Raw genomic sequence first — 842,500 nt, 5'->3', positions numbered from 1 at the left:
GAAGCTGCGGATTCCTCATTGAGGAGTGGTAGGGGAGCGTTCTGTAAGTCTGCGAAGGTGTGTTGTAAGGCATGCTGGAGATATCAGAAGTGCGAATGCTGACATAAGTAACGATAAAGGAGGTGAAAAGCCTCCTCGCCGGAAGATCAAGGGTTCCTGTCCAACGTTAATCGAGGCAGGGTGAGTCGGCTCCTAAGGCGAGGCCGAAAGGCGTAGTCGATGGGAAACAGGTTAATATTCCTGTACCGCTGTTTACTGCGATGGGGGGACGGAGAAGGCTAGGCCAGCACGGTGATGGTTATCCGTGTTTAAGGTTGTAGGCAGGACGTGTAGGCAAATCCGCACGGCCAATGCTGAGGACTGATGACGAGCTCGCATGAGCGAAGTGGTTGATGCCATGCTTCCAAGAAAAGCCTCTAAGCTTCAGGTAAACAGGACCGTACCCCAAACCGACACAGGTGATCAGGTAGAGAATACCAAGGCGCTTGAGAGAACTCGGGTGAAGGAACTAGGCAAAATGGCACCGTAACTTCGGGAGAAGGTGCGCTGCCGGTGGTGAAGGACTCGCTCCGTAAGCTGCTGGCAGTCGAAGATACCAGGCCGCTGCAACTGTTTATTAAAAACACAGCACTCTGCAAACACGAAAGTGGACGTATAGGGTGTGACGCCTGCCCGGTGCCGGAAGGTTAATTGATGGGGTTAGCGCAAGCGAAGCTCTTGATCGAAGCCCCGGTAAACGGCGGCCGTAACTATAACGGTCCTAAGGTAGCGAAATTCCTTGTCGGGTAAGTTCCGACCTGCACGAATGGCGTAATGATGGCGGCACTGTCTCCACCCGAGACTCAGTGAAATTGAACTCGCTGTGAAGATGCAGCGTATCCGCGGCTAGACGGAAAGACCCCGTGAACCTTTACTGTAGCTTCACACTGGACTTTGATGTTGTTTGTGTAGGATAGGTGGGAGGCTTAGAAGCAGAGACGCCAGTTTCTGTGGAGCCAACCTTGAAATACCACCCTGACACCATTGAGGTTCTAACTCAGGCCCGTGATCCGGGTCGAGAACAGTGTGTGGTGGGCAGTTTGACTGGGGCGGTCTCCTCCCAAAGAGTAACGGAGGAGCGCGAAGGTACCCTCAGGCTGGTCGGAAATCAGCCAATGAGTGCAAGCGTAGAAGGGTGCTTAACTGCGAGACGGACAGGTCGAGCAGGTACGAAAGTAGGTGCTAGTGATCCGGTGGTTCTGAATGGAAGGGCCATCGCTCAACGGATAAAAGGTACTCCGGGGATAACAGGCTGATACCGCCCAAGAGTTCACATCGACGGCGGTGTTTGGCACCTCGATGTCGGCTCATCACATCCTGGGGCTGAAGCCGGTCCCAAGGGTATGGCTGTTCGCCATTTAAAGTGGTACGCGAGCTGGGTTTAGAACGTCGTGAGACAGTTCGGTCCCTATCTGCCGTGGACGTTGGAGATTTGAGAGGAGCTGTTCCTAGTACGAGAGGACCGGAATGGACGAACCGCTGGTGTTCGGGTTGTGATGCCAATCGCATTGCCCGGTAGCTATGTTCGGACGGGATAACCGCTGAAAGCATCTAAGCGGGAAGCCCCCCTCAAGATGAGATCTCCCTGGATCTTGAATCCTCTAAAGGGCCCTTGAAGACCACAAGGTTGATAGGTGGGGTGTGTAAGTGCTGTGAGGCATTGAGCTAACCCATACTAATTGCCCGTGCGGCTTGGCCATATAAGCTAAGAGACTTGGTTAAGCACTGGATAGACGAAGAGATTTTGTGATCGTCGCAAGCGCATGAAGATGCGAATAATCAAATTAGAGCCACCCTTATTTGAGTAAACCGGCGGCTGTGAGCGAGCGAAGAGTGAGCGAGCAGAGGAAGTAAGTCCGAGAGACTCAGCCAGAATTGCCTGGCGACCATAGCGACGTGGAACCACCTGATGCCATTCCGAACTCAGAAGTGAAACGCGTCAGCGCCGATGGTAGTGTGGGGTTTCCCCATGTGAGAGTAGGTCATCGCCAGGCATTGAAATACAGCACCCCCTGATCGGCAACGGTCAGGGGGTTTGCTTTTGAGGTTATATTAATTTTTTGGTCTAATGCTGTGCTCACTAACAAGAAGATCTTTGTACTTTCTATTGGAATGGACAAATGCTTCTAGGGGACATGCATCCATTCGCAATAGAGAATAGCCTCAACAAAATAGCAGAGATGCCAGGAGTTACTATCAATAGACTGACGGTTTCAGACTGGACGGTAACGTTGATGCTGAAGCTATGAATTCGTTTGCCAAAGACTTTAATCCTTTCATCAAAACGGTGGTATCAACGCCGACAGCAACAAAGCCACACCCCAGCTCCAAATAGTGCTGAGCCAGTTTTGCATCAGCCATCAAGATACCAGCGGCTTTCCCAGCGTTCTGAATTCGATTAATTGCATCTTCAATAGCCGTTTGTACTTCAGGATGCGTAGGTTTACCTCGATGACCTAGCGCTGCCGAAAGGTCTGCTGGTCCTATAAATACGCCATCGACGCCCTCAACCGCTGCAATGGCATTGAGATTTTGCAGACCTTTCACTGTTTCTATCTGAACAAGCAAGCACATCTGATCATCTGCCGAATCCAGATAGTCAGGGATGGAGTTCCAGCGAGATGCACGTGCCAGGGCGCTACCGACACCACGTATCCCCTGAGGAGGGTAGCGCATTGCACGAACAAGCTCTGCAGCCTGTTCTGCTGTTTCTACTAACGGAATCAGTAATGTTTGCGCTCCAATATCGAGCAGTTGCTTGATGAGTACGGTGTCACCAATGGCCGGACGAATTATGGGATGGCTGGCGTAGGGAGAAATTGCCTGTAATTGTGCTAACTGACTACGCAAATCGTTAGGGGCATGTTCGCCATCAAGCAGCAACCAGTCAAAGCCAGCATTTGCGGCGAGCTCTGCGCAGTACGGATCAGCCAGACCGAGCCATAAACCGATGAGTTGATCGCCTGCTTTAAGACGCTTTTTGAAGGTATTGATTGGTAAATCCATCATGTACTCCAAAGGCGGCCACAGCATATTGCATACGGCCTCCGTAAGTATTGACTGATCAGACAAAGCGACAGGCTATGCTACCTAGCTGATCATAATCGACATGGAAAGTGTCGCCCGGATTGACGTTGACCGGCCGGGTGAATGAGCCACCAAGAATAATCTGACCGGCTTCCAGAGTGACGTCATAAGGTGCAAGTTTGTTCGCCAGCCAAGCAACACCTTTGGCGGGATGATTAAGTACCGCAGCCGATACTCCGGACTCTTCAATCACTCCGTTTCGATAAAGAATGGCGGGGATACGTCGTAAATCCAGCTCATGTGGTCGTATGGCCCGGCCACCCAGCACGATTCCTGCGTTGGCTGCATTGTCGGAGATGGTATCGAATACCTTACGAGTCACTTTGGTTTGTGGGTCGATCTGTTGAATACGCGCATCGATGATTTCCAGCGCCGGAATCACGTAGTCTGTCGCATCGAGTACATCAAAAATTGTGCAATCAGGACCACGTAGTGGCTTACCCAGGATAAAAGCCAGCTCTACTTCGACCCGTGGAACGATAAACCGATGAAAGGGAATATCACTGCCTTCCTCAAAACGCATGTCATCCAGTAAAGCGCCGTAGTCAGGCTCTGTAATGTTGGAGGAGACCTGCATCGCGCGTGAGGTAAGCCCAATTTTGTGGCCTATCAGCTTACGGCCATTTGCCAGCTTGATATCTACCCATGCTTTCTGGATGGCATAGGCATCTTCAATGCTGATATCAGGGTAGTCGAGAGAAAACTGACGTATCTGTTGTCGGTTTTTCTCCGCTTCATCGAGGCGATTAGCCGCTTGCACAATGAGATTGGCATCAAGCATGGTAAGTGTCCTGAGTTAACTAGCAATCTGGGAAACCGAATTTCTCAACTGCGTTACGGAGGGGGTGGGATCAGATAAAGTCGGCAGGAAGAGGAAATATCGCGTTGATCTGACCAGTACCTGAACTACCGAAAAGATCAGTAATGACTTCAACTTGCCCGCTATAAGATTCGCCACCCAATAACCCCAGCAACATGGCGGTGTCGTGCATTTTTCCTTCGCCGTAACAGTGCTCAGCGTAATCTGGCAACATGGCGCAGAACTCGTTGAAGCGGCCCTGGCGCCACATTTCCACCACATGCAAGTCAACCTGTCTGTCAAATTCCCGGGTCCACTTATGCATGTTCTCTCTGGCGTTCTGACTGTCAGTGAAACGATGGGAAAGTGAGCCGGATGCCAAGACCACTACGTTCCTGTCACTCTTTTCGATTGCCCGACGGACAGCTGCACCAAAAGCAAAGCTGTCCTCCAGACTATGCCAGGCACACCAGGCGGCCACTGATACCACTTTGAAATGCTGTGCGGCGGGGATGTCCATATGCATGTAACGCATAGGCACGAGAGTGCCGTACTCCAGATCCAGACTGGGAATGTTATGCGCCAGGCTACGCACGCCAGTGCTGTTGGCTTCCTCAGCGATCAGCTCGCCCAGTTCAGGGCAACCTGAATATTCGTAATCCATGTCACGGATAAAGTGAGGTAACTCATTGCTGGTATAAGTACCTTTGAAGTGCTCGCCACAGTTGATGTGGTAGGCACTGTTCACCAGCCAGTGGGTGTCAAATACCAGGGCGGTATCGGCACCCAAGGCACGAGCTCGCCTGCCAATTTCTTTATGTCCATTGATTGCCGCTTCCCTGCAGCCATGATGCTCGCCAGGTAGTTCCGACAGATACATCGAAGGGACGTGAGTGATTTTGGCGGCAAGTACTATTTTGCCCATGTCGATTCTCCATGCGGAGGCAATCCGCCTGTCTTGTTTTTATTTGGCCGAAGCCCTTCAGGTGAGTGTTCTACTGAGCTTCAACTTGCCTGCTGCTGCGTTTGATATTCAGCTTCACTCACTATGCGATTGACCAGACGGCCGATCCCCTCAATTTCAACCACGACTTCATCTCCCGGTATAACATCCCTGAGGCCTTCAGGTGTACCGGTAGCGATCATGTCTCCTGGGCTGAGCGTCATAAAGCTACTCAGGTATTCGATGAGGAAGGGGATGTCGAAAACCATGTCACGGGTTGTGCCAGCCTGAGTCAGCTCCCCATTCACATAGGTTTTAAGTGCAAGGTTATGCGGATCCGGTACATCTGCTGCATCGACTATCCACGGGCCAAGTGGGGTCAGGGTATCTCTGCTTTTAACGCGAAGATTGGGGCGATAGTAGTTTTCCAGATAGTCACGCACAGCATAGTCATTGCATAGGGTATAGCCCTGAACATAGTCCATAGCGTTAACGCGGCTGACGTTCTTAGCTGATTTTCCGATAACGACAACCAGCTCACACTCGTAGTGCATATAGGCAACGTTATCCGGACGAACAGTCGCTGTGCGGTGTGCCGTTATTGTGTTGGGTGCCTTGATAAAGACCAGCGGCTCGGTGGGTGCCTTGAATGCCAGTTCTGCGGCGTGATCGGCATAGTTCAGCCCCAGTGCAAATAGTGTGTTGCATTGAGGGGGTAACCATTCGAGTTGCTCTTCGCTCAGGACGGTGCCATCAGCAAGAGTAATTCGCTTGGGGTCATCAAAACTGATGGCGTGGATCTGCCCCTGGTGACGAATGTGACCGTGCTTCATTGACCTATCTCCGCGTCAGTCTCGTGATTGATTGCTGCTACAACCGGATTTTCCAGACTGCCCAGCTCCTTACAATGCAGGCTGATGATGTCACCGTTCTGCAGACGCACCTGCTTCAACGGTGTCCCTGTGATCAGCAAATCTCCTGGTTGCAAGGTCATAAAGGTGGAAATCCGGGCGATCAGCTGAGGTATGGAGTAAATCAGTTCTGAAGTGCTGTACTGCTGCTGTGATACCCCATTTACCGATACATCAATGGTCAGAGCGGAAGGGTCTGCAATACTGCTGGTATCAGTAATCAGCGTACCGATTGGGCAGAAAGTGTCCCGGCATTTTCCCTTGATGTCGGGCCGGTAGAAGGATTTTTCTTCCAGACTGATCTCATTCACCAGGGTGTAGCCTGCAATCACCTCAAGAGCGTCTTCTTCACGTACCTTGCTGGCGACTTTACCGATCAGGACGCCTAACGCCGGGCCTGCAAAGCTTGGCTGATCCAGCGGAATCGCTACTGCCTGGCCAGACTTAACGTGGGTGTTAGCCGTTTTGATGAATAGTACAGGCGTTTTTGGGGCTTCCTTATAGGGTGCCTTATCAAGCTGGTCTTCAAGAGAAGCCAAAATACTGGTGGTGTTAAGAGCGACACCTATCACCGTACCCGTAACGGGGAGCTTCCAGGGCAGCTTATTGGCCTCCGGGCCAGGAGGGAGTTTGGAGTGCTGGATGATCTCCCAGTCCTGACCATCAAGCAGGATGTGACCGCGTTTCATTATTAACCTCTCAGAAAGGGCAGGCTTGTAGTTAATATATTAATTTTATAGCTTGACCGAAAACGCCCTGTCAATTAATTAATATATTATCTATGTGGGGGTTGAGTGCCTGTCAGAGCCATTCTGCAGGCTGCCCGCTATGCATGAAGTTGCCTATCAACCATAGGGTTGATAGGCAACTCATCACTCTGCGGTACAGAATCAGCCACCCGTGCCCTAACGATAAAAACGAGGAATGTCGCATGCCCGCGCAGAGTCAGATTGCTGTATTGGAAAGTGTTCAGGCCTTTTTACAACGCCAGCATGGCTTGTATATCGACGGAAAGCAGCAGGAGAGCAGGTCAGGGCAGCGCTTGCAGGTGTGCAATCCTGCGACAGGGCAGGTCATTGGCAGCATTGCCCAGGCGGACAGTAATGAGGTCGATACCGCCGTACGCAGTGCTCAACACGCCTTTACCAGTGGTATCTGGTCAGCACTCCGTCCAGCTGACAGAGAGCGTATCCTGCTGAAAGTTGCTGATGTTCTTGAAGCGCACAGCGAAGAGCTGGCCCAGCTGGAAACCCTCAATCAGGGAAAATCGATTCATATCGCACGTGCTATCGAAGTAGGGGCCACCATTGAGTTTGTCCGTTATATGGCAGGATGGGCAACCAAGATCGGTGGGGAAACGATGGACGTGTCCATTCCTGTCCCGCAGGGTGCCAGGTACACCGCTTATACCCGGCGCGAACCGATAGGTGTAGTAGGGGCAATCGTACCCTGGAACTTCCCTTTGATGATTGCCACCTGGAAGATCATTCCGGCACTGGCAGCGGGATGCACTGTGGTATTGAAGCCTTCCGAGGAAACCCCTCTGACGGCTTTGCGTCTGGCCGAGTTGTTAACGGAAGCAGGGGTTCCTGACGGTGTGGTCAATGTAATTACGGGTGATGGAAAGACCACCGGAGAGGCGCTGATCACTCATCCACTGATAAGTAAGCTGACATTTACAGGTTCCACCTCAGTGGGTAAGCGTATTGGTCATGCGGCGGTTGACCAGATGGCACGATTTACTCTTGAGCTGGGAGGGAAAAACCCGCTGATTATCATGGATGACGCGGATATTGCTCAGGTCGTTCCCGGAGTCATGATGGGCGGCTTGCTCAATCAGGGGCAGGTATGTGCCGCTGCTTCACGCATCTATGTGCAGCGCAGTCACTATGAGGTAGTACTGAACGCCCTGATCGAGGCAGTGAAGGGAATGAGTATCGGCCCTGGCATGGACCCTGATGCCCGGATCAATCCTGTGGTTTCAAGACGACATCAGCAGTCCATTTATCGCTTTCTTGAGCAGGCAAAAGCAGAGGGCGTGCAGGTTCATCAAGGCTGCAAAGTACCAGAAGGCGAGGGCTTTTACGTTGAGCCGACGATTCTCTCCGCTGTCGATCACTCCCACAGCATCATTCACAGCGAAGTCTTTGGTCCGGTGCTGGCTGTCATGCCGTTCGATACAGAAGACGAGGTGCTGGCGCTGGCGAATGATTCCCACTATGGCCTTGCAGCCAGCCTCTGGACCACTAACCTCAACACTGCCATGCGCATGGTGCCTAAGATCAAATCAGGGACGGTGTGGGTGAATACTCATGTGCCTCTGGATCCTGCGATGCCTTTTGGTGGCCACAAGCAATCGGGTATGGGGCGTGAGTTTGGGAAGGGCGCAGTGGAGAGCTTTACGGAGATCAAATCCGTCTGTATTGCCCATGATTAAGTGCTAACGTCGTGGCTGGATGTTCACTTGTCTGAATCAGGTGAACATCTGAGTGGCGAGCTTGATAGCGCGTCATTCATGCAAGTAACACCGAGCGATCAATAACAATAATTAAGAAGTGATGCTATGAACACGATGGTCATACCCGACCCCAAAACCGCACGAGCAATACCGGGCGCGACGACCACCACGCCTATCCCCAATATCAATATTGGGCAGGAGTACGATCAGCGTTACGCCGAAGCAGACGTCCACTACGAAGGGTTTGAGAAGCTGGCTGACTTTTTCGGACGTAATATGCCCGTGCATCGCCATGATCGATTTTTTCAGGTGCATCTGGTCATGAGCGGAGTCGTGCGGGTGTATCTGGATGATCGTTTGTATGTGGTTGAAGGGCCGATGTTCTTTGTTACGCCCCCAACAATCCCCCATGCCTTTGTTACCGAAACCGGCAGTACGGGTCATGTGCTGACGGTGCGGCAGCAGCTGGTCTGGTCCCATTTCGAGGGTATGCAGGCCGGGAGTTTGCGTGGCTGTATCGATCAGCCGCTATGTGTCGCGCTGGACCGTGAGGCTCATCCCAGTCAGGAGCTGATGACATTATTTGCCCTGATCGCAACGGAGTTTGCTGATGTGCAGCGCAGCGGACGGGAGCTGGCGCTGATTGCACTGACGCGCCTGCTGTTCGTCCACCTGCTGCGCTATGCCGACCAGAACCATCCCGCACAGACCACACGCAAGGATGAAATAGGCATCTTCCACCGCTTCAACGAACTGATCGAGGCTCATTATCAGGAGCACTGGACGCTGGATCGCTACGCCGGAAAGCTGAATATCAGCGAGTCACGTCTGAATGATATCTGTCGGCGGCTATCGGATTTGCCTTCCAAGCGTCTGGTCCATGATCGGGTGGTGCAGGAAGCAAAACGCCTGCTGATGTTTACTGATCACAGCGTCACCGAGATTGCCTATACCCTTGGCTTCAATGATCCGGCTTACTTTGCCCGCTTTTTCCGCCGGGCGACCTCAATGACAGCCAGTGAGTATCGGCAGCGTGAGGCCATCTGACGGGAAGGTATGGTTGAGCTGAAACACGCAGTTAACAGGCGAAAGCCACTTCTTTGTTTACCCACCCCCATCAATGACGGGGGCTTTTTTTCTTCCTTACTTACTTCACCACCACACCACGCAAACCACCACTGATCAGCGTCGTGGCATCGGCCATCGCCAGCATCGGGTCCAGCCCCCCGTAGGTCGCCAGATATCGAGGGTGCCACTCCGGATCGAACTTGGCTTTGAATCGGCGTAAACCTTCAAAGTTGTAGAAATGTCCGCCATGCCGGTAAATCGTCATGCCCAAGCGATTCCAGATTTGCCGGCGCGACGACTTGTCCAGTCCCGAAAGGGGAGCCAGGCCAAGTGACAGAGCCGCGAAACCTCTTTCCTTCAGTGCCAGCATCAACTCGATAAACAGGTACTCCATCACGGAATCTGGTGCGCTATTGCTGTGCCGCATCAGATCAATGGAGGCTGTCTGGCGGGTATCGGTTTCCAGTATGTTGGCAAAGGCCACAATACGCCCTTCGTGTTCGATCAGTGCCAGTGGGCCGCTGTTCAGGTAGAAACTGTCGAACCGTCCCAGAGAAAAGCGTTTTTCTTTGACGTGCTTGGTTTGCATCCATTCGCTGGAGATTTGTTTGAGCTCCGTCAGCAGTTCATTGGCGTGGGGCGCCTCGACAATACGGAACGACAACCCATCACGCTGAGCACGGCTGACGGTCTGGCGCAGGCGCTTGCGGTCCGAGCCTTCCAAGGAAAAGGTAGGTAGCGGCACGATAGCCTCTTCGCCCAGTTTGTTGAAGCTGAACCCGGCATCGAGAAATAACGGCAGGCGTTTATCGCTGACGTGATAGAACACTGCCCGTCCGTTATGACGATCAGCCATCTGCACGAAATCATAGATCAACTCGTCAGCGACAGCGGGGTTACCAACCGGGCCACCCAAAGCGATCCAGCTACGCCCCTGCACGGCATACATGATGAAGCCACTCTTGTCGGAGGACATCAGCAGCGACTTGTCACCGGTGAATACCAGACTGGCTTCGGGGTTGTTCTGCTGACGTACGACCGGGCGGATTTCTTCAAGGTGGTCACGAGTGGCTTCCACCACTTCCATACGTGGCGGACGCAAGGCATAGAACAGTACGCTGAGCAGTGCCACTACCGCAGCGCTGGCTGCGACACGTAGGGCGCGTGGGGTCTGCTGATCTTCTGCAAATTGCCACCACAACTCATGACTGTAGGCAGTGTCTTTGTTGGCGAAAAACAGCAAGGCAGCGGCCAGTGCCGATACGCACAGCAGCAAGGCAAACCAGTTAGCTGACCAGATGCCAATGGACAGGCGTGATGAACGATGGAACTCCCGGCGACTGAGATAGATCGCCCCGGCAGCGGCCAGCAGCAACAAACTGTGTACGACGTCGAGGCGCTGCATGACCACCACTTCGGCACCCACAATCAGCCCGACAATAATGATCCAGCAAGCTGCCTTGACCCTGCGTTTGAGCGCGGTAGACAGCATCACCAGTACCATACCCAGCGCGCCGGACAGAATGCTGGAGGCTTCGATGCCGCCTAAGGGCAGAACATCGTTGACGTCACTGAGCAGATCATCAGGAAGAGGGATCAGACCCAGCAACAGCAGGAACAGGCCTGACAGCAACACCATGGCGGCAAGGCCGATAGGTGCCAGTTCGGCAAGGCCGGACAGGCTTGGCCCCATGACCCGACGTACACCTGCCAGCGCTGATGTGGCTTTGACGTTGCTCACTACTTCATGCAGGACGATCAGTACCAGCGCGAGGCAGAAGGGCACCAGATAATAGACAATGCGGAACAGCAGCAGAGAAGCCGCCACGGATTCCAGCGGCACATGTTTGCCCAGAGCCGCAATAATCATGCTTTCAAAAATACCGACGCCACCCGGTACATGGCTGAGCACGGCAACCAGCAGGGCGGTGGCAAAGATGGCAACGAAAGCGGGGAAGCTGATAGTGGCTTCAGGAGGTAAAAGAATATACAGCGTCGCTCCGGCCAGGGTGATATCCAGCACAGAGAACAGCACCTGGCTGAGCAGCACACGCGGGCGGGGCAGGCGCAGATCGAAACGGCCAAGGCGAAGGTTGTAGCCGGAGATACTGAGCAGAGCACCCAGACCGACCAGCACAGCCAGTGCAATGGCGCTGAGCTTTTGCACTTCGCCTGCGGATAACGACAGGATATAGGTCAGCGCTTCGGGGTGAACAACCAGCGCGGCAAGGCCGACCACCACCACACCGATACCGAAGAAGACGGCACAAAAGGTGGACACCATGGCGACTTCAGCTGCATCCAGACCCAGGCCTGAATAAAAACGGTAACGCACAGCGCCACCGGATACGGCAGAGAGGCCGATGGTATTGCCCAGGGCATAGGCGCAGAAGGAGCCTAAAGCCACCCGTTCCATGGGTAGCTTTTTATCGATGTGACTGAGAGCGGTGGCGTCATAGCCCACCAGTGCCATGTAACCCAACAGGGTCGTGAGCAGCGCCAGTGCCAGTGTGCTCCAGGGCACCTGCTGAAACTCGTTGCGGATGTCGTCAACATTGACGCTCTTAAGCAGATGCTGCAGGGCCAGTAACCCGGCAGCAAACAGAATCAGGGTCAGCGCTGGTGGTACCCAGCGCTTGATCTGCTCCGTCAGATAGGACGGAGCGAGTGGCAGAGCTTCCTTTTCTTCTACAGTCGGACGCATGACAAAACTCGTAGCGGCAGTTATTCGTTGGCTTTGACCGAGGTACTGTCAACCGATGCCGTGGTGGCATCAGGATTGACGGCGTCGGTGGCGACCGATTTGGCAGAGGAGGCAGCAGCAGGTACCCCACCTTGCTGACTGGCCAGTGATTCCAGTTTAGTGTTGAAGGCGTTGTTGATTCTGGCCGCGAGTGCGGGGTAGTCCTCATCAAAGTGATGGTCGCCAGAGGTCTCGATAACCGAGATCTGCTTGAGTTCAGGTGCCATGCAAGAGGTGTCGTCTTTATCTTCGGAGCCGTAGACACACAGCACTTTTTCGGCAGGTAATGCGGCAATGGCAGGCACAACGTCATGATCACCGTGATCAATTCCCAACCAACCTTCAACACTGACGTGGAAGGCCGTGTGGTAACCGGGTGCCAGCAGGCTGACCAGCTGGATGCGGGACTTCAGGGCCGGGTCCAGTTCTGGCCAGGCGAAGGGGAACACATCGGCACCGAAGGAGTAGCCCACAATCAGAACAGGCAAGCTGTCCGTGGGGTCAATGCGATGCACAATTTTCTTCAGGTCTTTGGCCACTGACCTGGGTTCTTTACTGCTCCAGAAGCTGTTGAGGGTATCAACGCCCACTACTGCATAACCGTTCTTGCCCAGCCATTCACCGATGACCTTATCCAGATCATGCCAGCCGCCGTCACCTGAATAGACCACTGCCACGGCATGCGGCTTGCCTTCGATTGGCACATCGACCGTTTTCGGACCTTTGCCGTTGTCATCATCGGCCATCGCACGACTGACCATCAGTACGGGCAGGAGGGCACAAAGTACAACGCCCAGCCACAGACGGCGGGCAGAGAACTGGGATTTCATCTGAATTCCTCTTGAGCAGGGCACCTTGAAACGCTTGGCATGGCGGGAGAGGGCGCTCAATGAACAGAAAGATGTGCCGAACAGGCTTTACTGCTGCCCTTTATCAGGAAGGCAGCAGCTCATGCGCGCTATGAAACTGCGACTGAAACAATTTAGCCAGTTTCAATGTTTGCTATGGCGGGAAACCAATTTACATAGTCCAGCCATATTCATGACCTGCTCAAGGAAGGATCATGACGTTTATCTGAAATGTGCCCGCAAACCCGCATGAGACGGCAGATGGTGTCTATCAGCCGGATATAGTGCGGGCAGTGAGTGAGAGCAAAAAGGCGTGAAATTGGCGGGAAAGTGAAAGTGTAAATGCACTAGGTTGCACAGTGAAATGACAGCGCATGACAGTTCATGCGCACTGTGTCACAACAAGGCTCAATCATTGAACACAATACGCACTGCGTCAGCTTCATCCTCTCTGGGTAACTCGAATCGCTGAATCTGTCGCTCAATGGCCTCGTCAGGGATAGCATGTTCGCGTTCAGCGTTGCGGCTCAATGCTGTCGCTTTGCTGACCTGCAGCAGTACTATCTCGATACAGGCATGGTGCCGGCGGCCTATATCAATCAGTGGCTGACGATAGGATTGCCGATAGTTTGTAGCATCCCAGATAACCGTATGGCCGGGTCGTAACAGTGTATTCAGTCGTCGATGAGCGGTTGCCACTACCTTATCGTTATTTGTCTGGCTCAGGCGTTCGCCAAATCGCTGCTCGCGAATGTCATCAAGAGAAATCACCGTAGCTTTGGTATAGCGGTCTGCAATCAGCGTACTTTTACCCGAGCCTGAAATACCGCAGAGCAGAATCAGCTGCGGCTGGTTGCTGCTGGAGGGGGTTGTGTCAGCAGACAGGTAACGCTGTTCTGCGATTTCAGCAATAACCTGCCACCAGACCCGGGCGGTTATTCCATAAGGGGCAGGGCAATGAAATAACCGTGAGGCCATCGCCATAGCGGTGATGCCTGACTCTTCTCTATCTCCCTGTGCAGGAGGTCTAAACAGGGTGACCAGTAAGGTTTGCGCTGCTTGCACAGGGGACAGCTGGTGGCCCTCATCCAACAGTTCATCATAGCAACGAGCCAACGCCAGATTGGTCAGTGCGGGATGGGCAATCAGCGCCAGTGGGTAATCATTTCCCAACGCCTGGTAATAGTCTGCCACCTGCCAGCGTTGCATCAGAGCATCCAGAATCCAGCTCATGTAATCGGGTTCTCTTGTTAACACTTTCACAATTTCAGTACGAACCTGGGTCGTATCCAATCTAAAATTCTGATGAAGTCGTGCGGATATTTACGCTTTTTCTGAATCAGACTGGCTGAGATCATAACAGCATATCCCCTCCGTCATCTTTACCCCGGAGGCATGTCACAGCTTAAAGGAGATGCATCATGATCGAAGTTCGCCCCTTCTCCAGTCTCGGCGGTGCCAACCATGGCTGGCTGAATGCTCGTCACCATTTTTCCTTTGCCGACTATTACGATCCCAAACGTATGCAGTGGGGTGGCCTGCGCGTCTGGAATGATGATGAGATTAAGGCCAACTCTGGTTTTCCTCCGCACCCACACAGCAATATGGAAATTATCACCTATGTGCGTCAGGGGGCTATTACCCATCAGGATAGTCTGGGTAACAAAGGCCGCACTGTAGCGGGTGATGTTCAGGTGATGAGTGCCGGTACTGGCATCGTGCACAGCGAGTACAACCTGGAACCAGAACTGACGCGGATATTCCAGATCTGGATTCTGCCTACCAAGCAGGGCCTGCCGCCTTCATGGGGAACTAAACCATTCCCCAAAGCGCAGCGTGATGGTCAGTTTGTAGTTCTGGCCAGTGGCTATGAAGAAGATGAAGATGCCCTGTCCATTCGTACCGATGGCAGGCTGGCAGCCGTCACCCTTAAAGAAGGGCAAACCGCTGAGTATCCGATAAAAGAGGGCAGGCAGGTTTATCTGGTACCCGCGACAGGTGCCATTCAGGTGAACGGTGCGGTGGCGTCGGCACGGGATGGCGTGGCGGTGCGGGAGGAATCACTGCTCAAAGTAACCGCCCTTGAAGACAGTGAAGTCATTCTGGTCGAAGTGGATTGAGGTGACTGCGCCTGCTTTATCCTCTCACAGTATTAGTAACGTGCTTATTGGGCCTGTCACCGACAGGCCTTTTTTGTTCAGCTGATCGGCAACCAGTTCAGCATCGTCAGTGGGGTTTTGCAGGCATCAACGCTCGGGCCCTTGCTGCCAATTTCATAAGCCTTATAGATTCTTCATTCTGAACCTGTGTAGATTACATCCTGTTACACGACGATCTACACAGTCACCACCGCAGATAAGGATTGCCAATGCCACAGGTGCTGCTCAGACATAAAGCTGAAGGATCAGGCTCGCCACTGCTCTACAGCTTCACTCATCTTTATGGTCGCTGGCCACTGGTACGGGCATTGAGAGTCATCTCTGTTCCCGTCGCCCTGACCTGTGGCCTGTTTTCACTGCTGGTGCTGATCGGTTATGGCGCAGGGCTGGAAGTGCTGTATCGACCTGTTGCCCATGGTCCGGCAACCCATCCGCTTACTGCTATTGTGGTGCTGATGATTTCGAGTGGTGTGGCCATCAATGTACTGCGCCTGTCTCCGGCCATCGCCAAAATACTGGCGCTGTTATCGCTGCTGCTGATTTTTCTGCGTCTTACTGAAATTGCTACCGGCACAGACATACTGTCTGGCTGGATACCGTTTCAACATGTGGTGAGCCACGACATTGTGCAGGGTAAAAGCAACAGTACAGGAGCCAATACCGCCATCACTCTGATGTTACTGGCCTTTGCGCTACTGCTGTCGGCAATGCATACCAACGTGCTGGCTCAGCTGGCGGCTTCACTGGCGGGGATCCTGCCAATGTCGGCATACACCGGCTATATCTACGGCATTGATGCGTTTCACGGTGCCATGTCTCTCGTCTCCGCTACCCTGGCGTTGCTGCTGATGTTGTCCATTCTAGGTTTGACGGCTCATCGTGGTGTGCTGCGTGCCGTGCTGAGTCCCTATATCGGTGGGCGGATAGCCCGCATTCAGACCTCTATCAGTTATGCCGTCCTGCTGCTGGTCGGCTACATGATCTATCGCTCACTGGCGTCCAGTGCCAGTGTGATCGGAGCCTTCATTGTTCTGGTGATCTGGTTCACCACGGTGCTGATTTGCGTCAGTGCAGTCATGCAGGAAAAGATGGACAGAAAGCGCCGCGCTGCCGAGCGTGCGCTCTATATGATGGCGACCCGTGACCAGCTGACAGGGGTGTATAACCGTAAAACCATCATGGAGCTGGCGGAGAGTGAGCTGAAACGTTCGCAGCGGTCCGAGCGGCCGTTTTACATCGTCATGCTGGATGTGGACCATTTCAAACGCATCAATGATCAGGCCGGGCACGTGATGGGCGACACGGTGTTGAGCTACATCGGTGACTTACTTGGCCGCTGTTTGCGTTCGTCGGATAAGGCAGGTCGTTACGGCGGCGAAGAGTTCATCATCATGCTGACCGAGGTGTCGGATGAAGGCGCGGCCAGAGCCTGTCTGAAGCTGCTGAATCAGGTCAGATCACTGGATATTCCCGGGTGGACCGACAGAAAAGGGCCAGTAACAGCTTCCATTGGCTATGCCAGTTCAACCGGAAAACAGCGTTTGATCGATATTATCGAAGCGGCGGACGCTGCTCTGTATGAAGCCAAAGGGCTGGGACGTGATCGGGTGGAAGCTGAAGCGTCGTTACCCACCGTTGAACAATAACGTAGATTTCAAGCCTTGATGTATGAGATTGAAGACAGCTCTACGCCTAAGTGGAAACTAAGACTACAATCACTGCCCGGGCGCATTGAGCGCCTCGGGCATATTTATTATCAGGAGAAATGACATGGGTAAGAAAACCAGGTCCAGAACGCAGCAAGCACTGCCACTGCTGAATAATCTGGTCGCCAAGCATGCTGAGACATTCTGCAAGGCTCAAACTCACGTAGACCGCAAAAAAGACATGAAACGCGGCAAAGAAAAAAATGCAGGCCGGTGGTGGCCTGACCTGATGGTACTTGTGATCGCATAAGTGGCATCAGATCAGGTTTCCTCCGAAGACTGTCTGTACATTCCGTTATTGAACTTTTCCCCCTTCGGCGACACAAAGAAGCATTCTTATTTCTTGCAACTTTTGCCTGACTCTGGATGCTATGGCGCCTGCAAAACTACTTCTTGTCCTCCCTGTACTGTTACTAACCGCATGCCGGTCATTGCCAGACAGTGCATTGCCCCCTCTCGGTCAGAGCAGCTTTTCTCTGTACCAGCAGCAGACCCGTGGCTGGCTGGCTCAGCACCGTCAGTTTCAGACCACCGATCATCTGCAGGAACTGCAGTGGAACGGCCCGCAAGAGTGGCGACCACCGGCGGATATAAGCAGTAAGCCGCAGAAAGGCATTTTGCTTGTTCACGGACTGGGGGACTCGCCGTGGTCGTTTCATGATCTTGGCGAGCAGCTGGCCCGGCAGGGGTTTCTGGTAAGAACGGTATTGCTGCCCGGCCACGGCAGTCGGCCTGAGGACATGCTGCATGTCACTCTGGAAGACTGGCAAAGAGTGGTGGATGAACAAGTGACGGTTTTACGGAAAGAGGTAGGGCAGGTGTACCTAGGAGGGTTCTCCACCGGAGGCAATCTGGTGACGGATTATGCCTATCGGCATGGTGATATTGCCGGACTGGTGTTGTTTTCTCCGGCGTTCAAGTCTGACAGCCGGATAGACTGGCTGGCGCCCTGGATCAGCTGGGCCCGGCCCTGGCTAAGAGACCCTGAGGCGATGGCAACCACACAAAACCCGGTTCGTTATCTCAACGTCCCTACCAATGGATTTGCTCAGTTTTATCGCAGTAGTGCACAGGTGCAGGATGACCTGGCGCAGGCCTACACCAAACCGGTGTTTATGGTGGTGGCTGAGCATGACTCTGTGCTGGACACTCAATACCTGCTTGATACCTTCAGCCACCGTTTTGAACATCCTGACAGCCGTCTGATCTGGTACGGCGAAGCACCTGCTACCCGTGATCCTCGGGTGATTGTCAGGACGGACTTTCTGCCAGAGCAGCGTATCAGTCAGTTTTCGCACATGGGAATGCTGTTTGCACCCGGTAATCCGCTTTACGGAATGCAGGGTTCCGTCAGATTGTGTCGAAACAGTACAGATGCTCAGCAAACGGAGCTATGTGAACAGACCGGGCAGGTGTGGTATTCGGCATGGGGCTACCAGCAGCCGGGCAAGGTGCATGCCCGGCTGACGTTTAACCCTTACTTCGAGTGGCAGGGCGAGATCATGCGCGCTGTACTGCAGTGATCACAACGTCCGGGTACCGTACTGCCCTGCTTTATCACTATCGATATTGTATCTGCAGGCACCGCTTAAGCGGGCTCTGCAGCAGGGTTGTCTGGCTGATCATCTCCCGGTGTGGTGGTGGTTATGTTGATGTCTTTCGAGAAGCGGCTCATCAGACTGGCCTGATTTTCTATCTCCTGCTCAGTCCCGCTGGCGAAGGTCTCGCGGCCCAAGCGAAGGCGTGCGTCGTCGATACGATCTGTCATCGCTCCGGGTTACCGCGCCCACGGAGCACGCATTGACAGTGTGGGCGGAGTGAGGAGCAGGAGGTGGTGCTCGTGCAATCAGGCTGAGTGAAGAATAACTCTCGTCAGTGATGCTCTGCTGCGACGTCCCGAAACGGGATCAGGCCTGTGGTCATCTGCAGCAGAGCGCTTGCAAGAAGAAGGCTATTTCTCAGGCACATCAATATCGTGCAGGACGCCGGGGTCATCAACGACTACATCGGTTACGTCAAAATCCTGCAGCAGGTGCCGGGCACCGACATCACCATGCAGCTCGGCCAGCATCGGCAGATAGCGCCTGCCAAAGCAGACCGGATGGCCACGCTGCCCCTCATATAAGGGAGTGACGATGGCCTCTTCGCTGGCGTGAGCCAGAATGGCCTCCAGCGTGCTGTCTTTGATATAGGGCATATCACCCAGTGCCACCATGACAACGGCGGCGTCTGCTACCGCAGGGACGGCAGCGCTGATGCTGTCGCCCATACCGCTCGAGGGCAGACTGATAACGGTGGCGTGATAGTTGGCCGCCAGAGACAGCACATCCGGGTACTCCGGTCGCGTGACGACAATCAGCTGATCAACTTTGCCAGCGAAACTGCTCAACGTATGCTCCAGTACCGACCTGCGTTTGCCATTCAGCCCTGTACAGGGCACCAGTAACTTGTTCGCCAGTGTTTTGCCTTCATGTTTGTAGCGCGTGCCTTTCCCGGCAGCCAACACGATTGCAGCGGTCTTGAGCGGCGAGCGGTTGTCGGTCATGGATGCCATTGTCTTCTGTCCTCATCAAGCGAGAGAAACGGTGCAGCCAGTGCGTTTCTGGCTTCGATATTCATAGGCCACTCAGGATGAAATCTCAACGGCCCGGTGCAAACCGAGGTGATTGGTAAACAGTCGTAACAGGCTGCCTAATTGCTCATTAGCAGTTTTGCCAGCGCCTGCCCGCGGAGCCCGTAAGATAACCCGCAGCAATACAAAACCTGACTACGGAGCGAGTACCGATGGCGTTCACCCCGGTCTCTGATTTGCAGCAGCTGCTGGCCAGCATGTCACCTGTACTGAATGACGGCATTTATGCCTACGTGATGGTCGCTAGCGACACCGATCTGCGCGGGCTGGACTATGTGGGTAGCATGAAGGAAGCGGAGGGGCTGACACTGATCGTACCGGAAGCCACCGCTGTTGAACGGTGCTGGCCGGTGTTGTTTCGCTGCCAGTGGATCACCTTGCATGTGCATTCAGACCTTGCCGCCGTGGGTCTGACGGCGGCATTTGCCAGTGCGCTGGGCAGGGCGCAACTAAGCTGTAATGTGGTGGCAGGTGCCTGTCACGATCATATCTTTGTACCTGCCGGGCGCGGTGACGAGGCCGTGCAGGTATTGCGCGAGCTGCAGCAGGGGTCGATGCCCTCTCAGTGAAGATACGGTCAGTGCTTTACAAGCTGCCAGATCAACAGCAGAGCCAGCAGGAAACTGAGCCCCTGCCAGAACAGCAGCGGGTTGCGCTCCAGCAGTGGCGGGCGATGCTGGGCGATAAAGCGTGGATTCGGCTGATTGAGATCGTGAACAAACTCTGAGATGGCGTCATAGCGCCGTGACGGTTGTGGTTGCAGGGCTTTTCTCAGCGCCTCATCCACCCACAGTGGAATATCCCGCCGATGAGATAATACGGAATCGTAGTGTAACCGGGCCTGAGCAGCGCGGCTGCGGGCTGTCGCCACCTGAGTGCCATAGGGCAAATGGCCGGCGAGCATCTGGTAAGTCATCACGGCCAGTGAAAACAGATCGGCCTGCTCGCCAACCGGATCCCCGATGAAATATTCCGGCGCCGTGTAGGGCAGGGTACCGAGGATCGGTTCAGCCTGTGTGCGGTCACTGAGCTCTGCCACACCTGCCACCCGGGTCGAGCCGAAGTCGATCAGTGTGACAGTGCCGTGTTCGTCGATCATCACATTGGCTGGGCGCAGATCCTGATGCAGCATTTCCAGCCGGTGGAAGGCTCGCAATCCTCTGGCAATCTGCCCGACGATGGAGCGCACGGCGGTCAGATCCGCCACAGGGTGGTCGCGCATCCACTGCTCCAGCGTCTGCCCCGGCAGATATTCACTGGTGAGATAGAGGAAATGTCTCGGGCGCTCCATCGGCCAGGCTCGCAACACATGGGGATTATTGATGCGTCTGGCGATCCACTCCTCCATCAGCAGGCGCTCGATATAGGCTTCATCGTGGCGCAGATCATGGGAGGGTGTCTTGATCACCACCCGGTCCCCCGAGGCATTATCGATGGCCAGATACAGGTGGCTGCGGCTGGAGTGATGTAGCTCACGCTGAATGGTGAAACCATCGAATTCGGCACGCAGGCGCAGCTCAGGAGGAAAGGGTAACTGATTGAGGCGCTGGTACAGTTCGGTGGCGGAGGGTTCTGGCAACTGCTCGACCCGTACGATCTGGATCGTCAGGTTGTCATCACTGCCGTGATTGAGGGCAATTTCAGTAATGGCTCTGGCGGCCAGCGCCAGGTCATCCTGGCAATCCTCAATACAGCGCGCCATCACTGACTCATCGATGAACTCATGAATACCGTCGGTCGTGAGTACAAACACATCACCGGCTTCCACTGGCAGGCACTGGTAATCAATTTCGACATGATCATGAATGCCCAGTGCCCGGCTGAGGTAGTGCTGTTCAGCGGAGACGTGCATGCGGTGATCTTGGGTCAGTTGCTCCAGATGGCTTCCTGACAGTCGATGAATGCGGCCATCACCAATATGGAACAGATGCGCACTGGCGGCCTTGATGATCAGTGTGCTGAACGTACAGACATAACCCCGGTCAATGGCATAGCGGAACTGGCCCTGACGACTTTGCGCATGCAGCCAGGAGTTGATAGCGCTGATGACACGCTGGGCAGACTGTTTGACTGACCAGGTTTCACTGGTACAGAAGTAATCCTGCAGAAAACCGGCCACCGCAGACTGACTGGCGATATGGCTGACTTCACTGCTGCTGATGCCATCGGCAATGGCAAAGGCAGCGCCTTTACTTGTCAGTTGTGGCTGCAGCGGCACCAGCGCGCCGTGAAAGTCCTGATTGCTCGCCTTGCGCCCTGCAGAGGAATACTGTCCGAATCGAAGCGTCAGCTGTTGGTTCATTGCATCAAACGTTTGTCGGGAGGAAGACTGCCCCGGCAAGACCGGGGCGAAGGTATCAGGAAAGAGTGCGCTTAGGTGCGGTGCGTACGTGGGTGCTATAGAGGGTCAAACCTGTGAAGGCCAGACCACCCACCAGATTGCCCAGTGCAGTGGGGATTTCATTCCAGATGAAGTAATCCATCACCGAGAAGGCACCGCCCATCATCATCGCTGAGGGGAACAGGAACATGTTCACCACCGAGTGTTCAAAACCCATGAAGAAGAACAGCATGATGGGCATCCACATGGCCAGCACCTTGCCGCTGACGTTGGTGGAAATCATCGCACCGACCACACCCATGGAGACCATCCAGTTACACAGCATGCCGCGCACAAAAATGGTCAGCCAGCCATCAAAACCATACTTGGCATAACCGAGGGTACGCGCTTCACCGATACCGGCGATCTTGGTCCCAACCGCGCCCGGGTCGGTGTTGAAGCCCATGGTGAAGACGAACGCCATGATAAAGGCGACGGTCAGTGCCCCTGCGAAGTTACCGATAAACACCAGACCCCAGTTACGCAGAATGCCGCTGATGGTGACGCCGGGGCGACGGTCCAGCCATGCCAGCGGGGTCAGCATGAAGACACCTGTCAGCAGATCGAAACCCATCAGATAGAGCATGCAGAAGCCGACAGGGAAGAGCACGGCACCCAGCAGCGGCACGCCAGTCTGCACCGCGATGGTCACGGCAAAGACCGCCGCCAGTGCCAGAATGGCACCGGCCATAAAGCCACGAATCAGGGTATCGCGGGTGGCCATGTAAATCTTGGACTCACCGGCATCGACCATTTTGGTCACAAACTCAGACGGAATAATGTAAGACATCTCGCAATCCTCAATGGAACATCGTTGAAAAAGGCGTACATCACCGACTACTGCTGAAACGCCTTGTTGGGTGGTGCGTCTAACGGGGTGTCTCCGACGTCCTGGCTTTTGCAGAGCAAAAAAAAGCGTCCACGCTCATACCTGTTTCAGGAGAGCGTGGACGCTATTGTCCAGTCTGCGAAGCGTGTGATTGGGAGCCTCGGAGAATACCTTCTCTAAGCACAGCCTGTGCCAAAATGTTTCTGATTGAGAAAAGACATGCGCTATCAATGAGTTATGAAAGCGGTATGCGAACCTGTCTGTGGCAGTAACGAGAATTCGCTGATCTTTTGCAGTGCAGTAGTGCGCTTCAATGAGTCGCAAACGTGCACAGTGCGCTGGCGGCTAATCCATCACGAAGTATCTTTCCGCACTCACCAGCTCACGAATGGCCTCCCTGACGATAAGCACAGCATTGTCGGGAGAAGCACTGTTGCGCCATGCCAGCTCTACCGGATAGCGCCGTAAGGGAAAGGGGCAGGCGACCAGTCGCAAACCATGGCTGATGGCGGTAATGGCCTGAGCGGCATGGAGCGGTAAGGTGGCAATGGCGGTGGAGCCTGCCAGCAAATAAGGCAGTGCGGCGAAGTGCGTAGTAGCCGCGCCGACTCGTCGCTTCAGCCCTCGCTCCGCCAGCGCTTCATCAACTATGCCGATAAAGCCACCGGCAGAGATCAGCAGATGGTCATGGCGGACAAACCAGTGCAGATCGAAGGTTTGCTCTGCTGGATGGTGGCTGCCATCGACGACACAGGCGTATTGACCTTCGCCCAGCAGGTCACGGCTCAGCAGGCGACTGGCTACCCCGCCCGCTGTGATTGCCAGATCCATACTGCGACCAAGCAGGGCATCCGCCACAATCTGGCTGTGGGTCTGGCGAAAGATCAGCCGCAGCTGGGGGGCACGTTGTGCAACCCGCGCAATCAGTCTGGCTCCCAGTGCTATTTCAAAGTCATCCGACATGCCGATAGTGACTGAGCGCCCGCTATAGGCCAGCGAAGCCGGAGCGGCCATCGACAGGCTGTGCCTGACCTGCGCCAGTGCCTCACTGATCACCGGTTTGAGTTGATTGGCCAGCAAGGTGGGCGCAAGGCCGTGACCGGTACGACGAAATAACTGCTCGCCATAGAGTTCATGCAGCCGCCCCAGCGCTGCACTGACCGCCGACTGGGTCAGATTTAACCGGAGTGCCGCGCGACTGGCGCTGCCTTCTTCAAACAGCGCCTCAAAGACTTTCAGCAGATTGAGATCCGCACCTGCGATATCAATTTCATTCATAGTCGATAGCAACCTATTGGGCTTATTCGCCAACACGACTTTTTATAACATCGTTTGAACCAATACGAACCACTGCCGTTGCCGGAACGGGTGTTCAGGGCAGGCTTTCTGTCAGCTATATACTGAGGTGCATCATGACTCGATCTGTAGTGGCCGCTTTGCAGTTAGGCTCTTTGTCCGAAGGCAAAGCCGCGACGCTGGAGCGGATACTGTCCTATGAACAGGCAATCCGTGACAGTGGCGCGCAGCTGGTGGTGATGCCAGAGGCGTTGCTGGGTGGCTACCCGAAAGGCGAGATATTCGGCACGCGGCTGGGATATCGCCTGCCTGAAGGGCGCGAAGCGTTCGCCCGATATTATGCTAATGCCATTGATGTGCCGGGCGAGGAAACAGCCGCACTGGCAGAGCTGGCGCACCGTACCGGCGCCAGTCTGGTTATCGGTGTCATCGAGCGTAGCGGAAATACCCTGTACTGCACGGCGCTGTATTTTGATGCCGAAAAAGGGCTGGTGGCCAAACATCGCAAACTGATGCCCACCGGCACTGAGCGGCTGATCTGGGGGCAGGGCGATGGCTCGACCCTACCGGTCGTCAGCACGCCGGCCGGTCGGGTAGGCGGTGCTATCTGCTGGGAAAACCATATGCCGCTGCTGCGTACGGCCATGTATGCCAAGGGCGTGGAAATATGGTGCGCCCCCACCGTGGATGAGCGTGATATCTGGCAATGCTCCATGCGTCATATTGCCCATGAAGGGCGCTGCTTTGTGATCAGTGCCTGTCAGGTGCAGCCATCACCTGTACAGCTGGGCATAGAGGTCGCTGGCTGGGATGCCCAACGACCGCTGATACGCGGAGGCAGCGTAATTATCGGGCCTCTTGGCGATGTGCTGGCTGGCCCACTGACGGATCAGACCGGGTTACTGACCGCCGAGATTGATACGGCCGACCTGATCCGTGCCCGCTATGACTTCGATGTTACGGGCCACTATGCCCGTCCGGATGTGTTTGAGCTGCATGTGGATGAGCGCCGCAAGCAGGGCGTGGTGTTTCGTCAGCAGTAATGGTACTGCGCGCATCGGCTGAGATGCCTAATCGTCGAAGCCCTGTGGCCCGATGGTTTTCGCCAGAAAGTCAACGAAAGACTTGATCCGGGCAGAAACAGTGGTGTTGCGGTAGTAAACGGCATTGATGCTTTGCCGTGACACCAGCGTGAGTTCAGGGAAGAGCTGTACCAGACGGCCGGATTGCCGGTCTGCTCGTGTCATAAAGTCGGACAGGCAGGCAATGCCTCCGTCATTCAGTGCCATTTGCCTTAATGTCTCACCGCTGGAGGCTTTGACTTGTGGCTGGATGTGCAGCAACTGACCATCTTCCGCAAGGAGTGGCCATTCATTCAGTAATTCCGGCTGGGTAAAGCCGAGCAGGCGATGTGAAGCCAGCTCGGCGACAGTGAGGGGAGTACCGCGCTGTGCCAGATAGTCGGGGCTCGCCACGACCCTCATCTGGCTGGTGGCAATAGGCATAGCCCGCAGGGTGGAGTCTTTCAGGCGACCAATACGTATAGCGATATCGGTACGCCGTTCGAGTAAATCGATAATGCCTTCGTTGGAGTTCAGCTCCAGCTGCACCTCCGGGAACTGCTGCTGATACTCCGCCACCCGGGGAGCAATCACATGCAGCATAAAGGGGGACGCGGCATCTACCCGCAGCAGACCAGCGGGCTGATCACGCCGTAACGCCAGCAATTCTTCGCTTTCCTCAACAGACGTCAGAATGTCACGCACCCGCTCCAGATAAAGCTGGCCTTCCTCCGTAAGTTTGAGTCGTCGTGTTGTGCGATTCAGCAGTGACGTATTCAGCTTTTCTTCTAGCCGTGCTAGTGACCGGCTGGTCGCCGAGACCGTCTGACCAAGCTGTTCCGCTGCAGCGCTGATGGAGCCGCAGTCCACGACGGCCTGGAAGGCCTGCATTTCATCCAGAGTGGCTTTCATTTTTGACTGATACGCAAAAGTGTTTCGTTGAGAGGCGTGTTTTTGCAAAGGTAATGAAGCGGCACACTGAGATCAATCACAACGGGTGCAAATCCGACAAGTCACGAGAAAAGAGGTGTGTCATGGCTGTTCCTTCATTTGGTCTGGGGACGTTTCGCTTGCAGGGGCAGGTGGTCATCGATTCGGTCCGCACGGCGCTGGAGCTGGGCTATCGGGCAGTGGATACCGCACAGATTTATCAGAATGAAGCAGAGGTCGGGCAGGCGATTGCGGAAAGTGGCGTGGCTCGCGAGGAGATCTACCTGACGACCAAAATCTGGGTCGACAACTACAGCAAGCACACGCTGATCGACAGCTTGCACGACAGTTTACGCAAATTGCGCAGTGACTATGTCGACCTGACCCTGATTCACTGGCCTGCACCGGGGAATGGCGTTGCTGTCGCCGAGTACATGCAGGCGCTGGCAGAAGCCAAAGCGGCCGGTCTGACCCGGGAAATAGGGATCTCCAACTTCAATGTTGCACTGACCAGAGAGGCGATAGCCGCGGTCGGCAGGGAGCATATCGCGGCCAATCAGATTGAGCTGAGCCCCTACCTGCAGAATCCAACGCTGGTGAGCTTTCTGCAGGAGCAGCAGATTCCGGTGACGTCCTATATGACACTGGCGTATGGCAAGGTACTGCAGGATCCGCTGATTCAGGCCATCGCAGCACGTATCCCTGCCACGCCGGCACAGGTGGTACTGGCATGGGCATTGCGAAAAGGTTATGCGGTTATCCCGTCGTCAACCCAACGCAGCCACCTGGCATCGAACCTGCTGGCACCGCAGCTGCAGTTGAGTGATAGCGATATGGCCCTGATTGACAGCCTTGAGCGCAACGGCCGTGAAGTCAGCCCGGAAGGATTAGCTGCTGAATGGGATGACTGATGCTTCGCCCACGGATAAAAACCTTCGCTCAAAGGTGAACAGTGAGCGCATCCTGCCGGAAACGCCCGGCAAGATGCGCCAAGATGCAGAGCTGCCACCTGAAAACACCTGAAAACACCTGAAAACACCTGAAAACACCTGAAAACACCTGAAAACACCTGAAAACACCTGAAAACACCTGAAAACACCTGAAAACAAAACTTATGCCCGGCAACAGACCTTGTGGACGTGTCGGAACAGGGCTGTTCAATATTGTATGTATTAAAAATATTTTGTACGTACTGAATAAAATTGACTGAAACACCTCACAAAATACTCAAGCAGAACCGCCAGAAACCTTTTTCAGCCACCACGCTGCCTTTTTTGAATAAGTTCAACATAGCGTTTGGCACCCAGCCCCAGCGGTTTTTCCGTGCTCCAGACCACATCTGCCCAAAGCAGACGCTCATTGGTCATGTTGGTAAACACCACCTCAATCAGATCACCACTGTGAATGGACGGCTGTACCAATGAAACCGGCAACAGCGCCCAGCCCAGACCTTCCTGTACCAGACGCAGGGCAGCCAGGTGATTGTCGGTGCGCCATAGCTGGCGGGACTGCACCAGCCTGGGGTCGCTGTAAGGTGCATCACGACTGGCGGCGACCATGATCTGCCGGTGTTCAAGCAGGTGTTCATGTCTGGCTTCAGCGCTGGCCTGCGCCAGAGGGTGCTGAGGAGCGGCAACGATGATCAGTTTTTCGCTGCCCATTTCCTGAAATACTTCACGTTCTTCGATGGTCGGGCGTTCAAATACGACTGCCAGATGAGCACTGCCACGATGCAGCATCTGCATCGCATCCTCCTGCGGCACGGCAAGAATTTCCAGCTCCAGTGCGGGAAATTCTTCTGCCAGCTGCGGAATGGGCTCACTCCAGCGGGTCGCCAGTAACTCCGGTGCGATGGCCAGCGTCAGCCGGGTTTCCAGCCCACGATGCAGTGCCAGCGCATGGGCTTCCATCTGCTGATGCAGCGCGGTCAGCTGGCGGGCCTGCGGTTCCAGCGCCAGAGCGGCTTCGGTGGGGACGGGTTCCCGACCGTTACGATTGAACAGCTGTAAATCCAGCTCCGCCTCCAGCTGGGCGATGGCCATGCTGACCGCAGAGGGAACTCGCCCCAGCTTGCGCGCCGCCGCAGAAAAGGAGCCGCACTCCAGCACGGTGAGAAACAGGGTGATGTTGTCAGTCGAAAAGGCCATGGTGATCTGTCAGTTATTCTGAAAGGAGCTGACTAAACATATCAGCTTTCAACACATATAGTAGGCGCCATTCAGGCCAGTCGCTGTCATTCATGCCTGATGATCAGTAATAACGGGAAAGGCCATGCAAGGCATCAAACGGAAAATCGTCTACGTCCTTCTTTCAGAAGCCATCGCCATCATGATCACCGCCGGTGTGCTGAGCCTGCTGGGTAACAGCCAGCAAACCGCCGGTGTCGGCGCGGTGGTCACGTCGGCACTGGCCATGTTCTGGAATTTTGTCTGGAATACGCTGTTCGAGTGGTGGGAAGCGCGGCAGCAGCAAAAGGGCAGAAGTCTGCGCAGGCGGGTAGGCCATGCCATCGGCTTTGAGCTTGGCCTGTCGTTGTTGCTGGTGCCGTTCTTTGTCTGGTGGCTGGGTATTTCCTGGTGGAAGGCGCTGACACTGGATATCGGCATGACCCTGTTTTTCATGGTCTACACCTTTGTCTACAACTGGGCGTTCGATCTGGTTTTTGGCCTTCCCAAATCTGCTATGCCAGAGTGCACCTCGCCGTGAGGAACGACTCATCGCTTTCCTGATGCGCCCGTCAGCCAGCTGTCAGGTACAGGCCTGCTCAGATTCGCATAAATGATGTTTTCTGACCGGACATAAGCAAAGCGGGGGTGCCAGTGGCAACCCCCATTCTGGTGAATGAACCCTGATTACGTCAGGCCGTAACAGGTGATGATGACCTTGTGGTCTGAGGGGTAGAACACATCACCGATCAGCACGGCTGTGCCCAGCCATGACAGGCGCCCCAGAGCAACCTGAAAAGACGGCGTGCAGTGGCACTGATAGTCTGTGCGTTCTATCGGCCAGATGCCTGCTTTTACCTGCTGCTGGCCCTGTTCCGTCAGCATCAGCCAGCCGCGGTTGCGTATATTGATCAGCTCGCCTTCGTCGGTTTTGAGGCTGTAGATGGCATCCAGCCTGCCTGTGCCATCGTGCTGTTCCAGAAAGCAGTCGTAACCACCACTGACCACGGTACCGCAGATCACCTCTGCTGAAGGGGTAAACAGAGTGAAGCGGCCACCGAGAATGGGGTAGTTCATCCTGATGCCTTCTGCAACATCTCCCAGCAGTTCAGGCGCGGCAATGTCCACTTCCAGATGAAGACGCTTTTCCAGTTCGGGCGTTCTGGCGGTATGACTCATCGATAACCTCAGATAACAGGTGACTGAGCAAGGCAGGCTGGCTGTCCGGCATTAAAGACCGGTCTTGATGGTGGTCCAGGCGCGTGTACGAACCCGCTCTATGGCATCGGGCACGGCCTTCAGCGGAAACAGCGTTTTCTTCACCTCATCGCTGACGTACATATTCGGATTATTGCGAATAGCCTCGTTGACCAGTGCGGTGGCATCGACATTGGGGTTGGGATAACCCACTGCGTTGCTGATGCGGGCGATGATGTCAGGGCGCAGGATAAAGTTAATAAAGGCATGGGCTTCAGCCGGGTGTTGCGCGTTGGCGGCAATACTCATGACATCCGACCACATGGGGGCACCTTCTTTAGGAATGCTCATCTGGATATTGAGGCCATTGCCTGCCGCCTTAGCAATTTTGTCGGCCAGCACCACGCCGCCAGACCAGCCCACGGCCAGACAGATATCACCATTGGCCAGATCCATACCGTATTTCGACGAATCAAAATAACGGATGTACGGGCGCACACCCTGCATTAGCTCGACGGCTTTTTTATAGTCCGCCTTATTCTGACTGTTCGGGTCGAGCTGGAGATAATCGAGGGCAATTGGCAGGATTTCACTGGAGGCATCCAGCAGGCCGACACCACACTGCTGCAGTTTGGCCATGTATTCGGGGTTGAAAATGATGTTCCAGGAATCGATTTTTACATCTTCTCCCAGCACCGCTTTGACCTTATCTGCGTTGTAACCAATCAGCGTGGTTCCCCACATGTAAGGCACGGCGTACTCATTGCCTGTATCGCCCACCGCTTCGAGACTTTTCATGAAGTCAGGGTCGAGATGGGACCAGTTAGTCAGCTGCGACCGGTCCAGTTTTTCCAGCGCGCCCACTTTGATCAGTTTGGCGATGTCTGCGGTACCAGGAAACACCACGTCATAACCGGAGTTGCCGGTCAGTAATTTGGACTCCAGTGTTTCTACGTTATCGAATACGTCATAAATCGGATGAATACCAGTTTCTTTTTCAAAATCATTCAGCACGTCCTGTGGCATATATTCAAGCCAATTAAAAATACGTACTGTTTTTTCTTCAGCAAAACCGGTCTGAGCCAGAAAGGCAGAACACAGTGCAACAGCACAAGCTAATCGTGAATAGCGTTTCATGGATGATACCTCAATGGGTCAGATCAGTATTTGTAAGTAAAATAGAGTTCTATTGCACTGAATTTTTTATCATCGCCAAAGAATTCTCTGGCAGCAGACTGTGGTGTCACCCAATTGTATGACAACGAAGAATAGAATTTTTCGTTGGGGGCATAATCAAGATAAATGACACTTTCATCAGCAAAGTGCTTGCTTTCGACCACCGTGCCGAGAAAGTTATTTTTATCCAGCCAGAACTGGTAATGCATGGCGCCCAGGGTAAAGGCGTCGTTTAACTGCAGTTTGGCACTTAGCTGATGAACATTTTCATTACTGTTGTTCATCAGATAATTGCCCACCACATCGCCGATCAGCCAGGTTCCCCAGTCAATAAAACCTTTGCTGAGCGGGTCCCAGGCTTTGCTGGTGTTATCGGTCAAGTCATCGTCGCCGGAAAAACTGGCATAACGATAGCCAATGGTCGGCTGCATAGGCAGGGAGGCAAACTGATAATCACCCTGTAGGTACCAGGCGCTGGCATCGTACTCGGTCGTGCTGTTACTGCCTTTCTGCCAGGCCATTTCGGCATTAAGCGTTAGGTTAGGCACGCCGGGCAGCACGCCATGCAATGCGCGAAGATCGTAGACACGCATACCATCACGGCTGGTGGACTGACTGCTGTCCGCTATCGTGGCCACACCCAGTGCCATGGCGCCCAGTGTCACCTGATCGTTGAGGTTGTAATCAACGTTGGCGCCCGTCAGACGAAAGTCTCCGATATCACTGTCGGTACGCAGGCTGAAGGCCTGAGCTTGCAGAGCCTTGTTATCCCAGCTCAGCACAGCGGCATCGCGAAAAGCACTGCGTGGCCCCAGCCAGTAAGCGCCGTCCTTGAGAAAGTCGAGATTGCCGTCCATGACGATAAAGCCATTACCCACCATGAAGTTCTGTCGACCCAGAGTGAGCGTCCATTGCCGGTAATGAACACCAGCATAGAGTTCCTCAACGGCTGTCTTACCGTCAGAACTGCGGGAAAAGCCTCCGGCATCACCATCACCCAGCGTGGTGGCTGACACCACTGAACCTCCGCCAACCAGTGCCCAGTCGTCATTGAGCTGGTAGTTCAGGGTTAGCCCGGGTTTGAGATAGCCTTCCTGCCAGGTGGCGGAAGTACCTGTGTTTTCGCCGTTGCGTATATCTACCCGGCCTGTACCGAAATTGACATTCCGGCTGATGATATTGCCAGCTCCTATATCCAGTGTGGCTTCTCCGGAAAGGCTGCCGTTAGTAAATACATAGCCAGCCTCGGCTGTCTGCCATATTAACGGCAAAGCTGCCGCTAATACGCCACATAAATGGAGGCGTCTTTTCATCTTTTAACTCCTGCTTCTCTGATTAAGAAAACAGGCATGCACGACAAAAAATGCATATCCTGAATTTATTTTTATTTTTACTGAGATATGTCTGGTGAATATTTTTATTAGATATTTTTTATTAAAGGCTACTGGCGATAGTGCGTATCATTGCAACGGAATCACTGTCCATATCGCCCACAGCAGTAGGTAATGCTGATTGCTTGACTACGACAATATCTTTCTGCAGGTCGATAAAGAGATACTGGCCGTGAATACCGCCTGCCATTAATTGCTGACTTTCTGCAAACACATACCACTGACTGGTATAGGAAGCGCCGGGCGTCCAGCTGGAAAACTCGGTATTGGCTGCATAAATAGCGGGGTCTGCACCTTTCGCGATACGACGGATGGTCTCAGTGCTGATCAGCATTTTGCCCTGATAGCTGCCCTGACAGGCAATCAGTCTTCCCAGTCGGGCCATATCGCGCAGGGTGGCACTGAATCCGGCACCGGCGACGTTGCGCCCCCAGGGGTCTGCCAGAAAATAACCGTCACGCTGACAGCCTATTTCACTCCAGATGGCCTCCAGCAAACGGGCGCAGGGCTGACCACTGGCGCGCTCCATGACCCAGGCCAGCACTTCCGTGGTGGCGGTCACGTAATGGAAGAATCCGCCATGCTCACCGTTCTTGCGCAGTGACGGCAGGTATTCATACAGCGAGCGGTACTGCTCATAACCTGAAGGGGTGGGCTGGAAGCCACAGGCATAGCCGTATTGCGAGCTTTCCGAAGCGGGGTCGTCATACACCTCGCTGTAAGCGATACCGACCGCCATATCCAGCAGTTGCCGGATGCTGGCATCGGCAAAGGCACTGCCCGCCAGCTCCGGGATGTAATCGAGTGTCAGCGCCCGGTCATCAAGTTTGCCTTCACTGATCAGTTGTTCGGCCAGCAATCCGATAAGGGATTTAGTGACGGAGAACATGATGTGCCGGTCATTGGCCTGCTGACCCTGAAAATAGCGTTCGTAAACGATACGACCTTGCTGCATGACCAGAAATGCATCGGTATGGCTTGCCAGCAGATGCTCCAGCACGGTGACGTCATCGCCGCAGGTACTGGTGAAATGCAGGGAGTCCAGCGGGAGAGGTGAGGACTCCAGCACATCGGCCCCCGCGCTGCCCGCAAAAACACTGATTGATGGCCGCAAACGGGCAAGATGGCGGAACCCCCAGCGGTTAAAGGGCGGATGCATCCAGTTGGACCAGGTAACGCGCAGCTCGGGTTCCGCCGGGAAGCCTTTCATGAAAGGCAGAGGCACTTCCTTGCCGGTTTCCAGCATCTCCCTGGCAAGCTGGTAGTGCTCACTCAGGGTCATGGTGTGGTTAAGCATGGTTTTCATCCAGTGGTGGCTGAATCTGATGTAGCAAAAGTATTAATCCTATAAAAAACTTTAGTCAATAAAATATTTTTCTGATGTAAGTTAAGTTGCTATGCTTGCAGCACGGAACTGAACGAGTGTGAGAAAACGTGAGCGGATTACGAGAACAGCAGAAGCTGGCGCGCAAACAGGCAATTGCCCAGTCTGCGGTGCGGCTGTTTGAACAGCAGGGATTCAGTGCAACCACCGTGGAGCAGATTGCCCGCGAAGCGGGGGTTTCATCGCCGACGGTATTTAAATATTTCAGCTCCAAGCAGGAGATCCTGCTGGAAATGCTGCGCGAGCAGGACCACAAGGCCATCGTTGATGTCACGGAAATCATCGATCAGTTTGATGATCCGCTGGATGCCATGTGTGAGCTTGAGCGGCGTCTGATCACCAACAGTCTGCAGATCCTGCCTGCTGCGTTCTGGCGGGAGGTGCTGCCGATCATTCTTACCGGTGGAAACAACGAGTTGCCCGAAGCGTATCAGGCGTCCAATGCGCAGCTGCAGCGTGAAATACAGCATCTGCTTGAGCGTTTGCAGAAGCGTGGCAAATTACGTGCTGATGCCGACATCGCCTCCGCGGCGTTTCTGCTTAATGACTATTCACACCTGCAGCTGCTCAGGCTGGTCAGTAAGGACCCGCTGGATATGGAGACTCATTTCAGGCAGGTGCGCAAGATTTCGGCACTGGTACTGCATGGGCTGCAAACACCATAAACAGGCACGGCCCACTGAGACTGACAGTTGTCCAGCAGGCCGGAAGAGAGTGTTAAAACGCCGTGACCACCGTTACACCGGCAGTGGTAGCTTTGTCCATGGTCGTCAGTGCCTCAATGGACTGCTCCAGTGAAATAGTGCGGCCCAGCAGTTTCTCGGGTTGCAGCTTGCCTGACATGATCATGGACAGCATGGCGTCATAGCGATGGGCCTGCATGCCGTGGCTGCCGATAATTTCCAGCTCATGGCCAATCACTCTGGCCATGGGAATGGCAGGGGTTGCATGCTCGGCCAGCAATAAGCCCACCTGAATATGTTTCCCCAGCCTGCGCAGACTGTTGATGGAGTTCACACAGGTGATGGGATGGCCCAGCGCATCCAGTGACACGTGGGCGCCACCACGGCTGATCTCTCTGATGGCTTCGGCAACGTTATCCACTTCACTGGCATTGATCGTGGCTACCGCGCCGAGTGAGCGTGCCAGCGCCAGTTTGTCTTCACCGATATCAACCGCAATAACGTTCGCGCCAATGGCGTTGGCGATCATGATGGCGGAAAGCCCGACACCCCCGCAGCCGTGCACGGCGACCCACTGGCCTGCGGAGACCTTGCCCTGATCGACGACCGCGCGGAAGGAAGTCACAAAGCGGCAGCCGAGACTGGCTGCTGTTGCATAGTCCATATGTTCGGGCAGGGTGACCAGATTGACGTCAGCATTGTGCAGGGTGACGTACTCAGCGAAGGATCCCCAGTGAGTAAAGCCGGGCTGAGTCTGTGCTCCACAGACCTGATGATTGCCCGAATAGCATTCAGGGCACGCACCGCAGCCGCTGACAAAGGGCACGGTGACGCGGTCACCGACACGGAAACGGCGCACATCCTTACCCACGGCAGCGATGACTCCCGCAAACTCATGGCCCGGCACATGGGGCAGATGAATATCCGGGTCATGACCCATCCAGCCATGCCAGTCGCTACGGCACACCCCCGTCGCCTTGACCTGTACGACGACGCCATGGGCCTCTGGCGTGGGATCAGGCACAGTCATTAACTGAGGGGCAGTGCAGAAGTTCTCGTAGACGATGGCTTTCATTGAAGGATGACCTCTTAGGCGGGCCTGGCAGGCTGCCTGACGTTGTGAACGCGTGGGATCGGTGGCTGGAGTTGCCCGGGCAACCCTTCGCCTCTGTGCTACTCAGACTAGTCGTTAACGCAGAAATTACTTTGCTATTTCCGGTTGCGGCTTTGCCCTGTGGGAAATAGTCTTCCTCTGATTGTGTAAATAGAGGTGGAGTCTTCTCATGTCAGCCGTTGATAAGGTGGATCTGGACATTCTGGCCCGGTTGCAACGTGATGGCCGGTTAACCAACGCGAAACTGGCAGCGGATCTGTCATTAAGCGAAACACCATGCTGGCGGCGGCTAAAAAGGCTGGAAGAGGAGGGCTATATTGAGGGATATCAGGCCAATCTTGATCGTCGCAAGCTGGGTTTTGGCGTCATGGCCTTTGTGCAGCTGACCTGTACCGCACACGATGAAGCCACCACCCGCGAGTTTGAGGCCATCATTGCCCATTCGGAGAACGTGCTGGCCTGTCATAACACCACCGGCGCTGCAGACTTTCTGCTGCAGGTTGTGGCAAAAGATCTGGATGACTACAGCCGCTTCGTTGAGCGGGTGTTGCGCAAATTGCCGGGGGTATCGGCAATCTGCTCCAACATTTCATTGCGGGAGCTGAAGGCTTCCAATCGTCTGCCATTGCTGTAGAGCGATTTTACGATCTCGTTTCCAGTGACTCGCCGGGAACAACCGCATTGACGTCGTCGACGCGGGCGTGCATGCGGGTAAGCAGGCTAACCAGGATATCCACCTCTTCAGGAGTAAAGTCACCCAGCAGTCTGCGTTCACGCTCTAGCGCTGTCTGCAATACCCGGTCATGTATCTGCTGCCCGCTGTCAGTCAGTGACAGCGTGTATTTTCGCGCATCCTGATCATCTGTCTGGCCATCCACATAACCCGCATTCTGTAGCGTCTGCACCGCGCGGCTGACAGCACTCTTGTCCAGCCCGATCACCTGTGAAATACGGTTGGCGGTGATGCCGCTTTCGACGGCCAGCATCGACAGGATGCGCCATTCCACCACCCCGACACCAAAGTGTTTGCGATAGCAGGTCGAAGCGCCTGCTGACAGCTTGTTGTTCAGAAAGTTAACCAGAGCGGGAACATAACGGCTTAAATCAAGGTGCTTCTGTTGAGACATGGTTTCCCTTCATCGGTAATAGGACTTTATTGGTTGACACCGCAACTAACTGGCGTAGGATAGGCCAACAGACAGGAAACTCATCCTGTATTTAATACTGATAAGAATAATATGGGTGAACAAATGAACCGTGATGCCATCTCCATATCTCCTCATCGTTATTGACGACCAATAACCAGTAATACCCGTTCAGAAAAAAGATTAACACTGCATTTCTGTGGTGGGGATATTCTCATGCATAAAATAAAAGTAAATCGCAAACTGAAAGAGGCAGAAGGAATTACCAGCTTTGAGCTGGTTTCTCCTGCTGGCGATGAATTGCCAGCATTTACTGCCGGAGCTCATATCGATATTCATATCAGACCGGGCTTAGTCCGCCAGTATTCACTGTGCAATCCACCGGGCGAAACGCATCGCTATGTCATTGCGGTATTGAATGAGCCCACATCGCGCGGCGGATCAAAGGCTATGCACGATAGCATAGAAGAAGGGGATCTCATCACTATCGGCCTGCCACGTAACCTTTTCGAGCTGGATGGCGGAGCAGAACACTATCTGCTATTTGCCGGCGGGATTGGCATTACCCCGATGCTGGCCATGGCGCACCATCTGTATGCGCAGGGCAAGTCCTTTGCCCTGCATTACTGCGGCAGAACGGCGGCCCGGCTGGCGTTTGTACAGCAGTTGCGTCACAGCCCCTTTGCCAACGCTGTCCATTTTCATCTGGATGACGGCCCTACTTCTCAGCGACTCGATCTGCCACAACTGCTCGGTACACCGAGTCCGTCACAGCAGCTTTATATCTGTGGCCCGACAGGCTTCATGGACTTTGTTCTGAATGAAGCGCGTGGCCGCGGCTGGCATGAGGATGCGCTGCATCGGGAGTATTTTTCAGCCCCCGTTACGACAACTGCGCAGGACCCGGCTTTTGAAGTGGAGCTGCGCCAGTCACAGCGGGTGATCGCCATTCCAGCAGCGCGCACCGTTCTGGAAATGCTTTTAGAGGCAGGCGTGGAGGTAGCCAGCTCCTGTGAACAGGGCGTCTGCGGCAGCTGCCTGATCCCGGTGCTGGAAGGGCAACCGGATCATCGTGATCAGTTTCTCACTGCGCAGGAAAGACAAGCCAATAACTGCTTTACCCCCTGTTGTTCACGATCATTCAGCCCCCGGCTGGTGCTCGACCTTTAACCGTTCGCAGAAAACGTTATTGCCGCCGCCGAAACAGGGAAATGCTCCCGGAGCCCGGAGAGCAGGAAAAAAAGCACAGATTGATGCACTGAATGAGCATTTTCATCCTGCTTTTTGACTCGCTGTTCGGCAGCGCAGACAGATTGCACAGCCAATAGGAGAACAACCGTGACCGTTGCTATGTATCAGCCCCAATCCCTGGCCAGCGAGCCAATGCCTTTCCCACTGGATCAGTGGTATGTGGCGGCCCATGCCTGGGAAGTGACACAACAGCCACTGGCTCGCACGTTACTGAGCCATCCGGTGGTGATGTTTCGTACCGCGGCAGGCGAGGTGGCGGCGCTGGAAGACCGGTGCTGCCATCGGGCTCTGCCGCTTTCCAGGGGAACCGTGGAGGCCGACGGTATTCGTTGCGGCTATCACGGTTTGCTGTTTGATCAGCAGGGCAGCTGCGTTGATATCCCTGGCCAGCTGAAGATTCCCGCCAAAGCCCGTGTGCGTTCGTATGTGGTGTGTGAGCAGGACGATCTGGTCTGGATGTGGTTCGGCCACGATGTCGGGGCGGCGCCTGCACACCAGCCACCACGGTACGATGTGCACAGCAGTGGCAAGTATCTGTACAAGGGTGATGTTTACCACTACGACGCGCCTTATCAGCTGATCCACGATAACCTGCTGGATCTCAGTCACCTCGGCTACGTCCATCTGCACACCATCGGTGGTGATGCCAGAACCCACATGAATGCCCGGATGACAGTGGAGGAGCAGGGCGAAACGGTGACGGTCAAACGTCACATGCTCGATTCTGTACCGCCGCCGACCTATGTTGCGGCCTACCCCTTCAGGGATAAGGTGGATCGCTGGCAGGAAATCGAATTCCGTGTCACCCATCTGAGAATCTGGACTGGTGCCGTTGATGCTGGGTCGGAATCTGTTGATGACCCTGAAAGGGGTGGCTTCCATATGCGTGGTTTCCATGGTGTCACACCGGAAACGGCAACCACCAGTCATTACTTCTGGACCATAGCGACCAATCCCAAAGAAAACCTGCAGGAAACACTGCAGAAAGTCGTGGACCAAACGAAATTCACGTTCGATGAAGACAAAGTCGTTATTGAAGCGCAATACAACAATATCTGTCAGTTTGATCATCCTTCGATGATTGATATTCATGTGGATGTCGGTGCTAACCGGGCAAGGAGAATGATACAGCGCCTTTGCATGAAAGAATAACGTCAAGAATTACCCGACTAATACATTGGCAGCACAATCAATAACAACAAAAAGAGGTGGCTATAAATGAATATTCCTGCGGAAGACCCATGCAAGAAAATACCAGATAGTATCCTTACCTGTGATAGCAGTGGGGAGACGATATAATGAAAAATACACCTGTGCATATCATTTCCGAAAGTCCAATGAGCCCATATCAATGGGTCGTAATTGGTCTGTGCATATTGATCAATATGCTGGACGGTTTCGATGTACTGGTTATGGCCTTTACGGCCGCCGCTGTTTCCAGCCAGTGGTCCCTGACGGCGGTGCAGCTCGGCTATCTGCTGAGTGCCGGTCTGGTGGGGATGGCACTGGGCTCACTGTTTATCGCCCCGTGGGCAGATCGCCTCGGCCGTCGCCCGATCATTCTGCTCTGTGTTGCCATCGCCGGTATCGGCATGCTGCTGTCGTCCTTCGCGCCAAATCCGGTTCTGCTTGGGTGCCTGCGACTGCTGACCGGGCTGGGTATTGGCGGCATTCTCGCCAGCAGTTATGTCATTGCCGGGGAGTACGCCAACAAGCGCTGGCGCGGTCTGGCGATCAGTCTGCAGTCGACGGCCTATGCATTGGGAGCAACGCTGGGAGGATTCGCCGCGGCGAAGATCATTCCCGATCTTGGCTGGCCATCGGTGTTTTTCTACGGCGGCGTAATCACGTTACTGTTGTTGCCGCTGCTGATGTTGCTTCTGCCGGAGTCACTGGATTATCTGGCCCACAGTGACGCTGACAACGCACTTGAACGTATCAACACGATTCTCAGACGACTGGGGAGGGAGGTACTAACCGCGAAACCTGAGCCGGAGAAGACTACAGGTGACAATCGCAACATGCTGGCACAGCTGTTCGGTACAAAGTTACGCAGCACCACGCTGCTGATCTGGCTGACCTTCTTTCTGGTGATGTTCGGCTTCTATTTCGTGATGAGCTGGACGCCAAAACTGCTGACTTCCGCAGGGCTGTCGGCGTCACAGGGCATCACGGGGGGGGTGCTGCTGAACCTCGGTGGAATTGTTGGTACCACCCTGATCGGGCTGTTGTCTTCCAGAGTGGCGTTACCCAGACTGCTTGTGGTCTATCTGCTGGCCAATGCACTGGCACTGACCCTGTTTGTGTCTTCCACTTCATCCCTGTCACTGGCGTATTCCCTCGCGCTGCTGATCGGTATTCTGGTTAACGGCAGCATTGCCGGGGTCTATGCCCTGACCCCCAGCCTCTACAGCACCCGGCAGCGGGTGACCGCACTGGGTTGGGCAATTGGCGTGGGCCGGGCAGGAGCGATACTGTCGCCAATTGCGGCTGGCTATCTGCTGGATCATGCCTGGCAGGCAGCAGGTCTGTACCGGTTATTTGCGCTGGTGTTTGTTTTCGCTGCCCTAGCCATTGCCATACTGGCAGGTATGCGTAGCCGCTACCGACAGGCTGAACTGGCATCGGGTTAACGAAGGATTGACTGTGTTCATAAGCCTGAACACAGCCGATAACCCACTCCCTGCTCAGTCCGGATATAACGGGGCTGGGCCGGGTCATCGCCCAGTTTCTGCCGCAGGCGGCCCACCAGAATACGCAGATAGTGGCTGTCATCACGGTGGACCTTGCCCCACAGTTGCTCCAGCAGAAACTGCTGGGTGACGACCTGATCAAGGTGCCGTGCCAGCAGCGTCAGCATGGCGTACTCCTTGCGGGACAGGTGCAGCTCTTCTCCCGCCAGCGTGATGCGGCGGTGGACGAAATCCAGCAGCAACTCACCAATGGCCACCTGTTGTACATCCTGCACGGCGTCGGCTTGCGGACGGTTACGCAGCAGCACCCGTACCCGTGCCATAAACTCCTGAATGCCGAAAGGTTTGGTGACGTAGTCATGGGCGCCCGCATCCAGCGCCTGCACCTTGTCGTCCTCCCGCGAGCGGACAGACAGCACCAGCACCGGCGTCTGGCTCCATTCTCGCAGCCGCTTCAGCACCTCGGTGCCGTCCATGTCCGGCAGGCCGAGATCCAGCACGATCAGGGCCGGATTACCCAGCGCAGCCTGACGAATACCTTCACTGCCGTTCTCTGCACTCAGAACCTCATAGCCTTCTGACTGCAGGGCAATCCTGAGAAAACGGATGATCTGTGGCTCGTCATCGATGATCAGAACGCGGTTGTTATTCATGACAGGGTACGGTGTCCGGCAGGGTTAACATCAGTCGTCATCTTCGGGGAGTGGCGGCTGATTTTCCAGCGGCAAGTGGATGGACATGGTGGTGCCGCGCTGGTCCGGCCCCGGCAGGGCAACCACCTTGCCACCATGAGCGCCCACCATACCCTGACAGATGGCCAGCCCGAGCCCGGTGCCGCCACCCTGACGGTCACCTTTCTGCACGGAATAGAACATATCGAATACCAGCTCGCGGTCTTCGGCGCTGATGCCCGGCCCCTGATCACTGATCTGCAACACCAGCTCGGTGTGCTGCATGGCAGCGCTGATCAGAATTTCGCCATGATCGGGCGAGAAGCGGGCAGCGTTTTCCAGAATATTGATGATGGCCTGTTCGATCAGCGCCGCGTGCACATACAGCAGGGGTACGTCACGGCTGATTTGCAGTCTGACCCGACAGTGGCTGAGTACCGAATGCAGGCGCTGCAGGGCCGAGGCGATGATGTCATCAAGGCTGACCCAGTCACGCTCCAGTTTCATGCGGCCATAACCCAGTCGGGTCATGTCGAGCAGATTCTGGATGTAGCGGTTAAGCCGTTCGGCTTCCTGCAATGTCGTTTCCAGCAGGCTGTGGCGATCATCCTGGCTCAGTCTGTCTTCATAATGAATCAGGCTGGAAACGGCGCCGATCATGCTGGCCAGCGGCGTCCGCAGGTCGTGTGAAACGGATGAGAGCAGGGCTGATTTGAGCTGTTCGGTTTCCCCCTGAATCCGGGCACTTTCCAGATCTTCATTGAGACGCGCCCGTTCCAGTGCCAGCACCAGCTGGCGGATCAGCGTTGCCAGCTGACTTTTGCGCTCCGGCTGCCAGGGCGGCGACTGAATACCCAGCAGTGCCAGTACACCGCGCTCGGAAACCAGTGGCATCCAGCACCAGTGGCTGCTGTTCAGGGTATCGGTACCTGCACCAGCGGGTAAGCCGCGTTGCCACGACCAGCGCGCAGTGGCCCATTCCCGCTCTTCGAGGAGGGGGGTATCTGCATCGCCCAGCAGCTGCAGCTGCTCTTCCGAGCGACCGCGTACCACCACGACCGGGCCATTCAGCCATTCACTGATAAAACGACGGCCACACAGCAGAATGCTTTTCTCATCGGCGGCCGTCATTAGCTGACGGCTGAGGCTGAACAGGGTATCGGTGGTGGCCTGGGCATAGCGCTGCGCCTGAATCTGTTCGCGCAGGCGTACAGTCAGGCTGCCGATCACTGACGACAGGATCAGAAAAAAGCTGACGGTCAGAATGTCTTCACGGTGGAACATCATCAGGGTGTAGCGCGGCTCGGTAAAAAAGAAGTTGAAGCCGATAAAACCCAGCAGGGCGCTGAACAGGGCAGGGCCGACACTGGTGCGCAGTGACGCCATCAGCACACCGACCAGTAGCACCATGAGGATATTGGTGATGCCGAGCACATGATCAATGGCGATGGCGGTAGAGAAGGCCAGCAGCATGATGACGCTGGCCTGCACATACTCGGACACCCTGCCACGCAGGCGCCACGGGCGAGACGGATGCGGCTGCTCGGCCCCGGCCAGAAAGGTCAGGGTGAACTGCTGGCCATGTTTGAGCAGCCGCCGTGAGGTATAAGGCACCAGCTTGCGCCAGCCACGACGGGGGCGATGCCGGCCCAGCAGAATATCGCTGACGTGCTGACGCTCAGCACAGGCCATCAGCTCTGCCGCGACATCGCGGCCCTGCAGGCGCAGGCACTGGGCACCCAGCTCTTCTGCCAGCAGGAATGACTGCCGCAGGCGCTGCTGGCCCTGTTCATCAAGGCTGCGGCCACGATCAACATGTACCACCAGCCACGGCATCTGGCGCAGTTCAGCACGCTGTTTGCCAAAGCGGATCAGCCGCTCGGCATCGGTGTCGGCATCAATGCACACCATCAGCCGTGGCTGCACTTCCTGCTCAGAGCGCAGCCCCTGCGCCTGCAGATTCTGTTTGAACTCGGTATCGACATGTGCCGCCACGGTGCGTAGCGACAGTTCGCGTAATGCGGTGAGGTTGGGCAGGCTGAAGAAGGCTTCTATGGCGGCCCGGGCCTGTTCCGGCAGATAGACCTTGCCTGCCTTGAGGCGGCCAATCAGCTCTCGCGGCGGCAGGTCGACAAGAATGATCTCACTGGCCTGTTCCAGCAGCCGGTCGGGTACGGTTTCTCTGACCCGCACGCCGGTGATGCCTGCCACCGTGTCATTAAGGCTGGCGATATGCTGGATATTGACCGTGGTGTACACATCAATCCCTGCAGCCAGCAGCTCTTCGACATCCTGAAAACGCTTGCGATGGCGGCCACTGCCAACATTGCTATGCGCCAGTTCGTCGATCAGCACCAGCGGAGGGCGTCGTTGCAGCAGGCCGTCCAGATCCAGTTCCTGCAGATGGATACCCTGATAGTCCTCTACCCTGAGAGGGTGCAGCGGCAGTTGTCTGGCCAGACGGGCGGTGTCTTCGCGGCCGTGGGTTTCCACTATGCCGGTCACGACGCCGATGCCTTCGGCCTGTTTCTGCAGGGCCGCGTTGAGCATGGCGTAGGTTTTCCCCACTCCCGGTGCTGCACCGAGAAACACCGTCAGTTTGCCGGGTTGTTCGTGCTTGAGCTGTGCCAGCAGGGCATCGGCTCTGTCATCCTGGTTCAACGTCGTTACTCACCTTGGATTGGCGTATGGGTATGGCATGGCTTCCCCCCGGTTAAGCAAAGCACCGAGGGAGTCTGTTCAGTGCTCGGGAGCAGGCCAGCAAGCTGTCACGCAAACGGCAATTTTTCAGTGCACTCGAACAAGTCCCTCTCCCCTCGTGGGAGAGGGATTTAGGGAGAGGGGACGCCGACTATCCTGCTAACTCAGATACTGCCATGGAACTAACGTCACTCGCCCCGAATGTCTCATCAACGGGCGGAAAGCACCTTATCCAGCGCCATATTCAGCTGCAGCACATTGACTATCGGTTCCTCTCGCCCAGCGCGTTGTGCCAGCTGCTGCACCAGCGCTTCCACATCGGTAACCGGCACCTGCCGCGCCGCTGCCACCAGCGGCGCCTGATACAGCGCGGTGCTGAGATCAATCTCCGGGTCCAGACCGCTGGCAGAAGCATACACCAGTTGTGATGGCACCGGCCGATCAGGGCGCTGCTGGTGCCAGTAGGCATAACGTTGCCTGATCTCCGCCACCAGCGCCGGGTTGCTTTGCGCCAGATTACTGGCTGCACCATTTTTGTAATCGGAGGCAGAAGGTCTGCCGTGAAAGTAGCCCGCTGCGCTGAACTGCTGCCCCAGCAGCGCTGAGCCGCGCAGCTGGTGCTGGCTGTCGAACAGCAGGCTGCCATTGCTCTGCCAGGGGAATAATAGCTGGCCGATGCCTGTCATCAGTAACGGATAGGCCAATCCGCAGACCACTGTAGCCAGCAGCCACAAAGCAAAGGCGGTTTTGATGGCACTTTGCCAGCGGCTGCCGTGCTCGATGGTTGTCTGCCCAGCGACTGATTCAGGGGTGGGGTTCTGTTCACAGGGAGTATGTATCGTCATGGTGTTTTCCTCCGGCCTTCAAACCCAGCCAAGGGCGACCAGTAGCAGGTCGATCAGCTTGATACCGATAAAGGGGGCAATCAGCCCGCCCACACCGAAGATCAGCAGGTTACGCCGCAACAGCTGTTGTGCCGACTGGGCTTCGGCGTTTACACCGCGCAGCGCCAGCGGAATCAGCGCCGGAATGATCAGCGCGTTGAAGATGATGGCAGAGAGAATGGCGCTGTCTGAGGAGTGCAGGTGCATCAGATTGAGACTGGCCAGCTGCGGATAGAAGCCGGTAAACAGGGCAGGCAGGATGGCGAAATACTTGGCCACGTCGTTGGCGATGGAAAAGGTCGTCAGGGCGCCACGGGTGACCAGCAGTTGCTTGCCGACCCGCACCACATCCAGCAGTTTGGTCGGGTCAGAATCCATATCCACCAGATTGCCTGCTTCCCGCGCGGCCTGCGTGCCGTCATTCATGGCCAGACCGACGTCCGCCTGAGCCAGCGCCGGAGCATCATTGGCACCGTCACCGCACATGGCCACCAGCCGGCCTTCACTCTGTTCCTGACGGATACGCGCCAGCTTTCTCTCAGGCGTGGCTTCTGCCATGTAGTCATCGACGCCCGCTTCGGCGGCAATAGCGGCGGCGGTCAGCGGGTTGTCACCGGTGATCATCACGGTACGGATGCCCAGCTGACGTAATTGCGCAAAACGTTCACGGATGCCGGGTTTGATCACGTCTTTCAGGTGGATAGCGCCGAGCAGCTGCCGGCCTTCGGTGACCAGCAGCGGTGTGCCGCCCGTGCGGCTGATCTGATCCACCTGATCGCGCAGTAACGCAGGTATGGCCTGACCTTTGATCGCGGTGCCCTGGCTGTCAGCCGCAAGCCAGTTCAGGACGGCATCTACTGCCCCTTTCTGCCATTCCTGACGCTCCCCCAAAACAGGATGACGCCAGGCGCCGGACAGGCGGGTTTCGGCAGTGAAGGCGATGGTGTTGAGGTCAGCGCTATCCTGCATGACGTCGCCATACACGGCGGCGAAGTGCTGCTGCACATAGTGGCGGATGGATTTCCCCTCCGGCGTGTCGTCGCCCAGCGAGGCATAGAGTGCGGCGCGAGCCAGTTGCTGCTGGCTGACGCCCTGTGCCGGTAGCAGGTTGTCAGCCATACGGTTGCCAAAGGTGATGGTGCCGGTCTTATCCAGCAGCAGGGTCTGCACATCGCCTGCGGCTTCTACCGCCCGGCCTGATTTGGCCACCACATTGAGGCGCAGCATGCGGTCCATCCCGGCGATACCAATGGCTGACAGCAGACCACCGATAGTGGTGGGGATCAGCGTCACCAGCAGGGCAATCAGCGCCAGCATCGGCAGTGTGCCGCCGGAGTAGCTGGCAAAGGCGGGCAGAGTGAGCACCACCCAGAGGAAAATCAGGGTCAGGCCGGTCAGCAGAATACTCAGTGCCAGCTCATTGGGTGTTTTCTGGCGGCTGGCGCCTTCTACCAGTGCAATCATGCGATCCAGCGTCGACTCACCGGGGTTGGCACTGACGCGGATGACCAGCCAGTCGGACACTACGCGGGTATTGCCCGTCACTGCCGAGCGATCACCGCCTGATTCGCGGATAACCGCCGCCGATTCCCCGGTAATGGCCGCTTCATTGACGGCAGCGACTCCTCGTATTACTTCACCGTCGGCAGGGATCAGCTCGCCAGCCATGATCCGGACCAGATCGCCTTTGCGCAGCAGGGCAGCATTAACGCTCTGGCCGACAGTATCGTCGCTGTCTTGCACCTTGCGTGCCTGCAGATTCTGCATCCCGGCTTTTAGGCTGTCTGCCCGCGCCTTGCCACGGCCTTCCGCCAGCGCTTCAGCGAGACTGGCAAACAGCAGGGTGGCCCATAACCAGCCGATGATCTGCCACGCAGTGCTGACTGACATGGCCGCCGCACCGCCGGATGCCCCGAGCGTCTGTGGCGACAGCAGTGTCAGTACGGTGGCGAAGACCGCGCCGATTTCCACTACAAACAATACCGGCTGGCGCACCATATGGCGTGGGCTCAGGCGTTGCACTGCCTGCCAGATAATCTGTAACCAGTACGATGCCGTGTGCTCCGTGCTGGTGCTGGCAGTAACGCCTGGGTCAGTCGCAGCGGCGGGCGCTTTGGTTGACGCATTCATGCTGTGTTCCTCTCAGGAATGAATGGGCACGTGACAAGGGTGAACGCGTGCCCGTGTGTTCAGTCAGAAGCGGGTGATCAGGGAAGTGACAACGCCTCTGCCACCGGCCCCATCATCAGTACCGGGAAGAAGTTGAGGGCACCCAGCAGGCACAATGACAGGGTCAGCAGGGCGATAAACAGTGGGCCGTGAGTGGGCAGTTCGGCGGTACTGGCGGCACGTGGCGCTTTGCTGGCCAGTGAACCGGCAATGGCCAGCACCGGGATAATGACGCCGTAACGGCCAATCAGCATGGCCAGCCCCAGTAACACGTTTTGCAGCGGCTGCCCCGCGGCAAAACCGGCGAAGGCCGAACCGTTGTTGCCGGTAGCAGAGGCATAGGCATACAACCACTGGCTCAGGCCGTGCGGGCCGGGGTTGCTGGTGACGGCCTGCGGGTCGCCCAGCAACGCCGTCAGGCTGCCCAGCACCAGAATCCCCAGGGGCATGGTCAGCAGGGCAACCAGCGCCCACTGGATTTCCCGCGCTTCAATTTTCTTACCCAGATAGGCAGGCGTGCGGCCAATCATCAGGCCCGACAGAAACACGGCCAGCAGCACAAACAGCAGCATGCCGTACATCCCGGCACCGACGCCGCCGAAGATCACCTCACCCAGCAGAATATTGACCAGTGGCACCAGCCCGCCCCAGGCGCTGAGGCTGTCGTGCATGGCATTGACCGAGCCATTGGAGGCGGCACTGGTCATGGCGGTCCAGAGTGCAGAGAGATCAATGCCGAACCGGCTTTCCTTGCCTTCCCAGTTGAGGCTATCGCTGAGTTGCAGTGATGCCAGCAGCGGGCTGAGACGACCTTCCGACCAGAGCAGTACGCCAAGGCCGAGCAGCAACAGCGTACTCATGGTGATAAACAGCGCCACCGCCTGACGGCGATCCCTGACGTAGTGACCAAAGGCAAACACAAACCCGGCCGGGATCAGCAGAATGGCCGCGCATTGCAGCAGATTGCTGAGCAGGGTGGGGTTCTCGAAGGGGTGGGCAGAGTTGACGCCAAAGAAGCCACCACCGTTGGTGCCCAGTTGTTTGATGGCAATCTGCGAGGCAGCCGGACCACCGGGAATCCACTGCTGACCGCCATCGAGCGTGCTGGCACTCAGGTAGGCATTGAAGTTCTGCGGCACGCCCTGCCAGATCAGCACCAGTGCCAGCAGCAACGACAGCGGCAGCAGCAGGTACACCACGCCCCGATACAGGTCACGACCAAAGTGGCCGACGCGGTGACTGGAGCGGCGCGCGACCCCGCGGAACAGGGCGATAGCCACGGCCATGCCAGTGGCCGCACTGACAAAGTTCTGCACGCACAGGCCGAGCATCTGGCTCAGATAGCTCAGGCTGTCTTCTCCGCTGTAAGCCTGCCAGTTGGTATTGCTGACAAAGCTGACGGCGGTATTGAAGGCCAGATCAGCACTTAACCCCGGCAGATGCTGCGGATTGAGCGGCAGATGGCCCTGTGCCAGTAACAGCGTAAACAGCAGGACGAAGCACAGCAGATTGAACACCAGCAGATAGAGCAGGTAGCTGCGCCAGTTCTGTTGCTCCGACCAGTCAAGCAAGTGCGCCAGACGCTGCTCGACAATGTCTGCACGGTGGTGTTCGTAAACACGGTGAATCCAGCGGCCAAGTAATGGTGCAGGCAGCAAGGCCAGCGCCAGTATCAACAGCACACCGGCCGTTGAGGTGAGGGAAAGAAAGGCTGGGGTGGTCATGATCATGCCTCTGCTCAGAACTGTTCAGGACGAAACAGGGCGTACAGCAGATAAGCACTGATGGCGACACCAGACAGCGTTGCCAGACCTTGCAGGATGGTCATTGCACTACTCCTGTGATGGGAAGGAATGGGAGTAGTGTGCGGATTTGCGGCGTAAAAATTCGATGTCGATCTGCAGGCCAGACCGTAAAAAAAACATAAAAAAGACGGGTTCACCCGTGGCGCAGGACCGTTTGCCCCGCGCCACGGAGGGGAGAGCGAACCTGCTTATTTGTGCCGGATAGGGGGCCGGAGATGTGCCAGCAAGGCTTCGGGGGCTGCAGCAAAATCGCGGGTGCTGCCCTGACAGCGGGCCGCCTCTTCGCGGTGCTCCGGCTGCAGGGAAAAGCAGTCTTCGCTCAGGCGCATATCGGCCAGAGTCGGGTAACTATCCAGATCGAACTGACGCCCGGTCGCGACGATAATGGCGCGTCGCAGGATAAAAGCGTGCTCGGCTTCATCGATGGGCAGGGTTTCAGTCCACTGGCGAAAACCCTGTTCGGTGGAGTAGCCCGCAGCGGTGGCGGGGGAGGTAATCCATTCGCCGTCGATCTGCCAGTCCATGATGCACTGGCCATCCATCAGCAGCCGGGCACGGCCTTCGCCCAGCGCAATCACTTCGCGCAGTTTGGCGTAAGCCGGGCGTGGCCGGTCGCTGACGATGGCTTCATAGCGACGGTGATCGGCTGGCAGATGAGCAAAGGCTGATGCCAGCCCGGCCAGATCAAAAAGATGCACACACTGGTAGCGCCGTTTCAGGTACTTGCCGACATCGGTCGCCCGTGACACCAGTGGCTGGCCGATCAGCTCCCTGAGCTTTTCAGTCGCACCGCTGCAGGTGGTCCAGGGCACCCGAACAGCGGTGGCCTGCACGTCGGTGACGATGCCGTCCTGATGATGGACACTGACCCCGAAATGATGGAAGTCATCTTCCAGCCAGGCGGTGGTTTCGTTGTGGTTGATGTTACGCAGGTCAATCAGTCGATGCAGGCTGGCGCTTGTGCCTGAGTGATCGTCTGCGTGGTGTTTTCCTGTTACGCCTTTGTTATTGGTCGTCACGTCCACTCCTCAAAACCTGTTCCATAGCATGTTCACATGTATCTGCCGGGTCAGATGCCACTTGCTGGTCAAATGCCGCTGCCGGGTCGCCGTATGGTCTTGGTGAGTGGAAAGTATTGCCTGTCCGTTGTGGGCTGTCTGACGCCTGTCTCGCAACGGATCGTTGTTGCGCGGTGGACGCAATGTTACATAGCCGCCGCAGGACGCTGACACAGAGGACGAAATAAGGAGCGGATATGTGGCAAGGGCCATCAATCCGGTCGCTGGCAGGGTAGTCACGGGGCTCAGAATAGTCGGTCTGCTGCCGGGTTGGCGGGGGAGAATGTGGCTGAGGGCGCCGAACGCAGAGTGGTGGGGCACTCTGCGACGGACTGTTGCAGATCAGTTGCTGGCGCGGTTCTGAATCTGTTCAGGTGCTCAGTTCACCACCACCCACAGCTTGCGCACGGTTTCGATGGTTTTCCAGACGCCGACAAAGCCGGGCTTGAGGACAAAGGTATCGCCCGCCTGCAGACGTACAGGCTCACCGCCATCTTCGGTGATCTCCACCACGCCGGACAGAATGGTGCAGTATTCCCACACTTCGCCCTTGATCGAGCGGGTCGTGCCGGGGGTGGCTTCCCATACGCCGGTGCTGACTTTGCCGTCTTTGGCGCTGTCCACGTTCCAGGTTTTGAATTGTGGTGATCCTTCAATCAGGCGTTCAGGCAGCGGGCCACTTTCCCTGGCGGTACCGAGATTATCCAGAGCAAAGACTTTGAACAGCGCGGGTTTAACCTGAGTGCTGGTATCAGACATGGGTGATTTCCTGTAGGCAACGTGAGGGTTGGATAGCAGGATTTTACGCAGGTCGGCTGGCAGTAAAGGCTGATCGCAGGGAGGCGGCTGTGGCTTTACGTCAAAAATGCAGATCGAACAGCATTTTCTGCGGCAAGCAAAATGCAGCAGTGTCTCTGAGTGGATGGTCGCTGCCACGCAGGTCGCAACGCTCCGCTCGAAAGGGACAGGTTAAAAAAATTAACTAGTGAACTATATAGGGGCGCAGAAATACTAAGGCGCACCAATGTGATGCGCTTTGACGTTTTATACGAAAGGTGGTTTTTGCTGAAGATGACTGCTGGTTTCAGCAGCAACGAATCCGGTCCAGATAGGTCTGCTGTTTGACCAGATTCTGATAGTCGAGTGGTGTGGCATTCACCAGCTTCTTGAACTCCCGCAGGAAGTGCGACTGATCACTGAAACCCAGATCACAGGCCAGCTCGGAAAAGGCCACCTTGTTATGGCGGCTGTGATTGATTTCGTAGACGGCAGACTGGCCACGAATCATGCGACTGAAGGCCTTGGGTGAAAGACCCAGATCATCCTGAAACTGGCGCTGCACTGTGCGGCTGGTAAAGCCGGTGACCTCTTCCAGATCACGCATCTGCAGATTACCTTTTTGCTGCAGGATCGTGCGGACGGCCAGCGATGTCACCGCAGACTGCTTGCGAGTGCTTCTTTTCGCCACAAACTCCTTCAGCAGTGTTACCTGCCGGGCAAAATCCTGCTCACTGACAATCTGCTCGAACAGGCTGTGCGCGCCGGGCACGGCATCCAGAAAATTGAGTTTCTGGTCAATCATTTCTGCCGCCGATGCCTTGACGAAATCAGGGACCAGGCCGGGGGCATAGCGCACCCCAAAGTAGCGGTGCTTATGGATAAAGCGGGCGCTGGTTGCTTCCACCGCCGTGCCACAGACAACCGCATTGGGCGCGCTCGGGTCGCAGTCAAAGACGATATCCACGCAGCCGTCGGGGATCGCCATGGTCATACCGTGAGTATGATCGGCCTCAAAACTGTAGTAGTGGGAAATCATCGGGTCATCAGAGGCAAACAGCGAAAAATACTCAGCCGCACTCATCACAAACCAGGGTTGTTTGGAGTGTATACCCGCCACGCGATAAACCACGGATGATGTCATGGTGCTAATCCGACCTGTCCCGTTTTCCGGTATTTAATGTGTTAACTACGCAAAAAAAGTGCCATGTACAAATACCGGTTGCGATTTAGGCAGAACAGCCTGTGCAGCCGGCTTTTCATGTCGCAAATATTCAATACGGCTGCAACCGTCACCGCTAGCATCAAAAAATACCCGCCTTCCTGAGAATTCACTGGCGAAATAAAAATCGGCCCGAAATAACGACACTCAGTCCGGATTAATGTGCGGTGAATTAACCAATATGCCCTTTGTTGCGGGTGATGCTTTATAGGTGAAGCCATGTCAGAAAATACAAAAATCGATTTTATTTACCTGTCAGAGCAGGACATGATCAAAGCAGGGGTGACCGATATGCCCAAATGCGTCGACACCATGGAAGAAATGTTTGCGCTGCTGTACAAGGGCGATTACCGCATGGCTGGCCCCAACAGCGACTCCCACGGGGCGATGATTACCTTCCCTGAACAGTCACCCTTTGCCACCATGCCCAAACCCACCGCTGATCGCCGGCTGATGGCCATGCCGGCCTATCTGGGCGGGGATTTCCAGACCTGTGGTGTGAAGTGGTATGGCTCCAACATCGCCAACCGTGACAAGGGGCTGCCGCGCTCGATCCTGATGTTCACCCTGAGCGACGTCGATACCGGCGCACCCATGGCCTACATGTCTGCCAACCTGCTGTCGGCTTACCGTACCGGCGCGATTCCCGGTGTAGGTGCCCGCCATCTGGCACGTAAAGATGCGAAAGTCATCGGCTTGCTTGGCCCGGGCGTCATGGGCAAAACTTCGGTATCTGCTTTTATGGCGGCCTGTCCGCTGATTGATACCATCAAGATCAAGGGCCGTGGCCGCAGAAGTCTGGAAGACTTCCTTACATGGGTGAATGAAACCTTCCCGCAGATCACCACCGTCGAAGTAGTGGATTCCATCGAAGACGTGGTGCGTGGTTCCGACATCATCACCTACTGCAACTCCGGTGAAACCGGTGATCCCTCTACCTATCCGCTGGTCAAGCGGGAATGGGTCAAGCCCGGCGCATTTCTGGCGATGCCTGCCTCCTGCCGTATGGATGACGAAATGGAAGGGCCGGATGTGCGCAAAGTGCTCGATAACACCGGCCTCTATCAGGCCTGGTACGAAGAAGTGCCCAAACCGGCCCACAACTGCATTCCGCTGGTTGGGGTGCGCTTCATGGACATGATCGCCGAGGGCAAGCTGACGCTGGATGATCTGGAAGACATCGGCAAGATCGTTGCCGGTGAGGCGCCCGGGCGCCGCAATGATGAGGAAATCATCATCATGTCCGTCGGCGGCATGCCAGTGGAGGATGTGGCCTGGGCTACCAGGATTTATCGCAACGCGCTGGCCAATAACATCGGTGTGAAACTCAATCTGTGGGATGTGCCGGTATTGCGCTGAGTACAGGCTGATAACGGCTGCCCGTTTGAATAAGCGCTGAATTAACAAGCACTGCATGAATAAGTACTGCATGAATAAGTACTGAATTAAAAAAAAGTGCTTGTTTGCCCGGATAAATGCGTTCTGAGCGATATTGGCTATTTCGATTGGCAGCAGATGGCTGGCTGAATTGTTTTTGAATATGAGTGACAAATAACATGACAAAGATTGTGAAAGTTAAAACCGGCTCCAAATTCGAGGAAATGGGCAGTTATTCCCGGCTGGTGGCCGTTGATAACTGGATTTATGTCTCCAACACCGCCGGTCGTAATCCACTGACCAAAGAAATTCCCGACGATGTCATCGCCCAGACCGAGCAGGTGTTTGCCAATATCGAAAGCGCGCTGGCGGCTGTCGATGCCTCGCTGGCCGATGTGGTGTTCTCCCGCGTGTTCATTCAGGACCCGCAGCACGTGCAGGCGGTGATGGACTTTATCGGCAACAAATTCCGCGGCATCGACCCCGCTACCACCGTGACCTGCCCACCGCTGGGCTCTACCGTCTACAAGGTGGAGCTGGAGGTCACCGCTTACCGTGGTGCCGCCGGGGCGGACGTCGAACGTATCCAGATCGGCTAATAACCCTAGCCGGGCTTCTGGCCAGCTTTTCAACGGCCTGCCCGGCAAACGCGGGTCTGGCAAAAACCCTCGCTGGGCGAAACAGGTTGCAGGAATGGTGTTATGACAAAGGCACTTGAGGCGGTAAAGACGCAGGATCAGCTACCGGCATCGACGGAAGTGGTGATCATTGGTGGCGGTATTGTTGGCGTGACAGCAGCGCTGGTGCTGGCGGAGCGCAATATTCCCGTGGTGTTGCTGGAAAAGGGCCATATCGCTGGCGAGCAGTCCTCCAGAAACCTGGGCTGGATTCGCAAAACCAGCCGTCATGCCCATGACGTGCCGCTGGCCATGGCCGCAGACCGGCTATGGGCTGACATGCCTGCCCGTATTGGCCGGCAGGTGGGTTATCAGCAGGCGGGCATCATGTTTCTGGCCCGTTCTGAACAACAGATGGCGATGTATGACGGCTGGCTGAAGTCAGTCGACGGGCTGGATCTGGATTCAACACTGCTCAGCCCGGAGGAAATCGACCAGCGTGTTCCCGGTGGCAGAGGTAACTGGCTGGGTGGCATCTATACCGCCTCCGATGGCCGTGCCGAACCTGCGCTGGCGACCAGCGCGATGGCGGCAGCGGCAGTTGAAAAGGGCGCGGTGCTGGTGCAGCACTGTGCTGTACGCACCCTGTCGACGACGGCGGGCAGGGTCAGCGGCGTGGTGACGGAACGTGGCGAGATTCGCTGCAATCAGGTGCTGCTGGCAGGGGGCGCATGGTCACGGCGTTTTCTCGGGAACCTCGGTGTGGCGCTACCAACCTTGCCACTGATCTGCTCAGTTCTGCGCACCAGCCCCATGCAGGGGCCGACCGATATCGCCGTGGGCGCACCGGATTTCTCCTTCCGCAAGCATAAGGATGGCGGCTTCATCATTACCCAGCGCGGTGCGCTGGATGCGCCCATCTGCCTTGATCACCTGCTGATAGGCTGGCGCTATCTGGAGCAGCTCAAGGCCCAGCGCAGTTTTCTGCGGGTGAAGCTGGGGCGCCATTTCTTCCGCGATCTGGCGCTGGCCCGTAGCTGGCGCTCAGGCAGCGTCACCCCGTTCGAGCAGGTGCGGACCATGGATCCGCAGTTCAACCCCGGTCTGAATCAGGAAGCGCTGGATAACCTGCGTCGGGCCTGGCCGGTATTTGAGCAGGCACAGGTGGAAGAAGCCTGGGCGGGGCTTATTGACGTCACACCGGACTCCAACCCCGTCATAGACCGGATTGAAGCTATCCCGGGGCTGACCATTGCCACCGGCTTCTCCGGTCATGGTTTTGGCACCGGCCCCGCGGCAGGGCAGCTGGCGGCCGATCTGGTGACGCAATCCACACCGCTGATCGACCCGACACCCTATCGGTTCGGCCGGCTGTAGTTCATCTGTAATGCAATATCCCTGTTCCATGCGACGAGACTGAGGCTCAGATCCTGTTCAGGATCTTAAGCACAACACAGCAGGGCATGGACAGAGTACCCGAGCGCATTCGTGGTTGAGTGAATGCGTTGCGGGCAGGGGAAAAGCATCAGGGAGACAGAAATGACTGGCCATCAGTCTGCATCTCCGGACGCTTTTTACCCTGATGTGGTCGACATGCTGCAGTTCGTGAAAACGTATATAAATCCACGAGGGCAAAGCAATGAGCAATATAAGTGACGCGAGGGGCCTGACATCGGCTGGACTGGCAGCCGCCTCTGACACCCGCAGCAAACTGCGATTACCCACCATGATGGCCATCTGTATCGGGCTGGTCATCGTGCAGGGAGCCATGATTTCGGCCATACAGGGCGTCGGCATCGGCGGTATGGCCTTCGTGGCGGCCATGGTGACAGCGCTGATCATTGCGCAGTTCAATGCCATGACCTTTTCCGAGTTGTCCCTGATGTTCCCGCAGGAGGGTACGCTGGCGACCTACACGCAAAAAGCCATTGGCCACTTTCCGGCTATCGTGTCGGTCTTCGCCGGCTATGTGGTGGTGGCCGTACTGGCTGTACCGGTCGAGCTGTTTCTGGTGGATGCCATGCTGGAGAAACTGCTCCCCGGCGTGCTGCCTGAAAAGGCCTTGCCACTGCTGATTCTGGCCATCTTTACCCTGACCAATCTGGTCGGTGCGGATGTGTTTGCCCGGGTACAGAACGTGCTTGCCTTCGTTCTGGTCAGTGCGCTGGTGATTGTCGGTGCGGTGGCGATTACCGGCATGGCGGAGCCTCATCCGCAGCTGGCAGGACCGACGGTGGACTGGGGTTTTGACGGCGTGCTGAACGGCAGCTTCCTCGGTCTGGTGACACTGGCCATGTGGACCATGGTCGGGGTGGAGTTTATCTGCCCGCTGATCAACGAAGTACGCAATCCCGAGACCAACATTCCGCGTGCCATGCGCCTGTCCCTGTTCGCCATCTTCCTGATTTTTCTGGCCTTTATCTTTGGTGCCAGCCTTTATCTGAACGTCGGTTCCATGCTGGAGTCACCGATTCCCTATCTGGATTACGTGCAGGCGGTATTCGGCAAATCCGGGCTGATGATTGCCACCATCATGGGGCTGGCGGCGACCTGCAGCACCATCAATACCGTACTGGCCTCGGTGCCACGCATGCTGCACGGTATGGCCATGCAGGGTCAGGCTTTCCCGCAGCTGAAAGCCATCAACCGCTTCAGGGCTCCCTGGATCGGGATTGTCATGCTGGCCGTGCTGAGCAGCCTGCCGTATCTGCTGCTGGATATGGATTCACTGGTGGTGCTGGTGATTGCCGCGACCACCAGCTGGTTGCTGGCTTACGTGATTGCCCACGTCAATGTGATCGTGCTGCGCAAACGCCTGCCTGGCTATCACCGCCCGTACCGCACGCCGTTTTATCCTCTGCCGCAGGTGATCGGTATCGTCGCCATGATCTATGTGATGCTGCACAACTCACCGTCACCGGAGATGACTACCGAGGTGTACAGCATTACCGGCGGAATCCTGCTGGTGATCAGCATCATCGCAGCACTATGGGTGCGCCTGTATATGAAGCGCGGGCTGTTTGAGCCGGATGCCGTTGAAGGCTAAGGCGCAAGAATGCAGGGCCGTCGGGGCGATTATTCTGACGGCTCTGGCCGGATGGTGCTGGTCGGCGCTACTGCCTCCTGATCAGCAGACAGGCCCGGCAAACCTTCCATCACGATTTCACTGCGTGTCTTCAGGTACGCATACAAGGCCCGCACCACAGGTGAAAGCTGCTTGCGGTGCGGGCACACCAGATTGAAGGGCACACTGCGCCCACTCCATTCCGGCAACAGCAGCTGCAAGCGGCCCTGACGCACGTCAGAGGCCACATCCATCCACGATTTATAGGCAATGCCTTCTCCCTCTACGGCCCAGCGGCGGACCACATCCGCGTCGTCGCAAATGAGTCCGCCGCGTGCCGTCACCTGCTGACTTTCGTTGCCCCGGCTGAACAGCCACTGATCAAACAACCGTCCGTGAATCATGTACAGCAAGCCATTGTGCTGAGGAATATCCGCCGGGCTCAGCAACGGCGGATGGCTGGCAATATAGCCGGGCGACGCCACCAGTACGGCGCGATTATCTGCCGCCAGCGGCATGGCGATATAGCTGGCGTCGTCGCTGCCGCCATAACGCAGGGCGACGTCGACCGGATCACGAAAAACATCGGTGACCTGATCAGACAGCTGCAGACGCAGGTTGACTCTGGGGTGTTCACGACGAAAGGCAGTGAGCCAGGGCAGTATGACATTACGGCCAAGATCAGACGGGGCCGCAATCTGGATGGTGCCCTGCAGCTCCTGTTCGCCCTGTTGCAGTTGTTCATGGCCGAGCTGGAGGGTACGGAGCACATCGCGGGCGTAGGGCAGGTATTGTTCACCTTCCGCTGTCAGACGCAGGCTGCGGGTGGAGCGGGCAAACAGGCGCACATTGAGGTCACGCTCCAGCCGCTTGATGGCCGCACTGACCTGCGCCGGCAGCAGGTTGGCCTCGCGGGCCGCATTGGAAAAGCTGCCCAGCACGGCGGAACGCACAAAGAGCGTCAGGTCTTCCAGCCGGATCATTTGCACTCCAGTAAAGCAGATCAAGGTGTAGGAGCGTGAAGACTGGCTCAATTGCCCGCCTGCAGGCAAGCATTTGTTCTCTCTAAGTGTAAATAACAGAAGTGGCATTCAGCGGCGCAGGAAAACATACCTGCAGAGTATGTCTGCTTACTTATTTGATATTTGTTGCGATCCGGATGCTCCGGTAGCGTGATCAAACGTGCACAAAAGTTGTACGAACCGTGCAGGGTAGGGGACGTTATCAGAACCTGCATCGTTGATCCCTGAGCGATCGTCACAAGATCGTGAACACCTTCTTACCGGAGCAGGAGACCACTGACTGACCAATCCAAACTGACCTTCCTTTTTGCCAGGCAGCATCGTGTGCCGGGCTCGCTTCTCTTCCGGACAAAACCATGCCGCGCTATGCCGTGATAGCTGCAGGGGCACACTTTTGTCTGAAAAGAGCCGCGGTTTGACATGCTGCACCCCGTTTCTCATGCAAACGAATACAAAAATAACGACAGGGTTGAACGCAATGAAGAATCATGAAGTGAACGGCATTATCGACAATGCCAGCTTTACCCCCTTCCATTGGAAAGTGTTGTTCTGGTGCACGCTGATCATCATCTTTGATGGCTATGATCTGGTGATCTACGGCGTGGTGTTACCCATTCTGATGAAACAATGGCAGTTAAGTCCGCAGATCGCCGGCTTGCTGGGCAGCAGTGCGCTGTTTGGCATGATGTTCGGTGCCATGGGGTTCGGCATGCTGTCGGACCGGATCGGCCGCAAAAAAGTCATTCTTGTCTGTCTGACGCTGTTCAGCGTCACCACCGCTATCAACGGTTTTGCGACCACCCCCATGCAGTTCGGTGTACTGCGTTTTATCGCCGGGCTGGGCATCGGCGGGGTGATGCCGAATGTGGTCTCGCTGATGAGCGAATACTCGCCAAAACGCAGCCGCAGCACGCTGGTGGCGCTGATGTTCAGCGGTTATGCCGTTGGCGGCATGCTGTCGGCCGGGCTGGGGATCTGGATTGTGCCCACCTATGGCTGGCAGGTGATGTTCTTCCTCGCCATTGTGCCGATGCTGGCAGTGCCGCTGATTATCCGTTCGCTGCCTGATTCAGTGGGCTTCCTGCTGGCACAGGGCAAAACCGACACGGTGCGCACGGTGATGCGACAGGTGGCGCCGCAGCTGACAATTCAGGATCAGGACAGTTTCAGTGTGACGGCATCGCCATCACGCAAAGCGGCGATGGCCGAGCTGTTCAGTCAGGGCAGGGCGATGAGCACCGCGATGTTCTGGCTGGCGTTCTTCTGCTGTCTGCTGATGGTCTATGCCCTCGGCTCCTGGCTGCCCAAGCTGATGTCGCTGGCGGGCTATCCTTTGAGTTCCAGCCTGATGTTCCTGATGATTCTGAACGTGGGGGCCATCGTCGGTGCTATCGGGGGCGGCTGGCTGTCTGATCGTTTTTCCCTGAAATCAGTGCTGGTGACGTTCTTCCTGTTTGGCTCCATCGCACTGGTCCTGCTCGGCTATAAAAATCCCATGTGGGTGCTGTACACCCTAGTGGCGATTGCCGGGGCGACCACCATTGGTTCGCAGATCATTCTGTATGCTTATGTGGCGCAATATTATCCCGCTCATGTGCGCTCTACCGGGTTGGGTTGGGCATCGGGTATCGGTCGTAACGGCGCCATACTCGGGCCGATTATCGGCGGCGCCCTGCTGGCGATGGAGTTGCCGCATCAGGTGAACTTCCTGTCACTGGCGATTCCCGGTGCAATAGCCACACTGGCGGTATCGCTGATCGGTATGGGTGCCAGAGCACCTGCGGTACGTCAGGCCGACGAGGCCAGCACCGCAGCTGAAGCCGCTAACTGATTAACGGCGTTATCGGGCATACAGGGTATGCTGCAAACTGTCGATCACATACCGGGCCCGGTTCGACAGTGGCCATTCGGCACGATGAATCAGCCACAGGGTGTCCACCACCTGTGGCTGACAGTCGATCACCTGAATCTCCTCCTGGCGGGCAAACGCCTGCCGGGCATACTGGGGTAACACCGTGAACCCCAGCCCACGAGCGACCGGCTCCAGAATAAGACTGATCTGATTGATAAAACCGTGGCTGGGAATGGCGCGCACACCGGGGCTACCGGGAAAGCAGCGGCTCAGCAGCCGGGTAGCCATGGCCTGACCGTCCGGGTGATCGATAAAGCCGATGCTGGCAAGATCTTCCCAGCTGTGGACCTGCGCCCCGGCAGGTGTCACCAGCTCCAGAGCTTCTTCAGCAAACACACTGGCCGTCAGGCGCGGGTCATCGGGCTTGAGTGTCAGCAGGCCCAGTTCATAGCGATTCTCCAGCACCGCATTCAGCACCTCACTGTCAGGTGCAAAGCGGTGGCGAATAGCCAGACGCGGATTTTCCTGCTGCAGCGCTAGCAGCAGCGGGTAGAGTGACAGGCCGATGCTGCCGGGGCTGATCAGCGACAGTTCCCCGCAGTGAATATCTGCCTCGGTCAGCCGCAGCTTCAGGCGCTTGTCGGCACGATCCACCTCTTCGCAGTATTCGAGCAGGGCGATGCCCGCCGGTGTCAGTTCGATCTGCCGTGTCCGCCGTATCAGCAGTGGCCCGTAAATAGTCTCCAGCTGGCGAATATGCTGGCTCACCGCTGCCTGAGTCAGATCCAGACGTTCAGCCGTACGGGTGAAGTTGCGCAGCTTCGCCAGTGTCGCAAAGGACTTCAGCCATTGGGGATTGATCATAATAATCTATTATCAAATCGATAAGGATTGGGTGGTTTTCATTATAGTAATGCCTCTTTAGGCTTGTCATATCTGTAATGAGAACCAGCCATGATGAGCACTTCGACCTATCCCCGCAGTTTTTCCCATATCGGACTGTCCGTTACTGACCTCGACGCCGCGGTAAAGTTCTATACCGAGGTCATGGGCTGGTATCTGATCATGCCGCCCACCACCATCAGTGAAGATGACAGCGCCATTGGCGTGATGTGTACCGACGTCTTTGGTGCCGGCTGGGGCTCCTTCCGTATTGCTCACCTGTCCACCGGGGATCGTATCGGCGTGGAAATATTTGAATTCCGCAACGCCGAGAAACCGGAAAACAACTTTGAATACTGGAAAACCGGGGTTTTCCACTTCTGCGTGCAAGACCCGGATGTAGAAGGGCTGGCGGCAAAAGTGGTGGCTGCCGGTGGCAGGCAGCGGATGCCCGTCCGCGAATACTTCCCCGGCGAGAAGCCCTATCGCATGGTTTATATGGAAGACCCCTTCGGCAACATTCTGGAGATTTACAGCCATAGCTACGAGCTGACCTATTCCGCTGGTGCTTATCAGTAAAGAGGTTGTGCAGGCTGAAGCCTTATTCGTCACCTTACAGAGCGTAGGGAATCACCGCAGGTTACATGGCATACCGCAGGTTACATGGCATTGTTCATGACAGAGGCTTGATATGGACAGCAGAATACAGAACGTACTGGATCAGTATCATCAGCGTATGGACGAAGAGCGTCGTCAGGGCAGGGTGGAAGCACCCGGTGGCCGCGATGGGGGTCAGGATATGCGGATGCGTGCGGTCGGGCCGCAGACCGGTCAGCTGCTCAATATTCTGGCACGCAGTCTGGAAGCACCGACGATTCTTGAGCTGGGCACGTCGTTCGGCTATTCCGGCATCTGGCTGGCAGAGGCAGCACGGGCTACTGGTGGCAAACTCATCACCATGGAAAAGCACGACTACAAATCCGCCCATGCCAGAGCCATGGCTGAACAGGCGGGGCTGGCAGACTATATCGATTTCCGTGTCGGCGATGCGGTAGCGATGATTGCCACGCTGGATGTAAAGGTCGACTTCATCCTGGTGGATTTGTGGAAGGAGCTGTATGTCCCCTGTCTTGAAGCCTTCTTCCCTAAACTGAACCCCGGCGCCATCGTCGTGGCAGACAACATGATTCGCCCCGGCAATGAGTTCGTGCAGAGCTATGGTCGGGCGATTCGGGCCAAAGAAGGGGTGACCAGTGTATTGCTGCCGGTAGGAACAGGTATCGAGGTCAGTCGATATCAGCCCTGATGACCATTCCTGTGCACGACCTGTCTGTTCGTTCGCCTGTGATAGCAGCATCCGGGCTTCCCGCTGCTGTTGAGACCTTCATACTGCGGCTGCCGCCCGCGCTGGCGGCGGCTCAGCCAGATGCCGTGAGGGTTCGGGTGGCGGTACCCGCGGCGATACTGACATCCAGCGAGCCTGTTCCGGTACGCTTCTGGCTGCAGGACGGCACCAGTGATCCTCTGACAGATGCCATGGTTGCTGAGCTGAGCAGCCATACCGAGCAGGCACCCTCCATCGTGGTGGTGACTGATCCGTTGCCTGTCAGCTGGTATATGGATTCTCATCAGGGAGAACGGGCACTGGAGCGCTTTGTTCTCGAACTCCTGCTGCCTCATATCCGGCAACGCTTCGGCGTAACGCCAGGCGGGCAGGGCTGCAGTATCGAGGGCATACACCTGAGCGCTTACGGCGCACTGTATCTGGGGCTCAAATATCCGCACCTCTTTGGTCGCATTACTGCCATTCAGCCGGTGATGATGGCTGCCAGTACCGAAGTACCGATGGAACGCATCACCCCCTGGGTGTGGATGCGACGCCATCAGCAGCAGTTACAGCACTCCTGTATCACGCTGGTGATCAGTCAGCGCAACAATGCCTTCAATCAGGCCATTACTGCCTGTCATCAGGATTTGCTGCGTGCTCAGATTCCCCATCACTTTGTCCAGTTCGCAATGGAGCGGCCCTCAGAACCCGCGGCCAGCACCTCCCATCTCCTGCTCGATTCGGCCATATAGCCCTGCCTTCGGCGCAACCGCAGGCGTGCCGCTTGCGCTCGCCTGCCTGATAAGCCGCCTCCCTTTCTTCCGGTCAGCAAAAGCGGGTAATTGACGTCAGTTTGGCTATAATGCCGCCTTTCTGATCCGTACCAACACGCTCAGACACAGGCTGACAAGACCGAGTTATGCAAGACGAACTGAAAATTGATGATCTGGTAGTAGGTGAGGGCAAGGCCATCAAGCGTGGCGCGCTGATCAAGGCGCATTACCGCGGCTGGCTGGACGACGGTACCGAGTTTGATTCCTCCCACAAGCGCGGTGAGCCGTTCCAGTGTGTGCTGAGTACCAACAAGGTGATTCAGGGCTGGGTACTGGGCATGCTCGGTATGAAAGAAGGCGGCAAACGCCAGCTGTGGGTACCTGCCTATCTGGGCTACGGTGAGCGCGCCATTGGCAATATCATCCCCGCCAACGCCAATCTGAACTTTGAAATCGAACTGCTGGAAGTCATGAATCGTGATGACTGAACGGTTTTGTCAGCGTGCTGCAAACCGTTGATCCGCTCCAATACAGGATGAGCCCCATGGCAACTTTCCAACAACTCTTCGATATCGGTCAGGACTTCGCCAGCTTTGTACGTGGTGGGCTTGCCAGCGAGCAGGCGGCTGTGGATGCACTGGTCAGCAAGGTGGGACAGCCCGGCACGATCTCTGCCGCAACCCTGCAGCGCATTGATGCACTGACAGGCCGTTATCATCTGCTGATTGCAGGTGAAATGTGGTGCCCGGACTGCCACGTCAACATCACGGCTCTGCAGTATCTGTGCAAGGCGCAGCCCAGAGTCAGCTTATCCATCATCACCAAAGGCCGTGCCGAGGATGATCTGAAGAAACGTCTCGGCCTTGAGAAAGTATCCATTCCACTGGTGATGGTGCTGAACGAGCAGTTTGAGCCACTGGGGCTGTTTATTGAGCAACCCCGTGTAGTGGTCGAGCAGTGGTCGGAGCAGACGAAGGCTGACTATCGTCAGGGACACTATATGGAAGCCACGCTCAATGAGGTGCTGGCGTTAATGGCTGCGGGCGAAAAGTAGTCTGACCTCAGCAATCGTCAGGCCGTCGCAATGGCCACCGGGAGAGGGCATGACTCTCCCACACTCCCTTTCCCCGTGAAGCACAGCCGTCTGGCTGGCGGCATTCGTCAGCTGCCGCGATTCCCCGCAGCGAGGTGGAGGCGCACTTCGTGCTGCCTGCAGAGGTTGTGCTGTCTTTTCCGCTGAAGGCGGAAGTTCAATAGCAGGCCGTTTACCTGAAGGCGCTGTGAACGCCGGAGGGGGCTGATAAAACAAAACAGCCCGCGACTGATGAAACCGCGGGCTGTTTTTTTAAGTGCTGCCTGATCAGTTAGTCTGCTGTTTAGCTTCTTCAATGGCAGCGAACAGCTGTTTCACCAGATCTTCACCCAGCTCTTTTGCCTGAGCGTCGACGACTACCTTGGCCTTGGCGCGCATCTTGTCCAGCTCAGCAGGAGGAACGTCGTTCACCTGCATGTGCTGCTTGAGGAAGGCCAGTGATTCGGCAGCCTGTTCGCGGCTCAGCTTGCGCTCGTAATCGCGTGAGGCAACGGCCGCCTGCTTAACAATGGCTTTTTCATCATCACTCAGCTTGTCCCAGAAGCTTTTGCTGATCAGCATGACCCAGGGGCTGTAAACGTGGTGGGTCAGGCTCATGTACTTCTGTACTTCATAGAACTTGCTGGACTGAATGGTGGTGTAGGGGTTTTCCTGACCATCCACGGCACCGGTTTCCAGAGCGGTGAACAGCTCGGAGAAGGCCATCGGAATCGCATTGGCGCCCATGCTGTTGAACAGGTCCAGATACATGGGGTTCTGCATGACACGCAGTTTTACGCCATCCATATCAGACATTTTTTCGATGGGACGCTTGGAGTTGGTCAGATCACGGAAACCGTTTTCCCAGTAGACCAGACCTACCAGACCCTGTGACTGCAGGCCATCCAGCAGCTCCTGACCGACTTTACCGTCATACACCTTGTCAGCGACTTCAGCCTTGTCGAACAGGAAGGGCAGGTCCCAGATGCCAAAGCGCTTGTCGATACCGACCAGTGATGAGGTGGCGCCCATCATCATTTCCTGCGCACCGCCGATCAGCGCGTTCTGCATCTGCATTTCGTTACCCAGTGAGGCGTTGGCGAAGCCTTTGACCTTGAACTTGCCATCGGACAGCCGCTTCATTTCTTCAATGAAGTACTTCACTGACTCGCCCTGCTTGCTGTCTTCACTCAGGCCATAGCCGAAACGGATCAGGCGGTTGTTGATGTCAGCAGCAAAGGAGCTGACCGCACCCAGACTCAGCGTGACGCCCAGTACGGCAGCAGTCAGAGATTTCAGTACCTTTCTGGAGGTAGTAGCGGAGGTAGTTGTTTTCATTATTTTGCTTCCTTCGGGTTAAAACAGGTGTGTCATGGACACGGGAGTGTGCGGGGTAACCGCGACAGTAACGTTGTTTGCAAAAGCTGTTTTCAGATCAGGGGTGCTACAGCCAGGCTGCCGGTACGGTGACAATGCCGGGGAACACCACCAGCAGGGCGATGATCACCAGATACACCAGCAGGAAAGGCATCACACCACGGACAATCACTTCCATCGGCTGACGTGCCACGCCCGATACCACGCTCAGTACCGTACCGATGGGCGGCGTAATCAGGCCAACACAGCCGACCATCACAAACATCACGCCAAAGTAGATCGGGTCGATACCGGCCTTGATCACCAGCGGCATCATCACCGGGCCAAGAATCAGAATGGTGGGGGTCAGGTCCATCACCATACCGATCAGGATCATTGCCAGCACAATGGTGGCCATCAGCAGCCGTGGGCTGTCGAGCAGTGGCGCCAGCAGATCGACCAGTTCAGAGGGCAGATCAGCCAGGGTCACCATGTAGGACGACACAATGGCGGCAGCGCAGAGGAACATCACCACACTGGTGGTGTACGCGGCGCGAATGAACAGTGGCACCAGCGCCTTGAAATCCAGCTCGCGGTACACCGCCAGACTGATCAGCAGGGCGTAACCTGCCGCAACAACTGCAGCTTCGGTGGGCGTAAACAGACCGCCGCGCAGCCCGCCGATGATGATGACGGGCATCAGCAGGGCCAGAATGCCGTCTTTGGCGACCACCAGACGGTGCTTCATGCTCTGTCGTGGCTGCGGCTCGATATGGATCTTGCCCATGCTCCATTTCCACGCCAGTACCAGACCGAGGCCCATGATGATGCCTGGCACAATACCTGCCATGAACAGCTGGCTGATGGACTGGTTGGTGGTCACGCCAAAAATGATGAACGGCATGCTGGGCGGAATGATCGGCGCGATGATGCCGCCAGAGGCGATCAGGCCGGCAGAACGACCCACCGGATAACCGTTGTCTCGCATCATCGGCAGCAGCAGGGTGGCCAGCGCGGCGGTGTCGGCAATGGCTGAGCCGGACAGACTGGCCAGAATCACCGAGGCAATGATGGCGACAAAGCCCAGACCACCACGACGATGACCGACGCAGGCAATGGCCAGATTGATGATACGTTTGGAAATACCACCGGCGTTCATGACTTCACCGGCAAGGATAAAGAACGGCACCGCCATCAGCGGGAAGCTGTCAGCACCGCTGATCAGGTTCTGGGCGACCAGCTGGGGGTCGAAGAAATCCAGATGCCACATCATGGCCACGCCGGTCATGATCAGGGCAAAAGAAATCGGCATGCCCAGCGCCATAAAGCCAAGCAGTGCCAGCAGGAACAAGGCCAGAGTCATCAGTGCATCTCCTCGGCAGCAGACAGGTCATGACGGCGTTGGCCGGGAATATACGCATCGGGATGGCCGATGAGGATGCGAATCAGGTTGGCCAGCAGATACAGCCCCATGCCCAGTGCCAGCACCAGACCGGAAGAGGCCATCAGTGCCAGTGGGTACTTCATGACAGTCGAGGTGATACGCAGGCCGATCTCGAACTGATGCCAGCTGCCTTCCAGACACAGCCACAGGCTGTAGAGCATCAGGCCGTGGCTGACGATGGCGCAAAGTTTGCGCAGCGGTGCCGGCAGGGCGCGCTGAACCAGATCAAAGCCCAGATGGGTATGGCGACCCATGGCCAGAGTGGCCCCCAGGAAGATCAGCCAGACAAACAGCAGGCGCGAAAGCTCTTCGGAAGCAGCGATACCTGAGCCGAATACATAGCGCAGGACAACGTTAGCGAATACCGCAACAAACATGACGGCGAGGGCTGCCGCCATCAGGTACTCAATCAATTTTTCCAGACGATGAATAAAGCTCGTCATCTCGGGGAATCCTCGTTGCAGGAACAGGAGCAAACTCAGCGTCACCACCAGCCGATACCTGCAAACAGCAGCAGGTTTCAGGTGTCACTATGTCCATGTTCTGTCGGTTGGATGGCGACCGGCACAGTGACTGCGCACTGCCATCCCTTCTGCCATGTCCACACATTCAGGCTGAGTCAGGCCCAGCCGCACTCTGGCCGGTGTGCAGAACACACCGGCAGAGGCAGAAGAATGGAGCGGAAATAGCGATTTAGCAGGCTGTTGAAAATCTATCTGCGTTGCCGAATACCGCGTCAAAAACAGGCTCAAAATGCTCATTTAGTCCACTAAACTCCGCTTTTTCGCCTGTTTTTTCCTTGTCTCGGCTGCCTCGATAACGTTTTTCAACAGCCTGTTAAAGCGTCATGGCCCGGTGACCGGCGGCTAATGCCGCTACCGGTCAGTGTGAGTGGCGGGGTGGGCCACTGCGCGCGATGACCTTCATGTGCAAGGTGGCCGGTTCCAGACAGCCACCGGTCGACAGCTGGCCGACCAGCTGACGGTACAGCTCCTGCCAGGGCGTCTGTGACTCGGGAATGTTGGGCTGCCAGTCAACGCGACGGCGCGCCAGCTCTTCCTCACTGACCAGCACATTGACACTGCGGTTGTTGAGGTCAATGCGCAGCAGATCGTTGGTCCGCAGCAGCGCCAGACCACCACCGACAGCCGCTTCTGGCGACATGTTCAGAATCGACGGGCTGGCCGAGGTGCCGCTCTGGCGACCATCACCCAGACAGGGCAGGGAATCGATGCCTTTTTTGATCAGGGCCGCAGGAGGCGCCATGTTGACGACTTCGGCACTGCCGGGATAACCCACGGTGCCAGCACCGCGAATGACCAGAATGCAGTTTTCATCGATTTCCAGCGCCGGGTCGTCGATACGGGCGTGATAGTCTTCAGGCCCTTCAAAGACGATGGCACGGGCCTCGAAGGTGTTTTCTTCTCCGGGTTTGGACAGGTAGGTCTTGCGGAAGGCTTCACCCACGACCGACATCTTCATGATGGCGCTGTCAAAGAAGTTACCGCTCAGCACGATAAAGCCTGCACGGTGTTTCAGCGGCTCATCGTAAGGCTTGATCACATCGTCATTGCTGGTCGCGCTGGCGCTGGCAATCTCACCGATGGTCTTGCCGCTGACGGTCTGGCAGTTCTCGTGGAGCTTGCCTGCTTTCTGCATTTCATGCATGACGGCAGGGACACCGCCTGCACGGTGGAAACCTTCACCGAGGTACTTGCCTGCGGGCATGCAGTTCACCAGCAGGGGCACTGATTCACCGACGCGCTGCCAGTCATCCAGACTCAGCTCGACGCCCATATGACGGGCAATGGCGATCAGGTGGGGAGGGCAGTTGCTGGAGGCGCCCAGCGCCGACGCCACGGCAATAGCGTTCTCGAAAGATTCGCGGGTCATGATCTGTGAGGGGCGCATGTCATCCCACACCATCTGGCAGATACGCTTGCCGGTGGCGTAGGCCATCTGGCCGCGCTCACGGTAGGGCGCCGGAATACTGGCGCAGCCGGGCAGCGACATGCCCAGCGCTTCGGCGATGGCGTTCATCGACAGGGCGGTACCCATGGTGTTGCAGTGGCCCACCGACGGAGACGCCGCAGTGGTCATTTCCATAAAACCTTCGTAGTCGATCTCGCCAGCAGCCAGCAGGTTGCGGGCATGCCAGATCACCGTGCCGGAGCCGATCAGCTCACCTTTGTGGTGACCGTCCAGCATTGGCCCGCCTGACAGCACAATGGCTGGCAGGTCGGTAGTAGCTGCTGCCATCAGGCAGGCAGGGGTGGTCTTGTCACAGCCAGTGGTCAGCACCACGCCGTCGAGGGGGTAACCATGCAGCACTTCCACCAGACCGAGATAGGCCAGATTGCGATCAAGCGCCGCAGTAGGGCGGCGGCTCTGCTCGGCAATGGGGTGCACCGGAAACTCCATCGGAATACCGCCCGCATCGCGGATACCGGCCTTGACCCGCTCGGCCAGCTGAACATGATGGCGGTTGCAGGGGGTCAGATCACTGCCGGTCTGGGCAATACCGATGATAGGACGGCCTGACTGCAGCTCATCGCGGGTCAGACCCTGATTCATGTAACGCTCGACATAAAGGGCAGTCATGTCGGCATGGCTTGGATCATCAAACCAGTCCTGGCTGCGCAAACGGCGTTTGGTGTTGTTGCTCATGGTTGGGTCTCGTTTGTTATTCGTTATTGTCGTGACGGTGTGCGTACCGTGCGGCGCGAAGCCTACAGGGTGGCCGGGCATTGCTCCAGCAGGGCATTACTCTGATTGGATGTGGCTTCACAACGCTGGCAATCAATTCAGTGCACGCCGTTACAGCAATCCGCGTTGGGCCAGGTTCTTCATCAGCGCGCCGATACCGAATGTCCAGGGCGTGGCACGGTCACTGTGTGTGACCACGTTACGCAGGGCACCAAGGCGTGGGCTGCTGATGCTGACGCTGTCACCCAGTTTGTGGGTGAAGCCACCGCCCGGATGATCGCGGTCTTCCGTCGGCGCAAACAGGGTGCCGCAGAACAGCAGGAAGCCATCGGGGTACTGGTGATTACCGTTCAGTGCCTGAGCGGCAAGATCTTCCGGGTCGCGGCTGATCTGGTTCATTGAACTGGAGCCCTGCAGCAGGTAACCGTCCTCACCTTTGACCTTCAGCTCAACCACGCAGTTGCGCACGTCATCCAGAGTGAAGTGCTCATCAAACAGGCGGATAAACGGACCGAGGGCACAGGAGGCATTGTTATCCTTGGCTTTGCTCAGCAGCAGGGCACTACGGCCTTCAAAGTCACGCAGGTTGACGTCATTACCCAGCGTCACGCCATGAATCTGTCCCTGGCTGCTGACCGCCAGCACGACTTCAGGCTCGGGGTTATTCCATTCGGATTTGGGGTGGATGCCGATCTCAGCACCTGAACCCACGGCAGCCAGTACCGGTGCCTTGGTGAAAATTTCAGCGTCGGGGCCAATGCCCACTTCCAGATACTGCGACCACATGCCTTTTTCGATCAGCAGCGCTTTCAGGCGCATGGCTTGTTCGGAACCGGGTTTGACCGCTCGCAGATTGTCACCGATGACATCACGCACCAGCGCACGTACACCTTCGGCTTTGGAGGCATCACCACCGGCCTGTTCTTCGATCACACGCTCAATCATGGACGCAGCAAAGGTCACACCCGCCGCCTTGATCACCTGCAGATCAACCGGTGCCAGCAGCGAAGGCAGTGAAGGGTCGGCTGTGCCACTGCTGTTGGCCAGCAGATCTTCAACACTGCACAGCAGCGTACCTTTGGCTTCACGCACGGCCTGCAGCGGCGAAGGCTGTTCAAGCAGGGTGCTGAGGGTGGCAAATTCTGCCGAGAGATCAAACACCTGCCCCTGACGGAGCACGATAGGAGAAGGGCCTGCCACGGTACCGGGTACCCAGGCACGACCGATCAGTGTGGCCACATCGGTATCGGCGGGCAGACTGTTGGCAGGGGTCAGTACAGGAACGCGATTTGTTGTCATGATTAGGTTTCCTAGCCTGTATGAACTACACACTAGGCGCCGTTGCCGATAAACTCCAATGACATCTTCTTAAGATTCGATAACAGATCGTTATCGAAAACGCTGTGCCCGGCACGGCGGTTAACTTCCTTTCTGTCACCGCTACAACAACAAGAGACACCATGGCTAATCTGACCGTTTCATCCTTCTGCAACTGGCTGAAGTTTCGCCATCTGGTACTGATCGATACCCTCGGCCGAACACGCAACATGCATCTGGCGGCACAGCAGATGAATCTCAGCCAGCCTGCCATCAGTAAGATGCTGAAAGAAATTGAAGGGCTGCTCGGTTTCGACATTTTCGAGCGCCAGCCGCGCAGTATGCCGCCAACGGCGCTCGGCGAGCACGTGGTGCGTTATGCCCAGATCATGCTGAACGACGCCAAAGGTTTCGTAGAACAGATCAATAACCTCAGCAACGGTGGCCACGGTTATCTGAAAGTAGGGGGTATTTTCGCTGCCACCGCCGTGGTACTGCCTGAGGCGATTGTCGAGATCAAGCAGCGCTCGCCGCTGCTGGAAATCGAAGTCGTCGAGCAAACCAGCGGCCAGCTGATGCAAATGCTGGAGAACCGGGTGATTGATCTGGCCATTGGTCGCTATACGGAGGAAGGGCAGCAACAGCGCTTTGATTTTACGCCGCTGGCACCGGAGCCGTTCTGTCTGGTGACCAGTACCCGTCACCCCATTAGCGGGCAGGGGCCGCGGGCACTGCATGAACTGGTGGACTGGCCGTGGCTGTTGTATCCCAAGGGCACACCCATTCGTGACCGGATGGAGGAGGCGTTTGCCCGGGCAGGGGTGGCCATTCCGCAGAACACCATCGTCACCATCTCCATGCAGACGTTCCTTAAACTGCTGCAGCGTGGCCCGATGATCGGCATGCTGCCGGTAGCGATGGTCGGCCCTCATGTAGAAAGTGGTGACCTGTCGGTCATTGACACGCCTCTTGACCTTACGCCGCAGTACTACGGCATCCTGACCCGCAAGGGTGAACAGCTGTTCGGCCCGGCACGGGAGTTCGCGACCATACTGCAAGACAATGCAGACAGAACCCTGAGCAAAACCGCCAGCGGAACCGCATAAACGGCCTTCCAGCGATTCCCAATGGTTATCGTTTAATCCAAAAATGCCATTGGGAATGAATCGCTTCACGACATAGATTACCGCCCATGACCTACTACAGGACGGTAAATAATAATGTCCAGTCAACTTGATCAGTCCAGTCAGCCCTTGGGTGGCCACAACTTTATTGGTGGTCAGCGCAGTGCCGAAGGCACCGTTGTACTGCATAGTCGCGAGGCCGTTAGTGGCGAAGCGCTGCCGATGCCTTTCTATCAGGCGACACCTGCCGAGGTAGATGCTGCCTGTCAGGCAGCAGCGTCGGCTTTTCCCGTGTTTCGTAGTCTTCCGGCCAGCCGCCGGGCCGAGTTTCTGACCGCCATCGCCGATGAGCTGGATGCACTCGATGAGACATTTGTAGCGCTGGTACAGCAGGAAACCGCGCTGCCTGCTGCTCGCATTATGGGCGAGCGGGGCCGTACCAGTGGTCAGATGCGTTTATTCGCCGAAGTGCTAAAACGCGGCGACTTCTACGGTGCGCGCATTGATCTGGCACTGCCTGACCGTCAGCCATTGCCGCGCGTTGATCTGCGCCAGTGTCGTCTGGGCGTTGGCCCGGTGGCGGTGTTTGGCGCCAGCAACTTCCCTCTCGCTTTCTCCACTGCCGGTGGTGATACCGCATCCGCGCTGGCCGCAGGTTGCCCGGTGGTGTTCAAGGCCCACAGCGGCCATATGGGTACAGCAGAAAAGGTAGCCGAAGCCATTGTTCGCGCCGCCGAGAAGACCGCCATGCCCGCTGGGGTATTCAACATGGTGTTTGGCTCCGGTGTGGGTGAAGCTCTGGTCAAACACCCGGCTATTCAGGCGGTAGGCTTTACCGGCTCGCTGCACGGTGGCCGGGCGCTTTGTGATATGGCGGCGGCACGGCCACAGCCCATCCCGGTGTTTGCCGAAATGAGCAGCATCAACCCCGTCATCCTGATGCCGCAGGCACTGTCGGTACGTGGCGAAAAGATTGCCAGTGAGCTGGCGGCTTCCGTGGTGCTGGGAGCAGGGCAGTTCTGTACCAATCCCGGTCTGGTGCTGGGTATTCGCTCCGCTGAATTCAGCGCCTTTGTGGACCAGCTGACGGCCAGAATGGCTGATCAGCCTGCACAGCCCATGCTCAATACCGGCGTCCTTAACAGTTATCGCAAAGGCTGCGCCGTGCTGCGTCAGCACTCAGGTATCACGCCACTGGCCGGAGACGAAGCACCTGATCGTCGTGCCCAGCCACAGCTGTTCAAAGCGGATGTCAGCCTGCTGCTGCAGGGCGATACGCTGCTGCAGGAAGAGGTATTTGGTCCGACTACCATCGTGGTGGAAGCGGCGGATCACGCGGAGCTGCTTGCCTGTCTGCAGGCGCTGCATGGTCAGCTGACCGCTACCCTGATTGGCGAAACCGATGAACTGACAGCGGCGTCAGAGCTGATGGCCATTCTGGAACAGAAAGCCGGGCGGGTGCTGATCAACGGTTACCCCACCGGGGTGGAAGTGTCGGATGCCATGGTCCACGGCGGCCCTTACCCGGCAACGTCTGATGCCCGCGGCACCTCGGTCGGGACGCTGGCCATTGATCGCTTCCTGCGCCCGGTGTGCTACCAGAACTGCCCCGATGCATTGCTTCCCGTGGCCCTGCAGAACGCCAACCCGCTGGGTATTTCGCGCCTGATCAATGGCGAACAGTCACGCCGTGCATTGCCCTGATGGCGAGCGTTTTCGGCCTATTGAGTGGAAATTATCGAAATGGAAAACAGGCAAAACATGAAGAATAAAAAAGTGCTGATTACTGCCGCCGGACAGGGTATCGGTCTGGCCAGCGCACGCGCCTTTCTGGATGCCGGGGCAGAAGTGATCGGCACCGACATCGACATCAGCGCCCTGCAGGGCATCGACAACCTCACCGCCCTGCGGCTGGATGTGCTGTCAGAAGCGGACATCAAACGGGTCTATGACACTGTTGGCCCGGTCGATGTGCTGTTCAACTGCGCGGGCTACGTGCACGCAGGCAACATCCTCGAATGTGAGGAGAGCGCCTGGCAACGCTCGTTTGATCTCAACGTCACCGCCATGTACCGCATGATCCGCACCTTCCTGCCGGGCATGCTGGTACGCGGTGGCGGCTCCATCATCAATATGGCCTCGGTAGTATCGAGCATCAAAGGCGTGCCGAACCGTCTGGCCTATACCGCCAGCAAGGCAGCGGTAGTCGGCCTGACCAAATCCGTGGCGGCTGACTATATCGGCAAGGGCATCCGCTGTAATGCCATCTGCCCCGGTACTGTGGAGTCACCTTCACTGCGTCAGCGCATTGCCGAACAGGCCGCCCAGCAGGGCGTAGAGGAAGAGGTGGTGTACCAGCAGTTTATCGCCCGTCAGCCCATGGGCCGCATCGGACAACCCGAAGAGATTGCCCAGCTGGCGCTGTATCTGGGTTCGGATGCGTCGTCGTATACCACGGGTACCGTCCATGTCATTGATGGTGGCATGAGCATCTGAGTACGCTGCCCCCGTTCATTTAAAACAACATCTGCAATCAGGAAAGCCCTATGAAATTACTGCGATACGGCGTTAAAGGCGCTGAAAAACCCGGCCTGCTGGATGCCAGCGGTCAGATCCGTGACCTGTCTGCCCATATCAGCGATATCAACGGCGCAGCCCTCAGCACTGAAGCTCTGGCAAAACTGGCGGACATCGACCCGCAAACCCTGCCTGTAGTCGAGGGCAACCCACGTATTGGTGCCTGTGTGAACGGCGTCGGCAAGTTTATCTGTATCGGCCTGAACTATGCCGACCACGCCGCAGAGTCAGGCATGGATGTGCCCAAGGAGCCGGTCATTTTCAACAAATGGACCAGCGCTATCTGCGGCCCCAACGATGAAGTCGAAATTCCGCGTGGTTCTTCTAAGACCGACTGGGAAGTGGAGCTGGGTGTGGTGATCGGCAAAGCCGGTCGCTACATCGACGAAGCAGATGCCATGGAGTACGTGGCGGGCTATTGTGTGATCAACGATGTCTCCGAGCGCGAATGGCAGCTGGAGAAGGGTGGCACCTGGGACAAGGGCAAAGGCTTTGACACCTTCGGCCCCATCGGCCCCTGGCTGGTCACCAAAGATGAAGTGACTGACCCGCACAATCTTGATATGTGGCTGGAAGTGGACGGTCATCGCTATCAGCAGGGCAACACCCGCACGCTGATTTTCAACATTCCCCAGCTGATCAGTTACCTGAGCCGCTGCATGAGCCTGCAACCCGGCGACGTGATTTCTACCGGTACTCCACCCGGTGTAGGTCTGGGACAGAAGCCCAGCCCGGTGTACCTGCGTGCAGGGCAAACCATGCGTCTGGGTATTGAAGGCTTAGGCGAGCAGCAACAGCTGACTGTGCAGGCGTAAGCAACAGAGGTATTCACGAAATGTTGTGAATACCTCTACAAAACCCTTCGGGTCTTTAGTTGTTTTTTCACCATCCGTTGTCCTCTTGTTCTCTCTTTTCCTGTTTGGCCTCCTTTTGGAGGCCTTTTTTGTTGCAGTTGTCCCATCCTGAATAAGGTTTACACCGTCCATCCCGCATTGACGGAGTGATGCAGGCGTCAGGCGATTATGCACATTCACACGGGTTGGGATAGAACGCTGGCCGACTATGGCAAGGAGGTCGTGCTAACACCAGCGACGTTTCCATCAAAGACGGTTTGAGTATGGATTGAATCGCCTTCAAAAAGGTTAAGCCGACGTATATGAGCTTCAGCATGCACTGGATCCGCCGTGAAGAGGACGACTGCCAAGTCTTTTAGCGCCCTTGTGCAGCTCACGTAGAAAAGGCGGCGTGTTCGATCCACAGTCGTTTCTTCGCCAGCCTCGATGTGTTGCTGGTCGGTATCCGAAAGCGCTTTGAGACCAAGGTATTTTTCATAGGAAAACTGGAAATGGGTACTCTCTGCATCGTCTAGCACGACGAGCACCCTATCGAATTCAGCCCCCTTGATGCCTTGCTGCGTTGAAAAAGGTGAATTGTTCGAAATGTAAGTGTGATACGGCCAAAGCTGTTGAGCCGGGCACGCCAAAAAAGCATCCATCGAAGTCATTTCCTTATCTGACTCATCGTCTTCTTGGTCGTCGTCATTTTCTTCTCCTTCTGCGGGCGGGGCAGGTGGAGCTGCTTTTGGGTCCAAGTAAGATGCCAGCCGGGGATCAAGGATTAGTAACCCTGCGGCATACACTTGCTTCAAGAGATCGCCAATCGTTACGTTGGAACTCCCGGCTATGCCTTCTGCAATTGAGGTAACAAGCTCTCTAAGTGCTTTAAGCCGTTCTGCGACATTCGCCCCGGCTAGAGTGTCTTTTTCAAGAAGGGGCGAATACTCTCGGATCAGCCGCATCACTTCGAGCTGCCGCCCCTCTGCATGGGCAATCGCTATCGGAATCAGAAATTTCACACATGGTGAAAGGGGCCATGCAGAGCCATCCAGAAAACCATTTTTGAATGCTGTCGGCGCTTTGGAGTTGAGCGCCGTGTAAAGCTCTCCGAAACCTAAGCGCTTTGCAGCCATCTGGTGAACAATAACAAGAAGCTTGACCTGATCTTGATCGCCATCATCAAGTCGCCAACGACTATCACTAGTTTGCACAGCCATCCAGCCGCGTACTCGAGCCAAGTTTGCATCCCGAGTATCGTCCGCAGGCAAGATGAAAAGGTGGGCAGAACCTTCGGGAGTTGGCATGACGCCCTCCAGACCTAGACGTTGGCCAGGAACCTGAACGAGGTCATCACCATTGCGCCGAATGGCATTTGCAAGATTCAAAACTTTAGTTGAGCACCGAAAATTCTCCGGCTTTGGAATGTCGGCCCAATTGGGTGCTGCTTCAACCAAACCGGTTCCAGTGGCATAAATGCGTTGCATCGGGTCTCCGAAGAAGCCGAGACAAAGCGTAACACCGGGCTCGCACTCTACGGTCTTCAGTGCTTCTACCACTGCTGTGGTTGTGTCCTGACTCTCGTCCACAAAGATAAATGGAAATTGGCGTGCGACAAGAGTTCGAAAGAGAGGGCGCTCAGCAATGAGGTAGGGTACAAGTCTTAAAATGTCGTCGTGCCCCAAAACTCCGTTTACGTAATCGCTACCAGTTCCGTATCGAAAGCTTTTGACTCCGGCGATCCGCGCCGACTGTCTGTGGAGACGCTCCAAGTCTCGGGCGTCCTTGTCTTTTGTGCGCTGTTGAACCCTAGGGCCATAGCTTGCCTGCTTCTGTCCAAGCGCTTCAATTTTTTCCGCGATGCGCGCAGAGACCCAGACGCGAATGTCGTTCTGAAACGGTTTGGCTAGTAGCCACATGAAGCTGTGAATCGTCGAAACGTGAACTAGCGGATCACTGCCGACATCCCTCCATATCTCTCCGGCAGCGATTTCCGTGAAAGTAATGCAGGCGATACGCTGGCGAGCTTTCTTCAGTTTCTCCCCATGTATTCGAATGGCTGACGAAAGCCCTTTAATAAGAGAGGTAGTTTTTCCGGAGCCGGCACCGGCCTTCATTATGAAGCTGCGCGGTGGGATGTTCCCAAGGCAGTTTCGCAGGTCGATGTCTGCCTGAGTGTCTGGCTTATTTGCTCGGCTACTCATGCTCAGCCCCTATTGCGCCAGCTTCTGCGATGGGAGCGACGTCAGGCAGGACGGTCTCAAGTTCGATCCGTACTTCGTCCTTTAGCCAAACCAGTCCGTCACGGATGTATGCCGGGACATGCCACGCATCCTCATTTTCAGTGAGTACAGCGAGCGCGAATTTTGTCTTATCAAAATTTTTCCGCGAAACCTTCTGATGGAGGCCTTTGGCAAGCGCGCAGGGATCGGCGGCTCCCCCCTTCACAATCAGGCCAAGAGGCTTCCTCGCTGCGGCTTGAGACCACTCTGGATTTTCAAGGCCAAAATCCTCCTCAAGCGTGCGCCCGCAAAGGTTTTCAGTGGCACCGTTCCAGATGACCGCCCGTTCGGTCTGATAGGCGACGCGAACCTTTGCGCCGTCCACAAGCTCGTGAGTTTTGTCGGCCTCCGAGGCATTGCGCAAGTCTTCAATTGTTAGCTTGCCAGGAAGCCACTTGATAAGGGTTTGATTCGAGGTCGCAGCGTCTGGCTCATTGGGCAAACAAGCTTTACCGTATTTTTTCTTAGGCGGGGCCACCACCGGCTCGCCGACCGGATTTTGTCCATCATCCTGATCCTGCGCAGCGATGCCTTGCTCTTCATCGGCAGGAACCTCGAACTCCTCGACTTCCTCATCATCAACTGCATCGTCGGCCTCAGGAGTCACGAGGGCGACGCTATCAATATCGGTAACGATGAGTGTCGTTAGACCGAGAAACTCTATGAGCGATTGGAAACGATGACCAAAGGCCCCTCCGACCTCCAAAATACATAGACAAGCCGATCGGAGAGTTGTCGCCACCTTCCGGATCATTATGGGTAGGAGCAATCTTTCAACATTGCCTTCAACAAGGATAGCGGCATCTGAGAAGAAGAGATCGCAGTGCGTCAGCTTCAAATATCTTTCTAGAAAATCCCGATCATCTGGCTGAGCTTGGTAGAAAGCAGATAGATTTAGAACCTCGGTCAACTGTTCATTGCCAACTTTCTTCCGGCGGAAGTAGCGGATTGGCTTGAATCCTCGCTCGTAAAGAATGTGCGGCGAGTGGGTCGTTATGACCATTTGGCTGCCAAAAATACTTCCGTCGTCACCTTCTATATTCAGGAGTTCAAGTACATTTCGGATGAAGACCTGCTGGAGTTGGGCGTGCAGATGGGCCTCTGGTTCCTCCACGAAAATTAGGTGCAATGGAGGACGATTGTCCATCGACACCCACCTCGCTTGGGCGTCCAGAATCTCCACGACCATATAGATCAAGTTCTTGAATCCAAGTCCGTTGTAACTGTCAGGAAGCGTGGCAATGTCTTCGCCATCTCCGATCTGATAGTGGACCCGAGCATCCTGGCTCATAACATGGGCAGGGTCTAGCGCCGACATAATTTTCAATCGCGGGTTGTTAATACCCGGATAACCAAGCATGGCGAGCCGATCAAGCATCGGCTTGAATACGCCATCTAGGTGAATGTTGAGCGCTTGCTCGGAGTCGAACAACGCCTTGAGAGCTGTGTGATCGTCTTGCCTTTGATTAAGGTTGCGCTTGTAAAAGCGACTCAAACGCTTTGATAGGTCTTCCGATCTCCCGCCGGCTTCCGGATTGGGATCAGCCAGGTGTCGTTGAGCCCCCAAACTGTCGATATGGATAAGCGATTTCAGGATCGTTCCGCCGCCTGGCTCTCCACCTAATTCTTCAGGAACATAGTCCCCGATCTCACGGAAGTTCTCATCAAACTGCGTGTGGTCCAAGATGAAGTAGCGCAACTCATATTCGCTCTTGAGTTCACGCTGAAGATAGTCCGTCAGGGAGCGAGGCCAAGGAACATATTGTGACCCTGGCGGCAGTTCCGCGGCTTGCTCTGTACCTTTAGCCTTGGCTTCTTGGTAATTTTGAATGAGGTTATTGGGATTTCGTGCAGCCAGCGAAACCCGTATGCCGACCTTGGTTCCTTCCCATGCTGCACTCGGAAGCAGAGGTATCACTAGATAGAGGTCTGGCGCAGCAACTTCGAACCAGAGATCAAGCTCTATGCTTGGAAGTGAGAGGCCGTCGGGAACTGGTTCGGCTAGGTTGATGCATCCAGCTTCATCGAAGGCTTTCCAACAAGAAGAACTGAAATCATAAAGACTGAAACGATCTCTTCCACCTGTGACAAACGCATGGATGGCCTGAGTTGCCGACGTTTTTCCGCTGTTATTCGATCCTACAAATATTGATATGTTGTCAGCTAGCTCTATATGAGCGTCCTTCAGGCGTCGATAGTTCTTTAGACGATACGAATGAAGAAGCACGAATTCCTCCATTGCTTTCATGACTTATCAGGAGGCTGTGTTCGCTATTTTGTGACAAGACATTCTTGCTTTGTCGGGATGATCGCAACGCTGTAGCGGAAAACAGCCATTCGTAAATGCATAGTATGCGAAACATATCGTTACGTCTCCGTTCCGCGGATCGAGGGTTCCATCATCGTCCTCCGCACCATGACAACACCATGAAAAGCTGCTCATGGTGCTAACCGACTGGCCTCTTTCCGGAGAGGCCAGTTTATCGGGTCACTTCCTACACGTTGAGCAAATCTGGCAGATCAACTGCGATGATCCCCGCGCAGGATGTACGCCGGGATCTGCTCCAGCGGTATTTCCTTACTGACGGCATCCAGCTTTTTCGCTTCTTTGGGCATCCCGTAGACAACACAGCTGGCTTCGTCCTGCCCCAGTGTCAGGGCACCGGCTTCGTGCATTTCCCGCAGACCACGGGCGCCGTCGTCGCCCATACCGGTCATGATGATCCCGGTGGCGTTGGCGCCTGCAGCCCGTGCGGTGGAGCGGAACAATACGTCGACCGAGGGCTTATGCCTGCACACGGGCGGGCCATCAATAATGTCGACGACGTACTGGGCGCCACTGCGTTTGAGCAGCATATGGCGACCGCCCGGAGCAATCAGCGCGCGGCCGGGAATCACCCGGTCACCGTGCTGCGCCTCGCGCACTTCAATCTGACAGACCTTGTTCAGACGGTCGGCAAAAGCGGCGGTAAATTTCTCCGGCATATGCTGGACGATGATGATGCCGGGGCACACGCGGGGCAGGGTAGATAGCACGTATTCCAGTGCCTGAGTGCCGCCGGTGGAGGTGCCAAGGGCGACAACCCGTTCGGTGGTGCGCGTCATCGCCGCCTGGTTAGAGGCTGGCATGATGGCGTCAGCACTGAGTTTGGGGGCAGGTACCGGCACCGGAGGCGCCAGCCGTTTCAGCCGGGCCTGTGCAGCAGCCTTGATCGCACTGACCAGCTCGTCGGTCGCGTCCAGCAGGAACTGACGCAGATTGCCCTGAGGTTTGGTCACGATAGCGACGGCACCGGCTGCCAGCGCTTCCATGGTGGTGGCCGCGCCTTTCTCAGTCAGTGTCGAGCAGATCACCACCGGTGTAGGGTGCTCGGCCATGAGTTTTTTCAGGAAGGAAATGCCGTCCATGCGCGGCATTTCCACGTCCAGCACGATGACATCAGGCCAGGCGCGCTTCATCTTGTCCATGGCGAACAGCGGGTCAGGCGCGGCGCCGATGACTTCAATGCCGGCGTATTCAGACAGGCTGCCAGTCAACACCTGGCGCACGACTGCAGAGTCGTCGACGATCATCACTTTGATACTCTTCATGATGAACATGCCTCATAACGCCGACTGGCGATTTGTTGTTGAGTGGGATGTTTGAGGGCAATGTGGCCACTCCACACATCAAATATCAGGTTACGATAGCCCTCACCCCCGACATGCCTGGCATGGCAGGTCATACCATGGGCAGTGAGTAATTTCAGGGCTGCATCCACATTCTGCTGACCAATGTTCTTCTGCATCAGCTGACCAAACATATTGCCGCCACCAAACAGGCTCACCCGATAATCTGAGGGTTGAGTCCCTGTGGCCTTTATCTCCTTTACCAGCATAAAGATCGCCTCGTCGGCATAGCGCCCGTCAAGGGTTTTGCCCGGATGGCGCCGGGTAGGCAGCATGATGTGGCACATACCGCCGAGCAGAGCGGTTTTATGCCACAGCACCACAGACACGCAGGAGCCAAGCAGGGTACGAATGCGCGTGTAGCAGTCGCTGAAGTACAGCTCACCCGGCTGCAGAAATACCTCTATGACTCCATCGGGCTTATGCATCGGGCTTCCGGTAAATAGAGGGGCGTACCGCCCGCAGTTCATCACTGATTCCGTGCAGACTTTCCGAATGGCTGACAAAGAAGTAACCACCGGGGCGAAGTCGGGTACAGAGTCGCTGAACGACCTGACGCTTGGTCTCTACGTCGAAGTAAATCATGACGTTACGCAGAAAAATCACATCGAAAATGCCCACATCCGGCAGTGGATTGTTCAGATTGATCTGGCGGAACTGCACGCGCTTGCGCAGCGCATTATCAATGGTGAAAAAGCCATCATGGCAGCCGGTGCCTTTGAGCCCGTAGCGATACAACAGATCTTTGGGAATACCTTCTGCATCCAGCAGCGGATACAGGCCCTTGCGTGCCTTATCAAGAATGCGGGTGCTGATGTCGGAGGCCAGAATTTCCCACGGGCGGGTCGGCACCGTATCGGCCAGCAGTAATGCTAGGGTGTAAGGTTCTTCACCGCTGGAACATGCCGCACTCCAGATGCGCAGGGGTTGCGCACCGCTGCGCAGCTCACTCCGCAGTTTTTCTGCCAGAAACTCGAAATGCTTGGGCTCGCGAAAGAAGTAGGTCTCGTTGGTGGTCAGCAGATCCACCGCATTTTGCAGCTCATTTTTGTCCTTCATCAGCAGCTTGAAGTAATCGGTGTAGCTGCCAATGCCGAAGTAACGCAGGCGTTTGTTCAGCCGGCCTGCAACCAGCTGCTTCTTGCTGTCGGCCATGGATATGCCGGCAATTTCATAAATCAGCCCGCGAAACTGCTCGAATTCGCGATTTGACAGGGTCAGGCTGTTCATAGACGGTCCTCGTCAGATCAGGCTGTCAGGCAGATTGTTTGCTGGCGCTGGCGGCAGTACTGGCCAGTTGCTGCATGTCTTCCAGAGACAGAACACGACCGATATCGAGCAGCACCACGATATTGCCGTCGATCTTGCCCATCCCGCGGATAAAGTCGGTGCGGATGTGGCTGCCAAAGGTCGGTGCAGGCTCGATATCCTGCGGCGGAATTTCCAGCACGGCACTGACCGCTTCCACGACAATACCGATGGTTTGCTGCACTTCATCGCGCGACACATCGAGAATCACGATGCAGCTGCGGCGGCCGATGCGGGTTTCACCTTCACCAAAGCGCTGGCGCAAATCCATGATGGGCACCACACCACCGCGCAGGTTGATCACCCCCAGCACGCTGGCAGGCATCATCGGCACCGGGGTCAGGCGGCCAAACTCGATAATCTCGCGGACGTTGCGTGTGCTTACCGCAAAGGTTTCTTGCCCCAGAGAAAATGTCAGGTACTGCTCGGCGGTGCCCTGGTCGAATGTCTGACTGGCATTGGACATGGTTCACTCCCGGGACGGGTCAGGTCCCTTGTTCGCTGTGTTGCACCTGCCTGACATCAAGAGTTCAGGGCAGGTGCTCTCAAGGGTAAGGCTTAGCAGGTCGTTGAAAATCTATCTGCGTTGCCGAATACCGCGTCAAAAACAGGCTCAAAATGCTCATTTAGTTCACTAAACTCCGCTTTTTCGCCTGTTTTTTCCTTGTCTCGGCTGCCTCGATTACGTTTTTCAACAGCCTGTTAGTGATGGAAGCGGACGAAGCCGTCAGGCATACCGTTGCTGTCCAGCATGCTGTCGTCTTCTTCCATTTCCCGTCTTGCCGCACGTTTGGTGCCGGATTTACGTGATGGGCTGCTACTGGCCGCGGTGGTGCTGGAGACTTTGAAGAAGTTCATCAGCTGCTGCAGCTGCTCAGCCTGTCCGCTCATTTCTTCGGCGGTGGCGGCCAGCTCCTCTGAGGCCGATGCTGACTGCTGGGTGATATTGCTCAGCTGTGTCATGGCGGAGTTGATCTGACCAACGCCGGCGGTCTGCTCTTCGGATGCGGCGGCGATTTCCTGCACCAGATCGGACGTTTTGGTGATCGAGGGCACCATCTGATCCAGCAGGGTGCCGGCACGCTCAGCCAGCGATACGCTGCTGCGGGCCACTTCGCTGATTTCCTGTGCTGCTACCTGGCTGCGTTCTGCCAGTTTGCGTACTTCAGCTGCAACCACCGCAAAGCCCTTGCCGTGCTCACCGGCGCGAGCGGCTTCGATGGCGGCGTTGAGTGCCAGCAGGTTGGTCTGGTAGGCAATATCGTCAACGATGCTGATCTTGTCGGCGATGGTTTTCATGGCGGTAACGGTGTCTTTCACAGCCTGACCGCCTTCATCGGCTTCACGGGAGGCTTTGCTGGCCATGCCGTCAGTGACTTTGGCGTTTTCCGTGTTCTGGGCGATAGAGGCAGACATCTGCTCCATGGAGGCGCTGGTTTCTTCGACCGATGCGGCCTGTGCCGAGGCACCCTGGCTCATGCTCTGAGCGGTAGCAGAAATCTGCTCTGAGGCGCTGGACAGCGCATCGGCATTGCTGCGGACATCACCAATAATCTGTGCCAGCTTCTCGACCATCAGTTTGATAGCCCCCAGCATGCTGCTGGTGTCACCGTTTTTGGTCGTTACCGACACCGTCAGATCACCCGCGGCAATCAGGCTCACCATTTCAGCCGCGTAGGCTGGCTCCCCACCGAGCTGACGCAGCAGATTACGGGTGATAAAGAAGCCGATCAGGCTGATCAGCAGAATCGTAACCACCGAAACAATAGCGGACGTGATGGTGGCGGAGGTCAGCTGGGCCTGTGCATTGGCGGTGCCGTCATCGCCGAGGTCGGCGTTGAATTTCACGTGAGCTTCAAAGTCACTGGTCAGGGTATTAATGATCGCTGAGTTCGCCAGAATCAGATCGCGAGCGGCGTCGGTCTGGTTACCACGAGACAGCCGAAGCACACGTTCACGCACGTCCTTGAAGGCAGCAAGGTCAGCGAGATCCTTTTCAAGCATCTTCTTGTCGTCATCGTTGGAGAGCAGGGCACGATAGTCTTCAGTCGCTGTGGCCAGGGACTTCTCCGTTTGCGCCAGCTCGTCATCAATGGATTTCATGCCCTGATCGTCGGGCGTAAGGATATGTTTGTACATCAGACGAATCTGGTCCTTCGCTGCGCTTTCCATTCCGCGCAGGGCCAGCAGGCTGGGTACGGTATTGTCGTTGCCGTAACTGGCGGCACCATAAACCTGCCGCAGCTGATATTGCCCAAGGCCACTCAGCACGAGTATGCCAAGGAGGGCAAACAGCACCAGGAGAATCATTTTTTTACTTATGGTCATGATAGAACCCTGCAACGTGGACTGATTGGGCTGATTAGTAATGTGTTAGTAGTGACTGCTGGCAGACACAGAGCGATGCTGGCCGGCCAGCGCCGCCAGCTCATTCACGGACAGCACCTGCTCCATACGCAGCAGGGTAATGAAGTGGTCATCAAAGCGCGCCATATCCTCGATGAACTCACCCCGAATGCGATTACCAAAGGCGGGTGCCTGACGCAGGGCTGCCAGCTCAATTTCTGTGACGGCACTGACCGCATCGACCAGTGCCCCCATCAGATGGGTTTCTTCGTCATCGATAATTTCGATGATGACAATGCAGGTACGCACACTGACGGCGATCTTGCCCTGACCGAAACGCTCGGCCAGATCGATGATGGGCACGACAGCGCCGCGCAGATTGATCACACCGCGCACCAGGCTTGGCATCATCGGCACATGGGTGATCTGGTCAAACTCCAGAATCTCCCGGATGTAGCGGGTGGCTACAGCGTACATCTCATCGCCGACCCGAAAGGTCAGGTATTGCCGCTGCTGGTCGTCCTGCTGTTGCATGATCATCTGGTTGGCTGCCGCTACGGGGGTGCTGGTTGTCATGCTCAGCCCCCGAAGCGGATGAAACCGCCCTCAAGCTCACTGCTCATTTCGCTGGTGCGTGTCGGGCTCGGGCTTTTCATCATCTGATGGACTGCCGCAGTATGTGCCGTCATTGCATACTCCTTCCCACCCAGCTGGAAGAACTGCATCAGATGCTGCAGCTGGGCAGACTGGCTGTTCATTTCTTCAGAGGTGGCAGCCAGCTCTTCGGAGGCGGCAGCGTTCTGCTGGGTGATGTCGCTCAGTTGTGTCATTGCAGAGCTGATTTGCGATACGCCGGAGCTTTGTTCTTCAGAAGCAGCAGCAATCTCCTGTACCAGATCAGAGGTTTTGTTGATGGAAGGCACCATTTGCCCCAGCAGCTGGCCGGCGCGTTCAGCAAGGGCAACGCTGCTCTTCGCCACTTCGCCGATTTCCTGCGCGGCTACCTGGCTGCGTTCCGCCAGCTTGCGTACCTCAGCAGCCACGACTGCGAAGCCTTTACCATGTTCGCCAGCACGCGCCGCTTCGATGGCCGCGTTCAGGGCAAGCAGGTTGGTCTGGTAAGCAATGTCGTCAACGATGCCAATTTTTTCGGCAATGGTTTTCATGGCACTGACGGTGTCCTTAACGGCCTGTCCACCTTCGCTGGCTTCAATCGATGCCTTACCGGCCATGCTGTCGGTGACTTTGGCGTTTTCTGTGTTCTGGGCGATGGAGGCTGACATCTCTTCCATCGCAGCGCTGGTCTGTTCGACCGACGCCGCCTGACTGGAAGCGGCCTGGCTCAGACTCTGCGCGGTGGAGGAAATTTCTTCTGCAGCGTTACCCAGTGCCACCGTGGACTGATGCACTTCACCAATGATTTCTGCCAGTTTGTCGACGGTGGTATTCAGTGACAGCTGCAGCTGGTGCAGGTGGCCCTTGTAACTGCCGTCCATCTGCCGGGACAGATCACCTTCAGCCAGAGCAGCAATCACATTCATGGCTTCGCTGACCGGTACGACGATGGCCTCCAGGGTATGGTTGATACCTTCGACGATACGGCGGAAGTCACCACGGTGGCGGCTGGCATCGGCACGGGTATCCAGCTCACCATTGAGAGCAGCATCACTGAGCATGCGGGTATCGTCGATCAGTGCCACGATATTGGCGCGCAGTTGCTCGATGCTTTCATTGATAAAGGCTTTCTTGCCGGGGAAGCGCTCCAGCGGGGCGCTCAGATCGCCCTCACTGAAGGATTTGATACAGGCCATGGCTTTTTTCTTGACGCTGATATGGCCTGCCACCATGTCATTGATGCCGTGTGCAATGTCGGCATACGCCCCTTTGAAGCGACCGGCGTTAATCACAACATCGATGTCGCCCTTGTCGTGTTCCTCAGACATATGGCGCATTTCATCCATCAGGGCGGTGATATTGGCGCGCAGTTGCTCGATGCTTTCATTGATAAAGGCTTTTTTGCCGGGGAATTGCTCCAGCGATGCCTGCAGATCGCCCTCACCAATGGACCTGATGCAGTACATGGCTTTCTTTTTGACACTGATATGGCCCGCCACCATGTCATTGATGCCACGGGCAATATCGGCATAGGCTCCCTGGAAGCGGTCGGCGTCGATGACCACATCAATGTCACCTTTATCGTGCTCGGAAGACATGTTGTGCATTTCTGCCATCAGGCCTTTCAGATTGCCGCGCAGGCCCTCGATGTTGTCATTGATAAAGGCTTTCTTGCCGGGGAACTTCTCCAGCGGCGCATCAAGATCGCCTTTGCCGATGGCATTGACGCAGGCCATGGCCTTTTTCTTGACGTCGATATGGCTGGCGACCAGCCCATTGATGCCCTCTGCCAGATCACGGTAGGCGCCGGGGTAGTTCTTGCTCAGCACCACATCAATATCACCGGCGGCGTGCTCCCTGTTCATATTGCGCAGATCGCTAAACAGCTGGCTGAGCGTACCTGCCAGTTCCAGCTGACTGGCGTACAGCGAGCCGGGGACGGCATGGCCATGCTGACCTGCGGCAGACACGTCGCCGCGGGTTAACTGCAGGGTGACCGACGCCAGCTGTTCGTCAGACGTACCGAGATAGCTGCTGATGGCCTGCCTGAACAGCATGGCCTGAGCAATCACCAGCAATGCACCAATAACGGCGATGGGCATTAGCGCGGCACTGGTCTGAAGAGCCGCTAAAAGCAGGATGGTGACAAGAGCGGTTGCGACCAGGGCCGCCATTCGATTGACCAGACTCATTGGGCAAGACTCCTCAGATGATGTTGGCTCAGTGGGCTGGATGGGTGCCCAGCACGGTTGTCGTTGTGAGTGACCTGCGACAGCAGGCCGGGAATATCGAGAATCAGGGCGACAGCACCACTGCCCAGAATGGTGAAGCCACTTAAGGCAGGTACCTGAGCAAAGACTTTGCCCAGCGGTTTGATGACGGTCTGGAACTCGCCCAGCAGCTGGTCGACCACCAGCCCGGCGCGCACGCCTGCATAACGCACGACCACCACGTTTTCACGTCGGGGGGGAGTGCTGTCGTCAGCAAACAGCTGACGCAGGCGGATGAATGGCAGCACATCGCCACGCAGATCAAGGAATTCCTGATTTTCCAGCCCCTTGCCCGGCAGTTCGATACATTCCTCCACCATGTCCAGCGGTACGACATAGCTGGCCTGACCGACGCCGATCAGGAAGCCGTCGATAATGGCCAGGGTCAGCGGCAGGCGGATACGCACACAGGTGCCCTGGCCGAGTTTACTGTCCAGCTCAACGGTACCGCGCAGGGCGGTGATGTTGCGTTTGACCACGTCCATACCGACACCGCGGCCGGACAGGTTGCTGATCTGGTCTGCGGTGGAGAATCCGGGCTCGAAGATCAGATTGAAGATTTCTTTATCGGACAGCTGCTGACCTTCGGAGACCAGACCACGCTGTACCGCCTTGGCCATGATTTTCTGCGGGTTGAGGCCGCCGCCGTCGTCAGACACTTCAATGACGATGCCGCCCGCTTCGTGATAGGCGTTCAGCCGCACCACGCCCTGTGCTGACTTACCACTGGCCAGCCGCTGTTCAGCCGACTCGATACCGTGGTCCATGGAGTTACGTACCAGATGGGTCAGAGGGTCACCGATTTTCTCGACTACCGTCTTGTCCAGTTCGGTTTCGCCACCGCTGACCTGCAGAACAATGTCTTTGCCGAGTTCTTTAGATACATCACGCACCACCCGCTGGAAGCGGTTGAAGGTGGCACCAATCTGTACCATGCGCAGGGTGAGGGCCGAGTCGCGGACTTCTTCTACCAGCCGCGACAGGGTTTCGGCCGATTCGTTCATCTCCAGCATGCCGCTGCGCTGGGCCAGCATGCGGGTATTGGCACCGGCAATGATCAGCTCGCCAACCAGATTGATCAGCTGGTCGAGCTTGGCTGCATCGACGCGTATCAGATTGGCGTCACCGCCACCACGCTGGGCCTCTTTACTGGCACGGGCCGTCTTCGCAGCATCGGTGGTGGCCGTCGCGGGCGTTGCGCTGCTGCCAGTTAAAGCGGCGACGTCATTGGCCGTCGCATCGCTTTCGCGGATGGTCTCTGTGCTGTTGCTCTCTGCACTGTTGCTTTCGGCACAGGCGTCGCTGTCAGCAGGCGACTGCAGTTGCAGCCATTCCGTTTCTGTCAGCGAGCCGCAGCGGATCAGGCGCTGCGGCTGCGCTTCGCCTTCGTCTGCACGCAACTGCAGCAGGGCGGTGAAGGCGGTCAGAGGAGAATGGGGTGGGATGATTTCGATGCTGCTTTCATCGCGGACAAACTCAAACGTGCCGTCGATAGTGGCCTGATCGGCGTCGGACACAAAAGCCAGTTCCAGCCCGATATAGCAGGCCTCCGGGTCCAGCTGCTCCAGTACCGGCAGGTGCTCCAGCACGGGTTCGACATGGGTGACTGTGCCGAAAGTGGCCATGTAACGCAGGAAGGAGGTCGGGTCCATACCGCTGCGCAGGGTGTCGGCACCAAAGCGCAGTGACAAATGCCAGTGCGCTGCAGCCGACTGGCCATCGCTTACGACAACGCTTTCGGGACTTGCGGCTGCCCCGGCAGAATCCGGGTTGTCAGCGCTGGCGGGAGCCTCGTCCAGATAGCGCTTCAGACAGGTAATCAGCTCAGCATCGGTAGCGCGTGTCTCCACGGCGACGTCAGCCAGATCCCGACCATCGGCCAGCCAGTCGATCAGCCCGCCCAGATGATCACCCACCTGCAGCATCAGTGCTATCAGCTCACTGTCGAACCGCACTTCACCTGCACGTACCCGATCAAGAACGCTTTCTGCCACATGGGTGAAAGCAACAATGGCATCGTAGCCAAACAGACCGGAAGACCCTTTGATGGTATGCGCTGCGCGGAAGATGGCATTGATCAGCTCCGGATCCTCCGGCGACTGCTCGATTTGCAGCAGGGCGTCTTCCATCTGCTGCAGAAGCTCACGACTTTCGGCCAGAAAAGTGCCGATGATGCTATCCAGATTCATCAGTGCAGCCCTCCGAAGGGCAGCTGCTCCTTCAGGCCCATCATCTGCACGACATCCGTCACGGCAGCGGTGGCTCCTTCAAGGCTGAAGCTGATGTTCTGGCGTTGGGCTTCCTGGCTCACAGCCAGCAGCAACTGCAACCCGGCACAATCGAACTCTTCGATCTGACTCAGGTTGAGGTGCAGTTCCAGAGCACCTTGCAGCGCGCCAACCAGTTGCAGTTTGGTATCTGCGGCGGTGTAGATGGTCAATGCGCTGTCGAGAATCAGTTCCCGACGACCGTCTTGGGGTGTGATGTCGCTCATGACGGACCTCTGCTACTCAGGGAAGAATCAGTTTGGACACAGCAGTCAGCATCTGTGCAGGCTGGAAGGGTTTAACCACCCAGGCTTTGGCTCCGGCCGCCTGACCTTCGGCCTTTTTGGCATCACCTGCTTCGGTGGTGAGCATGATCACCGGGGTAAATTTGTAAGCAGGCAGCTGTTTGACGTTCTTCAGAAAGGTGATGCCATCCATCACCGGCATGTTGACGTCGCTGATGATCAGGTGAACCTTGCGACCATCCAGTTTGCTCAGAGCATCTTTGCCGTCGACACCTTCGATGACGTCATATCCGGCGTTCTTCAGAGTCATACCCACCACCTGACGGATTGAGGCGGAGTCATCAACGATAAGAATGGTTTTGGCCATGGTGTTTCCTCAGAAGAAGGTAATGTCATCATGGGTGGGCTTTTTCTTGCTGCCTTTACCTGAGCGGCCACCGTGATGAATTTCATGCTGTTCGGGCGTGGTGTAGGTGTGCGACAGCTCTTCCATCCAGCTGCGGGCATCGACCGCCGCCGCATTTTTGTCGGCCAGATGATCCTTGAGCTTTTCGATGTCCTGACGGACGTGCGTCAGAATCTGGCTGACCCTATCCTGGAACTGCAGGGCAATCACCACATCGGCAATCTCTTCACCCAGAACCGAGTTCTCTGCCTGCAGGGCATTACTGTGTTCAACCAGACGGTTTGCACCTTCGCTGAACTCGTTGATGACCTGGTGAATAACCTGGCTGGCATTTTCCAGCGTGCGGGAATCCTTGGAGGCGTGCTCGTTGGAAACAGCGAGAGTACGTTCGATGGCACTACTGACGGTTTCAATGGTTTCGCCAATGCGCTGCCCCGTGGTTTCTGACATGGTGGAGAGCTTGCGGACTTCATCAGCGACCACGGCAAAGCCACGACCAGCCTCACCGGCACGGGCGGCCTCGATAGCCGCATTCAGTGCCAGCAGGTTGGTTTGTTTGGCGACATCACCCACTTCTTTGGCCATGGTGCGTAACTGGCCGGTGTAGCTGCTGAGCTTCTCGACTTCAGCCAGCAGCGATTCCTTGCTCGACAGCGCCTGACGCAGCTGGCCAAGAATATCTTCCAGTTCGGATTCGCTGTGTGAAAGCAGGTTAACCAGACTGTGGCTGTCTGACTGGCCACCGCTGTTTACCGCCGCATTGAGGCGCCCGGCCATCTGACAGAAGCGGTCGCTGATGGACTCAATGGAAGACTGGGTGTGGCTGCGGGCCACTTCGATGTTTTGCGCCCAGATCGGAGCAATGGAGGTGCACAGCTCAGGCAGCCCCTTAACCAGATCCGAACTGGCCCGGTTCGCCCCGGCATGTTCGCCCTGCTGATGCGCATCCTGCAAAGCCTGGCTGTGGCTGTTGCTTTGGCTGCGCAGCCAGAACCACAACATCAGGGCAGGGAGGAGCGCGGAGGCAATCCAATAGAGGGAAGGAAAAGTGGTCGCTAACCCGATTAGCACTGCACTTACAAGGCAAATCAGCACTACCGGCAGCCAAGGCGTACTCTGAGCAGGTGTAGGATTCGTCACTTTCGCGCTCCATCAGAGAGGCGCTACAGCGAATGAGAGTGCTGTAGCAGATAGTCACATGATGGAGTTAATGAATAGATTGTCACATAGTGTGTTTCTGACATTAATGTCAGAAATGTCTGTAATTATCAGTAGGAATTTTCCTACCTGAGACCTGTGAGGCTGACGGCCTGACCTGCCGCCGAAGGGTAATGCTCTCTTTTGCCTGAGGTCACTCTTGCATGAGGTAAGCGTGTTGAGTTCAGTCAACCAGACCGTTGGCCATGGCGTATTTAACAATGTCAGCGTTACAGCTGAAGCTCATCTTTTCCATCAGCCGCGTCTTGTGCGTGCTGACGGTCTTGTTACTGATGATCAGCTCGTCGGCGATCTGGTTAACACTCAGCCCTCTGGCCAGCAACCGCAGAATCTGAAACTCGCGGTCAGTCAGCTGGCTGGTGCCAGCCTCCTGCGGCACGCTGTTGGCAAACGCCAGCTGCTCCGCAATCCGCGGGTCCAGATAGCGACCGCCACTGGCCACCTTGTGAATCGCCGCGAGTAAGGTTTCCGGGTTGTGGTCTTTGGTCAGATAGCCGCTGGCTCCGGCCCGCAGTGCCCGCTGGGCGATCTGTGCCTCGTTGTGCATGCTCAGTACCAGTATCGGCAGTTTCGGCGCCTTGCCGTGAACACGGGTAATCAGATCTTCACCGCTCAGCCCCGGCATACTCATGTCCAGCAGTAGCAGGTCAAACTGGCTGCTGCGCAGATGCTCGATCACCTGAGCGCCATTTTCTGCTTCTTCGATCACCCTGAGTGCGGGATCAAACTCGATCAGCTGCCGCAGGCCGCTGCGCATGATGGCATGATCATCGGCGATCAGGAGACGAATCATAGAAGTTCCTTGTTTTCCATCGCGGGGAAGGTCGCCTGTATGGTTGCCCCCTGGCCGGGGTGGCTGAAGATCACCACTTCACCGCCCAGGCAGATGCCACGCTCACGCATGCCCGCCAGTCCTAACGAGTTTTTACCCACGTTGTCAGGTTTGAAGCCAACCCCGTTATCCGTGATATCCAGCCTATACTGATCATCGAGACGTTCAAGACTCACCACTGCACGGCTTGCGCCAGAATGACGAGCGATGTTGGTCAGCGCCTCCTGAACGATACGAAAGGCGGTAGTGGCCAGATGGTCATCGAGCTTTGGCTCGCCGCTGTGGGCAACAAATTCACACTGAATGTGAGGGTGATGGCTGCGGAAATCGTTGATCAGCCATTCAAGGGCCGGGTATAAGCCCATGTTGAGCACGGTAGGGCGCAGATTGGTCGTGACAGAACGGACCACCTGAATGGTACGGTCACAAATCTCCATCAGTTGCTCTACATGACCGCTCAGCCCCGGATTCTGCTCGCCGTAGCGCAGGCGCATCATGGAGATTCCCATACGCAGGGCAGTGAGGTGCTGACCCAGCTCGTCGTGAATCTCACTGGCGATCAGTTTGCGTTCTTCCTCGCGGGCGCTTTCACGCCGGCGGGTCAGCTCGCGCAGCTGCCGGTTGCTTTCCGCCAGACGCCGCTCCGCCTTGCGGATATCGGTGATGTCACGGGCGAGAGAGATCACATTGGTGACCTCGCCGGAGGTATTGCGCTCGGGCACCATCTGCACCAGATAGTGCGACTGCTGATCGGCGGGGCCATCAATGCCGCGAATCAACTCCTCTTCCACCGCCTCACCACTATCGGCAACCTGTCTGACCATATCGGCCATGATGTCGACCTGCGAGTTCTCGCCAAAGGCTTCCCAGGCCGGGCGCCCACGCACTTCGACCAGTGGCAGCCGGCACAGGGCCTCCAGTGCCGGATTGGCATAGATCAGGCGAAAGTCAGGGGTAAAGCGGCCAATGGCATCCGGGATGTTTTCTATCATGATGCGCAGCTGGCGCTCGTTACGCAGCAGGGTATCTGCCATACGCCGTTGTTCACTGAGATCGTGAATCAGTGCCAGAACGTAGTAGTTCCGGTCGTACTGGAAGTGTCTGAACTGCATAGAGACGTAGTGTTGCGGGCTGCTCTGATGACTGCATAGCTCAAGGGTCAGGATACGGTGAGATTCGATGGCTTCGAGCAGTGACACTTCGTTGTTGACGATACGCGGTGCCAGCAGACTTTCCAGATGGTGGCCAAGCAAGCGACTGCAGGACAGCCCCAGCAGGCTGCAGGCCGCTTCATTCAAATAGCGTACACAGTGATCGGCATCGAGCAGGGCGACTCCATCAGCCGTGCTGTTCAGGGCAAAGCTCAGCAGATAAGCCAGTTCAGTACCATCGTTAACGGGAAAGACGTCTGATTCTTCCATGGGCATCCTGTTGCAGTGAAAGGCCATCTCGTGTTGGTGCGGACAGATGGCGTTATCTGGAAGCGATGTCGAAAAAGTGTAGTCCATTTTCCTCACGGCGACTCCGACAGGATTCGTGCGAACAAACCGGGACAGTCAGTTCCAAGCTTTCTGGAAGGCCCGTCCTTTGACAGGCAGGGCTATCTGTATGTCACCGACATTCCCTACGGACGTATTTTTCGTATATCGCCTCAGAGAGACTGGCAGCTGATCGCGGAGTACGACGGCTGGCCAAACGGCCTGAAGATTCACAAGGATGGACGCATATTCATTGCCGATTACAAGAACGGGATCCTGTTACTTGACCCTGATACAAAGAAGATATCGCCGGTTCTGACGCACCGTCGCAGCGAAGGCTTTAAAGGCGTCCTGCTGGCGGATATGCCATTCGCCGGGAAGCAACTGTATTCACACCGTTAGACGAGGATAAGGCTGCGAAGGCCGCTGCAGCACTGCCTTGCTCAACGGCCTTATTTTTTGGTTATCTGCATGGTTCTCAACGCGGTGAATCGTTTAAAACGACTTGCCCGTTCCCCATAGAATGAACCTTACCCCTTTGATGACCGATGTAAGAGCGCCGGTACACCTTCTTTCAATGGCGTACCGGCGCTTTTTTTGCGTGAGAAATTTTGTGTGAGAAAGTGTGCTTAAAGAAGCAATACCGCTATTGCACTGTTACGCCAGCAGACCCAGCAGTGCCACTGCGACACCTTCGGAGCTGGCGGGGTTTTGACCGGTTACCAGCTTGCCGTCGGTCACGACATACGGTGCCCAGTCCGGGCCTTTTTCATAGAGTCCGCCGAGCTTTTTGAATTCGTCTTCAATCAGGAACGGCACCACATCGGTCAGTTGCACGGCGTCTTCTTCACCATTGGTAAAGCCCGTCACCCGCTTGCCTTTAATCAGCGCATCACCACTTGCAGCTTTGACGTGACGCAGCACGCCCGGTGCGTGACATACCAGACCGACCGGCTTCTGTGCACGTTCAAAACGTTCAATCAGGCGAATGGATACCGGTGATTCAGCCAGATCCCACAATGGACCATGACCACCGGGATAGAATACTGCGTCAAAATCTTCTTCACGGACTTCCTCCAGCTTGCAGGTTGTAGCCAGCACAGCCTGAGTGGCCGGATCAGCCTTGAAGCGGTGAGTCAGCGCAGTCTGGAATTCGGGCAGGTCGCTTTTCGGATCAAGCGGCGGCTGACCACCTGCCGGTGAGGCCAGGGTTACCGTCGCACCAGCATCGATAAAGGTCTAGTAGGGCGCTGCAAACTCTTCCAGCCAGAAGCCGGTTTTGTTGCCGGTGTTGCCCAGCTCGTCGTGTGAGGTCAGAACCATAAGTACTTTCATCGTCATTATCCTTTGGTGATGGAGTCAGGTTGGATGCTCAGGCACCCAGCAGGGTTTCCAGATGTGCCAGCTTGTCTGCATACGGGGCACGCAGACGCAGATTGGTTTCACCATCCGGGCTTTGTACAACCACGGGCTTGTTATGGGTAAAGCGCATAAAGCCATGAATACCGTGATAGGCGCCCATGCCGGATGGTCCGACACCACCGAATGGCAGGGTTTCAATCGCGACGTGGCTCATGATGTCGTTGATGACCAGCGCGCCCGATGCTGTTTGCGTGGCGATCAGTTGCTGACTCTGAACGTCGTCGCCGAAGTAATACGCTGCCAGCGGGCGTGGGTGGGCATTGATGTAGGCGATGGCGGCGGCATCGGATGAACAGGTTTTCACCGGCAGCAGCGGGCCGAAAATTTCTTCCTGCATGATCAGCATCTCATCGGTCACATCCAGCACCAGATGGGGGGCGATCTTGCGTGTAGCGGCATCGAAGGCCACCTCATTTGCCGGGTTTAAGCTGATAACCCGGGCACCTTTCGCTTTTGCGTCATCCAGCAGCCCCAGCAGGCGGTCATAATGACGTGCGGAAATGATCGACGTGTAATCAGGATTGTTCTGAATAGACGGGAAGGTTTCCCGCATAAACCCCTCTGCAGCACGGATCAGCTCGGCCTGTTTATCCGCCGCAACCAGCATGTAGTCGGGAGCCAGGCAGATCTGACCGGCATTGAATGTTTTGACCGTCAGTGTGCGGGCAATGGCCCGGCTCATGTCGGCCTGGGGGTGGACTACCACCGGTGATTTCCCCCCCAGCTCCAGGGTGACTGGCACCAGATTTTCTGCGGCGGCACGCATTACATGGCGGCCGACCGTGGTGCTGCCGGTAAATACCAGATGGTCAAACGGCAATTGGCTGAACGCCACGCCGGTTTCGGCATCACCCAGGACTACGCCCACTTCCATCGGATCGAAATAGCGGGCAATCAGCTCAGCCAGCAGGTCGGAGGTACGAGGGGTCAGCTCGGACGGTTTGATCAGTGCGGTATTGCCAGCGGCCAGAACACCGGCCAGTGGCCCGAAGGCCAGATTCAGCGGGAAGTTCCAGGGGCTGATGATGCCCACCACGCCCAGCGGCTGGCGTTCAATACGCGCCTGCATACCCGGAACGGGAGCGGCCACCGTTTCCGGCCTCATCCAGTCAGCCACATGTTCGGCTGCATAACGCAGACCATGGATCGTCGTGCCAATGTCGGCTGCCATCGACTGGTAAATACTGCGATTACCGAAGTCTGCATTCATGGCGTCAGCCAGGGCATGGCGGTGTTCACGCAGCAGATTGGCAGCCCGGTTCAGGCGATCCTGACGCAGGCTGGCATCAGCCGGCCCGGTGTGCAGATGGTACTGCTGCATCGCTTTCAGAATGGGCTGCAGATCGTTGATTCGTTGCGTTGACATGGGCTTCTCCTTTCCTGAAATAGTGCTCAGATGCTGTAGTGCGCAACCTCAGGTCTTGCCGTTTGCCACATTAGGGGAGGGCGGGCACCGGTAGCGCTGCTTCTGACAGTCGGTCCTTGTCAGCGCACCGTCTGTTTCGGTGGCGTTGCTGACGGGAGCCATCTTACGAGTGATGCCGTCATGCTGACCAACTAGCGCTTTTTAGCGCTGCCATAAATTATGTTATGGTTGCGCCATGTCACTTATTCGCCTGCGTACATTCATCGAGGTTTATCGCCAGCGCTCCATCAGCAGCGCAGCCCGAAGCCTCAATCTGACCCAGCCCGCCGTCTCACAACATATTGCCGGGCTGGAAATGGCTATTGGCCGGCCGCTGTTTGAGCGCCTTGTGCGTGGTGTCAGCCCGACACGGGCAGCGGATGAGCTGGCTGCGGATATAGGTGACAAGCTTGATGCTGCCGAAGCGGCGCTTTCTTCTGCGCGGGCCCGCTCGGTCGAAATGACCGGTGCATTGCAGATCATCGGACATGCTGATTTTCTGGCTGAAGTGGTAGGCGTCCATGTCGTGCCGCTGCTTGAGGCGGGTATCCGGGTGCGTCTGCAAACCGGAGGTGCCGACCTGATCAATCAGATGGTGATCGAAGGGCATTGTGATCTGGGTGTTTCCGCTTTCCCTACCAGTGACAAACGCCTGCACTGCGAACGTATTCGTAGCGAGCGTTTACTGGCGGTTGCCGCCCCAGCTGTTATTGAACGTATCTCCCGTAGCCCATCTCTCGATAAAGCGCTAACGCAGGAGCCGCTGCTGGCCTACAACCTTGAAATTCCACTGGTTGATTCGTGGGCTGCCAGAAACAAGCTCAAGCTGGGCCAGATTATACCGGCACTGATCGGGCAGGATTTGCGCACATTGCGCAGCGTACTCTGTAAGGGGTTTGGCTGGAGTGTACTGCCCGAATATCTCTGTCATGCGCAGATAGAAAAGGGCGAACTGCAGGAGCTGCCGGGCACAGCAGTTGACGATGCGCTCAGTTATTACCTGATCTGGACCCCCAGTGCCCTGCGCCAGGCACGAGTGGCACACGCCCGTCAGACGTTGCTCTGGAAGCTGAAGCCTGAGCGCTAGAGCAGAGTCAGAATGCTGGCCATAGAATAATGGCTGGTGATCACACCCGTTTAACCACCCAAAAGGCAGCAGCGGGGCAGTCAAGCCCCGTTAGCTCATTCACTGAAATAGTCCGGGAAGGCCAGGGATAAAGGCTCCAATACGGAAAGTACTTCCGACAGATGCTGTTTGACGGCTTCCTCGCACGCCAGTTTGTCGCCTTGCTCCAGTGCATCAAGAATCGCTTCATGCTGGGCAATCAACTTACGCATGGGGGACGCCCCCGGCAGGCTCAGAAACCGTACCCGGTCCATCTGTGCTTTCTGCGACTCCACCAGCTCCCATACTCGCTGCATGCCGATTTCGAGAGCGATGGATTTATGGAAGGCCTCATCAAGGCTCAGAAACTCTTCGAAGTCTTCCGCTTCTGCCGCCATTTTCTGCTGGGCAATCAGCGCCCGCGTACGCAGGAAAAACGCGCCATTCAGCTTGCCGCAGGCCTCCTTGGCGACCGCCACCTCCAGCGTTTCGCGGATAAAGCGGGCAGTTTTGACTGCCTCAAGAGAGATCTTGATCACCAGCGTGCCACGCTGGGGCATGATGTCTACCAGCCCGGCTTCGGAGAGCATGATAAAAGCCTCGCGCACGGGCTGTCTGCTGACACCCAACTGCAGAGAAATCTCCTTTTCGGACAGACTCTGACCGGGTTTGAACTTCAGCGTCACGATGGCCTGACGCAAGTGCTGAAAGATCTGTAAACCTTTCGGCAGCCGGTTTGTAGGATCAAGTGCACTGAGCATGGGAATCACCATCAAAATTAAGAAAACTCATACTACCATACTAGTATGGTGTTGACGAACACCCGTTTAGTGGTGGTAGGCTAGTATGGTACGCAACTTAATAACAACAATCGGGTGAATTACCTACGGGTGAGTACCCGGCTACCGGAGTATTCCTATGCCATCGCTCAAGATGTTCGGACTGGCCTCTCTGGCCGCAATCATGATGGGCACCCTCGGTGCCGCGCACGCTGACTGGTCATTGAACGTCAATACGGCGCTCACCCAGGATGACCCCATGTACAAGGGCCTTGTGAAGTTCAAGGAAGGGGTCGAACAGCGCACTGACGGTAAACTGACCGTCAATATCTTCACCGGCTCCCAGCTGGGTAACGACGAAGACGTGCTGGAGCAGGCACGCGCAGGTGCGAACGTTGCCGTGCTGGTCGACGGGGGCCGTCTGGCCAACTTCACGCCTGAAATGGGCATTCTCGGTGCGCCTTATCTGGTTCAGGGTTATCCCGGCGCACGCAAACTGGTGACCTCTAAACTGTTCGACAGCTGGGCGGAAAAGCTGCGTAAAGCCTCGGGGCATCAGGTGCTTTCGTTCAACTGGTGGCAGGGTGAGCGAAATCTTCTGACCAGCAAGCCCGTCACCCAACCTTCTGATCTGCAAGGGGTCCGTATGCGTACGCCGGGAGCCCCCGTGTGGCTGGAAACCATTCGTGCGATGGGAGCTACACCTACCCCGATGGGCTGGACCGAGGTCTACACCGCGCTGCAACAGGGCGTGATCGATGGTGCCGAGGCGCAGATGTCAGCTGTTTACGGTGCCCGCCTGTATGAAGTGATCAAGCACATCACCAAAACTGGCCATATCAACCTGATCACCGGTCTGGTTGGCTCTGCTCAGTGGTTTGACAGCCTGCCCGCCGATGTTCAGCAGATCGTGAAAGACGAGTCTCTGAAAGCAGGGGACTTTGCTTCTGAGCTGACTGAGAAATCCATGTCTGATTATGAAGACAAGATGCGCGCCAAAGGGGTGAGTATCGATACCATCGATGTCACGCCTTTCAAGGCTGCTACTCAGAGCGTTTACCAGAAGCTTGGCTATGAAGAGTTGCGCAAGCAGGTTGATGCGGTGCTGGCCCAGTAAGCCTGTGGCAAGGGACAGGTCTGTCTGAGCAGATCTGGCTCTGTACCTGACTCGGAATGCCGGCCGCGCTGGCCGCCGGTATTCCGTCCACTCCTTGCCGTACCTTAGGGAAATGACTATGCGCTTTTTTATTCGCCTGGAAGAGTGGGTTGCCCGTGTGTTTCTTGCTCTGATCGTTCTGCTGGTCTTCGGCGCAGCAGTGGCCCGTACCTTCAACCACCCCATTATCTGGTCGGTTGATATGGCCCAGCTGCTATTTGTCTGGGTTTGTGTACTGGGGGCAGATCAGGCCCTGCGTAAACGCGAACATATTGGCGTTGATATTCTTGTCCGCCATTTTCCGGCACAGGTAAGGGGCTATCTCGATGTGCTGCTGTATGTGCTGATTATTGCCTTTCTTGTCACGCTGGCCATCCGGGGTTTCGAGCTGACCTGGCTGAACAAGGAACGCCGCTTTGGCGACAGCAACATCAGCTACGCCTTCGTCACGGTGGCCGTTCCGGTCGGCTGTGTACTGCTGACGATCACCAGCCTTGGGCATATCTGGACCCTCATCGGCAAGCTGCGCCGCAACGAGGTTGAATACGAATCCCTGAGTGAAGTGGCAATCGATCAGCTCAAGGAAACAGGAGCCGAACTATGACCCTCATCGGCATTGTATTTATTGTCCTGCTGCTGGCAGGTATGCCGCTGGCCTTCACGATTGGTCTGGCAGGTATGGCGTGGTTTCTGGAGTCACCGTTACCGATGGCAATCGGCGTGCAGAAGGTCGCCAGTGCTACCCAGAGTTTCCCTTTGCTGGCAGTACCTTTCTTTGTTCTGGCCGGTCATCTGATGAACCGAACCGGAATTACCGAACGCCTGCTAACGTTCTCCCGCGTGCTGGTGTCGTGGATGACAGGCGGCCTGGCTCATGTCGCCATTCTGCTCAGCGCGCTGATGGGTGGGGTATCAGGTTCTGCCGTGGCTGATGCCTGTATGGAAGCACGTGTGCTTGGCCCCAGTATGATTAAAGCAGGGTACTCAAAGGGGTATGCCTCTGCGGTCATTGCCGTCGGCTCGCTGATTACTGCCACCATTCCGCCCAGCATTGGCCTGATCCTTTACGGCTTCGTGGGTAATGTCTCTATCGGCAAGCTCTTTATCGCCGGGATTGTGCCCGGCATCCTGATGACCATCGTACTGATGCTGACCGCCTGGCGTGTCGCCAAGGCCCGCGGCTATCAGCCAGACAGCACCGAGCTGCCATCCTTCCGCAGTGTTATGAAGTCTTTGAATGACAGTAAATGGGCGCTGCTGTTCCCGATTCTGCTTATCGTCTTTATCCGGTTTGGCTTCTTTACCCCTTCAGAAGCAGGCGCATTTGCCGTGGTCTATGCGGTGGTGATCGGCTTCTTCCTGCACCGTCAACTCAGCTGGGCGGATGTGCGCCTGTCGCTGAAAGAGAGCGTGACGGATATCGGCATGATCATGCTGATCATCATGTTCTCCGCCATGGTGGGCTACTCGATTGTGTTTGAGCGCCTGCCGCAGAGTCTGGCGCAGCTGATTGGCGGCATTTCACAGGACCCGACCCTGACGCTGTTTCTGATTCTGGGCTTCCTGGTCATCGTCGGCACCGTACTGGAGGCCACTGTCAGTGTGTTGCTGCTAACGCCTATCTTCGTGCCCATCATCCATGCCGTGGGTATTGATCCTGTGCACTTTGGTGTGTTGCTGATGATTGTTATCACGCTGGGCGGCATGACACCGCCGGTCGGTGTGGCGATGTATGCCGTGTGTGGCCTGCTTAAGTGCCCGACAGACCGTTATGTCGTTGAGTCGCTGCCCTTTATCGGCGCGGTACTGGCGCTGGTCGCCTTGTTGGCCGTCTTCCCGCAGGTGGTGATGTTCCTGCCCGATCTGCTGATGTAACACGCTTCAAATCAGGCAGCTGCAACTGCCACCGGCGTTCCCGTGCTGCATGCGGCAGGGGAGAGCCTTGCCCGAAAACAGTGCCATCAGGCCTGTCCGCATCGAGCCTTGAGGTCAAGGTGACTGCTCGAAGGCGGCGAAGAATGGAGATGCAATCGTGAAAATAGTCTCAGCCAAGGTCATCGTGACATGCCCGGGCAGGAACCTGGTTACCCTGAAAATCCAGACGGAGGAGGGGATCTATGGTATCGGTGACGCCACCCTCAATGGCCGTGAAAAGTCGGTGGTGTCGTACCTTGAAGATTACGTGATTCCGATGCTGATCGGCCGCGACGCCCATCGGATTGAAGACATCTGGCAATACCTCTATCGCGGGGCGTACTGGCGCCGCGGTCCCGTCGGCATGACAGCCATTGCCGCCGTCGATACGGCACTGTGGGACATCAAAGCCAAAGCAGCCAACATGCCGTTATACCAGTTGCTGGGTGGCAGAAGCCGCGACCGGATCATGGTGTACTCCCACGCCAACGGCAATGACATCCAGGCGGTGCTGGACGAAGTAGGGCACCACCGTGATCTTGGCTACAAGGCCATTCGCGTGCAGTGTGGCGTGCCGGGGCTGGCCTCCACCTATGGCGTATCCAAAGGCGATAAGCCTTACGAGCCGGCCGATTCGGATCTGCCGTCAGAAAACGTCTGGTCCACCGAGAAATACCTCAACTTTATTCCCAAACTGTTTCGCGCCATTCGGGACCAGTACGGTGAGGATCTGCACATCCTGCACGACGTTCATCATCGCCTGACACCCATCGAAGCTGCACGCCTTGGCAAGGAACTGGAGCCCTACCATCTGTTCTGGATGGAGGATGCGGTTGCTGCCGAGAATCAGGAAGGTTTCCGCCTGATTCGTCAGCACACCACCACGCCACTGGCAGTGGGAGAAGTGTTCAATTCCATCCATGACTGCCGCGAACTGATTGAAAAGCAACTGATCGACTACATTCGCACCTCTGTTTCACACGTGGGAGGCATCACCCAGCTGCGGCGTATTGCCGATCTCGCCAGCCTTTACCACGTGCGCACCGGCTGTCATGGCGCAACGGATCTGTCGCCGGTGTGTATGGGCGCCGCGCTGCATTTTGATTACTGGGTGCCGAACTTCGGTATTCAGGAACACATGGCCCACAGTGCAGAAACCGACGCGGTATTTCCTCACGCCTATCGCTTTGAACATGGCTACTTCACGCCGGGCGATGTGCCCGGACATGGTGTGGATATTGATGAAGCACTGGCGGCGAAATACCCCTATCAGCGAGCCTGCCTGCCAGTGAATCGCCTGGAAGATGGCACCCTCTGGCATTGGTAAACCCAGAAAGACAGTAACGCTGTAAATATGGCTCAGGCTGGGGAGGGCGCATCGCACTTACTCAGGCTGAGTCAGCTCAGTTGGGAGCACACTGATGAGACGATTTATGGGTGAGGATTTTCTGCTGGGCAACGAAGTGGCACGTCGCCTGTATCACGACTATGCCGCCGCTCAGCCCATTTTTGATTATCACTGCCACCTGCCGCCAGAAGACATCGCCAGTGACGTCAGCTTCTCCAATATGACGAATATCTGGCTGGCTGGGGATCACTATAAGTGGCGCGCCATGCGCACCGCGGGAATTGATGAAGCACTGATCACCGGTTCAGCCAGCGATTACGCGAAATATCAGGCCTGGGCGCGCACGGTACCACAGTGCATCGGTAATCCGTTGTATCACTGGACTCACCTTGAACTGCGACGTCCGTTTGGTATTGAGGGCACGCTGTTCGGCCCGGACAGCGCAGAGGCGATCTGGCACACAGCCAACGATTGTCTGGCTGATAAAGCATTCAGTGCCCGTGGCATTCTCAAAAAGATGAATGTGGTGCTGGTCGGGACCACTGATGATCCACTGGATGATCTTCGCCATCACAAGGCGATAGCCGACGATACCGGCTTTGACGTACGGGTTGTGCCTACCTGGCGGCCTGATCGTGCCTTCAAAGCGGAGCTTGATGGTTTTGCTGAGTATATGAAGGCACTGGGAGCGCTGACTGGGAACGATATTCGCTGCTATGCCGATCTGGTTACTGCCTTGCTGCAACGCATCGACCATTTTGCCCAGCATGGTTGTGTGGCCGCAGATCATGGTATTGAAGTCCTGCGCTATGCACCTGTACCGGCTGAATCAACACTCGATGCCATTCTGAAAAAAGGCTTGTCAGGCCAGGGCGTGAGCGATCTTGAGGCGGCGCAGTTTGCTACTGCCGTGCAGGTCATGATGGGACAGGAATATGCCCGTCGGGGCTGGGTCATGCAGCTGCATATTGGCGCACTGCGCAGCAACAGCAGCCGGATGCTGGCCGCTGTGGGGCCAAACACCGGGTTTGACTCCATCGCCGATGCGCCACTGGCGGCAAACCTTGCCGCCTTGCTTGACACCATGGATCGCGATGATCTGTTGCCCAAAACCATTCTTTACTGCCTGAACCCGGCTGATAACGACATGATCGCCACCATGATTGGAAACTTTCAGGGAGGCGGTATTGCCGGCAAGATTCAGTTCGGCTCAGGCTGGTGGTTCAACGACCAGAAGGACGGCATGATCCGGCAGATGGCGAGCCTGGCCAACATGGGGTTGCTCAGTCAGTTCGTCGGGATGCTGACAGACTCGCGAAGCTTTCTGTCGTTCACGCGCCATGAGTATTTCCGCCGGATACTGTGCCAGATGATCGGCCGCTGGGTAGCTGACGGAGAAGCCCCTAATGATCTTGAATTACTCGGCTCGATGGTGAGCAATATTTGCTTCCGCAATGCTGAGCGTTACTTTGGCGGGAATCCGACAATACAGGGAAGCTGATCGGCTGCGGCTTAGTTTGGTTCACATCGTGCTCAATCCGGTCAACAGAGGGCTCGATGACAACGGCCTGAGCAAGGCGTTCATCGGATTGATCATGATCAGATCCCCAGCTGACGAGCAACACAGCTGCTGACAAAACGGCGGCGTGCGGCAGGCATCTGGTTATCTGCATTCACTCAAGCGAGAGCGAATGCAGATAACATTCTATGCAACATCGAAATGGGCGCAGTCATCCAGCGAAGGGAAGACAGAAGAAAGCGAGCGATATGGAAGGGCTAAGAACCCGGAGCTAATCCATCAGGACAAATATATAATTTAACATAATACATATTATGCGAAGTTCTGTCATAGATAAAAATAAGCCCGAATAGAAACGATCAACAAACCCAAACCAATAACACCGAAGAAAAAAAGCATCCACGGAAACGACGTACCAGCCATGCACTCATACATAGAATCAGGAATAAAACAGTCCATAAAAACCCCTAATATTCAATCTCAGAATGAATGCCGATAAACAGCATTATCGGCGTTGACCGCGATACATGCCGCAGCGTCGGGCAACATCAACAGCAGCTTGCTCAGTGAGCACGGCATAGATACCGAATGCCAACCACGCCAAAATTTTGAACGGCCCAGGAATGCGGAAAGGCTTTGATTCAGTCTTCTGCAAATAACGGCCTTTCAAATGCCACGCACTCAGCATTGTATACGGTGCGCGCATGTCGACAGGATCAGCATGACCCGGCAGATACTCCAGACCATCGACAAAACACTGAGCAGTATCATAGCCACGATGTAGCCAGTCGCCTGTATAACTCCATGTATCGACCTTGATACCATCAGATTTACTCTCACCATAATACACATTGCAGACATGAACCTGTGGCAAACGGATAAAACGAAAAAGGGGAACGCGATCAATTCGTTTGCAATAGCCGATATGCTCACAGAGTGCCTCGAATACCTGACGATCAATAACATTCGGAGCCTGCACCAGAAAAATAATATCCCAGCGCTTTTTCCTAGCATGAATAAACCAATCAATGACCCCTGCCCGCTCTTTATCGTTCCACTTTCGAACATTCAAAAAACTGGCGCATTCATCTAAAACCAGCAATCCGAATTTTTTCTCATCAAAAAAATCACCTTCATAGCCAAGACCCAGATTATCAAGATCCTCAAGACGGGGTTTATCAGGTATACGAGCAACAGACTGAGCCGAATCAGGCGGCATCAGCTCATCAAGAAACAAATCCATATTAGTAGCAACACGCCGACCGGATTTAATGCGCTGTTGTATCTGATCAACTGCCTGAATAGATTTGCCAGCACCTAATTTGCCGGTAATGAAATAAACAGCCATATAACCTCCAATTGTAAACCCCCCAAACCCTCATAAATTCGGGCCCGGGGGGTTTACAGGCGTGATTTAACAGAGACTGCAATAATCGAAACTCGATATATATACGCAGCAGATTCAGCAGACAGCACAGCAGATACACAGGCGCCAAAATTAGACGGCAGCCAGCTTAAACCCTCTGACATAACAGACGGCATGGTGACAGCAATACCGGACAGAATAGCAACGAGGGCTGTATAAAACGCCGCTAGAAAAACAATAAACAGGGAAAAAACAGCTACGTTAATAGCTAATTTGATTCCTAATGAACGAGCTAACAGAGTTGCCAGCCACGTGAACAGGCCTGATATCAACGTGACCAAAATATTCATTTGAGGCCCCCGCGAGTTTCACGATTAAAAACAAACAGCAAATAAAACGCAGTCGCGACGTATAAGAGCCAGCCCAGGGCAGCCTGAATCATTGATATGACATCGCAAAAATCAGACGGTGTTGAAATCGTATACGAACTGCCGAGCACAGAAAGACTGAACGACAAACTATGACATTGACCGCCTGTGGGAATTGACAAGCGTGTACCGAATTCAGCAGCAAACGATAGAGGACCGGTTTCCTCTGAAACATCGCTACTGATCTCATCTATCGCAGACTGTTGCCACGTATCGAGAGGAGTTTGGAGCGCAGTCTGATCAGGCTGTACAAAACCATCATCGATCTTCAATGCAGCTAAAACACCCTGCTGGGTCGCCTCAGTAGCTAAACCGTCACCACAGTTTGTGCCAGTACAACTACCACCACTGAGCCCGGAACCTTTGCTTGTCGTTGTACACGTCTTTGTGCCGTCAGCTGTTGTAGTGCAGCTAGTTGTCGTCGTGACGCCTGTACTAGTGCCTGCAGCGGTACTACCCGTGACAGTACCGCTCATGGTCGTGACAACGGTTATCGTCGGCGTTGTCGTCGTCGTTGTGTTCTGCGTTGTCGACGTACCCGAGCTGTCCGTCTTGCTCGTTGTGGTTGTTGCGGTATTCGTCGTTGTAACTGACGTTCCCGTAGAGTTAACCGCCGTCGATCCAGTAGCCGTGGTGTTGACGTACGTACCCGCGCCGTCAGTTTTTGTAGTCGTGTCTGTGCTAGTTGTCGTCGTGGATGTATCGGTTTCTGTAACAGTCTCAGGGGTACTGGTTGACGTCTCTGTATTCTGTCGCGTGTCAGTCAGCGGAGCGTCGCCCTGACTGTTGCCGATATAATCGTTGGTCCCGTTTGACGTCAGCGGTTGCCCCGTTCCCGTCGCATCGTAAACACACTCCATAATCGCGGTAGTCGGCATATCGTCATAGACGCCACAATCGCGTTCTGTTGAATAGTCAATAGCGTATCCACAGCCGTCCTTTGAAACGGCATCAGGCACAATAGACATTGCAGCGTGAATAACAACGCGAGTAACTGTTTTATCCCCGGTATTACAATCGGGAGTATCTTGATCATTGTAGATATAGCCAGATATTGAAAAACCAGCAAAAAGAAAATTGTGATAAGCAGATGGATCAAACTGACAGTCATTGCTCAAACAACCCAGAACATAGACATTATAAGACGCCTGATATTGAGGAGTTCTATTCATATTCAAATCAGGACCAGACGCGACAGTAATACTAGAAATTTGACCATCAGCATTTCTAGCGGATTGATCAGCAGAGACAATAGACTGCATTTCAGTAGTACACGCACTGACAGCATTAGATGCTGTTGAATAATGAGTAGATGACGTTTTGCTACACAAATAATAATTATCAGTAGCATAAGACGAGGATATAAAAAAAACGGCGGCCAGCGCCGCCATGATTTGAATCATGCGAAGCATAGCCGCCACCCAATTAACGCCCGAAAGCTTTGCGCATAAACGCTTTGACGAACGACATGCCCGCTTCGATACCCAGACGAGCAACAACAACAGTCATTGCTGACGCCCCAATCGCTACAGCAGACGCAATCAGTAGAGTAGCCATAGAGCTGGCCTCAGTAGTGCCGTCACCATCGGCAGCCATTACAGAGCCTGCAAACAGGGACAGCGCAACAACCAGAACAGGCAACGAACGCTGAATTGAGTTCATGCCATTTTTACGAACAACGATTTGATTTTTAGGCATCATATACACCTCAATGAAAGGTTTTACGGAATAGAGTCTGAATAGACCCATGGAGAAAGCCTGTGCAAAAACCGGAAAACCAGCAAATACACAGGCCAACAGCTAATGAAGAAAGTTGGTCGGATGTAAAATGAGATAATTCCATCACTTACGCCCCCCTAAATAGCCGATCGCAAATGCCAACATACAGGCAGACAAATATATCAGCTGCATATAGCCATTCATTTGCGTAATGGTTTCCATCACTTAGGCTTCTGATCAGCCGGAGAAGGAAAAGGAATGAAGTTAGCGCCTTTGGGCTTGAATCGACGTAGCCAGGCACCGTTACGGCCGCCGGATCGGGCCTGAGCAACAACCTGCAGGAGCGCAGGCTGGCCGCGAAAATGCTGCAACTGGGCACGCATTGGCTGAACTTCTTCAGCTGCAATATCAATCTGCATTACATCCGTCTGCGGATTTCCGTATTGATCTGAATACGGGCGAATCATTAAAACTCGATGGTTAAACTTAGTAGGGTCACTCGACCACGGCTCAGAGATAACGTCCTGAACAACACCACAAACATATTCACCAAATTGTAATTGCATGATTAATACCTCGTTTACGCCACGGCTCGCAGCGCTGGTTTGTAATCAATATGACGATACCAGCTCGGCACGATCACATTGTCAGAAACAACAACTTCAATAGCCCGCTTAACGTAAACGGGTGACGATTTTGTAATGTCACAGGGCAAACGAATATTGATACCGATTCGATTCAAGCGGGCCGCGTGGTCCTGAACCTGCCGCTTCTTAAAATCAAACTGCTTACCGCTCATCCAACACATAGCATAATTAGCAGTAGTATTTGCTGCATGAGTAGATGAACAAACTCCAGACGAGATCAAACGCTCTGAAATAGTTTCAATATCCATTCTTTCCACCTGTAATTTAGAGTCGATGGAACAAAAATCATCTAACATATGATGAAATTTGGATTCGTCAAATAGACCCCAAAACTTGAGACCTTCTCTTTGCAATAAACGGGAATACAACTTTAGCTCGAAACGAACTAAACCAATCTGATCACAATAATCAGCCAGTTTAGAAACATATGTGTATTCGTCTGAGGTTTCACCTAATCGGCGTTTAATTTTTGACAAACTATGCTTACGCAATTCAACACCTTTAGTATAAACCGAGGGATACAGCAAAAAATTAGAGCCATTTTTAGAGCTCCAATCGACTGTGTAGCCATCGGGATATAAAAACGGAATTGAATGGCGATAACGTAGAGTGGCAAGCCCTTTCAAATAAGCCTGTTCATTACCGTGCCCCACTGCCCTGTTACGATTGATATCGATACGCTGAAATACAGCCCCATCAGAAACGGTCGATGCTTTGTCTGATCCTTGCTGCAGAATCCAAGTGCGGGTGCATTTAGTGAACTCAGGAAGACCAATTTTAGAGAGAAGGCGATTGAAAACAGACATTGCATGATCGAGGGTGCGGCAACCAATGACGTTATCAAGGCGATCAAAGCGACTCGGATTACCAGAGCAAGTAACGCGGTTACCCGAGACGCGAACCTGCACAGAGGTCGAATAGCTGCCCTCTTGCTTAGTAGTCGGCTGAGTAGTGCCCAGGTATTCGCCAGTCTCTGAATCAAACCACGCCGCAGACTGGGCACTAATCAAAGGGAGCTCCTCTGAAAAGTCCTGATAAACAGTCGCCCAATCAATGTTGATTGCAGACATAGACAAAATCCGTCAGTAACTAGAATTGGTTACACGTTGCAAAACATAGAACCAACAATGGTTACTGTCAACAGTATTAGTTACGTTACCTCTCCCGGTTACATGACAATTATTATTACTGGAGTTCACCAAGAGATAAGTGTGATGAGATGGTTTGATAGCTACATTGATGAATTAAAGGAGAGAATGAAGCTAGATTCAGACTATCAAGTGGCAAAAATGCTAAATGTTTCAAGACAATACATAACAAAAGTCAGAAACGGGCAGCCAATGGGGGCAGAAAAAATAATTAGGCTAGCTAATGCATTGAGGCGAGACCCACTTGAGTTGATAGCAACAGCCAACGCTCAGAAAGAAACAAACGCAGATGTAAGGGCTGTCTGGATAAAGCTTGCAAAAGAGAAAGGCAACAAAGACGACTGGAGAGAAAAATAGAAGTCAGACCGCGGGATCCCGCGGTAAAGTTCGGGTGTTACTGGAACCCGAACCGCTGCGCGGTGAACCTAGCTCAGTGTGAGATACAGAAAAGCGGATATCAGGACGTGAGCAGCACTGACACCGCTATCAGATTGAGTCCGATCAGCCACGGACTGCTACAGGGGGCAAAAACACGAGTAGGGAAAAGGTTCTGGCGGGTACCGCGCTGCAAGTGCCGGAGAACAGCCAGAATGCAGTGCAAGCGCTAATGCCCTTCGGGCAGCGAGCCGAGCATCAGCGGAGAAACAGAACTTCGTCATAATAGGGCGCTATGTCAAAAAGACGCATCACGCGCATCAACGATGTGGGCACGGGGCCCCTACCCCATGTGCCCACCCACGCAGCTGCTTTTCTGCTTGGCCTGTGAATGGAATTCTCACAGGCCACTTATAGACATAACGCCTGACCATATTATGCGAAGTTCTGTCATAGATAAAAATAAGCCCGAATAGAAACGATCAACAAACCCAAACCAATAACACCGAAGAAAAAAAGCATCCACGGAAACGACGTACCAGCCATGCACTCATACATAGAATCAGGAATAAAACAGTCCATAAAAACCCCTAATATTCAATCTCAGAATGAATGCCGATAAACAGCATTATCGGCGTTGACCGCGATACATGCCGCAGCGTCGGGCAACATCAACAGCAGCTTGCTCAGTGAGCACGGCATAGATACCGAATGCCAACCACGCCAAAATTTTGAACGGCCCAGGAATGCGGAAAGGCTTTGATTCAGTCTTCTGCAAATAACGGCCTTTCAAATGCCACGCACTCAGCATTGTATACGGTGCGCGCATGTCGACAGGATCAGCATGACCCGGCAGATACTCCAGACCATCGACAAAACACTGAGCAGTATCATAGCCACGATGTAGCCAGTCGCCTGTATAACTCCATGTATCGACCTTGATACCATCAGATTTACTCTCACCATAATACACATTGCAGACATGAACCTGTGGCAAACGGATAAAACGAAAAAGGGGAACGCGATCAATTCGTTTGCAATAGCCGATATGCTCACAGAGTGCCTCGAATACCTGACGATCAATAACATTCGGAGCCTGCACCAGAAAAATAATATCCCAGCGCTTTTTCCTAGCATGAATAAACCAATCAATGACCCCTGCCCGCTCTTTATCGTTCCACTTTCGAACATTCAAAAAACTGGCGCATTCATCTAAAACCAGCAATCCGAATTTTTTCTCATCAAAAAAATCACCTTCATAGCCAAGACCCAGATTATCAAGATCCTCAAGACGGGGTTTATCAGGTATACGAGCAACAGACTGAGCCGAATCAGGCGGCATCAGCTCATCAAGAAACAAATCCATATTAGTAGCAACACGCCGACCGGATTTAATGCGCTGTTGTATCTGATCAACTGCCTGAATAGATTTGCCAGCACCTAATTTGCCGGTAATGAAATAAACAGCCATATAACCTCCAATTGTAAACCCCCCAAACCCTCATAAATTCGGGCCCGGGGGGTTTACAGGCGTGATTTAACAGAGACTGCAATAATCGAAACTCGATATATATACGCAGCAGATTCAGCAGACAGCACAGCAGATACACAGGCGCCAAAATTAGACGGCAGCCAGCTTAAACCCTCTGACATAACAGACGGCATGGTGACAGCAATACCGGACAGAATAGCAACGAGGGCTGTATAAAACGCCGCTAGAAAAACAATAAACAGGGAAAAAACAGCTACGTTAATAGCTAATTTGATTCCTAATGAACGAGCTAACAGAGTTGCCAGCCACGTGAACAGGCCTGATATCAACGTGACCAAAATATTCATTTGAGGCCCCCGCGAGTTTCACGATTAAAAACAAACAGCAAATAAAACGCAGTCGCGACGTATAAGAGCCAGCCCAGGGCAGCCTGAATCATTGATATGACATCGCAAAAATCAGACGGTGTTGAAATCGTATACGAACTGCCGAGCACAGAAAGACTGAACGACAAACTATGACATTGACCGCCTGTGGGAATTGACAAGCGTGTACCGAATTCAGCAGCAAACGATAGAGGACCGGTTTCCTCTGAAACATCGCTACTGATCTCATCTATCGCAGACTGTTGCCACGTATCGAGAGGAGTTTGGAGCGCAGTCTGATCAGGCTGTACAAAACCATCATCGATCTTCAATGCAGCTAAAACACCCTGCTGGGTCGCCTCAGTAGCTAAACCGTCACCACAGTTTGTGCCAGTACAACTACCACCACTGAGCCCGGAACCTTTGCTTGTCGTTGTACACGTCTTTGTGCCGTCAGCTGTTGTAGTGCAGCTAGTTGTCGTCGTGACGCCTGTACTAGTGCCTGCAGCGGTACTACCCGTGACAGTACCGCTCATGGTCGTGACAACGGTTATCGTCGGCGTTGTCGTCGTCGTTGTGTTCTGCGTTGTCGACGTACCCGAGCTGTCCGTCTTGCTCGTTGTGGTTGTTGCGGTATTCGTCGTTGTAACTGACGTTCCCGTAGAGTTAACCGCCGTCGATCCAGTAGCCGTGGTGTTGACGTACGTACCCGCGCCGTCAGTTTTTGTAGTCGTGTCTGTGCTAGTTGTCGTCGTGGATGTATCGGTTTCTGTAACAGTCTCAGGGGTACTGGTTGACGTCTCTGTATTCTGTCGCGTGTCAGTCAGCGGAGCGTCGCCCTGACTGTTGCCGATATAATCGTTGGTCCCGTTTGACGTCAGCGGTTGCCCCGTTCCCGTCGCATCGTAAACACACTCCATAATCGCGGTAGTCGGCATATCGTCATAGACGCCACAATCGCGTTCTGTTGAATAGTCAATAGCGTATCCACAGCCGTCCTTTGAAACGGCATCAGGCACAATAGACATTGCAGCGTGAATAACAACGCGAGTAACTGTTTTATCCCCGGTATTACAATCGGGAGTATCTTGATCATTGTAGATATAGCCAGATATTGAAAAACCAGCAAAAAGAAAATTGTGATAAGCAGATGGATCAAACTGACAGTCATTGCTCAAACAACCCAGAACATAGACATTATAAGACGCCTGATATTGAGGAGTTCTATTCATATTCAAATCAGGACCAGACGCGACAGTAATACTAGAAATTTGACCATCAGCATTTCTAGCGGATTGATCAGCAGAGACAATAGACTGCATTTCAGTAGTACACGCACTGACAGCATTAGATGCTGTTGAATAATGAGTAGATGACGTTTTGCTACACAAATAATAATTATCAGTAGCATAAGACGAGGATATAAAAAAAACGGCGGCCAGCGCCGCCATGATTTGAATCATGCGAAGCATAGCCGCCACCCAATTAACGCCCGAAAGCTTTGCGCATAAACGCTTTGACGAACGACATGCCCGCTTCGATACCCAGACGAGCAACAACAACAGTCATTGCTGACGCCCCAATCGCTACAGCAGACGCAATCAGTAGAGTAGCCATAGAGCTGGCCTCAGTAGTGCCGTCACCATCGGCAGCCATTACAGAGCCTGCAAACAGGGACAGCGCAACAACCAGAACAGGCAACGAACGCTGAATTGAGTTCATGCCATTTTTACGAACAACGATTTGATTTTTAGGCATCATATACACCTCAATGAAAGGTTTTACGGAATAGAGTCTGAATAGACCCATGGAGAAAGCCTGTGCAAAAACCGGAAAACCAGCAAATACACAGGCCAACAGCTAATGAAGAAAGTTGGTCGGATGTAAAATGAGATAATTCCATCACTTACGCCCCCCTAAATAGCCGATCGCAAATGCCAACATACAGGCAGACAAATATATCAGCTGCATATAGCCATTCATTTGCGTAATGGTTTCCATCACTTAGGCTTCTGATCAGCCGGAGAAGGAAAAGGAATGAAGTTAGCGCCTTTGGGCTTGAATCGACGTAGCCAGGCACCGTTACGGCCGCCGGATCGGGCCTGAGCAACAACCTGCAGGAGCGCAGGCTGGCCGCGAAAATGCTGCAACTGGGCACGCATTGGCTGAACTTCTTCAGCTGCAATATCAATCTGCATTACATCCGTCTGCGGATTTCCGTATTGATCTGAATACGGGCGAATCATTAAAACTCGATGGTTAAACTTAGTAGGGTCACTCGACCACGGCTCAGAGATAACGTCCTGAACAACACCACAAACATATTCACCAAATTGTAATTGCATGATTAATACCTCGTTTACGCCACGGCTCGCAGCGCTGGTTTGTAATCAATATGACGATACCAGCTCGGCACGATCACATTGTCAGAAACAACAACTTCAATAGCCCGCTTAACGTAAACGGGTGACGATTTTGTAATGTCACAGGGCAAACGAATATTGATACCGATTCGATTCAAGCGGGCCGCGTGGTCCTGAACCTGCCGCTTCTTAAAATCAAACTGCTTACCGCTCATCCAACACATAGCATAATTAGCAGTAGTATTTGCTGCATGAGTAGATGAACAAACTCCAGACGAGATCAAACGCTCTGAAATAGTTTCAATATCCATTCTTTCCACCTGTAATTTAGAGTCGATGGAACAAAAATCATCTAACATATGATGAAATTTGGATTCGTCAAATAGACCCCAAAACTTGAGACCTTCTCTTTGCAATAAACGGGAATACAACTTTAGCTCGAAACGAACTAAACCAATCTGATCACAATAATCAGCCAGTTTAGAAACATATGTGTATTCGTCTGAGGTTTCACCTAATCGGCGTTTAATTTTTGACAAACTATGCTTACGCAATTCAACACCTTTAGTATAAACCGAGGGATACAGCAAAAAATTAGAGCCATTTTTAGAGCTCCAATCGACTGTGTAGCCATCGGGATATAAAAACGGAATTGAATGGCGATAACGTAGAGTGGCAAGCCCTTTCAAATAAGCCTGTTCATTACCGTGCCCCACTGCCCTGTTACGATTGATATCGATACGCTGAAATACAGCCCCATCAGAAACGGTCGATGCTTTGTCTGATCCTTGCTGCAGAATCCAAGTGCGGGTGCATTTAGTGAACTCAGGAAGACCAATTTTAGAGAGAAGGCGATTGAAAACAGACATTGCATGATCGAGGGTGCGGCAACCAATGACGTTATCAAGGCGATCAAAGCGACTCGGATTACCAGAGCAAGTAACGCGGTTACCCGAGACGCGAACCTGCACAGAGGTCGAATAGCTGCCCTCTTGCTTAGTAGTCGGCTGAGTAGTGCCCAGGTATTCGCCAGTCTCTGAATCAAACCACGCCGCAGACTGGGCACTAATCAAAGGGAGCTCCTCTGAAAAGTCCTGATAAACAGTCGCCCAATCAATGTTGATTGCAGACATAGACAAAATCCGTCAGTAACTAGAATTGGTTACACGTTGCAAAACATAGAACCAACAATGGTTACTGTCAACAGTATTAGTTACGTTACCTCTCCCGGTTACATGACAATTATTATTACTGGAGTTCACCAAGAGATAAGTGTGATGAGATGGTTTGATAGCTACATTGATGAATTAAAGGAGAGAATGAAGCTAGATTCAGACTATCAAGTGGCAAAAATGCTAAATGTTTCAAGACAATACATAACAAAAGTCAGAAACGGGCAGCCAATGGGGGCAGAAAAAATAATTAGGCTAGCTAATGCATTGAGGCGAGACCCACTTGAGTTGATAGCAACAGCCAACGCTCAGAAAGAAACAAACGCAGATGTAAGGGCTGTCTGGATAAAGCTTGCAAAAGAGAAAGGCAACAAAGACGACTGGAGAGAAAAATAGAAGTCAGACCGCGGGATCCCGCGGTAAAGTTCGGGTGTTACTGGAACCCGAACCGCTGCGCGGTGAACCTAGCTCAGTGTGAGATACAGAAAAGCGGATATCAGGACGTGAGCAGCACTGACACCGCTATCAGATTGAGTCCGATCAGCCACGGACTGCTACAGGGGGCAAAAACACGAGTAGGGAAAAGGTTCTGGCGGGTACCGCGCTGCAAGTGCCGGAGAACAGCCAGAATGCAGTGCAAGCGCTAATGCCCTTCGGGCAGCGAGCCGAGCATCAGCGGAGAAACAGAACTTCGTCATAATAGGGCGCTATGTCAAAAAGACGCATCACGCGCATCAACGATGTGGGCACGGGGCCCCTACCCCATGTGCCCACCCACGCAGCTGCTTTTCTGCTTGGCCTGTGAATGGAATTCTCACAGGCCACTTATAGACATAACGCCTGACCATATTATGCGAAGTTCTGTCATAGATAAAAATAAGCCCGAATAGAAACGATCAACAAACCCAAACCAATAACACCGAAGAAAAAAAGCATCCACGGAAACGACGTACCAGCCATGCACTCATACATAGAATCAGGAATAAAACAGTCCATAAAAACCCCTAATATTCAATCTCAGAATGAATGCCGATAAACAGCATTATCGGCGTTGACCGCGATACATGCCGCAGCGTCGGGCAACATCAACAGCAGCTTGCTCAGTGAGCACGGCATAGATACCGAATGCCAACCACGCCAAAATTTTGAACGGCCCAGGAATGCGGAAAGGCTTTGATTCAGTCTTCTGCAAATAACGGCCTTTCAAATGCCACGCACTCAGCATTGTATACGGTGCGCGCATGTCGACAGGATCAGCATGACCCGGCAGATACTCCAGACCATCGACAAAACACTGAGCAGTATCATAGCCACGATGTAGCCAGTCGCCTGTATAACTCCATGTATCGACCTTGATACCATCAGATTTACTCTCACCATAATACACATTGCAGACATGAACCTGTGGCAAACGGATAAAACGAAAAAGGGGAACGCGATCAATTCGTTTGCAATAGCCGATATGCTCACAGAGTGCCTCGAATACCTGACGATCAATAACATTCGGAGCCTGCACCAGAAAAATAATATCCCAGCGCTTTTTCCTAGCATGAATAAACCAATCAATGACCCCTGCCCGCTCTTTATCGTTCCACTTTCGAACATTCAAAAAACTGGCGCATTCATCTAAAACCAGCAATCCGAATTTTTTCTCATCAAAAAAATCACCTTCATAGCCAAGACCCAGATTATCAAGATCCTCAAGACGGGGTTTATCAGGTATACGAGCAACAGACTGAGCCGAATCAGGCGGCATCAGCTCATCAAGAAACAAATCCATATTAGTAGCAACACGCCGACCGGATTTAATGCGCTGTTGTATCTGATCAACTGCCTGAATAGATTTGCCAGCACCTAATTTGCCGGTAATGAAATAAACAGCCATATAACCTCCAATTGTAAACCCCCCAAACCCTCATAAATTCGGGCCCGGGGGGTTTACAGGCGTGATTTAACAGAGACTGCAATAATCGAAACTCGATATATATACGCAGCAGATTCAGCAGACAGCACAGCAGATACACAGGCGCCAAAATTAGACGGCAGCCAGCTTAAACCCTCTGACATAACAGACGGCATGGTGACAGCAATACCGGACAGAATAGCAACGAGGGCTGTATAAAACGCCGCTAGAAAAACAATAAACAGGGAAAAAACAGCTACGTTAATAGCTAATTTGATTCCTAATGAACGAGCTAACAGAGTTGCCAGCCACGTGAACAGGCCTGATATCAACGTGACCAAAATATTCATTTGAGGCCCCCGCGAGTTTCACGATTAAAAACAAACAGCAAATAAAACGCAGTCGCGACGTATAAGAGCCAGCCCAGGGCAGCCTGAATCATTGATATGACATCGCAAAAATCAGACGGTGTTGAAATCGTATACGAACTGCCGAGCACAGAAAGACTGAACGACAAACTATGACATTGACCGCCTGTGGGAATTGACAAGCGTGTACCGAATTCAGCAGCAAACGATAGAGGACCGGTTTCCTCTGAAACATCGCTACTGATCTCATCTATCGCAGACTGTTGCCACGTATCGAGAGGAGTTTGGAGCGCAGTCTGATCAGGCTGTACAAAACCATCATCGATCTTCAATGCAGCTAAAACACCCTGCTGGGTCGCCTCAGTAGCTAAACCGTCACCACAGTTTGTGCCAGTACAACTACCACCACTGAGCCCGGAACCTTTGCTTGTCGTTGTACACGTCTTTGTGCCGTCAGCTGTTGTAGTGCAGCTAGTTGTCGTCGTGACGCCTGTACTAGTGCCTGCAGCGGTACTACCCGTGACAGTACCGCTCATGGTCGTGACAACGGTTATCGTCGGCGTTGTCGTCGTCGTTGTGTTCTGCGTTGTCGACGTACCCGAGCTGTCCGTCTTGCTCGTTGTGGTTGTTGCGGTATTCGTCGTTGTAACTGACGTTCCCGTAGAGTTAACCGCCGTCGATCCAGTAGCCGTGGTGTTGACGTACGTACCCGCGCCGTCAGTTTTTGTAGTCGTGTCTGTGCTAGTTGTCGTCGTGGATGTATCGGTTTCTGTAACAGTCTCAGGGGTACTGGTTGACGTCTCTGTATTCTGTCGCGTGTCAGTCAGCGGAGCGTCGCCCTGACTGTTGCCGATATAATCGTTGGTCCCGTTTGACGTCAGCGGTTGCCCCGTTCCCGTCGCATCGTAAACACACTCCATAATCGCGGTAGTCGGCATATCGTCATAGACGCCACAATCGCGTTCTGTTGAATAGTCAATAGCGTATCCACAGCCGTCCTTTGAAACGGCATCAGGCACAATAGACATTGCAGCGTGAATAACAACGCGAGTAACTGTTTTATCCCCGGTATTACAATCGGGAGTATCTTGATCATTGTAGATATAGCCAGATATTGAAAAACCAGCAAAAAGAAAATTGTGATAAGCAGATGGATCAAACTGACAGTCATTGCTCAAACAACCCAGAACATAGACATTATAAGACGCCTGATATTGAGGAGTTCTATTCATATTCAAATCAGGACCAGACGCGACAGTAATACTAGAAATTTGACCATCAGCATTTCTAGCGGATTGATCAGCAGAGACAATAGACTGCATTTCAGTAGTACACGCACTGACAGCATTAGATGCTGTTGAATAATGAGTAGATGACGTTTTGCTACACAAATAATAATTATCAGTAGCATAAGACGAGGATATAAAAAAAACGGCGGCCAGCGCCGCCATGATTTGAATCATGCGAAGCATAGCCGCCACCCAATTAACGCCCGAAAGCTTTGCGCATAAACGCTTTGACGAACGACATGCCCGCTTCGATACCCAGACGAGCAACAACAACAGTCATTGCTGACGCCCCAATCGCTACAGCAGACGCAATCAGTAGAGTAGCCATAGAGCTGGCCTCAGTAGTGCCGTCACCATCGGCAGCCATTACAGAGCCTGCAAACAGGGACAGCGCAACAACCAGAACAGGCAACGAACGCTGAATTGAGTTCATGCCATTTTTACGAACAACGATTTGATTTTTAGGCATCATATACACCTCAATGAAAGGTTTTACGGAATAGAGTCTGAATAGACCCATGGAGAAAGCCTGTGCAAAAACCGGAAAACCAGCAAATACACAGGCCAACAGCTAATGAAGAAAGTTGGTCGGATGTAAAATGAGATAATTCCATCACTTACGCCCCCCTAAATAGCCGATCGCAAATGCCAACATACAGGCAGACAAATATATCAGCTGCATATAGCCATTCATTTGCGTAATGGTTTCCATCACTTAGGCTTCTGATCAGCCGGAGAAGGAAAAGGAATGAAGTTAGCGCCTTTGGGCTTGAATCGACGTAGCCAGGCACCGTTACGGCCGCCGGATCGGGCCTGAGCAACAACCTGCAGGAGCGCAGGCTGGCCGCGAAAATGCTGCAACTGGGCACGCATTGGCTGAACTTCTTCAGCTGCAATATCAATCTGCATTACATCCGTCTGCGGATTTCCGTATTGATCTGAATACGGGCGAATCATTAAAACTCGATGGTTAAACTTAGTAGGGTCACTCGACCACGGCTCAGAGATAACGTCCTGAACAACACCACAAACATATTCACCAAATTGTAATTGCATGATTAATACCTCGTTTACGCCACGGCTCGCAGCGCTGGTTTGTAATCAATATGACGATACCAGCTCGGCACGATCACATTGTCAGAAACAACAACTTCAATAGCCCGCTTAACGTAAACGGGTGACGATTTTGTAATGTCACAGGGCAAACGAATATTGATACCGATTCGATTCAAGCGGGCCGCGTGGTCCTGAACCTGCCGCTTCTTAAAATCAAACTGCTTACCGCTCATCCAACACATAGCATAATTAGCAGTAGTATTTGCTGCATGAGTAGATGAACAAACTCCAGACGAGATCAAACGCTCTGAAATAGTTTCAATATCCATTCTTTCCACCTGTAATTTAGAGTCGATGGAACAAAAATCATCTAACATATGATGAAATTTGGATTCGTCAAATAGACCCCAAAACTTGAGACCTTCTCTTTGCAATAAACGGGAATACAACTTTAGCTCGAAACGAACTAAACCAATCTGATCACAATAATCAGCCAGTTTAGAAACATATGTGTATTCGTCTGAGGTTTCACCTAATCGGCGTTTAATTTTTGACAAACTATGCTTACGCAATTCAACACCTTTAGTATAAACCGAGGGATACAGCAAAAAATTAGAGCCATTTTTAGAGCTCCAATCGACTGTGTAGCCATCGGGATATAAAAACGGAATTGAATGGCGATAACGTAGAGTGGCAAGCCCTTTCAAATAAGCCTGTTCATTACCGTGCCCCACTGCCCTGTTACGATTGATATCGATACGCTGAAATACAGCCCCATCAGAAACGGTCGATGCTTTGTCTGATCCTTGCTGCAGAATCCAAGTGCGGGTGCATTTAGTGAACTCAGGAAGACCAATTTTAGAGAGAAGGCGATTGAAAACAGACATTGCATGATCGAGGGTGCGGCAACCAATGACGTTATCAAGGCGATCAAAGCGACTCGGATTACCAGAGCAAGTAACGCGGTTACCCGAGACGCGAACCTGCACAGAGGTCGAATAGCTGCCCTCTTGCTTAGTAGTCGGCTGAGTAGTGCCCAGGTATTCGCCAGTCTCTGAATCAAACCACGCCGCAGACTGGGCACTAATCAAAGGGAGCTCCTCTGAAAAGTCCTGATAAACAGTCGCCCAATCAATGTTGATTGCAGACATAGACAAAATCCGTCAGTAACTAGAATTGGTTACACGTTGCAAAACATAGAACCAACAATGGTTACTGTCAACAGTATTAGTTACGTTACCTCTCCCGGTTACATGACAATTATTATTACTGGAGTTCACCAAGAGATAAGTGTGATGAGATGGTTTGATAGCTACATTGATGAATTAAAGGAGAGAATGAAGCTAGATTCAGACTATCAAGTGGCAAAAATGCTAAATGTTTCAAGACAATACATAACAAAAGTCAGAAACGGGCAGCCAATGGGGGCAGAAAAAATAATTAGGCTAGCTAATGCATTGAGGCGAGACCCACTTGAGTTGATAGCAACAGCCAACGCTCAGAAAGAAACAAACGCAGATGTAAGGGCTGTCTGGATAAAGCTTGCAAAAGAGAAAGGCAACAAAGACGACTGGAGAGAAAAATAGAAGTCAGACCGCGGGATCCCGCGGTAAAGTTCGGGTGTTACTGGAACCCGAACCGCTGCGCGGTGAACCTAGCTCAGTGTGAGATACAGAAAAGCGGATATCAGGACGTGAGCAGCACTGACACCGCTATCAGATTGAGTCCGATCAGCCACGGACTGCTACAGGGGGCAAAAACACGAGTAGGGAAAAGGTTCTGGCGGGTACCGCGCTGCAAGTGCCGGAGAACAGCCAGAATGCAGTGCAAGCGCTAATGCCCTTCGGGCAGCGAGCCGAGCATCAGCGGAGAAACAGAACTTCGTCATAATAGGGCGCTATGTCAAAAAGACGCATCACGCGCATCAACGATGTGGGCACGGGGCCCCTACCCCATGTGCCCACCCACGCAGCTGCTTTTCTGCTTGGCCTGTGAATGGAATTCTCACAGGCCACTTATAGACATAACGCCTGACCATATTATGCGAATCTATATATGGGCTGTGATCAGGGGCTGTTTCGGGCGATTTTCAGCCCCAGTGCCGATAATCCTATTTATCGGCATTGAGCTTTTAGCTCCTGGTTAGTCCACTTATACGTTACTTGATGATGGCATGTGGTGATCTTTCGCGGCGCTTACATCGTTCACTTTCAATACCATCACTACAACCGTCGTTACCTTCTCGCATCTCGCATTGAATCGCCCCGGATTTCCTAGACACTTTCCAAGCTCAGTAAATGCCGCATCTCGCAGCGTAACAGCCGTTCAGACTGATACGCTGCGCATGGCCATGCTGCTGCCTACACGCTGTTGCTCTTCGCTATGTCGCGATACACCAGTGCGCTGGGTTTGGGCTGCCGTTTGAGCGTCTGCAGATCAACAGTATGCAGACCAAAGTGCGGCGTGAACCCTCCAATCCACTCGAAATTATCCAGCAATGCCCAGTGCACGTAACCTGCGACCGGCACACCGGCATCCATGATCTTTTTCAGTTCGGTCAGCGCTGCCGGAATAAAGTCGGCACGGATACGGTCGTCATCTGTGCCAACACCATGCTCCGTTACCAGAATGGGTTTACCCGTGACTTCATGGGCATATCTGACGGCGTTAGCCAGTGACGGCGCGTACACCTCGCTGCCCATGTAGTTCAGCGTTGCACCTTGTGGCGCGGGCAGCTTGCCTTTGTCATCCCAGACTGCACGCTCGTAGTTCTGCACGCCGATAAAGTCGCTGTATTGTGCTGCCCGCAGCCAGTCACCATAGAGCTCTTCGCGTTTGGCATCACGCAGACTGTGCGCTCCGGTTGCCTGATCGTCGAACATGGCCAGTGAGAAGCCTGCAGGCAGCTTGCTGTTGGCCGCTTTGATCGCCTGATATCCCTGTTTATGACCTTCAATCGTGTCGCTGCGTTACAGCGAGCGGCTGGCTGAGATGGGGGTCGCGCCATCGGTGGGCAGCAAGGGCGACAGCTACGACAACGCGCTGGCAGAGACGATCAACGGTCTGTACAAGGCCGAAGTGATCCACCGGCGCCGCTGGCGCAGCCTGGAAGAGGTGGAACTGGCGACCCTCAATTGGGTGTCGTGGTTCAATCACCAGCGGCTGCTTGAGCCACTTGGCTATATTCCACCGGCAGAAGCTGAGGCAAACTACTACCGCAACCTCGGGAGTCAGGCCATTGCGGCTTGACTCAAACCAACCAGCCTCCGCAAAACTCGGGGCGGTTCAGAATGCGTATATAGAGCCTCCCAGGATACACTCTGAGAGACCCACACAAAAAGATAGCTAGAAATGATTAAACGAACATCGCAAGCATTCCGAGCTGACTAACTGGACGAGGAATCCTAAAACTGACATGTTTCCAATCGCTTGCAGCTGGCCTTTCGAGGCTAACTTTCAACCATTTATCTAATGCTGGCCATGGTGATAAGTCTATTGCGGCAATAGGCACTAATGTCATAACTGATGCAACGTTGAGATCTGCAACACTAAATCGATTCCCAACAATATGAGAGTGTTGACTCAAGTGTTTATCCAGAACACCCCAAGGTCGAGATAGCTTCTGTAATGCGATAGCAAACTCATCTTGGCTTCGTGAAGACTCATCGAATAGAACGTTATTAGCTGCTGCCAGCAATAGAGGTTTCTCTATTTCTGTGACTGCCCATAAGGTCCATTGAGTCATGAGGGCATCTTCTTCCATGTCAGCAGGAGACAATGGTCCGCCAAACTTCTTTGCTAGATAAAGATTGATTGCTAAAGATTCAAAAAGCTTAAGACTGTCATCCGTCAAAGCAGGTACTCGTCCATTTGGATTGAGCTGAAGAAACTCAGGGTTATGAGTACTGCCATCAAGAAAATTTGTTGGCTCATGATGAAAGTCTACATTCAACTCCTTAAGCATCCAGGCACAACGATTTGCGCGAGAATGCAATGATCCATATAACGTAATCATGCAAAACTCCTGTAATACTTTTTATAATTTCGGAAATACTAGGAACGTTCGTTGGGTGATTTTCTTTTTTACACCAACATGTTATCTACCAACCTAATGCATCGGAAGTAACCCAAATTCCGTGAAATCCTTCATGTACACGACATGGAAATTTAATGATAGCGATTGGGCCTTGAGAAAGATTTCTTGCATCCAGAATGACCAGATCAGTGCGATTCTCATCTCTTCTGCCGACCATAGACAATAACCATCCATCCCCTTCTTCAGCATCCTGGCTTCGAGGAACGAAACATGGCTCTTCTGGAGAAGAGTTTGGACCTGCATAGAAAAAGTCCAGTTTTCCTGTCAGCTCATCAAAGTGACCTAAACAAGTAAAGGGAGGGCCTTTAGGACCGGGTTCCAGCATTGGCCCTAGTGATGGGTTATTTGTTCCAAACCAGTAATGACGGTTTTTTGTCATTGCAAAGCGCGGGTCGATGACAGGCATCTCACCAATGTGTTCAATGAAGCGCTGAATATCAACGCTGTCACCTTCACTGTTAATATCAATTGTCCAACGTTCTCCGAATGGAGGCGTCTCATGTGCAGATGGGTTATGGATATCAGGAAACTGACTTAACCATCCGGAATCATTTACAAAATGATCAAGAACAAGTTTGCTCCCATCCTCCCAGGCATTAAATGAATGGGTTTGCATTGCGACCTTTGGTGCTGTGTACCATCTAATGCCTGATACGCCTACATCACGAGGAATAACAGCAACATATGTTTTCTTTTTACTATCCCAGTGCCAATATGACTCACCCTGCTCTACCCGCTCCCAGTCACACACCATAGGGCAAATAACAAAGGCAATAAAATTACGTGAAACCAGAAAATCATGAACCATAGAGCAATACGGAGCCCTAAAGCGCTCAGTACTTTTAAACTGACCATCTTTGCTTATGGTATAAACTTCAATTTCATCACTTGCCACCCCATTACAGTTGTATGCAAATGCAATGCAGTCGCCTGTAACTGGATCAAATTTAGGATGAGCCGTAAAGGTTTTGCTTTTCAGCTGTCCATTAAAATCGGACTCACCGAGAGTAGTGAGATCAACTGGGCTAAGCTCATAGGGCCGGCCTGATTCTTTAAGAGCGTAAAGTTTGCCATGATGCCACATAATTGATGTATTAGCGGTGTTTGAGTCTTCGCCAGTTACTTCTGATGAGTCTGTAAATGGGTTTCGATAGGAACCAAATAATGCTTTGCGAGCTTGACGTTCTCGTTTGAATTTGTGAGTGCGTACATAGCGCATGGACAGATCAGCATGACCATTCTGCATACGAACCATGTGCACCATTCCATCACCATTTAAGAAGATGTCTTTTCCTAGTAATGGTGGATAGGTGTGATCTGCACTGTTCCGGAAGTAGGCACCTTCCAGTTCTGGCGGAATAGTTCCAATAACTTCCAGGTCATGTACCTGCCCCTCAATTCTGACAGGAGCGGCGTAGCCATTGAAAACTACATCATCAGGAAAAAGCATTTTTGACGGAGGAGTTACCTTGTTATTCATATCAATCTCCACGAAATAGTTTTATGAAGAAGTTTTATTTAAGAGTTAGCCAACATGGCAGACTCATTACTCTGATTAAGAACATAACGGGCGCGTAGCAGTAAGCCGATAGCAAAACATGCAATAACAAGAACTGCACAGCCCAACCCACCGTATCCAACACCCGTAACAATCAGCCCGCCTAAAACAGGCCCAAGTGCAGACCCTGTCATCATCATTGCTGGCGTAGCAGCAACTGCTCGACCCGTCGGATCAATCTTTGACAGCATTCCAAATAGAAATGTATGCGTAAAAATAGTCAGAGTGACATAGACAGCAGCAGGCGCAGCAAAGAGCTGATATTCATGTGAATTTGTAATGGTAAGTGCACATGCTCCTTGTAGACACAGACCAGCTATACCAACTCCAAAAGGAGAAAGATGTTTTTGCAATAGCGCTGCTAAGATTCCTGGTAGCAAATTAACAAATCCCATTACTACCAGTAGTGTTTGTATTTTTTCTTTACTGAACCCACGCACATCACCAATACGATCCAAATAGGAAAATACAATTGCTTGACTAAGCGCCAGGCATGCGATGACAGCAATAATTAACCATGCAGTACTGTGCAGCTTATATGCTTCAGTTCTCACGGCCTTTGGAGCGAAGTTATTTGATGGTGGTGTTTCTATATCAGGAAAGAATAATACTGCACTAACTGCTGCTAACCCCATCGTAATAGAGAAAGCGATAAAGATTACATGCGCACCCATGCTGTGCATTAACCCCGGCAGCACAGCAAACATGATAATCGCAAGCACTCCCATAGCGACATTAACGATACCAAATAGCCGGTGTGGATTTTCTGATCTACCAATACATCCATGAGTCACCGAGAGTGCAGAACCAGAACCTAATCCGGCGGCAAAATGTAGAATCAAAAGAGTTAAAAAGCTATGTGGATCAATGGGTAGAATAGCTATTGCTATAAAGCACGACGCCGATAATGAGAAACCAAAAAATGAAACATGACGTCGTGGAAGCATCTCAAACTTAGATGATAAATATATACTTGATATAACAACGCCGAGCAAAAACAGAGTGACGGTTAAACCAGCTTGAGGTGCTTGTAATTTATAAGACTCCATTAATGCAGTTATCCATAAGGGTAAAGCCGCTAAGTCTATCATTCCGGCCATATGCCCCACGCTAAGTGCAGCATTACCAGAAAGGGTGTTGATTTTTGTCATTATTAATTCACCTATTATTTGGACTTTATTATCTACCCTCTCAAGATAGAAGGTGTCTTTTTAACTGAATTCTAAAATCTAAAGTTCAATGTACCCAAAAGTGCACTATTTATTCGATTGCCGTTGAAACCCTGATGACGGGAATACTCAACGCCTACTCGCATCCCACCCTGAGTAAGCATAGATATGCCAGTGCCAACAACCCCATAAGAAGGCTCCTGAACATACTTATCCAAATTATTCACATACTCTCTTTCATATCCCAAAAGAAATGTAGGAGTCCATTCACCGGGAGAGGTTTCTTTCTCAAGACGCAGATGTGTCCACCATGTACCATACTCTTCAGAATCTCCAACCACTCCTGATGAAATCACGCCTAGGTTATTAGCTGTAGATTCAAGATAGTTATGCTGATACTGAATACCTAATGCAGGGTGCAGAACCCAGCCTACCGGTATTACACCAGTATCATCTTGCCGATATTGGCCAATCAGTTCAGCCTGTGTGTAAATATGATCATCGCCTTGTTTATGTATAAGAGAGAAGGAGGAAGTGATTGGGTTGGTTACTTTAGTTGTTCCCCAGTAATACTCTGCACGCGCAGCCATCCCCCAGTGAGCTGAAAATTTTCTAATTGCGTCGACACGTATTCCACCGCCTTTAGACTCAATATCGCTACTTGCTATTCCAGAGCTATTTAAATCAGATGCTTCATAAAAGGCTCCAATACCTAGCATAGTGTCAGTATCAATATAGTGAAGATACTCAGCATCTAAGCGATATATTTCGCCATCGAGGGTGTTTTGATTGCCATAGCCATTTGGAAAAGTTCCTTTAATACCAAAAAGTAGATCAGAATTTCCCCCGGATAGGGAATGCAGAACTTTTATAGGAATAACAGAGTCTGTTGTTTTGTCGGAATAACCATTTTGAGGTGCAGATGGAGATTTTGCTCCACCTATCGTTGAGCGTGCCTGGCCTATACGCCATTGCACAGATCCATACTGATCACTTTCATAAAATGATCTTAGTAGACCTGCTTTACTAAAGTTTATCTGTGACTGGACTGATAAAGGAAGCTCTTGCGAGAATGCTTCAGATGAAATCATTGTTACAGCGGCTACTGCCACTGCATTTTTAATTTTTCTCATTCTATTTTCACCCTATTATTTTTATCTTTTCTAGGCCGACTCTGACAATGATAGATTGTCTTAAAGTGCAGATTTACCATATCAGGCAATATAAAATAATAAAATCAGATTGAATTAATGCCTTGTATTGATAGAATTAATACCTGAATAATTAGGAGTATCCTAGAATGCGAATGGACAAGTTTGACTTAAATCTCCTGATTGTCCTCGATGTATTGCTGGAAGAAAAAAATGTCACGAGAGCCAGTGAGCGTCTTCATATTGGACAGTCTGCAACTAGCGCAGCACTTTCCAGACTACGAGACCATTTTGAAGATAGTTTATTAGTTCCAGTAGGACGCCGGATGGAGCTAACTCCTTTGGCCAGAAGCCTAATTAACCCTGTCCGAGATGCTCTAATGAAAGTCCGAGCTACTGTAGCGCTGCGTCCATGCTTTGACCCAGCAACAGTAAATAGAAGTTACACTATTGCCGCATCAGACTATATGGTTAGTATCTTGATTTCGAAGGTTGTGCGTGAGATAGCAAATATTGCACCGGGTATGCATCTCAATCTCACTCGTGTCCCTGATGATATATTGGGACAGTTTGAGAAAGGCGATATTGATATATTGGTCATTCCTGAGCAATACGCAAAGCGAATTCAGCACCCTCAAATTGATCTTATGCATGACGAACATATTTGTATGATGTGTGCTGAACATGCCATCAATATTAATGAGCTTTCAATGGACGATTATATGAGTAGCGGCCATGTTGCTATTCGCATAGGAGAGGAAGGCAGCATTGCATTTGAGGAGTGGTTTTTACCCAGATATGGCAGACAGCGCCGAATCGAATGTACTGTGGATCACTTCAGTGCTGCCCCCTTTCTTGTTATGGGGACTGATCGTGTTGTCACTCTGCACTACCGTTTAGCCATCGAAATGGCGAAGCATTACCCGGTAAAACTTCTGCCTGCACCTTTTGAAATGCCCTCACTGACCGAAGTAATGGTGTGGCCATGCTACCAAGATGAAGATCCAGCACATAAATGGTTAAGAGAGCGATTGCTATCAATTGCTTGCACTATCACCCACTAAGAATGTCTTCACAATCTCGCGATTTATAACCAGATAAGGCGAGAAGCGCTGCAGATCGCGAATAGTTCTAAACATTCATGCAGGGCACAGTTAACTCGCCTTGGCTTCGATCGCCATGGCCAGCTGCCAGCTGGGATGCTGTTCGGCGCGTTGTGACCACTTTTCCAATGCGGGCCACTGGCTGCTGTCCAGCCCGGCCAGCTGCGCCCGTTGCCAGGCCCACAACAGATAGGCATCGGCCAGTGTCCACTCAGACGCGGCCAGCCACAGCCCTGTTTCGCTGCTTAGTTGCTGCTCGGCAACCTGCAGTTGCTGCGTCAGCTCCTGCATGGCGGCAGTGCGAACGATTTCATGCTGTGAAACATCGGGGTGAATCCGTGCCGTCATGCGCAGGCGGTAGATCAGGGGATGAATCGTACCGGCACACCAGCTCAGCCACGACATCGCCGTGGCACGGGCAAAACCCTGCAGTGGCAGCAGCCGCTCCTTTTTGCCCTGTATTGTCGCCTGATCATCCAGATAGACAGCGATGGCGATCACGTCAGTCAGCGGCCCCTCGGGCGTGACCAGAACGGGCACCTTGCCCTTGGGGTTGATGGCCAGATAGGCCGCCGAACGCTGCTGCCCTTCTGCCAGTTTCACCTGCTCAGCCTGACAGGCCAGGTCGAGATGTGCGAGGGCGGCCATGACCACGCGTGAACAGGTGCCGGGGGCGAAATACAGGGTGTGATTCATCAGGACTCCTTGCCGCTCAAGGTCTGCAACAACTGTCGTTGCAACACCAGCAGCGCTTCATGGGTGGCGGCCGTACCATAAACGTAGTTGTCTGGCCGAACCAGCGCGGCCGTCACCTGATGCCGGTCAAACCAGCCTGCCAGCACATTGTCCTGCTCGGTCAGCTGATCACTGCCGAGCCGCGCAACCGTCAGCGACAGCAGCGTACGCAGCTGTTCATCAACGGCACCGGTACTCTCGGTCAGGGTAATCAGCCTCCAGCCATGGCCAAGCTGCTGATCCATCCGCTCGGCCCCCGCGGCTGACGCCACCCAGGGTTGTGGAAACAGGCTGCCAGCGGCGGTGGACTCGCTGATCAGGCCGGTGGTCAGACGTGGTAATACGTCCTGCCGCGGTGTCGGCCTGACCGTACCCTGACAGTCGCTGAGCAGTTTTTGATCACGGGCGCGGGCTTTGTCTGCATCCCGCTCGCAGATCACTGCGCCGATCGCCTTGATGGTGGTTGTCAGCTGACGAACATGTTCTTTGCGCTCAACACCGTAACTGTCGAGCAGCCGCTCGGCAGCTTCGCCGTCGATGGTCTTATTCAGCACGCTGAGCAGTTTCCAGACCAGATTGCTGACATCACGCACGCCCTGACACATACCCTGCCCCAGAAAGGGCGGCTGCTGATGGGCGGCATCGCCGGCGATAAAAACACGGCCTGCACGCCAGCACCCGGCTACCAGTGCATGGAAACGGTAACTGGCCTGACGCCACAACTGAGCATCATCCGGCGTGATCCAGCGCTGCAGCAGTTGCCAGGTGCCTTCGGGCGTTGCCGCCAGCTGCGGATCTTCACCTTCCTTCAGCGAGATTTCCCAGCGGCGGTGATTGCCGGGGCCGATAACGAAGGTGCATGGCCGCTCAGGCTCGCAATACTGCACGCTGGTTTGCGGCAGTTTCTGCAGACCCTGCTCATTGGCCAGCACATCTACGACCAGCCAGGGTTCGTCGAAATCGAGGTCTTCCAGAGTGATGCCTGACAGACTGCGAACGGTGCTTGATGCGCCATCACAGCCGATCACGTAGCGTGCACTGATCGTCCTGCTGTGGCCGTCCTGATTTTCGACAGTGAGATGGACCAGTGTCTCATCCGGTTGCTGTTCCTGATGCTTGTCATCCTGTTGCAGTCCGGTCACTGTGACACCCAGATCGACCGTGACAGAAGGCAGACTGGCGACTTTACGCCGCAGCACTGCTTCCACCGGCGGCTGGGTGAACACGATGGAAGGGATATACCCCTGCGGGTAGGGCTTATCGACCATGGTCATGCGACGGATCAGCTGCCCGTCCACGCCGTAGTAACAGGAGTCGGTAAAGGGCTCGCAGTAAGGTTCAATCTCACCCATCACCCCCAGCTGCTGGAACACCCGCTGGATCTCGTGATCCAGCGCAATGGCACGGGGCTTGTCATAGACCGCGGAAATCCTGTCACACACGTAGACCTGCATGCCAGCCTGCCCGAGCAGACCGGCAGCTACGGCCCCGGATGGGCCGTAACCTACGATGGCGACGTCATAGACTACGCCTGTCATCGCTCAGACCGCCTCTGCCAGAATCGGGTTAGTCAGGGTGCCGATGCCCTCAATGCGGATTTCGACGGTATCACCCTCTTTCATCCAGACCTGAGGCGTACGGGCCTGTCCGACACCTGCCGGGGTGCCCATGGCGATCACATCACCGGGTTCCAGCGTCAGGCACTCAGACAGCAGGGCGATGGTTTCGGCGACGGACCAGATCATGTCGCTGGTCGTCGCGTTCTGCATGACTTCGCCATTGAGTACACACTGGATATTGAGGCCCTCGGCTCCCTGTGGCAGCTCGTCAGCGGTCACCAGTACCGGGCCAAAGCCGCCGGTGGCGTCGAAGTTCTTGCCGATAGTCCACTGTGGTGTGCGCTTCTGATAGTCACGCACTGACATGTCATTGAAGCAGGAGTAGCCGAACACGTAGTTCAGTGCCTCCTGTTGTGAGACGTGACGCGGTACGCTGCGACCAATGATCACAGCCAGCTCCGCTTCATAATCAAACTTGCTGGAAATCTTCGGTACGCGGCCGGGCTCCTGATCGGCCAGCAGTGAGCTTTTGCCACGGAAGAAGAACCAGGGATAGTCCGGCTTTTCACGGCCACCCTCTTTGGCATGGTCGAAGTAGTTCAGGCCAAGGCAGATAAATTTGCCGGGCTCGGGAACCAGCGGTGCCAGTGTCACCGTATCCAGTGCCAGCCGCGCGGCGGTGCTTTCATGAGCAGCACGGGCAGCAGCCTGCAGATCCACGCCCGCTTCCAGAGCTGCACGCATATCGGCAGGCACCTGTGGCTGAGCGTCATTGAAATCGATGAGATGGTTCCCTTCGATCAAACCCAGACGAGCTTGTCCATCACGGAGGTAGGTAGTCAGTTTCATTTGTTGTTATCCATTCACTGGGATGAAAAATACGCTTTTCTGAGCTTCTTTCAGTGCCTTTGATGGGGGCTGGGAAATCCCCCAATGGTCAACCCTGCCCGCTGGCCAGGTCCAGTCTTCCGGGCTTCCGGCGCGGTAACTGTCATCGATCTGTTCGACTTCGGCTGTGTACTCGATCACCTCACCAAAGGGGCCGATAAAGTAGTTGAAGGCGTTGTTGCCCGGGCCGTGCCGGCCGGGGCCCCATTCGATGGGATGCTGGGCGTCACGCATACGGCCTCCGCCGCGCATAACGGAATCAATGTCGCGCATCAGAAAGGCCACATGATTGAGGGCATCGTTGTCGGCATCGCCAAAGGCAATGGTGTGGTGGTCGGTATCACAGTTGAGGAAAGCCATGATGCGGGTGCGGTCGGCCAGCCTGAAGCCAAACACGGACGCAAAGAACTGCTGTGACGCGGCAACGTCGTGGCTGTTGAGTACGGCATGAGCGAGCCGGATCGGCCGGTCAGGTGATGCGGTGACTTCTGTACGCAGCTGGTCGCCGTAAACCACACGAAAAATACGTCCGTGCGGATCGGCAATCACGACTTCCTGCCCACCGGAGGGCTGGGCAGACGGGCCGGGTCCAGCCAATACCTTTCCGCCCTGCTCCTGCACCTGTGCTGCGATGTCGTTCAGCGCACTGGCGCTGCGCGCGCGCAGCGTCACATCACGAATAGCCAGCTGGTCGGCCTGATGCAGTGCCAGCAGATGGTGGTCTTTGCCGGTACCGCTCAGGTAGATCGCTGATGTGCTGCGAGCCGCGACATCCAGGTGCCATACGTCGGTATAGAACCGTTCAGCCAGTGCCAGGTCAGGTACGTTAAAGGCAACGCTGCGCAGCCCTTCGATAAGCGGAGAACTCATAATGAAATCCTTGAATGCGGTGAAGCCAGACCAAGAAAACGCTGTGCATTGCCAAACAGCAGTGCATCTCTATCGGAGGCGGACAACTGACAGGCATGTACCTGCGCCGCCGGCTGCTTTTCGCGGAAATTGAAGGGGTAATCGGTACCCAGCATCAGCTGGCGGGCGCCTAACTGTTGTATCAGGTGTTGCAGCGTGTGCTGATCAAACACCAGCGTGTCGAAATACAGCTGGCGCGCCTGTGTTACCGGTGCCGTCTGCATGCTTGCCTGAAGGTCAGGAAAAACCAGCCATCCCTGCTGCAAGCGCGGCAGTAGCGATGCAAAGGTGCCACCACCATGGCTGAACGCCAGACGCAAGGCAGGGAGGCTTTCCAGTAAATTGCCGGTAATGACTGAGGTAGCAGCCAGACCGACATCACTGGGATAAGCAAGTACCTGTTGCAGTTGAGCAGGACCAACCAGCCGGTCCATACCCGTTGGCTTCAAGGCATGCACGAAGACCGGTATATCCCGTTCGGCACAGGCCTCGAAGAAGGGTCGCAGGCGCATATCGCCCAGCGGAATACCATTGATATGACTGCCAATTTCTACGCCGCTCAGCTGCAGATGGCTGTGCAGGTAGTCCAGCTCTGCCAGAGCCAGGTTCATATCCTGCAGGGGTACAGCGCCGAAACCCTGCAGCACACCTTCACTCTCGGCCACCATTACAGCGATGGTCTCATTGAGAAAACGTACCAGAGGCTGTGCCGTGCCAGCGGGGAGCCAGTAGCTAAGCAGCTCCGGCATGGGAGAAATAACCTGCATCGCGATGCCCATTTCCGGCAGATCAGCCAGACGTCTGGCAACGTTCCAGCAATGGTCAGACACAGTGCGGTAGTTCTTGCCGTCAATCATCACATGACGGTGGCAGTGCCCTGCTCTGGCAGGTGCCTCCACCATGGCAGGCCAGCCCTGGGGAATCTTTCCGTCAATCCAGGCCGGGAAATGGCCGGGGACGACGTGAGCGTGAATATCAATGCCGCAACAAGTCATAGCAGGCACTCTCGCAGTAGTTCTCGTTAGTTGTTTTTGTTCGACGGCTGATGTGTCACCAGCTGTGAGACTGTTGAGAACCATATACAGGAATGCGTAAAGCGGCAACTAAAAATACAATATTATTTAATAAAATTTTTAATATATTATTTATAGAAAATGGAATGACCCTACACAAACCAGCAACGGCCTGCCCGCAAAAGACAAACCACATAAATAGCGAAGGCTGCCCACCGGCAGCCTTCCCCTACACTGCTTTTAATCTGCGCTCTCTTTAGCGATAGCTCAGCCCGGCGGCTTCTATCCCGCCAATAACAATCATCTCGTCTTCATCCCCTGTTCCACCTGACGCTCCTACCGCCCCCATCACCTCTTCGCCCTGAACAATCAGAACGGCCCCCGTCTGAGGAATGAAGGGTTGCGATGCGGTACTGGCAATAGCAGAGAAAAATCCGGGCATTTCTGCTGCCCGCTTGGCCAGCACACGACTGTTGCTTCCCATGCCGATACTGGCGCCCGCCTTGCCTGCGGCGATCTCCAGTCGCAAATGACTGGCACCATCCTCGCGCAGGCTCAGTACGGGGTGGCCTGCACTATCGATAACCACGACGGCCATAGGCCTGAATCCCTTTTCTCGCGCGATCTGTAACGCGTTGTCTACAATAACTCGGGCTTGTTCAAGGCTTACATTTGACACGGGACTTGCTCCTGCTTGTTTTAATATATTATTTTTATTTTGAGCATTATTTGCATACAATCACAAGCCTGACGTCATGTAAGCTTTCCGTCAGCACACGTTTCCCAGGCAATGGAATGAAGAAACACTTATGGCCCGTAAACCCTCTCTGATCACTGTTAATGGCGTCGCGACACGGGCCACCAGCCTCTACGACCAGCTACGCATCGACATTCTGAGCGGTCAGCTTGAACCTGGCAGCAAACTCACCATCGATACTCTGACGGAACGTTACTCCACCAGCGCCACCCCGGTACGGGAGGCTCTCAACCGGCTGATCTCCGACAATCTTGTGGAAAAACGTGAACTACGTGGCTTTGTGGTGGCAGGCATCAGTGCTCAGGATCTGGAGGAGATCACGAAAACGCGCTGCTGGCTTGAAGAACGTGCCCTGCGCGAGTCTATTGCTGCCCGCTCGACCGTCTGGGAAGAGGAACTGGTGCTGGCTCATCATCGCCTGAGCAAAACGCCCCGCTCTCTGGCTGATGATCATTTTGAAGACAACCCTGACTGGGAACCCTTACACCGCGCCTTTCACCGTACACTGATCTCCGGGTGCGGCTCACGCTGGCTGGTCAGTTTCTGTGAGCTGCTGGCAGATCAGCACCACCGCTATCGCACACTGTCTGCGCCCCGTGCGTTTTCTACTAAGCGTGACGTGAAATCCGAGCATACGTTGCTGATGGAAGAAGCCATTGCCGGTAATGCAGACCGCGCTGTGGAGCTGCTCTGTGCCCATATCCGCCGTACAGCCGACATCATTAAGGGCGATCCGGAGCTGTTCAGTGAGCATGAACAGGCTGATAGCGAGTAAAAGCGGGTCTTAGCTGAAAGGTATGGATATGGTGACAGGCGCTCTGCGGTCAGGCGCCTGCCCGTGAGGATGTCAGGCATGTGGCAGCGAGACCAGCTCCATTTGTGACCCCCACGGTGTTCTGAAGTAAAACCATTTTACGCCGTCAGCATTGGTAATGGGCTCGTTGAGCACCTGCAAGCCTCTGGCTCTGATGATTCCAATACTTTTGGCTATATCAGGGGTACGCAGTGCAATGTGCGTGGAGCCTGCATCGTCCTGATAAGGTTGCGACCGGTTGACCTCTGCGCCCTCATATTGAAACAGCTCAATTTTTGAACCACCAGGTAATTCCAGCATGACAAAGCGACTCAGCTCACTGGAATGGTGCCAGTTAAAGCTGGTTTTCCATGCCGCCGGTATCTCACCCGGACGAATGTCGGAGATCACCCTGGTACCCAGCAGATCGTGAAAGAAGCCAATGGCCTCCGCCACGTCTGGTACGTTAATCCCAATATGATCAATCACACTGACCTGCAGTGCAGGTGTCTATGAATTACTTATACGTGTGGCCGGGGATGCTGATGCTGATAAACATCTCCTTTTACTAAAAAAAGCTCACACCTTCTGGACATATAGCTACTCTCTCAGCTACACCTTGAGGCGCAGTTAAAGCCCTTCCTGGCTAACAAGGAGATGCTCTTATGAGTGACGCGTATTTAGGTGAAATCAGGATGTTCTCGTTCCCCTTCGCCCCCACCAGCTGGGCGAAGTGTGATGGTGCAGTTATTCAGATCACACAGAATCAGGCATTGTATTCCCTGCTTGGGAACAGCTACGGGGGGGATTTAAAAACGTACTTCAACCTGCCCGACCTGCGTGGCCGCACCCCGATGGGTAATACCTATCCGAATGCCGCCACCACGCCCGGCGGCGCTGAAGCGGTTACGCTTACCGCCGCTCAGATACCTCTTCACAATCACTACGTGCAGGTCACCACGGAGACTGGCACCGATGCTGCTGCTAAAGATACCTTTTATGCAGGCGTCCCCCAGGGGGCCGGCCCCACTCCTGCCAATCTTTATGGGCAGGCATCTTCCAACTTAGTGAAGATTCAACCCTCATTGACGAGCACAGGAGGTGGGCAGGCACATAACAATATGCAGCCCTTTTTGGTGACGAACTTCTGCATCTGTATATCGGGCTATTACCCACCCAGATCTTGAGAACCCACTACCATTTTTATTGCATATTGAGAGGATGTAAAAATGGATCCATATCTGGGTGAAATCCGGATTTTTGCCGGCAATTACGCGCCGGAAAACTGGGCTTTCTGTAATGGCCAGTTGTTAGCAATTGTTGATTATCAGGCTTTGTATGCCTTGATAGGGACAATATACGGCGGAGATGGTCGTAGCACTTTTCAGCTGCCTAATATGAATGGCAGTGTTCCCGTGGGGCAAGGCCAGGGAACAGGGCTGACCAACCGGGTGATGGGGCAAAGTGGCGGCAGCCAGTCGGTCACCTTAACAGAGGCGCAAATACCAGCTCATGCCCATGATCTGTATTGCAGTCCGTTAACCGCCACCAGTGCTACTCCTAACCCAAGTCTTCTTTTTGCAGATACGGGCAGTAGTAGTTATCTCGTGTACACCAACCCGCAGCAGGGTCAGACTACACAAGATGTGAATTACAACGCTCAGGCCATCAGTGCAACGGGGAGCAATGCCGCGCATTACAATATGATGCCCTATATCGGCCTCAATTATATTATCGCTTTACAAGGCATATTCCCGACTCAGTCATAGTCAGCCATTTAGCCTAATTGAATAACTCAGGAGAATTATGATGAGTGACTGTTTCACTGGGGAAATCAGGTCATTTGCTTTTAAGTTTGCCCCTGAAGACTGGGCATTTTGCAATGGTGCCATACTTAACATCAGTCAGTATCAATTACTTTTCGTCGTTATTGGTAATGCATTTGGAGGAAGTATGACCAACCAAAATTTTGCAATTCCAGATTTGCGCCAAAAAGCTGTTGCGCACCCGACAACAACAGTCACGCCGGGAATGGTGGAATATGTTCAATACGGTGTTTCATCAGGTGTCGCTTCTGTAACGCCGACGGCGTCACAAATGCCCGCTCACACTCACACACTGCACCGCTTAAATGTTCCGGGCGATTTTACCAATAAGTCTTCTGCGCCAGGCACCGGCAGCTATCTGTCCTCCTACACTTATCAGACGGGGCCTACCACCTACACACAACTCACTGCGCTGGAAAAAGACGGCTCCCCCAATACCACATTACACCCCGCTTCGATCGGCCCGACAGGCGGTCAGGCACATGAAAACCGCCAACCCTATCTACCCCTGAATATGTGTATTTGCCTGAATGGGGTCTATCCACCACGACCTTCATGACGCTAGTCGTATTATTTAGTCCATGCCCTGATTCTTCAGGGCATGGGCTCGCTCCTGTAAGCCACGGTCATGTTGAGTAAGAATAATCGCTGATCAATACAATAACCTGCTGTGCTATATCAGTCTGTGTGTCGAGAGCTGGCGAGCCGCGAAGGTGGTGGCATACTGATCAGCTCAGATAGCATATCGACACCGGCGATCGCCCTTCTTTTTGGCGCCCGTCTTCACCTTTAATTCGCGCTCCACTCCATTAACTGATAAGGGCCATTAGGCTCACCAACTGGCTTAAAACCTTTTCGCAGGTAAAGCCTTTGTGCAGGGTTAAATACTTCAACGTGGATAGATACTTTCTTGTGTGTATCCTTCCCCTCCGTACACACCTTATCCAGCAGTGCACCACCCAGTCCCTTATTACGGACGCTCGGCATTAACGAAATATCCACAATCCTGATTTCGTCTGCAGAACGATAAATGTACAACCTGCCTATATCTTCCTCACCAGCCTGCACAATCTGAAACTCAGCATCAGCATAATATTTATCATAATGCAGGGTTTGTAGTTTGAACTGATCCTTGAGAAACAGGCTAATTTGAGTCTCTGACCACCCAGTGCTTGCCATTTCTTCCCACCGGACAGAAAGATACAATGCCTCAAGAAAAGAAAAATCATTTTCAGCCCGCTGGCGAAAACGAATATCCTGATTTACCAATACGTCCAAGTAATTCATATCTACTCTCTGCAGTTAAACCCACCAGTCACCAAGGCAAGCATATAATATGGTGCAGCCACCTTTGCACTGAATGGATTTGTCTTCCACCAAGGCATATATCACATCACGCACCATACAGGTTGCACTATGATCAATACGCGTTTACCTTTCTACCCACTATCTGCACAATGCTGGAATCAATGCCATGACTTCTCCTATCGACCTGAACCTTATAACCCATGAAGACTTCAAAAGAGTGCTTGAGCAAACCTTTGTTGTAGGAGATACCGGCATAGAGTGCACGCTGATGAACGTGTCCCTGCGAAGCCCGCACCCAGACCTTACAAGAACACCCTTTTCACTAACGTTTGCCAGCAACAGTAAAACCATACTGCCTCAAGGTACCTATCACTTATTCAACCCTGCGCTGCCTGCGCTCGCCATTTTTATTGTTCCTATTCGCGAGGAAAAAAACGGAATCGTATACCAGGCAGTATTTAACTAAGGATTGGCTAAGTGACGCAATTAGGATTTCTTGTAGGTGGTGCACAAAAAGCAGGGACAACCGCCCTATTCAACTATCTGAAAGACCATCCTGACCTGGTGGCCCCCCGCGCCAAAGAGTTACATTATTTTGACAAAGAAGAAGCCTGGGAGTCAGATTCGTATCTCCAGTCCTTTTTCCCTAAAGGCGAATCAGGTATTTATTTCGATGCAACGCCCATATACTTGTACTGGAAGCTCGCGCCCGCGAGAATATTTGAACATAACCCAAGCATGAAATTCGCCTTCATATTACGCAACCCAATAGAAAGGGCATATTCACACTGGAATATGGAATATCATAGAGCGAAAGATAACATTGACTTCTATACAGCAATTACAACGGAAAAAGAACGATGTGCAAATTTTTCACCACTACAACACCGTGTCTATTCTTATATTGATAGAGGATTCTATTCGGATCAATTATCAAGGTATTATCAATATTTTCCAAAAGAACAAATTCATTTAATTCGTTATGAAGATCTAAAGAATAATCATTCTGACATTCTTTGTTCACTCTATGATTTTCTGAACATTCGCCAAATACCGGCTCCTGATTTTATACAACAGCATCATATTCCTTACAAATCAAAAATGTCTCATGAGGCGAGAGAGTACTTAGTAGAAATTTTCCGGCCAGAGGTTAAGCGGCTTGAGGCAATGACTGGCTGGGACTGTCAACACTGGCTGACTAGATAAGGAGAATAAAATCCATGTATTGGCATATAGGGTTGCACAAGACCGCTACAACCTGGCTGCAAGATATTATCTTCAGAGTGCATCCTGAAGTGAACGTTGCAAATAACACTAAGAACCCTGCAGCAACTCCGTTACTAAAAACAATAATATCATCTAATCCTTATATGTATTGTAGAGAAACAGCAACACGCGAGTTCAACTTAATACAGCACGAGGAAAATAAGAAAACAGTAATATCTGCCGAGCGTTTATCGGGCCACCCAGCTAGCGGCCACTATGACCAGCAGCTGATTGCGCAGCGTATCGCCTGTTTAGATCCTGATGCTAGAATTATCTTGTCGATTCGTTGTCAAAGTACGTTAATCCCCTCTATTTACAACCAACTTTTAAAAGCGGGACTTGTTGCGACATTACAAGACCTACTGAGGGTAAGTAGTTGGAAGGTAAGAGGCTTTGATCTTGATGCTTACCACTTTAATAAAATAGCTAGATTTTATTTTTCTCTTTTTGGAAGAGAAAATGTACAAATTTGCTACTTTGAAGATATAAATACTCAACCCAATAAATATCTTGATAAAATATTTACATTTTTAGATATTAAGAATACAGCAACCGATGAGAATTATAGCACGATAGTTAATCCATCTTTAGAATTATCAAAACAAAGAAGTCAACTAGCCATTAACTACTTTAGAAGCTCTGAATTTAATTACAATCTATTGCCACAGTCATTGGCAGACATAAATAAGATTGCACCCTTTTCAGATAGAATCATTGATGTTATTCCAAAAAATCTGATGTCTGAGGAAATTGAACATTATCTTCACGAATACTTTCAGGAGTCTAATCGTGATTTGAGTAACTTACTACCTGACCTGCCTATGAATTATTTATAAATTGATGGTGTGATATCTCTTTTCTTCAGATATCAAATAAACAGAATCCAAAACCAGATTGTCCCATCCTAATAGGCGAGATGGCAGTGTGTCTGCCAGACCTGATTTAGAGGGTGACTCGGCGTCTTAGTTGTCGGGGGAGGCTGTTTTTTGGATAGTGTCCAGCAGCAAGGCAGCACCAGCTGCTGTCCCACCCTCTAGGATCTTGCACGGTCCCTGTCGGTAGAAGTCGCTTCCTTCAAACTGTAATACACGTCCCTCGTTGCCTTTTCTACAAGGCTGGCTATCCGGAATGACCGGGCTCCAGCCTTCTCACCTACCCTCACAGCTGCACATCTTTAACGAAATGTCCCTTTCTGCACTTCGATGACGCCAATCTGAGTACCAAATACTCGAAGGGGCTTCCTGTCCTGAAAGTCAGGATTACTATAAGTTTTCCGTCTTGTCACCCAACCGTCAGTCAACAAACCAAAGGGAGTATGCCGGTGAGTTTAAGGAATATCAGTGTCAGTGCCCGAACCGCCATCAGCTTTGGCTTTCTCTTTCTTGTCCTGCTTGGCGTGGGTTTGCTGAGCATTCACAGAATTAACATGATGAAGAATGATGCCCAGCAGCTGGAAGAAAACTGGCTCGCCAGCATCGCCATCCTCGGCAAGATCTCCATTGATGTGTACGAAATTCGTGTTCATACCCTGAGAATTTTCGTGGCCTCCGATCGCAACGAGCAGCTCAGGGACATGGATGATATCAAGGAGCATAAACGCGTCTACAAAGAGGATATGCAGCACTACGACAAACTGATCAGCTCCGAGGAAGAGCGTACTCTTTTTCAAAAATTTCAGCAGTCCGAGATGAAGTATGAGGCGGCGCAGGGTCGGGTGCTTGCCTCGATTGCCGATGCCACGACCCCTACCCCTGATGATATTGTGCAGATGAACAGCGCGGCGGGTCAGATGGGTGAACATCTGGAAGATCTGGTCAAATTGAACCGTCAGGGAGCCGATGAGGCAGGTGAAGATGCCAAAGCCAACGCCGAAAGCTCGCTCTGGATACTGATTCTGGTACTGGCCATCATGGCTGTTGTGGTTGCCATCATTGCCGTCGTTACCATCCGCAGCATCAAGGGACCACTGCAGGAAGCAGTGGCAATCGCCAAACACATTGCCTCCGGGGATCTGAACAATTCGATCAACGCAGCTGGGCGTGATGAACTGGCGATACTGCTGTCAGCCTTAAAATCCATGCAGGATGCGTTGCGCTCCATTGTCTCCAAGCTGCAGCACACCAGCCACCAGCTGGCTGACAACTCTGCCGACATCGACTCCGCCACAGCGCACACACTGCAGGGGCTGACTCATCAGAACGATCAGATTCAGCAGGCCGCCACAGCAGTCAACGAACTGACCGCAGCCATAGAAGATGTAGCCAATAACGCCACGTCCACATCGGAAGCATCACAGGCTTCGGCCAGAGCGGTTGATCAGGGCAAACGTCTGGTGTCGCAGACAATGAATGAGATTAACAGCCTTACCCGTGACATCGACAGTACTTCGCAGAGCATCACGGCGCTGGCTGACAAGGCCGCCAATATCAGCAAGGTGCTGGATGTGATCCGGGCTGTGTCAGAGCAGACCAATCTACTGGCGCTGAACGCAGCGATTGAAGCAGCCCGTGCAGGTGAGCAGGGCCGTGGCTTTGCTGTTGTGGCAGATGAAGTGCGGTCACTGGCACAGCGTACGCAAGACTCCGCCCATGAAATTGAAGTGATGATCGCGGAAGTACAGTCCGGTGCGCGTCAGGCCGTCACCTCCATGGAAAGCAGCACCCGACGCGCTCAAACCACCCTGCAGGTATCACAGGAAGCGGATTCTGCACTGGAGGTCATCATGCAGTCCGTCAGTGAGATCAATGACCGTAACCTGCTGATTGCCAGTGCGGCTGAACAGCAGGCGACGGTGGCCAAGGAAGTGGATATGAATCTGGTCACCATTCGCGATATTGCCGAACAGTCCACCGAATCGGGCCAGGCGACCAGTACCGCCGTGGTGAAACTGGTTGAACTGTCCGACTCACTGAACAGGGAAATCGCGACCTTCCGGCTCTGATCGGCGTCACGGCAGGCAGTATGTCCTTCTGCCTGCCATTTTTTCAGCTCAGCATTAAGCGTAGATTGTTCGCAGAGCAGTAGATCTATGTCACCAGAGGGTGTGATCTGATGGAAAAGTTGAATGCTGAAATGACCCAGGCTCTCGGCGGCCTCACCGGGCGCGTGGGAGAGCTGTTGCAGTCCATAGATAGTATTGCGGCCTCGGTAGCGGAGCTGAGGACCAAGCATTACGAACTGGAGAATCATCTGGCGATTTCAGATTCCATACTGGCATTGATGCTGATGAATCATCCGGATCCAGAGTGCCTGCAACAGGAATGGAACAGTTTTATCGCGCATTCGGTCGCTGAGCTGGCCACCACTCAGGCAAAGTTGCGGCAAATTGATGATGACATGGCGGAGAAACTCTCCCTCAACAGAAAGAAAGTCATTAACCACTGGACCAAGGTGTTGGAAATCGCCGTGGGCAATCAGAAATAACCGATTATCGGCTTTGATCTGACCAACAGGCATTCCGATACCGCACTGAAGGGCTGTCAACATGCTGCTCACTCTGCGTAAACCCATGGACTCTGCCCTGCTTCCCGCTGTACTGCTGTTCTTGGTGCTGGTGTCTTCGGCACTTTATGCCACGTTCAAGATCACCGAGCTTTACCACTTCAATGCCTCCTTCGAGGAAAGGCACAAGCAGATCAAACTGCAGATCAAGGAGCTGCTGTCTCTGGCAGACACCCTTGAACACACGCTGACGACCTTGCAGCAGACGGGCACTCCCACTGACCAGAACCCCTTACAGGCCTTACTGACGGACGTCTGGCAGCAAACGAAATCACTCTCCAGCCTGATCCTCTGCCCCCGTGAGAAAACCTTCTACTTCGCCCTGCTTGCCGTTGAGGACAATCTTCGTGTCAACGTGCATCAGGCTCTGAGCGCAGCCGACAGGGCCGGTGGCAATAACATTCCGTCACAGCAATCGGTCGGTATGAGCATGGACATGATGATGACAGCGATCTATCGCCTGCAGACCGCCGTCCATCAGCGCAAGGAAATTGATAACTACGTGATCTGTGCTGACGAACAGCCACGCTAGACAGGATGAGAGGAGGCAGCGGAAAAACGTCACCGCTGTCTCATTGGTCAGAGTGCCCAGTGCTCTGGATAGCTGGATAGCTGGAAAATGGAATTGCTGGAGCATGGGATACCGGCAGCTTGTGCTCACGAACCGTGAGGTGTTCGCCTGCAGTGCCAAGACGCCAGACACACCTCACCCATTCGTAAGCACACCGGGTACAGCTCAGATCAGCGCTGCCCCAGACCGAAATACTCCACGGCGTTATTGCTGCAGATGTCAGCAATCATGGGCCCCAGCAGGGTAAAGTCCGCCGGTGCTTCGCCATTTTCCACCCAGCTGCCGATCAGTTCGCAGAGAATACGGCGGAAATACTCATGACGGGTGTAAGACAGAAAACTGCGCGAGTCGGTCAGCATACCGACAAAGCGGCTCAGCAGTCCCATCTGTGACAGGCTGACCAGCTGGCGGATCATGCCGTCTTTCTGATCGTTGAACCACCAGCCCGAACCAAACTGCACCTTGCCGGGAATGCTGCCATCCTGAAAGTTACCGATCATGGTGGCCATCACCTCGTTATCACGCGGGTTCAGGCAGTAGAGAATCGTTCTGGGCAATTCGTCAGTGACATCCAGTGCATCAAGGAAACGTGCCAGCGGATAAGCCACCAGCTGATCGCCGATGGAGTCGAAGCCGGCATCCTTGCCAAGACGGTGGAACATACGGGTAGAGTTGTCACGCTGCGCCCCGATATGCAGCTGCATCGCCCAGCCGCGTCGGGCGTACTCACGCCCGAGCCAGACCTGCACCGCAGTGAAGAACTGTGCAATTTCCAGTTCGCTCAGCGCCTGACGCTTCAGGCCCTTGTGCAGAATGCCGTCCAGCACCTGCTCTGCAGGCACCTCGGCAAAACGCATGATCTCGATACCATGATCCGCCGCACAGCAGCCGTGCGCGGCAAAGTGTTCAAGACGACGGCTCAGGGCCTGTAACAGATCTGCAAATCGGCTGATGTTGATATCCGCCGCCTTGCCCAGTTTCTCCATGTACTCAGGGAACGTCGGCTGATCAATCTTGAAAGAGCGGTCAGGCCGCCAGGTGGGCAACACTGCGATATCAAACTCACTATCAGCAGCGATACTGCGATGGTGTTCCAGGCTGTCTGCCGGATCGTCCGTGGTGCCGACCATGCGCACGTTCATCTGCTGCATGATGCCGCGGGCGAAGAAAGCACGGTCAGCCAGCAGCTCATTGCACTGGCCCCACACCGACTCTGCCGTGACCGGCGAAAACAGCACGGAATCAATCCCGAACGGCCGGCGTAACTCCAGATGAGTCCAGTGATAAATAGGGTTACCAATGCACTGCGGTACCGTTCTGGCCCAAGCCTGATACTTATCCCTGAACGAGCGTTCGCCGGTAATCAGCTCCTCGGCAATGCCGGCGCTGCGCATGGCCCGCCACTTGTAGTGATCACCTTCCAGCCACAGCTCGCCGATATCGGCAAACTGGCGGTTGGTGGCAATGTCCCTTGGGCTCAGGTGACAGTGATAGTCATAGATCGGCTGATCTTTGGCGAAGTCGTGGTACAGGCGCCGCGCAGTGTTTGAAGACAGCAGGAAGTCTTCGTCCATAAATGATTTCATCGTGATCCTCCGTATAGTGAGCAGCGGGCGCGGTTACGCACGAACCTGCGCATCAGCAAGCGCAAAGGCAGCGCCATGGGCGTACTGCTTGCCGTTGATGAACAGCGCGCGCTTCTCACCCACCGGCAGCTCCAGCGTCAGTGACGTATAGGCAGGCACCCAGTGACCTGACCTAGCGATCTGCAGCTCAATGCGCTCATGACTGCACTGCATGTCGATCTGCAGCAGCAAATGACCACCCTGACGATAGGCAAAGCTTTCGCCGTCATCATCAAATACCGTGGTGCTGCCCTGCCCCTGACCTTTGTAGGGGAAGACCAACAACTGACGCTGACTGTCCTGACTGGCATCAACGTGAGCAACACGGCTACTTGCGGGAATGATGGCCCCTGCACGGGCCAGCAGTGGGATCTCCTCCAGCGCTGCCGACAACGTGATGGTCTGGCCACCGGCGTACCAGTTCTGACGGTGGAAGTCGTACCAGCCGTCGCCGTTATCAGGCAGATACACCTGACGCTGACGTTGCCCCTGCTCCACCACGGAAGCGACCAGCAGATCACGGCCCAGCATGAAGTCATCACACTCTTCAAAGGTCCGGGCATCATGCTCATGGTCAAGGAAGGTCGGGCGCAGCATAGGCTCATGGGCATCGTGAGCCAGCCACAGCAGATGATAGAAGTACGGCAACAGGCGATAGCGCAGCGCCATGGCCTCACGGATGACCGGTGTCACTTCCGGATACATCCAGGGCTCATTGACGGTACGATCATCATTCCAGGAGTGAATGGTGAAACGCGGGTGCATCACGCCGTTCTGTACCCAGCGGGCAAACAGCTCGGGTTCGGGGCGCATACCGGCGAAACCGCCGACATCGTGACCAACGTTGTATAAGCCTGACAGGCTCATGCCCAGGCCCATGCGGGTGTTGTAGCGCAGGGTTTTCCAGTTGGTGTAGTTGTCGCCGGTCCAGGTCTGGGCGTAACGGTGCATCCCGGCACAGCCAGAGCGGGAAATCAGATAGGGGCGCAGTTCGCTGGCAAACGCCTGCTGAGCCTCGAAAGAGGCACGCATCATCAGCAGCGTGTGCAGCGGGCGAATGCGCCGAACTGGCATTTCCTTACCGAAGCCGACGCAACGTGCTGCCGAATCCCATACTTCGTATTCGTTGTTGTCGTTCCAGGTCGAGTCGATGCCCTTGGCCAGCAACTGCTCGGTGACATTGGCCTTCCACCAGTCGATAGTGTCCGGGTTGGTAAAGTCCAGATGCGAACCTTCATCATCCCAGAACTGCGATGATTCCGGCTCGTCAGTCTCAGAGTCTCTGATGAACAGTCCTTTTTCTTTCACTTCAGCAAAGCGTGGGTGATCCTGCAGCAAACAGGGCTTGATGTTGGCTGCCAGCTTCATTCCGGCACGGTGGAAGTCAGCACTCATGACTTCTGGCGTCGGCACCTTGCTGTAGTTCCAGTTGAAGACATAGCGTTTGTTGTTGATGGAGGTATAGCCCGATGACAGCTGGAAAGAGTCGCAGGGAATGTTGTGCTGCTTGCACAGCTCAACGAACTGCAGCAGCTGCTCCTGCGCGTTATCAGCGTCAGTGTAATGCATAGTCGAGCCACTGTAGCCGAGGCTCCACTTCGGCCCGAAGGCGGTGCGCCCGGTCAGCTGTGTGTAGCGTCGTGTCACCTCCAGCGTACTGGGGCCAAAAACCATGTAATAGTCGAGATCACCGTCTTCAGCGCGGTAACTGCGGTAGAAACCATGATAGTTGTCCAGTTCGTTTCCCAGATCAAACCAGCAGCTGGCCAGGTTATCGTAGAACAGGCCGTAACTGACGCCCTGCCCTTTGGCATCGTCCTGCTGACGCACGATGTAGAAAGGAATGTGTTTGTACAGCGGATCGGTGGTTTCTGCGTCATAGCCCATGGCATCCAGATTGCGCATCTGGAAACGCTTGCCCGCCCGGTTCAGGTTGCCGGCTTTCTCGCCCAGGCCGTAGTAACGGTCGTCACGCTTGCGTGCCATAAAATGGCTGACAGTGTTTTCCGTCACACCGAACATATAGGCGCCGCTGGTGCGATCCTGCGCCAGTGGCTGCCAGTCGCCGGTCGCCACGCATTTGTGCTCCCAGATCAGACGTAATGGCTTTTCCACGGTCAGGCGCAAACCTGCTGTTTCCAGCCGCAGGCCTGAATCCAGATGCTCCAGTTTGAAGTCTGGCAGGGAAAAGCCATCTGTACTCATGCGGTCGCGGCCCTGCAGCGCTACATCCTGATCGCTGGTAGCGATTGACCAGGTTTTGTCGACCACGCTCTGTTTATTCTTTTTAAACAGCACCCGAATCAGCTCGTGCTCCAGCACAAACAAATGCAATGAGTGTTTGCCATCACACTCAAGATCAATCCTGTTGCCTGCTGCTTGGACAAACTCCCAGTGTTTGACTGGTTTCATTTCTTATTCTCCGTGAGGAAAGTGGGTAGCAAAGATTGATGTTCGGGTGTTACTGGTAGCCAAGCAGAACCTGAGGCAGGAACAGGCTGACCTGAGGGACATAGGTAACGAGCAACAGGCACAGAATCAGCACAACGAAGAACGGCAGCAGTGGTTTAACGACCTTGTCGATCTTCACCCCGCTGACGGAACAGCCCACGAACAGGGCACTGCCCACCGGCGGCGTGCACAGGCCGATACAGAGGTTGAAGGTCATCATGATGCCGAAGTGCACGGGGTCCATGCCCAGATCTTTAGCCACTGGCAGGAAGATCGGGGTAAAGATCAGCAGCGCGGGAGTCATGTCCATAAAGACACCGACCACCAGCAGTATGACGTTGATGATCAGCAGAATGACAATGGGGTTCTCGGAAATGCCCATCAGCGCATCGCTGATCATGAAAGGAATATCCGCATTGGCCATCGCCCAGGCCATGGCCATGGAGGCGCCGATCAGCAGCATGATCATCGAGGAGGTCATGATGGATTCAAGGATGATCTTGGGCAGCTCACGCACCGTCAGCTCACCGTAGAACACCAGCGCCAGTAACAGGGTGTACACCACCGCAACGGCAGATGCCTCAGTCGCAGTAAAGATACCGGCAACGATACCGCCCATGATGACGACCACCAGACCGAGACTGGGCAGCGCACGCAGGGTAATTGTCCAGGCATCGGACAGACTGACCCGCTCAGAGACAGGGTAGTTACGGCGTTTGGCAATGATACCGGCGACCAGCATTACTCCCAGCCCCATCAGCAGGCCGGGGACATAACCGGCGAGGAACAGCGCACCAATGGAGGTGCCGCCAGAAATCAGCGAGTACACAATCAGCGCATTACTGGGTGGAATCAGCAACCCGGTCGGGCAGGACGTGATATTGACCGCCGCGCAGTAAACCGGGTCATAACCGCTCTTTTTCTGCAACGGTGACATGGTGCCGCCCACCGCTGCAGCCGCGGCCACCGCCGAGCCGGAAATCGACCCGAACAGCATGTTGGCAATGACGTTGACGTGGGCCAGCGCACCCGGCATCGGGCCTGCCAGTACTTTGGAGAACTCAATAAGGCGCAGGGCAATACCGCCGCGGTTCATGATATTGCCGGCCAGAATGAAAAACGGGATCGATAACAGCGTAAAGCTGTCGAGGCCGGAGGCCATTTTTTGTGATACCACCGCCAGAGTCGCATCAAAGGGCAACACCATAGCGATGGAAATAATCGAGGAAATCCCGATGGCAAAGGAGATAGGCACCCCCAGTACCAGCATCAGGAAGAAGCTACCAAACAAAGCCAACATTGCTGACCAGTCCATATTCTTATCCTTGTTTTAACAAGCGATTCGCTGTCAGTGATGGGAAAAGGCAAAGGTCTGCAAAGAGACCCACAGATCACGCAGCAGATAGGCAAGCATGAAGAACCCGCTCAGTGGCAGGGCCAGGTAGATCAGCCCCATTTGAATTCCCAGTGCCGGTGACAGCTGACCCACACTCAGGGTTTTTTCCATCAGCGTGCCACCGCCATAGAGCATCACCACTCCGGCGAAAAACACACAGGCCAGGTCAATGATGAATTGCAGTAACGCTTTGGAGCGCCCTTCCTGCGACATCAGCAGGAAGTCCATGGCCAGATGCTTCTTCTGCCCCAGGGTGTAGGCAGCGCCCATTAACCCTACCCAGATGAAGAGAAAACGCGCCATTTCGTCAGTGACGGTACTGGGGGTGCTCAGTACGTAGCGGGAGAACACCTGCCAGACCACGCAGGCGACCAGAATAACGGTGAGGAAGATGCAGAATTTGGACAGCAGGCTATCCAGGATCGATACGACTTTGTTCATGTAGCCTCCAGGTGACGATGGCCACCGCAGTGTTTGGCCACCTTCCAGAGAGGTGGTCGCCCACCCATTGGTTATTATTGTGTTTACTCTGCAACTTATCAGACCATTTGCGCAGTCAAACCAGCTTTATAGCTCGTCGGACATGACAATACCCTGACAGCGAAGCAGCAATGGGGCCGATAATGCACCACTGGCAAACCAATGGTCAACCAGATAAATCATCTGGTTGACCAATAGAAGTGAGCGTGGCAAAGTTGGTCCGGACACTTAAACCGCCCCGCAGTCAACTCGCCAGCAATGGCAGTCAGGGAGCAGAAGCTGTCACCACACGAGACACTGTCCGGTATCCAGCATCATCGCTGGCCGGTACCCACGTAAAAAAACAAGATCAACGTTGGAGAACCCGTATGTTTTCTCAGAAGCGAATTCTGACCAAAGTGGCCCTGGCAGTACTGGCAAGTGGACTGACATTGTCTGCCCATGCCGTTACCACCCTGAAACTCAGCCACAATGGTGACGAAAAAGCGCCCGTACACATTGCCATGAAGCACTTCGCCGACCTGGTGAAAGACAAGACTCACGGCGAAGTACGCATCCGTATCTACCCCAACGGACAATTGGGCAACCAGCGTGAATCCATGGAGTTGTTGCAGAACGGCGCGCTGGATATGGCCAAATCCAACGCCAGCGAGCTGGAATCCTTTGATGCCGACTACGGCGCGTTCAACGTGCCTTACCTGTTCCATGATCGTGAACACTTCTACCGTGCCCTGGAAAGCAAGGAAGTGGGCGACAAGATCCTCGATTCTTCCCGCCAGTACGGCTTTATCGGTATCACCTACTACGACGCCGGTGCGCGCAGCTTTTACACCAAGAAAGCCATCAATACCCCGGCTGACCTGAAAGGCCTGAAGATCCGCGTTCAGCCCAGCCCCACTGCCATCAAGATGGTCGAGCTGATGGGCGCAGCTCCCACCCCTATCCCCTACGGTGAGCTGTACACCGCTCTGCAACAGGGCGTGGTGGATGGTGCAGAGAACAACATCAACTCCATTACTACCTACCGTCACGGCGAAGTGGCCAAGTTCTTCAATCTGGATGAGCACACCATGATCCCTGACGTGCTGGTCATCAGCACCAAAACCTGGGACAAGCTGACCCCCGAAGAACAGACCGCGATGAAACAGGCTGGCCGCGAGTCCATGGAATACATGAAGCAGATCTGGGCGGAAAACGTTGATGCCGAGATGAAGAAAGCCAAAGACATGGGCGTGACCATCGTGACCGTCGACAAGGCTCCCTTTATCGATGCAGTCAAACCCATGCATGATGAGGCGCTGAAAAATACCGCCATTGCTGACTATGTCAAAGCCATTGATGCACTGGCGCAGTAAGGCTGACTGATCAATGCGACTAATTGCTCTGCAGTCATAACGTGAACGGCATGGCAATTTGTCTGCAGGCTGGTTGATCTGGGAGCCTCGAACCTAACAGAATACGGGTTCCCAGATCGAACCTTACAGCCACAGTGGACATTCAGAGTGCGTGCGTCTGGACAGAGTCAAATCCATGAACAGTAAAATAATTAAACCCAAGCGCCTCTATCAGGAGATAGGCAACAAGCTCTATCAGGAATTGGCCGACGGGCGTTACAAGATTGGTGACCGCCTGCCACCTGAGCGGGACATTGCCGAAAAGCTGTCAGTCAGCCGGGCGGTAGTGCGTGAAGCGCTTATCATGCTGGAACTGATGGAACTGGTAGAAGTGCGTCAGGGCAGCGGCGTTTACGTCATCAAGCTCCCTTCCGTGCAGCCTTCGGCAGAGCACGAAGAAAAGAGCGTGGACGCAGAAGATGCCGGCCCCTTTGAGATGATGCAGGCGCGTCAGCTGATTGAAAGCCATATCGCTGAATTTGCTGCCACTCAGGTGACCAAGAGCAATATCAAACAGATGCGCGAAGCCCTCGACATGGAGCGCAAGAATATCGAGCAGGGCACCGCTGACTACGATGGCGACAAGATGTTCCATCTGGCCATTGCCGAGGCGACCCAGAACAGTGTGCTGGTGGATATCGTGCTGAACCTGTGGGAGCGCCGTGAACGCAGCTCCATGTGGAAGCAGCTGCACTCTCATATCACCGATCAGACCTATCGCGAGAAATGGCTGGGTGATCATGACCGCATCCTCGCCGCGATCCAGCGTCGTGATTCCATCGAGGCACGTCAGGCCATGTGGCAGCACCTTGAGCACGTCAAAGATACGCTGATGGGGCTGTCCGAACACGGTGCACCCGAATTCGACGGCTACCTGTTCAACTCCAACCCGGTGAAAATTTCCGACTCCTGAGGCTATCGCTTCAGATGCCCCCACAGGCTCCGGGGATGACGCTGCAATCCCCTGCCGCCTGCTCTGTCTGCATGCCCCGATCAGCCCCTGAACGTGTTGCAGTGGGTCAGCACCCCGTTGGCTCGATATTTTCAGCAGTAAACAGCTCAAACGGCAGCGTCACTATCTCAGGCCGGAAACCTTTCCCAGCACCAATGGCACGTACCATCATATCCACGGTCTTTTCCGCCAGTGACGGCAATGGGTGCGAAATCACCAGATCAACAATGCCGTCAGCTAATGCTGCCCGTGTCAGATCAGTCAGCTCATTGCATACCACCGTAATCTCCTGCGCCCGTGGACTGCTACGCAGCGCATCAATGACGCCTTCCACTCCGCCGCCGGTAACATAGATCGCCACCAGATCAGGATGCAGTTCCAGCAGCTCCAGCGTCCCCTCTTGCGCCAGACGCGGCTCTTCCAGACTGATCAGTGCCTCGACCACATGGAAGTCCTGAGCTTTCTCGCGGAAGTAGGAACGAAAGCTGACCTCGCAGGTATCCTGACAGGCGTATCGATGGCTGCTTAACAGGATGCCCACCTTGCCGGGCTTCTGGCTCAGGCGAGCCACAGCCCACCCTGCGGTGCGGCCCGCCATACGGCTGTCCAGCCCGATAAACCCCATCCGCTCGGCAGTTCCCAGGTCCGAGACAATAGTCACCACGGGAATATCACGCTCGTACAGGGTACGCACCACCTGCCGAATCTGTGGGTGGTCAGCCACCGGCAAGGCCACCGCATCCACTTTGCCTGCCAGTGCGTCCAGCTCTGCGGCCAGTACATCCGGCCGCAGATCTTCCATATAGGTCAGCACCGGCTGATGCCCTGCCTGCACACAGGCGTGCTTCAGTTCCCGTCCGAGGCCCTGATAAAACAGACAGCTTTGCTTGAGCAGCAGGAACCCCAGTTTTTGTTGCTGTTCGACCTCTTTGACCCGTTCCCGCAGGATATTGGCCGCACGATAGTTGATAGCCTCCGCCGCCTGCAAAATACGCCGCGCCGTTTCCGGTTTAACCCGCGCCCGCCCGTTCAGCACCCGATCAACGGTGGCAGCTCCGACACCTGCGGCGGCTGCTACATCACTGATCGTAGGTCGTTTCGATTTCACTGCAGCAACTCCCTGATCATCATTTTTAGCCATCATCAAAAATGATGTTTTTACATCATTTAAATTTGTCGCTCCAGTGAGGTTAAAGATAGAACATCACTTCACTGAATTGACGCTGAATCGCGGCAATATCTAGAATCAAAGCCATTAAAGGATGGCTGGCTGAGCAGTGTAATGAGGTGGCCAGCATGATGAAACAAAAACATCAATGATATTTTTACATCATTAATGACGACATCTGCATCCACCCGGGAAGGTGCTCACATTCAACTCACCCGGATCAGACCTGCGTGTGCTGACCCTGCGCCACACTGAATGAGTTCCTGACGGCAGCGGCCATCTGACTGGCCTCGCTCATCATCAACAAAGACAAAACCAAGGCTGGAACAGCCAGAAATGAGAAAGGCCCTACTATGACTTTGAAGATCGGCGTTATTGGCACAGGTGCCATCGGTAAAGAACACATCAATCGCATCACCAATAAACTCAGTGGCGCCACGATCGTTGCGGTCACCGATGTCGATGCAGCGCAGGCACAGCAGGCGGCCAGCATTACCAACGTCAACGCCCGCGTGCACAGCACCGGCCAGCAGGTCATTGCCGATGCTGATGTAGATGCCGTGATCGTGACGTCCTGGGGGCCAACCCATGAAGAATACGTGCTGGCTGCCATTGCTGCGGGCAAACCGGTGTTCTGCGAAAAGCCACTGGCCACCACCGCGGAAGGCTGCCGCCGGATTGTTGAAGCTGAAATGGCACACGGAAAAAAACTTGTGCAGGTCGGCTTCATGCGTCGCTACGATCAGGGTTATCGGGCGCTGAAAGAGGTGGTCGACAGCGGCAACCTTGGCGCACCGCTGATCATTAACTGTGCACATCGCAATCCGGCCTTCCCGTTCTTCACCGATGACATGGCGATTACAGACTCCTTCGTACATGAAATCGATATCCTGCGCTGGATGCTGCAGGACGAGTACATCTCGGCTCAGGTCATCCTGCCAAGAAGCAGCAGTCTGGTTGCCCGCGACCTGCAGGACCCGCACATCATCCTGCTGGAAACCCGGGCGGGCGTACGTATCTCCACAGAAGTTTTCATCAACTGCCAGTACGGTTATGACATCTCCTGTCAGGTGGTCAATGAGAAAGGTATCGCTTACCTGCCCGAGCCGGCCTCAGTCACTACCCGTAGCAACGCGGTGACCGCGACGCCCATCCTGCAGGACTGGAAACTGCGCTTTACCCAGGCGTTTGATACCGAGTTTCAGGAGTGGATCAGTGCGACCCAACGCGGGGTGGTAGAAGGCCCGAACGCATGGGATGGGTATGTGGTGTCACTGACCTCCGATGCCTGCGTGCAGGCCAAGCATGAAAAACGCATCGTGCCCATCGATATCCCCGCCAAACCGGCCTTCTATGCCTGATTGATTTCCCTCTCTTGCGCCTGGCCGGTCACCATCACTCCGGTGTGACTGGCTCATTCAGTTGCCGCCCTTTAAGGGCGGCTTTTTTATGCCCCTCTTTGGCCGCAGATCGGCAGCAAACGGGTGATTAATGGCGGCAATCAGACAGCCATCGCCAGAACAGGGTTCTAAACTTGTAAGTCGAATCCTCTCACCCGCTTTCTGGTGACGATGCCCCAGCGGCTTGTTAATGAGGAGTGAGATAATGCTGAAGCACCTCATCACCGGTATGACGCTGCTGCTGTCACTGTGCAGCCCTGTCAGTCAGGCCGTGGAAAAGATCATCTTCGCCAACGGCGGCACGGCTGACAGTCTGCAGGGGCAGACTGCCCGACGCTTCAGCGAGCAGCTGCAGGCCAGACTGGGCGACCAGTATCAGGTCGAGTATTACAGCGACGGGAAGCTCGGCGACGAACAGGATCTGCTCGATAAGCTGCGTGACGGCCAGATCCAGCTGGCCACCATTTCCTCCATCATGTCTGCCAAAGTGCCGGAATTTGCCCTGTTCGACATGCCTTTTCTGGTCAGGGACCGTCAGCACCTGCAGCGCATCGACGATGCCATCGTCATGACGGACCTGGCCGCCGCAGCCAGCCGCCATGGTCTGCATATCATCTCGACCTGGGAGAATGGTTTCCGGCAGATCAGCAATAACAGTCGCCCCATCCACAGCCCGGATGACCTGAAAGGTCTGCGTATCCGCACACCGCAAAGCGAGTGGCGCAGCCTGATGTTTACCACCTGGGGCGCCCGGCCGGTACCGATGCCTTTCTCCCACCTGTTCGTCGCACTGCAGACGGGCGAAGTCGACGGCGAAGAGAATCCACTCAGCAATATCAACGGCGCCAGGCTGCAAGACGTGCAGAAATTCCTGTCCATTTCCAACCACGTCTATTACCCCATCTGGCTGACCGCCAGTGACAGCGGCTGGCAGCAGCTCCCCGCTGCGGTGCAGACGGCGATCACAGAAGTGGCGCAAGATGCACAGCACTGGTCTTTGGCCGAAGGGGAAAGGCTGGATCGCTCACTGCTTGAGAGTCTTGGAAAGTCAGGTGTACAGATCAACACCGTTGACCGCATCACCTTTATCGCAGCCAGCAGGCCGGTCTATGCCCAGTTTGCCCGACAGGTAAAAGGCGGTGATGCCCTGATCGAGCGCGCCATGGGTCTGGCCGGACATTAGCGTATTCCCGCAACCACCTGCTGGTTTCAGCCACTTATTCACTCGATACGCTGGGCGCCCTCCGACCTCAATCAGCCAGCCAGACGATCAGCCATACAGTGACCTGATTGGCGTACTTTCTGTTTCCTGCCTATTCTCCTCAGTATTGTGACCTGTCGTGATTTATTAAAACGGATTGGTATACTGGTACGGACTCCATACGAGATAAATATGATGACGACTCAGCTTTTCGCCTTTGAACAGGCGCTTAAAAATAAGACCAAGAAGGAAGTGCTTGCAGGCAAACTGCTGGAAATGATCTTCACCGGTCTGCTGCGGGACGGGGATGAGCTCCCCAGCGAACGTGAGCTGGGCACCCTGTTCGGGGTCAGCCGGGAAACCGTGCGGGGAGCCCTTGGCCTGATTGCCGCCTACGGGCTGATCCAGGTCTCCCACGGTGCCAAAACCCGGGTCAAGCGTGATGAGCGGTTACTGCAACGCTGCAGTGAGCTGATTCCTGAGCTTGGTAATCTGGAAATTAATAACTATGACATCGAGACCGTATTCGACAGCCGCAAGGTGGTGGAGGCGGCTATCGCTCGCAAGGCAGCGCTCTATATTGACGCGGCCGGGCTTAAGGAAATGCAGGTGTTGCTCAACCAGCAGAAGGAGCTGTTTAGCCAGCCAGTGTACTTCCAGCTCTCCGACAAGCGCTTTCACAAGCTGATTGCCGAGTATTCGCGTAACGATATTCTGCTGGCCTACTCAGAAGAACTGTATGCCTACGGCCTCAACTTTCGCCGGGCGGTCATGGTCAAGGAAGGCTCCATTGAGCGCAGCTACCATGAGCACGTGATGATTTACGATGCCCTCAAAGCCAAGGATCCTGATCAGGCCGAGAAAGCCATGCTCAATCACCTGCACAGTGTCTATATCACGACTGTAGAAGCCATGGATGAGGCGGAGTAATCCCGCCTCCCCTCTTTGTATTCAGCCATCTCTCCCGGCACGCTATTTATCCTGCCATCCTGCCATCCTGCCAGTCGTACACCCATCGCCAGCGCATCTCCTGCTGGCTCTCTGACACGCAATAGCGCATCGCATCCCGGCACCTAAAAATCCGGCATTTTTTTCCTTGACGATAAAACCCCTGTCCACTAACCTTCAAACAACTGGTCTGGTTCACATACCAGTCGACCAGAAAAAGAAGAAAGGCCGATAGCAGTACAGCATCAAAAGGACGGTGAAGCATCACGACGACACCGCCACTCCACCTCGAAACACAACAAAAATAAGGATGAGACAATGCTGAAGAAACTCGCCACCACTACCGCCCTGCTGTTCTCTCTAGGCAGCATCGCCAGCCACGCCGCAGAAAAAATCGTGTTCGCCATTGGCGGCACTCCCAACAGCCTGCAAGGGCAGACCGCACAGGAATTCACCAACAAGCTGCAAGCCAGACTGGGTGACAAGATCAAGGTTGAGTACTACGACAGCGGTCAGCTGGGCGACGAGCGTCAGCTGATCCAGAAGCTGCGCCTGGGGACCGTCGATCTGGCCGCCATCTCCTCCATCATGTCCTCCGTTGCGCCTGAATTTGCGCTGTTTGACATGCCTTTTCTGGTCAAGGATCGCCAGCACCTGAAACGTATCGATGACGAAATTGTGATGAAGGATCTGGCTGCTGATGCCAGCAAGAAGGGTCTGCACATTGTCTCTACATGGGAAAACGGCTTCCGTCAGATCACCAACAACAGCCGCCCGATCAACACCCCCGCAGACCTGCAAGGGCTGAAAATTCGCACCCCACAGAGCGAATGGCGCACCCTGATGTTCTCCACCTGGGGAGCCAATCCGACGCCCATGGCGTTTTCCGAACTGTTTGTCGCCTTGCAGACCGGCGTAGTTGATGGTCAGGAAAACCCGCTGAGCAATATCAACGGTGCCAAGCTGCAGGAAGTGCAGAAATACCTGTCGATCTCCAATCACGTCTATTCCCCCATCTGGCTGACAGCCAGTGAAAATGGCTGGAACAAGCTGCCAACAGAGGTACAGAACGCGATCAGGGAAGTGGCAGCCGAGACACAAAGCTGGTCCTTCGCCAAGGGTGAAAGCCTCGACAAGTCGCTGCTGGACAACATGACTCAGGCAGGCACCCAGATTAATCAGGTGGACCGTCAGGCCTTTATTGCCGCAAGCAAACCGGTGTACGCCAAATTTGCCGAAAAGGTCGAGGGCGGACAGCAGCTGGTTGACCGCGCCATGGCGCTGGCAGGTGAGTGATCATGGCATCGCTCATCACCTCTCCGTCTTCCTGCCGTCACGGAGTCGCCATGTCGCCGCTGAAGATACTGCGCAAGGGGTTTGAATACCTGCTGGAAGGCTTCACTGTCGCCCTGCTGCTGGGGCTGACCGTCATCGTGCTGTCAGCGGTACTGCTGCGCATGCTGGGCAGCTCTTTCACCTGGTATGACGAAGTTGCCTCTATCGGGCTGGCCTGGCTGAGCTTCTACGGTGCCAGTCTGGCGGCCCTGAAGCGCGCCCACATGGGCTTTCCCGGCATTGTCAGCAAAGCACCGGGGCCACTGCGCTCGGTGCTGTTCATCCTGTCGGAACTGATCGTCATCGGCTTCTTTGCAGTCATCGCCAAATTTGGCTACGACGTGCTCGACGTACTGGCCTGGGACAATCTGGTCTCCCTGCCGTGGATCAGCCTGAGCTTTACCCAGTCGGTGATACCCGTCAGTGCCGGTCTGTTCATCCTCTGCGAGCTGCTGAGCATGCCGGATGCCTGGCGCAAGATGCGTCAGGGCGTCGACAGTGAACATGAAGCCATCGAGGAGGCCATCCGTCTGGCGGAAGAAGGTCTGGCCCAGCATCAGGCCCGGGAGGTACGTCCATGACTCTGCTTCTGGTTATTGCTGCAATCTTTGTTCTGGTGCTGATCAACGTCCCCATTGCCGTCGCCATCGGCGTGGTGGCCATCGCCGGCACCTGGCTGACTCAGGGCTGGGATGCGCTGGTCAACATCCCGCTGACCCTGTACAGCGGTGCTACCAGCTTCCCGCTGATTGCCATCCCACTGTTTATTCTGGCTGGCGCACTGATGAACACCACCGGCCTGTCGAAACGACTGATCAATCTGGTCTCGGCCATGGTGGGCTTTGTGCGCGGTGGTCTGGCCATGGTGAATGTCGGCGTCTCGATGTTTTTTGCCGAAATTTCAGGCTCTGCCGTGGCCGATGTAGCCGCCACCGGTTCGATTCTGATTCCGGAAATGAAACGGCGTAACTACAACCCCGAGTTTGCCGCCGCTATCACTTCCGCTTCAGCGTCACTGGCCATCATCATCCCGCCGTCGCTGTCGATGATCCTGTATGGCGCGATTGCCGATACCTCGGTGGTCAAGCTGTTCGTTGCAGGCGTGGTGCCGGGCATTCTCGGTGGTATCGGGCTGGCAGCCGCCTGCTACTACTTCGCTGTCAAATACAACCTGCCCCGTGAGGAAGCCTTCTCCCTTACCCGGCTGGGCAAAGCCTTCCGCGAGGCATTCTGGGCGCTGCTGCTACCGGTGATCATTCTCGGTGGCATCTTTGGCGGCATCGTCACCGCCACCGAAGGTGCTGGTGTTGCAGTACTGGCAGCGCTGGTGATCGGGGGTCTGGTCTATCGCGAAATGGATTTGCAGGTGCTGTATCGCGCCGTGATTGACGGCGTAGTGCAGACTGCCGTGGTCATGTTGCTGGTCGCCACCTCCGCGATTCTTGGCTCCTTCCTCACCGAGATGCAGCTGCCGCAGCAACTGGCGCGGGAAATTACCTCCATCACCACCGATCCGGTACTGGTGCTGGCATTGCTGAACGTGTTGTTGCTGGTGCTGGGCATGTTCCTGCACGGCGCGGCCGCCATCATTCTGGTGGTGCCCATCGTGCTGCCGCTGATCCAGCAGATCGGCATCGACCCCATCCATTTCGGTCTGATTCTGACCCTCAATCTGGCTATCGGACAGCAAACGCCACCGGTGGCGTCAGTGCTGGCTACGTCCTGCTCCATCGCCCGTACCGATATGTGGAAAACCACCCGGGTAAACCTGCCGATGATTGGCGTGCTGTTTATCGTGCTGATGCTGGTGACCTATGTCCCGGCGATCCCCATGACCCTGGTCAACATGCTCTACCCCACCACTGGAGTAACCCAATGAGTAATTTGCGCCCGACCGTTGCCCTGACGCTGGGTGATCCTGCAGGCATTGGCCCTGAACTGATCGCCAAGCTGCTGAGCAAGCCCTCTACCCTGCAACAGGCCAATATCGTTCTGGTCGGTGACCCCTGGGTGTGGGAAGCCGGACAGCACACTGCAGGTGTGAAGGTGGAAACGCTGGCCATCGAAAGCCTGCAACAGGTGCGGGCACTGGACAGCGACCGTCCGCTGATTGTCGCTGTCGACAGCGTCAAGCCCGAAGATGTACAGGTAGGTGTTGCTGCCGCTTCCGGCGGTGCATCGGTGCTAAAAGTGCTGGATATGTGCCTGGCTGCCGTCAGCCAGCGCCATATCGACGCAATCTGTTTTGCCCCGCTCAACAAACACGCCATGAAGCAGGCCGGTATGCCCTTCGAGGATGAACTGCACTATTTCGCCGACTACCTCAGGGTTGATGGCTTCTTCTGTGAGTTCAACACCCTGGGGGGTCTGTGGACGTCACGGATTTCCTCTCATGTACCGCTGAAAGATGTTGCCAGCTATCTGAGCGTTGAACGTATCAAACAGGCCACCCGCCTGATTTATCAGTCACTGGCCGCCGCCGGTGTGGCGCAGCCACGGGTGGCCGTCGCGGCCTTCAACCCCCATGGCGGTGACGGCGGCGTCTGCGGCCGCGAGGAAATCGACATCATCGCCCCGGCCGTCAAAGCCCTGAACGACGAAGGCTTGCCTATCAGCGGCCCGTTCCCGGCTGACACGATTTTCCTCAAAGCCCGGGATGGCCAGTACGACGCCATCGTCACCATGTACCACGACCAAGGTCAGATCGCCATCAAGCTGCTCGGTTTTGAGAAAGGCGTCACCGTGCAGGGCGGCCTGCCGGTCCCCATTACCACCCCGGCCCACGGCACCGCCTATGACATTGCCGGTAGCAACAAGGCCAGTGTGCAGGCCATGGAAAATGCTTTTGCCATTGCCTGCCGCATGGGTGCCAGTTACCGCGCCCAGACTAGCGGCTGATAGCAGCCAGCCCGATGTGCCGACAGCCAGCCTTGTGAAGACACAGCAACAAAAATAACGATTTCTGGAGAAAGCCAAGATGAAAATCACCCAAGTGCGTGCCCGCGTATTTGAATGGAAAGGTAAGACCGTTCCGCCACAGGCACACTTCTGCTCCAACGCCATGGATCAGCTCTGGGACCGTGGTGATTCCATGGGCACCTTCCGTTTCCACGGCTGGACGGTGGTGGAAGTAGAGACAGACGAAGGCGTGGTCGGCATCGGCAACGTCGCGCTGGCGCCACGCATCGCCAAGGCCATCATTGATCAGTACCTCACCCCGCTGGTGCTCAATCAGGACCCGTTCGACTACGAATACCTGTGGCAGCGCATGTACCGCTCAACGCTCGCATGGGGCCGCAAAGGCGTGGCCATGGCCGCTATCTCCGCGATTGATATTGCCCTCTGGGACATCATGGGCAAGGCCACTGGCCGCCCGGTGTTCAAGCTGCTGGGTGGGCGCACCAAAGAAAAAATCCCCTGCTATGCCTCCAAACTGTACCGCACTGATCTGGATGAAATGCAGCGCGAAGCCCAGCGTTATATGGATCAGGGCTTCAAGGCGGTAAAAATGCGCTTTGGTTATGGTCCCAAAGACGGCCCGGTCGGCATGCGCAAAAACCTCGACAGCGTCGCAGCGGTACGTGAAGTGATCGGTGACGATGTGGATCTGATGCTCGAATGCTACATGGGCTGGAACCTTGAGTACGCCAAACGCATGCTGCCCAAGCTGGAAAAATTCGAACCCCGCTGGCTGGAAGAGCCGGTCATCGCCGATGACATTGACGGCTATGCCGAACTGAACAAGCTGACCAGCATCCCCATTTCCGGCGGCGAACACGAATTCACCTCCTACGGTTTCCGGCAGTTGCTGGACAAGGGCGCAGTCTCCGTCATCCAGTACGACACCAACCGCGTCGGCGGCATCACCGCTGCCCACAAGATCAACGCCCTCGCCGAAGCCTACAGCGTGCCGGTTATCCCCCACGCCGGGCAGATGCATAACTACCATCTGACCATGTCGACCCTGGCCTCGCCGATGTCCGAATACTTCCCGGTACACGACGTCGAAGTCGGTAACGAGCTGTTCTACTACATCTTTGAAGGCGACCCCGAACCCGTTAATGGCTTTATCGATCTGGACGAACACCTGCCCGGTCTGGGCCTGACCCTGTCCGACAAGTACCTCGACCAGTTCAACATCATCGAGTAAGGAGCCCGCAATGCGCCTGATTCAACTCAAGCACAGCCGTGGTCTGCGCGCGGCGGTGGTGGAAAGCGCCATTCAGGTTCGGCTGGTGGAGTTTGACGGGGGGACCTATGCGCTGGCCCGTGCCGCCATTGCCGAAGGTATCAGCCTGCAGGACATGATCCGCCGTCATCTCAGCCATGAACTGCTGGACTACCACCAGCTGCTCGACCTGCGCCTGCTGTTGCCACCGCTGACGCACCCCGATGCCGCGCACTGTCTGGTCAGCGGCACCGGCCTGACCCATCTGGGCAGTGCGGATACCCGTGACGCCATGCATGCCAGGCTGGACAAGGACGATGCCGAGCTGAGCGATTCCATGAAGATGTTCAAGCTGGGCGTGGAAGGCGGCAAGCCCGCTGCCGGACAGATTGGCGCTCAGCCTGAATGGTTCTACAAGGGCGACGGCGACATCGTTATCGCCCCTGAGCACCCTCTGCCCAGCCCCGGCTTTGCGCTGGATGCGGGTGAAGAACCCGAGCTGGTGGGCCTCTACGTCATCGGTGACAACGGCTCCCCTTACCGCATCGGCTTCGCCGTGGGTAACGAGTTTTCCGACCACGTTACCGAACGGGGCAACTACCTGTGGCTGGCGCACTCCAAACTACGTGCCTGCAGTTTCGGCCCGGAGTTATGGCTGGGTGAGGCACCGCGTCATCTGCAGGGTGAAAGCCGTATTGTCCGCAACGGCGAGGTCATCTGGCGCAAGCCCTTCCTCACCGGCGAAGACAATATGGCCCACTCGCTGGCCAATCTGGAGCACCACCACTTCAAGTACCGCCAGTTCTGTCGGCCCGGCGATGTTCATGTGCACTTCTTCGGCACTGCCACGCTGAGCTTTGCCGATGGCATCAGGACGCAGCAGGGTGATCGTTTCGAGATTGAACTGCCCAGTTTTGGTCGCCCGCTGCGCAACCCCCTGCAGCAGGCTGAGCAGGCTGGCAATGTCGTCGGTGTCGAAATGCTCTGACGGAGACATGCTCTTTGAGGCGGGACGCGCACCCTGCAAGTGCACGTCTGGCCTCTACGCAAGCGAATACAGGATCACAATAATGAAAACACGCTCCACACTTCGCACGCTTACCCTCAGTACCCTGACGCTGGGCGTACTGGCATTCAACAGCCCCGCCGCCATGGCCGACTGGGTGCTGAAATTCGCTCACCCGCACCCGACGGAAGACTCGGAACATCTTGCCGCTGAACACTTTGCCAGGCAGGTGGAGGAACGCACTCACGGCGAGGTGAAGGTGCGCATTTTCCCCAATGGCCAGCTGGGCAGTGATCAGGCCATGATTTCCGGTGTGCAGGCAGGCACCATCGACATCGAGCTGTCGGGCAACCCATATTTCAGCGGGATGGTCGGGGAGCTCGGCGTACTGGACCTGCCCTTCCTGTTCGACAACGCCGGACAGGCTCACAAGGTGCTGGACAGCACCACCGGACGGCAGCTGCTGGATATGTTTGATGCCAAGGGCATCAAGGGGCTGGCGTTCTGGGAGGTCGGCTTCCGTAACCTGACCAACTCCCGCCACGCCGTACACACGGCCGCCGACATCAAGGGCCTGAAGCTGCGCACCACACCGAACCCGGCACATCTCAAAGCCTTTACGGCGCTGGGCGCCAACCCCGTGCCCATGCCCTTCGCCGAGCTGTTTACCTCGCTCGAAACCGGTACGGTCGATGGCCAGGAAAACCCTGTCACCCTGATCCGCTCCGCCAAGCTCTATGAGGTGCAGAAATACCTGTCGCTGACGGCACATGCCTACACCGCCGCGCCGGTGATCATGAACAAGGCCAAATTCGACAGCCTGCCAAAAGACTATCAGGACATCGTTATGGATGAGGCGCTAAAAGCCGCCGCATTCCAGCGTGACCTGAACGCCAAAAACGAAAGCAAGGATCTGGCCTTCCTGCAGGAACAGGGCATGGAAGTGGTCAGCGATCCTGACCGCGACAGCATGCGCAAGGTGGTGGAAAAGCCAGTACGTGACTGGTTCGTGGAGAAGTACGGCAGTCAGTGGCTGGATGCCATCGAGCAAGCCAAGCAGACCGCTGGCCAATAGCAGTCTGACACCTGTTCTGCTTCTTCCGCACCTGGAGAACCGTCATGAGCCAAAGCCTCAGTGCCGTGCTACCAACCAGCCTGGCGTCGTTACCAAGCATGGCTTCGATCAGCCAGCAGGCACTGTCTGAACTGCAGCAGCGTTTTCTGCACAGTGAAGATGATGCGGACCTGCCCATCGTTGACGCGCACATGCACTTCTGGGATCCGCTGCACAACTACCATCCGTGGCTGTGCGATCTGCCGCGTATTGCCTTTCGCTACGGTGACTACTCCGCCCTCTGTCAGCCCTATCTGCCTGCCGATTATCAGCGGCAACAGGGGCAACATCGGGTTGTCGGCAGCATCTACATGGAGGCGGAATGGGACCCGACCGACCCGCTCGGTGAAGCACGCTGGATCAGCGAACTGCATCAGCGCAGCGGCTGGCCACTGGCGATGATCGGGCAGGCCTGGCTGGATCGTGACGACTGCGCCGAGCAACTGGCCGGGCTGGCAGCCTTCCCGCTGGTGCGTGGAGTACGTCACAAACCCCGTACTCTGGCGCAGCAGGACTACCGGCCAGATCACCGGCTGCCCGGCTCCATGCAGTGCGAACGCTGGCAGCGGGGTTATGCCCTGCTGCAGGAATTCAACCTGCTCTGTGAGCTGCAATGCCCCTGGTGGCATCTGCCTGATGCCGTGCCGTTACTGCAGCGCTACCCCGGTGTCACGCTGGTCATCAACCATACCGGCGTGCCCGGCGACCGCTCACCGGCCACCCTGACTGGCTGGCAGCAGGCCATGAGCCAGCTGGCGGCGTTCCCGCAGGTCAGTGTGAAGATTTCCGGGTTGGGGCTGCCTCAGCAACCCTGGCGACTGGAAGACAATCAATGGCTGATCCGCCAGACCATTGAGTTATTTGGTGCCGAGCGCTGCCTGTTTGCCAGCAACTTTCCGGTCGACGGTCTGGTTACCTCACTGGATGAGCTGTTTGGTCACTTCAAGCAGGCCACTGCTGATCTGCCTGCTGCCGAGCGGCTGGCGCTGTTCTGCACCAATGCCCTCAGGCTCTACCGGGTACGCCTGCCTGATGCAACGGCTGCACCGGGCTAACCGGCCTAGCCCCTGATGCCAAACCCTTACCCAACCCTGAATGTGCCTTCTGACAACATTAACAATTAAAAGGACAGCCACATGAGCCTTACCTCACCACTGCACACCGGCTACCCGCAAGCGGCGGTCAAGCGCAGGCACCTGCCCCGATTCGCTCCACTGATGCTGGCAGGCAGTCTGCTGATGGCCAGCCACGGCGCACTGGCACTGACTGCCAAGCTCGGCACCAGTCTGCCGGAAACCCATCCACAGACACTGGGGGCGAAGAAATTTGCCGAGCTGGTGAAAGAAAAGACCCATGGCGAAATCACCATTCAGGTGTTCCCCAATGCCATGCTCGGTAACGACGTCAGCATGACCTCCATGGCGCAGGCGGGCACGCTGGAGTTCACCGTCCCCTCCACCGCGACACTGGCCAGCCTCAACGACAACTTCAGTATCGTCAGCCTGCCGTTCCAGTTTGATTCCGAGCAGCAGGCTGACAAGGTACTGGATGGCCCCGCAGGCAAGATGCTGCTCGACAGCCTCAAGGCGAAACAGCTGGATGCGCTGGATTTCTGGGAAAACGGCTTCCGCCATATCACCAACTCCCGGCGCCCGATCAATACGCTGGAAGACTTGCAGGGGCTGAAAGTCCGCACCATGCAGAACAACCTCTACATCGATCTGTTCAATGATCTGAAAGCCAACGCCGTCCCCATGCCGGTCAATGAGCTGTTCACCGCGCTGGAAACCGGGGCCGTGGATGGTCAGGAAAACCCCTACACGGTGATCTATGCCCAGCATTTCAGCGATGTGCAGAAATACCTGTCGAAGACCGCCCATGCTTATGACGCGCTGGTACTGCTGGCTTCCGACAACTTCATGAAGCAGCTGACCGATGCCCAGCGGCAGGCCATTCATGAAGCGGCCGATGAAGCGACGGTCTATGAGCGCCAGACCAGCCGTGAACTGAACAGCAAGCTACTGGATGAACTCCAGCAAACCATGACCGTCAACGACGTCCCGGCCAGCGAACGTCAGCGCATGCGCGATGCTCTGCAGCCCCTGACCAAACGCTATACCGAGCGGCTGGACCCGGCCGTGGTCAGCGCCTTTGAGCAGGCGCTGGCCAGTTCCCGTCAGCAATGATGAACCGGCGATGGCGGCCGCTGGCAGCCATCGCCCCCGGATAAGATGTGTGGAGCTACCATGCTGTATTTCGCTCGTCTGGCGTTACGCCTGGAACAATTCCTGAACCTGCTGATGGCAGCCGGTCTGACGGTGATGATCGTTCTGGTCTTCATCAATGTCGTCCTGCGCTACGGCTTCAACAGTGGCATTTCCATCACGGTCGAGCTGTCACGCTACCTCTTCGTCTGGCTGACCTTTCTTGGTGCCGTCGTTGCACTGCAAAAGAATGAACATCTGGAGGTTGGCACGCTGGTCGACATGCTGCCAGCAACGCTGAAGAAACTGGTGCGTATCGCCGCCCTGCTGATGATGCTGGGATGTGCCCTGATGCTGATGATCGGTGCCTACAAGCAGACCGTGCTGAACTGGAGCAACCTGTCGCCCATCAGCGAAATCCCTATTGGCGTGTTCTATCTGGCCGGTCTGGTGGCAGGGGTTCTGATGAGCCTGCAGCTGTTGTGCCGTCTGATAGGTCAGTTGTTGCCTGAATCCCTGCTTACCCAGGCACGCTGCCGGGAGGTACACCCATGACTATCGCCCTGTTTTTAGGCTCACTGCTGGGTTCCATCGGCCTTGGCCTGCCTATCGCCTTTGCCCTGCTGGTCAGCGCGGTGGTGCTGATGCTGCACCTTGACCTGTTCAACACCCAGATTCTGGCGCAGAACCTGGTGGACGGTGCCGACAGCTTTACCCTGCTGGCCATCCCCTTCTTTCTGGTAGCCGGTGAGGTGATGGCTCAGGGAGGGCTGTCTAAACGTATCGTCAATCTGGCGATGATGTTTGTTGGTCACAGAAAAGGCGGGCTGGGCTTTGTCGCCATCTTCGCCGCCATCGTCATGGCCAGTCTGTCAGGCTCTGCCGTCGCTGATGCCGCGGCACTGGCCAGTATCCTGCTGCCAATGATGCGCGAGGCCAACTACCCGGTCGGACGCTCTGCCGGTCTGCTGGCGGCAGGGGGCATTATTGCGCCGATCATTCCGCCCTCCATTCCGCTGATCATCATCGGCGTCGCCGGGGGGATCTCTATCACCAAGCTGTTCCTCGCCGGCATCGTTCCGGGTCTGCTGATGGGCATCACCCTGGTGTTTATCTGGTCGATGCTGACCCGCCGGGAAGACATCGCCGTCGCGCCAAAAGCCAGCAAGCGTCAGCGTATCAATGCCCTGAAAGACAGCGTCTGGGCCTTGCTGCTGCCGGTAGTGATTATCGGTGGTATCAAGACCGGCATTTTCACCCCTACTGAAGCGGCCGTAGTCGCAGCGGTCTACGCCATCCTGATTTCAACGCTGGTCTATCGCGAGCTGAGCGCCAGACAGATGTTCGAGGTGCTGACCAAAGCGGCACGCAATACCGCCGTGGTGATGTTTCTGGTGGCCTCGGCCATGGTCGCCTCCTGGCTGATCAGCGTGGCACAGCTGCCGATGATGGTCGCCGATGTGCTCGGTCCGCTGACAGACAGCCCGCGTCTGTTGATGCTGGCGATCATGGGCGTGGTGCTGCTGGTCGGCATGGTGATGGATCTGACCCCCACCATTCTGGTACTGACGCCCATCCTCATGCCGCTGGTGAAGCTGGCCGGCATCGACCCGGTGTACTTCGGCATCATGATGGTACTGAACTGCTCCATCGGTCTGATTACCCCGCCGGTGGGCAATGTGCTCAACGTTATCTGCGGTGTCGGTCGTATCCGGTTTGAGGAGGCGGTGCGCGGTGTCGCCCCCTTCCTGCTGGCCTACGTCGGCATTCTGCTGCTCTTCGTCATCGTGCCGGAGCTGGTGACCGTGCCCGCCAAATGGCTGGCCCATTGAAGCTGCACGACAGCCAAACCGTTCACGATGACTAAACCGAGGTCACTGACCCAACCACGGCTGATGGCCTCACCTCCTTTGCCAAAACAAGTACAACCAGAAAGGACTATCACTATGAAACAGCAGCACTCTGCCCTGCGCACCCTGACGTTCAGCAGTCTGGCGCTGGCCATTGGCCTCGGCATGGGCGTCAGCGCCCAGGCCGCCACCGTGCTGAAACTGGCCCATGCAGCGCCGGTGACAGATACCCAGCAGAAAGCGGCAGAAAAGTTTGCCGATCTGGTGAAGGAGCGCACTCAGGGAGAAGTGGAAGTAAAGATTTTTGGTAACGGGGTACTGGGCAATGATCAGGCGATGATTTCCGGGGTGCGAGCCGGAACCATCGACATGGAACTGTCCGGCAACCCCAACTTTGCCGGGCTGGCCCCCAAGCTGGCGGTGTTTGATTTGCCCTATATCTTCGGCGACCGCAATCAGGCCTATAAGGTACTGGACGGCAAGGTCGGGCAGGATGCCCTGACCCTGCTCGACAACAGCGGCCTGAAAGGGCTGGCTTACTGGGAAGTCGGCTTCCGCGCCATGACCAACTCCAAGCATCCGATCCGTACGCCGGATGATGTCAAAGGTCTGAAAATGCGCACCAACTCCAACAAGTCGCTGATTCAGGCCTTCTCATTACTGGGCGCCAACCCGATCCCCATGCCCATTGGCGAGCTTTATACCGCGCTGGAAACCGGCGCTGTGGATGCTCAGGACCACCCCATCGGCATCGTCTGGTCAACCAAGTTCTACGAAGTGCAGAAATACCTGTCGCTGACCAATCAGGCTTACACCGCGCTGATCATGGTGATGAATCAGGACAAGTTTAAATCGCTCAGTCCGGCCTACCAGCAGGCCATCGTCCAGTCCGCTCAGGAGGCCGGTCAGTATCAGCGTGAACTGAACCAGCAGCAGGAGCAGCAGATCATCAAGGATCTGCGCAGTGCTGGCCTTGAGGTAGAAGAGCACATTGATACCGCGCCCTTCCAGGCCATCGTCAAACCTACCTGGGACAGCTACATCAAGGATAACGGCGACGACATGCTGAATGCCGTGCTGAACGCCGAGAAAGGCTGATAAAAGCAGAGATCGTCAACTCATTCTGAACGGTTTCTGCCTGTCCAATTAACCGCCCGGCACATGAAGTACCGGGCCTTTTACCGAGGTCATCACAATGGCTACCGATGTTCTGCTGCTCAATCAGAAATGTGCCCATACCGTCAGTCTTTATGACGTGCAGAGCGGCAAGGCGCTGAAGCATATTCGTCTGCCCAACTATCCCCACGAGTTTGTCGTCGACAGCAAACAGGAATTTGCCTACGTCGGCCATTACGGCATTCTCGGCGCTGATTGCGTCGGTGATCAGGGCGGCTGTTCAGTCTTCGTTATTGATCTGCACAAGGGTGAACATGTTCATACCTTGAGCACCTGGCCGTTTTACCGGATTCACGGGCTGGCCATGGATCAGCAGGATCGCCTGTATGCCATGAGCGAAGGGCATTCCACCCTGCTGATATTTGATCAGCCACGTAATGCCGTGGCTGCCGACCGGGCAGTGCCTTCGGGTGGTTACAAGACCCATCTGTTCGCCCTCAGCCGTGATGGCGAAACCGCTTACGGCATCAACCTGCTGAGCAATACCGTCACCAGGATCAAACCCCATGATCCGGTGTTTGCCCCCGTTCCCATGTACCCCGGCCGCAAGCCTGAAGGCAACTGCCTGTCCGCGGATGAGACACGGCTGTTTGTTACCAACCGTCTGGACAATACGCTGGTCGCCATCGACACCGAGAGCCTGCAGATTGTCGGTACAGCCAGCACAGGTGAAGACCCGAACCGGGTATATCGCGATCCGACCGGCCGCCTGCTGACAACCAACTACGGTGAAAGCTCACTGTCGGTGTTTGATGAGCAGCTCAACAGCCTCGGCACCATTACCTTGCCGCACCGCCCCATCGCCATCAGTTTCCACCCCAATGGTGAGCTGGCTTTTGTCTCATTCAAGGGAGATCAGATCGGCATTCTTGATCTGCACAGCGGCCAGTTCGTGCGCTTCTTCGATACCCTGGCAGAGCCCGATGTGTCGTGCCTGCTGCGGCTGTCCTGAGCGCTTCTCGTCCATCACCCGGGGAATCAACGTCTATGACCTTGTCTGCGATCAGCCATTCTGGCGAGCAACCTCTGATCGACTGCCACCATCATTTCTGGGCGCTGGCAGACATCCACTATCCCTGGCTGAGCGACCAGTATGATCCGCATTTCTTTCTTGGTGACTACCGCCGTATCTGTCGCCCGGTGCTGCCTGATGAGCTGCGTGCCACTGTTCCCGCTGGCTACCGCCTGATCGGCACCGTGCACTGTGAGGCAGAGGTGGAACGTGCGCAGACACTGGCAGAAACCCGTTGGATCACCGGGCTGGCCGCGCAGCAGGGCTTACCCAGCGCGCATGTCGGCTGGGCACCTTTTGGCCAGGAGCATTGTGCTGCGGTGCTTGATGCCCAGTGCGAGTCGCCGCTGTTTCGCGGAGTACGGGCCAAGCCCATTACAGCCAGCCGCCCCCAGCACAGGGAAAGTGTGCTGAACCGGCCGGGCAGCCTGCAGGATGCTCACTGGCTGTCAGGGTTAAAGCTGTTGCAGGAGCGCGGCCTGAGCTGGGATTTACGGGTGCCCGCCTGGCATCTGCAGGAAGCCGCTCAGGCCCTGCAGGGCTACCCTGATCTCAGGGTGATCCTCAATCACACCGGCTTGCCGTGGGACCGCAGCCCGGCGGGCCTTGAGCAGTGGCGCGCCGGGCTGACCGCGCTGGCCGCCAATCCGAACGTTTGCATCAAGCTGTCGGAGCTGGGTACGCCGCTGCAAGCGTGGGACAGACAACAGAACCTGCAGCTGTTGTGTGACGCCATCCGCCTGTTCGGGCCACGGCGTTGCCTGTATGCCAGCAATTTCCCGGTGGCGGGTATACAGGTCAGCTATGCCGACTGGCTGACAATGATTGAGGAGGCTATTGCCCTGACGGCCCCAAAGGCGCGGGACGACATTCTCTGGCGCAATGCCTGCCACTGGTATCGACTGTCGCCAGCTGACATCACCTGATCTGACCGAACCTCATCGGGCTGAATAGCCAAACACATACGTGCACACCTCAACTGAACATGTCTGGAGCGCCACTGGCGCTCCCCCCTGATCTGCTGCCTATTGCCGGAGGAATTTCACCATGACGACACCATCATCAGCTCAACCTACCCTGACCGGAGCCATGTTTATCGGTGCCCGGCGGGTAGCCGGGCAGCGGGCTGCCATCCATGCCATCAACCCGGCCACGGACGAAATACTGCAGCCCGCCTACGGGGGTGGTAACAGTGCCGATGTCGATCACGCCTGCCAGCTGGCTGCACAAGCCTTTACCAGCTATCGAAAGACCAGCCTGCACCAGCGTGCTGCTTTTCTTGAGCAGATGGCAGAACAGATTCTGGCACTGGGGGATGAGCTGATTGTTCGTGCCATGGCTGAGACTGGTTTGCCCCGCGCCCGCCTTGAAGGCGAACGGGGCCGTACCGTCGGGCAGTTGCGCCTGTTCGCTGAGGTGGTGCGCGCGGGTGACTGGCTGGATGTCCGTATCGATCCGGCACTGCCGGAGCGCACACCGCTGCCTCGCGCCGATTTGCGTCAGCGTCAGGTGCCGCTTGGGCCGGTCGCCGTGTTCGGTGCCAGTAACTTTCCACTGGCATTTTCCGTCGCAGGTGGCGATACCGCTTCTGCACTGGCAGCCGGTGCACCGGTGGTGGTCAAAGCACACTCCGCTCACCCCGGAACAGCAGAGCTGGTCGCTCATGGGATCCGTCAGGCGGTCCGCCTTTGTGATCTCCATGAGGGGGTGTTCTCCCTGCTGTACGGTTCAGGTCAGGAGGTCGGCACAGCGCTGGTTGCCCACCCTGTCATCAAGGCCGTTGGCTTTACCGGCTCCCGCGCAGGGGGCACTGCGCTAATGCAGGTGGCTGCGAGCCGCAGAGAGCCCATCCCCGTTTATGCAGAGATGAGCAGTATCAACCCGGTATTCCTGCTCCCGACTGCGTTACAGCAACGCGCCGATAGTCTGGCTCAGGGTTTCGCAGGTTCTCTGCTGATGGGCGCCGGGCAGTTCTGCACCAATCCCGGGCTGGTGGTAGCCATCGAAGGCGACGGCTTACAGCGCTTTATCGACGGTGCCCAGCAGGCGCTGGCCAGCAGTACGCCCGCCATCATGCTGACCCCCGGTATCTGCCGGGCTTACAGCGAAGGTGTCAGTACACTGGCGGCACAGCCTCAGATCGAGACCCTTGCCCGTGGTCTTGAAGCAACAGGGCCTAACCAGTGTCAGGCGGCACTGTTCAGTACCACAGCGGCAGCCTTTCTGGCTGAGCCGGATGCACTGGGGATGGAAGTATTCGGCTCCAGCTCGTTGCTGATCAGATGCCGGGATGAAGCGGAAATGCTCAGGATTGCTGAGCATCTTGAAGGGCAACTGACGGCTACCCTGCAACTGCAACAGGGTGCAGATAGCACCTTGCTGTCGGCCTTGCTGGATATTCTCGAACTCAAGGCCGGTCGTATTCTGGCTAACGGCTACCCTACCGGCGTCGAGGTCTGCCATGCCATGGTGCACGGCGGGCCATTCCCGGCGACCTCTGACAGCCGAACCACCTCGGTAGGTTCAGCGGCGATCAAACGTTTCCTGCGGCCGGTGTGTTATCAGGATATCCCTGATGCCGCTCTGCCCGAGGCTCTGCAGCAAGCGAATCCGCTGGCACTGCGGCGGATGGTGAACGGCGGGTACTAACGTTCAGAACCTGTTCACCATCGCGTGACCAGGCGGCCATTGCCGAACGCCAATGGCTGCCCCATCCGATCAGCCAATACGCATCGACAGCTCGACATCATCGGCAAAGGGCACCGACAGGTAGCCCGCGGTGACATTGCGCACCCGTGCCAGATAGTCAGGGCTGTAATCGGCATTGTCGGCGATGATCAGCGCACCGGGGCGTAGCCGGCTTTCCAGCATGGCGAGAATGTCGGGATACAGCCCCTTGGCGCCGTCCAGCAATAACAGGTCGATCTGTTCAGGCAGATCGTGACGCAGGGTGTGCAGGGCATCACCTTCGCGAATGTCCACCAGATCCAGCACGCCTCCTTCCTGCAGATTGCGCCGCGCCTGTTCGACCTTGGAAGGTTCAAACTCGCAGGTAATCAGCCTGCCGCCACCGTTGTCACGCAGGGCGGCAGCCAGATGCAGGGTGGAAATGGCAAAGGAAGTGCCAAACTCGACAATGCTGCGGGCATTGCTGCTACGTGCCAGCATGTACAGCAGCTGCCCGGTTTCGGGTGATACCGCCAGAGGGAAATCCCTGAGCTGGCCATAAAGGTCACGATATTCGGTTTTGCTCTGTATCAGCCGCGCCTGCTCCGCTTCAGGAATGGCAGCGACAAGGTGCTCAAGCTCAGCGGCGCTGGCCTCGGCCTGACGAAACAGGCGTGTCAGCAGAGCTGCAACAGGGGATGTAGTGAGGGTCGTCATTATCATGCTCCAAACAGGGATTTGAGCGCGCCGCGGTGCCTGACTAGAATACGACTGATTGCTCACATTTTAGTATTCGCATTGGCCGCCCCTACTATGCCCCCACGCCACAGCCCGCAGATTTCCTCACGTAAACAGCCTAAACAGGCCCGCTCCAACGAGCTGGTGGCCACCATGCTCGAAGCCGCTATTCAGGTTTTGCAGAAGGAAGGTGCCCAGCGATTTACCACGGCACGGGTAGCGGAACGGGCGGGTGTCAGTATCGGCTCGCTGTATCAGTATTTTCCCAACAAGGCCGCCATCCTGTTTCGTCTGCAGCACGATGAATGGCAGCAGACCAGCGAACTGCTGCGCAGCCTGCTGCAGGATACACGGCAACCGCCCTTGCAGCGTCTGCGGGCGCTGGTACAGGCGTTTGTCCGCTCAGAGTGTGAGGAAGCAGAAATGCGGGTCGCCCTGAATGATGCAGCGCCGCTCTACCGTGACGCGCCGGAAGCCCAGCAAGCCCGAGCCGCCGGGGAAAACATCGTCAGCACCTTCATGCTGGAAGCCCTGCCCGAAACCACCGACAGGGTACGAGCCATCGCCGCCGAGCTGATCAAATCCACCCTGAGTGCCAGCGCCAAAGACTTCTCGGAGAGCCACCGTACCGATGAGGAGATCATCACTTACGCTGATGCGATGGCGGATATGTTCTGTGCTTATTTATGCAGTATTGGCTGCCAGCAGGAGGCTGCTATTGCTGCTGCGCCCGTCGCCTGAAGCGCCCCACCACATAGGTTTGGCAGATCTCGGCGCCTGAACATCGGAGTGCAGGGCCAGGGCAATAAACGCTTTGAGTTCAGGCAATAGCTACACTTTTCCGGGCCCGCATCGATGTAATAATACGGGTCGAACTGCCCGTCTTCCGTGCCCATGTCACGGAACAGCTCTCGATAGCCGATACAGGTGTAATCCATATCCAGCACATCACGCAGCGCGTTATCAGCCCGCAGGAAACGGGAAAAACGCTGACATCACTGTCTGAATCTCTCATCCTTTCGTCCAAGTTCGCCCTGTTTGACGGCCAAATACTACCATCGTCCTGTTGCCGCTAAACCCCAACAGGCTTTATCAATTCAGGTGCAACAACAAGCCATCAGAAGGACTGCCCCATGCCGACTCCCTTTCACTTTTTCCTGCGGAACATGTGGCTGGCAGCAGGCGGCGATCACGTCTTTCTTAATCAGGTTCAACTCATCGGTAAAGGTCAGCTGGCCTCCCCTTTCGCGGTCACCGAGCTGGCCAGTGGTTCCATCGCTGCCGCAGGTCTTGCCGTTGCGGAGTGGACCCAGCGCCGCTTTGACGTTCGTCATCAGATACACATCGATCAGCGCCTGGCTTCTCTGTGGTTTGCCACCTCGCTGCGTCCGCAAGGATGGCAACTGCCGCCTGCCTGGGATGCTATTGCTGGTGATTACCCCTGCAGGGATGGCTGGATACGTTTGCATACCAACGCTGCCCATCATCGCCACGCCGCCTTGCAGGTACTGGGCTGCGCTGCCGAACGCGACACCGTGGCAGCTGCTGTCGCTGGCTGGTACGGCGCCGAGCTGGAAAGCGCCATAGTGCAGGCCGGTGGATGTGCGGCGCAGATGCGTTCGACCGATGACTGGGCAATGCACGCTCAGGGAACCGCCGTGCTGCAGGAACCGTTACTGCACCGGGCGCTGCATACTCATGCTCATACCCAGGCGTCCCGTTCAGCGCTGGCGGACAAGATGGCTGACCCCAGTCGTCCACTGGCGGGAATCAAAGTTCTGGACCTGACGCGCATTCTGGCCGGTCCTGTCGCCACTCGCTTTCTGGCCGGTTTCGGTGCCGATGTGCTGCGTATTGATCCGCCAGGCTGGGATGAGGTCAGCGCCGCGCCGGAGGTGACGCTGGGTAAACGTTGCGCACGTCTGGATTTGCGTAAGCCCGACGATCGTCAGCAGCTTGAGCAACTGCTGGCTGAGGCTGACGTACTGATCCACGGCTATCGACCCGAAGCGCTGGAAAAACTGGGTTTAGGCACCAGCAAGCGACGTGAGCTTAATCCTGCGCTGGTCGATATCTGTCTGGATGCCTATGGCTGGACAGGCCCCTGGAGTAAACGCCGGGGTTTCGACAGTCTGGTGCAGATGAGCAGCGGCATCGCCGAGGCAGGCATGCGCCTGTCAGGTGCAAATCGCCCTCAGCCGCTACCGGTGCAGGCGCTGGATCACGCTACCGGTTACCTGCTCGCCACGGCCGCCATTCGTGGGCTTACTGATCGACTGCAACACGGCGTTGGCTGTGAGTCGCGGGCATCACTGGCACGCACAGCCCGCCTTCTGGTCTGCGTCAGCACCGATGAGCAGGCCAAACCACCCATCGCTGCCGAGCAGCAGGATGACCTGCAACCGCACCTTGAGCATACGTATTGGGGCCCAGCCCGACGTCTGCAGGTCCCACTTCGGTTTGATCCGGTATCAGTGTTAGCTGAGAACGCTGAACCATTAACCATGTGCTGGAGCTTCCCGGCTGGGCCACTGGGCTCTGCTAATGCAGAATGGGTTGCCGTTAACCTGCCATCCGCTCCAGTAACCAGTCTCTGAACACCGCCACTGCCGGACGCAACGTCCGCTGTCGTGGATGGACCACATAGAAGCCTTTATCCAGAGGCAGGCTGAGGGTGGTAAAAAGCGGCTCCAGCCGGCCTTCGCGAATCTCTTCTTCCACCAGCAGCGGACTGGTGAGCACGATCCCCTGCCCCTGTTTAGCAGCTTCGATAGCCAGCAATGTCTGATCAAAGTGAATACCTGACAGCGTCTGCTGCTGCGACGTATTCAGTGAGGTGAACTGCGTTAACCATAACGCCCAGTATGGGTGCAGGGTATTGTGCAGTAGCGTGGCATGGCGAATATGGTCTGGTTCGGTTATGTGCTTGCTTTGCGCATAACCAGGGTGGCAGTAGGCACTGGCCTTATCGTCGAAGAGCAGGCGGGACAGCAGTGAGTCATCACGGCCGTCAAAACAGCGAATGGCCAGATCCAGCCGGTCACGGCTGAAATCCGCCAGCTGGGAGGAAGCGCTGATATGCAGTTCGATGTCAGGATAACGGGTGACAAAATCAGCCATGTGCCGGGAGAACCATTTCGCCGCAAAGCCCGGTGGCATTGAGATCCACACGGCATTGCTCTGGCTGTCTTTAAGGCTCTGGCTGGCGCTGAGAATATCTGCCAGTGCAGGCCGTATCCTCTCCCAGTAGTCTTTGGCCTCCTGCGTCGCTTCCACCTGCCGAACCTGCCGGTGAAACAGCGTCACGCCCAGCCACTCCTCCAGCTTGCGAATCTGCTGACCAACCGCGCCCGGGGTCACGAACAGCTGTTCAGCAGCAAGAGAAAAACTATTGCTCTGCATGACTGCATCAAATACGAGCAATGATTTTATGGGGAGTGAGGTATGCATAGCGCGACCGATGGCATAGTTTTTCTGCACTATAGTGCACAAAGCATGATTTGTGAGCGATCACCGCGAAAAACATAATGCCGGCATTACTCCTCGCCTTATCCGGAGGCTGCTATGCACCGTCTTGCCTACATCGCCTATGCCCTGCTGGGGCTGATCTGGGGCACCAACTTTATCTTCACCAAATGGGCAGGTGAGGTTATCTCTCCGGCACAGATCGTCATGCTGCGTGTGCTGTTTGGTTTCGTGCCGATACTGGCTTACGCGCTCTACCGGCGCGAGTTGCGCTGGGCACACCTGCGTCATGCTTATCACTTTCTGGTCATGGCATTACTGGCAACGGTGCTGTACTACCTGGCCTTCGCCAAGGGGACAGTGGCACTACTGTCGAGTGTGGCGGGGATGTTAAGTGGTGCCATTCCGTTGTTTTCTTTCCTGACGGCAATGCTTTTTCTGCGTCAGGAGCCCATCAATGTTCGCACGGTAGTGGGCATGCTCTGCGGTTTTGCCGGGGTGATCCTGATTGCCAGACCGTGGAGTCATCTGGGAGTCGAGATTGATCTGCATGGCGTGCTGTATATGATTCTCGGCTCACTCAGCCTGGGTGCATCATTCGTTTACGCCCGTAAGTACATTACCCCTCTGCAACTCTCGCCTGTTGCACTGTGCACCTATCAGACCGGTATCGGTTCCGTGCTGGTGCTACTGACAACAGACACCTCAGGTATGACCGCGATCATCGCCAGTCCGCGGGCACTGTGGGGGATGGTGCTGGGGTTAGGTCTGGTCGGAACCGGCGTCGCCTACATTCTCTATTACTTTATCGTGGCGCAGTTAGGGGCGGTTAAAGCGGCGGGCGTAACTTATATCCCGCCACTGGTAGCGCTGGCCATCGGTTACTTCTGGGTAGGCGAACCACTGGTTACCACAGATCTGTTTGCGGTGATGCTGATAATGAGCGGTGTGTACGTACTGCAGTCGGGGAAGAAAGACGGTGCAAGCAACAGGATAACGGCGACCAGTACGCTGGCGAAGCAGTCATAAAGCGCTTTGGTCAAAACAAGGGACACTCAGGTGTGAAGATAGTGGGGTAACGTCACGACGTCACCCCACTATCAGCCCACTCAGAAATTATTTACTGCACTTACCCGGTTGTGCCAATTGCAGCTTGGCGATCGCTGCCTGAGCTTCAGGCTCGTCGACCTGTTCGAGGTTGGCACCACCAACCAGCAGGCCGGGTTTGATGTACTGTTTGACGTAGTAGTTTTTGCCCGCATCCGTCTTCAGCTGCAAGTCATTGGGCGAGAACTCCGATTCAGTGGAGACTTTGTGAGTCTCATCCCCCTTCACCTGCAGATAGAAATAGATGCCGGAGGCGGATTCACCCACGCATTTATCGTCGATCCAGATATCCTTTTTCAGCGCAGAGCCGAACATCGAATTACGGTAAACGTAAATACCCGCGTTGCCTGCGTCCGGCTGGGGGAAAGACTTAAATTTGCCGTCTTCTTCTTTATTGGCCATGGGGACAGAAGCACACCCGGTCACCAGGGTAACCAGCGCAACGGCAGCGATTGATTTACTGAACATCTCAAACTCCATGAGTACAACGTGCTTAATGCACACAAAAACGCAGCACTGGTCTCCGTTGGGCTTCGTACTGCGATAGAAATGACGGTGTTATTCTGTGGCGATGATAAAGCTATCGGTTCATACGCAACTGCAAACGCGTGTTCCCTACCTGCAGATCATGCCATAGTGGTGCAACTGGCTTAGCCTCATTCAGTTGTGGCAGCTGGATATTCCGCTCTTCATCATCAGACTCCAAATGCCCCAGCCGTTGCCAGGTAGCGCCCTGTCGGTTGAATACGGAAGCGCCATAGCGACCGTTAAACAGAGCCACTTCATCCTGACCATCACCGTTCAGGTCACCCATCCATACATGACAGTCAGACTCTTTCTGCTCACACTGACGCAGTTCCCAGCTACGGCTTGACCGAATGGCTGCAATAAATCCCGCCGGCAAGCCTTTCCCTGTTGGGAATATCTTTAGTTGTGCCTCCAACTCAGCCTCTGTCAGAGGTGGTTTATCCTCTGCATCAGGTTCGTCGCTTGCTACCAGCATTGCTTTTGCCTTTTGCCCCCAGTTGACACCCGCTGGAAGATGCTGACCCGATTCCAGCTGCTTCAGTGCTTCAAGACCATACCGACCTGTACTCCATCGCAGGTAATCCCAATCAGGTACGGCTCCCTTATCACCTTGTTCAGCTAATGCCTGTACATGGGCAAGATGCGCCGTTACAGCCAGCTTGCGGATGTGAGTCGGGGGAGCACTGAAGACAAGCAGACTGGCACACAGCAACATGGCAGCAACAATGTTGGTTATTCCAGCCGCCTGCATCCAGCGCTGACGTCGATACCAGGACAAGCTGTATCCAACGACATAGACCGTCGCCAGCGTCGCAACCATTGCTGCCCATATTCTGTATTCCGACCAGCCATGCTGAACGATGCGTAATCCCAGCGCCCACCATGCAACGGCGACGACTACCAGCATGGTCAGCCATGCGCCTTGCAGCAGCCAGGCCAGCCATCCGGGATAGGCTATGTGCGAACCTTCCTGATAGGCACAGTTAACAAACAGCACCGCCATTGCCGTAAATGCCAGCATCAGAAAGGCCGCACTGCGGGTTTCAAACAACGAGGTTAAACCTGTAACGGGTAACGCCAGTGTCCAGATGACAGAAAACACCAGCACCAGCGGCAGCATCCACGCCGCGATGGAGAGCAAAAACCGACGGATACTTTCTGTCATGCCTGCTCGCGTCAGCCCCAGAGATACGGCCGTAGCAAAGGTCGTTGCCGTCGCACAACAAATAAAGGCAGGCTGCGTGACGACAAGCTTTATCCAGGTAACACCTACCAGTGACATCAAGCCCACACCGGCAGCCAGTACCCCCCAGAAAATACCCGTCATAAGTGCAGCGGTTGCATAGAGCAAGCCATTACGCCAGGCGTAGTAAAACATGCGCTCATAGGACCAGCGCCGCCCGGTAAAGTCATAACCACACAGCAGCTGCAACAGGACAAACGCCAGAACACAGGTAATAAAGGCATCAGCAATCAGCAGGTCAGGCTTGCCGTCATCGGCGATCCCCCATTGAGAGGTCGCCCCCAGTACAGCTATCAGCGCAGTGATCACCCCCACCCATATGCCGCGCTGTCTGGACGGCAGCCCTTCAACCTGCTGAGTGCCATAAATAAGCAACGGCATTCCACACAGGACGTAGATCAGCACCAGCAGCAGTACGGGTTGCGTGGCTGGCCAGCCGCCATCTCTCACGGTGGTGAATAACCACCAGACACCTATGCCCTGCAGAGCACCGGTAAGAGTAAACAATCGAACAAATGACATCCTGGTCTCCCTGCGCATCATTGCGCCATGTCGATTATTGAAAGTCGTGTGAAGGTCTCAGCACATGCTGCTTACACGAGAGCAGCACTGAATTGCTCTGCAATGACACAGATGCGGCTTGTTTTCAGCACCGTCAGCCCGGAATAGGGGCTCCTTTGCACGCCACCGGAGCGCTCAGGTATATGACCGGACATCAGATAAACCCTTATGCTGCTGCTTGATGTGCATGGCGATGGACTCCGGGAAGCGTCCCAACTGGCCTTACTGGCTTGTGACGGTACCCCGGTGATGTTACTCCCCCACCATCGCCAGAATACGCCGTGCCCGGCCAAGCACCGGCGCATCCACCATCTGGCCATCGACCTGATAGGCGGCGGCACCGCTTTTTGAGGCTTCGACCACACGGCGAGCCCAGTCCAGTTCGCGTTCAGCAGGCTTCAGTGCATCATGCATGACGGCAACCTGCCTGGGGTGAATACATAACCCTCCGACCAGCCCCATATCCCGGCAATGGCGGACGTTAGCGCTGAAGCCTTCTGCATCATCAAATGCGGGATAGACCGTATCGAGGGGCGGCTGTAAGCCATTGACACGGGAGTGCAGCAACAGTGTCAGGCGAATCTGGTCATACACCATGGCGGCGGTCGGGGTGCCGTTGGCCATGCCAATGTCCAACCCAAGGTCCAGCCCACCAAAGCTCAAACGCTGCAAGCCGGGGCATGCAGCCATCGCTGGCACCGCCAGCAACCCTTTGGCATTTTCGATCAGCGCCCACACCGGTTTGCCAGTGGCTGTCGCCGTCTGAACCTGCTCCGCATTTTCAGCCTTGGGCAGCAGCACTCCGGCAATCCCCGCCTGGTCGGCACAGAATGCCAGATCGGCAGCCTGTTCCGGGTGACCGGCGCCATTTATGCGTACCCATACTTTTGCATCCGGCTGCTGCTGGAGAAAGTCGGCCAGATTCTGACGGGCCTGCTCTTTCAGGTGATCTTCAACAGCGTCTTCAAAATCAACAATGACGGCATCAGCACCGGTGGCCAGTGCCTTGGCAAAGCGCTCGGGGCGGCTTCCGGGGACAAACAACGCTGAGCGGACGATAGCGGTCATGCAGGCTCCTTCGACAAGGGCATCGACAAGGGAATATGGTGTCTGCAGGCAACGGGAGAGCATCCCGGTGCGGCAGGAAAGCGCCATGCTGACCCACTACGCTCACGGCGTCCAGCCCCTGCTCTGTGGCTACCGACCAATGGACGTACAACAGCGCCAGCAACCAGCCCGGAGCGGCTGTTCAGGCGTCTTTTTCCTCGGTATTGGTATTGATACTGGTGGTGTTTTTACCCTTGCGGCGCTGACTGTCTGACTCGTGTTCGAGCTTGCGAACCAGTTGCAGCAGCGCTTCGATGGTGCGATCACCGGAATGGCTGGAGAGAATCACATCGCCGGTCTGTTCATTGCGGCTGACGAAGATTTCGTCGCTGTCGAAGTTGAAGCTCTCTGGCAATATAAGTGACTGACGGGAGCCGTTTTTCACCAATTTAATGACATGCTCATGCGGAATCGGCTCGGGGGATGGATTTTCCATGGTTTCACCCTCATTACCCATGATGTAGTCGGAGTCTAGACGAGATTCCTTTTTCATGCTGAGGCGAGCCCACCATAAGCTGCTACGCTCGCCTCTTTCCTCAACTGACTGGCGGCAGACACCCTATGAAGCATGCATTTTCTTTTCTTGTGCTGGCCGGTGGACAAGGCAGTCGAATGGGAGGAGCCGATAAGGGCCTGGTGGCCTGGCAGGGTAAACCGCTTATTCGACACATCCACGATACGATTCGCCCCTTTACCGATGACCTGATCATCTCCTGCAACCGCAACCGACGTGAATATCTGCGCTACTCTGACCAGATTATCGGTGATGCCGAGTCTGGTTTTCCCGGCCCGCTGGCAGGTGTGATTGCGGGTATGGCCATTGCCCGTCACGACCGCTGCATACTGCTTCCCTGTGATGCGCCGGGAGTCGATGCCAGTCTGATCAATGAACTGATGCTGAAAGGAAGACGCACCTCTGCCGCCGTCATGCTGCGTCAGGGCAGTCAGTGGCAGCCGATGTTTTCTGTCATTCCCAAAGGCTATTTTCCGGCACTGCAAACCGCCTGGAATGAAGGTCAGCGCAGTTTGATGCGTGTGCTACTGACGCTGGATGTGCAACCGCTGGATATCCCGGAAGACGACAGCCGTCTGGACAATATCAATTCACTGGAGCAACTGGGGGAGCTGACCTCATGACGTGGAGGCGCGACACCGGCGCAAATAGCACTTGCCTGGCTGCTGGCCAGAAAAGAATGGATCGTTCCGATCCCGGGCACCACCAAACTGCACCGTCTGGAGGAAAACAGTGGCGCAGCCAGCATTGCGCTGTCGGCTGAGGATGTCGCAGAAATAGAAAAGGCAGCGGCTGATATCGTGGTTGAGGGTGACCGTTACCCTGCACAGCCAGTACAACTGAACGACGACTAAATCAGATTAAATGGCGTAATCACCTGCACCTGAGACGGTGGAATGGCTGCTGGCGGCATCTGCCGGTGGTACTGCAGCATGTACAGGAAAGCATGACGGGCATCGACCATCAGGTTGTGATCGATGATGGCCCCGATCTTTTCCTCAGCCAGCAGCTCGCGGTTCTCTTCGTCCAGATCATGGCCAATAAAGACGTCGAGCGGGCGGCTCAGATCAGCAAAGGCATCCACAATACCCCGGTTACCGCCACCGACACTGTAAACCGCAGTGATAGAGGGATGCTGCACCAGCGTTTCCCGCATCAGTGCCCGGGTACTGTCATATACCCCATAGCCGCCACTGATGGCCACGACCTGCAGATGGCGGGCGCGCTCACGTAACCACAGGCGAAAGCCCATTTCCCGCTCTTCTTCACCGCGAAACAGGTTGCTGCTCAGCACCACGGCGACCTGCCGCGGGGTGCGGTCCAGCCAGTGACTGAGCAGATAGGCTGCGGTGCGACCGGCCATGCGATTATCCATACCGATATAGCCAATGCGCCGGCTTTGCGGCAGGTCAGTCACCAGCGTCACCACCGGAATGGCATTCTCTGCAAGCCGATTAATGGTCTGACTGATCAGCGGTTCATCCGGTGCCTTGAGAATAATCCCCTGAGTGCCCTTGCTGGCGCAGCGCTCCATCATCCGCTGCAGCTCTTTGACGCTGATATCTTCAGACAGATGGAAGCGCGGGCTGATACGGAACGGCCCCATGCTCCCCACCTGTGCCGTGATGGCATGGCTCACCGCGCGAGTGAAGCGCGTCGGCGCATGCATGATCACATCAAAATGAAAGGTTCGACCCATTGCCAGACTGTTGGCTTCCTGCGCTGACAGCTCCTGCAACGCCTGCTCCACCCGGCGACGGGTCTGATAGTGCACGCTGCTGCGCTCGTGCAGCACCCGGTCCACCGTCGCCTTGCTTACCCCAGCCTGGGCAGCAATCTGCTTGATGGAAAACTTTTTGGCCAGTTCGCGCATGCTCGCCTCTGAGGTTTTTTTGAGGTTTTTATGGGATTCCATGAGGTGAGTGCAATGCTAGTCTGAGTGCCAGCAAATGCAACCAGTGAGCGCACTAAGATCAACGGTCTGCGCTCTGCAGAAAAACAAATACAACGCAGGTAATGATTGATGACCGCTGCCCCTCTCACCTCACTTTCACCTCAGCCTTTTACCGGACGCTATTACGTTGTCACCGGCAGCACTCAGGGCCTGGGCGCTGCCGTCGCCCACATGCTGGCCATGCGTGGTGCAGCAGGCCTGATCATCGGTGGCCGCTCGCAGGACAAAGGCGAACAGCAGGTCAGACAGCTGGCGGAGCTGGGCTGCAAGGCGCATTTCGTCAAGACCGATCTGACCTGTGTTGAAGATTGCCGCACCCTGATTGCCGCTGCCGACCATCACTTTGGCAGCTTGCACGGGCTGGTGAACTGCGCCGGGATGTCAGACCGCGGCGGTATCCTCGACTCATCACCCGAGCTGTTCGATCAGATCTTCGCAACCAACGTGCGGGCGCCGTTCTTTCTGATGCAGGAAGCCATCAAACTGATGATTCGCGACGGTATTGAAGGCGCCATCGTCAATATCCTGTCGGTCGTTACCCACGGCGGCCCGTCTTATCTGACCCCTTATGCGGCCTCGAAAAACGCCCTGCTGACCCTGACCCGCAACGTTGCCTTCAGTGCGCTGCGCAATCGTATTCGTGTCAACGGGCTGAATATCGGCTGGATGGACACTCCCCATGAGCATGAGATTCAGCGCCAGTATCACAGTGCCAGTGATCAGTGGCTGAAGGAGGTCGAACAACAGCAACCCTTCGGCCGGCTGCTGAAGCCTGAGGAAGTGGCCCGGTCGGTAGCGTTCCTGTTGTCGGAAGAGTCAGGAATGATGACCGGTGCCGTGATCGACATTGATCAGAGCGTGACCGGCTGCAGTGACGGCGCACTGCCCCGCCCTGAGCAAAAACTGACCTTGAGCGAGTGATCTGCCTGACAACACCAGCCACCAAAACGGAACCATGACCATGAACCACCCTTCTCCGGTTTTTCTTAACAGTCAGGATGTTGATGTCAACGATCTGGCTCGTCTGTGCCAGCAGCATGCAGGTCTGGATGACTACCCTCTGGCCGCTGACGTCAGTCGCAACGTTGTCATTTATGACGCTGCCCGCCTGACCGCCGCCATCGTCGAACAGCGTCAGGCGGTGCTGGCTGAATTGCATCAGGTGCTGGCTGATGGCCCGGGCGTGCTGGTGATTCGACAGGGCTTTACCGATGCTGCCGTGCTTGATCGCCAGACCGCCGTGTTTGAGGCATTACTGGCAGAGGAAGCCAAAATCGGCGTAGTGGCTGATCATTTTGCCGCTGCTGGTGCCAATGGCCGGCTGTGGAATGCCCTGCAGAAAGTGGCGCTACATAGCCCCGACGCCTTTGTCGAATACTATGCCAACCCACTGCTCGGACTGGTGGCAGAAGCCTGGCTCGGCATCAGCTGGCAGCTGACGGCTCAGGTGAATATTGTGCGCCCCGGTGGCAAGGCCCAGCAGCCTCATCGCGACTATCATCTCGGCTTTCAGACCAATCAGGTGGCAGAGCAGTTCCCGCTGGTGGTACACCGCTTGTCACGTCATCTGACCCTGCAGGGCGCGGTCGCACACTCCGACATGCCGGTCGAAAGCGGGCCGACGCTGCTGCTGCCCTTCTCTCACCAGTACGATCTGGGCTATCTCGCCTGGCGCCACCCGGAGGTGATCGACTATTTCCATCAGCATGCCGTGCAGCTGCCCCTGAACAAGGGCGATCTGCTGTTCTTCAACCCGGCACTGCTGCATGCGGCAGGCAACAACCACACACTCAGTCACCAGCGGGTGGCCAATCTGCTGCAAATATCGTCAGCCTTCGGCAGACCAATGGAAACCGTCAACCGTGAAGCCATGATGCAGGCGGTCTATCCCGCGCTGATAGCCGCTGTGGCCGATAAGATTATTGATGAAACCGGGATGGCTGCAGTTATTGCTGCCACTGCCGATGGCTATTCGTTCCCTACCAATCTCGATCGTGACCCACCCCTTTACGGACTGGCGCCCGAGACCGGCCAGCAGCTGATGGCCCGCGCCGTCAGCGCACAGCTTAGCAGTGCAGCCTTTAATGAGCTGGTAGAGGCCTACCGGTATAAACGGCAGGCATAGAGGTCGTGTTAAGTCCCCGCACGAGCAGGCAGCAGTCTGTTCGTGCCGCTGCCATCTTGTTGCACACACGCTGTCCGATACGCGATGGACATTGACAGTTATGCATCCTGCCTGCATCATCTTTTGTCTTATATAAGACAAATAACCGTTTTCACCCATCGTCCCCGGCCCTTCTCTCCTGCCTGCCGACGATAAGGACAATAACTATGTCAAACGCCCAACGCTCCATCCCTCCCGTCGGCTTTGGTCTCTGGAAAGTCCCCAACGAACTCTGTGCAGATACCGTTTATGAGGCCATCAAGGCCGGCTATCGTCATCTCGACAGCGCCTGTGACTATGGCAACGAACAGCAGACCGGCGAAGGCATTGCCCGGGCACTGGCTGACGGCCTGTGTCAGCGGGAAGACCTGTGGGTGACCTCCAAACTGTGGAATACCTACCATGCCAAAGAGCATGTCCGCCCGGCGCTGATGCGTACCCTGCAAGACCTGCAGCTGGACTACCTTGACCTCTACCTGATCCACTTTCCCATCGCACAGGCCTACGTGCCCTTTGAAAAACGCTATCCGCCCGCCTGGTTCTTTGAGCCGGAAGCGGCCGAGCCGCGTATTGAGTTTGCCCCCGTGCCCCTGCACGAAACCTGGCAGGCCATGGAAGAACTGGTGGTCGAAGGGCTGGTAAAGAAAATCGGCATCTGTAATTACACCACGGGCCTGCTGCATGACCTGATGGCCTATTCCAGCATCAAACCCAGTGTGCTGCAGATCGAGGCTCACCCTTATCTGACTCAGGAAAACCTGATCCGCATGGCCAGGCTGTACGGGATGGAGGTCACTGCATTTTCACCGCTGGGGGCGCTGTCTTATCTGGAGCTGAATATGGCTGGAGCGCAGGATTCCGTGCTGGAGCAACCTGCCGTCAAGCAGGCAGCGGCGCGGCTGGGCAAAACCCCGGCACAGGTCGTGCTGCGCTGGGGCATTCAGCGCGGCACCTCTATCATCCCCAAAACCAGCAAGCCTGAACGCCTGAAGGAAAACCTCGCACTGTTTGACTTCGCTCTGGATGATGCGGAGATGCAGGCCATTTCAGCCCTTAACTGCAACCGCCGTTTCAATGACCCGGCGCAGTTCTGTGAGGCGGCCTTCAACACCTTCTATCCCATCTACGACTGATCTGATGGGATAAGGAGCACACCATGTCCACTCTTTCCGTGCCCACGCAGGCACTTGCCGGGCAGATCAACTGCGGCGGTTCGGCCTTTCCGCTGGTGATTCCCTGCCCCGCCGGGATCACCAGCCTGACTGCCAGCCTTGACTGGATCACACAGCATCTGCCCGCCTTGCAGGCTTATCTGGCAGAAAGCGGTGTGCTGCTGTTCAGGGGGTTTCCCCTGACATCAGCGGAAGACTTCGACGCCTTCTCAGCCGCGTTCGGCTACCGCACCTTTACCTACAAGGAGTCACTGTCCAACGCCGTACGCCTCAACTTCACCGAGCGGGTATTTACCGCCAATGAGGCGCCCAAAGAGGTGGAGATTTTTCTCCATCATGAGATGGCACAAACGCCCATTTCCCCTGACAAGCTGTTTTTCTTCTGTCTGCAGGCAGCCGATGCCGGTGGCGCCACTCCCGTGTGCCGCTCCGATATGCTGTACAGCCGGCTGAAAATCATTGCGCCCGAGCTGGCCACGGCCTGTGAAAGTAAAGGGCTGAAGTACACCACGCGGATGCCCGGCGAAAACGATGAAAAGTCAGGGCAAGGCCGTAGCTGGAAAAGCACCCTCAACTGTCAGAACAAGGACGAAGCGGAGCGCAAGCTGGCCGAACTGGGTTACAGCTGGCAGTGGCAGGAGGATGGCAGCCTCAGAGCTACCACACCGGTGCTGCCAGCGGTGATCACTCTGAGTAATGGCAAACAGGTGTTCTATAACCAGCTGATTGCCGCCTATATGGGCTGGAAAGGCGTGCGGGAAAATCCGGCCAGCGCGATCACCTACGGTGACGGCACCCATCTGTCCGCAGCGGATCTGGAGCTGATCAACAACCTGTCTGCTGACTTCACCTTCGATGTGCCCTGGCAAAATGGCGATGTAGCATTGGTCGACAACCATATGGCCATGCACGGTCGCCGCCCCTACAGCGGCAACACCAAACGGCAGGTGCTGGTGGCGCTAGGGAAAAGCTGACAGCTCACTCCCCCTGCAGGGCTATAACAGGCTGCCATTCGGGACAATGATCTCAGACCCGAATGGCAGTATGGCCCCGCTCAGCGGCCGCAGCGGTCAGGGCCGGTGCTCTGGCATGCAGCGTTACAGCAGTGTGGGATTGGGCGCATCACCGTAAACCCGCTGAGGGTCGAAGGTTTTGTGCTCTTCGGTAAAGGTCAGCGCCTCACCTGCTGCCCGCTCCAGCCCAACCGGCACCCGGCGGTAAAAGCAGGAGTGATAGCCCACATGGCAGCTGGCGCCGCTACCTGCCACTCTCACCCGCAGCCAGACCGCATCCTGATCATCATCAATGCGCATCTCCACTACCTTCTGCACCAGTCCGCTGGTCGCCCCTTTGTGCCACAGCACCTGCCGTGACCGACTCCAGTAATGAGCCTCGCCGGTCTTGATGGTCAGCGCCAGCGCGTCCTGATTCATATACCCCAGCATCAGCAGTTCGCCGCTGTTTGCATCGCTGGTCACGCAGCTTATCAGCCCCTGTTCATCAAACCGGGGGGCCAGTTCGGTGCCCTCTTCCACCTGTTCGATGGACTGACGGGGGGCAAACAGGGCGTGCCTGTCCTGACCTCTTTTTACGGTTGAGCAGATTGGGAAACGGGGAGCACGTCGAGAAAGCGCAATGGGCGCCCCTGCGGAATGGCCCCGGTCAGCACTTCATCGCGCACCACCACCTGACCATTCACCAGTGTGTGAATGGGCCAGCCACAGACGCTCAGGCCGTCATAGGGCGTCCAGCCGCTACGGCTGGCAATCCAGTGATTATGGATGGTGCGCCGGGCGCGGAGGTCGACCAGTGTCAGGTCAGCATCGAACCCCAGCGCAATGCGACCTTTGCCCTCCAGCCCGAACACACGGGCAGGGCCGGCACTGGTCAGGTCCACCAGCCGTGGCAGGCTGAGGCGGCCACCGTGCAGATGGTCCAGTAGCAATGGCAGTAGCGTCTGAACCCCCGTCATCCCGCTGGGAGAGTGCGGGTAGGGTCTGGCCTTCTCCTCCAGCGTGTGGGGGGCATGGTCACTGCCGATAACATCGACCACTCCGTCAGCAATGGCCTGCCACAGGGCCCGCTGATGGCGATGCTCGCGCACGGGTGGATTCATCTGTGCCAGACAGCCCAGACGCTGATAGCAGTCCGGTGCCACCAGCGACAGATGATGGGGTGTCACCTCCACCGTCACCCGCTGTTTATGCGCGGCCAGAAAAGCCATTTCTTCCGCCGTACTGACGTGCAGTACATGCAGGCGCCGACCGGTTTCCTGTGCCAGCTGCACGATACGCCGGGTGGCCAGCAGTGCACTTTGCTCATCACGCCACAGCGGGTGCTGGCAGACCTCTCCACTGGCCTCCACCAGCGCCCTGCGCTGGCGCAGCCGCGCTTCATCTTCGGCATGCACAGCCAGCCGGCGGCGGCCATGGTGGAGAATGCGCCGCAGCACACTGTCCTCATCGGCCAGCAGATCACCAAAAGAGCTGCCCATAAATACCTTGACGCCCGCACAGCCGTGCAGATTCTCCAGCTGTGGCAACTGTTCGGCATTGATCGCCGAACCGCCGATATAGAAGGCATAGTTGCACCATGCCCGGCCCTGCGCGGCATCAAGCTTGGCCTGTAGATCGGTCTGCCAGAGGGTCAGCGGCTGGGTATTGGGCATTTCAAACACGGCGGTCACCCCACCCAGTACGGCACCACGGGTGCCGGCCTCGATATCCTCTTTATGGGTCAGGCCCGGCTCACGAAAATGCACCTGACTGTCGATCACGCCCGGCAGCACATGCAGACCGGTGGCCTCGATCACCGTATCGGCCTGCCATAGCCTGCACAGATCACCCAGGGCCACGATCTGCCCGGCAGCGCAGGCTACGTCGATGCTTTCGCAACCATTGGGCGTCACCACGGTGCCGCCGCAGATCAGCACATCGGCATAACGTGACGAGCTGGCAAGGTTCATAAATCGCATTGTCCTTTCAATACAAGGCAGATGCCCGCAATGGCACTGTCATCACCGGATTCGCGGGCACTGAGCCTGAGGTTTTCCCCCGCCTGCAACAGCAGGACGAGGCGAATAGATCGGGAAAGCCTGACGTGGCTAAAACTCGTTGTGAATTGCCTTATAACCACTCACCAGCTCGTTATTGGTACGGGCCACATCTTCGGAAAACTCACTGGCCGCAGCGGGTACCTGTGGCAGTGCTTGCAGGTTGGTATCCGGGCCAATCCGCTCGGTGGAACGCACATAGAAACCGGGGGGCAGGTGCACCCCATCGACCACCGCGTTGTAGCGCACCACACAGCCATCATCGACAGTGCAGTTGAACAGCACGCTGTTAAAACCGATAAAGACCCCGTTACCCACGGTGCAGGGGCCATGAACGATGGCGCGATGGGCGATGGAGGTGCGCTGGCCAATACTGACCCGCGCACCAGACTTGGAGTGAATCACTACCCCATCCTGAATATTGGAGTGGGCACCGATGACGATAGGGTCGATATGACCATCGGCATCCATTTCATCCGCCCGGATCACCGCATAGGGGCCGATAAAGACGTTCTCTTCGACGATCACCAGTCCACACAGGATGGCGGTGGGATCGACAAAGGCACTGGGGTGAATCTGTGGCAGATCGCCACGGGGATTTTTTCGGATCATGGTGATTTCTTCTAATGGCAAAGAGGCATTGATCGCCTGAGAAGGAGTGCCCACGCCGCTGGGCCGACACGCAGCCGCTCGTCAGCACGTTCTTACAGGCTGGGTGCAGCCCAGGCTGCCGCATCATGAGGATGCAGGCTTTCCAGATGGCGCACATGAATATGGGCATGACTGAAGCGTTCAGACAATGCCGCCTGAATCCGGCGTGCAGCGTCTTCAACGAACATCAGGTTCTGGCCATTGAGTGCCGCAAACGCCTGCTCATCTGCGCGTTTGACGGCGGTTTGTACCGGCGTGCCCAGTGCCTGCTCGACAGCGTCGATCAGGCTGAACATCCCAAAGGCCGGTGCATCAGCAGCCACATCAACCCGCACCACGGCTTCACTGCGCTGGCTGTGGGGCGTTGCCAGCGTGGCGTGCTGGCGCAGCCAGGCACTGATGACGGCAGGCGCAATAGCCGTCTGACCAGCAAAGGCACGTTCAAAGCCCTGTTCAATCAGCTGTCTGGCCAGTGCCGCTGAGCACGGGCAGGTCGAGGAGTAGCCCACGGTTACCGTCAGCTGCAGCTGCATCACGCCCTCTCTGAGCGTGGCTTCGACATGCACCGGATAGGCTTTCCAGCCTGCCAGCCCGGCACTGATCAGCGCCTTACGGCGGGCCAGCAGGTCAAAGCGGACATTCAGCCGGGCACTGCGGCTTTCGCAGTCACGGTGGCTGTCTACCATCGCCTGCAACAACTGCTGCAGGTGGCCGGGCGACAGCTCCCGGCCACCGGTTTGCTCATCCAGCAGGCGATACAGGCGCGACATATGGATGCCCTTGACGTAGGGCGCGGGCAGATCGACCTGAGCATCGATCCGGGCATGCAGTTCCCGCTGATAGCCCGGTTCGGCAAGGATGACGGGCAGATCAATGCCCTGCATACCGACCCATTGCAGCGGGCTCAGGGTAGCTGCGCGCTCGGTCAGTGATACATCGGGGAGTGGAAGGTTCATTAACGACATCCGGCAAAGGCACACTGCGGTCAGTTGAGTGTGCAACGTGCATAACCATCATGGACACGACAAACAGCATCAGCGTACGAATACTGTTAAAACGTCAATTCGAAATAGTTATAACATAACATTAACAGCAGATAAAACTTCCCTTGTACAGCCAGCAGCGACAGGTATCAGTGAAGAAGCAGGCACAGCAGCTGAGCATCCTGTTTACGTAAGTTTTGTCGATGGCTTCGGCATACCTGTCGATAGCATCACCAACATTTTTACGGTTACAGCTGACAGTGTTCACCAGTACCTGACCCGTGACCGGATTAATGCGGGCAAAGATTGCACCAGAAATAGCCGGGACACACTGGCCGCCAATAAACACCAGAGTGAGCAAGGTGATGGACTATAGCGGCAGACAGGTGATTATCCGGTGATGCTGTCGAGCTGGTCCCAGTATGGCTGAGGGCCAAACTGCGCCAGAAAATAGTCGATGAAGACCCGAACTTTATGCGCAACCAGCCGCGAGCTGGGGTAAACCGCCCAGATCGCCGTCTGGGTGTGTATCGGGTACTCATTCAGGATTGGGATGAGTTCGCCGCTTTTCAGCTGTTCATACACCGACCAGGTGGAGTTCAGGGCAATCCCAATGCCCGCCACACAAGCATCCCGCATGGCTTCGCCGTTATCAGTACGCAGCATGCCCGTGGTTTTGACGAACTTGACGCCATCGGCGGTATCAAACGACCAGGTCTCCAGCCCGGCCAGTCCGATACAACTGTGTTTTTTCAGTTCATCAGGGGTGGAAGGTAGCCCAAACTGCTCAATATAGGCCGGGGATGCACAGATGATGCGCCGGTCGGGTGCCAGCTTGCGCGCGATCAGCGCTGAGTCTTTCAGTGCAGAATTGCGAATGGCGATGTCAAAGCCCCCTTCTACCAGATCCACCATGGTATCGGTCAGGCGTAAATCCACCCGCAGCTAGCGGCGCAGGCTGCTGTGGACCTCAGTGCGCTGGCAGGTCAGAGGCCAGTGGCGGATCAGTTTGACAGCTATGCCCAGAGCAAACTGGCACTGACCATGTGGACCTTTGCCATGGCGCAAACGCTCAGGCATGCGGGGCCGGTGCTGATTGCACTCAATCCGGGTTCATTGCTGGCCAGCAAAATGGTGCGTGAAGGGTTTGGTATCGCCGGCAAAAGCCTGACTATTGGGGCGAACATTATAGTGAAAGCAGCACTTGCTGATGAGTTTGCCGCGGCCTCCGGGCGCTACTTCGATAACGACAGCGAGCGCTTCGCTGCCCCCCACCGGGACGCGCTGGATGCGGCCAAGTGCAAAGCAGTGGTGGCAACGCTTGAAGCCACACTGCAGAGGCTGCTAACGGTATAACGCCGCCAAAGGCCCTCATTCAGTGCCCCAAAAAGCCCTTCAGCTGAGGGGCAACACGATCAGTACCCCATCACAAGCACTGACGGCTTCTTAACAGGCGGCTATTGGCCAGATCAGCCCATCAGTCGCTTGTCGAAGTGGTAGTCAGACAGTGCTCGATACAGCCGTGACATATGTATCCCCTTGATCATCGGCGAAGCGTGTTTTCACGGTATCGCCGAGAGCACCCACTTCTGCGATTTCTGTCGGCACAGTAAAGCCTGCTGTCTTAGCTCGCTTCCAGCGTGACCGCCCGCAGCCACTGGCTGAAAGCGGTGATTTTCGACAGGCCCATGCGGCTGTGGCTGATATCCAGCCAGTAGCCAAGCTCACCCTTCACTTCGATATGGGCACAGACCGGCACCAGTGTGCCCTGCTGCAACTCACGGCTGATCATATGCCGGTCGATCACAGCCAGCCCCTCCCCTGCCAGCGTCATATTGATCACCTGATCCAGCGTGCTGAACTCGATACCATCACGGGGATTGATATGCGTGAGACCGGCGGCAGCAAGCCACGGCTCCCACAGACGCAGGCGCTTCTGCCCGTCCAGTACATGCAACAGCGGATGCTCATCAAACAGCCGTTGCACGCTCCAATCGGCGAATTCAGCATTGACCACCGCAATATGGCGCTCGCGAAACAGTAGCTCGCTGAAGCATCCGGCAGCCGGTTTGTTGCCAAAACGGATGCGACAGTCGTGATCGTAATGCGCCTGTCGCTGCTGCAGCTCGGTCTGGATACTCAGCTGCAAATGAGGAAACTGGCGCCGCAGCTGCCTCAGCCTCGGTGCCAGCCAGCGCGTAGCGTAGGTCGGAGGGGTGGCCAGTCGCAGCTGCTGTCGGGGGTCTGCCGTTTTCACCCCGGTGACAGCCTCTTCAAGCAACTCGAAAGCTGCCCGCACCTGAGGCAGCAATTGCTCCCCCTGATCGGTCAGCGTCAGACCATGATGATGGCGATTGAACAGCGGCTGGCCCAGCTCTTCTTCCAGCTGCTTGATCTGCCGGCTGACTGCGCCCTGTGTCAGGTTGAGTACATCAGCGGCTTTGGTGAGATTCATATAGCGGCAGGCCACATCAAACATGCGTAGCGCCGCAAGGGATGGGAGTCGTGACATGGTGAGTCTCAGAGCAGACAGGCGACAGCCCCGTGACGGTATCAACCATCACGGGGCACTTCACGTTCAGGGAATGTGAACTAGCGCGACTGCGCGGCCACCGCCTCTGCCGGTTTACCGGCGTTTGGCGTCGCCATGGGCTTGCGGGCGCGGTTGTCTGCCATGCCCAGCAAGTCAGCCGACAGCAGCACCTTCACCAGACTTGCTGTGATACCGAGGATGATAAACAACGCCGGTAAGCCGCCCAGATTCGACATCATCTTGATGCCATCAATCCCGGCGAAACCGGTCATCACCCAGGCGACAAAGCCTATGGTGCCGCCCCAGACCAGCTTCATTTTCAGATTGCCACTGCTGGCTTCCTGCTCATCGTGCTCCATGCGCTGGCTGCCGTTCTGACTGCACAGATTACTCATGGCTTCGGTGTTGGAATCCGCCGCAGTGACATAGGAAAGAAAAGCCACAAAGACGAACACCAGACTGGTCAGGCCAGCCAGCGGCAGCTGGTTGAGCACGGTGTAAATCACTGACTCCGGCCCCAGTTTTTCCAGCGCATTGTGCAGTAAGCCGTTGTTGTGCATGTCCATATGCAGAGCCGTACCGCCGAAGATGGCCATCCACACGATAGCGAAGGATGCCGGCAGGATCAGGTTCACCACCATAAACTCGCGAACGGTGTAGCCACGGGCAATCTTGCCGAGGAACAGCGCCGTCACCGGTGCCCAGGCCAGCCAGTTAGCCCAGTAGAAAATAGTCCACCAGCGTGGCCAGGAGTCGCCGGAAATAGCGCCGGTAAACAGGCTCTTCTGGAAGAACTGAGTGACATACTCGCCCAGACTTTCCATGCCAAAGCCCAGGATGTAGGTGGTCGGCCCGAATAGGAAGAGAAACAGACAGGCAGCGAAGAACAGCTTGGTATTGAGGTTCGACAGCACGGCGATACCTTTCTGTAAGCCACTGGCCGCCGAAAGAATAAAGGTGCAGACGATCGCCAGAGTGATCAGCCCCTGCGTCAGAGAATTGGAAGGTATCCCCAGCAGGCTGTTAAGCCCTCCACTCAGTGTCATCACCCCCGTGCCCAGTGACGCAGCCATGCCTGCGACCAGTGCAAACAGCGCCAGCGCATCCAGCAGCTGACCTTTTTTACCCTGCAGACGGTCACCCAGTAGTGGTGTGAATGCCGATGCCAGCGAGAACGGTTTGCCGAGATTGTAATGAGCCAGGGCAAACATCAGGGCCGGTACGGCATAGATGGCATAGGGCGTGAACGACCAGTGCAGATACAAGGTCGACAGCGCGAACTTGGCCGCTTCCGGCGAATTCGGCGTCAGGTGCAGTGATTCAGGAGGCGAATACAGGTGATACATCGGCTCTGCCGTCGCCCAGAACAGAATGCCGATGGCCACGGTGGTGCACAGGGTAATAGAGAACCAGCGCCATTTGCTCAGCATCGGCCTGGCTTCCGCCCCGCCAATACGCACTCTGGCCAGCGGCGAAAAGCACACCCACACGCACACCGCCACCATGCTCAGGGTGCCGAAACTGAACAGCCAGGCGAAGCGGTCAAGAATCCAGTCATTGATGGCAGAGGTGGTTTTCAGAAATCCATCGAGATCATAAAGGCTCATCGCCACGGCTATCAGCAACAGCAGAAACGGTGGCCAGAACACCAGAGGGCGGATGTTATTGTTATCGCTCATCTACGAGTTCCCAGATAAGGGCATAAATCGGTGCCTCTGACGGCAGTGAGTCACGTCAGAGGCGTTACGTGTTAAAACGGTTCAGGCATACGTCGCCTGATTGCTGAGCGTCCTTGCCAGCACCTCTTCATCCAGCTCGATACCCAGCCCCGGCGCATCTGACAGGGTCAACCAGCCTTCGCTGTCCGGTACGATGGGCTGGCGCAGCATGAAGTCGCGTCGCTCGACGCTCCACTCGACGCCATCGAGGGGGAATTCGATAAAGGGCGCACCGACGGTGCCTGCGGTCAGATGGATATTGGCCAGCAAACCGATGCCATTGCCCCAGGTGTGCGGCGTGAAGATCTTGCCGTGCTCAGCGACCTTCAGCGCCAGTTTGCGCAGCCCTTCCATGCCGATGGAACAGACCACATCAGGCTGGATCACCTCCAGACAGTTTTCCCGCAGGATGGTGTCGAACTCATAGGGCTCGCGGGTCATTTCCCCCCCGGCAATCTTCAGCGTGGTGGCCGCGTTGAGTCTGGCCATGCCCTGATAGTCGCCACGGTGCAGAGGCTCTTCCATCCAGTAGACGTTGTGGGTTTGCAGTTCCTGTGCCACCTCCAGTGCCTTGCTGTAATCCCAGGGAGTGGCCACATCCCACGGCATACGCCAGCCCTGATTGCAGTCGACCATCAGCTCCAGCTGGTCGCCGACCGCCTTGCGTACGGCTTCCAGCACGGCGAAATCGTCGGCCAGACTGGCGCGTCCGAAGCGTACCTTGAGTGCCGGATAACCCCTGGCCACCATGTCTTCCGCCAGTGCCACCATCTGCTCCACCGGACGATGAACGCCGCTGGACGCATAGGCCTTGATGCGGTTGCTATGGCCACCCATCATCTGCCACACCGGCTTGTTCAGCAGTTTGCCCGCCAGATCCCACAGGGCCACATCCAGCGGCCAGGGCCGACCGGCATGGAAACCAATATTGTCCAGCACCGCGCTGTGGCGTTTGAGGTCCAGCGGATCTTTGCCGATAAACAGCTGCACATAGTCCTGAAAGCCATACATCACATCGCCGGAACCAATGCCGACCAGCCCCGAATCATCGTGCACCCGCACAATGGTGGCGGGAAACTTGCGCCGTGGCTGGGTATCCCAGGACGCCGGGAACGGTGGGTCCAGGGGTAACTGGTGATGGGTAATTTCGATACGGGTGATACTCATGCTGCCTGCTCCTGACGCTGTGCCAGCTGCCACACTTCCACCACGCGATTCGCCAGAAAGCGCCACTCCTCACCACTGGGAACCCGCACGTTATTGTTGGCCATTGGCAGGTTTTCACTGGCCTGCATGCATTCCAGCAAGGCTTCCGCATCCAGCTGCAACGGCAGGAAAGGCGTCAGGCAGGCGGCGAAATTCACCTCAGCCAGCAGGGCTTCAAACAGCTTCGGCATCTCTCGCGCCTCGGCATCCGCACGGAAGCAGCGTACGACATCGGCATAGCGCTCTTCGTGGCCGGTCAGGTTCCAGTTCAGCGCCGCCTGCAAACCCAGCGTCACCGCAATGCCGTGAGGCAGATGATAGAGGGTGCCGAGCGCATGGCCGATATTGTGAGCGATACCAGTACCGGCATTATCGATGGCCAGCCCGGCCAGACAGGCGGCTTCCTGCACCTGCTGACGAGCAGACAGATTGCCCGGCTCAGCCACGGCGGCCGGCAGTGCCTGCACCACCTGACGAATCGCCTGCAGCGCCGACGCCGCCACCAGATTATTACTGCGCTGTCCGGTCACGGCTTCCAGCGCATGAATCATTGCATCCAGCCCGGTGGCCGCGGTCAGGGCCGCGGGCAAGGTTGCGGTCAGCGCAGGCTCCAGAACCACCAGATCCGGCGTCAGCTCCTCACCCCAGGCCCACAGCTTGCGCCCTTCGGCGTTGCTCAGCACACAGGTACGAGTCACTTCCGAGCCGGTACCGGAGGTGGTCGGGATCATGATCGACGGGCACTTGCCCACATACGGGTTAGCACACAGCAGATAGTCTTCCATGGGCCGCTGACAGACGGCCAGCGCCGCGATCAGTTTGGCAATATCCAGCGCCGTACCACCGCCGAGACCAATCACCAGTGGTTGCTCCAGCGCCCGTACCTGCGCTGCACCCTCATTGACGGTCGCAACTTTCGGCTCACCGGCAGGCGCAACAAACACGCTGGTCGGCAACTGGCTATCAAGCAGTGCCTGCACTTTGCCGACCCAGCCGCTGTTGACCATGCCCTGATCCGACACCAGCAGGATGCTTTTCGCTGCGAAGGCTGACAGCCGCGCAGGCAGTGACTGCAAACTGCCGGGGCCAGAAATGATGGGCGCCACGCGCCCCTGTTCAAACGTGCTCATGACGACGGCCTCAGAGTTCGATCCAGGTGGTTTTCAGTTCGGTGTATTTGTCGAAAGCATGCAGCGACTTGTCTCTGCCCTGCCCTGACTGTTTGTAGCCACCAAAGGGCGCATTGATGCTGGTGTGGTCGAAGCAGTTGACCCAGACCGTCCCCGCGCGCAGTTTGCGTGCAGCCTTGTGGCCTTCAGACATGGAGTCAGTCCAGACGGCAGCGGCCAGACCGTACTGACTGTCGTTGGCAATGGCGATGGCCTCTTCCAGTCCGTCACAGGTGATGACCACCAGCACCGGGCCGAAGATTTCTTCCTGCGCCACGCGCATGTCGTTGCGGACGTTATCGAGAATGGTCGGCGGTACAAAGTAGCCACCGCTGTCGGTGCGCACCGCCTCACCCCCGAGAATCACCTCGGCGCCTTCTTCCTGACCGATACGCACATAATCCAGCACCCGCTGCATGTGCTGCTGCTCGATCAGTGCACCCATGGTAGTCGCCGGGTCAAGAGGATCACCCGGCTGCAGTTTGGCAGCCCATTCCTTGACCTTCGCCAGCAGCGGCTCCTTAACGCGATGGTCCACAATCAGGCGGGAGCCGGCATTGCAGGTTTCGCCCTGGTTGTACCAGATGCCATAGGCGACATACATGGCGGCCTTATCCAGATCACTGCAACTGGCGCTGACGATGTGCGGACTCTTGCCACCGCATTCGAGACCGACCCGCTTCATGTTGGAACGGGCGGAATATTCGAGGAACTTCTTGCCCACGTCGGTCGAGCCGGTGAACACCACCGCATCCACATCCGGGTGCAGGCCCAGCGCCTGCCCTGCGGTGGGGCCAAGGCCGGTCACCACCTGAAAAATACCGTCAGGAATGCCCGCCAGTCTGGCCAGCTCCGCCAGTTTCAGTGCTCCCAGCGTTGACTGCTCAGCGGGCTTAAGAATAAAGGCATTGCCTGCAGCCAGCGCCGGGCCGATCTTCCAGCCGCTGATAATCAGCGGATAGTTCCAGGGCACCACACCTGCGACCACCCCCACCGGCTCGCGGCTTACCAGCGCCACGGTGCTGGGACCATTGGGTGCCACCTCGTCGTAAATCTTGTCGATGGCTTCGGCATACCAGGCAATCGCCTCGGCACAGGAAGGCGCATCCACCCGCAGGGTTTCCGCAATGGGCTTGCCAGTATCCAGCGTTTCCAGCAGCGCCAGTTCTTCCTTGTGCTCACGGATCAGCTCAACCCAGCGCAGCAGAATCGCCTTGCGTGCCTTCGGTGCCAGCTCTGACCACTCACCACTGTTAAAGGCGCGGCGGGCAGCGGCAACGGCCAGATCAACATCGTCACTGTCACAGCTGGCGATATTCACCAGCGGCTGACCATTGGCGGGATTGATACGGGTAAAGGTCTGGCCTGAAATGGCATCAACAAAGCGGCCATCAATAAAAGCCTGAGTCGGTAAAGCAATGGACTGGGCCAGCGTTTGCCAGTCTGCGCGTGTCTTGGTTGCCACGGTCTGTCTCTCTTGCTGTGCGGGAGGTTGTTCGGGTTATGAGCCCTAGACTAGATAGCCACCAAAATCCCCACAAACGATTAAAAGGCAGACAGAGCATGCGTTTTTAGAATGTTCGCAGATGCAAAATGCCAACTTCAGGCGGGTCAAACCAGATAAAAAGTTGAGTTAGTGCCTGACAGCAGAGAATGTACGGAATAAGGGGCCATGTGCCGGAAAAGCTGCTGAAAAAGCGGACGGAAAGGCTGGAATGAAAGACTGAAGGAAGGATTGGTGAGGATTGGTGGAGAGACTCACGGAATGAGCAGGACACACTGGCCACGCTGAAGGGGTATGCAGGAAACAGGCACTGCGTACCAACGAAAAAAGCCCCTCATCGGAGGGGCACACACGAAATCGGAACAGAAAACAGAACAGACAGTCAGCAGAATGCCGCTGTCGGACATCACGCGCCGTGCTCCATCACAAGCATTGCGCGCTTCATGCTTAGTTCAGGGTGCGGCCATCACGCCCTGAACCGCATTGCTGCAACATCGATACTCCCTCACCCTTACCTCCCCATCAGTCGTGGATCGAACGGGTAGTCAGACAGCAGTTCGATATAGTCATCACCGATATAGATCTGCTCCTCCAGCTTCACGCCCTCACCGCCATCTTCGTGGCCGATATAGCTCTCGACACAGATGGTCATGCCGGGTAGGAACAGACCGTCGTAACCCTTGTCGTCGATATCTTCACGATGCACCACGTAGGGGTATTCACCGGTCATGCCGACACCGTGTACCAGCGCGAAATAGCGGTTGCCCTTGTAACCATCGGGGATGCGCCAGGCCAGTTCGGCGTATTCCTTGAAGCTGCGACCCGCCTTGAGCAGCTCAACGTTGGTCATCACCTGTTCATAGGCCAGTTTGTACAGCTCCTTCTGCCTGGCCGTCGCAGGCTGATCGCCACAGAGGAAGGTGCGGGAAAAGTCGGCGTAGTAGCCAAAGCGCCCCACCACATCCGTATCCAGCGCCACCAGATCACCGGCTTCAATAGGACGGGTGCTGCACTCCTGAAACCACGGATTGGTACGCGGGCCGGATGACAGCAACCGGGTTTCCACGTAATCGCCGTCGGTCGCGATGACGTGCTGGTGAAGGTGCGACCACAGCTCGTTCTCGCTGATACCGGGCACAATCTTGCTTTCCATCAGCCGCACCCCGGCCTCAGTGGCACGCAGGCTGGAGCGGATCATTTTCAGTTCATTGGGCACCTTGATGCAGCGTGCCTGCTCCAGCGGCTCCTGCGCATCGAATACCTGATAGCCGAGCTTCTGCAGTTCAAAGGCAGCTGCCGAGGTGGCACTTTCAATAGCAATGCGTTTGCCACCGCGGCCTTCGCCGTAACAACGGGCGACCAGCTCATCAATTTCTGCCGCCCAGTCTGCGGTCACGTTACCGAGGAAGCTTTCGCAGAAGTAGTAAGAGATTGCCTTGGCCGGTCTGACTTCATCGACGGTATTGAGCTTTTCCGCCAGATGCAGACAGCCACCAAACTCAAACACCACCACCGGGCCTTCTGCCGGTACAAACACATAACGCGCCGGGTTACGCGCCGAATACACCTGCATATTGCGTGATCCGGTGGCGTAGCGCATGTGAGTCGGGTCAAACAGCACGCAGGCAGCATAGTCACGCTTTTTCAGCTCATTGCGTACGCACTGCAGGCGGTCGAGCTGTATCTGCTGCACTTCCGCTTCAGTCGGGTCGCAATCCGCTGGATTACGGTTGGGGCCAATCATGGTCATGGTTCTGTGCTCACTGATGTTTCTGGGTATGTGTTGGTGCGAAGGTGTTCAGTCAGTCCAGCAGGGCATCACTGCGCACCTTGCGGGCTTCGGCTTCCAGATGCGCTTCTGACAGGCGGCCATAGAGCTGACGGGTACGCTCGGCGCGGCCGATAATGCCGGGCTGCTCGGAGTAGGCAAAAATGGCGGTGTGACGTTCGCGGCTGCCAGCCACCTGAGTCACGCGGTGGACTGAAAAACGCCCCTTAAAGATCTGCAGGTCGCCGGGGTTCAGCTCCAGAATCTTGACGGAATCGCGGTCCTCACCACGCACCACACGGCCAACCCCATCTAGGTTTTCTTCAGTGCGTGAGCGGATCATCGGCGAATACTCAAACATGCCCCCCTGCTCCGGCTTCTGCGTCATCATGCTGACGATGAATTCGTTGGTATCGAAGTGCCAGGGCTGCTGGGTGCCGGTGGGCAGGACGTTCTGCACCAGCCCGGCATAGGGGTCGGCGTATTCGTAGATCACCTCTTCATTGAGGCAGGCGGCGATAAAGCGCTTCATCATCGGGGAGACGTAGATGCGATGAATCACTGCATCGGGCGGAATCATGTCACGGGTGACGAAGCCGCTGGTGCGCTCCATAAAAGTGCGGCGCGGGTCCTGTTCGGGCAGCGTTGGGTCATTCTCGGTGAAGTAGACGTTGACCAGACGCCGGGAGTAGAAGGTTTTGGGTGACAGCTGCTGCCCTTCAACACCCGCCTGCGCCAGTGCCTCGGGGCGCAAAAAACCGCTCAGTACACAGCAGCCGTCTTCAGCCAGCTCTGCCCGGGCATGCTCAATCAGCGCCTGCAAACGCACACTGTCAAAGTCATGCAGCGGGTACAGCTCGGTATCGACCAGATCGGTGATATCACCTATTTCAGCGTCGGCCAGACGCAATGCCGGAGTAATCATGGTGCTCTCTCGCTAATACGGGGAAATACTGCTCAGTAATCGGTGGAGTGAATTACTGCTGCCGATAAATTCAGTGTGCGGAGATTGAGCAATAAAGAGAAACAACAAGATTGAATAGAATCTATCGTGAAATCCGATAGCCGCTGGCAGTAAAGGAATACATAAAAAATGGCTGATCAAAAAATAAAGAGGCACGCAATTTGAATAGTCATTTCAGCTTCAGAGATTACCGGTCGAAAAACGTATTACCGCAGACACGGGTGCCGTATCGGCAAGCGGAGATGCAAGCAGGAATTAACAATGGAAAACCTCGAATCGGATTTATTGCGCGTTTTTGTGGCGGTTATTGAATGCCGAGGGTTTTCGGCAGCAGCCGAACGCCTGCACAAAACCCAGTCGACGGTCAGCCAGCGCCTGCAAAAACTCGAAGAAATGGTGGGCACCCCGCTGGTACAACGCACCAGCCGGTCGGTCGCACTGACCGCGGCAGGTGAGACCTTTCTGATCTACGCCAAACAGATTTTAAAACTGCACCGGGAAGCCATTGATGCCGCCCATAGCAAGGCACGGGCCGATGTGCTGCGCATCGGCCTGCCGGAAGATTATGCCCAGCATTTTCTCAGCCCGGCGCTGACCTATCTGCGCCAGCATTACCCGGAGATTCGCCCTGATATCGTCTGTGAAACCTCAACCCAGCTGGTGGCCAGAGTGCATCGTGGTGAGCTGGACCTGGCGCTGGCGGTACGCCATGCCAACACTGTGCAGGGGGAATATCTCTGTGATGAGCCGCTGGTATGGGTTGCCAGCCCGCTTCTGCAGTTGCAGGCGGATAAGCCCATTCCGCTGGCGGTCTACCCGGAAGGCTGTATTTTCCGGGCCCACGGCATTGCGGCACTGACGGCGGCAGGTCGTGGCTGGCAGGTCGTCTACACCAGCCAGAGCCCCGGCGGTATCGGTATTGCCATTGATGCCGGCGAGGCCGTCGGCATCACTTCCCTCAGGCTGCTGCCGCGTCACTGGCGGGTGCTGACCGAAGCCGATGGCTTCCCGCCGTTGCAAGCGGCAGAGCTGATGTTTTACTACTCACCGGGCCTGGCCAGCCCCTATGTGCAGCCTTTTGCCAGCCAGCTGGCGGATGCTCTGGTGATGAAACAAGCGCCACTATGTGCCTAACAGGCTGTTGAAAAACGTTATCGAGGCCGCCGAGACAAGGAAATACCCCGAGGGCACAAGCAACAGGCGAAAAAGCGGAGTTCAGTGAACTCAATGAGCATTTGACTCGCTCCGCTCGCCCCTTCGGGGCCGTGCTAAAGCACGTTCAGCCTTCGGCTGTGAGCCTGTTTTTGACGCGTATTCGGCAACGCAGACAGATTTTCAACGACCTGCCAGAACCTGTTCACGGCCTTTCAGCTTAGCGAGATCGTGAACAGGTTGGAGCAGACCGTCTCACACCATCACCAGCGGCTGGCTGCGTCGCTGCATAAAGCCCACCCAGACCACATTGGCCAGTACCCAGAACAGCACCCAGCTGTGTACTACGGCAAAGCTGCCGGTGATATCCAGCAAGGCGCCGCACAGTGCGTTGGCACTGGCGCTGCCCAGACCGTAGCCGACCATGCTCAGGCTGATAATGCGCACACTGCTGTGGCCATCGGTTCTGTCGCTGACGTAACTGGCCATCAGCCCCCAGATGGGAAAATACAACGCGGAAAACAGCGTTACCGTCAGCCACACCACCGGCAGACTGGGGCGCAGCAACATAAGTGCGACGCAGATGGCCAGCACCATCAGGCTGCGCTGCACCAGAGGCAGGATGCCAAAGCGATCAGCCAGCAGCCCCATGCCCAGTCCACCGGCCATGCCGGCCACACCCAGCATGGTCCACAGTGATCCGGTCTGTGCCGACGTGCCCCCCAGACGCTCCACTACAAACGAAGACAAAAAGGTCAGCAGCGGCCCGGACACACCGCCGATAAAAGCGCTCAGCAGCAGAATCTGCCACGCCAGCGGTTGGGATTTCAGCAGCGTCCAGGTGCTGCTGGCCGTGACCGAGGCTTCGGCAGAATGGACTGTCTGAGCAGGTGCAGCGGGCAGCCCGCGCCAGGTCAGAATGGCAACGATCAGGGTGATGGCCGCACATACCAGCCAGAACTGCGCCAGTGTCACCCATGGCAACAACCAGGCAATCAGCAGACCGTTCAGACCAATGGCAAAGGCCGCCCCCGACGACGACAGACCGAGAATACGACTGCGATACTGACCGGGAATGGCCTGCCCGGCATAGGCGACAATGGCATTCCAGTTGGCCACCGCACAGCCTGACACCGCGGCCAGTGCCAGAGCAAATACCGCAACCCACGAGGTGGAAACCGCCAGTATCAGCAACGGCACGCTCAGGCAGATGGTCGCGACCAACACCGCCCGTCCCTGCCAGCGGGCAATCCAGCCGCCACTCAGGATCGAGGTGGTCATGTACGACAACAGCAACAGCGAAGCAATCAGAGAGGCGGTGGTGTAACTCAGCTGAAAGTGCTGACGGATTTCCGGTAGTAAGGCCGAATAAAGAAACATGCTGAAGCCGTGGGTGACCGCATTACAGGCGGTAAAAAGAAAAGCACTATTGATCAATACCGACCGGGACGGTGCCGGCACAATCGTAGTATTAGCTGACACCTGAGTATCCTCAGCAATAGAGTTGTTGGCTTAGATAATAAGCAGAAAGGCAATGCCGACTTTTCACCCGAAAACGGGGCAATAAAAACGGGACAATAAAGAGTGAAAGTAAAGAATTAACAATAAAACGAATAACCATCACTGAAAAAACCGACAACAATCGATTCAGTTTCAGTATTGGCTTTCTATTCAGGAGTGGCGTCCACTGTTTCGTCTTATTCACCACTCATTTCACACCGCTAATTCCAGAACAGTCATCAGTCATTGAAGCAATGATGCAGTGCATCGACGAAATACAGTTCAATCCACTCTAGGTGCCGTTTTGCACCGCGCAAAACGACTATTTGTCGTACTGGCTCTGCATAAAACTCATGCTCCATAGCCAGTAACGACCGTCTTTTGCCGCAGCGACATCCACCATGGCAACCACGACAGGTCAAACTCAGCCTGCACGCCATGTCACTGTACAAACGTTCTGCTGCACCGCATGCTTCAGAGCGACCTTTTCCAGCCGATGGAGCCTCACATGTCTCGCCGTCTCCCGCCATTGAATGCACTCAAGGCCTTTGAAGCCTCCGGCACCACTGGCAGCTTCACTCGCGCAGCCGAGCTGCTGCATGTCACCCAGAGTGCGGTCAGCCGGCAGGTAAAGCAGCTGGAGGATATTCTGGGGGTCGAGCTGCTGGAGCGGCGTCATCACTTTCTCGAACTGACGCCCGCAGGCCGCGCCCTGCTGCCGGTGCTGCGACAGTCCTTCGACAAGATTGAGCTGAGCGTACGCAGCATTCTGGAAAATACCCATCTCACCCGCCTCAAGATCAACGTGCCACCGACCTTTGCCACCCGCTGGCTGATTCCCCGCCTTGGCACACTAAAAGAACTGCACCCTGAGCTGGACCTCACCATTACCACCGCGCTGCAGGACAATCTGGTGGAGAGTACCGAGCTGGATTGTGCCATTCGCTTTGGCACCGGCGACTGGGACACCATCGACAATATCCAGCTGATGCAGGAGAGCCATATTGCGGTGTGTGCACCCGCGCTGCTGGCGCGTGAAGGCGGCGCACGCACGCTGGACTTCAATCGCTATACCTTGCTGCATGTGCTCAAGGGCTCCGGGCGCTTTCATACCTGGGAGCATTGGCTGCGAGCGGCACAGATTGAGGATGTGCATACCGAAGGCGGCATCGAGTTTGATCTGCTGGAAATGGCCATCAAGGCCGCCATTCATGGTGTCGGCATCACCATTGCCGACCGCAACATGATTACCCGTGAACTCGCCTCCGGGCAACTGGTGCAGGTCAACGATGTGGTGGTGCCCGGCAATCGAGGCTACTGGTTTGTGACCCGGCCGGATCAGGCAGATCTGCCGCATCTGCTGGTATTTCGTCACTGGCTGGAGCAGGAAATCGAAATGGCCGCCCAGACGATAGGCTCAGTCTGATGGCACAGATACGACGCGGGAGCGGGTACTGCCTCCGTCCATAGCCTGACGGTAACGCTCAGGTGTGTGCCAGCCTGCCTGCGCATACGTTAGCCGCTCCATGCCCGCAAAGTCCCCGGTATTCGCCTAATCAGCCGCCTTCAAGCATTCCAAAATAGACAAAATGTGCGCCCCTTCACCTTCTGAACGGGCGAAATCAGCCAGATAGCATGCGTTTTACTCATGCTCAATCTTCCTATTTATCGTTTGTGCCCCTCCTCTCAGCTGCCTAGGGTTACTGCTTAATAACTGACCGCCACCACAGAGTACGCGGCAGTCGAACCGGATTGGCGTACACCATGCCCAGTGATGACGCCACAACAAAAACAACACTCGGGCTGCCGTTAAATACGCGGCAGCCAGCCAAGCGCAATCCGTCTTATCACCTTTTGCACACACGAAAACAAAAAAGCATAGCCCCAGGGCCTGTCTGCACCAGACCCCGGCCTGGGTATTAGGGAGAAAGAGATGAGCGATCTGAAAAGCCTGGACGGGAAAGACGTCCATTCTGCTGTACCCGCACTTTGCGATCAGGTGAAAGCCGGTGAAATCAACCGTCGCCAGTTTTTACGTACCGTCAGCCTGCTCGGCGTTACCGCGGCCAGTGCGCGCGGCTTCCTCAGTGCCATCGGCGCCGGCGGCGCAGCGCTGGCCAGTGGTACCGTGCTGGCCGATGAGACACCCAAACAGGGCGGCACCCTGCGTTTCGCCTGTGCCATTCAGGAAATTACTGACCCGGCACTGATTTCCTGGGTGGAAGCCTCCAACCTGCTGCGCAACTCGCTGGAGTTTCTGACCTACGTCGACTCTGACAACGTTACCCACCCCTATCTGGCGGAAAGCTGGAAACCTTCTGACGACCTCAAGGACTGGCACTTTGTGCTGCGCAAGGACGTCACCTGGAGCAACGGCAAGAAGTTCGACGTGGATGATGTGATGTTCAACTTCGAGCGCTGGACGGACCCTGAATCCAAATCCCCCAACCGCACCACCTTTCAGGACATCCTCCATTTCGAGCGGGTCAACGATCACGAATTTATCCTGCGTCTCGGCCGCCCACTGCTGGCCATTCCGGAAATGCTCTATGCCTTTACCTGTGCCATCGTGCAGAAAGACTTCGATCTCGACGGCAGCAACTGGGCGAAAAATCCGGTCGGCACCGGCCCGTTCAAGCTGACCAGCTACGCCGTCAGCAAGGAAGCGCTGTTCACCCGACGTGAAGGCTACTGGGGCATTCCCGCCCATCTCGATGGCCTGCATTACATCGATATGGGCACCGACGTTTCCACTCATCTGGCCGCACTGCAGGCTGATCAGGTGGATGTGCTTTATCGCGTCACCGTAGCTGAGCTGGATCTGGTGAAAAAGCTGCCCGCGGCACAGTTGCTGTCGGGAAAATCTACCCAGACCATCGTCATGCGTATGCAGAACGACCAGAAGCCGTTCGACGATATCCGTATCCGTCAGGCCGTGGTGCTGTGCGCCAACAACCAGCAGATGCTGGACATTGCCTATCGCGGCATGGGCACCCTGGGTGAAAACCACCACGTGTCGCCCATTCATCCTGAATACTTTGCCCTGCCCAAACAGCCGCGCGATGTGGCCAAAGCCAAAGCGCTGCTCGCCGAAGCAGGCTACCCGGACGGCATTGATCTGGAGCTGGTGGTGGGCAACACCCAGGGTAAATACGAGCAGGACACCGCCCAGATTCTGCAGCAGAACTGCGCGGAGGCCGGTATTCGCCTGAAGCTCAACGTGATGCCTGCGGCCCAGTACTGGCCCATCTGGGACAAGGCGCCGTTCAGCCTGACCTTCTGGTCGCACCGGCCGCTGGGCGTGATGACGCAGGAGCTGGCCTATCGCTCCGGTGTGGAGTGGAACGAAAGCCACTTCTCCAACAAGGAATACGATGCCGCGCTGGATAAAGCCATGAGCATTGTTGACCCCAAAGAGCGCTCCAAAGCCATGGCGGATGTGGAGCGCATTCTGCAGGAGCACTACGTGATGGTGCAGCCCTTCTTCGGTGACAGCTTCACTGCCGTCTCGAAGAAAGTTCGCAACTATCGCCTTCATCCCTCTGACTACTTCCGCATGGACGGGGTCTGGCTAGACGCCTGATTCATTCGTGATGCAGTAGCTATACACGCTGACCACCCCGGCGGTCAGCGTGCCGTTTATCTGGATGAAGTTGAGACGCTGCCTATGACCCGCTTTCTTGCTCGCAAGCTCGGCGGCATCGTGGCAACGATGCTTGCCGTCTCGCTGATTGTATTTTTCGCACTGGAGCTGAATGTGGACGATGTGGTCGTCCACGTGCTTGGCCCCTACTCCGCCCCTGATCAACGCGCCGCCTGGCTGACCGAACACGGCTATGACCGCCCCTTTGTGCTGCGCTATCTGGCCTGGCTCTGGCATTTCATGCAGGGCGACTGGGGCATGTCTACCTACTACCGCGAGCCGGTGCTGACATTACTGGCCGGTAATCTCTACAAAACCTGCCTGCTGGCGAGCAGCGCCCTGCTGGTGATGATCCCTATTGCCCTGACGCTTGGTGTGATTGCCGGTATCCGCCAGGGCTCATGGGCCGACCGCATCGTATCGGTGCTGTCGGTGTTTACTACCTCCATTCCTGACTTTGCCAGTGCAGTATTCCTGTCCGCCATCTTTGTGTTCTGGCTGAAACTGCTGCCCGGTGCCAGCACCATGACCAGCGGCTTCAGTGTCGAGCAAATGGTGCTGCCGGTGATGGTGCTGTCACTGTTCGGCATCGGCTATCTGGCCCGCATGACCCGCTCATCGATGATCGAAGTGATGGGCGCCCACTATATCCGCACCGCCAGGATGAAAGGCGCCTCGACCCTGCGTATCGTGCTGCGACACGCCTTGCGTAATGCGCTGATCGCACCGGTGACAGTGATCATGCTGTACATCCCATGGCTGCTGTCCAACGTCATCGTGGTGGAAGTGTTCTTTGCCTATAAAGGCTTCGGCACCCTGCTCTACACCGCTTCACTGAACAGTGATGTCTTTGTGATTGAAGCCTGCGCCATGGTCAGTGTGCTGGTGGTTGCGGGCACGCAGGTGCTGTCCGATCTGGCCTACAGCTGGCTCAATCCGCGAATTTCCTTCAACAGCAACGGAGGTGCGGCATGAACTTCCGTTATTTCCTGCGTCACCCTCTGGGTATGACCGGTCTGATCGTGGTCGTCGGCTGGCTGCTGGTGGCCACTTTCGCGCCCCTGCTGGCCCCCTATGATCCGCTGAAAAGTTTCACCCCGCTGCTGACACCCATGAGCACTGACAGTACCGGGCAGTTCTACCTGCTCGGCACCGATATGCTGGGGCGCGATATTCTGTCGCGGCTGATCTGGGGCACCCGCACCGTGCTGTTCTGGGCGTTTCTCGCCACCATGACCGCCTTTGCCGTCGGCATGATGATGGGGCTGATGGCTGGCTTTTATCGTGGTCGGGTCGATACGGCCCTGTCGTTTGTGGCCAATACCGTGCTGTCCTTCCCGGTGCTGGTACTCTATATCGTCATCATTCTGGCACTCGGTGCCTCCGGCACTAATATCGTTATCGCCGTGACCTTTGCCAGTGCCCCGGCGATCTTCCGTATCGTCCGCGCCCTGACCATTGACCTGCGCAACCGTGACTACGTGCTGTCGGCCATCACACAGGGAGAAAGTGGCTGGCGCATCATGCTGGTAGAAATCCTGCCCAACACCACCGGCCCGCTGATCGTCGATTTCTGCCTGCGGGTGGGCTACACCGCCATCATGATCGGCGTGCTGGGATTTCTCGGCCTTGGCTTGCCACCCCCCACACCGGACTGGGGCGGTATGGTCAATGAAGGCCGTTCGATGGCCATTGCCTTCCCCTATCTGGTGATCTTCCCCTGCGTCGCCATCTCCTCCCTGATGCTGGGCCTCAGCCTGCTGGCCGATGGTCTGGAAGAAAGCGCCAAGAAAGGCCCCTACGGTTAAGCGGAGTATCCTTATGAGCACCATCAGTCAGGATACCCTGCTGCGTATCCATAACCTCAGTATCGAACTGCCGGTCGGCACCGACCGTATCTTCGCTGTCGACAGCGTCAGTCTGGAGCTGCGCCGCGGCGAAATTCTCTGCGTGGTCGGCGAGTCCGGCTCCGGTAAATCCGTGCTGACCAGCGCGGTGATGGGCGATGTCGCCAAAGGCCTGCGCCAGAGCAGCTGCACCATCGAGTTTCAGGGCCGTGACCTGACCCGCCTGAGCGAGAAGGAGCTGCGCAAACTGCGTGGTAATCAGATCGCCATGATCTTTCAGGAGCCGATGGCAGCACTGAATCCGGCTATGACCATCGGCCAGCAGGTCGGCGAAGTGTTCGAGCTGCATGCGCCACAGATGAGCAAGACCGAGCGCAAAACCCGTTTGCTGGAGCTGCTGGCGTCAACCCATTTGCCCGAGCCACCGCGTATTGCTGCCAGCTACCCGCACCAGCTGTCGGGCGGCCAGTGTCAGCGGGTGGTGATTGCCATGGCGCTGGCCATGAACCCGGCCCTGCTGATTGCCGATGAACCCACCACAGCACTGGATGTCACCACTCAGGCGCAGGTGCTGCACCTGATCAATGAGCTGAAAGACAAGCATCAGCACGGCATCCTGTTTATCACCCATGATTTTGGCGTGGTGGCCGAAGTCGCTGACCGCATCGCCGTGATGCAGGCAGGCAAGCTGGTGGAGCTGGGCACCGCCGAGCAGGTACTGAACCGGCCCAAACACCCCTACACCCGTCAGCTGATTGATGCCGTACCGGAAATGAATCCAGCCCTGCGGCCGGTGACCAGCGACGCCGAACCGGCACTGAAAGTCGACAATCTGGTAAAGATCTACCGTACCGGCAACCGCGAAGTCCATGCCCTGAAGGATGTCAGCCTGAGCCTGCCCAAAGGCAAAACCCTGTCGATTGTCGGTGAGTCTGGCTCTGGCAAGAGCACGCTGGCCAAGCTGGCGATTCGTCTGACCGGTAGTGATCAGGGCCATATCTGGCTGGGTGACACCGACTTTGCCGCCCTGCAGGGCGCCGACCTGACCCGAGCACGGCGGCGCATCCAGATGATCTTTCAGGACCCGTACGGCTCACTCAACCCGCGCTACAGCGTCGGCAGCATTATCGCCCGCGCGGCACAGCTCAAAGGCATGTCAGCCCGCGGTGCATGGGACTATGCCGGTGAGCTGCTGGAGCGTGTCGGCCTGCGCCGGGAGGCACTCAACCGCAAGCCTAATCAGTTCTCCGGGGGGCAGCGTCAGCGTATTGGTATTGCCCGTGCACTGGCCATGCAGCCGGAGGTGATCATCGCCGATGAAAGCGTATCGGCACTGGATGTGTCGGTGCAGAAGCAGGTATTGCAGCTGCTGAATGAACTGCAGCAGGAGTTGCAACTGAGCATTCTGTTTATCACCCATGATCTGCGGGTGGCAGCACAGATCAGCGACTATATCGGGGTGATGTGCAAAGGGGAGCTGGTGGAGTACGGCACGGTGAAGCAGGTGCTGCATAACCCGCAGCATCCTTACACCCAGAGCCTGCTGAATGCGGCGCCGGGGCGAGAATGGCACCCACCAAGACTGGAGGATCACGATGTGCTGGTCAGGCTGGGGTCGAAACAGCTGGCCAGCAACGGCAGCTAGTGCTGTTCGCAGGAATCGGTTCCTACGCTTGGTCTTTCAACCCTACCTGACAACCGGGGGAAGCCGTGCTTCCCCCGGCCTGCCATATCAGCTGTCCACCAGAGCAACCGGTGTGGAGTGCTGGCGCTGAGCCACCAGCTAGGGTGCGCAGATCGCCAGTACCAACACCAGCAAGGCCAGTAATCCCAGGGTGGTGGCAAGCCCCAGCCAGTGCGCACTCAGGCCGATCATCGGTGGCCCCAGCAGGAAGCCGCTGTAGCCAAAGGTGGCGATGGTGGCGACAGCAGCCTGCGCGGAAATATTGGGCATATTGCCTGCAGTGCTGAACAGCACCGGGATCAGATTGGACAGCCCCAACCCCACCAGCGCAAAGCCGATCAGCGCCAGCGTCAGGAATGACGTCAGCACCACCAGTGCCAGCCCGAAGGCAGCCAGCAGCGCCGATACCACCAGCAGGCCCGGCGGCTGCCTCGGCGCACCAGATAGTCACCGCTGAACCGGCCAATGGCCATGCACAGGGAGAAAGCAGCAAACCCCAGCGCAGCCGTCCCTTGATCTGCACTGTGCAGGGTACTGAGAAAAACCGCACTCCAGTCGGCCATAGCGCCTTCAGTCATCATCACAATAAAGGCCACGACACCAAGCGCCAGTAATGCCGGTGTCAGCATTCGCCGTGGTTTGTGCTCCTCACTGCTGACTGACAGCGGGCCATCTTCCGGCAGCCAGCGACCGGTCATTACCACCGCAAGCAACATAACGGCCGCCACCAGCCACATGTGCCAGCCGGGAGTAAAGTAATGGAGATAAAGCCCACCCAGCCCGGCACCCAGCAGCCCGGCACCCAGCAGCCCGCCGGCACTGTACATACCATGAAAGGACGACATGATGGGCTGGCCCCAGTCTTTCTCCACCCGCACCGCCTGCGCATTCATGGCCACATCCATCGCACCCTGACAGGCGCCGTAAATGATCAGCGCCAGCAACAGGGTGAAGAAGTCAGGCGCCATGGCCGGTAAAGCCGCACTGAAACAGCTCAGTACCGCACTGAACCAGCTGACCTCGCGATGACCCACCTTACCAATCAGCCAGCCACTCACCGGCATACTGACCATGGCCCCCAGTGCCAGCCCCAGCAGTGCCAGACCCAGAGCGGCATGGTCAAGACCCAGCCTGACCTGCACTAATGGAATGTGCGGCACCCAGCTGGCCAGCAGAATACCGTTGACGCTGAACATACAGGCCACTGCTGCACGCTGCGGCCAGAGCGAAGGGATAGCCTTCATGCTTCACCTCGCACCACACAGATCCCGGCCAACCGGTAGCGCTCCAGCATCTGGTCCGTCGCCTGTGCATCCGTAAGCAGGTAGGCCAGCGCCTCCACTTCGGCGATTTTGAACGGAGCCGTGGCCTCCAGTTTGTCGGCCGTACCCAGTGCGACCACTTCTCTCGCCTGCATAATGGCCAGCCGCTTCACCTGAGCCTCATCGTAATCTGATGCCATTACCCCCAGCTGCGGATGGATGCCGCACACGCCAAGCAGGCACAGATCGAAACGCATCTTGCCAAGCGCCTCCAGCACCTCACCGCCGACGGCACTCATGGTGGTCTTGTTGAGCTTGCCACCCAGCATGATCACCTCAATCTGCCCATGATCCTGCAATGCCATCATCACGGGCGGGCTGGCCGTCACCACGGTCAGGCACCGGTCCTGCGGCAGGTGCCTGGCCAGCAGCTCCAGCGTGGTCCCGCTATCCATAAAGATCATCTGTCCGTCTTTCAGCAGCGGTTCAACAGCGGCCACCAGACTCTGGCAACTTTCCATTGGCAGCAACCGCCGCTGGCTGAAACTCTGGGCAACGATGGTGGCAGGCAAAGCCCCACCGTGTACCCGGCAGAGTAAACCGGCACTATCCAGCTCCTTCAGATCTCGCCGCACAGTGTCTTCCGATACCCCAAGAGCGATGCTGAGTTCCGTCGCAATGACCTTACCGTGAGTCGCCAGCAGCTCGAGAATGTGCTGTCGCCGTTGTTCCGGAAGAGAGAAATCCTGCATGTCTGCGCTCCTGCAATGCGGGAATAGATGCGTTTATATGCGCGAACAATAGCAATTCACGCACATTAACGCATATAAATTTTCTCAAAACCTGCACAAACAGGCTTATAAACGCACAATCCCTGATTACAACCCCTAAAAACAACAACCCCCTGACACCGGCGATGTCAGGAGGTTGAGTGAACACCTGCCAAACAGCGAAAGGGACAGCTAGTCGGCAGCCTTGTCTGGCTCGGTGGTGTAACAGCCTTTGGGCGGGGGCATCCATGAACGTTCACCGTCCGTATGGCGGTCGTTGCGGTCACCGCGCATTTCAGTGGCGATTTTCTCTTCAAACTCCTTGAACAGCTGATAGGCATTGGTGCCGAAGCGTTCACCCTCACTGACTGAGCGCCATTCTTCGTAGAGCACGTCTGAGGCGGCAGCATCGATCTTGCGGAAGCTGCCCTTTTTGTTTTCTACATCAAAGGGATGAAAGCCCAGATCGACCAGTGCCTGGCCGCCCAGCTCCAGTGCTGACAGATAGGTTTCCACCCGGATAAAGTCAGCTCCGGCCAGCCGCAACTGATACATATGGACGCGGTCGAAGGCACGGGCCAGCACCTTAACCTGCGGATAGTTGGCTTTGACATAGCGCACCAGACTGACCGCCTCGTCCTTGTTGTCGATGGCGATCACGAACAGGCGGGTATTCTCGATACCGGCGGTATGCAGCAGGTCAGAACGGGTAGCGTCGCCAAAGTAAGACTTGATCCCCAGCGCCCGCATGTTGTCGACCTGACTGGCTTCATGGTCGAGCACCACGGTGCTGATACCGTTGGCGGTCAGTAAGCGGTTAACGATCTGGCCGAAACGCCCAATCCCGGCGATGATCACCTGCCCCTGCTCATCAATAGGGTCTGCCTCACGGCTGTTCGATTTCACTTCATGGCGCGGCAGAATCACTTTCTCAAAAATGATGAACAGCAGCGGCGTAAGGAACATCGACAGCGCCACCACCATCTGTAGCATCTGCGCCAGTGATGACTCCAGTACGTTTTGCTGCACAGTGAAGCTGAGCAGAACAAAGCCGAATTCACCGGCCTGCGCCAGACTCAGTGCAATCAGCCAGCGATCGCTGCCACGGGCACGGAACAGCGTGGCCAGCCCGTACAACACCAGCACCTTGACGGCAATCACGCCCAGGGTGATGCCGACAATCAGGCCGAGGTGATCAATCAGCACCGAGAAATTGACCCCGGCACCGACGGTGATAAAGAACAACCCCAGCAGCAGCCCTTTGAACGGCTCGATGTTGGTTTCCAGCTCGTGGCGGAATTCGCTGTTGGCCAGCACCACACCCGCGAGGAAGGTACCCAGCGCCGGTGACAGGCCGATCAGACTCATCAGGGTGGCGATGCCCACTACCAGCAGCAGTGCGCAGGCTACGAATATCTCCCGTACGCCGGTTTCAGCGATATACCGAAACAGCGGCCGGCTGAGAAAATGCCCGGCAAGTACCAGCCCACCGATGCTGCCAATCACCACGACGGCATAGAGCCAGCCGGGCAGATGCCCCACCAGTGTGAAAGCATCATGGGATGCTTCGGCACTGGTCGCGGCAGGCTCGGTAGCGCCGGTGATGGCCAGCATCGGGATAAACGCCAGCATGGGAATGACGGCGATGTCCTGAAACAACAGAATGGAAAACGCGCTCTTGGCACCATCGGTCTTCGATAGCCCTTTTTCACTGAAGGTTTGCAGCACAATAGCGGTAGACGACAGGGAAAAGATCAGGCCGACCGTCAGCGTTATTTTCCATGACAGGCCAAAAGCCATGGGGATAGCCATGATCAGCAGCGCCGTCAGCACTACCTGCAAACCGCCTAGCCCCAGCAGCCGGCTGCGCATTTGCCACAGCACCTGTGGCTCCAGCTCCAGCCCTACCAGAAACAGCATCATCACTACACCAAACTCGGCAAAGTGCTGAATGGTGGCAGCCTCATCACCGACCAGCCCGGTGACTGGGCCGATGACGACACCGGCGATCAGGTAGCCCAGCACGGAGCCCAGACCAAAGCGCTTGGCCAGCGGTACGGCAATGACCGCAGCCAGCAGGTAAATAAATGCCTGAATAAAGTATTCCGTCATGATCACCCCACCTGATATTCAGGTTCAGCGGACAACAGTGTCTGCCAGTTGGCACCGATATTGGGCAGCTGACTGGCCATCGCAATATCGATCTGATCATTCACCAGCGCCTGCAAAAAACCGCTCCAGTGGCTGACATGGTGTAGCAGGCACTGGTCTTCCACCGCTGTCCGGCTGCCAAACAGTGCAAAGGGCGCCAGATAACGCATCCCCGTTAGCCGGGCAGTCTGCTCCAGCGGATGCAGCAGTTCACGCAGAGAAAAGTGGTTCAGGCCATCCTGCTGGTAGGCCTTTTCCGCCGCTCCTGCCGATACCGCACAGATAAAGGGCTTGCCCCGCAGCGCAGTGCCCTTACTGCCGTACGCAAAACCGTGCTCCAGTACTAAATCCTGCCATTCCTTGAGAATGGACGGTGTGGAATACCAGTAGAGCGGAAACTGGAAAATCAGCACGTCGTGGTCAAGCAGCCTCTGCTGCTCTTTCTTTACATCGATGCGGAAAGTGGGATATTCGCCATACAAATCAACGCAGGTCCCCCCCTTAATCAGCTGCGCCGCCCGGAACATCGGCAGGTTCACCTCTGACCGTCGCTGCGACGGGTGGGCGAACAACAACAGCACTTTATTGCTCATACATTACAGTCCCTGCAAGGTGGCTGGCATCGGTGGCCGGGCCATCATTTCTATTCTTCAGACCATGAACATGGTGGTGGAACGTGAACACGTTCTTAGCAGGTCGTTGAAAATCTATCTGCGTTACCGAATACCGCATCAAAAACAGGCGAACGTGCTTTAGCACGGCCCCGAAGGGGTGAGCAGAGCGAGTTAAATGCTCATTTAGCTCACTAAACTCCGCTCTTTCGCCTGTTTCTTGTGCCCTCGGGGTATTTCCTTGTCTCGGCTGCCTCGACAACGTTTTTCAACCTCAGCCTGCTAGAGAAAGCACTATAGCGCCTTCCCCCGTTCAGTCTTGCACGATGCTACATATTTCCTGCTACCCATCTGCACGCTGATCAGCTCTGAGTCTGGCTCATGGCGTTCTGTGTTTTCCTCGTTACTGGCCCGCCCTCTGTGGGTGATACAACAGATGCCAACGGACGGATGCCCTCGTCTGCACAGTAATCCAAGAATAATAGCCATGGAGTCACCTCAGCATGTCCACCCTCAATCTGTTTATCGGCGAAGGCTTTGAAGGCCCCGGCGTCAATGCCGCCCATATCAATCTGGTGATGGGGCCACGTTCCGGCCCGGCAGGCCATGCCTTTGCCTCATGCCTGGCATCACCCACCACAGGCCATTGCCCCTTTATGGTGGTGGCGCAGCCCAATGTGCCGGTCAAGCCTGTCACCCTCTATACCAACAAGGCGGCCATCGGCAGTGACTTCCACGGTAATGCCACCTGGGGCGCTTCGCAGGCGGGCATCGCCAAAGCCGTTACTGAAGCTCTGCTTGATGGCACCCTGCCCGCCGAGGCCGACAACGAGTGGTGCATTCTCACTGCCAACTGGGTCAATCCGGCCTGTGATGATCTGGATGCGGTCTACCTCAACAACTACAACGCCTGCCGTCAGGCCATCCGGGCGGCACTGGCCGGACTGCCTGACCGCAATGATCTGGCCGGTGTGGTGAAGCAGATCAGCAATCCTTTCTACACTCCGAAGGCATAAGGGGCGGCACATGGAATACATCAAACTTGGCCGTTCCGGCCTGAGCGTTTCGCGTCTGTGTCTGGGCACCATGAACATGGGCACACCGGACTGGAAGCCGTGGATTTTCGATGAAGCGCGCAGCGAGCCCATCGTGCGTCACGCGCTGGATCAGGGCGTCAACTTTATCGATCTGGCCGATTTTTACTCCACCGGCGTCGGTGAAGAAGTAGTTGGTCGCATTATCAGGCGTCTTACCCGTCGTCATGAGCTGGTGCTGACCACCAAGGTGGGTTACGCCATGGGACAGGACGTCAACAACGCCGGGCACTCGCGCAAGCACATCATGGATGCCATCGACGGATCCCTCAGCCGCCTCGGCACGGACTATGTTGACATCTACATGCTGCATTACTTCGACACCACCACACCGGTGGAAGAAACCATGGATGCCCTCAACGACATCGTGCGCAGTGGCAAGGCCCGATACATCGGCGTGTCTACCATGACCACCTGGCAGCTGGCGAAGATCATGCAGGTGTGCGAGCGCCACGGCTGGGCCAAGCCCATCAATATGCAGCTGCAGCTAAACTGCGCCTACCGCGAGGAAGAGCGGGAAATGATCCCCTACTGTCAGGATCAGGGCCTCGGTGTGTCGGTGTTCAGCCCGCTGGCGCGGGGCCTGCTGACTGGTGACTTCAACTCCACACGCAACCAGACCGACTTCTTCACCCAGCAGATGTACGGCGATGAGGCCTCACTGGAGATCGCCCGCTCGGTGCATCGCGTTGCCCGTGCCCGCGGTGTCAGCGCGGCGCAGATCGCCCAGGCCTGGGTGCTGCGCCACAGCGGCGTGTCCTGCATGCTGGTGGGCGCCGACACCACTGCCCAGTTTGATTCCGCACTGGCCGCCCTCAGCACTGACCTGAGTGACGACGAACTCTACGAGCTGGAGCGCAATTACACCCCCTGTGACCTGATCAACGATTACACCGCCGGTAAGCGCACCCCCCGCGTTGCCCGCCCTGCCCGCGTCGACTACGACAACCTGCATCTGGAGGTGGTATGAACCTCAGTCGTCCTGAGCTGCTACAACGCGACAGTTATATTCGTGGTGAATGGCATAGCAGCCACAGCCGTTACCCGGTACTCAACCCTGCCACCGGCGAATGCCTGACCGAGGTGACGCGTGCCGGAGCTGCCGAAGCCCAGCAGGCCATCGCTGCGGCCAGGGAGGCACTGGCAGGCTGGAAAGCCCTGACGGCCAAAGAGCGCAGCCAGAAAGTCCGGCGCTGGGGCGAGCTGATGCTGGCCAATCAGGATGACCTCGCCCTGCTGCTGACCTCGGAACAGGGCAAGCCGCTGGCCGAAGCCAAAGGCGAAGTGGCCTATGCGGCCAGCTTTCTGGAGTGGTTCGCCGAGGAAGCCAAGCGCATTTATGGTGATGTGATCCCCAGCCACCGCAGTGATGCACGCATTGTCGTCACCCGCGAAGCCGTTGGTGTGGTCGCCGCCATCACACCGTGGAATTTCCCGCTGGCGATGGTTACCCGCAAGGCCGGTCCGGCGCTGGCAGCAGGATGTACTCTGATTCTCAAACCCTCGGAAGAAACTCCGCTCTCTGCCCACGCACTGGCGGTACTGGCCGCAGAAGCAGGCATCCCTGCTGGCGTGTTCAACGTGCTGTCGGGGGATGCGGCCGCTATCGGCGGTGAGCTGATGCAGTCCAGCACCGTGCGTAAGGTCTCTTTCACCGGCTCGACCCGCACCGGCAAACTGCTGATGCGGCAAGCGGCGGATACCGTCAAGAAGATTTCGCTGGAACTGGGCGGTAACGCACCTTTTATCGTTTTCGACGATGCGGATCTGGAGGCAGCGATTGAAGGCGCCATGGCCTCGAAGTTTCGTAACACCGGCCAGACCTGTGTGTGCGTCAATCGCTTTCTAGTACAGGACGGTATCCACGACCGGTTTGTCGCCCGGCTCAAGGACGCTATTGCCGCGCTGAAAGTTGATAACGGCCTGACCCCCGGTGCAACGCAGGGGCCGCTGATCAACCAGCCTGCGCTTGAGAAAGTCGAGCGCCATGTCACGGATGCCCTGCAGCAGGGAGCACAGTTGCAGTGCGGCGGTGCCCGTCACGCCCTCGGCGGCACCTTCTATCAGCCGACGCTGCTGACCGGTGCGACGACTTCCATGATGCTGGCAGCGGAAGAAACCTTCGGCCCGGTGGCTGCCGTCTTCCGCTTCAGCAGCGAAGCAGAAGCCGTCGCTCTGGCCAACGCTACCGAATCCGGCCTGTCCGCCTACTGCTATACCCGCGATATCGGCCGTGCCTGGCGCATGGGTGAAGCGCTGGAAAGCGGTATGGTCGGGATCAATCAGGGGATGATCTCCACCGAAGTCGCGCCCTTTGGCGGCATCAAGGAATCCGGCCTCGGTCGCGAAGGCTCGCGCTACGGCATCGAGGAATATGTGGAGATGAAGTATCTGCTGATGGGGTTATAACTCGTCATTGACTGACGATATTAATGACAGTGCCTCCATACGAGGCACCTGTTCTTCGCTTATTTCGCCGGCGTTAACCTGCACGGAGCGTGATCTACCTTGGATAGTGCACAGCCAACCAAAGGGTGGGCTGATCCGGGTCGGTCCAGCTGACCCGATGTTTGCAGTGTGCAGGGATGTTGACGTAGTCCCCAGGCTGCAAGGCCAGCTCCACACCATCCTCAAACAGCAGACGGGCACTGCCCTGCACCACCATCACCCATTCGTGCTGAGGCTGGTCGTACCAGCTGTCCTCTGATGTGCGATGGCCGAGGGAGGTGATGCGCTCGATCACCACCCCCTGATAACGCACGATGTCCTCAAAGGTTTCATTGCTGAGATCGGCGGGGATATCAGCGAACAGATTCCCTGCCCGGTAGTGGCTGTCCATCTTCTTTTCTCCTGTGAGAGGTCTTTTGGAGCCCCTTATAACGTTGTCAGTCAAAATACAGCCGGTGCTGCGCCGCTATCGCATGGGCAGCCTGCTCCCTGACGTCGGCCGCCGCCGCACATTCAGGCCACTGTTGCCTGACCACGGTCACGATCTGATCGATTTCCGCCCTGGCTGCGGCTTTTTTCAGATTGGCTTTGGCGCCCAGTGCCAGCAGATCGTCCAGCGTAAAGCCGTCACGCCGCTGGTTGATGGTCATCTGATGGCGGGACGTCCAGGCACCCTCGGGGTTGTAGGAATACGTCACATCAAAAGCCGGTGACAGGCGCCAGACACCACGGCGATCCATCAGGAAGGCGATGTTTTTGGTGTGATCATCCTGATTGCGCGCCACCACATTAAACACCGCCCGGCGGAACTGCTGCACCAGCGCCGTGCGCTGCAAGCCGGGGTCGGTGATCACCCGACGAATGACGTCCATGGCCTGTTCGTAGGCATAGCCCCCGGCAGCGTTGAAGTCATAGTGACCGATGGCGCACAGGCTTTGCATATGCAGTTTGCTGCCGTTCTCGAGACGATCGAAACGCTGGGTCATAAAGTGCGCGCGGCCGTTATGTTCCAGCAGCCGACATTCGCTCATATCGATACCGGCGGCGCGGGCCATCAGATAATAGGCATATTCGATGCGCCCGTAGGCAGGCGGGTCTTCCCCTTCCTTATCACTGTTACCGGAAACATCCAGCTTGAGCAGATGGTGGGTGAAGCCTGCTGGCGCCTGTAACTGGCCGGAGCGAATTTCCTGCGTCGCTGTGTTATAGGCAATCACCGCCTTGGCCCTTGCCCCACCGGCCGAGGTGCCGACGGAAATGATCTGCTGCACCGCTTTGTCTTCCTGCCCTGCTTCCAGCCGGGTAGCCAGCGCCCCTTTGGAATGCAGTGCCTGCTCAGCCAGGCTGACCAGCTCATCAAACAGCAGCTTTTCCGACGCCACCTGTGGGTTGTTCAACACCGGCTCAAACTCCAGTGCACCCATACCGCGGGAGCCGATGTAGCACAGCCGCTGCACCGGATCGAAACTGGCCCGATCACGGCCAGTAGCCGTCAGCCACTGATCAATCAGCAGGTTACCGAACTTGTCGGGTAAGGCATCGGCCAGCATTCCCGGCAATCCTTTGAAGGTTTCCTTCGGCAGCCCACTAAAGGAATACACGCCCTTGCGCCTGGGCATCATCAGTGGCGCCAGCTCCACCGGCGCAGCCAGAAACCGGTCATCGTACTCAAACAGTGCACTTTCACGCTGCGGGTCCCACAGCACCGCACCAACCTGCGTCCCCCAGAGCATGACCCTGGCGGTGGTTGCGTCAGTCATCACGGTTCTCCCTAACTGCCTGTATTACACACTCTCATCACCCCAAACCCATCCTGCCGCAGGTTCCTGCACCTGCGTTGACCTGTTATCTACGACAGGCTGGCTGGGCGGTGACTTACGCCGGATACGCTGCACCGGTCTGCTGCGTTTACCTGCCGACGCCGCCTGCAGCGGACTGATACCGGCATCAGCCAGCAGCGATTGTAACTGGTCGAGTTTGCCCAGCGCGCGCAGCAGTGAGATCAGTGTCGTCAGGCTCATGCCATCGCCACTTTCCACCCGCTTCACCGTCGCAATCCCTACCCCGGACAAGGTGGCCAGCTCTTCCTGTGACAGGCGCTGTTGCAGACGGGTGTCTTTCAGGCGACTACCCAGTGTGGCCAAAATGGCCTGATCACTCATTACGTCGAAGTTCATGAGAACACCCATAACGAATTCAATCTGATACTTAATCCTGCATATCACTCGATTAAATATCAATAGTGATTCTTTATTATAATTTAATAAAGAATTAAAAATGATGCTTTACGGCCTTAATTAATGATATGGAATCAGATTTGATCCCCATCAGACAGCTCAGTCCTGTCAGCAGCAATCTCCTCACGCAGGCAACGTAGAAAGGCTTCGAGAGCCGGTGACGTATGCACGGGTTTGCGCTGGAGGATGCCTATCTCCCTTGGTTCCTGCGTGTTGAGTGGCACCAGCGTAACGTTCTCCAGGTTGAAAACATCGACACTGGAAGCAGGCAGCAGCGCAAAACCGAGCCGGGCACGCACCATGGCAATGGCCGAGCTCATAAAGCTCAGCTCCCAGGTGGGTTTGAAGCTGACCGCAGCGTGCTGCATGGCCAGATCGGCAAAACGCCGGGCACTGGAACCAGGTGTCATGGCGATATAAGGCATATCCTGCAGACCCTGCCACGGTGAAGAGCCCGGCAGTACCACCCGGGTGGGCGTCAGCAGAATCAGATCATCCCGGAACAGCGGCTCAAACTGCAGCTCGCGGTTCTCTTCCAGTGGTGATGCCAGCCCCATATCCACCTCACCCTTCTCTACCCAGCTGTGTACCTGCCCAGCCAGCCCGTCTCTCAGTGCTACGGTGACGCGGGGATGACGCGCACCGAACCGGGCAATGGTGCGTGGCAATAGTGATGAAGCAACCGATGGCAGGCCTGCAATGGTCAGATGTCCCTGCGCCAGCTGACGTACGTTGCGAGTGTCATGCAGAGCCAGTGACATATCGGCCAGAATGCGCCGGGCATGGCCAAGAAACAGCTCCCCCGCCTCCGTCAGAATTACTTTCCGGGTATTGCGGGCGAACAGCTCCACACCCAGCTCCTCCTCCAGCTTACGGATCAGATAGCTCAGTGCAGGCTGGGTGAGGTGCACCTGTTTGGCCGCCTGAGTAAAGCTGGCGAGTTCTGCCGTTTGCACAAAGGCCTGCAGTTGACGCTGATGGAACATGACACTCACTCATAAAATTTTTGTATTAATTTATAAAATATATCGTTTTGATTAATCAAACTACTTCATGAGAAGGTGACGACTGCACTGAAACCTGTATGGAGCAGTCCATGTCACCTGCACAGCAGACCGATACCTCTTCACCTGTTCGCACCGCCTTCATCGGCTGCGGCGCTGGCTTTGCCGGTGACCGCCCGGAAGCTGCCGTGGCACTGGTGCAGGATCTCGCCAGCCGTCCCGGCCCGGCTTACCTGTTTTATGAACTGCTGGCAGAACGCACGCTGGCAGAAGCGCAGATGCGCAAGCTGGCCAATGCCGATACCGGCTATGCCAGCAAGCTGTTCCGTTTTCTTGACCCTGTCGTGGCCGACTGCCTGCGCTATGGCATTCCGATTATCACCAATGGCGGCGCAGCCAACCCGTTAGCCGCAGCCAGACGCCTGCATGCCGAGCTGCAGCAGCGTGGCCTGTCTGCCCGTATTGCCTGCGTATTGGGCGATGATCTGAGCGATCGGCTGAACGCCGATACCGACTGGCTGCCCGCCGACTGTCCGTTCGCGGAGGTATTGTCCTGCAACGTCTATATCGGCGCCGATGGGATCGTCGATGCACTGAATCAGGGGGCAGATATTGTGATTGGTGGCCGTATCGCCGACCCGTCACTGGTGGTCGGCGCCCTGCGTCATGCTCACCAGTGGGCCGCCGATGACTGGCAGCAGATCGCACTGGCGACCGCAGCCGGTCATCTGCTGGAATGCTGCACCCAGGTCAGCGGTGGCTATTTCGCCCACCCCGGCTACAAAGCTGTCGCCGATCTGGCTCATCTGGGCTGCCCCATCGCTGAGGTATCCGCGAGCGGCTCACTGGTCATCACCAAAACCGCTGGCAGCGGTGGCTGTGTGACCGAGCAGACGGTCAAGGAACAGCTGCTGTACGAAGTCCACAACCCTGCCGCCTATCTCACCCCCGATGTCACCCTCGATATCAGCGGCGTCACCCTGAGCACCGTCGGCCCGGATCGGGTGCAGGTGCATGGCGTGCAGGGGCACCCTGCCCCCGCCACACTCAAGGGTAATTTGGGCTTGCGTGGCCTGTGGTTTGGCGAGGCTGACATTTCCTACGCCGGGCCGGGTGCCAGTGAGCGCGGCCTGCAGGCCATCGAGATATTGCAGACCCGGCTGGCACAGTACTTTCCCACGCTCAAACCGCAACTGGATCTGATCGGCGTGGCAAGCCTGTTCAATGATCGGGATGGCCAGTGGCGCGATAGCTGCCAGCACATCAGCAGTGAGGATGTACGGGTACGGCTGGGCATCGTTGACCGTGATGCACAGGCCATTGATGAAGCACTGCAGGAAGTGGAAGCCCTCTACCTGAACGGCCCGGCAGGCGGTGGTGGTGTGCGGCGACACCTCAGTGAGTCACTGCGCACCCAGTCATTCCTGATCGATCGTGAGCAGATCAAAGCCACTCTGGTATGGAGCTGAAGCACATGACTTCCATCACCATCACAGCCACTGAAAGCAATGCTCAGGTACGGCTGGTCGATGTCGCCCATGCCCGTGCCGGCGACAAGGGCAACACCCTCAACATTGCGGTGTTTGTCTACCGCCCCGAGCACTACGACTGGCTGGTCGAACACCTGACCGAAGACGTGGTCAGGGCCCGCTTTGCCCATCGCAAACCGCTGAAGGTCAGCCGGTACTGCCTGCCCAACCTTCAGGGCATGAATCTGGTGCTGGAAGGGGTGCTGGAAGGTGGCGTCAACGCCAGCAGCACCCTTGACCGCCACGGCAAGAGCCTCAGCTATCTGCTGCTGGGCATGTACTTACCCGCCCCTGGAGAACACCCCCTCTCTCAGGAACGCTGACAACAAGGGAGCGTCCGGCTCCCGCACTTCCACAACTCACGGAGCACACAATGATAACAACGCTCGGATTCGTGATGATGTTAGGCATCATCGCTTTGATATTGCTCAAACGCCTGACACCGGTGGTGGCCTTTGCCCTGGTGCCGGTGGTCATCTGTATGCTGGCAGGTTATACCCCGGCCAAAACCGGTGAATTCATCAAATCCGGCCTGACCTCTGTCGCGCCGACCGCCACCCTGTTTATTTTCGCCATTCTCTACTTCGGCATCATGCGCGAACGCGGCATGTTCGATCCGCTGGTCAATCTGCTGATTCGCAGCACCCGTGGCAAACCCATGCGGGTGACGGTGGTGACCGTACTGGTGGCTGCCATTGCCCACCTTGATGGCGTCGGTGCGGCGACCTTTCTGCTGACTATCCCCGCTCTGCTGCCACTCTACCAGCGCCTGAAAATCAGCCCCACCGCCCTGCTCTGTCTGGTCGGCCTGAGTGCCGGTATCGTCAATATGGTGCCCTGGGGTGGCCCCACTGCCCGCGCGGCGGCTACGGCCGGTGTGGATGCCTCCGCACTGTGGCTGCCACTGGTGCCGGTGCAGATACTGGGTATCGCACTGATGCTGGCACTGGCGGTGTACTTTGGCCGCAAAGCCGAGCGCAATCTGGCGGCGGAAAACCTGCAGCACAGTGATATGTCAGCCTACCTGCTGCCACCCCGTGCGACAGCGTTGCCCACCCGTCACTGGCGTTACTGGGCCAACGTGATCCTGACGCTGATCATTCTGGTGATTCTGTTTACCGGCGCCTTCCCGCTGTATGCCGCCTTTATGGTTGGTCTGGCCATCGCCCTGCTGCTGAACTATCCCGGTGTTGAAGAGCAGAGCCAGCACATTGCCGTGCATGCCAAAGATGCTCTGCAGATGGCACTGGTGATGCTGGCTGCCGGTATCCTGCTGGGTGTGCTGAAGGGCACGGGCATGTCCAACGGTATGGCTACCGCACTCATTGATATTCTGCCTGACGGCTCTGCCAGCGTGCTGCATCTGATCGTCGGAGCGTTTGGCGTGCCTCTGGGCATGTTGTTCTCACCCGATGCCTACTATTTCGCCCTGATGCCCATTGTGCGTGATATCAGCCTCTCTGCCGGTGTCCCGGTGGAGGCCGTCGCCCGCGCCATGCTGATCGGTGAAAACACCGGTTTCAGCATCAGCCCGGTGGTGCCCAGCGTCTATCTGGCCATTGGTCTGGCCGGTGTGGAGCTGCGTGAGCACATCAAGTTCACCTTCTTCTGGGCGTGGGGAATTGGCATCGTATTACTGGCCTTCGCCAGCCTGACAGGAGCCATCGGTGGCTGAGCAACATCACCTGCCGCCGCCCACAGCCAGCGTGGTGACGCTGGCTGGTACGCTGCTGCCCCCCTGGATTTTCCGCGCCATGGAATGGCCTTCTCCCTGGCAGTGGCAGCCCATTGACTGGCTGAAGCGCTTCCCTGCTACCGATCTGGATCAGATTGCCACTGCCCTGTTACCGGAACTGCAGCAGCGCTGCCTGCATCAGCCGGTGGTGATCATCGGCCACTCGGCCGGCGGCGTACTGGCACAGTTGCTGGCCGCTGCTCTGGGGCCACACCTGAGCGGGCTGATTCTGACTGACACCGGTGCCAGTGCCAGCCAGCACGGCGACCCTGATCTGCCCCGGCGTATGCGCGAGCACTGGGGCAGCGCTTTTATGGCCAGCTTTTTCGAGCGCTGTACCGGCAAGGATGTGGCGGCGCAGCTGGGCACCGAGCTGGCCGACTATGCGCTGAGCTTTGTGCCTGCCGAAGTGGAAGCTGCCATGACCAGTCTGCGGCGGCTGGACCTTCGCCCACGGCTTGCAGACATCACCTGCCCGACACTGATCGTGCATGGTCGCTTTGATCCGGCCCGACAGCTTGCGCACGCAAAGGAGCTGGCTAACGGGATTGCCGGCGCCGAACTGCAGCTGCTGGAGTGTGGCCACAGCCCGATGCTGGAACAGCCCCATGCTTACAGTGTGCTGATCAGCCAGTTTCTTCAGCGCTGCTGAAAACGGTTTTTGCCTCACCCGAGACAGCCCCGCCAGAAACTGTGCCACCAGATACCACTCCACCAGAAACCACTTCATCAGAAACAAACAGGCCGGGTAAAAAGGCGTTCACCTCTTTACCCGGCCTGCTGCTGAATGGCCGCTCCCCCTGACTGACTACTCAGTGATAGCCATCGCCGATCTTCACCTTGCCGCGGAACACGTAGTACGACCACGCGCTGTAGGCCATGATCACCGGCAGGATCACCAGCGCACCGACCAACGCAAAGCCCATGCTCTGCTCCGGTGCCGCCGCCTGCTGAATGCTGATGCCGGGCGGGATTACATTCGGCCAGATGCTGATGATAAAACCGGTGTAGCCGAGAAAAACCAGACACAGCGCCAGTACGAACGGCCCCACTTCCGGCTCACAGCGCAGCACCCGTAACAGCCCCCAGGCACAGAGCAGCGTCAGCAGCGGCACGGGCATAAAGAACCAGAGATTGGGCGTGGCAAACCAGCGCTCCGCAATCTGCTCCGACATCAGCGGCGTCCATACGCTGACCACGGCGATACAGCCCAGCAGCACCAGTGTCAGTGGCCTTGCCAGCTGCACCATACGCTGCTGCAGGCCCCGCTCCGTTTTCAGAATCAGCCAGGTGGCACCCAGCAAGGCGTAGGTCGCCAGCAGGCCCAGCCCGGTAAACAGGCTGAAGGGTGTCAGCCAGTCCAGTGCGCCACCGGCGTAGGCACCGTTTTCCACTTTGATGCCCTGCAGATAGCTGCCCAGCGCCACCCCCTGAAAGAACGTGGCGATGTAGGAGCCCCAGCTAAAGGCCTTGTCCCAGAACGGGCGATGCGCCTCATCCGCCTTGAAGCGAAACTCGAAGGCCACACCCCGCCAGATCAGCCCGGCCAGCATAAATATCAGCGGCAGATAGAGTGCGCTGAGGATCACCGCATACGCCAGCGGGAAGGCCGCCATCAGCGCTGCACCACCGAGAATCAGCCAGGTTTCGTTACCGTCCCACACCGGGGCAACGGTGTTGACCATCACATCACGTTCGTCGCGCTGCCTGACAAAAGGAAAGAGGATGCCGATGCCCAGATCGAATCCGTCCATCACCACATAAATCATCACGCCAACAGCAATGATGATGGTCCAGATAACCGGAAGATTAATGCCCATCAGTGTTGACCTCCGTGCTGGCCGGTTTTGCCATGCGCTGCATTTAGTCCCTCTTCCACCGCGGACAACGGCCGCGCCGGGCGCTGATGAGGCAGCAGATCATGGTCTTCATCGAGGGTATCGCCCTCGTGCTCATGGGGGCCCTGCGCCGTCAGCTTGAGCAGATAACCGATACCGGTGCCGAACACCGCCAGATACATCACCACAAACAGCACCAGCGTGGTGGTCAGCGCCATGGCTGAATGGTTGGAGACGGCATCTGCGGTGCGCATCAGGCCATAGACCACCCAGGGCTGACGGCCAATTTCGGTGGTAAACCACCCGGCCAGCACAGCAATCAGACCACTTGGCCCCATCAGTACGGCAAAGCGCAGAAACAGCCGGTGGCTGTACAGCCGCTCTTTCCGGCGCAGCCACAGCGCCCACAGTCCCAGCGCAAGCATCAGCATGCCGAGCACGACCATGATGCGGAAACTCCAGAAAATCACCGTGGCGTTGGGCCGATCCTCTTTGGGGAACTCCTTCAGCGCAGGGATCTGACCATTCCAGCTGTGGGTGAGGATCAGACTGCCAAGGTGCGGCACCTCGACGGCAAAGTGATTTTTCTCCTCTGCCATGTCCGGCCAGGCGAACAGGATCAGGGGCACGTCTTCACCGGGCTTGTTTTCCCAGTGGCCTTCGATAGCGGCCAGCTTTGCCGGTTGATGCTCCAGCGTATTGAGACCATGAGCATCACCAATCAGTATCTGCAGCGGCGCGGTAAACAGCAGCATCCACATGGCCATGCTGAGCATGGTCCTGACCGGCTGACTGCGATTGCCGCGCAGCAGATGCCAGGCCGCTGAGGCACCGACAAAGAGTGCTGTCGAGAGGAATGCTGCCGCCGTCATGTGCGCCAGACGGTAGGGAAAGGACGGGTTAAAGATGACCTTCAGCCAGTCGGTCGGCACCACCCGCCCGTCGAGCACGGCATAGCCCTGCGGCGTCTGCATCCAGCTGTTGGAGGCAAGAATCCAGGTCGCCGAGATCAGCGTGCCAATAGCCACCATCACCGTGGCGAAAAAGTGCATGCGCGGGCTGACCTTGTGCCAGCCGAACAGCATCACACCGAGGAATCCGGCTTCAAGGAAGAAGGCGGTCAGCACCTCATAGGTCAGCAGCGGGCCGGTGATACTGCCTGCGTAGGAGGAGAAAAAGCTCCAGTTGGTGCCAAACTCATAGGCCATCACCAGCCCTGACACCACGCCCATGGCGAAGTTGACGGCAAATATTTTTGACCAGAAGTGATAGAGATCGCGGTAAACGAAGTCTTTCTTCCATAACCACATCCCTTCCAGCATCGCCAGAAAAGACGCCAGCCCGATGGTGATCGCGGGGAAAATAATGTGGAAGGAGACGGTAAACGCGAATTGAATCCGCGCCAGATCCAGCGCACTGATGCTGTTCATAGGATCTGCCTCCCGCAGCGGCCAGCAACGGCCCCCGGCGCTGGAGGCACCACCCCCGCCTGAGTAGAGCGATAGGTTGTCATGATATTCCTGCCTGATTGACGTCACGCCATCCGCACGCGCTGATCAGCCCTTGCCGTCATGCTGCCCAATGGCATACCTGAAAACGCTTTCAGGGTAAGAAATCATCAAAAACCAGAACAGACACTGATTTTCCATTTTTAATAGGAACAGTTGTGTGATTTAGTGAGCGCTATTCCTCCGACCTTCAAACCGGGCAGCGTTTATGGCCAGTAACAGTTTTCGCTATCGGCATCTTGCCAACACCTTCAGAGACAGCATTCAACGGGGCATCTGGCTGGCCGGTGACCGGCTGCCTTCAGTACGGGAGGTGATGAGCGAGCACAACCTGTCCCGCTCTACCGTGCTGCATGCCTACACCCTGCTGGAAGCCGAAGGTCTGATTACCGCCCGCCCGCAGCGAGGCTATTTTGTCAGCGGCCCGACCGCCATGCCTGACGCGCCTCAGCACAGGACGCCTGTCAGCCAGCCACGGTTATTGAGCCTGGAGGAAGTCATCAACGATGTGATGATGCAGGGTGCCGCCTTTGACCTGTTGCCGGAACAGGGGCACGTCGATGAAGCACCGCTGGAGCTGGAGGCGCTGCATCGCTGTATCGGCCGGGCATTACGGCAGCAAAAAGGGCTGCAACACCAGTATTACGATGAGCCCGACGGCCTGCCTGCCCTGCGCGATATTCTGGCGCAGCGCCTGCGCAAGCAGGGCTGCCATGTGAATCAGGATGATGTAACGATCACCAGCGGCTGCCAGCATGCCCTGCTGCTGGCACTGATGAGCTGTACCCGACCCGGAGATGTGGTAGCAGTGGAAAGCCCCGGCTTTTTTGGCAGCCTGCAGGTGTTGCAGCAGCTGGGTCTGCAGGTGGTGGAGCTGCCCTGTGATCCGCTGAACGGGCTTGATCTCGACAGCCTTGAACAGGCCCTCCGGCAATGGCCGATAAAGGCCATGGTCGTCACCCCCACCTATGCCACCCCAACCGGCAGCTGCATGCCTGCTGATCAGCGGTTACGGCTGATCCGCATGGCACGCCAGCACAGCATGGTGCTGATCGAAGACCATATTTATGGCGAGATGGGCCTCAACGCCAGCCCGCCCGCTCCCCTGTTTGCCCGTGATCCGGACAACGTCATTCTTTGCAGCTCCTTTTCCAAAAGCCTGTCCCGTGATCTGCGGGTGGGCTGGGTCGTTAACCGTAAACGCCACAGTGAGTTTAGCCGCCTGAAGCGCATCACCACGCTGGCCAACAGCCGCTTTATTCAGCAGGGGCTGGTGGATTTCATACAAAGCGGCGACTACGACCGCCACCTGCGCCGCTACCTGCAACGCCTGCGCCATCAGCGTAATGGTCTGGCGGAACTGCTTGGCAACGTCTTCCCCGGTTGCAGTTTTACCCTGCCCGAGGGCGGGCTGTGCCTGTGGCTGGCCCTGCCGGAACACACCGACACCATGGCGATCTACGCTACTGCACGGCAACAGGGCGTGGTCATCACACCGGGGGCGATGTTTACCACCCAACCTGATCTTTACCGTCACTATCTGCGCCTGAGCTTCGCCCATCCGTGGAATCAGCATCGGCGGCAAGCATTGCAGACGGTGGCAACGCTGGTCGCGGCAAAGCACAACTGATCCCATTATTTTTCAGAAAACTGTAACTGCTCCCATTTTCCCTGCCCGCTAGAGTAACGACATCACACATCAGGGTGTCGCCATGCAGCGGCAGAGGAACAGCGGTGTACCAATACGATGATTACGACCGTGCACTGGTGCGCGAGCGGGTCGAGCAGTTTCGCGACCAGATCGCCCGTTTTCGCAGCGGCGCACTGAGCGAAGAAGAGTTTTTGCCACTGCGCCTGCAGAACGGCCTCTATCTGCAGCGCCATGCGTACATGCTGCGTGTGGCCATTCCCTACGGCACCCTGTCATCGCCACAACTGCGCACACTGGCCAGCATTGCCCGTGACTACGACCGTGGCTACGGCCACTTCACCACCCGGCAGAATATTCAGTTCAACTGGATCGAGCTGGATCAGGTTGCCGATATTCTGGCGCGGCTGGCACACGTCGATATGCATGCCATCCAGACGTCCGGCAACTGCGTACGCAACATCACCACGGAAGCCTTTGCCGGTGTGGCCGCTGATGAATATCTTGACCCGCGTCCGCTGGCTGAAATCCTGCGGCAGTGGTCGACGGTCAACCCGGAATTTCTCTATCTGCCACGCAAATTCAAGATTGCCATCAATGCCGCCGCCGAAGACCGCGCGGCCATCCAGATGCACGATGTGGGCGTCTATCTCTATCGTGATCAGCATCAGGCGATGAAACTGCGCATCATGGTGGGCGGCGGTCTGGGGCGGACGCCGATGCTCAGCGAGCAGATTCGTGATGACCTGCCCTGGCAGCATCTGCTGTCTTATGTTGAAGCCATCCTGCGGGTGTATAACCGCCATGGACGTCGTGACAACAAGTACAAGGCGCGCATCAAGATTCTGGTCAAGGCACTGGGGATGGAGGCTTTTGCCCGTGAGGTGGAAGCCGAATGGCAACATATCAAGGATGGCCCGGCTGAGCTGACCGAAGCGGAATATCAGCGCGTAGCCGCCACCTTTCAGCCACCGGCGTATCTGCCGTTGCCCGCCACCGATATTCACTACGGCACCGCCCTCAGCCGTGACGACAACTTCGCCCGCTGGGTCAGCCGCAATGTCAAAGCCCATCAGCAGGCGGGCTATGTCTCTGTGATTCTCTCCACCAAGCCCGGTATTGCCTCACCGCCGGGTGATGTCACCGACGGGCAGATGGAAGCGGTGGCCGACCTTGCCGATCAGTACGGCTTTGGCGAGATCCGCATCGCTCATGAACAGAATCTGGTGCTGCCTGATATTCGCAAAAGCGACCTCTACGCCCTCTGGCTGGAACTGGGCAAGGTCGGCCTCGACAGCCCCAATGCCGGGCTGCTGACCGACATCATCTCCTGCCCCGGCGGCGACTACTGCGCACTCGCCCTCACCCGCTCCATTCCGGTGGCGCAGGCCATCCAGCAGCACTTTGATGATCTCGACTACCTGCATGATCTGGGCGACATCAACCTCAATATCTCCGGCTGTATGAATGCCTGCGGCCATCATCACATCGGCAATATCGGCATTCTCGGGCTGGAGAAGAACGGGGCTGAGTGGTACCAGATCACCATCGGCGGCGCGCAGGGCAACGATGCAGCCATCGGCAGGATTATCGGCCCGGCGGTCAGTGCCGCCGACGTACCCGCCGTCATCGACAAACTGGTCAGCACCTATACCGATTACCGTGAAGGCGACGAGGAGTTTGTTGATACCGTCCGCCGCCTCGGGCTGGCGCCGTTCAAAGAGCGGGTGTATGGCCATGCCAGTGGTCATCACACCGCTGACAATAACGCGGCGGTGCGGGAGGTGACACCATGAACAACCTGATTCGTCTGCATCAGGGTCAGGCGCTGCTGGTGGAGGATGACCCGTGGCGATGGATTCAAACCAGTGCCGGGGCCGATGAGGCTGTCAGCGCAGGCGAACAGCACCTGCTGCTCCCCCTGGCAGACTGGCTGCGTCTGCAGCCTGAACGGGTGTGTCAGGGCAAAGCCATCAGCGACCACGGCATCTGGCTGGCGGCGGATAACGAGCCGGAGCAGCTGCAGCCCTGGCTCGCCGTACTGCCGCTGATTGCACTCGACTTCCCGTCCTTTCGCGATGGCCGTGCCTACAGCCATGCCTACATGCTGCGCACCCGCCTCGGCTGGCAGGGCGAGCTGCGGGCGATTGGCGATGTACTGCGTGATCAGCTCAGCCATATGCGCCACTGCGGCATGGATGCCTTTGCCATCCGTGACGACAAGTCAGCAGCGGAAGCCCTGCCGGGGCTGAACGGTATCAGCGTGCTGTATGGCCGTTCGGTCGCTGTACCGGTGCCACTGTTCCGGCGGCGTCACAGCAGCGATCATGCGCAGCCTGACCACTCCGAGCAGCCCGCTCATGACCTCCGTTAGTGGCCTGCTGGGGCTGATCGGCTTCCAGCTGCTTGGCTCACTGGTCAGCGACCTGCTCGTCCCTTCCCTGCCCGGCCCGATACTCGGGCTGGCTTTTTGTCTTGGCTTTCTCTGTCTGGCCCCTGAGTCGCTCAGCCAGCCCGTGGAAGCGGCCGCACGGATGCTGCTTGGCTATCTGCCGTTACTGCTGATCCCTCCGGCGGTGGGGCTGATGGATAACATTGATACCCTGCAGAACAACCTGCTGCCCATTACTGCGGCGCTACTGGGCTCGCTGCTGATAACCGTACCGGTCTGTGGCCGGCTGATGCAGCGACTGATCAGGGCGGGCCAACAACCATGACCAACGCCCTGACATCACTCAGCCAGCATCCGCTGTTTTCCGTTGGAGCCACGCTGCTGGCATTCCAGCTGGCCCTGTGGCTATACCGTCGCAGCCAGTGGATCGTCTTGCAGCCGGTACTGGTCGGCACCCTGCTGACGATGCTGCTGCTCCGGCTACTGCACGTCGATTACGCCACCTATCACCGGCAGTCTGCATCGCTGTGGTTACTGCTCGGCCCCGCCACGGTGGCACTGGCCGTGCCGCTGTATCATGGCCTGCCGCGCATTCGCAGTCTGCTTATGCCAACCCTGGTCACGCTGGGTACAGGCACGGTGATGATGCTGGGGCTGACCGTCGTACTGGCCCGGCTTTTCGGTGCCGACATCACCCTGACCCTGTCACTGGCACCCAAATCCGTCACTTCCCCCGTGGCGATACTGCTCGCCGCACAGACAGGAGGGATTGCCTCCCTGACAGCGACTTTCGTCATGATCACCGGCGTGCTGGGCGCCATCGTTGGGCCCGGCCTGCTGAACTACACTGGCGTCACCCTGCCCGCTGCACGGGGGCTGATACTCGGCGTGAGCGCCCATGCGGTCGGCACCGTGCAGGCGCTGAAAGAAGATGCCGAAGCAGGCGCTTTTGCCGCATTGGGCATGAGTCTGGCGGGCGTGCTGACGGCATTACTGTACGGGCTGTGGGGCTATCTGAACTTACCGGTGACGGGGTGAGTCTCATCCGTTTCGGGTTCTAGTGCGCGTGCCGTTTCCGGCAGCTCCATGTGCTGACCACACTGTCGCTGTAAAGTGCCTGCTGCTTTCACTATCACTCGTCAGCCAGCCAGCGGCCGATGGCGCGCAGCACCGGGCCTTCCTTCTCGCGATGGGGTACGTGGCCGCAGCCATGCAGCTCCAGCAGCGTGGCCGCACCGGCTACACGTTCAACGATGCGCTGAGGATGCACAATGCTGCCGTACTCGTCGCTGTCACCGTGAATGGCCAGCGCCGGGCACTGCACCTGAGGCAACGCATTATCCAGATTCCAGTCAGCAAAAGCGTCGGACTGCCAGGTGTTGATCCACGAATCCAGCACCCAGCGGGCCTTGCCACCGTGGTATTTTTCCAGTTTTTCCAGTTGCCCCGGCTGCGCAAACAGCTGCTGTGCCTCGCGAATACCATCGAGCACCTGCTGCTCCACAAACGTCATGGTGGCCAGCGTGATCAGCCCATCACAGCGCTCTGCAAAAGCGCCGGCAATATTGACCGCCATACAGCCGCCGACACTGTGGCCGAGCACGATAAAGTGATCCACCTGCAGGTGTTGCAGCAGCGCCGCAAAACCTGAAGTGGCCTCACGTTCGATAAAATCCAGCGGCAAGGTGCCGGGATACGGGTCTGACAGGCCGAAACCCAGCCGGTCATAGGCGATCACACGCCGCTGCGCCGCCCCGGCCAGATGCGCCGGAAACTCCCGCCACAGGGCCACGCAGCCGAGCGAGTCATGCAGCAGGATGATGGGTGGCTGATCAGCAGCACTGCTGGCCGGGTGCCAGCAGCGGACGGAAAGATTCCCGCCTGCTGTGGCTACGTCCATATCGAACACCTGTACTTCTGCTGCACTGGCAGCCATCGACTCTTGGGTCACGCGACAGACTCCTTATGACTGGCACCGCTACATTCCTGGGCACCGTTATCGTTCAGATCAGCATATGGATGCACAACCTCATGTGCGATTACCACCAAGCGATTATGCAGTTCCAAATGCTCTGCCCAACATTTATAGGTATCGCGGGGCTTTGTTGCATAAATAGATGTCAGCATATAAGACCCCTTACCCCAGATGATCTTATGGCATGCGCTCCGTCATCGGTGTCCCGAGCAGCGTAAAGCGATTCAATATTGCCGCCCGCCCTGAAGCTCGGCGACCTGCCGGTCAAAATCCCTTGCCATCACACGTTCACCCAGCCCCTTGAAACAGTGCATTTTGGTTTCCACCAGACTACGCCGATGATAACCGCTCCACTTCTTCCAGATCTTTCGGCGGCAATTTTCCTTCCACGGCTTCGCATTCTGGCGGGTGGGTATCACCGCCTCGGCCTCTCGCCGGGCTATCGCCTTATGACAGCTTCGCGTGTCGTAGGCGCCATCTCCACTGACGGGCGCTATCTTCTCCTCCACCGGAATCTGACTCAGCAACCCGGGCAGCATCGGCGCGTCCCCCCACCGCATTGTCGGTCACCTCAATAGCCCGGATTTCCAGCATGTGCGCATCGATGCCCAGATGCACCTTGCGCCATTGGCGGCGGTAGTCCGCACCGTGCTTTTTGGTTTTCCATTCCCCTTCGCCCAGCATCTTGATACCAATGCTGTCGATCAACAGATGCAGTCCGGTGGTGGCTGGGCGGCAAGGAATCACGACCTGCAGCGACTTCTGGCGCCGACAGACGGTGCTGTAGTCAGGGGGTGCCCAATCCAGCCCTGCCAGTTTAAACAGGCTTTGTACTCTACCCACAACCTGCTACTTCACTGGTTGTAGAGGCATTTAATGGTCAGGCAGAACTGAATGGCGGCATCGCTGAGGGTGGGTGTACGACCTCGCTTCCCGCACACAGAACCGTACCAGTTCATGTCACGGTCGAGCCAGATCATCAGCGATCCACGCGCTTTGAGCGCGGCATTGTAGGACTTCCAATGGGTGGTTTTGTACTGAGGTGAGGCAGGTTGATTCATGCCGTCATTCTACAGCATGGGACTCAACATGATTTGTGCAACAAAGCCGTTTTTCTTTGTAAATGGTGTACAGTGAAAAGCTAGTTATTTTTAAATGTGAATTCGCTGCGGTATATATAAAAAACCGCCGCAGAGCAAAGAGATAGTCTGTTTTATTTATGTCGCATGCAACGTAAGTTACGTATTGCTGTATTGTCTTTTATAGCAATAGACTTTATGCGAACTCTCCTATTGTTACTGGTGTTTTGAGCTGTTCATTTCTATTTGCTCTAAATATTAACTGACTTAATTTTTTTGCACCTTCAGCGTTTGTCAGCAAAATTTTCTGTAGGCTTTCTTCGTAAATAATATAAGGAACAATTCCAAAATTTAAAACTGCTTCTGAATTAATGCTCGTTGCTCCATAAGTTAGCTCAAGCAAAAATGAATTGTCATTATGCTTTTTTAATTTTTTTAGAGTTAGTTTAATATCATTGACTCCAAACTGCATAGCCAGTTCAATAATTCTGAAAATCGTTAATGTTCATTTTGTATGTTGTAGTTTGCCAAGAATATCGGATTTTTACTTGCCCAACATCATCAAGGCCATCAACAACTACCCAGTGTCCTATCTTATTTCCCTTTTCCCATAGTTTTGCTGCCCACGAGCCGGTTGAAGAGCACCCGGTTGTTTAGCTTCATAGTCTTCAATAGTCGGCTCAACTGGTTCTAATTGTTTAAGTTATTAACATTTCGAATGGAAGTACATTGAGAGATTCCAATTTTTCTTCCATCTGATATGCAAAAAAACTCACCTACTATAGTGGCGTATTTTATTTTCATTGAAATTGCACTTTTTTTAACACATTTTCTCCATGACTCAATGTCTCCATGATATAGAAGTGCATAAAACTCTGCCCCATCAGGAATGCCAAGCATGAATCCTGTCGAATTCAGGGCTCCATCTTTTGGATATGGAGGCTGGAAATTATTATCAATATCATAGAACTGTTTGCTAAGCGGCCTCCCTTTTATGTTTTCTAAATAGATGTACTCTCTTCCGTCTACGGCGATTGTTCCCGGTATCGTGTCATCTGTTCCTATCTCTCCTAGGATTTCTCTCATCTGGTTACTCATTTTTCACCTACTTAATAATCGCTGGAGTTATGATGAACTTAAAGTCATTTATTCCAGAATTTCTGAAAATCTGAGTATAAAGAATTGCCAACTCAGTACTGTTCGTATGATATATGACGCCACCTTCAAATTGAACCGCCCCGAGTTTTGCGGAGGCTGGTTGGTTTGAGTCAAGCCGCAATGGCCTGACTCCCGAGGTTGCGGTAGTAGTTTGCCTCAGCTTCTGCCGGTGGAATATAGCCAAGTGGCTCAAGCAGCCGCTGGTGATTGAACCACGACACCCAATTGAGGGTCGCCAGTTCCACCTCTTCCAGGCTGCGCCAGCGGCGCCGGTGGATCACTTCGGCCTTGTACAGACCGTTGATCGTCTCTGCCAGCGCGTTGTCGTAGCTGTCGCCCTTGCTGCCCACCGATGGCGCGACCCCCATCTCAGCCAGCCGCTCGCTGTAACGCAGCGACACATACTGCGAGCCCCGGTCGCTGTGGTGGATCAGCGCGTTCCGCTCTGGCCGTCGGGCGTATAGCGCCTGCTCCAGCGCATCCAGCACGAAGTCGGTGCTCATGCTGCGGCTCACGCGCCAGCCGACAATGAAACGCGAGAATACATCCACCACGAAGGCCACATACACGAACCCTTGCCAGGTCGAAACATAGGTGAAATCCGGGACCCATAGCTGGTTGGGGCGCTGGGCTACGAACTGCCGATTAACCCGATCCAGCGGGCAGGGCCTGCTTTCATCTCCATGGGGGGTTCGCACCGCCTTGCCCCGGCGTACGCCATGCAGTCCTAAACGCTTCATCAATCGCTCCACCGTACAGCGGGCCACGGCAACGCCCTGGCGCTTGAGCGCACGCCACACCTTGTCAGCACCGTAGACCTGCAGGTTCTCTTCCCAGACCCGCCGAATGTCGTGGCTGAGCGCCTCATCGCGCTTGTCTCGGCGGCTGCGCAGGTCCGGCTGACGTTGTCGTGCAACATGGCGCCGGTAAGCGGACGGGGCAATCTGCAGAACCTTGCAGAGCGGCTCGACCCCGAACCGCGCCCGCTGTTGGTCGATGAACGATCTTATGACTTGAAGCGGCGGTCGAGCTCCGCCTGGGCAAAAAACGCGCTGGCCAGACGCAGGATCTCGTTGGTTTTGCGCAGCTCCCGCACCTCGCGCTCCAACGACCTGATCCGCTCCTGCTCGCGAGTGGTCAATCACGCTGACCCGTATCACGCTCATACTGGCGCACCCAGTTACACAACGTCTGTGGGTTACAGCCTATCTTGCTGGCGATCGATACGATTGCAGCCCACTGAGACTCATGCTCACCGCGCTGCTCAAACATCATCCGTACCGCACGCTCACGGACTTCAGGGGAAAACTTGCTGTTCTTTTTCATGGCTCCATCTTCTCAAAAGTTGGAGCCTCCGCGAAAGCCGGGGCGGTTCAAGATAGGCGTCCATCTCGGCATCAAGGCTGCGGTTGATCATGCGTTGCAACAGCTGCGAATAGAACGTGTCTACGTCCTGCGGGGTCTTACAGTCCTTGAGGAGTTCATCGAGTGCTTCCGGTTTGAGGGCCATTTTCCTGCTCCTTGGGCGGCGTACCGCGAGTGTGTCAAAGAGCAGCTGCATAGTTCAAATTACAGACTCAATATGAAGTTCATTGCCTTGTAAAGTGTACTTTACAAAGGGGTATTACTTGATAGAATGAACCACTAATGAACCACTAATGAACCACTAATGAACCACTAATGAACCACTAATAAATCACGCATGAACCGAAGTGGGCTATCTGTGGGCCTTTGTTGGTTTTGTAGTGATTTATCAGCGAACCATCGATGGCAAATGGTGTTGTAGTTAATGCATTGAAATTTAACACTATTCATAAAAGGATAATCATATTATGGCTGTATATGTTCAAGCGAAAATACGTTTAAAATTGAAAACAAATGAATTTCTGAAGCAGTATTGTGAAATAAATGAAACTACGCAATCTAAAGTTATCGATAAAGCCCTTATGGCTTTTTTTGAGACTGATAAAAACTTCGCGATGGAAGTGGGATTAGATTCTTCGTTTGAGCATGATGTAATCACAGTCAATGAATTAGAAAATAAAATTTTTGAACGTTATAGTGTAATGATTTATATACATGCGGAACAAAGTGAAAAAATTGGTATTAATCTTACCTCTTGGCCGAAATGTATGGGTAAATATACGATTAGAGAGTTCAAAGAGAAAATATTACAGCGCTGTTTAGCAAAAGCTGTTAATGTTACTGTCATTGATGCATTTGGACAAAGTTGTAATCCACGGACAACGATAAAAACACTAAAGCAAGAATTTTTAAATTTGAAAATAAATTTAAATTCTTTTCAAGAGTTTCATGATTACTGGAGCAATTATAGCGAAAGTATCAGTTGATTTATTATTCACAGCCTTCACCTAACGCCAAGTTAACCGGCAGAACGGAGCCGGCCTGCCAGCGGAGTGATTTGCAGCGGGGCATATAATTTTGCGCAGCAAATGCCCCGCAGCAAACTGTCCGTGTTGAACGCCTTGTTAGCTTTTTTCGGCTTTTTCTTAGATGTCTTAGCGCTGCTTATTCTCTTTATTCCATGAAGACCTGTTTCCATTCGTCGTGTTCGGCAATTTGAGACATAGCCGGCAAAGGAAAGGTAGCCTTCTTCAGTTGTGATTTCATAGGTAGAGTCAGCCTTGATCGCGAACCAAGTTCCCGCCTCAATCTTGTGCTTTTTATTAAGGATAAGACTTCCCTTAACGATTAGTCGGAAAATATTTTCATCGTGCTTATGCGGAGTAACAACTGTTCCTGCAGGGACACTGACCATGTAAAACATATTGTGCTGAAAAAGCGGATATAGAATTGGCTCCTTAATTATTCGGTCATCGTCGCCATCTACGAGTAACTCCTTATTTTCAAAATTTGTAGAAATAACGACTCCTTGCTTATCGAATGGAAGCGACAGGCGCTCGATTCGATCAAGATAGGTAGATAGGCGTTCATGTATTTCTTTCATTTCAAACACTCCTTGCTTGGTGGTGGTGGAAAGCTAACAGTATGTTAATGAGGTCTTCGACCTCATAACAATTATTAAAAGGTATACCTTTTAGTAAACCTTACCCTAAAGATAAGTCGCGTAAGTTTTTGATCTTAAAAGGAAAAATAAATTAACCAACACTAACACGAGTCACTAAAAGGTATTTTTTATCGATAAAGACCATCTAAAAGGTAATCCGTCTTCCAGGTTTTTCAAGGAAGAAACATTCGATAAGGTGAAATCCCCCTCTCTTATATCTGCTGAATCCACTGCATGGGGCGAATCGCTGAGTACGTCAGCCTTAAAAACAGGCTCACACAGAGCGATGAACACCTGGCGGTCGTGCAGTTCACACACTAGAGGTCGTAGAAAGGCTAAAAGCAGGCTGCACGGTTAAGGCCCACTGAACGGCTGGGCGAATCGACCAGCACGAGAACAAGACCGGCGGTGCTGACATACTCAACCAGACAGAGATTCTCCTGCAGCAACGTTGGGATATGCGGTTTCCACCCGCACCTACAGCGCATCCACTGCTGACTCTAAGGCCTTGCCATGCGCTACCCCCAAAAACACAACAATATCTGGGAATTCCCTGTCCACCATATGCGCGGTGGCACCTCTACCGGGCTGGTGATCTGGGACGATATCGCCCCGCGGCAGACCGAGCTGAGGGAAGAGCTGCTGCGCCACCTGATGGGCGTCCCCCTTACAGGTGAACAGCCCGGTAACCGTCAGATCACTGGCCTTGGGCGCGGCCCGGCCACCAGCAACAAGGTGTTTTTTGCCACGCTTGAGCAGACTGATCAGGGCGTGCGGCTGGTCAGCACGCTGGCTCAGCTGGCAGCGGAGCACGGGCGCATCGACTGGAGCGTCAACTGCGGCAATATGTCTTCCGCCCTGCAGCTCTGGGCCATCGATACGGATCAGGTCACGGTCAGCGGTGCGGGTGCCCATACCCTTGAGATTTTCAATACCAATACCGGTGTCAGTACGACATCCCGCGTAGTCACTGAGGCTGATGGCCAGTTCAGCACAACGGCGATCCCCGGTGTCATGGGCCATCATCCGGCGGTGGATCTGTTTCTGCATAACCCGGTCGGTGCCAAAACCGGCACCCTGCTCCCCACCGGCAACGCGACAGACGTTATTGATGGCTGTCGGGTGAGCTGTGTTGATATCGCCGTGCCGATGGTGATTATTCGTGCAGAAGATATGGGTAAGACGGGATACGAGCCGATGCAGGCGCTGGAGGCTGACCAGCCTTTTATGACCCGGCTGAAAGAGATCTGGACGGCGGCGGGGCTGAAGATGCAGCTGCGTCACAAAGACGGACGCCTGCTCACTGCCGATGAGCTGGCCGCCAGCGAGACCATTCCCAAGGTGTGCATCGTTGCACCAGCCCGCGACGGTGGTGATATTACGGTGCGCTATTTCACCCCGCAGACAGGCCATAATTCCATGGCCGTTTCCGGTGGCTGCTGTCTGGCGGCGGCCACGCTGATCCCGGGCAGTGTCGCTCATGAGATCGCTGGCAAGTCGGTTGAGGCAGAAGCCAGCGAGCAGTTTATCGGTATTGAGAATCCGGCGGGCATTCTGGGGGCCAGTGTGATTGCCCGGCACACTGCTGGCGGCATCGCTATTCAGCAGGCAGCGTACCAGCGCAGTGCTCAGGTGCTGCTGCAAGGTTACATGCCGCTCTACAACGCTTCCCCTGCGTTGCAAAAGGCACTCGCTGACATCAGTCAGCACACGCAGTAGCTATCCGCTGAAACGACAACGACCAGAACAGGGTGACTGTTCTGGTCGTTGTTGTATTGCAGTGTCAGTCAGGCTGCGGCTGTCTGCGCCGCATGGCTGACCACGCCATCAACGATGACATGACGCAGGCCACGGGAGCAGCGCTCAATCCGTGCCTCCACCTGATACACCCGGCGCAGCATGGCCGGGGTGATGATGTCTTCCACGGCGCCACAATCCACCAGCCCGCCGCCTGCCACCACCATGGCCTGATCAGTAAAGCGCAGTACATGGTTGAGGTCATGTAACGCGATAAAGATGATCATGCCACGCTGCTGTGCCAGCTCGCGCACCAGCGCCATGACTTCGATCTGGCGATGCAGATCAAGGGCCGAGGTGGGTTCATCCATCAGCAGCACTTTCGGCTCACGCACCAGCGTCTGCGCAATGCCGACCAGCTGACGCTGCCCGCCGCTCAGATCAGACACGTTACGCTCACTCAGCTCAGTGATGCCCAGTGCTGCCATGGTGCTGTCAACGATGGCCAGATCGTCCTTCGATACGCGCAGTGAACTGCCCTGCTTGCGCGCCAGCACGACAGCTTCATAGACGCTGAGCAATGCGCTGGAGGAGGTATCCTGCGGCATATAGCAGATCGCCGAGGCGCTCATGTCGGCGCCGAGGGTGACGGTTCCCGGCCCGGCAAACAGGCCAGCCATACGCCGGAACAGCGTCGACTTCCCTGCCGCATTGGGGCCGATCAGGGCAATGACCTCGCCGGCGTTGAACTGCGGCGTGGAAATGCCACGGAGGATTTCGGTGCGACCGTATTTCGCACCAATGTCATCTAACTGAATGCTTACCATGGCCGTTTCTGATTGCTGAGAATGAGCGAAACGAAGAACGGAATGCCGACCAGCGAGGTCACCACACCGATAGGGAAGATCGTCCCGGGGATGAGCATCTTGGAGACGATCGAGCTGGCCGACAGTAACAGCGCACCGCACAGCGCCGCCGCAGGCATAAAGAAGCGCTGATCTTCACCAATCAGCATCCGCGCGATATGCGGCCCGACCAGACCGACAAAGCCGATAGTGCCGACAAAAGACACCGGAATCGCTGCCAGCAGGCTGACCAGTAACAGGGTTTCCAGACGGATGCGGGAGATATTCACGCCGAAGCTTTCCGCTTTGGCATCCCCCAGACGCATCGCCGTCAGTGCCCATGCCCGTTTGACGAATATCGGTATGACTGCCAGCAGAATGGCGAGGGTGATCCAGAACTTAGGCCAGGTGGCTTTGGTCAGGCTGCCCATGGTCCAGAACACCACCGCCGCCATGGCCTGCTGTGAGGCAAAGAACTGCACCAGCGCCAGCAGCGCATTGAAGCAGAACACCAGCGCTATACCGAGCAGCACGATGGTCTGCACCGAAACGCCACGCCGCATACTGACCAGATGAATCAGACCGGCTGTCAGCATCGCCACGATAAAGGCGTTGATCGGCACCAGATAGTCCAGTGCGCCCACAAAGGGCACCAGCGCTACACCAAAGGCCAGCGCCAGCGCCGCACCAAAACTCGCCCCGGCAGAAATACCCAGTGTGAACGGGCTGGCCAGCGGGTTGTTGAGGATGGTCTGCATCTGCGCACCGGCCACAGACAGGGCGGCACCGACGACAATCGCCATCAGTGCGATGGGCATGCGGATTTCCCACAGCACCACACGAATCTGAATGGACACCTCTTCCGGGGCATAGAAGGCTTTGATCACATCGGCCAGCGCATAGTTGGACGGGCCCAGCGCCAGATCGACACACAGGCTGGCGATCAGTGCGAGCACCATCGCCGCCAGTATCAGTTGCCGGCGCCAGACCAGAGCGTGGTAATGACCACGCCCCGTTCCGACTTCAGCCGCGGCCGGGGCCGCCATGTTTGAAGTATTACCTGGCATCTTTCAGCGACACCCAGTAGCCCGATACGTAGTCCACGGGCAGGAACTTCTCGTGCAGCTCCCTGAAGGTGGCTTCCGGATCCAGATCCGCGAACAGATCAGGATGCAGCCACTTGGCCATTTGCTGGATGGCTACAAACTGATAGGGGCTGTTGTAGAACTGGTGCCAGATGGCATGGAACTGCTGGTTTGCAACCGCAGGAATACCGGTCATGGCGACCCGTTTGGTCAGGTTTTCCAGCTTGCGATGGGCTTCCTGCAGATTGGCGCCGGGGCCAACACCCACCCAGTTACCACCGGGTACGTAGGCATCCCACATCCCCCCCGTGACGATCACCTGATCCGGGTTGGCAGCAATAATCTGCTCGGGGTTAAGGGTCCCGAACGTGCCGGGGATAATGCCCTTGGCGATGTTGGTGCCACCGGCCATTTCAACAAACTTGCCGAAGTTGTCGTCACCGAAGCTCATGCAGCAGTCATCTGAGTAGCCGCCTGCACGGTCAATCAGCACTTTGGGGCGGGCAGGATTGGCTTTAGCGATGACGTCGGTCACCCGGGCGATCTGCTGTTCACGGAACTTGATGAAGTCGTCGGCTTTCTGCTCTTCGCCGAACAGCTCACCGATCAGACGCATGCTCGGCTCGGTGTTGGTGAAGGGATGCTCGCGGAAGTCGACGTACACCACGGGAATGCCGGCAGCAGCCAGTTTTTCGATGTACCTGGCATCTTCAGTGGCTTTTTTTGACTCGATGTTAAGCAGCATCACGTCAGGCTTGAGGCTGACCGCCTGCTCAACGTCAAAGCTGCTGTCCTTGAAGCCACCAAAGGTAGGAATCGAGGCCATCTGCGGGAACTTCTTCAGATAGATGGCGTAGTTATCAGGATCAGCCTGCGAAAAGTCTTCACGCCAGCCCACAACACGTTTAAAGGGATTGTCACGATCCAGTGCAGCCACCAGATAAATCTGCCGGCCTTCGCCCAGAATCACCTTGTTGACCGGTACATCAATGGCCACGCTGCGCCCCGCCACATCCGTCACGGTGACTTCCTTTGCCCAGGCACCATTTGCCAGAACAGCCAGACCCAGCAACGCTCTGGCAGCGACCTTATTCCACTTCATCGAAGACTCCTTAGATGTGCCTTGCGGCACTGACTTCACTTTTTACTCTCGTTACCGGCTCACCCCGTGCCGGTGACTTACTCAGCGGTGCCACGGGAAAAATGGCTGCATTTTTCACCGTTGAGCATCCATTCACACTGAACGTCCATTCACACTGAACGTCCATTCACACTGAGCAAACATTTGGGACGGCAAACTATGAATGCTAAGACTTCTCATTTCAACTTGTATTTATATAAACGTTTAAGAAGTAAGCAGTTCGCGCCGTAGGTAGAAAAAGGAGGCAGAAAAGGAGTTAAAAAAGTTCCATCCAATCAAAGAGAAAGTGAGTGCGGGCAGGAGTATCGGTGATGGGTAAAGAAGCCGGAGCAGCCTGAGGCTCCGGCTCACATCAACAGGGGTAAAGAGGCAGGTTAGCGCACACGCATTCCCTGCTGTTCATCGTAGTGCAGAGGCTTATCAAACTTGGGTAACGGCACATCGCCCTCCCCGGCTTTCACACCGTACTGCCAGTCTGCCGGGCAGATGGCGATATAACGGGCATAACCGCCAAGGCCGCCACCAAACTTCGGGTAGCCTATCGCCACCAGTGCGCCTGTTTCCGGCACTTTATCCAGATTGGCGACGCCTTCGGCCTGCGCATAGCCGTTGTGCATCAGCCAGTGCTCGCCCTCCAGCGTCGGGGTGGAGTCGGTATCCAGCGGCTCATGGCCGTGGAACAAAATATGTCTCTGCTCGTGCAGGAACTTAAGCGCGGCCAGTGATACGCCGGGGAACTGTGTCAACCTGGCCAGCTCCGGGTCAGGCCAGCGCTTTGACCAGTCAGAGCGAACAAAGACCACCGAACCTTCGGGGATGGTGCCATGCTGTTTCTCCCACGCTTCAATGTCGGACACCTGCAGCGCGTAGTTGGGATCTTCGTTCACCTGCTCAACGATGGAGATCACCACCAGAGGGCGCACCGCGTAGGAAGCGGGAATTTCGTCAATGGCGGCGTACTCCGGTGCCCAGTGAGCGGGAGGATCAAGCTGGGTGCCGAGCTGGTCGGTCTTCAGTACGTATTCCGTGGCCTCAAACCCATGTTTGGCATAGGTGTAGGCTTCGCCTTTGGTGGCAAAACCGTCCATATCCACACCGGCTTTGGCTGGCGCAAAGCGAGAGTCACTGAATCCGGCCCACACCGGAATGTGCGGTGTGATGGTGTGTGTCATGTCAACGTAACGGGCATTCTTCAGGGCGGAGTTGTATACCGCCCACAATCCGGGTTCCTCAGCGGCATACGCCGTACCCATCATGCCCAGAGCGGATAAGACGGCAAAGGCCAGTGTGGCTCTCTTCATTGCATTTCCCTCTTGCGATTAATCTGTGCCGATACACAGCGTCTTCAAATTACACAAAAGCGCACCGCCCGAATATCAGCCAAAAGAGAGAGGTTATCTGCACAGACTGCGCTTAACCTTGCCAGTTCCCGCTTCGTTTGCTCTGAATACGCAACAATCCCTTCACTGATCTGCGCTATTTGCCAGTTCAATGCTGCTTTACACTGGCTCCCTGTTTTCCCTTCCCATAGGTAGTTGCCGTGAGCGATATCCGTCTGCTGTATTTCTTCGACCCGTTCTGTGGCTGGTGCTATGCCAGTGCGCCTGCCCTGGCCACGCTGGCTGAACACTATCCGCAGCAGCTGGAACTGATGCCATCCGGGCTGTTCTCCGGATCGGGTGCCCGCCCCATGAGCCGTGATTTTGCCGCTTACGCCTGGCAGAACGATCAGCGGATCGAAAAGATGACAGGCCAACGCTTCACCGAGGCGTATCTGCAGAATGTGCTGCACAGCTCAGATGTTCGTTTTGACTCAGGCTATGCCAGCATTGCCATGACCGCTGCCGCGGAGCTTGCCCCTGCACTTGAAGCCCGCGTGCTGCATGCCCTGCAGCTGGCTCGCTATGTAGATGGGCTGGATACCAGCAAGGCCGAAGTCGTTGCGGCGGTGTGTCAGCAGGTTGCTGAACAACAGGGCATGACCCTCTCACAGCAGGACTGGCTGGCAAAACTGCAGGACAGCGCGCTGATCGCGCAACGCGATGCCCGCATCGGGCAGGCGCAGCAACTGATGCAGCAGCTGGGTATTCAGGGCGTCCCTCAGTTAGTGGTGACCCGCGGCGAACAGTACGGTGTGGTCAGCGGCGGCGCGCTCTATCAGGACAAAGCGGCACTGCTGGAAATGATTGCCAATGCGCTCAGGGCCTGAACTTTCGGCATAACACTGAGGCTTAAGAAGATCCGGTATGCTGCATTGGGTGCCGGATTTTTGCGCACCGCGCCTGATCCGCTTTAAACCGGCTTGTCAGTATATCGTGCCCAACTGATCGTAATGGCAGCGGCGCAGTCGGTATCGATAACGGGGGCACGGCTCTCGGAACTAAAAGCGGGAGTGTCGAGTTTGTTCAAAGATGACCGTCCTCGACCTTCGAGGCCGGGGACGGTCATGACGTCCAAACCCCGCTATCCGGTGAACCGTAAAGCGGCTCCACTTAAGTGAGCAGCATCAGTCACCCGCACCGGGGGGTTAACGCACAATGCGGAAGCCCGGCTCCAAGCCTTCGGTTTCCAAGATGTCTTCGCTGTCAATTTCGACAATCAGGCTTTGGGAGGGCACCGTACCGGACATGGTGGCAGATTCGGTGAAGCGGTACTTCTCGACCATTTTGCCATTGATGTTTTCATAGAAAACGATGTCATAAGTGAATGGTACATCTTTCAGCGCCGCTTCCAGCACCTGAATAGACGCCGTGGTCCTTTTCCGCGCGGGGCAAGGAATATTGGCGTTCCACGTGTGCGCGTAGGATTTGCTGTCAGTCTCTTGCACACCATAGGCGTACTGGTAACTGAACTGAAAGTTGAAGGTTTGGGTGGCGGAGATCTCCCCCATTTTAAAGCTGGCTTTGGCACCGATGACGTAGCTGTACCCCATCATGGCATTGACGGTATGGGTGCGGGTAATGGTCTGGGAATGGGTCTCGGAGGTGGTATCCGAGTAGGCTGCGGAGGTGCTCTCGTCCGAGTTGTTTTCAAAGGTGATGGAGTTGATCGACTTGAGCGAACCTTTTTTCAGCTGGGCTATCAGGGCCGGCTCGTCAACCTCGACATTTTCTATCCGCACGGGATAACCAAAGTCAAAGCGCAACTTATCGATACGACCACCGCTTCGGCCCCGAATTTGGCGAAGCACCAGCCCTCTGTCCGATTCATCGAAAGTGAAGGGGCTACCGCCGCCGCCACCGAAAAGCTCGGAGGAGATCACCTGGCTGCCGTCTGCCGTTTTGGCAACAAAACGCAACTGGTCCACCCGTTCCCCGGCGCGCCCCTCGATCCGGTAGATGTCATACCCTCTTGGAATGGCAAAAGGCGTTCTTGGCGACCCTTTGCTGCCGCCATGATGTTTGCCGGGAACATCACCGTAGTAGACGATAATATTGTCTATCTCGGCGCCGGAACGTATTTCAATTTTTGAAATAGCGCCCGATTTGAGTACATGGATATCCTCGGCAAATTCACTCCCACCGTTCGTGCCAACGGTATGAGTGACCACGCTTTCGAGAATGGCATCTTCAACTGTTTTCGGTTTGTCTGACATTGCAGGTCTCCTGTTTATTATGGTTCATAGCCAGACCGCCAGGACCACCCAGCAAAGCAGCCTGTGCTTTTTACGCTCATTTACATCTATTAAATTAAAGTCTTTGTATTTTTTATGGACACGATAAAAAGTATCAATCATGGGTAATGTAGGAAAATCATTAGACCATGTCGAGCTGATGAGGGCTTATTGACCCCGATACTGCCCTTACTAATTTTAAAAAAGAGACCAACGCATTGATTTTTTAGATAAAAAAAATATTTAAAAAAATAACCCTGCGAATAAGCCAGTGCCAACTAGGCGTCACTTGTTCCATGTACTTCCAGAGCAAACAACGCTGGCTAAGTCATTCAACATTCAGGGTTTGCCCTAATTTTGTTCGGTTAGGGTGTGTCACCTTACGATGAATTTCAGGAAAACCCGGTATTCTTCATTAGATGCCGGATATTTTGTACCTATTCAGCAGACCTTACTCGACATTGACGAGCTGCATTCCCTCATCGATCTCAGCAAAACGAAAACGGCGCGATGTTTTACCATCGCGCCGTTTCTTTTTATCACGCATCACCCTTCTCAGCAGGCTTCGGCTACCACCGCACTTCCGCGTCCACGGCGAATCAACAGCAGCAAGATCAGCCCTACCAGTGCCGTCGCCGCACCAGCCAGTGCAACAGCAGGCAGCCCAAGCCCCACGCTGATCACTCCGCCACCCAGTGCGGCGCCAAAGGCATTACCCAGATTAAACGCACCGATGTTCATGGCCGAGGCCAGATTGGGCGCTTCCGCGGCTTCCTGCACCACCATCGACTGCAACGGCGGCACCAGTGCAAAGCTCGCCACACCCCAGAAGAAAATCAGCGGCGCCACGATCCATTCTGAGGTCATCGTGCCGGCAAATATCACCAGCAGCACAATCACTGCCAGCAACGACGCGATCAGCGTGCCATCCAGTGATTTATCGGCAAAGCGGCCACCCAGAACATTACCCACGGTCAGACCCAGCCCGTACAGCACCAGCATGGACGTCACAAAGAAGGTAGATGCCTGAGTCTCCTCACGCAGGATCGGGGCGATGTAAGTAAACACAGTAAACATCGAGCTGGCGCCCACCACGGTCAGTAGCAGCGCTGCCAACACCGGGCCTTTGCCCAGCACTTTCAGCTCCGCCCGCATATCGGCTTTGCCTTCGTTGGCGAGCGGTGGCAGGGACACCCGCAGTGCCAGCATGGTAATGACGCCAATCACGGCAATACCGAAGAATGCGATGCGCCAGCCAATGGTTTCACCAATAAACGTCGCCAGTGGTACGCCTCCCACCGTCGCGATGGTCAGCCCGGAGAACATGGCCGCTACCGCACCGGCACGCTTGTCGGGCGGCACGATGTTGGTAGCCACCACCGCTCCGACACCAAAGAACGCACCGTGGTTAAACGACGTGATAATACGGCCCACCATCAGTGCGGCGTAGCTGTCAGCCAGCGCCGAGATGAAATTGCCAACCGTAAAGATAGCCATAGACAGCAATAACAGGCGGCGACGGGACATATTGGCAAACAGCAGCGTCATGATCGGCGCGCCGATCAGCACACCGAAGGCGTATGCGCTGATCAGCAGACCAGCCACCGGAATGGAAACGCCAAGATCGTCAGCGATCACCGGCAACATACCCATGGGGGAAAACTCCGTCACCCCTATGCCGAAGGCACCGACGGCCAGTGCCAGTAAGGGCGGATTTATCTTCATGATGAACCTCGTTGAATTTGTGCATGTGCGCAATATTTTTGCTTGGACGGAATATAGTTGACGGGCAAAAGCCTGAGTAGCCATGATTGCGGTCATTCACTTTTGCGAATAAATCAAAAATGAAAACAGGAAGAACCGATAAGACCGCCGAGCTGGAGACCTTTCTCGCCATCGCCTGCGCTGGCAGCCTGAGTGGCGCGGCCCGTAACCTCGATCTGACGCCGTCGGCAGTCAGCCGGATCGTCAGCCGCATCGAAAAGCGACTGGGTGTGCAACTGATTGTTCGCACCACACGGGCGCTGCGCCTGACCAGTGAAGGCGAATCCTATGCGCTGGCAGCACGCCGGATTCTCAAAGATCTGGAAGATACCGAAGAGGCCATCGCCAAACGTGCCCGCCCCAGCGGGCTGATCAAGGTCAGCACGGCAACGGCGCACAGCCGCCTGACTGTCGTGCCGTTACTGGGCGAGTTTCTTGCCCGTTATCCCGATATTCGTATCGAAGTGGAAGTCAGCGACCTGATCAGTGATGTGCTCGGCGGTGACGCCGACGTCGCTATCCGCTTTGGCCAGCTCCCTGACAGCACCCTGAATGCCCGCCGTCTCGGTGATACGGGCCGCACGGTAGTGGCCTCACCTGAGTATCTGGCCCACGCCGGAATACCGCAGACCCCGGCCGATCTGCAACGTTTCAACTGCCTGGACTTCAGTTTCCGCCGCCTTGAGCCGGGCTGGCCCTTTCGTCAGGATGGCGAAGAGTTCATGTTGCCGGTCAAAGGCAATCTCACCGCCAATAACGGCGAAACCCTGGTGGAACTGGCGCTGCAAGGCATGGGCATAACCCGTGTCGGTAACTTCCACATCAAGGAGGCGCTGGCCAGTGGCCGGCTGGTGCCGCTGCTGGAAGACTTCAATCCGCAGGATCGCGAGGTGATTCACGCGGTATTTATTGGCGGGAAGAACATGCCTGCCCGGGTGCGGGTATTCGTTGATTATCTGGTCGAGAAAATGGCGGGCACAGCGGATTAAGCCCGCCCTCTCCTCACCCTGTACAGCCGTTGCAGACATCCGAACCAGCCAGACTGATTAAGTGTTTACCATTTAAGAAAACGGTATAACTAACTAATGCGCTATCTATATCGGTGTCTGTATGTTTTGGTCATGGTGTCGAGAGGTTGATGCGCTGAGCCGTGGGCGCATTCGTGGGGCATTTACTGGGATGATAAACCCGGCAACAACTACCCTCTGCCCTGCTGCAAATGGTGTGGTTTCTTAATCGGCAGAAGCACCGTATCCGGCAGCCGCTGACGTGGCTGATACAGCGCTTACTTGCAGTCCGGGCCTAAAAGCCTGATCAACGGCGCGGATCGTTGCAGTACCGGGAGTGAGCTTTATATATACACAGGCCAGGCCAGGCAACGCAGAGCGGCAGCGCTACGTAGCGACTGCCAGAATTGCATCAGTGCTCGAGGCGCTACTTGTTTCTGGATATTTACAGCTATGCTTGTTCATAGCCCTGGCAGGCCAGTCAGTGCCTGTCAATAACGCTGCAGCCGGAGCAGCTCAGGCGAGGGAATTTTCGATGATGGACTCACTCCTGAACACAGCAGACGTCATTCTGATAGTGGATGACCAGCCCTCTAATGTCAGAGCGCTCAACAGCGCGGTAGAGTCGCTTGGTGAGGTTTTCTTCGCCACCAGTGGCGCAGAAGCCATAACAATGGCCCATCGATGCCGCCCGGACATCATCCTTCTGGATGTCGAAATGCCGGGAATGAATGGGTATGAAGTCTGTCAGGTCATCAAAAATGATCCTCAGCTAAAAGACACTGCCATCATATTTGTCACTGCTCACAGCGAAACAGAAAACGAGCTGCGTGCGCTGGAATACGGTGGTGTGGATTTTCTGCATAAACCCCTCAATGCGCTTATCGCTAAGGCCCGCGTCAAAACGCATCTGGCATTGCGAAGAGAAAGGCAACAACTCGCTCTGGCCAGAAGCACACTGTACGACATCATTCATCATCTTCCCGCCTTCGTCGCCTATTGGGACCGCCAGCTAAATAATATTTTCTCCAATGATCATAACGGGCAATGGTTTGGTTACCCTGCTCTCGCCATGCTGGGAAAACCTCTGCACGAGGTGATTGGCAGAAGCCTGAATGATGCTCCTCACACCGATGTAGCCAGCACGGATGTCGCGGCACTGCTCGCTGTGCTGAACCAGGTACGGGATGGGCAGACGGTCAGCAGAAACCTCTCGGTCAAAGTGGCGAACGGCACGGTTCACCACGTTCAGGCATCCCTTGTCCCGACGCTGATTGATGGCACGTTCAGCGGCATGGTCATGCTGTTGCATGACATTACCGAACTGAAAGCTGCCCAGTCTGCCCTGCACACAGAAAAGGAACATCTCCGCGTTACATTGAACTCCATTGGCGATGCAGTGATTGCAACGGATCCGTCCGGCAGCGTTACCTTCATGAACCCCATCGCTGAATCTCTGACAGGATGGTATTCGAGTGAGGCCATGGGAAGGCCCATCGAACAGGTGATGCCACTGCATGATTCCAGCGGTAAATACCAGCTGAGAAACCCCATCTACATTGCCCTGCAGGAACAGCGGGTCGTAGGCATGGCGCTGGATTCGTCCCTGCGCAGACGCGACGGGCGCGATTTTGAAGTTGAAGACTCAGCAGCGCCCATTCGTGACAGCGAAGGGGCCATTCAGGGAGCCATTATCGTCTTTCATGATGTGAGCGAAGCCCGCGCGATGGCGTTGAAAATGTCGCATCTCGCCAATCACGACGCGCTCACTAACTTACCTAACCGTATGCTGCTGCAGGATCGCGCCGAGCGGGCATTACAGAGTGCCCGCAGCAAACGGGAAAAAGCCGCGATGATGCTGCTCGACATCGATCACTTCAAAACCATTAATGACTCGGTCGGCCATCATGTCGGTGATCTGCTTATTCAAAACGTCGCCTCGCGGCTAAAACAGGCAGTGCGGACTTCCGATACGGTCAGCCGTCAGGGAGGTGATGAATTTATTATCCTGCTGCCTGACATTGGTTCTGTTGATGAACTGGCTTATCACGCTGAAAAGATCATGCTGGCAATGGAGGAACCCTTCTGGGTTGGACCGTCTCGGTATGACCTGTCGATCAGTATGGGGATCAGTCTCTTCCCGGATGACTGCTCTGATGTCGAATCGCTGTACCGCCATGCCGACTCCGCCATGTACAAAGCCAAACAGGAAGGCAGAAACCGCTGGCACTTCTTCTCACAGGAGATAGAGACCAGCATGCTGGCTCGTCATCGCCTCGAACAGCATATGCGTCAGGCGCTGGATAGCGGGCTCTATCAGGTTTTCTATCAGGCTAAAATCGATGCCCGTCAGCAGAAAATTGTTGGTGTTGAGGCATTACTAAGGCTGCGAGGGCCAGAAGGAAACGTAATCTCACCGGCTGAGTTTATTCCTCTGGCAGAGGAAACAGGGCTGATCATACCCATTGGCAGATGGGTCATGAGGCAAGCCTGTCAGGATGCTCATACGTGGCATCAGGCTGGTCACAACATAAAAGTGTGCATCAATATTTCTGCGGTTCAATTCAGGGAGGAAAACTTCCAGGAGGATATAAGCAACATACTCGAAATAACGATGATAAAACCGAGCCAGGTCGAGCTGGAAATTACGGAAGGGGTGCTGGCAAAAGATACAGATACATCACGCCAGATACTGCTCGAACTTAAAAGACTGGGATTACAGATATCAATCGATGACTTTGGAACTGGCTATTCCAGTCTTTCCTACTTAAAACGCTTCCCTATTGATGTGCTTAAAATCGATCAGAGCTTTATTCGCGATATGCTGACCGACCCCAGCGACGCCTCTATTGTGGAAGCCATCATCAGTCTGGCCAAATCCCTTAACCTTGGTCTGGTGGCTGAAGGGGTTGAGCAGGCAGAGCATGTAAAGGCGTTGCTCGCTCTGGGGTGCGACATCATGCAGGGTTACTATTATTGCCGCCCAATGCCCTATGCTGAAATGTGCGAATACCTAAAAACACTGCCCTGATTTTTCTGATGCCTGTGTATTCATAAAAAAGAACGGATATAAAAAAGGATGCTTCGTATGCGAACGGGTATCAGTGTCATATCTGCAATAAAAAATACAATGGCCCTCGCTGTGTTGCTGGTCGGCATCATTTTAAGCATTGGCATCAGCTACGAAATACATCTTTCTAACCAGCAGCGTATCAATGATGCTGTCAGAGAGAACACCCTCACCACTATTCAGCGTGTCACCGAGCGCATTACGCTTTATCAGTATGGCTTACGCGGCGCCCGTGGTTCGATATTAACGGCAGGAGAAAATGATCTTTCAAGAGCCGCCTTCTATCAATACAGCTTAACGCGGGATACCGACAGTGAATTCCCCGGCGCACGCGGTTTTGGGTTTATTCGGTTAGTCCCGAGAGAAAAAGAAAAACAGTTTGTAGAAGAAGCGCGTAAAGACGGCTGGCCTGATTTTTCGATCCGGGAGCTTAACCCTAATGACGGTGATCGTTACGTTATCCAGTACATTGAGCCAGTAGACCGCAACAGAGCTGCTGTCGGTCTTGATATCGCCTCTGAACGAAATCGCCGACTGGCTGCCGAGTCATCGATGAGAAGTGGCGAAGTTCGCCTTACAGGCCCTATTACACTGGTGCAGGCTACGGGCAACCCTAAACAATCGTTCTTAATAATGATGCCCATTTACCGTGGTGGAAAAACACCGGAAAGCCTTTTTGATAAAGAGAACATGATCTTTGGCTGGAGTTATGCCCCCCTGCTAATGGAAGAGGTTCTGAAAGGTTTAGGGCTGGAAAATGAAGAAACCATTTTGAAACTATCAGATGTGACGGAGCCAGACCGAATCGTCGATTTCTATAGCAATAACGACAGCACAATGACCGGGCAGTATCAGCGTGATGAAATAAGAACAATGTTTGGGCGAACATGGCGTTTTCACTCTGCGGTCACCCCCCAGTTTGTCAAAGAGTTGCACCTGCCCAATGTTACTGTCGTCGGTACTCTTTGCGCCGCGATTTCTATACTCATTTCAATTCTGGTAGGTGCCATTACCACTAACCTGAACAACAGAAGACGGTTGCACGAAGAGCAAACACGATTAAGCGCCATTGTTGAAAGTTCTGGCGATGGCATCATCGGCAAGACGCTTGATGGCACGGTTACCAGCTGGAACCGTGGCGCAGAGCAGATTTTTGGCTTTTCACGGCAGGAAGCCGTCGGCCGGTCCATTCTTGAGCTGGTTGTCCCGCCAGACAGGAGAACGGAGGAGCTGTCGATTCTGTCACGCATATCTCAGGGTGAATCCATTCCTCATTTCGAGACTATTCGCCGTCGTAAAGACGGTACTCACATCCCCGTTTCAGTCACCGTCTCTCCGATATATTCAGACAACAATAAAGTCATTGGCGCCTCTAAAACGGTCAGAGATATATCACGTCAAAAAGAAGCAGAGGCACAGATCCATGAGCTCAACACCAACCTTGAAAAGCAGGTACAGGAGCGCACAGCAGAACTGGCGAAGCTCAATGCACTGGTAAACAGCGTGCTCTCTGCGGCGACGGAGATATCGATTATCGCTACCGACACCGAAGGGGTCATCAGGCTGTTCAATAATGGTGCTGAACGCATGCTGGGTTATAAGGCCGGCGAAGTACTCAACCGATTCACTCCTGCCATCATCCACGTCGAAGCAGAGGTGGTTGAACGTGGTAAGACGCTCTCTGCAGAGCTTGGCTTTCCTGTGCAGGGTTTCAGAGTATTTGTGCAAAAGCCGGAGGTGCTGGGAGCGGAGACGCGCGAGTGGACCTATGTACGCAAAGACGGCACCCACTTTCCCGTCATGCTGGTCGTTACCACCATACGGGCCGACGACGGCGAGATTACCGGATACCTTGGTATTGCAACCGACATAACCGAACAGAAACAACAAAAAGATGCACTGCTGGCAGCACAGCGCCAGCTTTTGTCCACGACAGACCAGTTGCTGATGGCCTCAGAGGTGGCGGAGCTGGGCATATGGACCTGGCTGATTGCCGATAACTCCCTCAGCTGGAACGACAAGATGTACCAGCTGTATGAATACCCCGTCAGCCTGCGCGAGTCGGGCCTGAATTACAGCCACTGGGAAGCCCGTGTTCACCCTGATGATGTCGCTGTGGCGGTCGAGAAACTCAACGCTGCTGTTGCAGGTACTGGAATATATGACCCTGTTTTCCGGTTAAACCTTCCCAGCGGCAAAGCACGCTACATTCACGCTGGAGCCTATGTAGAGCGGGACCCTCTTGGAAATGCGGTCAAAGTGACCGGCATCAATCGCGATATCACTGCAGAACGGGAGCTGGAAAGTGGTCTGCGCCTGGCTAAGGAAGAGGCAGACTCTGCCAACAAAGCGAAGTCGATGTTCCTTGCCAATATGAGCCATGAAATCAGAACACCGATGAATGCAGTGCTCGGCATGCTGCAGCTGATGCGCACCACAGAACTGACGACCAGACAAGACGAGTACGCCTCCAAAGCGCAGATCGCCGCCACCTCTCTGCTGAGTCTGCTGAATGACATTCTGGATTACTCCAAGATTGATGCAGGCAAACTGGTACTGGATAACCACCCTTTCCAGATTAACGAGCTGATGAGCGATTTGGCCGTCGTACTGTCTGCCAATATGGGTAAAAAAGATGTTGAACTGTTGTTTGATATTGATCGACGGCTACCACTCAGCCTGACAGGCGATCTGCTCCGCCTGCAGCAGATACTGACCAACCTTGCGAGCAATGCCATTAAATTCACCCCCCAGGGTCAGGTCATCCTCAAAATTCAGCTACTTGAGCAAAGCACCGAAGAGACCGCCCGGCTGAGATTCAGCGTTATCGACAGCGGTATAGGTATCAGTCAGGAACAGCAGGGGCGCATATTTGAAGGCTTCACACAGGCAGAGGCCTCGACGACTCGTCGTTATGGCGGGACAGGCCTGGGGCTGGTCATCAGCAGGCGTCTGATCAACCTCATGGACAGCGATCTGCAACTGAAGAGCGAGCCAGGTCACGGGAGCTGCTTCTGGTTTGATATTACGCTTCCTGTCGACATGGACTCTCAGCCGCACGACTCAGCGTCTCTCACCAGGCATCTGCCTCTGAATGTGCTGGTAGTAGATGACAATCAATGTGCCCGGGAATTGTTATGCGGTGCGGTGAAAGACCTGGGAGCCAACGTGTTGCAAGCAGGCTCAGGCACGGAGGCCATTAACGTCTTTAAAGAAACGGCTGACGCAGCACAAGACATCCAGCTCATCCTGATGGACTGGAGAATGCCTGATATCAGCGGTATCGATGCAGCCATCACCATTAAGTCTTTAGCGGCGCCGGGAAAAACACCCGCCATTATTATGGTGACCGCCTTTGGCCGCGAAGAGATCTTGACGAGGCATGATGCAGGAACGGCCCCCTTTGAGGACTTTCTCACCAAGCCTGTAACACCCCAGCAACTCGTTTCGACTGTAGCCCGAGTACTTAACGGTGAGAAAAACGATACACAGGAGCGTCTCAGCCCAGCATTAAGCCGTAAACCCCTGCACGGTTTGAAACTGCTGCTGGTCGAGGATAATGAGTTCAACCGTCAGGTGGCCTCGGAATTGCTCATGAACGAAGGTGCTCTGCTGGATATGGCGCATGGCGGGCTTGAAGGTGTGACCAGGGTCACAGAGGGTGCCACCCGATATGATCTGGTCCTGATGGATATGCAAATGCCAGATATCGATGGTCTTGAGGCAACAAGGCGCATTCGCTCTGATCAGCGTTTTACCAAGCTGCCGATTCTGGCAATGACGGCCAACGTATCCCTGGCGGATCAGGAACAATGCTTCAAAGCCGGGATGGATGGGCATCTTGGCAAGCCTCTTGATCTGCCGCGCGTCATTGAGGCCATCCTTTACCATACGCAGCGAAGTGGCGCGGTGACACAAGCGGCTGACGGGCAGGATGCGCAGTCCGGTAGTACGTCAGGCAGCAGCGAGCAAGCGATTAGCCACAACAGCAAAAAGAGCGCCCAGGAACCCATCAATGCCATTCTGGCCCGCTTTGGTGGTAACGAAAAACTGTACCGCAGCCTGGTGAAGGACTTTGAGGTCAATCTCCAGCAACAGCTGACGGAGCTTGAGCAAGCGATATCGAATCACGACTGGTTGTCGCTAAAAGCGCTCCTCCATACGTTAAAGGGAACCTCAGGCACGATCGGGCTCAGTCATTTATATCAGCAGGTTGTGACATGGGAGATGCAGCTCAAATCTGCCACAGATGATGCCCAGCGCAAGGCAATGACGGATGATATGGTCCGGGTACTACGGTCACTGGCAGAGGAAGGCTTAACCGATTTGCAGACCAGCCTGCAGAGCATGATCAGTGCTCCTGTAAGCACACAAAACCCTCCAGCGAAATCTGATGGTCTCGGTGCACGAGCCCGTATTAACGCTGCGAGTGCCTCGTTAACCGAATTAAGCTCCTATCTTGAAGCCGGTAATCTCAAGGCCATCGACCTGGCTGAAGAGCTGCTTGCGACGCTGGATGCAGATGAGCATATACTCCGTGAGCTGAGACAGCTGCTGGCATACGCCGAAGCACTGGAATTTGACAAGGCAAGGTCATTACTTGCCGGGCTAACTGAAAAGTTATAAAGGGACTGGGGTACATGAATCTGGAAGACGTGTTGAGAAATTTGCCCCACCATGAGGGAAAGCTACGCTTACTGATTGTTGATGATCAGCCGATCAATATCCGCACCCTCAATCAGGTCTTCAAAGAGGAATACGAGGTGCTGATGGCCACGAGCGGGGCACAGGCCATAGAGCAGGCAAAGGCTCAGAAGCCCGATTTGATACTGCTTGATGTAGTGATGCCCGATATCAGCGGCCATGATGTATGCAGAGCACTCAAAGCGAACAGGGAAACAGAAGATATTCCCGTTATCTTCGTTACCTCACAAACGGATGGCACTGACGAGGCCTTTGGCTTCTCGCTCGGCGCAGTCGATTTCATCTCCAAACCGATCAATCCTGTCACCGTCATGGCTCGTGTCAGAACTCAGCTGGCGCTGAAACTGCAGCTCGATTTCATGAAGAACATGGCCATGGTAGATGGCCTCACCGGCGTTGCGAACCGGCGGCGCTTTGACGAGGCCCTGAACAACATATGGCGACTATGCCAGCGTGAAGAACGGCCCATGTCGTTGCTGATGATGGATATCGACTACTTCAAACGCTTCAACGACCAGTATGGTCATCTGGCTGGGGATGAGTGCCTGCGTACCGTGGCAAAAGCACTGAAAGCAGAGATGCGCAGGCCAACAGATGTTTTTTGTCGCTACGGAGGCGAAGAGTTCGCCTGCATCTTGCTCTATACCGATCAGGCGGGCGCTGTTGATCGTGCCCGGGCTGCCATCAATGCAGTACACGATCTTAAAATAGCCAACGGCAGCTCAGAGATCAGCGAGCTTGTCACTGTCAGCATTGGGGTAGCGACGATTGTGCCTAAACGCGATTTTGAGCCTGTACACCTTATTCAGGCTGCAGATAAAGCGTTGTACGAAGCAAAAGTACAGGGCAGAAACAGATACGTAGTCAGCAGCTAAGCGTACTTTTAAACTCAATGCCGCATTCGCAGGCCCGCTACACTCTGATCAGCCCGCCCTGCCCTGTGCTCTCCGGCTCGACTTGCCACAGGGCAGCAAGCGCTCCCCCTGTGGTGCCCTGAACGCAATACAGCGAATGGATTCTTTCCGACTATTACTTAGCAGGCTGTTGAAAAACGTTATCGAGGCAGCCGAGACAAGGAAATACCCCGAGGGCACAAGAAACAGGCGAAAAAGCGGAGTTTAGTGAGCTAAATGAGCATTTTGAGCCTGTTTTTGACGCGGTATTCGGCAACGCAGATAGATTTTCAACAGCCTGTTAGGCCATCTATTACTCAGGTCATTTACTGCTTATTGCCGCTTCGCAGTCTCTGCCGTATTTGCCGCACCACGATGACAAAATAATTTTGTTCTTCCGAAGACAACTAACTGCAAGTCATTCCACGTCAGATTGTTCTGCCTGAGATTTAATCCGCCGTAACATCTGCATTCTGATCAAACCACTGGCGGGACGGATCACCAGCCAGTACAGCCTCATCATCAGCCCTGCCATACGGTCAAAGGTTTGAATGCGGGTCAGGGTGGTGAGCCGGGTGCGGTCACCTTCAGCGCAAGGCTCAGCATGAAAGGCCAGCACCAGTCGCGCATTGCGCTGATACCGTATAAACGCCTCACGATCAGTAATAACATCGAGCCCAAAATCCAGCCGCCAGAAGCGACCTGCCAGACCAAGGCAATACCAGTGTTGTGACTGATACAAAGTCGTGAAGCTGTGCAGGCCAAACTCTCTGGCGTGCCGGTGGCGCGGTAACCAGCGCACTACCGCTGTTCTGACGCTCAGCAGCGTCCGGGTCAGAGGGTCGCCTGCTATGTTCTGCTCCTGCACAGCCTGCATCACCGCCTCTGCGGGTGCATCAATCAGAATGCTGTGTACTTCCTCAAAGGCATAGTGCGGTAACAGTGATGAAAGTGGTTCAGCCGCAGCGGTATGCTTCACTGAAGTGTCTTGCTTGAGGGTGGGCTGCATACACGGGTCCTTGTGATGGTATCGGGGATATAGCGGGCAACGAGTGTCGCCTATTCAGATGCGCCGGACACCTTATCACCGTTTTGTCGGCCATGCTCCTGAGCAGACGCTCCGGCAGCGCTTTGCGATGTCACAGCATCAAAAAATCGCACTATGATTTTTACTTGGAAAAATAAAACGCGAAAAATAAATGATAAAAAACTGTATTCCTGCTGGCAGTGATGAAGGGCAAGCACTTGGTAAATCTGATGCATTACAAGGAGTAAGGGTTCTTCTTTCTGAGGCTGACTGGTACTTTTTCTTAACCAATCAACGCATCATCCAAATTTTTTTCAACACTTCCAATAATAAAGTTATCAATCGGGTAGTAATTAAGGTATGGTGTTGACTCTGCAATCGAGTGACACCAAGTACTTCTTCCGGAAACTCATTTTCGAAAGATAGAATTTTCTGTCTAGCAGTGCTGCGAGACCCTTCCTATTTCTTACGTGATAATGATAAATAATTTGCAGTACAGTATTTCCAGTGACGCTGAAAATGTTGGCAATGATTATCTGTTTTCGTAATGGTGATAGTGGAAAAAGTCTTATTAATTCTCACCTTATGAAGACGAGTACAATATGAACAAAGGCACAGTTAAGTGGTTTAATGCCGATAAAGGTTTTGGCTTTATCTCTCCAGATGATGGTAGCAAAGATCTTTTTGTACACCATTCTGAAATCCTGGCAGGTGGCAGTTTTGCTACTCTGATCGAAGGTCAGAAAGTTGAGTTTGATATTGGCCAGGGCCAGAAAGGCCCATGCGCAAACAAGGTTCGTGTTGTTTAATACAACACCCAAAACACTTGTTAAAAAAGCCGCCTGCTAGGCGGTTTTTTATTTAATCACCCAGACCACCCTCTCCTTTTTGATCATTTACATCCACCTTCCTTTTCAGCTTATTTCGGGAATTCAGATATTGAGTTCGACACTCATGATGAGTGTAGCAAGAGTCGCACTTCTGAGTTGAATTCGCGTACCATGTGCCAATTTAATACACCCGAAAAAAATTTAAAAAAAACATCTGCCCTTCAGTGTGCAACTGCTTTTGAGAACAGATTAAGCACAATGACACCGGCGAGTATGAATAAGATCCCTACTATTGCCGGAAAATCTAACTTCTGTCCGTAGACCAGCCAGGAAATAGCGGCCACCGCAGCAATGCCTAATCCAGCCCATACCGCATAGGCTATACCTACCGGAATAGTTTTTAATGCGAGAGAAAGGAAATAGAACGCACCAACATAGCCAGCAACAACGATAAGAGATGGAATTAGCTTAGAAAATTCGTCGCTAGCCTTAAGTAACGAAGTTGCAACCACTTCACACGTAATAGCAATCCCTAAAAAGATCCATGAATTCATATTTCACATATGTCCAGTTTAAAAAAGCAAATCCTAAAACAGCGGTAAAAAATAAAACAGTCTTGTTTATGTTTTGGTTTTATGTGCAACCTGTATTTTTATCAGACTGATAACGCCAGTTAAGCTATTCGTGCATTTCCACATATGAGCTCGCTGAAAGTTATATATTGTGGGCAGCGGACAATCTCAGCCACAAAGCAGGCTTTCACCCTCCTCCACCATGGTAACGAACCCGGTTTGCTCAGATACGACAGGCTGACATCCCTGCCATTTCCTATACACTTTCCTGTTTCCTGTACACTCTCCTGCTACCAATACGGGCAACCTGACTAGGAGTCTTACCATGGGATTTTGGGATAAGATCACTGGCGAGTTTATCGACATCATCGAATGGACTGATGACAGCGATGACACTCTGGTGTGGCGCTTTGAGCGCTACGAGAACGAAATCAAATACGGTGCAAAACTGATCGTCCGCCAGCAGCAGGTGGCGATTTTCGTTGATCAGGGCAAGATCGCCGACATCTTCCAGCAGGGCATGTATGAGCTGCAGACCGAAAACATGCCGGTTCTCAGTACACTGCGTGGCTGGAAATACGGTTTCCATTCTCCGTTCAAGGCCGAAGTCTACTTTATCAATCTGCGCACCTTTACCGACAACAAGTGGGGTACCCAGAACCCCATCATGCTGCGTGACCCTGAATTCGGTCCGCTGCGCCTGCGGGCTTTCGGCAACTTCAGCATCAAGGTCACTGAGCCTGAAAAGCTGCTGATGGAAATCGTCGGCACCAACGGCCATTTCACCCTCGACAATATTCATTCACAGCTGAAAACCCTGGCGGTAACGCGCTTCTCTGACGCAGTGGCAGAAAGCCGTATCCCCGTGCTCGACCTTGCGGCCAACTATGATGAGCTGTCGGCGCTGATGCGTGAGCGCATGAACCCGGACTTCGAGCAGTACGGCCTGCAACTGCAGCAGTTTCTGGTGGAAAACATCTCTCTGCCACCTGAAGTGGAAACCGCACTGGATAAGCGCTCGTCCATGGGCATCATCGGTAATCTGCAGCAATACACCCAGTTTCAGGCTGCCAACGCCATGGAACAGGCCGCTAAAAACCCCGGCGGTGACGCCAGTGCAGGTATTGGTATGGGCATGGGTTTTGCGATGGCCCAGCAGCTGGGGCAAAGCATGACTCAGCCGTCTTCTGCGCAGCAGGGCAGCTCGCAGCCTCCCGCAGCGCCGGTGATGCCACCTCCCCTGCCGCAGGCTCATCCCTATTTCGTCGCGGTGAATGGCCAGCAGACGGGCCCTTTCCCGCTGTCAGCACTGCAGGGCAAGGTCACCAGCGGCGAGATGACACGTTCATCACTGGTCTGGTGTCAGGGTATGGCCAACTGGGCCGAGGCTGGCAGTGTGGCGGAGCTGTCTCCACTGTTCGCCAGCATGCCTCCTCCTCTGCCGGGAGCGTAATGGGGTATGGATATCAAGTGTGAAGGCTGTGGTGCCAAACTGACCTATCAGCCTGGCACCACCTCCCTGACCTGTGCCTACTGTGATCACACCATGGCTATTGCCGGTGCGACGACACAGCAGCAGGCTCAGGCCGAACAGGATTTCGACCTCTACCTGCAATCGCAGGAGCAGCAGACCGATACGGTTGAGCAGTACATCCTGCAATGCAAAGGCTGCGGGGCAGAAACGCAACTGGCGCCTGACCAGCAGTCCAGCCGCTGTCCGTTCTGTGATACCGCGCTGGTGATAGAACAGAAGCAAACCCGCAAGCTGATCAAACCGCAGGGCGTGCTGCCTTTTCGCCTCCCTCGCAAAGAGGCTCAGACGGCCTTTGACCGCTGGCTGAAAGGGCTGTGGTTTGCACCGAACAAGCTCAAGCGGCAGACCACCCGTCATGATCGTTTCGAGGGCGTCTATCTGCCGTTCTGGACCTATGACTGTGAAACCGACAGCCACTATACCGGCCAGCGCGGTGACGATTACACGGTGCAGGTGCAGAGCACGGACAGCAAGGGCAATACGGTGACACGTTCGGAAACCCGCACCCGCTGGCATTCGGTAAGAGGAAAGGTCAGTAACAGTTTCGATGACATTCTGGTCCCGGGCAGTCGTAGCCTGCCCCGCGACAAACTGGATGCCCTGCAGCCCTGGCAGCTGAATGAAGTGGTCGACTACCGCGATGAGTTTCTGGTGGGTTATCGCACCGAGACCTATCAGATCAGTGCCCGTCAGGGTTATGACGATGCCCGCAGCATCATGGACAATGCCATACGTCAGACCATTCGCCGTGATATTGGCGGCGACCATCAGCGTATCGACAGCGTTGACAGCCGTTACTTTGACCGCACATTCAGGCACCTGCTGCTACCGGTCTGGGTCTCGGCGTATCGCTTCGGTGATGAGGTGTATCGGGTGCTGGTCAATGCCCAGACCGGCGAGGTACAGGGCGAACGGCCCTGGAGCTGGGTCAAGATCGGCCTGACGGTGATCGCTGGTCTGGCCGTGGCTGGCGCCATTGCCTATCTGGTGAACAGCAGCTCGGTGCCTCAGTAATAACCGACCTGTCCGCAGCAGGGCTATCACGGGCGGTGGGCGGGCATCCGGCGATGCCCGCCCGGCCAGCACCCTGCCAAACCCAGCGATATTTTGCCTCGCCACGCCCTTATAGTTTCATTAAGATGTGAACTAAACCGAATTGTGAGCCCCGTTCTATGCGCAAGTTTGATGACTCCCTGCCCCTCAAATTGTTAAAAGCCCGTGAAGCGGCCATGTCGTTCTTCCGCCCCTTCCTGCAGGAACACAACATCACCGAGCAGCAGTGGCGCATTCTTCGTGCGCTGTTTGAGCATGAGGAACTGGAAGCCAAACAACTGGCGCGCATCTGTTGCATTCTCAGCCCCAGCCTGACCGGCATCATCAGCCGTCTGGAAGCGCAGGGCTACATCAAGCGTCGTAAAGGGGAAGACGACCAACGCCGGGTGCTGCTGAGCATGACCGACGAGGCGCGCGCCTTCTTTGACAACCTGAGCCCTGAAGTGGAGTCACGCTACAAGCAGCTGACGGATCGTCTGGGTCAGGAAAAACTGCAGCAGTTACACGAGCTGCTCAACGAAGTCATCGAGCTGCGTCAGGCCGAGTAATTCCCCCGCGTCAGGCCGGCTTCACGGTGCGGGCTGCCCCTGACGGGCATAGGTCGAAGCCAGCTGACGCAGCAGCTGAACAAAATTCAGCGTTATCCGTGATGCGCCTGCACGCCGGTGTGCTAGCGTCAGACCGATCAGCGGCGCCTCGCCACGGATAGTACGAAAGACTACCCCCTGAACCTGTAACTGCTGCATGGAAGCGGGTACCAGCGAGAAGCCCAGCTCCGCGGCCACCATCGACATAATGGATGCAATCTGCGGTGCGGACTGCCCGATCACAGGTTCAAAGCCGGCGTCGCGGCAGGCTCGCAGCGCTTCATCATGCAGCGTGATCCCCACCTTACGCGGCGTCAGGACCAGTGGCGCATCACGCAGTGCTGTCAGCTCCATACTGCTGGCATCACTGGCCCAGGCTTCCGGCAAGGCGATCACCAGTGGCTCTTCCAGCAGCTGATATTTCTGCAATTCCTCCGGGTCAGCCGCATTGGGGCGCAGTACCGCCACATCCAGCCGGCCGTCCATCAGCCCGTTGATCAGCCCCACGGAGTTGGCCTCCTCCAGTGTCAGCTCTACATCGGGAAAACTGCGACGAAAGCGCCGGATAGCATCGGTGAAATAAGGTTGCAGCGCTGCCGTGCCGGTAATCCCCAGATTGAGCGTGCCCGTCTCTCCCCTGCCTGCGCGCTGCGCGGACTGCACAGCATCCTGCACCAGATCCGGTACGCCTTTCACTTTCTCCAGAAAGGCCTGACCGGCCTCGGTCAGCTCTGCCCCCTGTGGTACGCGATGGAACAGCCGTACGCCCACTTCGTTTTCCAGATCCTTGATCTGCTGGCTGAGCGGTGGCTGGCCTATTCCCATACGCGCTGCCGCACGGGTGAAGTTCAGCTCCTCGGCTACCGCCAGAAAATAGCGAATATGTCTTAGCTCCACTTTCTCCATCTCCAAAACATATCGAATTCGAGTCTTCCATATATTAGATCAATACAAAGGCGATCCCTATAATTCAGCCCATACACCCGCTGTGCTGGATCGCATCATGTCTACCCTAAGTTCCGACCCTTCTTCCGCCCTACCCACCCCGCACTGGATCAGCAAAGGCACCAAGACCTACCGTCAGGTTGAGATCGCTCTTTTTCTGGCAGGCTTCGCCAGTTTCTCCCTGATTTACTGCGTGCAGCCACTGCTGCCCGCCTTCGCTCACAGCTTTCAGCTCAGCCCGGGCGCATCGTCACTGGCACTGTCTCTGACCACCGGCTTTCTGGCGATGTCGATTCTGATGACGGGCGCGCTGTCGCAGTCACTGAGCCGTAAAGGGCTGATGTTTACCTCTATGGCACTGGCAGGCGTGCTCAATCTGATTGCTGCACTGGTGCCGGACTGGAATGCCTTTCTGATTGCCCGGGCACTGGAGGGGCTGGTGCTGGGTGGGGTGCCTGCCATCGCCATGGCCTATCTGGCAGAGGAGATTGAGCCTGAGCATCTGGGCAAAACCATGGGGTTGTACATCGCAGGTACTGGCTTTGGCGCCATGATCGGCCGGGTCGGAATGGGATTTATCACGGAGTTCGTGTCATGGCAGGGTGCTCTGGCGCTACTTGCCACGGCGTGTCTGCTGGCGACCGCAGGATTTGGCCTGCTGCTGCCCCCCTCGCGCAACTTCACCCCGCAACCGAGCAAGCCGCTGCGTTTTCACCTGCAGGTCTGGCGGCAGCACCTGCGCAATCCGGCCATGGTGCGGATCTACGCGCTCGGTTTTGTGCTGACCAGTGTGTTCGTCACGATCTTTAACTACGTCGCCTTTCGTCTGTCGTCGGCGCCCTATAACCTGAGCCAGACCCAGCTGAGCACCCTCTTTCTTACCTATGCCATTGGCATGGTGGCATCGTCCTACTCGGGCAACCTGTCTCTGCGGCTGGGCAAACGACTAACGCTGGCACTGAGCTTTATCACCACCCTGCTTGGCGTCATTGCCACTCTTTACAACGGGCTGCCGATGATCACCATCGGTGTTTCTCTGATCACCATTGGTTTCTTTCTCGGCCACTCCGTCGCCAGCAGCAGCATCGGCCCGCTGGCAGGCAACACCAAGAGCCATGCCTCTTCGCTGTACCTGACGTTCTACTACATGGGCTCAAGCATCACCGGCACCGTCAGTGGCTGGCTGTGGCAGCATCAGGGCTGGAATGCTGTCGCCACCCTGACTTTCATCGTCGCCAGTATCGGCTTGCTGCTGGCCTGGACCGGCAAACGTTCGTTCGGCACCGTTAAATCAGTCGGATAAAAAGCACTAACGCCAGCGCGGGCAGTGACCGCCCGCGCCGCAGCCCCCTTATCCGCCGTGCAGAAAATGCAGCGGTATCAGGACCAGCTGTGGGAACAGAATCAGTGCAAGTAACAGCAGCACCTGCGCCAGAAAGAAGGGACCGATCCCTCTGACGACAGCCGCCAGACTGGTCTGGCCGACGCTGGTAATCGCTGCAAGCACCGTACCTACAGGGGGTGTCAGCAGGCCAATACTGAGGTTAAGCACAAACACTACGCCGAAATACACCGGATCAATCCCCGCCGCGGTGAAAACAGGCATCAATACAGGGGTCAGGATCAGGATCAGCGGTGCCAGATCCATCGCCATACCGATCAGCAGTACCAGCGCATTGATCAGCAGCATCAGACGAACCGGGTGCTCCTCCCAGCCGGACAACAGATCAGCGACCTGACCCGGGATGTCAGCCATGGTAATAAGCCAGGCCGCAATCGAGGAGGCAGCGACCAGAAACATGATGATGCTGGTCAGCCGGGCAGATGCCACCAGCACACGATAAAGCCCAGCCATGTCCAGCTCCCGGTAGATGACCGCGCCGACAAACAGTGCATAGAAGGCCGCCACCACACCGGCTTCGGTGGGGGTAAACACGCCAAAGCGCAGACCCACTACAATGATGACCGGCAATACCAGCGCCCATACGGCGTTACGTACGGCGGCGAGCCGCTCCCTGCCACTGGCACGCTCAAGCACGGCAGTATTGTCGTGGCGCGACACCAGCCACCACACCAGTGTCAGCACCAGCCCCATCAGCAGGCCGGGGAAGATACCGGCAATGAACAGCTTAGAGATGGAGACGCCACTGGTTACCCCAAACAGAATCAACGGAATGCTGGGGGGTAAGATCGGAGCAATAATCCCACTGGCGGCAATCAGACCGCAGGAACGATTGCGCTCATACCCTGCCTTGACCATCAGCGGAATCAGTACCGAACCCAGCGCGACGGTATCCGCCACCGCAGAGCCGGACAGCGAAGCAAACAGGATGGCAGCGACGATGGCTACATAGCCAATGCCACCACGGCGGTGGCCCAGCAGCGTCAGACCCAGATGAATGATGCGCTTGGTAATCCCGCCTGCGTTCATCAGCTCGCCCGCCAGAACGAAGAACGGTATCGCCATCAGCGAAAAGTTATTGGTACCGCTGACCAGATTTTCAGTGATCAGCTGACTGTCGAACAAATCCTGATGCAGCATCAGGGCGATGCCGGTCATGATCAGCGCGAAGGCGATTGGCATACCGATGGCAATGGCACCAAACAGCGCGCCTGCAAAAATGACGAGATCCATCAGTGCTCCCCTCCCGCAGCGCTCACCGGGCGATTAGTCAGCAGACGCCACAGGATGACGAGAATGCAGCCTGCCATAAAGACGCCCATGGCAATGGCACCCGCATAAAGAAACCACAGTGGCATCCCGGTGGCCGGGCCGGTGGTATTGATATTAATTTTGATCAGCGTCCAGCCCCCCTGAATCAGCAGCCCCATGGCATACAGCATGAGTGCGCCTGAGATCACGCCGCACAGGATACGGACGGGCCTCGGCAGAATACCGATCAGCAGGTCAACAGACAGGTGCTGATGGGCTTTCATGGCGCTGGCCGTGCCGAAGAAAATCATAAATACGAACAGGTAACGCGACATTTCTTCAGACCAGGTAATCCCTGAGTCAAACAGGTAACGCAGCACCACGTTGAGGAAGACCAGACAGGACATCAGGCTCAGACAGACAGCCATACAGAGCCCGAGAACCGTGTCTACAAAACGGGAAAGTGTGTCGGACATGCTTTTAACCAGTGCAACGGTAAAGGACATCGGCAGCGGCCCATCCCTGAGCAGCCGACGTCAGTGTAAGGAGAGCTGCTCGCACACAGCCCTCTCCACTTGAATACCCGGCCCCTGGTCACTGACCGGGGCTGGCAGGCTCAGTTATTGCGCTGCGCCCATGGCATTGATCTTCTCGACGATTGCCCTGGCATCAGGGTTGCCCTCGTAGAACTTGCTGTAGGAGCCCTGCTCCGCCGCCACCAGCGCCGCACGGAAGCTGGCATCCGGGACGGTGATAGTGACACCTTCCTGCTGCAGTTTTTCCTTATCCTTAGCTTCACTGGCGACCAGCAGTTTCCATTCCTGCTCGCTGGCATCTTTTGCAGCCTGCTGCACGATGGCTTTCTGCTCATCGGTCAGGGTGTTCCAGAAGCTATCGTTCATCAGATACAGATTGGGGGTGAAGACGTGGTTGGTTTCGGTGACGTGCTTGACGATTTCATACCACTTCGAGGCAACGATATTGGGATAGGGATTCTCAACGCCATCCACGACCTTTTGTTCCAGCGCACTGAACACCTCGGAAATGGGCATCGGGGTGACGTTAGCCCCCAGCGCATTACCGATGGCAATCATGCTTTCCATACCGGGGAAGCGCAGACGCAGGCCTTTGAAGTCATCCATGGATGAAATGGGCTTGTTGCTGGCCACCACCCGGAACCCCTGTACACCATAAGCAAGAAAGTGCAGCCCGGTGTTTGCGCTCATATCACTGACCAGCGCATCCCCCACGTCACTGTTCAGGGCTTTCTGCGCGTGACTGTAGTCCTGAAACAGGAAAGGCAGCTGGATAATCCCGACGTTTTTCACTTCCTTGTCCATGATGGTGCCGAGGATAGCCATCTGTACCGTGCCGCCGCGCACGGAGTTGTAGAGCTTCTCTTCTGCACCCAGTACGCCATTGGAAAATACCCGGACCTTCAGCTCGCCATGGCTGCGACTTTCGACTTCTTTGGCGAAGGTCTCTTTCAGGGCGATGGAGTTGGGGTGGGTATCAGGGAAAAAGTTGGCCACTTTGATAGTGGTCGCAGCATGGCTGAGGGATGCTGCGCCCAGGGTGGAAGCAACAGCCAATGCGATAGCAAGGCGTTTACATACGCGCATAGTAAAGCTCCTAGCGACGTCGACGGTGTCGACTTTGTTGTTGTTGGTCATTCGCGAAAAAACGGAGGCTGGCTCCAGAGCAACTAGGTGGCCGGTATTGACCGGTATTCCACCCGATACTGTTCTAGTAGTGCGGGATCAGGCGCGAACCCCAGCCCGGGAGTGGTACCCAGATCAAACGAAGGCGTAAAGGCATGCAGCGGATGAAGTCTTACCGCCAGCTCAATCAGCGGCACCTCCAGACGGGTCGCCGCATCCATGGAGGCCACGATATGGGCAGCAGCCAGCATGCCCGGGCCGTAATAGAAACAATGCGGAACCAGCCGGATACCATAGTTGGCGGCCAGCTTCTGCACTTCCAGCATCCCGGTCACACCACCAATCTTTGCCACGCTGGGCTGAGCGATATCGACCGCGCCGGCGCTGAAAAGCTGCTCAAAGCCTGCCACGCCCGGAGCGTTTTCCCCTGCGGAGATTGCCACACCAGTTGCCCGAACCCGCGCCAGTGCGGTGAGATTGTCGGGCGGCCATACTGGCTCCTCCAGCCATGTGAGGTCCAGATCACGCAGCAGGCCAGCCTGTCGAATGGCTTCCTCGGGTTGCCACGGACAGTTCACATCGACCATCAGTTCAGCATCGTCAGGCAGTGCCGTGCGAGCCGAGCGAATAGCAGCCGCCGCCGTTTCGTGCAGCTTGAGGCTACGAAAACCCTGCTCGTATACGCGGCGTACCTGCCGGGCGACCTCTTCAGGGTCATTACCATAGCTGACCAGACTGGCATACAGCTCAATCTTGCCGTTCCGCCCGCCAAGCAGTTGATAGAGCGGCTTACCTGCCGCTTTGGCTTTAATATCCCAGACCGCGGTATCAATCGCAGACAGCGCGTAGAGCATGGGGCCTGTACTGCCAAAACTATGGAATGCCCGTTTTGCCTGATAGAGATGCTGCTGATAGTCGTCCAGGTCGGCCCCCAGAAAGAAAGGCGCGACCAGAGACTCAAGTGCCTTGAAGGTGACCGGATTCAGACCGTGGCCAAACGCCTCGCCCCACCCTTCAAGGCCGCTTTCAGTCACGACCCTGACCATCAGACTTTCCATTTTGCTGATGTTGGCAGAGGCTGCGTTATAGGTGTCATCACCTTTTACATCGACCTGATGGCGCTCACCGGCCGAAAACGGAATGGCAATTCTATGGATATCGATACGGCTGATCTTCACTGCGAGGTTCCTGTGCTGGGACCTTGGCATATTGAATGTGTGCCAGAGATGGGTTGCAGATAGTGGCTTATATTTATGTAATACATCATACAAGTGCATTCTTATAATGCAATACATCATATGTATGATTTTAAAATGCACTCAGTCTGCCTGCGTGAAGCCGCATGATGGCGCACAGCTGCCGCCCGCTGACACGACCCGGTACTGTTCCCAGTGTGCTGCGCTAAGTAACGTAAAGCGCGGGGGAATTATTTGCGCGCACCTGTACCTGATGACGGGAATTTGACACAATTCGCCGCTAAATATAGGCATGGCAGCTCGACACATCTCAGGATTTGGAAAAGATCCAGCTGCTCTCTTCACGCCATGGCAGTCAGCTCACGCTTTGTACAAGGAGCGCATATGAAAAAGGTTTTTATCGACGGCGAATCAGGCACTACCGGTCTGCAGGTAAGACAGCGTCTGGCTAACCACCCTCATGTACAGGTTGTCAGCATTGATCCTTCTGAAAAGCGCAATATCGACGCCAAAAAGCGCCTGATGAGCGAAGTGGATGTAACCATCCTGTGCCTGCCTGATGAAGCCTCCAAAGAATCTGCCCTGCTGGCAGGTGAAGTGGGATGCCGTGTACTGGATGCCAGTTCCGCTCATCGTATCGCTGACGGCTGGGTCTATGGCCTGCCGGAAATTCATGCCGAGCAGCGCAGCAAAATCGCCACTGCCGCACGGGTTTCCAACCCCGGCTGCTACGCCACCGGAGCCATCGTCCTGCTGCAACCGCTGGTTAAAGCAGGTGCACTGGCCGCTGACGGCCTGTACACCATCAATGCCGTATCAGGCTATACCGGTGGTGGTAAACCGATGATCGAGCGCTATGAAAGCGATGAAAAGGTCCCGACCTTTGCCGCCTACGGCCTTGGCTTTAACCACAAGCACCTGCCGGAAATCCAGACCCACAGCGCCCTCGCCCATCAGCCCATCTTTATCCCCAGCGTCGGTACCTTCGCGCAGGGCATGCTGGTGATGATTCCCCTGCACCTGCCTAAAGGCCAGAGCAGCGAAGCCCTGCACAAGGTCTTCGCCGATGCCTACGCTGGTGAAACGTTCGTTAAGGTGAATACCTATAACGAGATCGACCCGGCCAGTGCGCCATTCATCACCCCTCACGGTGTGGAAGGCAGCAATGAAGTGCAAATCTCTGTCTATGGCAACAAAGACGGAGATCGCAGCCTGCTGGTAGCCAAGCTGGACAACCTGGGCAAAGGTGCCTCCGGTGCGGCGGTACAAAACCTCAATATCATGCTGGGGCTGGATGAGTCCCTCTGTGTGAATATCGAGTAAGCCCCGCAGCTACGAGTTGCAGAAAGCAAAAAAGCCCGTGTTTCGTCAGAAGCACGGGCTTTTTTGTTAATGACAAATCTACTATCAGTTAATGACTTCGCAAAAAGTCGATAGTTTTCTCTAGCGACCATCAGATCAAGGTAAAGATCACCAAATGGTTGCTCACTTATATTCCTCTAGCGATCCGTCCAGCATTGCTTTGTTAGATATATTCACCGTCAGGATGGAGATTGCTCCTCATATTCTTCGGGATCACACCAGAGTGTAGTCTGAAGAAAAAAGGGGTCTGTAAATTGAACTGTGTAACTGCGTTTATGGGATGATGCGGGAACACCGCGAGGAGCAGTTACATGGCACTAACGCCAGAGATGTTGGATGAGCTGACTCAGGAATGTAAGACCCCGGAGGATGTCAGCAAGCTGTACGCCCAGATGCTGCAACACATGATCAATCGCAGCCTGCAAGCCGAGATGGACGACCACCTTGGCTACGACCGCCACGACAAAGCCGAGCCCGGTGCCAAGCGGGGCAATACCCGTAACGGCAAGAGCCGTAAAACGGTGCAGAGTGATGTCGGCGACTTGCTCATAGAGACTCCCCGCGACCGAGAAGGCCGCTTCGAGCCACAGCTGCTCAAGAAGCGGCAAGTTCGGCTGGCGGGGATGGAAGACAAGATCCTGACACTGTACGCCAAGGGCATGACCACGCGTGATATCGAGAGTGCGCTGGTGGACTTATACGGTGTGACGATTTCGCACACACTCATCGCCCAGGTTACTGATGCGGTTCTGGAGGAAGCCAAAGCGTGGCAGACGCGACCGCTGGAAGCGATTTACCCCATCGTCTGGCTGGATGGTCTGGTGGTCAAGGTACAGCACAACAAGCAGGTGGTGAACAAGTCAGCGCACGTTGTGCTTGGCGTCAATCTGCGCGGCGAGAAAGAAGTGCTGGGTCTGTGGCTGGCCGAAAGCGAAGGGGCGAAGTTCTGGTTGTCGGTGCTGACGGAGTTGCGTCATCGTGGCGTGCAGGATATTTACATCGCCAGTATGGACGGCCTGAAGGGGTTGCCGGAAGCGGTCAACGCGGTGTTTCCGAAAACGTTGACCCAGCTGTGTATTGTGCATCTGGTGCGCGCCAGCTTGCGTTATGTCAACACCAAAGACAGCAAGGTCGTTGTGGGTGCCCTGAAGCGAATTTACACATCGGCGACAGCGGACGAAGCCGTGCGCGAACTGGATGACTTTGAGAGCGATTGGGGTGAGAAATATCGGGCGGTGGTGCGGTTGTGGCGCGGTCACTGGGACAACATCATACCGTTCTTCCAGTTCCTGCCGGAGATCCGGAAAGTGATCTACACGACCAACGCCATCGAATCCCTGAACATGAGCCTGCGGAAACTGACACGTAATCGGCGCATTTTTCCGAACGACGATTCGGCACTCAAGTCACTCTTTCTGGCTATCCGCGAAGCATCGAAGAACTGGAAGGCTATTCATCACTGGAAACCGGCACTACAGAGTTTTCAGGTGATGTTTGGGGAGGAGCGCGTGCCGCTGGCCGCACTCTGAAAGGGAGCAGTTACACAGTTCGTTTGACAGACCCGAAAAAAGTAGCCAATGATTGTCCCCACAGGAAAACCGAACATAAGCATTACCCCCAGAAGCTCTGAAAGTTTTCTGGAGGCTTCGATTTTGTGCTTACTGCCATAGGCAAGAGCTGCGTGCAGGCATGTAAAAAACAAACATAAAGCCGAAGCCAGTAAACTCACATCACCACTATGTTGATACCATGCTATTCCAAATAGCCCTAAAAAACTGGGATACAGACATGAAAAAACGATATGAAAATTCATTAGTTTTATGTTGTTGTCCTTAAATATTTCAGATTCCCATTTTTTCATTCTAATATCCTGACGCCCTAGTAAAAGAAATGGGCTTTGTTGCATAAATAGATGTCAGCATATAAGACCCCTTACCCCAGATGATCTTATGGTATGCGCACCGTCATCGGTGTCCCGAGCCGCGTAAAGCGATTCAATATTGCCGCCCGCACCTGAAGCTCGGCGACCTGCCGGTCAAAATCCCTTGCCATCACGCGTTCACCCAGCCGCTTGAAACAGTGCATTTTGGTTTCCACCAGACTACGCCGATGATAACCGCTCCACTTCTTCCAGAGCGTCCGGCCCAGCCGGCGGGTGGCCCGCAGAATCTCATTCCTGGCAGAAGCCCCCGGGCGATTTTCCTTCCACGGCTTCGCATTCTGGCGGGTGGGTATCACTGCCTCTGCCTCTCGCCGGGCTATCGCCTCATGACAGCCTCGCGTGTCGTAGGCACCATCTCCACTGACAGACGCTATCTTCTCCTCCACCGGTATCTGACTCAGCAACCCGGGCAGCATCGGCGCGTCCCCCACCGCATTGTCGGTCACCTCAATAGCCCGGATTTCCAGCGTGTGCGCATCGATGCCCAGATGCACCTTGCGCCATTGGCGGCGGTAGTCCGCACCGTGCTTTTTGGTTTTCCATTCCCCTTCGCCCAGCATCTTGATACCGGTGCTGTCGATCAACAGATGCAGTCCGGTCGTGGCTGGGCGGCAAGGAATCACGACCTGCAGCGACTTCTGGCGCCGACAGACGGTGCTGTAGTCCGGCGCAGGCCAGTTCAGTCCCGCCAGGCGGAGTAGACTTTGCACCATGCCCACCGCCTGACGCAGGGCCAGGCCGAACAGGTTTTTGATCGTCAGGCAGAACTGAATGGCCGCCTCGCTGAAGCGCTGCGTACGCCCTCGCTGGCCGCGCGGTGTTCCGTGCCAGGTCATGTTTCTGTCCAGCCAGATCATCAATGCCCCACGCGCTTTGAGCGCGGCGTTGTAGGACTTCCAGTTCGTTGTTTTGTACTTCGGGGAGGTAGGCTTGTTCATGCCTTCATTCTACAACACGGGAGCCTGTTCCGATTTGTGCAACAAAGCCTTTTTAAATTCACCTGTCAATTCTACTATTTATTAAGAATGCATATACACTTTCTTCATATCCAGGTGGTAATGCATAGTATGTTTCATCTAACATCTATACTTTTAAACACAAAAAATCCTCTTTAACCAATTCGGATAGACAACGGCCTGTTAATAAAACCTTCGATCTCCCAACAATTATTGACAGATATACCTTTAAATAAACCCCAATTTAAAAACCATTCATACAAGCAATTAAATTTAAAAATAAAAGCCACGAACACGAGTCTGTCAGCGTCTGGCCTCGTACCACCCTTTTGAATTGTTGACGATACGCACCACCAGCAGCATTACCGGTACTTCGATCAGCACCCCCACCACCGTCGCCAGCGCGGCACCCGAATGGAAGCCAAACAGACTGATCGCCGCGGCCACCGCCAGCTCGAAGAAGTTGGACGCACCGATCAGGGCTGAAGGGCACGCAACGCTGTGCTTCTCGCCCAGCAGCCGGTTCAGCCAGTAAGCCAGCGCCGAGTTGAACAGCACCTGAATCAGAATGGGCACGGCCAGCAGGGCAATCACCAGTGGCTGCTGCAGAATGGCCTCGCCCTGAAAGGCGAACAGCAGCACCAGCGTGGCCAGCAAAGCGGCCATTGACCAGGGGCCGATACGGCTCATGGCAGCGTCAAATGCGGCCTGACCTTTAACCAGCAGTTGCTTACGCCATAGCTGCGCCAGTATCACAGGCACCACGATGTACAAAACAACGGAGGTCAGCAGGGTGTCCCACGGGACGGCAATGGCAGACATGCCGAGCAACAGCCCCACCAGTGGCGCAAAGGCAATAATCATAATGCTGTCGTTGAGTGCCACCTGTGACAGGGTGAACAGCGGATCACCCTGCGTCAGCCGGCTCCAGACAAACACCATTGCCGTACAGGGCGCCGCTGCCAGCAGAATCAGCCCGGCGATATAGCTGTCGAGCTGCTCTGCCGGGAGCATGGCGGCAAACAGATGGCGAATAAACAGCCAGCCCAGCAGGGCCATTGAAAACGGCTTGACCAGCCAGTTCACAAACAGGGTCACGCCGATACCGCGCAGGTGATGCCGCACTTCATGCAGCGCACTGAAATCGACTTTGACCAGCATCGGAATAATCATCACCCAGATCAGTATCCCTACGGGCAAATTGACCTGCGCTATTTCCAGCCCGCCGACGAACCGGAATACCGCAGGCATCCCCTGCCCCAGCGCAATGCCGAGCACGATGCACAGAAAGACCCATACGCTCAGGTAACGCTCGAACAGGCTCATTGGCGCCCCTGCCGATTTTTTCAGAGTAACCTCACATTGAGCAGACACGATGCTTTAACTCCTGTGTGCTGATCGGTGGTTGTTAATGGGTAGTTTTATGAATGGTTGCTGATCGGTAGCTGATGCCTGTACCCGGCCCGCAATAAGGCCGTCATGCCCCCCGTCGCTGACATGCCTCGCCACTGCGGCCATCTGCAAAGATTCCGTATGAGAATGGCATAGTTCGGCCCGCCCGGTGTTGAGCGAAGACATAAAGTCACATGGTCAGGCTGGCCAGCCGTCAGACTATAAATCGCGCACCAGCCCGGTAATCTGCTCACGCAGCCACTGATGACCGGAATCATGATGGTTGCGCGGATGCCACGCCAGGCAGGCGGGAAAGGCGACCGGCTCGTCAAAAGGCAGCTCGAAGATGTCGAGCGTCTCGGCAAAACGCTGCGCACAGGGTAATGAAAGCACGCTGACATAGTCCGTTCGGCGCAATATCTCCGGCACCAGCGTGAAGTGATGCACTGACAGCGCCACCCGACGACGGCGCCCCAGTGCTTCCAGGCGGTCATCAATAAAGCCGTGGAAGGCGCCGCCACTGTTGGAAACCAGCAGGTGCTCAAGTTCACAGTAGCTATCAAGGGTCAATGCCGCGGTGCCGCGCGGATGCCCCTTCCGCTGCACCACACCGTAGTGCAACTGACGCAGTGCCTTCACTTTGAGGTTGGGCGGAATCAGATTCGGTGCTCCGATCATGATGTCGACCTCTCCGCTTTCCATCTGGCTGGCCAGTAACTGCTGGTCAGGGGTGCGAAACGCCAGCCGTATTCCTTTGTAACCAAGATGATTAAAACGCTCGATCAGCGGCAGTCCGTATACCAGCGTGCTGTTATCCGTGGCGACCAGCTGAAAAGTGCGCTCATCATGCACGGGGTCGAACACGGGCCGCCGCTGAATCACCGTCTGTAACTGCTGTAACGCTTCGCGCAGTGGCTCCAGCAATTCCAGACCACGCGCTGTTGGCGTCATTCCCCGCCCTGCTTCTGCAGGCATCAGTAACGGGTCATCAAAAATTTGTCGCAGCCGCCCCAACTGTGCGGACAGCGCCGGCTGGCTGATATGCAGCCGCTGCGCGGCGCGGGTGACGTTGCGTTCGGCCAGCAAGGCGTCCAGCGACACCAGCAGATTAAGATCAATGGCCCTCAAATCGACCACGGTTATAGCTCCCATACGAATAATCGATTTCAACTATATGTGGCTGGTTTTTACAGTGACAACCTCGTCAATACTGCATGGAGTACCCCATGGAACCCTCACCGTCTTCTGACCGCCGCACTCTGCTCTGCCTGCTGGTGCTCAGCGCCTCGTACTTTTCCTTCAACACCTGCTCACTGGCGGTGGTCGGTCTGCTTGAGCCCATGGCCGCCAGCATGCAGCAACCAACCACTCAGATGGCCCGCCTGGTGTCACTGTTCGCATTGATTTTCGCAGTTGCGGCGCCGCTGATGCAGGTGGTGAGCAGTGGTCGCAGCCGCCGGCGAATGCTGCAATACGGCCTGCTGGCCATGGCCGCAGGTGCTTTGGGCAGCGCATTTTCCCCTGACTATGACTGGCTGCTGGTCGCCCGCGGTGTACTGGCTGTCGGTGCCGCTATTGTCGGGCCGACCGCGCTGGCGGTATCCACGCTGCTGGTTGCTCCAGCACATCAGGGCCGGGCACTGGCTATCGTCTTTACCGGCATGACACTGTCCACCGTGTTTGGCGTTCCGCTGGCTTCGTGGCTGGGCACGGTGTGGTCGTGGCAGGGCGTATTTATGCTGATGGCGGCCGTCATCGTGCTGTGTGGCGTGCTGGTGTCGGTACTGCTGCAAGACCACACCCCCGCTCCCAGAGTCACAGCCAAGGCATTCCTTAGTGTGTTTCAGCGTGCCGACACCGGCTGGAGCATCGTCTCCATGCTGATGCAGATGGCCTCACAATTTGCCAGCTACACCCTGATCAGTATTCTGCTGGTGCGTCATTTCCAGCTGCCTGAGCACTCGCTGGCAGCAGCGCTGATGGCTTTCGGGGTCGGAGGGGTCATGGGTAATGCACTGTCTGGTGCACTGGCAGAACGCTTCAGCCCTGATCAGCTGTTATGGACGGCGCTGATTGGCATGATGGTGACCTTCAGCCTGTTTATTCTTGCTCCCGCCATGCCTTGGGCAGGTATTACCCTGACGGGCATCTGGGCTGTCTTTGGTCTGATGTTTCAGACGCCGCAGCAACGCCGGCTGATCAGCCTTGCGCCCAATCTGCGCGGTCTGTTGCTGGCTATGAATGCCTCAGCCATATACTTCGGCATGTCGCTGGGCAGCACTCTGGGTAGTTTTGCTTTCCACCAGTGGGGCGATGGCAGCATGAGTGTCGCCTCGTTGCTGCTCGCTATCGCGTCAGCGGCAGGGTTGTGGCTGTCACAGCGCGCTGCCAGTGCCAGCCACCAGCGGGAAAATGCCTCGACCTGTGTGCTCAGTGCCGGTAACCCGCTCAGTGCCTGTAAAGAGTCAGCGTAAGTTCCAAAGCATCATTGACTCAAACCGTGTGCTCTGACTCTTGGCATGGGCAGACTATGACGGGGCGGTACTGCTGCCCCCTGCATTACCGGCTACAGCGCAAAACGTGCCACCACCGGAGCATGATCGGGGACGATGGATTTGTGCCGCAGCTTGGGATCTGCGGATACGGATGCCAGACCGTTCACAAGCTCGGTATAGCTCTTCACTTCCGGCAGCTGACGTTTCCCGTGCTGATCAGCAGGCAACAGATGCTGCGAGCAGAGAATCTGGTCCAGCATTTCTGGCTGGCCATGCTCGATACGCGAGAAACGCTGGGCTGGAGGAATCAACAGCGCCGTGTTGAACAGTCGTTGTGCATCCCCCTGGTCAGGACGCTGAAAGCCGCCGGTGTTCATCTGACTGCCTGGCGGGCCGAGCAAGAGCTGTGATGTGGCCGCCTCCTCCCCATCATTCATGTCTCCCAGCACGATTACCCCGTCCTGCGGATGGTCGGTCAGCAGCCGGGTGGTTTCCATTCGCACTTCTACTGCCTCTGCGGCGCGCCGAAACAGCGCCATGGCCGCGACCTGTGCACGCAAAACTTCATCATGTGTAGAGAAGCGCCCGTGCGGAAAGGTCAGCAGCTTGGACTTGAGGTGACAGGTAATCAGATGTACCTGCAGCGGGCCGACAGCGACACTGACACGAACGGCGCCACGGCCGAGCTGGCTTGTTGTAGCCAGCGCACCGCTATACTCCAGCACCTTAACCTGATCCACCGGCACCGGGCCGGTAAACTGACTGAGATCTTTTGCCGGCTGCACAAAGGGAAGTTTGGATAGCACCCCCACGCGGATACCGCGCCGGTCTGGCTGGCCTTCATGCATCGAGGGATAGAGATTAGCGCCGAGTGTCTGTTGCAACAGCGCCAGAGCATCCTTCCCCAGCTCCTGAAAAGCGACAACATCTGGAGCCAGCTCACGGATGGTGGCGGTCAGCAGCCCCAGCTTCTGCTCAAAACGCCTTGCGTCCTCCGTGGCGGCCGCATCGTCTCCAGCGTCTACCAGAAAGAAGTTTTCCACATTCCACGTCATCACCGAAAAAGCCATCATTCTCTCCTTTTGCTCGAGCCTGAACGACGAGCTGCGTGCCCGCCTTTCACCTTAGTCAGTAATGATGACAACCTTCTGATCATTTAATGACCACAGCAACATGTCAGAACTCAATCTGCGCCCCCATCTCCACTACCCTGTTGGCCGGGATGCGGAAGAAGTCGGTGGCACGGTTGGCATTGCGGTTCATCCAGATAAACAGGTGCTCACGCCATGCCGCCATGCCCGGCACTGCCGTCTGGATCAGGGTTTCACGTGACAGGAAGAAGGAGGTTTGCAGCAGGTCAAAATGAATGTCGTGGTCCTCACACAAATCCAGAATCTCCTGCACATCGGGGATTTCCCGAAAGCCGTAGAAGGCCTGAATACGCCAGAAGGTGGGCGATAGCTGTTCGATCCTGATCTTGCGGCCATCCTCGATGTAGGGCAGGTCTTCATTCTGGATGGTCAGAAAGAACACCCGCTCATGCAGCACCCGGTTGTGCTTTAAGTTATGCATCAGTGCATGAGGCACGCCGGTAACAGACGGCGACATAAAGATCGCCGTGCCGGGCACCCGCGCAGGCGGGTAGGTTTCCAGATTATCCACCAGCCGCTCCAGCGGAATGGCGACCCTGGTCAGATGCTGATGCAGCAGCGCTCTGCCCCGCTGCCAGGTCGTCATCAGGATAAAAACCATGACGCCGATCAGCAGTGGCAGCCAGCCTCCGGCAAAAATTTTCACCAGATTGGCACTGAACAGCGGCACGTCTATACACAGCAAGGCCAGACACAGTGGCATCACCAGCCATAACCGCCAGTTCCAGCTGCGATACGCCAGCGTGCAGGTGAGCAGAGTGGTAATCACCATGGTACCGGTGACGGCAATCCCGTAGGCACCGGCCAGCGCGCTGGAGGAGCCGAAGAAATTGACCACCAGTATCACCGCCAGCAATAACCCCCAGTTCATCAGCGGAATGTAGATCTGCCCCATTTCCCGGTCGGAGGTGTACTGAATCTCCATCCGTGGCAGATAGCCCATCTGAATCGCCTGACGGGTCAGGGAGAATACGCCGGAAATCACTGCCTGCGAGGCAATCACCGTCGCCAGGGTGGCCAGCCCGACCAGCGGCAGTAATGCCCAGTCAGGCGCCAGATGATAGAAGGGATTGGCACGGGTGGCCGGATCACTGAGGATCAGCGCCCCCTGCCCCAGATAATTGAGAATCAGCGCGGGCAGCACATAACCAAACCAGGCCAGCCGGATGGGCTGACGACCGAAGTGGCCCATGTCGGCATAAAGCGCCTCCGCTCCGGTCAGCGCCAGTACCACCGAACCCAGAGCCAGAAAGCCCACCAGCTTATGTGTCAGCATAAAGTTAACAGCCCAGTATGGGTTGAAGGCTTTCAGCACTTCGGGATTGCCGATAATGGCCAGCAGCCCCAGCACGCCCAGGGTTGCAAACCACAGCAACATCACCGGGCCGAACAGCTTGCCCACTCTGGCCGTACCCTTGTGCTGAATGGCAAACAGGGCAATCAGCACCACTAACGACAGGGGCAGCACATAGGGTTTGAAGGCCGGTGTGGCGATCTCCAGCCCTTCGATGGCTGACAGTACCGAGATGGCGGGCGTGATCACTACCTCACCGTAGAAGAAGCCTCCCCCCATCAGTCCCAGCATGGCCAGCCACAGCCCCTTGCTGCCAAGCACCCGTCGAATCAGGGTTTGCAGGGTGAGAATCCCCCCTTCTCCGCGGTTATCGGCACGCAGCACAAACAGCAGATACTTCAGCGAAACCACCAGCAGCAGCCCCCAGATAATCAGCGACAGCACGCCCAGCACATTGGCCTCTGTCGGCTGTAACCCAAGGTGCTCACCAAAACATTCGCGCAGGGTATAAAGCGGGCTGGTGCCGATGTCACCATAGACAATCCCCAGCGCCGCCAGTATCAGGCTGGGGCGGTTGGCAGAGCTGCGGTGCGGGTGCCCCGGATGAATGTGGGCTCGGGCAGGTGGCGCGACCACCGTCGCGGGATGATTAACGGTCGGCTGGGGTTGGGTCTCTGGTCCTGTATGACCAGCGGGAGCGTCATGCATTGTGCTTCACCTCGGTATCCATTCATGTGGTGATAGCACTTTATTGGGGATGATGCCGACGAATTCCCGCTCTTTGTAGCGTTTGCAGGTCAATTTCCTTGCTGTGACCTTGATTGGGCAGCGCCTATGAGGTGTAGATCAGGTTGCGCTCTTTACGTGCCTGACCGGGAGGGACACCGAAATAGGCCCGGTAGCAATGGCGGAAATGCGACAGGCTGGAAAAGCCACAGGCAACGGCGATATTGGCCATTTCCTCATCGGACTGCATCACCAGCTGTCTGGCCTTGGTCAGCCGCAGTTCCTGATAAAAGCGGCTGGGAGAGGTACCCAGATGCTTCATGAACGCCCGTTCCAGCACCCGTCGTGACACGCTGGCATAACCGACCAGCTCATCAAGACTGACCGGATCTTCAATGTTGTTTTCCATGATTTCCAGCACCGTTTTCAACGACGGTGGCAAGCCGGGGCGGGAGGTTACTGATGCGATAAACATGTCCTGCTCTTCGTCCAGCCGGTCCCGGTTGAGCACATCTTCCACCGCCTGCACGCATTCGCGGCCATGCTCCCGACGGATGAACTGCAGCATCATCGGCAGCGCACTGTGCGGCCCGGCACAACTCATCACATTTTCATCAATCACGTAGGGCGCGCGTACCACATTGGCACTGGGAAAGCGTTCTTTGAGGCTTTCCCGGTTGTCCGGATGCAGGGTAAAGCGCTGGTTGCCGAGTACACCGGCATTGATCAGATGATAGGCACCGTTCCAGATGCCGCCGAATACCGGCTTATTGCGTGCAGCGGCCTGCAGTTTTTTCTTCAGCACAGCATCCGCTGCCAGACTGACACGGTAGCCACCGCAAACAATAATGGCCCGATACATCGTGGGCTCCAGCCCCTCCAGCTGCTCATCGACAGCAATATCAATCCCCAGATCGCTGCGCACCAGCTTGCTCTGCCGGCCAAAGGTACGCACGTTGTACAGCGGCCGGCTGCTGACCAGATTCGCTGTGACCAGCGCATCCAGCGCGGCGGAAAAGGCCATCATGGAAAAGTTTTCCAGCAGGATGATGGCCACCGGCATCGCCGGCGCGCTGGGTTCGGCCTGTTTGGGCATGTAGACACGATTGGAAAGCTGCACACTGCAATGGGGTTTGGCCGTCACAATGATTTCCTGATGGGTGGATTACAATGCCACCTGCTGGGGCGGTGGCACATAGGCTGCCCGCGCAGCCCTGACCTGTTCGTGATTATCGGCGGCCCAGGCAATCATCTGATTCAGCGGAGCAAGCAGTGAAATGCCCAGTTCAGTCAGGCTGTATTCCACTCGTGGCGGCACCGTAGGGTACACCGTGCGGTTGACCAGCCCATCCTGCTCCAGCGTCCGCAGGGTTTGTGCCAGCATGCGCTGAGAGATGTCACCGATCTGCTTGCGCAATTCGCTGAAACGCAGCGTGCCGTTCTCCAGCTCATAAATGATCAGCACCGTCCAGCGGTCTCCCAGCCGGTCAAGGACATCACGAATGGGGCACTTTTCGGCCATTTCGCCTTTGGGTCTGTGTAAGCTCATGGCTCCACGCCTCCCTTATTCAATTCATCATGGTAATAGCACAGTCAGATCACAGTGCGTTGATACCGACCGCCGCTATCAGTAAAGCGACATAATGGCTGTCGGTCACAATCAGGTTCCGAATAGTAACTTACTAATGATTTTGCTGACAGTCTCCAACCATTAGCCTCAGGCTCCCGAGTCAGGTTCAGCAGCCTGTTTTATATCCGCCAGCAGACACAACGCGGACCCGCTTATGCGCCAACAAGGCGGCTTATCTGCATCACTGCTTCAGCACACCTGGTTACCGGTCAGTAACCAGGTGACTTATTTCTCCCTTCTTGTTGATACCTGAAACAGCGCGTTAAATGGCAGACATCAGTTCCTATTAGTAACCTTCTAACTAAATGGAGTCATAGTGATGGCTGATAACTTCCCCATTCTGGTCACCGGCGCCAACGGTCAACTTGGCCGTCTGGTTATCAAGGCACTGCTTGATGATCTGCAGGTGCCCGCTGCACAGATTATTGCCACCAGTCGCTCGGTGGAGTCACTCACCGATCTCGCTGCGCTGGGCGTCGTGACGCGCGCCGCTGATTTTAACGACCCGGCCTCTCTGCAAGTCGCGTTCAGTGGTGCCAGACGTCTGCTGCTGATCAGCACCGACGCCATTGATCGTCCGGGTGTTCGCCTGCAACAGCACAGGAATGCAGTCGCTGCAGCCGAAGCAGCGGGTGTCAGCCATGTGGTGTATACCTCCATGCCCAAACCAGAGCCAGGATCAGCCATCACCTTCGCCGGTGACCACTACGGCACCGAACAGGCGCTGGCTACCAGTAACCTGAGCTGGACGGTGCTGCGTAACTGCTGGTACATGGAAAACCTGCTGATGTCAGTGCCCCACGCGCTGCAGACAGGCCAGTGGTACAGCGCCGCTGCGGACGGCAAGATCGCGAATATCAGCCGTGCAGACTGTGCCCTTGCTGCCGCCACAGCACTGGCAAATGATGACTTCAGCAACACCACCTATACCCTGACCGGGGCCGAAGCCCATACCACGGCGGAGATGGCTGCCATCATCAGCGAGGTGACGGGTAAGCCCCTGCAGGTGATCGACATCCCCGATGCGGCTCTGGCAGAAGGCCTGCAAGCCGCTGGCCTGCCCGGCTTTCTGATCCCGGTACTGGTCTCCTTCGATACCAACACCCGTCTGGGCGGCGTGGCCGACATCAGCCATGACTTCACTACCCTGACCGGCAGACAACCGCTACCCTTCCGTGATTTTGTGATAGCCAGTAAGGCTGCGTTGCTGGGCAACCAAACTGACGTTCATTGAGCAAACAGCCAGCAGAATTACTGCTAGCCGCAAAAGCAGGTTTTGCTATTATGGCGCGACTCGCGCGATACCCGCATGAAGAGGCAAAACATGCAGATTTCTGATAACACCGTTGTACAGTTCAACTACACCCTGAAAGACCAGGAAGGCAACGTTCTGGAAAGCAACTCTGGCCATGACCCCATGGCTTACCTGCACGGCCACAGCAACATGCTGTCAGGCGTTGAAAAAGCCCTGACTGGCAAGACCAAGGGCGAAAGCTTCAGCGTGACGCTGGAAGCCGCTGATGCCTACGGCGAGCGCAAGGAAGAGGCGATTCAGCGTATTCCTGCGAAGCATCTGCAGGGTGCCAAGGTGTGGAAGCCCGGTATGGTTGCGGTGGTCAATACCGAACAGGGTCAGCGTCAGGTGACGGTCGTCAAGCCCGGCAAGTTCATGATCACTGTTGATCTCAACCACCCCCTGGCTGGCCGTACTCTGACTTTCGATCTGGAAGTGGTCGATGTCCGTGAAGCCACCAGCGAAGAAGTGGCTCATGGCCATGCGCACGGTGTAGGTGGTCATCACCACCATTGAGTGATCGTACTGTGCCTTGAGCACATCTCAGGCGCAGTATCGATATCGGCAACGGCTCATCTTCCGATGGGCCGTTTGTTTTTCTGGGATTGCCTCGCTGTTCTGAGCGTCTTCCAATCATCTCCCTCCCCCTTGTCTCGTAACCCTGTCTCGCAAGAATGATTCTCGTCCCGGTTGACACTAGATAACATCTTAAATATTTTTAATTAACTTATTAATTACAACCACCAAAGACCGCCACACGAAAAATAACCGGAGCGTCTTCCTGTGCAGACTACCTATCCTTACTACCTGGCCAATCGTGCCGAGCAGCCCAATACCGACCTTGCCGTCACCGACAAATTCAGCGGTGACGTGGTTACCCGTGTGGCCATGGCCGATGTGGCAGCGATTGACCGTGCCATCGCCGCCGCAGTCAAAGCAGCCCCTGCCATGGCCAAACTGCCCAGCTACAAGCGGCAGGACATTCTCAACCACTGCATCAAACGCTTTCAGGAACGTTTTGAAGAGCTGGCTCAGGCGCTGTGTCTGGAAGCCGGCAAGCCTATCAAGGATGCCCGTGGCGAAGTCACCCGGCTGATTGATACCTTCCGTATTGCCGCTGAAGAGGCTGTACGGATCTATGGCGAAGTCATGCCGCTGGATATTTCCCCACGGGCGCAAGGCTATCGTGGCATGACCCGCCGCGTGCCCATTGGCCCCTGCTCGTTTATCTCACCGTTCAACTTCCCGCTGAATCTGGCCGCACATAAAGTCGCCCCGGCCATCGCCGCAGGCTGTCCGTTCATCCTCAAGCCTGCCAGCCTGACACCTGTCGGCGCGCTGATTATCGGAGAAGTGCTGGCCGAAACTGATCTGCCTGAGGGCGCCTTCTCGGTACTGCCCTGCCACCGTGATGGTGCCGACCTGTTCACCACCGATGACCGCCTCAAGCTGCTGAGCTTTACCGGCTCACCCGATGTGGGCTGGGCGCTGAAGGCCAGGGCAGGCAAGAAAAAGGTAGTGCTTGAGCTGGGGGGCAACGCCGCCTGCGTGGTGGATGAAGGGACTCAGGTCGATGATGCCGTCGCCCGTATCGTCTTTGGTGCGTACTACCAGTCGGGCCAGAGCTGTATCAGCGTGCAGCGCATCATTGTGCACTCTTCCCTTTATGCCGAGGTCAGGGACAAACTCACGACCGCGGTCAAAGCCCTGCCCATGGGCGACCCACGTCTGGAGCAGACATTTATCGGCCCGATGATTTCCGAGAAGGAAGCCATCCGCCTGCATACCTGGATCAACGAGGCGGTTGAAGGAGGTGCACAGGTGCTGGCAGGAGGTGACCGTCAGGGGGCGATGTTACAGGCCACGCTGCTGGAGAATGTCAGCAAAGACAGCAACCTCTACCGGCAGGAAGCCTTCGGCCCGGTGGCTATCCTGTCGTCCTTTGATGATTTCGAACAGGCACTGGCCGAAGTGAATGACAGTGACTTTGGTCTGCAGGCGGGCATTTTCACCCGCGACCTCTACAAGGCACAACAGGCGTGGGATGAGCTGGAAGTCGGTGGGGTGGTCATCGGCGACGTGCCCTCATGGCGTGTTGACCACATGCCTTACGGCGGCGTCAAGGACAGCGGTCTCGGGCGTGAAGGCATCCGCTTCGCCATTGAGGACATGACGGAGATTCGCATGCTGATTACCCGCCAGGTGCCCAATAGCTAACAACATCCCTGTCTCGGGTTAGCACGTCAGATCACCCTGTTTGCCCCATCCTGCGATGGGGCATTTTTCTTCAGGAACCTGTAACTGCTGCTCTAACAGGCTGTTGAAAACGTTATCGAGGCAGCCGAGACAAGGAAAAAACAGGCGAAAAAGCACAGTTTAGTGGACTAAATGAGCATTTTGAGCCTGTTTTTGACGCGGTATTCGGCAACGCAGATAGATTTTCAACAGCCTGCTAAAGAGCATGGCGAAGGTCTATTCAACGCCGTGTTGTCGATGCACAGGAACGAGAACAACGTCCAGCGCTCGCCCCTAGCCCACCACCCGGTGTGCCAGTGCAGGCAGATTCAGACGCACCTTGCTCAGATAATCCGCATCCATCTCCGCCATTACATAGCCGTTACCTTCCGCCAGCAGTGCCAGTACCTTGCCCCAGGGGTCGATGATCATGCTGTGGCCAAAGGTACGTTTGCCGCTGGGATGCACACTGGTTTGCGCCGCCGCGATCACATAGCACTGGTTTTCAATGGCCCGCGCTCGCAACAGCACCTCCCAGTGCGCCTCTCCGGTGGTTGCCGTAAAGGCAGCAGGTACCGCCAGCAGATCAAAACCCGGCGCATGCCGGTACAGCTCGGGGAAACGCACGTCATAGCAGATAGAACTGCGCAGACGCCCGGCAGGTGTGGCAAAGGTCGCTATCTGCTGTCCGGCCTTGAACACATCCGCTTCGCGGTAGGACTCCACGCCGTTATCGAAGCCGAACAGGTGGATCTTGTCATAGCGACCAACGCATTCACCGTTGTTGTCATAGAGCGCGCTGCTGTTGTACACCCGCTCGGGATCATCCGACGCCAGCGGAATGCTGCCCGCCAGCAACCAGATGCCCAGCTCTCTGGCCAGCCCGGAAAGGAAGGCCTGTATAGGCCCTGCCTGCCATGGTTCAGCCAGCGCTACACGCTGGGTCTCCTGCTCCCCCATCAGGTAAAAGTATTCAGGCACTACCACCAGTGAGGCGCCCGCCGCAGCGGCCTCCGTGACCCAGTGTCGTGCCAGTGCCAGATTGGCCGCCACATCAGCACCACTGTTCATCTGTACTGCCGCTATTTTTATGTTGTTCATGGTTCAGCCTATCTCATCAATCAGCTATCGAATCAGTCAATACAGAACCCTGCAGGCATCCGGCGGCAGCGTAACAGAAACCACATCACCCACGTTGCAACACAGGCCATGGCCGGGAAGACTCAGCGCCGTCAGGTTGATGCCAGCACAGGCCACGCTGGTTTCAATGGTTGCGCCCACATCCCGGACAAAGGTGACGATACCCTGCAGAGCATGGCTACCGGTCACGGCCTCCAGACGTATATCCTCCGGCCGTACCAGCAACTGCACGGCATCGCCCTTACGCCGCTCATCACCTGAGGCCGGCCGCTGATCTGCCCGCTCATCCTTCATCACGGCGATGACAGAGCCATCAGGCAGCTCTGCCAGCCCCGGCTCACGCAGGGTAGCCGGGAACAGATTGCCACTGCCGATAAAGTCCGCGACGAAGGCATTGGCAGGACGCCGGTAAATTTCCAGCGGACTGCCCACCTGTTGCACGCGCTGCTCGCCCAGTACCACCACCAGATCCGCCATGGTCATGGCTTCACGCTGATCGTGGGTCACCATGATGGTGGTAATGTTCAGCTTCTGCTGCAACTGCCTGATCTCCACCTGCATCGACTCGCGCAGCTTGGCATCCAGTGCAGACAGCGGTTCGTCCAGCAGCAGTAACTTGGGGTGAGACGCAATGGCACGGGCGATGGCCACACGCTGACGCTGGCCGCCTGACAATCGCGCTACCGGACGGTCACGCATTTCCTCCAGCTGGATCAGCTTCAGCAGCTCACTAACCCGCTGTTGTTGCTGGTCTTTGCTGACCTTACGCAGGCGCAATGGGTAGGCGATGTTCTGCCCCACGGTCATATGGGGAAACAGCGCCAGTGACTGAAATACCATGCCGAAGTTGCGTTGATAGGCCGGGACGTTGCAGACATCCTGACCGTCCAGCACGATCTGTCCGGCACTGACGCTTTCCAGCCCGGCAATCATGCGCAGCAAGGTGGTTTTGCCACAGCCCGACGGCCCGAGAAAGCACACCATCTTGCCTTCAGGCAGCTGCAGATTGACGTCGGCAACCGCGCTCATGCTGCCATAACGCTTAGTGACCTGATTAAGCACCAGTCCGCTCATACGGTGATCCCCTGTTGTCAAAATGAAACCCCTCCCTCACCCACCAGCTTCTCCAGCACCCAGATCAGTACGGCATCAATGAGTACGATCAGCACGGCAAAGGAAAACACCGTAGGGTCAAGGGACGACACAGTGCGGCTGTACATCCAGATCGGTACGGTCATGGCGTCGATGTTGTAGAGAAAGTAGGTAACGGTGAACTCGTTGAAGGAGATGATGAACGCCAGCAGCATGCCGGCCAGAATCCCCGACTTCATCAGCGGCACCACCACATCGACGATGGCCCGCAGAGGTGACGCGCCAAGCATCTGTGCAGCTTCCTCGACCTCCCGCCCCAGTGGCTCAAGAGCCGCAACGCAGTTCTTGGTAACGAATGGCAGCGCCAGAATGACATGGGCAATGACCAGCCGGGTGATGTCCAGATGAAAGGGCAGGCTGTCGAACACCAGCAGCATCGCCAGCCCCAGCACCACCATGGGAAACACCAGAGGCAGGGTCATCAGCTGCATCACCATGGCCTTGCCGCGAAACTGACAGCGTGTCAGCGCATAGCTGGCGGGCACGGCCACCAGTGTCGCCAGCACCATGGTCAGTAACGACACCGTCAGGCTGATGGTGATGGCCTGCCCGAGGCTGAGTACATCACTGGCGTCAGGCGATACCAAGGTATGCCAGGCGGCCCGATACCACTGCAGGCTGTAGCTGTGCGGCGGAAAGTCCAGATTGGCGGCACCGCTGAAAGACATCACAATCATGGTCAGAATGGGCAGTACCGCCAGGAACAGAATGACGGCAGACACCCCTCTGATAAGCGGTGACATCTCCGCTGGCAACAGCGGCCGGCGCAGGCGGCGGGAGCGGCAGGCAAGAGGCTGAACGCCACGGTGTACATGGCTCATGGTTGGCCCTCCAGCATACGGCGGCTGCGGCCGCTCAGGCGCTCGGACAGCGACATGATCAGCAGCGTAGCGGCAATCAGTACCACACCCGCCGCTGACGCCGCTGGCCAGTTCATCAGTGGCGCGATCTGATCATGGATCATCACCGCCAGCATCGGCACCCGTCGTCCGCCAAGCAGCAAGGGCACCACAAAGCTGCTGGCGTTATAGGCAAATACCAGGGTTGCCGCAGTAATCACGCCTGGCATCGCCATCGGCAACACCACCTGCATAAAGGTCTGGCGACGATGGGCACCCAGAGTTGCCGCCGCCTCTTCATAGGTACGTGAAACATTGCGCATGGCACTGGCAATGGGCAGTACCGCCAGCGGAAAAGCCGTCTGAATCAACCCCAGCAGTACACCACTCTGGTTGTACAGCATCATGATGGGCCGCTTGATCAGGCCCAGATGCATCAACAGCTGATTGACCATGCCCGAAGGGCCGAGAATGACCAGCCAGCCGTAACTTTGCAGCAGCAGATTGACCAGCAGCGGCAGCAACACAGCGGCCAGAAACACCCGTCTGGCCAGTGCAGACTGCAGGCGCGACATGCAGTAACCGACCGGAATCGCCAGCAGGACGGTCGCTACCGCACTGATCAGCGCCAGTCGTAAAGTCAGTAGCAGAGACTTCAGGTAATACGGCTCCAGCAGCTGGGCGTAACTGTCGAGGCTGAAGCCCGTCCACTCGGCACCCTTGGTGCCGAAACTCATGCGCAGCACCAGCACACTGGCAGCCACCAGCACACCGAGAAACAGCAGCGCCGGGGTCAGAAACAGCCAGGCCCGGAGCGATGCGGACGAGACCGCAGGCTGCGACGATGCGCTACCCGCGGTATGAGTTAGAGATGATTCCATAGCTTGCACCTGCACAGTCCGGATGCAGTCCATGCCGCGTGCCCTGCTCTTCCTTGCCGGGCACACGGCATCCACTGCATCAGGAAGAGAAGATTTCGGTATAACGACGAATCCACTGGTCATGCACGGTGGCCAGGAATGCGTTGTCATGAATGATGGCCTTATCGGCAATCTGTTCAGGTGTGAGGATATAAGGACTCTGGCGGGCTTGGGCTGAAATCACCGCCTTGCTGTTGACCGGGCCGTTGTAGATGTCTTCGGCCATCTTGCCCTGTACCACCGGGTCCAGTGAGTGGTTGATAAAGGCGTAGGTGACATCGTCTTCACCGGGGCGAACCTTAGGCATGACGGACAGCATCAGGTCGGTATAGAAGCCTTCCTTCATGCCAAAGGTGGCTCCCAGATGGTAGTTCGGGTCGCGGATTTGTTTGGGGAAAAACGCCGGTGCGTACAGGCCACCCATATCCAGTGCCCCGGTACGGAACAGCTCGGCAATCTGGTTGGGGTTCTCGCCCAGCGTCACCACACGGTCTTTCAGCTCGGCCAGTTTCTTGAAGCCGGGCTCCACATTGTGCGCATCACCACCGGCCAGATGAGCGGCGATGATGATCAGGTCCATGGCTTCGGTCCAGTTGGGCGGCGGCAGGAAGATGTTGGGGGCCAAGTCCTTGTCCCACAGAGACGCATAGCTGGTGGGGGCATCACCGACGGTATTCGGGTTATAGATCAGGCTGTTGCACCACAGCAGGTAACCGATACCGTGGCCAGCAGCACCGGTCTGATACTTTTCAGGAACGTCCTTGAGATTGGGCAAACGGTTGAGATCGGGCTTTTCCAGCAAGCCAGCACTGGCCAGCCCTTCAGCGCCCACCCCGGCCAGCGTAATCACGTCGTACTGAGGGCGATCCCCCGCGGCCTTCAGCTTGGCTACCATTTCTGACGTACTGCCGGTACGGTCTGCAATCACCTTGGCACCGGTTTTCTCTTCAAACGTCGCCGCGATATTACGCAACGCTGCCAGCCCGGTGTCATCCGACCAGGTCAGCAAACGTAGGGTCTTGCCCTGAAACGGTTTCTCTCCAGCGCTGGCGCGCAGGAACGGCATCGATAATCCGGCGGTCGCCAGCGATGCGGCGCCCAGCGTCTTGACGAAATCTCTTCTGTTCAACTTGCCCATACTCAACCCCTGTGAGGTATTAGCGGATGTTGTCATTCAGCAGCGTTGCCAGAACGTGAACGCAAGATCCTGAACACGCTCTCAGATCACTGCTGTGCTTTCATCCTAGGGAGCAGCGAATAAGTGCAACAATCGAAAAGAAATCATTGGATCCATGTTCTGACGTCATGCCTTCTGAGGGTGCGCAGATGCACCAAAACGACTCTGACGGACAGCACTGGCAGCTGGTGTCAACATCAGGCCAGACAGGGATTGAGGGCTTTTATCAGGCGTCGGGCAAAGGCCATGCAGATGGACAGGCACCAAGATGAGACAGGGAGGAGCGGCTGAAAAATCAGATCAGATTTTAAAAATCAGATCAGATTTTAAAAATCAGATAAAAAAAGTCGCTGATACGCGGGAAAAACTTCCCATACGTTCAGACCAGTGCTGGCCAGTCGGCGCGGATGCTTCAGAGAGACAGATAGAAAAGCGGATAGCGGATAGCGGATAGCGGATAGCGGAAGAAGAGGTGATAACTGCTTTAGCGGGCAAGCCTACCACCTCACCTCCGGGTGCTGTCGAAAACGCGCGGACACTGTACGCACTCACACCATGACATCAAACACCATGATGTCATCGATCATGGGGTCAAAGACCTCTTGCAGTGCTTTATGGCCGGGATGAATCAGATAGCGATTGCGTTCGGTTTCGTCCTTGAACGTCAGCAGAAAATAATGATTCAGCCCTTTGTTGAGGTTTTCCGGGCTGATATTGGTGCCGTAACGAAACGCGGGGATGCTGCTGAGAGAGTGCGCCAGCTCTGCCAGACGCTGACAGACATGATCAATCTGCAGCTCGGTGACATCCGGCTTGAAGCGCACAAACAACTTATGCTGAACCATTCGACTCCTTCCTCATTGGCGTACAGGGATGATCAGAAATTAATCGGATCCGGTCACTTCAGTATAAGGAGCACTCCTCCACTTTTCTCACACCCGGCGCCCTCCTTGGCGCCAATGGCTGAATCTACGACGACAGGATGACGAAGCAGGTACTTTGGCACTATTGCGTCTGTCTACCCTCAGTGACTATGCGGTTGACAGCGCTAACGTTGCGATCAGAACTGCTCGACAGCCAGCGCCATCGTGCTCTGACTGCCCGCCAGCAGCATCTGCAGATGACTGCCTATTCGCGGCAGGTAGTGTTCGGCAAAGAAACGGGCAGTGACAACTTTAGCCTGCAGAAAAGCGCTGTCAGCCCCGTCTTCCTTCAGCTGTGCGCTGGCCGTGAGTGCTGATCTGGCCAGCAGCCAGCCACCGCAGAGATAACCCATCAGCATCATGAAGTTGAAGCTGGCCGTACCGGCGAAATGCGTCTCTTCAGGCGCCAGCGTCAGGATGGCATCCGCCGCCTGCTGTGCGTGCGCCAGCGCATCACTGAAACGCTCGGCTATCGGACTCAGCTCGGTATCCTGCGCTTGCAGCAGCGCCGTCAGGCACTGCGCCATTTCGGCCAGTAACCCACGCAGGTGTTCGCCACCGTTCACCAGAGTCTTGCGCCCGATAAGGTCCAGCGCCTGAATACCGCTGGTGCCTTCATAGATGGTGAGAATACGCGCATCACGGAAATGCTGAGCCGCACCGGTTTCCTCGATGTAGCCCATACCACCGTGAATCTGCACGTTGAGGCTGGTGATTTCCTGTGCCAGCTCGGTCATCCAGCCTTTGACGATGGGCGTGAACAGCTCAAGCCGGGCCAGAGCCTGCTTATCTTCGCTGTCGATAGCGGCACGATCCGCCTCCGCCATGGCCACCAGCGCCAGCGCGCGCATGGCTTCCGTGCCTGACTTCATCAGCATCAGCATCCGCCGTACATCAGGGTGCTCGATAATGGGCATGCGGCTGCCATCTTTTCGGCTTCCCTGCAGACGCTCCTGCGCATATTGCCGTGCCTGCTGGTACGCCCGCTCGGAAATCGACAGCCCCTGCAGGCCGACAGCCTGCCGGGCATTGTTCATCATGGTGAACATGTACATCAGGCCCTTGTTCACTTCTCCCACCAGATAGCCCTTGGCCCCACCCTGATCACCGAAACTCATCACGCAGGTAGGGCTGCCATGAATACCCAGTTTGTGCTCCAGCGAGACACAGCTGACGTCATTCAGCGCTCCCGGCTCACCGTGCTCATCCAGCAGAAATTTGGGCACGATAAACAGAGAAATCCCCTTCACTCCCCTGGGGGCATCCGGCAGACGAGCCAGTACCAGATGAATGATGTTGGAGGTCATCTGATGATCCCCCCAGGTGATAAAAATCTTCTGCCCACTGATCAGGTAATGATCGTCATTAGGTATGGCTCTGGCACTGACGGCCGCCAGATCAGAACCCGCATTGGGCTCGGTCAGGTTCATGGTGCCGGTCCACTCACCGCTGATAAGCTGCGGCAGATAGCGCGCCTTAAGCTCATCACTGCCGTGCGCGGTCAGCGCTTCCACCGCGCCCTGACAGAGCATCGGACACAGCGCAAAGGCCATGTTGGCACTGTGCCAGATTTCGTTGACTGCCGTCCCCAGCACCGACGGTAAACCCTGCCCCCCAAAGGCTTCATCGGCCACCAGTGCTGGCCAGCCGCTTTCCACATACTGCTGATAGGCAGCGGCGAACCCGGCGGTCTGCTTCACCCCTTCCGCCGTCAGTGTCGCCCCCTGCGTGTCACCCGGCTGATTGAGCGGTGCCAGTACCTCAGCGCCCAGTTTCCCGGCCTCACTGAGAATGGCTTCAGCCAGCTCCAGATTGACGTCATCCAGCCCCAGCTCCGCACTGAGACTGTCAAAATCGACCAGCTCCTTCAGCACAAACAGGGTGTCTTTCAGCGGATGGGTATAGGTACTCATGGCGGTCTCCGAGGGTATCATCTTGCACATATCGCTGCGTATAGCCTCAAATTCAGCAGTGTGCAGATGTGCATACAGGTTCAGGTCGAACAACAGGTTCGCCTGTGAGGCTGGAAATCAGCAGCGAATCTGAACGATGCGTGTACCGGGCAGCTTCACCCTTGAGGTAACGTCAGCATAGCGACGGGCTCACCGTGGCAGGCAGCGCGCCTGCCACAGTGCAACCTGTCAGCATGACTCAGAGCTTGCTGGTCAGCTCCGGTACCGCTGTAAACAGATCAGCCACCAGGCCGTAGTCAGCCACCTGGAAGATCGGTGCTTCTTCGTCTTTATTGATGGCAACGATGACCTTGGAGTCTTTCATCCCGGCCAGATGCTGAATGGCACCGGAGATACCCACGGCCACATACAGCTCAGGTGCTACCGTCTTACCGGTTTGTCCGACCTGCATGTCGTTGGGTACGAAGCCCGCATCCACTGCAGCACGGGAAGCCCCTACCGCAGCACCCAGCTTGTCTGCCAGTGCATAGATCACACTGAAGTTCTCGCCGGAACCCACACCACGGCCACCGGAAACCACCTTGCTGGCAGCGGTCAGCTCTGGGCGATCAGACACCGCCAGCTCTTCCTTCACAAAGCGGGAAGCTGCAGACGCACCCACCACCGCCACAGGCTCGATGGTTGCCGTACCGCCAGTGGCGGCGACAGGCTCAAACGAGGTGCCACGCACGGTCATGACCTTGACCGCATCGGCTGATTTGACGGTCGCAATAGCGTTGCCCGCATAGATCGGGCGTTTGAAGGTATCAGCGGCCAGTACCGCAGAGACCTCCGACAACTGGTTGACGCCCAGCAGTGCAGCCACACGTGGCAGAAAGTTCTTACCGGTGGTGGTCGCGGCAGCCAGGATGTGGCTGTAGCCTTCGGCGGCAGACTGCACCAGTTTGCTCAGGCTTTCAGCCAGCTGATGCTCATAAGCAGCATCGTCTGCCACACGTACTTTACGCACGCCGCTGATGGTCGCTGCCGCCTGGGCAACCGCCTGACAGTTATGGCCTGCGATCAGCAGGTCTACATCACCACCAATCTGCCGGGCAGCAGCCAGCGTGGTCAGGGTAACGGGCTTCAGGGATTGGTTATCGTGTTCGGCAATTACCAGAATAGTCATCACAGTACCTTCGCTTCGTTACGCAGTTTTTCGATCAGCTCATCCACAGAACCCACTTTGATCCCCGCCTGACGCTCTGCAGGAGGCTCGACCTTCACCAGGGTCAGGGCATTGCCGACACTGACGCCCAGCTGTTCAGGGGTCAGCACGTCCAGTGGTTTCTTCTTGGCTTTCATGATGTTAGGCAGCGAAGCGTAACGTGGTTCGTTAAGGCGCAGATCGGTGGTCACCACCGCAGGCAGACTGATAGCCAGTGTCTGCAGGCCGCCATCCACCTCACGAGTCACCTGGGCGCTGTCGCCCTCGATCACCACTTCAGAGGCGAAGGTCGCCTGAGGCCAGTCCAGCAGCGCGGCCAACATCTGCCCGGTCTGGTTGTTGTCAGAATCAATGGACTGCTTGCCGAGAATGATCATGCTGGGCTGCTCCTGCTCGGCGACTCTGGCCAGCAGGCGGGCGATGGACAGCGCATCGATGTTTTCCGCTTCCACCTGAATACCGCGATCAGCACCCAGCGCCAGCGCCGTACGGATTTGCTCCTGACAGGCTTTGGCACCGATGGACACCACCACCACTTCAGATGCCACGCCCTTTTCCTTCAGGCGCACGGCTTCTTCAATGGCGATTTCACAGAAGGGGTTGAGAGCCATCTTGACGTTGGCCAGATCCACATCCGACTGGTCAGCTTTCACCCTGACCTTGACGTTGTAGTCGATGACTCGTTTTACGGCGACCAGTATTTTCATCAGCAATTTTCTCTTGTTATGCGAAGCAGCGCGTTCCTGCTGCCTCTGTGTAAGCCAAAAAACGTTGTGTGCCCAACTCAGGTCTTTCAGTTTTGCGGCAACGCTGAGGCGATGGCAACCACCACATCAGGCGCTGCTGGAACAGGTCATAAACACATTCCAACGCAGGAGTCAGACCACCGCAGTGCTACGCCAAGCACCCCATCGTGCCCGGCTTATCCGAACGGCCCGTCTATCATGCAGACGCCTTTCGGTTATAACCAGAGCCAATAGAATGTACTTATAGATCAATAAATTATGTTCTAAGAGCTTTCACTATACGGGCTCCCGAATCCTTACTGATCTCCCCCACGTAACTGCACTGACTCCTTAATCACTGCGTCATTTGCATCGTTGTCGCAATTCGGTTCTGCGCCCGGGATCACCGTCACCCTGAGCACAGCACGCGACAGGACAGCGGTACCCGGATCCGTGATCACCGGCCTTTAAACGCGGCCGGACGCTTCTCCAGAAAGGCCGTCATGCCTTCTTTCTGATCTTCGGTGGCAAAGGCCAGTGCGAACAGATCACTCTCCAGCGCGCAGGCGGCGGTCAGATCCAATTGCGGGCCGCGATGAGCCAGCTCTTTGGTCAGACGCACCGCCACCGGACCGTTAGCGGCAATTTTCTGCGCCAGCTTCATGCCTTCTTCGCGCAGGCTTTCTGCCGCGTAAGCATGGTTTGCCAGACCGATGCGTACCGCTTCGGTGGCATCGACCATGCGGCCACTCAGCAGCAACTCCATGGCCATGCCTCGCCCAACCAGGCGGGTCAGACGCTGGCTGCCACCAAAACCGGGCGGTACGCCCAGCGTCACTTCAGGCTGACCAAAGCGGGCCTTGTCGCTGGCCAGAATGAAGTCGCAGCTGAGGGCAAGCTCACAGCCTCCCCCCAGAGCAAACCCATTGACCAGCGCGATGGTGGCAAACGGCAGGCGCTCCAGCGCAGCAAAAACTTCATTCCCCAGCTGTGAAAAGTGCCGCGCTTCCAGCGCCGCCAGACCACTCATCTGGCTGATGTCCGCGCCGGCTGCAAAGGCTTTTTCACCCGCGCCGGTCAGCAGCAGCACCCGTACATCGCTGGCGCCCTGCAGATAACGGATCGCTTCCATCAGCTCATTGAGCATGGTGGAATCAATGGCATTCAGCTGCTTCGGGCGGTTCAGTTCCAGGGTATAGATGCCTTGTCCCGACTCGCTCAGTAGCAGTGTCGAAAAGGCAGGCAAAGCCAGTTCGGTATCATTCATAGCTGAAGAACCCTCTTCCTGATTTTTTGCCGAGCCAGCCTGCTGCTACGTATTTGCGCAGCAAGGGCGCGGGCCGGTATTTGTCGTCACCCAGATCACGGTGCAGCACTTCCATGATGGCCAGACAGGTATCCAGACCGATGAAGTCGGCCAGCGTCAGCGGCCCCATGGGATGCGCACAGCCCAGCGTCATGGCCGTATCGATATCGCTGGCACTGGCCACGCCCTCTTCCAGCACGAAGCAGGCCTCATTCAGCATGGGCAACAGGATACGGTTGACCACAAATCCTGCCTTGTCCTGACATTTGACCGGTGATTTACCCAGCTGCTCGGCCAGCGCGATGACCTTGCTGAAGGTCTCTTCACTGGTAGCCAGCCCGCCGATCACCTCAACCAGTTTCATGGCCGGTACCGGGTTGAAGAAGTGCATGCCGATGACCTGCTGCGGACGCCGGGTGACGGCAGCAATAGTAGTGATGCTGATGGAGCTGGTGTTGGAAGCCAGAATGGCATCCGCATGGCAGATACCGTCCAGTTTGCGGAACAGATCCAGCTTGAGATCTACCCGCTCACTGGCCGCTTCAATCACCAGCTGGCAGTCAGCCAGTTGCTCCAGCTCACCCACTGCGCTGATACGCTGACTGATGGCAGCCGCGTCGTCAGCCTGCAGCTTGCCGCGGCTGACCTGTGAGTCCAGCCGCTTCTGGATCGCTGCCAGCCCTTTTTGCGCCGTATCCAGACTGATGTCGGCCAGCACCACCGAAAAGCCAGAGGTGGCTGCTACCTGAGCGATACCACCGCCCATCTGCCCTGCGCCTACGATTCCAATTTTCAACTCAGCACCTACCTTGTCGTTGCTCATTCGCCGGTCCTCGCTTGTGCTTTCCTGCCGGGGACGATGTTGCTGCCCTGCGGCATAAACAGCTCAGTTATACCCCTCTCAGAGGTAAACACAACCGCTTGACCGGCTGATGACCGTTGCACCTGCTCCCTGTCTGTCCGGAGAATTAACTCAGCTCGTCCGTCCTGATCTGGCTGGGATCTTTGGCCCAGTCACGCAGCACGTACTTCTGAATCTTACCGGTGGAGGTTTTGGGCAGGGGCACAAACACCACACTGCGCGGCACCTTGAAGTGCGCCAGATGCTCGCGACAGAAAGCGATGATGTCTTTTTCACTCACATCCTGATGATCAGCCTTGAGCGTGATGAAAGCACAGGGTGTTTCGCCCCATTTTTCATCCGGCCGCGCCACCACGGCCGCTTCCAGCACCGCCGGGTGTTTATAGAGGGTATCTTCCAGCTCGATGGTGGAGATATTCTCCCCGCCGGAAATGATGATGTCCTTCAGACGATCTTTGATTTCCACGTAACCATCGGCATGCCATACCGCCAGATCACCGGTATGGAACCAGCCACCGGCAAAGGCCTCGGCCGTGGCCGCCGGATTTTTCAGATACCCCTTCATGATGGTGTTACCGCGCATGAAGATCTCGCCCAGTGTTTCGCCATCGCGCGGCACATCCTGCAGGGTCGCCGGGCTGGCCACCCGCAGCCCGTCCAGCGTGAGGTAACGCACCCCCTGACGGGACTTGATTCGGGCACGCTGCTCCAGTGGCAGATCATCCCATTCACCGTGCCAGGCACAGACCGTAACAGGCCCGTAGACCTCGGTCAGACCATAAACGTGGGTGACATGGATGCCCATTTCCTCGATCGAGCCAATCACTTTGGCAGGTGGTGCAGCCCCCGCGGTCATGGCCTGCACCGGATGATCAATGGCCGCCTTGGCAGATTCGGGCATGTTGATCAGCGCATTGAGCACAATGGGGGCGCCGCACATGTGGGTCACCTGCTGCTCGCGGATCAGGGTCAGAATACGTTGCGGGTCCACCTTGCGCAGGAAGACGTGTGTACCAGCACAGGCAGTGACGGTCCACGGATAGCACCAGCCATTGCAATGGAACATGGGTAGCGTCCACAGATAGACCGGGTGCTGGCCCATGGACCAGACCGTGGTATTGCCCAGTGCATTCAGGTAAGCACCACGGTGGTGATAGACGACACCTTTCGGATTGCCGGTCGTGCCTGAGGTGTAGTTGAGCGAAATAGCATCCCACTCGTTGTCAGGCAGACGCCAGACAAACTCGGGGTCGCCCTCGGCCAGAAAAGCCTCGTAGTCCAGCGGGCTGATGGCCTCTGCCGAACCCAGCTCCGGGTCATTAACATCGATAACCAGCGGCGGCTGGTCGAGCAGCGCCAGTGCCTGCGCTATCACCGGGGTAAATTCACGATCAACGATCAACACCTTCGCCTCACCATGCGCCAGCATGAACGCCAGGCTCTCGGCATCAAGGCGAATGTTCAGGGTATTGAGCACGGCACCGACCATGGGCACCCCAAAGTGCACTTCGAGCATGGCCGGAATATTGGGCAGCATTACCGCAACGGTGTCCCCCTTGCCGATTCCCCTGCCCTGCAGGGCAGAAGCGAGACGACGGCAGCGCTGATAGGTTTGCTGCCAGGTGAAATGCTGACTGCCGTGAATCATGGCGGGCCGGTGCGGGTAGACACTGGTGGTGCGCTCAATAAAACCCAGAGGAGACAACGGCACATGGTTGGTGGTGTGCTGCTCCAGATGCTGATCGTAGATGGAGGTCATGGCTGTTTCCGCTAGCTGTTGTTGTTATGCACTGCGTGGCTGTGACTACCGCAACACAGGGGCACTTAGCACCCACTCCTGATCGGGCTGGCGCACTGCACTCCTGTTGGCTGCTGTCTTTTATAGGCAATCATCAACGAAAATACAATTATCACTATAGTGGTATAGTATTTTTACTATATAAAAATACCGTACTGGACTAAAATCCTGTCACTACGCTCAGCATCACTCCGGAAGCCACCCTTCTATGCTGCTATACAACGACCCTCAGCCCGGTGCTGTGCTTGATGCCAGCGCCCATCCCCTGCAAAGCAATCAGGCGTTGCAGCATCTGCTCGGTGAACTGCAGGTCCCCCTCATACAGCTGCTGCCCTTCAATGTGGCAGCACTGGTCAGCGCCAGTCTGCGTCAGCAACGGGCAATTGAGGACGTTGAGCATCAGGTCGGTGAACGCATTTTGCTGTGGAGTTTTATTCCTGAACGTGTCAGCCAGCAGGTACTGCTGCGCGGACGTGATGCCACCCATGAGCGACGCAGCGTAAAAGAAGCCGCTGAGGCAAGCAGGCTCTATCGCCTGATCACTGAAAACACCAGTGACATGATTTCGCACCACTCTCCGGATGGCACCTTCCTCGATGCATCGCCCGCTGCATGGACGCTGCTTGGCTATTGGCCTGAACAGCTGCGTGGCATGCAAACCAAACACTTACTTCATCCCGAAGACCGGCACCGGCTGTTCACTGCACGCGAAGAGCTGGAGATCAGCGGGCGGCATACCATGACCTATCGCATCGGGCATCGTCAGGGGCACTACCTGTGGTTTGAAACCGCCAGCCACGCCATCCGTGATGCATACTCCGGTGAGGTCATCGAAGTGGTCAGCGTCAGCCGTGATGTCACTGCCCGCGTCAAAGCGGAAGAGATAAGGCATCGTCTGGCCGACGTTATCGAGGCCACCACCGACCTGGTCCTGTTCCTCGACAGCAGCGGCAAGCCAACTTATATCAATCAGGCGGCACGACGGGCGCTGTGTGCAGACGCGCCGCCGGCACCGGCCGGGCAGCAGAAAACCGACAGCACACTGACACTCCCGACGCTCGCCAGTCTGCTCGATGACGCCAGCCGCCAGCGCCTGCTGGAGGGGTTGCTGACGGCACGTGAGCAGGGTGTGTGGCGTACCGACATGTATCTGCACCCACGTCATCGTCAGGCGTTGCCAGTCTCACTGGTGCTGCTGGCCCATACGGCAGCGGACGGCGTGCGCTACTTTTCGCTGGTAGCACGCGATATGACGGAGCGTGAGCTGCGCGAGAGCCAGCTGCGCCGCCATCAGGAAGAACTGGCCCATGCCAGCCGCCTGACCACCATGGGGGAGCTGGCATCGGGTATTGCCCATGAGATGAACCAGCCACTCGCTGCCGTGGTTAATTACGCCGGAGCCAGCCTGCGCTATCTGAAACGTCTGCCGCAGCAGGATCAGGTGCATGAGAAGGTGGCAGAGGGCCTGACCCGCATTACCCTTCATGCCAACCATGCTGCGGAGGTCATCAAGCGTCTGCGGGCTTTCCTGCGCAAAGGGCAGCCTCGCCTGCAAAAGCTGGATGCCAACGGCGTGATCAGCCATGCCCTGATGCTGTGTCAGTGGGATGCCAACGAAAAACAGGTGCAGCTGCTGACAGAGCTTCAGACCGCCCTGCCTGACATCTTTGTCGATCCGGTGCTGCTGGAGCAGGTACTAATCAATCTGCTGCGCAACGCCATCGATGCCAATCGCGAACGCCATGGCCACAACGGTTCTCACGTCACCGTGCGCAGCTATCGCTGTCAGGAAAACTGGGTCTGTGTACAGGTCATTGATCACGGCCCCGGACTCAGCGAGGAACGTCTGGCACAGATCTTCACCCCATTCTTTACCAGTAAGGCCGATGGCCTTGGCCTTGGCCTGTCCATCAGCCGAACACTGGTGGAAGGTTTCGGTGGCACACTGGAGGCGCAGACTCACCCTGACGGGTTAGTGTTCGAATGCCGCCTGCCCGCCATTCACGCCGACAATACCTTCACAGACAAGCCGTGATATACCTTCTGTTGAACTGACAACCTGGGAGCCAAAGTGACGATGAGCACTACAACCACACCACAGATCGTTTACGTGGTGGATGATGATCAGGGCATGCTCGACTCACTGGTCTGGCTGCTCGACTCAGTGGGGATTGAAACGCGCCCCTTTACCAGCGGGCAAAGCTTTCTGGAGCAGTGCGACGCCAGCATCAACGCCTGCGTATTGCTGGATATTCGTATGCCCGGCATGGGCGGTCTCAACGTGCTGGAGGCCATGCGCCAACGGCAGGTGCAACTGCCGGTCATCTTTATCAGCGGCCATGCCGACGTGCCGCTGGCAGTGCGTGCTTTCAAGGCGGGCGCCTGTGACTTTCTGGAAAAGCCCATCAATGAACAGCTGTTGCTCGACAGCGTGCAGCAGGCATTACAAAGCCACGCCGCCCAGTGGCAACGGCGGCAGCAGCTCGCCAGTATTCAGGCACGTCTGGCGGACATGACACCGCGTGAGAGTGATCTGCTGCTGCCACTGGCTAAAGGGTTCAGTAACCGAGAAATCGCCGAGCAACTGGATATCAGCGTCAAAACCGTCGACCTGTACCGCGCCCGGGTAATGAAAAAGCTCGCTGCGGACAGCCTGCCTGAACTGGTCGCCATGGTCATCGCCACCGGAATGCTTGATCCACTGGCAGCCAGAGAGTGAGCGGCGGCTTGGCGCCTGCTCACGTGTTCGGCAGCTGGGCCCCTGCATCGTCAGCGATCCAATTTCAGTTTACGGAAGTGCTCGGTGACAGCCGCAATATCCTGTTCAGCAGACATGGCATGCTGGCAACGTGCCAGCGCCTGCTCGGCAAACGCCAGCGCCAGCCCGTGGAAAGGCACGAAGCCACAGCCTTGTAATCCATAAAGAGCCTTTTGCAGCCAGATCCCGACCTCCACGAAGGCAGCGCCATCGCGGGAAATCGGTACAAACACATCTCGGAAAAAGTCTTCTTCCGCCAGTGCCCGCACATAAATGCGATCATATTCCGGCTGATAGCCTCGCGGCTGGTTCTGCTCCTGCATATCCACGACCGTCATCGCCCGCTGTCGCTCTTCTGCCCAGGTGTGCAACAACCGCACACAGGTTCCGATGACGTCAATGGCCGTGCCCGGGTCATTGATAGCAGGTGATAGCGCCCGGATCGCAATCTCGTTAAGCACTATCAACCCGAGGCGCGGATCCTGATGATAGGTGCGGGCATCGCCAGTCACGATGGCTGCACGTACCGCCTGACAGAGTGCTTCAGCGGGAGTCGTATCGACACTGACCAGCGGCTGGCCGGGCACCAGAAACTCACCGGGCTGGCTTTCCAGATGGATACGGCACTGGTACTGCTCAGCCAGTGCCTGCAATTTACCCATGTCGACGTACTGCACATAGCCCACCAGCAGGGTATTGATGTGGGTACCGGCCACCGGGCTCTGCTCATAGGGCTGACCACCCAGATAGGGCTGACGTGCCCGTCGGATCAGCGACTCACGGGTGGTGGACTCAACCAGATTGACGGTCTCCCCTACCCGGCCAAGGTGCGATATCTGATCGATCCAGCGCAGCAGGGTCACCGTGATCAGCACAATCACCAGCACCGTGACACCAAACAGTACTACCCGCCCGCCATCGGCGTAGATATGTGTGCTGAGCGCCACAATACCGACGATGGCGTACAGAAAGGCGCCCAGAAAGGTCGCCAGCGCACTGTGTACGTCGGCGTTTTCAATTAGCAGTTTGGTCGCTCTGGGTGTGGTACTCGACGAGGCGGTAGCAAAGGCAGATACCACCGTGGTCAGGGAAAAGGTGGTCACCGCCAGCATGCTGGAAGCGAGAATATTGAGAATGCTGTCGATGGAGGAGGCACCGAGCACAGTCGCCCAGTGCCCCGGCACCCAGCTGTTAGCCAGCGGACTGATCAACACCGTACCAATGGCCAGCGCGCAGTAGAGACTGGCGCGGAACCACATACGATGTGCCACTTCCCGCAGATAGAACATCCATTTGGATGCAATGACATCCCTGTCCTGAGCCATATCGTTAACCCGAGTGCCTGAAACTTATCATGCACTTATGGCGTTGATCACGATCAGAGTCAAAGCCCCTTGCCTGTCAGCTGCCGCTTTCTTCACTTTTTCCAGCATTTGCAGCGGGTGTTTTAGCAACCGTCGATGCGGGCTTGCGACGGCTTCCCGTCGTCGACGCCTTGCTGGCAACAGGTGCCTTTCTGGCTGCGGTGGTTTTAGTGTTGCTGGTGGCCGTTGTTTTGGCAGCACTGGTGGGCTTGCGTGTAGCGCTGGCGCGGCGAGGTGCAGGTGCAGCGCTCGTCTGGACAGGCTGCGCGATCACCTCTGCAGCGACGCCGGCCTGTTCCTGCTCGGCAGCAACACTGTCACCACTGACGGTCGCCACCGCATCATCCGCCTTGACCTCAACCACGGCGTGCTGACTTTCCGCCAGCACGGCATCGCTACGCTCAAGAACCGGCTTGGACTTGCCATTGATCACTGGTTCGGCTTTCGCAACTGTTGCCTTGGCCTCTGCCTCTTCCCTGGCCACCTGCTCACTGATCACCGCCTTGAACAGGGCAACGATTTCGTCGTAACGCACCTGCGCCTCTGCTGACAGAGGGCCAGGGGCCGTCAGCGTGGAATGCACCAGTGCCAGCGTTTCTTCGATAGTGGCAGCCGGGACGCCCTGTAACAGCGAGGGAATGGAAGCCACGGCCAGCGGCTCGTCCAGTCGCAGCATCAGGAACTGGTCACGCAGCAAGGCTTTGAAATCATGCAATGACAGGCGCTCGGCGTGAGCCTCGCGGAACTGCTGCAGCACATGGAAACTGCGCTCGTCGGTGACTCGTGTTGCCAGTGCCACATAGATCAGCGAGCGCGTCATGGCTTCGCGGATGCCACCGATAGTCATGTGCTGACGCAAGGTCTTATGGTGGAAATCGAGATAAGCCCGGAACTCAGGGTCCGCACCGGGATGGGGGCGCACATCAGCGTCATTGGCACTCAGGCCCAGCATGGCCTGCAGCAAAGGCGAGCCGTAGAAGCCGAGGAATATTTGCTCTTCCAGCATGTCACGGTTATCCCGATAGCGGTCCAGTGCCGACTCCAGCCAGCCAGACATCTGACGCTCGATCTGGGTGAAGATGTTGTCTTCCGTGGTGGCAAGCCGGTTGCCATCAATAAAGGATGCCATCCAGCGTACAGGGGTCATCCACGGGTTAATCTCCGAGAACATCTCGTAGCTGACCCGTAAAGGGTGCAAGCGGTGCATGACAGTAGCCGACACATCATTGCTGATGGCTCTGACCCAGGGCTGCATGAACTGGCGATACAAACCGAGGTTGATCTGTGACAGGCGGTCTACCGCTGCAAAACGCCGGTTGTCGTCCTCACGCTCCTGCACCACCGCCCGGATGTCATCCATGCCCCGACCGGCGAACTCCAGAATGTAGTCACCATGTGCCAGTTCGGCATTCGTGGCATCCGCCGCCTTGGGCGTAATGATGGCTTCATATAAGCCCGGCGGCATGACATCGATAAAGTCGATATTGGATGCGAACTCGTTGTGCTCTTTGCGGGCAATCTTGCCGGAAACAAAAATACCCAGATGGCCAATGCTGTCGTGAATGGTGTAAATGATGGTCTGGCCACGGGCCTGCACATCGGTATCGCTGTCGTACAGATCGGAAATCCAGCCCAGCGCCTGCTGGGGTGGGCTGATGTTATCGCCCCTGGAGCAGAACACGATAATGGGTGAACGAATATTGCGCAGATCAACCCGCGCGCCATCGGCCATGATCATCTGATTAGCGGTCAGGCGGTTGCCGATAAACAGGTTGTCGACGATGTACTGCATTTCGCCGCCGTTAAGGTAGACGTGACCACCCCACCACTTTTCAAACTCCAGATAACGGGCTGGTTCGGTATCAATATTGGAGTAGAGATGATACTGCTTGGTCCACAGCGTATTGGCCGGGTTCAGACTCTCAAAATTCTGTACCAGCCAGGCGCCATCAAAGACCCCTTTGCCCAGATCACTGGTCAGCGCAGTCATCCAGGAGCCACCCAGCAGTCCACCAGAATAGCGCATAGGATTCTGCCCCCGCACACCCGCCCAGTATGACAGCGGCGTACCAGCGATAATCAGTGGCCCGAACAGCTCAGGCCGCAGCGCAGCAGCAATCATGACCTGCCAGCCAGCCTGACAGTTACCCACTACCACGGGTTTGCCTTCGGCTTCAGGATGGCGTGCCCGCACCACTTCCAGAAAATGATGATGAGCGCGGATCACCGCCTCGATGGTCTGGCCTTCCAGTGGGTAGGTCAGAAAGCCGATAAAGTAGCAGGGATGCCCGGAGCGCAACGCCACGCCAATTTCACTGTCAGACTTGAAGCCACCAATACCGGGGCTGTTACCCGCGCGGGGATCCACCACCACAAAGGGGCGCTTGCGCATGTCCACTTCGATACCTTCGGGAGGCACAATCACCGCCAGACCATAGGCTGCCGGATCAGGCAGCTCACGCCCGTCCGCGACCAGATCAGCGTCGAAGCTGAGTACGTGAGGTACACGCATGGCCATGTGCTGGTGATAGCGCTCTCCGCGCTGGCGCAGCACATCGGTGAACAGCACTGAGCGCTGGATCGCATCCACGCCGTAGCAGAGCCCGTCTGCCCAGACATTCCACAATGAACCGAAGCCTTCGGTATTCAACATAAACCACTCCTGTGAGCCCGTTACCGACATGAACGGGAGCTATCAACGAGAATCGGTGACGTTGAAACGGCTCAACTACTTCAGGCCGCCAGCGCCTTACCGCCTGGTCCTGCACGAAAGGGAGGTATAACCCTTCCTGCCCGCCAGTTCGCCGGCGGGAGATGTTGCTGGTGGACTACACCGCTCACCGGAAAGGTCAGAATCGTATTCCTGACTCCTGGCATGCAACATTTATGCTGCACTGCACACAACAATGCTGATACTAGAGTCGAATCAGGTCAAAACCCAAGCATCCTGTTGAGGAAGTTTAATAACCGTTCGTTACAGCCAGAGGGCAAAACCGCGAAATGTGGTGAATCTGGCGATGTGGTGTACGACAGATCCACCTTGGGAGAAAGGTAATACAGGGAGAAAGACTGGCGTTACTGCTCCAGCATGCCGTCCTGTACCGCACGCATGACCAGCTCAGCGTTATTGCGAACATCCAGTTTACGCATCAGATTGGCGCGATGGGTATGGACGGTCTTCACGCTGAGGTGCAGGGTATCCGCCACTTCGCTGACACTGAGACCGCGAGCCATCAGCTCGTATATCTGGAACTCACGGCGGGTCAGCGCGTCACCTTCGCTGATTTCCCGGGACTGTTTTTTCAGGATGGAGCGTACGTTGGTGGCGTAATACTCCTGTCCGTTGGCCAGTTTGTTGACCGCTTCCAGCAGCTCCTCAGGAGCACAGCGTTTGGTCAGATAGCCTTTGGCACCTGCCGCAATCGCACGCTGCGGAAAGGGCTCATTCTCGTGCACAGTGAGCACCAGCACCCTGGCGTCCTGATGATGGCTGCAGATGCGTTTAATCCCCTCCAACCCACCGAGGCCGGGCATCGACATATCCATGATGACCACATCGGGCTGTAGCTGCGGGTACTGCTGTACCGCCTCTTCCGCCAGACGTGCCTCACCAATCACGCGAATATCGCCGGACGACTCCAGCAGCCGGGAAAAGCCTGCCCTCACAACATCGTGGTCATCAACCAGCATGACTCGTATCGGATTCACTCTTCTGCCCTTGCACTGACGCTGCTGTTGCAGCAAAGGCTCACTTCAAGGCTGGCAGGCAGAGGCTACTCCTCTGCCTGCCAGATACGACGGGCCCTGCCCTGTGGGCAAGGCCATCAAGCACTTACAGTGAGAAGGCACTGAAGCCTGCTTCCAGCAGTTGCTTCTGCCCCTGCTCGTGGGTCACCACGGCAGCACTGGCCTTGTCGATCTGCAGATAAGTTTCTGTGACGCGACGCAGATCTGCTGCGGTGGTTTCCAGTACACGCTGACGGAACAGTTTGCGCTGCTCCTGAGTACGTCCATGCAACAGATTGTGGAAGGTCTGGATGGCTTCGCCTGCGGGCGAGCCGGGTTTATCCAGCGAACTGACCACGCCCAGCACCGCCTCTTCCAGCTTGGCCTGATCAATGGGGCTGCTGAGCACCCAGTCGATGGCACGGTCAAAGTCTGCCAGCGTCGCCAGATTGCGCGGATCACGATAAGAGTAGAAACGGAACACGCCATTGCCTGCATCATGACCTGCACCACCACCATAGGCACCGCCCTGCTCGCGAATGACACGGTGCAGGAAGCCGTTCCTCAAATACTCGCCCAGTACGGTCAGGATGGGCGCATCCGCGTGACCTGAATGTACTGTGGGATAGGCTTTGGCACAGAAGTTCACCTGAGTATTTACTTTCCACGCCTGCAGTCTGGCGACATCCGCCAGCTGTGGCTGCCAGTGACCAGACTGTACATCGCCTGCAACATGCCACTGCGGGCTGAGACGAGCGATACACTCTTCCAGTCGCTCCCCTTCAGCGACCAGCACCACCTGCCGTGCCTGTTCGGCAAAGCGCTGATGGAGTGCTGCAAAGGTGCCTGTCAGTTCCTGCATCTGGCCTTCGTCCGCCAGCTTCTTGTCCAGTTGCTGAATAAAACGAATCCCTTCCAGACCTGAGTTGATGTGAGCCAGACGCGCACCGGGGCTGAATACCGCCGCAGATGCCAGCATGGCCAGTGAATGACCACTGCCTGTCACACTCTGACGCTTGCGCGAACTGCGCTGTGCGATCAGCTCACGAATACGCTGGTGTTCGTCGAAACGTACATGCTGGAAGGTATCCAGCATCAGCTCATCCAGTGCCTGATGATTACGGGCCAGTGCCTTGCCACTGATAACCAGATAGGCACCCAGCTGTGACGGATCGTTGATATTGGCGCGCAGCGAGGTGTATACGCTCAGGCCACCGCTGACCTGTGCCTGCCGGGCCTGCATTTCCATATAGTCTTTCTGGCCCACGCCCAGCTCTGCCACGCTGCCAACGTAGTAAGGCAGCAGACTCAGCTGCTCCTGATTCAGCTCGGGCAGGGGCAGCACCACCTGCTGGTAAACAATGCCGTTGGTACCACGATCATAGCTGGTCACGCGCACGGGTTGCTGATGGGCGATACCCACCACTTCCTTCATATCAGCAGGTACATCCTGCAGGGTCACCTTGGGCAGAATGTCCGCATCGTCGATCTGATCCTGACGCTCCTGCAGCGCCTTGGCCTGAGCAACCAGACTGGCTTTCTGTTCGTCAGTCAGGCCAGCCTTGATTTCGGCCAGCGTGTCCTTTTCAGCCTGTTCGCGACGCTCCGCCAGTTTGGCATCAGGACGCAGCGTCAGACGTACCCGGTGCGGGTTGTTGAGCAGCAGTTTGTTGATCAGACCGGGGATGAACTGGCTGTCTTTGACATCCTCACGCAGACGCTCCAGTACCGGATCCAAATCCAACAGCGCAATGGGATCACCACGGTGAATCGCACTGGACAACAGCCCCAGCCCCAGTTGCAGGCCATAGGGATAGCCATCACCACCGATTTCACGCTGGCTCAACTCCAGCTGATGCAGTGCGGCATCGACCTGATCCTGATCCACCCCCTGATCGGCCAGTTTCTGCAGGGTATCCAGCACCAGCTGTTCAAAAGCCGCCGCCTGCTCAGGGTTACTGCCCTCCAGGCCACACATGAAACTGATCTCGCGGTTGGAGTCTTCCAGTCCGCAAAGTGGAGAGGGTGACTGGCCCAGACCACAGGTTTCCAGCGCATGGCGCAGGGGCGAGGCACTGTGATCAAGCAGCACCTTGCTGAGCAGATTGGCTTTCAATGAATCATAGAGATTGATGCTGGAGCCCAGCAGCCAGCCCATGACCAGATGCGTTTGATTCTGCAGGTCGTCTTCGTTACAGGCATAGGCTTCTTCAACGATGATGGGCGCGAAGTAACGTTTCTCATCCGTCACTTCCAGCTTGTCATCCAGCCTGTCGAAGCGCTTCAGCGCCTGCTCATGCATCTTTTCCTGGTGTTCATACGGGTCGATGTTACCGAAGGTCATGAACACGGCATTGGTGGGATGATAGTGGCGCTTATAGAACGCCAGCAGCTCTTCATAGCTCAGATCAGGAATGCAGGCAGGATCACCGCCGCTGTTGTAGTGATAGGTCGCCGTCGGGAACAGGTACTTCGTCAGGGTCTGCCACAGAGTGCTGACCGGCGAACTCATGGCCCCTTTCATCTCGTTGAAGACCACACCTTTGTATTCCAGTGCCGACTCCGGATTTTCCGCTTCGGCAAACTCCAGACGATGGCCTTCCTGAGCGAAGTCGAGAGGGTCAAGGCGGGAGAAGAAGGCCGCATCCAGATAGACATCCAGCAGGTTGTTGAAGTCTTTCTTGTTCTGACTGGCAAAGGGATACGCCGTCCAGTCACTGCTGGTAAAGGCATTCATGAAGGTATTGAGTGAACGGCGGGTCATCATGAAGAACGGATCACGCACCGGGTAGCGTTCACTGCCGCACAGGGCAGTGTGCTCCAGAATGTGCGCTACGCCGGTGGAGTCCATGGGCATGGTACGAAATGCCACCATGAAGACGTTTTCTTCGTTATCGCTGGCAATGTGGTAGTGCATGCTACCGGTCTGAAGGTGTTCGAACTCGGCAACTTCAATACCCAAGGACGCAATGGGCGTCTGCCGGATCAGGCGGAAGGCGGAGTGTGTCTTCATCATTTAGTTTCATCCAGACAACGCTGCACTGCCTCTGATCATTGTTACCGTCAGGGCATACAGCAAAAACTCAGTAACGGCACACACCATTACAACCAGTCAGTTCTGTCAGGCCAGCAAACTGTGCTTACAGTCTCAATCAGCGGCCTTTAATAGCAATTTATCCAACATACGGGTCGGCAGCAGCCGTTTCAACCAGGGCAACACTCTTGCCGGGCGGGTAACACGATAACGAGGCCTCGGATTCGTTGCCGTCAGTGCACTTTCCAGCACTTCCAGCACCGCTTCAGGCCCCAGAGTGAACTTGTCATTTAGCCCATCACGCTGCAAACGCGCGATCATATTGTCATAGGTGGCCGAGAAGCGGCTGTTGTTCTTATCGATATGACGCATGAATGCCTGATAGGCATTGTCACGAAACTGACTCTGAATTGGTCCGGGCTCAATCAGCACGACCTTGACGCTGGTATCAGCCAGTTCCAGTCTCAGGGTATCTGCCATCCCTTCAATGGCAAACTTGCTGGCCACATACGCGCCTCGTAGCGGCATGGCTACCTCGCCCAGCACCGAGCTGTTGTAGATCAGCCGTGCATCTGATGAGGCTTTGAGCAGGGGAAGCAACTGACGTGTCAGTTCATGCCAGCTGAAGACATTGGTTTCAAACTGCTCGCGCAGGGCTGCGACAGGCAGATCCTCCAGCGCCCCCGGCTGACCGTATGCACCATTATGAAAAAGTGCATAGAGTTTGCCTCCTGTCAGTGCATGAATCTGCTCCACCGCCTCATTCAGCGACCGGCCGTCGCGCAGATCCAATGGCAATACCGTCAGACCCTCTTTCTGCAAACGCTCAACATCTTCCTGCCGGCGGCAACTGGCGATGACACTGAATCCCTGCTGATGCAGAGCCAGAGCGCAATGACGGCCAATGCCGGTTGAGCAACCCGTGATCAGTATCCATTTCTGCGTGCTATCTACTGTCAACCTCAGCCTCCTTTCCACGAGCTGGTGGCCACTATGACCAAGATGACTTTCAGCATAATCAGTGATTGTTGATCCATATCGTGGCAAACACCCTGTGACATACCGACAATTGATCAATATTTGCACATGGCATTTGATGTGCATGTGCAGCACCGAAGACCCCGTCAGTCGCCAAAGGTGTGGCACTGGAACAATCTGCAATGATATTGAAACTACCGCCAACTAATGTTTTGACTAGCCAAACTATTGCTTTGACTAAATTGTGAACAGCGATTAACATCTGCTCATCCTTATTGTGCAACGCACAAAACAGCATAGGTGCCAAGCGCAAATCCATAGGTGAGAAGCCCGATAAACTACAGGAGTTGCCCCATGTACGAAGCTTACTTTACTGACTTTAAAAAGACTTTTGCGCCCATGACTGAAGCCATGGAAATCAGCAAGAAGGCCTTTGACAAACTGAGCAGCTGCCAGAGCGCCTGCTTTGTAGACCTGAGCGGAAAATGCTTCAAGCAATCTCAGGCCCTGATGGAAACCAAAGACGTCAAAGCCGCCATGGATCTGCAGGTGCAGTTTGCCAAGGATATGGAAGCGCGTCTGACCAATACCTTTGAAGAAAGCGTCGCTGCCATGACTGAAGCACGTGAGTCTTACACCGCACTGTTTGAAAAACAGATGTCTGAACTGACCGACTCTTCAACTGCTTTTGACTTCAGCAAGTTCGTTGATTTCAGCAAATTCGCGCTGGACAAGGCGAAAGAAACCACCAAAGAAGTCACCAAAACTGCCAGCAAAACCGCTAGCAAAGCCGCTGCTACTGCCACTGAATAATTCAGCGCCAGCAACAGCCAAATGACGATGCCGACGCAGCGATGTGTCGGCATTGTCATATCAGCAGGCAAGAAAGCAGTGCTCAGAGGGTGGAACTCAACCCCATTGCGTACTTCATGACCTTATTCTTGATCGGCCCGGTTTTGTCAGCCAACCCCAGTCCCAGAATGCGCAATAGTTTCAATGGTGGTAAGGAGGATGAAAAGGCTCTGGCAAACAAGTCCATCGTGCTCATCATCAGCAAATTGGGCTGTCTACGCCGCTTTTCGTAGTCTTGCAGCGGTGCCCCCTCACGAAGAGATTGCGGTGTAGCCTCACGCAATACATCCCGAAGTGCCATAACATCCATAAATCCGAGATTTACCCCCTGCCCTGCCAGCGGATGGATACTGTGTGCCGCGTCACCAATCAAAACAATACCGGGCTTTACATAGCTCTGCGCATGCTGGCGCTTGAGCGGGAACCAGGTCCGCCCCTCAATAGCAGTAATCTGACCCAGCTCAGCAGGAAAATGCTGTTCGAATGCGACTTTCAGGCTGTTAATATCCATCGCCATCAGCTCCTGCACTTTCTGCGGCGTGTTGTACCAGACCAGTGATGCATGGGGCCCATTCAGTGGCAAAAATGCCTCTGGCCCGGTCTGACGAAAGCGCTGCCAGGTAATATCCTGCTGGCTATAGACGGTACCTACGTTGGCAACGAGAACGTGCATGGGGTATTCCCAGGCGGTGACACCAATACCCGCAGTGTCTCGTACGCGGGAGCGTGCACCATCGGCGCCCACCAGCAGTGAGGTGTGGAAGCTACGCCCATCATCCAGGGTCAGTGTTGAAGCACTGCCATCGTAGTCAATCTGGTTGATACTGGCGGGGCAGATTACCTCGATGTTGTCATACTGCTCCAGTGCTTGCCACAGGCCCAACTGAACGACGCGATTTTCAATGATGTGACCAAGGTAGTCTCTTTGAATATCGTGACTATCGAACAGGGTGCCAGACTGCCAGTCTTCTTCCCACACCCGCATACGACGATACGGACAGGCTCGCATGGCAAGAATCGCCGACCACGCTCCTACTTCAGCAAGCAGCTGCTGCGAGGCCACACTAATTGCAGAAACACGCAGATCATGGGGTTGTTCTGCGGTAAAAGGCTCTGGTAACTGCTGTTCCAGCAACATCACACGGTATGCCGTATTGCCTAAGGCGGCAGCCAGAGCAGCCCCTACCATTCCACCGCCAACTATGACGATATCGACGTCAACTACCGCTGGGCGATGCTGATTTGAACTAACCTCTGCTGTAGTCTGGCTCACAGTAACCTGCCCTCTCGCAGTTGCACATTTTTCATCAGGCAATATCAAGACTATTAAACTTCAATAACTAATTGCTCATCTCTACCGCCGTAAACCTGTTTATCACTTACCTGCAATTGCTTGCGTACAAAAGTCGGTTAACAGGTCAGGTGGGAGGGATTATACTGCAGAGCCAGTGGTTCATCTGTATGAAATACAAGGGTTTTGATCCAGCACACAGTGACACAGGATACTGCCGACAAGTCACTGGCTGAAGCCACCTTACAGGCACAAGCTGACAAGCTGTGCTACCGTGAAGAAAACCAACGTGTGACCGGGCTGACGAAATGGCAAAGAACGAAGCAAAAAGCCAGGCTGAAAATAATGATCCACTGATGCAGTGGGCCACATTCAACCTTGCTGAAGAAACCTACGCAGTCGATGTAATGCAGGTCAAAGAAGTTCTGACCTACTCCTTCACAGAAATTGCTCCCGTACCGGGGTCTGCCTACTTTATTCAGGGTATTCTCAATCTGCGTGGTAACGTCATCACCGTAGTCGATACACGCGTGCTCTTTGGCTTGCCAAACACAGAGTCCACCAGCAACACCCGTATTGTGGTTATGGAGTTCCAGGATCAGGTCGTTGGTATGGTGGTCGATGCCGTAGCCGAAGTCATTTACCTGCGCCAGTCTCAAATCGAACGCACACCCAACGTGGGCACTGAGGAAAGCGCAAAATTCATTCAGGGTGTCAGCTATCACAATGACGAGCTGATCATCCTTCTGGACCTTAACCGCATCATTGAAGAAAACGAGCACGCCAAGGAAAGAATCGCCGAGCATGCGGCCGAAGATTTCTGATTGCTGGTGCTTTTCATTCACTTTAAAAACCTCTCAGACGAGAGGTTTTTTCTTTTAAAGATCATGACTTTCAGCCATCCGGTCATAGGACCAGCATGCTACCCCCCTGCGTGACCGGAGCCAAACTCACCGCTCTCTCCAATCTGTACTGTCTGTAAACATCACTCATGCAGTAGCCCTCATCGTGCGGATGGCCGACTGCAGGGAGATTATTACTCTGCTCTTGCGCGGCACACTCCCTTGCCTTGCATAGTCATGCAAACAACCAGCACAAATACTGCGCCATTCTGCCCTCTTTTTCGTAAAGCCCTCTACACTCTTATGTAGTTCAAAAAATATGCACATGACATCCACCATCGGGCCGTCACGGGCATCAGAACATCCTGCCGATGCCATAGCGCTGGAAAAGGAGCTTTCGAAGATGGAGTCATTCTCAACCAAGATTGACGTTATTCTCATTGTCGATGACCAACCTTCCAACATCCGAATTCTGAATGGAGCTGTAGCGCAGCTGGGAGACGTCATCTTCGCAACGAGCGGAGAAGAAGCGTTAGCGATGGCGAGACAACACCGCCCTGATCTTATTCTGCTCGATGTCGAAATGCCCGGCATGGATGGCTATGAGGTATGCCAGACCATCAAGAAGGACAGTGAGCTAAGCGATATCCCCATCATATTCGTAACTGCACACAGCGAAGTGCAGAACGAGCTGCGCGCCTTAGAGAGCGGAGGCGTCGACTTCTTACACAAGCCGATCCATTCCGCGATAGCACATGCACGGGTCAAAACTCATCTGGAACTACGCAGAGAAAAACAACAACTGGCACTCGCCAAAAGTACGATGCACAACATTATTCATCATCTCCCGGCGTTCGTTGCCTACTGGGATATTCACTTCAATAACATCTTCTCCAATGACCATGATGGTCTGTGGTTCGGGTATACAGCAGACAGGATGCTGGGAGAGTCTATATATCAGGTCATCGGCATCGACCCGGCTGACGTGCCACTTCTCAATACCGACAGCCCTGATATCAAAGGACTCCTGAGTTGCTTACCGCAAGTAACAAGTGGGCATACAGTGAGCAAAAACCTGCCTGTCAAAGACGCCAGCGGTAGCCTTCACTTTGTGCAGGCATCACTGGTACCGACGCTGATAGATGGGACATTCAATGGATTTGTCATGTTGCTGAATGACGTCCCTGAACTGAAAGCGGCGCAGTCTGCCCTGCATACGGAAAAGGAGCACCTTCGCGTCACCCTGAACTCGATTGGCGATGCCGTTATTGCAACTGACCTGGCAGGCTTAATTACCTTCATGAACCCGATCGCCGAGTCCCTGACCGGCTGGTATTCCGATGAAGCGCTGGGAAAACCTATCGAAAAGGTGATGCTACTTCACGACTCCAGCGGCGCATACCGGCTGAAGAACCCCATATACATCGCGTTACATGAACAGCGTGTGGTCGGCATGGCGCTCAACTCTTCACTGCGCAGACGAGACGGGCGAGACTTTGAGGTTGAAGACTCTGCCGCCCCCATTCGCGATGACGAAGGGGCTACTCAGGGGGCCATAATCGTTTTTCATGACGTCAGTGAAGCACGCGCAATGGCGCTGAAGATGTCCCATCTCGCCAATCACGATGCCCTCACCAATTTGCCTAACCGCATGCTGCTGCAGGATCGCGCTGATCGTGCGCTGCATAACGCCCGGAGCAAACGAGAAAAAGCAGCCATGATGCTGCTCGATATTGACCACTTCAAAACCATCAATGACTCTGTCGGCCACAGCGTGGGCGATCTGCTTATTCAAAATGTTGCGCTCCGGCTCAAACAGGCGGTCCGTGCCTGCGATACCGTCAGCCGCCAGGGCGGTGATGAGTTCATCATTCTGCTGCCAGATATCCGCTCCCTCGACGAACTGGCCTATCACGCCGAAAAGGTCATGATGACCATGGAGGAGCCATTCTGGTTAGAGCAGACCCGCTATGACCTGTCAGCCAGTGTAGGGATCAGTATCTACCCGGATGACAGCCCGGATGTTGAATCACTTTATCGTCATGCAGACTCCGCCATGTACAAAGCCAAGCAGGAAGGCAGAAATCGGTGGCACTTCTTCTCGCAGGAGATTGAAATCAGCATGCTGGCTCGCCATCGCCTTGAGCAGCATATGCGACAAGCACTGGATAACGGGCAGTACGAAGTGTTCTATCAGGCCAAAGTTGACGCCCGTCAGCATCGCGTCGTGGGGGTCGAGGCACTGCTGAGACTACGCGGGTCAGACCAGTCACTCATCTCTCCTGCTGAGTTTATCCCTCTGGCAGAAGAAACAGGACTGATCGTCCCGATTGGCAGATGGGTGCTACTGCAAGCCTGTCAGGATGCTCACAGCTGGCATCAGGCTGGTTTCGATATGAAGGTCAGTATCAACATTTCAGCCGTGCAATTCAGAGAGCCGAATTTTCATGAGGACGTAGATAATATTCTGAGGATTACCAATATCGATTCGAGCCAGGTCGAGCTGGAAATTACTGAGAGCGTTCTGGCAAAAGACACACAGGGATCACGTCTGATGCTGCTCGAATTGAAAAAATTGAGATTACAGATATCCATCGACGACTTTGGTACGGGTTATTCAAGTTTGTCGTATTTAAAACGCTTCCCGCTCGATGTTCTCAAAATCGACCAAAGTTTTATCAGGGATATGCTGAAGGACCCCAGCGACGCCACCATCGTTGCAACTATTATCAATCTGGCCCGGTCTCTGGGGCTGAGTACGGTGGCGGAAGGAGTTGAAACCGAAGCGCATGTGGACGCACTGCTCAATATGGGATGTGATGTTATGCAGGGTTACTACTACTGCCGCCCAATGCCTTATCAGCAAATGTGTGGATTTCTGAAAGAACATTTCGGCCAGCTGCAGTCGGACACAGCCAGCATCTGAATTTAGTAGTGCTGGTGAGAATATCTGTCATGAGGATAGGCGCCAGTATTATAGCCACCATCAGAGACATAATGGCCTCATTACACTGCTAGTCGGACTTGCATTGAACCGCCCCGGCTTTCGCGGAGGCTCCAACTTTTGAGAAGATGGAGCCATGAAAAAGAACAGCAAGTTTTCCCCTGAAGTCCGTGAGCGTGCGGTACGGATGATGTTTGAGCAGCGCGGTGAGCATGAGTCTCAGTGGGCTGCGATCGTATCGATCGCCAGCAAGATAGGCTGTAACCCACAGACGTTGTGTAACTGGGTGCGCCAGTATGAGCGTGATACGGGTCAGCGTGATTGACCACTCGCGAGCAGGAGCGGATCAGGTCGTTGGAGCGCGAGGTGCGGGAGCTGCGCAAAACCAACGAGATCCTGCGTCTGGCCAGCGCGTTTTTTGCCCAGGCGGAGCTCGACCGCCGCTTCAAGTCATAAGATCGTTCATCGACCAACAGCGGGCGCGGTTCGGGGTCGAGCCGCTCTGCAAGGTTCTGCAGATTGCCCCGTCCGCTTACCGGCGCCATGTTGCACGACAACGTCAGCCGGACCTGCGCAGCCGCCGAGACAAGCGCGATGAGGCGCTCAGCCACGACATTCGGCGGGTCTGGGAAGAGAACCTGCAGGTCTACGGTGCTGACAAGGTGTGGCGTGCGCTCAAGCGCCAGGGCGTTGCCGTGGCCCGCTGTACGGTGGAGCGAGTGATGAAACGGTTAGGACTGCATGGCGTACGCCGGGGCAAGGCGGTGCGAACCCCCCATGGAGATGAAAGCAGGCCCTGCCCGCTGGATCGGGTTAATCGGCAGTTCGTAGCCCAGCGCCCCAACCAGCTATGGGTCTCGGATTTCACCTATGTTTCGACCTGGCAAGGGTTCGTGTATGTGGCCTTCGTGGTGGATGTATTCTCGCGTTTCATTGTCGGCTGGCGCGTGAGCCGCAGCATGAGCACCGACTTCGTGCTGGATGCGCTGGAGCAGGCGCTATACGCCCGACGGCCAGAGCGGAACGCGCTGATCCACCACAGCGACCGGGGCTCGCAGTATGTGTCGCTGCGTTACAGCGAGCGGCTGGCTGAGATGGGGGTCGCGCCATCGGTGGGCAGCAAGGGCGACAGCTACGACAACGCGCTGGCAGAGACGATCAACGGTCTGTACAAGGCCGAAGTGATCCACCGGCGCCGCTGGCGCAGCCTGGAAGAGGTGGAACTGGCGACCCTCAATTGGGTGTCGTGGTTCAATCACCAGCGGCTGCTTGAGCCACTTGGCTATATTCCACCGGCAGAAGCTGAGGCAAACTACTACCGCAACCTCGGGAGTCAGGCCATTGCGGCTTGACTCAAACCAACCAGCCTCCGCAAAACTCGGGGTGGTTCAGTCTCAGACAAACGCTACAGATCGCTCTGCCTGATCGTGCTATTCGGTAGGCCATACGGAGGAACGAGAGTGCTTCTTGCATCCGAAGTGCAGCCTCACTCAGGACGTTAGTGAACTCTGATTAAATTTTCTGACAGTTAAACAAGATACAATGCCCCAGCCGCCATAAGGCATTACCTGTGTTATGTTGAAATTCATATACAAATCATGGAGCAACGGTAGTTCGTTGGAGCTAGTTAATTAAAATATATTCCGGTTTTATGGATTGCACTGACGGCACAGTTTGCGCCATTATCAAACCGACACTACATCGCAGCATGATCGATGATGCTCTGGTGAAGTGAGAAAAAACGACTATTGCCAGAGGGATAATCTCGCAGAAAAACTTAATGCTTTTCACATCCTCAAAGGGAAGAGTGCTGATCCATACAGCTACGAGGAGTACCAAGCAATTATTAACGTTTACCATGATTTCCAACACCGCAAGTTAGCGACGCTGGCGGTCTATACAGAATTTAGAACTCGAGAGTTGCGTGCTCTGTGCCGGGACGCACTAGACATCAGTAACCGTTTAGTCCACACCAAGTGCCACACAGGCAAGCTCTCCCCCACCCTCAAACTTGCAAAAGCGGGCCAAGCCCGTCATGTCGACTTAAAGCCTCCTGCTATCACTGCTCTTTATGATCAGTGGCAATTTACCGCGCATCTGAACCCCATAGAGATGATCACCATGCACCATGGCGAGCCTCTCGAGAAGCAACCTGTCGTCTCTGCTTTCAAACCTGAAGGTATTATCAGACACAAGACTGGCCTGGACATATACGCGGGCTCCAGCATAGGGTCGCCCCTGGAAATCGCAACTTCACCGAGCGAATGTGAAACGTCATCGTTTCTGCCAATGCAAACATACGTTTGCCAGTTGGACACTAACCAGCCATGGAAACCTAGCCTACATTGCAAAGCAGATCAGTCACTCTGCCCCAGAGAGGCTCCAGTCTGCTTATGGAAAATGGATTGAATCAGCGAGTAGATCTGAGACAGATATGCTGTGTTCCCAGATTAAAAGCTATGGTCATTTTGCCCCAATCACGCCCAAGAAGATATTTAGAACCGGGTAAGTGATTGACTTTTAGGAGGTATTACTACTATGGCCGCATCCCGTCTATATGTACTGGACACCAACGTGCTGCTACATGATCCTCAGTGCCTGTATAACTTTGAGGAGCAGGATATCTGCATCCCCATGACAGTGCTGGAGGAGCTAGATGACATCAAGGACAGACAGAAACTGGTTTCCAGGGAAGCACGCATAGCGATACATGCCATTGACGACATCGTCCGCGATGCAAAAGTAGGTCAGATTACCAAAGGCATTCCGATCCCCTCCATGAGCGGCAAAAAGAAACTCGGCCGCCTGATGATATTCCCCGATCACGAACTCGCAGACCGTAAAGGCTATCTGCCAAACGGTAGTCAGATCCATGACAACAGCATTATTAACTGCGCTCTGCACTTACAGAGTACGCTGTCTATGCTGGAAGTCGTCCTCGTCACCAAAGACATCAACATGCGCCTGAAAGCGCTGGGGGCAGGCCTCAACCGTGTAGAAGACTATCGGAAGGATCAACTACTTACAGATGTCAGCTTGCTGCCAGAAGGCCATCGGCGTCTGGAAGGGGACTTCTGGAAAAATGTCGAAAAGGTACAAACTCAGCGAGACGGCCAGAATGTCTATCACAAGGTATCTGCCGATTTACTGCCTGAAGTACACGTAAACGAATACCTCTATGATGATGAGGATTTTGCTGCAAGGGTCATCAAGATTGATGCTGATTACATTACTCTGTTGGATCTCAACCGCGAAAAACTGATGAGCCACAGTTGCTGGGGCATCAGTCCGCTGAATCTGCCACAAGCCTTTGCCATGCACTCCATTCTCGATCCCACTCTGGATTTCTGCATCATCAACGGGGCCGCAGGTTCAGGTAAAACGCTGATGGCACTGGCGTGTAGTCTGGAAATGGTCATCGAGGAAAAACGCTTCAATAAAATCGTAGTGACGCGCAGCACGCCACCCGTCGCTGAGGATATCGGCTTCTTACCCGGCACAGAAGAGGAAAAAATGACGCCATGGTTAAGTGCCATCCATGACAACCTGGAAGCTATGCATGAGGGGGATGATCAGCCGCAGAGCAGCGTTCGCTATGCGATCGAAAAGGGTAACATTCAGTTCAAGTCGCTGAACTTTATTCGGGGACGCAGCATTCAGGATGCCATTGTACTGATTGATGAAGCCCAGAACCTGACTCCATCTCAGCTAAAGACGATTCTGACCCGTTGCGGTAAGGGAAGTAAGATGATCGCTTTGGGCAACCTAGCACAGATCGACAGTAACTACCTGACCGCTCTGACATCCGGATTGACCTATGTCGTTGAGCGTTTCAAGAACTTTGAAGGCTCTGCCAACATTCACTTAACAGGTGTCGTACGCAGTCGCCTGGCAGAATACGCTGAACAAAACCTCTAACACTTCTGCAGAATGGGTGAGCGGGTCGTGAGATGCGCTTACCCACTCAGACAAGGACTCTTTTTGGTTAAACCACCTTACTTCTCAAAATCATTAACTCTTTTCACCCTGTGAAGACTGCCACAAATGATAGTAAGCATCAGCCTGACGCTCAGCACGCTCCAGCTGCTTGGTGAGATCACGGACCCGATCAATTTCCGCATTGAGCATTCTCTGGTTGACTATATCCTGCTGCGCCAGGTTACGCTCCATGTCCTTCACCCTTCCCTGCTGAGCAATCAACTGACGCTCTAAATCATTCAGGCTTTGCTGGGCTTGTGACTTTTCACGAATGAGCGCTTCGTTCTGCTCAAGTACGCTTTGCAAACGTGACTCCATAGACTTGAGCTGAGCCTGCCACTGCTCTTTCTCTACCTCGAGCTGCCGTTGCCGCAGCTGATGCTCTTTCTCAATTTCCTTCGCTCGTACGCTGAGCTGATCTCTCGAATAAAACAAGGCGTCTTGCCAAAGCTGTCGGACACTTTTGATCAAAGGCTCAGGCAAATCAGGAATAGCCGGCTCGGCGACTTTGTTTCCTAACAATTGCCACCAGTCATTTAGTGCCTTATTGATGGTAGTTAGACTTCCTTTGCCAAGATGCTCTCTGACTGTCTGCTGAGTTGGCTTGATCCCTTTTGCTAGCAGCTCGTCCGCTACTTCCAGCACCCGCTCATAGGTAGAAGGCTCACGCATATAAAACTCCAGTACTTAATACGTACTATTAATACAGGGCAAATCGTAAGCGAGTTAAGCTGCTTAAGCCACAAGAATGCATGACGAGAGATCAGAATACTGAGAGCGATAAAGAAATGAGGGCATCAAGTGCCCATTTGAGGAAGCACTTTCGACAAAAGACAAGACTGTGGTGATTGAAACAGCTGTAGACCACTCCAGTTACAGATTCCCAAGACAAAACCATTCATTCTGACTCTGCAGCCACATTCCCTCGATATTTTGTTCGGTACGCTGCTCAGCCAGCTCAACCAGCTGGTAAAAAACGTTGCGATGAAGCCTTGCCCAGAGGTTTTTGCGCACCAGGACATAAGGAATTTCACTAGCGTTGCCATGAGCAGCCCTGACACGCATGGGATGCTCACATCCAAGTGTGATCACCTCTTCACAGTTAGTGACCATTACCACACTGTCATCGCGTACCTCGGCTGCCAAAATAACAAAAGGCGCGTCTTCTACCTGAATACGTACTTTCTCTACCGGTGTAACCAGGTAATAGCAGCCATCATCGTCCAGACGAAGGATACGGGAGAATAACTTCATCAATGCTGGACGCCTGAACTCTCCTCCCTCATGAACCCAGGTACCATCAGCCCGTATGACCAGATCCATATCAGCACAAAAATCAGGATACCATTCTTCAACCGGAGGGAGGCCATCAGCTGCCGCATGCTGCTGCAGAGATGCTAGATCAATAGCCATATACCCTCCTCACCGGTTAAGTGCGATGAAACAGCGCTTTATAGTTCGCAGTTGTAAGCTCAGCCATTCTGGCCAAAGGCAACTGATGAAGATCAGCCAGACATTGCGCCACTTCAACAACGTATTGTGGTTCATTGGTTTTTCCGCGATGCGGGACCGGTGCCAGATATGGTGAGTCTGTCTCAACCAATACGCGATCCAGTGGCACCTTACGCGCGACTTCACGCAAGCTGTCTGCATTACGGAAGGTAAGGATGCCAGAGAATGAAATGTAGTATCCGAGATCCAGTGCAGCTTTGGCCATTTCCCAGTTCTCGGTAAAGCAATGCAGCACACCCGCTGACTGTGTTGAACCGTAGGCACGAATCAGCTCCAGAGTATCCTCTCTGGCTTCTCGAGTATGAACGACGATAGGCAGATTCAACTTACTGGCAACACGCAATTGCAGACCGAATACCTGCTTTTGTGCTTCACGCTGCTCATGACTTTCCGTATAGAAATAGTCGAGCCCAGCTTCGCCGATCGCCAATACTTTTGGGTGATCAGCCAGGATCATCAACGCTTCTTCAGATGGTAACGAGTCTACCGGGTGTAATGGATGGATCCCGACGGTGGCGTAAACATCGTCATGCCGTTCAGCGATTTCACGCACCTCTTGCCACTTATCCAGATCGACGCCTATACATAGAAACTCTGCGACACCACGCTCTCTGGCTGCACGCAGTATGTAGTCCAGACCATCAGCCTGCTCTGGCTTCAACATGTTCAGGTGACAATGGGAATCGACAATATTCATGAGTATTCAATAAGACACTTTAGTGAGTAAGAACGAATACTAATTTGCCTGGAGACAGATTCTCTGACTCACAATCAGCAGTTCATATTAGAAGAGATCATTCAGCTGACTAACTACAATCCATCACACTGCTGATCAGATATTACATTGTGAACGTAGTGGTATCAGATTCCTGAGTTCCCGCCAGCAGCGTTTCGAGTTTACGAATAGCCGCTTCGTCTTGCGGATTGACCTGAATTCCAACACCCGCCGGGCGATTATTCTGACCACCGGGCGGAGTAATCCAGATCACTTTGCCGGAGACCGGTACCTTTTCAGGCTCACTCATAATAGTTAATACCGCGAATACTTCATCACCCAGCTGATAGGTACGCTGAGTAGGGATAAACAAGCCACCTCGTTCAATGAAAGGCATATAGCACTGATACAACATGGTCTTGCTATCAAACGTACAGTTCAGTATTCCGTGTGCCATTTCAATTCCTCACGGGTTTGCCGTCCACTCTGGACCGAGAACTCGTCCGCATCAGTCGAGACCATTCGATCAATATCGTTTCCAGAGCCAAAGACGGATTGAGATTAGCCGTGCCATCCAACTGCACTCTTAAAACATTTAGTTTTTCATAAAACGCCAACCACTCAGAGGCTCGGGCAGTTGCAACAGCCGCACTCAGCAGCTCAGGCTGAAACAAACCGGTTGAATGCACCGCTCCCATCATCTGCTTGACGGCCTCGCTTATCCAGTCCGACAGCCAACTGAGAATCATGCCTGTCTGGCGATTCTTCCATAGTTCTGCCAGCTCAGAAACACTGACCCTGCCGGTCTGCAGTCCGATCAGTTGTTGCTGCCACTCATCCCATACCTGTAGCAGATTGGCCTCATGATACTCCAGCGCCTTCAGAGGGGAACCGCGAGCGATGTTGAGCAACTGGGGAAACTGATCCGCACCGACACCCTGTTGCACCAACCATTTTTGCGAATCTTCTGTAGCGGGCAGCGAGAAGGCTAACTGTTGGCATCGACTTCGAATGGTAGGCATCAGCCTGGCAAAATGTGCTGACCATAAAATAAAGAGCGTCCGCGCTGGAGGCTCTTCGAGATTTTTCAACAGCGCATTGGCCGCTTGTACATTCAACCGATCAGCATTCTGTACCAGCACCACCTTACCATTACCCTGTTGCGCAGTTTCCGCACTAAACTCACTCACCTGACGGATAGCATCCACTTTAATGGTTCCCTGTGCGCCCTCTGGCACAATCACCATTCTGTCTGGGTGACTACCGTGCCCTAACAGCATACAACTACGACATTGACCACAGGGAGCCTGCTGCTGAGCCGAACACAAAAACCAGGCAGACATGTACTCAGCGAACTGCCGCTTTCCCACTCCCTCCGGCCCATTGAGCAGCAATGCATGAGGGAGGCGCCCCTGCTCATGCCGAGCAATAACCTGCTGCCAGATTGACTGCTGCCAGGGCAATAACTCAGCCACGATGCAGCTCCGACCAACCACTCAGCGCTTGAGTGATTTGATCCTTTACCGACTCCAGGTTCTGATCTGCATTGATTACACGAAAACGCTCAGGCGCGGACTCTGCACGCGCCAAAAATGCCTGCCTGGCGCGCTGGAAGAAGCTCATGGCTTCTTGTTCGATTCGATCGGCCGCGCTACGACGAGAGGCACGACGCATACCGACCTCCGGAGTGACATCAAGCAAGAGCGTCAAATCGGGCTGGAAGCCTGCCTGTACCAGGTTTTCCAGTTGCACAATTGGCTCAAATGGCAACTGTCGCCCGCCCCCCTGATAGGCATAGGTGCTGTCAGTAAAACGATCACATACCACCCAGGTACCCTGGCTCAGCGTTGGTTTGATCAATTTTTCAATATGTTGTGCTCGAGCCGCAAACACCAGCAGCAACTCACTAAGAGGGACCACCTGTTCATCACGAGGAGAAAGAACGAGCTGGCGAATCTCCTCTGCTATAGGCGTGCCTCCAGGCTCTCTTGTAAGCACATAAGAAATATTTCTATGCTTCAGCCAGGCGACGATGTGCGCCAGTGCAGTTGTCTTACCCGCTCCCTCAGTACCTTCAAGCGTTATGAAACAACCTCTTGTCATTTGCTTTTGTCTTCTGCCTTGGGACGATTTTTCAATACCTTCAGGTATTGGCTCACCGCTTGATTGTGCTCCTGAAGTGAATCAGAGAACGTGTGCCCGCCATTACCGGTGGCGACAAAATAAAGTGCAGTTCCCTCCGCTGGATGCAATGCAGCATGAATAGCTGCCGCTCCGGGCATAGCGATCGGCGTAGGAGGGAGGCCAACAATGGTGTAAGTGTTGTAAGGGGTTGGGCTGTTCAAATCCGCCTTGGTAATGTTGCCATCGTAGGAATCACCCAAGCCGTAGATCACCGTCGGGTCGGTCTGTAATCGCATCCCCTTTTCGAGCCTGCGTACAAAAACGCCTGCAATCTTGTCACGCTCTTCGGGAACGCCTGTTTCTTTCTCAACAATCGAAGCCATAATCAGCGCCTCGTAGGAGTTCCGATAGGGCAAACCATCTGCCCGTTGCTTCCACTCTTCACTCAGTACTTTCTGCATACGGTCATAGGCCTGAGAAAGCACATCAGCATCAGACATACTTGAATGATAGACATAGGTATCAGGGAAAAACCGCCCTTCCGGGTGCTGCCCCTCATGCCCCAGCTTCTGCATAACAGCGGCAGGTGTCATACCATCCAATACACTCGCTAACTTCTCCTGCTCATGCAGGATGCGAAGGAAGTCTTTGAAGGAATGCCCTTCCACCAGGGTGACGCGATATTCCACTACTTTGCCTTCCTGCATCATCTGCAATAACTGCAAAGGAGTCAGACCAGGAGACAACTGATACTCTCCCGCCTTGATGGTGGCATTAGGGTGTTTCCATCGGTTATACAGTAACAGCAGCCTGGCATGCTGCATTAATCCTAAGCGCTCTACATCCTTGGCAACCTGATTCAGTGAACTGCCCGGGCGCAATGTGTAAACCTGATTATCATTCTGCAGTGCCAGTGGTTTGTTTAATTGCTGCCATCCCCATTGCCATGCAAATGACCCAGCAACAACCAGCACCAGAATGGTCAGCAACAACCTCATTAACCACTTCATTATTGATACTCAGCCTCTAGCAACGCTTCTCGCAATCGCAAACTTATATCTCTGGACGGTAATGTTCTATCTGCCACTTCCACCGCAGGAAGAATGCCAATAAGCGCATTGCAGAAGAAAACCTCATCTGCGCTCGATAAGTCCTCAAGATTGAAAATACCAACCCTGGCCTCAAGCCCAAGGCCATTGGCATTTTCAAGCAACCAACGGCGTCTGGTCCCTGCTATACCACACCCGCTCACATCAGCGGTAAGCAGTACTCGCTCCTTGACCAGAAAAAGATTGCTCATGGTACCGCAGATCATATTGCCAGCGGTGTCATTCAGAATGCCCTCGTAGTACTCGGGATCATTCCACTCATTACGAGCGATCACCTGCTCCATGCGATTTAGATGCTTCAACCCGGCCAGCACCTCCGACCGCGCAAGCCGCAACGAACAAAGTCGCACTTTAATACCCGTTCTGGCCAGAGCTTCAACATCAGTCGCAGGAAATACAGTGACAATACGAGTCAGTGGCGCGTCTGCAGTATATCGATAGCCACGCTGGCCAATACCACGTGTTATGGTGATTTTTAGGGTTGCCTCAGTTAACTCAGCAACAAATAGCAGACGTTCGATGTCACTCAGCAGCGATTGCTGCAAAGCCTCAGCATTGAAGGAGAAATTAAGGCGGGTTAAGCCTGCTTCCAGACGTTGCCAGTGCAACGCCCAGAGAGCAGGTTGAGAGCATACGATACGAACCGTTTCAAACAGTCCATCGCCGTACATCAGCCCTCTATCCAGAATACTGATTTGATCAGAAGGCTGACCATCGACCAGTGAAGCCGGCAGAAACAGCATCACACCTTGCGGAAAATAAGGGTGCCGTTTGTGCCGCCAAAACCAAAGGAATTGGAGACAGTCACATCAATTTTTGCTTGTCGGGCAGCACCCGGCACATAGTCAAGGTCACAACCCTCCGACGGATTTTCAAGGTTGATAGTGGGCGGTACCACCTGATCACGCAGTGCCAGCGTGCAGAACACAGCTTCTACAGCGCCTGCAGCACCTAACAGATGCCCAATCATCGATTTGGTAGAGCTGACAGTAAGTTTATACGCATGCTCACCAAACACAGACTTCACTGCGTTAGACTCAGCTTTATCACCTGCTGGAGTAGATGTACCGTGAGCGTTGATGTAATCCACTTCCTCCACATTCAAGGCTGCATCCTTGACGGCATTGTGCATGGACTGCGCAGCGCCTGCACCATCTTCAGGCGGTGAGGTCATATGGTAAGCGTCATCACTCATGCCAAAACCAATCAGCTCAGCATAAATCGTCGCGCCGCGGGCTTTTGCATGTTCATACTCTTCCAGAACCAGCACACCAGCACCATCGCTCAATACGAAACCATCACGATCCTGATCCCAGGGCCGGCTTGCTGCCGTCGGGTCATCATTACGTGTGGATAGCGCACGGGCAGCAGCAAAACCACCCAGACCTAACGGAGTGGTAGCCATTTCAGCACCACCAGCCAACATGACATCTGCATCGCCATGACTGATCATTCGCGCCGCAAAGCCAATATTGTGTGTACCAGTGGTACAGGCAGTCGTGATAGCAATATTTGGTCCCTTGAAACCATAGCGGATCGCAAGGTTGCCAGAAATCATATTGATGATGGAACCAGGAACAAAGAAGGGGGATATGCGTCTTGGCCCGGAAGCGTTCAGAACATCGTGGTTTTTCTCAATCATTGGCAATCCACCAATGCCAGAGCCTATTGCCACACCAACACGATCCAGATCCAGGGAGTCACTTATGAGTCCGGCGTCTTGAATTGCCTGTTGAGCAGCCGCCATACCGTATTGGATAAAAAGGTCCATTTTTTTGGCTTCTTTACTATCCATGTACAGACTGGTATCGAAATCTTTTACACAACCGCCAAAACGCGTGCTGAAAGCAGCGGTGTCAAAATGCTCGATAAGTCCGATGCCGCTTTTGCTGGCAAGAATGTTGCTCCAGGTTTCTTCGACTGTATTCCCCAGGGGGGTGAGCATGCCGAGCCCCGTCACTACCACTCTTCTCCGAGACATGCGCATATCCTCCAACGTTACTGAAAAGAAAAGCCGCTCTATTTACTCAATAGAAGCGGCTTTTCATGAAACCGAACAGGTCTAGTGCTTATTGATGAGCTTTGATGTAATCAATGGCAGCCTGAACAGTAGAGATCTTTTCAGCTTCTTCGTCTGGAATTTCGGTCTCGAATTCTTCTTCCAGAGCCATAACCAGCTCAACGGTGTCCAGGGAGTCAGCACCCAGGTCATCTACAAAAGAAGACTCAAGAGTGATTTCGTCTTCTTTAACACCAAGCTGCTCAGCAACGATCTTTTTTACGCGCTCTTCAATAGTGCTCATAACGTATCCTATTTGCTCAACACAACCCACATTATCAAATGCGGATGGCTATTTTAGGTAAACCCACGTCCTTTGCCAAGCTTGGCAGGAGAGGCGCCTTTTTACAGGTGCCGCATATATCTGCGGCACATTATCAATAATTTATCGGAGATTACAAGGTTAGATGCTGTTTGCATCAGCCCATGTACATACCACCGTTAACATGCAGGGTCTCACCAGTCATGTAAGCAGCACCTTCGCCCGCAAGGAAACCTACTACAGATGCAATTTCTGTAGGCAGGCCCAGTCGGGCCATAGGGATTTGACCTTTAAGATGAGTCTTATGCTCTTCAGCTAGGCCACTGGTCATATCAGTATCAATAAAACCCGGCGCGACGGCATTGACCGTAATATTGCGAGAGGCAACTTCCCGTGCCAATGCACGAGTAAAGCCCTCAATACCCGCCTTAGCTGCTGCATAGTTTGCCTGACCTGCATTACCCATCGAGCCAACTACTGAGCTGATGCTAACGATACGCCCCCAACGAGCCTTTGTCATGCCACGCAGACATGCCTTGGACAGACGATAAACAGAGCTCATATTGGTATTAACCACCTGATCCCACTCATCATCTTTCATGCGCATCAGGATATTATCCTTGGTGATACCTGCATTGTTGACAAGAATCTGGATGGCACCATACTCGCTGGCGACAGCATCAACCACGGACTGAATACTGTCTGTATCCGCTACATCCAGAACCATCCCTCTACCTTTGACACCAGCTTCAGCCAGTGCATCAGAAATGGATGCAGCCCCTTTGTCAGAGGTAGCAGTACCAACCACGACGGCACCCTGACGCCCCAATTCAAGAGCAATGGCACGCCCGATACCACGGGTAGCACCTGTTACAAGCGCAACTTTACCTTCGATACTCATACACTAAGCCGCTATCAGTTTTAGTTAGGCCAGCGCACTGGCCAACGATGCAGGATCATTGATTGCTGCAACATCGAGTGTGCGCGCAATACGCTTATTCAGACCAGACAGCACCTTACCAGGGCCGCATTCAAGCATAGTCTCAACACCCTGAGCAACCATGAACTCCACAGAGCGGGTCCACAATACAGGGCTGTATAACTGTTTAAGCAAACGTTCACGTATACCTTCCAGACTGTCCGAAACCTGTGCATCTACGTTCTGAACAACCGCAATGGCAGGCACAACCAACTCTACATCTGCAACAATGGCAGCCAGTCGATCTGCAGCAGGCTTCATTAACATGCAGTGTGAAGGCACACTCACAGACAACGGCAAGGCTCGCTTGGCGCCTGCCTCTTTACATAACACCATGGCACGCTCAACAGCAGCAGCCTCACCAGCGATAACCAGCTGCCCGGGAGAATTATAGTTCACTGCTGACACTATCTGCCCTTCAGCCGCCTTATCGCAGCAAGCCTCTACAACCGCATCGTCCAGACCAAGAATTGCTGCCATCGCACCTTGCCCCGCTGGCACCGCTTCCTGCATAAGTTCACCACGAGTACGAACCAATCGCACGCCATCAACCAGAGACATAGCTCCCGAACAAACCAGCGCCGTGTACTCACCCAAACTATGTCCAGCCATATAGCCAGGCGTGCGCCCACCCAACTGCTGCCACAATCTCCATAACGCCACACTGGCAGTCAGCAGCAAAGGCTGGGTGTTTTCAGTTTTATTAAGCTCCTCATCAGGACCCTGCTGAGCCAGACTCCACAGATTGATACCGATAACATCAGAAGCTTCAGCAAAAGTTTCCCCTATTACGTTGTGAGCCTCGGCCAGTTCGCCAAACATCCCCAGATGCTGCGACCCTTGCCCAGGAAAGACAAACGCCAGTTTGGAATCCATGCACACTCTCTCTTTCTATTAGGTAGCACTTGAAATATCTGAATCTACCAAAGCTTCCTGCAGTCGGGCTGGCAGCTTTAATCGAGTCAGCATAGCAGCATAGTTCAGCGCATTAAGAAATGCAGCCTCACTTGCACCACCGTGACTTTTCACAACACACCCGTTTACACCCGCCAATACTGCTCCGTTATATATAGCAGGCTCAAACCTTTTCCCCCAAGCACGCAAAGAAGGCATCAACATCGTCGCAAGCAATCGACTGTACCAGTGTGCCTTGAGATACTCACTGAGAGAGTCCACAATAAGACGCGCAACTCCTTCACCCGTTTTCAAAGCAACATTGCCGACAAAGCCATTGCAGACAACCACATCAGCTCGCCCTTCAAACATCCCATCACCTTCTACGAAGCCAATGAAGCGAAGCCTCTTGTCATTAGCCAGAATCTCGGCCGCAGCCTGCACCACCCCACTACCTTTAACTGGTTCTTCGCCTACATTCAGCAAAGCAATTCCAGGATCAACCCGCCCTGTCATCAGTGCTGCGAGCACACTCCCCATAATGGCATAGCTATGAAGATGGCGAGAAGTCGCCTCCAGATTCGCCCCCAAATCAATCAATAAGCATTGCCCTTTTCGAGTAGGAAGAGTGGTAGCAATAGCTGGACGATCTACCCCCTCAAGACGTCCGAGAATGGTACACGCCATTGCCATCAGCGCACCGGTATTGCCGGCACTGACCATAGCATCGACGTCTCTTTCTGACAGCGCCCGTAGCCCGATTGCCATAGAAGAATCACGCTTACTGCGCAAAACCTGAGATGGTTTATCACTCATAGCAATATCAGACTGGGAAAATGCAACAGATATCCGCGCAGCCAAACTTTCGTGCTTTTGCACAAACGGCAAAAGGACATCTTGCGCACCGTAGAGACGCACATCGACATCAGGCTGTGAGGAGAGAAACTTGAAAATAGCGGGGAGGGTAACGCGGGGACCGAAGTCCCCGCCCATCACATCAACTGCAATGGTTGTGCGCAGTGGCAAAATTAGTCTTCAGACTTGCTTGCTACTACTTGACGACCACGATAAAAACCGTCTGGAGAAACGTGGTGACGCAGGTGAGTTTCACCGCTGGTTGCATCAACGCTCAGTGCAGGTGCACTCAGAGCGTCATGAGAACGACGCATACCACGCTTAGAACGGGTTTTACGGTTCTGTTGTACTGCCATGACTAAGAAGCTCCTAAGTCTATTTCTTCAATTTCAGCTGTGTTAACACATCAAACGGATTGGACGCTGGCCTTTCGTCCAATACTTCTTCGACCGCCTCGCCGTACTCAGTCTTGACCTCACAATCTTCGTGCAGAGGCACGAGAGGTAAACTGACTATCAGCTCGTCTTCCAACACGGGAAGCATCTCAACAAACTCATCACTCACGATCAAAGGGTCGTAATGTGACGGTAAATTTGCTGCAGCTTCGTCGTGCCAGACGATCCCCAGGGAGAAGTCGCTCTCCACTGCCAACTTCACTGACTCCAGACAACGCTGGCAGGTCATTTCAACCTGAGCATGAAGATCACCTCGCACAAAGCGAATACGCTCTTCATCCACGCCAAACTCCATTGACACTTTCACAACCCCTGCAGAGCCCTGCAGCGACTCAACCAGACGCGTGAAATGGGATAGAGGGAGTTCCCCGGTCCAGGAGCTCCCTTTTTCAGCCCACTTACGTGGGTTAATTTTTGCCGGAAATGCTTGATTCGACATAAGCGCGCAATGATATTCACCAACCCCGGCAGTGTCAAAGGTCAATTACATACATAATGTATTAACCCCGGTGCTGTGTAACAGAACACCGCAACCTTTGCGTGAGGCATATTAATGTTAGACTCCGCGCCTATTGTCCACTCCAGAGCGGCTCCATGCAAATGCCTTCTTCCAATCCTCCGCAGATAGTTCTGGCCTCCACCAGTCCATACCGCAAAGTATTACTCTCCACACTTACCTCTTCATTTGTATGCACCAGCCCCAGCGCAGACGAAACAGCCCAGCCAGACGAAGCAGCCGATGCTCTGGCTCAGCGTCTAGCCAGGGCGAAAGCAGAAAGCCTTATTAACCAGCATCCTTATTCGCTCATCATCGGTTCAGATCAGGTTGCTTCGCTCAACGGTCACTGTCTCGGCAAACCCGGTAACTATGACAATGCTTTTACACAACTCTCCATGAGTTCAGGTCAGATTGTGAGTTTTTTCACTGGCATATGCCTGCTGAATAGCCAGTCTGGTAAGTATCAATTAGACGTAGTGCAATTTGATGTGCGCTTTCGACAATTAACGAAAGAGCAAATTCATCACTATTTGCTACGAGAGCAACCTTATGACTGCGCAGGCAGTTTCAAATCAGAGGGGCTGGGTATTGCACTATTTGAAGAAATGCGTGGCAGTGATCCATCGAGCCTGATTGGTTTGCCCTTAATCCGACTAACACAGATGCTGATGAATGAAGGGATTGATATTTTGACGTTGGAGTAAAACACTCTCACTTTAAACAAAAAGGCGCAGAAACATGTTCCTGCGCCTTTACTTTATCAGTCATGTCCAGACTGGATAACTCAGTGCATCAATGGCAAATCCAAACCCAGCTGTTGCGATACCCCTCGACCAACACTGACACCAAATTCTCTGGTCAGTTTTTGCCAAGGCGACATCTCTGGTGCATAGTCTTGCACCTCATCCAGCCCAACAACCTCCCTGGCAACACTATCTACGCTACCCAAGCCATCAATCAGCCCGAGAGTCACCGCTTGCTGTCCGGTCCAGACCATACCAGTAAACAAGTCCGGCGCATCCTTAAGTCTGTCACCACGTCCTTTCTTCACCTCATCGATAAATTGCTGATGAGTGACATCCAGCATCGCCTGCCAACGCTGGTCAATCTCCTCAGACCGAGGACTGAAAGGGTCCAACAGGTTCTTGTATTTACCTGATGTCATGGTTCGGCGCTCAACGCCCAACTTATCCATCAGCTGCACAAACCCAAAGCCTGATGAAATAACGCCAATGGAACCGACGATACTGGCTTTATCAGCATAGATATCGTCCGCAGCGGCTGCCACATAGTAGCCTCCTGAAGCTCCGATATCATCGATCACGGCATAGAGCTTCTTGTCAGGATGCAACCCTCGAAGACGTTTGATTTCATCGTAGATCTGCCCGGCCTGCACGGGACTGCCGCCTGGGCTATTGATACGCAGAATGACTGCTTTGGCATGAGCATCAGCAAAGGCATCACGCAATGAAGCATTGATAGCGTCCGCACTTGCCTCCTCACCATCCGCAATAACACCCTTCAGGTCGATCAGAGCAACGTGATCCTTGGCCCCCAACTCGGTCTCTGCACTAGGCCATGCGAGCAGAAGAATAACGATGAAGTAGCCCAGCGTAGCGAGCTTAAAGAAGATCCCCCAACGTCTTGCCCTGCGTTGCTCCCTGAACAACCCAAGTACGACTTTCTCAATAAGGCGCCATTCCTTATTGGTGCGCACCTCCAGCGGCTGACCAGAGAAGTCCTTGTCCACACCAGTGCTACTTGTATCCTGTTGATCGGATCCTTCCGGCCGCCAATTAGAGTCGCTCACCCTTTCTCCTTAGTTTCCGTAAGCCAATGAACAATATCGCGAATTGAAGTGAAGAAAGCTTTCGGCGCAAAGGGTTCCAGCCGCTCCGCACCATGTACGCCATAGAGAACAGCTGTAGAGTCGATACCAGCCGCTTGCGCCATCTGTAAATCAAAACTGGTATCCCCTACCAGCAGCGCGTCGCTTGCCTGTACCCCATAATGCTCCAGCAGCTCAAAAAGCATTTGAGGATGGGGCTTGGAGGCCGTCTCATCAGCGCAGCGCGATGCTGAAAAATACTCACCCAGGCCAGTATTCTGCATTCCTCTGTCTAGTCCACGGCGACTTTTCCCAGTTGCCACCGCCAGAGAGTAACTAGCCTCTCGCAATGCGGTAAGCGTTTCTCTGACGTGAGGAAATGTCGGAGATGGCTGCTGATCTGCATCAAAAAAGTGATGACTATAGATTGTCCGGAAATACTGATTGGATTGAGGAGATATCCCCGGAAACAAAGCTTCAACCATTTCAGGCAAACCCAACCCGATCAATTCCCTGATCTGACTAGCGCTCGGCTGAGCAAGCCCGGCATCTTTGGCTGCCCGCAGCATACATTGTGTGATTCGCTGTGCAGAATCGATAAGCGTTCCATCCCAGTCAAATATGATCAGTTTGTACATCAGCCATCCCGTAAATTTATTGCGACTCCAAACATCCGCCAGGTAAAAGCGTTAAACACTAACTGTTTGTATAGCGTTGACGTGCCTCGTTCATCAACCGGGCAATCTGCCGTGGTTTTTGATAAGGCAACGAGTGATCCGTACCTTTCACCTCATGGTAGTTAACCATGGTGTTTTGCCTGGCCAGATGAAGATAGTGATCATGCAACTCGCGAACACTACGCCCACCCGCAAATAATTCTGCGTGCTGTAAATGCTCAAGCAACTGATCCCGCTCGACCTCATGGGCCGAGCGAGTCACAGAGTCCAGTGCATTGGCAAATCCTAACGGTCGCTCTGCCAAACGGCTGATCGTCATAGACTCGGTTTTGTCTGATCGATTGCGCCCCGGCGCAATGGTATCGAGAAACAAACGAATTCCATCACTGGGATCATGCTGTTGGCGAATATGCTGTGCCGCCTCAGAGTAACGCTCACGAATACTCCTGACCTCATTGATATCGGCTCGGTCCAGCAGTGCAGGCTCCAGCAGATAAAGCTGTCCCACTCGTGAAGGATTACGCTGCTTAAGCAACATGGCTATTAACCCCCCGAAGGAGTAGCCACCCAGATCGAAACGCCACCACCCGAGCTGATCCAGCAGACGCACAACATCATCACACACTTCCTGCACGGTAAAAGTGGATTCACTGCCGTCCAGGTAACGGGTTTCCCCCATTCCTCGCAAATCCGGCACGAGTATCTGACCCCAATGATCCAGATGCTCGACAATCGCAGACCAGGTCAGCTCCCCTGCCACACCCGCGCCATGCAGCAGCAACAAGCGTTCGGAAGAAGAGGCAACATTGTTGGTATATATCTGATAGGAAACATCTACGCCGTTCACTGAAAAACTGCGGCGTACCACTGAGTAACTTTGCTGGATCATGAGTTCCGACTGCGAGACTGCGGGTTTGGAACAAAACTGCGGTATATCACTGGCGAGCAGATGAAAGTAGCCACCCTATTCTCTGTCACCTGGCTGATTTCCGGACCTCAGAATCAGCAACATTGAGTCACATCGCGATATACCAGAACTATGGGCTCCAGGAGCCAACCGTTGTTAGCCTACACCTTTCTTATCTGGCTGGGTAGAATTCCCTGCTTCGCTACCAGGAGTCGTTCGAGTGCAATTTATTTCACTGCCATATCTGAATGCTGAAGATGCTTTTGTTGGCATCAAGGCGGGAACATACCCTGTTCTACTCGACTCCAACGCGCCCCACTCACGCGATGGCCGATTTGATATCGCTGCCTGCGATCCACTCTTTGTACTCTCTTACACCCCCGGCCAAGGTATCTGTTTGCAGGATGCCTCAGGGAGGATATTGCCCTGCCCGGACGATCCCTTCTTGGCGACAGAGCACCTGCTGTTGCGCTTCGGGCAGATCAGCACCGACACCGATCATCCTGACATTCCCTTTTATGGCGGTTTGTTAGGTTACTGGTCATATGATCTGGGCAGAGTTGTTGAACATATGCCGCAGCTGGCAGATCACGATATAGCCTTGCCCGACATGTATTTAGGGCTGTACTCCTGGGCAAGGGTTACCGATCATGCCAAACAATCAAGCTGGCTGGTCATCCATCCTCAATGCCCCTACTCTGCTGAATTTCTTATCCAGCGTTACCTCTCTCAGCAAGCACCATCAGAACCTTCTGCTTTTGAACTGACGTCCCCCTGGTCAAGCAACATGGATCGGGCTCAATACGGTGAAAAGTTCCGTAGCGTCAAAGACTACATTCATGCAGGTGACTGTTATCAGGTCAATCTGGCACAACGCTTCAGCACAAATTTCCGGGGGGATAGCTGGCAGGCATATCTTCGACTGCGTAAGCAGGCCCCTACTCCTTTTGCTGCCTACCTTTCTTTGCCCCAAGGTGACATCTGCTGCCTTTCGCCAGAGCGTTTTCTGGCTGTTAATCAACTTCAGGTGGAAACCAAGCCGATCAAAGGCACCATTCCAAGAGGCACGACCACTAATGAAGATCAACAACTGATGGAGCAACTGCGCAATAGCGAGAAGGATCGTGCAGAGAACCTGATGATCGTCGATTTGCTGCGCAATGACCTTGGCCGAAGCTGCGAGGTTGGGAGTGTTCAGGTGCCACTGCTTTTTGACGTGGAAAGCTACCCCAACGTTCATCATCTGGTCAGTACAGTAACCGGCAGACTACGCAACTCAGCTGACCGTCTCGACCTGCTGAAGGGAGCCTTTCCCGGCGGCTCTATTACCGGCGCCCCCAAGATTCGCGCGATGGAAATCATTGAAGAACTGGAGCCTCACAGGCGTAGCGTCTACTGCGGCAGCATCGGCTACATCAGCCTGCACGGTCGTATGGACACCAATATCGCCATCAGAACAGTGCTGTTCCATCAGGGTCAGGCGCATTGCTGGGCGGGAGGCGGCCTGGTCGCAGACTCCGTTGAGGAGTCGGAGTATCAGGAGACCTTAAGCAAGATAGGCAATTTGCTCAGAGCGCTGGCTTAATTGCAGCAAGCTCGTAATACAAAGCCCCGCTGCAGATCAGATATCGCAGCGGGGAGAGAGCATCAGGCGTTAATGTTCAGGTAACTTAACATCAGCAAAGAGTTCATCGATTTCCTGCCGTGATGTGCACTCACCTGCTTTCTGAACCCGATCACGGGTCAGATGAGGGGCAAACAATTCGAGGAAGTCGTACATATAACCACGCAGGAAGGTACCCTTACGGAAGCCAATTTTCGTCTGACTGGGCTCAAACAGCTCACTGGCATCCAGTGCCACCAGATCATCATCGACCTCCGGCAACACTGCCATGGAGGCAATAATGCCGACCCCTAACCCCAAGCGTACGTACGTCTTGATCACATCAGCATCCACCGCGGTAAAGACCACACGAGGGTGAAGCCCCTTGCTATTGAACGCATCGTCGAGTTTGCTGCGACCAGTAAAGCCGAACACATAAGTCACTAACGGATAACGAGCCACATCCTCAAGCGTCAGTTTGCCTACCTGCGTCAACGGATGATTACGCGGCACCACGACTGAACGGTTCCAGGTGTAGCAAGGCATCATGATCAGATCACTGAAATGCTCCATCGCCTCGGTGGCAATCGCAAAATCGACAGTACCATCTGCTGCCTCTTCAGCAATTTGCATCGGAGTTCCCTGATGCATATGCAGACTGACGTCCGGATAGCGTCCCATAAAACTCTTGATCACAGGCGGTAACGCATAACGCGCCTGGGTATGGGTCGTAGCAATGGACAGGCTGCCCTTACGCTCATTACTGAACTCTTGTGCAACCTGTTTAATACTTTCAACCCGACGCAGAATTTCTCCTGCCATACTGAGAATGCTTTCACCGGCAGGAGTGACATGGGTGAGATGCTTACCGCTACGGGAAAAAATTTCGACGCCTAACTCATCTTCGAGAAGTCTGATCTGCTTGCTGATGCCTGGCTGGGAGGTATAGAGACTTTGGGCCGTCGCTGACACATTCAGATCGTGTTTGGCGACTTCCCAGATATAGCGTAATTGCTGGAGCTTCATGCATTCCCCCTGGCCGTATCTGGTTATTGCTTTCCGGGCAGTGCGAACTGTTATAAATAACCGTTATACAAAAGGACCCGAATATTCCTTTTTCGATAATTTAGATAAGGCCATGGGATTTCACAAGTGAGAATTGTATCCGTGCACCATGCCGATCCTGAAAGATGAAGCTTGCCAGCCCGAAGCGACGCTCAACAGCAGGACTCCGGGCTTGCCTCAGGTCAGATGGGCATCCTGGACAGGTGACGCAACAGTTGCTCGGCTGACAATACGCCAGACCAGCTCATCGACCGCATCAGATCACCCTGAGAGGAATAGAAAACCAACGCTGGAGGGCCAACCAGCTCGTAAAATTTGTACATGCGCTGATGGTCTGCCGTGTTCGCGGTCAGATCAACACGGATCAGGTGAAAGCTTTTCAGCTCCTGCATGACAGCCGCATCTTTGAAGGTAAAAGCGTCCAGCTCCTTGCAGGAGATACACCAGTCAGCATAAAAGTCCATCATCACCGGACGCCCCTGCTCTTTGGCTTGAGCCAGCTGCTGCTGTAATTCCGCCCAGGTCGTGACAGTGTGAAAATTCAACTCCGTACTGACGTTACCTTCATGACTACTCTCCGCATAGACTGCCAGGGGAGCAAGTGGATTGCGACTACCACCTGCCAGTCCCACCAGCAATACGACTGAGTACAACAGCACAAGCAGTGCAATACCCTTACCCAGACGCCTTCCCGCACCGGCATTATTATCAAGAGGCTGTAATGCGCCCAACACGACAGCCGCCAGCAGCAATACAATGGCCAGCAAAGCCAGCACTAATCCCAGTGGCAATACGCGCTCCAACAGCCACAAAGCCATCAGTAACATCAGTACGCCGAAAACGTGCTTGACCGATTCCATCCAGGCGCCGGCTCTCGGCAGGATATGCCCCGCAGACGTGCCGACTATCAATAATGGCACCCCCATCCCAAGGCTCATGGCAAAGAGTGCTGCCGCGCCAAGCCCTGCACTCCCCTGCTGGCCGATGAAGATCAATGCGCCAGCCAGCGGAGCAGCCACACAGGGTCCAACAATCAGTGCTGAAAGCATGCCCATCATGGCAATTCCAAGCCATCCGCTCCCATTCTTCCGATTGGCAGCAACACTAATGTGACTTTGCAATGCTGAGGGCAACTGAAGGGTAAACACCCCAAACATCGCCAGCGCAAAGGTCACAAAGAACAGAGCAAGCAAGATCAGTATCCATGGTGCTTGTAGCTGTGCCTGAAGATTGGCGCCAAATAATCCAGCGATCACCCCCGCGATCGTGTAGGTCACTCCCATGGCCAGCACATAGGTCAGGGAAAGAAAAAAAGCACGTCGGCTGGACATCATCCCTTGTTGGCCCGCAATCATGCTGGAAAGAATGGGAATCATTGGAAACACACAGGGCGTGAAGGACAGACCCAGACCGGCAATAAAGAAGGCCAGCACAATGACCCAGCTACTCTGCTGTTTCAGCAGCTGCAGGAAGTCAGCCTGTCCCGCCAAAAACCATGAGCCCGCGCTGCTGGCAGATATCTGCTCGCCTTCCGGAGGCGCAGTGACACCTTGTCCCTGAACAGACTCTGCAGGCCCGGAGAGCTTGCTGCTCTCCACACTGCCAGCCGGTAAGACGGGAGTATTTATGCTGTCGCTGGTACGAACGGGAATATCTGTCACCTTCAGCTGCTGCTGTACAGGAGGAAAGCAAATCCCTCCTTCCCAGCACCCCTGATAGGTAACTGTGAGAGTATCCGCAGCAGCCGCACTCTCATCTCGAGCAAGAGAAATTTGTGCATGAGCCTGCTGGTGATACACCACGACCTTACCGAACAGAGGATCCGGCTTCTCCTCGCCCGGATCGGGCAGCATCAGGCTCTCCACCTGACTGCCGGATACCTCGACCTTGATCTTGTCTTTGTAGAGATAGTAACTCGGGCTGATATACCAGCTCAGCGCCACCTCGCCCTTCGCATTGTGATCAACCGACATCACAAAAGCCTGATCGACCGGCAACGGCTCAGTATTTGAAGATTTATCGAACAACCCAGCGTAAGCGGGTGATATCAGAATGCCCAGCAGGCAGGCGAATACTATGCGTAACATGCAGATACCGGAAAATAAGGACAGATATGGCATAGAGCGTTTCGACCGTCAGAAGTTCCCCAACCGTCGTCAGGCCCTGCATATCTCAATCGTTCACATACCAGTCAGAACAACAAAGAAATGCAGGCTATTAAGCCAATAGTTTGAATCTTATGGGCTTCTGTGCCTGAGCTCACTATGGTACAAAGCTCGGGGGGACGGCATGGCCGTCACACAAAGGGCTTAGTATAAAGGCCGCAAGGCCAGGAAAGAAAATGACAGATTCACGTGTAGAAAACCTCAATATCGAATCCCAGACGCTGCTTTCAACACCCGATGAGTTGAAAGCCAAGCTACCCATTTCTGAGCGCGCACGTAATACCGTGCTAACAGGCCGTGATATCGTGCGTAACATTCTGGACCGTCAGGACCACCGCCTGATGGTGGTGATTGGCCCCTGCTCCATCCATGACGTAGAAGCGGCCAAAGACTATGCAAAACGCCTCAAAGCCCTGGCGGAAGAGCTGTCTGATACCCTTTATATCGTCATGCGTGTGTATTTTGAGAAGCCCCGCACTACTGTCGGTTGGAAAGGCCTGATCAACGACCCCTATCTGGATGATTCCTTTGACATCGAGACCGGTCTTTATACCGCTCGCAAGTTGCTGCTCGATCTGTCCGAGCTTGGCCTCCCCCTGGCAACAGAAGCACTGGACCCTATCTCTCCACAGTATCTTCAGGACCTGATCAGCTGGTCAGCCATTGGCGCTCGTACCACTGAATCACAGACTCACCGTGAGATGGCAAGCGGCTTGTCCTGCGCTATCGGCTTCAAGAATGGAACGGACGGTGGCCTGGGCGTCGCCATTAATGCCCTTCAGTCAGTGTCACACCCGCATAACTTCCTGGGTATCGATGATCAGGGCAAAGTGGCCATCACCCGCACTCGCGGTAACCAGTATGGCCATGTCGTACTGCGCGGCGGCAACAGCAAACCCAACTACGACTCCGTCAACGTCGCGCTTTGCGAACAGCAACTGAGTAAGGCAGGTGTCTCGACCAACATCATGGTTGACTGCAGCCACGCCAACTCCAACAAAGATCCTGCACTGCAGCCTCTGGTCGCAGACAACGTCGCCAACCAGATTCTGGAAGGCAACAAATCCATCATGGGTCTGATGATCGAGAGCCATATCAACTGGGGCAGTCAGTCCATCCCGGCCGATCTGAGCGAATTGAAATACGGCGTATCAATTACCGATGCCTGCATCGACTGGGCGACAACTGAGACTTGCCTGCGCAGCATGCGTGCCAAGCTGAAAGACGTGCTACCCACTCGTTAAGCAGCAAAAGCATACATGCAGAACAAAAAATGGCCTTCGGGCCATTTTGGGATACTGACAAACCCCGGTCATTTTGATCGGGGTTTTGTTTTTCTGCCGTCTACTGCAACGTTTCCGTCGCTGAGTTCAGCAAAGCGCGGGGCGGGCATAGTGCTAACCGTGCAGTTCTTTGGCATCGGCAAAGCTTCGCTCTACCGTTTCCTTGCGGCGCTGATAGAGAAGTTGCCCTCCCGAGCTCAAGCGGTGCTGGCTGATCCGCTCCTTACTGTCCTCCCAGACATGACGTGTCAGCGTCTTTTCCCCTTTCACGTTGCCGGTACAGCGCTCTCGCTGTAGGCAGTTAAAACAGCGATCAGGGTCTGAGCGGCAGTGGCGGTAGCCGTTGCGATCGGTGGTCTTGTATATCAGGGCAGGTATAACGATCCTGCTCGGCGTCGTCGTGGTATTCCCGCTTGTAGAAGTAGCCCTTACGGTGGGTCGGCCGCCGATGACGCCGTAGATCTGGCGCGCCTCCAAACCTGTGCAGATGCCCGCCGTGCAGTAACCGGCCTCCAGCCCCACCGACCGGATCTCGAAGCCGAACCGCTCCGCCTGTCGATCCAGACGCCTCAGGTAAGGTACGCTGTCGTGGACATTGCCGGGCGTCAGGTGAACATCGGTGATGATGTTGCAGCGCCCATCCACGGTACGGTGATCCAGGTAGAAGAAGCCTTTTGCTTGCCGTTTGTTCTTGTTGGTATTGGCCTTCAAATGGGTGGAGTCGGTGTACAGCGTCTTGCCGGAGACCAGTTTCTTACGCATCGCCTGCAGTACGATCTCATCGAAGATCTGCTGGTACACCTTGGACTCGTTGAAACGGCGGCGTCGGTTCTGACTCAACGTTGAGGCATCGGGCACCTTGTCGGTGAGGTTCAACCCCAGGAACCAGCGATAGGCGACGTTGACCTGCACATCGCGAATCAACTGGCGTTCACTGCGCACACCGTAGGGATAACCGAGGAGCAGCAGCTTGAACAGTCGGATCGAGCGCGGGCCGGCCATTGTCCCTGCAGTAGAGGTCTTTGACCCGTTCATGGATGAAGCTGAAATCGATGGTCTTGTCGATCTTGCGCAACAGGTGATCGGCGGGGACGAGTTCGTCGATGCAGACAAACTCCCATCCGGACTGGGTGGGGCTCTGTCTTTTAGCATGGCCCGATTATAGGAACCCCCGCCCGAGGGCGAGGGCTATGTCAGCAGTCTGAGGCGGCCTAAAGCCGCCTCAGATGCAAAAGCGCTGATTAACGCGCAGGTGTTCTCATCGTGACGAACTCTTCTGCCGCGGTGGGATGGATACCAATCGTGGCATCAAACACCGCTTTGGTGGCACCGGCCTTCAGTGCAATACCAATCCCCTGGATGATCTCCCCGGCCTCCGCTCCTGCCATGTGCACACCGACAACCTTATCAGTAGCGGAATCAACGATCAGCTTCATCAGACAGCGTTCATCACTGCCACTCAGGGTATGACGCAGGGGCCGGAACTCTGAACGGAAGACCTTGATGTTGCCATAGCGCTCTCTGGCCTGTTCCTCACTCAAGCCCACGGTGCCAATATTGGGATGACAGAAAACCGCAGTGGGAATGTTGTCGTAGTCAGGCTCAGGGCGCCCTTCCCCGTACAGATGATTAGCCAGGAAGGTGCCTTCCGCCAACGCCACCGGCGTCAGCTGCACGCGGTCAATAACATCTCCCAGCGCGTAGATGGAAGGTACAGAGGTCTGGAACCGGTTGTTGACCTTGACCGCACCTTTGTTATCCAGGGCTACCCCCGCCGCCTCCAGCCCAAGACCCTGAGTATTGGCAACACGACCCGTCGCGTACAGCACCTGATCGGCATGGAGTGCAGGGCCATTACCTGTGCTCACCTGAATCCCCAGTGAGGTTTGTGACAGCTCAGTCACATCGGTATTGAAGTGCAGCCTGACACCTTTCTTGGCCATTTCAGTGGCGACGTATTCACGAATTTCCTGATCGAAACCGCGCAGGAACAACTCACCGCGATACAGCAAATGCGTTTCAGCTCCCAGCCCTGCGAAGATGGACGCAAACTCCACGGCAATATAACCCCCACCGACAATCACAATCCGTTGAGGAAAACGCGCCAGATCAAATATTTCGTTGGAGCTGACAGCAAGCTCCCGGCCAGGAATGTCAGGGATAAACGGCCAGCCGCCAGTGGCCACCAGAATCCGTTCACTGGTGTAGGTTTTATCTCCCACCCTGACGGTGTGCTCATCCACCAGCGTGCCGCGGCCGTCGATCAGTTCTACACCTGCATTGCCCAGCATATTCCGGTAAATGCCATTCAGACGGCTTATCTCGCTCTTTTTGTTGTCACGCAGTGTGGCCCAGTTGAATCTGGGCTGCTCCAGTTCCCAACCAAAGCCAGCAGCGTCATGAAAGTCATGACCGTAGTGCGCCGCATAGGAATACAACTTTTTCGGTACGCAACCGACATTGACACAGGTTCCGCCCATATAGCGGTCTTCACACACCGCAACGCGGGCCCCCAAGCCAGCAGCCATACGCGAAGCACGCACACCACCCGATCCGGCACCAATGACAAACAGATCAAAATCGTACTGGCTCACACATCACTCCTTTCAGCTTGAAATCTGTCATTTATCAGGTCTCTGAATACGCTCTCAGCGACCCGTCCGAGTCGATTGCATTACACTTCGACTCTGTTACTCTTCAGCGCCAGAAACTGCACCGTAAGCATTCCTTAATCGTTCCACTTCAACGAGTTGCTGTCCGTTGAACTCACATAAACAGTGCCATGCATACTAAAAACGTTATCTATTTCAGCCAGGCCGACACCATCCCTGCGCTGTTCATGGAACGAGTAAAACGTAATCAGGCAGAGGGTATTGCCTACTGGATTCATCAGCCTTCGACCCGCCAGTGGCACTCTCTCAGCTGGCAGGCAGTCCATGATGCCGCTGCACGCTGGCAGCAGGCCTTTGTGCGTGAGGGGTTGCAGCCCGGTGACCGGGTGGCCATCATGCTCAAGAACTCCCTCGACTGGGTACTGTTCGATCTCGCCGCACTGGGTCTTGGGCTAGTCACTGTCCCTCTTTACGTCAATGACCGGCCCGGTAATGTCGCCCACATTCTCAGGGAAACCAACACTCGGCTATTACTGTTGAGCACCGCTAATCAGTGGCAACAACTGCAAGATATGCAGTTGGATGCGCCTGATTTAAAGCGTGTACTGTCGCAGCAGCCCAACGAACATAGTGATGTCATGGCGCTGGAGGACTGGCTGGGCGCAGAGGATGACACTTCAACGCCCGTCAGCTATCAAAACCGGCAGACCGATACGGATGCCCTCGCCACTATTGTGTACACCTCCGGCACTTCGGGCCTGGCCAAGGGCGTCAAACTCAGCCACCGCAACATTCTGAGCGATGCCTCTGCTGTTTTGGAAATTATTGATGCCTATGAGGAAGATAAATTTCTTTCCGTGCTGCCACTGTCACACATGCTGGAGCGCACCGCAGGCTACTACATTCCGATGATGATCGGTGCCAGCGTGGCGCATGCCCGTGGCATTGAAACCCTGGCACATGATCTGAAGCAGGTCTGCCCAACAGTTCTGATCGCTGTTCCGCGCCTGTTCGAGCGTTTCTATCGCAAGGTAGCGGACAGCCTCAATCAGCAGCCACGCAAACGCTGGTTATTCAGTCTGGCCATCAGGGCTGGCTGGCGCCAGTTTATGTATCAGCAAGGTGAAAAACGCTGGCACCCGTTGTGCCTGCTGGCTCCGGTGTTGGTGCCCAAGGTCAATCAGGCAGTGATGCAAGCCTTCGGTGGCAAACTGCGCCTGGCCGTCAGCGGTGGCGCGGCACTGGCCAATGAACTGGCAGAAGTATTCTGCAGCCTGGGCCTTGATCTGCTGCAGGGGTACGGTCTGACCGAATGCAGCCCGGTTGTGGCCGTCAACCATCTGGATACCAATCACCCCCACAGTGTCGGCAAGCCCCTGCCCCATCTGCAGATCAGGTTTGGCGATAATCAGGAGCTGCTGATCAGGGGTGACAGCGTCATGCTCGGTTACTGGAAACATGATGACGCCAGTGCTGCCATTTTCGACGAAGATGGCTGGCTGCGAACGGGTGATCTGGCACGCCTCGATCACAAAGGCAGGCTGCATATCATGGGGCGTGCCAAAGACATCATGGTGCTGTCCAACGGCGAGAACATTGCCCCCAGCGATCTGGAGCAAAGTATGGCTCTTGATCCCGTGGTCGAACAGGTTATGGTCTACGGTGATGGTAAAGCCTTTGTGACGGCGCTGGTCGTAGTCAACCCTGACCACTGGAAAGCGCTGTGCAAGGACGAAGGCTGGGACGCTGCACTGCTCAATAACCCCACACAGGAAATGCGGAGTAAGCTGGCACGTCGCCTCAACGGCCATCTCCACGCTGTTCCAGGCTTTGCCAAGGTCAAGCAGGTCATTCTGACGGATGTTATGTGGAGCGTGGACAATCAATGTCTGACACCTACGCTCAAACTGCGCCGGGAGCAGATCATTGCCCGCTTCGAGCCTCAACTGAATCAGCTGTATCGCGCCCTGCTGGGATAATGCCCGGTACTGACCTCCCAGGCTCTGCAGAGCCTGCCCTTTATATCCCCGGCGTTGATGACTATTAACTGCTGGGGATGGAGAGGCGAAGACCACGAAAGCAGTGCTATCAAATGATGTTCGTCGCGCTGCCGCGTTAAACAGCAATTTAAGGATCCAATCTATGAGAACCAGCTTGCTTACATGCGCTCTGCTACTGGCGGCCAGCTCCAGTAGCTGGGCGGCCAGTCTGGTGGAACAGGGAGATGCTGCCAAGGCAGCCGGACACTATACCCAGGCAACCCAGTACTATCGCCAGGCCGCTGAGAAAGGTGACAGCGACGCCCAGTACAAGCTGGGGCACTGGTATCTGAGCGGTGAGGTGACCTCCCCCGACTACTCCGAAGCCATCAAGTGGCTGACCATGGCAGCTGATGGCGGCAAAGTCGAAGCGCAGACCGACCTCGGCGAAGTCAATCTGTTCGGCCTCGGCATTCAGCCTGATCCGGTCGAAGCCTATAAATGGTTCAGCATGGCAGCCTATCAGGGCAATGCGGTTGCCCAATTCAACCTTGGTCTGATGTATCAGAATGGCCGTGGCGTCCCACAGGACATCAATGAAGCCCAGAAATGGTATACCGACGCCGCCAAACAGGGTCTGGCCAATGCCCAGTACGCGCTGGCCAGCGTGCTGTATTCACAGCAAAAATACAGCAAGGCGGCCATCTGGTATGAACGCGCCGCCAAGCAGGATCTGGTCAGCGCCCAGTACAACATCGGTGTGATGTTCATGAATGGCACTGGCGTAAAGCAGAACTTTAAACTGGCCGCCGGCTGGTTCAAGAAAGCGGCCGAACAGGATCATGTGGGAGCGCAGGTGAATCTGGCCAGCATGTACCTGACAGGTGACGGCGTGAAGAAAGACGGTCAGCAGGCCTTGAAATGGTACCAGCTGGCTGCCCGTCAGGGGGATATGAACGCCCTCTTCCGCATCGGCAAAATGTATGAAGAAGGTCAGGGTTTGCCGGCGGACATGGATGAAGCCATCGCCGTCTATCGTCAGGCCGCCAAGAAGAACTTCCCGCCAGCCATGTTCACGCTGGGTCAGCTGTACTCAGAGGGTAAAGGTGTACAGCAGGACGACAGTGAAGCTGTCAGCTGGTACACCCGCGCCGCCGATCAGGGTTCCGCCGAAGCGCAATTTACCCTTGGCCAGTTGTTTGGTGCCGGCAAGGTCGTCAGCAAAAACCCTGAGAAAGAATTCAAGTGGTATAAGCGCGCAGCGGAACAAGGTCTGCCTGTGGCGCAATACAACGTCGGCTGGATGTACGCCAACGGCGCCGGTACCTCACAGGACTATCAGCAGGCCTTCAAATGGTATGGTCTGGCCGCCAGCCAGCAATATGCACTGGCGCAGCTGAATCTGGCGATTCTCTATCAGAATGGTCAGGGAACCACCCGGGACATTAAAAAGGCCATCAAGTGGTATCGACTGTCTGCCAAAAATGGCAATGAGCAGGCGCAAAACATTGTGGTGCAGATCAACAAGCAGTTTCCGCCCGGCCCTGACGACGAATAACCTCCTTTTCATTCAATAAAAAACCCTCGGCGGCACTGCCACCGAGGGTTTTTTATTGCGTTAATTACTTGTCCATTCCTTGGCGCCAGCACCTGACAGCGCGGAGTCAGATCGCGGCACGCTCTAAATACCCGCCGCAACCATCTCCCTTATCTTGCTGGCCTTCTCGAAGTGGTCTAACTGATGAGTCTCGATCCACCACCGCGCCGCTTCCATAAGAACATCAGGCTGATCGTTCTTATTTTTGAAGAAGGCATAAAAGGACAACCCGACCTCTGAACCCTTTCTTTCCATTTTCTGATTACAGATGTCGATGATTTTTTTTCTGAGCTCTTTGCGCATATCTGCACCTTCCCTTGGCTTCACACGTCACAGCAAGCTCTGGATCAGCCGGACTGACCGACCGTAGTCGTCTTGCCTGCCTCAACATCACCTTCCAGCGGCTTGCGGCTCCAGTATCCCGCCAGCAAGGAGCCAGAAATATTGTGCCATACACTGAACAGTGTGCCGGGCAGCGCGGCTACCGGCGTAAAGAACTTCATTGCCAGCGCAGTGGCCAGGCCCGAGTTCTGCAGACCCACCTCAAAAGCAATGGTACGGCAGACCTTGCGATCAAAGCCCAGCAACGCTGTCACGCCGTAACCCAGCGTCAGACCAATGCTGTTGTGCAGGATCACCGCCAGCGCTACGACACCACCCACTTCCGCCAGCTTGCCCGCATTCAGAGCGACCACAATGGCGATGATCATGACGATGGCAATCATGGAAACATAGGGAAGCAACGGTTCAGCCTTACGCACCCAGCGTGGTGACAGCACATTGACGATCACGCCAATAGCCACAGGAGCAAAGACAACCTGCACCAGGCTTATCAGCATGGGCTGCACCGGCACATCAACGCTCTGGCCGATCAGTGACGCTACCAGCACAGGCGTCAGGAAGACACCGATCAGGGTGGAAATAGCCGTCATCGAAATAGACAGTGCCGTATCCCCCTTGGCCAGATAGCACATAACGTTAGAAGCGGTTCCACCTGCCACGCTGCCTACCAGCAGCATGCCCACAGTCAGATCCGCATCAAAACCGAACAACTTGGCAACCAGCCAGGCCGCAATCGGCATGATCAGAAACTGCAGCAATACACCGGTGCCCAAAGCCTTGGCATTTTTCATCACATTGGAGAAATCTCTCGGCGTCAGGGTCAGACCCATTGCCAGCATAATGACGGTCAGCAAAGGCACGATCTGACCCTTCAGCGGTACAAACAAAGCAGGTTGAAAAAAGGCCAGCAATGACAGCAGGACGGCCCAGACAGGGAAAAGTTGTAACACCATGGCGGCTCTCACATCACAGAATGACGACAGTTGAGTTATTTTTCGCGCCGCAATAGGTAACACAACTAAACAAGTTAAACAAATCAATTCATTGCAGCAGCACACACATGACAGCAGCTACCGAGAGCGGGAGGATGGCTGATATCGCCACCGTGTCATTCACATGCAGCGATATCCTGAACAGGACGAGCAAAACAGGTCAGAACAGCTCAACCTCTCCCGCTGCCATGGATTGCTGGCTGACAGGCTTGACCTTGTGTCGCTGCTGGCTGCGCTGATGAATCTCCTTGCACTGCGCCAGCAGCTCTTCGACAGAACCCGTGTTTTTCTGCAGCACATCGGCAGCCTGTGACAACGCCTGCACATGGAAAGCAGCCGTTTCGACAGTCTGCAGGGTAATGTCTTCAAACTGCAGAGCACGGATTGCATTGGCAACTGCTGCATGGATATCACTGGCAGTGTGGGCGACCACCTGCATCTGGCTGTTCAGCTCTGCGTTGAGCGCGTCGACGCCACCGAGCATCTGCTGCATCTTTGCCCGGCGCTGGCTGCTTTCTGCTATATCACTGCGGGCAACCCGGCTGACAGTGGACTTCAGCTGCTCAATAGTCGCTCTGGCATCATTCACCCGCTCACGAATTTCGCTATTGAGACTGGCCGAGCTGACCGACAGTGATCTCACTTCATCAGCCACTACTGCAAAACCACGCCCCGCTTCGCCTGCTCTTGCCGCTTCGATACTGGCATTGAGCGCCAGCAAGTTGGTTTGTCCCGCCAGCTTTTCGACGTTCTCGATCAACTGGAAGATGCCATCAAGCTTGACCATCATGTCATCAATGTTGGTCACGGTTTCCTGACTGTTAGCCGAGACCCGCTCCAAAACTTCACTCAGTTCCTCAAACACCGTGCCCACATTGCGGGTGAACGCCTTCATGGAGTGGCCACTGTGACTTTCAGCACTGCCTGACATGGCATAGCTGATGGCATCATTCTGCTGACTGGAGAGCTGCTCCACACTGCGAAAGCTGTTGTTCAACGTCCCCACGGCATCACTGACCAGCCGGCGTACCCGCTGCAGCTCGCTGTCAATCAGTCCGGACTCTCCCTGCAACAGCTTGCCCACTTCGCTCAGCGCTCTGGCAGGCGCCAAAACCGATGCCTCAGCCTGTGCAGCAGACTGCGGCTGTGTGGCAACAGCCGGTGATGTCGTCAGCGCCAGTACGATAGACAGCAACAGTGCCACCGCTGCACACAGCAGCGTCAGCCACATGGGGGCAGCAAAGTAGACGCTGGCCATCACCACCAGCGTGAGAGTAGCGCCAGTCCATTGCATCAGTTTATTCGGCATTCCAGACTCTCCTTTACAGCTGCATCGTCAGTGGAACAGTCTGACGCCGCAATCCATCTGTTTGACGGGTTACACGCTCATAGCGGCAAGTTGCTTCCAGTGTTCAATCACAGCACCCGCCATCTGTGACAAAGGCAACACCGCTGCCGCCGCGCCCAGCTGCACCGCCGCAGCGGGCATCCCCCAGACCATACTGCTCTGCTCATCCTGAGCCAGGGTGTAGGCACCGCTATCGAATAACTGCCTCATGCCCTGCGCACCATCACGCCCCATTCCAGTTAACAACATCGCTGTTACATTTTCGGTTTTGCCGTCCAGCAGCGAATCGAACATAGCATCTACCGAAGGGCGGTGACGATTGACAGGATCGCCCTGATCAAGACGGATCATCATCCGTCCCGCATAACGATGCAGGCGCATGTGATAATCGCCCGGCGCAATATAGGCATTGCCTGGCTGGAGCACCTGCCCGTCCGTTGCCTCCTGCACATGCATACGACAACAGCCATCCAGACGATTGGCAAACCGGGTACTGAACATCGGCGGGATATGCTGGGTAATCACAATAGGTGGGCATTGTTCCGGGATGGCCATCAGCACATCCCGGATGGCTTCCGTACCGCCAGTGGAGGCACCAATAGCCAGAATCTGCTGGCGCATCAGAGGCTCCGGGCACTGCCAGTTCAGCGCCTGTGCTTCAGCAAGCGCTTTGCGCTGCATCAGAAATCGTCGTGAACTGGCCGCCGCTTTCAGTCGGCTGATCAGCTCCCAGGCGAAGGCTTCCAGATTGCCGTCATTAAGCAGCCGTGGTTTGGCAAGGCAGTCAATGGCGCCGCTTTCCAGTGCTTCAATGGCAATTTCCGCGCCCTTGGTGGTCAGAGTGGACAACATGATGACCGGCATGGGCCGCAGGCGCATAAGATTCTTGAGAAAGGTGATCCCATCCATACGCGGCATTTCCACATCCAGCGTCAATACGTCCGGGTTGTGCACCTTGATCAGCTCTCGCGCCTCATAAGGATCACCAGCCTCAGCGACCAGCTGCAGTTCCTTGTCCTGGCTGATAATGTCTCGCAGCAAGGCACGAATGGCTGCCGAGTCATCTACGATCAGTACCTTAATCATCTTCTCTCTCTCCAAGCGCACCGGCTGGCTATAAATGCCAGCCCGGCAACGTCAGCACCTGCTGGTTCCCCGTCCGTTGCCCTGTGCACTCTCAGAACAATTCGATATCGCCAAGATTCAAACGACGCTTGATCCTTGCCTGCAGCAAACGCTCCTGAACCGCCAGATCATCCTGATCAATCTGCTGCAGTTTTTTAACCAGTAAACGGCCGTCCGCCGGGAAGAACAGCACCTTGCGCGGACGATTGCCACCGATGTCGGCCGAAACCACATTCAGCTGCTCCACATCGGCATAATGTTTGGCAAAGGCAATATTCATTTCTCCTATCTGGCGCTGAAAGCGGATAACCTGAGCTCCGCCGACGATCTTCAGGCGCAGCTGGCTGCGATCTGCACCCAGACGCAGAAGCGCATTCATCAATACTTCCATGACGTAGCTGCCATAGCGGCTGGTGGTTGCAATCGTGTCATCCTGACTGTCAGGCAGAATGAAGTGGTTCATCCCTCCGATTCGGGCAAACGGGTCATACATACACACCGAAACGCAGGAACCCAGCACGGTCATCAGGCACTCATCCTGGCTGGTCACGTAAAAATCGCCGGGATGCAGCTTGATAACGGGAGCTGCCATGCCGGGTTGTCGAATAGGCGCGAAATTACGCGAAGCAATCACTGCCATCGTCAGCGTTTTCGGTAGATCGTTTTGCCAATAAGCTCGAATCGATCCGTTACCCGGGTGGGCGACTCGGAATGCCCGGCAAACAGTAACCCCCCTTCGACCAGATGATCAGCCATGCCTTCCAGAATGCGACACTGCGTAGGCGGATCGAAATAGATCATGACGTTGCGGCAAAAAATCAGCTCCAGACGGGTATTCAGCTGCCAGGGGCGAGTCAGATTGATCAGGCGAAAATCAATCATGGCCTGTAGTTCGGGCTTCACCCTTGCCATCCCGGCGTTCTCCCCCTTGCCACGCAGAAACCAGCGCTTTCGTAACGCTTCGTCCATGTCATCAATACGAGGCAGGTCATAAACGCCTGTGCGTGCCACATTGAGCACATTGGAATCAATATCCGAGGCAATAATACTGATCGGCCACTGGCGAGTGTCGATGTCCGGGTGGTTACGCAAGGCGATGGCGATGCTGTAGGGCTCTGCGCCCGTAGAGCAGCCCGCCGACCACACGCGAATCTGCTGCTGCCCTGCGGCCTGCCGGGCCGGAAGGTATTCGTTGGTCAGATAATCGAAGTGGTGCTGCTCACGAAAGAACGCCGTGAGATTAGTCGTCATGGCATTGATGAAATTGCCCAGCTCGCCCTGATGAGCCTCCAGATGGCGCAGATAGTCAGCGAAGGAAGACAGCTTCAGGTCTCGCAGACGGCGTGTCAGGCGGCTGTAGACCATATCCATTTTGTAGTCAGCCAGACTGATGCCTGCAACGTCATAAAGCATCTGCCGCAAACGATCAAAATCGCCGCGAGAAAAGGCAAACTCTCTCTGCTTGTCCTGTGCTTTTGCCAGCATGCTGGTGATGTCCGTTTGCGGTACCGGGGTTGCCATGAGATTGAGGTCTCAGCGATGCCAAACAGTGCCTGAATAAATACTCCGGTAGTGAGGAGTCAGAGCGACATCAGGGCTATTCGGGAAAAGCATGTCCATTCGTACAGCACTTCCCTCACGTCACTCTTCCTGTCGGCCCCTATTGCAATGGCCTGCAGGCATTCTCAGATGAGGGGCCAATCAGTCAGCCCTCAGAACACCTCAAAACTCCTCCCACTCCTCACCCATCACCGCCGCCCCTGAACCGGACTTCCGCACCGGGCTCACAATGGCTTTGGCCTTGATCGGGCTGACGGCAGGCGCAGCGGGCGCTGCTTTTCTGGCACTGGCAGCGGGTGTTGCCACCGCAGCGACAGGCCGATGCGGGGCAGCGGGTTTGCTTATACCCTCGTCACTGACCTTGAAAAAGCTCACCAGCTGTTGCAGCTGCCGAGCCTGTTCGGCCATGGACTCTGACGCAGCCGCCACTTCTTCTACCAGCGCGGCATTCTGCTGAGTCCCCTCATCCATCTGCGTTACAGCCACGTTGACCTGCCCGATACCGGAGGCCTGTTCCTGACTGGCCATGGCGATCTCACCGATGATCAGTGACACACGCTCGACCGACTCAATGATGCGCTGCAGTGACTTGCCAGACTCATCCACGTACTCAGCGCCTTCGCTGACCGTCTGCACACTTTCATTGATCAGGGTTTTGATTTCCTTGGCGGCGCTGGCACTGCGTTGTGCCAGACTGCGCACCTCGGAAGCGACAACGGCAAACCCACGGCCCTGCTCTCCCGCGCGGGCGGCTTCCACAGCAGCATTCAGCGCCAGCAGGTTGGTCTGGAAGGCAATTTCATCTATCACACCAATGATGTCAGCAATGCGTGCAGAGGATTTGCTGATCAACCCCATGGACGACACGGCTTTGGCAGAGATACTGCCGCCCTCCTCTGCCAGTTTCTTGGCCGCCGCCGCCAGCTGACTGGCTTCCTGAGCGTTATCGGCATTCTGCTTAACGGTGCTGGTCATCTCTTCCATGCTGGCGGAAGTCTGCTCGATACTGGCCGCCTGTTCTTCGGTACGTTGTGACAGGGTGGCATTGCCATGGGCAATTTCTGATGCCCCCGAGGTAATGGCATCGCCGGCGAGGCGAATGTCTTTAGCCAGACTGCCGAGGCGCTCCAGCGAAGACGTCAGGGCGCTTTCCAGATCAGCAAACTCACCCTGAAAATCTCCGGTCATGCGTTGCTCAAGGTCACCCTGAGACATCGCCACCAGGACCCGTTTCACCTCCATCAAAGGCTCTACCACGGTGTCCATCAGGGTATTCACGCCGGTAGCGACATTGGCCATAAAGCCGCTGTACAGGCTGGGCTCCAGACGCTCCTCGAAATTACCGGCAACGGCTTTTTTGATCAGACTCTCGATCTGTTGCTCCGCCTGCAGCTGCTCTGTCAGATCCTGCCATTCGACGACGGAACCCAGACGCTTGCCAGCGTCGTCCATGACCGGGTTAGCGATCAGTGCAAAAGTACGTCCGCCCACCGTGATACGAGCGCGGTAGGTCGTGGTCATGCGCGACAGCAACCCACGCTGGTGAGCCGGATTTTTGTGGAAAACATCAAAGTTCTGCCCTTTCAGGCTAGCCACATCAAAATGGGGTAGCTCAGTGCGAATGGCCGATTCGGCATTTTTCAGCAGATCGCGGGTAGCATCATTGAAATAGATAATGTTGCCGTCGTTATCGGCCAGCATGACGCTGGAGGTCACGTTATCCAGCGCCTGCTTGATGCGCAGCGACTGACCTGCGCGCTCTCTGGCATCATTGAGCTCAAAGCCAAGTTTGATGCCGAGAGACTTTATGGCACGGTTCAGTTCGCCGAACTCGCCCGGACGATCAATATCGATAGAGGTGTGATAGTCCCCTTCCATGACTTTATGAATAGCACTGATGGCTTGCCCCATCGGTGCGATAACCTGCCGTTTAAGCAGACTGCTGCCCCCTATTGCCATAATGATCAACCCCAGCAGCGGGCCCAGCACCGCCCATACCGGTGCGATAAAAAAGGCCCCGCCACCGACTACGAGTGTCACCAGTACGGCGCTGATGAGCAGCGATGTCCACTGACTGTCCAGCTGACGGGTAACTACGGAGCTGGGGGCAGCCAGAGTGGCGGTATTCTTGTTCAGCTGATCGTAGAGTTTCTCCGCTCCAGCAACCTCTTCGTTACTTGGCAGTGTACGAACTGACATGTACTCGACGACCTTCCCATCCCGGGTGATGGGGGTAACGTTCGCCTTGACCCAGTAGTAGTCGCCATTCTTACAGCGGTTTTTGACCATCTTGTTCCACGGGCGACCGAGCTTCAGCGTATCCCACAGGTCTTTGAAGGCCGCCTGCGGCATATCAGGATGGCGCACTACGTTGTGATTGTGGCCAAGGAGTTCCGCTTCGCTGAAACCGCTGATCTTGATAAAAGCGGGGTTAACGTAGGTGATGGTACCTTTCAGATCAGTCTTGGTGACCAGCTCTTCACCGTCTGTCAGTTTTACTTCGTTGTCTGTAATCGGCATGTTCACTTTCATGACGGCAGCTCCACTGAGGTCATTCTGCGGTTTGTTCTATTGCCAGTTCGTCGGAGTTCAGCAATCTGTCCACGTCGAGCAGGACAATCATTTTCTTGTCGACGGAGATCAGCCCACGGACAAATTCCGCATCGATATTGCTGCCGACATGGGGAGCCGCCATGATCTGCTCCCGCGCGACGGCGAAGGTTTCTTCCACGGAATCGACAACGATGCCCATGGTTCGCTGCAAGGCATCGGTCATCACCCTGACGACCACGACCACGGTTTGCGGTCCGTATTCCCGCTGCGCCATGGCAAACCGGCAGCGCAGGTCAATAACAGGAATAATGGTGCCACGCAGGTTCAATACCCCCTTCAGATAGGGTGGACTGTTTGGTATGCGGGTGACAGGAGCCCATACCCGGATTTCCTGTACACGCAGGATATCGACAGCGTATTCCTCGTCCGCCAGCAGAAAGGTGAGGAACTGCTCCAGTTCAGCATTCATGGCGTCAATCTCACTGTCCCGATGACGGGCTGTTGCAGGCATGGCTGACATCAATGACTTCTCCCTTTATTCCACTCACTTTTCACAGCCTGGCTTTAACCTGTGATCAGCAGTCTGTCAGGCCACCACTTTGCTGTTCGTGGCACCCTGACCTGATGTGGCGTTACCATCCAGTGCTGTCCGGCAAAGGCCGGGAATGTCGATAATCAGAGCGACGTTGCCGTCCCCCAGAATCGTGGCCCCTTCAATCCCTGTGACCTTCTTAAAGTTGCTTTCGAGGTTCTTGAGTACCACCTGCTGCTGGCTGAGCAACTCATCGACCAGCAGGCCAAATTTGCGGCCACCGGCATCCACCACGACCAGTAAGGGGTCTTGCTGCTTTTTATAGCTACCCAACCCAAAGCAGAGGCTGATGTCCACCAGCGGGATGTATTCATTGCGGAAATGATAGAGACAATCCTGCCCGGCAATGTTCTTGACGGCCTTATTGTCGATCTGAATGGACTCAACGATGGCGATCAGAGGAATGATGTAAATCTGGTCGTTCACTCTCACCAGCTGCCCATCCATGATGGCCAGTGTCAGCGGTAGTCGGATATGAATGCTGGTGCCATGGCCCAGCTCAGATTGCAGATTGAGATCACCGCCCAGCGCTTCGATGTTGCGCTTTACCACATCCATACCCACACCGCGGCCCGACAGGTCACTGACGGTACTGGCAGTAGAGAAACCGGGCAGAAAAATCAGGTGTTTGAGTTCATGGTCAGACAGCACCTGATCCACGCCAACCAGCCCTTTCTCGATCGCTTTTTCGCGAATCCGGCTGGTATTCAGGCCACGACCATCATCCTTGATGACAATCATGATGTGCCCGCCCAGATGGAAAGCACTCAGCTCAACCAAACCCACGGGGGACTTGCCTGCCACTTCACGTTCGTCCGGCATTTCCAGACCATGATCAAGGGCATTACGAATCAGGTGCACCAGCGGGTCACCGATCTTCTCCAGTACCGTTTTATCCAGCTCGGTATGCTCACCCTGCATACGCAACTCGATGCGCTTGCCCAGCTGGCGGCTGACATCGTGTACCAGACGTGGAAATCGATTGAATACCGAGCCAATAGGCAACATGCGAATGCGCATGACCTCTTCCTGCAGATCACGCATGTTGCGCTCAAGCATGGCCAGCCCTGCACGCATTTTCTCCAGTGCCGGGTGTTCAAGGTCTGCCATGTCATGACTGATCTGACTGAGCATAGACTGGGTAATGACCAGCTCGCCCACGCGGTTGATCAGGGTATCGACTTTGTCGATGGCGACCCTGATTGAACCGCCAGCATCCACCTTGGCTGCGGTAGAGGTTTTGGCCTTGAGAGCCTGACTCAGCTTGTCAGCATCGGAAAGCACATTCGGCTCAGCCGCCGAAGATGGCGCTGCGGTGGTTGCAGCGGGCGTCTGGCTTATAGAAGCTGTTTCTGCGGCAGGTAGCGGAGCCGATGTTTCCGCAGCGGCACTGATAGCAGAGGAAGCAATATCAGTGGGGGGCAAATCCGTGGCGGATGAAACATCCGCCGCCTGAGCTGTCAGGTCAGCACCGATACGATGGATATTCAGCAGGCAGTCATCTTCGACCCACTCAAAAATTTCGCGGATGTCGGCTTCACTGCAGTCACTCTGCAATGTCATATGCCAGGCAAGATAGATCGTTTCCGGGTCAAAGCCTTCGAGATCGGGCAGGTTGAGATCGACCTCTTCAAAGGTCAGCGTGCCCAGACTACGCAGCGCATTAATCAGATAAACAGGATCGTTGCCGGTCTGCAGCAGCTCAGGTTTGGGCAGGAAGTCGATATGCCAGCCTTGCAGCGCCGTTTGCGGTGAGTTGTCTGACGCAGTATCTGGTAAAGCGGTGTTCTCCGCTGCTTCTGAAGGTGCTGCATCCTGCGGGCTCAGGACGGCTAGCAGCTGCTGGCTGATCTGATCCCGGCGGGCATGGTCGTCTGCATCGGCGTCTTTGCCCTTACTAAGCATCACCCGTATGCAGTCGGTAGACTGCAGCAACAGATCAATCAGCGGTTGTTCAAGGGTCCGCTCGTGTGAGCGCAACTCATCCAGCAGTGTTTCAACCAGATGGGTCAGCCCAACGACATCAGCAAAGCCAAAGGTGCCAGCCCCTCCTTTAATACTGTGGGCTGCGCGGAAAATGGCATTAAGGGTATCGCTGTCACCTTCATCCAGATGGAGCAGGCTGGATTCGATCAGATCCAGCCCTTCCATGCTTTCTTCCAGAAAGGCAGGAACAAACTGCGACAGGTCCAGGCTCATAACGCATCAGCCTATGACGCGTTTGACAGTCGACAGCAAGGTATCCGGATTAAAGGGCTTCACCAGCCAGCCAGTCGCCCCGGCTGTCTTTCCTTTCTGTTTCATATCAGCCGAGCTTTCAGTCGTCAGCATCAGAATAGGGGTGAACTTGAAAGTGGGCAGCTTGCGCAGTTCTGTGCAGAGTGAAATGCCGTCCATCATCGGCATATTGACGTCGGTCAGCACAAGATCATAGCGCCCGGTTTGCGCTTTGCTCAGCGCATCACGGCCGTTCTCCGCTTCAGTAACAGAATGCCCCTGCTGCTTGAGGGTGAAACAAACCATGCTGCGTAGCGAGGAGGAATCATCAACAACAAGAATATTAGACATAGTGCAATCTCCGGAACGAGGGGTAGGCGTAATCAGGGATATCAGATCAGTTGAGTCGGCGAAGGCCGAGGCTTTCGAACTTTTCGTCTATCAGGGCGCTCTTTGCTTTCCAGGTCAGGCAAAGTCCAGACTTACGGGCGTAACGATCCAGTGCACAGAGAAACTGCACACCAGCGGTATCAATCAGACGGACGGCAGATGCATCAATGACAAGCTGTGGCTCATCAGCAGGGTGGGATTTGTTCTGTAGCGAATCGTGCAACGCATTCCAGACAGAACCGATATAACCGATGGTCAGTTCTTCCGGCAGTTGAGACAGGTAAGTACTCATTTTCAGTTGCCTCCAGCAAGGGCTATCCAGGCTTCAACAGCCCGGTTTACGCGCTTTCAAGTCCGTACATCCAGCTGGGTACGCGGCTCCAGACATCGTGTCCACACCACCCACAGGCATCTCAAACTAAAAGTAGTTGAGTGAAAAATAAGCGCAAACGGTCAAAATTCTTAAATGTCACAATAGTCACACTAAAAATAAAAGAAACATGTGATTTCAATGACATCATGATCCTGCCAGTCGTTGGCGGGATTTGTACACAAAAAACTAAACCAATGATTCAAAAGAAAAAAAGGCGCCCACTGGGGGGATAAGATGGCGCCAATGCAGGCAACTCACTCAAAAAGTCAGTTCCCATGATTTTTTTTAAAGATGTATGAACGATGCATGTAATGGCCTCATACACCCGTCTGTTCGTTCAATAATGACTTCAACAGTGAAAAAAAGAGCGCGGCTGCGCAGTCATCGTCGGCTTGATCTGCTGCCCGACATCAAGCCTTCGTCATGGAGAAATGCACTGGTCACAGGATAGGTATATGATGCGCGCCAACCCGCAGCACCACGCTGAGATCAGGGTCGGAATACTGATTTCCGGCACTCGTGAGACTGCGTACCTATTTACTTCAGTATGGGAATCAGCATGAATAAGGCACCTCTCACTCATCTTGGCGATATGCCTGTTGACGTTTTCCTGCGTGATTACTGGCAAAAAAAGCCCGTCGTTATTCGCAACGCCCTCCCGGACTTTGAACCACTGCTGAGTGCCGACGAACTGGCCGGTCTTTCCTGTGAAGAAGAAGTGGAATCACGCCTGATCATTGGCGAACGCGAAGGACAGGACTGGCAACTGCTACACGGCCCCTTTGATGACGATACATTCAGTTCACTCCCTGAAGATCGCTGGACGCTGCTGGTACAGGCCGTTGACCACTGGTTGCCTGAAGCAGCTGACTTTCTGGATCAGTTCCGTTTCATCCCACGCTGGCGCATGGACGATCTGATGATCAGCTACGCCGTCAATGGTGGTGGTGTCGGTGCCCATTACGACAACTACGATGTGTTTCTGGTACAGGCAGAAGGTGTTCGCCGCTGGGAAGTGGGTGGCTTGTTTGACAGCCGTTCAGCCCTGAAACCCAACCTGCCGGTGAAGATTGTCGCAGACTGGCAACCAGAAGAAGTGTATGACCTGAACCCCGGCGACATTCTTTACCTCCCACCCTGTGTAGGACACAACGGTATTGCCGTGGGTGATGATTGCGTCACCTACTCGGTCGGATTCCGTGCCCCATCCGTGCAGGAAATCTTGCGCGACTTTACCGACTATGTGGGTGAACGCCTGTTGCCAGAACAGCGTTACGCCGATCAGAACCTGCCCCTGCAAGCCAACTCCGCAGAAATTACCGCGGACGCTGTCCAGCGTTTGCAAACCCTGCTGGAAGAAGTCGTCAGCAATAAGGAAAATCTGGCCCAATGGTTCGGCAAAGCAATGACTGAGCCCAAGTACGCAGAAATGGACCTCGCGCCTGAGGAAGAAATGGGTGCAGACACCCTGCTGGAATGGCTGGAACAGGGTGCCATTTTGCGCCGCACTGACAGCAGTCGCTTTGCCTGGACGGAAGTAGGTGATGGAGGCGTGACATTATTCGCTGATGGTGCCGCATTCCCCTGCCCCCCTCAGAGTGCCGCATTTGTAAAAGCACTTTGCCATGAGCGTGAGTTCGATCTGCAACAGCTACAGGATGGATTAGCAGAGAGCGCCAATCAGGCCATTCTGCAGATCCTTTACAACCAAGGTAGTCTTTACCTGGAAAATATTGATTTTTAAGTAGTTTTATAACTCAGGCACACTGCGCCTGCAGGCCCGGCAACAAGCCCATTACCACTCAGGTATGGGCTTGTTTGCTTTTCAGACTCAGGTAAAACCTTGTGGCACACTACAGAACTACATTTTTTAGATTATTTAAGAATATATATTTTATTTAATATTCTTGTAATTCATCAGCGCATCAGGCGTTTTTGCATCAACAAAAAGTCTAATAAATATCATTCATCTAACTTTATATTTATATTTTTCAATAATTTAAATAAAACTTGAGTCACTACAAACCGGTAGTTTAACTACATTATTTTGTGCATTGCACCATGTAAAAATATTACATTTTCCGCACTGCACCGAAGCCTCATTGACCTTGACATTCCTCGCGTCCATCATTTCCTCCAACGGCTAGCGACCCAAAGTCAACCGATAAACACCACCCCGATTATCGATATCTGACTGCTACACGTCGCCCAAGCGTCCAGGTCAACCCTGACAGACTTGGTGGCCAAGCCCAACAAGCTGCCACCCTAGCCTAATCAGCCTAACGACCGCTTTTCGGTCAGACCCGCGCCCTTAGGGCACCGTTTAACGCCACTGGATTTGAGGTGTAGTCAGATGACCACACAAGAACAACAAGGATTACAGATCACCGGTGAGATGAAGCCTGGCTATGACGCCATCCTGAGCGCAGATGCCGTCGAGTTTCTCACTGAGCTGGTGCATGAATTCGCTCCAGCCCTCAAACAATTGCTGAAAGATCGCGACCGCCGTCAGTCTGAAATCGACAACGGGCAATTGCCGGACTTTCTCGCTGAGACCCGCGACATTCGCGAAAGCCACTGGAAAATTGCTGGCATTCCCGCTGACCTGCAGGACCGCCGGGTAGAGATTACCGGTCCCGTTGAGCGCAAGATGGTCATCAATGCCATGAATGCCAACGTCAAGGTTTTCATGGCGGACTTCGAGGATGCGCAGTCTCCAACCTGGGATGGTGTTGTAGAAGGTCAGGCGAACCTGCGTGACGCTAACCTCGGCACCATTGAGTACACCCACCCTGAAACCGGCAAGCATTACTGCCTGAAGGATCAACCAGCCATGCTGCTGGCCCGTGTTCGCGGCCTGCACCTGCCTGAGAAGCATATCGTTTATAAAGGGGAAGCTATTCCCGGCTGTCTGATGGATTTTGCTCTGTACTTCTTCCACAACCTCGGCATTCGTCAGGCCAAGGGCAGCGGCATGTACTTCTACCTGCCCAAGTTGCAGAGCTATAAAGAAGCCGCCTGGTGGAGCAAGGTTTTCCACTTTGCCGAACAGCGTTTCAAGGTGCCTACCGGTACCATCAAAGCAACGGTATTGATTGAAACTCTTCCTGCCGTATTCGAGATGGATGAGATTCTGTTCGCCCTGCGTGAGCACATTGTCGCCCTCAACTGCGGCCGCTGGGACTACATTTTCAGCTACATAAAAACCCTGCGCAGACATGCCGACCGGGTGTTACCTGATCGTCAGGTGGTGACCATGGATCAGCCGTTTCTGGATGCCTATTCACGTCTGCTGATTCGCACCTGCCACAAGCGTGGTGCAATGGCGATGGGTGGCATGGCGGCATTCATCCCTGCCAAAGATCCGCAGGAGAATGAAAAGGTTCTGGCCCGGGTGACGGCAGACAAGGATCGCGAAGCACGCAATGGCCATGATGGCACCTGGGTGGCACATCCTGGGCTGGCCGATACCGCCATGGCTGTCTTCAACCACTATCTGGGGAATCGCTCCAACCAGCTTCACGTACTGCGCGATGAGGACACCCCCATCACCGCCAGCCTGTTGCTGCAACCCTCTGAAGGTGTCCGTACCGAACAGGGCATGCGCACCAATATTCGGGTAGCGCTGCAGTACATCGAAGCCTGGATATCAGGCAACGGATGCGTCCCTATCTACGGTTTGATGGAAGATGCAGCGACCGCTGAAATCTCCCGCACTTCAATCTGGCAATGGATACAGAACCAGAAAACCCTCGACAACGGCCAGGTCGTCACCAAGGCCCTCCTCCGTCAGATGCTGGCAGAAGAAGCTCAGGTAGTCAGGTCAGAACTAGGGGAAAGCAGATGGCAGGCAGGACGCTTTGAGAAAGCCATCACTATTCTCGACCAGATCACCACTGATGACGAATTGGTAGAGTTTTTGACCTTGCCTGGCTATCAGGCGCTGGACTGACATTTACCTCCATCAGTTACCTAAACCTGTTTTCTCATACCGAGAACAGCTGTAGCGGTAATGAGAATAAAAACATCTATCCGAGAGGAAATAACCATGACCTTGACTCGTGCTGAACAGATTGCTGCTCTGGAAAAAGACTGGAAAGAAAACCCCCGCTGGAAAGGGATTACCCGTCCTTACAGTGCAGAAGATGTCGTGCGGTTACGTGGTTCCGTCATGCCTGAGCTGACGCTGGCCAAGATGGGTGCAGAGAAACTGTGGAAACTGGTCAACGGCGATGCCAAGAAAGGCTACGTCAACTGTCTGGGTGCACTGACAGGTGGTCAGGCCATGCAACAGGTCAAAGCCGGTATTGAGGCTATTTACCTGTCAGGCTGGCAGGTGGCGGCGGACAACAACAGCTATCAGTCCATGTACCCTGATCAGTCACTCTACCCCGTGGACTCCGTACCCACGGTAGTAAAGCGTATCAACAACACGTTCCGTCGCGCTGATCAGGTGCAGTGGCAGAAAGGCGTCAATCCCGGCGACAACAACTTCATCGATTACTTCGCTCCTATCGTTGCTGATGCGGAGGCAGGTTTCGGTGGTGTGCTCAACGCCTACGAACTGATGAAATCGATGATTGAAGCCGGTGCCTCTGGCGTGCACTTTGAAGACCAGCTGGCTTCCGTGAAGAAGTGCGGCCATATGGGCGGTAAGGTACTGGTGCCTACACAGGAAGCCGTGCAAAAACTGGTAGCCGCGCGTCTGGCTGCTGACGTCTGTGGCGTGCCTACTATTATTCTGGCCCGCACCGACGCCAACGCGGCAGACCTGCTGACCTCTGACTGTGATGATTACGACAAGCCGTTTGTGATGGGTGACCGCACCGCTGAAGGTTTCTACCGTACCCGCGCCGGCCTTGATCAGGCCATCGCTCGTGGCCTGGCCTATGCCCCTTACGCGGATATGATCTGGTGTGAAACCGCCACTCCCAACCTGGATGAGGCTCGCCGCTTTGCCGATGCCATCCACAAGGAGTACCCCGATCAGCTGCTGGCGTATAACTGCTCTCCTTCCTTCAACTGGAAGAAAAACCTGGATGACAAAACCATTGCCAAGTTCCAGGAAGAGCTGTCAGCCATGGGATACAAGTACCAGTTCATCACACTGGCCGGTATCCACAACATGTGGTTCAACATGTTCGATCTGGCCTACCACTACGCTCGTGGCGAAGGCATGAAACATTACGTCAACATGGTTCAGGAGCCCGAGTTTGCTGCAGCTGAGCGTGGCTACACCTTTGTTGCGCATCAGCAGGAAGTAGGCACCGGGTACTTTGATGACGTTACAACGGTTATCCAGGGTGGGAAGTCATCCGTCACTGCACTGACGGGCTCTACCGAAGAGGAGCAATTCCACTGATCACTTAACGTGTGCGCAAGTTAAAGGATCGCTCCTTTACTGAAACTTCTGATTACTTCTGTCGTAGGGCAAGGATGCCCTTTTAAATGGCCTTGCTCATTAGATATCTAATGATCATTCGATATGGACAGTTATGAGCAGCCATGATAGGGCCCTGAGTGGCCCTTTTTTTATTCACAGAAAAGCAAAACGCTAACCTGACCCTGGCTCAAGGCCCATGAACTCTAGGCTGCAGCAGGTTATCCAAAGATAATGTGGATAACCTTGTGGAAAGAGTTATGAATACGTCATTTAAAGCCCGAGTTCATGCCAGCATCAACAAACTGATCATTTTTTAACCAGTTTTTAAGCCTATATAAATCAGATATTTAGAAAACCAAATAGCTCAGACAGCAATTTCTTGCAACACTTGGCGACTGCGAGTTGAATATACTCGTCAAAGTGATCAGAAATTAACACATCCGTTTCTCTGGTGGATAAATGCAGAAGTCAAGCCATTTTCTTGAATGAAATTGATGTTGAAGCACTTGACCTCGCGGCCAGTTCAGACTTTCTGAAGAGTGGATTAGCTGCAGAGGTGATCCTGCATTTTATTACACGTCAGCCGAATGAATTGCTTGACAACGAAACGACGCTGCTGCAGCAAAAGCTACCTGACTGCCGAGAGAAGCTGAACCAGCGCCGCCGGCTACCATAAACAATACAGAACGTCGGACTGACGTATAACGTCAGCTATAGATGACGTATATCAGTCCGGCTGTAAGTACAGCGATACCAGCTATAGCGCTACCCAGAGCATCATGGCGCTGTTTTATAAACGATTTTGTCAGAAGCCTCGCACCATTATGTTATTGCCTGCTCAAGGTGCGAAAGGTAGTCTCGGGCAAACTTTAAAGGTGTGCAGTGCATAAACTGCACCCAGCCACATCAGTCACGAGCAATGAATAAAAAGAACCGGAGGGTGAACCGTGGAACGTGAATCAATGGAGTTTGATGTTGTCATCATTGGCGCTGGGCCCTCTGGGCTCTCAACTGCATGCCGCCTGATGCAGTTAGCCAATGAGAAGGAGCAGACTCTGAGTGTGTGCCTGGTAGAGAAAGGCTCAGAAGTCGGTGCCCATATTCTCTCTGGCGCAGTGCTTGAACCCAGAGCGCTGAATGAACTCTTCCCCGACTGGCAAGCCAAAGGCGCTCCCCTTACCACCCCTGTTAGTGATGATGAAGTCTACTTTCTCCGCGATGCAGAGAAATCAGTAAAGACACCGCATGCCGTCATTCCCAGCACCATGACCAACCACGGCAATTACATCATCAGCCTTGGCAACCTCACCCGTTGGCTGGCGACCCAGGCAGAAGAACTGGGCGTGGAAATATTCCCGGGCTTTGCCGCACAGGAGCTGATCATTGAAGACAACGTCGTTAAAGGCATCATCACAGGTGACATGGGCATCGCCGCTGACGGCACTGAGAAAGATGGCTACATGCCTGGCATGGAGCTACGCGCCAAATACACCGTCTTTGCCGAAGGCTGTCGAGGGCACCTGGGCAAACGTCTGATCAAGCAGTTCGCTCTGGATCGTGACGCAACGCCTCAGCACTATGGCATCGGTATCAAAGAATTATGGGATATCGACCCTGCCAGGAGCCGGCCAGGCCTGGTTGTCCACACAGCAGGTTGGCCACTGGAAGAAAATGGAGCATCAGGAGGCTCTTTCCTCTATCACCTGGAAAACAATCAGGTGGTTGTCGGTCTGATTACTGACCTCAGCTACAGCAACCCCTACCTGAGCCCCTTTGATGAGTTTCAGCGCTGCAAGCATCACCCCATCCTGAGCAAGCATCTGGAGGGGGGCAAGCGGGTAGCCTATGGTGCCCGTGCCATTACCAAAGGTGGCTTCAATAGTTTGCCGAAAATGACCTTCCCCGGTGGGCTGCTGGTAGGCTGTGATGCTGGCACGTTGAACTTCGCCAAAATCAAGGGCGTACATACTGCCATGAAATCCGGCATGGTCGCCGCTGAGACGTTATTTACAGCACTGGCACAGGGTGATGAGGGAAGTCGCGAGCTGACCGAATATACCGAGAACTTCAAGGCCAGCTGGGTTTACGATGAACTCTATCGTGCACGCAACTTCGGGCCCGCACTGCATAAATTCGGCACCTATCTGGGTGGCGCTTTCAACTTTATCGATCAGAACATTTTCAACGGAAAAATCCCGCTGACACTGAAAGATGAAACCGAAGACTACGCTCAGCTAAAGCCAGCTGCCGAATTCACTCCCATCAGCTACCCCAAGCCTGACGGCAAACTGAGTTTCGACAAACTGTCATCGGTATTTCTATCCAATACCAATCACGAAGAAGATCAGCCTTGCCACCTGCGCCTGAAAGACTCAGCCATCCCCATCAGCATCAACCTGCCGCGTTTTGCAGAACCAGCACAGCGATACTGCCCTGCAGGGGTGTATGAGGTCGTTGAGCAGGATGATGGAGAGAAGCGCCTGCAGATCAACGCTCAGAACTGCGTGCACTGCAAGACGTGTGATATCAAGGATCCTTCGCAGAACATCGACTGGGTGCCACCAGAAGGTTCAGGTGGCCCCAACTATCCGAATATGTGATGTAGTAGTCGTTAGTTCATCGCTCTATGGCTAACGGTCGCGAGCCCTGCTCAGCCAGGGTTCGCACTATCACTGACAACACTCAACCAGCAACTACTTAAGAGCATGTATCACGCGCGTCACGACACCCAGAATCTGGAATGACTGCCCATCCTCAATCGGCATCCCCACAGGCTCTGGATCATCTACCCACAGCCAGGGCCGGCCCTCTTCATACTCCAGCCGTTTGAGGCTGATGTCATCCTCAGACTGAACCAGCACCAGATCCCCTCTGTGAGCCTGCATGCGACCGTTAAGTATCAGCACATCACCGTAGTCAATGCCAGATGGCAAGCAGCGCTCAAAAGCTTCATAGACGAAATCATGGCGGTCTCTTTCCAGATAGTCAGACAAGTCGAAGCTCTGCTCCGCCTCTCCTGATTCTTCGTCCACCCCCACACTACTAAAAACAGGCAGCATCAACTGAGCTGGCTTGAGGCTCCAGATTCCCGCTGGGCGCATTGATGACTTTCTGGCACGTTTTACCATGGCCAGACCTTGAGGGATTTCCATTGATGGCAATTGAGTCTGTTGCATATCCGACCTCCAACTACTGGACAAATATACACATCTTTTCTTAAATCACAAATTTTACTGGATATAAAAACAGTAAACCCAGCCGAAGCTGGGTTTACATTTCGCTGATACATTCACTCAGCGCAGACTAGAGACTGTCAGGAAGCACTCTCATGCTCATTGCCAGGCAACAGGCTTCGATTCATCTTCATCTGCGAGCTTACTGGCAGCCTCGACGATATCGTTAGAAATCCAAACTTCAACATGATCGCTGGGGATCTTGTAGTCATGCACACGCTGCCAGTCACTGCCGGGAGCCCGTTCCCAGACCGTACCTGCGTTATATTCAAGCAAATCGGCAAGTGACTCATCCCGAGAACACAGGGCATCAATGGGGTAGACCACCATGGCCTCGACGTCATGCAGCATTTCTTCGTCCTCGTAACCCGAGTACATGCGCCAGCCGGTGTCATTCAAATGAGCGGGAACCGTCTTGTACATAAAGCGTACAGGGCATGCTTCATCACCAAAGCAAAGCCTGGATACCAGCGCCAGAAAACCTTGCTTAGTCTGGCCTTTTTCTGTTTCGTCGCCTCTCGCCGTCACGTCTTCAAACCTCTCCGGTAGCGTCGTTTGCCGGGGCTACTATACAGCCTGTCCCGTGCCTGTAAACCCCGGTACGCCCCGTGGTGACTCACACCGAGCCATGATGTGACTGACTACTTCATCAGATTTATTCGATATCCCAGCTGACCTTTGAAAGTACTGCTCAAACGCCACGCAATCCTGTCTCCCCTTCCTGAAGTATTACCTTCGGGAATGGTTTCCTCTATCTGAACTTTTTCAGCGAGTCCTTTACTGGCGAGGTTGGCCAGAATCTTCTCCAGTCCACGACGGGACAAGTCTGTATGAGCGATCATTTCCCTCATCAGCGCCTGCTCATGCTCCATCAGATAAGCAATGACCAGAGACGCGTGGAGAGTCAGAACACCTTCTTCAGTTAGCATGGTAGCGATTTCTACAAAATGCTGAATCTTCTTGTTACGTCGCACACTAACCACCTTTTCTTTCTAGTTTCGGAAGCGGCTCAGAACAGCTGCTCACTAATTGGAAAGCCATTCAGCAAACCGTTAAAACCATATTAGACACAACAAAGTAGGTACAACCACCTTCAGACCGCGCTTAGGAAGAGTTGATTGGAAGAATGACGTCAGAGTGACAGAACATTCCATATTCTGACCCAACTCCCGGGAATCTGATGGACACTCAGACAAAAAACCACTGGCATACAGCGTACTGCGACACCTTTTGATGGTTATATCCCGAATAACCTTATGGTAACCCTACCCCTAGAAATGGCCAGCCTTATGGCAATTCATCAGGTAACGGTAAAAGTCAAACAAACACTTTTTCAAACAACAGGTTATCTTGCAATACAAGAACGGATGAATATACTTGAGCAGACCATCACTGATACCAAGTCATCACTTCCTGGCATCAGATCGGAGAGTAGCTCAGCTTGGTAGAGCACTGCCTTCGGGAGGCAGGGGTCGCAGGTTCGAATCCTGTTTCTCCGACCAGACTACTGTTTATATCTGTCTACAAAATCCCTTGAAAAGCCCGCCCCATGCGGGCTTTCTTGTCTCTGCCTGTCTATCTCTGTCTCTCCCTATAATTGCTCACTGAACCGCCCCGGCTTTCGCGGAGGCTCCAACTTTTGAGAAGATGGAGCCATGAAAAAGAACAGCAAGTTTTCCCCTGAAGTCCGTGAGCGTGCGGTACGGATGATGTTTGAGCAGCGCGGTGAGCATGAGTCTCAGTGGGCTGCGATCGTATCGATCGCCAGCAAGATAGGCTGTAACCCACAGACGTTGTGTAACTGGGTGCGCCAGTATGAGCGTGATACGGGTCAGCGTGATTGACCACTCGCGAGCAGGAGCGGATCAGGTCGTTGGAGCGCGAGGTGCGGGAGCTGCGCAAAACCAACGAGATCCTGCGTCTGGCCAGCGCGTTTTTTGCCCAGGCGGAGCTCGACCGCCGCTTCAAGTCATAAGATCGTTCATCGACCAACAGCGGGCGCGGTTCGGGGTCGAGCCGCTCTGCAAGGTTCTGCAGATTGCCCCGTCCGCTTACCGGCGCCATGTTGCACGACAACGTCAGCCGGACCTGCGCAGCCGCCGAGACAAGCGCGATGAGGCGCTCAGCCACGACATTCGGCGGGTCTGGGAAGAGAACCTGCAGGTCTACGGTGCTGACAAGGTGTGGCGTGCGCTCAAGCGCCAGGGCGTTGCCGTGGCCCGCTGTACGGTGGAGCGAGTGATGAAACGGTTAGGACTGCATGGCGTACGCCGGGGCAAGGCGGTGCGAACCCCCCATGGAGATGAAAGCAGGCCCTGCCCGCTGGATCGGGTTAATCGGCAGTTCGTAGCCCAGCGCCCCAACCAGCTATGGGTCTCGGATTTCACCTATGTTTCGACCTGGCAAGGGTTCGTGTATGTGGCCTTCGTGGTGGATGTATTCTCGCGTTTCATTGTCGGCTGGCGCGTGAGCCGCAGCATGAGCACCGACTTCGTGCTGGATGCGCTGGAGCAGGCGCTATACGCCCGACGGCCAGAGCGGAACGCGCTGATCCACCACAGCGACCGGGGCTCGCAGTATGTGTCGCTGCGTTACAGCGAGCGGCTGGCTGAGATGGGGGTCGCGCCATCGGTGGGCAGCAAGGGCGACAGCTACGACAACGCGCTGGCAGAGACGATCAACGGTCTGTACAAGGCCGAAGTGATCCACCGGCGCCGCTGGCGCAGCCTGGAAGAGGTGGAACTGGCGACCCTCAATTGGGTGTCGTGGTTCAATCACCAGCGGCTGCTTGAGCCACTTGGCTATATTCCACCGGCAGAAGCTGAGGCAAACTACTACCGCAACCTCGGGAGTCAGGCCATTGCGGCTTGACTCAAACCAACCAGCCTCCGCAAAACTCGGGGTGGTTCACACCGTGTATGCCTAGAAGAGTCTAAACACCTGCATACGGCTAACCGCATACCAGATGTACGAACACACCAGGCAGATGTAAAAATGGCAGGACTTTATGCCTGCCATTCCGTAGTAAATCTGAGACTCAACGCTTTAATCGCGCTGATCAATATCTACCCATGCTTCTGCTTCTGGGCCCGTATAGTTTGCACTGGGCCGAATAATACGATTGTTGGCACGCTGCTCCATCACATGTGCAGCCCACCCCGTCAGACGCGAACATACGAAAATAGGAGTGAAGAGCTTGGTTGGAATACCCATGAAGTGGTAAGCCGAAGCATGGAAAAAATCGGCATTACAGAATAGCTTTTTCTCACGCCACATCACTTCTTCGCAGCGCACAGAGACTGGATACAGCAACTTGTCACCCACCTCTTCTGCCAACTGCCCCGACCATTTTTTGATGATTGCGTTGCGAGGGTCACTCTCCCGATAGATGGCGTGACCAAAGCCCATCACCTTCTCTTTTCGCTCGAGTTTACCAAGCAGTTCCTGCTCAGCCTGATCTGGAGAGGTCCAGTCCTGAATCATTTCCATGGCAGCTTCGTTAGCACCACCATGCAATGGACCGCGCAGCGTACCGATGGCCGCAGTGATACAGGAATGTATATCAGACAGAGTCGACGCACAGACTCTCGCCGCAAAAGTAGAAGCATTGAACTCATGCTCTGCATAGAGAATCAGCGATGCGTGCATGACTTTGACATGCAGCTCCGAAGGCTTCTTACCATGTAGCAAGTGCAGGAAGTGAGCGGCAATAGAGTCATCATCGGTCGCCGTTTCGATACGAACACCCTCATGACTGAAGCGGTACCAGTAATTGATTATCGAGGGAAATACGGCCAGCATGCGATCGACACTATCATGCTGTCCGGAGAAATCATGTTCTGTCTCCAGATTGCCCAGCATCGAGCAGCCTGTGCGCATGACATCCATAGGATGTGCATCAGCGGGGATCAGCTCCAGTACCGACTTTAATGCTGCGGGCAATGCACGCAGGCTTTTCAGCTTGCTTTTATACGCGGATAACTCGGCCCGGTTGGGCAGTTTGCCGTACAACAGTAAGTAGGCGACTTCTTCAAACTCTGCCTTATCAGCCAGCTCAGCCATATCGTAACCACGATAGGTCAAACCCGCCCCCGTCTTGCCGACGGTGCACAAGGCAGTATCACCCGCTACCTGACCACGCAAGCCAGCCCCACTCAGTTGTTTCGCTTCAGCCATGGAGTTTCTCCTTATCATCATGTCCGGTCTCGGCCGGCCGTGAGGACATCCGGGCTGCAGCAGAGTGCAGCCCCGCAGATGCATTAGTTGTTGTTATTTCGATCTACTTATTTTTACCCTGGGCAAAGAGCGCATCGAGTTTTTGCTCGAAACTGTGATAGTTGAGAAAGTCGTACAGTTCCATCCGGGTCTGCATCAGATCAACGACATCCTTCTGATCCCCTTTCTCCAGAAGATTCTGATACACCTTCAGCGCCGCCAGATTCATTGCCCGGAATGCGGATAACGGATAGAGCACCATGGTAGCACCGTGCGCTGCCAGCTCGTCCTTGTTGAACAGAGGCGTTGCACCAAACTCAGTGATGTTGGCGAGCAAGTGGGCGCCACCTAATCCGTCAGAGAAGGCTCGATAGTCTTCCAGCGTGTGTACCGCCTCAGCGAAAATACCATCCGCACCGGCCTCCAGACAGGCTTGTGCCCTGTCGATCGCAGCATTCAAGCCATCTTTCTGGAAGGCATCCGTTCTCGCCATGATAAAGAAGCTGTCATCCTGGCGAGCATCCACAGCCGCCTTGATCCGGTCTACCATCTCTTCCTGGCTGACAATTTCCTTGTTCGGACGGTGACCACAGCGTTTTTGTGCTACCTGATCCTCGATATGAACGGCGGCGGCGCCGGCACGTTCCATTTCCTTGATGGTGCGGGAAATATTGAACGCACCCCCCCAACCGGTATCGATGTCGACCATTAGCGGTGTCTGCACGGCGGCAGTAATACGCCTGACGTCTTCCAGCACATCATTCATGGATGTCATACCCAGATCAGGCAGACCGTAAGAAGCGTTTGCCACACCACCACCAGACAAATAGACCGCCTGATGGCCTACGCGCTCAGCCATCATGGCGCAATAGGCATTGATGGTGCCGACAATTTGTAAAGGCTTGTTGCTCTCCAGTGCAGCACGAAAACGCTGACCGGCAGACAATCTTGATGTACTGGAATTGCTCATCTTTGTCTTACCTGTTGTTGACCTTCCCGCTGTGGGTAGTTACCGAAGATCATTGTTATTACTGGGACTCTTGCAACTGCTGCTCTTGCAAGCGTTGCTCAACATTCTTTCTTGAATTGCTGACATGACGGCGCATCAGAATTTCAGCCAGCTCACCATCACGCTGAGCTATGGCTTCAACAATGTTGCGATGCTCAAACAAGGCCTGCCGTGGCCGGTTACTGGCAGCACTGAACTGATAGCGATACATACGCACCAGGTGATAAAGCTCACCACCGAGCAACTCGATCAGCTTGGTGTTTTTACTGCCCTGAACGATACGATAGTGGAAGTCCAGATCGCCCTCCTTCTGAAAGTAGGACCGATTCTCCAGCAGATCGGGGCTGGTCTCGTGATGCTCAATCAGTTGCCTCAGGCTGGCGATTTCAGCGTCCGTCATGTTCTCGGCAGCAAGGCGAGCCGCCATTCCTTCCATTGCTTCACGTATGTAATAGATTTCCAGCAACTCTTTTGTCGACAATGACACCACTCTGGCACCGATATGCGGTATACGCACCAACAAGCGCAAACCTTCAAGACGGCGAATGGCCTCGCGTAACGGACCTCGACTGATACCGTACTGCCGGGCCAGCTCAGGCTCGCTAATCTTGTATCCCGGTGGTAGCTCACCTTTGACGATAGCCGTCGCAATTTGTTCAGATACGCGATCTGCCAAGGTGCGGGCTTCAATCTTTATAGGCTCAAGCTCGATAATCTTCGCCATACACACTCTCAGATTGTCGACAATGTTCAGTTCGGCAACTCTATACTCCTGAATTTTTGGGGTCAACCGCTGAAAAGGTCAAATTGTCGACATTAAACGAAAGTAGCATCTGCTTATACTCTGCGCGCCAGCAGGATCAAAGTTAAGCCACCCCCTATAAAACCTGGAGTCTGCTATTGGTCTACAGAGTTTTTAGGCTGAGCCAAGATGGTAATTGATGCGATTAAAGAGATAGCAGACAGCAAAAGTGTCGACACTTTCTGCTGTGATACGGTGAAAGCGTCTGTGAATCAGACAGTTCTCAGCCCAGACAGCAAGATGGCGCTCAAAACGTGACAAGAATAATCAGGCAGGTGTCTGAACGCCCTGAGCGGAAAGGTATAGAAGACAAAGGCAGAAGATAGATTTGCGATAGCATCTGCTACTGCAGATGCTATCAAATCATGTAAGAGGATAATTCAATGGCTGGATGCCAGGAGCGCCTAACTAGTGCGCTTTTCTGATTTCAAAACACTGGTGAATTTTCTCATTGCGAGCAAAATCCGGGTCCAGTGACGCCTTGGTAACATCTTTGATCTGCAGGTTCGCCAGTGACTCATAGTCCATCTTGAAAGTCCGCAGATTATTGGAGAACAGCAACACCCCATCATCAGACAGCAATCGCACAGCTTCCCGAATCAGCCGTACATGATCACGCTGAACATCCAGTACATCGAGCATACGTTTGGAGTTAGAAAATGACGGTGGATCCATGAAGATGACATCAAACTGATCCTTGCACTGCTTCAGCCAGTTAAAACAGTCATCCTGAATAAAGTGATGGAAGCGCTCACCAAAACCATTCAGGGCCATGTTTTTTCTGCCCCACTCCAGATAGGTTTTGGACATATCAACACTTGTCGTGGAGCGCGCACCACCCTTCGCAGCATGCACAGTGGCGGTGGCGGTATAGCAGAACAGATTCAGGAACCGCTTGCCTTTACTGATCGACTGCAGCTGCGTACGCGTTGGCCGGTGGTCAAGGAACAGCCCGGTATCCAGATAATCATGCAAATTCACCAACAACTTACAGCCTGACTCAATCACCTCCAGCAAATCACCTTGCTGCCCAAGGCGCTGATATTGATTCGTACCAGACTGGCGCTGACGCTGCTTGAGAACAATCCGCTCCGGAGCAACACCAGTGACTACAGGCAGTGCTGTTATCACCTCCTCCAGGCGTCGTTGCGCCTTTTTCGCATCTACTGACTTAGGTGGCGCATATTCCTGCACGTGTAACCAGTCACGATACACATCCACCGCCACCGCATACTCAGGCATATCGGCATCATAGAGGCGATACGCATCAATCTTATTGCGTTCTACCCATTTGCTCATCGCCTTGAGGTTCTTGCGAACCCGGTTAGCAAACATCGCTGCGCCTTCGGAAAGGTCCTCGACTGCTGCGACTGACGTCTCTACTTTGGCTTTAGATGGGGAGGTAAAAATATAGGGTTCAGATATGTCAAACAGCACGAGTTCACAAGGAATCGCACCATTGAAAAACTTGTATTGCTTGGTTGAACGCAACCGCATCTGTTTGCAGAGATCGGGATTGCCGGTGAATACGCCCGCATACCACCCTTTGAACTGATCGATCAGGCGATCGCCAAGTGAACGATAGAGATGTACCAGCACAGGAACATCACTGAGACGCTCACCGTACGGAGGGTTGCAGACTAACAGCCCGGGAAGATCGTCACTGACATGGCTAGGCTTGACCAGCTGCCCCACTTCACGCACGGAGACACGTACCCACTTCTCCAAACCAGCACGGGCGATATTGGCCTCGGCCACTTTAATCACTCGCGGGTCCTCATCGTAACCACGAATTTCTGCACAGCCCCGCAGCAGTCCTGCTTCTTTACGCTCGGTAGCCTCTTTCCGCAGCTGCTGCCACAACGCGGCCTGATGTTGCTTCCAGTTATTGAAGCCATATCGCCAGCGTGCGAGGCCTGGGGCAATGTCCAGAGCCATCAATGCCGCTTCTACCAATAGGGTGCCAGAGCCACACATCGGATCGATTAAACGACTGCCTTTCTGACCCAGCTCAGACCATCCGGAACGCATAAGGATGGCAGCGGCAAGGTTCTCTTTTAACGGCGCAGCGCCGCTTTCCTGCCGATAGCCACGGCGATGAAGGCTATCTCCGGAAAGGTCGATAGATACTGTTGCACGATGCTTGAACAGACTGGCGGACACACGCAGATCAGGAGCCTGCGCATCAACATTAGGGCGCTTGCCTGTCAGATCACGCAACTGATCGACAATGGCATCCTTCACTTTTAGTGCACCAAAATGGCTATGGCGGATATCTTCTGCACGACCATTGAAATCAACGGCCAACGTCCCATCAGCTGCCATATGCTCCATCCAGTTGACAGATTTGACACCCAGATACAGTTCATCGGCACTGCTTGCATCCCATTCATTAAGAATCAACAGCACACGGTTGGCCAGACGAGACCACAGGCAGATGCGATATCCCAGCTCAATCTCTCCGTGACAGAACACCCCGGCGACGGTCTGTTTGACTGAGGTGCCGCCCAGCTCCAATAACTCATTCTCCAGCAGCAACTCCAGCCCTTTCGGACAGGTAACAAGGTATTTGTGTTCTGACATGTAAAGACTCGTATCCAGAGTACAGATGAAAACAGATGCGGATCGCAGATTGGCAAACTGGCTTCTACAGCGGATTATCGCGACCCACTTCGGCGGTTCACGCCGGACTGACAATGATACTGGACGAAGGCGTCGTCACCAAGAAACCGTTTGATATTCCCTTCGGCTGATCAACTCAGAGTCTGAACAGCGCAATTATGAAAAAAAATCGTGATCTGACATATCTGGCAGCAATTTGAAAAAACCATCTCAAGCGCTTGATATTGTTGAATAATCAGGATCAGACAACGACTGAAATCATAACGGAGAGGCTTTTTATAACGCATATTTATTCGACAACGATTTTACAAAACTGCTAAAAAACGATGACAGCGCTTTTTTACCGCTGTTCAAGCGCTGTGCATCGCGATGTTCATATCGCCCTGCTGTCAACCTGAAAATGAGGTCACACGGATATGAAAAGACAGAAACGCGACACGTCCAACCGTATGTTTTCACGCGGTTATCAGGCCGGTCTTGCTGGCAAATCCAGAGATATATGCCAGTTTACTAAGTTAGACCAAAGGGCTAACTGGATGACCGGGTGGCGCGCAGGCAGGGAAGACTATTGGAACGGTATGGAAGGCGTATCCGCAATTCACCGCAATCCGATGATCGTTTAACCCCTCAGGCATATCAGATTTGTAAACAACATTTTCCACGGTAGTAACTTCATTAACCGCAACCACCAGAGCCACAGTGCTCTGGTGCCCTGCAGCCCAGAGACACTCCACTATTTAAATCGATGTTAGCCTTAGCCCGGCAGATCAAAGAGCTTAACTGTGTTTACTCACCAAGGGACAGGATATAGGCGGCGTTAAAGTACCAAGGCGTTAAGCAACAGAATGGCAATAAGGGAAGTGACGCCTAATTGAATAAAAGCAAGAGAAATCGGCGACCAGCCCAGCTAACTCATCAAGCGAGCAGGTTGCGCTTCAGAGGCAGACGCCAAAAGATTAATCTGAGGCACAGGCTCAGGGTGGGCAATGGCATAACCCTGACAATAATCAACACCGATTTCGACGAGACGATTGTAGATCGTTTCATTCTCAACGAACTCAGCAATGGTCTTCAGGCCAGCCACATGACAGATGCGGTTCACTGACTCCACGATGGCGTAACTCATCGGGTCTTCACAGATATCTCTGACAAAGCTTCCATCAATCTTGATGAAATCCACAGGCAGATTCTTGAGATAGCCATATGAACTCATGCCAGCCCCGAAATCATCCAGAGCAAAATGGCAACCTAGCTCCCTTAACCGCCCGATGAACTGACAAGCCTGCTGAAAATTAGACACGGCAGCCGTCTCGGTGATCTCAAAGCATAAATTCTCTGGGGAGATACTGTGCAATATCATCTGCTCAGCAACGTAATCGGGAAACAGCGCATCACTCAGCGTTGCCCCTGACAGGTTGATGAAGTACATACATCTATTACGATTGAGCTGATGAGCCTCTATATGACGGAAGCATAGCCGCACCATATGCCGGTCGAGCTGATTCATCAGGTGATAACGCTCTGCTGCGGGTATGAATACGCCAGGCGGGATCAGTTTCCCCTCATGCTCCAGCCGCATCAGAAACTCATAAAATGCTGGACGATCATGGGATTGACCGAGGTTTACGATAGGCTGCCAGTATGCGGTAAAGCGATCCTGTTGCATCGCTTCATTAATGATTTGCACCCACCCCAATTGCTCACGCATGGTCACAATGGAGCTATCCTGCTCTTCATACACATGCACACGACCACGGCCTGCGTCTTTTGCCGAGTAACAGGCCATGTCTGCCGCAGACAGAATAGAATTGGTTTCAGCCAGAGCCGCCGTAATCTCGACGGCACCCATGCTGGCGCCAATGGAGAACATCTTGTTGTGCCAGTTGAAGCGGAACTGCCGGATTTCATCCTGCAAGTCGTTAGCAAAATCCAGACCCTCATTGAGGGTGGTGTTTTCCATCAGAATGGTGAACTCATCCCCACCGACGCGACAAAGCTGAAAATTTCCGGGTAATCGCTGACTGAACAAGGTAGCGACCTGTACTAAGAGCTGATCGCCAGCAAGATGGCCACAGCAATCATTCACCACCTTGAAGTCATCAAGGTCGATAAAAATCAACGTATGGCGATCGTCCGGGCCAATTCTTTTACTAAGCTGATCAAGTGCACGTTCAAATGCAAAACGATTGAACAGTCCCGTAAGAGAATCATGAAAGGCCATGTAGTGCAGGCGCTCCTCAGCATCCCGACGAGCACGATGCGACGCCACTTCACGCAGCTCACGCTCAATGGACGACCCCAGGCGAGTCAGATTCTCTTTCAGCACATAGTCATTGGCACCGGCCTTCAGAGCTTCGACAGCCAGTTCTTCACCAATACTGCCTGAGACAACGATCAATGGCATGTCCGGGTAGTGACTGCGGGTAATGGCAATGACATCTGTGGATTGAAATCCGGGCAGACTATGGTCAGTAATCACCAGGTCAAAACGACCGCTACCTTGTAACTGAGCCTCAAGCTCGCTGGTACTGCTAACTCGGGTCAGGGTCAGCTCATAACCACTTTTTTTCAAATGGCGAGTAAGCAGTAACTCATCGTCAAGAGAGTCTTCAACAAGCAACAACTTAAGGCTGTTAGTCATCTCAGATGGCCATTGGAGGAAGATTAATTTTTAACCAGTAACGCAAAATATTACCGACAGACTCAATAAAGTCCTCAAAATCGACGGGTTTACGTACAAAACTGTTTGCACCCAGCTCGTAACTGGTATGAATATCCTGCGACTCGTTCGACGTTGTCAGCATCACCACAGGATACGTTGACGTCTCCTCGTGGATACGTATCTGTCGCAGCACTTCGTGCCCATTCACCCCAGGCAAATTGAGATCCAGCAATACCAGAACTGGTTTTTCATGCGCAGGGCGATTCTCAAAACGCCCCTGACGAAACAGATAATCCAGTGCTTCCTGACCATCACGCGCAGTGATCACTTTATTATTGATATCGTTTTTCTTGAATGCCCTGAGCGTCAGGAGCTCATCATCAGGGTTATCTTCAACGAGAAGAATAGTTCCTTCACGCAGCATTAGTTTGCCACTCCATGGAGTACTCCGATTGGAATTCAGCTGTTGCAGTCAGCCTCAATCAAGACAAAAAGTTACAGTGTAGACTAAATGCATTAGTCGGCCAGTGTAAAGAAAAAACAACTGCCCTGCCCCGGCGCCGACTCAGCCCAAATCTTCCCGCCGTGGCGTTTGATAATGCGGGACACTGTAGCCAAACCAATTCCTGTCCCCTCAAAGTCCTTCTTGTCATGCAGACGCTGAAAAGGCACAAACAGCCTTGTAGCCTGTGTCGCATCAAATCCTATGCCATTGTCCTTTACATAGAAGGCCATTCGTCCATTGATAGCTTCCTGCCCTACATGAATAGAAGCTCGCTCACACCTGGCGCTGTACTTCCACGCATTACCAACAAGATTCTGCATTACTGAATGCAATAAATTCGGATCAGCATCCACATAGAGTTCAGGCTCAATGGTGACTTCCACTTGCCGGTTTGGTGCTGACAGCCGCAAGTCATTCACAATACCCTGCACCATTTCAGACAAATCGACCTGACCACTACTTAAATGTGTGCGAGTAACGCGGGACAGCTCCAATAAGGAATCAATAAGAGAGCCCATTTGTTGAGCTGCCAGCCTCAGACGTGTGAGATACAGCTTACCCATGTCATCCAGCTGCGGCTCGTAGTCCTCGAGCAAGGCATGGCTGTAACCGTCAAGTGCGCGCAGCGGTGCGCGAAGATCATGAGACACCGAATAGGAGAAGGCTTCCAGCTCCTGATTGACGGCTTCAAGCTCACGTGTACGAGCAACAACCCGCTCTTCCAGTACCTTATTCAACATCGCCTGGGCATCCACTGCCTCCATGCGCTCCAGCTCGGAGGCAATACGATCAGAAAATATACGGAACAAAGTAGAGCAAAAATCGGGATTGGTGATGGGTTTGCGGAACATGGCTCCAAGCACTCCCATGGTGACATTGTGCTGATCAATCAAAGGCGCACCGATATAACCTTCGATCCTGAACGAGCTCAACTCATTGTCCATGGGAAACAGTCTGGAAGCGCCTTCTGCTAACAATTGCAGTTGTTTATCCAGACTATGACCGCTGGCAGTGCCTTCAAGACGATAGGTGATGGGGGTTAATAGTCCCTGTTCACCGCAGAAAACAATCATTTCTGCATGCTCGCCATCTGGTTTCAAGCGAGCAACAAACACAAACGAAGCTTCCATTGCTTCGCGCATTTTCAATACGAACTGCTCAAAAAAATCCTGATTGTAGCGTCGGGAAACCCCAGAAATGATGGCATGGGTTGCCTGCTCTAAAATCTTTCGCTCAGTAATTTCGTGACTGACAGAGCATATTCCCACCAGACGGTGGCGCTTGTCATAGACGGGAAACTTTTCCGTCTGCAGGTATACATCTCTCCCCTGTACTGGATGGAGAAAATGCTCTTCGACGAATAATGGAGACGCGGTATCGAGCACCTTCCGATCCATCTCCACATATTGCCGCTGGTCCCCCGCGAACACGTCCTCCGCTTTCCGTCCAAGCACTTGCGCCTCTGTCAGCCCAAACAGATCGAGAAAGCTCTGACTGACACGCTCAAATTCGAGGTTACAGTTCTTGAGAAAAAATATTCCAGGCGAGTGGCGAATCATTGCGCCTATCAGATCAGCTTCAATCTCGTGCATGCAGAACAACTCCTGCGCGGAGGAATAACTGAACTCAATATAGCAAGGGTTTTGTATTGTGCCAGCCAGGGGTCTTATAAAAACAATGTGTTAGATATGGATCTCACCACTCTCCTGTACACACAAAATGCGCGAGCTGCTGGCTATAGACTTCCAGATCTCCCACGTTACGACGCACCCAGTCAGCGTCATAGTACGTGTCAAGATATCGATCACCGCTATCACAAATTAAAGTCACCACGGCGCCCTGCTCGCCATGGACTTTCATTCTTGCGATTAACTGCAATGCGCCGTACACGTTAGTGCCCGTACTAGCCCCACATTTCCTCCCCAATACACGCTCCAGCCAGTGAATAGTGGCAATAGAGGCCGCATCAGGGATACGCCACATTTCATCCACCACAGAGGCGACAAAAGAAGGCTCCACACGCGGGCGTCCAATACCCTCTATACGCGAACCCTGGCAAGAGGTCAGAGCTCGGTCACCACTACGGTAGTAATCCAGAAAAACCGAGTTATCAGGATCAACGACACCAAGCCGCGTAGCTTTGCACTGATAACGCAGATACCTGCCAATGGTAGCGGAGGTACCACCTGTTCCTGCACTCATCACCACCCAGGCGGGTACAGGAAAGGGTTCACGCTCCATCTGCCGGAATATAGATTCAGCGATATTGTTGTTGCCTCGCCAATCCGTCGCTCGCTCTGCATAAGTAAACTGATCCATGTAGTGGCCATTCAACTCTTTAGCCAGACGCTGCGACTCGTCATATATGGATGGCGCGGGTACCAAATGACACTGACCACCATAAAACTCAATCTGGCGGATCTTTTTACTGGCAGTTGTCTGAGGGATAACAGCAATGAACGGCAGGCCTAGCAGGCGCGCAAAGTAGGCCTCAGAAATAGCGGTGCTACCGCTTGAGGACTCAATGATCGTCGTGCCTTCGCGAATCCAACCATTGCACAAGCCGTACAGAAACAGCGAACGTGCAAGGCGATGTTTGAGACTACCCGTTGGGTGCGTACTTTCGTCTTTAAGATAGAGAGGTGTGGTATCGAGGAAGGGAAGATCGAGCTTTATAAGATGAGTATCTGCAGAACGCTGAAAGTCAGCTTCGATCTTGCGTATTGCTTCGTGTACCCAGGCACATTGCATAACAAACGCCTCCTGTCATCGAGACCTCCATTATATAAGTGTCCAGTCACCCGAAGGCAATCATGCGGTACAAACCGACCACACCATCTGGCTGAAAACAAATCATCACCAATCAGCCAAATCAGTGTGGTTGGCAGGTAAACATGACCTGAAATTACTTGAGGTTTTTCGGGCAGATACGTTGAGTGCCATCAGCCCACTTCAGCACGGTCTTGGCAACAGGTTCCCAACTCAAGCTGGCAAACTTCACTTTCAATTGGGTTTCTGAGGGGCTGTACTGCTCAAAACGTGCAGTCACAACTGGACCCAGGCTGTCATTCATCTTGATTTCACCAAAGCCGTTGGCATCTTTAACCAGCAGCGCATCAAGATGGCTGATCTTGCCAGTATCGCAGCCACGCATAAAAGGCAGCACCTTGCGGTAAACGGTTTTGTAGTCACCGGCAAGAACCAGCCTGACCTCGTCTGCCGGAACAGGCTCCGCTGGCTTGACGACAGCAACAGGCTCTTCCTTTTTTTCCTTTGTCCCGAATAAATTGCATCCTGCAAGTAGGACTGATAACAACAGTACTGAAGATTTACGCATACTTTAAAACCTGAAACACCGTGTCCGTTCGGATCTTGATTAAAGGAAAATCGAGCACATCTTGCGTGGTTTGCGGAGGGGATTCAAGTAGCGGTAACAATTCACTTCTATCGATGCAACAGTGCTTGAGTTCAGCGCAACGCTCGGGAATAAGCACTTGATCAACATCATCCAATTATCAGAGTGGTCACCGTTGATACATACCATGGTTCTTGTCAGCTACTTACTTCTCGCCATCAGTTTGCTTTGCGCCTGGCTACTGCAACACCCACGCCGCTGGATGATCATTACCGCCCTGATGGCTTTGTGTACAGCATCGCTATGCGACACGATATTAACGACGGGAGTGGCAACCTTATTAGTGCTGCTGGGCCTTGCCATTCTTTCAGTTAAATTCAGCCGCTACAGACAGCTTTTATTGATCTCAATATTCAGTCTTTTAGCCATTGCACTTTCTTTACACGTCCTACCAGGGTTCAACAATCTTGCCGTGATCGAACATCAACAACTCAAGCCAGACAGTGCCTTCTTTTCGTTGTGGCTAAACTTCGACAAACCGTGGATCGCCTGGATTATTCTTTTTGCATTTAAACCAGCACTACTACGAAATCTGAACCAATGGCGTACAGCACTCGTCAAAGCCTGGCTGCCGTTGTTAACCACTTTGACGCTGACCATGTTGCTCGCTGCAAACGTTGGCCTGATACACTGGCTACCCGCTGTTCCGCCCTACGCCATGACGTTTCTCGCCATCAATTTGATATTTACCTGTGTGACAGAAGAGTGCTTCTTCCGAATAGTGGTACACAATCAGCTGTATGAAAGGTTACGTCACCTGCGACATGGCGAAGTACTGGCCATAGTAACAACCGGCTGCCTGTTTGGACTCGCCCATGCGGGAGGAGGTGGGTCTTATATAGCAATAGCTACGGTAGCTGGCGTGGGATATGCGTGGGTATATCAATGCAGTGGCAGCCTTGAAATGGCAATATTGACCCACTGGCTGCTCAATACTCTGCACTTTATCGGATTTACTTACCCTGTCGCTGTATAGCGTCCGATGTACTGGCAGCGCAATACTGTCAGTACACCTCAGGAAAAGTCTCTACTACCCGCCCCATGACAAATGCGTCATCCCCATACTGTTCACGCTTTTCCTGCAACACCTGCGCACTCTGTGGCTCAGTAGCGAAACCATAGCGCTGCCAAAAAGATCGCGCACCCTGCACTGCAACCAGCCGGGCATACTGAAATGCATCGGTGCGAGCTTTCTGCAGCGCCTTGTTGACCAGCGTGTCCGCTACCCCCCTTCCACGGCCACGTACACTGACGGCCAGATCATGCAGGTAAAAAACGTCATGTGGTTTGCTGGCAATATCCAATGCAGCATTCAAAGCTGGCACCCCATACTTGTCCCAAGGATGGCAGATCAGATAAGCCACGACACTTCCATCCACTTCAGCAACCCAGCAGGTACCAGGGGACTGACTGCGCTTATTCTCTAACACGACCAGATCTTCTGGCTCTACATTCTGATAACAGTCCGCCTGCACCCGAATAACCTGCTGCATATCGTCCTGCAGCATGTGGCGAATCACCAAGCCACTCATTTCATACAACCCGCTCAACCCAAAAAGAGCGCAATTCTAACCTTCAATCCGATTGCCGTTCAGCGGCCTAGTCAGTACAACTGGCGTGATCACAGGAACAAAGTAACTGAACAAGCGAGACTGATAGGCTAGAATTCGCCCCTACTTGTAGATCAGACAGAGACATCACGACATGAAGATCATCTCCTTCAATATCAACGGTATCCGCGCTCGACTGCACCAACTTGAAGAGCTGATCAACAGACACCAACCCGACGTCATTGGCCTGCAGGAAATAAAAGTAGCGGATGAGCAGTTCCCTCTGGCCGAGGTAGAAGCCTTGGGCTACCGGGTATATCACCACGGCCAGAAAGGTCATTACGGCGTTGCTTTCATGTGCCGACACGAGCCAACAATGCTGCTCAGAGGCTTTCCTGATGACAGTGAGGACAGTCAGAGGCGCATGATCATTGGTACCTTTACCGATGCAACCGGCCAGGCTGTCACCGTACTCAATGGCTATTTCCCACAGGGAGAAAGCGTCGACCACCCGGTCAAATACCCTGCCAAACGCGCATTCTATGCACAGTTGCAGCAGTATCTGACCAGCCACCATCAGTCTGCAGAGCAGCTAGTCGTCATGGGCGACTTCAATATTTCTCCTCAGGATACCGATATCGGAATCGGCGAAGTGAATCGTAAACGCTGGCTAAAAACTGGCAAAACCAGCTTTCAACCAGAAGAACGTGAGTGGTATCAATTGCTGATGAGCTGGGGCTTACAAGATACATGGCGCCAGCACAATCCCGAACGGGACGATCTGTACAGCTGGTTTGACTATCGCAGTAAAGGCTTTGAAGACGAACCCAAGCGCGGCCTGCGTATTGATCACATTCTGGCAACGCCTGCACTGATGGCACGACTGCAGGAAACCGGTATTGATTACGATATTCGCGGAATGGAAAAGCCATCGGATCACTGCCCAATCTGGGCAACATTTGCCTGACTCTGATCTCATCTTATTGCTGGTTACCGGTTCGGTAGCCAGCCTTCATATAGCCCTGCATTTACCTCCACTGAACCGCCCCGGCTTTCGCGGAGGCTCCAACTTTTGAGAAGATGGAGCCATGAAAAAGAACAGCAAGTTTTCCCCTGAAGTCCGTGAGCGTGCGGTACGGATGATGTTTGAGCAGCGCGGTGAGCATGAGTCTCAGTGGGCTGCAATCGTATCGATCGCCAGCAAGATAGGCTGTAACCCACAGACGTTGTGTAACTGGGTGCGCCAGTATGAGCGTGATACGGGTCAGCGTGATTGACCACTCGCGAGCAGGAGCGGATCAGGTCGTTGGAGCGCGAGGTGCGGGAGCTGCGCAAAACCAACGAGATCCTGCGTCTGGCCAGCGCGTTTTTTGCCCAGGCGGAGCTCGACCGCCGCTTCAAGTCATAAGATCGTTCATCGACCAACAGCGGGCGCGGTTCGGGGTCGAGCCGCTCTGCAAGGTTCTGCAGATTGCCCCGTCCGCTTACCGGCGCCATGTTGCACGACAACGTCAGCCGGACCTGCGCAGCCGCCGAGACAAGCGCGATGAGGCGCTCAGCCACGACATTCGGCGGGTCTGGGAAGAGAACCTGCAGGTCTACGGTGCTGACAAGGTGTGGCGTGCGCTCAAGCGCCAGGGCGTTGCCGTGGCCCGCTGTACGGTGGAGCGATTGATGAAGCGTTTAGGACTGCATGGCGTACGCCGGGGCAAGGCGGTGCGAACCCCCCATGGAGATGAAAGCAGGCCCTGCCCGCTGGATCGGGTTAATCGGCAGTTCGTAGCCCAGCGCCCCAACCAGCTATGGGTCCCGGATTTCACCTATGTTTCGACCTGGCAAGGGTTCGTGTATGTGGCCTTCGTGGTGGATGTATTCTCGCGTTTCATTGTCGGCTGGCGCGTGAGCCGCAGCATGAGCACCGACTTCGTGCTGGATGCGCTGGAGCAGGCGCTATACGCCCGACGGCCAGAGCGGAACGCGCTGATCCACCACAGCGACCGGGGCTCGCAGTATGTGTCGCTGCGTTACAGCGAGCGGCTGGCTGAGATGGGGGTCGCGCCATCGGTGGGCAGCAAGGGCGACAGCTACGACAACGCGCTGGCAGAGACGATCAACGGTCTGTACAAGGCCGAAGTGATCCACCGGCGCCGCTGGCGCAGCCTGGAAGAGGTGGAACTGGCGACCCTCAATTGGGTGTCGTGGTTCAATCACCAGCGGCTGCTTGAGCCACTTGGCTATATTCCACCGGCAGAAGCTGAGGCAAACTACTACCGCAACCTCGGGAGTCAGGCCATTGCGGCTTGACTCAAACCAACCAGCCTCCGCAAAACTCGGGGTGGTTCACACCGACCGCAATAGCCAAGCTGATCTAACAATGCGAATTTCCATTCTTCCTTAGACTATTGCGCGCTTTTCCGCCGAACTGCTTTTCGTTACTTTAATTACCCTTTCTTTTGCTCAGGGACGAATAGATGGATACCGCGCCTCTGCGATTGCTTATTTCTGAGTCCACTGACCCGTGGTTCAACCTGGCGGTGGAAGACACCATATTTCGCCATCTAAGCCCCAGCCAGCGCGTATTATTCCTATGGCGTAACGCCGATACCGTGGTGATTGGCAGAGCACAGAACCCATGGCGTGAATGCAATACCCGCAGAATGGAAGAAGATGAGATCAAACTGGCTCGGCGCCAAAGTGGCGGCGGTGCCGTTTTCCACGATCTGGGCAATACCAACTTCACTTTTATGGCCGGGAAGCCAGACTACAACCGCCACGTATCAACGGAAATCGTACTGACCGCACTGCACAGCCTGGACATCCCCTGCTACGCCTCGGGTCGGAATGACTTGCTGCTGGAATTTGCTGACGGCCCCCGCAAGGTATCGGGATCAGCCTACCGAGAAACGGCAGACCGTGGTTTCCATCATGGCACCTTGCTGATTGATGCCGAACTCGACCGCCTGACCAACTACCTGACACCCGATCCCAAGAAACTCAAAACCAAGGGCATCACTTCAGTGCGCTCCCGGGTGGCCAATATGGTGGAGTGGCTCCCTTCACTGGATCATGACATGTTGTGTGAGGCTCTGAGTGCCGCATTCTTCAACTACTATGGCCAGCGAGCAGCAACTGAGCTGATAGCTCCTAACCGGCCACTGGACCTCCCTGGCTTCGATGAGCGCTTTGCTTTGCAGAGCAGCTGGGATTGGAACTTTGGCCAAGCCCCTCAGTTTGATCATGAATTGAGTGAGCGATTCGAGTGGGGTGGTGTCGATCTGCATCTCAATGTAGAACGAGGCCATATCACCCACACTCAACTTTTCAGCGATTCGCTCAATCCTGACCCCTGGCTTCTGTGGGCGGAGAGTCTGGTGGGTGAACGATATGAACCTCAGGCGGTAACGGCAACGCTTACACAGATGGCCGAAGGTTCATCCGATCTTGCCAAACAGGCCAGCGAGCTGATGAACTGGCTCTCACACGCTCTCGCCTAACGAGCACCTAAAAGTGCTCAGGCAGCCTGCATGCAAGCTTGTAACAGCTCCACCTCAACTTCATCTGCTCTGACATTCGCAATCTGGCAGGTGGCCATATAGGCATGGCCGCCTCCACCAAACCCTAGACAAAGCCGACCAAGATCGAGTTCGCCCCCCGGTCGAAATACCGACCGGGTTAGCGTAAATACAGTATTCCGCTGACGCAGCCCCCAGATGCGGTGCATGCAGATCCTGGCTTGCGGGAACAACAGAAAGACCATGTAGCGGTTGACAGGGTAGATAACCTCTTCGTGCTGGAGATCAAGTACCACCACGTTACCCTCCAGCCGGGCACAACGCTGCAGTTGCTGGATGGCCTGCTCATGGTACTGATGATAGAGCTGCACACGTTCCTGTACGTCGGGTAACTGCACTAGCCTATTAATGGGGTAATAGCGGCAACAGTGAACCAGATCCAGCATAAACCTGTAATTCGATACCCTGAACTGCTTGAAACGTCCCATGCCGGTACGCGGATCTACCAGAAAATTCAGTAACATCCAGCCTTCGGGATGCAGGATGTCATCCTGCGTGTAATGCCCCAGCGCACACTGGTCAACTGCCGTCAGCAACCCGTCAAAACTACGTCCGAAACGGCTGGTACCACCAAAGTGATTAAAAATAAGGCGAGCACAGGACACAACCCGAGTGTCGAGTATCAGATTGTCAGGGTTGAGCCCCTGATAACGTGAGACCTCGCTGACATGATGATCAAAGGCAACATGGCAGCCAGGCACATAGGGAAGGTTAGCCGTAATATCCTGATCGTTGACAGCGACCTCGCCCTCTTGCATGTCTTTGGGATGGACGAACAGGATATCGTCGATGAGATTCAGCTCACGCAGCAGCACCGCACAGGCGAGCCCATCAAAATCACTGCGAGTAATTAATCGGTAATACCCATGAAACTGCATAGAACGGGCTCTCTTAGTGAGCATTATTATTGTTTTTCTGCCAATAGAGCGTAGTAAACCTTACGCCCGACTGCCACTACCGCACTGAGCAGGTAAGGGGTTACCCCTACCCTCACCAGTCGTAACCAGATCAGTTGTAACCAGATCAGTTGTAAAAAGATCAGTGGTAACAATGAACATACACACGCAATTGCACTCTTCAGTTAAACGCCGCTTAACCTGTTCAGTGCGTCTGCCAGTCGGCGCATTCCTACATCGATAGTTGCTTCATCAACACAGCTGAAACTTAGCCGCAGGGTATGGCTGTCATCACGATCAGTGTAGAAAGGATGCCCAGGTACGAAACAGACGTTGTCTTTGATAGCCTCGTTAAACAGTGCCATCGCCGAAACCTCTTCTGGCAGTGTCAACCACAGGAACATCCCTCCTTCCGGCTGGGTGTAATGCACGTCAGCTGGGAAATAGTTCTGCAGCGCCCTGATCATTGCCGCACGCTGGCGTCCGTACACTTCGCAGATTCGCGCCACATGGGCATCAAGATCATTCTGCTGCAGGTATTCGCACAAGACACGCTGAACGAAACTGTTGGTATGCAAGTCAGCGGCCTGCTTGGCAACAACCACTTTTGACAGCAGCCACTCAGGCAACACCATCCATCCTAAACGGAATGCGGGTACTACTGTTTTCGAGAAGGAACCCAGCAAAACCGTATTCTCTGGCACCAAACTGGCAATCAGCTTTTTCCTCTCCCCCGTAAAGCGCAGATCACCATAAGGATTATCCTCGACCAGCAACAGGTTACGGCTGCGAACCAGTTCAGCCAGACCATGCCGATTGGCCTCTGAATAGCTGATACCTGACGGGTTCTGAAAATTGGGGATGGTATAAAGCACCCGGGCCTGGCCATCATCGGTGGCCTCTGCCAGCTGTTGCAAATCCAGACCATCCTCATTCAATCGAATAGCCCGAAACCCCGTTTTGTAAACGGAGAAAGCCTGCAGTGCGCCGAGATAACTGGGGTCTTCTACCAGCACCTCATCACCTTCGTTCAATAACACCTTGCCAATCAGATCCAGCGCCTGTTGCGAGCCGTTGGTGATAATGATCTGTTCTGGCCTGACTACCAGTCCATTCTTTTGCAGGTAACGCTGAGCGATAAACTGCCGCAGCGGCAAATAGCCCTCAGTCGCGGCATATTGCAGCGCATCACCACCATCACGCATCAAGACGGTCTGGCATGCCTGATTGATGGCTGCAACCGGAAAAAAGTCCTTATTTGGCAGACCGCCAGCAAAGGAAATCATCTGCGGATCATTGGCCACCTTCAGAATTTCACGAATAAAAGAGGGTTTAACACTACTGATACGGTCTGAGAAAAACGCTTCCATGGACGATTACCCAAAATAAGTAGGAGCTTGCCAGGGCAAACTCATTAACAAGATCTTTGAGGGAATCTGTTGCAACACAAAGCGTCGATCAGGCGCTCCTTCAAACCAGTCAGGCTTATGGCGGGGACAGGCGAAACACAACTAACAACAGAGTAAGAGACATTCTGTCGGCATAATGCGCGTTTGTTAAGAGAAGATATTGCTTTGTCATAAAAAAGCAGATCAGGGGCTGCAAAACAGCTACCCAACGACAATTTCGTGGCTCCAGGAACGCGTTAACCATCTCGCAGGCAGAGTCAAACAAGGCGAAAAGAAGCTGACGAAGCGCCTTTTACCGCGTTAAAGGGCAGTAACCCTGCTTGAGTACTCCGACGTTTTAAAACATTGCATGGCCGACGCACAGCAGATCGTTAACACGCACTCATGAAATAACATCGGAAGCACAGCTACAATCTGTGCTCCACATGATGAGCTTAAAACATCAGTTGCACTGATACCCCTCAGGCATCTCCACACTAAAATCATTTTCACTGCTTTGCATTTGGGTAAAGCGCAAGGCAGCCTGGGTAATCAGGAAGCGATAAAGCTTGTCATCACTGCAACCTTCCTTGCGGCTACTGGTGACAACCTTGAGAATGGGCTCGCCGGTACGATTATCAGGCTCGTGCCATGCCAGTGTAACCGTATAGAGCGTGGCGTTACGTAGCTCATTGGAGTAACCGACGACATCCCAAGCCATACGCGGACGGCTGACACATCGCTCCTTGTTATCCACTGTCGTACAGGTACGCTCCCAGGTGCCCGTATTGACGTAGCCATACTGCGGCTCGCGCACAGTGTAAGGCTCACTGCGTTTGCTCAGACCGAGTCGCACATAATAATCAGGCTTCGCCTTGGCAGGTAACTCTTCTACCGGGTATACAGCGCTGAATCCGCGCCCCAGCAGCGTCAGCGACAAGGATTGCAGATAGCCTTTGCCTTCAAGATCAGCATCCAGCGCCAGCACCGTGCCATTGGTGCTCACGGGCTTGTAAGGATTGACGTAGGTGTTGATCTTGCCATCCATGATGGTGGCGCATCCGGTCAGTAACAGGCTCAAAGCCATCCCCAGAATACGCTTCATAGCTTGCACCTCGGAATTGTTATAAGTGGCATATGGAAGACTGCAACATAGCGCCAGCCTGAAAGAATGGCCAGCTCGCGACCCATAGGTCCATGGTCAGCCAGGCAGAGATTTGAACTGTTATCGCAAATCGCAAAAAAGGGCAGATCACTCTGCCCTTTCCTCTCACTCTTTGAAGCTGTTAGCCTTGGCGCTGCCAGGTGGTGCCTTCACGGCTGTCATTGAGGATAATGCCCTGATCCTTCAGATAATCACGAATACGGTCAGACTCTGCAAAGTTTCTGGCTTTCTTCGCTTCGGCCCGCTGCACGATCAAATCTTCGATTTGTTCGGCGCTGATACCCGCCTCTTCCATACCGCTCTGCAGAAACGCCTCGGCTGACTGCTGGAGCAAACCGAGCACACCCCCTAGAGCGACCAGTTGACCTGCCAGTTGCTGCGCACGGTCAATATCCTCTTCCTTGCGTGCACGATTGATCTCGCGAACGATATCAAACATGACAGAAAGTGCTTCCCGGGTATTAAAATCATCATCCATCGACTCGTTGAAGCGCTGCAGATAAGCCGCCTCAACTTCAACACCGCTGCTTGCGTAGTCAAGACCACGCAAGGCGTTGTAGAAACGCTCAAGCCCCTGCCGTGCTTCCTGTAGCGAAGCTTCGCTGTAATCAATCTGGCTACGATAGTGTGTCGACGTCAGCAGATAACGGATGATTTCCGGGTTATACCGCTCCAGCACATCGCGAATGGTGAAGAAGTTACCCAGTGACTTGGACATCTTCTCGTTATCCACTCGCACAGCACCGGCATGCAGCCAGTAATTGACGTACTTCTGCCCGGTTGCCGCTTCGGACTGGGCAATTTCGTTCTCATGATGAGGGAAAGGTAAGTCTGGACCACCACCATGGATATCAAAGGTATTGCCCAGGCAGCAGGTAGACATGGCTGAGCACTCAATATGCCAGCCGGGGCGGCCTTGTCCCCAGGGAGACGACCAGCTGACTTCACCGTCTTTGGCCATCTTCCACAGCACGAAGTCCAGTGGGCTTTCCTTGTCTTCCGCCACTTCAACACGCGCACCAGCGCGCATGTCTTCCAGATTGCGGTTAGTCAGTTTGCCGTAGTCAGCAAAACGGTCAACCCGATAGTACACGTCACCTGAGCTGCCCTGATAAGCAAATCCTTTGTCGATCAGCGTCTGCACCATGTCGACGATGTCATGAATATGGCCGGTAGCGCGAGGCTCCTGATCAGGGCGAAGCACCCACAGGGCATCTTCATCTTCATGCATGGCATGAATAAAACGCTCGGTCAGACTGTCTACACTTTCACCGTTCTCTGCAGCCCGACGGATGATCTTGTCATCCACATCGGTGATGTTGCGCACATAGGTCACATCATAGCCACGGAAACGCAGGTAACGGGTGATAACGTCGAAAGACACCATGACCCTGGCGTGACCGATATGACAGTAGTCATAGACCGTGATACCGCATACATACATGCGGATCTTGCCAGGCTCGATGGGTTGGAACTCTTCCTTACGTTTCGTGAGGGTGTTGTATACCTGCAGCACCTTCGTCTCCCCGTGGGATTAAATAAAACCGGGCAGACGCTCATCACCTCTGCCCGCAGGAGGGGTGATAAAACCAGCGTTTCATCACCCTATATAGATCAGTGGGATGCGATACATCCCACCTTATTTACTGGTTTCAGCCTTTCTGCTGAATCTTGGCCCAGGAATCACGCAGGCCAACAGTGCGGTTGAATACCAGCTTGTCAGCGCTGTGGTCATAGCGATCACAGACGAAATACCCCAGACGCTCGAACTGGAAACGATCCTCCGAGCTTGCCTGTGTCAGGCTGGGCTCAGCCCAGGCAGTGGTCGTAACGACCAGCGACTCAGGGTTGATCACTTCCAGGAAGGATTTGTCCTTGTCGCCTTCAGGATCCGCCTCGGTGAACAGACGATCATACAGACGCACTTCACACTTCACGCCCTTGCTCGCCGAGACCCAGTGAATCACGCCGTTGACCTTGTATTCAGTGCTTGCACCGGCAGATGCTGGATCGTAGCTGCAACGCAGCTCAACCACATTACCCTGCTCGTCTTTGATGACTTCGTCACAACGCACCACATAGCTGCCACGCAGGCGTACATATTGCTCTGGCGCCATGCGCTTCCACTTTTTCGGGGCGACTTCAGCGAAATCTTCACGCTCGATGTAGACCTCGCGGGTCAATGGCGCAACGCGGGTGCCCATACTTTCATCCTTGGGATGATTCGACAGCACCACATCCTCGACCTTATCAGCGTCGAAGTTGGTAATAACCACTTTGACCGGGTCCAGCACACACATGGCACGTGGTGCTTTGGCATCCAGATCCTCACGAATACTGAATTCCAGGGTACCCACATCCACTACGCCATCACTACGAGTGACGCCAATGCGCTCACAGAAGTCACGCAGGGCAGCGGCGGTGTAACCACGACGACGCAGACCGGAAATGGTCGGCATGCGAGGATCATCCCAGCCGTTGACGTGCTGCTCATCCACCAGCTGCTTCAGCTTGCGCTTGGAAGTCACGGTGTAATTCAGGTTCAGACGGGCAAACTCGTACTGACGTGGTTTGCAGGGTGCGCTGATATTGTCCAGATACCATTCGTACAAGGGGCGATGGTCCTCAAACTCCAGGGTACAGATGGAGTGAGTAATACCCTCGATAGCATCCGACTGACCGTGGGTGAAGTCGTACGTGGGATAAATGCACCACTTGTCACCTGTCTGGTGATGATGAACGTGGCGCACACGGTAAATGATCGGATCACGCAGATTGATATTCGGCGATGCCATATCGATCTTGGCACGCAATACCGCTTCGCCTTCCTTATATCCACCCGCCCGCATTTTTTCGAACTCAGCAAGGCTTTCTGCGACAGGACGATCGCGATAAGGACTATGTTTGCCTGGTTCAGTCAGGGAGCCACGATACTCACGCATCTGCTCCGGCGTCAGATGGCAAACGAATGCCTTGCCGTTTTCGATCAGCTCAACCGCCCAGGTGTAGAGCTGGTCAAAGTAATCAGAGGCATAACGCACCTCTCCCGCCCAGTTGAAGCCAAGCCAGTGGATATCTTCCTTGATGGAGTCAATAAACTCCTGGCTTTCTTTCTCAGGGTTGGTGTCATCAAAACGCAGATTGCATTCGCCCTGGAAGTGTTGTGCCAGACCAAAGTTAAGGCAGATGGACTTGGCATGGCCGATATGCAGATAGCCATTGGGTTCCGGCGGGAATCGGGTAACGATCTTAGTGTGTTTGCCAGAGGCCAGATCGGCATCAATAATCTGACGCAGGAAATGGTTGGGCGCGTTATTGTCGTTGCTGCTCATAGCACCAGAGAATGTGTCCTTTAGGGCGCGGGCGCCTGTCGCCAGCGCTTAGAAAAAGTAGTCGCCTAGTGTACGGTTTCAATCCGCCCTAGACAACACAGACGCCTTCACCGGCAACCCGCAAACTGCGCGCAAATCCACCAACCATGCGCCCTGCGGCGAATTCCACGGGTCAGTACCGTTTGCACAAGCCTGAACCTTGGGCTAAAGTGCCGCACAGATTGTCCCCTGGACATCCTTTTCAGTGCCCTGTTTGGGGCCGTTTCAGGCGTTATCCGCAGAGGTCGTTCGTGCTCTGCCACCATCAGACCTGTGTGTCTGACCAGGTGGGGTTTGAACAGGTACCTGGCGGAGTAACTTAGGCATTGTCATACAGGACTGCAGCATGAGCATGGTTATTCTGAACACCAACTTCGGTGCCATCAAAATCGAACTGAATCATGAAAAGGCCCCCAAAACCGCGGCCAATTTTGAACAGTACGTGAAAGACGGCTTTTACAACGGCGTCATCTTCCATCGCGTTATCGATGGATTCATGATTCAGGGCGGCGGCTTTGAGCCAGGCATGACCCAGAAATCAACCAACGCTTCGATTGAAAACGAAGCCGACAATGGCCTGTCAAACGACGCTGGCACCATCGCCATGGCGCGTACCATGGACCCACACTCTGCTTCCGCCCAGTTCTTTATCAACGTCAGCAACAACACCTTCCTGAACCACCGTGCCAAGACCATGGATGCATGGGGCTACTGCGTATTTGGTCAGGTAGTAGAAGGCATGGACGTAGTCAACAAAATCAAGGCCGTTGCCACCACTTATAAAGGTGGTCATCAGGACGTGCCTGTAGAAGATGTGGTTATCGAGAGCGCCGAGATCGCCTGATGAGTATCCTGTTCATTTCCGACTTGCACCTGCAACCGAATCGTCCTGATATCACTCAGGGTTTGCTTGACCTGCTGGAGCAGGAAAAAGCCGCCCTTGAGCAGCTGTATATTCTGGGTGACCTGTTCGAGTACTGGATCGGCGATGACGGGATACAACCCTGGCAGGCCCCCGTGCTTCAGGCATTGAAAAGCCTTAGCGACGGTGGCTGCCAGGTATTCTTCCAGCATGGCAACCGTGATTTTCTGATCGGTGAACGCTTTGCTGCCTTGACCGGAGCCACACTACTTCCGGAAGAGTTTCTTACCACACTGTATGGCGTCCCGACGCTCCTGATGCACGGCGACAGCCTCTGTACTCGAGACTCGGCCTACATGGCCTTCCGCCAGCAGACGCGATCACCGGCCTGGATCGGTCAGGTACTGGCTATGCCACTGGCAGACAGGGTCAAACTGGCGCAGTCTCTACGTGACCAGAGCAAGATGGCCGGACAAACCAAAAGCGAAAGCATCATGGATGTCACGCCTGAAGAAGTGGACAACGCACTGCTTCGCCATCAGGCAACAGTGATGATTCACGGCCATACCCACCGCCCAGACCGCCACCCGATTATTCTTGAGCACCGTCCGCATGAACGTATTGTGCTGGGTGACTGGGATAGCCGCGGCTGGGGACTGTGGATCGACAGCAGCAACCCCGCTGACTGGCAATTGCGTTCATTCCAGCTGCCAGCCCAAACAGCCTGAGCCCTGCTCGGCTGCTGAATCCGACACTATGATTAAGTATCCTGTTCGCCTTGATAAGCTGATCGCCCACCTGACCGGAATAACCCGCTCTCAGTGCAAACAGCTACTCAGGGCAGGCGCAGCCACCATCAATGGTGAGTCCTGCCGTGATGGTGCGCACCATGTGAAGGAACAGGACAACGTTCTCTGGCAAGGAGAGGCACTGCGCAGTTCTTCTCCCCTCTACCTGTTACTTCACAAGCCAGCAGGCTATGTCAGTTCCACGACAGACAGCGAACACCTGTCGGCACTGCACCTCGTTGACGCGTCACTTCGCTCGCGCCTGCATATCGCCGGTCGGCTGGACGTGGATACCACCGGTGCGCTGCTGCTGACTGATGATGGTGACTGGTCCCATCGTGTCACTTCTCCACGTCACCAGAAATCCAAGACCTATCTGGTCACCCTTGCCCGCCCGATCCGAGAAGAAGAGCTGCTACCTCTGCGACAGGGCATCATGCTCCATGGTGAAGAGAACGCTACCCTGCCTGCTGAGGCCGTGTGGTTGTCAGATCATCAGGTCAGACTAACTATCTGCGAAGGTCGCTACCACCAGGTCAAACGCATGTTCGCTGCTATCGGCAACCACGTCTCAGCGCTGCATCGGGAGCAGGTTGGTTCCCTTACACTGGAAGGTTTGCAGGCAGGACAATGGCGACATTTGTCAGCAGCAGAGGTTGCCGCGTTCTGACAGGTCTGCCGTTTTAATTCCCCCCTTTGTTTTGCCCCCTCACATCTTGCCAACGCATCAGGTACACTGGTTGCCGCTGCTTAAGCAGCCTCTCACCTCTGTGTCTGTATACTTCATGCTGACTGGAAAACGAGTGACCTACTTATCTTTGTGGATGGACTAGAAAAACATGAGCCAGTTCTGGAGCGAGGTTGTAAACCGACTGACCCCCTACGTGCCCGGTGAACAGCCCAAGATTACCAATCTTGTCAAACTGAACACCAACGAGAACCCCTACCCGCCGTCACCGGCTGTGCTCGAAGCCATCCATCACGAAACTCATGCCAATCTGCGCCTCTATCCCGACCCCAACAGCAGCCGTCTGAAACAGGCGATTGCCGACTATCACCAGCTGAGTCTGGACCAGGTTTTTGTCGGCAATGGCTCTGATGAGGTACTCGCTCTGGTGTTTCAGGCTTTGCTAAAGCATGACAAGCCACTGCTCTACCCTGATATCACCTACAGTTTCTACCCGGTGTACTGTGGGCTATACGATATCGAGGCTGAGCTGATCCCTCTGGCAGAAGACTTCAGCATTCGTATAGAGGACTATCGGCGCCCCAACGGTGGCATTATTTTCCCTAACCCCAATGCACCTACTGGCTGCTTACTGCCACTGGCGGCGGTGGAACAACTGCTGCAGATGCACCCTGAGTCGGTAGTCGTGGTAGACGAAGCCTACATCGACTTTGGCGGCGAATCTGCGATCAGTCTGGTCAGTCAGTACCCCAACCTGCTGGTCATCCAGACACTGTCCAAGTCTCGGTCACTGGCAGGCCTGCGTGTTGGCTTCGCTGTAGGCCAGGCCGATCTGATTGATGCACTTGAGCGAGTCAAAAACAGCTTCAACTCCTATCCTCTGGATCGACTGGCTGTGGCAGGCGCTACAGCGGCCTTTGCAGATGACGCATACTTCCGTGACACCTGCAGCAAGGTCATTGCCAGCCGTGAATCACTGACGTCTTCGCTGACCCAGCTAGGTTTTGAAGTACTGCCATCGGCAGCCAACTTCATCTTCGCCCGCCATCCCCAGCGGGATGCGGTGCAGCTGGCAGCCTCGCTGCGTGAGAAAGGCATTATCGTGCGTCATTTCAAATTGCCGCGTATCGACCAGTTCCTGCGTATCTCTATTGGTACCGAAGAGGAATGCAGTGCGCTGGTAACCGAGCTGACCCGTATCCTGCATTTATAACTGGCTAGACCTGCCCTGATGCTGAGATGCCATCGGGAGCGTACATACGTTCCCGAGCACTGAAATCTGGCAAGTGGGGAATACCGCGATGTGTTCACGAACAGTCCGAAGGTATTTCCCACGCTGTACCGGACAGCCAGTGACATACTCCAGGGTTGGGAATCAGCATCAGGCGGGTTACATACAAAGAAGCGATCCGGGAAACAACTCCCTCAATTCATAGCCAAATCCGCAGATCATGAAGCTGACCGATCTTACCTCTATTCCCGTTCCGATGATTGCTGTGGCCATCGCAGCCCTGCTTGTCATCGCTCTGCTGTGGCGTCTGCTCACTCGCCGCCATCGGCACGCACCGCAGGCACTGGCGCTGAATACTCACCCGCTTGATGCCGAGCATCTGTTCATGCTGCAGGCATTGCAGCAGGCTGTCCCCGATACCTTACTCGTGCTGGCCGACATTCCGGTCGGGCGTGTCGTGGAAGCAGACCAGCGCAGTGCTGTCCAACGCCATACCGCATCGGACATGGAATCGACCCTGTTCGACTTTCTACTGATCGAAAAAGACAGTGGCAAAGTACGTGCTGCGGTCGAATATCAGGATCAGGACAGTAACCCGGCGCAACTCAGCTGGCTTGAAGAACTCTGCCATATGGTTGACCTCCCCTTGCTGACGCTGATCAAAGGGGTCAATGACAGCCCACGAGGGCTGAAAGACAAGCTGAACGAGGTACTGCAACGGCAGCGTTTCCAGCTTAAGCCGGATGATGTGCCACAGGACGACGTGCTTGCCAGCCTGGCGCAACTGGAACGTAACAAGCCCGACAATGATCCACTGGCAGGCCTATCTGCCAGCCGAGAAGCAGAGTCAGCTCCTGTGCCTGAGCGTCGTGCGGCAATGCCTCAGCAACCTGTACGCGCGGCCGCCACGCCTGTCGCCCCGCGTGAACCGACGTTCAGTGAAGCACGACATTTTGCTCCTGTACCGGCATCCCGCTTCAAGACTCCTCCACCCGACGATATCGAGTGGGATGAGCGCAACACCAATCCAGAAGTGCCCATTCTCGAGCAAATGGCTGAGCCACCCGTGCCTCAGGCCGCGCAGATACCTCGGCACAGACTGCCACTGGACGAGCTGCAGCTTAACCCGCTGGCGCCTGCCTCAATGGCTGACACCGCGACCAGAATAACCACAACCAGAATGGAAGTACCTGTTGCACCAGCCCCCACACGACCGGTCCAGCAACCCGTCAGCCCGCGCATCAACGCACCACGCCGAAGCACCAACGCCATTAATGATCTGATTGATGATGACGACCCGCCCATAAGCCTCTGACGGCACACAGCGACTTCCCACCGGTTTAACGCTTCATAAACGACTGTCCCGGCTCAAGGCCGGGACAGTCGTTTTATTACGTCAGGTGCTATTAACGCAGGCGCCGTACCCTGAATGAACGACCCTTGATCTTGCCTTCACTGAGGCCATCCAGAGCCCGGCGAGACGCATCAAACTCCACCGCCACCAAAGCGTGGAAATCAAAGATGGCAATTTTACCCACCTGACTTCCCTGCAGGCCTATCGCCCCCGTCAACGCTCCCAGAATGTCTCCGGGTCGAACTTTGTTTTTACGACCGCCGTCCAGCTGCAGGCTGACCATCGGTGCCTTGTAGGGCGCCAGTGGAATGGACAGCCATTTGGCACAGGGCTCAACCGTCAGCTCCACGTTCAGTTCTTTCTGAATCCCATCCAGTTTGTGGGCTTCACTGGCGGTCAGCAGGTTAATGACCAGACCTTCACGACCAGCTCGCCCGGTACGACCACTACGGTGAACATGAACCTCGGCATCACGGGTCATTTCGTAATTGATTACGGCCTCGACGTCATCCACATCCAGACCACGGGCAGCCACATCGGTCGCCACCAGAATGGAACAGCTGCGATTGGCAAAGCGGGCAAGTATCAGGTCTCGCTCCTTTTGCTCCTTGTCGCCATGCAAGGCCAGCGCTGAAAAACCATAGGCACGCAGAATATCAGTGACCGCCTCACTACTCTGACGGGTATTACAGAACACCACGCAGGACGCTGGCTGATAATGACTCAACAGCCCCACCAGTACTTCATCACGCTGATCCTTTTCGACCTGGATGACACGCTGCCGTATGACCGTCTGCGTATGCTGGGTATCAATTTCCACCGTCACCGGCTCACGCATGAAGTCATAGCTCAGAGTGGCAATGGAGTCTGGGTAGGTGGCAGAGAACAGCAGGCTTTGGCGGCTGCCGGGCGTCTTGCTGATGATATTGCTGATACTGTCAAAGAAGCCCATGTCCAGCATACGGTCGGCTTCATCCAGCACCAGAGTACTGACCCGGCTAAGATCCAGTGTCTGTTTACGCAAATGGTCTTCGATACGTCCCGGAGTACCGACCACTATATGCGCACCGTGCTCCAGTGAGCCGATCTGTGGGCCGATAGGCATACCCCCACACAGTGTCAGTACTTTGATATTAGGCAGAAAACGCGCCAGCTTACGCACTTCTTTTGCGACCTGATCAGCCAGCTCGCGCGTTGGACACAACACCAGCCCCTGCACCGCGTACATTGCAGGATCAAGGCGAGTCAGCATAGGCAGGGCAAATGCCAGGGTCTTACCACTACCGGTTTTCGCCTTGGCAATCACATCCTTGCCGTCCAGCGAGGCTGGCAGGCTGGCTGCCTGCACCGGCGTCATCTGCTCAAAGCCAAGATTGGCCAGGTTATCGAGCATTGAATCCGGCAACGACAGTGAAGCGAATGCCTGGCTTTCGGTCGGTGGCGTAGAGGAAGTCATGGAGAAAAACCTTAAATTGATTGGCCGTGCTGGCCGGGCCGCACAGTTTAGCAGAGATTGCAGCTATCCGCTGTTTGAAGCAGTCAGCAATTTATCTGACAAGAGCCGCAGACGTGGAGTGTGCTATTCGGCAACCTCAGCCTTCAACATTTGCTGAATCAGCTTTTCCAGCTCCAGCAGACGTTTCTGATGGATCACCTCTGCCTTCAGATAGGCTTTTCCCAGCTGCCTCAGCTCATTCAGGTTAGTGCAATGAACGCTGAGCAACTCGGCCAGGGAGTCTGAATGATTCTGGTTGGAGTCAAACATATGTTTGAGAGCGGTCTCTGCCTGCCCCAGCTGACTGTTCAGATTGAGCAACTGCTGATCCAGACTGATCAGATGAGTGCTGATATCAGGCAAGTCCTGCCCCAGTGAATAGCTGATGCCCTGCAATGTCTGCTCAAGACGAGTCGCAGCCTCGCGAAAGCGTGACAGAAACAACTCACCCTCACGATCCATGAACAGATTCAGTAACTCGTCGGGATAAAGCGCACGGGTTCGCGCATCTGTTCGCGTGGTGTACTCACCTTTCTGGGTGCAGTAAGGCTTGTGCTTGCCAGAGGGAATTTCAATACGCAGGAAGGGCCTGGTTGACAGGTTTTCAACATAAATCTGAATGTCGATGTTAGGTATGCAGTCGGATGCCTTGTTCAGGATCAGCAGCCGTGCATCATCATCGACCGGGCAGCCAACCACCCGGCCGCGTTGCACACCGCTGGTAGTGGTGTACTCTTCCACGCCCACCAGCAGTGCACCACCCTCCGCTGAATTGGCGAACGCCACCAGCAAATGGCTTTTAATTCCACTCAAGTCACGCTTGAAGTCCACACCGCTACCTTCCGGCATGGACAACAGGTGCCTGGCTCTTCGGCTGATGCCGCGAAACTCTCGCCGCGACAGTGGGCGAAGACTGATCTGTTTGCTATCAGGCGCTGTAGTGGACATCGTTGAAGGGGTCCAGCGGGGTGCTGCGACGGGCATCGCGCTCACTGAACAATTGCTGCCCCACTACATTCAGCCCTTTGCGGTGAAACCACCAGTCAATCTCGGTCTTCCGCTCACGAAGGCGCCCCAGTGCCATCTTCTCGCGGAACAGCACAAAGAAATGCACGAAGAAGAAAGCCAGGCTCATTCCCAGAAACACATCAGAATGAAAAGCGAACAGCACAGCAATGATACCCATAATCCACCAGCGCCCTTCGCTGGCATGCTTATGCGCCGCTTCGGCTTCCGCCAGCCGGTCGTTGAACGACACAGCGCGGCGATATTGCTGCTGTAACGCATACTTGTCTTCAGGATTAAGCATAAATTCCATAAAAGGTCCTTATCTACATGGACAGACTTTTTTGCACAGAGTGAGCTGCACAATTCAGGCCCACCTTACAAACATAGTCCAAGATGAAACAAAAGGAGCACGCTGGAAGCCTGCTCCTTTACTCATCTCAGGCCAGACTCTTGCTTACGATTTCGTATACATCCTTGGATAACGGCTGCGCCGCAATACGTTCCAGCGCTGCACGCATCTGCGCCTGACGAGCAGTCGGATACCGGCGCCAGCGGGTCAACGGCGTCACCATACGTGATGCCAGTTGTGGATTCATCGGGTCAAGATGAATCACCTGATCCGCCAGGAATTCATAACCTGCGCCATCAGCACGGTGGAAACCAACCGAACTCTGGCCATAAGCCCCGAGCACCGAACGCACCTTGTTAGGGTTACGCCAGTCGAAGGCCGCATGCTGTAACAGACTCTGTACCTTGGCCAGCGTTCCTTCCCCCGCTACCGACGCCTGGAGTGACAACCACTGGTTAACGACCAGCGCATCTTCACTCCAGCGCCCGTAGAATTGCCCGAGCAGTTCATCGGCCACTGTGGTGAAGGGGCTGTGCACCACAGCGGCCAGGGCTCCCATGCTGTCAGTCATGTTATCGGCTTCAGCGTATTGCTGCCGAACCAGCTCCAAGGCCTCCTCACGCTCGGTCGCCAGCAGGTAACCGAGACACAGATTGTTCAGCGCGCGCTGACCGATAGACGAACCGTGGAAGGCATAGACACCATCCGGTTCAGTAGCATGGTAACGCTCACGGAAACGCGCACAGAGTGCATCGGCAAGCACTTTCCGTACCCGGCGACGGGCCTGATGAATGGCTTCCACGTCGATAACCTGGGCATTCTCAGCCAGATAAGCCTCGCTGGGCAGTGTCAGCACCTTGGCGGCCACGGCATAGTCCAGATCGGTATCGTCCAGCACCCGCTCAAACGCTGCGATCAGCGCCGGATCAACCTCTAACTCTTCGCCTGCCTGAATCGCGCCAATCTGCTCCTGCAGGACCGCCATAGCCAGACGCTGGCCCGCTTCCCAGCGATTGAAGCCATCGGTATCGTGGCTCATCAGGAAGCTCAGCTCCTCGCGACTATAGGGATAGTCCAGCTTCACCGGTGCAGAGAATCCGCGCAGCAGGCTGGGAATCGGTCGCTGGGTGATACCTTTGAACATGAAGCGCTGTTCAGCTTCAGTGACATCCAGCACCAGGGTAGAGTCCCCCTGCAAGTGATGCTCGGTGCCATCGGGGTACAGCAGGCCAACAGCCAGTGGAATATGGAATGGCAGTTTCTGCTCCTGACCGGGAGTAGCCGGGCAGCTCTGGCGGACATCCAGATAGTAGGTCCCTGTCGCGGCATCATACTCGTCAGTCACCTGCAGACGCGGCGTGCCCGCCTGCGTGTACCAGCGCATAAACTGGCTCAGGTCACGGCCACTGACCTCTTCCATGCAACGCACGAAATCATCACAGGTAACGGCCTGGCCATCAAAACGCTCAAAGTACAGATCACTGCCCAGACGGAACAGTTCTGCCCCCAGCAGCGTGTGGATCATGCGCACCACTTCTGCGCCCTTCTCATAGATGGTCAGGGTGTAGAAGTTGGAAATTTCCATGTAGTTATCAGGGCGTACAGGATGGGAGGTCGGGCCTGCATCCTCGGCAAACTGTGCCGTACGTAACAGAGTCACATCTTCAATACGCTTGACGGCTGCCGAGCCCATATCGGAGGAAAACTGACTGTCACGGAATACCGTGAAGCCCTCTTTAAGACTGAGCTGGAACCAGTCTCGGCAGGTCACACGGTTACCGGACCAGTTGTGGAAATATTCGTGGGCGACGATGGCTTCAATACGCTGAAAACCGGCATCAGTCGTTGTATCGGCACGGGCCAGCACACAGGAAGAGTTGAAGATATTGAGGCTTTTGTTCTCCATCGCGCCCATGTTGAAGTCATCAACCGCGACGATATTGAACAGGTCCAGATCATACTCGCGACCGTAGGTTTCCTCGTCCCACTTCATTGAGCGCTGCAACGCGCCCATGGCAAATTCTGTCTTACTGATGTTCCTGGCTTCGGTGTACAGACGCAGTGTCACCGCGCGTCCGCTCATGGTGGTGAAGCTGTCTTCGATGTGTTGCAGATCACCAGCAACAAGGGCAAACAGATAGCTCGGTTTGCGGAAAGGGTCATGCCATACAGCAAAGTGACGGCCATTTTCCAGCTCACCCTGCTCCACCAGATTACCGTTAGACAACAGAACCGGATACAGCGCCTTGTCGGCCTCGATACGGGTGGTGAACACACTCATGACATCGGGACGGTCGGGATAGAGCGTGATCTGACGGAAGCCTTCCGCCTCACACTGAGTGCAATACATGCTGCTGGATTTGTACAAGCCTTCGAGCGTGGTGTTGTTCTGCGGCTGCAACTGGGTCAGAACAGTCAGGGTCGCTTCATCGGGTACCGCTTCGATCACCCAGTCTTCGCCATTTACCCGATAGCCAGACTCATGCAACAGCTCTCCGTTGACCTCAACGCGCAACACCTCCGCATGCTGCCCGCCATTGAGCACCAGTTGCCCGGGGTGCTGACGCTTTATACGCAAATGGCTAAGAACCTGACACTGTTCCTCGAACAGGGAGAACGTCAGCTCGACACTTTCCACACTGAATGCAGGCGGCTGGTAATCCTTCAGATAAACTGTTTTGGCGTTATCCTGACTCATCATTTACCTCTCCGTAATCCTGATTCTTATTGAATTCGGTATCTTGCAAAAATCGCTTGTGCACTGCGTTACCTGGAACGACATGGCATCTGACTACATAGCACCACAGCATGTCAGACCGCTTACCGCCTGAGAAAATGCCCGCGTTATCTGACCTCGATTTGTACCTCGTAGGCAGTGAATTTGCGGATATTGATGACGCCGGTATCCAGCAGCCAGTACTGGCCCTTAATGCCCAGCAGGGTGCCACTGACTTCTGCTGTCTTATCCAGATTCAGCGCTTTGATCTTGTCGGGATACCTTAACACCGGATAGCGAATATGGGCTGTCTGCACATCTGTTACAGGTTGTAAGGACTGCAGCCCGAAACGGCGACTCAGGCCATTCAACTCGGTGGCAAAGCGTTCAAAAAGTTCATCTCGCAACGCCTGCAGGTCGACCTCTTCTGGCTCACCTTTGAGCATGCGTTGCCAGGCAGTGCGATCACTTATACAGGTACGCAGCAGCGCTTCTACACAACCGGCCTGATGGCGAGTGCGTGTTCGCATGATCGGCAAGGCCCAGGAAGCACCCTGATCCAGCCATCGGGTAGGCAGCTGACTGTAGCGGGTAATGCCCACTTTGGTGGCTGAGGTATTGGAAAGGTAAACGAAGTGGTCATTCATACAGACCGACTCTGCCCACTCCGGCTCCCGACAGGTTCCCTGATCGTAGTGACAGGTCACCGGATTCATCATGCAGGTATCACAACTGGCCAGACGGCTGAAGCAGGGATAGCAGTACCCCTGATTAAAGCTTTTGCGGGTCAGCCGACCGCACTCGACGCAGTGAATCGCCCCCGTAAAACGCAGCTTTACTTCACGCCCAAGCAACGGAGGCATCAACAGCGGCGCTGCACTGGCATCCCCCTGATTACGCAGGCTCAGGCTATAAGTCACTGCACCACTACCATCTGCCGCCAGCTCGGCAGCCATCTTGCGCAAGTTGCCCTGTGCCAGAATCGACCCATCTTGCGATTTCGCAGCGGCGCTGTACCCAATGTCGTTACCCTCAGCACCTGCAGGTGCTGCAATAAAAAGATCCCCAGTCATCAGTGCTTGATAATCAGGTTAGGGTCTTTCTTGCCCAAGGCGGCCAGCGGATCAGCCCCGTGCTGGGTGCCATCGGCACGAGTACGATCGATAAAACCGATACGCTCGCTTTCTGGCAGGTTCATTTCACTCCAGGTAATGATGGCCTCCAGACACAGGCTGCGCTGCTCTTCAGTAAGGCGCTGACCATTAGGCCACTTACCCAGCTCCACAGCACGCTTGAGGTTTTCGTAGATTTCGGGGGTCATTGACCGCACCAGCGATTCATAATCCATCGATATTACCTTTGTTACTCTGGCCAGATCGCCACGAGCTTTTACTACTTTCAAGTAGGTTTGGAACAATACTTCCTAAGCCATACCGGCACAGGCTGTCGTTATCGCACTCTCTGTGGACGGAGCAAGTGAGTGCCGAAGGCTAGTAGCAAGCCACTGCATAGACCTGCCAAATGAGCCTCGTTCCCCACTTGCCCCATCCCCAGTGAAGCGGGAACATCCAGATAGCCTAATACCAGCCAGAAAATCATAAAGCCAAAAAGAGCAGGAGGCATATTCAATGACTGCGCAGGGCGCAGACGGTCCCACAGCCAGATAAAACCCAGCAAGCCGTAAACCACGCCAGACAAACCACCAAACCTCACCACACCAGCCCAGTACTGTGCCAGATTAGCAATAACGCCAACGCCAGCTATCGCCAGCAACAGCCAGATACGACCAAAAGCGGGCTCCAGGCGCTTGCCCGACTCCCAAATCCACAGACTATTGAAAACGATATGCAGCAAGCTGAAATGCAGAAAAATTGGCGTTAGCAGACGCCACCACTGCCCTGACTCCAGCATCAGCTGTAACGTCCCTGCACTGGCCTGATTACCTTGGATATAAACCGGCACAATGGTGAACCAGTAAAAAGTCTCATCATAGTCACCGAGTCCTGTCAGCAAAGTGATCGCCAGGGTCAGCAACAGCACACTGATGGTAACGGGCAACTGTCTCCACAGACGCAGAAAGCCATTCATAAACTAATGGGAACCTCTTGCAGCTCAGTATCGTTGGGTTTGACATCAACCCAGACAAATTTACCGGGATGAATGCGATGCTCGGTGTCCATGCGATATGCCACCAGCTTGCCGTATTTGACGGCACTGTAGTCCAGGCAGGCGATATTGTTGGTCAGCGGTGCAGGGTGCCCTTCCCGCCAGTAGTGGCCGATAAACAGTGGCGGGTGTTCTGCTCCGTAATAGAGCAGTCTGGCACGGTCATAACTGCTTATTGGCATGACGGCGATGTCTTCTGGCAGGGGATCCGGCTGAAACAGTACCTCGCCGTATGTCTGCGGGTTGTCCAGCCAGTAGCTGGTACGAAAGAAGCGGCGATGCACACCATCGCGGCTGGAAATAAAGCGACCATCAGGTAAGCGCAGATCGGTACCACGCATCAGGCGCTCTGCCACGTCAAACTCGAAACTGCCGGGCGTCACTGAGCGCAGAAGAAAATCATGATCCATCACGCCGTTCGGGCAGCGCTCTGCAAAACGTCGTATCAGCGCATCGTCCCAACAGGCATGCACCACCCGAAAATGGGTTTCCTCAATGAACAGCGGCAAGGTCATAAACCACTGCAGGAACGTCTCCCACTCATGCTGATAGAGCGCAAACTGCGCCAGCGTTTCACGAATCATGCGCTCGTGACGAGCATTGTGCTCGCGCAGTGGCTGCTTTCCCGGCCCCTTATCAGTATGAGTACAATAGCAGATGGCATTGTATTCATGGTTACCCATGACCATCCGCGCCTCGCCTGCATCGACCATATTCTTGACGATATGCAGCGCCTCACGGATACGCGGGCCGCGGTCAACAATATCACCGAGGAAAATTGCCTTGCGCTGGGGATGCCTGAACACACCATCACACTGACGGTAGCCCAGTTTTTTTAACAGCCGCACCAGGGTATTGGCACAACCATGTACATCACCGATCAGATCGAAGCCTGAGGATTCCTGCTGTAGCCCCACATCACCCTCCCTGATCGGCAGTCCATCCAAGTTTGTTCCGACAGGTGTCATAGAAGTTGTAGTTGACCGGATGAATCAGACGCAGTTTGTGCGGCCGCTTGTGGATACGGATCACGTCACCCGGTGCACAGTTGATATGAATCTGACCATCGCAGCTTATATGGGGATAGGTCGCGTTCTTTTCACTGATGACAATTTTCAGCTCAGCATTACCGTCCACGACAATAGGACGGCTGCTCAGGGTATGGGGGAACATGGGCACGATGACAATGGCATCCAGTTTGGGATGCATGATGGGACCGCCACCGGACAGGGAATAGGCCGTCGAGCCGGTGGGCGTAGAGATAATCAGGCCATCGGAGCGCTGGTGGTAGACAAACTGACCATCGATATAGAGGTCGAAGGCAATCATTCGCGTTGACTTGCCGGGATGCAGAATGACATCGTTGAGACCAATGCCCTCACCGATGACCTCATCCTTGCGTCGCACCTGCGCACCAATCAGGAAGCGGCTTTCCGAGGTATAGCGGCCCGCCAGCACATCCATCATTTTTTCTTCGACTTCATCCGGCGAAATGTCTGTCAGAAAGCCCAGACGCCCCCGGTTGACACCCACCACGGGCACACCGTGTTTGGCCAGCGCACGCGCGGCGCCAAGCAGCGAACCATCACCGCCGACAACGACGACCAGATCAGTGATCTCGCCCATGATTTTCATACCTGCCACCTGTTGATTGTGACCAGGCATGACCGAGGCAATGCTCTCTTCCAGAATCGGGTTTAATCCCTGCTGCTGCAGAAAGCGCGATAAGCGTCTGACGGTATCGATCACCTGAGGGCTTCCCAGGCGGCCGATCAGACCTACATTGTGAAACTGTTCCATACCTGCCTCTTACCTGTGCCTGAGGGCATCCACCCTGCCGCGATGAAGCATCAACCCCAGAAAAACCGCCACACACTACTGCCTAAGCGGGTGTTCAGCAACCCCAAAGCACCCTGCAGCCAGCCCGTAACCAGCAACACTTAATTTAGCAGCCCTCCTGCCAATGCTCACGGTTTCCGCATAGGGATACTGGCTCATGCAAACAAGGCAAAAAGACATGCGCGACCGATACAGGCTTTATTGATCTGCATCACAGAGGCACTACCCGCTCTGGAGTATCGTCACTTTCGTGCTGAAGATACTTCACCAAAGAGCAATCAGGGACGCATTGCCTGAAGTTCAAGCAGACACCTCTTGCAATCACAGCCTCTTCCTCCCCTGGCAGAGGCTTTTCTTTTTCTCGCCTCATTCACCCAAAACTACGCAAACCTCATGGTGCATGTAACGCGCGCTCTCGTCTGCAGAACCTGCACAAGTACGGTTGAACCTTCGCCTTGACAGGCATATAGAACATCTGACCAGCAGGTCTATTTTTTGTGCATGTATCGGAATTTTGGCATCATGCGGCCTGCATCCGCCCTAGTCAGTGAGGCTTATACCATGTCGTCCAAAGTTGTTGTGCTGGATATCGATGACGTCCTTACCATCACCCGCGAAAAGGTTTATGAAGCCATGCGTGCTGCGTCAGGCAAAGATATCCACTGGCAGCACTGGAGCGAATACGATCTGCGTCCACGCTTTGAGATGACTCATGAAGACATCATGGATGTGTTCAATAGCCACGACATCATCAATCAGGTCGACCCCGAGCCCGATGCGGCTCCCTTTATCAATCTCTGCCGGGATGCGGGCTACCGTGTTGTCGCCCTGACAGCACGCGGCTGGCATCCTGATGCAGATCTGCATACCTGGGCCTACTTCGAACGTTATCAATTAAAGGTGGATGAACTGCACATCTGCACGCCTGTGGAATGCAAATCTGACTACATTCGCCAGCTGGGGAATATTCACCTCTATGTGGATGACCATCTGCGCCACATCATGAATGTCCGTGAAAAAACCGATAATGTGCGCCATCTGGTGCTGATGGACCGCCCCTGGAATCAGACTGAGGAACCCATTGAGCGGGTATTCCAGCTGTCAGAATGCCAACGCTTCCTGTAGTCCGCACTGCCCGATGAAAGCGACCCAATATGACACCTGCCTGCGGGGTGCGACATTTTGTCTCATCCCGTTGTCCTGCCTTACCACGTACACTGCGGGTCGCTTTACCCTTGGGGTCATCCAGCGTGATGTCAGGCATGACTGCTGAAAGCAAAGCGCCACTGCCTCGAGCACTGATCGGTATTACCGGTGCGACTTTCTTGTTGCTGGTAACGCTGTTTGGCTCACGCTGGCTGTCAACACAGAGTAGCAGCAACATGCTGAACGCACCGGTTTGTCAACTGGCAGCAGGTGAGCAGGAATGCACATTCCAGCTGAAAGACAGCGCGAAGACGATGAGTTTCAGGCTGGCCTCCCCTCATATATCACTGACAGAACCGACTCCCTTTGTCATCCGTGTTTCTTCCGGCTGGCCAGTCGACAGGGTTGAAATGGATCTGCAAGGGCGTGACATGTATATGGGCCTCAATCACTCCGAGGCGGTCAGACAAGCAGCGGAAGATGATCGATCCAGCACCTCAGGTGGCAGTCTGTTCAGCGGGCATATTGTCGTCCCGGCCTGCACAACAGGCGCCATGGTATGGCAGGCACTGATTACCGCCACCAGCGGCAATCAAACGTTCAAGGCAGCAATTGAATTCAAGGCTCCTCAATGACAGCAAAAAACCAGGCACCCAGCAAAATCAACGGATTCTGGGTCGTTTTTCTCATTCTTCTGTGCGTAGTTTCTGCCGCCATTGGCTATGAAGCCTATGTCATGAGTCGGCCCAAAGGTGAATACGGCAACCTTGGGGGTGATTTCACCTTACAGGGTATCAATGGCCCGGTGTCGCTCTCCAACTTCAAAGGCAAAGTCGTTGTACTTTACTTTGGCTACACCTCCTGCCCTGACGTATGCCCCACCTCTCTGGCAACACTGGGTCAGGCCATCCGCCTTCTGCCCAAGGATGAACAGAACGATGTTCAGGGCATTTTCGTCAGCGTCGATCCTGAACGCGATAACCTGCAGAAGCTGGCGGATTACTCACGCTTCTTCTACCCCACCATGATCGGCATTACCGGTCAGGATAATCAGTTACAAGCCATGGCGCGTCAGTACGGTGCCTTCTATCGCCGGGTCGAGCTGAAAGATTCCGCCATGGGCTACGCCATGGACCACACCTCCAGTCTGTATCTGATCAACAAGGATGGAGTGCTCAGCAAGGCCATGCACCACGGCAGCACACCCGACCAGATCAAGAACAGCATTCAGGCATTGTTGTAACGCACTGCCCGCCCGTTAACGACCGTATATACCTCAACGAGAGCGCCCCATGAAAGCACGCACAATCACCTCCCGCCTGTCAGGTATGGCTCTGTTGCTGAGCCTCAGCTCCCTTGCTATGGCAGACGTCACCGTAACGGATGGCTATGCTCGTGCCACACCGCCCGGCGCCAGTAACAGTGCGGCCTTCATGACGCTGCACAACAGCGCAGACCAGCCAGTCACTGTCACGGCCGTCTCCAGCTCATCGGCAGGGGTTGCCGAGCTGCACAACCACACCAACAACAACGGCATGATGGAGATGCGTCATGTGGAAGGCATCACCATTCCAGCGAAGGGTGAAACGCAGCTTAAACCCGGTGGTTATCATGTGATGCTGATGCAGCTGAAACACCCTTTGCAGGAAGGTCAGCAGGTCGAGCTGGAACTGACTATTGAAGGTCAGACACAACCGGTGAAAGTGGAAGTACCGGTCAGGATGGTAATGGAAGGCATGAACATGGGTGGCTGATCGCCAGCCTGTTAACGCACACTCTGGCAACGTCGCCCAGCTTTTGTGGCGGCGTCTCCCTGACGGCCAATGCGCCGTTTCTGGCCACACCACAACATTGCTTTCCCCTCCCTCTGTCAGATCACCTTCAACGCTTTCCGTAGCCGCTGGCTCCGGCTGCCAACTACGTCTCTGCCCTCGTGCCTTATGAGTGGCATTAAAAACCCTAATCAAGGTTGCGCAATTCTGGTGCATCTAACTGCAGTGCGTAGCAACTGAGTTAGCTATACTGTGGTCCGCTTGTTTATCCGTGCCTATCCCAACCGAGAATGCTTATGGCGTCGTCTGTCACCATTGCTCCTGCTACACCTCCCCTGTCTCGACGAAGCGAACTGAAGGCGCTGATGGTCCTGGCTCTGCCCATTATTGGCGGCCAGCTGGCACAGACCGGTATGTCCTTCGTTGATACGCTGATGGCAGGTGCCGTCAGCCCGCAGGATCTGGCGGCCGTGGCAGTTGGCTCCAGCGTATGGGTACCGATGTTCCTGTTTATTATCGGCACGCTGCTGGCTACCACCGCCAATGTCTCTCATCTGTTCGGCGCTGAGCGTCATGACGACATTGCTCCGATGGTCCGGCAGGCACTGTGGTTATCGGTATTGATCGGTGCGCTGGCGATGCTGCTGTTGCTGAATGCCAGCCCCCTGCTCGGTTACTTCATGGATGGTGATACCGATCTGCAGTACCAGACGCAGGTCTATCTCAATGGCGTGGCAGTCGGAGTACCGGCCATCGCCATGTATCAGGTGCTGCGTTATCTCTGCGAAGGCATGGGCCACACTCGCCCCGCCATGCTCATTGCCATTATCGGACTGATCTGTAACGCACCACTGAACTACCTGTTTATCTACGGTGGTTTCGGTATTCCAGCCATGGGCGGCGCTGGCTGTGGATGGGCCACGGGTATCGTGATGTGGATCATGCTACTGGCGATGCTTGGCTATATCAGCCGCTCGCCACGCTATCGCCACTTCAAACTGCTCAACCATTTCGAGTGGCCCAGAATGCGTACCATTGCTGATCTGATGAAGCTGGGCGTGCCCATCGGGCTGGCCATCTTCATGGAATCCAGCATGTTTGCGATTATCGCCCTGTTGCTGGCCCCGCTAGGAGCCACCGTGGTATCCGGCCATCAGATAACGCTCAACTTTACCTCCATGAGCTTTATGTTCCCCCTCAGCATCGCCATGGCCATCACCATTCGGGTGGGGCAGGCACTGGGGGCTGGTCAGCCGGAGGTGGCCCGTTTTCGCGCCTTCACCGGACTGATTCTGACGCTCAGCTGCGCACTGATCAGCTGCCTGCTGATGCGCTATTGCGGGGAACAGATTGCCTCGCTGTACAGCAATGATGGTGGAGTTATTCGGGTTGCAACCGAGCTTATGCTGCTTGCTGCACTGTTCCAGTTTTCTGATGCCACTCAGGTCAGCGTGGCCGGGGCACTGCGAGGGTACAAGGATACGCGCATCCCTATGCTGCTGACCTGTGTGGCCTACTGGTGCATCGGCTTGCCCCTGGGATGGCAACTGGCATTGGGCGACCTCCTGCCACACGCTCCGATGGGTGCTCCCGGTTTCTGGTGGGCGCTGATTGCCGGTCTGACGGTTGCGGCACTACTGCTATTGCTACGCCTGCAGAAGGTAAGCCATGCGGCGATTCAACGGTCGTTGTCTTAAGCTCCTGCCACTGATCAGCATTGCTTTGCTGGGCGGCTGTATTGAGCAGTCGGCCAGCGACCTGTTGACCGACTTCCAGCAGCGCATAGAGCGACCGCTGGAGGTTGACGTCGATGACATCACCCCGTCATCCGTTACCTTACCTAGCTACCCCCCTCGCCGGGAGCGCCTGCAAACTCACCCTGACATACGTGAAGGCGTGATCGACGTACTCGCCTTCCGACACTGCAATATGCTCGACCTGATTGCCGAGCGAAACTCGATTCTGGGGAAGGTGGCCCCTTTCAGTCAGCGCTATCTGTACGAGTTGCATTTTATCGCCATGGCCAGTCAGTGCCTGCCGTCACTGGACGATACCAACCCTGACCTCACGGACTTCCACCAGCAGTTACAGCAGGTGCTCGTTACCAAACGGCAAGATCTGCGGCACGGGCTGATTGACCTGATCTACAACAGCGAAGAGACCGAGAAGCAGTTTTCCCGTTCAGCCCTACCTCTGCAGCCCATGACAAAAACCGGCCAGGACGATGACAGCGACCAGGGCTTTCAGGCCAGCCTGACGGCACTCGATACCCTGATTTATGCGGCCAGACAGACACAACTAGCTGAAAAAGAAGGGACTTACCTCATGGCACTCAACTCTGCTGAGCTGGAGAAGGCGCTGGCAACCTTACACCACAGCGACTTTGGCGCTCGCCTGCTGCAAAGCCTGCAACTGATCACCAACCAGCTGAATGACAATGCCAGCCTGATTACAACCCGGCTGCATAACCGACCCGTATGCTATCGGCAACAGCCCGGCGAAACCGGCAAGATTGCCCAGAACGTATTCAGCCGCTACTACGCCAGCGGTGTGCAGCCTTATCTGGCACAGGTGTATCAGCAGGCACAAGCATGGCGCCAGCGCTGGATGACGCTTAACCAGCTGGCAGCCCCATTACCTGCAGCACTGCAACGCTATCAGGTTCAACTGTGGGAGGGAGCAGGAAGTGTGGCAGAGCTGAGACAGGGTGAAATGAGGAGCAACAGGCCCACCAGTATCTGGCAGGCCTATTTGCTGGCTCAGCAGCGTCATACCAACGCCTGGCAGACATTGCTGAGCCAATGTGGGCTGATGCCCGGTCAGAAGCACTGAGGCAGGAGTTGCGGTAACAGTTGCTCAGGCTCGACAGCATTGAGACAGTGGGCGGCGGCTTCGGATCGGGTCAGACCCACATCGACGGTGTGCTGCATAAACCCGATCAGACCATCATAGTAGCCCGCAGTATTAAGCAGACCGATTGGTTTCCTGTGCAGATCCAGCTGCCGCCATGACCACACTTCAAACAGCTCTTCCAGTGTGCCCAGCCCGCCGGGCAACGCCAGACAGGCATCGCCCAGTGCCAGCATGCGTCGCTTACGCTCAGTCATGTCAGCCACTTCCTCAAAGGTCGTCAGGCCAGGATGGTTAACTTCCGCATTGAGCAGATGCGTTGGCATGATACCGTGCACACTGCCACCCCCCTCGATCAGGGTATCGGCAATCAGCCCCATCAGGCCGATACGTGAACCGCCGTAGACCAGACCAATGTTGCGCTCCAGCATCAGCGTTGCCAAACGTCGAGTGGCTTCGGCATAGGCCTCATGCTTGCCCAGACGAGAAGCACAATAGACTGTCAGCCAGGCCGTGGGGGTAGCGTTTTCCCTCATGAGAGATGTTTCCCAACCAGTTGATGAAGTTTCTCTTCCAGTCGCGCGGCCGAACGGTTTTGAGCCACCTCATCAGCGCTGCGATTTACCCTGGCAGGCTTTCGACCCTGCTCCTGCCTGTTATTCCGGCGCTCATTCTGGCCTTCAGGACGGCGATTGCCATAGAGACTGTTGTACTGTTCACGCGCGTGCTGAGCATCACGCTCTTCAACATGGCCAGCTTCCTTACCATCAATATCCACCCGTGACTTGCCCGCCTGCACGCAGCGCAAATAAGCCGGTGAACGCGTGTAGGACGCCAGACCACGCTTGATCTTGCCTTCCATACCGGGCAAACGCTCCATCATCGACTGCTGAATACCAATCTGTAATGGCTTGGGATGCTGGCGACTGAAAGCCAGAGGGAAGGAATCCATCAGCCATTGCACAGCCGCCCGGTTGGCGGCCTTGTTCTTGCGCTGGTTACGGCTATTACCAGAGGTCGTATCCTGAGCCGACGCCTGCTCCGCAGGGGCCGCCTTTTCAATAACACTGGCTGACGACGCTACCGATAACGACTCTTCGTCCTCTTCTGGGAGTGCAGCGGTCTGATCATCGATAGAGAAATGCGAGTCCGCCTCGGGTAACTCCACCATCTCATCCTGAGCGACCAAAGACTCCTCAGCCTGATTCTCACCCGCAGATGCCACATCACTTTCTTCACTCAGCTCCCATGTAGCAGTCACAGACTGAGAGGGTTCACTGAGAAGTTCTGACGAAGGCACTGCTACCGTTTCTGCTTTAGCACTGCTGGCCGCCTGCAATGCTGCCTGCAGACGCTGATTTTCAGCCTCTAACTCGCGAATACGTTCTCTTGCCTGCTCCAGGCTGGCCAGCTGCTTTTCGAACTTGGCCTCCAACGAGGTGAGCAATTGCACTAGGTTGGTGGGGGCTGTATCCAATCCAGCCATGGGAAAATTCTCCTGGTCAGAACTTATGCCTGCATCCAGTTATGTGGACCCAGGAACTACATCTAGCAAGCGTATTACGTCAGCCGGTCAACACTCAGACCCAGTGGGTTGTGAAAATTGATCCGTCTTGCAGTTCCGCTGTCAGCCTTTGCGAATCACATAGCAGTACAGATCATCCTGCTGTGACTGATCAATCAACTCATGACCTAAAAACTGGCAAAACTTGGGGATATCACGCGTCGTAGAGGGATCAGTGGCCTCGACCTTTACCAGCTGGCCAGCCTCCATGCCCCGTACCGTCTTGTGCAACAACATCACCGGCTCTGGACAATTGAGGCCTTTGGTATCCAAAAAGTGATCGTAATCAGACACGGACTTCACAACTCCTGGTGCCAAGTGCACCCACTTCGATAACACTACAACAACGCCAGCAGGCGTTAAAAAACTGTTCAGGCCCTGCTCGCTGACACTCTGCAAGGAATAAAGAACGAAGGTAGCAGTGTTTACCTCAGGTAAACACGGAAACCAAACGATCTTTTCACTCCAGAGTGTCCAATACGCAGCAAATCAGAAGCCCCATATCAGGCCGGGCATTCTAGCATGACTGACCGGATGACACAGTGTACAAGCCACCGCTGTCGTCAGCTGAGGCCATTCACACGCCGCCAGTCTTCGTCACGACAGACGAACAACGTGATTTCTTCACGGTCATGATAAAGATGGCGAGCCTCGATATGCACATTCAGCTCAGCCTCCGCACACCCGGCCTGCAACACCTCAAGGCACTGCTGGTAGGTAGTGTAGCGTTTCTGCATAGGCAACTTGAGGTTGAATACGGTGTAGCGGCACCAGCCACGGGTGATCCATTTAGTCATCAGGTCGATAACCCGAGCAGGCTTGTCGGCGATGTCACAGACCATCCAGTCAACCGGGCGGTCAGGCACATAGGTGAAACCATCCCCTTCAACGTGGGTAACCATGCCACCTGCCATCAAGGCGTCATCCATAGGGCCGTTGTCGACTGACGTGGTTTTCATATATCGATTAGCCAGCTGCCATGTCCATCCCCCCGGAGAAGCCCCCAGATCGACGGCTTTCATACCCGGTTTGAGCATGGCCTGTCTGGCCTCTTCTGTGAGGAAGAACAGCCAGGCCTCCTCAAGTTTCAGCGTAGAACGGCTCGGCGCAGCAGGAGGGAACTTCAGACGCATGACTCCCTGAGGCCAGGGTGAAGCCAGATGGGGATCCGCCAGACCGATGAACACCTGGCTCTCATTCATCCAGCCGATATACAGCCGCTCACGATGTGTGTCGCGCTTTGCAGTCAACACACCCGCCTTGCGCAAGGCGGCTGCCAGCGGCGGCACCAATTTGCGGCACAGCCCCTGCAGACCGGAACCCACTTCACTGTCAGCAGCCTCTATCCACACTTCACCACACTGCGGGAAACCATCCAGATGCTGCAGGAAAAAACCGACCCGGTCGTTGCGTGGAATATCGGTCAACGGTGCAATACAGGCTGCCCACTGGCGAGTGAAAACCAGCGAGCGCCAGTCAATACGCTGCATGATCTGCACGGCACCATTGGCTTGCTGACAGACGAACTCGACATAGCCGCTTTCGCCTTTGAAGCGGGGAAACCCGTAGACACCAACAACGGCTGCACGCTCCTGTATTTCCACAGCACATTCGCGCTCGAAACCTGCACGACAAAGCAGCAGTAAGTGATTCAATTCCAAAGCCATTCAACCAGCCTGACAGTCATTAATAACAAAAGGGGTTATTTCAGCGTCGCCATCCATTGCAGCATTGCACGTGTGGCCGTCTCCAGCACCTGATGCTGGGACTGGCCAAACGACCTGTGAGTCGTGAAATCGTGATCCGCCCCAGTCAGCCATTGCACGCTGACACATGAAGGCAGGGTATACGCCTGCACTTCGGCTACTTTACCGAAAGGGTCACGCTCTCCCTGCAGGATCAAACCCGGTGCGCTGCATTCTACCAGCGGAGCCATACGAACCTGCAAGGGTTTGGCAGGTGGATGGAAAGGATAACCAAAAGCAACCGCTCCCTTGACCCCTGCCAGATCACGACAGGCCATAGCGACACGCCCACCAAGTGACTTCCCCGCCAGCAGCAGAGGCTCATTGACGTTCGCCAGTTCAAGGACTTGTTCTTCGACAAAGTCACACAGGACATTGAACCGCTCTGGTGGCCGTTTGCGACCACTGCGCTCAATCTCCTGCATATAAGGGAAGGTTAGCCGATGGACCTTCAAGCCCGCTGCTTCAAGTAACTGCGCCCAGTCACTCATAAAACGACTGCTGTGGCCGGCCCCAGAGCCATGCATTAACAGGATTGAATACTGCATTGCCAATTCTTTATGTCCGTGCATGGAAAACCTGATTGATTTTTAAAAGAATTTCAGCGTAGAAACAAAATTGACCCAAATCAAATAGATAGCGAATCAATCCTCACTTCCGAACACAGCAGAGTGCACATTTCGGCCATGCTGATGGTATGAATTCCTGTAAAAAAAGATCCAATAAATCATTAAAATATATTCAATATCAATCAGTTAAAGGCTCTAAAACCTATGATCAGCATGCCGACCACGATCCAGCTCGAGCCTTTATATAAATACTTAAATGCGCCTTATTTGATCTGTGTCGGTTTGAAAAAACCCGTTTCCTTTCTAATAATTACCGACAATTTCTAACAATTCCTTTCCGTTAATTAGCAAGCTGCTGATGAGAGTCTGACATGAACACAGCAACTGAACACACTACTTATAACTATAAGGTAGTGCGCCAGTTCGCCATTATGACGGTGGTGTGGGGTATCGTCGGTATGGCAATCGGGGTGCTGATCGCATCCCAACTGGTCTGGCCACAATTAAACTTCAACCTACCCTGGACCAGCTTTGGTCGCTTACGACCGCTGCACACGAATGCTGTGATCTTCGCCTTCGGTGGCTCCGCCCTCTTTGCCACGTCCTACTATGTTGTTCAACGTACCTGCCAGACTCGCCTGTTCTCCGACACCCTGGCCACTTTCACCTTCTGGGGCTGGCAGGCCATCATCGTCGCCGCTGCCATCACCCTGCCACTCGGACTGACCAGCTCCAAGGAATACGCTGAGCTGGAATGGCCCATCGATATTGCGATCACCATCGTCTGGGTCTGCTATGCCATCGTTTTTCTCGGCACTGTCGCCACCCGTAAAACCAGCCACATCTATGTAGGCAACTGGTTTTTTATGGCCTTTATCATCACCGTGGCCGTGCTGCATGTCGTCAACAGCATGGAAATTCCCGTCACCATGTGGAAGTCCTACTCCCTGTATGCAGGTACCATCGATGCCATGGTGCAGTGGTGGTATGGCCACAACGCCGTAGGCTTCTTCCTGACAGCTGGCTTCCTCGGCATGATGTATTACTTCGTCCCCAAACAGGCGGGGCGCCCCATCTACTCCTACCGTCTGTCCATCGTTCACTTCTGGGCACTGATCGCCACCTACATCTGGGCGGGTGGCCACCATCTGCACTACACCGCCTTACCAGACTGGACGCAGTCAGTCGCAATGATCATGTCACTGATTCTGATCGCGCCCTCCTGGGGAGGCATGATCAATGGCATGATGACGCTCTCCGGTGCCTGGCACAAACTGCGCACCGATCCGATTCTGCGCTTCCTGGTGGTGTCACTGTCCTTCTACGGCATGTCTACCTTCGAAGGACCGATGATGTCGATCAAGACTGTCAACGCCCTGTCTCACTACACAGACTGGACCATCGGCCACGTGCATGCAGGCGCTCTGGGCTGGGTTGCCATGATCTCCATCGGTTCGCTCTATCACCTCATTCCCAAGGTATTTGGCCGTGCCCAGATGTGGAGCACCAATCTGATCAATACCCACTTCTGGCTGGCAACAATAGGCACCGTGCTCTACATCTGCGCCATGTGGGTGAACGGCATCATGCAGGGGTTGATGTGGCGTGCAGTCAATGAAGACGGCACCCTCACCTACAGTTTTGTGGAAGCCGTCAGCGCCAGCCATGGCGGTTACATGGTGCGAGCACTGGGCGGAGCGTTCTTCCTCGCTGGCATGTTGCTGATGGCCTACAACGTCTGGCAAACCGCACGACGCAACAGCACCGTACCGCTGGCCACCGCCGCGCAGATCGCCTAAGGAGCCGGCATCATGATCAAGCACGATACGATAGAACGTAATATTGGCCTGATGGCACTGCTCATCATTCTGGTCATCAGCGGCGGCACCCTGGTAGAGAACGTACCGCTGTTCTTCCTCAAGGAAACCACCCAGCCCGGCCCGGGTATCAAGCCACTGCCACCGCTGGCACTGGAAGGCCGTGACATTTACATCCGTGAAGGCTGCAACAACTGCCATTCACAGATGATCCGCCCGCTGCGCGCAGAAACGGAACGCTATGGCGCCTTCAGTGAAGCCAACGAGTTTGTCTATGACCACCCCTTCCTGTGGGGCTCAAAACGCACCGGCCCGGACCTCGCCCGGGTGGGCAAGCGCTACAGTGATGACTGGCACCGCGCGCACCTGTACAACCCGCGCGACGTCGTTCCTGAGTCAGTTATGCCGGCCTACCCCTGGCTGTTTGAGAATGAGCTGACTGGCCGTGATACCGAAGCCAAGATGGAAGCTCTGCGCAAACTCGGCGTGCCCTACACCGATGACCAGATTGCAACTGCCCGGGATGAGGTCAAAGGTCATAAGGAAATCGACGCCGTCGTCGCTTATCTGCAGCAGTTGGGCACCACCAAGTCCAACAAGCGATAGCACCATGGAATATTTACTAGCGTTTCGGCCCTGGGTGTCCGTGATCATGCTGATCACCTTTATCGGCCTCTTCATCTGGGTAGCCAATCCCAAGCGCAGCAAAGGCTTCAATGAAGCTGCCAACCTGCCTTTTGCTGAGGATGATGAAGAGCAGCCTTCATCACAGGGCGATACCGCACAACCCCACAAGCGGGAGAACAAACAATGAATCTGGTACTGAGCGTAGGGGTCACGTTAATTACCCTGGCGGTCATCCTCGGCTGTTTCGCCCTGGTGATCCAAACCCGCAAGAGTGAAAAGTACAAGGAAGCCACCGAGCAAACGCTGGGGCACGAATTTGATGGCATCGAAGAGTATGACAACCCCCTGCCGCGCTGGTGGTTCAACCTGTTCGTCATCACCATCGTGTTCGGTCTGGTGTATCTGATGCTTTACCCCGGTCTGGGTAACTTTCAGGGTTTGCTGGGCTGGTCTTCCAAAGGCCAGTACAACACCGAAATGGCCTATGCCGATGAGCACTACAAGCCCGTCTTTGAAAAATATGCAGCGCTTCCCATAGAGGAAGCGGCAAAGAATCCGGTCGCAGTACAAATGGGGCAGCGGCTATTTCTCAACAACTGCGCCGTCTGCCACGGTTCACAGGCACAGGGTGGCCACGGCTTCCCGAACCTGGGTGACAATGACTGGCTGTACGGTGGTGCCCCTGACACGATTCTGGCGACCATCACCAACGGTCGTACCGGTGGCATGCCCGCCTGGGGAGATGCACTGGGTGAGGACGGTATCGAGGACGTGGCCAACTATGTGCTTAGCCTCTCTGATCAGCCACACAATGCCGATGCGGCAGCGCGTGGTCAGGCCAACTTCCAGGCGCTCTGTACAGCCTGTCATGGACCTGATGGCAAAGGCCAGCAGGCGCTGGGAGCACCTAACCTGACCGACAACATCTGGCTGTATGGCGGCAGCTTTGCCGATATTACGCAAACACTGCGTAACGGTCGTGCAGGTGCCATGCCTGCACACAAAGACCTGCTGTCAGCCGACAAGATCAAACTGCTGGCTGCCTATGTGTACAGCCTGTCGCACAAATGACATCCGGTACCTGGCCTGAGCCCTGACGTAAAGGCGGTATGATCCAGATCATGCCGCCTTTACTTTATATGATGAAAACGGCCAACTCCCCCGCAAGATCAAGGCTTTACCTCTATAATTCACGCATCGTTCCAAGATGACCGCAGACGCCCAGTAACCACAACACCATCGGGCGCACTGTGCACACACAGTCAATGGTGAGCAGCTGATGAGCAAGATCCCCGTCAAAGACATCTCTCCCCAGCCCGACGTCGAGATTGTCGACCTGTACGCCAAACGCACGCACATTTACACCAAATCTTTTAGCGGGCTGTTCCGTAATTTGCGCATGGTAGCGGGATGGGCACTGCTGATCGGCTTTTTCGGGGTGTCCTGGCTGACCTGGGACGGACAGCAGGCTGTTCACTTTGATCTGCCCAATCGCCAGTTTCATATTTTTGGCGTCACCCTGTTTCCACAGGACTTCATTCTGCTGTCGTGGCTACTGATCATCCTCGCCTTCACCCTGTTCTTCGTGACCGTCTTTGCCGGTCGTCTCTGGTGTGGCTACTCATGCCCTCAGAGCGTCTGGACGTGGATGTTCATGTGGGTGGAGAAAGTAACTGAAGGCGATCGCAATCAGCGTATGAAGCTGGATAAGCAGCGCTGGTCGTTCAACAAGTTCCGCAAAAAACTGGCCAAGCATGTACTTTGGCTGCTGATTTCCCTGGGGACAGCTTTTGCCTTCCTTGGTTACTTCACCCCTGTTCGCGAACTGCTACCCAATATCCTGCATCTTCACCTCGGCCCCTGGGAAAGCTGGTGGCTGCTGTTTTTCACCCTCGCCACCTACGGCAATGCCGGCTGGCTCCGTGAGCAGGTGTGCATCTACATGTGCCCCTATGCCCGCTTCCAGAGTGTGATGTTTGACCGTGATACGCTGATCGTTTCCTATGATGCTGCCCGCGGAGAACCGCGCGGTAGCCGCAAGCGTAATGTTGACCCCAAAAGCGTCAACCTTGGTGACTGTATCGACTGCGACAGCTGCGTTCATGTCTGCCCCACCGGCATCGATATTCGCAACGGTCTGCAGTACGAATGCATTGGTTGTGCTGCCTGTATTGATGTCTGTGACGACATCATGAGCCGCATGGGCTATGCCAAAGGCCTGATCCGCTATACTACGGAACACCAGCTTGAGGGCGGACAGACGCATATACTGCGACCTCGTCTGATCGGTTATGGCGTCGCGCTGCTGGTGATGACAGGGGCATTTTTTTACACCATCGGTACGCGTGTGCCACTGGAGCTGGACATCATGCGTGACCGTCAGCAGCTCTATACCCTGACGCCGGACCAGCGCATCCAGAACCTGTATGAGCTGCGCATAGCCAATAAGTCGCAGCAGGCGCATAGCTATACCATCAGCATCACGGCACCGGCGAGACTCGAGCTGCTGGGTGGCAACAGGGTTACACTGCAGCCCAGCGAGGTGCTGACTCACAATGTTCAGCTGGTGGCGACAGATAAGAAACTGTCCCCCGCCAGCTTTGATGTTCAGTTCATTATTAAAGCCGACGATGCGGATGATCATATTGAAGTCACCAACCGTTTTATCGGGCCAGTGCAATAACCTGAGGTGGGTAGCCAGAACGAACCCAGACGCTGGCGACGCACATGAACTTTTACCCGCCTCCAGCCGCAGGTCAGTTTCTGAGAGCGTGTTGACGATCTCGCGAGCGGAAGCCAAGCAAGGTAAAAAGTGCTGAGGAAGCAGAGTTTGGCTGTCCTGAATGAGTATTCCGAAGGGTTTTTCAACGCAGTGTGGCCGACGCACAACAGATCGTGAGCACGTTCTGATATGCGCCTGCCTGACAACGGGAGTGGATCATGCCTAGTGTGGAAGGCGTTAAACCCTGGTATCGGCAACCCTGGCTGTGGTTTGTCCTGACACCAGTGATGGCCTCAATGGTCGTAGGCTCGAGCTTTGCCATTATCTCTGCCTATACCTTTGATGGTGTGGTCAAGGATGAGTACCGCATTGCTGCCAAGGACACACTGGCGGTCACCGCCAAAACCGACAAAGCGCAGTCATTGGGGCTGCACGCCACCGTCAAACTGGATGACATGACCGGAGAAATCGTTGCTGACCTGCAATCGACCCAGATCAGCTTCGACTACCCACAGACCCTGCTGCTGGATATTGTGCATCCGACCGACCAGCATGGTGATCTGCTACAACCTCTGCGTCAGGTGGCCGGCGGCCACTATATCGGCCAGCTGGGGCATACCCTGCTGGGTAAGCGCTATCTGGTTCTGCATCCGCAGGATGACAGCTGGCGTGTGCAGGCAGAATTGCACCCACCCTATACCGACCCCGTCACACTCACCCCTCAGCGTTTCAACTGACGATGTCCCAGAGCTGTTTTCATTGCGGTCAACCGCTGCCTGCTGATACCACCTGGTTCGTGACGGTTGGGGACGAGCCCAGGTCAATGTGCTGCCCCGGTTGTCAGGCTGTCTGCCAGACCATCATGGATGCAGGCCTGGGTGACTACTACCAGCACCGGCAGCAGGGTGATCTGCCAGCTGATCTCACACCGCAATCGCTGACCTGCGAGCTGAGTGATGAGCTGCAGCTGTTTGACCAGCAGGCGCTGCAACAGGATTTTGTCGAAGATACCGGGCAGGGACACAAACGAGCCGTATTTATTGTCGAAGGAATTACCTGTGCTGCCTGCATCTGGTTGCTGGAACACAGCCTCAGAAAGATACCCGGTGTAAAGCAGGCAACGGTGAACCTCACCACGCATCGCGCCACCCTCGAATGGCATCCTGATCAGGTGCTGATAAGCCACCTGCTCGGCACCTTCTACCGACTTGGCTACAAAGCGTACCCCTATCAACCCGATGCCGAGGAGGCGCGCAATATCAAGGAAAGCCGCAGTGCGTTATTCCGCCTTGGTGTCGCCGGTATCGGTATGATGCAGGTGATGATGTACGCCGTTGCCCTCTATGCTGGTGCCCTGCAGGGTATGGAAACCAAACAGGCGCAATATCTGCGGCTGATCAGTCTTATTATCACTACCCCTATCGTCTTCTATTCAGCGCAACCCTTCTTTATTGCTGCCTGGCGTGATCTGCGCAGTCGTCACCTGACCATGGACCTGCCCGTTTCCCTGGCTATCGGCATTGCCTATCTGGCCAGCCTGTGGTCAACCTTTGCAGGAGGGGGTGCAGTCTACTTTGACTCCATCACCATGTTCACCTTCCTGTTATTGCTCGGTCGCTTTGTGGAAATGCGCGCCCGCCACCGCATGGGTAAAAGCGGCAACCAGCTAAGCTCCATTCTGCCCACCAGCGCACTGCGGCTGAGCAGTGAAGGTGAACAACGTGTAGCGGCAAGAGACTTACTGGCGGGTGATCGTATTCTGGTCAAACCCGGCCAGCTGATACCCGCTGACGGCATGGTCGAGTCGGGCCATAGTACCGTTGACGAGGCCATCATTACCGGCGAATCGGTGGCTATCGCCAAAGTGCCCGGCTCTCAGGTGCTGGGCGGGGCGATGAATGTCACCAGCCCACTGACCATCAGGGTGCAGAAGGTTGCGCAATCCACACGCGCCTCTGCCATTGCCTTTCTGCTTGAGCGCGCCTTTGCAGACAAACCCCGTACCGCGATTATTGCCGACCGGGTAGCAAGCCGGTTTGTACTGGCCGTGCTGATCGTATCAGCGCTGGTAGCCATTGTATGGAGCGTGATTGATCCGACAGATGCCTTCTGGGTCACGCTGTCAGTGCTGGTGATCACCTGTCCCTGTGCACTTTCCCTGGCCACTCCCACAGCGCTGACCGCAGCAACCACAGCATTGCGTCAGCGTGGTTTTCTGATTACACGAGGGCATGTACTGGAAAGTCTGGCCAGCATCACGCATGTGGTATTCGACAAAACCGGCACACTCACGGAAGGCAAGCTTGTGCTGCACACCACTCAGCCTCTGGCTACCATGAGCGCCGCTGACTGTCGCGTGGTCGTTGCTGCACTGGAACAGGGATCGGAACACCCTATCGCCCATGCGTTCAAACCCTATCAGGAACAACTGGCAGACAACCTGCAGAATCATGTCGCCCAGGGCGTCGAAGGCAGTATTGCCGGTACTGTCTATCGCTTTGGCAAAGCAGGCTTCGCTGCCGAAAAACTGGCCGCAACGCCTGTTCCTCCCTCGGAGCAAGGCCAGTGGTTACTGCTCTGCGATGCGTATCAACCGCTGGCATGGTTTCAGCTGACCGACGCTTTGCGCCCTGAAGCCCATGAGGTGGTCAGCCAGTTATTGCAACGAGGACTTCATGTCAGCCTGCTCAGTGGTGACCAGCCAGCCCCCGTTGCAGCCGTTGCAGCACAGCTGAATATCTCAAACTGGTTTGCCGGTGTTTCACCTGAGCAGAAGCTGGAAAAAATCACAGCGCTGCAGGCTGCAGGCGAACAGGTATTGATGGTCGGCGACGGCATCAATGACGTGCTGGTTCTGGCCCAAGCTCAGACATCGGTCGCCATGAACCAGGCCACCGATCTGGCCAAAACCAGTGCTGACAGCATGCTACTGAGAGCTGACCTGCGTCTGCTGTTACAGGCCATGGAGGTTGCCCAGCAGACCCGCCGCATCATCTGGCAAAATATCGGCTGGGCGATTGGTTACAATCTGCTTGCATTACCGCTGGCAGCATCAGGAATGATTCCGCCCTATCTTGCTGCCGTCGGCATGGCCAGCAGCTCGCTGATCGTGGTGTGCAATGCCATGCGCCTCGGTCGGGACAAAAGACTCTCCGCACTTCATTCCCCCTCCCTTTCCACCCAGCCTGCGTGAATGCCATGGACATAATGTATCTGTTGATTCCCATCGCTCTGCTGTTCATCGGGCTGGCCATGTATTTCTTTTTCTGGTCTGTCAAGAGCGGGCAATATGACGATCTCGACAGTCCGGCACACCGCATTCTTTTTGATGAAGACAAAGACATGATTCCTCCTGCCCCCTACAGAGGCGAGCATGAAGAGCAGGCGCAAGCAGAAGTCTCTGACGCCAAGCATGACGACTCACGGCAGCAGCCATGATCAGTCTGGACTTGAGCGCGGCTTTTCTTATCGGCCTGATGGGGGGCATGCATTGCTTTGGCATGTGCGGGGGCATCATGACAGCGGTAGCCATACAAGCTCCCACTGCTCAACGCCTGCCTCTGACCACTGCCTACAATCTGGGCCGCATAAGCAGCTATATGCTGGCCGGTGCTGTCAGCGGGGCACTGGGTGCCACACTGGATTTACACCAGTTTCCGATATTGCGCCTGCTGGCCGCTGTAATGCTGATTCTGATGGGCCTGTATCTGGCAGGCTGGTCAACATGGCTTACCCATGTCGAACAGGCTGGCCGCGGTCTCTGGCGTTTGATCAGCCCTCTGGGCAAACGCTTGCTACCCGTCAGAAACATCCGGCAGGCGCTGGCTCTCGGCATGATCTGGGGCTGGCTGCCCTGCGGACTGGTATACAGCACCCTGACCTGGAGTCTGGCCAGTCACTCCTGGCTGGATGGTGCCCTGATTATGGGCCTGTTCGGGCTGGGGACGCTGCCAGTGATGCTCGCCACCGGCTGGTTCTCCCATAGTTTGAAAGGACTGGTGCAACAGCAGTGGTTACACCGTCTCGGGGGGATACTGATACTGCTTTGGGGCTGCTATAACCTGAGCATCACCCTGCCCTCCATGATTCATGCACTTCCTTTACATCTTTCTGTCAGCCATTGATCTGGATCATGCTGACGTGTAACTGAGCTCTCTATACTTTGCCGTGGAGCTAAACAGGAGCCAAACTGTGAGCCACGTCAATCTTTCTCCCTTACCCGACCTGCATCCTGTCTGGGTGCCTGAACTGATCAGCCGCTATGACAGCGCTGGTCCCCGCTACACCTCATACCCGACCGCTGTAGACTTTCGTACTCTGGAGGGCAACGACATCCTGCAGCATGCTGCGGCCAGTATTCGCGCTGAGGCACCGCTGTCGCTGTATTTCCACATCCCCTTTTGTGAACACGTCTGCTATTACTGCGCCTGCAACAAGGTCATTACACGTCAGCACCAGCGTGTCAGGTCCTATCTGGACAAGCTCTATCAGGAAATAGCCTTCTACGCTGAACGTTTTGCTGAAGGGCGTGTTGTTGAGCAGCTGCATTTTGGTGGTGGCACTCCCACCTTCCTGAGTGACACGGAGTTGCAGGAAGTGATGGCAGTCATCCGGCGCCATTTCACTCTGCGTGATGATGACAAGGCCGATTACTCCATCGAGATCGATCCTCGCACGGTGACTGGCGATACCCTGAAGGTATTGCGTGATCTGGGCTTCAATCGCCTGAGTTTTGGTATTCAGGACACCAATCCCGCCGTACAGGCTGCGGTTAATCGTGTACAGCCTCTCGAGCAGGTGGCCGAGTTGCTGCAACAGGCACGTCAACTGGGATTCCGCTCGATCAATTTCGATCTGATTTATGGTTTGCCATTGCAGACCCCTGACAGCTTTGCCGAAACCCTGGAAACCGTCATTGCCCTGTCGCCTGATCGGCTCTCTGTATTTAACTATGCTCATCTTCCCGATCGCTTCCGCCCTCAGCGGCATATTCGCGCTGAAGACCTGCCAACACCGCAAATGAAACTGAGCATTCTGCAACACTGTATAGAACGCCTGGATCAGGCAGGTTATCAGTACATCGGGATGGATCACTTCGCCAAGCCGGACGACGAGCTGGCTATGGCACAACGTGAAGGCAAACTGCATCGCAACTTTCAGGGCTATACCACTCGTGGTGACTGCGAGCTGCTGGCTATGGGCGCCTCGTCCATTTCGCAGGTAGGGGATACCTACTTCCAGAACATGCACGATGTGGGGCAATGGTCTGACGCTCTGGACAGTCAGGGCAACGCAATCTGTAAAGGTATTCAGCTAAGTTACGACGACCGTGTGCGCCGCGCGCTGATTACTCAGCTGATCTGTCACTTTCAGTTGGACACCGCAACCTTCAGTACAACCTGGCAGATCAACTTCAATGAGTACTTTGCAAAAGAACTCAATGCGCTCGGTGGACATATAAACGATGGTCTGATATCCATAAGCGCTGGCTCTCTGACAATATTGCCGCCAGGACGACTGCTTATCCGGTCGATCTGTATGCTGTTTGACAGCTACAGGCAAGCACAGATTGAACAGCGTTTTTCTCGGATCATTTAAGAACGCCTTCACGATCTGCCGTGCGTCAGCCACACAGCGAAGAAAAGACCTTCGGATGCGCATTTAGGATAACTAAACACCGCTTCCTCAGCTCTTTTGGCCTTGTTTGGCTTTGATTAGCAAAATCGTGAATATGTTCTGATAAGTCCGAAGACTTTTTCCTTCACCTGTGCAACCACATATAACATACTGTCACACCTGACAGTTGGTTCATTTTTTAAATTACGCGCAGGGAAACGATTATGGCTGAGCACCCCCACATGGAACCGATCATTCGTAATATCAAACAGGCTCACTGCCAGCATTGCAGCCTGAACTCTCTGTGTCTGCCGCTATCCCTGAGCTTTACCGAGATGGATCGCCTGGATGGCATCATTGATAAAAGCCGCCCACTGAAGAAAGGTGAACACCTGTTCCGTCAGGGTGACAATTTCTCATCCGTTTTTGCCGTACGCGCAGGTGCCATCAAAACCTACACGGTTACCGATGAGGGTGAAGAACAGATCACTGGTTTCTATCTTCCCAGTGAGCTGCTTGGACTGAGCGGTATTCACGAGTCACAGTACCCGGTTTCTGCCAAAGTACTGGAAACCACCACGGTGTGTGAAATCCCCTTTGAGAAGCTTGATACCCTCTCCGGGCAATTACCGGAGCTGCGGAAAAATTTGCTGCGTACCATGAGCAAAGAAATCCGTGAAGAGCAGCAAATGATGCTGTTACTGAGCAAGAAGAATGCGGATGAACGCGTAGGCACCTTCCTGGTACGTTTGTCTCAACGATTCAAACTTCGTGGTTTTTCCGCCACCCATTTCCGTTTACCCATGTCACGTAATGAGATCGGTAACTATCTGGGTCTGGCAGTAGAGACAGTGAGTCGTATCTTTACCCGCTTCCAGAAAAACGAACTGATCGCGGTTGAAGGAAAAGACATTCGTGTGATTGACCTGAGCGGCCTGTATGCCGCAGCGGGTGAGTGTGAACACGTAGAGACTCATGTACTTGCCAAGCAAGCCTGATAAGTTACAGCAGCCTGTGAGCGATGAGACTGCCGCAGAGCAGAATCTTCACGAGCAGGCAGCGGGTTTCTCAGCCAGCCAGTTTGAGGTAACCTAGGCAAGAATTATCCATTCGGTTTATTCCGGCCATCTGATCCTGCCCTGTGCAGGATTTTTACTCTCTAAGGATCAACCAACCATGGCTTTTGATGCTTCCTACGTAAAGTCAGTGATTCGGGCCCTGCCTGACTGGCCTGAGCCCGGCGTCACCTTCCGTGATATCACGCCCATTTTTAAAGATCCTAAAGCATTACGCACAGTGACTGACGGCTTTATTGAACGCTACGTTACTTCCGATATCACCCACATTGCCAGCATTGACGCACGCGGCTTTCTGGTGAGCGCCATTCTTGCTCACCAGCTCAACAAGCCCCTCATTCTGGTACGCAAAAAAGGCAAACTGCCCGGCGACACCATCAGCCAGTCCTATGACCTTGAGTACGGCAGTGCAACCCTGGAAGTACAGACTGATGCGTGTGGCCCCGGCGACAAAGTACTGATTTTTGATGATCTGATTGCCACAGGCGGCACTCTGATTGCCGCCTGCTCGCTCGTGCAACGTTTGGGCGGCAGCGTCAGTGAAGTTGCTTCCATCATCGACCTGCCAGGCTTGCAGGGCTCACAGAGGCTGCAAGATTCCGGCGTGTCAGTATTCTCTCTGATTGCATACTGATGCTGAGCTCGTTCCGGATGCCGGAACGAGCCTTTTCAAGAACCAGCTCATCACTTTTAGCCGCCAACGTTGATGCGTATCAGCTGACCCTTCCCAGCTAAATTGCACAGCTCCCTTCGATACAGTACGATGTTGCAAGATGTAACCGGGCACAGAGTACTGACAGTATCCTCTGAAAATCCTTTGTCTCCAGACTCTGCTGTTTGAGGAGAACGTTGTTTGAATAGCGCCACTCAGCCAAACGCCACCCATGGCATGACACCAGAAACGCTGGAAATGATGAAAAGGAATGCCTCTGGCGCGGCGAAAGTCCTTAAAGCACTGGCTAATGAAAGCCGTCTTCTTATTTTGTGCTATCTGGATGGCAAAGAGCTTTCGGTGACGGAACTCAATACCTGCCTTGACCTAAGTCAGTCAGCACTGTCACAGCATCTGGCTGTGTTGCGCCGGGATGGGCTGGTCAAAACCCGGCGAGAATCCCAGACCATTTACTACTCACTGTCCGGTGATGTTGCCAGTCAGATTATCCGCACACTTCACGACATCTATTGCCCTGAGATGTAGACAGACGGAAGCCCGGCTTCTCTTCCACATGGGTGCGTCAACCTGACGACATCATCCTAATGATAAGCGATGGAACTGCCAGTCTTCTTGAGGTGGGTTAAGAGGCAAGCGCATATCTACCACCTCTTCTTCGGCGTTGTAGGAATTCTGAAAGCCAAGTGACTTGGCCAGCTTCTGCATGCCCAGATTCGTCGGCAACGTTGACCCCACCAACTGCAACGTGCCCCGGCTGCGGCAATACTCGGTGATCTTATTCATCAACAACCGCCCTAACCCTTCTCCCTGCATGTCATCCCGGATCACGATCGAAAACTCCGCAGTAACGTTATCCGGATCGGTGATGGCACGCACCACGCCCAGTGTCTCGTACTCATAACTCTGATCTTGCTTCAGTGCGGTCGCGATAAAGGCCATCTCCCGGTCGTAGTCAATCTGTGACCAGTTTGCCAGCTCAGAATGATTGGGGACTGAGCGACTGTAGAAATAGCGCAAACGCACGGTTTCCGGGCTGAGGCTTTTGTAGAACTGCAGATGCGCTGGCTCGTCTTCACCCCGAATGGGCCGCAGCTCCACCTCTCTGTTGCTTTTCAGCAATGTAGCCCACTCACGCAAATGCTCCGGATAGGCGGGAATGCATAAGGGGACCGGCTCTCCCAGCGAGACACTGACGTCGACAGCGAGTAATCCTTGCTTGTTTAACAACAGTGGATTGATCTCAAGCGCCTTGACCACCGGCAAGTCCACCACCAGCTGCGATAGCTTGACCAGCATCTGGCAGAGGGTATTGATGTCCTGATCAATCCTATAGCTGTTTTCCTGAATAATCCGGTGCACTCTGCTTTGCTCGATCAGCAAGCGAGCCAGCGACATGCTCAGAGGTGGTACCCCTAACTGACGATCACCCAGAACATCAACGGTGTAACCACCCACACCAAAAACGATCAGCGGACCAAAAACCGGATGCTGGGTTATGCCGACATGCATCTGCATGGACTGAAAGCCACGCTTCATCTGCTGCACGACAAAGCCATCCAGCTCATTATCCTGGTAGCGCTCGCGCATCCGATAATCAAGGCGAGTAACCCGACGTCGAATCTCGTCCTCAGAGTACATATCCAGTGCCATGTCCTGCCAGCGTTTGGTCAATAGCTGGTCATAGGCAAAGGGATAGCGATTGTCCTTGTGCAGAGCCTTGACTGCGACTCCCTCCTCGTAGAACCGCCCAACTTTCAGCACTTCTTCAACAGAGATCGCGTAAGAAGAATGAGCAGAGGGAATACCGTAGTAGTTGACCAGCTCCATGGACTCGGCATGGGTAAGGTAGTCCCGACCACTGCTATGAATACCATCCACCAGTGCCTTGGCACGCATGCGATGAATGGACTGCTCCTGCAGCACATAGTTGGGTGGCGTTTGTCGCGTCACTTCCTGATTGCGCCGGTATTCAACCATGTGCATAAAGCCTTCTACCGCTTTTTCAGGAGTGATATAGGTCGGAATACCTGCGGCACTTAACAAGTTACGTGCCGGTATGGCACTGGCTCTTCCCATCCAGCTGGTTAGTACCTGGGTGGATACAGACTTCTGTACTTTGATGATCGCCTCAGCCGTCTGTACGCAGGGAGCCAGACGGGTCGGTGCATGAATCATCAGCACCGCATCCACATTCGGATCACGACTGACAATCGACAGCGCCCTGGCAAACTGCTCAGGTGTTGCCGTCGCATTGAGATCAACAGGATTAGCGCGACTCCAAAAAGGCGGTAGTACCTCAGCCAGGTCAGCAACGGTCTGCTCTGACAACTGCGCCAGCTTGCCACCTTTACGTATCAAGGCATCGACCGCCAGTGCATTCGGCCCCATGCCGTTGCAAATCAACGCCAGCCGGTCACCTTTCAACAGCTTGCTGCGGCTGAGCGTCTCCAGCGCATTAAAAACTTCATCAGAGGTTGTCACCCGCACGACCCCTGCCCGGCGCAACACGGCATCGTAGACCTGATCCTCACTGACGACACCACTGTCCACTGCACTTTGTATTGCCCCAGCCTGATGCAGGAAGGCACTTTTCAGAATGAGCACCAGTTTATTTCGTGCTGCCGAGCGTACAGCCGAGACAAAGTGTCGAGCATTGGTAATACGATTGAGCTGCAACACGATGGACTGGGTATAAGGATCCGCCGCGAGGTAATCGATGATGCTGGGCAGATCGACATCGACAGAGTCGCCTATGGTAAGAAAATGGGAGAAGCCAATCCCCTGACCTGTCGCCCAGTCAATCATGGCGGTACCGACAATACCGGACTGGCCGACGTAGCCCACTTTCCCTTTCAGTACATTGAGATGGCTGTAACTGGCATTCATGTTGTGGCCAGGAACCAGTATTCCCAGACAGTCTGGCCCCATGATGCGAATACCATAGGGCTTCGCTGCTTCTTTAACCGCCTCACGCAGGGGTCGGCTTTCCTCGCCCTGAGCAAGATAGCCACCACTCAGAATAATGGCAGCACGTACCTCACTGGCACCAAGCTTACGAATCAGTTCCGGAACACGCTCAGGAATAGAGCAAATGACCGCCAGATCTGGCAGTTCAGGTAAGTCGGCAAAGCCCCGATAACAAGGAACACCGAATACGGCCTCCGTTGCCTCGCGGTACACCACATAGAGATGCCCTTCAAATCCGCTTTCCTGCAGATTACGGACGACCACGCCGCCGAGATTATCAGGCTCCTCCGTGGCACCAAAGACCACGATGGATTTTGGTTTGAAGAATCGTTTGAGGTATTTGGTACTCAATTCATCTCTCCTGACCATAAGTAAGTGGCATCTGCTCCCCATACTCCGGAGCACATCGGTCCACTACACCTGATAACTACCCATCCGTCTTAGCAGCAGATAATGACATTACGGCTGCAAAGGCAACACTATGCATTATGGTGTGGCACATCTAACAAACCGTTGATCAACATCAGAGATCATTGCGCCTTACGATCAACCCACAGATGATCGACCAGCACACGCTGAATCTGCATCTTGGGATCTTCTTCCTGCAAACCCTGATTGACGAAGTCCCGCACTTGCATCAGCACCAGCTCACGGCTGCGCTCATCCTTTACTGACTGCATATTCACCTGAGCCAGAGCGAGATTGAGATAGTGTTGTACCAGTGGCATGTGAGACTGCAGACGCTTCTTGGCATCCACAGAAGCGGCCTCTAGCGTAATGGAGATATCCATGCGCACAGCACCCGGCACCGCGAGCTGTGTTTCAGGAACCTGCAGAAAATGCTCCGGAATCGGGTCGCGATTTCCTGACGGGGAAATCGCGCCTTCAAACTGCAGTACCTTGGCGAAGTCGGAGTTATCCGACTTGTCACAACCTGCCAGCAGCAGGCACACGGCGACGCCAAGGTAGTGCAGGCGGACGGTCATAGATGGTCAAGACCACGTGCCAGATCAGCTTTGATATCATCAATATCTTCCAGACCGACGGAGACACGAATCAGACTGTCCTTGATACCGGCTTCAGCTTTCGCTTCGGCCGTCATCTTGCCGTGTGTCGTTGTTGACGGGTGAGTAATCGTGGTCCGGGTATCCCCCAGGTTACCCGTAATGGAGATCATGCGCGTGCAATCAATAACCTTCCACGCCTCCGCCTGCCCCCCCTTCACTTCAAAAGCCAGCAAACCACCAAAACCTTTCTGCTGACTACGCGCCAACTCATGCTGCGGATGGCTCCTGAGACCAGAGTAATACACCCTGGCCACCTTGGGATGCTGCTCCAGCCACTCAGCCAACGCCTGTGCACTGGCACTGTGTGCCTGCATACGAATACGCAGTGTCTCCAGCCCCTTGAGGAATACCCAGGCATTGAATGGGCTCATACTCGGGCCAGCGGTACGCAAGTAGCCGAATACTTTCTCCATATCCTGATGGTTACCAATCACCACCCCACCCAAGCAACGCCCCTGTCCATCGATGTATTTGGTGGCAGAGTGCACCACAATATCTGCCCCCAACTTCAGAGGCTGTTGCAATGTCGGTGTCAGAATACAGTTATCGACTGCGACTTTGATGCCATGGGGTCGTGCAATGGTAGCCAGTGCACGAAGATCAGCCACTTCAGCCAAGGGATTGGAAGGGGTTTCAAGAAAGAACAGCTTGGTGTTGGGTTGCACTGCGGCTTCCCACTCTTGCGGCTTGTTCACATCCACATAAGTGGTCGTGATACCAAACTTACCCAGATATTTGTCGAACAGAGCAATGGTCGATCCAAACACGCTACGAGAGCAGACGATATGATCACCCTGCTCCAGCATCCCCAGTGTCAGGCTGGAAATGGCCGCCATCCCGGAAGCGGTCGCGACGGCACGTTCGCCACCTTCCATCGCTGCAATACGCTGCTCAAAAGTACGAACAGTGGGATTGGTAAAACGAGAGTAGATATTACCATCGGCATTTGGGAATCGGCGTGCAGCCTCTGCCGCACTGCTGAATACGAAGCTTGATGTTGGGAAAATCGCTTCGGCATGCTCAGCTTCCATGGTCCGCACATGTCCAGCGCGCACTGCCAGAGTATCTTGCGCTGCCCCTTCGAGGTCATTTTGCAAACGGGCCAGAGGATCATTAGAAGGAAAAGACTGCTCAGACATTCGCGGTAAATCTCCACATAAATAGACCCGCCGTGACGACACACAGCCTGACGGTCAAATAACAGATACGATACCAATTCCTGCCAGTATTAATCCAGCACGGCAGTGGCTCCACGTGCGGCCAGTTAACGCAAAGAACTCGCTAAACAAGCGATGCTCACAAATGACAACGCCACCCGAAGGTGGCGTTGTCATTTAGTCAATGTCTGACCTGCGCATTTAGCTCAGGCGTTTGAGCATGTCTGCGGTTTCATTGTCGCCAAGTTCTTCGTCAAATTTGGCGCCATCGTTACGAGCCGCTTCCAGTTTGGCAAAATACTGCTCATCGACGTCACCAGTAACGTAGTCACCATCAAACACAGAGCAGTCAAACTGGGTCGCGGGCGTATCTGCACCTGCCGTTGATTCAATCAGATCACCAAGATCCTGATATACCAGCCAGTCAGCACCAATGTATTCAGCCACTTCTTCGTCTGTACGGCCGTGACCGACCAGCTCTTTAACTGCTGGCATATCAATACCGTAAACGTTTGGATAGCGAATTGCAGGAGCTGCCGAGGCGATGTAGACCTTCTTGGCGCCACACTCGCGTGCCATCTCAATAATCTGTCGTGAAGTAGTTCCACGCACAATGGAGTCATCCACCAGCATGACAACACGATCACGGAATTCGAGCTCAATCGGGCTCAGCTTCTGCCGGACGGACTTCTCACGAATTTTCTGCCCGGGCATGATGAAGGTACGACCGATATAACGGTTTTTGACAAAGCCTTCACGCATCTTAACGCCCAGCTTGAGCGCCATTTGCATGGCCGCTGTGCGGCTGGTATCGGGAATGGGAATGACAACATCAATATCATGTTCGGGACGTTCACGCAGAACCTTGTCTGCCAGAAACTCGCCCATACGCAGACGAGCTTTGTAAACGGAAATACCATCAATAATGGAATCAGGACGTGCCAAGTAGACGTGTTCAAAAATACATGGGCGGTATTCGGTGTGTTCTGCACAGACCTGGCTGAACAGCTGTGCATCTTCACTGAGGAAAATCGCCTCACCGGGTTTGACATCGCGCAGCAACTTGTAGCCACCACCAATCAGCGCACAACTTTCGGATGCCACCATGTACTCAGGCTTACCAGCGGTCTCGCGCACACCAATACACAGAGGACGAATGCCGAAGGGATCGCGAAATGCCAGAATGCCATAGCCGGTAATCATGGCCACAACAGCATAAGCACCACGAACACGCTTGTAGACCTGGCCCATGGCACTGAACAAATCTTCCGGCGTCAGCTTGAGTTTGTGCAGAATCTGCAGCTCGTGAGCCAGAATATTGAGGAGCACTTCGGAATCCGAAGAGGTATTCAAATGACGCAGATCTTCACGGAACAGATCCGCTGCCAGCTCTTCGGTGTTCGTCAGGTTGCCATTGTGAGCAAGAGCAATACCGTAGGGAGAGTTGACATAGAAGGGTTGGGCTTCAGCAGAGCTTGAACTGCCGGCGGTGGGATAACGCACATGCCCTATACCGATGTTACCGACCAGCTGCTTCATGTGACGGGTGCGGAAAACATCTCGCACTTGCCCATTGTCCTTGCGCAGGAAGAAGCGCCCATTCTGACTGGTGACCATCCCGGCCGCATCCTGGCCACGATGTTGTAGCACCGTAAGTGCGTCAAATATTTCCTGGTTAACATGGGAATTGGCAACGATGCCGACAATACCGCACATGAAATACACCTCAGTTGAACATGCTTAGCCAGCACCGCTTTCGGGCAGGCATCTGTCAGTGAAACTATCAGCTTCCTACTGACAGTATGGCTCCCGACACATCTTTAAGAAGGCCAAGAGACCAGGACTCCATCATCTTGAATTCAGGTACCAGTCGTGACGACTGCCACCAGTAGTCATTGACTACGGGCGTGTAAGATAACAAGGCCACCGCTACCACAATCAGCACACACCCCCGGGCAATCCCGAAGGCCATGCCCAGCACGCGATCAGTTCCACTTAAACCCGTCGCTTTCACCAGCTCTCCGACCAGGAAACCAATCATCGCGCCGACAATCAGCGTAATGATAAACAGAGCGATGAACGCTGATGCCACCCTGATGGAAGGTGTTGCTATATATGGGGTCAGGAGCACACTAAGCTGGTCTGTGAACAGGCGGGCAATAACAAATGCCACGATCCAGGTCAGCAGAGATAAGGCTTCGCGCATGAAGCCGCGCGTCAGGCTGATCAGTCCGGAGACTCCGATGACCCCAAGAATCACCCAATCCGCCCAGTTCATTTACTACTCCTATCCCGATGGCGTGCGCATTCTAGCAGAAGCGCCAATACAGATCACTGGCTTTGAAGAATCGAACCAACTGGTTGATTTTGCCGTTATTTCGGCACCTGATAACGCACGATCATCGCATCCAGCTTCACCTGTTGCTTGATCTGCGCACGAATGCTTTCCAGCTTGCCACGATCCAACTCGGGGCCGACGAATACCCGGTGCAATGTGCCATCAAAGCTCTGGTAGGCCTTGAATCCGGAGTCCATCAGTTTTTTCTGCAAGCGATCCGCATTAGTCTGATCCTTAAAGCTCGCTAACTGCAAAGCCCAGGCAGCGGGCACCCCCTGAGTATCCATTTGCACCTGCGGTGCAGTCTCCTTAATCGCTTTAGGCTCAGCAGGTGGCTGCGCTACCGCAGGTTTAGGAGCAACTGTTTCAGCTACGACCGGCTGAGCAGGCTGAGCCACCGATGGAGGTGGGGGCACAACAAGCTTGGTAGTATCTGCACTCTCAACACTGGGCTCAACGCTGCTATTCGCCACCGGAGAAACCGTTTCATCCAGTTCAGATACAGGCTGCTGAGGCTGATACGTATCAATCGCAGGCACCGCCGGACGAACCGGCATAGCCTCTGGTACCGGTGGTAAAGAAGGCAAGCCGGCACCATCCCAAAAACTGACTGCCCAAAACGCAACCACGATCAATAATGCAGCACCACCAATAATTCGGTGCCGAAGCTCAATTGGCATAGGTAACTCCTCCCCTTCCGCAGGGAACCACACAACATTCCGTTAACGAATCCAACTAACATCTAAAAAGACCGGGTGAAGCACCTCCTCACCCGACTACCTGCCCATTGACAGCACAAATACATTAGCCTGCGAGCATTTTCTCCAGTGTCATCGACACGGTATAGAAAGAGCCAAAAACAACAATCAGGTCATCGGCACTACTGACATTAATCAGCGCAGTGAGAGCCTCTTCCACTGTATCTGCCTGAGCAATCGACGCATCAGAGGTCAGGTGAGCTACACGTCTGGCCATCCCTTCTGCGGTTTGACCGCGTGCACCCTGCAATGTCAGCAGCTGCCAATGGCCAATTGAGCTGGCCAAAGCGCCTAAAACACCCTCGATATCTTTGTCAGCCAGCATTCCGCACAACGCATGGACCTTACGGCCTTTTGCATTCCGAGCCAGCCACTTTGCCAGATGCCTTGCCGCTTCCGGATTGTGGGCGACATCCAGCAACCAATAACGCTTCTGCCACTCCATATGCTGAAAGCGCCCTGTCAGGGTCGCATGACTCAGAGCATGGCGACACTGTTCATCAGTCAGCTCAATGCCAAGCCATTTTACCGCTTGCAAGGCCGGAGCCATGTTTCTGACCGGTAGCTGAGGAGCCGGGATGTGATCCACATACCAGGGCCGACCATCCGGTAGCTGTCCGTAACAACGATAATCACCATTGCCCTCATCGATACCAAAAGATTCACCGATTTTCATCAGACGAGCTGCAATTGTCTGTGCATGCTCAGCCAGAGACTGCGGCACATCAGGCTCAGCACACAGCGCCAGGCGATCTGGCCGGAATATACCTGCCTTCTCAAAGCCGATAGCTTCACGATCACTGCCCAGCCAGTCTGTGTGATCCAGATCCACTGACGTCACGATGGCGACATCACCACTGACGATATTGACCGCATCGAGGCGGCCACCAAGCCCGACTTCCAGCACCGCCAGATCCAGGTTCGCGCCTGCCAGCAGCAGTAACGCAGCGAGGGTTCCAAACTCAAAATAGGTGAGCGAGATCACCTCGCCCTGCTGCGACAGCGCTGTTTGACAGGCCTCAATGCGCTCAAACACCGCGCACAGCTGCTCATCAGTTACACTCTTGCCTTCAATCGCGACACGCTCGTTGTAACGCAGGAAATGAGGTGAGGTATAAGTGCCTGTTTTCCAGCCTGCAGTCATAGCCAGCTGACTGATATAGGTTAAGGTTGAGCCCTTGCCATTGGTGCCGCCAACCACAACCACCTTTTTGGCAGGCTGCGGTGCCCCCAATGCTTGCCACACCTTCTGTACCCGATCCAGACCCAGATCTATCGCTGATGGGTGCTGTTGCTCCATCCAGGCCAACCAGTCATTAAGTGTGCGCTGTGTCATTATTGAATCCACCGGGATAACCCCTGCCAAAGCCAATTATCTTCCCGGCAAGAGTTTCTGTACGTTAACAAAAATAACGCCGACTCCATCAACCCTGATCGGATCAACGGAAAGTCGGCGACATTAGGGTGCCAGACTCAGCACCACAGCACTCCGGAGGCTTTCACCCCGGTCACTGTTATTCCTCTGCTTCTTCCTGAACTTCCTTGATTTCAGGAAGATGGCTCAATTTACGCAGAATCGAACCCAGACGCTCGCGCATCTGTTTGCGGTGCAGAATCATGTCCAGAGCACCATGACTCAGCAGGAACTCACTGCGCTGGAATCCTTCTGGCAGTTTCTCACGCACCGTCTGCTCAATAACACGGGGGCCGGCGAAACCAATCAAAGCATTGGGCTCAGCCACGTTCAGATCACCCAGCATCGCCAGACTTGCAGACACGCCCCCAAAAACCGGGTCAGTCATGACAGAAATATAGGGCACACCGTTTTGCTTGAGCTTTTCCAGTGCGGCACTGGTCTTCGCCATCTGCATAAGAGAGAACAGTGCTTCCTGCATGCGCGCACCACCAGAAGCCGCGAAGCAGATCAGGGGAATACGCTCTTTCAAAGCATGCTGGGCCGCACGAACAAAACGTTCACCTACCACTGACCCCATGGAACCGCCCATGAAGTTGAACTCAAAGGCTACCGCAACAACCGGCATACCATCCAGAGTGCCGCTCATTGCAATCAGTGCATCCTTCTCGCCAGTCTCCTTCTGGGCAGCCACCAGGCGATCCTTATAGCGCTTGGAGTCCTTGAACTTCAGACGATCACTGGGCTCAACATTCGCACCGATTTCTGCCCGATTTTCCGCATCCAGAAAAACATCCAGACGACGGCGAGCACTGATACGCATGTGATGATCGCACTTCGGACATACATCCAGATTTTTTTCCAGCTCGGGGCGATACAGCACCGCCTCACACTTGGGGCACTTCTTCCACAACCCTTCAGGTACAGAAGAGGTTGAGGTTTTACGCTGCACCCGAACGAGGGAAGGAACGATTTTTTCTAGCCAGTTACTCATAGATTCTCCGCACCAACCTTGCGAACTGCGATTGCTCTTCAAACACTGGCAGTGTCCACAGCTCGCCGGCCAGCATCATTTCTTAACTCAGTCAGGCATCCATCGCTTCGCGCATGCTGCGCAATATGGCGGGCACTTCCTGCAATAACGCGGCCCTGTCCTGCTGCAACTCGGCCATCTTGTTGACCAGTACACTTCCCACGATGACACCATCGGCTACCGCTGCGACTGCTTTGGCCGATGCGGCATCGCGAATACCAAAACCGACACCCACCGGCTGACTGACGTGCTGGCGAATGAAACCAACCCGCTCAGCCACTTCGGCAGTATTCAGCTGGGCTGATCCTGTCACGCCTTTAAGTGATACGTAGTATACGTAACCAGAACCCGCCTTGCCGATTGCCTCAACTCGCTCAACCTTGCTGGTAGGCGCCAGCAGGAAAACCAAATCCAGACCATGAGCCTGCATCAATGCAGGCACATCATCGGCCTCTTCTGGGGGCATATCGACCAGCAAAACGCCATCCACACCAGCGGTCGCGGCCTGCTCGGCGAACGCTTTATATCCCATCATTTCGACAGGATTCAGGTATCCCATCAAGACAACAGGCGTAACCTCATCCTGAACACGAAATGCTTTGACCATCTCCAGCACATCTGCCAAACGAGTGCCGTGTGCCAGTGCCCGCTCGCAGGCTAACTGAATGACCGGACCATCTGCCATGGGGTCTGAAAACGGCACGCCCAGCTCAATAATGTCAGCGCCCGCGCCGACCAGAGCATGCATCAGGGGGACTGTGAGATCCAGGCCACCATCACCAGCAGTGATGTAAGGAATCAGCGCCTTACGATTCGCCGCTGCGAGGCGAGCGAAACATCCTGAGATACGGCTCATTACTACTCCTTAGATCTCGATGCCATCAATGCCGGCAACGGTATGAATATCTTTGTCGCCACGACCCGACAGGTTAACGACAAGAATCTGATCCTGAGACATGGTCGGGGCAATCTTGATTGCATGAGCAACTGCGTGGCTTGACTCAAGGGCCGGCATAATACCTTCAATGCGAGTCAGCATACGGAATGCATTCATTGCCTCTTCATCGGTCGCAGCTACATATTCAGCTCTACCGGTATCTTTCAGCCACGCATGTTCAGGTCCAACGCCAGGATAATCAAGACCAGCCGAAACCGAATGCGTACCCAGAATCTGCCCAGCATCATCAGCCATCAGATAAGTGCGGTTGCCATGCAGCACACCTGGGCGCCCTGCGGTCAACGGAGCGGCGTGCTGACCTGTTGCCAGACCCAGTCCGCCCGCCTCGACACCAATCATTCTTACGCTGGCATCCTCGATAAAGGGATAGAACAGCCCGATGGCATTAGATCCACCACCGACGCACGCAACCAGGGCATCTGGCAGACGACCGGTTTGTTCCAGGCATTGCTGACGGGCTTCGCGGCCGATGACGGACTGAAAATCACGAACCATTTGCGGATAGGGATGAGGGCCTGCTGCGGTACCAATGATGTAGAAGGTGCTATCAACATTGGTAACCCAATCTCGCATGGCTTCATTGAGAGCGTCTTTCAACGTGCGCGTGCCAGACGTGACAGGTACCACCTTGGCACCCAGCAGTTTCATGCGATAAACGTTGAGCGCTTGACGACGAATATCTTCCTCGCCCATATACACCACGCACTCCAGCCCGAGGCGAGCAGCGACAGTTGCAGATGCCACACCATGTTGGCCAGCTCCTGTTTCAGCGATAATACGAGGTTTGCCTATTTTTTTGGCCAATAAGGCCTGGCCAATAGTATTGTTAACCTTGTGCGCACCCGTGTGATTAAGGTCTTCCCGCTTCAGGTAAATCTGCGCACCACCCAGCTCACGAGACAAACGCTCAGCATGATAAAGAGGCGATGGACGGCCCACATAATGCTTCAGATCACGATCAAATTCGGCGATAAACTCGGGGTCTTGCCACAAACGCTGATACGTCTCGGTAAGCTCTTCCAGTGCCGCCATCAGGGTCTCAGACACAAAGCGCCCACCATAGGGGCCAAAGTGTCCTCGTTCGTCAGGCAGACTGACCAACGCTTTCAGATCAACTTGCGTCACCACGTAACACCCCTTGTACAAATTGAGAAATGAGAGCGGCATCCTTCTTGCCTGGAGCAGACTCGACGCCACCACTGACATCGACGGCATAAGGTCTTACCCCGCGTACCGCGATACCAATATTATCCGGTGTCAGGCCACCCGCCAGAATCACAGGTTTGCCCACGTTATCTGGCAATACTTGCCAGTCAAAAGTAAGGCCTGTTCCTCCTGGCATACCCGGCATATAGGCATCTACCAGTAAAGCCTGTGCTGAGGAATAGGTTTGAGCCAACGCTATCAGGTCCGTCCCCGGCTTCATCCTGATGGCCTTTATATAGGGCACGGAAAACGACTCGCAATAGGCTGCAGTCTCGTCACCGTGAAATTGCAGCAAGCTAAGTGGAGCAATGCTCAACACCTTTTTTACCTGCTCAGGTGCCTCGTCGACGAACAAGCCAACACGCTCTACGAAAGGTGGCAACGCCTGGCAGATATCACGACAGAGAGCAGCGTCAATAGCTCGCTTGCTCGGTGGGTAAAATACAAACCCTAAAGCATCCGCCCCAGCTTCAACCGCCGCCAGAGCATCCTCGACACTTCGCATACCACAAATTTTGACGCGTGTTCGGGTCATGAAATGCTCGTACTGTCCAAGATAAATGAGTTAAATCCGAGAAAACCGAGGTTAATCAAGGTGCCAGATGTTAGCAGAACTACTTGCTGATCCCAATAGAAAGGCAACCCTACCCCGCATGCCCTAGCCCTCACCGAAACTGCCCAGAAAATTGGGGCCGGGAGCCTCTTGCGGCAGGATGAATGATTCCGGGTATACCGCACGCACCAGATAAAGACCAAAAGGCGGCGCGGTCACCCCTCCCAATCGGCGATCCCGAGCATCCAGTACTTCTTTAGCCCACAGAGGCTCAGCCTCACCTGCACCAATCTTTATCAGTACGCCCGCAAGATTGCGGACCATGTGATGAAGAAATGCGTTCGCCCTTACATTCAATACGATCAGATTACCTTGCCGCACAACATCCAGTTGCTTCAAGGTCCGCACAGGACTTTTCGCCTGGCACTGAACAGCGCGAAAGGAGGTAAAATCATGGGTGCCAACGAGATGGCGCGCTGCTTCTTGCATTCGCACCACATCCAGCGGGCGATAATCCCAGGTCAGATGTCGATTGAGCAGGGCGGGCTGAACTTTATGGTTATAGATGACATAACGATATTGACGTTCTACTGCAGAAAAGCGTGCATGAAAATCATCAGCCACTTCTGTAGCCCAGCGCACACTGACATGATGAGACAGATGGGTATTGGTCCCCATGATCCAAGCCCGGGGATCACGAACAGCCGTCGTATCAAAATGGACCACCTGCTCGCTGGCATGGACTCCCGCATCTGTTCGGCCTGCACACACGACTGCAACTGCCTCATTGGCAACCTTGCTGAGCGCGCGTTCCAGCTCTGCCTGCACACTGGCAACACCCGACTTTTGCGCTTGCCAACCATGAAACTCGCTGCCGTTGTACTCGACACCCAAGGCAATACGAAAAATCTTTGGAGAAATCTCCAGCGACGAATGTGAATTGGTCATTAAGCGTTCTGAATCTGATAAATAGCACACATTGAAAACAGCCGAGGGCTGTACAGGAAAACACAAGACCGGCGATTTGGCCGGTCTTGTCACGATCTGACTCCGATGAGCGGCGTACAGCTATACAATACTCACCTTTAAACCAGCGATGCCAGAAGCTCTTCCGCTTCCTGCTTCTGACTCTCAGACCCTTCTATCATGACCTCGTTCAGAATATCGCGGGCACCATCCGCGTCTTCCATATCAAGATAGGCTCTTGCCAGATCAAGCTTGGTGGCCACTTCATCAGCCCCGGACAGGAAAGTAAAATCTTCATCGCCCAACGCTTCCTCTTCGACGAAACCATCCTGATCGGCTTCAGCCAGCAACGCATTGAGTTCATCGTCCAGGCTGAGCAAGTCGTCCTCAGATTCCTCAACCGGTTCTTCTTCAACCAGTACATCGGAGCTATCCGGCTCCTCCAGCTCACTCAGATCAGCAACATCCTCAAGGTCGGGTATTTCAAGATCTGTATCCATGTCATCGGGATCTGTCTGATCAAGCAAACTGTCGATATCATCCTGAGCAGGGTTATCGTCACGATCGACAGGCAAGTCGAGATCATCGCCATTTTCAATGCCATCCAGATCAGCATCCAAGCTTGCGAGATCCGGTTCATTCAACAGCGTATGAACAAACGCTTCTTCATCCTGATCGGGCGTGTCGCTTACTTCCAGATCGACACTTTGCGCCAGATCCTGCTCATCAAACTCTCCGATCTGTCGCGACGACTCCTGTTCACCTGCCTCAGCAACGTCATCCAGATCGACATCTCCGCCCTCCTCGATACTGGAGGTCATGTCGACAAAGTCATCCTCATGGATATCTTCGATAGGGCTGGGCCGGGCGGGCTCTGGCTCAATAGCCATATCGCCATCATCGACCTGATTGAAGGGATCGTCACTGTCAATATCCAGATCCAGATCATCATCCAGAAGATCATCAAAGCCCTCGAGCGGATCCAACTCAGCAAAACTGGCAGCAGACGCAGCTGGCGCCTCACGCACTGGCTTTGACTCTTCCACCTCAGGCATCATGGCAGCGGCCACAGCAGCACCTGCGGCTACACCGGCTGCCGTCATTGCGCCATCATTGTTACGCATCTGCTCTTCCAGCTCTTTGCGGATGCGCTCAAAACCATCGTCGTCTTTCCTGGCCTTACGTCGCATCAAGGCCAGCACGCTGACCAGAAGCGCAACCAACCCCGCACCCGCCCCAATCAGATAGGCTGTCGGGATACTGCTGAACATATTCTCGGTTGAAGTCGTCTCAGTAGCAGAAGCAGGCGGCTCGCCAGTCTTCTCCGCCAGCAACTTTTCCAGACGTTCACGCTCTGCCATTTCTTTGTCACGCTGCTGTTCAGCATCACTCAGTGATGCCTGCAAGGAAGCAAGCTGATCATCCTTGGCCTTGAGCAATTTTTCGATGGTGTTGACCTGCGCAGTTAGCGCATCCAGACGACTGGACAGATCTGCTTTCTCCCGCTCACTCTTATCGAGCGACTCCTGTGCCAAACTGAGCTTATTCTCGATATCCTCATACTGCGCCTTGAGCTGACTTGTATCCCCCTGCCCTGAAACATTGGCCGTAGTCTTGCCGCTGGCTGAATTCATCAAACGCAGCTGACCTTCCTCTTTGGCTACTACAGGGGCTTCTTTGGACTTGGCAGACGCAGGTTTATTCGAGGTCAGAGCAGCCTTGGCCGGTGTCCGACCACGCCAAAGCTGGTTCTGTCGCGCCACTTCCTTCAACGCGTCATCAAAATTGAGTTTGCGAATTTCCTGCAGTGTAGGTACCTGCAAAGAGGAACCCTTACGAATACGATTGATGTTGCCATCAATAAACGCCTGAGGATTTACACGCTGAAAAGCCAGCATCACCTGCTGAGGGCTGACACCATTGGGTCGATTACGCGCAGCAATCGTCCACAGCGTGTCATTGCGCCCCACTTTCACAGACTTACCGGGAATGGAAGATGTCTGACCTTTGGGCTCAGCCTTGACTTCTCGGGCGGCTCCCTCATCAGCGCTTGCCCCCAGACGCCCACCAGTAAAGGGTTGATCTGGCGTTGAAAAGCCTGAGTTAGCCTGCGCCCCTTCTGGCAAATCACCCACTAATTTGACACTGGGTGCGGGGGGATCAAAAAACAGGGTGTACTCACGTGCGAGCTTCCCTTGTGGCCAGCTAACCTCAACGACGAAATTCAGGTAGGTATCACGCATAGGCTGGCTTGACGTCACCTGGATAAATGCCTGATTACCACGCTGCATTAACCGAAAACGCAAATTGGACAGGATAGCGGAGGGTTGAATGCCAGAGACTTTGAGAACCTGTTGATCTGCGAGCTGAACTTTAAGCTGCGAGAGGTCTAAGCCAGCCACATCATTGAGGGGCAGCTCAGCATTCAGAGGCTCATTGAGAAATGACCCCAGAGAAGCATCCCCCAGTGTCAGCGCCCAGACCGACCCTGTCTGCAGGGCACCAACAAGCAGGATACCGGTTGTGAGTTTACGCAGCATTCGACGTCCTAACCCTCTCTTATCCTTTTAGCTGGCATCAGTAGCACGAAGTTTCGGCAAGCTAGCTGCTGAATCTATACGGAACAACTTAAATCGAGTGGAGATCGCTGATAAGCACTGACTGCTATGTCGTTGAGTTGACAGGCATTACCGCGGCAAACGTTTGGAGTATATGCATAGTGCGGGCCGGTGTCTAACACCGGCCCGACAAGGATCCCAAGCGTTTCTTGACTGAGGGTGTTACAGATAACTGGAAATCAGCAGCTCCGCAATCTGCACACTGTTAGTTGCAGCCCCTTTACGTACGTTATCGGACACAACCCAAAGGTTCAAACCTAAATCATCTCCTGTCCGCTGACGTAATCTGCCCACCCATACCTGGTCATTACCTGCAGCCTCATTGGCAGGTGTGGGGTAGCCGTCATTCATCAGACTGACACCCGGCGCACCAGCCAGTAACTCTCGCGCCTGCTCAAGGGAAATGGCTGCTTTTGTGCGCACATGAACAGCTTCTGAATGTCCGAATATAACCGGCACTCGCACGCAGGTAGGGTTAACGATGACAGTGGAATCACCCAGAATCTTTTTCGTCTCGTTAACCATCTTCATTTCCTCACCGCTGTAGCCATCATCAAGCAGCACATCAATGTGTGGCAGCACATTAAAGCCAATTGTGGTTGGCAGCACTGAGCAGGGCGCATCTTCACGACCCTTACCACTCATCATATGAATTGTCTGCTTTACAAGTTCTTCTACAGCTTCACGGCCCGCACCAGAAACCGCCTGATAGGTAGCCACATCAATATGACTGATACCTACAGCATCATAGATTGGCTTCAGGGCAACCAGCATCTGGATAGTGGAGCAGTTGGGGTTGGCGATGATCTTGCGGTGCTTGAATTCCGCTACAGCCTCGGGATTGACCTCCGGTACAACCAGAGGTACGTCAGCATCAAGCCGGAAAGCACTGGTGTTATCAATGACGACAGCACCAGCGGCAGTTGCCTTAGGAGCATAAGTTTTTGATACGTCGCTACCCGCGGTAAAAAATGCAATGTCAGCCTGAGCGAAATCAAACTTTTCCAACTCCTGCACTTTGACTGAACGTTCACGGAAATAGATCACCTTACCCAGTGAACGATCACTGGCCAGCAGGAACAGTTTACCTACTGGAAACTCGCGCTGCTCCAGCACTTCAACCAAGGCTTCGCCAACGGCACCGGTAGCTCCGACGATAGCGATATTAAATAGCTTGCTCATGGCTAACCTCTGATACATAAAGTGTGACACTGCATTGGACCGCGCGGTCAGCTACGCAACGTAATGACTGAAAGCACCGGCTCTACAGCGAAATGACCGCGCACTTTATCGACTTGCTCGACACAACACAAGAAATGCCGTCTTGAACGACAGCCGATGCCGCCTGTCTGAGCGCCCAACAACAGCTAAAACAAAATGACCCGGATAAACCGGGTCATCAAATAAGTCTGCATATCTATGGCGCACGAGCATTAGCGCTCTTGCCACAGATGCGCTTATGCGTTCACAGCGCCTATCAATCTTCCAGCAGGATGCGCAACATACGGCGCAAAGGTTCTGCAGCACCCCACAAAAGCTGATCACCCACAGTGAAAGCACCCAGATATTGCGGACCCATATTCAACTTGCGCAGGCGCCCTACAGGCACATTCAAGGTCCCGGTCACCGCTGTGGGAGTCAGTTCCTTCATGGAGATATCGCGGTGATTGGGAACAACTTTCACCCAGTCATTATGGCTGGCTAACATTCCTTCGATATCAGCCAAAGGAATATCCTGATTCAGCTTGATGGTCAGCGCCTGACTGTGACAGCGCATGGCCCCAATACGAACACAGATTCCATCGACAGGAATCGGGTTACCTGTCCGCCCCAGAATTTTGTTGGTTTCCACCTGACCTTTCCACTCCTCCTTCGACTGGCCGCTCTCAAGCTCCTTATCAATCCAGGGGATAAGGCTTCCAGCCAGCGGAACGCCAAAGTTGTCCGCGGGGAAAACGTCAGATCGCATAGCTTGTGCGACTTTACGATCAATATCGAGAATTGCACTTGAGGGCGTTTCCAGTTCAGAGGCGACTGCACTTTTCAGCGCGCCCATCTGATTCAGCAGCTCACGCATATTCTGCGCACCTGCGCCAGATGCAGCCTGGTACGTCATGGCACTCATCCATTCGACATACCCTTTCTCGAACAGCCCCCCCAGCGCCATCAGCATCAGACTGACAGTACAGTTACCGCCAATGTAATTCTTCACACCTTTGTGCAGAGCATCTTTAATGACATTACGGTTAACCGGATCAAGTACGATCACGCTGTCCTCTGCCATTCGCAAAGAAGAGGCAGCATCGATCCAGTAGCCTTTCCATCCCTCAGCGCGCAGGCGAGGGAACACATCATTAGTGTAGTCACCACCCTGGCAGGTAATAATGACGTCCATGGCTTTCAGGTCTTCAATACTGAAGGCATCTTTCAGCGTAGGAATATCCTTGCCAATAGATGGACCCGTCTTGCCTACCTGGGAGGTGGTGAAGAATACAGGCTCGATCAGATCGAAGTCTTTCTCTTCCAGCATACGCTGCATAAGGACGGAGCCTACCATGCCCCGCCAACCAACCAGACCAACACGCTTCATGGACATCGTTCTTCTATCTCACAGAATAGCGAGGCAAAACTGCCTCCTTCGTTTTCATTTTTATAGCGTGGCGCCGTAATGTCAGATTTGCGCTCTGTTGCCGCAAACAGCACTACCGCCCAACATTAATAACTCACACACATTAACGGTAAAAGCTGCACAACGGCAGCTTTTACTACTTGGCGAAAACATCAGACAATCAATGAATCATTGCTGCAAAGCAGCTACGACAGCATCACCCATTGCCTGTGTACCGACCTTCTGCATACCTTCAGACCAGATATCAGCTGTACGAAGATTCTGGTCCAGCACATCACTGACAGCCTTTTCAATAGCATCAGCAGCAGAGCCTTCATTAAAGGTGTAGCGCAACATCATGGCAGCAGAAAGAATGGTTGCCAAGGGGTTCGCGATACCCTGCCCTGCAATATCAGGAGCAGAACCATGGCATGGCTCGTACATCCCCTTGTTATTAATATCCAGCGATGCTGATGGCAGCATACCGATAGACCCTGTCAGCATTGCTGCCTCATCAGACAGGATGTCTCCAAACATGTTGCCCGTTACCAGCACGTCAAATTGCTTGGGTGCACGTACGAGCTGCATCGCGGCGTTATCGACATACATGTGGCTCAACTCAACATCCGGGTACTCCTTACCCACTTCTTCCATGACGTCACGCCAAAGCACAGTCACTTCGAGAACATTCGACTTATCGATGGAGCACACACGGCCGCTACGCTGGCGCGCAAGACTGAAAGCGACATGGGCGATACGGCGAATTTCCGACTCAGAGTACACATAGGTATTGAAGCCTTCCTTCTCACCATTTTCCAGGGTGCGTATGCCGCGTGGCTGACCGAAGTAAATACCACCGGTCAATTCCCGGACGATCAGAATATCCAGCCCAGACACCACTTCAGGTTTCAAAGTAGATGCATGAGCAAGCTGAGGATAAAGAATCGCCGGCCGCAGGTTTGCAAAGAGTTTCAGGCCAGAACGAATACCCAGAAGACCACGCTCAGGACGCTTGGCAGTCTCGACCTTGTCCCATTTAGGTCCACCCACCGCACCCAGCAGAATTGCGTCGGCCTGTTTGGCCGCTTCCAGTGTACTCTCAGGCAAAGGCAAACCGGTCGCATCAACCGCAGCTCCGCCAAGCAATCCTTCCGAAAGCTCAATACCGAGATCAAAACGCTGATTGACGACATTAAGCACCTTGACAGCTTCAGCAATAATCTCGGGCCCAATGCCATCACCTGGCAATACCAACACTTTCTTGGTCATTGTTACCATTCCACCTTGAACACATTGATAAGCCAAGGGTTAGCCTGGCTATAAACATCAACGCTTCCTGACCAGACTGGAGGTCAGGAAGCGCTTGGACAGTGATCTGTCTCTAAAAAACTTCACAGGTATTTGGGGGTGCTATACAAACAACCAGGGCGCTTGCTGCTTCCTTTTTTCTTCGTATGACGTGATTGCCTCAGCGTGCTGTAACGACAGACCGATCTCATCAAGCCCGTTCAGTAAACAATGCCGGCGGAACTGGTCAACATCAAACGCCAACTCAACACCATCAGGCTTGCGTACTACTTTTTTCTCAAGGTCAATGGTCAGCTGGTAACCTGGGGTACTCTCAACGACCCGGAACAGCTCATCAATATCATCTGCAGCCAGGACAATTGGCAATAGCCCATTCTTGAAGCAGTTATTGAAGAAAATATCCGCAAAGGATGGGGCCAACACCGCACGAAAACCATAATCATCCAGCGCCCAGGGAGCATGCTCACGACTTGAACCACAGCCGAAGTTCTCACGAGCCAGCAGAACGGATGCACCTGCATAACGAGGCTGGTTCAGCACAAATTCCTTATTCAGCGGACGAGTACTGCAATCCTGATCAGGCTGACCTTCATCCAGATAGCGCAGCTCATCAAACAAGTTCTTACCAAAGCCAGTACGCTTGATGGATTTAAGGAACTGCTTGGGAATAATCATATCGGTGTCAACGTTGGCGCGATCCAGCGGAGCAACGATACCGGAGTGAATGGTAAATGCTTTCATTCTTTTCCCCTCAGTTCATCCACTCGCGAACATCAACAAAATGCCCCGCAATCGCGGCAGCGGCAGCCATGGCAGGGCTGACAAGGTGTGTCCGCCCACCAAATCCCTGTCGACCTTCAAAGTTACGGTTCGATGTAGAGGCGCAATGCTCGCCGGCACCCAACTTGTCGGCATTCATGGCAAGACACATTGAGCAGCCTGGCTCACGCCACTCCAGCCCGGCCTCAACAAAAATCTTGTCCAGACCTTCTGCTTCGGCCTGAGCTTTTACCAAACCAGAACCAGGCACTACCATCGCCTGTTTCAATGACGCTGCTACTTTTTTACCTTTAACCACAGCAGCGGCTTCTCGCAGATCCTCAATACGGGAGTTCGTACAGGAACCGATAAATACTCTATCGAGCGTGATGTCCTGAATTCGCTGATCCGCTTCCAAACCCATGTAGCGCAGCGCTCGCTCTATCGCCATACGCTTGATACCGTCCTGCTCCTGCGCAGGGTTAGGTGCTTTGCCGTTAACATCTACCACCATTTCAGGAGAGGTACCCCAAGTCACCTGTGGCTCGATGTCAGCAGCATTCAATATAACAACCCGATCAAACTCCGCATCAGCATCAGAGTGCAGCGTCCGCCACTCATCAACAGCGGCATCCCACTGTTCAGCTGTAGGCGCAAAAGGACGCCCTTTCACATAGTTGATGGTGGTTTCATCCACGGCAACCATACCTGCACGAGCGCCGGCTTCAATGGCCATGTTACAGATCGTCATGCGGCCCTCCATGGAAAGTCCACGAATGGCTTCGCCAGCAAACTCAACAGCATACCCTGTACCGCCAGCCGTGCCGATTTGCCCGATCACATAGAGAACCAGATCTTTGGCGGTCACACCTGCTGAGAGAGTGCCATCGATGCGGATCAGCATACTCTTCATCTTTTTGGCGACCAGACACTGGGTTGCCAAAACATGCTCAACTTCTGAGGTGCCAATACCATGGGCCAGCGCACCAAAAGCACCATGAGTTGAGGTGTGTGAGTCACCACAGACAACCGTCATACCCGGCAGTGTCGCCCCTTGTTCAGGGCCAACCACGTGCACAATCCCCTGACGTTCATCACCCATCTTGAATTCGAGAATGCCAAACTCTTCACAGTTAGCATCCAGTGTTTGCACCTGGGTCTTTGACACAGGGTCAGCAATGCCTTCTATTCCAAGAGCTCGTTCCTTGACGGTCGTCGGAACGTTGTGGTCAGGAGTAGCCAGGTTGTTTGCCAGACGCCATGGCTGGCGGTCAGCAATGCGCAGCCCCTCAAAGGCCTGAGGAGAAGTCACTTCATGCAAAAGATGGCGATCGATGTAAATCAATGCACTACCATCATCATTCTGGCGCACTAAGTGAGCGTCCCAGAGTTTGTCGTATAACGTTTTTCCAGCCATCGGGATTACCTCATCAACACGGTACCGCGCTCAGGAAAAGTGCCTGTTTGCACACCAGTGGTGCAGCAGTTGGCTCATCACTTATTCCGAAAGAGCACGCATTTCTTATGGCTTTTATGCTAAGGGCCGCTCTAAAATAAAACAAATTCATAATTTTTATCAGATGAATTCCTATGGGGAATACTTTCGATACACAGGCTCTACAAGCCTTTATTACAGTGGCGGAATGTCAGTCATTCTCATTGGCAGCACACCGCCTCTTTCTCACCCAACCCGCCGTCAGCAAGCGAATTGCTGCTCTGGAAGAACAGGTAGGGCATCGACTCTTTGACAGAGTTGGGAGACAGATACAGCTGACGCAGGCCGGCCAGCTGCTGCTCAAGCGAAGCTACGCACTATTCGACATGATGGAAGATACCCGTAGAGACCTGGACAACCTTAGCGGAGAGGTCAGCGGTCCTCTGACATTAGCCACAAGCCATCATATTGGCCTGCACCGACTTCCTCCGTACTTGCGCTATTACTCCCAAAGCCATCCAAAGGTAAAACTGGATATCCATTTTGGTGAATCGGAAAAGGCCTACGAAGGCGTATTACAAGGCTATCTGGAGATGGCGGTCATTACTCTGGCTCCCGACCCTGACCCGCGCCTGGAAAGCATCCTTCTCTGGCAGGATGAGCTGTGTTTTGCAGTCAGCCCCGAACACCCCCTTGCCTTGCTACCAGAGCCCACACTGGGTGACCTGGAGACATACGCTGCGATTCTTCCCGATCAGTCAACATTTACCAGGCAACGGGTTGAGAACATACTGCAAAGCAACGGCGTCAAACTGAACCTTGGTGTCAATACCAACAATCTGGACACCATCCAGATGATGGTCGAAATTGGTCAGGGATGGAGTTTACTTCCCCGCAATTTAACGCAGTCATTGACCGTGCTACCTTTGCTGGATACCAAAATAGAGCGCCCATTAGGGTACATTCGTCACAAGGAAAGGACATTGTCCAATGCAGCCCAAGCGATGATGCACTTACTTGCGGCACCATTGCCAGAGATATAAGGACTTGCAAAGCGTCAAGCCATTTGCCGTCACATGCATATGAGCACCTTGAAACACAACGCTAGAATTTGTGCTACTGATCAGGGATTTGTGCATCGCGACATGCTATTAATAGCCAATCGCCAACTTGATTCCAGAGGAGGAGAACATGGAAGCCAATTCGTTTTTTGGCCTGGATAAATGGCTAGAAACGCAAAGTGACTACTGGAAAAAACTCGCTGAGGGCGGCAGCCAGCCCTTCAGCAATCCATGGCAAGGAATGTTTGACGGCTGGCAAAAGTTAGCCAAGGATAGCCTTGAATCCCTTTCATCCGACGTATTCTCGCAGGGAAGCAAACAAACTGACTGGTTCACTCGTAGTGGTGAAGAGCTTCTTAAAAACTGGCAAAACTGGCACGATGCCAGTCACGCTGAGCAGCTTATTTCCGAATTTAGCAACATGATGCAGAAGCAGGTGATCGAAAATCTGCTTAAAGAATTCTCTCTTCCAGACCAGCTTTTTTCATTATTCAAAACCCATAGTTTTCAGGATGACCTGCTGTTCGACAATGCGTTTATGAACAGCCTGAAGAACCATCTGGATATTCCCAGCGTTGGCAGCAATCGCGAATTTCAGGAGAAGCTACAGCAAGGCGGCAAACTGTGGCTGGAGTTTCAGGAATGTCTTACCCGTTACACGGAGCTTTATAGCAACATCAACGCTGATACCAGCAAACGTATGCTGGAGAAACTAAGCTCCGGCAACATAGAAATCACCTCACTTGGCGAGTTGCACGACCTCTGGGTGGACTGCTATGAGGAATGCTACAAAAAGCTGGTCTTTACCACGGAGTACCGTCACGCTCATGGCAAAGTCAGCAACGCCTTTATGGCATTGCGCAAATACAACATTGAGATTCGTGACCTTCAGCTTAAAACCCTCGGCATGCCCACTCGCCTGGAAATGAATACCGCTCTCAAGCGCCAGCACGATACTCGAAAGCAACTCAAGGGCGTCAACAAAGAGATCACCTCACTCAAAGAAGAGATCAATGAGCTGAGAAAGCTTGTGGTAGCGCAGTCTAAGCAGATCAAAGCATTAACCTCAGAATCAGTGAAAAGCGCATCAGGAGCATCACGCTCAAGCATCTCAAAGCCAGCAACCAGCGTAAACTCAGCCCCCTCTTCAGCAGGAACGGTTGCAAGCAAAGCTCCAGCTGCAAGCACACCTTCTCCACGTAAGCGCAGCACCAACACCTCCACGAAAAAGACGACTGGCGAAGCAAAAGGCGAATAAGGGAATACCCTCATGAAAGGCTTGAAACTTGACCCGCACAAAATTGCAGAAGAGTTGACCGAATTTAACGCCAATCTATTTAAAAGCTTCCAAACTATTCAACAGATTCGCGATATTGACGTTGGCGCCAATCCCAAAGAGTGCATTTATCAGGAAGATAAACTCACTCTTTTCCGTTATTCGTCCCCGATCAAGAAAAAAGTAAAGACACCTTTACTTATTGTCTATGCCTTGGTCAATCGCTACTACATGGTCGACCTGCAACATGACAGATCATTAATTAATGGCTTACTTTCCGCTGGCATAGACGTTTATCTTATTGACTGGGGATACCCTGATCCTGCAGATCGCTATTTAGACTTGGATGACTACGTCAACGGTTATATTGACAACTGCGTCGATGAAGTTCTTAAAGACAGCAAACAGCCAAAATTAAACATTCTTGGCATATGCCAGGGAGGCACACTCAGCCTCTGCTACACCGCGCTGCACGGCGAAAAAGTAAAAAACCTCATTACTATGGTTACCCCGGTGGATTTCCATACAGAGGACAATTTGTTATCTCATCTTGCAAGAGAGGTAGATACTGACCTTGCGGTAGATACCTATGGCAACATCCCTGGCGTTGTACTCAATGATGCCTATAACTCACTGATGCCAATGCGATTAGGCATTCAGAAAAACTTGGGCATGCCAGCGAATCTGGAAAGCCACGATAAGGCTCTCAACTTCCTGCGCATGGAGAAATGGATATATGACAGCCCAGACCAAGCAGGAGAGGCGTTCCGCCAGTTCATCAAGCAATTTTTTCAACAAAATTTATTGATCAAGGGCGAAGCAAAAATCGGTGACGACATAGTTGACCTTGCAAAGATCAGCCAGCCTATCCTCAATATGTACGCAACCCATGATCACTTAGTACCGCCGTCAGCATCCGTCGCATTAAAGGACTATGTCAGCACCGAGGACTACAACGAATTTGCTTTCAAAGCCGGCCATATCGGGATATTCGTCAGTGGCAGAGCACAAAAGGACGTACCAGAGGCAATCTATGATTGGCTTTTGTCGCGAGACAAATAACCAGAAGTAAACAAAGAACTGATAGCATAAATAAAAATGCCCACTTTCAATTTAGTGGGCATTTTAGCTATATCCAATTAAATATCTATTTTCCTACAATCAACTGTCGGAGCCGTTTTCTGGCTCAGACTCGTCTTCACCACCATTTTCAGCTGCCTTTCTTCTATCAAAACCTTGCGCAAACATTTGCCACATCGCCATATTCTGATCTGCGATACGGTTCATCACATTCAATGGATTCGCCGCAGACATCATTGACTCAACCTGCTCACGAATACGCTCCTGATGCTCCAGGAAAGCACCTACGCTATGCTCGAGATATTGAGCCATCAAACCTTGCATGCTGTCACCGTAAAAACGGATAAGCTGCTGCAAAACCTGATTAGTCAACAGTGCACTACCGCCCTGCCCTTCCTGCTCACTAATAATTTGCAATAAAATATTTCTAGTCAGATCGTTACCCGTCTTGGAGTCTTCAACCTTAAAGGGTTCATTATCCAGAACAAGCTGTTTTACATCTTCCAAGGTGATGTAGCAGCTACGAGATGTGTCATACAGACGACGGTTCGTGTACTTCCTGAGAATTCTCATACTTACCCTGACTATTTGAATTATTAGACGCTAACCTCGAACACCCGAATATCGTCGCACCTCCAGCCCAACCACAGGTAAATGTGCAGACACCAACGTAGGTTAATGTACTTCATGCACTGCAACATCGCCAGTTTGAGACTTGAGGCGGATTAAAATAGCTGATATCAAACAGCGAACACTGCAGCAGTGACTCATATGATAACCACGTAAACATAAAGCACAGACAGCATTGATGCAGCCCCCACTGTTTTGCATCCATCTTATATAACTAAAATTTCTAACAAGAAACAAAGTGAAGGAACCTAAGGCCTAGCAGGCACCATTAGACCTTAGTATAATTAGCAAGCCGACGCCGAACACACCAAGGAAATGAGGTTAGCCATGAACATGCACTTCGCTCGAACAGATGAAGAGGACAACGTGTACATCTTGTCCAACAATTGACTTCTGCACTTAAAAATAAAGCGACTATTCAGTCGCTTTATTTTTATCCGAAACCCGGACAGAGTTATTTTCCTTAGCTACAGCACACTAAACAGCGTAACCATAGCCATTCACACACGAAAATCAGTGAAAAACAACTCCTACCGGGCGGACTCGCGTGCGAACATTGTCAAACTCTTCTCGCAGCTCACTCAAAGGTCGCAGGCCAAAATCTAAAGGATCTGCGGGCAGTTGATACCAGTTCAATGTGGCCACACGAGTCATCATGTCATATTCCCCGATGAACGCATCAAGGTAGTACATCACCGCCTCAACTCGTGCGTCTTCATCCAAGCCCCGAAAATCATTAATAAACAGGCTTAGATGCAATCGGTCTGAGCGACTGATATGAAACCATACATCACCCAACTGTAACGGTACGTCGTCCGTCTCAATCACGTTAGGGATATCAGATAAGCGATCATGAAACGCCGACACGCGCACATTATTAAGCAGCGGAGCAGCTTGCACCAATGTCATTACACTGGCGATGGACTCAGCATACCCATCACAGCCAATAACCATCTCCAAGACCTCTTGCGTCAAGCCTCTTGCCATATGCAAAGTCAGGTTTTCATCGATCTGCTTCAGTAACCGCTCATAACTATAAACAATGTCATCAACGTGAACATGAGCTGCACCTGAACGATTAACCACCCAGTCAATAGTGGATTCTACCTGACTCCAAAAGGCTTGGATCAGCTCGTCATTTGAGGCTTGGTCTAGCATGAAGGTGAACCTGGGGACTATATGCAAAAACACAAGAAGGCCGCACTAGGCGGCCCTCTTAACCGGACTAATTAAGTATTAGCCCTGATTTGCCATCTGCTGTTTGATCAGATCGCCAATGGTAGTAGGACCAGAGGTCTCAACTTCCTGATTGCGAACATCACGCAGTGCAGCGCGCTCTTCAGCGGCTTCCAGCGCTTTAACAGACAGAGAAATCCCACGCTGCTTGCGATCAACGTTAACGATCAGAGCCTCAATGCTGTCGCCAACATTCAGACCAGCAGTATCGGACTTCAGAACGCCTTCGATGCCTTCAGCCAGTTCTACAACGGCTTCTTTATCGCTGACGATTTCTTTTACAGTACCGGTAACTTTGGAGTTTTTACCGTTCTGAGTAACAAACTCAGAGAACGGATCACTTTCCAGCTGCTTGATACCCAGAGAAATACGCTCTTTCTCAGGATCTACAGCCAGAATAACGGCCTCAACTTCGTCACCTTTCTTGAACTGACGCAGCAGCGCTTCGTTATCTGCATCCCAAGACAGATCAGATACATGCACCAGACCGTCCAGATCCCACTCCAGACCAACAAACACACCAAAGTCGGTGATAGTCTTGATCTTGCCCTGTACCTTGTCGCCAGCTTTATAGGTGCTGGAGAAGCGTACCCATGGGTTTTCCTGGCACTGTTTCAGACCCAGAGAGATACGACGACGAGCAGTATCAATATCAAGGATCATGACCTCAACATCATCACCAACCTGAACAACTTTGGATGGATGGATGTTTTTGTTGGTCCAAGACATTTCAGAAACGTGCACCAGACCTTCGATACCCTCTTCCAGAGCAGCAAAGCAACCGTAGTCAGTCAGGTTAGTTACAACCGCCTTAACCACTGCACCAGAAGGATAACGTGCTTCGATATCATCCCAAGGATCGTTGCTCAGCTGTTTCAGACCCAGTGACAGACGACCGGTTTCGCGATCAAACTTGATGATCTTAACAGTCAGCTCATCGCCAGGAGTCAACATTTCGCTTGGGTGGCTGATACGCTTCCACGCCATATCGGTGATATGCAGCAGACCATCTACGCCACCCAGATCAATAAATGCACCGTAGTTAGTGAGGTTTTTAACGATACCGTTAACAACCTGACCTTCTTGCAGAGAAGCCAGCAGCTCATCGCGCTGTGCACTGTTTGCAGCTTCCAGAACAGCACGGCGAGAAACAACGATGTTGTTGCGCTTTGCATCCAGCTTGATCAGTTTGAACTCAAGCTCTTTGCCTTCGAGGTAGTCAACATCACGTACTGGACGCACATCTACCAGAGAACCTGGCAGGAAGCCCTGAATGTTCATGATGTTTACAGTGAAACCACCTTTAACCTTACCGCTGATAACACCTTTAACAGTGCTGTCACCTTCAAAGGCTTTCTCAAGAACGTTCCAAGCTTCAGCGCGCTTGGCTTTTTCACGAGACAGACGAGTTTCACCAAAGCCGTTTTCAACCGCTTCCAGAGCAACCTTGATCAGATCGCCAACGTTAACTTCCAGCTCACCTTTTTCGTTCAGAAATTGGCTGCGTGGAATAACTGACTCGGACTTCAGGCCAGCGTTAACGGTTACCCAGTCACTGTCAATTGCAACGATTTCACCCTCAACCAGGGCGCCAGGCTGCATTTCCAGTTCTTTAAGGGAAGCTTCAAAGAGTTCGGCAAAAGATTCAGTCATGTTAGATTCCGATTGAGATCACATAGTGATCAGGTTCACCTGCCAGCCAGTAGTAACAGGGGTTGACAATATTAGTCCGGAGGGGCGCACTGGCACGTAAATCCCAACCCGGCACAAGTCGCGCAACATTATACAGAAAACTATTCTGATGAACAATTAGACAACCAGTCTCTCTACTACAGACCGCTACGGACAAATACCCTACCCTTCCGAACTTACTCAATATCCACACCACGACTTGATAGCCAAACCGCCATCTAACGACTATAATAAGCGTCATTTTTTCAACCCACCCAATGACATCGCTGCAGGCGGAGAGTTTTACGTTGGATCTCGAAACCCAAATAGCCAAACTGCAGGCTCTGGAAGAAACCATCAATCGCGAAAAGCAGGAACGCCTTGCCGAGCTGAGCAAAGAAATTGAGGACAGCAGTTCCCAATTGAAAGAAGAGCTCAAAGAGCAGGCCAAGAGCAAGCGCGATAAGGACAAACAGCGCCAGGAAACTTACGAACAATTCCAGACCGAAAGAGAGCAAACTTATCTGGACAAGAAAGCTGCCAAAGCAGCCGAAAAACGCGCTCGCGAAGATGCCAAGCGCGCAGCTGCACTAGGCAAGATACGCAAAAAAGGCGAGTAATCCTTTAGAGGATTATCCCGCCGGCATCAAATCTCTGGCCACGTAGTCATCCAGACTCCTCTTGCAGGGGAGCAGCCCCTTAACCAGGTCTGACTGCAGAGGCGTGGCCATATCTTCCTGCCCCTTTTCGATGTAATTGCGCAACTTATTGCGCTCCCCCGCATCGTTAGCAATCACATCTACCGCATCCGCCACACAAAACGCATAGCGTGACAACCCGGTTCGAATCAACTGATCACGCTTTCGCGGCGTTAAAAGCACACCATACTCAGCAACGATTCGCATATATTCACGATAAGCCATCACCCCCATCAATTCCTTTTGATACCCCGTAAACACCTGTAACTCCGGAACCTGATTTAACAGACCAAGCAACGCAGACTGTGTCACCCCCTGAGGTAGCACCGGAGCAGAGTAAACATCCAACCTGGACTGCAGCTCACCCACTTGTTTTTTATAAGCATCCACCTCGCCTTGCAACTTGACTACTTGACCAATAAGCACCTGCTTTTCGGCTTGCAGACCGGTAATTATTTGCGCTTGTGTAGACTGCGAAGGCTGAGGCACCGCATCGGGATTCATAGGAGCCTTCTGCTCCTCCGCAACCGGCCCCTGCGCGAGAGGCACAACCTTATAGCCAAAATCCTGAAACGACTCAGCACCCTGCTGATGCAAACTCTCTGCATTCACCAGGAAATACACCACAACAACTGAAACAACAGCCACCAATGCACCAGAAGCCACAACCAAACGCTTCATACCACTCCTTCCTTCCGCTAATCAACATCAACGCTGCCAGAACAATTCAGACAAGGCAAGAAATGCGAAAAGCCTGAAATCAGGCAAGCACATCAATTTATAATTGAAAATATTGATAATAAGGATTGGTGGAGCTAAGCGGGATCGAACCGCTGACCTCTTGCATGCCATGCAAGCGCTCTCCCAGCTGAGCTATAGCCCCATCTCAAAGGATGGCGTCCCATAGGGGGTTCGAACCCCTGTTACCGCCGTGAAAGGGCGGTGTCCTAGGCCACTAGACGAATGGGACATACTGGACTGTCCTTTTGGTGGAGCTAAGCGGGATCGAACCGCTGACCTCTTGCATGCCATGCAAGCGCTCTCCCAGCTGAGCTATAGCCCCATCTCAAAGGATGGCGTCCCATAGGGGGTTCGAACCCCTGTTACCGCCGTGAAAGGGCGGTGTCCTAGGCCACTAGACGAATGGGACATACTGGATTGTCCTTTTGGTGGAGCTAAGCGGGATCGAACCGCTGACCTCTTGCATGCCATGCAAGCGCTCTCCCAGCTGAGCTATAGCCCCATCTCAAAGGATGGCGTCCCATAGGGGGTTCGAACCCCTGTTACCGCCGTGAAAGGGCGGTGTCCTAGGCCACTAGACGAATGGGACATACCCGCAACAAGATTGGTGGAGCTAAGCGGGATCGAACCGCTGACCTCTTGCATGCCATGCAAGCGCTCTCCCAGCTGAGCTATAGCCCCTAACCTTGTTGCGGGGCGTATAATAATGAGAGCCCCCAGCCATGTCAATAAGATAATAAAAAAAGAACCTATGTATCTCAAAGACTTACGTCAAAACGGCCGTAACAGAGACTCTCAACAGCAATCAATCTACCGAAGCAAGAGCTGTATACTCCTTCTCCCATGCTTTGGCTTCTTTTTTGGAAGGACCACCCACAACATCCAAAGCACTACGCAATCGCGCTCGCGTTAGATCAGCTCCAAGAATCGCCATCGCATCGACCACCGAGAAGGTAGCCGAAGTACCTGCTATAGCAATAAACAGCGGGAAGAAGAAGTCGCCCACCTTGTAACCCATCGCCTTTGAAAGCTCACTCAGAGCTGCAAACAGACTATCCTTATCCCAGTAGCGCTGAATGTCCATTTTCCAGGATGCGAACTGGAGAATGCGACGCACATCTTCGTGCTGCAGCTTTTTGTGCTCAAAATCACTTTCAGACACTCTGATCAAGCCACTGAGCAAGTGGCCCGCCACAGGTAACACGTCACTAAAAGTACCCACACGTGGCTGAACATGCGGTATAGCCTGGCGCAAATAGTCCAGATTTAGACCCCACTCCAGATAGCGCTGAACAAATTGATCGGCGTTTAATTCGCGCAACCACTGCCCATTCAGCCAGCTCAGTTTTTCCAGATCGAAAATTGGACCACCTAATGAAACACGCTGGATGTCGAAATTTTCGACCATGTCAGCCAAACTGAACTTTTCACGCTCATCAGGCATTGACCAGCCCATTCTGCCTAGATAATTGAGCAGCGCCTCAGGCAGATAGCCCATACGGCGATAGAAGTTGATGCTGGTCGGGTTTTTCCGCTTGGACAACTTAGTCTTGTCCGGGTTACGCAGCAACGGCATGTGACAGAGCACTGGTGCCTGCCATCCAAAATATTTATAAAGCAACAAGTGCTTGGGCGCGGAATTGATCCACTCTTCACCGCGAATAACGTGAGTGATCTGCATCAAATGATCGTCTACCACGTTCGCCAGATGATACGTGGGCAGACCATCTGCTTTGAGAAGCACCTGCATATCCACCTGCGACCATTCGATCTCGATCTGACCGCGAAGCATATCCTCAAACACGCACACACCTTCTTCAGGCACTTTCATGCGTACAACATAAGGTTCGCCAGCAGCAATACGCTTTTGCACCTCATCCGAAGACAAGAGCAGCCCGCGACCATCATACTTTTGCGGTAGCCCCTGAATCTTCTGCTCCTCACGCATCGCTTCCAACTCCTCAGCAGTTGCGAAGCAATAAAAGGCATGACCGTCACGAACCAGTTGATCTGCATACTGCCGATAAATGTCAGAGCGCTCGCTCTGACGGTATGGGGCATGAGGACCACCCACATCAGGCCCCTCAGACCATTCAATACCCAGCCATCGCAGAGAGTCCAGAATCATCTTCTCTGATTCGGGTGTACTACGTACCTGATCTGTATCTTCGATACGCAGAATGAACTCGCCACCTTGCTGACGCGCAAACGCCAGATTGAAAAGGGCGATATAGGCGGTACCTACGTGGGGATCACCAGTAGGAGACGGAGCGATACGAGTACGAACAGTCATGATCAGGTTAATTACTCTAGTTGAATGAAGCTGAGCGCCGGCAGACATCAAAAGCAGGGCTCAGACCAAAAAAGAAAAGGAGTCCGGCAGAGCTGCCCGACTCGAACTGGATGGCATTATAAGCAATGGCGACAGGTATCGCACCCGCCGTCACACTGCCAGCCCGTGGCTTAGCGGTGGCCGATTATCTAAGGCAAGTCAGCCTTGCTGGTTTTGTCGATATGTCCAAGATCACGTGATGGATCGATACGATCCCGAACACGCTGCTTGACCTCTTTCGCCTCAGGGAAACCATGATCCTCAACCCTACACCAGATCTGCTCATCATTAAGGTAAATTTTAAAAGTCCCCTTGCCTGACGGACGCAACGCTACTTCTTCAAGATCAGCTTCAAAAGTAGATAGCAACTCCTGCGCTACCCACGCCGCCCTGAGCATCCAGCGACACAGCGGGCAATACTCGATGACAACCTTCGCCATATCCACCTCTACAAACAGCTACTCTCCGGGAACCAGCCCTGCAGGCCGCCCCACTACACCTGCGCCACTATACGCATCGAACTCCTCCTCACCAATGCCCAGCCAGGTCGACAAAACATCACGCCCATGCTGCCCCAGCAATGGTGGTGCGGACTCATACTCAACGGGAGATGCCGAGAGCCTCAGAGGGCTCGCTACAAAAGCTTGCTCACCCGCTATTGAATGATGCATCGACACTTTCATCTTCCGATGCTTCACCTGAGGATTGGCAAATACCCGATCCAATGTATTGATGGGGCCACAAGGCACATTGGCGATTTCCAGGCATTCCAGCCATTCATCGAGCTGCCGCTGAAGAAAAATTTTCTGCAACTCCTCCACCAACGCATCACGATGCGCCACTCTGGCAGAGTTGGTAGCAAAACGATCATCACTCCCCCACTCCGGCACTCCCAGCACATCACAGCAACGACGAAACTGCTCATCATTGCCTACTGCCAGCATCAGATGACCATCACTTACGGCAAACACTTGATAAGGCACTATGCTCGGATGAGCGTTGCCGCGTCGTTCAGGTGCCACTCCCGTTGCCAGATAATTCATACCCTGATTGGCTAACGTCGCGACCTGAACATCAAGTAAAGCCAAATCAATGTATTGGCCCTCACCACTGTGCTGGCGTTGATATAACGCCGCCAGAATGCCAATGGCGGCATAAAGGCCAGTGGAAATGTCTGTCAACGCCACCCCCACTTTCGCTGGCTCACCCTCAGGATCCCCGGTCAAGCTCATTAATCCGCCCATGGCTTGAATCATGGCATCATACCCAGGTCGCTGAGCATAAGGCCCCGTCTGTCCGAAGCCAGTGATGGAGCAATAGATCAGCCGGGGATTGAGCAACTTCAAGCTCTCATAGTCCAGACCATATCTGGCCAGCCCACCCACCTTATAATTTTCGACAAGAACATCAGCCTTGAGTGCAAGCGCCCGCACCAGGGCCTGCCCCTGCGCTGTTGAAATATCAATGGCCACTGACTGCTTGCCTCTATTGGCACTCTGAAAGTAGGCCGACTCGCCACTGTCGATGCCGTTCTCATCAAGCAAGTTAGGTGGCCCCCAATGACGGGTATCATCGCCCTCATTGGGGCGCTCAATCTTGACCACCTCCGCTCCCAGATCGGCAAGAATTTGTGTCGACCAGGGCCCTGCGAGCACTCGGCTCAGATCAAGTACTCTGACACCACTCAAGGCTTTCATTACTTGAATGCCTGCAAGCCAGTCTGAGCACGCCCCAGAATAAGGGCATGTACATCATGAGTACCCTCGTAGGTATTAACAGCCTCCAGATTCATCACGTGACGAATGACGTGATACTCATCAGAAATTCCGTTACCGCCGTGCATATCTCTCGCCACACGGGCAATTTCCAGCGCCTTGCCACAGGAGTTGCGTTTGATCAGGGAAATCAACTCGGGCGCACACTGCTCTTCATCCATCAAACGACCGGCGCGCAGGCACGCCTGCAAACCAATACTGATTTCCGTCTGCATGTCGGCAAGCTTTTTCTGGATCAACTGCGTTGCCGCCAGAGGACGATCGAACTGTGTGCGATCCAGACAATATTGGCGCGCCTGCATCCAGCAAAACTCAGCCGCCCCCAACGCTCCCCAGGCAATGCCATAGCGCGCTTTATTCAGGCAGCCAAAGGGCCCCTTCAAACCCTCAACATTGGGCAACAGATTCTCGTCAGGTACAAAAACGTTATCCATTACGATTTCGCCTGTAATCGAGGCGCGAAGGGAGAACTTACCTTCAATTTTTGGAGTGCTCAGCCCTTCCATACCACGCTCAAGCACAAAACCACGAATGACTCCCTCGAGCTTGGCCCATACCACCAGCACGTCGGCAATCGGCGAATTGGTAATCCACATCTTGCTTCCAGTAACGCTATAGCCACCTTCCACCTTGATCGCCCGGGTTTTCATGCTGGCCGGATCAGAGCCCGAGTCAGGTTCAGTCAGACCAAAGCAACCGACCCACTCACCGCTGGCCAGTTTCGGCAGGTAACGCATTCGCTGCTCTTCACTGCCGTAGGCATAGATTGGATGCATCACCAGCGAAGACTGCACACTCATGGCGGAGCGATAGCCACTATCGACTCGCTCCACTTCACGGGCGACCAGCCCGTAACACACATAATTGACATTGGCGCAGCCATATTTCTCAGGCAAGGTTGCGCCCAGCAACCCTAATTCACCCAGCTCGTTCATGATCTCACGATGAAAATACTCATGACGGTTGGCCTCTCTTATCCGGCTGAGCAGCTTGTCCTGAGCGTAATCATGCGCCGTCTGCATGACCATTCGCTCCTCGTCACTTAACTGATCCACTAACAAAAACGGGTCTTGCCAGCTGAAAGAGACCTTTGACATGCAGCACCTCAAAATGTCGATATTTTTATAAAATGTGGTTTTTATTGCATTACAGAGACAAAGCGTAGCCAAATTTATCAGCGCTACAAGGCATCTTTTGTCTAAGCACGTCCATCATTCCCCTACACAAACATGACTTTTCTATCGAATTACCTTTGTTTACTTGAGCATGCCCGACGCGCAGTTCACACTTCGGAAACGTGACTGTGGCGGTTACCTGCTGGCTATCCTGTAGCCGGTAAGTATGCTGCATCCGATTCAGACTCAAAGGACGGACGAACGAGGGATTTCAGCATGCGCTTTCTTGTCCTTGCACTTGCACTGACCACCGCAACGACCAGTTATGCCAGCAACTTGCAGCTACCAGCCAATGCCAGCCTATGGGTGGAGGGTCACAAAGAGCTGAGCAAAAACAGCACCCTTCCCCGCGCCCCTGCCTCAACGCTAAAAGTCCTCACCGCACTCTATGCAATAGATACGCTGGGGCTCGACTACCACTTTAAGACACCACTGTGGATTGATAAAAACGGCATGCTCTGGGTAGAAGGCCAGGGCGATCCCAGCATTACTTCTGAGACGCTGGAGGCAATGGCTGACTACGTCAAGAGTCGAAACATTGCTCAAATTTCCGGCATTGGCGTAGACAGCAGCTACTACGCCAGCAATCAGATTCCTGACGGCATATCAGAAACCGCCAACCCATACGATGCCATGCCTGCGGCGCTGATCCTCAATTACAACACCATCTTTATCAAACGGGTCAACGGCAAAATTCTCTCTGCCGAGCCACAAACTCCACTGACACCGACGGCACTGTTCTATGCGGCCAAACTGCAGGGTAATCAGGAGCGCATCAACCTCGGCAACAATCCGGTCGACTTCCAGACCTATTTTGCTGAACAGCTGCGTGCACAGCTGGAGAAAAAGGGGATTACAGTGCGCAACCTTATCAAGATCGCCAAGACACCCGCCAATGCGCACCCGATTGGCAACTTTGAAAACCCCAAGACATTGCGAGACGTACTGCAGGACATGCTGTACTACTCCAACAACATCATTGCCAACCAGCTGTTCCTGACACTCGGCGCGATGCAGCAAGGCCGCCCATCCACCTTAGAGAAATCTCAGCTGGCGATGACCAACTTCGTCGATGAGCACTTCAAGTGGCAACAATTTCATATTGAAGAGGGGTCAGGCCTGTCGAGGAAAAACCATATCAGCGCGGCACAACTGGGCGAGTTGCTGGAAACGTTCCGCCCTTACCAAAGCTTATTAAAAGAATTCAGTCCGGAACTGCAGGCCAAAACAGGAACACTGTCCGATGTCAGCGCTCTGGCAGGCTACGTGAAGGTCAATGATCAATGGGTCCGTTTTGCCCTGATGATGGATCACTCAGGCGCACCCGGCTTACGCTTCAGCCTGGCAAATGCACTACGCCAGCAACTGGCACACTCTGCTCCAGTAAAGAAAAAAGAGCAGGTCGCCAAAGCAACGGCATTAAAAGAAAGCAGCAAACTGAACAAAGATCTGGATAAAAAAGAGAGCCTTGCCGCGCTGCCTAATTAGCCAGCGCGTTCATGCGAGGAATAACAAGGCTCCAGGCACCCAGTGAATACCCAACCGGATAGGGCATTCGTTACGGATCAATTCAGGGAAGGGAAGACACAAGCTGGTAACGCTGCGATGGCTGGCAGCGTTACCTTGTTTCAGAACACGTTACATTCTCAGATCACAATCATCTCATTAAGCCATCTGATCCTGATTAGCCACGGTAGTAACGCTGTGGCACAAAAGGCATCGCGGCAACGGTCATCTTCAGAGGCTTGCCACGCACCATAGCGAAGACTTCACTACCAGTAGTGGCGTGCTCGATAGCGACGTAGCCCATGGCTACCGGAGCCTGAGCAGTAGGACCAAAGGTACCCGACGTCACCTGCCCAATGACTTTACCGTCCGCATCTACCAGCTCAGTACTTTCCCGTACAGGGGCGCGACCTTCACCTTTCAGTCCAACGCGCTTGCGTGACACTTCTTTGGTGCGAATCTGCTCAAGAACGGTTGCAGCTCCGGGGAATCCACCTGCACGCTCACCGTCCTGACGACGTGACTTGGAGATGGCCCACAGCAAGCTAGCCTCGACAGGCGAGGTGGTGGTGTCAATATCGTGGCCGTACAGGCACAAACCTGACTCCAGACGCAGGGAGTCGCGTGCGCCCAGACCGATAAAAGCCACCTCTTCATGCTTGAGCAGCTCGCGAGAGAAACGCTCGGCATCAGCCGCAGGCACGGATATTTCGTAGCCATCTTCACCGGTATAGCCAGAACGGCTAACCATGCACTCAATACCCAGTAATTCATAGACGCCAGCATCCATGAACACCATTTTGGCCAGTTCAGGATTGATGCGAGCCATTACCTCGGCGGCTTTCGGCCCTTGTATTGCCAGCAAAGCACGATCATCAAGCACCTCAATGGTCGCCTGCTCGCCAATATGACTACGAAGATGAGCAATATCCTGATCTTTACAGGCAGCATTTACTACAACGAACAGATGATCACCGAAATTGGCAACCATCAGATCGTCCAAGATGCCACCCTGATCATTGGTAAACAGTGCATAACGTTGCTTGCCCAGAGGCAAGTCCTGAATATCTACAGGCACCAGCTGCTCAAGCAACGCAGCCGCTTGCGGGCCATGCAGCTTCAACTGCCCCATGTGAGACACATCGAACAAACCTGCTGCTTCGCGAGTATGCTCGTGCTCCTTTTTGACACCCATTGGATACTGAACAGGCATCTCGTACCCGGCAAAGGGAACCATCTTGGCACCTAACTCGACATGCAGTGCAAAAAGAGGTGTTTTCAGCAGGTTTTGTTCAGACATGACGTACTCCAGAGCAGCACCAGACAGGACCTGGTTCCAATCTTCTATGCACTTGCCTCAATTTTGAGATCCGTGCCCATTAACGATCTTTCATCAGCATTGGTTGTGCTACGCATTCGCTGCCAGCAGCACTTTGCAGAATGCACGCAAGCCTAAGTCTAGTTGAGGGAGAACTCAACAGCATCACGTTCACTATTGGAAACTCAATCAACTAAAAGTGATCAAAATTCAGCAATGGAGAGGCATTCTAATATGAGCTCAGGCGGCCAAATCATTAATTATACTAATGCTTCTATTAATCCATCCCTCTGCAGCAGCGTTGAGCACTCCCCTATACTGCCATCTCATCAGAGCACACTGAGCAGATTAGTACTGATAATTGAACTACTGCAGATCCTATAAGTTTCCAATAGGAAACTTCCTTAGACATCAGACCTGCCGTACCGATTGTCATTACCAGCACTGCAATAAGCCTCACAACCACCCCAAGTAAAGAGATGCAGCCATCCTTCTCTCCTGAGAGGCAGCAACTATGCAGGTGGTACCGCATGGAAAGTGAGGCACAACCATAAAAATCTGGCTCGCGCTGCAGGAATCAGTAGCAGAGCCACCCGTAGCACAGGCACAGAGCGTATGTCACTTAGCGTGTTTGATCTGTTCAAAATCGGCATTGGCCCCTCCAGCTCCCATACCGTGGGGCCCATGTGGGCAAGCTTTCGCTTTATTCAGGAACTGAAAGACCGCGATGTTTTTACCAGCACCGCTCGTGTCGATGCTCATCTCTATGGTTCTCTGGCCCTCACAGGTAAAGGCCATGCAACGGATGTAGCCACCTTACTGGGTTTGATGGGGGAACGCCCCGACCTGACAGACCCCGATCAGGTCAACCACCGGATTGAACTGCTGCGCAGTTCGGGTGCGCTGATGCTGGGCGGAGAGCGCCCGATTCCTTTTAACGAGACAGATAATCTGGTGTTTCATTTCACCCACTTTCTCGCCAAGCATCCTAACGGCATGGAGCTGAGAGCCTTCGACAGCGCAGGCATCATCCTGCACCAGCAAACCTACTATTCAGTAGGTGGCGGATTTGTGTTGTCTGAACCAGAAACAGAGCAAAGCAGTGAAGACCGCACCCGCCGGGACGATGACGTGCCCTACCCGTTCCGTAACGCACAGGAACTTCTGGCCCTGTGCAAAGAGCACAAGATGACACTGGCGCAGCTGGTACGTGAAAACGAAAAGACCTGGCGCAGTGAGGAAGAGTTTCGTCAGGGTGTGCTGAATATCTGGCAGGTCATGGATAACTGCATCCGTCGGGGCTGCAAGGAAACCGGTGAGCTGCCGGGCGGACTGAAAATCAAACGGCGCGCCGCCAAGCTCTACAAAGAGCTGACCGAACGCCCGGAAGCGGGCTTCAAGGATCAGTTGACCGTCATGGACTGGATCAACCTCTACGCCATGGCCGTCAATGAAGAGAATGCAGCAGGTGGGCGTGTAGTGACGGCGCCAACCAATGGTGCTGCGGGCGTCATTCCAGCGGTACTGGCCTATTACGACCGCTTTATCCCCAACTCCAATGAAGAAGGCATCATCAACTTCCTCACGGTCGCCGCGGCAATTGGCATGCTGTACAAACGCAATGCATCCATTTCTGCAGCTGAAGTGGGCTGTCAGGGTGAAATCGGTGTCGCCTGTTCCATGGCTGCAGGTGCACTTTGCGCCGTGCTCGGCGGGACTAATGAACAGATCGAGAATGCCGCTGAAATCGGTATGGAGCATAACCTTGGCCTGACCTGCGACCCCATCGGCGGTCTGGTGCAGGTCCCCTGTATCGAACGCAACACCATGGGTGCTGTCAAGGCGATCAATGCGGCTCGACTGGCGTTGCGTGGGTCAGGTGAGCATCACGTTTCTCTCGACAGCGTGATCGAAACCATGCGTCAGACGGGCATGGATATGCAGGCAAAATACAAAGAAACCTCCACCGGCGGCCTGGCCGTCAATGTCGTCAACTGCTGATCTCACGCATCTGGGGACCGCTGCTCAAGAGCATATCCTCTGCAACCTGTATCTGCTTTAGAGGCCATTTCATGTCAGACAATATCGCTGCGTTTTTTACCCAGTCACTGGCGGAAAGTGATCCGATCCTGCACCAGGCACTGTCTGGTGAAGGTCACCGCCAGCAGGATCAGATTGAACTGATCGCCTCTGAAAATCTGGTATCACAAGCCGTGCTTGATGCCCAGGGCAGCCTGCTGACCAATAAATATGCCGAAGGCTATCCGAGCAAGCGTTACTACGGTGGCTGTGAATACGTCGATATTGCTGAAGGTTTGGCTATTGAGCGGGTGAAGAAACTGTTCGGCTGCCAGTTCGCTAACGTTCAGCCCCACTCAGGCGCACAGGCCAATGGCGCTGTCATGCTGGCACTACTGCAACCCGGCGATACCATTCTTGGCATGGCACTGGATGCGGGTGGCCATCTGACTCACGGCGCGCGCCCCGCCCTCTCAGGCAAGTGGTTCAATGCCGTGCAGTATGGCGTGAGAGAAGACGACCATCTTATCGACTTTGATCAGGTTGAAGCGCTGGCGCTGGAACACAAACCCCGCCTGATTATTGCCGGAGCCTCAGCCTATCCCCGGGTACTCGACTTTCCTCGTTTCAGGGCCATCGCCGACAAAGTAGGTGCCCTGCTAATGGTCGATATGGCCCATATCGCCGGTCTGGTCGCCACTGGCCATCATCCCAGCCCATTCCCTCACGCCCATGTTGTCACCAGTACCACGCACAAAACCCTGCGTGGTCCACGCGGTGGACTGATCCTCACCAACGACGAAACGCTGGCAAAAAAGATCAACTCCGCCATTTTCCCCGGCTTGCAGGGTGGCCCTCTGATGCATGTTATTGCAGCGAAGGCCGTCGCCTTCGGCGAAGCACTGCGCCCGAGCTTTACCGGCTATATCGAACAGGTGATTGCCAATACTCAGGCACTGGCCGATGTCATGCTGGAACGCGGCTGCCAGCTGGTATCAGGGGGAAGTGACAATCACCTGCTGCTGGTTGACCTGCGCAGCAAAGGACTGACCGGTACCGCGGCAGAACAGGCACTTGAGCGTGCAGGTATCACCTGCAACAAAAATGGAATTCCTTTCGATCCACAGAAGCCTACGGTGACCTCAGGCATTCGTCTGGGCACACCGGCGGGCACCACACGTGGATTTGGTAGCGACGAGTTTCGTCAGATCGGTCACTGGATCAATGACGTACTGGATGCGTTGCATCAGAACCCTGAAGGTGACGATGCTACTGAGCGACGAGTGCGCAGGGAAGTCCAATCCCTGTGCAAACGCTTTCCTATATACGACTACTAATTAGCGGGAAAAACCGGATAATAGCGGAAAAATTTTTCCTTTAATCAACTTTTTCAATACAAGCGGTCAGAAATGGCCCGTATTTAACCCATAGGAAAAGAAAATGAGTCAGATTCCAGCCAACCTGCTTTACACCGATACCCACGAGTGGATTCAGGACAACGGCGACGGCACCGTCACCATCGGCGTTACTGATCATGCTCAGGAACTGCTTGGTGATGTTGTCTTCGTTGAGCTGCCAGAAGTAGGTCGCGAGCTGGCTGCCGGTGAAGAGTTTGGTGTTATCGAGTCTGTAAAGGCGGCGTCTGATCTGTACGCTCCCGTCTCTGGTGAAGTGGTTGAGGTCAACGATTCGCTGAACGACAGCCCTGAACTGACCAACAACGAGCCTTATGCCGAAGGCTGGATCCTGAAAATGCGCCTGAGCAATGCTGATGAATTGTCTCAGCTGCTCAGTGCTGACAACTATACTCAGGTTGTCGAAGACGAAGCTCACTAAGAACGCAGCTGCGATCACGTGAGCAAAGGCCACCAGCGCGGTTCTTCAAAGCCATGTGGCCGATGCGCAACCGATCGTGAATACGTTCTGATAGAAAGCTCACTATTCAACATGCCAGGGAAGGCAAAACACCCTGAAGAGAGCGTGCCAGCTCATCTTCGGGATACTCGGTAAAACCTCAGCGGAACCTCCGATCAGGCGTTACCGAAAACCATTGGGCTTCGGGCCGGGCTACCGACCCAGCAAATTGACCTTTTTACGGTTGTCCGGGCTGTCCCTCTGATACAGGGAAGCACTTCCGGCCACATTGCGAGAAACAGGTACTACGATGAGCACCCTAAGCAACCAGAGTCTGCAGCAGTTAGAGCAGCACGACGATTTTATTCAACGTCACATTGGCCCCTCTGCCACTGACGTCAATGCCATGCTGGCCAGCCTCGACCAGCCTTCCCTGGAAGCCCTGATCAACAACACCGTGCCTGCCAGCATCCGTCTGCAGACTCTGCTCAATCTGGGTGACAGCAAAACGGAAGAGGAAGTGCTGGGTTATCTGCGCAGCCTCGCCGACCAGAACATCGTCAACAAGTCCTACATCGGTATGGGCTACTACGACACCATCGTGCCCCCTGTCATTCTGCGTAACGTGCTGGAAAATCCGGGCTGGTACACTGCCTACACTCCTTATCAGCCCGAAATTTCCCAGGGCCGTCTGGAAGGTCTGCTGAACTTCCAGCAAATGGTCATCGACCTGACCGGTATGGAACTGGCCAACGCCTCTCTGCTGGACGAAGCCACTGCAGCAGCCGAAGCCATGGCACTGTGCAAACGCTCCAACCGCCTGAAGACCGACAAGTTCTTCGTAGCGTCCGACGTGCACCCACAAACCATTGATGTACTGACTACCCGCGCCAAGTACTTTGGTTTCGAGCTGGTCGTAGGCAATCCCTACACCGAACTGGCCAGTCAGGAAGTCTTTGGCGTGCTGCTGCAATACCCCGGCAGCACCGGAGAAGTCCATGATCTGGAATCCCTGATCAAACAGGCTCACGGTCAGAAAGCATTGGTTTGCGTAGCCGCAGACCTGATGAGCCTGGTGATGCTGAAGTCCCCAGGCGAACTGGGCGCAGACGTTGTTGTCGGCTCTGCCCAGCGTTTCGGCGTCCCTATGGGCTTTGGTGGTCCACATGCCGCGTTCTTCGCGACCAAAGATGCCTACAAGCGCACCATGCCCGGCCGCATCATCGGTGTTTCCATTGATGCCCGTGGCAAGATGGCCCTGCGTATGGCCATGCAGACCCGCGAGCAGCATATCCGCCGCGAGAAAGCGACCTCCAACATCTGTACCGCACAGGCGCTGCTGGCCAACATGGCTGGCTTTTACGCCACTTTCCACGGCCCTGAAGGGCTGAAGAAAATCGCTGGCCGTATCCATCGCCTGACCTCCATTCTGGCGCGCGGCCTGCAGCAGAAAGGCATGGCTCTGCTGCATGACTCCTGGTTCGACACCATCACTGTGGTTGCCGGTGAGAAGCAAGGCGCACTGTACCAGGCAGCACTGGATGCAGGCATCAACCTGCGCAAACTGGATAGTGACAAGCTGGGTATCAGCCTGGATGAGCGCAAGACCGCTGCGGATGTTGCGGAACTGTTTGACGTTCTGCTGGGCACAGGCCATGGCCTGAACGTCAGCGATCTGGATGCCAGCATTGTGGCTGACAGCTATACCGGCATTCCTGCCGCCTATCAGCGCAGCAGTGCCTTCCTGACCCACGAGACCTTCAATCGCTACCATTCCGAAACCGAAATGCTGCGTTACCTGAAGCGTCTGGAAAACAAGGACCTGTCACTGGCTCACGCCATGATCCCGCTGGGCTCGTGCACCATGAAGCTGAATTCCACCAGCGAAATGATGCCGGTAACCTGGAACGAATTCGCCAATATCCACCCCTTCGCACCGAAAGCTCAGACCCGTGGCTACCATGCCATGATCAAAGAGCTGGAAGACGCACTGGTAGAAATCACCGGCTACGACGCGGTATCCATGCAGCCTAACTCAGGTGCTCAGGGCGAATACGCCGGTCTGGTCGCCATTCGTCGCTACTATGCCAGCATTGGTCAGGATCACCGTGATATCTGCCTGATCCCCAGCTCAGCACACGGCACCAACCCTGCTTCTGCGGCCATGGCCAACATGAAAGTGGTCATCGTCGAATGCGACGAACAGGGTAACGTCGACATCGCTGATCTGCGTGCCAAGGCAGAAGCGCACTCTGCTGATCTGGCCTGCATCATGATCACCTATCCTTCTACTCACGGTGTATTCGAGGAAGAAGTGGTGGAAATCTGTGACATCATCCACCAGCACGGTGGTCAGGTGTACATGGACGGCGCCAATATGAATGCGCAGGTTGGCCTGTCTCAGCCCGGCAAGTTCGGCTCGGACGTTTCTCACCTCAACCTGCACAAGACCTTCTGTATTCCTCACGGCGGTGGCGGCCCCGGCATGGGCCCAATCGGTGTGAAGAGCCATCTGGCGCCCTTCCTGCCCAACCATGTGGTCAACAACATTGACGGTCTGGAAGTGGAAGGTAACACCGCGGTGTCAGCTGCACCCTTTGGTAGCGCCCTGATCCTGCCTATCTCCTGGGTATACATCAAGCTGATGGGGGCTGCGGGCCTGCGTCAGGCAACCCAGCTGGCCATTCTCAACGCCAACTACGTCATGAGCCGTCTGGCACCGCACTACCCAGTGCTGTTCCGCGGCAAAAATGGCAACGTGGCGCACGAATGCATCATCGACATTCGTCCGATCAAGGCGGCTTCCGGTATCAGCGAAGAAGACATCGCCAAGCGTCTGATGGACTACGGCTTCCACGCTCCCACCATGTCCTTCCCTGTGGCAGGCACATTGATGATCGAGCCTACCGAGTCTGAATCGAAGGCCGAGCTGGATCGCTTCTGTGATGCGATGATTGCTATCCGTGAAGAGATTGCCAAGGTACAGGAAGGTGTCTGGTCTGCGGAAAGCAACCCGTTGGTACATGCCCCTCATACTCTGGGTGACCTGACCGATGGCTGGGAACGTGCATACTCTCAGGCGGAAGCGATCTTCCCCAAAGGGGTATCGCCCACCAGCAAATACTGGCCAACCGTGAACCGTATCGACAACGTCTACGGTGACCGTAATCTGGTGTGCTCATGCCCAAGCGTTGACAGCTATCGCTGATAACGCGGGCAATCCTTCTACAGCAACATGATCGCTACAGAAGGACCACCCCAGTAAATGCAAAGCCCGGCAGAAATGCCGGGCTTTGTTGTTTCATGAAAGCTGAAAACTACGGATTCTAGCTCACCTATCCGGGCTACGGTCAGCTTCAGCTACAAATCGGCCCAGCGAATCCAGCGGCACATGCAGCTCACTGCAGCGGGCGAAAGCCTCCAGCAGATAGTCCACCGCCACCCTGACACGCGAAGGCAGCAGCGCACGGTGAGGATATTGAATGACCATCTCGTAGTTCTCCGGATGGAGATAATCCTGCAGCACCAGCTGCAGTTCACCCGAGAGCAAGCAGGGATAAACAAGATGCACACCAATGCGAGCAATACCAAGCCCGCTGCAGGCCGCCTGAATCACCGACTCCGGCGTCGTCAGCGTCAGGACGGCATTAGCGGAAGGGTCAACGCTGCTGATCCCACCGTCCCGCTGCCTGAAACTCCAGTTGGCAACACGCCCACCCAGAAATCGCCGGGCAATCAGCCGGTGTTCGTTCAACGCATCAGGAGATAAAGGAATACCGTATCGTTCAAGGTAGACAGGTGCTGCCACCAGTACCGGGATCATCCTGTAGATGGGCCTTGATATCAGCGCCGAGTCGGCAATACTGCCGCCGCGGATCACCAGATCGTAACCCTCTCGCACCAGATCGACGATGCGGTCGTCAAAATCCACCTCAATGGACAGCTCAGGATACCGTGCCAGTAATCCCGGCAATTGCGGCATTAAATAACCGTGGCCAAAGGCTGTGCTGGTGGATATACGAATACGCCCGCTCGGCCCCGCACGCTGGTTTACGACTGTATCGACTGCGGTATCCAGTGCCTGCAGGGCAATGCGCGCCTGTTGCAGAAACAGCGCGCCTTCATCGGTCAGCTGCAGCGTCCGCGTGGTACGGTTCATTAACCGCACCCCGAGCGCCTTTTCCAGACTGGCCACATTCTTGCTGACCGCGGCCGAACTGATCGCCAGCATCCGTGCTGCCGCGGCAAAACTACCGGCATCGGCAGCATGGACAAAAGACAGGATGGCGCGCACACGCTGAGAAGAATCCATGATGTTGCTTCTATGCCGTAGACAGACTAAGCACACCCTAATGTGCAGCAGCGCATTGATCAACGTCTGAGCCAGACGCCTTCTGGCATCATTATTTCTGCTCTGCTGAATACTGGCTGCTGCACTGGTTCGGTGGTCAGGCGGCAATGGCATTGCTCAAATGCTCGGACAGCCGCTGTCTAAACTGGCTGACCTGCTCATCAGAGGCATTCATCGCCTCATACATGGCCAGCGGACTGCCATACTGCATGCCGACATAGAGCGCAGAGGCTTTCATCGGCGTCAGCACCTCTTCAATCGTACTTTGCACCAGACCGGCGGCTGAATACGTAAATTCACTGGCACCCGTTGTGGTCACCACCAGCATTTCCTTACCCTGCAGCGCCTTGCCATTCGGTCCGAACGCCCAGCCGTAGGTCCAGACCTCATTCAGGTAGGCCTTCAACATCGGCGTCAGGTTGAACCAGTGCACCGGAAACATATACACCACACGATCAACCCCTTCATACGCGGCCTGTTCAGCAGCGACGTCAAATCCTGAGGTATTGCTGCCATAAAGGCTTTCCAGATTGCGCACCGTTACCTGCGGCAGCTCCTTCACAGTGGCTTCAAGGGTTTTGATCGCTTTGGACTGTTCAGGATAGGGATGAGAGACGATAACCAGTGTTTTCATGATGGAACCTGCAATAGTGCTTGTTGAATAGGGGTGACGGTGCAAAACGATGATCAGCGTACTTAACCGGCCAGACCCTCGATCAGCCAGGCGTTGGTATCTGCTGCGGCGTGACGGTAAGGGATGAGCTGCTGATAGGCTTCAGAAGCATGCCAGGCCTGCGCCATGTCCAGGCTTTCAAACGCCAGTATGACAACCGCGCCCATCGGCCCCTGCCCCTCTACCACCTGTTGCTGACCGTGAAGTGTAAGCAGCTTGCCACCATAGGCTTTATAGGTGGCCTCCACCCCGTCCAGATAAGGCCCGAGTTGGGACGGATCATGAATCCGCACATCAAACAGGAAGTACGCAGGTGCTGCTTTGGCCATAACGTTAATCCCCATGGGGTGAATGATGTCGTGAATGCGACAGCGATGACCGGGATTATGAGCAGGTCTATTCGCAACTTTAAGATGGCTCCGGGTTGAATACTTATTAACTCTGAGTTGAGGATGCCGATGAATCGGTCAGTGCGGGGCGAAAGGCTGGGGTTACAGCCTGCCTGATGGCATCCGACGGGGGCGGACGCAACAGGCACCGCGTCCCCAGACACAGCCTGCGCGCCAGTCTGGATCAGTCAGAAGTAAAAACCCGGCAAGATGGCCGGGTCTGATATGGCTCGCGGGTATCTGGAACCTGTTCGCAAGCCACGGAAGTGGTTCTACACATGAATCTGTCAGCAATCCCGACGGTTTCCTGCGCAGTCCTGTTCAGCGCCTGTCTATCCCTGCAGGTAGACGGCGTGAGTGTGGGTGTATTCATACAGCCCATGTTTACCGTCAGCGCCACCAATACCGGATTTACGCACACCTGCATGGAACCCCTGCATCGCTTCAAAATTCTCCCGGTTGATATAGGTTTCACCAAACGAAAGCTCACGGCAGGCGTACATGGCTTTGCTGATGTCCTGAGTATAAATGGATGATGTCAGTCCGTATTCGCAGTCATTGGCGAGCACGACGGCCTCCTCCAGACTGTCCACGATTTGGATCGGCAATACCGGTCCAAATATCTCCTGTCGCATGATCTCCATGTCACTGCGGCAATCGACCAGCACGGTGGGTTCATAGTGGAAGCCACTGGCTCTGTCAGCTACCTTCCCGCCCGTCTGCAGCGTGGCCCCTTGTGCCATTGCCGTTTTCACTTTTTCCGCCACCTTGTTCAGGCCCGCCTGATTAATCAGCGGCCCCATGTCGACAGAAGCGTCAGCTAGGGGATCGCCATAACGTGTCATCGACATGGCATGAGTGATCCGGGCGATGAACTCATCAGCCACGTTACGCTCGACATAGACGCGCTCCGCACAGTTGCACACCTGTCCGGTGTTGATAATGCGAGAGTCACGAATCGCCCTGACTGCCAGTTCCAGATTGGCATCGGCCAGCACAATGGCAGGAGCCTTGCCTCCCAGTTCAAGATTCAGCTTGGTGATATGGGGAGCGGCCGCCGCCATGATGCGCTCACCAGTACTGACACTGCCGGTGAAACTGATCATATCCACGCCCTTATGCTGACTTAGCCACTGGCCAACGCTTCCACCCCCACTAACGACATTGAATACGCCGTCTGGCAATCCGATCTCTGCCACCAGCTGAGTGAACTCAAAGCAGTTGTTAGGCGTTTCTTCGCTGGGCTTGATGACAATGGTGTTCCCTGTCAGCAGGGCCGGCGCCATCTTGCGCGCGATAAGAAAGAACGGGAAATTCCAGGGTAAAATGCCGGCGACCACACCCAGCGGTTTACGAAACAGCATGATGGTCTCGTTGGGTCTGTCGCTGGTCAGTATTTCACCCTCGATACGCCGTGCCCATTCCGCCATGTAGTCGAGATAGTCTGCGGTAAAGTTCACCTCGACCTCAGCCAGACCAAGGGTTTTCCCCTGCTCTGCCGAAATAACGCGCGCCAGACGGGGCACATGAGCACGAATGAGTGTAGCGAGCCTGCGCAGATAAGCAGCCCGGCTGATGGCTGGTAATCGCGCCCAGTCTTGCTGGGCAGATCGGGCTGCTGACAATGCCTGCTCGACCTCTGCCTGACTTGAGGCAGGGACTCTGGAGATCAGTGCCCCCGTAGCCGGGTTGAAAACGTCGAGAAGCGCTGAAGCAGCCGTAAACTGGCCGTTGATATAGTTCTGATAAACAGGAACAGCTTGACTCATGATGGGTCACTCCACAGAGGGGACACCCCTCTTTCGCTTTATTGTTATGTCCCCTGACCACACCAGGTCAGGGGCGGGTAACTCACGCAATACAAAGCTCAGTACGTCGTGACACCTGAGGGCGTACCCAGCGCCTCTACCGTGTCTGAGCGATAGCCAGCCAGCGTGCTGACAGCCGCCTGCCGGAGCAGACTGATATCAATAGCCACGGCAATAAACCGGCAACCCCAGTCCCGGTAGCGCAAGGCGTCTTCCCTGCGCGGCGCAAGAATGCCCGAGGCCTTGCCTGCGTTATGTGTCGCTTCAAGGGTGCGACGAATACTGTTCTGCACATCAGGATGATTCGGATTGCCGGGATACCCCATGCTGACAGACAGGTCTGCAGGGCCAACGAAAACCGCATCCACGCCTTCCACAGCAGCAATTTCAGCGGCATTCTCAACACCTTTGCAGGATTCAATCTGCACGATCAGACACAGCGACTGATGCGCAGTCTGCAGATAATTTTCCACTCCGTCCCAGCGTGTTGCGCGTGTCAGACCACCTCCTACACCGCGAATACCATAGGGTGGATAGCGCATCGCCTGCACCAGCTGTCTGGCCTGTTCGGCACTTTCAACCATTGGAATCATCAGAGTCTGCGCCCCTACATCTAGCAGCTGCTTGATCAGCGCCGTATCACTATTGACGGCTCTGACGACAGGCTGACAGTCATAGGGGGCGACGGCCTGCAGCTGGTTCAGAATGGAGGGCACGGTATTCGGGGCATGTTCGCCGTCAATCAGCATCCAGTCATAGCCCACCGTAGCCACGATTTCTGTACCGTAACTGCCGGCGAATCCCGCCCAGATGCCGTACAGGGCTTCCGGGCTTTGGCTGTACAAAGCGGCTTTGAATGTGTTGGTTGGATTAAGCATGTCAGTCATCTCCCTAAGGCAGTTCGCGATCAACGTTCAAATGGGCGATGCAGCTGGCACTCAGGATTCAGACGCACGCCAAATCCGGGCTTATCCAATACGCTGATGGACAGGCGGCCATTGACGGGTACCGGCTCATCCAGCAACAGCGGCGTGAACATGGGCACCACCTTCTCGGCTGCCGCATCCATCATCAGAAACTCAGCAAAGGGACTGTTATGGCGGGTAAAGACGAAGTGGTAGCTGTAGACGGACGAACCGTGCGGCACCACCAGCTTGTTATGGGCATCGGCCAGCGCAGAAATCTTGATCAGCTCGGTGAGGCCACCGCACCACCCCACATCAGGCTGAATGATGTCGCAGCACTGCATCTCCATCAGCATCCGGAAGCCCCAGCGCGTCGCCTCATGCTCTCCTGTCGTCACCAGCATGCCTTGCGGTACTTGCTTGCGTAACTCGGCATAGCCCCAGTAATCATCAGGCGGCAGTGCTTCTTCGATCCACTTCAGCCCGTACTGCCAGGCCTGTTGCGCCAGCCGGGTCGCGTAGTTGACGTCCAGACTCATCCAGCAGTCCAGCATCAGCCAGAAATCATCACCCACCCGCTCACGCATGGTCCGAATCTTTTCCAGATTCTTGCGCATGCCCTCTTCGCCATCCGACGGGCCGTACTGCAGGGGCATCTTGCCACCAATGAAGCCCATCTCCCTGGCCAGATCAGGGCGCGCCCCGGTGGCATAGAAAGGCATCTGCTCGCGCACGGCACCGCCAAGCAGCTGATGCACCGGCTCTTTACGCACTTGCCCCAGCAGATCCCATAACGCCAGATCAACACCCGATATGGTATTCAGCACTACGCCCTTGCGGCCGTAATACAGCGTGGCGTTGTACATCTGGTCCCAGATCCGTTCGATATCGGTGACCCGTGCGCCCTCCAGAAATCGGGCCAGATGCTTTTCGACGATATAGGCACCGATTTCGCCTGCTGTAGTAACGCCAATGCCCACGTCACCATTACTCGCCTCTATTTCGACTACCAGTGTCCCCAGCACGTTAATGCCGAAACTTTTCCTGCTTTGTTTGAATTGCGGATATTTACTCATCGGGGTCGATATATGGTCGTCAATCCAGTGATCATTTCCCTGATCGTGATAATCGGCACCACCACCTCTGACCACATAGGCTTTGACGCTTTTAATAACAGGCATATTCATAGTGACAATCTCTTTAAACGTTATGACAGGTGCGTCGATGGTTGATTAAGAAAAGGCTGGTTTCTCTGGCGAACAGTCAGAAGTAAAACAGCAGCTACGACGGTCAATGCAGCGAGGATGTATAAACCTGCTGAAGGTGACTGATAAGTAGCCTCGGCCCAGCGTTTGATATTCGGCGCGATGAATCCGCCGATGGCACCGAAGGTATTGATCAGTGCAATACCACCTGCTGCGGCAGTCCCGGTTAGATAAGCTGATGGGAATGTCCAGAACACCGGCTGCACAGCGATAAATCCTGCTGCGGCAAAACACAGGGCGATAAAGGCCAGCGTCGGGTTAGAAAGCGCGACAGACAGCGCAATGCCTGCACCTGACATCAGAATGGTCATGGCAGCAGTCTTGCGGCGCTCACCCAGGCGATCAGAAAGAGAAGGAATGAAATAGGCCGCGACCAGCGCACATATCCACGGAATGGCAGTAAACAACCCCACCACCAGGCCTACTTCACGGCCTACCAGATTGGCTACCTGGGTTGGCAGGTAGAACACCACGCCGTAAACGCTGCATTGGATCAGCATATAAATGATGGCCAGGTGCAGTGTTCTGGGATTGGCCAGCGCGACACGCAAACTGCCGGAGTGATGGCCCAGTTTGTCCTTGTTTTCATCGTCGAGAACTTTTTGCAGCCACGCTCGCTCATCATTTGACAACCATTTGGCATCGGCCGGGCGATTATCGAGGTAGAAATAGGCCCAGATACCCACCAGCGAAGCCAGCAAACCTTCAATCAGAAACAGCCATTGCCAGCCTTTCAGGTCAGCGATGCCATGTAGTTCCAACAGGAAACCTGATAACGGGCCACCAAAAATAAAGGCAATTGGCGCACCGAAATAAAAGAATCCCATCGCCTTGGCGCGGTTATTCGAGGGGAACCAGTAAGTCAGATAAAGAATCACGCCCGGAAAGAAACCGGCTTCTGCCACTCCCAGGAAAAAACGCAATACATAAAATGAGGTTTCACCCTGCGCAAACATCATCGCGGCAGATACCAAACCCCAGGTCACCATAATTCGGCACATCCAAAGTTTGGCCCCCACGCGCTGCATAATCAGATTGCTGGGTACTTCCAGCAGCGCATATCCAATAAAGAATATGCCTGCACCAAAGGCATAAGCGGCATTTGAAAGGCCGGTATCAGCCTGAAAGGCGGCTTTGGCAAAGCCCACATTGGCCCTGTCGAGAAAGGCCATGACATACATGAGCAATAAGAATGGCAGGAGTCGCCAGGCGACTTTTTTAACGACAATGTCAGGTAGGTTTTTCATTTCACTTTCCATTTATTTTTGTTGTTAAGGCAGTGTCACTTTAAGAACTTGTTGTGATTCACGTCTAATCCGGATTTACTTAAAACCGATAACAAAAAGGTATTTCAGGAGACGCGAATATGCTGAGCAGCCATCTGTTAAATGTGCTTTGTAACAGGCTGAGGTATAAACATCTCGTCATGCTGGTAACGCTGGGAAACAGCCTGAACATGCACCGCGCCAGCGAAGCACTGAACGTCTCTCAGCCCGCGGCGACACGCATGCTGCAGGAAATCGAGGCCGCTTTTGACTGTGAACTGTTTGAACGCTTCAACCGCGGGATGCGCCCCACCGCCATTGGTCTTGAAATCATCCGCTTTGCGCAGACAGCCCTGAATGGCCTTGAGCGCTGCTCAGAAGATATTGTCCGCTTCCAGAAAGGCGGGTTTGGCCACCTTACCATCGGCACCATCATGGGAGCCGCTCCCAGTCTGGTGATTGAAACCATTGCAGAGATCAAGCGGCTCAGGCCCCGGCTGCATATCACCATCAGCGGCGACACCAGTGATCAGCTGATTGAGCAACTGGAGCTGGGAAAAATCGATGTTGCCATCGGCAGAAGAAGCCTTCTCGGCAGCCGTTCACACTTCAGCTTTGAACCGCTCAGTAATGAAAAACTGATTGCCGTCGTCCACAGTGCTCATCCTTTGCTGCAACAGCCCGAGCTGGACATGGCCGACGTGGTCAACAACTGGCCATGGATTCTGCAGCCTGTCAGCAGCCCGGCCCGGTATGCGATAGAGCAGTACCTGCGGCGACTGGATCTGCCAACGCCCACAGACGTGACCGAATGCAGCTCGGTATTTGCCATGCTGCAACTGATCCAGATTACCGATGCGGTGATGATCCTGTCGGAGTCGGTACTGGTTGACTATCTGCGGATGGGGCTGATCCGCGAGCTCCCTATTGCGGTAGACGCACACCTTGAACCCTTTGGCATTCTGATGCGCGATGATGAACCACTCAGCCGCGAGCTGGATATCTTTCTGAGCCTGCTGCGTCAGCGTGCCCGCCCTCCGCAGCCCTCTTTGAGCCCCTGATCACTGGCCATACGTCGATGGCGACGCAGAACGCAACCTCTCCCGCTAACAGATTCTTCGCCCTCCGGTCTGGTTTTCTGTATGGGTGGTACCAAGACTAATCGTTAAACCACGGACGTCACGAGTAACCCCATCAATAACAATCCACTATCCGAGGAGGCTACCATGGCCAGCCGACGCAAAGTCGCAGGCGCGAGGAAATACGATGCTCCCGCCGGAGGCTGGGGCGCACTGAAAGCCACAGCCAATGCGGTCAGACAGCAGATGGACACCTTCAAGGCGCCGCTGACCCTGTTACGTACCAACCAACCAGCCGGATGGCTTTGACTGCCCGGGTTGCGCCTGGCCGGATAAAGAGCACAAATCCACCTTCCAGTTCTGTGAGAACGGCGCCAAAGCCGTTACCTGGGAAGCCACCTCCAAACGTGTCCCGCCGGACTATTTCGCCCGTCATCCTGTCGCCACCCTGCTGAATCGCTCCGACTATGAGCTGGAAGACCTCGGGCGATTAACCCATCCGATGATCTATGACCGTGCCTCCGATACCCATCAGCCCATCAGCTGGGTGGATGCCTTTGCGGGTATCGGCAAAACCCTGCGCAGTCTGGCACCTGACTCGGTGGAATTTTATACCTCTGGCCGGGCCTCCAACGAGGCGGCCTATCTCTATCAGCTGTTTGCCCGAGCCTACGGCACCAATAACTTCCCCGACTGCTCCAACATGTGCCACGAGCCCACCAGTGTGGGCCTGCCGCGCAGCATTGGTATTGGCAAGGGGACCGTGTCGCTGGCGGATTTCGAGCAGTGCGAGATGATCATCTGTATCGGGCACAACCCCGGCACCAACCATCCGCGAATGATGGGCACCCTGCATGAAGCGTCGCGGCGCAAAGTGCCCATCATGGTGTTTAACCCGCTGAAAGAACGTGCCCTCGAACGCTTTGCCGATCCACAGAATATGATCGAGATGGCCACTTATGGCTCCACCCCGATTGCCTCCTGCTACTTTCAGGTGAAAGCAGGTGGCGACGCAGCGGCCCTGAAAGGCATCATGAAAGGCCTGCTGGCACTGGAGGAGCGCTATGGGCAGGTCATTGATCACGATTTCATTGCCAGCCACACCCAGGGATATGCCGCGCTGAAAGCGGATCTGCAGGCCTGTGAATGGGCTGATATTGAGCAGGTCAGCGGACTGGCACGCAGTGATCTGGAAAAGGTGGCGGCCGCGTATGCCAGATCCAAGGCCACCATCGTTACCTATGGCATGGGCATCACTCAGCACAACGAGGGCACTGCCAACGTCAGGCTGATCTGTGACCTGCTGCTGATGCGCGGCAACATCGGTAAACCCGGTGCCGGTATCTGCCCGCTGCGTGGTCATTCCAATGTGCAGGGCAACCGTGCCGTCGGGATTACCGAACAGCCTTCCACCGCCTTTCTGCAGCAGCTGGAAGAGACCTTTGGTTTTACCCCACCAGCCCAACATGGCCATGATGCTGTGCGCGCCATGCAGGCCATCATCGATGGCTCGGCCAAAGCCCTGCTGTGCCTTGGTGGCAACTTTGTCGTTGCCCTGCCTGACCCCGGCCAGTGCTTTCCTGCCATGAGGCAACTGGAGCTGAGCGTCCACATCGGCACCAAACTCAATCGCTCTCACCTGCTGGTCGCCAGACAGTCTTATCTGCTGCCATGTCTGGGCCGCACCGAGCTGGATGTGCAGGAAAGCGGCCCTCAGGCAGTCACCGTTGAGGACTCCATGTCCATGGTGCACGCCTCGGCCGGCAAGCTCAGCCCTGCCTCGGAGCATCTGCGTTCAGAGCCCGCCATTGTCGCCGGTGTAGCCTTTGCCACCCTGCCCCAGTCACACATTCCCTGGCTGGCACTGGTAGCTGATTACGACCGTATCCGCGATCTTATAGAGCAGACGATTCCGGGTTTTGAGCGCTACAACGAACGCATTCGTACGCCAGGCGGCTTCCGTATGCCATTGCCCGCGGCCGAGCGACAGTGGCGAACGCCCTCCGGCAAGGCGGAGTTCTATGTGTTCGAGGGTTTGCATGAAGATGCGGTGGTAGACGGGGATGACGTGCTCAGGCTGGTGACCATCCGCAGCCATGATCAGTACAACACCACCATTTATGCGCTGGATGATCGCTATCGCGGTGTCTTTGGCCGGCGGGATGTGCTGTTCATGCATCAGGACGACCTGACTGCCCGTGGACTGGCACATGGTGATCTGGTGGACATCGAGACCATGACGCCCGGACGGAAACTGCGCTACGAAAAAATTACCGTGATCGAGTACAACATTGCGCCCGGCTCTGTCGCAGCCTACTACCCGGAAGCCAATCGACTGGTACCGCTGGATTACATCGACAAGGACAGCGGCACACCGTCGTATAAATCGGTCCCGGTCAGGGTTATGCGTTCAGGCAGCCATAGCCATTAGCCGGATGCATAGGTAAACGCCAGCAAGCCTGCCCCGGTACCGCCATGGGCACTGATCCGTACCGGGGTGCATGGCGCGGCACTAACCTGCAGCGACGGTGGCAATCCGATTACCGGGCTGAGCCTTTTCAACCTTGATGGCGACAAATTTCGAGGTGGGCGTGAACGTGCGGTCACCATAGCTCTCAAGCGGCACCAGCGGATTGGTTTCGGGATAGTAGGCCGCCGCCTGCCCTTCAGGGATGTCATAGGCTACCAGCTGGAACCCGCTTACCCGCCGCTCCTTGCCGTCTTCCCACAGGGATACCAGATCCACCTTGTCTCCCGGTGCAAAGCCCAGCCGCCGAATATCCTGCTCATTAACAAACACCACATCACGCAGCCCAAACACGCCTCGATAACGGTCATCCAGTCCGTACAGGGTGGTGTTGTACTGATCATGAGAGCGCATGGTTTGCAGAATCAGATCCGGCTGATCACCCCGCTCCGTCACCCGCTCGTTGACCAGCTGTCTGGGCAGTGTCGTGGCGGTAAACTGCGCCTTGCCGCTGGCCGTTTTCCAGAGACGCTGCGCGGCGGTGTTTCCCAGATAGAAGCCGCCGGGCTTCTGCAGGCGAAGATTGAAGTCCTGAAATCCGGGAATGGTATCAGCGATCAGGTCACGGATGCGGTTGTAGTCTTCCAGCAGCCAGTCCCAGTCAACCGGATGGTTACCCAGTGTGGCTTTGGCGATACCGGCAATAATGGCAGGCTCGGAGCACAGCTCGGCTGAATGGGGCGGCAGCTGACCAAAGGACAGATGTACCATGCTGAACGTGTCTTCAACGGTAATGCCCTGAACACCCTCCACCTGCATATCGATCTCAGTGCGCCCGAGACAGGGCAGAATCAGCGAATCATGCCCGGTCACCAGATGTGAACGATTGAGTTTGGTCGCAATATTGACGGTCAGGGCACATTGTCGCAGGGCATCGTGGGTACGTCGGGTGTCAGGTGTGGCCTGGGCAAAATTGCCACCCAGACCAACAAATACCCTGGCGCGCCCCTCTTCCATCGCCTGAATGGCCCGCACGGCATTGTGTCCGTGGGCACGCGGCACCCTGAACCGAAAGCGTTGCTCAATCGCATCCAGCAGCCATGCGGGCGGCTGCTCATCAATGCCCATGGTGCGATCACCCTGCACATTACTGTGGCCACGCACAGGCGACAGACCTGCTCCGGGTTTACCCACATTGCCGCGCAACAGCTGCAGGTTGATCACCTCCTGAATCGTCGGTACGGAGTGACGGTGCTGTGTCAGCCCCATCGCCCAGCACATGATGACACGCTCGGCCCGACAGTAGATGCGTGCAGCCAGCTCGATATCCGCCAGCGTCAGCCCTGACTGTGCCTCTATATGCTCCCAGGTTGTGGCATCCACCTCAGCCAGATACGGCTGCAGCCCCGAGGTGTGCTGGTTGATGAAGGCATGGTCAAACACGGCAGGAGCCCCTGTCACCTCCGCTTCGCGCTCCCACTTCAGCAGGAACTTGGCCATGCCGCGGAACATCGCCATATCCCCGCCCAGCGCAGGCCGAAAGTAGGCACTGCTGGTGGGCTCAGAGCCATTGCTGAGCATTTCCAGCGGATGCTGCGGATGCTGGAAGCGCTCAAGACCCCGTTCCTTCAGCGGATTGATACACACCACCTGTGCACCGCGTTTGACCGCCTCACGCAGCGGCTCCAGCATGCGCGGGTGATTGGTCCCCGGGTTCTGACCGATGACAAAGATGGCATCGGCCAGTTCCAGATCGTGAAATACCACCGTGCCCTTACCCACCCCGAGGGTTTCCTTCATGCTGACACCACTGGCTTCATGGCACATGTTGGAGCAATCCGGGAAGTTGTTGGTGCCGTATGCACGGACAAATAGCTGATAAAGAAAGGCCGCCTCGTTGCTGGCCCGACCGGAGGTGTAAAACTCGGCCTGATCAGGTGACTCCAGACGATGCAGATGATCGGCGATCAGGGTAAAAGCTTCATCCCAGCTGACAGGGACGTAGTGATCGGTAGTGCGGTCATATTTCATCGGCTGTGCCAGGCGCCCCTGATACTCCAGCCAGTAATCCGTCTGCCGGGCCAGTTCACTGACACTGTATCTGGCAAAAAACGCCTGATCCACGGAGCGCCCGGTAGACTCCCAGTTCACCGCTTTGGCGCCGTTCTCACAGAACCTTACCAGCGCACTTTCACTGGATTCTCCCCAGGCACAGCCCGGGCAGTCAAAGCCGTTGCTCTGATTGGTCTTGAGCATGGCCTTCAGGTTCTTGAAGGCATTCTCACTGCCTAACCAGCTTTTGGTAACGCTTTTCAATGCGCCCCATCCTGCCGCCGGGCCACCATAGGGACGAATATGACCTTTTTCACTCATATTGATATCTCTGCGATTAGGCCATTTACGTTTCAGCTCAATTTTAATTGAGATCAAATTAACGTATTGGCTCTATTTCTATGGAAAGGGAAATTATTGAGGCCAGACATAAAGAGGAATCAGCCATATTCAAATGCCTTGTTAAAAGGACAAATAGCAATTAGGCCTGTATCTTTTTACGTCGCATCGATTCACGGATCGCCTGTATTAATAGCCTACGACCGGTAATGAGCAGCCGTCCAATCAATAGTAATGACGGCATCATTGATGGCGTCTATCAACAAGGGTTACGGAAGAATAAAACGATCAGAAAACAAATCACTTCAATTCATGATAGATAGCCTTTATCACTCAGTCAGCTTTTTCGATTTGACCTGTTACAGGATTAATCAAACAATTCCCGAACCAAAGACTGTATTCAGTGTGATACGTGATATTCCACAAAAAACGACCGGCAACACGGAAAAGAGGTACTGAATGAGCATCACCCGGCATGCACTGGTCGACCCTTTTCAGCGTCAGATCGACTACCTGCGGCTTTCTGTCACCGATCGCTGCAATTTCCGCTGTGTGTACTGCATGGCTGACGATATGCGCTTCCTGCCCAGAGAACAGGTGTTGAGTATGGATGAGCTGGCACGTGTTGCTGAACGCTTTGTCGCTCTGGGCACACGCAAGATACGCCTGACCGGCGGAGAGCCTCTGGTCAGGCAGGGTATTGTTGACCTTTGCCGACGTATAGCCCGTCTCGATGGCCTCAAGGAACTGTGCATTACCACCAATGGAGCGCTGTTGCCCACGCTGGCCACCCCGCTGTTCGATGCCGGTGTCGACCGCATCAATATCAGCTTCGACAGCCTGAATCCCTCACTGTTCAGGGCCATGACCCGCACTGGCGACCGGGATCAGGTGATTGCCGGTATTGATGCCGCTAAAGCAGCGGGCTTCCGGCATATCAAACTCAATACGGTGGTCATGCGCGGCCGCAATGATACTGAGGTCAATGAGCTGGTCCGGTTTGCCATAGAACGCCAGCTGGATCTGGCCTTTATCGAAGAAATGCCACTGGGCATCATCAGCGACCATCAGCGTGGCGACACCTATTGCTCCAGTGATGAGGTAAGAGCCCGCATTGCAGAGCAATTCAGCCTGATGGCGGCAGCGGACAATACTGCCGGGCCAGCGCGGTACTGGCGCGTAGCAGAAGCACCTGACATACGTATCGGTTTTATCTCACCCCACAGCCACAATTTTTGCGGTAGCTGTAATCGCGTCCGGGTGACGGCCGAGGGCCGGCTTCTTCTTTGTCTGGGCAATGAGCATTCTCAGGATCTGCGCGCGGTACTGCGGAGCGCGCCTGCCGATGATGCTCTGCTCGATAACGCCATCATCAGTGCCATGGCCAACAAACCCTATCGTCATCACTTTGAAGTCAATAACGATGTGCAAATCGTCCGTTTCATGAACATGACCGGCGGTTAATCCCGGCGCAGGCGCCCGATTATGATCGTTGCCCCCAAGCCCAATTTCATCAGCATACTGACCACCCTGCGTGGCTCCATCGCCCGGAAGATAGCCGTGCAGATTGTCATGGTGACCCTGCTGGCTTCGCTGATTGTCTATATCGAAGGGCAACACCCGCGGTTCTTTTCTCACTTCAGTGCCACTCCTTTCACCTTGTTGGGTATTTCCCTCTCCATCTTCATGAGCTTTCGCAATAACGCCTGTTATGACCGCTGATGGGAAGGTCGGAAAGCCTGGGGCAAGGTGCTGGTGGAGGTGCGTTCTTTTATCCGTGAAAGTGTTGTTATCACCGACCCGGCTGCACGAGCCTCGTTGCTGCCAGCGTTGTGCGGCTACACCCATGCACTCAATGCCCGTTTACGCAATGAAGATGAGTTCGAAGCCGCACGTGAGTGGCTATCCTGCCCTGAAGCAGAGTATGGCATTCACGTCAGTGCAGGCATTCTGCGCCAGATCGGCCATCGCTGCTCAGAACTAGCGGCGCAGCAACAGATCAGCGAATGGCGTTACATCACTCTCGAGCAACGCCTGACAGGGCTGTCTGAAGCTCAGGCTGTCTGCGAGCGACTCAAGTTCACGCCCCTGCCTTTCCCCTATACGTTGTTGCTGCACCGGACCATCTATCTGTTTTGCGTACTGCTGCCCTTTGTAATGGCGCAACCGCTGGGCTGGCTGGCGCCGGTTTTTACCGCCATCGTCAGTTACACCTTCTTTGGTCTGGATGCCATCAGTGATCAGCTCGAAGACCCTTTCGGTCATGATGACAATGACCTGCCCACCGATGCGCTGGTACGTACCGTGGAGCGGGAAATACTCGACAGTCTCGGACACACCGAGCTGCCACCCGCTCTGGTACCCATCGACCACGTACTGAACTGAATAAATCCTCCTCCAGATGTGCTCACCGTTTGCCCTATTTGTGCAGAGCAACAAGCCCGTCGACTTCTGGCACGGTATACTTCGCCCACCAGCGAGGACCGGGACGTCCTGATTGCGCCTATCAACCAGGAGACCGTTCGATGGATATCAAACAGCTTAAATTCCTTATTGCTCTCGACCAGACCCGTCATTTCGGTCAGGCGGCCGCGCTTTGTCATGTCACTCAGCCGACACTGTCAATGCGTTTGCGTAATCTGGAAGAAGAGCTGGATCTGGTACTGGTCGCCCGGGGCCAACGTTTTGAGGGCTTTACTGAAGAAGGTGAACGCATTCTGGCCTGGGCCAAGACCCTGCTTGCCGCCCACGATGGACTGCAGGCAGAGGCTGCAAACTGTCGGGGCCAGCTGGTTGGCAATCTGCGCCTGGGCATGGTCCCGTTGTATAGCATGGACCCGATGCAGCTGCTGACGCCCCTGTCGCAACGCTACCCTGAACTGCGCTTTCAACTGTCGTCCCTGACTTCTGAGCAAATTATTGACGGCCTGAGTCGCAACCTTCTGGATCTGGGGCTCTGTTATCTTGATCAGATCGACACCAGTTACTTTGATGTCATCGAACTGACTTCAACCACCATGGGGTTGCTCTACAACCCTACGCATTTTGCCTTTGACCAGCATGAGTTCCCCTGGGAAGCCCTCGCCTCTATTCCCCTGGGCTTGCTGACACGGGGTATGCACTTCCGCCAGTCCATTGATCTGGCGTTCCGCGGCCGGGGTATCACACCGCACATCCTGCTGGAGAGCGATTCAACCTTTCAGCTGATACAGGCCGTCAACTCGGGCCTGTGCTGCGCCATCATGCCTTTGCAGGGAGGCTATGAATCCATCAATGTCAGCTTGCGTATTGCCGCTATTGCCGATGCCACCGTTCATGCTCCGATTGGGTTGCTGATTCGGCGCAATGAACCGCGGTCTGCGCTGGCCGAGCGCTGCTTTATGGAGGCCAAGACCATCTGGGCAGACAACAACCCCGTGTAATAAGCGGAAATAGCGGCGGTGTCTGCTGGGAGGTGATACGTCAGAGGGTACTCAAGGCTTGCCGTCTTTTTTCTGTCGCTTGAGTGAGTACATGGCCTGATCAGCAACCTCAAGCAGTCCGGCGATTTCCTGCCCATGATCGGGAGCGACGGCATAACCAATACTGGCACTGAGGGAAAGCGGATAGGATTCAAACACGAAGTCGCCGCTAATCAGGTGTTCAAGCTGGCGAATAAAACGATCGATGCGCAGCAGTGCCGTCTCAGAGCGCAGAATAATGACGAATTCATCCCCGCCTATTCTTGCCAGCAAGTCAGCATTGCTGACCCCCTCTCCGATACGTCTGGCCACTTCGCAGATGGCGGCATCACCCGCCCGATGCCCGTATCTGTCATTGATTCCTTTCAGGTCATCAAGGTCGATGATCAGCAACCCGATTGCTCGGCCATGGGCAATGCTTTGTGCCAGATGATAACGAAACTTGTCAAAAAACAGCGCCCGGTTAGCCAGTCCCGTCATTTCATCGTGCGTTGCCTTGTAATACAGATCACTCATGGCGTACTTCGCCGCATAGAACATGTGGGCAGCCAGTACATCCGAGAGTATTCCCAGCACCGCTTCGTCGACTTTATTGAAGGAGTCAGTGGTTTTCGATATCACCTTGAGCACGCCTACGGTGATGTCGGCATAGCGCAAAGGCACCACCATCATGGAGCGAATACCCGTCAGGCGACAGGCCGCGCGATCAACGCGAGGGTCAGTCTCGGAGTCGGCACAATACTGGATCTGTCCGCTGGTCAGGCACAGGCCAGACAAACTGTTTTTAATCGCCAGACGCAGCCCCAGCTGGCTTTTAGCAATACCATGAGCAGCCCGATAGACCATTTCGTCGCTTTCCTGCAGTTCAATGACGGCACCATCTGACTGAAGAAGCTCAACAGAACGTTCGGTTACCAGAGACATGACCTGGTAGAAATCCAGACCCAATTTGGCCACATCCGACTGAATCTGAATGATGCTCAGTAATTGATCACGAGAAGGTAAGCTAAGGTCAGGTTTCAACGACATACCACACCTGTAATTGCAGAGCTCAATGCCAGCCCACATCGATAATGGCCAGACTCATCAGAATCGAAAAAGCATCGGCAGATGCTATTGGATCAGCGGCCCCTCATTAGTAATCAGGAATCGGATAACAACGAAGTATAGAATTTGCCTCGGGCGGGGATGTGTCAGATTCCATCATTCTAATGACAGCTTTAGGCCCATATACACGGGGGAAAACTCAATGAACTATCCAAACAGACATTGCGTCAATTCAGTTGTTGTCAGCCAGTTCAAATAAAAAAGCCTCCGCTATTTAGCAGAGGCTTCCATAACCTGAAGGATTGCTATGAATAGATCTCTGGATGAGGACTACGAAGCCTGTAGCTCCTCTTTGCTGTATCCCATCATGGCTGAGCGCCGCTCGAACAACACCGAAACGATCATCACCATCAGTCCACCCAGCGCCAGATAGGCACCGACCCAGCCAGTCGACTGCCAGCCATAATTGAGACTGATAGCAACACCGCCAAACCAGGCACCGAGCGCATTGGCTATATTGAAAGCCGAGTGATTGAGGGCAGCTGCTACTGACTGTGCATCCCCGGCGACGTCCATCAGTCGGGTCTGGGCCGCGGGGACCACAGCCACACCAATACCGATAAGGAAGATAATCAGCACAGCACTCCAGACCTGATGAACAGCCAGAGTAAACAGCGACAGCACGATGGCGTTCCAGATCAACACACCAATAATGGTCCAGATGCGCGACCGATCAGTGAACCAGCCACCAATCAGATTACCCACAGTCATTCCGACACCAAACAGCCCGAGCACCAGGGGTACGGATGACTCAGCAAGGCCCGTGACATTAACCAGCGTGGGTGTGATGTAGGTGTAGATCGAAAATACCCCGCCGAAGCCGATGGCTACCACGCCTAGTGTCAACCACACCTGCAGGCGTTTGAATACACCTAGCTCTTTTGCCGGACTGGCACCTTCATGGGGCACGACCGGAACACAAAGCCGGACCATGGTCGCCGTCAATATGCCAAGCACACCCACGATCACAAATACCGAACGCCAGCCCAGTGCCTGACCTAACCAGGTAGCGAACGGAACGCCAACAATATTGGCGATGGTCAACCCGAGCATGACTTTGGCCACGGCCCTGCCACGATGGTCAGGAGGTACCAGCGAAGCAGCCACCAGTGCAGCCAGACCAAAATAGGCACCGTGGGGAATGCCCGCGACAAAACGTGAAAGCACCACGGCACTGTAACTATGCGTGATGGTGCTCAGCAGGTTACCCACGGCAAACAGCAGCATCAGGCAAATTAACATGATGCGCCGGGGCACCCGCGCGAACAGAATGGTAATCAGCGGTGCACCAACCACCACACCAAAGGCATAGGAGCTGATCATATGCCCCATCTTTGGTACGGATGTTCCCATGTCGTCGGCAATATCCGGCAAGATGCTCATGGCAGCAAACTCACCTGTACCGATGGCAAGGCCACCGATAGCCAGCGCCAGCTCGGCAAAGCCGACGCCGTAGGGCGTGGCAACCTGAGTCCTAGAATCGTTCATGTGATGTATCTTGAAACAGATGAGAAAAGTTGAAGCCAGTGGAAGAGGCTTCAAGATGAGTGAATCTGTGAGATTATGTTGCAACTACATCCAAAGGCCAATGGCCTCGGGAAGAATTATTCGGTAATCATGCCGTTTTGCCCCAGCCAGTCTGTTTCCATGAAGAAACAAACCGCATCGGGTTAGTAACTTTCATTTGCATAAGAAAGATTCAGCATTCATTTCTATCCTGTATCGTCATGATTTTTTGTCGAATTCAGGCAGTTAAAGGGAATACTGGCAGGTGGCGTCTTGAAACCGGAGCATGCTAACTCTTTTACATTTGCAACAGATCAATTCTTGTTCAATCTGGGGCTTGCAAGCCTCTCTGGGCCCTTTTAATATCGATCGCTATGAAAACACTAAGCACCTGTCCTCCCAAACCACGTGGCCGCCCCCGCGCTTTTGACCGGGACAAGGCACTTGATGCCGCTATGCGCCTGTTCTGGCAACAGGGCTATGAGGCGACATCTCTGAGTGACCTGACCTGCGCCATGGGAATCAATCCTCCCAGCTTGTACAGCGCCTTTGGTGACAAAGAGCAGCTGTTTCTGGCAGCAATCGAACACTATCTGAATGATGGCCCCGGCACTTCGCTGAGCTGTCTGCTCAGCTATGGCACTACAGCCAGGGAAGCTATCCAGAAAGTCCTTACCAATGCAGCCAATGAGCTGGCTAATCCTGATCATCCCCCTGGCTGTATGGTCGTGACATCTGCCACTAACTGTTCAGTAGGTTCTGCCAGAGTTCAGGAAGCTGTTGCGCGCTACCGGGCACGCAAGGAAGAGGAAATTATTGCTCGTATCGAGAAAGGCAAAGTGGACGGTGATTTACCCGCCGCTACCGATGCCGTTGCACTGGCACGATTTTACGGCACGGTTATGCAGGGCATGACCATGCAGGCGCGAGATGGCGCCACAGCAGATGTACTGTTGGATATTGCGATGGCGGCTATGCGGGCATGGCCGTCATCCTGAAAAAGTCACTCCACTGAAGAGTGATACCCCCATGCCCACAGGGAGACGCACCATGTCTGTGTCGATGTACGAAGCTTCAATTCCCGTGTTTGTTCGTGGTCTGAAAAACCTTTCAGCCATTCTTGAAAAAGCGGTCACCAACGCCGAGATCCGTCGCATCAAACCAGAGGTTCTGGTCAATGCCCGCCTCGCACCTGACATGCTTCCTCTATCTGCCCAGATTCAGATTCTCAGTGACTCGGCCAAGGGTTGTGCAGCCCGGCTGGCTGGCGTTGAAGTCCCCTCCTTCGCCGACGCCGAAGTGACCTTCGATGATCTGCAGGAGCGCATTGAAAAGACGCTGACTTTTATTCAGGGTATTGCGGCTGCAGATGTTGATGGCAGCGAAGATCATACCGTCGTTCTGAAAATTGGTGGTCGTGAACTGAGCTTCAGTGGCAAGAGCTATCTGCTGAACTTCGCCATGCCTAATTTCTACTTTCACCTGACCACTGCGTACGCAATTCTGCGACACAACGGTGTGGATATAGGTAAGCGGGATTATCTGGGCGATATCTGACAAAAGTGGCCAGCTAATTTCACCTCAGTTATAAACAGGAAACCCGGCATCGTGCCGGGTTTCCTGTTTATAACGGATTAATGTTTACTGAAATGAGCAAAGGGATTGGAAAGGAAGAAAATCAATAGCGACAGCATAAAGAATACCGGGATAAACATTTCCACGGTTTCTTCCAGATAGTTTCGCGTATAGCCAGACATTGTCAGATCAAATATCTGTACGGCACCATTCCCCGCATCCAGCATCGTACTCAATACCATGGCCAGAGCCGCCAGAAATGTGGCCACCGCCGCCGGACTGAACTCAAACAGGCCTTTAACGAAAGGCTTCGCGCAATATCGCGCCAATTGAAACAGACACGTACCGAGCGTCGCTCCATAGGCGACAATTAACAGCTGCCACCACAGTGCCAGCTTTTCAAAGCCGCCCCGGTAAAGGGGGGCAATCCAATACTGCAGATCCAGCTCTCGTAAGCCCAGCGACACCAGCAGAAAAATAAACACCAGAGGAAACCTGAGACGTCCGGCCAGTAACAAGGTCAGTAACGCACATACAAAATAGCCCGCTGCGGAAAGGTTCTCTACTGGCCCATCTTCACGAATGATGCTCATGGCCTGATCTGTCGGCAACACATCAAGCCAGATGGTCAGCAGGAACGGAAGCAGCAGGATCACACCAAAGAACAGCGCTGTATTTCTTGTCATGGTACTTCGACATCCAACAAGCCAGATGTTAATTACTCACCCATTCTGAACCAACCCCGTGACAACAGGATGACGTCTTCAGTGGGCCAGAAACAATACCACAGTGCCCGCGGCCACCCTGCTTCCATATGTTCCAGATTTTTCAGGCCTTGGTCAGGAATGACCATGTAACTTGATATATACGTCTACAGCCACCAACTGAAGGCTACCAAGTAGCTGTGTAGCGCCAGAGCAGCCATTGCAAACTACGGCGCGGGCAACAGTGGAAATAAACCTGCCGGTAAACCGGGGCCAAGTATCAATGACCGACAACCACAACAGTTCCAACCTGCCAGAACAGATGACGGCAATTGCCATCCGTGAATTCGGTGGCCCGGATGTTCTTGTACCAACACAACGTTCGCTGCCTTCTCCTGATGCAGGAGAAGTGCTGATCAAAGTAAAAGTAGCGGGTGTTAATCGGCCGGACGTCATGCAACGCAAAGGGGGTTATGCACCACCACCTGGTGCATCTGATCTTCCCGGGCTCGAAATCGCCGGTGAAGTCGTGGCACTGGGCACAGGGGTGAGCCGCTACCAGCTGGGCGATCAGGTCTGTGCACTGGTCGCAGGGGGTGGCTATGCCGAATATTGTACCGTTCACGAAAGCAACGCCTTGCCAGTCCCCCAGGGCTACTCACTGACAGAAGCGGCAGCTCTGCCAGAAACCTTCTTTACCGTCTGGACTAACGTCTTCCAGAGCGGAGAACTTAAGTCCGGCGAAACCTTGCTGGTACACGGCGGCTCTTCTGGCATCGGCACGACGGCCATCATGCTTGGCAAAGCTTTCGGCGCGCGGGTTATCGTCACGGTCGGGTCTGATGACAAAGCAGCCAGCTGCATCGCGCTGGGAGCCGACGCAGCCATCAACTACAAAACCCAGGACTTCGTCGAAGAAGTGAAACAGCTTACCGGTGGCGCAGGGGCCGATGTGATTCTGGATATGGTCGGCGGCGACTACGTCCCTCGCAACTATCAGGTCGCCGCCAAGTTTGGCCGCATTGTACAGATCGCCACCCAACACGGAGCCGTCGAAAGGCTTAACCTGTTGCCCCTCATGGTCAAGCGTCTGATTCACACCGGCTCCACCCTTCGCCCGCGCAGCGTGGCAGAAAAAGCGGAGATTGCGGTTGAGCTGGAAGAAAAGGTGTGGCCGTTATTAAACCGAGGGGAAATCAGACCGCAAATCTTCAAATGTTTTGCGTTGAATGACGCCAGCAAGGCCCATGCCCTGATGGAGAGCAGCAGTCATACCGGCAAGATCATGCTGCTAGTGGACAGTGAGCATTAAAGCTAGGGCTCGATAACGGCTCCAGCCAGCACCTCAGTAACACTCTCGAAGCGATGCCTGCCAGACGGTACTCACCTCTGGCAGGCATGATGTTACTTTTGCAGCAGTGCCAGTATTTCGGCATGCAGGCGTTTGTCACCGCAGGCCACGATAGCACCACCGTTTTGCGCATCACCACCACTCCACGTGGTCATCACACCACCCGCTCCCTCGACGATGGGCATCAGCGCCTGCACATCGTAAGGTTTGAGATCCGCCTCAACCACCGCATCAACATGACCCGCTGCCAGCATGCAATAGGCATAGCAGTCACCACCGAAACGCACCAGTCGGGCCTTCTCAGCAACACTATTGAACAGAGCCAATTGCGGTGCATCGAACATCTGCGGCGTAGTGCAGGTTATCTTTGCCTGTGCCAGTGAGGCACAGGGGCGAACCTTCAGCGGTTCACCGTTGAGCCAGGCTCCCTCGGGTGTACCGACAAAGCGCTCTCTGGTGTACGGCTGGTTCATCACCCCAATGCGCGGATACTGGCCATCATTCAGTGCGATCAGCGTACCCCACAGCGGTAAGCCAGTGATAAAGGCACGGGTGCCATCGATAGGATCCAGCACCCAGGTCAGCGGACTGCTACCCATATGGCGGTCCTCTTCCTCCCCAAGGATGCCATGCTCAGGATAATGCTGAGCCAGCAGATCACGCATGGCGCGCTCAGCAGCCTTGTCACCCAGCGTTACCGGATCAAACAAGGCACTGCCTTTATCCTCAACATCCATCTGTGTGCGGAAGTAAGGGGCAATGGCCATAGCGGCCGCCTCTGCCAGCTGCTCAGCAAAAGCGCGGTAAGTCTGAATGTCCTGTAGGGTCAACGTCATGGTGCAATATCCGCCTGCGGGGGTCAGTGTCCGGTAGTCTTTAATTGGCTCTTGAGCTGATGCTCTTCTATGGCCAGCTCAATAATGCGGCTGATCAGCTCGGTATAACTGATACCTGAGGCCTGCCACAGTTTGGGATACATACTGATGGAGGTGAAGCCCGGGATAGTGTTGATCTCATTAACGAACAGCTCACCTGTCGCGGTCAGGAACATATCTACCCGCGCCAGACCACGTGCTTCCAGCGCCTTGAAGGTCTGAATTGCCAGGATTCGGATACGCTCGAAAGTGGCATCATCCAGGACAGCCGGGATCACCAGCGTGGCGCCCTTCTCATCGATGTACTTACGCTCGTAGGAGTAAAAGCCGTCCTCGGTCACGATCTCACCGGCAATGGAGGCCATTGGCTGGTCATTCCCGAGCACAGCGCATTCGACTTCACGACCACTGATATTGGCCTCGATCAGCACCTTGGTGTCGTACTGGAACGCGTAATTCAGCGCCTCAGCCAGAGTCGACAGTTCTTTCACCTTGACCACGCCCACCGAAGACCCCATGTTGGCGGGCTTCACATAGACCGGAAAGCCAAACTCCTCAGCAACCTTCGTCAGCAGGGTATCGTTGACCTCATACCGACGCAGACACACATGACGAGCAACGGGTATCCCGGCGTCACGCAGTAATCGTTTGGCGACGTCCTTGTCCATGCCCACGGCAGAGCCAAGAATATCACTGCCCACACAAGGCACATTGGCCAGACGGGCAAGCCCCTGTACTGAACCATCCTCACCATAAGGGCCGTGCAGTACCGGGAAGATCACATCGACCGCCTCGACCATACCGGCATGCTGCAACCTGACCAGCTGCCCGGCAGACTCCCCCGCCACCAGAGACACCGCTTGTGAACTGGCATTCAGCACGCCCAGCTCGGGATTCTCGCTGTTGAGCAGAGCCAGTGAGTCGGTATTCAGATACCAGGCGCCCTGACGATCGATACCGATCAGAACAGGCTCGAAGCGCGTTTTATCCATCGCTTCAATGACGTTACGTGCTGATTGCAGCGATACCTCATGCTCGGCAGAGCGGCCTCCAAAGAGCACAGCGACCTTAAGCTTCTTGGTCATTGCAACATATCCATACTGACAGGGTGAACGACAGGCAGGGTCCGCACCAGAGCGGAGCAAGGGCCTACTATAACAGCAGCTCAGCAGGATTTTTGACTTAATAATGAAGGTTTTACAGGCCGACGGCCTGTATCTGCAGCACGACTACACGCTCCCGAAGGTTGCGCCATTGCAAGATGTTGCCTAAACCGCGATGGATGTAGCATTGCCGCCCAGAAGTGTAACTTTACATTCTCCGACAGCCTCAAGTAGCATCCTTCGCAAACCCGCCCTGTACCCGTCACCACGTGCCTTATTGCAGTGACTGCCAGTACAGGCGCAACAAATGATACACCGTACAAGCAGCAAAGATTTCCTCTCCCTGCGTTGGCTGCTGGGCTACACTTTTCCAACTCATTTATTTGCCTATCGAAAGAGAACCATGCTGAATCGTCGATCATTTATGGCTGCCGCAGGCACCTCCCTGGGTTTGACCGCACTTGGCCTGCCGGTGCAATCCCTGGCAGACGCTGGCCTGAAGCTTGGCAAGCCGGAAGGATTTTCCTTTGATAGCCTGATCGAACAGGCCAAAGAGCTGGCCGGGAAACCCTACCATCAGGAAAACAAGTTACCCAGGGATGTGCTGGAACGGATCGACTATGACCAGCACGGCAAGATTATCTTCAATACTGATAACGCCCTGTTCAAAGACGGCCCGGGTGAGTTTCCGGTGACCTTTTTCCACCTTGGCCGCTACTTCCAGATTCCCGTACATATGCATGTGCTGGAAAAAAGTGGTGATGAGTGGGCAGCGAAGGAAATTGTCTACGATCCGGACTACTTCAGCATGCCCAAGGACAGCCCCGCGCGTGAGCTACCCAAGGGCGCAGGCTTTGCGGGATTCCGCTTTCAGGAAAGCCGCTTTGGCGACCAGAAAAAGCTCGACTGGCACAAGAATGACTGGGTCGCGTTCCTTGGTGCGTCCTACTTCCGGGCCATCGGTGAGCTCTATCAATACGGTCTGTCAGCACGTGGTATTGCCATGGATGTAGCCATGCCCAACGCCGCAGAAGAATTCCCAACGTTCACCCACTTCTATTTCGAACCACCATCAGCCTTTGCCAATGACCACCAGGTCACTGTCTATGCCCTACTGGAAGGTCCAGGTATCACCGGTGCCTTCAAGTTCATCATGCAACGCACCAACAAAGTGCTGATGGATATCGATAGCCACGTCTTTTTGCGTCGTGACGTGGGCAGACTCGGCTTTGCTCCCCTGACCTCCATGTACTGGTTCTCGGAGAGTGTGAAACAGACGGCCATTGACTGGCGCCCGGAAGTACACGACTCAGATGGTTTGTCGTTGCTGACAGGTACTGGCGAACATATCTGGCGCCCGCTGGTCAATCCTCCCCACACCTCGGCATCGGCCTTCAGCGACAAAGCACCGCGGGGCTTCGGCCTGCTGCAACGTGACCGCAACTTTGATCACTATCTGGATGGCGTGAATTACGAGCGTCGCCCCAGCCTGTGGGTGGAGCCTGTCGGTGACTGGGGGGAAGGTGCGGTACAACTGATTGAAATCCCCACCGATGATGAAATTCATGACAACGTCGTCGCCTTCTGGGTGCCCAATGCTCCAGCCAAAAAAGGCAATGCCTATCACTTCCAGTACAAGTTGCACTGGAGTGCAGATGAACCCTACCCCACTGATCTCGGTCGCTGTGTCGCGACCCGGTTGGGACGCGGTGGTCAGCCCGGCCAGCCACGCCCACAGGGTGTGCGCAAGTTCATGGTGGAGTTCTCCGGCGGCCCACTCAAAGATATCCCGTTTGGCGTGAAGCCTGAGGTGGTGCTGTGGTCATCCAGCGGTCACTTCTCCTATATCTTTGCCGAGGCCGTACCGGACGGCGTACCCGGTCACTGGCGTGCGCAGTTTGACTTCACATCAGACAGCCCGCAGCCCGTCGATATGCGCCTGTACCTGAAAAATGGGGATCAGACACTGACAGAAACCTGGTTGTATCAATATCATCCGTTCTGAGCAGGCCAGGATCTATCCTCATAAAACAAGAAGGCGAGCCACTGGCTCGCCTTCTTTGCTCTAATCTCGTACCTGTAAACTTCGCGCTAAGCGCCACAGCACCGACTGAAATCATGCATGTCGTCCAGACAGCGGCCGTCATCTGCGACTTTTTTGCAAGGCTGACGACGGAAAGGAATAACATTATCGGGCAACGCCGTCACTGCACTCTGAGACTCCGCCAAAGCAGGCACTACTGAAATGTCGTCGGTAGAGAAAGAGGGCTCGACTGCATCAGCTGCCACAGCCTGAATCACCTGCTGAGAACGCTGACCAGTGCCTCGCAGCTGACGGGCAATCACTACCAGCGCTGCAAAGGTGGCTACGACCACACCAATGATCATCCCGGCTTCCTTGATAACGTGCACAAGGTTGTCTACCTGATCAGAGAAGGTCACACCAGACAACAATCCGAAACCCACCCAGATTCCTGAGCCGAGCGCATCGTACCGCACGAAGGACAAGGTAGAGACGGAAGAAGCACCTGCCATAGGCACTGCCACCGCAGACAAACCGGGAATGAAGCGGGCAAACAGCAGGATATAGAGGCCATTGCCTTGCAGCCCCTGACGACCCGTCGCAGGGCGACGGGTCAGACGCCGCAAACGCGACAAAACTCGCTCGCCATAGCGTGCCCCGATCCAGTACCAAACAATATCACCCACCATGGCACCCGCTAAGGCACTGGCGAAACTCACTGCCAGTACGCTGGAATCGGCCTGCGCCAGCGAACTGCCCACCAGAATCAGAGTCAGCATGGCAGGCACCGGAATACCCAGAGAGGCCAACAGAACGATCATAAAGGGCACCAGCACACTGAGTGTCTGTTGATCCATGTAGCTGGTGAGTATGCCGTTCATCAATGTATCTCCTTGGTTCCCTTGCGGGCATTGCTTATCTGGTCGGAACAGAACGTGGCATTTATGTACTACTCAATACAAAAACGATGTGAGCACTTTACGGGGCGAGGAAAAGTCAGTCAATCGAATTTCTTAATGACTGTTATAGAATAATTTGAATGACTTGCTCAGCTCAGTTGAAGAGGGAGGATGCAACACTGAAACGCACACCGGAAAGGCCTGAAAACACTGGAATATAAGTCTTATCAGCACATCAAAGACCATTTAGATTTCGAATTTCAGACAATCAGAACATATTGTTCCAATACTTTGAACGGGGTACGCAGGAGGGTGTTTATCGAGAGAATGCAGCAGTGAAACCTGAGGCTCATACAGGTCTCACCGCTACGGTACCAGCATGCAGATCAGCGTTTCGCCAGCTGGTTGGCCGGATTGCCAGCGGCACTTTGCTGTGCCGCGACAGCTGGCTGGCTTGCTTCCCAGCTACCGCCAATAGCACGGATTAACGCCACGGTGGACTGATACTGTTCGGAGCGTACCTGCAACGCCTGTCTGCGATTGCTCAACTCACTGCGCCGGGCATCCAGCAAGTCCAGCTGGCTGATAAAACCATCACGGTAGCGCGCGTCGGAGATGGCGGTTGCCCTTTCTGCGGCCTGCACCGCCAGCGCCTGACTCTGCGCCTGCTTATCCAGCAGACGTAATGCTGACAGCTGATCCTCAACATCACGGAAAGCTACCAGCACTTGTTCCCGATAACTGGCCAGCGCTTCTTGCAGTTGCGCGTTGGCCTGATCGACGCCCGCCTGACGACGCCCGCCATCAAAGACAGGCAAAGACAACAAGGCACCGATCCCCCAGGAGCGTGCAGACCAGGTGAACAGATCTGCCAGATCAGTTGAGGCAAAACCTGCACTGCCTGTCAGATTGATATCCGGGAACCAGGCACGTTCAGCTACGCCGACGCGTGCTTCAGCGGCTTTCATGGTGCGTTGAGCTGCCGCGACATCAGGCCGTCGCGCCAGCACCGTACTGGGAACACCTGCAGGAATCACTGGCAATGCGGTCTGCCACCGGGCCACGGGTAAGGTAAAGGTCGATGCAACCGAACCGGTCAACACCGCCAGCGCATGCTCCAGCGTGGCGCGCTGACGATCCAGCGCCAGTGCATCCGACTCTGTTGAGGAAACCTCAGCGCGAACACGTACAACATCCAGTTCCGGCACATCGCCCGCATCGTAACGCTGTTCAGTCAGCGTCAGAGTGTCGCGATAGGCAGCCACCGTATCGCGCACCAGCTGTCGCTCTTCATCAAGAGCACGCAGCTGCAGATAGGTCTGCGCCACATTGGCCTGCACCAGCAGGCGAGTACTTTGCAACAGCGCCTCACGGGACTGAGCATCGAGACTGGCAGCCTGAGATGCCTTGTCCAGCTTGCCGAACAGATCCACTTCATAACTCAGACCCAACAAGGGAGACTGATTGGTATAGGTATCCAGCGAATAGGCACGTTGCAGTCCGGTGCCAGCGTTTACCTGCACGGCCTTGTCAGCATTGGTGGTACGCAACAACGCCTGAGCCGCCTTCAGGCGCGCTGCGGCTACCTGAATATCGTTGTTCTGTTTACCTGCCAGCGTCACCAGCCGGCTCATTTCCGGGTCAGCAAACGCAGCCCACCATTCCCCCCTTGGCTGAACGTCAGCAGGAGGAACGGCAGCCCAACGGCCATCGCCTTCCTTGAAGGTAACAGGCATAGGTGTTGGATCGGTCAGTCCGGCGGTACTGGCCGGATTACTGACACAGCCACTGAGTACCAAAGCGGCCAGCAGGGGCGCCAGCACCCAGCGCCCTGCTCCTTTGGGGGCGCCGGGCGCCCCAGTATTAGACGTTAGAACTTGCATAGTTTCCTCGCACTGACACTGTTGATCATCAGTCTTGATGAGGTTCAGAACTCATGGGCAGGGCATGTACCAGCGGACGACCGTCGGGCTGTGCCTCACCACCCTGCTCGGGCTGGGCGGGAACGCCGCCGTGGTGACGCAATGGCCGGTTGCCGGTCAGACGACGCATCAGCACGTAAAACACCGGCGTCAGGAACAGGCCAAACAGGGTCACTCCAATCATTCCGGCGAACACCGCTACCCCCATGGCCTGACGCATTTCAGCACCCGCTCCGGTGGACAGCACCAGCGGCAGTACCCCCATGATGAATGCCATCGACGTCATCAGGATCGGTCGTAAACGCAGACGGCTGGCTTCAATCGCCGCTTGCAGCGGCTTGCGTCCGGCGAACTCCAGCTCACGGGCAAACTCGACGATAAGGATGGCGTTCTTGGCTGAGAGCCCCACCAGCACAATCAGGCCGATCTGGGTAAAGACGTTGTTGTCACCATGGGATAGCCATACCCCGACCATAGCCGCAAACAGACTCATGGGCACGATAAGAATGATGGCGATGGGCAGTGTCAGGCTTTCGTACTGCGCCGCCAGCACCAGGAACACCAGAATCAGCGCCAGAGGGAACACCAGTACGCCTGAATTGCCCGCCAGAATCTGCTGATAGGTCAGGTCAGTCCATTCATAACTGATTCCTGCTGGCAGCGTTTCTCTGGCGATGCGATCAATCGCTTCCTGTGCCTGTCCGGTGGAATAACCCGGGGCAGGAGCACCGTTAATGTCTGCCGCCAGGAAACCGTTGTAGCGCATGGCACGATCCGGTCCAAAAGTGGATGACACATTCAGCAGTGCCGACAGCGGAATCATCTCACCGGTCGAAGAACGTACTTTCAGCTGGCCAATATCTTCAGCATGAGCGCGGAAGGGCGCATCAGCCTGCACACGTACTGAATAGGTACGGCCAAAGGCGTTGAAGTCATTCACATACAGGCTGCCCAGATAGATCTGCATGGTGTCGAACACATCCGTCACCGATACCCCCAGCTGCCGTGCACGGGTACGGTCAAGATCGGCATACAGCTGTGGCACGTTGATCTGATAGCTGGAGAACATGCCTGTCAGCTCCGGTGCCTGTGCCGCCTTGGCCATAAAGGCTTTGACCGCATTGTCCATCCCCTCGTAACCCAGTGAGCCACGGTCTTCCAGCTCCAGTTTGAAACCACCGGTCGTACCCAGCCCCTGCACAGGGGGCGGCGGGAAGATCACGATAAAGGCATCCTGGATAGCCGAAAACTTCTGGTTCAGTTGTGCCGCAATGGCAGCACCGGACAGCTCAGGCGAACGCCGCTTGTCGAAGTCATCCAGTGCGGCAAAGACGATGCCCGAGCTGGAACTGTTGGTAAAACCGTTGATAGACAGACCGGGGAAGGACACCGCGTGGGTGACGCCGGGCTGTTTGAGGACGATGTCACTCATGCGCCGGATAACATCTTCGGTACGATCCAGCGTGGCGCCATCCGGCAGCTGGGCGAAACCGATCAGGTATTGCTTGTCCTGTCCGGGGACGAAACCACTGGGCACGGATTTGAACAGCCCGCCCGTTACGCCTACCAGAATCAGATACAGCACTACCATCAGACCCTTGCCTGCAATCGCACGCTTCACGCCGCCACTGTAATGCTCAGCACCGCGATGGAATGCCTTGTTGAACAGGCGGAAGAAGCCGCCCAGCAGGGAGTCCATCAAACGGGTCAGACCGTCTTTGGGGGCGTCATGACCTTTCAGCAGCAATGCAGACAGTGCAGGTGACAGCGTCAGCGAGTTGATGGCCGAGATCACGGTGGAGATCGCGATGGTCAAGGCAAACTGCTTGTAGAACTGACCGGTCAATCCACTGATAAAGGCCAGTGGCACGAACACGGCAATCAGCACCAGCGCGATGGCGATGATCGGCCCGGACACTTCCTGCATCGCCTTGTACGTCGCCTGACGTGGAGACAGACCCGACTCGATATTACGCTCGACGTTCTCCACGACCACGATGGCGTCATCCACCACGATACCGATGGCCAGCACCAGTCCAAACAGACTCAGGGCATTCACCGAAAAGCCAAAGATATGCATGACGGCAAAGGTACCGACCACCGATACCGGTACGGCCAGCAGCGGGATGATCGACGCGCGCCAGGTCTGCAGGAACAGGATGACTACCACCACTACCAGCGCAATCGCTTCCAGCAGGGTATGCACTACCGCTTCGATGGACGCACGGATGAACTGGGTTGGGTCGTAGACGATGCTGTAGTCCACGCCTTCAGGCATGTACTGTTTCAGCTCGGCCATGGTCTTGCGCACATTGTCAGAAATCTGAATGGCGTTGGAACCGGGAGCCTGGAAGATAGGAATGGCTACCGCGTCCTTGTTATCCAGCAGTGAACGTAATGCGTATTCGGACGCCCCCATTTCAATACGGGCAATGTCACCCAGACGGGTCACTGCGCCGTCAGCGGTGCTTTGCACGATGATATTGGCGAAGTCGGACTCGTTCTGCAGGCGTCCACGCGCATTGATCGGCAACTGCAGCTCAAGACCGGGAACGGAAGGTGAGGCACCGATCATACCGGCAGCCGCCTGCACGTTCTGCTCACGGATAGCCGCCACCACTTCACTGGCGGACAGGCCATGCTCGGCAACCTTCTGCGGATCCAGCCAGATACGCATGGAATAATCGCCCGAGCCAAACAGGTTGACCTGCCCTACCCCTTCAATACGAGCCAGACGATCCTTGACGTTCAGCACTGCGTAGTTACGCAGATACGTCATGTCGTAACGATGGTTGGGCGACAGCAGATGCACCACCATGGTCAGATCAGGTGAACTCTTGATGGTCGTTACGCCCAGCCGGCGTACTTCCTCCGGCAGGCGCGGCTCGGCCTGCGTCACGCGGTTCTGCACCATTTGCTGTGCCAGATCCGGATCAGTACCCAGTTTGAAGGTAATGGTCAGCGTCATCAGACCATCAGTCGTGGCCTGACTGCTCATGTAGAGCATCCCTTCCACACCATTGATGGACTCTTCCAGAGGCGTTGCGACCGTCTCGGCGATGACCTTGGGGTTGGCGCCGGGATACTGCGCCCGCACCACCACGGTCGGTGGAACCACTTCGGGATATTCCGAGATCGGTAATACCCGCATTGAGATCAGACCTGCGATCAGAATCATCAGGGACAGCACCCCGGCGAAGATCGGTCGGTCAATAAAGAATTTGGAAAGATTCATGGTTGGCTCCCAGGTCCTAGTTTGGCTCAGGACGGGTTAGCATCGCTGCCTTCAGCCCCGGCAGAGGCTTCGGATAAGGCAGGTTTATTGGAGGCATTGGCAGCCGCTGCGGCCGCATCGCTGGCCATCGGGACGACCTGCGGCATGACCAGTGATCCGGGGCGGACGCGCTGCAAGCCGTTGATGACGATGCGCTCGCCAGCGTGCAGGCCACTGGTGACTTCACGCAAGCCATCGATCGAGTCACCCAGTGCCACTTCGCGATAGCTGGTGATGTTGTCTTCTTCCACGACCATCACAAACTTCTTGTTCTGGTCTGTACCGACGGCGCGGTCATTGATCAGCACCACGGGCTCGGCGGCCGCCTCCCCCAGATGGATACGGGCAAACTGACCAGGAATCAGGTTGCCGTCCTGATTGTCAAATACCGCCCTCAAGCGAATAGTGCCGCTGCGACTGTCGACCTGGTTATCAACCAGCTGCAGATGTCCACTGACTTCCACATCGTTACCCGTGCTGATCTGTACCGGAACGCTGTCCAGCTGTTTACGGCTGCTAAGCCCTTCAAGCGTGCGGGCAACCGTCCGCTCATCAGCATCGAAGCTGGCATAAATGGGGCTGACGGACACCAGGCTGGTCAGCACTGGTGCACCGGGGCCAGCCGCCACCAGGTTGCCAACGGTGATTTCCACCTTGCCAACCCGGCCGGCAACCGGTGCGCGGACTTCGGTATAGCTGAGATTGAGTTTGGCCGTTTGCAGTGCCGCCTGAGCAGCCAGCAGATTGGCGTCGGCTTCGCGGCGCTCATTCAGGCGCTGATCCACTTCACGCTGGGCAATGGCATTTTTACTGACCAGACGCTGAGCGCGCTCAAGCTCGCTGCGGGTATAGGCCACACGGGCTTTGGCAGCCGCCACCTGAGCTGCGGCCTGATCAACAGCAGCCTGATACAGCGCTGGGTCAATGCTGAACAGCAAATCCCCTTTCTTCACCAGCGCACCTTCGACGAAGTGTACTTCCTGTACGGCACCTGCCACCCGTGAACGCACATCCACACGCTCAACCGCTTCCATACGACCGGAGAATTCGCTCCAGCGTGTCACGTTACGTTTGATGACCGAAGCCACTGATACGGGAGTCGCCTGAGGGACGGCGGCAGCGGGCACATCCTCTGCCTGAGAGGACTGCAAGCCAAGGGCAGAAACCAGCACTGCAGCCAGGAGCGTCATGGCGCCCCCCGCAGCAAAGGTCAGTTTGGTTTGTCGTTTCATGATGTTCGCTCTTGCAATCGGTTCAATTCGGAAGTCAGAAAAATCTTTGGGTTATTGTTGTGCCTATAGTGAAGAATCCGGCCTATCCCGCGTTAGATGGATGGTCTTGATGTCTTGCACGATATTCCAGGGTCATTGCTCAGCACCCGAGTGAGGCTTAACAGCGACTGGCATTGTCAAAAAAGTTGTCACCAGCCCCTTGAAAGAACCGGGAAGTGACGACAAGAGAGGCGGCTGAGCGTGAGCACAGAGAGTGAGTGATGGCATGCTGGCGGCTCCTCCGAATATTAATGTATCGATCAATACATATAATTGACGCCAATGTAGTGATCGTTACGGAATGAGTCAACCTTTTTATAGTGATCACTACATTTTTTATTTAACAGTACTGCCAGCTCACACCACTGAGAAATGGCAGATAGCCGTGAGGAAGGCTGCTGAGAAACAGCACGCCTGAGTAGCAGAGAAGCACCCTGCTCCATAACACGGCGGCACAAGATGTGTGCCGCTGCCACGAATAGTGCTCTTGTCAGGTAATTGCTGCGCACTTTATGGAACATCTACGGCCCCAACACTCTTTGACAGGGGTCGTGAATTCATCTTGCATTGCTTCCTGAAGGCCCCAAAGAACTCCTCGTTCAGATTTTCTTGAAATTTTTTTCTTATTAGATTCAGAGACTTAAAGCCAAATTCAGGCCTGGCTGCGATTCTCTTGAAAATTAACGCTTGCTTTTAAATAGCACGCTATACAATAATGCACTCAACGAAGCGATACACCTCTCCAGACAGCACACAGAACAATCGCAGACGGGTGAGGAGGATAGGCAAGTGTGGTTCAACCAGACTTACCCTGCTTCAAAGCGACACCAAATAAATAGCGAACTATTAAATAGCAAAATATATACATCCTCAGGAGAAAGATCATGGCAATCGAACAAGTTCTCTACCGCGCTCAGGCAACGGCTACCGGTGGTCGTGATGGCCGCGCCATCTCTTCCGATAACGTGCTCGACGTCAAGCTGACCACGCCCAAAGAGCTGGGCGGCGCAGGCGGTAACGGCACCAATCCTGAACAACTGTTTGCTGCTGGCTACTCGGCCTGTTTCCTCGGTGCAATGAAGTTCGTCGGCGCCCGCGACAAGATCAAAGTACCTGCCGATGTCGCCATCGAAGGCCATGTAGGTATTGGCGCTATCCCTAACGGTTTCGGTATCGAAGTTGAGCTGAAGATTTCTCTGCCTGGTCTGGAGCGTGCGGTGGCGGAAGAGCTGGTGAATAAAGCTCATATCGTTTGCCCTTACTCTAATGCTACCCGCGGCAATATCGACGTAACCCTGACCCTCGTTTAAGCGAGGGTCTGACACCAGACTCTGAATACAACAAAGCATTCAATAAGTAGCGCACGATTTAAAATCAGCTGCGCAACAGGAGAAAGATCATGGCAATTGAACAAGTCCTTTACCGCGCTCAGGCAACGGCTACCGGTGGTCGTGATGGCCGCGCGATCTCTTCCGATAATGTGCTCGACGTCAAGCTGACCACGCCCAAAGAGCTGGGCGGCGCAGGCGGTAACGGCACCAATCCTGAACAACTGTTTGCTGCTGGCTACTCAGCCTGCTTCCTCGGTGCAATGAAGTTCGTCGGCGCCCGCGACAAGATCAGAGTACCTGCTGATATCGCCATCGAAGGCCACGTGGGTATCGGTGCCATCCCGAACGGTTTCGGTATCGAGGTTGAACTGAAGATTTCTCTGCCTGGTCTTGAGCGCACAGTAGCGGAAGAGCTGGTGAATAAAGCTCATATCGTCTGCCCTTACTCTAATGCTACCCGCGGCAATATCGACGTGACCCTGACCATCGTTTGATGAACCCAACATCTTCTCTCAGCGGTGGGCGCTGATACTGCCCCGCCGCTGACTTCAGGCACCCGTTCTGGGTGCAGCAAACAGGAGAGAACAGCATGCAAGGCTATAAAACCCTTTTGGCTTCCGCCGTCATGACATTTTCCCTCGCTGGCGCCGCACAGGTGCAGGCGGCCACTGACAACAGCGTGGAACATCAGGTACAGGGCTTTCTGACTGCGCTGGCACAGGGTGGCGGCAAGCCCATCGAACAGCTGTCACCGAAAGACGCGCGGGCAGTGTTGGCTGGTGCTCAGGCCAGTGTCAAAGAAGATATGTCCGGGGTCAGCATCAGCGACAAAACCATTCATGTGGATGGCCAGGACATCAAACTGACCATCGTTCGCCCGGCTCATGCCAAGGGCACGCTGCCCGTGTTCATGTTCTTCCATGGCGGTGGCTGGGTGCTGGGCGACTTCCCCACACATGCTCGCCTGGTACGAGATCTGGTAGAAAACTCCGGCGCCGCAGCCGTGTTCGTCAACTACACACCGTCACCCGAGGCGCACTACCCTGTTGCCATCAATCAGGCGTATACCGCCACGCGCTGGGTAGCCGAACACGGTCAGGAAATCCATGTAGACGGGTCACGACTGGCGGTTGCGGGGAACAGTGTTGGGGGCAACATGGCAGCCGTCGTCAGTCTGATGGCCAAACACTATGGCACACCGAAGCTGCGTGCTCAGGTGCTGCTGTGGCCGGTAACCGATGCCAGCTTTGAGAATGGCTCCTACAGCGCTTATCAGGATGGCTACTTCCTGACCCGTAATATGATGAAGTGGTTCTGGGACAGTTACACGCTGGATCCCCAGCAGCGACAGGAAATCTATGCCTCGCCTCTGCAAGCCAGCACGGCTCAGCTGCAGGGTTTACCACCGGCGCTGATTCAAACTGCAGAGTTCGATGTATTGCGCGATGAAGGTGAGGCCTATGGCCGCAAACTGGATGCTGCTGGAGTGGATGTTACAGTGACCCGCTATAACGGCATGATCCATGACTTTGGTTTGCTGAACGCACTGGCCGAAGTGCCAGCCGTCAAATCCGCCATGCGGCAGGCCGGGCAGGAACTCAAAGCACATCTTGAATAAAGCCTCAAATAAGTAGCTCGCTACTTAATAGCAAAAAAGGTAGCCATCATCTGCTGGCTACCTTTTGTCTTTCTACCCCACATCGCTGACACGCTGCAGGTAGCGAGCCCACTACCAGAGCATACCCAGCAACGACTGATGAGCACCCACGCCTGCATTCACTCCTGATGCGGAGGCCAGCGTGGCATTATGTCGCTGAATGGCGATGTCACCCGCAGCGAAGACACCTTCTACCGAGGTTCGCCCCCAGACATCGACGTCCACACAGGGGCCGAGCGGGCCGTCCAGCAAACGACAACCCAGTTGCTCAATCAGGCCACTGTTCAGATGTACGCGAGGTGCGGTAAACAGCGCCTTCATGGCGATTTCCCGGCCATCCTCAAGACGCACAGCATCCATCGCCGTGCCGTTGCCCAGAATGGCAACAACAGGGCTGGATTCAATCCGGATGCCCCGCGCCTGCATGTGTTGCCGCTGCTCATCATCAGGTGTGAACTGCCCCTGCGAGAAATAGATCACCGGCCCCCAGTCGGCAACCAGCAATGACTGGTGCGGTGCCATGGCGTGACTGGCCAGAATACCCAGCTGCCCCTCGCCAATTTCATAGCCATGACAGTAGGGGCAATGCAGTACCGACCGCCCCCAGCGTGGCTGCAGTCCGGCAATGTCGGGCAGCTCATCACGCACACCGGAGGCCAGAATGAGTTTCCGCCCGACCACCTGACGATCATCACCGAGCATCACGATGAACTCATCTTCGACCCTGAACACCCATTCTGCACTCCCCTCCAGCCAGCTGACGGTTGGATAGGCCAACAACTGGCGTTTCGCTTCTGCCTGAATGGCCATTGGTGTGTTGCCATCCTGCCCCAGAAATCCCTGAGAGGCGGCCGCAAAGCGGTTACGGGGCTGTCCCGCATCCACCACGACCACCCTCTTACGGGCGCGGGCCAGCTGCATGGCAGCCGACACCCCGGCAAAGTTGCCTCCGATGACGATGACATCGCTCTCTAACCTGATGACATCACTTTCCATAACGCCTCCTTCATCGACTCTGCATAACCGACCACTACACGCCAGCCATTTCAAGTAACACATTAAGTTACTTGAAATACATTCGTCAACTCAGGAAACTTCATTTGTTTCTTGAAGTGCTCACTCGCATTCTCCAGACCGGATCAGCGGGTGTGCTATTGTCTGCCTCCCGGCTTATCAGGAGAGACCGACATGCGGACCGATAACCGACTGTCACGGATGCTGCACGTATTACTGCACATGCAACAACATGACTGTTCGGCCACATCAGACAGCCTCGCGCAAATGCTCAACACCCACCCGGTAGTGGTGCGGCGGACCATGGCCAGCCTCAAACAGCAGGGTTATGTAGACGCCGTAAAAGGGCATGGTGGCGGCTGGACACTGAGCTGTGACTTTGAGCAGGTCACCCTGCTGGATATCTACAAGGCGCTGGGTGAGTCACCGGTCTTTGCGCTTGGTCTGTCGATCGACAACCCTGACTGCCTGATCGAACAGGCCGTCAACGCAGCACTGGCGGAAGCCATGCAGCAGGCGGAAGCCGTACTGATCGAGCGACTGGGCCATCTGACGCTGGCTGAGCTGGCACGAGGTATCGTGCAAAAGATTGGCTACTGTGCTGAGCCACAGCCAGCCATCGATACGGCGGATGAGGAACCGCCCGGGGTGGAGTAGAAACGTTGTAGTTCTAGAAAGGTGAAAGGCGCTGAGGCAGCGCCTTTACCCGTGAGAATGGGGGGTGCCAGGCGTGAGTATTTCGCAGGGCTTGTTAACGCCGTCGCCGGCATACAGCAGAGCGTAAACACCTGCTCAGCCAGCAGAGTAGTCACTCAGGCGCCTGCCCACTGCACCTCGATCTGATCCTGACAGACCCGTACCGGCCAGACCCGCAGGCGCAACTCGGATTTTTCCAGACACTGTCCGGTTTCCAGATTGTAGTGCTGTTTCAGCAAAGGCGATGCGACTACCCACTGGCCTTTCAGATCGCCGATGATGCCATGGCAGATCACATTGGCATCCATCACCGGGTCGTGATTGTCGATGGCGAATACACGATCCAGCTCGGCCTGATAAAACAATGCAATCTGGTGCCCATGGACCAGTGCTCCCACACCGGAATCGTCCGGCAATTCACTCTTGCTGCAAACCTTGACCCACTCGGTCATCATTTCGCCCTCACTGATCACTATGCGCAGGAGCAATGGTTGCATCGCTCCTCTGTGTTTCTATCTGGAACGTAGAGAGATGCTTAACCCACCTTCGCCAGTGGAATAAGATCGCCCTTCTCGGCCTGCGTGGCAGGACGCAACTGACCACGCTCTTCGACCATCACAATGCCACTGTCCTTTTCTGCCGAGTTGATGAACGGACGGAAACGCTTGAGCTTTTCCGGATCATTCAGCGTGGCTTTCCATTCACACTCAAAGGTATCGACCACACTGGCCATGTGCGACTCCAGCTCTGCCCCAAGGCCCAAGCTGTCTTCGATGATGACCTGCTGCAGGTACTCAAGCCCACCTTCCATGTTGTCCAGCCACACCGATGTGCGCTGCAGGCGGTCGGCAGTCTTGACGTAGAACATCAGAATGCGGTCGATGTAGCGGATCAGGGTCTCGGTATCCAGATCGGTGGCGAACAGATCCGCATGACGTGGCTTCATGCCGCCGTTGCCACAGACGTAGAGGTTCCAGCCGTGCTCGGTCGCAATCACGCCGATGTCTTTACTCTGTGCTTCGGCACACTCACGGGTACAGCCCGATACGGCAAACTTCAGTTTGTGCGGTGAACGCAGGCCTTTGTAGCGGTTCTCGATATCCAGTGCCAGCTTGACCGAATCCTGCACACCATAACGGCACCAGGTGGAACCCACACAGGACTTCACGGTACGCACTGACTTGCCATAGGCCTGACCGGTTTCAAATCCGGCATCGATCAGCTCACCCCAGATGGCAGGCAGGTCCTCCAGACGGGCACCGAACAGGTCGATACGCTGGCCACCGGTAATCTTGGTGTACAGCTCATACTTCTTCGCCACCTGACCGATGACGATGAGTTTTTCCGGTGTAATTTCACCACCGGGAATACGGGGCACGACGGAATAGGTGCCGTTTTTCTGCATGTTCGCCAGAAAACGGTCATTGGTGTCCTGCAGACCACGGTGGGGCTTTTTCAGCACATGCTCGTTCCAGCAGGAGGCCAGAATGGAAGCCACCGCCGGTTTGCAGATGTCGCAACCGTGGCCCTTGCCGTGCTTGCTGATCAGCTCGTTGAAGGTTTTGATCTGGCCATATCTGACCAGCGTGAACAGCTCCTGACGGGAGTACGGGAAGTGCTCGCAGATATCCTTGCTGACTTCCACTCCGCGACTGGCCAGCTCATGGTTGACTACCTGAGTCAGCAGCGCTGAGCAGCCACCGCAACCGGTGGCCGCCTTGGTTGCCGCTTTCACCCCACCCACATCGACACAGCCCGCATCCAGCGCAGCGACAATATCGCCCTTGCATACGCCGTGGCAGGAACAGATTGCCGCAGTGGCAGGTAGTGCAGCTACACCGAGACCGGCAGGCTTACCGCCTTCACTGACCGGCAGGATCAGACCTTCAGGATTTTTTGGCAGTTCAATGCCATTCAGCGCGTACTGCAACAGCGTGCCGTAATCTTCCGCATCCCCCACCAGAATGGCGCCGAGCAGATGTTTACCCTCCGCATCCACCACAATCTTCTTGTACACCTCGGTACGCTCATTGAGGTACACATAACTGCGGCTGCCTGCGCTGCGGCCATGGGCATCACCAATACTGGCGACATCAACACCCAGCAGTTTGAGTTTGGTGCTCATGTCTGCCCCGGTGAAGCTGTCTTCACCGCCAAGCAGATGGCTGACAGCGACCTTGGCCATCTGATAGCCCGGAGCGACCAGCCCGAATATCTGCCTGTTCCACAGGGCACATTCACCGATAGCGTAAATGGCCGGATCGGATGTCTGGCACTGATTGTTGATAGCAATGCCGCCCCGCTCGCCCAGCTCCAGCGATGACTGGCGTGCCAGCGCATCCTGTGGCCTGATCCCTGCCGAAAACAGGATCAGATCGGTTTCCAGCACCTCACCATCGGCAAACACCATGCGATGACGTGCCTGCTCGCCATCCTCGATCACCTGAGTGTTCTTGCAGGTATGCACTTTGACACCCAGTGATTCGATCTTGGAGCGCAGCAACGCACCGCCAGCATCATCCAGCTGTACGGCCATCAGACGTGGAGCAAACTCCACCACATGAGTTTCCAGCCCGAGATCACGCAATGCTTTGGCCGCTTCCAGACCCAGCAGGCCGCCACCGACCACCACGCCAGTTCTGGCGCCCTGCGCCGAGGCCATGATGGCTTCCAGATCTTCAATGGTGCGATAAACAAGGCAATGCTCGCGATCATGCCCCGGCACCGGAGGCACAAAGGGATAGGAGCCGGTGGCCAGCACCAGCGCGTCATAGCGGAACTCGCTGCCACTTTTCAGCGTCAGTGTTTTGCTGCTGCGATCAACAGCCACTACCGGGTCGCCCAGCACCACGTTCAGGCCCCAGTTTTCGTACTGATCCGGAGCCACCATGGACAGTTCGGCAGCACTGCGGCCACTGAAGAACTCAGAGAGATGGACACGGTCGTAGGCGACACGAGGTTCACCGGAGATAACCGTTACTTCATAGTGATTCAGCCCGCCCTGATCAGCCAGGGATTGCAGGTACTGGTGGCCGACCATGCCGTTGCCGACAACGATTAGTTTGGCTTTGCTCATCTGTGTTTCCTCATGCCCATCTCAAGCGGCCGATGCCACGGGTTCATTTGCTTCTTCCACCACCTCAGGCTCAGCCTGAAACGCAGTGGGTTGCGGTCCGAATATCAGGTCAGTGCCGAGATGGCTGACCTCTTTTTGTTGTTTCATCAAGTCCACGAAGGCATTGCCGGCACTGACGTCGCCATAGAGCACGATGCCGCTGATACGCCCCTGCTCATCCAGATTAATCCGGCGGTAGTGGCCCATATCATGGTCTTCATAGGTCAGACAGCGGTCGCTACTGGTCGCTCCGGCAGCCAGCAGATCGATACCGGAAACCTTGAGCCTGGTCGCGAAGTCCTGATAGCGATAACCGTCCTGCTCCCCGGCCAGCGCACGGGCCAGCACTCTGGCCTGATCCCAGATCGGTGCGACCAGGCCGAAGGTCTGGCTTTGCCACTGGCAGCACTCGCCCAGGGCATAAACACCGCTGGCGCTGGTGGCCATCTGGTCGTTGACCAGAATGCCTTTGTCTATCTGCAGCCCAGCCTGTCGGGCCAGCTCGGTGCGTGGCGTCACCCCCAGTGCCTGCACTGCCAGATCGGCGAAGAGAATTTCGCCATCATTCAGCTCCAGTGCTTCCAGATGCTCTGCGCCGATAAAGCGTCGGGTACTGGCGCCGAGGCGAACCTCAATGCCGAGTCGCTGCAGGTGACGCTGCAAGTAGCCGCCCGCCACTTCATCCAGCTGTCGGTTCAGCAGCCATTGACCACGCTGCAACAGAGTGACCTGCTTGCCCTGCTGCACCAGACCGTAGGCCGCCTCAATACCCAGCAAACCACCACCAATCACCACTACCTGCCTGCATGCTGCGGGCAGCTGCCGCAGATAACGGGCATCTGCCAGGGTGCGAAACGCCATCACGCCGGGCAGCTGCTCACCTTCAACCCCGAGTGACAGCGGTAAGGAACCGGTAGCCATTACCAGCCGGTCAAAGTCATGGCGACGGCCATCGTTGGTCATGGCAAAACCCTGCTCAACATGCAGCTGTTCAACCGCACCGCCGATGTGAACCTCAATGCCACGCTCGCGATACCAGTGATGTGTCTTCAGAAACAGATCCTGCTCGTTGTACTCACCAGTCAGATAGGGTGACAGCAGAATGCGGTTATAGGCGGCGCTGTTTTCTTCACCACAGAGGGTGATGGCATAACGGCCGGGACAATGGTGATAGAGCTCATCAAGCAGGCGGTCTGCGGCCATGCCGTTGCCGACAATGAGAAGGCGTTCTGCTGTCATCTCGTGCATCCCCTCTTGGCTTGCCTGCTGAACGGCTGGGCCGATGCTCAGTGGCACGCTTTTTCCAGAAGCAGAAAACAAAAAAGGCGTTCCCCTCTGATGTTATTCAGAGTGAGAACGCCTTCGTTCGTGTGCTGACCCTACAACGTAACCGGATCAACACTGCTGTAATTAATGCGAGGTCCCTTCGCGATGGCTTCCTGCCATTCCCCAAACTCACTGTCACTAAAGCAGATCGCGTGCCAATTTCATTGTACCGCCAGTCAGAATAAGTAAAGGGTTGATATTTCAGCTATTTTTAACATCACTGAGCCCGCTGCCAGCACTGTTCAGCATGAAAAGCACGTCAGCTGGCAGCAGCTTCGCCCAACAGCAGATCACTCAGGGTGCAAAACGCACTACCGGGAGGCATTTTGATTGTCGGAGACACAGGGAGGGACGTTTGACAGGAGGCTTATGGCGGTAAAAAAAGAAAAGCCCTGGATGAAGGGGGTATCCAGAGCTTTCAGTAGAGGTCGATCAGGCAGTCACGTTCAGGATTTGACCAATAGTCTGACCGCTTGCATTCGTTGTAGGCGCCGAACTGCCTGAGCTGGCAGCAACAGCTTTGTCATCGCTGTCGCCATCTCGATCAGGTCCGGCAGTCTTGGGCTCTGCAGACTCGGGCTTTGACTGCAGGGATTGCGGGCCATAATAATCAGCACCGCCACTCACCGAATTGATATTCATGGAACCTCCGTACTCCCGCTGGAGTGTTGAACCAACCAAGATGTTAGCTAGTGATCAGAGGTTAGATAATCAACCTTAACGCAAACTTACGTTGCCCTTTTACACGTCAAAGTTGCAGTTAGCAGCCTCCGCCGGCGATCTGCCGTGCCGTCGACTCCTGTTAAAAACGTTCGAACAGGTCGTTGAAAATCTATCTGCGTTGCCGAATACCGCGTCAAAAACAGGCTCACAGCCAAAGGCTGAACGTGCTTTAGCACGGCCCCGAAGGGGCGAGCGGAGCGAGTCAAATGCTCATTTAGCTCACTAAACTCCGCTCTTTCGCCTGTTTCTTGTGCCCTCGGGGTATTTCCTTGTCTCGGCTGCCTCGATGACGTTTTTCAACAGCCTGCTAAGTGACTTTGCCCCGCGCAGCGACCCGCTCACACCGCTCGACTCTGGCTTCACCCCGACTGTCCCTGCGATAGAAATACACCTCGTCGAACAGGTTGGACACCGGGCAGGCATGATTGGGCAACAGCAACAGCTGATCACCAATCTGTGGTTGCTGCGCGCAGCCTGTAGTATCCAGCGTGCCGTGCTCCTCACTGAGCCCCACGACCCGCGCCTGCGGATAGCCCACTACCTGACCGTATCCCTCCAGACCGAGCAGATCCGATGTCAGCGCCTTGCTGCCCGCATCAATAATCACCCGCCCTGCGACAGGCATACTGACCACGGTTGCCAGCACATGCAGCGCACAGTCCTCTGCCGTGCAGGCGCCAGCTGCAATCTGTGAGCGGTCCTGATAGACATAGGTGCCGATCCGGTACTCGGTCACCATCGGTGCCTGCGCCAGATGCCACATACTCGGCGTACCGCCACTGCTGAAACAGGGAATAAACAGATCATGCTGGTTAAACAGCCTCTGCGTAGCGCGATACCAGGCCTCGACCTTTGGTTCGCTGAACGCCTTAGGGTAGGTCATCAGGCCGCGAAAGGTCAGGCCGCGGCTGGCCTGAATCATCTCGGCCAGCTGTAATGCCTGAGCAGGGGTCTGCACACCGCAGCGCCCTGCCCCGGTGTCACACTCCACCATGACTCCCAGCTCTGCATCAGTGCCAGCCATCGCCCGGGCCAGCCCCTCAACGACGGTCCGACTGTCAGCTACCACCGTCAGCCTGATACGCCGTGCCAATGCCAGCAGCCGTTGCAGCTTGGGCTCGCCGACAATGTTGAAGGTCAGCAGGATGTCATCGAAGCCTGCGTCGGCAAACACTTCCGCCTCGCCAATCTTCTGACAGGTAATACCACAGGCACCGGCTGCCAGCTGCTTATGCGCTATATAGGGTAGTTTGTGCGTCTTGATATGTGGCCGTAGCTGCACCCCGTGTTGCTGGCAGAATGCCTGAAAGCGCTGGATATTCCGCTCCACCCGGTCTTCGTCAATCACCACGCAGGGCGTATCAAGATCAGTAAACTGGTTCATGTACTTACCTCGCTGATAACAGTGCTCGCTGCAGCATGAGGGTGCTCAACAATAGGCCAGATAGGCCGGGACAGATGACGATAGTCATTAGTCTTCGGATTGCTCGGGTAGGGTGCACCGGCATCGCAGTAAACGATGTGCTGGCTGATGCGGGAAAACGCATCGTAGAAATGGTTAGTGGACTTGATCAGCAGGATAGGTTTGCTCAGCGGATCGATACCCATATTGCTGAACAGGGTGGGCGAGAAGGCCTGCGCCCGGTTGGAGTTGAGGATGATATCCATCTCGGTGCCCTGCAGGCGAATCCACACGGCATCCCCCATGGGCACCACGGATTCACCAAAATCCTGCACTGCCTCACGGACAGTGCGCTTGATTTCTACCCAGGCATCCACCGGTGCGCCGCCGTTATCACAGGACTTGCCGCCAAAGCGCAGCTTAATCACAGCACCCTCACCTGCCGCCAGACAAAAACGCACTGCCATCGGATCCCAGATGGTCCCCACCGCCGCATCATTCACACCGGCATCCAGCAGGGCACGTAATAACAAGGTGGCATCTCCAGCCACACCACCGCCGGGATTGTCCCAGACATCCGCCAGCACGACGGGCTGATGAGGCGAGCTGATCACCTCCTGCACGGCATCGACAGGCGCCAGATACGGAGGCCGCGTGGTGCCCCGGAAGGAATACAGCTCCATACCCAGCGTATCCGCCAGCTGCGTCGCCCGTGCCGGATCATTATCGGTGATGACCAGTACCCGGGTGCCCATTTCCGGCACATCACCTGCCATGAAGCCGTGAATCACGGAAATAGTCAGAACGCCCGGCTGCTGTTCCAGCTGTTGCAGGCGGTCAACAAAACTGCGCATGGGCTCACGACTGGTCGGCAGCACTTCGATCATGCGGCAGTCAAACATGGCCTTGGTCGGGATGATTTCCCCCTTCATATGGCGCACGGCCAGACGCACCAGATCGTATGCGCGGTCAAGAAAGTCGACATGAGGGAACTCTTTGAACGCCACCATCAGATCACAGTTGTTAAAGCGCTTTTCGGTCAGATGGCTGTGCGGATCAAACTCCGCCGCAATCGTGACATCCGGGCCGACTATAGCCCGCACACGCTCCAGCAAATCGCCTTCGCAATCCAGATAACCATCCGCCACCATGGCGCCATGCAACCCCAGAATCACACCCTGTACCGGCATGGCGGCGCGCAACTGCGCCAGGATTTCGTCACGCAGCTGCTCGTAGGTCTGACGGTTGACCAGCCCACCCGGTTCTGCCCAGGTGGCCGTGCCTTCAACCAGTGACCAGCCTTCCGCTCTGATCAGCTCCCGGCAGGCAATAAAAGGTGCACTGCACAGTGTCGGCGTGTCCGGGTGCTCACCCGGCGCCGCATAAAAGCTCTCTCTGAAAGAGTGTATGTCCGTATAGACCGGCGAAAAGGTGTTGGTCTCGGTCGCCAGAGAGGCAACAAACACGTTCATGATTAACCTCTGTGTATGGCCACCCATCAGGCGGCTGGATCGGAACAGCTGACATTGAAGGCGAGCCAGCTGCAGTGCTGGCTCGCCGGGCTCCTGTCCTGCATCCCACCGCGAGAGCAGGTGACAGGATTACTGCATGTAGTTATGGGCGTTGGCCTTTTTCACTTCATCAAGGAACAGATCCAGCATGGGCTCACCATCGGCGCCGATGTCCTGACGGATCTGCTCAAGCACGGCAGGCTGTGATGTTTCACGCAGCCTGGCGCGTACTTCGGGCGACAGGGCGTTGATCTTCATGCTCTTCTGCAATCCGGCCAGCCCCCGGTCTGACGCCTCGATCACCCGGGAGACACCACGGCTGGCGACAATGCCGGACTCAGCGGCGTAGCTGATGATGCGCTTCTCGTCATCGGTCAGGCTGTCGTAGAAGTCCTTGTTCAGCAGCAGCGTATAGGGTGAGAACAGGTGGTTGGTGAGCGTCAGGTATTTCTGCACCTCATCGAAGTGGGCGAAGGTGACAGTGGGGACAGGGTTCATCTGCCCATCAATAACCCCTGTCTGCAGGGCCGAGTACACTTCACCCCAGGCCAGCGGATAGGCCTCACCACCCAGCGACTGGATCAGCTTTTCATGGGCAGGCAGGGTCATGGTACGAATGCGTACCCCTTTGAAATCATCCAGCGTGGTGATGGGGCGCTTGGAGTTAGTAATGGAGAAGAAGCCGCCGGTGTCAGGGAAGCCCAGCACCTTGATATTACCCAGCTGCTTTTCCATATCGTCGGCCATGGCCTTGCCAAAAGGTCCGTCCAGCACCTCATAGGTGGCCGCATTGCTGTCAAAGGCAAAGGGCACGTTCATCACGCCGATACGGGGATAGTAACTAGCCATGGCGCCCACCGAAGCCAGCGTCCCCTGCATGACGCCATCACGCACCATCTGTACGTGTTCCTTGGCACTCCCCAGCTGGTTGCTGGGATAAATCTCCACTTTGATACTGCCGTTACTGGCCGATTCAACGATGTTCTTGAAGACACCGGTAAATGCCGCTGCCGGGTTCTCAAACATGTCTTGCTTGTTGTCATGTCCGAAACGCAACACTTTCTCGGCGTGGGCCATCAGCGGGGCCGTCAGCACGGAAGTGGCCAGGAGTCCTACTGCCAGTTTGTTCATCAGCCTTTGCATCGCTTTGCTACTCCATCAATGGGTTGGTCTTATTTCAGCTATCAGGGCTTATGTTGTGGGTTTGTTGTTATTTGCTTTGCTGGTCGTTTATTGGATTTTCTGGTTGTCAGATGCCCTGGCCGTCACCATCAACGGCGCGGGCATACTCATCGCACGGCGAAGAGATTCTTCTTTATTGCTCGGTCTGTAAGGTGCGCAGGTTGCGCGCTCAGTAGCCAAGCAGGCGTGGAATAAACAGCGTGATCTGCGGGTTGAAGGCGAAGAACAGCAGCAGTGCTACCTCCCCCAGCAGGAAAGGCATCAGCTCTCTGGAGATATTCTCCAGACGCTCGCCGGTGACTGAAGACAGCACGAACAGGCAGGCGCCCACCGGTGGTGTCATCAGGGAAATATTCAGCGCCAGAACGAAAACGATCCCGGCATGCAACGGGTCCATACCGATCTGCTGGGTCAGGGGCACCAGCACCGGACCAAGAATGATCAGCATGGCGTTGATATCCATAATCATGCCCACCACCAGCAGGAAGCCGATGATCATCAGCAGCACCATCTGCGGATCGGACGTCAGGCTCAGCAGGCCCGCAGCGATGGCCTGAGGGATCTGGTTGAAGCTCAGCCACCAGCCAAAAATGGTGGCCGCTCCGATGATCAGGTAGATCACGGCGGAGATACGGGCGGTGTGCACCAGCATATGGAACAGGTCATGCCAGCGCAGATTGCGATAGATCAGTGCACCGACAATCAGGGCATAGGCCACTGCCACGGAAGCCGCTTCAGTGGGCGTGACGATACCGCTGACGATGCCGCCAAGAATCAGTAGCGGCATCACCAGGGCAAAGGCCGACTCTCTGGTCAGACGCAGGATCCGTTTCAGGGAAGCACGCTGTTCAGCCTTGGGCAGATTCTTGCGCTTGCCGAAGGCGGCAATGATGATCATGCACACCACACAGATCATCAGGCCCGGCAGGATACCTGTGGCGAACAGCCCACCAATGGAGACCCCCATCAGCGATCCGTACAGCACCATCAAACCGGAAGGCGGAATGGTAGGCCCGATAATGGAGCCTGCTGCGGTCACCGCACAGGCATAGGGGCGACTGTAGCCCTGCGCCACCATTTGCGGTACCAGCGTGCGGCCAAAGGCCGCCGCATCGGCCGTGGCAGCGCCTGTGATACCGGAGAAAAACACCGACGCGACCATGTTGGAATGAGCCAGACCGCCGCGAAAATGCCCGACAAGGGCCTCAGCCAGCAGAATCAGGCGCGAGGTGATGCCGGTGTGGTTCATGATCTCCCCCGCCAGAATGAAGAACGGCATGGCCAGAAAGGGAAAAATATTCAGGCCATTGAACACCTTGCCCGGTGCCAGCTCGGCGAAATGCCAGCCCCCCATGCTGAACAGGCCAATCAATCCTGCCGTGCCGAGGGCGATGGCTACCGGCGCTCCGATCAGCAGCAATGCCAGAAGTGTGATACCTATTGCCATGATGAAATATCCTCCGGCGCGCCAGTCAGTGAGTTTTGCTGTTCAATGCAGCAGGGGTGGTGTGACTGCGGGCCGCATTCACTTCGGCAAGATCCACCAGCAGCCGCAGCAGGGTCTGCAATGCAGCCAGCCCGCAGGACACAGGAATGGCGGCATACGGCAGTGCCATGGTCAAACCAAACACTGAAGAAAGCTGACCGAACCCTTTCTGCACCAGGCTGGTCCCGGCAAATGCCAGATAGGCGAAAAATGTCAGGGTTAGCAGATCGATGAGCACGGTCAGCAGCAGACGGGCGCGGGCTGAAAAATGGCGTGACAGCATGTCCAGACCGATGTGTTCACGCCGCACACTGCAACAGGGCACCGCCAGCAATATGGCCCAGATCATGATGTATCTGGCTAACTCCTCGACCCAGCTGATCTGCCAGTGAAAAAGATAGCGATCCAGTACACCGATCCAGACATCTGCCAGCAGCAGTGCCATCAATCCCCCAACTACACGTTCATTGATGCGATTCAGCCGATTGCCGAATGCCTGGACATAGCCCTGCATACTCCCCGCCTCTCTCTCACGATTCACGCCAAAATGAAGATTATTTTCTTTTAATGATTGAAATATGGCCTCCTATCAACTAAAAAGTCAACACGCATTTCCATTTTAAGAAGATTATCTTCACAAAAGACAGGAGCAAGAAGATGCCAATTGAGCGTTTCCGACTGGCGGGACAGGGTGCTGGCGGACAGGACTTACCCTTTGCCAAAGCCGTCAAGGCGGGCGGCTTTCTCTATGTTTCCGGGCAGACTGCGATGGTCAATGGCGAGCTGATCGATGGGGGTATCGTCGCGCAGACACGGCAGGTGTTTGAAAACATCCGCGCGATCCTGACCGACGCCGGATATGGTTTTGAAGATGTGGTGAAGGTTAACGTCTGGCTGGATGACCCCAGAGACTTCTGGAGCTTCAACGGTGTTTTCCGTGAATATTTTCAGGACTTCCCCCCTGCTCGCTCGACGGTCTCCTCACCCATGGTGATCGATGCCAAGATCGAGATCGACGTGGTGGCGTACCAGGATCCGGCAGCCTGATCTCTGCGTGGTCATGGAAGACCTGCTTGTACGGTTGCGGGCTGTGCTATATGTTGCAGCTCGCCCTGTAGCGAAGATCAATCGATGGAATATACAGAACGCTATCATCAGAAGGATTGCCTATGACTCCGGTTATTCCCGACATCATTTCCCTTCTGAAAGAACAACGTCTGTCCATGAGCAAGGCGGATCTGCGCCTGACGGACTTGATCCTTGAAGATATTGACCGCGCTGTCCATGCCAGTACCACGGAGCTGGCCGAATGGTCAGGCACCAGCACCCCAACAGTCACGCGCTTCTGTCGCAAACTGGGCTTCAGCAGCTTACGGGAATTCAAGGTACAGCTGGCCCAGGCACGTGCAGTGGGGGCGCGCTTCCTCAATGGGCAGGTGGCAGCGGGCAGCCACAGCGAAATCGCCGAGCAGATCATCCGTAGAGCCCAGCAGGCACTTGAGCATCAGCTGGGCCTGCTGAACGATGACTGTGTACAGCGATCGGTTGCTCTGTTACAGCAGGCCAAACGCATTGTCGCCTTCGGCAGTGGAGGCGGCTCTACCATCGCCGCGCAGGATATGCAGAACCGCCTGTTCCGACTGGGTCTGATGGTCAATGCCTATCAGGATGGTCAGATGCTGCAGATGGTCGCCGCGACCCTCAAGAAAGGTGACGTGCTGGTCGCCATTTCAACCACCGGCCGCTACACCGACTTGCACAACGCCTGCCGCATCGCTCATCAGTACGATGCACAGGTGATTGCCATTACCCGACCCCACTCTCCCCTCACTGAACACGCCGATATTGTGCTGGCAGTGGATATCCCCGAAGAGAAGCAGTTCGTCAACCAGCCGACACCTTCACGCTATGCACTGCTGGCGGTGATTGATGTGCTGGCGTCAGAGCTGTCATTGGCCCTGGGCGCACCGGCTCTGGAAAACATCCGTCGGATCAAGCATCAGCTAATTGCATACCGCGATCACGACGATGACAGTCAGCCATTGGGCGACTGACCGTATACGCTGCGGCAGAAAAGCAAAAAGCCGATGGAGTGAATCCACCGGCTTTTTGTATTGTGTGCTTCCGTACCCGTTAGCACGCCTGCTACCGGGTACGTTATTGGGAAGGTTACTTTATTGAGCGGGTTGATAGTGGTAGAGGCTCTGGCTTTCCTCTTCCATGTACAGGCACTTGAAGCCCTTATCGGCAGGCATCAGGGTGCAGCGCGCGGTGTAGGGCTCAGGCGCAGTCCACTCTGCATCACAGCTGTCGCGGTGAGTGGATTTTCCCTCGCTCATGACCATGGCACTGCCTTTCTGGGTCCATTTGTAGTCGATCTTGGACAGATCACACTGGCCAGCATCGTCTTTCATGACGTACGAACCCGTGCCATCAGCGCGAATCTCTTCGCTACCCACCATGTCGCCCTGAGCGCAGTCGAAGGTCTGATCATAAACGTTGAACTTGCCCACCGGAGAGATCGCTTTCTCTGGCTGCTCTTTGGTCAGTGTCATGGCGGTGTTCGCCAACAGGCCATCCTTGCTGAAGTCAGCGTTATAGCTGATGACAGCGGGCAGACGCAGCATGTGCGCCAGCGTCGCTTTCTGCACGCAGCCACTGCCCATCTCATTGGACATGGCATCAGTCACCATACCGGGAAGCTGATCAACCAGCTGAGCCACTTTCGGGTAGTTGAACGACAGGCTCTGCATGCCATTGGCATCGATGGTTTCCTTATCCAGCGTATCCACTGCCTTCTGTGCAGGCTCACCAGCGTAAGCAACAATGAACTTCCCTTTCACCCCAGCCTTGATTTTCAGACCGGGAGCAACGTCAGACAGATCAACATCAGCGATACTGCCGTCGGCCGGAATCTGCACCATGGCACCAAACGGAGAACTGCTCAGCATGGACAGCAGCATCTGCGGGTTCTCGGTGGCAATACTGAGCAGGAAGGAATACTTCTCAGGGATGGGGCTGTCTTTAGACATCACCAGATCGTAAAGGGAGAAACCTGCCCCTTTTACGCCCTGCAGCATCCCCGTCGCCATCCCCAGATAGGCGGGGCTGACACTGGCCATCTGCTGCTGAGCTTCAACCAGCTCAGGGCAGCTGAACTTGGCCTGAGTGAAAGCATTCCAAAGCTCGGTAGTAGCAGGTACCAGATTATTAACATCCAGCCCCAGACCGAAACCGACGATCTGGCCATTGGCATCCAGGGTGTGTGCAGGAATATGCCCGCGCAGTTTTTGCAGGCTGGCCAGAGTGGGCGCATTCTTGATTTCAAGCAGCAGCGGGCTGCTTTGTGTCATTTTGCCGTCTTTTTCTACCGCTGGCAGATAGCTCGACATCAGACGCGGCACCTGGCCTGCAAGGCCGGCCATTTCCTGACGGCATTCGGCAGTAAAGCGGGTTGCCACGGGGGAAGGCTTGCCACCATCCGTCAGGATGGCATTCAGTTCGCGTCCGAAACCGTTGCTGTCTGGCAACAGGATGCCTTCAGCCAGCCGCTTGATATTCAGCATCGCCACAGTAGAACCCGTCCATCCGTAGGTCTTGGACAATTCGGCGATTTCGCCACTGTCAGTCAGTGACTTCTGCGGCTTCACATAAGCCAGCCGTTGCAGCCTGGACTGCTCGGTATCCTTGAAATAGAACGCGGTCACTGTAGCAATGCCATTTTCGACACTCACCACCAGATCAGCCGTTTTGGCTTCGCCCTCAGGTGTCAAACGCCAGCGGGTAAATGTGTGGCCCTGAACGGTTTCCTGCTGTGCTTTCAGTCCACTCTTTTCAGAGGCTTCATTGAATGCCTTCCAGAAGGTTTCCTGGTTGGCCAGACTGATACGGATGACAGGTACAACGCCATCCATGTAGAGAGCTTGTGGTTTGCTGACATCGATACCGTAGTGATCAACCAGCTCACCGTAAGTGGTCATATTGCCGAACAGGTCAACAGCAAGGTATTTGATGAAACGGACGGTCGGATTGTCCTTCAACTCGCCCTTATCCATGTCCGCCAGCATTGAATCCAGGTCACCCTGCATGCCGCGGAAGATATCCATATTACGCAGGTACTCGAAGGCTTTGGCATCCGCAGTACCACCAGCGTAGAACACAGTATCGGCCGGTACGTAGTCGGTCATATTGACCTTGGCAGACATGGAAGTGGTATTCAGCCATCCTTGCTGCCAAGCCACACCCGCTCCCACTGCGACAGCGAGAACGCCGATACCTATCCATTTATTCATTACCACTACTCCTTTTGTTAGCTGACGGAGGCTGTACTGCGATGCCTTCACGCCCATTGACCGGCTCCACTGATGCAGGGCCTACAGAATGCAACGCAATATATATACAAACTTACAAACAATCCAGATTGCGCCGGAAGGGTGTGCTGATTATGGACAAGAGTCATCAACTTCACGAATCAGGTGGTTTCTGCAGATGTCGGCTAATAACAGCGCCCTCCCCCACACATTAGGGCAGATTGTTAGCTCCATCGCCCTCCTCGCCCACGCTAAGTAACTACATTGGAGTGTAGTGGCTCAATGATTTCGGACACTCAGTAAAGCGTTATTCTAACGCGCTCAGTGAGGTGTCTTGTTTATGAGCAAACGTCGTCAGCCCTTTACGCCAGAGTTCAAACTGGAGGCCATCGCGTTAGTGACCGAGAAAGGCTCTTCCGTAAGGGAAGCCTGTCTCATGAGCCGTCAACCGGAGAGACATCGTTATAAGCAGGCCCGGCAGATGCATGCGGTGGTGCCGAATCGTCTGGATCGTGCTTTTGATACCGTGCAGCCCAATCAGGTGTGGTGTGGCGATATCACCTACATATGGACGGGTGAGCAGTGGTCCTATCTTGCTGTTGTGATGGACCTTTATGCCCGTCGAGTGGTGGGCTGGGCGATGTCTGCCACTGTGGATACGACGCTGACCTTGCGGACCTGGCAGAATCAGTACGGGTGCCTTGACATAGGAGCGTCAATGCACCTATGGAGCGGCTCTTTCGCAGTGTGAAAAGTGAGTGGGTGCCGAAGTGTGGATACACCAGCCGGATCAGGCGACCAAGGATATCGGTGACTACCTGATGAGCTATTACAACGAACAGAGGCCTCATGGCCACAACGGTGGTTTAACCCCGGCGATGAGGGAAAAGATGCTAAGAAGCTATCCGGAAATAGCTGACCACTGCAGTTCCTGCTCTTTTCTCTCGTCACCGTCATCCAGCCAGTAACTAAGACTACTCTTCGCGCCCCAAATGAGCCTCTATCAGCCCTAATCGAAAGACCAGTAACTCACCAACATGGAGAGGTTGCCAAACTTCATTGGTGGTCAGAGGCATCGTCGCAATCATCGTCACTACATCATTGGGAGTGGTCTCTGTACCAAAATCGACGCTGAGATCAGCATCTGAGAGCACCGCCTGGCCAAAAGGTGCACGACGGGTGATCCAGTGCAGTTTGGTCGTGCAGTATACGTACAGACGCTCTGCATCGCTCAGCATCATGTTGAACACACCCAGACCGCGCAGCTGATCGCAGCACCGCCTGATCAGATCATTCAGTCTTTGCTGCTGTATTTCATCTGCCGGAGGCTGCGGAAACTGTTGTCTGATCTGCCCCAGCAACCAGCAGAATGCCTGTTCGCTGTCAGTAGTGCCGACAGGCTGGTAGATATCGACAGGCCAGCTGAAAACCTCTGCCGTCAGCTGCCCATTGTGCGCATAGGTCCAATGACGCCCCCACAGCTCACGACTGAAAGGATGTGTGTTCTCCAGACATACCTGCCCTACATTGGCCTGGCGGATATGACTGATGACAATATGGCTTTTGATCGGATGACGCTGCACCAGACGCGCAATCTCTGAGTTGACGCTGGGACCAGGGTCATGGAAGGTACGACACCCCTTGCCTTCATAGAACGCAATTCCCCAACCATCACGGTGGGGGCCTGTTCCCCCACCACGCTGCATCAAACCGGTAAAGCTGAAGCATATATCGGTTGGCACATTGGCACTCATGCCAAGCAATTCACACATTAGTACCCAACTCCGGGATGGAGGTTAAACAACCTGCTGATCTTCTGCCGCATCTTTGGCTTTCTTGCGCTTCATCAGCGCACGGAACGCCAGTATGCCACCTGCGACCAGGAACAGGTTAATACCGACAATGCTGCCAATCAGAATCCAGTTGGTGCCCTGCTCCTCTTCTATCGTTGCAGGAGGCTCTGGAGGCTGCTCTGGCGCTTTCACCTCTTCCCCTTTCTCATTGGTGATTTTTACACCACTGGGATCAGACACTTCTTTTTCCGCAGCGGCGGGAGAAGGAGAGGCGACCATGGGCTGCTCTATTGCCATGCCTGAAGCAACCTGTGTCTCGATGTTAGCCTTTTCGATCTTGGGCGCATTTTCAACAGCAAAATTTACTTCGACTGGCGGCGGAGAGAACGATATCGCCTTACCGTCCTGAAGCTGGCCATTGACCTCGGCTTTGATAGTGACATCGCCCTGCTGCTCTGGCTTCAGCTCAGCGACCCAGCGCTTCTCTTCCGGCATCCACACCATGTTGGCACTGGTTTGTTTGTTGTCCTTATCTGTCATGATCACCTTGACCTGACTGGCTTCCGGCTTGAGGGCATCCGTATCAGGTCTGGCCTCGACCACAATTTTCGCGTTGCCATCAGTGGTATCAGCTTTACCCTTCAACTCCAGTGGCGCATGAATGGTGATCGGCATCGATACCAGTCGACGGAAGGTCTTGCCATCCACCACTACTTTCAGCTCGTACTGCCCTGGCTGCGTGAGCATATCCAGCGGCTTGTCATATACGCCTTCAGGGAGTTGCAGATACTCAGTACCAATCTTGTAGATCTGCAATTGCGAGTCAGGGAACAGCACCCTCAGGCTGTTTTCCATGATCTGGTGAAAGGCAGGGATAACGATATTCTTGCCTTTCTCCTGGAACGAGAATTTCAGGTCAAGCTTCTCTCCAAGATAGGCCGATGCAGGCAAAGGCTCTACGTTCAGATTGAAATCACTCACGATGGTGACGCGATTTTGTGGATCGACATCTGCCTTCAGAGACCATTTTCCTTCTTCCGGCTTGCGCACGGTGACGATGTCGTACCCCTGGTCGTGATACCAGCGTACATTCGGGTCATGCTGGCTCATGGTGTAGGTTTTCTTGTCAGGCGTGGTCAGGGTCAGTGCCGGTGATGTTGGCACCCTGAACGCTAACAGCGTGAACTCCTGAATGGTGCGGTCCACATCAAAGGTATTACCTACCAGAGGTAGCTGCTCTGCAGGCGCGGCCGTTTCCAGAATACGTGCAAATATTCGTGCAAGGTCATCTGCACTGCGCGCTTCGGCAAACATGCCGCCGGTGCGCTTAGCCAGCAACGATAGCAGTTCTTTATCTGCTTGATCAGACAGTGCGATGGTGTGCACATGAAAGCCGGCTTTGGCCAGCTGCGGGAGAATAGAGTCGACAATTTCATTACGGGACGCCGCGTTTCTGGCTTTGTCCTGATCAAGATCGACCATACCATCTGACAGCAAAATAATATGCTGGGGAATGCTACCCTGCGTTTTGGCCGCGGCCGCCTGCTTCAAGGCGGCGGCAATATCCGTCCACTGATCACTACTAGTGATTCGATCAGCACTCTGTACCGCCGCCTTGCGCCAGGCCTCACTGACCATGCCATGCGCCATTAAGGTGTAGGGCTGATTACCAAAGTTCCAGAATCCAGCCTGGCTGCCTGAAGGAATCAGCTGTGCCAACAGCTGAACAGCAGGCACACGCAGATTGCTCGGATCGTTCTGCTTCATACTGCCGGACACATCGACCAGCAGCCGCACATCCGAGGGGGCAGCTATTGCACTTCCGACAGAGAATGCCAGACAAGCAGCAATAAGCCAGGAACAACAAGTACGTATAGCGCGCACATCCATCCCCACTAACATATCCATCCCATAAGAAAGGTGATCATGAAAGTAGTCTGTTACCAGACATTTCTTCTGGCTAACTTATAGCAAAGATGAATAGCAGCGCCTAGAGCATCAGAAAAAAAGCTCAAGCTACCGGCATTTATGATTATCAGACTTCATTGGATTGCTGAGAGTCTGTGATTTACACAGACTCTGCCTGCTGCCAGCGCTGTGTTTCAGCAACATTAAGATCAGCGAACAACTGACGCTCAAAGACATCTACAAGCCACTGTTGAATTGAGATACCAAAACGAAACTCGTAACAACGATAGGCGTGGCGATTTTTACCCGCACAATACTCGACATAGAGGAAAGTAGTCGCCCATGCCAATCCCCATGCATCCTTGCGCTTCCCTTCGGCGGTCCAGATTCGGAGCGCACAATTGTGCTCGCGGTGAAAAATCCATTGAGGAGAGGTAAAGGGAGCTGAAACAGGCGAACTCAGGTCGCTGCTGCAGGAGTCGAAATCGGTGGTGGGGGTATCTAGCATTTGAGGCTCCCATGGTTTTATGAGAGCTGACGTGAGAAAGGCCTGTTTGGTTGCCAGTTGGCCGCATCTCCCTTACGGGAGTCCACCTTGCCCAGGTTAGGCAGGTTGGCGAGGACGTCAGCCCTACTCTTGATGCATATAGCTATTATTAATTCAGTTTTCACATCGACCGAACAGCATCTAAATTTGAAAGAGATGTTTGAATCAGTCGATGAACGCGCGAAAGAATTTACCCAAAGCCCCAAGGCGTTTCAAGCACTCAACAAGAAATTATTGCGGAACATCACAAGTCAGTGATATCGACAATCAACAATTCCCAGTCGGCATCCACAGGCACCACTCTCTCACTGATAGCCAGCCGCTTCAGTTTAATGCGCCCAGTCTTGCTAGTTGCAGCTTTGCCACTAATGAGAGGATGCCAGTCGGGCAGCCCTCTTTTTTCTGCAACCCGTCGGTACGCACACGACGGATGCAGCCAGTTGACACTACGAACAAGCTCCGGCGTCATTTGTACACAATCTGGTACACGTGACAATCGGTCTTCATAGTGCATACAACCACCAGACTTGATGTCCAGCTCCTTGCAAGCAACCCGAGTATGGTAAATCTCACCGGTGTCCTCATCTTCAAGCTTGTGCAGGCAGCATTTACCACAACCATCGCACAATGCTTCCCACTCATCGTGGTTCAGCTCTTCGAGGGAATACTGATCCCAGAAATGCTCACGCAACATCAGTAGCGACCCTCTGTCGGCGCTCGATAGTTATCCAGCATGTATGCCTCTTTGGGAGGGGGCATCTGCAAAAAGAAGCCCTGACTCTCTATTGCCGCCAGCACATCTTCGACCTTCGCTCGAGCAAGTTTACGATCAGCCTTCAACAGCATGTCGAACACATGAACAGGCTTGCCAAACTGCTCCAGCAACAACTCTGGCACTTTGGCAAACTGCTCCTGCTTGAGCACGTAGAGGTACATTTCATCCCGCTTGGGGCTTTTATAAATACTGCAGAGGACAGGCTTCATTTTTCTACTCATTAAAACGCAACGAGCTCAAACACTCGCTCAACAACTCTCCACGCCAGCCTTGCAGGCCCACAGGCCATTTGTCAGGCAGTGCCAGCAGTTCGGGGCGACGCGCCAGTACCTCAAGATCTCGCTTGCGTGCCAGCATATCCACCGGCACGTTCAATGGTTCAGCAACGGTGTCGATACGCCCACGAATGGTATTTAGTCTCTGCTGGGCAGATTTGGATAACGGCTTGGGCAGCGCAGGCGGCAAGGCTTCGTCAGGCAATGCCCGCACCGCCTCTACGATCGCCAGCACCGTTTTACCATGGCGCTTGACCAGATGAGCCCTAGCCCCTTCAATCCCCATCAACTGTTCGAGTTTAAAGGGTTTACGCTTGGCAACTTCAAACAGTACACGATCAGGCATCACCATATTCCGTGACAGATCCTGAGATCGCGCAATACCTTCTCGCCAGTCACACAGATCACGCAGGATAGCCAGTTCACGCGGCTTCAACTGCCAGGCCATTTTCACCTTGGCGTAATAGTCCTGTGGAGCTACTCCCCGGGCAATCTGGGCAACCTGCTCAGAGGTATCATCCAGCAGCCAGCGGAGGCGCCCCAAAGTCTGTAATTTGGCGTAAAGCTCTTCAAAAACCGGTAGCAGCCAGAACACATCTTCACTGGCATAGTGACATTGAGCTTCAGACAGAGGTCGCTGCAGCCAGTCCGAGCGAGTCTGCTCCTTGGACAATACCGTTCCCGTCAGGCTTTCAACCAGTCGCTGAAATCCCATCCCCTGGCCAACACCGGCATAGGCCGCAGCAATCTGCGTGTCGAACAAAGGTTGTGGTGTAATTGCCAGACGATGAATAAACAGCTCCACATCCTCAGAGCCGGAGTGCACCGCCTTCAGCACGGCAGGATCAGTCAGCACCTCACGCAGTGGTGCCATATCTGTTACCTTCAGTGGATCAATCAGCGTGATCTGCTCACCATCGTAGACCTGGATCAAACCAGGGCGCGGGTAAAAAGTCTGAGTGCGCTCAAACTCAGTATCAATCATCAGACTCTGCCGCTTCAGCCAACGTTTACAGCAGCGGGCCAGCGACGCATTGTCAGCAACCCATTCATACTCTGGCATGATGGCCTCGGTCATCCGATTACCTCTCTTTCAGAATCCGCTAGTCAACGACAATGATCTGACCATGATTCATTCATGTGACTGAATCCAGACAGTCGCCGATACAACAATTGAGATAGCTAACGCCAACGGCTTCAGCGCAGGGAGCGTCGCCCGCTTAATGCGTGAACCAGCGTACCTCCATCCACGTACTCCAGCTCACCACCCAAAGGCACGCCGTGGGCAATCCGGGATACCTTGACCGGCAGTGCACGCATCTGCTCAACGATGTAGTGCGCCGTCGCCTCTCCTTCCACCGTAGGATTGGTAGCAATGATGATTTCTTCAACAGCACTGTTACGAACCCGACTCAATAGCTGAGCGATACCCAGCTGCTCCGGTCCAATACCTTCGATGGGGGACAAATGCCCCATCAGCACAAAATAGTGCCCTCTGTAACTGCCTGTCTGCTCAATAGCAAGGACGTCTGCCGGCATTTCCACCACACAGAGCAAGGACTCATCGCGATGGCTGCTTTCACATAGCCGACAAATGGGCGACTCACTTAAATTTCGGCACTTTTCACAGTGCCCGACCAGCTCCACCGCCTTCAACATCGCCTGGGCCAGCCGTTCGGCACCTACCCGGTCTCTCTCCAGCAAATGCAGGGCCATGCGTTGCGCAGTCTTGGGGCCAACCCCGGGCAGACAGCGCAACGAGTCCATCAACTGATCAATGAGTGGACTGAAATGCATGATTAGAAGGGCATCTTGAAGCCAGGAGGCAGACCCATGCCAGAAGTTGCACTGGCCATCTTTTCCTTGTTAACAGCTTCAATCTTGCGAACAGCATCGTTTACCGCTGCAGCCAGCAGGTCTTCCAGCATCTCTTTATCTTCAGACATCAGGCTGTCATCAATGGTGACGCGTTTGACATCATGACGACCCGTCATCACGATTTTGACCAGACCAGCACCCGACTCACCGGTGGTTTCTGCATTTGCCAGCTCTTCCTGCATTTTCTGCATTTGCTCTTGCATTTTCTGGGCTTGCTTCAGCAGATTGCCCATTCCACCTTTTAACATGTCAACCTCTCTGTAATTCGACCGGTTTGATTGATCCGGGTTGGATAATTGCTTCGAATGCATCGAGCAACGCATGCAATGTCGCATCGTTGTGGATAGCGGTCTCAGCCTGTTGCTGGCGCAGCGCTCTGGCCTGCGCCTTGTAAACCGTGGCAGTATGTACCAACCCCCGCGAAGACTGGCAGCTAATCCGTACTGGACGTTTAAAATAGTCTGCAAGCGCCTCTTCCAGCAAGGATTGCTGACGGGCACTGAACAGAGAGTGCTGCTGATCTTCGCAAGTCAGCTCTAGCCCCTCTACCGAAACCCTAACCAGCTCAGTCGCCTCGACAATAGCACGTAGCACTCCACGTATGGGCACATCCTGAGCAATCAAGGGCCAGGTTTCCAGACTGATCTGCTCGTACCCGAACGCAGGCTCATGACTGGCGACATCCGGCTCCTCCTCCACCTCCGCCTCATCCAATGCCGCTTCGGCACTGACTACTTCGGGGCTGGACAGCTGACTCAGCAGATAGTCGGCCTGGTAGACCGCCTGGTCAAGCATGGCGCCGGGCTCGGAATCATCTTCATCCTCACCTGCATCCATCATCGCCGCGGCATAACTGGCTCCACTCTGATAGTCACTGTAGGCATCCAGAGGCACCTGAGTATCGAATGGCGGTGTGCCTGCAGCATCAGGAGCAGGAGCAGAATGCCCCGCTGGCCTGGCACTGTTCGTAGGCGCAATAACAGTATCCCTCTGTTCCGTATCTGGTATCGGAGTACGCGGGGCAACTGACGTTTCTTTTAGCACTTGTTCAGTTAAAGGTCGTGCCGTGTCACCTGAGGCACCCGGCTCTGTGACCCCAGAAGCATTTCCGACCGGCATCCCGGCCTGACTGTCGGCTGAAGATAACACGACAGGAGCCGCTTCTTTAGAAACAGGCACGGAGCTCGGTGCGCTAGCAGTGGGCTGCGGCGCAGTCATGACAGCAGGCGATACCTTATCAGTCTGCTGTATCACTGCTGGCATCGCAGCAGGCTCAGGCTTTTTTAGCCCTGCCCCCTCCACAACCACCGCAGGCGTCGCCGCTTGCACTGATGCAGGAGCAATCTGCACAGCACCGTTACCCGGCGTCACGGCAACCCCTCTGGGACGAAATGCCAGCATGCGCAGCAATGCCATTTCCAGCCCTTGGCGCGCATCAGGACTCAAAGGCAAATCTTTCCGGCCTGTCAGAGCAATCTGATAAAACAGCTGCACATCTTCTGCTGGCAGTAATTGCGCGAGCGCCAGCACACTGTCACGGTCACCCTGACTGTTGTCTATACCATCCGGCATGACCTGTGCCAAAGCAATGCGATGCAGCAGGCTCAGCATATCCGCCAGTACCCCCTGATAATCAGGCGCCAGCTCAGCCAGGGCGGCAACCTGTTGCAGCATCCGGGATACATCATGCCGAGCCAGTGCCTCAACCAGGGCAAAAGCCCACCGCTGATCAAGGGTACCCAGCATTGCAGCAACATCGGCCGCCGCAACACGACCCTGGCCATACGCAATGGCCTGGTCTGTGAGACTCATGGCATCACGCATACTGCCGTCAGCCGCCCGCCCCAGTTGCCACAAGGCAGGCTCTTCAAACTCGACCTGTTCTGCAGCAAGCACGTGCTGCAGATGCCCGACAATGCGCTCGGGACTCATATTTTTGAGACTGAACTGCAAACACCGGGACAATACAGTGATAGGCAGCTTCTGCGGATCGGTAGTGGCAAGCAGAAACTTGACGTGAGGTGGCGGCTCTTCCAGGGTTTTCAACAGCGCATTGAAGCTGTGTCCGGATAGCATGTGCACTTCGTCGATTAGGTAGACCTTGTAGCGACCACGACTAGGAGCATACTGGACGTTTTCCAATAACTCGCGGGTGTCTTCTACCTTGGTGCGGGATGCTGCGTCGACTTCGATCAGATCAACGAAACGTCCTTCATTAATTTCCTGACAGGAGGAACAAACCCCACAGGGTTTGGAAGTAACGCCGGTTTCGCAATTGAGGCATTTAGCCAGAATTCGGGCAATGGTGGTCTTCCCAACCCCGCGCGTTCCGGTAAACAAATAGGCATGGTGCAGACGATTGTTGTCCAGAGCATTGATCAGTGCTTTAAGCACATGCTCTTGTCCAACCATTTCATGGAAGTTTTTCGGCCGCCATTTGCGAGCCAAAACCTGATAGCTCATTAACTCCCTCTTCGTCACAGAGAGGTCATTATCAACCGAGCGGGAAAGAATCGAGAATGGGATAAAGACTGGAGGCGGTCCTGCCAGCCTCACCCCGGCACCCAAGTCTACCGCTGCGGCTGCTCCCTTCCGGGCCTGACCGGGTTCACGGTTTATTGTTGCGGGGGGACCGGCAGGGCCACCATTACACTTGCCTTTCCACAAGGCTTGCTCGTTTACTTTATAACCTTTTTACGAGATCACTCAGTACAGAGCACTATCAAACTAACACAAGTTTCCGCAGATTCACGTAAAGGCTTGTGCCGTCAGTAGGGTAGGGACAGCACATTACTGTGCCATCCCCCCCGTAGAACCGTGCGTGCGGCTTTCACCGCACACGGCTCGAGCAGATTAAACTAAGCCCACTTAATGGGCCGGTTTGTTTACTGTCAGACCACGGCTGTGAAGCTGAGCGTGACAAACGGGGTGCAAGAGTACCCGATTCCTCAGTGTGTCGTCACCCCCTTGTGAGCGGTAAACGATATGATGGTCATGCCATCCTGTTTCTTTGGTAACCGGTTCCTTGCATAACGCACAGCGACCTTTCTGCTGGGTGTACAGACTGGCAACCTGTTTACGATACTTCAGCTTATTCAGCATCCGACTCATTCGCAGCGCCTCACCTGTGGCTTCCATGTCGGGATCGAAGGGATTGTAGTCCCCTGCGATCTTTCTGTGTCGTTCTATCGGTGTACTGGCCAGCGCATACAGCGCCACCACCGACTTGTCGCCCCACTCATTCTTTACCGTGGCGGCAAACACCCTTGAACGCTCCCCGATGGGCTGGAAGTATTTCTCCATGACCCATAAGGCATTCTTGTTCGGGTGCCGACGCTTGGCCCATTTTCGTACCGCCTGAAAAATCAGGTCGTCTAAACGGCTGAACGTTGCCTTGGCTACCACCGGCTGATGGTACAAAGCCCATCCTTTCAGCACCGGGTTCAGCAGGCGAATCAGATTCTCCTGCTTAGCAGTTTTATTGGCGTCGATGATTTCCTTGACCTTGCGATAGAACGCTTGCACGTTTTTCTTGCTTGGTTTGATCAGGAGCTTGCCGCCGTATTTGCGGAAATTCCATCCCAGAAAATCAAAGCCATGGTCAATGTGGACGACATGTGTCTTTTCCCCGGATAGTTGCAATCCCCGCGTATGCAGGAATGTTTCTACCCAAGGCCGGATGTCGTTCTCCAGTACCTCTTTCGAGGCGCCTGTGATGACAAAATCATCCGCATACCGCACAACATTAACCTTGAATCGTCCCGATTTGGTCCGTCCCAAGTATTGCTGGAGTTCGCGTTCCAAACCGTCCAACGCCATATTAGCCAAGGTCGGAGAAATAATTCCCCCTTGTGGCGTTCCTGCCTCTGTCGACTGGAGCTGGCCCTTGTGGACCACCCCCGCTTTCAACCACTTGGTCAGTACCTGCCTGTCCGTAGGGACATGCTGGACCAGCCAGTCGTGATTGATATGGTCAAAACAGCCTTTAATGTCTGCCTCTAACACCCATTGGGCTGACGCCTTTTTGGCGAGGCACACAAAGAGCTGACCCATGGCGTCCGCAGTTGACCGTTCGATCCTGAAGCCGTAGCTGTTGGGATCGCCCCGTGTTTCCGCGACAGGAGCCAATGCCAGCAGGTATAACGCCTGCATGGCCCGGTCATGCATGGTGGGGATGCCCAGAGGACGTTCCTTCCCATTACTCTTGGGGATATACACCCTGCGCAGAGGCAGAGGGCGATACCCCCGGCGTTTCAACGTTTCCGCCGCCAGTTGTTTACTTTCGGGCGTATCCCAGAGTACGCGGTCGACTCCCGCCGTGCGCTTACCCTGGTTCTCAGTCACTCGCCGTACCGCCAGTAATCTGGCTGAACGTGAGCGGGTCAGCAGCCGTTGCAGGGCTTTCACCCTCCGCCATTTGCCTTCCTTACAAGCCTTCGCAATACGAATCTGCATTCCTCTGACGTTCCGTTGCACACGTTGCCAGTCGACCTCGTGCCACACCAACGGTCCGCCGGTAGGCGCAGACATCACGCTTTCGCGCGTCAGTTCTTTCATGCTGCCTTCCTTATTCAAGACCATGATCCTGAACGAAGACAGCATTCTCCCTGACGGGAAAAACTGTCCCGTCAGGGGTAGAGCAACAGGCAGACTCAAGGTCTGCCGAGTGTGTAGTAGGGTGAACTCAGGGTTCACCGAAGTGTTTAATGGTCTCAAAGGTAAGAGGGTAACAGCCGCCTTACGACGATCTGCCAAGTGGAAGTCTGCCCGGTTTCCCGTGGGGTGACATTAAAACCCCTATCCATCCTATTACCGGATGACCTTCGCTTTCTCCACCCTCCCATAACCGCACAGCCAACAGATTGCCTCACGGCGCTCCTGCCCCGAAGGGCGGCTATACGGTCTTACCACGTTCCCTGCTTACCACACGACTGGGTTAGGGACTGCCTTTTCGCCGATGGCTCTCATGACGACGTATCTCTAGCACTTACAGAGATAACCGGCCACACACCTTTTGGTTCAAGCCTGTCAGCAGTTTAGGCTTGTCAGTACTGACGACGTTTATCAGCAGTTCACTTACGTTTCCCCTACCAGCCAACCTAGCCCCTCAACCCGGTACTGCTCCGAGAATCCGCTGCCACTTCTCACAAAGTGCCAGCGCCCCTTGCGGGAGGGTTACATTCCGGGGGAGCTTCACACAAGGCAGTTACCCGCCCTGCATGTCCCCGTGGGTTACTGTTGGTCGTACAACAGGTCGACTTGTCCGCCGAAACGGACCCCGACAATGGTAAACAGAGCTTTAGCTCTGAACCTCTTGATTAAGTGAAAACGGAAGACGGACTTCCGCTATGGCACCTACAGCTCCTCCTGAGCGACGTCCAATTTTTCATTGTGCTGATTGGATTTGGGCTCCGATCCTTGCAGTGTCCCTTTACTGTTTCCTGATCATCCCGTCACCGGAATACACCGTACAACCCTGTACGACGACAACAATGGACCAAGGTCCATTAATCAGGTATCTCTGAACATACCGGCTAAGATATGCACTCCCGTGGCGAACCGCAGGACTGACGTGCCGAGACAGGCGTCAGGGTGGGTACATCCGTACCAAAAGGCTCTTCTCGTCCTTGCGGACAACCATCCTGCATTAGGATGGCCCCGGCAGCCGAAGCGTCTGCCCGTCCTCTGCCATATAGACCTCCAGCCGAGACTGGATTGACGTATCGAGGAGACCGTCGGGTGGGCACATCCGTGCCAAAAGGACCTTCGTATCCTTGCGGACAGCACTGCCCACTGGCAGCGCCCTGATAGCCGAAGTAACTACCAGTGCTCCTGTCTCTTCAGACAACAGCTCAACGAGCTGCCCCCACCTGCCGGAGCTGGTTGTGGGTATCAAGAGGACACGCTACACGTGTCACACAAGTGCGCGTACTCTAACAGCTAAAACTCACCTGCGCAATGCCAAACTGTCCTTTCAATCTCGCATCCCAGAGAGCTGGCCTCATATTTGCTTAAAATTTAAACAGGAAGTAAATCCGGAGTTTACAGATGGACATTCGCACTGAATGTATTGTCCACCCGGTACGTGTACCGATAAGTATAAAGACAGTACAACCTCCTCCACCTGCCATGCGCTTTCACTCCGCAAGGCGCTCTGTGACATCTCACTACCACCGCCATTTATTGAATATCAAACTGATAGGCCTTGAGGCCCTACCCGTCTTTAGCGATGTGACACTGCATATCCCGGGCCTTGACGGCAACCAGCCGTTGATGGGAAAGCTGACATTATGCCGCCCCTTGCCAGAGCGCCGCTTTCAGATGCAGATCAGCATTTGCGACCCGGATGAGGCACAACGGGCACGCATGATCGAACAGGCCTGCCACATCCACGCCTATCAGGTAGCAGAGATGGCAAGAGGACACCATCTGGCACTGGAACAAGCAGCAAAGGAATGGATTGAGCGTTTCGCTGCTCATTTCCCCGCATTAACACTCCCGGCTACGGAGTCCTGAGCGCCTCAAAGTACAAACCCTCAAGAGCAAACTGGAAACCTCCGACACCTTGCACCAGGAGCTTAAGGCTAATCATTTCTACTGGCAGGGAGTAGAATGGCAGCTTTTAGAGCCACAGGATCCCACTTTCATGAGCACCAAAACTGTACAGGTTGGCCGTATAGAAGTAGCCAACGATAAGCCATTTGTCCTTTTTGGCGGCATCAACGTGCTGGAATCGGAAGACCTGGCCCTCTCCACTGCAGAACAGTTCGTCCAGATCACCCAGAAACTCAATATCCCTTATGTATTCAAGGCATCATTCGACAAGGCCAACCGCTCATCCGTGAGCTCATTTCGAGGCCCGGGCCTTGAGCAGGGAATGCGCATTCTGGAAAAGGTCAAGGCCAGCTTTGATATCCCCGTTATTACCGATGTCCATGAACCTTGGCAGGCCAAGCCCGTAGCAGAAGTAGCCGATGTACTGCAGCTACCCGCCTTCTTGTCACGCCAGACTGATCTGGTAACGGCAATTGCCGAAACAGGCCGTGTCATCAATATAAAGAAAGCCCAGTTTCTGGCTCCCCACGAAATGGCGCACATTCTGCGTAAATGTGAGGAAGTAGGTAACACTCAGCTGATGCTTTGTGAGCGTGGCACCATGTTTGGCTATAACAATCTGGTAGTAGACATGCTGGGCTTCAGCATCATGAAGGATTTTGGATACCCTGTGATGTTTGATGTCACCCACTCGCTGCAAATGCCCGGCGGACGGGCTGACTCCGCCGATGGCCGACGCCAGCTAGCGACACAGCTGGCACGTGCTGGGATGTCTCAGGGGTTGTCCAGCCTGTTTCTTGAAACTCACCCGGATCCTAGCAAGGCTAAGTGCGATGGCCCTTCAGCATTGCCACTCGATAAACTGGAGCCCTTCCTAGCGCAGATGAAAGCCATCGATGAGCTGGTGAAATCATTCGCCGACCTGCAGACAGCCTGATCAGCAGAGTCAGTCAAGGCAGCATACACAACCGAGCCACTGCCTCGGCGGTGTGTGCTCTAAACTCCAACTATTCGGCTAGTGGTTTGTCCTGCACTATACTCTGGAAAACATTGCCGAGGCTTGGGCATGGTAGAAGAGCAATTATCGCTTGCCGACCTGCACACAGAAATGGCGCTCACCACAGGCGAGCGTCATTTCACCCTTGAACGCCCGCTGTTTACTTCCGCTGGGTCACATATCTGGCTCGCCAATGAAATCAGCAAGAAAGAACGTCGTCGCGGCAAAGCCTGCCTGCTGATACTCTCTCCCCTGCTGTTTGAACACCATCGTCATACCGCAGCTATCGAAGCACAAATAGCCTTACAGGAAGACTGGCATCATGCCAACGTAGTGCAAATTCAGGCAGTGGCCAGAGACCCTGCCGGATGGCACTTCGCCATCCTGGAGGCGATAGAAGGCGCCAGCCTTAAAAGTATGATCAGCAAGCATCACTTCAAACCTGAGCTTGCAAAAGCCGTCATGAAAAGCACCGCGAGTATTCTTCATTCGCTGCACAGCAAGCGTATTCTGCATCTTGACCTCAACCCGCACAGCATTCTGATTACACGTGACTACCAACTGAAACTGCTGAATACCAGCTATCAATACAGCATTTTCCAGACACTGCATGAAGGTCAGGCATCCGCAGTTATCCCTCCTGACAACGACAGCTGGCCCAGCCTTCGCTATCTGGCGCCAGAATTACTGCAAACACCGGCCAGCCTCAGCCCTGCTGCAGATATCTATTCTCTTGGCTGCCTCTGCTATGAACTCCTGATGGGTGAGCCACTGTTCAAAAGTACAGAACGCTTTCCTTTACCTGATATTCCTTCCCTGCACACCAATCAATGGCAGGCTCTCAACCGGCTGCTGGCTGTGGCTCCAGAGGAGCGCCCAACTCGCCAGCTAAACGAATTGATCGACGACATATTTACGCCAAGAGAAGACCCTCCGGCACATCCCCTCACCACCGAGCGCCCCGCTGCCAAAGCAAAGCGCTTTGATAGACGACGTATTCTGATGCTGGCAGGTGCCACCCTGTCAGGGCTGGCCATCATCAATTTTTTGATTTATCTGGTGCTGCACAAATCTCCTCATCAACAGGAAATGGCTGATCTCACCGAACAGATTGAGCAACTCCTGCAAAACCCCCAATCCGAAGCAGACCTGCGCAAGGCACAACAGCTTTTTGATCAGTTTTACCAAAAGGCCTCCGGACAGTCGGGATCGCGCAAACTGGAGGACAATATCACCGCCTTCTTCATGAAGTTGCACAACCCCGCACTGAAGGCACCGGCCGATATCTCACCGGGCAAACTGCCTGCCCCGAAAGCAGCCAGCCCCAACCGCCTGCGCGCAGGTGACAGCTTCACAGACGCGCTTGCCAATGGCATGCGTGGCCCACTGATGATGGTGATCCCTTCTGGGTCTGCCTACATTGGCAATCAGGATAGGCGAGGCAGTTCCGATGAACTTGCGCCTCATTTTGTCAGTTACTCCGCTCCATTTGCCCTGATGCAGGATGAGGTCACTTTTGAGGATTACGACCTTTTTGCCAAGGCAACCGGCCGCCTTCTCCCGAATGACAATGGCTGGGGGCGTGGCAGACGCCCAGTGATCAACGTCAGCTGGTATGACGCCAATGCATATGCGATCTGGCTGAGCAATATCAGCCGTCATGTGTACCGCCTGCCGACAGAGGAGGAATGGGAGTACAGCGCTCGCGCCAATACCAGCACAGCATACTGGTGGGGAGGCGCCATCGATAAAGGACACGGTAACTGCCAAAGCTGTGGCAGTGAATGGGACAACCTTCGTACGGCACCCGTTGGCGCCTTTCCAGCCAATAACTATGGTCTGTTTGACGTCAGCGGTAATGTCTCCGAATGGGTGGGAGACTGCTACACCGAGGGCAGCGTTGCCGCCAGCGGATCGACCGATGCACAAAACCAGCAGTGCATGAGTCGCGTCATCAAGGGCGGTTCCTGGCGAAGCCCTCCTGCACTACTGCGCTCCTCCGCACGCCAGCAGGCAGAACCAGACAACCGCAACAGTGAAACAGGATTCCGCTTACTGCGAGAGATCAGTGATCAGGAGCAATATGCCGCACCTTGATGCTCATCAGTCGCCAAACATAAAAAGGGAACGGCGGGTTGTAACGCTTTGTGCTCGGATTAAACTGAATTCATTTCATACAGACCCAGAGCCTATTCACACTCTAGTGAGTCTGGGGCAAGCAAAGCGAATGACGACCTGCAGCAGATCAGGAACGCGCCGATGCAACTAGCCACCACTCGCTGCAATACGAACGGACCACAACACCGATAAATAATTCAAACAATCATTAACACCGTGAACCACAGCCTGATTTGAGGAGAACCCATGAACACAAAAATACTGGCATGCACACTGGCCCTCGCCACACTCCCCGCTCTCAGCCACGCAGCCGGTGATGCCACCGCAGGCGCAGCCAAGTCTGCAGTATGCTCCGCCTGCCATGGTCAGGGCGGTGCCCAGCCCATCATGCCGACCTATCCTCGCCTTGCCGGACAAAGCGAGGGCTATATTGAATATGCCATCAAGACATACAAGTCACAGGAGCGTAAGGGTGCTCAGGCTGCGCTGATGTACCCTATGGTGCAAAACCTGAGCGATCAGGACATTGCCGACCTGGCCGCCTATTTCAGTACACAACAGTAAGCGAACACGTTCCTTTCCCTCGCTGGCACATGGCAACCCCATGCGCCAGCCCTCCCACCCAGCATGAATAATTTTGGCTTGCCGCTATCCCATGCCCAGACTAAGGTTATAACCATATAGACGTCAGACCCCGTGACTGACAAAACAAAATACCGGTCGCGGCAACGAAGACCCCCACTACGCGCGACGTTGAACGAACCCCGCAAAACGACAGTTAGAAAAATAGAACGAGCCAGAAAACCTGGCACATGCGATTACCGCTTTGAGTCGAGGGAGTTACCATGCCGGAACAGATCATGAACTGCCCGCAATGCCACAGTGGCATCTACGTTCAAGCGATTGCTCATCGCTCAGATGAACTTATCGTGTGTCCCCATTGCCGGGCCGTAAGCTTTTATGCCGATGTGTCCAGCTGCAAAATTGTTGCCCTGCGTCGTCCACGCAGAGCACTGAGGCCGGGCGCTCGTTAATACCGCTTATAGACTTACCCTCACATCATCTGACTGCCGAGCAAGGTGATTGTGCTTGCCTGTCGAAACCATTTTGGTTCAATCCCCTCAGTAAACTGCCCTTGATTCCCGTTCGACATACCAGCCCTGCACAGCGCTTCACGCTGCGTACCGTAATGACCTCCATGCACGCTTACTGAACAATTCCTGTTGTTCATTAGCACTGCACTGAAGCTGCTCATTTCCTGACGTTTTCTCACCTATCAATACCATTTCACCACCCTGCTGCATTGGCGCTTGATAATTCTCAGCCCTCGTACCATGAGTTAAGTATGTGCAACTGCAGTACATCAGGTTGGACACGTTGACCGGGAACAGACCCACAAGCATGGGAGAATCACCATGAAATCCCTTGTCACCCTTGTCGCTTCATTACTGCTGTTACTGAGCAGCGAAGCCAAAGCTGAGTCAGCCGACTTGAGTTATCAACTCTACGGTCAGGGTGATGTGGATTGTTCCCAGGCGTTCAAAAGCCGTGACAGCGTCATTGCCTCTCAGTCATGGACTCAGGGCTATCTTTCCGGGCAGGCCTTTATCAAAGGGTTGTCATTCCACGTCAGTGAACAGCAACACGCTGAGCTGCTGGACCAACTCCCTGTGCTGTGCCCAAAAGGTAAATGGCTGATTGATGCCATGCCTGCCGTGCTTAAGGCGCCACAGCTCGGCGCTGCCAGCTCGGAGTACAGCAGCGTGCTGGGTGCTGGCGCATTCAGTTGCAGCGATTATCTGCGCCACGCCCATGACAAACGCACCGGTGCCTTGGCACGTATCATCTATGGCTCATGGATGGAGGGCTACGTCAGTGCCGCCGCACTGGGCCTTGGCAACTGGTCACTCAGTGAGATAGTACAAAACGACATGGTGCTGACCTTCCTCAACAACTACTGCCAGCAATACCCACAAACAACGGTAGTTCATAGCGGAATAGAACTGATTCGCTATCTCTCCCCTACCGACACGCCCCATTTGCAGGCTGCCGAGACATCACCTCCAGCAGTGGAGGCAAAGCCCTGAACCACACCACTAACAGGCTGTTGAAAAACGTTATCGAGGCAGCCGAGACAAGGAAAAAACAGGCGAAAAAGCGGAGTTTAGTGAGCTAAATGAGCATTTTGAGCCTGTTTTTGACGCGGTATTCGGCAACGCAGATAGATTTTCAACAGCCTGCTAAAAGCAAAAAGCCTGCTGCATGACTCATCCATCTGGGTAATTGCCGATGGTAATGAGCTGACAGTCAGGCTTTTTGGGGCAGAGCCCCCTTATGGATAAGGCTCTGCATTATGAACAGAGCTATGTATTGATCAGGCCGTACTCATGACACGCTTTACGGCATTACTCCAACCCTTGTGCAGAGCACTGGCTTCCTCTTCGGGCAGTTGTGGAGAGAAGTGCTGCTGGCACTGCCATAGCCCACACACATCATCAACAGACTGATAGACACCTACGTGCAACCCGGCCAGATAGGCCGCACCCAGTGCTGTCGTCTCGATCACTGCCGGGCGATCCACATTGACCCGCAGAATATCTGCCAGATGCTGAATCAGCCAGTCGTTGGCCACCATGCCGCCGTCCACTCGCAACGTCTGAATATCGACACCATCTCGCGCCATCGCCGCCAGCAGATCCTTGGTCTGGAAACAGACCGACTGCAGCCCCGCTGTCACGATTTCAGCAATACCGGTATCACGGGTCAGACCGAATAACGCCCCCCGGGCTTCCGGATCCCAGAATGGTGCGCCCAGCCCGGTAAAGGCTGGCACCAGATACACACCGTGATTTACCGGTATCGTCTTCGCCAGCTGCTCGGTTTCCCGCGCATGCTGAATCAGCTTCAACCCGTCACGTAGCCACTGCACAGCTGCGCCCGCCACAAATATGCTGCCTTCCAGCGCATAGGAGACCTTGCCATTAAGGCGATAACCCACAGTCGTCAGCAAACGATTGGCGGATGACAGCGCCTTGTCGCCGGTATTGAGAATCAGAAAACAGCCCGTGCCATAAGTGCTTTTTGCCATCCCCGGCTGAAAGCAGGCCTGACCGACCAGCGCCGCCTGCTGATCACCGGCAACACCGGCAATACGAACAGGCGCACCGAAAAACTCTGCCTGGGTCTGACCAAAGTCAGCACTGGAGTCCTTGACCTCTGGCAGCACGGCTGCAGGCACCGCAAAGGCCTCCAGCAAGTCACGATCCCATTCCTGAGTATGGATATTGAACAGCATGGTTCGGGAGGCATTGGTCGCGTCGGTCACATGCGATTCACCGCCGGTCAGGCGCCAGATCAGGAAGGTGTCGACGGTACCGAAAGCCAGCTCGCCCTGTTCGGCTCGCTGGCGGACACCTTCGACGTTATCGAGAATCCAGTTGAGCTTGGTTGCAGAGAAATAGGGATCCAGCAGCAAGCCGGTTTTCTTTTTAACCTGCTCTTCCAGCCCTTTCGACTTCTGTTCCTTGCAATAGTCGCTGGTACGGCGATCCTGCCAGACGATGGCGTTATAAACAGGCTTACCGGTGGCACGATCCCACACCAGTGTGGTTTCACGCTGATTGGTGATGCCAATACCAGCAATATCGGCAGCTTCAATACCCGCCTTGGCGATGGCCTCACGGCTGGTGGCCAGCACCGTATTCCAGATATCTTCCGGATCGTGTTCCACCCAACCGTCATGGGGGAAGTGCTGCTTGAATTCTTGCTGCGCAGAGGCAATCACTTTGCCCTGAAAATCAAAAACGATAGCACGGGAACTGGTGGTTCCCTGGTCCAGGGCAAGCAGATAAGAAGACATGAAGGCCTCCGTTTTCTAGTTATTCTCGAAGTGGGAATCAGGAAAGCGCGTCAGAAGTCCGTGTCCGCGGCCACAGTGCAGAGCTGTCACGTTACTTTTACTCTCGCGAAGCTGCCGGGATAACGCACTACAACTTATTACTACGCCAAGCCGGAACATACGCTTTCCATGTTCGATTTTGTTCGTATTCTGCCCGCGACGATCCCAGATGCAAGTTCTTTTTCGAAAACGTCAAAAATCATGACACTGGAGAGCATCTCGATGGCCCTCTATTATTAGCGTCAACTTGTATTAACCACTTACATTGGGCAGCACCCGTAGCCCGCTTAACGGCTCAGGTCAGCACCATCATCAGGTTTCTTGCACAGGGAGCTCCACCACGCAATGAGTCAACACCGCCGTCAGGACGAAATTCTTGCTCTTGTTCAGCAGCAGGGCTTCGTGACAATTGATGAGCTAGTGCGCTTATTCAACGTCACGCCACAAACCATCCGCCGCGATCTGAATCAACTGGCGGATGCCCAACGCATTCGCCGTCATCATGGCGGTGCCGCATGGGAATCCAGCACCGTCAACACGGCCTATGCCACCCGCAAGATCATGAACCATCCGGAGAAAGAGCTAATTGCCAGAACGGTCGCTGCTCACATTCCTGATGGCGCCTCGGTTTTCATCAACATCGGCACCACGACCGAAACCGTGGCCCACGCCCTGCTGAATCACAAAGATCTGCGCATAGTGACCAACAATATCCATGTGGCATCCATTCTGAGTGCCAAAGAGGACTTCTCAGTCATCATTGCCGGTGGTGAAGTACGCACCCGTGATGGCGGCATCGTCGGTGAAGCAACGCGTGATTTCATCAACCAGTTCCGTATGGACTACGGCATTATCGGCATCAGCGGCATCGCTGAAGACGGCTCTTTGCTTGATTTCGACTATCGAGAAGTGCGCATTGCCCAGTCGATTATCCAGAACTCCCAGCATGTATTCCTGGCAGCAGACTCATCAAAGTTTGGCCGCAATGCCATGGTTCGACTGGGCAATCTGAGCCAGGTCAGCGCCCTGTTTACCGATGCTGCACCACCCAAACATATTCAGGAACTACTCAACCAGCATCAGGTTGAACTGTACGTCACAGAGTGAAGCCCGTTTAGCTTCGCCTTTGAACCTGTTATGAGCAGGGGCGGCCTACGCTCCTCTCACGTCTCTTCTGACCTGCCCTTTGTTTTTCTCTGCGCCACCGCACTACTCCCTGCCCCTTTCGCCTGCGACACCCAGCAGCAACTCACTGACTGTCATCTGACCTGTCTAATCTGTGCCTGATGAATCTTGCCGCGCACATCATGGCCAGGACAGTTCAAATACGTTCATGAAGAGAACAAAAAGCAGCAAAACATTTTCATGATTTTTCACTTGCCGGGATCAAAGACGAACACTATAGTTTCGTAAATTTTCTAATTTGTCACTTATCGAACATTCAACGAGGTAAGTATGAGCCAGGGCAACACTGATCAAGCCACTCCCATGTACGATCTCTTTGTCATCGGTGGCGGGGTGAACGGTGTCGGTATCGCCAACGATGCAGCAGGCCGTGGTCTGCGAGTCATGCTGGCGGAGCAACGCGACCTGGCCAGTGCCACTTCCTCCTCTTCCAGCAAGCTGATCCACGGTGGTCTGCGCTATCTGGAATACTACGAATTCCGTCTGGTCAAAGAAGCACTGAAAGAACGTGAAGTGCTGCTGAACAAGGCTCCGCACATTGTCTGGCCTTTGCGCTTTCGCCTGCCACATCGCCCGCACCTGCGTCCGGCCTGGATGATTCGTGCAGGCCTGTTCCTCTATGACAACCTCAGCAAACGCACAACGCTGCCCGCTGCCAGCAGCCTGCGCTTCGGTGCCAACAGTGCATTGAACGCCGAGATCACCAAGGGTTTCGAGTATTCAGACTGTTGGGTCGATGACGCTCGTCTGGTGGTGCTCAATGCCATGCAGGCTCGCGAGCTGGGTGCAGTCATCAAGACTCGCACCAGCTGTATCAATGCCAAACGTGACGGCGGCCACTGGGTTGTCACACTGCAGGAAGAAGGTAGCGCCGAAAGCTACGATGTGCGCGCCAAGGCACTGGTCAACGCAGCTGGCCCCTGGGTGTCATCCTTCTTCGACACCGCCCTCAAGCGCAAGTCGCCGAAGAACATTCGCCTGGTACAGGGTAGCCACATGGTGGTGCCACGTATTCATGAAGAGAAAGCAGCCTATATTCTGCAAAACGACGACAAGCGCATTGTTTTCGTCATTCCCTACATGGACAAGTACTCGCTGATCGGCACTACCGATCTGGAATACAAAGGCGATCCCTATAAGGTCCATATGACTGAAGACGAGATCAGCTACCTGATTGATGTCACCAACAAGCACTTCCGTCAGCAAATCAAACGCGATGATGTGGTCTGGACCTACGCAGGAGTGCGCCCTCTGCTGGATGACGAGGCGAATAACCCCTCAGCAGTAACCCGTGATTACACCTTTGAAGTGGAAGATGCCAACGGTGTAGCGCCACTGGTGTCTATTTTTGGCGGCAAGATCACCACCTATCGCAAGCTGTCAGAAGCAGCAGTCAACCGACTGCAGGATTATTTCCCTCATATGCATGCGCCCTGGACGGCAGGCAGCATTTTGCCCGGCGGTGAATTCCGTGATCACGCCAGCTTCCTGACCTACCTGAAAGACGGCTACCCGTGGGCACCGGAAGCCATGCTGCAGCGCTTTGTTCGCAGTTACGGCACACTGACGCGCAGCATTCTGGGCAATGCCCAGTCAGTGAACGATCTGGGCAAGCACTTCGGTGCTGATCTCTATCAGGCCGAGGTGGATTACCTGATCGAACAGGAATGGGCAGTCCAGGCAGAAGATATTCTCTGGCGTCGCAGCAAACTCGGTCTGGCGCTGGACAGCAGCCAGCAGGCGGCACTGCGTGACTACCTCAGCGGTGATGGCAAAGCCAGTCATCTCTACGCCGTTGCCAATGCAGCTAACCACTGAGGAGAACATCACCCGTTTATTCATGTCATTCCCTGTTGTTGCCCTGTGTTCATATAGCTGAGCGTTGATGTGTGAGCACTTCCCTTGGCCCTCCTTGTTGAGGGCCTTTTTTTTGTCTGCAAAAATGTCTCCCTGCACCTCCTCGTCCTCCCGGACACTGACCACCCAAAGCCTCCATCTGTGCTAACGTAACCGGGCTTCTGACCAGACCAGATCGACCGCCACAACAGGGAATGCCCATGTCCACTACGCTGCTCGCCGACCTCAACCAACTTGATGCAGAACACATCCAGCTCGTTGCCCTCTGGCGGCAGGAACCGGTGCTGGAAAAGGTGGGTGAATTACGAGTGCCTGATTCCCTGCAGGCTGCCTATCAGCAGCAGTGCAAAGCGCTGACGATCAATGAGCCTGTGTGCGTACTCGCCGCGTTACCCAAGACAGCCCCTTCAGGTGCTGCGAGCCATCGCCTGCTGACCTATCTCGAGTCAGACTACGCCACCATCATGACCCTGCGTCGTGCTGGTCAGCGCCCCATGCTGATCGCAGCAACCTGCATGGCGATGGATGTGCACCAGCAGCAGTTTCTGTTCCAGCAGCGCTCCAGCAAAAATCATCTGTACCCGGGTTATCTGTCCGTATTCGGCGGCGGCATCCACCCTCAACAGGATGGCGCTCAGGCAAGCCAGGGGGCTTTGCGTGAGCTGCAGGAAGAAAGCGGCCACGACGGGCACATCCCTCCTTCCGCCTGGTGGTGTCTGACTCAGGAACCCGATAACGGTGCAGTGCAGCTCACCTGCATGCCGACCTACATCAACATCAGCGAACACCCGCAGTTTGATGAAGCAGAAGGCACGGTGGTCAGACTGGATTGGCATGCCTTGCAACAGGAACGTCAGCAGCCACAGCAACACTGGACGCCTCTGGCACGTGTGCTGGTAGAGGCATGGTTTCGCGCTGGCGAACAGCAAGACTGACGACCTGAATCTCCCTGTCAACTGCGCTAAACTGCTGCCTTTCCCCCGATGAGGCTCTGCTCGTGCGTTTAGCGGAAATGGAAAATCTGACGTTGAATATCGGCCTGACGGTGTTCGCCTGCTTTGTATTCTTCATCATCTATGATCTGGCGAAGAAATCGAAAGCGGGCAAATTCGGCACGCTCATCCTGTTTTTGACGTTGGGGCTTGGTCTGTTTGCCTTTCTTATCAAGGAAGTCATCGTCCATCTGATGGAAAAGAACTAAGTGCCGACGCCTCCCATGAACACCCCTACGCTTGATCGCGCCTCCCTCGATGACCCGCTCTACTACCTGCACAATGCCCGTACCGTACTGCAGTGGGTGCTGACGCATCATGGTGATTTACTGCATGTGGATGAAGCCCGCCAGCTGGAGGCACTCCTTCAGCTACCGACGCAGGCTCAGGCACTGCTGATGCGGATGGTGATGCGCAAGGGTGAACTGTTTCGCACCAGCAAACTGAACTACAGCGAAGTTACCGATATGCCGGCTGCCGCACAGGCACTGGCTGAGGCCCGGCTTCTGCAGCTGTTGCCTGAGATCACCCTCAGCGAACTGTGCCAGCTGCTAACCAAAGCCGAACTAGTACAACTCTGCCAATATCAGCTGCCTGACATCGCCGTGCCGCGTGCGGCAGTGAAAGAGCAGATCATCGACATGCTGCAGCCCCTCGCACGCCCTGACGAAGACGTGGAACCAGCATCACCTCGACGGATGACCTATCAGGGCTGGAGGCCAGAGGCTGACGATCAGCTCTGGCAGCTGTCCTGCATGGCGCTGTTCGACCTGGTCCGGCTGCTGTTTTTCGGTAATCTGCGCCAGGACTGGTCGGAGTTCGTGCTGACCGAGCTGGGTCACCAGCGCTATGAAAGCGTAGACTTCACCCCCGCCTCACGAGCCTTTCAGACAAGGCAGCAGGTCGACATCTATCTGCAGCTGCATCAATGCCGCGAACAGCTGGAGAGCAGTGAGGTGGTACTGGCAGAACTGCTCGAAACAGTCCCCGCCGCGCTGGATAACCCCTGGCTGGAAAGTCGCCGGGCACGTCTGCTGTTCAGCATCGGCAGACAGGCTGAACGTGAGCAGCAGCAGGCGCTGGCACTGCGTTGTTATGAACAGAGCGGTCACCGGGAAGCGGCAATTCGCACGCTGCGTTTGCTGGAGAAATCAGCAACGCCGATGGAGGTCTATCAGCGCGCCGAAGCGGCTCTGCAAAGCGCCACTCACGCCGATGAACAGGTCTATCTCTATCGTATTCTCAAGCGGGTGGCGAAAAAGGCCGGTCAGCCCCTGCGGCTACCGCCTGCCCCCGCCGACATTCCACTGCAGTACATCAGCGTACCTTATCCCACTGGCAGCACGGTGGAGCTGGCAACCGTCGCCTACTTCCACCGTCAAGGTCAGCAGCAGGGCACATTGACCCGTGCTTTCTACGTGGAAAACACCCTGTTCAACGGCCTCTTTGCCCTGTTGTGCTGGCCTGCTCTGTTTGCCCCCCTGCCCGGTGCGTTTTTCCACCCCTTTCAGTCTGCCGCCGCCGATTTACTGCGCGATGACTTCGTCAGCCGCCGTCAGATGTTGTTTGATGAGTGTCTGCAAAAGCTGGACGACGGCAGTTACCGCCAGCAGATTCAGCATTACTGGCAGCTGAAACAAGGTATCACCACCCCTTTTACCTACTGGCCCGCACTGGAGCAGCCGCTGTTGCAGCTGGCCCTGCAGCACCTTCCTGCACCGCAGCTGAAGGCCATCTTCCTGCGCCTGCTGCAAGACATCAAACAACACCGTAGCGGCTTTCCCGACCTGATTTGTTTTGATGCGGACGGCCATGTCCGCCTGATCGAAGTAAAAGGCCCCGGCGACCGCCTGCAGGATCATCAGCGGTTATGGCTGGAGTACTTTATTGAACTGGGCATGGATGTCAGTGTCTGCCACGTCAGCTGGCTTGATAACATCAACGCCGCACCGGACGAGACTGCCTTATGCTGAAAGTGGCCGTCCGTACGCTCTGTGAATTTGCCGCCCGCAGCGGTGATCTGAGCCATCGCTACACCCCGGCCCCCACTGCCGAAGAAGGTATGGCAGGGCACCGTCTGGTGCAGTCGCGACGCACCCTCGACTATCAGGCGGAATTATTGCTGGAAGGCGAATGCAGTGGCTTACTGCTGTCCGGGCGCGCTGACGGCTACCTGCCTCACAAACACATTCTGGAAGAGATCAAAACCCATCGCGGTGATGTGGCACGTATCGGTCCTGCCCAGCGAACACTGCACTGGGCACAGCTGAAGGTTTACGGTGCCCTGCTGTGTGCCCGCGACAATCTGAAATCTGTCACCCTGCGACTGGTGTATTTCGACATCGTCAACGACAAGGAAACCCAACTACAGGAACAGCATGACCGTGCGGATTTGTGGCAGCACCTTGAAGCGCTGTGCCAGCGCTTCCGCTACTGGGCAGAGCAGGAGCAACACCACCGCGAACTGCGTGACAGTTCACTGCTGACCCTGAGCTTCCCCTATGCGCAGTTTCGTCAGGGTCAACGCCAGCTGGCCGAGAACGTCTACAAGACGGTCTACACCGGCAAGACCCTGATGCTGCAAGCGCCCACCGGGATTGGAAAGACACTGGGCGTACTCTACCCGGCCCTCACCGCCATGCCGCGCAAAGCACTGGACAGGCTGTTTTTTCTCACCGCCCGTAATACCGGCAAACAACTGGCGGTCGATGCCGCCCGGCAGTTACTCAGGGCGCAGACCGGGCCGTTGCCGCTGCGCATTGTGGAGTTATCCTCCAAAGACAACGCCTGCGAACATCCGACACTGGCGTGCAGTGGTGAGTCCTGCCCACTGGCAAAGGGATTTTTCGACCGCCTTGCCGATGCCCGTGCCGAAGCAGTGCAGTCAGGCGTGCTGGACAAGGCCAGCCTGCGTCGTATCGCGCTGGGGCACGACATCTGCCCCTACTTTCTGGCGCAGGAAATGGCGCGCTGGTGCGACGTGGTGATTGCCGACGTCAACCAGTATTTTGATCAGCAGGCCATGCTCTATAGCCTGACGCTGCAAAATGACTGGCAGGTGGTCACCCTGATTGATGAAGCCCACAACCTGATCAACCGCGCCCGGGGCATGTACAGCGCTGAACTGCATCAGGCGCGTCTGAAACAACTGAAAAAGCAGCTGCCTGCTGATCTGAAGAAACCGCTGGAGCAACTGCAGCGTAAATGGCGGGAACTGATCAGGAGCGAACTGGAACCACCGCAGCCGGACACTGAAGACTCCGCAGTCGCTGTCGATGAAGCATTTACGCTGGCGACGCCGCCAGCGGAGCATGCCCGCCCGGAGACCAACCAACGGCAACGCAAAGGCGAAGATCTCGGTCAGACCTATCTACAACAACGCCCCCTGCTGCTCGATGGCGCACTGGCGCGCCTGATCAGCGCCATCATTGATTACCTTACGGATCACCCCGCCGATGCGGTACTGCAGGAGTTGCTGTTTGAGTGCATCGGCTATCAGCGTCTGGCTGAAACCTACGGTGATCACTCGGTAGCCGGGCTTAGCCAGCAACAGAAAGGCAAAGCCGTGACGGGCATTCATAATCTGATCCCGGCGGACTTCCTCGCTCCCCGCTTTCTCACCAGCCATGCCACCGTGCTGTTTTCGGCGACGCTGGCGCCCGCTGCCTATTATCGCGATCTGCTGGGGCTGCCAGACAACAGCCTCTGGCTTGATACCGACAGCCCCTTCCGCGCCGAGCAGCTGCAGGTCAGGCTGGTCAACCGTATCAGCACCCGCTACAAAGACAGACAGCAGTCGATTCGCCCCATGGTGGCCCGCATTCTGCAACAGTATCGGCAGGCACCGGGCAACTATCTGGTCTATCTCAGCAGCTTTGCCTATCTCAATGCGGTGTATGATGCGTTGAAAAAGGAAGCCGGTGAGATTCACCTCAACCGCCAGCAACCGAGCATGAGCGACAGCGAACGTCAGGCCTTTATTGACAGCTTTCAGGAAGGTCAGCAGCAGATCGGTTTCGCCGTACTGGGCGGCGTGTTTGCCGAAGGGATCGACTTGCCGGGGCAGCGCCTGATCGGCGTCTTTGTCGCCACCCTTGGCCTGCCGCCCTATGACCACTACCATGAGCTGCTGCAACAGCGGATGCAGCAGCGCTTCGAGCGTGGCTACGATTACACCTATCTCTACCCTGGTATGCAGAAAGTAATTCAGGCGGCAGGGAGAGTCATCCGTACCACTGAGGACACCGGTGTAGTGGAGTTGATCGATGATCGCTTTGTCCGGGCGGAGGTCAGGCAACTTTTGCCGGGCTGGTGGCAGCCTCAGCGCGTGTAACCACCGGAGAACATAGACACCAGAGAACGTAGCTACCAAAGAAAATAGTTACGCTCTGGCAGACTCAACCGCCTGCCCCACTAACCTGATGAATTAACTGGACGATGTAACGCAATGAGCACCTCAACCAACCTCTATAGCAGCGAGCAGGCGCAGCTGAAAACCCTCACTCATCAGTGGCTGCATGAGCTGGGTATTGATGTCGCCCTGATCGACAGCCGCCCGCTGCCTTTTTTTGCCGAAGCGACAGAACTGGTGATTGCCGAAACCAGCGAGCAGGGGCGCGAATTTCAGCTGACGCCGCACGCAGCGCTCGCCTGGCAAGCGATGAAAGCGGCTGCCGCCGCAGACAACGTCATCCTGCTGATGGTGTCAGCCTATCGCAGCGTCGACTATCAGATGGACCTCATCCGCCGTAAACAGAGCCGCGGAGTCGCTGCCGACGACATCCTCACCGTGCTGGCGCCCCCCGGTTGCAGTGAGCATCACACCGGACGGGCCATCGACATCAATACGCCGGACTGCGCCCCGGCCAGTGAAGATTTTGCCGCTACTCAGGCTTTCAGCTGGCTGCAGCACCATGCTGCCGAGTACGGCTTCCGCCTGTCCTTCCCCCCTGACAACCCCTGGGGATACGTCTACGAGCCCTGGCACTGGTGCTGGCATCCGGCATGACCTCTTGTCGACAAGATCACGGCAGATCGGTGTCTGTCTCAGCCATCTGTGCCATAATCAGCCCATTTTGCGAGTAAAAGACCGGAACAGTTCATGGAAAACAACAGTGACAATAACTCTGATAAACAGACTGTCAGTTTCAGTGCCCTGGATACCCTAGTTGGCTACAAGATTCGCCGCGCTCAGCTCAATTACTTCAATCACTTCCAGGCAACATTCGCCGAAAATGGCGTCAGCCCCGGCCAGTTTGGCGTGCTGTCTATCGTGGCGGAAAATCCGGGTCTTACCCAGACAGCCGTGGCACAGGCGCTCGGAAATGACCGCTCGGCCATGGTGGCGGTGGTGGACAGGTTTGAAAAGGATGGGCTGATCGAACGTCGCCCGGTGGAGAATGATCGTCGCTCCTACGCGCTCTACCTGACTGACGCGGGGACGGACTACTACGCCAGCCTCTATGCCAAGGCGCGGGAGCATGAGGCACGCTTCGATGCCATCATGACAGCAGAAGAAAAGAAGTGGCTGCTGGACATTCTTCAGCGCCTTGCCGATGTCTCCTGAAGGCAGACGCAGCATGGGCTGTCGCGCTAACGCGGCAACCCGTGCTGGTTGTCCTTTTCTGATGATTCATTGCCGGCAGACGTCATCGACACAGAACAGATCGTGAGCAGGCGCTATACCGCTGGCATGAGCCGATAAGCCGTAATCAGCACCGCCTGACGCTCAGGTTTCAGGCTCTGCAGTGTCCCGACGACCACATAGTCGTTGAGCCAGGCGTACGGACCTGCCGGTGCCGTCAGCTCGATATGTGACAGCGCATACCGTTTGCCTTCCGGTAGTTGCTGATGCACCGTCACCCGATTGCGAACGCTGATCACCGCACCATCATCCGTCTGCATCTCATAGACCGCATCCAGCTCCCTGACCCCATCCGCGCGGATCAGCTGACGATCTGCACCACCTGCCAGCACCTTGCCCTTCAGGCCTTTTCCCTCAAAGCTGCCGCCGGTAATCGGCACCATACGCCGCTCGCCCAGTGGGCCATTACCCAGCTCCATCGCCGGCTCGATATCGACAATAGCCTGATAGATTTCTTCCAGTTGCGGGCTGGCCACTGCCGCAGCTGCCTGACTCTGAGCGGCCCGGGCAGCGGGTACGGCAAGCGTTGCCAGTGCCAGACCTACACCGCTCCCTAGCAAGCGACGCCGTGAATTATCCATATGCTGACTCATGTACCTTCCTCTTGTTGTTGTTTTGTATATAAGCGGCAGGGAGCGCCCAGTCGTCGCGCTCCACCTGATGAACTGAAGATGTGTGGACACTACTGACACAGGAAACTGGCAGCCTGTTCGGGATCACCTTTACCGTCATATCTGGCCAGCTGAGGGTAGGGGCACAGTGGACGACTGCGTTGTGCTGACCAGTCAGCAGGGATTTCCGTATTAGGTGACAGTGAACCCTGACCACGCGCGCTGGCGATCACACGCTGCGGCGCCTTGCCCTGCTCTACCCAGGCGACAATGGCATCAAGCATGTCGAACTGATCCGTCGCCGGGCCATAACGGGTGTGGTTCATACCGGGGATCAGGAACAGACGCACGCTGTCGGCGGTCGCCTTACCGTGATTGCGGCTCAGTGCCTGATACCAGTGCACGGTATCCAGCGCAGAGAACACCGGGTCACTGTTGCCATGGAACACGATCAGCTTGCCGCCGCGCTGAATGAAGTGATCCATATGCGCTGCCTGCGGTGGGGGCATAAAGGTCATCGCAGCTTCGGTGTAAGTCGAATTACTGGCGTAAATACGCGGCGCATCCTGTTCCAGACTGAAATTAAGGGCGTAGTCCAGCAGACTGGTCCCTTCGCCGTTGACCACGGCAGGTGACACCGGCGGTGTCATAAATACAAAGCCCAGCGCGATGGCATCACGCGGGCCGACGCTGTACTTCAGCTTCCAGTCACGCCAGTCCTGACCATCAATGCCGCTGTCCCACGGCATAGCGCTGTAAAGCTGCTGCTCACCCAGATGCGGACCGGCAAACAAGCGCTGCAGTACACGCTTTCGTCCCTCATCCAGACAGTGGTCAGTCTGACCTGACTGACAGCTGGCAACATCGCGCTGAATATCAAAATGGCGCTGACAGGCGGCCATATCGAAGATCAGACCATCCTTGAGACCGTCCAGCCCGTCACAACGCTGCAGTACCGCCTGCGCCACCCACTTCAGCTGCGCAGGAGTGAAGCTGGTTTCCAGATCGGGCTTGCCAGCAGCGTTCAGACTGGCCACCCGGGCAAACTGCTGTGCTCCCCACACCTGAGCAACGGCGGCCTGAGGCAGATTGAAGCCGGGATCACCGGCGACAATACCATCGTACTGGCCGGTATCACGGGCAGCGGCCACCATGGCATGACGCCCTCCATTGGAGGCGCCCAGCAAATAGGAGCGCGCAGGACGATAACCGTAAAGGCCGGTAATCAGCTGACGCGCCATCGGGGTCAGCTGCGCTACGGCGTTGTAGCCGTAGTCTTTGCGGGCCTGCGGGTCCAGCCCAAACAACGCTGCGCCGATCCCCTTACCCCCTTTTTCCATGGCATGCCCGGCGTCGGAGCTGATCACTGCAAAGCCTTTCAGCAAACCATTGCTGTCCGGGCCACCGCCCAGCTGCCCACCGTAAGCGGGCACCAGACGTCCATCCAGACCGCCATTGGCCTGATAAAAGAAGCGCCCGTTCCAGTGACTGGGCAGACGCATTTCAAAACCGATGGCGTAGCGTTTGCCATCGACCGGGCTGACCCGCTCGTTGAGTTCGCCACGCCCCAGACAATGCTCCGGCATGGCCTCGGCGATCCCCGGCACGCTGAGACTACCCGCTGCGATCAGCTCGGTACTGGACAGTTTCATACTCGCATAGGGAAAGCTGCGCAGTGCCTCACAACTCATGGTGGGTTGCAGCTGATGATCGAGCGGTGCTTTTGTGCTGGCGGCCCAGGTCGGTGCTGACAGGCTCAGCATCAGAGCCATGGGTAACGGACAGCGAGTTATCGGACGTTTTCGGGTAACAGGCATGAAGGACTTCCAGAACATAGCAACTCCATGTATTCGAGCTAAAGCAGTTGAGACAGCCATCATTGCGGCAGGCGGGCACTGAGGGTCGGCGCTAGTATTCCTCCCCTCAGCGGATCATGAACAGCAGCCCAGAACGTGCAGGCGACGTCAAGAAGGTGAGGCCGTTACTGCAGGTATCACGGCGTAGCGACGCGAGAACAGGTAGAGCACCGCTCCCGAGGCAATAACCAGCCCCGGCGCCGCGGCCATCAGCACACCTGTCGCACCGGCTCCGGCAGCCAGTATCTGCCCGGCAGCAAGAGGGCCGGAGATGGAGCCAAGCCGCCCCACCGCAACAGACACCCCGACCCCGGTCGCACGGATATTGACCGGATACAGCAACGGCGCCAGCGCATAGAGCAACGCCTGCCCGGCCAGCGCGCACAGACCTGCGGCAAAACCTGCGATCAGCATGACCGTCATACCACCGTTGGAACCCAGACCTGCCAGTGCCAGTAGCATGCCCAGATAGGCCACCACCACGGCAGTTACATAGCGCTCCTTGTCCATCAGACGGCCACTCAACAGCGAGCCCAGCGCACCACCGACGTTGAACAGGATCTGCACGATACTGGCCTGTTCGCGGCTGAAGCCTTGTCCGACCAGCAGCGTAGGCAACCAGTTAAGCAACAGATACAGCACGGTCAGAGTGAAAAAGCAGGCCAACCAGAGCAATAAGGTAGGTGTGGTGCGACGCTCATTGAACAGCGCAGTCAGGCCATTACCCTGCTCTGCTCTGCTCTGCGCTGTCTGTGTCTTGAACTCCTGGGACTCCGGCAGCCACAGCCATAGGGCAAGGGCTATCAGCACAGGCACCACGCCACCGATATAGAAGATCAGCCGCCAGTCAGTGCCGTACTCCGTGGCACCCAGAATTGCCGCCAGCATCCCCCCCAGCGGTACACCGCAATAAGTAAGGCTGACTGCCGTAGCACGCAGTTGCGGTGTGGCGGCTTCCGACGACAGTGCAATCAGAATGGGTAAGGCGGCGCCGAGGCCCAGCCCGGTAAAGAACCGTGCCACCAGCAACGAGCCATAGCTCCAGGCATGGGCCGTAGCAAAGGAGAAAATGCCGAACAGCACCACGGAGGCGATGAGGATCCAGCGTCTGCCGATGCGATCAGCCAGCCACCGACCAGCGCCCCCGGCAGCAACCCCACCAGGCCAAGGCTGAAGAACCAGCCCATCATCGGGGGCGTCAGGGCAAATTCGCCCTTCATGCCGGGTGCAGCAATGCCCGCTGCCTGCAGGTCGAAACCTTCCAGCAGAGCAGTCAGAAAGCAGAGAAAGAACGTGAGATACATCGTGCGCTGCGTGGTTGAGGTGTTCATAAGGCACCTCCAGACAACGCCAGAGCAGGACAGGATAGAGCGAGACAGGCTGCCCGACGGCAAGCAGCGGCCATGACGTAGAACATGATTCATCTCCTGGGTGTTGTCTTTGTTGTGACCAGGTTGGACAAAAGGTGATCAACTACAGCTACGCCAGCTTACTGATAATTGTTGTAAACAACAACAGTTTTTAAAAAACCATAAACTCCGCCTACCGACTGATATGCGTCCTCGCAAAACAGAGCATCGCAAATTGAAAAACCATGGGAGCGCTAAGGTTCCCATGGCCCGGAGTGTGCTCTGTACACCCCGACACCGCAGCAGACTATTCAGCGGCGGTCTGTACGGTATTGGAAGGTAAAGGCAGACGAATAAAGATCATCAGTGCAGCCAGTACAAACACAATGGCACTCCCTGACAACATGGCCAGTGGGCCACTGTGATCAAGCAGCCAGCCGCCACAGGCCGCCCCGAGGCTGATGGCCAGCTGACAGGTTGAGGCCATCAGAGCGCCGGTGCTGTCAGCCATCGTCGGCGCGACCCGTGTCGACCAGGTAGACCAGCTGACCGGTGTGGCACCAAAGGCCAGCGCCCAGAGCATCAGCATGGCAACCGCAAACAGCAGACTGCTGCCGGCATCCATGACCTGCAAACCGATACTCACCCCCATCACCAGTGGTGCCATGCGCAGGACCCAGCGCAGGCGGTGATCCAGCCAGCGACCAATCAACAAGGTACCAATGAAGTTCGCCACACCAAAGCTCAGCAGCCACAGCGGCAACTGGTCAGTAGCAACCTGGAGCGCCCCTTCCAGAAAGGGGCGAATATAGGTAAAAGCCGCAAAGTGAGCAGTAAAGATCAGCAGGATGGCCAGAATGCCCGGCCCGATATGAGGGCGTTGTACCGCCTGCCACAGACTGACCTGTCCCTGCGCAGGCGTTGCGGGCATGCTCGGTAAGGTCAGCCATTGCCACAGCAATGCAGCCACGCCCAGCCCCGCTGCCAGCCAGAACACAGCACGCCAGCCCAGCAACGCACCGAGATAACTGCCAACGGCAGCAGCACAGATAGTCGCCAGAGGCACGCCGCTAAAGATCAGTGACAAGGCGCGCGGCACCGCACTCTCTGGCACAAATCGCAGCGTGGTGGCCGCGGCCAGCGACCAGAAACTGCCCAGCGCAACCCCAAGTAGCACCCGCCCTGCCAGCAGCACAGGCAGGCTGGCGGCCGTTGCGACAATGACGTTGGACACGATAAGCATGGCGCTCAGGGACAGCAGCACGGAACGCCGATCAAAACGACGTGTAGATGGCACTACCAGCAATCCGGCGATCAGAGCAACCACTGCCGTCACCGTCACACTCTGCCCGGCCTGACCATTACTTACAGCAAGGCTGTGCCCCATCGGCGTCAGCAGGCTGGCAGGCAGAAACTCCGCCGTCACCAGACTGAATACACCCAACGCCATCGCCCAGACAGCACTCCATCGAGTCGGGGTAGATACAGTCATAAATAGCTCCTCACTCCACACACGCAGACAAGCGTTGTTCGAGGTCGCAAGATTATAGTAGGCTCGCCGGACGAACTATCTCTGGAAAGCCTGAATGTTTGACATATCGTCCGAAAGCAGTGTTCTGAACAAAGACCCCATGATGGACTTGATGAGTGAGCTGCTGCTGGGAATGCGCATGTCGGGCCTGCACTATTGCCAGCTGCAACTGGTGCAGCCGTTTGGACTGCGGTTGAAAACCGAAACAGGACGTGCCCAGTTCCATTTTGTCGCGCAGGGCGTTGCTTATCTGCGCTGCCCATCCGGGCAGCTGCTGGTTCTGCATGCCGGTGACGCGGTATTACTGCCACGAGGGGGCACTCACGAGCTGCTGTCGGATGAACAGGTAGCCTGTCGGGATATCACCGAAATTGCCGGTGAACCGGTCTGCTGGGCGTTCAGCACCCTGCGCAATCACGAAATGAATACACTGTCACCGATCAGTGCCCAGCTGTTCAGTGGCTGCATGGCCTTTGATCTGGGAGGCCTGCATCCTCTGGTCGCACTGATGCCGGAAGTGATGCATGTCGGCACCCTGCTCAGCCGCTACCCGGAGCTGCTGTCGATGCTGCAAGCCATGTCGCGGGAGTCCGAACTGAAACGTGCGGGCGCCGCCGCGATTCTGGCCCGGCTGGCGGATGTGGTGTCTGCCTATATCGTGCGCGGCTGGGTGGAATGCGGTTGTAGCCAGATCAACGGCTGGGTGGAAGCGTTACGCGACCCCAGAATGGGCAAAGTTATTGCCATGGTTCACAAGCAACCGGGCCACAACTGGACCGTAGCGGAGATGGCCAGCGTGATGGGAGCCTCACGCTCGGTGTTTGCCGAGCGCTTTCGGGCGGTAGTAGGGGTGTCGCCACTGCAATACGTGACCTCGCTGCGCATGCGGCTGGCACATCAATGGCTGACAGAAGACCGCCAGACGCCTGAGCAGGTCGCCTGGCGGTTGGGCTATGCGTCACAGGCGGCGTTTTCCCGCGCGTTCAAACGCGAAACCGGAGCGACGCCGGGCTCACTGAAACTCTAGTCCGGTGAGATGCTATCGGACACACACCCTTTCAGTGACACAGCACGTTGCAACAACATCACGTATGCGTCCGTCAGGGAGCTAGCCCGTCAAATAACGTCTGGGTCAGCTTGCGAATGCGCTGCTCGTGGGCCTGCAGGTCGGGCACGTCATCCTGCACCAGCCGCATGAACAGCATGGTGCTGTAGTCATTGAGAAACTCAGCCACAAAGTCGACATCCACTCCCGCCTTCAGCAGCTTGCGCGCCTGCAACTCACGCAGCAAAGCAGCCACTTCCTGCACCAGCCGGGTATTGAGCTGGGAAGCCGCCTCGGGGCGCGGAGACAGCACACCCAACGGCAACAGCTCACGCCAGATGGATGCCGGCAGTGCCTCCAGCTCCTGACGGATGATCTGCGACTCCAGATGGCACATGGCATCCACCGCGTTATCAAAGACCGGTATGTGCTGTCTGGCATTGGCAACCGCCTGCTGATCTGCCCGCTCCATCAGGGCGAGCAGAATATCCTGCTTACTGCCGAAGTAATTGAATACCGTTGGGGTGGAGACCCCGGTCTGAGCAGCAATCTGCTCCACTGTCGTTGACGCAAAACCCTGCGCTTCAAACAAAGACAACGCCGCGGCAATGATTGCCTCACGACGCTGCTCCTTCTGCCTTTGCCGCAATCCACTCACACGCCTTCCTCTTACCTCTGGCTGATCTGCCAAGGCTGCCGATCCTAGTAAATTTTTCGATTATGATCAAATTTTTTATTTGACTATAAAATTTTATGGTTATAAAAAATAACACATACACCGAAGAGAACTTCACATGAGTACCGATTTTGCCCTGGCACTACGAGACGCTTACTGCGCTACTCAGGAGGACACACAGCAGTTGCTGATGCAGGGATTCCCCCCCTCGCCGGAGCAGCGGGTAACCTGGCATAACTTTATGGCGCCACCCTATAACCGCTGGGCGTTCCATAACCTCGGCCGCATTCGACCCAATATCACGGTAGAGCGGGGCTCTACGCCGGCCGCTTCGCTGGCACAAGCCACCACGACTGCCGATGACCTGCGTTTTACAAGTGCCGCCGGGCATGAAGTAAGTACGCAGGAACATCTCGCCGCAACGTATACCGATGGCTGGCTGGTAATGAAAAACGGGGTGATCGTTCAGGAGCAGTACACTAATGGCCATCAGGCTCACAAGCGCCACATCATGTTCTCCGTCACCAAGTCACTGATCGGCATGAAGGCCGAAGAGCTGGTGCAAAGCGGCAAGCTGAACGATCAGGCACTGACCGTCAGCTATGTTCCTGAACTACACGGCAGTGCTTTCGGCGACGCTACCGTGCGCCAGTTGATGGATATGGCCGTGGCCATTGACTATGACGAGGTGTATGACGATCCGAACTCCGGCAGCTCACAGTTCGGCTATGCCTGCGGCCTGACACCCCCTCCTGTAGGCATCAAAGCCAGCCCGTCGCTGTACGAATATCTGCCTGCAACCCGGAAATCAGGTGAACACGGCGGTTTCTTCCATTATGTAACAGCCACCACAGAGGCTCTTGGCTGGGTTATAGAGCGTGCCTGCAAGCGCAGTTGCGCTGACCTGCTGAGCGATGTGTGGAAAGGTTTGGGATGTGAGCGCGATGCTTTCTTCGTGGCCGACCCCTGGGGCCGTAATGTCACCGGCTGCGGTTTTAATGCCACGCTGCGTGATATGGCTCGTTACGGCGCAATGCTACTCAACCATGGTCAGAGCCAGGGCCAGCAGCTGGTCAGCACGGAAGCTGTCGCAGCCGTACTGACAGGAGGCGACCCGGCCATTTACGACGCGAACGAGACCTTTGCGGTGTGGAGCCCCGGAGCTACCTACAAAAGCCAGTGGTATGTCTATCCGCAGCAGGCGTTACTCGCCGTAGGCATTCACGGTCAGTACCTCTATGTGGATTACCTCAACAACGTGGTGATTGTGAAGCAATCATCAATGCCGGTTGCCGAAAGCATTCTGGATATCGACACAGTACGACTGATTCGCACTGTCGCAAGTACGGTCTGAACAGCAGTCCACTCAGCAGCTTCAGTACGGGCCAGACACAAACTCAGCCAACCTGTAAAGGAGACACCCAGACTTATTTCAACAGCCCTGAAACGATTGCTTACCAGCCTCTGATCACTCCTGCCCTGACCCCTCCCCGGCTTGCCCCCTTCAAGCCGACGGCGTCGTGCTGCCCCGGAAAAGTGTGCTGGCCAGATAACAAGAAACGTAAACCGACTTTTCTCTTCCAGACCAATCAGAACCATGGAGCCTAACCGTATGAACAAGATTGCATCCTGGGGGCTGGCCAGCAGCCTGTTCGGCCTATCCCTGTCCGCTCACGCTATCGACCTGACGGCAGAGACCCTGCTGGATATCAATGTGGGATTGTCCAGCGACTACCGCATCGGCGGTTTCTCACTGGATCAGAACAACGCACCGGAGCTGCTGACGTCAGCAACTCTGGTACACAAACCCAGCGGCATGTTCGCCGGGGTATTCACCGCCAACGTGGAGATGGGCACCGATAGCAACAGGGAGTGGGATTACTACGTCGGTATTGCCAGACCGATTACGGAAAACACCCGCTTCTCCCTGTCCTACGTACGCTATGACTATCCGGGCGACAGCTGGATCAACTTCGGTGAATAGGTTGGCACCCTGAGCTACCGTCATGCGACGGTTGGCCTGAAGTACGCTAACGACCTGCAGAATCCGCCGGCCCGCGCTCAGGCAGCAGCGACCGTGGACCAGCTCATCGGTCTGGGAGTGCTGCCTGCAAATGCCGCAATCAAACCACGCGACAAGCACCGTACGGTGGGCTGGGCCGAATATGATTTTTACCTGCCCTGGCAGACCAAACTTAATGTCCGCTACGGCCACACCTGGACCTCCGACGAACAGGCCTGGCTCTCAGACGATGGCTCTTACCGCAGTGGCTACAGTGACTGGCAGCTGGCACTGAGTAAACGCCTCTACAGTGTGGAATGGAAAGCGGCCTATATCGATACCGATCTGTCCAAAGCGGAGTGCACTAATAACTTCGGTGAAGGCGGCAAGTGCTAGGCCACCGTCGTGTTTTCTGCCAGCAAACACTTCTGACGTTCAACTTCACGACCGCGCGACACTCACTCCCCATTCGACCACTTATTCGAGGATAGTTATGCATCTGACTCCCCTGACCCGCACGCTGAGTCTGTGCGCCCTCAGCCTGGCGCTGCTCGCAGGCTGCAGCACCCAGCCCCCCATGGAAGGACCACCTCCGGCCGACCGAAGCTTTCTGGGGAAAACGCATCACCGGCTATCTGACTGCCGCCGACGGTACACAGCTGCGCTACTCGGTGCTACTGCCCAAGGGTGAAGGTCCATTCCCTGTATTGATCCGCTATAGCGGTTATGACTCCGGCAGCATCGGCGGCTCAGCCTATCTTGCTGATAATGAAACCTTTTCAGTCGCGATGGACAAAGACCTGATAGAGCGTGGCTATGCCATCATGGGCGTACAGGCCCGTGGCACCGGCTGCTCGCAGGGGACTTTTGACTTCCTTGGCCCTCAATACGGCACCGACGGCCGCAGTGCGGTGGAGTTTGCCGCGCAACAAAGCTGGTCTGACGGTAAGGTCGGCATGTTTGGCTGGTCCTGGGCGGGGATGTCACAACTGATGACCGCCAGTGAACAGCCCAAAGGCCTTAAAGCCATCGCGCCGGGCATGATCCTTGGCGATCCGCACAGCGACAGCTGGGCTCCCGGCGGTGTACCCAATCAGGAGTTCACCACCACCTGGCACTGGTTTGTCGATATGCGCTGGGATGCCGTCAAGGCCAGTGCTGCCAGCGAGCACGACGAACGCTGTCTCGCCCAAGTGGAGGAAAACAAAGCCAGGGTAGTCAGCAGCTCACTGATGTATAACCTGCTGCGTCACCCACTGCGTGATGCATGGACCAAGCAACGTATCCCACGTGACCGGGCCAGTCAGGTACAGGTGCCGGTACTGTCCATGCAGGCATGGCAGGACGAAGCGGTACTGGCTCGCGAAGGGTTTTATCAGGAGCATCTCAACCCACAGCAATTGTGGATGCTGCAGACCAGTGGCGGTCACAACCTTTATGAGTCCGAACGCTTCCGCAAGGAAAAGCTCTATCCCTTCCTCGATCATTTTGTCAAAGGCGAGCAGAACGGCTTCGAGCAATCCCCGCACTTGCAGATCTGGCAGGAAACCGTCGCCGATAACCGCATCGGCCGGCATGAGCCCAACGAAACAGCCCACCCCGGCTGGACCATCGAGCGTAACCAGTATCCACTGGCAGTAAAGCCTGTCCACTTCGCGCTCAGTGAAGATGGCCAGCTGATCCGGGACGGACAAGGAGCGGGCAAGCCAGACACGTACCTCTACCCCATTCCCGGCCCGGAGGTGAATACCTATCTCAACGACAATGCCTGGGGCTGGCAACATCAGCTCTGGCGCAAAGGCAGTCTGGCTTATACCAGCGCGCCGTTCGAGCATGACTTCCTCAGCTATGGTTCTGCCAGTGCTGACCTGTGGCTGTCGACCTTCCTCGCACCGGATACCGACGTCCAGGTCACCATCACAGAGGTGCGTCCGGATGAGCAAGAGATATTCGTCCAGCGCGGCTGGCTGCGGATGTCAGACCGTAAGCTGAATGAGCAGAAATCTACCGCTCTGCGGCCATGGCTGGCAGACGAACCAGACAGCATCCAACCCATGCTGCCCAATGTTCCAGCATTGGGTCGGGTGGAAATCCCTCCCTTCTCTCATCCGTTCCGCAAAGGCTCAAGACTGCGCATCTGGATTGACGCCCCCTCGCCAACCGGTGGCTATGGCTTTGCCTACTACTCGCTGGCCAGTCGCAACAGCCTCTACCACGATGCCCAACACCCCTCGCAACTGGTACTGGGCGAGCTCAGCGGCGTCGCTATCCCGGCAACACCGCCGGAATGCAATGCGGTGCTGAAGCAACCGTGCCGACACGACCCGCTTTCCTCCTTTCCACCGTTCTGAACTGCATCCCACCTGTTGATACAGCAGGTGGTTTGCTCACCTTCAATTAGGAGCCCACATATGCGCACATTCACATCACGCCGTCAGGCACTGCAGTTGCTCAGCGGAGCAGCACTGGCACTGACCACCACCTGGCTACCCACCGTGCAGGCAGACGAGCTGAAAGAAAAGATTCCCAACCGGTTGAGCAATGAGCTGGTCATGCAAATCGATGTCCAGCTCGGTCCGCGTGAAGACATGGGCAAAGGCGCTGACGGTATGCGTATTAATTACCCCATCATTGGCGGCACCCTTATCGGCAAAGGTATGCGCGGCACCGTCGTGCCCGGTGGTGCAGACATGTCGGTCACACGCGAAGACGGGGTCACCATGGTCAATGCGCTGTACCGACTGAAAACCGATGACGGCCAGATCATCATCATTGATAACGCGGGCATCTGGCGCCTCAACGAATCTGGTCTGGCTAAAAAAGCAAAAGGTCTGCAACTACGGGATATGAAAGAGAGTGACTTCTACTGTCGCACCACGCCGAAATTCAAGACTCAACCCGGAGAACACGCCTGGCTGAGTGACTACATTTTCAACGGCACTATTGATGGCGTCAGCGAGCACGAAGTACTCATCAGTATCTACAAGATTGAAGGCGCTTAAGATAAGCGCAAATACAGGGTGGTGACGGTATGAAGGTCACCACCCGCTAATCTTTCAGAAACTATCAGAGTTTTCATGCGGCCTGCATGAACACCCGAATCCACACCATCTGAACCTAGAGCCGGTTCAAGTAAGTGGCGAGTCGGTTACAATGCACAGAAACCGCACTCATCACTGAATTATCAGACCCCGCTGGAGTTCGCATTTGCGTTCCGAAAGCAGGAAACAGAAGCAACAACCAACGGCATTACTAGCAACAGGTTGGATTAAATATCGGGGGAAGGTCAGCTGGTATCGATACCAACTGACTGCACGAACAGGCTCATTATGCGTAAATCGACTGTATTTTGGTGTACCCTCTTACTTATCGCGGCCGGGATAGTTGCCGCCATACTTTACAATGCAAAATCACTTGGCGAACAACGGGGCAAAGCCAATATTGAACGTCTTCAGATGGTATGGCCCACCCTATTCCAGATGCCTGAAAAGGACCGCACCCTCCTCGCGGTGCTTGCCATAGACTGCCGTATGGATTTAATAGACCCAAGTAAACAGGGCGTAGTCGACTGTCTGGAGCATTCCCTCAAGAAGAGCAACCCTTTGCTACCCAAGGATGTGTCAGTTGAGCAAGCCCGCTCTCGTTTTGCTGAGATAGTTTCAGAGAGCAGCCACTAACACTAGACGTTAGCAGTCAGTGTCGGCTGCGCCTGCTTTTTGCCAAAACAATACTCAGCCAAAGCCCCAGCCTTTATGTAACAGGAAGGGGCACATAATATCGGCCACGCCTTCTGGGCAGACGTTCAGCACTGGGTGCCACACTGGCCTGCTGTCCGACAGATCATGGATGCTATTTCACCTGAGCAAGACCCTAAGCAGGCGGCCATATGCGGCCCTGTCGAACGGCGAACGCTTCCGCGCAGACCTGGCCCGCCTGCAGAGTGGCAAGGCGCTGGCGTGGGCATGCGCTTTTTGAATGCCATTTGTGAACGGTGGCGGCTGGGGCTGAACCGCTACGGCAAGCCCATGCCGACCCTGTTCCATACTTCTCACCCAGGGCTGGCTGACGCATTACGGCGTGACCCACACTGGACGCAGGTCAGCGCCAAACTAAACGGAGAAATATCCACCCTGGCCAAACGCAAGAGCGGCCGTTCATTGAGCGCCCAGCACGGCGGCCACTTCCGGGCGGTGCAAGGCTTCCGCTATTTAGGAGCACCATGCGAATCATGATTGTTGGCCAGAACTGGCTGGCCACCGAGGTACTGGCTCAGTGCCAGCAATTAGAAGGCGTCGAGGTGTTAGCGGTGTACGCGCCAAGCGTTAGTGACAGGCTGGCCGCTAACGCTTTTAGCTCAGGCATCCCTGTCCACACTGGCCAACGCCTAAAACCAGAAAACATACCAGCAGGCACCGGGGCGGAGATGCCGTCTATTGGGCAGTCCACATGGGCGAACGCATCACCGGCGGTAGCGTGTACTGGATGAATGAAGTAGCCGACGGCGGTCCTATCGCAGCCCAAGACTGGTGCCATATCCGCTCCAGCGATACCCCCGCCAGGCGGGAGCTGGCACCGATGGGCGTCCGGCTTCTGACAAAGGTGATCACGGATGCCAGAGACGACAAAATCACCCGCCAGCACCAGAATGAAACCCTGGCCACATGGGAACCTAAAATCAGCCGCAAAACACTGCGGGAAACGGGGTAGTTTCAGAGACGAAAAACGGGGCCAAAAGCCTAATGCCAGTCAGTTAAGCTGACTGGCATTTTTATTTCTGGTCGGATACTTGGACGGCTTGGGCTTGACCACCCGCGGGTAACTGCGCTCCTCACGTCGATGAGGCAGGACGTAGTGCATGGCCGAAGCCTGTAGTTCAGCCAGGTAGCGAGGGATGTTGCCTGGATGATTCAAAGAGACCCCGTTCAAGAAGCCCAGGATCGCCCAGGTGCAGGCGGTGAAACTCATTTCGCAGGGGGAGATGCCAGGGCAGTGGCGACTCATTTCCAGCATTTGATAACGCAGCAGATTGTACCCCAGCAGTACGCCCCACAGCTCTTGTTCAATCATCTCCGGCGTTTTACTGCGCAGTGTGTAGTGACCCGCGAGCATGCCTTGCTTCATTTCTCGATAGCCCAATTCGATTTCCCAACGCTGGCTGTACAGATCCACGATGTCATCTGGCGGAAAGCGCAGAGGATCGATCATCGAAGTCAGTACTTGCCGGACTTTGCCCTTGATGGTCTTGCTTAATAACCTGGCCTGTAGCGTGTCGGGCAGCTCGGGCCATTGCTTACGCGCCTGCGGCGAGGTCTTTAGCGAGACGATGGCATCCTGGCGTCCCAGCTTGTATAGCACCTCATATTGAGCATCCTTGCGCAGCGGCAGTAGCCAATGGCGCTGAGTGCCTGTTTGTTGCCAGCGATGAAGAAGCCCCAGCGAATAGAAGCCACGGTCGAACAAGGTCAGCGAGTGATCGGGTGTGCTGTCGATCAGTTGTTCGGCCAGCTTCATCTCGTTGCTGTGGTAGCCGGCAAAAGCACTGCTCACCAGCATGTGACTGGTCAGTTCCATCTGGCAGACCATGCGCACTTGAGGAAAGCCGGTATCGCCATGCTGGTTACTGGCACTGCCATAGTGCTTGCGGTTGTCGTCCGTATCCGGTGTGCGCCAGACCACGCCATCGACACTGAGCAGGCGCAAACCCGCCCAGGTGGGGTGATTGGCGCTGGCATGCCAGCGTTGTTGCGTCAGGGAAAAGACTTCTCGCACCGCCGCACTGCCCAGGCGCTGCCGACCTTGCACGATGGCACTGGGTGCCACCAGTGGCCTCTGCCCAGGCAGCATGATGTCCATACGACTCGCAGCATCCCAGGCCGACATCCGGCGAAACAACGCCATGGCGATCACGCACCAGATCATGGACTCAAGAGGGAGGCGTCGCTTACGTATGGTCGCCACTCCCGCCGTTTCCAGTGCGGTGCTGACCAGGTCTGGATCAAGCAGCGCCCCCAGTTCATCAAGGGCGTGAGTAGTAGAAGCAGCTTCGTGAGTCAGTGCCAAGGCGCGGGACAGTCGCATAAAAAATCCGATGCTCAAAACAAGCATCGGATTTTCGTTTCAGGGCGCAAAAGGTCAAGCTGTTGGGCTTAACTGACTGGCATTAGCCAAAAGCCCCGTTTTCATGCGTTAACGCTGTGCCAAAAGAAGCGCGAAATTACAGGCAGGTGTAAACCTTATTCAGGATAGGACAATGAAATGCGAAAAGGCCGATCTGTCTCCAGATCGGCCTTTTATTTTGGTCGGGACGGCAGGATTTGAACCTGCGACCCCTTGCACCCCATGCAAGTGCGCTACCAAGCTGCGCTACGCCCCGAATTCTTCTGTAATTTGCCGCCTCGCACAACAAACAAACCACATATAAATCATTTCCAAAGTCAGCCCTTCAACCACTACGAATGCTAAGACCCGTTCAAGTGGTCGGGACGGCAGGATTTGAACCTGCGACCCCTTGCACCCCATGCAAGTGCGCTACCAAGCTGCGCTACGCCCCGATTGAATTGTTTACTCGCCTTATTCGCTCATCGATTCTTTCGACTTGCGGAGGGTTTCAACCGGTGTCTCACTTTGTGCCGCGTATGATAGCGTAAGCATTTGAAATTGCAACCCGTTTTTCTATTCCAGACAATCTGCAGCGGTCGCATTCCGGGCTGAAAGCGGTCTTTTCAGGGGAAAACAAAAGACCCATGGTTGTGGCCATGGGTCTTTCAGAATTACAGCTTACAGGTTTTAGTGGGTCTGAAGATCAGTGTACATTTCCACCTTCTCTTTCAGTTTCTGACCCGGTTTGAAAGTAACCACTCTTCGAGCAGAAATGGGTACCTCCTCTCCCGTTTTCGGATTTCGGCCCGGACGCTCTCGCTTGTCACGCAGATCAAAGTTACCAAACCCTGATAATTTGACCTGTTCGTTAGCGCTCAGACTTTCACGGATTTCCTCGAAAAAAGACTCAACGACCTCTTTCGCTTCCCGCTTGTTGAGCCCCAGCTCTTCAAACAGTCGCTCGGATATATCGGCTTTGGTCAGAGAACCCATCTTAAACCCTCCGGCTGCATCCTCAGCTTCTCAGTGCCGCACCCAGCTTAGCTTCCAAGTCATTGATAACCTTGGTGACTGCAGCACTAATTTCGTCATCAGTAAGAGTGCGTGATGGATCCTGCCAGGTCAAGCCCAGCGCCACACTCTTGTGACCATCTGGTACACCCTTACCACGATACAAGTCGAATATGACGACATTCTTGAAGCTGTCACCAGCTGCATCGCGAACAACACTCTGCAGATCAGCGAATGACACTTCATCTTTAGCCAGAACAGCAATGTCGCGACGCACCTCGGGGAACTTGGATACGCCGGCAAAGCTGTTCACTACACCTTCCTGCAACAAGGCCAGACTGATCTCGAACAGGAACAGGTCGCCATTCAAATCCAGCTCTTTACGCAGCGTCGGATGCAAACGGCCGATGTAACCAATGAGCTGCCCCTGCTCGTTGCGAATACTGGCAGACTGACCGGGATGCAGTGCTGGATTAGCATCAGCTTCAAAGCTGAATTGCTTGCCCGTCAGACTTAACATCGCTTCAACATCACCCTTCAGGTCAAAGAAGTCGACAGGATCTGACTTGCCATGCCAGCTCTCCGGCATACACTCACCGCAGATTACCCCGGCAATGACCTTTTCCTGGACCAGCTCATCACCTTGCGGCACAAAACGCAGGCCCGTTTCAAACAGCCTCACACGTGACTGCTGACGGTTCTGGTTGTATTGAACCGTTTTGGCCAGTCCTGCCCACAAGGTGGTCCGCATCACCGCCAAATCGGCAGAGATCGGGTTGGCCAACGCAAGTGGTATACGCTCTGGATCAAACTTAGCCAACAGCTTGGGCTCAGTGAAGCTGAAGGTAATCGCTTCCTGATAGCCACGGCTGATCAGCGTCTGACGCAAGCGGCCCAACTGCACCTTGTGCTCAGGCAAGGCAGGCATTTCCATGGCAGCAGCAGGCTGTTTTGATGGCAGTCGGTTGTAGCCATAAATACGCGCAATCTCTTCAATCAGGTCTACTTCCAGACTGATATCGAAGCGCCATGAAGGCACCTGCACTTGCCACACTCCCGCCTCAGCACGCTGTGGAGACATCCCCAGGCGGCGCAGAATGCTTTCCACTTCAGATTCTGGCAGCTCGACGGCCAGCATCATTGCCAGACGCTCATCACGCAGACGAATCACATTGCGTACAGGCAGGTGTTCTGGAGCTTCAGCGACCACTACCGGGCCTGCTTCACCCCCAACGATCTCAACCAGCAACGCGGTAGCACGCTCAACGGCCAGGTATTGCAGCTCTGGGTCAACTCCGCGCTCATAGCGATGAGAGGCGTCAGTATGCAGGCCATGACGACGTGCACGGCCGGCAATCGCCAGCGGACTGAAGAAAGCACACTCAAGGAAGATGTCACGCGCATCAGCGTTAACCCCTGAGTGCTCACCCCCCATGATGCCTGCCAGCGCGACGGGCTTAACTTCGTCAGCAATAACCAGCTCGTCTGCAGCCAGTTTGATTTCGCTGCCATCCAGCAGAGTCAGTGTTTCGTCGGTTTTAGCCATACGAACAACAACTGAGCTCTCCAGCTGCGCCAGATCAAAGGCATGCATGGGCTGACCAAGCTCAAGCAGCACGAAGTTGGTTACATCAACAACGGGATCAATACTGCGGATGCCACTACGACGCAACTTTTCCACCATCCAGTCAGGTGTAGCCACACCCAGATTAATGCCCTTGATGACCCGCCCCAGATAACGGGGACAGGCTGCACCGGCTTCGATGCGTACGGGGAACGTAGCATCGCAACTTGCTGCAACCGCTTCGATCACTGGCTCGGCTACGTCACACTGATTCAGGACACCCACTTCGCGTGCCAGACCACGAATACTCAGGCAGTCACTGCGGTTTGGGGTCAGATCAACATCAATAGTGATGTCATTCAGGTTCAACAGCTCACGCAGGTCCGCACCAATGGGCGCATCTTCAGCCAGCTCCATGATGCCATCATGATCTTCGCTGATGCCCAGCTCTTGTGCTGAACACAGCATGCCGCAGGACTCCACCTGACGGAGCTTGGCCTTTTTGATCTTGAAGTCGCCGGGTAATTCGGCGCCGATACGAGCGAAAGCAGTCACCAGCCCTGCTCGCGCATTGGGAGCGCCACAGACTACCTGGAAGGTTTCACTACCATCAGTGACCTGACAGACTTGCAGCTTGTCTGCATTAGGGTGTTGCTCGGCAGTCAATATCTTGCCTACTACCACACCAGAAAACTTGCCAGCTACCGGAATGACGTCATCGACTTCCAGCCCGGCCAGAGTCACCTGCGCCATCAACTCATCACTGTTGATCGCGGGATTGACCCATTCACGTAACCACTGTTCTGAAAATTTCATGCTGTGCCTCTTTGTTTAACTGAAATGCTTGGTTCCTGGTTCCATCGAACAATCAACGGAACTGACGCAGGAAGCGCAGATCGTTTTCAAAGAACAGACGCAGATCACGCACACCGTAACGCAGCATCGCCAGGCGCTCTACACCCATACCGAAGGCAAAGCCAGTGTAGACCTCTGGATCAATCCCCACGTACTCAAACACCTTGGGATGCACCATGCCGCAACCCATGACTTCCAGCCAACGCTGTTCACCGTTGACGGTATAGCCAATGTCCACTTCCAGAGAAGGCTCAGTAAAAGGGAAATAGGATGGACGGAAACGCACCGCCAGATCATCCTGCTCGAAGAAAACCTTGAGGAAGCGCGATACTGTGCCCTTCAGATCTGCAAAGCTCACACCTTTATCAACCAGGAGCCCCTCTACCTGGTGGAACATGGGTGAGTGCGTCTGGTCAGAGTCACAGCGATATACACGGCCCGGACAGATGATACGGATAGGCGGCTGACCCGCTTCCATGGTTCGAATCTGTACTGGTGAGGTATGGGTGCGCAGCAGAGTACCAACATCAAAATAGAAGGTATCGTGCATGGCTCGCGCCGGATGGTGAGAAGGAATATTCAGCGCTTCAAAGTTGTGATAGTCATCTTCAACTTCCGGGCCTTCAGCAACACTGTAACCGATACTGCCGAAGAATTGCTCCATACGCTCAATGGTACGCGTCACTGGGTGCAGACCACCCATGTCCTGACTGCGACCAGGCAAAGTCACATCAATACGCTCACCAGCCAGCTTGGCTTCCAGCTCTTGTGACTGCAGCATTTCCTGCCGGGCATTCAGTGCATCCTGAAGCTGCTGCTTCACGACGTTGATAGCAGCACCAGCCTGCGGGCGCTCTTCCGCCGACAGTTTTCCGAGACCTTTGAGCAGCTGGGTAATTTCGCCACTCTTGCCCAGATATTGCACACGGATAGCATCCAGCGCCTGCAGATCTGCAGCGGTGGCTATCGCTTCACTGCCCTGGTTTAGCAGGGTATCAAGGTTTTCCATAGATTCAGGGGCTCCAGAAACGAAAATAGGGGAAGAGCTACACACCCTTCCCCTATTAAACAGTAGCTACGATTACAATCGTAAGCAGCTTTCCTAATATGCTCTGTTAAAAAAGCAATCAGGTGGGTGTCTTACAGAGCCGCTTTGGCTTTTTCGACAACCGCTGCAAATACTACCTGGTCATTCATAGCCAGATCAGCCAGGACCTTACGGTCGATCTCGATGGCTGCTTTTTTCAGGCCAGCGATCAGACGGCTGTAAGACAGACCGTTCAGACGTGCACCGGCGTTGATACGAGCAATCCACAGAGCGCGGAACTGACGCTTACGCTGACGACGGTCACGGTAAGCATACTGACCAGCTTTGATAACGGCCTGCTTGGCTACACGGAATACACGACTACGTGCACCGTAGTAACCTTTAGCTTGCTTTAAAATTTTCTTATGGCGGCGACGAGCGACCACACCACGTTTTACGCGAGGCATATTTCAATCCTTCCGTTAGTTAAATCTGATTCAAAAGTGCCTTATGCGTAAGGCAGCATGCGAGACACGTTGCCCAGGTCAGTTGCTTCTACATGGTGAGTAGCACGCAGCTGACGCTTACGCTTGGTGGTCTTCTTGGTCAGAATGTGACGACGGAAAGACTGCTTGTGCTTGAAGCCGCTACCAGTCTTTTTAAAGCGCTTGGCAGCACCGCTGTTGGATTTGATTTTTGGCATCATCTACTCCACGCATTCAGAATGTTAACGTAACCCTCACCCGCTCAGCCTTAATGCTAAGCGGGCCAGCTTTACATCTATCCAAGGATTGACCCAGGGCAGTATATAGAGCGGGGTTACTTCTTCTTTTTCGGTGCCAGGACCATGACCATCTGACGCCCTTCAAGCTTGGCACGCTGTTCGACGACCGCCAATTCAACAAGATCTTGTTCAATTCGCTGCATCAACTGCATGCCCAGCTCTTGGTGCGCCATTTCCCTACCGCGGAAGCGGAGAGAGACCTTGGCCTTGTCACCATCTTCAAGGAAACGTACCAGGTTGCGCAGTTTTACCTGGTAATCCCCTTCTTCAGTTCCTGGACGGAACTTCATTTCTTTAATCTGAGTTTGCTTTTGCTTTTTCTTCGCAACGGCCAACTGTTTTTTCTTTTCAAACAGATGTTTACCGTAGTCCATTATCTTACACACCGGAGGCTCCGCCTCGGGGGCGATCAGCACCAGATCCTGCAAGGTTTCTGCTGCTTTGCTCAGAGCATCATTAATGGATACGATTCCGATCTGCTCTCCGTCCGGTCCTACCAGACGAACTTCGCGTGCGCGGATCTCTTCATTAATTAGGGTCTTATCACCACGCGGTGTGTTTGTAGTACGCTTAATGGCTAGTTCTCCGTTGCAACCCGTCCACGCTTCGCGATATTAGCAGTAAGGTGTTGGGCAAAAGCGTCCAAGCTCATGCTGCCGAGGTCTTCCCCTGTGCGAGTGCGAACGGTGACAGTATTCGATTCAACCTCCTTATCGCCTACAACCAGCTGATAAGGGATCTTCTGTAAAGTGTGCTCGCGGATTTTAAAGCCGATCTTCTCGTTTCTCAAGTCCGCTTTCACACGGAAGCCTTGATTCAGTAAGAATTCCTCAACTTTTTTGACATACTCCGCTTGTTTATCGGTGATATTAATCACCACCGCCTGCACTGGCGACAGCCAGGCGGGCATAGAACCGGCATAGTTCTCAATCAGGATACCGATGAAGCGCTCAAACGATCCCAGGATCGCACGGTGCAGCATGACCGGAGTCTCACGATCTCCCTGCTCATTGACGAACTGGGCACCCAGACGGCCAGGCATGGAGAAGTCCACCTGAATGGTACCGCACTGCCATACACGTCCCAGACAGTCCTTCAGAGAGAATTCAATCTTCGGACCATAGAATGCGCCCTCGCCCGGCAATTCCTGCCAGTCCAGTTTTTTTGCGTCCAGTGCATCAGCCAGCGCTTTTTCCGCCTTGTCCCACACGGCATCAGAGCCTACACGCTGCTCTGGACGAGTGGACAGCTTGTAAATGATTTCGCTGAAGCCAAAGTCCGCATACACCTCATGGAGGAAATCGATGAACTGTGACACTTCATCCTGAATCTGGCTTTCAGCAACGAAAATGTGACCATCGTCCTGAGTAAAGCCGCGCACGCGCATAATACCGTGCAGCGCACCAGAGGGCTCATTACGGTGACATGAACCAAACTCGGCCAGACGCAGGGGCAGATCACGATAGCTCTTCAGGCCCTGGTTAAACACCTGCACATGACAGGGGCAGTTCATTGGTTTGATAGCAAAGTCACGCTCTTCGGAATGAGTAGTGAACATCTGCTCTTTGAACTTGTCCCAGTGACCGGACTTCTCCCACAAAGTGCGCTCAACCACCTGAGGAGTACGCAGCTCCTGATAGCCACGCTGGTTCTGCATACGGCGCATGTACTGTTCTACCGCCTGCCAGATAGTCCAGCCATTGGGATGCCAGAACACCATGCCCGGTGCTTCTTCCTGAGTATGGAACAGGTCAAGCTGCTTACCGATTTTGCGGTGATCGCGCTTTTCCGCTTCAGCCAGACGCTCCAGATAAGCGCTCAGGGCTTTCTTGTCTGCCCAGGCAGTACCGTAGATACGCTGCAACTGCTCGTTTTTGGAGTCACCGCGCCAGTAGGCACCTGAAATCTTGGTCAGTTTGAAGGCTTTGAGAAAACGGGTGTTGGGTACGTGCGGTCCACGGCACATATCCACGTATTCTTCGTGGTAGTACAGCCCCATTGCCTTTTCGTCAGGCATGTCATCCACCAGACGCAGCTTGTACTCTTCACCGCGCGACTCAAATACCTGGATGACATCATCACGAGGAGTCATCTTCTTGATGACGTCGTAATCCTTGGCGATCAGCTCCTGCATGCGCTTCTCGATTGCTTCCAGATCCTCTGGCGTAAAGGGGCGCTCATAGGAAATGTCATAGTAGAAGCCATCGTCGATCACCGGACCAATAACCATCTTGGCGGTTGGGTACAGCTGTTTGACAGCATGACCGATCAGGTGCGCACAGGAGTGACGAATAATCTCGACGCCTTCCTCATCCTTGGCGGTAATGATCTGTAACTCGGCATCGGTATCGATGATGTCACAGGCATCAACCAGATGGCCGTTGACGCGACCGGCGATGGTGGCTTTGGCCAGACCAGCACCAATATTGGCGGCAACATCATACACACTTACAGGATTGGAAAATTCGCGCTGACTACCGTCAGGGAGAGTAATTACAGGCATGTTCTATCCTTTTGCTCAGTGGTGACCCCCACGACGGGCCACATAAGACAATTCGCCATTCGCCGGTAAAACAGTTACCGACCACAGGGCGGTGAATGAGGGCTTGAATAGCGCACAAACCAAGTGCGACAGGCGTGGCAGTATAACAGCCTGATATGGCGCCAACCAGCGCTCAATAAGGCGCTTTTCTGCAACTTAACCGGGGAATAAAGGAAGCAAAGCCAGGTCACCACCCTGCTCAGCCTTGCCGCCCCGGTTCCAACTGCTCGAGAGTTTGCCGGGTCGTAAGGATATGCTGTTCAGCCGCCAGCCTTGCTGCCTCGGCATCACGACTGCAGATGGTCTGAAAAATATTCCGGTGCTGCTCCTCAATATGAGGAGGGTAACCTCCCGTGCGCCGATGGGTGCGCCCCAGCACACCGTAGATGGCATTAAAGAATTTGCTGTAGAGCAGCTGCGCCAGACTGATAATCAGAATCTGATGACAATGCTCAGCAATCAGCATGTGAAACGTCAGGTCTGCCTTGGCCCGCTCAAGCGGCGTCATGGCATGGTGGCGTCGCTGCTCCATCCTCTCAAACTCACTGACCAGCATCTGCATTTCCTCAGCTGAAGCGCGCTGACAGAAGTACCAGGCAGCTTCACCGTCAATCACAGTGCGCATTTCCAGCACCGCCAGCTGCAGCTCATAGGAGTCCTGCGGCAGATCGCCAAAATGCTCATCGAACAGGTGTGCCATCGGATTGCACACTCTGGTGCCCTGCCCATGACGACTTTGCAGCACCCCTTTACCCACTAGCTGAGTGACACTTTCCCGAACCATCGCTCTGGACATTTCGAACTCAGCTGCCAGCTGTCGCTCTGACGCCATAAGCTGTCCAGGTTTCCACTGACCACTGATGATCCGTCCGGTAATGTGTTTTGACAGCTGGTCCGCCTTGCTGATGCAGAACATGTCCGCTCTCTCGATATTTTCGTTGTGCTGCTCAGTCATAACGCTCATTCCTGGTCAGACCAGTACGCTACCCCAGCCTTTGCATTTTTGCCATCGGCGCCTTTAATTACCCCTATACGAGCCGTAGCCGCTCATGTTTATAACAACAAATTGCCCGCAGCTGTCGTTATCAAGACTGCGGTGCCACCCTGCCTTGATGAGGAAAACCATGCCTGCTGTGCATACCTATACGCCTGCGCGCCCCAAGGTCGCCTTATTTGTCACCTGTCTGGTCGATATGTTTCGCCCAAGCGTTGGCTTTGCTGCGGTGAAACTGCTGGAACAGGCAGGCTACAGCGTCGAAGTACCGCCTACCCAGACCTGCTGCGGCCAGCCAGCGTTCAACTCAGGCGACAGGCTCACCACCAAGGATATTGCCCGGCAAGTCATCGACGCCTTCGAGGACTATCCCTATGTGGTAGGTCCATCAGGCTCCTGCATTGGCATGCTGCATCACTACCCCGAACTTTTCACGGACGAACCTGCCTGGCAGCAGCGCGCAGAAAAACTGGCTGCCCGCGCCTGGGAACTGACCAGTTTTCTGCAGGATGTGGTGCAGTTTCAGGGTATTGATGCCCAGTTTGATGGTAGGGTCACCTATCACGATTCCTGTTCCGGCTTACGTGAACTGGGAGTCAAACAACAGCCCCGCACCCTGCTTGGCCAGGTCAAGGGACTGGAGCTTAAGGAAATGGAAGAGAGCGAAACCTGCTGCGGCTTTGGTGGCACCTTCTGCGTGAAATACCCGGACATCTCCAACCGCATGGTCAGCAACAAAACACGCTTCATCAAGGATAGTGGTGCAAACACCCTGCTCGGCGGGGATTTGGGCTGCCTGCTTAACATGGCAGGGAAGCTCAAGCGGGAAGGCATCGATGTACAGGTCCGTCACGTTGCGGAAGTACTCGCTGATGCCTGCCACCAACCTGCCATTGGCGACGCGGAGGTATAAATCGTGGAGATTCATAGCCCGGAATTCAAAGCCAATGCCCGCATCGCCCTGCATGACGCCTCGTTACAGAAGGCCTTGGGCAACCTTCGTGATGGTTTTCCCCGCAAGCGAGCCATCGCGGTGTCACGCCTGCCTGAGTTTGAGCCGCTGCGCGATCAGGCCCGCGATCTGAAAAATCACATTCTGTCTCATCTCGATCTGTATCTGGAAACCTTCGAGCGTAACTGCACCGCCAATGGTGGTCAGGTTCACTGGGCAGCCGATGCAGAGCAGGCCCGCCAGCAAATTCTGGACATCTGTCGCAGCGTCGGTGCCAGGACAGTGACCAAGGGCAAGTCGATGATCTCAGAGGAGATCAATCTTAACGACTATCTGGAGCAGCATGGCGTTCAGCCGGTTGAGACCGATCTGGGTGAGTACATCCTGCAACTGCGTCACGATCATCCGAGCCATATCATTGCCCCGGCAATACATCTCAATCTGGAAGATGTCAGCGACGCCTTTCATGAGCACCACCCCAAATACGGTTTTACCGAACGCACCGAAGATGCCGCCGAACTCATGGCAGAGGCACGCACCGTCATGCGCAAACATTTTGTCGCTGCGGATGTGGGCATTACCGGCGCCAACTTTCTGGTGGCGGAAACCGGCTCCAGCATCATCGTTACCAACGAAGGCAATGGCGACCTGACGCAGACACTGCCCAAGGTCCATATCGTCATCACCAGCATCGAGAAAGTAGTCCCGACACTGGAGGATATGAGCCTGTTTCTGCGTCTCCTTGCCCGCTCCGCCACCGGCCAGGAGTTCAGCGTCTACAACACCCTGTCAACCGGCCCAAAGCGCAGCACTGATCAGGATGGTCCAGAACAGTACCATGTCATCCTGCTGGACAACGGCCGCTCTGACATGCTCGGCAGTGAGTTTCAGGACATGCTGCGCTGCATCCGCTGCTCCGCCTGTATGAACCATTGCCCGGTGTACGGCTCTGTTGGCGGCCATGCATATGGCTGGGTATATCCTGGTCCGATGGGCTCAGTACTGACCCCTCAGCTGATTGGTGTAGATCAGGCAGGCCATCTGCCCAATGCGTCCACCTTCTGCGGCAAGTGCGAGTCGGTCTGCCCGGTACGCATTCCGCTACCCAAACTGATGCGACACTGGCGCGAACGCGAATTCGAACGGCATCTGACACCGTCAACGGTACGTCAGGGGTTGTGGGGGTGGGCAGCCTTCGCCAAACGACCCACGCTCTATCGCTGGATGTCTCGCAGCGCCAACTTCCTGCTGCGCCGCCTGGCGCGAAACGGTCGTATTAGTAAATTACCTCTGGCAACGGGATGGACTGACTGGCGTGATATGCCAGCACCACAGCAAGGCACCTTTATGGACCAATGGAAGAAACGCCAGCAGTCGGAGCAACAGCAGGGAGGTCGCCGGTAATGAACAGCGGACGTGAACAGATTCTCGCCAAACTGAGAGCCAAACGAGACACCTCCGACGCTGCCGAACAGGCAGCAAGACAGCGGGTAGCAGAACGTATCCAGCACCATGCCCCGGTGTTGATTCCTGCCCGCGGCCAGGGCGACAAGGCAGAGTTGCTGGCCCGTTTCCAGCAAATGGCAACCGAAGCCATTGCGGATGTCAGCCTGCATGAAACAGAAACAGCGGCACTGGCAGCGATAGCCGACCAGCTGCAACAACAGGGTATTACCTCGCTGGTGACGACAGCCGATGCACAATGGCAGCAGCATGACTGGGCATCACAGGGCATACAGTGTCAGATACGCCCCGCACAGGTAGGTGACCATGCCAGCCTGACGCCCTGCCTGGCGGGGATTGCTGAAACCGGCACACTGATGATCACCTCAGCACCGAATCACCCCACCACACTGCACTTCCTGCCGGACTGGCATCTGGTCGTGTTGCGCAGCTCACAGATTGTCGGCAGCTATGAAGATGCCTGGACACGCTTGCGTCAGCAAAACCAGCAGACAGGTGGCATGCCTCGGACAGTCAATATGATTACCGGCGCCTCACGCAGTGCGGATATCGAGCAACGACTGCAGATGGGTGCCCACGGGCCCAAGCGTTTGAGCATCTTTATCGTCATGGACAATTAACCCACGGCGATGACCTTGCCATAACGACCAAGGGCAGCTTAACAGGCTGCCCTTGGTATTTTCGGGTGGTCAATATGGTCGACCTGAATGAGCAAGCCGAAGGTCTTTTCAACACCGTGCGGTCGCTACACAGCAGATCGCCCCCCTAGCAGTAATGTTCTGCCACACCACCAATCCAGCTGCTGCGCAGTTGCAGCGCCTCACTCAGCCACAGGACGTCTGCCTGCGCCCCTTTATGCAGATGCCCGAGTTCCTGGCGCCGCAGAAATTGAGCCGGATAGAGACTGCCCATACGCAGGGCTTCTTCCAGCGGTAACCCCAGCATCTCGACACTGTTTCGCACCGCCTCCAGCATACCCAGGTCTGAACCTGCCAGTGTGCCGTCAGCCGTTTTCAGGCATCCGTCCTGTCTGTAAATCGCCTCTCCGAGCAATGCAAACTCCTCGCCTGCGACCCCGACAGTATGCATGGCATCGGTCACCAGCATCATCTTGCCACGGACTTTGGCACGAATGGCCACTTTCAGACTGGCGGGATGCACATGATGACCATCGACAATCAGGCCGCACCAGCTAATAGCATCTTCCAGAGCCGCTCCCACCACTCCGGGATCACGGCTCTGCATACCGGACATGGCATTGAAAAGATGAGTAAAACCAGCGACGCCGTGCTGCAGGGCCGCCCGCATTACCCCGTAGTCTGCCAGCGTATGGCCCGCACAGACCCGCATCCCCCGCTCGGCAAACGCAGTAATCCAGGCCAGATCAGGCAGCTGCTCAGGTGCCAGGGTCAGCACCACACTGCCAAGCTCTGCAAGCGCCAACAGCCAGTCGCGGTGCTCCGCATCCATCACGCGAATCTGACTGGCACGATGTACCCCTTTCTTGCCGACATTGAGGTAAGGGCCTTCCAGATGAATGCCAGCAATACCGGGCAGCGACTCCCGTCGCGCCTGCTTTATAACGGCGATAGCCTGCAGCATGCTGGCATCAGTGTCAGTGATCAGGGTGGGCAACATAGCCGTCGTACCATGCGCCCGATGCGCAGCCATCATGGTGCGCAAGCCGGCGATGTCCGGCTGGTCATTGAACAATACTCCGCCACCACCATTGACCTGTACGTCCACCAGTCCGGGCACCAGCATCCCCCCCTCCAGCGAGTGAGGAGTGTACCCGGCAGGAATTGCCTGTTCATCAACACAGCCTGCCACTCTGCCGCTGTCGAGCAGCAGTGCATATCCCTCAAGCCAATCGGCTCCGGTAAAGATGCGAGCCCCTCGAAGCGCCACCGGTAGCTGTTGCTGACTCATGTGCGCAACCCTCCCTGCAGCTCGATGCCATCACGCGCCAGCAACATGGCTCCGTACAAGGCATCCTGCTGAGGATCGACCAGAAAATGACCAAACTCCGCAGATAATTGAGCAGAAGTCCGCGCTGCCAGCCCTCCCATCAGCGCACAGCGCCCGGCGCCCAGTTGCTGCAATCGACTAAGCAGCAGGCGAACATCGTCCAAATGCTGAGTGACCAGACTGTCCGCCAGCACATCACCAGCCTCATAGGCCTGCCAGACCAACGGCGCCAGCGCAGCATAGTCGCGGGGCCTGGCCTGATCCATCCACGCGACCGCCTCGACCGGGTGACCGCCCAGCTGCTCAAGCAGCCGCTGAGAAAGTTCAGTGACCGGCTGCATACCATCAAAAGCCAGCAGTGACTGCTGAATCAGTCGCAGCCCCAGCATGGCACCGCTGCCACCGTCCGAAATGGGAAAGCCCCAGCCACCAATGGAGTGAAAATGCTGACCGTCGAAGTACAGGCCACAAGACCCTGTACCGAGGATAAGAATGGCACCCGGCTGGCCACAAAAAGCCCCCAGGCAAGCAGTATGAGCATCCGTCAGCAAGCTGACAGAGCGAAAAGGATGTGAACAGGCAGCCACTTCTGCCTGCTGCTGCGGCTGGCACGCGCCCGCCATCCCCATACCGACCGACACCTGAGCCAGCGTATCATCCGGTAGCCCTGCGCTGCGTACCACGTGCAAACTGGCGGTGATGATATGCGCGAATACCTGATCTACCCCGAGACGCAGATTGCCGCTACCCGAGGCAGCCTCACCCACTACCTGTTGCTGTTCATCATAAAGACGAACCCGGCAGTGCGTGCCGCCACCGTCTACCCCAAGCCAATATTGTTTACTCATCTACCTTTCACATCCGCTACGGTGATGGCATCCCGCGTCCACCCCGGCCTCAGTCTAACAGGATGTTGCCGCTCAGGCGTTGGCCATCATCCAGCCGCTCAGGACTGCTGCTCGTCATCACGAATATCTGTATTTTGCGGAACGCTGTGCACATGCACCCCTTTGCGCAGACTCTTGAGGCGGCGCTCAAAGCCGTCGATACCGACCAGAATAATGACCGTCAGGACAGCGAGCTTGATACCGAGGCCATGATCATGCAGCCCGATGGTGACACCGATACCCGCCAGCACCCAGATGACCGAGGCCGAGGTTACGCCATGCAGGATCCCTTCTTTATTCATGATCACCCCGGCACCAATAAAACCGATACCAGTGATGACCTGCCCCACCACACGACTGGGATCACCCGACGCACTTACCAGACCATTAGAGATGGCGACGAACAGATAGGAGCCAAGGCAGATCAGCATACTGGTGCGAATCCCCGCAGGCTTGCCCTGCAACTGGCGCTCCAGACCGATAATGCCGCCCGCCAGACAGGCGCTCAGCACGCCCTTCCAGTCAAGAGGAGAAATATCCAGCAACGTGGACCATATTGAAGCCATCATCAACCTGCTTAGTAGGGCATGGAACTCTGGTTATAAGAACGTATTCACGCTCTGGACCATCCGGCAGTGTAGCCTGCCAGCTGCTGCAGATAGTAACGGCCCCGAGGGGCCAGCTGAACCCCTTGCACTGCTCATTTCCTGTCCTTAGAAACAATAACGGGGATGTGGTAACACATCCCCGTTATTTCCCCTTCGGTCGCCCGTGCGGCCGCTTTTTCAGGTGGGGTCGTTGATGACGCCCCCACCCGTCCCCATCAGCGCGCGGACAGCAGATAGCCTGAACGCACCACCTTGTCGCCTGACACAAAGGTCAGTTCCATGTCTGAATGAGCAAAGCGAATCCGGTTGCGCGCATAGAGCAATCCATCCACGCCTGAAACCAGCGTGTGCTTGTCGTTGGTCAGAGGATCAATCAGTGATACCAGTGCATCACCTTCCCTGACCATTTCACCTGGCTCACGATGGTATTCGACTATCCCGGAAACAGGCGCTCGAATAACATCTGTGGCGGCCAGATCTTTGACTTCCCGGGGTAGCTCAGGGCGTGCGGGCAGACTGCCTGTATCGACAGCACCCTGAGCACGCAAATAAGTGAAAATCCGCTCGGCATCATCAGTTGCCAGTTCGGTGCTGACGTCTTTCTGGCCACGGTACTCCACGGTGCTGGCAAAGCAGGCCATCGGAATAGCCGCATCCGGAAACGCCTCACGCAAGGCGGCCCAAGGGCCGGAGGCTGATTCGTCAAAAGGCTGACCGTTACTGGCGGGAGCATGCATGGTGACGGCGCTACCCAGATAACGTGCCAGCTCCGCACCTTCTTCCTGCTGATCACTGTGAATATAGAGGTGCAGGATTGCTTCGGAATCACAATGCAAATCCAGCATGATATCGGCGTCGCAAGCCAGGGTCTGCACGACGAGTCGCATGCTGTCCAGCTCGTTGACCGCCTTCTCTTGCGCCATCACGCTGCGCATGGCAGCACGGATTTGCGCTACGTTGCTGTCAGCATCCGCGCCCAGTTTTCCTTCCAGCAATGGCGTCACCATGGCAGCCAGATCGCGGTAATTCCGGTTGAAGTTCTGACCGTTGCCAAACTCGAAGCGGCCGTGGAACTGCATGGCCAGTGTCTGGTTGAGACCGATGGGGTTGGCAAACGGCACGACCACGATTTCACCACGAATCTGCCCGGCGTCTTCAGCGGCCTGCAGCAGAGGACGCAAATAGTGCAGCACCAGCATGCCGGGGTTCTCATCTGCGTGCAGACCCGCCTGAATGTATACCTTGGGGCCTGGCTTGCCATTGCTGTAATGCAGGCTGGTCAGACTACGGCTGGTGCCGACCGTGGCAGACTTGAGAGGGTGGTGCTGGGTTTGCATAAAAACTCCTGAAATGTACTACCAATACTCATTGCAGAGTGTGTGCTTACGTGCCCGTCAGCTGATCTGTCAGTGAGACGGCACCGGTACGAATCGACGAACGCAGGGAAACGGCAAGGACGAACCAGATAACCTGAAATAAACCAGCCAGAGAACAGCCAGAGAACAGCCAGCCTGTCAGTCGCTGATAACCTCCACCAGATCAAAATGCATGGCGAGAAAAACATAATCTTCATCCAGCAGCTCGTCAGGCCAACCATGGCGCATTACCGCCTGCAGGTGTTCAGCGTCACAGCAACCTTCCGCTTGCCAGAGCTTTTCCGGGATGGCAGCAAACGCTGCCTGATAAATGTCGGTCACACGGATACGTCCGCGCAGGCGCTGCTGGGCATCCTGCACCATGGCCTCTTCACCCACGGAGAAATGGCGTGGATCGATGGTCCCGGGACGCTGGCTGTGCAGGCGTGACACAATCGCCCGTTTTTTACCTGCCAGCACGCGCTCCAGCAAGGTGTTATCCCCAGTGGAATAGCTCCAGAACTGAATCACCTTGAGAGGCATAACCGAACAGGCTCCTGTTAATGGAAAGGAAACATAGCATATAGCACAGCCTCGCCCCAGACGCGAAACTACGCCATTGCGACCTAAACTAGCGAATATTGTATGCAATCCAAGGTGCGCGCCAGACCTTACTGCTGCTGATCATGCCCGCAGAGACCAACGGCCTCCTCTGATGCTCAGTCTTTTGTTTTGTCCAGGTCGTAGAACAGGTCGGCCTGAGGCGCCAGACTCTTGTCATAGCCGTCATTAACAAAGATCAGGATGGAGTCGACAACAGGTTTGAGCTGCCGTTCGATATAGAGTTCATAGTCGAGCGGTGCCGTCGTCAGACCCAGAGCTTCAGGGCCATGCAAGGTCAGCACATATTCGACACTACTGCCACGCTCATAGCGCTCAGGCAGTCCTTGCTGCCGACGGTGCTCACGCATCTTCCGTGCCGCCTGCACATGAGGAGGGACGTTTTTCTGATAGGCATCTAGCGGACGTCGCAGGCGTTTGCGGTAAACCAGTTCAGCGTCGCATCGACCGCCAAGCAGGTCGTCCACCTGCTGGCGCAGCCAGTTACGATAGGGCTGATTGAGGAACACCCGCTCATACAGTTCGCGCTGAATACGCCGGGCAAAGGGTGTCCAGTCGGAGCGGACGGACTCCAGCCCCTTGAACACCAGTTTATGCTCGCTGCCCTTACTGACCAGACCGGCGTACCGCTTTTTGCTGCCTTCCTGCGAGCCACGAATGGTCGGCATCAGAAAACGGCGGTAATGGACTTCAAACTGAATTTCGAGGTGGCTTGCCAGATTGAACTCCGTCAGCAACCGGTCTCGCCACCAGTCATTGATAGCAGCAGCCAGCTCCCGTCCTCGGGCACACGCCTGCTCTTCGCTGTGATGACCATGTAAATGCACAAACAGTGAATCGGTATCGCCATAGATCACTTCATAGCCCTGCCGCTGAAACCAGGCCTGACTATCCTGCAGTATCTGATGACCACGCAGTGTGATCGAACCGGACAGACGCCGATCAAAAAAGCGACACAGTGGCGAGCCCAGCACACCATAGAAAGCATTCATGATAATTTTAATGGCCGTTGCCAGCGGCATATTGCCATCACGTTTTGCCTGATCCCGCGCCTGCCAGCATTCCGCCACCAGTGCGGGCAGGATCGGCTCCTGCCGCCAGAAACTGGCCTGATTGAAGCCATCCACCTGCTCATTGTCAGGATGCGCGCCGGACAGCCCTTCTACCAGAGCATAGGGATCAATCAGGAAAGTGCGAATGATGCTGGGGTACAGGCTCTTGAAGTCCAGCACCAGCACATGGTCGTACAGCCCGGGCCGGGAATTCATGACAAAGCCACCCGGACTGTCCACCGTCGCATCGCCAGAGGCATAGACCGGTGCGACATACCCCTTGCGATGCAAGCGCGGTAAATACAGGTAGTCAAAGGCGGCAGCTGAGCCCCCTACCCGATCCAGCGACAACCCGGTCAGATCAGCACGGGCAATCAGGTAGGGCATCAGTTTGGCGTGAGCAAAGATGTCGCTGACCAGCCGACAGTCTTCCAGGTTATACGCGGCCAGCGCCCAGGGATCGTGGCGAAACAGACGGGTAATTTCTTCGCCACGCTGATCGGGATCTTCGATCAGTTTCTCCCGCCCCAGTAACTCTCGTGCCACCTCATTAAGTGCAAAACTCTCAAACTGCCAGGTGGCTCCGCGTAACGTATCAATGCCATCCAGCACTACCCGCCCCGGCCAGTCGACAAAGTGATGATTGGTGGTTCGGGACTCGCGCAGCTGCACCTCCTGCATACCCCGTCCCCAGCGCAGCGGGATACGCTCCTGTTCACAGGCTCGCGCAAGTACCTTGAGATCAAAGCCGACGACACTCCAGCCGATAATGGCATCAGGGTCCCAACGCTGAAAATAACCCTGCATGGCTTCCAGCATGGCTCTGCTGGAATCAAACCATTCGACCTGCAGTGCAGGATCGATGCTCTCCGGTCTGGGCGTTTCCTCCCTTTGCATCAGCACGACACTGCGATCAGCCATTTGCAGTGCGATGGAATAGATACGCCTGGCATCCATGGTGGTTTCTATATCCAGCGATAACAGCCGCAACTCGGGTTGCACCTCTGCCTTGCGCGCCTGCTGGCTGATCAGGTGCAGTGAGCCATCCGTATTACGGCGCCAGCTCCCGCGCACTTCGAGACCGGCCCGAATACCCCGCTCCATCAAAAAGCGTTCCTGAGGTCGAATATCCTCTTCCATCAATGGGATATGAGCGGCCTGTAATTTCTCCCGACAGCGGTAGAAGCCGGTGAGACTGCGGCAGTACAGACCCAGTACAGGTTGCTGCGAAAAATCGGTTAGCGGCAGTGGCTGCAGACGCCACCCCTCCTGATCGCCAAGAGCCTGTTGAGCCTTCGCCGCACTGGCCGCCGGGAGAAAGCAGATCGCCTCCTGCTCGGGCACTTCCCAGTAGATGGCGCCTTCTGCCGTCCACAGCCAGTACCCCAGACACAGGCTGCCAGCCACATCGTAACCATGACGACTCAGCACATACCCGCGTATTTGTATGGGCGCCTCGACATCGGTGGGGATTACCTGATTAGTTGCCATGACTTCTCATTGCGATGCAGTCGTAAACACTGCAGTAAAATAATTCGCGCTCTGAAGGGCACTGCTGATGGCCGGAATCGATAGGAAACACGAAGGTTGCCGCCAATCTATCACAGGAAAATTGTTCCTCCGTATATATTGTTGATAGACAAGCAGTTGTTGGCCATGCTGTAGAACATCGACTGCCATAATTGGATAAATCCCGTACACTGTTCGTCAAAGCCATGTAACATTTTGACGCACCTGAGAATATGCTCTGAGGATCATCGGATTTTCTGCCATGATCCTGCGTAACCCCAATGTCAGGGATACGCCAGTACCCCGCAGGATGTGAAATTGAGCCCAGGGTTTAGGAGAGGCTATGACCTATTCTGTTCTGATATGTGATGACTCGGGTCTGGCTCGCAAACAGATGGCCAGAGCCCTGCCGGAGAGTTGGGCAACCACACTGGACTTCGCCACCAACGGTGCAGAAGCGGTCGCCTGGTTACGCAGCAACCCTGTCGATGTGATGTTCCTTGACCTGACCATGCCGGAAATGGACGGTTATCAGGTTTTGGAATGGCTGCAGCAGGAAGGTCTCGAGGTCAAAGTCATCGTCGTCTCCGGCGATATTCAGCCGGAAGCCCACCAGCGGGTCATGAACCTTGGTGCTTTGGAGTTTTTGCAAAAACCCGTGGCTCCGGAAAAGGTACTGGAGACCATCGAACGCTTTTCTCTGCGCCCTGACACACCCACCAGCCAGAATACAGTCACCGCCGAGTTTGAGGTTGACCTGCAAGACTGTTATCGCGAGGTAGTCAACGTCGCCATGGGACAGGCAGCTGACCGGCTGGCGCGATTACTGGGGGTGTTTGTCCGGCTGCCCGTGCCCAAGGTCAACTTTATCGAGCCCACCGAAATCCAGATGGCTCTTGAAGCAGTATCGGACCATCAGAGTCTGTCTGCGGTATGCCAGGGCTTCATTGGCTCAGGCATATCCGGTGAGGCGATGCTGTTGTTTGCAGACTCGGACTTCAGCGATATTGGCCAGTTGATGAACTTCAACCTGCCATTGTCTGAACACGACCAGCTTGACCTGCTGATGGATGTGGCCAACATTTTGATCAGCGCCTGTCTCAAAGGTATTGCCGAACAACTGGACATTGAGTTCAGCCAGGGGCATCCCGTGGTATTGGGCCAGCACTGCAGCATCCGCGATCTGGTATCCACTCTCAATCAACGTCCGCAAAAACTGCTCGCCATCGAGATCAGCTATGATCTGGAAGATCAGCACATTACCTGCGACCTGCTGCTCCTGTTCACTCCGCAGTCCGTTCCGGCTCTCAACAGCCGTGTCAGCCTGATCATGGAATAACTGCTATGCCAGACCAACACGATAAAGAGTTCAACGAGTTCCATTGGATGGTGAACATGCTGCAGACCCTGGATGTCGGCCTGGTCGTCATTGATCGCCAGCAACAGGTGCAGCTGTGGAACGGTTTCATGGAAAACCACAGCGGCATGAAACCTGATGTCGTCCGCGGCCGTCAGCTGGCAGAAATCTATCCGGAGATGCCGCACGACTGGCTGAATCGTCAGCTCAGCATGATTTTTACGCTGGGTAACAAGGCCTTCTCCACCTGGGAGCAACGTCCTTATATTTTCCCATTCCATACCTACCAGCCCATCACCGGGCAGGCAGACCTGATGTATCAGAACGTCACCATTATCCCCCTGCTGGGGCTGGATGGACGGGTCAATCACGCCTGTATGATGGTTTATGACATGACAGATGCGGCGGTCAACAAGCAGGGCCTGAAAGCAGCCAACGATGAGCTGGCCATGATCAGCCGCACAGATGCCCTGACCCGGCTGTTCAATCGTGGGCACTGGGAAAGCGAGCTGGAAAAAACCTATCGCCGCTACCAGCGCACAGGCGAGCCCCATTGTCTGGTGATGTTTGATATCGACCACTTTAAAAAGGTTAACGATGGCTTTGGTCATCCTGCGGGTGACGAGGTTATTCGGCAGACCAGCCGGATATTACGTGCCAGCCTGCGAACTACGGATGTGGCAGGTCGCTACGGCGGTGAGGAGTTTGGTGTCATTCTTGTCAACACAGACATTGCCGGTGCCAACTTCTTCGCTGAACGTCTGCGCAAACAGATTGAAAAGCATGCAGTGAACTATGAGGGGCAATCCATCAGTTACACAATCAGCGTAGGCATTTGCCAGCTCAACCAGACTATTCACTCCCACAAGGACTGGCTGGAGAAAGCGGACCAGGCGCTGTATCGCTCCAAACAGAATGGTCGCAATCAGGTTAGCCACTCCTGATATTTGATCATTTGTTGGTGCCTGTCTGTCACCAGCAAGTGAGTGCCATTCAGGCTAAAAACCGACTATAATGCGCGGTTTTTAGCCGTGGGACGTCCATGAAAGATAAAGTCGTCGTTATTTACTCTGGAGGAATGGACTCCTTTACCGTGTTACACCGAGCCCTGCGTGATGGCTATGAGGTGTACCCGCTGTCGTTCAACTACGGCCAACGCCACGCCAGAGAATTACTGGTGGCAGAGGAAGTCTGCACGTCCCTGAGTCTGAGCCACAAAGTCGTCGATATCCGAGCTATCAACTCGCTTCTGGCGGGTTCGTCTCTGACCGATGACATCGACATTCCTGAAGGTCATTACGCGGCGGACAACATGAAGTCCACTGTGGTTCCCAATCGCAACATGATCCTGCTGTCTCTGGCCATCGGCTATGCCGTCTCCATTGGTGCACGCAAAGTTATGTACGGTGCACACTCTGGCGACCACACCATTTACCCTGACTGCCGCCCTGAGTTCGTCGAGAAGATGAACGACGTAGCGCAGATTGCCAATTTTGAACCCGTACAGGTTGTTAGTCCTTACTTGTACAAGAACAAGATCGACATTCTGGCCGATGGTCTGCGCATGGGTCTGGACTACAGCAAAACCTGGACCTGCTACAACGGCCGCGAGTTGTCGTGCGGAAAATGTGGCTCCTGCCAGGAACGTCTGGAAGCCTTCCAACTTAATGGTGTCAAAGACCCGTTGGATTATGAACAAGCCTGAATTGCTCACGGCCTGGCCATCCCCTACGGCGGTTATACTGCAACCTGGCAATGGCGCTGCTGATACATGCCGCGCCGATGCCATGAGGGCTGGTGATGGCAGGTAAAAAACGTTATCAGATCAAGGAAGCCTTCTACACTCTGCAAGGTGAAGGGGCTCACAGTGGGCGGCCCGCCGTATTCTGTCGTTTCACAGGGTGCAACCTGTGGTCAGGCAAGGAAAAGCACCGGGCCACAGCTGTCTGCCAGTTTTGTGATACTGATTTTATCGGTACGGATGGTCAGAATGGGGGGCAGTTCGACAGCGCTGACGCCTTGGCCCGTCATATACATGGACTCTGGCCCATCACTACTGAAGGCCAGAAGTATGTGGTCTGTACCGGTGGTGAGCCACTGCTGCAGCTTGATCCCACACTGATTGAAGCCTTCCATCAGCTGGGCTTTGAAATTGCTATCGAGTCCAACGGCACTCTGGCAGCACCGGCTGGCATTGACTGGATCTGCATCAGCCCCAAAGCCGATGCGGAACTTCAACAGCTGGCCGGCCACGAACTGAAACTGGTCTATCCGCAGCTGCTGGCGATGCCGGAACGTTTCACCCATCTGGACTTCCAGCACTTTTATCTGCAGCCCATGGATGGCCCCGACCGGGAGGCCAACACCAGGGCTGCCATCGCATACTGCCTGGCACACCCACAATGGCGTCTCAGCTTGCAAACCCATAAGTATCTGGGTATCGACTAATGGCTTTAACCCTTTTTGTAGAAAATCTTACCGTTCTGGACTGCTCACTCCTGAGTGCCGATCAAGGCATTCAGGGGGAAAGCTGGCGCGTGGATATTGAGCTGGATGGCGAGCTGGATCAGCAAAGTATGCTGCTCGACTTCGGTGAGGTGAAAAAGCAGATCAAGCGTCATATCGATGCGACACTGGATCACACGTTGCTGCTCCCCGCCCGCCTGCCCGGTTTGCTCATTGAGAAAGAGGCAGAGCAGACGCGAGTCGTGTTTGACCACAGTCGTTTTGGCTTTGAGAGCAGCGGGCCCGCCCAGGCTTACTCGTTGCTTGACTGCGAGGCAATTACGGCAGAGTCAGTTGCCTTGCATCTGCAACAGCTGATTCTGCCCTTGCTACCTGACAACCTGCAGCAGGTACGTTTCACGCTGGTGAATGAACAGGTTGATGGCGTGATGTATCAATACAGCCACGGCCTCAAGAAGCACAGTGGAAACTGTCAGCGGATCGTCCACGGCCACCGCTCCACGATTCGTATTTTCCGTAATGGTGAGCGTGATCGACAGGCCGAAAGCGCATGGGCAACACGCTGGCAGAATATCTATCTGGGTACGGCGGAAGACGTGACTGGCTATACCGAGCATCAGATTGATTTTGCCTACAGCAGCAATCAGGGCCACTTTACCCTGCGCATGCCTGCCGCACGCTGCGAAATCCTTGATCGCGATACCACCGTAGAAGAATTAGCACGGTATATCACCGAGCAGCTGCACGATCAGCACCCCGATGCCGAGTGGCGAGTGCAGGCTTTCGAGGGTATCGGCAAAGGCGCTATCTACCGTATTCCTCCCCGCAGATAACACCGCACCAGCATGCTGGCTGACCATGAACGTGGCCACGCTAATCCGTCAGTCAGCATCACACGACTAACCCTGTCAGCCGTTGTTCAGACTCGTTTCGAGTACCCCCAGCAAACGATGCAATGCAGCCTTGTCATCGTCTGACATTTCTGCCAGCAGCGCTTGCTCCCAGGTACGCGCCTTGGGCACCAGCCGCCGATAAAGCTCCCAGCCCGCCTCACTGAGGGTGATCCGACTCTGGCGATGATCACCGCGCTCACGCTCACGATCAACCAGCCCCTTGCTGACCAGAGAAGCCATGGCGCGAGACACCTTAGCCTTGTCCATCCATGTTTGCTCACCAATAAACTTGGCCGAGAGCGGCTCACTGCTGACGCCAAGAGTTGCCAGAATACGCCACTCAGGAATACTCAGGTCAAACTCCTGTTCATACACAGCCGACAGGGCCTGGCTGATCCGTCCTGCCAGGGTATTAAGCCGATAAGGCAGGAAGTCTGCCAGCTGCAGAATGTGACTGGCATCCGATGAAGCAGGCTGTAAGGACAATTTATCGAGATGATCTTGATGAGACATAGGCCAAAGATGCAGATATAGACAGTTAACGTAGGAACAAGCTTAGCGACAGACAACGCATCATGCCATTTACCGGCGCAATTGTCCGTACTCATGGCGCTTCCTTCATACGACCAGCTCTTTGCCTTGGAACCTTTGGTACTACCCCCAAAGAACAGAGCAAACAACCCGCTTTCATCGTGAGGACGTCATCATGGGCAAATCTTCACGTTACACCGCTCATACCGCTGATGCGGCAGGCCTGATTCACTACAGCGATACTGAGCACCACACCTGGCAGCATCTGATTCACCGTCAGGTACCCTGCATTCAGGGCAAAGCCTGCAAACAGTATCTGCATGGTCTGGCCACGCTGAACCTGCCTACTGATCGTATTCCTCAGTTACCGGAGATCAACGTCGCTCTGCAAGACACAACGGGCTGGCGCGTTACCCCTGTCCCCGCACTGATTTCTTTTGATCACTTTTTTCAGCTACTGGCGAATCGTGAGTTTCCCGTTGCTACTTTTATCCGTACCCCGGAAGACATGGACTACTTGCAGGAGCCGGATATCTTCCATGAAATTTTTGGCCACTGCCCTCTTCTGACCAATAAGGACTTCGCCGCCTTTACTCACACCTATGGTCGGCTGGGTTACCACGCCACCAAGGAGGAACGCGTTTATCTGGCAAGGCTTTACTGGTTCACCATTGAGTTTGGTTTACTGAACTGGCAACCAACGTCAGTAACAGACCGGGCTTATCGTGTGTATGGCGGCGGTATACTCTCCTCCATTGGCGAGACTGAATACGCCTGGTCCAGCCGCCCCAGCATCGTGCCATTTGATCTGCTCACGGTGTTACGCACCCCTTATCGCATTGATATCATGCAGCCCAGGTACTTTCTGCTGGATAGCTTTGAAACCTTGCTGGAGCTCAGCCAGCTGGATCTCTTGCACTGGGTCCGTCAGGCACAGCAGCTAGGCCTGCTCCCAGCGTTGTTTGAAACACCGGTATCCGCCTGAAAAACCACAGCCAGTGCCAGTCGCTACAACAGGTTTGCATTGCCTGCATGACCATGACAGTCTGTGCCGATGAATCCAGCACTCGTCGAAACCATCTGCCATTTAATCAGACAGGAACTCGCCCTCTATCCTGCGGGGCTCAGCGAGTACGCCTTGATCAAAGCGCTGCGCAAGCACCATCTGGACTTACCTCTATCCCCCGAGCTCTCTCTGTTTCGTAGCCACTTTTTGCTGTTTCACTGCCTCTATCATTTACGTGAGCAATTACTGAGCGAGCAAAGTGGCCTTCTGGAGATTCATACCCTGTGTATTTGTCTTGCTCCCTGGCAGCCAGGGCATGAAGGCCTGACCAAAAGCGATCCACTGCAGGCCTACTACATGGACTGGCAGCAGTTTGCCAGCACCGATCAGCAGGAAGTCCACGCACTGCTGGACAGCTTCTGGAAGCGCTATCACCTCACGGACAGTGGCCACCTGCAAGCAGCACTGTGCGCCCTGGAACTACCTCCGGAAGCGACGGTGGACGTCAGTAGCCATCAACTGATCCGACGGCAATATCAGCGACTGGCCATGCAGCATCACCCTGATCGCGGCGGTGATGAGTGTCGCTTCAAGGAAATACAGTCAGCCTGGGACTACCTCAGACCCTTTTTGGGCACACAGCGCGGTTAGCATTTTTCAGACGCAAACCTTCTCTTTACCTTGCCCTTACTGGAAGGTTTAGACTCAGTCCATTCTGCTGTTTTCCACCTCACTCAAAGCAAGAGTGAATACTGGATTCAGTACCTTTCAGGACTGGAGGTCTGTCATGTCAGCTCATCTGACCATTGATATAGAAGGCATGCGCTGCGCAGGCTGCGCTAACAAGGTCGCACGTACACTGAGTAACCTCGATGGGGTGTCACGAGCCGATGTCAATTTCGCTCTCAACCGTGCCACCATTGAACCTGCGTCAGCCGACATCAGGGAGCGTAGCCTGGAAGCCATCAAACAGCTCGGCTATAAAAGCAAAACGACGGTTATCTCTGTGCACATCGAGGGCATGCACTGTGCCAGCTGTGTTACCAAAGTAGAACAAGCGCTGAATACACTACCGGATGTGGTGTCAGCCAGTGTTAATCTGGCCACGGGCAAAGCACGTATCGAAGCATTAGAGAGCAGTCAGGAATTACAGCATCAGATAGAGCTCAGTATTGAGTCTCTGGGCTACCACGCTCGGCCAGAAATGGCCAGTCAGGGCAACTCAGCCGAACACCACTCTGTTTTATCCTCTTCATCCTGGATGCTGGTTGTAGCAGCACTGCTTTGTGTTCCATTACTGCTACCCATGACAGGTGTTATTCAGCCATTACCCGGATGGGCACAATTTATTCTTGCCCTGCCGACACAACTGGGCCTTGGGTATCGCTTCTATCGTGGGAGTTATCACGCTCTCAAATCCCGTTACGCCAATATGGATGTGCTGGTAGCGCTCGGTACCTCAGCCGCTTTCCTCTACAGCGTTACACTCATGCTTACGGGTTATGATGGCCATCATCTCTACTTTGAGTCAGCGGCGGTCCTACTGACACTGATCAGTTTTGGCAAATGGATGGAAGAAAGAGCGAAGCGCAAAACAGCTTTCGCTCTGGATGCCTTGTTGTCCCTGACGCCTGATGTTGCACGACGCTGGCAGGATGGCAGCTGGCAAGAAACCTCTCTGGCCAGTCTCAGGCTGGGCGACAGGATTCTCGTCAAACCTGGTGAGCGTGTACCCGTGGATGGCCGAATCCTATCTGGGCAAAGTGAACTTGATGAGTCGTTGCTGACCGGTGAAAGTCTGCCAGTCAGCCGCCAGCCTGGTGATAACGTCATCGCAGGCAGCATCAATGGTTCATCCACACTGGAGATCAACGCTACCGCGATGGGCAGCGACACAACCCTTGCCAGGATCATTAAGCTGGTAGAAGAGGCGCAGTCAGGCAAGGCCCCCGTACAGCAGCTTGTTGACAGAATCAGCAGCATCTTTGTACCCGTTGTACTGGGGATTGCAGCTCTAACCTTGCTGGGCTGGCTGGTGGCTGGCGGCAGTTTCACCGAAGCCCTGATGGCAGCAGTGTCCGTACTGGTTATCGCCTGCCCCTGCGCACTGGGCCTCGCCACCCCTACAGCACTTTTAACGGGGACGGGTATAGCTGCTCGTCATGGAATTCTGATACGTGATTTACAGGTACTGGAGTCTGCCCGCCATATCGATACGGTGTTCTTCGATAAAACAGGCACGCTGACCGTAGGCAAGCCAATGGTCAGCCATTGGTATCAGCGTCAGACAGCGCCGGAACAGCTAGCCTCAATTGTACTTGGTGTACAGCAAGGCAGTGAGCATCCTCTGGCTAAAGCTTATACAGACTATGCACACAACCTGGGAGTTCAGGCGGCTGAAACAGATGCGATTACAGCCATTGCAGGTAAAGGTATCAAGGCAAGCTACCAGCAACAGCCAGTACTGATCGGCACCGCTACGCTTCTGCAGGAGCATGGTATTTCAATACCCGATGATGATGCGCAACTGCTGGCACTGCAGCAGACAAATGGCAGTCTGGTACACGTCGCCATCAACAATGAATGGTTTGCTGCCTACACAATGTCTGATCAGGCTCGTGAAACGTCTGCCAGTGCAATCGAGTTGCTACACCAACGTAATATCGCCAGTTATATGCTGACTGGTGATCGTCAGGAAAGCGCCGTAACGCTAGCCGAGGAACTCAAACTCGATGGCTTCCATGCTGGGCTCTTACCAGCACAGAAGGTCGAGCACATCGCTGAGCATCAAAAACAGCACCCTACTCTGATGGTCGGTGATGGCATTAACGATGCCCCCGCTTTAGCTCAGGCAGACTTGAGCATTGCCATGGGTAGCGGTACGGATGTTGCGAAGGAGACGGCAAGTATTACCCTGTTACACGCTGATCCACGCCTTGTCCCCGCCGCCCTGGATATCTGCAGAAGAACCCGTACGAAGATAACGCAGAATCTGTTCTGGGCGTTTATCTTCAATAGTTTGGGGATCCCTCTGGCTGCCTGCGGCTATCTCAGTCCTGCTCTGGCAGGTGGGGCCATGGCATTGAGTAGCCTGACCGTTCTGGGTAATGCTCTACTGCTGCGGCGCTGGCACCCAGGCTGGTAGCAGCCTGACTAGACACCATGCCATCACAGCTCAATGCTGCGATGGCAAACTTACCCAGATAACATACTGCAGGTGATAAGGTGAAGATAAGCGATCTGTCCAAACGCACTGGACTATCTACCAAAACCATCCGCTACTACGAAAGTATTGGCCTGCTACAACAAGCCAGACGCGCTGAAAATGGCTACCGACACTATGGCGAGCAGGACGTACATACGTTGCAGTTTGTACTTCGCGCCAAGGATCTTGGCTTCTCACTCGAAGAATGCGCAGAACTGCTCAAGCTCTACGAAGATCCTCATCGCGCAAGCGCAGAAGTTAAGCAATTGGCCCAGGCACGCATCATCGAACTGGACCGACAAATTCAGAACCTTCAAGCCATGCGAGATGCATTGGGAGAGCTGATCAGGCATTGCCATGGTGATGACAATCCGCAGTGCGCCATTATCGACTCACTTGATGCAGCCGAGAGTGGCACGCACTGACTCTGCTATACTACTCGCCCCTAATTCCAGATCCACCAAAGCAGTGACTACCCTTTCCACCCAACAACTTGTCGATCTGACTGAAAAAATCCGCCTGTGGGCACGTGAGCTGGGCTTCCAGGACATGGGCGTCAGCAGTCTGGAGCTCGGCGACCATCCTGAATACATGCGCCAGTGGGTTGAGAAAGGCCTGCACGGTGAAATGAGCTACCTGGAAAACAATCAGGAGTTACGTCGTAATCCTGCGCTCCTGCATGAAGGAACTCTCAGCATTATTTCAGTGCGGATGGATTATCTGCCTCCCGAAACCCAGGCACTCAAAATACTCAACTCACCAGCCAAAGCCTATGTATCAAGATATGCCCTGGGGCGTGACTACCACAAAGTCATACGCAAGCGCCTGACACAACTGGCAAAGCAGATTGAGCAGGACGTCGGCACACTTGGCTACCGGGCCTTTGTTGATAGTGCCCCCGTAATGGAAAAGCCCATAGCGGAACAAGCAGGGCTGGGGTGGATGGGGAAGAACAGTCTCATCATGAATCGGAAGGCCGGCTCATGGTTCTTTCTCGGAGAGCTGTATACCAATCTGCCACTCATTAACACTGCACAACCTGTCAAAGAGCATTGTGGACGTTGCTCCGCCTGCATGGATCTTTGTCCGACAAATGCCTTTATCGGACCGAAGCAACTCGATGCGCGACGCTGCATCTCTTACCTCACCATAGAATACCGCGGCAGCATCCCGACAGAACTGAGACCACTTATGGGTAACCGAATCTATGGCTGTGACGACTGCCAGCTGGTTTGCCCGTGGAACCGATTTGCCAGCAGTACACCCGAGCAGGACTTCCATCCCAGACATAGCCTCGACAGCGCAGATCTGCTTACCTTGTTTGCATGGGATGAAGCCACTTTCCTTACCAATACGGAAGGCTCACCCATAAGACGCACAGGCTACGAAGGGTGGCAACGCAATATTGCTATCGCCCTGGGTAACGCACCGTTCAGCACATCCATACTGAGTACATTACAAAGTCGCCTCACGAGCTGCTCCTCACTGGTAGGAGAACATATTGAATGGGCTATATCGCAACAACTGTGCAAAGCGGAGACATAGCCTGCCACGTGCCCCAGCACTATCTGACAAAGACTGATAACTTTCATGGCAGCTAGATGATAGGCAATAAAAAACGCCCACAAGGGGCGTTTTTTATTTCAGAGACAGACTTAATGGCGCTCGATTGCAGCCGACGTTCTCAGCTTCTCGAGGAAAGCCTGGAACAACTGAGAGCCTTCCTGGCCAGCGAGATAGCTGGCCAGACCCTGACGCTGCTCATCCGACACCTTCTGCTCTCCAGCATGCACCTTAGCAAGATCAACCAGCCATACATCGCCACTCATCAGAGTGATAGGCTCAATGCTCGGCTTGCCTTCTTCTGGTTTAGGCATAGCAAAAATACCACGGACCAACAAAGGATCTTCCTGTGCATTACGAGTCAGATTGTCTTTCTGCTGCCAGGCAGACATTCCATCCGGCTGCTTGAGCACTTCCGCCTTCAAAACGTCTGCGGCTTTGACAGCCAGATCATGGGCCTGCTGACGCTTCACAGCCTCAGTAACACGATCTTTGACTTCATCAAGAGTCAGCTGACGCGACTCCTTGTGATCGGTTACCCGAATGACGACAACATGATCTTTACCTACTTCGATAGGATCACTGTTTGTACCATCATTGATGAAATCTGGATCAAACGCTTTAGCCAGTACCTTCTCGTTTGCCACGACACCTTCAGCAGTATTGCGGCTAAATAAAGGTACTTGCTTAACCTCCACTCCCAACGTCTTCGCGGGCGCCTCAAGATCGGATGAGGTAAACACCAGATCTGCCAGCTGCTCAGCCTTCTCCAGGAACAGTTGCTCAGCTTTACTGTCTTTTTGTTGTTTGACCAGTGAGGCTTTCATGTCGTCAAAAGAAGGAGGCGTTTTGTCCTGTACAGAGACGAGCTTAACGATATGGTACCCATAATCGCTGCGCACTGGCTCAGATACCTGCCCAACCTGCAACGCCTCTACCGCTTTATCCAGTGAGTCACCCAAGGTTCCTGGCTCCAGCAAACCCAGATTCCCGCCGTCATTCGCACTTCCGGAGTCATCAGAATACGTTTTCGCCAACGCAGAGAAATCTTCCCCTGACTTGAGCTTGGCTTCCACTTCATCAGCACGAGCTTTAGCTGCAGCATCATCGCGTTTATCGTTCACAGCGATGAGGATATGAGCCACTTCACGAGCCTTCTGAGCCTTGAGTTTCTCAACAGCGGCATCGTAATCGGTCTGAAGCGCAGCCTCATCGACTTTAGCCTGGTCAACAAAGTTATCCTTGCTCAGTTCAATGTAGTTGACTGCCACCTGCTCAGGTGCCACGTACGTCTTGAGATGAGCATCATAGTAGGACTTCAGGTCCGCATCTGAAGGAGTAGCCTTATCAAGGAAATCAGAAACCTTGAACTCACTATATCGGATGTCACGCTGCTGACGATCAAGCGCCATAAGCTGATCAAACTCAGACGGCAGCATAAAGGATGAACCCACAATAGCATCACGCAATTGACCGATCAGCAGCTGCTTCTGCAGTAATTGTCGGTACATCAATGGAGTCATACCATTATTGCCCAGCACTTGCTGATATCGCTCCTGGCTAAACTTCCCATTGTCCTGAAAGTCCGGCGTCTGCACGATCATTTGATCCACCATCATATCGGGAACGGTAAGATGACGTTTAGCAGCCTCCTGTAACAGAAGCTTTTCATCAATCAGGCGATCCAGTGCTTGCGACTTGAGCCGATTTTCTTCCAGCATGGCCGGGTCAACATTCCCTCCGAGCTGGTTATAAATCTGTCTGCGCTGCAGCTCTACCATCTGGCTTAGATCCTGCTGCTTGATATCATCGCCGTTCACGCTGGCAGGTGCTGGCTCACGATTGGCTAAAGATATCAGTGACTCAACACCGAAAAGAGCAAAGGTTAAAACAATAAATCCAATAACTATCTTGGTAATCCAACCAGTAGATTTATCGCGTATGTTTTGCAGCATGGGGCCCCCACTCTGCCTACGTTAACTGCTAAAAAAAAAGCGCATTCCTGAGAATACGCTTTTTGCATTTGGCGGAACGGACGGGGCTCGAACCCGCGACCTCCGGCGTGACAGGCCGGCATTCTAACCAACTGAACTACCGCTCCTCAAGTAGCCCTACACGCGTTTGAGCAGAGCTACCAGCTTCTATCAACCGTTGACCGCGTCTTTCAGCGCCTTACCGGGCTTGAAGTTAGGTACTTTAGCTGCAGAAATCTCGATTGGAGCACCAGTCTGTGGGTTACGGCCAGTACGAGCTGCACGTTCTTTAACACCAAAAGTACCGAAACCAACCAGTGCGACGGTGTCACCTTTGCTCAGAGCGTCAGTTACAGCGTCGATCATTGCATCCAGTGCACGACCTGCTGCAGCTTTAGGAATGTCAGCAGAGGCAGCAATTGCATCGATCAGTTCAGATTTATTCACGTTAATCCCCTTCGAAGTTTCGTTGGTATTCTTCTATGTTTGGTACGTCTGAAACAGGCAGAGCCCTTTTATACCAAGGCCGCTAAACTAGTGTCAAGCTAGTAATGACGCGGCCTCTAGCCATTTCAGTGAGTGCTTGGACGCGATCCTGAATCAGCTTCTGGCTCAGATTCTTTAGAAGTCGAAGCATGCTCAGTGGTTTCCTTAACCTCTTCAACGAGGGGTTGAGGCTGGTACTGAAGAGCAATAGCCAAGACTTCATCAATCCACTTAACCGGGCAAATTTGCAGCTCTGCTTTGATATTTTCAGGAATTTCCTTCAAATCTCTGCGGTTTTCTTCAGGAATGATCACGGTGTGGATCCCACCCCGGTGAGCAGCCAGGAGCTTCTCTTTCAAACCGCCTATGGGCAGAACCTGCCCGCGCAAGGTAATTTCGCCCGTCATCGCCACATCCGCACGGATAGGAATGCCGGTTAGCGTTGATACCATCGCCGTGCACATAGCAATACCTGCACTAGGACCATCCTTAGGTGTAGCACCTTCAGGAACATGAACATGCATGTCCTGCTTCTCATGAAAGTCACTAGCGATGCCAAGAGCCTTGGATCGTGAACGCACAACAGTAATGGCGGCCTGGATCGACTCCTGCATAACATCGCCGAGAGACCCCGTTTTAACGACACGACCTTTACCAGGCACAACCGTACACTCGATACGCAAGATATCGCCACCGACAGAAGTCCATGCCAGTCCGTTTACCTGACCAACCTGATCGTTGTCTTCTGCACGGCCATAAGAGTATTTACGTACGCCATTGTACTCTTCCAGCAGATCTGCGCTGATCACCAGCACACCAGCATCGAGCTTCTTCAACAATCTCGCTTTGACAACCTTTCGGCACAGCTTGGCCAGCTCACGCTCCAATCCCCGGACACCAGCCTCGCGAGTGTAGTATCGAATCAAGTCACGTACGGCTTCTTCAGTTACTTCCAGCTCTTTTGGCTTGAGACCGTTATTGGTCATCTGTTTGGGTATCAGGTAACGCTGAGCGATATTGACCTTCTCATCTTCGGTGTAACCGGGAATTCGAATGATTTCCATACGATCAAGCAGAGGTGCAGGGATATTCATACTGTTGGATGTACAAATAAACATTACATCTGAGAGATCGAAATCCACTTCCAGATAATGGTCATTGAAAGAGTTGTTTTGCTCCGGATCTAAAACCTCAAGCAAGGCAGAAGCAGGATCACCACGATGATCCATCCCCATCTTGTCAATTTCATCAAGCAAGAACAGTGGATTCTTCACACCAACCTTGGAGATCTTCTGCACCAGCTTACCGGGCATTGAGCCAATATAGGTTCGGCGGTGGCCACGAATTTCAGCCTCATCTCGCACGCCACCCAAGGCCATACGAACGAACTTCCGATTAGTTGCTCGCGCAATAGACTGCCCCAATGAGGTCTTACCTACACCGGGTGGTCCTACCAGGCACAAAACAGGACCTTTAAGCTTCTTAACGCGCTGCTGAACAGCTAAATATTCAAGAATGCGCTCTTTAACTTCATCCAGACCGTAGTGATCCTCATTGAGGATGGTCTCCGCCAGCGCCAGATCATGCCGCACCTTGCTGCGTTTGCTCCAAGGGACACCTAGCATCCAGTCCAGATAGCTTCGAACGACCGTTGCCTCAGCAGACATAGGCGACATCATTTTCAGCTTACCCAGCTCAGACATAGCCTTTGCCTGGGCATCTTTGGGCATACCAGAGCTTTCAATACGTGACTTGAGATCTTCGATCTCATTGCCACCGTTTTCATCCAGATCACCAAGCTCTTTCTGAATAGCCTTCATTTGCTCATTCAGATAGTACTCGCGCTGACTCTTTTCCATCTGTTTCTTGACACGACCGCGAATACGTCGCTCAACCTGAATCAGATCATTTTCCGCTTCCATATGCGCGATGAGCTGTTCCACACGCTCAACAATATCCACCAGCTCGAGCACTTTCTGCTTGTCGGCCAGTTTCAGATTCATATGTGCAGAAATGGTATCAGCGAGACGACCAGGCTCTTCGATATTAGCAAGCGATGACACGACCTCTGCCGGGACTTTCTTGCTCGCCTGAACGTACTGTTCAAATTGCGACATGAGGGCACGACTAAGAACTTGGGCCTCAGCCTCTCTGACATCTTGCTCAGGAAGAGACTGCACTTCCGCCTGATAACAACCATCAATCAGGTCTACAGACTTGATCTGTGCACGATACTCGCCCTCAACCAGAACTTTTACCGTGCCATCCGGGAGCTTGAGCAATTGCAATATGCTAGCAACAGTACCTACAGCGAAAAGATCTTCCCAGACAGGATCCTCATCTGCGGCATCGCGCTGTGCGACAAGCAGAATTTCCTTCTGCTCTTCCATCGCCCGCTCAAGTGCTGCAATGGATTTGTCTCTACCTACGAAAAGGGGAATAACCATATGCGGGAACACCACAACATCCCGCAAAGGTAACAGTGGCACGGTGACATTGGTCACATCATGCTTGGATGCTTGTTGCTCCATAGACACCTCAAGGTAGCGGAAGCGAATGATCACTTCCATTCATGGCTTACAGGCATAGGTGGGGATTGATACAAGGGAATGCAACAACTCTGACATAAAAAGGGCAACATTACTGTGCCCTTTTCTCCACCTTGATCAACGCTCAGGTAATGCGCGCTTCTCTTCTGTATTTTCGTAGATCATCAGAGGTTCTGACTCACCCTCAATTACAGAAGCATCAATAACTACCTTGCTGACACCTTCCAAAGAAGGCAAATCGAACATTGTGCCAAGCAGAACATTCTCCATAATCGTTCTCAAGCCTCGAGCCCCGGTCTTTCTCTCCATTGCCCGCTTCGCAATTGCACGCAGAGAATCTTCACGGAACTCGAGCTCAACACTCTCCATACTGAAAAGCTTCTGATACTGCTTGGTCAGCGCATTTTTTGGCTCTACCAGGATTTCGATCAGCGCCTCTTCATCCAGCTCCGTTAAAGTCGCCACCATGGGTAAGCGCCCCACAAACTCAGGAATGAGACCGTATCGAACCAAATCCTCCGCCTCAACTTCCATCAAGGTATCGGAAACAGACTTGGAGTTTTCCTTGGACTTAACTGTGGCAGAAAAGCCGATGCTACTCTTCTCACTGCGATCACTGATGATTTTTTCAAGCCCAGCAAATGCACCTCCACATATAAACAGGATATTTGAGGTGTCAACCTGCAAAAACTCCTGCTGAGGATGCTTGCGACCACCTTGAGGCGGCACCGATGCCACAGACCCCTCAATCAGCTTCAACAACGCCTGCTGAACACCCTCGCCTGAGACATCTCGGGTGATGGAAGGGTTGTCAGATTTTCGAGAAATTTTGTCGATTTCATCAATGTAGACAATGCCCATCTGGGCTTTCTCTACGTCATAGTCACACTTCTGCAACAATTTCTGGATGATATTCTCTACATCCTCACCGACATAACCGGCCTCGGTTAACGTTGTAGCATCTGCAATCGTGAAGGGAACATTAAGTAAGCGAGCCAGTGTCTGTGCAAGTAGCGTTTTACCGCTACCAGTAGGTCCAATCATCAGAATATTGCTTTTACCGAGCTCCACATCTGAAGATTTATCACTCATACGCAGTCGCTTGTAATGATTGTACACCGCCACTGCTAGCACACGCTTAGCCAGATCTTGCCCTATGACATACTCGTCTAGGGTCTGTTTGATTTCTTGGGGAGTGGGCAGCTGGTCACCGTGGTGGGCATCTTTCCCCTGATCTTGAATCTCTTCGCGGATTATGTCATTGCAAAGGTCGACGCACTCATCGCAGATATAGACTGAAGGTCCTGCAATAAGCTTACGAACCTCATGCTGACTCTTACCGCAGAAAGAGCAATAGAGCAACTTTCCATCGTCGCCTTTTTTGCGTGTATCGTCGGCCATTCGACTTCCCCGTTAAACTTTCTTCTGCAGACAAGATGAGGCCGGTGTCAGCAATTTTCAACTCCGACCTTCACACAAACTGCCTCAGACACTGCGACGAGTCAGGACGGAGTCAATCAATCCATACTCAGCTGCAGTAGGTGCATCCATAAAATTATCACGATCGGTATCACGGGCAATAGTTTCGATGTCCTTGCCACTGTGATGAGCCAAGATACGGTTCAATTTCTCACGCATCGTTAATATTTCGCGTGTATGAATCTCTATATCAGTAGCCTGCCCCTGGTAGCCACCCAAAGGCTGGTGAATCATGACACGAGCATGAGGTAACGCATAACGCTTACCCGCTGCACCACCTGCAAGGAGCAACGCCCCCATACTTGCAGCCTGCCCAATACACAGCGTACTCACGTCAGGTTTGATGAACTGCATGGTATCGTAAATGGCCATACCCGCAGTAACCACCCCACCAGGGGAGTTGATATAGAGATGGATATCTTTATCGGGATTCTCTGATTCAAGGAACAACAGTTGAGCCACAACTAAGTTGGCCATGTGATCTTCAACCGGGCCAACCAGAAAGATTACGCGCTCTTTCAGCAGTCGCGAATATATATCATATGCGCGCTCACCTCTTGCACTCTGCTCCACAACCATCGGCACCAAAGATGACGAAGGAGCTACCCCCTGACCAGCTGCTTGAGCAAGGAACGGATTCATATTGCCAGCTTCTCCCTACTGAATCTCTAGATAGAAAAAAAACGATAGCCATTACAAACATTGTTGTAACAACTATCGTTTTTTAAGTACAGCCAATACTAATTAAAAGTCTTAGGCATCAGCATTTTTGCTAGCAGCAGGCTTGATGGCCTCTTCGTAGCTAACGCTTACCTCATTGACCTTAGCTGCAGCAAGCAAGGTTTCGACAGCGACGTCTTCAACAATAACTGCTTCGATCTGACGACGTTGCTGCTTGTCATTAAGGAAGTAGGCTTTAACTTCTTCTGGCTGCTGATATGCAGCAGACATTTCCTCAACAAATGCACCAACACGCGCTTCATCAGCTTTGATTTCGTTTACACGAATCACTTCAGCCAACAGCAAACCGTTACGCACGCGCTGTTCAGCCTGATCTTTGAACAACTCGGCAGGCAGCATATTGAGATCAAACTTCTCAACATCACCACCAAACTGCTGCACTGCCTGACGACGCAAAGTATCAACCTCATCACTGATCAGGGCAGCTGGGATAGCGATGGGATTCAAACGGCAAAGGGCATCAAGAACCATAGTTTTGGTTTTGTTACGCAGAGCGTTCTTCAACTCGCGTTCCATGTTCTTGCGAATTTCAGCACGGAAGCCTTCTTCGGACTGCTCTTCAACACCAAACTTACTGAAAAACTCAGCACTAAGTTCGGGCAGAACCGGCTCAGCGACAGCAGTCACTTTCACCTTGAATATAGCAGGCTTACCCTTCAGGTTTTCTGCATGATACTCTTCAGGGAAGGCCACGCTTAACTCAACGTCATCACCAGCCTTCGCACCCAGCAAGCCAGTCTCAAAGCCAGGAATCATGGTATTTGAACCAAGAACCAGCTCGTAACCTTCAGCTTTGCCACCATCAAAGGCTTCACCATCAACAAAGCCTTCAAAGTCCATAGTCACGCGATCACCATCCTGGGATGCACGCTCTACATTATTCCAAGATGCCTGCTGCTTGCGCAGAGTTTCAATCATGGTGTCAACGTCAGCATCTGCAACTTCAGCGCTCTGCTTCTCGATTTCAGCTGCAGAGAAATCAGCCAGTGCGATTTCTGGAAAGACTTCAAAGGTAGCTACAAACTCGAAATCCTGACCTTCAATGTCAGATTTCGGTTCGATAGATGGCGTGCCTGCGGGATTCAGTTTTTCCTGAGTTACTGCCTCATAAAAACTGGTACGAATAATATCACTCAGAACATCCTGACGAATGCCTTTGCCATAACGCTGCTTGACAATTTTCGATGGGACCTTGCCCTTACGAAAACCATCAATTCGTACGTTTTTGGCTGCATCTTTCAGCTGTTTTTCAACATCAGCTTCGATACGGGCAGCTGGGATAGTAATAGTCAGGCGACGTTCCAGAGTAGAAGTCGCTTCAATTGAAACTTGCATTAATCTGCCTCACACAACTTAGCGCCAACTAAATTTTCGCTATGGCTTGTGCGCCAAGAGCAATTCTTTAACTGCCTATAATTTTCCAGCGAGCAACCAAAGACTGAATTTTGGCGGCAAACGCTAACAAAACGAAGCGCACATTCTCAATAAAGGCCAGCGCAGAGTCAAGCGCTCAATGAAACCCAAAAACAAAAAATGTTTTTAAATCAGGGAATTGGGGTGGATGATGGGGCTTGAACCCACGACCGCCGGAATCACAATCCGGAGCTCTGCCAACTGAGCTACATCCACCATAGACATCTGAAAGAATTCAGAAATAGAAGAGATATGGGGTGGACGATGGGGCTTGAACCCACGACCGCCGGAATCACAATCCGGAGCTCTGCCAACTGAGCTACGCCCACCATATCAAATAGAAAAAACACAAGATTAAGAATTGGGGTGGACGATGGGGCTTGAACCCACGACCGCCGGAATCACAATCCGGAGCTCTGCCAACTGAGCTACGCCCACCACTATACCTTAACTGGCGCGCCTGGCAGGACTCGAACCTGCAACCCTCGGCTTAGAAGGCCGATGCTCTATCCGATTGAGCTACAAGCGCGCTACCAGAGGTTTCTTTTCAATGAAAAATCACCGAAACAGCACCCCGCCAAACGAGGCCGAATAATATCACCATTCCGATTAACGTCAAGCTTTTTAATAACTTAGACCAACATCAACAAACAACCACCAGACATAAAGCTATATAACACCTTACCCTGAAAAACAAAGCCCCCTCCCATTACAACCATCTGCACTCAAGAGCCGCATCAATTGATAAAACCCGGTTTGGCTCTCCCGGCAAAGCGTGCGAAAATTGTGCCCGGTTTTATAGCGAGGAAGACCACAACCACCATGACTGCACAACTTATAGACGGCAAAGCCATTGCACGAGAGGTGCGCACCAAAGTTGCTGAAGGCGTTCGGCAGCGACTGGCAGCAGGCAAACGCAAACCTGGCTTAGCTGTAATATTGATCGGTCAAGATCCAGCATCTCACGTGTATGTAAACAGCAAACGCCAGGCATGCGAGGAGGTAGGCTTCTACTCCGAAGCTTACGACTTATCAGAGAAAACTACACAAGACGAACTGCTATCACTGATCAGCCGACTAAATAATGACAGCAACATTGACGGCATTCTGGTGCAACTCCCTCTACCCTCTCACTTAAAAGCCGACCTTATTCTCGAGCACATTCGCCCCGACAAAGACGTTGACGGTTTTCACCCATTCAACATGGGACGCCTCGCTCAACGAATGCCTTTACTGCGCCCATGCACCCCAAAAGGCATAATGACACTACTAGACCACACCAACACCCCAATCAGAGGACTGGATGCCATTGTTGTTGGTGCGTCAAATATTGTTGGCCGCCCAATGAGTCTGGAATTACTCTTGGCAGGTTGCACAGTAACGACCACACACCGCTTCACCAAAAACCTGGCAAACAAAGTAGCCCAAGCCGATTTAGTCGTTGTGGGTGTCGGCAAACCCGGACTAGTCAAAGGTGAATGGATCAAACCCGGAGCCATTGTCATCGACGTAGGGATTAATCGACTCAACAACGGCAAGCTAGTCGGCGATGTGGAGTTCGAGATTGCAGCAGAGCGCGCCAGCTGGATCACCCCTGTCCCCGGCGGCGTTGGCCCGATGACAGTCGCAACACTAATGGAAAACACGTTGCACGCTGCAGATCATCTGCACAATTAAGCCAGACCTGGGAGCCGTTGAAGCTCCCACCTTTCGGACCGAAGCCACAAATCATGAACCCATATCAAGGCCATTACCTGGAAGATCTTGCAGTTGGAATGTCAGATTGTGTTACAAAAACCATAAGCGAGTCTGACATTCTCCAGTTCGCAGACATAACCGGCGATACAAACCCAATTCACATTGACGCCGCATATGCAGCAACGACCACTTTCGGAAAACAAATTGCTCACGGCATGTTTGCAGGCGGCTTAATCTCGGCCGTTCTCGGCACTCGACTACCCGGACCAGGAGCAATTTATCTGGAGCAACACCTAGAATTCAAACTACCCATTCACATTGACGACACCATTACAGCGACAGCCACCATAGAAGAGATAGACCTACGCAGAAAAAAGGTTAAGCTCACCACCAATTGCACCGCAAACGGCAAGACAGTAGCTCAAGGCTACGCAATCGTCATGGTAAATAAACGACCCAAACCAACATCCGCATAAAAGCAAAGAGCCAGCTTTTCGCTGGCCCTTCCTAAAACACACCTCACACCAAACCTCAACTTGGCACCACTATGCCTGCATTCTAGCCTGCAATCGCTTCATTTCTTCTTCACGTGCAGACATAACCGTTTGCTGCTGTTTAAGCTGCGCACGAAGCCTCAATAACTCATCCTCACGCTCAAGCACCTGCTGGCGCAAATCCGACTCTCTGCGCATCGTCTCAGCATTAGAGCTGGACACCCGCTTACCCACTTCCTTCTGCGCACTCTCCAACTCCTGAATACGCTGCTCAAAGCGCTTGCTCTTGTTAACCTCTGTTAATAGTTGAGCATTGAGTTTACTTAGGTCTCTACTGGAGCTAGCAGACTCAAGCCGATACCCCTTTAACTCCTGCTCATAGCTTTTAAGCTGTGTTAACTGCGTTTCCGACTTAACTTCGGCCCGCGCAAGCTCCGCCTGCAATTCATGAATCTGCCGAGTAAGAGCGGAGTCTTTCTTGCTCGCATCATCTCGAAGCTGGTCGTGAGCAATACGCATCTGACCCACTTCCGCTTTATACCTAGACTGCGCCTCAACCAAACGCGCCTGTTCATCTTTCAGCCGAGACTCAAACTGAAGCCTGGACTCATCACGATTTTTGATCACACGATCCAGCTCGTGTTTTATATCCAACTCTCGCTGCTCTGCCTGGCCACGTTTCTGCAATTCAGCGTGCAGTGTTGCCTTTTGCAAAGACAGCTCGGCCTGCAACGTCTTAACCTTTTGTTCAAGCTCATCAATCCTGGAGCGCAACTGCTCGTTATGCACCTCATGCCCAACGATCTCAGTCCGCAAACGCTCAACATGCTGACTAGCATCAGATTCCTGCTGCTCCAGTTGAGCGGCCATCTGTCGACGCTCATGCTCAAGCTGAGCACTAGCCTGCCTCACCGCCTGATCCCACAACCCCTGAACTACTTGCACCACTTCCTTAGGCAGATCACTAGCAATAGGCAATCGATACTGAATTCGCTGTGGCAGCATCAACCACCACTCCTGCAGGGTAGTTTGAATTGCCGTATCATCCACATCTGCAAGCCTGGCACCAACCAACCTTAAGACAGGCTCAGTCCCTGACATAAGTAAGTCATCTGCAACTGCAAATACTTGTTCACGCACAGTTTTCGCTGACATCTACCAATCCTTAAACCTCGCAGTACCGATACGGCATTGTACACTAGGGGCTAAACCACCACACCCTTCCCTGCCCTCACCAGCACCGCAAAAACACTTGACTGAAAAAACCAGAATCGTATGATACGCGCCATCGCAAAAGCGATTCGTTATATTACTGGAAATGGTGGGCGTAGCTCAGTTGGCAGAGCTCCGGATTGTGATTCCGGCGGTCGTGGGTTCAAGCCCCATCGTCCACCCCATCCAGTACCTCACTGCACACATCTCAAAACTTCACCCAACCTCTATAAAGCAGCCGCATATTGCGGCCACTCAGAACACTTCCTTACATCATTCAACTGAAATGATTTCCGCTGAAAGCATATCAATCACTGCGTGAAGCTCAGCGTCATACTCAGCCTTAACAGATACAACCTCACCACTTATAGGATGGCGAAACGTCAACCTGGCCGCATGCAGAAAGAGTCGATTTAAACCGTACTGTTTTGCAGCTTTGTTCACCTCATCCACCCCGTACTTGTCATCACCAATGATTGGATGCCCCGCAAACTGGGAGTGAACTCGAATTTGATGCGTTCGACCTGTAATAGGCTTCGCCTCAACCAGGGTATATGAAGCAAAACGCCTCAAGACCTTAAACTCAGTCAGAGAGGGTTTACCGTCAGCGTCCACTCTCACAACTCGCTCACCAGAACGCAGTTCATTTTTCTTTAATGGTGCATTTACATGCTGATGCCGACTGGGCCAACGCCCCTGAACCAGTGCATGATACACTTTGTCTACACCGCCATCACGCAGCGCTTCATGCAGCGCTCTCAATGCAGAACGCTTCTTTGCCACCAGGATACAGCCTGAGGTATCGCGATCCAGGCGATGCACTAACTCCAGCATTTTAAGCTCGGGCCGCAGCTGACGCAGACTTTCAATTAAGCCAAGGCTAATCCCACTTCCACCATGCACCGCCAATCCAGAAGGCTTGTTAATCACCATCAACGCATCGTCTTCATACAGAATGGCGTCTTCAATTTTTCTACCTAATCCCGCAGAAACCGGAGGAGGAGCATCACGCTCAGGAAGCCTGACAGGAGGCAAGCGAAGCTCTTCACCACCGACGATTCGGTAGTCAGGCTTGACCCGCTTCCGATTTATCCGTATTTCCCCTTTGCGCATCATGCTGTAAATACGGGTTTTCGGAACCCCTTTAAGCATGGCCAGCAGAAAGTTGTCCAGGCGCTGACCTTGGTAATCAATGCTTATGGTTAACCATTGGACTTGGGCTGATGAGGGTTTCTGTTGATCGCTCATAACTGCTTGATTCAAATTGATCTGCCTATTTGATTGCGGCGGGGAAATACTGCTATATTGAGGCCGCTAACGAAGCTCAGCTCTTTAGAAGGACCAAGCCCCGATTGGGCTCCTCTACCCTGCTCTTCGTGCACTCATGATACCGTTGGGGACTGACTTTGCCTATGTGCAGCTGCCCAACAAAAGAATTAGGTCGCATCACATTATTGGTGCGAAGCAACTAACCAGCCTTCCGTTCGATGCTAGTACCACTGTTTTAGGTCAGCTTCTTAATGGAAAGCCTGGAGTAAGAGCCTTTAATACCTGTTGTCAATTGATTGACGCGTAAGCAGGGCAGAACCTGCAAGAGCAGTGCTGGGAAATGTAATTTGATGGAAGGCATACCTTCTACCAAATCCACTCAGCTAACTCCGCATCAACACCCTAAAACGACAGGCTATGGTAACGCTTATATTCCTATCCGAACGCAACTAATATCGTGTGCTCGGTAGTGGCTTTCCCTGTATTTGCAACGCGTTACTGACCGAAACGGCACCGACACTCTGAAATTGACAGCGCCAAGCCGGCCCGGAGATTGACCTCTCTGCAAGAAGAACCGGTAGTAAAAACTGGGCTGCTGTCTTGGCCGTTACACAGTGGATATTTACATCGACGCTAGGCCCTATATGGTCTGACGTTAAAAATGAAAAGAATGATGATCAACGCAACCCAGCCTGAAGAAATCCGGGTTGCTCTTGTTGACGGTCAAAGACTCTACGATCTGGACATTGAGTCCGTCTCCCGCGAACAAAAGAAAGCCAACATATATCGTGGCCGTGTTACCCGCATAGAACCCAGCCTTGAGGCAGCCTTTGTTGACTATGGCGCGGACCGCCATGGCTTCCTTCCACTAAAAGAAATTGCTCGAGAATACTTCAATAACGAAGGCAAAGGTGGCCGTGTAGCCATTCGCGAAGCGATTCGCGAAGGACAAGAAGTCATAGTTCAGATAGACAAGGAAGAAAGAGGCAACAAAGGCGCGGCACTGACGACGTTTATTAGTCTTGCAGGGCGTTACTTGGTACTAATGCCAAATAATCCCCGTGCTGGTGGCATCTCTCGTCGCATTGAGGGTGAAGAACGTCAGGCTTTAAAGGATGCTCTAGACTCAATTCAAATTCCAGGGAGTGCCGGGGTTATTGTCCGCACCGCTGGCATTGGACGCACACCTGAAGAACTGCAGAACGACCTGGACTATCTGATGCAGCTCTGGGAATCGATCCGATCTGCAGCTCTTAATCGACCTGCACCTTTCCTGATCTATCAGGAAAGCAATGTCATTATTCGGGCTATGCGTGATTATCTTCGCCAGGATATTGGCGAAGTATTGATCGATTCTGCAGAAGTGCATCAGGACGCAATGAATTTTGCTCGTCAGGTCATGCCGACATTCCAGAGCAAGATCAAACTGTACCAGGAAGACATTCCTCTATTTACACGGTTCCAGATTGAATCCCAAATCGAGACAGCCTTCCAGCGCGAAGTACGCCTCCCATCTGGCGGCTCAATTGTAATCGACCCCACAGAAGCACTGGTCTCGATCGACATCAACTCCTCTAGAGCCACCAAAGGTGGTGATATCGAGGAAACCGCTCTGCAGACCAACCTTGAGGCGGCAGATGAGATAGCCCGTCAGTTACGTCTGCGGGATATTGGCGGACTGGTAGTCATCGATTTTATTGATATGACTCCCATCAAGAATCAGCGTGAAGTGGAAAACCGCTTAAAAGATGCACTTAAGGTAGATCGTGCGCGCATCCAGATTGGACGCATCTCTCGCTTCGGTCTGCTTGAAATGTCACGTCAACGTCTTCGCCCATCGCTGGGTGAAACCACAGCAATGACATGCCCACGCTGTCACGGCCAAGGCAGCATTCGCGATGTAGGCTCGCTATCACTTTCCATCATGCGCCTGATCGAAGAAGAGGCACTGAAGGAGCGCACCGCCCAGATTCGCGCCATCGTTCCCGTGAGCGTTGCAACCTACCTGCTTAACGAAAAGCGGCCACATCTGTCACGCCTTGAGCAACGCCAAAGCATCAAGATTGTCATCGTCCCCAATCCTAATCTTGAAACACCTCACTACGAGGTTATACGTCTGCGAGACGACAATGTTGAAGCCCGCTCCACCGACGCCAGCTATGAGCTGATTGAAGAAGAGCATAGCGACGAGACTACTCCGGTAGCAGCACAGCATTCACGCGAGGAAGCAGCAGTCAAAAGCATGCCTCCGGCAGCATCGGCTCCGTTGCCAACCGTCTCCCCCCCCCCAGCAGCAATTGCACATCAGGCCCCTTCTGTAGGGCTCGGCCGCCGGTTGCTAAAAGCTTTCAGCAGCTGGTTCCAGGGAGAGACCAAAGATGAAACGGCACCGACCGTAGAGCAGCCAGCACAACCGAAACCAGAAAGCAGTGAGCGCGAAACCAGTAATCGTCGTCATGAGCGGAATGATCGTAATCGTCGAGGTCGCGACAATGAACGCCGAGACAATGGCCGTAACGATGCAGAGCGCCGCACAGACTCTGAACGCAAAGTCGACAGCGAAGATCGTGCAGCTCGTGAAGACGACAGCCGCGAGCGAAATACTCGGGACAATCGAGGTCAACGTGATCGTCGTCGCAATAGCCGCAATGAGCGTACCACTCGTGAAACTGAAGTGGATACTGAAAGCAATGAACAGTTAGTAACCCAAACCGTTACTGAGGGCTCAAATGAATCATCTGCCCCTGAGCAAGCCAGTGATGATCGTCGCCGGGGACGTCAGCGCCGTCGACGTGATCGCAGTGCGAAGCGCACCCCACTACCTGACCACCTAAAAGCTCAGGCAATCGGTGAAGAAACCGAACCCGCCCTGACAGAAGATGAAAAATCAGTTAATGAGCTCGCTATCGTCGTTGCTGCAGACGCTGTGGTAGTGGAGACCGCAAGCACAGCAGACGCACCTGACTCTACATCCGCAGACGAGGTGATGAGCACTGACGAAAGCAACGTAGCTATCTCTGCTTCAGACGCCAGCGACGACCAGGACGAACACCCCCAGCGACGTCGCCGCAACCGCGGACGCAACAACAACCGCAGAGACGACAAGTCTGCAGAAGCTGTTAGCACTGAGGTTGCCACTGACGATGCCGTGGCTGTTGCAAGTGATACTGCCGTATCACAGTCATCAGAAATAGCGCACGCCATTTCTGATGAACAAATAGCGAATCAGCCGGAGCCCACCAGTCTGCCGGACTCCACCGAGGTCAACTCTGCAGTGGCAGCAGATGCTATTGCCGTAGAAGCACCCGTTACTGACCAGTCTACGGCAACTGAGCTGGTTGTTACCGACAGCGAGAGCTATCCAGCAGCAGAGCAAGTTGAGCACAAGGAAGTAATTGCACCTGAGCAACTTACAGCCTCTGCTGAGACTGCTGAGACTGCTGAGACTGCTGAGACTGCTGAGACTGCTGAGACTGCTGAGACTGCTGAGACTGCTGAGACTGCTGAGACTGCTGAGACTGCTGAGACTGCTGAGACTGCTGAGACTGCTGAGACTGCTGAGATTGTCAGCGAGCAAGCTTCCGAAGAGCAGACTGTGCAACTGGCAGAAGAGAAGGCTGATGAAGCTCCTTTGGAGCCACAACCCTCCGAAGATGCACCAAGGCGCGTTCGCCGTGCTCATAATGACCCACGTGAAATCAAGCGCCGTCAAATGCTCGAAACTCAACAGCAGCCCGAAGTAAGTAGCCAAGACGAGTAATATACCCAACTCGTGAAAATAAAAGGGCTTGCATCTGCAAGCCCTTTTTAGTTTCACCCGTCTGCGAAACCGCAGCGGGGGTAGTGCACCTATTCATATTCACTAAACGATCCCTAAAACCCTGACCAAAGTGAACGTGACGTTATTGCAGAACCACAGGTTCCTGCTCTAACAAAACACCGTAGCGTTGCTTTACTGCCAATTGAATACGCTGCGCCAGCGCCAATAACTGCTCTCCATTGCCACCACCATGATGGACTAACACTAGCGCCTGATCCTTGTGCACCCCTACTGCTCCCTCACGCCAACCTTTGAAGCCTAGTTGATCTATCAGCCAAGCTGCAGCAAGTTTATAGCCTGGACCATCGACAAAGCCAACCAAACCCGGGTAGTCATGGCGCAACAGATCGAACTGCTCTGCTGTTATCCAAGGATTTTTAAAAAAGCTCCCCGCATTTCCTAATACATCAGGGTCTGGCAACTTTGACTGGCGAATAGCTACCACTGCTTCAGCAACCTGCTGCACCGTTGGCCGTTCAATACCCTTCTGGTCAAAATAGTCACGCAGAGCCTTATATTTGATCTGGGCATCAGCCTGCTTTGACAAGCACAACTCTACGGACACAATGATCCAGCTCTTACCAATGCTCTCTTTGAAGATGCTATGTCGGTAGGAGAAGTTGCAATCAGCTGCTTCTCGCGTGCAGAACGCTCCTGTGACAGTATCGAGATACTGCACTCGTAGTAGAACGTCCTTTAACTCCATGCCATAAGCGCCAATATTTTGCACTGGCGCAGCACCTACGGTACCTGGAATCAATGCCAAATTTTCCAAACCTGACCATCCCTGAGACAAGCTGAAGCAGACCAAAGAATGCCAGTTCTCTCCTGCCCCAACGTTTAAAGTAACGTCCGACTCATTCTCGGATAGCACCTCAACGCCTTTGATATCAATTAACAAAGTAAGACCAGGCAGGTTCTGGCACAGCACTACATTGCTACCCCCACCTAGCACACGCCATGCGAGATTGCGCTTTTGCGCAACAGCAATATCTTGCTGCAATTGGCTAGCAGAGTGCACAACAGACAGGTACTCAGCTTCTACTGAAAATCCAAAAGTATTCAACCTAAGTAAATCGGCGTTCTCTTGCCAGTGCTCAGGATAGTCACTCACTTCACTAAATCCTTAATTAAGGCATCCGCAGCCACTTCAACAAGATCAAGCACCAGCTCAAACCCAGACTCTCCATCATAGTAAGGATCAGGCACCTCCTCTATTGAATCTGGATGATAATGGAGGAACAAACCAAGTTTATGCTGCAATTGAGCGGGGCAATTCTGCTTCAAGCTACTTAGATTGGCATGATCCATAGCCAGAATTACATCAAACTCTTCAAAGTCTGATGGCATGACCTGGCGAGCTCTGAGGGGAGTTAAATCGTAGCCACGCCTGGCGGCAGCACGACAGCTCCGTCTATCAGGTGACTCACCCGTATGGTAAGCAGCCGTCCCTGCCGAATCGACCTGAAAACGCCTACCCAACCCCTGCTGGGTGATTTTCTTTGCCAGCACACCTTCTGCAGTAGGGGAACGACAGATGTTGCCAAGGCACACTAAAAGAATTTTGTACATCTCTCACCGAATAGTCAGACAGCTCAACAAACAATGGCTCTAAAGAGGCATACACAGCCTCCAGATTCAGAATTTTCAGCTATCGGCCATCGCCAAGTATCGAACGTACTCGTACCAGATCATCAGGTGTATCTACACCAGCAGGAGGAATGACCGACGCCTCAGAGACCTGAATATAGCCACCATTCCACAGTACACGTAGCTGCTCCAGCGCCTCCCATTGTTCTATCGGAGCGGGTGACCACTGGACGAACTGATTCAACAAACCAACACGGTAACTGTACAGCCCGATATGTCGAAATGCCTGCCAGCCTGACGGCGGAACATCGCTGATACCTTGAGCAAACTCATCCCGATGCCACGATACAGGCGCACGGCTAAAATAAAGCGCCTTACCATGTACATCTTTAACGAGCTTGACCACGTTGGGATTGGCGAATAACGCCATATCCTCAATCGGCTCGCACAACGTTGCCATGTCCGCCTGAGGATGCTTCAGCAGAGTCTGCGCGACCTGATCAATCAAGGTTGCAGGCAGCATCGGCTCATCCCCCTGAACGTTCACGATGACCTCGTCATCTGACAGTTTCAACTGTGACGCCACCTCCTGAATCCGATCAGTACCGGAGGGATGTGCCGCAGAAGTCATACATACTTCAGCGCCGAAGGCTCTGGCCATGCTTTCAATTCTCTCATCATCAGTAGCGATGATGACGCGCGCCGCTCCACTGGCACACGCTTTCTCCCACGTGTGCTGGACCATTGGCTTACCGGCGATATCCAGCAGGGGTTTGCCTTTCAGGCGGGTGGACGCGTAACGGGCAGGGATGACAACCAGAAACGACATAGTCTGTGAAACTCCCGAACAAATACTACCTTGCAGCAAAAAGGCCGCTTCTTTATTAACGCTGCTTTGGACGCTTCGCCCGTTCTTCTTCGGTCAAGCTACGCGCTTCTGACTCCAACATCACGGGAATACCATCACGTACCGGATAAGCGAGATTGCTGGCATAGCAAAATAGCTCCTGACGATCGGCATGCCACTCAAGCGGCGCCTTGGTAACGGGGCACACTAGCAAATCCAATAACTGCTTATCCATTCTGGATCTCCGTAAAACTAGGCATGCTGATCCTGACGGACAACACGATGATAGATATCGATTTATACAACCCACCGGGCAAGGCTAAGCCTCGACAGCAACGTGCATTGTTAACATTTGGAAAGCAGATTTCAGCGCCTTTTCAGGTTAAGGCTACGTAGCTTTTCCGCCAACGCGCTAAAAAAGCTATCTGACAGCACCGCAGTAATATCCAGATACCACAGGTTATCTACTGCAAAACCACCACACTTCACAGCATCTTTAGCTGTTACGACAACCGGCATGCCTCCACTCGGTATATCTTCTTGCTGAAAGTGATAGTGGTCAGGCTTACTGATAGAACGCGTAATTTTGATGCCTAGCGATTCCAACGTCGAAAAAAAACGTGTGGGATTACCTATTCCGGCCATCGCAATGACCTCTCGCCCACTCCATGCGTGAACATCAGAAGCCTGCCCTGTATGCACATGAACCATTTGCTGGGCACGAATATGCATTGTAAAGGAAGTCGTTACAGGTGTGCTGGCCGCATAGCCATTGACCACACAAAAATCCACTTCAGCAAGACGCTCAGGCGGCTCCCTAAGCGGCCCGACCGGCAGACAATGGCCATTCCCCAGGCCGCGATGACCGTCAACGACAGCAATTTCTATATGACGCCCTAAGCGGTAGTGCTGAAGGCCATCATCACTGAAGATCAGATCACAATCATTGTTTTCCAGCAGCCATTGCACCGCTGCTACACGATCTGGAGCAATAACCACCGGACAATCGCAAAGCTTTCGCAGCAGCGCAGGCTCATCACCCGATATAGCAGGATCAGTATCCACTTCAACCGTCAAAGGATAGACATCGGACTGGCCGCCGTACCCACGACTGACTACTCCAGGCCGATAACCTTGCTGCTTTGCCCAGGTAACCAGTGCTGTAATCAAAGGCGTCTTACCAGTACCACCAATAGATATGTTACCCACCACAACCACAGGCACCGGCGCCAACCAGGCATTAGTTTGCAGGCGTTGCCTGCGTCGACTTGCCAACCGCTTAAACAGCACTTCAAGTGGCCATAACAGGTAGCTCAGCTTGTTATTGCCGTACCAGAGGGATTCAGAACTCAAAGCCATGAGCAAACTCTCAGCATGCTTACTCACCCTCACTCGTCAGGATACGAATATGCACATAGCCCGCCTGCCCTGCTGCATCCATGGCGCGCACTACAAACTGATGGGGTGTACTGGCATCGGCACTGATCAGCAAGGGTAGAGAGGTATCTCCTTTACCTGCCACTTCGATAGCATGCTTGACCGTAACAAGCTGAGCATCTGCCAGTACCGCATCATTGACTGCTATCTGGCCGTCAGCACTGATACTGACCTCTATCGACTGCACCGGTGCTTCTTCTATAGTCGCCGAAGATGACGGCAGAGTGAGCTGCAGCGGCCTGTCCTTCTGAAAGGTGGTGGAGACCATAAAAAAGATCAGTAGCAAAAATACCACATCGATCAAAGGTGTCAGATTGATGCTCACCTCTTCCCGATTCTGACGGCGGAACTTCATACTTTGGCAAGCTCCGTAGCTTGCTCGTGCTCACGATCACCATGCAGCATTTCTACGAGCTTGATTGCCTGACCTTCCATATCGACGACCAAGGTATCGACACGGCGCTGCAGCATGCGATGTAAAAACACTGCAGGTATGGCAATGACCAGGCCGGTTACGGTAGTCAGCAAAGCCTCAGAGATACCTCCGGCCAGCAGGGCCGTGTTTCCCGTTCCCGCATGGGAAATTTCGGTAAAGACTTTGATCATCCCCAACACGGTGCCAAGTAGACCTAACAACGGTGATATAGCGGCAATGCTGCCAAGGGTACTCAGGTATCGCTCCAGTTCATGGATGACCTGACTGGCCGACTCTTCTATGCTTTCCTTCATGATGTCCCGTCCATGACGCGCATTCAGCAAACCAGCCGCCATAATCGCTCCCAGTGGACTGCTTTTACGAATTTGCTGCAATCTGGTGTTATCGAGCCGATGTTGACTGACGGCATCCCAAACTTCACTGAGAAGATGTGCCGGTGCTATGCGGGAAGGCCGCAGCGTCCACAGTCGTTCAATGCAAATTGCCAGCGCAACAACCGAACACAACAACAGAGGGACCATGGTCCACCCTCCGGCAATCAGCAAATCCAGCACTTTGTTCTCCCAGCTGAAATCAAGCGGTCAGCTTTGACCAAATATTCCCAATACCTGACGTTACCTTGGCGCCCACTGCCACCAAAGCCGAGCGTCAGTCTCTCGATAACCTGTAATGCGAAGCGGCTCATCTGCGCGGCTATCAGCAGTCACACTGCCATCGACGCCGGTATTATAGGTTGCGATGGCGCGCGATTGAAACCGACGAAGGGTTTCGACATGCGGGTGGCCAAAATGATTCCGGTAGCCTGCGGTAAAAATGGCGGCCACAGGCCGAGTCACATCCAGCATTGACTCCGACGAGCCGGTTCGGCTGCCATGATGCGAGGCCACCAGTAACGAGGCCTGTAGCTCATTGTTGGTAAGCTCCATCAGCCTTTGCTCAGCACGCTGGTCCAAATCACCCAGTAATAGTGCTGAATGATGAGTCCCCTGAACATGCAGCACACAGGAGGCACTGTTGTCATCACGCTGTGCTACGACAGGTAACTGCAACTGGCGAAAGGTTACGCCATCCCACTGCCAGGTCTTATCAACACATTGCTCAGCCTGCCAGTCGACGGACTGTAACTGACCAACAGTCCACTGTGCGGCAGGATATAAAGCATGAAGATAGACCGCACCACCACTGTGATCACGATCATCATGACTCACTAATATCCTGTCAGGCTCAAGTCCGGCACCTTGCAAATAGGGCTGTATAACACGCGGCGCAACCACGAAGTCGCCATACGCAGGGCCAGTATCATACAGCAAGGTATGACGTTTTGTTTGAAGGACAACGGCAGTACCCTGTCCAACATCCAGCGCTACTAAACGCCACTCCCCCGCTCCCAACTGCTCATATTGAGGAAAGACCAAGGGTAACCATGCCAACCAGACCCAGCGTTTACCCGGCAAAGCTTTGGCTCCAAGCAACCAGATGCTGGCAACCATGGCAACTCCTGGCCCAAGAATGGATACGTCACCTGGATGCCAGGGCAGATAAAGCGGATATGCATCGAAGAGATTTTTAAGTAACAGCCAGAGCGTCGTCAGCACATCACTCAGATAACCAGCTGTTTTCTCTACCCAATGCAAAGAAACCAGACTAGCGACAGCCAACAATAACAGCGGCGGAACCAGCAACGTGCTGACGACGGGGACGATTAACAGATTCAGCAAGGGTGAGGCAAAACTCAAAATGGCAAAGTTCGCCATTACCATGGGCAACATGAGGAAACTGAGCGCCAGCTGCACTCCCAGCCACTGCTGCCAGAATTTGTGCTGTGGCCGAGCCGGCTGCAGCAACCAGAGCAAGGTCGCTACCGCCATGGACGACAACCAAAAGTCCGCTCCCATAGGCGCACCCGGCCACAACAGTATGATCCCCGTCAGGGCATACAACAGTCGCAACCAGCCTGATACAGGTATGGCACGCCAGCCGCCGCACACCCAGACAACCAGCATAAAGAATGCACGCTGAGCCGGAAGCCCCCATCCCGACAGCGTGGCATAGGCTGCCGCCACTGCAAGCCCCATTATGTAGACCAGTGGCCATCGATTATAGAGCAACCCCAACCACTGTAACGACCGGCCCACTCCCTGCCCCAGCAATCCACCCAGTAGAAAAGCCAGCCCGATATGCAATCCACTGACGGCGACCAGATGCGCCAGTCCCGTTTGCTGCAGCAAGGACCAGTCATCATCACTCAGACCTCTCCGGTCAGCCATCAGCAAGGCTCGAATAATGGCACTGCCACTTGTATCCGGTAGCATTGCTCGCCACTGCTCGGCAAATTCATTACGCCACGCCTGCCAGCCCGCTTCCTGACCTAACAACCTGCCTTTGTCACGAGTAGTGCCGATGAAGCTCAATCCATGGGCATAGGCCCAGCGCTCAAAATCAAAGGCGCCCGAACTGGCATTACCGTGCAGTGGCTTGACTTTTACTTGATGCAGTGACCATATTTGCCCTGCAGCAACTGGTGACGACAACTCGGAAGGTAAATATAGAAGCGCACGACTGGACGTCAGCGCAGATAGTTCAGCAGACAGATCAGGAGAAGAGTGATCCTGAGAAGCAAGGCCTGCAGGACGGGAAAGTGATGCAACGACCACCTTTGCCCAGACTCGTTGACCATAGCTCGATGACTCTGGTAAATCTAGCACCACCACTTGCAAGTCTAAACGCTGCTCGAACAACCGTGGACCGGGAAATGGGTGGCACACCTGCCAGTAAAAGCTCGTCCACAATGTTCCCGTACTGACAGCAGAGAAAACCAGCAGTACCTTGAAAGCGTTGAGTTGACGAGCGAGGTACCACCTGGAAATGAAGGCCAGCATCAGCGTGACTAACAACAGCGCTATCAGCCACAGCAACGAAGGCAACACCGGCAAGGCATAAACCCCTACCGCGCCAACAACAAAACCCAACGCCATCCGGCCAGTCATCTGCCTGTCACTCATCCATGTATAATTGGCATTTCTTCCTGTAAGGCGCATAATAGCGCCGCTTGAGCCTGCCCTTCAGCGAAACAGTCCATGCCTCGTAAATTACTGAAACGCTTTATACCCCAACCTGCAGAGCTAAAGAAGCATCGTTCCCTGCGCTGGCTCGGCGAACTGCTTGATGGCCCCAATATCTGGCATTTGACCCGAGGATCAGTGTCCAGAGCATGCTTCGTGGGTATTTTCTGTGCTTTTCTACCTATGCCATTCCAGATGGTGGTAGCTGCAGTATTTTCTATTCTTTGCAGAAGTAACATGCCACTGAGCGTAGCACTGGTGTGGCTGACCAACCCCGTTACCATGCCTCCCGTCTTCTACTTCTGTTATCGCGTTGGTGCCTGGATGCTTAATATGGAGCCAGTGCACTTTTCCTTTAGCGCACTGACTTCAGGACTAGGCTCAAGCCTGAAGAATATCTGGGAACCCTTACTTGCTGGCTCCTTGACCTGCGGCATCGTCTTCGGCTGTTTATCCTATCTGCTGATGCAGGGCTTCTGGCAGTGGTCAGTGCGTCGAAACTGGGCCGCACGCATAGCCAAACGCAAGGCAGCACGGGAGCAACAGCACAGATCCTGATAATACTGAATCCAACGGGTTCAACAGGACTGTGCAATAAGATGGATAGGGCTGTGAAAGGATGGCATTGGAGAACACGCTCAACCTGGCGCCCGCCCTTCAACGTGACACCTTATTGCTCGCACCCTGTTCTGCCACATTGCTAACCAACATGGCAGAACAGGCATATGGATACTGTTGCAGTTAAGCCATACGTTCAGTGAGATGACCATCAACCAGATTGTACTGGCGGTGCAGCTTGTCAGCTAATGACAAGTCGTGAGTTACAATCACAAAAGCCGTGGCCAGGGTCCTGTTAAGTTCAAAAATCAGCTCCTGAACACTCTCTGCAGTATGCCGATCAAGGTTACCTGTCGGCTCATCCATCAGTACACAAGCTGGTTGCGTCACTAACGCACGTGCAATCGCTACTCGCTGACGCTCTCCTCCTGATAATTCAGATGGCTTGTGAGACTCCCGCTTCGCCAATCCCACCCGAGCTAACATGGCAGAGGCCCGTTGCTGCGCCTCTGATTTCTTAACACCGGCAATCAGTAACGGGATCTGCACATTCTCCTGCGCAGTAAACTCTGCTAACAGATGATGAAACTGATAAACAAAACCGAGGTGACGATTACGCCAACGACCTCTATTCGCTTCCGACAGATCAGCGAAGGATTGCCCTTTCAACAGCACCTTACCGCTGTCGGTAATATCCAACCCACCCAGCAGGTTAAGTAATGTTGACTTACCCGAACCAGAACTCCCGACAATCGCCACACTCTCACCCGGCACAATACTGAAATTGATATTGTCCAGGATCTGCAGCTTACGCTCACCTTCCTCATAGCTCTTGCTCAACCCCTGAGCAGATAACACCACTTCCTTATTACTCATAGCGCAATGCCTCCGCAGGCTGAGTTCTGGACGCACGCCAGGCTGGATAAATAGTGGCAACAAAACTCACAGCCAAAGATAGCGCACACACCGATACTACATCCTGTAGTTGCGGATCCGATGGTAAGTAGCTGATGAAGTACACATTGGGATCAAGGAACTGCACATTGAACACGCGCTGAATCCAGTTGACCAGATCCGTTACGGTGAAAGCGAGAATGACGCCTAATATGGCCCCGGATGCTGTACCCACCACACCGATGACCGAACCCTGAACCATAAAGATCTTCATGATGTCACCAGGCGTCGCTCCCAGCGTACGCAAGATGGCAATATCGGCCGTTTTGTCGGTCACTACCATGACAAGCGTCGATACAATGTTGAAAGCGGCAACGGCTACAACCAGTGACAGCAGCAACCCCATGATGGTTTTTTCCATCTTGATGGCTTGGAAAAGATTGCCCTGGGTACGGGTCCAATCGCTGACGCGATACATCCCGGGTAGTGCGGAGGCTATCTCCCTGATCCGTTGTGGTGCAGTGAACAGATCATCAAACTTGACACGAACACCGTCAACACCATCCCCAAGTTTCTTAACTTTGGCTGCATCTTCGATATTGATCAGGGCCAGATTGGCATCCAGCTGCGCACCAGTGGAGAAAGTCCCGACAACTTCAAAGCGTTTCATGCGAGGAAAGACGCCGCCCATGGTCGCCGTTGCTTCGGGCAGTATCAGCGTGACCTTGTCACCCACTCGCGCCCCAATAAACTGAGCCAGCAGATCACCGAGAATAATACCGTAGCTACCTGGCTGCAGTGCATCCAGGCTACCTTGGGTAATGTGATCTTTAATTATTGATACTTTTGGCTCCTGCTCAGGCAGGATCCCCTGCAGAAACACACCATTGGTTCGCCCCTCGAAATTCAGCATGCCTTCAGCCTGCACAAAAGGAGCTACACCCAGCACACCCGGTTTGCCAATGACCGCCTTTTCTACATCTCGCCAGTTTTGCATGACCGGATAACCCAGGATTTCACCATGTGGCACCATTCCCAGCACCCGCTCACGCATCTCCCGATCAAACCCGTTCATCACGGAAAGAACGGTAATAAGCACCATCACCCCGAGAGTGAGGCCCAGCATAGAAACCGCTGATATGAAGGATATGAAGTGATTTCTTCGCTTGGCACGGGTATACCGCAACCCTATCCAAGACGCCCAAGATTTGACCATGTGTTGCTCCTGCACCAGTGCAGGCGCTAGTCTGGGCAAAGCCCTGAGACAAGTCAATCGGGCCCGGGAGCCAGAAACAACATGACCGTCAATGATATAACCAGCACCGAATTAAGCCCACCTGCCTTTGCGTGCATCCAGGTTTTTAAGCAACTGCTGCTTGAGTTGCATACGCTCAGTAAGCTGATTGACGACCCACAACAGATGATCTGGATTTGGCTTGATACACCGACGGCAGATGAAAGTGCTGCCCGTACACTCTTAAAATCCCAGTTATTTGATCTTTGGCATAAAGATGGCCAGGACGGGCGCCGGACGCGCAATTTAATCGGACTGGTAGGCGCATCTGAAGCACTATTAAAGCAAGCAAGGCAGGTCAACCACGCGAAACTGGCTTTCAAACAGGCCATCAATAAATTGATGGAAGAGAATGACCAGTCTCTGGCTGGATTCCGACAGGCGGTAGAGCAACGTCATCCAGCAATTGCCCATCTTTTAAATCACCACGGACTGGCGCGCCTGCACCTGAAACAATGTTACCGAACCATCCCTGTGTTACACCCAAAGCCGGACAAGGTATCTTACAGTTGGTACAACAACGGCCGCAGCATCAAGAAACTCAGCCCTGCAGACGCCCACAAACTGCTGTGCCAATTTGATACCAGCAGCCCACATATCCAGACGCAGCTCAATCTGCTTGGCCATCTGGGCAGCGATACCGCTATTGCTCAAGTACAATCACAGGCTCCTCTACTACGTGCCAATCTGGTGTTCAAAATGGCAGAGCAAGGCGACTTCCGTAAGGCCATGAATGTCGCCCTTCCGCTGTTTTTTCCCTTAGCCGAGGGAGAGCAGCCTCCTTTGTACAAATGCCCTCCAGCGCCCCCGAGCAGCAAACGTACTCGATCACCCAGAAATGACGCCCAGATTGAGGATCATCCTTTCTTGCCAAGCATTCGAGGTTATCTCTACAAGCAGCGACAGGGTTCTTAATTGATTTATTCTTTTCTGACGGCTAAGGCCCTGGGTCTGGAGCCTTGATTAGCGCAGCACTTCAGACACTGGCCGGTGCCCGATATCGCGAATATGCTCAATACCCTGGCGATAAATACGATAGGCCTTAGCGAAACCGCGAACATAAACGCCCTCAATCGGCGCCAGCTGAAACATGTGAAAATCCTGCAAATCTTTAAGCATGAGGGCAACTTCACCGAATCGAGCGGACAGTCGCTGCTGAATATCTGACCATAGCACCGCATCACGCTGTACTTCGGTTACCGATACACGAAAGGAGAGACGCTCGCGCGCATGAATGACCTTCGCCTGAGACTCATCCTCAATAAACATGACACTAAGAGGGCTCGCATTCAGCAGGTTGCGCGTATGTGCTGCCAGTTCGCTGATATAGATATAGAGAAAACCCTCATCATCTTCGACGTAGGGCGTATAACTGACTTCCGGCCATCCCTGTTGATCCTGAGTCGCCATCATTAAACAGCGACATTGCTGCCTGAAGGCCAGCTGCTGGTCATAGATCCGTAAAAGTTGCTGTTCCTGCTCATCCATAATCCACTCCACATACAGAGATGCATTCAGCTAGTGTTACCTCTAAAAAGAAAGGAGAGCCATGCTCTCCTTTCTCTCTACTCAGTCTTGCAATCCGCGGCACATCAGCTGATGTTGAAGATACGGTTCAGACCATTCATGGCTGCCACCCGATAGGCTTCCGCCATAGTCGGATAGTTGAAAGTGGTATTAACGAAATACTCCAGCGTATTTGCCTCACCTTCCTGACGCATAATAGCCTGACCGATATGCACGATCTCTGACGCCTGGTCACCAAAGCAGTGAATACCCAAGAGGGCCAGTGTCTCGCGATGGAACAGAATCTTCACCATACCCACCTGCTCACCGGTAATCTGCGCGCGTGCAGTGTCCTTGAAGAATGCCTGCCCAACTTCATAAGGAATCTTTGCCGCAGTCAGCTCCTCTTCCGTTTTACCAACAGAACTGATTTCCGGAATGGTATAGATACCCGTAGGAACCTCATTGATATAGCGGAAGTCCAGAGCGTTGAGCATATCTGACGTCGCTGAGCGGCCTTGATCATATGCAGCCGACGCCAGACTTGGCCAGCCAATCACGTCACCTACGGCATAAATTCCGGGAACCGTGGTGCGATAGTGCTCGTCCACCTCCACCTGCCCGCGGCTATTCGGCTGCAGCCCAATATCTTCCAGACCCATATCGTCAGTGTTGCCAGTACGGCCATTACACCAGAGGAAGGCATCTGCGCGGATTTTCTTACCGGATTTGAGGGTCATAACGACGCCGGTATCCGAGCCTTTGACGCTGGAGTACTGCTCGCTGTGACGAATGACTACGCCATTATTGCGCAGGTGATAGCTGAGAGCATCAGAGATTTGGTAGTCAAGGAAAGACAGCAAACGATCACGAGTATCGATAAGGTCGACTTTGACCCCTAGGCCACTGAATATCGATGCATATTCACAACCGATAACCCCAGCACCGTAAATGATGATAGTCCTTGGGGTATGGCTTAACTTCAGAATCGAGTCACTGTTATAGATGCGTGGATGACGGAAGTCGATGTCATCCGGGCAGAACGGGCGCGAGCCAGTCGCCAGCACGAAACTGTCAGCTTGCAGTACCTCGTCACCCTTGCCTGCATTCCCTTTCACCTGAACGGTATTGGCATCCTGAAAACGTGCACTACCGAAGAATACGTCTATACGATTACGCGCATAGAAGTTGGTGCGCATCTGCACCTGTTTAGCAATAACCTGTTCAGCGCGCTTCAACACCCGGGGAAATGAAAACCAGCGCGGCTCACCGATGTCTCGGAACATGGGGTTGGTGTTGAACTCAATGATCTGCTTGACCGCGTGACGCAACGCCTTGGAAGGAATAGTACCCATGTGGGTACAGTTTCCGCCGACCACGCCTCTGCTTTCCACTACGGCTACCCGCTTACCCTTCTTGGCAGCATTCAACGCAGCACTTTCACCCGCTGGTCCTGTACCGACTACTACTACATCGTACTGATAAACTGCCATTCGCTTCCCCTAACTCTTATTTCGCTGCGCAATCACGGCTCGTTAGAACCCACTACCCTGAACTTATTTTTTACAGGCTGTCCATGAGCCTGAACATAGGCATTCGCTTACTTGGCTGATGCCGCGTTGTAGGCCAAATCGCTTTCTGATGAAGCTTTGGCACCATCAGCACTCTTCTTCTGCTGTTCACTGTCGCAGATTTCCTGATTACCACCGCAAATATCACACGCCGTGTCCATACCCAGAGCACTCATACCACCGCAAGACCCCTTGAGCGGCTTACGCCCCATGATTACACCAATGGCCATACCTGCCACCATGATGAGCAGAATTACGAAGGTTAACAGCATTACTTTCATCATTACCTCCTGATTTGAATCAGGTTAAAGCCCTCATACTGAAGGAGCTGGCTAAATATTTCGGCCGCTATTCTATCACCTGATAGGTTCATTTCGCGACGCCTGCACGGCAATTCCTTACCCCTGCGAATACCCATAGCGTTAGCCAGACATGATAACAATAAATACAAAAGGCTGGTGGGTTACCCCAGCCAGCCTTTCTTGTACCGATATATCAGCAGATGCCGTACACCCAATCAGCCGCCGAAATCATCCAGCATGATATTTGAGCGCTCTACACCTAAATCCTCAAGCATCTTGATTACTGCTGCGTTCATCATGGGCGGTCCACACATGTAGAACTCGCAATCTTCAGGCGCTTCGTGATTCTTCAGATAGTTCTCGTACAACACGTTATGGATAAAGCCAGTATATCCAGTCCAGTTATCTTCAGGCAGCGGGTCAGATAATGCCAGATGCCAGGAGAAGTTATCATTCTCCGACTGCAGCATGTCGTACTCGTCCATGTAGAAGGTTTCACGCAATGAACGGGCACCATACCAGAAGGTAATCTTTCTCTTGGACTTCAGACGCTTCAGCTGGTCGAAAATGTGTGAACGCATGGGAGCCATGCCTGCACCACCACCGATGAACACCATCTCAGCATCAGTATCTCTGGCAAAGAACTCGCCAAAGGGTCCGTAGACAGTGATCTTGTCACCCGGCTTAAGGCTGAATACGTAAGATGACATCTTACCAGGAGGCAGTTCCATATTACGGGGTGGCGGTGTAGCCACGCGAATATTGAACTTAACAATCCCCTTCTCTTCGGGATAGTTGGCCATGGAGTAAGCACGAATGACGGGCTCGTCCACACGAGACTCAAGCTTAAACAGGCCAAACTTCACCCAGTCTTCCTGGAAACGCTCGGGGATATCGAAATCTCCGTACTTCACTACATGAGGAGGAGCTTCAAGCTGCACATAACCACCAGCACGGAAGTCCACAGACTCACCTTCTGGCAACTGCAAAGTCAGCTCTTTGATGAAGGTCGCAACGTTAGGGTTGGAAGCAACAGTACACTCCCACTTCTTAACGCCAAAGAACGACTCCTCCACTTCGATTTTCATGTCTTGTTTGACGGCTACCTGGCAGGCAAGACGGAAACCTTCACGAATCTGCCCTTTGGTAAAGTGACCTTCCTCGGTTGGAAGAATAGAGCCACCGCCATCATGAACCTGACATTTACACTGTGCGCAGGTACCACCACCACCACAGGCTGACGACAGGAAAATGCCTTTGCCAGCCAGAGTCTGCAACAACTTGCCACCTGCAGGTACCGTAATACGCTTTGATGGATCATCGTTAATATCGATGGTCACATCACCGGTCGAAACCAGCATTTTACGGGCGTAGAGAATCACCGCCACCAGTGTTAACACGATGACGGTGAACATGACCACGCCCAGTACGATTGGGTTATTCATGCTCACCTTTCCTTCTATGAACCTACAGGGATTACAGTTGTACGCCAGAGAAGGACATGAAGCCCAGCGCCATCAGACCAGCAGTGATAAAGGTAATCCCCAAACCACGCAGGCCACCCGGCACATCGCTGTACTTCAGCTTCTCACGGATACCAGCCAGTGCAGCAATAGCCAGCGCCCAGCCAAGACCGGCGCCAATGCCATACACCACACTTTCCCCAAAGTTATAGTCACGCTCGACCATAAACAGCGCCGCCCCCATGATGGCACAGTTTACTGCGATCAAAGGCAGGAACACGCCCAGGGCGTTATACAGCGACGGCACATACTTATCGAGGAACATTTCCAGAATCTGCACGATAGCGGCGATAACACCGATATAGCTGATCAAACCCAGGAAGCTCAGATCAACATTGGGCATGCCTGCCCATGACAAGGCACCATCTGCAAGTACATAGCGATAAAGCAGATTGTTTACCGGCGTGGTGATTGCAAGAACCACTGTTACCGCAACACCCAGACCAATAGCAGTCTGAATCTTCTTCGAGATCGCCAGGAAGGTACACATACCGAGGAAGAACGACAGTGCCATGTTCTCGACGAATACGGCACGAACCAGCAAGCTAATGTAGTGCTCCATCAGATGGCCTCCTTCTTGGAGTTGGGTGCCAGCTTGAATTCGGCCGCCTCAACCTGGTCTTTCTTCCAGGTACGCAGTGCCCAGATCAGCATACCAATAACAAAGAATGCTGATGGAGGAAGCAGCAGCAGACCATTGCTCTGATACCAGCCACCATTGGTGACCAGTGGCAGTATCTCAAAGCCAAACAGACTACCCGACCCAAACAACTCACGAATAAAGCCTACAGACAACAGCATGGCACTATAGCCCAGACCGTTACCGATACCATCAAGGAAAGACATCATCGGTGGGTTTTTCATGGCGTAGGCTTCTGCACGCCCCATCACGATACAGTTGGTAATGATAAGACCAACGAAAACAGACAGCTGTTTACTGATTTCGTAGGCATATGCACGCAGTATCTGATCCACCACGATGACCAGTGAAGCAATAACTACCATCTGCGCAATCATACGAATGCTGTTAGGGATGTAGTTACGGATCATTGATACGAACAGGTTGGAAAACGCCGTTACACTGGTTAACGCCAGGCACATGACGATAGTCACTTTCAGATTCGAAGTGACCGCTAGTGCTGAACAGATGCCCAGGATCTGCAACGCAATCGGGTTATTGCGAAAGATCGGCTTCGCTAGAACTTCTTTAACTTCAGCATTCATTCCAGACATGATCAGGCCTCCCCTGCACGCAGGTTTTTAAGGAAGGGACCGAAGCCACTCTGACCAAACCAGAACTGCATCAGGTGAGTGACACCATTGCTGGTAAGAGTTGCACCTGACAGGCCATCCACTTCGTGGGCAGCATTAGGAGCACTGCGATCAACCTTGCCTTTGATCAGATGAATTTTAGGCTCCGGCATGTTTGCCTGCTGCAGATCACCGTCGGCAAAAATCTGCTTTCCAGGCCACAAGCCTTTCCAGGCAGGATTATCCACTTCACCACCCAGTCCGGGGGTTTCACCCTGCTCATAGAATCCCATACCTACAACAGTATTCAGGTCACCTTTAAGAGCAACGAAGCCGTAAAGCGTTGACCAGAGTCCATAGCCTTTCACAGGCAGAACGATGGTTTCCAGCTTACTGTCCTTTTCTACCAGATAAACAGTCGCATACTTTGCAACACGCTTGATACTGGCGATATCTTGTTGCTGGGTCAAAGCAACTGACATCTGAGGATCCTTGGAAGCTTTACGCTGATCATAGGTAGCAGGATTAACAGCATCGGTGTACTTGCCAGTTTCCAGATCGACTACCTTGGTGATGATGACCTGATCAAACAGCTTGTTCACATCCTGACCTGGCTCAGCCTTGATACCAGCAGCAGCAAGAATATTTGCTTTCTTTTCCAGCGACTTGTTTACCTGCTGCACCGGCTTAAGAAACACGGCAGCAGCAGATACCACCACGGAGCAGACAATACACAACACCAGCGAGATAAAGACGGTGTATTTGACGCTCTCTTTATTAGCAGCCATTGCGTAGAACCCTCCGTTTGATATTCGCCTGTACGACGAAGTAGTCGATCAGCGGCGCAAACAGATTGCCGAACAGGATGGCCAGCATCATGCCCTCAGGGAACGCCGGGTTAACTACTCGGATCAGCACACACATCACACCAATCAGAGCGCCGAAGAACCACTTGCCGGTATTGGTCATGGAGGCAGACACAGGGTCGGTAGCCATGAAAATCATACCGAAGGCAAAACCACCGAGGACCAGATGCCAGTAGAAAGGTACCGCGAACATTGGATTGGTATCGGAGCCGATCAGGTTAAACAGTGTCGCCATAGCGGTCATACCGATGAAGACACCCGCAACGATACGCCATGCGGCAATTTTGGCGTACATGATGAACACGCCGCCGATCAGGATAGCCAGTGTACTGACTTCACCCATGGAACCCTGAATGTGCCCGATGAAAGCGTTACCCCAGGTAATACCGGCATCAGTAATGGCCTGAACACCACCCGCAGCCGCCAAGCTCAGGGGTGTGGCACCAGAGAACCCATCCACCGCAGTCCAGATTGCATCACCCGACATCTGTGCGGGATAGGCGAAGAACAGGAAGGCACGCCCAGCGAGCGCAGGGTTCAGGAAGTTCTTACCGGTACCACCGAACACTTCCTTGGCCACAACCACACCGAAGCTGATGCCCAGTGCAACCTGCCAGAGAGGCACAGTGGGAGGCAGCGTCAGAGCGAACAGCACGGAAGTCACGAAGAACCCTTCGTTCACTTCATGACCACGCTTCATGGCGAACAGGACCTCCCAGAAGCCGCCGACAATAAAGGTCACGGCATAAACGGGAATAAAGTAGACGGCACCGTAAATGAAGCAGTCCCATGTACTGTCGACACTCAGGCCAGACAAGACACTGATCAGCGCCCCATGCCAGTTTGCAGGCAGAGTAGCGCCGCCCGCTATGGCGGTCAGAGCCTGATTACCAACGTTATACATGCCGTAGAACATAGCCGGGAAGGTGCACAACCAGACCATGATCATCATGCGTTTGAGGTCGATAACGTCACGAACGTGAGCGTTGCTCTTGGTTACCTGACCAGGAGTGTAAAAAATGGTATCGACCGCTTCGTAAAGCGCATACCACTTTTCATACTTGCCACCTTTATGGAAGTGGGGCTCCATTTTATCCAATACATTGCGCAAGCTCATGACTACCCCTCTAGCTCAATGCGGGTCAGGTTGTCACGCAGAATGGGACCGTACTCATACTTGCCGGTACAGGCAAAGGTACAAAGTGCCAGGTCTTCTTCATCCAGCTCCAGACAGCCCAACTTGATGGCAGTATCGATATCGCCGACGACCAGCGCACGCAACAACTGGGTTGGCAGGATATCCAGAGGCATCACTTCTTCGAACTGGCCCACCGGCACCATGGCACGCTCTGAACCATTGGTCGTCGTCGTCAGACTCAGCTTACGTGAACGACTAAAAGCCGAAGACAGTACGTTCAGCAATGAGTAACGCTCACCACCCAAAGTAATCCAGCCCATGAAGTCGCGTGCTTTACCTTCCAGCAGAATGCTGATCAGGGTGTGGTAACGACCCAGATAACTGTTAACACCGCGACAGGTACGACCACTGAACACTGAGCCAGAGATCAGACGGTTGTCACCAGACTTCTGTTCGTTCTGGCACAGTTCAGCAACGCTGGCGCCCAAACGAGTACGCAACAAACGCGGTGATTTAGCCTGCGGTCCGGCAACGGCAACCACACGCTCTACCCACAATTTACCGGTGGTAAATAGCTTACCAACAGCAATCACGTCCTGATAACCGATATACCAGGCAGCACGATTTGGCCCAACAGGATCTAGGAAATGGATGTGGGTGCCGGGGTTACCAGCAGGATGCATCCCGCCGAACTCTTCCACCGTCGCCTGAGAAGCAGCAGGAACATTGGCTCCGGGAGCTTTACATACATAGAGTTTGCCATCGGTCAGCTTGGACAGAATCACTTGCCCTCTGACGAAGTCATCAGCATGCTCAGCAATAACGACTTGTGGATCTGCAGCCAGTGGGCTGGTATCGATTGCAGTTACAAACACTGCAATGGGAGCAGATTCAGGAGATGGTACCTTACTGTAGGGACGTGTACGCAGTGCAGTCCAGAGGCCAGAGTCAACAAGGTTGGAAATAACCTGCTGTCGATCCAATCCCGCCAGTTGCTCAGCAGTGTAACTATTGAAAGTGATGGCATCGCTTTCATCCTTGGCAACTTCGATCACCAAAGACTGGAAAACGCGCTTTTCACCACGATTGATTTCTTTCACGACTCCCGAAGCAGGAGCGGTGTAATGAACGCCTGGTGTTTTCTTATCAGAAAACAACACCTGGCCAAGTTTGACCTGATCGCCTTCCCGGACGGCCATGGTAGGTTTCATTCCGTGATAGTCGGAACCCACCAGTGCCACCGTACGAGCAGAAAGAGCTGCCTCTATCTTCTGTACGGGCTCGCCGGCAATAGGCAGATCCAGACCACGACTGATCTTGATCATCGCCTCACCCAATCACAAGCTTGATTAGACCAGGTATTCCTCGCTACTGTTGCCGCACCCAGGAACTGAACGACAGCAAACACCCTGCCACGCCCTGTTTTATTAGTAATAGGCACGCAGCATAGGCATCAGGTAACGGGGTTTACCCACCGAAAAACTTGCTAAGTATAAATAGGCATTAGCTATTTTTCTACAAAGTTGCCCAGATCGACTTGCTGTTTTTTGCTGTATTTTCAACTATCTGATTCGAATTTAGACAATTCATTGCTGGAGTTGCAGATGGCAGAGCGAATTTTGGTAAGTGCTTGCCTTTATGGAGAAGCCGTCCGTTATGATGGTCAGGCGTGCACACAACAGCATCCCATCTGGCAAGAATGGCAGCAGCAAAACCGGCTAATCAGCTGCTGCCCTGAAGTTGCAGGTGGCCTGCCCATCCCTCGATTTCCTGCCGAGTGGATAAAAGGAGATGGCCACAACGCACTCATCGGCAGGCCAGTCAGATTGCTCGATAACCAGGGCACTGACGTATATAGAGAATTTTACAAAGGCGCTCAGTATGCGCTTCAGATTGCACAACGCCACAACATCAAAATCGCTGTACTGAAATCAAAAAGCCCGTCATGCGGGACTGATTTTATTTACGACGGCTCTTTTACCGGAACGCTGATTGGTGGCATCGGCCTGACCGCCGCGGTGCTTCAACAGGCGGGCATCCAGGTATTCAACGAACTTCAGCTTGCAGAGGCCAATACGCTATTGAATCAACTGGATCAGTCGTCACTCAACGAGTTGATCTCAGACTCGGCTTCGCCAAACGCCCCACCCGGCAATTTGAATAAGTTATAATGCTCGCGAAATACCAGGGCAAAATGACACGCCCCGGCCCCTCGCCTTTCACGTGAGTTATCTATGTACACACTCAACGCCGATGTCAGCCAACCCAAGGCTGAAATGTATGCTGATCTACTTCCCCAGTGCCGGGGCCTGCTCAGCGACAGCCGCGACATGATCGTGAATCTGTCTCAGTTCTCAGCGTTATTATTCAATCTTCTGCCAGACCTCAACTGGGCAGGTTTCTATCTTGCGGCAGCACCGGAAACGCTGATACTGGGCCCCTTCCAGGGCAAGATCGCCTGCGTCACCATTCCTTTCAGCAAAGGCGTGTGCGGTGCAGCAGCACGAACACGCGAAATTCAATGCATTGCTGACGTGCATGCCTTTCCTGGACACATTGCCTGCGACGCAGCATCACGCTCAGAACTGGTCATTCCCCTTTATTTAGAAGATAGACTGATTGGCGTTCTGGACCTGGACAGCCCATCACCCGATCGCTTTGACGAAGAGGACGTTAAAGGAATCAACGCACTATGCCAGTGCCTGATCACTCAAACCGACTGGAAATGGCAATTTCAGGCCTGATTCTTGCTCCCATTCATAGCACTCCATAGAATGGCCCTTTCATTCGTTAGTCGAGACGAGCGTACAACATGCGAGCGAGTCAACTGCTGATCGCCACCCTGAAAGAAACCCCTTCCGATGCCGAAGTTATCAGCCATCAGCTGATGCTGCGTGCAGGCTTTATCCGTAAGCTGGCGTCTGGCATGTATACATGGCTGCCACTGGGCTTGCGCACCCTGCGTAAAGTGGAACGCATTGTCAGAGAAGAGATGGACAAAGCTGGCGCGCAGGAAATCCTGATGCCCGGCGTACAACCTGCTGAACTATGGGAAGAGTCTGGCCGCTGGGAACAGTACGGCCCAGAGCTTCTGCGCCTGAAAGACCGTCACGATCGCTCTTTCTGCCTTGGCCCGACTCACGAAGAAGTGGTGACTGATCTGTTCCGTCGCGAGATCAGCTCCTATAAGCAACTGCCAATCAACCTGTACCAGATTCAGACCAAATTCCGCGATGAAATCCGCCCTCGTTTTGGCGTGATGCGTGGTCGTGAATTCATCATGAAGGATGCTTACTCCTTCCACCTGACTCCCCAGAGTCTGGAAGAAGGGTACATGGTGATGTACAGCGCATACTGCAACATTTTTGATCGGCTCGGGCTGAACTATCGCCCTGTGCAGGCTGACTCGGGTTCCATCGGCGGCAATCGCTCTATGGAGTTCCATGTACTGGCAAACTCAGGCGAGGACCTGATCGCGTTTTCCGACAGCAGTGACTTTGCCGCCAACATCGAAATGGCCGAAGCATTGGCACCCGCTGGTGAGCGCGCCCCAGCCAGCGAAGAGATGCGTCTGGTCGACACCCCCAACACCAAGACCATCGCCGATCTGGTGGAAAAATTTGGCCTGGCCATCGAGAAGACCGTCAAGACTCTGTTCGTCGCTGCCAGTGAAGAATGCGATGCCGACTTCGTTGCCCTGATGGTACGTGGCGATCACGAACTGAACGAGATCAAGGCAGAAAAGTTACCCCAGGTTGCCACACCTCTGCGCTTTGCTACCGAAGAAGAAATTCGCGGCTTCATGCCTGCAGGCCCCGGCTCACTTGGCCCGGTCAATCTTCCCATCCCTGTCATCATTGATCGAACGGTCGCAGCCATGTCTGACTTTGGCGCAGGCGCAAATATCGAAGGTAAACACTACTTCGGCATTAACTGGGAACGAGACCTGCCCACACCTGAAGTCGCTGATCTGCGTAATATTGTCGAAGGTGATGCCAGCCCCGATGGCAAGGGCAAGCTGGTAATCCGCCGCGGTATTGAAGTCGGGCATATCTTCCAGCTCGGCAACAAATACAGTAAAGAAATGAACGCCACTGTACTTGATGAAAATGGCAAGGCTCAGGTTGTTGAGATGGGTTGCTATGGCATCGGCGTCACCCGGGTGGTAGCTGCTGCAATTGAACAAAACTATGACAGCAAAGGCATTCTGTGGCCGGAGAGCCTTGCACCATTCCAGGTAGCAGTTATTCCTCTGAACGCGGATCGTTCTGAGCAGGTTGCACAGAAGAGCGAAGAACTGTATGCCCAGTTGAAGCAAGTCGGTTACGACGTATTGCTTGATGATCGCAAAGAACGCCCCGGAGTGAAGTTTGCCGATATGGAGTTGATCGGCATTCCTCACCGTGTCGTCATCAGCGATCGCGGCCTGCAGAATGGCACACTGGAATACAAGGCTCGTCGTGATGAAACCAGCCGCGATATTCCCGTTGCTGAAATCCTTGAATGGCTGAAAGCGCAAACTGCTGTTTAAGCCATATATACCGTTGGCGGACTCTGGCCATGTTTGATCTTAAACCTGGCCACCGCCCTCGGCTCTCTATATGCTTCATTAACGATATACGCCAGCAACGACTCAGCCGCATCTTGCTGACCATCATTTTGCTGTGGCCGAATATCGGTTATTCCGCCGTACCTCCGCTCGGATATGATGCCAAATTTCACGACCCTTACTTCCGCCAGGTGTGGCTGGTATTTCAGCATGAGCGCCTACAACCCTACCACCAACGCCTGATGAATCAGGACACTGACGCCTTCCTCAGCAAGGTGTTAAGTAGCGCATCACACTACAACCTTTCACCAGATCTGGTACTTGCCGTAGTGCATGTAGAAAGCCGCTTCGATCGCTTTGCCATTTCACGAGCGGGAGCCATTGGACTGATGCAGGTGATGCCATTCTGGCGAAAAGAAATCGGCAGTCAGGAAGATAACCTGCTGGATGACAGCACCAACCTCATGTTTGGCTGCGCCGTACTGCGACATTATCTGGATAAGGAATCAGGAAATCTTGACCGGGCATTAGCCCGCTACAATGGCAGCCTGGGTTCAAGCGACTACCCACGACTGGTCTATCAATGGTGGAGCAGCTACTCCTTCTACTGACAGACGCAAACATCATCTGAACAGCAAAAGACCAACCCATCACAGACAACTTAAGCCCCATCCAATACATCAAATCCATTGAGTGAAAGGTCAGGACTGACCTCCTCAACAATCACTTCCGTCACCACCGCAAGCTCTGGACCCGAATACAGCCAGGTTTCAACATGATGCACTGCAATAGCCTCCCCCTGCAGCCACACTTCGACCCGCCCATCCGCCAGATTTCTCACCCAGCCTTGCAACCGTTGACTTTCAGCCTGCTCGCGTGTCGACTGCCTGAACCACACACCCTGAACTCGACCATCCACAAAAGCATGTAATGCCATCATGATGAATTTCTCTTTCCGCTTTCCGACGTCCCATTCATATCTTGCGAGATATGCTGATCAGCTATATTCAGTAATTCGCTAACGCTCATGGAAAGCGCCTGTTCGCTATACCCCTCAACATGCAGCAGCTGCTCTCGCAACAGCACGCCCCACTGAGGCAAATCTCGCCCCAGTTCACAGGGCTGCGGCATATGTGGCATGCATCGCACTACTTCAAAAATCGTCAGCTCATGAATATCCCTCAAAAGCAGCCAACCTCCTGTTTCATGCCTAGTGACAATCATTGCTTTTCGCAAAGCACTCAGTAACTGCTCCAACTGTTCTGAAGACATTGCCAGAGCAGACTGAATCTCAGCTTCCGCACTGACTTTTCCCACACGCTGCCGCTGCCACAACACATTTAATAAAGCGAAAGCGTAGTAAGTCATATCGCCTGGCGCATGAGGCTCTCGATGCCCGAAAGTGGCGACAGCTCTGACCCAAAAGGCCCCCAAGATGATGACGAACCAAGATATATAGATCCAGAACAGGAACAGTGGGATTGCCGCAAAGGCACCGTAGATCAGCTGATAGGAGGGGAAGCGGGTGACGTAAAGGGTGAATCCAGCCTTAGCGCCATTGAACAGGACCGCCGCCAGTAAACCTCCATAGAAAGCATGCCTGATGGGAACAGGGCAATTGGGCACGGCCCAGTACAACATGGTAAATGCCAAGATACTAAGCAACATGGGCAAGACAAGCAGGATTCGGCTCCCGCCCACCAAGCCGACATCACTTAGCAATGGCAAAGTCGCCAGATAAGAGCTGATCACAAAGGCAGCGCCCAGTAATAGCGGACCAAGGCTGAGGACCGCCCAGTACAATAAAAAGCTCGACAACCCTGATCGAGATTTATTGACTCCCCATATCCGGTTAAAAGCCTGCTCGATCGTACGCAGCATCAGATAGGCCGTCACCACCAGAAAAGCCACCCCTACAGCCGTCAGCTTTCTGGCCTGCTCGGTAAACCCCGCCAGGTACTGCTGCACTGCTCTACTGCTACTGGGAAGAAAATGAGAAAAAACAAAGTCCTGTAACTGCAAGGTAACTCCCTGAAATGCAGGCAGCACCGACAGCATGGAGTAAATCACCATAGTGACCGGAACAACGGCAAATAGTGTTGTATAGGTCAAAGCAGACACGTTGAGAAAGCCTTGCCCATCTGAAAACCGCTGCAGCACATATCGAACAAAGTGCCAGTACAAACGCCATTTGGGTGCAGCCGGTATCTGCCTCATCGATATCCCCTACAACTCATCTTCGCGTCTCAATTTCGAGGATAGCCTTACAGCAGTAATGATTACCCCCTCAACCAAGAGCAATAAGAACCAAACCATCTTTTGGCATTCAGTTTACGCCCCCCCTACAATAACAGGCATTTGCCGACCAAGGAGCATCTATGACTGCCTATACCCTGCTGCATAACCCACGCTGTTCAAAGTCCCGGGAGACCCTACAGCTACTGACGGACAAAGGCATCGACATGGAAGTGCGTGAATACCTGAAGCATCCGTTGAGCATTGAAGAACTTAAAACTGTTTTGAGCAAACTAGATACCAGCGCTCGCAATCTATTGCGGACCGGCGAAGAAGAATATAGCTCACTCGGCCTTGCCAACAACGCTCTGACAGAAGAAGCAATATTAAAGGCAATTGCTGACCACCCACGCTTGCTGCAACGCCCCATCCTTATTGGCCCCCAAAAAGCCGCCGTTGGACGTCCGCCTGAGCTAGTACTGGAGATTCTTTCGTGATTCAGCCATATATTCTGGTGCTCTACTTCAGCCGCAACGGTGCAACAGCCTTACTGGCAAAAGAAATCGCGCGCGGCATTCAACAAGTCGCTGGAATTGATGTGCGCGTACGTACCGTACCCAGCGTCTCACCGGATCATGAAGCATCTTTACCAGCAGTTCCTGACTCCGGAGCTATTTATTGCAGCAAAGAGGATCTGCGCGACTGTGCAGGACTGATCCTTGGCAGCCCAACCCGTTTTGGCAATATGGCTGCCCCGCTCAAACACTTTCTCGATACCACTTCTGATCTCTGGTTAAGCGGCAGCCTGGTGAACAAACCCGCTGCCGCTTTTACTTCCACAGGCAGCTTACATGGTGGCCAGGAAAGTACCTTATTGAGCATGATGATGCCACTATTGCACCATGGCATGATTCTCTGCGGCATCCCCTACACAGAGCCCGCGTTAAGCTCAACACGTAGTGGCGGCACTCCTTACGGAGTGAGCCATTTCGCGGCACATGGCGCGCCCCTCCAGCTCACAGAGGACGAAATAACTCTCAGCCGGGCTTTGGGCAGACGCGTTGCAGACCTAGCCAGGACGCTAAGCACACAGCATGACTAGCAGATCGATGGTGCTCTTAAAAGGAGCACGTGTGAGTGTACTTTCCAGTCTACTGGCACTGATTCTGTACTACTCCCTATGGAATTTCTATCTGTATCCCGCCAGCACAAGCCATATGCGCTGGTTGTTATGGGGTATAGAGGTCGTACCGCTCATGGCATTTGCACCAGCAATATTGAAAAGACAGTCGCGCGCTCATGCATGGCTATGTTTTGTACTGCTGCTGTACTTTGTGACCGCGGTACTTAGCATGATGACGCCCGGCAGGATGCTGAGCGGCGTTATTGAGGTAGGACTGTGCATCACGCTATTTAGCAGCGCAATGCTGTTTATTCGATGGCAAGCCCGAGCCAGACAAACCTGAAGGACTGATTCTGGCAACGCACAGACAAGCCAGCTTTCACTGCCACGTCACTTACTCATCTTCAGAATCATCAATCTCCGTTACTACCACTGTGCCGCAACGAGCACAGTGGCCCTCCACGAAGACTATGCCGTTTTCTTCATACTCCACCGGATCAGTCATTCCCAGGTCCACCTCGAGGCAATTGTTACACCAGGTCTGGGTAAGGAATGCCTGCTGCTCTTCAGCGTCTCGAGCGTAAAAATCCCGTGCTACTCGTTTCGTCATAGTCTATTGCCTCCACTTAATCGATAGCCTAAAGCATGTTGTTCACTGAACAGTGATCGCACTGCATCGACCCACAAACCTTCACGAACCGCTCATCAGAATACAAGCACCGTCATTCACCAGTTGAAAGTTTCCTTGACGAAAGGAATCGTTAACTTGCGCTTCGCAGTAAAAGACGCATCATCAAGCTTATCCAGCAGGGAAAACATCGCAGCCAAGTCACGCGGACTACGCAACAAAATAAATCGGGCCACCTCATCGGGTAGTTCCATGCTGCGCACATGAGCACGCATCTTCAATGCAGTGAGCTTTTCTTCATCGCTGAGCTCGTGCAGTTGAATCACCACCCCCCAGCTCAAGCGTGATTGCAGATCTGCCAGCTGAATGGGCAGCTGACGTGGGGGCATAGTGGCGGCAGTCAATAAACGACCACCTGCATCCCTTATCCTGTTAAAAAGGTGAAACAGCGCTTCTTCCCATTGTGAGTTACCCGCAATGGCCTGCACATCATCGATACAAACCAGCTCCAGCTGCTCGAGATTTTCCAGTAGTTCAACGGGATAATCGATCAGTTCGTCCATGGGTAAGTAGACAGATGTCTTGCCAAGCGTACCCGCATGGTGGCAGGCCGATTGCAATAAATGGCTGCATCCCGTCCCTTTGGCACCCCACAAATAGAGAAAACGCTCGCCCTCTTCAAACAACTGCCTGATTGAGCTGATCGCCAGCTCATTTCCTTTGGCATAGAAATTATCCAGCTTTGCGTCATCACGCAGCCGCAACCACAGCGGCAGCTGGATTGGTAAAGAAGGCTTTTTGGTAGTCACTTAACGTTCACCATTATCCTCATCAGCCCCACTACCCAACTCTCCTGATTGATGGTTGTCTCCGACAGCATCAAGAAGGGCATCATTCTGATAAAGAGGCCCGTCTTTATAGTGGCGAAACAGGTGGACCATAAGCACCCGAATCACCGCTGCAGCTGGCAAAGCCAGAAGAATACCAACAAAACCAAAGAGTTGCCCACCTGCAAGTACCGCAAATATCACGACTACCGGATGCAATCCAATCTTGTCACCCACTAAGTTGGGAGTCAGAACCATACCTTCCAGCATCTGCCCAATACCAAACACGACACAGACCCATACGAGAGGCAGCCAGGTATCAAACTGCATGATGGCTGCAATCAGCGCCATTCCGAGCCCTACAATGACACCGAGATAAGGAACGATACTGGCCAATCCAGCCAATACACCTATCAGCAACGCCAATTTGAGCCCGACCAGAGCCAGACCTACTGCATAGATAGCACCGAGAGCTGCCATAACAGTAAGCTGCCCGCGTACAAAGGCGCCCAGCACATCATCACATTCACTCGCCCAGAGTGACACCTTAGGCTCCAGATTGCGTGGCAAATAATCACGAATGCGCGCTACCATCACGTCCCAGTCACGCAACAGATAAAATGTAACGACGGGGACCAAAGCCAGATTGGCAATCCAGGTCACCAGACTGAGGCTGGATTTGGTAGCCTGAGAAATCAACATCGCCACGATGTCTGTCGTCTGCTGCAGATTGCCTGTAATCGCCTGCTTGGCTTTAACCGCTGTAGTGCCATCAATGTCAAAGCCGGTCCAGCGTTCTATCAGCGGAACCACTTTTTGCTGCAACATCGCCCACCCTTCAGGAAGCAGGCTAGTCAACGTTTCTATCTGCTTGCCCAGACTGGGCAACACCAGCAATACAGCCAGTATCAAAAGCAGCGTCATTCCTACAAAAACAATAATGACCGAACCAGTACGACTAATGCCTTTTGCCTCTAGCCGGTCGGCGATCGGATCAGCCATATAAGCCAGGAGCATGCCTGCAAGAAAGGGAGCCAATATCGGCAACAACAAATACACAAGAGCAACCGTTACAACCGTCAACACCAGCAGCCAACGCTTTTGTAGCTCCGTCATGGCGACTCAGCTCCTTGCCAATTGAAATTTAGTGTCTGCTCATCTGAGCCAGCTTGTGCGTGCAGACTATTATTCTGGGACAACTCATCCTGCAACTGCTGGATTGTCCCTGAACTAATCACGCGGACCCGAACCTCATTACCTTGCATGGCATCCAGCTGAAACGACACAATCGAGCTCAGCTGTTGCAAATCTTTCTGCAAAGCCTGCCAGTCATCCAGACTGCGAATCCCCGACACGTTCAGGAAATAAGCTCCTGCACCTTGCAGTGCACTCAGTTTATCCTGCTTGGCGAAGTAAACAGCAAGCTGATCGACTATATCCGCCGCAATTGCATCCAGACTATCCTGCTGGCTTTTGAATAGCATCTGTCGATCCCGATCCAGGAGCTGCCATTGCGAATTCCATTTCCCTTGCTCCTGATAGACCCGCCCCGTCAGGACAGCCTGCGCTCCATATCGGGAGGAGGCTTTTTGAATCGGCTCAGCGAAGAAACCCCAGGCGTCACCAACGCTCAAGCCCAACTCATCCTGCAAATCCATTAAAGGCCGAAAAAGAGGAATACCACGCTTCTGTGCTTGCGCCTGCATGGCCACTGCCAAAGGTGAGTTAGCAACTAACTGTCTTTGCCCTTGCTGCTCCTGCGCCAACCACATAAGTACTGAACTACGATTACGTGACCAGGGTACAAGCGATGCCTCTTTATAAAGCTGGTTAAGTGCATTCTGGTCAAAATTGATATGTAAAGTGAACTGCCCCTCTTCTCCTGACTGCACTGCACGATCAACCTTGAAGTCAATCACATAGCTATCTGGATGATCCAGCGCATCAACCAGATGCGGATTCGAGCGCAGCTCTTTTATACCTAGCTGGCGCAGAAGGACATCAGACAAGCCCTGACGCAATGCCGTCTTTTGTGCGTCCTGACTATCTACCTGCAACGGTTGATCATCACTCACATAGTTGTCGATAACCTGACCATGGGCGTTAGCACAGCACCCCGCCAGTAACAGGCCAATGTGCAAAAACATCTTGATTTTGTTCATACCGCTCCACATTCGGTCAAAACATCGCGTAACTGAGTGCCCGACAATTGAGTGACACCAGCGAGACATTCATGCTATTTCCACTCCTCTGTTAGCAAGAGGAACATCACCGATCTCGGACTGAACTTGTCCCACCATTGTAAGCACAAGCACTCTTCCTTTAACAACCGTGCGAAAATGTCTACGTCTCCGGCACCGGGATAGTTGTCGCCACCCCCACCCTTTACTGCTAAACTATCGCCCTCGATTAGGCCCCCATTTCGGCTTGAAGTTCAGTAGTGTTTTTCACACCAACTGGATTGTTTTTACTCCACTTTTTACGGCGTTGGATTGAGGACGATGACCTCCACTGATCAAAAGAAATCCCTGAGTTATAAAGATGCGGGCGTAGATATCGATGCAGGTAATGCATTGGTGGAACGCATTAAAGGTGTCGCTTCCCGCACCAAACGCCCAGAGGTACTTGGCGGCTTGGGTGGATTCGGTGCATTGTGCGAAATCCCCGCTGGATATCGTCAACCTGTTCTGGTTTCTGGCACTGACGGCGTGGGCACAAAACTGCGCCTGGCTATGGATCTGGGCAAACACGACACTATCGGTATCGATCTGGTAGCCATGTGTGTCAACGATCTGGTGGTTGCAGGTGCAGAACCGTTGTTCTTCCTGGATTACTACGCAACCGGCAAACTGAATGTTGATATTGCAGCTCAGGTAGTAACCGGAATTGGTGCGGGCTGCGAACTGGCAGGTTGTGCGCTGGTCGGCGGAGAAACAGCCGAAATGCCCGGCATGTATGAAGGCGAAGACTACGACCTGGCAGGGTTCTGTGTTGGCGTAGTAGAAAAGTCTGAAATCATCGATGGTAATAAGGTGAGCGTTGGCGACACACTACTGGCTCTGGGCTCCAGCGGACCTCACTCCAACGGCTACTCCCTGATCCGCAAAATTCTGGAAGTAAGCGGCGCAAATCCTGCTGACAAACTGGCAGGAAGCGATACCTCTCTCGCTGATGCCCTCATGGCTCCCACCCGTATTTACGTTAAAAACCTGCTTAAGCTGATCAAAGAGACTCAGGTAAACGCTCTGGCTCACATCACCGGCGGCGGCCTGCTGGAAAACATTCCTCGCGTTCTGCCTGCAGGCACCAAAGCAGTACTCAACGGTAACTCCTGGGAACTGCCACCCGTTTTCCAGTGGCTGCGGCAGGCAGGTAACGTTGAGACCCGCGAAATGCATCGAACCTTTAACTGCGGCGTAGGCATGGTTATCAGCGTTCCTGCTGACACAGCAGCCAATACCCTGAAGTTGCTGCAGGATGCAGGCGAGAATGCCTGGATCATTGGCTCGATCGCTGCCGCCTCAGAAGGCGAAGAGCGTGTGGAAGTAATTTCTCAGGAGGCCTGAGGTGAAGCGCCTGGTCGTACTAATCTCAGGCAGCGGTAGCAATTTACAGGCTATTCTGGACTATCTGGCGCAGGGCACCTGCCCTGCCCAGGTAACCGCTGTCATCTCCAATAAAAGTGATGCCTATGGTTTGGAGCGCGCGCGTAACGCTGGCATTCCGACTTTCAGCCTGTCACACAAAGACTTCAGCAGTCGGGAAGCGTTTGATGCCGAGCTGATGGCGCTTATCGATACTCAGCGCCCTGACCTGGTCATATTAGCGGGATTCATGCGCATTCTTACGCCTGAGTTCACCCGCCATTACTCTGGCAGGCTGTTTAACATCCACCCCTCTCTGCTACCAAAATACAAAGGGCTTCACACCCATCAGCGAGCCATTGAGGCGGGAGATAAGCTGCACGGCGCTACCGTGCACTTTGTTACAGAAGAGCTCGATGGCGGCCCACTGATTATTCAGGGCCAACTTGATATTAATTCAGAGGACAACCCTGACTCACTCGCTCAGCGCGTCCACATTCTGGAACATCAAATCTACCCCATGGCCGTAGACTGGTACTGCAGTGATCGACTCTCTCTCAGCCCAGATGGCACGGTGTTGCTGGATAACACCCCATTGCCTGCTGCGGGCTATACCCACCGCTCATCCTGAAACATAGAGCCTCTTACCTGCGCCTGTTTGTATGTTAGGATTCCTGACCGTATAAACAGGCGTCGGATTTATGTCGCACTCATGAGGGATGCAATGCTTAAAAAACTCTGGGCTCCATTTTTACTGGCGTTTAGCCTCCACTCTCATGCAGCCACCCTGAAGCCGTTTGAAGCGCAGTACAGTGCCGAAATCGATGCTGGCATTACCGTAGGCGCAAGCGCCGTCCGCTCTTTGCAACAAACCGCTGATGGACACTGGATTCTGAGCATTCGTATCGAGAACGCCCTGGCCAGCCTGGATGAAAGCACCGAGTTTCGCCTTCAGAATGGCACCGTGCAACCACTGCACTACGAATTTTTACGCAAAGTACTGGGCAAGAAGCGCTCGGCAGTGCTCGACTTTGACTGGGAACAAAAGCGTGTACATAACAATGTACAAGATAAACCCTGGCACATGGAAATCCCCGAGCATACACAGGACAAATTGAGCTACCAGGCCCAACTCCTGCTTGATCTGGAGAACGCCGCCAAGCAATACAAGTATGATGTTGCCACTGGCGGGAAGCTTGACAGCTACGTGTTTGAAAATGTCGGTACAGAACAGATCAAAACACCTGCTGGCACCTTTGAAACCATCAAACTGAAGAGAGTCCGCGAGCCAGGCAGTGATCGTGAGACTCTGATATGGCTTGCACCAGCACTGGATTACCAGATAGTCCAACTACAGCAAGTTGAAAAAGACGACAAGACTTATCGCCTTGTACTGAAATCCCTGAACTGAACCAAGCATAAGAAACAGGTTATGAGCAGCACATCTTCTTTTATCGAGTACGGCGAACAACTTGATCAGCGACTGCGCGACATGGAGTGCAATGCTCCTGAAGAGCAGCTCTTCGCTTACTCCTACTTGATGGGCCACATCAGTTTGGTGACCTATGAGGAAGGCATAGACGTGGCAGAATTCAATTTACGTATGAACGAGGCTATAGAGCAGGCATTTAACGTTGACCGCCTGAGCGAAGATGACAAGTCTTTGATCAGCCATATATGGCATCAAATCAAAGCCTGATTGAGCTAAGGGACTTTCGCCAGCCATGAAAGTCCTGCATTGCCCGCACTGTAACCCACCTTACACTTCCGCAAAAACAATCAGACAAGAACCTAGCGTCGAACAACAGTTTTTAATCCATGTGAGGCGTATACTACTGCCGTGCACAATTGATTCTGGGCCAATGCCAATAAACAGCCTTAAGAAATGAACACCCATTGCACTAACAGCCCCGACTTCCAAGCGTTACAATGCGAACTTCAATCACAGTGCCTACTCTTAACACCAGAGACACAAATCCACTAACACCAATGTCGTTCCACCCCAGCACAGACCATATACCGACCCCTGATAGCTGAACACACCTATAACGATGTCATTTTTCGATGAAATGCCGAAGCCTTGACTTTCGTGTATTTAAAACGCAAAGGGCTTTTACTAAGCTATCGACTGTAGATTTGCAGGAAAAGAGATCCTAGATGGATGACCAGATTGAGCTTCGCCTGAAACAATGCACCAAATTGCCGAGCTTGCCTTCTGTCGCTCTGCAACTGGTAGAGGCGGCAGGCAAGCCAGACCTAGACCCCGACGAGGTCATCTCGATACTCGCGAAAGACCCAGCGCTGGCCGCCAAGGTCATTCGCGTTGCTAACTCCCCGCTTTATGGGCAGCTCAGCAAAACCCAAAACCTGAATCAGGCCATCATCAAACTGGGTCTCCATAGTGTTATCACCCTATCACTCAGCTTCAGCATTACCCACAGTCTGCGCAGTGAAGGCCAACCACACTTGTTGCAGGTATGGAAACGCAGCCTGATATCCTCCATCGTTGCCCGCCTGATAGGCCAACGGCACAACATTCCTAACAAAGAGGATTTATTTCTCGCAGCCCTACTTCAGGATATTGGCATGCTGGCACTGGATGCGATGGATGACAGCTATCAACAGATTGTCCTTGAAGCTAAAACCCATCAAGACATTTTGCGACTGGAACGCCAAACCTATAAAACTGATCACACAGAAGTAGGTCACTGGTTATTGCAGCAATGGAACTTTCCTGACCTACTCTGCAATGCCATTCAATTCAGTGACGACCTGGCGATCACTCAAGAGACCGAAGAAGTCTCACAGTTTCTTTCAATTATTGCGCTATCTGGAAGAATTGCCGATATCTGGCTACACCCCAGCATTCGCCAGGCGTCTTTTACCGCCATGATTGCCAACCAAAAACTGGTTAAGCTAACCGACAACGAATTTCAGGAAGTGATTGATTACGTCACCAGCCAAATGGAAAGCTTCGGCCAGCTATTCAATATCCAGTTATTCAGCAGCAAGCAGGCCGAGCAGATCCAGGAAACCGCATCGGAGGTATTAGCCATCCGCAACCTCACCCTACTGCGAGAGATTCGCAAGGAGAGGGAAAAGGTAGACATTCTTGAAGAGCAGAACCGCTATCTGGAAGACCAGGTAAAACGCGACCCCCTGACAGGCCTATATAATCGCCGTTATCTGGAACATATCATGGCGATTGAGTTCAGCGAAGCAGAGGCTAACGAATGGCCGCTATCACTGATATTCATGGATCTGGACAATTTCAAAGACATCAATGACCGATATGGCCACCCGACGGGCGACGAAGTATTGAAGAAGGTTTCACGCTATATGGAGCGGCAATTAAGACGCTCTGATGTAGTCGCCCGTTACGGTGGCGAAGAGTTTGTCATCCTTTTACCGAATACTCGCCAGGATGATACGGAGAGGCTGGCACTGAGGCTGAAAGACGGCATCAAGCAACTGTCCTGCATCTCCGAGCACGGGGATGCCATACACGTCAGCACCTCTGTAGGCGTTGCCTGCCATAGTAGTAAACATCCCTTTGCGGGCGCCAACGCCCTGATCGCGGCAGCTGACAAAATGCTATATGAAGCGAAAAACAGTGGTCGGGATCTGATTCGCGTTTATCAACGCCCTGAACCGCTATAACCCACAGCAACGCACTCTTCCGAAATAAAAATGGCAGCCACTGGCTTAATACCGGTCAGTTAAGCCTAATAGCTTGACCTTCTGAGCCCTGGCACTGACTCACGAAGCGGCTTCTGCGACTCACTCCCTTGACGAGCCGGGGCGCTGTCTGATCCAGAGCGGGTCAGCACCGCACCGGAAACGGCGGGAGTGGCGACTTTGCGTAAACGACGTCTCCCTCTTGAAACCATGGTCTGCTGCATGATCGCCATGGCGTTGTTTCGCCGGATGCCAGACCATCAAGGGCAAAGTCCGGCAGGTACTGACCTCGATGATCGACCCTCTGCGCTTCCCGCCCGACGACATCGTGGATCTGTACAGCCAGCGCTGGGAAATCGAACTGGGCTATCGAGAAATGAAGCAAGGCATGTTCGCAGGTCACTACACCCTGCGTAGTCAGACGCTGGACATCATTGAACAGGAACTGTGGGGCGTACTACTGGGGTACAACCTGCTGCGTTATCAAATGCTGGAAATGAGTCGTCACTGCCTTGGCATCCCCCCTGTTAGATAAGCTTCTCCGCTTGCACCTGGGCGATTCCGGGCCTCTTGAACGGAGTCTCTTTGAAGCATCCTGGCAACATCCCTCGCTACCTGGCCGAACTACAGGCTTCGGCTATGCACTACGCCCTGCCTCATCGACGTGAGGATCGCAGTTACCCGCGGGCGGTCAAGCCCAAGCCGTCCAAGTATCCGACCAGAAACAAAAATGCCAGTCAGCTTAACTGACTGGCATTAGCCACTGACTGCCATTTTTATGAAACATCAAACGTTTTAAGCAAAATACGACCAAAAAGAGTCAACAACATCACAGTGATGGTGGATTGTTTGCGCTCACAACCACACAATCAACTACACCCGGATTACGGAATCTATGGGGTAAGCTGCTATCAAAAAAGTAGCCATCCCCTTTCACTAGGACACGAGTCTCATCCGCTACAGTCAGCTCCAACTCACCCTGAATAATCACGCCACCTTCCTGCCCCTCATGAACCAGCATATCCTCACCAGTGTCTGACCCTGGGGGATAGATTTCATGCAAGACAGAGAGAGTTCGATTGGGATAGTTATAGCCCACCACTTTCAAAGCAATATTACTGTGCCCGAGATCAGGCTGCTCATCAGCACAGTAGAAATACTGACGCCGCTCTGGCACATCCAGAGTAAAGAATTCCTGCAGAGACATGGGAATACCATCAAGCACCTTCTTGAGCGAACTCACCGAAGGACTTACACGATTCTGTTCGATCAAGGAAATGGTGCTGTTTGTCACACCCGCTCGTTTAGCCAACTCACGCTGTGATAATCCTTGCTGCTTGCGCACATCCTTTAATCGTGTCCCCACATCAATACTCATCACTCTACCCTTGCCAAGTCGATTACGATTAAAGCTGTCTTTATTATGTTAAGAATATTGAACAACCCACCGTATTAAAGACATGTACGACATCATTCGCAAGGTCTTATTCACAAATATGCAACACTGGGTTAAGACAGAAGAAAAATGGCTATATACAAATATTAGGACCCAACTTCCAGTACAGGGCTCATTCATCTGCTACGCTGGAGTATTTACCATGCTGAACAAATAAAGGCATGATACATAACGTCATTGCACTCAGGGCATGTACACCAATGAATCAACTTGACCTGTTTGATGCCCCCGTCCCCAATCCTTGTGCTGGGGTCTGCGAATCCGATGCGAAAGGCTTTTGCAAAGGCTGCATGCGCACCAGAGATGAGCGCTTTAGCTGGAACAACTTCAATAACAGCGAAAAACTACAGATCATTCAACAGTGCCGTCAGCGATACCTGCGCAGAGTAAAGGCAGCACGGGCTCAGAAAACCAGGCTGCAATCCAGCATCGCCACCGAACAGCAGGATGAGCAGCTGTTCTAATCCCCTTCAAGTCATCTGCAAACATCCAAATATGAGCACAAAAAGTAAAGTTACGTTATTTTTTGATTGCTAAATATTGCAGAATTGATAGTTTACAGCAGCTGGCATTGAAGGAGTCGCCAGACTGGAAATAACACAAGGACTAAAGATGAAAGCACTAAAAGCCCTGGCAGCGGTCGCTGCCTTGACCTTCCCCCTGTTCAGCTTTGCCGCTCCCGTCAACATCAATACTGCTACCGCTGAAGAACTGGCCAAAGCCCTTAACGGTGTCGGCCAGAAAAAAGCAGAAGCAATTGTTGCATGGAGAACTGAACACGGCCCCTTTACCAGTGCGGAGCAACTAAGCGAAGTAAAGGGTATTGGCGAGGCGCTAATTGCTCGCAATAAGGACGACATTTTGCTGCAAGACACAACCAAAACAGCACAATAATCCAAGATAGAACGCATGTTGTGGAATTATGTAGTCACAACATGCTGAACCAGACCACCACCCCACATCAGCGATGCCGCCATTTCCAGGGCGCTATCGGTGCTGCATCATGCCACAGTCCCTTTTTGGCATTTCGTGCACGCTGCTCAAGTTCCAGTAAACGAGCATCATTCGTGTATTGACGATAGACCCAGGCCATTCCCCGATCAACCATAGTGGCGTTGACGTTATAACCATCCAGATAAACCAGACCCAAAAGGCGACCATACTTATCTTTCTGGTCGTACTCGACACGAACGTCTCGGTTACCCACTATTTTCTGCAGCATCGATTTGGAGGCACTGCCATAGCGCTGATCATGCTCTGGCGCATCGATGTATAGCAGACGCACCTTGAAACTTTGACCTCGATAAGACACTGCCAAGGTGTCGCCATCGTAAATATGGGTCACTTTTCCCTCAAAAGAGGAGGCATAAACTGAAGAGGTGAGGCAGATTAAGAAAAGAAGCAGAAGATATCGATCCATGACCATTTCCGTCCAAAAACCATGATTACAGTAATTGACGGTAACGACAGGAGTAAAGCAGGAGAGGATATATAAGATGTGGCTCCCCGAGCAGGACTCGAACCTGCGACCAACGGATTAACAGTCCGCTGCTCTACCGACTGAGCTATCAGGGAACGTCGGAAGGAAATACGTGCGAGAGTGGCTCCCCGAGCAGGACTCGAACCTGCGACCAACGGATTAACAGTCCGCTGCTCTACCGACTGAGCTATCAGGGAATGTCTCGGCACGGGCGCTTATAGTACGGATTCGTCGCAGAGAGTCAAGAAATAAAACAAAAAAGATAACCTCCTCAACCAGTTAGCGCACAATGCTCTTTGACTACTCACTTGCCCTTCAGACAAAGACAGCAGTAATTCGAAGACATGCAATCTGCACTCACTTAGCAATCCACTGGTTATCCGCACAGGTAGCCTGCTATGATCCGGCCTTGTATATGTAAAGGCCAGCTCTATCAAAAGAGTCTGTGTCAGGCGAATACAGTGCCAATCAACACGGACTCTTGGTGAGGTGAATAATTCCAATGAGTGAACATACTGCTGAACGTTTTCAGGTTGCCAGCAAATACGAACCCGCAGGTGATCAGCCCTCCGCCATACGCCTGCTCTCGGAAGGAATCAATGACGGGCTGGCTGCACAGACCCTGCTAGGCGTAACGGGGTCAGGTAAAACGTTCACCATTGCCAACGTCATCGCCCAGGCACAGCGACCAACGCTGGTACTGGCACACAATAAGACACTGGCAGCGCAACTCTACGGTGAGTTCAAGGAGTTTTTCCCCAAGAACGCCGTCGAGTACTTCGTTTCTTATTACGACTACTATCAACCTGAAGCCTACGTGCCATCTTCAGATACGTTTATCGAAAAAGATGCTTCGGTGAATGAGCATATTGAGCAAATGCGCCTCTCTGCTACCAAGGCCATGATGGAACGCTCCGATGCCATTGTCGTAGCGACAGTATCTGCCATCTATGGTTTGGGCGACCCGGAATCCTACTTGCAGATGATGCTGCATCTGGTGCGCGGTGATGTCATAGACCAGCGGACCATACTGCGTCGTTTGGCTGAGTTGCAATACACACGCAATGATGTGGACTTCACTCGCGGTACCTACAGAGTTCGCGGTGAGATTATTGATGTCTTCCCGGCAGAATCTGACAGCGAAGCGGTGCGCATAGAGCTGTTTGATGATGAAGTGGATTCGTTACGCTTCTTCGACCCCCTTACCGGAGAACTACTTCGCACTGTTCCTCGCGTTACCATCTATCCGAAGACTCACTATGTAACTCCGCGCGACAAGCTCCTCGGTGCGGTCGATATGATTGAAGAAGAACTGGTTGAACGACTGGAATACTTCAAAGCCAATAACAAATTGCTGGAGCTACAGCGCCTTGAGCAACGTACACGTTACGACGTGGAGATGATCAGAGAACTGGGTTACTGCAACGGTATCGAAAACTACTCTCGCTTTCTGTCCGGCAGAGGACCGGGGGAACCGCCCCCCACTCTGTTCGACTACCTCCCTGCAGAGGCGCTACTGGTCATTGATGAATCTCATGTCACCATTCCGCAGCTGGGGGCCATGTATAAAGGTGACCGCTCACGCAAGGAAACCCTGGTGGAGTACGGTTTCCGCCTGCCATCGGCCCTAGACAATCGCCCCATGCGCTTTGATGAATGGGAACGCATAGCACCACAGATGATTTTTGTCTCCGCAACACCAGGCAAGTATGAAGAAGAGCATGCTGGTCAGGTCGTTGAACAGGTGGTTCGCCCGACAGGACTGGTCGATCCGGAAATTGAGGTCCGCCCCGCCAGCACTCAGGTGGATGACCTGCTGTCCGAGATTCGTTTGCGCGTCGACCTGCATGAGAGAGTGCTGGTCACCACACTGACCAAGCGTATGGCAGAAGACCTGACCGAGTATCTGACCGAGCACGGTATCAGGGTACGCTATTTGCACTCGGATATTGATACCGTCGAACGGGTAGAAATCATTCGGGATCTGCGGTTGGGAGAGTTTGACGTCCTGGTCGGCATTAACCTGCTGCGTGAAGGCCTGGACATGCCTGAAGTCACTCTGGTTGCCATTCTGGATGCAGATAAAGAAGGTTTCCTCCGCTCCGACCGCTCATTGATCCAGACGATTGGCCGCGCAGCGCGAAACGCACGGGGCAAGGCCATTCTCTACGCCGATCGCATGACCGGCTCCATGCAACGTGCCATCGATGAAACCGAGCGCCGTCGTGCCAAGCAAGTTGCCTTCAACGAAGCGCACGGGATTACCCCCAGATCGGTATTCAAATCCGTACAGGACATATTGGAAGGCGCGGTCACTCCCGGCAAACCCGGACGTGGCCGAGGGCAACGCAAGGTGGCCGAGCCCACAGCAGACTATCAGGTGAATGTAGAGCAGATGTCGCCCAAGGAACTGGCCAAGGCCATCAGCCAGCTGGAAGAAGAAATGTACGCAGCCGCCAAAAATCTGGAATTCGAGCAGGCTGCCATGCTGCGTGATCAACTTGCCGACCTGAAACAAAAGGCATTGATCAGCTGACAGGCTCACTCAACGCCGGATACGCTCAGTGTAATCCAGGAAAATGTCCGGCGTGCTTTCCAATCCACTCAGTCGCCGCCTCTTCACTACTGAGAGAACGTCCTTCCTGCTCTTCGACTTCATGGCGGTACTGCTCGATATGACAGATCTGCTCAATCATACGTACGGCGAAGGCCGTGTTCTCATCACTGAAGCGAACACCAAGCTGATAGTGATGACTATTGATCGGTGAACTCCACACGACTTCTCCCAATGCACAGAAAGGGGGATCCTGAATGGGGATACAAATTTCTACCAGTGAACCAACTGCGATGGCCTCATCAACCATCACACTGAGCCCCCCTTCGCTGTAATTACACAACCGCTGATAACGCTCCAGCTCGCCGTCCTGATGACGGCAACTGATGGGGACACTTGAAGGATGACGAATGAACTGGCGCATAAGGCACCTCGACTACCACAGGAACTCCGTTTACCAGTTATCGACTCATGGCGTCAAAACTGTATGGAATATATTTTTTATACAGACTTTATTGTGAAATAAAACCAATCAAAGACTGCATGACAGCCGATGCCAGATATATGTCGTCATTCTGCTTTCAGACAGCTACCGGCGTTCGCCAGTGAAGCTGCGCTCACAAAGATTGACAAGTGCAATTACGAAACATGAAAAAGCCCGGCAAACCTCTGGTCTGCCGGGCCTCACGCATGGCTCTAGAGCCACTTATTAGCCGTGCAGGCGCTTGGCAATATCCGCCACACGTGCACCGTACAGACGTGCCGTTTCCAGATCTCCTGATGGGATGTCATCTGCACCTACATCAGCAGGAGACTGTACCAGTACACCAGCAGAACCACCCAGATTGTTTACGTCTGCACGTGTGGCCGCTTTGGTGTTGGAAGGAGGCAAGCCCAGGCTCACCCACAATCCACCATGCTGAGCTGCCAGTGTCTGCAAATAAATCAGGCTGACCTGTTTATCACCATTGAGACTGGCGCTGTTAGTGAAGCCGCCGAATACCTTGTCTTGCCAGCCGCGGGTAAACCACACCTTGGATGTTGCATCAGCAAACTTTTTGAATTGCCAGGGCACTGATCCCATGTACGTGGGCGCACCAAAAATAATCGCACTGGCAGCGTTCAGTGTTTCCCAGGCAGCCTCAGTGATGTCGCCCTCACTGCTCACTTCGATCAGTTCCGCGCTGGCGCCTTCAGCAACAAACTCAGCAACGCGACGGGTATGGCCGTAACCAGAAAAATAGACAACAACAGTCTTGCTCATGTTTTAACTCCTTGAGTTTGGACAACCTGCCACTGTAGAGCAGCTGGCATTAGTTCCTAATAAGAACCAAGTAACAACATGAGGATGCTATTCAGCTGATGAAGGAGAAACAAGGAGTGACACAGGAGTAAGCTGGTTACCCAGAAGTAACCAGCCTGATGTAGCGAATGACAGTTACTGTAAAACCGGCCGACCGTTCAGAGGCTGTACAGGGCGATTATTGGCATGCGGCACCGCCTCGGTCAGTGCTTTGATCTGCTCGACAGAGGCCGTCATCGGTTGTTTCATGACCAGCCAGCGCACACCTTCGCTACATGGCGGTGTCGTCAAAGAGCCACTGAAGCGGAAATATTCCTGGTTAGCTGGCAACAGTGCTTCAGGCGACAATGGCTGCGATAGCTCGATATGTGCAGCCTTACCATCACCCATGGCGCTGATAATCTTACCCAGAATGGGATTAGCAGCACCTTCGGCGAACATCACGGCAACAACGGCCAGGTTGCCATTTTTGTCTACATGCACCAGATGCCCTTCCAACGGATACGACTTGCCATCAATCAGGTTTTCCGCTGGCGTATGGAAATGAAACTGCTTCAGCTCAAAGGGCTCACCGTCTACCACGATATAACTGCCTGCGGCTGTCGCAACCTTGATAGTATGACCAAGATGTGAAATTTCCGCCTTACCAGTGGCATAGTGAAATTCAATTGGTGTCAGATGCGCCTCTGTGAACCCGGTCAGATTGACCGGTGATTGGTTCTTACCTTTGCAGAATACGTTGTCTGTGCTCAGCTCTGCCCAGCTTTCCGGACCTATATCTCCGCTATAACCCCAGTTGTTGCCTTCGGCAGCCAACGTAGATAACGGCAGTAACATCAGGCTGACAGCCAATATGGACGACTTCATGTGTGTCTCTCTTCTTACGACTTAACAGGTGGGATGCCATCCGACCTCGTCAGATGGCATCCTCCAACAGCCCGGGCTCTTCAGGGCATAACACCACTGCTGAACCTCAAGCCTTTGTTAAGTGGTAGAGACAGAGGAAAGATTTCACACATTTTGTGCACATTTGCTTCTCTGGCAGAAACAAAATCCGCCCCCTTCTCCGACACACCTGAAATAAGCCGACTGTAACTCAGAGAGCAGGCAGTACTTTCCCCCGACACTCGCCAAAACCAATAGACCCCACGCCTTCAGCATGACAACGGGCACGCAGGACAATAACATCGCCATCCTCGAGGAAAGTACGACGCTCGCCATTTACCAGCTGGAGGGCATCCTTGCCGCCGTGGGTCAGCTCCAGTAATGATCCGAACTCTCCCTCTTCTTTTCCAGACAGCGTCCCTGATCCAAACAGATCACCGGACTGCAACTGGCAGCCGTTCACACTGTGATGAGCGACCATCTGCGCCACCGTCCAGTACATATTCAGAGTATTACTGCGGCAAATGACTTCTGGTTCCATGCCGTCCGCTGCCATTTTTTCCGTCAGCAGCAATACTTCCAGTTCAATGTCATAGGCGCCTTCAGCCTGATCCTTGTGATCAAGCAGGTAATCAAGCGGCTGAGGATCTCCCTCTGGCCGGCTCGGCTGAGCCTTACGGAAAGGTGCAAGAGCTTCAGGGCTGATAATCCAGGGCGATACCGTGGTAGCAAAACTCTTCGACAGGAAAGGCCCCAGAGGTTGATATTCCCAGGCCTGCACATCTCGTGCTGACCAGTCATTCAGCAGACAGAAGCCGCCGATATGATCAGCGGCCTCACTGATAGGGATGGCCTGACCGGCTTGATTACCGCTGCCAATCCAGATACCCAGTTCCAGCTCGAAATCCAGTCTTTTGCTGGGGCCAAATACCGGTACAGTTTGCCCGGCCGGCAGGGTTTGCCCGTTGGGACGGTGGAATGCAGCCCCCGATACACCAATGGTCGAGGCGCGTCCGTGATAACCAATAGGGACATGCTTATAGTTGGGCAGCAGAGGATTATCAGGACGAAAGAGCTTGCCGACATTCATCGCGTGGTTAATGCCGACATAAAAGTCAGTGTAATCACCGATGCGCGCTGGCAGCAGCATCTCGCAGAGGCTCATCGGATGCAGCAACGCGTCACCCAAAGACTCCATCCGGGCCTGATAGTCACTACCCTCCTGCAACAATGTCACCAGCGCCTGCCGAAACTGTACGCGCGCATGCTTTCCGAGTGCAAAGAATGCGTTCAGCTGACTGTCTGCTGCCAATGCGGCAGCCTCAGCAGCCTGCCCTTGCTCCACTTCAACAAATAATCCGGCATCCAGCGCCGCGCGCAGATCGAGGACACTGTCACCGATAGCCACGCCACCACGTGGAGACTCTCCGGCGACGCGAAACACGCCAAGCGGCAGGTTCAAAAGGGGAAAATCGGGGTGATCATTAGCACTGCTTAACCAGCTTCGTACCGGCTGATGCGACGTTAGACTCTGTGTCATGAGAATTCCTCTTGTTGTCGGAGGGAAAGCGCCTTACCTGCCCGCCCTCGCTTTATGCTTTGAAAGACCGCACTACCTGGCCAGTTGACGGCTGCTCAGCCCGTAAACGTTTTACTCATGCCTGCCCAGCAACTATCGTAGTCTGTCTGCAGATCCTCCCCGTCCAGAGCCTGCTGTGTAGGACGCAATACCACGCAGCTCTCGAACATAAAGGCCATAGTGCTATCAATCTTGTGGGGTTTCAGTTCGGCGGCTATGGCCTGTGCGGTTGTGGCATTGTCAGGTCCATGCGCACTCATGCAGTTGTGCAGTGATGCGCCACCGGGCAGGAAACCTTCCGCCTTGGCATCATACGCGCCCTGAATCAGCCCCATGAACTCGTTCATCAGGTTGCGATGGAACCATGGGGGACGGAAGGTGTTCTCCGCTACCATCCAGCGCGGTGGGAAAATAACAAAGTCGACATTGGCCTGACCGGGTATCCCGCTGGGCGACGTCAGCACAGTAAAGATCGATGGATCGGGGTGGTCATAACTGACCGTGCCGATGGTATTGAAACGACGCAGGTCATACTTGTAGGGCACGTTATTCCCGTGCCAGGCCACGACATCCAGCGGTGAATGATCAAGCTCTGCTGCCCACAACTCACCCAGGAATTTCTGCACCAGTTCGGTGGGCTCGGAGCGATCCTCAAAAGCCGCTACCGGCGTCAGGAAGTCGCGGGGATTGGCCAGACCGTTACTGCCAATTGGCCCAAGGTCCGGCAGGCGCAATGCAACACCATGATTTTCACAGATATACCCACGCGCGTTGTCATCCAGCAGGCTAACCCGAAACTTCACTCCACGTGGGATCACTGCAATTTCCAGCGGTGCTATATCCAGCACACCCATTTCGGTTGCCAGACTCAGGCGACCAGACTCAGGGACAATCAGCAGCTCACCATCGGCATTGAAGAACACCCGCTCCATCGAAACGTTAGCCGCATAGCGATAGATGCTGATCCCCGCGGCCTGATCGGCACTGGCAGTGGCCGCAATACGCTGCATACCATCGATAAAGTCTGTCTTGCCCTGTGGTAAGGGCAAAGGATTCCAGCGCAGACGATTCGGTGTAACAGCACCCAGTTCAGCACCATTCAGCTGACGTTCCAGTCTGCAGAAACGCGGATGTGCTGCCGACGGACGAATACGATAAAGCCAGGTACGACGGGCCTCCGCACGCGGCACAGTGAAAGCCGTACCTGACAGCAGTTCCGCATACAGACCATAAGGTACTTTCTGTGGCGAGTTCTGCCCCTGAGGCAAGGCACCGGGCAGTGCTTCACTGCTGAACTCGTTACCCCAACCCGATTGATAGTGACGCTCTGCACCGTGCATAACCCGTCTCCTTATTGATGTTCAGTCATCGTCTGGTTCGGTGGCACGGTCAGTAACGCCTGAATCGGCAGGCTACTGACCGCAGTGCCAATAACGCATTTCACTTTTGCGTAATTTAATTACGCAAAAGGTAATTTGAATATTCAACAGCGTCAAGCTATAACAGCAAACGATTCATGGTTAAAAACCTGTTAACCCTCTGCCAGTGATGGCCAGACGGAGCACAAGCCCTCGTCAGCCGCACCGGGAGGTTGACGTAAGGTGCCCAGCAGCAGGTTTTTAGCCGAATCTTGCAACAGATTCCCCACCGACCGATGAGTACACATGGCCAGAGCAACACGCAGCAGCAATACATCAACCCGGCAAGACGATGATCTGTCTCTGCAGGAATTTTCCAGCGAAGACAACGCGCCACGGCGCAAGAAAGTGCAATCCGCTGAAGTCGGTACTGACATTCTCAAAGGTCTGGCCGAACTGGCCCCAGCCACTTCCCTTACCCGTCTTGCAGAACATCTGGCCATGCCCGCCAGCAAGGTACATCGCTATCTGCAGGCCCTGATTGCCAGCGGTTTTGCCGAGCAGGACAGCACGACTAACCATTACGCTCTGGGTCGTGAAGCACTCTTTGTCGGACTTGCAGCCCTGGGCAGACTGGACGTGGTCAAGGTCGCCACACCACAACTGGCTGCCTTGCGTGATGCGCTCAATGAAACCTGCTTTCTGGCCGTCTGGGGTAATAAAGGCCCGACAGTGGTGCATGTAGAGCAAGCAGTACGTGCTGTAACGCTGGTCACTCAGGTAGGCTCTGTATTGCCGCTACTCACATCATCTACTGGTCTGGTCTTTCAGGCCTTCATGCCAGAAAGAGAAACCCGCGCGCTGCGGGACGAGGAAGTCTCTGCCTATCCTCATTTACCTGCGGCCGATCTGGAGCAGCAGGCAGCCGCCATCCGCGCACAAGGTCTGCATGCTATTCATGGGCTGTTACTACCGGGAGTGAATGCCCTGTCTGCCCCTCTGTTCAAGGCAGGTGGCGAGTTGTGTGGGGTGATTACCATGGTGGGCTCGGCTACAGGCTTCAATGCTGATCCCGCAGGCGCCGCTGCACAGGCCATCACTGCCAGTGCCCGGGAGATAAGTCAGCGTATGGGCGGTTTGCGTATCACGGGCTGATAGCGTTTCAAACAGCGTCTTCACGGTCTGAAGTGCCGCCATAGATCCTGGCGGCACTTTACGTCATCGGCGATCAGGCTGACTCTGCATCCAACACACCACGGCGAATCTGATCACGCTCAATCGATTCAAACAGCGCCTTGAAGTTACCTTCGCCGAAGCCACTGTCACCCTTGCGCTCGATAAACTCGAAGAAAACCGGCCCCAGCAGGGTTTCTGAGAATATCTGCAGCAGCAATCGGCGATCACCCGGCTCAGATGAGCCATCCAGCAAAATACCTCGGGCCTTCAGCTCATCGGTTGGCTCACCGTGACCCGGCAGGCGCTCTTCCAGCATCTCATAGTAGGTATTGGGTGGAGGCGTCATAAACCGCATACCCAGGTCTTTCAGTTTGTCCCAGGTGTGCAGCAGGTTGTCGGTAAGGAAAGCCACATGCTGGATACCTTCACCGTTGAACTGCATCAGGAACTCTTCAATCTGCCCCGCACCTCTGGATGACTCCTCGTTAAGTGGAATACGAATCATGCCATCGGGTGCCGTCATCGCCTTCGAGGTAAGGCCGGTGTATTCGCCTTTGATATCGAAATAGCGAATCTCACGGAAGTTGAACAGCTTCTCGTAGAACCCGGCCCAGTAGGCCATACGACCACGGTAGACGTTGTGAGTAAGGTGATCGATCAGTTTCAGACCCGCACCTTGCGGATGACGGTCCACACCCTCGATATAGTTGAAATCGATATCGTAGATGGATGAACCATCACCGAATCGGTCAATCAGGTACAGAGGAGCGCCACCGATGCCCTTGATTGCAGGCAGACGCAGTTCCATGGGGCCGGTCGGTACCTCCACTGGCTGCGCGCCCAGTTCCAGCGCTTTGGCATAGGCGTGATGGGAGTCCCGCACCCGGAAAGCCATACCGCAGACCGATGGGCCATGTTCTGAGGCAAAGTAAGCGGCGTTGCTCTTAGGCTCACTGTTGACGACCAGATTGATATCACCCTGGCGATAAAGCTCCACCGCTTTGGAGCGATGCACCGCTACCTTAGTAAAACCCATCATGGCCAGCACAGGCTCAAGCACGCCGGGCGTGGGCGAAGCCAGCTCAATAAACTCGAAACCCATCAGCCCCATGGGGTTTTCAAATAAATCAGACATGTTCTGTTCCTCGTTATTCTTGTATGGAAGCACTGCTCGCAGATTTGCATCAGTATGCGCTGAAGCTGGCAGTGCGAAGATGCATCACGGCTGCATCGGTTGCCTGGAGGATAAAGACACCGGTTGAATGCTCATAAACAGCGCCCCCGGAAAGGGCCGCGGTACGCCCGGTGTCAGGAGCAGAAAGAGGGAGGCGCACAGACAATGCCACGCACACTGCGGGCAAGGTAGTCACCGATCAGAAGCTGGAATCCGTAGTGCTGCATAGTCTTGATACCTGATAGCACTGTTTGATGATTGGCAGCCATGTCGGCCACGTAATAAATTACGCATATAGAAATTTAATTACGCAATTTGAAAGCCATACTACCCAGCTGACGACCTGAGTCAAGCCAGGACAGCAAAATCCAACACACTCTTTCTGTTTATGAGCCTTATTCAATGCAGTACAAGGGCCGGACCTGTCCGCTGTCTCATCTATGAACTAACCGCAGTTATCGCAACAGTCTGATTCATCGCCGCTGCCTCTATGAATCAGACGTGGCTACCCCCATAACGACTGTCCGGCTTTGACATGCTTAACCCGTATGTTAGAACCCAGCAAGGCGCAGATCTTGCCTACTTGTCACATCGGACTACTTAACGGAGCCACACATGTATCCCAACGTACAGCTGTTTATCAACGGTGAATGGCAAGATGCCCAGAGCGGCAAGACCATTGCGGTCATCAACCCTGCCACTGAAGAAGTGATCGGCCATATTGCTCACGCCGAGAAAGCCGATCTGGACAAGGCACTGGCCGCTGCACAAAGCGGTTTCGATGGCTGGAAAGACAGCTCGCCGGTACAGCGCAGCAAGATCATGCGCAAAGCGGCGGACCTGCTGCGCGAGCGTGCTGATCACATTGCCCAGCTGATGACACTGGAACAGGGCAAACCGCTGGCCCAATCCAAAGCCGAAGTACTGGGTGCTGCTGATACCATTGACTGGTTTGCCGAAGAAGCACGCCGCACTTACGGTCAGGTGATTCCTTCGCGTCAGCCTGACGTCCAGCAGCTGACCTTCAAAAAGCCTGTTGGCCCGGTAGCCGCATTCACCCCCTGGAACTTCCCTATCAATCAGGTGGTACGCAAGCTGTCTGCAGCACTGGCGGCAGGTTGTTCGTTTATTGTCAAAGGCCCGGAAGATACCCCCGCGTCACCTGCCGAACTGATTCGTGCCTTTGCTGATGCAGGTCTCCCTGCGGGTGTAATCAACCTGGTGTATGGCGTACCCGCAGAAATTTCCGAATACCTGATCCCCCATCCGGTGATTCGCAAGATCTCCTTTACCGGTTCTACCCCAGTAGGCAAGCATCTGGCAGCACTGGCGGGTCAGCACATGAAAAAGGCTACCATGGAGCTGGGTGGCCACGCCCCCGTGCTGGTCTTTGCCGATGCCGATCTGGATGCAGCAGCCCGCGATCTGGCTGGTGCCAAATTCCGTAACTCCGGACAGGTGTGTATCTCCCCTACCCGCTTTCTGGTGCATGCAGACGTTTATGAGCAATTCATTGAGAAATTTGTTGCGGAAGTACAGAAGCTGAAAGTAGGTAATGGTCTGGACGAAGGCGTCACCATGGGCCCGATGGCACACAAGCGTGGCCTGGAATCCATCGAGCGCTTTGTTAACGACGCCGTAGAGAAAGGAGCCACCGTCAGAACCGGTGGCAAGCGTATTGACGGAGCCGGATTCTTCTTCGAGCCCACCGTGCTGAGCGACGTACCAATGACCGCCCGTGCCATGACAGACGAACCCTTTGGCCCGGTAGCGCTGATCAATCCGTTCACCCATTACGATGAAGCGATGGCCGAGGCCAACCGTCTGCCCTACGGTCTGGCGGCCTATGCCTACACGCGCTCCCACGCCACCATTACCGCACTGACGAATGACATTGAAAGCGGCATGCTGACCATTAACCATCTCGGCTTCGCCTTGCCGGAAGTACCTTTCGGCGGCATGAAGGATTCAGGCTATGGCACCGAAGGAGGCAGCGAAGCGATCGAGTCGTATCTCGATACCCGCTTTGTGACCACTGCCGGACGTTAATCCTTTAGCCCCTGTTCATGGCCTGCTCGCTTTCTGGCGGGCAGGCCATGGTTGCGCCAGGCGCGTGCCTTTCAGGGGCTGGTCTGCCCGTCCTGCAAGGCGATGTACGGCATGATAATGCCATGCTGTTCAGCAATACGCTGATAAGTACCGTTAGCCTTGAGCGCACGCAGTGCTTCGTTGAACCGGGCAAGCACCTGCTCGGCGTCAGGCCAGTGACGCGACATCATCAGATAGTTGGCGCCGGTCTGTAGCGGCATTTGCAGGGTAAAGAAACACTTGGCCTGTGCTTTACCAAATTCTTTCCTGATCAGGTACCAGCCCACAGCCTCCAGAGCAGGTGTAAGATCAATCCGCCCTTCGCGCAATTTATGGAAGTTCTGCACTTCGCCGTTCACGTATTCCACATACAATTTGGCATCGTTAAACATCTGCTCGTAGTAATAGCCCCGCACTGCACCGATACGGAAGATGCGCAGGTCCTTCAACACCTCGAACTGGATATCGATGGGTTTACAGCTGGCACTGTAGTAAAAGAATTTGGTCTGTTTGCTGTAGAGGGGGTCAGAGAAAAGGAACTTCTTCTTACGTTCTTCAGTGGGCACATAAGGGACTGCTGCCCATACGCTCTGGTCTTCCACAGAGGACTCCGCCCGCTTCCACGGCATGAAGGTCATCACCAATGGTTCGCCCATTTGCTCACCGACCGCAGCCAACAAATCGGTGAGAAAGCTGTCGGCCTGATTGCGACTGGTATAGGGTGGTAACTCATCGGTTGCAATCAGCAGCGGCGCCGCCTGCAATGTTCCCGTACCAAGCAGGAACCAGATCAGAACAGCAGCAATTCTGTGCGTTATACAACTGCATGCCATGACTGCGCCCTGATATGGAATGAAACTTATGCCCTGATCATCAGCCCAGCCGATATCAGGAAGATTTATCAACAACGGCTAAAGTATAGACCGCACGTCTGGCCGCGATACCGCCAATGGTGTCAACCACTGCACTATCAGCGCCGTTTACAACTTGGCTGCAGACCTGCCTTGTGTTGACTGCAGAATACGACAGTTCCATCCACCCGATGATTTACCGAAAGCGCTTGCCATCGTTTGCTTAAATGGATGTAAACCCATGAAAATCCAGTGTTTTGATTCACCTCAGGAAGACGCCGTCAAACAGCTCTATACCCTGGTCCGCCAGTACAACACCGAGGTCATGGGCTATAACGATGCCCGCCCCTTAAACGTGCTGGCCTGGAATGACAGGGAGGAGCTGGTCGGCGGCGTCGGTGGCCGTACCATTTATGGTCACTTTCTGGTTGAAGTGGTGTGGGTGGCGGCAGACAACCGTCGCGGCGGCCTGGGTCGTCAACTGATGGAAACGGCAGAGCAGGAAGCACGGGCACGCGGCTGCACCGCCGCACAAGTGGACACCCTGTCGTTTCAGGGAAGAGAGTTCTACGCCCGCCTTGGCTTCACTGTGGTCGGTCAGATAGAGAACTTTCCTCCCGGCCACCAGCGCTACTTCATGCACAAGCTCTATACTTGATTGGGCATCAGCGGGCGCTGGCAGGTGCAGAACCTGTTCACTATGCAGCAAGCCAGTGCCCAACAACGCTAGTCAACAGAATGCATTGGCAAATACAGGTGTGGACATGGCTGACATCAACACAGTACACATCCGACCCGGCTTTTTTCCCGGCGTGATTGGCAACATGGTGGCGATGCATGCCGAGTACTACGCTGCAGAGTGGAATTTCGGTCTCTACTTCGAGTCACAACTGGCGATGGAAATCGCTGCCTTTGCCGAACGTTTTGATGACCGCCAGGATTGCCTGCTTTGCGCCCTGTTCGAGGACAAGCTGGCAGGCTGTATTGCCGTAGACAGTCTGCATCTGCAGAAGCGTGGCGCACAGCTGCGCTGGTTTATGCTGGATGAGCCCTTACGCGGGACCGGTGTTGGCAAGACCCTGTTGCAGCGGGCGCTGGCCTTCTGTCGCCAGCACCACTACCAAACTATCTTTCTGCATACATTTGAAGGCCTGCAACGAGCCAGACAGCTGTATGACAAGGCAGGATTCAGGCTGACAGACGAGCATCACAGCAGACGCTGGGGGATGTCAGTCAACGAGCAGGAAATGGAATTACGCCTGTAGAAATATCCCTATCAGACATATAACTAACGTATTAGTGAATAGCCTGACACTTTACTTCCCCACAAGAATCCTTATTTTCCGTTAGCAGCGACGCAACCTCTTCAATGCTGAGAGCCTCTCATGGCCAGTCCTTGCTGACCGTTGAGCAGGCCATTGAACAGGCTTTAACTGCATTAATTTCAAATACTTAATGGTAGATCGGTGCTTGTAGCCTGAGCTGAAAGAGTGACACTACCCCCGTCCACACCCACCAAAGGAGCCCTATAGAGGGAATTAACTTTTTATCGATCTCAATTGCGTCGCATCTGTAGAACACCCTGCTTAAATGCACATCGACATAATAAAGACAATATTCAGATGCCATATGCCACATGTGGAAAAAACAACGAACAACAAACATCACTTCCACTTTTAAAGTCACAGGGGCAACCATGTCTGAGTGCAATTCATTCAATCTTCGCTTTTTGCTCTCCATCTGCGGAGTGGCAGCTATTGGCGGCCTGCTTTTCGGCTATGACACCGCCGTCATCTCCGGCGCCATCAACCCGATCACCGAATATTTTGATCTGAGCCCTGCCGGGACAGGCTGGGCAGTATCCAACGTCGCCATCGGTTGCATTCTCGGTGCGCTGATATCAGGCCAGATGGCCTCCCGCTTCGGCCGCAAGCTCACGCTCATGATTGCCGCGCTGCTGTTTACCGTCTCAGCGCTGGGTGCGGCTGTCGTCGACAGCTTCCTGTGGTTCGTTATCTATCGAATGATCGGTGGCGTTGCTGTCGGTGTCGCATCGGCAGTGTCGCCGATGTACATGTCCGAAGTTTCACCCTCCGCCTTGAGGGGGCGCACCATCGGCATGCAGAATTTTGCCATCGTCTTCGGCCAGGTCGTGATTTTCATCATCAACTTCCTGATCGCGAAAGGTACCAGTCAGGCATGGCTGGTCGATATGGGCTGGCGCGTTATGATTGGCTCGGAAGTCATCCCCTGTCTGCTGTTCTGCCTGGTATCCCTGCTGATTCCCGAGTCTCCACGCTGGCTGGTAATGAAAAACCGTGACGCGGAAGCCAGAGCGACACTGTGCAAGATTGGCGGCCATGCCTATGCCGACCGCTGCATACAGGATATTCGTGCCTCACTGTCAGCCGAACGCCTCAGTCGGCAGCGTGCCACAGAAGATCACCTGCTACGCAGTCGTCGATTCTGGATCATTACGGGGATCGCCGCCGGTGTAGCGGTTCTGCAACAGCTGAGTGGCGTCAACATCATGATGTACTTCGCCCCGATGGTACTTGAGCGTGTCACTGGGGATAACGAGTCAGCGATGTTCATGACGATCTGGATAGGCGTTGTCCAGCTGATTGGCACGGGTATCGGCGCCTTCCTGATGGATCGTGTTGGCCGGGTGCCGTTGTTGAAGATTGGTGCTGTCGGCGCGGCGGTGGGTCTGTCGATCACATCCTATTACATCTATGCTGCCAAAGGACTGAGTGGCGAGGCAGCCATTACCGCAGGCTACCTGACCCTGTCAGGGATGTTACTGTTCATGATCTTCTTTGCCATTTCCTGGGCTCTGGGCGCATGGATCGTTATTTCTGAAGTATTTCCCAATCACATGCGTTCGTACGGTATGTCGATGGCCGTCACCGCCATGTGGATCAGCAACTTCCTCATCGGTCAGCTATTTCCCATACTGCTTGATAACGCTTGGCTGCAAGAACATTTCAATGGCGCTTTCCCGATGTGGATTTTTGTCGCCTGCATGTTTGTCGCCTTCTTCTTTGTCAGCCGCTACCTGCCCGAGACCAAAGGGGTCGAGCTGGAAAACATGGAAGAGCACATGCTTTCCAGGGTGAACACCCCCTCTCATCACCCTGACAGCGAGACAGTCAGCAGCAAGAAGTCACGCTCTCTGGCAGCAGACTGAGCACCTCAGCCAAAGCGGAGCAGCTGAAAGGGCTGCTCCGCTGACGTGTTCACTGATTCAACTAATTTGTAACGCATCAGCCATTAACTTTTCCCATGTCGCACCGCACAATCATTGCAGACGGCGATGATCAGGCGAGCGAGAAAGCAAAGGAGACAGTGATGGCACGACTCTTCCAACGGAATCCGCAGTTGAATCTGGCCTTGCAGGGAGGAGGTGCCCACGGCGCGTTTACCTGGGGCGTGCTGGATTATCTGCTGGAAGATGGCTACTGCGAGTTTGAAGGTATCAGCGGCACCAGCGCAGGTGCCATGAATGCCGTTGCCATGGCCCATGGCTGGATGGAACAGGGCCGCGAAGGTGCCCGACAGGCGCTGCAGGATTTCTGGCAGGCGGTCGCCAGCAGTGCGCCTTTCCAGCTGGCCAGCCAGAATGACAATGATCAGCTGACCGTATCACCCGCCCTCAACTTCGTCATGGGCCTGACCCACTACTTCTCGCCCTACCAGCTCAACCCCATGGACCACAATCCGCTGCGCAAGATTGTTGAGAGCCAGTTCGACTTCGCCCGATTGAGCCAGTGCAGTCCGTTCAGGCTGTTTATCGCTGCCACCAATGCCAATACCGGGCACCTGCGGCTGTTTCATCGCCACGAGCTAACGGCTGATGCCCTGCTTGCCTCTGCGTGCCTGCCGACGCTGCATCACTCAATCGAGATTGAAGGAGAACCCTACTGGGATGGCGGCTATTCAGCCAATCCGGCCATTTTTCCGCTGTTCTATGAGTGCAAGAGCGATGACATCCTGCTCATTCTGCTGTCTCCCATGCGCCTTGGAGAACTGCCGCGCTCTGCACAGGAAATAAAGAATCGCGCCATGGACATTGCCTTTAACAGTGCCTTTCTGCGAGAAATGCGCATGATCGTGCAGGCCCGCGACTTTGCCGGATTATCCTGGCTACCCTATGGCCGGCTGGAGCGCAATCTGGCCCGTATCCGCTTCCATATGATCGACCCTGACGAACGCATGTTTGCCCTGCCGACCGAGTCCAAACTGGTGGCCTATCTACCCTTCTTTGAGATGTTGCGTGATATGGGCCGCGTGCAGGCGGCATTATGGATGGACAGCCACCGCCAGCAGCTGGGGAAAGACTCTACCATCGACCTGAAAGCCTTGTTTGGTCAGGGCCTCTGAGATATACCGCTGCGACTCGCCGCCATCACGCGCGAGGGGAGTTGAGGTATACCCAGCGGGATAAGGTATAGTGTGGCCTCGCCTTAACTGCCGAGCCACGCCCTATGACTTTCAGCATCAGCCCCGCCTTTATTCGCAGCCAGCAGCGCAATATTCAGATCTTTGCCGTCGTGCTGGTGCTCCTGGGAATCGGTGCGCTGTATCTGGGGTACAAGAACAACCAGTATCAAATGTATATCTTTGCACCGATGATGTTCTGGCTGGCCTGGCACAAGTATCAGCATCTGGCCTACTGGCGCGACGAAGCCGGGCATATCCACCTCACCCTTACCGATACAGAGCTGCAGGTCAGCCAGGGCGACAACCTGCGCACTACCCTGCTGACGGATATTGACCGTCTGACCCTGCAACGTAAGTTCAGAAATATCGACTCCATTCTGGTCCATCATCGCTTCGGACAGGTGCAGCGCCTGCGCGGCTTTACCGGGATGGATACGCTTGCCAGCACACTGACCGCGGTAGTTGGCAGCAACAAGGTCAGAACCCGTTATATCCTGCACAAGTAACCTAGCCAGAAGCTCTGCTCTATCTGGCAGGGAGCTTGAGCATTTCACCGATATTACGTGCGGTTCTGGTCAGTTGCTCCTTACCGTTGGCAAGTGCCTGCAGCAGGCTCTGCGGCCCGGGGCTAATACTGAATACCGCGTTGATACCGTGCTGATGCACTACCTCGTAGCCTTCGCCTACACTACCGGCCACCGCAATCACCGGCTTGCCCAGACGCTGTGCTACCTGAGCCACACCAAACGGAGTCTTGCCGTATATAGTCTGATGATCAATGCGCCCTTCGCCTGTCAGCACCAGATCAGCTGCCGCAATCTTGTCTTCCAGCTGTACCGTATCAATGACCAGCTCAATACCCGGTCGTAACTCCGCTCCCAGACCGGCAAACAGCCCAGCTCCCAGACCCCCTGCCGCCCCTGTACCGGGGTGATTAAGCGCATCACGACCACTCTGACCTGCCAGCATGGCGCCAAAGTGCAGCAATGCCTGATCCAGTTGTACCACCTGCTCCGGGCTGGCTCCTTTCTGTGGGCCAAAGACAGCAGATGCCCCACGCTCCCCACACAGTGGGTTAGTCACATCACAGGCGATATCAATCTGTATCTGTGCCAGACGCGCATCAAGCGTCGACAGATCAAGGCTGGCCAGTGTAGCCAGTGCCGCGCCGCCCAGCGCAATCGGTGCACCGGTCTGATCAAGCAGGGTCGCTCCCAGTGCCATCAGCATCCCTGCACCACCGTCATTGGTCGCGCTGCCGCCAATACCCAGCACAATACGCTGTGCCCCGCGCGTCAGGGCCGCTTCAATCAACTCCCCCGTCCCAAAACTGCTGGTCAGCAACGGATTGCGCTGATCGGGCGGCACCAGATGCAATCCGCTGGCTTCAGCCATTTCCATAACGGCGGTCTTACCCTGATCAATCAGGCCAAAATAGGCCCAGGTTTTCCCACCCAATGGCCCATGCACCTCCACATCAACACGCTCGCCCCCCAGCGCCTGTAACAGGGTAGCGGTGGTTCCCTCGCCACCGTCAGCCATGGGGACCAGTTCACAGTGCGCATCCGGCAGTGCCATTTGCAGTCCGTCGGCCAGTGCTTCGGCTACCTCCATGGCAGTCAGGCATTCCTTGAATGAATCGGGGGCGATAACAATGTGCATCCGCTACTCCTGGTTGATGGGTCGCTGTCAGTTAGCTGTCTGGACCTGCTCTTTCAGAACAGGAACACGCCCTGTCACCGTCGACACTCCTGCTCGAAATGGCAGGCGCACATGAGGTTGTGCTCAGGCCCCTATACAAATAGCGGGCTTTCCCTGCCTTGCACAAGCTTTGATACAGATGAAAGGAGCCAGTGGCTATGCACGTGAAAGGGTGGGAGGTACCATAACAGCCCTTTTATGGACTGTGGATTAGCGTTCAGTCTTTTGCCTCAGGCAATGTTGTTCTAGTCAATATTGTTCCGGGCCATACCTGCACAGGCTAATCCATGACCACCCATACCGTGACAACCCACACGCCGTCTTCGCGAGCAGGCAGGATGCTTCCCCATGCTTGATTTGTTTTCCGTTCTCTATGCCAGCTATCTGCTGGTCACACCGGTGCAGGGCAGCGTTGCTGCCTATCAGGCACAACAGGCCAGAAGCGAGCTGGCCACCGCCGAGCAGGTAGCACGCGCCATCGGTGACGACATCGGTGCCTATTACCTGCTCAACAAACGCATCCCGGCGGATCTGAAACAGGCAGGCTACAGCAAACCACTGCCGGATATGATCGACAGTGTCCAGATCAGGGAACGGGATGGCATTCTGCGCGTCAACATGAAAGACGAGCGTTTTGCAGGTGGCGGACTGATCTTCAACCCCAGCCTGACCGAAGGGGGCAGCATTCAATGGCGTTGCTCAGGTGTCAGGTTGCCCTGGTACTGGCTGCCCGCCAGCTGTCAGGCTTATCGTCCGACAGCTCAGCCCGGGGCCGCTGCACCGTAATCGACGACCTCTTCCTTGCCACTGCGAGCAGAGGCCAGCACGGCCAGTGCCACCGCCAGTGAACGAACGCCTGCCCAGCCATCCGCCGCCGGATGGCTGCCAGAGCAGATAGCCTGACGGAACTGACTGACTCCCTCTTCATAAAGATTGTGATGGTCCAGTGGCAACCGCATCCGCCCTTCCCCATTGCGCAACCAGACATCACCGGTCGGCTGCTGCGTCATCACACCCTTGGCCACCAGACTGCCCTGATCGCCATGAATTTCCAGTCCGGTATCGGCAAAAGGCGTGGCAAAACTCTCATGGGTATAGGCCAGCAACCCGGAAGGAAAACGCCAGACACTCATGGCGCCGTCCTCAATACCTTCGCCCATCCCTGTGTTCTGGGTCATGGCCATGACCGACAGGGGATACTCGCCCAGAATAAATGCCAGGGTATCGGCGTTATGAACAGTGATATCCAGTACTACGCCGCCTCCCGCATCGGCTTTGTTTATCCGCCAGCCGCGCAAATGCTCCGGCAGGCTCACGGCATGAAACACTCTTGCCGCCGACGGCGTGCCAACCGCCCCGCTGGCTATTTGCTCGCGCAGCGCCTGATGGGTAATGGCATGGCGTAAATGGTGATTGGTCGCCATGACCACACCGGCGTCTTCACAGGCACGCACCATGGCAACCGCATCGTCGAGATTAAGCGCCAGTGGCTTTTCACACAGAACATGCACCCCCGCCTGTGCCGCCTGAATACACTGATCACGGTGCAGCTCATTAGTGGTGGAGATATAGACCGCATCCGGCTTCTGCTCTGCCAGCAGGGTGGCAAGATCAGTATAAGCGTTAGCAATCAGATGCTGACCAGCATAGTCCAGCCCCCGGCTCTCGCTGGACGACAAGAGCGCCACCACCTCATCACCCTGGCTGCGAATGGCAGGGATCATCCACTCTGCGGCAATCGTACTGGCGCCAACGACTGCCCACTTCATCGAGCTGTTCATCGCTTTTCCTCCTGTCACAGTACAACCCCCTGCACCGGTGCATGAGCCTTCATACGAATCTTGTCCAGCACCTGAATCAGGGCATGGGACTGCTGCAGATTGTTCCAGCCCTTGCCGGATTCGGTATGCTCGACAAAGGCGGAGACCATCGCCGCGTACTGGTTCTGCGCAGGGAGCAGAACTTCCAGACCCGTTCCCAGCTCACCGCCCGTTTCCATGCGAATACGAGTGCCTGCTACCGCCGGATTGAAAGGCACATCCAGCTCAGCCCAGCCTTTGCGCCCCATCAGAACAATGCGCTGGTACTTGGCCAGCTGAGTAGACACCGTCATGTTCAGTACACGCCCCTGACCAAAGTCGAGCAGTGCACTGGTGAGGCGGTCAGTACCGAAACGTGGATCAATATCCATCACGCTCTGCACTGACAGCGGCTCACAGCCATAGCTCCAGAGACCCGCCAGAACGGTATAGCAGCCGATATCCAGCAGACCGCCGCCGCCCCACTCGGCCACATTACGCACGTTGGCAGGATCATCATTGGCATAGCTGAACATGGCATGGATCGCGTGCACGTCGCCAATGGCGGGCAGAATGGTGTCATGAATGGCCTGCCACTGCTGGTGATGACAGACCATGAACGCCTCCATCACCACGCGGTCACTGTGTTTGACGGCATCCAGCAGCGGATGCAGATCCGCCAGATCGAGGGCAATAGGTTTTTCGCACAACACATGCTTACCCGCCTGAATGGCTTTCAGTGCCCAGGGCACATGCAGGTGGTTGGGTAAGGGAATATAGACAGCCTCAATCTGCTCATCAGCCAACAGGGCTTCGTAACTGTCATAGCACCGGGCTACACCGAACATATCGGCGAATGCCTGCGCCTGCTCCTGCGAACGCGAAGCAATGGCATGAATCTGATGGCCAGCCTCAATAATGGCTGGCGCCACCTGAGTACGAGCAATCTTGGCATTACCTAGAATTCCGAAACGCATTAAGCGGAGCTCCTGTCAGATCACTGGAAATGCAGATCACCCGTACACTGCTGATCTGCAAAAAGAGGATGTTGGCTGTCGGGCAGCATCAAAAAGCACGCAGTATCAATGATTATGGTCAGCTCAGCGGTATATGCCAGCAGGCGATGACATTTTGCTGATGATCAGCCGTGCACCCATCACTCGGCGCTGGAAAGACCTTCGCGGCCCCCTGTCAGACTTACCAGCTCATTGACGAGTAACAGTCCTTCGTCAGCCCCTGTCTGCCCTGTGCTCGCGAACACCTTCTGACAGCAATGGGCCAGTAACAGCGTTACTGGCCCAGCGTCAGGTGGAAAAACGTGATGACTCTCAGCCCGTCAGCCCTTGACTGACCCCGCCATCAGACCTCTGACAAAATAACGCCCTGACACCACGTAGACGATGAGTGTGGGCAGGGCGGCCAGCAAGGCACCGGCAAAATGTACGTTATAGGCCTTCACTCCGGTGGAACTGTTCACCAGATTGTTGAGGGCGACGGTCATAGGCTGGGAGTCGTAGTCACTGAACGAGGCACCGAAGAGGAAATCGTTCCAGATATTGGTGAACTGCCAGATCACCGTCACCACAATGATTGGGCCAGAGCTGGGCAGTAAGATGCGGTAGAAGATTTGCCAGAACCCTGCTCCGTCAAGCTGTGCAGAACGCACCAGCTCGGTCGGGAAGGCTTCGTAGTAATTGCGGAAGAACAGGGTGGTAAAGCCCAGACCATAGACCACATGCACCGCCACCAGCCCCCAGGTGGTGCCTCCCAACCCCAGCCAGCCGAGAATCTTGGCAGCGGGAATCAGCACGATCTGGAAAGGAATAAAGCAGCTGAACAACATCAGGCCAAATATCGGTTTATGGCCGGGGAAGCGCCACTTGGTCAGTACATAACCATTGATCGCTCCGAACAGGGTGGACAGCATGACTGCTGGCACCACGATCAGGATGGAGTTGACGAAGTATGGCTTGAGGCCGGTGGGCTGCACGCCGATCTGCGCCTTCGACCAGGCTTCCAGCCAGGGCTCCAGCGTCCACATATGAGGTAGCGCCAGCATATTGCCACTGCGAATTTCATCGAGGGGTTTGAGCGAGTTGACCACCATCACAAACAGCGGCAACAGGTAGAACAGTACAAAGAGCAGCAGTACCAGATAAATGACCCGCCGCATGACCTGGCTGGTGCGAACGGCAGCGCCATCGCTTTTGCTAGTTACGCTCATGTTGACGCTCCCGCAGCTCGGAATACAGATAAGGCACAATGATCGCTGCTACTGTCATCAGCATGATGACGGCTGATGCTGCCCCCACTCCCATCTGATTGCGGGTAAAGGTATACGAATACATGAACGTGGCGGGTAACTCCGTCGCCCTGCCCGGCCCGCCATTGGTCAGGGCAATAATCAGGTCATAGGACTTGATGGCCATGTGCGCCAGCACCACGAACGCCGACAGAAATACCGGCCGCAGCATCGGAATCACGATGCGCCGGTACATATGATAAGGCGATGCACCATCCACCTGAGCCGCCTTCAGCACCTCATTGTCGATACCGCGCAAACCGGCCAGAAACATCGCCATCACAAAACCGGATGACTGCCACACCGCCGCAATCACCACGCAATAAATGGCGGTGTTGGTTTCCTTGATCCAGCGGAAGGTGAAACTGTCCCAGCCCCACAGGTGCATGACATGCTCGAGCCCGATGCTGGGGTCGAGAAACCACTTCCAGGCGGTACCGGTGACGATAAAGCTGACGGCCATCGGGTAGAGATACACCGGACGAATCAACCCTTCGCCGCGAATTTTCTGATCCAGCAGGATGGCCAGAAACAGGCCCAGACACACGCAGATCAGGATGTAGAGCCCACCGAAAATACCGAGATTTTTCAGTGCCAGATGCCAGTTCGGTAAATTGAACAGCCTGACGTAGTTCTCCAGACCGATAAGATCGGTGGAGGCGAACATTTTTGAATTGGTGAAAGACAGATAGCTGGTGTAGACGATAAAGCCGTACACAAAGACCAGGATCACCGCCAGACTGGGAGAAAGTGCCAACCTGGGCAGCATGCGCTGGAGCCAATCACGTTGGTAATTTTGCATGGTTCTTGACCCTGTTGCGGCCGGGTCGACTTCCACCTGTAATCAGACAGGTGCAATGCCAGCCGCCTCGTCGCCACCGGTGCAGCACACCGGGGCAACATGGTTATTCCGAGCCCGTGAGCTGAGGCCATGCCATCAATGGCAGGGCTTCAGCTCAGAGCGACAGGAGACAAAGGCGAGTCGCAAATTACTGCGCGCCAGCCACTGCGCCAGCTAGCTGCTTCACGGCTTCTTCGGCGGACATATCGCTGTTGAAATGGGCAGTGATCACGTCATACATGGCATTTTTGACCGCGGCAGGTGCAGCATGGCCATGTGCCATCGAGCCCAGCAAAGTGCCCTTGTCTGCGGCCTCTTTCAGATCTGCCATGCCTTTCTTGCCGCAGGCATCAAAGGCAGCATCCGACACATCGGTGCGTGCAGGCACAGACCCTTTGACCACGTTAAAGGCACTCTGGAAAGTCGGAGAGAGGATGGCCTTGGCCAGCTCTTTTTGCGCTTCGGCACGGTCATCGCCAACCTTGAACATAACAAACTGATCAGAGTTGAACGTGACAGTGCCCTGAGTACCGGGGAAACGGAAGCAGAGGAAGTCTTCATTGGGCTTCTTGCCGGCATTGAGGAATTCGCCCTTGGCCCAGTCACCCATGATCTGCATACCGGCCTTGCCATCAATTACCATAGCGGATGCCAGGTTCCAGTCACGGCCTGAGAAGTTGTCGTCCACATAGCTGCGCAGAATACGCATCCGCTCGAACACTTGCTTCATGGTGTCAGACTTGAGGGCGTCCTGATCAAGATCGATCAGCGCTTTCTGGTAGAACTCAGGGCCACCTGTCGTCATTACCACGCTGTCGAACAGGGTGGCGTCCTGCCAGGCCTGACCACCATGAGCCAGCGGGATATAACCAGCGGCCTTGATCTTATCCAGCGCCTTGACCATGCCATCAAAATCAGTAGGAGGAGTCAGGCCAAGCTCATCAAAAATCTTCTTGTTGGCCCATATCCAGTTGGTGGAGTGTACGTTGACCGGTGCCGCAATCCATTTACCGTCGTACTTGGAAAAGCGCTGGATGGCCGCAGGAATGACGTTATCCCAGTTCTCTTCCCTGGCCACATCATTAAGGTTGGCTACCACCCCCTGCGCGCCCCAGTCCTGAATATCAAAGCCCAGCATCTGCGCCGCTGTAGGGGGATTGCCAGAGGCCACCCGGGCACGCAGAACGGTCATGGCGGCTTCACCCCCACCGCCAGCGACGGGCATGTCCTCCCAGGTAATACCTTTTTTCTGCAGATCATCCTTGAGTACATTGAGCGCCTTGGCCTCGCCTCCCGAGGTCCACCAGTGCAGCACCTCAACCTTTCCGGCGGCCTGAACATTCTGTGCGGCAATCAATGCGATGGAGGCGCAACCAACCGCTGCGACCAGTTTCTTCAGATTCATTACTTATTCTCCTTATTTTTGGAATCTGCCTTTGCGGCGCTTTTTACTGCATGGCTCTTCTTTTACGGCATAGCTCTTTCAGACTTCGTTCACTCGACAGGATGGTTCAACGGATATTTGAAGAACCGTCTGCAGAGGCATTAACCGACCCGCTCTGTAAACGTTTTCATAGGCTATAAAGACTTAGCAAAGAGATCGTTTTTCGTCAAAGTGGATTTTTATCTGGGTCAGGTTGTACTTGTCTGAGTGCTTGCTCTATAGTTTCCGCACAAAATGAAAACGTTTTCATTTTTGTTTTAACCCGAGACTCAGCCGCAGGAAGTGAGCAGCAACAGCGCTCACAACACACTGCAGAAGACCCTGAACAGGTAACGACACCGAGATGGTCAGTACAGCCGATAAGCCCGACCGCAGCACAGCGATGAAAGCCACCAGCGGATCGGCGACCAGAGCTTCCGCCACCATCAAGACGATTGCAGCGGCCACCGGGTTTTCCATTGCGACGGTATCCCGTGCCCTGTCGGGCGGCAGCCCCATGCGTGAGGCTACCCGCGAGGAAATACTGGCAACCGCCAAACGTCTCGGCTATCACCAGGACCGGGCTGCGGTGCGCCTGAAGACCGGCCGGACCCAGGTCATCGCCTTTGTCCTCAATCGTGAAGACCGGCTGCACGCCTTTGCCCGCCTGATGCTGCTGGGCATGAGCGACGGCCTGATCAACTCCGGCTATCACCTGATTGTGGTACCTGAACAACCTGGCGAAAGCCCACTGGATACCGTGCGCTATCTGGTGGAGCGTCGTGCTGCGGATGGTCTGATCCTGACTCATACCCAGCCACAGGATCCGCGGGTGAAATACCTCAGCGAAGTGGGCATTCCCTTTGTCACCCACGGTCGCACCGAAATGGTAACGCCTCACAGCTACTGTGATTTTGCCAATGAAACCTTTGCCTATCAGGCCACTCAGGCACTGATAGCACGCGGCCGCACGCGTATCCGGGTGATCCTGCCGCCAGCGCGCAACACCTACCGCGGGCATATTCTCGATGGCTACAGCCGTGCCATGCATGAAGCGGGTCTGCCGCGGCTGATTGCCGAGGGAGTGGATCTGAACACCTTGCCGGAACTGCTTCATGCCTATGCCGATACCGTCTGGCAGGACTGCGATGCGTTTTTCATTCCCGAAGAAACCGCCGCCTTGCCGGTGATCTCCCTGCTGCAACGTCGCGGCCGCATCATTGGCAGCGATGTGGATATTGCGATCAAACAGCTCACCAGCATCGGCGACTATCTCAACCTGCCCTTGATCCGCTTCAAGGAAAACCTGCAACAGGCAGGCGGCATCATGGCTGAACAGATCCTGCAACTGATCAGAAGCAGTGAACAGCCGGAGCCCCTGCCCGTGCTTACTCACTTGCAACTACCGCAATAACGGACGCCCACAATAAATCCAATATCAGCCTCTGGAGACCTGCACCATGAGCCTTGATCCCGAACAGTTCCGCCCTCGAATTGCTGAAGCCAAACGCCTGCTGAAAGCACAGATCAGTGACCTGCCAGAACGCTTTGCCGCCATGACGGCCCGCATCCAGCAGCAGGTAGAGGACATCCAGGCCTGCGTCGCCAGCGGGGAATCCCCCATTCCGGTGGTGAACTTTGCCGACCTGCAGGAGGAAGGCATGGATGAACTCAAGACCCGCATTCGCCGCCGCGGCTGCGTGGTGGTGCGCAATGTGTTCCCGCGTGAACAGGTGGATGAGTGGAATCGTCAGTTGATGGAGTACGTCAACGAGAATGACTATTTCAGCAAGGAAGTCGAAAAACGCGGGCTCGACAACTACTTCAGTGCATTAGCCAGCGGCCGCCCGCAAATTTTTGGCCTGTACTGGTCCAAACCACAGGTAATGGCACGTCAGTCGGAGCAGCTGGCTCTCACCCGCCGCTGGCTCAACCGGCTGTGGACTTTCGAATATGACGGCCAGCAGGTCTTCAATCCTGATCAGGAATGCAGCTACGCTGATCGTGCGCGCCAGCGTGAACCCGGGGACAAAACACTGGGTCTGTCACCTCATGTCGATGGCGGCACTATTGAACGCTGGATCGAACCCAGCTACCGCCAGGTCTACCGCCATGTATTCGGTGGCGATCTGGCAGCCTACCAGCCGTTTGACTCGCTGTACCGCACCGAAGCCGTGGAGATCCCCTCACCGGCCGTCTGCCGCATGTTTCGTACCTATCAGGGCTGGACGGCCATGAGCCAGCAAGGTCCGGGAGATGGCACACTGAACCTCGTCCCCATCGCAGATGCCATGGCCTGGATGCTGCTGCGGGCACTGCAGGATGATGTGCCAGACGATGAGCTCTGTGGCGCCAAAGCCGGCCGCGCCCTGTCCGTTACGGAAAAGTATCATCAGCTGTTGCTGCAGGCCTTTGTGCCTATCCCAACGGTTTATCCCGGCGATACCGTGTGGTGGCACCCGGATGTGATTCATGGTGTCGAAGATCACAACAAAAGCCAGGGCTACAGCAATGTGATCTATATAGGCGCCGCTCCCGACTGCCAGAAGAATCGTGACTTCCTGGCGCTGCAACGGCCCGCCTTTGAAGCAGGTAAATCCTCCCCAGACTTTGCTCCGGAGAATTACGAAGTGGACTTCACTGGCAGAGCCTTGCCTGACGACCTGACAGAACTGGGCAAACGGCAAATGGGCTATTAGGACGTCTTCACGATGTGCTTCTGGCGCCTGCATACAAAACATCACTGAATGCACCATGAGGCTGTGGATGCCTCATGGTGCAGCCCTTTCCTGCAATAGTCCCTTCCTGCAGTACCTTTCAGTGATATTTACTGCCATTCAAAATCAAAAACTTACCGAAATACTGTTTTTTCATACAGTGTTTTTATCCTTTCCATCTTTTCTCGCCCATCAAACCACTGTATAAATACACAGCCAACACAGTAATTCGTCGTTTCTGTCTAAACATTCAATGAGGTCAGCCATGATGCATGAGATCACCTTGCTGGGACGTAGCGGTTTCTTCAGGAACCTGGGCTTGTCATTGCTGTTCAACCATAGCGGTTCGCAGCCACAACGTGAGACAGACAAAAACATGGTGACCGAGGGTTACGCCAGCCTGCCAGAACGTGATGGACAGAGCGTTGATCACCCGCTTGATCTGAATGAACTCTGTGTGAAACACCCCACAGCCACCTTTTTCCTGCGCGCCAGTGGCGAGGCTATGCAGGGTATGGGCATTGCTCCCAATGACATTCTGGTGGTTGATCGCGCCTTGCAGGCACGCCATGGCGATCTGGTGGTAGTGCGTCTGAACGGGCAATTCATGGTACGCAAGCTGGCGACACAACCTCAGCTTCGCCTGTTACCCCTGAACTCCCGTCAGCTGCCGATCAGCGTCAACGATGGTATGGATTTGGAGATTTTCGGGGTGGTTGCGCATGTCATCCGTTCGATGCTGCGCAATTAACCACCCCAGACAGATGGCACCTTGTCAGGTAGCGCACTACCAGCCCATGACCCAGCGGCTGTTATGACCTAACCAGCGTTTGAGTAACAGAATCAACCCAACTGTGCCATACGTCAGGAACAGGAACAGGAACACCAGCATTCCCATGGACCAGGGGGTGTTATGCGGGATGTCGAAAGCGAAGACGTTATGCAGAAATAGCAGCCCGTCAGCCACCACCATCGACAGGAAGGGATGCAGGAAGAAGAGCGCAAAACTGATACGGGCGAGAAAGTGCAGATGATCTGCACCCGGTTTATCCACCATCCAGCGGCTCAGCTCCAGCAACAGTAAGCAGATTGCCATTTTCTGTATGAACTGCCAGTCCACACCACGGAAACGCAGCGGCGCATTGTGGTAGTTGCCCACATGAAAGAACACATAGGTCTGCATGAATAGTGCTACCAGTACCAGCACGGCACAGAGCATCAGTAATGGCTTCTTGTTGCGCTCAAACCAGTCCTGATACTGCGAGTACAGGATCCCCAGCAGGTAAAACGGGGTGAAATAGAACAGCGACTGTATCGGCCCGTTGTCAGCACCACGCTGGAGAAAAACCGCCACCACACTGCTCAGTGCCAGCAACCCAAGCTGCAGCGCCAGAGGCTTCTCGATATAGGCCTTATGCCATGGTGACAACAAAAAGGTCAGCATGATGAAAGGGATATACCAGTGCGGGAACAGCACGTAGCCATCGCGGAGAATCTTCCATTCAATTTCCAGCGCTTCGTCCCAGGTATTGCCGTGGATGAACAGCCATTCATTCATTTGCAGCACAATGGCGACAGCAGAAATCACCAGAAAAGGCACGAAGACATTCTGAATCTTCTTCACCATGAAGGAGCGATATTCAAACTGGCGATAGAACACCCGATGGAAAAAGAAGCCAGAAACGAAGACAAATACTCCCGTACCACCGCGCAGCAGGTTCTCCAGCAGTACCGGAAAGCCTTCGTTTGAGTTGTAGATGGAATGGCCTAATAAAATGTAGAGGATGGCGATGCCACGCAGATAGTCGAATTCAAGGATACGATGATTCACGGCTGTCACTCCATGCAGCACGAAAATGGATGGCAAAGGGCTGGCATCTTACCAACCCATTACCCAACGGCTGCGCTCTCCCAGGCAGCGTTTCAGCAGTAGCACCAGAGCCACGGTGCAATACATCAGATAGAGATACATCAACAGCGAGAAGCCCAGACTCCACCCCAGTGTCTGCGGCAAATGCACACCATAATGAGTACCGGCGTACCAGATGGTGGTGCCGATAATGACCGCGAAAATAGGATGCAGGAAGAAAATAGCGAAGCTGATACGGGCAAGAAAATGCAGGTGATCCGCACCGGGCTTACCCACCATCCAGCGGCTCAGCTCAAGCAACAGAATGCAGGCCGCCATCTTCTGCACCATCTGCCAGTCCACACCACGCCACTCAAAGGCGGGCTTGTGGTAGTTACCGACATGGGCATCCACGTAAGTCTGCATATAGACCGCCAGAATCATCACGATCCAGCACAGCCACTGGATAGCTTTGTCGTGACGATAGAAGCTGTCCTGATACTGGGAATAGAGAATGCCCAGCAGATAGAAAGGCGTGAAATAAAACACCGAGTGAATCACGTTGATGTTTTCTTCGCCGCGATGGATCAGTGCCGAGGCAATAAAACTGGCAGCAAACAGCGCCCATTGTATGGCGGGCCTGGCCTCGATGTACCACTTATGCACGGGTGATACTGCGAAGGTCAGCATGATGAAAGGAATGTACCAGTGCGGAAAAAGCACGAAGCCTGTCTGCAGGGTTTTCCAGTCTGCAGCGAGCACGACATCCCATGTTTTGTGATGGATAAATGTCAGCTCACCACTCTGCAGTAGCAAGCCCACCATCGACACCACCAGAAAGGGTACAAAGACGTTTTGCAGCTTTTTCAGCATGAAGTCCTTGTAGGCAAACCGAGGGTAGAAAATGCGATGAAAGAAGAAGCCAGAGACAAAAACGAAGACGCCCGTACCACCACGCAGCAGGTTTTCCAGCCATAGCGGGAATCCCTGCCCGGAATTGGAAATGGAGTGCCCCAGGACGATATAGATGATGGCGATGCCACGCAGATAATCAAACTCGACAATACGTTTTGTCACACACACTGCTCCGATGCGCCCAACCACCCCTTGGCGATTATTGCCGATCAACCAAAGGAATAAACAGCTCCCCCCGCGGGGAATTCCCTTACACTGTGTTACTCGACGACGAATACGCCCGAACCATGACATGCGCGCAGCATCACCCCGGATCACAGGCTCGCTGAATCCAGAGTAAGAAGAGAGCTTCAGGGAAAGAACGTTAACGTAAGAAATAGACAGGTAAGGGAGATACAGGAGGTTGTTTGAGTATGTGGCCTCCTGCGGGCGACAGTATCGCAGAATCCGCGCAGCTGTACAGGGTGGTACTCAACTTCTCCAGTTCATGCTGATCTATGCCAACCGTGGCATGAATGGAAACATTCAGAAGCCAGTCCTGCAGCGGACTGACAACGGGCACGCTATTGACGCAGGGTACAGCTGAGGAAGGACACCGTTGCCTGTGGTGTTGGCGTTAATCGCAGCTGGTGCCAGAGAAACAGGCTTTCAGAACTGGCCAGTAAAGTGTCGCGCTCCTCCGCCATGCTCCACATGAACGGGCCCGCATAGGAGGTTGCCGTCATGGGCAACTTCACTTCGCCCTGCCCCGGTGCCCCGTAACTCAGTTGATAACTGCCGGCGCCACCTTCATCCAGATGCTGCGGTGCCATCTGAAAGACCAACGACTCCCCTCCGGCAGTACACTGCCCTGCACCATCGCAATGACGGGTGATCTGGCAATCGAGAATCCGCAGTCTGCCTTCTGCCAGCGCTGATACCGCAAAAAACCCTGACAGGCACAGGCAACCTGCCAGCAGAGCCACAGGTCGGCATCGATACCGGGCGCAAGCAAACATGGTCATATTGTTCAGTTTCTCCTGTTTGGATGCCACCCCTGCAGGGCTGCTGATTAAACCCAATTCAGTACTTCTTTCTTGTAGCGCTGCAGCTCTTTGACAAAGACCGACTCCTCACCACGCTGCGTATGAATAAACACCCGGCGTCGTGCCCGCGTCAGTGCCACATAAAACAGCCGTCGCTCCTCCGCATCCTCAAACTCTTCCTTGTCAGCCAGAAAGCAGTCAATCAGGGGATCGTGTGGTTTATTGGAAGGAAAGCCCGTTTCCCCCTGCACCACATCCAGCAAGATGACGTAGTCTGCCTCGCAGCCTTTGGCTTTATGTGCCGTCATAAACTCCAGACGCAAACCCGGATAGCTGTCGGCCCATTCGTTCACATCAGGTTCACTGCGATTCATCCTTGCCAGCAGCATGACTGACACGGTTTTTTCTGTCTGCTGATTCTCCTGCTGTATTGCCGCCAGTGCCTGCCCTATGACTTCCTCTTTCTGCCCTGCCAGCAGGACGATCTCGGCACGGTTGCTGGAGATCAGACTTTGCAGGGTTTTCGGCAACTGTGCCGGGTTACTCTGGACGAAACGGTTGGCCACTGCCGCAATACGGTTATTAAAACGGAAGGTGGTGCCCAGCACGACCTGCGCGGTATGACCAAAATGCTCGGCAAAATTGAAGGTCAGCCGCACATCTCCGCCGTTGAACCGGTAAATGGCCTGCCAGTCGTCACCCACGGCAAACAGGCTGGTCGATGGATCTGCCGCTTTCAGCGCTTTGAGCAGTTCGGCTCTTTGCGGAGAGATATCCTGAAACTCGTCTACCAGCAGATAGCGGTAACGAAAACGGTACTGCGTTTTGCTATGAAAGTTGTCCTTGGCCAGCGACTTCCAGGCCACCCGGATCATGTCACTGAAATCCATTTGCCCCGCGAGCCTGAGATACTGCTGATAGTGCTTAACCAGCCCTTCGAGCAACACGGCAAAGGCTGCCAGGCGTCGACCCTCCAGACTCAGATCACCACTTTGCTGCATGTCCTTGAGACTCAACCGGCTTTCCTTGAAGCGGCTGAGGCAGTCTGCCAGCAGTTGGGACAAGCGCCCCATTTGCCCCTGACGTTGCAGCTGTTCCAATATGGCCTGGGGTGCCCGTGGCTGGATCAGCTCCTTCCATGGGCGCTTTTGCGTTCGACAAGCGGCTTTGAGCCGTGCTTCCAGCAACGCCGCCAGCCCTTCCTGTGCTTCATGACTGTAGGTACAGATAAGGGTAGTACCACAAGCGGTATGGACTTCACGCTTCCACTCCAGCTCCTGTCGGTACTGGCGACTTTCAGGGTCTTTTGACTGCTCGTCACTCTCCCCAACATGTTCAAGATAGATATCCAGCTGGGGCAGATAGAAGTCAGGTCGGTAAGGCTTGTTCAGCAACTCATGCGTGTGGGGATACCCTGGCTCATACTGGTATTCGATACCCAGCAGAAACAGGGTGTTGGCAATTTCCAGCTCGCCATAACTTTTAACCCGTTCCCCGGCCAGCGTACGCACTTCCTGCTCACGCACGTAACGCTGATAGGCAGGAAAGCCGGTAAAGCACTCTTCAGACTGCAGCGGATACAGATAGTAAGCGGCGTAAATGACCAGATGCCTGGCCGACTTCAGCTCGGCAAACTGACTGTGTAACCAGTCATCGACAAAGCGGCGCATGGCACGTGCATCAGTCGCCAGCGGACTTACCGTCGCCTTCTGCCCGGGGATGGCATCCATCAGCTCCTTGCCAAAGGCATGAAAGGTAGACACCTTGATCTTGTCCAGCGCAGCACTTTTGGCCGCATCCTGGGCCTTATCCATGTACATATTGTCGGCAGCAGCCGGTTCACTGAACGAAGGATTAGCAGAGCGTAACGGCTGCTGACGTTCGGTATAGGCTGCCAGACGCTGCTTCAACTCCAGGCTGGCATCCTTGCCATACGCCAGGATAAGAATCTCTTCTGGCTGTGCCAGCCCCGCTTCCACCAGCCACGCAGCCTTGGCACACAGGGTACTGGTCTTGCCGGTTCCGGCCCCCGCCAGAACCAGAACATTATCCTCATCTGTCAGGCATGCCAGACGCTGGTCCTGAGTCAGGGGGTGTGCCTCCAGCTGATCAAAGAAGGTCTTGAAACGGGCTTGCTGCTGTTCCATCAGCATCTGGTTGAAGGTGTGCCGACAGCCTTCCGGGTCTGCCAGTAACTTGGCCAGCGCGCGCATCGCATCGGTGACTTTCAGCTGCAGATCCTCAAAACGGTCCAGCAACTGAAAATAGGGAGCTATCTCGGCAAAATGCGGTAACCAGTCTTCTATCTGGCTGTGACGCCAGTAACGCTGACGCCCGGCCATTTGCAGCTCGAACTGCTCAGCCATTTCCAGCATCTGCTGATGGATACCCTTCAGTTGCGCCTGGCAATAGACCTGATGAGCCTCCTGCAGCCATTGCCCCCAGTCATCCAGACCGGACTGACGAAACAGTCGCAGACGGAAGTCGCCCCAGTGCAGGCGGTGGAAAACCCAGCCACGTTCAAGGCGGACTCGCTGGTCCACTTCAGGGATGGGCAATAATTTACGTCCAGCCTCCAGGCCAGTTTCATGAAGGGTCAACGCTCTGGTACGCATGTAGCAGCGGTTTAGCCAGTTAAGCGGTAACGTGGGCAAGGGAATTTCCTTTTCTTAGAACCTGTACATACTCTCGCGAACCAGAGCCAAACAAAGTAGAAAGCACTGAGGAAGTGCAGTTTGCTGATAGCAAACCGGCATTCCGAAGGTCTCTCCAACGCCGTGAGGCCAGCACGCAGAAGATCGTGTACTCGCTCTTACAATTTTTGTGAAAACGTGCGCTCAATACGCTGCACATCAGCCACACAGCCTCGATCTGCCCTGACAGGACTGATCGTCGCACGCTCTCACAACACTACAGACTGCCTGGGCAAGATAACCAAGTTACATCGGAATAGCCATGACAGGACTGGAAAAATATACAGCAAAAATATGACGTTTTGTGCCTGCATATCGCTGAGGTTAACAGGCTTCTTTAGCCGTTTTACTCACTCATGCTTGCATTCGCCCTGCCGCTCAACGGAAACTCTGTGCCCCACGTCTATGCAGTGAACAGGTAAGTTTCATGGCCCTCAAGGCAACCGTCTTCAAATCCGAACTCAATGTCAGTGATATGGACCGTCACCACTACCAGTCCTATTCGCTGACTCTGGCACGTCATCCTTCAGAGACCGATGAACGCATGATGGTGCGGTTGCTGGCGTTTGCCCTGCAGGCCGATGAACAGCTGGAGTTCTGTAAAGGCCTGAGCAACGATGAAGAGCCCGATCTCTGGCAAAAACAACTGACTGGCGACATCGAGACCTGGATTGAAGTGGGGCTGCCGGACGAACGCCGTCTGCGTAAAGCCAGCAGCCGTGCACGCCGCGTGGTGGTGTACTGCTATGGCGGCCGTAACGCAGGATTGTGGTGGAAGGGGATCGAAGACAAGCTGCAGCGTTTTGACAATGTAGAAGTCTATAACCTGCCAGAAGAAGCAACGCAGTTACTGGCGGAGCAGACCGCACGAACCATGGACTGGCAATGCATGATTCAGGATGGGCAGGTGTGGATGAACAGCAGCGCCAGCAGCATTCAGGTTGATCTGGAACGTTTGAAATAAGGGTTTTCCAGTCGCCCAGACCAAACTGGAGTGAGCGTTCACAGGGGCGATTCGACTACCGCACATCAGTCATGTGCTCATGCTGTTTGCCCACGCCCTGTACAGATGCAGGTTAGGTCTTTACACACTTCAGGATGACGGGAGAGCCACGCTGAGGCCTTCCTCTCCCGTCCATACAGCACAATATCCCGAGTACATCAGCCTTTTATTTCGCCATTGCTGGCTGCCCACTAGTCTGCTGGGCTTGTCGCAACAGTTGCTGTTGCATCGCCTGCTGACCGCTCATTTGCTGCTGTCGGGCGGCTTGCTGCAACATCATGGCAGCCCCCGCTGACTGCTGAGCGGCAAGGCCATCCACCACCGCAGCCTGCTCGTGAGTCACAGGTGTACCACTGCCTTCCGGCAGGACAGACTGCTGGTCTGTTACGGCATCGGTCGAAAATAACCGCCCCCGCATCTCCGCTGAGCTGGGGAAGCCATTGGTACTGGCCCCGGTCAGGGGTGCCGCCGCTGGCGACTTACCCGCCCCCGGACTGGTATTAGCACTGGGAATCGCTGCATTGGGCGGTGTCACATCCTGCATTTTTGCATTAGGTGAAGTGATGTCCAGCGAAGGGCTCAACCCGGTATTGTCTGAGGTCGCAGCGGCAGACGACGGGGCAACATCTCCGGTATTGAGAATGACCGGCAGGCCATCTTTGCCACCAATAATGATCATCTTACTGTTCTGCGAGGTCGCCAGTGCCATGGTGGCATCGATACCGCGCAGGCGCAGATATTCAGGTGTAATGGTTTTTGCCACGATGTCCTGGAAAGCGCGAATACCTTCCGCCTCGATGATCTTACGATCCCTTTCCTTTTTCTCGCGGGCAATACGGAAATCGTACTCAAGCATGGCCTGATACTGTTCTGCCTTGCGCTCGATGGCCTGGGCGACCTTGTCAGGCAACTTCACCGAACGAATCAGCACATCCTCCACATTGACCAGTCGGCCATGGGAACTCTGATTGATCAGGGAGTTGCCCAGCTGCGTCACCATGCGTTGCAGAATCTGCGCCTGAATGAAAGCACGGGTTTCAGTGTAAAGCTGTTCGGGGGTATAACGGGAAATCAGTTCCCGTGCATGGGAGCCAATCTCCGGATACACCAGAATTTCGGGATAGTCCGGGCCTACCAGTTTATGCAGCATGCCCAGCGCATCCTTATTGACGCGATAGCGCACGGCAATTTCCACCTGCATGCTCAGACCATTGGAGGAGATGGTGTCATACACCCGCGCACTGTTCTGCAGGCGGGTGTCATAGATATACATTTCATCCCACGGGAAGATCATATGCAGACCTTCACCGTAGTAATGATCGGTGACGGTACCGCCAAAGAAGCGCAGCCACAGCACGCCAGCATGGCCAGCCGGTACGTTGATGAAGATATTGGGGGCGAGAATGATCAGGCTCAGCACAAACATCAGCATGCTGATATAGATTGGCATCGAGTGCCGCTTCAGCCATTTACCAATACGAAGCGCCCGCTCCTCGCGCCAGGCAGAAAAACGTTGCCAACGGGAACCACCCGTTTGCGAAGACTGTTGCTGAGAAAGGTTGGTTTCCGTCATGGTCCGCCTGTGCTGTCCCGCTTCCCTGTTACTGATGATCTGCTCGCAGCCATACTGACTGGGCTGCTACTACGCCACGACCGGCGCTTAATCCAGATCCAACTTATCAAGCTTCTGACGAAGCTCGCGTGAAGGACGACTGACGATCTGCACCAGAAAGTCACCTACTGGGGTGATAACGAGAGACAGAAGGAAATGACCGAGAAAGCCAAAGGCAGTCCTGCGCCCCATCAAACCGCAAATGGCGCAGGCGGTCAGATAAAGAATGGCCATGATAATCGGCATCGGTGTCCCTCAAGGCAGTGACTGAATCTGCGCTCTGAATTAATAACGTGTGTGGAAGACACGTTATATGCGAATGAAGACAGAGAATCTATCCGGTAAACACGTTCAGACTGAGCAGCTGATACGCTTTTCTGTCTGTTGGATCGATGTACTGACAATGACAGGCTGGCACGCTACTGCGTACCAGCCTGCAGTCATCACAAGAACGTGTTCACGATTTAAAGGGATCAGGCAGCAGCCTGAGCCGCGTCAACACCCTTAGCTTTCACTTCTTCAATGGTTTCGTTGACTTCAGCCTGAACTTTCTTGGCATTGAAGCTCAGGAAGTCACCACCTGAAGCGAAATGACGATGGAAAACCTTACCCACAGCGTAAGTAAAGGCAGAATCAAAAGCGGGCATAGTGGCCAGCGTAATCGCAGTGCCGATCACGGGCGTCTTGCGCACCAGTCGGCGCACCACACCTGAAGTGACCGTCTTGTAACCCAGATAGCCAGAACCCGCGCCTGCCAGCAAGGAAGTCACGGCAGATTTGCCCGCGTTGGCCTTGAATGGCACACCGTACAGATCACCCAGCTCCTTCAGCATTTTCAGCTGAACAGCGATCAGTGCGGCAGTGTCTACGAAAATAAAGGGAATAAGCCCGGCGCCCATGGACCAATAGCAGTTGTGGCGGATGATCTTGCGTGCCTGGGCATCAAGATCCAGGCTGATGACAGCCTCCTGAACTTCAGGCTCCACTGTCGCTTCAGCAGCGGTTGCCTCAACTTCGGGAGTAGGTTTGTCCTGGGGAGTGTCTGTCTTGCTGACCATGGTGTTCTCCTTGAATTAGCAAAAGTGGATCGGCTGTGCCGTCCACCTGATGGCTGTCATTGTCAAATCGCCGTGAGCACTGGGTTACTCGATTCACTGTCACCAAGCATCTTTCATCACCCGCCTTCGGCTTTTACTTCTTCCTATTGAGGAGACTGATCATGACGTTACGACGACAACGTGCGTCTTTAACCTCATGCCTCTCTTCGACCTGTTCTCTCCTTGCAAAGAAAACCGTCGATACCACCTGTGAGCAATCCCCGTTAGCAGACACCATGAATCACGCAAAAACTACCCCGCCTGATCAGAGTGTAAGCAAAAGTAAGCTAAAGATAGGCGCCCCATGTGCAGGCGTCAAACCTCTGAATACAAATCAAAAATTACCTTTACTGAGTGATCCTACCCGGAAAGCGTCAATTTTTACCCATCGCGTTACACGACCAGGGTTTTCACGGGAAGAATACCGGCAGCCCTGCTACTTTAAACGCACTTTGCGATAAAAAATTGACATCAATTCCATAAATCGTAGCCAATAGCGGGTATATCCCTGTTCAGTTGCACTTGTGCAGTATGCATTCTGTCCACCCGGAGCCAGACAATGACCGGACTTACCGGCAAAGTGGCGGCCGCCTTGATTGCGGTCCTGGCCATGGCCATTACCCTGACCACCACGCTCAACATCCTGCGTTACGAAGAGGCCTATGACCGTCTGGTCACTCAGCGCCTTGATGTCATCGCCAGCGAAATCAAACGTGATCTGCTGATCGGTATTGATCTTGGCCTGCAGCTCAATGCACTGGAAAACCTGCAGGATATATTGCAGCGTCCAGTGAACCAATACCCCGATCTTGCCAATGTGGCTGTCTACAGCTGCCAGCAGCAGCTGATTGCCAGCAGTGGCGATACGCCAGCGACCGCAGCGCCTCCATCCGTCGGTACACACTTCAATAAGGACAGTGCCACAGTCACTGCCGCACTGACCGATAGCCTGGGTGCGTGTGCAGGGTACCTGAGTATCGCCCAGCATGATGACGTCTTTGCCGCTACTCGCACTTCTGTACGCCAGACGCTGATCTGGGCAGGGCTGATCGCCATGCTGGTGGCGCTGCCATCGCTGTATTTCATTGTGCGTCTGTTCCGCCGCCACAACCGGCTGCTTGATGCCCTGAACAGTGATGCCAGTCAGCTGGAGCGTCAGGAGACTCTGGATAACCTCACTACTGACGACGCCATCAGTGGCGATGAGGCCTTGCTGAAGGCCTATGTTGCGGCCCGTGAGCCATTGCGTAAGGCCCTGCAACAACCACACAACCGCCCGCTCAGCGAAGGAGGATCAGCATGATTCGGCGCTGGCTGCTTGATCCGGTCAACCGCTTACTGCTGCTGACCGGCGTGACCGTATTGCTGGCCCTAAGCTTTATCTCCGCTGTGGCCATTTTCAGCAGCGGCCAGACACTGCTGCCGCTGCTGGCACAGAAAGCCGATGCCGAGACACGCGTCGTCAAAGATAAACTTGAGCGTGCCCTCAGCCTTGGCATTCCACTTCAGCATCTGGTCGGTATCGATGAGCTCTACCAGCAGCTGGCGGCCAGCGATTCCGATCTGGATTTTCTGGTGGTCAGTACGCCAGCCACCGGGACAGACCCTGCCGGGCAGGTACTTTACAAGACAGGTAACGGAGCCAATAGCGCGACTGACGTTTTGGCTGCCCCCCTCAGCCACCCTCATCTTCATCTGGATCTGCCTGCCTATCAGCAGGTACGACAGGCGGTACTGGTGACCAGCCAACCTCTGCTGCTGGGCGAGCAACAGGTGGCTACGCTCTATCTGGGTCACCCGCAACGGGCCTTGTTACGCCCACTGCTGGATAACCTGCAAGACATCGGCATCGTATTGCTGGTGGCACTGCTGCTGTCATTCGAGCTGATGCTGCTGGTACTGACACTGAATCTGTCACTGCCCACCCGCACAGCCATTCGGGTGCTGGGTGAAGTCGCTGAGCAACGCTTCACCCTGCTCTACGGCTACCTCAATCGCGATGCACTGGGTCGCCTGATGCAGAACGTCAACGGCATCATCCAGCGCGGCGCAAATGCCGTCACACCACAACTGACCCGGGAAAATCATCTGGTCGGCGTACGCCTGCTGACCTTCCTGTTCGTCTTCGCCGAAGAACTGGCACGCCCCATCATGCCGTCTTATTTTGCTGATCTGGCGGCCACTGTTCCCGGTCTCGATGTGAACGTCGGGGCCGGTATCATCATGGCCCTGCACATGATGATCGCAGCCGTAGTGTTACCCGTTGGCAGCCTGATCTATGACCGCATCGGCAGACTGCGGCTGTATATGATAGGCGCCATCCTCGCGACCCTCGGCCTGCTGGGCACCGGACTGGCCAACAGCTACTGGGATCTGGTGTTCTGGCGTGCCCTGTCGGCCATCGGCTACGGCACCACCTTCGTTGCCTGTCAGGGCTTCGTGCTGGAATCTACTACCCGCCAGAACCGTGCCCGCGGCACGGCGATGATGCTCAGCGGTCTGATGCTGGCCGATATCTGTGGCCCGGCCATTGGCGGCATTCTGGTCAGCCATATCGGTGCTGCCACCACCTTCCAGATCGGTGCCTGTGCGTCACTGCTGGCCGCTCTGGCGGTTACCCGCCTGATGAGTGGTGTCGCCGACCATCGGGAAGCCCCACCCAAGCTCACCTTTGCCGCGTTTGGTGACACCTTCCGCAACCGCCACTTTCTGGCGCTGCTGTTTCTTTCGGCCATTCCCGCCAAGCTGTTTCTCAGTGGCTTTCTCTACTATCTGGTGCCACTGACCCTGATCAGCTCCGGCATTTCCGTCGCCGATGTCGGCCGTATCCTGATGCTGTATGGCCTGGTTGCCCTGCTGGCCGGACCGGCTCTGGCCAGTATCACTGACCGTCTGGAGCGGCCCATTTACGCGGTGATCGTCGGCAGTGCGCTGACGGCAGCTGGCATGCTGTCACTGACACTTCACCCTTCCGTTATGACGACCATTGCCAGTGTTGTCTGCCTTGGTGCAGGTCAAGCCCTGTCGATTCCAGCTCAGATCAGCTCAGCCATCACCCTGTCGGCCAGTGCTATTGAAAAACATGGTCAGGGGCCGGTGATCGGTTCCCTGCGTCTGGTGGAGCGCCTCGGTGGTGGCACCGGCCCTATTGTGGCTGGCGCACTGGCGGCCCATCTTGATGCACAGGGTGCTGTCGCCATCTTCACTGCCATTGCCTGGAGTTGCTGCCTGTTGTCACTGCTGATGGCGTTACCCGGCCGGCGGGAGGCCTCACCATGCTGAGACGACACCTGCTGACACTGTTATTACTGGCGACTGCCATTACGTCCACGTCGGTAGCCACCGCGGCAACTGCCGCAGAAGCTAAAGTCCCCCGTATCGTGATGCTGCTCTGGCGTGGTGAAACCCCCGTTGAGCAGGGCTTCAAGACCTACTTTCACGATCATCAGCGGCAGGCTCAGTTTGAAGAAATTGACCTGCAACGTGACCTCAGCCGACTGCCCGTGGTTCTTGAGCAAATAAAACAGAATCCGCCGGATCTGGTATACACCTGGGGTACCGGCGTCACGCTGGGTACCGTAGGTCGCTGGGATGAGAGCGACCCCGCCAAACTGCATGACATCCCGGTCGTGTTCTCCATGGTGTCAGCACCATGGAAGACCGGTATTGCCGCCCCCGAAGGTCAGCAGCGTGCCAACGTCACCGGTGCATCGCACATCGCTCCGCTGGCAACCCAGCTCAAAGCCATGTCGGTCTATATGCCGGTACAACGGCTGGGGGTGATATTTACCCCGACTGAGCCCAACTCGGTCAGCTCGGTGAATGATCTGGAGCAGGCCACCCAGGCCGCAGGTATTCAGTTGCTGCAGGCACCGGTACCCAATCTGGCAGACGGTACGCCAGACCCGGCTTCCATACCCGCGCTGGTTGCCAAGCTGGCCGAGCAAGGGGCCAATGTCATCTACATCGGCCCCGATAACTTCGTCGGCACCTACCGCCAGCAGCTGACATCTGCAGCCCTGGCTCACGGTATCCCCTGCTTTACCGGCACCGAGCTGGAAATTCGCGATGGTGATGCCATGTTCGGACTGGTCAGCCGCTATGACCTGGTCGGTCGGCTGGCCGCATCCAAAGCCGAGAAAATACTGTTTGAAGGCCAGTCAGCCGCAAACATTCCCATCGAAACCCTCAACCGCTTCAGCTATCTGATCAAGATGCCTGTCGCCCGCAGACTGCAGCTCTACCCGCCGGTATTGCTGCTGGACTACGCCGAAGTACTGCAGTAATTGCCGAGAAGTCCATGAGCAGAGCGCCTTTATCCTCCCCACCTCACATCCAGACACTCAACCTGTCACACCTGCAGGCCATCATCACCCTTCATCATGAAGTGCGCGCCCTGCTGGAGCCGAGCCTGATTGCGACGGAAACCGACGACTACTTCGCCGACCATCTGGCCCGCTGTGGTCGGATTTATGGCATTTTCGCCGACGACCAGACAGACCGTCTGGTGGCTTATGGGGTATTGGGCCTCCCCGGTCTGCGCGATCCCAACTTTGGTACAGATCACGCTTTGAGCGAGTCCGAACTCGGTCGGGTCGCGCATATCGATGGCGCAGCAGTGACGCCAGACTGGCGGGGTCTTGGCCTGCACCGTCTGCTGATTCGTCATCGTGAAGTGAAGGCCAGGGACTTTGGCCGCACCCTGCTGCTGTCCACCGCGGCACCGGGAAACTTCTACAGTCTGAACAATCTGCTGCAGTGCGAACTGCAGGTGCGCGGGGTCAGGCAGAAGTTCGGTGGGGAACGCTTTCTGCTGCGTAAGGATCTCAATCAGCCGGCGATCGCCGCTGATGACGACAGGCAATGGACTAACGTGCAGGATACCGTTGCCGTTACAGCAGCGTTACAGCGGGGATGCTGGGGGTGGCAGCTACGTCGTGCTGATGATGATCAGACTGACATATTGTTTGCCCCGCCAAAGCGGGCTTAAATGATGGCCACCTGTTTTCTGGCAGCCATATCGACAGGCAACGTGACAGAACCCGGATCATGCACACGTTCAGGAGAGCGCAATGGATCAGCAACACCTTGTCTTTGAGCATGACAACCCTTTCAAGGCCATTCGTCTGGCACAGGCCAAAGAGCTGGTAGAGCGCTATGCCTCCTACGCCGCCGTAGGCTGCGTCATCCCTTTGCCTCTGGTGGAAATTGCCACCCTCAGCGTGTTACTGATGAAGATGCACAAGGCGCTGGCCGAACACTACGAGTTGCCGTTTCGCTATCGTGACATGCGCGCTGTTCTGGTTGCCGTTCTCGGCGGTGCCACACCGACCGGCGTTGGCAACCTCACCACCTCGGCGCTGCTGAAGTGGGTCCCCGGTGCCAACCTCATCGGTATTGCGACTGCCACCCTCGCTGCCTCGGTAATTACCCGGGTGATTGGCCTGGGCATCATCATCAGTTACGAGTCAGGAGAACCTGACCTGACACTGGATCTGGATGAACTGCGTCAGCAATATCAGGCCGCCAGCGTCTGATGACGAGATGAACAGTGCGACGTCTGCGGTTACTGATCAGCAGACTCATCAATATCAGGTGGGCCTTTGGGACCACCGTCCTGCAACCAGCCAATTTCCCGCCAGTAACGGGCAGCCCCTTCGTGGAAGGGCAGGAAGTTACCCACCTCAAACATTTCTCTGGCGTTCAGCATCGACAGATTAGGCGTCTTGGCACGCAGTACGTCGAGATGTTCCATCAGCGAGCGCGTCAGCCAGTAGACGATGTAGGGTTTGACCGGCTCATAGGCGACCAGCGATGCCTTGAAGCCATAAGACTCAATGGACTGATCCTGACCGGGGTAAAGATTGGCCGGTAAGGTCTGGTGAGAGTAATACTGGTGCTGATGCAGCAGATTTTCCATGCCGTCACCGTTCATCCCCACCAGTCTGGCCCCGCAGAATCGCGCCACATCATCCACCACCTGAGCCGGATGGCCTATCCACACCGGGAAGGCATCAATGTAGCCACTGCATAGCCCCTGCGAATTGGCATCCTGAGTGACAGCGTCAGCACGGCCCAGATCAGCAGGTTTGAGGCCATATGCCGCCAGCAGCTCCAGTGCCTGATTGCGGCTGGCACTGCCTTCCGGCCCCAGATTAACGCGCTTGCCACGCAAATCAGCGACACCATGAATATCCGAATTTTTGCTCACCACCAGCACGCCCATTTCGTTATGCAAGGACATCACCGAGCGGGCACCGGGGATCGGCTTCTCACCGTTACTGGCGTAGTAGTTGGTATCGGACTGGACGATGATCATCTGCGCCCGGCCCTGCGTCATCAGATCACGGTTGCTGCCGACGCCCTGAGAGCGCAATGCCACACAGCGGATATGATGCTGGCGGTACGTCATGCTGAGGGTGTCACAGATGGCACTGGCGACGTAGTAATACACCCCTGAAGTACTGCCACTGTAGATGGCAAGAAAGTATTCCTTCCCTTGCGGCACTGTGCTGATGGCATAGGGTGCAGAGGGGTCTGGCACGGATGAAGACTCAGCATCACCACTCTGATACTGGCTGAGCGGAATAGCATCAGGGCTGTAGGGTAGCGCCGCTGGCGCATCCTGTGCCCGACCGATCTGGGAAAACGCAACAAGACCGACACACAGCAGCATGCGGGGCAACAACGAGTGTAACTGTAACCTCAGACCGCACCAGGCTGGTCGACTCATGGTTCCTTTTCCTCCCCAGAACACCAATAACCCACTCTGACTCTTGCTGCCGGTAGACTGCAGCGGTAATAGCAAACTGTCCGACCGTGTTCATAACAGCTTCGGAACAGGGCCTGCCAGGAACTGGCAACACGATGTGGCCTAAAGCGTGACAATGCGTGAACGCACTCCCGGCCCTCGCGAGTATAGACAATGGCCCAACTCAGTGTCAGTCAGAAGACAACGCAATTGTGCCAGAACCTGTTAAGTTACCCTGCAGAACCATCATCCGTCAGTACAGAGGAAATGCGTCCATGTCTCATCCTTTCCAGTTAATTGCTGGCAACGCCTTGCTGCGCACCAGGGAAGACCCCGTTAACCCGGTGTGGGACCACGATCTCAATGTGGTATTACCCACGCAGGACATGCAGCACGCCGCCATTGCCATGCATCACTGGCCGGAATATCGCCCCACGCCGTTGTATTCACTGCCTGCCATGGCGTCTACCTTGCAGCTGGGCCAGCTGTGGGTGAAGGATGAATCGCAGCGCTTTGGCCGGGGCGGGGTAAAAGCGCTGGGCGCCCCCTATGGATTACTGACACTGCTGGGTGAAGCACTGCTGCTGCCCCCCGAGTTGATTGCCGACGGTCAGGCTCATGATCGCTGCGCAGCGTACACCGCCATTGCCGCCACCGATGGCAATCACGGGCTGGCACTGGCGTGGGCAGCGAAGCAGTTCGGCTGCGCTGCCCATATCGTGCTGGGACAGGGCGTCGATGAAGGGCGTATCCAGCGTATCCGCGACTGTGGTGCGGTGGTAGAAGTCATTCCCGGCACCTACGATGACGCTGTATTACTGGCCGAACAGCGGGCCAGAGAGGATAACCACACCCTGCTGATCACCGATACCGACTACCACGGTGGCTTGCCGGTGACCCGGGCCATCATGGCAGGTTACAGCGTGCTCGCGCAGGAGATGGCAGAAAGCCTGCACCTCACGCCTCCCACTCATGTCTTTCTCCATTGCGGCGTTGGGGGGCTGGCCGCCGCGGTAGCCGCCGGGCTCTGGCATGTACTGGACCACGCACCCAACGTCATCACCGTCGAGCCCACCCGCGCCGCCTGCCTGTTTGCCAGTCTGGCACAGGGTCAGATGATGCAGGTGCCCGGTGATCTGAGCACAAGAATGATCGGCTTGTCCTGTGGTTTGCCATCGCAACCTGCATGGCAGATTCTCCGCCGCTGCGCCTCGGGGGCAGTGACCGTCAGTGATGAGCTCTCACTGCAGGTGCAGCACACGCTGGCAAGAGGGATCGGCAGCGATCCGCAAATCCTTTCCGGTGACACAGGCATTGCGGGCCTGACAGGCTTATGGCTGGCCGCACAAAACCCACTGCTCCGACAGGCATTTGAACTGAATGAAAACAGCCGGGTCTTAGTGATCAGCAGTGAGGGGCCGCAACCCGGTCAGGTGATCTGACAAAGGCCCTCATTGTTAACTAGCAGGCTGTTGAAAAACGTCATCGAGGCAGCCGAGACAAGGAAATACCCCGAGGGCACAAGAGGCAGGCGCAAAAGCGGAGTTTAGTGAACTAAATGAGCATCTGACTCGCGTTGCTCGCCCCTTCGGGGCCGTGCTAAAGCACGTTCAGCCTTTGGCTGTGAGCCTGTTTTTGACACCGTATTCGGCAACGCAGATAGATTTTCAACGACCTGCCAGGCTGCTGACGGCACACTAATGCCATTGCCAGCACATCCATCTGCGCGCAGACTTTCCAGCTCTTCCGCCTGAAGTTTATCTGGCCGGTCACAAGGATCTGATTATGGTCAAAACACCGCAACGCACACTGTTCACCACCATTCTGATCAGCGCTCTGGGCGGCACCGCCACCGCGGTCAGCGCAACGCCCATCATTTACTTCAATGACACCCCGGACGAAGGTTCGCTGGAGTCACCCCTGGCTCCGCGCGCCAGCGCCGAAGGGCTGGTGATTGATGACAGCAAGGCGCAAGTACGTCTGGTGGCCGCCACACTGACCGACACCGTGCGAGAACAGGACGGTGCAAAGCTGCACTTTCTGACCAGCACCACGCCCTCCTCCCTGATGCTGATCGATATTCCCCAGCTTCATCCGGGCACCGTCACCGAATTACTGACCGGTATGAACTTTCTCGATAACACTCTGGGCTTTGATCTCGCCGGTCACCACTACCAGCTGCAACGTACCGCACAGCAGCAGGATGATTGCGACAGCCGTGTTGTCCTGCAGGAAGGCAGTCACCAGCAGGTGTTATTCGACGTGAAGCAATACCTGCAGCAGCACCCGGAACCCGGCTGTGACGAGCCTTCCTTTGCCATCTATTGGGCCGGAGATCTCGACCACGATGGTAAGCTCGATCTGATCACCAACTTCAGTCCCAAATACAGCTACGTCCCTATGCAGCTATGGCTGTCGTCCGCCGCCCCCAAAGGCGAGCTGCTCAAACCAGTGGCCCAGTACGACTCCTACAGTCAGTGATACAGCGCATTTGCCAATAGCAGATTGAGCCGATGATACGCCCGGACACCATTCAAGACCGGCTCAGCCCGCCCACTATCGCTCTCCAGCGCTCTCCGGTGGTCATTGCTTACCGGCCTGACTTTATTCGGGAAGCCGGCGCCCGCCGTAGGTCTTTCTCGGTCTGATATCACCTATTGCACCGGCATCGTTATAGACCTCCCGGTGCATATCCCTGCGTATCTCGTTTTCGGTGGGGATGTGTTCAAATACCCGTCGCCCGGATCGTGGCCCGACCGTGTTGATCTCCTCAAAGGGAATGCCCTTTTCGTTCTCCCCTCTGACCTTCACACCATTAAGACTATGGGCAGAGTGAATCAATTCATGGCCCAGCGCCAGCGCCTCGCTCATGCCCATGGAAGAATCCAGTCTCTTCATGCTCAGGTTAAGCTCAGGATGAAATTGCTGCGGGTCGCCCCAGCGCAGGGATAAATCGGTATGGTGGGAAACAAACGACATGGCACCCGCTGCAGGTAAATAGGTTCTGTGTCCTGCTTCCTCCTCAACTCTGGCTGTCGCCAGCACTCTGGAAGCGCTTTCACCCTGGCGTAACCCCGTCTGACGGCCAGCATCACGAATAAACACCGGATTCTCTATCTTGCTGCCGTCAGCTTTGACATCCAACGCATGGAACAATGCCTGACCGGCACGGGTTTCGGCCAGCTGCGTCAGATGCTGGCGCGTCTGAGTGGCAAAATCGGCAAACTCCGCACCGCTGGTATGGGTGGTGTGCTTGTCATCACGGATGATGGCGATGTTCGGGGAGAAAGGTGACCTGACCGTCTGCATTGGCAGCAACTCGTCTCGCTGATCCTGCAGCTGCCGGGAAGTAGGAATAAAAGCGGGGCGCGCTGTCTCGCCAACTGCCTTGAGCGTAGCGGCAGCCGACGGTGCTGATGGACCCGGGAATGGACTGACGGCAACCACGTCAGGAGCAGGATGGGCCATCTCGGAAGTATCAGCAGCCGATGTGCTGGCAACATGGACGGTGGGCGCGGCGGGGTTAGTTGTGACCATTTGGCGACTCCCTGAATTGCGGCCCTAGAAGTGGTGTGCCTTGTTGTGGTGACAGGTTGCGGTGGGAGGAAGGTTCCGGCGCCGCATCCGCCATCTCCAGTAGCCGCTGAAAGCGGGCTGCCAGCATATCGGCATTGTCCATCACATCTGTCAGCTGTCTGTCCCATAACTCGCTGGCCGATGACGGTACGCTGTCGTCACCGAGATCAGATACAAAGGTGTAGGCCAGCATCCGGTTCTGCTCGTCGAAACCCAGCGTCCCCTTGATGGCAATGCTCTGGTAGAGATTAAGCCCCAGCGCCTCCTCCATCAGCAGCGACCTGTGCCTGCCATGCAGTGGCAGCAAAGGGCAGTAAAACAGCAGATAACGGTGGTCAGCAGACAGGGTCAGCATCACCCGCTGACCCGACCGACCCTGCAGATAACAGTTCAGTCTGTCATCGAGCCGGGTGCCTTCACCCAGCCGCGCCAGCCATCGATTAATGTCGTCTTTGCTCTGTTTCATGGCACCTCACCCCTGCGTCCCAAGGTTGGGTGAAGTTTGCCGTGAGGAAGTTCCTGACCGTTACAAAGCGAACGTCAGGGTGTCAATAGCACCTGCTGCACCAGCTCTTTCGCCCGCTCAGCGACGTAGAAGTGCCCGGCATCGATGACCTGCAGGTGAAACTCGCCTGCCGCCAGCTCCTGCCAGCGTCCTACATCCTCCGGCAAGGCTTCCTGATCATAACGACCCGCCAGCGCCAGCAGCGGACAGTGAAATCGCACGCTGGCGGGACGGTTAAAGGTTTCCGCCAGTTCAAAGTCGGCACGCAGCATGGGCAGCAGCAGCTTCATCATTTCATCATGGGCCAGCACCTCGGCAGCCGTTCCGCCCATGCGGATCAGCTCCTGCCGAAACGGCTCATCGGCCAAAAGGTAAGTGGGCGACTTGAGCGGGGGCAGAAATGGCGGACGCCGGGCAGAGACGACAAAGCGCTCAAGGGGGTAGCTGGCAGCCTGCAGTCGCAACACCAGATCATGGCCAATGGAAGCCCCCATACTGTGACCAAATACCGTCAGCGGTGCTGGCTCCAGTGCCAGTATTGCCTCCAGCAGGGCCTCGACGATAACGTTCACGTCGGTAATGGGCTGCTCTCTGATACGTCGTTCACGCCCGGGCAACTGGGCACAGAGCATTTCCATCCCGGCTGGCAGATAGCTTTGCCAGCTGCGAAATACGCCGGCACCGCCGCCCGCAAAGGGTAAACACAGCAAACGCCGTTGTGGCCGGATAACCGGCTGAAAGCAGGTAAGCCAGGGCGACGGGCCGCTATGATGGCTGATCATCCGTGATGGCTCCCTGCACGCCCGGGCTCGAACTGGCCTTCATTCATGGCCAGAATCTGATCGGCCAGATCAAACCAGCGATCATCGTGAGTGACACAGATCACCATCTTGCCGCGTGCCCTGAAGGACGGCAGCAGCTCTTCATAGAACAGCTTGCGGAAGTGCGGATCCTGATCAGCGGCCCATTCATCAAGGATCAGCACAGGTTTATCTTCCAGCTCAGCGACCACCAGTGCCAGTCGCTTGCGCTGACCGGCAGACAGATCGACGGTGGTGAAGGCACCATCACGAATATGCACCTTGTCGGCCATCTCCAGCTTCTGCAGCAAGGCCTCGGCCCGCGCCAGCGCTTCCGGTGCCACGCCATACAAGCGGCGGAACAGGTAATAGTCGGCGAAGACTGCCGATATCTGATCGCGCCAGGCCTGCATCTGCTCCGGTCGCAATGCCTCGCCATTCACCTGCAACGCCCCCTGCTGCGGGTGCATCAGGCCGGTGAGCAGGCGCATCATAGTGGATTTGCCCGAGCCATTCCCCCCCGTGATAAAGGTGATCTGCCCACAGCGAAAACGGGCATTGAGCGGGCCTGCTGCAAAACCGCTGTCGCCATGCTCACTGGGGTAACGATAGCGAATCCCCTCCAGTGCCACGTCCTGAACCGGTGCTGACAGGGGCTCGGCGGATTCGTCCACCCCATCCGCCAGTGCCTGCCGCAGGCGCTGCTGTAAACCCTGCATTTCCTGCAATGAGTGCTGTGCATCGCCCACTGCCGGAATGGCCTGAGCAATCATGCCGATAGGGCCAATCAGGAACAGTACGGCCGTGGTCGCCTGCACCACACTCTGGTGAAATTCGCTGGTGAAGATCGGCACCACAAACACCATCAGCCCCACCAGCAGATAGAACACCAGCTGGATCAAAGCCGACTCTACCGCCCAGCGCGCCTTGATGGCGGTCTTGGCAGCGCGGGCATGGGCCGACACCGCTGCCAGCTCACCGACCACCTGCTCGCCCCGCAACTCATTCAGCCGCACTTCTTTAAGCCCCCGCAGCAAACCGCTGAGCCCACCAAACAGCTGACCTTCCTGAGCCATCACCTCGCGGGTCGCCAGCCCCAGTGCGGTCATGCGCTGCAAATGCAGGCCGATGGCAAACAACGTAAAGCCTGCCGCCATGACAAAGGCCGTCATCGACAACCAGGCCAGATACAGGCAGACAAACACCAGCATCGCCATCTGCTGCGAGCCGATCACCAGCAACGGCAAACTGCGGGAAATGGTCTGAGCATCCTGAGTCAGGGCGGCATACAGCGGCGCACGCCCAATACTGTCGATGGTCTGAATATCGGAGCGGCGAATATCCTTGACCATCGCCAGCCGCATACGATCAATCATCGCCTCCACTTCACGGGCAACAATGGCCGTCACCGCTTGCTGCGACAGCGCAAACAAGGCTACCGTGACCAGAAACATGAAGGCCAGTCGCAGGCTGCTGCCACCGGAGGCCACCAGCGATGATGCCATGTTGATAATGCCCAGCAGTAGCGTGGTGGACACCGCCGCAACGACGGTCAGAAACAGCAGATAACGGGGATTGGCGCGCACTTCCTGGCGTAATAACTGTAACAGCGGCATCAGACCACCTCCCCACTACGGCGTGTGGCCTTTATTTCAGTCAGTTGACCCTCTTCCAGATGCACGCGCCGGTCGGCTGCATCAAAGTAATGGTCATCGTGGGTGACGGCGATCACCGTCAGCCCGCGTCGTTTCAACTCAGGCAGAATCTCGTAGTAGAAGAAGCGACGGAAATGCGGGTCCTGATCGGCAGCCCATTCATCCAGCACCAGAATGGGCCGCTTCTCCAGCAGGGCCACCAGTAACGCCAGCCGCTTGCGCTGTCCGGTGGAAAGATTGATATGGGCAAAGTGATCGCCGTCGATGGTGGTTACCTTGTCGATTTCCAGCCATTGCAGCAGCTGCCGGGCTTCGGCGGAGTCCAGCTCAGGCACACCGTGCAGCCGCTGGAACAGATGAAAGTCGGTGAATACCGTGGCAAACATGCCACGCCATGCCTTCAGCGTCGAAGGCCCGATCTCTTCACCATCAACACTGATCTTGCCAAAGTGCGGAGTATAGAGGCCAGTCAGCAGCTTCATGAAGGTGGACTTACCGGAGCCATTACCACCGGTGACAAACACGATTTCACCACGTCGCAACTGCAGATGGATCGGTCCAACGGCGAAAGGCTGTTCACCTTCCGGCGCGGGGTAGGTGTACTCCAGCCCTTTGAAATGAATGGTGTCGAATGTCTGCGGCAGAGGCCGGGGCGTCACCACTTCCGACGCATCCGCCATCGCTCCCAGCTGACGGTCCAGCGCCAGCATACGTTCAGCCGCGGCATTGCACTGCGCCAGAATGGCCATGGTCTGAATCAGCACACCCACCGGGCCAATCATGAACAGCACGGCCGTGGTGACCTTGACGACTTCATGGCGAAAGTCATCGGCATAGGTGGGCACCACAAACACCACCACGGCCAGCAGGGTATAGAAAGCAACCTGACCAAAGATGAACTGCTGAAAACCATGAATCTGTACATCGGTACGGATCGCCGTAGCGCGGTCCGTCACTTCGGTAAACGCCCGGCCAAAATCCTCACTGCGCGCGCTGGACAGGCGAATTTCCTTGATGCCGTCAAACAACCCGGTGATGCCTTCGAACAGCTTGGCCTCTTCTACCATCATGTGCTGATAGCGCTCCATCAAACGCTGGCCCAGCCCGGCATACAGCCAGCCCCCCACCAGTGTGACGGCCAGCACCATGCAGAATGCCAGCGGTGACAGCCACAGGATGTAGATCAACACCGATACCGTCAGAATGGCCGAGCGCAGGGCCTGCGCCAGATACTGGGTATTCTGCGACAGGGTCTGGGTCGTCTGGGTAATACTTTCAAACAGTGTCTCCTGCCCTACCCGCTCCATCTGGGCGTAATCGGCCCGGCGAATGCGGTTAAGCAAGCGCACCCGGAACAGGTCGATCACTGTCTCCATATCCGCGCCGAGTCGGGCCACCAGATAAAACTCACCACCAAAGAACGCAGCGGCAGTCAGGGCAAACGCAATCGCCAGCGGCCAGTCGACCTGATCATAGCCGGAGCGGGCGATATGCTCGGCAGCGATGTTGACCAGCGCCAGCAACACTACACTGCCGACCCCGGCGACAAAGGCACTGCCTAGCAGACGGATCCGTGGCGTCCCTTGCTGGGTAGCCAGTAATTCAAGCACTTTCATAAGGCTGGCAGACGTCCTTGGCAGAAGAATGAGTGGGCGGAAGAATGGACTGTTTTTAAACGGCTTTGGCAGGAATGTAAATTGGCGCCGGACAGCCAGTGCAGATCATCACACCAGTTGCTGAGTTGCCGGGCACTGAGGGTCACCACGCTCACGTCGCACTCTGCAACGCCAGCGATGGCCAGCGCCAGACGGTGGCAGGGGCTTACATCCTGACAGTACAGCCGCCATTGCTGCCGATCGACCTGAGCGCCAAGCGCCTGACCTTCGCTATACAGCTGGATGCGCTCAAGCCCGATACCCAGCCCCTGCCCGTCCGCCTTGGCCACCGCTTCCCGACAGGTCCACTGATGAAAGAATGCTTCGGCAAAGTGTTCACTCAGCTCATCAGGCAGCGTAGCCGCCACCTGTTCACCGAAGGCGGTCACGGCCAGTTCACGATCCACACGGGGGTACAATCGGTGCTCGATATCGACACCGACCTCCATGCCTGCGGCGGCAATGGCCAGTGCGACCTGCCCCTGGGTATGGCTGAGATTGAATGCCGGTCCATCGACCAGACAGGGCTTACCTGAGGGTAACGCTGAAAAATGCAGCTGCTCAGGTGAGCACTGCCGGATGGCAGCCAGTGCCAGTCGCTTCAGCGCATGAGCAGCGGCCTTGGCGCGCCGGTCCGCAGGGCGTTTCAGGCGCGCTACCTGCTGACATTCAGCTTCGCTCAATACCTTCAGCCAGCCAGTCACGGCGTCCAGCTGAGTATCCTCGCCCACATCCACCCGCAACAGCCAGACAGTGCCCGGCAACAGGGTGAAAGTCTGGGCAGTGTCAGCAAAGGGTGTGGGAGCTGAAACAGGCAAATCCGTTGTCAAAATAAACTCCGTATTGTCACTGTGCGGTAATGCCTATGACGAATGGATAAAAATGCGGGAAGAAAATCCACCGATAAGAAAACATAACCTCCGGAGGCTTTTGCAACACCGTATCACCGGGGTGCAGCAGAGCGCGAATACGTTCCAGCAGCGGATCACGCTGCTGGAACATCCCCGGTGAACAGGCTCAGCAAGCTGAACCTCACGCCACCGCGGCACGCTTGCGATACTGAATCTGGCAGTAGTCACGCACGTGTCCGGCCAGCTGGCTGATAAAGGGCCGCACCAGCATCTGCCCGTGGGTGCCTTCCATCCAGCACAGATGCACCTGTCCCTGCGTCACCTGCCGCCAGCCGTTGTAGTCATCACCGGGCAGATGCGGCGACATGCGTGTCAGCTCTTTCGGCTTGACCAGCAAAATGTCCAGCTCATCCAGTGCCGGAGCTTTATAACGTACCGCCGCCAGCGCATTGTTCTGGAACACTGCCAGCAACCGTCGCATGGATTCACGATCGGCATTGTCCGGCAGCATATTGGAACCCTTGCCACGCTCAACCAGCAGGTCAAGACGCTGCTCCGGTGTCAGTGGCCGCAGGGTTTCCGCATCGACCAGCCCCAGCTCTTCAAACAGATCGGCCAGATAGTCCGCCTCATCCTTGCGCAGCAGGGTTCTTACCCCGTCCGGCACGGCGATAGCGTCAAACAGCATCAGCTCACGCACATCCACGCCCATACGCCGCAGCCGATAGGCCGCTTCCACAGCCAGCAAGCCGCCAAAACTCCAGCCCGCCAGACGAATGGGGCCTTGCGGCAGCGCCTCACGGATAGCGGGCAGATAGGCAGCCACCATATCCTCCACGGTAGGCAACGGTGGCATTCCTTCTTCCAGCCCCTGCGCCTCCACCATGTACACCGGCTGATCAGGCCCCAGCTCTTCGGCCAGTGCCTGATAGCACAGCACGTTGCCGCCCACCGGATGGAAGCACACCAGCGGTACCTGCGAGCCCTCCACATTCACTGCCACCAGCGGTGAACGGCGATGGGCCTGCTGATGGCGCTGCTCGATACGCTGCGCCAGTGCCGCGACACTGGAACAGACAAACAGATCAGCCAATGGCAGCTTGATATCAAACTCACGCTTGAGAGCGCCGAGAAAGCGCACCGCCAGCACACTGTGGCCACCGAGTGCGAAAAAGTCGGCCTGCGCATCCTCAATCACCTGCTCCAGTACTTTGCCCATCAGCACCGCCACCGTCTTCTCGGTCGCGGTAGTCAATGGCTGCTGCACCTGCGCCTGACGAATATCGCTGTCAAAGGGTGAAGGCAGTTTGCTCAGATCCAGTTTGTCGTTCCCTGTCAGCGGCAGCTCCTGCACCGTCAGCAGCCATGAAGGCAGCATATAGGTGGGCAGGCAGCCGTCGAGGTACGCCCGGCAGGCAGCAGCATCAAAACCTTCATGGGGAATGATATAGGCCACCAGCGTCCTGTCGGCGCTGCTGTCCTGCTGACCGTTACATGACTCCGGCGCTCTGGCCACCACCGCCGCCCGGCGCACATAAGGGTAGCTGTGCAGCGCCGCTTCAATATCGCTCAGCTCAATGCGATTGCCGCGTATCTTGACCTGTCCGTCCTCACGACCAACGTAATGCAGCAAGCCGTTACCCAGCCAGCGGCCCAGATCACCGGTGCGATACCAGTGCTGGCCCAGCTCATCACGCAGGAAGCGGTCAGCCGTGAGCTGATCATCATGCAGATAACCACGCCCGACACCGGCACCACCGATCTGGATTTCGCCCACTACGCCCACGGGGACTGCCCGCCCACTGTCATCACAAAGGCGGATGCTGACACCCGGAATGGCGGCGCCGATGGGAGGTGGCAGGGTCTCCTGCCAGTTGCGTGCGGTCATGATGTGCTGACAGGCCGAGACACAGCATTCGGTCGGGCCATAGGCATTGATCAGACGATCATCGGCATGATGTTCAAACCCATAGAAACGTCGGGCCAGTTCAGCGCCGAACACTTCACCGCCGAGAATAAAGGTGCGTGCCATGCCCTGACCTGTGGAGTGCTGGCGACGGCTCAGGCCGCTATCAGTGGCCTCCCAGTAATCCAGCAGCAGGCCAAACATGCTCGGCGTGGCATCAATCAGGTCCAGCTGACGCTGAACGATAAAGCGATGCAGGGCTTCAGGCTCACGCCGGCTCTCTTCATCGGGCAGATGCAGGGTATGGCCGCCAAGCAGCGTGGAGAATATCTGTACCACCGAGGCATCAAACACCAGCGGTGCGCAGCAGGACACCTGCCGGGCAGGCTGCACATCGGCATTATCCCAGGGGGAGTTCAGCTGGATGGCGTTGACCGCGTGGGCCAGACTGACCACGGAGCCCTGATTGATCATGACGCCCTTGGGCTGACCGGTGGTGCCGCTGGTAAACAGTACATAGGCCAGATGCTCACCATTCACTGCTGGCCAGCCCTGTTCGGGGGCCGCGGTGCTGATCAGCGCGCGGCGGTCATGACGGTAGCGATGCAGAACCGTAGCCTTTTCATCCACGATCTGACGGCCATGATTAGGCAGCAGCAGCGCATCAAAGGTATAGGGTGCAGGGTCAAAACCGGGAGCATCAATGGCGCTGACTTCACAGCACAGGCCGCGCTCCTGTGCCCAGTCCTGCACAAACTCAGCGGGGACAAACAGATCCTCGATGAAATCCAGCCGGGTCTGCATACCGGAACCCACATGCTCACGGGCAAACCGGGCCAGATCAGCCAGATACTGCTCACGCCGCTGCAGATTCCACAGGTTGCCGAGATAGATCGCCCCGCCCTGCGCCAGCAGCCCCTGCACCTTGCTGAGCACCTGACGCAGATAGCCAAAACCCGGGAAGTTCTCTACCACGCTGTTAAGGATGACGATATCGAAGGAGCCTGCAGCGAAGATGTCGACATCATGGGCCGCCAGCTGCTTACCCGTCACCTGCGTCAGCCCCAGCTGTTTGGCGGCGGCTTCGACCCGCTCGACATTGCGCCGTGAAAGGTCACTGGCCACATACTGACCGGCCAGCGGCGCCACATGGCGCATGGTAAAACCGGAGGCGCAGCCAATCTCCAGAATGCGCGCCTCACCTGCGACAATGCCCATCCGCTGCAGCAATGCCGCCACTTTGTCATGTGCATTGCGACCAAACGCCGCCATCGCCTCTGCACTGATGGGGCGACCGGTAAAGGCACTCTTCCAGCCTCCGGCCTCGACATCGTCGGCCCTGTCACCGGCCAGATGATCCCAAAGTTCGGTCGACATCAGCGACCCGTGTACCTCGCTGAGGTCATCAATGTCTTCGCTATCGACGCAGAGTACGTGCTGCAGGCTGGCACAGCGCCACTGCAGCTGATGCAGGTCGGCTATCTGCGCACTGTCGGCAATCACCAGCGGTATATCAGCCTGCTCGATCTGACGCTGACGACGCAGCAAGGGGACGCCCGGATCCAGCGGCACCCAGGCACAACCGGCGCGCAGAATACCCAGTGCGGCGGCCACGAACCGCCAGCTGCGGCCGGTCATCACCCCGACGGGGGTTTCCGGTGCCAGCGGCAGATGCAGAATAAAGTCAGCAATACGGCTGACTTCACGATCCAGCTCGGCATAACTGACCTGAGCACTGCCATCGGCGACAGCAACACGCTCAGGATGACGCTTAACCATGGCACTGAAGCGGTCGATGATCGACGACGCCGACCACTCCAGAGACGAGCTGGCAGGTGTTAACGGCGCAGGCGCTATGGGGTCGTCAAACAGAAAATCAGCAATCTTCATCGGTAATCCTTTTGGCCTTCGTACCGGGCAGGTGGATGGCTTCCCACCGTGCCCGGAGTGACTTACTTACCTGTCGTATCAATGCCTTGTGGCAAGCCTGCAACGTTAACACGTCAGGCCTGCCCATCCTGCCGCTGCGCCATTTCATGGGCCGCGGCAGCCCCCGCAAAACGTACATAGAAACTCAACCAGCGCTCGGCAGTCGCCGCATCAAACAGATCGGTGTCGTATTCCAGCGTCAGCCGCACCTGATCACAGCCATCGGCCTGCGGCTCCTCCGCATAGAACAGCAGCAGATCATGCTTGGCGGTGGTCTGTGCCAGAATCTGACGAATATCGTCCTCCAGCATGCCCGGCTGACCGGCTGGCAGCAGCGGCAAACCTGCCACATTATCTGCCGCCAGTGCACCAAACTGCTGGTACTCAAACACCACATTGACCAGTGGCTGACGGTTGGACTGGCGTTGCCGCCCCAAACCACGCACCAGTTCATCAAAGGGATAGTCACGCCGGTCAAGGGCTTCGACCATCCGCTGCCGTGCCGCCACAATCAGCGGTTCCAGCTCGGTATCAGCCGTCAGTTGCAGACGAATGGGCAGCACATTGACGAAGAAGCCGATCAGCCCCTCTGTTTCCAGCCGGTCACGTCCCGCAACGCCCATGCCGATCACCAGATCGTCCTGCCGCGTCAGACGATAGAGCACTGAGGCGAACAGCGCCATGCCCACCGCCGACACGGAGACCTGCAAGCGCTCGGCCATCAACCGCAATCCGGAGGCCACGCCCTGCGGCAGCAGGGTTTGCACACAGGCACCACGGAAGGACTGTACTGCCGGTGCAGGCCGGTCAGCAGGCAGCGCTATCTGTTCCGGTGCCCCCCGCAGCGCTTCGCCCCAGTACTCAGCCGCCTGTTGCCATTGTCTGCTGGCCTGCCAGGCGGCGTAATCCTTGTAGTGGATGGGGAGAGGCGGCAGCTGCGGCTCACTGCGGCTTTGTGCCGCCCGATACAGCTCGCCCAGCTCCCTGACCAGAATGCGGGATGACCAGCCATCACCGACGATGTGATGCAGCACCACCAGCAGCAGCGCCTCGCTGGCGGAGACCCGGATCACCCGTGCCCGAATCAGCGGCGGCTCAGTCAGATCAAAGCCTGTCGCAGCCTCCTGCCGGGCCAGACGCAGGGCTTCTGCTCTGGCGGCAGGATGACGACTGACATCATCCAGCTGCACGTGCGGCACAGCCTCGGTAATACGCTGCATGATCTGCCCATCATCCTGCTCGACAAAAGCAGTACGCAGCGGTTCATGACGCCAGGCCAGCGCCTGCAGCGCCTGCTGCAACAGCTCGGGCTGCAACTCGGCACTGACGTTGAAGGCAAACACCATGTTGTAGGCACTGCCGCTGGGGTCCATCTGTTGCAGCAGATACAGGCGGCGCTGTGCATGGCTGGCAGGGTACAGTTCCGCACGGGCCACGCAGGGAATCGCTTCCTCGGCGCCCTCCTGCCCGCAGCCCTGCTCCACACCGGCCTGCAATTCCAGCGCATGAGCAAGCCCTGCCACACTGGGGTCAGCAAAGAACACGGCCATGGGCAGGCGCACGCCGCAACGCTGCGCCAGACGATTGACCACCCGGATAGCCAGCAGACTGTGACCGCCCAGATCAATAAAGCTGGTCGCCGGATCTTCCACCAGCTGACCAAACACTTCACTGAACACCTCCGCTACCAGACGCTCGGCGTCACTCAAGCGCATCTCACTCTGATCATCAGCACCCGCACGCTGGCTGCCCAGCGGCAATTCGGTCAGTCGCTCAGGCTGCTCCAGCCAGCTCAGCAGCGTGCGGCTGTCAGTCTTGCCGTTAGCGGTCAGCGGCAAGGCTGACAACTGCCACCAGCGTGACGGCAGCATGAATGCAGGTAGCCGCTGCCCCAGCCAGGCGCGCAGACTGGCAGCCTGCAGAGGCTGAGCCTGTTCACTGGGCGTAATGAAAGCCAGCAGGCTTTGCTCATGACAGAGCACCGCCACACTGGCGACACCCGGCGCATCAGCCAGCACCTGTTCGATTTCTTCCAGCTCAATGCGCAGACCGCGCAGCTTGATCTGGCTGTCATTGCGCCCGCCAAACTCGATCTGGCCATCACTGCGCCAGCGCGCCCGGTCACCCGTGCGGTACAGTCGCTGTGACGGCTGCTCAGGATCACTGACAAAGCGTTCGGCGGTGCGCTCAGGCTGCTGCCAGTATTCGCGCGCCAGACCGAGCCCGCCCAGATACAGTTCGCCCCAGACGCCGATGGCTGCACGCTGGCCCAGACCGTCGAGGATGACGGCCTGCGTGTGAGCCAGGGGCCGGCCGATAGGCAGGCCGCCTTCCTGCCCAGCCAGCTGCTGACGGGTGATGGGATAGAGGGTGGCAAAGGTGGTGCATTCAGTGGGGCCGTAGCCGTTCCAGCACTGCACCTGCGGGCAGGCCAGCAGCAGGCGCCGGATATGAGGCAGACTGAGCGCCTCACCACCCACCAGCAGCGTACGCAGGGTACGGAAACTGGCAGGGTCGTGGTCTACCTGACGATTGAACAGGCTGACGGTCATGAACATTCGCTCAATCTGCCAGTGTTGCAGCGCCTGCCCCAAAGTACCGGGGTCCAGCAGCAGCGGATAGTCGATGATGCACAGGTGCGCACCACGCAGCAGGGTATTCCAGATTTCAAAGGTCGAAGCATCAAAGGCCAGCGGCCCGGCCTGCCCGACCCGCTCGCCCGCACGGGGCTGCAGCGCCTCCCCCCCATGTAACAGACGCACTACCGCCTGCTGGGTAATGACCACGCCCTTGGGCACACCGGTGGACCCGGAGGTGTACATCAGATACACCGGCAGGTTGTCCACGTCATCCGGCTGCGGCAACCGCAGTTCAGTGACGGGCAGCAGTGCGCTGGCCGTTCCTGACTCGACGCGCAGCAGCTGGCCGGTCACCAGACCCAGCTCCTCTTTGCCCGCTGAGGTCATGCATAGCAGGGTGACGGGCTGATCAGCCAGGGCTTCGGCCCCCTGCTGGTCGACCAGTGCCACCCGGCAGCCGCTGTCCTGCAGAATCAGCCGGTTTCGCGCCGCCGGGAACGCCGGATCAAGGGGCACGTAGGCAGCCCCCAGAGCCACAATCGCCAGCACCGCCACAATGGCAGGCACGCCACGCTGACAATGCAACGCCACCCAGTCTCCCGGCTGTACACCTTCACGCTGCAGAGTAGCGGCCAGTAACAGCACCTGCTGTTGCAGTTCGGCGTAACTCAGGCTTAAGGACTCATCACTAACAGCCGGCTGCGTACCATAATGCTGTACCGCCTGAGCAAACAGGCCAAACAGCCCCTGCCCCAGGGGCAGTGGCGGTTGTTCACCCTGCTCGAAATCTGCCAGCAACTGCCGCTCTGCAGCAGGCAGCAAAGGCAAACCCGACAGAGGTGCATCACCATGACCGACCATCTGCAGCAACACTTCACAGAACTGCTCACCCAGCCGCTGCATACGCTCTTCGTCAAACAGATCGGCATAGTAGTCCAGCACGACGCTGATCCCCTCGGCCTGATCGCGGACAAAGATCGACAGATCATTCTTGCAGTGGCGACGCTCCAGACCGCGAACCTGAAATGCCGGAGTCTGCCCGTCTTGCGCCTGACCACTGAGCTGGCCGGCACTGGCGAAGTTCATGTAAGACAGTGACACCTCAGACAGCAGCGTCCGCTCCGGTGCCGCTGGGGGTGCCAGCTCCTCCAGCAATTGCCCCAGACTGTACGCCCGGTGGCGCATGGCCTGACGGTGCTGCTGGTGAACATGGGCCAGCAACTCGCTGACCCGTGCTTGCTCTGCCACCTGCAGACGCAGCGGCAGCAGTGACACCATCATCCCCGGTACCCCGATAAAGCCATTGGCATCACGGGAATCGACCGGCACCGCCATCACCACTTCCTGCACACCGGCCAGACGTTGCAGCAGCAGTGCCCAGGCAGATAACACCAGACTGAACATGGTGACCCGCTGCTGTGCAGCGAATGTACGGGCCTCGCGCACCAGCGCCGGTGGCAGGTTAAAGCCACTCATACCACCGTGGTAGCTGTGCTGCGGAGGGCGGCGCCGGTCAGCCGGCAGGTCCAGCAGGGGTAATGGTCCCTGATACTGCCCCAGCCAGTAATCGCGTGACTGCTGCAGCCGGTCTACCCCCTGCTCCAGCTCACGCTGGCATTGCAGGGCGTAATCATGGAGATAGCCCCGCGGTGCAGGCAGCGACTGCCCCTGATACAGCGCCCCCAGCTCCGCCAGCAGCATTTCAATACTGCTGCCGTCGGCCAGACTGTGGTGAATATCAAAGAACAGCACGCGCTGCTGGCCATCTTCCAGCACTTTCCAGCACACCGGTACGCCCTGCTGCAGATCGAAAGGCTGCAGCAATGCCCGGATTCTCTGCTGTAGAGCCTGTTCATCAGCGACCTGCTCCACGGTCAGCTGCGGCATGGCCGCTGAAAGGGGCAACACCTGCTGCAGCCACTCGGACTGCAGAGCCGACGGGCTGGCATGAGGCAATTCAGCTGCCACCACGTCCGCCTGAGGCTGTCCGCGGCCCACACTGCCGTGGCCGTCATCCCGCTGCACCTCAGCCTGCGCTGACACCAGACAGGTACGGAGCAACGGCTGTCGTGCCGTCAGTTGCACAATGGCACGTTGCAGGCGATCAAGTTCAACCTCATCACTGAGGCTGATCACGTGAGGCAGGTTGAAGGCGGTACCCATGTCCCCGGCCTGTTCGGCATGCAACACCGCCAGCTGATCCCAGCTCAGCGGATAGTACCCGGCAAAACGTTCGCCTTCACTCAGGTCAGCTGCCGCCGTCTGTTCGCTGTCATCAGTATCAACCAAATCCGCTTGCGCTCGGCTATCTCCACCTTCGGTATCACCAGCCAGTTTCTGCACCAGTGCCCCGACGGTTGCCAGCTCCAGCAGATCCGCCAGACTCAGCTGCTGTCCGGTGCGCTGGCTGATCTTCTCGACAATCTGCATACCGGTAATGGAGTCACCGCCCAGCGCATAGAAATCATCATCGACACTGACCTGCTCATAGCCCAGCACCTCAGCAAAAATGGCACTGAGCGTGGTGGTCATATCGGTCGGTGACGGTGCGCCACCATTGGCTACAGTTATTTGTGTCGAATGCTCAGGCCGTAATGCCAGCGTTGCAGGCTGCGTGGATAGAGGGAGTGGCTCAGATGTTATGGAAGCAGCAGGCAGACTGGCGACGATGTTCTGCACCGAAGCCAGCTCCAGCAAATCAGCCAGACTCAGTTGCAGTCCGGTTTGCCTGCTGACCCGTTCGACAATCTGCATGCCGGTGATGGAATCCCCGCCCAGCGCATAGAAATCATCGTCAATACTGATCTGCTCATACCCCAGCACCCCGGCAAAGATGGCGCACAGGGTCTGGCTTAGATCCACAGCATCAGGTGCTACTGCTGCGACGGCCTTCTGCACGACGTCAGCCTCGGGTACTGCAGCGGCTTTGGCTACCGATGACGGCACGGGCTGAGCGTGGCTCTGCGGCTGTGTTTGCGTCAGCAACGCCGGGTCAAGCACCACGACTTGTGGTTGTCCGGCCGCCAGTGCCCGTTGCCAGAGGATGGGCGCCTGTGCAGGGGTGATAAATGCCCCTTTCTGCAGAGGCACGTTGAAGCGTGCCGCCATGCCCTGTTCAGCCAGTGCGCACCAGTCGATACTCAGTGCCGGCTTGCCAGCGGCACGGCGCCAGACAGCAAAGCTGTCCAGCCAGGCGTTGGCTGCGGCGTAGGCACTCTGCCCCGGCGCCCCCAGCACCGCCGTCAGACTGCCAAACAGTACAAAGGCCGTCAGCGGATCATCCCGTGTCAGGGCATCCAGATGGCGTGCACCCTCTACTTTGGCCGCCAGTACCGGCGCAAAACCAGCCAGACTGCGCTTGGCCAGGAAGCCACCATCGGCGGCTCCGGCGGTATGCACCACTGCGGTAATGGCACCCAGCTGACTGCGTATCTGCTGCAGGGTATCGGCCAGCTGTTGATAGTCGCTGACGTCGCAGCGGTACAGTTGCAGTGACACGCCTTGCTGACGCAGGGCGGCCAGTTGTGCCTGAGCTTGCGGCTCCAGCTCTGTTTCGCTACGACGACTGAGCAGGGCCAGCTTCACCTTGCCCTGCGCGCTGAAAGTCGGTGCCAGAGCCAGAGCAAAGCCACCCAGACCACCGCTCACCACACACACACCCTGCTCCGGCCAGTTTCGTGCTGACATGCTTGTGGCAGGAACCTCGGCTGCCTGCACGTCTCTTCGATAAACCTGACCACAGCGCCACAGGCTGACATCCGCCAGTCGATCAGACTGATTGAGCAGTGCCGCCGCGCCGATCATGGCCTCTTCGGCGGCAATATCCAGATAGCCTACTTCCAGCAGGGCTTCTTCCTTACCGGCCGCCAGACAGACACCGGCAGCCAGTGCGGCATCAGGCTGTACATCCAAGGGGTCGTGATCATCCAGACGATAGGCACCACTGCCCAGCACCAGCACCCGGCAGGGTTGCCGGACGCCGCGCAGCAGGGTTTGCAACGCCTGCCCGGTACGCTCGGCCAGCTGCCTGTCGGCAGACAATGCCAGCAGCACATGCTGTGCCTGCTGTACATCATCACGGCTGAGGCTGTTTAGCGCACAGCGTTTTACCTGCGCAGGCAGATAACGAACAAAGGGCCAGACATCGACGCTGCGCTCATCCGTAATCAGCAGCGTACCGGCGGGCCAGCGCAGATCCACAGTCTGCTCCACCGCCTGCCAGCGAGGCAGCAAAATGGCAGGCAAGGCGTCTTCGGCTTGCCCCAGCTGGGCGAAACGCAACCCGCTCATCCGCAAGCACAGCTCACCGCTTGAGGGGTTGATCAGGCTGATGTCCACCAGCGCGCCCGGCTCTGCGCTGTGGCGACGACCAATGGCCAGCACCTCAGCAGGCAAGGCGCTCAGTAGCTGCAATGACTCACAGCCAGACAGCACACTGTTCCCCTGCGTTATCCCCAGACTGGCAGCAACATCCAGCAGTGCCGGGTGCAGTGCCAGCTGCTGCAGATCAGCCTCATAACCGCTGGCCAGCCCCAACAACGCCAGACCTTCGCCGCTGTGCGGGTCAGCCCAGAAGGCACGATGACAATCCCAGCGCTCACTGACCTGCAAAATTCCGTGATCAGTGCTGAAAGAAGGAATCGGCTGGTGCTGACTGAAACGCTCCCGCAGTGCGGTGAGATCCCACTGCTCCGACACCACAGGCTGCACAGACCAGTGTCCTTCGGCGGACAGCAGCCAGCGGCCGTGGCTGTTACGCTGCCCCAGCTGCAGACGGCCATCATCATGCAGCAACAGGCTGACCTGTCCCTGACCGGCCTGCAGCGGGCGCAACCAGCGTAACCCGGTCAGCGTCAGCCCTTCAGGGGACTGGCCCAGCTGGCGCACTGCCTCGGCGACCAGACCGGGCAGGGCCATGCCCACCAGTGTGGCTTTGCCATTGAGGCGATGCTCGGCCGCAGGCCAGCAGGCTGGGTCTTGCAACTGCAGCGTAAACACCTGGGCATCGGCGGTCGCGGTGGGGCCGCTAAACCAGGGCTGATGAAACGACGGCGTACCTTTGGCCAGCGCAGGTTTGCACTGCTGACGGCTGAAAGGCACAAAAGGCAGATGACAACGGCGAGCCGGCAGATGCTCAGGCCAGACCAGTTCGCCACCGCTCAGCCAGCCCTGACAGGCCGCCTCGGCGTCTGCCTGTTCGGCATGCCAGGCCGCTGCCGGAGCTAACGCAGGTGACAATGCCCCACGCCGGGCAGCAACTTCTGCTACGGCACGGTCATCCCCCGCCAGCAGCTGCATCAGGGCCAGCATCAGTTGCTGCCGGTCACTGACCGCCACAGCAAAACGCCAGCTCATGACGGCACGCCCACGACACAGAGTCATGGCCATATTAGGCAGCAGCTGCGCTCCGGCCTGCCCGGCTTCACGCTCGGCCAGCCAGCCCAGTAGCGTCTGTGCATAGCTCAGCAAGGCCACCTTGCTGCCCGCCGACAAGGCCACAATGGACCAGCCCTGCGGCAGAGCCGTTTGAGCCGTCGCGACAGGTGCAGCCTCAACCACGATATGAGCGTTGATACCGCTCAATCCGAACGAACTGACCCCTGCCCGGCGTGGGTTGCCACGTACAGGTAAGGGTTGCAACTGCGCCGCTACCTGCACCGGCGCCTGATCAAAATCAATGGCCGGATTAGGCTTAGTGAAGAACGGTTGCGGCGGTGCCTGATCGTATTGCAGGCACAGTACCGCTTTGAGCAGGCCCAGCCCCCCGGCGGCATGGTCGAGATGGCCGAAGTTGCCTTTTACCGAACCGATCAGCGCCTTTGGCTGTTCTGCATCAGTGCGGTTTTCTCTGGCAGCAAAAGCCTGAGTCAGACCGCTGATTTCGATAGGGTCACCCAGTGCGGTACCGGTACCGTGGGCCTCGATATAGGACAGGCTGTGCAGCGGCAGCTGAGCGGCCGTGGCAGCAGCCTGAATCACCCTGGCCTGCGCCAGCGGATTGGGCGCCGCAGCACTGCTGGAGGCACCGTCCTGATTGACAGCCGAACCACGAATAACCGCATGGATCGCATCGCCATCGGCCTCAGCAGCACTCAGGGTCTTGAGCAGAAACACCACACTGCCCTCACCCATGCCGGTGCCATCGGCCCCTTCGGCAAAGGCGCGGGTACGTGCAGTGGAAGAATCGATAGTGAAGCCCGCCGCCGCATCAGACGGCAGCGGAATCAGTTTGGCCGCCCCCGCCAGTGCCACCTTACAGTGGCCATTTCGCAGCTCGGTGCAGGCCTGATGGACAGCTACCAGCGATGACGAACAGGCGGTATCCAGCAAGGCCGCCGGGCCATGCCAGTCGTTGAGGAACGACAGACGGGTGGCAATGTTGGAGGGCACATTGAGAGCAAAAATCTGCTCTGCACGCTGAAGGTCGGCCTGTTCCAGCGCCAGTCGGTGCAGCATGTTGCTGCCACCACCGACGAACACGCCTACGGCATCCCCGCGCAGCGCCTGTCCACCGTAACCGGCATCCTCCAGCGCCATCTGTGCCGTTTCCAGAAACAGCCGCTGCTCCGGGTCGATCAGCGCGGCATCAGCCGGTGCCATGCGGAAGCGTCGCGGCTCAAAGCCGTACAGCTCGTCACGATAGGCCGCCTGACGGAATTGCCGTGGTGCAGTGCGCCCCAGTGCTTGCGACAGTTCACGGGCCAGCTGCTCACGGCCAGCAGGCAGAGGCCGCACCTGATCTGCGCCTTCAGCCAGCAACTGCCATAGCTGCTGCGGTGTCTCGGCATCAGCCACCTGCACCGCCATACCGATAATGGCTATGGGCTCGTTCGGTGCCTGCTGCGCCGGGGAGGAAGAAGCAACCGTCGCCTGCGCGCCCTCTCCCGCCAGCCAGCGTGCCTGCGCCGCCACGGTACTGTGGCTGAACAGGTCAGCTACGGTGAACAGATCAGGCCAGCGCTGCTGCAGGCGGTCATACAGACGCAGCAGCAGCAGCGAGTTGCCACCGGCATCGAAGAAGCCGTCATCCTTGCTGAAATGCGCCTCCGGCAGAATAGCCTGCCAGAGGGCCAGCAGCTCCTGCTCCAGCCCGGCAACGGTGTCGCTCTGTGGCTGGGATGCAGAAGCACCAGCAGGTGCCCGCTGATCCAGTGGCGTCCCCGTCAGCGCCTTGCGGTCAACCTTGCCGCTGCTGGTCATCGGCAGATGCGCCAGCTGGAAGAAGCGTGCCGGGAGCATGTATTCCGGCACCTGCAGACGCAGGCACTGACGCAGTTCGGCACTGGTCAGTACGCTGTCGGCTGCCACGCTTGTATTGGCGCTGGCAGGCAGAATATAGGCGTGCAGCTCGGTCAGCCCGGCTACTCGGGCAGGCACCACCAGAGCACGTTCCACCAGAGGATGCGCCTCCAGTACTGCTTCGATCTCACCGCACTCGATACGAAAACCGCGCACCTTGACCTGATGATCAATACGGCCCAGATAGTCGATACTGCCATCACGGCGCCAGCGCCCCAGATCACCGGTGCGATACCAGCGGCCATCAGCAACCTGCGGATCAGCGGGGAAACGTTCCGCCGTCAGCTCAGGGCGATTGAGATAACCCCGCGCCACCTGTGGCCCGGCCAGTATCAGCTCACCGGCCACACCGATGGGCAGCGGCTGCTGCTGGCTATCGAGAATCAGCACGCGGGTGTTGGCGATAGGCTTACCGATAGGCACGCTGTCGCCGCCCTGCCACGGAGAACAGGGCTGCCAGGTGACATCGACCGTGGCTTCGGTAGGCCCGTAAAGGTTGTGCAGCTCGGCACCAACTGCCCCATGCAGCAGGCGATTGAAACGCTCCACCAGCGCCAGATCCAGCGCCTCGCCACTGGCAAAAACATATTTGAGTGAGCGCAGGCGCTCGACGGCAATCTTGCCGTCTTCCAGCGCAGTGAGGAAGCTGGCCAGCATCGACGGCACAAAGTGCATCACCGTCACCTGCTGCTGCTCAATGGCCAGTGCCAGCAGCTGCGGGTCTTTCTCACCATCCACCGGCAGCAGGGCAACCGCCGCACCGGTCCACGACCACCAGAACAGCTCCCATACTGAGACATCAAAGGTAATCGGCGTTTTTTGCAGGATCACATCGCCTGCGCCCAGCGGGAACTGCGACTGCATCCACAGAATGCGGTTGACCACCGAGTGCTGCTCAATGGCAGCAGCCTTGGGCCGACCGGTCGAGCCAGAGGTAAAGAGCACATACGCCAGCTGACGGGCATCCTCCGGCAGGGTCACGTCTGACCAGTCTGCCGGGCCCATCTGCTCTACCAGCAGCGTGGTTACGGCATGGTCTGCAAACAGCGCCTGATGGGCCTGACTGGTCAGCACCCGTGTCTGCGTGCCTGCCACACTCAGGTCTTCCAGCATATCGGCCCGACGCTGCGGCGGATGCTGAGGATCAAGGGGAGAATAACAAGCTCCCGCCAGCAGGATGCCGTGAATGGCGACCAGCATATCGACAGAACGACTGATGCACAGGGCTACGGTTTGCCCCGGCTGTACACCGGCGCGCTGCAATTGCTGAGCGACGCCCAGGGCACGGGCAGCAAACTCGCTGAAGCTCAGGCGCTGGCCCTGCTCACCGACGACCGCCAGCTGTTCTGGCGTGCTCAGTACCTGCTGTTGCAGCAACTGCGCCAGCGTCAACTCGGTCGGCAGCGCCGTCTCGGTGGCGTTAAAGCGGCTCAGCAGCGCCTGTTCCGCAACCGGGATCACCGGCAGCTGGCTCAGGCTGTCAGGGTGCTGTTCCGCCACAACCGCCTCGGCCAGACAGGTCAGGCGGGCCAGCAGCAGTTCAATGGTGGCGGGGTCAAACAGGTCAGTATCAAACTCCACTTGCCCACAAAGACCGCCGTGTTGCTGCGACTGCCAGAAATAGAACGCCAGATCGAACTTGGCAAAGGGAAAGTGGGTTTCCACCAACGCCAGCTGCAAACCGGGCAAGGCAGGCAGAGTGGGCGTGCCCTCCTGCCAGGCCAGCAAGACGTCAAACAGCGGATTACGCTGCTGATCCCGCCCTGCGCCAGCCACCCGTACCATTTCCTCGAACGGCAACTGCTGATCAGCAATAGCCTGCAGGATGGTGTCACGGGTCTGTTGCCAGTGGCTGTCGAAACTCTGCTGCGGCTGCAGCTGCTGACGCAGTACCAGCGTATTGACGAAGAAGCCCACCTGCTCAGCCAGCTCGGCACGGTCTCGCCCGGCCACCAGCATGCCCAGCGCCAGATCGGTCTGCTGGGTGTGGCGATACAGCAGGACCTGCATGATCGCCGCCAGCAGGGAAAACGGTGTGCTGCCCGCCTGTTCAGCCTTGGCCTGCAGTGCAGCCGACAACGCTGGCGGGCATTGCCAGTCCATGAATGCCCCCCGGAAATGGCGCTGTAACGGGCGCTGGCGGTCCAGCGGCAGGTTAAGAGGTTCAGGTTGCGGCGTCAGACGTTCACGCCAGCGCTCACGGCAGGCCTGCCCCTCGTCACTGCGCAACCACTGGCGCTGCCAGCTGGCAAAATCTTCATAGTGGCGTGGCAGTTCAGGGAGCTCGGGGCTGTTGCCAGCCAGTGCGGCCTGATAACAGGCCAGCAACTCACGCAGCAGAATAGCCACTGACCAGCCATCACAGACGCTGTGATGGAAATTCAGATGCAGCCAGTGACGCTCTGCTGACAGCTGTATCAGCAGCGCCCGTACCGGCGCTTCCTGTTCCAGCTGGAAGGGTCGCAGGGTCTCGGCGGCAATGCGGGCACGGGCCTCGTCTTCACCCAGCGCAATACGCTGCGGACGTAAACCGCCGGCCTCCGCCAGATACTGGCGCACACCGTCGGCATCCCGTTCGCTGCGCCGTGGTCGCAGACGCAGCGCGTGCTGGCGCTGTTCCAGCATGAGCAGCGCCTGCTCCAGCACATCGGCATTCAGTGGCCCCTGCAGTTCCAGTGTCGCCGGAATGGAATAGACCGCACTGTCCGGTGCCATACGCTGCAGCAACCACAGCCGCAGCTGACCACTGGACAGCGGGAAGTCTTCGCCGGTTGCACGGGGAATCAGCTGCTGCTGAACGCGGGTATCGTGCAGCAAGGGGCGCAGGCGGTCAGCCATCGCAGCCACGGTACGATCATCCAGCAGATCACCCAGTCGGGGGCGAATGGAAGAGGCACTCTCCAGCTCTGCCGCCAGTCGCATGGCCAGCAGGCTGTGTCCGCCCAGCTGGAAGAAATCACTCTGTGCAGTGATGACATCCTCGGGGAAAATTCGGGCGAAACAGCTTATGACCATGGCCAGCGCCGGATCTGCCGTCAGTGGCTGGGCGCGGGCACCGACCTCAACGCTGTGCTGAATGGCCCGGTATTCGCCCGCCTGCAGCGCCACCTGCACACGGCGACGGTCTTTTTTACCGTTGCGATTGAGTGGTAACGCGGTGGCCAGATAGAAGCGCTCCGGCACCATATAGTCCGGCAGCAAACGGCTCAGACGCGTGCGCCACTGCTGACAACGGGCGGCCAGTTGCACTTCATCCACCGCCTGCGACAACGTGCAGACCGCCAGCAGGCTGCGCCCGCCGCTGTCACTGGCCAGGTCGCTCGAAGGCAGGACCACGGCATCACCGATGTCATCCAGCGCTGCCAGCTGGGCCTCGATGGCGCTCAGCTCAATACGATGGCCACGGATTTTGACCTGACCATCACGGCGCCCACCGAAATGCAGCCGACCTTCGCTATCCCAGCGAACCCGATCACCGGTACGGTAGAAGCGCTCCGTCTGCATGAGGCTGGACGGATTCAACCCTGCCACTTCAACAAAGGCCGCGGCTGTCAGGTCATCGCGGCCGTTATAACCCAGTGCCAGACCATCGCCACCGCTATACAGCTCACCCCAGACGCCCACAGCCACCGGCTGCTGCGCCTCATCAAGGACATACACACTGCTACGCGCTACCGGGCGACCAATGGGAATGTCATGGGCCTGCAGGTCAGCCGGGCTGATCGGCCACACAGTGGTAAAGGTGGTGTTCTCGGTCGGGCCATAGCCGTTGAGCAGCTGCAGTGACGGGCACGCTTGCATCACCTTGCGGACATGCTCAGGGCTCAGAGTTTCGCCACCGGTCATCAGCACCCGCAGCGGCCGGAATACCTCCGGCTGCTCATCGGCCATGCGATTGAACAGGCTGGCGGTCAGCCACATCACCCGGATGTTGTGCAGACTCAGGCACGCGCCAAAGGCCGTGGGATCAAACAGCGTCTCATCGCCGAGCACATGGACACGGCCACCGTTCAGCAATGCACCCCAGATTTCCAGGGTTGCAGCATCAAAGCCCAGCGAACCTGCCTGTGCCATGGCCTCGCCGTCGGCAAAATCGGCCTCGCTGATGCCGGGCAAATCGGTATTCATCACCAGTCGGGCGACAGCGCGCTGCGGCACCACCACGCCCTTGGGCTCACCGGTAGAACCGGAGGTAAAGAGAATATAAGCGGCATCACTACCTTCGCGGCGTACCGGTTTAACCGGCTCCGCAGGATCAGCCAGCAACTGCTCGTTTACCAACAGCAACGGTAGCTGCTCCGCCAGCTCAGTCATCGCAGCCACACGGGACTCATCCACCAGCAGCAGGCGACACTCGGCCTGCCGCAACAAGGGCAGCGCGGCCGAGGCCGACATGGCCTTGTCCAGCGGCAGGTAAACGGCACCGATCCAGTTGATGGCCAGTGTCGCGACGATGGCCTGAGGTGCGCGGGCCATGGCCAGCGCCACCACGTCTCCGGGCTGCACCCCACGTTGTTGCAGCAATGCAGCAGTGCGCTCAACCTGCTGCTGCAACTCTGCAAAGTTCAGGCTGTGAGAGGCATCACTCAGCGCCGCACGCCGCGGCCAGCGCTCCATGGCCTGATGCAGCAACGACGCCAATCCCTGCTCACGGGGATATAACCGTGACGGTAGCGAGGCAAACTGCTGTAACTGCTGTAGCTGTGAGAGTGGCAGGGCATTCAGGCTGGCAAGTTTCTGCTCCGGTGCCGCCGCGACTGCCTCAATCAGGCAGCACAGTTGCTCCAGCAGGCGCTGCACCCAGGCTTCACCATACCGGTGACTGTCAAACTCGGCAGCGATAGTGGCCCGCTCCTGCCCCTGTTCCCGGTAACGCAGCAGCCCCAGCATCAGCGGAAACTTGCCGGCACCAAACTGCTCATCAGCCTCTTTCGGCAGGGCTTCAGCTTCTTCCACCTGCGCCACGCAGTCGAACACATTTTGCCCCTGCTGCCCGCCCTGCCCGGTCGCCAGGGCCATCATCAACTGCGCCAGAGGGTATTGCTGATGATTAAGTGCACCGCTCATGCAACGACGCACTTCGCTAAGCAGCTGCGCAAAGGGCCACTCCCCCGGATGCGCCAGCCGCAGCGGCAATACGTTGACGAAGCAGCCGATGACACCCTGCTGCTCACGGGCAGTCCTGCCCGAGAAGGGTTGGCCAAGCGTGACACCACTGTCGCTGTCCTTGTAACGGGACAACGCCGCGACCACCACGGCATTCCACACCATGGCCAGTGTGCCGCCCTCACCTACCCGGGTCAGCTGGCGTAATGCGCTCAGTGTGGACTCAGGTAAGGCCAGCAGGCGACGTCGACCGGCGATGGCTTGCCCGGCCACGAGATCAGGGTCACTGAACAGGGGCGTGCTGACGGTCTGCATGGCTGACAGCCAGTACTGCTGCAACTCCCTGCCCGTTTCACCGCTTAACATCTGGCGCGCATTGCCGCTCAGCTGCTGCAGCGAGCCTGCCTCCGGCAGCGGCTGGCTGTTCAGCAGCGCGGTCAGTTCCGCCTTGAGAATGCCTATCGACCAGCCATCGAACATCAGGTGATCAGCAACCACCAGCAACAGATCAGGCTGACTTGCATTCATGCCAAAACGGATCAGCGGAGGGACGCCAGGGTCAAACACCGGCTCGGCCAGTTCGATAATCTCGGCGACCTCACGAATGCGGTTAGCATCCTGCTGCAGTAACTGGGCCACAGGCCACACACGCTGCAGTACCTGACCATCACGCTCAATGAAACTGCTGCGCAGCGCCTGATGGCGTTCAATAACAAACCCCAGCGCCTGTTCTACCAGTTGCCGCTGTGCCGGGCTGGCCAGACTCCAGTCGGCCACGCCCAGTGCAGCAAGGGGGATAACAAAACTGACGGTATAGGTCTGACTGCCGGGGGCATCACGCCGCGCCAGCCACTGCCCTTCGATAGCGGGATGAATGGCAAACTCACATTCCCAGCCCGGAGCGCTCGCTGATACGTTGCCTCCCAGCCACTGCGACAGGGTACTGACCAGATGCTCAGCAGAGGCACCAACGCTACTCAGCAGCAACAGCTGCACGGTTTCCGACAGACGGATCAGCAGCACTTTGCTGCTGTCCGTCAGCGAGGTCTGGATAAAGCGCTGCAGAATATCTTCCCGGGCGGCACCCGCCATTGCAGCGATATTCAGGCAGGTATCGATGCCTGCATGCCCGGCCTGCTGCAGCGCCTGACTGAGCAGTTCATTGGGCAGCTCACCGACAATATCGATACCCATCCAGCCAGCGGGCAAGTCACGCTGACTGACATGCAGTTGCACCTGACTCAGGTCACATTGCTGCGCCTTCGGGCTGACGTGCTGTCGTTCAGTATGGATCGCTGCCGTTGCCGCACGGCTGTCTGTGCCGGATGGCACGGCGGACGTGGAGGGCTGATCACTCAGGAGTTGAATCAGATCGGCTTTATGCAGCCGTACCGCTTCTTTCAGCTCATCGGTAAAAACACCTTCGGGGGCACTGAAGCGCAGATCCTTGCCTGCACTGACACTGAGCTGGATATCCAGGCTACGCAGATGCTGCAGCAATACCTCAGCAGATAAAAAGCGTGACAGATGACGGGTTGTCTCGCTCACAGTACACCCTCCTCACGGTGGGAAATGTGTTGATTCACTACCGGCTCCTTGGCAGGCACAGCAAAAACGGGGGCAATCGGTGTCGTGGGCACAGCGGGGGTAATGGCATGAGACTCAAGCCACGCCACCAGCGCGGCAGGTGTCTGGCAGTCAAGCATGACCGCGGTGGAAATATCACACCCCAGCTCGCTCTGCAGACGTGATACCAGCCGCACGGCCAGCAACGAGTCGCCACCCAGCACAAAGAAATCATCCTCGGCCTGAATATCATCGCGGCCAAACATCTCACGCCAGATCGTCAGCACCTGTTGCGACAGATCAGCGCTGGCAGAAGGCTGCGGGGGAACCACGGCGGGAGTGATCACCGGCTGCGCGGGTGGGGGGACGGCACCGCCCCAGAATGACAATGGGGTCGCCACATTCGGGCTTGTCATATTGTTCTGATTTGCCAGCGTGCTCGGGTTTGCCACTTTACCCGCAGCTGCCACTGTTACGGAGGCGATGCTGTCCGCGGGCAGCGCCGGGGTCTCAACCCAGCAACGCTGCCGGGCATAGCGATAGGTAGGCAGCGGCGTACGTTGCCAGTGCTGACGGCCATGCAATGCCTGCCAGTCCGGCAGCAGTCCGTTGCTCCACAGCTGACCGACGGCACTCAGCAGGGCAGCACGTCCGGCCCGGCGTGAAAGCTGACCTGCGGGGCTACCCAAAGGCTGGCTGGCCAGTACCTGCGCGGCTGGCACCCCATTGGCCTGAGCCAGACGCACTGCCGTCATGCCCGGGCCACACTCCAGCAGCTGCAGCGGGCCAAGGGTTTGCAGACAGGCAATATCATCGGCATAACGCACCGTGCCACGCAGATGCCGCACCCAGTAGTCAGGGTCGGTGGCGTCTGCATCGGTCAGCCAGTTGCCGGTGAGGTTGGAAGCGATGGCAATAGCAGGCGGGCTGAGTTGCACACTGGCTACCCGCTGACGGAAGGCATCCAGCACCGTGTCCATCTGCGCCGAGTGAAAACCGTGAGAAACCGCCAGCCGCTTGCCGTTGATGGCACGCTGCTGCAACCCCTGCTCAAACTGCTCCATCGCAGCGACAGAACCCGATACCACACACTGGCGTGGGCCATTGAGCGCGGCAATGGCAAGCGATGAACCGGTTTCCGTCAGCAGTTGCTGCACATCGGCTTCGGCCATCGACAGGGCCAGCATGGCACCGGCGGGTGCAGAGGCCATCAGCCGACCACGGGCGGCTACCAGATCCAGAGCATCCGTGGCAGACATCACCCCTGCCAGCGCCGCCGCCGCATATTCACCGATGCTGTGACCCAGCAAAGCGACCGGCTGCAAGCCCCACTGGCACAGCTGCCGGGCAATGCCGTACTCGACAATAAACAGCGCGGGCTGGGTCAGGGCGGTATCCGCCAGTTGCCGCGCCGCCTCACCATCATCCGGGTCAGTCAGCAGCAGCGTTTTCAACGGCAGCAGGTGCTGATTGTCTGGCTGCTGCAATAGATGCTGGCAGGCCTGATCCAGCCACTGGCGAAATTCCGGCTGCTGCTGGTAAAGCTCTCTGGCCATACCCGGCTGCTGCGCTCCCTGACCGGGAAACAACAGTGCCAGAGGCTGGCTGTGGCCATCCGCGCGGCTCACCGAGGTAGTTGCCAGCTGGCGCAACTGCTGAACCGCCTGAGGCAGATCACTCGCCACAATGCTGTGTCGGTAAGACAGCGATGGCCGAACTGACAGGCTGAGCGCCATGTCCGCCAGCGCGGGCACGGCCTTGCCCTGTTCCGCAAGCACTTCAAGATGGTCGGCCAGTGCCAGACAGTTCTGGGTCAGCGCCGTTGCCGAGGCCGCTGAAAGGGGCAGCAGACAGGTGTGGTCAATGCTCCCATTCTGCTGATCACGGGCAGCGGCTACCGACTGCGGTGCCTGCTCGACAATCATATGCACATTGGTGCCGCCCACACCGAAATTGTTGATCCCCGCCCGTCGCAGCCCCTGCTGCACCGGCCAGGGTTGTGGCTGATCGTTAACGCGGAATCGCCCTTCAGCAAACGGGATGTGCGGATTGGCAACGGTGAAATGGCAGGTGGGCGGCACGGTACCCTGCTCCAGACTGAGCAAAGCCTTGATCAGACTGGCAATACCCGATGCGGCATCCAGATGACCCAGATTGCCTTTGACCGAGCCCAGCCACGCAGGCTGATCACTCTGGCCATAGGCCAGATTGAGGCTTTCGACCTCGATGGGATCACCCAGTGCCGTCCCGGTGCCATGGCCTTCAACATAGCCGATGCTGTCGGGTGCCACGTTAGCGTCCTGCAGGGCATAACGAATCGCCTGCACCTGACCGCTGACACTGGGGGCGGTAAAGGCGGCCTTGGCAGCACCGTCGTTGCTGAGGCCGATACCACGAATAACGCCATGAATGGTGTCACCATCAGCAAGGGCGTCACTAAGGCGCTTCAACAGCACCACACCTGCGCCACTGGCACCAATGGTGCCATCAGCCTGCTGGTCAAACGGACGACAATGCCCGCTGCGGGAACCAATGCCCCCGGCGACGTACTGAAACCCGCCCCCCAGACTGAAGCCGAAGGATGCACCGCCGGCCAGCGCCACCCGGCACTGGCCACTGCGCAGCGCCTGTACGGCCAGAGCCACACTGACCAGACCGGTAGAACAGGCCGTAGAAACCGCAACCGCGGGGCCGGTCAGCCCCAGTTTGTAGGCCAGCCGAGTTGCGGCGTAATCCTTGTCATTACCCAGCGAAACCGCATAACGATCTGCATTGGCCGTCAGGCGGATGCCCGGCGACAGCAGATCCAGCATATAGGTGGCAAAACCGGTACCCACATAGGTGCCTACCGGGCCATCACGCTGCGGATCACAACAGGCATCCTCCAGCGCAGCTTTCGCCACCTCCAGCAGCAGACGTTGCTGTGGGTCCATCTCCCGCGCTTCGGCCAGCGACAGCCCGAAAGGCGCCGGATCAAACTGGTCGATACCTGCCAGCACACCATGACGGGCGACAAAGTTGTCCCGCTCCAGCAGAGCAGGATCCGCGCCCAGTTGCCGGAAATGTTCGGCGGTCAGATCACTGATGGCCTCCTGCCCATTGACCAGCAGTTGCCAGAACTGTTCGCGTGTCTCAGCACCGGGGAAACGCATCCCCATACCGATCACCGCAATGGGCTCGGCTGCGTTTACCGGGGTTGTATTGGCCGATACTCCATTCGCCGATAAAGCGCTGGCTGCATTGTGGATATGGGATAAAACGGGAGCAGCAGGCTCCTGCGCCTCGCCACTGAGAAAAGCCGCCAGCGCCCGCACACTGCTGTGATGGAATAACTCCACCGCGCGCACTTCACGCCCGGCCACCGCCGAGATACGAGCCTGCGCACGAGGCACCAGCAGGGAGTGAGCGCCGATTTCAAACAGGTTGGCCGTGGGGTCGATGCGGGGTTGACTGAGCAGCTCAGCCCAAATCTGGCCAATGGCCTGCTCCAGACTATGGCGACGCCCGCTGGCAGCCGATGAGGCAACGGGCGCGGGTTGTACAGACGACAGCACACTGCGTTGTCTTTCTGCCAGCAGCACTTTCAGCCGCTGCCGGTCGATTTTACCGGATGCCATCAATGGCAGGCGCTCAAGCAGCAGATACTGGGCAGGGACGGCGGCAGCAGGCAGTCGACGACTCAGTTCAGCGACCAGCTCACGCTCAGCCACCTGCCCTGCAACCGCCGCCTGCAGACTCCCGCCCTGCGCGTCAGCCTGATACCAGACCACGCCCTGCCCCACCCCCTGACAGCGGTGTAGCTGCGCTTCCACTTCTGCCAGCTCGATCCGCTGACCACGGACTTTGACCTGATCATCATCACGGCCGAGATAGAGCAGCTCACCCTGCTCGTTCCAGCAACCCCGATCACCACTGCGATACAGCGTGGCACCTGTGGCGTACGGGTCGTCGATAAACCGCTGCAGGTTAGCCTCGGCCATGGCCAGATAACCCGCCGTCATGCCGACACCACCAATACAGATTTCACCGGCTTCGCCAATGGCCACGCGCTGCCGCTGGGCATTGAGCAAACGCACCACACCACCGGGTAAGACCCGGCCAATAGGCAGCTCGCCCTGCACCAGCTCGGGGAGTTGAATACCGGTGATATCGACCGTGGTTTCAGTCGGCCCGTACATATTCCATACCGGCGCACCCAGTAGCAGGCGCAAACGGTTGGCCAGCTCCGGCCGCAGCACTTCACCACCCAGCAGGATACGCCGCAACTGCAGTTCAGCGGTCGGCACCTCGCCCTGCATCAGGCTGTCCAGCTGAGTAGGCGCCATGTTCAGCTGCGTCATACCAGCGGTGACAGCCTCGCGCCAGAAGGCGGCCGGGTCCGCCTGCAGCAGACGATCAGCCAGCCACAAGGTGGCACCCTGGCTGAGCGCCATCATGACCTGCTGCATCCAGGGGTCGAAATTCATCGAGGTAGCCACGCAGGCCACCTCATCACTGCCATAGCCGAACAACTCCGCCATGCTCAGCGTCTTGAGGCACAACGCACCATGAGGGATCAGCACCGGCTTGGGCTGCCCGGTCGAGCCTGAGGTGTGATAGACGAAGGCAATATCATCGGGGGACAACGTTACAGGCTGCGTTAACGCACCCCGGGATTCAGGCGCCTGCTCAAGGGAAATCAGCCCCTGCTGCCAGCCTGCCTGCTGCAACAGGGTTTGACCGTCAGCATTGACCAGAACCGCATCGGCCTCAGCAAAAGACAGCATGGTAACCAGCCGGGCGGCGGGCATCTGCGGATCAAGCGGCATCACGACTGCACCGACCGAAAGGATTGCCAGTACCGCGGCAATCTGTTCGGCACAGGGCGACGTACAGAGCCCCACCCGTGCCCCTTTGCCCACTCCGGCCTGCTGCAAGCGGGCGGCCAGCTCACCGGCTTTTTCAGCCAGCCAGCGGTAACGGTAGTCCTGCCCGGCATATCGCACGGCAATAGCATCAGGGATGGAGGCGGTGCGCTGCCAGATACGGGCAGGCAGTAAGGTATGCAGCAGCCGCACATCGACGACCGCGCCCTGCTCCCACTGCCGAATCTGAGCCAGCTCGGCTTTCCCCAGCACCGAGAGATAACGTAACGGCCGGTGCGGATCCGCCATGGCGGCATCCAGCAGGACATCAAAACGGCTGATCAGCCGCTGCATATACTGTGCTGACAGCACCGAGAGGTTACAGACCCAGACCAGCATGGCTTCGCTGTCCGGGTCATGCATATCGTTGCCGAGATAGACCAGCGCCACGTCGTCCACTGCGCCCACATAGGCATTGGTGATACGGGTGGTCAGACCATGAAAGTCCAGTGACAGGGCAAAATCATTGGCGATAAAGACAGCGCCACCGCGCTGAGAAAAGCTGGCGCGGCCAATACCAGCTGTGCGCATACGGGTCGGTGCCAGACGCATATGGCGCATATCAGCTTTCTTGTGGCGCGATACCTGAGCCACCAGTTCGGTAAAGCTCTGCTCATCCTGACAGTCCAGTGGAAACGGCAGCGATACGGCAAACAGCCCTGGCATGGCGCGCTCGCTGCGGCCATAGCGATTCATCACCGGGGAATAGCAGACCGAGTGCTGCTGACCATTTTCACGAGCCAGCAGCAGCTGATAGACCGCCTGCAGCAGAATCGACAGCGAACAGCCCAGTTGTGCTGCAAAGCCTTTCAGCTGCTGCAGTCGCGCGGCGGGCAACGGACAGCGCAGGGTGAGCTGCTGGTCTGCAGTACGCGACTGGCTGACCATGGGCTTTCTTGAGTCAGCAGCAAAACGGGACACCGGCTGATCATCCTGCAGGCGCTCACGCCAGTAGCTGACAGCGCTCTGACAGGCACGGCTGTCCGGGTAGCGCTGGTCTTCCTCGATAAACTCGCGGTAGGACGTAAAGGCCGCGGGCGTCACTTCCTGCCCCTGCACGCGCGCGTTATACAGCTCTTCCACCCGGCGGCACATCACTACACCGCTCATGGCATCGGAGGTCAGGTGGTGGCAGATGCGCACCCACCAGTGGCGCTGGCCGGAGAAACGAATCAGCCGGTGGCGCATGGAATGCCCACGGGCCAGATCAAGCGGCTGACGCCGTGCACTTTCCAGCTCACGCCAGGCGCATGCCTCAGCATCGGCGGTCTCGCCAAGGTCAATCAGCAGATAATCGAACGGGGGTCGCTTGTCTGGCAGGGTTAGCAGAGGGCGGCCTGCATCGGTGGAGAAGCACAGGCTCATGGCATCGGTTTCCGCGTCGGCCTGCTCAATGGCAGCGCGGAAATGGACCAGCTCCAGAGGGCCGTTTAATTCGATAAATTCGCAAATATGAAAATCAGCGGCATCCGGATTGTTGATCCACTCACTCCAGATACTTGCCTGCGGTGCAGACAAAGGAAATTCGGCGTTTTCCTGCTGTGCCCGATACTCTGGCATAAACCCTCCCAGGGTTGTTGTCGCCTTTTTCCCGCGCAGTCCTGCCATGCCTGAGGCACACAAAGTCAGAGACCGCATTCCGCTATCAGCCATACTGGCTTGTTATCGTTGTACATGTAGCGCAATTACCTGTTGCCTCAGCAACAGTGACAGAACGACGAGAGTACCTCTCCGCAAAAATGATGTGTAAGTATTTGTTTCAATCTCATAATAAGCAAGTCTATCTGCGGTTCAGTTGACCCTGATCGGGCGATTTTTTTTCATTTCTTCTCGCAGCGCATCAAAAATTAATACACAGCTGTTTCAATCTGCTGTCACCGCACTTCGTGCCGTTGAGTTAACTGTCGTAAGCCTTATCCATATCTCCTTAGGGCAAGTGATGCTGCAACTGCTGTTCACATAGCAGATCACCCTGATCAGCAGGGAGGCAATGCTTGCAATGGCATGTCAGAACAGGAAAACAATCTCTGACCTATCGAGGAGCATCACCCCATGAAAATCGAACTCTACGACAAGATCGCGCTGGTCACCGGCTCCACCGCCGGCATCGGCTATGGCATTGCCAGAGGGCTGGCAGCCACCGGTGCTGAAGTGGTGATCAATGGTCGCACCCAGGCCCGGGTGGACGAGGCGGTGGCCAGACTGAAGGAAGACGGCTATGGCCGGGTAACCGGGGTAGTCGCCGATGTGTCCAGCGCAGCGGGCTGCAGGGAGCTAATCCATCAGGTGCCCCACGCCGATATTCTGATCAACAACATGGGCATCTTTTCGCCGCAGGGCTTCTTCGATATCAGCGACGAAGAATGGGAGCAGTTTTTTCAGGCCAATGTCATGAGTGCGGTGCGGCTGTCACGCTACTACGCCCAGCTCATGCAGAAGCAGCACTGGGGACGGATACAGTTTCTGTCCAGCGAATCGGCACTGCAGATTCCGGTAGAGATGGTGCACTATGGGGTCACGAAAACCGCACTGCTGGCCGTCTCACGCGGGCTGGCGGAGACACTGAGCGGCAGCGGCGTAACGGTTAATGCAGTATTGCCCGGCCCGACCAGATCGGAAGGGGTCAGCGTATTTCTCGACAAGATGGCAGCCGAACAGGGTATCAGTGTTGCAGAGATGGAGGCCTCCTTCGTCAGGGAGCACCGCCCCACCTCGCTGCTCGGGCGCTTTGCCAGTGTGGAAGAAGTCGCCAATCTGTGTGTTTATCTGGCCTCTCAGCAGGCTTCGGCCACCACCGGCGCCGCCATGCGCGTGGATGGTGGTGTAGTGCGCAGTATCGCCTGATACCTGACGTTCAGCAGGGCAGCAGGCAATTACGGGGCAGCCATCCCTGCCCCATTCGTTCTCTCGGCTTTAAAGGAAAGAGGGCCGTCAACGATGTCACCACTGCAGCATGCTTCAGCTCATCACCCCATTCGTGCGCGGATGAGATTCACCCTGCTTTACCTGTCGCTGCTGTCGGTGATGCTGACAGCCTGCAGCAGCCAGCCTCCCACTGCCTCGTCGCCCCCGTCTGTCGATGATCAGTACACGGAACTGAAATCGGACTTCAAAGTCAGTGATGCCCGCCACTATGGCTGCGACCAGATAGATCAGCAGGTACTGCAACACGTACTGGATAGCGGCGTCAGCGTGACCCAGCAGGACGTGGATGAGCAGTTCACCACCACCGGCTGCACCATTCATGGCTCATTGCGTCGTAATGGCCAGCCGCTGGGCTTCAGTTTTGACTATGGTGGTGTGCTGCAATTAAGCGACGGCTCGCTGCTGGCCTGCGGCGACGGCTGCTGCAACGATGCCTTCGACTATTGCTCATGGAATCCGCACTGAACACGCGCCCCGGCAGGAAACATTGGTGCATGATGCCAGGGCGGCTGCCACACTTGAGATAACCTGGGCCGGTGTGGCTGTCCGCCTGCCATCCAGGGGTGATGGGCAGAAGTGACGGGGGGAGCCGTATCACAGTGTCGATAACTCGCCTAATGCAAAGGCAATAAACTGGGGATATACCTGTTCCCAGTCATCTTGAAAAAAGTGCCCACCCGGATGGTTACGCGCAATAAGCTGGTTGTCTTTTATGAACAGTTCCCTGATGCTCGCCAGCAGTCGTTTGTTGCTCTCGTGCTCCTTATCGCCACCCACAACGACAACATGTTTGCCTTTCGCTTCGAAAACAGGAAACTTTTGCAAATATCCCCCAGGAGAGAGCAGCACGCCACCTGTATATGATTCGGGATGTTCAGCCAATAAATGAGCGGCGTGTAACGCTCCTTGGGAAAAACCGATCAGCACTACCTTATTACGATTGATAACGGTCGACGTTGATATTTCGGCCAGTGCCTGTTGCACTGCTTTATGTGTGTCCTCTGCAGATTTTTTGTCCCACATAAACGAGTTTTCGTCCCGTTTAATGGTCCCATTCAGCCCCACCAAGGCATATTGATCTTTTGCTAATTCAGAAAAGCCATCAATCGAACCATTTGAACCCAATCCATGAAGCCAAACGACGACAGGCCAGCCGTCTTTAGGGGGCGTCGCCTGCGGAATCTGAAAAGCCCCCTTCCCTGCATCTTGTGCATGCAGGGCATAGTTTGTTTGGGCAGTGGAAAGCAGCTCCTGGTATGCAGCGCTCTCTTTCATTGGCGCCAGTTCCTCATCCTCCTGCATGATGGGGTACTGCCAAAATCCCCTTACTTGTGCTTCTTTAAGATATTTCGCCGCAACTTTAGGCATATCCAGATAAGATAACGCTGCAGCAGCCTGATAAGAGGCAAAGGCATAGTTCGTATCCAGCTTTGTGGCCGCGAGGTAATAGGCCAAGGCTCCGGCATAGTTGCCATGCTTAGACTTCTCATCATCCCCGGCATCGACAAACTCGCTCGCCGGAGCTTCGCGCATATATAGCGCTGCCATATCCGCCATGACATCCCAACGAGCCTTACTGGCAGCGTCATCTGACTCATCTGCATAGATGGTGTGACTGCCAACAGCCAGCCAGACTGACGTCAGAACAGGCAGAGAAAAACGCGCAGTACGCCAAAAAGATAACCCCATAGCAGCTCTCCTTAGCTGACTTTCAAAAGAGGGCAATAAAGTGCATTTTCCCGAAATGCATTGCAAGAAACGAACAGGAAAGTAGCCACTATTCGTGATGCCTGCATCCGTGTTCTGCTTTACACCATCTGCGTTCGTTTTAAGGCACGCCGTAAAAATCCACACAGGCGGTCACTGATATGAAAAACGCCATCACTACCGGCTTAACTCTCATGACTATTGTGGCAACTGGCTGCGCGGCGTCAGGCACCGTAACCAATCAGAGCAACCCGTCGCTGCACTTTTCTCAGATAGCAAGCGACTTCAAGGTCAGCAACAGGAATGGTTACGACTGCCCGCCCCTCACCCCGGATGTGCTCCAGCACATACTTGCCCGAGGTAAAGAAGTAGATCAGACCGAACTGCACGACTACTTCTCGTATTCTGGCTGCTCGATAACAGGATCCATGCTGCTGAACAGGCAGCAGATTACATTCAGCTTCGACTATGCCGGGCTATTCCGACTGTCGAACGGCCTGCTGATTGCCTGCACCACTGACTGCTGCGGCGATCCGGATTATCCCTACTGTGGCTGGGATACCGACGTCGGTAATCAGGAGTAATCCCCCTCATGACGGTATGACCGTAGTGAGCCATGCCCACCACGGCCACTTCCTTTCATCCGGCAACGTCCTTTACCCGACACCCTCATTTCACTTTTCACTTGCAGCCAACATCATTCCCCGCTGGAATAATGAACAATTTTTATGGCCTGATGATGGTTTTAGCTTATGTCCAAACGCCTGATGCCTTCTCTCACCGCGCTGCAATGCTTCGAGGCGGCGGCCCGGCATCTCAGTTTTACCCGCGCCGCGGAAGAGCTGCATCTGACGCAAAGCGCAGTGAGCAAGCAGGTGGCTCAGCTGGAGGAAATGCTCTGCCATAACCTGTTTGAGCGTATCCGCCGACGGCTGCACCTGACCCCGGCGGGTGCGTTGTATCTGTCTGAGGTAAATAAAATCCTCACGCAGGTGGATATTTCCAGCCGCTATATCCTCACCTACGGCGGCGAGTCAGAAGTGCTGCGGGTGGCCACCCAACCGACCTTCGGTGCGCGCTGGCTGATCCCGCATCTGAAAGACTTCAACAAGCGCTATCCGAATATTCATCTGGATATTCGCAATGAGCTGGAGCCTTTTGATCTGCAACAGGCCCGTGCAGACATCGCGTTTTTTTATGGGCAGGGCACCTTGCCCGGCGCAACCTGCATCGAGCTTTTTCATGAAGAAGTCGTGCCGGTCTGTGCGCCGGAACTGCTGGCCGAACAGCCCTGCCACAATGCTGCCGACCTCAGCCAGATGACGCTGCTGCAATGTGCCTCACGGCCAGAGGCCTGGCACGAGTGGTTTCTGTCGCAGGCACTGACCGCGCACAACAGCTATCACGGCCCGCGCTTCGACACCTTCTACATGTGCATTCGTGCCGCACAGGCGGGATGCGGCGTGGCGCTGATTCCGCGCTATCTGGTGGCGGAGGAGCTGAGCGAAGGCAAACTGCTGATCCCGGTGGATCACCCCATGCCCAGCAGTGGCGCGCATTTTATCGCCCATGCCGAGCAAGCGGCAGAAGTCCCCAAGGTGAAGGCCTTTGTAGAGTGGATTCTGGCCCGCATTATCAGCGAACGCCCCGGCAAGGTCTGATGCGAAAAAGGTGAAATCACCCACATCTCAACTTTAAGGAATATAAGTCAAGTTATTACCTAGTACCCACCGCCCCTACCCCTCCGAAAACACCTGAAAATATAGGCATTTCATCGGAGGCTTTTGATGAAAATTATTGCTGTTACCAACTCCAAAGGCGGAGTCGGAAAATCCACAACGGTTGTTAATCTGGCAGCGCTCCTTGCCGACGTAGGCTTAAGGACACTGATCGTTGACCTGGACATCCAGCCCACAGCGAGCAGTTATTTCCATCTGACGTCGGAAGCCCCTTTTGGCATCAGTGAGCTGCTGAGCCAAAACCTGTCCCCATCCACCCAGATCATCTCAAAAACCAACATTGAAGGGCTCGACCTGATCAAGTCGAACGACCCATCTGGGTCGCTCAGTACATCGCTTCTACATGCCCCCGACGGGCGTATTCGTCTGAGGCGTCTGCTGGCCCGATTCAGCGACTACGACATCATTCTATTAGATACCCAAGGTGCACGAAGCGTTGTACTGGACATGGCTTTGCTAGCTGCAGACATGGTGGTCTCTCCTGTTACCCCGGCGACTCTCAGTGCCCGGGAATTTATCCGTGGCATGGGAACACTCTATAACGACCTGTCTCCCATGGCCGACGCGATGGGGATAACCATCCCCACAATGCAGATTCTGCTGAACCAGATAGACAACACCAACAATAGCAACATGGTGACTGAGCTCATCAAGAGCATGGCCATTGAGGAAGATTGGTTTTCGGTTTTGGGGACTGAGATCCCCGATCTGGTGGCCTACAAGAACTCAAGCGCGCTGGGTCTGCCAGCGCACCGATACGAACCCAAACGCCCCGCAGGCCGTCAGGCCCCTTCATGCCTTGAAAGCATGGTTGATCTTGCTCTGGAGCTGCTGCCAGAGCATGAGGCAACGATTACAGCCTACTGCAAGACCCTGAAGTAAGGACGCCATCATGAAATACATCATGTTAGGTGTCCCGATGGGACAGGGGGTACGCCATTTCCCCGTCATATTCCCGGATCTGTTCAGTCATGAACAGATGGCTGAGGCCGCCCAATTATTGCCTGGGCTGGCCAACAGCTCGGTGGTGTCAGCCGGGCTATGCAATATCGATGTGACCTGTTACGGCGACAGCCCGTCATTGCAGCGGGCCAGCCGCAGCGTCGATACCCGCATCATCAATACCTATTCCCTGCTACACGGGTTTGCCGATCTGGCTGACCTGCCGCCCGGTCTGCAGTCCCTCGTCCCTCACAAGGAGTCACACCATGACTAATGCCTCCCTGTTTAGTCCGTTGTTCACCCTGAGCAGCCAGGATCTGGTACGCCATTACCAGCAGGCCATCGAGTACCTGCTTCCTGTTGCCCTCCTGGACACGGAGGGTGCTCGTGTCACTGCCCAGGTGCTGCTGTCAGCCTATAACGGCGATGACTATCAGCTGGACATCACTGATCTCGGACGGTTTGGTGCCGGTGAGGACGCGATCATGAACGCCATCCTGACCGTGGTTTACGCACGAGCACGTACTGGAATAAAGCCTCAGGGGCTGATCGATAACGGCGATGCCCTCTTTTATGCGTTGGTCCAGCGCTGGAATGTGCTGCATGCCAGCGTTCGCATTCAGCACCAGTACCACAAGTATGGCTGGCAGGCCCCGATGCAGTCCATGGGCCCCGAGGTGCTCAATCACCATTACCAGCAGGCGGTAGAGCGCCTGCTGGCCTCGGCCCAGCAGGAGACCAGCTTGGGACGTATCGCCGCCCAGATACTGCTCTCGGCGTATGACGGTACGTATTACCAGTGGAATATTGCCCGCCTGTCACTCGCTCTTGACGCGAAAGAGGAGCTGCTAAGCGCCATCCTGATGGTGGTTTACGCACGGGCGTGCACGGGAAAAGGGCCTCAGGAGCTGATCGACGACGGCGATGCCCGCTTTGCAGCCCTGGTCACACGCTGGCCTCAGCTGTCACTCTCAGCGCTCATTGAACGCCTCGGCTATGTCCATGGTCAGGAGGTGTGCCATGACTAGGTCGTTCTCTTCACACTTTTTCCACTTCCCGCTGTCGTTGGAGCATGAAGAGGCGCTGGATCAGGACTACCCCGCCGCGGTGGAGCAGTTGCTGGCCAGCACAGAGGGGCAGCACGGCGAGGCAACCATCCGTTGCCTGCTGGCGTTTTACGCTGGCGATCTGCCCTATTTCAAGCAACTGGAAGCTCACGATCAATCAGCGTTCTTCAACGTGCTGTATGGCTACGCGGCTACAGGCCGCCTGCCCCATCAGGTCATCTTCGCTGGGGACGACCGCTTTCAGGCGTTGTGGGCACGTCACGCCCAGACGCCCCGATCTGCGGAGCGCACCAACATCGATGCTCTGCCCCGAACCGTCTTTGACGGGCCCCCTGACACCCCACTGTCCCATGACGTGATGCTGGCCTTCCGGGCACGCCAGCATCACGCCGTGGCTCCGTTTCATTCGCGCTAGAAGGACTTTGGCATGACTCACCACGACTCGATTTCACCCTGGATGCGATCAACACCCCCAACGTCGACGGGCAGCGTGCGGAGTCATGCCGAAGTCCTGCTGTTATCAATATCACTACCTGAGCCACCGAACCGCGCAGGAGCCTGCTTATGAGTAAAAAAGTCACCGCCGAGGCCATGCGGGCCAACCTGCTACGCCCTGTTCCTAGTGCCAGCCATTCGGGCGCTATCGCCTTTTCTGATCCCATAGCGGATACGCCCATGGTCCTGACGGTCGATCAGTTACGGCCTTTCGACAACAACCCCCGGTTGTCGCGTAATCCGCTGTATGAAGACATCAAAGCCTCGATTCTGAAGCGCGGGTTGGACAACCCGCCCCCAGTAACCCGTAGGCCCGGGGAGACCTATTACATCATCCGTAATGGTGGCAACACGCGCCTGGCGATCCTCAATGAGTTGTGGGCAGAAACACAGGACGAGCGCTTTTTCAGGATCCCTGTGTTGTTCAAACCCTGGAAATTGCTGGATGTCGACGGTCACGAGAGCGCGACTATCGGCGAACTGGATACCTTGGTCGGCCACCTGGCCGAAAACGCCCTGCGCTCGGATCTGACCTTTATCGAAAAAGCCCTGGGCGTCGCCCGCGCCCGAGCGCTGTACGAACAGCAGGAAGGTGCGGCGATCTCTCAGCGGGAACTGGCCCGAAGACTAAAGGAAGACGGTTTCCCCATCGCCCAGTCCCACGTCTCGCGCATGGAGGCAGCGATCCAGTACCTCTATCCCTGCATTCCCAATCTGCTGACACACGGAATGGGCAAGGATCGGATTTCAGAGCTGCTAAAAATGCGCTCCGGCGCCTGGGAATACTGGAGAACATTTATACCCCAGCCCGAAGAGCGGGAAGGCCTGTTCCAGCTGGGCTGGAACGAAACGCTGCAGCAACATGACAACGACGAAGCAGTCGCGCTGATCGCGTTAGCTAACAGCCCGGAGATGATACGGTTTTTCACTGAGGATCTGGCCGGCTGGCTCTCGCGGGCGACCCGCGAGCTGAACCCGGATAACCCGGAGATGCAGAAACCAGGGACGCGCCACAATAACAACGCGCTCCTGTTTCTGCAGGGCGGGACCACCAAAGAGAAGTGGCTGGAGATCGACGCCGAGCTTGCGACCGAGTCGGCGGCAGCGGCCATTCGCGACGCAGAGCGCGAAGAACGACGGCTAAAAATGGAGGAAGGCCGGGAACGGGCCAACGAGCGCAGAGCGGCAGAAGCTGCTGCCGCCCAGGCCGGTAACAGCGTGCCGGACGACGATCGCCTCGATGACGACTACGCGGAGGAGCAGCTGGATCTGATTGACGATCAGGCACCGCTGCCCCTGTCCAGTTCCGCCCAGACAGTGGTCCATCCTGGTGCCAGCCACACACTCACCCCGTCGGTAAATACGGTCGTGACCACCACGCCCGGGTCTCATGCAGCCCCCACTCCACTGGGTCCCACCCCCACGCCCGCCCCGGTGTTCCCGGCCAGCAGTCCAGCCCCTGCTGTTGCCCCCACGCCAGTGACCCCTGCCGTCCTGCCCAGGACAACGGTGGTTAATCCAGGCCTCGGTTTTGACGATCTCTGGTCCATGGATGCGGCTGTGTCGACCGATGAAATCAGGTATCAGGCATCGGACATCGCCATGGTCATGGCCATGATGGCCGGAGCACCGGAACTGGTGGAGATGGACGGGGAGGCCCTGCTGGGCTTTGTCGTCCAGCCCGACGCCCTAGATGATCAGGCCACTCCCGCTGCACGGCAGCTGGCTCAGTGGCTGAACCTGCTGACTAGCACAGATGCTGGCCATTTCGATTTTCCCGCGCATGCGCTGCTGATGGGCGACCTGCCCGATGCAGACGTGTTGCGCTTATTCCGGTTGATCCGGCTCGGGCGTGTTGTCCGCAGCCGGACTCAGCACTAACCCAACCCGTACCAAAAGGATATAAGGAAGATGTCCCTTTCCCCACGCTTAGTTCATGTATTAAACCAGGCGCTCATCACCGAGATCATGAGCACCATTGAACGGGGCGATCTGGCCCGCCTGCAGGATTTAGGCATTGAGGCCGACGATGCCGCCATGCTGCAGTTACTGTCCTCAACGGCGTTTGCTCGTCTGTGCAACTGCACCGTGCCTATGGCCGAAGTGTCGGTGAACCGTGCAGTGTTGAGGAACGTTGTGCGACGGTTGCTGAATGACAGCAACCGGGATGAGCGCATGGTGAGAGCGATGAACCTGGGCGCCTCCTACTCACTGCTGGAAGAGTTCTTTGGACTGAACTCCACCGAGGCGGCTTCTGTACGCCGACTGCAGGGCATTCAGATCTCCTCAGGCCGGCAGCAAATGCCGTCAGAGGAGCAGGAAAAAGCGCTGTGGGAGCGGTGGCACGAAGTGGTGCAGCCAGAGGCTGCAGAAAGCACGGATGCCTTCCTCGAAGCCATGTGCCGACTGACGGAAGAGGCCCGCGATGGCCTCTTTGGACCTGATCAGGCGCAGCTCTCGCTTGCCAGCTGCTGGCATCTGGTCAGTGGCTGGATCGAGGACGAGCGGTTGTTCGGCAAAGGCGTAAAGGCATTCCGTGCCCGTCATCTGCGTGAACAAAGCAATACTGACAGCCTGGTACGGCACGTCAGACTGCTGAAAAAGCCTGCCTAAGCGCCTGTGACGATCACCATCAAAGCGCGCCCGCATAAGAGCTGGGGGATGGTCATGAGGATCAACCCCGGCTTAATGCCGCATATCGTGCAGCGCTACTGCCATGACGAGCAGGTGTTACGGCACCTGCTCGATGGCGATCTCCTTGTACGCGAGGGGGATGAGCCCTATCGTCACCCCCTGCGTCTGGCCATCCAGACCGCCCTGGATGAACGCGAGCAGAAGCAAGAACAGAAGAAGGCGATCCTGCCCGGCAAAGTCCTGCATGGCCGTCAGCCCTACATGTACCCCGGCCTGTATATCGGTACAGGCAACCGCTGTGGCCATCGCCCCCAGCGTCCTGTTAATAAGCGGATCGCTAACCCCCTGGTGGATTTTGACGATCTTCCCCAGGCCATTCAGCGCATCCGCAACGTCTTTCTGAGCAGCGGCGCCCATGGCCACGAATACCAAGGTGCTGTGTCGCCGGTCTACGATAGCCCGCGTCTTTACCCGCTGTTCACCAACTCAGGCAAAGCGAATTTGGACGGAACGCCCCGCTGCGACCGTTCAGAGTTACGCCTCATTGAGGTGCGGGTACTGGCCGCCATGGTAGAGATGGCCAATTTTGCCAGTACCGGCGGCGACATCCATATCGGCACCCCGCGTGATGATGGATCATTCAGCCACAGATCCATGCTGGAGATTGCCCTGTCAGCCAGTACACCGGATGGTGACTGCCTGGTTGAACCGGAAAACCCCCACCTTCCACTCGGTCTTTGGACGTTCCGCCCTACGCAGCGCTATCGCCGTGCCACCAAAGCCCTGAAGAAAAAAGGCCACCTGACGGTCGTACAGCGCTATGAAGAACGTGATGGCTATAAATACGCCCTCACGGCAGTGAAATCGATCAGCGCCGCTTCCCTGATTTCGCTGGGTGTTGTCAGCGAAAGGCAGTTACGCGAGTTCCGTGACAACCGCCGGCGTGAGCTGGCCAAGCGGCGTAATATCTGGCGCGCCACGCGCCCAGACTTTGTGGCAAAACGGCAAGCCGAGCGCGAAGCCCGCGCCAAAGTGCGGGGCCAGTTGCGCCCCAGTAATCTGGCGGGGCGCTGCCGCCCCGGGTATACCCCGCTCGAAAAAACACCGGAGCAACAGCTGGCAGCCAGCCTCTGGCAGCGTTACCGGGGCTACCAGCACCTGCTGATGGCCAGTCTCTGCCGCGAGCAGGAGCAGAATGGCCATCCCCCCTACTGGGTGAGAGAGCGGGTCAGGCAGCACCTGATGCCGTTCGAGACCTGGAAAGAGCAGCAACCCGAACAACACGAACACGCCGAGGCCGCCCACTGAAGGCCCCACGGCCTCCCCTTGCCTGAATTTCTCCCCTCATCGCACTACTGGCCTTTGCCACCTCCAAATTGATCGTTATTTAACCTAGAACACCAATCACACCCACGTAGACCAGCGCGGCACGTCCTGCGCGACCGTGATCACGGCGTTATTAACCGAATAGTTAAAAATTAAGTGTCAGTAGTTTTGATTTAACTGTCAGCAATATCCTTTTAAGTGTCCTCTGCCTCTTTATCTGCTTTGAAATCTGCTTGATCTTCTGGCAGCTGCGCTGCTGAAAATGAAGCGGCCTCTCGATGCCCTTCGGGCATGCGGCCTTACGCGGGCCAGCCCGCACCCGGACGGTGCTGCGCCCCATCTCCCGCACTGCAGGTGTACTACTGAATGCACCGTACTATGCGCACATCATCGGTTACTCAGGGCGCGGGAGGGCGCAGAATCGGCCTATTGTTCGTTGTTCGCGACAATAGCCACGGGGCGCTCAGAGGGGCAAACAGCCGTGGTGACGGGACAGATGGGCGGGTACCGGCGCGGGCAGACATGGCATCCCTCTGCCTGGCCGTGCAGCGCCTATTCTGGGGCTGCGCCCCAGCCCCCGGCGTCCTGGGGAAGTACGGTGACGGGTCAATTGACGAGTGGCAGAGATGGCATATACACTTTGGCATATACACAGGAGCACCATACCATGCCAACCCTACCGTCTCCTTCCAGATCCAAGGAAGCCAAGCTGTTTCGCAATAACCGTAGCCAGGCGGTGCGCATTCCTGCAGAGTTTGAATTACCAGGAGAGCGTGTACTGATCCACCGTGAAGGCAGCAAGCTCATCATTGAACCCGTGACACGGCCAACGAACATCATCGAGCTACTGGCTGAATGGAGAAAAGAAGCACCACTGGGGCCGGAAGATCAATTACCCGATATTGAAGATATGCCTGCCCCATCGGAGGAGATATTTTGAGCGGTTACCTGCTGGATACGAACATAATCAGCGATGTGATCCGTCACCCGAATGGCTCCGCAGCCCAACGCATTGAACATATCGGACCGAAAGAGATATTCACCAGCATCATCGTTGCCGCTGAATTACGTTATGGCTGTGCAAAGAAAGGGTCTGCCCAGCTGCAGGCTAGGGTGGATAGTCTCCTTGCTACCATCCCGGTGCTGCCACTGGATGCTCCGACAGATGCTAAATATGGGAGTATCCGCGCCGAGTTGGAGGCCGCTGGCCAACCTATCGGCATGAATGATCTGCTGATTGCAGCTCATGCCCACGCACTTGGCCTCACGCTTGTGACCGACAATATACGTGAATTCAGCCGCATCCGTGGCCTCTCTATAGAGAACTGGCTGCAAAGACAGGGACAGTAAAGCCCTCTAAGCAGGGGGCAAACCTGCATATCGGCTCGCACCGTCAGCTTGAGCTATGATCTAAAGCCATTTCCCGCCACAGAAGGACATACCGATGGCCAGCCCCGAAAAGCGACGTCAACGCGCCAAGCAAAAAGCAAAAGAAGGCCGCATCATCAGGCAGTTTGACAAACGTCTTGCCGCCCTTGATCGGGAAATTGCAGCGCTCGATGCCCGTGACGCTCAGATCAAAAACGAGATCTCGTCCGCCATGATGGCGCAGCTGGTGAATGCGCCTTACACCTATGACGACTGGGCGGAGGATTACCTGGCCGGCATTGATGAGTCGCATCCGTTGTACGACCATCTCAATTGGGGGGATGAGATGCCGGATCCGGCAGACATCATTGCCCTGGCCAGGCAGCTGAATCTGCCCGACTTTTACGAGCAGGCCGAACTGCTGTACCAGCAGGACCAGGCACGCCGACAACCATAAGAAAAGCCACTTTTACAGCATCAGACGCATCAGTAAGGACCGTTATTCATGAGCTTACTCGTTCTGCCGACAGGGATGTCGGTTCGCCCTGCAGAGCCTACACTGGATCGTGGCGGGCAGTCCCACGGATATATTTTTCGGGATACCGTGCTCGGTGATGTGGGTATGTTGCTGGTCCGTATCTGGATGGATGTCAAAAATCCGGCGGCCACTACCGGCTTTTTTCATGTCGAAGCGATGGGCGAGCCGGACGACCCCATGACGGTCAGGCGAAAAGTCTGCTTTGACAACGTGGCGGATGAGATAACCACCGTGCTGAATGCCCTGCCCGCCTTCAACACCATTGAGGATGTCACCGCAATCCTTCCCGACACCAGCACCACGGTCCGCCCCCTGCACTATCGTCGGCAGCAGAGCAAGGCCCTACTGTGTGCGAAATGCCACCAGGATGCAGTCATGCTCTATTACTCCGACGCCCGGAGCCCGGCTGAATTTTACGATGTGGCACGCCATAGCTACGCCGCTGTGGCCCTAGCCAGCGAGATGGGAGCAGGCCTGGTCGCCTGGGTGGTAGGAGAGGAAACCACGTCACTCAGTGATGACGAGCGGTACTTCCCAGTGATGCAGTTCTACCCCGAATACGCGCCGGTACGCATGTACTCAAAACAGGAAATCGCTCAGCTGACCAGCGCTGCTGTGCGCAGGCACTGTCCGCCGACCATCGTGTCTCATTAAGCCGCCCCAACCCTCTGTCCCGCCGTCAGGCTTGATGCAGGACGGCACTACTGCTTTGTTCCGATACAGGGCTGTCTCCCCAACTTCCGCCCCACAATCCAGATCCAATCCTATCAGGAGCAGTCGGCATAGCCTGAATGCATTGGGAGCCCACCCGCGCGCCTCAAGCTGATCCTCCTGACCTTCCCGATACGGGGTTGTATGCCGGAAAACCAGAAATTTCCGCCACGCCCCTGACGACTAAAGCAGTCTTGTCACCCGTCACGATCTGGCCATTCAGTCGCCATGTAGCGCGTCGATCAGTGGGCACGGCAAGCGTTCCCGCTGTAGGATTAAAATAAAGTAGGTTACTTTTAAATATAGTTGGTAACTAGTAAATAAAGCTGGTAACTTAGCTCCGTATACTTTATGCGCAAATGTCGGAGGTACGGAGCTTGACCAGCTTATCCCTTGATTCTCGTTCCCTGAAATGGATTAAACAGGGTCGCGGAAAGGGTTCAGGAAAAGACTACCAACCCTGGTTGACCGTCAGAGACCTACCTTCAGCCGGACGATCTCACCGCATCTGGGGATTCCAGACTCAACGAACCCACCATCTGTTGTCAGACCTAGAGCTGGCGGCGTTCTTTTTGTTTGACTGGAATCTATCTGTCACTGATATCCGGGAGCAATACCCTCTCCGATTAGAGGATACCATTGAGCTTGCAGCGCAAGCGCGTATCCGCCATCCCGAAGTGCGAGGACAAATTCAAGTCATGTCCACGGATTTTCTGGTAGACACCAATAAGCCTGAGTTTCCAAGAATGGCTATTCAGGTAAAAACCTCTTCAGATCTTTCTAATCCTAGAACTATTGAAAAACTGGAACTTGAACGGCGTTATTGGGCGTTGAAGGAAGTTCCATGGTATTTGCTAACAGAAAGACAAATCCCCAAGACCGTTACCAAGAATATTGCCTGGCTGTATCCAGCGCAATTGGTTCTGGATGGGATCGAGGATACTCTGAATATGGCTTCCCTTTACCAGGGCTTCTTTATAAATCATCCGACTTTACTGATTTCTCAGGTTGCAATGATGCTCGATCAAGCCTATTCACTCTCTCCGGGCGAATCCCTGCAAAAGATACGCTCGCTGTTAGCCTTGAGGGTTTTCTTATTCGATATCAGAAAGCCTTGGTCAACGCTGGCTGTAGGGGAGTTACGAGCATCTTCAGACATTGAATCATTGAGGAATTATTATGTTGCGAATCAATGATGTTGTGGTATTCGGGGAGGCTCGGTATCGTATTCTTAATGTCTCAGATATTCGATATACGTGGATTAATATCGACTCCGACAAAGCTTTCCCTGAACGGGTTTCCCTGGCAGAAGTGGAAGACTTCATCCTTTCTGAGACCTTAAAAAAAATTGATGATCCTTATTCTCATCTTGCCGCTCAACTCCCGGCACACGGCTCAGTAGCACAGCAAATCCGGGACAAGCGTATGGCCGTTATTGAGCCTTTAATACACCAACCGGATATCTATTATCGCAGCGGCAGGGGCGCACTGGTTCAGCAGGTTGTTACTGAATCTGGTACGGCCAAAAAAACAATATATGCCTATCTTCGCCAATATTGGCAGCGAGGTTGTACACCGAACGCGCTTTTGCCGGACTACGATAAATCAGGCGGGCGAGGAAAGAAACGCACAGCTTCAGGAAAAAAATTAGGGCGTCCGAGAAGTATAGCGCCGGGTACCGGCGCCATTGTCGATACTGGCGTTGAACGCATGTTTCGCATTGTGCTTGATCGCCACTATCTGACGGAGAAGAATCATTCTCTACCCTATGCTCATCGACGCTTCGAAGACATGTTTGAAGCGGCTCATCCCGATGTACCGAAAGAGAATTTCCCGACAGTTGCTCAACTACGCTATTTCTACGAGCGGGAATATGTCCGGCCTGAACGTATCCGGCTGAGAGCCAATAAAATTGAATATCAAAAGGACATCAGACCGTTACAAGGAACAGCCACAACCGGGGTTCACGGTCCTGGTGCACGCTACGAGATCGACGCGACTATTGCCGATATCTATCTGCTTTCCGCTGACAGACAAAAGATTATTGGCCGACCAACCTTGTACGTGGCTGTCGATGTCTATAGCAGATTGATTGCTGGTTTCTATGTGGGACTTGAAAACCCCTCCTATGTGACTGCTATGTTGGCACTGGTGAACGCCATGATCGATAAATCTCAGGTATGCCATTCTTTCGGTTATGACATCGAGCCAGAGGATTGGCCGTCGATTGGACTGCCGGACGCAATTTTGGCTGATCGCGGTGAGTTGCTGGGCCATCAAATTGAATATCTGGAGCAGGCCTTTGGTGTTCGGATTGAAAATACACCACCTTATCGTGGGGATGCGAAGGGTATCGTTGAGCGGCATTTTCGTACCATTCAAGCGGACTTCAAGCCGTTTGCACCAGGAGTGGTTGCTGGAACTACTGTTAAAAAGCGCGGCGGGAAAGATTATCGGTTGGATGCAACACTTACATTGGACGAATTCACTAAAATAATTATCGGCTCTATCCTGCATCGCAACCAGAGTTCGGTATTGGTCAAGTATGATCGCGATCCGGATATGCCGGATACACTCGCACCTGTACCGATTAATATCTGGCAATGGGGTATTCAAAATCGTAGCGGACGGTTGCGTAACACATCGGAGTCGGCATTGAAGCTGGCATTGTTGCCTCGTCAAAAAGTAACGCTTTCCGATTACGGTATTCAATGCTTCGGTGCCTTTTATACTTGTAGGGAGCTGCTGGCGTCTGGCTGGCTCCATAGAACCGGGCAACAGCGACCTGGCTCCTTTATAGCGGCGTATGCCCCCTCGGTAGCCGACATCATTTATGTCTTCCCAGATGCAACAAAATCAGATTATTGGGAGTGCTCGCTCACTGATCGCTCAAGGGAATTTAGGGGCCGGTCGATGTGGGAGTTATGGGACAGCCAGCAGCAACAACGAAAATCAACAGCAGCAGCTAAATTGAAAGAGAGGGAAAGCAAAAGATCGCTGGAAAATGTGATTCAGGAAACCATCCAAAACGCGGAAAAGCTCCGTCCTTCCTACTTTGGTGAATCGAAAACAGAAACTTTGGCTGGCATCAATCAAAACCGACGGGAAGCCCGTGAGCAGGAACGCCAAAAACGTCGAGCGGATAACAAGCCTACTGAGCCGAAACCCAAAGCAGATGTCAGGTATTTGACTGACCAGCCCGAAGATGGGGCTTTCCCAGATTTTCTGGATGACCTGTTTGGAGATGATGAATGACGCTACCCAAAGGCATGGTACAAGCAATTTATAATGATACCGGGATCGGTCAGTACCAAGGAAACCCGCTCATTGAAGCTTTGCCGCCGATCCTGGACCGGCGTCAGCTAAAGGACGGGTTATCGGGTCAAATTACGTTTCGCCCAACCGACGTTTATCTTGATGGCCAGACCCGTATTCATGTCATATCTCAATTACTTGATAATTTTTTCCAGCCGCTATCCCGTCACATTGAGCTGGAGTCAAAATTATCGGTCATGCTTCGACAAGGGTATGTTGGCAGAAATCTGGCGACAGGCGAACTGAATGCCCACATCCAGAATGGTTATGAGCGAGTCATGCAGGGCGATTTGGCTGTTTTCCGGTTCGAGCATGTGGAATCCACCGCTAAGAGTCTGGCTTTCATTGGTTGTTCTGGTTCAGGCAAGACAAGCTCATTGAACCGTATTCTGGCAACCTATCCCCAGTTGATATATCACGAGGCCTACAATTTCACTCAGATCGTTTTCCTCAAAATTGACTGCCCGCATGACGGTTCCTTGAAAAGCTTGTGTCATAACTTTTTTCGGGAAATTGACGCGGTACTCGCCACGAATTACGTACGCCGCTACGTGGAAAAACGACATAGCGTGGAAACCTTGATTGCGGTAATGGCACACATTGCCAACACCCACGCAATTGGACTGTTAGTGATTGATGAAATCCAGCACTTGAGTGTTAAGAACTCAGGTGGTGCCGAGCGCATGCTCAATTTCTTTGTCACACTGGTTAATGAAATTTCGGTCCCGGTTGTCATGGTGGGGACACCAAAGGCCAGATCTGTCTTTGAACTGGACTTGCGGTCCGCTCGCCGTGGTGCAGGTTTTGGTTCAATATTATGGGAGCCGTTAAGCAAACCATCAGGCGAGCAGGAGGTATCCCGTACCGAGTGGGGAGCCTTCACTAGCCGTTTGTGGAAGTATCAATGGCTGACTAAAGCATCCCCTGAAGTGACCGATGAAATTAGAGATACTTGGTACGAGCTTTCACAAGGCATTATGGATGTCGTCATCAAGTTGTTTGTTCTGTCACAGATCCGGGCTGTTGTCACCGGAATTGAGCGCATTACCCCCACCTTGATGCGAAAGGTATATCAGGATGAGCTAAAACCTATCCACCCCATGATTGATGCGTTACGGTCGGGTGATGTAACAAAAATAGCGCGTTACTCAGATCTGACTATCCCTGACGTAGATAGAAAAATACTGGAGCTGGGCCACCTGCTGCGCTCTAACCAGGAAAGCATTGATACCGTAGTCAAGTATGGGGGTAATGAACAAGCTGTTCGTTTGCACAATATGCTGGTTGATATGGGGTATGCCTCTGAGCTGCTTGAACCTCTGATCAACAGAGCGTTTGAGGATCACCCGGGCCTTGTGATGAAGGACCTTATGCCGCTGATCCTCTCTTGGTATCAGAGTGCAGAGATAGAAGAACCAGCGTCAACCACACCCAAACTTAAGGCTGTGAGGAAAGCTGACTGGCATACTCTGGATTCAGAAGACTTGCGTTTCCTATTCTCGCAGTCCGCCAATGAGGAAACCTTCCAGGAATCACTTGGCCGCAACGGCCTGTTTTTTGATGCCCAGGACTGGGTCAATTCCTTTGGGTGATGACTGTGTTGAATTTTCCTATACCCTACACAGAGGAATTGATGTACAGCACTGTGGCAAGAGCAGGTGTCCGGCAGGGGCTGACCAGCCCAAAGCAACTGTTGGATGAGGTCTTCGAATCTCGCAGTATTATTGCAACGATAGACTTACCCAACCATCTTGCAATGCTCTCTCGCTGGCTTCCAGAGGAGTTTACACCTGATAGGTTGATCTATAGTCATAGCTTATTTCCGCTTTACGCACCTTTTGTACCTGAGGCTCGACGGCTTCAGTGCATGAATTGGTTGTACCAGGGTACTCAGGGTGCCGCTCATCTGGCATTAGGGGTTGCCGCCTCTCGCATTAAATCCCCGCGTTTTGTCAGGTACTGTCCCGGTTGCATAGCCGCTCAACGTGAACAATATGGTGAGTATTTTTGGCGACGAGAATGGCAGGTTGCCGGGGTGGAATCGTGCCCTGAACACGGTGTGCTGATGGATACGCGGATTGCTCGCCCCTTGATTGAACGTCATCGCTTTATCGCTGCGGCACCTGAACACTGTCATGTGAGTAAACAGCAAAAGGGAATGGGAATATCTGACTGGATAACCACTCAGGTACGACGGTTGTTAGTTCGGCCTGCGCAAGCATCACCCAGCTTTGAGCAATGGACAGAGCATTATCGCAGCCTTGCTTATCGACTGGGTTTTTACCGGGGAAAAGCCCAAGTTGACCACTCGGTGATAAAAAATAAGGTATTAAAGGTGTGGCCTGCCGCTTGGTTAATCCGAAACCGTCTGATGCCTCCCAGTTCCGATATTGATGACTCAGACTGGCTGAAAGCAATCTTCCGCAAGCATCGAAAAAGTTTCAATTATCTTCAGCATATTGTTGTTCATCAGGCATTGCTGGATAGCCACTGGCAGATAGACGATGTACTTGATGAAGTTAGCCGGAAACCAACACGTAAAACGCCACAACAAGTTAAGGTTGTGATGCAAAAGTCGAATAGTCAAACGCCAGATCAAGAAGCTTGGTTTGAATTGCTATCTTCCTGCCCCCCAAAACAAGCCAGAAAAACTTCACCGGCCTTGTATGCCAGGCTCTATCGAAATCATCGCGACTGGCTGTTGGACGTTAACCATCGTCATGCGCAAGACAATTCAAATCCTAACGTACCACGCATTGATTGGGACAAACGGGATCGGGAATATCTGCAAGCACTTCGACAGCTAGCTACGTTTCTGAAGGCAAATCAACAAGGGCCTAGGCGCTCAAGAACCTACTACCTCAAGCTGCTCGGCAATCTCTCTACCCTTGAGAAGAACCTCCATCAACTGCCACGGACTTCGGCATTTTTGGTGGCTAATTCGGAAAGTGTCTCCCAGTACCAGATCCGACGATTGCAAAATGCCTATGACGATTTACGGGTTGAACCACCCCGAGTTTTGCGGAGGCTGGTTGGTTTGAGTCAAGCCGCAATGGCCTGACTCCCGAGGTTGCGGTAGTAGTTTGCCTCAGCTTCTGCCGGTGGAATATAGCCAAGTGGCTCAAGCAGCCGCTGGTGATTGAACCACGACACCCAATTGAGGGTCGCCAGTTCCACCTCTTCCAGGCTGCGCCAGCGGCGCCGGTGGATCACTTCGGCCTTGTACAGACCGTTGATCGTCTCTGCCAGCGCGTTGTCGTAGCTGTCGCCCTTGCTGCCCACCGATGGCGCGACCCCCATCTCAGCCAGCCGCTCGCTGTAACGCAGCGACACATACTGCGAGCCCCGGTCGCTGTGGTGGATCAGCGCGTTCCGCTCTGGCCGTCGGGCGTATAGCGCCTGCTCCAGCGCATCCAGCACGAAGTCGGTGCTCATGCTGCGGCTCACGCGCCAGCCGACAATGAAACGCGAGAATACATCCACCACGAAGGCCACATACACGAACCCTTGCCAGGTCGAAACATAGGTGAAATCCGAGACCCATAGCTGGTTGGGGCGCTGGGCTACGAACTGCCGATTAACCCGATCCAGCGGGCAGGGCCTGCTTTCATCTCCATGGGGGGTTCGCACCGCCTTGCCCCGGCGTACGCCATGCAGTCCTAAACGCTTCATCAATCGCTCCACCGTACAGCGGGCCACGGCAACGCCCTGGCGCTTGAGCGCACGCCACACCTTGTCAGCACCGTAGACCTGCAGGTTCTCTTCCCAGACCCGCCGAATGTCGTGGCTGAGCGCCTCATCGCGCTTGTCTCGGCGGCTGCGCAGCTCCGGCTGACGTTGTCGTGCAACATGGCGCCGGTAAGCGGACGGGGCAATCTGCAGAACCTTGCAGAGCGGCTCGACCCCGAACCGCGCCCGCTGTTGGTCGATGAACGATCTTATGACTTGAAGCGGCGGTCGAGCTCCGCCTGGGCAAAAAACGCGCTGGCCAGACGCAGGATCTCGTTGGTTTTGCGCAGCTCCCGCACCTCGCGCTCCAACGACCTGATCCGCTCATGCTCGCGAGTGGTCACACCATCACGCTGACCCGTATCACGCTCATACTGGCGCACCCAGTTACACAACGTCTGTGGGTTACAGCCTATCTTGCTGGCGATCGATACGATCGCAGCCCACTGAGACTCATGCTCACCGCGCTGCTCAAACATCATCCGTACCGCACGCTCACGGACTTCAGGGGAAAACTTGCTGTTCTTTTTCATGGCTCCATCTTCTCAAAAGTTGGAGCCTCCGCGAAAGCCGGGGCGGTTCAGTTCACGCGGATCGAAAAAATGCTCAAGGGGGCGATCAATTTCGTTCCAGAGATAGTAGCTGGTGAGCGCGATATGGGACCATGAGAGCAGTGCGACCTGGGGCACTAAAGCCCGCTGCCCTACCACCTCTGTGTTTCGGTCGTAAGAAGTGCTGGGCCTATTGCGTCACGGCAGACGTCGAGCCATCGAAACGGGACGTCTACCCTGTCAGTGTGCCGGATTACGCGCGGTGACAATCCACGCTGCTCCCTCGATCATCAGAGATCGTTCACTGGCGTACTCCGCGAAGACGGTACGAACTGCGGCCGAGGCGCGGGCGCGGATGTCGTCGGGCTGATCAGCGAGAGCGCGCGACAGCGGGCCGACCTCAAGTGTCATCTTCACCGCGTCGTCGAGCGCCGCATCCCGCGTCTCCCCCTTGCCGAACGGGATGGAGGCATCGAATGGCACGATAGCGACATCGGTGAAGCCAGCCACCGTTAAAATACGCGCAACGCGCCTCTGATCGCCAAACGAGAACGGTCCGGGCGCTTCGGGATTGGGCGGTGTCATAGGTGGGAGGATGCCTTTGATCGCACCCATCGGCAAGCGCACCCAATCGTTCTCGGCCATGCCGCGCCAGCAGACGAAAGCGACTCGCGCACCCGGCTTGAGCGCCCGGCGCATATGAGTAAATGCTGCCGTAGGATCGTCAAAGAACATCACGCCAAAGCGCGAGAACAGGATGTCGAACGCGCCCTCGGGCAATTCGGTGCTGCTGGCGTCGGCCACTTGGAACAGGGCCTGCGTATCCTGCGGCGCTAGCGCGCGCGCTCGCTCGATCAGCGGTTCGGATATGTCCACGCCTAGCACATGGCCTCCCGCGCCTACGCGGCCGGCCAGATCCAGGCTAGACGCCCCAGCGCCGCAGCCGACGTCCAGAATATGTTCGCCCGCGGCGGGCGCGGCGGCTTCGATTGCGGCCTGGCCAAACACCGCCATCATGGCATCGAGCCGAGCCTGGTAGGTGACCCAGCGCTCCCCGCTTTGGCCTTTCCAGTCAGTTATCTGATAAACATCTTTCTCTGTCATACCTTTATCCCTGTTCTGATTCGTTCTTTAACCAGGCTATCTGCCCGCGTGATCCTTACCACCGTGTGCGGCGATAAACATGGCTACGGCTGACCGGCAATAGGATTCGATTTCGTTTTCGTCCTCCGCTCTCGCCTCATCGAAGCGCGCGGTAATTAAAAGATCGCAGCCTTTGAAAAGCGCGGCAAACAAGCGGGCGGACCGGAGAGGATCGGGCACGTTCAGAAGCGCCTTCACGTGCAACTGACGCAACAGGGCCTCGATCTGGGCGATGACATAGGCGGGGCCGGCTTCGTAATGGAGCTTGCTTAACGACTTTTGATTCGTCTTGTCGGCCATGATCATGGCTTCGACACTGCGGACGTCCGGGCTCAACAGCGTGCGAAGCAGGAATGATCCCACCGCGACGAGCTGATCTTCCGCCGAACCGTCGACGCCTTCAATAAGGGCCTGTGGTGCAAACTGATGGCAGTGGGCCGTGATGGCCGAGCTGAACAGGGCTTCCTTACTCTCGAAGTGCCGATAGATGCTGAGCTTGGATATCTTCGCCCGCTTGGCGACCTTGTCTAAGGTCGTCGCTTGAAAGCCTAATTCCACAAAGAGTTCGAACGCGGCGTCGATTATCGTTTGGCTGAGCGCCTCGTTGGCAGGTCGGCCACGCCGGCCCAGATTATTGTCGGTCATAATAATTACAGTACTTGACAGTATCTTAATTTCTGAATTACGATACTATACAGTACTTAAAAGGCGCAAAGCAATGGTTAGGTGTCCCCCACATCAAGTTGTGCTTGGACTAGCCCTGCCTCCTACAACCACAACTCGGAGTTTATTACTATGGATGACGTCATCATCATAGGCGGCAGTTTTGCCGGCCTCGCCGCAGCTCTTCAACTCGGACGCGCCCGCCGTAAGGTCACTGTTCTCGACACCGGCCTACCGCGCAACCGCTTTGCTGGTCGCTCACATGGTCTGCTCGGCCACGATCACAAGCCGCCGTTGGACATTCTGGTGGAGGCGCGGCAGCAGCTGGCGCGCTATCCCACGATCAAGCTGGTTAATGCCCGAGCCGACAGCATCTCCGGCGCCATCGACGATTTCTCCGTCCTCACTGGCGATGGACAAAGCCTTGGCGCACGCCGCCTGATCCTCAGTTATGGCATTGTCGACCAGATGCCTGCTATTCCGGGCTTTGCCGAAAGCTGGGGCACATCCATTGTGCCTTGTCCTTATTGCGACGGCTTTGAAGTTGCCGGCCAACATTGGGGGCTCGTCTGGTCAGGTCCGCAGTCGCACAATCAGGTCAGACTGTTCCACGACTGGACCGACAGGTTGACTGTCTTCGCTGATGGTCACGACATTCCGGCTGACATCCGGGGTGATCTGGAGCGTCGCAACACATCTATCGTTGATGGTCGCATTATCCACGTGGCCCCTCATGGGGAGCATGGCGCCACTATCAAGCTTGATACTGGCCAAGATGTCGCCGTCGATATCCTGTTCGCACATCCGCGCAACAAGCCGTCCGCAAGCCTGCATGAATCACTGGGCCTCGCCACGGTCGAGACACCCCTTGGCATCGTCCTCAAGGTAGACGAGCGCCGCGAAACCAGCATGCCCGGCATTTACGCCGCCGGCGACCTCACTAACCCCGCAATCCCGTCGGTCACCACGGCAGCATGGCAAGGCGCGATGGCGGGTATTTTCGCCCAGCAGTCGATGCTGGTTTGAGGGGGCAGTTATGGAGTTCGAACACATCACTTTCGATTTGCCCCACGGCACTTTTCATGCACTACAAGGCGGTGATCCCAGTGGTCAACCGACAATATTCTTGCACGGCTTTCCTGACCACCCGCCGACTGCGAAGGTCTTTCTTGCCGAGCTAGCCCGCCGAGGACGTCACGTCGTTGCCCCCTGGCTTCGCGGTTACGCCCCGTCCCCGACGGCAGGGCCGTTTGATTTCGCAGCCCTCACCAGTGATGTGCTCGCGCTGATGGACTGCTGGTCTCCGGGGCGCCCCGTAGAGTTGATTGGTCACGATTGGGGCGCGCTGATCAGTTACGATGCCTGCGTTACAGCGCCTGAGCGGATCGAGCGTGCGGTCACGCTCGCAATCCCGCACCCACTCACGTTCATGGGCCGGATGACCAGCCCGGTTCAACTGCGCCGCAGCTGGTACATGGGGCTTTTTCAACTGCCTGGAAGCGGCTGGATCGCCACCGCCCGTGATCTCGCCCTAATCGACCACCTCTGGCGTCAGTGGTCGCCCGGCTTCTCGCTTGAACCTGGGATCCAAGCAGAACTACACACGCACCTACAGGCGAGCATGCCCGCACCTCTAAAATACTACCGGGCGATGCTGCGCCCCAGCATGTTTGGAGCGACGCGCCGCATGTCTCAACCGATCGAGGTGCCCCTGCTGCAGCTTCACGGTGCCAACGATGGCTGCATCCTCCCTGTGCAGGTCGACGACCGACATCGGTTTGCTGCCCAGCGCACGAAGGAGGTCGTCCCAGACGTCGGCCACTTCCTGCATATCGAGGCCCCCGAAGCGATCGCGGCATGGAGCCGAGTAGCGTCACTTCCCCAGCGTCGATAAGGGGTGGTGAGTCAAGAGCGAATCAGAACAAGGAGATAGCATGACACAGTATGATGATGCTTATCTGGTTCTGGTCTGACGACGGGACGTGACCGGTCTGATACACGGAGGCACGAAAGGAACGGCCATGCTTCAGAAGAATAAAGATCATCGATGCGGATCCGTCACCATTTCGTGAACTGGGCTACAAACGCGCTGACTATGTTTTTTAATGTAATCTATTTTTTGGAAAATCGAGATGAGTATGAAGAAAAGATCCGCTATCGTGATGGGAGGCGTACTGCTTTCGGTGCTTGTGGCGGCCGCTTTTTTCGCGCTTTCCCTGTATCCGCAGGGGGCCTCTAGCTTGGATGACCCAAGACAAGAACCACCGATAGTCAAGCTGGCAGTGACAGCGCCAGTGGCCCAGCATGAACGCACCTTCACTGGCAGTATAGCAGCGAGGGTCGAGAGTAATCTCGGCTTTCGAGTTCCCGGCAAGATCGTCGAACGACTGGTGGATATCGGTCAGCAGGTGAAAGCCGGTCAACCGTTGATGCGGATCGATGACACTGACCTTCGCCTCTCGCTCACTGCCAAGCGCAATACTGTAGCTGCAGCAAACGCCGTTCTGGTTCAGGCGCGTGCGGATGAAAAGCGCTACGTAGATCTTGTGGGATTGGCGGCGAGCCGCCAGCGCTATGAGCAGGCGAAAGCAGCATTGGATACCGCGACAGCGCAGCTTGCCGCCGCTGAAGCGGAAGCGAAGGTCGCAGAGAACGAGGCAAGCTATTCTGTTCTGGTGGCGGATGCGGATGGAACGGTGGTCGATACACTCGGCGAGCCTGGTCAGGTCGTCTCTGCTGGTCAGCCGGTGGTCAGACTTGCCCATGCCGGCCCCCGAGAGGCGGTGATCGCACTTCCCGAGACGCTCCGGCCGGTGATCGGCTCGGTGGCCGAAGCCAGCCTGTATGGAGACGACCATCGCTACACGGCACATCTGCGGCAGTTGTCGGACTCCGCCGATCCCCTGACGCGCACCTACGAGGCCCGTTACGTCCTCGAGAGCGGGGCCGCCGTAGCACCGCTCGGCGCCACGGTCACTATTCGGGTTGCCAGCCAGATGAGTCAGCCAGGAGTCCAGGTACCGCTCGGAGCCTTGCTCGACGACGGAAACAAGACCGGCGTTTGGGTCCTGGACAGAACCACCTCGACTGTACACTTTCACCCCGTCAAGCTTGTCCACGTGACCGGCGAGACTGCCATGATCTCCGGATTGAATTTCGGTGAGCCGATCATTGCACTCGGCGCTCAGCTTTTGTATGAAGGCGAACGCGTCCGGACAGCGCCCGAGGGGAGTAACTGAATATGAGCTTCAATCTTTCCGCGATCGCCGTTCGCGAACGCGCCGTGACCCTATTCTTCATCCTCCTGCTGGTAGCCGTCGGCGCCTACGCCTTCGTCAAGCTCGGGCGGGCGGAGGATCCGAGCTTCACCATCAAAAACCTGACGGTCTCCGCAGCATGGCCGGGCGCGACGGCACGCGAGATGCAGGATCTGGTCGCTGAGCCGCTGGAGAAGCGTCTTCAAGAACTGGCTTGGTACGACCGAGTGGATACCACCACGCGGCCGGGCCTGGCGTTCATGACGCTGACGCTTAAAGACAGCACTCCGCCGTCGGAGGTGCAGGAGCAGTTCTACCAGGCACGCAAGAAGCTCGGGGATGAGGTCCGCAACCTGCCGCCGGGCGTGCTCGGCCCCTTCATCAACGACGAATATTCGGACGTAAGCTTCGCCCTCTACGCACTCAAAGCCAAGGGTATGCCGATGCGCGAGCTGGCTCGGCAAGCCGAGGTGATTCGTCAGGACCTCCTGCACGTGCCCGGCGTCAAGAAGATCAATATCCTCGGGGAACGTCCCGAACAGATCTTCGTCGAGTTCTCCATCGAGAAGCTGGCAACCATCGGCGTGTCGGCACAGGATATCGTCGCCGCCTTGCAGCGGCAGAACGGCGTAACACCGGCAGGCTCGATCGACACCAAAGGGCCGCAGGTCTTCATTCGAGTAGACGGCGCCTATGACAGCGTCAAGGCGATCGCTGACACGCCGATCGCCGCTGACGGACGGACACTGAAGCTCTCCGACATCGCCGAGGTTCGCCGTGGCTACGAGGATCCTCCGACCTATCTCATACGACATCAGGGTGAACCCGTTATCATGCTCGCGGCGGTAATGCAGGAGGGCTGGGACGGTCTTGCGCTCGGCAAAGCACTGGAGGAGAGAACTGCTGTGATCGCCCGAAGCTTGCCGCTCGGGATGACGCTAGACAAGGTGAGCGACCAGGCTGTTAACATCACGCATGCGATCAACGAATTCATGGTGAAGTTCGCGATGGCGCTTGGCGTTGTCCTGCTGGTGAGCCTCATTAGCATGGGGTGGCGCGTCGGCATCGTGGTGGCAGCAGCAGTCCCCCTGACGCTTGCGGCCGTATTCTTCATCATGCTGGAAACCGACCGGGTCTTCGACCGCATAACCCTTGGCGCTCTCATTTTGGCGCTTGGCCTTCTCGTGGACGACGCCATCATCGCCATTGAGGTTATGGTCGTGAAGATGGAAGAAGGCATGGACCGCATCAAGGCGGCGGCCTATGCCTGGAGCCATACAGCTGCCCCGATGCTGTCGGGAACGCTCGTGACGATCACCGGTTTCCTGCCAGTTGGCTTTGCGCCCTCGTCGGCTGGTGAATACGCCGGCAATATCTTCTGGGTTGTGGGGTTCGCGCTCATCGTCTCATGGATTATCGCGGTGGCCTTCACGCCCTATCTCGGCGTCAAGATGCTGCCCGCGATCAAACGGGTCGAAGGCGGTCACCACGCGATCTACGACACACCGAACTACCGGAGACTTCGACGGCTCATTATCTTCTGCGTGCGCCACAAATTCTTGACCTGCGCCATCGTTGGTGTCGCCTTCGCGTTCTCCGTCGTCGGTATGGCTGGCGTCAAGCAACAGTTCTTCCCGACCTCCGACCGCCCCGAGGTACTGGTAGAGGTCCGCTTGCCGGAAGGCACCAGCATCGAGACGACGACCGCGGCGGTTAAGAAGCTCGAGCACTGGCTAGACCAGCAACCGGAGGCCGAGATCGTCACCAGCTATGTCGGCCAGGGGGCACCGAGATTCTTCTTTTCGATGTCGCCGGAATTGCCAGATCCGGCCTTCGCCAAGATCGTCGTGCTGACGCAGGACGCCAGCGCGCGCGAAGCCCTGAAGCACCGACTCCGCGAGGCAGTGGCCCAGGGACTCGCGCCCGAGGCCTATGTGCGCGTCACACAGTTTGTGTTCGGCCCCCCCTCTGTCTTTCCGGTCGAGTTCCGGATCATGGGAGCAGATCCCGCGCAGCTCTACGCCATTTCCGAGAAGGCGCTTGACATCATGCGGCGTGTTCCCGATGTGCGGCAGGCCAACCGGGACTGGGGAAATCGTACGCCCGTGTTGCGTTTTGTCCCGGATCAGGATCGGTTGAACCTCATCGGCCTGTCGCCGGCGGAAGTGAGCCAGCAACTCCAGTTCCTCCTTACCGGTATTCCCGTCACTGAGGTTCGTGAGGACATCCGTAACGTCCCCATTGTGGCGCGTAGTGCCGGGGCTGAGAGGCTGAACCCGGCCCGCCTGTCGGATTTCTCACTAATGAGCAGGGATGGACGGCAAGTTCCGCTCGATCAGATCGGGCACTCAGAAATCCGTCTGGAAGAGCCGATCATGAAGCGCCGCGATCGCACGCCCGTCGTCACGGTCCGCTCGGACATCAATGAGGCTGCACAGCCTCCAGAGGTTTCTAAGCAAGTCATGACAGCTCTGCAGCCGTTGATCGCATCGCTCCCAGCCGGCTATCGCATTGAGATGGGTGGATCTATCGAGGAGGCTGGAAAGGCCAACACCGCGCTGGCCAAGATCTTCCCGGTCATGATCGCTGCCACGCTGATCATCATCATGCTGCAGGTGCGGTCCTTCTCAATGATGGCCATGGTCTTGCTGACAGCGCCGCTCGGCCTTGTCGGCGTCGTACCGGCGCTGCTTATCTTCAACCAGCCCTTCGGCTTCAACGCCATCCTGGGGCTGATCGGCCTCGCTGGCATCCTGATGCGCAATACGCTGATCCTGACTGAGCAGATCAAGGAGAACCGTGCGGCCGGTCTCGACGACTATCACGCGGTCATCGAGGCCACAGTGCAACGCACGCGCCCCGTGATCCTGACAGCCCTTGCGGCTGTGCTGGCCTTCATCCCGCTCACGCACTCCGTCTTTTGGGGGTCAATGGCCTATACACTGATCGGCGGCACGGCGGTCGGCACAGCGCTGATCCTGCTTTTCCTCCCTGCACTCTATACCGCATGGTTCCGGATAAATCCGACTGTGGACGAGGTCGGCGAGGACGCGGCCGCACCGAGAAAGCCCTGATCATGATCTGAAGCGGGTAATCAGCTTACATCGGCGGGACGAAAGACCGTTTCGCCGAAGGTCAACATCACCGGATCGCCGGCATGAACTTGGACACGGCGATCTTCATCTTCTGGAGTACAATGAAACTTGGCGAAGTCATCGCCAGACAGAAACGCGAAGGAAAGCTGCTATCGGCCGATCTGCTGACCTACGTCTCTTCGTTGGAGGGAAAATGGTTCGCTGAATGAAAGTAACTGTCTTTATTACAAGCATTTTGCTTGGTTGGAGTGAAATTAGGGTAGTTTGTTACCTACTTTATATATTTATGTTTTATATTTAATGCATCATATAGGTGCCAATCTGCAATTTAAGTTACCATCTTTATTTGTTTGCCACACCCGCCCCATGTCAACAGCTTAACGTCCCAATCCGCCCGTTTCGTGAGCAGGCCCCAGGTACAACACCTGGGAGAATAGGGTATTTATTTGTTTGTTTGTTTGTTTTGATATAATGAGATTATCACGTGATGGAGGATCGGTTATGCGCCCTGCTGAGTTTTCCCCGGAAGAGATCATCGCTGCTGGCGAAGCCCTGGTGGCCGCTGGTCGCAATGTGACCGGCTTCGCCCTACGGCAGAAGGTCGGTGGCGGCAACCCCAATCGGCTCAAACAAGTGTGGGATGAGCATTTGGCGGCAAAGAACACAACAGAGGCTGAACCTGTGGCGGAGTTGCCAGTCGAAGTGGCTGAGGAAGTCGCAGCTGTCACCAAGTCGCTGACCGAGCGGCTTGCGACGTTAGCTGTCGAGTTGAACGACAAGGCGGTGAAGGCAGCTGAGCGTCGGGTCGCCGACGTGCTGCGCACGACTGGGGAGCAGCGCGTGCAGGCAGAGCGGGAGCTGGTTGATGCCGCACAGACGGTTGATGAGCTGGAGACACGGTTGGATGAGTCGCAGGCGGAAGTTGAGTTGCTGGAAAGGCAGCTCAGTGAAGCGCGAACTCATGGACAGGCACAGGCTGTCGAGTTGGCTCAGCTACGTGAGCGTTTGGCAGCGTCTGAACAAGCGGTAAAGGTTGCGGCGGAAACTCATGCTCAAGAGCTGGAGCAGGCACACTCTGACATGAAGGCGGTGCGGGCCGAGCTAGATACAGCTCGTCGAGAAGCAGCCGAAAAGATCGAAACGCTGCGGGGTGAGTTGGCCGAGCACAAGGCCAGGGCGGCGGCAGATGCTAAGGTGCACGCCGATTACCGGGCGAGGGTGGAGCAGGATACCGCACGAATGACCGAGATGCTGAATCAGACTAAAGAGGCGCTGGAAGCGGCGCGGCATGATGCGGCAGCCGCCCGTGAATCTACTGCAAAGCTCTCAGGTCAGTGGGAGGTGATGCAGGCTCAGAATGCCACTCTACTGGCTGCTGTCCAGCTGCGGTCTGATCAGGGTGCGGGTGGAAAATAACTCCATTGCCTGATGCCTCCACTGCCATCACACCACAATCCAATCCTCTGTCCCGCCGTCAGGCTTGATGCAGGACGGCACCACTGCTTTGTTCCGAGATATGTATTTCAGGCACGGGAGTGTCATGCATTTGCCCTTTGAGCTCAATCCGCAAATCATCTACAGTCAGGCTGGCTCCATCGGTAAGGCCACCACGGTCACGCTGACACTCGACAAGACCGGCTTCCGCTGCAGGGATGCATGCCGGTCGAGGTAGAAAGTCGAGATATGAAAATCGCGATCGTCAAAGCCTATAACTATGGGATCGATTCCCTGAATGAATCGGGGGACCCGAGCAAGCGCTACAAGCACAAGCTGGAACGGCTAGCTGCCTTAGATGTGCGGAGCCACCTAAGCCGATTGAGGGGATACACACGGCACCGGGACAACGAACTCCTCATCCTGCTGTAGAAAAGGCAAGGTGGCTCAACGTGGACTCCTATAGAGTGTGAACTTCCTCCGGTTGGTACTATGGGAACACAAGATTGAATAGCTGGGAACGGCGCGGGATTAGCGGTGACTACCTCACAGGGAAAGACCCGCAAGCTCTGAAATCCTGGCTGGATGCCGAACAGTTAACTCATTGGCAGCGGATCTACCCACCGGATGCGGTTATGCAGAAGCTACGCGAACGACTTGAGAAGGAGAGCCTGGATGGCAACGGCGACACCACCGACTGAGACCACGTCTGACAAAAACGAAATGGGCTCAAGAATCGAGTGCGATCACTGCTACGACTATTTCTCTCCAGAGTTCATGGTGTATATGGATGGCATCGCAGACGGTCAGACCTGGTGCAAGAACTGCCATGAGGAGTTTGGTGTATTCTGCGGGCGGCTGGATCGTTAAATAGGCCCGTGTGGATATTGGAGCGCTTCGTGCTGAAGTGGATTGATTGATTAATCAAAGCACGCCGCGTAAAACTTGCTCTACATTAATTCAAGCAGGCTAGAACCCCAGTTCATGGGCAGGCCTATTTGAGCCAGCCTCAAAGGCAAATACGGGCCAAGCCTTAGCATTTCCCTCTACAGCCATGTTGTATTCAGCTTCGCTCGCTGGAATACGATTATCCACCAAGAAATAGCCGATTAGCGGTTTGCGAAGTCTAATCCTTTTGGGTTTCCCAGCCCCATCCTCATCTAACTCGTAATCGGTAACGATTAAGGCTTGTTGATCTTCACTAAGGTGCGGATTAGGTCTCAGTTCAAGTTCGACTATCTGCTCCCACTCAACATCAAACTCAGGTGGAATACCTCTACAGCGCTCAAAAGCCGGGGCGCTCTCTCCCCAGTCCTTCGTGGACTTAGAGGGTTTGACCACTTTGGGTGTGCTTTTAAATCGACCAATGAGGAAATCACGATACGCCAAGCTATCCCAGCAAAACGCGCGTACGTGGTAACGGTTGTTAACGAACGCGATTGCCGTAGGCGTTAGCCGTCGGCCACGCCCCTTAGGTGAATTCATCGAAGCAACCACGGCTTCGATAGACCGCTGGTGTTCGATGGCCGAGAGCAACCGGGCTAGGACGCACAGATTGTGGCGGCGCGTCAGCATCGGCATTTCGGTGGCGTGGGCGGCCACGGGCGGCGCGTACTCTTCTATGGTCTGCCACTGTAAATCCGCTTCGGACAGCAAAACCGGCTCAAAGCTTTCAGAGGGTTGATGGTAGGGAATACCCAACTGATATTGCTTTACCGCCTTTGGAGCGATTTGCTGATAAAGTTTTATGTCTTTCTGAGCCTGGGGACGCGAGATCCCAAAGGTCTCCATCAGCATGGTCGTAGTTAACCGTCTCTCCCAGAGTAACTGGCGTTCGATATAACACAGGCGCAGCCACTGCGGGTGCGAATACGCTCCAGCTTCAAGTCGCTTACTAGCCAAATCCGTCACGGAGACTGCTTGCTTGTCTGACGCGATCGCGGGTTTGATGTACTGCGAATACTGCATCTAGCGGCCCTTCCACTCTCGCCTAATGACTCATACCACAGCAGTGTAAGTGGATACTGTATAAACATCTACTACCTATATTTAATATATAGATGTATAAAATATAGATACATTGGCGGTCTGCAGTGCTCCTCTACGTGGACTAAGAACGTAACGACAGCGCATAAGGTGATTCAGTGAGCTTTGCCACTCTCAATACCAATCTGTTTAAACCCATATCGGGTGAGAACGGGCGGTCGATGCTCTCGTTATTAGTTGAGCTTGATGCTTTCCTGGATCCGGCACAACTGGTCGATGAACCTACGCCGCTACAAGTGCGAGTCTTCCTTCGGGACTATATCGCTAATAAGAATCTTCGTCTTGAAATAGAGTCGGGTGAGGCTGCAGCAGGAAATCCAGCTCCGGAACAGTACATCTATAACAGACTGCGTGACACGGGGTGGATTCGGGAAGAGCAGGAGAACGGATATCGATATGTTGTGTGGATGGCGCAAGATGCTCGAAGACTATTGCACTTTATAGGCAGTATGAGTGCCGAGCATCCCTCATTAGGTGTGGTGTGTTTGGCGGTACGCTCGAACCTCTCTGACGTGGTAAAGGAGCCAGCCAACGGGTCATTAGTACGCAAAGCAGCTGATGACATGGAAGGCTTCTTAAACCGACTCAGAGCACTTGTGGGGAACATCCGCGAAATCCATCATGTAATCAGTAGTGGTTCCGCCCAGGGCACTAACAATTTCGCCTTTTACTTTGACAACTACTTGGGCGAGCTCTTTCTGCCCAACATTGAGAAGTTGGCTCTGAAAGGAAACCCCAACCTCCATGCGAGTATGATTCGTAAGCTGGTTAGCGATATCCGTTTCAGCCCAGAACGTATGGAAGCCTGCGCTAAGGCCTATAAGCGCGATGATATTTCAAACCCTTCGACTCAGCTTGTGGAAGCAGATCTGGATCGCTTGAGCAGAGCGTTTGACAGTATCGATCCACTGTTCAAGAAGACCCAGGACTACGCACGCCGGATAACCCGTCGGATGCACGAGAAGATCAAGTATACCGTGCACACCCCCAGCAATATGGGTCAACAAATTCAGGGGCTGCTTGATCGCATCGGTACTGAAGCTAAGCTCACCACCTTACCTAGCCCGTTAATAGGTGAAGAACTACTCGCCGATAGCCGGTTGGCATCCCCTAAGGCAAAGCCTATACCTCCAGTACCGACCGCACGCAGACAACAAAAGCCGCTATGGGAAAAACGGGCTTACAACCAGCTCAAGCAAGAGCACATTCACTTCCAAAAATGTGATCCCGCGCGTGTTGCCAACTTCATTGAATCAAACCTCCGCGGGCGAGTTCAGATAACGACGGATGACCTTAGGATCGACACCGCTGATGACATGATGGCAGCACTTCATTTGCGCCTACTGGCACAAGGCTTATCGAAAGCGCATCCACTCTACCCTCTGAAATTTACGTACTGCGTTGAATTCGATGAGGGAGAGTGGACGGACCTTGAACAGATGGCCGGTCTTCGCCTGACAATCCGCCGGCACGCCACCACGGAGAAACACTCACATGGCCAGTGAAATCGTGCTCAGAGAGCTGAAAGATATCGAGGCGAAAACATCTCAGGACTATGCCGACAGCCTACGCAATACAGCAGCGTATCTGCTGCAGAAACAGTGGGTATGGAAGGGAAAACGTGGCCAAAAAGAGCACTTTAAGCTGTGTGAGGATAATCAGACCTATTTTCACAAGCTCTTTGATGGGCTGGACATGACATGGCACTACGATCGCAACTTTGGCTATGCGGGAGTCTTGCCTCGTGGTTCGGGTAAGCAACTGGATATCACCTCGACGCTTTTTCTCCTCATCCTTCGGAAAATGTATGACGCCGAAGCATCGATGGGACGTACGGAGCTTGGCCGTGTAACTCCGCCAACTGTCGAGCTTTTAAATCAGTACGAGCACGTTAAGGGAGAAATACCTCTCATTACAGATACCAACAACGCCATGGAAATTCTGAGGAAGAAGGGAATTATTGAACTCGGAAATAGGGACCCAGACACAAAACTCTACGAGGTGACTGTACTCCCCAACATCACCCGTGTGGTAAGCCCAACCTACGTGGGTACGCTCAACCGCTTTTTAGATAGCTACACCTCCGAATCTTCGCTTAGCGAAACGGCGCACGAAGAAACCGATGACATTGAGAGTGAGGAGCTGTCCGATGACAACGCAGAATAATCCCATCTCGGCACATACCCTCCATAATGTTGTTCTTGCACAGTGGTACCTATTTGAGCTGGAAACGATCTATCTGAACGTATCAGCGACGCTGGTATCGGGTGAGAACGGAGCGGGAAAAACAACGATATTTGATGCTATTCAGTTTGTGTTGATGGGGGGCGACCAACGAAAAACCCGTTACAATGCGGCTTCTGACGCTAAAACCTCGGAGCGATCTGCACGCAGCTATGCGTTGGGCGAGCTTAAAGAAAACGATGCAATAAGTGTCCAGCGCGAGAGTGCCAACACCTACATATTCCTGAACTGGTACGACGACCAACAACGCCCATATGCTTTTGGTCTGTCTGTTTATGCCAACATCCAATCGCCGAACATTGAGACCCGTGGCCATATCATCAAAGGCCGCCACATCACTGAAGTTGATCTGTTGTCCGGGGATGACACCTTTCTGCCGTGGCGTGAGTTTGTCGAGCGGATGAAGCTGACCACTAAAGAACATCGTGGAGCGGTTAGCTATGAGACACTCGATAATGCGAGGATGATACGGGAAAAAATTTCTGAGGCGATGTCTGTCAATCAGACGCGCAGTGCCAAGATCGAGCCTGACTTGCTAGTTAAGACGTTATCGAACGCTCTTCAACTGAAAATGGACAGTCCGATCGATCCCTTCATACGAGACTTCATCCTGCCCCCGGATCCGATTGAAACCGACCAACTGCGTGAAGATCTTCTCGAGCATCAACGCATTGAGGAGGAAATCGCGCGTGCCGAGAGCCACAAAGGCGCTCGAGAGGCATTGCTCAAAGAGGCGGAGAAGGTAACGAGGCACCGAACCAACGCCCATCATGCGCTATGGGTTTCACAGGAAGCCGAGGCAGTGCGGCTCGATGAAGAACTCAGTCGCTTGGAGGATGAGCAAGGAGCGGAGCAGGAGCGTCTAGAAACAGCGAAACGTACCATCGCCCGAGAGACGCCTCGGCTATCTGAACTCAGGCAACGTCGTGAAGATGCACACACTGCATGGCTAAAATCTGATGCCGCGAGTTTGAGCAAATCCGTTGATGCAGCACAGAAGCAAGTATCTCAATCCAAGTCCAATCTAACCCATTCAATCCGTGCGCTGCAGGTAGCAGTGCGTTCTGTGATACAGCAAGGATTTCCAATCACACTAGACATCCAGAGTTTCGAGCTGTTAGCCAAACATTGGGCAGGCTGTGTGGATGTACTAGAGCAAGCAGGCGTCGACAGTCTATCCACCTCGGATCCCGCTAATACATTCAATGTGGCCGCCAGGATCAAAGGCACAAAATCGCTGTTAGGCGAGATCACAGCTCTCTTGGAAGGCGCCGATAAGGACGTGAGCCGCGAGCTGAACCGAATCAAGGAAGAAGGTAAAGGCTTGCAGGGGCGTATTGACCGACTTAAGCAGGGGCTATCCGACATCCACTCAGCGACGAGCATGGCGATTGAACTGCTTAAGCGCGAGGGGATTCAGTCCGTACCCGTCTGTGATCTTTGTGAGGTTACCAATAAAGAATGGCAGGAAGCTTTGGAGTCGTACCTGGGACCTAACCGCGAAGCGTTGGTAGTGGCTGAGCATGACTTTAACCATGCACTTGAAGTGTACGAAGCGGCACAGAAGCAAGAACCTCGGCTCAAGCGAGCACGCATGATTAACCCTGACCATGCTATTCGCGCCAACAAAACACCTACTGACCGAATGGTTTCAACACTGATCGAAACCACCGACCCGATCGCACGCGGCTTCATGAACATCGTTCTGGACAAGACGAAGATGGCAGTAACGCGCGATGAACTTAGAAGAGAGCGCAAAGCGCTCATGGTCTCGGGCCTCGCGACGGGCGGCGGTACGGTAGGTGGAACCGCCCGAATCCAAGGGCTACTGATTGGCAAGCACGCGAAAGCACAGCAGCGTGAACTCCTGGAAACAGCACTGGAATTGCTCGCACGGCGCGTGGTTAATCTAGGTGCGCCAGCATCAACGCTAAGTGATCTAAACCGACAGTGGGCAGGTCTATCAGCAGCCATTGTAGATGGAGCAGTGTCCGTACAGGAACAAAGCACACGCTTGGTGGCAGACGAGAAGGCACTGTCAATTGCTCAAGAGCAGTTAAAACCGCTTACATCCGAAGACGAACGACTCAAAGCATCAAAGGATCAAGCGGAGGCAGAATTCGACTCGTGTAGCACAGCAATCGCAAACGCCAACGCCGAGTATAAGCAAGTCGAGGCCGCACTTGTAGCGATGAATGCTGAGATTGTATGCCTTCGACCACAGAGAGACACAGCTGAGAACATTCGCAGTGAAACTGACAAGTCCCCCCTGCACGATGCAGCTGCAGCGGCTGAACGCTGGCACACCTACGAACAGAAGTTTGAAGGCCAAGATGGGATCTATGCCCTGATTCGAAAAAAAGCACTAGATGACCATCAAGAGGCACGGGATAAAGCGATCAAGTCACGCGCGGAACTGCAACAGAAGGTGGTGGGGTTTACAACCGACTTTGCGGAAGATATCGCAAATCGCCAAGAACTACTCGAAGCCGCCAAACTGGATAACGCCGACACGGAGGCATACCACTTCATCGAGGCGGATTGCACCGACTGGGTTGAACGCATCCTAGCGGTACAGCTTCTAAAACATCGTCAAGCGGCCCAGGAAGCAGCTGAGCAGATGGAGCGAAACTTCCGAGGCATCATAGTAGGTGAACTGCAGAGTCGCTTTGAGCAGATGAAATATACCTTCAATCAGCTCAACAACCTGCTCAAGAAGATCCCGTTCCACGACAACATCTACAGCTTCCACTTTAAGGTTCTCGATACTGAGGGCATGAATACCGTCTACGAGTACATTACGACCGCAGATAAGGAAGAGACTGAGTTGGTCGGTACATTGTTCGAAACAGTATCAGAGCATCCAGCAATCGCCCTGTTGAAAGAGGCACTGATCAGTGGCGACGATTTAATCAATGAGATAAGGGACTATCGCGGTTTCTTTACCTACGATATGAAAATGCGCAACCCTGCTACTGGGGCTGAGCGCCGTGTGTCAGATATGCAAAAAACCGGGTCAGGTGGTGAGCAACAGACACCAGCATATATAGCACTGGCCGCAAGCTTTATGAACGTCTACAAGATCCGTGGTCACTCAGCTCGAGGAGCGTCTTTGGTCCTCCTCGATGAAGCGTTCAACAACATGGATGGTGGGAATGCAAGCGCTGCAGTTGCCTTCCTCAAAAAAATTGGGCTGCAACTACTGATTGCAGCCCCGCCCGAAGTAACCCTTAAAATCGGCAAAGAGATGGATCAGATCTATACCATCTGCCGTGAGGAAAGGGATGTGGTGGTTGACCACACAAAGATTTTCGCGGCGGGACAGGAACTCATTGATCAACGCAATCCAGTTTACCATCCCGAGCTGGTAGCTGAACGGGCGGCTGAGCTGAAAGCTAAAGTCGAGGCAGTTGGGTGATATGAGTTCGACTGTTGAGAGGTTCATCAATCAGCTGATTAAGAAGATAGACAGACCTGATGGTGTGGAGCTTGAGTGCAGGGTACATATCACCGATCACGCCTACCGCTGGTACTTTGCACTCAACAACAGCATTAAAACGACGCTGCACCAAACGCTTGAATCCATTGCAGATTTGGAAATCCAGTATCAACGCAAAGTGGAGTTGGGAGCATTCAAGCATATTGAGTATATCCAGATCACCAATGGGCGCAGACTCATGGAGAGTCGGGGTATCACGCCAAAAAATGATGAAATCCTAGTTGCATTCCAACATTTAGAGGCCGCCGAATTCAATGTGCCTTGGTGGGACGATACGAAGCGGGAGATTGCCGAGATATGGTCGAGCAACAAGACATTCTATGGTGTGAAGCGTAACCAGGCTGACCGGATCTTTGATGCAATGAAGATTGTGGAGTGTATCGTTCAGGCACCTGACACGGCGCTGTTACCCGACATTCGCACCCTCAGTGCGGCGCTCTATGGCGATTCCAAGAAGCTAGAAAGTAAGAGCTTTACCGGCCTCATTCGAAACCTGATCTTGCCGCATATCGACGATGACGTTGTGGAGTTGGCTGAAGATGGAACGAAGCTACTTGAGTATTTTGGGATTGGCAAATATCCGACGCCAATGCGCTTTAAAGCTGACGGACAGTTGCAATGCCAGGGTGTCATCGACTTATCGGCACTCCACTATGGAATCGGTGTTTCCCCGGATGAGATTAGCGGCATTGAGTGGGGCAAACGGCCACCATATGTGCTTTTTATTGAAAACCGCGCCAGCTTTGAGCGGTATGTGCGCGAGATCGATGACTCGGGCGTGATTATTTATACTGCTGGCTTTCCACCCCGCTCATGGACTCGAGCAATGGAAATCATCATCGCTGACCTGCGAAGTGCAGTTCCGATCTATCACTGGGGTGACCGAGATGTGGGGGGGTACAGAATTCTTGCGTTCTTGGCGAAGCGACTCGATACCGATATCCAACCATACCTTATGGGGGTGGAGATACAAGCACAGACTCAGACTCAGACTAACGCTGAACCCGAAGAGAGACCCGTAGCCGACTTAATGAGGGCGCTAGAATCTGCAAGAGGCTATCCATCTATTTCGGCGCTCTACGAGGCTCTAGCTACACACCCACTGGATAATCTACCGTGGATCGAGCAGGAGCAGATCATACCAATCAGCCCATTAAAGAAATAGCGACTAGTGGCTTTATCCCTCAATCAACCGCGGAATGCGGATAGCCGGAAAACGTCTGTGAAAACGATGAAGAAGACACTGCTGATGTTATGGTCCTCCCGTGCCGCTGTCTGCTGTCTGCTGTTGCCGATAGTGATGTATCGGTGGAGCAGGGGCATGAGATATACATGACATATTCCATCAGCCCCATACTGGCTCAGCAACGCTATCCCGATGCTGAGTTTGTCGGTATGGGGAGCCTGGCTGGCTATTTGGCCGTGACCATGGGTGAGACGCCATACCGTCTGGTGCTACCCTCCAATACCCTCATCTATCAGTCCCGCTACTTCACGGCTATTGACGTCAGGAATCTGGAGGACGCTGCCGTCACCCCCGAGGTGGCCGAGGTCTGGGTCAGAGCAGGATTGCACGGGGACTATCGTTATCAGGTCAGTACCAATGATGCTGGCCAGGTGTCGGTGTTCGTGATGTCGGATGTCCCGTGGACGATGCTGCTCAATCCCCGTGCCGAACAAGGCCAGCGCGTCTCCATACCTGTACCGGGCAAACCCTCTGAGCCTCAGTGAGCTTTTCCTGCTGTGTGCTCACCCTATTCCCCCAATACTACGGCCATCGTTCGGTGAGGTACTGCGATGGCCTGCTACCATTTGATCCATCCCCGCTCCCATCTGTCCGGCCAGTACGGCATTGATACGCCCTGGCAGGCCGATCAGGTTCGTCAGCTGCTGGCCTTCATCCAGCGCGTCCGGGATACGTTCCCGGTACTGCCTGGCATTGATGACGGGCTGTCCGAAGCCACCGCCATGTTGGTATTAGAGCAGGTGCTGCCCGACTGTCGGGCACTGACCTGTAGCCTGTCCTGTTCTGCGGCAGCAGCCCGCAGGCAGCCCGTCGTCCCGGTCAATCTGGTGCAGGTGTGGTATGAGGTGGCCGCGGTCACCCCCATCACGACTCTTTATCAACTGAGCATGGCCATGGGAGTGGGTCTGTCGGATGTCAGTCATGCCCTGGCTCAGGTTCTGCTGCGACAGGCGGAGTCGGTCCACCACGCGGATTGGGAACAGGTGATGAAGTTACGCTGGATGGCTGCCGGGTATCCGGTACAGTCCGCATGGCATTGGCACACGGTCTATTCGCAGCCGTTATCAGGCCATCTGTTGCAGCGTACCTTGAGTGATCTGCAGCGCCTGGAGTCAGGGGTGGTCGCGACACTGGAGCCAGAGCAGACAGGCTCCGCCCCCATCCCGAAGGCTCAGACCGACACATCCGATCCCACTGCTCTGCAGCTGGCACTCTTCCCGACGATTCATCCATCACCTCTTTCATTAACCCATGTGGAGGCCCACCGTGGCACGAGGCGTTAACAAGGTTACCCTTATTGGCAATCTGGGCGCGGACCCCGAAGTCCGCTACATGCCCAACGGCACTGCTGTAGCCAACATTACCCTGGCAACCAGCGAAAGCTGGAAAGACAAACAGTCCGGCCAAGTACAAGAACGAACGGAATGGCACCGCGTGGTGTTCTTCGCCCGTCTGGCTGAAGTGGTCGGTCAGTATGCGCGCAAGGGTTCCAAAGTTTACGTCGAAGGTAAGCTGCAGACCCGTAAGTGGCAGGACCAGAGTGGTCAGGATCGCTACACCACCGAGGTCGTCGTAGACATGCGCGGCTCAATGCAGCTGCTGGACAGCCGTCCTGACAACGGCCAGGGAGCAGGCCCGGGCGGAAGTACGCCAAATGCCTCCGGTCGCCAGGGAGGAAATCCACAACAGCCCTACCAGCAACCTGCCTCACCCCTGCCCGATTACTCCGGCTACCCACAGAACAACTTTGACGACTTTGATGATGGCATTCCCTTCTAGGCAACCCCTGAGACAAGGGTGGAGTGCGGTGATGCTCAGTGCCGTGTGCTGGGCCGTCGCCCTGCCTGCACTCGCCACGCCATCAGCAGACAGTGCTGCGGCTGTTGGGTGTCTGGCACCCGACGGCATGCGCTATCCGCCGGGCAAACTCTATACCTTGAATCAGCACGAACTGGATCACCGCAAAGCAGCGGGTGAATGGGTCTCGGATGGCGATGCCATCTTGGCCCAGTGTCAGTTTTTGGTGGATGTGACGACAAGCCGGCATCCTGGAAGCCGTTTGCCCAGTTTGGTGACCGCTCACTGGACGCCCTGCCTGCCGATCGTCCTGAGCTCTCGCCTGAGCAACGGCAGCTATTACTCAGTGACGTGCATGTACCCCGCCTGTTTGCATGGTCACGGTACCCCGACGCCCTGTGCTCCGCGCTTGAACGAATCGATCCGGTGTTAGCGGCGTATACCCCTACCGAGCAGAGAATGACTACCTTTGTGGCATTGCAGCGGGATATACAGGCAGCCGGCACAGATGTCAGAAAACTGGCGCAGCATATCAAACGCTGGGTGAAGGCGGAGCGGCAATCCATCAAGACTGCAGCAGCGGTCACTAAGGATGGCTGAGAGGTTGGGAAAGGCAGAGAGACTGGGGCAGGTTTTAGAATTTACCATCCACATTTTAAAAGATAAGTCAATACGCCATGCGGCAGTATGTGTTCTGCTGCCTCAGTTTTTCATGGAAATTGGCTGTTGCCGCCGGCATCACTTTATAGAATTGCGTTCAGTTGTAATTTCCGCCAAGTAAGTGATCAAAGGTCAGTAAAGTGATGCCGCCGGCATCACTTTATAGAATTGCGTTCAGTTGAGGCAATATCCCTCCCCTCCTCCATTTCCTTACTCTCAGCCTGTCTCTGAGGGTTTTCTGCTGAGTTGCTGGCCGTTGTTGAACACACTGCGTAGCGGCAGTCGGACGTAGATCCAGCGCCACCTTTCTCGACTTTTCTTGCTCGTGTTTCGTTCCTATTTTCGCTTTGTCATTCAATCAGGAGTGTGTTCATGTCTGATTCTGCTATTTCCGTGACATCCCCCCAGCTGGGCGCACTGCGCTCGACCATCACTATCCAGTTACATACTCACCACGCTTGCCGCCTGTGGGAAGGGGTCAATATTAACGGCGACAATGCAGCGGATGAGTCCAATACGCGCCCGTTCAGTCGCCCCGGAATGCGAGTATTTATGTCCAACATGCATCAGGCTCAGGTCGCATCAGGAATGTACGATCCCTACGCTGACAAACACATGTTGGACATCGAGCAGGCTATCGCAAAAGCCCGTCAGGCCCTGCTTGAGCAGAAACAAACCATTGACGCGGTGTTAAGCCAGGTACCCTCGTCGATCTCGATGACAGATAACTTGTCGGTAAGCCCAAGGCAGTTTCCGGTGATCAGCGCCACGCCGCTCGCGTTCCAGGGTAGCTACCTGGTGTCGGATTTTGACGAGCTGGTTCGTGCTATTTTGTTGGCCAGCCATGTGGGGCTGATCGGCAACAGCGACAAGAACGCCTTGATACGCGACGCGGCCCGGGTGGTGCGCAGTGTGTTTGATAAGTCGCGACGCTATCGATTCACTGGATTGACGAGAGCAGATTATGTGCTCGGCGGTGCAAAAGTGTTGGCCACCATCGAGCGCCACGGCGAGCTGTCGACAGCGATACTGGACGGCACCCTGCGCTCACAGTTCTCCCCTCCTCTGCCCAAAGCACAGCTGGATGCCATGAATGAGGCGCTGGCAACGCGGGCAGGTCTGGCCGCCGGACACCCCCCGATCAACACAGTGACTGACGCAGTACCTGCTACCGAAGAGCTGAATGACGCGGGTGAGGAAGTGACTGGGGCAGTGATCAATGGAGCTACGAAGATGACTGAGGCAGGGGTATCTGACATCGAGGCCGAGGCGTGATTCGCGTCTACACCCCCGCAAACGATGTCTCCCCAGAGCTGCTGTCACAGGCCGCAAACGTTCCCTCCCTAAAAGGCCTTTTTCCTTTTAAGGGTAAGGGGAGAATCGCGCTATTGGGTGTGCAGGCCGAGGAGTCCCGTGAGGGGCTCCTGGTCCTGGGTCGGTATATCGTCCGGCAGTCGGAGGAGTTGAACTATGTCTGGCAGCTCGGTGCGATTCTACGACTGCAGCGGGCAGGATCTGGGGCAACTTTTCTGCGCTGGCGTTTGCCGGATCACCAAGCTGGGCAGAGTGGCGTACCGTTGTGGGCGTCGGTCATGCAAAAACAGGTCGATGCCAGCGTGCGTCGGTCACTGCTGGCTATGGAGCAGGATCGTGTGGCGTTCAATCTGCAGATGAGTATCTGCAGCACGCTGATCCGGCAGGCTACCGATGGGCTGACGAAGATGGAGTCGGCAGAAAACGTGTGGAGTGAGGAGCGGGTATGACTGATAAAAACTCACGCGGGAGTATATTGGATGATCTGGATCAGTTTTTTGGCACGCTGGGCGTGTTGATCGCATGTGTGATCATCTGCTGGGTCTTCATCATTCCTGGTTGGCACAGCCGGGTAGATGCAGGGCGTGTTCAGCTACATGAGGTGTCCGAGCAACTGGAGCATCATCCGCTAGTTAAACAACTCAGGGATGCAAGTGTGGTTCGCATTGAGTCAGAGTCATCGGGATTTGAACCTGGTACAACGACAGCCACTGTGACATTGCGCGATGGAGCAGAACGAGTGATCGAATTTCAAGCGTTCGCGCTATTTGATGTATTTCCGGGTGAGAGCATCACCAGTCGCACAGGCAGCGCGTTTGTCGCACGCTGCATTGCTCAGCATCTGGTCATTGATCTTCAGGAAAAGACGCCTGTCGTCACCGTCACAAAGGACTGTGGCCATTACGAGAACCGGGATACCGTACCGCCTGCAGCGATGATGTCGATAGCGAAAGTCGCAGTGGATCAGGTGCTGAACAAGATATTGCTCGGGCTGCCTCTGGTAGAGGCTCACACCCAAGTCAGCCAGTAGCTGAGGCGGCGCCCGGCCCCTACGGGGCTAGCATGTCTGTGGGTGTCCTACCGAACGCCCCGTGGGGTGGCTGGGCACCGCTGGCCCCTGCGGGGCTGGCATCACGTCTGGCCACTGCGTGGCCGGTGGTGCGATTCGTTCCGTGTTTTCCTCCTGCCCTTCCGTTGCTTTCTGCCGCTGCTGATGAGTTGTCTGTGGCGGCATTCCTTCCTGTTCCCGTGAGGGTTCTCTGCGGTATTTGTCGCTGTCTTTTCTGATCCTGTGCCTCGTTGATATGTGATGTGCACAGGGGATGAGGTGGGGAATGCAGCTGATTTTGTGTGAGAAGCCCAGTCAAGCAAAAGAGATCGCCGCACTCGTTGGCGCAAGCAAGCGCGGTGAGGGGTGTTTGCTGGGGAATGGCGTCATAGTGACCTGGTGTATAGGCCACTTACTGCGGATGGCGGAACCCGACGAGATTAACCCAAATTGGAAAGAATGGCGCCTGGAGCAGCTACCCATGATCCCGGGCGAGTGGTCCATGCGGGTGGACGCTGACAAGGCAAAGCAATTCAAAGCGATTAAGTCTCTGTTAACTCAAGCCACCTCAGTAGTGATTGCGACAGATGCGGGGCGTGAGGGGGAGATGATCGCCCGTGAGATCATTGAGCACTGCAACTGGCGCAAAGGCCCTGTGCATCGGTTGTGGGCTTCTTCTCAAGATGAGGCTACGTTGCGCAAAGCGCTGGCATCACTGTTGCCCGGTGCCTCCAAGGAGCCCCTGTACTGGTCGGCATTGGCCCGATCACGAGCCGACTATATCGTCGGTATGAACATGACCCGCCTGTACTCGCTGCTGGCAAAGCAGCAGGGTTATCAGGGGGTGCTATCAGTCGGGCGTGTGCAGACGCCTACGCTGGCACTGGTGGTCGCGCGGGATCGGGAGATCGCCCGCTTTGTATCAAAGCCGTTTTTTGAGGTTGTGATCACGGCAGACGGAGGCCATGGCCGCACCTTTGCCGCGCAGTGGTTACCCGTGGCCCAGGTGGCAGATGAGGAGGGCCGCTGTATTAACGGCCCGATTGCGCAGCAACTGGCTGCCCGACTCCGGGGGCAGGCGGCACAGGTCGCTTCTGTGGAGGTAAAGCGAATGCGGGAGCAGCCTCCCCTGCCCTTTAGCCTGAGTGCCTTGCAGCAGATCTGTGATCGTAAATTCGGGTTCGGCGTTCAGCAGACACTGGATATCGCTCAGTCGCTGTATGAGAAACATAAAGCCACCACCTATCCACGCAGTGATTGCCGTTATCTGCCGGTGGCGATGCTTGAGGAAGTAAAACCCGTCCTGCAGGCACTGGCTCAGTCTGATCCGTCCCTAGGGCCACTGGTGATGCAGCTGGACAGTCGGCTGCGGTCAGCTGCCTGGAATGATGAGAAGGTGAATGCCTCAGACCACCACGCCATTATTCCGACGATGGGAGTGATTGATCTGTCAGCGATGACCGAGGACGAGCGCCGGGTGTATGAACTGATTCGTCTTCATTACCTGATGCAGTTTATGCCTGCTCACGAGTATGACCGGACTGAGGTGATGCTGGTCGCGCTGGGGCAGCAGTTTAAGGCTGTGGGCAAAGTGATCGCCGTTACCGGATGGCGGGCGCTGATGGCAAAGTCTTCTGCGGCGGAGTCTGATGAGGCTGAGGATAGCGATGCCGGTGGGCAGGAGTTGCCGCCGTTGGAGCAAGGACAAGTTTGCCCGGTCACCGATGCCCAAGTCGTGGAGAAGAAGACCACGCCGCCCAAATTTTTTACTCAGGGAACGCTGATTGCCGCGATGAAAGGCATTGCGCGTTATGTGGCGGATCCACGCCTGAAGGCCAAGTTGAGCGAGACGTCTGGCATCGGTACCGAAGCCACCCGGGCGGCCATTATCGAGGGGCTGATCAAACGGGGGTTTCTGTTGAGCAGTAAGCGGTCGGTCAAATCCACGGACGCAGCACAGTCGCTGATTGATGCTCTGCCCCAGCCGCTCACTGATCCCGGGACCACGGCACTGTGGGAGCAGGCGCTGTCTGCCATTGAGCGGGGTGAGCTGACACTTGATCAGTTTGTGGCCACTCAGGCGCAATGGGTCACTCATCTTGTTCATGAAGCCAAACAGGCTGGTCGCGGGGCGTTACAGATTGCCGCTACTCCAACACAAGCCTGTCCGCTGTGTTCCGCGCCCATGCGCAAGCGCAGTGGCGCCAATGGCCCGTTTTGGGGCTGTACTCGATGGCCTGACTGTAAGGGGGTAGTCGATGGTGGCGGCAAGAAGAAGCGGGCACGCAAGAAGGTGGAGGGCACGGCCTGACGGTACAAAGATGTCGGTCGTGCTGGTAAGTTTCATGGGTTGCACTGCTTATTTTTGCTGGTAATAATGGCCTTACAAAACGTTGACCGCTGACGTCCAATAGCGGCTCCCAAAGACACTGCCTGGTGCGAGCGTGTCGCCCGATGTGGGTTCCAGGCCAGATCAACAAACAGGGGAACGAGGTTCCCGTACCGACGACGGTCACTGCCTTCCTCTGTTTGTTTCCTCTCGCGATTTTCGTTTTTCTGCTCTTCTGATGGGCAGGCATACCACCGAAGTTTTCTGCCGTATGTGATTGATGGCAGTGCACTTCGGGGTGTGCCTCTGGCACCATGTTGTTCAACGCTGTGCCTGCCAGCTGCTGCAGGAGCCGTTTGTGTGGGGATCCACGCCATTGATCAGGCCGCGGGCTACGATACCGGCCAGCAATCGACAGATTGCAGTAGCCATCCTTTTCCTGTCGCTCTGTTATCCGCTGTTGTGTTTTTCTACTGCTGTTGTACGTGATTCGTTGTATCTATCCCTTCCCATGATGTGAGCGGCGGCGCTGCTGCCGCTTACCCTACCCTGCTGTATCCCGTCCCGACGCTTCGTTGTGGCGCTGTGTGTCGCTATGACGTCGCCCTGCCTTGTTTCCCTATTTTGATTATTTTGCTTTTTTTGATGTGTTGTTGATGGGGGAAGCCCTGTCTGCGGGTTAATCCTCATCGGTGAGCTGAGGGTTGGCCGATGTGCGTTGACTTGACTTCCCTCGGTGCGGCGGAAAAAATGGCCGCACGTTATCAGTCTGTTGACTGAAACCAGGTCGCTTCACCTAAGGCGACGACTAACCTGCGGGTTAGTGGTGATTTGCGTGGACAGTATCTCGGCTCATGGCTACGGCACGCACTGGCACTGCCAGCTGATACCACTTTCTCTTATTACGTTGCTCTGCTCTTTGCTTGGTCCGGCCTCTCAATGGTGTGTCCGGGCACACTGTTCCGCGTTTCCGTCCGTCAGGCATGCCGTCCTGAGGGCGCTACCCTGTCGGCCTTCTGATTGGATTGACTCGACAGGTGACCTTGTATGTCTACTCAACATCGTTCTCACGCAGATGCGTCTGAACAGGCGTTTACCTTTGCTGACTGCCCCGATCTGCACCTTACAGAGGTCGCAGACTGGCTCAAAAGCTACAGTGCAGCCTGTCCTTATGACATGGATGCCGTCGCTGACACCGTTGCCCGGCACCAACAACGTCGCTGGGAAAGTTCCTGTTCCATGGTCGATTTATCTGTCCTGCGTCGCTCTGCGCACACGGGGCTGATGATCGCTGCTCGTTTTGCACGGAGGTTAGCGGATCGCATTCAGTGATCTGACTGACCATCCATTTTCGTTATTTCGACATTTCGTTATCACCCTGCTGGGAGTCTCATTCCCTTCAGGGAGTCATGGCTTTCACAGGGTTCACTTTCGTTCCGAACCTTTTGGAGGCTCTACCATGACTACCCAGAATACTGCTCAATCTTCTCAAGAACCTGCTTTCTTCGATCTGCACGTCAACGGCATCGGTTATTTGAATCGTGTCCGTTATGTACAGCCGAAGAAAGGCGATGGTTTTTGGGCATGTTCTATTGCTGGATTGCGCGGCAACAGGAATAGCCCTGACTACACCTACTTTGACGTGCACGTCACAGGCGAAACAGCTAAGCAGTTGATTGCGCGCTCTGTGAATGCGGTTAAAGCCGGTCATAAAATGTTGGTGAGCTTTAAGCTTGGCGATATTTATCCTGAGACCTTCACCTATGAGAAAGGTGATAAAGCCGGTCAAACCGGTGTGGGTCTGAAAGGCCACCTTTTGCTGATCCGCTGGATCAAAAAGGACGGTGAATTTGTTTACCAGATGCCTAAAGCGGACGACGCGAGCGGTGCTCCTGCTGATACAGCAGGCACACCCGGTGCTAACGCGGCATAACTACTCAATCCATTTTGCTTCACAGTCATTGGCCCAGTTCTGATCTCTGATCGGTACTGGGTCTTTTTTTGTCTGATCGACTGCTACCCAGGGGAATAACCGTTTCCCCTGGGGGCACGGCTATTCCCCCATGCTGGAGGAATACCGTGGTAACTCAACCTGAGCGTACTTACGACCTGACCCAAGAAGACCGTCTGTTTCTGTCACAGCTCCAGCGTGGGCTGCGCACAGAAATGGGCACGTTCTTCGACAATAAGTTTGGTCGCTGCACGACACCTCTGATTGGAGCCTACGTTGCTCTGCAGGGTAAAAAAATCCTGCAGTACGACAAGCAGCGACCGTGGACATGCAAGGCCACCCCTCACTCCGTGCCCTACCAGGCACCGCAGTATCTGGAGCTGGAGGCATTGCAGTCCTGGGGGATCGCCCTGAAACATACGATCTGGCTGGATAACCTCTGTGATGAGGGCGTCTATTTTGGGCAATTTGTCCCAGAGCAGGTGTTAATCATGAGTCGTTGTGGCGAAGTAATTCAGCGTCATGACGGCCAATGGTTTGATAGTTACCTGCCCATAGCAGATCTACCACTTCATGAAGCCATGGCGAAGGCGCTGGATATCCAGCGCATTAACGAGCGCCGCGAAGGCAATTACAACACTGCGAATAGATTATTGATTGAGGCCCAGCGTCTTCGCGAAGCCGTTTCAATGTCCCGACTACACTGGCAGTTACATGAAATCCACGCGGTGACACGCTGGATGCAGACCGCTCGGTAACGCATTTTTCTTTCGCTTTTTCATTACACCACCACTGGGGGAAACGCTTTCCCTCATGGGGTGAGTGTTTCTCCTGGCCATCCTTGAACCCTGGAGATCCACGATGAAAGCCTTATCCACTGCCGCTATCCATATCCGCTCCACTGCCCTGACCGATGACGACAAACGCTGGCTGGCCCAGCAACGTCGGTCTCTTGAACTGGGTACCGATATGTATCTGTTCAAACATCTGGGGGTGCTTCGGCACTGTCGGGTGGTGGTTCTGTCGGATGACGGATCTTTTCGTTATGTACCCCTGCCTCACCAGGTGTTCACGGCACAGGCCATGAGCCTGGCCATGGCGGCGGTGATGGGATCGACGTTCCGGGAGGTGCGTATCGAGCCCATGTTTGATCCATGGACAGGCTACGACATCAGCGGCTACGGCTGTTTCCTGTCGTTCGACGGCGAAAGCTGGAGCTCTTCGCTTCGCTGGATCCGTGAATATGAACGGATTCGGGATGAGTTGTCGGTCGCGGTATTGCATCCGTATTACACCCAACGCGAAGTATGGAGTGATCGCCCATGGCGAGCTCAGGTGGTCAATGCCCATCATGGGTTTGATCTGTCTGACATCGATGATGACGTGAACTGATCGCTCCTCCGCTTATCCATTTAACCAACCACCCTTGGGGGAAATGCTTCCCTCTGGGGGTGTTTCTCCTGACATCACTTTGAACCTTCGGGAGATCCACTATGTCTGCAATCGCTTCTCATACTACGGTCCTGACCCGTTTAGCCCATCTTGATCAGCGCGTGAATGAGGCTGTTCTGCATGCCGTCCGTATATCGGGCGGGGCAGAGCTTGTTTATGAGCGCCATCTGCAGGCCGCCTATAAGGGGCTGTTGCAGAACGCGGATCCGGCTGAATACGAGGCCATCCAGGCTGTGCTTGAAAACGAGCACGGCATGGAGGCGGAAATGCCTGTGGTCACTGACCCGAGGCTCTGCCCTGAAACCGGCATCGACAAAGACTATTGCTCCTGTGGCTGCTATAGCCTCGATGGCACTGATGTTGTCGATGACGCTGATGACCTCAACAACATTGACGACCACCATGTAATCGCTCAGGCGCTGGACAGAATGAAGCAGCATTTAGAGGCTGCGCAATCCTATCTGGACGAAGGCGATACTCAACAGGCCCAGTGCTGGGCATACGCCGCCGGGGAGGATGCATGGGAAGCCATGCAGGCGTTCCCCACCGCGTTAAACCTGTCTCCGGTGCTGGCTGCGGCATTTGAACGTAGCTGGCACGAGTGTGAGCGAAAACACCTCAGTTGGGTCAAGGGCATTGCCTATGAGCCCGAGGTGAATAGTGCGATCTGTCTGACGCCGATCACGGTGTGAACGGATAGCTCCGACACCTCTCATTAACCCTTTCACTACCACCCCGGAGGCGCCCATTCCCTTCGGGGACAGGTGCTTCCCGTTATCCATTGGAACCTTCGGGAGCATGCTATGACGTCAACTACCTTTTCCGCACACACGGTTAACACCGTCACGCGGGTGTCTGAGGTGATCGTGCCTGGTTGCCTGATCATCATTGACAGCACTATTACGCTGGATGTGGTCTGCCCACCGTACTGCACGGAGCCGATACGTCTTTCGTCGCAGGCGACTATTGATCTCAACGCCTCGCTCAGTGTGGCTGAGGCGATGAGGGACGCGGAGGGGCATTTCCGATACCTGCGCCATCTGGCACAGGTCAGTGTGGAACAGGCTGGACCGCATGCCCCTGTTCTTCTTCCTGTCAGCATGACCATTCGCAGTCAGGAGGCCAGTTTCAGGGGCGTGAATTTTCAACGCTACCAGGACGGCCAGTGGGAAGAGGACTATGCCCTGATTCCCCCTGAACAATGGCGTGTGACGCAGGAGAAGATCGACTTCTTCGGTCGCACCTGCAGTGAGCTGATCAGACACGGTGACCCGCTTGAGGCAGCGGACTGGCAGGGTCGGGAAGCCGTACTGGCTGACCGGCTCAGGCTCTCCCGTCTTGTGGCGGGTGAACCTGCCTGATCTGTTTCACGCTTTTTTCACTTTGAACCTTCGGGAAAACGTTATGAACTCAACTATCGCCAGGGTGAACGCGGCGCAAACAGTGACGTGTCTGTGGGATGTGATCGTGCCCGATGGCCTGATCGTCATTCACAGTGACATCGCTTTTGAGCTGGGCTGTGCACCTTATTACTCCGGTCCCCTGCGTACCCGTACCACGATCCGTCTGCCTCTTCAGGCGTCGGTCAAGGTGGCGGAAGCGATGCAGGTCGCGGAGGGGCATTTCCGGGAAATGGCACGTCTGGCTCAGGTCAGAGCGGAGCAACATGGCCCGCATGCCCCTGTTCTTCTTCCTCAGTCCATGGAGATTGTCAGTATGGACCCTGTATGCGAAGGCGCGGTACTCCAGCGCTACATCCAGGGGAGCTGGCAAGACAATGTGGCACTGATTCCACGTGAGCAGTGGCTGGCTACGCAGGCACAGATGGATCAGATCAGCGATACCTGGGTATCGCTGATCCATCAGGAACAGTATGCCGAGGCATCGGCCTGGCAGGAGAAAGAGCATCGGCTGCGTGAGCAGCTGAGCTTGTCCTGTGTACTGGCCGGTGAGCCTGCGATTCAACAATGGGGACGTTTGCCGGGTTCACCTGAACCTGCCTGACGTCTGACTACACGCTGACGTTTCACACTAACCATCCCTGGGGGAAACACTCCCCCAGGGGGGTGTTTCTCCGCTTACCTCTTTGGAGAACACCATGGTGACTCTTTCCTCTGTCTCTTCTACCCGTACTGTTGTGTCAATGTTCGATGCTGTGCCCAAGACTCCGCAGGAGATTGTGGCTCTGAAACGTCGGTGGCGTGAACGCTGTCGCGCATGGAACATCGAACAGACGGGTGGTTTTGAGGCGCATTATCTAGAGCTTCTGGCCTATCGCATTGAGTGCGAGGTTCACAGCTGTGTGATCAAGAAAAACCAGGCCTGGGATCATGAGATCAAGCTACTGGCTGATCGACTGGGTTGCTCTGGCAATCTCCGTTTAGCTGAGTATGTTCTGAAAAACGAATGTGCTCTGTTGCGCTTTGAAGAGCCCGGTCTGCGTCTGCAATCCGTGCGCTGATCAGCGCTCCTCTCTCGTTATTACTTTTCTTTCACTGCCCATGGGGATCTGTCCCTATGGGCAGATTCCCTGCCGGCGCAACCGGGGTGCTCACCCCAGAGGCCCGTTATGGATGCCACTGTTCTATCGCTGTTTCAGTTCGCCGCCATGCTCATGCAGCGGCGGGCGGCGCAGTTTCCCATATCTAAATTCACGCACTCGGCCATGTTCTGGCCAGAGTGCCCCTGGGCTGAGCCCGGGGAGTGTGCCGTCGACTGGCGTTTGTTCGGTGGGCTGTCGCCCACGGAAGTCGCTGCGCTGTCCTCTACGGAGCGGCAGTGTGTGATGGATCTTTCTCTGTCACCCGTCTGGCAGCAGTGCGTCACTACGCTGTTTGCAGAGATGGATGTCTGGCTGTCATCAGAGGTGGCAGCAGCATGAGTTTCTCTCTCAGTGCGGAAGAGCGCGCGATTATTGATCAGGCGAAAGCCATTCTGATGGGGGCCCTGCGCGAGCCAGGTACCGCGATTCACGAACCAGACGCAGCACGCGATTATCTGCGGCTGCAGCTGGCCGCCCGTGAGCGTGAGGTGTTTGCAGTGCTGTTTCTTGATACCCGACACAGGGTCATCAGTTACGACGAGCTGTTTTTCGGCAGCCTCGGTGAAACGCGGGTGTACCCACGTGAAGTGATCAAGCTGGCCCTGCAACGCAATGCTGCAGCGGTGATCTTTGCTCACAATCACCCCAGCGGGGATGCTTCGCCCAGTGACGCCGATATCGCCATCACCCGACGCCTTAAGGAGGCGCTGGCACTGGTAGATATCTGTGTACTGGATCACATGGTTATAGGCCGTGAATCTGTCACCTCTATGGCAGAACTCGAACTGTGTTAACTCAACCACTCAACATAACCTTTGGAGGCCACCATGGCTGAACCGACTCAACCAATGACCCAGGCGCAATACCTGCAACTGCAGGCAGAGTATGAACAATTGGACCTCATATGCGCGATGGGCCAGGAGACCGACGATACGTTTCTGCGTATCGCCGAACTCAACCGTCTGATGGACCACTCGCCGTGGGCACTGGTGCCCGGTGAGGGATGTATTCTCAAAACCCAATGGGATGCACTGTGGGCTGCGTCAGCAGCAAACTGATCCTTTCTCTTTGGTCGTGATAAACGACGTGATGCACGGCTCCTTCGGGGGCCGTTTTTGTTTTGGGGGACGTAATGATGTGTTTTGTAACCCTGAAACTTTGTATCTCATCAGCAATTGACGATACTATTTAGTAACCACTTAAATGAGCCACCAGCACCACCGCACGTTGCGCTATGAATGCATTCGGGACGGGAGAGACGGCTACGGAGAACGATGATGATACCGACTGACTACCATGACGATCCTAAACTCACTCTGCTGACAGAACAGCTGTATGAACTGCAGGTACCTGCCAGCGTGTGTTTGTATGTGTTGTTGCGGAAGCGCGGTATCAAATCAGGATTTTTGGCTGATTTTGTCGGTATGCCCTACTCCACACTGTTAGATAAGCTGGAGGTGCCCGGCCATCGTCGCCCTGAGGTGTACAGCAGAATGCAGCTGGATGTTCGCACCGCGCTGGGGGTCGATATGATCAGCATCTATCAGGAGGCGGTGTTTGGTGGTGCAGGCTATACCTATGATTACCCTGCTGTTGTGGCGGCACTGTACGAGGCCAATGTCGAAGGGCCAACCGTCCTGTATGTCCTGTTTAAGTTGTTGCAGCAACACCGCGGTGAAGCGAAAAAAGACCTTGTGATCGCGGCCCTGCTACAGCAGGTTGGGGTGGATCACGGTAGTAGCAATCCAGGTACGTTTTTAGGATTCAAGCTCGGTGGGCATGCCGCACTGACACAGCTGCTGGCTGATCTTTTCGGGGTGGATGTCGCCGCCCTATATGGAAAAACGAAGACCTCTTGGCCCAAGCGAGACACCTCAGAGTGCGCCATTGATCCAGAAAAGCTAGTGGCCGAACTACCCGGAAGCTACTATTCAGCCAAGTCGATGGAAGACTTGGATGCCAAACGTCTGGACGAGTATCGTCAGATGATCTCTGGGGGCCGTAATGCACTAGAGGTGGCACGGGAGATGCTGAGCCACAATATCATGCTGCGTGACGTGGCTGAGGTAGTAGGTAAAACACAGGACAATCTGTGCCACCGTATTCCGAAGGCCGAGCGAGATGCGTTACGCCGCCAGGGTATCGAGCGCACGGCCACGACCTCCAGTTAATCCTTTTTTGATGTTGTTGACCGAATGGGGCTCCGCGTGAGCCCCATTTTGTTTTTTGGGGCCATAAACCCTCGCTTGCTACGTTAGGTTTGTTTACTGACGTGCTCAGTCGCCTGCGGCACTGTGCCTCGCACAACGTTGTCGCGAGGTTCCTATGCACTCCCCTATCCGCTATCGCTATCCGATCATCGCTATTGCGCTGGCCGTACTGGCTGGCTGCGCCCAGCAGCAACCTAAACCTACCCCTGAACCCGTATCGTCAGTCAGCCCCTACCTGATAAATCCTGATGTCTACGCAGGTCAGGTGCCGGGTGTGGCGCCGAGTGCGTCTCCCAGTACCGTGACCTACGGCCGGTATACCCAGGTGTCGGTCGGTCCCAACGCCGCGCAAATTGATCTGATGGCGCAGATCGTCGACATCCAGATCCCCACCTCGATGTCGCCCACACTGGGCGATGCTGTGCGTTATGTCCTGGCCAAGTCGGGCTACTCCCTGGCGGAGCCGTCCTCCGTGACCGACCCGCTCTATACCGCGGAGCTGCCTGCTCCGCTTTACCGCATTGAGTCGATGACACTCCGGGATGCACTGCAGGTGCTCGGAGGTCCTGCCTGGCAGGTGCAAGTGGATGAATTGCACCGCATGGTGCAGTACGTGCCACGCCCAGGCTATGCCGCGTCGGCAGAGGTGGTGGATGTCAGCGCGCCGGCGCTGGCGACAGTGACGGTGGGTCAGGTGAGTGAAGCCGGCGCGGTGGGTGAGATGGGGGCCGCCTCGGTGCCCTCTCCTGTGCGTCCGCATCGTCAGTCCGGTGAGCAGTGAGGAGCACGGCCATGAGTCAGGATAATCAACCCTCTGCACTGGATGTGCTCGATGACAACCAGCCCATTATTCAGCAGGCACCTCATCAGTCGTCGATAGCGGCGGAATCCCATCGTGGTGGGCGTGCTGTATCGCGCTCCGGTAACGGCCTGGCCGTACTGGCGCTGTTCTCGGGGGTGCTGGCGTTAGCGGTATCAGGTTTTGGCATCTACCAGAACCTGCAACTGGGTTCGAGCGACCGGCAACAATCAGCGGTAATTAATGCTCAGGCCCAGGCGGTGGAGAAGGAGTTGAATGAGCTTCGCAGCTATACCACGGGTCTGGAACAGAAATTGACGGCATTGTCGTCCACCTCAAATGGTCTGGTCGGGCTGGCGAGTCGAATCGATCAACTGGAGCGCAGCCAGGGAGCCGGCAGTGCCATGACCGAGGAGTTACACAAGGCGCTGGCCGCACTCGGTGACCGTCTGGGAGTGGCGGAATCATCGCTCACTGTGATGTCGGCCCGTCTCGATGCGCAGTCTGCTCAGGTGGAGGCCAATGCCGCTGCCGCTGTTCAGGCACGGCAGGTCACGGTGGCCACGGTGGCTTCTGCAAAAAAGCCGGTGACCCGCACGAGTAAGCCACGGGTCCTGACACCCCCCTTTGTGGTACTGGGGGCTGAGGTGCGGGGAGGCGAGTCCTTTTTAGCTGTCGCGCCCTCGGCGACCTCATCGTTATCGCAGGTCGTGTTGCTGAAAGTGGGGAGCGTGTATTCCGGCTGGAAATTGCAGTCACTGGGTGATGGACGCGCTGTATTTAACGTCAGCGGGCGTAGCCAGGAGGTGGCGTTATGACGCCGCTAAAGTGGCTGGTAATGGGAGTGTCGCTGTCGGTTGTGGATCAGTGTCTGGCAGGTTCTGTGGGTACCTCTCGCGCGGAAACGTCACAGATGACCCAGTCTCAGGGGGCGCAATCACAAGCCGTCGATTCCTCTGCGACTGCCGCAGAATGGGGGCTGAGCGCCGGTGAGTGGACGCAATATCAGCAGGCCATGGCCGGTCAGCGGGGGATCTGGTCGCCGGGGCTGGACCCGATTACCACCCTTGGGGTCACCGCTAAGACAGACGCAGAGAGACGGCGTTTCGCCGAGCTGTTTGTCAAAGCCGAGGCGGCGCGGGTGGAGAAAGAACTCGCCTTCCAGAAAGCGGTTGATGCGGCCTGGGCACGGCTACTCCCCACCACGCAGCCCATCATGGGGCTGGCCAGTTCGTCACCTGCTTCTTCAGCGTCGCCTTTTGGTCAGCCTGCGGTGCCATCGGTGGGGGTGATGAGCGCCGGACGAGTCTCATTATTTGTGCGTGATAACTGCGTGCTCTGTGATCGTGAGCTGAAAAAGCTGCTGAGCCAGAACCGCACGATCGACATCTATCTGGTCGGCAGTGAGGGTAACGACCGAACCATTCAGTTGTGGGCACTGGCACGGGGGATCAGCCCCGCCGCCGTCAAGTCAAAGCAGATCACCCTCAACCATGATAACGGCACCTGGGCATCCATGGCCGGAGCTGCTCATGCCGGTGATTTGCCCGGTCTTATGCAACAGGTCGCCGGTGAGTGGCGAATCGTGCACGAATGAGGCCGGTCACTGTGACGGCCGCTCTCCTGCTCTGGGGAATTTCACTGTTGCCTGGCGTGGCGACAGCTGCCCGTTTTGTGCCTCCGCCATCGTTTCAGATGGTGGCCCAGGAGGCAGCCGTTCCCGATGTGCTGCTGTACGCCCTGACGCAAACCGAGAGCAATGCCGGTTTGGTGGATGGCAGCTTCAGTCCGTGGCCATGGACACTGAATGTCGCGGGTAAAGGGTTTCGTTATCACTCCCGTGCTGAGGCTTGCAGCGCCCTGCAGGAGGCACTGGCGAGTCACCGTCCGGGCAACATCGATGTCGGCATTGCACAGGTGAATATCGGTGCCAACGGTCATCGTTTTTCATCGCCCTGTGCGGGACTTGATCCAATGCTGAATCTGCGTACAGCCGCGCAGATCCTGCGTGAGCAGTTTGAGGCCAGCAAGGGCAGCCAGGGAAACCCGGTGGACGACTGGATCTGGGCTGCAGGTCGGTATCACCGGCCTGCAGGCGGTGAGCCTGCGGCGAAGTACCGGGCAACCGTCAGACGGTTTTTGCGCAAGTTGGGATTACAGGTGTGATGAATAAGGAGGGGGTGATGCAAGGTATGCAAGCGATGCGGTGGGTGGTCGGGGGCTTGTTGGCCGTGGCGATGAGTCAGGCCATGGCGCTGGAAGTTGTGGCGGATCACGGTGGTGTGCCAGCACAGCCGTATTACTCACCAATCAATAACGTGTCGGACCCGGAGATCGCTGGAGAACCCGCGCCGGTACGCCCGCCTCTGGCAGCGGCAGGTCTGCCCCATCAGGTGAGTATTGCCGACATGCTGCCGGTGACCAGCCAGCTGCAGCCCAGGCGCGTGGCACGGCGTGCCGTGAGCCTGCCGGGGATGACGCCGTTGTTTCTGGTCGGCTACGACAACCTGAGTCTGCAGTGGTTGAAGGTGCGCGGTGGACAGTTGCAGCAGATGCGGGCCACCGGCGTGGTCGTGAACGTGCAAACACCGGCACAACTGGCGGAGCTGCAGCGCATGGTACCCGGTGTGCAGTTGCTGCCAGAGTCCGCCGATGATATGGGCTCGCGTCTTCAGCTGTCTGGCTATCCGGTACTGATCACGGCCACGGCCATCGAGCAATAAGAGGACGCAAGATGTTAACGACTCGTGTAGGCAAGAGCCGTCTGGCTGAGCTGGCCCTGCGGCAGGCGCTGGATGAGGATCGCCCTCCCCGCCCCACGTCACTGCATGCGGATCCTGCCGGCATGGCCGAAGAGGGGCTGGCGTTCAGCCAGGCCTGGGCCCGGCTGAGCATGCACCCGGATCTGTCGCGCTGCGCATCCGGGGTGGCCGCACAGGTGGTGGAAGATGCGTCCAGGGCGTTGATTCCGCTGGTGCGCCGGGCACGGGGGGTACTGGGCGAATCAATGAGCAATACGGATCTGCAGGCGGTGATGTGTGATCGCTCAGGGTTGTTTGCCCTGTGTGAACGATATACCGCGCACTACCTGGGATGCAGCCCCTCACCTGGATGCTGGTGTCCGACCGGCAGGCACAGCTGCACCGCTCTGCCATTCCCCGTGAGTGGGCCGGACGGGATGCTCGTATGGATCGTATGATCGCCATCGTGCAGCTGGTTCGGGAACGGCAACTGCGGATAGATGATGGGCTCTGTGCAGCGCTGATACGGCTGCTGGGGTTCAGTGCCGAGCGGGTGTGTCTGTTACTGACGGCAGCACAGGCATTGTTGGCTGACGAGGGAGCAGAGGCGTGACCGACAAGCATGTTATTGAGTCGTTGCTGCGCCCGGCAGTGGAGCTTAATACCGTGGCAGTGGCCGTATCTGCGGCCTTTGTGTCTGCCACCGCGCCCTGGTCGCTGGCTCTCACGCCGTCGGTAGGCTACGGGGTGGCGTGCGGCTTTGGTGTTCTTGCCTGGGTGCGCTGGAATGAGGCGTCGGTGGTACTGCGCTACCGCCGTAATATGCGTCGCCTGCCCACGTTTGAAATGACGAGCACTCAGATTCCGACCAGTCGTAGTGGGCTGTATTTGGGCATGGGCTTTCGCTGGGATCAGCGTCATACCCAACGGCTGCACAGTGCGTTGGAGCCAGAGGTGCGCAAGTACGTCGAACAGCCCGCAGTATGGGAAAAAGCGCGACGTCTGGAGGCGCGCCTGGGCGACTCCGACCGCCTGATCGCCCGCTCTATTGTGCGTCTCCTAAGCTGGGATCATGTGATCAATCCGGTACGTCCCTTGCCGCCGGTGGGTGGCAGTCCGCTTTATCACGCGGTGGAGCCGGATGAACATGAGGTGCTGTTGCCGCTCCGTGAGCGCGTCGGTCATACCCTGGTACTCGGCACCACCCGCGTCGGTAAAACCCGACTGGCTGAGTTGATGGTGACCCAGGATATCCGTCGCGGGGAAACCACCATTTTCTTTGACCCTAAAGGCGACGCTGACATGCTGCTGCGCATGTGGGCCGAGGCTCGACGGGCGGGTCGTGAGGATTCGTTTTATGTGTTTCACCTCGGCTGGCCAGAAATCTCAGCCCGCTATAACGCCGTGGGACGTTTCGGGCGTATCTCGGAGGTGGCCAGCCGTATCTCCGGGCAGCTGTCGGGGGAGGGCAATAGCGCCGCATTTCGCGAATTTGCCTGGCGCTTCATCAATATCATCGCACGGGCCCTGGTGGCGCTGGGGCGGCGACCCGACTACCTGCAAATCAGTCAGCACGTCGTCAACATCGATGCCCTGTTTCTTGATTACGCCACCTGGTATTTCCGGGATGACCCCGAGGCCTTCAAAACCATCGCGGATATGGAAGGCCGCATTAACGAAAAAAATACGCCACGCCATATGCAGGGGAGAGAGAAACGCGTCATTGCGCTCGAACAGTTCCTGACCATGAAGCGCATTTATGATCCTGTCATGGATGGCCTGAAGTCAGCCGTGCGCTACGACAAGACCTATTTCGACAAGATCGTAGCATCGTTGCTGCCGCTGCTTGAAAAGCTCACCAGCGGCAAGATCGCGCAACTGTTGGCCCCCAACTATCTTGACCTGAGCGACCCGCGCCCGATCTTCGACTGGCAGCAGATTATCCGCAAACGAGGCATTGTCTATGTCGGTCTCGATGCCTTGTCGGACCCGGAGATCGCTGCCGCAGTCGGTAACTCCATGTTCGCCGACCTGGTATCAGTCGCCGGCCATATCTACAAATTCGGGATCGATGACGGTCTGCCTGCACTGCCAGCCGATGCCAAAGCTACGCGCAGCAGCGCCGTGATTAACCTCCATGCTGATGAGGTCAACGAGTTGATGGGTGATGAGTTTGTGCCGCTGATCAACAAGGGAGGCGGTGCAGGCATCCAGGTCACGGCGTACACCCAGACGGTATCGGACATCACGGTGAAAATGGGATCTACCGCTAAGGCGGGCCAGGTCGTGGGTAACTTCAACAATTTGATCATGCTGAGGGTGAGGGAGACGGCTACGGCTGAGCTGCTCACCAGTCAGCTGGCGAAAGTCTCGGTGAAAGCCAAGACGCTCACGTCGCGTTCCAACGATAACTCCAACCCGAACGACGATATCGACTTCACCAGTGCCACGCACGATGCCATCAGTACGACGAGTGTGCCGATGATTGAGCCCAACGCCATCATTAATCTGCCAAAAGGGCAGTCGTTTGCCCTGCTGGAAGGCGGACAGCTGTGGAAAATCCGCATGCCGCTGCCGGGGCGTGATGCCTCCGACGAGGCGCTGGTACCCAAATCCATTGCGGATCTGGCAGCTCGTATGCGAGAGGAATACCACACTGGGGAGGGATGGTGGCAGGCCAGTGGCGGCATGCAGCTGAACACCCTGCCTGCCGAACTGCAGGGCTGGCTGGACAGTCACCAACAGGTCGGGCATGAAGCGGAGGACCATGAGCCCTGGGATGAGCTGCATATGCAGGGGCTGGAGCAGTCGGCACAGCAGATGGGAGGTGACAACTAATGGCCCGTGCAGAACCGGTTGATCAGGCGGAACGTCAGCAGCAGCGACGGATCGGCTTCTTTGGTCGCGTGTTTGAGTTGCCAATCAGGGCGTTGGGTGTGCTGATGCTGTCGCTGTTTTTCAGCCTGGTGATGGAGTGGATCGGCATCGCGTTCTTCTACCCGGAACAGGGCTATACCCATGCTCAGCAGATGATGGAACAGGAGATGGGGTATTTCAGCTCAGGGTTTCGTCACTCCCTGCTGCATAGCCAGCCGGTGGTGCTGGCCAGTGGCGTTGTGCAGAACGTGTATGAGTGGGCGTTTGTGAAGACCGGATTTATGGCCTTTGCCGAGCAGGCCAGACAGCCGATCCCAGCGGAGGCCGGTCATGTGCAGCGCTACAGCCTGCTGCTATTTCGGGTGCTGGAGGACTATCTGCTGGCTGCCATGTACACCAGCTTAACGTTCATCACGCGCGTGATGATTCTGCTGCTGAGTATGCCGATGTTCCTCCTGGCGGGACTGGTGGGTTTTGTTGATGGTCTGGTGCGACGGGATCTGAGGCGTTTTGGCGCCGGGCTGGAGAGCTCGTTCTGGTACCACCACATCAAACGCTGGGTGGTACCGTCGTTTGTGCTGGTGTGGATCGTTTATCTGTCGCTGCCGTTTTCGGTGCATCCGAATGTTGTACTGTTGCCCTGCTCTGCGCTGTTTGGGTTGATCGTGTCGCTGACGGTCGGCCAGTTCAAAAAGTATTTTTAACCGATTTTTGAGTTTAGTTGTGCTGCCGGCAGGCATCCGGGAAATGACGGTGGCATAACTGAACACAGGGCTGGGTGGCCACACCCGGCCCTGTGCTTTTTGGTAGGACGATCATGTTGCCCGATGGACAGCTTGTCGCCACCTGGGCTACGCGCTACGGTGGGGGCTGCCAGGACGGTCCTGGCACCCCATAAAGCAGATGCCCCCGGCCCCGATGGTGTTGGGGGTTGCATTGCTTCATGGCTTGATACCTTTTCACATGCGCTCATACCTCGGCCTGGTTTCCAGGCTTTTTTTATTCTCTCGCATTAATCACGCTGCCTGTTTTCGGAGGCCGTCTTCAGTATCTGCGTCCAGTTGCTGATCACTTTCTTGCGGTTAACAGAGAGCTGCTCCGCAAAGACATCATCGACCTGACGCAGCCTGGCCTGCGCAGTGGCCAGTTCAGCCACAGAATGAGCAATAAACCGGTTCCACTCCTGGTGAAGCAGGTCAGGTGCCGGGTGATTCATGACGATCAAAGCCACAAGAGAGTCAGAGATCGCCACATGGTTCTCCAGCTCGTAATACTTGTTACGGGTATCGGCTACGGCATCAGCAAGATGATGCGTCGCTTGAATCAACTCTTCGATCTGGGCCGATAGCTTCGCCATTGACTGCGCCACGTCCTTCGACAGATTTTCCATCACGACCTCTCTCATTGTTTATATCGCGGTTCTTTGAACCATAGGCTGCTTTTGTCATAGGGCAAGTTCAGGCAGGTCATGGCCTGCTGTGAGTGAATCCCCCAACCCTCCACGGTCTAGTGAGGGTTTGTTGCTGCTTGTATCTCCCTACCACTGTCAATCTATACACCTTTCCAACCTAAACAGGTGTTGCTGATGAAACTGACCTTTCGTTTACGCCTTTCACGCTGGCCACCCCAGCCAGGGTTATGCCGCTCGTTGTTGTGTGGTCTCGGTATGGGAATGGCGCTGACATCGCTGTCGGTGTCGGCGGCGTCCTCTGCTGAACAGGAGGAGTTGAGTCTGGTCCTGAAGCAGCTGGACTCGATCCAGATGATTCTGGACCGCTCTGAAGTCGCACAGCGCTCCCGCGCAGGGGATCGATACGCCTTCAACTATGACCAGGCGAAGGCTGACTTGGCGCGGATGTCGAGAGGCATCAGCCAATACCTGTCTCCCTCACGGGCGCAGCCTCGTGATGCTTCGCAGCTGAGCGGTGCCTATCAGGTGGATCAGCGCTGCAAGCAGGAGTAGATCGTCATGGATGATAAGCAACTGGCCGCCTACAAGATGGCCGGCGGTGGCAACCCGGCAGATGGCTACCTCGTCTTTGTTGGCGGCTTTCTGACTCTTTATCTGCTGTGGTCCTGCTGGGTGTTAATCACGATCTGGAAAGGCACTGCAGAGATGGATCGGGATAAACGCTGGGACAAGGTTCAGTGGCAGGTGCTTCGCGTTGTGACCCTCTTTCTGATCCTGGTGTGGTTTTTAAACAACGGTTGAGGTGGCAGGAGCCGCGCTCACAAGTAATGGGAGTAAAACATGGTGTTGTTTCGTTTAGCACGTTCACTGTATGGACGCATGGGTAAGGCAACGCTACAGGCGTATGTGATCCTTGGCAGTATTCTGCTCACATCACCCGCCTGGGCGGGGGGGCTCCCCAAAATGGAGGCGCCGTCCACAGGCGCCGACGGTGGCAACCTGGCCACATTCAAAGGCTATCTCTATGACGCTTTGATCGTAGTGGGTCTGGGATTGGCCACCTGGGCATTCCTGTCGGTGGGCTCCAATACGATAGCAACCTACAAGGCCTGGCGTATGCAGAAGGCTGAACTCAGTGAGCTGGGTCTGGTCGCAGGCATGGGGGGCGCACTGGTGATTCTGGTGCTTTACCTGGCCAACAAAGCCGCCGCCATTCTCGCGTGAGGCTGAGTCGTGACTAAAAACGAGGATGCACGCTACCTGCCTGAGCGGCTGAATCGGGAGCCCACGGTGATCCGTGGGCTAACCAACAACGAGCTGTTACTGGTCATCGGCAGTGGTGTGGTAGTGGGCCTCGTGCTGGGAGTGTTCATCGTCGTTCTGCTACTGCCAGGGCAATTGCCGGCCATCCCCACCAGTATGGCGGTGTGTGGCTATCTGGCCCTGCGTTTTGGCAGCGACCGACTGGCTGCCGCCAAACGCAATAAGCCCGGTGCCTGGTTTTACCGCATGTTGGAGTGGCGGCTGCATCACGGCAGTGTCAGCCGCCTGTTTTTTCGTAAGGCATCACTGATCGATCAGGATGCAACCTGGTGGCTCCGCCGTGAGGGGGTACGGCGCCGATTGAGACGGAAACGCCAGGGCATGTTCGACTGATGGCCCTGGATACCTCTCAGATAACGCGCCACTGCTAGCTACCTTCTTCCCACGCTGTATTCCTATTTCACTCTGGAGTTTTTATGAGCCGACATCGCACTGCGCTGTCATCACGAGACTCGCACATCACCAGTCTGCGACTGGTGATTGCGCTGTTAGCCGCGATTGCAGGGTTCACGTCGTGGGGGTGGTATACCGCTCCCCGTCATTTGACTGTACACAACCCGCCTGACCTGCGCAGTGGCAGTACCCGCGCCTGGTGGGAGGTGCCACCCAGCACGGTTTACTCATTTGCCTTTTATATTTTCCAGCAACTGAACTACTGGCCGCGTGATGGTGAGAGTGACTATCACGAGCGGATTGAGACGCTGCGTGCGTATCTCACCCCGTCCTGCAAGGCCTGGCTGGATAGCGACTATGAACGCCGTAAGGTGAGCCAGGAGCTGACCGACCGGGTGCGTTCTGTCGCAGAGATTCCAGGGCGCGGGGTTTCGGATGACCGGGTACATATCCAGGATCGCGACCACTGGGTGGTGGATCTGGAGTTAATGCTGACCGAAAGCGTTCATGGTGAGTCGGTCAAGAAGCTGGCCATGCTGCATCCGTTGAAGGTGGTGCGCTGGGATATGAATCCTGAAACGAACCCATTTGGACTGGCCCTGGATTGCTATGACTCCCTGCCAGAGCGACTGGATGGCAGTGTGATGGAGGAGGTGAAATGAAGATGATGACACGCATGGGTGTAAGCCTGGTCGTGGGGATGGTGCTGTCTCCCCTGGCTTCTGCCGTGGAGCTGGTGCACTGGAATCGGGTGCCGATCAAAACCGCACTGGCTGTCGGCCAGGAACGGATTGTCTATGTGGATCGTAATGTGAAGCTGGCCCTGCCGGTGGCCCTGGCCGATACCCTGCGGGTACAGAATGCCGGTGGGGCGCTGTACCTCAAAGCCGCTGCACCCTTTCCCGAAACCCGTATTCCGCTTCAGGTAGTGGAAACAGGCGAGATTATTCTGCTGGACGTGACCGCGCAGGATGCGGCCACCGTCACAGCCAACAGCTCGGCCTATGAGCCGATGAAGGTGCTGTACGGGGAAGGGGATGACCTGAGCAGCTTTGGTATCACGGCAGGTCTGTCGCCCAACTATGCCAGTGATGGGATGCCGGGCAGTGCAGGTGCGGGCGCCGTGTCTGCTCGTGCGTCAGGTTCGTCAGCGAACAGCGCAGCGGCTCCCGCCGCACCGCGCCCGACGGCCGATGATGCCGTCGCCGGTCGCATTGGCCGCACGGATGCCACCTCTCGCACTCCTGCCCCTATTTCTCTCACGCGCTATGCCGCGCAGAACATGTACGCCCCGTTACGTACCGTCGAGGCACTGCCTGGTGTGAGCGCGGTACCCGTGCGCGCCAAAGGCCCGCTGGGATCGCTGCTGCCCTCGCTCGATGTCGATGCCCGTGCCGTCGCGGCCTGGAAACTGGCTGACTACACCGTCACGGCAGTACGCCTGATCAATCGGGCTCCTCGTGCGGTCCTGCTCGACCCCCGTCTGCTGAATGGGGATCTGTATAGTGCCGCCTTTCAGCATCCGACGCTGGGGCCGGCAGGTAGCGCCGAGGATACCACGACGGCGTATCTGGTGACGCAGGGCAAAGGTCTGGAGTCCGCCCTGCTGCCCCTGCCCTACCGCCCAGCTAAAGGAGCGAAATGATGGCGACGATCAGAAGCAATGGACTATTGAAGGTCATCATTCCTGCTGCGGTCATCGGTGCCGTCGCGATTGCCTACTCTGGCCGCGACGACAGCAGTAGCGACACGCCGGCGCAGGCAGCCCAGGGTACCTCTGTGCGGGAGTTGACGTCGGAGGAGAAAAAGCGGTTGGGCATGGACGGTGCTCAGGACACGGTGTCCGCACTGGTCGCAAAGATTGATCAAATGCGCGATTCGCAGTCGAAATCCAACCAGCTGATGCAGCAGTTGCTGGAGGAAAACGACACCTTACGGCAGAAGGCCGGGGATGTGGAAGGTGCAGCCAGTACCGCTGTCTCCAGTCAGCTGGCATCGGCCAAGAACGAGCTGATGGGACAGGTCGGTGAGCAGCTGTCCCAGTTCGAGAACCGCATGAATACCGTCACCAGCCAGCTGAACGCAGTGGGCAGCGACGGCGCCGTCTCAGGCTCATCCATGGGGGGAGCGGGCTCTGTGCCCCTGCCTGCGGATGCGGGTTTAGGGGGGCTGGGGGGTACCGTGACCTTCGGCGGGGAAACCTATATGTGGGTGGAGCCGCAGGACATGCGTAAGACCGATGCCAACGGCATGGTGTCCAGTACGGGAAGTCAGTTCAGTTTCCCCTCGTCATTCGGTGAGGTGGGTTCGCTGGCTGACAAAGGACTGAGTTCACTCAACAGCGCCACAAACGGTGCGGCGGCTCAGGTGCTGGGAAGTTCAGCAGAGGAAGACGCTGTGCCAGTGTACACCGTCGCAGAGAACGCCACCCTGATGGGTTCGGTCTCTATGACCGCGCTGTTGGGACGTATCCCGATCAATGGTTCTGTGCAGGACCCCTACCCATTCAAGGTTGTCATCGGTTCAGACAACCTGATGGCTAACGGCATCGAGCTGCCGGATGTGGCGCAGGCCGTGGTATCAGGTGTGGCCACAGGCGACTGGGTACTGAGCTGTGTGCGGGGTTCTGTCACTTCCATCACCTTCGTTTTCACCGACGGCACCATTCGCACTATCAACGGCCAGAGCGAAGAAGGCGGGCAAAGTCAGGGCAACGGATCATCGGCATCAGGTGCCGGAGCGCAGGGAGCGACACAAAGCCTGGGATGGTTATCCGATCCCTATGGGATTCCCTGTATCTCCGGTGAGAAAAAATCCAATGCCATGGAGTACCTGTCGACTCAGTTCGGTTTAGGGATGGCCACCGCAGCGGCCTCCGCTTCTGCCCAGTCAGAGACCACGTCGGTCACCGGGACGGATGCCGTGGTCACTGCTGTCACAGGCGATGCGGGTAAATATGCGCTGAATAGCGGCATCGCCGGCGGCCTGGAGAAAGTCAGCGAGTGGGTCGCTCAGCGTTACGGCCAGACCTTTGATGCTATCTACGTGCCACCGGGTCAGCCGGTGGCGCTGCATATCACCCGGGAGCTCAAGATCGATTATGAGCTGAATGGCCGCAAGGTCAGTTATCTGTCGGGGGCGGGTGGCCGTTCTGGGGCGTTGGATTGAGGGGGAATGGGATGATGGCAAGTAAATGGATTGCGGTGCTGGGGATGGTTGCTGTTGCAGGTATGACAGGCTGCTCGACCTCCAAAGACAAGATGTTTCCCACTAATGGGGCAACCATGCTGGATATCTACCATGGTCAGGGGATTGATACCGCAGGGCTGAGCGGGATGGGCGGTACCAGTACGAACCAACGTCAGTTGATGGATGCCCGCGCGTCACTTCGTCGCCCGCTGGGTGACGGTATCTATGATCAGCAGGCGTTGGCCACGGCAGGCAAGCCCACCGCCGAGGTGATGGTGGCCAGGCAGGCATGGGGCAATCGGGTGGCTGAGGTGAACGGGGATTACACCCGCACGGCGGCCAATGAGATCGTCAGCCAGTTCCCGCGCCTGCCCAACCCGGATCTGGTGGTGTATGTGTTTCCGCACCTGGCCGGTAATGAGCCGGCACCGATTCCGGGTTACTCCACGGTGATCCCGTTCTATTCGCGGATCCAGTACGCGATGCCCGGCGAACGCCTGGGCGACTACTGATAGCGAGGAAGCAATGATGGGAGTCATGGAGAAGTTGCGGAGCGCCTTTGCTCTGCAGGGCGATGGTAAACACGTTGTGTCCCTGGCAGACGGGTCCACGCATGAGCGTATTTCGCGCTCAAACATGACCATCGCAGACGAGCAGGCGTTTATGAATAAGGGGCAGGAATTCAGCTCCTTTGTCGACCTGCTGCCCTGGGTGGATTACAACCATAAGCATCAGGTGTTTGAGCTGGAGGACGGGAGCTCGGTAGGCGTGGTGTTTGAGCTTAAGCCCGTGATTACCGAAGGGCGTGACGATGCATTTATCGAAAACGTCCGTTTTCAGGTGCAACAGGTACTGCAGTCATCCTTCGATGAATATGACACGGAGCCTTGGGTAGTGCAGCTTTACTGCCAGGATGAAACCAGCTTTAGCTCGTACCTGGAACATCTCGATGCCTATATCGATCCCATGATCGCGGATACCGAGTTTACTCAGGCCTATCTGAAGCAGATGGAAGGCCATTTGCGGGGGATCAGTAAGCCCGGCGGGCTGTTTGAGGACACGGCAGTGACGCGCAACCCCTGGCGTGGCCAGATCCGCCGCACTCGCCTGGTGTTGTACCGACGTTTTGAGGCGAACTTTTCCCTCAAAGGCCACTCGACTGAGGATGAGTTTGAGACGGCGGTGCAGGACATCAATGACACCTGTGCCCGTCTGGTGGCAAACCTGGAGTCCATCGGGATCGATGTCCAGCGCTGTGATGGCCGCAGTGTGTTTCAGTGGCTACTGCCCTGGTTTAACCCCTGCCCCACGCTGACGCAGGGTGATACGGAAGCGCTCGGCCGGCTTGCACACTATGTCGATGAGGAGCCCCCTGAGGGGCGAAGTCCGCTGCTGGACGATTTCTCCGAGTGCCTGATGTATTCCCACCCGGCATCGGATGTGAATCGCGGTGTCTGGCTGTTTGATCGTATGCCCCATCGCGTGATCATGATGAATCGATTCAAGCAGGTACCTCGCCCCGGCATCCTGACGGCGGAGTTGCGACGTGGCCGCATGGTCAATTCGCTATTCGACTCCCTCCCGGAGTCCACCATCATGACCATGACGATGGTGATCACGCCACAGGACTCAATCGAAGCCCATATCGATAAAATCCGGGACAGCTCGTCCGGCCATTCCAATGATGCAACAGCGGCACGTAAAGAGTGTGATGTGGCACAGCGTAAGCTGCTGGCCGGTGACAAAATGTGCCGTTTTTCATTGGCCTTCTATGTCCGTGGTCAGGATATGGCCCAGTTAAATGAGCGTACCAACCAGATTATTGCCGTCACGCAGACAGCAGGTATCGAAATGGTGGATCCGCGCCATGAGGTAGCACCGCTCAATAGCTATCTGCGCTGGCTGCCTATGAACTACAAGCCACATGAGGACCGCAAGCACTGGTATGTCAATCTGGCGTACTTTGATCATCTGGCCTCGATTGTGCCCATCTTTGGCCGCGCCGTCGGTACCGGCAATCCCGGTTTTACGGCGTTCAACCGGGGCGGTGGCCCTCTTACCTTTGACATGCTCTCCACCGCTGACCGGGCAAAAAATGCGCACATGCTGTTGCTGGGGCCGACAGGGGCCGGTAAGTCCGCCACCCTGGTGGCCATGCTGACGCAAGTGCTGGCCATCCATCGTCCCCGTGTCTTTTTGATTGAGGCCGGTAACAGCTTTGGGTTGTTTGCGGACTACTGTCAGTCACTGGGGCTCAGCGTCAATAAGGTGTCGCTCAAACCGGGTTCGGGGGTACGTCTGAACCCCTTTGCCGACAGCCATTTGTTGTTCGAGTCAGGACGAAGCTATGACCCGGATGACATCAGCGATGATGAGGCTGACGACAGTGATGATGATGAAGGCGATGCGCAGCGGGATGTGCTGGGTGAAATGGAAGTGGCTGCCCGGCTGATGATTACCGGCGGTGAAGAGGCTGAAATCAAAGAGTACAAGCGGCAGGACCGCTCGGCGGTGCGTCGGGCCATTCAGCAGGCAGCGGAAGAGGCGTACGCCGGGAAACGGCAGATGACCGCACCGGACCTGCAGCGCGCCATGCGTGCCATGGCCCGTGATCCGGATCAGTCTGAGACCCGCCGCTTACGTATCGAGGGCATGGCGGATGCGCTCGATCTCATGTGTGCACCGGGCTCGTTTGAGGAAGAGATGTTCGCCAAAGAAGGTACCCCCTGGCCAGAAGTGGACGTTACTGTGGTGGATCTGGCCACGTTATCGCGTGAGGGTTACGAGGGGCAGTTATCCCTCGCACTGATCTCACTGTTTAACCACATCAACAACATTGCCGAGCGTGACCAGTTCTCAGGGCGGCAGATCGTGGTGCCTATCGATGAGGCGCACATTGTGACGGTCAACTCGCTACTGGCTCCCTATGTGGCCAAGATCGGCAAGATGTGGCGAAAGCTGGGGGCCTGGTTGTGGCTGGCCACCCAGAACATGGACGACTTCCCGGACTTTGCCAAGAAGCTACTGGGGCTTTGTGAGTGGTGGATCCTGCTGGTGATGGAGCCTGCCGAAGTAGAGCAGGTGGCGCGCTTCAAGACACTGAGTGCCGATCAAAAACACCTGGTGTTGTCCGCCCAGAAGGAAAAGCACAAGTACACCGAAGGGGTGGTGCTCAGCAAGAATCTGCAGATGCTGTTCCGCTCAGTCCCGCCCAGTTTGTATCTGGCGTTGGGGATGACGGAGAAGGAGGAAAAGAAAGCCCGTAAGGGGTTGATGGATGAGCACGGTGTCTCTGAGCTGGAGGCGGCCCTGATGATCGCTCAGAAGCTGGACAAGGCGCGGGGATTGGGAGTCAACAGTTCTGCCGGCATTAGCAGCGAGCTCTGCCAGCATCTGAATCCAGACGGGATCTATTCGCCGAAGAAGCCGGCATGGTACCCCCACCCGTACTGAAGGTGCGCAGCTGTATCGGCAGGAGTGTCAGTCACTCCGTAGCAGGGCTGGCTGGAGCAGTTTACACCCAGCCTGACTGCGGCAGTCGGTAGGCTGACAGAGCATCGTGAGGGGCAGGATAACGTGGAGGGGACAGCAAAGGGTGACGGTGTGTGAGCACGTCACCCTTTGTTATTGGTGGTCAGGGGCAGTGAGCGTGGCCAGTGAGGCATATACTCCCCCCTAGATTGCCAGACGCCTCTTGTCTGGCAGACTGCTATATACCAACACATCATTCATAGAAAATGAGAGGTAACGATTGAAGATTTTCAAGCTACGACCCAACGACACTCTGCACTATCCAATTGATAAAGAGACTTTTGAAGAGGTCACCCTTAAACAAACTCCCTACTACTCTGGGGGGTCACATTTCGCCGTCTGTCCAGCTGTGACAATCCCATTCAGCTGATAGGACTGATCCCTACTCATACCAACGATAAAGCACCGTACGGCAAACACTTCAGAAATGGGATCCCAGGTTTAGCTCGCTACAGTCAGTTCGAGTACGATTGCTGTCCGCTGGCAGCCCGAAAACGTATGACAGAGAACAGAGACGGCCTTCTGGCGGAGCTCTCAGCAACAAAATCCTTACGATTCTCCGCGAACATTTTGATCGGGTGTGTACGTGCTTGAGAAAACAACAGGTATTTCGATCAGCGACAACATGGCCGAAGCCATGCTAACCCGCTATCTGGAACAAAGTGCTCACACCTATGTGGGGTCATCGCTCATCAATATTCCCTGGATGCTGCGTATTTTTCAAACTCACAGGGGATGTATAAGCGCCGGATCACCAATGAAAAAATGCAGCAAAGCATTTTGAAAAAAATCACTGCGGTTCAATTTGATGCGAACAATCGTCTGGAGAATAAGCCTGGACAATATGTGACACTAAACGTGTGCTTCATTCATCATCAAACTGATGGCGAGGGGGGAGAGTATGTGGATATGGTGGTGTCTGAGGGAATGAGCTTTGATGAAGGCCATATCGTATACAAAGAACGTCAGGTCTTTGACCATGACTTCCTTGAACGCCTCATGCGCAAGGAAGGCAATGAGAGCAAGCGACGTCAGCATTTGATCGACATCGCTCACCGTTTAATTCCTTAGGTTTTACTCTGAGGCTGTGGCGGCGCCAGGGGCTGATCTGCCAGGGTGGCAGGATTCTGTTGGGCTTGTTCCAGTTCGGACACGACTTCGATCTCCTTCAACTCAGGGAATGGCCAGTGTCCACATTTTTACCCCGCTTCTCGACAAAGAAACCTTACACCGCTTTGTAGAGTTACTGATGACCTCTTCCCCTAAGGATCAGCCTGAATAACCGGCGCTCACCTCAGTTGAGCCAACCGCAGAACGTCATCAAAACGACATGACCCTGTAATGAACCGGAACTGGTGGACGTTCTTGTTTACTTAATTAGCAATCGTTTCGATGACTGGTGTAGTCCAGTTTAGTCAGTGCTTTCTTCACGATGTCCAAGGAGGGTCATGGTGTCTTTGTCTTCTGCTTTCGTCTTTCCTTCTGCCGCTGTTCAGGCTGGTGATCCCTCTCCTTCTCTGTCTGCCTGGATGCGTTCGGCGCTGTCGCTGGACGGTGCCGGGTCAATGTCGTCTGCAGCGTCACCGGAGGGGGCGGGGATTCTGCGTCTCTCCCCTACTCTCAGTCAGCTAACACAATGGCTGCGTCAGGCTCAGCAACGGCTGATCCGGCACCGTGCAGCACTGGAACCTGGGGTGCCGGAGGTGTTGTATGTGGCCACGTCGCTGGATGCAGAAACGCTGGGGACCGGCTTTGCGTTGATGGGGGACTGGGAGATGGCTCGCTGTTACTGGCAACGGGCCTGTCAGTATGGTTTACAGCCGCTGCGCATGGCTCAGGAAAGGCCGGATGATGACCCGGTGCTCATACAGGGGACGACGGCCTGTGATGTCCTTCGTCTGGTGGTATGCGCGCTGGCTGCGGGTGATCGTGATCTGCAGGAGGAGATCCTGCAGCAGTACCCGACCTGCCCCCTTCGCCTCACGCGCCAGGTACTGGTGCTGGATGGTATGGCTGACAGTATTCTGCAGGCCATGGCTGCCTGTTTGGCGGGCTATGCGGACATAGCCCGGCAGGTACTGCAGCTTGGCATGGGGCAACTGCCGGAGGATCCTGCCCTGTCCGGCTGTTATCAGGGGCTGGTGAACATGGCCTGGGCGCTGCTGGGGATACTGAACCAGGATCAGGACACCTTTAATGCCGGTCTGATGGGACAGTTGGCTGTGCATTATCAATGGGCGCTGTGCAGTGGCCGTGAGATGGAGGAGACCTATATCTGTTTATCAGCCGTGGCCATGGTCAATCTGGGGCTACAGTGCGGCCTTGAGCAGCAGGTGTTTGATCTGTTGATTCCACAGGGATTGATCTGTCAGACCGGGTGAGTGGCCCCGGTGGTGAGGCTCAACACTGCTGGCACAGTTGTTCTTTGGGCAGCAGCTCCAGTTCGGTAATACGCAGGTAGGTTCTGATCAGTTGGGCTATGGCCACCCCGTGCAGCACTAAGGCGATACTGCCTTCATTCCAGAAGCTAGTGAGGTTAACGCCGTCTGTATCGAAGAGTATCCCTCTGGCCAGTATCACCAGGGCCACTAGCAACCATCCGCTGGCCCAGTAAATTCCCCGTGTGAAGTGTTGTCTGCTTCAGTGCCTCCAGGCAGTCCTGGTAGGTGGTGTAGTCCTGTGCGTCCTGTTGCAGTGGGCTGGCAGGGTGTGCGGTGTTCGGTGACATGGGTCCGTCCGGTGGTGAATGCGTAACGTATGTAACTGCTGAGTATCACATTGTTGCAGTGCAGTTCCCGCCACCCTCTTCCCCTTTGGTCGCAGGGGTGATGATGGCCACGGCGCGTGTAAACCCTCTTCGGGGCGGTGAGGGTTGTTTGCTGTGGCAGCGCATGGGCTTTGGCAGGATGGCGGAATACCGTCTGTGACAGGGTGAAGGAGAATAGTGCATGACCTCGATGAGGGAGACAGCGGAAGCGCCGGTGGTGGCTGCGGTGGCCGCGATTGAGTATGCGTTGCAGCTGGGGTCAGGGGATGACGGACTGGCGTTTCTGCGCTGCTGGTCGGAGGGAGAGTTTGATGTCATCCGGGCCGAGTGGCCAGAGGCGCCCGAAGAAGTGTTTGGTGCTGATCCGTTGTACAAGGCTGGCTGAATCAGTGGCAGGCCAGCCTGGCTGTGGCAGTTCGTGATAGTGGAAGGGCTGAGGCAGTTTTTGTGTGGAAATGACTGGGAGCGGTCTGAGAGGCTGAGCAGTCAGTCGATGGTTGAGTCGAGGCAGAAGGTGCGGGCCAGGCGACTCAGGTATTGCCTGTTGCGGTGGGCGTAGCACTCGGGGCGCCGGATGGCGATATGGCGCGGTGCCTCTATGCCTATCCATACCTGCTGCTGCGATTCAGGTGTCTTTGACATCGTAGACCAGCAGGATGATCTGCTGGCCATCGGGCTGGGTGAGGACGATGCGCTCACCGCGATTCCGGTTAAGGATCAGGTGGCCGTGCCACTGAGCCTTGAGCAGCGTCTGCTGAAGTACGGGCGCTGCTTGACTGGTGATCAGGTAGCGGATAAGGCCGAAGGCCATCCGGGCCCTGTAGGGTATGAGGAAGCGCGGGACATGGGTTCCATCCTGAGTCAGTAGATTGCCAGCCTGCCACCTGCTGTTTCGCCTGTTTCCAGCTAGGTCGCAGGACTGGCTTGGGTATTGTTGAAAGGTTGCCCTGCCCTGTCAATGCGGTGGAGGGCATGTTGAAACGGTCTGGAATGAATCCGGGCCATGAACCGAATAAGGAGAGAACTGTGAACAAGCGCCCCGGTGGACCCGGTGTGGTGGTGCCGTTGTTTGGTGAGCGCACGTCGCCACCGCTGCAAGTGAGGTGGCTCGGTGATTCGGTCACTCAGTCAACAGGCCGGTGCCGGATTATCGGCATGAAGTATCCTTGTTCGGTACTGGATGTGGCAGCGGGTGTGGTGCATGTCACCGTGCTGGCCACGTCGGAAACAGTGGCGCTTGAGGAGGCCTATCAGGCGGCCAAGCGACGTGGCTGCCGCAACATTATCGATATGGCCATAGGGCACATGACCGAGCAGGAAATGGCCAACCGGCCTCAGTAACGCGGTCTCAGTACAGCGTCAGTAGTAAGGTACAGGGGGATGTCAGTGGCAAGCACTGACAGCGACAGTCGGCTGTGGCAGGTCAACTGGTGTATTCAATGACAATCAATAAGGAGTGCAGCGTGGGGATAACCGCCAGGGTAAAGGCAGGTGTGGGTGTGATGGTATTGGCATCGGTGGGTTGTTAGCCGGCTGCGATCTGTATACCAAGGACGGCAGCTGCGTTACTTGTTCAATCAAGGATCCGTTTGGGATTGTGTCCGTCAGCTCAGGGACCACCACGGATAACAGTGGTCCGCGCAGCATCGGCCTGGGCGCCCCGAACAACGCTCCCTATTCCGAAGGGCGCCATGTCGTGAGTATGGCCGTGAATCAGGATGTGGATCTGGTGTTTATTCGGATGAAACGGGAGTTTGGTTTTCAGTCCCCGGAAGAGCTGAGAGCTGCCCGTGGCGACCTGGCTTCCCGCATGAGAATGCAGGACGCTGGATGGCGTTATGAGGCCACACCGGGTGTGACCTATCACATGCGCAGTGATGCGACCGTGAGCGGTCAGGATATTGTGCTGGATATGGTGATCGACAAGCTGGGCTCAGGCAAAGCGGCCCTGACCATGACGTATCGTAATCCTGCCGGTGCCAATGTCAGTCAGCTGGAGTCGGCACTGAAAGCCCGTGTCAAAAAGGCGCTGGGCTAAGTGTAAAGGCCTGGATCCCTGATCGGCCTATCTGATCTCACTGCCAGGTTGATCCTGGCAGTGTTGTTTTGGGCACGCAAACGGTAAGGCGGCTGTCCCTTGTGCCAGTTCAATGACGCCCACTGGGGTGGTATCTATATCGATTCAGGCGCATTGTGTTCAATGATCACTTTCTGGCCATAACAAAAACAATCGAGAAGGAGTTCGCTATGCCATCGGCTATTGCTCAACCACTATCCGTGTCCCTCGATATGGATGACCTGACGACTGATGCCGCTGAACCCAACCCCACCGATGTCGTCATGGACCTGTACCGTGAGTGTGAGGGAGCACTGTCGGTGCTGAGAGACCGTGCACTGACGCTCCAGCGTATCTATGACGGTGAAATGCTACTGAGTGATGAGGTGATGCAGAGCGCGCGGGAGGCCTGCATGGTCATTCGACAGATGGAGGCCAAGGCCCGACGCAAGGCGGTGGCCATCGCCGGTCAGGTGCGGGAGGGGGCCTGTGAAGATGATAAGCGCTGGATGGCATACCAGATGGCGGTGCTGAAGGAGGCCAACCAGCTGACCACCGAGGTACAAAAACAGATGAAAGAGATTCTGTACTGGGCCGAGCCGGTACTGATCGATTCCCAACCGTGATCCTGGATCACCCGTTACAAGGACGTCCCCCGTTATGCAGCACGATATGAAGCGCGCCAGTCTGTTCGTCATGGTACCGATGATGTTACTGGCATGGATCAGTGCAGACAGTTATGTCGATTACCGTCGGGGTCAGGAGGTGGCCGAGTTCTACGGCGAAGGCCACTACAGCCTGCTGATAGCACCGATTCCGGTAGGCAATATGATGGGGGTGAAGGTCGTCCCGGATCTGGAGGGGCGCTGTGAGCCCCATCCTCCGGTGGATATGATCCCCTTCAAGCAGGAAGGGGATTCAGTGACCGTGCTCTGTGGACAGTGGCCACACTCACACCAGCTGCAGCTGGGATATGTGCCGAAGGAGTTGATCCTGCATGGTCTGTAGAGGGGACGGCCTTTTACGGTAAGCTGTGCCCTGGACGAACCCTGACACGAAACCGATGGACCTCATGATGACTACCCCGCCTTCCCGCCCGAAGTTGAGTCTGAAGCGTAAAGTGGCTGCAGACACGGTGGAGGCTCCCTCCACACCCGCTGTGGCCATACCGAGTACAAATGAACAGCCCCCTGTCAGTACGCCTTTAGCCAGTCCACCCGCAGCGGCGCCGGTGACACCTCCTCCTGCCAGTCAGCCCAAAAAACCGAAAACCTATGCTCAGGCCAGCCTGGAGATCGTGCGTACACACTTCCCCGACTGCCTGCCGGAGCCAGCTCAACCCTTGGGGATCGGTGTGGGTGAGCAGATCCGGACCATCGTGGTGACTGAGGCGATGGGGGTGTCACTGAAACGGGTGCGGGCTGCGCTCAAGGCCTACACCAGCCGCCGGCACTATCTGATCGCGGTCTGGAAAGGAGCACGTCGTATCGGGCTGGACGGTCAGCCGCTGGAGGGAGCTGCTGGCGACATCTCCGAGGAAGGCGCGGCAACTGGCTGCAGCCAGGCTGGTGATCCATTTCGGCTACGATGTCACCACGCGACGCGCCATTGCGCCTGACCAGCTGCCCGGGCGCGTAGCCACAGCGGAAGCCACACTGAAGCACATCAAAGGCGGTGAGGACAACGGGGAGCCGGACGAGGGTGATCAGGCCACGGCACCTGTTGCTGTCACGGAAACCGAATAACGCTTTAGCACACTTAATAGCCGTTATCGGCGGCGGAGTGTGCACACCATGATACGGATGATCAGAATGAAAGCAGGACGCATGATCAGGCAGGCCTACTGGGCAGGTCTGCGCGGTATTGGTTGGATGGGGCTGGGGATCGTGCTGGCCGCCACCTTGGGGCTCAATGTACAGGTCGGTGGTTATCTGCTGCTGTTTGGCCTGCTTAACCTGGTAGCGATCCTTGCAGGCATCGTGCTGAAAGACCGCTGGCAGGACTATCAGGCAGCGCGCCATGCTCCCCGTTCGGTGTATCCCTCCTCTGATGCCGGCTATGGGCATCCTCAGCAACTCCATATCAATATGGCCAGCAGTGATGGTCTGCGTGTATGGCAGGTCTACCCTTCTGTACCGCTGATGAAGCCTCACCTGAATATCTTACGTGATGCCGGATGCCTGCTGACGGACAGTGAGGGGCGCATGGTGGACCACTGTATTGAACTGCAGAATACGGCCAGTCAGCGCCGGCAGCAGTTTCGTGTGGTGAGCTGAGTTGAACGATAGCCCGTATTGGTCATAGTAGATGGTAAGGCAGATATGCCTTACCATGTATCTATACCACTTGGAGGGTCATCCCATGGCTACGCTGACAATTACCGCCAAAGGCCAGGTCACTTTTAATAAAGAAGTGCTCCGCCATTTAGGGCTCAAGCCCGGTGACAAAGTTGAGCTGGAGCTGCTCTCTGAAGGGCGGGCCAATATCAAAGCCCTTCCCCCCAAAAATACGTTTGAATCTCTACAAGGCTTTCTCAAAGGCAAAACCAATGGACGCGTTCTCTCTGTAGAAGAAATGAATGACGTCATCAGAGAGGCTTCTGCCGAAGCAGGGGCCACGCCTGCATGAACATTACCGCTGACACCAATGTTCTGGTGCGTCTTTTGACAGAGGATGATCTACATCAGTCAAGGGTGGCCATACAGACACTTAACCAGGCCAGTTCTGTGGTGATTAGCCTGCACTCATTGTGTGAGCTCGTTTGGGTTCTGGGCAGAGGCTATCAGGTTGCGCGCACCGATATTGCGTCAGTCATCCGTCAATTGATGAATACCGCAAACGTCGTGGTCAATAAATCAGCTGTCGAAGCAGGTCTTCAGCTTTTTGACGCAGGGGGAGATTTTGCCGATGGCATCATTGCTTATGATGGGCGGCTTCAAGGTGGTAATACTTTTGTTTCCTTTGACAAGAAAGCAGTCAATCTGCTGAAGCAACTGGGTCATACCACTCAGCGACTTAAATAATACCTTCTTGCTCCTCCCCTCCTTAAAAACACAAAGCCGGGACATCTGACGATGATCCCGGCTTTGCGCTGCTCTCCTGATAAGCAGAGCTCCACTATAGTGAGGCGATGCGCAAGGTTCCACCCTGTCAGTTGAAATGCCGATCATAGTCCATGGCCTGGTGCAGAACACGCACAATAGCAACACCGTATGGGGTCGATTTATAGAAAACGATATGCGATCCCGTATGGTAAGCCTTGAGCCCCGGACGAATGTAATCACGGTTGCGTCCCAAGGCAGGGTTACTGGCAATGACCATCAATCCCTGATGGAGTGTTCTGATATACGCTTCGGCCTGTTGTGCCCCCCATTCCTGCTGGGTGTACTGATAGATGCGAGTCAGATCCTCTTCGGCCTTGGGATATACCTTGAATGTCTTATCCGTCATGGCGATGGCTTTCTCATCTTCTGCAGAAAAGTGTCAACGTCCCATGGCATCGGACTCCCACTGGCTTCACCTTCATCAATAAGGCGCCGCAATTGTTCCAGGTTAGAGGCTGCCGTTTGCTCCTGCAGTAGTCGTAATCCTGCTCTGACCACTTCGCTCTGGGTGTTATAGCTGCCTGTCTGGATCAGCGAGTCAATAAACTCGCCGAGCTCCGGGCTGGGTTGGAAAGTAATAGTGCGAGACATCACGCCGCCTCCTGTAAGAAATATACTTACAATAGGTGGGTGTACGGGGACTGTCCACCACCTGGCGCAGCCTGAGCTAACCCTCTGACACCCAGCAAGAGTTAACTGCGGATTTTTTACCTTTTCTTCTCGAAGCTGTCGGCTGAGTTTCAGTCTTCAAGGGGTCAGGTATGTTTCCCATCCATCTTCGCAAAACAGCAGCATGGGCCGGTGGTGTGCTGGCCATCGTCAGTGCAGCGGTTTGGGCCGCTGCGCCCTCACCATCTGCTCCCCCCTCCATTGAGGTTTTTCACCGTCCATGCACAGCCCGTCACGGTGCCGCCGACACTCATGGCACAGACTCGCGTGGCTTATCTGGACGAACCCGCGCGGCTGGAACAGTCGTTTTCCGCGAACCTGCCGCAGCCCCCTGAACAGGCCGCTGCAGTGGTGCAGCAGCGATTAGCAGGCCCTGCCGGCCAGCAATTCCAGCAGCAGCTGCAGGCAGCGTATGCCGGTGTCGTGCGCGCCCATGAACTGAAGGTGCTGAAAGTGCCTGCCGTGGTGGTGGGTGGGCGTTATGTCGTCTATGGCCAGACGATGTGGCTGCCGCAGTAGCTCAGATCCAGCAGCGCACCGGGGGTGGCCAATGACGGTGCCCGATACCTTGCCCGTGGTGGCCTCTTCCCCCCGCGCCATCCCGGTACCGCTGTCATGGAAAAAGCGGCTGCGCAGCATGGCGATGTCGTTCTGCCTAGTGACCACACCGACTTTTGCCATTACCACTGCCACCATCACCCAGTCAGCCATGGCGCCGGATTGTGTGGAGTACCGGGTAGTCGGTGTCTGTTACTGGCTGTTCTGCACCTGGTGGGGCTGCACAGTGCGGACCTCAGTTAAGGTTAGGCACTACGTGCCGGATCTGGTGGTCTCGGCGTACAACAACCCAGGGGATAACCCCTGGTCTGAGATGTCGTTTGTTGGTGTCCCGCTCCCAGGAGCGGAAGGTGGTGGGGATACCCATGGCCGGCATGCCAATGAACACAGCAAGGTGCGCTTCAAGAGTGCAGATGCCATCGGTCATCCGGGCGGCTATATCGCCTCTAATCTGGCCTCTCAGTCAGGCTATGCCTGTTCAACCAGTGCCACTCCTGTTTACCCCTACTTCGTCTCCACCCTGGATACCCTGGCCTGGCGTTGGGGTGTGCCTGAGTCTGTTTACCCTGAAGCGCTGATCCCCGGACAGCGTGAAGTCGGCCAGACGGGCGATATGTGGGGCAGCGTCTATCCGCGTGCCGGCGCATTGATCCAGACCCACGATTACAAAGCAGGGGCTGTCGTGGCCCAGCGCGTAGGCGATCTGGTCACCCGCTCCGGGCAGATGCACGTCTATACCCCGCTGACGGCCTCCAGTCGCGATGGCTACTGGCCACCCGGCCCGATCACCGAAGGGGATAAGAAAACCCACAAGTGGCAGCAGCTGTCTCCTAAGCTGGAGTACACCTGCGCGATTTTCCCATCTGACACCTACTCCGACCGACTGAGTGAGAACGGCGGCTATGTCTGGTCGCTGTGGCGCCCCTATAGCTGCTGTCAGCGGCGAGGGCAAACCTTCCTGGGTTACACGGATTTCATGTGAGGGAGCAGCAATGAACGTAAGGATAAAGAGGGCTGGTGCAGTGAAGGCAGTAAAAACCGTGACCCTGGCCGTCGGCCTGACGGGTGCAGTGATGGGCAGTGGTTTGGCTGGTGCAGACACCGACTACGGGTTTGATGTGCATGACAAAGTGCTCAATGACTCGGTGTATTACGCCATTGGCGGCGGCAATGTGATTGCAGGCCCAGCAAGCCGGAAGACGCCCAACTCCATTGGCTTGGGGGTCGGCTGGAATGCCAACCTCATGTGCGGCAATTTTGATCTCGGAGCAACGGTACAGAACCAATTGAACGGCGTTACTAACGGCTTCAAGTCGTTGATGAGTAACGTGATTAATGCCGCGACTGGCGCCGTGGCTTCACTGCCGGCCATGATCATTCAGCGCAGCAATCCACAGCTCTATGACCTGCTGCAGAATGGCGTACTGCAAGGCAAACTGTCCTTCGACTCTGCCAAGCTCACCTGCGAGAGCATGGCCTCCGATATGACCGATGTGGTCATGGGGTCTCGATTGGCCCAGCAAGCCAAGGCCGATGCCTACCAGCGGGCAGCAGCCTCCACAACCGATGCCGTACAGGCCAAGGAGCAGGCCGAGAGTAAAGGCGGCGATGAGGGCATTCAGTGGGTAGGCGGTGCCCGTAAAGGTGGTAAGGGCCAGGATCCCATTAAAGTCATCCGTGATACGGCAGTGGCCGGTGCCAACGTATTGACCAACCGTACCGTCACCGACACGGGCACCTTCTCCCATGCGACAGGGAGTGAATCCTGTGCCGGTGGCTCGATGTGTCAGGTCTGGAGCTCTCCTGCCGAACTGGCTGACGACATGGTGAAGGTGCTGGGTGAGAAAACCCTGACCACCTGCACCACCTGCGAACAAGTGGCGGGTAAAGCCGGTACGGGGCTGATTCCGATGGTCGCCGAGGCCCAGGACTCCATTGCCACCACCCTGGCAGGCCTCGCCAGTGGCTCGCTCAAGGTGACCAATGACAACCTGGCCAAAGTGTCCGGGGGCGAACTGTTGCAGGTCTCACGCTCCATCATCGACAGCTTACGGGATGACCCTGAACGCTCCCTGCTGGTACAGCGGTTGTCCGGTGAGTTGGCACTGTCGCGGGTACTGGACAAAGCCATCCTGATGCGCCGTGCCCTCGTCGCCGGTGCCAGTATTCCTGAAGTGCAGAACTCCGATGAGCTACAAACCGCTGTAGATAGCAGCCTGGATCAGCTGGACCGGGAAATCGGCTCCCTCAAACAGGAAATGGAGATCCGCAAAATGCTGGCCGAGAACACCGCACTCACCTCACTGACCCGTACTGCTGACCGTCGTACCAGCAATGAAGGTACCAATGCACGTCCCTTACCTAATACCGCACCCGGTCTGTACCCGAAGGATGAGGAATGATGGATATGAAAACTCTGGCATAACCCTCAGATGTTGCAGCTGGCTCAGCGTGGACTGACATTGACCAGGAAGCTGCTGATCGCAGTGGCCATCCTGGTAGCGTGCATTGCCACCCTGCTGGTACTGGCTCGCTTTAGCATGAACCACACCGAACAACTGGAGCACTTTAGTCAGTGGTGGAGCCGGCTCAGCCCCTGGCTGTATCTGTGGCGTATACCGCTGTATGGGGGCTTCTACTGGATGTGGCGTACCAGCCATCACTACATGGCAGAGCGTCATGGCGCGGCCAAGGTGCGCCGTTTTGGCTGGCGTGCCGTCAGCATAATCGCCGCCGTTGAAGTGATCCGCCTGATTCAGATCGTAGGAGGTGCGGCATGATCATGGCCGTGGACTCGCACCTGGAATACTCCATGGTGCTGCTGGGCTGGTATATCAGCGAAAAAATATGGGCCGTGCTCTCTGACTCCGGGGTGTTTGCGATCCCGTTGATGTTTATGGTCTACAGCAACTTTGCAGAAATGCGTCGTCAGGGTGCCGATGAGGGTAACAAGGGCGCACTGGGGCTGAACAACCTTGAGATCGATCTGTATCAGGCGCTCATCGTGATCCTGATTGCACTGCAGCCCTTCATTAACGTTAATCTCAAGGTCGTCTATCCCCCTAACGCAGACAACCTGCATTCGGCACAATGCTCCATGAGTGATCAGGGCAAACCTGCAGGCGGTGAAAATGCCTGGACGACAGGCTTTGCCAGCGTCAACGGTATGACGCCTCAAGTGCCTTTCTGGTGGTGGAGCTGGCATGTCGTGGCCAAGATGATCACCTACCCCGCGATTGCCTCGATCCCCTGTGAGATCAACCTCCGGCAAGTGAAGTACGAACTGAATCAGGAATATATCTCTGGAGGCCTGGCTGCAGAACTGGGTGACTTTGCGCGGGACTGCTTTGCCGTATCCAAGTCACGCCTGACAAACCTGAAGCGTGCGGACTATTACAAGTTCAACGAAGAGCAGCTGCGTGACGTGGACTGGGTTGGCTCGAACTACTTTCTGACTACGCCGGGCTACTACGACACCCATCATGCCAGTCTGCCTAACCCCAACTTTCCGTATGATGCGGCAAGGGACGTGGCCCTGCCAATACCGGGGCCGGTGGCTATCCCACCTGTAAACAGTGGTGGAGTGATAGCAAAGTCGGTCTGGCCGCGCGCGCGAAAGCGGAGCTGACAGACGATCTGCTGGAACAGCTCTTCGCGATCGGTGTCTCCGATGAAGACTTGCTGCGTACCCTGATGTCCTCCACCACGATGGAGCGGCCAGGGCGTGCCTTCAGAAGCTATGGCTATTCTGAGTCGGAAGGGGGAAGCGTTGTAGGGGCGCCCGTCGCAGCCCTGAAAACCGCCACGGCAGCGGTGGGTATGGGTGTTGCGACTGCCACCGTCATGCCTGCTATGTATCTGGTGCAAACGTCATTGCCCATGGTACAGAGCATGCTGATGATGGCCCTGATCATCTCGATGCCCATCGTCATGGTCATGGGTAGCTATAGCTTTGCCACGCTGATGTCGATCACCCTCGCCTACTGCGCGCTGGTCTTTATGACCTTCTGGTGGGAGCTGGCCCGGTTCGTGGACAACAAACTGGTGGAGATCCTCTACAGCAGCCCCAGTGACGGTTCCCTGTTGGGTTACCTGGCTGATGACTTTGACAACTGGGTCAGTGACTTTGTGACGGTCACCATGTTTCTGGTATGGCCAGCGTTCTTCCTGGCTGCGATGGGTTGGGCTGGATATAAGATGGCATTGATTTCTGATGGTATGGGATCAGGAACTAAGTCGGCAGGGGATGCGGGAAAAGGGGCTGCTCAGTTCTTCCAGCAGATAACTGGAAAAGGAAAATCGAAGGGAGACAAGGGGCAGGCATAAGCAGTTACGAACTACGAACTACGAACTACGAACTACGAACTACGAACTACTATCAGGATGGTACTACTTGGCAGTGCCATTCTGCGTGGTTCTAGTCGATTTTCTGGCTACCACTGTAGTACCCATCACCCTCTGGACCATGACGATAGCCTGTTCTGTGCAGGCTATCATCGCTTTCCTCACTACTGGTGCCCACGGCCATAAATTGAACAAACCCCGCCGTGAGTACCCCCACAGTAATCGCAAACACCCTATAGATCAGTAGCATCAATTGTTTGGCCAGCAGTATCTGGAAACGCCGATCTTTTAGACGTTGCAGAAAGCCGGCCTTGGTGGCTGAGGTGTGGGCGGGCATGGGACTCTCCTTGTACGCCTGTGGTGGGGGTAAGTTGAATACAAAATGTACGGGATGTAAAGTTTCGGCCTTTGCTGATTCCTTTCTTGGGTTTTTCGGGGGCTGTATTGAACAACTTTGCAACATTAGTTGATGCTCTGATCACGTCAGAGATGCATGAAGCCTCCGCAGCATGAGAAGTTACTGCTTGTATGTGATACTCCTGAATACCTGCTCACTCATGCAGGTTTTCCTGCCTTACCTGTGGCAGTCAAAAGCAGCATTATAAGCAAGATATGCTTTGATCATGGTATCCCCACACGTATGATCCAGCAGCTTCCAACCATTATACAAAACGCTCCAATGGCCCTATTCAAACCTGCCAAGCAGACATTGATCGATAGCGTTGTCGTTGTGACTTTTGAGATAAAAAGCGGCGCTCCTGTCATCATCCCTATCAGGCAAAACCAGCAGGTTGGTCGTAATCAGTATTACAACTTAGTCACGTCAATGTATGGCAAAGAGGGTCCTGATCCAGTCCAGAAATGGGAAGCAGAAGGTCTTCTGATTTGGAAGAGCCAACCATAGGCACACAGGGCAGCTTTTATCTTTGAGTGCTTTGACCAAATTTGACCACAAAACAAAACAACGATATATTGTTTGTGTGAAGGTCACTCACACCACGCAATTAGAGCGGAAATGTCATACCTTCCAAGTTTTGAAAAAAGCCCACATAATTGTGGCTTTTTTCATTATTAGGCTACAGAGTGTGTTTGAGCCTCCCCGCTCTTTAAATCCAGATGAGGCCCGCGTAGCACCCCCCATGGTCAGCCTGTAAAGGGCAAGTAGTGGGAAGGTTAGGCAGCGGCTAGCCCTTCAACATTTGATGTTGTCGTAGTACTTGGAGCTTATAGCTCCACCTTTTTTCATTTATGGGTAGTACACCCTATGTCGTTCAAGCGCTCTCAAGCTCCACCTGATAGATCTTGCCCCATGTTGTGATACTCCAACTGCTTTGCCCTGATCCGCATGATCGACTGCCGGGTAGTCCCAAAATTTCGTGCCACCTGAGCGACAGACACTCCTGCCGCCTAAGCGGTCAATGACTTTGACCTGATCTTCGTCACTCAATGCCGGTGGGCGCCCTAGCCTCTTCCCTTCGGCACGCGCTCTTGCCAGACCTGCCTGAGTGCGCTCTATCAGCAAATCTCGCTCAAACTCCGCGACCGCATTCATCACCATCATCGTCATCCGGCCTGCAGGGCTGGTCAGATCCGCACCTCCCAATGCCAGGCAATGAACATGGATACCATCTTCTGCCAGAAGTTCTATGGTGGCCCGAACATCCATGGCATTGCGACCCAGCCTATCCAGCTTGGTCACGATCAATATATCTCCGGGCTCCAGGCGATCCAGCAGTCTGGCAAACTGCGGACGCTCAAGCGCTGCTACACTGCCGCTGATGTGCTCTGTTACGATCCGCCGTTGATTTACAGCAAAGCCCGCCGCAACAACTTCTTGTATCTGGTTATCAGTATGTTGCGTCAGCAGTGCTGACACGGGCATAGACGAAAATGCGGGACATACGTGCACCTACATGTACGAAATCAGTGTTCGTATCATACGGCGTGTACAAAATAGGGAAAGGCTAATTTTAGGACAGGGTGTTTGAGAGGGGTCCGAAAACGATCCTTTTTATACACTTATCTTGCTCGCGAGCTAGAGCTGTATTACATCGAGCTATAAATTCTGATTCTGATATTGGAGAGCGCTCTCACCAAACGGTGCCGAAGAAAAATGAAATGACATGCTCAAGAAAGTGAAAGCTCACGCCTAACCATGAATAGCCTCGAAAGAGACGATATGCCTTCTAATTGGATAGCTCGAAATCGACAACCATGATAAAGGTTTCTTTCATCAGCAGGGCTTTGTTGCATAAATAGATGTCAGCATATAAGACCCCTTACCCCAGATGATCTTATGGTATGCGCACCGTCATCGGTGTCCCGAGCCGCGTAAAGCGATTCAATATTGCCGCCCGCACCTGAAGCTCGGCGACCTGCCGGTCAAAGTCCCTTGCCATCACGCGTTCACCCAGTCGCTTGAAACAGTGCATTTTGGTTTCCACCAGACTACGCCGATGATAACCGCTCCACTTCTTCCAGAGCGTCCGGCCCAGCCGGCGGGTACCCCGCAGAATCTCATTCCTGGCAGAAGCCCCCGGGCGATTTTCCTTCCACGGCTTCGCATTCTGGCGGGTGGGTATCACCGCCTCTGCCTCTCGCCGGGCTATCGCCTCATGACAGCCTCGCGTGTCGTAGGCACCATCTCCGCTGACAGACGCTATCTTCTCCTCCACTGGTATCTGACTCAGCAACCCGGGCAGCATCGGCGCGTCCCCCACCGCATTGTCGGTCACTTCAATAGCCCGGATTTCCAGCGTGTTGTGCGCATCGATGCCCAGATGCACCTTGCGCCATTGGCGGCGGTAGTCCGCACCGTGCTTTTTGGTTTTCCCATTCCCCTTCGCCCAGCATCTTGATACCGGTGCTGTCGATCAAACAGATGCAGTCCGGTCGTGGCTGGGTGGCAAGGAATCACGACCTGCAGCGACTTCTGGCGCCGACAAACGGTGCTGTAGTCGGGGGTTGGCCAATCCAGCCCTGCCAGTTTAAGCAGGCTTCTGTACCATGCCACCGCCTGGCGCAGGGCCAGGTGTAGAGGCATTTAATGGTCAGGCAGAACTGAATGGCGGCATCGCTGAAGGTGGGGCGTACGTCCTCGCTTCCCGCACGCAGAACCGTACCAGTTCATGTCACGGTCGAGCCAGATCATCAGCGATCCACGCGCTTTGAGGCGCGGTCGTTGTAGGACTTCCAATTGATGGTCTTGTACTGAGGTGAGGCCGGTTTATTCATGCCGTCATTCTACAGCATGGGACTCAACATGATTTGTGCAACAAAGCCTTGACGAGGCTTCCCCTGCATTTGACAACGATAGCTTAGGCGGTGGCGGCACTGGCTGGATGAATCAAACCGGCGGCTTTGATGGTCTATCCATTGAGGACCAGGAAGAAGCCCGTCAAGCACACGCAGAATGGCAAGAGGCGCGACCGGAAAATCACACCTTCGACGTTGAGGACTACGTTTCGTATGCCAAGAACGCCAGCAGGAGCGCAACGAAGAGGTTGCCAGTTTTGTTAAAAAAGGTCGCATGGCCTAACTAAGTAAGGATTACTGATTTATGGAGTTTAACTTTCCACCTCAAAACCTGCAGAGGTATATTTGGTTTCTTCGCAGTGATGTTCATTGTGATAGTGGCCTCCTATTTTTTGGGCCAGTGGCCTGCACAAAACCGGGCACGGCCCGAAGATGAAAGCCATTGCCGACAAAATGGAGGTATTCCAAAACAAGCTGGCCGGGCGTGCTTATAAGGACATGACGAGATCGGTTCGAGCGAATCGACAAAATGAGGTATTGGCCGTTTGCCGACGCAAGTAGTTAGAAAGCACACGGGCGGTGATGGGGCTTTGTTGCACAAATCATGTTGAGTCCCATGCTGTAGAATGACGGCATGAATAAACCGGCCTCACCTCAGTACAAGACCATCAATTGGAAGTCCTACAACGCCGCGCTCAAAGCGCGTGGATCGCTGATGATCTGGCTCGACCGTGACATGAACTGGTACGGTTCTGCGTGCGGGAAGCGAGGACGTACGCCCACCTTCAGCGATGCAGCCATTCAGTTCTGCCTGACCATTAAATGCCTCTACAACCTGGCCCTGCGCCAGGCGGTGGGCATGGTACAAAGCCTGCTTAAACTGGCAGGGCTGGATTGGCCAACCCCCGACTACAGCACCGTCTGTCGGCGCCAGAAGTCGCTGCAGGTCGTGATTCCTTGCTGCCCAGCCACGACCGGACTGCATCTGTTGATCGACAGCACCGGTATCAAGATGCTGGGCGAAGGGGAATGGAAAACCAAAAAGCACGGTGCGGACTACCGCCGCCAATGGCGCAAGGTGCATCTGGGCATCGATGCGCACACGCTGGAAATCCGGGCTATTGAGGTGACCGACAATGCGGTGGGGGACGCACCGATGCTGCCCGGGTTGCTGAGTCAGATACCGGTGGAGGAGAAGATAGCGTCTGTCAGTGGAGATGGTGCCTACGACACGCGAGGCTGTCATGAGGCGATAGCCCGGCGAGAGGCAGAGGCGGTGATACCCACCCGCCAGAATGCGAAGCCGTGGAAGGAAAATCGCCCGGGGGCCTCTGCCAGGAATGAGATTCTGCGGGCCACCCGCCGGCTGGGCCGGACGCTCTGGAAGAAGTGGAGCGGTTATCATCGGCGTAGTCTGGTGGAAACCAAAATGCACTGTTTCAAGCGGCTGGGTGAACGCGTGATGGCAAGGGATTTTGACCGGCAGGTCGCCGAGCTTCAGGTGCGGGCGGCAATATTGAATCGCTTTACGCGGCTCGGGACACCGATGACGGTGCGCATACCATAAGATCATCTGGGGTAAGGGGTCTTATATGCTGACATCTATTTATGCAACAAAGCCCGGTGATGGTGTACCGGCCCGCGTTTTCACATACATCAAACCGATTATGGTGAAGCTGTAACTTGTTTCTGGGACATATCTGTTTCAGTGATTTTGCTAAATTAGTAAGTCATGAATAACTTATAGTATGGAAAAGTCAGTTAACCCAGAACCCGATGTTGATTACAAAGGTCGATTTTGCTGCATGAATTGATGGTACCTAGAGACTTGATAGTTTCATTAAAATAAGCCCCATAATAATCAGTACGGGCTGCGATAACTCTCAAAACGTTAACAGGTTCAGCTAGCCACAAAACTCCAACAAGGAATGCACCGACAGAACCAATCCCTGTCCAAATTGTATACGCCGTTCCAAGAGGTATAGAGCGCATAGCAATCGCTAGTAACCAAAAACTTGCCATCATTGCAAAAATAGTTATGAGCGATGGAATAAGTCGAGTGAAACCGTAAGATTGCTTCATTGTGTAAGCCCAGACAATTTCAAGTAATCCAGCAATGAGAAGATAGAACCAAGGCATAGCCCCTCCAAGTAATAACAGGGCTAGGTCGTCCCAGCAGATCACTCCCAAAACGGGGGAAGTCGTCTTCCAATACAGGTATGTTAAGAACTACCTAACAATATCACCCGTCAAAATTTTCATTCCAGCAAAACCAAAAAAAGCAGCAAACGTACATTCAAACATGACTTTCGATTTTAGATAGATATTTCTCGCTCTATGGTTAGAGAAAAGAACAGCGTAACCAAGAAAGACACTGGAACTCAACATTCCAACAGACAATATCACTGTCACCAAATCAGAAACCTGCGCAGTTGCAGGAACACCGATGGAGTACAGAGAGGCGAAATACAATATGGCTTTGGGATTAGTCAGGTGAATAAGTAAACCTTTGAAATAAATATTGGTCAGCGTTGTTGAATGACTTTGAACTAATGTCAATGTAGATTTTCCGACGGCAGAACGTAAAGATTTCAACGACAAATAAATCAAATAAGCAGCGCCACAATACCGTATGACTTCAAATATCCAAACATTTGAACTGAGCAGTGCCGCCAAACCAAACGCTGCACTACAAGACCAAAACAGCGAACCAGTGAGCACGCCACAAGCTAGACCTAAGCCGTAAATTCGACCATGACTCATTGATGCACTAGCAATAGCTAATGTCGCAGGCCCAGGACTCGCTATCGCAGCTAATGCTGCCACTAAGATTAGAGGGTAATTAATAGCATCCATTGCAATCATCCTTAACTGTATCTTTGTGAGTTACAAACCAAAAAAAAACCACCCTAACATCATGATAATTCTAAACTATTA

At 55.1% G+C, this 842,500-nt stretch carries 746 protein-coding genes, 18 tRNA genes, 2 rRNA genes, 1 other RNA gene, 19 pseudogenes, 1 riboswitch and 5 other annotated features (1 of these 792 cut by a window edge); of the genes and pseudogenes, 368 read left to right on the top strand and 418 right to left on the bottom strand.

Annotated elements, in window-relative coordinates; translation table 11 throughout:
* A 23S ribosomal RNA gene (locus tag QCD60_RS23510) occupies window positions 1-1,739 on the top strand; it begins 1,139 nt to the left of the window's first position.
* 178 nt (window positions 1,740-1,917) lie between these two features.
* A 5S ribosomal RNA gene (gene rrf, locus QCD60_RS23505) occupies window positions 1,918-2,033 on the top strand.
* 202 nt (window positions 2,034-2,235) lie between these two features.
* Here the strand turns inward: rrf and hpaI are convergent.
* The 5 genes from hpaI to QCD60_RS23480 all read right to left on the bottom strand — a co-directional run bounded on the left by hpaI (window position 2,236) and on the right by QCD60_RS23480 (window position 6,468).
* Window positions 2,236-3,045: a 4-hydroxy-2-oxoheptanedioate aldolase gene (gene hpaI / locus QCD60_RS23500; protein WP_279791057.1), complete on the bottom strand. Its 810-nt coding sequence runs from the start codon at window positions 3,043-3,045 to the stop codon at window positions 2,236-2,238.
* Window positions 3,046-3,103: 58 nt separating this feature from the next.
* Window positions 3,104-3,907, bottom strand: a complete 804-nt coding sequence (gene hpaH, locus QCD60_RS23495) for a 2-oxo-hept-4-ene-1,7-dioate hydratase (RefSeq protein ID WP_279788978.1) — start codon at window positions 3,905-3,907, stop codon at window positions 3,104-3,106.
* A 70-nt stretch (window positions 3,908-3,977) separates the two neighbouring features.
* A complete protein-coding gene (gene hpaD, locus QCD60_RS23490) occupies window positions 3,978-4,850 on the bottom strand; it encodes a 3,4-dihydroxyphenylacetate 2,3-dioxygenase (protein WP_279788976.1) in 873 nt (290 codons plus the stop codon).
* 80 nt (window positions 4,851-4,930) lie between these two features.
* Complete coding sequence (locus QCD60_RS23485; RefSeq protein ID WP_279788974.1) at window positions 4,931-5,701, bottom strand: fumarylacetoacetate hydrolase family protein; 771 nt, start codon at window positions 5,699-5,701, stop codon at window positions 4,931-4,933.
* A complete protein-coding gene (locus QCD60_RS23480) occupies window positions 5,698-6,468 on the bottom strand; it encodes a fumarylacetoacetate hydrolase family protein (RefSeq protein WP_279788971.1) in 771 nt (256 codons plus the stop codon). The genes QCD60_RS23485 and QCD60_RS23480 overlap by 4 nt, the downstream gene beginning before the upstream one ends.
* 242 nt (window positions 6,469-6,710) lie before the next feature.
* On the opposite strand from QCD60_RS23480, the gene QCD60_RS23475 reads away from it, so the two are divergent.
* Together QCD60_RS23475 and hpaA are read left to right on the top strand one after the other, a co-directional pair.
* The gene (locus QCD60_RS23475; RefSeq protein ID WP_279788969.1) at window positions 6,711-8,216 is read left to right on the top strand and encodes an aldehyde dehydrogenase family protein; all 1,506 of its coding nucleotides are present in this window, start codon (window positions 6,711-6,713) and stop codon (window positions 8,214-8,216) included.
* 126 nt (window positions 8,217-8,342) lie between these two features.
* The gene (gene hpaA / locus QCD60_RS23470; protein ID WP_279788967.1) at window positions 8,343-9,284 is read left to right on the top strand and encodes a 4-hydroxyphenylacetate catabolism regulatory protein HpaA; all 942 of its coding nucleotides are present in this window, start codon (window positions 8,343-8,345) and stop codon (window positions 9,282-9,284) included.
* Between the two features lie 100 nt (window positions 9,285-9,384).
* Here the strand turns inward: hpaA and mprF are convergent, their stop codons facing one another.
* From mprF to QCD60_RS23455, 3 genes are all read right to left on the bottom strand, one after another.
* Entirely contained in the window at window positions 9,385-12,009 is a 2,625-nt protein-coding gene (mprF, locus tag QCD60_RS23465; protein WP_279788965.1) for a bifunctional lysylphosphatidylglycerol flippase/synthetase MprF, read from the bottom strand.
* Between the two features lie 20 nt (window positions 12,010-12,029).
* Entirely contained in the window at window positions 12,030-12,878 is an 849-nt protein-coding gene (locus QCD60_RS23460; RefSeq protein WP_279788962.1) for an AcvB/VirJ family lysyl-phosphatidylglycerol hydrolase, read from the bottom strand.
* A gap of 426 nt (window positions 12,879-13,304) precedes the next feature.
* On the bottom strand, window positions 13,305-14,129 hold the full coding sequence (locus QCD60_RS23455; RefSeq protein WP_279788960.1) for an ATP-binding protein: 825 nt from the start codon (window positions 14,127-14,129) through the stop codon (window positions 13,305-13,307).
* 188 nt (window positions 14,130-14,317) lie between these two features.
* Between QCD60_RS23455 and QCD60_RS23450 the strand changes: the two genes are divergently transcribed.
* The 4 genes from QCD60_RS23450 to QCD60_RS23435 all read left to right on the top strand — a co-directional run bounded on the left by QCD60_RS23450 (window position 14,318) and on the right by QCD60_RS23435 (window position 18,284).
* Window positions 14,318-15,016 (top strand): pirin family protein, encoded by a 699-nt coding sequence (locus QCD60_RS23450; protein ID WP_279788958.1) that lies wholly within the window; start codon window positions 14,318-14,320, stop codon window positions 15,014-15,016.
* Window positions 15,017-15,264: 248 nt separating this feature from the next.
* Window positions 15,265-16,701 (top strand): GGDEF domain-containing protein, encoded by a 1,437-nt coding sequence (locus QCD60_RS23445; protein WP_279788956.1) that lies wholly within the window; start codon window positions 15,265-15,267, stop codon window positions 16,699-16,701.
* A 124-nt stretch (window positions 16,702-16,825) separates the two neighbouring features.
* Entirely contained in the window at window positions 16,826-17,011 is a 186-nt protein-coding gene (locus tag QCD60_RS23440; RefSeq protein ID WP_279788954.1) for a hypothetical protein, read from the top strand.
* Window positions 17,012-17,207: 196 nt separating this feature from the next.
* A complete protein-coding gene (locus QCD60_RS23435; protein WP_279788953.1) occupies window positions 17,208-18,284 on the top strand; it encodes an alpha/beta fold hydrolase in 1,077 nt (358 codons plus the stop codon).
* A 65-nt stretch (window positions 18,285-18,349) separates the two neighbouring features.
* Here the strand turns inward: QCD60_RS23435 and QCD60_RS23430 are convergent, their stop codons facing one another.
* Both QCD60_RS23430 and QCD60_RS23425 read right to left on the bottom strand, forming a co-directional pair.
* Window positions 18,350-18,529, bottom strand: coding sequence for a hypothetical protein (locus QCD60_RS23430; protein WP_279788951.1), 180 nt, complete (start codon window positions 18,527-18,529; stop codon window positions 18,350-18,352).
* 183 nt (window positions 18,530-18,712) lie between these two features.
* Complete coding sequence (locus tag QCD60_RS23425) at window positions 18,713-19,315, bottom strand: nucleotidyltransferase family protein (RefSeq protein ID WP_279788949.1); 603 nt, start codon at window positions 19,313-19,315, stop codon at window positions 18,713-18,715.
* Between the two features lie 230 nt (window positions 19,316-19,545).
* Here QCD60_RS23425 and QCD60_RS23420 point away from each other — a divergent pair, with 230 nt between their 5' ends.
* Window positions 19,546-19,962, top strand: coding sequence for an ACT domain-containing protein (locus tag QCD60_RS23420; RefSeq protein WP_279788947.1), 417 nt, complete (start codon window positions 19,546-19,548; stop codon window positions 19,960-19,962).
* Window positions 19,963-19,970: 8 nt separating this feature from the next.
* On the opposite strand, the gene QCD60_RS23415 is transcribed toward QCD60_RS23420, so the two are convergent.
* From QCD60_RS23415 to QCD60_RS23405, 3 genes are all read right to left on the bottom strand, one after another.
* Entirely contained in the window at window positions 19,971-21,695 is a 1,725-nt protein-coding gene (locus QCD60_RS23415; protein ID WP_279788944.1) for a bifunctional protein-serine/threonine kinase/phosphatase, read from the bottom strand.
* Between the two features lie 55 nt (window positions 21,696-21,750).
* The gene (locus tag QCD60_RS23410; protein WP_279788942.1) at window positions 21,751-22,563 is read right to left on the bottom strand and encodes a formate/nitrite transporter family protein; all 813 of its coding nucleotides are present in this window, start codon (window positions 22,561-22,563) and stop codon (window positions 21,751-21,753) included.
* Window positions 22,564-22,947: 384 nt separating this feature from the next.
* Complete coding sequence (locus QCD60_RS23405) at window positions 22,948-23,880, bottom strand: LysR substrate-binding domain-containing protein (RefSeq protein ID WP_279788940.1); 933 nt, start codon at window positions 23,878-23,880, stop codon at window positions 22,948-22,950.
* A gap of 134 nt (window positions 23,881-24,014) precedes the next feature.
* Here QCD60_RS23405 and QCD60_RS23400 point away from each other — a divergent pair, with 134 nt between their 5' ends.
* Window positions 24,015-24,941, top strand: coding sequence for a carbon-nitrogen hydrolase family protein (locus QCD60_RS23400; RefSeq protein WP_279788938.1), 927 nt, complete (start codon window positions 24,015-24,017; stop codon window positions 24,939-24,941).
* Window positions 24,942-24,968: 27 nt separating this feature from the next.
* On the opposite strand, the gene QCD60_RS23395 is transcribed toward QCD60_RS23400, so the two are convergent.
* Window positions 24,969-25,871, bottom strand: a complete 903-nt coding sequence (locus tag QCD60_RS23395; protein ID WP_279788936.1) for a LysR family transcriptional regulator — start codon at window positions 25,869-25,871, stop codon at window positions 24,969-24,971.
* 122 nt (window positions 25,872-25,993) lie between these two features.
* Between QCD60_RS23395 and dkgB the strand changes: the two genes are divergently transcribed.
* A complete protein-coding gene (dkgB, locus tag QCD60_RS23390) occupies window positions 25,994-26,800 on the top strand; it encodes a 2,5-didehydrogluconate reductase DkgB (RefSeq protein ID WP_279788934.1) in 807 nt (268 codons plus the stop codon).
* 342 nt (window positions 26,801-27,142) lie between these two features.
* On the opposite strand, the gene QCD60_RS23385 is transcribed toward dkgB, so the two are convergent.
* Entirely contained in the window at window positions 27,143-28,036 is an 894-nt protein-coding gene (locus QCD60_RS23385) for a LysR family transcriptional regulator (RefSeq protein WP_279788932.1), read from the bottom strand.
* Between the two features lie 124 nt (window positions 28,037-28,160).
* Between QCD60_RS23385 and QCD60_RS23380 the strand changes: the two genes are divergently transcribed.
* Entirely contained in the window at window positions 28,161-28,595 is a 435-nt protein-coding gene (locus QCD60_RS23380) for a PACE efflux transporter (RefSeq protein ID WP_279788930.1), read from the top strand.
* 146 nt (window positions 28,596-28,741) lie between these two features.
* On the opposite strand, the gene QCD60_RS23375 is transcribed toward QCD60_RS23380, so the two are convergent.
* The 4 genes from QCD60_RS23375 to QCD60_RS23360 all read right to left on the bottom strand — a co-directional run bounded on the left by QCD60_RS23375 (window position 28,742) and on the right by QCD60_RS23360 (window position 33,115).
* Complete coding sequence (locus tag QCD60_RS23375) at window positions 28,742-29,233, bottom strand: DUF3237 domain-containing protein (protein WP_279788928.1); 492 nt, start codon at window positions 29,231-29,233, stop codon at window positions 28,742-28,744.
* A 51-nt stretch (window positions 29,234-29,284) separates the two neighbouring features.
* Window positions 29,285-30,388, bottom strand: a complete 1,104-nt coding sequence (locus QCD60_RS23370) for a polyamine ABC transporter substrate-binding protein (protein WP_279788926.1) — start codon at window positions 30,386-30,388, stop codon at window positions 29,285-29,287.
* Between the two features lie 23 nt (window positions 30,389-30,411).
* A complete protein-coding gene (locus tag QCD60_RS23365; protein ID WP_279788924.1) occupies window positions 30,412-31,740 on the bottom strand; it encodes an alginate export family protein in 1,329 nt (442 codons plus the stop codon).
* A gap of 121 nt (window positions 31,741-31,861) precedes the next feature.
* On the bottom strand, window positions 31,862-33,115 hold the full coding sequence (locus tag QCD60_RS23360) for a serine hydrolase (protein WP_279788922.1): 1,254 nt from the start codon (window positions 33,113-33,115) through the stop codon (window positions 31,862-31,864).
* A 137-nt stretch (window positions 33,116-33,252) separates the two neighbouring features.
* Here QCD60_RS23360 and QCD60_RS23355 point away from each other — a divergent pair, with 137 nt between their 5' ends.
* Window positions 33,253-33,867: a helix-turn-helix domain containing protein gene (locus QCD60_RS23355; RefSeq protein ID WP_279788920.1), complete on the top strand. Its 615-nt coding sequence runs from the start codon at window positions 33,253-33,255 to the stop codon at window positions 33,865-33,867.
* Window positions 33,868-33,919: 52 nt separating this feature from the next.
* On the opposite strand, the gene QCD60_RS23350 is transcribed toward QCD60_RS23355, so the two are convergent.
* Entirely contained in the window at window positions 33,920-34,960 is a 1,041-nt protein-coding gene (locus QCD60_RS23350; RefSeq protein ID WP_279788918.1) for a zinc-dependent alcohol dehydrogenase family protein, read from the bottom strand.
* A 208-nt stretch (window positions 34,961-35,168) separates the two neighbouring features.
* On the opposite strand from QCD60_RS23350, the gene QCD60_RS23345 reads away from it, so the two are divergent.
* Window positions 35,169-35,633, top strand: a complete 465-nt coding sequence (locus QCD60_RS23345) for an Lrp/AsnC family transcriptional regulator (RefSeq protein WP_279788916.1) — start codon at window positions 35,169-35,171, stop codon at window positions 35,631-35,633.
* Window positions 35,634-35,640: 7 nt separating this feature from the next.
* Here QCD60_RS23345 and QCD60_RS23340 read toward each other — a convergent pair whose 3' ends face one another.
* A complete protein-coding gene (locus tag QCD60_RS23340; RefSeq protein WP_279788914.1) occupies window positions 35,641-36,126 on the bottom strand; it encodes a MarR family transcriptional regulator in 486 nt (161 codons plus the stop codon).
* A 234-nt stretch (window positions 36,127-36,360) separates the two neighbouring features.
* On the opposite strand from QCD60_RS23340, the gene QCD60_RS23335 reads away from it, so the two are divergent.
* The 3 genes from QCD60_RS23335 (at window position 36,361) to QCD60_RS23325 (ending at window position 40,028) form a co-directional block, all read left to right on the top strand.
* A complete protein-coding gene (locus QCD60_RS23335; RefSeq protein WP_279788912.1) occupies window positions 36,361-37,314 on the top strand; it encodes a PDR/VanB family oxidoreductase in 954 nt (317 codons plus the stop codon).
* A 168-nt stretch (window positions 37,315-37,482) separates the two neighbouring features.
* Window positions 37,483-38,547: an aromatic ring-hydroxylating dioxygenase subunit alpha gene (locus QCD60_RS23330; RefSeq protein WP_279788910.1), complete on the top strand. Its 1,065-nt coding sequence runs from the start codon at window positions 37,483-37,485 to the stop codon at window positions 38,545-38,547.
* Window positions 38,548-38,693: 146 nt separating this feature from the next.
* On the top strand, window positions 38,694-40,028 hold the full coding sequence (locus QCD60_RS23325; RefSeq protein WP_279788908.1) for an MFS transporter: 1,335 nt from the start codon (window positions 38,694-38,696) through the stop codon (window positions 40,026-40,028).
* Window positions 40,029-40,045: 17 nt separating this feature from the next.
* Here the strand turns inward: QCD60_RS23325 and QCD60_RS23320 are convergent, their stop codons facing one another.
* The 9 genes from QCD60_RS23320 to QCD60_RS23280 all read right to left on the bottom strand — a co-directional run bounded on the left by QCD60_RS23320 (window position 40,046) and on the right by QCD60_RS23280 (window position 51,296).
* Window positions 40,046-40,741, bottom strand: a complete 696-nt coding sequence (locus QCD60_RS23320; protein ID WP_279788904.1) for a response regulator transcription factor — start codon at window positions 40,739-40,741, stop codon at window positions 40,046-40,048.
* Between the two features lie 30 nt (window positions 40,742-40,771).
* Window positions 40,772-43,420: a sensor histidine kinase KdpD gene (locus QCD60_RS23315; RefSeq protein WP_279788902.1), complete on the bottom strand. Its 2,649-nt coding sequence runs from the start codon at window positions 43,418-43,420 to the stop codon at window positions 40,772-40,774.
* Window positions 43,421-43,668: 248 nt separating this feature from the next.
* The gene (gene kdpC / locus QCD60_RS23310) at window positions 43,669-44,304 is read right to left on the bottom strand and encodes a potassium-transporting ATPase subunit KdpC (RefSeq protein WP_279788899.1); all 636 of its coding nucleotides are present in this window, start codon (window positions 44,302-44,304) and stop codon (window positions 43,669-43,671) included.
* 18 nt (window positions 44,305-44,322) lie between these two features.
* Window positions 44,323-46,473, bottom strand: coding sequence for a potassium-transporting ATPase subunit KdpB (gene kdpB, locus QCD60_RS23305; protein ID WP_279788897.1), 2,151 nt, complete (start codon window positions 46,471-46,473; stop codon window positions 44,323-44,325).
* 77 nt (window positions 46,474-46,550) lie between these two features.
* Window positions 46,551-48,236 carry a potassium-transporting ATPase subunit KdpA gene (gene kdpA / locus QCD60_RS23300; RefSeq protein WP_279788895.1) on the bottom strand — a complete coding sequence of 562 codons (1,686 nt, stop codon included), beginning with the start codon at window positions 48,234-48,236 and terminating at the stop codon, window positions 46,551-46,553.
* 14 nt (window positions 48,237-48,250) lie between these two features.
* A complete protein-coding gene (locus QCD60_RS23295) occupies window positions 48,251-48,340 on the bottom strand; it encodes a potassium-transporting ATPase subunit F (protein WP_279788892.1) in 90 nt (29 codons plus the stop codon).
* Window positions 48,341-48,505: 165 nt separating this feature from the next.
* Window positions 48,506-49,336 carry a DUF2889 domain-containing protein gene (locus QCD60_RS23290; protein WP_279788890.1) on the bottom strand — a complete coding sequence of 277 codons (831 nt, stop codon included), beginning with the start codon at window positions 49,334-49,336 and terminating at the stop codon, window positions 48,506-48,508.
* Between the two features lie 417 nt (window positions 49,337-49,753).
* Window positions 49,754-50,134, bottom strand: coding sequence for a cupin domain-containing protein (locus QCD60_RS23285; RefSeq protein ID WP_279788888.1), 381 nt, complete (start codon window positions 50,132-50,134; stop codon window positions 49,754-49,756).
* A gap of 325 nt (window positions 50,135-50,459) precedes the next feature.
* Window positions 50,460-51,296 carry a helix-turn-helix domain-containing protein gene (locus tag QCD60_RS23280; protein WP_279788886.1) on the bottom strand — a complete coding sequence of 279 codons (837 nt, stop codon included), beginning with the start codon at window positions 51,294-51,296 and terminating at the stop codon, window positions 50,460-50,462.
* A gap of 297 nt (window positions 51,297-51,593) precedes the next feature.
* Between QCD60_RS23280 and QCD60_RS23275 the strand changes: the two genes are divergently transcribed.
* The 4 genes from QCD60_RS23275 to QCD60_RS23260 all read left to right on the top strand — a co-directional run bounded on the left by QCD60_RS23275 (window position 51,594) and on the right by QCD60_RS23260 (window position 56,414).
* The gene (locus tag QCD60_RS23275) at window positions 51,594-52,733 is read left to right on the top strand and encodes a tyramine oxidase subunit B (RefSeq protein WP_279788884.1); all 1,140 of its coding nucleotides are present in this window, start codon (window positions 51,594-51,596) and stop codon (window positions 52,731-52,733) included.
* Window positions 52,734-52,930: 197 nt separating this feature from the next.
* Window positions 52,931-53,350 carry a RidA family protein gene (locus QCD60_RS23270; RefSeq protein WP_279788882.1) on the top strand — a complete coding sequence of 140 codons (420 nt, stop codon included), beginning with the start codon at window positions 52,931-52,933 and terminating at the stop codon, window positions 53,348-53,350.
* Window positions 53,351-53,452: 102 nt separating this feature from the next.
* Window positions 53,453-54,745 carry an FAD-binding oxidoreductase gene (locus QCD60_RS23265; RefSeq protein ID WP_279788880.1) on the top strand — a complete coding sequence of 431 codons (1,293 nt, stop codon included), beginning with the start codon at window positions 53,453-53,455 and terminating at the stop codon, window positions 54,743-54,745.
* A gap of 262 nt (window positions 54,746-55,007) precedes the next feature.
* Complete coding sequence (locus QCD60_RS23260; protein WP_279788878.1) at window positions 55,008-56,414, top strand: APC family permease; 1,407 nt, start codon at window positions 55,008-55,010, stop codon at window positions 56,412-56,414.
* 29 nt (window positions 56,415-56,443) lie between these two features.
* Here the strand turns inward: QCD60_RS23260 and QCD60_RS23255 are convergent, their stop codons facing one another.
* Window positions 56,444-57,415 carry a LysR family transcriptional regulator gene (locus tag QCD60_RS23255; RefSeq protein ID WP_279788875.1) on the bottom strand — a complete coding sequence of 324 codons (972 nt, stop codon included), beginning with the start codon at window positions 57,413-57,415 and terminating at the stop codon, window positions 56,444-56,446.
* Between the two features lie 517 nt (window positions 57,416-57,932).
* Between QCD60_RS23255 and QCD60_RS23250 the strand changes: the two genes are divergently transcribed.
* Window positions 57,933-59,285: an aromatic acid/H+ symport family MFS transporter gene (locus QCD60_RS23250; protein WP_279788873.1), complete on the top strand. Its 1,353-nt coding sequence runs from the start codon at window positions 57,933-57,935 to the stop codon at window positions 59,283-59,285.
* Between the two features lie 9 nt (window positions 59,286-59,294).
* Here the strand turns inward: QCD60_RS23250 and QCD60_RS23245 are convergent, their stop codons facing one another.
* Complete coding sequence (locus QCD60_RS23245; protein ID WP_279788871.1) at window positions 59,295-60,170, bottom strand: LysR family transcriptional regulator; 876 nt, start codon at window positions 60,168-60,170, stop codon at window positions 59,295-59,297.
* 93 nt (window positions 60,171-60,263) lie between these two features.
* On the opposite strand from QCD60_RS23245, the gene QCD60_RS23240 reads away from it, so the two are divergent.
* The 5 genes from QCD60_RS23240 to QCD60_RS23220 all read left to right on the top strand — a co-directional run bounded on the left by QCD60_RS23240 (window position 60,264) and on the right by QCD60_RS23220 (window position 63,342).
* The gene (locus QCD60_RS23240) at window positions 60,264-60,767 is read left to right on the top strand and encodes a lactoylglutathione lyase family protein (protein ID WP_279791056.1); all 504 of its coding nucleotides are present in this window, start codon (window positions 60,264-60,266) and stop codon (window positions 60,765-60,767) included.
* Between the two features lie 112 nt (window positions 60,768-60,879).
* Window positions 60,880-61,494 carry a DUF1442 domain-containing protein gene (locus QCD60_RS23235; RefSeq protein ID WP_279788869.1) on the top strand — a complete coding sequence of 205 codons (615 nt, stop codon included), beginning with the start codon at window positions 60,880-60,882 and terminating at the stop codon, window positions 61,492-61,494.
* Window positions 61,494-62,267 carry an alpha/beta hydrolase-fold protein gene (locus QCD60_RS23230; RefSeq protein WP_279788867.1) on the top strand — a complete coding sequence of 258 codons (774 nt, stop codon included), beginning with the start codon at window positions 61,494-61,496 and terminating at the stop codon, window positions 62,265-62,267. The genes QCD60_RS23235 and QCD60_RS23230 overlap by 1 nt, the downstream gene beginning before the upstream one ends.
* Before the next feature lie 167 nt (window positions 62,268-62,434).
* Window positions 62,435-62,776 carry an FKBP-type peptidyl-prolyl cis-trans isomerase gene (locus tag QCD60_RS23225; protein ID WP_279788865.1) on the top strand — a complete coding sequence of 114 codons (342 nt, stop codon included), beginning with the start codon at window positions 62,435-62,437 and terminating at the stop codon, window positions 62,774-62,776.
* 56 nt (window positions 62,777-62,832) lie between these two features.
* Window positions 62,833-63,342, top strand: coding sequence for a thioredoxin family protein (locus QCD60_RS23220; protein WP_279788862.1), 510 nt, complete (start codon window positions 62,833-62,835; stop codon window positions 63,340-63,342).
* 306 nt (window positions 63,343-63,648) lie between these two features.
* Here the strand turns inward: QCD60_RS23220 and QCD60_RS23215 are convergent, their stop codons facing one another.
* From QCD60_RS23215 to QCD60_RS23195, 5 genes are all read right to left on the bottom strand, one after another.
* Window positions 63,649-64,698 carry a TRAP transporter substrate-binding protein gene (locus QCD60_RS23215; protein WP_279788860.1) on the bottom strand — a complete coding sequence of 350 codons (1,050 nt, stop codon included), beginning with the start codon at window positions 64,696-64,698 and terminating at the stop codon, window positions 63,649-63,651.
* Between the two features lie 106 nt (window positions 64,699-64,804).
* Window positions 64,805-66,079 (bottom strand): TRAP transporter large permease subunit, encoded by a 1,275-nt coding sequence (locus tag QCD60_RS23210; RefSeq protein ID WP_279788858.1) that lies wholly within the window; start codon window positions 66,077-66,079, stop codon window positions 64,805-64,807.
* Window positions 66,079-66,603 carry a TRAP transporter small permease gene (locus QCD60_RS23205; RefSeq protein WP_279788856.1) on the bottom strand — a complete coding sequence of 175 codons (525 nt, stop codon included), beginning with the start codon at window positions 66,601-66,603 and terminating at the stop codon, window positions 66,079-66,081. Before QCD60_RS23205 ends, QCD60_RS23210 begins: the two co-directional genes overlap by 1 nt.
* Before the next feature lie 439 nt (window positions 66,604-67,042).
* A complete protein-coding gene (locus QCD60_RS23200) occupies window positions 67,043-68,827 on the bottom strand; it encodes an IlvD/Edd family dehydratase (protein ID WP_104155584.1) in 1,785 nt (594 codons plus the stop codon).
* 150 nt (window positions 68,828-68,977) lie between these two features.
* Window positions 68,978-70,165 carry a fumarylacetoacetate hydrolase family protein gene (locus QCD60_RS23195; protein ID WP_279788853.1) on the bottom strand — a complete coding sequence of 396 codons (1,188 nt, stop codon included), beginning with the start codon at window positions 70,163-70,165 and terminating at the stop codon, window positions 68,978-68,980.
* A 161-nt stretch (window positions 70,166-70,326) separates the two neighbouring features.
* Between QCD60_RS23195 and QCD60_RS23190 the strand changes: the two genes are divergently transcribed.
* The 4 genes from QCD60_RS23190 (at window position 70,327) to QCD60_RS23175 (ending at window position 74,699) form a co-directional block, all read left to right on the top strand.
* On the top strand, window positions 70,327-71,289 hold the full coding sequence (locus tag QCD60_RS23190; RefSeq protein ID WP_279788851.1) for a LysR family transcriptional regulator: 963 nt from the start codon (window positions 70,327-70,329) through the stop codon (window positions 71,287-71,289).
* 114 nt (window positions 71,290-71,403) lie between these two features.
* Window positions 71,404-73,011: an aldehyde dehydrogenase (NADP(+)) gene (locus QCD60_RS23185; RefSeq protein ID WP_279788848.1), complete on the top strand. Its 1,608-nt coding sequence runs from the start codon at window positions 71,404-71,406 to the stop codon at window positions 73,009-73,011.
* Between the two features lie 57 nt (window positions 73,012-73,068).
* A complete protein-coding gene (locus QCD60_RS23180) occupies window positions 73,069-73,803 on the top strand; it encodes an SDR family oxidoreductase (RefSeq protein ID WP_279788846.1) in 735 nt (244 codons plus the stop codon).
* A gap of 50 nt (window positions 73,804-73,853) precedes the next feature.
* On the top strand, window positions 73,854-74,699 hold the full coding sequence (locus QCD60_RS23175; protein WP_279788844.1) for an ureidoglycolate lyase: 846 nt from the start codon (window positions 73,854-73,856) through the stop codon (window positions 74,697-74,699).
* 245 nt (window positions 74,700-74,944) lie between these two features.
* Here QCD60_RS23175 and QCD60_RS23170 read toward each other — a convergent pair whose 3' ends face one another.
* From QCD60_RS23170 to QCD60_RS23100, 15 genes are all read right to left on the bottom strand, one after another.
* Window positions 74,945-76,921 carry a UvrD-helicase domain-containing protein gene (locus QCD60_RS23170; protein ID WP_279788841.1) on the bottom strand — a complete coding sequence of 659 codons (1,977 nt, stop codon included), beginning with the start codon at window positions 76,919-76,921 and terminating at the stop codon, window positions 74,945-74,947.
* Window positions 76,914-79,247, bottom strand: a complete 2,334-nt coding sequence (locus tag QCD60_RS23165) for an ATP-dependent endonuclease (protein WP_279788838.1) — start codon at window positions 79,245-79,247, stop codon at window positions 76,914-76,916. The genes QCD60_RS23170 and QCD60_RS23165 overlap by 8 nt, the downstream gene beginning before the upstream one ends.
* 272 nt (window positions 79,248-79,519) lie before the next feature.
* Window positions 79,520-80,590, bottom strand: a complete 1,071-nt coding sequence (locus QCD60_RS23160; protein WP_279788834.1) for a chemotaxis response regulator protein-glutamate methylesterase — start codon at window positions 80,588-80,590, stop codon at window positions 79,520-79,522.
* Window positions 80,587-81,096, bottom strand: coding sequence for a hypothetical protein (locus QCD60_RS23155; protein ID WP_279788831.1), 510 nt, complete (start codon window positions 81,094-81,096; stop codon window positions 80,587-80,589). The genes QCD60_RS23160 and QCD60_RS23155 overlap by 4 nt, the downstream gene beginning before the upstream one ends.
* On the bottom strand, window positions 81,089-81,898 hold the full coding sequence (locus tag QCD60_RS23150) for a protein-glutamate O-methyltransferase CheR (RefSeq protein WP_279788830.1): 810 nt from the start codon (window positions 81,896-81,898) through the stop codon (window positions 81,089-81,091). Before QCD60_RS23150 ends, QCD60_RS23155 begins: the two co-directional genes overlap by 8 nt.
* Before the next feature lie 25 nt (window positions 81,899-81,923).
* Window positions 81,924-82,442, bottom strand: a complete 519-nt coding sequence (locus QCD60_RS23145) for a chemotaxis protein CheW (protein ID WP_279788829.1) — start codon at window positions 82,440-82,442, stop codon at window positions 81,924-81,926.
* Between the two features lie 236 nt (window positions 82,443-82,678).
* Window positions 82,679-84,304: a methyl-accepting chemotaxis protein gene (locus QCD60_RS23140; RefSeq protein WP_279788828.1), complete on the bottom strand. Its 1,626-nt coding sequence runs from the start codon at window positions 84,302-84,304 to the stop codon at window positions 82,679-82,681.
* A gap of 45 nt (window positions 84,305-84,349) precedes the next feature.
* Complete coding sequence (locus tag QCD60_RS23135) at window positions 84,350-84,898, bottom strand: chemotaxis protein CheW (RefSeq protein ID WP_279788827.1); 549 nt, start codon at window positions 84,896-84,898, stop codon at window positions 84,350-84,352.
* Between the two features lie 2 nt (window positions 84,899-84,900).
* A complete protein-coding gene (locus QCD60_RS23130) occupies window positions 84,901-87,129 on the bottom strand; it encodes a methyl-accepting chemotaxis protein (protein ID WP_279788826.1) in 2,229 nt (742 codons plus the stop codon).
* Window positions 87,126-89,396, bottom strand: a complete 2,271-nt coding sequence (locus tag QCD60_RS23125) for a chemotaxis protein CheA (protein WP_279788825.1) — start codon at window positions 89,394-89,396, stop codon at window positions 87,126-87,128. The genes QCD60_RS23130 and QCD60_RS23125 overlap by 4 nt, the downstream gene beginning before the upstream one ends.
* Window positions 89,396-89,701, bottom strand: a complete 306-nt coding sequence (locus tag QCD60_RS23120) for an STAS domain-containing protein (RefSeq protein ID WP_279788824.1) — start codon at window positions 89,699-89,701, stop codon at window positions 89,396-89,398. Before QCD60_RS23120 ends, QCD60_RS23125 begins: the two co-directional genes overlap by 1 nt.
* Before the next feature lie 16 nt (window positions 89,702-89,717).
* Window positions 89,718-90,086, bottom strand: coding sequence for a response regulator (locus tag QCD60_RS23115; RefSeq protein WP_104156513.1), 369 nt, complete (start codon window positions 90,084-90,086; stop codon window positions 89,718-89,720).
* 9 nt (window positions 90,087-90,095) lie between these two features.
* Window positions 90,096-91,265, bottom strand: coding sequence for a methyl-accepting chemotaxis protein (locus tag QCD60_RS23110; protein WP_279788823.1), 1,170 nt, complete (start codon window positions 91,263-91,265; stop codon window positions 90,096-90,098).
* 241 nt (window positions 91,266-91,506) lie between these two features.
* Window positions 91,507-92,136 (bottom strand): response regulator transcription factor, encoded by a 630-nt coding sequence (locus tag QCD60_RS23105; RefSeq protein ID WP_279788822.1) that lies wholly within the window; start codon window positions 92,134-92,136, stop codon window positions 91,507-91,509.
* Window positions 92,133-93,596 carry a PAS domain-containing protein gene (locus tag QCD60_RS23100; RefSeq protein WP_279788821.1) on the bottom strand — a complete coding sequence of 488 codons (1,464 nt, stop codon included), beginning with the start codon at window positions 93,594-93,596 and terminating at the stop codon, window positions 92,133-92,135. The genes QCD60_RS23105 and QCD60_RS23100 overlap by 4 nt, the downstream gene beginning before the upstream one ends.
* Window positions 93,597-93,611: 15 nt before the next feature.
* Here QCD60_RS23100 and QCD60_RS23095 point away from each other — a divergent pair, with 15 nt between their 5' ends.
* On the top strand, window positions 93,612-94,055 hold the full coding sequence (locus QCD60_RS23095; RefSeq protein WP_279788820.1) for a hypothetical protein: 444 nt from the start codon (window positions 93,612-93,614) through the stop codon (window positions 94,053-94,055).
* 255 nt (window positions 94,056-94,310) lie between these two features.
* Here QCD60_RS23095 and QCD60_RS23090 read toward each other — a convergent pair.
* Window positions 94,311-94,988: pseudogene (locus QCD60_RS23090) on the bottom strand (type 1 glutamine amidotransferase domain-containing protein).
* Window positions 94,989-95,025: 37 nt separating this feature from the next.
* On the bottom strand, window positions 95,026-96,441 hold the full coding sequence (locus QCD60_RS23085) for a coniferyl aldehyde dehydrogenase (RefSeq protein WP_279788819.1): 1,416 nt from the start codon (window positions 96,439-96,441) through the stop codon (window positions 95,026-95,028).
* 235 nt (window positions 96,442-96,676) lie between these two features.
* Here QCD60_RS23085 and QCD60_RS23080 point away from each other — a divergent pair, with 235 nt between their 5' ends.
* Window positions 96,677-97,567, top strand: a complete 891-nt coding sequence (locus QCD60_RS23080) for a LysR family transcriptional regulator (protein ID WP_279788818.1) — start codon at window positions 96,677-96,679, stop codon at window positions 97,565-97,567.
* Between the two features lie 95 nt (window positions 97,568-97,662).
* Here QCD60_RS23080 and QCD60_RS23075 read toward each other — a convergent pair whose 3' ends face one another.
* Window positions 97,663-98,346, bottom strand: a complete 684-nt coding sequence (locus tag QCD60_RS23075) for a GntR family transcriptional regulator (RefSeq protein WP_279788817.1) — start codon at window positions 98,344-98,346, stop codon at window positions 97,663-97,665.
* Between the two features lie 157 nt (window positions 98,347-98,503).
* Here QCD60_RS23075 and QCD60_RS23070 point away from each other — a divergent pair, with 157 nt between their 5' ends.
* The 5 genes from QCD60_RS23070 to uxaC (QCD60_RS23050) all read left to right on the top strand — a co-directional run bounded on the left by QCD60_RS23070 (window position 98,504) and on the right by uxaC (QCD60_RS23050) (window position 104,283).
* Window positions 98,504-99,481: a C4-dicarboxylate TRAP transporter substrate-binding protein gene (locus QCD60_RS23070; RefSeq protein ID WP_279788816.1), complete on the top strand. Its 978-nt coding sequence runs from the start codon at window positions 98,504-98,506 to the stop codon at window positions 99,479-99,481.
* A 118-nt stretch (window positions 99,482-99,599) separates the two neighbouring features.
* Window positions 99,600-100,124 (top strand): TRAP transporter small permease, encoded by a 525-nt coding sequence (locus QCD60_RS23065; RefSeq protein ID WP_279788815.1) that lies wholly within the window; start codon window positions 99,600-99,602, stop codon window positions 100,122-100,124.
* On the top strand, window positions 100,121-101,395 hold the full coding sequence (locus tag QCD60_RS23060) for a TRAP transporter large permease (RefSeq protein WP_279788814.1): 1,275 nt from the start codon (window positions 100,121-100,123) through the stop codon (window positions 101,393-101,395). The genes QCD60_RS23065 and QCD60_RS23060 overlap by 4 nt, the downstream gene beginning before the upstream one ends.
* 157 nt (window positions 101,396-101,552) lie before the next feature.
* Window positions 101,553-102,761 (top strand): D-mannonate dehydratase ManD, encoded by a 1,209-nt coding sequence (manD, locus tag QCD60_RS23055; RefSeq protein ID WP_279788813.1) that lies wholly within the window; start codon window positions 101,553-101,555, stop codon window positions 102,759-102,761.
* A 94-nt stretch (window positions 102,762-102,855) separates the two neighbouring features.
* Complete coding sequence (gene uxaC, locus QCD60_RS23050; protein ID WP_279788812.1) at window positions 102,856-104,283, top strand: glucuronate isomerase; 1,428 nt, start codon at window positions 102,856-102,858, stop codon at window positions 104,281-104,283.
* A 523-nt stretch (window positions 104,284-104,806) separates the two neighbouring features.
* Here the strand turns inward: uxaC (QCD60_RS23050) and QCD60_RS23045 are convergent.
* The 6 genes from QCD60_RS23045 to QCD60_RS23020 form a co-directional block, all read right to left on the bottom strand.
* Window positions 104,807-105,649, bottom strand: coding sequence for a zonular occludens toxin domain-containing protein (locus tag QCD60_RS23045; protein WP_279788811.1), 843 nt, complete (start codon window positions 105,647-105,649; stop codon window positions 104,807-104,809).
* A 53-nt stretch (window positions 105,650-105,702) separates the two neighbouring features.
* Window positions 105,703-106,017: a DUF5455 family protein gene (locus QCD60_RS23040; RefSeq protein ID WP_279788810.1), complete on the bottom strand. Its 315-nt coding sequence runs from the start codon at window positions 106,015-106,017 to the stop codon at window positions 105,703-105,705.
* The gene (locus QCD60_RS23035; protein WP_279788808.1) at window positions 106,014-107,507 is read right to left on the bottom strand and encodes a hypothetical protein; all 1,494 of its coding nucleotides are present in this window, start codon (window positions 107,505-107,507) and stop codon (window positions 106,014-106,016) included. Before QCD60_RS23035 ends, QCD60_RS23040 begins: the two co-directional genes overlap by 4 nt.
* Window positions 107,508-107,520: 13 nt before the next feature.
* Window positions 107,521-107,796, bottom strand: coding sequence for a hypothetical protein (locus QCD60_RS23030; RefSeq protein WP_279788806.1), 276 nt, complete (start codon window positions 107,794-107,796; stop codon window positions 107,521-107,523).
* A gap of 239 nt (window positions 107,797-108,035) precedes the next feature.
* A complete protein-coding gene (locus QCD60_RS23025; protein ID WP_279788804.1) occupies window positions 108,036-108,380 on the bottom strand; it encodes a hypothetical protein in 345 nt (114 codons plus the stop codon).
* A gap of 14 nt (window positions 108,381-108,394) precedes the next feature.
* Window positions 108,395-109,531, bottom strand: coding sequence for a phage/plasmid replication protein (locus QCD60_RS23020; RefSeq protein ID WP_279788802.1), 1,137 nt, complete (start codon window positions 109,529-109,531; stop codon window positions 108,395-108,397).
* A gap of 57 nt (window positions 109,532-109,588) precedes the next feature.
* Here QCD60_RS23020 and QCD60_RS23015 point away from each other — a divergent pair, with 57 nt between their 5' ends.
* The gene (locus QCD60_RS23015) at window positions 109,589-109,966 is read left to right on the top strand and encodes a helix-turn-helix domain-containing protein (RefSeq protein WP_279788799.1); all 378 of its coding nucleotides are present in this window, start codon (window positions 109,589-109,591) and stop codon (window positions 109,964-109,966) included.
* Between the two features lie 646 nt (window positions 109,967-110,612).
* On the opposite strand, the gene QCD60_RS23010 is transcribed toward QCD60_RS23015, so the two are convergent.
* From QCD60_RS23010 to QCD60_RS22985, 6 genes are all read right to left on the bottom strand, one after another.
* Entirely contained in the window at window positions 110,613-111,455 is an 843-nt protein-coding gene (locus QCD60_RS23010) for a zonular occludens toxin domain-containing protein (RefSeq protein ID WP_279788811.1), read from the bottom strand.
* Window positions 111,456-111,508: 53 nt separating this feature from the next.
* Complete coding sequence (locus QCD60_RS23005; protein WP_279788810.1) at window positions 111,509-111,823, bottom strand: DUF5455 family protein; 315 nt, start codon at window positions 111,821-111,823, stop codon at window positions 111,509-111,511.
* Window positions 111,820-113,313 carry a hypothetical protein gene (locus tag QCD60_RS23000; RefSeq protein ID WP_279788808.1) on the bottom strand — a complete coding sequence of 498 codons (1,494 nt, stop codon included), beginning with the start codon at window positions 113,311-113,313 and terminating at the stop codon, window positions 111,820-111,822. The genes QCD60_RS23005 and QCD60_RS23000 overlap by 4 nt, the downstream gene beginning before the upstream one ends.
* 13 nt (window positions 113,314-113,326) lie before the next feature.
* Window positions 113,327-113,602, bottom strand: coding sequence for a hypothetical protein (locus QCD60_RS22995; protein ID WP_279788806.1), 276 nt, complete (start codon window positions 113,600-113,602; stop codon window positions 113,327-113,329).
* Between the two features lie 239 nt (window positions 113,603-113,841).
* Window positions 113,842-114,186, bottom strand: coding sequence for a hypothetical protein (locus QCD60_RS22990; RefSeq protein ID WP_279788804.1), 345 nt, complete (start codon window positions 114,184-114,186; stop codon window positions 113,842-113,844).
* A 14-nt stretch (window positions 114,187-114,200) separates the two neighbouring features.
* Entirely contained in the window at window positions 114,201-115,337 is a 1,137-nt protein-coding gene (locus QCD60_RS22985; RefSeq protein ID WP_279788802.1) for a phage/plasmid replication protein, read from the bottom strand.
* Window positions 115,338-115,394: 57 nt separating this feature from the next.
* On the opposite strand from QCD60_RS22985, the gene QCD60_RS22980 reads away from it, so the two are divergent.
* A complete protein-coding gene (locus QCD60_RS22980; protein WP_279788799.1) occupies window positions 115,395-115,772 on the top strand; it encodes a helix-turn-helix domain-containing protein in 378 nt (125 codons plus the stop codon).
* Between the two features lie 646 nt (window positions 115,773-116,418).
* On the opposite strand, the gene QCD60_RS22975 is transcribed toward QCD60_RS22980, so the two are convergent.
* From QCD60_RS22975 to QCD60_RS22950, 6 genes are all read right to left on the bottom strand, one after another.
* Window positions 116,419-117,261 (bottom strand): zonular occludens toxin domain-containing protein, encoded by an 843-nt coding sequence (locus QCD60_RS22975; RefSeq protein ID WP_279788811.1) that lies wholly within the window; start codon window positions 117,259-117,261, stop codon window positions 116,419-116,421.
* Window positions 117,262-117,314: 53 nt separating this feature from the next.
* Window positions 117,315-117,629, bottom strand: a complete 315-nt coding sequence (locus QCD60_RS22970; RefSeq protein WP_279788810.1) for a DUF5455 family protein — start codon at window positions 117,627-117,629, stop codon at window positions 117,315-117,317.
* On the bottom strand, window positions 117,626-119,119 hold the full coding sequence (locus QCD60_RS22965) for a hypothetical protein (RefSeq protein ID WP_279788808.1): 1,494 nt from the start codon (window positions 119,117-119,119) through the stop codon (window positions 117,626-117,628). The genes QCD60_RS22970 and QCD60_RS22965 overlap by 4 nt, the downstream gene beginning before the upstream one ends.
* A gap of 13 nt (window positions 119,120-119,132) precedes the next feature.
* Window positions 119,133-119,408 carry a hypothetical protein gene (locus QCD60_RS22960; RefSeq protein WP_279788806.1) on the bottom strand — a complete coding sequence of 92 codons (276 nt, stop codon included), beginning with the start codon at window positions 119,406-119,408 and terminating at the stop codon, window positions 119,133-119,135.
* Window positions 119,409-119,647: 239 nt separating this feature from the next.
* On the bottom strand, window positions 119,648-119,992 hold the full coding sequence (locus tag QCD60_RS22955) for a hypothetical protein (protein ID WP_279788804.1): 345 nt from the start codon (window positions 119,990-119,992) through the stop codon (window positions 119,648-119,650).
* A gap of 14 nt (window positions 119,993-120,006) precedes the next feature.
* The gene (locus QCD60_RS22950) at window positions 120,007-121,143 is read right to left on the bottom strand and encodes a phage/plasmid replication protein (RefSeq protein WP_279788802.1); all 1,137 of its coding nucleotides are present in this window, start codon (window positions 121,141-121,143) and stop codon (window positions 120,007-120,009) included.
* Window positions 121,144-121,200: 57 nt separating this feature from the next.
* Between QCD60_RS22950 and QCD60_RS22945 the strand changes: the two genes are divergently transcribed.
* On the top strand, window positions 121,201-121,578 hold the full coding sequence (locus QCD60_RS22945; RefSeq protein WP_279788799.1) for a helix-turn-helix domain-containing protein: 378 nt from the start codon (window positions 121,201-121,203) through the stop codon (window positions 121,576-121,578).
* 774 nt (window positions 121,579-122,352) lie between these two features.
* Here the strand turns inward: QCD60_RS22945 and QCD60_RS22940 are convergent.
* Entirely contained in the window at window positions 122,353-122,874 is a 522-nt protein-coding gene (locus tag QCD60_RS22940) for a family 1 glycosylhydrolase (protein WP_279788797.1), read from the bottom strand.
* A 76-nt stretch (window positions 122,875-122,950) separates the two neighbouring features.
* Between QCD60_RS22940 and QCD60_RS22935 the strand changes: the two are divergent.
* A pseudogene (locus QCD60_RS22935) lies at window positions 122,951-123,241 on the top strand (integrase core domain-containing protein); the annotation flags it as partial.
* Window positions 123,242-123,347: 106 nt separating this feature from the next.
* On the opposite strand, the gene QCD60_RS22930 reads toward QCD60_RS22935, so the two are convergent.
* From QCD60_RS22930 to QCD60_RS22915, 4 genes are all read right to left on the bottom strand, one after another.
* The gene (locus tag QCD60_RS22930) at window positions 123,348-124,007 is read right to left on the bottom strand and encodes a glutathione S-transferase family protein (protein WP_279788795.1); all 660 of its coding nucleotides are present in this window, start codon (window positions 124,005-124,007) and stop codon (window positions 123,348-123,350) included.
* A gap of 85 nt (window positions 124,008-124,092) precedes the next feature.
* Window positions 124,093-125,568: a carotenoid oxygenase family protein gene (locus tag QCD60_RS22925; protein WP_279788793.1), complete on the bottom strand. Its 1,476-nt coding sequence runs from the start codon at window positions 125,566-125,568 to the stop codon at window positions 124,093-124,095.
* A gap of 38 nt (window positions 125,569-125,606) precedes the next feature.
* Complete coding sequence (locus tag QCD60_RS22920; RefSeq protein ID WP_279788791.1) at window positions 125,607-126,797, bottom strand: MFS transporter; 1,191 nt, start codon at window positions 126,795-126,797, stop codon at window positions 125,607-125,609.
* 71 nt (window positions 126,798-126,868) lie between these two features.
* Window positions 126,869-127,948: a hypothetical protein gene (locus tag QCD60_RS22915; RefSeq protein WP_279788789.1), complete on the bottom strand. Its 1,080-nt coding sequence runs from the start codon at window positions 127,946-127,948 to the stop codon at window positions 126,869-126,871.
* Window positions 127,949-128,115: 167 nt separating this feature from the next.
* On the opposite strand from QCD60_RS22915, the gene QCD60_RS22910 reads away from it, so the two are divergent.
* On the top strand, window positions 128,116-129,030 hold the full coding sequence (locus QCD60_RS22910) for a LysR family transcriptional regulator (protein WP_279788787.1): 915 nt from the start codon (window positions 128,116-128,118) through the stop codon (window positions 129,028-129,030).
* Between the two features lie 90 nt (window positions 129,031-129,120).
* Here the strand turns inward: QCD60_RS22910 and QCD60_RS22905 are convergent, their stop codons facing one another.
* The 6 genes from QCD60_RS22905 to QCD60_RS22880 form a co-directional block, all read right to left on the bottom strand.
* Window positions 129,121-129,765 carry a glutathione S-transferase family protein gene (locus QCD60_RS22905; protein ID WP_279788785.1) on the bottom strand — a complete coding sequence of 215 codons (645 nt, stop codon included), beginning with the start codon at window positions 129,763-129,765 and terminating at the stop codon, window positions 129,121-129,123.
* A complete protein-coding gene (locus QCD60_RS22900) occupies window positions 129,765-131,342 on the bottom strand; it encodes a bifunctional 3-(3-hydroxy-phenyl)propionate/3-hydroxycinnamic acid hydroxylase (RefSeq protein ID WP_279788782.1) in 1,578 nt (525 codons plus the stop codon). Before QCD60_RS22900 ends, QCD60_RS22905 begins: the two co-directional genes overlap by 1 nt.
* A gap of 3 nt (window positions 131,343-131,345) precedes the next feature.
* Window positions 131,346-132,212: a fumarylacetoacetate hydrolase family protein gene (locus QCD60_RS22895; RefSeq protein WP_279788780.1), complete on the bottom strand. Its 867-nt coding sequence runs from the start codon at window positions 132,210-132,212 to the stop codon at window positions 131,346-131,348.
* A gap of 6 nt (window positions 132,213-132,218) precedes the next feature.
* Window positions 132,219-133,121, bottom strand: coding sequence for a VOC family protein (locus tag QCD60_RS22890; protein ID WP_279788778.1), 903 nt, complete (start codon window positions 133,119-133,121; stop codon window positions 132,219-132,221).
* The gene (locus tag QCD60_RS22885) at window positions 133,118-134,155 is read right to left on the bottom strand and encodes an amidohydrolase family protein (protein WP_279788777.1); all 1,038 of its coding nucleotides are present in this window, start codon (window positions 134,153-134,155) and stop codon (window positions 133,118-133,120) included. The genes QCD60_RS22890 and QCD60_RS22885 overlap by 4 nt, the downstream gene beginning before the upstream one ends.
* A 274-nt stretch (window positions 134,156-134,429) precedes the next feature.
* Window positions 134,430-134,852 carry a heme-binding protein gene (locus QCD60_RS22880; RefSeq protein WP_279788776.1) on the bottom strand — a complete coding sequence of 141 codons (423 nt, stop codon included), beginning with the start codon at window positions 134,850-134,852 and terminating at the stop codon, window positions 134,430-134,432.
* Between the two features lie 130 nt (window positions 134,853-134,982).
* Here QCD60_RS22880 and QCD60_RS22875 point away from each other — a divergent pair, with 130 nt between their 5' ends.
* Entirely contained in the window at window positions 134,983-135,705 is a 723-nt protein-coding gene (locus QCD60_RS22875) for a GntR family transcriptional regulator (protein WP_279788774.1), read from the top strand.
* A gap of 72 nt (window positions 135,706-135,777) precedes the next feature.
* Here the strand turns inward: QCD60_RS22875 and QCD60_RS22870 are convergent, their stop codons facing one another.
* Window positions 135,778-136,212, bottom strand: a complete 435-nt coding sequence (locus QCD60_RS22870) for a VOC family protein (RefSeq protein WP_279788772.1) — start codon at window positions 136,210-136,212, stop codon at window positions 135,778-135,780.
* Between the two features lie 176 nt (window positions 136,213-136,388).
* Between QCD60_RS22870 and QCD60_RS22865 the strand changes: the two genes are divergently transcribed.
* The 3 genes from QCD60_RS22865 to QCD60_RS22855 are packed head-to-tail and all read left to right on the top strand — an operon-like array spanning window position 136,389 to window position 138,108.
* Window positions 136,389-136,910 (top strand): tail fiber protein, encoded by a 522-nt coding sequence (locus QCD60_RS22865; RefSeq protein WP_279788771.1) that lies wholly within the window; start codon window positions 136,389-136,391, stop codon window positions 136,908-136,910.
* A 42-nt stretch (window positions 136,911-136,952) separates the two neighbouring features.
* A complete protein-coding gene (locus QCD60_RS22860) occupies window positions 136,953-137,492 on the top strand; it encodes a tail fiber protein (RefSeq protein ID WP_279788769.1) in 540 nt (179 codons plus the stop codon).
* 37 nt (window positions 137,493-137,529) lie between these two features.
* The gene (locus QCD60_RS22855) at window positions 137,530-138,108 is read left to right on the top strand and encodes a tail fiber protein (protein ID WP_279788767.1); all 579 of its coding nucleotides are present in this window, start codon (window positions 137,530-137,532) and stop codon (window positions 138,106-138,108) included.
* Between the two features lie 230 nt (window positions 138,109-138,338).
* Here the strand turns inward: QCD60_RS22855 and QCD60_RS22850 are convergent, their stop codons facing one another.
* Window positions 138,339-138,836, bottom strand: coding sequence for a GNAT family N-acetyltransferase (locus QCD60_RS22850; protein WP_279788765.1), 498 nt, complete (start codon window positions 138,834-138,836; stop codon window positions 138,339-138,341).
* 187 nt (window positions 138,837-139,023) lie between these two features.
* On the opposite strand from QCD60_RS22850, the gene QCD60_RS22845 reads away from it, so the two are divergent.
* From QCD60_RS22845 to QCD60_RS22820, 6 genes are all read left to right on the top strand, one after another.
* Window positions 139,024-139,323, top strand: coding sequence for a hypothetical protein (locus QCD60_RS22845; RefSeq protein WP_279788763.1), 300 nt, complete (start codon window positions 139,024-139,026; stop codon window positions 139,321-139,323).
* Between the two features lie 11 nt (window positions 139,324-139,334).
* Window positions 139,335-140,063, top strand: coding sequence for a sulfotransferase (locus tag QCD60_RS22840; protein ID WP_279788761.1), 729 nt, complete (start codon window positions 139,335-139,337; stop codon window positions 140,061-140,063).
* A 14-nt stretch (window positions 140,064-140,077) separates the two neighbouring features.
* Window positions 140,078-140,959, top strand: a complete 882-nt coding sequence (locus QCD60_RS22835) for a sulfotransferase domain-containing protein (protein ID WP_279788759.1) — start codon at window positions 140,078-140,080, stop codon at window positions 140,957-140,959.
* 485 nt (window positions 140,960-141,444) lie between these two features.
* Window positions 141,445-143,064 (top strand): methyl-accepting chemotaxis protein, encoded by a 1,620-nt coding sequence (locus QCD60_RS22830; protein ID WP_279788757.1) that lies wholly within the window; start codon window positions 141,445-141,447, stop codon window positions 143,062-143,064.
* A 110-nt stretch (window positions 143,065-143,174) separates the two neighbouring features.
* Window positions 143,175-143,546 (top strand): hypothetical protein, encoded by a 372-nt coding sequence (locus QCD60_RS22825; protein WP_279788755.1) that lies wholly within the window; start codon window positions 143,175-143,177, stop codon window positions 143,544-143,546.
* A 61-nt stretch (window positions 143,547-143,607) separates the two neighbouring features.
* On the top strand, window positions 143,608-144,156 hold the full coding sequence (locus tag QCD60_RS22820) for a hypothetical protein (protein WP_279788753.1): 549 nt from the start codon (window positions 143,608-143,610) through the stop codon (window positions 144,154-144,156).
* 209 nt (window positions 144,157-144,365) lie between these two features.
* On the opposite strand, the gene uxaC (QCD60_RS22815) is transcribed toward QCD60_RS22820, so the two are convergent.
* From uxaC (QCD60_RS22815) to QCD60_RS22800, 4 genes are read right to left on the bottom strand one after another with little or no spacing between them, the layout of a single operon-like run.
* The gene (uxaC, locus tag QCD60_RS22815) at window positions 144,366-145,781 is read right to left on the bottom strand and encodes a glucuronate isomerase (RefSeq protein WP_279788751.1); all 1,416 of its coding nucleotides are present in this window, start codon (window positions 145,779-145,781) and stop codon (window positions 144,366-144,368) included.
* 33 nt (window positions 145,782-145,814) lie between these two features.
* Window positions 145,815-148,232 (bottom strand): glycoside hydrolase family 31 protein, encoded by a 2,418-nt coding sequence (locus QCD60_RS22810; protein ID WP_279788749.1) that lies wholly within the window; start codon window positions 148,230-148,232, stop codon window positions 145,815-145,817.
* Window positions 148,233-148,281: 49 nt separating this feature from the next.
* Window positions 148,282-149,586: a TRAP transporter large permease gene (locus QCD60_RS22805; RefSeq protein WP_279788747.1), complete on the bottom strand. Its 1,305-nt coding sequence runs from the start codon at window positions 149,584-149,586 to the stop codon at window positions 148,282-148,284.
* Window positions 149,587-149,619: 33 nt separating this feature from the next.
* The gene (locus QCD60_RS22800; protein ID WP_279788744.1) at window positions 149,620-150,108 is read right to left on the bottom strand and encodes a TRAP transporter small permease; all 489 of its coding nucleotides are present in this window, start codon (window positions 150,106-150,108) and stop codon (window positions 149,620-149,622) included.
* Between the two features lie 407 nt (window positions 150,109-150,515).
* Between QCD60_RS22800 and QCD60_RS22795 the strand changes: the two genes are divergently transcribed.
* Window positions 150,516-151,502, top strand: coding sequence for a TRAP transporter substrate-binding protein (locus tag QCD60_RS22795; RefSeq protein WP_104154550.1), 987 nt, complete (start codon window positions 150,516-150,518; stop codon window positions 151,500-151,502).
* Window positions 151,503-151,677: 175 nt separating this feature from the next.
* On the top strand, window positions 151,678-152,454 hold the full coding sequence (locus QCD60_RS22790; protein ID WP_104154549.1) for an FCD domain-containing protein: 777 nt from the start codon (window positions 151,678-151,680) through the stop codon (window positions 152,452-152,454).
* 106 nt (window positions 152,455-152,560) lie between these two features.
* Here QCD60_RS22790 and QCD60_RS22785 read toward each other — a convergent pair whose 3' ends face one another.
* Complete coding sequence (locus QCD60_RS22785; RefSeq protein ID WP_279788741.1) at window positions 152,561-153,601, bottom strand: LacI family DNA-binding transcriptional regulator; 1,041 nt, start codon at window positions 153,599-153,601, stop codon at window positions 152,561-152,563.
* Between the two features lie 413 nt (window positions 153,602-154,014).
* Between QCD60_RS22785 and QCD60_RS22780 the strand changes: the two genes are divergently transcribed.
* From QCD60_RS22780 to QCD60_RS22695, 18 genes are all read left to right on the top strand, one after another.
* Entirely contained in the window at window positions 154,015-155,022 is a 1,008-nt protein-coding gene (locus QCD60_RS22780; protein ID WP_279788739.1) for a Gfo/Idh/MocA family oxidoreductase, read from the top strand.
* A gap of 244 nt (window positions 155,023-155,266) precedes the next feature.
* Window positions 155,267-156,244, top strand: a complete 978-nt coding sequence (locus QCD60_RS22775; protein WP_279788737.1) for a TRAP transporter substrate-binding protein — start codon at window positions 155,267-155,269, stop codon at window positions 156,242-156,244.
* A gap of 210 nt (window positions 156,245-156,454) precedes the next feature.
* Complete coding sequence (locus QCD60_RS22770; RefSeq protein WP_279788735.1) at window positions 156,455-157,192, top strand: FCD domain-containing protein; 738 nt, start codon at window positions 156,455-156,457, stop codon at window positions 157,190-157,192.
* Window positions 157,193-157,528: 336 nt separating this feature from the next.
* A complete protein-coding gene (locus tag QCD60_RS22765; protein ID WP_279788734.1) occupies window positions 157,529-158,506 on the top strand; it encodes a TRAP transporter substrate-binding protein in 978 nt (325 codons plus the stop codon).
* Between the two features lie 2 nt (window positions 158,507-158,508).
* Window positions 158,509-159,126: a TRAP transporter small permease gene (locus QCD60_RS22760; RefSeq protein WP_279788732.1), complete on the top strand. Its 618-nt coding sequence runs from the start codon at window positions 158,509-158,511 to the stop codon at window positions 159,124-159,126.
* Window positions 159,123-160,424, top strand: coding sequence for a TRAP transporter large permease (locus QCD60_RS22755; protein ID WP_279788730.1), 1,302 nt, complete (start codon window positions 159,123-159,125; stop codon window positions 160,422-160,424). Before QCD60_RS22760 ends, QCD60_RS22755 begins: the two co-directional genes overlap by 4 nt.
* Entirely contained in the window at window positions 160,421-161,443 is a 1,023-nt protein-coding gene (locus tag QCD60_RS22750; RefSeq protein ID WP_279788728.1) for a 4-hydroxythreonine-4-phosphate dehydrogenase PdxA, read from the top strand. Before QCD60_RS22755 ends, QCD60_RS22750 begins: the two co-directional genes overlap by 4 nt.
* Window positions 161,444-161,522: 79 nt before the next feature.
* Window positions 161,523-162,695: an L-rhamnonate dehydratase gene (locus tag QCD60_RS22745; protein ID WP_279788725.1), complete on the top strand. Its 1,173-nt coding sequence runs from the start codon at window positions 161,523-161,525 to the stop codon at window positions 162,693-162,695.
* A gap of 10 nt (window positions 162,696-162,705) precedes the next feature.
* A complete protein-coding gene (araD1, locus tag QCD60_RS22740; protein WP_279788723.1) occupies window positions 162,706-163,701 on the top strand; it encodes an AraD1 family protein in 996 nt (331 codons plus the stop codon).
* 82 nt (window positions 163,702-163,783) lie between these two features.
* Window positions 163,784-164,794 carry a TRAP transporter substrate-binding protein gene (locus QCD60_RS22735; protein WP_279788721.1) on the top strand — a complete coding sequence of 337 codons (1,011 nt, stop codon included), beginning with the start codon at window positions 163,784-163,786 and terminating at the stop codon, window positions 164,792-164,794.
* Between the two features lie 44 nt (window positions 164,795-164,838).
* The gene (locus QCD60_RS22730; RefSeq protein WP_279788720.1) at window positions 164,839-165,888 is read left to right on the top strand and encodes an amidohydrolase family protein; all 1,050 of its coding nucleotides are present in this window, start codon (window positions 164,839-164,841) and stop codon (window positions 165,886-165,888) included.
* An 81-nt stretch (window positions 165,889-165,969) separates the two neighbouring features.
* Window positions 165,970-167,019: a TRAP transporter substrate-binding protein gene (locus tag QCD60_RS22725; protein WP_279788719.1), complete on the top strand. Its 1,050-nt coding sequence runs from the start codon at window positions 165,970-165,972 to the stop codon at window positions 167,017-167,019.
* Window positions 167,020-167,079: 60 nt separating this feature from the next.
* A complete protein-coding gene (locus QCD60_RS22720) occupies window positions 167,080-167,592 on the top strand; it encodes a TRAP transporter small permease (protein WP_279788718.1) in 513 nt (170 codons plus the stop codon).
* Entirely contained in the window at window positions 167,589-168,869 is a 1,281-nt protein-coding gene (locus QCD60_RS22715) for a TRAP transporter large permease subunit (protein ID WP_279788717.1), read from the top strand. Before QCD60_RS22720 ends, QCD60_RS22715 begins: the two co-directional genes overlap by 4 nt.
* A 114-nt stretch (window positions 168,870-168,983) precedes the next feature.
* Entirely contained in the window at window positions 168,984-169,985 is a 1,002-nt protein-coding gene (locus tag QCD60_RS22710) for a TRAP transporter substrate-binding protein (protein WP_279788716.1), read from the top strand.
* Window positions 169,986-170,082: 97 nt separating this feature from the next.
* Window positions 170,083-171,015 carry a YncE family protein gene (locus QCD60_RS22705; protein ID WP_279788715.1) on the top strand — a complete coding sequence of 311 codons (933 nt, stop codon included), beginning with the start codon at window positions 170,083-170,085 and terminating at the stop codon, window positions 171,013-171,015.
* Window positions 171,016-171,050: 35 nt separating this feature from the next.
* Window positions 171,051-172,001, top strand: a complete 951-nt coding sequence (locus QCD60_RS22700; RefSeq protein ID WP_279788714.1) for an amidohydrolase family protein — start codon at window positions 171,051-171,053, stop codon at window positions 171,999-172,001.
* Between the two features lie 121 nt (window positions 172,002-172,122).
* Window positions 172,123-173,724: an aldehyde dehydrogenase (NADP(+)) gene (locus tag QCD60_RS22695; RefSeq protein WP_279788713.1), complete on the top strand. Its 1,602-nt coding sequence runs from the start codon at window positions 172,123-172,125 to the stop codon at window positions 173,722-173,724.
* A gap of 69 nt (window positions 173,725-173,793) precedes the next feature.
* On the opposite strand, the gene QCD60_RS22690 is transcribed toward QCD60_RS22695, so the two are convergent.
* Window positions 173,794-174,459, bottom strand: coding sequence for an O-methyltransferase (locus QCD60_RS22690; protein ID WP_279788712.1), 666 nt, complete (start codon window positions 174,457-174,459; stop codon window positions 173,794-173,796).
* A gap of 96 nt (window positions 174,460-174,555) precedes the next feature.
* Here QCD60_RS22690 and QCD60_RS22685 point away from each other — a divergent pair, with 96 nt between their 5' ends.
* Window positions 174,556-175,221 (top strand): TetR family transcriptional regulator, encoded by a 666-nt coding sequence (locus QCD60_RS22685; protein ID WP_279788709.1) that lies wholly within the window; start codon window positions 174,556-174,558, stop codon window positions 175,219-175,221.
* A gap of 392 nt (window positions 175,222-175,613) precedes the next feature.
* Complete coding sequence (locus QCD60_RS22680) at window positions 175,614-177,077, top strand: CoA transferase (RefSeq protein ID WP_279788705.1); 1,464 nt, start codon at window positions 175,614-175,616, stop codon at window positions 177,075-177,077.
* Here the strand turns inward: QCD60_RS22680 and QCD60_RS22675 are convergent.
* Window positions 177,043-177,930: a LysR substrate-binding domain-containing protein gene (locus QCD60_RS22675; RefSeq protein WP_279788701.1), complete on the bottom strand. Its 888-nt coding sequence runs from the start codon at window positions 177,928-177,930 to the stop codon at window positions 177,043-177,045. The genes QCD60_RS22680 and QCD60_RS22675 overlap by 35 nt on opposite strands.
* A 114-nt stretch (window positions 177,931-178,044) precedes the next feature.
* Between QCD60_RS22675 and QCD60_RS22670 the strand changes: the two genes are divergently transcribed.
* Window positions 178,045-178,974, top strand: a complete 930-nt coding sequence (locus QCD60_RS22670) for a DMT family transporter (protein ID WP_279788698.1) — start codon at window positions 178,045-178,047, stop codon at window positions 178,972-178,974.
* Window positions 178,975-179,061: 87 nt separating this feature from the next.
* Here the strand turns inward: QCD60_RS22670 and QCD60_RS22665 are convergent, their stop codons facing one another.
* From QCD60_RS22665 to QCD60_RS22650, 4 genes are all read right to left on the bottom strand, one after another.
* The gene (locus QCD60_RS22665; protein ID WP_279788696.1) at window positions 179,062-179,520 is read right to left on the bottom strand and encodes a DUF2846 domain-containing protein; all 459 of its coding nucleotides are present in this window, start codon (window positions 179,518-179,520) and stop codon (window positions 179,062-179,064) included.
* A gap of 112 nt (window positions 179,521-179,632) precedes the next feature.
* Window positions 179,633-181,345 (bottom strand): DUF4153 domain-containing protein, encoded by a 1,713-nt coding sequence (locus QCD60_RS22660; protein WP_279788694.1) that lies wholly within the window; start codon window positions 181,343-181,345, stop codon window positions 179,633-179,635.
* A gap of 291 nt (window positions 181,346-181,636) precedes the next feature.
* Complete coding sequence (locus QCD60_RS22655; RefSeq protein WP_279788692.1) at window positions 181,637-182,452, bottom strand: CoA ester lyase; 816 nt, start codon at window positions 182,450-182,452, stop codon at window positions 181,637-181,639.
* A gap of 181 nt (window positions 182,453-182,633) precedes the next feature.
* Entirely contained in the window at window positions 182,634-182,984 is a 351-nt protein-coding gene (locus tag QCD60_RS22650) for a hypothetical protein (RefSeq protein ID WP_279788690.1), read from the bottom strand.
* 68 nt (window positions 182,985-183,052) lie between these two features.
* On the opposite strand from QCD60_RS22650, the gene mobA reads away from it, so the two are divergent.
* Together mobA and QCD60_RS22640 are read left to right on the top strand one after the other, a co-directional pair.
* Complete coding sequence (mobA, locus tag QCD60_RS22645) at window positions 183,053-183,628, top strand: molybdenum cofactor guanylyltransferase MobA (protein WP_279788688.1); 576 nt, start codon at window positions 183,053-183,055, stop codon at window positions 183,626-183,628.
* A gap of 18 nt (window positions 183,629-183,646) precedes the next feature.
* A pseudogene (locus tag QCD60_RS22640) lies at window positions 183,647-183,859 on the top strand (aldo/keto reductase); the annotation flags it as partial.
* Here the strand turns inward: QCD60_RS22640 and QCD60_RS22635 are convergent.
* Window positions 183,856-184,878, bottom strand: coding sequence for a LacI family DNA-binding transcriptional regulator (locus QCD60_RS22635; protein WP_279788686.1), 1,023 nt, complete (start codon window positions 184,876-184,878; stop codon window positions 183,856-183,858). The pseudogene QCD60_RS22640 and the gene QCD60_RS22635 overlap by 4 nt on opposite strands.
* A 150-nt stretch (window positions 184,879-185,028) precedes the next feature.
* On the opposite strand from QCD60_RS22635, the gene QCD60_RS22630 reads away from it, so the two are divergent.
* From QCD60_RS22630 to QCD60_RS22615, 4 genes are all read left to right on the top strand, one after another.
* Entirely contained in the window at window positions 185,029-185,880 is an 852-nt protein-coding gene (locus QCD60_RS22630; RefSeq protein ID WP_279788684.1) for an SDR family oxidoreductase, read from the top strand.
* A gap of 40 nt (window positions 185,881-185,920) precedes the next feature.
* A complete protein-coding gene (locus tag QCD60_RS22625; RefSeq protein WP_279788682.1) occupies window positions 185,921-187,084 on the top strand; it encodes a phytanoyl-CoA dioxygenase family protein in 1,164 nt (387 codons plus the stop codon).
* A gap of 206 nt (window positions 187,085-187,290) precedes the next feature.
* Window positions 187,291-188,256, top strand: a complete 966-nt coding sequence (locus QCD60_RS22620; RefSeq protein WP_279788680.1) for an aldo/keto reductase — start codon at window positions 187,291-187,293, stop codon at window positions 188,254-188,256.
* A gap of 23 nt (window positions 188,257-188,279) precedes the next feature.
* Window positions 188,280-189,269, top strand: a complete 990-nt coding sequence (locus tag QCD60_RS22615) for a TauD/TfdA family dioxygenase (RefSeq protein ID WP_279788678.1) — start codon at window positions 188,280-188,282, stop codon at window positions 189,267-189,269.
* Window positions 189,270-189,392: 123 nt separating this feature from the next.
* On the opposite strand, the gene hisI is transcribed toward QCD60_RS22615, so the two are convergent.
* The 4 genes from hisI to folE2 form a co-directional block, all read right to left on the bottom strand.
* The gene (gene hisI, locus QCD60_RS22610; protein ID WP_279788676.1) at window positions 189,393-189,830 is read right to left on the bottom strand and encodes a phosphoribosyl-AMP cyclohydrolase; all 438 of its coding nucleotides are present in this window, start codon (window positions 189,828-189,830) and stop codon (window positions 189,393-189,395) included.
* Between the two features lie 53 nt (window positions 189,831-189,883).
* Entirely contained in the window at window positions 189,884-191,260 is a 1,377-nt protein-coding gene (locus QCD60_RS22605) for a dihydroorotase (protein WP_279788674.1), read from the bottom strand.
* A gap of 138 nt (window positions 191,261-191,398) precedes the next feature.
* The gene (locus QCD60_RS22600; protein WP_279788673.1) at window positions 191,399-191,959 is read right to left on the bottom strand and encodes a carbonate dehydratase; all 561 of its coding nucleotides are present in this window, start codon (window positions 191,957-191,959) and stop codon (window positions 191,399-191,401) included.
* A gap of 92 nt (window positions 191,960-192,051) precedes the next feature.
* Complete coding sequence (folE2, locus tag QCD60_RS22595) at window positions 192,052-192,954, bottom strand: GTP cyclohydrolase FolE2 (protein ID WP_279788671.1); 903 nt, start codon at window positions 192,952-192,954, stop codon at window positions 192,052-192,054.
* 46 nt (window positions 192,955-193,000) lie between these two features.
* Between folE2 and QCD60_RS22590 the strand changes: the two genes are divergently transcribed.
* Window positions 193,001-193,357, top strand: a complete 357-nt coding sequence (locus QCD60_RS22590) for a hypothetical protein (RefSeq protein WP_279788669.1) — start codon at window positions 193,001-193,003, stop codon at window positions 193,355-193,357.
* A 14-nt stretch (window positions 193,358-193,371) separates the two neighbouring features.
* Here QCD60_RS22590 and QCD60_RS22585 read toward each other — a convergent pair whose 3' ends face one another.
* Window positions 193,372-193,920, bottom strand: a complete 549-nt coding sequence (locus QCD60_RS22585) for a substrate binding domain-containing protein (RefSeq protein WP_279788667.1) — start codon at window positions 193,918-193,920, stop codon at window positions 193,372-193,374.
* 57 nt (window positions 193,921-193,977) lie between these two features.
* Here QCD60_RS22585 and QCD60_RS22580 point away from each other — a divergent pair, with 57 nt between their 5' ends.
* Window positions 193,978-194,337: a hypothetical protein gene (locus QCD60_RS22580; RefSeq protein WP_279788665.1), complete on the top strand. Its 360-nt coding sequence runs from the start codon at window positions 193,978-193,980 to the stop codon at window positions 194,335-194,337.
* Window positions 194,338-194,605: 268 nt separating this feature from the next.
* On the opposite strand, the gene QCD60_RS22575 is transcribed toward QCD60_RS22580, so the two are convergent.
* The 7 genes from QCD60_RS22575 to QCD60_RS22545 all read right to left on the bottom strand — a co-directional run bounded on the left by QCD60_RS22575 (window position 194,606) and on the right by QCD60_RS22545 (window position 203,804).
* The gene (locus QCD60_RS22575; RefSeq protein WP_279788663.1) at window positions 194,606-195,493 is read right to left on the bottom strand and encodes a LysR substrate-binding domain-containing protein; all 888 of its coding nucleotides are present in this window, start codon (window positions 195,491-195,493) and stop codon (window positions 194,606-194,608) included.
* An 80-nt stretch (window positions 195,494-195,573) separates the two neighbouring features.
* Entirely contained in the window at window positions 195,574-197,193 is a 1,620-nt protein-coding gene (locus QCD60_RS22570) for a BCCT family transporter (protein WP_279788661.1), read from the bottom strand.
* A gap of 81 nt (window positions 197,194-197,274) precedes the next feature.
* Window positions 197,275-198,399 (bottom strand): mandelate racemase/muconate lactonizing enzyme family protein, encoded by a 1,125-nt coding sequence (locus QCD60_RS22565; protein ID WP_279788659.1) that lies wholly within the window; start codon window positions 198,397-198,399, stop codon window positions 197,275-197,277.
* Window positions 198,396-199,568 carry an iron-containing alcohol dehydrogenase gene (locus tag QCD60_RS22560; protein WP_279788657.1) on the bottom strand — a complete coding sequence of 391 codons (1,173 nt, stop codon included), beginning with the start codon at window positions 199,566-199,568 and terminating at the stop codon, window positions 198,396-198,398. Before QCD60_RS22560 ends, QCD60_RS22565 begins: the two co-directional genes overlap by 4 nt.
* 10 nt (window positions 199,569-199,578) lie before the next feature.
* Window positions 199,579-201,072, bottom strand: a complete 1,494-nt coding sequence (locus QCD60_RS22555) for an aldehyde dehydrogenase (protein WP_279788655.1) — start codon at window positions 201,070-201,072, stop codon at window positions 199,579-199,581.
* 550 nt (window positions 201,073-201,622) lie between these two features.
* Window positions 201,623-202,861, bottom strand: a complete 1,239-nt coding sequence (locus QCD60_RS22550; protein WP_279788653.1) for a Xaa-Pro peptidase family protein — start codon at window positions 202,859-202,861, stop codon at window positions 201,623-201,625.
* 52 nt (window positions 202,862-202,913) lie between these two features.
* Entirely contained in the window at window positions 202,914-203,804 is an 891-nt protein-coding gene (locus QCD60_RS22545) for a hypothetical protein (RefSeq protein WP_279788651.1), read from the bottom strand.
* A 300-nt stretch (window positions 203,805-204,104) separates the two neighbouring features.
* Between QCD60_RS22545 and QCD60_RS22540 the strand changes: the two genes are divergently transcribed.
* Entirely contained in the window at window positions 204,105-204,977 is an 873-nt protein-coding gene (locus QCD60_RS22540) for a LysR family transcriptional regulator (protein ID WP_279788649.1), read from the top strand.
* Window positions 204,978-205,250: 273 nt separating this feature from the next.
* Here the strand turns inward: QCD60_RS22540 and QCD60_RS22535 are convergent, their stop codons facing one another.
* A complete protein-coding gene (locus QCD60_RS22535) occupies window positions 205,251-206,477 on the bottom strand; it encodes an MFS transporter (RefSeq protein WP_279788646.1) in 1,227 nt (408 codons plus the stop codon).
* Window positions 206,478-207,003: 526 nt separating this feature from the next.
* On the opposite strand from QCD60_RS22535, the gene gcvA (QCD60_RS22530) reads away from it, so the two are divergent.
* The 5 genes from gcvA (QCD60_RS22530) to QCD60_RS22510 all read left to right on the top strand — a co-directional run bounded on the left by gcvA (QCD60_RS22530) (window position 207,004) and on the right by QCD60_RS22510 (window position 213,630).
* Window positions 207,004-207,921, top strand: coding sequence for a transcriptional regulator GcvA (gene gcvA / locus QCD60_RS22530; protein WP_279788644.1), 918 nt, complete (start codon window positions 207,004-207,006; stop codon window positions 207,919-207,921).
* 507 nt (window positions 207,922-208,428) lie between these two features.
* Window positions 208,429-210,078 carry an ABC transporter substrate-binding protein gene (locus QCD60_RS22525; RefSeq protein WP_279788642.1) on the top strand — a complete coding sequence of 550 codons (1,650 nt, stop codon included), beginning with the start codon at window positions 208,429-208,431 and terminating at the stop codon, window positions 210,076-210,078.
* An 84-nt stretch (window positions 210,079-210,162) separates the two neighbouring features.
* Window positions 210,163-211,113 carry an ABC transporter permease gene (locus QCD60_RS22520; protein ID WP_279788641.1) on the top strand — a complete coding sequence of 317 codons (951 nt, stop codon included), beginning with the start codon at window positions 210,163-210,165 and terminating at the stop codon, window positions 211,111-211,113.
* Complete coding sequence (locus QCD60_RS22515) at window positions 211,110-211,946, top strand: ABC transporter permease (protein WP_104157206.1); 837 nt, start codon at window positions 211,110-211,112, stop codon at window positions 211,944-211,946. The genes QCD60_RS22520 and QCD60_RS22515 overlap by 4 nt, the downstream gene beginning before the upstream one ends.
* Window positions 211,947-211,959: 13 nt before the next feature.
* A complete protein-coding gene (locus tag QCD60_RS22510; protein WP_279788638.1) occupies window positions 211,960-213,630 on the top strand; it encodes an ABC transporter ATP-binding protein in 1,671 nt (556 codons plus the stop codon).
* Window positions 213,631-213,768: 138 nt separating this feature from the next.
* Here QCD60_RS22510 and QCD60_RS22505 read toward each other — a convergent pair whose 3' ends face one another.
* From QCD60_RS22505 to QCD60_RS22485, 5 genes are all read right to left on the bottom strand, one after another.
* Window positions 213,769-214,080: a hypothetical protein gene (locus QCD60_RS22505; RefSeq protein WP_279788636.1), complete on the bottom strand. Its 312-nt coding sequence runs from the start codon at window positions 214,078-214,080 to the stop codon at window positions 213,769-213,771.
* Window positions 214,032-214,913, bottom strand: a complete 882-nt coding sequence (locus QCD60_RS22500) for an MFS transporter (protein WP_279788634.1) — start codon at window positions 214,911-214,913, stop codon at window positions 214,032-214,034. Before QCD60_RS22500 ends, QCD60_RS22505 begins: the two co-directional genes overlap by 49 nt.
* Window positions 214,910-215,683 carry a DeoR/GlpR family DNA-binding transcription regulator gene (locus tag QCD60_RS22495; RefSeq protein WP_279788632.1) on the bottom strand — a complete coding sequence of 258 codons (774 nt, stop codon included), beginning with the start codon at window positions 215,681-215,683 and terminating at the stop codon, window positions 214,910-214,912. Before QCD60_RS22495 ends, QCD60_RS22500 begins: the two co-directional genes overlap by 4 nt.
* Window positions 215,684-215,893: 210 nt before the next feature.
* Window positions 215,894-217,813, bottom strand: coding sequence for a monovalent cation:proton antiporter-2 (CPA2) family protein (locus QCD60_RS22490; RefSeq protein ID WP_279788629.1), 1,920 nt, complete (start codon window positions 217,811-217,813; stop codon window positions 215,894-215,896).
* Between the two features lie 2 nt (window positions 217,814-217,815).
* A complete protein-coding gene (locus QCD60_RS22485; RefSeq protein ID WP_279788627.1) occupies window positions 217,816-218,445 on the bottom strand; it encodes an NAD(P)H-dependent oxidoreductase in 630 nt (209 codons plus the stop codon).
* Between the two features lie 521 nt (window positions 218,446-218,966).
* On the opposite strand from QCD60_RS22485, the gene fae reads away from it, so the two are divergent.
* The 3 genes from fae to QCD60_RS22470 are packed head-to-tail and all read left to right on the top strand — an operon-like array spanning window position 218,967 to window position 221,966.
* The gene (fae, locus tag QCD60_RS22480) at window positions 218,967-219,479 is read left to right on the top strand and encodes a formaldehyde-activating enzyme (protein ID WP_104157202.1); all 513 of its coding nucleotides are present in this window, start codon (window positions 218,967-218,969) and stop codon (window positions 219,477-219,479) included.
* Window positions 219,480-219,489: 10 nt separating this feature from the next.
* Complete coding sequence (locus QCD60_RS22475) at window positions 219,490-220,527, top strand: aldo/keto reductase (RefSeq protein WP_279788624.1); 1,038 nt, start codon at window positions 219,490-219,492, stop codon at window positions 220,525-220,527.
* Entirely contained in the window at window positions 220,524-221,966 is a 1,443-nt protein-coding gene (locus QCD60_RS22470) for an NAD-dependent succinate-semialdehyde dehydrogenase (protein WP_279788622.1), read from the top strand. The genes QCD60_RS22475 and QCD60_RS22470 overlap by 4 nt, the downstream gene beginning before the upstream one ends.
* A gap of 94 nt (window positions 221,967-222,060) precedes the next feature.
* Here the strand turns inward: QCD60_RS22470 and QCD60_RS22465 are convergent, their stop codons facing one another.
* The 4 genes from QCD60_RS22465 to QCD60_RS22450 all read right to left on the bottom strand — a co-directional run bounded on the left by QCD60_RS22465 (window position 222,061) and on the right by QCD60_RS22450 (window position 225,228).
* Window positions 222,061-222,396, bottom strand: a complete 336-nt coding sequence (locus QCD60_RS22465; protein ID WP_279788620.1) for a cupin domain-containing protein — start codon at window positions 222,394-222,396, stop codon at window positions 222,061-222,063.
* Between the two features lie 46 nt (window positions 222,397-222,442).
* Window positions 222,443-223,765: a type II toxin-antitoxin system HipA family toxin gene (locus QCD60_RS22460; protein WP_279788618.1), complete on the bottom strand. Its 1,323-nt coding sequence runs from the start codon at window positions 223,763-223,765 to the stop codon at window positions 222,443-222,445.
* 24 nt (window positions 223,766-223,789) lie between these two features.
* Window positions 223,790-224,182 carry a helix-turn-helix transcriptional regulator gene (locus QCD60_RS22455; protein WP_279788616.1) on the bottom strand — a complete coding sequence of 131 codons (393 nt, stop codon included), beginning with the start codon at window positions 224,180-224,182 and terminating at the stop codon, window positions 223,790-223,792.
* Window positions 224,183-224,316: 134 nt separating this feature from the next.
* Window positions 224,317-225,228 carry a LysR substrate-binding domain-containing protein gene (locus QCD60_RS22450; RefSeq protein ID WP_279788614.1) on the bottom strand — a complete coding sequence of 304 codons (912 nt, stop codon included), beginning with the start codon at window positions 225,226-225,228 and terminating at the stop codon, window positions 224,317-224,319.
* 110 nt (window positions 225,229-225,338) lie between these two features.
* Between QCD60_RS22450 and QCD60_RS22445 the strand changes: the two genes are divergently transcribed.
* Genes QCD60_RS22445 through QCD60_RS22430 form a run of 4 tightly spaced genes read left to right on the top strand, consistent with a single transcriptional unit; the run spans window position 225,339 to window position 229,162 of the window.
* The gene (locus tag QCD60_RS22445) at window positions 225,339-226,715 is read left to right on the top strand and encodes a DUF1446 domain-containing protein (RefSeq protein WP_279788612.1); all 1,377 of its coding nucleotides are present in this window, start codon (window positions 225,339-225,341) and stop codon (window positions 226,713-226,715) included.
* A 5-nt stretch (window positions 226,716-226,720) separates the two neighbouring features.
* Entirely contained in the window at window positions 226,721-227,098 is a 378-nt protein-coding gene (locus QCD60_RS22440; protein ID WP_279788609.1) for a hypothetical protein, read from the top strand.
* Window positions 227,099-227,148: 50 nt separating this feature from the next.
* Window positions 227,149-228,450, top strand: a complete 1,302-nt coding sequence (locus tag QCD60_RS22435) for a citrate:proton symporter (protein WP_279788608.1) — start codon at window positions 227,149-227,151, stop codon at window positions 228,448-228,450.
* Complete coding sequence (locus QCD60_RS22430; RefSeq protein ID WP_279788607.1) at window positions 228,443-229,162, top strand: alpha/beta hydrolase; 720 nt, start codon at window positions 228,443-228,445, stop codon at window positions 229,160-229,162. Before QCD60_RS22435 ends, QCD60_RS22430 begins: the two co-directional genes overlap by 8 nt.
* Before the next feature lie 160 nt (window positions 229,163-229,322).
* Here the strand turns inward: QCD60_RS22430 and cydB are convergent, their stop codons facing one another.
* The gene (cydB, locus tag QCD60_RS22425; protein WP_279788605.1) at window positions 229,323-230,330 is read right to left on the bottom strand and encodes a cytochrome d ubiquinol oxidase subunit II; all 1,008 of its coding nucleotides are present in this window, start codon (window positions 230,328-230,330) and stop codon (window positions 229,323-229,325) included.
* Window positions 230,330-231,778 (bottom strand): cytochrome ubiquinol oxidase subunit I, encoded by a 1,449-nt coding sequence (locus QCD60_RS22420; RefSeq protein ID WP_279788603.1) that lies wholly within the window; start codon window positions 231,776-231,778, stop codon window positions 230,330-230,332. The genes cydB and QCD60_RS22420 overlap by 1 nt, the downstream gene beginning before the upstream one ends.
* 286 nt (window positions 231,779-232,064) lie before the next feature.
* On the opposite strand from QCD60_RS22420, the gene QCD60_RS22415 reads away from it, so the two are divergent.
* The 5 genes from QCD60_RS22415 to QCD60_RS22395 all read left to right on the top strand — a co-directional run bounded on the left by QCD60_RS22415 (window position 232,065) and on the right by QCD60_RS22395 (window position 236,934).
* Window positions 232,065-233,486, top strand: coding sequence for a PLP-dependent aminotransferase family protein (locus tag QCD60_RS22415; protein WP_279788601.1), 1,422 nt, complete (start codon window positions 232,065-232,067; stop codon window positions 233,484-233,486).
* Window positions 233,487-233,590: 104 nt separating this feature from the next.
* Complete coding sequence (locus QCD60_RS22410) at window positions 233,591-235,300, top strand: nitrite/sulfite reductase (RefSeq protein WP_279788599.1); 1,710 nt, start codon at window positions 233,591-233,593, stop codon at window positions 235,298-235,300.
* Window positions 235,297-235,878 (top strand): DUF934 domain-containing protein, encoded by a 582-nt coding sequence (locus tag QCD60_RS22405; protein WP_279788597.1) that lies wholly within the window; start codon window positions 235,297-235,299, stop codon window positions 235,876-235,878. The genes QCD60_RS22410 and QCD60_RS22405 overlap by 4 nt, the downstream gene beginning before the upstream one ends.
* The gene (locus QCD60_RS22400; protein WP_279788595.1) at window positions 235,865-236,221 is read left to right on the top strand and encodes a CidA/LrgA family protein; all 357 of its coding nucleotides are present in this window, start codon (window positions 235,865-235,867) and stop codon (window positions 236,219-236,221) included. The genes QCD60_RS22405 and QCD60_RS22400 overlap by 14 nt, the downstream gene beginning before the upstream one ends.
* On the top strand, window positions 236,218-236,934 hold the full coding sequence (locus QCD60_RS22395) for an LrgB family protein (protein WP_279788592.1): 717 nt from the start codon (window positions 236,218-236,220) through the stop codon (window positions 236,932-236,934). Before QCD60_RS22400 ends, QCD60_RS22395 begins: the two co-directional genes overlap by 4 nt.
* 94 nt (window positions 236,935-237,028) lie before the next feature.
* Here the strand turns inward: QCD60_RS22395 and QCD60_RS22390 are convergent, their stop codons facing one another.
* The 6 genes and pseudogenes from QCD60_RS22390 to QCD60_RS22365 form a co-directional block, all read right to left on the bottom strand.
* Window positions 237,029-237,847 carry an alpha/beta hydrolase gene (locus QCD60_RS22390; RefSeq protein ID WP_279788591.1) on the bottom strand — a complete coding sequence of 273 codons (819 nt, stop codon included), beginning with the start codon at window positions 237,845-237,847 and terminating at the stop codon, window positions 237,029-237,031.
* 201 nt (window positions 237,848-238,048) lie between these two features.
* A pseudogene (locus QCD60_RS22385) lies at window positions 238,049-238,932 on the bottom strand (IS5 family transposase).
* A 214-nt stretch (window positions 238,933-239,146) separates the two neighbouring features.
* Window positions 239,147-239,422, bottom strand: coding sequence for a hypothetical protein (locus QCD60_RS22380; RefSeq protein ID WP_279788589.1), 276 nt, complete (start codon window positions 239,420-239,422; stop codon window positions 239,147-239,149).
* A gap of 218 nt (window positions 239,423-239,640) precedes the next feature.
* Window positions 239,641-240,048: a hypothetical protein gene (locus tag QCD60_RS22375; protein ID WP_279788587.1), complete on the bottom strand. Its 408-nt coding sequence runs from the start codon at window positions 240,046-240,048 to the stop codon at window positions 239,641-239,643.
* A gap of 170 nt (window positions 240,049-240,218) precedes the next feature.
* A pseudogene (locus QCD60_RS22370) lies at window positions 240,219-241,434 on the bottom strand (IS3 family transposase).
* Window positions 241,044-241,160, bottom strand: a sequence feature (AL1L pseudoknot). Its footprint overlaps the pseudogene before it by 117 nt.
* Window positions 241,406-241,618 (bottom strand): hypothetical protein, encoded by a 213-nt coding sequence (locus QCD60_RS22365; RefSeq protein WP_279788586.1) that lies wholly within the window; start codon window positions 241,616-241,618, stop codon window positions 241,406-241,408. Before QCD60_RS22365 ends, QCD60_RS22370 begins: the two are co-directional and overlap by 29 nt.
* A 322-nt stretch (window positions 241,619-241,940) precedes the next feature.
* On the opposite strand from QCD60_RS22365, the gene QCD60_RS22360 reads away from it, so the two are divergent.
* Window positions 241,941-242,459 carry a hypothetical protein gene (locus tag QCD60_RS22360; RefSeq protein ID WP_279788585.1) on the top strand — a complete coding sequence of 173 codons (519 nt, stop codon included), beginning with the start codon at window positions 241,941-241,943 and terminating at the stop codon, window positions 242,457-242,459.
* 32 nt (window positions 242,460-242,491) lie between these two features.
* Here the strand turns inward: QCD60_RS22360 and QCD60_RS22355 are convergent, their stop codons facing one another.
* Window positions 242,492-243,076: a hypothetical protein gene (locus QCD60_RS22355; protein WP_279788584.1), complete on the bottom strand. Its 585-nt coding sequence runs from the start codon at window positions 243,074-243,076 to the stop codon at window positions 242,492-242,494.
* 573 nt (window positions 243,077-243,649) lie between these two features.
* On the opposite strand from QCD60_RS22355, the gene QCD60_RS22350 reads away from it, so the two are divergent.
* On the top strand, window positions 243,650-244,855 hold the full coding sequence (locus QCD60_RS22350; protein ID WP_279788581.1) for a PrpF domain-containing protein: 1,206 nt from the start codon (window positions 243,650-243,652) through the stop codon (window positions 244,853-244,855).
* A gap of 68 nt (window positions 244,856-244,923) precedes the next feature.
* Here the strand turns inward: QCD60_RS22350 and QCD60_RS22345 are convergent, their stop codons facing one another.
* From QCD60_RS22345 to QCD60_RS22330, 4 genes are all read right to left on the bottom strand, one after another.
* Window positions 244,924-245,700 carry an ABC transporter ATP-binding protein gene (locus tag QCD60_RS22345; RefSeq protein ID WP_279788579.1) on the bottom strand — a complete coding sequence of 259 codons (777 nt, stop codon included), beginning with the start codon at window positions 245,698-245,700 and terminating at the stop codon, window positions 244,924-244,926.
* Complete coding sequence (locus tag QCD60_RS22340) at window positions 245,694-246,764, bottom strand: iron ABC transporter permease (protein ID WP_279788577.1); 1,071 nt, start codon at window positions 246,762-246,764, stop codon at window positions 245,694-245,696. Before QCD60_RS22340 ends, QCD60_RS22345 begins: the two co-directional genes overlap by 7 nt.
* A gap of 10 nt (window positions 246,765-246,774) precedes the next feature.
* The gene (locus QCD60_RS22335; RefSeq protein ID WP_279788574.1) at window positions 246,775-247,905 is read right to left on the bottom strand and encodes an ABC transporter substrate-binding protein; all 1,131 of its coding nucleotides are present in this window, start codon (window positions 247,903-247,905) and stop codon (window positions 246,775-246,777) included.
* A gap of 413 nt (window positions 247,906-248,318) precedes the next feature.
* Window positions 248,319-249,245, bottom strand: coding sequence for a cyclase family protein (locus QCD60_RS22330; protein WP_279788572.1), 927 nt, complete (start codon window positions 249,243-249,245; stop codon window positions 248,319-248,321).
* A gap of 239 nt (window positions 249,246-249,484) precedes the next feature.
* Here QCD60_RS22330 and QCD60_RS22325 point away from each other — a divergent pair, with 239 nt between their 5' ends.
* Window positions 249,485-250,153: a DsbA family protein gene (locus QCD60_RS22325; RefSeq protein ID WP_279788570.1), complete on the top strand. Its 669-nt coding sequence runs from the start codon at window positions 249,485-249,487 to the stop codon at window positions 250,151-250,153.
* Window positions 250,154-250,217: 64 nt separating this feature from the next.
* A pseudogene (locus QCD60_RS22320) lies at window positions 250,218-250,444 on the top strand (IS4 family transposase); the annotation flags it as partial.
* 27 nt (window positions 250,445-250,471) lie between these two features.
* Here the strand turns inward: QCD60_RS22320 and QCD60_RS22315 are convergent.
* Both QCD60_RS22315 and QCD60_RS22310 read right to left on the bottom strand, forming a co-directional pair.
* Complete coding sequence (locus QCD60_RS22315) at window positions 250,472-251,539, bottom strand: hypothetical protein (protein ID WP_279788568.1); 1,068 nt, start codon at window positions 251,537-251,539, stop codon at window positions 250,472-250,474.
* A gap of 573 nt (window positions 251,540-252,112) precedes the next feature.
* Complete coding sequence (locus QCD60_RS22310; protein WP_279788566.1) at window positions 252,113-253,282, bottom strand: MFS transporter; 1,170 nt, start codon at window positions 253,280-253,282, stop codon at window positions 252,113-252,115.
* 119 nt (window positions 253,283-253,401) lie between these two features.
* Between QCD60_RS22310 and QCD60_RS22305 the strand changes: the two genes are divergently transcribed.
* From QCD60_RS22305 to QCD60_RS22290, 4 genes are all read left to right on the top strand, one after another.
* Window positions 253,402-254,310 (top strand): LysR family transcriptional regulator, encoded by a 909-nt coding sequence (locus tag QCD60_RS22305; protein ID WP_279788564.1) that lies wholly within the window; start codon window positions 253,402-253,404, stop codon window positions 254,308-254,310.
* Between the two features lie 553 nt (window positions 254,311-254,863).
* Window positions 254,864-257,359 carry an EAL domain-containing protein gene (locus tag QCD60_RS22300; RefSeq protein WP_279788562.1) on the top strand — a complete coding sequence of 832 codons (2,496 nt, stop codon included), beginning with the start codon at window positions 254,864-254,866 and terminating at the stop codon, window positions 257,357-257,359.
* Between the two features lie 57 nt (window positions 257,360-257,416).
* A complete protein-coding gene (locus QCD60_RS22295; RefSeq protein WP_279788560.1) occupies window positions 257,417-262,024 on the top strand; it encodes a CHASE domain-containing protein in 4,608 nt (1,535 codons plus the stop codon).
* Between the two features lie 14 nt (window positions 262,025-262,038).
* Window positions 262,039-262,977, top strand: coding sequence for a diguanylate cyclase (locus QCD60_RS22290; protein WP_279788558.1), 939 nt, complete (start codon window positions 262,039-262,041; stop codon window positions 262,975-262,977).
* Window positions 262,978-263,413: 436 nt separating this feature from the next.
* Here the strand turns inward: QCD60_RS22290 and QCD60_RS22285 are convergent, their stop codons facing one another.
* A complete protein-coding gene (locus tag QCD60_RS22285) occupies window positions 263,414-264,004 on the bottom strand; it encodes a DUF2867 domain-containing protein (protein ID WP_279788556.1) in 591 nt (196 codons plus the stop codon).
* 190 nt (window positions 264,005-264,194) lie between these two features.
* Between QCD60_RS22285 and QCD60_RS22280 the strand changes: the two genes are divergently transcribed.
* Complete coding sequence (locus QCD60_RS22280; protein WP_279788554.1) at window positions 264,195-264,392, top strand: hypothetical protein; 198 nt, start codon at window positions 264,195-264,197, stop codon at window positions 264,390-264,392.
* A gap of 232 nt (window positions 264,393-264,624) precedes the next feature.
* A complete protein-coding gene (locus QCD60_RS22275; protein WP_279788552.1) occupies window positions 264,625-264,831 on the top strand; it encodes a cold-shock protein in 207 nt (68 codons plus the stop codon).
* A gap of 242 nt (window positions 264,832-265,073) precedes the next feature.
* On the opposite strand, the gene QCD60_RS22270 is transcribed toward QCD60_RS22275, so the two are convergent.
* A complete protein-coding gene (locus tag QCD60_RS22270; RefSeq protein WP_279788551.1) occupies window positions 265,074-265,406 on the bottom strand; it encodes a multidrug efflux SMR transporter in 333 nt (110 codons plus the stop codon).
* A 343-nt stretch (window positions 265,407-265,749) separates the two neighbouring features.
* On the opposite strand from QCD60_RS22270, the gene QCD60_RS22265 reads away from it, so the two are divergent.
* The 3 genes from QCD60_RS22265 (at window position 265,750) to hpaR (ending at window position 268,559) form a co-directional block, all read left to right on the top strand.
* Window positions 265,750-266,877: an SPFH domain-containing protein gene (locus tag QCD60_RS22265; protein ID WP_279788549.1), complete on the top strand. Its 1,128-nt coding sequence runs from the start codon at window positions 265,750-265,752 to the stop codon at window positions 266,875-266,877.
* 6 nt (window positions 266,878-266,883) lie between these two features.
* Complete coding sequence (locus QCD60_RS22260; RefSeq protein WP_279788547.1) at window positions 266,884-267,972, top strand: hypothetical protein; 1,089 nt, start codon at window positions 266,884-266,886, stop codon at window positions 267,970-267,972.
* Between the two features lie 158 nt (window positions 267,973-268,130).
* Window positions 268,131-268,559: a homoprotocatechuate degradation operon regulator HpaR gene (hpaR, locus tag QCD60_RS22255; protein ID WP_279788546.1), complete on the top strand. Its 429-nt coding sequence runs from the start codon at window positions 268,131-268,133 to the stop codon at window positions 268,557-268,559.
* 21 nt (window positions 268,560-268,580) lie between these two features.
* Here hpaR and QCD60_RS22250 read toward each other — a convergent pair whose 3' ends face one another.
* Complete coding sequence (locus QCD60_RS22250) at window positions 268,581-269,495, bottom strand: LysR family transcriptional regulator (protein ID WP_279788544.1); 915 nt, start codon at window positions 269,493-269,495, stop codon at window positions 268,581-268,583.
* Between the two features lie 106 nt (window positions 269,496-269,601).
* Between QCD60_RS22250 and QCD60_RS22245 the strand changes: the two genes are divergently transcribed.
* Window positions 269,602-270,846, top strand: coding sequence for an MFS transporter (locus QCD60_RS22245; RefSeq protein ID WP_279788542.1), 1,245 nt, complete (start codon window positions 269,602-269,604; stop codon window positions 270,844-270,846).
* A gap of 48 nt (window positions 270,847-270,894) precedes the next feature.
* Here the strand turns inward: QCD60_RS22245 and QCD60_RS22240 are convergent, their stop codons facing one another.
* The 4 genes from QCD60_RS22240 to QCD60_RS22225 form a co-directional block, all read right to left on the bottom strand.
* Window positions 270,895-272,178, bottom strand: a complete 1,284-nt coding sequence (locus tag QCD60_RS22240; protein ID WP_279788540.1) for a TRAP transporter large permease subunit — start codon at window positions 272,176-272,178, stop codon at window positions 270,895-270,897.
* Entirely contained in the window at window positions 272,178-272,672 is a 495-nt protein-coding gene (locus QCD60_RS22235; RefSeq protein ID WP_279788538.1) for a TRAP transporter small permease, read from the bottom strand. The genes QCD60_RS22240 and QCD60_RS22235 overlap by 1 nt, the downstream gene beginning before the upstream one ends.
* A gap of 144 nt (window positions 272,673-272,816) precedes the next feature.
* Window positions 272,817-273,818 carry a TRAP transporter substrate-binding protein gene (locus QCD60_RS22230; protein WP_279788535.1) on the bottom strand — a complete coding sequence of 334 codons (1,002 nt, stop codon included), beginning with the start codon at window positions 273,816-273,818 and terminating at the stop codon, window positions 272,817-272,819.
* An 83-nt stretch (window positions 273,819-273,901) separates the two neighbouring features.
* On the bottom strand, window positions 273,902-275,035 hold the full coding sequence (locus QCD60_RS22225; RefSeq protein ID WP_279788533.1) for a mandelate racemase/muconate lactonizing enzyme family protein: 1,134 nt from the start codon (window positions 275,033-275,035) through the stop codon (window positions 273,902-273,904).
* 402 nt (window positions 275,036-275,437) lie between these two features.
* On the opposite strand from QCD60_RS22225, the gene argC reads away from it, so the two are divergent.
* Complete coding sequence (gene argC, locus QCD60_RS22220; protein ID WP_279788531.1) at window positions 275,438-276,376, top strand: N-acetyl-gamma-glutamyl-phosphate reductase; 939 nt, start codon at window positions 275,438-275,440, stop codon at window positions 276,374-276,376.
* Between the two features lie 350 nt (window positions 276,377-276,726).
* Window positions 276,727-277,944, top strand: coding sequence for an IS256 family transposase (locus QCD60_RS22215; RefSeq protein ID WP_279784912.1), 1,218 nt, complete (start codon window positions 276,727-276,729; stop codon window positions 277,942-277,944).
* Here QCD60_RS22215 and QCD60_RS22210 read toward each other — a convergent pair.
* The 4 genes from QCD60_RS22210 to QCD60_RS22195 all read right to left on the bottom strand — a co-directional run bounded on the left by QCD60_RS22210 (window position 277,899) and on the right by QCD60_RS22195 (window position 281,842).
* Window positions 277,899-278,276, bottom strand: coding sequence for a hypothetical protein (locus QCD60_RS22210; RefSeq protein WP_279788529.1), 378 nt, complete (start codon window positions 278,274-278,276; stop codon window positions 277,899-277,901). The two genes, QCD60_RS22215 and QCD60_RS22210, sit on opposite strands and share 46 nt — an antisense overlap.
* An 86-nt stretch (window positions 278,277-278,362) precedes the next feature.
* On the bottom strand, window positions 278,363-279,295 hold the full coding sequence (locus QCD60_RS22205; protein WP_279788527.1) for an IS5 family transposase: 933 nt from the start codon (window positions 279,293-279,295) through the stop codon (window positions 278,363-278,365).
* Window positions 279,296-279,616: 321 nt separating this feature from the next.
* Window positions 279,617-280,639, bottom strand: a complete 1,023-nt coding sequence (arsB, locus tag QCD60_RS22200; protein WP_279791055.1) for an ACR3 family arsenite efflux transporter — start codon at window positions 280,637-280,639, stop codon at window positions 279,617-279,619.
* A gap of 285 nt (window positions 280,640-280,924) precedes the next feature.
* Window positions 280,925-281,842, bottom strand: coding sequence for a LysR family transcriptional regulator (locus QCD60_RS22195; protein ID WP_279788525.1), 918 nt, complete (start codon window positions 281,840-281,842; stop codon window positions 280,925-280,927).
* Between the two features lie 89 nt (window positions 281,843-281,931).
* Here QCD60_RS22195 and QCD60_RS22190 point away from each other — a divergent pair, with 89 nt between their 5' ends.
* Window positions 281,932-283,179 carry an MFS transporter gene (locus tag QCD60_RS22190; protein ID WP_279788523.1) on the top strand — a complete coding sequence of 416 codons (1,248 nt, stop codon included), beginning with the start codon at window positions 281,932-281,934 and terminating at the stop codon, window positions 283,177-283,179.
* A gap of 92 nt (window positions 283,180-283,271) precedes the next feature.
* Here QCD60_RS22190 and QCD60_RS22185 read toward each other — a convergent pair whose 3' ends face one another.
* From QCD60_RS22185 to QCD60_RS22170, 4 genes are all read right to left on the bottom strand, one after another.
* A complete protein-coding gene (locus tag QCD60_RS22185; protein WP_279788521.1) occupies window positions 283,272-284,273 on the bottom strand; it encodes an endonuclease/exonuclease/phosphatase family protein in 1,002 nt (333 codons plus the stop codon).
* A 103-nt stretch (window positions 284,274-284,376) separates the two neighbouring features.
* Window positions 284,377-286,353: a low affinity potassium transporter Kup gene (gene kup, locus QCD60_RS22180; protein WP_279788518.1), complete on the bottom strand. Its 1,977-nt coding sequence runs from the start codon at window positions 286,351-286,353 to the stop codon at window positions 284,377-284,379.
* Between the two features lie 124 nt (window positions 286,354-286,477).
* The gene (locus tag QCD60_RS22175; RefSeq protein WP_279788516.1) at window positions 286,478-287,515 is read right to left on the bottom strand and encodes a GlxA family transcriptional regulator; all 1,038 of its coding nucleotides are present in this window, start codon (window positions 287,513-287,515) and stop codon (window positions 286,478-286,480) included.
* 21 nt (window positions 287,516-287,536) lie between these two features.
* Window positions 287,537-287,920: a helix-turn-helix domain-containing protein gene (locus QCD60_RS22170; protein ID WP_279788514.1), complete on the bottom strand. Its 384-nt coding sequence runs from the start codon at window positions 287,918-287,920 to the stop codon at window positions 287,537-287,539.
* Between the two features lie 400 nt (window positions 287,921-288,320).
* Between QCD60_RS22170 and QCD60_RS22165 the strand changes: the two genes are divergently transcribed.
* The 3 genes from QCD60_RS22165 to QCD60_RS22155 all read left to right on the top strand — a co-directional run bounded on the left by QCD60_RS22165 (window position 288,321) and on the right by QCD60_RS22155 (window position 291,512).
* Window positions 288,321-289,235 (top strand): SDR family oxidoreductase, encoded by a 915-nt coding sequence (locus QCD60_RS22165; protein WP_279788512.1) that lies wholly within the window; start codon window positions 288,321-288,323, stop codon window positions 289,233-289,235.
* Window positions 289,236-289,325: 90 nt separating this feature from the next.
* The gene (locus QCD60_RS22160) at window positions 289,326-289,811 is read left to right on the top strand and encodes a peptidylprolyl isomerase (protein WP_279788510.1); all 486 of its coding nucleotides are present in this window, start codon (window positions 289,326-289,328) and stop codon (window positions 289,809-289,811) included.
* A 267-nt stretch (window positions 289,812-290,078) separates the two neighbouring features.
* Window positions 290,079-291,512 carry an aldehyde dehydrogenase family protein gene (locus QCD60_RS22155; protein WP_279788508.1) on the top strand — a complete coding sequence of 478 codons (1,434 nt, stop codon included), beginning with the start codon at window positions 290,079-290,081 and terminating at the stop codon, window positions 291,510-291,512.
* 312 nt (window positions 291,513-291,824) lie between these two features.
* Here QCD60_RS22155 and QCD60_RS22150 read toward each other — a convergent pair whose 3' ends face one another.
* The 12 genes from QCD60_RS22150 to QCD60_RS22095 all read right to left on the bottom strand — a co-directional run bounded on the left by QCD60_RS22150 (window position 291,825) and on the right by QCD60_RS22095 (window position 305,453).
* On the bottom strand, window positions 291,825-292,631 hold the full coding sequence (locus QCD60_RS22150; RefSeq protein ID WP_279788506.1) for a carbon-nitrogen hydrolase family protein: 807 nt from the start codon (window positions 292,629-292,631) through the stop codon (window positions 291,825-291,827).
* Between the two features lie 36 nt (window positions 292,632-292,667).
* Complete coding sequence (locus QCD60_RS22145; RefSeq protein ID WP_279788504.1) at window positions 292,668-293,744, bottom strand: ABC transporter ATP-binding protein; 1,077 nt, start codon at window positions 293,742-293,744, stop codon at window positions 292,668-292,670.
* A gap of 17 nt (window positions 293,745-293,761) precedes the next feature.
* Window positions 293,762-294,643 (bottom strand): ABC transporter permease, encoded by an 882-nt coding sequence (locus QCD60_RS22140; protein WP_279788502.1) that lies wholly within the window; start codon window positions 294,641-294,643, stop codon window positions 293,762-293,764.
* The gene (locus QCD60_RS22135; RefSeq protein WP_279788500.1) at window positions 294,640-295,542 is read right to left on the bottom strand and encodes an ABC transporter permease; all 903 of its coding nucleotides are present in this window, start codon (window positions 295,540-295,542) and stop codon (window positions 294,640-294,642) included. The genes QCD60_RS22140 and QCD60_RS22135 overlap by 4 nt, the downstream gene beginning before the upstream one ends.
* Window positions 295,543-295,621: 79 nt before the next feature.
* Window positions 295,622-296,719 (bottom strand): extracellular solute-binding protein, encoded by a 1,098-nt coding sequence (locus QCD60_RS22130; protein WP_279788498.1) that lies wholly within the window; start codon window positions 296,717-296,719, stop codon window positions 295,622-295,624.
* Between the two features lie 587 nt (window positions 296,720-297,306).
* Entirely contained in the window at window positions 297,307-297,603 is a 297-nt protein-coding gene (locus QCD60_RS22125) for a Dabb family protein (protein ID WP_279788495.1), read from the bottom strand.
* A gap of 215 nt (window positions 297,604-297,818) precedes the next feature.
* Window positions 297,819-299,594, bottom strand: coding sequence for an acyl-CoA dehydrogenase (locus QCD60_RS22120; protein WP_279788494.1), 1,776 nt, complete (start codon window positions 299,592-299,594; stop codon window positions 297,819-297,821).
* 238 nt (window positions 299,595-299,832) lie between these two features.
* A complete protein-coding gene (locus tag QCD60_RS22115; protein WP_279788492.1) occupies window positions 299,833-300,762 on the bottom strand; it encodes an FAD-binding protein in 930 nt (309 codons plus the stop codon).
* The gene (locus QCD60_RS22110; RefSeq protein ID WP_279788490.1) at window positions 300,762-301,508 is read right to left on the bottom strand and encodes an electron transfer flavoprotein subunit beta/FixA family protein; all 747 of its coding nucleotides are present in this window, start codon (window positions 301,506-301,508) and stop codon (window positions 300,762-300,764) included. The genes QCD60_RS22115 and QCD60_RS22110 overlap by 1 nt, the downstream gene beginning before the upstream one ends.
* Window positions 301,509-301,983: 475 nt before the next feature.
* The gene (locus QCD60_RS22105) at window positions 301,984-302,793 is read right to left on the bottom strand and encodes an enoyl-CoA hydratase-related protein (protein WP_279788488.1); all 810 of its coding nucleotides are present in this window, start codon (window positions 302,791-302,793) and stop codon (window positions 301,984-301,986) included.
* Window positions 302,786-303,655, bottom strand: a complete 870-nt coding sequence (locus QCD60_RS22100; protein ID WP_279788486.1) for a 3-hydroxybutyryl-CoA dehydrogenase — start codon at window positions 303,653-303,655, stop codon at window positions 302,786-302,788. The genes QCD60_RS22105 and QCD60_RS22100 overlap by 8 nt, the downstream gene beginning before the upstream one ends.
* Window positions 303,656-303,800: 145 nt before the next feature.
* A complete protein-coding gene (locus QCD60_RS22095; protein WP_279788484.1) occupies window positions 303,801-305,453 on the bottom strand; it encodes an acyl-CoA synthetase in 1,653 nt (550 codons plus the stop codon).
* 247 nt (window positions 305,454-305,700) lie between these two features.
* On the opposite strand from QCD60_RS22095, the gene QCD60_RS22090 reads away from it, so the two are divergent.
* A complete protein-coding gene (locus QCD60_RS22090) occupies window positions 305,701-307,527 on the top strand; it encodes a PAS domain S-box protein (RefSeq protein ID WP_279788482.1) in 1,827 nt (608 codons plus the stop codon).
* A 42-nt stretch (window positions 307,528-307,569) separates the two neighbouring features.
* Window positions 307,570-308,211, top strand: coding sequence for a response regulator (locus QCD60_RS22085; RefSeq protein WP_279788480.1), 642 nt, complete (start codon window positions 307,570-307,572; stop codon window positions 308,209-308,211).
* A gap of 50 nt (window positions 308,212-308,261) precedes the next feature.
* Here the strand turns inward: QCD60_RS22085 and QCD60_RS22080 are convergent, their stop codons facing one another.
* The 6 genes from QCD60_RS22080 to QCD60_RS22055 form a co-directional block, all read right to left on the bottom strand.
* Window positions 308,262-309,575: a DUF2254 domain-containing protein gene (locus tag QCD60_RS22080; protein ID WP_279788478.1), complete on the bottom strand. Its 1,314-nt coding sequence runs from the start codon at window positions 309,573-309,575 to the stop codon at window positions 308,262-308,264.
* A gap of 76 nt (window positions 309,576-309,651) precedes the next feature.
* The gene (locus QCD60_RS22075; RefSeq protein ID WP_279788476.1) at window positions 309,652-312,267 is read right to left on the bottom strand and encodes a DUF3141 domain-containing protein; all 2,616 of its coding nucleotides are present in this window, start codon (window positions 312,265-312,267) and stop codon (window positions 309,652-309,654) included.
* 422 nt (window positions 312,268-312,689) lie between these two features.
* On the bottom strand, window positions 312,690-313,322 hold the full coding sequence (locus QCD60_RS22070) for a response regulator transcription factor (protein ID WP_279788474.1): 633 nt from the start codon (window positions 313,320-313,322) through the stop codon (window positions 312,690-312,692).
* Window positions 313,323-313,446: 124 nt separating this feature from the next.
* Window positions 313,447-316,356: an insulinase family protein gene (locus QCD60_RS22065; protein ID WP_279788472.1), complete on the bottom strand. Its 2,910-nt coding sequence runs from the start codon at window positions 316,354-316,356 to the stop codon at window positions 313,447-313,449.
* Window positions 316,357-316,488: 132 nt separating this feature from the next.
* Window positions 316,489-317,334: an SDR family NAD(P)-dependent oxidoreductase gene (locus tag QCD60_RS22060; RefSeq protein ID WP_279788470.1), complete on the bottom strand. Its 846-nt coding sequence runs from the start codon at window positions 317,332-317,334 to the stop codon at window positions 316,489-316,491.
* Window positions 317,335-317,392: 58 nt separating this feature from the next.
* Window positions 317,393-317,614, bottom strand: coding sequence for a hypothetical protein (locus QCD60_RS22055; protein WP_279788468.1), 222 nt, complete (start codon window positions 317,612-317,614; stop codon window positions 317,393-317,395).
* Window positions 317,615-317,706: 92 nt separating this feature from the next.
* Between QCD60_RS22055 and QCD60_RS22050 the strand changes: the two genes are divergently transcribed.
* On the top strand, window positions 317,707-318,165 hold the full coding sequence (locus QCD60_RS22050) for a phasin family protein (RefSeq protein ID WP_104151537.1): 459 nt from the start codon (window positions 317,707-317,709) through the stop codon (window positions 318,163-318,165).
* An 82-nt stretch (window positions 318,166-318,247) separates the two neighbouring features.
* Here the strand turns inward: QCD60_RS22050 and QCD60_RS22045 are convergent, their stop codons facing one another.
* Window positions 318,248-319,477, bottom strand: a complete 1,230-nt coding sequence (locus tag QCD60_RS22045; protein ID WP_279788465.1) for an FAD-dependent monooxygenase — start codon at window positions 319,475-319,477, stop codon at window positions 318,248-318,250.
* A gap of 326 nt (window positions 319,478-319,803) precedes the next feature.
* Between QCD60_RS22045 and QCD60_RS22040 the strand changes: the two genes are divergently transcribed.
* The 5 genes and pseudogenes from QCD60_RS22040 (at window position 319,804) to QCD60_RS22020 (ending at window position 327,199) form a co-directional block, all read left to right on the top strand.
* Window positions 319,804-320,319: a chemotaxis protein CheW gene (locus QCD60_RS22040; RefSeq protein WP_104151539.1), complete on the top strand. Its 516-nt coding sequence runs from the start codon at window positions 319,804-319,806 to the stop codon at window positions 320,317-320,319.
* A gap of 343 nt (window positions 320,320-320,662) precedes the next feature.
* Window positions 320,663-323,263: an EAL domain-containing protein gene (locus QCD60_RS22035; protein ID WP_279788462.1), complete on the top strand. Its 2,601-nt coding sequence runs from the start codon at window positions 320,663-320,665 to the stop codon at window positions 323,261-323,263.
* Window positions 323,264-323,417: 154 nt separating this feature from the next.
* Window positions 323,418-324,633 (top strand): annotated as a pseudogene (locus tag QCD60_RS22030) (IS3 family transposase).
* Window positions 323,692-323,808 (top strand) — a sequence feature (AL1L pseudoknot). (Overlaps the previous pseudogene by 117 nt.)
* 379 nt (window positions 324,634-325,012) lie before the next feature.
* Window positions 325,013-325,690: a hypothetical protein gene (locus tag QCD60_RS22025; RefSeq protein WP_279788460.1), complete on the top strand. Its 678-nt coding sequence runs from the start codon at window positions 325,013-325,015 to the stop codon at window positions 325,688-325,690.
* A 129-nt stretch (window positions 325,691-325,819) separates the two neighbouring features.
* On the top strand, window positions 325,820-327,199 hold the full coding sequence (locus QCD60_RS22020; RefSeq protein WP_279788458.1) for a PhoH family protein: 1,380 nt from the start codon (window positions 325,820-325,822) through the stop codon (window positions 327,197-327,199).
* A 93-nt stretch (window positions 327,200-327,292) separates the two neighbouring features.
* On the opposite strand, the gene QCD60_RS22015 is transcribed toward QCD60_RS22020, so the two are convergent.
* From QCD60_RS22015 to QCD60_RS21945, 15 genes are all read right to left on the bottom strand, one after another.
* Window positions 327,293-327,904, bottom strand: coding sequence for a DNA-binding protein (locus tag QCD60_RS22015; RefSeq protein ID WP_279788456.1), 612 nt, complete (start codon window positions 327,902-327,904; stop codon window positions 327,293-327,295).
* Window positions 327,905-328,132: 228 nt separating this feature from the next.
* Window positions 328,133-328,672, bottom strand: coding sequence for a DUF1285 domain-containing protein (locus tag QCD60_RS22010; protein WP_279788454.1), 540 nt, complete (start codon window positions 328,670-328,672; stop codon window positions 328,133-328,135).
* A 16-nt stretch (window positions 328,673-328,688) separates the two neighbouring features.
* Entirely contained in the window at window positions 328,689-329,468 is a 780-nt protein-coding gene (locus QCD60_RS22005; RefSeq protein ID WP_279788451.1) for a TatD family hydrolase, read from the bottom strand.
* Window positions 329,469-329,610: 142 nt separating this feature from the next.
* Complete coding sequence (locus tag QCD60_RS22000) at window positions 329,611-329,943, bottom strand: PilZ domain-containing protein (protein ID WP_279788449.1); 333 nt, start codon at window positions 329,941-329,943, stop codon at window positions 329,611-329,613.
* Between the two features lies 1 nt (window position 329,944).
* The gene (locus QCD60_RS21995) at window positions 329,945-330,961 is read right to left on the bottom strand and encodes a DNA polymerase III subunit delta' (RefSeq protein WP_279788446.1); all 1,017 of its coding nucleotides are present in this window, start codon (window positions 330,959-330,961) and stop codon (window positions 329,945-329,947) included.
* Entirely contained in the window at window positions 330,954-331,589 is a 636-nt protein-coding gene (tmk, locus tag QCD60_RS21990; RefSeq protein ID WP_279788444.1) for a dTMP kinase, read from the bottom strand. The genes QCD60_RS21995 and tmk overlap by 8 nt, the downstream gene beginning before the upstream one ends.
* Entirely contained in the window at window positions 331,586-332,620 is a 1,035-nt protein-coding gene (gene mltG / locus QCD60_RS21985) for an endolytic transglycosylase MltG (RefSeq protein WP_279788442.1), read from the bottom strand. The genes tmk and mltG overlap by 4 nt, the downstream gene beginning before the upstream one ends.
* Window positions 332,620-333,462 (bottom strand): aminodeoxychorismate lyase, encoded by an 843-nt coding sequence (gene pabC / locus QCD60_RS21980; protein WP_279788440.1) that lies wholly within the window; start codon window positions 333,460-333,462, stop codon window positions 332,620-332,622. Before pabC ends, mltG begins: the two co-directional genes overlap by 1 nt.
* Complete coding sequence (gene fabF, locus QCD60_RS21975; protein ID WP_279788438.1) at window positions 333,462-334,700, bottom strand: beta-ketoacyl-ACP synthase II; 1,239 nt, start codon at window positions 334,698-334,700, stop codon at window positions 333,462-333,464. The genes pabC and fabF overlap by 1 nt, the downstream gene beginning before the upstream one ends.
* An 88-nt stretch (window positions 334,701-334,788) precedes the next feature.
* Window positions 334,789-335,022, bottom strand: a complete 234-nt coding sequence (gene acpP, locus QCD60_RS21970) for an acyl carrier protein (protein WP_104151553.1) — start codon at window positions 335,020-335,022, stop codon at window positions 334,789-334,791.
* A gap of 175 nt (window positions 335,023-335,197) precedes the next feature.
* The gene (gene fabG / locus QCD60_RS21965; protein ID WP_279788436.1) at window positions 335,198-335,941 is read right to left on the bottom strand and encodes a 3-oxoacyl-ACP reductase FabG; all 744 of its coding nucleotides are present in this window, start codon (window positions 335,939-335,941) and stop codon (window positions 335,198-335,200) included.
* 24 nt (window positions 335,942-335,965) lie between these two features.
* A complete protein-coding gene (gene fabD / locus QCD60_RS21960; RefSeq protein WP_279788434.1) occupies window positions 335,966-336,895 on the bottom strand; it encodes an ACP S-malonyltransferase in 930 nt (309 codons plus the stop codon).
* Window positions 336,896-336,913: 18 nt separating this feature from the next.
* Entirely contained in the window at window positions 336,914-337,939 is a 1,026-nt protein-coding gene (plsX, locus tag QCD60_RS21955; protein ID WP_279788432.1) for a phosphate acyltransferase PlsX, read from the bottom strand.
* 2 nt (window positions 337,940-337,941) lie between these two features.
* Window positions 337,942-338,124, bottom strand: a complete 183-nt coding sequence (gene rpmF, locus QCD60_RS21950) for a 50S ribosomal protein L32 (protein ID WP_104151557.1) — start codon at window positions 338,122-338,124, stop codon at window positions 337,942-337,944.
* A gap of 19 nt (window positions 338,125-338,143) precedes the next feature.
* Window positions 338,144-338,662, bottom strand: a complete 519-nt coding sequence (locus QCD60_RS21945) for a YceD family protein (protein WP_279788428.1) — start codon at window positions 338,660-338,662, stop codon at window positions 338,144-338,146.
* A 155-nt stretch (window positions 338,663-338,817) separates the two neighbouring features.
* Between QCD60_RS21945 and QCD60_RS21940 the strand changes: the two genes are divergently transcribed.
* Window positions 338,818-339,426, top strand: coding sequence for a Maf family nucleotide pyrophosphatase (locus QCD60_RS21940; RefSeq protein WP_347950250.1), 609 nt, complete (start codon window positions 338,818-338,820; stop codon window positions 339,424-339,426).
* 80 nt (window positions 339,427-339,506) lie between these two features.
* On the opposite strand, the gene sppA is transcribed toward QCD60_RS21940, so the two are convergent.
* From sppA to QCD60_RS21925, 3 genes are read right to left on the bottom strand one after another with little or no spacing between them, the layout of a single operon-like run.
* On the bottom strand, window positions 339,507-340,532 hold the full coding sequence (gene sppA, locus QCD60_RS21935; protein WP_279788426.1) for a signal peptide peptidase SppA: 1,026 nt from the start codon (window positions 340,530-340,532) through the stop codon (window positions 339,507-339,509).
* Window positions 340,529-341,188: an HAD-IA family hydrolase gene (locus QCD60_RS21930; protein WP_279788424.1), complete on the bottom strand. Its 660-nt coding sequence runs from the start codon at window positions 341,186-341,188 to the stop codon at window positions 340,529-340,531. The genes sppA and QCD60_RS21930 overlap by 4 nt, the downstream gene beginning before the upstream one ends.
* A gap of 58 nt (window positions 341,189-341,246) precedes the next feature.
* On the bottom strand, window positions 341,247-342,116 hold the full coding sequence (locus QCD60_RS21925; protein ID WP_279788421.1) for an alpha/beta hydrolase: 870 nt from the start codon (window positions 342,114-342,116) through the stop codon (window positions 341,247-341,249).
* Window positions 342,117-342,354: 238 nt separating this feature from the next.
* Between QCD60_RS21925 and pabB the strand changes: the two genes are divergently transcribed.
* On the top strand, window positions 342,355-343,719 hold the full coding sequence (gene pabB / locus QCD60_RS21920) for an aminodeoxychorismate synthase component I (RefSeq protein ID WP_279788419.1): 1,365 nt from the start codon (window positions 342,355-342,357) through the stop codon (window positions 343,717-343,719).
* A 69-nt stretch (window positions 343,720-343,788) separates the two neighbouring features.
* Here pabB and cysB read toward each other — a convergent pair whose 3' ends face one another.
* Together cysB and dsbD are read right to left on the bottom strand one after the other, a co-directional pair.
* Window positions 343,789-344,763, bottom strand: a complete 975-nt coding sequence (gene cysB / locus QCD60_RS21915) for an HTH-type transcriptional regulator CysB (protein WP_104151562.1) — start codon at window positions 344,761-344,763, stop codon at window positions 343,789-343,791.
* A 221-nt stretch (window positions 344,764-344,984) separates the two neighbouring features.
* Window positions 344,985-346,889 (bottom strand): protein-disulfide reductase DsbD, encoded by a 1,905-nt coding sequence (dsbD, locus tag QCD60_RS21910; RefSeq protein WP_279788415.1) that lies wholly within the window; start codon window positions 346,887-346,889, stop codon window positions 344,985-344,987.
* Window positions 346,890-347,143: 254 nt separating this feature from the next.
* Here dsbD and QCD60_RS21905 point away from each other — a divergent pair, with 254 nt between their 5' ends.
* Window positions 347,144-348,211: a 3-deoxy-7-phosphoheptulonate synthase gene (locus tag QCD60_RS21905; protein ID WP_279788413.1), complete on the top strand. Its 1,068-nt coding sequence runs from the start codon at window positions 347,144-347,146 to the stop codon at window positions 348,209-348,211.
* A gap of 100 nt (window positions 348,212-348,311) precedes the next feature.
* On the opposite strand, the pseudogene QCD60_RS21900 reads toward QCD60_RS21905, so the two are convergent.
* Both QCD60_RS21900 and gor read right to left on the bottom strand, forming a co-directional pair.
* A pseudogene (locus QCD60_RS21900) lies at window positions 348,312-349,355 on the bottom strand (IS1182 family transposase).
* 136 nt (window positions 349,356-349,491) lie between these two features.
* The gene (gor, locus tag QCD60_RS21895; protein WP_279788411.1) at window positions 349,492-350,844 is read right to left on the bottom strand and encodes a glutathione-disulfide reductase; all 1,353 of its coding nucleotides are present in this window, start codon (window positions 350,842-350,844) and stop codon (window positions 349,492-349,494) included.
* Between the two features lie 188 nt (window positions 350,845-351,032).
* On the opposite strand from gor, the gene QCD60_RS21890 reads away from it, so the two are divergent.
* Window positions 351,033-352,841 (top strand): AMP-dependent synthetase/ligase, encoded by a 1,809-nt coding sequence (locus tag QCD60_RS21890; RefSeq protein ID WP_279788409.1) that lies wholly within the window; start codon window positions 351,033-351,035, stop codon window positions 352,839-352,841.
* Between the two features lie 163 nt (window positions 352,842-353,004).
* Window positions 353,005-354,399, top strand: coding sequence for a tetratricopeptide repeat protein (locus QCD60_RS21885; RefSeq protein ID WP_279788407.1), 1,395 nt, complete (start codon window positions 353,005-353,007; stop codon window positions 354,397-354,399).
* 123 nt (window positions 354,400-354,522) lie between these two features.
* On the opposite strand, the gene QCD60_RS21880 is transcribed toward QCD60_RS21885, so the two are convergent.
* From QCD60_RS21880 to QCD60_RS21830, 11 genes are all read right to left on the bottom strand, one after another.
* Entirely contained in the window at window positions 354,523-354,741 is a 219-nt protein-coding gene (locus tag QCD60_RS21880) for a DUF6500 family protein (protein ID WP_279788405.1), read from the bottom strand.
* 44 nt (window positions 354,742-354,785) lie between these two features.
* A complete protein-coding gene (locus QCD60_RS21875) occupies window positions 354,786-355,733 on the bottom strand; it encodes a bile acid:sodium symporter family protein (RefSeq protein WP_279788403.1) in 948 nt (315 codons plus the stop codon).
* Between the two features lie 199 nt (window positions 355,734-355,932).
* Window positions 355,933-357,081, bottom strand: a complete 1,149-nt coding sequence (locus QCD60_RS21870) for a methyl-accepting chemotaxis protein (RefSeq protein WP_279788401.1) — start codon at window positions 357,079-357,081, stop codon at window positions 355,933-355,935.
* Between the two features lie 69 nt (window positions 357,082-357,150).
* Window positions 357,151-358,206 (bottom strand): chemotaxis response regulator protein-glutamate methylesterase, encoded by a 1,056-nt coding sequence (locus QCD60_RS21865; protein WP_279788399.1) that lies wholly within the window; start codon window positions 358,204-358,206, stop codon window positions 357,151-357,153.
* Between the two features lie 91 nt (window positions 358,207-358,297).
* Window positions 358,298-358,837 carry a hypothetical protein gene (locus tag QCD60_RS21860; protein ID WP_279788397.1) on the bottom strand — a complete coding sequence of 180 codons (540 nt, stop codon included), beginning with the start codon at window positions 358,835-358,837 and terminating at the stop codon, window positions 358,298-358,300.
* 50 nt (window positions 358,838-358,887) lie between these two features.
* On the bottom strand, window positions 358,888-359,766 hold the full coding sequence (locus tag QCD60_RS21855) for a CheR family methyltransferase (RefSeq protein WP_279788395.1): 879 nt from the start codon (window positions 359,764-359,766) through the stop codon (window positions 358,888-358,890).
* Window positions 359,767-359,967: 201 nt separating this feature from the next.
* Window positions 359,968-362,337 (bottom strand): methyl-accepting chemotaxis protein, encoded by a 2,370-nt coding sequence (locus QCD60_RS21850; protein ID WP_279788392.1) that lies wholly within the window; start codon window positions 362,335-362,337, stop codon window positions 359,968-359,970.
* Window positions 362,338-362,356: 19 nt separating this feature from the next.
* Entirely contained in the window at window positions 362,357-362,878 is a 522-nt protein-coding gene (locus QCD60_RS21845; protein WP_347950249.1) for a chemotaxis protein CheW, read from the bottom strand.
* 66 nt (window positions 362,879-362,944) lie between these two features.
* Window positions 362,945-365,149, bottom strand: coding sequence for a chemotaxis protein CheA (locus tag QCD60_RS21840; protein WP_279788390.1), 2,205 nt, complete (start codon window positions 365,147-365,149; stop codon window positions 362,945-362,947).
* Between the two features lie 6 nt (window positions 365,150-365,155).
* Window positions 365,156-365,518 carry a response regulator gene (locus tag QCD60_RS21835; protein ID WP_104154124.1) on the bottom strand — a complete coding sequence of 121 codons (363 nt, stop codon included), beginning with the start codon at window positions 365,516-365,518 and terminating at the stop codon, window positions 365,156-365,158.
* Between the two features lie 46 nt (window positions 365,519-365,564).
* Window positions 365,565-365,849 carry an STAS domain-containing protein gene (locus QCD60_RS21830; RefSeq protein ID WP_104154125.1) on the bottom strand — a complete coding sequence of 95 codons (285 nt, stop codon included), beginning with the start codon at window positions 365,847-365,849 and terminating at the stop codon, window positions 365,565-365,567.
* Between the two features lie 640 nt (window positions 365,850-366,489).
* Between QCD60_RS21830 and QCD60_RS21825 the strand changes: the two genes are divergently transcribed.
* From QCD60_RS21825 to QCD60_RS21805, 5 genes are all read left to right on the top strand, one after another.
* On the top strand, window positions 366,490-367,674 hold the full coding sequence (locus QCD60_RS21825; protein WP_279788386.1) for a cupin domain-containing protein: 1,185 nt from the start codon (window positions 366,490-366,492) through the stop codon (window positions 367,672-367,674).
* Between the two features lie 609 nt (window positions 367,675-368,283).
* Window positions 368,284-369,882, top strand: a complete 1,599-nt coding sequence (gene aceB, locus QCD60_RS21820; RefSeq protein WP_279788384.1) for a malate synthase A — start codon at window positions 368,284-368,286, stop codon at window positions 369,880-369,882.
* A gap of 96 nt (window positions 369,883-369,978) precedes the next feature.
* Window positions 369,979-371,292, top strand: coding sequence for an isocitrate lyase (gene aceA, locus QCD60_RS21815; protein WP_104154128.1), 1,314 nt, complete (start codon window positions 369,979-369,981; stop codon window positions 371,290-371,292).
* Window positions 371,293-371,794: 502 nt separating this feature from the next.
* Entirely contained in the window at window positions 371,795-371,989 is a 195-nt protein-coding gene (locus tag QCD60_RS21810; protein WP_279788381.1) for a hypothetical protein, read from the top strand.
* A 286-nt stretch (window positions 371,990-372,275) separates the two neighbouring features.
* A complete protein-coding gene (locus tag QCD60_RS21805) occupies window positions 372,276-373,913 on the top strand; it encodes an electron transfer flavoprotein-ubiquinone oxidoreductase (RefSeq protein ID WP_279791052.1) in 1,638 nt (545 codons plus the stop codon).
* 93 nt (window positions 373,914-374,006) lie between these two features.
* On the opposite strand, the gene QCD60_RS21800 is transcribed toward QCD60_RS21805, so the two are convergent.
* From QCD60_RS21800 to QCD60_RS21790, 3 genes are all read right to left on the bottom strand, one after another.
* Window positions 374,007-374,489: a S24 family peptidase gene (locus tag QCD60_RS21800; RefSeq protein ID WP_279788379.1), complete on the bottom strand. Its 483-nt coding sequence runs from the start codon at window positions 374,487-374,489 to the stop codon at window positions 374,007-374,009.
* A 156-nt stretch (window positions 374,490-374,645) separates the two neighbouring features.
* Window positions 374,646-375,074 (bottom strand): DUF2185 domain-containing protein, encoded by a 429-nt coding sequence (locus QCD60_RS21795; protein ID WP_279788377.1) that lies wholly within the window; start codon window positions 375,072-375,074, stop codon window positions 374,646-374,648.
* Between the two features lie 113 nt (window positions 375,075-375,187).
* Window positions 375,188-375,520, bottom strand: coding sequence for a hypothetical protein (locus QCD60_RS21790; RefSeq protein WP_104154133.1), 333 nt, complete (start codon window positions 375,518-375,520; stop codon window positions 375,188-375,190).
* Between the two features lie 451 nt (window positions 375,521-375,971).
* Between QCD60_RS21790 and QCD60_RS21785 the strand changes: the two genes are divergently transcribed.
* Both QCD60_RS21785 and QCD60_RS21780 read left to right on the top strand, forming a co-directional pair.
* A tRNA-Pro gene (locus QCD60_RS21785) sits at window positions 375,972-376,048 on the top strand.
* 153 nt (window positions 376,049-376,201) lie between these two features.
* Window positions 376,202-377,417 (top strand): annotated as a pseudogene (locus QCD60_RS21780) (IS3 family transposase).
* Window positions 376,476-376,592: a sequence feature (AL1L pseudoknot), on the top strand. (Overlaps the previous pseudogene by 117 nt.)
* Window positions 377,418-377,591: 174 nt before the next feature.
* Here QCD60_RS21780 and prpC read toward each other — a convergent pair.
* From prpC to rlmKL, 4 genes are all read right to left on the bottom strand, one after another.
* The gene (gene prpC / locus QCD60_RS21775; protein WP_279788374.1) at window positions 377,592-378,722 is read right to left on the bottom strand and encodes a 2-methylcitrate synthase; all 1,131 of its coding nucleotides are present in this window, start codon (window positions 378,720-378,722) and stop codon (window positions 377,592-377,594) included.
* A 103-nt stretch (window positions 378,723-378,825) separates the two neighbouring features.
* Complete coding sequence (prpB, locus tag QCD60_RS21770; protein ID WP_279788372.1) at window positions 378,826-379,731, bottom strand: methylisocitrate lyase; 906 nt, start codon at window positions 379,729-379,731, stop codon at window positions 378,826-378,828.
* Between the two features lie 58 nt (window positions 379,732-379,789).
* On the bottom strand, window positions 379,790-380,494 hold the full coding sequence (locus tag QCD60_RS21765) for a GntR family transcriptional regulator (protein WP_110185482.1): 705 nt from the start codon (window positions 380,492-380,494) through the stop codon (window positions 379,790-379,792).
* Window positions 380,495-380,980: 486 nt separating this feature from the next.
* Window positions 380,981-383,155, bottom strand: a complete 2,175-nt coding sequence (gene rlmKL / locus QCD60_RS21760; RefSeq protein ID WP_279788368.1) for a bifunctional 23S rRNA (guanine(2069)-N(7))-methyltransferase RlmK/23S rRNA (guanine(2445)-N(2))-methyltransferase RlmL — start codon at window positions 383,153-383,155, stop codon at window positions 380,981-380,983.
* Window positions 383,156-383,610: 455 nt separating this feature from the next.
* On the opposite strand from rlmKL, the gene QCD60_RS21755 reads away from it, so the two are divergent.
* On the top strand, window positions 383,611-383,817 hold the full coding sequence (locus tag QCD60_RS21755) for a ribosome modulation factor (protein ID WP_104154138.1): 207 nt from the start codon (window positions 383,611-383,613) through the stop codon (window positions 383,815-383,817).
* Window positions 383,818-384,101: 284 nt separating this feature from the next.
* Here the strand turns inward: QCD60_RS21755 and QCD60_RS21750 are convergent, their stop codons facing one another.
* From QCD60_RS21750 to QCD60_RS21730, 5 genes are all read right to left on the bottom strand, one after another.
* Window positions 384,102-385,835, bottom strand: coding sequence for a GGDEF domain-containing response regulator (locus tag QCD60_RS21750; protein WP_279788367.1), 1,734 nt, complete (start codon window positions 385,833-385,835; stop codon window positions 384,102-384,104).
* Between the two features lies 1 nt (window position 385,836).
* The gene (locus QCD60_RS21745) at window positions 385,837-386,280 is read right to left on the bottom strand and encodes a response regulator (RefSeq protein ID WP_279788365.1); all 444 of its coding nucleotides are present in this window, start codon (window positions 386,278-386,280) and stop codon (window positions 385,837-385,839) included.
* Between the two features lie 92 nt (window positions 386,281-386,372).
* Window positions 386,373-387,953, bottom strand: coding sequence for an ATP-binding protein (locus QCD60_RS21740; RefSeq protein WP_279788363.1), 1,581 nt, complete (start codon window positions 387,951-387,953; stop codon window positions 386,373-386,375).
* A gap of 103 nt (window positions 387,954-388,056) precedes the next feature.
* Window positions 388,057-389,112 carry a PLP-dependent cysteine synthase family protein gene (locus QCD60_RS21735; RefSeq protein WP_279788360.1) on the bottom strand — a complete coding sequence of 352 codons (1,056 nt, stop codon included), beginning with the start codon at window positions 389,110-389,112 and terminating at the stop codon, window positions 388,057-388,059.
* A gap of 154 nt (window positions 389,113-389,266) precedes the next feature.
* Entirely contained in the window at window positions 389,267-389,698 is a 432-nt protein-coding gene (locus QCD60_RS21730) for a hypothetical protein (RefSeq protein ID WP_104154143.1), read from the bottom strand.
* A gap of 157 nt (window positions 389,699-389,855) precedes the next feature.
* Between QCD60_RS21730 and QCD60_RS21725 the strand changes: the two genes are divergently transcribed.
* Window positions 389,856-390,752, top strand: a complete 897-nt coding sequence (locus tag QCD60_RS21725) for a CPBP family intramembrane metalloprotease (RefSeq protein ID WP_279788356.1) — start codon at window positions 389,856-389,858, stop codon at window positions 390,750-390,752.
* Window positions 390,753-390,780: 28 nt separating this feature from the next.
* Here the strand turns inward: QCD60_RS21725 and QCD60_RS21720 are convergent, their stop codons facing one another.
* Window positions 390,781-391,308, bottom strand: coding sequence for a GNAT family N-acetyltransferase (locus QCD60_RS21720; RefSeq protein ID WP_279788353.1), 528 nt, complete (start codon window positions 391,306-391,308; stop codon window positions 390,781-390,783).
* Window positions 391,309-391,480: 172 nt separating this feature from the next.
* Between QCD60_RS21720 and xthA the strand changes: the two genes are divergently transcribed.
* The 3 genes and pseudogenes from xthA (at window position 391,481) to QCD60_RS21705 (ending at window position 394,820) form a co-directional block, all read left to right on the top strand.
* The gene (gene xthA, locus QCD60_RS21715) at window positions 391,481-392,293 is read left to right on the top strand and encodes an exodeoxyribonuclease III (RefSeq protein ID WP_279788351.1); all 813 of its coding nucleotides are present in this window, start codon (window positions 391,481-391,483) and stop codon (window positions 392,291-392,293) included.
* A gap of 121 nt (window positions 392,294-392,414) precedes the next feature.
* Window positions 392,415-393,630: pseudogene (locus tag QCD60_RS21710) on the top strand (IS3 family transposase).
* Window positions 392,689-392,805, top strand: a sequence feature (AL1L pseudoknot). It overlaps the preceding pseudogene by 117 nt.
* Window positions 393,631-393,797: 167 nt before the next feature.
* Window positions 393,798-394,820: a lipoate--protein ligase gene (locus QCD60_RS21705; protein WP_279788349.1), complete on the top strand. Its 1,023-nt coding sequence runs from the start codon at window positions 393,798-393,800 to the stop codon at window positions 394,818-394,820.
* 17 nt (window positions 394,821-394,837) lie between these two features.
* Here the strand turns inward: QCD60_RS21705 and QCD60_RS21700 are convergent, their stop codons facing one another.
* The 5 genes from QCD60_RS21700 to QCD60_RS21680 all read right to left on the bottom strand — a co-directional run bounded on the left by QCD60_RS21700 (window position 394,838) and on the right by QCD60_RS21680 (window position 401,679).
* Window positions 394,838-395,776: an exopolyphosphatase gene (locus QCD60_RS21700; RefSeq protein WP_279788347.1), complete on the bottom strand. Its 939-nt coding sequence runs from the start codon at window positions 395,774-395,776 to the stop codon at window positions 394,838-394,840.
* A gap of 203 nt (window positions 395,777-395,979) precedes the next feature.
* On the bottom strand, window positions 395,980-397,164 hold the full coding sequence (locus QCD60_RS21695; protein WP_279788344.1) for a PLP-dependent aminotransferase family protein: 1,185 nt from the start codon (window positions 397,162-397,164) through the stop codon (window positions 395,980-395,982).
* 481 nt (window positions 397,165-397,645) lie between these two features.
* On the bottom strand, window positions 397,646-398,287 hold the full coding sequence (locus QCD60_RS21690) for a hypothetical protein (RefSeq protein ID WP_279788342.1): 642 nt from the start codon (window positions 398,285-398,287) through the stop codon (window positions 397,646-397,648).
* 181 nt (window positions 398,288-398,468) lie between these two features.
* Window positions 398,469-399,860, bottom strand: coding sequence for a cysteine--tRNA ligase (cysS, locus tag QCD60_RS21685; RefSeq protein WP_279791051.1), 1,392 nt, complete (start codon window positions 399,858-399,860; stop codon window positions 398,469-398,471).
* 139 nt (window positions 399,861-399,999) lie between these two features.
* Window positions 400,000-401,679, bottom strand: coding sequence for a glutamine--tRNA ligase/YqeY domain fusion protein (locus tag QCD60_RS21680; protein ID WP_279788341.1), 1,680 nt, complete (start codon window positions 401,677-401,679; stop codon window positions 400,000-400,002).
* A gap of 391 nt (window positions 401,680-402,070) precedes the next feature.
* On the opposite strand from QCD60_RS21680, the gene QCD60_RS21675 reads away from it, so the two are divergent.
* The 5 genes from QCD60_RS21675 (at window position 402,071) to QCD60_RS21655 (ending at window position 406,602) form a co-directional block, all read left to right on the top strand.
* Complete coding sequence (locus tag QCD60_RS21675) at window positions 402,071-402,562, top strand: peptidylprolyl isomerase (protein ID WP_279791050.1); 492 nt, start codon at window positions 402,071-402,073, stop codon at window positions 402,560-402,562.
* A complete protein-coding gene (locus QCD60_RS21670) occupies window positions 402,562-403,308 on the top strand; it encodes a UDP-2,3-diacylglucosamine diphosphatase (RefSeq protein ID WP_279788340.1) in 747 nt (248 codons plus the stop codon). The genes QCD60_RS21675 and QCD60_RS21670 overlap by 1 nt, the downstream gene beginning before the upstream one ends.
* A 28-nt stretch (window positions 403,309-403,336) precedes the next feature.
* A complete protein-coding gene (locus tag QCD60_RS21665) occupies window positions 403,337-404,038 on the top strand; it encodes a pseudouridine synthase (protein ID WP_279788339.1) in 702 nt (233 codons plus the stop codon).
* A gap of 169 nt (window positions 404,039-404,207) precedes the next feature.
* The gene (gene hisC, locus QCD60_RS21660) at window positions 404,208-405,269 is read left to right on the top strand and encodes a histidinol-phosphate transaminase (RefSeq protein WP_279788337.1); all 1,062 of its coding nucleotides are present in this window, start codon (window positions 404,208-404,210) and stop codon (window positions 405,267-405,269) included.
* A 238-nt stretch (window positions 405,270-405,507) separates the two neighbouring features.
* Window positions 405,508-406,602: a DUF2726 domain-containing protein gene (locus QCD60_RS21655; RefSeq protein WP_279788335.1), complete on the top strand. Its 1,095-nt coding sequence runs from the start codon at window positions 405,508-405,510 to the stop codon at window positions 406,600-406,602.
* Window positions 406,603-406,693: 91 nt separating this feature from the next.
* Here the strand turns inward: QCD60_RS21655 and dbpA are convergent, their stop codons facing one another.
* From dbpA to QCD60_RS21610, 9 genes are all read right to left on the bottom strand, one after another.
* Complete coding sequence (dbpA, locus tag QCD60_RS21650) at window positions 406,694-408,097, bottom strand: ATP-dependent RNA helicase DbpA (protein ID WP_104154163.1); 1,404 nt, start codon at window positions 408,095-408,097, stop codon at window positions 406,694-406,696.
* A gap of 123 nt (window positions 408,098-408,220) precedes the next feature.
* On the bottom strand, window positions 408,221-409,084 hold the full coding sequence (locus tag QCD60_RS21645; protein WP_279788332.1) for an ATP-binding protein: 864 nt from the start codon (window positions 409,082-409,084) through the stop codon (window positions 408,221-408,223).
* Window positions 409,065-409,454, bottom strand: a complete 390-nt coding sequence (locus QCD60_RS21640; protein WP_279788330.1) for a hypothetical protein — start codon at window positions 409,452-409,454, stop codon at window positions 409,065-409,067. The genes QCD60_RS21645 and QCD60_RS21640 overlap by 20 nt, the downstream gene beginning before the upstream one ends.
* Window positions 409,455-409,581: 127 nt before the next feature.
* Window positions 409,582-412,194 (bottom strand): aminopeptidase N, encoded by a 2,613-nt coding sequence (gene pepN, locus QCD60_RS21635; protein ID WP_347950247.1) that lies wholly within the window; start codon window positions 412,192-412,194, stop codon window positions 409,582-409,584.
* 143 nt (window positions 412,195-412,337) lie between these two features.
* Window positions 412,338-413,282 (bottom strand): DUF2797 domain-containing protein, encoded by a 945-nt coding sequence (locus QCD60_RS21630; protein ID WP_279788328.1) that lies wholly within the window; start codon window positions 413,280-413,282, stop codon window positions 412,338-412,340.
* Window positions 413,282-413,557, bottom strand: coding sequence for a DUF1315 family protein (locus QCD60_RS21625; RefSeq protein ID WP_279788326.1), 276 nt, complete (start codon window positions 413,555-413,557; stop codon window positions 413,282-413,284). The genes QCD60_RS21630 and QCD60_RS21625 overlap by 1 nt, the downstream gene beginning before the upstream one ends.
* A gap of 101 nt (window positions 413,558-413,658) precedes the next feature.
* Complete coding sequence (locus QCD60_RS21620; RefSeq protein ID WP_279788324.1) at window positions 413,659-414,297, bottom strand: rhomboid family intramembrane serine protease; 639 nt, start codon at window positions 414,295-414,297, stop codon at window positions 413,659-413,661.
* Window positions 414,294-415,322: a metallophosphoesterase gene (locus QCD60_RS21615; RefSeq protein ID WP_279788322.1), complete on the bottom strand. Its 1,029-nt coding sequence runs from the start codon at window positions 415,320-415,322 to the stop codon at window positions 414,294-414,296. The genes QCD60_RS21620 and QCD60_RS21615 overlap by 4 nt, the downstream gene beginning before the upstream one ends.
* Window positions 415,294-416,175, bottom strand: coding sequence for an NAD(+) kinase (locus tag QCD60_RS21610; RefSeq protein ID WP_104154172.1), 882 nt, complete (start codon window positions 416,173-416,175; stop codon window positions 415,294-415,296). The genes QCD60_RS21615 and QCD60_RS21610 overlap by 29 nt, the downstream gene beginning before the upstream one ends.
* Window positions 416,176-416,775: 600 nt before the next feature.
* Between QCD60_RS21610 and QCD60_RS21605 the strand changes: the two genes are divergently transcribed.
* The 6 genes from QCD60_RS21605 (at window position 416,776) to QCD60_RS21580 (ending at window position 421,964) form a co-directional block, all read left to right on the top strand.
* Window positions 416,776-417,339, top strand: coding sequence for a hypothetical protein (locus QCD60_RS21605; RefSeq protein WP_279788319.1), 564 nt, complete (start codon window positions 416,776-416,778; stop codon window positions 417,337-417,339).
* 137 nt (window positions 417,340-417,476) lie between these two features.
* On the top strand, window positions 417,477-417,995 hold the full coding sequence (locus QCD60_RS21600) for a hypothetical protein (RefSeq protein ID WP_279788317.1): 519 nt from the start codon (window positions 417,477-417,479) through the stop codon (window positions 417,993-417,995).
* Window positions 417,992-418,603: an SCO family protein gene (locus tag QCD60_RS21595; protein WP_104154177.1), complete on the top strand. Its 612-nt coding sequence runs from the start codon at window positions 417,992-417,994 to the stop codon at window positions 418,601-418,603. Before QCD60_RS21600 ends, QCD60_RS21595 begins: the two co-directional genes overlap by 4 nt.
* A gap of 49 nt (window positions 418,604-418,652) precedes the next feature.
* On the top strand, window positions 418,653-419,114 hold the full coding sequence (locus QCD60_RS21590) for a copper chaperone PCu(A)C (protein ID WP_279788313.1): 462 nt from the start codon (window positions 418,653-418,655) through the stop codon (window positions 419,112-419,114).
* Between the two features lie 314 nt (window positions 419,115-419,428).
* Window positions 419,429-420,829, top strand: a complete 1,401-nt coding sequence (locus tag QCD60_RS21585) for an MATE family efflux transporter (protein WP_279788311.1) — start codon at window positions 419,429-419,431, stop codon at window positions 420,827-420,829.
* On the top strand, window positions 420,801-421,964 hold the full coding sequence (locus QCD60_RS21580) for a DUF3080 family protein (protein WP_279788309.1): 1,164 nt from the start codon (window positions 420,801-420,803) through the stop codon (window positions 421,962-421,964). Before QCD60_RS21585 ends, QCD60_RS21580 begins: the two co-directional genes overlap by 29 nt.
* Here QCD60_RS21580 and QCD60_RS21575 read toward each other — a convergent pair.
* The 5 genes from QCD60_RS21575 to QCD60_RS21555 all read right to left on the bottom strand — a co-directional run bounded on the left by QCD60_RS21575 (window position 421,952) and on the right by QCD60_RS21555 (window position 425,839).
* Window positions 421,952-422,518: a TIGR00730 family Rossman fold protein gene (locus QCD60_RS21575; protein WP_104154182.1), complete on the bottom strand. Its 567-nt coding sequence runs from the start codon at window positions 422,516-422,518 to the stop codon at window positions 421,952-421,954. The two genes, QCD60_RS21580 and QCD60_RS21575, sit on opposite strands and share 13 nt — an antisense overlap.
* Window positions 422,515-423,468 carry a ProQ/FINO family protein gene (locus QCD60_RS21570; protein ID WP_279788305.1) on the bottom strand — a complete coding sequence of 318 codons (954 nt, stop codon included), beginning with the start codon at window positions 423,466-423,468 and terminating at the stop codon, window positions 422,515-422,517. The genes QCD60_RS21575 and QCD60_RS21570 overlap by 4 nt, the downstream gene beginning before the upstream one ends.
* Window positions 423,469-423,609: 141 nt before the next feature.
* Entirely contained in the window at window positions 423,610-423,840 is a 231-nt protein-coding gene (gene tusA / locus QCD60_RS21565; protein ID WP_104154278.1) for a sulfurtransferase TusA, read from the bottom strand.
* 269 nt (window positions 423,841-424,109) lie between these two features.
* A complete protein-coding gene (gene rlmM, locus QCD60_RS21560; RefSeq protein WP_279788303.1) occupies window positions 424,110-425,213 on the bottom strand; it encodes a 23S rRNA (cytidine(2498)-2'-O)-methyltransferase RlmM in 1,104 nt (367 codons plus the stop codon).
* A 35-nt stretch (window positions 425,214-425,248) separates the two neighbouring features.
* Window positions 425,249-425,839, bottom strand: a complete 591-nt coding sequence (locus QCD60_RS21555; RefSeq protein WP_347950245.1) for an alpha/beta fold hydrolase — start codon at window positions 425,837-425,839, stop codon at window positions 425,249-425,251.
* Window positions 425,840-426,231: 392 nt separating this feature from the next.
* On the opposite strand from QCD60_RS21555, the gene ccoN reads away from it, so the two are divergent.
* The 13 genes from ccoN (at window position 426,232) to QCD60_RS21490 (ending at window position 438,916) form a co-directional block, all read left to right on the top strand.
* A complete protein-coding gene (ccoN, locus tag QCD60_RS21550; protein WP_279788301.1) occupies window positions 426,232-427,659 on the top strand; it encodes a cytochrome-c oxidase, cbb3-type subunit I in 1,428 nt (475 codons plus the stop codon).
* A gap of 15 nt (window positions 427,660-427,674) precedes the next feature.
* Window positions 427,675-428,283, top strand: coding sequence for a cytochrome-c oxidase, cbb3-type subunit II (gene ccoO / locus QCD60_RS21545; protein ID WP_104154280.1), 609 nt, complete (start codon window positions 427,675-427,677; stop codon window positions 428,281-428,283).
* Between the two features lie 4 nt (window positions 428,284-428,287).
* The gene (locus QCD60_RS21540; RefSeq protein WP_279788298.1) at window positions 428,288-428,491 is read left to right on the top strand and encodes a cbb3-type cytochrome c oxidase subunit 3; all 204 of its coding nucleotides are present in this window, start codon (window positions 428,288-428,290) and stop codon (window positions 428,489-428,491) included.
* Entirely contained in the window at window positions 428,488-429,375 is an 888-nt protein-coding gene (gene ccoP / locus QCD60_RS21535; protein WP_279788296.1) for a cytochrome-c oxidase, cbb3-type subunit III, read from the top strand. The genes QCD60_RS21540 and ccoP overlap by 4 nt, the downstream gene beginning before the upstream one ends.
* A 208-nt stretch (window positions 429,376-429,583) precedes the next feature.
* Entirely contained in the window at window positions 429,584-430,987 is a 1,404-nt protein-coding gene (gene ccoG, locus QCD60_RS21530) for a cytochrome c oxidase accessory protein CcoG (protein ID WP_279788293.1), read from the top strand.
* A gap of 257 nt (window positions 430,988-431,244) precedes the next feature.
* Window positions 431,245-431,763 (top strand): FixH family protein, encoded by a 519-nt coding sequence (locus tag QCD60_RS21525; RefSeq protein WP_279788290.1) that lies wholly within the window; start codon window positions 431,245-431,247, stop codon window positions 431,761-431,763.
* Window positions 431,764-431,765: 2 nt separating this feature from the next.
* Complete coding sequence (locus QCD60_RS21520; protein ID WP_279788288.1) at window positions 431,766-434,219, top strand: heavy metal translocating P-type ATPase; 2,454 nt, start codon at window positions 431,766-431,768, stop codon at window positions 434,217-434,219.
* Between the two features lie 14 nt (window positions 434,220-434,233).
* On the top strand, window positions 434,234-434,464 hold the full coding sequence (ccoS, locus tag QCD60_RS21515; protein ID WP_347950244.1) for a cbb3-type cytochrome oxidase assembly protein CcoS: 231 nt from the start codon (window positions 434,234-434,236) through the stop codon (window positions 434,462-434,464).
* A complete protein-coding gene (locus tag QCD60_RS21510; RefSeq protein ID WP_279788284.1) occupies window positions 434,461-435,150 on the top strand; it encodes a sulfite exporter TauE/SafE family protein in 690 nt (229 codons plus the stop codon). Before ccoS ends, QCD60_RS21510 begins: the two co-directional genes overlap by 4 nt.
* Window positions 435,151-435,217: 67 nt before the next feature.
* Window positions 435,218-436,624 (top strand): oxygen-independent coproporphyrinogen III oxidase, encoded by a 1,407-nt coding sequence (hemN, locus tag QCD60_RS21505; RefSeq protein WP_279788283.1) that lies wholly within the window; start codon window positions 435,218-435,220, stop codon window positions 436,622-436,624.
* A gap of 242 nt (window positions 436,625-436,866) precedes the next feature.
* On the top strand, window positions 436,867-437,640 hold the full coding sequence (fnr, locus tag QCD60_RS21500; protein WP_279788281.1) for a fumarate/nitrate reduction transcriptional regulator Fnr: 774 nt from the start codon (window positions 436,867-436,869) through the stop codon (window positions 437,638-437,640).
* A 178-nt stretch (window positions 437,641-437,818) separates the two neighbouring features.
* The gene (locus tag QCD60_RS21495; RefSeq protein WP_104154205.1) at window positions 437,819-438,352 is read left to right on the top strand and encodes an adenine phosphoribosyltransferase; all 534 of its coding nucleotides are present in this window, start codon (window positions 437,819-437,821) and stop codon (window positions 438,350-438,352) included.
* Window positions 438,353-438,607: 255 nt separating this feature from the next.
* The gene (locus QCD60_RS21490; protein ID WP_104154206.1) at window positions 438,608-438,916 is read left to right on the top strand and encodes a metalloregulator ArsR/SmtB family transcription factor; all 309 of its coding nucleotides are present in this window, start codon (window positions 438,608-438,610) and stop codon (window positions 438,914-438,916) included.
* Window positions 438,917-438,967: 51 nt separating this feature from the next.
* On the opposite strand, the gene QCD60_RS21485 is transcribed toward QCD60_RS21490, so the two are convergent.
* The 18 genes from QCD60_RS21485 to leuC all read right to left on the bottom strand — a co-directional run bounded on the left by QCD60_RS21485 (window position 438,968) and on the right by leuC (window position 461,518).
* Window positions 438,968-441,709 carry a bifunctional acetate--CoA ligase family protein/GNAT family N-acetyltransferase gene (locus QCD60_RS21485; protein ID WP_279788278.1) on the bottom strand — a complete coding sequence of 914 codons (2,742 nt, stop codon included), beginning with the start codon at window positions 441,707-441,709 and terminating at the stop codon, window positions 438,968-438,970.
* Between the two features lie 179 nt (window positions 441,710-441,888).
* Window positions 441,889-442,344 (bottom strand): flagellar basal body-associated FliL family protein, encoded by a 456-nt coding sequence (locus QCD60_RS21480; RefSeq protein WP_279788276.1) that lies wholly within the window; start codon window positions 442,342-442,344, stop codon window positions 441,889-441,891.
* Window positions 442,341-443,564 (bottom strand): O-succinylhomoserine sulfhydrylase, encoded by a 1,224-nt coding sequence (locus tag QCD60_RS21475; protein WP_279788274.1) that lies wholly within the window; start codon window positions 443,562-443,564, stop codon window positions 442,341-442,343. Before QCD60_RS21475 ends, QCD60_RS21480 begins: the two co-directional genes overlap by 4 nt.
* A gap of 219 nt (window positions 443,565-443,783) precedes the next feature.
* On the bottom strand, window positions 443,784-445,298 hold the full coding sequence (gene purF / locus QCD60_RS21470) for an amidophosphoribosyltransferase (protein ID WP_104154212.1): 1,515 nt from the start codon (window positions 445,296-445,298) through the stop codon (window positions 443,784-443,786).
* Between the two features lie 67 nt (window positions 445,299-445,365).
* The gene (locus QCD60_RS21465; protein ID WP_104154214.1) at window positions 445,366-445,860 is read right to left on the bottom strand and encodes a CvpA family protein; all 495 of its coding nucleotides are present in this window, start codon (window positions 445,858-445,860) and stop codon (window positions 445,366-445,368) included.
* Window positions 445,861-445,955: 95 nt separating this feature from the next.
* Window positions 445,956-446,600, bottom strand: a complete 645-nt coding sequence (locus QCD60_RS21460) for an SPOR domain-containing protein (protein ID WP_279788270.1) — start codon at window positions 446,598-446,600, stop codon at window positions 445,956-445,958.
* Window positions 446,601-446,724: 124 nt separating this feature from the next.
* Window positions 446,725-448,014, bottom strand: coding sequence for a bifunctional tetrahydrofolate synthase/dihydrofolate synthase (folC, locus tag QCD60_RS21455; protein ID WP_279788268.1), 1,290 nt, complete (start codon window positions 448,012-448,014; stop codon window positions 446,725-446,727).
* A gap of 178 nt (window positions 448,015-448,192) precedes the next feature.
* Window positions 448,193-449,086: an acetyl-CoA carboxylase, carboxyltransferase subunit beta gene (gene accD / locus QCD60_RS21450; RefSeq protein ID WP_104154218.1), complete on the bottom strand. Its 894-nt coding sequence runs from the start codon at window positions 449,084-449,086 to the stop codon at window positions 448,193-448,195.
* Window positions 449,087-449,177: 91 nt separating this feature from the next.
* Complete coding sequence (gene trpA, locus QCD60_RS21445; protein ID WP_279788264.1) at window positions 449,178-449,981, bottom strand: tryptophan synthase subunit alpha; 804 nt, start codon at window positions 449,979-449,981, stop codon at window positions 449,178-449,180.
* Between the two features lie 9 nt (window positions 449,982-449,990).
* Window positions 449,991-451,211, bottom strand: a complete 1,221-nt coding sequence (gene trpB / locus QCD60_RS21440; RefSeq protein ID WP_279788262.1) for a tryptophan synthase subunit beta — start codon at window positions 451,209-451,211, stop codon at window positions 449,991-449,993.
* The gene (locus tag QCD60_RS21435; RefSeq protein ID WP_279788260.1) at window positions 451,195-451,824 is read right to left on the bottom strand and encodes a phosphoribosylanthranilate isomerase; all 630 of its coding nucleotides are present in this window, start codon (window positions 451,822-451,824) and stop codon (window positions 451,195-451,197) included. The genes trpB and QCD60_RS21435 overlap by 17 nt, the downstream gene beginning before the upstream one ends.
* A 123-nt stretch (window positions 451,825-451,947) precedes the next feature.
* The gene (gene truA / locus QCD60_RS21430; RefSeq protein WP_279788258.1) at window positions 451,948-452,790 is read right to left on the bottom strand and encodes a tRNA pseudouridine(38-40) synthase TruA; all 843 of its coding nucleotides are present in this window, start codon (window positions 452,788-452,790) and stop codon (window positions 451,948-451,950) included.
* A gap of 137 nt (window positions 452,791-452,927) precedes the next feature.
* Entirely contained in the window at window positions 452,928-455,348 is a 2,421-nt protein-coding gene (locus tag QCD60_RS21425) for a FimV/HubP family polar landmark protein (protein WP_279788256.1), read from the bottom strand.
* A gap of 240 nt (window positions 455,349-455,588) precedes the next feature.
* Window positions 455,589-456,608 (bottom strand): aspartate-semialdehyde dehydrogenase, encoded by a 1,020-nt coding sequence (locus QCD60_RS21420; protein WP_279788254.1) that lies wholly within the window; start codon window positions 456,606-456,608, stop codon window positions 455,589-455,591.
* A gap of 295 nt (window positions 456,609-456,903) precedes the next feature.
* Window positions 456,904-458,016, bottom strand: coding sequence for an aspartate-semialdehyde dehydrogenase (asd, locus tag QCD60_RS21415; RefSeq protein ID WP_279788252.1), 1,113 nt, complete (start codon window positions 458,014-458,016; stop codon window positions 456,904-456,906).
* 207 nt (window positions 458,017-458,223) lie between these two features.
* Window positions 458,224-459,303 carry a 3-isopropylmalate dehydrogenase gene (leuB, locus tag QCD60_RS21410; protein WP_279788250.1) on the bottom strand — a complete coding sequence of 360 codons (1,080 nt, stop codon included), beginning with the start codon at window positions 459,301-459,303 and terminating at the stop codon, window positions 458,224-458,226.
* 141 nt (window positions 459,304-459,444) lie between these two features.
* Entirely contained in the window at window positions 459,445-460,083 is a 639-nt protein-coding gene (leuD, locus tag QCD60_RS21405) for a 3-isopropylmalate dehydratase small subunit (protein WP_279788248.1), read from the bottom strand.
* Window positions 460,084-460,093: 10 nt separating this feature from the next.
* Window positions 460,094-461,518 (bottom strand): 3-isopropylmalate dehydratase large subunit, encoded by a 1,425-nt coding sequence (leuC, locus tag QCD60_RS21400; protein WP_279788245.1) that lies wholly within the window; start codon window positions 461,516-461,518, stop codon window positions 460,094-460,096.
* A gap of 173 nt (window positions 461,519-461,691) precedes the next feature.
* Between leuC and QCD60_RS21395 the strand changes: the two genes are divergently transcribed.
* The 3 genes from QCD60_RS21395 to phaC all read left to right on the top strand — a co-directional run bounded on the left by QCD60_RS21395 (window position 461,692) and on the right by phaC (window position 464,935).
* Window positions 461,692-462,579, top strand: coding sequence for a LysR family transcriptional regulator (locus QCD60_RS21395; protein WP_279788243.1), 888 nt, complete (start codon window positions 461,692-461,694; stop codon window positions 462,577-462,579).
* A 148-nt stretch (window positions 462,580-462,727) separates the two neighbouring features.
* Entirely contained in the window at window positions 462,728-463,855 is a 1,128-nt protein-coding gene (locus QCD60_RS21390) for a poly(R)-hydroxyalkanoic acid synthase subunit PhaE (RefSeq protein ID WP_279788241.1), read from the top strand.
* Window positions 463,856-463,867: 12 nt separating this feature from the next.
* Window positions 463,868-464,935 (top strand): class III poly(R)-hydroxyalkanoic acid synthase subunit PhaC, encoded by a 1,068-nt coding sequence (gene phaC / locus QCD60_RS21385; protein WP_279788239.1) that lies wholly within the window; start codon window positions 463,868-463,870, stop codon window positions 464,933-464,935.
* A gap of 99 nt (window positions 464,936-465,034) precedes the next feature.
* On the opposite strand, the gene phaR is transcribed toward phaC, so the two are convergent.
* From phaR to rpsA, 3 genes are all read right to left on the bottom strand, one after another.
* On the bottom strand, window positions 465,035-465,526 hold the full coding sequence (gene phaR, locus QCD60_RS21380) for a polyhydroxyalkanoate synthesis repressor PhaR (protein ID WP_104154239.1): 492 nt from the start codon (window positions 465,524-465,526) through the stop codon (window positions 465,035-465,037).
* A gap of 570 nt (window positions 465,527-466,096) precedes the next feature.
* Window positions 466,097-466,741 carry a hypothetical protein gene (locus QCD60_RS21375; RefSeq protein ID WP_104154243.1) on the bottom strand — a complete coding sequence of 215 codons (645 nt, stop codon included), beginning with the start codon at window positions 466,739-466,741 and terminating at the stop codon, window positions 466,097-466,099.
* A gap of 78 nt (window positions 466,742-466,819) precedes the next feature.
* On the bottom strand, window positions 466,820-468,472 hold the full coding sequence (gene rpsA, locus QCD60_RS21370; protein ID WP_104154245.1) for a 30S ribosomal protein S1: 1,653 nt from the start codon (window positions 468,470-468,472) through the stop codon (window positions 466,820-466,822).
* Between the two features lie 326 nt (window positions 468,473-468,798).
* Between rpsA and QCD60_RS21365 the strand changes: the two genes are divergently transcribed.
* The gene (locus tag QCD60_RS21365) at window positions 468,799-469,110 is read left to right on the top strand and encodes a hypothetical protein (RefSeq protein ID WP_146074282.1); all 312 of its coding nucleotides are present in this window, start codon (window positions 468,799-468,801) and stop codon (window positions 469,108-469,110) included.
* 12 nt (window positions 469,111-469,122) lie between these two features.
* On the opposite strand, the gene QCD60_RS21360 is transcribed toward QCD60_RS21365, so the two are convergent.
* The 12 genes from QCD60_RS21360 to QCD60_RS21305 all read right to left on the bottom strand — a co-directional run bounded on the left by QCD60_RS21360 (window position 469,123) and on the right by QCD60_RS21305 (window position 475,133).
* Window positions 469,123-469,869 (bottom strand): hypothetical protein, encoded by a 747-nt coding sequence (locus QCD60_RS21360; protein ID WP_279788233.1) that lies wholly within the window; start codon window positions 469,867-469,869, stop codon window positions 469,123-469,125.
* Window positions 469,870-469,995: 126 nt separating this feature from the next.
* Window positions 469,996-470,071: transfer RNA gene (locus QCD60_RS21355), tRNA-Ala, on the bottom strand.
* 11 nt (window positions 470,072-470,082) lie between these two features.
* Window positions 470,083-470,158 (bottom strand) — tRNA-Glu (locus QCD60_RS21350).
* A gap of 17 nt (window positions 470,159-470,175) precedes the next feature.
* Window positions 470,176-470,251, bottom strand: a tRNA-Ala gene (locus QCD60_RS21345).
* Between the two features lie 11 nt (window positions 470,252-470,262).
* A tRNA-Glu gene (locus QCD60_RS21340) sits at window positions 470,263-470,338 on the bottom strand.
* Between the two features lie 17 nt (window positions 470,339-470,355).
* Window positions 470,356-470,431, bottom strand: a tRNA-Ala gene (locus QCD60_RS21335).
* An 11-nt stretch (window positions 470,432-470,442) separates the two neighbouring features.
* Window positions 470,443-470,518, bottom strand: a tRNA-Glu gene (locus tag QCD60_RS21330).
* A gap of 16 nt (window positions 470,519-470,534) precedes the next feature.
* Window positions 470,535-470,610, bottom strand: a tRNA-Ala gene (locus QCD60_RS21325).
* Between the two features lie 124 nt (window positions 470,611-470,734).
* Window positions 470,735-472,222: a glutamate--tRNA ligase gene (gene gltX, locus QCD60_RS21320; protein WP_279791047.1), complete on the bottom strand. Its 1,488-nt coding sequence runs from the start codon at window positions 472,220-472,222 to the stop codon at window positions 470,735-470,737.
* A gap of 188 nt (window positions 472,223-472,410) precedes the next feature.
* Window positions 472,411-472,701 carry a SelT/SelW/SelH family protein gene (locus QCD60_RS21315; protein ID WP_279788231.1) on the bottom strand — a complete coding sequence of 97 codons (291 nt, stop codon included), beginning with the start codon at window positions 472,699-472,701 and terminating at the stop codon, window positions 472,411-472,413.
* A gap of 18 nt (window positions 472,702-472,719) precedes the next feature.
* Window positions 472,720-473,958 carry a CaiB/BaiF CoA-transferase family protein gene (locus tag QCD60_RS21310; RefSeq protein WP_279788229.1) on the bottom strand — a complete coding sequence of 413 codons (1,239 nt, stop codon included), beginning with the start codon at window positions 473,956-473,958 and terminating at the stop codon, window positions 472,720-472,722.
* On the bottom strand, window positions 473,958-475,133 hold the full coding sequence (locus QCD60_RS21305; protein ID WP_279788228.1) for an acyl-CoA dehydrogenase: 1,176 nt from the start codon (window positions 475,131-475,133) through the stop codon (window positions 473,958-473,960). The genes QCD60_RS21310 and QCD60_RS21305 overlap by 1 nt, the downstream gene beginning before the upstream one ends.
* A gap of 294 nt (window positions 475,134-475,427) precedes the next feature.
* Here QCD60_RS21305 and QCD60_RS21300 point away from each other — a divergent pair, with 294 nt between their 5' ends.
* Window positions 475,428-476,699 carry a D-alanyl-D-alanine carboxypeptidase gene (locus QCD60_RS21300; protein WP_279788226.1) on the top strand — a complete coding sequence of 424 codons (1,272 nt, stop codon included), beginning with the start codon at window positions 475,428-475,430 and terminating at the stop codon, window positions 476,697-476,699.
* Between the two features lie 196 nt (window positions 476,700-476,895).
* On the opposite strand, the gene gcvT is transcribed toward QCD60_RS21300, so the two are convergent.
* Window positions 476,896-478,017, bottom strand: coding sequence for a glycine cleavage system aminomethyltransferase GcvT (gene gcvT, locus QCD60_RS21295; RefSeq protein WP_279788224.1), 1,122 nt, complete (start codon window positions 478,015-478,017; stop codon window positions 476,896-476,898).
* A 633-nt stretch (window positions 478,018-478,650) separates the two neighbouring features.
* Between gcvT and QCD60_RS21290 the strand changes: the two genes are divergently transcribed.
* The 4 genes from QCD60_RS21290 (at window position 478,651) to gcvP (ending at window position 485,116) form a co-directional block, all read left to right on the top strand.
* The gene (locus QCD60_RS21290) at window positions 478,651-480,036 is read left to right on the top strand and encodes an L-serine ammonia-lyase (RefSeq protein WP_279788221.1); all 1,386 of its coding nucleotides are present in this window, start codon (window positions 478,651-478,653) and stop codon (window positions 480,034-480,036) included.
* A 71-nt stretch (window positions 480,037-480,107) separates the two neighbouring features.
* Window positions 480,108-481,391: a serine hydroxymethyltransferase gene (gene glyA, locus QCD60_RS21285; RefSeq protein ID WP_279788219.1), complete on the top strand. Its 1,284-nt coding sequence runs from the start codon at window positions 480,108-480,110 to the stop codon at window positions 481,389-481,391.
* Between the two features lie 103 nt (window positions 481,392-481,494).
* Window positions 481,495-481,890, top strand: coding sequence for a glycine cleavage system protein GcvH (gene gcvH / locus QCD60_RS21280; RefSeq protein ID WP_104152404.1), 396 nt, complete (start codon window positions 481,495-481,497; stop codon window positions 481,888-481,890).
* Between the two features lie 328 nt (window positions 481,891-482,218).
* Window positions 482,219-485,116, top strand: coding sequence for an aminomethyl-transferring glycine dehydrogenase (gene gcvP / locus QCD60_RS21275; protein WP_279788216.1), 2,898 nt, complete (start codon window positions 482,219-482,221; stop codon window positions 485,114-485,116).
* 123 nt (window positions 485,117-485,239) lie between these two features.
* Here gcvP and QCD60_RS21270 read toward each other — a convergent pair whose 3' ends face one another.
* From QCD60_RS21270 to QCD60_RS21240, 7 genes are all read right to left on the bottom strand, one after another.
* The gene (locus QCD60_RS21270) at window positions 485,240-486,220 is read right to left on the bottom strand and encodes a LysR family transcriptional regulator (RefSeq protein ID WP_279788214.1); all 981 of its coding nucleotides are present in this window, start codon (window positions 486,218-486,220) and stop codon (window positions 485,240-485,242) included.
* Between the two features lie 136 nt (window positions 486,221-486,356).
* The gene (locus tag QCD60_RS21265) at window positions 486,357-486,893 is read right to left on the bottom strand and encodes an NAD(P)H-dependent oxidoreductase (protein WP_279788211.1); all 537 of its coding nucleotides are present in this window, start codon (window positions 486,891-486,893) and stop codon (window positions 486,357-486,359) included.
* A 62-nt stretch (window positions 486,894-486,955) separates the two neighbouring features.
* The gene (locus QCD60_RS21260) at window positions 486,956-487,261 is read right to left on the bottom strand and encodes a DUF1330 domain-containing protein (RefSeq protein WP_279788205.1); all 306 of its coding nucleotides are present in this window, start codon (window positions 487,259-487,261) and stop codon (window positions 486,956-486,958) included.
* A gap of 392 nt (window positions 487,262-487,653) precedes the next feature.
* A complete protein-coding gene (aldA, locus tag QCD60_RS21255) occupies window positions 487,654-489,090 on the bottom strand; it encodes an aldehyde dehydrogenase (RefSeq protein WP_279788204.1) in 1,437 nt (478 codons plus the stop codon).
* A gap of 98 nt (window positions 489,091-489,188) precedes the next feature.
* Window positions 489,189-490,007: an HpcH/HpaI aldolase/citrate lyase family protein gene (locus tag QCD60_RS21250; protein WP_279788203.1), complete on the bottom strand. Its 819-nt coding sequence runs from the start codon at window positions 490,005-490,007 to the stop codon at window positions 489,189-489,191.
* Between the two features lie 29 nt (window positions 490,008-490,036).
* On the bottom strand, window positions 490,037-491,221 hold the full coding sequence (gene rhmD, locus QCD60_RS21245) for an L-rhamnonate dehydratase (RefSeq protein WP_279788202.1): 1,185 nt from the start codon (window positions 491,219-491,221) through the stop codon (window positions 490,037-490,039).
* A gap of 20 nt (window positions 491,222-491,241) precedes the next feature.
* Window positions 491,242-492,558, bottom strand: coding sequence for an MFS transporter (locus QCD60_RS21240; RefSeq protein WP_279788201.1), 1,317 nt, complete (start codon window positions 492,556-492,558; stop codon window positions 491,242-491,244).
* 167 nt (window positions 492,559-492,725) lie between these two features.
* Between QCD60_RS21240 and QCD60_RS21235 the strand changes: the two genes are divergently transcribed.
* From QCD60_RS21235 to QCD60_RS21225, 3 genes and pseudogenes are all read left to right on the top strand, one after another.
* Window positions 492,726-493,625: a LysR family transcriptional regulator gene (locus QCD60_RS21235; protein WP_279788200.1), complete on the top strand. Its 900-nt coding sequence runs from the start codon at window positions 492,726-492,728 to the stop codon at window positions 493,623-493,625.
* A gap of 165 nt (window positions 493,626-493,790) precedes the next feature.
* The gene (locus QCD60_RS21230) at window positions 493,791-493,952 is read left to right on the top strand and encodes a hypothetical protein (RefSeq protein WP_279788199.1); all 162 of its coding nucleotides are present in this window, start codon (window positions 493,791-493,793) and stop codon (window positions 493,950-493,952) included.
* A gap of 37 nt (window positions 493,953-493,989) precedes the next feature.
* A pseudogene (locus tag QCD60_RS21225) lies at window positions 493,990-496,074 on the top strand (FdhF/YdeP family oxidoreductase); the annotation flags it as partial.
* 81 nt (window positions 496,075-496,155) lie between these two features.
* On the opposite strand, the gene QCD60_RS21220 reads toward QCD60_RS21225, so the two are convergent.
* Window positions 496,156-498,483, bottom strand: coding sequence for an FdhF/YdeP family oxidoreductase (locus QCD60_RS21220; RefSeq protein ID WP_279788198.1), 2,328 nt, complete (start codon window positions 498,481-498,483; stop codon window positions 496,156-496,158).
* Window positions 498,484-498,960: 477 nt separating this feature from the next.
* On the opposite strand from QCD60_RS21220, the gene moaA reads away from it, so the two are divergent.
* The 3 genes and pseudogenes from moaA (at window position 498,961) to QCD60_RS21205 (ending at window position 501,923) form a co-directional block, all read left to right on the top strand.
* Window positions 498,961-499,965, top strand: a complete 1,005-nt coding sequence (gene moaA, locus QCD60_RS21215) for a GTP 3',8-cyclase MoaA (protein ID WP_279788197.1) — start codon at window positions 498,961-498,963, stop codon at window positions 499,963-499,965.
* A 21-nt stretch (window positions 499,966-499,986) separates the two neighbouring features.
* Window positions 499,987-500,886: pseudogene (locus QCD60_RS21210) on the top strand (bestrophin family protein).
* A gap of 140 nt (window positions 500,887-501,026) precedes the next feature.
* A complete protein-coding gene (locus tag QCD60_RS21205; RefSeq protein ID WP_279788196.1) occupies window positions 501,027-501,923 on the top strand; it encodes a LysR family transcriptional regulator in 897 nt (298 codons plus the stop codon).
* 51 nt (window positions 501,924-501,974) lie between these two features.
* Here QCD60_RS21205 and QCD60_RS21200 read toward each other — a convergent pair whose 3' ends face one another.
* Window positions 501,975-502,991 carry a sensor domain-containing diguanylate cyclase gene (locus QCD60_RS21200; protein WP_279788195.1) on the bottom strand — a complete coding sequence of 339 codons (1,017 nt, stop codon included), beginning with the start codon at window positions 502,989-502,991 and terminating at the stop codon, window positions 501,975-501,977.
* 348 nt (window positions 502,992-503,339) lie between these two features.
* The gene (locus QCD60_RS21195) at window positions 503,340-504,557 is read right to left on the bottom strand and encodes an MFS transporter (protein ID WP_104154780.1); all 1,218 of its coding nucleotides are present in this window, start codon (window positions 504,555-504,557) and stop codon (window positions 503,340-503,342) included.
* A gap of 392 nt (window positions 504,558-504,949) precedes the next feature.
* Between QCD60_RS21195 and QCD60_RS21190 the strand changes: the two genes are divergently transcribed.
* Window positions 504,950-505,573, top strand: coding sequence for a TetR/AcrR family transcriptional regulator (locus QCD60_RS21190; protein WP_279788194.1), 624 nt, complete (start codon window positions 504,950-504,952; stop codon window positions 505,571-505,573).
* Window positions 505,574-505,625: 52 nt separating this feature from the next.
* A complete protein-coding gene (locus tag QCD60_RS21185) occupies window positions 505,626-506,132 on the top strand; it encodes a DUF1993 domain-containing protein (protein WP_279788193.1) in 507 nt (168 codons plus the stop codon).
* A gap of 77 nt (window positions 506,133-506,209) precedes the next feature.
* Here QCD60_RS21185 and QCD60_RS21180 read toward each other — a convergent pair whose 3' ends face one another.
* Complete coding sequence (locus tag QCD60_RS21180) at window positions 506,210-506,836, bottom strand: hypothetical protein (RefSeq protein WP_104154783.1); 627 nt, start codon at window positions 506,834-506,836, stop codon at window positions 506,210-506,212.
* A gap of 301 nt (window positions 506,837-507,137) precedes the next feature.
* Between QCD60_RS21180 and QCD60_RS21175 the strand changes: the two genes are divergently transcribed.
* Complete coding sequence (locus QCD60_RS21175; protein WP_279788192.1) at window positions 507,138-508,166, top strand: NAD(P)H-quinone oxidoreductase; 1,029 nt, start codon at window positions 507,138-507,140, stop codon at window positions 508,164-508,166.
* A gap of 92 nt (window positions 508,167-508,258) precedes the next feature.
* Here the strand turns inward: QCD60_RS21175 and hisN are convergent, their stop codons facing one another.
* Together hisN and ddlA are read right to left on the bottom strand one after the other, a co-directional pair.
* On the bottom strand, window positions 508,259-509,041 hold the full coding sequence (gene hisN / locus QCD60_RS21170) for a histidinol-phosphatase (protein WP_279788191.1): 783 nt from the start codon (window positions 509,039-509,041) through the stop codon (window positions 508,259-508,261).
* A gap of 23 nt (window positions 509,042-509,064) precedes the next feature.
* The gene (ddlA, locus tag QCD60_RS21165; RefSeq protein WP_279788190.1) at window positions 509,065-510,165 is read right to left on the bottom strand and encodes a D-alanine--D-alanine ligase; all 1,101 of its coding nucleotides are present in this window, start codon (window positions 510,163-510,165) and stop codon (window positions 509,065-509,067) included.
* A 421-nt stretch (window positions 510,166-510,586) separates the two neighbouring features.
* On the opposite strand from ddlA, the gene QCD60_RS21160 reads away from it, so the two are divergent.
* On the top strand, window positions 510,587-512,188 hold the full coding sequence (locus tag QCD60_RS21160) for a glucan biosynthesis protein D (protein WP_279788189.1): 1,602 nt from the start codon (window positions 510,587-510,589) through the stop codon (window positions 512,186-512,188).
* 86 nt (window positions 512,189-512,274) lie between these two features.
* Here the strand turns inward: QCD60_RS21160 and QCD60_RS21155 are convergent, their stop codons facing one another.
* The 4 genes from QCD60_RS21155 to QCD60_RS21140 all read right to left on the bottom strand — a co-directional run bounded on the left by QCD60_RS21155 (window position 512,275) and on the right by QCD60_RS21140 (window position 519,533).
* Entirely contained in the window at window positions 512,275-513,087 is an 813-nt protein-coding gene (locus tag QCD60_RS21155) for a DedA family protein (RefSeq protein WP_279788188.1), read from the bottom strand.
* 404 nt (window positions 513,088-513,491) lie between these two features.
* The gene (locus QCD60_RS21150; protein ID WP_279788187.1) at window positions 513,492-514,988 is read right to left on the bottom strand and encodes an efflux transporter outer membrane subunit; all 1,497 of its coding nucleotides are present in this window, start codon (window positions 514,986-514,988) and stop codon (window positions 513,492-513,494) included.
* 28 nt (window positions 514,989-515,016) lie between these two features.
* Window positions 515,017-518,262: an efflux RND transporter permease subunit gene (locus QCD60_RS21145; protein WP_279788186.1), complete on the bottom strand. Its 3,246-nt coding sequence runs from the start codon at window positions 518,260-518,262 to the stop codon at window positions 515,017-515,019.
* A 26-nt stretch (window positions 518,263-518,288) separates the two neighbouring features.
* Window positions 518,289-519,533 (bottom strand): efflux RND transporter periplasmic adaptor subunit, encoded by a 1,245-nt coding sequence (locus QCD60_RS21140; RefSeq protein ID WP_279788185.1) that lies wholly within the window; start codon window positions 519,531-519,533, stop codon window positions 518,289-518,291.
* Between the two features lie 923 nt (window positions 519,534-520,456).
* Here QCD60_RS21140 and QCD60_RS21135 point away from each other — a divergent pair.
* The 3 genes from QCD60_RS21135 to QCD60_RS21125 all read left to right on the top strand — a co-directional run bounded on the left by QCD60_RS21135 (window position 520,457) and on the right by QCD60_RS21125 (window position 522,521).
* Window positions 520,457-520,882, top strand: a complete 426-nt coding sequence (locus tag QCD60_RS21135; RefSeq protein ID WP_279788184.1) for an organic hydroperoxide resistance protein — start codon at window positions 520,457-520,459, stop codon at window positions 520,880-520,882.
* 89 nt (window positions 520,883-520,971) lie between these two features.
* Window positions 520,972-521,397 carry an organic hydroperoxide resistance protein gene (locus QCD60_RS21130; protein ID WP_279788183.1) on the top strand — a complete coding sequence of 142 codons (426 nt, stop codon included), beginning with the start codon at window positions 520,972-520,974 and terminating at the stop codon, window positions 521,395-521,397.
* 95 nt (window positions 521,398-521,492) lie between these two features.
* Window positions 521,493-522,521, top strand: coding sequence for an alpha/beta hydrolase (locus QCD60_RS21125; RefSeq protein WP_279788182.1), 1,029 nt, complete (start codon window positions 521,493-521,495; stop codon window positions 522,519-522,521).
* Window positions 522,522-522,632: 111 nt separating this feature from the next.
* On the opposite strand, the gene QCD60_RS21120 is transcribed toward QCD60_RS21125, so the two are convergent.
* Window positions 522,633-523,556, bottom strand: a complete 924-nt coding sequence (locus QCD60_RS21120; protein ID WP_279788181.1) for an NAD(P)/FAD-dependent oxidoreductase — start codon at window positions 523,554-523,556, stop codon at window positions 522,633-522,635.
* Between the two features lie 192 nt (window positions 523,557-523,748).
* Here QCD60_RS21120 and QCD60_RS21115 point away from each other — a divergent pair, with 192 nt between their 5' ends.
* A complete protein-coding gene (locus QCD60_RS21115; protein ID WP_279788180.1) occupies window positions 523,749-524,231 on the top strand; it encodes an Rrf2 family transcriptional regulator in 483 nt (160 codons plus the stop codon).
* 155 nt (window positions 524,232-524,386) lie between these two features.
* On the opposite strand, the gene nirD is transcribed toward QCD60_RS21115, so the two are convergent.
* The 7 genes from nirD to QCD60_RS21080 form a co-directional block, all read right to left on the bottom strand.
* Window positions 524,387-524,767, bottom strand: a complete 381-nt coding sequence (gene nirD, locus QCD60_RS21110; RefSeq protein WP_279788178.1) for a nitrite reductase small subunit NirD — start codon at window positions 524,765-524,767, stop codon at window positions 524,387-524,389.
* Between the two features lie 38 nt (window positions 524,768-524,805).
* Window positions 524,806-527,346, bottom strand: coding sequence for a nitrite reductase large subunit NirB (gene nirB / locus QCD60_RS21105; RefSeq protein ID WP_279788177.1), 2,541 nt, complete (start codon window positions 527,344-527,346; stop codon window positions 524,806-524,808).
* A 21-nt stretch (window positions 527,347-527,367) separates the two neighbouring features.
* A complete protein-coding gene (locus QCD60_RS21100) occupies window positions 527,368-528,624 on the bottom strand; it encodes an FAD-dependent oxidoreductase (protein ID WP_279788176.1) in 1,257 nt (418 codons plus the stop codon).
* Between the two features lie 519 nt (window positions 528,625-529,143).
* Window positions 529,144-529,353, bottom strand: coding sequence for a hypothetical protein (locus tag QCD60_RS21095; RefSeq protein WP_279788175.1), 210 nt, complete (start codon window positions 529,351-529,353; stop codon window positions 529,144-529,146).
* Between the two features lie 388 nt (window positions 529,354-529,741).
* A complete protein-coding gene (locus QCD60_RS21090) occupies window positions 529,742-530,818 on the bottom strand; it encodes a D-TA family PLP-dependent enzyme (protein WP_279788174.1) in 1,077 nt (358 codons plus the stop codon).
* Window positions 530,815-532,308, bottom strand: coding sequence for a M81 family metallopeptidase (locus QCD60_RS21085; RefSeq protein WP_279788173.1), 1,494 nt, complete (start codon window positions 532,306-532,308; stop codon window positions 530,815-530,817). The genes QCD60_RS21090 and QCD60_RS21085 overlap by 4 nt, the downstream gene beginning before the upstream one ends.
* 129 nt (window positions 532,309-532,437) lie before the next feature.
* A complete protein-coding gene (locus tag QCD60_RS21080) occupies window positions 532,438-533,478 on the bottom strand; it encodes a DctP family TRAP transporter solute-binding subunit (RefSeq protein ID WP_279788172.1) in 1,041 nt (346 codons plus the stop codon).
* Here QCD60_RS21080 and QCD60_RS21075 point away from each other — a divergent pair.
* The gene (locus QCD60_RS21075; protein WP_279788171.1) at window positions 533,471-533,680 is read left to right on the top strand and encodes a hypothetical protein; all 210 of its coding nucleotides are present in this window, start codon (window positions 533,471-533,473) and stop codon (window positions 533,678-533,680) included. The genes QCD60_RS21080 and QCD60_RS21075 overlap by 8 nt on opposite strands.
* 18 nt (window positions 533,681-533,698) lie before the next feature.
* On the opposite strand, the gene QCD60_RS21070 is transcribed toward QCD60_RS21075, so the two are convergent.
* Both QCD60_RS21070 and QCD60_RS21065 read right to left on the bottom strand, forming a co-directional pair.
* Window positions 533,699-534,976 (bottom strand): TRAP transporter large permease, encoded by a 1,278-nt coding sequence (locus QCD60_RS21070; protein ID WP_279788170.1) that lies wholly within the window; start codon window positions 534,974-534,976, stop codon window positions 533,699-533,701.
* Between the two features lie 25 nt (window positions 534,977-535,001).
* The gene (locus tag QCD60_RS21065) at window positions 535,002-535,529 is read right to left on the bottom strand and encodes a TRAP transporter small permease (protein ID WP_279788169.1); all 528 of its coding nucleotides are present in this window, start codon (window positions 535,527-535,529) and stop codon (window positions 535,002-535,004) included.
* A gap of 143 nt (window positions 535,530-535,672) precedes the next feature.
* Between QCD60_RS21065 and QCD60_RS21060 the strand changes: the two genes are divergently transcribed.
* Window positions 535,673-536,062 carry a RidA family protein gene (locus tag QCD60_RS21060; RefSeq protein ID WP_279788168.1) on the top strand — a complete coding sequence of 130 codons (390 nt, stop codon included), beginning with the start codon at window positions 535,673-535,675 and terminating at the stop codon, window positions 536,060-536,062.
* Window positions 536,063-536,184: 122 nt separating this feature from the next.
* Complete coding sequence (locus QCD60_RS21055; RefSeq protein ID WP_279788167.1) at window positions 536,185-537,069, top strand: MurR/RpiR family transcriptional regulator; 885 nt, start codon at window positions 536,185-536,187, stop codon at window positions 537,067-537,069.
* A 120-nt stretch (window positions 537,070-537,189) separates the two neighbouring features.
* Here QCD60_RS21055 and QCD60_RS21050 read toward each other — a convergent pair whose 3' ends face one another.
* Window positions 537,190-539,307 (bottom strand): hypothetical protein, encoded by a 2,118-nt coding sequence (locus QCD60_RS21050; RefSeq protein ID WP_279788166.1) that lies wholly within the window; start codon window positions 539,305-539,307, stop codon window positions 537,190-537,192.
* Between the two features lie 436 nt (window positions 539,308-539,743).
* On the opposite strand from QCD60_RS21050, the pseudogene QCD60_RS21045 reads away from it, so the two are divergent.
* A pseudogene (locus QCD60_RS21045) lies at window positions 539,744-540,293 on the top strand (DDE-type integrase/transposase/recombinase); the annotation flags it as partial.
* Window positions 540,294-540,299: 6 nt separating this feature from the next.
* Here the strand turns inward: QCD60_RS21045 and QCD60_RS21040 are convergent.
* From QCD60_RS21040 to ltrA, 11 genes are all read right to left on the bottom strand, one after another.
* On the bottom strand, window positions 540,300-541,097 hold the full coding sequence (locus QCD60_RS21040) for a class II glutamine amidotransferase (RefSeq protein ID WP_279788165.1): 798 nt from the start codon (window positions 541,095-541,097) through the stop codon (window positions 540,300-540,302).
* 24 nt (window positions 541,098-541,121) lie between these two features.
* Entirely contained in the window at window positions 541,122-543,008 is a 1,887-nt protein-coding gene (locus QCD60_RS21035) for a VWA domain-containing protein (RefSeq protein ID WP_279791046.1), read from the bottom strand.
* Window positions 543,009-543,186: 178 nt separating this feature from the next.
* The gene (locus tag QCD60_RS21030; RefSeq protein ID WP_279788164.1) at window positions 543,187-543,534 is read right to left on the bottom strand and encodes a hypothetical protein; all 348 of its coding nucleotides are present in this window, start codon (window positions 543,532-543,534) and stop codon (window positions 543,187-543,189) included.
* A 36-nt stretch (window positions 543,535-543,570) separates the two neighbouring features.
* A riboswitch (SAM-I-IV-variant riboswitch) is annotated at window positions 543,571-543,675 on the bottom strand.
* A gap of 142 nt (window positions 543,676-543,817) precedes the next feature.
* Complete coding sequence (locus QCD60_RS21025; RefSeq protein ID WP_279788163.1) at window positions 543,818-544,267, bottom strand: YcgN family cysteine cluster protein; 450 nt, start codon at window positions 544,265-544,267, stop codon at window positions 543,818-543,820.
* Entirely contained in the window at window positions 544,267-544,557 is a 291-nt protein-coding gene (locus QCD60_RS21020; protein ID WP_279788162.1) for a YcgL domain-containing protein, read from the bottom strand. Before QCD60_RS21020 ends, QCD60_RS21025 begins: the two co-directional genes overlap by 1 nt.
* Before the next feature lie 4 nt (window positions 544,558-544,561).
* Complete coding sequence (rnd, locus tag QCD60_RS21015) at window positions 544,562-545,701, bottom strand: ribonuclease D (protein WP_279788161.1); 1,140 nt, start codon at window positions 545,699-545,701, stop codon at window positions 544,562-544,564.
* 119 nt (window positions 545,702-545,820) lie between these two features.
* Window positions 545,821-546,420, bottom strand: coding sequence for a recombination mediator RecR (gene recR / locus QCD60_RS21010; RefSeq protein ID WP_104155130.1), 600 nt, complete (start codon window positions 546,418-546,420; stop codon window positions 545,821-545,823).
* A gap of 2 nt (window positions 546,421-546,422) precedes the next feature.
* Complete coding sequence (locus QCD60_RS21005) at window positions 546,423-546,749, bottom strand: YbaB/EbfC family nucleoid-associated protein (RefSeq protein ID WP_104155129.1); 327 nt, start codon at window positions 546,747-546,749, stop codon at window positions 546,423-546,425.
* Between the two features lies 1 nt (window position 546,750).
* The gene (gene dnaX, locus QCD60_RS21000; RefSeq protein ID WP_279788160.1) at window positions 546,751-548,964 is read right to left on the bottom strand and encodes a DNA polymerase III subunit gamma/tau; all 2,214 of its coding nucleotides are present in this window, start codon (window positions 548,962-548,964) and stop codon (window positions 546,751-546,753) included.
* Between the two features lie 78 nt (window positions 548,965-549,042).
* An RNA gene (ffs, locus tag QCD60_RS20995) (signal recognition particle sRNA small type) lies at window positions 549,043-549,139 on the bottom strand.
* A 230-nt stretch (window positions 549,140-549,369) separates the two neighbouring features.
* Entirely contained in the window at window positions 549,370-551,058 is a 1,689-nt protein-coding gene (gene ltrA / locus QCD60_RS20990) for a group II intron reverse transcriptase/maturase (protein WP_279788159.1), read from the bottom strand.
* A gap of 1,599 nt (window positions 551,059-552,657) precedes the next feature.
* Between ltrA and QCD60_RS20985 the strand changes: the two genes are divergently transcribed.
* From QCD60_RS20985 to QCD60_RS20965, 5 genes are all read left to right on the top strand, one after another.
* Window positions 552,658-553,017, top strand: a complete 360-nt coding sequence (locus QCD60_RS20985) for a hypothetical protein (protein ID WP_279788158.1) — start codon at window positions 552,658-552,660, stop codon at window positions 553,015-553,017.
* 130 nt (window positions 553,018-553,147) lie between these two features.
* Window positions 553,148-553,993, top strand: coding sequence for a 3-deoxy-8-phosphooctulonate synthase (gene kdsA / locus QCD60_RS20980; protein ID WP_279788157.1), 846 nt, complete (start codon window positions 553,148-553,150; stop codon window positions 553,991-553,993).
* A gap of 129 nt (window positions 553,994-554,122) precedes the next feature.
* On the top strand, window positions 554,123-556,150 hold the full coding sequence (locus QCD60_RS20975) for an SUMF1/EgtB/PvdO family nonheme iron enzyme (RefSeq protein WP_279788156.1): 2,028 nt from the start codon (window positions 554,123-554,125) through the stop codon (window positions 556,148-556,150).
* A 267-nt stretch (window positions 556,151-556,417) separates the two neighbouring features.
* Complete coding sequence (locus QCD60_RS20970) at window positions 556,418-556,735, top strand: c-type cytochrome (protein ID WP_279788155.1); 318 nt, start codon at window positions 556,418-556,420, stop codon at window positions 556,733-556,735.
* 851 nt (window positions 556,736-557,586) lie between these two features.
* Window positions 557,587-558,258 carry a hypothetical protein gene (locus QCD60_RS20965; RefSeq protein WP_279788154.1) on the top strand — a complete coding sequence of 224 codons (672 nt, stop codon included), beginning with the start codon at window positions 557,587-557,589 and terminating at the stop codon, window positions 558,256-558,258.
* A gap of 287 nt (window positions 558,259-558,545) precedes the next feature.
* Here QCD60_RS20965 and glpK read toward each other — a convergent pair whose 3' ends face one another.
* Window positions 558,546-560,030, bottom strand: coding sequence for a glycerol kinase GlpK (gene glpK / locus QCD60_RS20960; RefSeq protein WP_279788153.1), 1,485 nt, complete (start codon window positions 560,028-560,030; stop codon window positions 558,546-558,548).
* Window positions 560,031-560,414: 384 nt separating this feature from the next.
* On the opposite strand from glpK, the gene QCD60_RS20955 reads away from it, so the two are divergent.
* From QCD60_RS20955 to QCD60_RS20920, 8 genes are all read left to right on the top strand, one after another.
* Window positions 560,415-561,176, top strand: a complete 762-nt coding sequence (locus QCD60_RS20955) for a DeoR/GlpR family transcriptional regulator (RefSeq protein ID WP_104157016.1) — start codon at window positions 560,415-560,417, stop codon at window positions 561,174-561,176.
* Between the two features lie 348 nt (window positions 561,177-561,524).
* Complete coding sequence (gene glpD, locus QCD60_RS20950) at window positions 561,525-563,072, top strand: glycerol-3-phosphate dehydrogenase (protein WP_279788152.1); 1,548 nt, start codon at window positions 561,525-561,527, stop codon at window positions 563,070-563,072.
* Between the two features lie 239 nt (window positions 563,073-563,311).
* Window positions 563,312-564,046 (top strand): NUDIX domain-containing protein, encoded by a 735-nt coding sequence (locus QCD60_RS20945; protein ID WP_279788151.1) that lies wholly within the window; start codon window positions 563,312-563,314, stop codon window positions 564,044-564,046.
* Window positions 564,047-564,108: 62 nt separating this feature from the next.
* Window positions 564,109-564,312, top strand: a complete 204-nt coding sequence (locus QCD60_RS20940) for a DUF2788 domain-containing protein (protein WP_104157018.1) — start codon at window positions 564,109-564,111, stop codon at window positions 564,310-564,312.
* A gap of 15 nt (window positions 564,313-564,327) precedes the next feature.
* Window positions 564,328-566,076 carry a VRR-NUC domain-containing protein gene (locus QCD60_RS20935; protein WP_279788150.1) on the top strand — a complete coding sequence of 583 codons (1,749 nt, stop codon included), beginning with the start codon at window positions 564,328-564,330 and terminating at the stop codon, window positions 566,074-566,076.
* Window positions 566,070-568,436 carry an ATP-dependent DNA helicase gene (locus tag QCD60_RS20930; RefSeq protein ID WP_279788149.1) on the top strand — a complete coding sequence of 789 codons (2,367 nt, stop codon included), beginning with the start codon at window positions 566,070-566,072 and terminating at the stop codon, window positions 568,434-568,436. The genes QCD60_RS20935 and QCD60_RS20930 overlap by 7 nt, the downstream gene beginning before the upstream one ends.
* Window positions 568,437-568,550: 114 nt before the next feature.
* Window positions 568,551-569,111, top strand: a complete 561-nt coding sequence (locus tag QCD60_RS20925; RefSeq protein ID WP_279788148.1) for a M15 family metallopeptidase — start codon at window positions 568,551-568,553, stop codon at window positions 569,109-569,111.
* A 93-nt stretch (window positions 569,112-569,204) separates the two neighbouring features.
* A complete protein-coding gene (locus tag QCD60_RS20920) occupies window positions 569,205-569,669 on the top strand; it encodes a MarR family transcriptional regulator (protein ID WP_279788147.1) in 465 nt (154 codons plus the stop codon).
* Window positions 569,670-569,782: 113 nt separating this feature from the next.
* Here QCD60_RS20920 and QCD60_RS20915 read toward each other — a convergent pair whose 3' ends face one another.
* The 5 genes from QCD60_RS20915 to QCD60_RS20895 form a co-directional block, all read right to left on the bottom strand.
* Window positions 569,783-570,340 (bottom strand): DUF3237 domain-containing protein, encoded by a 558-nt coding sequence (locus QCD60_RS20915; RefSeq protein WP_279788146.1) that lies wholly within the window; start codon window positions 570,338-570,340, stop codon window positions 569,783-569,785.
* Between the two features lie 89 nt (window positions 570,341-570,429).
* On the bottom strand, window positions 570,430-572,193 hold the full coding sequence (locus QCD60_RS20910) for a tannase/feruloyl esterase family alpha/beta hydrolase (RefSeq protein ID WP_279788145.1): 1,764 nt from the start codon (window positions 572,191-572,193) through the stop codon (window positions 570,430-570,432).
* Window positions 572,194-572,322: 129 nt separating this feature from the next.
* Window positions 572,323-573,297, bottom strand: coding sequence for an MFS transporter (locus QCD60_RS20905; protein ID WP_279791045.1), 975 nt, complete (start codon window positions 573,295-573,297; stop codon window positions 572,323-572,325).
* On the bottom strand, window positions 573,186-573,545 hold the full coding sequence (locus tag QCD60_RS20900) for a hypothetical protein (protein ID WP_279788144.1): 360 nt from the start codon (window positions 573,543-573,545) through the stop codon (window positions 573,186-573,188). Before QCD60_RS20900 ends, QCD60_RS20905 begins: the two co-directional genes overlap by 112 nt.
* A gap of 325 nt (window positions 573,546-573,870) precedes the next feature.
* The gene (locus tag QCD60_RS20895; RefSeq protein ID WP_279788143.1) at window positions 573,871-575,055 is read right to left on the bottom strand and encodes an MFS transporter; all 1,185 of its coding nucleotides are present in this window, start codon (window positions 575,053-575,055) and stop codon (window positions 573,871-573,873) included.
* Window positions 575,056-575,149: 94 nt separating this feature from the next.
* On the opposite strand from QCD60_RS20895, the gene QCD60_RS20890 reads away from it, so the two are divergent.
* On the top strand, window positions 575,150-576,121 hold the full coding sequence (locus QCD60_RS20890) for an AraC family transcriptional regulator (RefSeq protein WP_279788142.1): 972 nt from the start codon (window positions 575,150-575,152) through the stop codon (window positions 576,119-576,121).
* 73 nt (window positions 576,122-576,194) lie between these two features.
* Here QCD60_RS20890 and QCD60_RS20885 read toward each other — a convergent pair whose 3' ends face one another.
* Window positions 576,195-576,797: a TetR/AcrR family transcriptional regulator gene (locus QCD60_RS20885; RefSeq protein WP_279788140.1), complete on the bottom strand. Its 603-nt coding sequence runs from the start codon at window positions 576,795-576,797 to the stop codon at window positions 576,195-576,197.
* Between the two features lie 136 nt (window positions 576,798-576,933).
* Here QCD60_RS20885 and QCD60_RS20880 point away from each other — a divergent pair, with 136 nt between their 5' ends.
* From QCD60_RS20880 to QCD60_RS20845, 8 genes and pseudogenes are all read left to right on the top strand, one after another.
* Window positions 576,934-578,169, top strand: a complete 1,236-nt coding sequence (locus QCD60_RS20880) for a serine hydrolase (protein ID WP_279788139.1) — start codon at window positions 576,934-576,936, stop codon at window positions 578,167-578,169.
* A 258-nt stretch (window positions 578,170-578,427) separates the two neighbouring features.
* Window positions 578,428-578,799 carry a TorF family putative porin gene (locus QCD60_RS20875; RefSeq protein WP_279788138.1) on the top strand — a complete coding sequence of 124 codons (372 nt, stop codon included), beginning with the start codon at window positions 578,428-578,430 and terminating at the stop codon, window positions 578,797-578,799.
* 93 nt (window positions 578,800-578,892) lie between these two features.
* Window positions 578,893-579,213 carry a hypothetical protein gene (locus QCD60_RS20870; protein WP_279788137.1) on the top strand — a complete coding sequence of 107 codons (321 nt, stop codon included), beginning with the start codon at window positions 578,893-578,895 and terminating at the stop codon, window positions 579,211-579,213.
* 227 nt (window positions 579,214-579,440) lie between these two features.
* Complete coding sequence (locus QCD60_RS20865; protein ID WP_347950298.1) at window positions 579,441-581,168, top strand: CocE/NonD family hydrolase; 1,728 nt, start codon at window positions 579,441-579,443, stop codon at window positions 581,166-581,168.
* A gap of 60 nt (window positions 581,169-581,228) precedes the next feature.
* The gene (locus QCD60_RS20860) at window positions 581,229-581,819 is read left to right on the top strand and encodes a DUF3237 domain-containing protein (RefSeq protein ID WP_279788136.1); all 591 of its coding nucleotides are present in this window, start codon (window positions 581,229-581,231) and stop codon (window positions 581,817-581,819) included.
* A gap of 327 nt (window positions 581,820-582,146) precedes the next feature.
* Entirely contained in the window at window positions 582,147-582,494 is a 348-nt protein-coding gene (locus QCD60_RS20855) for a hypothetical protein (protein ID WP_279788135.1), read from the top strand.
* A 285-nt stretch (window positions 582,495-582,779) separates the two neighbouring features.
* Window positions 582,780-583,049, top strand: a complete 270-nt coding sequence (locus QCD60_RS20850) for a hypothetical protein (protein WP_279788134.1) — start codon at window positions 582,780-582,782, stop codon at window positions 583,047-583,049.
* Window positions 583,050-583,236: 187 nt separating this feature from the next.
* Window positions 583,237-583,524: pseudogene (locus QCD60_RS20845) on the top strand (formyltransferase family protein); the annotation flags it as partial.
* A 39-nt stretch (window positions 583,525-583,563) separates the two neighbouring features.
* Here the strand turns inward: QCD60_RS20845 and QCD60_RS20840 are convergent.
* The 11 genes from QCD60_RS20840 to QCD60_RS20790 all read right to left on the bottom strand — a co-directional run bounded on the left by QCD60_RS20840 (window position 583,564) and on the right by QCD60_RS20790 (window position 593,654).
* On the bottom strand, window positions 583,564-584,895 hold the full coding sequence (locus QCD60_RS20840; RefSeq protein ID WP_279786338.1) for an IS4 family transposase: 1,332 nt from the start codon (window positions 584,893-584,895) through the stop codon (window positions 583,564-583,566).
* Window positions 584,896-585,113: 218 nt separating this feature from the next.
* Window positions 585,114-585,190 (bottom strand) — tRNA-Pro (locus QCD60_RS20835).
* Window positions 585,191-585,291: 101 nt separating this feature from the next.
* Window positions 585,292-585,368, bottom strand: a tRNA-Pro gene (locus tag QCD60_RS20830).
* Between the two features lie 235 nt (window positions 585,369-585,603).
* Window positions 585,604-585,909: an integration host factor subunit alpha gene (gene ihfA / locus QCD60_RS20825; protein WP_104157032.1), complete on the bottom strand. Its 306-nt coding sequence runs from the start codon at window positions 585,907-585,909 to the stop codon at window positions 585,604-585,606.
* 22 nt (window positions 585,910-585,931) lie between these two features.
* Complete coding sequence (pheT, locus tag QCD60_RS20820; protein ID WP_279788133.1) at window positions 585,932-588,307, bottom strand: phenylalanine--tRNA ligase subunit beta; 2,376 nt, start codon at window positions 588,305-588,307, stop codon at window positions 585,932-585,934.
* A gap of 52 nt (window positions 588,308-588,359) precedes the next feature.
* The gene (pheS, locus tag QCD60_RS20815) at window positions 588,360-589,355 is read right to left on the bottom strand and encodes a phenylalanine--tRNA ligase subunit alpha (RefSeq protein WP_279788131.1); all 996 of its coding nucleotides are present in this window, start codon (window positions 589,353-589,355) and stop codon (window positions 588,360-588,362) included.
* 131 nt (window positions 589,356-589,486) lie between these two features.
* A complete protein-coding gene (gene rplT / locus QCD60_RS20810; protein ID WP_104157035.1) occupies window positions 589,487-589,840 on the bottom strand; it encodes a 50S ribosomal protein L20 in 354 nt (117 codons plus the stop codon).
* Between the two features lie 41 nt (window positions 589,841-589,881).
* The gene (gene rpmI, locus QCD60_RS20805) at window positions 589,882-590,076 is read right to left on the bottom strand and encodes a 50S ribosomal protein L35 (RefSeq protein WP_104157036.1); all 195 of its coding nucleotides are present in this window, start codon (window positions 590,074-590,076) and stop codon (window positions 589,882-589,884) included.
* 116 nt (window positions 590,077-590,192) lie between these two features.
* On the bottom strand, window positions 590,193-590,690 hold the full coding sequence (gene infC / locus QCD60_RS20800; RefSeq protein WP_347950297.1) for a translation initiation factor IF-3: 498 nt from the start codon (window positions 590,688-590,690) through the stop codon (window positions 590,193-590,195).
* Window positions 590,691-590,734: 44 nt separating this feature from the next.
* Window positions 590,735-592,660 carry a threonine--tRNA ligase gene (thrS, locus tag QCD60_RS20795; RefSeq protein ID WP_279788130.1) on the bottom strand — a complete coding sequence of 642 codons (1,926 nt, stop codon included), beginning with the start codon at window positions 592,658-592,660 and terminating at the stop codon, window positions 590,735-590,737.
* 238 nt (window positions 592,661-592,898) lie between these two features.
* The gene (locus tag QCD60_RS20790) at window positions 592,899-593,654 is read right to left on the bottom strand and encodes an FCD domain-containing protein (RefSeq protein WP_279788129.1); all 756 of its coding nucleotides are present in this window, start codon (window positions 593,652-593,654) and stop codon (window positions 592,899-592,901) included.
* 169 nt (window positions 593,655-593,823) lie between these two features.
* Between QCD60_RS20790 and QCD60_RS20785 the strand changes: the two genes are divergently transcribed.
* Genes QCD60_RS20785 through QCD60_RS20775 form a run of 3 tightly spaced genes read left to right on the top strand, consistent with a single transcriptional unit; the run spans window position 593,824 to window position 596,729 of the window.
* Window positions 593,824-594,606, top strand: a complete 783-nt coding sequence (locus QCD60_RS20785; RefSeq protein WP_279788128.1) for a (Fe-S)-binding protein — start codon at window positions 593,824-593,826, stop codon at window positions 594,604-594,606.
* 3 nt (window positions 594,607-594,609) lie between these two features.
* Window positions 594,610-596,049, top strand: coding sequence for a LutB/LldF family L-lactate oxidation iron-sulfur protein (locus QCD60_RS20780; RefSeq protein ID WP_279788127.1), 1,440 nt, complete (start codon window positions 594,610-594,612; stop codon window positions 596,047-596,049).
* Window positions 596,049-596,729, top strand: a complete 681-nt coding sequence (locus QCD60_RS20775; protein WP_279788126.1) for an LUD domain-containing protein — start codon at window positions 596,049-596,051, stop codon at window positions 596,727-596,729. The genes QCD60_RS20780 and QCD60_RS20775 overlap by 1 nt, the downstream gene beginning before the upstream one ends.
* A 145-nt stretch (window positions 596,730-596,874) precedes the next feature.
* On the opposite strand, the gene nagA is transcribed toward QCD60_RS20775, so the two are convergent.
* The 6 genes from nagA to QCD60_RS20745 all read right to left on the bottom strand — a co-directional run bounded on the left by nagA (window position 596,875) and on the right by QCD60_RS20745 (window position 604,091).
* The gene (gene nagA / locus QCD60_RS20770) at window positions 596,875-598,038 is read right to left on the bottom strand and encodes an N-acetylglucosamine-6-phosphate deacetylase (protein ID WP_279788125.1); all 1,164 of its coding nucleotides are present in this window, start codon (window positions 598,036-598,038) and stop codon (window positions 596,875-596,877) included.
* Window positions 598,035-598,925: a BadF/BadG/BcrA/BcrD ATPase family protein gene (locus tag QCD60_RS20765; RefSeq protein ID WP_279788124.1), complete on the bottom strand. Its 891-nt coding sequence runs from the start codon at window positions 598,923-598,925 to the stop codon at window positions 598,035-598,037. Before QCD60_RS20765 ends, nagA begins: the two co-directional genes overlap by 4 nt.
* Window positions 598,926-599,023: 98 nt before the next feature.
* Window positions 599,024-599,533, bottom strand: coding sequence for an MgtC/SapB family protein (locus QCD60_RS20760; RefSeq protein WP_279788123.1), 510 nt, complete (start codon window positions 599,531-599,533; stop codon window positions 599,024-599,026).
* Window positions 599,534-599,787: 254 nt separating this feature from the next.
* The gene (locus tag QCD60_RS20755; protein ID WP_279788122.1) at window positions 599,788-600,909 is read right to left on the bottom strand and encodes a M14 family metallopeptidase; all 1,122 of its coding nucleotides are present in this window, start codon (window positions 600,907-600,909) and stop codon (window positions 599,788-599,790) included.
* A 177-nt stretch (window positions 600,910-601,086) separates the two neighbouring features.
* Window positions 601,087-601,470 carry an ASCH domain-containing protein gene (locus QCD60_RS20750; RefSeq protein WP_279788121.1) on the bottom strand — a complete coding sequence of 128 codons (384 nt, stop codon included), beginning with the start codon at window positions 601,468-601,470 and terminating at the stop codon, window positions 601,087-601,089.
* Between the two features lie 176 nt (window positions 601,471-601,646).
* Window positions 601,647-604,091, bottom strand: coding sequence for a DNA polymerase II (locus QCD60_RS20745; protein ID WP_279788120.1), 2,445 nt, complete (start codon window positions 604,089-604,091; stop codon window positions 601,647-601,649).
* 361 nt (window positions 604,092-604,452) lie between these two features.
* On the opposite strand from QCD60_RS20745, the gene QCD60_RS20740 reads away from it, so the two are divergent.
* The 5 genes from QCD60_RS20740 (at window position 604,453) to QCD60_RS20720 (ending at window position 608,765) form a co-directional block, all read left to right on the top strand.
* Window positions 604,453-605,448 (top strand): response regulator, encoded by a 996-nt coding sequence (locus QCD60_RS20740; RefSeq protein ID WP_279788119.1) that lies wholly within the window; start codon window positions 604,453-604,455, stop codon window positions 605,446-605,448.
* Window positions 605,449-605,453: 5 nt separating this feature from the next.
* Window positions 605,454-606,410, top strand: coding sequence for a diguanylate cyclase (locus QCD60_RS20735; protein ID WP_279788118.1), 957 nt, complete (start codon window positions 605,454-605,456; stop codon window positions 606,408-606,410).
* 98 nt (window positions 606,411-606,508) lie between these two features.
* Window positions 606,509-607,171 carry a 7-cyano-7-deazaguanine synthase QueC gene (queC, locus tag QCD60_RS20730; RefSeq protein ID WP_279788117.1) on the top strand — a complete coding sequence of 221 codons (663 nt, stop codon included), beginning with the start codon at window positions 606,509-606,511 and terminating at the stop codon, window positions 607,169-607,171.
* A gap of 95 nt (window positions 607,172-607,266) precedes the next feature.
* Window positions 607,267-607,914 (top strand): 7-carboxy-7-deazaguanine synthase, encoded by a 648-nt coding sequence (queE, locus tag QCD60_RS20725; protein WP_279788116.1) that lies wholly within the window; start codon window positions 607,267-607,269, stop codon window positions 607,912-607,914.
* Window positions 607,914-608,765 carry a 6-carboxytetrahydropterin synthase gene (locus QCD60_RS20720; RefSeq protein WP_279788115.1) on the top strand — a complete coding sequence of 284 codons (852 nt, stop codon included), beginning with the start codon at window positions 607,914-607,916 and terminating at the stop codon, window positions 608,763-608,765. Before queE ends, QCD60_RS20720 begins: the two co-directional genes overlap by 1 nt.
* A gap of 75 nt (window positions 608,766-608,840) precedes the next feature.
* Here the strand turns inward: QCD60_RS20720 and QCD60_RS20715 are convergent, their stop codons facing one another.
* On the bottom strand, window positions 608,841-609,338 hold the full coding sequence (locus tag QCD60_RS20715; RefSeq protein ID WP_279788114.1) for a MarR family transcriptional regulator: 498 nt from the start codon (window positions 609,336-609,338) through the stop codon (window positions 608,841-608,843).
* A 193-nt stretch (window positions 609,339-609,531) separates the two neighbouring features.
* On the opposite strand from QCD60_RS20715, the gene phhA reads away from it, so the two are divergent.
* The 5 genes from phhA (at window position 609,532) to queG (ending at window position 615,112) form a co-directional block, all read left to right on the top strand.
* Window positions 609,532-610,341 carry a phenylalanine 4-monooxygenase gene (gene phhA, locus QCD60_RS20710; protein WP_279788113.1) on the top strand — a complete coding sequence of 270 codons (810 nt, stop codon included), beginning with the start codon at window positions 609,532-609,534 and terminating at the stop codon, window positions 610,339-610,341.
* A gap of 69 nt (window positions 610,342-610,410) precedes the next feature.
* A complete protein-coding gene (locus QCD60_RS20705) occupies window positions 610,411-611,013 on the top strand; it encodes a DNA-J related domain-containing protein (RefSeq protein ID WP_279788112.1) in 603 nt (200 codons plus the stop codon).
* Between the two features lie 136 nt (window positions 611,014-611,149).
* Window positions 611,150-613,507 carry a heavy metal translocating P-type ATPase gene (locus QCD60_RS20700; protein ID WP_279788111.1) on the top strand — a complete coding sequence of 786 codons (2,358 nt, stop codon included), beginning with the start codon at window positions 611,150-611,152 and terminating at the stop codon, window positions 613,505-613,507.
* Window positions 613,508-613,587: 80 nt separating this feature from the next.
* The gene (gene cueR, locus QCD60_RS20695; RefSeq protein ID WP_279788110.1) at window positions 613,588-613,992 is read left to right on the top strand and encodes a Cu(I)-responsive transcriptional regulator; all 405 of its coding nucleotides are present in this window, start codon (window positions 613,588-613,590) and stop codon (window positions 613,990-613,992) included.
* Between the two features lie 43 nt (window positions 613,993-614,035).
* Window positions 614,036-615,112 (top strand): tRNA epoxyqueuosine(34) reductase QueG, encoded by a 1,077-nt coding sequence (gene queG, locus QCD60_RS20690; protein ID WP_279788109.1) that lies wholly within the window; start codon window positions 614,036-614,038, stop codon window positions 615,110-615,112.
* A gap of 110 nt (window positions 615,113-615,222) precedes the next feature.
* On the opposite strand, the gene QCD60_RS20685 is transcribed toward queG, so the two are convergent.
* The 11 genes from QCD60_RS20685 to QCD60_RS20635 form a co-directional block, all read right to left on the bottom strand.
* Window positions 615,223-617,085 carry a SurA N-terminal domain-containing protein gene (locus QCD60_RS20685; RefSeq protein WP_279788108.1) on the bottom strand — a complete coding sequence of 621 codons (1,863 nt, stop codon included), beginning with the start codon at window positions 617,083-617,085 and terminating at the stop codon, window positions 615,223-615,225.
* A gap of 69 nt (window positions 617,086-617,154) precedes the next feature.
* Window positions 617,155-617,231, bottom strand: a tRNA-Asp gene (locus tag QCD60_RS20680).
* Window positions 617,232-617,274: 43 nt separating this feature from the next.
* Entirely contained in the window at window positions 617,275-617,550 is a 276-nt protein-coding gene (locus tag QCD60_RS20675) for an HU family DNA-binding protein (protein WP_104157060.1), read from the bottom strand.
* Between the two features lie 125 nt (window positions 617,551-617,675).
* Window positions 617,676-620,120 (bottom strand): endopeptidase La, encoded by a 2,445-nt coding sequence (gene lon, locus QCD60_RS20670; protein ID WP_279791042.1) that lies wholly within the window; start codon window positions 620,118-620,120, stop codon window positions 617,676-617,678.
* Between the two features lie 135 nt (window positions 620,121-620,255).
* Window positions 620,256-621,539 carry an ATP-dependent Clp protease ATP-binding subunit ClpX gene (gene clpX / locus QCD60_RS20665; protein WP_104157062.1) on the bottom strand — a complete coding sequence of 428 codons (1,284 nt, stop codon included), beginning with the start codon at window positions 621,537-621,539 and terminating at the stop codon, window positions 620,256-620,258.
* Between the two features lie 84 nt (window positions 621,540-621,623).
* On the bottom strand, window positions 621,624-622,259 hold the full coding sequence (clpP, locus tag QCD60_RS20660) for an ATP-dependent Clp endopeptidase proteolytic subunit ClpP (RefSeq protein ID WP_104157063.1): 636 nt from the start codon (window positions 622,257-622,259) through the stop codon (window positions 621,624-621,626).
* A 111-nt stretch (window positions 622,260-622,370) separates the two neighbouring features.
* Entirely contained in the window at window positions 622,371-623,693 is a 1,323-nt protein-coding gene (gene tig, locus QCD60_RS20655; RefSeq protein ID WP_279788106.1) for a trigger factor, read from the bottom strand.
* A 218-nt stretch (window positions 623,694-623,911) separates the two neighbouring features.
* A tRNA-His gene (locus QCD60_RS20650) sits at window positions 623,912-623,987 on the bottom strand.
* Between the two features lie 37 nt (window positions 623,988-624,024).
* A tRNA-His gene (locus QCD60_RS20645) sits at window positions 624,025-624,100 on the bottom strand.
* A gap of 33 nt (window positions 624,101-624,133) precedes the next feature.
* Window positions 624,134-624,209: transfer RNA gene (locus QCD60_RS20640), tRNA-His, on the bottom strand.
* Between the two features lie 14 nt (window positions 624,210-624,223).
* Window positions 624,224-624,300 (bottom strand) — tRNA-Arg (locus QCD60_RS20635).
* A 293-nt stretch (window positions 624,301-624,593) separates the two neighbouring features.
* On the opposite strand from QCD60_RS20635, the gene folD reads away from it, so the two are divergent.
* Window positions 624,594-625,448: a bifunctional methylenetetrahydrofolate dehydrogenase/methenyltetrahydrofolate cyclohydrolase FolD gene (gene folD / locus QCD60_RS20630; RefSeq protein WP_279788105.1), complete on the top strand. Its 855-nt coding sequence runs from the start codon at window positions 624,594-624,596 to the stop codon at window positions 625,446-625,448.
* 53 nt (window positions 625,449-625,501) lie between these two features.
* Entirely contained in the window at window positions 625,502-625,945 is a 444-nt protein-coding gene (locus tag QCD60_RS20625) for a MaoC family dehydratase (RefSeq protein WP_279788104.1), read from the top strand.
* Window positions 625,946-626,014: 69 nt separating this feature from the next.
* On the opposite strand, the gene QCD60_RS20620 is transcribed toward QCD60_RS20625, so the two are convergent.
* Window positions 626,015-627,118, bottom strand: a complete 1,104-nt coding sequence (locus tag QCD60_RS20620; RefSeq protein WP_279788103.1) for a DNA-binding protein — start codon at window positions 627,116-627,118, stop codon at window positions 626,015-626,017.
* A gap of 166 nt (window positions 627,119-627,284) precedes the next feature.
* On the opposite strand from QCD60_RS20620, the gene QCD60_RS20615 reads away from it, so the two are divergent.
* Window positions 627,285-627,360, top strand: a tRNA-His gene (locus QCD60_RS20615).
* Window positions 627,361-627,448: 88 nt separating this feature from the next.
* Here QCD60_RS20615 and rluC read toward each other — a convergent pair.
* Entirely contained in the window at window positions 627,449-628,423 is a 975-nt protein-coding gene (rluC, locus tag QCD60_RS20610) for a 23S rRNA pseudouridine(955/2504/2580) synthase RluC (protein ID WP_279788102.1), read from the bottom strand.
* Between the two features lie 691 nt (window positions 628,424-629,114).
* Between rluC and rne the strand changes: the two genes are divergently transcribed.
* A complete protein-coding gene (rne, locus tag QCD60_RS20605) occupies window positions 629,115-632,204 on the top strand; it encodes a ribonuclease E (protein ID WP_279788101.1) in 3,090 nt (1,029 codons plus the stop codon).
* Window positions 632,205-632,346: 142 nt separating this feature from the next.
* Here rne and murB read toward each other — a convergent pair whose 3' ends face one another.
* From murB to QCD60_RS20565, 8 genes are all read right to left on the bottom strand, one after another.
* Window positions 632,347-633,378 carry a UDP-N-acetylmuramate dehydrogenase gene (murB, locus tag QCD60_RS20600; protein ID WP_279788100.1) on the bottom strand — a complete coding sequence of 344 codons (1,032 nt, stop codon included), beginning with the start codon at window positions 633,376-633,378 and terminating at the stop codon, window positions 632,347-632,349.
* Entirely contained in the window at window positions 633,375-633,836 is a 462-nt protein-coding gene (locus QCD60_RS20595) for a low molecular weight phosphotyrosine protein phosphatase (protein WP_279788099.1), read from the bottom strand. Before QCD60_RS20595 ends, murB begins: the two co-directional genes overlap by 4 nt.
* Before the next feature lie 79 nt (window positions 633,837-633,915).
* Window positions 633,916-634,683 carry a 3-deoxy-manno-octulosonate cytidylyltransferase gene (kdsB, locus tag QCD60_RS20590; RefSeq protein WP_279788098.1) on the bottom strand — a complete coding sequence of 256 codons (768 nt, stop codon included), beginning with the start codon at window positions 634,681-634,683 and terminating at the stop codon, window positions 633,916-633,918.
* Between the two features lie 55 nt (window positions 634,684-634,738).
* Window positions 634,739-634,936, bottom strand: coding sequence for a Trm112 family protein (locus QCD60_RS20585; RefSeq protein WP_104157073.1), 198 nt, complete (start codon window positions 634,934-634,936; stop codon window positions 634,739-634,741).
* A 131-nt stretch (window positions 634,937-635,067) separates the two neighbouring features.
* On the bottom strand, window positions 635,068-636,060 hold the full coding sequence (gene lpxK / locus QCD60_RS20580; protein WP_279788097.1) for a tetraacyldisaccharide 4'-kinase: 993 nt from the start codon (window positions 636,058-636,060) through the stop codon (window positions 635,068-635,070).
* Between the two features lie 19 nt (window positions 636,061-636,079).
* Window positions 636,080-636,493, bottom strand: coding sequence for a biopolymer transporter ExbD (locus tag QCD60_RS20575; RefSeq protein WP_279788096.1), 414 nt, complete (start codon window positions 636,491-636,493; stop codon window positions 636,080-636,082).
* Window positions 636,490-637,128 carry a MotA/TolQ/ExbB proton channel family protein gene (locus tag QCD60_RS20570; protein ID WP_279788095.1) on the bottom strand — a complete coding sequence of 213 codons (639 nt, stop codon included), beginning with the start codon at window positions 637,126-637,128 and terminating at the stop codon, window positions 636,490-636,492. Before QCD60_RS20570 ends, QCD60_RS20575 begins: the two co-directional genes overlap by 4 nt.
* A 60-nt stretch (window positions 637,129-637,188) precedes the next feature.
* Entirely contained in the window at window positions 637,189-639,561 is a 2,373-nt protein-coding gene (locus QCD60_RS20565) for a DNA internalization-related competence protein ComEC/Rec2 (protein ID WP_279788094.1), read from the bottom strand.
* Window positions 639,562-639,651: 90 nt separating this feature from the next.
* Between QCD60_RS20565 and QCD60_RS20560 the strand changes: the two genes are divergently transcribed.
* Complete coding sequence (locus tag QCD60_RS20560; protein WP_279788093.1) at window positions 639,652-640,194, top strand: DUF2062 domain-containing protein; 543 nt, start codon at window positions 639,652-639,654, stop codon at window positions 640,192-640,194.
* A gap of 183 nt (window positions 640,195-640,377) precedes the next feature.
* Here the strand turns inward: QCD60_RS20560 and lolD are convergent, their stop codons facing one another.
* The gene (lolD, locus tag QCD60_RS20555) at window positions 640,378-641,070 is read right to left on the bottom strand and encodes a lipoprotein-releasing ABC transporter ATP-binding protein LolD (protein WP_279788092.1); all 693 of its coding nucleotides are present in this window, start codon (window positions 641,068-641,070) and stop codon (window positions 640,378-640,380) included.
* Complete coding sequence (locus QCD60_RS20550; RefSeq protein ID WP_279788091.1) at window positions 641,063-642,304, bottom strand: lipoprotein-releasing ABC transporter permease subunit; 1,242 nt, start codon at window positions 642,302-642,304, stop codon at window positions 641,063-641,065. The genes lolD and QCD60_RS20550 overlap by 8 nt, the downstream gene beginning before the upstream one ends.
* Before the next feature lie 81 nt (window positions 642,305-642,385).
* On the opposite strand from QCD60_RS20550, the gene QCD60_RS20545 reads away from it, so the two are divergent.
* Entirely contained in the window at window positions 642,386-643,297 is a 912-nt protein-coding gene (locus QCD60_RS20545; protein WP_279788090.1) for a DNA replication terminus site-binding protein, read from the top strand.
* A gap of 48 nt (window positions 643,298-643,345) precedes the next feature.
* On the opposite strand, the gene QCD60_RS20540 is transcribed toward QCD60_RS20545, so the two are convergent.
* From QCD60_RS20540 to QCD60_RS20500, 9 genes are all read right to left on the bottom strand, one after another.
* Window positions 643,346-643,870: a pyridoxamine 5'-phosphate oxidase family protein gene (locus tag QCD60_RS20540; RefSeq protein ID WP_279788089.1), complete on the bottom strand. Its 525-nt coding sequence runs from the start codon at window positions 643,868-643,870 to the stop codon at window positions 643,346-643,348.
* A 104-nt stretch (window positions 643,871-643,974) separates the two neighbouring features.
* Window positions 643,975-645,381 carry a Si-specific NAD(P)(+) transhydrogenase gene (gene sthA / locus QCD60_RS20535; protein ID WP_279788088.1) on the bottom strand — a complete coding sequence of 469 codons (1,407 nt, stop codon included), beginning with the start codon at window positions 645,379-645,381 and terminating at the stop codon, window positions 643,975-643,977.
* Between the two features lie 107 nt (window positions 645,382-645,488).
* On the bottom strand, window positions 645,489-645,743 hold the full coding sequence (gene nqrM, locus QCD60_RS20530; protein ID WP_347950240.1) for a (Na+)-NQR maturation NqrM: 255 nt from the start codon (window positions 645,741-645,743) through the stop codon (window positions 645,489-645,491).
* A 233-nt stretch (window positions 645,744-645,976) separates the two neighbouring features.
* Window positions 645,977-647,206 carry an NADH:ubiquinone reductase (Na(+)-transporting) subunit F gene (gene nqrF, locus QCD60_RS20525; RefSeq protein WP_279788087.1) on the bottom strand — a complete coding sequence of 410 codons (1,230 nt, stop codon included), beginning with the start codon at window positions 647,204-647,206 and terminating at the stop codon, window positions 645,977-645,979.
* Between the two features lie 31 nt (window positions 647,207-647,237).
* The gene (gene nqrE, locus QCD60_RS20520; RefSeq protein WP_104157085.1) at window positions 647,238-647,846 is read right to left on the bottom strand and encodes an NADH:ubiquinone reductase (Na(+)-transporting) subunit E; all 609 of its coding nucleotides are present in this window, start codon (window positions 647,844-647,846) and stop codon (window positions 647,238-647,240) included.
* A complete protein-coding gene (locus QCD60_RS20515; protein ID WP_207780267.1) occupies window positions 647,846-648,517 on the bottom strand; it encodes an NADH:ubiquinone reductase (Na(+)-transporting) subunit D in 672 nt (223 codons plus the stop codon). The genes nqrE and QCD60_RS20515 overlap by 1 nt, the downstream gene beginning before the upstream one ends.
* Before the next feature lie 2 nt (window positions 648,518-648,519).
* Window positions 648,520-649,323, bottom strand: a complete 804-nt coding sequence (locus QCD60_RS20510; RefSeq protein WP_104157087.1) for a Na(+)-translocating NADH-quinone reductase subunit C — start codon at window positions 649,321-649,323, stop codon at window positions 648,520-648,522.
* On the bottom strand, window positions 649,313-650,518 hold the full coding sequence (locus QCD60_RS20505; RefSeq protein ID WP_279788086.1) for an NADH:ubiquinone reductase (Na(+)-transporting) subunit B: 1,206 nt from the start codon (window positions 650,516-650,518) through the stop codon (window positions 649,313-649,315). Before QCD60_RS20505 ends, QCD60_RS20510 begins: the two co-directional genes overlap by 11 nt.
* A gap of 2 nt (window positions 650,519-650,520) precedes the next feature.
* Window positions 650,521-651,864, bottom strand: a complete 1,344-nt coding sequence (locus QCD60_RS20500; protein WP_279788085.1) for a Na(+)-translocating NADH-quinone reductase subunit A — start codon at window positions 651,862-651,864, stop codon at window positions 650,521-650,523.
* A gap of 279 nt (window positions 651,865-652,143) precedes the next feature.
* On the opposite strand from QCD60_RS20500, the gene QCD60_RS20495 reads away from it, so the two are divergent.
* The 4 genes from QCD60_RS20495 to QCD60_RS20480 all read left to right on the top strand — a co-directional run bounded on the left by QCD60_RS20495 (window position 652,144) and on the right by QCD60_RS20480 (window position 655,699).
* The gene (locus QCD60_RS20495) at window positions 652,144-652,710 is read left to right on the top strand and encodes a DUF523 domain-containing protein (RefSeq protein WP_279788084.1); all 567 of its coding nucleotides are present in this window, start codon (window positions 652,144-652,146) and stop codon (window positions 652,708-652,710) included.
* A 63-nt stretch (window positions 652,711-652,773) separates the two neighbouring features.
* Window positions 652,774-653,283, top strand: coding sequence for a GAF domain-containing protein (locus QCD60_RS20490; RefSeq protein WP_279788083.1), 510 nt, complete (start codon window positions 652,774-652,776; stop codon window positions 653,281-653,283).
* A gap of 68 nt (window positions 653,284-653,351) precedes the next feature.
* Complete coding sequence (locus tag QCD60_RS20485) at window positions 653,352-655,070, top strand: proline--tRNA ligase (protein WP_279788082.1); 1,719 nt, start codon at window positions 653,352-653,354, stop codon at window positions 655,068-655,070.
* A gap of 29 nt (window positions 655,071-655,099) precedes the next feature.
* Window positions 655,100-655,699 (top strand): lytic transglycosylase domain-containing protein, encoded by a 600-nt coding sequence (locus tag QCD60_RS20480; RefSeq protein ID WP_279788081.1) that lies wholly within the window; start codon window positions 655,100-655,102, stop codon window positions 655,697-655,699.
* Window positions 655,700-655,749: 50 nt separating this feature from the next.
* Here the strand turns inward: QCD60_RS20480 and QCD60_RS20475 are convergent, their stop codons facing one another.
* Together QCD60_RS20475 and QCD60_RS20470 are read right to left on the bottom strand one after the other, a co-directional pair.
* Window positions 655,750-656,028, bottom strand: a complete 279-nt coding sequence (locus QCD60_RS20475) for an acylphosphatase (protein WP_347950239.1) — start codon at window positions 656,026-656,028, stop codon at window positions 655,750-655,752.
* Window positions 656,025-657,305 carry a YihY family inner membrane protein gene (locus QCD60_RS20470; protein WP_279788080.1) on the bottom strand — a complete coding sequence of 427 codons (1,281 nt, stop codon included), beginning with the start codon at window positions 657,303-657,305 and terminating at the stop codon, window positions 656,025-656,027. The genes QCD60_RS20475 and QCD60_RS20470 overlap by 4 nt, the downstream gene beginning before the upstream one ends.
* A gap of 161 nt (window positions 657,306-657,466) precedes the next feature.
* Here QCD60_RS20470 and arsC point away from each other — a divergent pair, with 161 nt between their 5' ends.
* From arsC to QCD60_RS20455, 3 genes are read left to right on the top strand one after another with little or no spacing between them, the layout of a single operon-like run.
* Window positions 657,467-657,820, top strand: a complete 354-nt coding sequence (gene arsC / locus QCD60_RS20465) for an arsenate reductase (glutaredoxin) (protein WP_279788079.1) — start codon at window positions 657,467-657,469, stop codon at window positions 657,818-657,820.
* The gene (gene wrbA / locus QCD60_RS20460) at window positions 657,820-658,425 is read left to right on the top strand and encodes an NAD(P)H:quinone oxidoreductase (RefSeq protein WP_279791039.1); all 606 of its coding nucleotides are present in this window, start codon (window positions 657,820-657,822) and stop codon (window positions 658,423-658,425) included. Before arsC ends, wrbA begins: the two co-directional genes overlap by 1 nt.
* Window positions 658,426-658,456: 31 nt before the next feature.
* Window positions 658,457-658,789, top strand: coding sequence for a DUF2069 domain-containing protein (locus QCD60_RS20455; protein WP_279788078.1), 333 nt, complete (start codon window positions 658,457-658,459; stop codon window positions 658,787-658,789).
* A gap of 51 nt (window positions 658,790-658,840) precedes the next feature.
* On the opposite strand, the gene QCD60_RS20450 is transcribed toward QCD60_RS20455, so the two are convergent.
* The 4 genes from QCD60_RS20450 to QCD60_RS20435 form a co-directional block, all read right to left on the bottom strand.
* Window positions 658,841-659,056 carry a hypothetical protein gene (locus QCD60_RS20450; RefSeq protein WP_104157098.1) on the bottom strand — a complete coding sequence of 72 codons (216 nt, stop codon included), beginning with the start codon at window positions 659,054-659,056 and terminating at the stop codon, window positions 658,841-658,843.
* 116 nt (window positions 659,057-659,172) lie between these two features.
* Entirely contained in the window at window positions 659,173-659,883 is a 711-nt protein-coding gene (gene hda, locus QCD60_RS20445) for a DnaA regulatory inactivator Hda (RefSeq protein WP_279788077.1), read from the bottom strand.
* Complete coding sequence (locus QCD60_RS20440) at window positions 659,884-661,017, bottom strand: AI-2E family transporter (protein ID WP_279788076.1); 1,134 nt, start codon at window positions 661,015-661,017, stop codon at window positions 659,884-659,886.
* Window positions 661,014-662,063: a DUF2066 domain-containing protein gene (locus QCD60_RS20435; RefSeq protein WP_279788075.1), complete on the bottom strand. Its 1,050-nt coding sequence runs from the start codon at window positions 662,061-662,063 to the stop codon at window positions 661,014-661,016. Before QCD60_RS20435 ends, QCD60_RS20440 begins: the two co-directional genes overlap by 4 nt.
* Before the next feature lie 339 nt (window positions 662,064-662,402).
* Here QCD60_RS20435 and purM point away from each other — a divergent pair, with 339 nt between their 5' ends.
* From purM to QCD60_RS20400, 7 genes are all read left to right on the top strand, one after another.
* A complete protein-coding gene (gene purM / locus QCD60_RS20430; RefSeq protein WP_279788074.1) occupies window positions 662,403-663,467 on the top strand; it encodes a phosphoribosylformylglycinamidine cyclo-ligase in 1,065 nt (354 codons plus the stop codon).
* A gap of 1 nt (window position 663,468) precedes the next feature.
* Entirely contained in the window at window positions 663,469-664,116 is a 648-nt protein-coding gene (gene purN, locus QCD60_RS20425) for a phosphoribosylglycinamide formyltransferase (protein WP_279788073.1), read from the top strand.
* Window positions 664,117-664,209: 93 nt separating this feature from the next.
* A complete protein-coding gene (locus tag QCD60_RS20420) occupies window positions 664,210-664,896 on the top strand; it encodes a DUF3108 domain-containing protein (protein WP_279788072.1) in 687 nt (228 codons plus the stop codon).
* A gap of 21 nt (window positions 664,897-664,917) precedes the next feature.
* Window positions 664,918-665,184: a YfcL family protein gene (locus QCD60_RS20415; RefSeq protein WP_279788071.1), complete on the top strand. Its 267-nt coding sequence runs from the start codon at window positions 664,918-664,920 to the stop codon at window positions 665,182-665,184.
* A gap of 458 nt (window positions 665,185-665,642) precedes the next feature.
* Window positions 665,643-667,145, top strand: a complete 1,503-nt coding sequence (locus tag QCD60_RS20410; protein WP_279788070.1) for a GGDEF domain-containing protein — start codon at window positions 665,643-665,645, stop codon at window positions 667,143-667,145.
* Between the two features lie 277 nt (window positions 667,146-667,422).
* Window positions 667,423-667,698 (top strand): transposase, encoded by a 276-nt coding sequence (locus tag QCD60_RS20405; RefSeq protein WP_279791038.1) that lies wholly within the window; start codon window positions 667,423-667,425, stop codon window positions 667,696-667,698.
* Window positions 667,699-667,748: 50 nt separating this feature from the next.
* Complete coding sequence (locus QCD60_RS20400) at window positions 667,749-667,913, top strand: hypothetical protein (RefSeq protein WP_279788069.1); 165 nt, start codon at window positions 667,749-667,751, stop codon at window positions 667,911-667,913.
* Window positions 667,914-667,992: 79 nt separating this feature from the next.
* Here QCD60_RS20400 and QCD60_RS20395 read toward each other — a convergent pair whose 3' ends face one another.
* Complete coding sequence (locus QCD60_RS20395) at window positions 667,993-668,535, bottom strand: cupin domain-containing protein (protein WP_347950295.1); 543 nt, start codon at window positions 668,533-668,535, stop codon at window positions 667,993-667,995.
* Between the two features lie 245 nt (window positions 668,536-668,780).
* Between QCD60_RS20395 and QCD60_RS20390 the strand changes: the two genes are divergently transcribed.
* Together QCD60_RS20390 and QCD60_RS20385 are read left to right on the top strand one after the other, a co-directional pair.
* Window positions 668,781-669,083: a DUF1289 domain-containing protein gene (locus QCD60_RS20390; RefSeq protein WP_347950238.1), complete on the top strand. Its 303-nt coding sequence runs from the start codon at window positions 668,781-668,783 to the stop codon at window positions 669,081-669,083.
* A gap of 148 nt (window positions 669,084-669,231) precedes the next feature.
* Window positions 669,232-669,513, top strand: coding sequence for a helix-hairpin-helix domain-containing protein (locus tag QCD60_RS20385; RefSeq protein ID WP_347950237.1), 282 nt, complete (start codon window positions 669,232-669,234; stop codon window positions 669,511-669,513).
* Between the two features lie 67 nt (window positions 669,514-669,580).
* On the opposite strand, the gene QCD60_RS20380 is transcribed toward QCD60_RS20385, so the two are convergent.
* From QCD60_RS20380 to QCD60_RS20370, 3 genes are all read right to left on the bottom strand, one after another.
* Window positions 669,581-670,039 carry a thermonuclease family protein gene (locus tag QCD60_RS20380; RefSeq protein WP_279788066.1) on the bottom strand — a complete coding sequence of 153 codons (459 nt, stop codon included), beginning with the start codon at window positions 670,037-670,039 and terminating at the stop codon, window positions 669,581-669,583.
* Between the two features lie 79 nt (window positions 670,040-670,118).
* Window positions 670,119-670,194: transfer RNA gene (locus tag QCD60_RS20375), tRNA-Asn, on the bottom strand.
* Window positions 670,195-670,220: 26 nt separating this feature from the next.
* Window positions 670,221-670,296: transfer RNA gene (locus QCD60_RS20370), tRNA-Asn, on the bottom strand.
* A 305-nt stretch (window positions 670,297-670,601) separates the two neighbouring features.
* Between QCD60_RS20370 and uvrB the strand changes: the two genes are divergently transcribed.
* Window positions 670,602-672,635, top strand: coding sequence for an excinuclease ABC subunit UvrB (uvrB, locus tag QCD60_RS20365; RefSeq protein ID WP_279788065.1), 2,034 nt, complete (start codon window positions 670,602-670,604; stop codon window positions 672,633-672,635).
* 25 nt (window positions 672,636-672,660) lie between these two features.
* On the opposite strand, the gene QCD60_RS20360 is transcribed toward uvrB, so the two are convergent.
* The 5 genes from QCD60_RS20360 to hmgA form a co-directional block, all read right to left on the bottom strand.
* Complete coding sequence (locus tag QCD60_RS20360; protein WP_104157111.1) at window positions 672,661-673,077, bottom strand: PilZ domain-containing protein; 417 nt, start codon at window positions 673,075-673,077, stop codon at window positions 672,661-672,663.
* Between the two features lie 285 nt (window positions 673,078-673,362).
* Entirely contained in the window at window positions 673,363-673,917 is a 555-nt protein-coding gene (locus QCD60_RS20355; RefSeq protein WP_279788064.1) for a flavodoxin family protein, read from the bottom strand.
* A 174-nt stretch (window positions 673,918-674,091) separates the two neighbouring features.
* Window positions 674,092-674,823 carry a carbonic anhydrase family protein gene (locus tag QCD60_RS20350; RefSeq protein WP_279788063.1) on the bottom strand — a complete coding sequence of 244 codons (732 nt, stop codon included), beginning with the start codon at window positions 674,821-674,823 and terminating at the stop codon, window positions 674,092-674,094.
* 229 nt (window positions 674,824-675,052) lie between these two features.
* Complete coding sequence (gene fahA, locus QCD60_RS20345; protein ID WP_279788062.1) at window positions 675,053-676,381, bottom strand: fumarylacetoacetase; 1,329 nt, start codon at window positions 676,379-676,381, stop codon at window positions 675,053-675,055.
* Window positions 676,382-676,476: 95 nt separating this feature from the next.
* Entirely contained in the window at window positions 676,477-677,760 is a 1,284-nt protein-coding gene (gene hmgA, locus QCD60_RS20340; protein ID WP_279788061.1) for a homogentisate 1,2-dioxygenase, read from the bottom strand.
* A gap of 324 nt (window positions 677,761-678,084) precedes the next feature.
* Between hmgA and QCD60_RS20335 the strand changes: the two genes are divergently transcribed.
* The gene (locus QCD60_RS20335; protein ID WP_279788060.1) at window positions 678,085-678,933 is read left to right on the top strand and encodes an IclR family transcriptional regulator; all 849 of its coding nucleotides are present in this window, start codon (window positions 678,085-678,087) and stop codon (window positions 678,931-678,933) included.
* 73 nt (window positions 678,934-679,006) lie between these two features.
* On the opposite strand, the gene hppD is transcribed toward QCD60_RS20335, so the two are convergent.
* Window positions 679,007-680,089 carry a 4-hydroxyphenylpyruvate dioxygenase gene (gene hppD / locus QCD60_RS20330; protein ID WP_279788059.1) on the bottom strand — a complete coding sequence of 361 codons (1,083 nt, stop codon included), beginning with the start codon at window positions 680,087-680,089 and terminating at the stop codon, window positions 679,007-679,009.
* Between the two features lie 654 nt (window positions 680,090-680,743).
* Here hppD and QCD60_RS20325 point away from each other — a divergent pair.
* Entirely contained in the window at window positions 680,744-682,177 is a 1,434-nt protein-coding gene (locus QCD60_RS20325; RefSeq protein WP_279788058.1) for an NAD-dependent succinate-semialdehyde dehydrogenase, read from the top strand.
* Window positions 682,178-682,248: 71 nt separating this feature from the next.
* Here QCD60_RS20325 and QCD60_RS20320 read toward each other — a convergent pair whose 3' ends face one another.
* Window positions 682,249-683,049 (bottom strand): transporter substrate-binding domain-containing protein, encoded by an 801-nt coding sequence (locus QCD60_RS20320; RefSeq protein WP_279788057.1) that lies wholly within the window; start codon window positions 683,047-683,049, stop codon window positions 682,249-682,251.
* Between the two features lie 259 nt (window positions 683,050-683,308).
* Between QCD60_RS20320 and QCD60_RS20315 the strand changes: the two genes are divergently transcribed.
* From QCD60_RS20315 to QCD60_RS20295, 5 genes are all read left to right on the top strand, one after another.
* Window positions 683,309-683,725 carry a GNAT family N-acetyltransferase gene (locus tag QCD60_RS20315; protein ID WP_279788056.1) on the top strand — a complete coding sequence of 139 codons (417 nt, stop codon included), beginning with the start codon at window positions 683,309-683,311 and terminating at the stop codon, window positions 683,723-683,725.
* A 106-nt stretch (window positions 683,726-683,831) separates the two neighbouring features.
* Window positions 683,832-684,332, top strand: coding sequence for a GNAT family N-acetyltransferase (locus tag QCD60_RS20310; protein WP_279788055.1), 501 nt, complete (start codon window positions 683,832-683,834; stop codon window positions 684,330-684,332).
* A 371-nt stretch (window positions 684,333-684,703) separates the two neighbouring features.
* On the top strand, window positions 684,704-686,257 hold the full coding sequence (locus QCD60_RS20305) for a sugar porter family MFS transporter (RefSeq protein WP_279788054.1): 1,554 nt from the start codon (window positions 684,704-684,706) through the stop codon (window positions 686,255-686,257).
* 161 nt (window positions 686,258-686,418) lie between these two features.
* Window positions 686,419-687,450, top strand: coding sequence for a patatin-like phospholipase family protein (locus QCD60_RS20300; RefSeq protein ID WP_279788053.1), 1,032 nt, complete (start codon window positions 686,419-686,421; stop codon window positions 687,448-687,450).
* 104 nt (window positions 687,451-687,554) lie between these two features.
* Complete coding sequence (locus QCD60_RS20295; RefSeq protein WP_279788052.1) at window positions 687,555-688,016, top strand: hypothetical protein; 462 nt, start codon at window positions 687,555-687,557, stop codon at window positions 688,014-688,016.
* Between the two features lie 19 nt (window positions 688,017-688,035).
* Here the strand turns inward: QCD60_RS20295 and QCD60_RS20290 are convergent, their stop codons facing one another.
* Window positions 688,036-689,172, bottom strand: coding sequence for a glycerate kinase (locus QCD60_RS20290; protein WP_279788051.1), 1,137 nt, complete (start codon window positions 689,170-689,172; stop codon window positions 688,036-688,038).
* A 387-nt stretch (window positions 689,173-689,559) separates the two neighbouring features.
* Between QCD60_RS20290 and QCD60_RS20285 the strand changes: the two genes are divergently transcribed.
* Window positions 689,560-689,997 (top strand): hypothetical protein, encoded by a 438-nt coding sequence (locus tag QCD60_RS20285; protein ID WP_279788050.1) that lies wholly within the window; start codon window positions 689,560-689,562, stop codon window positions 689,995-689,997.
* Here the strand turns inward: QCD60_RS20285 and QCD60_RS20280 are convergent.
* From QCD60_RS20280 to QCD60_RS20260, 5 genes are all read right to left on the bottom strand, one after another.
* Window positions 689,973-690,992 (bottom strand): Gfo/Idh/MocA family oxidoreductase, encoded by a 1,020-nt coding sequence (locus QCD60_RS20280; protein ID WP_279788049.1) that lies wholly within the window; start codon window positions 690,990-690,992, stop codon window positions 689,973-689,975. The two genes, QCD60_RS20285 and QCD60_RS20280, sit on opposite strands and share 25 nt — an antisense overlap.
* Before the next feature lie 14 nt (window positions 690,993-691,006).
* On the bottom strand, window positions 691,007-691,987 hold the full coding sequence (locus QCD60_RS20275) for a Gfo/Idh/MocA family oxidoreductase (RefSeq protein ID WP_279788048.1): 981 nt from the start codon (window positions 691,985-691,987) through the stop codon (window positions 691,007-691,009).
* 359 nt (window positions 691,988-692,346) lie between these two features.
* Window positions 692,347-693,234: a carbohydrate ABC transporter permease gene (locus tag QCD60_RS20270; RefSeq protein WP_104157129.1), complete on the bottom strand. Its 888-nt coding sequence runs from the start codon at window positions 693,232-693,234 to the stop codon at window positions 692,347-692,349.
* The gene (locus QCD60_RS20265; RefSeq protein WP_279788047.1) at window positions 693,221-694,114 is read right to left on the bottom strand and encodes a sugar ABC transporter permease; all 894 of its coding nucleotides are present in this window, start codon (window positions 694,112-694,114) and stop codon (window positions 693,221-693,223) included. The genes QCD60_RS20270 and QCD60_RS20265 overlap by 14 nt, the downstream gene beginning before the upstream one ends.
* Before the next feature lie 187 nt (window positions 694,115-694,301).
* Entirely contained in the window at window positions 694,302-695,558 is a 1,257-nt protein-coding gene (locus QCD60_RS20260) for an ABC transporter substrate-binding protein (protein WP_279788046.1), read from the bottom strand.
* Window positions 695,559-695,940: 382 nt separating this feature from the next.
* Between QCD60_RS20260 and QCD60_RS20255 the strand changes: the two genes are divergently transcribed.
* The 3 genes from QCD60_RS20255 to QCD60_RS20245 all read left to right on the top strand — a co-directional run bounded on the left by QCD60_RS20255 (window position 695,941) and on the right by QCD60_RS20245 (window position 699,044).
* On the top strand, window positions 695,941-696,990 hold the full coding sequence (locus QCD60_RS20255; protein WP_279788045.1) for a LacI family DNA-binding transcriptional regulator: 1,050 nt from the start codon (window positions 695,941-695,943) through the stop codon (window positions 696,988-696,990).
* A gap of 46 nt (window positions 696,991-697,036) precedes the next feature.
* Window positions 697,037-698,275, top strand: a complete 1,239-nt coding sequence (locus tag QCD60_RS20250) for a YbiU family protein (protein ID WP_279788044.1) — start codon at window positions 697,037-697,039, stop codon at window positions 698,273-698,275.
* Between the two features lie 283 nt (window positions 698,276-698,558).
* A complete protein-coding gene (locus tag QCD60_RS20245; protein WP_279788043.1) occupies window positions 698,559-699,044 on the top strand; it encodes a S24 family peptidase in 486 nt (161 codons plus the stop codon).
* 36 nt (window positions 699,045-699,080) lie between these two features.
* On the opposite strand, the gene QCD60_RS20240 is transcribed toward QCD60_RS20245, so the two are convergent.
* The 4 genes from QCD60_RS20240 to QCD60_RS20225 all read right to left on the bottom strand — a co-directional run bounded on the left by QCD60_RS20240 (window position 699,081) and on the right by QCD60_RS20225 (window position 704,736).
* On the bottom strand, window positions 699,081-700,124 hold the full coding sequence (locus tag QCD60_RS20240; protein WP_279788042.1) for an acyltransferase: 1,044 nt from the start codon (window positions 700,122-700,124) through the stop codon (window positions 699,081-699,083).
* 48 nt (window positions 700,125-700,172) lie between these two features.
* Complete coding sequence (locus QCD60_RS20235) at window positions 700,173-701,219, bottom strand: acyltransferase (protein WP_279788041.1); 1,047 nt, start codon at window positions 701,217-701,219, stop codon at window positions 700,173-700,175.
* 401 nt (window positions 701,220-701,620) lie between these two features.
* Complete coding sequence (locus QCD60_RS20230) at window positions 701,621-702,061, bottom strand: hypothetical protein (RefSeq protein WP_279788040.1); 441 nt, start codon at window positions 702,059-702,061, stop codon at window positions 701,621-701,623.
* Window positions 702,062-702,108: 47 nt separating this feature from the next.
* Entirely contained in the window at window positions 702,109-704,736 is a 2,628-nt protein-coding gene (locus QCD60_RS20225; RefSeq protein ID WP_279788039.1) for a UvrD-helicase domain-containing protein, read from the bottom strand.
* A 466-nt stretch (window positions 704,737-705,202) separates the two neighbouring features.
* Between QCD60_RS20225 and QCD60_RS20220 the strand changes: the two genes are divergently transcribed.
* On the top strand, window positions 705,203-705,739 hold the full coding sequence (locus QCD60_RS20220) for a YaeQ family protein (RefSeq protein WP_104154670.1): 537 nt from the start codon (window positions 705,203-705,205) through the stop codon (window positions 705,737-705,739).
* A 205-nt stretch (window positions 705,740-705,944) separates the two neighbouring features.
* Here QCD60_RS20220 and QCD60_RS20215 read toward each other — a convergent pair whose 3' ends face one another.
* From QCD60_RS20215 to QCD60_RS20205, 3 genes are all read right to left on the bottom strand, one after another.
* Window positions 705,945-707,351, bottom strand: a complete 1,407-nt coding sequence (locus tag QCD60_RS20215) for a prohibitin family protein (RefSeq protein ID WP_279788038.1) — start codon at window positions 707,349-707,351, stop codon at window positions 705,945-705,947.
* Window positions 707,352-707,438: 87 nt separating this feature from the next.
* Window positions 707,439-707,636: a hypothetical protein gene (locus QCD60_RS20210; RefSeq protein WP_104154672.1), complete on the bottom strand. Its 198-nt coding sequence runs from the start codon at window positions 707,634-707,636 to the stop codon at window positions 707,439-707,441.
* Between the two features lie 227 nt (window positions 707,637-707,863).
* The gene (locus QCD60_RS20205) at window positions 707,864-708,448 is read right to left on the bottom strand and encodes a DUF697 domain-containing protein (RefSeq protein WP_104154673.1); all 585 of its coding nucleotides are present in this window, start codon (window positions 708,446-708,448) and stop codon (window positions 707,864-707,866) included.
* Window positions 708,449-709,046: 598 nt separating this feature from the next.
* Here QCD60_RS20205 and QCD60_RS20200 point away from each other — a divergent pair.
* The 5 genes from QCD60_RS20200 (at window position 709,047) to QCD60_RS20180 (ending at window position 714,024) form a co-directional block, all read left to right on the top strand.
* A complete protein-coding gene (locus QCD60_RS20200) occupies window positions 709,047-709,790 on the top strand; it encodes a hypothetical protein (protein ID WP_279788037.1) in 744 nt (247 codons plus the stop codon).
* Complete coding sequence (locus QCD60_RS20195) at window positions 709,787-711,769, top strand: MFS transporter (RefSeq protein ID WP_279788036.1); 1,983 nt, start codon at window positions 709,787-709,789, stop codon at window positions 711,767-711,769. Before QCD60_RS20200 ends, QCD60_RS20195 begins: the two co-directional genes overlap by 4 nt.
* Window positions 711,763-712,773 (top strand): ABC transporter substrate-binding protein, encoded by a 1,011-nt coding sequence (locus tag QCD60_RS20190; RefSeq protein ID WP_279788035.1) that lies wholly within the window; start codon window positions 711,763-711,765, stop codon window positions 712,771-712,773. The genes QCD60_RS20195 and QCD60_RS20190 overlap by 7 nt, the downstream gene beginning before the upstream one ends.
* A gap of 14 nt (window positions 712,774-712,787) precedes the next feature.
* Window positions 712,788-713,477: a GNAT family N-acetyltransferase gene (locus QCD60_RS20185; protein WP_279788034.1), complete on the top strand. Its 690-nt coding sequence runs from the start codon at window positions 712,788-712,790 to the stop codon at window positions 713,475-713,477.
* Between the two features lie 82 nt (window positions 713,478-713,559).
* Entirely contained in the window at window positions 713,560-714,024 is a 465-nt protein-coding gene (locus tag QCD60_RS20180; protein WP_104154678.1) for a DUF697 domain-containing protein, read from the top strand.
* Between the two features lie 29 nt (window positions 714,025-714,053).
* Here QCD60_RS20180 and QCD60_RS20175 read toward each other — a convergent pair whose 3' ends face one another.
* Window positions 714,054-715,220: a TAXI family TRAP transporter solute-binding subunit gene (locus tag QCD60_RS20175; protein ID WP_279788033.1), complete on the bottom strand. Its 1,167-nt coding sequence runs from the start codon at window positions 715,218-715,220 to the stop codon at window positions 714,054-714,056.
* Between the two features lie 293 nt (window positions 715,221-715,513).
* On the opposite strand from QCD60_RS20175, the gene QCD60_RS20170 reads away from it, so the two are divergent.
* Both QCD60_RS20170 and QCD60_RS20165 read left to right on the top strand, forming a co-directional pair.
* On the top strand, window positions 715,514-716,680 hold the full coding sequence (locus QCD60_RS20170; RefSeq protein ID WP_279788032.1) for a diaminopropionate ammonia-lyase: 1,167 nt from the start codon (window positions 715,514-715,516) through the stop codon (window positions 716,678-716,680).
* Between the two features lie 343 nt (window positions 716,681-717,023).
* Window positions 717,024-717,719, top strand: coding sequence for a hypothetical protein (locus QCD60_RS20165; protein WP_279788031.1), 696 nt, complete (start codon window positions 717,024-717,026; stop codon window positions 717,717-717,719).
* Window positions 717,720-717,842: 123 nt separating this feature from the next.
* On the opposite strand, the gene QCD60_RS20160 is transcribed toward QCD60_RS20165, so the two are convergent.
* From QCD60_RS20160 to QCD60_RS20120, 9 genes are all read right to left on the bottom strand, one after another.
* A complete protein-coding gene (locus QCD60_RS20160; protein ID WP_279788030.1) occupies window positions 717,843-718,775 on the bottom strand; it encodes a M91 family zinc metallopeptidase in 933 nt (310 codons plus the stop codon).
* Window positions 718,762-719,280 (bottom strand): CesT family type III secretion system chaperone, encoded by a 519-nt coding sequence (locus QCD60_RS20155; protein ID WP_279788029.1) that lies wholly within the window; start codon window positions 719,278-719,280, stop codon window positions 718,762-718,764. Before QCD60_RS20155 ends, QCD60_RS20160 begins: the two co-directional genes overlap by 14 nt.
* Window positions 719,281-719,354: 74 nt before the next feature.
* Entirely contained in the window at window positions 719,355-720,101 is a 747-nt protein-coding gene (locus tag QCD60_RS20150) for an alpha/beta fold hydrolase (protein ID WP_279788028.1), read from the bottom strand.
* Window positions 720,098-721,735, bottom strand: coding sequence for a cyclic peptide export ABC transporter (locus tag QCD60_RS20145; protein ID WP_279788027.1), 1,638 nt, complete (start codon window positions 721,733-721,735; stop codon window positions 720,098-720,100). The genes QCD60_RS20150 and QCD60_RS20145 overlap by 4 nt, the downstream gene beginning before the upstream one ends.
* Window positions 721,735-723,390: a cyclic peptide export ABC transporter gene (locus QCD60_RS20140; RefSeq protein WP_279788026.1), complete on the bottom strand. Its 1,656-nt coding sequence runs from the start codon at window positions 723,388-723,390 to the stop codon at window positions 721,735-721,737. Before QCD60_RS20140 ends, QCD60_RS20145 begins: the two co-directional genes overlap by 1 nt.
* The gene (locus QCD60_RS20135; RefSeq protein WP_279788025.1) at window positions 723,387-724,259 is read right to left on the bottom strand and encodes a 4'-phosphopantetheinyl transferase superfamily protein; all 873 of its coding nucleotides are present in this window, start codon (window positions 724,257-724,259) and stop codon (window positions 723,387-723,389) included. Before QCD60_RS20135 ends, QCD60_RS20140 begins: the two co-directional genes overlap by 4 nt.
* A 202-nt stretch (window positions 724,260-724,461) precedes the next feature.
* On the bottom strand, window positions 724,462-728,076 hold the full coding sequence (locus QCD60_RS20130; protein ID WP_279788024.1) for an AMP-binding protein: 3,615 nt from the start codon (window positions 728,074-728,076) through the stop codon (window positions 724,462-724,464).
* A 113-nt stretch (window positions 728,077-728,189) separates the two neighbouring features.
* Window positions 728,190-744,647: a non-ribosomal peptide synthetase gene (locus tag QCD60_RS20125; RefSeq protein WP_279788023.1), complete on the bottom strand. Its 16,458-nt coding sequence runs from the start codon at window positions 744,645-744,647 to the stop codon at window positions 728,190-728,192.
* On the bottom strand, window positions 744,644-751,129 hold the full coding sequence (locus QCD60_RS20120) for a non-ribosomal peptide synthetase/type I polyketide synthase (protein ID WP_279788022.1): 6,486 nt from the start codon (window positions 751,127-751,129) through the stop codon (window positions 744,644-744,646). The genes QCD60_RS20125 and QCD60_RS20120 overlap by 4 nt, the downstream gene beginning before the upstream one ends.
* Before the next feature lie 492 nt (window positions 751,130-751,621).
* Between QCD60_RS20120 and QCD60_RS20115 the strand changes: the two genes are divergently transcribed.
* Both QCD60_RS20115 and QCD60_RS20110 read left to right on the top strand, forming a co-directional pair.
* On the top strand, window positions 751,622-752,413 hold the full coding sequence (locus QCD60_RS20115) for an SDR family oxidoreductase (protein WP_279788021.1): 792 nt from the start codon (window positions 751,622-751,624) through the stop codon (window positions 752,411-752,413).
* A 93-nt stretch (window positions 752,414-752,506) separates the two neighbouring features.
* Window positions 752,507-752,959 (top strand): hypothetical protein, encoded by a 453-nt coding sequence (locus QCD60_RS20110; protein WP_279788020.1) that lies wholly within the window; start codon window positions 752,507-752,509, stop codon window positions 752,957-752,959.
* Between the two features lie 129 nt (window positions 752,960-753,088).
* Here the strand turns inward: QCD60_RS20110 and QCD60_RS20105 are convergent, their stop codons facing one another.
* Complete coding sequence (locus QCD60_RS20105) at window positions 753,089-754,183, bottom strand: alpha/beta hydrolase-fold protein (RefSeq protein ID WP_279788019.1); 1,095 nt, start codon at window positions 754,181-754,183, stop codon at window positions 753,089-753,091.
* A 179-nt stretch (window positions 754,184-754,362) separates the two neighbouring features.
* Between QCD60_RS20105 and QCD60_RS20100 the strand changes: the two genes are divergently transcribed.
* The 17 genes and pseudogenes from QCD60_RS20100 to QCD60_RS20020 all read left to right on the top strand — a co-directional run bounded on the left by QCD60_RS20100 (window position 754,363) and on the right by QCD60_RS20020 (window position 771,397).
* Entirely contained in the window at window positions 754,363-754,785 is a 423-nt protein-coding gene (locus QCD60_RS20100; RefSeq protein WP_279788018.1) for a hypothetical protein, read from the top strand.
* A gap of 168 nt (window positions 754,786-754,953) precedes the next feature.
* Window positions 754,954-755,862, top strand: a complete 909-nt coding sequence (gene gcvA, locus QCD60_RS20095) for a transcriptional regulator GcvA (protein ID WP_279788017.1) — start codon at window positions 754,954-754,956, stop codon at window positions 755,860-755,862.
* Between the two features lie 126 nt (window positions 755,863-755,988).
* Entirely contained in the window at window positions 755,989-756,822 is an 834-nt protein-coding gene (locus QCD60_RS20090) for a ParA family protein (RefSeq protein WP_279788016.1), read from the top strand.
* Between the two features lie 10 nt (window positions 756,823-756,832).
* Window positions 756,833-757,156, top strand: a complete 324-nt coding sequence (locus QCD60_RS20085) for a hypothetical protein (protein WP_279788015.1) — start codon at window positions 756,833-756,835, stop codon at window positions 757,154-757,156.
* Window positions 757,149-757,910, top strand: coding sequence for a hypothetical protein (locus QCD60_RS20080; protein ID WP_279788014.1), 762 nt, complete (start codon window positions 757,149-757,151; stop codon window positions 757,908-757,910). The genes QCD60_RS20085 and QCD60_RS20080 overlap by 8 nt, the downstream gene beginning before the upstream one ends.
* Window positions 757,903-758,364: a hypothetical protein gene (locus QCD60_RS20075; protein WP_279788013.1), complete on the top strand. Its 462-nt coding sequence runs from the start codon at window positions 757,903-757,905 to the stop codon at window positions 758,362-758,364. Before QCD60_RS20080 ends, QCD60_RS20075 begins: the two co-directional genes overlap by 8 nt.
* A 176-nt stretch (window positions 758,365-758,540) precedes the next feature.
* A pseudogene (locus tag QCD60_RS20070) lies at window positions 758,541-759,314 on the top strand (ParB family protein); the annotation flags it as partial.
* Window positions 759,315-760,355: 1,041 nt separating this feature from the next.
* Window positions 760,356-761,057, top strand: a complete 702-nt coding sequence (locus QCD60_RS20065; RefSeq protein WP_279788012.1) for an STY4526/YPO1902 family pathogenicity island replication protein — start codon at window positions 760,356-760,358, stop codon at window positions 761,055-761,057.
* Between the two features lie 54 nt (window positions 761,058-761,111).
* The gene (locus QCD60_RS20060; protein ID WP_279788011.1) at window positions 761,112-762,386 is read left to right on the top strand and encodes a hypothetical protein; all 1,275 of its coding nucleotides are present in this window, start codon (window positions 761,112-761,114) and stop codon (window positions 762,384-762,386) included.
* 685 nt (window positions 762,387-763,071) lie between these two features.
* Window positions 763,072-763,344, top strand: a complete 273-nt coding sequence (locus QCD60_RS20055; RefSeq protein WP_279788010.1) for an antitoxin — start codon at window positions 763,072-763,074, stop codon at window positions 763,342-763,344.
* Entirely contained in the window at window positions 763,341-763,754 is a 414-nt protein-coding gene (locus QCD60_RS20050; RefSeq protein ID WP_279788009.1) for a type II toxin-antitoxin system VapC family toxin, read from the top strand. The genes QCD60_RS20055 and QCD60_RS20050 overlap by 4 nt, the downstream gene beginning before the upstream one ends.
* A 94-nt stretch (window positions 763,755-763,848) precedes the next feature.
* Window positions 763,849-764,229 (top strand): hypothetical protein, encoded by a 381-nt coding sequence (locus tag QCD60_RS20045; protein ID WP_279788008.1) that lies wholly within the window; start codon window positions 763,849-763,851, stop codon window positions 764,227-764,229.
* A 48-nt stretch (window positions 764,230-764,277) separates the two neighbouring features.
* Complete coding sequence (locus QCD60_RS20040) at window positions 764,278-764,964, top strand: hypothetical protein (protein ID WP_279788007.1); 687 nt, start codon at window positions 764,278-764,280, stop codon at window positions 764,962-764,964.
* 434 nt (window positions 764,965-765,398) lie between these two features.
* Window positions 765,399-766,217: a TnsA endonuclease N-terminal domain-containing protein gene (locus tag QCD60_RS20035; RefSeq protein WP_279788006.1), complete on the top strand. Its 819-nt coding sequence runs from the start codon at window positions 765,399-765,401 to the stop codon at window positions 766,215-766,217.
* Window positions 766,201-768,276, top strand: a complete 2,076-nt coding sequence (locus tag QCD60_RS20030) for a DDE-type integrase/transposase/recombinase (RefSeq protein ID WP_279788005.1) — start codon at window positions 766,201-766,203, stop codon at window positions 768,274-768,276. The genes QCD60_RS20035 and QCD60_RS20030 overlap by 17 nt, the downstream gene beginning before the upstream one ends.
* A complete protein-coding gene (locus QCD60_RS20025) occupies window positions 768,273-769,928 on the top strand; it encodes an AAA family ATPase (RefSeq protein ID WP_279788004.1) in 1,656 nt (551 codons plus the stop codon). The genes QCD60_RS20030 and QCD60_RS20025 overlap by 4 nt, the downstream gene beginning before the upstream one ends.
* Window positions 769,928-771,397: a TnsD family Tn7-like transposition protein gene (locus tag QCD60_RS20020; RefSeq protein ID WP_279791036.1), complete on the top strand. Its 1,470-nt coding sequence runs from the start codon at window positions 769,928-769,930 to the stop codon at window positions 771,395-771,397. The genes QCD60_RS20025 and QCD60_RS20020 overlap by 1 nt, the downstream gene beginning before the upstream one ends.
* Here the strand turns inward: QCD60_RS20020 and QCD60_RS20015 are convergent.
* The 3 genes from QCD60_RS20015 to QCD60_RS20005 form a co-directional block, all read right to left on the bottom strand.
* A protein-coding gene (locus QCD60_RS20015) for an IS3 family transposase (RefSeq protein WP_279788003.1) occupies window positions 771,379-772,598 on the bottom strand; the annotation gives its coding sequence in 2 pieces (ribosomal slippage) (window positions 771,379-772,310 and window positions 772,310-772,598; 1,221 coding nt in all). The two genes, QCD60_RS20020 and QCD60_RS20015, sit on opposite strands and share 19 nt — an antisense overlap.
* Window positions 772,204-772,320 (bottom strand) — a sequence feature (AL1L pseudoknot). (Overlaps the previous gene by 117 nt.)
* Window positions 772,599-772,856: 258 nt before the next feature.
* On the bottom strand, window positions 772,857-773,720 hold the full coding sequence (locus QCD60_RS20010) for a class I SAM-dependent methyltransferase (RefSeq protein ID WP_279788002.1): 864 nt from the start codon (window positions 773,718-773,720) through the stop codon (window positions 772,857-772,859).
* Between the two features lie 36 nt (window positions 773,721-773,756).
* Window positions 773,757-774,404 carry a TetR/AcrR family transcriptional regulator gene (locus QCD60_RS20005; protein ID WP_279788001.1) on the bottom strand — a complete coding sequence of 216 codons (648 nt, stop codon included), beginning with the start codon at window positions 774,402-774,404 and terminating at the stop codon, window positions 773,757-773,759.
* Window positions 774,405-774,554: 150 nt separating this feature from the next.
* Here QCD60_RS20005 and QCD60_RS20000 point away from each other — a divergent pair, with 150 nt between their 5' ends.
* The 9 genes and pseudogenes from QCD60_RS20000 to QCD60_RS19960 all read left to right on the top strand — a co-directional run bounded on the left by QCD60_RS20000 (window position 774,555) and on the right by QCD60_RS19960 (window position 783,078).
* Window positions 774,555-775,448: an NAD(P)/FAD-dependent oxidoreductase gene (locus tag QCD60_RS20000; protein WP_279788000.1), complete on the top strand. Its 894-nt coding sequence runs from the start codon at window positions 774,555-774,557 to the stop codon at window positions 775,446-775,448.
* Between the two features lie 10 nt (window positions 775,449-775,458).
* Window positions 775,459-776,316, top strand: coding sequence for an alpha/beta fold hydrolase (locus QCD60_RS19995; protein ID WP_279787999.1), 858 nt, complete (start codon window positions 775,459-775,461; stop codon window positions 776,314-776,316).
* A 238-nt stretch (window positions 776,317-776,554) separates the two neighbouring features.
* Complete coding sequence (locus QCD60_RS19990; RefSeq protein WP_279787998.1) at window positions 776,555-777,661, top strand: efflux RND transporter periplasmic adaptor subunit; 1,107 nt, start codon at window positions 776,555-776,557, stop codon at window positions 777,659-777,661.
* Between the two features lie 2 nt (window positions 777,662-777,663).
* Window positions 777,664-780,753 (top strand): efflux RND transporter permease subunit, encoded by a 3,090-nt coding sequence (locus tag QCD60_RS19985; protein ID WP_279787997.1) that lies wholly within the window; start codon window positions 777,664-777,666, stop codon window positions 780,751-780,753.
* Window position 780,754: 1 nt separating this feature from the next.
* Window positions 780,755-780,983 (top strand): annotated as a pseudogene (locus QCD60_RS30655) (Tn3 family transposase); the annotation flags it as partial.
* Between the two features lie 292 nt (window positions 780,984-781,275).
* Window positions 781,276-782,190, top strand: a complete 915-nt coding sequence (locus QCD60_RS19975) for a DNA-binding protein (RefSeq protein ID WP_279787995.1) — start codon at window positions 781,276-781,278, stop codon at window positions 782,188-782,190.
* A gap of 124 nt (window positions 782,191-782,314) precedes the next feature.
* Window positions 782,315-782,446 (top strand): hypothetical protein, encoded by a 132-nt coding sequence (locus QCD60_RS19970; RefSeq protein ID WP_279787994.1) that lies wholly within the window; start codon window positions 782,315-782,317, stop codon window positions 782,444-782,446.
* 268 nt (window positions 782,447-782,714) lie between these two features.
* Window positions 782,715-782,909: a hypothetical protein gene (locus tag QCD60_RS19965; RefSeq protein ID WP_279787993.1), complete on the top strand. Its 195-nt coding sequence runs from the start codon at window positions 782,715-782,717 to the stop codon at window positions 782,907-782,909.
* The gene (locus QCD60_RS19960) at window positions 782,884-783,078 is read left to right on the top strand and encodes a hypothetical protein (protein WP_279787992.1); all 195 of its coding nucleotides are present in this window, start codon (window positions 782,884-782,886) and stop codon (window positions 783,076-783,078) included. The genes QCD60_RS19965 and QCD60_RS19960 overlap by 26 nt, the downstream gene beginning before the upstream one ends.
* Before the next feature lie 99 nt (window positions 783,079-783,177).
* On the opposite strand, the gene QCD60_RS19955 is transcribed toward QCD60_RS19960, so the two are convergent.
* Window positions 783,178-784,176: a WYL domain-containing protein gene (locus tag QCD60_RS19955; protein WP_279787991.1), complete on the bottom strand. Its 999-nt coding sequence runs from the start codon at window positions 784,174-784,176 to the stop codon at window positions 783,178-783,180.
* Window positions 784,177-784,352: 176 nt separating this feature from the next.
* On the opposite strand from QCD60_RS19955, the gene QCD60_RS19950 reads away from it, so the two are divergent.
* The 33 genes from QCD60_RS19950 (at window position 784,353) to QCD60_RS19790 (ending at window position 813,667) form a co-directional block, all read left to right on the top strand.
* Entirely contained in the window at window positions 784,353-785,759 is a 1,407-nt protein-coding gene (locus QCD60_RS19950) for a Wadjet anti-phage system protein JetA family protein (protein WP_279787990.1), read from the top strand.
* Window positions 785,749-786,420 (top strand): DUF4194 domain-containing protein, encoded by a 672-nt coding sequence (locus QCD60_RS19945; RefSeq protein ID WP_279787989.1) that lies wholly within the window; start codon window positions 785,749-785,751, stop codon window positions 786,418-786,420. The genes QCD60_RS19950 and QCD60_RS19945 overlap by 11 nt, the downstream gene beginning before the upstream one ends.
* Window positions 786,404-789,916, top strand: a complete 3,513-nt coding sequence (locus QCD60_RS19940) for an SbcC/MukB-like Walker B domain-containing protein (protein ID WP_279787988.1) — start codon at window positions 786,404-786,406, stop codon at window positions 789,914-789,916. Before QCD60_RS19945 ends, QCD60_RS19940 begins: the two co-directional genes overlap by 17 nt.
* A 1-nt stretch (window position 789,917) precedes the next feature.
* A complete protein-coding gene (locus tag QCD60_RS19935; RefSeq protein WP_279787987.1) occupies window positions 789,918-791,162 on the top strand; it encodes a Wadjet anti-phage system protein JetD domain-containing protein in 1,245 nt (414 codons plus the stop codon).
* Between the two features lie 167 nt (window positions 791,163-791,329).
* Window positions 791,330-791,728, top strand: a complete 399-nt coding sequence (locus QCD60_RS19930; RefSeq protein WP_279787986.1) for a hypothetical protein — start codon at window positions 791,330-791,332, stop codon at window positions 791,726-791,728.
* A gap of 66 nt (window positions 791,729-791,794) precedes the next feature.
* The gene (locus tag QCD60_RS19925) at window positions 791,795-792,526 is read left to right on the top strand and encodes a hypothetical protein (RefSeq protein WP_279787985.1); all 732 of its coding nucleotides are present in this window, start codon (window positions 791,795-791,797) and stop codon (window positions 792,524-792,526) included.
* A complete protein-coding gene (gene ssb, locus QCD60_RS19920) occupies window positions 792,510-793,022 on the top strand; it encodes a single-stranded DNA-binding protein (protein WP_279787984.1) in 513 nt (170 codons plus the stop codon). The genes QCD60_RS19925 and ssb overlap by 17 nt, the downstream gene beginning before the upstream one ends.
* 198 nt (window positions 793,023-793,220) lie before the next feature.
* Entirely contained in the window at window positions 793,221-793,640 is a 420-nt protein-coding gene (locus tag QCD60_RS19915) for a hypothetical protein (protein WP_279787983.1), read from the top strand.
* Window positions 793,641-794,072: 432 nt separating this feature from the next.
* Window positions 794,073-794,975, top strand: coding sequence for a PFL_4669 family integrating conjugative element protein (locus QCD60_RS19910; RefSeq protein ID WP_279787982.1), 903 nt, complete (start codon window positions 794,073-794,075; stop codon window positions 794,973-794,975).
* Window positions 794,972-795,463, top strand: coding sequence for a DUF3158 family protein (locus QCD60_RS19905; RefSeq protein ID WP_279781267.1), 492 nt, complete (start codon window positions 794,972-794,974; stop codon window positions 795,461-795,463). Before QCD60_RS19910 ends, QCD60_RS19905 begins: the two co-directional genes overlap by 4 nt.
* Window positions 795,460-796,044, top strand: coding sequence for a hypothetical protein (locus tag QCD60_RS19900; protein ID WP_279781269.1), 585 nt, complete (start codon window positions 795,460-795,462; stop codon window positions 796,042-796,044). Before QCD60_RS19905 ends, QCD60_RS19900 begins: the two co-directional genes overlap by 4 nt.
* Window positions 796,045-796,348: 304 nt before the next feature.
* Entirely contained in the window at window positions 796,349-798,373 is a 2,025-nt protein-coding gene (locus QCD60_RS19895; RefSeq protein WP_279787981.1) for a DNA topoisomerase III, read from the top strand.
* 1,065 nt (window positions 798,374-799,438) lie between these two features.
* Window positions 799,439-799,723 carry a hypothetical protein gene (locus QCD60_RS19890; protein ID WP_279787980.1) on the top strand — a complete coding sequence of 95 codons (285 nt, stop codon included), beginning with the start codon at window positions 799,439-799,441 and terminating at the stop codon, window positions 799,721-799,723.
* 127 nt (window positions 799,724-799,850) lie between these two features.
* Window positions 799,851-800,324, top strand: coding sequence for an STY4534 family ICE replication protein (locus QCD60_RS19885; RefSeq protein ID WP_279787979.1), 474 nt, complete (start codon window positions 799,851-799,853; stop codon window positions 800,322-800,324).
* Window positions 800,325-800,470: 146 nt separating this feature from the next.
* The gene (locus QCD60_RS19880) at window positions 800,471-801,100 is read left to right on the top strand and encodes a hypothetical protein (protein WP_279787978.1); all 630 of its coding nucleotides are present in this window, start codon (window positions 800,471-800,473) and stop codon (window positions 801,098-801,100) included.
* Between the two features lie 103 nt (window positions 801,101-801,203).
* Entirely contained in the window at window positions 801,204-801,734 is a 531-nt protein-coding gene (locus QCD60_RS19875) for a hypothetical protein (RefSeq protein WP_279787977.1), read from the top strand.
* 101 nt (window positions 801,735-801,835) lie between these two features.
* Window positions 801,836-802,486, top strand: coding sequence for a hypothetical protein (locus QCD60_RS19870; protein WP_279787976.1), 651 nt, complete (start codon window positions 801,836-801,838; stop codon window positions 802,484-802,486).
* A gap of 111 nt (window positions 802,487-802,597) precedes the next feature.
* Window positions 802,598-803,155: a hypothetical protein gene (locus QCD60_RS19865; protein ID WP_279787975.1), complete on the top strand. Its 558-nt coding sequence runs from the start codon at window positions 802,598-802,600 to the stop codon at window positions 803,153-803,155.
* A 43-nt stretch (window positions 803,156-803,198) separates the two neighbouring features.
* On the top strand, window positions 803,199-803,798 hold the full coding sequence (locus QCD60_RS19860; RefSeq protein ID WP_279787974.1) for a hypothetical protein: 600 nt from the start codon (window positions 803,199-803,201) through the stop codon (window positions 803,796-803,798).
* Between the two features lie 94 nt (window positions 803,799-803,892).
* Complete coding sequence (locus QCD60_RS19855; protein ID WP_279787973.1) at window positions 803,893-804,255, top strand: hypothetical protein; 363 nt, start codon at window positions 803,893-803,895, stop codon at window positions 804,253-804,255.
* A 108-nt stretch (window positions 804,256-804,363) separates the two neighbouring features.
* Window positions 804,364-804,675 carry a hypothetical protein gene (locus QCD60_RS19850; RefSeq protein WP_279787972.1) on the top strand — a complete coding sequence of 104 codons (312 nt, stop codon included), beginning with the start codon at window positions 804,364-804,366 and terminating at the stop codon, window positions 804,673-804,675.
* On the top strand, window positions 804,672-805,130 hold the full coding sequence (gene radC / locus QCD60_RS19845; protein ID WP_279787971.1) for a DNA repair protein RadC: 459 nt from the start codon (window positions 804,672-804,674) through the stop codon (window positions 805,128-805,130). Before QCD60_RS19850 ends, radC begins: the two co-directional genes overlap by 4 nt.
* Window positions 805,131-805,163: 33 nt before the next feature.
* Complete coding sequence (locus QCD60_RS19840) at window positions 805,164-805,394, top strand: hypothetical protein (protein ID WP_279787970.1); 231 nt, start codon at window positions 805,164-805,166, stop codon at window positions 805,392-805,394.
* A gap of 216 nt (window positions 805,395-805,610) precedes the next feature.
* Window positions 805,611-806,507, top strand: a complete 897-nt coding sequence (locus tag QCD60_RS19835; RefSeq protein ID WP_279787969.1) for a hypothetical protein — start codon at window positions 805,611-805,613, stop codon at window positions 806,505-806,507.
* Between the two features lie 154 nt (window positions 806,508-806,661).
* Window positions 806,662-807,327 (top strand): hypothetical protein, encoded by a 666-nt coding sequence (locus tag QCD60_RS19830; RefSeq protein WP_279787968.1) that lies wholly within the window; start codon window positions 806,662-806,664, stop codon window positions 807,325-807,327.
* 11 nt (window positions 807,328-807,338) lie between these two features.
* Entirely contained in the window at window positions 807,339-808,163 is an 825-nt protein-coding gene (locus QCD60_RS19825) for a hypothetical protein (protein WP_279787967.1), read from the top strand.
* Window positions 808,160-808,942, top strand: coding sequence for a TIGR03759 family integrating conjugative element protein (locus tag QCD60_RS19820; RefSeq protein WP_279787966.1), 783 nt, complete (start codon window positions 808,160-808,162; stop codon window positions 808,940-808,942). The genes QCD60_RS19825 and QCD60_RS19820 overlap by 4 nt, the downstream gene beginning before the upstream one ends.
* Before the next feature lie 11 nt (window positions 808,943-808,953).
* Window positions 808,954-809,511, top strand: a complete 558-nt coding sequence (locus tag QCD60_RS19815; RefSeq protein WP_279781302.1) for a lytic transglycosylase domain-containing protein — start codon at window positions 808,954-808,956, stop codon at window positions 809,509-809,511.
* A 17-nt stretch (window positions 809,512-809,528) separates the two neighbouring features.
* Entirely contained in the window at window positions 809,529-810,068 is a 540-nt protein-coding gene (locus QCD60_RS19810) for an integrating conjugative element protein (RefSeq protein ID WP_279781304.1), read from the top strand.
* An 11-nt stretch (window positions 810,069-810,079) separates the two neighbouring features.
* Window positions 810,080-810,544: a hypothetical protein gene (locus QCD60_RS19805; RefSeq protein WP_279787965.1), complete on the top strand. Its 465-nt coding sequence runs from the start codon at window positions 810,080-810,082 to the stop codon at window positions 810,542-810,544.
* Window positions 810,532-810,699, top strand: a complete 168-nt coding sequence (locus tag QCD60_RS19800; protein ID WP_279787964.1) for a hypothetical protein — start codon at window positions 810,532-810,534, stop codon at window positions 810,697-810,699. Before QCD60_RS19805 ends, QCD60_RS19800 begins: the two co-directional genes overlap by 13 nt.
* Complete coding sequence (traD, locus tag QCD60_RS19795) at window positions 810,696-812,924, top strand: type IV conjugative transfer system coupling protein TraD (RefSeq protein WP_279787963.1); 2,229 nt, start codon at window positions 810,696-810,698, stop codon at window positions 812,922-812,924. Before QCD60_RS19800 ends, traD begins: the two co-directional genes overlap by 4 nt.
* The gene (locus tag QCD60_RS19790) at window positions 812,924-813,667 is read left to right on the top strand and encodes a TIGR03747 family integrating conjugative element membrane protein (RefSeq protein ID WP_279787962.1); all 744 of its coding nucleotides are present in this window, start codon (window positions 812,924-812,926) and stop codon (window positions 813,665-813,667) included. The genes traD and QCD60_RS19790 overlap by 1 nt, the downstream gene beginning before the upstream one ends.
* Window positions 813,668-813,975: 308 nt before the next feature.
* On the opposite strand, the gene QCD60_RS19785 is transcribed toward QCD60_RS19790, so the two are convergent.
* Window positions 813,976-814,356: a hypothetical protein gene (locus tag QCD60_RS19785; RefSeq protein WP_279787961.1), complete on the bottom strand. Its 381-nt coding sequence runs from the start codon at window positions 814,354-814,356 to the stop codon at window positions 813,976-813,978.
* 192 nt (window positions 814,357-814,548) lie between these two features.
* Here QCD60_RS19785 and QCD60_RS19780 point away from each other — a divergent pair, with 192 nt between their 5' ends.
* From QCD60_RS19780 to QCD60_RS19725, 12 genes are all read left to right on the top strand, one after another.
* Window positions 814,549-814,926 carry an RAQPRD family integrative conjugative element protein gene (locus QCD60_RS19780; RefSeq protein ID WP_279787960.1) on the top strand — a complete coding sequence of 126 codons (378 nt, stop codon included), beginning with the start codon at window positions 814,549-814,551 and terminating at the stop codon, window positions 814,924-814,926.
* Between the two features lie 6 nt (window positions 814,927-814,932).
* The gene (locus tag QCD60_RS19775) at window positions 814,933-815,175 is read left to right on the top strand and encodes a TIGR03758 family integrating conjugative element protein (protein WP_279787852.1); all 243 of its coding nucleotides are present in this window, start codon (window positions 814,933-814,935) and stop codon (window positions 815,173-815,175) included.
* Window positions 815,176-815,214: 39 nt separating this feature from the next.
* On the top strand, window positions 815,215-815,598 hold the full coding sequence (locus QCD60_RS19770) for a TIGR03745 family integrating conjugative element membrane protein (protein ID WP_279787959.1): 384 nt from the start codon (window positions 815,215-815,217) through the stop codon (window positions 815,596-815,598).
* 9 nt (window positions 815,599-815,607) lie between these two features.
* Window positions 815,608-816,030, top strand: a complete 423-nt coding sequence (locus tag QCD60_RS19765) for a TIGR03750 family conjugal transfer protein (RefSeq protein WP_279781310.1) — start codon at window positions 815,608-815,610, stop codon at window positions 816,028-816,030.
* Window positions 816,031-816,113: 83 nt separating this feature from the next.
* Window positions 816,114-816,752 carry a PFL_4703 family integrating conjugative element protein gene (locus tag QCD60_RS19760; protein ID WP_279781312.1) on the top strand — a complete coding sequence of 213 codons (639 nt, stop codon included), beginning with the start codon at window positions 816,114-816,116 and terminating at the stop codon, window positions 816,750-816,752.
* Window positions 816,749-817,735: a TIGR03749 family integrating conjugative element protein gene (locus tag QCD60_RS19755; protein ID WP_279781314.1), complete on the top strand. Its 987-nt coding sequence runs from the start codon at window positions 816,749-816,751 to the stop codon at window positions 817,733-817,735. The genes QCD60_RS19760 and QCD60_RS19755 overlap by 4 nt, the downstream gene beginning before the upstream one ends.
* Window positions 817,732-819,258: a TIGR03752 family integrating conjugative element protein gene (locus QCD60_RS19750; protein WP_279781316.1), complete on the top strand. Its 1,527-nt coding sequence runs from the start codon at window positions 817,732-817,734 to the stop codon at window positions 819,256-819,258. Before QCD60_RS19755 ends, QCD60_RS19750 begins: the two co-directional genes overlap by 4 nt.
* A gap of 11 nt (window positions 819,259-819,269) precedes the next feature.
* Window positions 819,270-819,791 carry a TIGR03751 family conjugal transfer lipoprotein gene (locus QCD60_RS19745; RefSeq protein ID WP_279781318.1) on the top strand — a complete coding sequence of 174 codons (522 nt, stop codon included), beginning with the start codon at window positions 819,270-819,272 and terminating at the stop codon, window positions 819,789-819,791.
* A gap of 25 nt (window positions 819,792-819,816) precedes the next feature.
* Window positions 819,817-822,732, top strand: a complete 2,916-nt coding sequence (locus tag QCD60_RS19740; RefSeq protein ID WP_279781320.1) for a conjugative transfer ATPase — start codon at window positions 819,817-819,819, stop codon at window positions 822,730-822,732.
* A gap of 664 nt (window positions 822,733-823,396) precedes the next feature.
* Window positions 823,397-823,594, top strand: a complete 198-nt coding sequence (locus QCD60_RS19735; protein WP_279787958.1) for a hypothetical protein — start codon at window positions 823,397-823,399, stop codon at window positions 823,592-823,594.
* Window positions 823,576-823,881 carry a hypothetical protein gene (locus tag QCD60_RS19730; protein ID WP_279787957.1) on the top strand — a complete coding sequence of 102 codons (306 nt, stop codon included), beginning with the start codon at window positions 823,576-823,578 and terminating at the stop codon, window positions 823,879-823,881. The genes QCD60_RS19735 and QCD60_RS19730 overlap by 19 nt, the downstream gene beginning before the upstream one ends.
* Before the next feature lie 377 nt (window positions 823,882-824,258).
* Window positions 824,259-825,191: a hypothetical protein gene (locus tag QCD60_RS19725; protein WP_279781326.1), complete on the top strand. Its 933-nt coding sequence runs from the start codon at window positions 824,259-824,261 to the stop codon at window positions 825,189-825,191.
* A 19-nt stretch (window positions 825,192-825,210) separates the two neighbouring features.
* Here QCD60_RS19725 and QCD60_RS19720 read toward each other — a convergent pair whose 3' ends face one another.
* Window positions 825,211-825,399 (bottom strand): hypothetical protein, encoded by a 189-nt coding sequence (locus QCD60_RS19720; protein ID WP_279787956.1) that lies wholly within the window; start codon window positions 825,397-825,399, stop codon window positions 825,211-825,213.
* 359 nt (window positions 825,400-825,758) lie between these two features.
* On the opposite strand from QCD60_RS19720, the gene QCD60_RS19715 reads away from it, so the two are divergent.
* The 10 genes from QCD60_RS19715 to QCD60_RS19670 all read left to right on the top strand — a co-directional run bounded on the left by QCD60_RS19715 (window position 825,759) and on the right by QCD60_RS19670 (window position 830,656).
* Window positions 825,759-825,962 carry a hypothetical protein gene (locus QCD60_RS19715; protein ID WP_279781329.1) on the top strand — a complete coding sequence of 68 codons (204 nt, stop codon included), beginning with the start codon at window positions 825,759-825,761 and terminating at the stop codon, window positions 825,960-825,962.
* A 213-nt stretch (window positions 825,963-826,175) separates the two neighbouring features.
* On the top strand, window positions 826,176-826,445 hold the full coding sequence (locus QCD60_RS19710; RefSeq protein ID WP_279787955.1) for a hypothetical protein: 270 nt from the start codon (window positions 826,176-826,178) through the stop codon (window positions 826,443-826,445).
* Between the two features lie 158 nt (window positions 826,446-826,603).
* Entirely contained in the window at window positions 826,604-826,918 is a 315-nt protein-coding gene (locus tag QCD60_RS19705) for a hypothetical protein (RefSeq protein ID WP_279787954.1), read from the top strand.
* 256 nt (window positions 826,919-827,174) lie between these two features.
* Window positions 827,175-827,615: a hypothetical protein gene (locus QCD60_RS19700; protein ID WP_279787840.1), complete on the top strand. Its 441-nt coding sequence runs from the start codon at window positions 827,175-827,177 to the stop codon at window positions 827,613-827,615.
* A gap of 209 nt (window positions 827,616-827,824) precedes the next feature.
* Window positions 827,825-828,259: a hypothetical protein gene (locus QCD60_RS19695; protein WP_279781148.1), complete on the top strand. Its 435-nt coding sequence runs from the start codon at window positions 827,825-827,827 to the stop codon at window positions 828,257-828,259.
* A gap of 34 nt (window positions 828,260-828,293) precedes the next feature.
* On the top strand, window positions 828,294-828,641 hold the full coding sequence (locus QCD60_RS19690) for a hypothetical protein (protein ID WP_279781150.1): 348 nt from the start codon (window positions 828,294-828,296) through the stop codon (window positions 828,639-828,641).
* Window positions 828,642-828,705: 64 nt separating this feature from the next.
* Window positions 828,706-829,251, top strand: coding sequence for a ProQ/FINO family protein (locus QCD60_RS19685; protein WP_279787953.1), 546 nt, complete (start codon window positions 828,706-828,708; stop codon window positions 829,249-829,251).
* Between the two features lie 193 nt (window positions 829,252-829,444).
* Complete coding sequence (locus tag QCD60_RS19680; protein ID WP_279781154.1) at window positions 829,445-829,909, top strand: hypothetical protein; 465 nt, start codon at window positions 829,445-829,447, stop codon at window positions 829,907-829,909.
* Window positions 829,910-829,994: 85 nt separating this feature from the next.
* The gene (locus QCD60_RS19675; protein ID WP_279781157.1) at window positions 829,995-830,261 is read left to right on the top strand and encodes a transcriptional regulator; all 267 of its coding nucleotides are present in this window, start codon (window positions 829,995-829,997) and stop codon (window positions 830,259-830,261) included.
* Complete coding sequence (locus tag QCD60_RS19670; protein ID WP_279781158.1) at window positions 830,258-830,656, top strand: type II toxin-antitoxin system VapC family toxin; 399 nt, start codon at window positions 830,258-830,260, stop codon at window positions 830,654-830,656. Before QCD60_RS19675 ends, QCD60_RS19670 begins: the two co-directional genes overlap by 4 nt.
* 127 nt (window positions 830,657-830,783) lie before the next feature.
* On the opposite strand, the gene QCD60_RS19665 is transcribed toward QCD60_RS19670, so the two are convergent.
* Together QCD60_RS19665 and QCD60_RS19660 are read right to left on the bottom strand one after the other, a co-directional pair.
* On the bottom strand, window positions 830,784-831,083 hold the full coding sequence (locus QCD60_RS19665; RefSeq protein WP_279781160.1) for a type II toxin-antitoxin system RelE/ParE family toxin: 300 nt from the start codon (window positions 831,081-831,083) through the stop codon (window positions 830,784-830,786).
* Entirely contained in the window at window positions 831,080-831,328 is a 249-nt protein-coding gene (locus QCD60_RS19660; RefSeq protein WP_279781162.1) for a type II toxin-antitoxin system ParD family antitoxin, read from the bottom strand. The genes QCD60_RS19665 and QCD60_RS19660 overlap by 4 nt, the downstream gene beginning before the upstream one ends.
* 210 nt (window positions 831,329-831,538) lie before the next feature.
* Here QCD60_RS19660 and QCD60_RS19655 point away from each other — a divergent pair, with 210 nt between their 5' ends.
* The 6 genes from QCD60_RS19655 (at window position 831,539) to QCD60_RS19630 (ending at window position 836,290) form a co-directional block, all read left to right on the top strand.
* Complete coding sequence (locus QCD60_RS19655) at window positions 831,539-831,925, top strand: TIGR03757 family integrating conjugative element protein (protein ID WP_347950235.1); 387 nt, start codon at window positions 831,539-831,541, stop codon at window positions 831,923-831,925.
* Window positions 831,926-832,043: 118 nt separating this feature from the next.
* Entirely contained in the window at window positions 832,044-832,946 is a 903-nt protein-coding gene (locus QCD60_RS19650) for a TIGR03756 family integrating conjugative element protein (RefSeq protein ID WP_279787855.1), read from the top strand.
* Between the two features lie 40 nt (window positions 832,947-832,986).
* A complete protein-coding gene (locus tag QCD60_RS19645) occupies window positions 832,987-834,366 on the top strand; it encodes an integrating conjugative element protein (protein WP_279781166.1) in 1,380 nt (459 codons plus the stop codon).
* A 30-nt stretch (window positions 834,367-834,396) separates the two neighbouring features.
* Complete coding sequence (locus QCD60_RS19640; protein ID WP_279787951.1) at window positions 834,397-834,744, top strand: hypothetical protein; 348 nt, start codon at window positions 834,397-834,399, stop codon at window positions 834,742-834,744.
* Window positions 834,741-835,592 carry a conjugal transfer protein TraG N-terminal domain-containing protein gene (locus QCD60_RS19635; protein ID WP_279787950.1) on the top strand — a complete coding sequence of 284 codons (852 nt, stop codon included), beginning with the start codon at window positions 834,741-834,743 and terminating at the stop codon, window positions 835,590-835,592. Before QCD60_RS19640 ends, QCD60_RS19635 begins: the two co-directional genes overlap by 4 nt.
* The gene (locus QCD60_RS19630) at window positions 835,565-836,290 is read left to right on the top strand and encodes a conjugal transfer protein TraG N-terminal domain-containing protein (protein WP_279791035.1); all 726 of its coding nucleotides are present in this window, start codon (window positions 835,565-835,567) and stop codon (window positions 836,288-836,290) included. The genes QCD60_RS19635 and QCD60_RS19630 overlap by 28 nt, the downstream gene beginning before the upstream one ends.
* A 91-nt stretch (window positions 836,291-836,381) precedes the next feature.
* Here the strand turns inward: QCD60_RS19630 and QCD60_RS19625 are convergent, their stop codons facing one another.
* On the bottom strand, window positions 836,382-836,645 hold the full coding sequence (locus QCD60_RS19625; RefSeq protein ID WP_279781172.1) for a hypothetical protein: 264 nt from the start codon (window positions 836,643-836,645) through the stop codon (window positions 836,382-836,384).
* Between the two features lie 156 nt (window positions 836,646-836,801).
* Here QCD60_RS19625 and QCD60_RS19620 point away from each other — a divergent pair, with 156 nt between their 5' ends.
* A complete protein-coding gene (locus QCD60_RS19620; protein ID WP_279787949.1) occupies window positions 836,802-837,212 on the top strand; it encodes a hypothetical protein in 411 nt (136 codons plus the stop codon).
* Between the two features lie 342 nt (window positions 837,213-837,554).
* On the opposite strand, the gene QCD60_RS19615 is transcribed toward QCD60_RS19620, so the two are convergent.
* Both QCD60_RS19615 and QCD60_RS19610 read right to left on the bottom strand, forming a co-directional pair.
* The gene (locus tag QCD60_RS19615) at window positions 837,555-838,190 is read right to left on the bottom strand and encodes a recombinase family protein (protein ID WP_279787948.1); all 636 of its coding nucleotides are present in this window, start codon (window positions 838,188-838,190) and stop codon (window positions 837,555-837,557) included.
* A gap of 412 nt (window positions 838,191-838,602) precedes the next feature.
* Window positions 838,603-839,542, bottom strand: a pseudogene (locus QCD60_RS19610) (IS5 family transposase).
* A 107-nt stretch (window positions 839,543-839,649) separates the two neighbouring features.
* Between QCD60_RS19610 and QCD60_RS19605 the strand changes: the two are divergent.
* The 3 genes and pseudogenes from QCD60_RS19605 (at window position 839,650) to QCD60_RS19600 (ending at window position 841,130) form a co-directional block, all read left to right on the top strand.
* Window positions 839,650-839,846, top strand: a pseudogene (locus QCD60_RS19605) (conjugal transfer protein TrbL).
* A 21-nt stretch (window positions 839,847-839,867) separates the two neighbouring features.
* Window positions 839,868-840,128, top strand: a pseudogene (locus tag QCD60_RS30650) (hypothetical protein).
* 69 nt (window positions 840,129-840,197) lie between these two features.
* A complete protein-coding gene (locus QCD60_RS19600) occupies window positions 840,198-841,130 on the top strand; it encodes an IS5 family transposase (RefSeq protein WP_279781181.1) in 933 nt (310 codons plus the stop codon).
* 194 nt (window positions 841,131-841,324) lie between these two features.
* Here QCD60_RS19600 and QCD60_RS19595 read toward each other — a convergent pair whose 3' ends face one another.
* The gene (locus QCD60_RS19595) at window positions 841,325-841,702 is read right to left on the bottom strand and encodes a multidrug efflux SMR transporter (protein WP_347950233.1); all 378 of its coding nucleotides are present in this window, start codon (window positions 841,700-841,702) and stop codon (window positions 841,325-841,327) included.
* 90 nt (window positions 841,703-841,792) lie between these two features.
* Entirely contained in the window at window positions 841,793-842,419 is a 627-nt protein-coding gene (locus QCD60_RS19590) for a LysE family translocator (RefSeq protein ID WP_279781185.1), read from the bottom strand.
* Window positions 842,420-842,500: the final 81 nt, after the last annotated feature.

This window comes from Pokkaliibacter sp. MBI-7, from assembly GCF_029846635.1.
GTDB lineage: Bacteria > Pseudomonadota > Gammaproteobacteria > Pseudomonadales > Balneatricaceae > Pokkaliibacter.
This window is presented reverse-complemented; position numbering and strand designations above follow the sequence as displayed.

What these genes read in the sequence shown, in the direction of transcription:
- hpaI (WP_279791057.1), bottom strand. Translation starts at nt 3,045, where the DNA reads ATGGATTTACCAATCAATACCTTCAAAAAGCGTCTTAAAGCAGGCGAT.
- hpaH (WP_279788978.1), bottom strand. Translation starts at nt 3,907, where the DNA reads ATGCTTGATGCCAATCTCATTGTGCAAGCGGCTAATCGCCTCGATGAA.
- hpaD (WP_279788976.1), bottom strand. Translation starts at nt 4,850, where the DNA reads ATGGGCAAAATAGTACTTGCCGCCAAAATCACTCACGTCCCTTCGATG.
- QCD60_RS23485 (WP_279788974.1), bottom strand. Translation starts at nt 5,701, where the DNA reads ATGAAGCACGGTCACATTCGTCACCAGGGGCAGATCCACGCCATCAGT.
- QCD60_RS23480 (WP_279788971.1), bottom strand. Translation starts at nt 6,468, where the DNA reads ATGAAACGCGGTCACATCCTGCTTGATGGTCAGGACTGGGAGATCATC.
- QCD60_RS23475 (WP_279788969.1), top strand. Translation starts at nt 6,711, where the DNA reads ATGCCCGCGCAGAGTCAGATTGCTGTATTGGAAAGTGTTCAGGCCTTT.
- hpaA (WP_279788967.1), top strand. Translation starts at nt 8,343, where the DNA reads ATGAACACGATGGTCATACCCGACCCCAAAACCGCACGAGCAATACCG.
- mprF (WP_279788965.1), bottom strand. Translation starts at nt 12,009, where the DNA reads ATGCGTCCGACTGTAGAAGAAAAGGAAGCTCTGCCACTCGCTCCGTCC.
- QCD60_RS23460 (WP_279788962.1), bottom strand. Translation starts at nt 12,878, where the DNA reads ATGAAATCCCAGTTCTCTGCCCGCCGTCTGTGGCTGGGCGTTGTACTT.
- QCD60_RS23455 (WP_279788960.1), bottom strand. Translation starts at nt 14,129, where the DNA reads ATGAGCTGGATTCTGGATGCTCTGATGCAACGCTGGCAGGTGGCAGAC.
- QCD60_RS23450 (WP_279788958.1), top strand. Translation starts at nt 14,318, where the DNA reads ATGATCGAAGTTCGCCCCTTCTCCAGTCTCGGCGGTGCCAACCATGGC.
- QCD60_RS23445 (WP_279788956.1), top strand. Translation starts at nt 15,265, where the DNA reads ATGCCACAGGTGCTGCTCAGACATAAAGCTGAAGGATCAGGCTCGCCA.
- QCD60_RS23440 (WP_279788954.1), top strand. Translation starts at nt 16,826, where the DNA reads ATGGGTAAGAAAACCAGGTCCAGAACGCAGCAAGCACTGCCACTGCTG.
- QCD60_RS23430 (WP_279788951.1), bottom strand. Translation starts at nt 18,529, where the DNA reads ATGACAGATCGTATCGACGACGCACGCCTTCGCTTGGGCCGCGAGACC.
- QCD60_RS23425 (WP_279788949.1), bottom strand. Translation starts at nt 19,315, where the DNA reads ATGGCATCCATGACCGACAACCGCTCGCCGCTCAAGACCGCTGCAATC.
- QCD60_RS23420 (WP_279788947.1), top strand. Translation starts at nt 19,546, where the DNA reads ATGGCGTTCACCCCGGTCTCTGATTTGCAGCAGCTGCTGGCCAGCATG.
- QCD60_RS23415 (WP_279788944.1), bottom strand. Translation starts at nt 21,695, where the DNA reads ATGAACCAACAGCTGACGCTTCGATTCGGACAGTATTCCTCTGCAGGG.
- QCD60_RS23410 (WP_279788942.1), bottom strand. Translation starts at nt 22,563, where the DNA reads ATGTCTTACATTATTCCGTCTGAGTTTGTGACCAAAATGGTCGATGCC.
- QCD60_RS23405 (WP_279788940.1), bottom strand. Translation starts at nt 23,880, where the DNA reads ATGAATGAAATTGATATCGCAGGTGCGGATCTCAATCTGCTGAAAGTC.
- QCD60_RS23400 (WP_279788938.1), top strand. Translation starts at nt 24,015, where the DNA reads ATGACTCGATCTGTAGTGGCCGCTTTGCAGTTAGGCTCTTTGTCCGAA.
- QCD60_RS23395 (WP_279788936.1), bottom strand. Translation starts at nt 25,871, where the DNA reads ATGAAAGCCACTCTGGATGAAATGCAGGCCTTCCAGGCCGTCGTGGAC.
- dkgB (WP_279788934.1), top strand. Translation starts at nt 25,994, where the DNA reads ATGGCTGTTCCTTCATTTGGTCTGGGGACGTTTCGCTTGCAGGGGCAG.
- QCD60_RS23385 (WP_279788932.1), bottom strand. Translation starts at nt 28,036, where the DNA reads ATGGCCTTTTCGACTGACAACATCACCCTGTTTCTCACCGTGCTGGAG.
- QCD60_RS23380 (WP_279788930.1), top strand. Translation starts at nt 28,161, where the DNA reads ATGCAAGGCATCAAACGGAAAATCGTCTACGTCCTTCTTTCAGAAGCC.
- QCD60_RS23375 (WP_279788928.1), bottom strand. Translation starts at nt 29,233, where the DNA reads ATGAGTCATACCGCCAGAACGCCCGAACTGGAAAAGCGTCTTCATCTG.
- QCD60_RS23370 (WP_279788926.1), bottom strand. Translation starts at nt 30,388, where the DNA reads ATGAAACGCTATTCACGATTAGCTTGTGCTGTTGCACTGTGTTCTGCC.
- QCD60_RS23365 (WP_279788924.1), bottom strand. Translation starts at nt 31,740, where the DNA reads ATGAAAAGACGCCTCCATTTATGTGGCGTATTAGCGGCAGCTTTGCCG.
- QCD60_RS23360 (WP_279788922.1), bottom strand. Translation starts at nt 33,115, where the DNA reads ATGCTTAACCACACCATGACCCTGAGTGAGCACTACCAGCTTGCCAGG.
- QCD60_RS23350 (WP_279788918.1), bottom strand. Translation starts at nt 34,960, where the DNA reads ATGAAAGCCATCGTCTACGAGAACTTCTGCACTGCCCCTCAGTTAATG.
- QCD60_RS23345 (WP_279788916.1), top strand. Translation starts at nt 35,169, where the DNA reads ATGTCAGCCGTTGATAAGGTGGATCTGGACATTCTGGCCCGGTTGCAA.
- QCD60_RS23340 (WP_279788914.1), bottom strand. Translation starts at nt 36,126, where the DNA reads ATGTCTCAACAGAAGCACCTTGATTTAAGCCGTTATGTTCCCGCTCTG.
- QCD60_RS23335 (WP_279788912.1), top strand. Translation starts at nt 36,361, where the DNA reads ATGCATAAAATAAAAGTAAATCGCAAACTGAAAGAGGCAGAAGGAATT.
- QCD60_RS23325 (WP_279788908.1), top strand. Translation starts at nt 38,694, where the DNA reads ATGAAAAATACACCTGTGCATATCATTTCCGAAAGTCCAATGAGCCCA.
- QCD60_RS23320 (WP_279788904.1), bottom strand. Translation starts at nt 40,741, where the DNA reads ATGAATAACAACCGCGTTCTGATCATCGATGACGAGCCACAGATCATC.
- kdpC (WP_279788899.1), bottom strand. Translation starts at nt 44,304, where the DNA reads ATGACGATACATACTCCCTGTGAACAGAACCCCACCCCTGAATCAGTC.
- kdpB (WP_279788897.1), bottom strand. Translation starts at nt 46,473, where the DNA reads ATGAATGCGTCAACCAAAGCGCCCGCCGCTGCGACTGACCCAGGCGTT.
- kdpA (WP_279788895.1), bottom strand. Translation starts at nt 48,236, where the DNA reads ATGACCACCCCAGCCTTTCTTTCCCTCACCTCAACGGCCGGTGTGCTG.
- QCD60_RS23295 (WP_279788892.1), bottom strand. Translation starts at nt 48,340, where the DNA reads ATGACCATCCTGCAAGGTCTGGCAACGCTGTCTGGTGTCGCCATCAGT.
- QCD60_RS23285 (WP_279788888.1), bottom strand. Translation starts at nt 50,134, where the DNA reads ATGTCTGATACCAGCACTCAGGTTAAACCCGCGCTGTTCAAAGTCTTT.
- QCD60_RS23280 (WP_279788886.1), bottom strand. Translation starts at nt 51,296, where the DNA reads ATGACATCATCCGTGGTTTATCGCGTGGCGGGTATACACTCCAAACAA.
- QCD60_RS23275 (WP_279788884.1), top strand. Translation starts at nt 51,594, where the DNA reads ATGTCAGAAAATACAAAAATCGATTTTATTTACCTGTCAGAGCAGGAC.
- QCD60_RS23270 (WP_279788882.1), top strand. Translation starts at nt 52,931, where the DNA reads ATGACAAAGATTGTGAAAGTTAAAACCGGCTCCAAATTCGAGGAAATG.
- QCD60_RS23265 (WP_279788880.1), top strand. Translation starts at nt 53,453, where the DNA reads ATGACAAAGGCACTTGAGGCGGTAAAGACGCAGGATCAGCTACCGGCA.
- QCD60_RS23260 (WP_279788878.1), top strand. Translation starts at nt 55,008, where the DNA reads ATGAGCAATATAAGTGACGCGAGGGGCCTGACATCGGCTGGACTGGCA.
- QCD60_RS23255 (WP_279788875.1), bottom strand. Translation starts at nt 57,415, where the DNA reads ATGATCCGGCTGGAAGACCTGACGCTCTTTGTGCGTTCCGCCGTGCTG.
- QCD60_RS23250 (WP_279788873.1), top strand. Translation starts at nt 57,933, where the DNA reads ATGAAGAATCATGAAGTGAACGGCATTATCGACAATGCCAGCTTTACC.
- QCD60_RS23245 (WP_279788871.1), bottom strand. Translation starts at nt 60,170, where the DNA reads ATGATCAATCCCCAATGGCTGAAGTCCTTTGCGACACTGGCGAAGCTG.
- QCD60_RS23240 (WP_279791056.1), top strand. Translation starts at nt 60,264, where the DNA reads ATGAGCACTTCGACCTATCCCCGCAGTTTTTCCCATATCGGACTGTCC.
- QCD60_RS23235 (WP_279788869.1), top strand. Translation starts at nt 60,880, where the DNA reads ATGGACAGCAGAATACAGAACGTACTGGATCAGTATCATCAGCGTATG.
- QCD60_RS23230 (WP_279788867.1), top strand. Translation starts at nt 61,494, where the DNA reads ATGACCATTCCTGTGCACGACCTGTCTGTTCGTTCGCCTGTGATAGCA.
- QCD60_RS23225 (WP_279788865.1), top strand. Translation starts at nt 62,435, where the DNA reads ATGCAAGACGAACTGAAAATTGATGATCTGGTAGTAGGTGAGGGCAAG.
- QCD60_RS23220 (WP_279788862.1), top strand. Translation starts at nt 62,833, where the DNA reads ATGGCAACTTTCCAACAACTCTTCGATATCGGTCAGGACTTCGCCAGC.
- QCD60_RS23215 (WP_279788860.1), bottom strand. Translation starts at nt 64,698, where the DNA reads ATGAAAACAACTACCTCCGCTACTACCTCCAGAAAGGTACTGAAATCT.
- QCD60_RS23210 (WP_279788858.1), bottom strand. Translation starts at nt 66,079, where the DNA reads ATGACTCTGGCCTTGTTCCTGCTGGCACTGCTTGGCTTTATGGCGCTG.
- QCD60_RS23205 (WP_279788856.1), bottom strand. Translation starts at nt 66,603, where the DNA reads ATGACGAGCTTTATTCATCGTCTGGAAAAATTGATTGAGTACCTGATG.
- QCD60_RS23200 (WP_104155584.1), bottom strand. Translation starts at nt 68,827, where the DNA reads ATGAGCAACAACACCAAACGCCGTTTGCGCAGCCAGGACTGGTTTGAT.
- QCD60_RS23195 (WP_279788853.1), bottom strand. Translation starts at nt 70,165, where the DNA reads ATGACAACAAATCGCGTTCCTGTACTGACCCCTGCCAACAGTCTGCCC.
- QCD60_RS23190 (WP_279788851.1), top strand. Translation starts at nt 70,327, where the DNA reads ATGGCTAATCTGACCGTTTCATCCTTCTGCAACTGGCTGAAGTTTCGC.
- QCD60_RS23185 (WP_279788848.1), top strand. Translation starts at nt 71,404, where the DNA reads ATGTCCAGTCAACTTGATCAGTCCAGTCAGCCCTTGGGTGGCCACAAC.
- QCD60_RS23180 (WP_279788846.1), top strand. Translation starts at nt 73,069, where the DNA reads ATGAAGAATAAAAAAGTGCTGATTACTGCCGCCGGACAGGGTATCGGT.
- QCD60_RS23175 (WP_279788844.1), top strand. Translation starts at nt 73,854, where the DNA reads ATGAAATTACTGCGATACGGCGTTAAAGGCGCTGAAAAACCCGGCCTG.
- QCD60_RS23170 (WP_279788841.1), bottom strand. Translation starts at nt 76,921, where the DNA reads ATGAGTAGCCGAGCAAATAAGCCAGACACTCAGGCAGACATCGACCTG.
- QCD60_RS23165 (WP_279788838.1), bottom strand. Translation starts at nt 79,247, where the DNA reads ATGAAAGCAATGGAGGAATTCGTGCTTCTTCATTCGTATCGTCTAAAG.
- QCD60_RS23160 (WP_279788834.1), bottom strand. Translation starts at nt 80,590, where the DNA reads ATGAAGAGTATCAAAGTGATGATCGTCGACGACTCTGCAGTCGTGCGC.
- QCD60_RS23155 (WP_279788831.1), bottom strand. Translation starts at nt 81,096, where the DNA reads ATGCATAAGCCCGATGGAGTCATAGAGGTATTTCTGCAGCCGGGTGAG.
- QCD60_RS23150 (WP_279788830.1), bottom strand. Translation starts at nt 81,898, where the DNA reads ATGAACAGCCTGACCCTGTCAAATCGCGAATTCGAGCAGTTTCGCGGG.
- QCD60_RS23145 (WP_279788829.1), bottom strand. Translation starts at nt 82,442, where the DNA reads ATGTCCAATGCCAGTCAGACATTCGACCAGGGCACCGCCGAGCAGTAC.
- QCD60_RS23140 (WP_279788828.1), bottom strand. Translation starts at nt 84,304, where the DNA reads ATGACCATAAGTAAAAAAATGATTCTCCTGGTGCTGTTTGCCCTCCTT.
- QCD60_RS23135 (WP_279788827.1), bottom strand. Translation starts at nt 84,898, where the DNA reads ATGACAACCAGCACCCCCGTAGCGGCAGCCAACCAGATGATCATGCAA.
- QCD60_RS23130 (WP_279788826.1), bottom strand. Translation starts at nt 87,129, where the DNA reads ATGAGTCTGGTCAATCGAATGGCGGCCCTGGTCGCAACCGCTCTTGTC.
- QCD60_RS23125 (WP_279788825.1), bottom strand. Translation starts at nt 89,396, where the DNA reads ATGAATCTGGATAGCATCATCGGCACTTTTCTGGCCGAAAGTCGTGAG.
- QCD60_RS23120 (WP_279788824.1), bottom strand. Translation starts at nt 89,701, where the DNA reads ATGAGCGACATCACACCCCAAGACGGTCGTCGGGAACTGATTCTCGAC.
- QCD60_RS23115 (WP_104156513.1), bottom strand. Translation starts at nt 90,086, where the DNA reads ATGGCCAAAACCATTCTTATCGTTGATGACTCCGCCTCAATCCGTCAG.
- QCD60_RS23105 (WP_279788822.1), bottom strand. Translation starts at nt 92,136, where the DNA reads ATGATTCGTCTCCTGATCGCCGATGATCATGCCATCATGCGCAGCGGC.
- QCD60_RS23100 (WP_279788821.1), bottom strand. Translation starts at nt 93,596, where the DNA reads ATGGAAGAATCAGACGTCTTTCCCGTTAACGATGGTACTGAACTGGCT.
- QCD60_RS23085 (WP_279788819.1), bottom strand. Translation starts at nt 96,441, where the DNA reads ATGTCAACGCAACGAATCAACGATCTGCAGCCCATTCTGAAAGCGATG.
- QCD60_RS23080 (WP_279788818.1), top strand. Translation starts at nt 96,677, where the DNA reads ATGTCACTTATTCGCCTGCGTACATTCATCGAGGTTTATCGCCAGCGC.
- QCD60_RS23075 (WP_279788817.1), bottom strand. Translation starts at nt 98,346, where the DNA reads ATGCTCAGTGCACTTGATCCTACAAACCGGCTGCCGAAAGGTTTACAG.
- QCD60_RS23070 (WP_279788816.1), top strand. Translation starts at nt 98,504, where the DNA reads ATGCCATCGCTCAAGATGTTCGGACTGGCCTCTCTGGCCGCAATCATG.
- QCD60_RS23065 (WP_279788815.1), top strand. Translation starts at nt 99,600, where the DNA reads ATGCGCTTTTTTATTCGCCTGGAAGAGTGGGTTGCCCGTGTGTTTCTT.
- QCD60_RS23060 (WP_279788814.1), top strand. Translation starts at nt 100,121, where the DNA reads ATGACCCTCATCGGCATTGTATTTATTGTCCTGCTGCTGGCAGGTATG.
- uxaC (WP_279788812.1), top strand. Translation starts at nt 102,856, where the DNA reads ATGAGACGATTTATGGGTGAGGATTTTCTGCTGGGCAACGAAGTGGCA.
- QCD60_RS23045 (WP_279788811.1), bottom strand. Translation starts at nt 105,649, where the DNA reads ATGGCTGTTTATTTCATTACCGGCAAATTAGGTGCTGGCAAATCTATT.
- QCD60_RS23040 (WP_279788810.1), bottom strand. Translation starts at nt 106,017, where the DNA reads ATGAATATTTTGGTCACGTTGATATCAGGCCTGTTCACGTGGCTGGCA.
- QCD60_RS23035 (WP_279788808.1), bottom strand. Translation starts at nt 107,507, where the DNA reads ATGCTTCGCATGATTCAAATCATGGCGGCGCTGGCCGCCGTTTTTTTT.
- QCD60_RS23030 (WP_279788806.1), bottom strand. Translation starts at nt 107,796, where the DNA reads ATGATGCCTAAAAATCAAATCGTTGTTCGTAAAAATGGCATGAACTCA.
- QCD60_RS23025 (WP_279788804.1), bottom strand. Translation starts at nt 108,380, where the DNA reads ATGCAATTACAATTTGGTGAATATGTTTGTGGTGTTGTTCAGGACGTT.
- QCD60_RS23020 (WP_279788802.1), bottom strand. Translation starts at nt 109,531, where the DNA reads ATGTCTGCAATCAACATTGATTGGGCGACTGTTTATCAGGACTTTTCA.
- QCD60_RS23015 (WP_279788799.1), top strand. Translation starts at nt 109,589, where the DNA reads ATGGTTACTGTCAACAGTATTAGTTACGTTACCTCTCCCGGTTACATG.
- QCD60_RS23010 (WP_279788811.1), bottom strand. Translation starts at nt 111,455, where the DNA reads ATGGCTGTTTATTTCATTACCGGCAAATTAGGTGCTGGCAAATCTATT.
- QCD60_RS23005 (WP_279788810.1), bottom strand. Translation starts at nt 111,823, where the DNA reads ATGAATATTTTGGTCACGTTGATATCAGGCCTGTTCACGTGGCTGGCA.
- QCD60_RS23000 (WP_279788808.1), bottom strand. Translation starts at nt 113,313, where the DNA reads ATGCTTCGCATGATTCAAATCATGGCGGCGCTGGCCGCCGTTTTTTTT.
- QCD60_RS22995 (WP_279788806.1), bottom strand. Translation starts at nt 113,602, where the DNA reads ATGATGCCTAAAAATCAAATCGTTGTTCGTAAAAATGGCATGAACTCA.
- QCD60_RS22990 (WP_279788804.1), bottom strand. Translation starts at nt 114,186, where the DNA reads ATGCAATTACAATTTGGTGAATATGTTTGTGGTGTTGTTCAGGACGTT.
- QCD60_RS22985 (WP_279788802.1), bottom strand. Translation starts at nt 115,337, where the DNA reads ATGTCTGCAATCAACATTGATTGGGCGACTGTTTATCAGGACTTTTCA.
- QCD60_RS22980 (WP_279788799.1), top strand. Translation starts at nt 115,395, where the DNA reads ATGGTTACTGTCAACAGTATTAGTTACGTTACCTCTCCCGGTTACATG.
- QCD60_RS22975 (WP_279788811.1), bottom strand. Translation starts at nt 117,261, where the DNA reads ATGGCTGTTTATTTCATTACCGGCAAATTAGGTGCTGGCAAATCTATT.
- QCD60_RS22970 (WP_279788810.1), bottom strand. Translation starts at nt 117,629, where the DNA reads ATGAATATTTTGGTCACGTTGATATCAGGCCTGTTCACGTGGCTGGCA.
- QCD60_RS22965 (WP_279788808.1), bottom strand. Translation starts at nt 119,119, where the DNA reads ATGCTTCGCATGATTCAAATCATGGCGGCGCTGGCCGCCGTTTTTTTT.
- QCD60_RS22960 (WP_279788806.1), bottom strand. Translation starts at nt 119,408, where the DNA reads ATGATGCCTAAAAATCAAATCGTTGTTCGTAAAAATGGCATGAACTCA.
- QCD60_RS22955 (WP_279788804.1), bottom strand. Translation starts at nt 119,992, where the DNA reads ATGCAATTACAATTTGGTGAATATGTTTGTGGTGTTGTTCAGGACGTT.
- QCD60_RS22950 (WP_279788802.1), bottom strand. Translation starts at nt 121,143, where the DNA reads ATGTCTGCAATCAACATTGATTGGGCGACTGTTTATCAGGACTTTTCA.
- QCD60_RS22945 (WP_279788799.1), top strand. Translation starts at nt 121,201, where the DNA reads ATGGTTACTGTCAACAGTATTAGTTACGTTACCTCTCCCGGTTACATG.
- QCD60_RS22940 (WP_279788797.1), bottom strand. Translation starts at nt 122,874, where the DNA reads ATGTTCGACGATCAGGCAACCGGAGCGCACAGTCTGCGTGATGCCAAA.
- QCD60_RS22930 (WP_279788795.1), bottom strand. Translation starts at nt 124,007, where the DNA reads ATGATTACGTTATATGGATCATTGCATTCTCGCGCAAATCGTTGTGCC.
- QCD60_RS22925 (WP_279788793.1), bottom strand. Translation starts at nt 125,568, where the DNA reads ATGAATAACAAGGTAACTCCTCCGTCAAAAATGCTTTTTCCTGATGAT.
- QCD60_RS22920 (WP_279788791.1), bottom strand. Translation starts at nt 126,797, where the DNA reads ATGACAAAAATCAACACCCTTTCTGGTAATGCTGCACTTAGCGTGGGG.
- QCD60_RS22915 (WP_279788789.1), bottom strand. Translation starts at nt 127,948, where the DNA reads ATGAGAAAAATTAAAAATGCAGTGGCAGTAGCCGCTGTAACAATGATT.
- QCD60_RS22910 (WP_279788787.1), top strand. Translation starts at nt 128,116, where the DNA reads ATGCGAATGGACAAGTTTGACTTAAATCTCCTGATTGTCCTCGATGTA.
- QCD60_RS22905 (WP_279788785.1), bottom strand. Translation starts at nt 129,765, where the DNA reads ATGAATCACACCCTGTATTTCGCCCCCGGCACCTGTTCACGCGTGGTC.
- QCD60_RS22900 (WP_279788782.1), bottom strand. Translation starts at nt 131,342, where the DNA reads ATGACAGGCGTAGTCTATGACGTCGCCATCGTAGGTTACGGCCCATCC.
- QCD60_RS22895 (WP_279788780.1), bottom strand. Translation starts at nt 132,212, where the DNA reads ATGAAACTGACTACCTACCTCCGTGATGGACAAGCTCGTCTGGGTTTG.
- QCD60_RS22890 (WP_279788778.1), bottom strand. Translation starts at nt 133,121, where the DNA reads ATGAGTTCTCCGCTTATCGAAGGGCTGCGCAGCGTTGCCTTTAACGTA.
- QCD60_RS22885 (WP_279788777.1), bottom strand. Translation starts at nt 134,155, where the DNA reads ATGACTTGTTGCGGCATTGATATTCACGCTCACGTCGTCCCCGGCCAT.
- QCD60_RS22875 (WP_279788774.1), top strand. Translation starts at nt 134,983, where the DNA reads ATGGCCCGTAAACCCTCTCTGATCACTGTTAATGGCGTCGCGACACGG.
- QCD60_RS22865 (WP_279788771.1), top strand. Translation starts at nt 136,389, where the DNA reads ATGAGTGACGCGTATTTAGGTGAAATCAGGATGTTCTCGTTCCCCTTC.
- QCD60_RS22860 (WP_279788769.1), top strand. Translation starts at nt 136,953, where the DNA reads ATGGATCCATATCTGGGTGAAATCCGGATTTTTGCCGGCAATTACGCG.
- QCD60_RS22855 (WP_279788767.1), top strand. Translation starts at nt 137,530, where the DNA reads ATGATGAGTGACTGTTTCACTGGGGAAATCAGGTCATTTGCTTTTAAG.
- QCD60_RS22850 (WP_279788765.1), bottom strand. Translation starts at nt 138,836, where the DNA reads ATGAATTACTTGGACGTATTGGTAAATCAGGATATTCGTTTTCGCCAG.
- QCD60_RS22845 (WP_279788763.1), top strand. Translation starts at nt 139,024, where the DNA reads ATGACTTCTCCTATCGACCTGAACCTTATAACCCATGAAGACTTCAAA.
- QCD60_RS22835 (WP_279788759.1), top strand. Translation starts at nt 140,078, where the DNA reads ATGTATTGGCATATAGGGTTGCACAAGACCGCTACAACCTGGCTGCAA.
- QCD60_RS22825 (WP_279788755.1), top strand. Translation starts at nt 143,175, where the DNA reads ATGGAAAAGTTGAATGCTGAAATGACCCAGGCTCTCGGCGGCCTCACC.
- QCD60_RS22820 (WP_279788753.1), top strand. Translation starts at nt 143,608, where the DNA reads ATGCTGCTCACTCTGCGTAAACCCATGGACTCTGCCCTGCTTCCCGCT.
- uxaC (WP_279788751.1), bottom strand. Translation starts at nt 145,781, where the DNA reads ATGAAATCATTTATGGACGAAGACTTCCTGCTGTCTTCAAACACTGCG.
- QCD60_RS22810 (WP_279788749.1), bottom strand. Translation starts at nt 148,232, where the DNA reads ATGAAACCAGTCAAACACTGGGAGTTTGTCCAAGCAGCAGGCAACAGG.
- QCD60_RS22805 (WP_279788747.1), bottom strand. Translation starts at nt 149,586, where the DNA reads ATGGACTGGTCAGCAATGTTGGCTTTGTTTGGTAGCTTCTTCCTGATG.
- QCD60_RS22800 (WP_279788744.1), bottom strand. Translation starts at nt 150,108, where the DNA reads ATGAACAAAGTCGTATCGATCCTGGATAGCCTGCTGTCCAAATTCTGC.
- QCD60_RS22795 (WP_104154550.1), top strand. Translation starts at nt 150,516, where the DNA reads ATGTTTTCTCAGAAGCGAATTCTGACCAAAGTGGCCCTGGCAGTACTG.
- QCD60_RS22790 (WP_104154549.1), top strand. Translation starts at nt 151,678, where the DNA reads ATGAACAGTAAAATAATTAAACCCAAGCGCCTCTATCAGGAGATAGGC.
- QCD60_RS22780 (WP_279788739.1), top strand. Translation starts at nt 154,015, where the DNA reads ATGACTTTGAAGATCGGCGTTATTGGCACAGGTGCCATCGGTAAAGAA.
- QCD60_RS22775 (WP_279788737.1), top strand. Translation starts at nt 155,267, where the DNA reads ATGCTGAAGCACCTCATCACCGGTATGACGCTGCTGCTGTCACTGTGC.
- QCD60_RS22770 (WP_279788735.1), top strand. Translation starts at nt 156,455, where the DNA reads ATGATGACGACTCAGCTTTTCGCCTTTGAACAGGCGCTTAAAAATAAG.
- QCD60_RS22765 (WP_279788734.1), top strand. Translation starts at nt 157,529, where the DNA reads ATGCTGAAGAAACTCGCCACCACTACCGCCCTGCTGTTCTCTCTAGGC.
- QCD60_RS22760 (WP_279788732.1), top strand. Translation starts at nt 158,509, where the DNA reads ATGGCATCGCTCATCACCTCTCCGTCTTCCTGCCGTCACGGAGTCGCC.
- QCD60_RS22755 (WP_279788730.1), top strand. Translation starts at nt 159,123, where the DNA reads ATGACTCTGCTTCTGGTTATTGCTGCAATCTTTGTTCTGGTGCTGATC.
- QCD60_RS22750 (WP_279788728.1), top strand. Translation starts at nt 160,421, where the DNA reads ATGAGTAATTTGCGCCCGACCGTTGCCCTGACGCTGGGTGATCCTGCA.
- QCD60_RS22745 (WP_279788725.1), top strand. Translation starts at nt 161,523, where the DNA reads ATGAAAATCACCCAAGTGCGTGCCCGCGTATTTGAATGGAAAGGTAAG.
- araD1 (WP_279788723.1), top strand. Translation starts at nt 162,706, where the DNA reads ATGCGCCTGATTCAACTCAAGCACAGCCGTGGTCTGCGCGCGGCGGTG.
- QCD60_RS22735 (WP_279788721.1), top strand. Translation starts at nt 163,784, where the DNA reads ATGAAAACACGCTCCACACTTCGCACGCTTACCCTCAGTACCCTGACG.
- QCD60_RS22730 (WP_279788720.1), top strand. Translation starts at nt 164,839, where the DNA reads ATGAGCCAAAGCCTCAGTGCCGTGCTACCAACCAGCCTGGCGTCGTTA.
- QCD60_RS22725 (WP_279788719.1), top strand. Translation starts at nt 165,970, where the DNA reads ATGAGCCTTACCTCACCACTGCACACCGGCTACCCGCAAGCGGCGGTC.
- QCD60_RS22720 (WP_279788718.1), top strand. Translation starts at nt 167,080, where the DNA reads ATGCTGTATTTCGCTCGTCTGGCGTTACGCCTGGAACAATTCCTGAAC.
- QCD60_RS22715 (WP_279788717.1), top strand. Translation starts at nt 167,589, where the DNA reads ATGACTATCGCCCTGTTTTTAGGCTCACTGCTGGGTTCCATCGGCCTT.
- QCD60_RS22710 (WP_279788716.1), top strand. Translation starts at nt 168,984, where the DNA reads ATGAAACAGCAGCACTCTGCCCTGCGCACCCTGACGTTCAGCAGTCTG.
- QCD60_RS22705 (WP_279788715.1), top strand. Translation starts at nt 170,083, where the DNA reads ATGGCTACCGATGTTCTGCTGCTCAATCAGAAATGTGCCCATACCGTC.
- QCD60_RS22700 (WP_279788714.1), top strand. Translation starts at nt 171,051, where the DNA reads ATGACCTTGTCTGCGATCAGCCATTCTGGCGAGCAACCTCTGATCGAC.
- QCD60_RS22695 (WP_279788713.1), top strand. Translation starts at nt 172,123, where the DNA reads ATGACGACACCATCATCAGCTCAACCTACCCTGACCGGAGCCATGTTT.
- QCD60_RS22690 (WP_279788712.1), bottom strand. Translation starts at nt 174,459, where the DNA reads ATGACGACCCTCACTACATCCCCTGTTGCAGCTCTGCTGACACGCCTG.
- QCD60_RS22685 (WP_279788709.1), top strand. Translation starts at nt 174,556, where the DNA reads ATGCCCCCACGCCACAGCCCGCAGATTTCCTCACGTAAACAGCCTAAA.
- QCD60_RS22680 (WP_279788705.1), top strand. Translation starts at nt 175,614, where the DNA reads ATGCCGACTCCCTTTCACTTTTTCCTGCGGAACATGTGGCTGGCAGCA.
- QCD60_RS22675 (WP_279788701.1), bottom strand. Translation starts at nt 177,930, where the DNA reads ATGCATACCTCACTCCCCATAAAATCATTGCTCGTATTTGATGCAGTC.
- QCD60_RS22670 (WP_279788698.1), top strand. Translation starts at nt 178,045, where the DNA reads ATGCACCGTCTTGCCTACATCGCCTATGCCCTGCTGGGGCTGATCTGG.
- QCD60_RS22665 (WP_279788696.1), bottom strand. Translation starts at nt 179,520, where the DNA reads ATGTTCAGTAAATCAATCGCTGCCGTTGCGCTGGTTACCCTGGTGACC.
- QCD60_RS22660 (WP_279788694.1), bottom strand. Translation starts at nt 181,345, where the DNA reads ATGTCATTTGTTCGATTGTTTACTCTTACCGGTGCTCTGCAGGGCATA.
- QCD60_RS22655 (WP_279788692.1), bottom strand. Translation starts at nt 182,452, where the DNA reads ATGACCGCTATCGTCCGCTCAGCGTTGTTTGTCCCCGGAAGCCGCCCC.
- QCD60_RS22650 (WP_279788690.1), bottom strand. Translation starts at nt 182,984, where the DNA reads ATGAAAAAGGAATCTCGTCTAGACTCCGACTACATCATGGGTAATGAG.
- mobA (WP_279788688.1), top strand. Translation starts at nt 183,053, where the DNA reads ATGAAGCATGCATTTTCTTTTCTTGTGCTGGCCGGTGGACAAGGCAGT.
- QCD60_RS22635 (WP_279788686.1), bottom strand. Translation starts at nt 184,878, where the DNA reads ATGCGCGAACTGGCCAAAAAGTTTTCCATCAAGCAGATTGCTGCCCAG.
- QCD60_RS22630 (WP_279788684.1), top strand. Translation starts at nt 185,029, where the DNA reads ATGACCGCTGCCCCTCTCACCTCACTTTCACCTCAGCCTTTTACCGGA.
- QCD60_RS22625 (WP_279788682.1), top strand. Translation starts at nt 185,921, where the DNA reads ATGAACCACCCTTCTCCGGTTTTTCTTAACAGTCAGGATGTTGATGTC.
- QCD60_RS22620 (WP_279788680.1), top strand. Translation starts at nt 187,291, where the DNA reads ATGTCAAACGCCCAACGCTCCATCCCTCCCGTCGGCTTTGGTCTCTGG.
- QCD60_RS22615 (WP_279788678.1), top strand. Translation starts at nt 188,280, where the DNA reads ATGTCCACTCTTTCCGTGCCCACGCAGGCACTTGCCGGGCAGATCAAC.
- QCD60_RS22605 (WP_279788674.1), bottom strand. Translation starts at nt 191,260, where the DNA reads ATGAACCTTGCCAGCTCGTCACGTTATGCCGATGTGCTGATCTGCGGC.
- QCD60_RS22600 (WP_279788673.1), bottom strand. Translation starts at nt 191,959, where the DNA reads ATGATCCGAAAAAATCCCCGTGGCGATCTGCCACAGATTCACCCCAGT.
- folE2 (WP_279788671.1), bottom strand. Translation starts at nt 192,954, where the DNA reads ATGAACCTTCCACTCCCCGATGTATCACTGACCGAGCGCGCAGCTACC.
- QCD60_RS22575 (WP_279788663.1), bottom strand. Translation starts at nt 195,493, where the DNA reads ATGTCACGACTCCCATCCCTTGCGGCGCTACGCATGTTTGATGTGGCC.
- QCD60_RS22570 (WP_279788661.1), bottom strand. Translation starts at nt 197,193, where the DNA reads ATGAGCGATAACAATAACATCCGCCCTCTGGTGTTCTGGCCACCGTTT.
- QCD60_RS22565 (WP_279788659.1), bottom strand. Translation starts at nt 198,399, where the DNA reads ATGAGTATCACCCGTATCGAAATTACCCATCACCAGTTACCCCTGGAC.
- QCD60_RS22560 (WP_279788657.1), bottom strand. Translation starts at nt 199,568, where the DNA reads ATGAGCACGTTTGAACAGGGGCGCGTGGCGCCCATCATTTCTGGCCCC.
- QCD60_RS22550 (WP_279788653.1), bottom strand. Translation starts at nt 202,861, where the DNA reads ATGACCATGATTGGCCCCAACCGTAATCCAGCGGATTGCGACCCGACT.
- QCD60_RS22545 (WP_279788651.1), bottom strand. Translation starts at nt 203,804, where the DNA reads ATGATTACTCCGGCATTGCGTCTGGCCGACGCTGAAATAGGTGATATC.
- QCD60_RS22540 (WP_279788649.1), top strand. Translation starts at nt 204,105, where the DNA reads ATGGAAAACCTCGAATCGGATTTATTGCGCGTTTTTGTGGCGGTTATT.
- gcvA (WP_279788644.1), top strand. Translation starts at nt 207,004, where the DNA reads ATGTCTCGCCGTCTCCCGCCATTGAATGCACTCAAGGCCTTTGAAGCC.
- QCD60_RS22525 (WP_279788642.1), top strand. Translation starts at nt 208,429, where the DNA reads ATGAGCGATCTGAAAAGCCTGGACGGGAAAGACGTCCATTCTGCTGTA.
- QCD60_RS22520 (WP_279788641.1), top strand. Translation starts at nt 210,163, where the DNA reads ATGACCCGCTTTCTTGCTCGCAAGCTCGGCGGCATCGTGGCAACGATG.
- QCD60_RS22515 (WP_104157206.1), top strand. Translation starts at nt 211,110, where the DNA reads ATGAACTTCCGTTATTTCCTGCGTCACCCTCTGGGTATGACCGGTCTG.
- QCD60_RS22510 (WP_279788638.1), top strand. Translation starts at nt 211,960, where the DNA reads ATGAGCACCATCAGTCAGGATACCCTGCTGCGTATCCATAACCTCAGT.
- QCD60_RS22500 (WP_279788634.1), bottom strand. Translation starts at nt 214,913, where the DNA reads ATGAAGGCTATCCCTTCGCTCTGGCCGCAGCGTGCAGCAGTGGCCTGT.
- QCD60_RS22495 (WP_279788632.1), bottom strand. Translation starts at nt 215,683, where the DNA reads ATGCAGGATTTCTCTCTTCCGGAACAACGGCGACAGCACATTCTCGAG.
- QCD60_RS22490 (WP_279788629.1), bottom strand. Translation starts at nt 217,813, where the DNA reads ATGACGGAATACTTTATTCAGGCATTTATTTACCTGCTGGCTGCGGTC.
- QCD60_RS22485 (WP_279788627.1), bottom strand. Translation starts at nt 218,445, where the DNA reads ATGAGCAATAAAGTGCTGTTGTTGTTCGCCCACCCGTCGCAGCGACGG.
- fae (WP_104157202.1), top strand. Translation starts at nt 218,967, where the DNA reads ATGTCCACCCTCAATCTGTTTATCGGCGAAGGCTTTGAAGGCCCCGGC.
- QCD60_RS22475 (WP_279788624.1), top strand. Translation starts at nt 219,490, where the DNA reads ATGGAATACATCAAACTTGGCCGTTCCGGCCTGAGCGTTTCGCGTCTG.
- QCD60_RS22470 (WP_279788622.1), top strand. Translation starts at nt 220,524, where the DNA reads ATGAACCTCAGTCGTCCTGAGCTGCTACAACGCGACAGTTATATTCGT.
- QCD60_RS22465 (WP_279788620.1), bottom strand. Translation starts at nt 222,396, where the DNA reads ATGGACAGCCACTACCGGGCAGGGAATCTGTTCGCTGATATCCCCGCC.
- QCD60_RS22460 (WP_279788618.1), bottom strand. Translation starts at nt 223,765, where the DNA reads ATGACTGACGCAACCACCGCCAGGGTCATGCTCTGGGGGACGCAGGTT.
- QCD60_RS22455 (WP_279788616.1), bottom strand. Translation starts at nt 224,182, where the DNA reads ATGAACTTCGACGTAATGAGTGATCAGGCCATTTTGGCCACACTGGGT.
- QCD60_RS22450 (WP_279788614.1), bottom strand. Translation starts at nt 225,228, where the DNA reads ATGTTCCATCAGCGTCAACTGCAGGCCTTTGTGCAAACGGCAGAACTC.
- QCD60_RS22445 (WP_279788612.1), top strand. Translation starts at nt 225,339, where the DNA reads ATGTCACCTGCACAGCAGACCGATACCTCTTCACCTGTTCGCACCGCC.
- QCD60_RS22440 (WP_279788609.1), top strand. Translation starts at nt 226,721, where the DNA reads ATGACTTCCATCACCATCACAGCCACTGAAAGCAATGCTCAGGTACGG.
- QCD60_RS22435 (WP_279788608.1), top strand. Translation starts at nt 227,149, where the DNA reads ATGATAACAACGCTCGGATTCGTGATGATGTTAGGCATCATCGCTTTG.
- cydB (WP_279788605.1), bottom strand. Translation starts at nt 230,330, where the DNA reads ATGGGCATTAATCTTCCGGTTATCTGGACCATCATCATTGCTGTTGGC.
- QCD60_RS22420 (WP_279788603.1), bottom strand. Translation starts at nt 231,778, where the DNA reads ATGAACAGCATCAGTGCGCTGGATCTGGCGCGGATTCAATTCGCGTTT.
- QCD60_RS22415 (WP_279788601.1), top strand. Translation starts at nt 232,065, where the DNA reads ATGGCCAGTAACAGTTTTCGCTATCGGCATCTTGCCAACACCTTCAGA.
- QCD60_RS22405 (WP_279788597.1), top strand. Translation starts at nt 235,297, where the DNA reads ATGAACAACCTGATTCGTCTGCATCAGGGTCAGGCGCTGCTGGTGGAG.
- QCD60_RS22400 (WP_279788595.1), top strand. Translation starts at nt 235,865, where the DNA reads ATGACCTCCGTTAGTGGCCTGCTGGGGCTGATCGGCTTCCAGCTGCTT.
- QCD60_RS22395 (WP_279788592.1), top strand. Translation starts at nt 236,218, where the DNA reads ATGACCAACGCCCTGACATCACTCAGCCAGCATCCGCTGTTTTCCGTT.
- QCD60_RS22380 (WP_279788589.1), bottom strand. Translation starts at nt 239,422, where the DNA reads ATGCAGTTTGGAGTCAATGATATTAAACTAACTCTAAAAAAATTAAAA.
- QCD60_RS22375 (WP_279788587.1), bottom strand. Translation starts at nt 240,048, where the DNA reads ATGAGTAACCAGATGAGAGAAATCCTAGGAGAGATAGGAACAGATGAC.
- QCD60_RS22365 (WP_279788586.1), bottom strand. Translation starts at nt 241,618, where the DNA reads ATGGCCCTCAAACCGGAAGCACTCGATGAACTCCTCAAGGACTGTAAG.
- QCD60_RS22360 (WP_279788585.1), top strand. Translation starts at nt 241,941, where the DNA reads ATGGCTGTATATGTTCAAGCGAAAATACGTTTAAAATTGAAAACAAAT.
- QCD60_RS22355 (WP_279788584.1), bottom strand. Translation starts at nt 243,076, where the DNA reads ATGAAAGAAATACATGAACGCCTATCTACCTATCTTGATCGAATCGAG.
- QCD60_RS22350 (WP_279788581.1), top strand. Translation starts at nt 243,650, where the DNA reads ATGCGCTACCCCCAAAAACACAACAATATCTGGGAATTCCCTGTCCAC.
- QCD60_RS22345 (WP_279788579.1), bottom strand. Translation starts at nt 245,700, where the DNA reads ATGGTAAGCATTCAGTTAGATGACATTGGTGCGAAATACGGTCGCACC.
- QCD60_RS22340 (WP_279788577.1), bottom strand. Translation starts at nt 246,764, where the DNA reads ATGGCGGCCCCGGCCGCGGCTGAAGTCGGAACGGGGCGTGGTCATTAC.
- QCD60_RS22335 (WP_279788574.1), bottom strand. Translation starts at nt 247,905, where the DNA reads ATGAAGTGGAATAAGGTCGCTGCCAGAGCGTTGCTGGGTCTGGCTGTT.
- QCD60_RS22330 (WP_279788572.1), bottom strand. Translation starts at nt 249,245, where the DNA reads ATGAAGAGAGCCACACTGGCCTTTGCCGTCTTATCCGCTCTGGGCATG.
- QCD60_RS22315 (WP_279788568.1), bottom strand. Translation starts at nt 251,539, where the DNA reads ATGTCAGACAAACCGAAAACAGTTGAAGATGCCATTCTCGAAAGCGTG.
- QCD60_RS22310 (WP_279788566.1), bottom strand. Translation starts at nt 253,282, where the DNA reads ATGAAGATAAATCCGCCCTTACTGGCACTGGCCGTCGGTGCCTTCGGC.
- QCD60_RS22305 (WP_279788564.1), top strand. Translation starts at nt 253,402, where the DNA reads ATGAAAACAGGAAGAACCGATAAGACCGCCGAGCTGGAGACCTTTCTC.
- QCD60_RS22300 (WP_279788562.1), top strand. Translation starts at nt 254,864, where the DNA reads ATGATGGACTCACTCCTGAACACAGCAGACGTCATTCTGATAGTGGAT.
- QCD60_RS22295 (WP_279788560.1), top strand. Translation starts at nt 257,417, where the DNA reads ATGCGAACGGGTATCAGTGTCATATCTGCAATAAAAAATACAATGGCC.
- QCD60_RS22290 (WP_279788558.1), top strand. Translation starts at nt 262,039, where the DNA reads ATGAATCTGGAAGACGTGTTGAGAAATTTGCCCCACCATGAGGGAAAG.
- QCD60_RS22285 (WP_279788556.1), bottom strand. Translation starts at nt 264,004, where the DNA reads ATGCAGCCCACCCTCAAGCAAGACACTTCAGTGAAGCATACCGCTGCG.
- QCD60_RS22280 (WP_279788554.1), top strand. Translation starts at nt 264,195, where the DNA reads ATGATAAAAAACTGTATTCCTGCTGGCAGTGATGAAGGGCAAGCACTT.
- QCD60_RS22275 (WP_279788552.1), top strand. Translation starts at nt 264,625, where the DNA reads ATGAACAAAGGCACAGTTAAGTGGTTTAATGCCGATAAAGGTTTTGGC.
- QCD60_RS22270 (WP_279788551.1), bottom strand. Translation starts at nt 265,406, where the DNA reads ATGAATTCATGGATCTTTTTAGGGATTGCTATTACGTGTGAAGTGGTT.
- QCD60_RS22265 (WP_279788549.1), top strand. Translation starts at nt 265,750, where the DNA reads ATGGGATTTTGGGATAAGATCACTGGCGAGTTTATCGACATCATCGAA.
- QCD60_RS22260 (WP_279788547.1), top strand. Translation starts at nt 266,884, where the DNA reads ATGGATATCAAGTGTGAAGGCTGTGGTGCCAAACTGACCTATCAGCCT.
- hpaR (WP_279788546.1), top strand. Translation starts at nt 268,131, where the DNA reads ATGCGCAAGTTTGATGACTCCCTGCCCCTCAAATTGTTAAAAGCCCGT.
- QCD60_RS22245 (WP_279788542.1), top strand. Translation starts at nt 269,602, where the DNA reads ATGTCTACCCTAAGTTCCGACCCTTCTTCCGCCCTACCCACCCCGCAC.
- QCD60_RS22240 (WP_279788540.1), bottom strand. Translation starts at nt 272,178, where the DNA reads ATGGATCTCGTCATTTTTGCAGGCGCGCTGTTTGGTGCCATTGCCATC.
- QCD60_RS22235 (WP_279788538.1), bottom strand. Translation starts at nt 272,672, where the DNA reads ATGTCCGACACACTTTCCCGTTTTGTAGACACGGTTCTCGGGCTCTGT.
- QCD60_RS22230 (WP_279788535.1), bottom strand. Translation starts at nt 273,818, where the DNA reads ATGCGCGTATGTAAACGCCTTGCTATCGCATTGGCTGTTGCTTCCACC.
- argC (WP_279788531.1), top strand. Translation starts at nt 275,438, where the DNA reads ATGAAAAAGGTTTTTATCGACGGCGAATCAGGCACTACCGGTCTGCAG.
- QCD60_RS22215 (WP_279784912.1), top strand. Translation starts at nt 276,727, where the DNA reads ATGGCACTAACGCCAGAGATGTTGGATGAGCTGACTCAGGAATGTAAG.
- QCD60_RS22210 (WP_279788529.1), bottom strand. Translation starts at nt 278,276, where the DNA reads ATGAAAAAATGGGAATCTGAAATATTTAAGGACAACAACATAAAACTA.
- QCD60_RS22205 (WP_279788527.1), bottom strand. Translation starts at nt 279,295, where the DNA reads ATGAACAAGCCTACCTCCCCGAAGTACAAAACAACGAACTGGAAGTCC.
- arsB (WP_279791055.1), bottom strand. Translation starts at nt 280,639, where the DNA reads ATGAGCCTGTTCGAGCGTTACCTGAGCGTATGGGTCTTTCTGTGCATC.
- QCD60_RS22190 (WP_279788523.1), top strand. Translation starts at nt 281,932, where the DNA reads ATGGAACCCTCACCGTCTTCTGACCGCCGCACTCTGCTCTGCCTGCTG.
- QCD60_RS22185 (WP_279788521.1), bottom strand. Translation starts at nt 284,273, where the DNA reads ATGATGGCTTTTTCGGTGATGACGTGGAATGTGGAAAACTTCTTTCTG.
- kup (WP_279788518.1), bottom strand. Translation starts at nt 286,353, where the DNA reads ATGCATGACGCTCCCGCTGGTCATACAGGACCAGAGACCCAACCCCAG.
- QCD60_RS22170 (WP_279788514.1), bottom strand. Translation starts at nt 287,920, where the DNA reads ATGAGCTTACACAGACCCAAAGGCGAAATGGCCGAAAAGTGCCCCATT.
- QCD60_RS22165 (WP_279788512.1), top strand. Translation starts at nt 288,321, where the DNA reads ATGGCTGATAACTTCCCCATTCTGGTCACCGGCGCCAACGGTCAACTT.
- QCD60_RS22160 (WP_279788510.1), top strand. Translation starts at nt 289,326, where the DNA reads ATGCAGATTTCTGATAACACCGTTGTACAGTTCAACTACACCCTGAAA.
- QCD60_RS22150 (WP_279788506.1), bottom strand. Translation starts at nt 292,631, where the DNA reads ATGAACAACATAAAAATAGCGGCAGTACAGATGAACAGTGGTGCTGAT.
- QCD60_RS22145 (WP_279788504.1), bottom strand. Translation starts at nt 293,744, where the DNA reads ATGAGCGGACTGGTGCTTAATCAGGTCACTAAGCGTTATGGCAGCATG.
- QCD60_RS22140 (WP_279788502.1), bottom strand. Translation starts at nt 294,643, where the DNA reads ATGAGCCATGTACACCGTGGCGTTCAGCCTCTTGCCTGCCGCTCCCGC.
- QCD60_RS22135 (WP_279788500.1), bottom strand. Translation starts at nt 295,542, where the DNA reads ATGGAATCATCTCTAACTCATACCGCGGGTAGCGCATCGTCGCAGCCT.
- QCD60_RS22130 (WP_279788498.1), bottom strand. Translation starts at nt 296,719, where the DNA reads ATGGGCAAGTTGAACAGAAGAGATTTCGTCAAGACGCTGGGCGCCGCA.
- QCD60_RS22125 (WP_279788495.1), bottom strand. Translation starts at nt 297,603, where the DNA reads ATGGTTCAGCATAAGTTGTTTGTGCGCTTCAAGCCGGATGTCACCGAG.
- QCD60_RS22120 (WP_279788494.1), bottom strand. Translation starts at nt 299,594, where the DNA reads ATGAGTACCTATACCCATCCGCTGAAAGACACCCTGTTTGTGCTGAAG.
- QCD60_RS22115 (WP_279788492.1), bottom strand. Translation starts at nt 300,762, where the DNA reads ATGACTATTCTGGTAATTGCCGAACACGATAACCAATCCCTGAAGCCC.
- QCD60_RS22110 (WP_279788490.1), bottom strand. Translation starts at nt 301,508, where the DNA reads ATGAAAATACTGGTCGCCGTAAAACGAGTCATCGACTACAACGTCAAG.
- QCD60_RS22105 (WP_279788488.1), bottom strand. Translation starts at nt 302,793, where the DNA reads ATGAATGATACCGAACTGGCTTTGCCTGCCTTTTCGACACTGCTACTG.
- QCD60_RS22100 (WP_279788486.1), bottom strand. Translation starts at nt 303,655, where the DNA reads ATGAGCAACGACAAGGTAGGTGCTGAGTTGAAAATTGGAATCGTAGGC.
- QCD60_RS22095 (WP_279788484.1), bottom strand. Translation starts at nt 305,453, where the DNA reads ATGACCTCCATCTACGATCAGCATCTGGAGCAGCACACCACCAACCAT.
- QCD60_RS22090 (WP_279788482.1), top strand. Translation starts at nt 305,701, where the DNA reads ATGCTGCTATACAACGACCCTCAGCCCGGTGCTGTGCTTGATGCCAGC.
- QCD60_RS22085 (WP_279788480.1), top strand. Translation starts at nt 307,570, where the DNA reads ATGAGCACTACAACCACACCACAGATCGTTTACGTGGTGGATGATGAT.
- QCD60_RS22080 (WP_279788478.1), bottom strand. Translation starts at nt 309,575, where the DNA reads ATGGCTCAGGACAGGGATGTCATTGCATCCAAATGGATGTTCTATCTG.
- QCD60_RS22075 (WP_279788476.1), bottom strand. Translation starts at nt 312,267, where the DNA reads ATGTTGAATACCGAAGGCTTCGGTTCATTGTGGAATGTCTGGGCAGAC.
- QCD60_RS22065 (WP_279788472.1), bottom strand. Translation starts at nt 316,356, where the DNA reads ATGATGAAGACACACTCCGCCTTCCGCCTGATCCGGCAGACGCCCATT.
- QCD60_RS22055 (WP_279788468.1), bottom strand. Translation starts at nt 317,614, where the DNA reads ATGTTAATCGCTGTTCACAATTTAGTCAAAGCAATAGTTTGGCTAGTC.
- QCD60_RS22050 (WP_104151537.1), top strand. Translation starts at nt 317,707, where the DNA reads ATGTACGAAGCTTACTTTACTGACTTTAAAAAGACTTTTGCGCCCATG.
- QCD60_RS22040 (WP_104151539.1), top strand. Translation starts at nt 319,804, where the DNA reads ATGGCAAAGAACGAAGCAAAAAGCCAGGCTGAAAATAATGATCCACTG.
- QCD60_RS22035 (WP_279788462.1), top strand. Translation starts at nt 320,663, where the DNA reads ATGACATCCACCATCGGGCCGTCACGGGCATCAGAACATCCTGCCGAT.
- QCD60_RS22020 (WP_279788458.1), top strand. Translation starts at nt 325,820, where the DNA reads ATGGCCGCATCCCGTCTATATGTACTGGACACCAACGTGCTGCTACAT.
- QCD60_RS22010 (WP_279788454.1), bottom strand. Translation starts at nt 328,672, where the DNA reads ATGGCTATTGATCTAGCATCTCTGCAGCAGCATGCGGCAGCTGATGGC.
- QCD60_RS22005 (WP_279788451.1), bottom strand. Translation starts at nt 329,468, where the DNA reads ATGAATATTGTCGATTCCCATTGTCACCTGAACATGTTGAAGCCAGAG.
- QCD60_RS22000 (WP_279788449.1), bottom strand. Translation starts at nt 329,943, where the DNA reads ATGGCACACGGAATACTGAACTGTACGTTTGATAGCAAGACCATGTTG.
- tmk (WP_279788444.1), bottom strand. Translation starts at nt 331,589, where the DNA reads ATGACAAGAGGTTGTTTCATAACGCTTGAAGGTACTGAGGGAGCGGGT.
- mltG (WP_279788442.1), bottom strand. Translation starts at nt 332,620, where the DNA reads ATGAAGTGGTTAATGAGGTTGTTGCTGACCATTCTGGTGCTGGTTGTT.
- pabC (WP_279788440.1), bottom strand. Translation starts at nt 333,462, where the DNA reads ATGCTGTTTCTGCCGGCTTCACTGGTCGATGGTCAGCCTTCTGATCAA.
- fabF (WP_279788438.1), bottom strand. Translation starts at nt 334,700, where the DNA reads ATGTCTCGGAGAAGAGTGGTAGTGACGGGGCTCGGCATGCTCACCCCC.
- acpP (WP_104151553.1), bottom strand. Translation starts at nt 335,022, where the DNA reads ATGAGCACTATTGAAGAGCGCGTAAAAAAGATCGTTGCTGAGCAGCTT.
- fabG (WP_279788436.1), bottom strand. Translation starts at nt 335,941, where the DNA reads ATGAGTATCGAAGGTAAAGTTGCGCTTGTAACAGGTGCTACCCGTGGT.
- fabD (WP_279788434.1), bottom strand. Translation starts at nt 336,895, where the DNA reads ATGGATTCCAAACTGGCGTTTGTCTTTCCTGGGCAAGGGTCGCAGCAT.
- rpmF (WP_104151557.1), bottom strand. Translation starts at nt 338,124, where the DNA reads ATGGCAGTACAACAGAACCGTAAAACCCGTTCTAAGCGTGGTATGCGT.
- QCD60_RS21945 (WP_279788428.1), bottom strand. Translation starts at nt 338,662, where the DNA reads ATGTCGAATCAAGCATTTCCGGCAAAAATTAACCCACGTAAGTGGGCT.
- QCD60_RS21940 (WP_347950250.1), top strand. Translation starts at nt 338,818, where the DNA reads ATGCAAATGCCTTCTTCCAATCCTCCGCAGATAGTTCTGGCCTCCACC.
- QCD60_RS21930 (WP_279788424.1), bottom strand. Translation starts at nt 341,188, where the DNA reads ATGTACAAACTGATCATATTTGACTGGGATGGAACGCTTATCGATTCT.
- QCD60_RS21925 (WP_279788421.1), bottom strand. Translation starts at nt 342,116, where the DNA reads ATGATCCAGCAAAGTTACTCAGTGGTACGCCGCAGTTTTTCAGTGAAC.
- cysB (WP_104151562.1), bottom strand. Translation starts at nt 344,763, where the DNA reads ATGAAGCTCCAGCAATTACGCTATATCTGGGAAGTCGCCAAACACGAT.
- dsbD (WP_279788415.1), bottom strand. Translation starts at nt 346,889, where the DNA reads ATGTTACGCATAGTATTCGCCTGCCTGCTGGGCATTCTGATATCACCC.
- QCD60_RS21905 (WP_279788413.1), top strand. Translation starts at nt 347,144, where the DNA reads ATGACAGATTCACGTGTAGAAAACCTCAATATCGAATCCCAGACGCTG.
- QCD60_RS21890 (WP_279788409.1), top strand. Translation starts at nt 351,033, where the DNA reads ATGCATACTAAAAACGTTATCTATTTCAGCCAGGCCGACACCATCCCT.
- QCD60_RS21885 (WP_279788407.1), top strand. Translation starts at nt 353,005, where the DNA reads ATGAGAACCAGCTTGCTTACATGCGCTCTGCTACTGGCGGCCAGCTCC.
- QCD60_RS21880 (WP_279788405.1), bottom strand. Translation starts at nt 354,741, where the DNA reads ATGCGCAAAGAGCTCAGAAAAAAAATCATCGACATCTGTAATCAGAAA.
- QCD60_RS21875 (WP_279788403.1), bottom strand. Translation starts at nt 355,733, where the DNA reads ATGGTGTTACAACTTTTCCCTGTCTGGGCCGTCCTGCTGTCATTGCTG.
- QCD60_RS21870 (WP_279788401.1), bottom strand. Translation starts at nt 357,081, where the DNA reads ATGCCGAATAAACTGATGCAATGGACTGGCGCTACTCTCACGCTGGTG.
- QCD60_RS21865 (WP_279788399.1), bottom strand. Translation starts at nt 358,206, where the DNA reads ATGATTAAGGTACTGATCGTAGATGACTCGGCAGCCATTCGTGCCTTG.
- QCD60_RS21860 (WP_279788397.1), bottom strand. Translation starts at nt 358,837, where the DNA reads ATGGCAGCTCCCGTTATCAAGCTGCATCCCGGCGATTTTTACGTGACC.
- QCD60_RS21855 (WP_279788395.1), bottom strand. Translation starts at nt 359,766, where the DNA reads ATGGCAACCCCGGTACCGCAAACGGACATCACCAGCATGCTGGCAAAA.
- QCD60_RS21850 (WP_279788392.1), bottom strand. Translation starts at nt 362,337, where the DNA reads ATGAAAGTGAACATGCCGATTACAGACAACGAAGTAAAACTGACAGAC.
- QCD60_RS21845 (WP_347950249.1), bottom strand. Translation starts at nt 362,878, where the DNA reads ATGTCAGCCATGCCTGCAACAGCCCGTCATCGGGACAGTGAGATTGAC.
- QCD60_RS21840 (WP_279788390.1), bottom strand. Translation starts at nt 365,149, where the DNA reads ATGAGCCTGGACCTGTCGCAGTTTGTTCCTGCCTTTCTGGAAGAAAGC.
- QCD60_RS21835 (WP_104154124.1), bottom strand. Translation starts at nt 365,518, where the DNA reads ATGTCTAATATTCTTGTTGTTGATGATTCCTCCTCGCTACGCAGCATG.
- QCD60_RS21830 (WP_104154125.1), bottom strand. Translation starts at nt 365,849, where the DNA reads ATGAGTACTTACCTGTCTCAACTGCCGGAAGAACTGACCATCGGTTAT.
- QCD60_RS21825 (WP_279788386.1), top strand. Translation starts at nt 366,490, where the DNA reads ATGAATAAGGCACCTCTCACTCATCTTGGCGATATGCCTGTTGACGTT.
- aceB (WP_279788384.1), top strand. Translation starts at nt 368,284, where the DNA reads ATGACCACACAAGAACAACAAGGATTACAGATCACCGGTGAGATGAAG.
- aceA (WP_104154128.1), top strand. Translation starts at nt 369,979, where the DNA reads ATGACCTTGACTCGTGCTGAACAGATTGCTGCTCTGGAAAAAGACTGG.
- QCD60_RS21805 (WP_279791052.1), top strand. Translation starts at nt 372,276, where the DNA reads ATGGAGTTTGATGTTGTCATCATTGGCGCTGGGCCCTCTGGGCTCTCA.
- QCD60_RS21800 (WP_279788379.1), bottom strand. Translation starts at nt 374,489, where the DNA reads ATGCAACAGACTCAATTGCCATCAATGGAAATCCCTCAAGGTCTGGCC.
- prpC (WP_279788374.1), bottom strand. Translation starts at nt 378,722, where the DNA reads ATGGCTGAAGCGAAACAACTGAGTGGGGCTGGCTTGCGTGGTCAGGTA.
- prpB (WP_279788372.1), bottom strand. Translation starts at nt 379,731, where the DNA reads ATGAGCAATTCCAGTACATCAAGATTGTCTGCCGGTCAGCGTTTTCGT.
- QCD60_RS21765 (WP_110185482.1), bottom strand. Translation starts at nt 380,494, where the DNA reads ATGGCGAAGATTATCGAGCTTGAGCCTATAAAGATTGAAGCCCGCACC.
- rlmKL (WP_279788368.1), bottom strand. Translation starts at nt 383,155, where the DNA reads ATGTCAGAACACAAATACCTTGTTACCTGTCCGAAAGGGCTGGAGTTG.
- QCD60_RS21755 (WP_104154138.1), top strand. Translation starts at nt 383,611, where the DNA reads ATGAAAAGACAGAAACGCGACACGTCCAACCGTATGTTTTCACGCGGT.
- QCD60_RS21750 (WP_279788367.1), bottom strand. Translation starts at nt 385,835, where the DNA reads ATGACTAACAGCCTTAAGTTGTTGCTTGTTGAAGACTCTCTTGACGAT.
- QCD60_RS21745 (WP_279788365.1), bottom strand. Translation starts at nt 386,280, where the DNA reads ATGCTGCGTGAAGGAACTATTCTTCTCGTTGAAGATAACCCTGATGAT.
- QCD60_RS21740 (WP_279788363.1), bottom strand. Translation starts at nt 387,953, where the DNA reads ATGCACGAGATTGAAGCTGATCTGATAGGCGCAATGATTCGCCACTCG.
- QCD60_RS21735 (WP_279788360.1), bottom strand. Translation starts at nt 389,112, where the DNA reads ATGCAATGTGCCTGGGTACACGAAGCAATACGCAAGATCGAAGCTGAC.
- QCD60_RS21730 (WP_104154143.1), bottom strand. Translation starts at nt 389,698, where the DNA reads ATGCGTAAATCTTCAGTACTGTTGTTATCAGTCCTACTTGCAGGATGC.
- QCD60_RS21720 (WP_279788353.1), bottom strand. Translation starts at nt 391,308, where the DNA reads ATGAGTGGCTTGGTGATTCGCCACATGCTGCAGGACGATATGCAGCAG.
- xthA (WP_279788351.1), top strand. Translation starts at nt 391,481, where the DNA reads ATGAAGATCATCTCCTTCAATATCAACGGTATCCGCGCTCGACTGCAC.
- QCD60_RS21705 (WP_279788349.1), top strand. Translation starts at nt 393,798, where the DNA reads ATGGATACCGCGCCTCTGCGATTGCTTATTTCTGAGTCCACTGACCCG.
- QCD60_RS21700 (WP_279788347.1), bottom strand. Translation starts at nt 395,776, where the DNA reads ATGCAGTTTCATGGGTATTACCGATTAATTACTCGCAGTGATTTTGAT.
- QCD60_RS21695 (WP_279788344.1), bottom strand. Translation starts at nt 397,164, where the DNA reads ATGGAAGCGTTTTTCTCAGACCGTATCAGTAGTGTTAAACCCTCTTTT.
- QCD60_RS21690 (WP_279788342.1), bottom strand. Translation starts at nt 398,287, where the DNA reads ATGAAGCGTATTCTGGGGATGGCTTTGAGCCTGTTACTGACCGGATGC.
- QCD60_RS21680 (WP_279788341.1), bottom strand. Translation starts at nt 401,679, where the DNA reads ATGAGCAGCAACGACAATAACGCGCCCAACCATTTCCTGCGTCAGATT.
- QCD60_RS21675 (WP_279791050.1), top strand. Translation starts at nt 402,071, where the DNA reads ATGGTTATTCTGAACACCAACTTCGGTGCCATCAAAATCGAACTGAAT.
- QCD60_RS21670 (WP_279788340.1), top strand. Translation starts at nt 402,562, where the DNA reads ATGAGTATCCTGTTCATTTCCGACTTGCACCTGCAACCGAATCGTCCT.
- QCD60_RS21665 (WP_279788339.1), top strand. Translation starts at nt 403,337, where the DNA reads ATGATTAAGTATCCTGTTCGCCTTGATAAGCTGATCGCCCACCTGACC.
- hisC (WP_279788337.1), top strand. Translation starts at nt 404,208, where the DNA reads ATGAGCCAGTTCTGGAGCGAGGTTGTAAACCGACTGACCCCCTACGTG.
- QCD60_RS21655 (WP_279788335.1), top strand. Translation starts at nt 405,508, where the DNA reads ATGAAGCTGACCGATCTTACCTCTATTCCCGTTCCGATGATTGCTGTG.
- dbpA (WP_104154163.1), bottom strand. Translation starts at nt 408,097, where the DNA reads ATGACTTCCTCTACGCCACCGACCGAAAGCCAGGCATTCGCTTCACTG.
- QCD60_RS21645 (WP_279788332.1), bottom strand. Translation starts at nt 409,084, where the DNA reads ATGTCCACTACAGCGCCTGATAGCAAACAGATCAGTCTTCGCCCACTG.
- QCD60_RS21640 (WP_279788330.1), bottom strand. Translation starts at nt 409,454, where the DNA reads ATGGAATTTATGCTTAATCCTGAAGACAAGTATGCGTTACAGCAGCAA.
- pepN (WP_347950247.1), bottom strand. Translation starts at nt 412,194, where the DNA reads ATGATGAGTCAGGATAACGCCAAAACAGTTTATCTGAAGGATTACCAG.
- QCD60_RS21630 (WP_279788328.1), bottom strand. Translation starts at nt 413,282, where the DNA reads ATGACTGGGGATCTTTTTATTGCAGCACCTGCAGGTGCTGAGGGTAAC.
- QCD60_RS21625 (WP_279788326.1), bottom strand. Translation starts at nt 413,557, where the DNA reads ATGGATTATGAATCGCTGGTGCGGTCAATGACCCCCGAAATCTACGAA.
- QCD60_RS21620 (WP_279788324.1), bottom strand. Translation starts at nt 414,297, where the DNA reads ATGAATGGCTTTCTGCGTCTGTGGAGACAGTTGCCCGTTACCATCAGT.
- QCD60_RS21610 (WP_104154172.1), bottom strand. Translation starts at nt 416,175, where the DNA reads ATGGAACAGTTTCACAATGTAGGTCTGATCGGCCGCCTGGGAAGCCCT.
- QCD60_RS21605 (WP_279788319.1), top strand. Translation starts at nt 416,776, where the DNA reads ATGTCGTCCAAAGTTGTTGTGCTGGATATCGATGACGTCCTTACCATC.
- QCD60_RS21600 (WP_279788317.1), top strand. Translation starts at nt 417,477, where the DNA reads ATGACTGCTGAAAGCAAAGCGCCACTGCCTCGAGCACTGATCGGTATT.
- QCD60_RS21595 (WP_104154177.1), top strand. Translation starts at nt 417,992, where the DNA reads ATGACAGCAAAAAACCAGGCACCCAGCAAAATCAACGGATTCTGGGTC.
- QCD60_RS21590 (WP_279788313.1), top strand. Translation starts at nt 418,653, where the DNA reads ATGAAAGCACGCACAATCACCTCCCGCCTGTCAGGTATGGCTCTGTTG.
- QCD60_RS21585 (WP_279788311.1), top strand. Translation starts at nt 419,429, where the DNA reads ATGGCGTCGTCTGTCACCATTGCTCCTGCTACACCTCCCCTGTCTCGA.
- QCD60_RS21580 (WP_279788309.1), top strand. Translation starts at nt 420,801, where the DNA reads ATGCGGCGATTCAACGGTCGTTGTCTTAAGCTCCTGCCACTGATCAGC.
- QCD60_RS21575 (WP_104154182.1), bottom strand. Translation starts at nt 422,518, where the DNA reads ATGAGGGAAAACGCTACCCCCACGGCCTGGCTGACAGTCTATTGTGCT.
- QCD60_RS21570 (WP_279788305.1), bottom strand. Translation starts at nt 423,468, where the DNA reads ATGGCTGGATTGGATACAGCCCCCACCAACCTAGTGCAATTGCTCACC.
- rlmM (WP_279788303.1), bottom strand. Translation starts at nt 425,213, where the DNA reads ATGGCTTTGGAATTGAATCACTTACTGCTGCTTTGTCGTGCAGGTTTC.
- QCD60_RS21555 (WP_347950245.1), bottom strand. Translation starts at nt 425,839, where the DNA reads ATGCAGTATTCAATCCTGTTAATGCATGGCTCTGGGGCCGGCCACAGC.
- ccoN (WP_279788301.1), top strand. Translation starts at nt 426,232, where the DNA reads ATGAACACAGCAACTGAACACACTACTTATAACTATAAGGTAGTGCGC.
- QCD60_RS21540 (WP_279788298.1), top strand. Translation starts at nt 428,288, where the DNA reads ATGGAATATTTACTAGCGTTTCGGCCCTGGGTGTCCGTGATCATGCTG.
- ccoP (WP_279788296.1), top strand. Translation starts at nt 428,488, where the DNA reads ATGAATCTGGTACTGAGCGTAGGGGTCACGTTAATTACCCTGGCGGTC.
- ccoG (WP_279788293.1), top strand. Translation starts at nt 429,584, where the DNA reads ATGAGCAAGATCCCCGTCAAAGACATCTCTCCCCAGCCCGACGTCGAG.
- QCD60_RS21525 (WP_279788290.1), top strand. Translation starts at nt 431,245, where the DNA reads ATGCCTAGTGTGGAAGGCGTTAAACCCTGGTATCGGCAACCCTGGCTG.
- QCD60_RS21520 (WP_279788288.1), top strand. Translation starts at nt 431,766, where the DNA reads ATGTCCCAGAGCTGTTTTCATTGCGGTCAACCGCTGCCTGCTGATACC.
- ccoS (WP_347950244.1), top strand. Translation starts at nt 434,234, where the DNA reads ATGTATCTGTTGATTCCCATCGCTCTGCTGTTCATCGGGCTGGCCATG.
- QCD60_RS21510 (WP_279788284.1), top strand. Translation starts at nt 434,461, where the DNA reads ATGATCAGTCTGGACTTGAGCGCGGCTTTTCTTATCGGCCTGATGGGG.
- fnr (WP_279788281.1), top strand. Translation starts at nt 436,867, where the DNA reads ATGGCTGAGCACCCCCACATGGAACCGATCATTCGTAATATCAAACAG.
- QCD60_RS21495 (WP_104154205.1), top strand. Translation starts at nt 437,819, where the DNA reads ATGGCTTTTGATGCTTCCTACGTAAAGTCAGTGATTCGGGCCCTGCCT.
- QCD60_RS21490 (WP_104154206.1), top strand. Translation starts at nt 438,608, where the DNA reads ATGACACCAGAAACGCTGGAAATGATGAAAAGGAATGCCTCTGGCGCG.
- QCD60_RS21480 (WP_279788276.1), bottom strand. Translation starts at nt 442,344, where the DNA reads ATGACCGTCCGCCTGCACTACCTTGGCGTCGCCGTGTGCCTGCTGCTG.
- QCD60_RS21475 (WP_279788274.1), bottom strand. Translation starts at nt 443,564, where the DNA reads ATGTCTGAGCAGTCTTTTCCTTCTAATGATCCTCTGGCCCGTTTGCAA.
- purF (WP_104154212.1), bottom strand. Translation starts at nt 445,298, where the DNA reads ATGTGCGGTATTGTCGGCATCGTTGCCAATTCCCATGTTAACCAGGAA.
- QCD60_RS21465 (WP_104154214.1), bottom strand. Translation starts at nt 445,860, where the DNA reads ATGAACTGGGCGGATTGGGTGATTCTTGGGGTCATCGGAGTCTCCGGA.
- QCD60_RS21460 (WP_279788270.1), bottom strand. Translation starts at nt 446,600, where the DNA reads ATGCCAATTGAGCTTCGGCACCGAATTATTGGTGGTGCTGCATTATTG.
- folC (WP_279788268.1), bottom strand. Translation starts at nt 448,014, where the DNA reads ATGACACAGCGCACACTTAATGACTGGTTGGCCTGGATGGAGCAACAG.
- accD (WP_104154218.1), bottom strand. Translation starts at nt 449,086, where the DNA reads ATGAGTAACTGGCTAGAAAAAATCGTTCCTTCCCTCGTTCGGGTGCAG.
- trpA (WP_279788264.1), bottom strand. Translation starts at nt 449,981, where the DNA reads ATGAGCCGTATCTCAGGATGTTTCGCTCGCCTCGCAGCGGCGAATCGT.
- QCD60_RS21435 (WP_279788260.1), bottom strand. Translation starts at nt 451,824, where the DNA reads ATGACCCGAACACGCGTCAAAATTTGTGGTATGCGAAGTGTCGAGGAT.
- truA (WP_279788258.1), bottom strand. Translation starts at nt 452,790, where the DNA reads ATGACCAATTCACATTCGTCGCTGGAGATTTCTCCAAAGATTTTTCGT.
- QCD60_RS21425 (WP_279788256.1), bottom strand. Translation starts at nt 455,348, where the DNA reads ATGCTGCGTAAACTCACAACCGGTATCCTGCTTGTTGGTGCCCTGCAG.
- QCD60_RS21420 (WP_279788254.1), bottom strand. Translation starts at nt 456,608, where the DNA reads ATGAGCAAGCTATTTAATATCGCTATCGTCGGAGCTACCGGTGCCGTT.
- asd (WP_279788252.1), bottom strand. Translation starts at nt 458,016, where the DNA reads ATGAAGCGTGTTGGTCTGGTTGGTTGGCGGGGCATGGTAGGCTCCGTC.
- leuB (WP_279788250.1), bottom strand. Translation starts at nt 459,303, where the DNA reads ATGACCAAGAAAGTGTTGGTATTGCCAGGTGATGGCATTGGGCCCGAG.
- leuD (WP_279788248.1), bottom strand. Translation starts at nt 460,083, where the DNA reads ATGAAAGCATTTACCATTCACTCCGGTATCGTTGCTCCGCTGGATCGC.
- leuC (WP_279788245.1), bottom strand. Translation starts at nt 461,518, where the DNA reads ATGGCTGGAAAAACGTTATACGACAAACTCTGGGACGCTCACTTAGTG.
- QCD60_RS21395 (WP_279788243.1), top strand. Translation starts at nt 461,692, where the DNA reads ATGGGGAATACTTTCGATACACAGGCTCTACAAGCCTTTATTACAGTG.
- QCD60_RS21390 (WP_279788241.1), top strand. Translation starts at nt 462,728, where the DNA reads ATGGAAGCCAATTCGTTTTTTGGCCTGGATAAATGGCTAGAAACGCAA.
- phaC (WP_279788239.1), top strand. Translation starts at nt 463,868, where the DNA reads ATGAAAGGCTTGAAACTTGACCCGCACAAAATTGCAGAAGAGTTGACC.
- phaR (WP_104154239.1), bottom strand. Translation starts at nt 465,526, where the DNA reads ATGAGAATTCTCAGGAAGTACACGAACCGTCGTCTGTATGACACATCT.
- QCD60_RS21375 (WP_104154243.1), bottom strand. Translation starts at nt 466,741, where the DNA reads ATGCTAGACCAAGCCTCAAATGACGAGCTGATCCAAGCCTTTTGGAGT.
- rpsA (WP_104154245.1), bottom strand. Translation starts at nt 468,472, where the DNA reads ATGACTGAATCTTTTGCCGAACTCTTTGAAGCTTCCCTTAAAGAACTG.
- QCD60_RS21360 (WP_279788233.1), bottom strand. Translation starts at nt 469,869, where the DNA reads ATGAAGCGTTTGGTTGTGGCTTCTGGTGCATTGGTGGCTGTTGTTTCA.
- gltX (WP_279791047.1), bottom strand. Translation starts at nt 472,222, where the DNA reads ATGACTGTTCGTACTCGTATCGCTCCGTCTCCTACTGGTGATCCCCAC.
- QCD60_RS21315 (WP_279788231.1), bottom strand. Translation starts at nt 472,701, where the DNA reads ATGGCGAAGGTTGTCATCGAGTATTGCCCGCTGTGTCGCTGGATGCTC.
- QCD60_RS21310 (WP_279788229.1), bottom strand. Translation starts at nt 473,958, where the DNA reads ATGAAAGCCTTGAGTGGTGTCAGAGTACTTGATCTGAGCCGAGTGCTC.
- QCD60_RS21305 (WP_279788228.1), bottom strand. Translation starts at nt 475,133, where the DNA reads ATGTCAAAGGTCTCTTTCAGCTGGCAAGACCCGTTTTTGTTAGTGGAT.
- QCD60_RS21300 (WP_279788226.1), top strand. Translation starts at nt 475,428, where the DNA reads ATGCGCTTTCTTGTCCTTGCACTTGCACTGACCACCGCAACGACCAGT.
- gcvT (WP_279788224.1), bottom strand. Translation starts at nt 478,017, where the DNA reads ATGTCTGAACAAAACCTGCTGAAAACACCTCTTTTTGCACTGCATGTC.
- QCD60_RS21290 (WP_279788221.1), top strand. Translation starts at nt 478,651, where the DNA reads ATGTCACTTAGCGTGTTTGATCTGTTCAAAATCGGCATTGGCCCCTCC.
- glyA (WP_279788219.1), top strand. Translation starts at nt 480,108, where the DNA reads ATGTCAGACAATATCGCTGCGTTTTTTACCCAGTCACTGGCGGAAAGT.
- gcvH (WP_104152404.1), top strand. Translation starts at nt 481,495, where the DNA reads ATGAGTCAGATTCCAGCCAACCTGCTTTACACCGATACCCACGAGTGG.
- gcvP (WP_279788216.1), top strand. Translation starts at nt 482,219, where the DNA reads ATGAGCACCCTAAGCAACCAGAGTCTGCAGCAGTTAGAGCAGCACGAC.
- QCD60_RS21270 (WP_279788214.1), bottom strand. Translation starts at nt 486,220, where the DNA reads ATGGATTCTTCTCAGCGTGTGCGCGCCATCCTGTCTTTTGTCCATGCT.
- QCD60_RS21265 (WP_279788211.1), bottom strand. Translation starts at nt 486,893, where the DNA reads ATGAAAACACTGGTTATCGTCTCTCATCCCTATCCTGAACAGTCCAAA.
- QCD60_RS21260 (WP_279788205.1), bottom strand. Translation starts at nt 487,261, where the DNA reads ATGGCCAAAGCAGCACCTGCGTACTTCCTGTTTGATGTGCGGATTCAT.
- aldA (WP_279788204.1), bottom strand. Translation starts at nt 489,090, where the DNA reads ATGAGTCAAGCTGTTCCTGTTTATCAGAACTATATCAACGGCCAGTTT.
- QCD60_RS21250 (WP_279788203.1), bottom strand. Translation starts at nt 490,007, where the DNA reads ATGCTTAATCCAACCAACACATTCAAAGCCGCTTTGTACAGCCAAAGC.
- rhmD (WP_279788202.1), bottom strand. Translation starts at nt 491,221, where the DNA reads ATGAATATGCCTGTTATTAAAAGCGTCAAAGCCTATGTGGTCAGAGGT.
- QCD60_RS21240 (WP_279788201.1), bottom strand. Translation starts at nt 492,558, where the DNA reads ATGGAAAGTGAAATGAAAAACCTACCTGACATTGTCGTTAAAAAAGTC.
- QCD60_RS21235 (WP_279788200.1), top strand. Translation starts at nt 492,726, where the DNA reads ATGCTGGTAACGCTGGGAAACAGCCTGAACATGCACCGCGCCAGCGAA.
- QCD60_RS21230 (WP_279788199.1), top strand. Translation starts at nt 493,791, where the DNA reads ATGGCCAGCCGACGCAAAGTCGCAGGCGCGAGGAAATACGATGCTCCC.
- QCD60_RS21220 (WP_279788198.1), bottom strand. Translation starts at nt 498,483, where the DNA reads ATGAGTGAAAAAGGTCATATTCGTCCCTATGGTGGCCCGGCGGCAGGA.
- moaA (WP_279788197.1), top strand. Translation starts at nt 498,961, where the DNA reads ATGAGCATCACCCGGCATGCACTGGTCGACCCTTTTCAGCGTCAGATC.
- QCD60_RS21205 (WP_279788196.1), top strand. Translation starts at nt 501,027, where the DNA reads ATGGATATCAAACAGCTTAAATTCCTTATTGCTCTCGACCAGACCCGT.
- QCD60_RS21200 (WP_279788195.1), bottom strand. Translation starts at nt 502,991, where the DNA reads ATGTCGTTGAAACCTGACCTTAGCTTACCTTCTCGTGATCAATTACTG.
- QCD60_RS21195 (WP_104154780.1), bottom strand. Translation starts at nt 504,557, where the DNA reads ATGAACGATTCTAGGACTCAGGTTGCCACGCCCTACGGCGTCGGCTTT.
- QCD60_RS21190 (WP_279788194.1), top strand. Translation starts at nt 504,950, where the DNA reads ATGAAAACACTAAGCACCTGTCCTCCCAAACCACGTGGCCGCCCCCGC.
- QCD60_RS21185 (WP_279788193.1), top strand. Translation starts at nt 505,626, where the DNA reads ATGTCTGTGTCGATGTACGAAGCTTCAATTCCCGTGTTTGTTCGTGGT.
- QCD60_RS21180 (WP_104154783.1), bottom strand. Translation starts at nt 506,836, where the DNA reads ATGACAAGAAATACAGCGCTGTTCTTTGGTGTGATCCTGCTGCTTCCG.
- QCD60_RS21175 (WP_279788192.1), top strand. Translation starts at nt 507,138, where the DNA reads ATGACCGACAACCACAACAGTTCCAACCTGCCAGAACAGATGACGGCA.
- hisN (WP_279788191.1), bottom strand. Translation starts at nt 509,041, where the DNA reads ATGACGTTGACCCTACAGGACATTCAGACTTACCGCGCTTTTGCTGAG.
- ddlA (WP_279788190.1), bottom strand. Translation starts at nt 510,165, where the DNA reads ATGACCAAGAAGCTTAAGGTCGCTGTGCTCTTTGGAGGCCGCTCTGCC.
- QCD60_RS21160 (WP_279788189.1), top strand. Translation starts at nt 510,587, where the DNA reads ATGCTGAATCGTCGATCATTTATGGCTGCCGCAGGCACCTCCCTGGGT.
- QCD60_RS21155 (WP_279788188.1), bottom strand. Translation starts at nt 513,087, where the DNA reads ATGAACGGCATACTCACCAGCTACATGGATCAACAGACACTCAGTGTG.
- QCD60_RS21150 (WP_279788187.1), bottom strand. Translation starts at nt 514,988, where the DNA reads ATGCAAGTTCTAACGTCTAATACTGGGGCGCCCGGCGCCCCCAAAGGA.
- QCD60_RS21145 (WP_279788186.1), bottom strand. Translation starts at nt 518,262, where the DNA reads ATGAATCTTTCCAAATTCTTTATTGACCGACCGATCTTCGCCGGGGTG.
- QCD60_RS21140 (WP_279788185.1), bottom strand. Translation starts at nt 519,533, where the DNA reads ATGAAACGACAAACCAAACTGACCTTTGCTGCGGGGGGCGCCATGACG.
- QCD60_RS21135 (WP_279788184.1), top strand. Translation starts at nt 520,457, where the DNA reads ATGGCAATCGAACAAGTTCTCTACCGCGCTCAGGCAACGGCTACCGGT.
- QCD60_RS21130 (WP_279788183.1), top strand. Translation starts at nt 520,972, where the DNA reads ATGGCAATTGAACAAGTCCTTTACCGCGCTCAGGCAACGGCTACCGGT.
- QCD60_RS21125 (WP_279788182.1), top strand. Translation starts at nt 521,493, where the DNA reads ATGCAAGGCTATAAAACCCTTTTGGCTTCCGCCGTCATGACATTTTCC.
- QCD60_RS21120 (WP_279788181.1), bottom strand. Translation starts at nt 523,556, where the DNA reads ATGGAAAGTGATGTCATCAGGTTAGAGAGCGATGTCATCGTCATCGGA.
- QCD60_RS21115 (WP_279788180.1), top strand. Translation starts at nt 523,749, where the DNA reads ATGCGGACCGATAACCGACTGTCACGGATGCTGCACGTATTACTGCAC.
- nirD (WP_279788178.1), bottom strand. Translation starts at nt 524,767, where the DNA reads ATGCAACCATTGCTCCTGCGCATAGTGATCAGTGAGGGCGAAATGATG.
- nirB (WP_279788177.1), bottom strand. Translation starts at nt 527,346, where the DNA reads ATGAGCAAAGCCAAACTAATCGTTGTCGGCAACGGCATGGTCGGCCAC.
- QCD60_RS21100 (WP_279788176.1), bottom strand. Translation starts at nt 528,624, where the DNA reads ATGACAGCAGAACGCCTTCTCATTGTCGGCAACGGCATGGCCGCAGAC.
- QCD60_RS21095 (WP_279788175.1), bottom strand. Translation starts at nt 529,353, where the DNA reads ATGAATATCAATTCGGTGAGTGGCGGTGCTGATTATTATGGCCCGCAA.
- QCD60_RS21090 (WP_279788174.1), bottom strand. Translation starts at nt 530,818, where the DNA reads ATGAACCAGTTTACTGATCTTGATACGCCCTGCGTGGTGATTGACGAA.
- QCD60_RS21085 (WP_279788173.1), bottom strand. Translation starts at nt 532,308, where the DNA reads ATGAACGTGTTTGTTGCCTCTCTGGCGACCGAGACCAACACCTTTTCG.
- QCD60_RS21080 (WP_279788172.1), bottom strand. Translation starts at nt 533,478, where the DNA reads ATGAACAAACTGGCAGTAGGACTCCTGGCCACTTCCGTGCTGACGGCC.
- QCD60_RS21070 (WP_279788170.1), bottom strand. Translation starts at nt 534,976, where the DNA reads ATGGCAATAGGTATCACACTTCTGGCATTGCTGCTGATCGGAGCGCCG.
- QCD60_RS21065 (WP_279788169.1), bottom strand. Translation starts at nt 535,529, where the DNA reads ATGCAGGGCTATGTCCAGGCATTCGGCAATCGGCTGAATCGCATCAAT.
- QCD60_RS21060 (WP_279788168.1), top strand. Translation starts at nt 535,673, where the DNA reads ATGCCAATTGAGCGTTTCCGACTGGCGGGACAGGGTGCTGGCGGACAG.
- QCD60_RS21055 (WP_279788167.1), top strand. Translation starts at nt 536,185, where the DNA reads ATGACTCCGGTTATTCCCGACATCATTTCCCTTCTGAAAGAACAACGT.
- QCD60_RS21050 (WP_279788166.1), bottom strand. Translation starts at nt 539,307, where the DNA reads ATGAATAAATGGATAGGTATCGGCGTTCTCGCTGTCGCAGTGGGAGCG.
- QCD60_RS21040 (WP_279788165.1), bottom strand. Translation starts at nt 541,097, where the DNA reads ATGTGTGAATTGCTTGGCATGAGTGCCAATGTGCCAACCGATATATGC.
- QCD60_RS21035 (WP_279791046.1), bottom strand. Translation starts at nt 543,008, where the DNA reads ATGGATGTGCGCGCTATACGTACTTGTTGTTCCTGGCTTATTGCTGCT.
- QCD60_RS21030 (WP_279788164.1), bottom strand. Translation starts at nt 543,534, where the DNA reads ATGCTAGATACCCCCACCACCGATTTCGACTCCTGCAGCAGCGACCTG.
- QCD60_RS21025 (WP_279788163.1), bottom strand. Translation starts at nt 544,267, where the DNA reads ATGTTGCGTGAGCATTTCTGGGATCAGTATTCCCTCGAAGAGCTGAAC.
- QCD60_RS21020 (WP_279788162.1), bottom strand. Translation starts at nt 544,557, where the DNA reads ATGAAGCCTGTCCTCTGCAGTATTTATAAAAGCCCCAAGCGGGATGAA.
- rnd (WP_279788161.1), bottom strand. Translation starts at nt 545,701, where the DNA reads ATGACCGAGGCCATCATGCCAGAGTATGAATGGGTTGCTGACAATGCG.
- recR (WP_104155130.1), bottom strand. Translation starts at nt 546,420, where the DNA reads ATGCATTTCAGTCCACTCATTGATCAGTTGATGGACTCGTTGCGCTGT.
- QCD60_RS21005 (WP_104155129.1), bottom strand. Translation starts at nt 546,749, where the DNA reads ATGTTAAAAGGTGGAATGGGCAATCTGCTGAAGCAAGCCCAGAAAATG.
- dnaX (WP_279788160.1), bottom strand. Translation starts at nt 548,964, where the DNA reads ATGAGCTATCAGGTTTTGGCTCGCAAATGGCGGCCGAAAAACTTCCAT.
- ltrA (WP_279788159.1), bottom strand. Translation starts at nt 551,058, where the DNA reads ATGAAAGAACTGACGCGCGAAAGCGTGATGTCTGCGCCTACCGGCGGA.
- kdsA (WP_279788157.1), top strand. Translation starts at nt 553,148, where the DNA reads ATGAGCACCAAAACTGTACAGGTTGGCCGTATAGAAGTAGCCAACGAT.
- QCD60_RS20975 (WP_279788156.1), top strand. Translation starts at nt 554,123, where the DNA reads ATGGTAGAAGAGCAATTATCGCTTGCCGACCTGCACACAGAAATGGCG.
- QCD60_RS20970 (WP_279788155.1), top strand. Translation starts at nt 556,418, where the DNA reads ATGAACACAAAAATACTGGCATGCACACTGGCCCTCGCCACACTCCCC.
- QCD60_RS20965 (WP_279788154.1), top strand. Translation starts at nt 557,587, where the DNA reads ATGAAATCCCTTGTCACCCTTGTCGCTTCATTACTGCTGTTACTGAGC.
- glpK (WP_279788153.1), bottom strand. Translation starts at nt 560,030, where the DNA reads ATGTCTTCTTATCTGCTTGCCCTGGACCAGGGAACCACCAGTTCCCGT.
- QCD60_RS20955 (WP_104157016.1), top strand. Translation starts at nt 560,415, where the DNA reads ATGAGTCAACACCGCCGTCAGGACGAAATTCTTGCTCTTGTTCAGCAG.
- glpD (WP_279788152.1), top strand. Translation starts at nt 561,525, where the DNA reads ATGAGCCAGGGCAACACTGATCAAGCCACTCCCATGTACGATCTCTTT.
- QCD60_RS20945 (WP_279788151.1), top strand. Translation starts at nt 563,312, where the DNA reads ATGTCCACTACGCTGCTCGCCGACCTCAACCAACTTGATGCAGAACAC.
- QCD60_RS20935 (WP_279788150.1), top strand. Translation starts at nt 564,328, where the DNA reads ATGAACACCCCTACGCTTGATCGCGCCTCCCTCGATGACCCGCTCTAC.
- QCD60_RS20930 (WP_279788149.1), top strand. Translation starts at nt 566,070, where the DNA reads ATGCTGAAAGTGGCCGTCCGTACGCTCTGTGAATTTGCCGCCCGCAGC.
- QCD60_RS20925 (WP_279788148.1), top strand. Translation starts at nt 568,551, where the DNA reads ATGAGCACCTCAACCAACCTCTATAGCAGCGAGCAGGCGCAGCTGAAA.
- QCD60_RS20920 (WP_279788147.1), top strand. Translation starts at nt 569,205, where the DNA reads ATGGAAAACAACAGTGACAATAACTCTGATAAACAGACTGTCAGTTTC.
- QCD60_RS20915 (WP_279788146.1), bottom strand. Translation starts at nt 570,340, where the DNA reads ATGAGTCAGCATATGGATAATTCACGGCGTCGCTTGCTAGGGAGCGGT.
- QCD60_RS20910 (WP_279788145.1), bottom strand. Translation starts at nt 572,193, where the DNA reads ATGTTCTGGAAGTCCTTCATGCCTGTTACCCGAAAACGTCCGATAACT.
- QCD60_RS20900 (WP_279788144.1), bottom strand. Translation starts at nt 573,545, where the DNA reads ATGAACACCTCAACCACGCAGCGCACGATGTATCTCACGTTCTTTCTC.
- QCD60_RS20895 (WP_279788143.1), bottom strand. Translation starts at nt 575,055, where the DNA reads ATGACTGTATCTACCCCGACTCGATGGAGTGCTGTCTGGGCGATGGCG.
- QCD60_RS20890 (WP_279788142.1), top strand. Translation starts at nt 575,150, where the DNA reads ATGTTTGACATATCGTCCGAAAGCAGTGTTCTGAACAAAGACCCCATG.
- QCD60_RS20880 (WP_279788139.1), top strand. Translation starts at nt 576,934, where the DNA reads ATGAGTACCGATTTTGCCCTGGCACTACGAGACGCTTACTGCGCTACT.
- QCD60_RS20875 (WP_279788138.1), top strand. Translation starts at nt 578,428, where the DNA reads ATGAACAAGATTGCATCCTGGGGGCTGGCCAGCAGCCTGTTCGGCCTA.
- QCD60_RS20860 (WP_279788136.1), top strand. Translation starts at nt 581,229, where the DNA reads ATGCGCACATTCACATCACGCCGTCAGGCACTGCAGTTGCTCAGCGGA.
- QCD60_RS20855 (WP_279788135.1), top strand. Translation starts at nt 582,147, where the DNA reads ATGCGTAAATCGACTGTATTTTGGTGTACCCTCTTACTTATCGCGGCC.
- QCD60_RS20850 (WP_279788134.1), top strand. Translation starts at nt 582,780, where the DNA reads ATGCGCTTTTTGAATGCCATTTGTGAACGGTGGCGGCTGGGGCTGAAC.
- QCD60_RS20840 (WP_279786338.1), bottom strand. Translation starts at nt 584,895, where the DNA reads ATGCGACTGTCCCGCGCCTTGGCACTGACTCACGAAGCTGCTTCTACT.
- ihfA (WP_104157032.1), bottom strand. Translation starts at nt 585,909, where the DNA reads ATGGGTTCTCTGACCAAAGCCGATATATCCGAGCGACTGTTTGAAGAG.
- pheT (WP_279788133.1), bottom strand. Translation starts at nt 588,307, where the DNA reads ATGAAATTTTCAGAACAGTGGTTACGTGAATGGGTCAATCCCGCGATC.
- pheS (WP_279788131.1), bottom strand. Translation starts at nt 589,355, where the DNA reads ATGGAAAACCTTGATACCCTGCTAAACCAGGGCAGTGAAGCGATAGCC.
- rplT (WP_104157035.1), bottom strand. Translation starts at nt 589,840, where the DNA reads ATGCCTCGCGTAAAACGTGGTGTGGTCGCTCGTCGCCGCCATAAGAAA.
- rpmI (WP_104157036.1), bottom strand. Translation starts at nt 590,076, where the DNA reads ATGCCAAAAATCAAATCCAACAGCGGTGCTGCCAAGCGCTTTAAAAAG.
- thrS (WP_279788130.1), bottom strand. Translation starts at nt 592,660, where the DNA reads ATGCCTGTAATTACTCTCCCTGACGGTAGTCAGCGCGAATTTTCCAAT.
- QCD60_RS20790 (WP_279788129.1), bottom strand. Translation starts at nt 593,654, where the DNA reads ATGACTGAGCAGCACAACGAAAATATCGAGAGAGCGGACATGTTCTGC.
- QCD60_RS20785 (WP_279788128.1), top strand. Translation starts at nt 593,824, where the DNA reads ATGCCTGCTGTGCATACCTATACGCCTGCGCGCCCCAAGGTCGCCTTA.
- QCD60_RS20775 (WP_279788126.1), top strand. Translation starts at nt 596,049, where the DNA reads ATGAACAGCGGACGTGAACAGATTCTCGCCAAACTGAGAGCCAAACGA.
- nagA (WP_279788125.1), bottom strand. Translation starts at nt 598,038, where the DNA reads ATGAGTCAGCAACAGCTACCGGTGGCGCTTCGAGGGGCTCGCATCTTT.
- QCD60_RS20765 (WP_279788124.1), bottom strand. Translation starts at nt 598,925, where the DNA reads ATGAGTAAACAATATTGGCTTGGGGTAGACGGTGGCGGCACGCACTGC.
- QCD60_RS20760 (WP_279788123.1), bottom strand. Translation starts at nt 599,533, where the DNA reads ATGATGGCTTCAATATGGTCCACGTTGCTGGATATTTCTCCTCTTGAC.
- QCD60_RS20755 (WP_279788122.1), bottom strand. Translation starts at nt 600,909, where the DNA reads ATGCAAACCCAGCACCACCCTCTCAAGTCTGCCACGGTCGGCACCAGC.
- QCD60_RS20750 (WP_279788121.1), bottom strand. Translation starts at nt 601,470, where the DNA reads ATGCCTCTCAAGGTGATTCAGTTCTGGAGCTATTCCACTGGGGATAAC.
- QCD60_RS20745 (WP_279788120.1), bottom strand. Translation starts at nt 604,091, where the DNA reads ATGGCAACTAATCAGGTAATCCCCACCGATGTCGAGGCGCCCATACAA.
- QCD60_RS20740 (WP_279788119.1), top strand. Translation starts at nt 604,453, where the DNA reads ATGACCTATTCTGTTCTGATATGTGATGACTCGGGTCTGGCTCGCAAA.
- QCD60_RS20735 (WP_279788118.1), top strand. Translation starts at nt 605,454, where the DNA reads ATGCCAGACCAACACGATAAAGAGTTCAACGAGTTCCATTGGATGGTG.
- queC (WP_279788117.1), top strand. Translation starts at nt 606,509, where the DNA reads ATGAAAGATAAAGTCGTCGTTATTTACTCTGGAGGAATGGACTCCTTT.
- queE (WP_279788116.1), top strand. Translation starts at nt 607,267, where the DNA reads ATGGCAGGTAAAAAACGTTATCAGATCAAGGAAGCCTTCTACACTCTG.
- QCD60_RS20720 (WP_279788115.1), top strand. Translation starts at nt 607,914, where the DNA reads ATGGCTTTAACCCTTTTTGTAGAAAATCTTACCGTTCTGGACTGCTCA.
- QCD60_RS20715 (WP_279788114.1), bottom strand. Translation starts at nt 609,338, where the DNA reads ATGTCTCATCAAGATCATCTCGATAAATTGTCCTTACAGCCTGCTTCA.
- phhA (WP_279788113.1), top strand. Translation starts at nt 609,532, where the DNA reads ATGGGCAAATCTTCACGTTACACCGCTCATACCGCTGATGCGGCAGGC.
- QCD60_RS20705 (WP_279788112.1), top strand. Translation starts at nt 610,411, where the DNA reads ATGAATCCAGCACTCGTCGAAACCATCTGCCATTTAATCAGACAGGAA.
- QCD60_RS20700 (WP_279788111.1), top strand. Translation starts at nt 611,150, where the DNA reads ATGTCAGCTCATCTGACCATTGATATAGAAGGCATGCGCTGCGCAGGC.
- QCD60_RS20685 (WP_279788108.1), bottom strand. Translation starts at nt 617,085, where the DNA reads ATGCTGCAAAACATACGCGATAAATCTACTGGTTGGATTACCAAGATA.
- lon (WP_279791042.1), bottom strand. Translation starts at nt 620,120, where the DNA reads ATGGAGCAACAAGCATCCAAGCATGATGTGACCAATGTCACCGTGCCA.
- clpX (WP_104157062.1), bottom strand. Translation starts at nt 621,539, where the DNA reads ATGGCCGACGATACACGCAAAAAAGGCGACGATGGAAAGTTGCTCTAT.
- clpP (WP_104157063.1), bottom strand. Translation starts at nt 622,259, where the DNA reads ATGAATCCGTTCCTTGCTCAAGCAGCTGGTCAGGGGGTAGCTCCTTCG.
- tig (WP_279788106.1), bottom strand. Translation starts at nt 623,693, where the DNA reads ATGCAAGTTTCAATTGAAGCGACTTCTACTCTGGAACGTCGCCTGACT.
- folD (WP_279788105.1), top strand. Translation starts at nt 624,594, where the DNA reads ATGACTGCACAACTTATAGACGGCAAAGCCATTGCACGAGAGGTGCGC.
- QCD60_RS20625 (WP_279788104.1), top strand. Translation starts at nt 625,502, where the DNA reads ATGAACCCATATCAAGGCCATTACCTGGAAGATCTTGCAGTTGGAATG.
- QCD60_RS20620 (WP_279788103.1), bottom strand. Translation starts at nt 627,118, where the DNA reads ATGTCAGCGAAAACTGTGCGTGAACAAGTATTTGCAGTTGCAGATGAC.
- rluC (WP_279788102.1), bottom strand. Translation starts at nt 628,423, where the DNA reads ATGAGCGATCAACAGAAACCCTCATCAGCCCAAGTCCAATGGTTAACC.
- rne (WP_279788101.1), top strand. Translation starts at nt 629,115, where the DNA reads ATGATGATCAACGCAACCCAGCCTGAAGAAATCCGGGTTGCTCTTGTT.
- QCD60_RS20595 (WP_279788099.1), bottom strand. Translation starts at nt 633,836, where the DNA reads ATGTACAAAATTCTTTTAGTGTGCCTTGGCAACATCTGTCGTTCCCCT.
- kdsB (WP_279788098.1), bottom strand. Translation starts at nt 634,683, where the DNA reads ATGTCGTTTCTGGTTGTCATCCCTGCCCGTTACGCGTCCACCCGCCTG.
- QCD60_RS20585 (WP_104157073.1), bottom strand. Translation starts at nt 634,936, where the DNA reads ATGGATAAGCAGTTATTGGATTTGCTAGTGTGCCCCGTTACCAAGGCG.
- lpxK (WP_279788097.1), bottom strand. Translation starts at nt 636,060, where the DNA reads ATGGCTTTGAGTTCTGAATCCCTCTGGTACGGCAATAACAAGCTGAGC.
- QCD60_RS20575 (WP_279788096.1), bottom strand. Translation starts at nt 636,493, where the DNA reads ATGAAGTTCCGCCGTCAGAATCGGGAAGAGGTGAGCATCAATCTGACA.
- QCD60_RS20565 (WP_279788094.1), bottom strand. Translation starts at nt 639,561, where the DNA reads ATGACTGGCCGGATGGCGTTGGGTTTTGTTGTTGGCGCGGTAGGGGTT.
- QCD60_RS20560 (WP_279788093.1), top strand. Translation starts at nt 639,652, where the DNA reads ATGCCTCGTAAATTACTGAAACGCTTTATACCCCAACCTGCAGAGCTA.
- lolD (WP_279788092.1), bottom strand. Translation starts at nt 641,070, where the DNA reads ATGAGTAATAAGGAAGTGGTGTTATCTGCTCAGGGGTTGAGCAAGAGC.
- QCD60_RS20550 (WP_279788091.1), bottom strand. Translation starts at nt 642,304, where the DNA reads ATGGTCAAATCTTGGGCGTCTTGGATAGGGTTGCGGTATACCCGTGCC.
- QCD60_RS20545 (WP_279788090.1), top strand. Translation starts at nt 642,386, where the DNA reads ATGACCGTCAATGATATAACCAGCACCGAATTAAGCCCACCTGCCTTT.
- QCD60_RS20540 (WP_279788089.1), bottom strand. Translation starts at nt 643,870, where the DNA reads ATGGATGAGCAGGAACAGCAACTTTTACGGATCTATGACCAGCAGCTG.
- sthA (WP_279788088.1), bottom strand. Translation starts at nt 645,381, where the DNA reads ATGGCAGTTTATCAGTACGATGTAGTAGTAGTCGGTACAGGACCAGCG.
- nqrM (WP_347950240.1), bottom strand. Translation starts at nt 645,743, where the DNA reads ATGATGAAAGTAATGCTGTTAACCTTCGTAATTCTGCTCATCATGGTG.
- nqrF (WP_279788087.1), bottom strand. Translation starts at nt 647,206, where the DNA reads ATGAATAACCCAATCGTACTGGGCGTGGTCATGTTCACCGTCATCGTG.
- nqrE (WP_104157085.1), bottom strand. Translation starts at nt 647,846, where the DNA reads ATGGAGCACTACATTAGCTTGCTGGTTCGTGCCGTATTCGTCGAGAAC.
- QCD60_RS20515 (WP_207780267.1), bottom strand. Translation starts at nt 648,517, where the DNA reads ATGTCTGGAATGAATGCTGAAGTTAAAGAAGTTCTAGCGAAGCCGATC.
- QCD60_RS20510 (WP_104157087.1), bottom strand. Translation starts at nt 649,323, where the DNA reads ATGGCTGCTAATAAAGAGAGCGTCAAATACACCGTCTTTATCTCGCTG.
- QCD60_RS20505 (WP_279788086.1), bottom strand. Translation starts at nt 650,518, where the DNA reads ATGAGCTTGCGCAATGTATTGGATAAAATGGAGCCCCACTTCCATAAA.
- QCD60_RS20500 (WP_279788085.1), bottom strand. Translation starts at nt 651,864, where the DNA reads ATGATCAAGATCAGTCGTGGTCTGGATCTGCCTATTGCCGGCGAGCCC.
- QCD60_RS20495 (WP_279788084.1), top strand. Translation starts at nt 652,144, where the DNA reads ATGGCAGAGCGAATTTTGGTAAGTGCTTGCCTTTATGGAGAAGCCGTC.
- QCD60_RS20490 (WP_279788083.1), top strand. Translation starts at nt 652,774, where the DNA reads ATGTACACACTCAACGCCGATGTCAGCCAACCCAAGGCTGAAATGTAT.
- QCD60_RS20485 (WP_279788082.1), top strand. Translation starts at nt 653,352, where the DNA reads ATGCGAGCGAGTCAACTGCTGATCGCCACCCTGAAAGAAACCCCTTCC.
- QCD60_RS20480 (WP_279788081.1), top strand. Translation starts at nt 655,100, where the DNA reads ATGTTTGATCTTAAACCTGGCCACCGCCCTCGGCTCTCTATATGCTTC.
- QCD60_RS20475 (WP_347950239.1), bottom strand. Translation starts at nt 656,028, where the DNA reads ATGATGGCATTACATGCTTTTGTGGATGGTCGAGTTCAGGGTGTGTGG.
- QCD60_RS20470 (WP_279788080.1), bottom strand. Translation starts at nt 657,305, where the DNA reads ATGAGGCAGATACCGGCTGCACCCAAATGGCGTTTGTACTGGCACTTT.
- arsC (WP_279788079.1), top strand. Translation starts at nt 657,467, where the DNA reads ATGACTGCCTATACCCTGCTGCATAACCCACGCTGTTCAAAGTCCCGG.
- QCD60_RS20450 (WP_104157098.1), bottom strand. Translation starts at nt 659,056, where the DNA reads ATGACGAAACGAGTAGCACGGGATTTTTACGCTCGAGACGCTGAAGAG.
- QCD60_RS20440 (WP_279788076.1), bottom strand. Translation starts at nt 661,017, where the DNA reads ATGACGGAGCTACAAAAGCGTTGGCTGCTGGTGTTGACGGTTGTAACG.
- QCD60_RS20435 (WP_279788075.1), bottom strand. Translation starts at nt 662,063, where the DNA reads ATGAACAAAATCAAGATGTTTTTGCACATTGGCCTGTTACTGGCGGGG.
- purM (WP_279788074.1), top strand. Translation starts at nt 662,403, where the DNA reads ATGACCTCCACTGATCAAAAGAAATCCCTGAGTTATAAAGATGCGGGC.
- QCD60_RS20420 (WP_279788072.1), top strand. Translation starts at nt 664,210, where the DNA reads ATGCTTAAAAAACTCTGGGCTCCATTTTTACTGGCGTTTAGCCTCCAC.
- QCD60_RS20415 (WP_279788071.1), top strand. Translation starts at nt 664,918, where the DNA reads ATGAGCAGCACATCTTCTTTTATCGAGTACGGCGAACAACTTGATCAG.
- QCD60_RS20410 (WP_279788070.1), top strand. Translation starts at nt 665,643, where the DNA reads ATGGATGACCAGATTGAGCTTCGCCTGAAACAATGCACCAAATTGCCG.
- QCD60_RS20390 (WP_347950238.1), top strand. Translation starts at nt 668,781, where the DNA reads ATGATACATAACGTCATTGCACTCAGGGCATGTACACCAATGAATCAA.
- QCD60_RS20385 (WP_347950237.1), top strand. Translation starts at nt 669,232, where the DNA reads ATGAAAGCACTAAAAGCCCTGGCAGCGGTCGCTGCCTTGACCTTCCCC.
- QCD60_RS20380 (WP_279788066.1), bottom strand. Translation starts at nt 670,039, where the DNA reads ATGGATCGATATCTTCTGCTTCTTTTCTTAATCTGCCTCACCTCTTCA.
- uvrB (WP_279788065.1), top strand. Translation starts at nt 670,602, where the DNA reads ATGAGTGAACATACTGCTGAACGTTTTCAGGTTGCCAGCAAATACGAA.
- QCD60_RS20360 (WP_104157111.1), bottom strand. Translation starts at nt 673,077, where the DNA reads ATGCGCCAGTTCATTCGTCATCCTTCAAGTGTCCCCATCAGTTGCCGT.
- QCD60_RS20355 (WP_279788064.1), bottom strand. Translation starts at nt 673,917, where the DNA reads ATGAGCAAGACTGTTGTTGTCTATTTTTCTGGTTACGGCCATACCCGT.
- QCD60_RS20350 (WP_279788063.1), bottom strand. Translation starts at nt 674,823, where the DNA reads ATGAAGTCGTCCATATTGGCTGTCAGCCTGATGTTACTGCCGTTATCT.
- fahA (WP_279788062.1), bottom strand. Translation starts at nt 676,381, where the DNA reads ATGACACAGAGTCTAACGTCGCATCAGCCGGTACGAAGCTGGTTAAGC.
- hmgA (WP_279788061.1), bottom strand. Translation starts at nt 677,760, where the DNA reads ATGCACGGTGCAGAGCGTCACTATCAATCGGGTTGGGGTAACGAGTTC.
- QCD60_RS20335 (WP_279788060.1), top strand. Translation starts at nt 678,085, where the DNA reads ATGGCCAGAGCAACACGCAGCAGCAATACATCAACCCGGCAAGACGAT.
- hppD (WP_279788059.1), bottom strand. Translation starts at nt 680,089, where the DNA reads ATGTCTGATTTATTTGAAAACCCCATGGGGCTGATGGGTTTCGAGTTT.
- QCD60_RS20325 (WP_279788058.1), top strand. Translation starts at nt 680,744, where the DNA reads ATGTATCCCAACGTACAGCTGTTTATCAACGGTGAATGGCAAGATGCC.
- QCD60_RS20320 (WP_279788057.1), bottom strand. Translation starts at nt 683,049, where the DNA reads ATGGCATGCAGTTGTATAACGCACAGAATTGCTGCTGTTCTGATCTGG.
- QCD60_RS20315 (WP_279788056.1), top strand. Translation starts at nt 683,309, where the DNA reads ATGAAAATCCAGTGTTTTGATTCACCTCAGGAAGACGCCGTCAAACAG.
- QCD60_RS20310 (WP_279788055.1), top strand. Translation starts at nt 683,832, where the DNA reads ATGGCTGACATCAACACAGTACACATCCGACCCGGCTTTTTTCCCGGC.
- QCD60_RS20305 (WP_279788054.1), top strand. Translation starts at nt 684,704, where the DNA reads ATGTGGAAAAAACAACGAACAACAAACATCACTTCCACTTTTAAAGTC.
- QCD60_RS20300 (WP_279788053.1), top strand. Translation starts at nt 686,419, where the DNA reads ATGGCACGACTCTTCCAACGGAATCCGCAGTTGAATCTGGCCTTGCAG.
- QCD60_RS20295 (WP_279788052.1), top strand. Translation starts at nt 687,555, where the DNA reads ATGACTTTCAGCATCAGCCCCGCCTTTATTCGCAGCCAGCAGCGCAAT.
- QCD60_RS20290 (WP_279788051.1), bottom strand. Translation starts at nt 689,172, where the DNA reads ATGCACATTGTTATCGCCCCCGATTCATTCAAGGAATGCCTGACTGCC.
- QCD60_RS20285 (WP_279788050.1), top strand. Translation starts at nt 689,560, where the DNA reads ATGCTTGATTTGTTTTCCGTTCTCTATGCCAGCTATCTGCTGGTCACA.
- QCD60_RS20280 (WP_279788049.1), bottom strand. Translation starts at nt 690,992, where the DNA reads ATGAACAGCTCGATGAAGTGGGCAGTCGTTGGCGCCAGTACGATTGCC.
- QCD60_RS20275 (WP_279788048.1), bottom strand. Translation starts at nt 691,987, where the DNA reads ATGCGTTTCGGAATTCTAGGTAATGCCAAGATTGCTCGTACTCAGGTG.
- QCD60_RS20270 (WP_104157129.1), bottom strand. Translation starts at nt 693,234, where the DNA reads ATGAGCGTAACTAGCAAAAGCGATGGCGCTGCCGTTCGCACCAGCCAG.
- QCD60_RS20265 (WP_279788047.1), bottom strand. Translation starts at nt 694,114, where the DNA reads ATGCAAAATTACCAACGTGATTGGCTCCAGCGCATGCTGCCCAGGTTG.
- QCD60_RS20260 (WP_279788046.1), bottom strand. Translation starts at nt 695,558, where the DNA reads ATGAATCTGAAGAAACTGGTCGCAGCGGTTGGTTGCGCCTCCATCGCA.
- QCD60_RS20255 (WP_279788045.1), top strand. Translation starts at nt 695,941, where the DNA reads ATGGTCAGTACAGCCGATAAGCCCGACCGCAGCACAGCGATGAAAGCC.
- QCD60_RS20250 (WP_279788044.1), top strand. Translation starts at nt 697,037, where the DNA reads ATGAGCCTTGATCCCGAACAGTTCCGCCCTCGAATTGCTGAAGCCAAA.
- QCD60_RS20245 (WP_279788043.1), top strand. Translation starts at nt 698,559, where the DNA reads ATGATGCATGAGATCACCTTGCTGGGACGTAGCGGTTTCTTCAGGAAC.
- QCD60_RS20230 (WP_279788040.1), bottom strand. Translation starts at nt 702,061, where the DNA reads ATGACCATGTTTGCTTGCGCCCGGTATCGATGCCGACCTGTGGCTCTG.
- QCD60_RS20220 (WP_104154670.1), top strand. Translation starts at nt 705,203, where the DNA reads ATGGCCCTCAAGGCAACCGTCTTCAAATCCGAACTCAATGTCAGTGAT.
- QCD60_RS20215 (WP_279788038.1), bottom strand. Translation starts at nt 707,351, where the DNA reads ATGACGGAAACCAACCTTTCTCAGCAACAGTCTTCGCAAACGGGTGGT.
- QCD60_RS20210 (WP_104154672.1), bottom strand. Translation starts at nt 707,636, where the DNA reads ATGCCGATTATCATGGCCATTCTTTATCTGACCGCCTGCGCCATTTGC.
- QCD60_RS20205 (WP_104154673.1), bottom strand. Translation starts at nt 708,448, where the DNA reads ATGGTCAGCAAGACAGACACTCCCCAGGACAAACCTACTCCCGAAGTT.
- QCD60_RS20200 (WP_279788037.1), top strand. Translation starts at nt 709,047, where the DNA reads ATGACCGGACTTACCGGCAAAGTGGCGGCCGCCTTGATTGCGGTCCTG.
- QCD60_RS20195 (WP_279788036.1), top strand. Translation starts at nt 709,787, where the DNA reads ATGATTCGGCGCTGGCTGCTTGATCCGGTCAACCGCTTACTGCTGCTG.
- QCD60_RS20190 (WP_279788035.1), top strand. Translation starts at nt 711,763, where the DNA reads ATGCTGAGACGACACCTGCTGACACTGTTATTACTGGCGACTGCCATT.
- QCD60_RS20185 (WP_279788034.1), top strand. Translation starts at nt 712,788, where the DNA reads ATGAGCAGAGCGCCTTTATCCTCCCCACCTCACATCCAGACACTCAAC.
- QCD60_RS20180 (WP_104154678.1), top strand. Translation starts at nt 713,560, where the DNA reads ATGGATCAGCAACACCTTGTCTTTGAGCATGACAACCCTTTCAAGGCC.
- QCD60_RS20175 (WP_279788033.1), bottom strand. Translation starts at nt 715,220, where the DNA reads ATGAGTCGACCAGCCTGGTGCGGTCTGAGGTTACAGTTACACTCGTTG.
- QCD60_RS20170 (WP_279788032.1), top strand. Translation starts at nt 715,514, where the DNA reads ATGTCTCATCCTTTCCAGTTAATTGCTGGCAACGCCTTGCTGCGCACC.
- QCD60_RS20165 (WP_279788031.1), top strand. Translation starts at nt 717,024, where the DNA reads ATGGTCAAAACACCGCAACGCACACTGTTCACCACCATTCTGATCAGC.
- QCD60_RS20160 (WP_279788030.1), bottom strand. Translation starts at nt 718,775, where the DNA reads ATGGTCACAACTAACCCCGCCGCGCCCACCGTCCATGTTGCCAGCACA.
- QCD60_RS20155 (WP_279788029.1), bottom strand. Translation starts at nt 719,280, where the DNA reads ATGAAACAGAGCAAAGACGACATTAATCGATGGCTGGCGCGGCTGGGT.
- QCD60_RS20150 (WP_279788028.1), bottom strand. Translation starts at nt 720,101, where the DNA reads ATGATCAGCCATCATAGCGGCCCGTCGCCCTGGCTTACCTGCTTTCAG.
- QCD60_RS20145 (WP_279788027.1), bottom strand. Translation starts at nt 721,735, where the DNA reads ATGCCGCTGTTACAGTTATTACGCCAGGAAGTGCGCGCCAATCCCCGT.
- QCD60_RS20140 (WP_279788026.1), bottom strand. Translation starts at nt 723,390, where the DNA reads ATGAAAGTGCTTGAATTACTGGCTACCCAGCAAGGGACGCCACGGATC.
- QCD60_RS20130 (WP_279788024.1), bottom strand. Translation starts at nt 728,076, where the DNA reads ATGAAGATTGCTGATTTTCTGTTTGACGACCCCATAGCGCCTGCGCCG.
- QCD60_RS20120 (WP_279788022.1), bottom strand. Translation starts at nt 751,129, where the DNA reads ATGCCAGAGTATCGGGCACAGCAGGAAAACGCCGAATTTCCTTTGTCT.
- QCD60_RS20115 (WP_279788021.1), top strand. Translation starts at nt 751,622, where the DNA reads ATGAAAATCGAACTCTACGACAAGATCGCGCTGGTCACCGGCTCCACC.
- QCD60_RS20110 (WP_279788020.1), top strand. Translation starts at nt 752,507, where the DNA reads ATGTCACCACTGCAGCATGCTTCAGCTCATCACCCCATTCGTGCGCGG.
- QCD60_RS20105 (WP_279788019.1), bottom strand. Translation starts at nt 754,183, where the DNA reads ATGGGGTTATCTTTTTGGCGTACTGCGCGTTTTTCTCTGCCTGTTCTG.
- QCD60_RS20100 (WP_279788018.1), top strand. Translation starts at nt 754,363, where the DNA reads ATGAAAAACGCCATCACTACCGGCTTAACTCTCATGACTATTGTGGCA.
- gcvA (WP_279788017.1), top strand. Translation starts at nt 754,954, where the DNA reads ATGTCCAAACGCCTGATGCCTTCTCTCACCGCGCTGCAATGCTTCGAG.
- QCD60_RS20090 (WP_279788016.1), top strand. Translation starts at nt 755,989, where the DNA reads ATGAAAATTATTGCTGTTACCAACTCCAAAGGCGGAGTCGGAAAATCC.
- QCD60_RS20085 (WP_279788015.1), top strand. Translation starts at nt 756,833, where the DNA reads ATGAAATACATCATGTTAGGTGTCCCGATGGGACAGGGGGTACGCCAT.
- QCD60_RS20080 (WP_279788014.1), top strand. Translation starts at nt 757,149, where the DNA reads ATGACTAATGCCTCCCTGTTTAGTCCGTTGTTCACCCTGAGCAGCCAG.
- QCD60_RS20075 (WP_279788013.1), top strand. Translation starts at nt 757,903, where the DNA reads ATGACTAGGTCGTTCTCTTCACACTTTTTCCACTTCCCGCTGTCGTTG.
- QCD60_RS20065 (WP_279788012.1), top strand. Translation starts at nt 760,356, where the DNA reads ATGTCCCTTTCCCCACGCTTAGTTCATGTATTAAACCAGGCGCTCATC.
- QCD60_RS20060 (WP_279788011.1), top strand. Translation starts at nt 761,112, where the DNA reads ATGAGGATCAACCCCGGCTTAATGCCGCATATCGTGCAGCGCTACTGC.
- QCD60_RS20055 (WP_279788010.1), top strand. Translation starts at nt 763,072, where the DNA reads ATGCCAACCCTACCGTCTCCTTCCAGATCCAAGGAAGCCAAGCTGTTT.
- QCD60_RS20045 (WP_279788008.1), top strand. Translation starts at nt 763,849, where the DNA reads ATGGCCAGCCCCGAAAAGCGACGTCAACGCGCCAAGCAAAAAGCAAAA.
- QCD60_RS20040 (WP_279788007.1), top strand. Translation starts at nt 764,278, where the DNA reads ATGAGCTTACTCGTTCTGCCGACAGGGATGTCGGTTCGCCCTGCAGAG.
- QCD60_RS20030 (WP_279788005.1), top strand. Translation starts at nt 766,201, where the DNA reads ATGTTGCGAATCAATGATGTTGTGGTATTCGGGGAGGCTCGGTATCGT.
- QCD60_RS20025 (WP_279788004.1), top strand. Translation starts at nt 768,273, where the DNA reads ATGACGCTACCCAAAGGCATGGTACAAGCAATTTATAATGATACCGGG.
- QCD60_RS20020 (WP_279791036.1), top strand. Translation starts at nt 769,928, where the DNA reads ATGACTGTGTTGAATTTTCCTATACCCTACACAGAGGAATTGATGTAC.
- QCD60_RS20010 (WP_279788002.1), bottom strand. Translation starts at nt 773,720, where the DNA reads ATGACAGAGAAAGATGTTTATCAGATAACTGACTGGAAAGGCCAAAGC.
- QCD60_RS20005 (WP_279788001.1), bottom strand. Translation starts at nt 774,404, where the DNA reads ATGACCGACAATAATCTGGGCCGGCGTGGCCGACCTGCCAACGAGGCG.
- QCD60_RS20000 (WP_279788000.1), top strand. Translation starts at nt 774,555, where the DNA reads ATGGATGACGTCATCATCATAGGCGGCAGTTTTGCCGGCCTCGCCGCA.
- QCD60_RS19995 (WP_279787999.1), top strand. Translation starts at nt 775,459, where the DNA reads ATGGAGTTCGAACACATCACTTTCGATTTGCCCCACGGCACTTTTCAT.
- QCD60_RS19990 (WP_279787998.1), top strand. Translation starts at nt 776,555, where the DNA reads ATGAGTATGAAGAAAAGATCCGCTATCGTGATGGGAGGCGTACTGCTT.
- QCD60_RS19985 (WP_279787997.1), top strand. Translation starts at nt 777,664, where the DNA reads ATGAGCTTCAATCTTTCCGCGATCGCCGTTCGCGAACGCGCCGTGACC.
- QCD60_RS19975 (WP_279787995.1), top strand. Translation starts at nt 781,276, where the DNA reads ATGCGCCCTGCTGAGTTTTCCCCGGAAGAGATCATCGCTGCTGGCGAA.
- QCD60_RS19970 (WP_279787994.1), top strand. Translation starts at nt 782,315, where the DNA reads ATGCATTTGCCCTTTGAGCTCAATCCGCAAATCATCTACAGTCAGGCT.
- QCD60_RS19960 (WP_279787992.1), top strand. Translation starts at nt 782,884, where the DNA reads ATGGCAACGGCGACACCACCGACTGAGACCACGTCTGACAAAAACGAA.
- QCD60_RS19955 (WP_279787991.1), bottom strand. Translation starts at nt 784,176, where the DNA reads ATGCAGTATTCGCAGTACATCAAACCCGCGATCGCGTCAGACAAGCAA.
- QCD60_RS19945 (WP_279787989.1), top strand. Translation starts at nt 785,749, where the DNA reads ATGGCCAGTGAAATCGTGCTCAGAGAGCTGAAAGATATCGAGGCGAAA.
- QCD60_RS19940 (WP_279787988.1), top strand. Translation starts at nt 786,404, where the DNA reads ATGACAACGCAGAATAATCCCATCTCGGCACATACCCTCCATAATGTT.
- QCD60_RS19935 (WP_279787987.1), top strand. Translation starts at nt 789,918, where the DNA reads ATGAGTTCGACTGTTGAGAGGTTCATCAATCAGCTGATTAAGAAGATA.
- QCD60_RS19930 (WP_279787986.1), top strand. Translation starts at nt 791,330, where the DNA reads ATGACATATTCCATCAGCCCCATACTGGCTCAGCAACGCTATCCCGAT.
- QCD60_RS19925 (WP_279787985.1), top strand. Translation starts at nt 791,795, where the DNA reads ATGGCCTGCTACCATTTGATCCATCCCCGCTCCCATCTGTCCGGCCAG.
- QCD60_RS19915 (WP_279787983.1), top strand. Translation starts at nt 793,221, where the DNA reads ATGGGTCTCGGATGGCGATGCCATCTTGGCCCAGTGTCAGTTTTTGGT.
- QCD60_RS19910 (WP_279787982.1), top strand. Translation starts at nt 794,073, where the DNA reads ATGTCTGATTCTGCTATTTCCGTGACATCCCCCCAGCTGGGCGCACTG.
- QCD60_RS19900 (WP_279781269.1), top strand. Translation starts at nt 795,460, where the DNA reads ATGACTGATAAAAACTCACGCGGGAGTATATTGGATGATCTGGATCAG.
- QCD60_RS19895 (WP_279787981.1), top strand. Translation starts at nt 796,349, where the DNA reads ATGCAGCTGATTTTGTGTGAGAAGCCCAGTCAAGCAAAAGAGATCGCC.
- QCD60_RS19890 (WP_279787980.1), top strand. Translation starts at nt 799,439, where the DNA reads ATGTCTACTCAACATCGTTCTCACGCAGATGCGTCTGAACAGGCGTTT.
- QCD60_RS19885 (WP_279787979.1), top strand. Translation starts at nt 799,851, where the DNA reads ATGACTACCCAGAATACTGCTCAATCTTCTCAAGAACCTGCTTTCTTC.
- QCD60_RS19875 (WP_279787977.1), top strand. Translation starts at nt 801,204, where the DNA reads ATGAAAGCCTTATCCACTGCCGCTATCCATATCCGCTCCACTGCCCTG.
- QCD60_RS19870 (WP_279787976.1), top strand. Translation starts at nt 801,836, where the DNA reads ATGTCTGCAATCGCTTCTCATACTACGGTCCTGACCCGTTTAGCCCAT.
- QCD60_RS19865 (WP_279787975.1), top strand. Translation starts at nt 802,598, where the DNA reads ATGACGTCAACTACCTTTTCCGCACACACGGTTAACACCGTCACGCGG.
- QCD60_RS19860 (WP_279787974.1), top strand. Translation starts at nt 803,199, where the DNA reads ATGAACTCAACTATCGCCAGGGTGAACGCGGCGCAAACAGTGACGTGT.
- QCD60_RS19855 (WP_279787973.1), top strand. Translation starts at nt 803,893, where the DNA reads ATGGTGACTCTTTCCTCTGTCTCTTCTACCCGTACTGTTGTGTCAATG.
- QCD60_RS19850 (WP_279787972.1), top strand. Translation starts at nt 804,364, where the DNA reads ATGGATGCCACTGTTCTATCGCTGTTTCAGTTCGCCGCCATGCTCATG.
- radC (WP_279787971.1), top strand. Translation starts at nt 804,672, where the DNA reads ATGAGTTTCTCTCTCAGTGCGGAAGAGCGCGCGATTATTGATCAGGCG.
- QCD60_RS19840 (WP_279787970.1), top strand. Translation starts at nt 805,164, where the DNA reads ATGGCTGAACCGACTCAACCAATGACCCAGGCGCAATACCTGCAACTG.
- QCD60_RS19835 (WP_279787969.1), top strand. Translation starts at nt 805,611, where the DNA reads ATGATGATACCGACTGACTACCATGACGATCCTAAACTCACTCTGCTG.
- QCD60_RS19830 (WP_279787968.1), top strand. Translation starts at nt 806,662, where the DNA reads ATGCACTCCCCTATCCGCTATCGCTATCCGATCATCGCTATTGCGCTG.
- QCD60_RS19825 (WP_279787967.1), top strand. Translation starts at nt 807,339, where the DNA reads ATGAGTCAGGATAATCAACCCTCTGCACTGGATGTGCTCGATGACAAC.
- QCD60_RS19820 (WP_279787966.1), top strand. Translation starts at nt 808,160, where the DNA reads ATGACGCCGCTAAAGTGGCTGGTAATGGGAGTGTCGCTGTCGGTTGTG.
- QCD60_RS19810 (WP_279781304.1), top strand. Translation starts at nt 809,529, where the DNA reads ATGCAAGGTATGCAAGCGATGCGGTGGGTGGTCGGGGGCTTGTTGGCC.
- QCD60_RS19805 (WP_279787965.1), top strand. Translation starts at nt 810,080, where the DNA reads ATGTTAACGACTCGTGTAGGCAAGAGCCGTCTGGCTGAGCTGGCCCTG.
- QCD60_RS19800 (WP_279787964.1), top strand. Translation starts at nt 810,532, where the DNA reads ATGGATCGTATGATCGCCATCGTGCAGCTGGTTCGGGAACGGCAACTG.
- QCD60_RS19790 (WP_279787962.1), top strand. Translation starts at nt 812,924, where the DNA reads ATGGCCCGTGCAGAACCGGTTGATCAGGCGGAACGTCAGCAGCAGCGA.
- QCD60_RS19780 (WP_279787960.1), top strand. Translation starts at nt 814,549, where the DNA reads ATGAAACTGACCTTTCGTTTACGCCTTTCACGCTGGCCACCCCAGCCA.
- QCD60_RS19775 (WP_279787852.1), top strand. Translation starts at nt 814,933, where the DNA reads ATGGATGATAAGCAACTGGCCGCCTACAAGATGGCCGGCGGTGGCAAC.
- QCD60_RS19770 (WP_279787959.1), top strand. Translation starts at nt 815,215, where the DNA reads ATGGTGTTGTTTCGTTTAGCACGTTCACTGTATGGACGCATGGGTAAG.
- QCD60_RS19760 (WP_279781312.1), top strand. Translation starts at nt 816,114, where the DNA reads ATGAGCCGACATCGCACTGCGCTGTCATCACGAGACTCGCACATCACC.
- QCD60_RS19755 (WP_279781314.1), top strand. Translation starts at nt 816,749, where the DNA reads ATGAAGATGATGACACGCATGGGTGTAAGCCTGGTCGTGGGGATGGTG.
- QCD60_RS19750 (WP_279781316.1), top strand. Translation starts at nt 817,732, where the DNA reads ATGATGGCGACGATCAGAAGCAATGGACTATTGAAGGTCATCATTCCT.
- QCD60_RS19745 (WP_279781318.1), top strand. Translation starts at nt 819,270, where the DNA reads ATGATGGCAAGTAAATGGATTGCGGTGCTGGGGATGGTTGCTGTTGCA.
- QCD60_RS19740 (WP_279781320.1), top strand. Translation starts at nt 819,817, where the DNA reads ATGGAGAAGTTGCGGAGCGCCTTTGCTCTGCAGGGCGATGGTAAACAC.
- QCD60_RS19730 (WP_279787957.1), top strand. Translation starts at nt 823,576, where the DNA reads ATGCAGCAAAGCATTTTGAAAAAAATCACTGCGGTTCAATTTGATGCG.
- QCD60_RS19725 (WP_279781326.1), top strand. Translation starts at nt 824,259, where the DNA reads ATGGTGTCTTTGTCTTCTGCTTTCGTCTTTCCTTCTGCCGCTGTTCAG.
- QCD60_RS19715 (WP_279781329.1), top strand. Translation starts at nt 825,759, where the DNA reads ATGACCTCGATGAGGGAGACAGCGGAAGCGCCGGTGGTGGCTGCGGTG.
- QCD60_RS19710 (WP_279787955.1), top strand. Translation starts at nt 826,176, where the DNA reads ATGCCTATCCATACCTGCTGCTGCGATTCAGGTGTCTTTGACATCGTA.
- QCD60_RS19695 (WP_279781148.1), top strand. Translation starts at nt 827,825, where the DNA reads ATGCCATCGGCTATTGCTCAACCACTATCCGTGTCCCTCGATATGGAT.
- QCD60_RS19690 (WP_279781150.1), top strand. Translation starts at nt 828,294, where the DNA reads ATGCAGCACGATATGAAGCGCGCCAGTCTGTTCGTCATGGTACCGATG.
- QCD60_RS19685 (WP_279787953.1), top strand. Translation starts at nt 828,706, where the DNA reads ATGATGACTACCCCGCCTTCCCGCCCGAAGTTGAGTCTGAAGCGTAAA.
- QCD60_RS19680 (WP_279781154.1), top strand. Translation starts at nt 829,445, where the DNA reads ATGAAAGCAGGACGCATGATCAGGCAGGCCTACTGGGCAGGTCTGCGC.
- QCD60_RS19675 (WP_279781157.1), top strand. Translation starts at nt 829,995, where the DNA reads ATGGCTACGCTGACAATTACCGCCAAAGGCCAGGTCACTTTTAATAAA.
- QCD60_RS19670 (WP_279781158.1), top strand. Translation starts at nt 830,258, where the DNA reads ATGAACATTACCGCTGACACCAATGTTCTGGTGCGTCTTTTGACAGAG.
- QCD60_RS19665 (WP_279781160.1), bottom strand. Translation starts at nt 831,083, where the DNA reads ATGACGGATAAGACATTCAAGGTATATCCCAAGGCCGAAGAGGATCTG.
- QCD60_RS19660 (WP_279781162.1), bottom strand. Translation starts at nt 831,328, where the DNA reads ATGTCTCGCACTATTACTTTCCAACCCAGCCCGGAGCTCGGCGAGTTT.
- QCD60_RS19650 (WP_279787855.1), top strand. Translation starts at nt 832,044, where the DNA reads ATGGCGATGTCGTTCTGCCTAGTGACCACACCGACTTTTGCCATTACC.
- QCD60_RS19640 (WP_279787951.1), top strand. Translation starts at nt 834,397, where the DNA reads ATGTTGCAGCTGGCTCAGCGTGGACTGACATTGACCAGGAAGCTGCTG.
- QCD60_RS19635 (WP_279787950.1), top strand. Translation starts at nt 834,741, where the DNA reads ATGATCATGGCCGTGGACTCGCACCTGGAATACTCCATGGTGCTGCTG.
- QCD60_RS19625 (WP_279781172.1), bottom strand. Translation starts at nt 836,645, where the DNA reads ATGCCCGCCCACACCTCAGCCACCAAGGCCGGCTTTCTGCAACGTCTA.
- QCD60_RS19620 (WP_279787949.1), top strand. Translation starts at nt 836,802, where the DNA reads ATGAAGCCTCCGCAGCATGAGAAGTTACTGCTTGTATGTGATACTCCT.
- QCD60_RS19615 (WP_279787948.1), bottom strand. Translation starts at nt 838,190, where the DNA reads ATGCCCGTGTCAGCACTGCTGACGCAACATACTGATAACCAGATACAA.
- QCD60_RS19600 (WP_279781181.1), top strand. Translation starts at nt 840,198, where the DNA reads ATGAATAAACCGGCCTCACCTCAGTACAAGACCATCAATTGGAAGTCC.
- QCD60_RS19595 (WP_347950233.1), bottom strand. Translation starts at nt 841,702, where the DNA reads ATGCCTTGGTTCTATCTTCTCATTGCTGGATTACTTGAAATTGTCTGG.
- QCD60_RS19590 (WP_279781185.1), bottom strand. Translation starts at nt 842,419, where the DNA reads ATGGATGCTATTAATTACCCTCTAATCTTAGTGGCAGCATTAGCTGCG.